918 protein-coding genes, 23 pseudogenes, 10 riboswitches and 3 other annotated features (2 of these 954 running past the window's edge) are annotated in these 922746 nt (G+C 35.5%); of the genes and pseudogenes, 718 read left to right on the forward strand and 223 right to left on the reverse strand.

Annotated features, from left to right (window positions below):
* The 9 genes in view from AABL52_RS06475 to AABL52_RS06515 are tightly spaced (at most 27 nt apart) and all read left to right on the forward strand, a layout consistent with a single transcriptional unit that may run on beyond the window.
* Positions 1–115, forward strand: partial view of a YqhV family protein gene (locus AABL52_RS06475; RefSeq protein ID WP_000816054.1) — the final stretch only. The gene continues 167 nt to the left of window position 1, outside the view; only the last 115 of its 282 coding nucleotides appear in the window; its start codon lies beyond the left edge, outside the window; the stop codon is at positions 113–115.
* A 27-nt stretch (positions 116–142) separates the two neighbouring features.
* A complete protein-coding gene (gene spoIIIAA / locus AABL52_RS06480) occupies positions 143–1069 on the forward strand; it encodes a stage III sporulation protein AA (RefSeq protein WP_000665895.1) in 927 nt (308 codons plus the stop codon).
* Complete coding sequence (gene spoIIIAB, locus AABL52_RS06485; protein WP_000238690.1) at positions 1063–1578, forward strand: stage III sporulation protein SpoIIIAB; 516 nt, start codon at positions 1063–1065, stop codon at positions 1576–1578. Before spoIIIAA ends, spoIIIAB begins: the two co-directional genes overlap by 7 nt.
* A 14-nt stretch (positions 1579–1592) precedes the next feature.
* Positions 1593–1796, forward strand: coding sequence for a stage III sporulation protein AC (gene spoIIIAC, locus AABL52_RS06490; RefSeq protein ID WP_000020914.1), 204 nt, complete (start codon positions 1593–1595; stop codon positions 1794–1796).
* A 23-nt stretch (positions 1797–1819) separates the two neighbouring features.
* Positions 1820–2203 carry a stage III sporulation protein AD gene (gene spoIIIAD, locus AABL52_RS06495; protein WP_077393170.1) on the forward strand — a complete coding sequence of 128 codons (384 nt, stop codon included), beginning with the start codon at positions 1820–1822 and terminating at the stop codon, positions 2201–2203.
* Positions 2204–2213: 10 nt separating this feature from the next.
* A complete protein-coding gene (gene spoIIIAE, locus AABL52_RS06500) occupies positions 2214–3386 on the forward strand; it encodes a stage III sporulation protein AE (protein WP_000943696.1) in 1173 nt (390 codons plus the stop codon).
* Positions 3387–3398: 12 nt separating this feature from the next.
* On the forward strand, positions 3399–4031 hold the full coding sequence (gene spoIIIAF, locus AABL52_RS06505) for a stage III sporulation protein AF (RefSeq protein WP_001161040.1): 633 nt from the start codon (positions 3399–3401) through the stop codon (positions 4029–4031).
* Positions 4021–4683 (forward strand): stage III sporulation protein AG, encoded by a 663-nt coding sequence (gene spoIIIAG / locus AABL52_RS06510; RefSeq protein WP_341519071.1) that lies wholly within the window; start codon positions 4021–4023, stop codon positions 4681–4683. Before spoIIIAF ends, spoIIIAG begins: the two co-directional genes overlap by 11 nt.
* 15 nt (positions 4684–4698) lie before the next feature.
* Positions 4699–5355 carry a SpoIIIAH-like family protein gene (locus AABL52_RS06515; RefSeq protein WP_000914713.1) on the forward strand — a complete coding sequence of 219 codons (657 nt, stop codon included), beginning with the start codon at positions 4699–4701 and terminating at the stop codon, positions 5353–5355.
* A 98-nt stretch (positions 5356–5453) separates the two neighbouring features.
* Here AABL52_RS06515 and AABL52_RS06520 read toward each other — a convergent pair whose 3' ends face one another.
* Positions 5454–5648 (reverse strand): DNA recombination protein RecO, encoded by a 195-nt coding sequence (locus AABL52_RS06520; RefSeq protein ID WP_080000182.1) that lies wholly within the window; start codon positions 5646–5648, stop codon positions 5454–5456.
* Between the two features lie 470 nt (positions 5649–6118).
* On the opposite strand from AABL52_RS06520, the gene accB reads away from it, so the two are divergent.
* From accB to AABL52_RS06595, 15 genes are all read left to right on the forward strand, one after another.
* On the forward strand, positions 6119–6607 hold the full coding sequence (accB, locus tag AABL52_RS06525; protein ID WP_000472874.1) for an acetyl-CoA carboxylase biotin carboxyl carrier protein: 489 nt from the start codon (positions 6119–6121) through the stop codon (positions 6605–6607).
* A 16-nt stretch (positions 6608–6623) separates the two neighbouring features.
* Positions 6624–7976 (forward strand): acetyl-CoA carboxylase biotin carboxylase subunit, encoded by a 1353-nt coding sequence (accC, locus tag AABL52_RS06530; protein WP_341519072.1) that lies wholly within the window; start codon positions 6624–6626, stop codon positions 7974–7976.
* Between the two features lie 22 nt (positions 7977–7998).
* Positions 7999–8391, forward strand: a complete 393-nt coding sequence (locus AABL52_RS06535; RefSeq protein WP_000807630.1) for an Asp23/Gls24 family envelope stress response protein — start codon at positions 7999–8001, stop codon at positions 8389–8391.
* Between the two features lie 347 nt (positions 8392–8738).
* Positions 8739–9131, forward strand: a complete 393-nt coding sequence (gene nusB, locus AABL52_RS06540; protein WP_000830249.1) for a N utilization substance protein NusB — start codon at positions 8739–8741, stop codon at positions 9129–9131.
* 23 nt (positions 9132–9154) lie between these two features.
* Complete coding sequence (gene folD, locus AABL52_RS06545; RefSeq protein ID WP_000226737.1) at positions 9155–10015, forward strand: bifunctional methylenetetrahydrofolate dehydrogenase/methenyltetrahydrofolate cyclohydrolase FolD; 861 nt, start codon at positions 9155–9157, stop codon at positions 10013–10015.
* A gap of 26 nt (positions 10016–10041) precedes the next feature.
* On the forward strand, positions 10042–11400 hold the full coding sequence (xseA, locus tag AABL52_RS06550) for an exodeoxyribonuclease VII large subunit (protein ID WP_000415270.1): 1359 nt from the start codon (positions 10042–10044) through the stop codon (positions 11398–11400).
* Positions 11390–11620: an exodeoxyribonuclease VII small subunit gene (gene xseB / locus AABL52_RS06555; protein WP_000428423.1), complete on the forward strand. Its 231-nt coding sequence runs from the start codon at positions 11390–11392 to the stop codon at positions 11618–11620. Before xseA ends, xseB begins: the two co-directional genes overlap by 11 nt.
* Positions 11620–12510 carry a (2E,6E)-farnesyl diphosphate synthase gene (gene ispA / locus AABL52_RS06560; protein WP_000150372.1) on the forward strand — a complete coding sequence of 297 codons (891 nt, stop codon included), beginning with the start codon at positions 11620–11622 and terminating at the stop codon, positions 12508–12510. The genes xseB and ispA overlap by 1 nt, the downstream gene beginning before the upstream one ends.
* Positions 12511–12812: 302 nt before the next feature.
* Entirely contained in the window at positions 12813–14705 is a 1893-nt protein-coding gene (gene dxs / locus AABL52_RS06565; protein ID WP_000366438.1) for a 1-deoxy-D-xylulose-5-phosphate synthase, read from the forward strand.
* A 3-nt stretch (positions 14706–14708) separates the two neighbouring features.
* On the forward strand, positions 14709–15548 hold the full coding sequence (locus tag AABL52_RS06570) for a TlyA family RNA methyltransferase (RefSeq protein ID WP_001274748.1): 840 nt from the start codon (positions 14709–14711) through the stop codon (positions 15546–15548).
* Between the two features lie 142 nt (positions 15549–15690).
* Entirely contained in the window at positions 15691–16140 is a 450-nt protein-coding gene (gene argR / locus AABL52_RS06575; protein ID WP_001032581.1) for an arginine repressor ArgR, read from the forward strand.
* Positions 16141–16407: 267 nt separating this feature from the next.
* Positions 16408–18147, forward strand: a complete 1740-nt coding sequence (gene recN, locus AABL52_RS06580; protein ID WP_000947744.1) for a DNA repair protein RecN — start codon at positions 16408–16410, stop codon at positions 18145–18147.
* Positions 18148–18265: 118 nt separating this feature from the next.
* Entirely contained in the window at positions 18266–19564 is a 1299-nt protein-coding gene (gene spoIVB, locus AABL52_RS06585; protein WP_341519073.1) for a SpoIVB peptidase, read from the forward strand.
* Between the two features lie 287 nt (positions 19565–19851).
* Entirely contained in the window at positions 19852–20646 is a 795-nt protein-coding gene (spo0A, locus tag AABL52_RS06590) for a sporulation transcription factor Spo0A (RefSeq protein WP_141524208.1), read from the forward strand.
* Between the two features lie 292 nt (positions 20647–20938).
* Positions 20939–22465, forward strand: a complete 1527-nt coding sequence (locus AABL52_RS06595; RefSeq protein WP_097843921.1) for a glycosyltransferase family 39 protein — start codon at positions 20939–20941, stop codon at positions 22463–22465.
* Between the two features lie 186 nt (positions 22466–22651).
* On the opposite strand, the gene AABL52_RS06600 is transcribed toward AABL52_RS06595, so the two are convergent.
* Positions 22652–22798, reverse strand: a complete 147-nt coding sequence (locus AABL52_RS06600; protein WP_120450858.1) for a YycC family protein — start codon at positions 22796–22798, stop codon at positions 22652–22654.
* A 50-nt stretch (positions 22799–22848) separates the two neighbouring features.
* On the opposite strand from AABL52_RS06600, the gene AABL52_RS06605 reads away from it, so the two are divergent.
* Positions 22849–23577 (forward strand): glycerophosphodiester phosphodiesterase, encoded by a 729-nt coding sequence (locus AABL52_RS06605; RefSeq protein ID WP_000172592.1) that lies wholly within the window; start codon positions 22849–22851, stop codon positions 23575–23577.
* 47 nt (positions 23578–23624) lie between these two features.
* Here AABL52_RS06605 and AABL52_RS06610 read toward each other — a convergent pair whose 3' ends face one another.
* Positions 23625–23858: a DUF2627 domain-containing protein gene (locus tag AABL52_RS06610; RefSeq protein ID WP_001190187.1), complete on the reverse strand. Its 234-nt coding sequence runs from the start codon at positions 23856–23858 to the stop codon at positions 23625–23627.
* Between the two features lie 136 nt (positions 23859–23994).
* On the opposite strand from AABL52_RS06610, the gene AABL52_RS06615 reads away from it, so the two are divergent.
* The 19 genes from AABL52_RS06615 to AABL52_RS06705 all read left to right on the forward strand — a co-directional run bounded on the left by AABL52_RS06615 (position 23995) and on the right by AABL52_RS06705 (position 42831).
* Positions 23995–26067 (forward strand): sigma-54-dependent Fis family transcriptional regulator, encoded by a 2073-nt coding sequence (locus tag AABL52_RS06615; protein WP_341519074.1) that lies wholly within the window; start codon positions 23995–23997, stop codon positions 26065–26067.
* A gap of 195 nt (positions 26068–26262) precedes the next feature.
* Complete coding sequence (gene yqiS / locus AABL52_RS06620; protein WP_000763069.1) at positions 26263–27162, forward strand: phosphate butyryltransferase; 900 nt, start codon at positions 26263–26265, stop codon at positions 27160–27162.
* Between the two features lie 34 nt (positions 27163–27196).
* Positions 27197–28297: a leucine dehydrogenase gene (locus AABL52_RS06625; RefSeq protein WP_341519075.1), complete on the forward strand. Its 1101-nt coding sequence runs from the start codon at positions 27197–27199 to the stop codon at positions 28295–28297.
* Positions 28298–28384: 87 nt separating this feature from the next.
* Complete coding sequence (buk, locus tag AABL52_RS06630) at positions 28385–29488, forward strand: butyrate kinase (protein ID WP_000115778.1); 1104 nt, start codon at positions 28385–28387, stop codon at positions 29486–29488.
* Positions 29489–29492: 4 nt separating this feature from the next.
* On the forward strand, positions 29493–30914 hold the full coding sequence (lpdA, locus tag AABL52_RS06635; protein WP_000090438.1) for a dihydrolipoyl dehydrogenase: 1422 nt from the start codon (positions 29493–29495) through the stop codon (positions 30912–30914).
* Positions 30915–30941: 27 nt separating this feature from the next.
* Entirely contained in the window at positions 30942–31943 is a 1002-nt protein-coding gene (gene bfmBAA, locus AABL52_RS06640) for a 3-methyl-2-oxobutanoate dehydrogenase subunit alpha (protein ID WP_327799428.1), read from the forward strand.
* Positions 31944–31956: 13 nt separating this feature from the next.
* Positions 31957–32940: a 3-methyl-2-oxobutanoate dehydrogenase subunit beta gene (gene bfmBAB, locus AABL52_RS06645; RefSeq protein WP_016086356.1), complete on the forward strand. Its 984-nt coding sequence runs from the start codon at positions 31957–31959 to the stop codon at positions 32938–32940.
* A gap of 15 nt (positions 32941–32955) precedes the next feature.
* Positions 32956–34269, forward strand: a complete 1314-nt coding sequence (locus AABL52_RS06650; protein ID WP_000257659.1) for a dihydrolipoamide acetyltransferase family protein — start codon at positions 32956–32958, stop codon at positions 34267–34269.
* Positions 34270–34609: 340 nt separating this feature from the next.
* On the forward strand, positions 34610–35788 hold the full coding sequence (locus tag AABL52_RS06655; RefSeq protein ID WP_341519076.1) for an FtsW/RodA/SpoVE family cell cycle protein: 1179 nt from the start codon (positions 34610–34612) through the stop codon (positions 35786–35788).
* A gap of 106 nt (positions 35789–35894) precedes the next feature.
* Positions 35895–36599 carry a DUF421 domain-containing protein gene (locus tag AABL52_RS06660; protein WP_000550958.1) on the forward strand — a complete coding sequence of 235 codons (705 nt, stop codon included), beginning with the start codon at positions 35895–35897 and terminating at the stop codon, positions 36597–36599.
* A 69-nt stretch (positions 36600–36668) separates the two neighbouring features.
* Entirely contained in the window at positions 36669–37133 is a 465-nt protein-coding gene (locus AABL52_RS06665) for an NUDIX hydrolase (protein WP_097843917.1), read from the forward strand.
* Positions 37134–37255: 122 nt separating this feature from the next.
* A complete protein-coding gene (locus AABL52_RS06670) occupies positions 37256–37663 on the forward strand; it encodes a YjdF family protein (protein ID WP_002073035.1) in 408 nt (135 codons plus the stop codon).
* Positions 37664–37806: 143 nt separating this feature from the next.
* On the forward strand, positions 37807–38220 hold the full coding sequence (locus AABL52_RS06675) for a BrxA/BrxB family bacilliredoxin (RefSeq protein WP_001979317.1): 414 nt from the start codon (positions 37807–37809) through the stop codon (positions 38218–38220).
* 403 nt (positions 38221–38623) lie between these two features.
* A complete protein-coding gene (locus tag AABL52_RS06680; RefSeq protein WP_097843916.1) occupies positions 38624–39403 on the forward strand; it encodes a transporter substrate-binding domain-containing protein in 780 nt (259 codons plus the stop codon).
* A 36-nt stretch (positions 39404–39439) separates the two neighbouring features.
* Positions 39440–40099 carry an amino acid ABC transporter permease gene (locus tag AABL52_RS06685; protein WP_001046922.1) on the forward strand — a complete coding sequence of 220 codons (660 nt, stop codon included), beginning with the start codon at positions 39440–39442 and terminating at the stop codon, positions 40097–40099.
* On the forward strand, positions 40092–40814 hold the full coding sequence (locus tag AABL52_RS06690; RefSeq protein WP_341519077.1) for an amino acid ABC transporter ATP-binding protein: 723 nt from the start codon (positions 40092–40094) through the stop codon (positions 40812–40814). Before AABL52_RS06685 ends, AABL52_RS06690 begins: the two co-directional genes overlap by 8 nt.
* A gap of 100 nt (positions 40815–40914) precedes the next feature.
* The gene (locus AABL52_RS06695) at positions 40915–41883 is read left to right on the forward strand and encodes an aromatic acid exporter family protein (protein ID WP_000472690.1); all 969 of its coding nucleotides are present in this window, start codon (positions 40915–40917) and stop codon (positions 41881–41883) included.
* Positions 41884–41899: 16 nt separating this feature from the next.
* Positions 41900–42460: a L,D-transpeptidase gene (locus tag AABL52_RS06700; RefSeq protein WP_001146550.1), complete on the forward strand. Its 561-nt coding sequence runs from the start codon at positions 41900–41902 to the stop codon at positions 42458–42460.
* Positions 42461–42591: 131 nt separating this feature from the next.
* A complete protein-coding gene (locus AABL52_RS06705; RefSeq protein ID WP_000281196.1) occupies positions 42592–42831 on the forward strand; it encodes a DUF3894 domain-containing protein in 240 nt (79 codons plus the stop codon).
* Positions 42832–42908: 77 nt separating this feature from the next.
* On the opposite strand, the gene prli42 is transcribed toward AABL52_RS06705, so the two are convergent.
* Positions 42909–43001, reverse strand: a complete 93-nt coding sequence (prli42, locus tag AABL52_RS06710) for a stressosome-associated protein Prli42 (protein ID WP_000549040.1) — start codon at positions 42999–43001, stop codon at positions 42909–42911.
* 189 nt (positions 43002–43190) lie between these two features.
* Here prli42 and AABL52_RS06715 point away from each other — a divergent pair, with 189 nt between their 5' ends.
* Both AABL52_RS06715 and AABL52_RS06720 read left to right on the forward strand, forming a co-directional pair.
* On the forward strand, positions 43191–43736 hold the full coding sequence (locus AABL52_RS06715; protein ID WP_002072960.1) for a GNAT family N-acetyltransferase: 546 nt from the start codon (positions 43191–43193) through the stop codon (positions 43734–43736).
* A 127-nt stretch (positions 43737–43863) separates the two neighbouring features.
* Positions 43864–44982 (forward strand): tripeptidase T, encoded by a 1119-nt coding sequence (locus AABL52_RS06720; RefSeq protein ID WP_000609805.1) that lies wholly within the window; start codon positions 43864–43866, stop codon positions 44980–44982.
* A gap of 44 nt (positions 44983–45026) precedes the next feature.
* Here AABL52_RS06720 and AABL52_RS06725 read toward each other — a convergent pair whose 3' ends face one another.
* On the reverse strand, positions 45027–45227 hold the full coding sequence (locus tag AABL52_RS06725) for a hypothetical protein (RefSeq protein WP_000835313.1): 201 nt from the start codon (positions 45225–45227) through the stop codon (positions 45027–45029).
* A gap of 141 nt (positions 45228–45368) precedes the next feature.
* On the opposite strand from AABL52_RS06725, the gene AABL52_RS06730 reads away from it, so the two are divergent.
* A complete protein-coding gene (locus tag AABL52_RS06730; RefSeq protein WP_001208864.1) occupies positions 45369–46607 on the forward strand; it encodes a DNA polymerase IV in 1239 nt (412 codons plus the stop codon).
* Positions 46608–46648: 41 nt separating this feature from the next.
* On the opposite strand, the gene AABL52_RS06735 is transcribed toward AABL52_RS06730, so the two are convergent.
* From AABL52_RS06735 to AABL52_RS06745, 3 genes are all read right to left on the reverse strand, one after another.
* Positions 46649–47350 (reverse strand): MgtC/SapB family protein, encoded by a 702-nt coding sequence (locus tag AABL52_RS06735; protein WP_000262361.1) that lies wholly within the window; start codon positions 47348–47350, stop codon positions 46649–46651.
* A gap of 111 nt (positions 47351–47461) precedes the next feature.
* The gene (gene mgtA / locus AABL52_RS06740) at positions 47462–50167 is read right to left on the reverse strand and encodes a magnesium-translocating P-type ATPase (protein ID WP_341519078.1); all 2706 of its coding nucleotides are present in this window, start codon (positions 50165–50167) and stop codon (positions 47462–47464) included.
* A 326-nt stretch (positions 50168–50493) separates the two neighbouring features.
* A riboswitch (M-box (ykoK) riboswitch) is annotated at positions 50494–50661 on the reverse strand.
* A 186-nt stretch (positions 50662–50847) separates the two neighbouring features.
* Complete coding sequence (locus tag AABL52_RS06745; RefSeq protein WP_000656495.1) at positions 50848–51099, reverse strand: DUF3932 family protein; 252 nt, start codon at positions 51097–51099, stop codon at positions 50848–50850.
* 189 nt (positions 51100–51288) lie between these two features.
* On the opposite strand from AABL52_RS06745, the gene rnz reads away from it, so the two are divergent.
* The 3 genes from rnz (at position 51289) to sdaAA (ending at position 54515) form a co-directional block, all read left to right on the forward strand.
* Complete coding sequence (gene rnz, locus AABL52_RS06750) at positions 51289–52212, forward strand: ribonuclease Z (RefSeq protein WP_000397451.1); 924 nt, start codon at positions 51289–51291, stop codon at positions 52210–52212.
* 746 nt (positions 52213–52958) lie between these two features.
* Positions 52959–53618: an L-serine ammonia-lyase, iron-sulfur-dependent subunit beta gene (gene sdaAB, locus AABL52_RS06755; RefSeq protein WP_000877441.1), complete on the forward strand. Its 660-nt coding sequence runs from the start codon at positions 52959–52961 to the stop codon at positions 53616–53618.
* Between the two features lie 18 nt (positions 53619–53636).
* Positions 53637–54515, forward strand: coding sequence for an L-serine ammonia-lyase, iron-sulfur-dependent, subunit alpha (gene sdaAA, locus AABL52_RS06760; RefSeq protein WP_000489465.1), 879 nt, complete (start codon positions 53637–53639; stop codon positions 54513–54515).
* Positions 54516–54567: 52 nt separating this feature from the next.
* On the opposite strand, the gene proI is transcribed toward sdaAA, so the two are convergent.
* Complete coding sequence (gene proI / locus AABL52_RS06765; RefSeq protein WP_341519079.1) at positions 54568–55407, reverse strand: pyrroline-5-carboxylate reductase ProI; 840 nt, start codon at positions 55405–55407, stop codon at positions 54568–54570.
* 165 nt (positions 55408–55572) lie between these two features.
* Between proI and AABL52_RS06770 the strand changes: the two genes are divergently transcribed.
* A complete protein-coding gene (locus AABL52_RS06770; RefSeq protein ID WP_341519080.1) occupies positions 55573–56526 on the forward strand; it encodes an MBL fold metallo-hydrolase in 954 nt (317 codons plus the stop codon).
* Between the two features lie 9 nt (positions 56527–56535).
* Entirely contained in the window at positions 56536–57330 is a 795-nt protein-coding gene (locus tag AABL52_RS06775; RefSeq protein ID WP_097843909.1) for an SDR family oxidoreductase, read from the forward strand.
* Between the two features lie 30 nt (positions 57331–57360).
* Here AABL52_RS06775 and AABL52_RS06780 read toward each other — a convergent pair whose 3' ends face one another.
* A complete protein-coding gene (locus AABL52_RS06780) occupies positions 57361–57546 on the reverse strand; it encodes a YqzH family protein (RefSeq protein ID WP_341519081.1) in 186 nt (61 codons plus the stop codon).
* A 223-nt stretch (positions 57547–57769) separates the two neighbouring features.
* Here AABL52_RS06780 and argC point away from each other — a divergent pair, with 223 nt between their 5' ends.
* The 7 genes from argC (at position 57770) to AABL52_RS06815 (ending at position 63943) form a co-directional block, all read left to right on the forward strand.
* The gene (argC, locus tag AABL52_RS06785; protein ID WP_000861232.1) at positions 57770–58807 is read left to right on the forward strand and encodes an N-acetyl-gamma-glutamyl-phosphate reductase; all 1038 of its coding nucleotides are present in this window, start codon (positions 57770–57772) and stop codon (positions 58805–58807) included.
* A 10-nt stretch (positions 58808–58817) separates the two neighbouring features.
* Entirely contained in the window at positions 58818–60041 is a 1224-nt protein-coding gene (gene argJ / locus AABL52_RS06790; RefSeq protein ID WP_341519082.1) for a bifunctional glutamate N-acetyltransferase/amino-acid acetyltransferase ArgJ, read from the forward strand.
* Positions 60042–60052: 11 nt separating this feature from the next.
* Positions 60053–60820 (forward strand): acetylglutamate kinase, encoded by a 768-nt coding sequence (argB, locus tag AABL52_RS06795; protein ID WP_341519083.1) that lies wholly within the window; start codon positions 60053–60055, stop codon positions 60818–60820.
* Positions 60817–61977: an acetylornithine transaminase gene (locus AABL52_RS06800; protein WP_341519084.1), complete on the forward strand. Its 1161-nt coding sequence runs from the start codon at positions 60817–60819 to the stop codon at positions 61975–61977. Before argB ends, AABL52_RS06800 begins: the two co-directional genes overlap by 4 nt.
* A gap of 12 nt (positions 61978–61989) precedes the next feature.
* Positions 61990–62940 (forward strand): ornithine carbamoyltransferase, encoded by a 951-nt coding sequence (argF, locus tag AABL52_RS06805; protein WP_341519085.1) that lies wholly within the window; start codon positions 61990–61992, stop codon positions 62938–62940.
* A gap of 177 nt (positions 62941–63117) precedes the next feature.
* Positions 63118–63678 (forward strand): DUF2062 domain-containing protein, encoded by a 561-nt coding sequence (locus AABL52_RS06810; protein WP_341519086.1) that lies wholly within the window; start codon positions 63118–63120, stop codon positions 63676–63678.
* 58 nt (positions 63679–63736) lie between these two features.
* A complete protein-coding gene (locus tag AABL52_RS06815) occupies positions 63737–63943 on the forward strand; it encodes a hypothetical protein (protein ID WP_000291944.1) in 207 nt (68 codons plus the stop codon).
* A gap of 24 nt (positions 63944–63967) precedes the next feature.
* On the opposite strand, the gene AABL52_RS06820 is transcribed toward AABL52_RS06815, so the two are convergent.
* Both AABL52_RS06820 and AABL52_RS06825 read right to left on the reverse strand, forming a co-directional pair.
* Positions 63968–64414, reverse strand: coding sequence for a MarR family winged helix-turn-helix transcriptional regulator (locus AABL52_RS06820; RefSeq protein WP_000445817.1), 447 nt, complete (start codon positions 64412–64414; stop codon positions 63968–63970).
* 74 nt (positions 64415–64488) lie between these two features.
* On the reverse strand, positions 64489–65268 hold the full coding sequence (locus tag AABL52_RS06825) for a GDSL-type esterase/lipase family protein (RefSeq protein WP_098872082.1): 780 nt from the start codon (positions 65266–65268) through the stop codon (positions 64489–64491).
* Between the two features lie 362 nt (positions 65269–65630).
* On the opposite strand from AABL52_RS06825, the gene cpdB reads away from it, so the two are divergent.
* Positions 65631–67937 (forward strand): bifunctional 2',3'-cyclic-nucleotide 2'-phosphodiesterase/3'-nucleotidase, encoded by a 2307-nt coding sequence (gene cpdB, locus AABL52_RS06830; RefSeq protein ID WP_341519087.1) that lies wholly within the window; start codon positions 65631–65633, stop codon positions 67935–67937.
* A 49-nt stretch (positions 67938–67986) separates the two neighbouring features.
* On the opposite strand, the gene nhaC is transcribed toward cpdB, so the two are convergent.
* On the reverse strand, positions 67987–69360 hold the full coding sequence (gene nhaC, locus AABL52_RS06835; protein WP_341519088.1) for a Na+/H+ antiporter NhaC: 1374 nt from the start codon (positions 69358–69360) through the stop codon (positions 67987–67989).
* Positions 69361–69637: 277 nt separating this feature from the next.
* Positions 69638–69858 (reverse strand) — a binding site (T-box leader).
* Positions 69859–70000: 142 nt separating this feature from the next.
* On the opposite strand from nhaC, the gene AABL52_RS06840 reads away from it, so the two are divergent.
* The 8 genes from AABL52_RS06840 (at position 70001) to AABL52_RS06875 (ending at position 76762) form a co-directional block, all read left to right on the forward strand.
* Complete coding sequence (locus AABL52_RS06840; RefSeq protein ID WP_341519089.1) at positions 70001–70357, forward strand: hypothetical protein; 357 nt, start codon at positions 70001–70003, stop codon at positions 70355–70357.
* A gap of 218 nt (positions 70358–70575) precedes the next feature.
* A complete protein-coding gene (gene bioA / locus AABL52_RS06845) occupies positions 70576–71868 on the forward strand; it encodes an adenosylmethionine--8-amino-7-oxononanoate transaminase (protein ID WP_423250479.1) in 1293 nt (430 codons plus the stop codon).
* A complete protein-coding gene (bioD, locus tag AABL52_RS06850; protein WP_341519091.1) occupies positions 71868–72596 on the forward strand; it encodes an ATP-dependent dethiobiotin synthetase BioD in 729 nt (242 codons plus the stop codon). Before bioA ends, bioD begins: the two co-directional genes overlap by 1 nt.
* A complete protein-coding gene (gene bioF / locus AABL52_RS06855) occupies positions 72562–73749 on the forward strand; it encodes an 8-amino-7-oxononanoate synthase (protein ID WP_341519092.1) in 1188 nt (395 codons plus the stop codon). The genes bioD and bioF overlap by 35 nt, the downstream gene beginning before the upstream one ends.
* Positions 73746–74486 (forward strand): alpha/beta fold hydrolase, encoded by a 741-nt coding sequence (locus tag AABL52_RS06860; protein ID WP_097843891.1) that lies wholly within the window; start codon positions 73746–73748, stop codon positions 74484–74486. The genes bioF and AABL52_RS06860 overlap by 4 nt, the downstream gene beginning before the upstream one ends.
* Positions 74452–75261: a malonyl-ACP O-methyltransferase BioC gene (bioC, locus tag AABL52_RS06865; protein ID WP_097843890.1), complete on the forward strand. Its 810-nt coding sequence runs from the start codon at positions 74452–74454 to the stop codon at positions 75259–75261. The genes AABL52_RS06860 and bioC overlap by 35 nt, the downstream gene beginning before the upstream one ends.
* 1 nt (position 75262) lies before the next feature.
* On the forward strand, positions 75263–76261 hold the full coding sequence (gene bioB / locus AABL52_RS06870) for a biotin synthase (RefSeq protein ID WP_341519093.1): 999 nt from the start codon (positions 75263–75265) through the stop codon (positions 76259–76261).
* A 180-nt stretch (positions 76262–76441) separates the two neighbouring features.
* Positions 76442–76762 carry a hypothetical protein gene (locus AABL52_RS06875; protein ID WP_000549787.1) on the forward strand — a complete coding sequence of 107 codons (321 nt, stop codon included), beginning with the start codon at positions 76442–76444 and terminating at the stop codon, positions 76760–76762.
* 24 nt (positions 76763–76786) lie between these two features.
* Here AABL52_RS06875 and ribH read toward each other — a convergent pair whose 3' ends face one another.
* The 5 genes from ribH to AABL52_RS06900 all read right to left on the reverse strand — a co-directional run bounded on the left by ribH (position 76787) and on the right by AABL52_RS06900 (position 81060).
* Entirely contained in the window at positions 76787–77248 is a 462-nt protein-coding gene (gene ribH, locus AABL52_RS06880) for a 6,7-dimethyl-8-ribityllumazine synthase (protein ID WP_000230901.1), read from the reverse strand.
* A gap of 18 nt (positions 77249–77266) precedes the next feature.
* A complete protein-coding gene (gene ribBA, locus AABL52_RS06885) occupies positions 77267–78460 on the reverse strand; it encodes a bifunctional 3,4-dihydroxy-2-butanone 4-phosphate synthase/GTP cyclohydrolase II (RefSeq protein ID WP_341519094.1) in 1194 nt (397 codons plus the stop codon).
* Between the two features lie 12 nt (positions 78461–78472).
* Positions 78473–79117, reverse strand: coding sequence for a riboflavin synthase subunit alpha (gene ribE, locus AABL52_RS06890; protein WP_340421273.1), 645 nt, complete (start codon positions 79115–79117; stop codon positions 78473–78475).
* Entirely contained in the window at positions 79099–80211 is a 1113-nt protein-coding gene (gene ribD, locus AABL52_RS06895) for a bifunctional diaminohydroxyphosphoribosylaminopyrimidine deaminase/5-amino-6-(5-phosphoribosylamino)uracil reductase RibD (RefSeq protein WP_341519095.1), read from the reverse strand. Before ribD ends, ribE begins: the two co-directional genes overlap by 19 nt.
* Before the next feature lie 309 nt (positions 80212–80520).
* Positions 80521–80664: riboswitch (FMN riboswitch) on the reverse strand.
* A 189-nt stretch (positions 80665–80853) separates the two neighbouring features.
* On the reverse strand, positions 80854–81060 hold the full coding sequence (locus tag AABL52_RS06900) for a CDGSH iron-sulfur domain-containing protein (protein ID WP_001151582.1): 207 nt from the start codon (positions 81058–81060) through the stop codon (positions 80854–80856).
* 287 nt (positions 81061–81347) lie between these two features.
* Here AABL52_RS06900 and AABL52_RS06905 point away from each other — a divergent pair, with 287 nt between their 5' ends.
* The gene (locus AABL52_RS06905; protein ID WP_000360810.1) at positions 81348–81593 is read left to right on the forward strand and encodes a DUF2552 family protein; all 246 of its coding nucleotides are present in this window, start codon (positions 81348–81350) and stop codon (positions 81591–81593) included.
* A gap of 10 nt (positions 81594–81603) precedes the next feature.
* On the opposite strand, the gene AABL52_RS06910 is transcribed toward AABL52_RS06905, so the two are convergent.
* Positions 81604–82527, reverse strand: a complete 924-nt coding sequence (locus AABL52_RS06910; RefSeq protein WP_097843884.1) for an alpha/beta hydrolase — start codon at positions 82525–82527, stop codon at positions 81604–81606.
* Positions 82528–82608: 81 nt separating this feature from the next.
* On the opposite strand from AABL52_RS06910, the gene AABL52_RS06915 reads away from it, so the two are divergent.
* Both AABL52_RS06915 and AABL52_RS06920 read left to right on the forward strand, forming a co-directional pair.
* Complete coding sequence (locus AABL52_RS06915) at positions 82609–83088, forward strand: GNAT family N-acetyltransferase (RefSeq protein ID WP_340421274.1); 480 nt, start codon at positions 82609–82611, stop codon at positions 83086–83088.
* Between the two features lie 102 nt (positions 83089–83190).
* A complete protein-coding gene (locus AABL52_RS06920; RefSeq protein WP_341519096.1) occupies positions 83191–84054 on the forward strand; it encodes a LacI family DNA-binding transcriptional regulator in 864 nt (287 codons plus the stop codon).
* Positions 84055–84077: 23 nt separating this feature from the next.
* On the opposite strand, the gene AABL52_RS06925 is transcribed toward AABL52_RS06920, so the two are convergent.
* Together AABL52_RS06925 and AABL52_RS06930 are read right to left on the reverse strand one after the other, a co-directional pair.
* Positions 84078–85397 carry a Na+/H+ antiporter family protein gene (locus AABL52_RS06925; RefSeq protein ID WP_000994829.1) on the reverse strand — a complete coding sequence of 440 codons (1320 nt, stop codon included), beginning with the start codon at positions 85395–85397 and terminating at the stop codon, positions 84078–84080.
* Between the two features lie 130 nt (positions 85398–85527).
* Complete coding sequence (locus tag AABL52_RS06930) at positions 85528–86526, reverse strand: alpha/beta fold hydrolase (protein ID WP_071721228.1); 999 nt, start codon at positions 86524–86526, stop codon at positions 85528–85530.
* A gap of 121 nt (positions 86527–86647) precedes the next feature.
* Between AABL52_RS06930 and AABL52_RS06935 the strand changes: the two genes are divergently transcribed.
* Positions 86648–87124: a ribbon-helix-helix domain-containing protein gene (locus AABL52_RS06935; RefSeq protein ID WP_000151918.1), complete on the forward strand. Its 477-nt coding sequence runs from the start codon at positions 86648–86650 to the stop codon at positions 87122–87124.
* Between the two features lie 122 nt (positions 87125–87246).
* On the opposite strand, the gene AABL52_RS06940 is transcribed toward AABL52_RS06935, so the two are convergent.
* Positions 87247–88836 (reverse strand): bifunctional metallophosphatase/5'-nucleotidase, encoded by a 1590-nt coding sequence (locus tag AABL52_RS06940; protein ID WP_000265575.1) that lies wholly within the window; start codon positions 88834–88836, stop codon positions 87247–87249.
* Positions 88837–89037: 201 nt separating this feature from the next.
* Here AABL52_RS06940 and AABL52_RS06945 point away from each other — a divergent pair, with 201 nt between their 5' ends.
* The 3 genes from AABL52_RS06945 to AABL52_RS06955 all read left to right on the forward strand — a co-directional run bounded on the left by AABL52_RS06945 (position 89038) and on the right by AABL52_RS06955 (position 90844).
* On the forward strand, positions 89038–89301 hold the full coding sequence (locus AABL52_RS06945; protein ID WP_000727552.1) for a YqkE family protein: 264 nt from the start codon (positions 89038–89040) through the stop codon (positions 89299–89301).
* 69 nt (positions 89302–89370) lie between these two features.
* The gene (locus AABL52_RS06950; RefSeq protein ID WP_341519097.1) at positions 89371–89895 is read left to right on the forward strand and encodes a GrpB family protein; all 525 of its coding nucleotides are present in this window, start codon (positions 89371–89373) and stop codon (positions 89893–89895) included.
* A gap of 121 nt (positions 89896–90016) precedes the next feature.
* Positions 90017–90844 carry an aldo/keto reductase gene (locus AABL52_RS06955; protein ID WP_000547996.1) on the forward strand — a complete coding sequence of 276 codons (828 nt, stop codon included), beginning with the start codon at positions 90017–90019 and terminating at the stop codon, positions 90842–90844.
* Positions 90845–90873: 29 nt separating this feature from the next.
* Here the strand turns inward: AABL52_RS06955 and lolS are convergent, their stop codons facing one another.
* On the reverse strand, positions 90874–91788 hold the full coding sequence (gene lolS, locus AABL52_RS06960; RefSeq protein WP_000747230.1) for an aldo/keto reductase: 915 nt from the start codon (positions 91786–91788) through the stop codon (positions 90874–90876).
* 198 nt (positions 91789–91986) lie between these two features.
* A complete protein-coding gene (gene mciZ / locus AABL52_RS06965) occupies positions 91987–92121 on the reverse strand; it encodes a Z-ring formation inhibitor MciZ (RefSeq protein WP_000870297.1) in 135 nt (44 codons plus the stop codon).
* A gap of 74 nt (positions 92122–92195) precedes the next feature.
* On the opposite strand from mciZ, the gene AABL52_RS06970 reads away from it, so the two are divergent.
* On the forward strand, positions 92196–92735 hold the full coding sequence (locus tag AABL52_RS06970; protein WP_098258041.1) for an NUDIX hydrolase: 540 nt from the start codon (positions 92196–92198) through the stop codon (positions 92733–92735).
* 24 nt (positions 92736–92759) lie between these two features.
* On the opposite strand, the gene AABL52_RS06975 is transcribed toward AABL52_RS06970, so the two are convergent.
* The gene (locus AABL52_RS06975) at positions 92760–93311 is read right to left on the reverse strand and encodes a GNAT family N-acetyltransferase (RefSeq protein WP_000803488.1); all 552 of its coding nucleotides are present in this window, start codon (positions 93309–93311) and stop codon (positions 92760–92762) included.
* Positions 93312–93466: 155 nt separating this feature from the next.
* On the opposite strand from AABL52_RS06975, the gene spoIIM reads away from it, so the two are divergent.
* The 9 genes from spoIIM to corA all read left to right on the forward strand — a co-directional run bounded on the left by spoIIM (position 93467) and on the right by corA (position 101522).
* Positions 93467–94084 (forward strand): stage II sporulation protein M, encoded by a 618-nt coding sequence (spoIIM, locus tag AABL52_RS06980; RefSeq protein WP_229200852.1) that lies wholly within the window; start codon positions 93467–93469, stop codon positions 94082–94084.
* A 106-nt stretch (positions 94085–94190) separates the two neighbouring features.
* A complete protein-coding gene (locus tag AABL52_RS06985) occupies positions 94191–94646 on the forward strand; it encodes a Fur family transcriptional regulator (RefSeq protein WP_000392655.1) in 456 nt (151 codons plus the stop codon).
* A 103-nt stretch (positions 94647–94749) separates the two neighbouring features.
* Positions 94750–94980 (forward strand): YqzK family protein, encoded by a 231-nt coding sequence (locus tag AABL52_RS06990; RefSeq protein WP_001250433.1) that lies wholly within the window; start codon positions 94750–94752, stop codon positions 94978–94980.
* 6 nt (positions 94981–94986) lie between these two features.
* The gene (gene xerD / locus AABL52_RS06995; protein ID WP_341519098.1) at positions 94987–95877 is read left to right on the forward strand and encodes a site-specific tyrosine recombinase XerD; all 891 of its coding nucleotides are present in this window, start codon (positions 94987–94989) and stop codon (positions 95875–95877) included.
* A gap of 144 nt (positions 95878–96021) precedes the next feature.
* Positions 96022–96765: a FixH family protein gene (locus AABL52_RS07000; protein WP_002107764.1), complete on the forward strand. Its 744-nt coding sequence runs from the start codon at positions 96022–96024 to the stop codon at positions 96763–96765.
* A gap of 402 nt (positions 96766–97167) precedes the next feature.
* Positions 97168–98352 (forward strand): phosphopentomutase, encoded by a 1185-nt coding sequence (gene deoB, locus AABL52_RS07005; RefSeq protein WP_001046084.1) that lies wholly within the window; start codon positions 97168–97170, stop codon positions 98350–98352.
* Between the two features lie 12 nt (positions 98353–98364).
* Positions 98365–99186, forward strand: a complete 822-nt coding sequence (locus AABL52_RS07010) for a purine-nucleoside phosphorylase (protein ID WP_001078444.1) — start codon at positions 98365–98367, stop codon at positions 99184–99186.
* Between the two features lie 7 nt (positions 99187–99193).
* Complete coding sequence (locus tag AABL52_RS07015) at positions 99194–100498, forward strand: pyrimidine-nucleoside phosphorylase (RefSeq protein WP_341519099.1); 1305 nt, start codon at positions 99194–99196, stop codon at positions 100496–100498.
* 61 nt (positions 100499–100559) lie between these two features.
* Positions 100560–101522 carry a magnesium/cobalt transporter CorA gene (corA, locus tag AABL52_RS07020; protein ID WP_002008459.1) on the forward strand — a complete coding sequence of 321 codons (963 nt, stop codon included), beginning with the start codon at positions 100560–100562 and terminating at the stop codon, positions 101520–101522.
* 35 nt (positions 101523–101557) lie between these two features.
* Here the strand turns inward: corA and AABL52_RS07025 are convergent, their stop codons facing one another.
* On the reverse strand, positions 101558–102847 hold the full coding sequence (locus AABL52_RS07025) for an NCS2 family permease (protein WP_341519100.1): 1290 nt from the start codon (positions 102845–102847) through the stop codon (positions 101558–101560).
* Positions 102848–102981: 134 nt separating this feature from the next.
* The gene (locus AABL52_RS07030) at positions 102982–103653 is read right to left on the reverse strand and encodes an SIMPL domain-containing protein (RefSeq protein ID WP_341519101.1); all 672 of its coding nucleotides are present in this window, start codon (positions 103651–103653) and stop codon (positions 102982–102984) included.
* Between the two features lie 159 nt (positions 103654–103812).
* Between AABL52_RS07030 and AABL52_RS07035 the strand changes: the two genes are divergently transcribed.
* Both AABL52_RS07035 and AABL52_RS07040 read left to right on the forward strand, forming a co-directional pair.
* Entirely contained in the window at positions 103813–104232 is a 420-nt protein-coding gene (locus tag AABL52_RS07035) for a MarR family winged helix-turn-helix transcriptional regulator (protein ID WP_001003309.1), read from the forward strand.
* A gap of 102 nt (positions 104233–104334) precedes the next feature.
* Complete coding sequence (locus AABL52_RS07040) at positions 104335–104880, forward strand: hypothetical protein (protein WP_341519102.1); 546 nt, start codon at positions 104335–104337, stop codon at positions 104878–104880.
* A 24-nt stretch (positions 104881–104904) separates the two neighbouring features.
* Here AABL52_RS07040 and AABL52_RS07045 read toward each other — a convergent pair whose 3' ends face one another.
* Genes AABL52_RS07045 through AABL52_RS07060 form a run of 4 tightly spaced genes read right to left on the reverse strand, consistent with a single transcriptional unit; the run spans position 104905 to position 108302 of the window.
* Positions 104905–105969 (reverse strand): ABC transporter permease subunit, encoded by a 1065-nt coding sequence (locus AABL52_RS07045; protein ID WP_341519103.1) that lies wholly within the window; start codon positions 105967–105969, stop codon positions 104905–104907.
* 12 nt (positions 105970–105981) lie between these two features.
* Complete coding sequence (locus AABL52_RS07050) at positions 105982–107046, reverse strand: ABC transporter permease (protein WP_341519104.1); 1065 nt, start codon at positions 107044–107046, stop codon at positions 105982–105984.
* The gene (locus AABL52_RS07055; RefSeq protein ID WP_061672332.1) at positions 107036–107917 is read right to left on the reverse strand and encodes an ABC transporter ATP-binding protein; all 882 of its coding nucleotides are present in this window, start codon (positions 107915–107917) and stop codon (positions 107036–107038) included. The genes AABL52_RS07050 and AABL52_RS07055 overlap by 11 nt, the downstream gene beginning before the upstream one ends.
* Positions 107883–108302, reverse strand: a complete 420-nt coding sequence (locus AABL52_RS07060; protein ID WP_000548043.1) for a GntR family transcriptional regulator — start codon at positions 108300–108302, stop codon at positions 107883–107885. The genes AABL52_RS07055 and AABL52_RS07060 overlap by 35 nt, the downstream gene beginning before the upstream one ends.
* Before the next feature lie 166 nt (positions 108303–108468).
* On the opposite strand from AABL52_RS07060, the gene dacF reads away from it, so the two are divergent.
* The 14 genes from dacF (at position 108469) to AABL52_RS07130 (ending at position 119091) form a co-directional block, all read left to right on the forward strand.
* The gene (gene dacF / locus AABL52_RS07065) at positions 108469–109659 is read left to right on the forward strand and encodes a serine-type D-Ala-D-Ala carboxypeptidase DacF (RefSeq protein ID WP_000831992.1); all 1191 of its coding nucleotides are present in this window, start codon (positions 108469–108471) and stop codon (positions 109657–109659) included.
* A 170-nt stretch (positions 109660–109829) separates the two neighbouring features.
* Positions 109830–110180: an anti-sigma F factor antagonist gene (gene spoIIAA, locus AABL52_RS07070; RefSeq protein WP_000059133.1), complete on the forward strand. Its 351-nt coding sequence runs from the start codon at positions 109830–109832 to the stop codon at positions 110178–110180.
* On the forward strand, positions 110181–110621 hold the full coding sequence (gene spoIIAB / locus AABL52_RS07075) for an anti-sigma F factor (RefSeq protein ID WP_048546248.1): 441 nt from the start codon (positions 110181–110183) through the stop codon (positions 110619–110621).
* A gap of 12 nt (positions 110622–110633) precedes the next feature.
* Positions 110634–111392, forward strand: a complete 759-nt coding sequence (gene sigF, locus AABL52_RS07080) for an RNA polymerase sporulation sigma factor SigF (RefSeq protein WP_000350733.1) — start codon at positions 110634–110636, stop codon at positions 111390–111392.
* Positions 111393–111529: 137 nt separating this feature from the next.
* Entirely contained in the window at positions 111530–113056 is a 1527-nt protein-coding gene (locus tag AABL52_RS07085) for a sodium-dependent transporter (protein WP_341519105.1), read from the forward strand.
* Entirely contained in the window at positions 113056–113154 is a 99-nt protein-coding gene (locus AABL52_RS07090) for a methionine/alanine import family NSS transporter small subunit (RefSeq protein WP_000016829.1), read from the forward strand. The genes AABL52_RS07085 and AABL52_RS07090 overlap by 1 nt, the downstream gene beginning before the upstream one ends.
* Positions 113155–113294: 140 nt before the next feature.
* Entirely contained in the window at positions 113295–113891 is a 597-nt protein-coding gene (spoVAA, locus tag AABL52_RS07095; protein ID WP_341519700.1) for a stage V sporulation protein SpoVAA, read from the forward strand.
* Positions 113884–114300 carry a stage V sporulation protein SpoVAB gene (spoVAB, locus tag AABL52_RS07100; RefSeq protein WP_097843866.1) on the forward strand — a complete coding sequence of 139 codons (417 nt, stop codon included), beginning with the start codon at positions 113884–113886 and terminating at the stop codon, positions 114298–114300. The genes spoVAA and spoVAB overlap by 8 nt, the downstream gene beginning before the upstream one ends.
* A 14-nt stretch (positions 114301–114314) precedes the next feature.
* Complete coding sequence (gene spoVAC, locus AABL52_RS07105) at positions 114315–114773, forward strand: stage V sporulation protein AC (RefSeq protein ID WP_000147729.1); 459 nt, start codon at positions 114315–114317, stop codon at positions 114771–114773.
* A 13-nt stretch (positions 114774–114786) separates the two neighbouring features.
* Positions 114787–115803: a stage V sporulation protein AD gene (spoVAD, locus tag AABL52_RS07110; RefSeq protein ID WP_098258871.1), complete on the forward strand. Its 1017-nt coding sequence runs from the start codon at positions 114787–114789 to the stop codon at positions 115801–115803.
* 3 nt (positions 115804–115806) lie between these two features.
* On the forward strand, positions 115807–116157 hold the full coding sequence (gene spoVAE / locus AABL52_RS07115; RefSeq protein WP_000345910.1) for a stage V sporulation protein AE: 351 nt from the start codon (positions 115807–115809) through the stop codon (positions 116155–116157).
* A gap of 5 nt (positions 116158–116162) precedes the next feature.
* Positions 116163–116732, forward strand: a complete 570-nt coding sequence (locus tag AABL52_RS07120; protein WP_073516360.1) for a stage V sporulation protein AE — start codon at positions 116163–116165, stop codon at positions 116730–116732.
* A complete protein-coding gene (gene spoVAF, locus AABL52_RS07125) occupies positions 116719–118191 on the forward strand; it encodes a spore germination protein SpoVAF (RefSeq protein ID WP_341519106.1) in 1473 nt (490 codons plus the stop codon). The genes AABL52_RS07120 and spoVAF overlap by 14 nt, the downstream gene beginning before the upstream one ends.
* A gap of 96 nt (positions 118192–118287) precedes the next feature.
* Positions 118288–119091 carry a Cof-type HAD-IIB family hydrolase gene (locus tag AABL52_RS07130; RefSeq protein ID WP_141524212.1) on the forward strand — a complete coding sequence of 268 codons (804 nt, stop codon included), beginning with the start codon at positions 118288–118290 and terminating at the stop codon, positions 119089–119091.
* 30 nt (positions 119092–119121) lie between these two features.
* On the opposite strand, the gene AABL52_RS07135 is transcribed toward AABL52_RS07130, so the two are convergent.
* Complete coding sequence (locus AABL52_RS07135) at positions 119122–119988, reverse strand: DUF1002 domain-containing protein (protein ID WP_000850509.1); 867 nt, start codon at positions 119986–119988, stop codon at positions 119122–119124.
* A gap of 187 nt (positions 119989–120175) precedes the next feature.
* Between AABL52_RS07135 and AABL52_RS07140 the strand changes: the two genes are divergently transcribed.
* From AABL52_RS07140 to ribT, 3 genes are all read left to right on the forward strand, one after another.
* Positions 120176–120613: a peptidylprolyl isomerase gene (locus tag AABL52_RS07140; protein WP_000853785.1), complete on the forward strand. Its 438-nt coding sequence runs from the start codon at positions 120176–120178 to the stop codon at positions 120611–120613.
* A gap of 223 nt (positions 120614–120836) precedes the next feature.
* Positions 120837–121019, forward strand: coding sequence for a hypothetical protein (locus AABL52_RS07145; protein WP_002072932.1), 183 nt, complete (start codon positions 120837–120839; stop codon positions 121017–121019).
* 67 nt (positions 121020–121086) lie between these two features.
* The gene (gene ribT / locus AABL52_RS07150) at positions 121087–121455 is read left to right on the forward strand and encodes a GNAT family N-acetyltransferase RibT (protein WP_000908397.1); all 369 of its coding nucleotides are present in this window, start codon (positions 121087–121089) and stop codon (positions 121453–121455) included.
* A 20-nt stretch (positions 121456–121475) separates the two neighbouring features.
* On the opposite strand, the gene AABL52_RS07155 is transcribed toward ribT, so the two are convergent.
* Both AABL52_RS07155 and AABL52_RS07160 read right to left on the reverse strand, forming a co-directional pair.
* The gene (locus AABL52_RS07155; protein ID WP_097843863.1) at positions 121476–121994 is read right to left on the reverse strand and encodes a DUF309 domain-containing protein; all 519 of its coding nucleotides are present in this window, start codon (positions 121992–121994) and stop codon (positions 121476–121478) included.
* 97 nt (positions 121995–122091) lie between these two features.
* The gene (locus AABL52_RS07160; RefSeq protein ID WP_000510194.1) at positions 122092–122187 is read right to left on the reverse strand and encodes a YjcZ family sporulation protein; all 96 of its coding nucleotides are present in this window, start codon (positions 122185–122187) and stop codon (positions 122092–122094) included.
* Positions 122188–122356: 169 nt separating this feature from the next.
* On the opposite strand from AABL52_RS07160, the gene scpA reads away from it, so the two are divergent.
* The 6 genes from scpA (at position 122357) to phnF (ending at position 127618) form a co-directional block, all read left to right on the forward strand.
* On the forward strand, positions 122357–123100 hold the full coding sequence (gene scpA, locus AABL52_RS07165) for a segregation/condensation protein A (RefSeq protein ID WP_061679113.1): 744 nt from the start codon (positions 122357–122359) through the stop codon (positions 123098–123100).
* A gap of 159 nt (positions 123101–123259) precedes the next feature.
* Complete coding sequence (gene scpB / locus AABL52_RS07170) at positions 123260–123832, forward strand: segregation/condensation protein ScpB (protein WP_000373148.1); 573 nt, start codon at positions 123260–123262, stop codon at positions 123830–123832.
* 78 nt (positions 123833–123910) lie between these two features.
* Positions 123911–124813 carry a ComEC/Rec2 family competence protein gene (locus AABL52_RS07175; RefSeq protein WP_341519107.1) on the forward strand — a complete coding sequence of 301 codons (903 nt, stop codon included), beginning with the start codon at positions 123911–123913 and terminating at the stop codon, positions 124811–124813.
* Positions 124814–125021: 208 nt separating this feature from the next.
* Complete coding sequence (gene nagA, locus AABL52_RS07180; protein WP_002107769.1) at positions 125022–126164, forward strand: N-acetylglucosamine-6-phosphate deacetylase; 1143 nt, start codon at positions 125022–125024, stop codon at positions 126162–126164.
* A gap of 4 nt (positions 126165–126168) precedes the next feature.
* Complete coding sequence (gene nagB / locus AABL52_RS07185; protein WP_001024205.1) at positions 126169–126957, forward strand: glucosamine-6-phosphate deaminase; 789 nt, start codon at positions 126169–126171, stop codon at positions 126955–126957.
* Complete coding sequence (gene phnF / locus AABL52_RS07190; protein WP_002194085.1) at positions 126887–127618, forward strand: phosphonate metabolism transcriptional regulator PhnF; 732 nt, start codon at positions 126887–126889, stop codon at positions 127616–127618. Before nagB ends, phnF begins: the two co-directional genes overlap by 71 nt.
* Positions 127619–127688: 70 nt before the next feature.
* Here the strand turns inward: phnF and AABL52_RS07195 are convergent, their stop codons facing one another.
* On the reverse strand, positions 127689–128495 hold the full coding sequence (locus AABL52_RS07195) for a Cof-type HAD-IIB family hydrolase (RefSeq protein ID WP_000594238.1): 807 nt from the start codon (positions 128493–128495) through the stop codon (positions 127689–127691).
* A gap of 165 nt (positions 128496–128660) precedes the next feature.
* Here AABL52_RS07195 and glcT point away from each other — a divergent pair, with 165 nt between their 5' ends.
* From glcT to ptsP, 4 genes are all read left to right on the forward strand, one after another.
* Positions 128661–129509 carry a glucose PTS transporter transcription antiterminator GlcT gene (gene glcT / locus AABL52_RS07200; protein WP_001067319.1) on the forward strand — a complete coding sequence of 283 codons (849 nt, stop codon included), beginning with the start codon at positions 128661–128663 and terminating at the stop codon, positions 129507–129509.
* Positions 129510–129848: 339 nt separating this feature from the next.
* The gene (ptsG, locus tag AABL52_RS07205; protein ID WP_000473195.1) at positions 129849–131912 is read left to right on the forward strand and encodes a PTS glucose transporter subunit IIABC; all 2064 of its coding nucleotides are present in this window, start codon (positions 129849–129851) and stop codon (positions 131910–131912) included.
* Between the two features lie 135 nt (positions 131913–132047).
* Positions 132048–132311 carry a phosphocarrier protein HPr gene (gene ptsH, locus AABL52_RS07210; RefSeq protein WP_000411080.1) on the forward strand — a complete coding sequence of 88 codons (264 nt, stop codon included), beginning with the start codon at positions 132048–132050 and terminating at the stop codon, positions 132309–132311.
* Complete coding sequence (gene ptsP, locus AABL52_RS07215; RefSeq protein WP_000174216.1) at positions 132311–134023, forward strand: phosphoenolpyruvate--protein phosphotransferase; 1713 nt, start codon at positions 132311–132313, stop codon at positions 134021–134023. Before ptsH ends, ptsP begins: the two co-directional genes overlap by 1 nt.
* Positions 134024–134120: 97 nt before the next feature.
* Here the strand turns inward: ptsP and AABL52_RS07220 are convergent, their stop codons facing one another.
* The 3 genes from AABL52_RS07220 to AABL52_RS07230 all read right to left on the reverse strand — a co-directional run bounded on the left by AABL52_RS07220 (position 134121) and on the right by AABL52_RS07230 (position 135813).
* Positions 134121–134489 (reverse strand): DUF3915 domain-containing protein, encoded by a 369-nt coding sequence (locus AABL52_RS07220; protein ID WP_000468032.1) that lies wholly within the window; start codon positions 134487–134489, stop codon positions 134121–134123.
* A 196-nt stretch (positions 134490–134685) separates the two neighbouring features.
* The gene (locus tag AABL52_RS07225) at positions 134686–134904 is read right to left on the reverse strand and encodes a hypothetical protein (RefSeq protein ID WP_000100490.1); all 219 of its coding nucleotides are present in this window, start codon (positions 134902–134904) and stop codon (positions 134686–134688) included.
* A gap of 291 nt (positions 134905–135195) precedes the next feature.
* A complete protein-coding gene (locus AABL52_RS07230; RefSeq protein ID WP_000180385.1) occupies positions 135196–135813 on the reverse strand; it encodes a nitroreductase family protein in 618 nt (205 codons plus the stop codon).
* A gap of 331 nt (positions 135814–136144) precedes the next feature.
* Between AABL52_RS07230 and AABL52_RS07235 the strand changes: the two genes are divergently transcribed.
* The 4 genes from AABL52_RS07235 (at position 136145) to AABL52_RS07250 (ending at position 139884) form a co-directional block, all read left to right on the forward strand.
* Positions 136145–137437 (forward strand): GGDEF domain-containing protein, encoded by a 1293-nt coding sequence (locus AABL52_RS07235; protein ID WP_120450840.1) that lies wholly within the window; start codon positions 136145–136147, stop codon positions 137435–137437.
* 92 nt (positions 137438–137529) lie between these two features.
* Positions 137530–138663, forward strand: coding sequence for a serine hydrolase domain-containing protein (locus AABL52_RS07240; protein ID WP_341519108.1), 1134 nt, complete (start codon positions 137530–137532; stop codon positions 138661–138663).
* Between the two features lie 4 nt (positions 138664–138667).
* A complete protein-coding gene (locus AABL52_RS07245) occupies positions 138668–139546 on the forward strand; it encodes an NAD(P)-dependent oxidoreductase (protein ID WP_097843856.1) in 879 nt (292 codons plus the stop codon).
* Positions 139547–139551: 5 nt separating this feature from the next.
* The gene (locus AABL52_RS07250; RefSeq protein ID WP_000365612.1) at positions 139552–139884 is read left to right on the forward strand and encodes a DUF3909 family protein; all 333 of its coding nucleotides are present in this window, start codon (positions 139552–139554) and stop codon (positions 139882–139884) included.
* A 42-nt stretch (positions 139885–139926) separates the two neighbouring features.
* Here AABL52_RS07250 and AABL52_RS07255 read toward each other — a convergent pair whose 3' ends face one another.
* The 6 genes from AABL52_RS07255 to AABL52_RS07280 form a co-directional block, all read right to left on the reverse strand.
* On the reverse strand, positions 139927–140202 hold the full coding sequence (locus AABL52_RS07255; protein WP_000054671.1) for a hypothetical protein: 276 nt from the start codon (positions 140200–140202) through the stop codon (positions 139927–139929).
* A gap of 305 nt (positions 140203–140507) precedes the next feature.
* Complete coding sequence (locus AABL52_RS07260; protein WP_000057317.1) at positions 140508–141020, reverse strand: 1,2-dihydroxy-3-keto-5-methylthiopentene dioxygenase; 513 nt, start codon at positions 141018–141020, stop codon at positions 140508–140510.
* Positions 140998–141636 (reverse strand): methylthioribulose 1-phosphate dehydratase, encoded by a 639-nt coding sequence (locus tag AABL52_RS07265; RefSeq protein ID WP_000811325.1) that lies wholly within the window; start codon positions 141634–141636, stop codon positions 140998–141000. The genes AABL52_RS07260 and AABL52_RS07265 overlap by 23 nt, the downstream gene beginning before the upstream one ends.
* On the reverse strand, positions 141633–142292 hold the full coding sequence (locus AABL52_RS07270; protein ID WP_341519109.1) for a 2-hydroxy-3-keto-5-methylthiopentenyl-1-phosphate phosphatase: 660 nt from the start codon (positions 142290–142292) through the stop codon (positions 141633–141635). Before AABL52_RS07270 ends, AABL52_RS07265 begins: the two co-directional genes overlap by 4 nt.
* A complete protein-coding gene (gene mtnW / locus AABL52_RS07275; protein WP_341519110.1) occupies positions 142289–143533 on the reverse strand; it encodes a 2,3-diketo-5-methylthiopentyl-1-phosphate enolase in 1245 nt (414 codons plus the stop codon). The genes AABL52_RS07270 and mtnW overlap by 4 nt, the downstream gene beginning before the upstream one ends.
* A 64-nt stretch (positions 143534–143597) precedes the next feature.
* Positions 143598–143703: riboswitch (SAM riboswitch) on the reverse strand.
* Positions 143704–143767: 64 nt separating this feature from the next.
* Positions 143768–144946: a pyridoxal phosphate-dependent aminotransferase gene (locus AABL52_RS07280; RefSeq protein WP_000834741.1), complete on the reverse strand. Its 1179-nt coding sequence runs from the start codon at positions 144944–144946 to the stop codon at positions 143768–143770.
* A 14-nt stretch (positions 144947–144960) separates the two neighbouring features.
* On the opposite strand from AABL52_RS07280, the gene AABL52_RS07285 reads away from it, so the two are divergent.
* The 4 genes from AABL52_RS07285 to AABL52_RS07300 all read left to right on the forward strand — a co-directional run bounded on the left by AABL52_RS07285 (position 144961) and on the right by AABL52_RS07300 (position 148726).
* Positions 144961–145824, forward strand: coding sequence for a carbon-nitrogen family hydrolase (locus AABL52_RS07285; RefSeq protein ID WP_033656393.1), 864 nt, complete (start codon positions 144961–144963; stop codon positions 145822–145824).
* 71 nt (positions 145825–145895) lie between these two features.
* Positions 145896–146038: riboswitch (SAM riboswitch) on the forward strand.
* A gap of 90 nt (positions 146039–146128) precedes the next feature.
* Positions 146129–147310 carry an S-methyl-5-thioribose kinase gene (mtnK, locus tag AABL52_RS07290; RefSeq protein ID WP_341519111.1) on the forward strand — a complete coding sequence of 394 codons (1182 nt, stop codon included), beginning with the start codon at positions 146129–146131 and terminating at the stop codon, positions 147308–147310.
* Positions 147307–148368: an S-methyl-5-thioribose-1-phosphate isomerase gene (gene mtnA, locus AABL52_RS07295; protein ID WP_341519112.1), complete on the forward strand. Its 1062-nt coding sequence runs from the start codon at positions 147307–147309 to the stop codon at positions 148366–148368. The genes mtnK and mtnA overlap by 4 nt, the downstream gene beginning before the upstream one ends.
* Before the next feature lie 220 nt (positions 148369–148588).
* The gene (locus tag AABL52_RS07300) at positions 148589–148726 is read left to right on the forward strand and encodes a YvrJ family protein (RefSeq protein WP_000393345.1); all 138 of its coding nucleotides are present in this window, start codon (positions 148589–148591) and stop codon (positions 148724–148726) included.
* Between the two features lie 58 nt (positions 148727–148784).
* Here the strand turns inward: AABL52_RS07300 and AABL52_RS07305 are convergent, their stop codons facing one another.
* Positions 148785–149561, reverse strand: a complete 777-nt coding sequence (locus AABL52_RS07305) for a 3-hydroxybutyrate dehydrogenase (RefSeq protein ID WP_341519113.1) — start codon at positions 149559–149561, stop codon at positions 148785–148787.
* A 195-nt stretch (positions 149562–149756) separates the two neighbouring features.
* On the opposite strand from AABL52_RS07305, the gene AABL52_RS07310 reads away from it, so the two are divergent.
* From AABL52_RS07310 to AABL52_RS07325, 4 genes and pseudogenes are all read left to right on the forward strand, one after another.
* Positions 149757–150089: a PadR family transcriptional regulator gene (locus AABL52_RS07310; RefSeq protein ID WP_000107987.1), complete on the forward strand. Its 333-nt coding sequence runs from the start codon at positions 149757–149759 to the stop codon at positions 150087–150089.
* Positions 150089–150856 (forward strand): DUF1129 domain-containing protein, encoded by a 768-nt coding sequence (locus AABL52_RS07315; protein ID WP_341519114.1) that lies wholly within the window; start codon positions 150089–150091, stop codon positions 150854–150856. The genes AABL52_RS07310 and AABL52_RS07315 overlap by 1 nt, the downstream gene beginning before the upstream one ends.
* Positions 150857–150869: 13 nt before the next feature.
* On the forward strand, positions 150870–151631 hold the full coding sequence (locus AABL52_RS07320) for a DUF1129 domain-containing protein (protein WP_341519115.1): 762 nt from the start codon (positions 150870–150872) through the stop codon (positions 151629–151631).
* A 51-nt stretch (positions 151632–151682) separates the two neighbouring features.
* Positions 151683–151950, forward strand: a pseudogene (locus AABL52_RS07325) (DNA-binding protein).
* A gap of 15 nt (positions 151951–151965) precedes the next feature.
* On the opposite strand, the gene AABL52_RS07330 reads toward AABL52_RS07325, so the two are convergent.
* A complete protein-coding gene (locus AABL52_RS07330) occupies positions 151966–152583 on the reverse strand; it encodes a hypothetical protein (RefSeq protein WP_000371626.1) in 618 nt (205 codons plus the stop codon).
* Between the two features lie 160 nt (positions 152584–152743).
* On the opposite strand from AABL52_RS07330, the gene AABL52_RS07335 reads away from it, so the two are divergent.
* From AABL52_RS07335 to AABL52_RS07345, 3 genes are all read left to right on the forward strand, one after another.
* Complete coding sequence (locus AABL52_RS07335) at positions 152744–153037, forward strand: DUF3928 family protein (protein WP_000288327.1); 294 nt, start codon at positions 152744–152746, stop codon at positions 153035–153037.
* 110 nt (positions 153038–153147) lie between these two features.
* Positions 153148–153597, forward strand: a complete 450-nt coding sequence (locus AABL52_RS07340; RefSeq protein ID WP_000540530.1) for an NUDIX hydrolase — start codon at positions 153148–153150, stop codon at positions 153595–153597.
* Between the two features lie 139 nt (positions 153598–153736).
* Entirely contained in the window at positions 153737–154912 is a 1176-nt protein-coding gene (locus AABL52_RS07345) for an acetyl-CoA C-acetyltransferase (RefSeq protein WP_088097600.1), read from the forward strand.
* Between the two features lie 31 nt (positions 154913–154943).
* On the opposite strand, the gene AABL52_RS07350 is transcribed toward AABL52_RS07345, so the two are convergent.
* Both AABL52_RS07350 and AABL52_RS07355 read right to left on the reverse strand, forming a co-directional pair.
* Positions 154944–155669: an AAA family ATPase gene (locus tag AABL52_RS07350; protein ID WP_341519116.1), complete on the reverse strand. Its 726-nt coding sequence runs from the start codon at positions 155667–155669 to the stop codon at positions 154944–154946.
* 10 nt (positions 155670–155679) lie between these two features.
* Positions 155680–155922: a hypothetical protein gene (locus AABL52_RS07355; RefSeq protein ID WP_341519701.1), complete on the reverse strand. Its 243-nt coding sequence runs from the start codon at positions 155920–155922 to the stop codon at positions 155680–155682.
* 175 nt (positions 155923–156097) lie between these two features.
* Between AABL52_RS07355 and AABL52_RS07360 the strand changes: the two genes are divergently transcribed.
* Together AABL52_RS07360 and AABL52_RS07365 are read left to right on the forward strand one after the other, a co-directional pair.
* On the forward strand, positions 156098–156826 hold the full coding sequence (locus tag AABL52_RS07360) for a DUF4184 family protein (protein WP_341519117.1): 729 nt from the start codon (positions 156098–156100) through the stop codon (positions 156824–156826).
* A 36-nt stretch (positions 156827–156862) separates the two neighbouring features.
* Positions 156863–157627, forward strand: a complete 765-nt coding sequence (locus AABL52_RS07365; protein ID WP_000973890.1) for a hypothetical protein — start codon at positions 156863–156865, stop codon at positions 157625–157627.
* 46 nt (positions 157628–157673) lie between these two features.
* Here the strand turns inward: AABL52_RS07365 and AABL52_RS07370 are convergent, their stop codons facing one another.
* Positions 157674–158105, reverse strand: coding sequence for a DUF3997 domain-containing protein (locus AABL52_RS07370; protein WP_000758776.1), 432 nt, complete (start codon positions 158103–158105; stop codon positions 157674–157676).
* 131 nt (positions 158106–158236) lie between these two features.
* On the opposite strand from AABL52_RS07370, the gene AABL52_RS07375 reads away from it, so the two are divergent.
* The 3 genes from AABL52_RS07375 (at position 158237) to AABL52_RS07385 (ending at position 159699) form a co-directional block, all read left to right on the forward strand.
* Positions 158237–158692: an RDD family protein gene (locus AABL52_RS07375; protein ID WP_000769077.1), complete on the forward strand. Its 456-nt coding sequence runs from the start codon at positions 158237–158239 to the stop codon at positions 158690–158692.
* 334 nt (positions 158693–159026) lie between these two features.
* On the forward strand, positions 159027–159125 hold the full coding sequence (locus AABL52_RS07380; protein WP_000145656.1) for a hypothetical protein: 99 nt from the start codon (positions 159027–159029) through the stop codon (positions 159123–159125).
* A 64-nt stretch (positions 159126–159189) separates the two neighbouring features.
* On the forward strand, positions 159190–159699 hold the full coding sequence (locus AABL52_RS07385; RefSeq protein WP_000218416.1) for an SDR family NAD(P)-dependent oxidoreductase: 510 nt from the start codon (positions 159190–159192) through the stop codon (positions 159697–159699).
* Between the two features lie 66 nt (positions 159700–159765).
* Here AABL52_RS07385 and AABL52_RS07390 read toward each other — a convergent pair whose 3' ends face one another.
* The gene (locus tag AABL52_RS07390) at positions 159766–160866 is read right to left on the reverse strand and encodes an ABC transporter ATP-binding protein (RefSeq protein WP_000818926.1); all 1101 of its coding nucleotides are present in this window, start codon (positions 160864–160866) and stop codon (positions 159766–159768) included.
* Positions 160867–161126: 260 nt separating this feature from the next.
* On the opposite strand from AABL52_RS07390, the gene malL reads away from it, so the two are divergent.
* A complete protein-coding gene (gene malL, locus AABL52_RS07395) occupies positions 161127–162803 on the forward strand; it encodes an oligo-1,6-glucosidase (RefSeq protein WP_341519118.1) in 1677 nt (558 codons plus the stop codon).
* A 37-nt stretch (positions 162804–162840) separates the two neighbouring features.
* Here the strand turns inward: malL and AABL52_RS07400 are convergent, their stop codons facing one another.
* Positions 162841–164601 carry an alpha-glycosidase gene (locus tag AABL52_RS07400; protein ID WP_341519119.1) on the reverse strand — a complete coding sequence of 587 codons (1761 nt, stop codon included), beginning with the start codon at positions 164599–164601 and terminating at the stop codon, positions 162841–162843.
* A gap of 324 nt (positions 164602–164925) precedes the next feature.
* Between AABL52_RS07400 and AABL52_RS07405 the strand changes: the two genes are divergently transcribed.
* The 4 genes from AABL52_RS07405 to malR all read left to right on the forward strand — a co-directional run bounded on the left by AABL52_RS07405 (position 164926) and on the right by malR (position 169700).
* On the forward strand, positions 164926–166185 hold the full coding sequence (locus AABL52_RS07405; RefSeq protein ID WP_341519120.1) for an extracellular solute-binding protein: 1260 nt from the start codon (positions 164926–164928) through the stop codon (positions 166183–166185).
* A gap of 64 nt (positions 166186–166249) precedes the next feature.
* Positions 166250–167551 carry a maltosaccharide ABC transporter permease MalC gene (gene malC, locus AABL52_RS07410; RefSeq protein WP_001194990.1) on the forward strand — a complete coding sequence of 434 codons (1302 nt, stop codon included), beginning with the start codon at positions 166250–166252 and terminating at the stop codon, positions 167549–167551.
* Positions 167552–168394 carry a maltosaccharide ABC transporter permease MalD gene (malD, locus tag AABL52_RS07415; RefSeq protein ID WP_001022595.1) on the forward strand — a complete coding sequence of 281 codons (843 nt, stop codon included), beginning with the start codon at positions 167552–167554 and terminating at the stop codon, positions 168392–168394.
* Between the two features lie 283 nt (positions 168395–168677).
* Positions 168678–169700, forward strand: a complete 1023-nt coding sequence (gene malR, locus AABL52_RS07420) for a maltose operon transcriptional repressor MalR (RefSeq protein WP_151632849.1) — start codon at positions 168678–168680, stop codon at positions 169698–169700.
* A gap of 13 nt (positions 169701–169713) precedes the next feature.
* Here the strand turns inward: malR and AABL52_RS07425 are convergent, their stop codons facing one another.
* Together AABL52_RS07425 and AABL52_RS07430 are read right to left on the reverse strand one after the other, a co-directional pair.
* A complete protein-coding gene (locus AABL52_RS07425) occupies positions 169714–170877 on the reverse strand; it encodes an aminotransferase A (RefSeq protein ID WP_016086487.1) in 1164 nt (387 codons plus the stop codon).
* A 123-nt stretch (positions 170878–171000) separates the two neighbouring features.
* Positions 171001–171201, reverse strand: coding sequence for a hypothetical protein (locus AABL52_RS07430; RefSeq protein ID WP_000929285.1), 201 nt, complete (start codon positions 171199–171201; stop codon positions 171001–171003).
* 309 nt (positions 171202–171510) lie between these two features.
* Here AABL52_RS07430 and kinB point away from each other — a divergent pair, with 309 nt between their 5' ends.
* Positions 171511–172785, forward strand: coding sequence for a sporulation sensor histidine kinase KinB (gene kinB, locus AABL52_RS07435; protein WP_341519121.1), 1275 nt, complete (start codon positions 171511–171513; stop codon positions 172783–172785).
* Positions 172786–172823: 38 nt separating this feature from the next.
* Here the strand turns inward: kinB and AABL52_RS07440 are convergent, their stop codons facing one another.
* Complete coding sequence (locus AABL52_RS07440; protein WP_000388475.1) at positions 172824–173573, reverse strand: DUF3967 domain-containing protein; 750 nt, start codon at positions 173571–173573, stop codon at positions 172824–172826.
* A 239-nt stretch (positions 173574–173812) separates the two neighbouring features.
* Here AABL52_RS07440 and nucA point away from each other — a divergent pair, with 239 nt between their 5' ends.
* Positions 173813–174247 (forward strand): DNA-entry nuclease, encoded by a 435-nt coding sequence (nucA, locus tag AABL52_RS07445; protein ID WP_000811502.1) that lies wholly within the window; start codon positions 173813–173815, stop codon positions 174245–174247.
* A 35-nt stretch (positions 174248–174282) separates the two neighbouring features.
* Positions 174283–174672 (forward strand): competence protein ComJ, encoded by a 390-nt coding sequence (comJ, locus tag AABL52_RS07450; RefSeq protein ID WP_000424013.1) that lies wholly within the window; start codon positions 174283–174285, stop codon positions 174670–174672.
* A 37-nt stretch (positions 174673–174709) separates the two neighbouring features.
* On the opposite strand, the gene metE is transcribed toward comJ, so the two are convergent.
* On the reverse strand, positions 174710–176998 hold the full coding sequence (gene metE, locus AABL52_RS07455) for a 5-methyltetrahydropteroyltriglutamate--homocysteine S-methyltransferase (RefSeq protein WP_341519122.1): 2289 nt from the start codon (positions 176996–176998) through the stop codon (positions 174710–174712).
* Positions 176999–177126: 128 nt separating this feature from the next.
* Positions 177127–177314: riboswitch (cobalamin riboswitch) on the reverse strand.
* A 354-nt stretch (positions 177315–177668) separates the two neighbouring features.
* On the opposite strand from metE, the gene AABL52_RS07460 reads away from it, so the two are divergent.
* Positions 177669–178100, forward strand: coding sequence for an NUDIX hydrolase (locus tag AABL52_RS07460; protein ID WP_000438231.1), 432 nt, complete (start codon positions 177669–177671; stop codon positions 178098–178100).
* A gap of 187 nt (positions 178101–178287) precedes the next feature.
* Here AABL52_RS07460 and AABL52_RS07465 read toward each other — a convergent pair whose 3' ends face one another.
* Both AABL52_RS07465 and AABL52_RS07470 read right to left on the reverse strand, forming a co-directional pair.
* Positions 178288–178845, reverse strand: coding sequence for a PadR family transcriptional regulator (locus AABL52_RS07465; RefSeq protein WP_341519123.1), 558 nt, complete (start codon positions 178843–178845; stop codon positions 178288–178290).
* Between the two features lie 90 nt (positions 178846–178935).
* Positions 178936–180477, reverse strand: coding sequence for an MDR family MFS transporter (locus AABL52_RS07470; RefSeq protein ID WP_341519124.1), 1542 nt, complete (start codon positions 180475–180477; stop codon positions 178936–178938).
* Between the two features lie 421 nt (positions 180478–180898).
* On the opposite strand from AABL52_RS07470, the gene AABL52_RS07475 reads away from it, so the two are divergent.
* Both AABL52_RS07475 and tnpB read left to right on the forward strand, forming a co-directional pair.
* On the forward strand, positions 180899–181399 hold the full coding sequence (locus tag AABL52_RS07475; protein ID WP_097843836.1) for a hypothetical protein: 501 nt from the start codon (positions 180899–180901) through the stop codon (positions 181397–181399).
* A gap of 478 nt (positions 181400–181877) precedes the next feature.
* Positions 181878–183005 (forward strand): IS200/IS605 family element RNA-guided endonuclease TnpB, encoded by a 1128-nt coding sequence (gene tnpB / locus AABL52_RS07480; RefSeq protein ID WP_341519125.1) that lies wholly within the window; start codon positions 181878–181880, stop codon positions 183003–183005.
* Here the strand turns inward: tnpB and AABL52_RS07485 are convergent.
* Positions 182983–183246 (reverse strand): hypothetical protein, encoded by a 264-nt coding sequence (locus tag AABL52_RS07485; protein ID WP_341519126.1) that lies wholly within the window; start codon positions 183244–183246, stop codon positions 182983–182985. The two genes, tnpB and AABL52_RS07485, sit on opposite strands and share 23 nt — an antisense overlap.
* Positions 183247–183409: 163 nt before the next feature.
* Between AABL52_RS07485 and AABL52_RS07490 the strand changes: the two genes are divergently transcribed.
* Both AABL52_RS07490 and AABL52_RS07495 read left to right on the forward strand, forming a co-directional pair.
* Positions 183410–184051: a diguanylate cyclase domain-containing protein gene (locus tag AABL52_RS07490; protein WP_000680839.1), complete on the forward strand. Its 642-nt coding sequence runs from the start codon at positions 183410–183412 to the stop codon at positions 184049–184051.
* A gap of 659 nt (positions 184052–184710) precedes the next feature.
* Positions 184711–185373, forward strand: a complete 663-nt coding sequence (locus AABL52_RS07495; protein WP_000922496.1) for a YkyA family protein — start codon at positions 184711–184713, stop codon at positions 185371–185373.
* Positions 185374–185404: 31 nt separating this feature from the next.
* On the opposite strand, the gene AABL52_RS07500 is transcribed toward AABL52_RS07495, so the two are convergent.
* Positions 185405–185863: a YkyB family protein gene (locus tag AABL52_RS07500; RefSeq protein WP_000804861.1), complete on the reverse strand. Its 459-nt coding sequence runs from the start codon at positions 185861–185863 to the stop codon at positions 185405–185407.
* Positions 185864–186040: 177 nt separating this feature from the next.
* On the opposite strand from AABL52_RS07500, the gene ppx reads away from it, so the two are divergent.
* Both ppx and AABL52_RS07510 read left to right on the forward strand, forming a co-directional pair.
* A complete protein-coding gene (gene ppx, locus AABL52_RS07505; RefSeq protein WP_341519127.1) occupies positions 186041–187579 on the forward strand; it encodes an exopolyphosphatase in 1539 nt (512 codons plus the stop codon).
* Positions 187580–187686: 107 nt separating this feature from the next.
* Entirely contained in the window at positions 187687–189795 is a 2109-nt protein-coding gene (locus tag AABL52_RS07510) for a polyphosphate kinase (protein WP_340421318.1), read from the forward strand.
* A gap of 176 nt (positions 189796–189971) precedes the next feature.
* On the opposite strand, the gene AABL52_RS07515 is transcribed toward AABL52_RS07510, so the two are convergent.
* Both AABL52_RS07515 and AABL52_RS07520 read right to left on the reverse strand, forming a co-directional pair.
* A complete protein-coding gene (locus AABL52_RS07515) occupies positions 189972–190208 on the reverse strand; it encodes a hypothetical protein (RefSeq protein WP_061678291.1) in 237 nt (78 codons plus the stop codon).
* Positions 190209–190302: 94 nt separating this feature from the next.
* Positions 190303–191163 carry a metallophosphoesterase gene (locus tag AABL52_RS07520; RefSeq protein WP_341519128.1) on the reverse strand — a complete coding sequence of 287 codons (861 nt, stop codon included), beginning with the start codon at positions 191161–191163 and terminating at the stop codon, positions 190303–190305.
* A 243-nt stretch (positions 191164–191406) separates the two neighbouring features.
* Here AABL52_RS07520 and fadH point away from each other — a divergent pair, with 243 nt between their 5' ends.
* The 3 genes from fadH (at position 191407) to AABL52_RS07535 (ending at position 194316) form a co-directional block, all read left to right on the forward strand.
* Positions 191407–192171: a 2,4-dienoyl-CoA reductase gene (fadH, locus tag AABL52_RS07525; protein WP_000660897.1), complete on the forward strand. Its 765-nt coding sequence runs from the start codon at positions 191407–191409 to the stop codon at positions 192169–192171.
* 256 nt (positions 192172–192427) lie between these two features.
* The gene (locus AABL52_RS07530; protein ID WP_000564301.1) at positions 192428–193645 is read left to right on the forward strand and encodes an EAL domain-containing protein; all 1218 of its coding nucleotides are present in this window, start codon (positions 192428–192430) and stop codon (positions 193643–193645) included.
* A 182-nt stretch (positions 193646–193827) separates the two neighbouring features.
* Positions 193828–194316: a DUF3993 domain-containing protein gene (locus AABL52_RS07535; protein WP_001233809.1), complete on the forward strand. Its 489-nt coding sequence runs from the start codon at positions 193828–193830 to the stop codon at positions 194314–194316.
* 110 nt (positions 194317–194426) lie between these two features.
* Here AABL52_RS07535 and AABL52_RS07540 read toward each other — a convergent pair whose 3' ends face one another.
* The gene (locus tag AABL52_RS07540; protein ID WP_000717880.1) at positions 194427–194663 is read right to left on the reverse strand and encodes a glutaredoxin family protein; all 237 of its coding nucleotides are present in this window, start codon (positions 194661–194663) and stop codon (positions 194427–194429) included.
* A 233-nt stretch (positions 194664–194896) separates the two neighbouring features.
* Between AABL52_RS07540 and AABL52_RS07545 the strand changes: the two genes are divergently transcribed.
* The 10 genes from AABL52_RS07545 to AABL52_RS07590 all read left to right on the forward strand — a co-directional run bounded on the left by AABL52_RS07545 (position 194897) and on the right by AABL52_RS07590 (position 201884).
* Positions 194897–195133, forward strand: coding sequence for a YkuJ family protein (locus tag AABL52_RS07545; RefSeq protein ID WP_000055151.1), 237 nt, complete (start codon positions 194897–194899; stop codon positions 195131–195133).
* 215 nt (positions 195134–195348) lie between these two features.
* A complete protein-coding gene (locus AABL52_RS07550; protein WP_341519129.1) occupies positions 195349–195498 on the forward strand; it encodes a hypothetical protein in 150 nt (49 codons plus the stop codon).
* Between the two features lie 74 nt (positions 195499–195572).
* Positions 195573–196091 (forward strand): ribonuclease H-like YkuK family protein, encoded by a 519-nt coding sequence (locus AABL52_RS07555; protein ID WP_000896653.1) that lies wholly within the window; start codon positions 195573–195575, stop codon positions 196089–196091.
* Positions 196092–196197: 106 nt separating this feature from the next.
* Positions 196198–196389 carry an antirepressor AbbA gene (gene abbA, locus AABL52_RS07560; protein ID WP_000818083.1) on the forward strand — a complete coding sequence of 64 codons (192 nt, stop codon included), beginning with the start codon at positions 196198–196200 and terminating at the stop codon, positions 196387–196389.
* 169 nt (positions 196390–196558) lie between these two features.
* Positions 196559–197002, forward strand: a complete 444-nt coding sequence (cbpB, locus tag AABL52_RS07565) for a cyclic-di-AMP-binding protein CbpB (RefSeq protein WP_000623571.1) — start codon at positions 196559–196561, stop codon at positions 197000–197002.
* Positions 197003–197143: 141 nt separating this feature from the next.
* On the forward strand, positions 197144–198028 hold the full coding sequence (locus AABL52_RS07570; protein WP_002072868.1) for a LysR family transcriptional regulator: 885 nt from the start codon (positions 197144–197146) through the stop codon (positions 198026–198028).
* Positions 198029–198099: 71 nt separating this feature from the next.
* A complete protein-coding gene (gene dapD, locus AABL52_RS07575) occupies positions 198100–198822 on the forward strand; it encodes a 2,3,4,5-tetrahydropyridine-2,6-dicarboxylate N-acetyltransferase (RefSeq protein ID WP_000783251.1) in 723 nt (240 codons plus the stop codon).
* Positions 198823–198883: 61 nt separating this feature from the next.
* A complete protein-coding gene (locus tag AABL52_RS07580; RefSeq protein WP_097844176.1) occupies positions 198884–200014 on the forward strand; it encodes an N-acetyldiaminopimelate deacetylase in 1131 nt (376 codons plus the stop codon).
* A 254-nt stretch (positions 200015–200268) separates the two neighbouring features.
* On the forward strand, positions 200269–201135 hold the full coding sequence (locus AABL52_RS07585; RefSeq protein WP_001167331.1) for a hypothetical protein: 867 nt from the start codon (positions 200269–200271) through the stop codon (positions 201133–201135).
* 83 nt (positions 201136–201218) lie between these two features.
* Positions 201219–201884, forward strand: a complete 666-nt coding sequence (locus tag AABL52_RS07590) for a potassium channel family protein (protein ID WP_000504032.1) — start codon at positions 201219–201221, stop codon at positions 201882–201884.
* Positions 201885–201922: 38 nt separating this feature from the next.
* Here AABL52_RS07590 and rnjA read toward each other — a convergent pair whose 3' ends face one another.
* Both rnjA and AABL52_RS07600 read right to left on the reverse strand, forming a co-directional pair.
* Positions 201923–203590, reverse strand: a complete 1668-nt coding sequence (gene rnjA / locus AABL52_RS07595) for a ribonuclease J1 (protein ID WP_000670372.1) — start codon at positions 203588–203590, stop codon at positions 201923–201925.
* A 4-nt stretch (positions 203591–203594) separates the two neighbouring features.
* Positions 203595–203807: a DNA-dependent RNA polymerase subunit epsilon gene (locus tag AABL52_RS07600; RefSeq protein WP_000576434.1), complete on the reverse strand. Its 213-nt coding sequence runs from the start codon at positions 203805–203807 to the stop codon at positions 203595–203597.
* A 547-nt stretch (positions 203808–204354) separates the two neighbouring features.
* On the opposite strand from AABL52_RS07600, the gene AABL52_RS07605 reads away from it, so the two are divergent.
* A complete protein-coding gene (locus AABL52_RS07605) occupies positions 204355–205128 on the forward strand; it encodes a Cof-type HAD-IIB family hydrolase (protein ID WP_341519130.1) in 774 nt (257 codons plus the stop codon).
* A 56-nt stretch (positions 205129–205184) separates the two neighbouring features.
* Here AABL52_RS07605 and def (AABL52_RS07610) read toward each other — a convergent pair whose 3' ends face one another.
* Complete coding sequence (gene def / locus AABL52_RS07610) at positions 205185–205739, reverse strand: peptide deformylase (RefSeq protein ID WP_341519131.1); 555 nt, start codon at positions 205737–205739, stop codon at positions 205185–205187.
* A gap of 150 nt (positions 205740–205889) precedes the next feature.
* Positions 205890–206036: a YjcZ family sporulation protein gene (locus AABL52_RS07615; protein ID WP_000274562.1), complete on the reverse strand. Its 147-nt coding sequence runs from the start codon at positions 206034–206036 to the stop codon at positions 205890–205892.
* A 513-nt stretch (positions 206037–206549) separates the two neighbouring features.
* On the opposite strand from AABL52_RS07615, the gene pdhA reads away from it, so the two are divergent.
* The 4 genes from pdhA (at position 206550) to lpdA (AABL52_RS07635) (ending at position 211447) form a co-directional block, all read left to right on the forward strand.
* The gene (gene pdhA / locus AABL52_RS07620) at positions 206550–207665 is read left to right on the forward strand and encodes a pyruvate dehydrogenase E1 component subunit alpha (RefSeq protein ID WP_000536893.1); all 1116 of its coding nucleotides are present in this window, start codon (positions 206550–206552) and stop codon (positions 207663–207665) included.
* 3 nt (positions 207666–207668) lie between these two features.
* On the forward strand, positions 207669–208646 hold the full coding sequence (gene pdhB, locus AABL52_RS07625; RefSeq protein ID WP_000068166.1) for a pyruvate dehydrogenase complex E1 component subunit beta: 978 nt from the start codon (positions 207669–207671) through the stop codon (positions 208644–208646).
* 93 nt (positions 208647–208739) lie between these two features.
* Positions 208740–210029 (forward strand): pyruvate dehydrogenase complex dihydrolipoyllysine-residue acetyltransferase, encoded by a 1290-nt coding sequence (gene pdhC, locus AABL52_RS07630; protein ID WP_000863412.1) that lies wholly within the window; start codon positions 208740–208742, stop codon positions 210027–210029.
* 5 nt (positions 210030–210034) lie between these two features.
* Positions 210035–211447: a dihydrolipoyl dehydrogenase gene (gene lpdA / locus AABL52_RS07635; protein WP_000260106.1), complete on the forward strand. Its 1413-nt coding sequence runs from the start codon at positions 210035–210037 to the stop codon at positions 211445–211447.
* 94 nt (positions 211448–211541) lie between these two features.
* On the opposite strand, the gene AABL52_RS07640 is transcribed toward lpdA (AABL52_RS07635), so the two are convergent.
* Both AABL52_RS07640 and AABL52_RS07645 read right to left on the reverse strand, forming a co-directional pair.
* Positions 211542–212759 (reverse strand): DHHW family protein, encoded by a 1218-nt coding sequence (locus AABL52_RS07640; RefSeq protein WP_097844178.1) that lies wholly within the window; start codon positions 212757–212759, stop codon positions 211542–211544.
* A gap of 13 nt (positions 212760–212772) precedes the next feature.
* On the reverse strand, positions 212773–214167 hold the full coding sequence (locus AABL52_RS07645) for an MBOAT family O-acyltransferase (RefSeq protein ID WP_000232070.1): 1395 nt from the start codon (positions 214165–214167) through the stop codon (positions 212773–212775).
* Positions 214168–214416: 249 nt separating this feature from the next.
* Between AABL52_RS07645 and AABL52_RS07650 the strand changes: the two genes are divergently transcribed.
* Entirely contained in the window at positions 214417–214644 is a 228-nt protein-coding gene (locus tag AABL52_RS07650) for a hypothetical protein (RefSeq protein ID WP_000705128.1), read from the forward strand.
* Between the two features lies 1 nt (position 214645).
* Here the strand turns inward: AABL52_RS07650 and AABL52_RS07655 are convergent, their stop codons facing one another.
* Positions 214646–215038 carry a DUF1885 family protein gene (locus AABL52_RS07655; RefSeq protein ID WP_001163312.1) on the reverse strand — a complete coding sequence of 131 codons (393 nt, stop codon included), beginning with the start codon at positions 215036–215038 and terminating at the stop codon, positions 214646–214648.
* Positions 215039–215165: 127 nt separating this feature from the next.
* Between AABL52_RS07655 and AABL52_RS07660 the strand changes: the two genes are divergently transcribed.
* The 4 genes from AABL52_RS07660 to AABL52_RS07675 all read left to right on the forward strand — a co-directional run bounded on the left by AABL52_RS07660 (position 215166) and on the right by AABL52_RS07675 (position 216147).
* Positions 215166–215462, forward strand: coding sequence for a DUF3055 domain-containing protein (locus tag AABL52_RS07660; protein ID WP_033656384.1), 297 nt, complete (start codon positions 215166–215168; stop codon positions 215460–215462).
* A 194-nt stretch (positions 215463–215656) separates the two neighbouring features.
* Positions 215657–215785 carry a GapA-binding peptide SR1P gene (locus tag AABL52_RS07665; protein ID WP_000536778.1) on the forward strand — a complete coding sequence of 43 codons (129 nt, stop codon included), beginning with the start codon at positions 215657–215659 and terminating at the stop codon, positions 215783–215785.
* 59 nt (positions 215786–215844) lie between these two features.
* Positions 215845–215973, forward strand: coding sequence for a GapA-binding peptide SR1P (locus tag AABL52_RS07670; RefSeq protein ID WP_000536800.1), 129 nt, complete (start codon positions 215845–215847; stop codon positions 215971–215973).
* A 45-nt stretch (positions 215974–216018) separates the two neighbouring features.
* A complete protein-coding gene (locus AABL52_RS07675) occupies positions 216019–216147 on the forward strand; it encodes a GapA-binding peptide SR1P (protein WP_000536796.1) in 129 nt (42 codons plus the stop codon).
* A gap of 40 nt (positions 216148–216187) precedes the next feature.
* On the opposite strand, the gene AABL52_RS07680 is transcribed toward AABL52_RS07675, so the two are convergent.
* Complete coding sequence (locus AABL52_RS07680; protein WP_341519132.1) at positions 216188–217018, reverse strand: protein-glutamine gamma-glutamyltransferase; 831 nt, start codon at positions 217016–217018, stop codon at positions 216188–216190.
* A 75-nt stretch (positions 217019–217093) separates the two neighbouring features.
* On the reverse strand, positions 217094–218566 hold the full coding sequence (speA, locus tag AABL52_RS07685; RefSeq protein WP_000084900.1) for an arginine decarboxylase: 1473 nt from the start codon (positions 218564–218566) through the stop codon (positions 217094–217096).
* 367 nt (positions 218567–218933) lie between these two features.
* Between speA and AABL52_RS07690 the strand changes: the two genes are divergently transcribed.
* Positions 218934–219203, forward strand: a complete 270-nt coding sequence (locus AABL52_RS07690; RefSeq protein ID WP_151632781.1) for a UPF0223 family protein — start codon at positions 218934–218936, stop codon at positions 219201–219203.
* An 80-nt stretch (positions 219204–219283) separates the two neighbouring features.
* Here the strand turns inward: AABL52_RS07690 and AABL52_RS07695 are convergent, their stop codons facing one another.
* Positions 219284–219910, reverse strand: a complete 627-nt coding sequence (locus AABL52_RS07695) for a YktB family protein (protein ID WP_000175088.1) — start codon at positions 219908–219910, stop codon at positions 219284–219286.
* A 206-nt stretch (positions 219911–220116) separates the two neighbouring features.
* Here AABL52_RS07695 and AABL52_RS07700 point away from each other — a divergent pair, with 206 nt between their 5' ends.
* Together AABL52_RS07700 and AABL52_RS07705 are read left to right on the forward strand one after the other, a co-directional pair.
* Positions 220117–220305, forward strand: coding sequence for a hypothetical protein (locus AABL52_RS07700; protein WP_001250166.1), 189 nt, complete (start codon positions 220117–220119; stop codon positions 220303–220305).
* A gap of 88 nt (positions 220306–220393) precedes the next feature.
* On the forward strand, positions 220394–221185 hold the full coding sequence (locus AABL52_RS07705; protein ID WP_073516258.1) for an inositol monophosphatase family protein: 792 nt from the start codon (positions 220394–220396) through the stop codon (positions 221183–221185).
* 44 nt (positions 221186–221229) lie between these two features.
* Here the strand turns inward: AABL52_RS07705 and AABL52_RS07710 are convergent, their stop codons facing one another.
* Entirely contained in the window at positions 221230–221409 is a 180-nt protein-coding gene (locus AABL52_RS07710) for a DUF5325 family protein (protein ID WP_000400130.1), read from the reverse strand.
* A 140-nt stretch (positions 221410–221549) separates the two neighbouring features.
* Here AABL52_RS07710 and typA point away from each other — a divergent pair, with 140 nt between their 5' ends.
* From typA to AABL52_RS07725, 3 genes are all read left to right on the forward strand, one after another.
* Entirely contained in the window at positions 221550–223394 is a 1845-nt protein-coding gene (gene typA, locus AABL52_RS07715; RefSeq protein WP_000914755.1) for a translational GTPase TypA, read from the forward strand.
* Between the two features lie 156 nt (positions 223395–223550).
* Entirely contained in the window at positions 223551–223853 is a 303-nt protein-coding gene (locus tag AABL52_RS07720; RefSeq protein ID WP_000893660.1) for a YlaH-like family protein, read from the forward strand.
* Positions 223854–223867: 14 nt separating this feature from the next.
* Positions 223868–224143 carry a hypothetical protein gene (locus AABL52_RS07725; RefSeq protein WP_001258134.1) on the forward strand — a complete coding sequence of 92 codons (276 nt, stop codon included), beginning with the start codon at positions 223868–223870 and terminating at the stop codon, positions 224141–224143.
* 35 nt (positions 224144–224178) lie between these two features.
* Here AABL52_RS07725 and AABL52_RS07730 read toward each other — a convergent pair whose 3' ends face one another.
* Positions 224179–224379: a YlaI family protein gene (locus tag AABL52_RS07730; protein WP_001995040.1), complete on the reverse strand. Its 201-nt coding sequence runs from the start codon at positions 224377–224379 to the stop codon at positions 224179–224181.
* A 145-nt stretch (positions 224380–224524) separates the two neighbouring features.
* Between AABL52_RS07730 and AABL52_RS07735 the strand changes: the two genes are divergently transcribed.
* Positions 224525–224980 carry a pyridoxamine 5'-phosphate oxidase family protein gene (locus tag AABL52_RS07735; protein ID WP_000024589.1) on the forward strand — a complete coding sequence of 152 codons (456 nt, stop codon included), beginning with the start codon at positions 224525–224527 and terminating at the stop codon, positions 224978–224980.
* A 246-nt stretch (positions 224981–225226) separates the two neighbouring features.
* A complete protein-coding gene (locus AABL52_RS07740; protein WP_000358079.1) occupies positions 225227–226555 on the forward strand; it encodes a PhoH family protein in 1329 nt (442 codons plus the stop codon).
* 45 nt (positions 226556–226600) lie between these two features.
* Here the strand turns inward: AABL52_RS07740 and AABL52_RS07745 are convergent, their stop codons facing one another.
* Positions 226601–227098 (reverse strand): hypothetical protein, encoded by a 498-nt coding sequence (locus tag AABL52_RS07745; RefSeq protein ID WP_001289798.1) that lies wholly within the window; start codon positions 227096–227098, stop codon positions 226601–226603.
* 150 nt (positions 227099–227248) lie between these two features.
* On the opposite strand from AABL52_RS07745, the gene AABL52_RS07750 reads away from it, so the two are divergent.
* From AABL52_RS07750 to pyc, 3 genes are all read left to right on the forward strand, one after another.
* Entirely contained in the window at positions 227249–227536 is a 288-nt protein-coding gene (locus AABL52_RS07750; protein WP_000135698.1) for a YlaN family protein, read from the forward strand.
* A gap of 125 nt (positions 227537–227661) precedes the next feature.
* Positions 227662–228843 carry an FtsW/RodA/SpoVE family cell cycle protein gene (locus AABL52_RS07755; RefSeq protein ID WP_000832784.1) on the forward strand — a complete coding sequence of 394 codons (1182 nt, stop codon included), beginning with the start codon at positions 227662–227664 and terminating at the stop codon, positions 228841–228843.
* A gap of 335 nt (positions 228844–229178) precedes the next feature.
* Positions 229179–232625, forward strand: coding sequence for a pyruvate carboxylase (gene pyc, locus AABL52_RS07760; protein WP_098258678.1), 3447 nt, complete (start codon positions 229179–229181; stop codon positions 232623–232625).
* Between the two features lie 134 nt (positions 232626–232759).
* Here pyc and ctaA read toward each other — a convergent pair whose 3' ends face one another.
* On the reverse strand, positions 232760–233695 hold the full coding sequence (ctaA, locus tag AABL52_RS07765) for a heme A synthase (protein ID WP_001188731.1): 936 nt from the start codon (positions 233693–233695) through the stop codon (positions 232760–232762).
* Positions 233696–234192: 497 nt separating this feature from the next.
* On the opposite strand from ctaA, the gene ctaB reads away from it, so the two are divergent.
* The 6 genes from ctaB (at position 234193) to ctaG (ending at position 240105) form a co-directional block, all read left to right on the forward strand.
* A complete protein-coding gene (gene ctaB, locus AABL52_RS07770) occupies positions 234193–235116 on the forward strand; it encodes a protoheme IX farnesyltransferase (RefSeq protein ID WP_001015057.1) in 924 nt (307 codons plus the stop codon).
* Positions 235117–235209: 93 nt separating this feature from the next.
* On the forward strand, positions 235210–236259 hold the full coding sequence (coxB, locus tag AABL52_RS07775) for a cytochrome c oxidase subunit II (RefSeq protein WP_264460872.1): 1050 nt from the start codon (positions 235210–235212) through the stop codon (positions 236257–236259).
* A gap of 60 nt (positions 236260–236319) precedes the next feature.
* On the forward strand, positions 236320–238155 hold the full coding sequence (gene ctaD / locus AABL52_RS07780; protein WP_170955056.1) for a cytochrome c oxidase subunit I: 1836 nt from the start codon (positions 236320–236322) through the stop codon (positions 238153–238155).
* Positions 238155–238778, forward strand: a complete 624-nt coding sequence (gene ctaE / locus AABL52_RS07785; protein ID WP_000557861.1) for a cytochrome c oxidase subunit III — start codon at positions 238155–238157, stop codon at positions 238776–238778. The genes ctaD and ctaE overlap by 1 nt, the downstream gene beginning before the upstream one ends.
* Before the next feature lie 3 nt (positions 238779–238781).
* Complete coding sequence (ctaF, locus tag AABL52_RS07790) at positions 238782–239114, forward strand: cytochrome c oxidase subunit IVB (protein ID WP_000985699.1); 333 nt, start codon at positions 238782–238784, stop codon at positions 239112–239114.
* An 85-nt stretch (positions 239115–239199) separates the two neighbouring features.
* Complete coding sequence (ctaG, locus tag AABL52_RS07795) at positions 239200–240105, forward strand: cytochrome c oxidase assembly factor CtaG (protein ID WP_097844184.1); 906 nt, start codon at positions 239200–239202, stop codon at positions 240103–240105.
* 36 nt (positions 240106–240141) lie between these two features.
* Here the strand turns inward: ctaG and AABL52_RS07800 are convergent, their stop codons facing one another.
* Positions 240142–240507, reverse strand: a complete 366-nt coding sequence (locus tag AABL52_RS07800; RefSeq protein WP_001160932.1) for a YugN family protein — start codon at positions 240505–240507, stop codon at positions 240142–240144.
* A gap of 206 nt (positions 240508–240713) precedes the next feature.
* On the opposite strand from AABL52_RS07800, the gene AABL52_RS07805 reads away from it, so the two are divergent.
* From AABL52_RS07805 to AABL52_RS07830, 6 genes are all read left to right on the forward strand, one after another.
* The gene (locus tag AABL52_RS07805) at positions 240714–241748 is read left to right on the forward strand and encodes a CAP domain-containing protein (RefSeq protein WP_097844186.1); all 1035 of its coding nucleotides are present in this window, start codon (positions 240714–240716) and stop codon (positions 241746–241748) included.
* Between the two features lie 186 nt (positions 241749–241934).
* Positions 241935–242372 (forward strand): YlbD family protein, encoded by a 438-nt coding sequence (locus AABL52_RS07810; RefSeq protein WP_341519133.1) that lies wholly within the window; start codon positions 241935–241937, stop codon positions 242370–242372.
* A gap of 11 nt (positions 242373–242383) precedes the next feature.
* Positions 242384–242629, forward strand: coding sequence for a YlbE-like family protein (locus AABL52_RS07815; protein WP_001200989.1), 246 nt, complete (start codon positions 242384–242386; stop codon positions 242627–242629).
* A gap of 82 nt (positions 242630–242711) precedes the next feature.
* Positions 242712–243284 carry a histidine phosphatase family protein gene (locus AABL52_RS07820; RefSeq protein ID WP_340421434.1) on the forward strand — a complete coding sequence of 191 codons (573 nt, stop codon included), beginning with the start codon at positions 242712–242714 and terminating at the stop codon, positions 243282–243284.
* Positions 243285–243400: 116 nt separating this feature from the next.
* Entirely contained in the window at positions 243401–243850 is a 450-nt protein-coding gene (locus tag AABL52_RS07825) for a YlbF family regulator (RefSeq protein ID WP_097816891.1), read from the forward strand.
* 126 nt (positions 243851–243976) lie between these two features.
* A complete protein-coding gene (locus tag AABL52_RS07830; protein ID WP_002080814.1) occupies positions 243977–244243 on the forward strand; it encodes a YlbG family protein in 267 nt (88 codons plus the stop codon).
* Positions 244244–244297: 54 nt separating this feature from the next.
* Here the strand turns inward: AABL52_RS07830 and AABL52_RS07835 are convergent, their stop codons facing one another.
* The gene (locus AABL52_RS07835; RefSeq protein WP_000616014.1) at positions 244298–244687 is read right to left on the reverse strand and encodes a DUF7147 family protein; all 390 of its coding nucleotides are present in this window, start codon (positions 244685–244687) and stop codon (positions 244298–244300) included.
* A gap of 507 nt (positions 244688–245194) precedes the next feature.
* Between AABL52_RS07835 and rsmD the strand changes: the two genes are divergently transcribed.
* Complete coding sequence (gene rsmD / locus AABL52_RS07840; RefSeq protein WP_001266982.1) at positions 245195–245761, forward strand: 16S rRNA (guanine(966)-N(2))-methyltransferase RsmD; 567 nt, start codon at positions 245195–245197, stop codon at positions 245759–245761.
* Positions 245758–246249, forward strand: coding sequence for a pantetheine-phosphate adenylyltransferase (gene coaD / locus AABL52_RS07845; protein WP_000200597.1), 492 nt, complete (start codon positions 245758–245760; stop codon positions 246247–246249). The genes rsmD and coaD overlap by 4 nt, the downstream gene beginning before the upstream one ends.
* On the opposite strand, the gene ylbJ is transcribed toward coaD, so the two are convergent.
* Positions 246241–247467: a sporulation integral membrane protein YlbJ gene (ylbJ, locus tag AABL52_RS07850; protein ID WP_341519134.1), complete on the reverse strand. Its 1227-nt coding sequence runs from the start codon at positions 247465–247467 to the stop codon at positions 246241–246243. The two genes, coaD and ylbJ, sit on opposite strands and share 9 nt — an antisense overlap.
* A 114-nt stretch (positions 247468–247581) precedes the next feature.
* On the opposite strand from ylbJ, the gene AABL52_RS07855 reads away from it, so the two are divergent.
* Both AABL52_RS07855 and AABL52_RS07860 read left to right on the forward strand, forming a co-directional pair.
* Positions 247582–248373: a patatin-like phospholipase family protein gene (locus AABL52_RS07855; protein ID WP_000662601.1), complete on the forward strand. Its 792-nt coding sequence runs from the start codon at positions 247582–247584 to the stop codon at positions 248371–248373.
* Entirely contained in the window at positions 248366–249391 is a 1026-nt protein-coding gene (locus AABL52_RS07860; protein ID WP_000476313.1) for a SepM family pheromone-processing serine protease, read from the forward strand. Before AABL52_RS07855 ends, AABL52_RS07860 begins: the two co-directional genes overlap by 8 nt.
* A 25-nt stretch (positions 249392–249416) precedes the next feature.
* Here the strand turns inward: AABL52_RS07860 and AABL52_RS07865 are convergent, their stop codons facing one another.
* On the reverse strand, positions 249417–250598 hold the full coding sequence (locus tag AABL52_RS07865; RefSeq protein WP_341519135.1) for a nucleotidyltransferase: 1182 nt from the start codon (positions 250596–250598) through the stop codon (positions 249417–249419).
* A gap of 213 nt (positions 250599–250811) precedes the next feature.
* Here AABL52_RS07865 and AABL52_RS07870 point away from each other — a divergent pair, with 213 nt between their 5' ends.
* The 3 genes from AABL52_RS07870 to AABL52_RS07880 all read left to right on the forward strand — a co-directional run bounded on the left by AABL52_RS07870 (position 250812) and on the right by AABL52_RS07880 (position 252183).
* Entirely contained in the window at positions 250812–251312 is a 501-nt protein-coding gene (locus AABL52_RS07870; protein ID WP_000872150.1) for a YceD family protein, read from the forward strand.
* Positions 251313–251373: 61 nt separating this feature from the next.
* Positions 251374–251547, forward strand: coding sequence for a 50S ribosomal protein L32 (gene rpmF, locus AABL52_RS07875; RefSeq protein ID WP_001984764.1), 174 nt, complete (start codon positions 251374–251376; stop codon positions 251545–251547).
* 129 nt (positions 251548–251676) lie between these two features.
* The gene (locus tag AABL52_RS07880) at positions 251677–252183 is read left to right on the forward strand and encodes an RsfA family transcriptional regulator (RefSeq protein ID WP_000246462.1); all 507 of its coding nucleotides are present in this window, start codon (positions 251677–251679) and stop codon (positions 252181–252183) included.
* A gap of 34 nt (positions 252184–252217) precedes the next feature.
* On the opposite strand, the gene AABL52_RS07885 is transcribed toward AABL52_RS07880, so the two are convergent.
* Positions 252218–252691, reverse strand: a complete 474-nt coding sequence (locus AABL52_RS07885) for an N-acetyltransferase (protein ID WP_000506704.1) — start codon at positions 252689–252691, stop codon at positions 252218–252220.
* 381 nt (positions 252692–253072) lie between these two features.
* Here AABL52_RS07885 and panE point away from each other — a divergent pair, with 381 nt between their 5' ends.
* The 39 genes from panE to pyrE all read left to right on the forward strand — a co-directional run bounded on the left by panE (position 253073) and on the right by pyrE (position 296765).
* The gene (panE, locus tag AABL52_RS07890) at positions 253073–253957 is read left to right on the forward strand and encodes a 2-dehydropantoate 2-reductase (RefSeq protein WP_341519702.1); all 885 of its coding nucleotides are present in this window, start codon (positions 253073–253075) and stop codon (positions 253955–253957) included.
* Positions 253958–254036: 79 nt separating this feature from the next.
* Entirely contained in the window at positions 254037–255653 is a 1617-nt protein-coding gene (gene bshC / locus AABL52_RS07895; RefSeq protein ID WP_341519136.1) for a bacillithiol biosynthesis cysteine-adding enzyme BshC, read from the forward strand.
* Between the two features lie 368 nt (positions 255654–256021).
* Entirely contained in the window at positions 256022–256954 is a 933-nt protein-coding gene (rsmH, locus tag AABL52_RS07900) for a 16S rRNA (cytosine(1402)-N(4))-methyltransferase RsmH (RefSeq protein ID WP_000472511.1), read from the forward strand.
* A 15-nt stretch (positions 256955–256969) separates the two neighbouring features.
* A complete protein-coding gene (ftsL, locus tag AABL52_RS07905; protein ID WP_000067081.1) occupies positions 256970–257332 on the forward strand; it encodes a cell division protein FtsL in 363 nt (120 codons plus the stop codon).
* Positions 257333–257404: 72 nt separating this feature from the next.
* Positions 257405–259504, forward strand: coding sequence for a penicillin-binding protein (locus AABL52_RS07910; RefSeq protein WP_341519137.1), 2100 nt, complete (start codon positions 257405–257407; stop codon positions 259502–259504).
* Between the two features lie 81 nt (positions 259505–259585).
* The gene (locus AABL52_RS07915; RefSeq protein ID WP_001266243.1) at positions 259586–261502 is read left to right on the forward strand and encodes a stage V sporulation protein D; all 1917 of its coding nucleotides are present in this window, start codon (positions 259586–259588) and stop codon (positions 261500–261502) included.
* A gap of 207 nt (positions 261503–261709) precedes the next feature.
* Positions 261710–263185, forward strand: a complete 1476-nt coding sequence (murE, locus tag AABL52_RS07920) for a UDP-N-acetylmuramoyl-L-alanyl-D-glutamate--2,6-diaminopimelate ligase (RefSeq protein WP_341519138.1) — start codon at positions 261710–261712, stop codon at positions 263183–263185.
* Between the two features lie 22 nt (positions 263186–263207).
* The gene (gene mraY, locus AABL52_RS07925) at positions 263208–264182 is read left to right on the forward strand and encodes a phospho-N-acetylmuramoyl-pentapeptide-transferase (RefSeq protein WP_000893058.1); all 975 of its coding nucleotides are present in this window, start codon (positions 263208–263210) and stop codon (positions 264180–264182) included.
* Positions 264183–265535 carry a UDP-N-acetylmuramoyl-L-alanine--D-glutamate ligase gene (murD, locus tag AABL52_RS07930; RefSeq protein ID WP_000860095.1) on the forward strand — a complete coding sequence of 451 codons (1353 nt, stop codon included), beginning with the start codon at positions 264183–264185 and terminating at the stop codon, positions 265533–265535. It abuts the gene before it with no gap.
* A 90-nt stretch (positions 265536–265625) separates the two neighbouring features.
* Positions 265626–266717 (forward strand): stage V sporulation protein E, encoded by a 1092-nt coding sequence (spoVE, locus tag AABL52_RS07935; protein WP_000753515.1) that lies wholly within the window; start codon positions 265626–265628, stop codon positions 266715–266717.
* Between the two features lie 104 nt (positions 266718–266821).
* Positions 266822–267916, forward strand: a complete 1095-nt coding sequence (gene murG, locus AABL52_RS07940) for an undecaprenyldiphospho-muramoylpentapeptide beta-N-acetylglucosaminyltransferase (protein ID WP_001265423.1) — start codon at positions 266822–266824, stop codon at positions 267914–267916.
* 61 nt (positions 267917–267977) lie between these two features.
* Positions 267978–268883 (forward strand): UDP-N-acetylmuramate dehydrogenase, encoded by a 906-nt coding sequence (gene murB, locus AABL52_RS07945; protein WP_097844193.1) that lies wholly within the window; start codon positions 267978–267980, stop codon positions 268881–268883.
* Positions 268884–268981: 98 nt separating this feature from the next.
* Positions 268982–269752, forward strand: coding sequence for a cell division protein DivIB (gene divIB, locus AABL52_RS07950; protein ID WP_000798231.1), 771 nt, complete (start codon positions 268982–268984; stop codon positions 269750–269752).
* A 400-nt stretch (positions 269753–270152) separates the two neighbouring features.
* Entirely contained in the window at positions 270153–271460 is a 1308-nt protein-coding gene (gene ftsA / locus AABL52_RS07955; RefSeq protein WP_001087544.1) for a cell division protein FtsA, read from the forward strand.
* Between the two features lie 39 nt (positions 271461–271499).
* The gene (ftsZ, locus tag AABL52_RS07960) at positions 271500–272654 is read left to right on the forward strand and encodes a cell division protein FtsZ (RefSeq protein ID WP_000888981.1); all 1155 of its coding nucleotides are present in this window, start codon (positions 271500–271502) and stop codon (positions 272652–272654) included.
* Positions 272655–273037: 383 nt separating this feature from the next.
* Positions 273038–273955 carry a sigma-E processing peptidase SpoIIGA gene (spoIIGA, locus tag AABL52_RS07965; protein WP_000261977.1) on the forward strand — a complete coding sequence of 306 codons (918 nt, stop codon included), beginning with the start codon at positions 273038–273040 and terminating at the stop codon, positions 273953–273955.
* Between the two features lie 19 nt (positions 273956–273974).
* Positions 273975–274694 (forward strand): RNA polymerase sporulation sigma factor SigE, encoded by a 720-nt coding sequence (gene sigE, locus AABL52_RS07970; protein WP_000976947.1) that lies wholly within the window; start codon positions 273975–273977, stop codon positions 274692–274694.
* 157 nt (positions 274695–274851) lie between these two features.
* Positions 274852–275631, forward strand: coding sequence for an RNA polymerase sporulation sigma factor SigG (sigG, locus tag AABL52_RS07975; protein ID WP_000197753.1), 780 nt, complete (start codon positions 274852–274854; stop codon positions 275629–275631).
* Positions 275632–275803: 172 nt separating this feature from the next.
* Positions 275804–276082 carry a YlmC/YmxH family sporulation protein gene (locus tag AABL52_RS07980; protein ID WP_141523825.1) on the forward strand — a complete coding sequence of 93 codons (279 nt, stop codon included), beginning with the start codon at positions 275804–275806 and terminating at the stop codon, positions 276080–276082.
* Between the two features lie 120 nt (positions 276083–276202).
* Positions 276203–277021: a peptidoglycan editing factor PgeF gene (gene pgeF, locus AABL52_RS07985; protein WP_033656388.1), complete on the forward strand. Its 819-nt coding sequence runs from the start codon at positions 276203–276205 to the stop codon at positions 277019–277021.
* On the forward strand, positions 277018–277692 hold the full coding sequence (locus AABL52_RS07990) for a YggS family pyridoxal phosphate-dependent enzyme (protein ID WP_000218032.1): 675 nt from the start codon (positions 277018–277020) through the stop codon (positions 277690–277692). Before pgeF ends, AABL52_RS07990 begins: the two co-directional genes overlap by 4 nt.
* Positions 277693–277711: 19 nt before the next feature.
* Entirely contained in the window at positions 277712–278182 is a 471-nt protein-coding gene (locus AABL52_RS07995) for a cell division protein SepF (RefSeq protein WP_000119136.1), read from the forward strand.
* A gap of 6 nt (positions 278183–278188) precedes the next feature.
* A complete protein-coding gene (locus AABL52_RS08000) occupies positions 278189–278452 on the forward strand; it encodes a YggT family protein (protein WP_000633797.1) in 264 nt (87 codons plus the stop codon).
* Positions 278453–278467: 15 nt separating this feature from the next.
* The gene (locus tag AABL52_RS08005) at positions 278468–279235 is read left to right on the forward strand and encodes an RNA-binding protein (protein ID WP_000029716.1); all 768 of its coding nucleotides are present in this window, start codon (positions 278468–278470) and stop codon (positions 279233–279235) included.
* A gap of 89 nt (positions 279236–279324) precedes the next feature.
* Positions 279325–279831: a septum site-determining protein DivIVA gene (divIVA, locus tag AABL52_RS08010; RefSeq protein WP_001131611.1), complete on the forward strand. Its 507-nt coding sequence runs from the start codon at positions 279325–279327 to the stop codon at positions 279829–279831.
* 51 nt (positions 279832–279882) lie between these two features.
* Positions 279883–280107: a binding site (T-box leader), on the forward strand.
* Positions 280108–280178: 71 nt separating this feature from the next.
* The gene (ileS2, locus tag AABL52_RS08015; protein WP_000455967.1) at positions 280179–282944 is read left to right on the forward strand and encodes an isoleucine--tRNA ligase; all 2766 of its coding nucleotides are present in this window, start codon (positions 280179–280181) and stop codon (positions 282942–282944) included.
* A 156-nt stretch (positions 282945–283100) separates the two neighbouring features.
* Positions 283101–283430, forward strand: coding sequence for a molecular chaperone DnaK (locus AABL52_RS08020; protein WP_001004659.1), 330 nt, complete (start codon positions 283101–283103; stop codon positions 283428–283430).
* 124 nt (positions 283431–283554) lie between these two features.
* A complete protein-coding gene (gene lspA / locus AABL52_RS08025) occupies positions 283555–284013 on the forward strand; it encodes a lipoprotein signal peptidase LspA (protein ID WP_000642179.1) in 459 nt (152 codons plus the stop codon).
* A 4-nt stretch (positions 284014–284017) separates the two neighbouring features.
* Positions 284018–284926 carry an RluA family pseudouridine synthase gene (locus AABL52_RS08030; RefSeq protein WP_341519139.1) on the forward strand — a complete coding sequence of 303 codons (909 nt, stop codon included), beginning with the start codon at positions 284018–284020 and terminating at the stop codon, positions 284924–284926.
* Positions 284927–285130: 204 nt separating this feature from the next.
* Positions 285131–285673, forward strand: a complete 543-nt coding sequence (gene pyrR, locus AABL52_RS08035; RefSeq protein WP_001156490.1) for a bifunctional pyrimidine operon transcriptional regulator/uracil phosphoribosyltransferase — start codon at positions 285131–285133, stop codon at positions 285671–285673.
* A gap of 146 nt (positions 285674–285819) precedes the next feature.
* Positions 285820–287103 carry a uracil permease gene (gene uraA / locus AABL52_RS08040; RefSeq protein WP_000435930.1) on the forward strand — a complete coding sequence of 428 codons (1284 nt, stop codon included), beginning with the start codon at positions 285820–285822 and terminating at the stop codon, positions 287101–287103.
* A 148-nt stretch (positions 287104–287251) separates the two neighbouring features.
* The gene (pyrB, locus tag AABL52_RS08045) at positions 287252–288166 is read left to right on the forward strand and encodes an aspartate carbamoyltransferase (protein WP_000018864.1); all 915 of its coding nucleotides are present in this window, start codon (positions 287252–287254) and stop codon (positions 288164–288166) included.
* Positions 288150–289436, forward strand: coding sequence for a dihydroorotase (gene pyrC / locus AABL52_RS08050; RefSeq protein WP_001108379.1), 1287 nt, complete (start codon positions 288150–288152; stop codon positions 289434–289436). Before pyrB ends, pyrC begins: the two co-directional genes overlap by 17 nt.
* Complete coding sequence (locus AABL52_RS08055; RefSeq protein ID WP_000828667.1) at positions 289433–290530, forward strand: carbamoyl phosphate synthase small subunit; 1098 nt, start codon at positions 289433–289435, stop codon at positions 290528–290530. The genes pyrC and AABL52_RS08055 overlap by 4 nt, the downstream gene beginning before the upstream one ends.
* Complete coding sequence (gene carB / locus AABL52_RS08060; RefSeq protein WP_001126137.1) at positions 290515–293733, forward strand: carbamoyl-phosphate synthase large subunit; 3219 nt, start codon at positions 290515–290517, stop codon at positions 293731–293733. The genes AABL52_RS08055 and carB overlap by 16 nt, the downstream gene beginning before the upstream one ends.
* Positions 293730–294509, forward strand: a complete 780-nt coding sequence (pyrK, locus tag AABL52_RS08065; RefSeq protein ID WP_341519140.1) for a dihydroorotate oxidase B electron transfer subunit — start codon at positions 293730–293732, stop codon at positions 294507–294509. Before carB ends, pyrK begins: the two co-directional genes overlap by 4 nt.
* Entirely contained in the window at positions 294506–295435 is a 930-nt protein-coding gene (gene pyrD, locus AABL52_RS08070; RefSeq protein ID WP_001081057.1) for a dihydroorotate oxidase B catalytic subunit, read from the forward strand. Before pyrK ends, pyrD begins: the two co-directional genes overlap by 4 nt.
* Positions 295420–296136 (forward strand): orotidine-5'-phosphate decarboxylase, encoded by a 717-nt coding sequence (gene pyrF, locus AABL52_RS08075; protein ID WP_000083496.1) that lies wholly within the window; start codon positions 295420–295422, stop codon positions 296134–296136. The genes pyrD and pyrF overlap by 16 nt, the downstream gene beginning before the upstream one ends.
* Positions 296133–296765 (forward strand): orotate phosphoribosyltransferase, encoded by a 633-nt coding sequence (gene pyrE, locus AABL52_RS08080; protein ID WP_341519141.1) that lies wholly within the window; start codon positions 296133–296135, stop codon positions 296763–296765. The genes pyrF and pyrE overlap by 4 nt, the downstream gene beginning before the upstream one ends.
* Positions 296766–296881: 116 nt before the next feature.
* Here the strand turns inward: pyrE and AABL52_RS08085 are convergent, their stop codons facing one another.
* Positions 296882–297136 carry a YbeF family protein gene (locus AABL52_RS08085; protein WP_087985066.1) on the reverse strand — a complete coding sequence of 85 codons (255 nt, stop codon included), beginning with the start codon at positions 297134–297136 and terminating at the stop codon, positions 296882–296884.
* 166 nt (positions 297137–297302) lie between these two features.
* Positions 297303–298688: a hypothetical protein gene (locus tag AABL52_RS08090; protein ID WP_327973446.1), complete on the reverse strand. Its 1386-nt coding sequence runs from the start codon at positions 298686–298688 to the stop codon at positions 297303–297305.
* A gap of 156 nt (positions 298689–298844) precedes the next feature.
* Between AABL52_RS08090 and AABL52_RS08095 the strand changes: the two genes are divergently transcribed.
* Positions 298845–299210: a YoqO family protein gene (locus AABL52_RS08095; RefSeq protein ID WP_341519142.1), complete on the forward strand. Its 366-nt coding sequence runs from the start codon at positions 298845–298847 to the stop codon at positions 299208–299210.
* A gap of 15 nt (positions 299211–299225) precedes the next feature.
* The gene (locus AABL52_RS08100) at positions 299226–299594 is read left to right on the forward strand and encodes a YoqO family protein (RefSeq protein ID WP_341519143.1); all 369 of its coding nucleotides are present in this window, start codon (positions 299226–299228) and stop codon (positions 299592–299594) included.
* Between the two features lie 36 nt (positions 299595–299630).
* On the opposite strand, the gene AABL52_RS08105 is transcribed toward AABL52_RS08100, so the two are convergent.
* Positions 299631–300155: a DinB family protein gene (locus AABL52_RS08105; RefSeq protein WP_341519144.1), complete on the reverse strand. Its 525-nt coding sequence runs from the start codon at positions 300153–300155 to the stop codon at positions 299631–299633.
* 84 nt (positions 300156–300239) lie between these two features.
* On the reverse strand, positions 300240–301310 hold the full coding sequence (locus AABL52_RS08110; protein WP_098257923.1) for a M24 family metallopeptidase: 1071 nt from the start codon (positions 301308–301310) through the stop codon (positions 300240–300242).
* 441 nt (positions 301311–301751) lie between these two features.
* Here AABL52_RS08110 and AABL52_RS08115 point away from each other — a divergent pair, with 441 nt between their 5' ends.
* A complete protein-coding gene (locus tag AABL52_RS08115) occupies positions 301752–302915 on the forward strand; it encodes a lysozyme inhibitor LprI family protein (protein ID WP_341519145.1) in 1164 nt (387 codons plus the stop codon).
* A 50-nt stretch (positions 302916–302965) separates the two neighbouring features.
* Here AABL52_RS08115 and AABL52_RS08120 read toward each other — a convergent pair whose 3' ends face one another.
* The gene (locus AABL52_RS08120) at positions 302966–304675 is read right to left on the reverse strand and encodes an Rqc2 family fibronectin-binding protein (RefSeq protein WP_000863265.1); all 1710 of its coding nucleotides are present in this window, start codon (positions 304673–304675) and stop codon (positions 302966–302968) included.
* Positions 304676–304779: 104 nt separating this feature from the next.
* On the opposite strand from AABL52_RS08120, the gene AABL52_RS08125 reads away from it, so the two are divergent.
* The 17 genes from AABL52_RS08125 (at position 304780) to spoVM (ending at position 322772) form a co-directional block, all read left to right on the forward strand.
* On the forward strand, positions 304780–307503 hold the full coding sequence (locus AABL52_RS08125) for a calcium-translocating P-type ATPase, SERCA-type (protein WP_341519146.1): 2724 nt from the start codon (positions 304780–304782) through the stop codon (positions 307501–307503).
* A 99-nt stretch (positions 307504–307602) separates the two neighbouring features.
* Positions 307603–308478, forward strand: a complete 876-nt coding sequence (locus AABL52_RS08130; protein ID WP_000564116.1) for a YicC/YloC family endoribonuclease — start codon at positions 307603–307605, stop codon at positions 308476–308478.
* 67 nt (positions 308479–308545) lie between these two features.
* Positions 308546–308809, forward strand: coding sequence for an extracellular matrix/biofilm regulator RemA (gene remA, locus AABL52_RS08135; RefSeq protein WP_001251456.1), 264 nt, complete (start codon positions 308546–308548; stop codon positions 308807–308809).
* Between the two features lie 13 nt (positions 308810–308822).
* The gene (gmk, locus tag AABL52_RS08140) at positions 308823–309440 is read left to right on the forward strand and encodes a guanylate kinase (protein ID WP_001257740.1); all 618 of its coding nucleotides are present in this window, start codon (positions 308823–308825) and stop codon (positions 309438–309440) included.
* Positions 309441–309442: 2 nt separating this feature from the next.
* A complete protein-coding gene (gene rpoZ, locus AABL52_RS08145) occupies positions 309443–309655 on the forward strand; it encodes a DNA-directed RNA polymerase subunit omega (protein WP_000933965.1) in 213 nt (70 codons plus the stop codon).
* 172 nt (positions 309656–309827) lie between these two features.
* On the forward strand, positions 309828–311033 hold the full coding sequence (gene coaBC / locus AABL52_RS08150) for a bifunctional phosphopantothenoylcysteine decarboxylase/phosphopantothenate--cysteine ligase CoaBC (protein ID WP_000911720.1): 1206 nt from the start codon (positions 309828–309830) through the stop codon (positions 311031–311033).
* Positions 311030–313435, forward strand: a complete 2406-nt coding sequence (gene priA, locus AABL52_RS08155) for a primosomal protein N' (protein ID WP_341519147.1) — start codon at positions 311030–311032, stop codon at positions 313433–313435. The genes coaBC and priA overlap by 4 nt, the downstream gene beginning before the upstream one ends.
* A gap of 11 nt (positions 313436–313446) precedes the next feature.
* Positions 313447–313917: a peptide deformylase gene (gene def, locus AABL52_RS08160; protein WP_061678221.1), complete on the forward strand. Its 471-nt coding sequence runs from the start codon at positions 313447–313449 to the stop codon at positions 313915–313917.
* Between the two features lie 23 nt (positions 313918–313940).
* Positions 313941–314885, forward strand: a complete 945-nt coding sequence (gene fmt / locus AABL52_RS08165) for a methionyl-tRNA formyltransferase (RefSeq protein WP_000598786.1) — start codon at positions 313941–313943, stop codon at positions 314883–314885.
* Positions 314882–316216, forward strand: a complete 1335-nt coding sequence (gene rsmB, locus AABL52_RS08170; protein ID WP_001249654.1) for a 16S rRNA (cytosine(967)-C(5))-methyltransferase RsmB — start codon at positions 314882–314884, stop codon at positions 316214–316216. Before fmt ends, rsmB begins: the two co-directional genes overlap by 4 nt.
* Positions 316217–316220: 4 nt before the next feature.
* Positions 316221–317309 (forward strand): 23S rRNA (adenine(2503)-C(2))-methyltransferase RlmN, encoded by a 1089-nt coding sequence (rlmN, locus tag AABL52_RS08175; RefSeq protein WP_000450538.1) that lies wholly within the window; start codon positions 316221–316223, stop codon positions 317307–317309.
* A 4-nt stretch (positions 317310–317313) separates the two neighbouring features.
* Positions 317314–318066, forward strand: coding sequence for a Stp1/IreP family PP2C-type Ser/Thr phosphatase (locus tag AABL52_RS08180; RefSeq protein ID WP_000648710.1), 753 nt, complete (start codon positions 317314–317316; stop codon positions 318064–318066).
* Positions 318067–318074: 8 nt separating this feature from the next.
* The gene (gene prkC, locus AABL52_RS08185; RefSeq protein ID WP_000904762.1) at positions 318075–320048 is read left to right on the forward strand and encodes a serine/threonine protein kinase PrkC; all 1974 of its coding nucleotides are present in this window, start codon (positions 318075–318077) and stop codon (positions 320046–320048) included.
* Positions 320049–320316: 268 nt separating this feature from the next.
* On the forward strand, positions 320317–321198 hold the full coding sequence (rsgA, locus tag AABL52_RS08190; RefSeq protein WP_341519148.1) for a ribosome small subunit-dependent GTPase A: 882 nt from the start codon (positions 320317–320319) through the stop codon (positions 321196–321198).
* Positions 321199–321200: 2 nt separating this feature from the next.
* Positions 321201–321845: a ribulose-phosphate 3-epimerase gene (gene rpe, locus AABL52_RS08195; RefSeq protein ID WP_000589961.1), complete on the forward strand. Its 645-nt coding sequence runs from the start codon at positions 321201–321203 to the stop codon at positions 321843–321845.
* Between the two features lie 99 nt (positions 321846–321944).
* Positions 321945–322625, forward strand: coding sequence for a thiamine diphosphokinase (locus AABL52_RS08200; RefSeq protein WP_002072839.1), 681 nt, complete (start codon positions 321945–321947; stop codon positions 322623–322625).
* A 66-nt stretch (positions 322626–322691) separates the two neighbouring features.
* Positions 322692–322772: a stage V sporulation protein SpoVM gene (gene spoVM, locus AABL52_RS08205; RefSeq protein WP_001213599.1), complete on the forward strand. Its 81-nt coding sequence runs from the start codon at positions 322692–322694 to the stop codon at positions 322770–322772.
* Positions 322773–322845: 73 nt separating this feature from the next.
* Here the strand turns inward: spoVM and rpmB are convergent, their stop codons facing one another.
* On the reverse strand, positions 322846–323034 hold the full coding sequence (gene rpmB / locus AABL52_RS08210; protein ID WP_000124776.1) for a 50S ribosomal protein L28: 189 nt from the start codon (positions 323032–323034) through the stop codon (positions 322846–322848).
* Positions 323035–323409: 375 nt separating this feature from the next.
* On the opposite strand from rpmB, the gene AABL52_RS08215 reads away from it, so the two are divergent.
* The 91 genes and pseudogenes from AABL52_RS08215 to AABL52_RS08665 all read left to right on the forward strand — a co-directional run bounded on the left by AABL52_RS08215 (position 323410) and on the right by AABL52_RS08665 (position 424232).
* Entirely contained in the window at positions 323410–323772 is a 363-nt protein-coding gene (locus AABL52_RS08215) for an Asp23/Gls24 family envelope stress response protein (protein ID WP_000021109.1), read from the forward strand.
* 22 nt (positions 323773–323794) lie between these two features.
* Positions 323795–325471, forward strand: coding sequence for a DAK2 domain-containing protein (locus AABL52_RS08220; RefSeq protein ID WP_000027124.1), 1677 nt, complete (start codon positions 323795–323797; stop codon positions 325469–325471).
* A 290-nt stretch (positions 325472–325761) separates the two neighbouring features.
* Positions 325762–327810 (forward strand): ATP-dependent DNA helicase RecG, encoded by a 2049-nt coding sequence (recG, locus tag AABL52_RS08225; protein ID WP_341519149.1) that lies wholly within the window; start codon positions 325762–325764, stop codon positions 327808–327810.
* 89 nt (positions 327811–327899) lie between these two features.
* On the forward strand, positions 327900–328493 hold the full coding sequence (gene fapR / locus AABL52_RS08230) for a transcription factor FapR (RefSeq protein ID WP_000747352.1): 594 nt from the start codon (positions 327900–327902) through the stop codon (positions 328491–328493).
* Positions 328490–329482 (forward strand): phosphate acyltransferase PlsX, encoded by a 993-nt coding sequence (gene plsX, locus AABL52_RS08235; RefSeq protein ID WP_000684108.1) that lies wholly within the window; start codon positions 328490–328492, stop codon positions 329480–329482. Before fapR ends, plsX begins: the two co-directional genes overlap by 4 nt.
* 14 nt (positions 329483–329496) lie before the next feature.
* Positions 329497–330441 (forward strand): ACP S-malonyltransferase, encoded by a 945-nt coding sequence (gene fabD / locus AABL52_RS08240; RefSeq protein WP_341519150.1) that lies wholly within the window; start codon positions 329497–329499, stop codon positions 330439–330441.
* Positions 330441–331181, forward strand: a complete 741-nt coding sequence (gene fabG, locus AABL52_RS08245; RefSeq protein ID WP_000911781.1) for a 3-oxoacyl-[acyl-carrier-protein] reductase — start codon at positions 330441–330443, stop codon at positions 331179–331181. Before fabD ends, fabG (AABL52_RS08245) begins: the two co-directional genes overlap by 1 nt.
* 69 nt (positions 331182–331250) lie before the next feature.
* Positions 331251–331484 (forward strand): acyl carrier protein, encoded by a 234-nt coding sequence (gene acpP, locus AABL52_RS08250; RefSeq protein ID WP_000786062.1) that lies wholly within the window; start codon positions 331251–331253, stop codon positions 331482–331484.
* Positions 331485–331542: 58 nt separating this feature from the next.
* The gene (gene rncS, locus AABL52_RS08255) at positions 331543–332280 is read left to right on the forward strand and encodes a ribonuclease III (protein ID WP_001146868.1); all 738 of its coding nucleotides are present in this window, start codon (positions 331543–331545) and stop codon (positions 332278–332280) included.
* Between the two features lie 147 nt (positions 332281–332427).
* Positions 332428–335997: a chromosome segregation protein SMC gene (gene smc / locus AABL52_RS08260; RefSeq protein WP_341519151.1), complete on the forward strand. Its 3570-nt coding sequence runs from the start codon at positions 332428–332430 to the stop codon at positions 335995–335997.
* Positions 335998–336012: 15 nt separating this feature from the next.
* Positions 336013–337002, forward strand: coding sequence for a signal recognition particle-docking protein FtsY (ftsY, locus tag AABL52_RS08265; protein WP_000007660.1), 990 nt, complete (start codon positions 336013–336015; stop codon positions 337000–337002).
* Between the two features lie 133 nt (positions 337003–337135).
* Positions 337136–337468: a putative DNA-binding protein gene (locus AABL52_RS08270; protein WP_000891061.1), complete on the forward strand. Its 333-nt coding sequence runs from the start codon at positions 337136–337138 to the stop codon at positions 337466–337468.
* 12 nt (positions 337469–337480) lie between these two features.
* On the forward strand, positions 337481–338830 hold the full coding sequence (gene ffh, locus AABL52_RS08275; protein WP_000863466.1) for a signal recognition particle protein: 1350 nt from the start codon (positions 337481–337483) through the stop codon (positions 338828–338830).
* A 100-nt stretch (positions 338831–338930) separates the two neighbouring features.
* The gene (gene rpsP / locus AABL52_RS08280; RefSeq protein ID WP_000268750.1) at positions 338931–339203 is read left to right on the forward strand and encodes a 30S ribosomal protein S16; all 273 of its coding nucleotides are present in this window, start codon (positions 338931–338933) and stop codon (positions 339201–339203) included.
* Between the two features lie 14 nt (positions 339204–339217).
* Positions 339218–339445 (forward strand): KH domain-containing protein, encoded by a 228-nt coding sequence (locus AABL52_RS08285; protein WP_000737399.1) that lies wholly within the window; start codon positions 339218–339220, stop codon positions 339443–339445.
* 121 nt (positions 339446–339566) lie between these two features.
* The gene (gene rimM, locus AABL52_RS08290; protein WP_000170281.1) at positions 339567–340082 is read left to right on the forward strand and encodes a ribosome maturation factor RimM; all 516 of its coding nucleotides are present in this window, start codon (positions 339567–339569) and stop codon (positions 340080–340082) included.
* Positions 340082–340816: a tRNA (guanosine(37)-N1)-methyltransferase TrmD gene (gene trmD / locus AABL52_RS08295; RefSeq protein WP_061678208.1), complete on the forward strand. Its 735-nt coding sequence runs from the start codon at positions 340082–340084 to the stop codon at positions 340814–340816. The genes rimM and trmD overlap by 1 nt, the downstream gene beginning before the upstream one ends.
* A gap of 146 nt (positions 340817–340962) precedes the next feature.
* Positions 340963–341307 (forward strand): 50S ribosomal protein L19, encoded by a 345-nt coding sequence (gene rplS / locus AABL52_RS08300; RefSeq protein ID WP_001186518.1) that lies wholly within the window; start codon positions 340963–340965, stop codon positions 341305–341307.
* A gap of 101 nt (positions 341308–341408) precedes the next feature.
* Entirely contained in the window at positions 341409–341960 is a 552-nt protein-coding gene (lepB, locus tag AABL52_RS08305) for a signal peptidase I (RefSeq protein WP_000711857.1), read from the forward strand.
* A 20-nt stretch (positions 341961–341980) separates the two neighbouring features.
* Positions 341981–342871 carry a ribosome biogenesis GTPase YlqF gene (ylqF, locus tag AABL52_RS08310; protein WP_341519152.1) on the forward strand — a complete coding sequence of 297 codons (891 nt, stop codon included), beginning with the start codon at positions 341981–341983 and terminating at the stop codon, positions 342869–342871.
* Positions 342872–342922: 51 nt separating this feature from the next.
* Positions 342923–343696 carry a ribonuclease HII gene (locus tag AABL52_RS08315; RefSeq protein WP_088097494.1) on the forward strand — a complete coding sequence of 258 codons (774 nt, stop codon included), beginning with the start codon at positions 342923–342925 and terminating at the stop codon, positions 343694–343696.
* A 194-nt stretch (positions 343697–343890) separates the two neighbouring features.
* Positions 343891–345051, forward strand: coding sequence for an ADP-forming succinate--CoA ligase subunit beta (gene sucC, locus AABL52_RS08320; RefSeq protein ID WP_001020792.1), 1161 nt, complete (start codon positions 343891–343893; stop codon positions 345049–345051).
* Between the two features lie 19 nt (positions 345052–345070).
* On the forward strand, positions 345071–345973 hold the full coding sequence (gene sucD, locus AABL52_RS08325) for a succinate--CoA ligase subunit alpha (protein ID WP_000115178.1): 903 nt from the start codon (positions 345071–345073) through the stop codon (positions 345971–345973).
* Between the two features lie 87 nt (positions 345974–346060).
* On the forward strand, positions 346061–346930 hold the full coding sequence (dprA, locus tag AABL52_RS08330; protein WP_341519153.1) for a DNA-processing protein DprA: 870 nt from the start codon (positions 346061–346063) through the stop codon (positions 346928–346930).
* Positions 346931–347074: 144 nt separating this feature from the next.
* The gene (gene topA / locus AABL52_RS08335) at positions 347075–349153 is read left to right on the forward strand and encodes a type I DNA topoisomerase (RefSeq protein WP_001286953.1); all 2079 of its coding nucleotides are present in this window, start codon (positions 347075–347077) and stop codon (positions 349151–349153) included.
* A gap of 48 nt (positions 349154–349201) precedes the next feature.
* Complete coding sequence (gene trmFO / locus AABL52_RS08340; protein WP_000211998.1) at positions 349202–350506, forward strand: FADH(2)-oxidizing methylenetetrahydrofolate--tRNA-(uracil(54)-C(5))-methyltransferase TrmFO; 1305 nt, start codon at positions 349202–349204, stop codon at positions 350504–350506.
* Positions 350507–350571: 65 nt separating this feature from the next.
* Positions 350572–351471: a tyrosine recombinase XerC gene (gene xerC / locus AABL52_RS08345; protein ID WP_001101238.1), complete on the forward strand. Its 900-nt coding sequence runs from the start codon at positions 350572–350574 to the stop codon at positions 351469–351471.
* A 42-nt stretch (positions 351472–351513) separates the two neighbouring features.
* Positions 351514–352056, forward strand: coding sequence for an ATP-dependent protease proteolytic subunit HslV (gene hslV, locus AABL52_RS08350; protein ID WP_000526271.1), 543 nt, complete (start codon positions 351514–351516; stop codon positions 352054–352056).
* A 22-nt stretch (positions 352057–352078) separates the two neighbouring features.
* On the forward strand, positions 352079–353470 hold the full coding sequence (gene hslU / locus AABL52_RS08355; protein WP_341519154.1) for an ATP-dependent protease ATPase subunit HslU: 1392 nt from the start codon (positions 352079–352081) through the stop codon (positions 353468–353470).
* 77 nt (positions 353471–353547) lie between these two features.
* The gene (gene codY, locus AABL52_RS08360; RefSeq protein ID WP_000421290.1) at positions 353548–354327 is read left to right on the forward strand and encodes a GTP-sensing pleiotropic transcriptional regulator CodY; all 780 of its coding nucleotides are present in this window, start codon (positions 353548–353550) and stop codon (positions 354325–354327) included.
* Between the two features lie 350 nt (positions 354328–354677).
* Entirely contained in the window at positions 354678–355379 is a 702-nt protein-coding gene (gene rpsB, locus AABL52_RS08365; RefSeq protein ID WP_000111485.1) for a 30S ribosomal protein S2, read from the forward strand.
* 103 nt (positions 355380–355482) lie between these two features.
* Complete coding sequence (gene tsf, locus AABL52_RS08370; RefSeq protein WP_001018583.1) at positions 355483–356370, forward strand: translation elongation factor Ts; 888 nt, start codon at positions 355483–355485, stop codon at positions 356368–356370.
* 66 nt (positions 356371–356436) lie between these two features.
* On the forward strand, positions 356437–357159 hold the full coding sequence (gene pyrH / locus AABL52_RS08375; protein WP_000042667.1) for a UMP kinase: 723 nt from the start codon (positions 356437–356439) through the stop codon (positions 357157–357159).
* A gap of 2 nt (positions 357160–357161) precedes the next feature.
* Positions 357162–357719 (forward strand): ribosome recycling factor, encoded by a 558-nt coding sequence (gene frr / locus AABL52_RS08380; RefSeq protein WP_000531505.1) that lies wholly within the window; start codon positions 357162–357164, stop codon positions 357717–357719.
* Positions 357720–357804: 85 nt separating this feature from the next.
* On the forward strand, positions 357805–358581 hold the full coding sequence (gene uppS / locus AABL52_RS08385) for an isoprenyl transferase (protein ID WP_000971309.1): 777 nt from the start codon (positions 357805–357807) through the stop codon (positions 358579–358581).
* 17 nt (positions 358582–358598) lie between these two features.
* Positions 358599–359390: a phosphatidate cytidylyltransferase gene (gene cdsA / locus AABL52_RS08390; protein WP_000813582.1), complete on the forward strand. Its 792-nt coding sequence runs from the start codon at positions 358599–358601 to the stop codon at positions 359388–359390.
* 23 nt (positions 359391–359413) lie between these two features.
* Positions 359414–360556 (forward strand): 1-deoxy-D-xylulose-5-phosphate reductoisomerase, encoded by a 1143-nt coding sequence (dxr, locus tag AABL52_RS08395; protein ID WP_000790371.1) that lies wholly within the window; start codon positions 359414–359416, stop codon positions 360554–360556.
* 17 nt (positions 360557–360573) lie between these two features.
* Positions 360574–361830 (forward strand): RIP metalloprotease RseP, encoded by a 1257-nt coding sequence (gene rseP, locus AABL52_RS08400; RefSeq protein WP_001090236.1) that lies wholly within the window; start codon positions 360574–360576, stop codon positions 361828–361830.
* Between the two features lie 109 nt (positions 361831–361939).
* Positions 361940–363640, forward strand: coding sequence for a proline--tRNA ligase (locus AABL52_RS08405; RefSeq protein ID WP_341519155.1), 1701 nt, complete (start codon positions 361940–361942; stop codon positions 363638–363640).
* Between the two features lie 124 nt (positions 363641–363764).
* Positions 363765–368066 carry a PolC-type DNA polymerase III gene (locus tag AABL52_RS08410; protein ID WP_098257916.1) on the forward strand — a complete coding sequence of 1434 codons (4302 nt, stop codon included), beginning with the start codon at positions 363765–363767 and terminating at the stop codon, positions 368064–368066.
* 332 nt (positions 368067–368398) lie between these two features.
* Positions 368399–368869, forward strand: coding sequence for a ribosome maturation factor RimP (gene rimP / locus AABL52_RS08415; protein WP_000359099.1), 471 nt, complete (start codon positions 368399–368401; stop codon positions 368867–368869).
* Between the two features lie 17 nt (positions 368870–368886).
* Entirely contained in the window at positions 368887–369993 is a 1107-nt protein-coding gene (gene nusA, locus AABL52_RS08420; protein WP_000102596.1) for a transcription termination factor NusA, read from the forward strand.
* An 11-nt stretch (positions 369994–370004) separates the two neighbouring features.
* Positions 370005–370277, forward strand: a complete 273-nt coding sequence (rnpM, locus tag AABL52_RS08425) for an RNase P modulator RnpM (RefSeq protein ID WP_000071127.1) — start codon at positions 370005–370007, stop codon at positions 370275–370277.
* A complete protein-coding gene (locus AABL52_RS08430; protein WP_001286520.1) occupies positions 370278–370589 on the forward strand; it encodes a YlxQ family RNA-binding protein in 312 nt (103 codons plus the stop codon).
* A gap of 4 nt (positions 370590–370593) precedes the next feature.
* Positions 370594–372654 (forward strand): translation initiation factor IF-2, encoded by a 2061-nt coding sequence (gene infB / locus AABL52_RS08435; protein WP_000036354.1) that lies wholly within the window; start codon positions 370594–370596, stop codon positions 372652–372654.
* Positions 372651–372932, forward strand: a complete 282-nt coding sequence (locus AABL52_RS08440; protein ID WP_000582364.1) for a DUF503 domain-containing protein — start codon at positions 372651–372653, stop codon at positions 372930–372932. Before infB ends, AABL52_RS08440 begins: the two co-directional genes overlap by 4 nt.
* A 15-nt stretch (positions 372933–372947) precedes the next feature.
* Positions 372948–373304: a 30S ribosome-binding factor RbfA gene (rbfA, locus tag AABL52_RS08445; protein ID WP_000776444.1), complete on the forward strand. Its 357-nt coding sequence runs from the start codon at positions 372948–372950 to the stop codon at positions 373302–373304.
* An 86-nt stretch (positions 373305–373390) separates the two neighbouring features.
* Complete coding sequence (truB, locus tag AABL52_RS08450; RefSeq protein ID WP_341519156.1) at positions 373391–374314, forward strand: tRNA pseudouridine(55) synthase TruB; 924 nt, start codon at positions 373391–373393, stop codon at positions 374312–374314.
* Positions 374315–374357: 43 nt separating this feature from the next.
* Positions 374358–375329 (forward strand): bifunctional riboflavin kinase/FAD synthetase, encoded by a 972-nt coding sequence (gene ribF / locus AABL52_RS08455; protein ID WP_000766717.1) that lies wholly within the window; start codon positions 374358–374360, stop codon positions 375327–375329.
* Between the two features lie 100 nt (positions 375330–375429).
* Positions 375430–375699, forward strand: coding sequence for a 30S ribosomal protein S15 (gene rpsO, locus AABL52_RS08460; RefSeq protein ID WP_001229392.1), 270 nt, complete (start codon positions 375430–375432; stop codon positions 375697–375699).
* Positions 375700–375859: 160 nt separating this feature from the next.
* A complete protein-coding gene (pnp, locus tag AABL52_RS08465) occupies positions 375860–377998 on the forward strand; it encodes a polyribonucleotide nucleotidyltransferase (protein ID WP_097844215.1) in 2139 nt (712 codons plus the stop codon).
* Positions 377999–378148: 150 nt separating this feature from the next.
* The gene (locus tag AABL52_RS08470; RefSeq protein WP_097844216.1) at positions 378149–379048 is read left to right on the forward strand and encodes a polysaccharide deacetylase family protein; all 900 of its coding nucleotides are present in this window, start codon (positions 378149–378151) and stop codon (positions 379046–379048) included.
* 86 nt (positions 379049–379134) lie between these two features.
* The gene (locus AABL52_RS08475) at positions 379135–380376 is read left to right on the forward strand and encodes a M16 family metallopeptidase (RefSeq protein ID WP_341519157.1); all 1242 of its coding nucleotides are present in this window, start codon (positions 379135–379137) and stop codon (positions 380374–380376) included.
* A gap of 130 nt (positions 380377–380506) precedes the next feature.
* Positions 380507–380758: a YlmC/YmxH family sporulation protein gene (locus tag AABL52_RS08480; RefSeq protein ID WP_001239745.1), complete on the forward strand. Its 252-nt coding sequence runs from the start codon at positions 380507–380509 to the stop codon at positions 380756–380758.
* 273 nt (positions 380759–381031) lie between these two features.
* A complete protein-coding gene (dpaA, locus tag AABL52_RS08485) occupies positions 381032–381934 on the forward strand; it encodes a dipicolinic acid synthetase subunit A (protein ID WP_000954734.1) in 903 nt (300 codons plus the stop codon).
* Positions 381931–382530 (forward strand): dipicolinate synthase subunit B, encoded by a 600-nt coding sequence (gene dpaB / locus AABL52_RS08490; protein WP_001049480.1) that lies wholly within the window; start codon positions 381931–381933, stop codon positions 382528–382530. The genes dpaA and dpaB overlap by 4 nt, the downstream gene beginning before the upstream one ends.
* 150 nt (positions 382531–382680) lie before the next feature.
* Positions 382681–383727, forward strand: coding sequence for an aspartate-semialdehyde dehydrogenase (asd, locus tag AABL52_RS08495; protein WP_000414853.1), 1047 nt, complete (start codon positions 382681–382683; stop codon positions 383725–383727).
* A gap of 23 nt (positions 383728–383750) precedes the next feature.
* Positions 383751–384983, forward strand: a complete 1233-nt coding sequence (dapG, locus tag AABL52_RS08500) for an aspartate kinase (RefSeq protein ID WP_000692478.1) — start codon at positions 383751–383753, stop codon at positions 384981–384983.
* Between the two features lie 11 nt (positions 384984–384994).
* Complete coding sequence (gene dapA / locus AABL52_RS08505; RefSeq protein WP_000564778.1) at positions 384995–385873, forward strand: 4-hydroxy-tetrahydrodipicolinate synthase; 879 nt, start codon at positions 384995–384997, stop codon at positions 385871–385873.
* Between the two features lie 776 nt (positions 385874–386649).
* The gene (locus AABL52_RS08510; RefSeq protein ID WP_000823086.1) at positions 386650–388320 is read left to right on the forward strand and encodes a ribonuclease J; all 1671 of its coding nucleotides are present in this window, start codon (positions 386650–386652) and stop codon (positions 388318–388320) included.
* A gap of 103 nt (positions 388321–388423) precedes the next feature.
* Complete coding sequence (gene tepA, locus AABL52_RS08515) at positions 388424–389173, forward strand: translocation-enhancing protein TepA (protein WP_000139826.1); 750 nt, start codon at positions 388424–388426, stop codon at positions 389171–389173.
* Complete coding sequence (locus tag AABL52_RS08520; RefSeq protein ID WP_000605027.1) at positions 389170–389373, forward strand: YlzJ-like family protein; 204 nt, start codon at positions 389170–389172, stop codon at positions 389371–389373. Before tepA ends, AABL52_RS08520 begins: the two co-directional genes overlap by 4 nt.
* Before the next feature lie 212 nt (positions 389374–389585).
* Complete coding sequence (locus tag AABL52_RS08525) at positions 389586–391970, forward strand: DNA translocase FtsK (RefSeq protein ID WP_097844219.1); 2385 nt, start codon at positions 389586–389588, stop codon at positions 391968–391970.
* Between the two features lie 203 nt (positions 391971–392173).
* Positions 392174–392275: riboswitch (purine riboswitch) on the forward strand.
* Positions 392276–392508: 233 nt separating this feature from the next.
* Complete coding sequence (locus AABL52_RS08530; RefSeq protein ID WP_000114176.1) at positions 392509–393234, forward strand: GntR family transcriptional regulator; 726 nt, start codon at positions 392509–392511, stop codon at positions 393232–393234.
* A gap of 89 nt (positions 393235–393323) precedes the next feature.
* Positions 393324–394400 (forward strand): BMP family lipoprotein, encoded by a 1077-nt coding sequence (locus tag AABL52_RS08535; protein WP_000730603.1) that lies wholly within the window; start codon positions 393324–393326, stop codon positions 394398–394400.
* Between the two features lie 118 nt (positions 394401–394518).
* Positions 394519–396051: an ABC transporter ATP-binding protein gene (locus AABL52_RS08540; RefSeq protein WP_000456942.1), complete on the forward strand. Its 1533-nt coding sequence runs from the start codon at positions 394519–394521 to the stop codon at positions 396049–396051.
* Entirely contained in the window at positions 396044–397102 is a 1059-nt protein-coding gene (locus tag AABL52_RS08545) for an ABC transporter permease (RefSeq protein WP_001085261.1), read from the forward strand. The genes AABL52_RS08540 and AABL52_RS08545 overlap by 8 nt, the downstream gene beginning before the upstream one ends.
* Positions 397103–398062 carry an ABC transporter permease gene (locus AABL52_RS08550; protein WP_000008857.1) on the forward strand — a complete coding sequence of 320 codons (960 nt, stop codon included), beginning with the start codon at positions 397103–397105 and terminating at the stop codon, positions 398060–398062.
* 198 nt (positions 398063–398260) lie between these two features.
* A complete protein-coding gene (yfmF, locus tag AABL52_RS08555) occupies positions 398261–399535 on the forward strand; it encodes an EF-P 5-aminopentanol modification-associated protein YfmF (RefSeq protein WP_341519158.1) in 1275 nt (424 codons plus the stop codon).
* Positions 399536–400822: an EF-P 5-aminopentanol modification-associated protein YfmH gene (gene yfmH, locus AABL52_RS08560; protein WP_341519159.1), complete on the forward strand. Its 1287-nt coding sequence runs from the start codon at positions 399536–399538 to the stop codon at positions 400820–400822.
* Positions 400823–400925: 103 nt separating this feature from the next.
* Positions 400926–401639 (forward strand): elongation factor P 5-aminopentanone reductase, encoded by a 714-nt coding sequence (ymfI, locus tag AABL52_RS08565; RefSeq protein ID WP_097844222.1) that lies wholly within the window; start codon positions 400926–400928, stop codon positions 401637–401639.
* 75 nt (positions 401640–401714) lie between these two features.
* Complete coding sequence (locus tag AABL52_RS08570) at positions 401715–401963, forward strand: DUF3243 domain-containing protein (RefSeq protein WP_000114455.1); 249 nt, start codon at positions 401715–401717, stop codon at positions 401961–401963.
* A 139-nt stretch (positions 401964–402102) separates the two neighbouring features.
* Complete coding sequence (locus AABL52_RS08575) at positions 402103–402888, forward strand: DUF3388 domain-containing protein (protein WP_000574107.1); 786 nt, start codon at positions 402103–402105, stop codon at positions 402886–402888.
* Positions 402889–402909: 21 nt separating this feature from the next.
* A complete protein-coding gene (locus AABL52_RS08580; protein WP_097844223.1) occupies positions 402910–403821 on the forward strand; it encodes a helix-turn-helix domain-containing protein in 912 nt (303 codons plus the stop codon).
* A gap of 63 nt (positions 403822–403884) precedes the next feature.
* Entirely contained in the window at positions 403885–404463 is a 579-nt protein-coding gene (gene pgsA, locus AABL52_RS08585) for a CDP-diacylglycerol--glycerol-3-phosphate 3-phosphatidyltransferase (RefSeq protein ID WP_001052972.1), read from the forward strand.
* Between the two features lie 20 nt (positions 404464–404483).
* Positions 404484–405722, forward strand: coding sequence for a competence/damage-inducible protein CinA (cinA, locus tag AABL52_RS08590; protein WP_097844225.1), 1239 nt, complete (start codon positions 404484–404486; stop codon positions 405720–405722).
* A gap of 144 nt (positions 405723–405866) precedes the next feature.
* A pseudogene (recA, locus tag AABL52_RS08595) lies at positions 405867–406475 on the forward strand (recombinase RecA); the annotation flags it as partial.
* Between the two features lie 97 nt (positions 406476–406572).
* The gene (locus AABL52_RS08600; protein WP_341519160.1) at positions 406573–407196 is read left to right on the forward strand and encodes a topoisomerase I; all 624 of its coding nucleotides are present in this window, start codon (positions 406573–406575) and stop codon (positions 407194–407196) included.
* Positions 407197–407464: 268 nt separating this feature from the next.
* Positions 407465–407887 (forward strand): annotated as a pseudogene (locus AABL52_RS08605) (recombinase RecA); the annotation flags it as partial.
* A gap of 481 nt (positions 407888–408368) precedes the next feature.
* The gene (gene rny, locus AABL52_RS08610; protein WP_341519161.1) at positions 408369–409931 is read left to right on the forward strand and encodes a ribonuclease Y; all 1563 of its coding nucleotides are present in this window, start codon (positions 408369–408371) and stop codon (positions 409929–409931) included.
* Positions 409932–410085: 154 nt separating this feature from the next.
* On the forward strand, positions 410086–410880 hold the full coding sequence (locus AABL52_RS08615) for a TIGR00282 family metallophosphoesterase (protein WP_001221093.1): 795 nt from the start codon (positions 410086–410088) through the stop codon (positions 410878–410880).
* A 148-nt stretch (positions 410881–411028) separates the two neighbouring features.
* A complete protein-coding gene (gene spoVS, locus AABL52_RS08620) occupies positions 411029–411289 on the forward strand; it encodes a stage V sporulation protein SpoVS (protein ID WP_000404341.1) in 261 nt (86 codons plus the stop codon).
* A 58-nt stretch (positions 411290–411347) separates the two neighbouring features.
* Positions 411348–412271: a dipeptidase gene (locus AABL52_RS08625; RefSeq protein ID WP_341519162.1), complete on the forward strand. Its 924-nt coding sequence runs from the start codon at positions 411348–411350 to the stop codon at positions 412269–412271.
* Between the two features lie 227 nt (positions 412272–412498).
* On the forward strand, positions 412499–414256 hold the full coding sequence (locus AABL52_RS08630) for a 2-oxoacid:acceptor oxidoreductase subunit alpha (RefSeq protein ID WP_000625413.1): 1758 nt from the start codon (positions 412499–412501) through the stop codon (positions 414254–414256).
* Positions 414243–415109, forward strand: a complete 867-nt coding sequence (locus AABL52_RS08635) for a 2-oxoacid:ferredoxin oxidoreductase subunit beta (protein WP_000190158.1) — start codon at positions 414243–414245, stop codon at positions 415107–415109. Before AABL52_RS08630 ends, AABL52_RS08635 begins: the two co-directional genes overlap by 14 nt.
* A 429-nt stretch (positions 415110–415538) precedes the next feature.
* Positions 415539–417068: a tRNA (N6-isopentenyl adenosine(37)-C2)-methylthiotransferase MiaB gene (gene miaB, locus AABL52_RS08640; protein ID WP_098238540.1), complete on the forward strand. Its 1530-nt coding sequence runs from the start codon at positions 415539–415541 to the stop codon at positions 417066–417068.
* A 3-nt stretch (positions 417069–417071) separates the two neighbouring features.
* Positions 417072–417503: a RicAFT regulatory complex protein RicA family protein gene (locus AABL52_RS08645; protein ID WP_000870464.1), complete on the forward strand. Its 432-nt coding sequence runs from the start codon at positions 417072–417074 to the stop codon at positions 417501–417503.
* 125 nt (positions 417504–417628) lie between these two features.
* On the forward strand, positions 417629–418171 hold the full coding sequence (gene cotE, locus AABL52_RS08650) for an outer spore coat protein CotE (RefSeq protein ID WP_001288800.1): 543 nt from the start codon (positions 417629–417631) through the stop codon (positions 418169–418171).
* A gap of 181 nt (positions 418172–418352) precedes the next feature.
* The gene (gene mutS, locus AABL52_RS08655; protein ID WP_341519163.1) at positions 418353–421031 is read left to right on the forward strand and encodes a DNA mismatch repair protein MutS; all 2679 of its coding nucleotides are present in this window, start codon (positions 418353–418355) and stop codon (positions 421029–421031) included.
* 8 nt (positions 421032–421039) lie between these two features.
* Positions 421040–422983 (forward strand): DNA mismatch repair endonuclease MutL, encoded by a 1944-nt coding sequence (mutL, locus tag AABL52_RS08660; protein WP_341519164.1) that lies wholly within the window; start codon positions 421040–421042, stop codon positions 422981–422983.
* Positions 422984–423245: 262 nt separating this feature from the next.
* Complete coding sequence (locus AABL52_RS08665) at positions 423246–424232, forward strand: choloylglycine hydrolase family protein (protein ID WP_340421355.1); 987 nt, start codon at positions 423246–423248, stop codon at positions 424230–424232.
* 446 nt (positions 424233–424678) lie between these two features.
* On the opposite strand, the gene AABL52_RS08670 is transcribed toward AABL52_RS08665, so the two are convergent.
* A complete protein-coding gene (locus AABL52_RS08670) occupies positions 424679–424864 on the reverse strand; it encodes a hypothetical protein (RefSeq protein ID WP_000461131.1) in 186 nt (61 codons plus the stop codon).
* 483 nt (positions 424865–425347) lie between these two features.
* Here AABL52_RS08670 and AABL52_RS08675 point away from each other — a divergent pair, with 483 nt between their 5' ends.
* Positions 425348–428131, forward strand: coding sequence for a dynamin family protein (locus tag AABL52_RS08675; RefSeq protein WP_341519165.1), 2784 nt, complete (start codon positions 425348–425350; stop codon positions 428129–428131).
* Between the two features lie 84 nt (positions 428132–428215).
* Here the strand turns inward: AABL52_RS08675 and AABL52_RS08680 are convergent.
* The 3 genes and pseudogenes from AABL52_RS08680 to AABL52_RS08690 form a co-directional block, all read right to left on the reverse strand.
* Positions 428216–428401 (reverse strand): annotated as a pseudogene (locus AABL52_RS08680) (hypothetical protein); the annotation flags it as partial.
* Positions 428402–428650: 249 nt separating this feature from the next.
* The gene (locus tag AABL52_RS08685; protein ID WP_341519166.1) at positions 428651–429988 is read right to left on the reverse strand and encodes an NAD(P)/FAD-dependent oxidoreductase; all 1338 of its coding nucleotides are present in this window, start codon (positions 429986–429988) and stop codon (positions 428651–428653) included.
* 255 nt (positions 429989–430243) lie between these two features.
* Positions 430244–431041 carry a cell wall hydrolase gene (locus tag AABL52_RS08690; protein WP_341519167.1) on the reverse strand — a complete coding sequence of 266 codons (798 nt, stop codon included), beginning with the start codon at positions 431039–431041 and terminating at the stop codon, positions 430244–430246.
* 289 nt (positions 431042–431330) lie between these two features.
* Here AABL52_RS08690 and AABL52_RS08695 point away from each other — a divergent pair, with 289 nt between their 5' ends.
* The 9 genes from AABL52_RS08695 (at position 431331) to AABL52_RS08735 (ending at position 440294) form a co-directional block, all read left to right on the forward strand.
* A complete protein-coding gene (locus AABL52_RS08695; RefSeq protein WP_341519168.1) occupies positions 431331–433172 on the forward strand; it encodes a S8 family peptidase in 1842 nt (613 codons plus the stop codon).
* A 181-nt stretch (positions 433173–433353) separates the two neighbouring features.
* Positions 433354–434340 (forward strand): phosphatidylinositol diacylglycerol-lyase, encoded by a 987-nt coding sequence (gene plcA, locus AABL52_RS08700; RefSeq protein ID WP_341519169.1) that lies wholly within the window; start codon positions 433354–433356, stop codon positions 434338–434340.
* 245 nt (positions 434341–434585) lie between these two features.
* On the forward strand, positions 434586–435995 hold the full coding sequence (locus tag AABL52_RS08705) for a GH1 family beta-glucosidase (protein WP_341519170.1): 1410 nt from the start codon (positions 434586–434588) through the stop codon (positions 435993–435995).
* 30 nt (positions 435996–436025) lie between these two features.
* Positions 436026–436733 carry a GntR family transcriptional regulator gene (locus AABL52_RS08710; protein WP_341519171.1) on the forward strand — a complete coding sequence of 236 codons (708 nt, stop codon included), beginning with the start codon at positions 436026–436028 and terminating at the stop codon, positions 436731–436733.
* A gap of 218 nt (positions 436734–436951) precedes the next feature.
* A complete protein-coding gene (locus tag AABL52_RS08715) occupies positions 436952–437143 on the forward strand; it encodes a hypothetical protein (protein ID WP_000006456.1) in 192 nt (63 codons plus the stop codon).
* Positions 437144–437329: 186 nt separating this feature from the next.
* A complete protein-coding gene (locus tag AABL52_RS08720) occupies positions 437330–438763 on the forward strand; it encodes a PLP-dependent aminotransferase family protein (protein WP_341519172.1) in 1434 nt (477 codons plus the stop codon).
* A gap of 33 nt (positions 438764–438796) precedes the next feature.
* On the forward strand, positions 438797–439153 hold the full coding sequence (locus AABL52_RS08725) for a CidA/LrgA family holin-like protein (protein WP_097844240.1): 357 nt from the start codon (positions 438797–438799) through the stop codon (positions 439151–439153).
* Between the two features lie 23 nt (positions 439154–439176).
* The gene (locus AABL52_RS08730) at positions 439177–439848 is read left to right on the forward strand and encodes an LrgB family protein (RefSeq protein ID WP_341519173.1); all 672 of its coding nucleotides are present in this window, start codon (positions 439177–439179) and stop codon (positions 439846–439848) included.
* 20 nt (positions 439849–439868) lie between these two features.
* The gene (locus tag AABL52_RS08735) at positions 439869–440294 is read left to right on the forward strand and encodes a YfmQ family protein (protein WP_097844242.1); all 426 of its coding nucleotides are present in this window, start codon (positions 439869–439871) and stop codon (positions 440292–440294) included.
* Between the two features lie 22 nt (positions 440295–440316).
* Here the strand turns inward: AABL52_RS08735 and AABL52_RS08740 are convergent, their stop codons facing one another.
* Together AABL52_RS08740 and AABL52_RS08745 are read right to left on the reverse strand one after the other, a co-directional pair.
* A complete protein-coding gene (locus AABL52_RS08740; RefSeq protein ID WP_000098931.1) occupies positions 440317–440718 on the reverse strand; it encodes a CBO0543 family protein in 402 nt (133 codons plus the stop codon).
* Positions 440693–441871, reverse strand: coding sequence for a DUF2515 domain-containing protein (locus tag AABL52_RS08745; protein WP_341519174.1), 1179 nt, complete (start codon positions 441869–441871; stop codon positions 440693–440695). The genes AABL52_RS08740 and AABL52_RS08745 overlap by 26 nt, the downstream gene beginning before the upstream one ends.
* A gap of 310 nt (positions 441872–442181) precedes the next feature.
* Here AABL52_RS08745 and AABL52_RS08750 point away from each other — a divergent pair, with 310 nt between their 5' ends.
* From AABL52_RS08750 to AABL52_RS08765, 4 genes are read left to right on the forward strand one after another with little or no spacing between them, the layout of a single operon-like run.
* Positions 442182–443168 (forward strand): UDP-N-acetylglucosamine 4,6-dehydratase family protein, encoded by a 987-nt coding sequence (locus AABL52_RS08750; protein WP_341519175.1) that lies wholly within the window; start codon positions 442182–442184, stop codon positions 443166–443168.
* Positions 443165–444076 carry an NAD-dependent epimerase/dehydratase family protein gene (locus tag AABL52_RS08755; protein WP_000739096.1) on the forward strand — a complete coding sequence of 304 codons (912 nt, stop codon included), beginning with the start codon at positions 443165–443167 and terminating at the stop codon, positions 444074–444076. The genes AABL52_RS08750 and AABL52_RS08755 overlap by 4 nt, the downstream gene beginning before the upstream one ends.
* A gap of 25 nt (positions 444077–444101) precedes the next feature.
* Positions 444102–444422: a DUF6572 domain-containing protein gene (locus tag AABL52_RS08760; RefSeq protein ID WP_061678155.1), complete on the forward strand. Its 321-nt coding sequence runs from the start codon at positions 444102–444104 to the stop codon at positions 444420–444422.
* A gap of 48 nt (positions 444423–444470) precedes the next feature.
* Entirely contained in the window at positions 444471–445535 is a 1065-nt protein-coding gene (locus tag AABL52_RS08765) for an undecaprenyldiphospho-muramoylpentapeptide beta-N-acetylglucosaminyltransferase (RefSeq protein ID WP_001035070.1), read from the forward strand.
* Positions 445536–445630: 95 nt separating this feature from the next.
* Here AABL52_RS08765 and AABL52_RS08770 read toward each other — a convergent pair whose 3' ends face one another.
* Positions 445631–448351 (reverse strand): EAL domain-containing protein, encoded by a 2721-nt coding sequence (locus tag AABL52_RS08770; protein ID WP_341519176.1) that lies wholly within the window; start codon positions 448349–448351, stop codon positions 445631–445633.
* 422 nt (positions 448352–448773) lie between these two features.
* Here AABL52_RS08770 and AABL52_RS08775 point away from each other — a divergent pair, with 422 nt between their 5' ends.
* The 4 genes from AABL52_RS08775 to AABL52_RS08790 all read left to right on the forward strand — a co-directional run bounded on the left by AABL52_RS08775 (position 448774) and on the right by AABL52_RS08790 (position 451369).
* Positions 448774–449163, forward strand: coding sequence for a VOC family protein (locus AABL52_RS08775; RefSeq protein ID WP_061678152.1), 390 nt, complete (start codon positions 448774–448776; stop codon positions 449161–449163).
* Positions 449164–449370: 207 nt separating this feature from the next.
* Positions 449371–450186: an alpha/beta fold hydrolase gene (locus tag AABL52_RS08780; protein WP_000650121.1), complete on the forward strand. Its 816-nt coding sequence runs from the start codon at positions 449371–449373 to the stop codon at positions 450184–450186.
* 30 nt (positions 450187–450216) lie between these two features.
* Positions 450217–450825 (forward strand): histidine phosphatase family protein, encoded by a 609-nt coding sequence (locus tag AABL52_RS08785; protein ID WP_144564856.1) that lies wholly within the window; start codon positions 450217–450219, stop codon positions 450823–450825.
* A 226-nt stretch (positions 450826–451051) separates the two neighbouring features.
* Positions 451052–451369, forward strand: a complete 318-nt coding sequence (locus tag AABL52_RS08790; RefSeq protein ID WP_097844249.1) for a hypothetical protein — start codon at positions 451052–451054, stop codon at positions 451367–451369.
* A gap of 92 nt (positions 451370–451461) precedes the next feature.
* Here AABL52_RS08790 and AABL52_RS08795 read toward each other — a convergent pair whose 3' ends face one another.
* A complete protein-coding gene (locus tag AABL52_RS08795; protein ID WP_097816806.1) occupies positions 451462–452100 on the reverse strand; it encodes a YczE/YyaS/YitT family protein in 639 nt (212 codons plus the stop codon).
* A 193-nt stretch (positions 452101–452293) separates the two neighbouring features.
* Between AABL52_RS08795 and pepT the strand changes: the two genes are divergently transcribed.
* Positions 452294–453526, forward strand: a complete 1233-nt coding sequence (gene pepT / locus AABL52_RS08800) for a peptidase T (RefSeq protein ID WP_000806997.1) — start codon at positions 452294–452296, stop codon at positions 453524–453526.
* Positions 453527–453562: 36 nt separating this feature from the next.
* On the opposite strand, the gene AABL52_RS08805 is transcribed toward pepT, so the two are convergent.
* The 3 genes from AABL52_RS08805 to AABL52_RS08815 are packed head-to-tail and all read right to left on the reverse strand — an operon-like array spanning position 453563 to position 455578.
* Positions 453563–454474: a DNA-3-methyladenine glycosylase family protein gene (locus tag AABL52_RS08805; protein WP_000123145.1), complete on the reverse strand. Its 912-nt coding sequence runs from the start codon at positions 454472–454474 to the stop codon at positions 453563–453565.
* Positions 454471–455001 (reverse strand): methylated-DNA--[protein]-cysteine S-methyltransferase, encoded by a 531-nt coding sequence (locus AABL52_RS08810; protein WP_341519177.1) that lies wholly within the window; start codon positions 454999–455001, stop codon positions 454471–454473. Before AABL52_RS08810 ends, AABL52_RS08805 begins: the two co-directional genes overlap by 4 nt.
* Entirely contained in the window at positions 454982–455578 is a 597-nt protein-coding gene (locus tag AABL52_RS08815; protein ID WP_144564847.1) for an Ada metal-binding domain-containing protein, read from the reverse strand. Before AABL52_RS08815 ends, AABL52_RS08810 begins: the two co-directional genes overlap by 20 nt.
* 154 nt (positions 455579–455732) lie before the next feature.
* Between AABL52_RS08815 and AABL52_RS08820 the strand changes: the two genes are divergently transcribed.
* The 6 genes from AABL52_RS08820 (at position 455733) to AABL52_RS08845 (ending at position 461478) form a co-directional block, all read left to right on the forward strand.
* Positions 455733–456491, forward strand: coding sequence for an exodeoxyribonuclease III (locus AABL52_RS08820; RefSeq protein ID WP_000767604.1), 759 nt, complete (start codon positions 455733–455735; stop codon positions 456489–456491).
* 298 nt (positions 456492–456789) lie between these two features.
* Positions 456790–457755, forward strand: coding sequence for an iron-hydroxamate ABC transporter substrate-binding protein (locus tag AABL52_RS08825; RefSeq protein WP_061678142.1), 966 nt, complete (start codon positions 456790–456792; stop codon positions 457753–457755).
* Positions 457756–457782: 27 nt separating this feature from the next.
* Complete coding sequence (locus tag AABL52_RS08830; protein ID WP_098238553.1) at positions 457783–458790, forward strand: FecCD family ABC transporter permease; 1008 nt, start codon at positions 457783–457785, stop codon at positions 458788–458790.
* A complete protein-coding gene (locus tag AABL52_RS08835; protein WP_341519178.1) occupies positions 458783–459805 on the forward strand; it encodes a FecCD family ABC transporter permease in 1023 nt (340 codons plus the stop codon). The genes AABL52_RS08830 and AABL52_RS08835 overlap by 8 nt, the downstream gene beginning before the upstream one ends.
* Positions 459806–459819: 14 nt before the next feature.
* The gene (locus AABL52_RS08840; protein WP_341519179.1) at positions 459820–460641 is read left to right on the forward strand and encodes an ABC transporter ATP-binding protein; all 822 of its coding nucleotides are present in this window, start codon (positions 459820–459822) and stop codon (positions 460639–460641) included.
* Positions 460642–460659: 18 nt separating this feature from the next.
* On the forward strand, positions 460660–461478 hold the full coding sequence (locus AABL52_RS08845; protein ID WP_341519180.1) for an alpha/beta hydrolase: 819 nt from the start codon (positions 460660–460662) through the stop codon (positions 461476–461478).
* 38 nt (positions 461479–461516) lie between these two features.
* Here the strand turns inward: AABL52_RS08845 and AABL52_RS08850 are convergent, their stop codons facing one another.
* Positions 461517–462206 carry a class I SAM-dependent methyltransferase gene (locus AABL52_RS08850; RefSeq protein ID WP_341519181.1) on the reverse strand — a complete coding sequence of 230 codons (690 nt, stop codon included), beginning with the start codon at positions 462204–462206 and terminating at the stop codon, positions 461517–461519.
* A gap of 92 nt (positions 462207–462298) precedes the next feature.
* Between AABL52_RS08850 and AABL52_RS08855 the strand changes: the two genes are divergently transcribed.
* The 10 genes from AABL52_RS08855 to AABL52_RS08900 all read left to right on the forward strand — a co-directional run bounded on the left by AABL52_RS08855 (position 462299) and on the right by AABL52_RS08900 (position 470660).
* Entirely contained in the window at positions 462299–463363 is a 1065-nt protein-coding gene (locus AABL52_RS08855) for a helix-turn-helix transcriptional regulator (RefSeq protein ID WP_341519182.1), read from the forward strand.
* Between the two features lie 187 nt (positions 463364–463550).
* On the forward strand, positions 463551–463925 hold the full coding sequence (locus AABL52_RS08860; protein ID WP_341519183.1) for an ArsR/SmtB family transcription factor: 375 nt from the start codon (positions 463551–463553) through the stop codon (positions 463923–463925).
* Positions 463926–463991: 66 nt separating this feature from the next.
* The gene (gpmA, locus tag AABL52_RS08865; RefSeq protein ID WP_341519184.1) at positions 463992–464714 is read left to right on the forward strand and encodes a 2,3-diphosphoglycerate-dependent phosphoglycerate mutase; all 723 of its coding nucleotides are present in this window, start codon (positions 463992–463994) and stop codon (positions 464712–464714) included.
* A 61-nt stretch (positions 464715–464775) separates the two neighbouring features.
* Positions 464776–465018: a ferredoxin gene (locus AABL52_RS08870; protein ID WP_242250744.1), complete on the forward strand. Its 243-nt coding sequence runs from the start codon at positions 464776–464778 to the stop codon at positions 465016–465018.
* A gap of 46 nt (positions 465019–465064) precedes the next feature.
* The gene (locus tag AABL52_RS08875) at positions 465065–466012 is read left to right on the forward strand and encodes a cation diffusion facilitator family transporter (protein ID WP_341519185.1); all 948 of its coding nucleotides are present in this window, start codon (positions 465065–465067) and stop codon (positions 466010–466012) included.
* A 259-nt stretch (positions 466013–466271) separates the two neighbouring features.
* Positions 466272–466499: a hypothetical protein gene (locus AABL52_RS08880; protein ID WP_000849106.1), complete on the forward strand. Its 228-nt coding sequence runs from the start codon at positions 466272–466274 to the stop codon at positions 466497–466499.
* Between the two features lie 291 nt (positions 466500–466790).
* A complete protein-coding gene (locus AABL52_RS08885) occupies positions 466791–467093 on the forward strand; it encodes a metal-sensing transcriptional repressor (RefSeq protein ID WP_000349636.1) in 303 nt (100 codons plus the stop codon).
* 203 nt (positions 467094–467296) lie between these two features.
* On the forward strand, positions 467297–467503 hold the full coding sequence (copZ, locus tag AABL52_RS08890) for a copper chaperone CopZ (protein WP_016135194.1): 207 nt from the start codon (positions 467297–467299) through the stop codon (positions 467501–467503).
* 95 nt (positions 467504–467598) lie between these two features.
* Complete coding sequence (locus AABL52_RS08895) at positions 467599–470019, forward strand: heavy metal translocating P-type ATPase (RefSeq protein WP_341519186.1); 2421 nt, start codon at positions 467599–467601, stop codon at positions 470017–470019.
* A 161-nt stretch (positions 470020–470180) separates the two neighbouring features.
* Complete coding sequence (locus AABL52_RS08900) at positions 470181–470660, forward strand: GNAT family N-acetyltransferase (RefSeq protein ID WP_016135192.1); 480 nt, start codon at positions 470181–470183, stop codon at positions 470658–470660.
* 20 nt (positions 470661–470680) lie between these two features.
* Here AABL52_RS08900 and AABL52_RS08905 read toward each other — a convergent pair whose 3' ends face one another.
* Together AABL52_RS08905 and AABL52_RS08910 are read right to left on the reverse strand one after the other, a co-directional pair.
* A complete protein-coding gene (locus tag AABL52_RS08905) occupies positions 470681–470953 on the reverse strand; it encodes an HU family DNA-binding protein (protein WP_001043904.1) in 273 nt (90 codons plus the stop codon).
* A gap of 141 nt (positions 470954–471094) precedes the next feature.
* Positions 471095–471910, reverse strand: coding sequence for a formate/nitrite transporter family protein (locus AABL52_RS08910; RefSeq protein WP_341519187.1), 816 nt, complete (start codon positions 471908–471910; stop codon positions 471095–471097).
* Positions 471911–472105: 195 nt separating this feature from the next.
* On the opposite strand from AABL52_RS08910, the gene AABL52_RS08915 reads away from it, so the two are divergent.
* Positions 472106–472999 carry a metallophosphoesterase gene (locus AABL52_RS08915; protein ID WP_341519188.1) on the forward strand — a complete coding sequence of 298 codons (894 nt, stop codon included), beginning with the start codon at positions 472106–472108 and terminating at the stop codon, positions 472997–472999.
* A 184-nt stretch (positions 473000–473183) separates the two neighbouring features.
* Here the strand turns inward: AABL52_RS08915 and AABL52_RS08920 are convergent, their stop codons facing one another.
* Positions 473184–474266 carry a chitinase gene (locus AABL52_RS08920; RefSeq protein ID WP_097844258.1) on the reverse strand — a complete coding sequence of 361 codons (1083 nt, stop codon included), beginning with the start codon at positions 474264–474266 and terminating at the stop codon, positions 473184–473186.
* 417 nt (positions 474267–474683) lie between these two features.
* Here AABL52_RS08920 and gabP point away from each other — a divergent pair, with 417 nt between their 5' ends.
* The 8 genes from gabP to entD all read left to right on the forward strand — a co-directional run bounded on the left by gabP (position 474684) and on the right by entD (position 483660).
* The gene (gabP, locus tag AABL52_RS08925) at positions 474684–476078 is read left to right on the forward strand and encodes a GABA permease (protein ID WP_341519189.1); all 1395 of its coding nucleotides are present in this window, start codon (positions 474684–474686) and stop codon (positions 476076–476078) included.
* Between the two features lie 133 nt (positions 476079–476211).
* Positions 476212–476550, forward strand: a complete 339-nt coding sequence (locus AABL52_RS08930) for a hypothetical protein (protein WP_341519190.1) — start codon at positions 476212–476214, stop codon at positions 476548–476550.
* 317 nt (positions 476551–476867) lie between these two features.
* Positions 476868–477410 (forward strand): DUF420 domain-containing protein, encoded by a 543-nt coding sequence (locus AABL52_RS08935; RefSeq protein ID WP_000228316.1) that lies wholly within the window; start codon positions 476868–476870, stop codon positions 477408–477410.
* 116 nt (positions 477411–477526) lie between these two features.
* Positions 477527–478690: an iron-containing alcohol dehydrogenase gene (locus AABL52_RS08940; RefSeq protein WP_341519191.1), complete on the forward strand. Its 1164-nt coding sequence runs from the start codon at positions 477527–477529 to the stop codon at positions 478688–478690.
* A gap of 158 nt (positions 478691–478848) precedes the next feature.
* A complete protein-coding gene (locus AABL52_RS08945) occupies positions 478849–479601 on the forward strand; it encodes a DeoR/GlpR family DNA-binding transcription regulator (protein ID WP_000957277.1) in 753 nt (250 codons plus the stop codon).
* Positions 479598–480509 (forward strand): 1-phosphofructokinase, encoded by a 912-nt coding sequence (gene pfkB, locus AABL52_RS08950; RefSeq protein WP_000640831.1) that lies wholly within the window; start codon positions 479598–479600, stop codon positions 480507–480509. The genes AABL52_RS08945 and pfkB overlap by 4 nt, the downstream gene beginning before the upstream one ends.
* Before the next feature lie 13 nt (positions 480510–480522).
* The gene (locus AABL52_RS08955) at positions 480523–482379 is read left to right on the forward strand and encodes a PTS fructose transporter subunit IIABC (RefSeq protein WP_341519192.1); all 1857 of its coding nucleotides are present in this window, start codon (positions 480523–480525) and stop codon (positions 482377–482379) included.
* A 348-nt stretch (positions 482380–482727) separates the two neighbouring features.
* Positions 482728–483660: a cell wall-binding protein EntD gene (entD, locus tag AABL52_RS08960; RefSeq protein ID WP_341519193.1), complete on the forward strand. Its 933-nt coding sequence runs from the start codon at positions 482728–482730 to the stop codon at positions 483658–483660.
* 62 nt (positions 483661–483722) lie between these two features.
* Here the strand turns inward: entD and AABL52_RS08965 are convergent, their stop codons facing one another.
* The gene (locus AABL52_RS08965) at positions 483723–483968 is read right to left on the reverse strand and encodes a hypothetical protein (RefSeq protein ID WP_000814434.1); all 246 of its coding nucleotides are present in this window, start codon (positions 483966–483968) and stop codon (positions 483723–483725) included.
* Positions 483969–484149: 181 nt separating this feature from the next.
* Between AABL52_RS08965 and miaA the strand changes: the two genes are divergently transcribed.
* Together miaA and hfq are read left to right on the forward strand one after the other, a co-directional pair.
* Positions 484150–485103 (forward strand): tRNA (adenosine(37)-N6)-dimethylallyltransferase MiaA, encoded by a 954-nt coding sequence (gene miaA / locus AABL52_RS08970; RefSeq protein WP_341519194.1) that lies wholly within the window; start codon positions 484150–484152, stop codon positions 485101–485103.
* A 21-nt stretch (positions 485104–485124) separates the two neighbouring features.
* Positions 485125–485349: an RNA chaperone Hfq gene (gene hfq, locus AABL52_RS08975; protein ID WP_000813896.1), complete on the forward strand. Its 225-nt coding sequence runs from the start codon at positions 485125–485127 to the stop codon at positions 485347–485349.
* 80 nt (positions 485350–485429) lie between these two features.
* Here hfq and AABL52_RS08980 read toward each other — a convergent pair whose 3' ends face one another.
* Both AABL52_RS08980 and AABL52_RS08985 read right to left on the reverse strand, forming a co-directional pair.
* On the reverse strand, positions 485430–489209 hold the full coding sequence (locus AABL52_RS08980; protein ID WP_341519195.1) for a Gly-Xaa-Xaa repeat protein: 3780 nt from the start codon (positions 489207–489209) through the stop codon (positions 485430–485432).
* Positions 489210–489322: 113 nt separating this feature from the next.
* On the reverse strand, positions 489323–490288 hold the full coding sequence (locus tag AABL52_RS08985) for a tyrosine-type recombinase/integrase (RefSeq protein ID WP_341519196.1): 966 nt from the start codon (positions 490286–490288) through the stop codon (positions 489323–489325).
* 261 nt (positions 490289–490549) lie between these two features.
* On the opposite strand from AABL52_RS08985, the gene spoVK reads away from it, so the two are divergent.
* Positions 490550–491506: a stage V sporulation protein K gene (gene spoVK, locus AABL52_RS08990; protein ID WP_048525539.1), complete on the forward strand. Its 957-nt coding sequence runs from the start codon at positions 490550–490552 to the stop codon at positions 491504–491506.
* A gap of 35 nt (positions 491507–491541) precedes the next feature.
* Here spoVK and AABL52_RS08995 read toward each other — a convergent pair whose 3' ends face one another.
* Positions 491542–491676 carry a hypothetical protein gene (locus tag AABL52_RS08995; RefSeq protein WP_255254387.1) on the reverse strand — a complete coding sequence of 45 codons (135 nt, stop codon included), beginning with the start codon at positions 491674–491676 and terminating at the stop codon, positions 491542–491544.
* Between the two features lie 99 nt (positions 491677–491775).
* The gene (locus AABL52_RS09000) at positions 491776–492399 is read right to left on the reverse strand and encodes a trimeric intracellular cation channel family protein (RefSeq protein WP_341519197.1); all 624 of its coding nucleotides are present in this window, start codon (positions 492397–492399) and stop codon (positions 491776–491778) included.
* Between the two features lie 92 nt (positions 492400–492491).
* Here AABL52_RS09000 and hflX point away from each other — a divergent pair, with 92 nt between their 5' ends.
* From hflX to AABL52_RS09160, 32 genes are all read left to right on the forward strand, one after another.
* Positions 492492–493766: a GTPase HflX gene (gene hflX / locus AABL52_RS09005; RefSeq protein WP_341519703.1), complete on the forward strand. Its 1275-nt coding sequence runs from the start codon at positions 492492–492494 to the stop codon at positions 493764–493766.
* Complete coding sequence (locus tag AABL52_RS09010; protein WP_144565832.1) at positions 493759–495030, forward strand: methionine gamma-lyase family protein; 1272 nt, start codon at positions 493759–493761, stop codon at positions 495028–495030. The genes hflX and AABL52_RS09010 overlap by 8 nt, the downstream gene beginning before the upstream one ends.
* Before the next feature lie 175 nt (positions 495031–495205).
* Entirely contained in the window at positions 495206–495595 is a 390-nt protein-coding gene (glnR, locus tag AABL52_RS09015) for a transcriptional repressor GlnR (RefSeq protein WP_000656784.1), read from the forward strand.
* Positions 495596–495643: 48 nt separating this feature from the next.
* Complete coding sequence (gene glnA, locus AABL52_RS09020; protein ID WP_000135323.1) at positions 495644–496978, forward strand: type I glutamate--ammonia ligase; 1335 nt, start codon at positions 495644–495646, stop codon at positions 496976–496978.
* A 473-nt stretch (positions 496979–497451) separates the two neighbouring features.
* Positions 497452–498192: a YveK family protein gene (locus AABL52_RS09025; protein WP_098884486.1), complete on the forward strand. Its 741-nt coding sequence runs from the start codon at positions 497452–497454 to the stop codon at positions 498190–498192.
* Complete coding sequence (locus tag AABL52_RS09030) at positions 498141–498803, forward strand: CpsD/CapB family tyrosine-protein kinase (protein ID WP_098884485.1); 663 nt, start codon at positions 498141–498143, stop codon at positions 498801–498803. Before AABL52_RS09025 ends, AABL52_RS09030 begins: the two co-directional genes overlap by 52 nt.
* Before the next feature lie 290 nt (positions 498804–499093).
* The gene (locus tag AABL52_RS09035; protein WP_341519198.1) at positions 499094–500920 is read left to right on the forward strand and encodes a polysaccharide biosynthesis protein; all 1827 of its coding nucleotides are present in this window, start codon (positions 499094–499096) and stop codon (positions 500918–500920) included.
* A 33-nt stretch (positions 500921–500953) separates the two neighbouring features.
* Positions 500954–502111 carry a glycosyltransferase family 4 protein gene (locus AABL52_RS09040; protein WP_341519199.1) on the forward strand — a complete coding sequence of 386 codons (1158 nt, stop codon included), beginning with the start codon at positions 500954–500956 and terminating at the stop codon, positions 502109–502111.
* A complete protein-coding gene (locus AABL52_RS09045) occupies positions 502096–503205 on the forward strand; it encodes a glycosyltransferase family 1 protein (protein WP_341519200.1) in 1110 nt (369 codons plus the stop codon). Before AABL52_RS09040 ends, AABL52_RS09045 begins: the two co-directional genes overlap by 16 nt.
* Before the next feature lie 5 nt (positions 503206–503210).
* Positions 503211–504104 carry a glycosyltransferase family 2 protein gene (locus AABL52_RS09050; RefSeq protein WP_000737298.1) on the forward strand — a complete coding sequence of 298 codons (894 nt, stop codon included), beginning with the start codon at positions 503211–503213 and terminating at the stop codon, positions 504102–504104.
* A gap of 33 nt (positions 504105–504137) precedes the next feature.
* Entirely contained in the window at positions 504138–505202 is a 1065-nt protein-coding gene (locus AABL52_RS09055; RefSeq protein WP_341519201.1) for an EpsG family protein, read from the forward strand.
* 42 nt (positions 505203–505244) lie between these two features.
* Complete coding sequence (locus tag AABL52_RS09060) at positions 505245–506393, forward strand: glycosyltransferase family 1 protein (RefSeq protein WP_097844401.1); 1149 nt, start codon at positions 505245–505247, stop codon at positions 506391–506393.
* A 62-nt stretch (positions 506394–506455) separates the two neighbouring features.
* On the forward strand, positions 506456–507658 hold the full coding sequence (locus AABL52_RS09065) for a glycosyltransferase (RefSeq protein WP_000727411.1): 1203 nt from the start codon (positions 506456–506458) through the stop codon (positions 507656–507658).
* A gap of 67 nt (positions 507659–507725) precedes the next feature.
* Positions 507726–508907, forward strand: a complete 1182-nt coding sequence (locus tag AABL52_RS09070) for a glycosyltransferase (RefSeq protein WP_097844400.1) — start codon at positions 507726–507728, stop codon at positions 508905–508907.
* A 33-nt stretch (positions 508908–508940) separates the two neighbouring features.
* Positions 508941–510140, forward strand: coding sequence for a glycosyltransferase (locus AABL52_RS09075; RefSeq protein WP_341519202.1), 1200 nt, complete (start codon positions 508941–508943; stop codon positions 510138–510140).
* Positions 510141–510280: 140 nt separating this feature from the next.
* A complete protein-coding gene (locus AABL52_RS09080) occupies positions 510281–511459 on the forward strand; it encodes a glycosyltransferase (protein ID WP_097844398.1) in 1179 nt (392 codons plus the stop codon).
* A 22-nt stretch (positions 511460–511481) separates the two neighbouring features.
* On the forward strand, positions 511482–512450 hold the full coding sequence (locus AABL52_RS09085) for a glycosyltransferase family 2 protein (protein WP_341519203.1): 969 nt from the start codon (positions 511482–511484) through the stop codon (positions 512448–512450).
* 121 nt (positions 512451–512571) lie between these two features.
* Positions 512572–514110 carry a lipopolysaccharide biosynthesis protein gene (locus tag AABL52_RS09090; protein ID WP_341519204.1) on the forward strand — a complete coding sequence of 513 codons (1539 nt, stop codon included), beginning with the start codon at positions 512572–512574 and terminating at the stop codon, positions 514108–514110.
* Positions 514111–514374: 264 nt separating this feature from the next.
* Entirely contained in the window at positions 514375–516705 is a 2331-nt protein-coding gene (locus AABL52_RS09095; RefSeq protein ID WP_341519205.1) for a right-handed parallel beta-helix repeat-containing protein, read from the forward strand.
* Between the two features lie 245 nt (positions 516706–516950).
* Positions 516951–517565, forward strand: coding sequence for a sugar transferase (locus tag AABL52_RS09100; protein WP_000821041.1), 615 nt, complete (start codon positions 516951–516953; stop codon positions 517563–517565).
* A complete protein-coding gene (locus AABL52_RS09105) occupies positions 517562–518194 on the forward strand; it encodes an acetyltransferase (RefSeq protein ID WP_048544208.1) in 633 nt (210 codons plus the stop codon). The genes AABL52_RS09100 and AABL52_RS09105 overlap by 4 nt, the downstream gene beginning before the upstream one ends.
* A 16-nt stretch (positions 518195–518210) precedes the next feature.
* Positions 518211–519356 (forward strand): aminotransferase class I/II-fold pyridoxal phosphate-dependent enzyme, encoded by a 1146-nt coding sequence (locus tag AABL52_RS09110; RefSeq protein WP_033656454.1) that lies wholly within the window; start codon positions 518211–518213, stop codon positions 519354–519356.
* Positions 519357–519707: 351 nt separating this feature from the next.
* Positions 519708–521648, forward strand: coding sequence for a lasso peptide isopeptide bond-forming cyclase (locus AABL52_RS09115; protein ID WP_341519206.1), 1941 nt, complete (start codon positions 519708–519710; stop codon positions 521646–521648).
* Between the two features lie 14 nt (positions 521649–521662).
* Positions 521663–521794 (forward strand): paeninodin family lasso peptide, encoded by a 132-nt coding sequence (locus tag AABL52_RS09120; RefSeq protein ID WP_116758355.1) that lies wholly within the window; start codon positions 521663–521665, stop codon positions 521792–521794.
* 155 nt (positions 521795–521949) lie between these two features.
* Positions 521950–522879, forward strand: coding sequence for a hypothetical protein (locus AABL52_RS09125; RefSeq protein ID WP_000903652.1), 930 nt, complete (start codon positions 521950–521952; stop codon positions 522877–522879).
* 3 nt (positions 522880–522882) lie between these two features.
* Entirely contained in the window at positions 522883–523173 is a 291-nt protein-coding gene (locus AABL52_RS09130) for a lasso peptide biosynthesis PqqD family chaperone (protein WP_061677965.1), read from the forward strand.
* Positions 523174–523219: 46 nt separating this feature from the next.
* The gene (locus tag AABL52_RS09135; protein ID WP_341519207.1) at positions 523220–523672 is read left to right on the forward strand and encodes a lasso peptide biosynthesis B2 protein; all 453 of its coding nucleotides are present in this window, start codon (positions 523220–523222) and stop codon (positions 523670–523672) included.
* Positions 523673–523694: 22 nt separating this feature from the next.
* Positions 523695–524882 carry a nucleotidyltransferase domain-containing protein gene (locus AABL52_RS09140; RefSeq protein ID WP_341519208.1) on the forward strand — a complete coding sequence of 396 codons (1188 nt, stop codon included), beginning with the start codon at positions 523695–523697 and terminating at the stop codon, positions 524880–524882.
* 12 nt (positions 524883–524894) lie between these two features.
* Positions 524895–526697 (forward strand): ABC transporter ATP-binding protein, encoded by a 1803-nt coding sequence (locus AABL52_RS09145; RefSeq protein WP_341519209.1) that lies wholly within the window; start codon positions 524895–524897, stop codon positions 526695–526697.
* A 228-nt stretch (positions 526698–526925) separates the two neighbouring features.
* Positions 526926–527249, forward strand: a complete 324-nt coding sequence (locus AABL52_RS09150; protein WP_001102620.1) for a PadR family transcriptional regulator — start codon at positions 526926–526928, stop codon at positions 527247–527249.
* On the forward strand, positions 527242–527784 hold the full coding sequence (locus AABL52_RS09155; RefSeq protein WP_000032406.1) for a DUF1700 domain-containing protein: 543 nt from the start codon (positions 527242–527244) through the stop codon (positions 527782–527784). Before AABL52_RS09150 ends, AABL52_RS09155 begins: the two co-directional genes overlap by 8 nt.
* Positions 527785–528591, forward strand: coding sequence for a DUF4097 family beta strand repeat-containing protein (locus AABL52_RS09160; RefSeq protein ID WP_144565618.1), 807 nt, complete (start codon positions 527785–527787; stop codon positions 528589–528591).
* 87 nt (positions 528592–528678) lie between these two features.
* Here the strand turns inward: AABL52_RS09160 and lexA are convergent, their stop codons facing one another.
* The gene (lexA, locus tag AABL52_RS09165) at positions 528679–529299 is read right to left on the reverse strand and encodes a transcriptional repressor LexA (protein WP_016086752.1); all 621 of its coding nucleotides are present in this window, start codon (positions 529297–529299) and stop codon (positions 528679–528681) included.
* 141 nt (positions 529300–529440) lie between these two features.
* On the opposite strand from lexA, the gene AABL52_RS09170 reads away from it, so the two are divergent.
* Both AABL52_RS09170 and AABL52_RS09175 read left to right on the forward strand, forming a co-directional pair.
* The gene (locus tag AABL52_RS09170; RefSeq protein ID WP_000991463.1) at positions 529441–530097 is read left to right on the forward strand and encodes a YneB family resolvase-like protein; all 657 of its coding nucleotides are present in this window, start codon (positions 529441–529443) and stop codon (positions 530095–530097) included.
* A gap of 45 nt (positions 530098–530142) precedes the next feature.
* Positions 530143–530382, forward strand: a complete 240-nt coding sequence (locus AABL52_RS09175) for a DUF896 domain-containing protein (RefSeq protein WP_001190582.1) — start codon at positions 530143–530145, stop codon at positions 530380–530382.
* A 39-nt stretch (positions 530383–530421) separates the two neighbouring features.
* Here the strand turns inward: AABL52_RS09175 and AABL52_RS09180 are convergent, their stop codons facing one another.
* Positions 530422–532005 carry a bifunctional metallophosphatase/5'-nucleotidase gene (locus AABL52_RS09180; protein WP_341519210.1) on the reverse strand — a complete coding sequence of 528 codons (1584 nt, stop codon included), beginning with the start codon at positions 532003–532005 and terminating at the stop codon, positions 530422–530424.
* A gap of 183 nt (positions 532006–532188) precedes the next feature.
* Here AABL52_RS09180 and AABL52_RS09185 point away from each other — a divergent pair, with 183 nt between their 5' ends.
* The 15 genes from AABL52_RS09185 to AABL52_RS09255 all read left to right on the forward strand — a co-directional run bounded on the left by AABL52_RS09185 (position 532189) and on the right by AABL52_RS09255 (position 548215).
* The gene (locus tag AABL52_RS09185) at positions 532189–533127 is read left to right on the forward strand and encodes a phosphate/phosphite/phosphonate ABC transporter substrate-binding protein (protein ID WP_341519211.1); all 939 of its coding nucleotides are present in this window, start codon (positions 532189–532191) and stop codon (positions 533125–533127) included.
* A gap of 86 nt (positions 533128–533213) precedes the next feature.
* A complete protein-coding gene (gene phnC / locus AABL52_RS09190) occupies positions 533214–533987 on the forward strand; it encodes a phosphonate ABC transporter ATP-binding protein (RefSeq protein WP_341519212.1) in 774 nt (257 codons plus the stop codon).
* Entirely contained in the window at positions 533984–534778 is a 795-nt protein-coding gene (gene phnE / locus AABL52_RS09195) for a phosphonate ABC transporter, permease protein PhnE (RefSeq protein WP_097844385.1), read from the forward strand. The genes phnC and phnE (AABL52_RS09195) overlap by 4 nt, the downstream gene beginning before the upstream one ends.
* Positions 534778–535581: a phosphonate ABC transporter, permease protein PhnE gene (phnE, locus tag AABL52_RS09200; RefSeq protein ID WP_341519213.1), complete on the forward strand. Its 804-nt coding sequence runs from the start codon at positions 534778–534780 to the stop codon at positions 535579–535581. The genes phnE (AABL52_RS09195) and phnE (AABL52_RS09200) overlap by 1 nt, the downstream gene beginning before the upstream one ends.
* A 74-nt stretch (positions 535582–535655) precedes the next feature.
* Positions 535656–536138: a coproporphyrinogen III oxidase gene (locus AABL52_RS09205; protein WP_341519214.1), complete on the forward strand. Its 483-nt coding sequence runs from the start codon at positions 535656–535658 to the stop codon at positions 536136–536138.
* A gap of 223 nt (positions 536139–536361) precedes the next feature.
* Entirely contained in the window at positions 536362–538362 is a 2001-nt protein-coding gene (gene tkt / locus AABL52_RS09210; RefSeq protein ID WP_000019749.1) for a transketolase, read from the forward strand.
* Positions 538363–538518: 156 nt separating this feature from the next.
* A complete protein-coding gene (gene sirA, locus AABL52_RS09215; protein WP_341519215.1) occupies positions 538519–538959 on the forward strand; it encodes a sporulation inhibitor of replication protein SirA in 441 nt (146 codons plus the stop codon).
* A gap of 78 nt (positions 538960–539037) precedes the next feature.
* Complete coding sequence (locus tag AABL52_RS09220; RefSeq protein WP_001123316.1) at positions 539038–539259, forward strand: YneF family protein; 222 nt, start codon at positions 539038–539040, stop codon at positions 539257–539259.
* 124 nt (positions 539260–539383) lie between these two features.
* Positions 539384–541135 carry an ABC transporter ATP-binding protein gene (locus AABL52_RS09225; RefSeq protein WP_341519216.1) on the forward strand — a complete coding sequence of 584 codons (1752 nt, stop codon included), beginning with the start codon at positions 539384–539386 and terminating at the stop codon, positions 541133–541135.
* Positions 541135–542898 (forward strand): ABC transporter ATP-binding protein, encoded by a 1764-nt coding sequence (locus AABL52_RS09230; protein ID WP_341519217.1) that lies wholly within the window; start codon positions 541135–541137, stop codon positions 542896–542898. Before AABL52_RS09225 ends, AABL52_RS09230 begins: the two co-directional genes overlap by 1 nt.
* 132 nt (positions 542899–543030) lie before the next feature.
* Positions 543031–544080, forward strand: a complete 1050-nt coding sequence (locus AABL52_RS09235) for a GH25 family lysozyme (protein WP_341519218.1) — start codon at positions 543031–543033, stop codon at positions 544078–544080.
* Between the two features lie 209 nt (positions 544081–544289).
* Positions 544290–545309 (forward strand): nuclease-related domain-containing protein, encoded by a 1020-nt coding sequence (locus AABL52_RS09240; protein ID WP_341519219.1) that lies wholly within the window; start codon positions 544290–544292, stop codon positions 545307–545309.
* A 6-nt stretch (positions 545310–545315) separates the two neighbouring features.
* Positions 545316–545882, forward strand: a complete 567-nt coding sequence (locus AABL52_RS09245) for a hypothetical protein (RefSeq protein ID WP_341519220.1) — start codon at positions 545316–545318, stop codon at positions 545880–545882.
* A 213-nt stretch (positions 545883–546095) separates the two neighbouring features.
* Entirely contained in the window at positions 546096–547823 is a 1728-nt protein-coding gene (locus tag AABL52_RS09250; RefSeq protein ID WP_097844412.1) for an S-layer homology domain-containing protein, read from the forward strand.
* 245 nt (positions 547824–548068) lie between these two features.
* Positions 548069–548215, forward strand: coding sequence for a BC1881 family protein (locus AABL52_RS09255; RefSeq protein ID WP_000644411.1), 147 nt, complete (start codon positions 548069–548071; stop codon positions 548213–548215).
* Between the two features lie 419 nt (positions 548216–548634).
* On the opposite strand, the gene AABL52_RS09260 is transcribed toward AABL52_RS09255, so the two are convergent.
* Positions 548635–548841, reverse strand: a complete 207-nt coding sequence (locus AABL52_RS09260) for a DUF3903 domain-containing protein (RefSeq protein WP_000624203.1) — start codon at positions 548839–548841, stop codon at positions 548635–548637.
* Positions 548842–548982: 141 nt separating this feature from the next.
* Between AABL52_RS09260 and AABL52_RS09265 the strand changes: the two genes are divergently transcribed.
* The gene (locus AABL52_RS09265) at positions 548983–549396 is read left to right on the forward strand and encodes an NUDIX hydrolase (protein ID WP_000443012.1); all 414 of its coding nucleotides are present in this window, start codon (positions 548983–548985) and stop codon (positions 549394–549396) included.
* A gap of 12 nt (positions 549397–549408) precedes the next feature.
* Here the strand turns inward: AABL52_RS09265 and AABL52_RS09270 are convergent, their stop codons facing one another.
* Positions 549409–550086: an LrgB family protein gene (locus tag AABL52_RS09270; protein ID WP_000578956.1), complete on the reverse strand. Its 678-nt coding sequence runs from the start codon at positions 550084–550086 to the stop codon at positions 549409–549411.
* Complete coding sequence (locus AABL52_RS09275) at positions 550083–550448, reverse strand: CidA/LrgA family holin-like protein (protein ID WP_000872373.1); 366 nt, start codon at positions 550446–550448, stop codon at positions 550083–550085. The genes AABL52_RS09270 and AABL52_RS09275 overlap by 4 nt, the downstream gene beginning before the upstream one ends.
* A gap of 152 nt (positions 550449–550600) precedes the next feature.
* Here AABL52_RS09275 and alsR point away from each other — a divergent pair, with 152 nt between their 5' ends.
* A complete protein-coding gene (gene alsR / locus AABL52_RS09280; protein WP_000423228.1) occupies positions 550601–551506 on the forward strand; it encodes an acetoin biosynthesis transcriptional regulator AlsR in 906 nt (301 codons plus the stop codon).
* Between the two features lie 63 nt (positions 551507–551569).
* On the opposite strand, the gene AABL52_RS09285 is transcribed toward alsR, so the two are convergent.
* Positions 551570–552169, reverse strand: coding sequence for a histidine kinase (locus tag AABL52_RS09285; RefSeq protein ID WP_098238106.1), 600 nt, complete (start codon positions 552167–552169; stop codon positions 551570–551572).
* A 174-nt stretch (positions 552170–552343) separates the two neighbouring features.
* On the opposite strand from AABL52_RS09285, the gene AABL52_RS09290 reads away from it, so the two are divergent.
* From AABL52_RS09290 to AABL52_RS09300, 3 genes are all read left to right on the forward strand, one after another.
* Positions 552344–552910: an ABC transporter permease gene (locus AABL52_RS09290; RefSeq protein WP_341519221.1), complete on the forward strand. Its 567-nt coding sequence runs from the start codon at positions 552344–552346 to the stop codon at positions 552908–552910.
* 90 nt (positions 552911–553000) lie between these two features.
* Positions 553001–553912 (forward strand): ABC transporter ATP-binding protein, encoded by a 912-nt coding sequence (locus AABL52_RS09295; RefSeq protein WP_341519222.1) that lies wholly within the window; start codon positions 553001–553003, stop codon positions 553910–553912.
* Complete coding sequence (locus AABL52_RS09300; RefSeq protein ID WP_340421431.1) at positions 553905–554849, forward strand: ABC transporter permease; 945 nt, start codon at positions 553905–553907, stop codon at positions 554847–554849. The genes AABL52_RS09295 and AABL52_RS09300 overlap by 8 nt, the downstream gene beginning before the upstream one ends.
* A gap of 40 nt (positions 554850–554889) precedes the next feature.
* Here the strand turns inward: AABL52_RS09300 and AABL52_RS09305 are convergent, their stop codons facing one another.
* Positions 554890–556035, reverse strand: a complete 1146-nt coding sequence (locus AABL52_RS09305; protein WP_341519223.1) for a M20 peptidase aminoacylase family protein — start codon at positions 556033–556035, stop codon at positions 554890–554892.
* 67 nt (positions 556036–556102) lie between these two features.
* Between AABL52_RS09305 and AABL52_RS09310 the strand changes: the two are divergent.
* Positions 556103–556858: pseudogene (locus AABL52_RS09310) on the forward strand (RNA-guided endonuclease TnpB family protein); the annotation flags it as partial.
* A 45-nt stretch (positions 556859–556903) separates the two neighbouring features.
* On the opposite strand, the gene AABL52_RS09315 reads toward AABL52_RS09310, so the two are convergent.
* Entirely contained in the window at positions 556904–557812 is a 909-nt protein-coding gene (locus AABL52_RS09315; protein ID WP_341519224.1) for an EamA family transporter, read from the reverse strand.
* A gap of 486 nt (positions 557813–558298) precedes the next feature.
* Between AABL52_RS09315 and ccdA the strand changes: the two genes are divergently transcribed.
* Both ccdA and AABL52_RS09325 read left to right on the forward strand, forming a co-directional pair.
* Positions 558299–559006, forward strand: a complete 708-nt coding sequence (gene ccdA / locus AABL52_RS09320) for a cytochrome c-type biogenesis protein CcdA (protein ID WP_097844375.1) — start codon at positions 558299–558301, stop codon at positions 559004–559006.
* A 90-nt stretch (positions 559007–559096) separates the two neighbouring features.
* Positions 559097–559603 (forward strand): CcdC family protein, encoded by a 507-nt coding sequence (locus AABL52_RS09325; protein WP_001028635.1) that lies wholly within the window; start codon positions 559097–559099, stop codon positions 559601–559603.
* A 60-nt stretch (positions 559604–559663) separates the two neighbouring features.
* On the opposite strand, the gene AABL52_RS09330 is transcribed toward AABL52_RS09325, so the two are convergent.
* Positions 559664–567226 (reverse strand): DUF7619 domain-containing protein, encoded by a 7563-nt coding sequence (locus AABL52_RS09330; protein WP_341519225.1) that lies wholly within the window; start codon positions 567224–567226, stop codon positions 559664–559666.
* 234 nt (positions 567227–567460) lie between these two features.
* On the opposite strand from AABL52_RS09330, the gene AABL52_RS09335 reads away from it, so the two are divergent.
* Both AABL52_RS09335 and AABL52_RS09340 read left to right on the forward strand, forming a co-directional pair.
* A complete protein-coding gene (locus tag AABL52_RS09335; RefSeq protein ID WP_341519226.1) occupies positions 567461–568531 on the forward strand; it encodes a hypothetical protein in 1071 nt (356 codons plus the stop codon).
* Positions 568532–568583: 52 nt separating this feature from the next.
* Positions 568584–569639 (forward strand): hypothetical protein, encoded by a 1056-nt coding sequence (locus tag AABL52_RS09340; RefSeq protein WP_341519227.1) that lies wholly within the window; start codon positions 568584–568586, stop codon positions 569637–569639.
* Between the two features lie 29 nt (positions 569640–569668).
* Here the strand turns inward: AABL52_RS09340 and AABL52_RS09345 are convergent, their stop codons facing one another.
* Positions 569669–570109 carry a DUF2621 domain-containing protein gene (locus tag AABL52_RS09345; protein ID WP_340420686.1) on the reverse strand — a complete coding sequence of 147 codons (441 nt, stop codon included), beginning with the start codon at positions 570107–570109 and terminating at the stop codon, positions 569669–569671.
* A gap of 103 nt (positions 570110–570212) precedes the next feature.
* The gene (locus tag AABL52_RS09350) at positions 570213–570509 is read right to left on the reverse strand and encodes a hypothetical protein (RefSeq protein WP_000262403.1); all 297 of its coding nucleotides are present in this window, start codon (positions 570507–570509) and stop codon (positions 570213–570215) included.
* Positions 570510–570754: 245 nt separating this feature from the next.
* Between AABL52_RS09350 and AABL52_RS09355 the strand changes: the two genes are divergently transcribed.
* Positions 570755–571342 carry an AAA family ATPase gene (locus AABL52_RS09355; protein WP_002072634.1) on the forward strand — a complete coding sequence of 196 codons (588 nt, stop codon included), beginning with the start codon at positions 570755–570757 and terminating at the stop codon, positions 571340–571342.
* Positions 571339–571911 carry a DJ-1/PfpI family protein gene (locus AABL52_RS09360; RefSeq protein WP_341519228.1) on the forward strand — a complete coding sequence of 191 codons (573 nt, stop codon included), beginning with the start codon at positions 571339–571341 and terminating at the stop codon, positions 571909–571911. Before AABL52_RS09355 ends, AABL52_RS09360 begins: the two co-directional genes overlap by 4 nt.
* 13 nt (positions 571912–571924) lie before the next feature.
* Here the strand turns inward: AABL52_RS09360 and AABL52_RS09365 are convergent, their stop codons facing one another.
* Positions 571925–572872 (reverse strand): class I SAM-dependent methyltransferase, encoded by a 948-nt coding sequence (locus AABL52_RS09365; RefSeq protein ID WP_341519229.1) that lies wholly within the window; start codon positions 572870–572872, stop codon positions 571925–571927.
* Between the two features lie 194 nt (positions 572873–573066).
* Between AABL52_RS09365 and hutP the strand changes: the two genes are divergently transcribed.
* The 12 genes from hutP (at position 573067) to AABL52_RS09425 (ending at position 587451) form a co-directional block, all read left to right on the forward strand.
* On the forward strand, positions 573067–573507 hold the full coding sequence (gene hutP, locus AABL52_RS09370) for a hut operon transcriptional regulator HutP (protein WP_000926521.1): 441 nt from the start codon (positions 573067–573069) through the stop codon (positions 573505–573507).
* Between the two features lie 104 nt (positions 573508–573611).
* Positions 573612–575129, forward strand: coding sequence for a histidine ammonia-lyase (gene hutH, locus AABL52_RS09375; protein ID WP_000631837.1), 1518 nt, complete (start codon positions 573612–573614; stop codon positions 575127–575129).
* A gap of 23 nt (positions 575130–575152) precedes the next feature.
* Positions 575153–576811, forward strand: coding sequence for a urocanate hydratase (hutU, locus tag AABL52_RS09380; protein ID WP_000416710.1), 1659 nt, complete (start codon positions 575153–575155; stop codon positions 576809–576811).
* 12 nt (positions 576812–576823) lie between these two features.
* Positions 576824–578095: an imidazolonepropionase gene (hutI, locus tag AABL52_RS09385; RefSeq protein WP_341519230.1), complete on the forward strand. Its 1272-nt coding sequence runs from the start codon at positions 576824–576826 to the stop codon at positions 578093–578095.
* Positions 578074–579045, forward strand: coding sequence for a formimidoylglutamase (gene hutG, locus AABL52_RS09390; protein WP_340420681.1), 972 nt, complete (start codon positions 578074–578076; stop codon positions 579043–579045). The genes hutI and hutG overlap by 22 nt, the downstream gene beginning before the upstream one ends.
* A 280-nt stretch (positions 579046–579325) precedes the next feature.
* The gene (locus AABL52_RS09395; protein ID WP_000486326.1) at positions 579326–579787 is read left to right on the forward strand and encodes a CarD family transcriptional regulator; all 462 of its coding nucleotides are present in this window, start codon (positions 579326–579328) and stop codon (positions 579785–579787) included.
* 599 nt (positions 579788–580386) lie between these two features.
* Entirely contained in the window at positions 580387–581514 is a 1128-nt protein-coding gene (locus AABL52_RS09400) for an alkene reductase (RefSeq protein WP_000204413.1), read from the forward strand.
* 67 nt (positions 581515–581581) lie between these two features.
* On the forward strand, positions 581582–583156 hold the full coding sequence (locus tag AABL52_RS09405) for an FMN-binding glutamate synthase family protein (RefSeq protein ID WP_341519231.1): 1575 nt from the start codon (positions 581582–581584) through the stop codon (positions 583154–583156).
* Positions 583157–583268: 112 nt separating this feature from the next.
* The gene (locus tag AABL52_RS09410; RefSeq protein WP_341519232.1) at positions 583269–583757 is read left to right on the forward strand and encodes a CcdC protein domain-containing protein; all 489 of its coding nucleotides are present in this window, start codon (positions 583269–583271) and stop codon (positions 583755–583757) included.
* Between the two features lie 300 nt (positions 583758–584057).
* Positions 584058–585536, forward strand: a complete 1479-nt coding sequence (gene putP / locus AABL52_RS09415; RefSeq protein ID WP_341519233.1) for a sodium/proline symporter PutP — start codon at positions 584058–584060, stop codon at positions 585534–585536.
* 340 nt (positions 585537–585876) lie between these two features.
* Entirely contained in the window at positions 585877–586815 is a 939-nt protein-coding gene (locus AABL52_RS09420; RefSeq protein ID WP_097844365.1) for a ring-cleaving dioxygenase, read from the forward strand.
* A gap of 24 nt (positions 586816–586839) precedes the next feature.
* On the forward strand, positions 586840–587451 hold the full coding sequence (locus AABL52_RS09425) for an alpha/beta hydrolase (protein ID WP_341519234.1): 612 nt from the start codon (positions 586840–586842) through the stop codon (positions 587449–587451).
* 24 nt (positions 587452–587475) lie between these two features.
* On the opposite strand, the gene AABL52_RS09430 is transcribed toward AABL52_RS09425, so the two are convergent.
* Positions 587476–589038, reverse strand: coding sequence for a BA3702 family sensor histidine kinase (locus AABL52_RS09430; protein WP_000087670.1), 1563 nt, complete (start codon positions 589036–589038; stop codon positions 587476–587478).
* A 235-nt stretch (positions 589039–589273) separates the two neighbouring features.
* Here AABL52_RS09430 and AABL52_RS09435 point away from each other — a divergent pair, with 235 nt between their 5' ends.
* Positions 589274–589645: a VOC family protein gene (locus AABL52_RS09435; protein ID WP_341519235.1), complete on the forward strand. Its 372-nt coding sequence runs from the start codon at positions 589274–589276 to the stop codon at positions 589643–589645.
* Between the two features lie 20 nt (positions 589646–589665).
* Here AABL52_RS09435 and AABL52_RS09440 read toward each other — a convergent pair whose 3' ends face one another.
* Positions 589666–590475: a YitT family protein gene (locus AABL52_RS09440; RefSeq protein ID WP_341519236.1), complete on the reverse strand. Its 810-nt coding sequence runs from the start codon at positions 590473–590475 to the stop codon at positions 589666–589668.
* A 126-nt stretch (positions 590476–590601) separates the two neighbouring features.
* Between AABL52_RS09440 and AABL52_RS09445 the strand changes: the two genes are divergently transcribed.
* The 4 genes from AABL52_RS09445 to AABL52_RS09460 all read left to right on the forward strand — a co-directional run bounded on the left by AABL52_RS09445 (position 590602) and on the right by AABL52_RS09460 (position 594069).
* Positions 590602–591423 (forward strand): protein phosphatase 2C domain-containing protein, encoded by an 822-nt coding sequence (locus tag AABL52_RS09445; protein WP_341519237.1) that lies wholly within the window; start codon positions 590602–590604, stop codon positions 591421–591423.
* 14 nt (positions 591424–591437) lie between these two features.
* The gene (locus AABL52_RS09450) at positions 591438–591890 is read left to right on the forward strand and encodes a peptidoglycan recognition protein family protein (RefSeq protein WP_000402964.1); all 453 of its coding nucleotides are present in this window, start codon (positions 591438–591440) and stop codon (positions 591888–591890) included.
* Between the two features lie 17 nt (positions 591891–591907).
* Positions 591908–592159: a DUF2164 domain-containing protein gene (locus AABL52_RS09455; protein ID WP_341519238.1), complete on the forward strand. Its 252-nt coding sequence runs from the start codon at positions 591908–591910 to the stop codon at positions 592157–592159.
* 431 nt (positions 592160–592590) lie between these two features.
* Positions 592591–594069, forward strand: coding sequence for a DUF4822 domain-containing protein (locus tag AABL52_RS09460; RefSeq protein ID WP_341519239.1), 1479 nt, complete (start codon positions 592591–592593; stop codon positions 594067–594069).
* A gap of 134 nt (positions 594070–594203) precedes the next feature.
* Here the strand turns inward: AABL52_RS09460 and AABL52_RS09465 are convergent, their stop codons facing one another.
* Both AABL52_RS09465 and AABL52_RS09470 read right to left on the reverse strand, forming a co-directional pair.
* Positions 594204–594416 (reverse strand): CsbD family protein, encoded by a 213-nt coding sequence (locus AABL52_RS09465; RefSeq protein ID WP_341519240.1) that lies wholly within the window; start codon positions 594414–594416, stop codon positions 594204–594206.
* 171 nt (positions 594417–594587) lie between these two features.
* Positions 594588–595400: a GNAT family N-acetyltransferase gene (locus tag AABL52_RS09470; protein WP_341519241.1), complete on the reverse strand. Its 813-nt coding sequence runs from the start codon at positions 595398–595400 to the stop codon at positions 594588–594590.
* 152 nt (positions 595401–595552) lie between these two features.
* Here AABL52_RS09470 and AABL52_RS09475 point away from each other — a divergent pair, with 152 nt between their 5' ends.
* The 5 genes from AABL52_RS09475 to AABL52_RS09495 all read left to right on the forward strand — a co-directional run bounded on the left by AABL52_RS09475 (position 595553) and on the right by AABL52_RS09495 (position 601001).
* Positions 595553–595756, forward strand: a complete 204-nt coding sequence (locus tag AABL52_RS09475; RefSeq protein ID WP_097844358.1) for a hypothetical protein — start codon at positions 595553–595555, stop codon at positions 595754–595756.
* 322 nt (positions 595757–596078) lie between these two features.
* Positions 596079–597692, forward strand: a complete 1614-nt coding sequence (locus tag AABL52_RS09480; protein WP_336181772.1) for a long-chain fatty acid--CoA ligase — start codon at positions 596079–596081, stop codon at positions 597690–597692.
* A 123-nt stretch (positions 597693–597815) separates the two neighbouring features.
* Positions 597816–598391, forward strand: coding sequence for a biotin transporter BioY (locus tag AABL52_RS09485; RefSeq protein ID WP_001093321.1), 576 nt, complete (start codon positions 597816–597818; stop codon positions 598389–598391).
* Positions 598392–598456: 65 nt separating this feature from the next.
* A complete protein-coding gene (locus tag AABL52_RS09490; protein WP_341519242.1) occupies positions 598457–599917 on the forward strand; it encodes an acyl-CoA synthetase in 1461 nt (486 codons plus the stop codon).
* Positions 599910–601001 carry an acetyl-CoA C-acyltransferase gene (locus tag AABL52_RS09495; RefSeq protein WP_341519243.1) on the forward strand — a complete coding sequence of 364 codons (1092 nt, stop codon included), beginning with the start codon at positions 599910–599912 and terminating at the stop codon, positions 600999–601001. Before AABL52_RS09490 ends, AABL52_RS09495 begins: the two co-directional genes overlap by 8 nt.
* A 7-nt stretch (positions 601002–601008) precedes the next feature.
* On the opposite strand, the gene AABL52_RS09500 is transcribed toward AABL52_RS09495, so the two are convergent.
* Positions 601009–601590 carry a DUF6434 domain-containing protein gene (locus AABL52_RS09500; RefSeq protein WP_341519244.1) on the reverse strand — a complete coding sequence of 194 codons (582 nt, stop codon included), beginning with the start codon at positions 601588–601590 and terminating at the stop codon, positions 601009–601011.
* Between the two features lie 104 nt (positions 601591–601694).
* Here AABL52_RS09500 and AABL52_RS09505 point away from each other — a divergent pair, with 104 nt between their 5' ends.
* Positions 601695–602138 (forward strand): NUDIX hydrolase, encoded by a 444-nt coding sequence (locus tag AABL52_RS09505; RefSeq protein ID WP_097842921.1) that lies wholly within the window; start codon positions 601695–601697, stop codon positions 602136–602138.
* 44 nt (positions 602139–602182) lie between these two features.
* On the opposite strand, the gene AABL52_RS09510 is transcribed toward AABL52_RS09505, so the two are convergent.
* Complete coding sequence (locus AABL52_RS09510; protein ID WP_341519245.1) at positions 602183–603385, reverse strand: alanyl-tRNA editing protein; 1203 nt, start codon at positions 603383–603385, stop codon at positions 602183–602185.
* Between the two features lie 137 nt (positions 603386–603522).
* Between AABL52_RS09510 and AABL52_RS09515 the strand changes: the two genes are divergently transcribed.
* Together AABL52_RS09515 and AABL52_RS09520 are read left to right on the forward strand one after the other, a co-directional pair.
* Complete coding sequence (locus AABL52_RS09515) at positions 603523–603930, forward strand: hypothetical protein (RefSeq protein ID WP_000965153.1); 408 nt, start codon at positions 603523–603525, stop codon at positions 603928–603930.
* Positions 603931–603998: 68 nt separating this feature from the next.
* Positions 603999–605237 carry an MDR family MFS transporter gene (locus tag AABL52_RS09520; protein ID WP_000676825.1) on the forward strand — a complete coding sequence of 413 codons (1239 nt, stop codon included), beginning with the start codon at positions 603999–604001 and terminating at the stop codon, positions 605235–605237.
* A gap of 92 nt (positions 605238–605329) precedes the next feature.
* On the opposite strand, the gene AABL52_RS09525 is transcribed toward AABL52_RS09520, so the two are convergent.
* Positions 605330–605716 (reverse strand): Hsp20/alpha crystallin family protein, encoded by a 387-nt coding sequence (locus AABL52_RS09525; protein ID WP_000516737.1) that lies wholly within the window; start codon positions 605714–605716, stop codon positions 605330–605332.
* A 124-nt stretch (positions 605717–605840) separates the two neighbouring features.
* Entirely contained in the window at positions 605841–605963 is a 123-nt protein-coding gene (locus AABL52_RS09530; protein WP_000517650.1) for a small acid-soluble spore protein P, read from the reverse strand.
* Between the two features lie 121 nt (positions 605964–606084).
* Between AABL52_RS09530 and AABL52_RS09535 the strand changes: the two genes are divergently transcribed.
* A complete protein-coding gene (locus tag AABL52_RS09535) occupies positions 606085–606348 on the forward strand; it encodes a hypothetical protein (protein WP_098235301.1) in 264 nt (87 codons plus the stop codon).
* A gap of 46 nt (positions 606349–606394) precedes the next feature.
* Complete coding sequence (gene pdaB / locus AABL52_RS09540) at positions 606395–607120, forward strand: polysaccharide deacetylase family sporulation protein PdaB (protein WP_097843238.1); 726 nt, start codon at positions 606395–606397, stop codon at positions 607118–607120.
* A gap of 41 nt (positions 607121–607161) precedes the next feature.
* Here pdaB and sspO read toward each other — a convergent pair whose 3' ends face one another.
* Positions 607162–607311, reverse strand: a complete 150-nt coding sequence (sspO, locus tag AABL52_RS09545) for an acid-soluble spore protein SspO (protein ID WP_000518057.1) — start codon at positions 607309–607311, stop codon at positions 607162–607164.
* 290 nt (positions 607312–607601) lie between these two features.
* Here sspO and acnA point away from each other — a divergent pair, with 290 nt between their 5' ends.
* The gene (acnA, locus tag AABL52_RS09550) at positions 607602–610325 is read left to right on the forward strand and encodes an aconitate hydratase AcnA (protein WP_341519246.1); all 2724 of its coding nucleotides are present in this window, start codon (positions 607602–607604) and stop codon (positions 610323–610325) included.
* A 117-nt stretch (positions 610326–610442) separates the two neighbouring features.
* On the forward strand, positions 610443–612092 hold the full coding sequence (locus AABL52_RS09555; protein ID WP_341519247.1) for an ABC transporter ATP-binding protein: 1650 nt from the start codon (positions 610443–610445) through the stop codon (positions 612090–612092).
* Between the two features lie 23 nt (positions 612093–612115).
* Here AABL52_RS09555 and AABL52_RS09560 read toward each other — a convergent pair whose 3' ends face one another.
* Positions 612116–612373, reverse strand: coding sequence for a hypothetical protein (locus AABL52_RS09560; protein WP_097842926.1), 258 nt, complete (start codon positions 612371–612373; stop codon positions 612116–612118).
* 249 nt (positions 612374–612622) lie between these two features.
* Between AABL52_RS09560 and AABL52_RS09565 the strand changes: the two genes are divergently transcribed.
* The 4 genes from AABL52_RS09565 to sspN all read left to right on the forward strand — a co-directional run bounded on the left by AABL52_RS09565 (position 612623) and on the right by sspN (position 614724).
* Entirely contained in the window at positions 612623–613198 is a 576-nt protein-coding gene (locus AABL52_RS09565) for a redoxin domain-containing protein (RefSeq protein WP_097842927.1), read from the forward strand.
* A gap of 115 nt (positions 613199–613313) precedes the next feature.
* A complete protein-coding gene (locus tag AABL52_RS09570) occupies positions 613314–614261 on the forward strand; it encodes a 3'-5' exonuclease (RefSeq protein WP_098238800.1) in 948 nt (315 codons plus the stop codon).
* A 141-nt stretch (positions 614262–614402) separates the two neighbouring features.
* Positions 614403–614546 carry an FbpB family small basic protein gene (locus AABL52_RS09575; protein WP_001254697.1) on the forward strand — a complete coding sequence of 48 codons (144 nt, stop codon included), beginning with the start codon at positions 614403–614405 and terminating at the stop codon, positions 614544–614546.
* 43 nt (positions 614547–614589) lie between these two features.
* Positions 614590–614724, forward strand: a complete 135-nt coding sequence (sspN, locus tag AABL52_RS09580) for an acid-soluble spore protein SspN (protein ID WP_000527987.1) — start codon at positions 614590–614592, stop codon at positions 614722–614724.
* A 68-nt stretch (positions 614725–614792) separates the two neighbouring features.
* Here the strand turns inward: sspN and AABL52_RS09585 are convergent, their stop codons facing one another.
* The gene (locus AABL52_RS09585) at positions 614793–616085 is read right to left on the reverse strand and encodes a glycosyl hydrolase family 18 protein (RefSeq protein WP_341519248.1); all 1293 of its coding nucleotides are present in this window, start codon (positions 616083–616085) and stop codon (positions 614793–614795) included.
* 316 nt (positions 616086–616401) lie between these two features.
* Here AABL52_RS09585 and AABL52_RS09590 point away from each other — a divergent pair, with 316 nt between their 5' ends.
* Together AABL52_RS09590 and AABL52_RS09595 are read left to right on the forward strand one after the other, a co-directional pair.
* Positions 616402–617520 (forward strand): RNA-guided endonuclease InsQ/TnpB family protein, encoded by a 1119-nt coding sequence (locus AABL52_RS09590; RefSeq protein WP_341519249.1) that lies wholly within the window; start codon positions 616402–616404, stop codon positions 617518–617520.
* Between the two features lie 164 nt (positions 617521–617684).
* Positions 617685–618104, forward strand: coding sequence for an acyl-CoA thioesterase (locus tag AABL52_RS09595; RefSeq protein ID WP_000495809.1), 420 nt, complete (start codon positions 617685–617687; stop codon positions 618102–618104).
* A gap of 28 nt (positions 618105–618132) precedes the next feature.
* Here AABL52_RS09595 and AABL52_RS09600 read toward each other — a convergent pair whose 3' ends face one another.
* Both AABL52_RS09600 and plsY read right to left on the reverse strand, forming a co-directional pair.
* Positions 618133–618423, reverse strand: a complete 291-nt coding sequence (locus AABL52_RS09600) for a HesB/YadR/YfhF family protein (protein WP_001054449.1) — start codon at positions 618421–618423, stop codon at positions 618133–618135.
* Between the two features lie 108 nt (positions 618424–618531).
* Positions 618532–619128: a glycerol-3-phosphate 1-O-acyltransferase PlsY gene (plsY, locus tag AABL52_RS09605; RefSeq protein WP_000258967.1), complete on the reverse strand. Its 597-nt coding sequence runs from the start codon at positions 619126–619128 to the stop codon at positions 618532–618534.
* A gap of 225 nt (positions 619129–619353) precedes the next feature.
* On the opposite strand from plsY, the gene AABL52_RS09610 reads away from it, so the two are divergent.
* From AABL52_RS09610 to AABL52_RS09645, 8 genes are all read left to right on the forward strand, one after another.
* The gene (locus tag AABL52_RS09610) at positions 619354–621210 is read left to right on the forward strand and encodes an anaerobic ribonucleoside triphosphate reductase (protein WP_341519250.1); all 1857 of its coding nucleotides are present in this window, start codon (positions 619354–619356) and stop codon (positions 621208–621210) included.
* Complete coding sequence (gene nrdG, locus AABL52_RS09615; protein ID WP_000867058.1) at positions 621207–621659, forward strand: anaerobic ribonucleoside-triphosphate reductase activating protein; 453 nt, start codon at positions 621207–621209, stop codon at positions 621657–621659. The genes AABL52_RS09610 and nrdG overlap by 4 nt, the downstream gene beginning before the upstream one ends.
* An 18-nt stretch (positions 621660–621677) precedes the next feature.
* Entirely contained in the window at positions 621678–622355 is a 678-nt protein-coding gene (locus tag AABL52_RS09620; protein WP_001044677.1) for a response regulator transcription factor, read from the forward strand.
* Positions 622356–622557: 202 nt separating this feature from the next.
* Positions 622558–623799 (forward strand): S1C family serine protease, encoded by a 1242-nt coding sequence (locus tag AABL52_RS09625; RefSeq protein WP_000542632.1) that lies wholly within the window; start codon positions 622558–622560, stop codon positions 623797–623799.
* 79 nt (positions 623800–623878) lie between these two features.
* Complete coding sequence (locus tag AABL52_RS09630) at positions 623879–624292, forward strand: CoA-binding protein (RefSeq protein ID WP_000151390.1); 414 nt, start codon at positions 623879–623881, stop codon at positions 624290–624292.
* Positions 624293–624667: 375 nt separating this feature from the next.
* Entirely contained in the window at positions 624668–626632 is a 1965-nt protein-coding gene (parE, locus tag AABL52_RS09635; RefSeq protein WP_001062208.1) for a DNA topoisomerase IV subunit B, read from the forward strand.
* A 1-nt stretch (position 626633) separates the two neighbouring features.
* A complete protein-coding gene (parC, locus tag AABL52_RS09640) occupies positions 626634–629057 on the forward strand; it encodes a DNA topoisomerase IV subunit A (RefSeq protein ID WP_001147483.1) in 2424 nt (807 codons plus the stop codon).
* 183 nt (positions 629058–629240) lie between these two features.
* Complete coding sequence (locus AABL52_RS09645) at positions 629241–630272, forward strand: oxidoreductase (protein ID WP_097842931.1); 1032 nt, start codon at positions 629241–629243, stop codon at positions 630270–630272.
* A 105-nt stretch (positions 630273–630377) separates the two neighbouring features.
* Here AABL52_RS09645 and AABL52_RS09650 read toward each other — a convergent pair whose 3' ends face one another.
* A complete protein-coding gene (locus tag AABL52_RS09650) occupies positions 630378–630821 on the reverse strand; it encodes a VOC family protein (protein WP_341519251.1) in 444 nt (147 codons plus the stop codon).
* 82 nt (positions 630822–630903) lie between these two features.
* Between AABL52_RS09650 and AABL52_RS09655 the strand changes: the two genes are divergently transcribed.
* Positions 630904–631854: a helix-turn-helix transcriptional regulator gene (locus tag AABL52_RS09655; protein ID WP_341519252.1), complete on the forward strand. Its 951-nt coding sequence runs from the start codon at positions 630904–630906 to the stop codon at positions 631852–631854.
* A gap of 86 nt (positions 631855–631940) precedes the next feature.
* Here AABL52_RS09655 and AABL52_RS09660 read toward each other — a convergent pair whose 3' ends face one another.
* Entirely contained in the window at positions 631941–632543 is a 603-nt protein-coding gene (locus AABL52_RS09660; protein WP_341519253.1) for a TetR/AcrR family transcriptional regulator, read from the reverse strand.
* Between the two features lie 155 nt (positions 632544–632698).
* Here AABL52_RS09660 and AABL52_RS09665 point away from each other — a divergent pair, with 155 nt between their 5' ends.
* The 12 genes and pseudogenes from AABL52_RS09665 to AABL52_RS09720 all read left to right on the forward strand — a co-directional run bounded on the left by AABL52_RS09665 (position 632699) and on the right by AABL52_RS09720 (position 647450).
* Positions 632699–633592 (forward strand): ABC transporter ATP-binding protein, encoded by an 894-nt coding sequence (locus AABL52_RS09665; protein ID WP_000626594.1) that lies wholly within the window; start codon positions 632699–632701, stop codon positions 633590–633592.
* The gene (locus AABL52_RS09670) at positions 633585–634391 is read left to right on the forward strand and encodes an ABC transporter permease subunit (protein WP_341519254.1); all 807 of its coding nucleotides are present in this window, start codon (positions 633585–633587) and stop codon (positions 634389–634391) included. Before AABL52_RS09665 ends, AABL52_RS09670 begins: the two co-directional genes overlap by 8 nt.
* A 49-nt stretch (positions 634392–634440) precedes the next feature.
* A complete protein-coding gene (locus tag AABL52_RS09675; RefSeq protein WP_341519255.1) occupies positions 634441–634812 on the forward strand; it encodes a VOC family protein in 372 nt (123 codons plus the stop codon).
* A gap of 127 nt (positions 634813–634939) precedes the next feature.
* A complete protein-coding gene (locus tag AABL52_RS09680) occupies positions 634940–635473 on the forward strand; it encodes a sigma-70 family RNA polymerase sigma factor (RefSeq protein ID WP_341519256.1) in 534 nt (177 codons plus the stop codon).
* A gap of 12 nt (positions 635474–635485) precedes the next feature.
* Positions 635486–636484, forward strand: a complete 999-nt coding sequence (locus tag AABL52_RS09685; RefSeq protein ID WP_341519257.1) for an anti-sigma factor — start codon at positions 635486–635488, stop codon at positions 636482–636484.
* Positions 636485–636501: 17 nt separating this feature from the next.
* On the forward strand, positions 636502–637539 hold the full coding sequence (locus tag AABL52_RS09690) for an LCP family protein (RefSeq protein WP_087982141.1): 1038 nt from the start codon (positions 636502–636504) through the stop codon (positions 637537–637539).
* Positions 637540–637744: 205 nt separating this feature from the next.
* Entirely contained in the window at positions 637745–639007 is a 1263-nt protein-coding gene (locus AABL52_RS09695; RefSeq protein ID WP_341519258.1) for a dicarboxylate/amino acid:cation symporter, read from the forward strand.
* 602 nt (positions 639008–639609) lie between these two features.
* Positions 639610–640734: pseudogene (locus AABL52_RS09700) on the forward strand (peptide ABC transporter substrate-binding protein); the annotation flags it as partial.
* Between the two features lie 618 nt (positions 640735–641352).
* Positions 641353–643068: a peptide ABC transporter substrate-binding protein gene (locus AABL52_RS09705; RefSeq protein WP_174718036.1), complete on the forward strand. Its 1716-nt coding sequence runs from the start codon at positions 641353–641355 to the stop codon at positions 643066–643068.
* Positions 643069–644182: 1114 nt separating this feature from the next.
* Complete coding sequence (locus tag AABL52_RS09710; protein WP_341519260.1) at positions 644183–645325, forward strand: HesA/MoeB/ThiF family protein; 1143 nt, start codon at positions 644183–644185, stop codon at positions 645323–645325.
* Positions 645322–646518 carry a hypothetical protein gene (locus AABL52_RS09715; protein WP_341519261.1) on the forward strand — a complete coding sequence of 399 codons (1197 nt, stop codon included), beginning with the start codon at positions 645322–645324 and terminating at the stop codon, positions 646516–646518. The genes AABL52_RS09710 and AABL52_RS09715 overlap by 4 nt, the downstream gene beginning before the upstream one ends.
* 212 nt (positions 646519–646730) lie before the next feature.
* Positions 646731–647450 carry a class I SAM-dependent methyltransferase gene (locus AABL52_RS09720; protein WP_341519262.1) on the forward strand — a complete coding sequence of 240 codons (720 nt, stop codon included), beginning with the start codon at positions 646731–646733 and terminating at the stop codon, positions 647448–647450.
* Between the two features lie 40 nt (positions 647451–647490).
* Here the strand turns inward: AABL52_RS09720 and AABL52_RS09725 are convergent, their stop codons facing one another.
* Positions 647491–647880 carry a hypothetical protein gene (locus AABL52_RS09725; protein WP_097842940.1) on the reverse strand — a complete coding sequence of 130 codons (390 nt, stop codon included), beginning with the start codon at positions 647878–647880 and terminating at the stop codon, positions 647491–647493.
* Positions 647881–648014: 134 nt separating this feature from the next.
* Here AABL52_RS09725 and AABL52_RS09730 point away from each other — a divergent pair, with 134 nt between their 5' ends.
* From AABL52_RS09730 to AABL52_RS09750, 5 genes are all read left to right on the forward strand, one after another.
* Positions 648015–648350 (forward strand): hypothetical protein, encoded by a 336-nt coding sequence (locus tag AABL52_RS09730; protein WP_340420648.1) that lies wholly within the window; start codon positions 648015–648017, stop codon positions 648348–648350.
* 163 nt (positions 648351–648513) lie between these two features.
* Positions 648514–648852: a VOC family protein gene (locus AABL52_RS09735; protein ID WP_098258702.1), complete on the forward strand. Its 339-nt coding sequence runs from the start codon at positions 648514–648516 to the stop codon at positions 648850–648852.
* A 246-nt stretch (positions 648853–649098) separates the two neighbouring features.
* Entirely contained in the window at positions 649099–651198 is a 2100-nt protein-coding gene (locus AABL52_RS09740; protein WP_341519263.1) for a vWA domain-containing protein, read from the forward strand.
* Between the two features lie 74 nt (positions 651199–651272).
* Positions 651273–654635, forward strand: coding sequence for a tubulin-like doman-containing protein (locus AABL52_RS09745; protein ID WP_341519264.1), 3363 nt, complete (start codon positions 651273–651275; stop codon positions 654633–654635).
* Positions 654636–654692: 57 nt separating this feature from the next.
* On the forward strand, positions 654693–654827 hold the full coding sequence (locus AABL52_RS09750) for a phosphonate ABC transporter permease (protein ID WP_341519265.1): 135 nt from the start codon (positions 654693–654695) through the stop codon (positions 654825–654827).
* A gap of 80 nt (positions 654828–654907) precedes the next feature.
* Here the strand turns inward: AABL52_RS09750 and AABL52_RS09755 are convergent, their stop codons facing one another.
* From AABL52_RS09755 to AABL52_RS09765, 3 genes are read right to left on the reverse strand one after another with little or no spacing between them, the layout of a single operon-like run.
* Entirely contained in the window at positions 654908–656044 is a 1137-nt protein-coding gene (locus tag AABL52_RS09755) for a Ger(x)C family spore germination protein (RefSeq protein WP_340420646.1), read from the reverse strand.
* Positions 656045–657142, reverse strand: coding sequence for an endospore germination permease (locus AABL52_RS09760; RefSeq protein ID WP_341519266.1), 1098 nt, complete (start codon positions 657140–657142; stop codon positions 656045–656047).
* Positions 657139–658677, reverse strand: coding sequence for a spore germination protein (locus AABL52_RS09765; RefSeq protein WP_341519267.1), 1539 nt, complete (start codon positions 658675–658677; stop codon positions 657139–657141). Before AABL52_RS09765 ends, AABL52_RS09760 begins: the two co-directional genes overlap by 4 nt.
* A 296-nt stretch (positions 658678–658973) precedes the next feature.
* Here AABL52_RS09765 and fdhF point away from each other — a divergent pair, with 296 nt between their 5' ends.
* From fdhF to AABL52_RS09850, 17 genes are all read left to right on the forward strand, one after another.
* Entirely contained in the window at positions 658974–661913 is a 2940-nt protein-coding gene (gene fdhF, locus AABL52_RS09770; protein WP_341519268.1) for a formate dehydrogenase subunit alpha, read from the forward strand.
* A gap of 12 nt (positions 661914–661925) precedes the next feature.
* Positions 661926–662408: a DUF1641 domain-containing protein gene (locus AABL52_RS09775; protein ID WP_000729900.1), complete on the forward strand. Its 483-nt coding sequence runs from the start codon at positions 661926–661928 to the stop codon at positions 662406–662408.
* A 116-nt stretch (positions 662409–662524) separates the two neighbouring features.
* Entirely contained in the window at positions 662525–662869 is a 345-nt protein-coding gene (locus AABL52_RS09780) for a DUF2294 domain-containing protein (RefSeq protein ID WP_000039580.1), read from the forward strand.
* Between the two features lie 16 nt (positions 662870–662885).
* Positions 662886–663683, forward strand: a complete 798-nt coding sequence (gene fdhD / locus AABL52_RS09785) for a formate dehydrogenase accessory sulfurtransferase FdhD (RefSeq protein WP_341519269.1) — start codon at positions 662886–662888, stop codon at positions 663681–663683.
* A gap of 20 nt (positions 663684–663703) precedes the next feature.
* The gene (gene moaA / locus AABL52_RS09790) at positions 663704–664720 is read left to right on the forward strand and encodes a GTP 3',8-cyclase MoaA (protein ID WP_341519270.1); all 1017 of its coding nucleotides are present in this window, start codon (positions 663704–663706) and stop codon (positions 664718–664720) included.
* Positions 664721–664920: 200 nt separating this feature from the next.
* Complete coding sequence (locus tag AABL52_RS09795; protein WP_033656377.1) at positions 664921–665700, forward strand: formate/nitrite transporter family protein; 780 nt, start codon at positions 664921–664923, stop codon at positions 665698–665700.
* Positions 665701–665724: 24 nt separating this feature from the next.
* Positions 665725–666741: a molybdopterin-synthase adenylyltransferase MoeB gene (locus AABL52_RS09800; RefSeq protein WP_341519271.1), complete on the forward strand. Its 1017-nt coding sequence runs from the start codon at positions 665725–665727 to the stop codon at positions 666739–666741.
* 18 nt (positions 666742–666759) lie between these two features.
* Positions 666760–668067 carry a molybdopterin molybdotransferase MoeA gene (moeA, locus tag AABL52_RS09805; RefSeq protein ID WP_341519272.1) on the forward strand — a complete coding sequence of 436 codons (1308 nt, stop codon included), beginning with the start codon at positions 666760–666762 and terminating at the stop codon, positions 668065–668067.
* Positions 668048–668512 carry a molybdopterin synthase catalytic subunit MoaE gene (gene moaE, locus AABL52_RS09810; protein ID WP_000529375.1) on the forward strand — a complete coding sequence of 155 codons (465 nt, stop codon included), beginning with the start codon at positions 668048–668050 and terminating at the stop codon, positions 668510–668512. The genes moeA and moaE overlap by 20 nt, the downstream gene beginning before the upstream one ends.
* Before the next feature lie 4 nt (positions 668513–668516).
* Complete coding sequence (gene moaD / locus AABL52_RS09815; protein ID WP_000628497.1) at positions 668517–668753, forward strand: molybdopterin converting factor subunit 1; 237 nt, start codon at positions 668517–668519, stop codon at positions 668751–668753.
* 60 nt (positions 668754–668813) lie between these two features.
* Positions 668814–669863 (forward strand): P-loop NTPase, encoded by a 1050-nt coding sequence (locus AABL52_RS09820; protein ID WP_098237374.1) that lies wholly within the window; start codon positions 668814–668816, stop codon positions 669861–669863.
* Positions 669864–669881: 18 nt separating this feature from the next.
* Positions 669882–670106 carry a hypothetical protein gene (locus AABL52_RS09825; protein ID WP_000752390.1) on the forward strand — a complete coding sequence of 75 codons (225 nt, stop codon included), beginning with the start codon at positions 669882–669884 and terminating at the stop codon, positions 670104–670106.
* A gap of 41 nt (positions 670107–670147) precedes the next feature.
* Positions 670148–670546 carry a hypothetical protein gene (locus AABL52_RS09830; RefSeq protein WP_097842952.1) on the forward strand — a complete coding sequence of 133 codons (399 nt, stop codon included), beginning with the start codon at positions 670148–670150 and terminating at the stop codon, positions 670544–670546.
* 181 nt (positions 670547–670727) lie between these two features.
* Complete coding sequence (locus AABL52_RS09835) at positions 670728–670976, forward strand: DUF1294 domain-containing protein (protein ID WP_341519273.1); 249 nt, start codon at positions 670728–670730, stop codon at positions 670974–670976.
* A gap of 91 nt (positions 670977–671067) precedes the next feature.
* Positions 671068–672009: an EamA family transporter RarD gene (gene rarD, locus AABL52_RS09840; protein ID WP_000535555.1), complete on the forward strand. Its 942-nt coding sequence runs from the start codon at positions 671068–671070 to the stop codon at positions 672007–672009.
* Positions 672010–672088: 79 nt separating this feature from the next.
* Positions 672089–672514: a divergent PAP2 family protein gene (locus AABL52_RS09845; RefSeq protein ID WP_048527641.1), complete on the forward strand. Its 426-nt coding sequence runs from the start codon at positions 672089–672091 to the stop codon at positions 672512–672514.
* 99 nt (positions 672515–672613) lie between these two features.
* Complete coding sequence (locus AABL52_RS09850) at positions 672614–674467, forward strand: prenyltransferase/squalene oxidase repeat-containing protein (RefSeq protein WP_341519274.1); 1854 nt, start codon at positions 672614–672616, stop codon at positions 674465–674467.
* Positions 674468–674540: 73 nt separating this feature from the next.
* Here AABL52_RS09850 and AABL52_RS09855 read toward each other — a convergent pair whose 3' ends face one another.
* Positions 674541–674690 (reverse strand): YfhD family protein, encoded by a 150-nt coding sequence (locus tag AABL52_RS09855; RefSeq protein ID WP_001035810.1) that lies wholly within the window; start codon positions 674688–674690, stop codon positions 674541–674543.
* A 133-nt stretch (positions 674691–674823) separates the two neighbouring features.
* Here AABL52_RS09855 and fabG (AABL52_RS09860) point away from each other — a divergent pair, with 133 nt between their 5' ends.
* Positions 674824–675564, forward strand: coding sequence for a 3-oxoacyl-ACP reductase FabG (fabG, locus tag AABL52_RS09860; protein ID WP_000395033.1), 741 nt, complete (start codon positions 674824–674826; stop codon positions 675562–675564).
* Positions 675565–675615: 51 nt separating this feature from the next.
* Here the strand turns inward: fabG (AABL52_RS09860) and dhaS are convergent, their stop codons facing one another.
* Positions 675616–677100 carry an aldehyde dehydrogenase DhaS gene (gene dhaS / locus AABL52_RS09865; protein ID WP_000080284.1) on the reverse strand — a complete coding sequence of 495 codons (1485 nt, stop codon included), beginning with the start codon at positions 677098–677100 and terminating at the stop codon, positions 675616–675618.
* A gap of 272 nt (positions 677101–677372) precedes the next feature.
* Between dhaS and AABL52_RS09870 the strand changes: the two genes are divergently transcribed.
* The 6 genes from AABL52_RS09870 (at position 677373) to AABL52_RS09895 (ending at position 684034) form a co-directional block, all read left to right on the forward strand.
* Complete coding sequence (locus AABL52_RS09870) at positions 677373–677651, forward strand: YhdT family protein (RefSeq protein ID WP_341519275.1); 279 nt, start codon at positions 677373–677375, stop codon at positions 677649–677651.
* A gap of 3 nt (positions 677652–677654) precedes the next feature.
* A complete protein-coding gene (panF, locus tag AABL52_RS09875) occupies positions 677655–679094 on the forward strand; it encodes a sodium/pantothenate symporter (protein WP_098872449.1) in 1440 nt (479 codons plus the stop codon).
* Between the two features lie 117 nt (positions 679095–679211).
* Positions 679212–680144, forward strand: a complete 933-nt coding sequence (locus AABL52_RS09880) for a nucleoside hydrolase (protein ID WP_341519276.1) — start codon at positions 679212–679214, stop codon at positions 680142–680144.
* Positions 680145–680261: 117 nt separating this feature from the next.
* Positions 680262–681371, forward strand: a complete 1110-nt coding sequence (locus tag AABL52_RS09885) for a serine hydrolase (RefSeq protein ID WP_341519277.1) — start codon at positions 680262–680264, stop codon at positions 681369–681371.
* Between the two features lie 254 nt (positions 681372–681625).
* The gene (gene argH, locus AABL52_RS09890; RefSeq protein WP_098237376.1) at positions 681626–683134 is read left to right on the forward strand and encodes an argininosuccinate lyase; all 1509 of its coding nucleotides are present in this window, start codon (positions 681626–681628) and stop codon (positions 683132–683134) included.
* A 66-nt stretch (positions 683135–683200) separates the two neighbouring features.
* Positions 683201–684034 (forward strand): GNAT family N-acetyltransferase, encoded by an 834-nt coding sequence (locus AABL52_RS09895; RefSeq protein ID WP_341519278.1) that lies wholly within the window; start codon positions 683201–683203, stop codon positions 684032–684034.
* 35 nt (positions 684035–684069) lie between these two features.
* Here AABL52_RS09895 and AABL52_RS09900 read toward each other — a convergent pair whose 3' ends face one another.
* Positions 684070–684819, reverse strand: a complete 750-nt coding sequence (locus AABL52_RS09900; protein WP_097842959.1) for a (S)-benzoin forming benzil reductase — start codon at positions 684817–684819, stop codon at positions 684070–684072.
* Between the two features lie 116 nt (positions 684820–684935).
* Between AABL52_RS09900 and AABL52_RS09905 the strand changes: the two genes are divergently transcribed.
* Positions 684936–692408, forward strand: a complete 7473-nt coding sequence (locus AABL52_RS09905) for a DUF7507 domain-containing protein (protein ID WP_341519279.1) — start codon at positions 684936–684938, stop codon at positions 692406–692408.
* A gap of 51 nt (positions 692409–692459) precedes the next feature.
* On the opposite strand, the gene AABL52_RS09910 is transcribed toward AABL52_RS09905, so the two are convergent.
* The gene (locus AABL52_RS09910) at positions 692460–693017 is read right to left on the reverse strand and encodes a CatB-related O-acetyltransferase (RefSeq protein WP_097842961.1); all 558 of its coding nucleotides are present in this window, start codon (positions 693015–693017) and stop codon (positions 692460–692462) included.
* Positions 693018–693157: 140 nt separating this feature from the next.
* Between AABL52_RS09910 and AABL52_RS09915 the strand changes: the two genes are divergently transcribed.
* The 7 genes from AABL52_RS09915 (at position 693158) to AABL52_RS09945 (ending at position 697551) form a co-directional block, all read left to right on the forward strand.
* On the forward strand, positions 693158–693499 hold the full coding sequence (locus tag AABL52_RS09915) for an ASCH domain-containing protein (protein ID WP_097842962.1): 342 nt from the start codon (positions 693158–693160) through the stop codon (positions 693497–693499).
* Positions 693496–693891: an NUDIX hydrolase gene (locus AABL52_RS09920; protein WP_097842963.1), complete on the forward strand. Its 396-nt coding sequence runs from the start codon at positions 693496–693498 to the stop codon at positions 693889–693891. Before AABL52_RS09915 ends, AABL52_RS09920 begins: the two co-directional genes overlap by 4 nt.
* A gap of 86 nt (positions 693892–693977) precedes the next feature.
* The gene (locus AABL52_RS09925; RefSeq protein ID WP_000070936.1) at positions 693978–694598 is read left to right on the forward strand and encodes an acetate uptake transporter; all 621 of its coding nucleotides are present in this window, start codon (positions 693978–693980) and stop codon (positions 694596–694598) included.
* Between the two features lie 142 nt (positions 694599–694740).
* Positions 694741–695184, forward strand: coding sequence for a flavodoxin (locus AABL52_RS09930; protein ID WP_001062768.1), 444 nt, complete (start codon positions 694741–694743; stop codon positions 695182–695184).
* Positions 695185–695200: 16 nt separating this feature from the next.
* On the forward strand, positions 695201–696100 hold the full coding sequence (locus AABL52_RS09935) for a WD40/YVTN/BNR-like repeat-containing protein (protein ID WP_340420634.1): 900 nt from the start codon (positions 695201–695203) through the stop codon (positions 696098–696100).
* Between the two features lie 215 nt (positions 696101–696315).
* Positions 696316–696516: a cold shock-like protein CspB gene (cspB, locus tag AABL52_RS09940; RefSeq protein ID WP_001179148.1), complete on the forward strand. Its 201-nt coding sequence runs from the start codon at positions 696316–696318 to the stop codon at positions 696514–696516.
* Positions 696517–696705: 189 nt separating this feature from the next.
* Complete coding sequence (locus tag AABL52_RS09945) at positions 696706–697551, forward strand: exonuclease (RefSeq protein WP_341519280.1); 846 nt, start codon at positions 696706–696708, stop codon at positions 697549–697551.
* 292 nt (positions 697552–697843) lie between these two features.
* On the opposite strand, the pseudogene AABL52_RS27120 reads toward AABL52_RS09945, so the two are convergent.
* A pseudogene (locus AABL52_RS27120) lies at positions 697844–697966 on the reverse strand (hypothetical protein); the annotation flags it as partial.
* 263 nt (positions 697967–698229) lie between these two features.
* Here AABL52_RS27120 and AABL52_RS09955 point away from each other — a divergent pair.
* Complete coding sequence (locus tag AABL52_RS09955) at positions 698230–698577, forward strand: hypothetical protein (protein ID WP_341519281.1); 348 nt, start codon at positions 698230–698232, stop codon at positions 698575–698577.
* 199 nt (positions 698578–698776) lie between these two features.
* On the opposite strand, the gene AABL52_RS09960 is transcribed toward AABL52_RS09955, so the two are convergent.
* Positions 698777–699868 carry a DUF3900 domain-containing protein gene (locus tag AABL52_RS09960; RefSeq protein ID WP_000345048.1) on the reverse strand — a complete coding sequence of 364 codons (1092 nt, stop codon included), beginning with the start codon at positions 699866–699868 and terminating at the stop codon, positions 698777–698779.
* Between the two features lie 115 nt (positions 699869–699983).
* A complete protein-coding gene (locus tag AABL52_RS09965) occupies positions 699984–700325 on the reverse strand; it encodes a hypothetical protein (RefSeq protein WP_002018889.1) in 342 nt (113 codons plus the stop codon).
* A gap of 363 nt (positions 700326–700688) precedes the next feature.
* On the opposite strand from AABL52_RS09965, the gene AABL52_RS09970 reads away from it, so the two are divergent.
* The 5 genes from AABL52_RS09970 (at position 700689) to AABL52_RS09990 (ending at position 705231) form a co-directional block, all read left to right on the forward strand.
* Entirely contained in the window at positions 700689–701600 is a 912-nt protein-coding gene (locus tag AABL52_RS09970; protein WP_097842969.1) for a VanW family protein, read from the forward strand.
* Positions 701601–701827: 227 nt separating this feature from the next.
* Positions 701828–701934, forward strand: a riboswitch (SAM riboswitch).
* Positions 701935–702003: 69 nt separating this feature from the next.
* Positions 702004–702672, forward strand: coding sequence for an amino acid ABC transporter permease (locus AABL52_RS09975; protein WP_000667171.1), 669 nt, complete (start codon positions 702004–702006; stop codon positions 702670–702672).
* A gap of 19 nt (positions 702673–702691) precedes the next feature.
* A complete protein-coding gene (locus tag AABL52_RS09980; protein ID WP_000570170.1) occupies positions 702692–703453 on the forward strand; it encodes an amino acid ABC transporter ATP-binding protein in 762 nt (253 codons plus the stop codon).
* A gap of 11 nt (positions 703454–703464) precedes the next feature.
* Positions 703465–704256, forward strand: coding sequence for an amino acid ABC transporter substrate-binding protein (locus tag AABL52_RS09985; protein ID WP_000749781.1), 792 nt, complete (start codon positions 703465–703467; stop codon positions 704254–704256).
* Positions 704257–704331: 75 nt separating this feature from the next.
* Positions 704332–705231, forward strand: a complete 900-nt coding sequence (locus tag AABL52_RS09990) for a VOC family protein (protein WP_341519282.1) — start codon at positions 704332–704334, stop codon at positions 705229–705231.
* A 188-nt stretch (positions 705232–705419) separates the two neighbouring features.
* Here the strand turns inward: AABL52_RS09990 and AABL52_RS09995 are convergent, their stop codons facing one another.
* Both AABL52_RS09995 and AABL52_RS10000 read right to left on the reverse strand, forming a co-directional pair.
* A complete protein-coding gene (locus tag AABL52_RS09995) occupies positions 705420–706646 on the reverse strand; it encodes a PqqD family protein (protein ID WP_341519283.1) in 1227 nt (408 codons plus the stop codon).
* Positions 706647–706661: 15 nt separating this feature from the next.
* Positions 706662–707831 (reverse strand): ThiF family adenylyltransferase, encoded by a 1170-nt coding sequence (locus AABL52_RS10000; protein WP_341519284.1) that lies wholly within the window; start codon positions 707829–707831, stop codon positions 706662–706664.
* A 299-nt stretch (positions 707832–708130) separates the two neighbouring features.
* Here AABL52_RS10000 and AABL52_RS10005 point away from each other — a divergent pair.
* A pseudogene (locus AABL52_RS10005) lies at positions 708131–708640 on the forward strand (VOC family protein); the annotation flags it as partial.
* A 21-nt stretch (positions 708641–708661) separates the two neighbouring features.
* Here AABL52_RS10005 and AABL52_RS10010 read toward each other — a convergent pair.
* Together AABL52_RS10010 and AABL52_RS10015 are read right to left on the reverse strand one after the other, a co-directional pair.
* Positions 708662–709579, reverse strand: coding sequence for a GNAT family acetyltransferase (locus tag AABL52_RS10010; RefSeq protein ID WP_341519285.1), 918 nt, complete (start codon positions 709577–709579; stop codon positions 708662–708664).
* Positions 709576–710094, reverse strand: coding sequence for a GNAT family N-acetyltransferase (locus AABL52_RS10015; RefSeq protein WP_001103113.1), 519 nt, complete (start codon positions 710092–710094; stop codon positions 709576–709578). Before AABL52_RS10015 ends, AABL52_RS10010 begins: the two co-directional genes overlap by 4 nt.
* A gap of 303 nt (positions 710095–710397) precedes the next feature.
* On the opposite strand from AABL52_RS10015, the gene AABL52_RS10020 reads away from it, so the two are divergent.
* Positions 710398–711075: an MgtC/SapB family protein gene (locus AABL52_RS10020; protein ID WP_000115790.1), complete on the forward strand. Its 678-nt coding sequence runs from the start codon at positions 710398–710400 to the stop codon at positions 711073–711075.
* Positions 711076–711277: 202 nt separating this feature from the next.
* Entirely contained in the window at positions 711278–714193 is a 2916-nt protein-coding gene (colA, locus tag AABL52_RS10025) for a collagenase ColA (protein WP_341519286.1), read from the forward strand.
* 421 nt (positions 714194–714614) lie between these two features.
* On the opposite strand, the gene AABL52_RS10030 is transcribed toward colA, so the two are convergent.
* Positions 714615–715868, reverse strand: coding sequence for a sensor histidine kinase (locus AABL52_RS10030; protein WP_097842975.1), 1254 nt, complete (start codon positions 715866–715868; stop codon positions 714615–714617).
* A gap of 634 nt (positions 715869–716502) precedes the next feature.
* Here AABL52_RS10030 and AABL52_RS10035 point away from each other — a divergent pair.
* The 5 genes from AABL52_RS10035 to hlyIIR all read left to right on the forward strand — a co-directional run bounded on the left by AABL52_RS10035 (position 716503) and on the right by hlyIIR (position 721895).
* On the forward strand, positions 716503–716943 hold the full coding sequence (locus tag AABL52_RS10035; RefSeq protein ID WP_341519287.1) for a hypothetical protein: 441 nt from the start codon (positions 716503–716505) through the stop codon (positions 716941–716943).
* 436 nt (positions 716944–717379) lie between these two features.
* Complete coding sequence (locus AABL52_RS10040; RefSeq protein ID WP_087958824.1) at positions 717380–717673, forward strand: ArsR/SmtB family transcription factor; 294 nt, start codon at positions 717380–717382, stop codon at positions 717671–717673.
* Positions 717674–718115: 442 nt separating this feature from the next.
* On the forward strand, positions 718116–719351 hold the full coding sequence (locus AABL52_RS10045; protein WP_087958825.1) for an N-acetylmuramoyl-L-alanine amidase: 1236 nt from the start codon (positions 718116–718118) through the stop codon (positions 719349–719351).
* A 300-nt stretch (positions 719352–719651) separates the two neighbouring features.
* Positions 719652–720890, forward strand: coding sequence for a hemolysin II HlyII (gene hlyII, locus AABL52_RS10050; protein ID WP_341519288.1), 1239 nt, complete (start codon positions 719652–719654; stop codon positions 720888–720890).
* A gap of 399 nt (positions 720891–721289) precedes the next feature.
* Entirely contained in the window at positions 721290–721895 is a 606-nt protein-coding gene (gene hlyIIR, locus AABL52_RS10055) for a hemolysin II regulator HlyIIR (protein WP_341519289.1), read from the forward strand.
* A gap of 142 nt (positions 721896–722037) precedes the next feature.
* On the opposite strand, the gene AABL52_RS10060 is transcribed toward hlyIIR, so the two are convergent.
* Positions 722038–723516 carry an Lsa family ABC-F type ribosomal protection protein gene (locus AABL52_RS10060; protein ID WP_000061784.1) on the reverse strand — a complete coding sequence of 493 codons (1479 nt, stop codon included), beginning with the start codon at positions 723514–723516 and terminating at the stop codon, positions 722038–722040.
* A 1014-nt stretch (positions 723517–724530) separates the two neighbouring features.
* Between AABL52_RS10060 and AABL52_RS10065 the strand changes: the two genes are divergently transcribed.
* On the forward strand, positions 724531–727251 hold the full coding sequence (locus tag AABL52_RS10065) for a sensor domain-containing protein (protein ID WP_341519290.1): 2721 nt from the start codon (positions 724531–724533) through the stop codon (positions 727249–727251).
* 599 nt (positions 727252–727850) lie between these two features.
* On the opposite strand, the gene AABL52_RS10070 is transcribed toward AABL52_RS10065, so the two are convergent.
* Complete coding sequence (locus tag AABL52_RS10070; RefSeq protein WP_341519291.1) at positions 727851–728354, reverse strand: GNAT family N-acetyltransferase; 504 nt, start codon at positions 728352–728354, stop codon at positions 727851–727853.
* Positions 728355–728609: 255 nt separating this feature from the next.
* Here AABL52_RS10070 and AABL52_RS10075 point away from each other — a divergent pair, with 255 nt between their 5' ends.
* The 6 genes from AABL52_RS10075 (at position 728610) to AABL52_RS10100 (ending at position 733190) form a co-directional block, all read left to right on the forward strand.
* The gene (locus AABL52_RS10075) at positions 728610–729008 is read left to right on the forward strand and encodes a DUF2871 family protein (protein ID WP_048525632.1); all 399 of its coding nucleotides are present in this window, start codon (positions 728610–728612) and stop codon (positions 729006–729008) included.
* A 171-nt stretch (positions 729009–729179) separates the two neighbouring features.
* Positions 729180–730571 (forward strand): FAD-binding oxidoreductase, encoded by a 1392-nt coding sequence (locus tag AABL52_RS10080; protein WP_341519292.1) that lies wholly within the window; start codon positions 729180–729182, stop codon positions 730569–730571.
* Between the two features lie 4 nt (positions 730572–730575).
* Positions 730576–731544 (forward strand): bile acid:sodium symporter family protein, encoded by a 969-nt coding sequence (locus AABL52_RS10085; RefSeq protein ID WP_341519293.1) that lies wholly within the window; start codon positions 730576–730578, stop codon positions 731542–731544.
* Between the two features lie 12 nt (positions 731545–731556).
* On the forward strand, positions 731557–731904 hold the full coding sequence (locus AABL52_RS10090) for a DUF4260 domain-containing protein (protein WP_144650225.1): 348 nt from the start codon (positions 731557–731559) through the stop codon (positions 731902–731904).
* Between the two features lie 24 nt (positions 731905–731928).
* Positions 731929–732456 (forward strand): GrpB family protein, encoded by a 528-nt coding sequence (locus AABL52_RS10095; protein ID WP_341519294.1) that lies wholly within the window; start codon positions 731929–731931, stop codon positions 732454–732456.
* A 134-nt stretch (positions 732457–732590) separates the two neighbouring features.
* The gene (locus AABL52_RS10100; protein WP_078985193.1) at positions 732591–733190 is read left to right on the forward strand and encodes an FMN-binding negative transcriptional regulator; all 600 of its coding nucleotides are present in this window, start codon (positions 732591–732593) and stop codon (positions 733188–733190) included.
* Positions 733191–733263: 73 nt separating this feature from the next.
* Here the strand turns inward: AABL52_RS10100 and AABL52_RS10105 are convergent, their stop codons facing one another.
* The 5 genes from AABL52_RS10105 to AABL52_RS10125 all read right to left on the reverse strand — a co-directional run bounded on the left by AABL52_RS10105 (position 733264) and on the right by AABL52_RS10125 (position 737804).
* Positions 733264–733452 (reverse strand): Phr family secreted Rap phosphatase inhibitor, encoded by a 189-nt coding sequence (locus AABL52_RS10105; RefSeq protein WP_087958833.1) that lies wholly within the window; start codon positions 733450–733452, stop codon positions 733264–733266.
* Entirely contained in the window at positions 733449–734543 is a 1095-nt protein-coding gene (locus tag AABL52_RS10110; RefSeq protein WP_001102707.1) for a RapH N-terminal domain-containing protein, read from the reverse strand. Before AABL52_RS10110 ends, AABL52_RS10105 begins: the two co-directional genes overlap by 4 nt.
* A 254-nt stretch (positions 734544–734797) precedes the next feature.
* The gene (locus AABL52_RS10115) at positions 734798–736264 is read right to left on the reverse strand and encodes a protein adenylyltransferase SelO (RefSeq protein WP_341519295.1); all 1467 of its coding nucleotides are present in this window, start codon (positions 736262–736264) and stop codon (positions 734798–734800) included.
* 178 nt (positions 736265–736442) lie between these two features.
* Positions 736443–737441 (reverse strand): NADP-dependent oxidoreductase, encoded by a 999-nt coding sequence (locus AABL52_RS10120; protein WP_341519296.1) that lies wholly within the window; start codon positions 737439–737441, stop codon positions 736443–736445.
* Positions 737442–737459: 18 nt separating this feature from the next.
* A complete protein-coding gene (locus tag AABL52_RS10125; RefSeq protein ID WP_000571867.1) occupies positions 737460–737804 on the reverse strand; it encodes an ArsR/SmtB family transcription factor in 345 nt (114 codons plus the stop codon).
* A 516-nt stretch (positions 737805–738320) separates the two neighbouring features.
* Between AABL52_RS10125 and AABL52_RS10130 the strand changes: the two genes are divergently transcribed.
* Both AABL52_RS10130 and AABL52_RS10135 read left to right on the forward strand, forming a co-directional pair.
* Positions 738321–739940, forward strand: coding sequence for an FAD-dependent oxidoreductase (locus AABL52_RS10130; RefSeq protein ID WP_341519297.1), 1620 nt, complete (start codon positions 738321–738323; stop codon positions 739938–739940).
* A gap of 381 nt (positions 739941–740321) precedes the next feature.
* Entirely contained in the window at positions 740322–741266 is a 945-nt protein-coding gene (locus AABL52_RS10135; protein WP_098237390.1) for a glycerophosphodiester phosphodiesterase, read from the forward strand.
* 48 nt (positions 741267–741314) lie between these two features.
* On the opposite strand, the pseudogene AABL52_RS10140 reads toward AABL52_RS10135, so the two are convergent.
* From AABL52_RS10140 to AABL52_RS10150, 3 genes and pseudogenes are all read right to left on the reverse strand, one after another.
* Positions 741315–741993, reverse strand: a pseudogene (locus AABL52_RS10140) (YdcF family protein).
* A 93-nt stretch (positions 741994–742086) separates the two neighbouring features.
* Positions 742087–742596: pseudogene (locus AABL52_RS10145) on the reverse strand (DUF3916 domain-containing protein).
* 2 nt (positions 742597–742598) lie between these two features.
* Positions 742599–743441, reverse strand: coding sequence for a LysR family transcriptional regulator (locus AABL52_RS10150; RefSeq protein WP_341519298.1), 843 nt, complete (start codon positions 743439–743441; stop codon positions 742599–742601).
* Positions 743442–743566: 125 nt separating this feature from the next.
* On the opposite strand from AABL52_RS10150, the gene AABL52_RS10155 reads away from it, so the two are divergent.
* On the forward strand, positions 743567–744757 hold the full coding sequence (locus tag AABL52_RS10155) for an MFS transporter (RefSeq protein WP_120451106.1): 1191 nt from the start codon (positions 743567–743569) through the stop codon (positions 744755–744757).
* A gap of 110 nt (positions 744758–744867) precedes the next feature.
* Here the strand turns inward: AABL52_RS10155 and AABL52_RS10160 are convergent, their stop codons facing one another.
* Complete coding sequence (locus AABL52_RS10160) at positions 744868–745098, reverse strand: hypothetical protein (protein WP_341519299.1); 231 nt, start codon at positions 745096–745098, stop codon at positions 744868–744870.
* A gap of 262 nt (positions 745099–745360) precedes the next feature.
* Between AABL52_RS10160 and AABL52_RS10165 the strand changes: the two genes are divergently transcribed.
* From AABL52_RS10165 to AABL52_RS10190, 6 genes are all read left to right on the forward strand, one after another.
* On the forward strand, positions 745361–746488 hold the full coding sequence (locus AABL52_RS10165; protein WP_340420600.1) for a serine hydrolase domain-containing protein: 1128 nt from the start codon (positions 745361–745363) through the stop codon (positions 746486–746488).
* 230 nt (positions 746489–746718) lie between these two features.
* Positions 746719–747879, forward strand: coding sequence for an agmatine deiminase family protein (locus AABL52_RS10170; RefSeq protein WP_341519300.1), 1161 nt, complete (start codon positions 746719–746721; stop codon positions 747877–747879).
* 359 nt (positions 747880–748238) lie between these two features.
* Complete coding sequence (locus AABL52_RS10175) at positions 748239–749216, forward strand: agmatine deiminase family protein (RefSeq protein WP_341519301.1); 978 nt, start codon at positions 748239–748241, stop codon at positions 749214–749216.
* Between the two features lie 381 nt (positions 749217–749597).
* Positions 749598–750419 carry a MerR family transcriptional regulator gene (locus AABL52_RS10180; RefSeq protein WP_000288083.1) on the forward strand — a complete coding sequence of 274 codons (822 nt, stop codon included), beginning with the start codon at positions 749598–749600 and terminating at the stop codon, positions 750417–750419.
* Between the two features lie 81 nt (positions 750420–750500).
* Positions 750501–752243 (forward strand): amidohydrolase, encoded by a 1743-nt coding sequence (locus tag AABL52_RS10185; protein ID WP_070168994.1) that lies wholly within the window; start codon positions 750501–750503, stop codon positions 752241–752243.
* A 107-nt stretch (positions 752244–752350) separates the two neighbouring features.
* Positions 752351–753397: an agmatine deiminase family protein gene (locus tag AABL52_RS10190; RefSeq protein WP_341519302.1), complete on the forward strand. Its 1047-nt coding sequence runs from the start codon at positions 752351–752353 to the stop codon at positions 753395–753397.
* A gap of 48 nt (positions 753398–753445) precedes the next feature.
* On the opposite strand, the gene pepF is transcribed toward AABL52_RS10190, so the two are convergent.
* Together pepF and AABL52_RS10200 are read right to left on the reverse strand one after the other, a co-directional pair.
* The gene (pepF, locus tag AABL52_RS10195) at positions 753446–755233 is read right to left on the reverse strand and encodes an oligoendopeptidase F (protein WP_341519303.1); all 1788 of its coding nucleotides are present in this window, start codon (positions 755231–755233) and stop codon (positions 753446–753448) included.
* Positions 755234–755350: 117 nt separating this feature from the next.
* Complete coding sequence (locus AABL52_RS10200; protein WP_097843000.1) at positions 755351–756142, reverse strand: arylamine N-acetyltransferase family protein; 792 nt, start codon at positions 756140–756142, stop codon at positions 755351–755353.
* A 215-nt stretch (positions 756143–756357) separates the two neighbouring features.
* Here AABL52_RS10200 and amyS point away from each other — a divergent pair, with 215 nt between their 5' ends.
* Positions 756358–757899, forward strand: coding sequence for an alpha-amylase (gene amyS / locus AABL52_RS10205; RefSeq protein WP_341519304.1), 1542 nt, complete (start codon positions 756358–756360; stop codon positions 757897–757899).
* Between the two features lie 93 nt (positions 757900–757992).
* On the opposite strand, the pseudogene AABL52_RS10210 reads toward amyS, so the two are convergent.
* Positions 757993–758148, reverse strand: a pseudogene (locus tag AABL52_RS10210) (exosporium leader peptide); the annotation flags it as partial.
* Between the two features lie 541 nt (positions 758149–758689).
* On the opposite strand from AABL52_RS10210, the gene AABL52_RS10215 reads away from it, so the two are divergent.
* The 4 genes from AABL52_RS10215 to AABL52_RS10230 all read left to right on the forward strand — a co-directional run bounded on the left by AABL52_RS10215 (position 758690) and on the right by AABL52_RS10230 (position 763166).
* Positions 758690–759409, forward strand: a complete 720-nt coding sequence (locus AABL52_RS10215; RefSeq protein ID WP_341519305.1) for a hypothetical protein — start codon at positions 758690–758692, stop codon at positions 759407–759409.
* A gap of 453 nt (positions 759410–759862) precedes the next feature.
* The gene (locus AABL52_RS10220) at positions 759863–761764 is read left to right on the forward strand and encodes an endonuclease MutS2 (RefSeq protein ID WP_341519306.1); all 1902 of its coding nucleotides are present in this window, start codon (positions 759863–759865) and stop codon (positions 761762–761764) included.
* A 6-nt stretch (positions 761765–761770) separates the two neighbouring features.
* Positions 761771–762295, forward strand: coding sequence for a GNAT family N-acetyltransferase (locus AABL52_RS10225; protein WP_341519307.1), 525 nt, complete (start codon positions 761771–761773; stop codon positions 762293–762295).
* Positions 762296–762455: 160 nt separating this feature from the next.
* A complete protein-coding gene (locus AABL52_RS10230) occupies positions 762456–763166 on the forward strand; it encodes a histidine phosphatase family protein (RefSeq protein ID WP_341519308.1) in 711 nt (236 codons plus the stop codon).
* Between the two features lie 52 nt (positions 763167–763218).
* On the opposite strand, the gene AABL52_RS10235 is transcribed toward AABL52_RS10230, so the two are convergent.
* Complete coding sequence (locus AABL52_RS10235) at positions 763219–764184, reverse strand: quinone oxidoreductase family protein (protein WP_341519309.1); 966 nt, start codon at positions 764182–764184, stop codon at positions 763219–763221.
* A 126-nt stretch (positions 764185–764310) separates the two neighbouring features.
* Between AABL52_RS10235 and AABL52_RS10240 the strand changes: the two genes are divergently transcribed.
* The 3 genes and pseudogenes from AABL52_RS10240 to AABL52_RS10250 all read left to right on the forward strand — a co-directional run bounded on the left by AABL52_RS10240 (position 764311) and on the right by AABL52_RS10250 (position 766515).
* Complete coding sequence (locus AABL52_RS10240) at positions 764311–765204, forward strand: LysR family transcriptional regulator (RefSeq protein ID WP_341519310.1); 894 nt, start codon at positions 764311–764313, stop codon at positions 765202–765204.
* 304 nt (positions 765205–765508) lie between these two features.
* Entirely contained in the window at positions 765509–766021 is a 513-nt protein-coding gene (locus tag AABL52_RS10245) for a DUF2690 domain-containing protein (RefSeq protein WP_016135073.1), read from the forward strand.
* A gap of 17 nt (positions 766022–766038) precedes the next feature.
* A pseudogene (locus AABL52_RS10250) lies at positions 766039–766515 on the forward strand (DUF2690 domain-containing protein).
* Positions 766516–766776: 261 nt separating this feature from the next.
* On the opposite strand, the gene AABL52_RS10255 reads toward AABL52_RS10250, so the two are convergent.
* The gene (locus AABL52_RS10255; RefSeq protein ID WP_001235426.1) at positions 766777–767313 is read right to left on the reverse strand and encodes a GNAT family N-acetyltransferase; all 537 of its coding nucleotides are present in this window, start codon (positions 767311–767313) and stop codon (positions 766777–766779) included.
* Between the two features lie 504 nt (positions 767314–767817).
* Between AABL52_RS10255 and AABL52_RS10260 the strand changes: the two genes are divergently transcribed.
* The gene (locus AABL52_RS10260; RefSeq protein ID WP_341519311.1) at positions 767818–768579 is read left to right on the forward strand and encodes a CPBP family intramembrane glutamic endopeptidase; all 762 of its coding nucleotides are present in this window, start codon (positions 767818–767820) and stop codon (positions 768577–768579) included.
* A gap of 204 nt (positions 768580–768783) precedes the next feature.
* On the opposite strand, the gene AABL52_RS10265 is transcribed toward AABL52_RS10260, so the two are convergent.
* Positions 768784–769272 carry a DinB family protein gene (locus AABL52_RS10265; protein ID WP_016135070.1) on the reverse strand — a complete coding sequence of 163 codons (489 nt, stop codon included), beginning with the start codon at positions 769270–769272 and terminating at the stop codon, positions 768784–768786.
* A 205-nt stretch (positions 769273–769477) separates the two neighbouring features.
* Here AABL52_RS10265 and AABL52_RS10270 point away from each other — a divergent pair, with 205 nt between their 5' ends.
* Positions 769478–769933, forward strand: a complete 456-nt coding sequence (locus AABL52_RS10270; protein ID WP_341519312.1) for a DinB family protein — start codon at positions 769478–769480, stop codon at positions 769931–769933.
* A 311-nt stretch (positions 769934–770244) separates the two neighbouring features.
* Positions 770245–771281 (forward strand): annotated as a pseudogene (locus AABL52_RS10275) (DUF4003 domain-containing protein).
* An 83-nt stretch (positions 771282–771364) separates the two neighbouring features.
* Here AABL52_RS10275 and AABL52_RS10280 read toward each other — a convergent pair.
* Entirely contained in the window at positions 771365–772129 is a 765-nt protein-coding gene (locus tag AABL52_RS10280) for a DUF817 domain-containing protein (RefSeq protein WP_341519313.1), read from the reverse strand.
* Positions 772130–772406: 277 nt separating this feature from the next.
* On the opposite strand from AABL52_RS10280, the gene AABL52_RS10285 reads away from it, so the two are divergent.
* From AABL52_RS10285 to AABL52_RS10305, 5 genes are all read left to right on the forward strand, one after another.
* On the forward strand, positions 772407–773441 hold the full coding sequence (locus AABL52_RS10285) for a FecCD family ABC transporter permease (protein ID WP_097843016.1): 1035 nt from the start codon (positions 772407–772409) through the stop codon (positions 773439–773441).
* On the forward strand, positions 773442–774458 hold the full coding sequence (locus tag AABL52_RS10290; protein WP_341519314.1) for a FecCD family ABC transporter permease: 1017 nt from the start codon (positions 773442–773444) through the stop codon (positions 774456–774458).
* Between the two features lie 21 nt (positions 774459–774479).
* Positions 774480–775388, forward strand: a complete 909-nt coding sequence (locus tag AABL52_RS10295) for an iron-hydroxamate ABC transporter substrate-binding protein (protein WP_341519315.1) — start codon at positions 774480–774482, stop codon at positions 775386–775388.
* 218 nt (positions 775389–775606) lie between these two features.
* Positions 775607–776158, forward strand: a complete 552-nt coding sequence (locus AABL52_RS10300) for a GNAT family N-acetyltransferase (protein ID WP_341519316.1) — start codon at positions 775607–775609, stop codon at positions 776156–776158.
* 99 nt (positions 776159–776257) lie between these two features.
* Complete coding sequence (locus tag AABL52_RS10305; protein ID WP_001047302.1) at positions 776258–776485, forward strand: hypothetical protein; 228 nt, start codon at positions 776258–776260, stop codon at positions 776483–776485.
* A gap of 72 nt (positions 776486–776557) precedes the next feature.
* Here the strand turns inward: AABL52_RS10305 and AABL52_RS10310 are convergent, their stop codons facing one another.
* Positions 776558–777883, reverse strand: a complete 1326-nt coding sequence (locus AABL52_RS10310; protein ID WP_048543830.1) for an ArsB/NhaD family transporter — start codon at positions 777881–777883, stop codon at positions 776558–776560.
* A 262-nt stretch (positions 777884–778145) separates the two neighbouring features.
* Between AABL52_RS10310 and AABL52_RS10315 the strand changes: the two genes are divergently transcribed.
* Complete coding sequence (locus AABL52_RS10315; protein WP_098141620.1) at positions 778146–778496, forward strand: YojF family protein; 351 nt, start codon at positions 778146–778148, stop codon at positions 778494–778496.
* A 15-nt stretch (positions 778497–778511) separates the two neighbouring features.
* The gene (bshB2, locus tag AABL52_RS10320; protein WP_000439468.1) at positions 778512–779174 is read left to right on the forward strand and encodes a bacillithiol biosynthesis deacetylase BshB2; all 663 of its coding nucleotides are present in this window, start codon (positions 778512–778514) and stop codon (positions 779172–779174) included.
* A gap of 110 nt (positions 779175–779284) precedes the next feature.
* Here the strand turns inward: bshB2 and AABL52_RS10325 are convergent, their stop codons facing one another.
* Positions 779285–779713: a cytidine deaminase gene (locus AABL52_RS10325; RefSeq protein ID WP_000021272.1), complete on the reverse strand. Its 429-nt coding sequence runs from the start codon at positions 779711–779713 to the stop codon at positions 779285–779287.
* 105 nt (positions 779714–779818) lie between these two features.
* The gene (locus tag AABL52_RS10330) at positions 779819–780370 is read right to left on the reverse strand and encodes a DUF5823 family protein (protein ID WP_341519317.1); all 552 of its coding nucleotides are present in this window, start codon (positions 780368–780370) and stop codon (positions 779819–779821) included.
* A gap of 364 nt (positions 780371–780734) precedes the next feature.
* Here AABL52_RS10330 and AABL52_RS10335 point away from each other — a divergent pair, with 364 nt between their 5' ends.
* The 5 genes from AABL52_RS10335 (at position 780735) to AABL52_RS10355 (ending at position 786352) form a co-directional block, all read left to right on the forward strand.
* Complete coding sequence (locus AABL52_RS10335) at positions 780735–781934, forward strand: multidrug effflux MFS transporter (RefSeq protein WP_341519318.1); 1200 nt, start codon at positions 780735–780737, stop codon at positions 781932–781934.
* Positions 781935–782178: 244 nt separating this feature from the next.
* Positions 782179–782646, forward strand: coding sequence for a hypothetical protein (locus AABL52_RS10340; protein ID WP_098985901.1), 468 nt, complete (start codon positions 782179–782181; stop codon positions 782644–782646).
* 9 nt (positions 782647–782655) lie between these two features.
* Complete coding sequence (locus tag AABL52_RS10345; RefSeq protein WP_341519319.1) at positions 782656–783756, forward strand: DUF456 domain-containing protein; 1101 nt, start codon at positions 782656–782658, stop codon at positions 783754–783756.
* 134 nt (positions 783757–783890) lie between these two features.
* Entirely contained in the window at positions 783891–784439 is a 549-nt protein-coding gene (locus AABL52_RS10350) for a hypothetical protein (RefSeq protein WP_341519320.1), read from the forward strand.
* Between the two features lie 521 nt (positions 784440–784960).
* A complete protein-coding gene (locus AABL52_RS10355) occupies positions 784961–786352 on the forward strand; it encodes an amino acid permease (RefSeq protein WP_116349030.1) in 1392 nt (463 codons plus the stop codon).
* A 48-nt stretch (positions 786353–786400) separates the two neighbouring features.
* Here the strand turns inward: AABL52_RS10355 and AABL52_RS10360 are convergent, their stop codons facing one another.
* On the reverse strand, positions 786401–787420 hold the full coding sequence (locus tag AABL52_RS10360; RefSeq protein WP_098985903.1) for a zinc-binding alcohol dehydrogenase family protein: 1020 nt from the start codon (positions 787418–787420) through the stop codon (positions 786401–786403).
* Between the two features lie 187 nt (positions 787421–787607).
* On the opposite strand from AABL52_RS10360, the gene aiiA reads away from it, so the two are divergent.
* Positions 787608–788360, forward strand: a complete 753-nt coding sequence (gene aiiA / locus AABL52_RS10365; RefSeq protein WP_341519321.1) for a quorum-quenching N-acyl homoserine lactonase AiiA — start codon at positions 787608–787610, stop codon at positions 788358–788360.
* A gap of 42 nt (positions 788361–788402) precedes the next feature.
* Here aiiA and AABL52_RS10370 read toward each other — a convergent pair whose 3' ends face one another.
* The 3 genes from AABL52_RS10370 to AABL52_RS10380 form a co-directional block, all read right to left on the reverse strand.
* Entirely contained in the window at positions 788403–788897 is a 495-nt protein-coding gene (locus AABL52_RS10370; RefSeq protein WP_120450614.1) for a hypothetical protein, read from the reverse strand.
* An 89-nt stretch (positions 788898–788986) separates the two neighbouring features.
* Complete coding sequence (locus AABL52_RS10375) at positions 788987–789451, reverse strand: DMT family transporter (protein WP_016135054.1); 465 nt, start codon at positions 789449–789451, stop codon at positions 788987–788989.
* A gap of 13 nt (positions 789452–789464) precedes the next feature.
* Complete coding sequence (locus AABL52_RS10380; protein WP_116349737.1) at positions 789465–789911, reverse strand: DMT family transporter; 447 nt, start codon at positions 789909–789911, stop codon at positions 789465–789467.
* Positions 789912–790020: 109 nt separating this feature from the next.
* Between AABL52_RS10380 and yeiL the strand changes: the two genes are divergently transcribed.
* The 3 genes from yeiL to AABL52_RS10395 all read left to right on the forward strand — a co-directional run bounded on the left by yeiL (position 790021) and on the right by AABL52_RS10395 (position 791695).
* Complete coding sequence (gene yeiL, locus AABL52_RS10385) at positions 790021–790713, forward strand: transcriptional regulator YeiL (RefSeq protein WP_341519322.1); 693 nt, start codon at positions 790021–790023, stop codon at positions 790711–790713.
* A gap of 13 nt (positions 790714–790726) precedes the next feature.
* Positions 790727–791080 (forward strand): glyoxalase superfamily protein, encoded by a 354-nt coding sequence (locus AABL52_RS10390; protein WP_341519323.1) that lies wholly within the window; start codon positions 790727–790729, stop codon positions 791078–791080.
* Between the two features lie 366 nt (positions 791081–791446).
* Positions 791447–791695: a hypothetical protein gene (locus AABL52_RS10395; protein ID WP_000666946.1), complete on the forward strand. Its 249-nt coding sequence runs from the start codon at positions 791447–791449 to the stop codon at positions 791693–791695.
* A gap of 36 nt (positions 791696–791731) precedes the next feature.
* On the opposite strand, the gene AABL52_RS10400 is transcribed toward AABL52_RS10395, so the two are convergent.
* Positions 791732–792769 (reverse strand): serine hydrolase domain-containing protein, encoded by a 1038-nt coding sequence (locus AABL52_RS10400; protein WP_341519324.1) that lies wholly within the window; start codon positions 792767–792769, stop codon positions 791732–791734.
* 110 nt (positions 792770–792879) lie between these two features.
* Positions 792880–793074, reverse strand: coding sequence for a hypothetical protein (locus tag AABL52_RS10405; protein ID WP_000819250.1), 195 nt, complete (start codon positions 793072–793074; stop codon positions 792880–792882).
* 133 nt (positions 793075–793207) lie between these two features.
* Between AABL52_RS10405 and AABL52_RS10410 the strand changes: the two genes are divergently transcribed.
* Complete coding sequence (locus AABL52_RS10410; protein WP_000397706.1) at positions 793208–793489, forward strand: hypothetical protein; 282 nt, start codon at positions 793208–793210, stop codon at positions 793487–793489.
* 28 nt (positions 793490–793517) lie between these two features.
* On the opposite strand, the gene AABL52_RS10415 is transcribed toward AABL52_RS10410, so the two are convergent.
* Positions 793518–793808 carry a DUF3784 domain-containing protein gene (locus AABL52_RS10415; RefSeq protein WP_097918091.1) on the reverse strand — a complete coding sequence of 97 codons (291 nt, stop codon included), beginning with the start codon at positions 793806–793808 and terminating at the stop codon, positions 793518–793520.
* Between the two features lie 112 nt (positions 793809–793920).
* Between AABL52_RS10415 and AABL52_RS10420 the strand changes: the two genes are divergently transcribed.
* Both AABL52_RS10420 and bla2 read left to right on the forward strand, forming a co-directional pair.
* The gene (locus AABL52_RS10420; RefSeq protein ID WP_048543793.1) at positions 793921–794202 is read left to right on the forward strand and encodes a MazG nucleotide pyrophosphohydrolase domain-containing protein; all 282 of its coding nucleotides are present in this window, start codon (positions 793921–793923) and stop codon (positions 794200–794202) included.
* 143 nt (positions 794203–794345) lie between these two features.
* A complete protein-coding gene (bla2, locus tag AABL52_RS10425; RefSeq protein WP_341519325.1) occupies positions 794346–795119 on the forward strand; it encodes a BcII family subclass B1 metallo-beta-lactamase in 774 nt (257 codons plus the stop codon).
* 461 nt (positions 795120–795580) lie between these two features.
* Here the strand turns inward: bla2 and AABL52_RS10430 are convergent.
* Positions 795581–795845: pseudogene (locus AABL52_RS10430) on the reverse strand (hypothetical protein); the annotation flags it as partial.
* A 161-nt stretch (positions 795846–796006) separates the two neighbouring features.
* Here AABL52_RS10430 and hcp point away from each other — a divergent pair.
* The 5 genes from hcp to AABL52_RS10455 all read left to right on the forward strand — a co-directional run bounded on the left by hcp (position 796007) and on the right by AABL52_RS10455 (position 800166).
* Positions 796007–797293 (forward strand): hydroxylamine reductase, encoded by a 1287-nt coding sequence (gene hcp / locus AABL52_RS10435; protein WP_341519704.1) that lies wholly within the window; start codon positions 796007–796009, stop codon positions 797291–797293.
* Positions 797294–797762: 469 nt separating this feature from the next.
* On the forward strand, positions 797763–798083 hold the full coding sequence (locus tag AABL52_RS10440) for a PadR family transcriptional regulator (protein WP_000429485.1): 321 nt from the start codon (positions 797763–797765) through the stop codon (positions 798081–798083).
* Between the two features lie 75 nt (positions 798084–798158).
* On the forward strand, positions 798159–798500 hold the full coding sequence (locus AABL52_RS10445; protein WP_000891990.1) for a DUF1048 domain-containing protein: 342 nt from the start codon (positions 798159–798161) through the stop codon (positions 798498–798500).
* Positions 798501–798654: 154 nt separating this feature from the next.
* On the forward strand, positions 798655–799416 hold the full coding sequence (locus tag AABL52_RS10450; protein ID WP_000063316.1) for an ABC transporter ATP-binding protein: 762 nt from the start codon (positions 798655–798657) through the stop codon (positions 799414–799416).
* Positions 799417–800166: an ABC transporter permease gene (locus AABL52_RS10455; protein ID WP_000837805.1), complete on the forward strand. Its 750-nt coding sequence runs from the start codon at positions 799417–799419 to the stop codon at positions 800164–800166.
* 177 nt (positions 800167–800343) lie between these two features.
* Here the strand turns inward: AABL52_RS10455 and AABL52_RS10460 are convergent, their stop codons facing one another.
* Entirely contained in the window at positions 800344–801279 is a 936-nt protein-coding gene (locus tag AABL52_RS10460; protein ID WP_340420564.1) for a helix-turn-helix transcriptional regulator, read from the reverse strand.
* Positions 801280–801389: 110 nt separating this feature from the next.
* On the opposite strand from AABL52_RS10460, the gene AABL52_RS10465 reads away from it, so the two are divergent.
* From AABL52_RS10465 to AABL52_RS10475, 3 genes are all read left to right on the forward strand, one after another.
* On the forward strand, positions 801390–801866 hold the full coding sequence (locus tag AABL52_RS10465) for a GyrI-like domain-containing protein (protein ID WP_341519326.1): 477 nt from the start codon (positions 801390–801392) through the stop codon (positions 801864–801866).
* Between the two features lie 146 nt (positions 801867–802012).
* Positions 802013–802270 (forward strand): DUF3963 domain-containing protein, encoded by a 258-nt coding sequence (locus AABL52_RS10470; protein ID WP_341519327.1) that lies wholly within the window; start codon positions 802013–802015, stop codon positions 802268–802270.
* A gap of 85 nt (positions 802271–802355) precedes the next feature.
* Complete coding sequence (locus tag AABL52_RS10475) at positions 802356–802988, forward strand: LysE family translocator (RefSeq protein WP_270733591.1); 633 nt, start codon at positions 802356–802358, stop codon at positions 802986–802988.
* A 298-nt stretch (positions 802989–803286) separates the two neighbouring features.
* On the opposite strand, the gene AABL52_RS10480 is transcribed toward AABL52_RS10475, so the two are convergent.
* A complete protein-coding gene (locus AABL52_RS10480; RefSeq protein WP_098273785.1) occupies positions 803287–803877 on the reverse strand; it encodes a TetR/AcrR family transcriptional regulator in 591 nt (196 codons plus the stop codon).
* Positions 803878–804512: 635 nt separating this feature from the next.
* Here AABL52_RS10480 and AABL52_RS10485 point away from each other — a divergent pair.
* The 4 genes from AABL52_RS10485 (at position 804513) to AABL52_RS10500 (ending at position 808530) form a co-directional block, all read left to right on the forward strand.
* Positions 804513–805166 (forward strand): CPBP family intramembrane glutamic endopeptidase, encoded by a 654-nt coding sequence (locus AABL52_RS10485; protein WP_341519328.1) that lies wholly within the window; start codon positions 804513–804515, stop codon positions 805164–805166.
* 767 nt (positions 805167–805933) lie between these two features.
* Positions 805934–806656, forward strand: coding sequence for an RNA polymerase sigma factor SigI (gene sigI / locus AABL52_RS10490; protein ID WP_341519329.1), 723 nt, complete (start codon positions 805934–805936; stop codon positions 806654–806656).
* A complete protein-coding gene (locus AABL52_RS10495; RefSeq protein WP_341519705.1) occupies positions 806649–808088 on the forward strand; it encodes an anti-sigma-I factor RsgI family protein in 1440 nt (479 codons plus the stop codon). Before sigI ends, AABL52_RS10495 begins: the two co-directional genes overlap by 8 nt.
* 175 nt (positions 808089–808263) lie before the next feature.
* Complete coding sequence (locus tag AABL52_RS10500; RefSeq protein ID WP_061680336.1) at positions 808264–808530, forward strand: ArsR/SmtB family transcription factor; 267 nt, start codon at positions 808264–808266, stop codon at positions 808528–808530.
* A gap of 224 nt (positions 808531–808754) precedes the next feature.
* Here AABL52_RS10500 and AABL52_RS10505 read toward each other — a convergent pair whose 3' ends face one another.
* Positions 808755–809078, reverse strand: a complete 324-nt coding sequence (locus AABL52_RS10505; RefSeq protein WP_097843042.1) for a winged helix-turn-helix transcriptional regulator — start codon at positions 809076–809078, stop codon at positions 808755–808757.
* A 124-nt stretch (positions 809079–809202) separates the two neighbouring features.
* Here AABL52_RS10505 and AABL52_RS10510 point away from each other — a divergent pair, with 124 nt between their 5' ends.
* The 5 genes and pseudogenes from AABL52_RS10510 (at position 809203) to AABL52_RS10530 (ending at position 813530) form a co-directional block, all read left to right on the forward strand.
* Positions 809203–809736 carry an NAD(P)H-dependent oxidoreductase gene (locus AABL52_RS10510; RefSeq protein WP_141539405.1) on the forward strand — a complete coding sequence of 178 codons (534 nt, stop codon included), beginning with the start codon at positions 809203–809205 and terminating at the stop codon, positions 809734–809736.
* A gap of 133 nt (positions 809737–809869) precedes the next feature.
* A complete protein-coding gene (locus AABL52_RS10515; RefSeq protein ID WP_341519330.1) occupies positions 809870–811372 on the forward strand; it encodes a class I adenylate-forming enzyme family protein in 1503 nt (500 codons plus the stop codon).
* Positions 811373–811538: 166 nt separating this feature from the next.
* Entirely contained in the window at positions 811539–812087 is a 549-nt protein-coding gene (locus AABL52_RS10520; protein ID WP_000985511.1) for a GNAT family N-acetyltransferase, read from the forward strand.
* A gap of 182 nt (positions 812088–812269) precedes the next feature.
* Positions 812270–812829 (forward strand): annotated as a pseudogene (locus AABL52_RS10525) (GNAT family N-acetyltransferase).
* Positions 812826–813530 carry an SDR family NAD(P)-dependent oxidoreductase gene (locus AABL52_RS10530; protein ID WP_341519331.1) on the forward strand — a complete coding sequence of 235 codons (705 nt, stop codon included), beginning with the start codon at positions 812826–812828 and terminating at the stop codon, positions 813528–813530. The pseudogene AABL52_RS10525 and the gene AABL52_RS10530 overlap by 4 nt, the downstream one beginning before the upstream one ends.
* Positions 813531–813649: 119 nt before the next feature.
* Here the strand turns inward: AABL52_RS10530 and AABL52_RS10535 are convergent, their stop codons facing one another.
* Entirely contained in the window at positions 813650–813859 is a 210-nt protein-coding gene (locus tag AABL52_RS10535; protein ID WP_000801657.1) for a hypothetical protein, read from the reverse strand.
* Between the two features lie 175 nt (positions 813860–814034).
* Here AABL52_RS10535 and AABL52_RS10540 point away from each other — a divergent pair, with 175 nt between their 5' ends.
* The 16 genes and pseudogenes from AABL52_RS10540 to AABL52_RS10615 all read left to right on the forward strand — a co-directional run bounded on the left by AABL52_RS10540 (position 814035) and on the right by AABL52_RS10615 (position 828711).
* The gene (locus AABL52_RS10540; RefSeq protein ID WP_341519332.1) at positions 814035–814874 is read left to right on the forward strand and encodes a phosphotransferase family protein; all 840 of its coding nucleotides are present in this window, start codon (positions 814035–814037) and stop codon (positions 814872–814874) included.
* Between the two features lie 26 nt (positions 814875–814900).
* Entirely contained in the window at positions 814901–815458 is a 558-nt protein-coding gene (locus AABL52_RS10545; RefSeq protein ID WP_341519333.1) for a DUF7010 family protein, read from the forward strand.
* Between the two features lie 27 nt (positions 815459–815485).
* Positions 815486–816310 (forward strand): hypothetical protein, encoded by an 825-nt coding sequence (locus AABL52_RS10550; protein ID WP_341519706.1) that lies wholly within the window; start codon positions 815486–815488, stop codon positions 816308–816310.
* A gap of 45 nt (positions 816311–816355) precedes the next feature.
* Positions 816356–816454, forward strand: a pseudogene (locus AABL52_RS10555) (esterase); the annotation flags it as partial.
* 360 nt (positions 816455–816814) lie between these two features.
* Positions 816815–817210 (forward strand): transcriptional regulator SpxA, encoded by a 396-nt coding sequence (spxA, locus tag AABL52_RS10560; protein ID WP_341519334.1) that lies wholly within the window; start codon positions 816815–816817, stop codon positions 817208–817210.
* A gap of 30 nt (positions 817211–817240) precedes the next feature.
* Positions 817241–817375, forward strand: a complete 135-nt coding sequence (locus AABL52_RS10565) for a BA3454 family stress response protein (RefSeq protein ID WP_048546548.1) — start codon at positions 817241–817243, stop codon at positions 817373–817375.
* Between the two features lie 192 nt (positions 817376–817567).
* Positions 817568–817981, forward strand: coding sequence for an Rrf2-family transcriptional regulator SaiR (gene saiR / locus AABL52_RS10570; protein ID WP_341519335.1), 414 nt, complete (start codon positions 817568–817570; stop codon positions 817979–817981).
* Between the two features lie 125 nt (positions 817982–818106).
* Positions 818107–818442 carry an IDEAL domain-containing protein gene (locus AABL52_RS10575; RefSeq protein ID WP_340420551.1) on the forward strand — a complete coding sequence of 112 codons (336 nt, stop codon included), beginning with the start codon at positions 818107–818109 and terminating at the stop codon, positions 818440–818442.
* A 1140-nt stretch (positions 818443–819582) separates the two neighbouring features.
* Positions 819583–820902 carry an aromatic amino acid transport family protein gene (locus tag AABL52_RS10580; RefSeq protein WP_001014164.1) on the forward strand — a complete coding sequence of 440 codons (1320 nt, stop codon included), beginning with the start codon at positions 819583–819585 and terminating at the stop codon, positions 820900–820902.
* 112 nt (positions 820903–821014) lie between these two features.
* Positions 821015–821437 carry an STAS/SEC14 domain-containing protein gene (locus AABL52_RS10585; protein ID WP_341519707.1) on the forward strand — a complete coding sequence of 141 codons (423 nt, stop codon included), beginning with the start codon at positions 821015–821017 and terminating at the stop codon, positions 821435–821437.
* A gap of 226 nt (positions 821438–821663) precedes the next feature.
* Positions 821664–822140 carry a heme-degrading domain-containing protein gene (locus AABL52_RS10590; RefSeq protein WP_341519336.1) on the forward strand — a complete coding sequence of 159 codons (477 nt, stop codon included), beginning with the start codon at positions 821664–821666 and terminating at the stop codon, positions 822138–822140.
* 385 nt (positions 822141–822525) lie between these two features.
* Positions 822526–824010 (forward strand): glucose-6-phosphate dehydrogenase, encoded by a 1485-nt coding sequence (gene zwf, locus AABL52_RS10595; RefSeq protein ID WP_341519337.1) that lies wholly within the window; start codon positions 822526–822528, stop codon positions 824008–824010.
* A 96-nt stretch (positions 824011–824106) separates the two neighbouring features.
* On the forward strand, positions 824107–825000 hold the full coding sequence (gene gnd / locus AABL52_RS10600) for a phosphogluconate dehydrogenase (NAD(+)-dependent, decarboxylating) (protein WP_341519338.1): 894 nt from the start codon (positions 824107–824109) through the stop codon (positions 824998–825000).
* 38 nt (positions 825001–825038) lie between these two features.
* Positions 825039–825707, forward strand: coding sequence for a fructose-6-phosphate aldolase (gene fsa / locus AABL52_RS10605; protein ID WP_341519339.1), 669 nt, complete (start codon positions 825039–825041; stop codon positions 825705–825707).
* A 267-nt stretch (positions 825708–825974) separates the two neighbouring features.
* On the forward strand, positions 825975–827516 hold the full coding sequence (gene gntK, locus AABL52_RS10610) for a gluconokinase (RefSeq protein ID WP_341519708.1): 1542 nt from the start codon (positions 825975–825977) through the stop codon (positions 827514–827516).
* 133 nt (positions 827517–827649) lie between these two features.
* On the forward strand, positions 827650–828711 hold the full coding sequence (locus tag AABL52_RS10615) for a lactonase family protein (RefSeq protein ID WP_341519709.1): 1062 nt from the start codon (positions 827650–827652) through the stop codon (positions 828709–828711).
* A gap of 125 nt (positions 828712–828836) precedes the next feature.
* Here the strand turns inward: AABL52_RS10615 and AABL52_RS10620 are convergent, their stop codons facing one another.
* Complete coding sequence (locus AABL52_RS10620; protein WP_001162795.1) at positions 828837–829010, reverse strand: DUF1272 domain-containing protein; 174 nt, start codon at positions 829008–829010, stop codon at positions 828837–828839.
* Positions 829011–829205: 195 nt separating this feature from the next.
* Between AABL52_RS10620 and AABL52_RS10625 the strand changes: the two genes are divergently transcribed.
* Complete coding sequence (locus tag AABL52_RS10625; RefSeq protein ID WP_341519340.1) at positions 829206–830027, forward strand: pentapeptide repeat-containing protein; 822 nt, start codon at positions 829206–829208, stop codon at positions 830025–830027.
* Between the two features lie 47 nt (positions 830028–830074).
* Here AABL52_RS10625 and AABL52_RS10630 read toward each other — a convergent pair whose 3' ends face one another.
* Positions 830075–830959: a DMT family transporter gene (locus AABL52_RS10630; RefSeq protein WP_262743039.1), complete on the reverse strand. Its 885-nt coding sequence runs from the start codon at positions 830957–830959 to the stop codon at positions 830075–830077.
* A 333-nt stretch (positions 830960–831292) separates the two neighbouring features.
* On the opposite strand from AABL52_RS10630, the gene AABL52_RS10635 reads away from it, so the two are divergent.
* Positions 831293–832078 carry a glycosyltransferase family 2 protein gene (locus tag AABL52_RS10635; protein ID WP_270343547.1) on the forward strand — a complete coding sequence of 262 codons (786 nt, stop codon included), beginning with the start codon at positions 831293–831295 and terminating at the stop codon, positions 832076–832078.
* On the opposite strand, the gene AABL52_RS10640 is transcribed toward AABL52_RS10635, so the two are convergent.
* From AABL52_RS10640 to AABL52_RS10660, 5 genes are all read right to left on the reverse strand, one after another.
* Entirely contained in the window at positions 832047–832970 is a 924-nt protein-coding gene (locus AABL52_RS10640; protein ID WP_270607104.1) for an NAD-dependent epimerase/dehydratase family protein, read from the reverse strand. The genes AABL52_RS10635 and AABL52_RS10640 overlap by 32 nt on opposite strands.
* Complete coding sequence (locus tag AABL52_RS10645) at positions 832967–834190, reverse strand: class I SAM-dependent methyltransferase (RefSeq protein ID WP_341519341.1); 1224 nt, start codon at positions 834188–834190, stop codon at positions 832967–832969. Before AABL52_RS10645 ends, AABL52_RS10640 begins: the two co-directional genes overlap by 4 nt.
* A gap of 12 nt (positions 834191–834202) precedes the next feature.
* On the reverse strand, positions 834203–835258 hold the full coding sequence (gene rfbG, locus AABL52_RS10650) for a CDP-glucose 4,6-dehydratase (protein WP_341519342.1): 1056 nt from the start codon (positions 835256–835258) through the stop codon (positions 834203–834205).
* Between the two features lies 1 nt (position 835259).
* A complete protein-coding gene (gene rfbF, locus AABL52_RS10655) occupies positions 835260–836027 on the reverse strand; it encodes a glucose-1-phosphate cytidylyltransferase (RefSeq protein ID WP_341519343.1) in 768 nt (255 codons plus the stop codon).
* A 113-nt stretch (positions 836028–836140) separates the two neighbouring features.
* Positions 836141–836935, reverse strand: a complete 795-nt coding sequence (locus tag AABL52_RS10660) for a glycosyltransferase family 2 protein (RefSeq protein WP_098085517.1) — start codon at positions 836933–836935, stop codon at positions 836141–836143.
* Between the two features lie 284 nt (positions 836936–837219).
* On the opposite strand from AABL52_RS10660, the gene AABL52_RS10665 reads away from it, so the two are divergent.
* The 4 genes from AABL52_RS10665 (at position 837220) to AABL52_RS10680 (ending at position 840292) form a co-directional block, all read left to right on the forward strand.
* Positions 837220–837627 (forward strand): MerR family transcriptional regulator, encoded by a 408-nt coding sequence (locus AABL52_RS10665; protein WP_000285637.1) that lies wholly within the window; start codon positions 837220–837222, stop codon positions 837625–837627.
* A gap of 121 nt (positions 837628–837748) precedes the next feature.
* The gene (locus tag AABL52_RS10670; RefSeq protein ID WP_097843060.1) at positions 837749–839077 is read left to right on the forward strand and encodes a hemolysin family protein; all 1329 of its coding nucleotides are present in this window, start codon (positions 837749–837751) and stop codon (positions 839075–839077) included.
* A 52-nt stretch (positions 839078–839129) separates the two neighbouring features.
* Positions 839130–839543 carry an ATP synthase subunit I gene (locus tag AABL52_RS10675; RefSeq protein ID WP_000613582.1) on the forward strand — a complete coding sequence of 138 codons (414 nt, stop codon included), beginning with the start codon at positions 839130–839132 and terminating at the stop codon, positions 839541–839543.
* Between the two features lie 200 nt (positions 839544–839743).
* The gene (locus tag AABL52_RS10680) at positions 839744–840292 is read left to right on the forward strand and encodes a DUF2179 domain-containing protein (protein WP_000938441.1); all 549 of its coding nucleotides are present in this window, start codon (positions 839744–839746) and stop codon (positions 840290–840292) included.
* A 97-nt stretch (positions 840293–840389) separates the two neighbouring features.
* On the opposite strand, the gene AABL52_RS10685 is transcribed toward AABL52_RS10680, so the two are convergent.
* Together AABL52_RS10685 and AABL52_RS10690 are read right to left on the reverse strand one after the other, a co-directional pair.
* A complete protein-coding gene (locus AABL52_RS10685) occupies positions 840390–840620 on the reverse strand; it encodes a DUF3923 family protein (RefSeq protein ID WP_341519344.1) in 231 nt (76 codons plus the stop codon).
* Between the two features lie 75 nt (positions 840621–840695).
* Positions 840696–841076: a hypothetical protein gene (locus tag AABL52_RS10690; protein ID WP_106102559.1), complete on the reverse strand. Its 381-nt coding sequence runs from the start codon at positions 841074–841076 to the stop codon at positions 840696–840698.
* 473 nt (positions 841077–841549) lie between these two features.
* Here AABL52_RS10690 and AABL52_RS10695 point away from each other — a divergent pair, with 473 nt between their 5' ends.
* Positions 841550–842662: an RNA-guided endonuclease TnpB family protein gene (locus tag AABL52_RS10695; protein WP_423250473.1), complete on the forward strand. Its 1113-nt coding sequence runs from the start codon at positions 841550–841552 to the stop codon at positions 842660–842662.
* A 99-nt stretch (positions 842663–842761) separates the two neighbouring features.
* Here the strand turns inward: AABL52_RS10695 and AABL52_RS10700 are convergent.
* Positions 842762–842899 (reverse strand): annotated as a pseudogene (locus AABL52_RS10700) (MDR family MFS transporter); the annotation flags it as partial.
* On the opposite strand from AABL52_RS10700, the pseudogene AABL52_RS10705 reads away from it, so the two are divergent.
* The 4 genes and pseudogenes from AABL52_RS10705 to AABL52_RS10720 form a co-directional block, all read left to right on the forward strand.
* A pseudogene (locus tag AABL52_RS10705) lies at positions 842879–842998 on the forward strand (CGNR zinc finger domain-containing protein); the annotation flags it as partial. The pseudogenes AABL52_RS10700 and AABL52_RS10705 sit on opposite strands and share 21 nt — an antisense overlap.
* Before the next feature lie 41 nt (positions 842999–843039).
* Positions 843040–843795, forward strand: a complete 756-nt coding sequence (locus AABL52_RS10710) for a class I SAM-dependent methyltransferase (protein WP_341519345.1) — start codon at positions 843040–843042, stop codon at positions 843793–843795.
* 205 nt (positions 843796–844000) lie between these two features.
* A pseudogene (locus AABL52_RS10715) lies at positions 844001–845425 on the forward strand (collagen-like protein); the annotation flags it as partial.
* Positions 845426–845448: 23 nt separating this feature from the next.
* A complete protein-coding gene (locus AABL52_RS10720) occupies positions 845449–847962 on the forward strand; it encodes a BC_3345 family exosporium-associated protein (RefSeq protein ID WP_341519346.1) in 2514 nt (837 codons plus the stop codon).
* Between the two features lie 54 nt (positions 847963–848016).
* On the opposite strand, the gene AABL52_RS10725 is transcribed toward AABL52_RS10720, so the two are convergent.
* Together AABL52_RS10725 and AABL52_RS10730 are read right to left on the reverse strand one after the other, a co-directional pair.
* Positions 848017–848160 carry a hypothetical protein gene (locus AABL52_RS10725; RefSeq protein WP_000945246.1) on the reverse strand — a complete coding sequence of 48 codons (144 nt, stop codon included), beginning with the start codon at positions 848158–848160 and terminating at the stop codon, positions 848017–848019.
* A 96-nt stretch (positions 848161–848256) separates the two neighbouring features.
* Positions 848257–848399: riboswitch (cyclic di-AMP (ydaO/yuaA leader) on the reverse strand.
* 38 nt (positions 848400–848437) lie between these two features.
* Positions 848438–848899, reverse strand: a complete 462-nt coding sequence (locus AABL52_RS10730; RefSeq protein ID WP_341519347.1) for a GNAT family N-acetyltransferase — start codon at positions 848897–848899, stop codon at positions 848438–848440.
* A gap of 136 nt (positions 848900–849035) precedes the next feature.
* Between AABL52_RS10730 and AABL52_RS10735 the strand changes: the two genes are divergently transcribed.
* Together AABL52_RS10735 and AABL52_RS10740 are read left to right on the forward strand one after the other, a co-directional pair.
* The gene (locus AABL52_RS10735; RefSeq protein WP_000539721.1) at positions 849036–849284 is read left to right on the forward strand and encodes a GlsB/YeaQ/YmgE family stress response membrane protein; all 249 of its coding nucleotides are present in this window, start codon (positions 849036–849038) and stop codon (positions 849282–849284) included.
* Positions 849285–849347: 63 nt separating this feature from the next.
* Positions 849348–850469 (forward strand): AI-2E family transporter, encoded by a 1122-nt coding sequence (locus AABL52_RS10740; RefSeq protein ID WP_048546503.1) that lies wholly within the window; start codon positions 849348–849350, stop codon positions 850467–850469.
* Between the two features lie 74 nt (positions 850470–850543).
* On the opposite strand, the gene AABL52_RS10745 is transcribed toward AABL52_RS10740, so the two are convergent.
* The gene (locus AABL52_RS10745) at positions 850544–850843 is read right to left on the reverse strand and encodes a hypothetical protein (protein ID WP_341519348.1); all 300 of its coding nucleotides are present in this window, start codon (positions 850841–850843) and stop codon (positions 850544–850546) included.
* Between the two features lie 151 nt (positions 850844–850994).
* Positions 850995–851202: a binding site (T-box leader), on the forward strand.
* Positions 851203–851207: 5 nt separating this feature from the next.
* Between AABL52_RS10745 and AABL52_RS10750 the strand changes: the two genes are divergently transcribed.
* The 4 genes from AABL52_RS10750 to AABL52_RS10765 all read left to right on the forward strand — a co-directional run bounded on the left by AABL52_RS10750 (position 851208) and on the right by AABL52_RS10765 (position 855708).
* Positions 851208–852245, forward strand: coding sequence for a tryptophan--tRNA ligase (locus AABL52_RS10750; protein ID WP_341519349.1), 1038 nt, complete (start codon positions 851208–851210; stop codon positions 852243–852245).
* Between the two features lie 76 nt (positions 852246–852321).
* On the forward strand, positions 852322–852471 hold the full coding sequence (locus AABL52_RS10755) for a hypothetical protein (protein WP_097843070.1): 150 nt from the start codon (positions 852322–852324) through the stop codon (positions 852469–852471).
* On the forward strand, positions 852464–853222 hold the full coding sequence (locus AABL52_RS10760) for an ABC transporter ATP-binding protein (RefSeq protein WP_097918107.1): 759 nt from the start codon (positions 852464–852466) through the stop codon (positions 853220–853222). Before AABL52_RS10755 ends, AABL52_RS10760 begins: the two co-directional genes overlap by 8 nt.
* Positions 853219–855708: an FtsX-like permease family protein gene (locus AABL52_RS10765; protein WP_341519350.1), complete on the forward strand. Its 2490-nt coding sequence runs from the start codon at positions 853219–853221 to the stop codon at positions 855706–855708. The genes AABL52_RS10760 and AABL52_RS10765 overlap by 4 nt, the downstream gene beginning before the upstream one ends.
* Positions 855709–855750: 42 nt before the next feature.
* Here AABL52_RS10765 and AABL52_RS10770 read toward each other — a convergent pair whose 3' ends face one another.
* Both AABL52_RS10770 and AABL52_RS10775 read right to left on the reverse strand, forming a co-directional pair.
* Positions 855751–856200 (reverse strand): NUDIX hydrolase, encoded by a 450-nt coding sequence (locus tag AABL52_RS10770; protein WP_341519351.1) that lies wholly within the window; start codon positions 856198–856200, stop codon positions 855751–855753.
* A gap of 17 nt (positions 856201–856217) precedes the next feature.
* Positions 856218–857057 (reverse strand): DUF2785 domain-containing protein, encoded by an 840-nt coding sequence (locus tag AABL52_RS10775; protein WP_016087025.1) that lies wholly within the window; start codon positions 857055–857057, stop codon positions 856218–856220.
* A gap of 123 nt (positions 857058–857180) precedes the next feature.
* Between AABL52_RS10775 and AABL52_RS10780 the strand changes: the two genes are divergently transcribed.
* On the forward strand, positions 857181–857903 hold the full coding sequence (locus tag AABL52_RS10780) for a GNAT family N-acetyltransferase (protein WP_016087026.1): 723 nt from the start codon (positions 857181–857183) through the stop codon (positions 857901–857903).
* A 51-nt stretch (positions 857904–857954) separates the two neighbouring features.
* Complete coding sequence (locus AABL52_RS10785; RefSeq protein ID WP_016087027.1) at positions 857955–858794, forward strand: hypothetical protein; 840 nt, start codon at positions 857955–857957, stop codon at positions 858792–858794.
* 101 nt (positions 858795–858895) lie between these two features.
* Here the strand turns inward: AABL52_RS10785 and AABL52_RS10790 are convergent, their stop codons facing one another.
* A complete protein-coding gene (locus AABL52_RS10790) occupies positions 858896–860365 on the reverse strand; it encodes an RNA-guided endonuclease InsQ/TnpB family protein (RefSeq protein WP_016135014.1) in 1470 nt (489 codons plus the stop codon).
* A gap of 182 nt (positions 860366–860547) precedes the next feature.
* Here AABL52_RS10790 and AABL52_RS10795 point away from each other — a divergent pair, with 182 nt between their 5' ends.
* Positions 860548–861570, forward strand: a complete 1023-nt coding sequence (locus AABL52_RS10795; RefSeq protein WP_016135013.1) for a tyrosine-protein phosphatase — start codon at positions 860548–860550, stop codon at positions 861568–861570.
* Positions 861571–861608: 38 nt separating this feature from the next.
* On the opposite strand, the gene AABL52_RS10800 is transcribed toward AABL52_RS10795, so the two are convergent.
* A complete protein-coding gene (locus AABL52_RS10800; RefSeq protein WP_016135012.1) occupies positions 861609–862034 on the reverse strand; it encodes a DUF1648 domain-containing protein in 426 nt (141 codons plus the stop codon).
* A 339-nt stretch (positions 862035–862373) separates the two neighbouring features.
* Between AABL52_RS10800 and AABL52_RS10805 the strand changes: the two genes are divergently transcribed.
* Both AABL52_RS10805 and AABL52_RS10810 read left to right on the forward strand, forming a co-directional pair.
* On the forward strand, positions 862374–863084 hold the full coding sequence (locus AABL52_RS10805; protein WP_016087031.1) for a YjjG family noncanonical pyrimidine nucleotidase: 711 nt from the start codon (positions 862374–862376) through the stop codon (positions 863082–863084).
* 151 nt (positions 863085–863235) lie between these two features.
* Positions 863236–864198, forward strand: coding sequence for a tubby C-terminal domain-like protein (locus tag AABL52_RS10810; RefSeq protein WP_341519352.1), 963 nt, complete (start codon positions 863236–863238; stop codon positions 864196–864198).
* 50 nt (positions 864199–864248) lie between these two features.
* On the opposite strand, the gene AABL52_RS10815 is transcribed toward AABL52_RS10810, so the two are convergent.
* Entirely contained in the window at positions 864249–864449 is a 201-nt protein-coding gene (locus AABL52_RS10815) for a helix-turn-helix transcriptional regulator (RefSeq protein WP_000896319.1), read from the reverse strand.
* The gene (locus AABL52_RS10820) at positions 864437–864796 is read right to left on the reverse strand and encodes a DUF3796 domain-containing protein (RefSeq protein ID WP_341519353.1); all 360 of its coding nucleotides are present in this window, start codon (positions 864794–864796) and stop codon (positions 864437–864439) included. The genes AABL52_RS10815 and AABL52_RS10820 overlap by 13 nt, the downstream gene beginning before the upstream one ends.
* Before the next feature lie 331 nt (positions 864797–865127).
* Here AABL52_RS10820 and AABL52_RS10825 point away from each other — a divergent pair, with 331 nt between their 5' ends.
* The 7 genes from AABL52_RS10825 (at position 865128) to AABL52_RS10855 (ending at position 870802) form a co-directional block, all read left to right on the forward strand.
* Positions 865128–865322 carry a hypothetical protein gene (locus AABL52_RS10825; RefSeq protein ID WP_000958866.1) on the forward strand — a complete coding sequence of 65 codons (195 nt, stop codon included), beginning with the start codon at positions 865128–865130 and terminating at the stop codon, positions 865320–865322.
* Positions 865323–865411: 89 nt separating this feature from the next.
* The gene (locus tag AABL52_RS10830) at positions 865412–866137 is read left to right on the forward strand and encodes an ABC transporter ATP-binding protein (protein ID WP_000570199.1); all 726 of its coding nucleotides are present in this window, start codon (positions 865412–865414) and stop codon (positions 866135–866137) included.
* Positions 866130–867788 (forward strand): putative ABC transporter permease subunit, encoded by a 1659-nt coding sequence (locus AABL52_RS10835; RefSeq protein ID WP_341519354.1) that lies wholly within the window; start codon positions 866130–866132, stop codon positions 867786–867788. Before AABL52_RS10830 ends, AABL52_RS10835 begins: the two co-directional genes overlap by 8 nt.
* A 56-nt stretch (positions 867789–867844) precedes the next feature.
* Positions 867845–868603, forward strand: coding sequence for an SDR family oxidoreductase (locus AABL52_RS10840; RefSeq protein ID WP_341519355.1), 759 nt, complete (start codon positions 867845–867847; stop codon positions 868601–868603).
* A 112-nt stretch (positions 868604–868715) separates the two neighbouring features.
* Entirely contained in the window at positions 868716–868838 is a 123-nt protein-coding gene (locus AABL52_RS10845) for a hypothetical protein (RefSeq protein WP_016087037.1), read from the forward strand.
* A 103-nt stretch (positions 868839–868941) separates the two neighbouring features.
* Complete coding sequence (locus AABL52_RS10850) at positions 868942–869652, forward strand: hypothetical protein (RefSeq protein WP_341519356.1); 711 nt, start codon at positions 868942–868944, stop codon at positions 869650–869652.
* Positions 869653–869731: 79 nt separating this feature from the next.
* Complete coding sequence (locus AABL52_RS10855) at positions 869732–870802, forward strand: pyruvate kinase (protein ID WP_341519357.1); 1071 nt, start codon at positions 869732–869734, stop codon at positions 870800–870802.
* A 142-nt stretch (positions 870803–870944) separates the two neighbouring features.
* On the opposite strand, the gene AABL52_RS10860 is transcribed toward AABL52_RS10855, so the two are convergent.
* Entirely contained in the window at positions 870945–871226 is a 282-nt protein-coding gene (locus tag AABL52_RS10860) for a DUF1292 domain-containing protein (protein ID WP_002008111.1), read from the reverse strand.
* Between the two features lie 155 nt (positions 871227–871381).
* Complete coding sequence (locus tag AABL52_RS10865) at positions 871382–872065, reverse strand: NAD(P)H-dependent oxidoreductase (protein WP_060487743.1); 684 nt, start codon at positions 872063–872065, stop codon at positions 871382–871384.
* 129 nt (positions 872066–872194) lie between these two features.
* On the opposite strand from AABL52_RS10865, the gene AABL52_RS10870 reads away from it, so the two are divergent.
* Positions 872195–872575 carry a winged helix-turn-helix transcriptional regulator gene (locus AABL52_RS10870; RefSeq protein ID WP_000340656.1) on the forward strand — a complete coding sequence of 127 codons (381 nt, stop codon included), beginning with the start codon at positions 872195–872197 and terminating at the stop codon, positions 872573–872575.
* A gap of 121 nt (positions 872576–872696) precedes the next feature.
* Here the strand turns inward: AABL52_RS10870 and AABL52_RS10875 are convergent, their stop codons facing one another.
* Entirely contained in the window at positions 872697–873008 is a 312-nt protein-coding gene (locus tag AABL52_RS10875; RefSeq protein ID WP_341519358.1) for a hypothetical protein, read from the reverse strand.
* A gap of 161 nt (positions 873009–873169) precedes the next feature.
* Positions 873170–874447: a histidine--tRNA ligase gene (locus AABL52_RS10880; RefSeq protein WP_341519359.1), complete on the reverse strand. Its 1278-nt coding sequence runs from the start codon at positions 874445–874447 to the stop codon at positions 873170–873172.
* A gap of 345 nt (positions 874448–874792) precedes the next feature.
* Between AABL52_RS10880 and ybaK the strand changes: the two genes are divergently transcribed.
* The 3 genes from ybaK (at position 874793) to AABL52_RS10890 (ending at position 876484) form a co-directional block, all read left to right on the forward strand.
* The gene (gene ybaK, locus AABL52_RS10885) at positions 874793–875269 is read left to right on the forward strand and encodes a Cys-tRNA(Pro) deacylase (RefSeq protein WP_341519360.1); all 477 of its coding nucleotides are present in this window, start codon (positions 874793–874795) and stop codon (positions 875267–875269) included.
* 559 nt (positions 875270–875828) lie between these two features.
* Positions 875829–876026 (forward strand): hypothetical protein, encoded by a 198-nt coding sequence (locus AABL52_RS27125; protein ID WP_002096482.1) that lies wholly within the window; start codon positions 875829–875831, stop codon positions 876024–876026.
* Between the two features lie 155 nt (positions 876027–876181).
* Positions 876182–876484, forward strand: coding sequence for a hypothetical protein (locus tag AABL52_RS10890; protein WP_000717613.1), 303 nt, complete (start codon positions 876182–876184; stop codon positions 876482–876484).
* Between the two features lie 334 nt (positions 876485–876818).
* On the opposite strand, the gene AABL52_RS10895 is transcribed toward AABL52_RS10890, so the two are convergent.
* A complete protein-coding gene (locus AABL52_RS10895) occupies positions 876819–877211 on the reverse strand; it encodes a RidA family protein (RefSeq protein WP_341519361.1) in 393 nt (130 codons plus the stop codon).
* Positions 877212–877872: 661 nt separating this feature from the next.
* Here AABL52_RS10895 and AABL52_RS27130 point away from each other — a divergent pair.
* The 3 pseudogenes from AABL52_RS27130 to AABL52_RS10905 form a co-directional block, all read left to right on the forward strand.
* Positions 877873–878123 (forward strand): annotated as a pseudogene (locus AABL52_RS27130) (Tn3 family transposase); the annotation flags it as partial.
* Between the two features lie 428 nt (positions 878124–878551).
* Positions 878552–878831, forward strand: a pseudogene (locus AABL52_RS10900) (AbrB/MazE/SpoVT family DNA-binding domain-containing protein).
* Between the two features lie 346 nt (positions 878832–879177).
* Positions 879178–879282, forward strand: a pseudogene (locus AABL52_RS10905) (recombinase family protein); the annotation flags it as partial.
* A 299-nt stretch (positions 879283–879581) separates the two neighbouring features.
* Here the strand turns inward: AABL52_RS10905 and AABL52_RS10910 are convergent.
* A complete protein-coding gene (locus AABL52_RS10910; RefSeq protein ID WP_016087049.1) occupies positions 879582–879881 on the reverse strand; it encodes a hypothetical protein in 300 nt (99 codons plus the stop codon).
* 550 nt (positions 879882–880431) lie between these two features.
* Here AABL52_RS10910 and AABL52_RS10915 point away from each other — a divergent pair.
* From AABL52_RS10915 to AABL52_RS10935, 5 genes are all read left to right on the forward strand, one after another.
* On the forward strand, positions 880432–881340 hold the full coding sequence (locus AABL52_RS10915; RefSeq protein WP_070169563.1) for an acyl-ACP desaturase: 909 nt from the start codon (positions 880432–880434) through the stop codon (positions 881338–881340).
* A 216-nt stretch (positions 881341–881556) separates the two neighbouring features.
* Positions 881557–882018, forward strand: coding sequence for a CarD family transcriptional regulator (locus AABL52_RS10920; RefSeq protein WP_000486312.1), 462 nt, complete (start codon positions 881557–881559; stop codon positions 882016–882018).
* 548 nt (positions 882019–882566) lie between these two features.
* Positions 882567–882713 (forward strand): BC1881 family protein, encoded by a 147-nt coding sequence (locus tag AABL52_RS10925; RefSeq protein WP_000738554.1) that lies wholly within the window; start codon positions 882567–882569, stop codon positions 882711–882713.
* A gap of 287 nt (positions 882714–883000) precedes the next feature.
* Positions 883001–883234 carry a hypothetical protein gene (locus AABL52_RS10930; RefSeq protein WP_000340028.1) on the forward strand — a complete coding sequence of 78 codons (234 nt, stop codon included), beginning with the start codon at positions 883001–883003 and terminating at the stop codon, positions 883232–883234.
* Positions 883235–883472: 238 nt separating this feature from the next.
* Positions 883473–883706 carry a YuzF family protein gene (locus tag AABL52_RS10935; RefSeq protein ID WP_000122224.1) on the forward strand — a complete coding sequence of 78 codons (234 nt, stop codon included), beginning with the start codon at positions 883473–883475 and terminating at the stop codon, positions 883704–883706.
* A 67-nt stretch (positions 883707–883773) separates the two neighbouring features.
* Here the strand turns inward: AABL52_RS10935 and AABL52_RS10940 are convergent, their stop codons facing one another.
* Complete coding sequence (locus tag AABL52_RS10940) at positions 883774–884049, reverse strand: hypothetical protein (protein WP_001087721.1); 276 nt, start codon at positions 884047–884049, stop codon at positions 883774–883776.
* Between the two features lie 720 nt (positions 884050–884769).
* On the opposite strand from AABL52_RS10940, the gene AABL52_RS10945 reads away from it, so the two are divergent.
* A complete protein-coding gene (locus AABL52_RS10945; protein ID WP_341519362.1) occupies positions 884770–885894 on the forward strand; it encodes a helix-turn-helix domain-containing protein in 1125 nt (374 codons plus the stop codon).
* Positions 885895–885909: 15 nt separating this feature from the next.
* The gene (locus AABL52_RS10950; protein ID WP_341519363.1) at positions 885910–886869 is read left to right on the forward strand and encodes an alpha/beta hydrolase family protein; all 960 of its coding nucleotides are present in this window, start codon (positions 885910–885912) and stop codon (positions 886867–886869) included.
* A 192-nt stretch (positions 886870–887061) separates the two neighbouring features.
* Here AABL52_RS10950 and AABL52_RS10955 read toward each other — a convergent pair whose 3' ends face one another.
* The 3 genes from AABL52_RS10955 to AABL52_RS10965 all read right to left on the reverse strand — a co-directional run bounded on the left by AABL52_RS10955 (position 887062) and on the right by AABL52_RS10965 (position 888699).
* Positions 887062–887718: a GAP family protein gene (locus AABL52_RS10955; RefSeq protein WP_341519364.1), complete on the reverse strand. Its 657-nt coding sequence runs from the start codon at positions 887716–887718 to the stop codon at positions 887062–887064.
* A gap of 13 nt (positions 887719–887731) precedes the next feature.
* Positions 887732–888490, reverse strand: a complete 759-nt coding sequence (locus AABL52_RS10960) for a MerR family transcriptional regulator (RefSeq protein ID WP_341519365.1) — start codon at positions 888488–888490, stop codon at positions 887732–887734.
* A gap of 65 nt (positions 888491–888555) precedes the next feature.
* Positions 888556–888699: a hypothetical protein gene (locus AABL52_RS10965; RefSeq protein WP_016087056.1), complete on the reverse strand. Its 144-nt coding sequence runs from the start codon at positions 888697–888699 to the stop codon at positions 888556–888558.
* A 353-nt stretch (positions 888700–889052) separates the two neighbouring features.
* On the opposite strand from AABL52_RS10965, the gene AABL52_RS10970 reads away from it, so the two are divergent.
* The 6 genes and pseudogenes from AABL52_RS10970 to AABL52_RS10995 all read left to right on the forward strand — a co-directional run bounded on the left by AABL52_RS10970 (position 889053) and on the right by AABL52_RS10995 (position 893649).
* Positions 889053–889223, forward strand: coding sequence for a DUF4083 family protein (locus AABL52_RS10970; RefSeq protein WP_016087057.1), 171 nt, complete (start codon positions 889053–889055; stop codon positions 889221–889223).
* A 186-nt stretch (positions 889224–889409) separates the two neighbouring features.
* Positions 889410–889868, forward strand: coding sequence for a DUF2262 domain-containing protein (locus AABL52_RS10975; RefSeq protein WP_016087058.1), 459 nt, complete (start codon positions 889410–889412; stop codon positions 889866–889868).
* Positions 889869–890200: 332 nt separating this feature from the next.
* A pseudogene (locus AABL52_RS10980) lies at positions 890201–890431 on the forward strand (hypothetical protein); the annotation flags it as partial.
* Positions 890432–890647: 216 nt separating this feature from the next.
* A riboswitch (purine riboswitch) is annotated at positions 890648–890751 on the forward strand.
* Positions 890752–890926: 175 nt separating this feature from the next.
* Complete coding sequence (locus AABL52_RS10985; protein ID WP_341519366.1) at positions 890927–891805, forward strand: 5'-methylthioadenosine/S-adenosylhomocysteine nucleosidase; 879 nt, start codon at positions 890927–890929, stop codon at positions 891803–891805.
* Between the two features lie 212 nt (positions 891806–892017).
* Positions 892018–892374, forward strand: coding sequence for a hypothetical protein (locus AABL52_RS10990; RefSeq protein WP_001229419.1), 357 nt, complete (start codon positions 892018–892020; stop codon positions 892372–892374).
* A 447-nt stretch (positions 892375–892821) separates the two neighbouring features.
* Positions 892822–893649: an endonuclease I family protein gene (locus AABL52_RS10995; protein ID WP_097819690.1), complete on the forward strand. Its 828-nt coding sequence runs from the start codon at positions 892822–892824 to the stop codon at positions 893647–893649.
* A 142-nt stretch (positions 893650–893791) separates the two neighbouring features.
* Here the strand turns inward: AABL52_RS10995 and AABL52_RS11000 are convergent, their stop codons facing one another.
* On the reverse strand, positions 893792–895222 hold the full coding sequence (locus AABL52_RS11000; RefSeq protein WP_341519367.1) for a YfcC family protein: 1431 nt from the start codon (positions 895220–895222) through the stop codon (positions 893792–893794).
* A 199-nt stretch (positions 895223–895421) separates the two neighbouring features.
* Between AABL52_RS11000 and rraA the strand changes: the two genes are divergently transcribed.
* The 7 genes from rraA (at position 895422) to AABL52_RS11035 (ending at position 903203) form a co-directional block, all read left to right on the forward strand.
* Positions 895422–895901 (forward strand): ribonuclease E activity regulator RraA, encoded by a 480-nt coding sequence (gene rraA / locus AABL52_RS11005; RefSeq protein ID WP_341519368.1) that lies wholly within the window; start codon positions 895422–895424, stop codon positions 895899–895901.
* A 338-nt stretch (positions 895902–896239) separates the two neighbouring features.
* Positions 896240–898051 (forward strand): DUF4430 domain-containing protein, encoded by a 1812-nt coding sequence (locus AABL52_RS11010; RefSeq protein WP_341519369.1) that lies wholly within the window; start codon positions 896240–896242, stop codon positions 898049–898051.
* 211 nt (positions 898052–898262) lie between these two features.
* Positions 898263–899087, forward strand: coding sequence for a DUF4430 domain-containing protein (locus AABL52_RS11015; RefSeq protein ID WP_341519370.1), 825 nt, complete (start codon positions 898263–898265; stop codon positions 899085–899087).
* Between the two features lie 22 nt (positions 899088–899109).
* Positions 899110–899988 (forward strand): energy-coupling factor transporter transmembrane component T, encoded by an 879-nt coding sequence (locus AABL52_RS11020; RefSeq protein ID WP_098872632.1) that lies wholly within the window; start codon positions 899110–899112, stop codon positions 899986–899988.
* Positions 899961–901622, forward strand: coding sequence for an ABC transporter ATP-binding protein (locus tag AABL52_RS11025; RefSeq protein WP_341519371.1), 1662 nt, complete (start codon positions 899961–899963; stop codon positions 901620–901622). The genes AABL52_RS11020 and AABL52_RS11025 overlap by 28 nt, the downstream gene beginning before the upstream one ends.
* Positions 901595–902296 (forward strand): ECF transporter S component, encoded by a 702-nt coding sequence (locus AABL52_RS11030; protein ID WP_341519372.1) that lies wholly within the window; start codon positions 901595–901597, stop codon positions 902294–902296. Before AABL52_RS11025 ends, AABL52_RS11030 begins: the two co-directional genes overlap by 28 nt.
* Positions 902297–902480: 184 nt before the next feature.
* A complete protein-coding gene (locus AABL52_RS11035) occupies positions 902481–903203 on the forward strand; it encodes a YwiC-like family protein (RefSeq protein ID WP_341519373.1) in 723 nt (240 codons plus the stop codon).
* A gap of 32 nt (positions 903204–903235) precedes the next feature.
* Here the strand turns inward: AABL52_RS11035 and AABL52_RS11040 are convergent, their stop codons facing one another.
* Positions 903236–903427, reverse strand: coding sequence for a hypothetical protein (locus AABL52_RS11040; protein ID WP_000544998.1), 192 nt, complete (start codon positions 903425–903427; stop codon positions 903236–903238).
* Between the two features lie 122 nt (positions 903428–903549).
* A riboswitch (SAM riboswitch) is annotated at positions 903550–903648 on the forward strand.
* 40 nt (positions 903649–903688) lie between these two features.
* Between AABL52_RS11040 and AABL52_RS11045 the strand changes: the two genes are divergently transcribed.
* From AABL52_RS11045 to AABL52_RS11060, 4 genes are all read left to right on the forward strand, one after another.
* Positions 903689–904006, forward strand: a complete 318-nt coding sequence (locus AABL52_RS11045) for a hypothetical protein (RefSeq protein ID WP_002096439.1) — start codon at positions 903689–903691, stop codon at positions 904004–904006.
* Positions 904007–904211: 205 nt separating this feature from the next.
* Positions 904212–904649: an SWIM zinc finger family protein gene (locus AABL52_RS11050; protein WP_341519374.1), complete on the forward strand. Its 438-nt coding sequence runs from the start codon at positions 904212–904214 to the stop codon at positions 904647–904649.
* 23 nt (positions 904650–904672) lie between these two features.
* Positions 904673–905248, forward strand: coding sequence for an NAD(P)H-dependent oxidoreductase (locus AABL52_RS11055; protein WP_341519375.1), 576 nt, complete (start codon positions 904673–904675; stop codon positions 905246–905248).
* Positions 905245–905598: a group-specific protein gene (locus AABL52_RS11060; protein WP_341519376.1), complete on the forward strand. Its 354-nt coding sequence runs from the start codon at positions 905245–905247 to the stop codon at positions 905596–905598. Before AABL52_RS11055 ends, AABL52_RS11060 begins: the two co-directional genes overlap by 4 nt.
* Before the next feature lie 40 nt (positions 905599–905638).
* Here AABL52_RS11060 and AABL52_RS11065 read toward each other — a convergent pair whose 3' ends face one another.
* On the reverse strand, positions 905639–906985 hold the full coding sequence (locus tag AABL52_RS11065) for a short-chain fatty acid transporter (RefSeq protein ID WP_341519377.1): 1347 nt from the start codon (positions 906983–906985) through the stop codon (positions 905639–905641).
* Between the two features lie 263 nt (positions 906986–907248).
* On the opposite strand from AABL52_RS11065, the gene AABL52_RS11070 reads away from it, so the two are divergent.
* Together AABL52_RS11070 and AABL52_RS11075 are read left to right on the forward strand one after the other, a co-directional pair.
* Positions 907249–907920 (forward strand): hypothetical protein, encoded by a 672-nt coding sequence (locus AABL52_RS11070; protein WP_341519378.1) that lies wholly within the window; start codon positions 907249–907251, stop codon positions 907918–907920.
* Positions 907921–907962: 42 nt separating this feature from the next.
* Positions 907963–908397 carry a hypothetical protein gene (locus AABL52_RS11075; RefSeq protein WP_000242421.1) on the forward strand — a complete coding sequence of 145 codons (435 nt, stop codon included), beginning with the start codon at positions 907963–907965 and terminating at the stop codon, positions 908395–908397.
* Between the two features lie 92 nt (positions 908398–908489).
* Here AABL52_RS11075 and AABL52_RS11080 read toward each other — a convergent pair whose 3' ends face one another.
* Positions 908490–909035 (reverse strand): transcriptional regulator, encoded by a 546-nt coding sequence (locus AABL52_RS11080; RefSeq protein ID WP_097843107.1) that lies wholly within the window; start codon positions 909033–909035, stop codon positions 908490–908492.
* A gap of 119 nt (positions 909036–909154) precedes the next feature.
* Between AABL52_RS11080 and AABL52_RS11085 the strand changes: the two genes are divergently transcribed.
* From AABL52_RS11085 to AABL52_RS11095, 3 genes are read left to right on the forward strand one after another with little or no spacing between them, the layout of a single operon-like run.
* Positions 909155–909394, forward strand: coding sequence for a PLD nuclease N-terminal domain-containing protein (locus AABL52_RS11085; protein ID WP_001175974.1), 240 nt, complete (start codon positions 909155–909157; stop codon positions 909392–909394).
* The gene (locus tag AABL52_RS11090; protein WP_341519379.1) at positions 909391–910296 is read left to right on the forward strand and encodes an ABC transporter ATP-binding protein; all 906 of its coding nucleotides are present in this window, start codon (positions 909391–909393) and stop codon (positions 910294–910296) included. Before AABL52_RS11085 ends, AABL52_RS11090 begins: the two co-directional genes overlap by 4 nt.
* Positions 910293–911081 (forward strand): ABC transporter permease, encoded by a 789-nt coding sequence (locus AABL52_RS11095; RefSeq protein WP_341519380.1) that lies wholly within the window; start codon positions 910293–910295, stop codon positions 911079–911081. Before AABL52_RS11090 ends, AABL52_RS11095 begins: the two co-directional genes overlap by 4 nt.
* A 54-nt stretch (positions 911082–911135) precedes the next feature.
* On the opposite strand, the gene AABL52_RS11100 is transcribed toward AABL52_RS11095, so the two are convergent.
* From AABL52_RS11100 to AABL52_RS11110, 3 genes are all read right to left on the reverse strand, one after another.
* A complete protein-coding gene (locus tag AABL52_RS11100; protein ID WP_340420501.1) occupies positions 911136–912395 on the reverse strand; it encodes a serine hydrolase domain-containing protein in 1260 nt (419 codons plus the stop codon).
* Positions 912396–912495: 100 nt separating this feature from the next.
* Positions 912496–913695, reverse strand: coding sequence for an MFS transporter (locus AABL52_RS11105; protein ID WP_341519381.1), 1200 nt, complete (start codon positions 913693–913695; stop codon positions 912496–912498).
* 15 nt (positions 913696–913710) lie between these two features.
* On the reverse strand, positions 913711–914127 hold the full coding sequence (locus AABL52_RS11110; RefSeq protein ID WP_063261470.1) for a MarR family winged helix-turn-helix transcriptional regulator: 417 nt from the start codon (positions 914125–914127) through the stop codon (positions 913711–913713).
* Between the two features lie 174 nt (positions 914128–914301).
* Between AABL52_RS11110 and AABL52_RS11115 the strand changes: the two genes are divergently transcribed.
* The 4 genes from AABL52_RS11115 (at position 914302) to AABL52_RS11130 (ending at position 917006) form a co-directional block, all read left to right on the forward strand.
* Complete coding sequence (locus AABL52_RS11115) at positions 914302–915219, forward strand: alpha/beta fold hydrolase (RefSeq protein ID WP_340420500.1); 918 nt, start codon at positions 914302–914304, stop codon at positions 915217–915219.
* 60 nt (positions 915220–915279) lie between these two features.
* Entirely contained in the window at positions 915280–915513 is a 234-nt protein-coding gene (locus tag AABL52_RS11120) for a hypothetical protein (RefSeq protein ID WP_341519382.1), read from the forward strand.
* Positions 915514–915625: 112 nt separating this feature from the next.
* Positions 915626–916822 carry an MFS transporter gene (locus tag AABL52_RS11125; protein ID WP_341519383.1) on the forward strand — a complete coding sequence of 399 codons (1197 nt, stop codon included), beginning with the start codon at positions 915626–915628 and terminating at the stop codon, positions 916820–916822.
* On the forward strand, positions 916806–917006 hold the full coding sequence (locus AABL52_RS11130; RefSeq protein WP_000166305.1) for an NETI motif-containing protein: 201 nt from the start codon (positions 916806–916808) through the stop codon (positions 917004–917006). The genes AABL52_RS11125 and AABL52_RS11130 overlap by 17 nt, the downstream gene beginning before the upstream one ends.
* A 104-nt stretch (positions 917007–917110) precedes the next feature.
* Here AABL52_RS11130 and AABL52_RS11135 read toward each other — a convergent pair whose 3' ends face one another.
* Positions 917111–917518 (reverse strand): DUF4279 domain-containing protein, encoded by a 408-nt coding sequence (locus tag AABL52_RS11135; protein WP_341519384.1) that lies wholly within the window; start codon positions 917516–917518, stop codon positions 917111–917113.
* Between the two features lie 374 nt (positions 917519–917892).
* Here AABL52_RS11135 and AABL52_RS11140 point away from each other — a divergent pair, with 374 nt between their 5' ends.
* On the forward strand, positions 917893–918351 hold the full coding sequence (locus AABL52_RS11140; protein ID WP_341519385.1) for a VOC family protein: 459 nt from the start codon (positions 917893–917895) through the stop codon (positions 918349–918351).
* A gap of 129 nt (positions 918352–918480) precedes the next feature.
* On the opposite strand, the gene AABL52_RS11145 is transcribed toward AABL52_RS11140, so the two are convergent.
* Entirely contained in the window at positions 918481–919581 is a 1101-nt protein-coding gene (locus AABL52_RS11145; RefSeq protein ID WP_341519386.1) for an S-layer homology domain-containing protein, read from the reverse strand.
* 439 nt (positions 919582–920020) lie between these two features.
* Here AABL52_RS11145 and AABL52_RS11150 point away from each other — a divergent pair, with 439 nt between their 5' ends.
* On the forward strand, positions 920021–920353 hold the full coding sequence (locus AABL52_RS11150) for a DUF3895 domain-containing protein (RefSeq protein ID WP_073515641.1): 333 nt from the start codon (positions 920021–920023) through the stop codon (positions 920351–920353).
* Between the two features lie 97 nt (positions 920354–920450).
* Here the strand turns inward: AABL52_RS11150 and AABL52_RS11155 are convergent, their stop codons facing one another.
* Positions 920451–921158, reverse strand: a complete 708-nt coding sequence (locus tag AABL52_RS11155; RefSeq protein ID WP_000346357.1) for a DNA alkylation repair protein — start codon at positions 921156–921158, stop codon at positions 920451–920453.
* Between the two features lie 336 nt (positions 921159–921494).
* Between AABL52_RS11155 and AABL52_RS11160 the strand changes: the two genes are divergently transcribed.
* Positions 921495–921953 carry a hypothetical protein gene (locus AABL52_RS11160; protein WP_341519387.1) on the forward strand — a complete coding sequence of 153 codons (459 nt, stop codon included), beginning with the start codon at positions 921495–921497 and terminating at the stop codon, positions 921951–921953.
* 166 nt (positions 921954–922119) lie between these two features.
* Here AABL52_RS11160 and AABL52_RS11165 read toward each other — a convergent pair whose 3' ends face one another.
* A protein-coding gene (locus AABL52_RS11165; protein ID WP_120450523.1) for an MFS transporter crosses the window boundary here: on the reverse strand, positions 922120–922746 show its 3' portion. It continues 618 nt past the right edge of the window; 627 of the gene's 1245 nt are visible here — the last part of the coding sequence; its start codon lies off the right edge, out of view; the stop codon is at positions 922120–922122.

The raw sequence follows: 922746 nt of genomic DNA on the forward strand, positions 1-922746 counted from the left end.
ATTAATTTTAACAATGACAATAGGCATAGCGAGTGTGGCAAGTGAGATTTCTTTCTTGAAACTCTTTTTTCTAGCGCTTGGAATTGGCTGCATTTTTATCGCGTTGTTGAAATAGTAAGTCGAGTATAGTGGGGAGAAGCTGATGAAAGAAGTATTAGAAGTTTTACCGAAAACGATGAAGCAGTTAGTGGAAAGTTGTAAGCAGTACGATGCTCTAGAGGAAATCCGTGTCCGAATTGGAAGACCGCTAGAGTGTATTGCTCATGGTGAAGTGTTTTTTTATGACTATGTCGTTACAGCAGAGGATGCTATTTACTTATTGAATAAGTTAAGTCAATTCTCAATTTATACGATGGAAGAGGAATTAAAACGTGGGTATGTGACACTACGAGGAGGACATAGAATCGGCTTAGCTGGAAAAGTTATTACAGAAAAAAGCGCAGTGAAAATGATTCGAGATGTCTCTTCCTTTAATATTCGTATCGCTCGTCAAAAAATAGGAATTGCTGAACCACTTTTGCCGTATTTGTATGAATCACGATGGTTAAACACGATGGTTATTGGTCCGCCGCAAACAGGGAAAACAACACTTTTAAGAGATGTAGCACGCTGTATGAGTCAAGGGGTAAGTGCTTCGAACATTCCTTCTTGTAAAGTCGGGATTGTAGATGAACGGTCAGAAATTGCAGGCTGCGTGAAAGGCATCCCGCAATATGACTTTGGCACAAGAGTAGATGTGTTAGACGCATGTCCAAAAGCTGAAGGAATGATGATGATGATCCGTTCTATGAGTCCAGATATTTTGATTGTAGATGAAATCGGACGTAAAGAAGATAGTGAGGCAATTATGGAGGCGGTGCATGCAGGGGTTCAGCTTTTTATAAGCGCACATGGATTTTCTTATGATGATGTTGTGAAACGCCCGTCGCTAAAGGCGGTGCTGGAGCTCGGCATATTTGATAGGTTTGTGGAGCTATCAAAAGCGAGAGGGCCAGGAACAGTTATGCAAGTGAAAGATAAATATGGAAAATCGGTATTACCTCATAGAAAGGCTGAGGGCGTATGGTAAAAATATTTGGTGCAGTGTTAATCGTTGCGGTCAGCACCTTTTTCGGATTTTCATACGCAAAAAAATATAGCGAGAGGCCGCGGCAACTTAGATTATTAAAAGCGGCACTTCAATCATTAGAGGCAGAAATTATGTATGGGCATACACCTTTGTCTGAAGCCGCCGAGCGATTAGTGAAACAAATGCCGAAGCCGTTAAATTGGATATTTCAAAGTTTCGCTAGAAGGCTAGAAAGCGGAGAACAAACAGTAAGAGAAGCTTGGATAGATAGTTTGAAAGAAAATTGGAAGCTAACAGCATTTCAACAAACTGAGTACGAGATTTTGCAGCAATTTGGCGAAACGCTCGGACAACATGATCGTGAATCGCAACAAAAACATATTCGCTTATGCATTACACATTTAGAGAGAGAAGAAGAAGAAGCGAAAGCGTTACAATTGCAATATGAAAAAATGATTAAGAGCTTAGGGGTACTAGCAGGGCTACTTATCGTAATTTTACTGCTATAGGAGGGAGAAAGGCGATGTCCATTGATGTTGGATTAATATTTCAAATCGCCGGAATCGGCATTGTTTTAGCTTTTATTCATACCGTACTAAAAGAATTAAAGCGAGAGGATATTGCAAATTGGGTTATCCTTGTCGGTTTTGTCGTTATTTTATTTCATGTGGCATTTTTAATTAATACGCTATTCGACAAGATTAAGAGTGTCTTTCTCTTCCAGTAAAGGAGGCGGTTTGAATCGAAATTATACAAATTGTCGGATTAGGCCTCGTTGCTACGTTTTTAGCGGCTGTATTAAATCAGCATAAATCTAGCATTACGTCGTTATTTATTGTGTTCGTAGGTAGCGTGATGTTTCTTATTTTAATTGATCAAATTCACTCTATTTTACAAATGATTGAGAGAGTAGCGAGTGAAGCGAAAGTTAGCAACGTATATGTAGAAACGTTGCTAAAAATTATTGGGATTGCTTATATTGCTGAGTTTGGAGCACAAATTACAAAAGATGCAGGGCAGGGTGCAATCGCTTCAAAAATTGAATTAGCTGGAAAAATCTTAATTTTAGTAATGGCGATCCCCATTTTGACAGTTGTAATTGAAACTATTCTCGGATTTTTACCGACGGGATAAGGGGGAGTGAATGTTGAGGGGGTTTGGAGCTAAGCTGCTATTTGCTTGCTTCCTTTTCTTTTCTTTACCGGTTGTTGTACAAGCTTCTCCTGTAGAAACAAACGTCGTTGATCAACAATTGGATAAGCTCGGAATTGAAGATGTGAAGCAATTTTGGGACGGGCTTGTTACAAAATATGGAGGTTATTTACCAGAGAGTCAAAAAGGTAGCTTTATGGAGTTTGTAAAGGGAGAAAAAGAAATTTCTATAAAAGAGTGGATGCTAGGTTTATTAAAGTATTTATTTCACGAGCTTGTTGCAAATGGGAAGCTACTTGGAACGCTCATTATGCTTACAATTTTTAGTGCATTGTTGCAATCACTGCAATCTGCATTTTCAAAGAGCAGTGTAAGTAAAATTGCCGATGCTGTTGTATATATGGTACTTATTATTTTCGCTTTAAATAGTTTTTATGTCGTCATGACATATGCAAGAGAAACGATACAAACAATGGTAGATTTCATATTAGCGCTATTGCCAATCTTGCTTGCACTCATAGCAACTGGAGGTGGTGTTGTATCTGTATCGTTTTTTCATCCGATTATTATCTTTTTAATGAACACGAGCGGACTTTTGATGAATTATATCGTTCTACCACTTTTATTACTTGCAACGATATTAAGTATTGTAAGTACGATGAGTGATCAATATAAAGTTACGAAATTGTCCAAGCTTTTGCAAAACGTTAGCGTTGGGATTATCGGTATTTTTTTAACGATTTTTTTAGGGGTATTATCTGTACAAGGAACAGCGACAGCTGTTGCTGATGGAATCGCTGTGAAAACTGCTAAATTTGTAACAGGGAACTTTATTCCCGTAGTAGGAAGAATGTTCACAGAGGCGGCGGATACTGTTATTAGTGCATCGGGATTATTAAAAAACACAGTCGGAATTATCGGGCTCGTCATTCTATGCTTAATTGTTGCTTTTCCAGCGATTCAAATTTTTTGTATCGCGTTTATTTATAAATTCGCAGCAGCAGTATTACAGCCAGTTGGCAGCGGAGCAATTATTCAATGTTTAGATATTATCGGGCGAAGCATCATTTATGTATTTGCTTGCTTAGCTATCGTATCATTTATGTTCTTTTTAAGTATCACAATTATTATTGCTGCGGGGAACATTACACTTATGATGCGGTAGGAGGTGAAGGGTATGCAATTTGTTACAGAGTGGATTAGAAATATTATCGTTTTTTTACTCTTAGCGACAATGCTTCATCTTATTCTTCCAAATTCAAATTTGCAAAAGTACGTTAAATTCGTTGTAAGTCTATTATTAGTTGTTTTAATCTTAACGCCCCTTTTTAAACTACTGCAAACAGATGTGAATGAAGTAATCGCAAATTTTAATGAAGAGAAGTACGTAGCAGAAGGATCTGTAAAAAATTCAATAGATTCGAAGAAAAAAGAAATACAAGCTCTAACACGTGCATATAGTTTAGAAGAGATGGCTACCAAAATGAAAAAAGAAGTAGGAAAAGAATTCGAGAAAAAGTATGGTATGACAGTCTCTGAAATACAAATAGTCGCAGCGGAAAGTACAGCGGAAGTAAAGTCAGCAAAAGATATTCAAACTGTTGTTGTGACGTTGAAAGAAAACGAACGTAGTAAAAATGATGCAATCGAAACAGTAAAACCAGTTGAAATTAACACGAAGGAACCTCCGAAAAAAGTAGAAGAAACGAATGTAGAAATGAAAGATTTCTTTTCAAGCAGGTGGCAACTAGAGAATAAACAAATCCAAGTTCAAATGGAAGGGAGGACAGGTAGAGTAAATGGACAATAAAGATAAAAATTCGAAGTTCTCATTTTTTCGAAACTTATTGAATGGGGATGAAAAAGAAAGCAATGAGAAGGGAAAAAAGATAACACCTAAGTTTTTACTTGTCCTACTCATACTTGGGATTTTGCTTATGTTTTCTAGTAGTCTTATTTCAAGTAAAAAAGAAGAAGTACCTGTATTTAAAGAACAAAAAACGCAAAACCAAGAAAAAGACGTACCAACTTTCGGACAAAAAAATAACGATAGTATGTCAAATGTAGAAAAGTATGAAAAAGCGTATGAACAAGAATTAAAAGCAGCCTTAGAAGAAATAGCGGGAGTAAAAGATGTAACGATTAAAGTGAATTTAGATTCATCTGAAGAAAAAATATTAGAAAAAAACACAGTGAAACGTTCACAAACAACAGGTGAAACAGATAAGACAGGTGGTAAGAGGGAAGTAGAAGATGAGTCACTTGATGAAAAGACAGTCATTATACGTGAAGGTGATAAAGAAACTCCCGTTGTTTTACGAACAGAGAAACCGAAAGTGCGAGGTGTCCTTGTCGTAGCAAAGGGAGTGGATAATATACAAGTTAAAGCGATGGTAAAAGAAGCTGTAATACGGCTCCTAGATGTACCAGCCCATCGTGTTTCAGTTTCGCCGAAAAATTGATAGGGAGGAAATAAAGTGTTAAAAAAACAAACGGTTTGGCTATTAACGATGTTAAGTTTAGTTGTTGTACTATCTGTTTATTACGTAACAACTCCTGACAAAATGAATACTGCATCGCCGGCAACAGGTGAAAAGATTGGACAAGAAAAACAAGGTACTGATAAAGCAGTAACAAATGAAGCACCGAAAGAAACGCCAAAAAAAGAAACTACAAGCAAAGAAACATCAAATAAAGACACAAACAAAGAAACAAACAAAAAAGAGAATGCTCAAAAAGAAACGAGTAAAAAAGATGCTAACGTAACAGTTCAATCAAGTGATGAAAATTTCACAGCATTACGTATGCAAATGGAAGATCAGCGAAGTGAACAAAAAGCAAAATTACAAGAAGTGATGAGTTCAGCAAAATCTTCAGCAACAGAAAAGAATAAAGCGAAAGAAAATTTTGATGCAATTACTACAATGGAAACGAAGCAAGAATTACTTGAGACAGTAATTAAGTCTCAAGGAGGATATAAAGATGCCCTTGTAAGAGCTGATGGAACTGACATTAGAGTAACTGTGAAAGCAGCAAAGCATTCACAAAAAGAAGCGAATAAAATTATACAGCTTGTAAGAAGTGAAGGCGGCTCAAAAGATGTAGGTGTGAAATTTGATCCACCAACAAAATAAAAGCTAATAATCCGCGGGGAAATCCTCCGCGGATTATTAGCTTTTACGAATCGGAGTGTTTGAAAATAGTTAGATAAAGATAATAATAGAAAAAGCTATCATTTTCGATAGCTTTTTTCCGTTTCGTCTTTGTAGTTATTTTTACTATGTTCAACTCGGAACGGAGAAATACGTTGTGAGTAAAAGATTAGCGGTTCATGGTAATGATGATTACTTTTTCCGGATTTGACGTGGATGAAGAGAACGAATGCCCAGATCATTACGGCAGGTAAGAAGAGAATGAGCCATATCATATGTCCACACCTCGATACGATATATTTTCTACACTTTGAACATACTATTCTTATATGAAGGAATGATGAACGAGGTGTAAACAAAAAAATAATATTTGGTAAAAATATGTTGTTGACTATAGATGAAGTGAAGAGTGGAGCGGTAATGATATGTTTACTTTGTAGCATTTTGAAAAAGTAAGGAATGTTTTTTAGGAAGTGGTCTTGCCAATTTCGCATGAAACTTGGTATTATTACTAGGTAATAAGTTTTTTATTGAAATAATATTTTTACAGGAGTTTCGATTTATTATAAAGAAATATAAATTGGAATGTTTAAAAAATTTATCGTAAGATGGAAATAGTAATAATTTCTATTAGTAAATGAAATGTATTTTCTAATAGAGTACATCGTATTTTTACAGTCAATCTAGTTTAAGTGACGAGAATCTGTAAAAACGGGACAAACAAGAGTATGGGAGTGGATTTTACATGTTTAAAATTCAAGAAGTTCGTGAATTAATTAAATTAATTGATAGCTCTAATATTGATGAATTTGAATACAAAAAAGATGGTACAACAATCAAAATGAAAAAGCGTGGTAATGAAGTTGTTGCTGTGCAAGCACCTGTAGCAAAACAAGTCGTGCAACCAGTAGCACCTGTTGAAGTTGAAACAACAGTAGCGGCAGCACAAGTGGAAGTACCAAAACAAGAAGAGAAAAAAGCTGTTCAAAATGAAAACCTACATAAAATTACATCACCAATGGTAGGTACATTTTATTCTTCTTCTTCGCCTGATACACCTGCATATGTAAGTGTAGGGGATAGAGTATCAAAAGATTCTATCGTATGCATTGTCGAGGCTATGAAATTATTTAACGAAATCGATGCTGATGTAGATGGTGAAATTGTTGAGATTCTTGTTAATAATGGACAACTTGTGGAGTATGGACAACCGCTATTTCTTGTAAAAGCGTAATAAGGGAGTCTTTGTGATGATAAAAAAAGTATTAATAGCCAATCGTGGGGAAATTGCTGTACGAATTATTCGTGCTTGTAAAGAAATGGATATTGAAACAGTCGCAATTTATTCAGAAGCAGATAAAGAGTCACTTCACGTACAAATTGCTGATGAGGCGTATTGTGTAGGACCAACGATTTCGAAAGAAAGCTATTTAAATTTGACGAACATTATTAGTGTTGCGAAGTTAACAGGCTGTGATGCTATTCATCCGGGATACGGATTTTTAGCAGAGAATGCAGATTTTGCAGAGCTATGCCGTGAATGTAACTTAATTTTTATCGGTCCGAGTCCAGAAGCTATTTCAAAGATGGGCACAAAAGACGTTGCTCGTGATACAATGAAAGAAGCAGGGGTTCCGATTGTACCAGGTTCACAAGGGATTATTAAAAATACCGAAGAAGCGATCGAGCTTGCTAATCAAATTGGATATCCAGTTATTATTAAAGCGACTGCAGGTGGCGGCGGGAAAGGTATTCGTGTCGCAAGCCATGAAGAAGAGCTTGTAAAAGGAATTCAAATTACACAGCAAGAAGCTAGTACCGCTTTTGGGAACCCTGGTGTATACTTAGAAAAGTACGTTGAAGATTTCCGCCATGTTGAGATTCAAATAATGGCAGATACACACGGAAATGCCATTCATTTAGGAGAGCGTGATTGTACAATTCAGCGCCGCTTGCAAAAACTACTAGAAGAAAGTCCATCACCTGCACTTGATGAAAATGTTCGCAAGCAGATGGGTGATGCGGCAGTTAAAGCGGCGGTAGCGGTTGATTATACAGGTGCTGGTACGGTTGAGTTTATTTATGAATATAGAACGAAAAGCTTTTATTTCATGGAGATGAATACGAGAATTCAAGTTGAGCATCCAGTTACCGAAATGGTAACAGGGATGGATTTAATTAAAGAACAAATTCGTGTTGCTTCTGGAGAAAAGTTATCGTTACAGCAAGAAGAAGTACAATTTAATGGTTGGGCAATTGAATGCCGAATTAATGCGGAAAACCCTGCCAAAAAATTTATGCCATCTCCAGGTAAAGTAGAAATGTACTTGCCGCCAGGCGGATTTGGTATTCGCGTCGATTCAGCTGTATATCCGGGATATTCAATCCCACCTTTCTATGATTCGATGGTTGCTAAATTAATTGTTCACGGAAAAACACGTGAAGAGGCAATTGCAAAAATGAAGCGTGCACTCAGTGAGTTTGTCATTGAAGGCGTACATACAACAATCCCGTTCCATTTGCAATTGTTAGATCATCCTGATTTTGTAAAAGGTGAGTTTAATACGAAATTTTTGGAAGAGCATGAACTTGTGACGCAGTGATACATTAAAGGAGGTTTTTTTCATGGCTGAACATATGTTAGATATGGGTCAAGATACAACTCTTGGTAAAGTAGAAATTGCACCAGAAGTAATTGAAGTAATCGCAGGTATTGCAGCTGCTGAGGTAGAAGGTGTAGCGGCAATGCGTGGTAATTTTGCTACAGATGTTGTTGAGAAGTTAGGTAAGAAAAATCATGGTAAAGGTGTAAAGGTTGAATTAGCAAACGAAGATATTATCGTTGACCTTTATGTTGTGATGTATTTTGGCGTAGCAATTCCAGTTGTTGCACAAAAGATTCAAGACAACATTCGCCAGGCACTCTTTACAATGACAGGGCTTGAGCCAAAAGAAGTGAATGTTCACATCGTTGGCGTAACATTCGAAACACAAAAAACAGAAATCGAACCAGTGTAAGAATGAAAAAGGTGCCTAGTAACATAGGCACCTTTTTTATCGTTTCATTTCTTCACAAATTAAAACCCTCTAATTATTATACTATTTCAAAAAATGAGAAATCAAAAAGGAAATGTTTCGTTTTTCCAAAAAACGTACATTGTGATAAGATATGGAACTTGAAGTTAATCTTTTTATTATTTTTCAGCCTTGTAACCCGTGTGTGAAACGATAAATTGTGTTATTATCATTGTATTATAAGGTTGGAAAATCAATGAAAACTGTAAGAGTAAGTGAATTGACGGCTTATAAATTATAATAATATAACAAAGCATAAGGAAAGACTTGAAGCATAAAGGAGAGTTACAATGAAACGTAGGACGGCTAGAGAAAGAGCGATGCAAGCATTATATCAAATGGATATTACAGGTGAATTAGAACCGAAAGTAGCTGTGGAAAACACGCTAGATGAAGGTGAAGAAACAAATGAATTTCTAGAATCACTTGTAGTAGGTTTTGTAGAAAATAAAGAAGTAATTGATGAAGCGATTCGTCAAAACTTAAAAAAATGGAAGCTGGAGCGTATTAGTATTGTTGATCGCAGTATTTTACGTGTAGCTGTGTATGAAATGAAATACATGGAAGAAATTCCACACAACGTAACAATTAACGAAGCGATTGAAATTGCTAAAACATTTGGGGATGAGGAATCTCGTCGTTTTATTAACGGCGTTTTATCTAATATAAAAGATACACTGTAATTTCTTTAAGGGGGAATCTTAAAATGGTAGCAGTAATCATCAAAGGAAATGAAGTTGCGGAGAAAAAACGAGCACAATTAACAGAAGAAGTTGTGAAGTTGAAAGAGCAAGGGATTGTACCAGGATTAGCAGTTATTCTAGTTGGAGAAGATCCAGCATCTCGTTCTTATGTAAAAGGAAAAGAAAAGGGCTGTGAACAAGTAGGAATCTATTCAGAGCTAATTGAACTTCCTGAAACAATTACTGAGGAGCGCTTGCTTGCTGAAATCGATCGCTTAAATGGCGATGACCGTATTAATGGCATTTTAGTGCAATTACCTTTACCAAAACATATTGAAGAAAAAGCTATCATTGAAAGAATTTCACCAGAAAAAGATGTAGATGGATTTCACCCAATCAGCGTGGGACGTATGATGACGGGACAAGATACATTCCTTCCATGTACACCGCACGGTATTGTAGAATTAGTAAAAGAAACAAATCTTGATATCTCGGGAAAACATGTTGTAGTAATTGGAAGAAGTAATATTGTCGGCAAGCCAGTGGGGCAATTGTTCTTAAATGAAAATGCAACTGTCACATATTGTCATTCTAAAACGCAAAATATGAAAGAGTTGACGAAGTTAGCTGATATTTTAATCGTAGCTGTTGGACGACCTAAAATGGTAACAGCTGATTATATGAAAGAAGGAGCGGTTGTAATCGACGTTGGTGTAAACCGTTTAGAAACAGGTAAACTTTGTGGTGATGTTGATTTTGACAACGTGTTAGATGTTGCAGGTTACATTACACCTGTGCCAAAGGGTGTTGGTCCAATGACGATCACAATGCTTCTTCATAATACTGTTGAATCTGCGAAGCGTGCAGGTGTCGTTTGTAAATAATTTGAGTCGGCTATGAGGAGAGAGAAATGGAAAAACAATATTTAACCGTTACAGCGTTAACACGCTATATAAAAACAAAAATAGAATATGATCCGCATTTGCAGTCTGTTTGGTTAAAAGGTGAAATTTCCAACTTTAAAAATCATAGTCGTGGCCACATGTACTTTACATTGAAAGATGAAAATGCAAGAATCGCAGCGGTTATGTTTGCGGGTCATAATCGTAATATTAAATTCAGACCTGAAAATGGGATGAAGGTACTTGTGAAAGGGAAAATTTCCGTTTACGAGGCGAGTGGTTCTTATCAAATTTATATTCAAGACATGCAGCCTGACGGAGTCGGAAACCTGCATTTAGCTTACGAACAATTAAAGGTTCGTTTAGAGGAAGAAGGTTTGTTTTCTCAAGTTTATAAAAAAACAATTCCTCCTTATGCTAAAACAATAGGTGTGATTACGTCGCCAACAGGGGCAGCGATTCGTGATGTTATAACAACGATTAAACGTCGTTATCCAATTGGAAATGTTATTGTGTTTCCGGTACTTGTACAGGGGGAGTCAGCAGCTCCCTCAATTGTACAAGCGATTCGTACAGCGAATGAAATGGGAGAGATAGATGTCCTAATCGTTGGGCGAGGGGGAGGCTCTATTGAGGAATTATGGGCGTTTAATGAAGAAATGGTTGCAAGGGCCATTTTCAAGAGTGAAATCCCTATTATTTCAGCAGTAGGTCATGAAACGGACTTTACAATTGCGGATTTTGTTGCCGATTTACGTGCACCGACACCGACTGCAGCAGCTGAGCTAGCAGCGCCTAACATTATAGAGTTACAAGAAAAGGTATTACAAAGAACTCTAAGATTGCAAAGAGCAATGAGAGAGTTAGTACATAAAAAAGAAGAAAAACTACAAGTATTGCAAAAATCTTATGCGTTCCGCTATCCAAGACAAGTATATGAACAAAAAGAAGAGCAATTAGATAGAGCGTTAGAACAGCTTGTTTTAGCGAAAGAGCGCTATATTGATAAAAAGGTAAATCAGTTAAAACAGCTTTCATTTTATTTAGAGAAGCACCACCCAGCTCAAAAAATTATGCAAACAAAGGTAGCGGTTGAAACATTGCAAAAGCAATTACAACGTGAAATGCAAACATTACTTCAAACGAAAGAATTTGCCTTTGTAAGAGTTGCTCAAAAACTTGAAGCGTTAAGTCCGCTCAAAGTAATGATGAGAGGGTACGGGCTTGTATATGATGAAGAGAAGCAAGTGTTAAAAAGTGTGAAAGATGTCAGCCTTGGAGATGCTGTTTCAGTTCAATTACAAGATGGAATACTAGATTGTAGCGTATCAGGCATAGAGGAGCGTGAATTGAATAATGGAAAATAAATTAAGCTTTGAAGAGGCAATTTCGCAACTTGAGCATCTCGTTTCTAAGCTAGAGCAAGGTGACGTACCTTTAGAAGAAGCAATTTCTTATTTTAAAGAGGGTATGGAATTATCTAAGCTTTGTGATGAGAAGTTGAAGAACGTACAAGAACAAATGGCAGTTATTCTTGGGGAAGATGGAGAGCTTGAACCGTTTACTGCTTTAGGAGATGAAGCATAGTGACTATTGCTTTTGATACTTTTTTGAAAGAAAGTAAAACTTTCGTAGAAGAGAAGCTTGTAAGCTATGCAAATGAATTACAATGTCCAAATGTACTTCGTGAAGCGATGGCATATTCTTTGGAAGCGGGTGGAAAGCGTCTCCGCCCGTTACTTTTATTTGCGACATTACAAGCGTTTGGTAAAGAAAGAAATCTTGGAGTAGGTGCAGCTTGTGCTCTTGAAATGATACATACATACTCGTTAGTTCATGATGATTTACCTTGTATGGATGATGATGATTTAAGAAGAGGAAAGCCCACAAATCATAAAGTATTTGGTGAAGCGATGGCAGTTTTAGCAGGCGATGGTTTGTTGACGTATGCTTTTCAAGTAATTATGGCATATGAACAAAAGGAAATCTCTGCTGAAAAAAAAGTAAGACTTGTACTGGAGCTTGCGAAAGCGGCAGGACCAGAAGGAATGGTTGGCGGACAAGTGGCAGATATGGAAGCTGAAGGGAAACAGCTTACGATTGATGAGTTGGAGTATATTCATAAGCATAAGACTGGGAAACTACTTGAATTCGCTGTACTTGCCGGATCGATACTTTCTGATGCCACAGAAGAACAAGAAGAAAAATTACTTGCGTTTGCCAAATATATCGGCCTAGCGTTCCAAATTCGAGATGATATTCTAGATGTGGAAGGAACCGAAGAAGAGATTGGAAAACCGATTGGTAGTGATGTTTCCAACGAAAAGAGCACATATACGACGTTATTTACTGTAGATAGAGCAAAGGGTATTTTAGAAGAAACAATTGCAAAAGCAAAAGATGCTATTGGTTCCTTGCAATTACAAGATGAATATTTACTATCTATTTGCGATTTGATTGCAAAACGTAATAACTAATATAACAGCGTTTCCATTTGTTGAGTCATTCATCATTTTATGATATAAATGTAGGAAAAGGTTTTTCTTTTCTTGTTATTGGCAAAAATATATGTAGATTACATTGCCGTTATCACTTCGTGTTAGCGGCTATTTTTTTCATCGCCTAAAGAAATATGGTTTATAATAGGATTAGGGCGCAATAGACTGGTTAATAGCAGGACAAGGTGAAAAATAAAAAAAGATAATTTCTTGTTTTGTGTAAATGTTTTTTATAATATTTGACATGTTGACAGATTATGAAATGAAAGTGAGTGATCCATGTGGATCTAACGCAAATTCAAAACCCTAGTTTTTTGAAAGATATGTCTATCGGTGAACTAGAGGGATTGAGTGAGGATATTCGTAAGTTTTTAATTGAAGAGCTCTCTCAAACAGGTGGACATATTGCACCTAATTTAGGTGTAGTAGAACTCACAATTGCTCTGCATAAATTATTTGATAGTCCGAAAGATAAATTTTTATGGGACGTAGGACATCAATCCTATGTACATAAGATTTTAACAGGACGTGCAAAGGAATTCGGTACATTAAGGCAATATCAAGGCCTATGTGGTTTCCCAAAACGTTGCGAGAGTGAGCACGATGTATGGGAAACTGGCCATAGCTCGACATCGTTATCTGCTGCAATGGGAATGGCTCTAGCACGTGATTTAAAGAAAACGAAAGAATATGTTATACCAATCATTGGAGATGGTGCTTTAACAGGCGGAATGGCTTTAGAAGCATTGAACCATATTGGACATGAAAAAACAGACATGATTGTTATTTTGAATGATAATGAAATGTCAATTGCACCAAACGTTGGCGCACTTCATAATGTGCTTGGACGTCTACGTACCGCAGGAAAATACCATTGGGTAAAAGACGAACTAGAGTATATATTGAAGAAAATCCCAGCAGTCGGTGGAAAAGTTGCTGCGACAGCAGAGAAAATAAAAGATAGTCTTAAATATTTACTAGTATCTGGTGTCTTTTTTGAGGAATTAGGCTTTACATATTTAGGTCCAGTTGATGGGCATGATTATGAAAAGTTATTCGAAACGTTGCAATATGCAAAGAAAACAAAAGGCCCAGTACTTGTTCATGTTATTACGAAAAAAGGAAAAGGTTATAAGCCAGCTGAGAGTGATGTTATTGGAACTTGGCATGGAACAGGACCTTATAAAATTGAATCAGGTGACTTCGTTAAACCGAAAGAAGTTGCACCAGCATGGAGTGCTGTTGTTAGTGATACGGTACTTAAGCTAGCGAGAACGGATGAGCGTATCGTTGCAATTACACCTGCAATGCCTGTTGGATCGAAACTTGAGAAATTCCAAAAAGAATTCCCGGATCGTATGATTGATGTAGGTATTGCAGAGCAGCATGCTACAACAATGGCAGCGGGTATGGCGACGCAAGGAATGAAGCCATTCTTAGCGATTTATTCAACATTTTTACAAAGAGCATATGATCAAGTTGTTCATGATATATGCCGCCAAAATTTAAATGTCTTCATCGGAATCGATCGCTCTGGTTTAGTAGGAGCAGATGGTGAAACGCATCAAGGTGTATTTGACATCTCATTCTTACGTCATTTGCCGAATATGGTACTTATGATGCCAAAAGATGAAAATGAAGGGCAACATTTAGTATATACGGCGATGCAATATGAAGATGGACCAATCGCATTACGTTATGCGCGCGGTAATGGACTTGGCGTTCATATGGATGAAGAATTAAAGGCGATTCCAATCGGTTCATGGGAAACGTTAAAAGAAGGTACACAAGCGGCTATTTTAACATTTGGTACGACAATACCAATGGCAATGGAAGCGGCTGAGCGTCTTGAAAAGGCTGGAGTTTCAGTGAAAGTAGTTAACGCACGCTTTATTAAACCGATGGATGAAGCATATTTACATGACCTCTTAGGAAAAAATATACCGATTTTAACGATTGAAGAAGCTTGCTTAATCGGTGGTTTTGGAACAGGAGTAGTTGAATTTGCGTCTGAGAACGGGTACCATAGTGCGTTAGTTGAAAGAATGGGTATTCCAGACCGTTTCATAGAGCACGGTAGTGTAACAAAATTATTAGAAGAAATTGGTTTAACGACAGATGCTGTTGTAGACCGTATTCATACAATGATTCCATCAAAACAAAAAAGGGCGTAACAAATGAGTGCAAAAAAAGAAAGAGTAGATGTACTATTAGTAGAACGAGGGCTTATAGAAACACGTGAGAAAGCAAAACGCGCCATTATGGCGGGGCTTGTATATGCGAATGAGATGAGACTTGATAAGCCAGGAGAGAAAATCCCACAAGATACAGAGATTACGGTGAAGGGACAAGTTATGCCGTATGTAAGCCGTGGTGGTTATAAACTTGAAAAGGCATTAGAGACATTTCATCTGAATTTACAAGATAAAGTTATGATAGATATTGGTTCATCAACTGGTGGCTTTACAGATTGTGCGCTTCAAAATGGAGCGAAATTATCTTATGCATTAGATGTAGGATACAATCAGCTTGCGTGGAAATTACGTCAAGATGAGCGTGTTGTCGTAATGGAACGAACAAACTTCCGTTACGTAACACCAGCAGACTTAGAGCGTGGTTTACCGCAATTTGCTAGTATCGATGTTTCATTTATATCATTAAAGCTTATATTGCCAGTTTTAAAAACAATGCTTATGCCTAATGGGGATGTAGCAGCGTTAATTAAACCGCAGTTTGAAGCTGGAAGAGAGCAAGTTGGGAAAAAAGGTATCGTTCGTGATCGAAAAGTACATGAAGCTGTCGTGGAAATGATTGTCGATTTTGCTATAAAAGAAGGATACGACGTAGAAGGTTTAACATTCTCACCAATTACGGGCGGGGATGGTAATATTGAATTTTTAATTCATCTGAAATGGCATGGTGAACGTGAGAATGGCGAAAATCATTCTCCAGTTTCTGTTGAGCAAGTAGTTACAGAGGCGCATGATGTCCTAAAACAAAAAGGAAAAGGGGAATAACATATGTTGTTCCTCTTTTTGTTGTAATTGTATAATGATTGTAAAAACAATTGTGTACAAGCAACGAATTATAAGTTAACATAAATAAGTGAAGTATACCAACGTTTAAACTATGGTAAGAGATAGTGTGAGGTGCAAATGTATGAATAAAGGTCAGCGCCATATTAAAATCAGGGAAATTATTGCGAACAAAGAAATTGAAACACAAGATGAATTAGTTGATATTTTACGTAATGAGGGATTTAATGTAACGCAAGCAACGGTATCGCGCGATATTAAAGAACTGCACTTAGTGAAAGTGCCATTACATGATGGGCGCTATAAATATAGCTTGCCAGCAGATCAACGATTTAACCCGTTACAAAAATTAAAACGCAATCTAGTGGATTCATTTGTAAAATTAGACACGGCAGGACATATGCTTGTGCTAAAAACATTGCCTGGTAACGCTCATTCACTTGGAGCACTTATTGATCATTTAGAGTGGGATGAGATCATCGGAACCATCTGTGGTGATGATACTTGCTTAATTATTTGCCGTACACCTGAAGATACAGGTGTTGTCTCTGATCGTTTCTTAAATATGTTGTAACAAAAAAATCTTGTTTGCTTTCCTCTGTAAAGTGGAAAGTGAACAGGATATTTTTATTGGTCAAAAATGTGAATTCTTAATTGTAATATAATATTTTCTTTGAATAAAATTAGAAAATAGGTGGATTGACCCGTAAAACAAATGTTTGGTACAATGGAGCGGTTAGAAAAGTAATTTATACATACAAACATATAGTATGACTATTTGAATGAAGAACTGAGAAAAGCCCTTAATAGGGGATTAGTTTATAACGAGGTGAATGGGGCATTGTTATCGGAATTATCGATTAGAAACTTTGCTATTATTGAGGCATTAAATATTTCTTTTCAAAAAGGATTAACGGTTTTAAGTGGTGAAACAGGGGCCGGAAAATCGATTATTATTGATGCGATTAGTTTACTTGTAGGTGGCCGTGGTTCAGCGGAATTTGTTCGATACGGAACAGAAAAAGCTGAGATAGAAGGGCTATTTTATGTAGAAGATGATAAGCATCCATGTATTGAAAAGGCAGAAGAGTTGGATATAGAAATAGAAGACGGCATGATTATTTTGAAGCGTGATATCGCTGCAAACGGGAAAAGTGTATGTCGTGTAAATGGGAAACTGGTTACCCTTAGTATATTAAAGGAAATTGGAAAAACACTTGTTGATATTCATGGGCAGCACGAAACACAAGATTTAATGAATGAAGAGCGTCATATGTTTATGCTTGATCATTTTGATGGAGATCGCATTGTTAAACAATTGAGTATATATCAAAATGTATACGCTGACTATGAGAAGTTAAAAAAACAGTTAAAATCGTTAAGTGAAAATGAACAACAGATGGCGCATCGTTTAGATTTAATTCAATTCCAGCATGAAGAAATCCGTAAGGCGGATTTAAAGATGGATGAAGAAAATGAGTTAACTGAAGAACGATTGCAAATTTCTAATTTTGAAAAAATTTACAAAGCATTAGGCGATGCATATCGCTCACTAAGCGCTGACGGACAAGGATTAGATAATATACGAAGCGCAATGGGACAAATGGAGAGTATTACACATTTAGATGAAGTGTATCAAGAAAACCATGATTCAATTGCAAATAGCTACTACTTATTAGAAGAAGTTGCATATCAACTTAGAGAAAAGCTCGATATGATGGAATATGATCCGAATCGTTTAGACGAAATTGAAACACGTTTAAATGAAATTCGTATGCTAAAGAGAAAATATGGAAATACTGTAGAAGAGATTTTAGCGTATGCTGATAAAATTGAACAAGAAATTTTTACCATTGAGAATAAAGACGTTCATATTGAAACGACGAAGAAGCAATTAAAGGAATTAGAAAGTGTTATTCTGAAAGAAGCGACGTCGTTAAGTAATATGCGTCATGAGCTTGCAGAGCATCTTACAAATGCCATTCATCAGGAATTAAAAGAATTATATATGGAGAAAACAAAATTTGAAGTGAGAATCATGAAGAGAGAAGGAAATGCTGAAGAGCCTCTTGTGGAGGGTGCCCCGGTAAGGCTGACAGCGGATGGCTATGATCATGTGGAATTTTATATTTCAACAAATCCAGGTGAGCCGCTAAAACCACTTTCAAAGGTCGCTTCTGGCGGAGAGTTATCTCGTATTATTTTAGCTTTAAAAAGCATTTTTTCTAAGCATCAAGGTGTTGCATCTGTTATTTTTGATGAAGTGGATACTGGTGTAAGTGGTCGAGTTGCACAGGCTATTGCAGAAAAAATTTATCGAGTATCAGTAAACTCGCAAGTACTTTGTATTACGCACTTACCTCAAGTAGCTTCAATGGCGGATTCACATTTATTTATTCGAAAACAAGTAGCGAATGATCGGACAATTACATCAGTTACCGTTTTAACTATGGAGGATAAAGTAACAGAAATAGCTCGAATGATTTCTGGTGTGGAAATTACAGATTTAACGACAGAACATGCGAAAGAATTACTTACGCAAGCGCATCATTTTAAACAGACAGCAGAGGCTATCCAGTAATGGATAGCTTTTTTTCTCAAATAATGATTTCTTAATTCTTCCGGTTATAAATAAAGCACTGCAAGGAGAGATTAAAAAGTGAAGCCAAGAGGCTGAATGTTGGGTAGGAGCGAGGAGAGTGAACGAATTGAGATTAGAAAGATTTCGCAAAATAATAGGTCTTTGTCTCCTTGTTTCTTTAATTTTTATTGGGTGTTTTAAACCGCTTCGGACGTTTATTTCATCTCCGAAGCAACTTGTTGTTTTTGAAGGGCAACAATCAGAAATAGCATCATTACCAGTTTTTAAAGCCTCATCTACAGATCGTCATGTGTTTACAGTAAGTTCAAATGAACAAAAACAAGGACTTATGGTAAATTCTCATCAAAATGGTGAAGCAGATATGGTGTTTCAGCTTGCTGGTTTTCCAGTAAAAAAAGTAAATGTGAAAGTATTGAAAGATTTTAAAGTTATTCCAGGTGGACAATCAATTGGTGTGAAGTTAAACACAAAAGGGGTACTTGTTGTAGGCCATCATTTAATTCAAACTGAAAAAGGGAAAGTATCTCCTGGTGAAACAGCTGGTGTGCAAATTGGAGATATGATTACTGAAATTAATGGTAAAACAATTGAAAGAATGAGTGATGTAGCGCCATTTATTCATAATAGTGGTGAAACGGGTGAACCGCTTAATCTTGTTTTGTTAAGAGATGGAAAACATATCCGCACTAAGTTAACACCACAAAAAGACAGTGGAGAATCGTCTTATCGCATTGGTTTATATATTCGTGATTCGGCAGCTGGAATCGGAACAATGACATTTGTTCATCCTGATTCTATGAAATATGGGGCACTTGGTCATGTCATTTCTGATAACGATACGAAAAAGCCGATTCAAGTCGAAGATGGACAAATTATGCGTTCGACGGTTACATCAATTGAAAGAGGTAGTCATGGGAATCCAGGAGAGAAATTAGCGAGGTTCTCACCAGATCGTGAAGTGATTGGTAATATTACAATAAATAGTCCATTTGGAATATTTGGTAAATTAAATACAAATATTCCAAATGGCGTAATGGATAAAGCAATGCCGATTGCACTATCTCATCAAGTAAAAGAGGGACCAGCAAAAATATTAACAGTTATTGATAAAGATAAAGTGGAAGCGTTTGATATTGAAGTTGTTAGTACAGTACCGCAAAAGTTTCCGGCTACAAAAGGCATGGTAATAAAAGTCACAGACAAACGTTTATTAACGAAAACGGGTGGTATCGTACAAGGCATGAGTGGAAGTCCAATTGTACAAAATGGGAAAGTAATTGGTGCTGTTACACATGTATTTGTAAATGATCCAACATCAGGATATGGTGTTCATATTGAATGGATGTTACATGAGGCTGGAATTAACATTTATGAACAAGAAAGAAAAGCGAGCTAATTATTAATTAGCTCGTTTTTCTGTTGAAAAATTCGTTGAAATTTTGTAAAAGCTCCGCAAGAGGTGTTTTTTGTTGTAAAATAAAAGAAAAGGGTTGAACGTTTCGTTGTATTTCTATGATGGAAAGTGTTGCGAAAGGGAATAAATGAGCGATAAACATATTTTTTTGTGATTTTATCGGAAAGTAACAAACTTTAAAAGGGAATTTTCACACAATTGTCGAACAATTCATGTAGCCTAGAAGGATACACATGTCGGAGAATCGATTCGGTAAGGGAGGAAAAGCTGTGGAGAAAATTAAAGTATGTCTTGTGGATGATAATAAAGAATTAGTATCAATGCTAGAGAGTTATGTAGCTGCTCAAGATGATATGGAAGTAATCGGTACTGCTTATAATGGTCAAGAGTGTTTAAATTTATTAAATGAAAAGCAGCCGGATGTACTTGTTTTAGACATTATTATGCCACATTTAGATGGTTTAGCTGTACTAGAGAAAATGCGACATATTGAAAGGCTAAGACAGCCTAGCGTAATTATGTTGACAGCATTTGGACAAGAAGATGTGACGAAAAAAGCAGTTGACTTAGGTGCTTCATATTTCATATTAAAACCATTTGATATGGAGAATTTAACAAGTCATATTCGTCAAGTGAGCGGTAAGGCGAACGCTACCATTAAACGTCCACTTCCATCTTTCCGCTCAGCAACGACAATAGATGGGAAGCCGAAAAACTTAGATGCAAGCATTACGAGTATCATTCATGAAATTGGTGTACCTGCTCATATTAAAGGGTATATGTATTTAAGGGAAGCAATCTCTATGGTGTACAATGATATCGAATTACTGGGATCTATTACGAAAGTATTATATCCAGATATCGCGAAAAAATATAATACAACAGCAAGCCGCGTCGAGCGTGCAATCCGTCACGCAATTGAAGTAGCGTGGAGTCGTGGGAATATTGATTCTATTTCGTCTTTATTCGGTTATACAGTATCCATGTCAAAAGCAAAACCAACAAATTCCGAGTTCATCGCAATGGTTGCGGATAAGCTGAGACTTGAACATAAGGCTAGCTGAGAGTAAAAGTAGTAAGAGGTTTAAGTTTTAGTAAAGCTTAATCATTCCTTAAATTTATACTCGATATTAAATTTAAAACCAATGAACTTTTTATGTAATGACCAATGAATTTTAGAATTCGTTGGTCTTTTTATTTCTTTCGATTTAAGGATTTTGAGGGGATATATATAAATTTATGTAGAAAAATGCAGTGAACATAAGGATATGTACAGGAAATACGTGAGTTTGACATCATAATCTCTATAACGTATCATTGATTGGGAAAAGTTAAGAGATATAGGAGAATGGATGAATGACTTTTAAAAAAATAGTGAATCGAGCTTACCCAATCATTGTTATGACGGTGTTTTTATCTATATTTTCAATGATAGTAAGTAAATTTTTTATCCCGAAAACAATTTTGATGAGTGGTGAATTTCCTTATCCGACTGAGGAGTATACTCCCAAAAAGGTCGGTGCTGTTATAGGGGCAACGTTGCTTTTATTTGCGCTCTTCTTTATGTATTATAAATGGGCTATTAATAAAATGAAAAGAACGTACACAAATATTATGATTGCTTTAGGTATCGTAATTATTTTAACGATGGAAATAATTATTACTTCCATAGCATTTAACCCTGTTGTAGGCGATTATGCCATCCTTAAAGAAGGAATTGTCTCTGTGTTTAAGGGAGATAATCATTTTTTAGAAATGGGACAGCTTCTATTTTATCCATATAATACACATATTGTATTATTAGGAGGATATTTTGCTAAATTGGTAGGAAGTGTAGATATAGCAATAAAAATATTACCAATAGTATGTATAACAGGTAGTATCATTTTAAATGTATTGATTGTAAAGAAAATTACAAATTTTAAAGCTGCCCACATATCGATTGTGTTATCTGTGCTAAACATTTTTATATATTGGCAGGCGCCAGTTTTCTATACGCATACATTAGTAATATTTTTTATTTCAGCAACGATGTATACATATTTATGTTTGAAAACAGCGGAAACAAAAAGAATGAAGATTATTTTATGGATTTTATTAGGAGTTTTGGCAGCTGGTACTTATATTATAAGACCGACAGCATTGGCGGTAGCGTTAGCGATTTTAATTGAAAATATTTTTAAGTTTCGTAAGGAGTATTCCGTAAAGGTATTAAGTAGTGTTTTATTTTGTTTAATCCTTATTGTAAGTTTTAAAGGTATAACGACAAAGTTAAATCTCAGCACCGATAATGAAATTGAAAAAATTCCATATACCCATTGGGTACAAATGGGTTTGAATAAAGATACGTATGGTGTTTGGAATCAGGCGGATACAGATTATATTAATGATGAAAACATAAAAAATACAAAGGATTTGGATGAACATAATAAAAAAGTTATAGTACAGCGTTTTAATGAACTTGGTGTAATGGGCTATGTACGGCATTTAAATGAAAAAATAACTAGAGAATGGGTATCGAGCCAGTTCTCCATGTACCGTATTGGAGAATGGTTTGAGCAGAAGAACGACGCGATAACTAATTACGTATCGAACTATAGTACAACGAATTATAAGATCGTTACTGTATATTCGTATGTTATCAAATTATTTGTTTATGTAGCTGTTCTGGCGGCTGTTATCCTTTATAAAAAGAAAGATGAAAATGAATCGGAAGTTATACGGATTACGATGATTAGTACGTTAGGGGTGTTTACTTTCTTATTACTATGGGAAACAGCTCCTCATTATACTTATGAAGCATTTGCATTTATGAATATTCCAGCTTCTTTAGGATTATATAAATTGTTTATGATTTTTAACAAAGAAAAGAAAAATGCATAATTTGAGTAATTGAAACGAGTAGTAAGAACCCCCTCTTTTATTAAAAGAGGGGGTTTAATGTATTGATTATAAATGTTTGAAGAAAAGATTAAATGGAATCATAGTATATCCGTTAAAGGATTTTAGTAGGGAAGTCATCCGTGATATAATAGAAAATAATAAAAAGCCCTGCAAAACAGGACTGTATTATTCTTCGTCTTTACTTTGTTTTTCTAATTCAACTAACTTTTGAATTAAAATGTGCTGCGGCATATGCATAAGTTGTTCGAGTGGAACACCTAATGCTTTTGATAGGCGGACTGCAGTGTCTGGAGAAATTTGTAATGGTCTCATAGAAGTACCTCCTTTTTCGTATAGTATAGCATAAGATTGGGGGAGTGAGGATGACTCTTATATTTGCACATCGTGGTGCAGCGGGAACGTACCCAGAAAATACAATGATTTCATTTGAAGCAGCTGAATCTTTTAGAGCAGATGGAATTGAACTTGATGTTCAATTAACGAAAGACGGAAAGGTTGTCGTCATTCATGATGAAACAGTGAACAGGACAACAAATGGAAAAGGTGCGGTTCGAAATTATGTATATGAGGATTTATGTAAATTAGATGCGAGCTACACATTCAGTGATAAAGTAGGATTTTGTGAAATACCTCTTTTAGAAGAGGTGTTAGAATGGATTGAAAAAACGGAGTTGCTACTTAATATTGAACTTAAAAATAATAAAATCCCATACAGAGGTTTAGAAGAAGAAGTTATAACGCTTGTGCGGAAATGTAATCTAGAAGATCGTGTTATATTTTCTTCATTTAATCACTACAGTATGAAAAAGTGTCATATGATGGCTCCTGATATTCAAACAGCGATTTTATATCGCGAAGGTTTGCATAGTCCATGGGCGTATGCAAAAAAAATGGGTGCTACAGCAGTACACCCGAATTATCGTTATCTGCAAGATGCCGTTGCTGAATTAACGATGGAGAGTGGTGTAGAGGTTCGCCCTTATACAATTAATGAAGAAACGCTTATGCGAAAATATTTTGATATGAATATTTCGGCAATTATTACTGATTACCCTGAAACGGCAAGAATGTTATTGCCAATAAAAAAATGAGACCGCGTGTAACGGTCTCATTTTTTATTTATAAATAGTGGGCTTTCTTATCTTCTAAAGCGAGCTTGTACTTTATTTCGTTTACGGTCTCGGTGTAAGACGAAGCCACCAAAAATATAAAACCCGAGCGCGAAGCAAAGAGCGCCAATTAAAAATTGTAACCACAGTATAGAGAGTGGAGGAAATAGAATCCCAAATACAGTATCTCTCATTAACTTAATGCCAAACACAGCTAATGAAATAGGGATGAGTGCTAATAATAGAGCAAGGTAACGCTGCATATAAACGCTCCTTTTCAGATTATTTTGTTTATTTCAATGATGTTATATGGAAAGGGGGTTTGTCAAGAGGGGGCTGAACGAGTAAGATAAGGGTGTGAAAAATTTTGCAGAGATACTTCGAGAGGAAGTGTAATATATGAAACAAAAAGTGTTAATTGTTGGTGCCGGTGAAGGTGGCAGTACACTGCTGAATCTGCTACAAAGTTCAAATATATTTCAAATTATAGGGATTATTGATATAAATCCGTTAGCGAAAGGATTACAAATGGCTACGGAATATGGGGTTACGATTGGAGAGAGTGTAACGCAGTTTCTTGCTACGAACATTGATGTAATGTTTGATATGACAGGTGACGATGATCTACATAAAGAGTTATTAAAGAAAAAGCATAAAGATACGCTCCTTATACCGGGCGATATTGCGAAAATTGTTACGAGATTAGCACATGAGAAGGAAGATTTAATTGGAAAGTTAGAAGAACAAACGCAGCAAGGGGATTTAATTTTAAATTCTACGCATGACGGTATGATTGTGATTGATCGAGAGGGACAAGTTCGCCTATTTAATAAAAGTGCAGAGCGTATTATTGGATATAAAAAAGAAGATGCGGTAGGGAAATATATTTTAGAGGTTATTCCGACTAGTAAGTTGCTTCGTATTATACGTACGAAACAAATAGAAGTAAATTATGAGCTGACATTAGAGAATGAAAAGAAAATTATTACAACCCGTATTCCAATATTAAAAGAGGGAGGAGAGGTACAAGGGGCATTTGCGATTTTTAAAGATATAACAGAAGTTGTAGATCTTGCGGAAGAAGTTACAGATTTAAAAGAGATTCAAACGTTACTCGAGGCAATTATTAACTCATCTGAAGAAGCAATTTCAGTCGTGGATGAAAAAGGAAGAGGCTTAGTAATTAACCCTGCATATACGAAATTAACAGGTTTAACAGAAGAGGACATTATTGGAAAGCCAGCTACCACTGATATTGTAGAAGGTGAAAGTATGCATATGAAAGTACTTCGAACGCGTAGGGCGGTACGAGGGATACATATGAAGATTGGGCAAAAAAAGCGAGATGTAATTGTAAACGTAGCACCAGTCATTGTGGATGGGATATTGAAAGGGAGCGTTGGTGTAATTCGTGACGTATCAGAAATTCAAAAGTTAACAAATGAATTGAATAGGGCAAGGCAGATTATTCGAACGTTAGAAGCGAAATATTCATTTGATGACATTGTCGGAAATTCTGATGAAACAACGGCGGCTATTGAGCAGGCAAAACTTGGGGCGAATACACCAGCGACAGTATTACTACGCGGAGAGTCAGGGACAGGTAAAGAATTGTTTGCACATGCCATCCATAATGGAAGTAATCGAAAATATAATAAGTTCGTTCGTGTAAACTGTGCAGCTATTTCGGAGACGTTGCTAGAAAGTGAATTATTCGGTTATGAGGAAGGTGCATTTTCTGGCGCGAAAAGAGGCGGAAAACGTGGATTCTTTGAGGAGGCGAATAATGGTAGTATCTTTTTAGATGAGATAGGAGAATTGTCTGCAAATACACAAGCGAAACTCCTTCGTGTGTTGCAAGAAAAAGAGATTGTAAAAGTGGGTGGAACAAAAGCGATTCCTATCAATGTTCGAGTAATTGCAGCGACACATGTGAATTTAGAAAAGGCCATTCTAGAGGGAGAGTTTAGGGAGGACTTATATTATCGATTAAATAAAATTCCAATTCAAATTCCATCTCTTCGTCAGCGTAAAGGGGATATACCGACAATCGCAGAAAGATTAATTCAAAAAATTAATCAAGATTATGGCCGAAATATAGAGGGGCTCACTGATCCAGCTATTTTATATTTACAATCATATGAATGGCCAGGAAATGTGAGGGAGCTTGAAAATATTTTGGGGAGAGCTATTATCTTTATGAATTATAACGAGACCTATATTGATGTACACCATTTACCGCCATTACATAACGAAGAGCAGGTGGAGTCAAAGCAAACTCATTTATTACCCGATTTAGAGGAAAAGCCGCTTGAACATTTAGTGACAGAGTTTGAAGGGAATATCATTCATGAATATTTAGAGAGGTTTGGTGGAAATAAAACACAAACGGCGAGAGCGTTAGGAATTTCGGTCCGAAATTTATATTACAAGCTAGAAAAGTATGAGTGTGCAAAAAATAGCATGCAATAAATTGCGTACCGTGCAATTTATTGCATGGTATACAAAATGCGACAAAACAAGACAGAATATTTTGTTATTTTCTAAAGTATTGATTTTACTGCATTTTGAATGCGTTTTCATTATTGGTAAGACCACTTTTAAAAGTTGGCACGGTAATTGCTTTATAAAAAGACGAGGGACGACGGAAAGGGTTGATTACAAAATATGAAGTTAGAACACTTAATTGATCAAGCAGCAGGCCAGCCTAAAAAAACTGTGGCTGTAGCAGTAGCTGAAGATCATGAAGTAATTGAAGCTGTAGCGAAAGCAATTACATTACAGCTAGCTCAATTTCGTCTATATGGAAATCAAGAAAAAATAATGGGGATGTTACAAGAACATGGTTTACAAACTTCAGAACATATTGAAGTGATTGCAGCAGCATCAAGTGCTGAGGCTGCAGAACTTTCTGTTAAAGCTGTAAGAAATGGCGAAGCAGATGTGCTTATGAAGGGGAACATCCCAACAGCAAATATTTTGAAAGCTGTATTAAATAAAGAGTGGGGACTTCGTAAAGGTAGCGTACTTTCACACGTTGCAGCATTTGAAGTTCCAAATTACGATCGTCTAATTTTTGTTACAGATGCAGCGATGAACATTGCACCTGATGTAACACAGAAAGCTGCTATTATACAGAATACTGTAGAAGTTGCCGAGGCAATAGGAATAGATTTGCCAAAGGTAGCACCAATTGCAGCGGTAGAGGTTGTGAATCCTGCGATGCAAGCGACAATTGATGCAGCGATGTTAACTCAAATGAATCGCCGCGGACAAATTAAAAATTGTGTCGTTGATGGGCCACTTGCTTTAGATAATGCAGTATCACAAATTGCAGCAGAACATAAAGGCATAGTAAGTGATGTAGCAGGTAAGGCAGACATTTTACTCGTCCCAACGATTGAAGCTGGAAATGTGCTATACAAATCACTCGTATACTTTGCGGATGCAAAAGTAGGAGCTATGATTGCTGGCGCAAAAGCACCGATTGTTTTAACGTCTCGTGCTGATTCAGCAGAAACAAAAGTATATTCATTAGCACTGGCAGTTGCGACTGCTTCAAAATAAACCAAATAGGGTAAAACACTAGGGGGAAACGACAATGACATTAGAAATCTTCGAATACTTAGAAAAATATGATTATGAGCAAGTAGTATTTTGTCAAGATAAAGAATCTGGTTTAAAAGCAATTATTGCAATTCATGATACAACACTTGGACCAGCTCTTGGTGGAACAAGAATGTGGACATATGATTCTGAAGAAGCGGCGATTGAAGATGCATTGCGTCTTGCAAAAGGGATGACATACAAAAACGCAGCAGCGGGCTTAAACTTAGGTGGTGCGAAAACAGTAATTATCGGTGATCCACGTAAAGATAAGAGCGAAGCGATGTTCCGCGCATTAGGACGTTACATTCAAGGACTAAACGGACGTTACATTACAGCTGAAGATGTTGGTACAACAGTAGATGATATGGATATTATCCACGAAGAAACTGACTTTGTAACAGGTATTTCACCATCATTCGGTTCTTCTGGTAACCCATCTCCAGTAACTGCATACGGTGTTTACCGTGGTATGAAAGCAGCTGCGAAAGAGGCTTTCGGTACTGATAATTTAGAAGGAAAAGTAATTGCTGTTCAAGGCGTTGGTAACGTAGCATATCACCTATGCAAACATTTACACGCTGAAGGAGCAAAACTAATCGTTACAGATATTAATAAAGAAGCTGTACAACGCGCGGTAGAAGAATTCGGTGCATCAGCAGTTGAGCCAAATGAAATTTACGGTGTTAAATGTGATATTTACGCACCATGTGCATTAGGCGCAACAGTTAATGACGAAACTATTCCACAACTTAAAGCAAAAGTAATCGCAGGTTCTGCAAATAACCAATTAAAAGAAGATCGTCACGGCGACATGATTCATGAAATGGGTATTGTATACGCACCAGACTATGTTATTAATGCAGGTGGCGTAATTAACGTAGCAGACGAATTATATGGATACAATAGAGAACGTGCACTAAAACGTGTTGAGTCTATCTATGACACAATTGCAAAAGTAATCGAAATCTCAAAACGCGATGGCATAGCAACTTATGTAGCAGCAGATCGTCTAGCTGAAGAGCGCATTGCAAGCTTGAAAAACTCTCGTAGCACATACTTACGCAACGGTCACGATATTATTAGCCGTCGCTAATCATTCATATATAACTTTTACAAAAGGTGTGGTTACCTCTTATGAGGTTTCCACTTCCTTTTAAATTTATTAGTGGAGGTAGCAACATTGTCTGTAAATCGAATTCTTGTTATTAACCCAGGTAGTACATCCACAAAAATTGGTGTTTTTGATAATGAAAGACCTGTTCTAGAAGAAACGATTCGTCATGACGTAGAACAGATTGGAAAATATAAGCGAATTATCGACCAATATGAGTTTCGTAAAGAAACGATTTTAGAAGTTCTACATTCTCATGGTATTAACATTTCAAAATTAAACGCTGTTTGTGGGCGTGGTGGATTACTTCGTCCAATCGAAGGCGGTACGTATACAGTAAACGATGCAATGTTAGAAGATTTGAAAAATGGGTTTAGTGGTCATCACGCTTCAAATCTCGGAGGCATTTTAGCTTATGAAATTGCTTCGGGATTAAATATTCCTGCATTCATTGTGGATCCTGTCGTTGTAGATGAAATGGAGCCGATTGCTCGTATAAGCGGTATTGCTGGCATGGAACGCAAAAGTATCTTCCATGCATTAAATCAAAAAGCAGTTGCTCGTAAAGTAGCTGACCAATTAAACCACAAATACGAGGATTTAAATTTATTAGTTACACATATGGGCGGCGGTATTACAGTTGGTGCTCATAAAAAAGGAAAAGTTATCGATGTAAATAATGGCTTAAACGGAGAGGGACCATTTAGCCCAGAGCGTGCTGGTACAGTACCAGTAGGACAGCTAGTTGAAATGTGTTTCTCTGGTGAGTATTACCGAGACGAAATGGTGAAACAGCTTGTCGGACAAGGTGGACTTGTAAGTCTAATCGGTACAAATGATGCAATTAAAGTAGAGCAAATGGTTGAAAAAGGTGATCCTGAAGCAACTCTTATTTATAAAGCAATGGCATATCAAGTTGCAAAAGAAATTGGCGGAGCTAGTGCTGTGCTTCACGGGAAAATCGATGCAATCGTATTAACTGGTGGACTTGCGTACAGTAAAATTCTTGTTGATGAAATAAAAGAACGAGTGGACTGGATTGCAGATGTTATCGTACATCCAGGGGAAGATGAGTTAGAAGCGTTAGCAGAAGGAGCACTTCGTGTATTACGTGAAGAAGAAGCGGCGAAAGAGTATGTTGTAAGAGAAAAACAAACAGTAGCTAGGGGTTGAGATAATGGCAAGAGAATATGATTTAGTCATCGTTGGCGGCGGTACTGGTGGATATGTTGCTGCTATTCGTGCATCACAACTAGGTTTAAAAACTGCACTTGTTGAAAAAGAAAATCTTGGTGGTACTTGTTTGCACAAAGGATGTATTCCTAGTAAAGCTCTTTTACGTAGTGCGGAAGTATACGCAACTGCTAAAAAAAGCGAAGAGTTCGGGGTTATTGCAAGTAATGTAGAACTAAACTTTGCGAAAGTGCAAGAGCGTAAAGAGAAGATTGTAACGCAACTTCATAAAGGCGTTCAACACTTAATGAAACAAGGTAAAATTGATGTGTTTGAAGGTATTGGCCGTATTCTTGGCCCATCTATTTTCTCTCCGATGCCAGGGACAATTTCAGTTGAACTTGCAAGTGGAGAAGAGAATGAAATGTTAATTCCAAAAAATGTACTTGTTGCAACAGGTTCTCGTCCGAATTCATTACCAGGTTTAGAATTAGACGGAGAGTACGTAATGTCTTCTGATCATGCCCTAAAAATGGAAACGCTTCCTAGCTCGATTATTATCGTTGGTGGCGGTGTAATCGGTATTGAGTGGGCATCTATGCTTGCTGACTTCGGTGTAGAAGTTACAGTATTAGAGTATGCGAAAACGATACTACCACTAGAAGATCAAGACGTTTCAAAAGAAATGCAACGTCTATTCAAGAAAAAAGGTATTAAAGTGGTAACTGGTGCAAAAGTATTACCAGAAACATTGGTAAAAGATAATGGAGTAACAATTCAAGCTGAACATAACGGTGAGAATAAAGAATTTAAAGCAGAAAAAATGCTTGTATCTGTAGGAAGACAAGCTAATACGCAAAATATTGGTTTAGAGAATACGGATATCGTTGTGGAAAAAGGATACATTCAAACAAATGAGTTTTATCAAACGAAAGAATCGCATATTTACGCAATCGGTGATGTAATCGGTGGCTTACAGCTTGCTCACGTTGCTTCTCATGAAGGAATTGTTGCAGTAGAACATATTGCTGGTAAAGAAGTTACACCAATTGATTATTCTATGGTATCAAAATGCGTATATAGCAGTCCAGAAGTTGCTTCTGTCGGTTTAACAGAACAAGAAGCGAAAGAAAAAGGCTATAAGTTAAAGGTAGGTAAATTCTCATTCCGTGCAATCGGAAAAGCACTTGTATATGGCGAATCTGATGGCTTTGTAAAACTTGTAGTTGATGAAGAAACAAATGACATTCTTGGTGTTCATATGATTGGACCGCATGTAACAGATATGATTTCTGAAGCGGGTCTTGCAAGAGTACTTGATGCAACACCTTGGGAAGTAGCACATACAATTCATCCGCATCCATCATTATCTGAGGCGATTGGTGAAGCAGCATTAGCTGTAGATGGAAAAGCGTTACACGCATAAAAATGTGGATTTAGGAGGTTATGAAAAATGGCAGAAGTAAAAGAAAAGCGCCATGAAGAGCTTGGCTTAAGTGATGAGCAAGTATTAGAAATGTTCCGTACGATGTTACTTGCACGTAAAATCGACGAACGTATGTGGTTATTAAACCGCGCTGGTAAAATCCCATTCGTAATTTCTTGTCAAGGACAAGAGGCGGCACAAGTTGGAGCAGCATTCGCTCTTGATAGAGAGAAAGATTATGCATTACCATACTACCGTGATATGGGTGTTGTACTAGCGTTTGGTATGACAGCTAAAGAGCTTATGTTGTCTGCTTTCGCGAAAGCTGGAGATCCAAACTCTGGTGGTCGTCAAATGCCTGGTCACTTCGGTCAAAAGAAAAATCGTATTGTGACAGGATCATCTCCAGTAACAACGCAAGTACCACATGCAGTTGGTATTGCATTAGCTGGAAAAATGGAAAAGAAAGATTTAGTAACGTTTGTTACATTTGGAGAAGGTTCTTCTAACCAAGGTGATTTCCATGAGGGTGCAAACTTTGCTGGCGTACACAAGTTACCTGTTATTTTCATGTGTGAAAATAACAAATACGCAATCTCTATTCCAGTTGAAAAACAATTAGCATGTAAAAATGTATCAGATCGTGCAATTGGTTATGGTATGCCTGGATATACAATAGACGGAAATGATCCACTTGCAGTATATAAAGCTGTAAAAGAAGCTGCAGACCGCGGCCGTTGTGGTGAAGGCCCAACTTTAATTGAAACAGTATCATATCGTTTAACAGCACATTCTAGTGACGACGATGATCGTGTTTATCGTGATAAAGAAGAAGTAGAAGAAGCAAAGAAAAAAGATTCAATTATAACATTTGCTGCTTATTTAAAAGAAGCTGGTGTGTTAACTGAGGAATCTGAAAAACAAATGTTAGACGAAATTATGCATATCGTAAATGAAGCAACAGAATATGCAGAAAATGCTCCGTATGCAGCACCTGAAGATGCATTGAAGCACGTATACGCAGAATAGGGGGGAACGTTTCATGGCTGTAATGTCTTATATTGATGCTATTACATTAGCAATGCGCGAAGAAATGGAACGCGATGAGAAAGTATTCGTTTTAGGTGAAGATGTTGGTAAAAAAGGTGGCGTATTTAAAGCGACACACGGTTTGTATGATCAATTTGGTGAAGATCGTGCACTGGATGCACCGCTTGCAGAATCTGCAATTGCTGGGGTAGCAATTGGTGCGGCAATGTATGGTATGCGTCCAATCGCTGAAATGCAGTTTGCTGATTTCATCATGCCAGCAGTAAACCAAATTGTTTCTGAGGCAGCAAAAATTCGTTATCGTTCTAATAACGATTGGACTTGTCCAGTTACAATTCGTGCGCCATTTGGCGGAGGTGTTCACGGTGCATTGTATCATTCACAATCTGTAGAAGCGATGTTTGCAAACCAACCAGGTTTAAAAATTGTTATCCCTTCTACACCATATGATGCAAAAGGCTTATTAAAAGCAGCAATTCGTGATGAAGATCCAGTATTATTCTTTGAACATAAACGTGCATATCGCTTAATCAAAGGTGAAGTGCCAGAAGATGATTATGTATTACCAATTGGAAAAGCAGATGTAAAACGTGAAGGTGATGATATTACTGTTATCACGTACGGATTATGTGTTCACTTTGCACTTCAAGCAGCTGAAAAATTAGCGCAAGATGGCATCTCTGCACACGTTCTTGATTTACGTACTGTATATCCATTAGATAAAGAAGCAATCATTGAAGCAGCTTCTAAAACAGGTAAAGTTCTTCTTGTAACAGAAGACAATAAAGAAGGAAGTATTATGAGTGAAGTGGCAGCAATTATTGCTGAAAATTGTCTGTTTGATTTAGATGCGCCAATCGCACGTCTTGCAGGTCCAGACGTTCCAGCAATGCCATATGCACCAACAATGGAAAAATTCTTTATGGTAAATCCAGATAAAGTTGAAAAAGCAATGCGTGAACTTGCGGAATTTTAATCGGGGGGACTATACATGGCTGTAGAAAATATTACAATGCCTCAGCTCGGGGAGAGCGTTACAGAGGGTACAATTAGTAAATGGCTCGTTAATGTTGGCGATCACGTAAATAAGTATGATCCGCTTGCAGAAGTAATGACTGATAAAGTAAATGCTGAAGTACCATCATCTTTCACTGGTATTGTGAAAGAATTAATCGCTGGTGAAGGTGATACGTTAGCTGTAGGTGAAGTAGTTTGTGTTATTCAAGTAGAAGGCGCAGATGAAGTGGCAGCGACAGCTGTTGAGGAAAAAACAAAAGAAGAACCAAAGGCAGAAGTAGCTACGCCTGAAAAAGCACCGAAAGCAAAACAACCAACTGATGGAAAACCACGTTTTTCACCAGCTGTTTTAAAACTTGCGGGTGAGCATAACGTTGATTTAGATCAAGTAGAAGGTACGGGAGCAAATGGCCGTATCACTCGTAAAGATATTTTAAAGCTAGTGGAATCTGGAAATATTCCGCAAGCAGGTGTGAAGAAAGAGGAAGCGGTAGCAGTAGTAGAAGCTCGTCCAGAAGCACCAAAAGCAGCTCCAGTAGCACAAAAAGTAGAAGCTGCAAAACCAGTTTCTGTACCAACAATGCCTGGCGATATCGAAATTCCAGTAACAGGTGTGCGTAAAGCAATTGCAGCGAACATGTTACGTAGTAAACACGAAGCGCCACACGCTTGGATGATGATTGAAGTAGATGTGACAAACCTTGTGTCATACCGTAATTCAATTAAAGGTGATTTCAAAAAACGCGAAGGCTTTAACCTAACGTTCTTTGCTTTCTTCGTAAAAGCAGTAGCACAAGCGTTAAAAGAGTATCCTCAAATCAATTCAATGTGGGCTGGCGATAAGATTGTTCAGAAGAAAGATATTAACCTTTCTATCGCTGTTGCAACAGAGGATGAACTATTTGTACCAGTAATTAAACACGCGGACGAGAAGACGATTAAAGGTATCGCTCGTGAAATTACAGAGCTTGCAGGAAAAGTACGTACGAAATCGTTAAAAGCGGACGAAATGCAAGGTGGAACATTTACAATTAATAACACAGGATCATTCGGTTCTGTTCAATCTATGGGTATTATTAATTACCCACAAGCGGCTATTTTACAAGTTGAATCAATTGTAAAACGCCCAGTAATTATGGATAACGGTATGTTCGGTGCTCGCGACATGGTTAACTTATGTTTATCACTTGATCACCGTGTACTAGATGGTCTAATTTGTGGTAAGTTCTTAGGACGTGTAAAAGAAATTCTAGAAAATACGTCAGAAAATAATACATCTGTATATTAATAAAAAGCTCGCTTATGCGAGCTTTTTATTATCTTATTTCTTCATTTGCATCCTACATATGTACATCACTTTTCCCAGCAATCTTACAATGAACGAGTATGTATTAGAAATTTACGAAAATACATTGCTGATATATGGTATATAGATATAAAATAAGAAAAGAATAATTTTTTTTGGCAAATCTTACTGACGAAACTGTAGTATAATATATTGTATTGTATGAAAAAGAGAGTTATTCTATATAAGTGTTTTATAGATAATGTGTAATCAGTCGTCAAAACATGAAGAATGTTGACTCCTGGTTTTTTATTTTGCTGTAACAATGTTTCAGGAGGATGTCATGAAAAGAAGTACCGAGTTTCTAAAAAGTTTAGATGTAAAATTAATATTAATTTTGTTTGCATTATGTGTTACGAGTATAGCTGCTATATATAGCAGTCAGCAAACTGGCCAATATGGAGAGGCAAACTTTGCGATGAAACAGGGTTTGAACTACATAATTGGAGTTGTATTGTTACTGCTTGTTGCAAGCATCGACTTAGATCAATTACAAAAATTGTCTTGGCCACTTTATATCGTTGGATTTGGTTCACTTATTCTTTTGAAAATACTACCAGTTTCCACTTTTACACCTGAAAAATTAGGCGCAAAAAGATGGTTTGTGTTTCCGTTAGTTGGACAAATTCAACCATCTGAGTTTTTCAAAATTTCATTGCTTCTCGTAGTAGCAAGTATAGCGGTGAAGCATAATGCACAGTATATGGCAAGGACATTCCAAACAGATTTACAATTAGTAGGTAAAATTATGCTAGTATCCCTCCCGCCTATGGCTGTTGTATATAGCCAACCGGATACAGGGATGGTGTTCTTATATGCTGCTGCAATTGCATGTATTTTATTTATGTCAGGTATTCAGAAGAAATTGATAGCGTTATGTACAGTTATTCCGGTGACCGTATTATCTACGTTAATATTTATTTACGTAAGGTATGAGGATTTCTTCTTTAATAAGTTAGTTACGTTACTAAAACCTCACCAACAATCACGTATTGTAGGTTGGTTAAATCCATTTGAAAATGCAGATCAAGGTTATCAAACGCAGCAATCGATTTTAGCTGTAGGTAGTGGTGGTATGGAAGGGAAAGGCTTTGGTGAAGGGAACGTCTATATCCCTGAGAAGCATACTGACTTTATTTTTGCTACAATTGCCGAAGAAGGTGGATTTATCGTAGCAGCGTTAGTTGTATTTTTGTTCCTATTACTACTATATAGAACAATTATTATTGGCTATTCTGCTGATAATTTATTCGGTACATTATTATGTGCTGGATCAATTGGGATATTAACGGTTCAAATATTCCAAAACATCGGTATGATCGTTGGATTAATGCCTGTAAAAGGGATTGCATTACCTTTCTTATCATATGGGGGAAGTTCCTTGTTCTCGAATATGATTATGATGGGTCTCATATTATCGGTACGGAAAACGTATAAAAAGTATATGTTTTCTGTTAAGTAAAAAAGCTGGTTCGTGTAAATGCGAACCAGCTTTTTTACATATATGCTCTTAAACGTTGCAAACTAAAACAGAATAGCAGTTTGAGACGGGTAAGGAGTGCAAAGTGATGCATATGCATATTTTTGAAGGAGCACGGCATCTTTCTAATAGTGAGTGGGTTATTCGGGCTATTATAGCATACATATTTTTAATATTAGTTGCGAAAGCGATGGGGCAAAGGTCCATCGCACAACTTCGTTTCTTAGATGTTGTATTAGTGTTATTGCTTGGTGGGAATATTTCTAACGCATTATCTGATGAAAAAGTGGGATTACTCGGTTCGATGATTACAACGTTCATACTCGTTGTACTTCACATTATAAGCTCAGTCTTAATGTTGAAATGGGATAGATGGAGACGCTTTTTAGAGCCAGCACCTATTATTCTTATACACAATGGTTCCATTGATTTTAGTAATTTGAAAAAAGCGAGAATTACGGTGGAATATTTATTTTCAGAACTTCGTATGCGAAATGTGAGCGATATTCAAACGATTAAATTAGCATTATGGGAAGCGAATGGTGTGGTTTCTATATTTCAATATCCAGAATATGAAGCAGTTTCGCGGATTGATCTGAAAGTGGCGGGGAAAAAATCTCCAGTTTCTTTTGTATTAGTAAAGGATGGGAGCATTCAGAAAGATGTTCTTGCTTTAGTAGGAAAAACAGAAGCGTGGGCGAGAGAATTTCTAGAGAAGAGTGCAGAAGTCGAATCTATTATGTTAGCTACAGTAGATGAAGCTCATAAAATAAATATTTTGTTAAAAAAATGAAAAATATACGCATTTTGTCGTTTCATACATATGATACAATAGTGTGGACAACGAAAAAGGAGGGATACGATGGGATATGTAGAGGAGTTACGAAAAGTAGTTGGTCATCGCCCTTTAATTTTAGTTGGTGCTGTTGTACTTGTTATAAATGAACATGGATATGTATTATTACAGCAAAGAACAGAGCCTTACGGAAAATGGGGATTGCCTGGCGGGCTAATGGAGCTTGGCGAATCCCCAGAAGAAACAGCTTGCCGTGAAGTATATGAAGAGACAGGAATAGAAGTGAAGAACCTGCGATTAATTAATGTATTTTCTGGAGCGAACTATTTTACAAAATTAGCAAATGGTGATGAATTTCAATCCGTAACGACAGCCTATTATACCGAGGAATACGAAGGGGAGTTTGTTATGAATAAAGAAGAAGCGGTTCAGCTTACATTCTTCCCACTAACAGAGCTACCTGATTATATTGTAGGATCGCATAAAAAAATGATTGCTGAATATATGAAGATTATGGAAAAAGGGATATAATAATAGTGAAAGAAATACAAAAACACAGTTCTGGTCGGTAGTCCAGACACATGATTACATGTCAGTAACCTTCCCCTCCGGGATGTCCAGTATTTCTAATTTTTTTTAAGGAGGGGCTGTCAATGGATTTGACAGTATATCACGATGGTCAATTTTTCGTAGGAATTATTACGCATAAAGAAACAGGGAAATTGTATGGAGCGCGGTATATTTTTGGAATGGAACCTTCAGATGAAGAAGTACTTATATTTGTGAATGGTCCAATGTTAGCATATTTCCAGCACGTTGCAAAATGCGGTGTGGAAGTGAAAGAAAAACAGCGTCCAAAAAATATAAAACGTATCATACGACAAGCGGCAAAAGAAGTAAATGTAAAACGTTTTACTAAGGCGCAAGAGGCAATTAGCTTATCTTATGAACTGCATAAACAAGAAAAGAAAGTGCAGTCTAAAGAGAAGCGAGAAGCTGAAAAACAAAGAAGACGTTTAATTAAAGTACAAAAAGCAAAGCAAAAGCATCGTGGCCATTAAGAAAAGGTGTTAGAGCAAGAGCTCTAACACCTTTTCTATACCCAAATACAAGTAAACTTACTTGTATTTCATAAACATTAACTGGTAAGATACAAATAGGTAGTTTTAGAGGAGGGAAAAGATTGATTAATTTTAACTTTTTTATGAATGATGTTGTCCGCCAAGCACGTGAAGAGATTGTCTCTGCTGGATATACAGAATTGACGACGCCGGAAGCAGTAGAAGAAGCGTTTAAAAGAAATGGAACAACACTTGTAATGGTAAACTCTGTATGTGGTTGTGCAGGTGGTATTGCTCGTCCTGCTGCTGCGCATTCCGTACATTATGATAAACGTCCTAACCATCTTGTAACGGTGTTTGCAGGTCAAGATAAGGAAGCAACAGCAAGAGCTCGTGAATATTTCGAAGGGTATCCACCTTCTTCTCCATCATTCGCTTTATTAAAAGATGGAAAAATTGTAACGATGGTAGAACGTCATGAAATTGAAGGTCATGAACCAATGCAAGTTATTGCAAAACTACAATCTTATTTCGAAGAGAATTGTGAAGAACTATAAATATAAGTGAAAAGGCGGTACGTCCACGATGAAGTGGATGTACCGCTTTTTTTATTTAGCATTAAAATTTATCCCGCTTTAATGGGCAGTAAGACCCCCATCTCAAAATTCAGCGAAAGCAAAGAAGTTAGGCGGGGGATCAACTGCCCATAAAAGTCCGATTGGTTCAACTAATAATCAGTGGGAGATGAAGAAAACCCCCACTGATTAAAGTTTCACTTTATGGGACATGCATAGTTGTGTTATTTTATGCATTTTTTTATACATTACAAACGGCATTAACATTGTTATTTTATTTATTTTTATTTTATATATTGCATAAAAATAAAAGTGCTGATACAATACAAACATCGAATAAATATTCTATTAAACTTTTAAATATACATTATTAGGGGGAAGAAAGATGAAGAAGTTATTATCAATATCGTTTGCACTTATTTTAATTGTAAGTATGTTCAGCGCTTGTAGTAATGGGGAAGAAAAGGCTAGTGGAAAAAATAAAAAAGTACTGGTTATGGGGACTTCAGCAGATTATAAACCATATGAATATGTGGAAGCTTCAAAAAGTGATGAAATTATCGGCTTTGATGTTGATGTTGCTAAATATATCGGAAAAGAACTTGGTTATGAAGTGAAAGTGAAAGATATGGATTTTGGTGGTTTATTAGCATCTCTTAGCTCAGGAAAAGTTGATTTCGTAATGGCAGGTATGACGCCGACTGCAGAGCGTAAAAATAATGTTGATTTTACAGATATTTATTTTGTTGCGAAAAATATGGTCGTTTCTAAAAAGGATTCTAATATTCAATCTGTAGAGGATTTAAAAGGGAAAAAAGTAGGGGTACAAACAGGATCTATTCAAGAAGAAAAAGCAGCAGAATTTAAAAAAGAAGTAGATTTCAAAGTTGAGGGACGTGACCGTATACCAGAAATCGTACAAGAAATTAAAGCTGGTCGTTTTGACGCAGCAATTATAGAAGATACAGTTGCTAAAAATTATTTAGAAAAAATGAAAGAATTACAAGGAATTGAAATTAAAGAAGCACCAGAAGAAGTAGGAGCAGCAATTGCTCTTCCGAAAAACAGTGATAAAACAGCAGAATTTAATAAAGTAATTAAAAAAATGCAAGAAAATGGAGAAATGGATAAATTAGTGAAGAAATGGTTTGGCAGCGAAAAATAAGCTGCCTTTCACTTTTCTGTGAGGGGAATGAAAAGAATGAACTTAGATTTTTCGGCGATTACGCCTTCGATACCATATATACTAAAAGGCCTAGAAGTTACTTTGAAAATTGTAGCAGTATCAGCGTTAGTTGGGTTTATTTTAGGAACGTTATTAGCACTTTGCAAAATTGCTAGAATACGAGCATTAAATATAGCGGCAGATTTTTATACATCAATTTTCCGTGGTACACCACTTGTATTGCAATTAATGATTATTTATTTCGGTGTCCCGCAAATAATTGGTTATGAAATACCAGCATTCGTAGCAGCTGTATTAGCATTTAGCTTAAATTCAGGTGCATATATGTCAGAGGTAATTCGTGCCGGCATTCAAGCGGTTGATAAAGGACAAACAGAAGCAGCGATGGCTTTAGGGATTCCTTACGGAAAAATGATGCGAAATATTATTTTCCCTCAAGCATTAAAAAATATATTACCAGCGCTTGTGAACGAGTTTGCGACACTTACGAAAGAATCGGCTGTAGTAACAGTAATAGGAGCGACAGATTTAATGCGCCGTGCTTACATTGTAGGCGGTGAGACGTTTAAATATCTTGAACCATTACTTTTTGTTGGACTCATTTATTATATGCTAGTCATTATTCTTACATTAGTCGGGAAAGCAATTGAAGGGAGAATGAAGAAAAGTGATTAAAATTGAAAACCTTCATAAATCATTTGGAAAAAACGAAGTATTAAAAGGGATTACAACAACGATAGAAAAAGGGGAAGTAGTAGCAATTATTGGACCGTCTGGATCAGGGAAATCAACCTTTTTACGTTGTATGAATGTGCTAGAAGCACCGACAAATGGTCACATTTGGATTGGAACGGAAGAAGTAACGAATCCGAAAACGAATATTATGCACGTTCGTGAAAATGTCGGAATGGTATTTCAGCATTTTCACCTATTTCCTCATATGACTGTATTAGAAAATATTACGTATGCTCCTATCAATGTAAAAGGAGTAACGAAACAAGAAGCCGAAAAGAAAGCGGAGAAACTTTTAGAAAAGGTCGGTTTATTAGATAAAAAAGATACGTATCCAAACCGTCTTTCGGGAGGACAAAAGCAACGTGTAGCAATTGCGAGAGCGTTAGCGATGGAACCAGAAGTTATGTTGTTTGATGAACCAACATCAGCACTAGATCCAGAGATGGTAAAAGAAGTGTTAGAAGTTATGAAATCATTAGTTACGACAGGAATGACAATGGTGATTGTTACACATGAAATGGGATTTGCAAAAGAAGTAGCAGATCGTGTTCTCTTTTTAGATGGTGGAAAGCTTGTAGAAGATAGTGCGCCAGCAGAATTTTTTGTAGCACCGAAAAGTGAACGTGCGCAACAATTTTTACAAAAAATATTGTAATATGTAAAGGTTGCGTGAATAATAAGTAGAAAAGGATGACATTGTGTCATCCTTTTTTTATACTAAATTTAAATACGTTTATACATATAGGAGCAGTGCTATGTTCAAAATTGGATACCGTACAGTAAAAACAGCAATAGGGACAGGCGCAGCAGTTTTTATTGCTCAGTTATTAGGATTAGAATTTTATAGCTCAGCGGGCATTTTAGTTATATTATGTGTACAAAATACGAAACGTAAATCACTTCAAGTATCGTTACATCGTTTTTTAGCTTGTGTATTATCAATGGTATTCGCTTTTTGTATTTTTGAAACAGTTGGATATACACCACTAGCAATTAGTATATTATTACTTACATTTATTCCGACTGCAGTTATGCTTAAAATTCAAGAAGGTATTGTCACGAGTTCAGTTATTGTGATGCATCTATATTCATTGAAACAAATTACATGGCTTATTGTTGGAAATGAAATTGCGATATTAACGATAGGAATTAGCGTGGCTTTATTAGTGAATATGTATATGCCAAGTAGTGAAAATAAGCTAAAAGAGTATCAGTATACAATAGAAAGTAATTTTAAAACAATTTTGTTTGAAATGGTCGTTTATTTACGAAACAGAGAAAGTAATTGGAGCGGGGCAGAACTTATTGAAACTGAAAATATGCTAAATGAAGCAAGGGATTTATCGTTTAAGAAACTTGAGAACGCATTTATGCGAGAAGATGGCTATTACTATCGCTACTTTAATATGCGTATGCAGCAATTCGAAATTTTAGAGCGAATGATACCACTAGCAGCTTCTTTATCATGGACATATGAACAAGCTGACATGATTGCGGATGTGGTTGAAAACATTGGGAATGCTATTAGCCCTGAGAGTACTGGGGTTATTTCCTTAAGACAGCTGCAAGAAATGAGAGAATTATTTAGAGACATGCCATTGCCAGTTACACGTGAAGAATTTGAGATACGTGCGAAGCTTGTTCAACTTGTGTATGAAATGGAACAATATTTACTCATTAAAAGCCGTTTTAAGGGAAAGGATAATATAAAAGAACTTATATAGAAGGTAGGAATTATTTATGCCGTATCTTCTCTCTTTCATATTATGTCTTTCTTTATCACCTATTTGGCCTCTTGGTGATAATCCACGTGCCGGAGACCCTTTCATTATTGTAAATAAAGCGACGAATAAACTAGCTTATATTGACGATGGAAAGATTCAAAAGGTTTTTCCAGTAGCGACAGGGAAAACAAATGAATTAACTCCAGAAGGAACTTTTGATGTTGTAATGAAAGCGAAGGATCCGTATTATATTGCGAAGAATATTCCAGGCGGATCACCGAAAAATCCACTTGGGTCAAGGTGGATTGGATTTAATGCAAGAGGAACTGATGGAAGTAAATATGGAATACATGGAACAAACCAACCTAGTTCAATTGGAAAGTATATTTCACAAGGATGTATAAGAATGAAGAAAAACGATGTGGAGTATTTATTTGATCGCATTCCAATCGGAACGAAAGTATGGATTGTGAAGTCGAAACAATCATTTCAGCAATTGGCAAAACAAAAAGGAGCCATTGCATATGAAAAAGCCAACGAAAAGGTTGGCTTTTTCTATTGTAATAAGTTGTCTTGACATGTGTACATAACCATGAGTTAATGAGAGTATAGAAAGATAAAGTGAAACTTTAATCAGTGGAAGGTTTTTGCCCGCTGATTATCAGCCCGCACCAATCGGGGTAAAAATTAGATAAAGGGGTTGCTCATATGTACTTGAATTCAAAAATTTCGTATATGCAATTTTTTATGGGATTTCTATTTGTTATTACATTCATATTGGCAACTTTTAATATATGTTCTTATCTTGTAGCAATTGTATGTATGGCTTTACTCAATCTTACTTTTGTTATTGGAGCATTTCAGCAGAAACAATATACAAGTTTTATAACAGCACTTGTAATGTCATTTTCCTTTAGTATTGTAGCGATTGTGCTCTATATAAAATAAACCATCTCGATATCGAGATGGTTTATTTTATTATGTTATATGTAAAAAGTAAAAAAAGGACGAACACATCGTCCTTTTTACCAAAACATACTTGCGCCAGCAAGTAATGTTGTTACAAGCATAGAAATTAGCATTACATAAACCATAACTTTTTGAGCTTTTTTATGCATCGTTAAACCTCCTTGCAAATCAGTACAATATCATTGTAACGAGAAATGATATTGTGGACAAGGGGAGAGAAGTGACAAAATTCGAGAAGTGCATGTAAAGTATAACAGGAAATTTATATGCATGTAGAGAATATATAATAATGATAGAGTATAAGTTTTTTGTTATGCAAGCTGAAGAATGGAGATACGATGATGAAAATATATGAAACAAATCGTTTACATTTAAGGGAAATTGATGAGTCGTATGCTGAAAAAGTTCTTCAATATTACGACAGAAATCGTGAATTTTTAAAAGCTTGGGAAGAGTATAGACCGGATGATTTTTTTACGTTAGATTATCAGAAGAAAAAGTTACAAAGGGATAGAAAAGAGTTTGCAGAAGGTAAAATCATCAGGCTTTGGATCTTTAAAAAGGGTGATGATACAAAAATTATTGGATGTATCTCATTTAATCTAATCGTTCGCGGCATTTATCAATCTTGTGTGCTCGGCTATAAATTAGATAAGGCAGAATTGAATAAAGGTTACACGACAGAAGCGCTTAGGAAAGCTATTCAAGTTACTTTCGAAGAATTTCAGTTACATCGTATAGAAGCACCGATTATGCCACGGAATTTAGCATCTATACAAGTAGTGACGAAGATAGGTTTTCAATATGAGGGCGTGTCTAGGAAGATGTTAATGGTAAATGGAGTATGGGAAGATCATATGCGCTGGGTATTGTTAAATGAGTAATAGAAAGCAGATGGTTATCTAGACATATAAACCGTCTGTTTTTTGTCTTGTATTTCGAAACTTTTGCGAAATTCTGTTATAATTAATAGTGTTACATACATAATGGTAGTGCAGGAGGCGCAGTCTTATGATTAATCAAGAACGTTTAGTAAATGAATTTATGGAATTAGTACAAGTAGATTCTGAAACGAAATTTGAGGCAGAAATTTGCAAAGTATTAACAAAGAAATTTACAGATTTAGGTGTAGAAGTATTTGAAGATGACACAATGGCTGTTACTGGGCATGGTGCAGGTAATTTAATTTGTACATTACCAGCAACAAAAGATGGTGTTGATACAATTTACTTTACTTCTCATATGGATACAGTAGTTCCTGGTAATGGAATTAAGCCTTCTATTAAAGATGGATATATCGTATCGGATGGTACTACGATTTTAGGTGCGGATGATAAAGCAGGATTAGCATCCATGTTTGAAGCAATTCGTGTTTTAAAAGAGAAAAACATCCCTCATGGTAAAATTGAATTTATTATTACAGTTGGAGAAGAGTCTGGTCTTGTTGGTGCAAAAGCGTTAGATCGTGAGCGCATTACAGCGAAATACGGTTACGCATTAGATAGCGATGGAAAAGTTGGTGAAATCGTTGTTGCAGCTCCAACACAAGCGAAAGTGAATGCAATTATTCGCGGGAAAACAGCTCACGCTGGTGTAGCACCAGAAAAAGGTGTATCTGCAATTACTATCGCAGCGAAGGCAATTGCGAAGATGCCACTTGGTCGTATTGATTCTGAAACAACTGCAAATATTGGACGTTTTGAAGGTGGTACACAAACGAATATCGTTTGTGATCATGTACAAATCTTTGCAGAAGCGCGTTCTTTAATCAATGAGAAAATGGAAGTACAAGTTGCGAAAATGAAAGAAGCATTTGAAACAACTGCAAAAGAAATGGGCGGTCACGCAGACGTTGAAGTAAACGTTATGTATCCAGGATTTAAATTTGCTGATGGCGATCACGTTGTAGAAGTTGCAAAACGTGCAGCTGAAAATATTGGTCGTACACCTTCTCTTCACCAAAGTGGTGGCGGAAGTGATGCAAACGTAATTGCAGGACACGGTATTCCAACAGTTAATTTAGCGGTTGGTTATGAAGAAATTCATACAACAAACGAAAAAATCCCTGTTGAGGAATTAGCGAAAACAGCAGAATTAGTTGTTGCAATTATTGAAGAAGTAGCGAAATAATGTAATAGAAAAAGCGTGTAAATCATAATTGATTTACACGCTTTTTATTTTGATTCGATTGCTTTTACAAGGCGGATCAGCCAATACAAGAAAATCCATGGCAGTATATATGTTGTTATAATGCCCAGTAGACTTGGAAGGATTCCTGCTACGTTTATATCAAAAATAGGGAGTAATAAATAATTAATTAAGATGATTAATATAATAACGAGAAATGTATAGTTGAGTTTACTGTGTGATTTCATAACATATCACTCCTTTTACAATAATATCCATATCCCGTATTAAGTATAGCAAAAATAAGGATAAAAAGAATAAGTAATTATTATATTTTGCATGAATTTGATATAATGAAGGAACAAATGTTCTTTGAAGGGGTGAGTACTATGCGAGAAATGTATCCGAAAAATGGTCGTGTTATTTTACATGTAGATATGAATTGTTTTTTCGCATCTGTTGAAATTGCTCATGACCCATCATTACAAGGAAAACCGTTAGCAGTTGCTGGAAATGAAAAAGAAAGAAAAGGAATTATCGTAACATGTAGTTATGAGGCGAGAGACTACGGAATACGTACAACGATGCCTCTTTGGGAAGCAAAAAGGTTATGTCCACAATTAGTTGTAATGCGTCCTAATTTTACATTATATCGTGAAGCTTCATTTCAAATGTTTCAAATCCTTTCCCGTTTTACGGAAAAAATACAACCAGTCTCAATAGATGAAGGATATTTAGATATTACAGATTGCTACGCACTCGGTTCACCTCTTGAAATAGCAAAGATGATTCAGCAGGCGTTATTAACAGAGTTACAGCTTCCGTGTAGCATCGGAATTGCTCCTAACCTTTTCCTAGCAAAAACAGCTTCTGATATGAAAAAACCTCTTGGGATTACCGTGCTTCGAAAACGAGATATTCCAGAAATGATTTGGCCACTTCCAGTTGGAGCGATGCATGGAATTGGAGAAAAAACAGCTGAAAAATTAAATGATATTCATATACAAACAATTGAGCAATTAGCAAAAGGAAACGAACATATCATTCGCGCTAAAATTGGAAAGCATGGTGTTGATTTACAAAGACGGGCAAAAGGGATGGATGATAGGGAAGTTGACCCAAGTCAAATGGGACAACATAAAAGTGTTGGTAATTCGATGACTTTTTCAAAGGATATGGATGAAGATAAAGAATTACTTGATATGTTAGAACGGCTATCAAAATCAGTGAGTAAAAGATTACAAAAGCGAACTCTTGTCAGCTATAATATTCAAATTATGATTAAATATCATGATAGGCGGACAGTAACGCGGAGTAAACAATTGAAAAATGCGATTTGGGAAGAACGAGATATTTTTCAGGCAGCCTCTCGTTTATGGAAGCAACATTGGGACGGTGATTCCGTTCGTTTATTAGGTGTTACGGCTACTGAAATAGAGTGGAAGACAGAATCGGTGAAACAATTAGATTTGTTTTCATTTGAAGAAGATGCGAAAGAAGAGCCGCTACTTGCTGTTATTGATCAAATTAATGATAAATATGGAATGCCGATTTTACAAAGAGGCAGTCAATTATTACGTAAGCAAGAAAAGTCTTTCCAACAAAAATTAGAAAATAAGTTTATGTAGAAGGTGTCATGAAGCTGTACATATCATGACACCTTTCATTTTTAACTTGCTTCTAAATCTAATGAAGTTTTCCACCCAGCTGCAGTAACACCAGCTTCTAATAGCATTCTACTCACTATTTTTTCAATTAAGACTGCTGCATTTGTACTGCAATGTAATGTAGCTTGTATACACACTTTTTGCTTAGAATCCACGTCTTCACTATACAATTCTTTTAAACCGATGCCTTCAGAACTTACCATGTGCATAAGTAAAAACCGAATATGTGTTTCATGCTCTTCTGAACAAGTAAGAGAAAGGAAGTAGTTCGTTTGTTCAGGTGATTCTTCTTTTGATTTTTGATTCATAAAGAGGGCGATTGGACGGAGTAGTATATTTGCTAGTAAAACGCCGGTTGCACCTAATAAAGCTGCAACGAGGAAACCAGCGCCTGTAAGAGTACCAACAGCAGCTGCGCACCATAGAGTAGCCGCAGTATTAAGCCCTCTAATACTAAAACCATCCCGGATAATAACGCCGCCTCCTAAAAAACCAATCCCACTAACGACTTGAGCGGCAATACGTGAGGGGCTAGCATCGTGATCAAGCATGACGGATAATAAAACAAATATACAGGCACCAAGTGATACGAGAGCATTTGTCCGTAATCCAGCCATCCTGTGTCTCCATTGCCGTTCCATTCCGATGCAAGCACCTACAATAATTGCGATAAATAATCTTAATACAATGTCATACCATACCATCATGGTTACCTCCATACATATGAGTCCATGTTATGTTTTTGAGAATGAGTGGGGAGTACCTGCTCATTCTCAATTTTATCCCGCTATTTGCGGGCTGATGAAAGCTTCACTTTATAACCAGCTATGAAACTTTTTAATATAAACTTTTTTTAGGAACTGTGCTAAGAAAGCATAGCCTAATAGTATTCCTATTAACCAAGGGAAATAGCTAAGTGGTAATGCTTGTAATCCAACAGCTGCTCCAAGTGGCGAGAATGGAATATAAATTCCGATTGCCATAATACAAGCGGTTAATAAAAGAACCGGTATTGATGCAGTACTTTGAATGAACGGAATCTTCTGTGTTCTTATCATGTGAACAATTAAAGTTTGTGTTAGTAATCCAACGACAAACCAACCAGATTGGAATAATGATTGTTCGCTAGTTGTATTTGCACCGAAGACGTTCCACATGACTACATATGTGATGATATCAAATATGGAACTAATTGGACCGATACAAATAATGAAGTTCCGTAAGTTCGCAGTATCCCATTTTCTTGGTTTTTCTAAAAACTCTTTATCCATTTTGTCCCATGGAATAGACAGTTGTGAAATATCATAAAGCAAGTTTTGAATTAAAAGGTGAATGGCAAGCATCGGCAAGAAGGGGATGAAAGCACTTGCTACTAACACACTAAATACATTTCCGAAGTTAGAGCTAGCTGTCATTTTAATATATTTTAAAATGTTTCCAAATGTAGTGCGTCCTTCTAAAATACCTGCTTCTAATATTGTTAAGCTTTTCTCAAGTAAAATAATGTCAGAAGACTCTTTTGCAATATCGGTAGCAGTATCAACAGATATGCCAACATCAGCTTCACGTAACGCTACGGCATCGTTAATGCCATCTCCCATATAACCTACAGTGTGTCCGTTTCCTTGTAATACTCGTATAATGCGAGATTTTTGCATTGGATTTAGTTTAGCAAATACAGTTGTTTCTTCGGCTAATTTTGCTAATGCTTTATCAGGTAAAGAATCGATTTCGTAACCAAGGACAGGCTCACCGATATTTAATCCGACTTCTTTGCAAACTTTTCTTGTCACGATTTCGTTATCGCCAGTTAAAATTTTCACTTGTACGCCATGTTTCTGTAATGCTTGAATGGCAGTAGCGGCAGATGGTTTCGGTGGATCTAAAAAGCCAATATATCCAGCGAGAATCATATCATTTTCATCTTGTACCGCGTACTCTGTATCATTTATTGGTCTATCTTTTTTATAAGCTACAGCAATAACACGCATACCTTCACTATTTAATGTCTCACTTAGTTGTTTTACATTTGAGCGCATGTCATCGGTAAGAGAAACAACTTTTCCACCTACTTCAGTGTAGTTACAAATAGATAAAATTTCTTCTACTGCCCCTTTACAAACCATTGTATGTTCACCTGAAATATCTTTCACGATGACAGACATACGCCGACGAGCAAAATCAAATGGAATTTCATCTAGTTTTTGAAAAATGGATGGATTAAACTGCTGGTTTTCTTCTGTATGTTTCATAACGGCTTTATCTATTAAATTTTTCAATCCTGTTTGATAGAAGCTATTTAAATAGGCAAAGTGTAATACACGATTACATGTATTACCGTTAGGATCTAAATGGCGGACAAGTACAACTTTATCTTCTGTTAAAGTACCTGTTTTATCGGTACAAAGAATGTTCATAGCACCTAAGTTTTGAATAGAATTCAGTTGTTTTACAATTACTTTCTGTTTAGACATGTTAACGGCACCTTTTGCTAAATTAGCAGTTACAATCATTGGTAACATTTCAGGTGTGAGACCAACAGCAATTGCGATAGCGAAGAAGAAAGCCTCTTGCCAATCCCCTTTTGTGAATCCGTTAATGAGAAGAACGATAGGCGCCATAATAAGCATGAATGTAATTAAGAGCCAGCTTACTTTGTTTACACCTTTATCAAAGCTTGTTTCTACTCGTTTGCCGAGTACCTTTTTTGCTAAAGAGCCGAAATACGTATCGGTACTTGTGGAGATGACAACAGCTTTTGCACTACCACTTACAATATTTGTACCCATAAAACAAAGGTTTTCCATATCGAGTGGATTGTAATTTTTTTTCGTATTTTTCGGTAAGATATGTTTATTCTCTGTATGGTAGCAGTTTTCGTACTTTTCCACAGGAAGTGCTTCCCCAGTTAAAGAGGATTGATTCACAAATAAATCTTTAGCTGATAAAATACGCACATCAGCCGGAACGATATCACCGGCTGAAAGTGAAATAATATCGCCAGGTACAAGTTCTTCAATTGGAATTTCCATTGTATAATTTTGCTTTAAATTTGTTACTTTTTTTGTTTCATGCACAAATCCATCTATTCTAAAGACGCTTGCCGTTGTTCGAACCATAGCTTTTAACTGATCAGCAGCTCTTTGAGAACGAAATTCTTGTAAAAAACGAATCGTTGCACTTAGCATTACCATTACAGATACGACAAGGGTTCCTTGTATGTCATTTGTGAAAAAAGAGAGTGCGCCGAGAGCTAATAAAACAAAAATAAATGGATTTTTAAATGCCAGTAGAAATTGAATGTACCACGGTGCTGTTTTATTATGAGCTATTTCATTTGGGCCATATAAAGTAAGTCTACGAGCAGCTTCTTGTTTAGAGAGTCCATTTTGTGTTGTTTCTAGAAGTTGTAACGCCTTGTTTGCATCTTGTGTTGCGACTTCCACCAATAATTCGTTATTTGTTTTCATACGATCTTGATTGTAAGAATGTTTTGTTTCTTGTCTTTGTAAATTTAACATCGGTAGTTCCTCCTTTTTCATGAAGGAGGAAACAATCTGTTACTCGACTATTTAAAATTAGGAGGAACAGCTTCTTTCCTACCTACATGATGAAATATTAACGTAAAACATATGGGTATCTGGGCCGAATCATCAATTGCCAACTGTTCCTCACCTCCGTACAATTTAGTAGTTTCTGAATATGCTATGTTTGTTTCATAGTAAGGTGTATATATAAAAAGACCTTTACTCAAAACGAGTAAAGGTCTGAATTCGCATTTAAAAGAGTCCACAACAAATACTGTTATAAACATAGATAAAAACAGTTTTTGTGTATGACAAAATATACGCACCTCTCCCTCGTTGAGTTTTAGCACTGTATAGCATAGGTACTGAAACCAGCTACGTTAAAAAAGGCCTTCATTCCGACCTTTCCTGTTGACCCATTGGCGTCTCTCGACATTTTTGGGCAGCAGCGTTTCTCTATACAGGAGCCTCACCTAACAGAGACCATATTCAATTACAATTTGAATGTTAGCACTGTAAATTTATAGTGTCAATATCTTTTTTTGAAAAATCAAATAGGTTTATGATGACTATATAGTAGGAAATAAGTGGAGTTTTTTTGAAAGATGTTTGGAAAATAAATACTGTAATGAATATAAATAAAAAGCACTGATTACAGTGCTTTTTATTATAGATTATGAGATTGTAGCATTTTCAAAAATAACAATTTCTGAGCTGTTTGTTGTTGAAACGCGTTGTGCGTAATATGTTAAAGCTGAAGAAATATATGTCGGTAACGAATCATTTGTATGTGTTGTTGTATATTCATGGATTAATTCTTTCAAAGTCGTCCATTCTAATTGTGCTGGGTGATCAGACACGAAAGAACTTACCCAGCGATCAAATGAAGATGAAAAATCAGTTTGTAAACGAAATGCTTCTTTCATAATAAAACGCTCCCTTAAAGTGTAGTATAATCATTTTAACATAAAACACGAACAATTACTAAGTTTTTCGAGTATAACGTTCGTGATATATAGTTGTCTAGATGATTGGTTATGTAAATTCGATTTGCCATTTGAAATAACATTCCGTAAGATGAAAGGTAGATTATATAAAGAGCTGGAGGAAAGAAAGTGGAATTTGTATTTTTAGGAACTGGTGCAGGTGTTCCTTCGAAAGGAAGGAACGTTTCGGCAATTGCTTTGCAATTGTTAGAAGAACGAGGACAGACTTGGTTATTTGATTGTGGCGAGGCGACGCAACATCAAATATTACATACATCAGTACGCCCACGCCGCATTGAAAAAATATTTATTACGCATTTACATGGTGATCATATTTTTGGCTTGCCTGGTTTATTAGGAAGCCGTTCATTTCAAGGAGGGACTACACCTTTAACAGTGTATGGACCAAAAGGAATTAAACAATTTATTGAAGTGGCATTATCAGTAAGCACGACACATGTAAAATATCCACTTGAAATTGTTGAGATAACAGAAGAAGGTACTGTATTTGAAGATAATGAATTTCACGTGGAAACGAAAAGATTGTCACATGGCATTGAATGTTTTGGGTATCGCATCGTAGAGAAAGATATACAAGGTGCTCTTTTAGTCGATAAATTGCTGGAGATGGGTGTGAAACCTGGCCCTCTCTTTAAACGTTTAAAAGATGGAGAAGTAGTTGAATTAGAAAATGGTACGATACTAAATGGAAAAGACTTTATTGGTCCGCCTCAAAAGGGAAGAATTATTACCATTTTAGGTGATACAAGATATTGTGAAGCGAGTAGAGAGCTGGCACAAGACGCTGACGTACTTGTTCATGAGGCAACTTTTGCGGCAGAAGATGAACAACAAGCGTATGATTATTTTCATTCTACATCTAAGCAAGCTGCGAGTATTGCACTTCAGGCAAATGCAAAACGATTAATATTGACTCATATTAGTTCTCGTTATCAAGGAGATACATATAAGGAATTATGGAAAGAGGCAAGAGAGCTATTTTCTAATACAGAAATAGCTACGGATTTGAAATCATTTCCAGTAGATAGATAATAATGGTGTGAAAAAATGGTGACGAAAGGTTGCCATTTTTTTATTTCTAAAAAAAATTTAAAATAAATCTGTTATCATTTTATGCTTAAATTGGATGAAACAGAAAATTTTTATGATGTGAAGATATAGGATAAAAATACATAGTACCGATCATTTAGAAAAACTGTTATATAAGTCAGACGACATACGAGTGGTACAAATAGCAAAAATGGATTTTTATTCAGAACTTTTAAAATTCATTAAAAGTAAGCGTTTTATTAAAAACAAGCTATAATGAGGGCAGATTATAATTTATTGTAGGCTACATGCGTTTTAGCTATTTGTCGTAACAAGTGGAGTTGACTAAATCATGAGAGCGCAACATGGGAATTATAAATAAGAAGGATATTACTATTATTTGTACCAAGTCTTTTTTCACCTTGTAGATTTAAAGCACTAAAAGGTATGAAAGCAATGGGAGTTTCACTTGTTTATGCTATCCTTGTAAGGGGTTCTGTGTTAAACTTTGGATTGCTACCAGACTTTATTCTGGATTAGCTTATACTATTTTAAAATGAAGGTAATGCTAAGTTTCTTACTTTATTAGGATAACTGGTATTATTTCAGGATATATTGTTTTACTGTTATTCAAAAACTATCCAATTCGTACAGCGGAACAAATTCGTCGTACAACTGGAAAAGCAACCGATTCGGTAGCTTAATAGAATAGTAAAAATTTTTTTCATAGAGGTTTAGGGGGAGTTATGATGAAGTATCGCTCAGTATTTGATATTATTGGTCCAGTTATGATTGGTCCATCAAGTTCACATACAGCAGGCGCAGCAAGAATGGGGCAAGTTGCTCGCCAGCTGTTTCGTCATGAACCAGAAAGAGTAAGCATTTCATTATATGGATCATTTGCAAAGACGTATCGAGGGCATGGTACGGATGTGGCACTGATTGGTGGGATATTAGGGTTTGAAACAGATGACTTACGTATTCCAGAGGCGCTAGACATAGCAAAAGAGCGCAAAATCGAAGTAGAATTCATTGAAGAAGATGCAAATGCACCTCACCCAAATACAGCGAGAATTCGTTTGTATAAAGGTGAAGAAGAAATTGAAGTTGTTGCTTGCTCAATTGGTGGCGGTAAAATTGAAGTTGTAGAATTAAACGGATTCGATCTTCAATTAACAGGCACGAGTCCAGCACTACTTATTGTAAATAACGATCGCTTCGGTGCTATTGCAGCAGTAGCTTCAATCCTTGCGAAACATGAAATTAACATTAGTACAATGAGTGTTTCTCGTAAAGAAAAAGGAAGAAGAGCGCTTATGGTCATCGAAACAGATGAATTATTAGCAGATGAAGTGATTGAAGAAATAAACGCGCAACAAAATATTTGTCAAGTAACTATTATGGAATAATTGCAGGGGGGACACACCATGTTTCGGAACGCAGCGGAACTAGTGGCGCAAGCTAAAGAACAAAATGTAAAAATCGCAGAAATTATGATTCAATGTGAAATGGAAACAAGAAGTATTTCACGTGAAGAAGTAATTGCTGGTATGGAAAAGAACTTAGTCGTAATGGAGCAAGCAGTAGAACGTGGTATTCGCGGAGTGAAATCACCAACTGGTTTAACTGGCGGAGATGCTGTAAAAGTTCAGGCGTATATGAATAGCGGAAAAGGCTTATCTGGAGATACGATTTTGGACGCTGTGAGTAAAGCTGTTGCAACAAATGAAGTAAACGCAGCGATGGGAATTATTTGTGCAACACCAACAGCAGGGTCTGCTGGAACGGTGCCAGGTGTACTGTTTGCACTGCAAGAGAAATTACAACCGACACGCGAAGAGATGATTGAATTTTTATTTACAGCAGGAGCTTTCGGTATGGTTGTTGCGAATAATGCTTGTATTTCCGGCGCGGCAGGAGGTTGCCAAGCTGAAGTAGGTTCAGCAAGTGGAATGGCAGCAGCTGCTGCAGTTGAGATGGCTGGTGGAACGCAAGACCAAGCAGCTACAGCGATGGCGATTTCATTAAAGAATATGCTTGGTTTAGTATGTGATCCTGTTGCAGGGCTTGTAGAAGTACCTTGTGTAAAACGTAATGCAGCAGGAGCTGCGAATGCGATGATTTCAGCTGATTTAGCATTAGCTGGCGTAACGAGTACAATTCCATGTGATGAAGTAATTGAGGCAATGTTTAGAATCGGACAAACGATGCCAGTAGCACTTCGTGAAACAGCTGAAGGTGGACTTGCAGCAACACCAACTGGTCGCCGTCTGCAAGAAGAGATCTTTGGGAAAACTAATAACTAAACAATATATGTTTATAAAAAAATGGAGCTCAAGTAAGATTGAGCTCTATTTTTTATTTTTCTTTTGTTAGTTGTTCTAATGTTTTTCCAAGATTGTGTGATCGTTGTGTAGCCTGTGTAATACAAGAAATAAGTGCTTGTTGAAATTTATGTTCTTGTAATACTTCAATGCCTGCTTCGGTCGTTCCGCCAGGAGAAGTAATTTCCTTTCGCAAAACAGAAGGGTGTTTTTCGCTTGCTTTTAGCATTTCAGCAGCACCAATCATCGTCTGAAGAATAAGTGACTTTGCAACATCTTCTTTTAAACCAATTGTTTTTGCGGCCTCTTCCATCGCTTCCACTACGTAATAAATATAAGCGGGTCCACTTCCAGATAATGCAGTGACAGCATGCATATCTTCTTCCTCTACAACAGAGACGAGACCGATCGTTTCAAATAAAGCTATGGCAGTGCGAATATGTTCCGCTGTTGAATGTTTTGAAGGCGAGATAGCAGTAGCTGATTTTAAAATAGCTGCAGATGTATTTGGCATCGCACGAATAATCGGAACATCTTTTTGAAGTAGGTTTCTAATTGAGTGAGTAGAAACACCTGCTAATAACGAAATAATAAGCAGATTATTATGTATATCTTCTTTAAAAGGAGTAAGAGCTTCTGCAACATCCTTCGGTTTCATTGCTAGAAAAAGAATAGTCGTATCAGTAAGTAGCTCTTTTTTATTATGCGTACCTTTGACGCCGTATTTTTTATGTAGCTCCTGCAACCTTGTCTCGTTAGAACGATTACTTACAGTAATTTGTTCGCCTTTCACAACATTTGCATGTAACAAGCCACCAATAATAGCTTCAGCAATAGAGCCTGCACCGAGAAAGGAAATGTTTTGAATAGACATGATGTTCCTCCTTTAAATTGGGTTAGAAATTCTTATAAATGTACATACATTCGTTTTTTTATAGGAAACACCTCTTTTTATCTGAAAATAATGACAAATATATGTAGAAGTTGTAAACTGAAGAAGTATTCATTTTTGAACCGGAAAGAGACAGGGGGGCTAAGCATGACGGCGATTCACCGAATGGAGATTCCTGTGCCATTTGCAGTTGAAACTGTGAATGTGTTTTTAGTTGAGGGGGAAACATTAACATTAATTGATACAGGGACGAATACAGAAGGGGCAAGAAGTGCGTTAGAAAGTCAATTAGGTGCATTAGGATATACGATAGAAGATATTGAAACAGTGGTCATTACGCATCATCATGCGGATCATTGTGGGCTTTTAAATATATTTTCTGAGAAAACGAACATTATTGGACACCCTTGGAATGAGCCTTGGATCACGCAAAATCCAGAATTTTTAAAGCGGTATCATGAGTTTTTTAGAGAGACAGCTTTGCAATTTGGTGTTCCAGCAGCATTTTTAAAAGACGAGGCGTTATTGACGACAAGGACACTGAAATATTCTTGTAATAGATCGTTAACGCATACTGTGAGAGAGGGAGATCGTATTGATTCTTTACCTGGGTTTACAGTTATTGAAACACCAGGTCATGCTTCCACTCATATTTCATTATATAGAGAATCTGATGGAATATTAATTGGTGGGGATGCTCTCATTAGTCATATTTCTTCGAATCCCATATTAGAACCACCGTATGAAGGACAAACAGAAAGAGCACGTCCATTATTACAATATAATCAAACGTTGAAGCGTTTAAGTGAAATGAATATTTCGCGCATTTTATCAGGACATGGAGAAGATGTTCTAGATGTGAAACAACTTATTGAAACGAGATTACAAAAGCAAGAAACACGTGCGTTTAAAGTGCTTGAGTTATTAAAGGAAAAACCAATGACAGCATTTGAAGTATGTGTAAAACTATTTCCAGTATTATATAAAGAACAATTGCCACTTACTATTTCAGAAACTGTTGGACAATTAGACTTTTTAGCATATAATCAACAAGTGATGATTGATGAATCTTCACAACAATTGATTTATTATGCAAAGTAGGTGACAGCAATGACGGGACGTTTACAAAATAAAGTAATCGTCATTACAGGTGCTTCTAGTGGAATTGGAGAGCAAATTGCAATGCAAGTTGCAGAGCTGGGGGCGACTCCAGTATTAATGGCTAGAACAGAAGAGAAATTAAAAGCGTTAGCACACAAAATTAAAGAAACTTATAATACGCCTTGCTATTACTATGTATTAGATGTAAGTGAAGAGACGGAAGTACAATCTGTTTTTTCAAAGGTATTACAAGAAGTAGGACGTATTGATATATTAGTAAACAATGCGGGATTTGGTATTTTTAAAACGTTTGAAGAGGCGTCAATGGATGAAGTGAAAGATATGTTCCAAGTAAATGTATTTGGATTAGTAGCTTGTACAAAAGCGGTACTACCTTATATGTTGAAAAGAAACGAAGGGCATATTATTAATATTGCTTCACTTGCTGGGAAAATTGCAACTCCGAAATCGAGTGCGTATGCTGCGACGAAGCATGCAGTATTAGGGTTTACGAATAGTTTACGCATGGAGTTATCTAGTACAAATCTTTTCGTAACAGCGATTAATCCAGGTCCGATAGATACGAACTTTTTTGAAATAGCTGATCAATCCGGTACATATGTGAAAAATATGGGACGATACATGTTAAAACCAACATATGTTGCAGAGCAAATCGTAAAATCGATGCAAACGAAAAAGCGTGAAGTAAACTTACCGAAGTGGATGGGCATGGGTCCAAAACTTTATGCTCTATTCCCAGGTTTATTTGAGCGTGTTGCAGGCAAATCATTAAGTAAAAAATAGGAGATTTCCATATGGAAATCTCCTATTTTTTTATTTTCCAGTCACATAATCGTAAACGATATCCTCAACTGCCTCGTATACATCAATTTCAGTATTTGAATGAATTATCGTTTGAATATGTTTAATTAGCATTTCCTGATCCTCATTTGACATAGGATTATATTGATATTGCTGAAAACTTTTTATAATCATCTTCTCAATTAATTTTCTATGCATGTTTTCCCCGCCTATATGTACGTATGTATTGTTTTATTGTACTTGAAGTGAAGTGAAAAAACTACCATGCACCATTTGTGTATAAAAATCCGCTTGTATATATTATTTTTCTAGTAAAATTAAGTTTTTTAAGTTTATAAAATTTATAAATATTTAATTGACTCTATAAATATACAATATTATAATCATACTTAATTTAAAGAATCGATATGAGGAGGAGCATATGAAAGTCGCGATTATTGGAGCAACTGGGTATGGAGGTATTGAGTTAATTCGGTTATTAGAGCAACATCCATATTTTTCGATAGCATCTCTTCATTCTTTTTCACAAGTTGGTGAGTGTATAACAAATGTATATCCGCATTTTCAAAATGTTCTTGTTCATACGTTACAAGAAATTGAAGCGGAGGAAATAAAGAAGAAAGCAGAAATTGTATTTTTAGCAACCCCAGCAGGAGTATCAACAGAGTTAACTCCAAAATTATTAGCAGTAGGTTTAAAAGTAATTGACCTCTCAGGAGACTTTCGAATGAAAGATCCTTCGACATATGAACAGTGGTATAAAAGGGCAGCTGCAAAAGAAGAAGTTCTTAGGGAAGCTGTATATGGGTTAAGCGAATGGAAAAGGTCCGAAATTCAAAATGCAAATTTAATTGCAAACCCAGGATGCTTTGCTACAGCTACATTATTAGCAATATTACCGTTAGTACGTAGCGGCATGATTGAAGAAGATTCCATTATTATTGATGCGAAATCAGGAGTATCTGGAGCAGGAAAAACGCCAACAACGATGACGCACTTTCCTGAGTTATACGATAACTTACGTATTTATAAAGTAAATGAGCATCAACACGTTCCTGAGATTGAGCAAATGCTTGCGGAGTGGAATAGGGAAACAAAGCCAATCACGTTTAGTACACATTTAATACCGATATCACGAGGGATTATGATTACACTTTATGCGAAAGTAAAACGAGAAATGGGAAGAGAACAGCTTCAAAGGTTATATGAAGAAACGTATGAACAATCGCCTTTCATTCGAATTCGCACGCCAGGAGAGTTTCCAAGTCCGAAAGAAGTGAGGGGCTCAAATTATTGTGATATTGGGATAGCTTACGATGAAAGAACAGGAAGAGTGACAGTCGTTTCTGTTATAGACAATATGATGAAAGGTGCGGCTGGGCAAGCGGTTCAAAATGCAAATATAGTAGCGGGGCTAGAAGAAACAACAGGCTTACAACATATGCCGCTTTATCTATAAGGGGGACATGATGATTAAAGTAGAGTCTATTACAAAATTAGAACATGGTTCCATTGTAGCGCCAAAAGGATTTTCGGCAATCGGTACTGCAAATGGTCTGAAAAAAGAAAAAAAGGATTTAGGTGTAATCATTTGTGAAGTGCCGGCATCATGTGCCGCTGTTTATACAACGAATCAAATACAAGCAGCCCCGTTGCAAGTAACGAAAGAAAGTATAGCGGCTGAGGGGAAATTACAAGCTATTATTGTCAATAGTGGAAATGCAAATGCTTGTACAGGAATGAGAGGCTTACAAGATGCTTACGAGATGCGTGCATTAGGGGCGGAACATTTTGGAGTGAAAGAACATTACGTTGCAGTAGCTTCAACAGGTGTAATTGGTGTTCCTTTACCGATGGATATAATTCGAAAGGGAGTTGTAACTCTTATCCCCACGAAGGAAGTAAGTGAAGCTCATTCTTTTGCTGAAGCGATTTTAACGACGGATCTTATAACGAAAGAAACGTGCTATGAGATGATGATTGATGGGAAGAAAGTGACGATTGCTGGTGTTGCGAAAGGTTCAGGGATGATTCATCCAAATATGGCAACGATGCTAAGTTTTATTACGACAGATGCTCATATAGAGCATGACGTATTGCAAACAGCATTATCACAAATAACGAATCATACATTTAATCAAATTACGGTGGATGGAGATACTTCTACGAATGATATGGTTATTGTTATGGCAAGTGGATTATCAGAAACGAAACCAATCAATATGGAACATGCAGATTGGGAAACTTTCGTATTTGCTTTACAGAAGGTATGTGAAGATTTAGCAAAAAAAATTGCACGAGATGGTGAAGGTGCTACGAAGTTAATAGAAGTAAATGTGCTAGGAGCTCGTACGAATGAAGAGGCAAAGAAAATTGCAAAGCAAATAGTCGGTTCGAGTCTTGTGAAAACAGCAATACATGGTGAAGACCCGAATTGGGGGCGAATTATTAGCAGTATGGGACAAAGTGAAGTAGCGATTCATCCGGATGCAATTGATATTACTCTTCAATCTATCGCTGTGTTAAAAAATAGTGAACCCCAAATGTTTTCTGAAGAGGAAATGAAAAAGAAATTAAAAGAACATGAAATTATGATTGATGTGTATTTACATTTAGGAGAAGAGACCGGATCAGCTTGGGGCTGTGACTTAAGTTATGAATATGTGAAAATAAACGCTTGTTATCGTACATAAGGAGAGGGAAGATGAGCGATTATATTGTAGTGAAATGCGGCGGTAGTATGTTGGATCAATTAAATGATGTGTTTTTTGATTGTATAAAGAAATTACAACAGAAGTATAAAGTAGTGATTGTCCATGGTGGCGGCCCAGAAATTGATGCCAAATTAAAAGATTGTAACATCAAAGTAGAAAAAAGAGATGGGTTACGGGTAACACCAAAAGAAGTTATGGATATTGTTCAAATGGTGCTATGCGGAAGTGCGAATAAAAAAATTGTAATGAAGTTGCAAAGGCATAATTTACTTGCGGTAGGTTGTTCAGGGTGTGACGGCAATTTACTTCAAGTTCAACCTGTCAGCGAAGAAATAGGATATGTTGGAGAAGTAAGTTATGTCGAAACAGCCTTACTAAAAGGATTGATAAATTTGAATTATATTCCTGTTATTGCTCCGGTCGGGATAAATGATAATGAGATTTATAACATAAATGCGGATACAGCTGCAGCTGGAATTGCGGCCGCATTATCCGCAAAAGAACTCATTTTTATTACGGATGTAGATGGGATATTACATGAAGGAAAGTTAGTAAAGAAAACGGATGAATTGGAAATTATTACTTTAATAGAAAAAGGAGTTATTACAGGCGGGATGATTCCGAAAGTACAGGCGGCACTAGCGTCATTAAAAATGGGAGTGCAAAAGATAAGTATTGTGAACGGTACAAAAGATTTTACTGAAGTTACGGGCGAGTGTATCGGAACGACGGTAACGAAAGGAGTAAGTATCGTATGACAAGTCATCTTTTTCAAACGTATGGGAGAAGAAATATTGAGTTTGTAAAGGGAAGTGGAACGAAAGTTATTGATGAAAATGGTAAGCAATATTTAGATTTCACATCAGGAATTGGCGTATGTAATTTAGGACATTGTCACCCTACGGTTATGAAAGCTATCCAAGAGCAACTTCATGATATATGGCATATATCTAACCTGTTTACAAACAGCTTACAAGAAGAAGTAGCATCATTATTAACAGAAGATACAGCGTTAGATTCTGTTTTTTTCTGTAATAGTGGGGCAGAGGCGAATGAGGCTGCGTTGAAGCTAGCTCGTAAGCATACTGGAAAATCCCTCGTCATAACATGTCAGCAGTCTTTTCACGGTAGAACATTCGGAACGATGAGTGCGACGGGGCAAAATAAAGTGAAAGAAGGATTTGGTCCGCTCCTTCCGTCTTTTTTACATACTCCGTTTAACGATATAAAGGCGTTAGAGGAAGTAATGAATGAAGAAGTAGCGGCAGTAATGGTAGAAGTTGTTCAAGGAGAGGGAGGGGTCATTCCTGCTAATCTATCTTTTTTGAAAGCAATTGAAACATTATGTCATAAATTCGGTTCCTTATTTATTATAGACGAAGTACAAACTGGGATTGGAAGAACAGGGACATTATTTGCTTACGAACAAATGGGAATATCTCCTCATATCGTTACTACCGCTAAGGCGCTTGGAAATGGCATTCCCGTTGGAGCGATGATTGGCCAGAAAGAACTTGGAACATCGTTTACTGCAGGATCACATGGTTCAACGTTTGGTGGGAATTATATTGCGATGGCGGCAGCGAAAGAAGTATTGCAAGTAAGTAAGAAACCATCGTTTTTAAAAGAGGTAAAAGAAAAGGGCGAATACGTATTAGAGAAGTTGCGAGAGGAATTACGACATGTTGAATGTATTCAAAATATACGTGGTAAGGGGCTTATGATAGGGATGGAGTGTAAGCATGAAGTTGCGAGTTTTATAGAACAACTAGAGAAAGAAGGACTTCTCGTATTACAAGCAGGACCTAATGTGATAAGGCTATTACCACCACTTATTGTAACGAATGAAGAGTTAGAACAGGCAGTATATATGATAAAAAAAGTAGTTTGTACAAAAAACGTATCAATCATATGAGGGGGAAATTCCATGTCAACTGTACAAGTACCGAAATTAAATACGAAAGATCTTTTAACATTAGAAGAATTGACGCAAGAAGAAATTATTTCTTTAATTGAGTTCGCTATCTATTTAAAAAAGAATAAGCAAGAGCCTTTATTACAAGGGAAAATATTAGGGCTTATCTTTGATAAACATTCGACTCGTACTCGCGTATCTTTTGAAGCAGGAATGGTACAGCTCGGAGGACATGGCATGTTTTTAAGTGGGAAAGAGATGCAAATTGGAAGAGGGGAGAGCGTTTCAGATACTGCGAAAGTATTATCTCATTATATTGACGGGATCATGATACGTACATTCTCACATGCCGATGTAGAAGAGCTTGCAAAAGAATCGAGCATACCTGTTATTAATGGATTAACGGACGATCACCATCCTTGTCAAGCGTTGGCAGATTTAATGACGATTTATGAAGAAGTGAAGACGTTTAAAGGAATTAAATTAGCTTATGTAGGTGATGGGAATAACGTATGTCATTCATTGTTGTTAGCGAGTGCGAAAGTCGGAATGCATATGACTGTTGCGACGCCTGTAGGATATGAACCGAATGAGGAAATTGTAAAAAAAGCGTTAATGATTGCTGAAGAAACAGGAGCTGAAATTGAAATTTTGCATAATCCTGAATTAGCGGTGAGTGAAGCAGATTTCATATATACTGACGTTTGGATGAGCATGGGGCAAGAAGGAGAAGAAGAGAAATATACTTTATTTCAACCTTACCAAATTAATAAAGAACTTGTTATGCATGCGAAGCAAGCATATCGTTTCTTACACTGTTTACCCGCCCATCGTGAAGAAGAAGTAACAGGAGAAATTATAGATGGACCACAGTCTATCGTCTTTGAGCAAGCTGGTAATCGATTGCACGCGCAAAAAGCATTATTAGTAAGTTTATTTAAAAATGTAGAAGAACTTTCTTAAATGATGTGCATCTCCAGTTGTTACGTACAAATAACAATTGGAGGTGCACTTTTTGTATTGAAATGTCATATGTATATTTAGTTAACCATTTTGATATCATTTATAATAAAAGAGGAAACTAAATTTGTTTTTCAGAGTGTGTAAGGACATACTACATATAAAAATATAGTTAAAGAGATGATGAGGGTGAAAACAACTAAGAAAACATATTCGTTTTTTCAGCGGATGTGGAGAATATTAAAGTTTCAATATTATAAGTTGCTTCGATCACCAGAAGGAGCACAGAAAGTATCGTTAGGTTTTGCAATTGGGTTTGGTTTAGAGATGCTGGTCATATATACGGCATCGCTCGTATATGTAATATTTTATCCGATCGTTCGATTAGCAAAGGGATCTTTTCCTGCTGCGGTTATTGGCAATATTATTGGGAAAATATCATTTTTACCGGTATTTTTATTTCCAGTTGCTTATGCGTTAGGAAAAATGATTTATCCATTTCATGTGAAAAAAATACATCATGAACCATTTACGATATCTGACTTGTTTTCAAGCCATATTTTCACAATATTAAAGAGCTTATTACAGAGTGAAGTGTATGTATTAATTGGTATGACGATAATAGGAGTTGTGTTTGGGGTAATTTCATATTTTGTTGTGCATTATTTATATGAAAAAAACCGTAAGTTACGTTTGAAGAACAGAAAGAAACGAGTGAGAGAACCACTCGTGCAAATATAAAGAGTGTCACATTCATTTTCTCCTTTGAATATGTTTAAGAAAAAGGAGGAGAGAATGAATGTATTATTATTACGTACCGCAAGTATACCCATATGTAAATTATTATCCGGTAAATGATATGAGGCAGCAATTTGGAGTGTATCAGCAGCAACAATTTCAGCAATTACCACAAATACCACCACAGCAACCTACGCAAGAACAAAAACCATATTTAACGACATGGCCATATTCAAATGTATACTATGGTAATTATTACGAATCATAAAGCTGCTTCTATTTAGAAGCAGCTTTATGCGTTTGTTTTCAAAATTAAATTTTGAATGGTTTGAAGAGAGTGAATGAGTTTTTCACGTTCTTCCTCAGATAATGTTTGGAAATTTTCTTTTAATTTGTCTAAAATGAATTGTTGATACTGATTTACTAACAATTTCCCTTCAGCTGTTAGGGAAATTAAAATGACCCGTCGATCTTTTTCGCTATAATGACGCTCTATTAATTCTTCTTGAATTAGTTTGTTTAATAGAGGTGTCATGTTAGGCCGTGAAATCGCTAGCCGCTTACCGATTTCGGAAACTGCTAATGTGCCATTTTCATGCAGAAGCAGCAATACTTGTGTATGTGATGGCGGCATATGTCTTTGAGAAGAAAATTCTCCAGGAAGCATAAATTTGCGATAAAAAAGAGGCACTAGCGAAAGAAGATGATCAACAATACGTTCCCACTCGCGTGATTCCATATAAAGGCCCCCTTCCACACTATCATTGTAACAAAAAAGACAGGGTATAAAAATAGAATTGTTTCATGACAGCTTTAATATTTGTAGGATAACACTTGCTTTGTAAACGCATTAGCAATAATTGCATAGCCGTTATCATTTGGGTGTACTTGGTCAAATAATAACTCTTTTTTATCATTCGATATTAATTTACGAACTGGCAAAACGATAGATGGTTGATTTGCTTTTGAAATGGAATAAACGGATTCATTCCAGCCATCTAAAAACATATCTGCATAACTGGCGATGGAGTCATCGAGTTGTAACGGGTTATAGAGCTCTGAGAGAATGAGTAAAGCGTCCGGGTTTTGATCGCGAACTGTCTTTACAATAGTTTTTATATCCGCTTCAAAATGAGCTTTTTCTTTATTTAACATTTTAATACCGTCTATAACACCGACATCACGATTTAAGCGAAATAAATTATTTCCTCCAATATTAATCGTAATGATATTTGCTGCTCTAATCTTTTGTTTTACATCTTCTGATTGAACTTTTTTAGCGAGACGATCTGTTGTAAGACCGTTTATCCCAAGATTTTCTATGGTAATTGGTTTATGAATTTGTGCTTCTATTTGTCTAGAACCTAATTCAGCAAATCCCCCTTGTGTCGATCCATATCCTTTGGCGAGTGAATCACCTAATACGAGGTGATAAAAGGAATCGTTTGTTTGCTTATCAATCCAACTTGGAGTAGATGTTTTTTCTGTTTTTTCTTCGGGTTCATTTTGTTTTGTCTCATCGTTCTTTTCGAAATAAGAATAAGAAATGATTAGAAGGAGGAGACAAACAATTGTTAAGATGACTTTTTTCATAAATTCATCCTCCTTGTAATTGGTAATTGTATCATATTCAGCAGTATTAACAATGTAAGGGCATATTATATGTTTATGAAAAGTTTACAATAACTTTACAGAAAATTTGTAGAAGTATGTCAAAAAATATTGACGATATGAAAGTACATTATATATGATAATGTCAGATAAGGTGAAATTTTAATGAGTAGGGCTTTATTTCCTGCTAATTAAAGTTTCAACAATCGGGCGTTTAAGGGGAATACTCATTAGCGCAGGATGAAATGAAAATCTTGTCTCTAATAGAAGAAAAAAGGTATGTGGTTAGAGGCAAATAGAGGTTTATTTCATTATTTTTGGTAATTGTATAAGGGGGATTTTTTGTGAAAAAGTCAAAAAAAATGCTAGCTGGAGCAACTCTTGCTATTGGTGTAATAGCACCACAAGTGTTGCCAACAACCGCTTATGCGGAAGAGAACAATGGGGAGAGTACGGTTAACTTACGAATTCTAGAAACATCAGATATTCACGTTAACTTAATGAATTACGATTATTATCAAACGAAAACAGATAATAAAGTAGGTCTCGTACAAACGGCAACACTTGTTAATAAAGCACGTGAAGAAGCGAAGAACTCTGTCCTATTTGATGATGGGGATGCATTGCAAGGGACACCGCTTGGAGATTACGTAGCGAATAAAATAAATGATCCGAAGAAGCCTGTGGATCCTAGTTATACACATCCATTATATCGTTTAATGAATTTAATGAAGTATGACGTCATCTCTCTTGGGAATCATGAATTTAACTACGGTTTAGACTATTTAAACAAAGTAATTAGTAAAACAGAGTTCCCGGTTATTAACTCGAACGTATATAAAGATGATAAAGATAATAATGAAGAGAACGATCAAAATTACTTTAAACCATATCATGTTTTTGAAAAAGAAGTAGAAGATGAATCAGGTCAAAAACAAAAAGTGAAAATTGGCGTAATGGGATTTGTTCCACCTCAAGTTATGAACTGGGATAAAGCGAATTTAGAAGGAAAAGTGAAAGCAAAAGATATAGTTGAAACAGCGAAGAAAATGGTGCCAAAAATGAAAGCAGAAGGTGCAGATGTTATCGTTGCACTAGCGCATTCTGGTGTTGATAAGAGTGGATACAACGTTGGCATGGAAAACGCTTCGTATTATTTAACAGAAGTTTCTGGTGTAGATGCAGTATTAATGGGACATTCACATACTGAAGTGAAGGATGTATTTAATGGTGTTCCAGTTGTAATGCCTGGTGTCTTTGGAAGTAACTTAGGTATTATTGATATGCAATTGAAAAAGGTAAACGGAAAATGGGAAATACAAAAAGAGCAATCGAAGCCGCAACTTCGTCCGATTGCTGATAGTAAAGGGAACCCATTAGTACAATCTGATGAAAAATTAGTTAATGAAATTAAAGATGATCACCAAGCGACAATTGATTATGTGAATACAGCTGTAGGAAAAACGACAGCGCCAATTAATAGTTATTTCTCATTAGTACAAGATGATCCTTCTGTACAACTTGTAACAAATGCACAAAAATGGTATGTAGAAAAGTTATTTGCTGAAAATGGACAGTACAGCAAATATAAAGGAATTCCAGTTTTATCTGCAGGCGCACCATTTAAAGCAGGTGGCCGAAACGGTGCTACATATTATACGGATATTCCAGCTGGAACGTTAGCGATTAAAAACGTTGCAGATTTATATGTATATCCAAACACGTTATATGCTGTAAAAGTAAATGGGGCACAAGTGAAAGAATGGCTTGAAATGTCTGCAGGTCAGTTTAATCAAATCGATCCAAAGAAAACAGAAGAACAACCATTAGTAAATATAGGCTATCCTACATATAACTTCGATATTTTAGATGGCGTAAAATACGAAATTGATGTAACACAACCAGCGAAATACGATAAAGATGGAAAAGTTGTAAATGCAAATACGAATCGTATTATAAATATGACATATGAAGGTAAGCCAGTAGCTGATAATCAAGAGTTCATCGTTGCTACAAATAACTATCGCGGAAGTAGCCAAACGTTCCCGGGTGTAAGTAAAGGGGAAGTTGTATACCAATCACAAGATGAAACACGTCAAATCATTGTGAAGTATATGCAAGAAACACCAGTTATTGATCCAGCAGCAGATAAAAATTGGACGTTTAAACCGATTGTTGCAGATAAATTAAATACAACATTCGATTCTTCACCAAATGCACAAAAGTATATAAAGAAAGATGGAAAAATATCATATGTTGGACCATCTGAAAATGAATTTGCTAAATATGCAATTGATATAACGAAGAAGAACGATGATGGTAAGGAAACTGGTGGAGAGAATCCAACAACACCGCCAACAGGTGAAGGAAATAATGGAGGAAATCCAACGACACCACCAACAGGTGAAGGAAATAATGGAGAAAATCCAACGACACCGCCAACAGATGCAGGTAATAACACAGGATCAGGATCTGGACAAACTACAACGGAAAATCAAAACTTAAAAGAAACAACAACTGTAAGTGAAAATAAAGAAGAACGTGATTTACCGAAAACAGGTACAAGTGTTGCTTCTACAATTGGAGCAGGCTTGGCGTTTGTTGGAGCGGGATTACTTCTGTTATTTAGAAGAAAGAAAGCAAATAGATAGTCGAGAAATATAAAAAGGATTACCGATTCAGGTAATCCTTTTTAGTATATTATGAGATTGTAATTGCTTTTTCTTTCTTCCATGAAAGGCCAAATCCAGTAAAGCCAACGATAATTGTTAAGACTGGGCAAGCTAAACAGAAAATTGCGAATGGAAGGTAATCAAATGTCGGAACGCCAAGGACGTTCGATAAGAATACACCACTTACTCCCCATGGTACGAGCGGGTTAATAACTGTACCTGCATCTTCTAATACGCGTGATAAATTACGACGCTCTAAACCGACTTCATCGTATTTATTAGCAAATGCTTGTCCTGTTAAAACGATGGATAAGTACTGCTCACCAAGTAAGAAGTTTACACCAATTGCAGTTGAAGCAGTAGAAATAATTAAACGTGTGCTATTTTTTACGAAGCTAGAGATAATATTCATTAGCTGCGTGATAATACCCATTCCTTGTAATAATCCTCCCATACAAAGAGCTAGGAAAATAAGTGCAATTGACATCATCATGCTTTGCAGGCCACCGCGAGATAGTAAGCTATCAATGTCTTTAATACCAGTTTTAGAAACGTAGCCGTCTTGCATAATTTTCATTAAATCAGCTAAAGAAGTGCTAGGTTTAAAGATAAAGAGAATAATAATTCCTACCACAATTCCTGCAAGCAATGTTGGAACGGCTGGAACTTTTTTAAATGCGAATAGGAATAGTAATAAAATAGGAATAAGTGTAACGATAGAAATCGTTGTGTTTTTCTCTAACGTGCTAATAAAGTTTGTGAAGTCAACGTCTCCACTAGTGCCGCCTCCTAAAATGAAAAAGGCGATAAAAGCAATAATGAATGCTGGAACTGTTGTCCAAAGCATGTTACGAATATGCTCAAATAAATCTACACCCGTAACAGCAGGAGCTAAGTTAGTTGTATCAGATAAAGGAGACATTTTATCTCCAAAGAATGCACCAGAAATAATTGCACCAGCGATTAGAGCCGGATCGTATCCGAGAGCACTACCCATGCCCATAAAGGCAAGTCCTACAGTTGCGGCAGTTGTAAAGGCACTACCGATACTTGTTCCAACAATTGCGCAAACAACAAAAACAGTCGGAATGAAAATCTTTGGAGATACAAGCTGGAAGCCGTACACCATTAAAGTTGGAATTGTTCCAGCAGCGATCCAAACACTAATTAATACGCCTACAAGTAAGAAAATAAAAATAGATGGAATACCAGCTGAAATACTACTGATCATCCCTTTTTCCATAGTAGACCAAGAGATTTTTTTCATAAATCCAAATGCTAATAAAAGAACGATACCAAATAAAATTGGGATGTGTGGTGAAACTTCTAATTGAATAACACTAAAGCCAATACAGAAAAAGATAAATAATGTTAAAAGAACAGATTCAATTTTTGAAACCATTGTTTTCCCCTCCTAAGTAATCTAAAATAGCTCTTTTTTATATAAAATTCGCCAATATTGTTTATTTCCTTCTTAAATTTAGAATTTTGTGACAAATTACCGGTAATTTTTGATCCTTCAATATGATACGGAAATGATTGGATAAAAAAACGTCCCTGCATATAATTATGCAGGGACGAAGAAATCGCGGTACCACCCTAGCTTGTGAAATGAATGTATCACAAAATAAAGGGTCGTATGATATGCGCTAATAAAATAAAAACGCCCCTGCAATATATGCAGGGACGAAAAATTCGCGGTACCACCCTAAATTGTGAAACAGTTTCGTTTCACCACTCTTTAGATATAACGGTCTATAACCGTCTTTCACTACTCCTTACGTTTCGCAAAAGAAGCTCCAGGGGGTAATTCATAATTCGCTCTGTACTGGTTCGCACCGACCACCAGCTCTCTGAAATCAGAAATCGAAATACTACTAAATCCTATCAATGCCGATTCATATGATGTTAGTTAAATTTTTATCACATTTTCAACTTATATGTCAATAAAAATGTGCAATATTTTTTTAGGGAAATAAAGGTTAAATGTTTTTAATGTTCTAAATTTGTACGTTATAATGAATTTGAAAGGGGAGGAAAGAGTGAAGAAAAAAATAATTCTTTTTACCACCTTACTAGTCATTGGCGGAAGTGCTGGAATTTACACAGCTTTTGCAGCTGAATCAGAGCAGGTGAAGCAAAAGCAAATACAGCAGTCAGAAGTGAAGAAAGTGAAAGAAACGGAAGAGAAGAAGTCGATGGAAAAAGCAGCTGAGAAACTAGGATTTTCTACTGAAGGGAAAACAAAAGAAGAGGTTACGAAAGAAGTAAATACCGCAAGATTTGAGAAGCGCCATGATTTATTGATTGAACATGCAAAACAACTTGGAATTGATACAGAAGGAAAAAAAGATGAAGAGATTATTTTAGAAATCGGAAAGATACAACACGGAAAGTAGAACAACTTATCGTATGATAAGTTGTTCTTTTTTAAGAACTATTTGATTTAAAAATAATTGACAGTCATTTAAATTTAATGTTAACTATATTTATAAACTAGTTAACATTAGGGGTGGCAATTGTGACTGTTAATAGTAATACGACTGAAAAATCGTCTTATACATATGAAGAATTATCGGAGAAAAATAAAGCTTATGTATGGCATCCGTTTACACAAATGAAAGATTATTTAGAAGAAGATCCTGTCATTATTGAACGTGGAGAGGGAAGAAAGCTATACGATGTAAATGGAAATGAATATTGGGACGGTGTTTCATCTATTTGGTTAAATGTTCACGGACATCAAGTACCAGAATTAGATGAAGCAATTCGTGAGCAATTAAATAAAATTGCCCATTCTACTATGCTAGGACTTGCTAACGTTCCATCTATTTTATTAGCAGAAAAAATAATTGAAGTTGTACCAGAAGGTTTGAAGAAAGTATTCTATTCCGACTCCGGTTCTAGCGCTGTTGAAATTGCAATTAAGATGGCATTTCAATATTGGCAGCATAAAGGAAAACCGAAGAAACAAAGATTTGTAACATTAAAAGAAGCGTATCACGGTGATACAATTGGAGCTGTTTCAGTAGGAGCAATAGACTTGTTTCACCAAGTGTATAGTTCACTTTTATTTGAGGCAATTAAAATGCCTTATCCATATACATATCGTTCTCCTTATGGAAATAATAAGGAGGAAATTGTAAAAAAACATTTAGAAGAAATGGAAGAGCTGCTGAAAGACAAACATGAAGAAATTGCAGCGATAATTGTAGAACCTTTAATGCAAGGTGCTGGCGGTATGATTACAATGCCAAAAGGATACTTAAGAGGGCTACGTAATTTATGTACTAAATATAATGTTTTATTTATTACAGATGAGGTAGCTACTGGATTTGGGCGTACCGGGAAAATGTTTGCATGTGAACATGAAAATGTAACGCCGGACATTTTAACCGCCGGAAAAGGTTTAACGGGCGGATATTTACCAGTTGCAATTACCGTAACGACAGATGAAATTTATAATGCCTTTTTAGGTGAATATGAAGAACAAAAAACGTTTTTCCACGGTCATAGTTATACAGGGAATCCGTTAGGATGTGCGGTAGCAATTGCGAATCTAGAACTATACGAGAAAACAAATTTAATAGAAGAAGTGGCACATAAGATAGAGTATGTGGCGACGCAATTAGAATCGCTCTTTGCATATAAACATGTAGGGGATATTCGTCAGTGCGGGTTAATGGTTGGAATTGAACTTGTGAAGAATAAGGAAACAAAAGAAGCGTTTGAATGGACAGAGAGAGTCGGTGTTCAAGTGTGTAAACGCTCACGAGAGCTGGGCATGATTATAAGACCGCTAGGTAATACGATTGTATTTATGCCTCCTCTTGCTTCTACAATTGATGAGATTGATGATATGTTACATATTTTGTATAAAGCAATCTCAGATGTTACGGAGGGAGAATAATGAGCGGTTTTTTTGTAACAGCAACGGATACTGAAGTGGGAAAAACTGTAGTTGCAGGTGCATTAGCAGGTGTATTTAGAGAATTGGGATATAACATAGGGGTATATAAACCGTTGCAAAGTGGACATGTTGCATTAAATCCAGAGGGAGATGCAGCAAGGCTAAAAGTATTATCAGGTGTACCGACAAAAGAAGATGAAATTTGCCCTTATTCCATTGAAGAGCCACTTGCTCCGAGACTTGCCATGAAAAGAGCTGGAAGAGTAGTACATTTAAAGGAAATTATGGATCACTATAATGAACGATTGAAAGAATTTAATAGCCTATTTGTAGAAGGAGCAGGTGGACTGGCTGTTCCGTATACAGAAGACGCTTTAGTAATTGATTTCGCAAAAGAATTACAGCTTCCTCTTATTATAGTCGCACGTCCTACATTAGGAACAGTAAATCATACAGTTTTAACGATTGCTTATGCGAAGGCACAGGGCTTAACAGTAGCAGGTGTAATTTTATCCGGCTGCAAAGAATGTGAAATGGAAAGAGTACAAGAAAATAAAGAAATGATTGAAGAGCTAAGTGGGGTACCGGTTTTAGGTTTATTACCATTCTTTGAAGGTGAGTTTACAAAAGAAGAAGTCTTGGAATCTGCAAAAGAGTATATAATGATTTCGAAATTAGAGGAGTTCATCCGAAATGAATCAAACGTGGCGCACACATCTTCAATCTAAATTGCAACAATTAAATGAGCAAGGGCAGTATCGCAATTTGCATGTAACAGAACAAGCAGAAGAGACATGGCTTATTCGAGATGAAAAAAGGATGCTGAATTTAGCTTCAAATAATTATTTAGGGTTAGCTGGAGATGCGAGGTTAAAAGAAGCTGCTATAGCATGCACAAGAAAATATGGAACTGGGGCGACAGCATCAAGGCTCGTTGTAGGAAATTATTCACTGTATGAAGAGACTGAGAGAAGTATATGCGATTGGAAAGGCACTGAAAAAGCCTTAGTTGTAAATAGTGGATATACCGCAAATGTTGGAGTGATTTCTTCATTAGTCTGTCGTCACGATATTGTGTTTAGTGACAAATTAAATCATGCAAGCATCGTTGATGGAATTATATTAAGCGGAGCAGAGCATAAAAGATATCGTCATAATGATTTAGATCATTTAGAGAAGCTGTTGCAAGTAGCACCGCCAAAAAAGAAGAAATTAATCGTAACGGATACTGTTTTTAGTATGGATGGTGATACTGCATATGTAAGAGATTTAGTGCAAATGAAAGAGAAATATGGAGCAATGATTATAGTTGATGAAGCACATGCGAGTGGAATATATGGAATGGATGGAGCAGGGTTATCCCATATAGAAAAAGATATTGCTCAAAACATTGATATACATATGGGGACGTTTAGCAAGGCTTTAGGGTGTTATGGTGCGTATTTGACAGGCGATGCAATTTATATAGAGTATTTACAAAATATGATGAGAAGCTTTATTTTTACTACTGCTTTACCACCAGGAACGTTAGGGGCGGTACAAAAAGCAATTGAAATTGTGAAAGAAGATAATGAAAGAAGAGAGAGACTTATAGAGAATGGAGCATATTTTAGGACACATTTGCAGGAAGCTGGTTTTGATATTGGGAATAGCTCAACTCATATTGTACCGATTGTAGTCGGTACAAATGAAACAGCTCTACGGTTTAGTAAAAGGTTGCAAGAGGTAGGTATTGCAGCAATTGCAATTCGTCCACCAACGGTTCCAGTAAATAGTTCACGGGTCCGTTTTGCAGTTACGTCCCAACATACAATAGCTGATTTGAACTGGGCTATTCAGCATATTATACGCATTGGTAAAGAAGAGGGGTTTTTAGTATGAAAGAGCTAAAGATTATTTTTATTCCTGGGTGGGGAATGGAAGAAGGTGTTTGGACTTTAGTTCTGCCGTATTTTAAAGGATATTCTGTTCAATGTATCAATTGGCGTAATGTGAGAGAACAAAGTGAATTTGCGGGGCGAATAATAGATGTAGCAAAAGATGAAAATGTAATTTTAGTTGGATGGTCACTAGGAGCGTTAGCGGCAGTTCAAGCTCATAAAAAGATTAAGGCGAAAGGTATCGTATTAATTGGTGGCACTGCTAAATTTACAAATACGAGCGACTATACGAGTGGATGGAATGCTTTGCATGTAGAACGGCTGAAAAAGAATGTAGCGAGAAAGAAAAAAGATACGCTCAAGCGGTTTTATGAAAATATGTTTACAAAAGATGAGCTGAAAGAGAATAAAAGGTTTGAAGATATGATAAAACGCTTTAAAGGTGATTCTATTCAGTCTTTGCAATTAGGTTTGGAGTATTTAATAGAAGCAGATATGAGGGAAGAGCTGAAAGAGGTTAAAGTTCCTATCCTACTTATTCACGGAGAGCAGGATGTAATATGCCCATTATCTGCAGCGCGTAGTATGGCTGAGAATGAGACTGCCACGCTCAAGGTAGTAAGTGAGGCTGGACACGCATTATGCGTAACGAATTTCGAATATTGCGGAAATGAGATAATTCAATTTGTAGAGGGGATACGACATGATCAACAAAACGTTACTACAAAAACGGTTTAACGTGGCAGCTGTATCCTACGATCAATATGCAAATGTACAAAAAAAGATGGCACATTCATTACTTTCTACATTGAATCGGCGATATAGTGCAAATTCAACGATACGTATTTTAGAACTTGGATGCGGGACAGGATATGTTACAGAGCAATTATCAAACTTATTTCCGAAAGCGCATATTACAGCCATTGATTTTGCTGAAAGTATGATTGAGGTTGCGAAAACTAGACAAAATGTGAAAAATGTAATGTTTTACTGTGAGGATATCGAAAGATTACGACTAGAAGAAACGTATGATGTCATTATTTCGAATGCCACATTTCAATGGCTAAATGATTTAAAACAAGTGATAAGAAATTTATTTCATCATTTGTCTATAGATGGGATATTACTCTTTTCAACGTTTGGACACGAAACATTTCAAGAATTGCATGCTTCGTTCCAGCGGGCGAAAGAAGAAAAAGATATACAAAATGAAACATCGATTGGGCAACGTTTTTATTCGAAAAATCAGTTGCGTCATATATGTGAAATAGAAACAGGGGATGTGCATGTTTCTGAAACATGTTACATAGAAAGGTTTACAGAAGTTAGGGAGTTTCTACATTCTATTCGAAAAGTAGGAGCGACTAATAGTAATGAAGAATCCTATTGTCAAAGTCCCTCACTCTTTCGTGCGATGCTTCGCATATACGAAAGAGACTTCACGGAAAATGAAGGGATAATGGCGACGTATCACGCTTTATTTATGCACATAACAAAAGAGGGGAAGAGATGAAATGAAACAAGTACAAACAAAAAGGGATTGGAAAAAACTTGCATATGACGTAGTAGAAGAGAAAATGATTACGAAAGAGGATGCAATAGCGATATTAGAAGCTGATGAGACAGAAGTTTTAGAGATTATGAATGCAGCTTACATCATTCGCCATCATCACTTTGGTAAGAAAGTAAAATTAAATATGATTATTAATACGAAATCTGGATTATGTCCTGAAGATTGCGGATATTGTTCACAGTCTATTATTTCAGAGGCGCCGATTGATAAATATGCATGGTTAACGCAGGAAAAGATCATAGAAGGAGCACACGAAGCAATTCGCCGTAAAGCGGGTACATATTGTATTGTAGCATCTGGTCGTCGCCCGACGGATAAAGAGGTGAATCACGTAATTGGAGCCGTTAAGGAGATTCGTGAAACGACAGATTTGAAAATTTGTTGTTGTTTAGGTTTCTTAAACGAAGATCAAGCAGGACGTTTAGCGGAAGCGGGTGTACATCGTTATAACCACAACTTAAATACACATGCAAATAATTACGAAAGTATTTGCTCCACTCATACGTATGACGATCGTGTTGATACAGTTCAAAAAGCGAAAGAAGCGGGTATTTCACCATGCTCTGGGGCGATTTTTGGAATGGGGGAGACAATAGAAGAACGCGCTGAAATTGCATTTGAATTACAACGTATAGATGCAGACTCAATTCCATGTAATTTCCTTGTTGCTGTAAAGGGTACACCGCTTGAAGGACAAAAAGAATTAACACCAGTAGAATGTTTAAAAGTGCTGGCAATGATGCGTTTTGTAAACCCAACGAAAGAAATTCGCATTTCAGGAGGACGTGAAATCAATTTACGCTCTGTGCAGCCAATCGGTTTATTTGCAGCAAACTCTATCTTTGTTGGAGATTATTTAACAACAGCTGGGCAAGAGCCGACTGCAGACTGGGGTATGATTGAAGATTTAGGATTTGAGATTGAAGAATGTGCATTATAAGGTAGATAAAAAGCAAACTTGTAAAAGAGTTTGCTTTTTTGTAAATAAAATGTAATAAATAGTTGTAAACGCTTGATATTATTGGTTTTTGAGTAAAAAAAAGAATTTTGGTGGACGAATTTTCCAAGCCCCAATTGTACATAGTAAATATGTAATTTATATTGGGTTGGAGGATTTTACATGCACAAATATATATTAGCGATTATGACTTGTCTAATTTTACTAAAAGCAATAAGTACTGATCCAGTTAAGGCTGCCGAAAATCCTGAACAAAAAGAGATGCAACAACGAATTGAACAACATTTTCGAACGAAAGCTGAACATTTTGGGTTGAAAACAGAAGGGAAAGATTTAAAGGAAGTCCGAAAAGAAATTACTATTATAGAAGAAGCGAAGAAAAGAGAGAATGTATGGAGAACAGCACAAACGCTTCGTATACAAACAGAAGGAAAAACAATGGATGAATTAATAAAAGATGTACGGAAAAAAGTAAAGAAATAAAAAAAGAGGCCGCAGCCTCTTTTTTTATGCCCATTGTTTTGATAAGTGAGCCATTTCAATCGCAGCAACGGCAGATTCATAGCCTTTATTACCAGCTTTCGTGCCTGCGCGTTCAATTGCTTGCTCAATCGTTTCAGTCGTTAATACACCGAAAATAACGGGGATGTCTGTTTGTAGTGATAAAGATGCAACCCCTTTTGCTACTTCATTACAAACGTAATCGTAATGTGTTGTAGCACCGCGAATTACAGTACCTAGCGTAATAACTGCATCATATTTTCCGCTACTAGCCATCTTTTTAGCGATTAAAGGAATTTCAAATGCGCCAGGAACCCAAGCAACATCAATATCAGTTTCTTCTACACCGTGGCGCTTTAATCCATCTAAAGCTCCGCCGAGTAACTTACTTGTAATAAATTCATTAAAACGTCCAACAACAACCCCAACTTTTAATCCTGTACCAACTAAATGACCTTCGAATACCATAATGAATCTCTCCCTTTATTATAAGTTTAGTAAATGTCCTAATTTGTTTACTTTCGTTTGTAAATACGTTTTATTCTCTTCTTTTGTTGGCATTTGCAATGGTACACGCTCGATTACTTCTAAATCGTAACCTTGTAAGCCAGCAATTTTTCGCGGGTTATTTGTTAATAATCGTAAATGTTGTAAACCTAAATCTTTTAAAATTTGAGCGCCAATACCGTAATCTCGCAAATCAGCTGGGAATCCAAGTTTTTCGTTTGCTTCTACAGTATCGAATCCATCTTCTTGTAACTTATAAGCGCGAAGCTTATTAAGAAGGCCGATGCCTCGTCCTTCTTGTCTCATATAGAGAAGAACGCCTTTTCCTTCACGCTCAATCTGAGCAAGTGCAGCATGGAGTTGTGGTCCGCAATCACAACGGCATGAGCCAAATACATCACCTGTTAAGCACTCTGAATGAACGCGTACAAGCACAGGCTCTTCTGTTGAAATATCACCTTTTACGAGTGCGATATGTTCTTTCGTATCTAATGAATTAGAATAGCCAATTGCATGGAAAGTACCGAAATCTGTAGGTAATGTAATTTCTACTTCTCTCGTCACTAATGTTTCATGGTGGCGGCGATAAGCAATTAAATCTTCTATTGTAATCATTTTTATATCAAATTGTTTTGCACACTGTAGTAAATCAGGTACGCGTGCCATCGTACCGTCCTCATTAATAATCTCACAAATAACTCCAGCTGGTTCTGCTCCGCAAAGCTGTGCTAAATCGACAGCAGCTTCTGTATGACCAGCGCGGCGCAGGACACCACCCTCTTTCGCGATTAATGGAAAGATATGTCCAGGACGATTGAAATCAGCACCTTTTGATGCAGGGTTTAACAATTCTTGTATCGTAGTTGCCCGTTCGTGAGCGCTTATTCCTGTTGTTGTAGAAACATGATCAATACTCACTGTAAATGCAGTATGATGCGAATCCGTATTATGAGCTACCATTGGTTCTAATTGTAGACGTTCTGCGTACCCTTCCGTAATCGGTACACAAACGAGGCCGCGCCCATGTGTAATCATAAAGTTAATCGTTTCCGGCGTAATATACTCTGCTAAAGCGATAAAATCGCCTTCATTTTCGCGGTTTTCATCATCACATACGATAACGACTTTTCCTTGTTTTAAATCTTCTAGAGCTTCTTCAATACGATGAAACATCATGCTTCCCCCTTATAGAAATCCGTTTTCTTGTAAAAAGCTTTTGCTCATTGAACCAGTTCGATTTACAGGTTTAGAAATAAAGCGTTCGATATATTTACCGATCATGTCACACTCAATGTTTACGATGTCACCGGCATTCTTTCCACCGATAACAGATTCACTTACTGTGTGCGGGATGAGTGAGATTGTGATGGAAGATTCGTCTATATCAAATATTGTTAAACTCGTTCCATCAACAGCGATGGATCCTTTATGCAAACAATAGCGCAGTAATTCATCAGCAATAGCTATTTTGTAATAGACGGCATTATAGTGTTGTTTTTTGTTTAATATCGTTCCGATGCCATCAATATGTCCTGAAACGAAATGTCCACCGAATCGTCCGTTTGCAGCCATCGCCCGCTCTAAATTTACTTTAGAGTGTGGTTTAAGCATGCGAAGTGATGTTGATTGCATCGTTTCAGGCATTGCGTCCACTGTAAATGAAGTTGTTGTGAAACTCGTTACAGTTAAGCAAATACCGTTAACCGCGATACTATCACCTAAGTGAGCATCTGATAAAATTTTATTTGCATGGATCGTTAACTTCATCGCTTCTCCGCTTTGTTGCATGTTTGTAATCGTTCCTAACTCTTCTACAATTCCTGTAAACATTCCGTCACCTCGCTTCGGGCATTCGCAACGATTTTTATATCATCGCCAATTTGTTTCATCGCTTGAATCTCCAAGGAAAGTGCATCTTGTAATGCTGCGAAACCATTTCCGCCAAATAAAGTAGGGGCATCTTTCCCGCCAATTAATATCGGGCTTATATAAGTTATAATTTCATTGAAATGCTTTGTTTGTAAGAAGCTTGCATGAATCGATTGGCCTCCTTCAACGAATAAAGAAAGAATTTGCTTCTCTCCAAGAAAGAAAAGGAGGTCCTCAATTTCAATTTGCTTCGTTTTCATTTGGAATATAGTTACATTTTCAGATTCATAAGAAGCTATTTTCTCTTTATTTACATCCTTACCGACAAAAATCCATGTCGGTACTAAACCATCTTTGATGACATGAGAAGATGGTGGTGTTCGTAAATGGGTATCTAAAATAACACGTATAGGATGTTTACCCCCGTTAGGAATTCTTGTCGTTAAATGCGGATTATCAGCTATAACTGTATTTACTCCAACGAGAATCGCATCATGTGTATGGCGATATTGGTGAACATCAGCTCGTGCTTCTTCACCTGTAATCCACTTACTTTCACCAGTGACAGTTGCTGTTTTCCCATCTAAGCTCATCGCTGTTTTTATGGTTACAAATGGACGTTTCGTTTTCATGTAGTGAAAAAAGAAACGATTTAATAAGGTGGCTTCTGCTTCAAGAACACCGGTAGTTACGTCGATGCCAGCTTCTTCTAATCTCTTTTTTCCATTACCAGAAACGAGAGGGTTGCAATCAAGAGTAGCAATTACAACTCGCTTAACTTCCTTTTCGATGAGTAATTCACAGCAAGGTGGTGTTTTTCCAAAATGGCTACACGGTTCAAGTGTTACATAAACGGTAGCTCCTTTTGCTTTCTCACCAGCCATATGAAGAGCATGAACTTCTGCGTGTTCTTCACCAGCACGTAAATGAGCTCCCATACCGACGATGTTTCCATCTTTTACAACAACAGCACCAACCATAGGATTTGGACTTGTTTGTCCGGATGTTCCTTCTGCTAACTGCAGGGCAATCCTCATATATTCTTGATCTGTCATTCTCTTCACCTCTCCTGAAAAAATCAAAAAACCCCAAGGATTTTATATCCTTGGGGTTTGGGAGACGTGATTTCTAGAAATATAGTTCGAATACGAAAGTATAGGAAAGAAACCTAACGATGATTGATATTTTTGCATAAGGAAAAAACCTAGCAAAATATCGAATTTTTCAAACGCTAGTCGTATCTTTTTATTCCAGTATAGAAACATAAGTATACAAAATAAAACATATATAAAGATTCAAAATGAAACTTTAAAAATATGCATACTGAAATAAAAGTGTATTCGCTATATAAAATTACTAGAAAACATATCCTTCTCCCATCCAGACTATACTGTCGGCCCTAGAGTTTCACTAGATCCACCGTTTTCGAGTTGAAAACGGGTCACGGACTTAGAAGTTTGCACTTCATCACCGCCGGTTGGGAATTTCACCCGACCCCGAAGGATGTTGTTTGCTCAAATTATAGCACAAAAAAGATAAAAGGCTAGTAAAAAATATTCGAATGTGAAGAATTGTGTGAAAATACATGTAGCTTGGCATGGTGACAAAAGTGTGAGAAATGTTGTAAGGAGAAGGGATATAACGGAGGTGTAAAAAAGAAAAACATGCACAAAAAAATGTGCATGTCACATGTGGAATTATTCTGCCTCTGGTGCTCTAACAACAGATTCGAATTTACCTTTATGCGAAGCATCGCAATAAGGCATATTTTTTGATAAACCACAACGGCATAAAGAAAATGCCGGCTTTGCTGGGAATACATTCCCTTGTGAATCGACTAATTCCACGTCCCCTGTAACGCGAAAAGAGCCATTATCATTTACTTTAATTTGTACTTTAGCCAACGCTATCCCTCCTTCCCAAACGCTTAATTTCATCATATAATTAAGAGAAGTACTTGACAATATAAAGTGAAACTTTAATTAGTGGGGGAGGTATCCCCCACTAATTATTAGTTGAACCAATCGGGCTTTTAGGGGCAGTTAATCTCCCACCTAACTTCTTTGTTTTAGCTGAGTTTTGAGGTGGGAGTTTTACTGCCCGTTAATGCGGGGTAAAAAGAGCACTTTCTTTGGGAGAGAAGAGAGTGTTATAATGTTTTTTATAACTGACTAGAGTAAGGTGACGAAAGATGGATAAACAATTACGTACATTACGAAATATTGCAAATGAGCGCACGTGGGCATCATTTTTGAATGATAATCATCCATATAGTTTGTTACACTGGTCCATTGCAGGTGTAGGACAAGAGTCAAAGGATGTTTGGTTACTTCAAGATGAAGTAACATTTCAAACGACAGAATTTCCAACGTTAGATGATGCAATGCAATGGATTTCTGAAAACATGGAACAAGTTACAGACGTTTTAGCGCAATAAAAAAACAGGCTTATGCAAGCCTGTTTTTTGTTTCTTTTACATATGAGTTTAAAAATTGATCAACGGCTGCTTCATATTCTTCTTTATTTTCGTTATAAGAGCAAGCGTGTGCACCGTGTTCTGCAATATAAAGTTGTTTATTGTTTTCTTTTGCTTCATATAGTGCTTTCGTCATATCAGCCAAAATATAATCATCATCTTTACTATGAATAAAGAGGACGGGATTGTTAATGTTTTTTATACAATCGATTGGTGAAACTTCGCGAATCGTATAACCGTCACGCACTTTTAAAAAAGCATTTGCTAGAGGTAATAAAGGCCATTTAGGTAAATGGAATTCAACCTTTAAACGGTGTTGTAATTGCCCGTAGAAATCAGAAAAAGGACAATCTGCAATATAGAAATCAGCACCATCTTCTACAAGTCCTGCGTATTGAAGAAGTGTTGCAGCTCCCATAGATTCACCATGAATACCGAGTGTTATATTTGTTCCAAAACGACTTTTTAGCCAGTCAACTACTGATTTTAAATCATGTTTTTCATAGTATCCATAGCTTGTTGTTTTTCCGCCAGTTTTACCATGACGACGATGATCATAAATAACGACATTATACCCTCTGTCTAAAAATAACCTTGCATATTTTACAGAGTTCATTTTATTTACAGTTACGCCGTGACAAAAAATCATAAACTTATTGGAATGACCAGCAGGAATGTAATATCCGTGAAGATCATATCCAAATTGCGAAGGGATATGAATTTCTTCTTTATGAAGAGCATCAAAATCCTCTATACGAAAATGTTTTTTCGTTTCTCTTTCGAGTACTTCTTCCTCTGTTTTTTTCTTTAAGTACATCACTTTATTTGTAAAGAAAATCCCAAGGGCAGTTATCGCACCTAGTATAGTAAACAATGTTGCAAAAAAACGTTTCATACTTTACCTCATCCTCCAAATACCGTTACATGTGATACACTTATATTGTATCACAATGATAGAAAGGGGGAGAAATAGGAAATGGTGTATATACAAAAAATTACGCCAGTGATGAAAGAAACAATCCGAATGTTCATGTGTGAGAACTGGGGGAGTTCGTTGATGGTTTCACGTGGGAAGGGGCATCAGTTAGAAGAGTTGCCAGGATTTGTTGCGTTCTTTGATGACAGAATAATCGGAATTATAACGTATGAAGTGACCGGAAATATGTGTGAAATTGTATCGTTAGATAGCTTTGAAGAAAGAAAAGGAATAGGAACAAAACTTGTGGAGTGTGTATTACAAGTTGCGGAAGAAGAGCGGTGTGGGCGGGTGTGGCTCATAACAACAAATGATAATATGAATGCGTTACGTTTTTACCAAAAACGTAATTTTGTGATGACGAATTTATATGTGAATGCAGTGGAAGAGGCACGAAAAATAAAGAAAGAAATTCCAAGTATTGGGTATGATAGTATCCCAATTTTACATGAAATTCAGTTAGAGTATCGTTTAGTGTAATGATGTAACAATTTTCAGAAATATAAGTTATTAACCTTGACGAATATTGTAATTTAGGTTACCGTAAAATTGTAATCTATTACCATATTAAGGGGTGACGATGTGGCAACTATACGTGATGTTGCAAAATTGGCAGGTGTTTCAGTCGCAACCGTTTCACGAGTTATTAATGAAAAAGGATACGTTCATGAGGACACAGTAAAACAAGTAAAGGAAGCAATTGAGGAATTACGTTATAGGCCAAATAGTACAGCAAAGCCATTGTTTAAAGAGAATTCAACGATAATTGCATTACTTGTAGATAATTTATATAACCCATCAAACATCACTTTGCTACATTGTATTGAGGAAATAGCATATAAAGAAGGATATCAAATCATTGTTTGTAATATAGAGAATAAAGATAGATACATACATATGTTGAAGGAAAATAACGTTGCAGGTGTTATTTTGACAAAATCAGTTTTTAAAAGTATAGGAGAAATTCCACTTCCGTTTGTTGTGATCGAGGAAAAAAAATCACATGCAAATTATTATGAAAGTGGACAAAGAGCGGTTTCTTTATTAAAAGAGAAGGGTTGTCACTTTCTTGCTTATTTCGGTGAGGGAGAAGATAGTGAAGCAATGGAAGAGCACATATCGGGATTTTTAGACGCTGTTTGGGAGGAAGGAATCTCTTATCGAGAAGAATGTGTACAAGGGTATACGAATAAACAGTTTATTACATTATTGCAAACCTATCCGTATATTGATGGAATTGTAACTTCAAGTGATAAGGTTACTTTTGAGTTAATGCGAGCAGCGAAAAATTTAAATATCTGTATACAGGATAAATTGAAAATTACTGGACTGAACGGGAGCGTAGACAGTGAATGGATAGGCCCGCCACTCATCAAAATTGAAAGTTATGACGAAGAAAATGGGAAAATAGCTTTGCAACAATTAAAAGGAAAAATAAAAAGGTAAAAGGTGCGTATAAAACGCACCTTTTATAATGTAATTGCGGCAATAAAGCCGAATATAAGTAACGGTATATTATAGTGTAGAAACGTTGGTACACATGTATCCCATATATGATGGTGTTGACCATCAGCATTTAAACCGGATGTTGGTCCAAGTGTACTATCTGATGCTGGTGATCCGGCATCTCCTAGCGCTCCGGCTGTACCGATAATTGCAATTGTGGCCATTGGACTAAATCCAAGCTGCATGCAAAGAGGTACAAAAATTGTTGTTAAGATAGGGATGGTTGAAAAGGATGAACCAATTCCCATCGTAACGAGAAGTCCAATCACAAGCATAAGAAATGCAGCGAGTGGCTTGTTATTTCCAATTATATGTGCACTCGTTTGCACAAGAGATTCAACATGTCCTGTTTTTCGAAGAACAGCGCCAAATCCAGCGGCAGCGATCATAACAAAACCGATAAAGGACATCATGCGCATTCCGCTTGTTAATATCGCATCTGCTTCTTTAAGAGGTAGACTACCACTTACTGATAAGACGATAATCCCTGCTAACGCACCGAAAATCATTGATTCCGTTGCTAATTGAACAATTAATGTAGCTATGATAGATAATAATCCGAAAGTAATGCTACGTTTTGTGTAGGGAACGATTTCATTTGCCGTAGTATGAACTTGTTCTGTTTCATACGTACGAGGTTTCCGGTACGTAATAAATACGGCTACACATAATCCAATAATCATACCGATTGCTGGAATAGTCATGGCTTTTGGAATAAGTGCGACATCAAATGTAAGACCGCTTTGCGCAGCATTTGTTTGTAATACGTCATGATAAATTTTTCCGAACCCCGCTGGAATCCACATATAAGGAGTAATCAATCCGAATGTAATAATACATGTAACAAGTCTGCGATCCACTTTCAGCTCATTTAGTACTTTTAATAGTGCTGGAATTAAGATGGGGATGAAAGCGATATGAACAGGAATCACATTTTGTGAGAAGCAAGCCATCGTTAAAATGATGAATAAAATAAGTATTTTAGAATAAACTTGTTTTTTCGTGTCTTGTTCATTGCCAATCCATTTTAATGCAGTTTGAATCATGGCATCTGGAAGTCCTGTTTTAGAAAGGGAAATAGCGAAACCGCCAAGCATTGCATAACTTAAAGCGATTGGAGCACTGTTTCCAAGGCCAGTTGTAAAAGTGTTAATCGTTTCTGAAATACCGAGTCCGCCGATAATTCCGCCTGTTAAAGCTCCAACAATGATGGCGACAATGACCTGGACACGTAACAAACTAAGCAATAGCATAACTGCTACTGCGACGAGTACAGCATTCATAATAAATGTAATCTCCCTAAATTTTTATTGTGCTCAAGCAAGTAAATATGAAGCACTTTGCTATATTTATACATAGTTGCGACATATTATTATAAATTGTTTTCTATGAAATGTAAAAGAGCCTTTGTTACTAATGCTGAAAAGCTAGCTCTTGTTTAATTGCTTGTAAAGAATTAGCGAATAATTCTGGTTCTTCTAAGTCAGGAGAATGAGCTGAATTTGGGAACCAAATCATTTTTTTTATGGGTGCTGCTATCACATCGCAATATTCCTGAACGAGTGCATAAGGAGTTTGATAATCATAGCGGCCAGAACAAAAATAAACCGGAATAGATAAACTTGAAATAGAAGAAAAGAAATCGATTGTCAGCATTTCTTCCCATAAAACACCAGATTTTAAATTTCCTGCGAGAAACTTGAACCAATCTAATAGTGTATATTCAGGAGAAAAGAAGCCTTTTCGTATGAAAGAAAAGGAAGAGCCGTTTTGGATTGCTCCTCCGAATGTGCCAAGCCATTTTCTTTGAATAATAAGGCGTCTCGTATCTAAAAATGGTGGTTTGCCTAATTTTAAAAGGGACGCTAATGCTTTTTTATGATCATGTTTTTTTGCAGAACGAATTAAATGCTGATATAGCAATTCTTCGTTTTGTTTCATATGTACAATCTGTCCAATACCGATGTAAGCCTCGATATACTGTGGATATTGATGTGCTATGTTAAGCCCAATAATACTTCCCCAAGAATGACCAGCGAGAAATAGTTTCTGTTTATTGAACTTTTTAAGTACATATTGAATCACTTCTTTTGCATCGGAAACGAATTGTTCGATTGTAAAATTTGCTCCGAAATCTTTCATTGAAAAAGATTTACCTGCCCCGCGCTGATCCCAATTAATAACGATGAAGTGTTTCTCCAATTCTTTTTGAAAATGACGAATAAATCCGATTTGTGCCATGCCCGGTCCACCATGACAGCATAATAAAATAGGTTGCTCTATGTTTTGCCCGCGAATAAGGAGAGTTTGTTTTCGATTATGAATCATAACGCTTTCCATCGTAGCAATACTATTAGGAATGAGTTGTTTATTTTCATTATAAAACTGCGGGGTATGGCTACGAAAAAGCATATTGAAAACCTCCTTTTCTGAAATCGTATGAATCGCACAGGCTATTTGTTTTGCATATACTGTTAGAAAATCATTGTAACATACCATACTAGTGTCATTTCAACACGGGAGGAGGGAAATTGTGACGATTGGAGAAATTATAGATTGCTTAAATAGACGTGAATCCATCGCTATCATAGCAAAACGTCTTGAAATAAGCCCGTATACATTATCAAAGAAATTAAGATTGATTGGATATGAATATGATGGAGAACAGAAGAAACGTATTTTTGTAGGAGATGGAGAAGAACCTCGTCACTTACAACTCCAAGAAGCGACAGCCCTTCAATATGCGAAAACGGATTATCAATTATTAATTTATGAACAATTACAAAGTATTTATGAATTACTAAGCAAGAGAGAAGAAGTAATCGCGCCAATTATGAGTATAAGTACAGAAAAAAAGAAACGTACTTTTTCTATTAATAAAGAAATATTAGCAAAACTAGATGTTATATCAGAAGCGAAAGGAATTCAAAAATCTAAACTTGTAGAAGAGGCGTTACAACAATTTTTACAGCAATATGACTTTAACAAAACAGCGCGTTTGGATGATTAAAGAAAAGGATACTAAGTTCATTGTAAGAACGAGTATCCTTTTTAGGTTTTACTAATATTGTGAATTAAGCGTAAGTGCATACCCTTTACAATAAGAATCCGGATCGCATATTAGGGAAATACTTAATTTGTTTTTTGAATTCTACCATCAATAACTGGTTGAATTGGTTCTTTTAATTGTTTTACATAATCGACTAGCGCTTCAAAGTCGTTTGGACCAGTCTCTGCATTTTTACCATTTTTAAATGATACGAATCCGTCACCGCCAGAAGCTAAGAAGGCATTTGCAACTACGCTATACGTTTTAGATGGAGATAATTCTTCTCCGTTTGTTAAACGTATATTCGTAACCTTTTCACCGTTTGGTTTATTTGCATCCCACGTATATTGAATACCTGAAATTTGAAGCATTCTTGTTGTTCCTTTTTGCCATTGCTGATTTAAAATGTCGCGAATATCTTGACCTGTTAAATCTACTTTAATTAATTGGTTTCCAAAAGGCTGAATGCCATATAATTCGCCCCATGTAATATCGCCAGCATCTAAGTCATTACGAATACCACCAGGATTCATAAGTGCGATTTGAGCTTGCATTGTTTGACGCTGTGCGTCGGCAATTACATTCCCAAGAGTAGATTCACCAGCATCATTTTGTTTACGGTCGATAGCTGCTGTAGATTTTCCTACAACTTCATTTACAAGTGGTGCGATTTTTTCTTTATATTGATCTATTTTTTGTTTTACTTGTTTATCAGGTTCTACACCTTCATGATATGTTGTAATCACTTCAGCTTTTTTCTTTACAATATCTTTTGTTTTACGATCAATTGTTACATCTACGTCCGAGAAAGCTGTTCCATAAGAGTTCGCTTGGACGATTAGTTTATTATTTACAGTACCATTTACATACGTGTGACTATGCCCACCGAAAATAACGTCAACTTCTGGATCTGTTTCATTTGCAATTCGATTAAGGTCTCCATTTGTCACGCCAGATTCATCAGTTGTTCCGCCGACATGGGCAAGGACGACGATGGATTTAACACCGAGACGCTTTAATTGTTGCGTTGATTTATTAATTGCTTCTACTTCGTCAGTGATCTGTACATTTTTAAGCATAGTAGGCATCACGACATTTGGTGTATCAGTTGTAACAACGCCAATGAATCCTACAGGAACACCATCTACCATTTTTACAGTAAATGGTGGTAAGAATAAGCGGCCAGTTGATTTGTTATAGAAGTTAGCAGCGACATAAGGGAAGTTAGCACCTTTGAAATTTCCTGTTTTCTCGTGATATCCACCGTAAATGAGGCGTTTCATTTCATCGATACCTTCATCAAATTCATGGTTTCCGATTGTACCAACATCAAACTTTAAGTCATTTAAAAATTCAATCGTTGGTTCGTCTTGTAATAATGCTGAAACTGGTGGACTAGCTCCGACAATATCGCCAGCATGTACAAGAAGTGTATTCGGGTTTTGCTTTTTACGTTCTTTTAAATAAGTAGCTAAGTAATCAGCGCCACCAGCTTCTTTGTTATTAATTTTTTTAACCGTATCTAGTTGTCCATGGAAATCATTAATACCAAGCATTTGTACGTCTACGTAACGGTTTTGTTCAGCTGGAGTCTGGGATGGAGGAGCGGCAAATACGCTTGAAAAAGTTATGGTGCTTAAAACGGCAACAGCAGGAATGATTTTTTTCCACATAATTCATTTCTCCTTTTTTTATAATCTGACATCATACGACATAATTTTAATAGATTCATAGGATTATATCTATATAAAAATTTAGTTTTTTCGAAAAATTAACACATTTACAAAAGGTGAATAATAGAGTAAAGAACCTTTTTTATTGTCGAGTTCATTGTGTATCTACTATAATGGAGAAAAAAGTAAAAGGTGAGTAGCATGAAGAAAAAGAAACAAAGACAAATGCAAAGACAATCGCAAGTGAATAAACCAGAGAAAGAGTCGCTTACATTAGGCGATCAATTAAATGATTCACTCATGCAGCAATTAAAGAATAAGAAGAAAGAATTGCAAGTGAGAGAAGAGAAAAAAGAGGCAGCTGAACTGGAGAGAAAGCGCCAAGAACAAAAAGAACGTGAAAAGAATAAATCATTTGAAGAACTGTTAAGTGAAAGTAGCCTTACTTGGAAAGACTTTAAATAATATAAAAAATGATCAGTGCATACCGCTGATCATTTTTTTGACGAGCTTGTAAGAAAAGGGGAATGTAAAATGAGAAAAATTGTAGTCGTTCCGCATGAAAATCATTGGAACGAAAAATTTCAAATAGAGTCCGAGCGATTAAAATCGGCGATGCCAGAAATGGTGAAAGTCCATCATATTGGAAGTACGTCAGTGCCAGGACTGGCAGCTAAACCAATTATAGATATGATTATGGAAGTAGAGAGTATCGACAGAGTAGATCATTGGAATGAACGTTTTGAAGAGCTTGGTTACATCGTAAAAGGGGAAAACGGTATTTCAAGACGTCGTTATTTTATTCATGGAACGGAGGAAAAGCGCTCGTATCACTTACACGTGTTTGAAAAAGGAAATCCTGAGATAGTAAGGCATTTAGCGTTTCGTGATTATATGATGGCTCATTGTGAAGAAGCAGAGGCATATGCAACCTTAAAGAAAGAATTAGCCGAAAAATATACATATGATGGCACGTTATATACGGAAGGAAAAAATGAGTTTGTGCGTAGTGTTGATGAAAAAGCGAAAGAATGGAGAGAAGGAAATATGAATAATTGATTTCGCGTTTTAGTGTATAAAATTATTATGTAAACTGTACATATGTTTTGACTTTTTGGGTGAATCTTGTTGAAATAAAGTGGTAGCTTATAAAAAATGTAAGAATGAAAGGGAGACGACTGTGCACATTCCAACAACTACACTTCATAATGGCGTAAAAATGCCGATGATTGGTCTAGGCGTTTATAAAGCGAAAGAAGGCGACGAAGTAAAACAAGCAGTAAAAACAGCGTTAGAAGTTGGATACCGTTCAATTGATACAGCGACTGTATATGAAAATGAAAGCGGTGTCGGAGAAGCGGTTCGTGAATCAGGAATTCCAAGAGAAGACATATTTATTACAACAAAAGTTTGGAACGACGATCAAGGATACGAGGAAACACTAGAGGCATTTGAAAAAAGCTTAAAGAAATTACAAATGGACTATGTAGATTTATATTTAATACATTGGCCAATAAGAGGAAAGTATGTCGATACGTACCGAGCGTTAGAAAAACTGTATGAAGAAGGTAAAGTACGTGCGATTGGTGTTTCTAATTTTCATAAACATCATTTAGAGATATTATTACCAAATTGTAAAGTAAAGCCGATGGTAAACCAAGTAGAACTTCATCCGATGTTAGCGCAATTTGAATTGCGTAATTTCTGTCAAGGTGAGCAAATTCAAATGGAAGCATGGAGCCCATTAATGAGAGGCGGGGAAGTATTTGAGCACCCGATTATTCAGGCCATTGCTACCAAATATGAAAAAACACCTGCGCAAGTTATATTAAGATGGGATATTCAAAGCGGGATAGTGACAATTCCTAAATCTGTTACACCAGCTCGTATTAAGGAGAATTTTACTATCTTTGATTTTTCACTAACAGAAGAAGAAATGACTCAAATTAATACGTTAAATCGTAATTTACATGTAGGAACGAATCCTGATAAATATGATACGCTATAAAAAGACGCTACCAGTATGGTAGCGTCTTTTTAACGATGTAAAGCGTAAGTATCACATTTAGTAATTTGCTGAAGTTGTATATATTCTGCTGTTGTTAACTGTGTTTGTTTACTAGCCTGTACATTTTCTTGCAATTGTTGGATAGAGCTTGCACCAGGTATAACAGCTGCAACAGTTTCGTTATGTAAGCAATATTGAATAACTGTTCCTGTTAAAGAGCTTTCCCCGATTCTTTCTTTTACATTCGCGAGTGTCGCATATAATTCATCGTAAGAATAAGAAAGATAATCCTTTTCTTTTACTCTTTCTATCTTTCTGGCATTATTGTCAGTTAAAATTCCTTTTGCAAGTGGCCCACGAGCAATAATGCTAATTTGATGTTCATTTAGAAGCGGGAACCATTCTTCGGGACGACGATTTAAAAGGCTATATTCCATTAGTACACTAACGATATTTGAACGTTTTGCATACTCACGGATGACATTTGGACGTATAGAAGAAATACCGTAATGGCGAATGATACCTTCTTTTTTTAATTCTTCAAAGGCTTCAATTGTTTCATCTATTGGATCTTCAATCGTCCCGCCGTGAAGTTGATAAAGATCAATATAATCAGTTTGAAGTCTACGTAAACTTTCTTTCACTTCAGCCTTTATGTAATTCTTAGAAGGATCCCAAGACCAGCCGTTTTTTTCTTCTGTCCATCGATTTCCAACTTTCGTTGTAAGAACAATTTGGTCTCGTTTCCCTTTTAATGCTTTTCCAACAAATTCTTCGTTTAATCCATATTCATATAAATCTGCTGTATCAAAAAAATTGATTCCTAAATCGATTGCTTCATCGATAATACGCATAGCTTCTGTTTCAGAAGTACCGAGAGACATACAGCCAAGTCCCATTTCTGTAACAAACAAATCTGAGTTTCCTAATTGACGTTTTTTCATAGGTCAACCTCCTTACCTTTATTGTACGAAAGGGAAAAGAGGTTGACAAACGTTTACTTTTTACCCCGCTTTAACGGGCAGTAAGCCCCCCACTTTAAAATTCGGCTCATACGAGGAAGTTAGGTGGGAGATTAACTGCCCGTAAAAGCCCGATTCGTTCAACTAATAATCAGAGGGGATGAACAAAACCCCCTCTGATTAAAGTTTCACTTTATTTGCTGTAATCCACTCTTGTACAGTGGTATACTCTTTGCCATATTGTTTTAGTTTATGGCGAATTTGCCATGCTTTTCCTACTAAAGTGACGCGATTTGGTAAAATATAAACTTTCATTTCTATCACGCTCCTTTCAATGTGGTAAAATGTATGAGGAAAGAATAGGAAATAGAACAGGGAGATGAAGTAGTATGAGTAATCTTGCAGAGAGAACAGTAAAAACTGAACCGATTTTTGATGGTAGAGTTATAAAAGTTCGTGTTGATGATGTAGTATTACCAAATGGAGCAATGAGTAAACGTGAAATTGTAAATCACCCTGGTGCAGTTGCTATTATTGCTATTACTGATGAGGGGAAAATCGTGCTTGTTGAGCAGTATCGTAAAGCGCTTGAAAAGGCGATTATAGAAATTCCGGCAGGCAAGTTAGAACCTGGTGAAAAACCTGAGGTGACAGCAGTTCGTGAATTAGAAGAGGAAACAGGATATGTATGTGAAAATATAGAGCTTATTACTTCTTTCTATACATCTCCAGGATTTGCAGATGAAATTTTATATGTATATAAAGCAACAGGTTTGACGAAAAAAGAAAATAAAGCCGAGTTAGATGAAGATGAGTTTGTGGAATTGATGGAAGTATCGTTAGAAGAAGCGATTACTCTTATGAAAGATCTTCGTATTCATGATGCAAAAACGATGTTTGCAGTACAATATTTACAACTACAAAAATAAACACTCGCCAAAGGCGAGTGTTTTTTAATTGATTTTTGCGTATACGCGTGCATCACGTAAGCTACCGTCTGGTGCTATGAAATCATTTTCCATTGTACCTTCTAGAATAAACTCTAAACGTTCTGCTAAGTTACATGCATTCGTATTGGTTGCATCAATACGAATTTCAATTCTTCTAGCACTTAGCTTATCAAAGGCAAATTGAATGGCACCTTTAATAGCTTCAGTCATATAGCCTTGTTTTGTATACGCACTATGCAGCCAGAAGTGAAGTGAAAACTTTGGAATATCCCAGTTTTCAGGCTTAAGCGTTATAGCCCCGATAAATGTACCAGACACTTTATCGTATAAGTGAAAATCAAGTGTTTCACGAAGTAAAAACTGTCCGTGAGCGTTACGAACGATTTCTTCAGCACTTTCTTCTGTTTCAGCGTTAATTGGCATCCACGGTACTAAGTCCTCTAGAGAAGCTTGGATTGCTTCATACACTTCTGCACCATCACCTGGAAATGGCTTACGAACTTGTAAGCGTTCAGTTTGAAATAATGTTGGAAAATCTAATAATAATGGTTTCAAGAGAAATCCCTCCTATTCTCTACTTTTTAGTTTAGCAAAGTAGAGCGGAATTTCAATGTTAATTCGTCATACTTTTTTCTTTCTTTCATACATTTTTAGTAAGAGTGTGAACGGAGGGAAGAAAAATGTGGAGAAAAACTTGGCAAGATCGTGTAATGTCTCACATACAGGAAAACTCTTCATTATATATATTTAACGCTGTTTTATTATTGATGGGAGTAATATTTGGGGCCATTCTTGTAAATAGTCTACAATTAAATCAAAAACAAGATTTATCATTTTATTTACAACGTTTTTTTGGACAAGTTTCTAAAGGAGAATTTGCTATTGCAAGCGAAATGTTTCGAGAAAGTTACTTTTCGCAATTAAAATACATTGGATTTATTTGGATTTTGGGGATTTCAATTATTGGATTGCCACTTATTTTTATTTTATTGTTTGTAAAAGGAGTAGTTGTCGGATTTACAGTAGGTTTTTTAGTCAGTCAGCATGGATGGAATGGGTTATTATTAGCATTCGTTTCTGTGTTGCCACAAAACCTCATTATTATTCCAGTATTTCTCGTTATGACAACAATTGCAGCAAGCTTTTCCTTACGCATGATTAGGCATCAATTTATTCGGAAAATAACCGAGCCACTATTACCGTTATTAATTCGTTATACATGCTTCTTTCTTATAATTGGAGCGGTGTTAGCTCTTGCGTCTAGTGTAGAAGCTTATGCATCACCAGTTTTAATGAAAGAAGTCGTTGAGGCTATTAATAAACAATAAATACTTTATGAGAATAATTATCAATTTGTTTTTATTGTTTTTCTTTTGACAGAAGCCCTTCTTCTGATATAATGGTGTAAGAGTGGCGAGGAGGGAGTAGTACCGAATGGAAGAAAGAATTGAACGAATTAAGAAGCAATTACATGCAGCGAGCTACAAGTTAACACCGCAACGTGAAGCAACAGTTCGTGTGCTGCTAGAAAATGAAGAAGATCATTTAAGCGCAGAAGATGTTTACCTCCTTGTAAAAGAAAAGTCGCCAGAGATCGGATTAGCAACCGTCTATCGAACTTTAGAACTATTATCTGAGTTAAAAGTTGTCGATAAGATTAACTTCGGAGACGGTGTTTCACGCTATGACTTACGCCAAGAAGGTGCGCAGCGTTTCCACCATCATTTGATTTGTACACAATGTGGTGCTGTACAAGAAATACAAGAAGATTTACTTGGTGAAGTGGAAAGGAAAGTAGAACATGACTGGAGCTTTAAGGTGAAAGATCATCGTTTAACATTCCATGGGATTTGTAAAAATTGTCAAGAAAATGAAACGGATGAAAAATAACCTTTTCCTATTTATCTAGGAAGAGGTTTTTTATTTGAATAAGGTATAAATTGGTGAAAGCTTGGCATATGTTGTAATAACTTATATTTTGGAGGAGTTTACAATGCGCCGAGCTTTAAAATTAACTTTTGATGGAATAAAAGTATTTTTATTATTTACAAGTTGTACGATTTTGTTTTATTTCGCTATACTATGGATAAATGAAGAATATGAAAGCTATCATCGTTATGAAAAGCCACAAGAAGAGACTGTAGAAAAAGTATCAGGGAATGAAGAGCCGGCAAAGGATGCTTTCGTAAATAGAATGATGTTTTTCTATGAAAATGGGGAGTAGTGTAGATTGGAAGATCAATTAAAAGATTTTATTCATTATATGGTTGTCGAAAAAGGGCTTGCGAAAAATACAGTAGTATCTTATGAACGTGATTTAAAAAGTTATGTAAAGTATTTACAAAATGTAGAACAGGCGAAAAGCTTTCTTGAAGTGACACGCTTGCACATTGTTAATTTTCTGCAGCACTTAAAAGAAAACGGAAAATCTTCGAAAACATTAGCACGTCATATTGCATCGATTCGTTCGTTTCACCAGTTTTTACTTCGTGAACGAGCGGTAGAGCACGATCCATCCGTACATATTGAAACGCCGCAAGGAGAACGGAAATTACCGAAAGTACTATCAATCGATGAAGTAGAAGCGTTACTTCAGACACCAAAAATGACGAGTGCTTTTGGGGTTCGTGATAAAGCGATGCTAGAGTTATTGTATGCGACAGGGCTTCGTGTTTCGGAATTAATTGCCTTAAACTTAGAAGATATACATTTAACGATGGGATTTGTTCGTTGCATAGGGAAAGGGAATAAAGAAAGAATTATTCCACTAGGAAGTTTAGCGACGGAAGCGATTCAAAAGTATATTGAAAAGGGAAGAAGAGAATTGATGGGTAAAAGAGTAGTAGATGCACTATTTTTAAACCATCATGGGAATCGATTATCAAGACAAGGATTTTGGAAAATTTTAAAACGATTGGCGAAAGAAGCAAGTATTGAAAAAGAGCTTACACCACATACGTTGCGCCATTCTTTTGCTACGCATTTATTAGAAAATGGAGCAGACTTGCGTGCTGTGCAAGAAATGCTAGGACATGCAGATATTTCAACGACGCAAATTTATACGCATGTTTCAAAAGCTAGATTAAAAGATGTATATAAACAGTTTCATCCGAGAGCATAGTTACTATGCTCTTTTTTTCATAGATTCAAAAGGCTATAGTACTTCACAAAAACTTCACAAACATTTCGTACATTGTTTTCAGCAGAAGACTAGAATATTACAATGTATTTCCTCTATACTAAATAAGGTATGAAGGAGGAAATGATGATGAAAAAACTTATTATGACTTTATTTATCGCGATGCTAGCATTGGCTGGCTGTAATACAAACAAAGAAGAACCGAAAAAAGAACAGAAACTAGAAGCTGTAAAAGTAGCAGTTCAAACAAATCCGAAAGAAATTAAACCTGGTGAAAAAACAGAAGTACAAGCACTTGTTACACAAGGAAAAGAAAAAGTAACCGATGCTGATGATGTAAAGTTTGAAATTTGGAAAGCTGGCGACGAAAAGCACGAGATGTTAGATGGGAAGCATAAAGGAAAAGGTGTTTATGCAGTAGAGAAAACGTTCGAGACGGATGGAGTGTACCATATTATCGCTCACACAAATGCACGTGAAATGCATGTTATGCCAGAAGTAAAAGTGGCTGTAGGAAATGCGAAAGTAGAAGATGCGAAAAAAGAAAATAGTGATCACGGTGCAGGGCATGGCGATCATAAAAGCGATACAATGATCCATCTTATGGCTGGTGATATAAAAGCAAATGCTGAATCAACTATGAAAGTTCATTTAAAACAAAAAGAAGAAGCGTTAACTGGTGCTGAAGTACAACTTGAGATTTGGAAAGATGGTGTTGAAAAACACGAATTTATTCCAGCGAAAGAAGGAAATAAAGGAGAGTATGAAACGAAACATACTTTCAAAGAAAACGGTTCTTACAAAGTGAAAGTTCATGTTAAAAAAGGCGAACTACATGAACATAAAGAAGAAACAGTAGAAGTAAAATAAAAAGTAGCTCTTTAGAGCTGCTTTTTTTATTTTTATCTCGTTATTTGCGGGCAGATTAAAGTTTCGCTTTATATGACGAAATAAATCATAAAATAATTAGCACTTATTTGCATAATGGATTACAATAGAAGTGTGAAGAAAATGAGAAATTTTACGGAAATGTATTAAAAAGAAAGCGTAAACATGTTATGATATCAGTATCAGATGTCTGACATCTGACTTAGAAAAAACTAGAAATGTTTTTGAGTCGTTTCAAAGTAAACGAAATAGGTTAGAGAATCATTTAAAGAAGTACTGTTTGACAATGAGAACGAAAGAGAATTCTTATGGAGAACAGTTTCACTTTATAGCGTTTTGAACATACTACAAGAAGTAGAACTGAACTTATAGGAGGTCGCAGTTATGAATAAATATAAACGTATATTCCTAGTCGTAATGGATTCTGTTGGAATCGGTGAAGCACCAGATGCTGAACAATTTGGTGATTTAGGATCTGACACAATCGGTCACATTGCTGAACATATGAATGGGTTACAAATGCCTAACATGGTGAAATTAGGTCTTGGTAACATTCGTGAAATGAAAGGTATCTCTAAAGTAGAAAAACCACTTGGATATTATACAAAAATGCAAGAAAAATCTACTGGTAAAGATACAATGACAGGACATTGGGAAATCATGGGTCTTTACATTGATACACCATTCCAAGTGTTCCCTGAAGGATTCCCAAAAGAATTACTTGATGAATTAGAAGAAAAAACAGGTCGTAAAATTATCGGTAATAAACCAGCTTCTGGAACTGAGATTCTTGATGAACTTGGTCAAGAACAAATGGAAACAGGTTCTTTAATCGTTTACACTTCTGCTGATAGCGTATTACAAATCGCAGCACACGAAGAAGTAGTGCCACTTGATGAGTTATATAAAATTTGTAAAATTGCACGTGAATTAACGTTAGATGAGAAGTACATGGTAGGTCGTGTTATCGCTCGTCCATTCGTTGGTAAGCCTGGAAACTTTACACGTACACCAAACCGTCATGATTATGCATTAAAACCATTCGGCCGTACGGTAATGAATGAATTAAAAGATAGTGACTACGATGTGATTGCTATCGGTAAAATCTCTGACATCTATGATGGTGAAGGGGTAACTGAATCACTTCGTACGAAGTCTAATATGGATGGAATGGATAAGCTTGTAGATACATTAAATATGGACTTTACAGGTCTTAGCTTCTTGAACTTAGTTGACTTTGATGCATTATTTGGACATCGCCGTGATCCACAAGGATACGGAGAAGCTCTACAAGAATATGATGCTCGTCTTCCAGAAGTATTCGAAAAACTAAAAGAAGATGACTTATTATTAATTACAGCAGACCATGGTAATGATCCAGTACATCCTGGTACGGATCATACACGTGAATATGTACCGTTATTAGCATATAGCCCAAGCATGAAAGATGGCGGACAAGAACTATCACTTCGCCAAACATTTGCTGATATTGGTGCAACGGTAGCAGAAAACTTCGGTGTGAAAATGCCAGAACACGGAACAAGCTTCTTAAACGAGCTAAAGAAATAGGGGGATAAACAAATGAATCGTGAACTTATTACAAAATCAGCTTCATACTTAAAAGAGAAATTTCAAGAAACGCCACAAGTAGGACTAATCCTTGGATCAGGACTAGGTGTATTAGCAGATGAAATCGAGAACGCAGTAACAGTACCTTACAGTGAAATCCCTGAATTCCCAGTATCAACTGTAGAAGGACATGCAGGTCAATTAGTATTCGGTACACTTCAAGGTGTAACAGTAGTAGCAATGCAAGGACGTTTCCACTTCTATGAAGGATACGACATGCAAAAAGTAACATTCCCAGTTCGTGTTATGAAAGAACTAGGTGTAGAAACAGTTGTTGTAACAAATGCAGCTGGTGGTGTAAATACATCATTCGAGCCAGGCGATCTTATGTTAATTTCAGATCATATTAACTTCATGGGTACAAATCCATTAATCGGACCAAATGATTCTGAGATGGGTGTACGTTTCCCTGATATGTCTACATCATATACGACAGAGCTTCGTGAAATGGCGAAACAAGTCGCAGCAGACTTAAATATTAAAGTACAAGAAGGTGTATACGTTGGAATGACAGGTCCTGTATATGAAACACCTGCTGAAATTCGTATGCTTCGTACACTTGGCGGAGATGCAGTTGGTATGTCAACAGTACCTGAAGTAATTGTAGCTCGTCATGCTGGTATGAAAGTACTTGGTATTTCTTGTATTTCAAATATGGCAGCTGGTATTTTAGATCAGCCACTTCACCACGATGAAGTAATCGAAACGACAGAACGTGTTAAAGCTAACTTCTTAGCATTAGTAAAAGCAATCGTAAAACAAATGAAGGGGTGACCTCACAATGAGAATGGTGGACCTAATTGCAAAAAAACGTGACGGACATGCATTAACGACAGAAGAAATTAACTTTATTGTTGAAGGATATACGAATGGTGATATTCCTGATTATCAAGTAAGTTCACTTGCAATGGCAATTTTCTTCCAAGATATGAACGATCAAGAGCGTGCTGATTTAACAATGGCAATGGTAAATAGCGGTGATACAATCGACTTATCAGCTATTGAAGGAGTAAAAGTAGATAAGCACTCAACAGGTGGCGTTGGTGATACAACAACACTTGTATTAGGTCCATTAGTAGCTGCTTTAGGTGTACCGGTTGCAAAAATGTCTGGACGTGGTTTAGGACATACTGGTGGTACAATTGATAAATTAGAAGCAGTTCCAGGATTCCATGTTGAAATCGAAAATGATGAATTCATGCGTCTTGTAAATGAAAACAAAATCGCAGTTATTGGTCAAAGTGGAAACTTAACACCTGCGGATAAAAAATTGTATGCACTTCGTGATGTAACGGCAACAGTAAACTCAATTCCGCTTATTGCAAGCTCGATTATGAGTAAAAAAATTGCTGCTGGTGCAGATGCAATTGTTCTTGATGTAAAAACTGGAGCAGGTGCATTTATGAAAACAGATGAAGATGCAAAACGTTTAGCAGAAGCAATGGTGCGCATTGGTAATAACGTTGGTCGTAATACGATGGCTGTTATTTCTGATATGAGTCAACCACTTGGTGAGGCGATTGGTAACGCACTTGAAGTACAAGAGGCAATTGATACGTTACAAGGTAAAGGACCAAAAGATTTAGAAGAGTTATGTTTAACACTTGGAAGTCAAATGGTATACCTTGCGGGACAAGCTTCATCTTTAGAAGATGCACGTGAGAAATTAATTGAAGTCATGAACAACGGTAAAGCGCTAGAATCATTTAAAACGTTCTTATCAGCGCAAGGTGGCGATGCATCTGTTGTTGATGATCCTTCAAAATTACCACAAGCACAGTTTAAAATTCAAGTAGAAGCGAAAGAAGACGGTTATGTATCAGAAATCGTTGCAGATGAAATCGGAACAGCAGCAATGCTTTTAGGAGCAGGACGTGCGACGAAGGAATCTGAAATTGACTTAGCAGTTGGCTTAATGCTTCGCAAAAAAGTAGGGGACAGCGTGAAAAAAGGTGAATCCCTTGTTACCATTTACGCAAACCGTGAAAATGTGGAAGATGTAAAAGCAAAAATTTATGAGAACATGAAGATCTCTAAAGACCACGTAGATGCACCAACTTTAGTGCATGGTATTGTAACGAAGTAATAAAAAAGGCCAAGGAGTATTTCTCCTTGGCTTTTTTTGCTATTTTTTGTTTATAATAATAATGGGTGAAATTATGATTAGAATTTGTGCAATAACAAAAACAGATGAAGTATTATATGATGTTTCGCTAGAAGAAACAACGAAAGACCATATTGTATGGTATTGGCTAGATTTATATAAGCCAACGAAAGAAGAGTATACATACATTTTGCAAGATCATTTTAAGTTCCATCCCCTTGCAATTGAAGACTGTATAGAATATGTACAGAGGCCAAAAGTTGATTTTTATGATGGATATAACTTTTTAGTTCTTCATGCATTTGGTGAGGATGGATTAGAACCGCACGAGATCGATTTATTTATTAGTGATCGTTTTATTGTTTCTTTCCACTTTTCTCATAACAATGCAATCGAAAGAGTATGGAAAACACTTGGAGAAAAGAAGCGTATTAAAAATAGTCCCCTGCACGTAGCTCATACAATTATCGACCAAATTGTGGACGACTATTTTGCACCTGTATATTACATTGAGGATCATTTAAATGCAATTGATGATAATTTAACGGGTGAGACAGCAGGAAGTGTGCTAGAAGAAGTATTTGATATACGTGCAGACTTATCAAAACTAAGGCGTACAATCATTCCGATGCGTGATTTATTGTATCGTATTTTAAATTCGACTCGTTTTTACGGTATAAGTGATCATGAAATTTACTTTAAAGATATACATGATCATTTGCTTAAACTGACAGAAATGATTGAGGCAAGCCGGGAGTTAACGGCAGATATTCGAGATAGCTATTTTTCATTAAACTCACATCATATGAATAACATTATGAAAACATTAACTGTATTCTCGACTATTTTCATGCCATTAACATTTATTGCGGGAGTATACGGAATGAACTTTACGCATATGCCGGAGCTTGGTGGACAATATAGTTATTTTATTTGTCTACTTCTAATGGCACTAATTGGCGGTGGCATGATGGCTTGGTTTTATAAAAAAGGATGGTTTAAGTAAAAAAACACCGAGGAAAATTCCTCGGTGTTTTTTACTTAACCAATAGCATGTAATACAAACATGGCTAAGAATAAGCATGTAACGATATACATAGACGGTGCGACTTCTTTATGCTTTCCAAGAGCAACTTTTAAGATAGGATAAGCAATAAATCCGAACGCAATGCCATCAGCGATACTATATGTGAGCGGGATCATGACGATAATTAAGAACGCTGGAAATCCTTCTGAAAAATCGTTCAGAGGAATTTGCTGAATGCTTGTAATCATCAGGCCGCCAATAATAATTAAGATTGGTGCAATGGCACTATCAGGAATTAGTTTGACAAACGGAAGTGCAAACAGTGATGCAAAGAATAACATCCCTGTAACGATAGACGTCAGACCTGTCTTTCCGCCTGCAGTAATACCTGCGGCACTCTCTACTGTTGATACGGTAGGGCTTGTGCCAAATAGACCACATGTCATTGCTGAAATTGCATTGGCTTGGTAAGCACGTGGGAATTTACGGTCATCTTCTAATAAACCGTGCAGAAGTCCCATGTTCTCAAAAATAAGCACCATGCTTAAGGAGAATGTTGCAATCCAAAACGGTAAGGAAGAAAGTTTGCCAAATGACATAGCTCCAAACACATCGCCGTAATTAGCGAATGAGAATGAACTAGTTCCGATTTGACTTGTATCAACAAGACCAAATAGCCATGCAATACCAGTTCCTATTGCAATCGTCCATAAAAAGCTTCCACGTACGTTACGAATAAATAGTACAAGTGCAACGATAAGAGTAAGTAGTGTCGCAAGAACGACAGGGTTACTTAATTTACCCATTGCAACAGCAGTATTTGGATTCGAAACGACTAAACCACCTTTTTGCAATCCGATAAATGCTAAAAATAATCCGATGCCGACAGTAATAGCTTCCTTTAATGACTTTGGAATCGATACTGAAAGCACGCGAGCGATTGGTGTAAACGCAGCAATTGCAAAAATAATACCAGAGATGAAGACAGCTGCTAATGCTTCCTGCCAAGTTAATCCTAGCGTATGCACAGCGGTGTACGTGAAGAATGCATTTACACCCATACCAGGGACAAGAATAGCAGGTGCATTTGCCCAAAATGCCATGAGCAGACATCCGATAAATGAACTGAAAACAGTTGCTAAAATTCCAGCTTCAAGAGGAATGCCAGCATCGGATAAAATGGATGCATTTACAATCATAATATATACGATCGTGAAAAATGACGTAACTCCAGCTAAAACTTCTTGTTTTGGTGATGTTTCGTGTAAACCTAATTTAAATGTTCTTTCAAGTATTCCTTTCATGTTAAACCTTCTTTTTCATATCCCTCTCCCACCCGTGATATCTCTTTCGTAAGAGCTCACCGTCCTTTATTATATCAGAACATCATGTTTTTACAACAAGGAAAATGATAACGTTTACTTATAAATGAAATTATTTATAAATACGTAAAAATCGCTCGTATTGTTGAAATGATTTCTAATTCTCCCGATTGAATGGGCGGAGCTGCTTGTGCATGTAAAGTAGCAAAGGACGCAACTTCTCGTGGTAATTGAGCAGATTCTTCAACGAATGAGAGTGGAACAGGATTAATGTTTAAATTGTATGTACTCGCAATAGCACGAGCTTTTTCTACCGCTTGCTGCAGAGCTTGAATGAGAGCTTGCTCGTAATATTTATTTGGATAAGATATTCGAAAACGTAACCCTTTTGCTAAGTTTGCTCCATTTGAAACGGCTATATCATATACTTCCCCTGCTTTTTGTACATTTAAAACGGTAATTTCATACAAATGTTCCACACGGTATCCTTGTAGTAATGCTTTATCATTTACATATTCGTACTGGGGCGTAATCGTATATGAAATGGTTTCTATATTTTTGTCAGCAATCCCTAGTTGTTTTAGTGCATCTAATAATTGTTTTGATTGCACTGCATTCTCTTCTTGTGCCTGCTTTACATTTTTATGATCTGTACGAATACCAATCGTTAATATAACAACATTTGGTTTTGCTTTTACAACGCCTTCACCTTGTACCGTAATGGTAGCTTCTTTACCAGTATTTGCTGTACGTACGTTGTGTAAATAAGGATTCATTCCACCTTGCATTTTCCATCACCATCCTTATTTATATGTATATGTGTGAACAAAAAAGAAATTTGTATGAAAAAGTTACATAAATGGGAATGTTAGAGAAAGAAAGCATATACAACGAGGGTATTTATAGATTATAATATGTGTAAATATGATAAAAAAGGGACGAGGCTAGTGAACGAAAAAAGAGAAACACTGATTTTAGAATTATCCGGATCATTTCGAAAGATGATACGTTTATTACAAAATGATATTAATACACGTTTTGCAGAACATATGCCATACAATGAATTTTCTGTATTACGCGCGTTATTTTTAAAGAGTCCACAGATGGCTTCGCAAATTGCGAGTGAAGTAAACGTAACCTCCAGTCATATTACAGCTGTTACTGATCGTCTCGTACGAAAAGGGTTTGTAGAAAGAAAGCGTTCCAATTCAGACCGTCGTATCGTGTACTTAGAAATTACAGAACACGGAAGAGAAGTAACTGAAAAACTTGAAGCTGTGCGTAAAGAATATTATAAAGAGAGATTTAAAGGTTGGAGCGACCAAGAAATAGAAATGGTGTTAGAGTTATTTGGCCGCGTATTATAATAAATGAGGATAGGAAGCGAAAGCTTTCCTATCCTTTTTCTTTTGAATAAAAACATTTTGAAACTCCAATACTTTAATTAAAAAGAATCGGAGTGAAAAATTATGAAACGTATTTCTATGCTTTTCATTATGATTGGAAGTTTTTTCTGCTTTCATCAATTCGCGGATGCCGCAACGCCTCTTCAAGTCGTTCAGAAAGAATTACAACATATTTCAAATAAGCAACCTGTTTTATATTCAAAACTATGGATTCGTTCAATGCAGAATACTATTTTATTTCATCATAGTGATGACACTCGGCATGAAGATACGATTAGTAATGTAACAAAGTCTTCTCTTGTAAAGGTAAAACAACTACCACTTCAAAAAGCATCGCAGTACATCCCAAGGTTATCGCAATATATTTCTAAGTTTGAGGCTGAGAATGTGCAAGTATATTATGTTGCAGCTCGTTATGAAGTGAAAAAAGAAAATTCGTATCAGTTAAATGGCATGAATTATTTTATGCAAGTGTTTATTCAACAAGGGGGGGAATGGAGAATTGCTGAAAGCATAGTTGCTCCGACAGATCAAATCGTGGCAAATGGTGACGGATTTGGAACGAAGCAAGAAAAAGAGTATGGGAAAAGAAGAGAGAATGTGAAATAACCTCCTCATTGAGAGGAGGTTATTTTATTTAAAACTCCAAGAGACTTTCCATTTTAATATTTTAGGCAGGAAGAAATACGTAATGAAACTAGTCACTAAAAATCCGATGTAAAAGCTGGACAATGACTGCGCACGACTCAGCATTAAACCTCCAACCATTCCACCAAAGAAAATCGCACAACCCATAACTACTTTTTGTAGTTTCGGATATAATAAGTAGTTACCATTTCGCTCATTGACTGAACGGGCATATAAATACATCCCGAGTGGTAACAAAATAATGATATGTGTAATAGGTGCAATCAATAATTTTGCCGAAGGGATTGTTGTAAAGTTTGGTTCATTATGACGTACTCCATCCTTATCAGTATAAGCGTTTTGAGGATCGTAATTAAAGCTAATAGTAAACTCTTCTGCTGGACCAGAAATACGTATGTTTTCCATAACATCATGTATACTGCCATTGTTCTCATGAAAGTCGGCATTCGAGTGAACAGCAATGACTCCTGATATTAGAGATGGAAGTAACGCTGGGAAGATTAATATAGCGGCAGTAAGAAATCCTTGCGATATTACATTTCCAGCGATTGTTCCTATACATAAGGCAAGTGTATAAATAGCAATTAATACAATTAACATGTATATAAAGTAACTATGAAAGGGGGAGAATACTTGATATTTATTATGAAAAGTCAACTTTTTCATAATAGCAAATAGTCCCCAGTTTAAAACGACAACAGCGGCGATATTACAGATTCCAAACAACCACTTTGTTATATAAAGGTGCGAACGTTTAAATGGCATAGACCATAACAAGTCGCTAGCGTTATTTTGTCTTTCCCATCCAATTAACGTACAAGCTAGAACGATCAGTACGCTACCTAACAGCATGATAGAATCTAGAAGTGTTAAATCAAAACTGTAATGATATATAGCTTTCCATTTTTTATTCATATTTAGAAAATATTGCTGTTGAATAGAAGTCATATAGTATTTATATGACAAAGTATAGAAGCTGACGAGCCAAAATAACCATACAACATATTTACTTTGTTGATATGTTCTTAGCCACAGTGCTTTTTGAAACATAGGATCTCTCCTTTAAAAAACTTTATAATTTGTTAGGCGTGATAATACAACATAAGTAATGATTCCAGCGAGAAACAAACTGATATAGTAGTTAGGTAAGACATAAAATTGATTTATTTTATAGCCACCTAGTAATGCAAAGTAAATGGTTGTCCCCCATATCCATATTTTTAAATGTTTTTGGAAAATAAATATCTTTTGGCCATTTTCATTTGGTGACCGCATATATAAATATGTCCCAAGTAGTAAATAAAATATTGTATAGAAAATAGGGACTAACATTGATTTGGCTGAATAATATTTATGAGATACTGGATTTCTTAAAGTAGTTGGATCGTTGTCCTGCTTTCGGTATTCTGGATTATAGTTATAATCAATAGAAAAGCGATATATTGGTGCAACTATATTTGTTTTTTGATTGATTTCATAAAGTTGTTCATATAGCTTATAATTTTTAGGATCGGTAGCTTCTAAATGATTTATCGTAAAAGTGTAAACTAGTGGAATAAATGTAAGTCCCATTAGTATCCACGGAATACAAAAAACAACCTGGGAAACAATGCTTCCAGTAAAAGTACCGATGCATAGTGCAGCTGTATATACTGCAACATAAGAAACAATTGCATAAAGAAAGTATCGATGAAACGGACTAAATGATTGATAATCAAAATGAATAGTTGTTCTATAAATAACATACATAAGAATCCAATTTACAAGTAATGAGCTCACAATACAAAAGGAACCGAAAGCCCATTTCGATAAGAAAACATCTTTTCTTTTAAACGGCATCGTCATAAGTAGTGTATTAGATTGGTTACTACGTTCCCAACCTATTAATAAGCAGGCTAAAGCAATGATAAGAAGAGTTAACCAAAAACTATTACCTTCTCCTGAAGAAAAGGTATAAAAATAATAATACTGTTTCCCTTTTTCTTGTAATTCGTAATATTTATCGAGTTCCATCAGAGCACTTCTATAGTATCCTAAAGATAAAAGATAAAGCGAACTAAAGAAGAATAGTAACACAGCATATTTCCCGCGCTTCCAATTCCACATCCACAACGCCTTATGAAACATACCCATCCTCCTCTAGTGTCGTAACGAAGACATCTTCAAGTGACATTGTTAATTCTTCAATGAGTATAGGTTGTTCTTTATAAAACTTCTCCAGTGTTGTAGCCACATTTCCCTCAATTAAGATTGTAAATACTTTTCCTGTTTGATTTAATATTTTAATATTGCTTAAGTTTTCTAGTTTTTGAGGTAATGAACGTTCATAAGCAACTTGTATTTTAGCAAATCGTGATTTTGCATCGTCTAGTGATGTAATAGACGAGATAGTATGGCCTTTTAATATAATAATTGTATCTGCGATTTGTTCCACTTCATCTAAATGGTGCGTTGAGATGAAAATGGTAATCTCTTTATCTGCAACTTCTCCAACGAGAAATTGAAGGATCTGCCGTTTAACGATAGGGTCAAGTCCATTTGTCGGTTCATCTAAAATGATATATTCTGCCTTTGTAGAAACGGCTAAAATGATGGCAAGCAGTGCTTTCATTCCTTTTGAATAACTACGAATTCGTTTGTTTGGTAAGCTAAAACGCTCCAACAGTTCATAGAAATATGCTTCATCAAATGCGTTATAAACTTCTTTATAAAACTTTACAATTTCTTTTACCGTATATCCGTTCAATATGTTAGTAGAATCCGGAACATATACGATTTTTTGCTTTATTTCAGGACACTGATGAATGTTTGTCTCTTCATATGTAACAGTCCCTGCATCAGGGTCTAAAATACCGACCATCGTTCGTAATAAAGTTGTTTTCCCCGCGCCGTTTCTTCCGAGTAATCCAATAATACTTCCTCGTTGTAATGTGAAAGAAACATCATCTAAAATTGTTTGATTATCAATTGTCTTCTTCAAGTTTTTCACTCTCAGCATCCGCATTTCCTCCAATCTCTTTATAGTATGAATCTATCCAATCATGAATTTTATCTTTCGTAACACCAAGATAAGAGGCTTCTAATAGTAATTGATGAAATTGCTTTTGAACCATAGCGATTTTCCTTTCGTCTAATGTTGGGGTAATCGATTGGGATACAAATGTTCCTTTTCCTCGTAATGTTTCAATAATTCCTTGTCGCTCTAACTCTTGATATGCTTTACTTACTGTATTTGGATTTATAACGAGTAAAGAAGCGAGTTCGCGTACAGAAGGAAGTTTATCACTTGGAGCTAACATATTTTTCAATACGAGTTCTTTTATATTTTGAACAATTTGTTCCCATATCGGAGTGTTGCTTCTTGGATCAAGTTGAATATGCAAGAGCAATGTCTCCTTTCTGACTTGTATTAAGTGTACTACTTCATGTAATACACTTAATACAATATAGGTGATGAATATATTTGTCAACTGAAAATATTAGAAAAATATGGTATTAAAAAATAATAAATTGGAAAAAATAGGTTTGATATAGAATGGAGGGTTAGTCATGAAGCGAGTTTTTGGAATACTTGTTTGTTTCATGTTATTGCTTTCTGGTACTTCAGTTAGTTTCGCACAATCTGAGAAGACGAAGCAGGAAAAAACAGAAGAAACAACGCCGAAGTTAGCGGAACAAGCGTCATCAGCAATTGTAATTGAACAAGATACAGGTAAAGTTTTGTTTGATAAAAATCCAAATGAGAAGTTACCACCTGCTAGTATGACGAAGATTATGACAATGCTATTAATTATGGAACAAGTTGAAAAAGGAAAACTAAAACTGACCGATAAAGTTAGAGCAAGTGAGCATGCAGCTTCAATGGGTGGATCACAAATCTTTTTAGAGCCTGGAGAAGAGATGACTGTAAATGAAATGCTAAAAGGTATTGCTATTGCATCTGGAAATGATGCGTCTGTTGCAGTAGCGGAGCATATCGCGGGTTCAGAAGAAGGTTTTGTAAATATGATGAACAAAAAAGCGAAAGATTTAGGACTGAAAAATACTCATTTTCAAAATCCAACAGGTCTTCCGGCTAAAGACCATTATTCCACAGCAAATGATATGGCTATAATGGCGAAAGAATTGATGAAGTACCCACTTATTCGCAAATATACAGGTAAATACGAAGACTATTTACGAGAAGATACGGATAAGAAGTTTTGGCTCGTGAATACGAATAAGTTAGTACGTTTTTATCCTGGAGTAGATGGTGTGAAAACGGGCTTTACGACAGAAGCAAAATATTGTTTAACAGCATCGGCTGAAAAAAATGGCATGCGTGTTATTTCAGTTGTTATGGGAGCACCTACATCGAAAGAACGGAATAATCAAGTAACAAAGCTTCTTGACTATGCATTTGGACAATATATGACAAAGAAATTGTATACACGTGGCGAAAAAATTAAGACTGTACAAGTAGGAAAAGGGAAAAAAGAAAAAGTAGATTTAGTTGCGTCAGACAATGTGTCTCTTCTTATGAAGAAGGGCGAAAATATGGACAAAGTAAAGCAAGAAGTAATTGCTGAAAAGAAAGTGAAAGCGCCGATTAAAAAAGGTGACGCGCTTGGTACACTTGTTATTAAAAAAGATAAAGATGTTTTATTAAAACAAACAATTGTAGCAAAAGAAGATGTTGCTGCAGCGAGCTGGTGGGAGTTATTTAAAAGAAGTTTTGGGATGTTTTCAACATCAAAATAGCGGCAAACATTTTGCCGCTTTTCTATTCGTATGAAAGTAAATAATTGCCGAATGTTTTCACTTTATGGCGAAATAGTTCTTCTTTTGTCAGCAGGAAGGATTCTTATGTTGTATCACGAAAATCTTTATGTATGTAAATGAGTAAAGTTTGAGCATAAGGAGGAAATCGTGTGAGTCTTTCCATGCAATTAGAAGTAAAGCGTGACGTCCTATGTGTGAGACTAGCGGGTGAATTAGATCATCATACTGCTGAAGAGTTGCGAACGAAAGTAACAGATATGATTGAGACACATGGTGTTCATCATATTGTTTTGAGCCTAGAGAACTTATCGTTTATGGATAGTTCTGGTTTAGGTGTTATATTAGGCCGATATAAGCATGTAAAGGGATTAGGTGGAGAAATGGTTGTTTGTGCAATTTCACCGCCTGTTAAGCGTTTATTTGAAATGTCGGGCTTATTTAAAATTGTTCGCTTAGAAGAAAGTGAAGCGCATGCGCTCGCGACGTTGGGGGTGGCATAAATGAGAAATGAAATGAACCTTCAATTTTCAGCATTAAGTCAAAATGAATCATTCGCTCGCGTTACAGTAGCTGCTTTCATTGCGCAACTAGATCCAACGATGGAAGAACTTACGGAGATTAAAACAGTTGTGTCAGAAGCAGTTACGAATGCAATTATTCATGGATACGATGGAAATGCAGAAGGTGTTGTTTATATTTCTGTAATTTTGGAAGAAGCAATGGTGAAACTCACGATTCGAGATGAAGGGATTGGCATCTTTGATTTAGATGAAGCAAGACAACCCCTTTTTACAACTAAACCTGAATTAGAGCGTTCCGGAATGGGATTTACTATCATGGAAAATTTTATGGATGAAGTAGAAGTTATTTCAAACGAATCTTTCGGGACAACAATCCATTTGACAAAATACTTATCAAATAGTAACGCTCTATGCAATTAAGGAGAATAGCCTATGGACATAGAGGTCAAAAATGAGAAGAAGAAACCTCAGTTAAAGGACCACGAGCTAAAAGCGTTAATTCAACAAAGTCAAGATGGAGATCAACAAGCGAGAGATACAATCGTTCAAAGTAATATGCGTCTCGTATGGTCGGTTGTGCAGCGTTTTCTTAATCGAGGATACGAACCAGACGATTTATTTCAAATTGGATGTATTGGGCTCTTAAAATCGGTAGATAAATTTGATTTATCTTTCGACGTGAAATTTTCAACATATGCAGTTCCAATGATTATTGGAGAAATACAACGATTTTTACGTGATGATGGATCAGTGAAAGTAAGTAGATCTTTAAAAGAAACAGGAAATAAAATTCGAAAGATGAGAGACGAGCTTTCGAAAGAATTCGGAAGGGCACCAACGATTAACGAAGTAGCCGAAGCGTTAGAACTAACGCCAGAAGAAGTGGTTCTGGCGCAAGAAGCGAGTCGTGCTCCTTCATCTATACATGAAACGGTGTATGAAAACGATGGAGATCCAATCACTATTTTAGATCAAATTGCTGATCAATCTGAAACGAAATGGTTTGATAAAATTGCTTTAAAAGAAGCAATTAGAGAATTAGATGATCGAGAACGTTTAATTGTATATTTACGCTACTATAAAGACCAAACCCAATCAGAAGTAGCGGAGCGCATAGGTATTTCGCAAGTACAAGTTTCAAGACTTGAAAAGAAAATATTAAAACAGATGAAAGATCGAATAGATGAGTAGCTATCTATTCGATTTTTTTTATGACTTTAATTTAGTAGGGATTGTAAACTTTCGTAAAAATTAACAGAATTTATTGATAATTTAGTAAATTTAAAATATAATCCAAGTATGAACTTGTCACAAAGGGGGAAGGAAATATGGAAACGAGGCAACAATGGGGAACGAGGGCTGGATTTATTTTCGCAGCGGTCGGCTCTGCCGTTGGATTAGGAAACATATGGCGTTTTCCTTATACAGCGTATGAAAATGGAGGAGGCGCATTCTTTTTACCGTACTTATTCGCATTATTAACGACTGGTATTTCATTATTGGCGTTTGAATTTGCTCTTGGGCATCGTCACCGTGGTTCAGCGCCACTTACGTTCTTCCGTATTCATCCGCGTGCTGAATTCATTGGATGGTGGCAAATGTGTGTAACGTTTATCGTTTCAACATATTATGCAGTAATTATTGCTTGGTCTATTTCATATACGTACTTTGCAATTACTGGAGCATGGGGGAAAGACACGCAATCATTTTTATTTAAAGAGTACTTACATGTTGCAGATAAGCCAGGGCAGTTTGGGGGGCTTGTGCCGGAAGTATTAATTCCATTAGCTCTCGTTTGGATTATTGTGCTTGGTGTTGCATTCAAAGGAGTTAAAAAAGGAATTGAAGTGGTTAATCGCATTTTCATCCCTTTACTAGTTGTTATGTTCCTTATTATCGTAGTTCGTGCAGTGACGATGGAGGGTGCGATGCAAGGATTAGATGCATTCTTCAAACCAGATTGGAGTCGTATTTTTGATGGAAAGGTATGGCTTGCTGCTTATGGTCAAATTTTCTTTAGCTTATCTTTAGCATTTGGAATTATGATTACGTATTCTAGTTATTTACCGAAAAACTCAGATACAACAAATAATGCCTTTATTACTGGTTTTGCAAACTCAGGATTTGAATTGTTAGCAGGAATTGGAGTCTTTGCAGCTCTTGGATTTATGGCAAACAATATGGGAGTACCAGTTGATAAAGTAGCAAGTGCTGGTGTAGGACTTGCATTCGTAGTATTCCCGCAAATTATTAATGAATTACCGATGTCACCGTTATTTGGCGTATTATTTTTCTTATCATTAACGGTTGCCGGAATTACATCTCTCATTTCGCTTGCGGAAGTATGTTTTGCGGCCGTATCTGAAAAGTTCAGCTTAAGCCGCCAAAAAACAATTGGAATTATGGGGACGCTTCTCGTACTAGTTTCTCTTGTTTTTGCAACACGTGGCGGGCTTATGTTCCTAGATGTTGTTGATTATTTCGCTAATAACTTCGGATTAATTTCAATTGCATTAGCAGAAGTAGTTACGATAGGACTCATTTTACGCCGTTTACCAGTTTATCAAAATCACGCAAATTTCGTATCTGATATTAAGTTAGGGACATTTTGGAGAGTGAGTTTACTCGTTATTACCCCGCTTATGCTAGGGTACATGTTAATTGATGGTACAATCCAAAATATTAAAAAGAACTACGGAGATTATCCAACGGAGTTTGTCGTAACATATGGTTGGTCAATTGCAGCAGCGTTCCTTATCGTTGCACTAATCATTAGTATAAAGAAATGGAATGCACAAATACATTCAGATTCTGCTAAGCTTGAAAAAGAATGGAAAGATCGGGGTGTTTCATAATGAGCGGATCAGCGATTATGATGATGGTTATTGGTATGGTAGTCATTTGGGGAGGACTCGCATTAAGTATTGCAAATTTATTTAAGAAAAAGGCATAAACTAAAAAACATCTGTACCGAAACGGTACAGATGTTTTTTTATGAAAAAATTGTATTAGAAAAAAATTCAATAACCATACTACAACTACGAGGAAGAGTGAAGAGGTGAATGGAAATTGGAACAAACAATTTATATTAAAATGCGTAATCGATTAAAAGTTTCGCCTACATATGAAGTGAAACTGGGTGATGTTGCTCAACTTGCGGGAGATGCTCTGGTAGTTCAGTCGTTACAAGATGAGGTAGTTTACAAAATAACAGCGCATGATAAGACGCATGTCGTAATTGATGTGATGAAAATTATTGAGATTATTAGGCAAAAAGCGGCTCATATACAAATTAATTTACTCGGTTCTGGACAAACTCTTGTTGAAATTATATATGAAAAAAAGAAAGTACATCCAATTTTCTTCGGGCTAGTATGGTTGTTACTTTTCATTGGAGCGGCCCTTGCCATCATTTATTTCCATGAAGATGTGAGCATGCAACAAGTGCATCAACGGTTATATTACATGATTACGGGAGAATTTAAGGCGCAACCACTTTTATTTCAAATTCCTTATTCATTAGGTCTTGGGTTAGGTATGGTCTTATTTTTTAATCATGTATTTCAAAAGCGAATTAATGAAGAGCCGAGTCCGTTAGAAGTAGAGATGTTCCAATATCAGCAGTCACTTGACCAATATGTAATTGTTCATGAAAACAAGGACAATATGAAACAACTTGCCGATGATTGAGTTTGGTCTTGTTATTTTAATTGGTTTAGCGGGAGGTATTGCAGTAGGTAGCGGGTATGTCGCATTTTTAGCTGTACTTGGTATAATCCCTCGTCTAGCTCAATTAACGAGAAGTGGAAAGCACATTCAATATTTTGAGTGGGCAGTTATTGCAGGTACGTTAACAGGGGCTTGGTGTAGCTTGAAAAACATTACATTTCAAACATCGCAATACTGGCTTGTTATATTAGGTATATTTTGTGGCACATTCGTTGGAATGCTTGCAGCCGCATTAACAGAAGTGTTAAATGTTTTACCTATTTTAGCGAAACGGGTAGGGGTAGAAGGGAAAATTGTTGTTTTACTCGTTGCTCTTGTACTTGGGAAAGTAATAGGCTCGTTGTTTCACTGGATTTATTTCGTAAAGTAGGAGGCAATATATAAATGACAGGGCGAAAACTAAAGGATGATTACATAAATAAGGTGAAGGAGTACCATCCGAAACCAAATTATTTCATAAATTGTGTTAAGGCATTTCTTGTAGGTGGACTCATTTGTACTGTCGGAGAAGTATTGATGAAATTTTATATACATTATTTTCATTTCAGTGAACAAGAGGCAGGAAATCCGACAGTTGCAACGCTTGTATTGTTATCGGCGATTTTAACAGGTTGTGGTGTATATGATAAAATCGGTCAATTTGCTGGAGCGGGATCGGCAGTACCTGTTACGGGATTTGCGAATTCTATGGCGAGCGCTGCGCTAGAACATAAGAGTGAAGGAATTGTGCTTGGGGTTGCTACAAATATGTTTAAGCTGGCGGGAAGTGTTATCGTTTTTGGGGTCGTTGGGGCATACATTATTGGGTTAATAAGATATACATTTAACATTTTAATGTCTTAAAGGAGGGGCTAGTATGAGGTTGACTGGAAAACAAACGTGGGTATTTCAAAATGATATTTATGTGAATGCAACCGGTACTGCTGTCGGTCCGAAAGAAGCTGAAGGCCCTCTTGGAAAGGATTTTGATATTTCATACGATGATTTACATTGCGGAGAGGAAAACTGGGAACTTGCGGAACGAAGATTAATGTCAGATTCAATTCAGCAAGTTGTGCAAAAGGGAAATGTAAAAACATCACAAATTGATTTCTTTTTAGCGGGTGATTTATTAAATCAAACAGTGACAGCCAATTATGTTGCGCGTAAGTGGGGAATTCCCTTTTTAGGGATGTTTAGCGCTTGTGCGACCTCGATGGAGACTTTAGCAGTTGGTTCAGCCTTTATAGACGGTGGATTCGCAAATCGTGTTTTAGCGACGGTAAGTAGTCATAATGCAACGGCTGAAAGACAGTTTCGTTATCCAACAGAGTATGGGGGACAAAAACCAGGAACGGCAAACTCCACTGTTACAGGTGCTGGATCCATATTAATTAGTAAAGAAAAAAGTGCCATTAAAATTACGGCAGCTACGATTGGAAAAGTGCAAGATTTAGGAATTGCGAATCCTTTAGATATGGGATCGGCGATGGCGCCGGCTGCTGCTCATACAATTCAACAACATTTTGAAGATTTGAAGAGAAGCGCAGCAGATTATGATTTGATTGTTACCGGTGATTTATCAGCTGTTGGGACACCAATTGCGAAACAGCTTTTACTGGAAGAAGGTTATGATATTGGGCATATATATAATGATTGCGGATTAATGATCTATGATTCTGGTCAAGAAGAAGTATTTGCAGGTGGTAGTGGCTGTGCTTGTTCGGCTGTTGTCACATATGGTCATTTATTAAGCGAGATGCAAAAAGGGAATTTACAACGAATTTTTGTCGTTGCTACTGGTGCGTTATTAAGTCCGATGATGATGCAGCAGAAAGAAACCATTCCAACAATTGCACATGGTGTTGTATTTGAGAGAGTGAAGGGAGAGTGAATTGTGGATTTTATATATGCATTTCTTGTAGGAGGCGCTATTTGTGTAATTGGACAAGTATTGTTAGATTTCGCAAAGTTAACACCAGCTCATTTAATGGCTACCTTTGTAGTACTAGGGGCAGTTTTAGATGGATTCGGATTGTACGATAAGCTTATAAAGTTTGCTGGTGCTGGGGCGACAGTTCCTATTACAAGTTTTGGACATTCCCTATTACACGGGGCAATGCATGCGGCAGAAAAACACGGATATATAGGGATTGGTATGGGTATGTTTAGTTTAACGTCTGCAGGCATTTCTGCAGCGATATTATTTTCATTTTTTGTAGCACTTATATGTAAACCGAAAGGATAAATCAAATGAGACGAAGGGTTGTTTTGGTCACAGATGGAGATGAATATGCAAAGCGAGCAATTGAGCTTTTAACGAAGGAATTTGGGGGAAGGTGTATTTCAGCATCACAAAGTAATCCAACCAAATTGACAGGGAAGAAAGTTGTTGAGCTTATTATGCAAACGCCATATGACCCTGTATTTGTCATGTTTGATGACAGTGGATTTATTGGAGAAGGATCTGGTGAAAAGGCTTTAAAATATGTAGCCACACATAAACAAATTGATGTACTGGGGATTTTGGCAGTAGCGTCTAATACACATCATTGGGAATGGGCACGTGTAGATGTAAGTGTAGATCGAAACGGGAATTTAACCGAATACGGTGTTGATAAATTTGGACTTCCAGATGGTGAAATTGGCAGAATTAGCGGCGATACAATTTATTGTTTAGATGATCTGAATGTTCCTGTCATTGTGGGAGTTGGTGATATTGGTAAGATGTGTGGCAATGACGAATGGGAGAGAGGATCACCAATTACTAAAAAAGCAATTCAATTAATTTTGGAAAGGAGTGGATTTTATGACGAAGCCTAAAAAAGTGAATATCCCTATTTCATCTTTTTTGAGTGATAATGAAAATTATTTAAAGCAAACAGTTGGACTAGGGGTTACATATGATGTTGGCATACGTAAATTTCAAATTTTAAATAAAGAAATTGGTGTGTTGTTTGTAAATGGACTTTGTGATACGAATTATATTATCCCTATTTTAGAAGAAGCGGTAGATACAAATGAAATAAGGGATGTAGAAGAAGATACAGTGAAGCTTTTAGAAAATCGTTTAATTCATCAACAAGTAAGTAAAGTGAAAACGATGGACGAGGTAATGCTCCAAGTATTATCAGGACTCATCATTATATTTGTGGAAGGTGAAACGGAAGCGTTCGCAATAGATGTTCGTAGTTATCCGGGCCGGACGCCGACAGAACCAGATACAGAAAAGGTAGTACGTGGTGCAAGGGATGGATTTGTTGAAAATATCGTTGTAAATACAGCGTTAATCCGTAGAAGGATACGTGACCCGCGTCTTCGAAATGAAATGATTAGAGTAGGAGATAGATCGCAAACGGATATTTGTATTACATATGTACAAGATGTTGCAAATCCGGATTTAGTTAAGATTATAAAACAAGAATTAAATAACATCGATGTCGATGGAATTACGATGGCGGATAAAACAGTGGAAGAATTTGTTGTAAAGCAAAGCTATAATCCATTCCCACTTATTCGGTATACAGAAAGACCGGATGTAGCGGCGAATCATTTATTAGAAGGACATGTGTTAGTACTAGTTGATACATCACCGAGTGCTATGATTACTCCAACAACATATTTCCACCATTTACAGCATGCGGAAGAGTTTAGACAAAATCCAGCTGTCGGTACATTTTTACGTTGGGTACGCTTTTTAGGTGTCTTATTCTCCTTATTTTTACTACCATTTTGGTTAGTGTTTGTATTTGATCCAACTCTTTTACCAGAAAACCTTGCTTTCATTGGACCGACTAAGATGACACATTTACCAATTCTATTACAGGTGTTGATGGCCGAAATCGGACTTGAGTTTTTAAGGATGGCAGCCATTCATACGCCAACGCCGTTATCTTCTGCTGCAGGGTTAATTTCCGCCATATTAATTGGTCAAATAGCAATCGATGTAGGTTTGTTTGTACCAGAAGTTATTTTGTATGTAGCAGTTTCTATGATCGGTGCATATGCAACACCGAGTTATGAATTAGGATTAGGAAATAAAGTTGGAAAATTGTTTGTTATTATTTTAACAGGTCTCTTCCATGAGATGGGATTTGTAATTGGTATGACGATATTGATTTTATTTTTAACGTCTATAAAAAGTTTACAAACGCCTTATTTATGGCCGTTTTTACCATTTGATTGGGGTGCATTAACAAAAATTCTACTTCGCCCGACGATGTCTAGTTTAAAAGTACGACCAAGTATTGTAAGACCTCAAAATGTAAAAAGACAAAAATAAACGGGATTATACACCCGTTTATTTTTTTAGCAAAAATTTATTGTTTTTTAACAAAAATCAAACATTTTTTGTGTACACTTAGAGTAGATATTGTGTATGGAAGGGGAAGAGGACATGATTAAATTATTTGTAAGTGATTTAGATGATACGCTCGTTTACAATGTGAATCATATGCAAAAAGAAGATGAACGTGCACTTTGTTGGTTAGCTGAAAAAGGGACAAATATTTGTTTTGCCTCTGGCCGCTTTACTCATCGAATTGATGAAGTTGTCAATAGGTTTGCATTCCCGTATTACACAACGAGTTTAAATGGAGCGACGATGTTACTGCCGGATGGACAAATATTTCATGAATCAAGTTTTGAAGATGGGATTGCCCAGGAAATATATCGATATATCCAGAAAAAGGGACTAGCAGATATTGTTTGTGCAAATGAGCAACGGTATACAAAAAGAAAGAATGAACATCATCACACTTTTGAAACGTATATGGGCGTGCATATTGCTGAGATAGAAGCATTAGAAGAGGAATTTGGTAAGACTGTACATCCTGCGAAATTGTTTGTTTTTGGGGAAGAAGAGACAATTGCAGCATTAGATCAAGAGTTACGAGATACATTTCAGAGCGAAGCAGAAGTTTTTATGTCTGGTAAACGCTATGTTGACATTATGCCAAGGGGAGTAAATAAAGGAAGTGCTTTAAGGCGATTAATGGAACATTTACAAATTGAAGCAAATGAAGTTGCATGCATTGGAGATTCTTTCAATGATATTTCTATGTTTGAAGTAACCCCGCATTCATTTACTCTCCATCATGCTCATCCATATGTGAAGGAGAAGGCAAATCATATTGTTCGTTCGGTTGAAGAAGCTGTTATGAAATTGCCGTTACTTGTATAAAAAAGAAGCTCGTCACTGACGAGCTTCTCTTTACTTGAATAATGATTTAACAAAATCAATGATACTTGAGAAGAAATCTTTAACTTTATCTAGGAAACCTTGCCCTTCTTCAGATCCTAAAAAGGCAGAAACGTGTTCTTTTGCTTTATTTAACTGACTGCCAACTTGATTCCAATCGATATTAAGATTTTTCATTTTATCAAATAGCGCAACTAAGTTATCTAACTGTTCATCCGTTAATGTAATACCAAGTTGATCCGCAATTTTTTTTATTAATGAACGTAAATCTTCAGTCGTTTTTGGCTGTTCTTTGGCAATTTCTTCTTTAATTTTTGCAACAAGTTGAACTGCTTTTTCTTCACCAATTTTATCGCCGAGCTGGGCTGTTTGCACCATTTCTTCATTGGCTACTTTTTTTACTTCCTCAGGAATTGCTTTGTTCGATGTTGTTTCGTAGGCTTTCATTAAACCGGTTAAAGCAGCAGTTCCTGAAACTTTAAATGGTGCAGTAATTTGAATTTCTGCATCTTTCACACCTGCTGTAATAAGTGCGTTTGTGTACATTGCATCTGTTATCGAATTAATGTTTTTTGAACGTACAATGAGACCAGATCCTGGCTTTGTGTATGTAATCATAGAAGAGGAAATTGCTCTCGTACCAATTTGCGCTTTTGGAACAATCCCTTCTAGAAATTTATGTTCTTCCGCATTAGACACAGTAATGATTGTAGCATCTTTTGGTGCTTTCATTTCTTTTAACAGATCTTGTTTTTGTTGTTCAGACAAGTTTTCTCCTAGTGTAACAATTGATTCTCCTTCGATGATGTCTGCAAACGAAGCTGTTGGCATCATAAATACCGTTACAGCTAATAGCAGAGCTAGTAATTTCGTTTTCACGAAAAATCGCTCCCTTTCTCTTTCTAAAATTTTCGGGCAACACAGTTATTATAGTATATATTTCTTATTTGTCACCTAGCTTTTTCCACATTTCAAAAAAGAAGTATGTAGATTGTCGGATTCTTTTTGTTTCTAGTCATGAATGTGGTAATATAGTGCTGAGATAGTTGAAAGGAGACATATACATATGAAAACTTTAGGATACATATTAATGGAAAATGGTGAAAAAATCGATTTAGAATTTTTCCCAGAAGAGGCACCAAAAACAGTAGAAAACTTTAAAAAACTAGCAGAGCAAGGATTTTATGATGGTGTGACATTCCACCGCGTTATTCCTGGCTTCGTAAGCCAAGGTGGAGATCCAACAGGAACAGGTGCAGGTGGCCCAGGTTACTCTATCCCATGTGAAACTGATGGAAATCCTCATAGACACCTTGTAGGATCACTTTCTATGGCTCATGCTGGCCGTAACACAGGCGGTAGCCAATTCTTTGTTGTTCATGAGCCACAACCGCATTTAGATGGTGTACATACTGTATTTGGTAAAGCAACAAGCGGTATTGAAACAGTATTAAACATGCGTCAAGGCGATGTAATGAAAGAAGTTAAAGTTTGGGAAGAATAAGTTAATGGGAAAAGAGAGCTATGGCTCTCTTTTTTGTTTTTTTTTTAATAGGAATGGGGATTTCGTTTGCGGTACATGATACAAGTAGTACTGTTATTGTAGTGAAAATATGGCGCTTATGAGAACAAAATTTTAACAAATTACATAGAATACATTAGGTTACATGTTTTAATAAATATTTTTTATTACATTCATTTCGCTAGAATTCATTTGCTCTCAGGTGATGGATATTGAAGTGATAATGAGTGGTGGATGTTTCTTTTCGCTTTCATATAACAACGTTTCACCTTCTATCTACTTAGAAAAAATAGTACTGAAACATATATTTGACTTTCTTCTTTTCGCTTTGTATGATTATCAAGTTGTTTTAAGCCCTTCTCACTCTGTTGAAAATATTGTAAAATGAATATGATATGAAAAGAGTGGTTGAGGGGATTAATAGTTTGTAACTTTTGTAAGAAGGGATAAGGGTTATGTTAATTCGTTTTAAAAAAAGTTATGAAAAGATTGCAATGGGGCTTCTTTCATTTATGCCAACGGAAAAAGATGTGAAAACATTACAATTGACTATGAAAGATTATGAAGCAAAGGATGATTGGCAATTGTATTTGTGGAAACAAAACGAAGATTTTGTTGGGATAATGGGGATTGTAAAAAAAGAGAATCAAGTTTTGGAAATTCAGCATTTGAGTGTGAACCCATCTCACCGTCATATGGGTATTGGGACGAAGATGGTACAAGAGTTAAAGAGCAAATTTCTTGAGTTTACAATTTGCGGAAATGAGCAGACAGCAAGTTTTTGCAAAAAGTGTAAAGGGCTTGAACAAAATATACATTCGTGAAAGCAGAGATAAGTAGTTTATTATCTCTGTTTTCTTTTTTGTAATTGTTCGTTTCGTTCAGTAATGACTTCTGTTCGATCACGTAATCTGTGCTTATGTACTATATATTCATTAGAAGAAGCATTCACGTCTTTCCAAGGGAGGTTTTGTTTCTGACATAATTCCATGCAATGCTTTTCTAATGCTGTATCTGATAATGGTAAAAATAACGGTGTGAAATTTTCTTCTTTCTGTATAGATTGCAATCTATCCTTGAGTAAGAATAGAAGTTGTGAGGCATTTATTCCTAAACGTAGTAAAGGTGCACTGTTTTTTTCTAAAATCGTTATGGCGCTTTTCATCATCTTTTCTGCGCCATTCCAGTTAGAGCGTCTTTGATGGTATAAAGAAACTGCAATTTGAATGAGACCAACTAAATAATGATCACGATCTCCTCTTGGTTTTTCTTTCCAATATTCTTCTAGTATTTCATGGCATTCAAAGTAATCATAATCTCCGTGAAAATGAATTAAAAATTGTATGTATTCGGTAGGATACATGTTCTTCACCCCTGTTTAACGGTTATAAATACAAGTGTATCATAGAAATATGAACAATAAACGACTAGGGAATTTTCCCTAGCCGTTATTGTTCATATTAGCAGAAGCAAGCTGCCCCTACAATAATCAGTAAAATAAACAATACAACAAGTAATGCGAACCCACCGCTAAAACCGCAATCAACGTGACCCATAGTTTTTTGACCTCCTACATTGTTCTTACTACACTGTTATCATATGAAGCGATGGGCATGATGATATAGGCATCGGTCTATTTTTAATTAAATTTCTTAAAAAGGTTGGATAGAACATGAGTATGCTCTATACTTATGTTGTTATAGAAAAAATGTGGTGGGATGCTTTGTGCAGTATAATTTTAAAGTAGAGGCTTTTGAAGGGCCTTTAGATTTATTGTTACATTTAATACATCGTTATGAAATTGACATATATAATATTCCTGTAGCGGAAATTACAGAGCAATATTTATCTTATGTTCATACGATGAAAGAACTACAATTAGATGTTGCAAGTGAGTATTTAGTAATGGCTGCGACTTTATTACAAATTAAAAGTAAAATGTTGTTGCCGAAACATGAAGAAGATGTACTTGATAACGGTGATGACTTTATAGATGATCCTCGTCAAGAATTGATGGAGAGGTTAATTGAATATAAGAAATATAAGCAAGTTGCTACTGAACTAAAAGAAAGAGAACTAGAAAGAGCACAGCTATATACACGTCCGCCAATTGATTTTACATCATTGCAACAAGAAGAGGAGACAAACTTACCTCTTGATGTTACGTTATATGATATGCTAGCGGCATTTCAAAAATTAATGCGCCGTAAAAAAGCAAAGAAACCTGTAACAACACGTATTACTCGTCAAGAGATACCAATTTCACAGCGCATGACTGATATTTTAAAGCAGTTAGAAATACAAGGTGGTCGTCAAAGTTTTTATGATTTGTTTGTTGATGATGAACGGGAAATAATGGTTGTAACATTTTTAGCGGTTCTTGAGCTTATGAAAAATCAACAAATTATAATTGAACAAGAACATAATTTTGATGAAATTTTCGTATCAAGCTCTACTAAATCTGCATAGAGTTAGTATGGTAAATGAGATAGAAATAGTTATATCTCATGCTAGGTTTGAATGTATCGTTTGGAACAAGAGAAAAAATATTGAACCGAACGCATGAAGTGTGATTCGGTTTTTTGATGTGTATTTTTATGGAGAAAATAGGAGGAAGGAGCTCGTAAAATGGATAGAGCAGAACAGAAATCAATCATTGAAGGGCTTTTATTTGTGTCTGGTGATGAAGGAATTTATCCAGAACAAATAGCGAAAGTCCTTGAAATTGAAGGAAATGAAGTAATCGATATTTTAGAAGAAATGCAAAAAGAATGTGAAGGTGCACACCGCGGTTTGCAAATTGTACAGTATGCAAAAGTATATCGTTTTGCTACAAAGAAAGAACATGCTTCGTACTATCAAAAATTAATAGATATCCCAACAGCTGCTTCACTCTCTCAGGCTGCTCTAGAAACGTTAGCGATTGTGGCATATCGTCAACCGATTACAAGGACTGAAATGGAAGAGATTAGAGGCGTAAAAACTGATAAGGCGTTACAAACGTTAGTTTCACACTTACTTATAAAAGAAATGGGAAGAGCAGAAGGGCCAGGGCGTCCCATTTTATATGGAACAACGAAAGAATTTTTGGATACATTTGGACTGAAAACATTAGATGATTTACCGGCACTTTCTGAAGAGAATGAACAAATGAATGAAGCAGATTTATTCTTTGGTTCTTTACAGGAGATATCGAAATAAAAGCTTAGCATTTTGCTAAGCTTTTTTTGTATATCAATTATATACCGTGCCATACTAATTGAAAAAAGGAGACGAGTTATGAGAAGTATGCGAAGTATTTTATTGTTAATTTCTGTTTTGTTATGCTTTTCTTTAAATAGTACATCGGCCAAAAGATATATGATGTCTATTCATACCGCGTCTCCTTTACATACGCAGCGGCAACATTTTGGCAAAATGAAAGTGAGTTTTTTAAAAGTTGGCCAAGGTGATGCAACACTTATTACATTGCCAAATGGACAAACGATGTTAATTGATGGGGGACCTTATGAAGCCGGTGAGGTTATTATTCAAAAACTAATCGAAAAAGGGATTAACCATTTAGATGTTATCGTCAGTACGCATCCTGATATGGATCACATTGGGGGATTGATTCCGATTGTAGAGCAAATGCCGGTATCACTTATATTAGATAGTGGAAAAACGTATAGTTCTTTTACGTATCACACATACCGGAATCATATTAAAAAAAGAGGAATTCCTTTCGTTTCAGTAAAAGAGGGACAATACATACCACTAGATCCGCATGTTTCCATACAAGTATTAAACAATGGGAAATCAAAAGATGAAAATAATGAATCTTCAATTGTGTTAAAGGTACGGTACGGAAAAGCGGATTTTTTACTAATGGGTGACGCTGATGTGCGGACGGAAACTGAAATATTAAAGCAATTTGATGTACATGCAGATGTGTTAAAGGTGGGACATCATGGCTCATATACTTCAACAAGTGAAATGTTTCTAAAGAAAGTAGAGCCACAGATCGCAATTCTTTCATATGGGAGCAGAAATCCGTATGGGCATCCGCACCAAAGTGTAGTGAGACGCTTAAAACAGCATGGTATAATGATATATGGAACAAATAAACGTACGGTAGAAATGGAAACAGATGGGGAGCATATAACAATAGGAACTAGTGGATTAATGCCACTACTTAAATGAGTAATAGGATACGAGGATATTCCCCCTTTTTGGAAAACTGAATAACATATACTATAATTGCGAGAGATGCAATAAGTGTCCTTTTTGTTAAACAAAAAGGAAATTTCATTCGAATGTCTAGACAACTACTCGTGCATATATTAAGATGGAATTAGGCGAATAAGGTAATAATAACAAGTAGGTATTTCATGGGAAAGGATCGATGAAAATGAAAACGCAAGTTGTCATCAATGCCAAAATTTATACAGGTCAAGAAGTAGTGGAAAACGGATTTATTCGTTACGCAGAAACAATTAAAGAAATTGGTTTGATGGCTCAATATGTATCACAAGAGAATGAAGCAGTTTTAGATGCAGCAGGGAAAATTGTGATTCCAGGTATGATTGATGTTCATATTCATGGTGGATACGATATTGATGCGATGGATGCAAATAGCGATGGATTAGTAACTCTAGGTAAAGAAATGTTAAAAGAAGGAGTTACAACTTACTTCCCAACAACAATGACACAAGCTCCAGAAGCAATCGAAGCAGCATTACATGCTGCGAAGGAAGCGAAAGAAAAAGGAGCACATTTCGAATATATTCACTTAGAAGGACCGTATGTTTCAAAAAAACGTGCAGGTGCACAACCACTTGAACATATTGTTCCTGCGAATATTGAACAATTTAAACAATGGCAGGAAGCAAGCGGGAATCTAATTAAATTAGTAACATATGCACCTGAAGAAGAGGGGGCATTAGAGTTTGAGCAGTATCTTGCTGAAACTGGTGTTGTTGGCACAATGGGACATACAGATGCAATTGATGCGCAACTAAAAAATAGAAACATTACACATGCAACGCATTTATACAATCAAATGCGTGGATTACATCACCGTGAACCAGGAGTTGTTGGTCATGTGTTATTAAATCCAGATGTAATGGTTGAAGTAATTACAGATGGTATTCACATTCACCCTGATATGGTGAAATTAGCATATAAATTAAAAGGACCGAAAAAAGTAAGTGTTATTACTGACGCAATGCGTGCAAAAGGTCTTGAAGATGGGTTATATGAGCTTGGCGGACAGCCAGTACATGTAAAAGATGGTAGTGCTCGATTAGAAGATGGAACGTTAGCTGGTAGTATTCTAAAAATGGATCAAGCTTTCCGAAATGTAATTGAATTTACAGGTTGTTCGATCGAAGATGCAGTACTAATGACATCAGTTAACCAAGCAGAAGAGTTTGGATTAAATCATAAAGGTGCATTAGCGGTAGGAAAAGATGCAGACTTTGTTGTGATGAATGAAGATTTACATGTATATGATACGGTTCGTTTAGGAATTCATATGAAGGAAGGGAAGTAATTAAATGAATATTCTTGTTGTAAAAACTCCAGAAGAACTAGCAGAAGCAGGTTATAAATTAATTGAAGAAGTTGTAAAAACAAAAGAAAATCCAACATTAGGAATGGCTACAGGAAGCTCTCCATTAGGTATTTATGCAGAAATGCGAAAAAATAAACTTGATACAAGCCGTGTAACCACTGTAAACTTAGATGAGTACGTAAATTTACCACATGAAGATAAAAACAGCTATCACTATTTTATGCAAGAACAGTTGTTTGATCATCTTCCATTTAAACAAACTTATGTACCAAACGGGATGGCAAGTGATTTAGAGGAAGAGTGCAAACGTTACGAGGGCATTCTAGCTGCTAACCCAGTTGACCTACAGATTCTTGGAATCGGTGAAAACGGTCACATCGGATTTAACGAACCAGGAACACTGTTTAATTCTCCAACAAACATTGTTGAATTAACAGAATCTACACGCCAAGCAAACCTTCGCTTCTTCGAAAAAGAAGAAGATGTGCCAACTCATGCGATTACAATGGGAATTGGAAGCATTATGAAAGCGAAACAAATTCTACTTGTTGCTATGGGTTCTAAAAAGGCAGAAGCTGTTAAAGAATTATTGCAAGGTGAATATAGTGAAGCGTGTCCTGCTACAGTTTTACAACGTCATCCGAATGTAACCGTAATCGCTGATCAAGAAGCTCTATCTTTATGCAGTGAGGCGATTGCTGATGAACATCGACAAGTATTCACCATTTCCGATCTATTATCAGATTCAAGAGTGGGTGAAACAGCTAATTGAGGACGGCGAATGGAAGCCGGGAGATAAAATCCCATCTGAGAATGAACTTTGCGATAAGTTCGAAGTGAGTCGTATGACAATCAGACAGGCGATTAATAATTTAGTGGAACAAGGTTATTTATATCGGAAACGTGGAATCGGTACGTTTGTCCAACTTCCGAAAGTGGAACAAAAATTGCAAGGAATGACGGGATTCACAGAAGATATGATTTCTCGTGGGATGAACCCAAGTAGTCAATTACTTAGTTTCCGCCTAGTTCCAGCTACTGCGAAAATAGCAGACCGGTTGAGAATACAGGAGGGAGAGTCGGTTTATGAAGTGAGGCGTATTCGCTTAGCTGATGATGAACCGATTGCTTTTGAGACGACATATTTGTCGCCAGCTCTTGTAAAAGATATTAACGAAGAAATATTGCAACAATCTTTATATGAACATTTAGAGAAAAAACTGGGCTTTAAACTTGTTAGCGCTACTCAATCAATTGAAGCTTCAATTGCAACGGATAATGAAGCTGAACATCTGCATATTCCTAAAAAGGCGCCAGTGCTTGTAATGCGTCAATGGTCATATTCAGAAGGTGAAGTTCCGTTAGAGTATGTGAAATGTATTTATCGTGGGGATCGTTATAAGTTTATTACAAACATCGCACGTAACAAATAGTATATTTCAGTTTGTGAAGTACAGTTAATGTCAAATTGTTAAACATGTAAAGAAAAAATACGACTCATCCTTACAAGGAGTGAGTCGTATTTTTATTATGAGCAATTACGTGGTTAACAGCATCTTTAACTGTATTTACTACATAGTGAGCGTGTTCTTTTACTGCTTCATCTGCTTGAGACATAGCAAAACTGTGAGGAGTTAAAGAAAACATTGGGATATCATTATAAGAATCCCCTATGCAAGCAACTTCCTCTGGTTGTATTTGAAACTCTTTTAATAAAACAGAAATAGCAGCCCCTTTACTAATATTAGGTGGCATTACATCTAAACATTGTTCTGCTGAAATGAATGTACTAACTTTTCCGTGGAATTTTTCATCAATTTTTTTCTGAAGGAGTTGTAAGCTTTCCTTTGTTCCACCGACAGAGATTTTATTTGGGAAAATTGTATCATCAATTTTCTGTAATAGATGCGGTTCTTCAACAGAAGTCATCGTGACTTGTTGTTCGAGCTCATGAATAAACGGTGTTTTCTCTTCAATGTAATAATTATGCTCATCACTTACATAACGAAAATAAGGATCTTCATTTGTCATTGCTAACAGATCAGGTAAAATACTCGAATCGAATGTTGCGGATAATAGTTGCTCGTTTTCATGTGTGTACACGAAAACACCATTTACACTAATGCGATGGAAATTTGTATTTACAGCTTTCATTAAGTCTGCAATTTCATTATCAAGTCGGCCAGAAGCGAAACAAAGAATAACATTTTGCTCAGCAAGACTACGAAGTGCTACAAGATCCTGTTCGTCAATTAATCCTCCGTGTTGCATCATTGTACCATCGATATCACTTACAAACATTTTAATCATGTTGTTATCCCCTTTCTATGTACAGTTGCTCTTACATTATACGCATCATATATAAACATGTCTAAAAAATGAATTTTTATGAAATGGTAGATGTTTTACATTGACGACAAAGAAGAATGTTCTGTAACATAAAAGCAGGCTATTTAAGTACGAGGGTGGTGTTATATGAATAATTATCTAGAAATTAAAAAAGTTTTAAATAATAATGTCATCATTGCTAGCCATCCTGAACACGAGGAAGTAGTAGTGATTGGTAAAGGAATTGGATTTGGGAAAAAAGCGAAAGACGTATTGGAGCAAGAACAAATTGAGAAAATGTTTGTTTTAAAAAATGAACGTGATCGTGAACAATACAAACTGTTAGTGCCGCATGTGAGTGAAAAATTAATTGAATTAATGAATGATATTATGTTCTACATTCAAGAAAAAGCAAAATCACCATTGAATGAACATATTCATATCGCTTTAACAGATCATATTTCTTTTGCAATTAAGAGATTAAAACAAGGACTTACAATTGATAATCCTTTTTTAGTTGAAACGAAAATGCTCTATCCAGAGGAATATGAAATTGCTGAAGGTGTTGTAGACCTTTTAAATTCTCGTTTGCAAATTATATTGCCAGAAGGAGAAATTGGGTTCATTGCACTCCATATTTACAGTTCACTTACAAATTCAGATTTATCTTCAGTTAATCAAAACTCCCGTCTTATTGCACAGCTTGTATCTTTAATTGAGACAAACTTACAAATTACATTAGACCAAGAAAGTATCCATTACTTACGCCTTATCCGTCATTTACAATATGCTATTGAACGGGTGAAAAAAGGGGAGAAAGTAGAGGAATCACAAAGCTTTGCTGATTTACTAAAGGCGGAATATCCCGTCTGTTATAATTTAGCTTGGAAGCTAGTAAAGGTCATGCAAAAAGAATTGCAACTTCCTGTGTATGAAGCAGAGAGCATATATTTAACGATGCACCTGCAGCGCTTAGTGAAAGCAGAGCATGTGTAAAAAGACATATATTTTTGTCTAAAATGAAAACGTTAAAAAAAATCATTGAATCGCTTACAATAGTTATGTATAATAACTAATGCAAAGTTATACAAATTTCGACAAACACATTAAGGTAAGTAACGAAAACGTTTGCCTTAATTATAGTGAACTTATAAGTAATCCTATTTTTGACACGTGTTACTGATTCGATCAGGCATGAGTGGAGAAAAGTAAGGAATGTAAGCTTGAGAAAGGGATATACTACCCTTTGTATAGCTATCGTTCTATCTTTTTTTCCTCATGTCTTTTTGGCGTTTGTCGGAAGGTATCAATATAGATAAGAGAGGAAGGGTTTCCATGTTTAAGAAGATCTTTGGTGTTCTTCAAAAAGTCGGAAAAGCGTTAATGCTTCCAGTAGCGATTTTACCGGCAGCAGGTATTTTACTTGGATTTGGTAATGCATTTCAAAATCCACAGTTAACAAATGTTATTCCTGCTTTAAAAGCAGACTGGTTCGTAATGGTAGCAAAAATTATGGAACAATCTGGTGATATTATTTTCGCTAACCTTGCATTATTATTCGCAGTTGGGGTAGCAATTGGTTTAGCTGGTGGAGACGGAGTAGCTGGATTAGCAGCATTCGTCGGCTACTTAATTATGAACAAAACGATGAGTGTGTTCTTAGAAGTAGATAAGTTAGTGAAAGTAACAAGTTCTGGAGCAGATCCAGTAAAAATTGGATTTACTGATCCAGCATATGCAAACGTATTAGGAATTCCAACGCTACAAACGGGAGTATTTGGTGGTATTATCGTCGGTATAGTAGCGGCATATTGCTACAATAAATACTTCAATATTGAATTACCATCATACTTAGGTTTCTTCGCAGGTAAGCGTTTCGTACCAATCGCAACTGCAACATTCTCTTTAGTAGTAGGTATTATCATGTGTTTCGTTTGGCCATACATTCAAGGTGGCTTAAATACGTTCTCACATCAAATGATTGATGCAAATAGAACATTAGCAGCATTCATATTCGGTTTAATTGAACGTTCATTAATTCCATTTGGATTACATCACATTTTCTACTCACCGTTCTGGTTCGAATTCGGTCAGTACACAAATGCAGCTGGCGAATTAATCCGTGGTGACCAAAAAATCTTTATGGCACAGTTAAAAGACGGTGTAGAATTAACAGCAGGTACATTTACAACTGGTAAGTATCCGTTCATGATGTTCGGTCTTCCAGCAGCAGCATTAGCAATGTACCATGAAGCACGTCCAGAAAATAAAAAATTAGCAGCTGGTATTTTAGGCTCTGCTGCATTAACATCTTTCTTAACAGGTATTACAGAACCACTTGAATTTTCATTCTTATTCGTAGCACCAGTACTATTCGGAATTCACGCAGTATTCGCTGGTCTATCATTTATGACAATGCAAATTTTAGGTGTTAAAATTGGTATGACATTCTCTGGTGGTTTAATCGACTTTATGTTATTCGGTGTACTACCAGGCCGTACAGCATGGTGGTGGGTAATTATTGTTGGTCTTGTACTAGCAGTTATTTACTACTTCGGATTCCGCTTTGCAATCCGTAAATGGGATTTAAAAACACCTGGTCGTGAAGTAGCAAATGCGAATGACGGTGCAGGAAAAACTGAAGCGGGTGAACTTCCTCGTGAAGTATTAGTGGCACTTGGTGGTAAAGAAAACATTGCTTCTTTAGATGCTTGTATTACTCGTTTACGTGTTCAAGTTAACGAACAAAAGAATGTAAACAAAGATCGCTTAAAAGAGCTTGGAGCAGCTGGTGTACTTGAAGTAGGAAATAACATTCAAGCTATTTTCGGACCGAAATCTGACACATTAAAATCACAAATTCATGATATTATGTCAGGTCGTACACCTCATGTTGAAAAAGAAGAGCCTGTAAAAGTAGAAGAAGCTCCTCAACAAGTGGATGAAAACGAAACAATCGTTTCACCAATTGAAGGGAAAATATTACCGATTACAGAAGTACCTGATCAAGTATTCTCAGGAAAAATGATGGGAGACGGATTTGCAATCGAGCCAACAGAAGGAACAGTAGTTTCTCCAGTTAACGGTGAGATCGTTAATGTATTCCCTACAAAGCATGCGATTGGCATTCAATCTGAAGGCGGAAAAGAAATTTTAATCCACTTCGGTATTGATACTGTAAAATTAAATGGTGAAGGTTTTGAAGCACTTGTAGCACAAGGCGACAAAGTGAAACAAGGACAGCCATTATTAAAAGTAGATCTTGCATTTGTAAAAGAAAATGCACCATCTATCATTACACCAATTGTCTTTACGAATTTACAACAAGGACAACAAGTCGAATTGAAAAAAGATGGAAATGTTAAAAAGGGCGAAAACGCAATTATTGACATTCAGTAGGAATTTGACGCAAAATGTTTATAATTATAATAGGCGATGTGGTTGACCGAACATCGCCTATTATATACAATAGATGATGTAGTACTCACGTCTATACAACTAAAAAATACTGTAATTTAAAGGAGATAAATTATCATGGAAAAAATCTTTAAAGTAACTAGCGACTCAGGAATTCATGCTCGTCCAGCAACTCTACTTGTAAACACTGCAAGCAAATTTGGTTCTGACATTAACTTAGAGTATAACGGAAAGAACGTTAACTTAAAATCAATCATGGGCGTTATGTCTTTAGGCATTCAACAAAACGCAGAAATTAAAATCACTGCAAATGGTGATGATGCAGCTCAAGCACTAGCAGCTATCGAAGAAACTATGAAAAACGAAGGATTAGGAGAATAATGACTCTTAACATTCAAGGGATCGCTGCATCAAGTGGGATTGCTATTGCAAAGGCTTTCAGACTTGAGAATCCTGAATTTAACATTGAAAAGAAATCAATCACAAACGAAGCTGCTGAAATTGCACGCTTAGACGCTGCGCTTGAGAAAGCAAAAACTGAATTAGAAGCTATTAAGGACCACGCTTTTGCTGAGCTGGGTGCTGATAAAGCTGCGATCTTTGAAGCACATTTATTAGTGTTAAATGATCCAGAACTAGTAAACCCAGTAAAAGATAAAGTAAATAGCGAAAAAGTAAATGCTGAATTTGCAATGGATGAAGTTGCATCTATGTTTATTTCTATGTTTGAAAACATGGATAACGAATATATGAAAGAACGTGCTGCGGACATTCGTGACGTAACAAAACGCGTTCTTGCACATTTACTAGGAATTAACTTCTCAAACCCTGGTACAATTTCTGAAGAAGTAATCATCATTGCTGAAGATTTAACACCATCTGATACAGCTCAGTTAAACCGTAAGTATGCAAAAGGTTTTACAACTGATATCGGTGGACGTACATCTCACTCTGCAATTATGGCTCGTTCTATGGAAATTCCAGCTGTGGTTGGTACGAAAGTTGTTATGGAGAAAATCCAAAACGGCGATATCGTAATCATCGACGGTTTAGATGGAGAAGTAATTGTTAATCCATCAGAAGAAACTCTTCGTTCTTTTGAAGAAAAGAAAGCGAAATTTGAAGAGCAAAAAACTGAATGGGCAAAATTAAAAGACCAAGCTACAGTAACAAGTGATGGGCATCACGTTGAGCTTGTTGCAAATATCGGAACACCAAATGATGTACAAGGTATTATCGATAATGGCGGAGAAGGCGTTGGTTTATACCGTACAGAATTCTTATACATGGGCCGTGACAATCTTCCAACAGAAGAAGAGCAGTTCGAAGCGTATAAAGCAGTTCTTGAAGGTGTAAAAGAAGGTCAACCTGTTGTTGTTCGTACACTTGATATCGGTGGAGATAAAGAGCTTCCATACTTACATTTACCAAAAGAAATGAACCCATTCTTAGGATACCGTGCAATTCGCTTATGTCTTGATGAGCAAGATGTGTTCCGTACACAACTTCGTGCATTACTTCGTGCTAGCGTATACGGTAACTTAAAAATTATGTTCCCAATGATTGCAACTCTTGATGAGTTCCGTCAAGCGAAAGCAATCTTATTAGAAGAGAAAGCGAAACTTGTAGAAGCGGGTACAACTGTTTCTGATTCTATTGAAGTTGGTATGATGGTTGAAATCCCAGCTTCAGCAGTATTAGCAGATCAATTCGCAAAAGAAGTTGATTTCTTCTCTATCGGAACAAATGACTTAATCCAATACACAATGGCTGCAGACCGTATGAACGAACAAGTATCATACTTATACCAACCATATAACCCATCTATTTTACGTCTTGTAAAAATGGTTATCGATGCTGCTCATAAAGAAGGCAAATGGGCTGGTATGTGTGGTGAGATGGCGGGAGATTCACTTGCTATCCCATTATTATTAGGATTAGGTTTAGATGAATTCAGTATGAGTGCAACATCTATTCTTCCTGCAAGAACACAACTAAGCAAGTTGTCGAAAGCAGAAATGGAAACATTAGCAGAAAAAGCATTAATGATGTCAACTGCTGAAGAAGTTGTTGAACTAGTTAAAAGCATATAATCAATAAAAAAACCTGAGTCGATTTGAAATCGGTCTCAGGTTTTTTCTATGAGAAAAGTAAATCTTATTTTCTTACTATAGAGGATAAGGAACAGAATTAGATAGCGATAGCAACGATATCAGTTGGGCATACACGTAAAATACCAGTAAAAGTATTTCGGTTTTGATTGTTCTTATCGTCTTTATTGTTATCTTTGTTATCTTTGTCGTTATTACGAGCTAAAGCAGAGAAAAGAGCAACACCGTTAGCGAAACCTTCAAAAATTACATTGTTGAATGTGCCGTTACCTCTAATGCTTAAAAGAGAAAGCTCTGTTCCAACTGAAATGCTAGCAAGTACGTTACATACAGCTGGTTGTTGTGGTTTTACCTCTCTCTCTTTCTCGCGATGGTCACGATGGTCACACTCTCTTTCACGATGATGACAGTCTCTAAAGTTATCACAGCATCCAAATGATCCAAACATAATCCTCATCACCCCCTTCACACTTATAATCTATGTAAGTTCGGTAGTGAGTGACTGGACAGAGAGTGGAATTTTTTCTAGGGGATTTTCTCATTTTAAATGACTAGCTGGGTGTTTATTACGGGATGATGTTTAAAATAGGATAGATATCACAAAAAAGTGTAAGGACCACCGAAATGAATGAAATAGGTAGCCTTTACACTTTTTTGCTTTTATATAAAACGATGATGTATACAGGAAGAGCTAAGAGTAGTGGTGCGATGGATCTTGCAGTATGTTTTTCTGCTTCTAATTGGAACGCTTCTTCTTTTGGGAATTGTAACACTGATATGTTTGCAGCATCGCCAATAAAATATAACAGCAGTACAGTTACTATGTAACTTAAAAGTGCGATAAAGCTTCCGTATGAACTCAATGAAAATCCCTCTCTTGTTATCTATTTGTTATCATTGTATCATAATTGTAACAAAAACACACGGTTATATTTCAGTGTTTAAACAAATTTCGACACAAAACGCCATTTGTATTTATAGGAATAGCATAAAATTTACTATTTTTTTATGTGTAGATGTCGAATTATACAATGTAATATTACGGATGTGTGACAGACAAAAAAGAAACGAAGGTAATGAAATTACCTTCGTTTCTTTTTGTCCCGTATTAACAGGCAGTAAGCCCCTAATATGGATTAAGGGTTCACTCTTTATTATTTTGCCCATTCACTCACTTGCTCTACGCTCATTCGTGGTGCAGGGTGGCCTTTTAAAGTTGATTCACCAATTGTAATAAGCATAATTGGTACGTAGCGAGATGAAACATTGAATTCTTCTGTAAGTGCTTGTGGATTGAAACCACCAATAGCACAAGTATCCCAACCAGTTGCTTTAGCTGCAAGCATAAGTTGCATTGCTGCTAAAGATGCATTTGAAAAGGCTGCATCTCTTGGGAATTGCTCACGAGCATATGCAGACTCAATATTTTTAGCTAAGCGCTCTTTTGCTTCCTCTTTCATAAATCCTTGTTCTACAATTGGACCATAAACTGGTTCAACGTTTTTATAAGCTTCTAAATCACCTAAAATAGCGACTACAGCAGAAGCATCAAGAATTTGTTGCTGGTTATAAGCAATTGGATGTAATCGTTTCTGTACATCTTCACCTTGGAATACAAGGAATTTCCAGTGTTGCAAGTTCCAAGCAGAAGGTGCTTGAGCAGCGCCCTTTAAAATCTCGTGTAACTCTGTAGATGAAATTTCTTTCTCAGGGTTGAATGCACGTGTAGATGTGCGTTCATATAGAACATTAAAAAAGTTATCGTTTGTCATTATATATCCTCCAAATTACATATCAAATTATGAAAAAATACATGTAATATATTCTACTTACATTTTGTAAGTTGTCGAATTTAAGAATATAATATCTTTATTTTAATTGTCAAGTTTTAAAGTGGAAGCTAGGGCATTCATACAAACGATACAATTCCGATAATCATACACTAAAAAAGGAATTTATAGAGTGAAAAAGAAAAGAGAACATTCTCAATTAGCTTGTTAATATGTATCCCTCACTCATTAAAATTTTTTGAGAGCAGCTTTTTATAAAATGATTGTGAGGAATTCAGTAGAACAAGATATATGAAGTGAGTGAAGACTAGTGATGAACATACTACATTTTTTATTAGAGAATACGGTTTTCCAAAATGTATTACAAGATCTTCAGTTAAATGTCCTTTATATAGAAAATGGATGTACACATCAACAAACGATAGAAAATATTCATCCAAAATGTATGTTTATAGCAAATAGTTTTGAAGAAGGAGAATTATTGTTTCAGAGGACTAAACCACATATTGTAATTATGTATGTAACAGATTTTTCTCAAATAAAATATATAAAGAATATGTATAATCCACAGAGTACATTTATTGTCATTTGGGATCAACAGATAACAAGCGAGTTTGCAGAGGTGCTTACGTTAGGAATACGTAATATTGTGATAGCCCCTGTGACTCCACAAATGGTGTTAGAGGAAGTTAATAAGAGTTTGTATCAACTTTCTTTAGTACGGCAAGTAAGTTTGCAGCAAGAACTACTTCAAACGATGTTTGATTTTCAAAATGATCTATTATTTATAGTAGAAGACGATGAGATTGTTGATTGTAATACAAACTTTTTAGAGTTTTTCGGATATGAAAATTTGTTTGCCTATCGTGAGCAACATTTAGTATTTGCTGAACATTTTATTAGAGAAAATGGATACTATTCAACAACCCATGATATAACATGGTTAGATGATACATTATCATATGATAGAAGAATTAAGATGTCCAATTATGAAGGAGAAGTATCGACTTTTTTATTGCGTGCGACACCACTGCCAGAAGATTTATCAAGATTTATTGTGAAGTGCACAGAGATTACAGAATTAGATGAAATCTATCAAGAACAAGAAAGGCTTGCGATGATAGATTCGTTAACAGAGATTTATAATCGTTTGAAGTTCCAACAAATACTAGAGGCAGAATGGGATACTGCAATGCGTAATGATGAAAAAATAGCGCTCATTTTATTTGATATAGATAATTTTAAAACAGTAAATGACACGTATGGTCATGATTTTGGTGATTTAGCGTTAATTCAGCTTGCAGAGCTTATGAAATCTAAAGTGGAGCAGCAACATGTATTTGCAAGGTGGGGAGGAGAAGAATTTATTATATTAGTAACGGATACAGTAGAAAAAGAGGCATTTCAGGTTGCGGAATCATTGCGATTTTTCATTGAAACAAAGCATTTCTCAGGAATTTCGAAATTAACAGCTAGTTTTGGAGTTGCATTATATGAACAAGGGATTACAAGGGAAGAATTAATGCAGCGAGCGGATATTGCATTGTATGAAGCGAAAAAAAATGGGAAAAATCAAGTGTGCGTATATAGAAAAGAAAAAAAGTGATTTTTCGCAACAAATTGTTGCGATTTTTTTTTATTGTTTGATAATAGAATGTGGGGGGGGGATTTTGGACGAAGGAATTATGGAGGAACAACATGATAAAAAAAATAATGACGATGGCTGCGCTGTCTGCTGTAGTTTGTGGTGGAGTATACTATTTTCTCTATAATCCCAATATAAAGGAAAGCACTGTATTAACAACTAAGGTGAATCCTACTATTGTATCAGAAGTACAAGAGAATATAGAAGAAAAAGAAGAACAAATTGATTATGCTAGTATATCTCAAAAATTAGATCAATATTTAATAGGAAAGCAATTTAACGGAACAGTTTTAGTGACAGATAAAGAGCATGTTATATTGAATAAAGGATATGGGTATGCTGATGTTCAAAATAAGATAGAAAATACGCCTCAAACAAAATATCGTATCGGTTCTATTACGAAAACAGTCGTGGCCACATCTATTTTACAGCTACAGGAACAAGGGAAGTTAAATATTCAAGACAATGTAAATAAATATATTCCCTCTTTTCCAGTAGATAAAAATATCACCTTATATCATTTGTTAACACACACATCAGGTTTACCAGAAAGCGGAAAAGGGAAAGTGAATGCCGCTTCTCGTATAAACTTAGTAAATTGGATCGGAAGTCAAAAATTGGAATTTCCACCAGGCTCAGGTTGGAGATATACAGATTATAATTATATGGTACTTGCCTATATTATAGAAAGCATATCAAAAAAAACTTTAGGAGATTACATAAAAGAAAATATATTTACAAAAGCAGAAATGCATGAATCTGGTATGGGAAATATTGCTCAGGGAGATCAGCATTTTACTAAAGGATATGTAAAGAAAGAGAATGTACTTGAACCTGCACAACAATTGTTAATGGAGTGGTTATACGGATGCGGTGAGATGTATACGACAGTTGGCGATATGAAGAAATTAGACGAAGCGATTATAAATGGGAAACTTCTTTCTGAACAAAGTATACAAGCGATGTTTTCACCTTCAACAGAACGAAAATATGCATTTAGTTTTTACATATATCCGGCCTATTTTCATAATCATGGTGTACTATCTGGTTGGAACACTTTCAATAATTTTAATAAAGAAAAAGGTACTTTTGTTATTTTATTTTCAAATGTGAAAAATAGTATAGATGATGATTTTAATAATGAGTTTCGAAAGATGGTAAGTGATTTATTAGAACAAAGGGGATGAGAAAATGAAACGTAAAAATGTATCAATAGGTTTCATCGGTATTGGTGTAATGGGAAAAAGTATGGTGCGTCATTTAATGCAAGACGGTTATAAAGTATATGTATATAATAGAACAAAAGCGAAGACAGACTCTTTAGTGCGAGATGGTGCAAATTGGTGTGATACACCGAAAGAGTTAGTAAAGCAAGTTGATGTTGTAATGACTATGGTTGGATATCCACATGATGTAGAAGAAGTATACTTTGGGATAGATGGAATTTTGGAGAATGCAAATGAAGGTACGATAGCAATTGATTTCACGACATCTACACCAACATTGGCAAAACGTATTAATGAAGCTGGTAAAAGTAAGAATGTATATACGTTAGATGCACCTGTGTCTGGAGGAGACATTGGTGCGAAAGAAGCAAGGCTCGCAATTATGGTCGGTGGCGAAAAAGAAATATATGAAAAATGTTTACCGTTATTTGAAAAATTAGGGACAAATATTCAGTTGCAAGGACCAGCTGGAAGTGGACAACATACAAAAATGTGCAATCAAATTGCGATTGCTTCTAACATGATTGGAGTATGTGAAGCTGTTGCTTATGCGAAAAAAGCTGGACTAAATCCGGATAAAGTATTAGAGAGTATTTCAACGGGAGCAGCAGGTAGTTGGTCATTGAGTAACTTAGCTCCTCGAATGTTAAAGGGAGATTTTGAACCAGGGTTTTATGTAAAACATTTTATGAAAGATATGAAGATTGCTTTAGATGAGGCCGAAAAATTGCAATTACCAGTACCAGGTTTAAATTTGGCGAAGGAATTGTATGAAGAGTTAATGAAAGATGGGGAAGAGAATAGCGGAACACAAGTGTTATACAAAAAGTACATAAGGGGGTAAATGGGATGGATCTTCAAAAATTTGATGAGATGATTGATACTGTACAACGAGCGACTTGTATACAAATTAATGAAAAACAAAAAGAAGCTTTTAAACAAAAATATGATTTTGAACCGAAATTTGAATATGGAAGAGATGAGAGAGGGCATTATGTTATTCGAACTTCAAAAAAGATGCTAGAAGAAATGGAATTTTATTTGGCATTGAAATATGATCGAGATGGAGTCGATCTATATATGCAAGCAGAGATTGACGGTATATGTCACGTATCTATTAGCTATAGTGAAGATGCCCTACATTTACAAGAATTGTTTCAATTTCTAGAAGAAAATAAATAAAAGTCCTCATTTGAGGACTTTTATTTATTTTTAATTTTATAATTATAAGCTAGAAGCCCGGCGGCATCGTTCGATTGGGAATGGAATAACTTGTGCGATATGATTAGGACCGAATTGTTTTGCACGAGCATGGCGTACTATATAAAATGCACACAGAATTGAAACAGGAATAGCACCGAACAAGCCAAAAAATAAAGCGCTTACACAAGATGCAACAAAACCTAAAACGCCAACTTCCAACTCTTCCATAATAGCTCCTAGAATAACAGGAAGTGCTCCACACGTAACCCCTAGTATAAGTGCGATAAGTAAACTCATGATTATCCCCCTCTGTTTGCGATATTCTTTTCCTTCGTATTTAATTGTAGTATATCATATACAAAACAGAATTTTCAGAATAAATTCAAAAAAAGTTCAATAAATGTTCAAAAAGTGTTAAAAAATTCACTTAAAAAATAGAAGGAGAGATTGTTTTGGAATAGAAGGACTCATATGTTTGAGAAAATAAAAAATCAGGCTTATTTCATTTTTGAAATAAGCCTGTTCCATAGGAGGATGTATATATGTAGAGTGAATAAAAGGTTGGAAAAGGGGATCCAAGTCCTTTTACTCAACTAACTACCTTAATAAATTGGAACCCAGCCTTCAGTTGTAACAAAAATACGAATTGCTACAACTTGACGATCATCTTGCAAAGTAAAATAATGTCTTGCATTTTCAGGAACAGATATGAGATCGCCTGGCTCAAGTTCAACGTCAAAGAACTTTCCATCTTTTCCTTCAATGGCAAAGATGCCATGACCACTAACAATAAAGCGAACTTCATCATCAGTATGATGGTGTTCTTTTTGGAAATTAATTAATAATTCGTCAAGGTTAGGTGTGCTATTTGAAAGTGAAATTACATCATGTGCTTTATAACCTCGGCGCGCTGAAACATCAGCGATTTCTTTTGAGAACACAGCTAATATTTCAGCCTTGTTTTCATCAGTTAAAGAATAATTTTCATTTAAATGAGTAGGAAGCTTAGAGATGTTCCATTTCTCATATAAAACGCCTTCCTCTTGTAGAAATTTAGATACTTCCACTTCATTTTCAATGCGAGTATTTACTTCATGAATACGAATTTGCGCCATTAGAAACGCCTCCTTGAATTGATAATAGTTTTATATGAAATTGGAATAAAAACTCATAAGCTTCTAATCTTTTCTTTGCATCAAAGCTATCTCGGCCCCATACGGTAATACCATGGTTACGGATTAATATTGCTCCCGAATCACCTTGTATATGCTTTCGGAAGTTTTCTCCAAGCGTTGGGATATGGGCATGGTTTTCGATAATAGGAATGTGAATTGTTGCACCTTCTTCCCAAATATCGAGAGCTTTAATAATTTCTTGATTTTGAAGGATGACTGCATCATTATATAAATTTGTGATGACATTGTTATCAGTTGTATGAACATGAAGTACGCACCCGGCATTTGTATTGTTATAAATATGTGTATGCAATATTGTTTCTGCTGACGGGCGTAATTCAGTCTCTAATACGGGAACTCCTAGATGATCTACTAATAGAAAATCATCGGGAGTCGTTTTTGTTTTATCTTTACCACTTGCTGTAATGAGAAAAGTGAGCGGTTCATGACTAACCTTTATAGAAATATTACCACTCGTTGCTGGAAACCAATTTCGTGTTGTTAATTCTTTTTTTATCTCGCTTAAGTCATACCATTGACGAAAAAGTTGTTTCATGATTTCACCTCCAACAAATGTTTTAATTCATTTTGAATATCATGGAATGTTTCAAACGGTGTATAAGCAATATAATTCTCTTCACACTTTGTAATAAGGAAGTCACGAGCAAATACTTTATCTGCTTGTTTCGCAGCTTGTAAATCGGTAATTGAATCTCCAATCACAATATGGAGGTCATTCGTATCACTTAATTTACGGATTAAAGATGATTTGCATAATCCGCAATGATTTTGACAATGATGATCACAAGGATGAGGCCACTTAACGGTAATGAATTCACTGGAAAAGTCTGTTTCATTACAGTAGATTTTCTCTTTTGGAATGATTCCTTGTAAGAGTGGATAGACGAAGAAATCCATTCCGCCTGATATTACGTAAAAAGAAATGTTATTTTCATTTACAAATTGTATAAATTCATGAAAACCATTACGTATTTCAGCAGTTTCTATTAAAAATTGAATCATATCATCGTGTAGACTAGTAGGTATTAATTGAAATAATTGAGAAACACCTTCTTGAATAGACAGCTCTTGTAATAAAATTCTGTTCTTTACTTCTTCAGCTTCTGGTGGTGCAAATTTTTCCATAATGGACATAATGTTATCATTATTTGTAATCGTGCCATCGAAATCACAAAATACTTGAATACTCATAATTTCACCTCATTAGAGGGATTTCCCCATATTTGTAGTGCACTATGCAAATTTATGTCATCTACTTCATGGAGTGGTGTATTTTGCAAAGTGGCATCAATTGCAGTACGGAAAGCTTTACCGCCGCCTTGCGCCCCGCTCGGATGTCCATGTATCCCGCCGCCAGCATTAATAACAACATCTTTACCGAAATCTCGTAAAATAAAGGGAACGAAACCAGGGTGAATACCAGCAGATGGAACAGAAAAACTCTTTTTGAAAAATGCATCGTCTTCAGTTAAATATTTTGAGATGGCAAGAGCCTCCTCTTTTTCTAGCGCAACACTTCCGTATGGAGATGGGAATAATGAAAAGTCAGCCCCAGCATAACGTAGTAGCTTTCCAAGTAATAATGGAGATGAAACTCCATATAACTTGGATGCTGAGTAAGCGCCACTTACAGCAGGGTGTGCCATAATAGGAACAGGGATTTCATCATCTTCTGCTAGTGATTGTAGTACATCTAGTCCGTAAGCAAATACATTAAATAATAGAATATCAGCGCCAGCGTGCACTGCGCGTTTCGCATTTTCTTTTAAATCAAAAGTCCGTCCTGTTAAATTTACGGCATATAACGTTTTATGGCCGTATGTTTCATATACGGATTGTAAAACTTCTTTTCCAGATACAATGCGTTTCGTAAGTGGTGTTAATGTATTCTCAAATAATATTTCATCATCCTTTACGATATCTACACCACCAATTGCTTGATCGCGTAATTGCGTTTTTAAATACCCAATATTTCGTCCAATCATTCCTTTAAAAATGCTCATTAAAAGGGGACGTTCATGCACTTGTAAAAGATTTCGAATACCATCTATCCCAAACTTTGGACCAGGGAAATACTTTTTTAACTCGTCTGAAAATGTTAAGTCAATTAATTTCACTTCGCCATCAAGTGATAGTTTTCCGAATGCAGTTGTTAAAATTGCTGGTAAGTCTGGACTAAAGTTTAATAACGGATATTCAATTTTAATAATCCCGCGTTTTACTTTTTTACGTAAATACGAATTGGTATGTTCTTGTTCAGCTAATTCCTCAACGTGAATGACGTTGCCTTTATGCTGTTTTAATTGTTCTTGCAATAAGTGTGGCAAATGAGTCCAAGAGCCAATTGTTAAACCGAGTGCAATTTGCTCGGCCTTTTTTTCTAAGTTATGTGAATCATCATGGATTAAATACGTCGCTATAATTCCGCTCATTGTTAAAACCTCCTAGTTAAATAAAAAAACCTCTCAGCTAAGGAGAGGTTTTTTTACAACCAGCTCCTTATCTGTCAGCATAATGCTGCGAGAATTAGCACCGTGTCTACGATTGTAGATCGGTTGCCGGGTTTCGTCGGGCTCGTCCCTCCACCTGCTCTTGATAAGAAGTATTTAGAAATGTTTAAATTTTTAAGATAACTGAATTTTGTCAGATATTTTTAATGTTGTCAATTACTTTTTGAAAAAATTTAATTTATCAATTCGATTAATGGCTTCTCGTAATCTATCTTCTGTATGCAAGAGACCAACACGGACATACCCTTCGCCATGTTCACCAAATCCAACACCAGGAGCAACTGCAACGTGTGCTTTTTCTAGTAAAATATTAGAAAATTGCTCAGATGTATATCCTTTCGGAACAGGAAGCCATGCAAAAAATGACCCTGTTGGAATATCTACATTCCAACCAATTGAGTGACAAGCTGAAACAAGAGCGTTTCTTCGAGATTCGTAACTATTTACAAGTTCTATTACGCAAGACTGTGAACTTAATAGTGCTTCGCGGGCAGCATCTTGAACTGCACCAAAAATACTAACGTACATATGATCTTGTAATAAGTTTATTGTCTCAATCACACTTTCATTTCCCACGGCAAAAGCAATGCGCCATCCAGCCATATTGAAAGTTTTCGATAGAGTGTAAATTTCAATACCTGTATCTTTAGCACCGTCTGCTTGCAAGAAACTAACAGGTTTTTGACCATCGAATCCAATTGCACCGTAAGCAAAATCATGAACGACTAGTATATTATGTTCATTAGCAAAATGAATCGTTTCATCAAAGAAATCTTTTGATGCAGTAGCACCGGTAGGATTATTTGGATAGTTTAAAAACATTAGCTTTGCACGCTCGGCAATAGAGTCATCAATTTTCGTATAATCTGGTAAAAAATTATTTTCTGCAAGTAGCGGCATTGTTTCAAATTGTGCTTTTGCTAAAGCAACACCTGATAAATAATCTGGGTAGCCTGGATCTGGAACGAGAATAGTATCACCAGGGTTTGTAAAACAAACTGGTAATTCTACTAATCCAGCCTTTCCGCCAAACAAAATAGCAACTTCTGTTTTGGGATTTACTACTACATCATATTCACGTTGATAGAATGTTGCCACGGCTTCTTTTAAACTTTCATGTCCGCGAAATGGCGGATATTTATGATGAATGGTATTTTCTGCAGCATCTTGTAAAGCTTTTACGATATGCTGCGGTGTTGGTTGATCTGGATTACCTTGACCTAGATTAATAACATCGTGACCAGCTGCTACGACTTTGTTAACTTTTGCAACAAGTGAAGCAAAAAATTGTGTTGGCAATGATGTTACTATCTCAGAAGGTTGAAATGATTTCATACTTTCCACCTCTTTTGAAAGTTGTTACAATTCTAGTGACAAATGATATAATCTTTCCAGTATTTTGTAAAGAAAAAATTATGAATGGGGCTGACAAAATGAAAGTCGCATGTATTCAAATGGACATTGTCTTTGGAGATGTAGAGAAAAATATTGAGAATGCTAAAAATAAAATAAGCGAAGCGATGAAGGAAAGACCAGATGTTATTGTTTTACCAGAACTATGGACAACAGGATATGATTTAACGAGACTCTCTGAAATTGCAGATAGGGATGGATTGGAAACGAAAGAAAAGCTGAAAGAGTGGTCGAAACAATATGGTGTACATATTGTCGGTGGTTCTATAGCGAAGCAAACAGATCAAGGTGTTACAAATACAATGTATGTTGTAACTAATAAAGGCCAGCTAGTCAATGAATATAGTAAAGTGCATTTATTTCAGCTCATGGATGAACATAAATATTTAATCGCTGGAAATAGTACAGGCGAATTTAAGTTAGATAATATAGAGTGCGCTGGTACAATTTGTTATGATATTCGTTTTCCGGAGTGGATGCGTGTTCATACTGCGAAAGGTGCAACAGTTTTATTTGTTGTAGCAGAATGGCCATTAGTTCGTTTAGCACATTGGCGTTTGCTACTGCAAGCAAGAGCAGTTGAAAATCAATGTTATGTTGTTGCATGTAATAGGGCAGGAAAGGATCCGAATAATGAGTTTGCGGGTCATTCTTTAATTATCGATCCTTGGGGGGAAGTTGTTGTAGAAGCGAATGAAGAAGAATCAATTTTATTTGGAGAGCTCACATTCGAGAAAATTAACGAGGTACGCAAAGGAATTCCAGTTTTTGCAGATCGCCGTCCAGAATTATACAAATAAAATGTTGACAAGTGATTTTTATTCTTGGTATAGTCTTCAACATAAAGTTAAAAATTCAAAAAATTATACAACTCTTATCAAGAGCAGGTGGAGGGATTTGGCCCGATGAAGCCCAGCAACCGACCGTAATACCATTGTGAAATGGGGCGTTTATTTACGCCAAAAGGCACGGTGCTAATTCCAGCAGAAAGTAAAACTTTCTGGCAGATAAGAGGGGAGAAGATAAACTTCAAACCTCTTTCTTTGTGGAAAGGGGTTTTTCTATTTTAGAAAAACCTCTGAATATAAAAAGGGGGAGAAGACGATGGGATATTATTCATTAACTGAAACGACAGCTATACAATATGCGAAAGAACACGGTTATTTTGAAAAGAAAGCAAATGTAGTTTGTCATGAAATTGGAGATGGAAATTTAAATTACGTGTTCAAATTAGGTGATGGAGAGAAGTCTATTATACTAAAACAAGCATTGCCATATGCAAAAGTAGTTGGTGAGAGCTGGCCGTTATCTATAAAAAGAGCGACGATTGAAAGTAAAGCATTACAAATTTTCGCGAAATATGTGCCGGAATATGTGCCGGTAGTGTACAGTCATGATGAAGAGTTAGCGGTAACGGTCATAGAAGATTTATCAAGACTAACAATTGCAAGAAAAGGATTAATAGATGGAGAGGAGTACCCACTTTTATCCCAACATATTGGTCGTTTTCTAGCATATGTGTTGTTTTACACTTCAGATTTAGGATTAGAGTCAGAAGAGAAAAGGGTACTAGAAGGTGCATTTGTAAACCCAGACCTTTGTAAAATTACAGAAGATTTAGTGTTTACAGATCCGTTCGGTCATTACGATACGAATGATTATGAACCAGAGTTGCAGCTAGCTGTAGATGAACTATGGAGTGACAAAACTGTCAAACTAAAAGTGGCACAGTATAAATATAAATTTTTAACGAGAAAAGAAGCACTTATTCATGGAGATTTACATACGGGAAGTATTTTTTCATCACCTTCTGAAACGAAAGTGATTGATCCAGAATTTGCAACATATGGTCCATTTGGATTCGATCTTGGTCAATTTATTGCAAATTTATTATTAAATGCGTTATCACGTGAAGAGGAAAAAAGAAGTGTGCTATTTTTCCATATTGAGAAAACATGGAGTTATTTTGTAGAAACTTTTACGAAGTTATGGATTGGAGAAGGTGTAGAAGCATATACGAAAGAGAGACAATGGTTGCCAATTATTTTGAAAAATATTTTTACGGATGCCGTTGGATTTGCCGGATGTGAGCTTATCCGTAGAACAATTGGCTTAGCGCATGTAGCTGATTTAGATGAAATAGCAAATAAAGAAACGAGAATTCAAGCTAAGAAACAGGCGTTATTCTTAGGTAGAGAACTAATAAAATATGAATCTAAGAGCGCTGATATTCAACTGTTCCGAACACTATTCCAACAGACAGTTTCTGGAGGGGTAAAAGCATGAGTACAATTGTTACTATTCCGAGGTCTGTTAGTTGGAAAGGGGATGCCATTGCAGTATTAAATCAAACAAAGTTGCCGCATAGTACAGAATACAAAACATTAACGACGATTGAAGATGTATGGAAAAGTATTGTCATGCTAGAAGTAAGAGGGGCACCTGCAATTGGAATTGTAGCCGCATTTGGCTTGGCGCTTGCATCCCAAAAATATAACACTGTACATATTGAAGAATTTCAAAAGAAGTTTAATAGAGATTGTAATTATTTAGGAACGTCACGCCCGACAGCAGTCAATTTATTTTGGGCAATCGATCGTATGAGAGAATCCATTCGGGAAATTACTACAATAAAAGAAGCGCAAAAAAAATTAGAAGAAGAAGCGCTTCTCATTCAGCAAGAAGATGAAGCAGTATGCCGGAGTATTGGAGAACATGCATTAACATGTTTTAAAGATGATGATAACATTTTAACAATTTGTAACGCTGGCAGTATTGCAACTGCTAGATATGGTACTGCATTAGCACCGTTTTATATTGGGAAAGAAAAGGGTGTACGTTTACATGCGTATGCGTGTGAAACGAGACCGGTTTTACAAGGTGGGCGTTTAACAACCTGGGAATTAAAACAGGCAAATATTGATGTAACACTTATTACAGATAATACGGCAGCTCATGCTATTCAAACGAAAGAAATAAACGCGATTATAGTAGGAGCGGACCGAATTGTCGCAAATGGAGATACAGCAAATAAAATCGGAACAATGAATTTAGCTATATTAGCAAAGTATTTTGATATCCCGTTCTATGTTGCAGCTCCGCTATCGACATTTGATATTACGAAACAAACAGGTGCTGAAATTGTTATTGAAGAAAGAGATGAAACAGAAGTTACGAAAATTTTTGGAAAACAAGTGGCACCAGTTGGAACTGATGTTTATAATCCTGCATTTGACGTAACGCCGAATGAATTAATTACAGGTATTATTACCGAGAAAGGTATTATAAGAGGAGATTATGAACAGGAAATTGCATCATTATTTGAAAGACAAGCTAATACATAATAGCTTGTCTTTTTATCCCGCTTTAATGGGCAGTAAGACCCCCACCTCAAAATTCAGCGAAAGCAAAGAATTTAGGTGGGGATCGGGCTGCCCATAAAAGTCCGATTGGTGAGGGCTAATAATCAGTGGGGGATGAAGAAAACCCCCACTGATTAAAGTTTCACTTTATGCCTAAATGTTTTCTTTTCTCTTATTTATATAATGAAAGGAGGAGAGAAAGATGGAAGAGTGGATCAGGATGGTAGGTAATGTAGGTTTTCCGATTGTTGTAACATTATATTTACTCCATCGTATTGAAAGTAAATTAGATGGGGTAATTGTGGCAATCGAGAAACTCCCTAAACAATTACTAAAGTAGGAGGTCCTCGCGATAGAAAGTAAAATAAAGTTTGCTCTTCGTGAGCAAACTTTATTTTTTATTGAGCAGTATAACCACCATCGATAACGACAGCTTGACCAGTTATACCTTTCGCTTTTTCGCTCGCTAAAAACATAGCATAATCAGAGATTTCTTGTACTTGCAATAGGCGTTTTTGTGGTACAAGTGGATAAATGACATCCTCTAAAACATTTTCAAGTGGTACATTTCGTGTAGTAGCTAAATCTTGTAGTTGATTACGTACAAGAGGGGTATCGACATAACCAGGACAAAGCGCATTAACGGTAATTCCGTGAGTAGCGCCTTCTAAAGCGGCAACTTTTGTTAATCCAATTACGCCATGCTTCGCGCTATTGTAGGCAGATTTTCCTGCAAATCCAACGAGGCCATTAATGGAGGCTACATTAATAATTCGGCCATACTTTTGTTTTTTCATGATTGGGAAGGCATGCTTAATTGCGATAAAAGGAGCGATTTGCATAATTTTAATAAGTTGTTCAAACTTTTTGGTTGGAAAATCTTCAATTGGTGAAACATGCTGCATTCCTGCGTTATTAATTAATATATGTAATGAACCGAAATGATTAACCGTTTGAGAAATTGCAGCTGTAATTTCTTCTTCAGATGTAACATCACATTTTAAACCGATAGCTTGATAGCCTTCTTTTTGTAATTGTTCAGCAGCTTCTTTTGCACGGTCTTCAAGACGATCGGTAATAACAACTTTTGCACCCTCTTTTGCAAAAGCGTTTCCCATTTCATAACCAATACCACTTGCAGCACCTGTTAAAAAAACAACTCGATTTGTAACCATGATGAAAAACATCCCTTCGTAATAAAGTTCTCATATTGCTTTATTTAGAGAGTGGATAATAAAAATCCTGCAAAGATTTGGAAAAATATTGTTAGCTATCTTGTTTTGCAAAATAGTCTCTGCTATACTATTTTGTAAAGCAAGATACTTACGCTTATCTATCTTGTAAAACAAGATAGTGGGAGGATTTGAATTATGTCGACAAGTCAAATGCTGAAAGGAATTTTAGAAGGATGCTTACTTGCTATTATTTCTGAAGGTGAAATATACGGTTATGAAATGAGTGAAAAGCTAGCGAAGTATGGCTTTACAATGGCGAGTGAGGGAAGTATTTATCCGTTATTAATACGAATGCAAAAGGAAGGATTAATAACAAGTGTAATGAAGGAATCTCCATCTGGTCCAAAGCGGAAATATTATACATTAACAGAAAAAGGCGAGGAAGCACTTAATGAATTTATGGATCGCTGGGAAGCGATGCAAAGTAGTGTAGAGCGTCTACTTGAGGGGAAGGGGAGAAAAAAATAATGTTATCAAGTGAAGCACGAAAGTTTTTATTAGATATGAGATTATTTTTAGTGGCAAAGGGTGTGAAAGAAAGCGATATTGAAAATTTTATAGAAGATGCAGAACTTCATTTAATCGAGGGTGAGAGTGATGGGAAAAGTGTAGAAGATATTTTTGGAAGCTCACCGAAAGAATATGCAAATGAACTTGTAAAAGTAATGGAAAAGGATAGACAGGAAACGTGGAAGCAAATTGGTTTTACAGTAATGAATATCGTATCGTTTTGGATTATTGCTTCTATCTTAATAGTGAATAACGGAATGTTACAGATTTCACTTATTCAGTGCGTTGGGTATAGCTTTTCCTTGATTTTAGTTGTTATAGGTCCTAATTTTCTACTTCGTAAAATGACCTTCGTAACAAGTTTTACAAAAACGTGGTTTTCTATGTGGTTTTTAGTTATGATTGCGCCAATGTTTTTAATAGGAGTTGTTACGATATTAGATGTGATCTATCCTACAAAAATGTTTACATTCACCCAAACGCAAAGTTATATATTAGCTGGAGCTATTTTTATTATCACAGTAGCAATAAATATGTATTTCGAAGGATGGTTTAAAAACTTATATTTAATCATTCCACTTTCTATTATGTTAGTATTTAAAACATTTACTTCGGAAGATCTCATGCCAATGTTATTTCAGATTATATGTTTATACGGAAGTTTGTTTATTTTAATTTTCCTTGAAATTATGCTGAAGACGAATAAAAGAGAAACGGTTAAATAAGGGAGGGGTTATCATGCAGATTTCTAAAGAAGGAGAAAAGTTTTTAATCGATACGAAAGTGTATTTAATAACAAAAGGAATGAAAGAAGAAGATGTGGACGCCTTTCTAGAAGATGCAGAACTTCATTTAATAGAAGGCGAGAAAGAGGGAAAGACGGTAAGTGATATATTCGGTGATTCACCAAAAGATTATGCGGAAGAATTAGCGAAAGAGATGGAAAAGGATAAAGGCGGGAGTATAAAGAGTATTTTAGGGATGATTATTGGTATTGGCGGATATTGGCTGCTAACTAATATATTATTTGAAAACCCTAATTATGAATTTACATTAACAAATGTACAGTTGATTGGGTATCCAATTGTTTTAATGATTACGATTGTAGGGACTATACTTGCTTTTAAAATGTCTTCATTTAAGAGCAAAATAAAAGAATTTAGCATTATTTATGTAGCATCTTTGCTGCCAATTTTATTACTAGTATTATTAATGTTTATGAACAAGTGGTATGGGACACCTGTATTGCAATTAACTACTATGCAAAGTTATATATTAGCTGGAATTGTCTTATTAGTGTTGTTAATTGGTGAAGCGTATATACTTGGATGGATTGGAATATTAGCTGTTATCGTACCACTATTAATTATGTTTGTATTTAAAGAATTAGGGAAGCAAAACCCATATTGGGGAATGTTAGAACCTTTACTTCTGTACGGAAGTTTATATGTATTAATGAGATGGTCTTTTAAAAATGAGGAGAAAAAAACTGTAAGCTAGCTTTATATTAATAGTGAATGAACTGGATTTTTTATTAAGGGGGGAGCAAACATGCAAAGTATATTTCTAGGTTTAACGATTTTGGATATATATACTACCTTCTCGAAAAAGTACACGATGACTATTTCGATACTTTATTAGATGACACATCGGGTTATGTTTTGTTCTTCGGTTTAATAGGAAAAGGGCTGCTTTGGATATACAAAAAATTATTTCCAAAGAAATACTATATTTTGATTTTTAGAGGGATTCGGTTTAGGTGTATAGTGTATCCTTTGCAGCCGGGCTTTCGTTTATGGATTGGAATAAGTTGTTTTAAACAGTAACAAGATTGTTACTGTTTTTTTCTTTGTAATAAAGCACTTTGTAAAGAGAGTGCTTTTTGTTCGTTCGTTAATAGTGACTGAATGTGGACATTTTCAGGGCGCGGGACTATCGGATACATAAGATTTGATGGAGAAGGATGGTGCTCCGAGCCAGTTGGGGAATGAGGATCTGCGTGAGTAAGTTTTCCATGAACACGTCTTGTAAATAAAATATGACCGACTTCGTGAGCGAGTGTATATATATTTTTCATAGGAGCAGCCGAATTTGTTAAAACGATATAACCAGTAAGTTGCTGTTGTTTTGCTAAAGAGTAAGCACAGGCAATGACGGCTGTTTCTTTAAAATAATCACTGCCAATATAACAAATGTAAAGGTCGCATTCAGGAGCTTCATTTACACACGTTTGGAAAAAGGATGCTAATTTTTCCTGACTTTGAATAGAATTTTTATAACTAATTTCACGGTCAGAAAAACGGAAAAGTTCATTTAAAATAATTACGTCTTTAATTTGAAATGTAATCGGGTGCCAAATTGATTCTGCAACTGCTAAATCTTTTGCGATACGGTCATCAGAAATATTGGCGCCTGGAGTAATGCAAATACATATATTGACGTATGGATCCATAAGGAACACCTCAACTGAAAAAATTCTTCCTATAATATATGTTGAGAAAAGACCCTATGTATGGATAAACGCCTTGTTTATTACAAGTCGAAAAAATTTCATAGTTCTATAACGTAGTGTGATCATCTTTTTGATATAGTAAAGAAAAGGGGGAGAATATATGTATACATTAAAAATCGTTTCAGACAGAGAAGCTCTTTATCAATTTGCGAGTTATGTAAGAGTTGTACAAGGGGTGGAAGATGTATATGTAGAGGTGGGAGAACCTTTATATGAACATCCATTAATGAAGTTTTATGTACATATTAAGCTGGAGGAAACATATGAGCAACATAAAGCGTTACAAGAAATAGCAAGATTAGTAGAGTTAGGGCGCTTTACATACGTGCATTATCGTAATGATGAAATTGAAGAAGCTTTTGAAGCTGTAAAATATGAAAGTTTTAAGAAATAAGAATGAAAAAAAGGAAGCGAAAGCTTCCTTTTTTTTCTTGGAAATTACATCAACAAAAGGAGAAAAATTTTGTTATGATAAGGGAGGGTGAGGAAAGGAGAGTTTACATAATGGGGTATATTGAAGAATTACGCAAAGTCGTTGGGACAAGACCACTTATTCTCGTTGGATCAGCAATAATTATACTAAATGATAATCAAGAAGTATTACTTCAATATCGTTCAGATACATATGATTGGGGTGTACCTGGCGGCGCGATGGAACTAGGAGAAACGACGGAAGAAACTGCTCGCCGAGAATTATTCGAGGAGACGGGATTAACTGCAAAAATAATGCAATTTCTAGGTGTCTTATCAGGAAAGGAAGTATATTTCCGTTATCCTAATGGAGATGAAATCTTTAATGTCATTCATCTGTATCAGGGGCATCATGTGAGTGGAGAGTTAAGGCTTGATCATGAGGGGTTGAAGCTTCAATATTTTCCGGTAGATAAGTTACCAAAATTGAATGAAACGACAGAGAAAATTTTACAAAAATTTTTATATGCATTAACAGAATAGAAGGTTAATTCCTTCTATTTTTATTATATTAAATATTTTGATTTTTTAGTATGTTTATAGTATGATAGATGTAGACATACATCTTATGGAATTTCACCTAAAAACTGACTAGGGTACATAAGAGAGGGGCAAGTGCAAAATGCATAATGTTGTTATTACAGCTGCAGTTCGTTCGCCAATTGGGACTTTTGGAGGAGCGCTAAAAAATGTAACGCCAGTAGAATTAGCGGTTCCTGTACTTCAGGAAGCTGTAAAACGAGGCGGGGTAGAACCACACGAAGTTGATGAAGTAATTTTAGGTCATTGTATTCAAAGAACTGATGAAGCAAATACTGCAAGAACAGCTGCATTAGCGGCAGGATTTCCTGACACAGTTACGGGTTATACAATCCAACGCCAATGTTCTTCAGGTATGCAAGCAATTATGTCAGCTGCAATGCAAATTCAATTAGGTGTAAGTGATGTTGTTATTGCAGGTGGAGTAGAAGCAATGAGTTCAAGCCCTTATGCATTAAAACAGCACCGCTGGGGACAACGTCTACAGCACGGAGAAATTCGTGATACGGTGTGGGAAGTACTAGAAGATCCGATTCACCATATTATGATGGGTGAAACTGCGGAAAACTTAGTTGACCAATATGAAATTACAAGAGAGGAACAAGATGAAGTTGCGCTTCGCAGTCATACATTGGCACTGCAAGCAATCGAGTCTGGATACTTTGACGAGCAAATTGTTCCTATTACGATAAAAGAACGTAGAAAAGAAGTAGTATTTTCGAAGGATGAACATCCACGTGCAGATATTACAGCGGAAAAATTAGCAGGATTAAAACCAGCTTTCCGTAAAGATGGATCTGTAACGGCAGGGAATGCATCGGGCCTTAATGATGGAAGTGCGGTTCTAGTATTAATGAGCGAAGAAAAAGCGAAAGAAAAAGGTTTACAGCCGTTAGCTAGAATTGTTGGATATTCAGTAGCTGGAGTAGATCCGAAAATTATGGGTATTGGACCAGCACCAGCAATTCGTAAAGGGTTAGAAAAAGTAGATTGGTCATTAGAAGATGCTGATTTACTGGAAATTAATGAAGCTTTCGCTGCACAATACCTAGCTGTAGAGAAAGAATTAGGTTTAGATCGTGAAAAAGTGAATGTAAACGGTAGTGGTGTAGGTCTTGGACATCCAATCGGTTGTACAGGAGCTCGTATTACGGTAAGTTTAATTCATGAATTGAAGAGACGCGGTTTAGAAAAAGGAATTGCCTCCCTATGCGTCGGTGGCGGTATTGGGGTAGCATTATTTATAGAAGCACTATAAAAAAGAAGCAGCAATCGCTGCTTCTTTTTTATTAAGAATCAAATAAATGATGAAATAGTCGATCACGATTTTCAAAGAAAAGTTTTGTCGTTTGGTAATGCTCGGTTTCTTCTAATGTGGATTCATGAATCCCTTCTTGTGTTAAAGAATATATAGTGGATTCAGGATAAGCCATTAAAATAGGAGAATGCGTCGCGATAACAAATTGTGAACCTTGTTCCGCTAGTTCGTGCATTCGAATAAGCATGGAAAGTTGCCTCATTGGTGATAGAGCGGCCTCAGGCTCATCTAAAATGTATAAACCTTGTCCTGAAAAACGATTCATAAATAAGGAGAAAAATGATTCACCATGGGATTGCTCATGAAGTGAAACACCTCCATAAGATTTTATAGCATCTATTTCATCAATATAGGAAGCGACGTTATAAAATGATTCAGCGCGAAGAAAGAAACCGTCGCTTGGTGTATTGAAACTTTTGGAAATTCGCAGGTATTCATGTAAAGATGAATGTGAATCGTTTGTACTAAAGCGAAAATTTTTCGTTCCACCTTCTGCATTAAATCCTAAAGCAATAGCAATTGCTTCGAGTAATGTTGATTTGCCCGTTCCGTTTTCTCCAATAATGAATGTTACATTTGGATGAAAAGCTAGAGATTGTAATTTTTGGATAGCGGGTAAACAGTAAGGATATGTGGAAAAACTAGGGATATTTTCTTTCTTTAATGTGACATTTTTTAAAAAGGGTACGTCAATCAATATATAAACCTCAATTCATAACGGATTTTGATTCTAAAAAAGCAGCAAATAAAAGGGTGAGGCAACTTGCAAATAGTATTGTATATTGAAGTGCGCCAAAGCCAAGACCTTCCCAGCCGAAAGTCATTCTCTTCCATATGAAAATAAAAAGAACGCTTATAAAACCAACGAGAGCAGGCATATATTTTATAATTTTTAAGTGCTTCCACAGAAAAAAGCTGATGTATGTAAGTACAAAGAAGATAAGCAGAATGAGAAAAAAGGCAAGTGTTAATGAAACGTGAACCTCTCCTTATTTTCTGAATATTTTATGTGGATTATAACATGTAAACTATCATATTCCAATGTGAAAATAAATATTGCATCAAGATCAATTCTCTCGTTATGATAGATGGTATTCTATTGAAGATATGAAAAGGAGTTAAAACATGCCGTTTACATTTGCGCATCCAGCAGCAGTCCTTCCTTTTGTGAGAAGGCAGTCCAAATATATTTCAGTAACGGCTCTTATATTAGGGAGTATGGCGCCTGATTTTGAATATTTTTTACACTTTAGACCGTATGGTGTTATTGGGCATACATGGCTTGGGTTCTTATATTTAAATTTACCACTTGTATTTCTATTCGCATATATGTATCATTACATTTTAAAAAAGCCGTTTATAACACATTTACCTAAACTATTTGCAGGCTACTATACATATGCAGTAGATGAGAGGTGGGTGCTTCATACATGGAAGGATTTCTTTGTATTTTGCTGTTCTGCTTTATTCGGTATGCTCACGCATGTCGTTTGGGATGCGTTTACTCATAAGACAGGCTATTTCGTTATGGAAATACCATTGTTACAAAGGGAATTACATAGTATCCCGGTGTATAAATATATGCAACACGGAAGTACATGTGTAGGTTTATTATTACTATTATACATACTATGGAAGTATAAAGATAAAACAGAGAAAGATATTATGATAGCTTCAGAAAAAAGGAAGTATTGGGTTTCGGCAATAATTGTGGCAGCCCTTATTTTTATCGTTCACGCGTTCGTAGATCCCTATTTTCATATTTTCCAAATAGGAGGTATAATAGTATCTGGACTGACAAGTTCGTTTTGTGGACTTCTCATTGTTTCTATAGTTTACAAAGCAAGGGACTAATTGATATTAATGAATGATAGTGTTAGGAGAAATTATATGATGAAAGCATGGAAAAGTATTTTTGTTTTATGTAGTTTTCTTCTTATGTTAAGTGGTTGCTTCCATCAAGAAGAAAAGAAAGCTGAACCGAAGAAGAAAGAATCTATTCCTGAAACAAAAGAATATGGTGGGCGTGAGCTGAAAAAAGTAGGACAAAAAGTGAAAGAAACAGGATGGGGGACTTTTAAATTAGAACAGATTCATTCTGTGAATCAAACATTTGAAGTAGCGCCAATGAAAATTCACGTACAAGATGTGAAAGTAATCTCTTTATCGCAGATGAGTAAAGATGCAAAAAACACATTAAAAGTATATACGGCATTAACTCCTGAAGAAGTAAAGCGTAGATTAGGAGATAAAGTCAGTCAAGAAGATGCGGAGTTATATGCATCGATAAGTGGTACAGAGATTAGTGATACGATTCGTTACGTTGAAATTACATATAAGGTGGAAAATAGCGGGAATAAAAATATACAATTTTTCTCTATGAATGATGTTACGATTAATGATAAACAACATTTTAAAGTAGCAACTCAAAACTTTTTATATGATGAAGATACGCTCGTTGGTACAAAAAATGTATCAAGGGAAGACTATAAGCCTGGTGAAACAAGAGATGGTATTATCGGCTTAATACTTGATGATGGAAAAGAAAAGGTAAAAGATATAAAGTTTACAACAGATAATGTAGTCGCAGCAGATGCAGAAACGCAAGATGTCGTAAAAGAGCCACAAATTTTTAATATCCCACTTTCTGAGTAAGATGTTTTTAAAAACATGTAAGAAAAAACAGTCAGCGCTTAAAATATTATGCTGACTGTTTTTTCTGTTCTTTTATGTATGAATCTACACTTTGAAAAGGTACCTTAATTTTAAACGCATCTTTTTGTTCATTAAATTGCTTTTCATTATAAGGGCCAAACCGTTTATTATGCTTTACGTCAATAATCCAATAATGCTCACTTTTTTTATTTGCAATTGCCCCGTCAGGGTTATTCGGATCTGATTTTTCCTCAATTTGTTTTGCAATAATGTATTTATCATCCCAAGCTATGTCTGTAAGTTTTGCAGGAATGTATTGTGTGGCATATACAGCATCTTGCGATGGGAAAAGTTCAAATGCATTTCCAGAAGTACGTATGAGTTCGTATTCATCGTTAATCGTATAAGTTATATGATTTGTATTTCCAGCACAACCGGCTAATAGGAATGCGACGAATAGGATTATCCATTTTTTCAATATGGGAACCTCCTTTATAATGCTGTTGTAACACATTGTACAAGAAAAGTAAGAGAAACGCCAGTTTACAATGTTTTTTAGAAGTGGTACGATGAGACGGGTAAAGAAGGATATGAAGGAGTCGACATAAAATGAAGTTAAAGATGCATCGTCCAGCGCTTGTAATGAATCGCATAGGTGCTTCCCTAATTGACATGTTTTTAATCTCGGTTATGTATGGTGCAGTAGTAGCTATTATGACCGGAAATTATAGTGCTATTTTTAATCGCTTTAATATTAGTTTTGGTGATTATAGGTATGATCTAGCAGTAGTTTTTATATTAATGGCGATATATTTTATTTTGGTGCCCTTTATTTGGAACGGTGTTACACTTGGTAAAAAGGTAACGAGAATAAAAATGATTTCATTGAAGAGTGAAAAGTTAACATTACAAACATTAATTATAAGATTTTTTGTATTGTTATTACCGAACATATTGCTACTTGGAATTCCGATATTATGTAACGTATATATGATGTTATTCCGCAAAGATAATTGTGGTTTTCAAGATTTAATTACAAAAACAAAAGTGATAAGTCTTGTATAATAAAACAGAGACCTTTTTATACATAAAATAAGAGGGTCTTTTTTTACCCCGCTTTAATGGGCAGTAAGACCCTCACCTCAAAATTCAGCGAAAGCAAAGAATTTAGGTGGGGGTCGGGCTGCCCATTAAAGTCCGATTGGTGAGGGCTAATAATCAGTGGGGGATGAAGAAAACCCCCACTGATTAAAGTTTCACTTTATTATTCAAATATATTTTAAAGGATATATAATAAGAAAAAGTTAATCCATATCATTTTTGGTTTTAATAGATTGAAAATTAAGAAAATGTTATAATGATTAAAATAATATCTTTATATAATAAGGGGGAAATTGAAATGACTGGAGGTAGCGTAATCTTTTGGGGGATTTTAATTTTCATCGGATTAGTTTTCGATCAGCGTAATAGTAAGAAAAAAGAAGGAATAAAAAAGTAATCGCTTACAAATGAATAAGCAATTTTTCTTGCTTGCAGACTAATCTCATAAAGAAGTATACTGAATAACGGTAAGACTTATAGAAGGGGTAATGAAAATGAAGCTTGCAGGAAAAGTTGCTATCGTAACTGGCGGTGGCATCGGTATTGGACGTAATACAGCTCTTTTGTTGGCTAAACAAGGCGCAAAAGTAATTGTGACGGACATTGATCAAGAAAGTGGACAAGCAACAGTGGAGGAAATTACGAATCTAGGCGGAGAAGCACTTTTTGTATCCTATGATATGGAGAAGCAAGGTGATTGGCAACGCGTAATCAGCATTACTTTGAATGCATTCAGTCGCATTGATATGCTTTTTCAAAATGCTGGTTTATATAAAATAGATTCTATTTTTTCTCGCCAACAAGAGAACGATTCCAATGTACTTTGTATTAATGACGTTTGGATAGAGATAAAACAATTAACGTCATCTTTTATGAAACAGCAAGAAGAAGTGGTGCTGAGTGACTTACCGATTTTCGGTATTATTGGCACGAAAGGACAATCATTTCATACAGTAGAAGCCCTCGTATAATAATGAAAACCGCCCTCAAAATATGTGGACGGTTTTTTTGTATGTTATATAGTAGAAAGTTATTTTTTAACGAATTCGTTGTTCAGTTTGGCTATCAAAGAAATGCGCTTTATTCATATCAAATGCTAGTTTAATTTGATCTCCAGGTGAAAATGTATGTCTTGCATCAACACGTGCTGCAAAATCTTGATTTCCAAGTTTCATATATAAAATAGATTCAGCACCTAGTAATTCAGCAACTTCGATTTTTGTTGTAAAGGCGGTAGATTGAGAAGCTTCTAAAAATAAGAGTTCATCATGCATGTCCTCAGGGCGAATACCTAAAACTATTTCCTTATGTACATAGCCTTGTTCACGCAACATTTTCATTTTTCCTTCAGTTACTTTAATTTTTATTGCATTGTCTATAACGAAATCGGTTTCAGTTAATTTACCACGGAAGAAATTCATCGCTGGAGAGCCAATAAATCCACCAACGAAAATGTTTTCAGGTGTTTCATATACTTCTTTTGGCGTTCCGATTTGTTGAATCTTTCCGTCTTTCATAACAACGAGACGTGAAGCCATTGTCATTGCTTCTGTTTGATCATGTGTTACGTAAATCGTTGTTGTTCCAAGGCGGTGGTGTAATTTAGAAATTTCTGAGCGCATTGCAACACGTAATTTAGCGTCTAAGTTGGATAAAGGTTCATCCATTAAGAAAACTTTCGCGTCTCGAACAATCGCTCTACCTAACGCAACACGTTGACGTTGCCCACCAGATAACGCTTTCGGTTTTCTATCTAAATATTGTTCCAGTCCTAAAATTTTTGCTGCATCTTTCACACGACGATCGATTTCGTCTTTTGGTATTTTTCTAAGTTTTAATCCAAATGCCATATTATCATACACACTCATATGTGGATATAAAGCATAGTTTTGGAAGACCATTGCGATATCGCGATCTTTTGGAGGGACATCATTCATTAGCTTACCATCAATTGAAAACTCTCCTTTTGAAATATCTTCAAGTCCAGCTACCATTCGTAATGTTGTAGATTTTCCGCATCCAGAAGGACCGACAAATACGATAAATTCTTTATCTTGAATGTGTAAATTGAAGTCTGTTACAGCTGTTACGTTATTATCATATATTTTATAAATGTTTTCTAATTTCAGTTCTGCCATGGTATTTCCCCCTAGAAATAATTATGCAAACGTTTTCTTTGAGTTCATTATAAACTAATAGATTTAAAAAATAAACAAAAAAATAAAACGTTTTCATTTGTTAGAGGAATATTAGTAATTTTCATATGTTTTCTTAGAAAAATAAGAACAAAAGTTGTAAGCGCTATTTTAAATTAAGATAGAATCTGTTATCATTCATTAATGAAAACGTTTGCGCCTTAAAAAAGAAAATCGAATTATGAATGAAATGGGGTAGCATAATGGAAAAACAATGGTGGAAAGAAAGTGTAGTATATCAAATTTATCCTCGTAGCTTTATGGATAGTAACGGTGATGGTATTGGGGATCTTCGTGGTATTATTTCAAAGCTAGATTACTTAAAAGAATTAGGGATTGATGTCATTTGGTTATCGCCGGTCTATGAATCTCCAAATGATGATAATGGTTATGATATAAGTGATTATTGTAAAATTATGAATGAGTTCGGAACGATGGAAGATTGGGATGAGCTATTACATGAAATGCATGAACGTAATATGAAACTTATGATGGACTTAGTTGTTAATCATACTTCTGACGAACATAATTGGTTTATTGAGTCACGTAAATCAAAAGATAATAAATATAGAGATTACTATATATGGCGTCCTGGAAAAGAAGGAAAAGAGCCGAACAACTGGGGCGCAGCTTTTAGTGGATCAGCATGGCAGTATGATGAAATGACAGATGAATATTATTTACATCTGTTTTCTAAAAAACAGCCGGATTTAAATTGGGATAATGAAAAGGTAAGACAAGATGTTTATGAAATGATGAAGTTTTGGTTAGAAAAAGGAATTGATGGCTTCCGTATGGATGTTATTAATTTTATTTCTAAAGAAGAGGGGTTACCAGCTGTTGAAACCGAAGAAGAGGGGTATGTTTCAGGTCATAAGCATTTTATGAACGGTCCAAACATTCATAAATATTTACATGAAATGAATGAAGAAGTATTGTCTCATTATGATATTATGACGGTTGGTGAAATGCCTGGTGTAACGACAGAAGAGGCGAAAATGTATACTGGGGAAGAACGAAAAGAACTGCAGATGGTATTCCAATTTGAACATATGGATTTAGATTCAGGAGAAGGCGGAAAATGGGATGTCAAACCATGCTCACTCCTTACTTTAAAAGAGAATTTAACGAAGTGGCAAAAGGCATTAGAGCATACAGGATGGAATAGCCTATATTGGAATAACCATGATCAGCCTCGCGTTGTATCTCGTTTTGGTAATGATGAAATGTATCGCATTGAATCTGCGAAAATGTTAGCGACCGTACTTCATATGATGAAAGGAACACCGTATATTTATCAAGGAGAAGAAATCGGAATGACAAACGTTCGATTTGAATCGATTGATGAATATCGAGATATTGAAACATTAAATATGTATAAGGAAAAAGTTATAGAGCGCGGTGAAGATATAGATAAAGTGATGCAGTCTATTTATATAAAAGGCCGAGATAATGCTAGAACACCGATGCAGTGGGACGATCAGAATCATGCTGGATTCACAACAGGTGAGCCTTGGATTACGGTAAACCCTAACTATAAAGAAATCAATGTGAAACAAGCGATCCAAAATAAAGATTCAATTTTTTATTACTATAAAAAATTAATTGAGTTACGTAAAAATAATGAGATTATTGTGTATGGATCATATGATTTAATATTAGAGAATAACCTTTCTATTTTTGCATACGTAAGAACATATGGAGAAGAAAAACTTCTTGTCATTGCAAACTTTACGGCGGAAGAATGTGTATTTGAATTGCCTGAGGGCATTAATTATAGTGAAGCAGAGTTATTCATACACAATTACGACGTAGAGAATGGATCGATAGATAACATGACATTACGTCCGTATGAAGCGATGGTATTTAAATTGAAATAAGAAAAAGCCTTATACCACTTGGTATAAGGCTTTTTTATTACCATTTTAAGATTGAGAATCCATATGGAGGAAGTGTAACTTGTAATACACGTGCTTCCGCTGAAAATTCTTCGTTTGTATAAATGTTAATGATTTTCTTTCCAGTAACATGGAGAGGGAGGGAAGCAGTAATTTCACTATCAGTCGGATTTAGAACGAAAAAGATAGTTTCATCTTCATATGTTTTCGTATAAGAAATATAATTATATTCATCATTTGCTTCGATGAATTGGAAAGTACCATGTCCTCCAAATGCTTTATATTGCTTTCGTAATGAAATTAATGTTTGTACATGTGTAAATAATAGATGATCTTGTTCTTTCGTATCCCAAATCATACATTTGCGGCAAGCTGGGTCCATACTGCCGTCCATACCAATTTCGTCTCCATAATAAATACAAGGAGAGCCGATGAAAGAAAGGTGGAATACATTAAGTAACTTTAACTTATTTTTATCTCCGTTACATGTTGTCAATATTCTTGGTGTATCATGGCTGTCTAATAAATGAAACGCTGCTTCATTTACGTTCATAGAGTAGGAATGTAGAGATTCTGTAATTTGTTTCATAAATTCATTTGCTTTAATGGAATCGTTAGCAAAGTAAGACAGTAGAGCGTTTGTAACAGGATAGCTCATTACAGCATCAAATTGATCTCCTTGTAACCATGGTAGTGCATCGTGCCAAATTTCTCCTAAAATATATACTTCAGGATTTAATGCTTTTATCTCGCTTCGGAATTCTCTCCAAAAGCTATGATCGACTTCATTTGCTACATCAAGGCGCCAACCGTCTATATTGAATTCTCTTACCCAATAACGCCCTACTTCAAGTAAATACTCTTTTACATCAGGATGTGCTGTATTCAATTTAGGCATAAATGGTGTAAACGCAAAAGTATCATAATTCGGAAGTGGCTCAGTTCTAATTGGAAACTCATGAATATGGAACCACTCTTTATATGCTGATTGCTCACCATTTTTTAGTACGTCTTGAAATTTATCGAAAAAGTATCCACTATGATTAAACACGGCATCGAGCATTACTTTTATACCGTGTGTATGACATGCCTGAACGAGTTCTTTGAACGTTTCTTTAGTGCCAAATTGCGGATCGATTTCCATGTAGTCAATGGTGTCATACTTATGGTTTGAATGTGCTTTGAAAATAGGTGTGAAATATATTCCCGAAATTCCAAGTTTAACAAGATAATCAAGATTTTGAATAATGCCAGCAAAATCTCCGCCAAAAAAATTAGTTGGAGTTGGCTCAGCGCTGCTCCAAGGGAGGGTGTTTTCTGGATTTAGTGCACGATCCCCATTCGCAAACCGTTCTGGGAAAATTTGATACCAAACGGTGTCTTTAATCCAGGAAGGTGCTTGAAATACATCATTTGCATGAATAAATGGAAAACAGAAGAAGTTACCAACATCATCGTTTGGAATACTGGAAAAAAAGCCTCGCTCTGCATAAATAAGCGTGTCTGTCTCCGTTTTTAATTCAAATCCATAACGTAAGCGCTTAAATTTTGGCTCGATGGAAATGGACCAATAATCAAACAATGCAGTAGAGCCAGTTTTTCTCATCGCTGTATTTGATGTAATCCACTTCCCATCGTTCCAATCATAAGGGTCACCGTAAATAAGAGTGGCGCTTTGAACATCGTCTCTTTTCGTACGTATTCGGATGTGAATCGTTTTTTCATCGTAAGCGTATGCATAATTATCTTTTGGCCTATGATAAATGGCTTCTTTAAGCATATAGAAAATCCCCCTTTAATATCTCCATATATATTGTTCCCTTACGTGTAATAATAAAGCATATGTTGCAAACGATTGCCTTTTGCATAGCTTTAATATTGCTTATAAGAGTAGTATTCATTTCATATAAAGTCAATGTATAAAGAGTTTATTAATAATATTTTTAAAATTAATATTTGCAAAATAAATAAAAGAATGTATAATGATAGACAAATAGCGCAAACGTTTTCATAGATTGAGATATTGTTTGCGCTTCTATTAAACCATTCAATGCAAACGTTTTCAATTAATAAGGTACATATACAATTTAGGGAGGTTTTTGGGATGAAGAAAGCATTATCATTATTAACGGTTTCAGCATTATCAATTGGTATGTTATCTGCATGTGGACCGAAAGATTCAGGGAAGAAAGAAGAAAGTAAAGCAAAGAAAGATTACGATCTTCTCGTTTGGGAAGATGATAAAAAAGGTGTTGGTTTAGAACCAGCAGTGAAAAGCTTTGAGGAAAAATATAAAGTAAAAGTAAAAGTTGTTGAAATGCAAATGACAGATCAAGTGAAGAAGTTACGCCTTGATGGACCAGCGGGGACCGGACCAGATGTTGTAACATTGCCACATGATCAAATCGGAAACGCAGTAACAGAAGGTTTACTTTCTGAAGTGAAAGCTGATAATGCTGTGAAGAGTAAATTTACTGAATCATCAATAGAAGCACAGACATATAACGGAAAATTATATGGTTTACCAAAAGCAATTGAGACACCAGTCTTTATCTACAATAAAAAATTAATGCCAAAAGCGCCAGAAACGATGGATGAGCTGTTTAACTTCTCAAAAGAATTTACAAAAGATGGCAAGTACGGATTCTTAACATTAGGAGATAACTTCTACTTTGCTAATGCATTCATGGCAGGTATGGGTGGTTACGTATTTGGTGAAAAAGATGGAAAGCCAAATGCAAGTGATGTTGGATTAAATAATAGCGGAGCGGTACAAGGTGCTGAATATCTTCAAAAATGGTACAAAGAAAAGTTATTCCCGAAAGGTATTATCGGTGAATCTGGTGGACCTGCTGCTGATGGACTATTTAACGAAGGAAAAGCAGCATCTATCATGAACGGCCCATGGGCGTTCCAAGCAATGGAAAAGAACGGAATTGATTATGGTGTTGCTCCAATGCCAAAATTACCAAATGGTCAACCGATGAAAACATTTGTTGGGGTTAAAGGATGGCATGTAACAAGTTTCTCTAAACAAAATGATTTAGCTACAAAGTTCACTGAATGGGTAACAAATGAAGAAAACGCAAAAATTCGATTTGAGAAAACAAAAGAAATTCCTCCAGTAAAAGCAGTGATGGAAGATCCAATCATTAAAGATAATGAAGCTGCAAAAGCAGTTGCAACACAATCTGAAAATGGAATTCCAATGCCGAACATTCCAGAAATGCAAGAAGTATGGAAACCAGCTGGAGATGCGCTTCAATTAGTTGTTACGGAAAAAGAGGCACCAAAAGCAGCACTTGATAATGCAGTGAAGCAAATTAAAGGTAATATTGAGGCAAATCATAGTAAGAAAAAATAAGGTGAAATTCGTGCCTCTCATATGAGGGGTACGAATTCTCTCCCAGAAAAAAGGGGGAAGGAACATGCAAACATCTATGGAACCAGCAAACGGTTTAAACGGTTCAAAGCATAGGAAAATGGCAACCATGTTATCTATCATTCCAGGCGTGGGCCAAATGTATAATAAGCAATTTGTAAAAGGTCTTATTTTTCTAGTATTAACAGGTTCATTTATTGTAGCCTTTGCTGATTTATTAAATATGGGATTATGGGGAATTGTAACGCTTGGTACAGAAGTTCCACGTGACCATTCTGTCTTTCTATTAGTAGAAGGAATTTTGGCACTTATCGTCATCGTGTTTGGACTCGGAATATATGCATTTAATTTATATGATGCATACCAAAACGGGAAGAAACGTGATATAGGAACCCCTTTAAACTCTGTAAAAGAGCAATACCGTAATTTACTAGATCAAGGTTTTCCATATTTAATGGTTTCACCAGGTTTTCTATTACTTATCTTTGTAGTTGTATTTCCAATCATCTTCGTAATTTTAATTGGATTTACGAACTATGATTTATATCATTCTCCTCCAGCTAAATTAGTAGATTGGGTAGGATTTAAAAACTTTATTGATATCTTTACATTACCGATGTGGCGAGAGACATTTTTAAGTGTATTTTCTTGGACTGTCATTTGGACATTCGTTGCAACGACATTACAAGTTGCACTTGGTATTTTCTTAGCAATTATCGTAAATCAGCCTGGTATTAAAGGGAAGGCGATTATTCGAACAATCTTCATTTTACCGTGGGCGGTCCCAGCATTCGTATCTATTCTTGTTTTCTCTGGTATGTTTAATGAAACATTTGGAGCGATTAACAATCAAGTATTAGCTTTATTCGGAATTGAAAAGATTGCTTGGATGACAGATCCATTTTGGGCGAAGGTTGCTTTAATTATGATTCAAACGTGGCTTGGGTTCCCATTCGTCTTTGCAATGACGACAGGTATACTGCAATCGATTCCGGGAGAATTATACGAAGCAGCTACAGTAGATGGAGCTACAGCTTGGCAACAGTTTCGTAAAATTACATTGCCACTTGTTTTATATGCAACAGCACCAATATTAATTACGCAATATACGTTTAACTTTAATAACTTTAGTATCATCTATCTATTTAACGGCGGAGGTCCTGCTGTAGCTGGACAAGACGCAGGTGGGACAGATATTTTAATTTCATGGATTTATAAGTTAACGATGACTTCCGCACAGTACGGGAAAGCAGCAGCTCTTACAATGATATTATCGTTAATCGTTATTACAGTTGCGTTATGGCAATTTAAGAGAACAAAATCATTCCAAGAAGAGGATATGATGTAAATGAATATTAAAAGACAAAAGATGTTACGTCTCTCATTAAGTTATTTCGTTATTTTCGTAATGTGTGCCATCATTTTCTATCCATTATTATGGATTATTGGTTCATCGTTTAATCCGGGTGATAGTTTATCTGGGTCAAGTATTATTCCACAAAATGCAACGTTAGATCATTATCGTAAGTTATTAGATTTAGAGAATAGTAATTATTTACTATGGTATAAAAACACATTAAAAGTAAGTGTTTTAACGATGATTTTCTCAGTGTTAGCAATTAGTTTTACTGCTTATGCATTTTCGAGATACCGTTTTGTTGGAAGAAAAAATGGTTTATTAACATTTTTAATTCTGCAAATGATTCCAAACTTTGCAGCGTTAATCGCTCTATACGTATTAGCGCAGTTAACGGGATTAATTGATACGCACCTTGCATTAATTTTAATTTATGTCGGCGGGGCAATCCCAATGAATACATGGCTTATGAAAGGGTATTTTGATACGATTCCGAAAGAATTGGATGAGTCAGCTCGTATGGATGGAGCAGGACATTTCCGTATTTTTTGGCAAATCATTATGCCACTTGCAAAGCCAATCGTAGCAGTTGTAGCGTTATTCACTTTCATCGGTCCATTTACAGATTTCATTTTAGCGAGTATTATTTTGCGCACACCAGAAAATTATACGTTAGCAGTTGGGTTATATGAAATGGTAGCGAAGAAATTTGGTAATGAATTTACAACGTTTGCAGCGGGTTCAGTATTGATTGCAATCCCAATTTCAATCTTATTCCTATCACTACAAAAATACTTTATCTCTGGTTTAACTGCTGGAGGTACGAAAGGATGAAAAATGGGACGTTATGTCCCATTTTTCTTTTCATCTCCCTATAAAAATTTTTATAGGGAGATGAAAAGAGATTTGACATCACATATGAAAAGAAGTGAAATAAATAGTATATTATAGTATAGGAAAAAAGAGCTATATCCCTTACAATACATGGAGAGGGAGAATATGATAGGTTTTGCAAGATAGAATCAATGAAAGTTTATGACTTCTCCTATTACTTGCAACGGGTGCAAGATTAAAAATATATATAAAATGGCAGAGAAGTGAGAGGAGGGGGATTTTTATGACAGTTACAATTAAAGATGTGGCGAAGAAGGCGAATGTAGCACCATCTACCGTTTCTCGTGTAATTGCTGATAATCCAAGTATAAGTGAAAAAACAAAGCGTCGTGTTCGGAAAGTAATGAGTGAATTAGGGTATCATCCCAATTTAAACGCAAGAAACCTAGCTAACCAAACAACAAAAACACTGGGTCTTGTTATGCCAAGTTCTGCAAGTAAAGCTTTTCAAAATCCATTTTTCCCAGAAGTTATAAGAGGGATTAGTTCATTTGCACATGTGGAAGGGTATGCGCTTTATATGTCGACAGGTGAAACGGAAGATGAAATTTTTAATGGTGTTGTAAAGATGGTGCAGGGACGCCAAATTGGTGGCATTATACTTTTATATTCAAGAGAGAATGACCGGATTATTCAATATTTGCATAAACAAAATTTCCCGTTTGTTTTAATCGGGAAACCATATGATCGAAAAGATGAAATTACATATGTAGATAATGACAATTATACAGCTGCAAGAGAAGTAGCAGAATATTTGATTTCATTAGGTCATAAACAAATCGCGTTTATCGGCGGTGGATCAGATTTACTTGTAACGAGAGATCGTTTGGCTGGTATGAGTGATGCTTTAAAATTAGCAGACATTGTATTACCAAAAGAGTATATTTTACATTTTGATTTTTCGAGGGAAAGTGGTCAACAAGCCGTTGAGGAGTTAATGGGGCTGCAGCAACCACCGACAGCAATTGTGGCAACGGATGATTTAATTGGACTTGGTGTGTTAAGTGCACTTTCAAAAAAAGGATTCGTTGTACCGAAGGATGTTTCGATTGTCAGCTTTAATAATGCTTTATTATCAGAAATTGCGAGTCCGCCACTTTCGACAGTTGATGTGAATATATATCAACTAGGGTATGAGGCAGCAAAAGCTTTAGTTGATAAAGTAGAGAATGCGGAGTCTACTGCAAAGTGTATTATTATTCCTCATAAATTACTAAAGCGCCAAACTTGCGATCATTATGCATAAAAAAGCTAAGAGTTTAACTCTTAGCTTTTTGTTGTAGAAAGGCCTCTAATCGATCACAGCCTTCTTTTAAAGTTTCAATACTATACGCATAGGACAAGCGAAGATAGCCTTCACCATATTCAGAAAATGCAGTTCCAGGAACGACAGCTAGTCCAGCTTCTTTGACAAGGTCAAGTGCAAAATCAAATGATGAAGATGTTAAATGACCAACATATGGGAATAAGTAAAATGCACCTGTTGGCTTTTCAACTGTTAAGCCCATTTGAATGAGTCTATTATATACGTAATCACGGCGTTTTTTGTATTGGTGGCGCATCATTTTTGGTGCATCTTTAGCAGCTGTTAATGCTTCAATTGCAGCATATTGAGCGATTGAAGTAGCGCACGTTACGTTGTATTGATGAACTTTTAATATATGTCCTGCTAAATAGCTTGGTGCGAATAATAGACCGATACGCCAGCCAGTCATAGAATGAGATTTTGATAAACCGTTAATGACGATCGTCTTTTCACGCATTTCTGGGAAATGAGCGATAGATGTATGCGTTTGTTCATATACAAGTTCGCTATAAATTTCATCAGAAAGGACGAAAATGTTTTTATCTTTTAAAACATCTACAATAGCTTGTAGTTCTTCTTTTGATAAAGTTACACCAGTTGGATTAGAAGGATACGGCAGTACGACGCATCTCGTTTTTTCTGTAATGGCATTTTCTAGTGCTTCGGCTGTTAAACGGAACCCAGTTTCACGAACATCGATAAAAATAGGTGTAGCGCCGCATAATCGAATAATCGGTTCGTATCCTGGATAAATAGGAGCAGGTAAAATGACTTCTGTTCCTGGCTCTAAAATCGTTCGAAATGCAACATCAATTGCTTCACTGGCACCGATTGTAACGATGGTTTCGTTTTCAGGTGAATAAAGTAAATCGTAGTTATTTTTTACAAAGTTACAAGCTGCCTTGCGTAATTCTAGTAAACCGGCGTTATGTGTATAGCTTGTATAATTTTCTGTAATAGCCCGTTTTGCCGCTTCTTTTACAAGAGAAGGTGTAGGGAAATCGGGTTGTCCAATTGTTAAAGAGATAAGATTATCATAGCTTTGAATCATGTTAGAGAATTGACGGATTCCAGAAATTTGGATATCCTTCACTCTAGGATTAATGAATTGTTCCATTGTATCTCCCTTTCTTCCGTTTGAAAATTAAGTTCATTTTAACATATTTTCTATGATTTCGCTTGCGTATATGTTATGTAAAAAGAGAGGGATAATAGAAAAAAAGCCGCTGTAAGCGACTTTTTAATATCCGTACTCCCAATCTATTTCATCTTCATTCCAAAGTACAGAGGATACTTTGCCAAGGTGAACAACTGATTCATTCACAGCACATGTGCAATTTTCTTCTCCTGTTTTATGCTGTAACTCTTCATATACTGATTTTTCAACATTTTCTAGAACGACCAAATTTTCTTCTTTTAAAACAAGCGTAGTACCCGCCATATTTATCTTCCTCCTACTAAAATAATGATCACTTATTTGTAAACATAGATAGTATGGATTATATGCTGTATTTTGCTATAGTTGTCCGTCTCATGAAGTATTTTTTATTTTCTTTGTAATCCGTATTCATTGTATACTGCCCGGCAGAAATTTGGTACAGGGTTTACATTCATTTCGAAAATCTGTAACAATTATTATGTGTTGTTAACAAAGAATTAACAAATATGTTAAGAAAAATCAAAATTTTAAAACAAATAAACCCGTAAAATGATATAATCATATCAAAATACATATAGGGGATGAGAGGCTATGGAGCTGATCCGTGATTTAATGATCCAAATTGCCATCATTATTTTGCCATTATTTTTATATGAAGCGATTCGTTTAAATCGTTATCAAGAAATGCCTCCGAAGCCGAACCGCTACTTTATTATGTTTTTATCCAGCATTACACTCGTTCTCTCCATGACATACTCTATTTGTTTTGGTGACATTTGTGGGTATAACTTTCACCCAATCCCGATTGTTAGTGGTTTTCTATATGGTGGGATTGTTGGTTTAATCCCGGCCGTTATTTTTGTTGCATCTGAATGGGCGCTCAAGGGAATGAGCCTTCTTCCAGTCATAGAAGTACTATTTTTATTGATAGTTCCATTATTTTTATCAAAGAAATGGTCTCTATTTTCAAGGGACAAGAAGCTAATTTTAGCATTTATGATTTCATCATTGTACGTACTTGTTTCTTTAGTGATTGGCATGATTAACGTTCTGTTAGAAACGGGGTTTACACCGTATATTTCGAACCTATATAGCGGATATATATTTGCTTCGCTTACTATGGTTATGACAATGGTATTTCAGGTGTACTTAACGGAATATTTAAATGAAAATGCAATACTACGTACAGAGATGCAAAAATCAGAAAAGCTTAATATTGTAAGTGAGTTAGCAGCAAGTGTTGCACATGAGGTTCGAAACCCGCTCACTGTTGTTCGTGGTTTTATTCAATTGCTAGAAAGTACAGAAGATGTGAAGAATAAGGATTATATGCGTCTCGTATTAGCTGAATTGGACCGGGCAGAACAAATTATTTCAGATTATTTGAATTTAGCAAGGCCACAAATTGAGAAAAAAGAACACATTTGCTTATCAGCTCAATTAATAGAAATGACAACTCTTATGTCATCATTTGCAGCGATGCAAGGTGTATATTTACAAGTTGAGATTTCTGAAAGTCTTTATACGATCGGTGATAAGACGAAATTGAAGCAAGCAATTATGAATGTTGTTAAAAATGGTATTGAAGCAATTCAAGGAAATAAAGGATACTTAAAAGTAACCGCTATGCAAAAAGATGAAACGATTGTAATAAGAGTTAAAGATAGTGGTGTTGGAATGACGAACGAACAGTTAGGAAGGCTGGGACAACCATATTATTCTTTAAAAGAAAAAGGGACAGGATTAGGGCTTATGGTAACTTTTAGTATTTTACAAGCGCATAATGGTACGCTGGAATATAAAAGTGAAAGTGGGAAAGGAACTGAAGCGATTATTATATTGCCAGCTGTAAGAAATAAGGAATAAAAGTTACCGATGGAAGGTAACTTTTTATTTTATATTGTTTATTCATTTGTTTTTTCTTGTTTTGCTCGGCTAAATAAACTTTTAAATGATTGCAAGAACCCTTGCTCTTTTGAGGCAGCAACCATTCTTTTTGTTTCTTGAATTTCACGAATTACTTGCATAAGTTGTGCATCACGGTTGCTGTCTTTATTATAAATTTGATTTACGAGTTTATTCATTTTTTCTTCTTGCTTAGATTCTCGTTTATACATATGATTCATTAATAAGTCCATCTTTTCTTTTTGCAGGGCATCTGTTTGAGCGGCATGATCTACTAACTCTTGTAGCATTTTTTCTTGAGAGCCTTCTTTTACATAGACTTGTTGCATCAATTCATCTAGTTTTTCGTCTTTTAAACGATTTTGGGTAATAAGGGTAGAATTTTGATGAATAATTGCTTCATTTAATTGAGCGAGCATTTCAAGTTTTAACATGAACTCCTCAAAGTTACGCCCATCTTCTTTTTCTTTCGGTTGTATTTCTTGCGTATCTTGTATAACTGGTACAGGTGGGGCCTCTTTTTCTTTTAAAATAATAGGTATCGTTTCTGAAATATCTTCTTGCAATGTAGCAGCTCTTTCATGTATAGATTTCAATAGTTTTAAATCATCTAATTTATAAATACGAGCATCAGCTGTTTTGGAAATCATATAACCATGTTCCTCTAACAGTTGACTATATTTGCGAACTATATGTTTTGGGATGCCTGTTTTATTCGTGACATCTTTCGTTTTATAGGTAGCTTCCATAATATTTCCTCCCCAAAAAGTATCGTATATATCATTTCAATCTTTTATGAGGACTTCCTTTGAAAAAGAATGTCGGAAGGTTATTAGTTTTCTACAGCATTAGTGAAAAGATGAAGGAAAATGAGAGTTTTTTGGCGTAATGACGAAGAAGAGCTAAAATAATGTCTGAAAACATATACAGGAGAAGTTTGTTATAATAACGGAGGAAAAGAAACTGGTAGAGAATCATGGAGGTATACATGAAGCAATTAAAAGGTATTATCATTTCAATTATTGCAATTCTTTCTATTGTAGTAGCGGTTTATGAAGTACTTGTTCCAGAAGAAACAAGTATCAAAAAAACAAATGCGTATGATCAAGTTCTAGAATTTCCGAAAGAGCGATATCCAGAGACAGGGAAACATATTACGGATGCTATAAAAGAAGGGCATTCAGAAGTTTGTACAATCGACCGTGGTGGCGCTGCGGATAGAAGAAAATTATCGTTAGCTCCATACCCATCAAAAAAAGGGTATGATCGTGATGAATGGCCAATGGCGATGTGTAAAGAAGGCGGAAAAGGAGCACATATTGAATATATAAGTCCAGCCGATAATCGCGGGGCAGGGTCTTGGGTAGGAAATAAGTTAGATAAATACCCAGATGGTACACGTGTGAAATTTGACGTAAAGTAGTAGTTGCATATTTCATAATGAAGGAGAAGTGACCTATGGAGTTAACAATTTCGTATTCGCAATTAATGTTGATGAACTATGACGGTGATCAGCCTTACGTTGACTGGACGGATGAAGATTTTGAAAGAGGTTATGCGAAGGCGGATGGAACTGTTATTTTTGAAGCACTCTCTGATTATACTTGTGAAGTAAAAGTGACTTGCGGGAAGCATATTGAGAAAGAAGAAGTGATTAGAACGGTTACAGTTCCTTTCACAATTGAAAATGAATGTATCGTTGTAACAAGTATTCTTTCAAATAAATTTCAAATCCCTATTCCGAATGGTGAGTATACAGTTGTATTACAGGCAACTCCTCTTGAAGAACCAACGGATGATGAATTATATAAAATACAATACGAATTCTTTTTTGAAAGTAAAGAATAAAAAATGGGTTATCCTCAAAAAGGATAACCCATTTTTGTTATGCGTTTGTTTTTAGTAGGGAACGAGCATCTTTTGCTGCTTGCACCATGTGTTCTAAAGCCGGGATAACTTCTTCCGTTCTTCTCGTTTTTAAACCACAATCAGGATTAATCCAGAAATATTTAGGATCGCATACTTCTAAAGATTGTTCTACGATTTTATACATTTCATCTTTACTCGGTACACGTGGACTATGAATATCATATACACCTAGACCGATGCCTTTTTCATATGTTGTATGTTTTAATGTATCAATAAATTCTCCGTGGCTTCTTGATGTTTCGATAGAAATCACATCTGCATCTAATGCGCGAATCGCGTCAACAATATCTTCGAAATTACTGTAACACATATGCGTATGAATTTGTGTTTCATTTGCTACAGAAGAAGTTGCTAAAAGGAAGGATTGTACTGCCCATGTAATATAAGCGTCCCAATCTTTTTCTTTTAGTGGCATTCCTTCACGAAGTGCTGGCTCATCGACTTGGATTACTCGAATTCCGGAAGATTCAAGTAGTTCAATTTCGTGACGAAGAGCTAATGCAATTTGATACGAAACTTCTTTTCTTGGAATGTCATTTCGAACGAAAGACCAATTTAAAATCGTAACAGGTCCAGTTAACATTCCTTTTACAACTTTCTCTGTTAAGCTTTGTGCATAAACAGTTTCCTTAATAGTCATTCCGTTAATAAAGGCTACATCACCATAAATAACAGGTGGTTTTACGCAGCGGGAACCGTATGATTGTACCCAACCGTTTTTAGTAAATGAGAAACCAGCAAGGCGCTCACCGAAATATTCGACCATGTCAGTTCTTTCGAATTCACCATGTACAAGGACATCAAGACCAATTTCTTCTTGGTAACGAATCCATTTTTCTGTCTCTTTTTCAATAAATTGCTCATATTGTTCATTTGAAATAACACCGTTACGCCATTCTTTTCGCGTTTGACGAACTTCAGTTGTTTGCGGGAAGCTACCAATAGTCGTTGTTGGTAATAACGGTAACTCTAGGGCAACTTGTTGTAATTCGTATCGTTTCTCAAATGGAAGAGGACGTGAAAAATCTTCTTCTTTTAGTGCTGTTCGTGCTGCTTTGACATCTTCACGGTTACGTACAGCAGATGAACGAATTGTATGATGTACATTTCGATATGTTTCTAGCTCATTACTAATACTTTCTGTACCTTTAGTGAGAGCAGAGTGAATGAGAACTAACTCTTCTAATTTTTGATTTGCAAATGCTAATGCATCGAATAGTTCAGTCGATAAGTGAGTTTCTTCTGTTTTATCGATTGGTGTATGCAATAAGCTACAAGAAGGCTGAACGATGAAATCTTTCGTTTGGACTTGTTTTTGTAACGTTGTAAATAGCGTAAGAACTTCATCAAGGTCAGCTCTCCAAATGTTACGGCCATCTATACAACCGACAGCTAAAGTTTTATCAGCTGGGAATCCATATTTTGAAATAGCATGTAGATTACCTTCTTTACCATGAACGAAATCTAATCCAATACCGGATACAGGGAATGTAATAATTTCTTCATAGTTTTCTTCTACACTATCAAAATATGTTTGTAAAAGAAGATTCACATTTGGAACTTCTTTACGAATAGCTTCATAAATTTCTTTTGCTTGTTGCACTTCTTCTTTCGTTAAAGAAGCGAAAATCGGTTCATCAATTTGAATGACTTGTGCACCAGCTGCATGTAGTTCTGAAAGCAGTTGTACGTATGGTGCAACTAATTGTTTTAAAATAGTAGCGAATTGTTCTTGTGTATAACCTTTAGCTAATTTCAAGAAAGTATATGGTCCTAAAATAACAGGCTTTCCATCTACTCCTAATTCTTGTTTTGCCTCTTCGTATAAGCGAAGTGGACGATTATCTTTTAAAGAGATTTGTAATCCCTCTTCATATTCAGGAACGATATAGTGATAGTTTGTATTAAACCATTTTGTCATTTCGGAAGCTACGTGATCTTTAGAGCCACGTGCCATTGCGAAATATACATCAAGGTAAGATGTAAACTCAGAAAAACGTGATGGGATAAATCCTAGCATATAAGCAGTATCCAAAACGTGATCATAATATGTAAAGTCGCCAATTGGAATAAGTTCAATCCCTTTTTCTTGCTGTACTTTAACGTGTTGAAGGCGAATTTCTTTCATCGTTGTTAAAAATTGTTCTTCATCGATTTTATTGGACCAAAAAGCTTCCAATGTTTTTTTCCACTCTCGTTGTAGTCCGATACGTGGATAACCTAAATTACTTGTTTGAATTGCCATTTCAAATTCCTCCCTAATTGAAAGTAAGCATTCCCGTTTACTAGGAAATACCTATAACAAAAAGTATAAAGGCATAGAAAATAAGCCTTCCTTTTTGTTTTAACACCTCATCATCATCCGTGAATCTATCAGTGTTGTTAAAACAGGCAGGTCTCCTGACTTATGCTTCATATAATTTCTTTCACCTTCCCGTTTTCACAGTGGCACTAAAAAGAAATCTCAGCATTTACAGTGGCGGGACCGTGTTGGAGTTTCACCAATCTTCCCTTTTAAACACGAAACGAAATGTTCGTGTACCTATTTTCCTTTTGAAAGGAAGTTAACAAGCGATATGATATTGAAACAAATTCTAACACAATTTTTGGAATTTTGTCTACTGTTTTAAAATAAGAAAATTCTAAAGTTTTTTATTTTAATTATTCATATTATTCTGTTTCTTATGAGACGGAGAAAAGTAAGGGGAATTGAAAGGAAGTGCGATTAAACTTACAAAGAAGTATGTACTTGTAAAAAGATAAGATGCTAGTTCTGTTATTTGAAAATTCGTCCATATTCTGGAATAAGGAAGGGGATTGAATGAGTCATTTTGAAATAGTAACTTATCACAAGAAAGAATAAGGCTCCTGTATAAAGATAAATATACTAAGTTTATAGAAATGGGGAATTTCAATTGGAACAAAGTACACAAAATATTTATTCACCGCCAAAACATATAGTTTCAGCAGCGACAATTGTAATGAATGAACAAAAAGAAATCCTATTAATTAAGGGACCTAGAAGAGGGTGGGAAATGCCAGGTGGACAAGTTGAAGAAGGGGAGTCTTTGAAAGATGCTGCAATAAGGGAGACTAAAGAGGAGACGGGTATTGATATTGAGGTTTTAAAATTTTGTGGAGTATTTCAAAATGTGAACCACTCAATATGTAATACGTTGTTTTTAGCTAGACCAGTTGGAGGTAAATTAACGACTACACCAGAAAGTTTGGAAGTAGGATTCTATCCTATAGAGCAGGCGCTGGAAATGGTGAGTTTTATGAATTTCAGACAAAGAATTGAATACAGTTTGGATGAAAAGCAACAACCTTTTTATATAGAGTTTTGAGGGGGAATCTTCCATTATGGGACGCCAGTGCCGAATAAATCCTTGTTATATTTTTGATTGTAGTGAAGTATCTTATGTCGAAAATTAAACAAACATAACCCCGTCCTAAATTAGAACGGGGTTATGTTTGTTTTAAGCTTTAAAATGAAATAACTTTATTGTCTTTTACAGTTTCTTCTTTACAAGTTTACCCTTCATCTATATCAATTTCTGAAAGGCGTCCTGCAACTGCATCTGTAAGGAGGGTATTTAACCATTGCAATTCAACTGTAATATGTTCAATAACGCTCTGTAAAATATATAGTTGTGCACGTGGAATTTTACCCTTGCTACAATCATAAATAGTTTGCATTTTCTGTAAATATTGAACGGTATCATTTTTCTTTTTTTCTAAAATCGGAACTAACTCTTGGTCATCACTAAAATGAGCGAAAGAGAGTGCCGAATAAATTGGTTTATATATTTGATTTTTTGCCTCGAATTGTTTTAATAGTAACTTGTGAAATAATTGTTTACCTTCTTCTGTTATGTGAAAGATTGTTTTATCTGGTCTATTCGTATCTCGAACAATAGTTGTAATACGAATTGCACCTTGCTTTTCTAATTGCTCGAAGGCGTAGTAAAGTGATCCTTTTGCATATTTAATATAACAATCCATTTGTCGTTCTTTCATGATGTGCTGCACTTCATATGGATGTTTATCTCCTTCGAGTAGCAAGCCGAGAATGACTAATTTCATGCTCATGCTGTCTCAACTCCTATAAATAAAAACTTTATACATATTATAAACGGCATACCCTTTTTCATAAAGGGTATGCCGTTTCTTTTTTCTATACTAACTTACTTGCTTTTGTTTTTGTTTCGTTTTTGGTCCTGTAAAGAGGCGTTCATTTCCCATAAGTAAAATACAAATAATACTTAGTACAGCCGGGATAAGTGCCCAGAAGAATGTACTGGCAATAGAGGTAGCGAGAGCATCTTTAATACCAGTTAATATTTCCGCTGGAATCTTCTCGGTAGCACCTTGTGATAATAAGAAACTTGTGTCTCCACCTTTTGGAGCTAATTTTGCTAGTTCAGGAGGGAACACAGTGTTTAGTTTATCCGTAAAAATATGATTTTGAATGGTACCAAAAATCGTTACACCAAGAGTCATACCGAGTGAACGGAAGAATGAGTTTGTTGATGTAGCAGAACCACGATCTCGCATTTCTAACTTGTGGATAGAAGACATACTTAAAACTGAGAACGAGAAACCAACCCCAAGTCCAGTGAGAATCATAAATAGCGTTACAAGTAGACGAGGTGTATCCATTGTTAAAGTGCTTAGTAAATAAATACCAATTACGAAGAAGACGCCAGACACCATCATGATGTTACGATAACTTGTTCGAGAAGCTAACTGTCCACCTGTTTGACTTCCAATTACAGAACCAACCATCATAGGTGTTAAAATTAATCCAGCATTTGAGGCTGAACCGCCGAGAACACCTTGAACGAAGATTGGGATATAAACTGTACAGATAATAAAGGCGGCACCATAGAAAAAGGCAACGCCTTGGCTAGCTGCGAATAAAGGCTTTTTAAATAGGTGGAAAGAAATGATAGGTTCAGTTGCTTTTTGTTCTACGAAGAAGAAAATAATAAGCATAATCACAACTGTTGTAAATAAACCGATAATTACAGTGGAATTCCATGCATATTCTTTACCACCAAGTTCTAAGGCAAACATTAAGCACACGATACTAATAACAAGCGTAATAGCGCCAGCCCAATCGATTTTTTGTTTTCTAAATTCCAGTGATTCACTGTAGTATTTAGTAATGAAGAAGAAGGAGATAAGTCCTAATGGAATATTAATATAGAAGACCCAATGCCAACTTATATAGTCTGTAATATAAGCACCTAATAAAGGACCGAATACACTAGATGTCCCGAAAACCGCACCGAATAGCCCTGTCATTTTTCCGCGCTTTTCTGGTGGGAATATATCGTACATAATTGTGAAGGCGATAGGCATAAGAGCACCGCCACCGATTCCTTGAATTGCTCTATAAATACTTAGTTGCTCAATACTAGATGCTGTTCCGCAAAGTGCAGAACCAAATAAGAAAAGAATAAGACCACCAATATAAAATCGTTTCCGACCGTACATATCAGAAAGTTTTCCGAAGATAGGCATCCCTGCCATTGTTGCTACCATATATGCAGACGTGACCCAAACGAACTTGTCAAACCCTCCTAGGTCTCCAACAATCGTTGCCATTGCTGTTGCAACGATTGTATTATCCATTGCCGCCATTAAAATACCAAGTAATAAACCTGCAACCACAAATTTTGTATTGTTGGAGTCTTTTTTTAATAATTGAGATTCCAAATATAACCCTCCTTTAAAAATAAGTAAACTATATTAAGTTTTGAGTGCAGCGCATAAAAATGGAAAGTATAGTTCTTTCAAATCAATTTACACAAGTGCACAAGCCATAAAGAATATTATAGTCAAATTTGACTAAAAGGCAAACTTTTTCTTCCGTCAAAATATTCTGTTGTATGGACTGTGAAAGAGTGAGTAATACTTAATATTGGTATAAAGTCAATGAAGGAAAATGTAAAAAAATATTTCAGTAAGAATACTGTCTGTTAACAGAGGAAAAATGGTTTTTTCTTAATATTGTCGAATAGGATAAAAGGAAGAGTAATAACTATATATCGTTTGTAACAAGCTTTATTAATATTGTGTAGAGAGGCAGAATAAGGTCGTATGGATAGGATGCATCTGAAATGGGGTGAATATTATTATGAAAATATGGAAACGAATTTCGGATCAAGAAAGGCGTTCAATACCGCTACAACCGGTGTTATGGATTGATGGCTCAAAAAAGGAGACCGAATGTCCTAATGTAGCAGTTACATTGCAAATCCGTAGTATGTATAAAGAAAAATTTTCATATGAACTGACCTATGATGTAAATGACATACTTATTATTCGAATGGAAGTTGAAAATAAAGGAATGGAAATGATTTCACGAGTTGTAGTAAGTCATATGATTCGAGATTATTTTGCCTATATTCCAAACTCACTAAAGGCTGATAAGGGGATGAGTGAGTTCCTGTTCCAGCTTGTTAGGTGGCGGATTGATAATTTGTTACCGGATGAGAAGGTAGAACTAATTTGTAAAATAAAAGCAAATAAAGATAAAGCACTTAAAAACGCATTATTTCAGGCCACATATACATTTCAATATAAAGGAGTATCATATGGTCCACTGCAAACAAATGAAGTTGTAGTGCGGCAATGATAAAAAGGAACCTGTACGAAAGGTTCCTTTTTTAATGGAGGTTGTGTTTTTTGAGTACTTTTTTTTGCTCGATTCCTTTTTTGCCTACATAATTATTTTTATCATTTCCCGACAGAAAACTCCCACCTCAAGGAATGGGTAGGACATGCTCCAATGAGTAGGTGGGAGCTGAATGACGGTTAGGCAACAGCCTAAAGGTTTTTCTTGGTGAAGAATCAGTATAAGGTACCGGTATCGTAATCAGTTCGTTCCTATAGAAAGAAAATGTTATAGCTCCGAGGCATTTTTACATCTACGAAATGGTTTCATTGTAAAAGTTCTTTCATTTGTATATTTTTTTTGAAAGGGACAGAGGACTTTCGACAAAAAAGAAGAAATGATACGTGATTAGTATTTTTTGCTATATCATGGTATCGTTCTCATACATATCGTGAAAAAGATTGTAAACAAATAAAAAAAGGAAGTGAGGTGAAAAGCGGTGCTTATCCATAAAGCGTATCAGTTTCGGATCTATCCTAGTTTAGAACAAAAAATAGCTATTACGAAAACGATTGGTTGTTCACGATTTGTATTTAACTACTTTTTGGAAAAGTGGAATGATAGATATAAAGAAACAGGAAAAGGGTTATCCTATGGTACTTGTTCTTCGCAATTACCTACTCTCAAAAAAGAATTTGTATGGCTAAAAGAAGTGGACAGTATCGCTCTTCAATCTTCTCTTCACAACCTCGCTGACTCGTATGCAAGATTCTTCAAAAAACAAAACAAAGTACCTCGGTTTAAATCGAAGAACAATAAAATCCAATCCTATACAACGAAACATACAAATGGAAACATTGCGATTATAGATAATAAATTGAAGTTACCGAAACTTGGTCTTGTCAAATTTGTCAAAAGTCGTGAGATAGAAGGACGAATTTTGAGTGCTACTGTCAGAAGGAATCCAAGTGGAAAATATTTTGTCACAATTCTTGCTGAAGCAGAAGTACAAGAATTGCCGAAGACCGATTCCGCTGTTGGTATAGATGTTGGGGTGAAAAACTTTGCTATTCTTTCAACGGGTGAGGTATTCGGTAATCCAAAATGGTCTCGGGTATTAGAAAAGAAACTCGCTCATGCCCAGCGTATTCTATCTAGACGTATAAAAGGCGGAGCGAATTGGCATAAACAGCGAATGAAAGTCGCTCGTATTCATGAACGAATCAAAAATGCAAGAACGGATTACTTGCAAAAACTCTCTACAAGGATCATCAAAAACCACGATGTGATTGGGATAGAAGATTTACAAGTATCGAATATGTTACAGAATCACAAACTAGCGAAAGCGATTCAAGAAGTATCATGGTCACAATTCAAAGCGATGTTGTTGTATAAGGCATGCTGGTATGGGAAACAAGTGATTGTGGTGTCAAAAACATTCGCTAGTTCCCAAACTTGTTCGTATTGCGACTACAAAAATAAAGATGTGAAAAGCCTGAACCTGCGTGAATGGAAGTGTCCTTCTTGTGGTATGTATCATGATAGAGATGTGAATGCAGCGGAAAATCTGAGAAAAGAGGCCATAAGGCTCCTAACCGTAGGGATTACGGGGATTGCCTACTCATAAAACTGAGGGATACCTTAGTGTTCGTAGGAATCTCCCACTTCAAACAGCTCGTTAGAGTGTTAAGTGGGGATAGTTCAAAACCAAAATATAGGATGAAAAGAAAGGAAGCAACATTTACAATAGCATCAATTTGATCGTTTGTAATAAAGTTCACTCCGAAAGAATTAAACAGTAATTTTAATGATAATAGAAAACCTGCTAGTAAACGTATAATATCTGATAGATTCTCTTTTTGTAGCATATAAGTCACCTCTTTCTAAAACGATATATAGTATATATATGAAATAGAATAGAAATGGTAGACAAGCTTAAGCGGAAATGTACACTTAATATGTACATTTTTTATTTTGTAGAAAAACATAATTGTTATAGAAACATATATTGGTATAGAAGGGAGGGAAAGTATGAAACATAAAGGGAAAATTAGTGGGTTATTACTTGGGAATACAGTGGCAGTTACAGAATGGATTGCGCTTCAGGATGTAATTACAAAACTGGATTCACGATCATTTTATACCGTCTTTATTATTTATATATTGCAAATGATACTCAGCTATTATTTTGGACATTGGTATGATAAAAGAGCGAGTGGGCGTATGGATACGGAAGTAGGGGGAATGGCAAGTAATGATTTTGTAGTTGATTTCTTTGAGAAAGTAGCTGCTTTATCAGAACGGGATTCTCATAATATTACAGTGTACATTCTTTCTGTGAAAGAATGGAAAGAACTAAAAGAAACAGTGCAAGAAAAAAAATTGGAGGTGTTAGTACAAAAATTGGAGAGTACGATTGTAAAGACAATTCGTAAAGGAGATGTCGTTACTAGGTGGGATGAAAATAAGTATGTTATTGTGGCGATTGATAACGGACATGAAAAGTCGACAATAACAAATCGATTAATGAAAAATATTGAAAGTGAAATAGAAAATGGTTTGTTAAGTATGACGCTATTATTTGGAGCTGCTAGTTATCCAATAGAAGGAAAAACTTTTGAAGAATTGTTAAGAAAGGCACAAAATCAATTGTACCAGCATAGGGATTTGTAAGGAAATGAGTGAAACTTTGATTTAAAGAAATATGATATGAAGAAGTTTTAAATGTAACATTTTTTTGACTTTTATTACAAAAAGAACTTTTATTGTAATAAAAGTCTTTAAAAATATATGGAATAAGCATATAATTATGATGGATGTGTCAATGCATTTTGCACAATGTGTTTCATTTTAAAAGTGTAGAGGAAAGCATGCTCTACACTTTTCCTTTTTAGGGGATAATAAGAATAATTGTAAGTTGTTGCAAGGTAGCGTTTAAACTGTGTAAAATGAACAAAGAAATTATTTGATAGAAAGCGGAAAGGGAATGATAGAATGATAGACGTGAGAGAACAACGAACATCTTTTATCAGGTGAATTATTGCTGTTGTTCTTCAAATTATTATGGCTGTGATGAATTCCGTTGTACTTTTATGTAATACATAGTATGAAGAAGTTTTAAAAAGTGCCAAGTAAAAGTATATGTAAAGATGGATACGAAATTGCTATTGAGTTCAAAGACGTAAAATGTAATTTCAAGTAATACAATTTGATAAGTATTAATAAATAATATCAATGATTTTCGTAAAAAAGGTGCGAGTGTGGAGTTTATAGAAGGGTATATAATTTTCATAGCTTTTTACACGATGATCGTATATAAGTAGGAGGAAACGATGTTGAAGTATAGTAAATTAGCAATTGTAACTGCATTATCAATGACTTTATTAGCCGGTTGTTTCGGGCCGAAACCAGAAGAGGAATTATATGTTGCGTTTGAAAATGCTGCAAAGCAAGAAAAAACAATGTTTGAAGATGCAAAAAAACTTGAAACTTTAGAGAAAGAGGGACAAGAATTATATAACCAGATTGTTCAAGAGGGAAAAGATAATAATCAAACTGTTAAGGAAAAACTGAATCAAGCAGTGAAAAATACAGATGAACGAGAAAAAGTGCTTACAAAAGAAAAAGAATCTTTAAATAAGGCACAAGAAGAAGTGAAATCAGCAGATAAATATGTGAAGAAAATTGAAGATAAGAAATTGAAAGATCAAGCGGATAAAGTGAAAAGCACATATGAGAAACGACATGATTCATTTAACAAGATGTATGATAGCTATAGTAAATCGTTAAAACAAGAAAAAGAATTATATACAATGCTACAAGATAAAGGTACAAAATTAAAAGATATTAGTGAAAAAGTAAAAGTAGTAAATCAATCTTATAAAGATATTGAATCAGAAAAAGACAAGTTTAATGAATTTACGAAATCTTATAATACAGAAAAACTAGCTTTTTATAAACAAGCAAATATTAAAATTAAAGAAGAGAAAAAATAAAACAGTTTGGCCTACAATTGGCCAAACTGTTTTATTTTTTTGTATAAGTACGACTATACCATGGGACAGGTTCACTTAATTTTTTCTCTTGTTTTAGTGCTTCAGGACCAATATAATCTTGAAGTGTCTTTTTTGCTACTGTTAAAGATAAGTTTGTTTTCGGATTTCGATAGGAGGATTCAAGATGACCAAGATGTGGTAGGATTCGAAAATCTTCTTTTGTAGGAGGAATATGGAAAAAATAATCACCTAAACGGATAAGAACATCCGATTGTTGTTGGCTAAAGCGTGGATTTCTAGAAAAATGTAATCCTTCTTTAATAGCTTTTTTTTCAGCAATTAAGCGTTCTAAAGCCGTCTTTTTTAACCAATATAAATACTTCGGATTAGTTGCAGCTTTAGCATGACGATTCACAACGAAAATAGATTGAGCTAGTCGATTAATAGAATGTTGGTTTTGTAATTGAGATTGTGGTTGTGAAGGTTTCATATTGAATCTCCTTTCAATTTTTCATTATTATAACATAAATAAAAGAGGTTTTTATTATATGCAAAAAGTGATTGTATATATTTTCAATATTAAAGCAATATTGTTACAAAAAACAACTATTTTGTATAATAGTAATAGAATGTGTTTTAGAAATTTGATAATGAAAGAGTGAGAAGTTTGAAAGAAATATTAAAACAGCAATATGCCATTATAGATATTGGATCTAATACAATGCGTTTAGTTATTTATGAAAAGCAAAACGGAGGTTTTTATAAGGAGATTGAAAATACGAAAGTGGTTGCTCGGTTAAGGAATTACTTAATCGATGGTGTGTTGATCGAAGAAGGAATAGAGGTATTGTTACAAACATTATTTCAATTTCAAGAAAGTACACGATTCCACCAGTTGCATCATGTACTTTGTGTTGCAACAGCAACAATTAGACAGGCTGAGAATCAAGAGGCAATTAAAAAACTTGTTGAAGGACAAACAGACTTTACTCTTAGAGTATTATCAGAATATGAGGAAGCACGTTACGGCTATTTAGCAGTTATGAATTCAACTTCGTTCTCTGAAGGAATTACAGTAGATATTGGTGGAGGAAGTACGGAAGTTACATACTTTCGAAATAGAGAGATTTTAGAGTACCATAGCTTTCCTTTTGGAGCACTTTCTTTAAAGCAACAATTTATTAAAGAGGATATACCTAATGAAGACGAGTTGGAAAAGATTCAAACGTACTTAGAATATCAATTTCAAACATTACCATGGTTAATTGATAAGCAATTGCCTCTTATTGCAATTGGTGGTAGTGCGAGGAACTTAGTGAAAATCCATCAAAATTTAATTTGTTATCCTATAGCAGGGGTACATTTATATAAAATGAAAGAAGAAGATATTAAAAATGTGAAAGAAGAATTGGAAGCATTGTCGTTCATAGAACTTCAAAAATTGGAAGGATTGGCAAAAGATCGAGCAGATACAATTATTCCAGCAGTCGAAGTTTTTCATACGCTTGTTAACGTTATAGAGGCACCAGCATTTGTATTAAGTAGAAAAGGGTTACGAGAAGGTGTTTTCTATGAAGAGTTGACAAAAGATTTGGGGATTTCATATTATCCGAACGTAGTCGAAGAAAGTTTGCATTTATTATCACATGAATATGAAATGGATATGGAATTTGTAATTCAGCTTATTAAACATGGAAGATTGATTTGTCAACAGCTTGAGGGAACAGGGCTAATTTCTATGTCAGTAAAAGACTGGGAAGTATTCCATCAAGCGGCGAAAGTATTTAATATAGGTAAATATATAGACGAAGAAGCGAGCCGCTTACATACGTTTTATTTATTAGCGAATAAAACAATTGATGGTATGATGCATAAAGAGCGAGTTAGATTAGCGCTTATTGCGTCTTATAAATCAAAAATGTTATTCAAACAACACTTGTCCCCATTTGAAGGATGGTTCGATAAAAATGAACAAAAAAAAATTCGTCTATTAGGGGCTGTTTTACAATTTTCAGCAGCTCTAAATATAAGACAAAGATCGCTTGTTGAATCCATATCTATAACAGATAGTCAAGACGGATTAACATTTAAAATTGTATGTGAGCAATCGGCATTAGCGGAAAAAGTGCAAGCTGAAAAGCAAAAAAAGCAGCTGGAAAGAGTGTTGAAAACGACTATTCACTTATCCTTCGAATCAAAATGTTAAGTTGTACGGATGTCTTTACAAAAAATTAACACTTTGGAATATTGTAATTTGCTAAAATGAAAGTAACTAAATTATAGTAAAAAAGTTTCAAGGGAAGTGTGAAGAGGATGGAAATGTTGAAGGGGAATATAGTTAATTTAAATGATACAGCTTATTACAATAATCGAGAATTAAGTTGGTTAGCATTTAATGAACGTGTACTACAAGAAGCACAGGATGAAACGAATCCGCTCTTGGAAAGATTAAAATTTATTAGCATTTTCAGCTCAAATTTAGATGAATTCTTTATGGTACGCGTGGCAGGATTGAAGGATCAAGTGAGTGCTGGGTTTAACCAACCAGAAAATAAGGCTGGCTTAACACCAAAAAAGCAATTAAGTAAAATTGCAATAAAGGCCCATGAATTGATGACTGTACAATATAATACGTTTAAAAATTATGTGTTGCCAGGGCTGGAGCTAGAGGGGATTGAGCGTTTAACATTCCATGATTTGACGAAAGAACAGAGAGAATTTATAGAAGAGTATTTTGATGAGCAAATTTTCCCAGTCTTAACACCTGTAGCTATCGATGCATATCGTCCATTTCCAATGTTATTAAATAAAAGTTTGAATTTAGCTACTCTTTTATATGATGAAAAACAAGTGGAGGAAGAAAACCGCACGAAGCTAGGAATTGTACAAGTTCCTTCATTACTCGAACGCTTCATATTTTTACCGAGTGAAGGGCAAAAGCATAAATTTATTTTATTAGAAGATGTAATTAGTGGTTTTACTCATAAATTATTTACAGGATATAATGTATCATCTGTTACCCGTTTCCGTATTACACGCAATGCGGATTTAACAATTCATGAAGAAGGTGCGAGGGATTTATTAAAGGTAATTGAAAAAGAATTAAAGAAGCGTAAGTGGGGAGCTGCTGTACGTTTAGAAGTTGGCAAAGAGCATATTGATGAAAGAGTATTAGCATTATTATATGAAGTGTTGGAAGTAAAAGATGAAGATGTGTATATAATGGATGGACCGCTAGATTTAACATGTCTATTTTCTTTATATAAAAAACTAGCTCCTTTATATGAACATCTAGTATATCCGGCTCTTATTCCGCAACGGCCTCAAGACTTAGGGGATGCGGAAGATGTATTTGAAAAAGCAATTGAGCATGATATTTTATTACATCATCCCTTTGAATCGTTTCAGCCAGTAGTTGATTTTGTCCGTGATGCGGCAGACGATCCGAATGTACTTGCAATCAAACAAACATTATATCGGGTAAGCGGGGATTCGCCGATTATTCAGGCGCTAAAGGTAGCGGCTGAAAAAGGAAAGCAAGTGACGGTATTAGTTGAGTTAAAGGCAAGATTTGATGAAGAAAATAATGTGCATTGGGCTAAAGAATTGGAAAAGGCAGGCTGTCACGTTATTTACGGTGTGAGTCATTTGAAAACACATAGTAAAATTACGCTAGTTGTAAGAAGAAAAAACGGAAAAATCGAAAGGTTCGTACATCTTGGGACTGGAAATTATAATGACGCAACAGCAAAGTTATATACTGATTTCGGGTATATTACATCACGAAAAGACTTTGGAGTCGATGCAACAAATTTCTTTAATTATTTGAGTGGTTATACAACAAAGCCACATTTTCATCATTTATCAGTTGCGCCATTTGATATAAGAGAGCAATTTATGGATTTAATAGATGAAGAAATCCGTTATCATAGGCAATATGGAAATGGATATATTATTGCTAAGATGAATTCATTAACAGATAAACCATTAATAAAAAAAATGTATGAAGCATCACAAGCTGGAGTAAAGGTAGAACTCATCGTTCGAGGAACATGTTGTTTAAGGCCTGGTATTCCAAATGTAAGTGAAAATATTCGGGTAGTTAGTGTTGTCGGTAGATATTTAGAACATAGCCGAATCTATTATTTCCATCATAATGGAGAGGAAAAGATATATTTATCTTCAGCTGATTGGATGACGCGAAATATGGAAAAGCGAGTAGAAATATCTTTCCCGATATTAGATATTGAAATGAAGGCGAGAATTAAGGCGATTTTACAGCTTACATTAGCTGATAATGTGAAAACGCGTGAACAAAATAAAACCGGTGACTATTATTATGTTATTAATAGTAGTACAGAAGAAATTGATAGCCAAGTGAAGTTGTTTAAGATGGCGTATCAAAACACGGATGCTGAATAATGGGAACAAAGTAAAAAACCTCTTAAAAAAAAGAGGTTTTTTTACTTTGTTCTCTACTTATTATACGTTCTCTAAATAGAAGAATGTGTAGAGAGAATAGTTTTTATTGTAAGCATGTTAATAGATCATGGATTGGTCAAGAGAGGGAATAACATTGGTAGAATTGTTACAGTACATTAATAATAGTATGGTTGTTGACAAGGTCCACCATAACAAGGGAAAGGTGTTGGCGGTGGAAAAGGTGGTGGATATGGTGGGTAATAGGGTCTAGGACCGAAAGCCAATGCTCCGCCGAGCAGTCCACCAGCAATGCCAGCTAGAAATGGGACGCCAAAAAACGGAAAGAAGCGTGAGTCGCCTACTGGACCAATAGGTGCTGAACGGACTGGGATTGGTTGATAATATGGATACATGAACAAACCTCCTTTATTGGACTCACTTTTATCATATGGTAAATGAAACGTGGATGAGCGCGTACAAGAAAGGATATGTAAGAAAATAGGCGAATTATTGCGAATGTTGGAGCGTGAAAATCGTAATTTCAGGTTTTGACATAAATCGGAATGGGACACGTGTTCTTCCAAGGCCTCGATTGACATAGAGAGCTAAGTCTTGAATCGTATAGAAGCCTTCAACATAGTTTTTAGCAAGTGATGGGGTAATAATAGCGCCTACAAAAGGAATTTGTACTTGTCCGCCATGGCTATGACCAGAAAGTTGCAAGTTGACTGGATATGTAGCAATCAGAGGTGCAATATCTGGCTCGTGAACAAGAACGATGTTATAAGTGTTTTCCTTTGCGTGCTGTAGTGTCTCCTCTATTTTTGGTTTGCCTAGGAGTATATCATCAAGACCGAAAATTGAGATTTCACTATTATCCAGTAGACGAATTTTCTTTTCACTATTTAGTAATAGTTCAAATCCAGATTCACGCATGATGTGTTCATAGTATTCAGTTCCATATCCGCCGTGATCGTGGTTACCATAAATAGAAAATTTACCGAAGGGTGCTTGTATATTTTTTAATATAGATGCAACGAAAGGAGTGTCAGTATATGTTTGATAATTATCAATGAGATCACCAGTAAAAAGAACAATATCTGGCTTTACAGCATTAATTTTAGAAACGATTTGAGATAAATGTTGGAGAGAGAAATAGTATCCGAGATGTAAATCGCTAAATTGAAGAATCTTCATACCATGAAAACTTTTTGGTATGAGTTGTGATGTAAGTGTATGCTCTGTAAAAGAGAGTAAGTGAGGCTCAATATATTTAGCGTAATAGTATCCGATGCTAGTGGTTATAAATGAATATAGACAAGTGCGCATGCCGACTTTTAAAAAATCTCTTCTAGTAATTTTCTTCATAAAAATATGAGTATACCTATTTGACTTATATCACATGTGTTCGTTACATTTACAGGTTACTCAAATCTCCTTTCAGTTTATTTGAAATATATTTTAAATAATAAAAAAGTAGTATAGATTACAAAAAAACAAATAAAAAGAAACCTCTTTACGTTAAAATATCAGAAAAGTTTAAAAATATAAAGATTTCTATTAAATAAAATGATAAAATGAATGTGTATTCATTTTTGGGAGGGGATGTATGTGAAAGAAAAGGTAGTTATTATAACAGGTGGATCAAGCGGAATGGGAAAAGGAATGGCGATTCGTTTTGCAAAAGAAGGGGCGCGAGTTGTTATTACAGGACGTACAAAGGAAAAACTAGAGGAAACAAAGTTGGAAATTGAACAATTTCCAGGACAAATATTACCTGTACAAATGGATGTAAGGAATACGGATGATATTCAGAAAATGATTGAACAAATTGATGAGAAGTTTGGACGAATTGATATTTTAATAAATAATGCAGCTGGAAACTTTATTTGTCCAGCAGAGGATTTATCCGTAAATGGCTGGAATTCGGTCATTAATATTGTGTTAAATGGTACATTTTACTGTAGTCAGGCTGTCGGGAAATATTGGATTGAAAAAGGTATAAAAGGGAATATCATTAACATGGTAGCAACATATGCATGGGATGCAGGTCCAGGAGTTATTCATTCGGCTGCAGCTAAGGCTGGAGTATTAGCAATGACGAAGACGCTTGCTGTTGAGTGGGGACGTAAATATGGAATACGAGTAAATGCTATCGCACCAGGGCCAATTGAACGTACGGGCGGTGCTGATAAATTATGGATTTCAGAAGAAATGGCTAAGCGTACGATACAAAGTGTTCCGCTTGGAAGGCTGGGTACGCCAGAAGAAATCGCAGGTCTAGCTTATTATTTATGTTCAGATGAAGCTGCGTACATAAATGGAACTTGCATGACAATGGATGGCGGACAACATTTACATCAATATCCATTTTAAAAGGGATGAGAAAAATGAATGTTTGATTCATTTTTCTATAGTTAAATGTGACGGAATTGTGACATATGAAAGAAAGGTGTTTACAAGAGGTCATATATACGTTATATTTAAGACCTCTTTTTTCTTCATAGTAGAATTGCTAATTCCCCTTAGCATTTTACCCCTCTAATCCCTTCAGGAAAACTGAAGGGATTTTTTATTATTTTTCCGTAAATATCATGTTATAATTTTTGAAAAGTAAAGGGAGGGAAGCACGTTGATAGATGCATTAGATGTAATGAGTAACTTGGATAAAGTCCTTCCTTATTATCAAGCTATTTTTAGTGCTGATGAGCATACTGTAATTGGATATGAAGTAGTAGGACGTATTCAAACAGAAGAGGGCATACAAAGTTTGGCTTCTTTCTTTCATGATGATTCTATTCCAAGTGAGTTTCAACTGGAAGCAGATAACATTATAGTAGAAAAAGCTTTAAATCGTTATTTAGAAAGTGATCAAAAACTATTATTATTTATACATCGGAATGCTAACGTATTAATGAACGATGATGATGAAAGTTTACTTCAACTTTTATTGATGTATGAAGAGCAAGGTTTAAATTTGAAACACATTGTTTTAGAAATTACAGAACATGAATGTAAAGAAGATATAGAGCAATTTAATCATTTGCTTATGTATTATCGTACATATGGTATTCAAATTTCGATTAATAAAGTCGGAACGGGTACAAGTAATTTAGAACGTATTAGCGTGTTAGCGCCAGATATTTTAAAAGTAGATTTAACAAACTTAAGGCAAACTGCACTTTTACAATCTTATCAAGATATTTTATATTCTTTATCATTACTTGCTAGAAGAATTGGTGCGACATTGTTGTATGAAGAAATAGATGCTTTTTATCAACTACAATATGCTTGGAAAAACGGTGGTAGATATTATCAAGGGAATTATTTGAAAGAATGCTTACCTGATTTTATTGAAACGAACGTTTTGAAAGAGCGACTTGGTAATGAGTGTCATCAATTTATTCAACATGAGAAGAAGAAATTACAAAAAATTTATAATTTAACAGAAATGTTACGTGATCGAATTGGTGATGTTCTAGCCAAACAGAAAAAGAATGAAGATATAAATGATTGGTTATTACAATTTAGCCAAAGTGTATCACAGTATAGTTTCCGCATATTTATTTGTAACGAAGATGGTTTCCAGCAATCAGGAAATGTTATGAAAAAAGATGGGGAATGGATTGTGATGCCTGAGTATTATATGAAGAACTGGAGTTGGCGTCCGTATTTTCTAGAAAATATTATGAAAATGCGTTTTGAGAATAAGGCAAGACTTTCAGATTTATATGCTGATATTGAAACCGGTGAGATGGTACGAACATTTTCTTTCCCAATTGATGATGAAAACTTTTTATTTATAGATTTATCGTATGAATATTTATATGAAGAAGATGTTTTATTTTAATGCACGAAGAAATTCGTGCATTTTTTGTTTGTTTTTATCATAAATTGGTAATAGTGAAAATGGTGATGAAAATGCTGTCTATCGTTGTAAAGATTTTACGAACGAAACCAGACCTTTCTTGGCATAATCATTGTTACAATGAATACTACAAAGACAAGTTCTCTTAAAAGGAAGGTGAAAAAATGAGGAAATATGGAATATGGTTAGTTCTATTTGTATGCGTTGCCTTTCTAGTTGGTTATAGTGTCACAACTGTTTTAGGAAAAGAGGAAGTGAAAATCGATCAGAAAGAAGTGTTTACAACGATACAAAAAGGCTATGAAACCCAATTCTCAATTCGTGGGAAGCGTTTGCCGATGAATAAGATGATAGAAACGTTATCACCATATTTTACAGAGAATTTCCTTCAAGTATTTACAGATGAAAATAGTAGAAGTGATAAACAAAGTGGTGAATATTTACTTCCGGCAAAAGAAGCGCCGTTTTCTTTTCATTCAGAAACGAAAATGTCATATGATGAAGAGCATAAAATTTTATATGTATATGAGCGGGCAAAAAGTGGACAATATCAAATTGTAACATTGCAAAGAGATCAAGGGAAATGGAAAATGGCTGGATATCATGAAAGTCAAGAACTTTTAACTGAAATAAAAAGATTACAACAATTATAAAGTAAAACTTCAATCGGTGGGGGATAATCACCTCTCACTGAGTAATAGCCTGCACCACTCGGGCTAATACTACCCACAAATATTGAATAAGAATAGGTCTTTACCTATTCTTATTCAATATTGAGTAGCTGTTGTAATTTTTCAATTTGAAAACCAGCAACAACTTCTCCATCAATTACAACTGTTGGAGTTGAATATGAATCATAGTCATATAAAAGACGATTGCGTGCAGCAGCGTCTTTTTTTACGTCAAACTCTTCATATACAACGTTATTATGCTTTAAAAATTCTTTCACAATGACACATGGCGGACAATCAGGTTGTGTGTAAACCTCAATTTTTTTCATCGTAATTCCTCCTTTTTTCTGTTTTTTATTATATTCTTCCAGTATAAAAATCGCAATAAAGAAGGGAAAAGATGTTTTTTCTGTTTTTTCCTTCGCATTTCGACAAATTTTTAGTTGAGTTTCTGGCCAATAACCTTTATCCTAGACTGTGGAACATTTTTTCTGTTATGACGGATAGAATGAGTATAGCTGTAAAACCTATTGGTAGGAAGATCAGAGAAAGGAGAGATTTCATGTCTCTACTCCAAGGAATTTTAACTCGACTTGTTAGTCTACAAGAACAAGCTGAAAGCGGTGAAGTAGCACAACGCTATTTTGAAGTGAACGGTGAGCGCAAATGTAGCGTGAAATTTTTCGATAAAAGTGAAATGTATGAGTTAGAAGTGTATCAACAAGGTGAAAAACCTCAAGTGTATCAATTCGATAATATCGATATGGTTGCAATTGAGATTTACGATATCATTTCTTGATACATATAAAAAAGGTGTTGCCATATGGCAACACCTTTTTTAGTTGTATTACTTTTTAGCATATATGTATAGGGATTTTTCATTTTTCCTACAATGGTAATAAAGTGAAATTGTAATCAGTAGGGCTTCTTCGTCCTATACTGATTATTAGCCATCACCAATTGGTTGTTTACGGATAGCAAAAGCGGGATAAAGATAATGAGGAGGTGTGTTGTATGGAACATTTACCAGTTGTGATTTGCCCTAAATGTCACAATTCTGCTGAGATTATTCATGTATTAACGGCTCAATCGAATCAAAATGTAATCTATACGTGCCAAGTTTGCCATTATGTAATTCGAAATATTGAAACGAATAAAGGATAGGAAGTTATAATTTTTATTTTTGTCCCATACAATGAGAATACGAAAAGTCTGTCTAATTGAAAGGACGTGACTATGTGGCCGGTGAACATACATTTTATAATGTTTCAGAGAGACATTTAAATTTTGATATGGTCTTTAGCCGTATTTGTAGCTTCATTGAAAAGGATCCACGAAATTTATATCGCTTATCCATTGGGACAGACTCACAAGCACATCAAAAGGATACGAGGTTTATTACGGCAATTCATATTCATCGCGTTGGAAAAGGTGCCTGGGGGTGTTTACACCATAAATCAGTGAAAGATAAGCCAGCAACTTTGCGTGAGAAAATATATTTAGAGACGCAGTTTAGCCAAGAAATTGCATGCCTATTTACTCCAAAACATATACAAACAATATGGGATTTATTGCATCCATATGCTCAAGATGGGGCTGGATTTATAATGGAAATTCACTTGGATATCGGAAATGATGGTTTAACAAAAGAATTTATTCTAGATATGACAGCGAAAATTCAAGCGATGGGATTAACTGCAAAAATTAAGCCAGATGCTTATGCGGCGTTTAGTTATGCAAATCGATATACGAAATAAAAAACAATTTATATATCTTTCAATAAAAACTGAATATTACATCTATTAAATAGACTGGAAATTTTATATAATAAGAGTAACGATGCGAGTATAAGGAGAGGGGTATATGAAAAGGGAAGTTGTTTTAACAGAAGAAGAAGAGAGTTTGTTACTAGATATTTTATTTCAGCAAAATTATGCGAGTGAAATTTTAGCTGTGGAACTTACAGATATTGAGAATGGTTTAAAACGGACAGATGTGACGCAATATAAAAAAATTACAAGGTTATTTTACAGATTAAAAAATAAGGGGTATTAAGCGCTACCGGAATGGTAGTCTTTTTTTTGTGTTGTATGCTAAAATAGCTGTGTAATTTTGTTTTTATTGAAATAAAGTAAGGACAAAATAATAATGTGAAAACGCTATCATAAAATGTGAATAGAGTCGGTGATTAAAAGTAGGAAAAAGGGAAGATGGGGGATGTAACATGATTAGTATTCCGAAAGACGAGTTTCAACAAATTTTTGTGAAAGATTTAATGATTTCATCAGAAAAAGTAGCACATGTCCAAATGGGGAATGGTTTAGAGCATGCTTTACTCGTTCTTGTGAAATCTGGATATTCGGCGATACCTGTTTTAGACCCGATGTATAAATTACATGGGTTAATTAGTACAGCTATGATTTTAGACGGTATATTAGGGCTAGAGCGCATTGAGTTTGAGCGACTTGACGAAATGAAAGTAGAACAGGTGATGAAGGAAGACATTCCGGTTCTTAAGTTAGAAGATTCATTTGCAAAAGCTTTAGAAATGACAATTGATCATCCTTTTATTTGCGCTGTCAATGAAGAGGGATATTTTGAGGGGATATTAACGCGTCGAGCTATTTTAAAATTGTTGAATAAAAAAGTAAGACAACATAATCGATAATGTGAGAAAAGTGACTTCATAGAAGCGGAGAAGTCACTTTTTTTCGTGCATATCAGTTGTGTATGTATTATATTTAAAAAGATAAAAAATATAAGAGTATATAGTTAAATTAAGGATGAAAAGCTTATTGAGATAAGGTGTATGGAAGCTAAGGAAAGAGGGAGAAAGTTGCAAATTGATGATTTTCAAATGATGGTTGTGTTAGCTCAGGAATCAAATATGAGAAAAGCGGCGGAACGTTTATTTGTTTCACAACCTGCGCTTAGTCAACGATTACAATCTATGGAGAAGCAATGGGGAATGAAGTTTTTTATTCGCTCACAAAAAGGATTGACAATTACACCTGAAGGGGAAAAAGTCGCAAATTATGCAAAAGAGATGTTACAAAAAGAAGAGGATATTAAAAGTGAGCTAGCTATTTTTAGAACAGAAACTCACGGAACGTTAAAAATAGCTGTTGCATCAGTTATTGGTCAATATTGGCTTCCTCCTGTTTTGAAGAAGTTTGTACATAAATACCCTTCTGTGAAAATATCGCTGTTTACTGGCTGGAGTAGTGAAGTACAAAAGCAATTTTATGAAGGAGACGTTCATGTTGCTATATTGAGAGGCACACAAGAATATAAAGGTCAGAAACAACAATTATTTGAAGATGAACTTTATTTAGTGGATAAAGAAATAAAAGATATTTCGATGTTAAAAGAAACAAATAGACCATTTATTCAATTTAAAAGTGATTCGACTTATTATGGACAAATACAAAATTGGTGGTATGGTTTATTTTCTAATCCGCCTAAGAGAACAATTGTGGTTGATCAAATTGAGACTTGCAAACAACTCGTTTTAAATGGTATAGGTTATGCTCTGTTACCTTCTACTGTTTTAAAAGAAGTACAGGAAAATATGTATAAAACACCTGTTCAATTAACGAGAGAGACATGGTTATTGACGAGTGAATCGGCCAGACAATTAAAGCAAGTACGGGCATTTTTAGAAATTATAGAAGAAATTCAAATGGAAAAATAGGATTATTATCTTGCTACTCGCTCTATCGTTTGGTAGAGTAACATTATAAATGGATTTAGGAGGCAACAAGAATGAAAATGATGGACGCTAACGAAATTATTTCGTTTATTCAAAAAAGTGAAAAGAAAACTCCTGTAAAGGTATACATAAAAGGGGATTTAAAAGAAGTAACATTCCCTGAAACGGTACAAGCATTTGTAAATAAAAAGTCTGGTGTATTATTTGGAGAATGGTCTGAAATTAAGACAATTCTTGGTGAAAATAGCAAGCACATTGTTGATTACGTTGTTGAAAATGACCGTCGTAATTCTGCAATTCCAATGCTTGATTTAAAAGGTATTAAAGCTCGTATTGAGCCAGGCGCGATTATTCGTGATCACGTTGAAATCGGCGACAACGCTGTTATTATGATGAATGCAACAATTAATATCGGTGCTGTAATTGGTGAAGGTTCTATGATCGACATGAACGCGGTACTTGGTGGACGTGCAACTGTTGGTAAGAACTGTCACGTAGGTGCAGGTGCAGTACTTGCAGGTGTTATTGAGCCGCCTTCAGCAAAACCAGTTATCGTTGAAGATGATGTTGTAATTGGTGCTAACGTAGTTGTGTTAGAGGGAGTTACAGTAGGTAAAGGTGCAGTTGTAGCAGCAGGAGCTGTTGTAACAGAAGATGTACCTCCATATACAGTTGTTGCGGGTACTCCAGCACGTGTAATTAAAGAGATTGATGAGAAGACAAAAGCAAAAACTGAAATTAAACAAGAGCTTCGTCAATTAAACCCAGAGAAATAAAAACAAAAAAAGCGTAAGGGCATAACAGGCTCTTACGCTTTTTATAGATAGAGGTGCAAAAATGGAAGTAAGCAAATTCGTTCAAATTCGTAGAGACTTACACAAAATACCGGAAATTGGATTTAAAGAGTGGAAAACACAACAGTATATTTTAGATTACATAGGAACGCTTTCGAATGAATATGTGGAAGTGAAAGTATGGAAAACAGGTGTCATTGTTAAAGTAAATGGGAAAAATCCAGAAAAAATTATCGGTTATCGCGCAGATATAGACGGTTTACCAATTACCGAAGAAACTGGATATGAGTTTGCTTCTACTCATGAAGGAATGATGCATGCATGTGGACACGATTTGCATACAACCATCGGTTTAGGCCTTCTAACAGCAGCTGTAACAGAAAGAATAGATGATGACCTTGTGTTTCTATTCCAACCAGCTGAAGAAGGTCCAGGAGGGGCTCTTCCTATGTTAGAGAGTGAAGAGTTAAAAGAATGGAAGCCGAATATAATTTTGGGTCTTCATATTGCACCTGAATACGCTGTAGGAACAATTGCAACCAAAGAGGGGCTATTATTTGCGAATACATCAGAGTTATATGTTGATTTAAAAGGGAAAGGTGGACATGCAGCCTACCCGCATACTGCAAATGATATGATTGTTGCAGCAAGTCACCTTGTTACACAACTTCAATCGGTTATTAGTCGTAATGTGAATCCCCTTGATAGTGCTGTAATTACAATCGGAAAAATAACAGGTGGTACGGTTCAAAATATCATAGCAGAAAAGTCTCGGTTAGAAGGAACAATCCGAACGTTATCAGTGGAATCAATGAGTCGTGTTAAAAGTAGGATTGAGGCAATTGTTGCAGGTATAGAAGCTTCCTTTCAATGTGAAGCGGTCATTGACTACGGAGCGATGTATCATCAAGTATATAACCATGAAGTATTAACGAGAGAGTTTATGCAGTTTGTAAGTGAACAAACTGATATGAATGTAATTACATGTACTGAGGCAATGACAGGGGAAGATTTTGGTTATATGCTTCAAGAGATTCCTGGATTTATGTTTTGGCTTGGGGTAAATTCAGAATATGGTTTACACCACGCAAAATTAAAACCAGATGAAGAGGCTATTGAGAAAGCTATCGCATTTTTAGATCAATATGTGAAGTGGAAAGGAACTAGAAAGTAAACTTGCTCGCCAAATTTGCAAAACTTTAAAGTGAGTACTTGTTAGTTCTAAGACGAAAACATCTTTCATATTTGTTTTGGATAGACATCGGCATACAAATGGATAAAGTAATGAGCAGTGGTTTTGAGCCGCTGCTCATTATTCATTATCACTTATTGAGAAGATGATTAGTTAACTAGCTTATATATGTTTACATTTCGTGTAGAAAGTGTGTAAAATCAATGTGAAACATAGAAAAAAGGGTGGGGAATTACGTGCAAATTAGCAGTGCAATGTTGTGTTTCGTCTTATATGCGTATGTTATTATTGCGGCGGTGTATTTTGGGATAAGTTTTTATGCCTACCGTTTAGTAGATAATCATGAATATGACGAAACATATAAATGGGTGAAGAGATATTTATCACCTGTATTAGAAATTATGAATGGGTTTGTGCTCTTTTTATTTATTGGATTGATTGCTTTCTCAACGAGTTTAGTAGGGAATAAAACGACATTATTTGTACTAGGTATCATTATTTTTATGTTGTTAGGGATACGGATTGGTAACACGGTGTTTTGGAATGAAAGAAAGGTAGATGGTTGGACTGGGATGCTAATCCCGTGTATGTTAGCGGCTATCGTGACAAACATAGAGCATGAGTATTATCAATTACATTTTTGGCTTATTATCGTTTTAACAATTCTTTCAGTTTTGTATATAAGTACGGTAGTACTAACATACATTGCGCATGAAAAAGGTGACGTTAAAGGAACTCTCTTCTTTAGAGGACGAGCATTATTTTGGAGTGTGCCAACGATGGCGGTTATAGGAATTATTGCGATATTAGTAAATGGATATCAATTTAATAATTGGCAACTATTTTTAGAAAATTGGTGGATTTTCATCATTTCGTTTATCGCTTTTTTAGGTGCAACACACTATTTATTCCATCAACATCATTATATATTGGCATTGCTATTCGCATTTACACAACTATTATTTGCTTTCTTTGGACAAGAAACGTTATTATTCGTTTTTGAAACATTTAGTTCATTTGGAAATATATTTGTATTTGGTATGTTAATTTTCAGTATCGCATTTTATTTACAACAGTATTTTTATATGCAAAAACAAAAATAAGAATGATATACAGGTTTTTGTAGCAAATCTAAAGTATGTTACAATAAAAATACATAGTATTCGATGTTATTGGAGGAATTCCTGTGGGTGAAAAAGAGAAAGAATTTGCTGTCATTGGGCTTGGACGTTTTGGTGGAAGTATTTGCCGGGAACTCGCTCAATTAGGTATGGAAGTAATGGCAATTGATTCAGATGAGGATAAAATTAATGAGTTTGCAAATATAGCTTCGCATGCTGTAATTGCAGATTCGACAGATGAGATGGTATTAAAAAGTCTTGGTATTCGTAATTTTGACCATGTAGTCGTTGCTATTGGAGACAATTTAAATTCAAGTATTTTAACAACATTAATTCTGAAAGAGTTAGGTGTAAAAAATATTACTGTAAAAGCTCAAAATGATTACCATGAAAAAGTGTTAAGTAAAATAGGGGCAGATCACATTGTACACCCAGAGCGTGATATGGGAAAAAGGATTGCTAATAATATTGCATCAAGTAATGTATTAGACTATCTTGAGCTTTCAGATGAGCATAGTATTGTAGAGATTATTGCAAATAAAAAAATTGATGGTCATTCTTTAATCGAATTAGATATTCGTGCGAAGTTTGGATTGAATATTGTAGCGATTAAACGTGGTAAAGAAGTTATTGTATCTCCTCGAGCTACGGAAAATATTCAAGCGGGAGATATATTAATTGTAATTGGTCATGACGATGAAGTAGATCGTTTTAAACACTTTTTAAGATAAGAGAAAAGGACAATACCATGAAGGTATTGTCCTTTTTCTTATATTTCCATAATGATTGGTAAAATCATTGGGCGACGTTTCGTTTTTTCATATAGAAATGGTGCTAATGTGTCTGTAATTTCATTTTTAATTTCAGACCATTGTGTTGTTTTACGCTCCATTACTTTTTCTAAATGAGTTGTAATTAATGTTTGAGCATCATTAATTAAATCACTACTTTCGCGCATATACACGAAACCACGTGAGATAATATCAGGTCCTGCTGCAACTTTAAACTCTTTCATATCAATGCTTACAACTACAATAACAAGTCCTTCTTCAGAAAGAATACGACGATCGCGTAATACGATATTACCGATATCTCCAATACCATTTCCGTCAATATAGACAGATCCGGATGGTATTTTACCAGCTACGCTTGCTTCATCTGAACGAAGAGCGAGAACATCTCCATTATCCATGATGAAACAGTTTTCTTCTGGAATACCACAATCATTTGCTAACTTCATATGCATACGTTGCATGCGATATTCACCATGAATTGGCATGAAATATTTCGGTTTAATTAGACGAAGCATTAGTTTTTGTTCTTCTTGTCCACCGTGTCCACTCGTATGAATGTTTGACAGTTTTCCGTGGATTACATCAGCACCAGCACGATATAACATGTTAATTGTACGGCTTACACTAATTGTATTACCAGGGATTGGTGAAGAAGAGAAGACAACTGTGTCGCCAGGAATGATTTGAATTTGACGATGAGTACCATTAGCAATACGTGAAAGTGCTGCCATTGGTTCACCTTGACTACCTGTACATAAAATAACAACTTTATTAGCCGGTAGGCGGTTTAGTTGAGATGTATCTATGAATGTATCTTTCGGACAGCGAATATAACCGAGGTTTTGTCCGATTTCAATTGCTGCTTCCATACTGCGACCGAACACAGCAACTTTACGATTGTTTTCAACAGCCGCTTCAACAACTTGTTGTAGACGATGGATATTTGATGCAAAGGTAGCGAAGATAATACGACCTTCTACTTTGCGGAAAATATCTTGAATACTATCACCAACACGGCGCTCAGACATTGTAAAGTTTGGAACTTCACTGTTTGTACTGTCAGATAAGAGACAAAGTACACCGTCTTTTCCGATTTCAGCCATTTTTGTTAAGTCAGCTGGTTCACCGACTGGTGTGAAATCAAATTTGAAATCCCCAGTATGAACAACTTGTCCTTGAGGTGTTTTCACAACAACTCCGTATGAATCTGGGATACTGTGAGTCGTACGGAAGAAGGAAACAGATGTCTTTTTAAATTTAATAACATCATCTTCTTGAATTTCATAAAGTTTTGCTTTACGAAGTAATCCGTGCTCTTCTAATTTGTTTTTGATTAGCGCAATTGCTAATTTCCCGCCATAAATCGGGATGTTTACTTGACGTAATAAGTAAGGAATTCCACCGATATGATCTTCGTGACCATGTGTAATGAATAATCCTTTAATTTTATCTTCGTTTCGCACAAAATAAGTGTAATCTGGTATTACATAATCGATTCCGAGGAGTTCGTCTTCTGGAAATTTAATTCCAGCATCAATAATAATAATTTCATCTTGAAATTGAACAGCATATGTATTTTTACCGATTTCACCAAGTCCACCTAAAGCAAAAACGGCAGCCTGATCATTCTTTAGAAATTTCATATGACTATACGATTTCCGCTAATGTTAAATCAGCGTTTTCTTTTTCATATTCAAGATGAGCACCAGTAACAGACTGAACGAACTCGATATTATATGCGAACTTATTTAATTTCTTACGAACATCCTTTTCAGACGTAGCCTCTAAATATAAAACTTTTGTATTTTCACGTACTGGAACCTCAGTCATTTTGTCTTGATAAAATACTTTAAAAATCATTTGGAAAACCTCTCCTTGTCTATGTTTTGCATTATCTGTTACTTATTATAAAGCAAACAGTCACGATTTTCATGTTTTTTCGAATGAGAATGAAGAAAAAGCCCGAAATGGGCACAATTTAAGCGATTGTCTTTTTACGGACTAAATCTTTTAAATAACGCTTGAGCTTTTTCTTCAGCTTCTTCAGCATGATTACTCCTTCCTTTCCTTATTTAAAACATGCATAGTACTAGTGAAAACTCCGTCTCTGATATAAGAAAGAAGACAAAAGTGAATGTTGAATCTTGTCCTTTCTCATACAGGGAAAGTTATTCTATAGTAACGATTAGTAGCCGTTAGTTATAGGTATAGTATGAGAAAGAATAGAAAAGAAAATTCATACGAACAAGTATCCACATTTTTTACTAATATATATATGCAGGTTTCATAAATAAGGTCAGAAAGTGAACGCTTTCTTCACAGATGTTTAATATGTTATACTTTTTTTTAGAATTTGAAAAGCGATAATCAAAATAGGAATATAGAGTAACGGAAAGGATTTTGACAAATGAATGATAAAATTGTCTTTTTTGATATTGACGGAACATTATTAGATCACGATAAGAAGATTCCACAATCTACACGAGATGCAGTAAGACATTTACAAGAAAAAGGTGTGCATGTAGCAATTGCGACAGGACGTGCGCCATTTATGTTTGAAGATATTCGTGAGGAACTCAATATACATAATTATGTTAGTTTTAATGGACAGTACGTTGTATTTGAAGATGAGGTAATATTTAATAACCCGTTACATCCAGCTGCCTTACATAAGTTTACTCAGTTTGCAAAACAAGAAGGATATCCACTTGTATATCTGAATCATCAAGAAATGAGAGCATCAGTAGAATATCATGATTATGTGAAAGAAGGTTTTGGGAGTTTAAACTTTGAACATCCGGCATATGAACCTGATTTTTATGAGAAGCGTAATATTTATCAAACTCTGCTTTTCTGTGAAGTGAATGAAGAAGAAAAGTTTATTAATCAGTATCCAGACTTTCATTTCATTCGTTGGCATGCATATTCAATGGATATTATTCCAAATGGTGGTTCAAAGGCGAAAGGGATTGAGAAATTCATTGAAAAATTAGGATTTAACCGTGAACAAGTGTATGCATTTGGAGATGGCTTAAATGATTTAGAAATGATTGAGGCGGTTGGGACAGGTATTGTGATGGGGAATGGTCATGAAGACTTGAAAAAACTTGCAAATCATGTGACAAAGGATGTTAGTGAAGATGGCATATATCATGGCTTAAAATGGGCTGGATTGCTATAAGTGAATATGGAAACCATTTCATATAAAAAGGCGGAAGATTAACTCCCGCCTTTTTATTATCGCTCTAGAGGTTTTGAATCGTCAGGAGCAGCAAATGGATTCTCTTTATTAATGTGGTCATAGAACATAACACCATTTAAATGGTCAATTTCATGCTGAAATACAATTGCTGGTAAACCTTTTAAACGCAATTTTACTTCTTCACCGTTAATAGATGTTGCTTTCACTGTAATTCTTGTGTAACGAGGGACATAACCAGGTACTTCGCGGTCTACTGATAGACAGCCTTCACCACTTTGTAAATATGTGCGCTCAACAGAATGACTAATGATTTTTGGGTTGAATAATGCATGACTATATAACGTACCGTCCGTATCTGTTACGTGAACCGCAATCATTTTCTTTGAAATACCGATTTGCGGAGCAGCTAATCCGATTCCAGGGCGTAAACTATATTTTTCAGCCATTTCAGGATCTTGGCTATTGATTACAAATTCAATCATTTCCTTAAGGGCAGTTGTATCTTCTTCGTTCGCGGGCATTGATACCTCTTCTGCAACGTTTCGCAAAATAGGATCTCCTTCGCGAATGACATCTTTCATTGTAAGCATATGTAATCTCTCCTTTCCCCTTTAGTCTACCAAAGGAGCTGAAAAAAGTCATCGACAAGTAGGGGAAGCGTTTTGCTATAGAATATGTATGTAATTAAAAGAAAAGACGGCAAAGCCGTCTGTTTCTTTCCATAGTTGTTTCATTTTACATTAGCGAATGCAAGCAGCACCAACGATAATTAAAAGAATAAACAACACAACGATTAAGGCGAAGCCGCGTCCAGACCCGCCACAAGAACCGCCATAACCGTAGGAAGGATATGAACAAGTTGGATAGCAATATGAGTATCCGTACATGAGATGACCTCCTTTATCATTTCCCGCTAATACTGCGGTTACTATAATGTATGGAGGGAAGAGTAGAAATGTATGGGTAATTACCTATAAAAGGAAGAAGAGTTTGTATATTTTTGCTAAGAAGAGAGAAAAACTAAAGAAAATTAAATCGTTTACATATTATTCTAAGAGAAAAAATAAGTTGAAAAGGGAATAATATAACAGTAGGTTAATGCTTACTAATACAGATGTGAAAAATAAAAACACGTTTGTGTAGAAGAAACCTGCAGATTATTTATAAAAAAACGTAACCAAAGTAATTGACATCGTAATTAGAATAGTTGTAAACTAAAAAACGTGATCAAGATTGTATTAATATGTTTCTGAAAAAACATTAGTACAGATTGTTAGGTACACAAAATTATTCTCAACCGACAGATAAATTTGTTGGTTTACATTGTTGCGTTTTCAGTCTAGCTAATAGATAGTGAAAGCGTTTCAGAATATGGTTCAAGAGAGGAAGAGGTGAACGGAATGGGTACTAAAACAAAAAAGACCCTATTTAATGTTGATGAGCAAATGAAAGCTATCGCAGCTCAATTTGAGACATTACAAATTTTAAATGAAAAAGGCGAAGTTGTGAATGAAGCAGCTATGCCTGAATTATCTGATGATCAATTAAAAGAATTAATGCGCCGTATGGTGTATACTCGCGTACTAGATCAACGTTCTATTTCTTTAAACCGTCAAGGGCGTTTAGGTTTCTACGCACCAACAGCTGGACAAGAGGCTTCTCAATTAGCAAGTCATTTCGCACTTGAAGCAGAAGATTTCATCTTACCAGGATATCGTGATGTGCCACAATTAGTATGGCACGGTTTACCATTATACCAAGCATTCTTATTCTCTCGTGGACATTTCATGGGTAACCAAATGCCTGAGAACGTAAATGCACTTGCTCCACAAATCATCATCGGTGCGCAAATCATCCAAACTGCTGGTGTTGCGTTAGGTATGAAACTACGTGGTAAAAAATCTGTTGCAATTACTTACACTGGTGACGGTGGTGCTTCACAAGGTGACTTCTACGAAGGTATGAACTTTGCAGGTGCTTTCAAAGCTCCAGCAATCTTCGTTGTTCAAAACAACCGTTATGCAATCTCTACTCCAGTAGAAAAGCAATCTGCAGCTAAAACTGTAGCACAAAAAGCAGTAGCAGCAGGTATTTACGGAATTCAAGTAGACGGTATGGATCCATTAGCTGTATACGCAGCAACTGCTTTCGCTCGTGAGCGTGCAGTAAACGGCGAAGGCCCTACTTTAATCGAGACTTTAACATTCCGTTACGGTCCACATACAATGGCTGGTGATGACCCAACTCGTTACCGTACAAAAGATATCGAGAACGAATGGGAACAAAAAGATCCAATCGTACGCTTCCGTGCATTCTTAGAAAACAAAGGCCTATGGTCTCAAGAAGTTGAAGAGAAAGTAATCGAAGAAGCAAAAGAAGATATCAAACAAGCAATTGCTAAGGCTGACCAAGCTCCAAAACAAAAAGTTACTGATTTAATGGAAATCATGTACGAAAAAATGCCTTACAACTTAGCTGAACAATATGAAATTTACAAAGAAAAGGAGTCGAAGTAAGCCATGGCTCAAATGACAATGATTCAAGCAATCACTGATGCTTTACGCGTTGAAATGAAAAATGACCCTAACGTACTTGTGTTTGGTGAAGACGTTGGTGTAAACGGCGGTGTATTCCGTGCTACTGAAGGTTTACAAGCTGAATTCGGTGAAGATCGTGTAATGGATACTCCACTTGCAGAGTCTGGTATTGGTGGACTTGCAGTTGGACTTGCATTAGAAGGTTTCCGTCCAGTTCCAGAAATCCAATTCTTCGGTTTCGTTTATGAAGTAATGGATTCAATTTCTGGTCAATTAGCTCGTATGCGTTACCGTTCTGGTGGACGTTGGACTGCTCCAGTAACAGTTCGTTCTCCATTCGGTGGCGGTGTTCATACTCCTGAACTACATGCTGATAGCTTAGAAGGATTAGTGGCTCAACAACCTGGTCTAAAAGTTGTTATTCCATCTACTCCATACGATGCAAAAGGTCTTTTAATCTCTGCGATTCGTGACAACGATCCAGTTATCTACTTAGAGCATATGAAATTGTACCGTTCATTCCGTCAAGATGTACCAGAAGGCGAATACACAATTGATTTAGGCAAAGCTGATATCAAACGTGAAGGTACAGATGTATCTGTTATCGCTTACGGTGCTATGGTTCACGCTGCATTAAAAGCTGCTGAAGAACTTGAAAAAGAAGGTATCTCTTTAGAGGTAGTTGACTTACGTACAGTTCAACCATTAGATATCGAAACAATCATCGCTTCTGTTGAAAAAACAGGCCGCGTAGTTGTAGTTCAAGAAGCACAAAAACAAGCTGGTATTGCAGCTAACGTTGTAGCGGAAATTAACGACCGTGCAATCTTAAACTTAGAAGCTCCAGTTGTACGTGTTGCAGCTGCTGATACAGTATTCCCATTCTCTCAAGCTGAGAGCGTATGGTTACCAAACCATAAAGATATTGTTGAAGCTGTTAACAAAGTAATGAACTTCTAATTTTTAGCTTTTCATGTGCAAAAGAAATCAGCACATGCTGGTTTCTTTTGTACATATTCCATAATAATGAAATGAATCAGGGGGCTGAATTCCGTGGCATTTGAATTTAAACTACCAGATATCGGTGAAGGTATCCACGAAGGTGAAATCGTAAAATGGTTTATTAAACCAGGCGATGAAGTAAACGAAGACGATGTACTTCTTGAAGTACAAAATGATAAAGCAGTAGTAGAAATCCCTTCTCCTGTTAAAGGTAAAGTACTTGAAGTACTTGTAGAAGAAGGAACAGTTGCAATTGTAGGAGATACATTAATTAAATTTGATGCTCCTGGATACGAAAACCTTAAATTTAAAGGTGACGATCATGATGCAGCTCCAAAAGCTGAAGAAGCAGCAGTAGAAGCTCCAGCAGCGGAAGCTACTCCAGCAGCAACTGCAGAAGTAGTAAATGAGCGCGTAATCGCTATGCCATCTGTTCGTAAATATGCTCGTGAAAACGGCGTAGACATTCATAAAGTAGCTGGTTCTGGTAAGAACGGTCGTATCGTAAAAGCTGACATCGATGCATTTGCAAATGGTGGACAAGCAGTAGCAGCAACTGAGGCTCCAGCAGCAGTAGAAGCTACTCCAGCAGCAGCGAAAGAAGAAGCACCAAAAGCACAACCAATCCCAGCTGGTGAATATCCAGAAACTCGTGAGAAAATGAGTGGTATCCGTAAAGCGATTGCTAAAGCAATGGTTAACTCTAAGCATACAGCTCCTCACGTAACATTAATGGATGAAGTAGATGTAACAGAACTTGTTGCTCACCGTAAGAAGTTCAAAGCTGTTGCAGCTGACAAAGGTATTAAATTAACTTACCTTCCATACGTTGTTAAAGCTTTAACATCTGCATTACGTGAATACCCAATGTTAAACACTTCTTTAGATGATGCTTCTCAAGAAGTAGTTCATAAACATTACTTCAACATCGGTATCGCAGCTGATACAGACAAAGGTCTATTAGTACCAGTTGTTAAAGATACAGATCGCAAGTCTATCTTCACTATTTCTAACGAGATCAATGATCTTGCTGGTAAAGCACGTGATGGTCGTTTAGCTCCGGCTGAAATGAAAGGTGCTTCTTGCACAATCACAAACATTGGTTCTGCAGGTGGACAATGGTTCACTCCAGTTATCAACCACCCAGAAGTAGCAATCCTTGGTATCGGCCGTATCGCTGAGAAGCCAGTTGTGAAAAACGGTGAAATCGTTGCAGCTCCAGTATTAGCATTATCTCTAAGCTTTGACCATCGTTTAATTGACGGCGCAACTGCTCAAAAAGCATTAAACCAAATTAAACGTCTATTGAATGACCCACAATTATTAGTAATGGAGGCGTAATAACAATGGTAGTAGGAGATTTCCCAATTGAATTAGATACAGTCGTTGTTGGTGCAGGTCCTGGTGGATACGTTGCGGCAATTCGTGCAGCACAATTAGGTCAAAAGGTAGCAATTATCGAAAAAGCTAACCTTGGTGGCGTATGCTTAAACGTTGGATGTATTCCTTCAAAAGCGTTAATCAATGCAGGTCATCGTTATGAGAATGCAATGCATTCTGATGACATGGGTATCACTGCAGAGAACGTAAAAGTTGACTTTACAAAAGTTCAAGAATGGAAAAACGGCGTAGTTAAGAAATTAACTGGCGGTGTTGAAGGCCTTCTTAAAGGTAACAAAGTTGAAATCATTCGCGGTGAAGCGTACTTCGTAGATGCTAACACATTACGCGTAATGACTGAAGATGCAGCTCAAACGTATACGTTTAAAAATGCTGTTCTTGCAACTGGTTCTACACCAATCGAAATTCCAGGATTCAAATACTCTAAACGTGTTATCAACTCTACAGGCGCTTTAAGCTTACCTGAAATTCCTAAAAAACTTGTTGTAATCGGCGGCGGTTACATCGGTATGGAATTAGGAACTGCATATGCTAACTTCGGTACAGAAGTTACTGTAGTAGAAGCTGGTGACGAAATCTTAGCTGGTTTCGAAAAAGCTATGAGCTCTGTTGTTAAACGTGCTCTTCAAAAGAAAGGTAACGTAAATATCCATACAAAGGCTATGGCTAAAGGCGTTGAAGAAACAGAAACTGGCGTAAAAGTTAGCTTTGAAGTTAAAGGTGAAATCCAAACTGTAGAAGCAGATTACGTATTAGTAACTGTAGGTCGTCGTCCAAACACTCAAGAAATCGGTCTTGAGCAAGTTGGAGTTAAAATGACTGACCGCGGCATCATCGAAATCGATGAGCAATGTCGTACAAACGTATCAAACATCTATGCAATCGGTGATATCGTTCCTGGACCACCATTAGCTCACAAAGCTTCTTACGAAGGTAAAGTAGCTGTTGAAGCAATTAGTGGCCATGCATCAGCAATCGATTACATCGGAATTCCTGCAGTATGCTTCACTGATCCAGAATTAGCATCTGTTGGTTACACTAAGAAACAAGCAGAAGAAGCAGGAATGACAGTAGCTGTATCTAAGTTCCCATTCGCTGCAAACGGTCGTGCGTTATCATTAAACAGCACTGACGGTTTCCTACAACTTGTAACACGTAAAGAAGACGGTCTTCTTGTAGGTGCTCAAGTTGCAGGTGCAGGCGCTTCTGATATTATCTCTGAGATTGGTTTAGCTATCGAAGCAGGAATGACAGCAGAAGATATCGCTCAAACAATCCACGCTCACCCAACATTAGGTGAGATCACAATGGAAGCAGCTGAAGTTGCTCTTGGAATGCCAATTCACATTGTAAAATAATTATAAAAAAACGTCTTCTAAATTTAGAAGACGTTTTTTTATGTTATATGCATAGAAAAACAAGAGGTGAATCTCTTCGATTCACCTCTTGTTTTTATTCTTTATTTTCAAATTGATACATTTCTTTATTTGTACTAGTGTCATTATAAAGGAATAACACGATATCAGCATTTAGTTTTTCGAGGTCTTGTTTTACATTTTTACTTGCCGCAAATCGTGGATCAATAAATGTTGTTTGTTCAAACTCTTGTGCAAATAAAGGATAAGTCGCATCTGCATAAGAATCTTTAATGATGACAGCATGTAGCTTGTTTTTTGCATCTGGATTTAAGATATTTATCTGTGCATAGTCTGTTTGGTAAACAGAACTATAGTCTGGTGAAAGCTTCTTTTTGTCCACTGCAAAGAATTCCTTCATTGGCATTTGCATCGATTCTTCTGATTTTGGACCGAGATACACAGTGTAATTATCCCACATATTTGGGTTTTGCTTTAATTGTACATATGGGATTGTTTCAGGTGTTTTTATTAAATTATACAGTTGTTTATTCCAACTACCGATAAATTGTCCATTCGGTTTTTCTGTAGTTATTTTATAATCATCTCGATTAACAGCATTACCTTTAACTATTTTAGATTCATTAGTAATGTGATTCATTGTTTGTTCGTATGCATAAAATGCACCTTTCATATTCCAATGGTGATCTGTTTTAAAGTATAGATCTTCTAATTGTTCATGAGTAAATTCTTTTTGAAAAGTAGGAAGAACATCAATAACAGGGAAATTTATTTTCTGTAACTCTTGTACAAAATAATCGCGATGCTTTTGATCGTACCCACGATCTACATATGGCGGGTATTTATACGAAAATGCCGTTAGTTTACTTGGAGCTAACAAGAAATAAAATTCTGTTTTTGGAAATTGAGTTTGTAAGTTTTCTAATTCATTAACAGATTGTTTAATTTGATTACGCATATCTATTTTGGTAGGTGCAGATAAAATGAAACCATCATCTGCAACATAATTGTTATTTACGAAAGTTCGATTGAATTTCATTTGTAACTTTGTGTATGTTTCAATAAATCTGTCTCGTGCTGCAATGTGATCTGTAAAATGTAATTCAGTATCTTTGAAATATTTTCCGGATTTTATAGTATCAATAGTTAGGACTGGATTCAAAGCTAATTCTCTATTTTCAAAATCAGAAAAACTTTTTTTGTCCCAATATATTATTTTTCCGGTCCATATACACATTCCAAAAATAATAGCGAGAAATCCTGTAATTAATATACGATTAGTGAAATTTTTCATAGTTAGCCCTCCTTTAGAAGCGGAAGTAAATAAATGGATTGTAAGTTGCATTTGTTAAATACATCATAGTTATAATTAAAACACTCAAGTAATAAAGTGGAGATAAAATGACTACCTTTTTATTTGCTAATAGATTCTTAATCCAAGAGAAAATTGGAGCTGATGTAATAATAGCAAGTATAAAGATTCCCCAATAATTCATTACATAGAAATAACTCGTAATGTCAGTTAACGATCCATTTAATCCGAACATTGCTTGTAAAAATTTTGAGCAGTAGCTAAAATTATCAGCGCGGAAGAAAACCCAACCAATAATCACTAAAAACATAACGTATACGTGTTGAATCGGCCACCATAATTTTTGTAATATTTTTTCGAAACCAGCCTTTTCTAAAGCAATTAAACATCCGTAATAAATACCCCAAATCATAAATGTCCAACTAGCTCCATGCCAAAATCCGGTTAACGCCCATACAATGAAGAGATTACGATAGATTTTCCAAGTAGATACGCGATTCCCGCCTAGTGGAATATAAACATAATCACGGAACCAAGAACCAAGTGAAATGTGCCAACGACGCCAAAATTCAGAGATGGATTTTGAAATATATGGATAATTGAAATTCTCTAAGAAATCAAATCCGAACATTTTTCCTAATCCAATTGCCATATCACTGTAACCTGAAAAGTCGAAATAAATTTGTAATGTGTAAGCGATTGCGCCAATCCAAGCGGTAGATACGCTCATTGTTGCTGGGTCCATTGCAAATATTTCATCAGCAATAGCTCCCAATTGATTCGCAATTAAAACCTTTTTTCCCAATCCAATGATGAAACGACGAATTCCTTCTGAAAACTTATCAGCAGTAACTGTTCTAACATGTAATTGATGAGCGATTGTATTATATCGAACAATTGGTCCTGCTACTAATTGCGGGAAAATAGTAAAGTATAGTGCGAGATCAAATAGATTTCGCTGAGCTTCTACTTTCTTCTTATAAATATCGATAATATAACTCATTGCATGGAAAGTGAAAAATGAAATTCCAATGGGCAAGGGGATTTTTTCGAGTACAATGTTTGTATGGAAAATTCCATTTATATTATCTACTAAGAAATTAGCATATTTAAAATATCCTAGTATAGCAATATTGACAACGATTGCTATAGTAAGAATGACTTTTCTATTTGCACTAGACAGTTGGTCCTTATTAAGCCAAATTCCGAACCAATAGTTTATGAAAATAGAAAAAAGCATTAGGAAGACATATATTGGTTCTCCCCAAGCATAAAATAATAAACTAAACAATAGTAGAACTATGTTTTGTAATTCTTTCCGTACTGAGTAGTAAACGAAAAGAATTGCAGGTAAAAAAAGGCATAAGAAAAACAAATTGCTAAATACCATGTATCATTATTTCCTTTCTATCTTTTCTCTTTAAGGAGTATACCATGCGATAAATGAATAATCTATCTTATAGGAGATATGAGAGGATTTATTGTTAAAAACGAGGGATATTCGTATGTGAATAGTGGAGGAATTAAAAAAAACGGAAAAATTTAACAGTAGATTAGGTGGAATTTGGAAAAGTTTACTTTCAAAATGTTAAGAGGGAAGAGCTAAAGCATATAATAGGAAGAAGAAGGGGGTAACGCTATGAAAATTACGCTAGCTTCATTTTTTCATCTAGTTTTATGGAGTGGATTTTCAGCAGTGTTATTATTGTCAAGTCGTGATAAATTACATTATAAAATTTTTCTTTTTCTTATATTTTTGTACTTAGCGTATGTAATAGCGTATGTCATACTAAGTGCAAGGAGAAAAGCAATACTTCTTACTTGCACAAATAGTATGATCTTTCTAATCATTTATTTTTGTTTTTAAATTAACGTTTATAGAAATACATTGTTCTTCCATTAAATAATTGTAATTCTCCTTCTAATTTCTTCGCTAGAAAACGGCAAAATTCATTTGCTTTTCCTTTATCACCAAATGTTGCATTAGGTGGTAAAGAAATCTGAATAAAAGATTGTTCCTTTTCTATACCGATACCAACATAAATGGAGTCATATCGATCGTGAGTAGATTGTAGTTTTAATGTTGTTGCTGATGTTTCTAAAATTTCATAAGGAAAAGCGGTATTTGTATAAGCGTAATTAATTTGAACACCAGTTTTGGAAGTAACTGTTTGATAGTAAAGAAAAAGTTGTTTTATATCATCTATTGAAACAGATTGTTGATTGGATTTAGGTACAAGCGTAATAAAGGCATGTTGCATATAAGTTCCCCCTAACTTAGTAGAATACTATCATTCTACATCCTACTGAATTTTTTGACAATTAAAAGGAGTATTCCTTTTTTTGTTTAATATACTAATGAAAGGTGATGTAGAAAGGTGGAAACCGATGTTTGAAAAATTGTATGATGAGCATGAAAGTGTGAAGGTACGATTTTTGGGGTTTATGACACATGATACTCGTTATGATTTTGGTGTTATTTATACAAATATGTTTTTTGGAAAGCCACTCATTGTTTGCATGCAAACAGGAAGATCTACTTTACTTGGACGAGATGATGTAGAGAATGTGCAACATATACAGGAAGTTTTTAAATTAGGATCAGAAGAGGAAGCGGCGGAGTTAGCTCAATTCTTTAAATTTTTAGTCCCATCTACTTCTTTGCATGCGGAATATGAAGAATAATTAATGTAAAACAGTCGTACGTATAAATATGGCTGTTTTTTTGTTTTAATATCGCATACTAATTTAAATTAAAAATATTTAATGTGTTATACTAAAAACCTATTGACGTAAAAAGTATAACATATTAAAATAAAGACAGAAAGTTAAGCGGTTACAAAAGTTTTTGGGATTATAAACTTAGGGGGAAATGAAAAATGGGAACGATCGTATGTCAAGATTGTGAAGGTACAATTGCACACTTCGAGGATGAGAAAGTAACGGTACTTTACGGGAAATGTGGATCTTGCGGATGTGATCACACAGAGCATACAAAAGCCCAATAATTGATAGGAAATGGACAGCTAAAAGTTTTTAGGACCATAAACTTAGGGGGAAATGAAAAATGGGAACAATCGTATGCCAAGTATGTGAAGGAACAATCGGTCATTTTGAAGATGAAAAAACGACTGTGCTTTACGGAAAATGTGGTACAAATTGTGACTGTGCTAATAAAGACAAAGCGAAAGCTTAATTATAAATAAGTAGATTATTATTAAAACTCAGGGGGAAATGAAAAATGGGAACAATCGTATGCCAAGTATGTGAAGGAACAATCGGACATTTTGAAGATGAAAAATCAACAGTACTATACGGGAAATGTGGATCTCACTGCGAATGTGACCATAAAGAACATACAAAAGCTTAAATAAGAAGAAGCGCCTACATATACATATGTAGGCGCTTTTTTAATAAATTGTAGTTGTATGGCCAACTGTTGCAATGATTGCATCATCTCTAATGGGAATAAATCCTATCGATGTCTGTGGAGTGCTAGGAGAGGCGTAGTGGCTCATGAGACGGCTATCAATACGGGTAATAGTATCGGTCAAGAAAGCTGAAATAAAAGCGTAGGGGACTCGTCGTTCATTTAAAGAGTATATAATTTCCTCTTTTGTTTTTACACCTACGCCATGTCCGTAAAAAAAGAAATTTCCTAGATAGATTGTATTTTCTCCTTGCCACTCGATTGTAGCTGGATTCACTTGTGGATTTTTAAAATAAACGAGGTCGCCGGGAACTAGATCGCCACCCGTTTTTGTTATGAGCTTTAAATCTTGATCGTAGTCCCACGTATAAAGTAAAAGGTTTGCAAAGAGACGGTTGAATGTTTCTTCCTCATACAAGGATAGTAAAGCTTTGTAAAAAATAATGATCATAGCGGTGGCACATTCAGTTCCATATAGTTTTCCGTTTTTGAAAATATCTTGTATGGCAATGGAAGGGGGTATGTTTGGAAGGAGCTCGAATCCCCCAAGTGACGTTCTTTTCCAATATTGGGGGTTGCAAAAGGACTGTTGAAATGTGCGAAACTGAAATCCACTTTGAAAAAGTTCTAATGCAGAAGTAATAATATTCACTCGCAAATTTAGATCAAAACTGAGTTCATCAGATGTTCGGAAGGAATAAATTTCTTGATTTCCTGCCATTATCGATAAAATTTGTTGTTTCTCAGCTGCAAATGGCTCATATTCATTTGTGATATAAGGATGTACAATAGAACGGCCTATTACAATCATAATAGTATCCCCACCTATACGTTACATTACTTCATATCGTATGAGAAAAGGAAAAAAGGGTGAAAGAAAAGCCTATCAACTGATAGGCTTGTACTCTTTAATCACACGTAATGTTTGTAATGTCATATCTTCAGGACCTTGTACAGGTAAACCCGCTTCTAAGTTTTTACGAATATACTCTAAGTTATCTTGTGTAATAATTTCCCCCGGAGTAAAGATTGGAATCCCTGGCGGATAAACCATAACGAAATCAGCTATAATACGACCTGCTGCATTTTCAAACGGAATGACTTCTGTTTCCGAATAAAAAGCATCTCGAGGAGAAAGTGCTAGCACTGGTATTTCTGGGATTTCTACTTGTATTTGAACACCTTTATCGGCTTGATTTCTAAATGTTGCTGCTAAATCTTGTAATGCTGCAATAAGTGTATTTGTCTCACTTTCTGTATCTCCGAAAGTGACAAGACATAGTATGTTGTATAAATCTGAGAGTTCTACTTCAATGTTATATTGCTCTCTAAGCCATACTTCAGCCTGATGGCCTGTAATACCTAAATCTTTTACAGATACAATTATCTTTGTAGGATCATAGTTAAAAGTAGCATCCGTACCTAGCATTTCTTTTCCAGGACAGTAAAGATCCTCAATAGCATTAATAGCATCACGAACTTGTTCCGCTAATTGTATAGTTTGTTCTATGAGTGCTGTTCCTTCTGTAGCAAGACGTTTTCTAGCAACATCTAGGGATGCTAACAAGATATAAGAAGTTGATGTCGTCGTAAGCATGCTAATAATAGATTGAACATGTTTTACGTTCACAAGGCCTTCCTTCACGTTAAGAATAGAACTTTGCGTTAAAGATCCTCCTAATTTGTGAACACTTGTTGCTGCCATATCTGCACCGGCTTGCATCGCTGACATCGGCAATTCATCGTGAAAATGAATATGAACACCATGGGCCTCATCAACGAGTACAGGGATATCGTAAGAATGTGCTAATTGGACAATCTGTTCTAAGTCTGCAGCAAAGCCAAAGTATGTTGGGTTAATAACAAGTAAGCCTTTCGCATCTGAATGCTCTTCAAGTGCCTTTTTGACAGATTGAATTGTAATTCCATGCGAAATACCAAGTTTTGGATCGATTTCAGGATGCATGAAAATCGGTTTTGCACCTGAGAAAATAATAGCTGACATTACTGATTTATGCACGTTTCGTGGCACTAGGATTTTGTCACCAGGACCGCAAACGCTCATCACCATTGTCATTATTGCACCACTTGTACCTTGAATAGAAAAGAAAGTATGATCTGCACCAAATGCAGCGGCTGCTAAATCTTGTGCTTCTTTAATCATACCTTTTGGATGATGTAAATCATCGAGCGGCGCAATATTAATTAAATCAATTGCTAATGCATTATGCCCAATAAATTCGCGAAATGTAGGATCCATACCCTGTCCTTTTTTATGACCAGGAATATGGAATTGAATTGGATTTCGCTTACTGTGCTCAACTAAAGCGGTAAACAATGGTGTTTCGTATTGGGACAATCTATACACCCCTTCTTCTTCGTAATATTTAGTATTATTTGTTTTATATAATCCTGTTCTAAAAAAGTTAAGTTCTTTTTTAGTATGAGGCTTGTTTTTCTGCCATTCACAAAAGTGTTTTTGAGATGGTAGGTTCACTTTGTTTTCTATAAAACAAAAGCATTATATCACCAATAATTATAGATGTATAGAAAAAAATATTTTTACAGTGAGTATGTTAAATAGTTATTTCCAATTACCTTATAGAGGAAGACAATTCCATCATAAGGAATAAATAGTGTATAATGCAAAGTGGCTATAGTGAAGAAGAAAAAATTCCTTTAAGATAGCATATTGAAATAAGAAGAAATGATAAATGAGGTGCAAAATGGAATATCAATATCCGCTAGATTATGATTGGTCAAATGAGGAAATGGTTGCAATTGTGAAGTTTTATGAAGCAATTGAGAAAGCATACGAAAAAGGAATTATAAGAGAAGAATTAATGGGATTATATCGTCGTTTTAAAGAGATTGTTCCATCTAAAGCAGAAGAGAAGAAAATTGATAAGGAGTTTCAAGAAGTAAGTGGATATTCTATATATCGTGCGATTCAAAGGGCAAAAGAAACTGAAGAACAAAAGTTTGTGAAAATGTAAAAATATTTTGAAAAATGAAAAATGAAGTGATATAATGTGATAACAACTAAAAACGGACAATATAAATTGTCCGTTTTCTACTATCGATTACAAAGTGCATATAAAGGAAGGAGTGATTGCATCGTAGATTCAATCTTAGCAAGGAATTGTTCGTTGGTCATTGCTGAAAACTCCTCTGGTGATATATGAATACCAACTAATAATTCTGCTTTTTTCACAGTAGCTAGACGTTCAATCATCTTTTGTAAGTCTTCTGTTTCAAGTGTTCTATGTAATTTTACACTTGGTTTAGTATGGTCAATGGACCAAACGAAGTCATTTGGAATATTTGTTTTTAAATCATTTAAATGTTCTAAGAAGGCGTGAGCCGTCTCCACTTTTTGTGGACACTCATAGATTAAACCAAAGTATATGAAGGCATGAGTACCCCATAATCCAATTTGGAAATGTGGTAGCATTTTATATCCGCGTTTATTTGTTGAAAAAGCAACCCAAGTATCGTTTGGTGGATTGACTTTGCGACGTGCATGTTTTGCTACATGATAAAAAAAGTTCTCATCAGTTTGTTTGGATAAATACGTTGCAAACTGTTCCCCTAAAGCTTCAAGTTTAGGATGAATGTTCGTTTTAATTGCACTCATTCGTTCTTCGAGACCATCAACTGTAAAGACCTCAAAATCAGTTGACTTGAATGTTTGTAGTGTCATGATTGTTCCTCCAACTCCTATTTTGCTTTTATTTTAGCATAGCTTGTACTATTCATAAAAAAAACAGCACAAAAAAATTTAAATAAAAAAATATAATTTTGTTGCATAGATGATTTATCCAACATAGTATAGTATAAAACAAAAAATCAGAAAATTTAATTAATTCTAGTCCGAGGGCAGACGAATATTGGGAGGAGGCAAATAATATGAGACAGGTGATTAATGCGTTAAAGAGAACAGATGCTGAAAAGAGAATACCGGTGCTACGTTTGGAGCTAGATTATGAATTAGCAACTTTATATGATGCGATGATGGAAAATGATAAACTGAAAAAAGAAGAGTGTGTACAAAAGTTAGAAGTGTTAAGACTTGAAATGATTCGTTTAGAGGCGTAATAATAGTATATGTATAAAAAATTAGTTGGTGCGAACCTTATAAAGGGTTCGTTTTTTCTGTGAACAGTATAGATCGGAGTGTTTAAACATGCAAGAAGTATGGAAAGACATCGATGCACACGCCAAACAGTGGATTCGAGATGCAGGAGAGTTTTTAATGGCATCAATGGAAAAAGCACTTATTATAGAAACGAAATCCAATGCAGCTGATTTAGTAACAAATATGGACCGAGAAATAGAACAGTTTTTAATTGGGAAAATTAAAGAAACATTCCCGAACCATAATATTTTAGGAGAAGAAGGTTATGGAGATGAGGTAACTTCTTCTGATGGGGTTGTTTGGTTAATTGATCCAATTGATGGCACGATGAACTTTGTTCATCAAAAAAGAAATTTCGCAATTTCAATTGGAATTTATGAGAACGGTATCGGAAAGGTTGGACTCATTTATGATCCAGTTCATGATGAATTATACCATGCGGTAAAGGGAGCTGGAGCATTTTGTAATGAAGTACCAATACCTTTATTGGAAAAAGGAACTGTAGAGCAAGGAATTGTAGCTTTAAATGCGATATGGCTTACCGATAATCCATTGCTGAATAAGGAAAGTATGATGGCGCTGGTTAAGAAAGCAAGAGGCACGAGATCATATGGCTGTGCAGCGTTAGAGATGGTATACGTTGCAACAGGAAGAATAGATGCATATGTAACGCCGAGATTATCACCATGGGATTTTGGTGGGGGACAGATAATTGTAGAGGAAGTTGGAGGTAAGGCGACAACATTTTCTGGATCCCCGCTTTCAATCGTAGAGAAGAGCAGCGTATTAGTTGCAAAACCTGGAGTGTATGAAGAGGTGTTACGATTTATAGCGGAGTAACAAAAAAAGTAAGAGGCTGTATAAGCGCTTCTTACTTTTTGACGTTATTGCGATTTACGCATTTTTCTTTTTGTTACAAAACCGTATCCAACTGTAACAAATGTGCCGATAATGCAAATGATAACACCGATGGGACTATTTTCAGCAACCATAATACCGATACCGATTAAGAAAATAACACCGATAATTGCAGTTAATAAAAAGCGATATTGAATGTGTTCCATTTCTTCACCCTCCAATTTTATTTTACTTTCACAAAAGTAAGAATACAACTATATTTTCATTCTTGATTTTATTTTGATTGCCATTGTATCCCCTTCGCTCTTATAATAGAGAAGGATTAAAAAGACATTAGGAGTTGGACATGTTGAAAAAACGACAAGATTTACGAAATATAGCAATTATTGCCCACGTTGACCATGGTAAAACAACACTTGTTGACCAGTTATTACGTCAAGCGGGGACGTTCCGTGCGAATGAACATATTGAAGAACGCGCAATGGACTCAAACGATCTAGAAAGAGAACGTGGTATTACAATTTTAGCGAAGAATACTGCGATTCACTATGAAGATAAAAGAATTAACATTTTAGATACACCTGGTCACGCTGACTTCGGTGGAGAAGTAGAACGTATCATGAAAATGGTTGATGGTGTTCTACTTGTTGTTGATGCATATGAAGGTTGTATGCCACAAACACGATTTGTTTTAAAGAAAGCTCTTGAGCAAAACTTAACTCCAATCGTTGTTGTAAACAAAATTGACCGTGACTTCGCTCGCCCTGATGAAGTAGTTGATGAAGTAGTTGACTTATTCATCGAACTTGGTGCAAACGAAGATCAATTAGAGTTCCCAGTTGTATTTGCATCAGCAATGAACGGAACAGCAAGCTTAGATTCAAATCCAGCAAATCAAGAAGAGAATATGAAATCATTGTTTGACACAATTATTGAACATATTCCAGCACCAGTTGATAACAGCGAAGAGCCACTTCAATTCCAAGTAGCACTTCTTGATTACAATGACTATGTTGGTCGTATCGGGGTTGGACGCGTATTCCGTGGTACAATGAAAGTAGGACAACAAGTTGCATTAATGAAAGTTGACGGAACTGTAAAACAATTCCGTGTAACGAAATTATTTGGTTACATTGGATTAAAACGTCAAGAAATTGAAGAAGCAAAAGCTGGAGATTTAGTAGCTGTTTCAGGTATGGAAGACATTAACGTAGGTGAAACTGTATGTCCGGTTGAGCATGAAGAGGCTTTACCATTATTACGTATTGATGAGCCAACACTACAAATGACATTCCTTGTAAATAACAGCCCATTTGCAGGTCGTGAAGGTAAATTCATTACATCTCGTAAAATTGAAGAGCGTCTTCGTTCACAATTAGAAACAGATGTAAGTTTACGTGTAGATAATACAGATTCTCCTGATGCGTGGATCGTATCTGGACGTGGGGAATTACATTTATCTATCCTAATTGAAAACATGCGTCGTGAAGGTTATGAGCTACAAGTATCTAAGCCTGAAGTAATTATTAAAGAAGTTGATGGCGTAAGATGTGAGCCTGTAGAGCGCGTGCAAATCGATGTACCTGAAGAATACACTGGTTCTATTATGGAATCTATGGGTGCACGTAAAGGTGAAATGTTAGATATGGTGAATAACGGAAACGGTCAAGTTCGCCTTACTTTCATGGTTCCAGCACGTGGTTTAATTGGTTACACAACAGAATTCTTAACATTAACTCGTGGTTACGGTATTTTAAACCATACATTCGATTGCTACCAACCAGTACACGCTGGACAAGTTGGTGGACGTCGCCAAGGTGTTCTAGTTTCACTTGAAACAGGAAAAGCATCACAATACGGTATTATGCAAGTTGAAGACCGTGGTGTAATCTTCGTTGAACCAGGTACAGAAGTATATGCTGGTATGATTGTCGGAGAACACACTCGTGAGAACGACTTAACAGTTAACGTTGTGAAAATGAAACAACAAACTAACATTCGTTCTGCGACGAAAGATCAAACTTCAACAATGAAAAAACCACGCTTAATGACTTTAGAAGAGTCATTAGAGTACTTAAACGATGATGAGTTCTGTGAAGTAACTCCAGAATCAATTCGTTTACGTAAAAAGATTCTTGATAAGAGTGAGCGTGAAAGAGCTGCTAAGAAAAAGAAATCTGTAGAAGCGTAAAATAATAGAACAGCTACCTTTGAGGGGTAGCTGTTTTTTATTGTATTTATTTTTGGAATATTTACTCTTTTTTTGTGGACAGTATTTTTTTTGCAGGTTACTCTTGTATTAAGTACATAAATAAAATTTGTTTTTTGTGAGAAAGGAGGATGAATGATGTTAGAAAGAATGTCGTTTTTTGCGAAATTATGTAAAGTTGATGAAAATCCAGAACTAGGGATGTGGTTACTATATGGAACCATTATTATATTAAGCGCACTTGTGTATAATTTAGGTTTTGCAAGAAAACTATCAATAATAAAAAATATAGTGATATATATATCGTTAGCGATTGGGTGTACAGTTTTAACTTTCTTTGCAGTTTTTTTACCTGTTGGAGAGGGGCTTGTTGTAGCGGCGATTGTACTTGGGATTTATAGGTTGCGTTTACGTCAAGCAAGACAACAAAAAGCAGGGTGAGGGGGCGGGTTTTTATGCGTTCAGTACAAGATGCACTATATAATTGGTTAACAATTAAAACAGTTGCCGAAGCACGTCCAGATGATCGTGCTGCAAAAGAAACGTATTTGTTATTTCAAAATATGATATATGAAGAACATAAATTAACGGATGTGGAAGTTAAAAAGAACGAAGAAATGTATTTGATTACATATGAAATGAATGGAGAAAAAAAATCTGCCAGGTTTCCATTAGAAGCTATTGATTGCTTTTTGGATCAAATGAATCGTGAACCTGAAAAATATAAATAAGTCCTTATCTATATGATTAAGGACTTATTTACATTTTACCAATCGTCTTCGACTTTTTTATCACGATATAATCGGAAATTACCACTTGCATGACGTTCCATCGTACGTTCTGCAATTCGTTCCGAACATTCCATGCACATATATGTATGAATAGGGCGGTTACGCAGTTTTTTTGCCATAGGATTTTCATCATCTAACATATCTTTTTTATCACAAATCATACATTTGACTCTCATTTCGTCACCTCAATACGAATTCTATCAGTATAAGTATATCATGGAAGTATAATGTTTTTGAATAATAGCGGGAAAAAATAATATTTTCGCAATTCGAAAAATAAGTTATGATAAGGATATATTAAGTATATTTGGAGGTGGAAATATGGCGAATGTAGTAGAGCCTACATTAACAGATGATTTAGTACAAACGTTACGTAAAGAATGTATTGTTATGGTGGCAACAACAGACTTCGAAAAACAAGTTCCTAACGTAAGTGCTATTTCTTGGGTGTATGCAGTTAGTAAAACTAGTATTCGATTTGCAGTAGATCAGCGTTCACGTATTGTGGAAAATATACGGCATAGTACTGGGGTGGTATTGACTATAATGGCGAATGAATCCGTATTTTCCATAAGTGGTGCAGGTGAAATTTTGACTGATAGAATGGAAGGCATTCCTCTAAAATTAACTGTAATAGAAGTAAATGTACAAGAAGTACGTGATGTTATGTTTTATGGAGCGAAACTTGCAACTGTACCAACATATGAAAAAACATATGATATTCGCGCAGCGAAGAAGCTGGATAACCAAGTGTTAGTAGGAATAAAAGAATTATAAATGTGATAAATAAGAAAGTCAGTTGTTAACTTTTGTAATCAGTTATTGTGATTTTATGTTAATAATTATAATTAAAAGTAATATATTGAATAGAAATGAATAAAAAATAAATAAAAGGTTTAATGGCTATGGATTTCGATTCTACCTCGTTTATACGGTACATATAATTATAACAATGGTTCGTCCATATTTTATGGATGAAACCCTTGTTCTACAAATTTAAAAGTGGAGTCAGGGGGTAACAGGTTGGATAAAATTTATGTGTTAGATACGAATGTACTTTTGCAGGATCCTTTATCTATTTTTTCATTTGAAACCAATGAAGTAGTGATTCCAGCAGTTGTATTAGAAGAGGTTGATTCGAAAAAACGTTATATGGATGAAGTAGGACGAAATGCTCGTTATGTATCTAAGTTAATAGACAAATTTCGTGAGATAGGAAAGCTGCATGAAAGTATTCCGCTAGAAAACGGCGGTACATTTCGTATTGAATTAAATCATCGTTCATTTGTTCAACTACAAGATATTTTTGTAGAAAAAACAAATGATAATCGAATTTTAGCTGTAGCAAAAAATTTATCTTTAGAAGAGCAAGAAAAAGAGGACGGGAAGTCTGTTATTTTAGTAAGTAAAGACGTGCTCGTAAGGGTAAAAGCTGATGCAATTGGTTTGAAGGCGGAAGATTATTTAAGTGATCGTGTAATTGAAGTAGATAATATATATTCAGGATTTTTGGAAGGGTATATATCAAAAGAGCAATTGGATTATTTTTATGAAAAAGGTGAATTGCCTTTATCCGAAATTGCAAATCATCCTTTTTATCCAAATCAATTTGTAGTAATGAAAGATGCATTAGGGGGATCTAGTTCAGCACTTGGTATTGTGGATCACTTAGGTAAGAAGGTAAAGAAACTTATTTTTCACAATGAACAAGTATGGGGGATACGACCACGAAATGTGCAGCAAATTATGGGATTAGAATTGTTGCTTCGTGAAGATATTCCGCTAGTAACGTTAACAGGGAAAGCTGGTACAGGAAAAACATTACTAGCCTTAGCTTCAGGGCTTATGCAAACTGAAGATTTAGGGTTATATAAAAAACTACTCGTTGCAAGGCCAATTGTTCCAGTCGGAAAAGATATCGGTTATTTACCAGGAGAAAAAGAAGAAAAGTTAAGACCGTGGATGCAACCGATTTTTGATAATCTAGAGTATTTATTTAATACGAAAAAGCCAGGAGAGTTAGATGCTATTTTAGCTGGAATGGGTTCGATTGAAGTAGAAGCTCTTACCTATATACGTGGGAGAAGTATTCCGGATCAGTTCATTATAATTGACGAAGCACAAAATTTAACGAAACATGAAGTGAAAACGATACTGACAAGAGTAGGAGAAAAAAGTAAAATCGTATTAATGGGAGATCCTCAGCAAATTGATCATCCGTATTTGGATGAGTATAATAACGGTTTAACATATGTTGTAGAGAAGTTTAAAGAGCAACGTATTAGTGGTCATGTAAAGTTTGTTAAAGGTGAGCGATCGAATTTAGCTCAACTAGCAGCAGATTTATTATAAAAGGAGTGGGCTGAGGCTCACTCCTTTTTCTTCCAAGTATACATTTTAAATAATTGTAAATTTACGGATGTTACGGATTGGATTTTGTCTATTAGATCCATCATTGTAATATAGATAAACAGGTCCATCCTCTTTTAATGGCTTTCCTTCTTTTGAAAAACCAAGTATAGCATTTTCTACAGTTTCTAATGGAAGTATTATTGTTTGATCTACTGTTTCAATTTTGACTTGCGTAGCGTCATCTGAAATTTCGGCGTTAGCAAGAAATGGATGAAATGGTATACCGAACGTTCCAGTAATTAGCTGTTCTTTTTTATATTTCTTTACACTTTGTTGTATCGGTGGAAACGCAGCACCATCACGGATTTCGCGATCCCAATGTTCTGAAGTGTTTTTCAAATAAGCTTCTAGTTCTGATGTGTTTTCTCTTGTTTCATCAAAGTAAGTTGTCAAATCTACTTTTCGATCATCAAAGATCCAAACAGTTGGATCGATAGTGATTGGAAAACGAACTTTTCCATTAATAAATAAAATTTCGCTCATTGTTGTTCCCCCATTTGTGTTATACTCCCACTTTTCAGTATAATAGCATTAGACATGGTTGTCACAAAAAATGTTTCTATTGCAATTTACTAAAACTATCGCTAATATTAATAGATAGGAGAGAGTAGGACGGAAACGGAGGGAATCAATTTGGCGTCTGAGACAGTATCAAATCATCAGGAAAAGGCACTAGCCCTTCTACAAGCGGATGCGGAGAAGATTTTAAGACTTATTAAGGTGCAAATGGACAACCTTACAATGCCGCAATGTCCATTATATGAAGAAGTGTTAGACACACAAATGTTTGGACTATCCCGCGAGGTCGATTTTGCAGTTCGCCTTGGTCTTATTGCAGAAGAACAAGGGAAAGCAATGTTAGGAGAGCTTGAACGTGAGTTATCTGCACTTCATGAAGCATTTACAAACAAACAACAATAACGGGTTCAAATAGGGGGGCTCAAACTGAAAAAGTTTGGGCTTTTTATTTGTATAATAAAGCAGGAAGAATCAATGTACATATGGAATACAACAATAATTAAATTGAAACAGAGAGAGGAAATGAAATGAAAAGAGTATGGAAATCAATGGATTATTCATTGTTACTTCCTCTTGTTATCTTATGTGTGTTGGGAGTTATAATGGTATATAGTTCTAGTTCCATTGTCGCGATTTCGTCGAAATATAACTGGCCAGCAAATTACTTTTTTAAAAAACAATTAGTTGCTCTTGCTATTGGAACGGTAATGCTTGTGATTGTCGTTATAATCCCTTACAAATTTTGGAGGAAAAAAATAGTTCTTACAGCGATGGGGTTAGGGAGTATTGGGTTACTAACAGCAGCTTTCCTTTTCGGTAAGGTAATCAATGGTGCAAAAGGATGGATACTAGGTATACAACCAGCTGAGTTTGTAAAAATAGTAGTTATTATTACGCTAGCAAGTTTTTTTGCTAAGAAACAAGAGAGGAAAACCCCTTTTTTACAAGGGATAATACCTCCTATATTTATTGTCGGTGGATCGATGGTATTAATTTTATTACAAAATGACTTAGGGACTGACATATTAATAGGTGGAACAGTGTTAATTATGTTCTTCTGTTCAGGAGTTAATGTTAACTTGTGGATAAAAAGATTTTTATTAACATCTATCGTGTGGATTCCGGCGTTGTATTTTATCGGAAATTATAAATTAAGTAACTACCAAAAAGCTCGATTTTCAGTTTTTCTTGATCCATTTAGTGATCCGCAAAAGGATGGATTTCAACTAATAAATTCATTTATTGGAATTGCCTCAGGTGGATTAGGTGGTAGAGGATTAGGGAATAGTATACAAAAGTATGGCTATTTACCAGAGCCACAAACGGATTTTATTATGGCAATTATATCTGAAGAACTAGGTTTTATAGGTGTAGCTATCATTTTAATCTGTTTACTACTTATTATCATTCGTTCGTTTAGAGTGGCACAAAAATGTAAAGATCCATTTGGAAGTTTAATTGCAATAGGAATTGCAAGTTTAATTGGAATACAAACATTTGTTAATGTTGGTGGTATGTCTGGATTAATACCGCTTACAGGGGTACCTTTACCGTTTATTAGTTATGGTGGTAGTTCTTTGTTGGCTAATCTAATCTCGATGGGTATATTATTAAATGTTGCTAGTCATGTAAAACGACAAGAGAAACAGCAAAATGAGATAATGAAAGAAAGAGAACAAGATGGACCACGTCTTGTAGTTGTGAAATAAAAAACACATTGTGCTTTAGAGCGCGAGGTGTTTTTTTTATTTTTAAGAAATATTAAATATGATGCATTAATTGTGATATATACTAAAAAATATATCACATTATATTAAATATGACATACGATTAAGTTGTTAGAAAAGGAAGAGGTATGCTATACTATTTTTGTGAAACAAATTGATCAGAAAACTTATCATTTGTTAAAAAATAAGGTATGATGGATAAAAATAAAGTGAAGCTTTCTAAGTATAATATAATGTAGAAAGTGAAGAACTTCACGCTCTTTATGGTGTGTATATATTTTATCTCTAGAGTGGTAGGAAAGTAGAGGGGGAAAATCATGACAAAGCTGCAACGTATTCAAAAAGTATTGGTAGCTAACCGTGGAGAGATTGCAATTCGTGTGTTTCGAGCTTGTTCGGAACTTGGATTAAAAACAGTTGCAATCTATTCTAAAGAGGATAGTGGTTCTTATCATCGTTATAAAGCCGATGAGTCCTATTTAGTTGGGGAAGGGAAAAAGCCAATTGATGCTTATCTAGATATTGAGGGCATTATTGAGATTGCGAAAAGTAATCATGTAGATGCAATCCACCCTGGATATGGTTTCTTGTCAGAAAATATTCAATTCGCAAAACGTTGTGAAGAAGAAGGAATTATCTTTATCGGTCCAAAGAGTAAGCATTTAGATATGTTTGGAGATAAAGTGAAAGCAAGAACACAAGCGCAGCTAGCACAAATTCCGGTTATTCCTGGTAGTGATGGGCCAGTAAATTCAATAGAAGAAGTTGGAGAATTTGCTGAAAAGTATGATTACCCGATTATTATTAAAGCTTCCCTTGGCGGTGGTGGTCGTGGTATGCGTATTGTACGTACTAGTGAAGAATTAAGAGAATCGTATAATCGAGCGAAGTCAGAAGCGAAAGCAGCCTTTGGTAATGATGAAGTGTACGTTGAAAAATTCGTTGAAAAACCTAAACATATAGAAGTTCAAATTTTAGCAGATGAAGAGGGCAATGTTGTTCATTTATACGAGCGAGACTGTTCTGTACAACGTCGTCATCAAAAAGTTGTAGAAATTGCACCTAGTGTGTCACTTTCAGATGATTTGCGTCAGCGTATTTGTGATGCTGCTGTTAAATTAACGAAAAATGTAAATTATTTAAACGCAGGAACAGTAGAATTTCTTGTAAAAGGTGATGAGTTTTACTTCATAGAAGTAAATCCACGTGTTCAAGTTGAACATACGATTACAGAAATGATTACAGGAGTAGATATCGTTCAATCGCAAATTTTAATAGCTGATGGACATGCATTACATAGTAAAATGGTAGGTGTTCCGAAGCAAGAGGAAGTAGTTGTACATGGATTTGCAATACAATCCCGTGTAACGACTGAAGACCCATTAAATAATTTCATGCCGGATACAGGGAAAATTATGGCGTACCGATCAGGTGGTGGTTTCGGTGTTCGTCTTGATACAGGTAATAGTTTCCAAGGTGCTGTTATTACACCGTACTATGATTCTTTACTTGTAAAAGTTACAACATGGGCACTTACTTTTGAACAAGCTGCTGCGAAAATGGAACGTAACTTAAAAGAATTCCGTATTCGTGGTATTAAAACAAATATTCCATTCCTAGAGAATGTAGTAAAACATAAAAACTTCTTATCAGGAGAATATGACACTTCATTTATTGATGCGTCACCTGAACTATTCTTGTTCCCGAAACGTAAAGACCGCGGAACAAAAATGTTAAATTACATTGGGACAGTAACAGTAAATGGCTTCCCAGGAGTAGGGAAAAAAGAGAAACCAATTTTCCCGGATGCTCGTATACCGAATGTATTACACTCAGAGCCGATCCAAAATGGAACGAAACAAATTTTGGATGAGCGTGGAGCAGACGGATTAGTAAAGTGGGTACAAGATCAAAACCGTGTACTTTTAACGGATACAACATTCCGTGATGCGCATCAGTCATTACTTGCGACGCGTATTCGTACAAAAGATTTACATCAAATTGCAGAGCCGACAGCGAGGATGTTACCGAACCTATTCTCAGCGGAAATGTGGGGCGGTGCAACGTTTGATGTTGCATATCGTTTCTTAAAGGAAGATCCATGGGAACGATTACTAGATCTTCGTGAAAAAATGCCAAACGTTTTATTCCAAATGTTACTGCGTTCTTCAAACGCAGTTGGTTACAAAAACTATCCGGATAATTTAATTCAAAAATTTGTGGAATGTTCTGCTCAAGCTGGAATTGATGTGTTCCGTATTTTTGATAGCTTAAACTGGGTAGAAGGTATGAGAGTTGCGATTGATGCTGTGCGAGATACTGGTAAAATTGCAGAAGCAACAATGTGCTACACAGGAGATATTCATGATCCGTTACGTAGTAAATATGATTTAAATTACTATAAAAACTTAGCAAAAGAGTTAGAAGCATCGGGAGCACATATATTAGGAATTAAAGATATGGCAGGCTTATTAAAACCTAATGCGGCATATGATTTAGTTTCTGCATTAAAAGAGACGGTATCGATTCCGATTCACCTGCATACACACGATACGAGTGGAAATGGTATATTAACGTATACAAAGGCAATTGAAGCAGGTGTTGATATTGTAGATGTAGCAGTAAGTTCTATGGCTGGTCAAACGTCACAACCAAGTGCGAACACGCTATACTATGCATTAGGTGGAAACGAAAGACAGCCGGACGTTAATATAGATTCATTAGAAAAATTATCTCATTACTGGGAAGATGTACGTAAATACTACGCACCGTTTGAAAGTGGTATGAATGCACCCCATACAGAGGTATACATGCACGAAATGCCAGGCGGACAGTATAGTAATCTACAACAACAAGCGAAAGCCGTTGGTTTAGGAGATCGCTTCGATGAAGTGAAAGTAATGTATCGCCGTGTGAATGACATGTTTGGCGATATTGTTAAAGTAACGCCATCATCTAAAGTTGTCGGTGATATGGCATTATTTATGGTTCAAAACCACTTAACAGAACAAGATGTTTTAGAGCGAGGGCATTCTATGGACTTCCCAGGATCTGTTGTTGAAATGTTCTCAGGAGATTTAGGACAACCATACGGTGGTTTCCCGAAACAATTACAAGAGATTATTTTAAAAGGGAAAGAGCCATTAACAGTAAGACCGGGTGAATTATTAGAGCCAGTAGATTTTGATGCGTTAAAAGAAGAGCTATTCCATAAACTTGGACGCGAAGTGACGATTTTTGATGTCGTTGCATATGCATTATATCCAAAAGTATTTATGGATTACGAAAAAGTTGCTGAGCTTTATGGAAGTGTATCTGTGCTTGATACACCGACATTCTTCTATGGTATGAGACTTGGTGAAGAAATCAATGTGGAAATCGAACAAGGTAAAACATTGATGGTTAAACTAGTATCAATCGGAGAGCCTCAACCAGATGGAAATCGTGTTCTTTATTTGGAGTTTAACGGACAACCACGTGAGATTGTTGTGAAAGACGAAAGTGTGAAAGCAACAGTGGCACAACGTGTGAAAGGAAACCGTGAAAATCCAAACCACATTAGTGCAACAATGCCAGGAACGGTAATTAAAGTAGTTGTAAAAGAAGGCGATGAAGTGAAAAAAGGCGATTCTATGGCAATTACAGAAGCAATGAAAATGGAAACGACGGTTCAAGCGCCGTTCAATGGTAAAGTGAAAAAAGTATATGTTAACGATGGAGATGCAATTCAAACGGGTGATTTACTTATTGAATTAGATCACTAAAATAGAAAAGAGCTGTGTACATGCAGCTCTTTTTCTTTATCCCGCATAAATGGGCAGTAAGACCCCCACTGATTAAAGTTTCACTTTATCGCAAAAAATACCTTGCCAATTCGGCAAGGTATTTTAATGTGAATTTATTTTGTTTGTTTAGAAGTTGATCCAGCTTCTTTTGCATTCGCTTTACTTCTTGTACCTAACATAACTAAATAGCATAGTACAGCAAACAAGCAAGAAATGAATAGTGAATGTAATAATGCCATTGCTAAACTAGCATTTGTAAATACAACTAAAATTCCTACGATAGCTTGAAGTGTAACAAGGATAAATGAAATGATCCATCCCCAGTATACGACAGGCTGCTGTTTGTAATGGCGAATAGCCAGAATCATCGCGTATAGTATCCAAGCGAAAATTAACATCGCTGCAACTCTATGTCCCATTTGAACCCATTCGTGGAGTTGAGTTGGCATAGGTCTATTTTTGCTACATAAAGGGAAGTCTGGACAGGCTAAGCTAGCTCGTTCGTGACGTACTAGAGCCCCTGTGTAGACAACGAGATAACAGTAAATTGTTACACCATAAATATGAAATTTCATTTTTTTGTCCATAATAAGTGAACGTGCATCAAATTTTTGGTCGATTTCAAAGATAAGACACGTTAATAAAATAACAGAAGCAAATGAAATTAAGGAAATACCGAAATGGATAGCGAGTACAGCTGGCATTTGTCCCCAAACAACTGCTGCAGCTCCCATTAATGCTTGTGCAACTAAAAATACGAAGGATAAAATTGCTAACGTTTTTGTTTCGCGCACATGTTTATAATATTTCCAGGACAAAATACAAAGGAGAGTGACAAGAATTCCTGCTGATCCTGATGTAAGGCGATGACTTAGTTCAATAATAGTTTCCATTGATAAATTAGATGGAACAAATTCACCGTTACAAAGTGGCCATGATTTACCGCAGCCTTGGCCAGAACCTGTTTTTGTAACTAAGGCGCCTCCTAATAAAACTATTAATAAATCAAGACTCGTAATGACTGCTAACCATTTAATAAAGCGTTGCAATCTCTTTCACCATCTTTCTGCTATGAAGTTATTGCGAAATATTTTCATTCCATTATGTATAGAATAAAACGCGCTAGTTCCTATGATATATAAAAAATAATAAAATAGCAAAGAAATGGCGGGGGAAAACAGGGGAGAGAAAATGGGTGTAGAAATAGGATATATAAGGAAATTTTTAGGGGGAAAATAGGCTATTTTGAAAAGAAATGGGGAGAATACGTGTTAAATATGACAAAAAAGTTTATGATAGAAGGTAACATCATGTTATGATAAGGACAAGTAAGAATTAAGTTTTTTATGTTCGACACAAAAAGTTCATGTTTTCTTCACAAAATGTTCGGGAAATATGATTTAATATATTGGAGTATGGGCGTAGATTAGTAGTAGAATGGGTTAACAATGTTTCTACTGTAATAATATTGCTATATAGAAGCGAAATATTTCATTTGAAATAGGCGCAAAAAGAAAGATGAAAGTTTTAAGAGGGGGTTAAAGTGATGAACCATGCAACAAGTGAGCTGCATGATGAGTCTGCTGTTACAAGTGTACCGGAAACAACTCGGTTACAAGATTTAAAAGCACTCGTTAAAATGGGGATTGTAAACTCAAATACACTTACTGTATTTACAGGATTTTGGTTGGCATTACACTTTAATGGATTAAGTGTGATGGACAATCTGGATAAGTTATTTTTTACAATCGTTGGTTCTGGATTAGTTATGGCAGGGGTATGTTGTTTAAACAACTATATTGATCGAGACATCGATCCATTAATGGAAAGAACAAAGACCCGTCCAACGGTTACTGGAAAGTATAAACCAGGATTTGCACTTACATTTGGATTAGTTATATTACTTCTTGGGTTTGTATTTTTATTATTAACAACACCAATGGCAGTGTTAATGGGGTTTATTGGTGCTTTCACATATGTTGTTCTATATAGTTTGTGGACAAAGAGAAAGTATACACTAAATACTGTTGTAGGTAGTATCTCTGGTGCAGTTCCACCTTTAATTGGATGGGCAGCAATCGATCCATCTTTAGGCCATCCAATTGCTTGGATGCTATTTTTGATTATGTTTATTTGGCAAATCCCACATTTCCTTGCATTAGCAATGAAACGTGTTGATGAATATCGAAATGCAGGAATCCCAATGCTTCCTGTAGTTCATGGATTTGAAATTACGAAACGCCAAATTATGATTTGGACAGTATGTTTATTGCCACTACCATTTTATATGAGTGGACTAGGGATAACATTTATGGTAATTGCAACTTTGCTTAACATCGGATGGATCATTTTAGGATTTTATGGCTTCCGTAAGCAAGATGACATCAAATGGTCCGTACAAATGTTTGTTTATTCCCTAAATTATTTAACAATCTTATTTGTATCAATGATTGTAGTTACATTCTTCTAAGACAACGACATAATTGGATTTCTTTACGTTGAGATTTACTTTACTTAACTATAAAGTACAATCTAATTCACAAGGAAAGTGGGGGTTGTTTGTATGAAGAAACAGTGGCGACTGCTTTCGTTCGTTTCACTGCTGGCTTTACTGTTAGGGGGATGCGGTAAAGCCTTTCAATCTACTTTAATTCCGCAAGGAGAAGTAGCAAAAATGCAATATGATTTGCTCTTACTAGCAACTGCGATTATGGTAGGAGTAGTACTAGTTGTTACTATTATTTTCTTATATGTAATTGTGCGTTTCCGACAAAAGAAGGGTCAGGAAGATTATATTCCGGAGCAAGTTGAAGGGAATCACAAACTAGAAATTATATGGACAGTTATTCCGATTATTCTTTTGTTAATCTTAGCTGTTCCGACGGTTACATATACATTCAAACTTGCTGATGTAAGTGCGATGGAGAAAAAGAATATTGATAAAGATACTATCGTTGTTGATGTAACAGCGAATCTTTATTGGTGGGAATTTTCTTACAAATCAGAAAAGATAGTAACTTCTCAAGATTTAGTCATCCCCACAGGTAAGAAAGTGTATTTGAATTTGAAGGGTGCCGATATTAAACATTCATTTTGGGTTCCATCTTTAGCTGGGAAAATGGATACAAATACAGATAATGTGAACAAAATGTGGTTAAAGGCAGACAAATCGGGCACTTATAATGGTTTTTGTACAGAATTTTGCGGCCCATCACATTCTTTAATGCAATTCAAAGTGAAAGCTTTAGATGAAAGCGAGTACAAAAAGTGGCTTGCTGATATGAAGAAGATTGATGGGAAGAAAGAAGTAGTTTCAACAAAGGCGCAAGAGGGCCAAGAAATATTTAATAAAAGCTGTATTGGTTGTCACGCAGTTGGATCTAATGATAGTAGACCACCTTCCGCTCGTATCGCACCAAACTTAGCAAACTTTGCGGATCGCGATATGGTTGCCGGTATTGCCGAAAACAATGAAGAAAACTTAAAAAAATGGCTGAAAGATCCTGAAAATATGAAACCAGGAAATAAAATGACTGGTAAATATGGCAACTTAACGGATGATCAAATTGATGCATTAAATGCATACTTACAAACGTTAAAAGTTGAAAAGTAAAGAGGGATTATTCGCGAAGGGGAGGTTGAAAACGTGAGTTCTGTAGCAAAAAAACAGGGGATGGGTGCTGTCATATGGGATTATTTAACGACAGTAGACCATAAAAAGATTGCCATTCTCTATTTAATTGCAGGTGGATTGTTTTTTGTAATAGGCGGAATAGAAGCTCTATTTATTCGCCTTCAATTAGCGATTCCTAACAACGCTTTTCTTGTTGGGGATGCTTATAATCAAGTATTAACGATGCACGGTACAACAATGATTTTCCTCGCAGCTATGCCACTCGTGTTTGCATTTATGAACGCCGCTGTACCACTTCAAATTGGTGCACGCGATGTAGCGTTCCCGTTTTTGAATTCACTCGGATTTTGGTTGTTTTTCTTTGGTGGAGTATTTTTAAATTTAAGTTGGTTTTTAGGTGGAGCACCTGATGCAGGATGGACATCTTATGCATCTTTAGCTTTAGCCTCTAAAGGCCATGGTGTTGATTTTTATGTACTCGGCTTGCAAATCTCCGGTATTGGTACATTAATTGGAGGTATTAACTTCCTTGTAACCATTATTAATATGCGTGCGCCAGGAATGACGTATATGCGTATGCCGATGTTTACATGGACGACATTTGTAACATCTTCGCTAATATTATTCGCCTTTCCGCCGTTAACTGTAGGATTAGGACTTTTAATGTTAGATCGTTTATTTGGAACAAGTTTCTTTAATCCAGCGTTGGGTGGGAATACAATTATATGGGAGCATTTATTCTGGATTTTCGGTCATCCAGAAGTATACATTCTTATACTCCCAGCTTTCGGAATATTCTCAGAAATCTTCGCGACATTTTCGAAAAAGCGATTATTTGGTTATTCATCGATGGTGTTTGCGACAGTATTAATTGGATTCTTAGGATTTATGGTATGGGCGCATCATATGTTTACTGTTGGGCTTGGTCCAGTTGCAAATGCTATTTTCTCAGTTGCAACAATGGCGATTGCGGTTCCGACCGGTATTAAAATATTCAACTGGCTCTTTACAATGTGGGGCGGAAGTATTCGTTTTACGACACCGATGATGTGGGCAGTAGCTTTCATTCCATCATTCGTAATGGGTGGAGTTACAGGTGTTATGTTAGCATCTGCACCAGCTGATTATCAATTTCATGATAACTATTTCGTAGTAGCACACTTTCATTATGTAATCGTTGGCGGTGTTGTATTTGGTTTACTTGCAGGGGCTCATTATTATTGGCCACTAATGTTTAATAAAGTACTGAATGAAACGTTAGGGAAGATAACGTTTTGGCTATTCTTTATCGGTTTCCATTTAACGTTCTTTATTCAGCATTTCCTAGGATTAATTGGTATGCCGCGTCGTTACTACACATATCTTGAAGGGCAAGGATTGGAAATGGGGAATATGATTAGTTCTATTGGAGCGGTATTTATGGCTCTTGGAACGATTGTTCTTCTATTTAATGTAATTAAAACAACAGTATCAAAAGAAAAGGCTGGTCGTGATCCATGGGATGCACGTACGTTAGAATGGACAATGCCAGCACCTACACCGGAATATAACTTTAAACAATTGCCATTTGTTCGCGGATTAGATCCGTTTTGGATTGAAAAACGTGAAGGGAATAAAGAGATGACAGCTGCGGAACCGGTTGGTGATATTCATATGCCAAATCCATCATTTTCACCATTTATCATTTCGTTAGGGTTGTTTATAGCGGCATTTGGTGCAATGTATATGCAGGGTGGAAAAGATAAGTTTTGGTTATTAGTAGCAATTATTGGTTTAATCATTACATTTGGCACAATGTTCCTACGTTCAGTAATCGATGATCATGGATATCATATTCATAAGGAAGATTTAGAAGATAAGGGGGGCAAGGCATAATGCATGTAGATGAAAAATTAACGAATGAAACATTTCCAGCAGAGCCTGAAAAAGCAACCCTTGAGGGAAAAAATAAGTTTGTCGGTTTTTGGTTATTTCTTGGAGGCGAAACAGTATTGTTCGCTTCCTTGTTTGGCACATATTTAGCGTTGAAGAATTCTACAAATGGTGGACCGACATCTCAAGAGATGTTTCAAATGCCACTCGTTTTCATTATGACGATGCTTTTATTAACGAGTAGCTTAACGAGCGTATATGCGATGTATCATATGAAAAACTTTAACTTTAAAAAAATGCAACTTTGGCTACTAGTCACAGTGTTGCTAGGTTTAGGATTTTTAGGGTTTGAAATATATGAGTTTTATCATTATACGCATGAATTTAAGCATACTATGAGAAGTAGTGCGTTTGGTTCCGCGTTTTATGCTCTTGTTGGTACGCATGGACTCCACGTATTGTTTGGATTGTGTTGGATTTTAACATTAATCTTTAGAAATGCGAAGAGAGGGCTAAATTTATACAATGCACCGAAGTTTTATGTTGCATCGATTTATTGGCACTTTATTGACGTAGTTTGGGTGTTTATTTTCACTGTAGTATATTTAATGGGAATGGTGGGATAAACAATGGCGATAAAGCAAACGAATAATCCTAAAGTTGATCTTGTTTATCGGAAGAGAAAAAGTGCGGAGGAAATGAAGCATCAAGTTATTACGTTTGCATTAATGATTTTTTTAACATTAGTTGCATTTGCAGCAGTAGCATATCCGAAAACTTTTAGTCCGACTTTCTCAGTACCATTTATTTTACTATTAGCAGTGGTACAAGTAATTTTTCAATTGTATTATTTTATGCATATGAGTCATAAAGGCCATGAAGCGGCAAGTTTCTTTCTTTATTCTGGTCTGTTAATCGGGTTAATTACAATTTTAGCTTTTATGACAATTGTGTGGATTTGAAAAGTGAAAAATAAGGGAGCTTGTGTTGTCACAGCTCCCTCTTCATATTATGTGAAAGGGTAACCTTAAGAAGGTGGGTGTGACAATGAGTAACTTGTGGATATTTGGTTTTCAAGCTCTATGGAGTCCAATCTTTTTATTATTTATGCTTTCGATTCTTATTGGGTACTTTTTAATTATTGGGCCATATAGAACGCGATTTGAAAATGCGACGAAGGTAAGTAAGAAGCAAATTTTTTATTTTACGACTGGGATTGTTCTTTTGTACTTTGTAAAGGGAGGGCCTATTGATTTAATTGGTCATATTATATTTAGTGCACATATGTTTGAAATGGCAGTCATGTATATTGCAGTTCCGCCGTTATTGTTGCTTGGTATACCGGTTTGGTTATATCGTTATATTACTTCTTTTAAGTTCGTTCAAATTATATTAAAGATATTTGCTAAGCCGCTTATTGCATTGTTTGTATTTAATGGCCTGTTTTCTTTTTATCATTTACCAGTTGTTTTTGATACAGTAAAACAAAATCAAATTGCTCATCCTATTTGTCTCGCTATATTGTTCTTTACGGCAATCATGATGTGGTGGCCGATGCTAAATCCATTACCAGAATATCAAACATTAAGTGATATAAAGAAACTTGGTTATATGTTTGCTAACGGTATATTATTAACGCCAGCTTGCGCGTTAATCATTTTTGCGACTGCACCGTTATTCGCAACGTATACGGATACGGCTGCTTGGATGAAGGCGATGGAACTTTGTGTACCAGCGGGAACTTTATCAGATTTAAATATAACAGGACCAGAATTTTTACACTGGATGCCAGTCGTACAAGACCAACAAACAGGCGGCATCATTATGAAAATTGTCCAGGAAATAGTGTATGGCACAATTATCGGCTATGTATTTTTTCGATGGGCGCGTCGAGAGCGTGAAAAGGATAAAGAGCAGTTGCAACAATTGCCGCCGTATTTACAAACGAAATAAAAGTGAGTGCATCCTATTGATGCACTCACTTTTATTTTATTCAATGATTTGGAATTCTTTTAACTCTTTTTCGACATTTTGTAGGAGTTGTTCGCTTTTTTGAAGTACATTCGTTGGGAACGTTTCACCATCACCATACTCAACGCCGTGAGGATAATAATGTTTACCTAATAAGGGAGGAAGTAGTTTTATTTCAGCATGTCTACTACCAATGTCACCTTCAACAGCTAAACCTTGTACGCGTAAATAATAAACATCGTTTAATATTTCGAATTTATAATCGTATGTAACTCGTTCATAATCCCACTGTCCAGCAAGTACAAAATGATTTTTTTCCATAATCTCTGTTAATAGTGCTAAATCAACGACTGCACCATTAAATTTCGTATTTGTAAATTGCATATAATACCTCCTCTTTTAATGTTATATCATTATTTTTATAATAGTATGAATAATAAGAAAGTGCAATTCATATTGAGAGAAAAGGGATAATACAGACTTTTTTTACGAAAATATGATATAGTGAAAAGAGTACGGTACACACAAAAAAGGAAAGAAAAGGATTTGTGTATATCTCAATTTTATGTTTTGTGCAGGAGGTATATCGAGTGAAGAAATTATTGCGTATCGTAATGATTACATTTTTAATTTTAGCTATTGATTTATACGGGAAATTACTCGTTTCACAATATATATTAACCCCATCTCAATCAAAGCAAGAAAATAAAATTGTGAAAAAGAAAAAACAAGTAAATGAAGACTCTTCCGATACTGTTTTAAATATGATTGGTGGGGACTCTGAAAATTTATTAGCAAAATGGGGCGAGCCATCTCGAATAGAGCCATCTGCTTACGGATATGAATGGTGGGTATACAATCAAGATTTAACTCAGTATGTGCAATTTGGAGTTGCGGAACGAAAAGTTGTAACGGCGTATGTTGCTGGAGAGCAAGTTAAGGTGCCGCCTTATTATATAAATGAAAAATATGAAGAAGTGTATAAAAAGAATCCACTCTCGCATGAGATTTCGTTAAAAAGAGGGAAAAATAGTTATCAATTTGAGCTATCTGACACGGAAGTGATGGAACAACCATTAATACCTGTAGAAGATGGCTGGGCACAATTATATTTTGATCATTTTACACATGAGCTTGTTGGTGTTCGTTATATGGATGATGAAACATTATTACGTCAAAGACCGTATCAGCTTGTTTATTCAGGTGAATTATTAGCTGAACAATCATTGACTCCAGAAAAAATGAAACAAATAGAGAATGGGAATATGCAACAAATTTTTGATTTAACAAATATTATCCGAAGTCGTCATGAGTTGCCGTTGTTAACATGGGATCAACAAACGGCAGATGTGGCTATTGGTCATAGTAAAGACATGAAGGATAATAATTACTTTTCACACGATTCACCTACACTAGGTACGTTAGGAGATCGTTTACAGCGCGGGAAAGTAGGATTTCAACTTGCTGGTGAGAACATAGCGGCGCAACATAGTGATGGAATTGCGGCGGTGCAAGGTTGGTTAAATAGTGAAGGGCATAGAAAGAATGTATTAAATGAACAATTTACAGGATTAGGTGTTGGGGTATACGATAAGTTTTATACACAAAACTTTATTCGGAAATAAAGTGAAATTTTAAGTTGTGTAGGGGACACCTCACGTTTAAGTACTTCGTATTCACTGAATTGTAGGTCGGAATCTTACCGTATGCAAATAGCAGGATAAAAAGGTGCATGAATCGTCTAAAAATAGGCGAACCATGCGCCTTTTTTTTCTTATTATATAGTAGATATACATGAAGAGGTGAGGATTATGCCGACAACAAAAGGACCGTTACATCCATCGGTTCAACAGTTTAAAGAGTTTGTAAACCATCACCCTAAAATGGTTCATAAAGTTAGAAGTGGTCATAAAACTTGGCAACAGTTTTATGAAGAATGGTACTTACTTGGTGAGGAAGATCCGATATGGGAAACTTTTAGAGCTGATGGAGCGCCTGCTTATACTTCGGTAAAAGAAAATAAAAAAGAAAAAGATAATCGAACTGAAGAGGAAAAAACTGCTGATGTGATGGGACAAATGCTTTCTTTCTTTAAAAAGCTAGATGTGGAACAAATGCAACACCATTTAGCCAATGTGACGAGTGCTATTGGAAGTGTGCAACAAGTTTTTCAACAATTTCAAGGGAAGCCCGCGCGGCAAGAAGAGAGTACTTCCGAAAATAATCCATTTTTCTTTCAGAAGGATTAGGGGGAAAGCGGATGAGAGCAGAAATTATGGAGTTTATAAAGGCTGATGAGGATTTATCTCGTTATATTAGGGAGCAACCGTACTGGTATAGAAAACTAACGCGAAACCCTGAAGAAAAAGAGGCGTTTGAGTTAGCAGCTCTGCAACATTTCAAAAAAACGATACCGGATAAAGTTGAGAAATTTCAAAATCAATTGGCAGTTGCTTCCATTATGATTGATATGTTTCAGTATATGAAGCAGCAAAATACAACATAATTGGAAGGGAAAACTATGTCCGTCATGCAGAACTTTTGATACAATAGAAGCGGATTATTTAAAAAGGAGTTGCAGCATGAGCATGACGGAAATTTGTTTAGTACGACATGGACAAACTGATTGGAATTTTCAAGAGATTATTCAGGGACGTGAAGATATTCCACTTAATGAAGTAGGGAAGAAGCAAGCAAATCAAAGTGCAGCTGCTTTGCAAGCAGGAGCATGGGATATTATTATAAGTAGCCCATTAATTAGAGCACACGAAACAGCTAAGGAAATTGCAGTTGCTACTGGATTACAATCGATTTTATTAGATGAGCGATTTGTTGAACGTAATTTTGGTGAAGCTTCTGGGAAACCCGTTGCGACTGTTAGGGAGTTAATTGCAGAAGGTAAAGTAGTTGGTATGGAGCAAGATGAAGAGATTGTAGCTCGTTGTTTTGCTGCTGTAAAAGATGTTGCAGAAACTCATTCTGGCAAACGTATTATCATTGTAGCTCATTCACATGCGATAAAAGCAATTTTACATGCAATTGCACCGGAAGATATTTCATTTAAGACCCCATTAAAAAATGCATGTATTAGTTATGTGAAAGAAAATAGTGGGAAATGGGATGTTTTGAAATATAATATTGCGGAACATATTAATGTATAAGTATGATCTGGAATTATATAGAAAATAGTTTGAGTGATATCTTTCTGTTTAGTGAGACACTTCAATTAGTAGTTCTATTCTAAATGTGGTATGATGAATACTCGGAGGTGTCTCTCATGATTGTAGCGACGCTAGAAAGCGTATTGATATTAGATAAGGCAGAGCAGCTTGCAAAAGCGATCATCTGTTCAGATATAGCAGAAGATTATCGTAAGTGTTATAAAGAATTGCATGAAGATATGGAAGTTCAGACGTTAATTCAGCAATTTACAGCGATGAAAGAACGATATGAAGAAGTGCAACGTTTCGGTAAATACCATCCTGATTATACTTTCGTTTCGACGAAAATGAGGGAGTTAAAGCGTTCTATAGACTTACATGATAAGATTGCAGCTTTTAAACGAGTAGAAACAGCTTTGCAAAAGTTGTTAGATGAAGTTAGTGTCGCAATCGGTTCGGAGGTGTCTTCTTCCATCAAAGTTCCAACAGGAAATCCATTTTTTGATGCTGGTGGCTGTGGCGGAGGTTGTGGTACCGGCGGAGGTTGTGGCTGTAAAACGGGGTAAATCACCCCGTTTTTTAGAAGATAGAAGAAAACGTATACAGAGTTTGTCCTGTAATGTCATAAATTTCTGATTGGTTTTCATAAAATATAAAATATATGTTTTTAAAAGGAGAAGATGGAGAAGATTATGTTCGGGCAACGACAAAGTATGATTGTTTATTTACATTCATTGAAACATGCCAAGATTTTAAGGAAATATGGTAACATACATTACATATCAAAACGCTTAAAATACGCAGTAGTATATTGTGATATGGAACAAATTGAGCATATGATGCAAAAGTTGAACAAACTTCCTTTTGTGAAAAAGATAGAACAGTCGTACCGCCCGTATTTAAAAACGGAATTTGAAAATTCACGTCCTGATCGGGCAAAAGAATACGATTATAGCTAATAAAAAAATCCCTTGCTAATTTTAGCGGGGGATTTTTTTATTTGAAATAAAGTATTATTTCATTGGAGGAATGAAATTATTCATTCGTAAAATACCAATTAGATGATTGAAGAACAGTTCTTTTTCTGGGAAAGTTGTGGATGGCTTTACCGTAAAGGTAGTCACTTTTTTTCCTAGTTGTTCTGCGGTTTCTTCAAATAAAATGACGCGTTTGCTTTTTTTATTTTCAAGTACAGGAATGCCTTCACGACATATGTATAATGGTTGGAAATCACCAGTAGTAGTCGGTTTTAATATTACAACAAGTGAGCACACTTTTTTTTCGTTTTTAATCGTTTCAAATTGTAACATATGTGTTATACGTTCTTGATTTGATTTGGCAATTTCAAGTAATTCATATAAATCAGAGTAGCCTTCTCCGAGTTCTATAAAGCGTTGAATCATATTTTTTCCTCCTCTTTCTTTTACTTACTGTACCATCTCACTTTTTAAATGAAAAGTAGACAAAGAAAAAAAACCCTGCAAAGCAGGGCCCTTCTTATACTAGCTTGTACTAGTAAGAAGGCAAAGGGAGAGGAGAAACCGGAGGAAGAACTTATGGGGAAACGTAAGTCTTCTCCGCGGTTGGCAACAACATCGAAGGTGATGTTGTTATAATTATTTATGTCCAATCTAAATGAAGATATACATCATGAAATTAAATTTTATGTTTGGCTTTTTATTTTTCTTTTTTTTATTTTATGATAGGATAAAAAAGGTAAAGTGAAATGAATAGTTCGTGTTAGCGAATAGTGAGATGAATACATAAAAATGCTGAGCGGTTATTTTAAGCTAAGTCCTTCTAGTGTTCGTTGAAAGATGAATGGAATCGTATAGTTTGGTAGCGGTTACTGAATGGAGAAGGGTTTTCTATAATTGCTCGATAGATTGAAATAAAGGTAGTGACAACAGATGAGAGTAGTTTCAGGAAAATGTAAAGGGCATCCACTTAAAGCGGTGCCAGGTAATACAACACGTCCAACGACAGATAAAGTAAAAGAATCAATTTTTAATATGATAGGTCCTTATTTTGATGGCGGTACCGCTCTTGATTTATTTGGCGGTAGTGGTGGTCTTGGAATCGAGGCTATAAGTAGAGGGATTGATAAAGCGATATTTGTTGATCGAGATAATAAAGCGATAAAGGTAATCCATCAAAATTTAGAAAGTTGTCGAATCCAGGAACAAGCTGAAGTATATCGAAATGATGCAGAACGTGCGGTAAAGGCTCTTATAAAACGTGAAATATCATTCGACCTTATATTAATTGACCCTCCATATAAAGATCAAAAAATTGTATCTTTAATTAGTGTGATGGATCAACATGGATTGTTACATCGAGATGGATTAATTATGTCAGAGCATGGTAATGATGTGGTTTTACCTGAGTCTATAGGGAGACTTGTAAAAGTAAGAGCTGAAAATTATGGGATTACAGCAATATCGATTTATAAGTATGAAGGTGAGGGGACGGAATGACTAGTATAGCTATTTCTTCGGGAAGTTTTGATCCAATTACCCTTGGGCATCTGGATATTATAAAAAGGGGAGCAAAAGTATTTGATGAGGTATACGTAGTAGTTTTAAACAACTCGTCAAAAAAACCGTTCTTTTCAGTTGAAGAGCGCTTAGATTTAATTCGAGAAGCAACAAAGGATATCCCGAATGTAAAAGTAGATTCACATAGTGGACTATTAGTGGAGTATGCGAAAATGCGTAATGCAAACGCGATTTTACGTGGGTTACGAGCAGTTTCTGATTTTGAATATGAGATGCAAATTACTTCTATGAATCGAAAATTAGATGAAAATATTGAAACCTTTTTTATTATGACAAACAATCAATATTCATTTTTAAGCTCGAGCATTGTGAAAGAAGTTGCGAGATATGGGGGAAGCGTAGTAGATCTTGTACCTCCTATTGTAGAACGTGCTTTAAAAGAAAAGTTTCAAACCCCGTTAAAGTGAACGGGGTTTTTCTTTGTTGCTACGAAAAAATAATAAGATAACATATACATATAAACAAAATAATGTAAATATCGGCCCATAGTGTACAAAAGATGTCCAAATTTCATGCAGTATAGAAGAATGATTCGATAAAAATACGGGGATATCTTTTTGCATAGGTGAAAAAGAGGTTACTTTTTCATAAAATGGTTTCCAAAATATAAAAGTAAAAATAGGAGCAAGAATACTTTGAATAATTCGTGCGAAAAAATAGGGCTTAAATCGGATGTCTGTTTCAGCTAATATGCTAGCAACTTGTGCCTGAATAGAAAGGCCGCTAAACGCTAAAATAAAGCTTGTTACCATAGCTTGTTGCAGGAGGGGTGTTTCATTTATTTGACTAATCATTTGGCTACCGAGTGTCATTTCAAAAATGCCTGATAAGATTGGAATACTAAATTCTGTAGTTAGTTGGAAGAATGATAAAATATGTTGCATAATAAAAGAAAGTGCCGCTGTAATATGAAATACAGTAATCATTTTATTTAAAACAGAGAATATAATAATAAATCCACCAATCATAAGTAACGTTTGAATAGAAGAAACGATAGCGTCCCCAAGTAATTTTCCTAGTGGTCTTTTTTCTTGCATGCGTGTCTCGTGTAGGATTGAAAAAGGATTTTGAAAAGGACGTTTTTTAGTAGTTTGTTTATCATTCGTGGAGATGTTGTTGCCGTAAAAACGCATCAATAACCCGACGGCAAAGTTACTTAAATAATGTGCAGCAGCTAATACGATTCCTAATTTCGGATTATTGAAAAAACCGATAGAAACAGCTCCAAAAATAAAAAGTGGATTAGATGAGTTTGTAAAAGATACGAGGCGCTCTGCTTCGATTTGTGTTAGCTGATTACTTTTACGCAGTCTAGCGCTTAATTTGGCGCCAGCAGGGAATCCTGAAGCCATTCCCATTGCCCAAACAAATCCGCCTATCCCTGGAACGCGAAAAAGTGGTCGCATGAGTGGTTCTAATATAACACCTATAAATTTTACAACACCAATACTAATTAGAAGTTCCGCAATGATGAAAAACGGTAAAAGTGAAGGGAATACAACTTCCCACCATATATTTAACCCTCGAATGGAAGCTTGCAAAGCAGCTTGGGGGTGGAGTACAAGAGAAAAGGTTAAAAACAGTGTTGATATGGTAAGGAAAGCCGTTTTCCATTTTTCATACATGTAAGTAAATCCCCCTTTGTCCCAAAAAACGTTCATTTCAGTATACGTGGATACGTGGTGAATTTAGACCATAAGTATGAAAAAAGGAATGAAAAAAAATAAAGGGTGAGAAAAATGAAAGAACCGAAAATTGGTTTAGCTCTTGGATCTGGGGGCGCAAAAGGATTTGCTCATATTGGTGTTATAAAAGTTTTAAGAGAAAATGGTATACCGATTCATATGATTGCGGGAAGTAGTATGGGGGCTTTAGTAGGTACATTTTATGCAGCTAGCTCAAACATTGAAAGGCTGTATAAACTGGCAAATGTTTTTAAACGGAAATATTATTTAGATTTTACTGTTCCGAAAATGGGATTTATTGCTGGAAAACGTGTCAAAGATATGATTAAAATGTTTACATATAATAAAAATTTAGAAGAGTTAGATATCCCGACGGCTGTTGTGGCTACTGACATCTTGAAGGGGGAAAAAGTAGTTTTTACAAGTGGTCCTGTTGCAGAGGCGGTGAGAGCTAGCATATCTGTACCTGGAGTGTTTGTACCAGAAAAAATAGATGGACGATTATTGGTGGATGGCGGAGTGATTGATCGCATTCCAGTATCGGTTGTGAAAGAGTTAGGTGCTGATATTGTTATTGCTGTTGATGTATCCCCGATTAAAGTGAATGGAGAGGTTACGTCTATTTATGATGTAATTATGCAGAGTATTGAAATTATGCAACATGAGCTTGTGATGAATCGACAAATTGCATCGGATTTAATGATGCGACCAGCTGTAGAGCAATTTAGTTCACGTGCTTTTACAAATATTGAAGACATTATTCGAGTTGGAGAAGTAGAAGCGGAAAAACATGTTGCAAATATTTTTTTATTAATTGAGCAGTGGAAGGAGAAACATAATGTTTAAGCGTTTTCGGTTTATATATGCAATTTTAATAGGGGTTATATTGGCGATGTTACTTGTTTACGTACGTTTACCGTATTATGTAACAAAACCAGGAATGGCGGCCAAATTAGAGCCTTACGTTCAAGTTGAGGGTGGAACGAAAGAATCTGGTGATTTTATGCTTGTTACGGTTTCAATGGGACCAGCAAATGTGGTGAATTTAATAGCGGCACAGTTTAATAAATATACACATATTTCGAAAGCGGAAGAAATATTGCAAAAAGGTGAAAGTGATGAAGAATATCAATTTCGTCAAAATTATGCGATGAAAGATTCGCAAAATGCAGCAATCTATAATGCTTATAAACGTGCAAATCGTACTGTTTCTTTTGAAAATAAAGGTGTATTGGTTGCTGGTGTAGCGAAAGGGATGCCGTCAGAAGGCAAGCTTAAACTTGGAGATGTCATCGTAGCTGTCGATGGAAAAACATTTGAAAAGACGGAGCAATTTATTGAATATATGACAGGAAAAAAAGAAGGGGATGCAGTAAATATTGAGTATAAGAGGAATGGAAAACAGTTAAAAGAAAATTTAAATGTAAAGACCATTCCGAATGGAAATGGGCGTGTTGGTATAGGAGTTTCTATCGTTACGGAAAGAGAATTAGTGGTAGATCCGAAAGTGAAAATTGATTCTCATGAAATAGGCGGACCATCGGCAGGCCTAATGTTTACATTAGAAATATATAATCAACTTGTGGAAGATGATTTGACAAGAGGGCATGAAATAGCTGGAACAGGGACGATTAATGAAAAGGGAGAAATTGGCCCGATTGGTGGTATTCAGCAAAAAGTGGTCGCTGCAAGTGATGCTGGTGCGGAAGTGTTCTTTGCGCCAAATGAAAAAGGTGCGGAGAAATCGAATTATAAAGATGCACTTGAGGCTGCGAAAGATATTAAAACAAAAATGAAAGTTGTACCAGTTGATACGCTGGATGATGCATTATTGTACTTGGAAAAAATGGGAAATAAAAAATGAACCTCTCTGAAAAAGAGAGGTTTTTTTATAGGAATTTTGCAGTTGATTCATCATAACGAATTGGATGGTGTGTTGCATCTTGTTTTAGTAGTTGTGTTCGTAATGGTTCTTGCATGATGGAGAAATATACAGAATTGGCTTTTCGCTCTATGTGTAAAGTAGGATGGTCAAATGTCTTTGTATGGGTAAGGATGGGAAGTTCTATTTTTTTCTTGTTTTTTGAAAGGTAAGTTTGTCCTTTTTGTGACATGCCTAGTAGACGAATGTACGGTGCATGCTGCTCTATATTTGAGCTATGTATTTCTTCTTTTGTTGTATTTGTTAAAATGTGTGTACAAGCTCTTTGTAATCTAGTCCACGTATAACGCTTCGTTTTTAATGTTTCCATGAATGAATGGAAGGAGGAACTGGTTTGTATTTTTGATAAAATACGATGCTCTAAACCTTCTTCTATTTCATATATATGTCTTAAGTCTTCTGGAGACATCGTCATGAGTTTGTATTTGAAAAATGAAAAGTATTGTTCCCAATTATGTAAAATCCCGTAGTTTTGTTTGTAACTTGCTAAAAGAGAAGCAGTCGCTTTTGGGATAAAAGGTTCAATTTCTGCAAAAGAACTATTTTCGCTAAAAAGTTGTTTACGAATACTAGTTGCGCTTGCAATATGTTGGTCGCTAAATGTTTCATCATGATAATGAGATGCGAATCTTTTTATCGTTTGTGCTTGCATAGAACTATTTTGTAAGAAAATTGATTTCATGTATTGGAATCCTAATATGTTATTCGGTTGTGACATGTCTATGTTTTTTTCGGATGGTAAAATGTGTAGGAAGGCTTCAGATGTAGCTTTTGCGTAACTGTTACCTGCATTCATAAATTGCTTTACAAGACGATTAAAAGTATCTTCTTCATTTTTTTGCACAGAGATGGTGTTATGAAAATTTTCAATCTGTCCATCCTCACTACCGAAACAAATTTCAGAAACACGCAGGGCGTTTAAAATAGAAATAGCACCATTTGCAAAGGTTTCAGCCTTTTGTGTTGAAAAGGCGTATGGAAGCTCTACAACAAGGTCTACACCGCATGATAAGGCCATTTTGGTACGATACCATTTGGATATGAGTGCTGGCTCACCACGCTGTAAAAAAGGGCCACTCATAACAGCGATTGTAATATCAGCGTGTGTTAACTTTTTTGTTTGTTGCACATGATAATCATGACCGTTATGAAAAGGGTTATATTCAACAACAATACCACTGGCTTTTATGGTAATCTCTCCTTTCGATGTAGCATCTTTTTGAAAAACGTGATACTCTATATATTATTTACTATGATGACTTCATTATAGTGTAAAGAAAAAACATTGACAAATATAAAATGGCTAGCTATAATTTTGTTTGTTGCCTTGAGGTGATATGATATGAAATGGTCCATCCATCAATTGAATAAATTGAGAAATAAAGGATTGACATTGGATGAGATGGTAGATGTAAGTGAGCTACAAGAGGTCGAGAAAGATATTCGTGAAATTAATCCTGCTCATGTAACAGGAAGAGTTGATTTTGGCTCCGGTAAGTTTACGTTCCATCTACATATAACTGGAAGCATGGTTTTACCATGTTCTCGCTCTTTAGTAGATGTGACATTACCATTTGACATTAAAACAACTGAGGTGTTCCAAACTTCACAAGAAGAATTTGAAACTGAAGCTGAAATTCATTGTTTAGAAGGAGAAGTACTTGACTTACTGCCCGTAATCAAGGAAAATATACTTTTGGAGATTCCAATGCAAATTTTCAGTGATGATGTTTCTGGTGGAGCACCGATGCAAGGTCAAGACTGGCAAGTGATTTCGGAAGAAAACAAAGAAAAGACTGTTGATCCACGATTAGCAGGACTTGCGAAGTTTTTTGACAAATAATCGGAAGACTGGTTTAGGCCTTCATATGAAAATAACTATTTCTTTTAAGGAGGTGGGAAGAATGGCTGTACCTTTTAGAAGAACTTCTAAAACAGTAAAAAGAAAGCGTCGTACGCATTTCAAATTATCAGTACCTGGTATGGTAGAGTGCCCAAGCTGTGGTGAAGCGAAATTAGCTCACCGTGTATGTAAAGCATGCGGTACTTACAAAGGTAAAGAAGTAATCAGCAAGTAATTGCGGGAAATAAACGTAGAAGATATCTTCTACGTTTATTTTTTTTTGTCTTATTCTTTATTTGTTGTATTCTATCTTTTCTAGTAACTGCATATGCTTAATAAAAAATGCATAGGGAGGACTAGAGAGATGGCGACAACAAGACAAGATGCTTGGACTGATGATGAAGATTTGCTTCTGGCAGAAGTAGTACTCCGGCATATTCAAGAAGGTGGAACGCAATTATCTGCCTTTAAAGAAGTGGGAAGACATTTATCTCGTACACCAGCAGCATGTGGCTTTAGATGGAATTCTTACGTTAGAAAGCAATACAAAGAACGTATTGAAGAAGCGAAGCAACTACGTAAAGTAGAAAATTATGAAGTGAAAGAGACGAAGGTATTAGAGCCTACGTCAATTACATTGAATGATGTTATTCATTTCTTGCAAAATTATAAAGATGAAAACTCCTTAATGGTGTTGCAACAGCAAATTGAATCGTTACAAACAGAGAGAGAGAGTCTTTTGGAGCGATTATCAGTATATGAGGAAGAATATAGAACATTGCTTGATTATATCGACCAAAAAAGAAGTGTAATGGTAGCAGAAAGAAATAGTGCTCGTTCGAATGGGAAATTAGAAAAGTTAAAGAAATAAAAAAACAGCTGCTATGTAGCTGTTTTTTTATTTCTTATGCAGATTCTTCATTTGTAACCGTATTCAAATTTGTTTCTGGGTTCCAAACATAAAAATCACCATCAGGTACTGATACAGGCTGGAAATTTAATTTATCCCAAAAACCAGCTGAATGGATACGTGCGATTGTTTTAATTGGGAACTGTAGCCCCTTCGCATAATTTACAAGCATTTCTCCGAATCCTTGTTTTTGGAAAGTTGGTAACACTTCAAGTTTATAGAGTTCTAGGTAAGTACCTGTAATTTCGAATGGTTCCCCGCCGTTCCTTTTCATATATAGACTCATACGTGCAATTAGTGATCCGCCATAATAAATACCATAAAATGGAGATTCACTATCGTTTTCAATAATATTTGCCTGTAATTCTTCTAACATGGATAGTTCTTGAGCTCCGCAACCTTTAAATTTTTTAAATTCGTCTAATGTTTTATAATTGATGAGCAAGCGCTCAACTTTTGGGAATCCCATAACATCACATCCTTTTCATGTCTCGTTGAATGCAGAAAAGTAAAAATATTTATAATAATATTATAACTCATTTTTTTATTTTTATGAAGATGATAGTATATTTCTTTTATTATTTTTTTGAGGATTTGCTAAACTAAGAGTAGAAGCATATTAATAGGTAGTATATACATATTGAAAGAAGAGGTTGCATTTGTTTGTCAAAGAGCAATGAAATTGTAAATGGCATTCATGTAATTGAGGAAGATAAAGTGAAACTGTAATCGGTGGGATTTGTTCACCTGTAGTTAATTATGATTCCGCAGCAATCAGGTTTTTGCGGGATGAAAAGGGGGAGGGAAAAGGGACTTATGTATCGTGTTCATATGAGTTCCTTGTGTGAAAATGAAAATCGGAATTGTAGGACCGGGAGCTATCGGTCTATTGTATGCATTTTATTTACAAAAAAGTAGGCAAGATGTTACGTTGTTTACAAGGACAGCTAAACAGGCTGAGGAATTGAATGTAACGGGTGTAACTTGTATGAGGGATGGAAAAAGTGAAACGGTATTCCCGCTTGTTTTACCAATAGAAAGTATGCTAGATCAGAAGCTAGACTATATATTTATTGCTGTTAAGCAATATCATATAACTGACATACTGCCTTTTGTGCGAGGGGAATCCTCATTAATCTTTTTGCAAAACGGAATGTCACACCTCCATACTATGCAGAAAATAGGGAATGAAAATATTGCAGTTGGGATTGTAGAGCATGGTGCGAAAAAAGAAGAAAGACATACCGTTTATCATACGGGGATAGGTGTAACAAAGTTTGGGGTCGTGCACGGCCAGTCTATACATTTTGAAAAAATATTAAATTGCTTTCCTTTTCCTCATTTTCCGATTCAAATAGAAGATGATTGGAAGGATGTTATGCACAAAAAATTAGTAGTTAATGTATGTATCAATCCATTGACAGCATTATTACAAGTTCAGAACGGAGAGTTGATTACGAACCCGTTTTTTTATCAGATGATGGAACAAGTATTTCAGGAAGTTGTTTTTCTCGTTAAAGAAGAAAAAGAAATGGTATGGGAAATGGTAAGCCGCGTATGTGAAAGGACGTCTCATAATACATCATCTATGCTGGCAGATGTGAGGGCGAGTAGACAAACGGAAATTGGTGCGATTGTTGGATATGTATTAGAAGAAGCTAAGAAACAGCAACAATCTGTTCCGACACTTCAATTTTTGTTCGATGCAATAAAAGGATTGGAAGTAAAAGTATAAGTGTAATTCTTTGCTTTTACGTGAAACATTGACTACAATGTGGATTGGTGAGAGAACAGGATACGAAAGGAAGAATTATATGGAGATAAAAGAAATCTCTGTTCCGCAACAAGGTGTTGTAGCGGACTATATGAACGGTAAAAAAGAGATACAGTCGTGTTTTGATTATATGTTAACAGAAGATGCTTTTAAACAGCGTGTACAAGATTTGCGTGAGAGGGAGTTTTTCCGCCAAGATTTAGTAGCGCATTTATTAGAATATAATACAAAATTACAAGCGGGCGAAGCTACGATTCAAAATGTAAAAGCGCTTGGAGATGAAAATACATATGTTGTTATAGCTGGACAACAAGCTGGGTTATTAACTGGGCCACTTTATACAATTCATAAAATCATTTCAGTTTTACAGCTTGCGAGGGAAAAGGAAGAAAGTTTAGGTGTTAAAGTTGTTCCTGTTTTCTGGATTGCTGGTGAAGACCATGATATGGATGAAATTAATCATACTTTTGTAACGAAGAATAAAAAAATAAAAAAGACTATTTTTCATGATCGTAATCCGAAAAGGGCGAGTGCTTCAGAGTCTGAGCTTTCTTTGGAAGACTGTAGAAAGTGGGTTGAAGAAATTTTCAAAACATACCCTGAAACGAATTTTACAAAGGATGTACTACAATTTATTGATGATTCTTTGGGGAAATCGAATACGTATGTAGATTTCTTTGGCCATCTTATTATGAAAATGTTCGTGAATTCTGGTTTAATTCTTGTTGATTCGCATCATCCTGAATTAAGAAAATTAGAAGTGCCGTTTTTCAAGCAAATTATAGGTAAGTATAAAGAAGTGCAAGAGGGGCTTCATAATCAACAGGAAGTAATTAAAGAATTAGGGTATAAACCGATTATTGAAACAAAGTATAATGCAGTACATATATTCATGGAAATTGATAACGAGCGAGTATTACTTGAAGATGATCAAGGAAAGTTTGTTGGGAAGGATGGCGCGTATTCCTTTTCGTATGAGGAATTGATGGAAGAGATGGAGAGAAGCCCGGAACGCTTTAGTAATAATGTTGTAACGCGCCCTCTTATGCAAGAGTATGTATTTCCTACACTGGCGTTTATTGGAGGACCAGGGGAATTAGCTTACTGGAGTGAATTGCAACAAGTCTTCCATACTATCGGTTTCCGAATGCCGCCTGTCGTTCCGCGTATTACAATCACTTATATAGAGAGGGATATAGCGACAGATTTACGCGATTTACAATTGCAAGAGAGTGACCCGTTTTTAAATAACGTAGATACGCTGCGTGAAAACTGGTTATCTAATCAAGTAGAGGAACCGATAGATGATCGATTTGTAGAGGCGAAAAAAGAAATAATTGATATTCATACGTCATTACAACAATTTGTGAAGAAAATAGATCCAGGATTAAGTGCGTTTGCAGGGAAAAATGAATTCAAAATTAATGAACAAATTGAACTGTTGGAAAGAATGTTGAAAAGAAATGTTGAGAAAAAACATGAAGTACAGCTAAATAAATTCCGTCGCATACAATTTGCGCTTCGTCCATTAGGGGCGCCGCAAGAGCGTGTGTGGAATGTTTGTTACTATTTAAATCAGTTCGGTTTGGATTTCGTTGATCGTGTAATGGAAAACCCGTTTTCTTGGGACGGAAAACATCATGTTATAAAACTATAGAATCTTGCTCTTAGGAGCAGGATTTTATTTTTGTCCCGTTGAATTTACTGTGAAGTGAAATTTTTCTGAATTATTAATTTAAAAATAATGGATATCGTAATTATGCAGGATACTTAAATATATGACAAAATAGCACAAAATGTAAACGTATTATTATCTTTTTCGACAGTTTTTTATTTAAATTCCCGCAAAAGATGATAAAATTTAGTATATAATAAAAGAAAATAGCGATTTGTATAGTATGCTGCCTTTGTAGGCAAGTTAAATGAGTCGTTCTTTCATAGTATTTCTTTCTCTAATCGTGAAATGTACGATTAGGGGAGGAGATGCATTCAACATAATTAATTGGAAAAAGAGTAGGTGCAACAATGTTTAAACACGTAACAGTGCTTTTAAAGGAAACAGTAGACGGCTTAGATATAAAGCCAGGTGGTACATATGTAGATTGTACACTGGGGGGAGGAGGACATAGTTCTTATTTATTGTCCCAATTAACTGAAGGTGGAAAGTTAATCGCGTTTGATCAAGATGAGATAGCGATTCAAAATGCGAAAGAAAAATTCTCTTCATACGGTGAGCAGTTCATAACAGTAAAAAGTAATTTCCGTTATTTATCTGAAAAACTACAGGAATTAGGCATAACAGAAGTAGACGGTATTTTATTTGATTTAGGTGTTTCATCCCCGCAATTAGATACACCAGAGCGTGGCTTTAGTTATCATCATGATGCACCGTTAGATATGCGGATGGATCAAGACGCCCCTTTAACAGCATATGATGTTGTGAATAGCTGGTCATATGAACAACTTGTAAGGATTTTCTTCCAGTATGGTGAAGAGAAATTTTCAAAACAAATAGCTAGGAAAATTGAAGCGTATCGTGAGAATAAAGCTATTGAAACGACAGCAGAATTAGTAGAACTAATTAAAGAGGGTATTCCAGCTCCTGCTCGTAGAACGGGTGGACATCCTGCGAAGCGAGTGTTCCAAGCAATCCGTATTGCCGTAAATGATGAATTGAAAGTATTTGAAGAAGCGTTGGAATCTGCAATTGAGATGGTCAAGCCAGGCGGAAGAGTTAGTGTTATAACATTTCATTCTTTAGAAGACCGTATTTGTAAAACGACGTTTAAGCGAAATAGTACAACGCCACAATTGCCGCAAGGATTACCAATTATTCCTGATGAATTTAAGCCGAAATTAAAGCTTATTACAAGAAAACCGATTTTACCTTCTGATATAGAGTTAGAAGAAAATAATCGAGCGCGTTCTGCGAAATTGAGAATCGCTGAAAAACGATAAAAAGGGGAGAGAGGTATGAGTAACTTAGCTGTAAAGTACAAACAACAAGCGCAAGAAGAGGTACAGATTCAAACGCCCCCACAGCAGATGGTTCAGCCAAAAGCTAAAGCGAAGATTACAAGAATCGAAAAACTGTTGTATGTAGCATTTATTGGCTTTTTATTGTATGCCTGTGTAGCGTTTATTGGAAATAAAGCAGGCCTTTATCAAGTTAATGTAGAAGCAGCGACGATAGAACAAAAAATTGTACAGCAGCAAAAAGAAAATCAAGAGTTACAGGCTGAAGTAGAGAAGTTGAGTCGTTATGAACGAATTGCTGAAGTTGCAAAAAAACACGGGCTAGAAATTAATGCGAATAATGTGAAGGGCCTAAAATAAGGCAATAGGTGTGAATGGAAAATGAAGAGAAATATGACTAAATTTCATACCAATAAGGGAGCAGGGTATTTTATGATTTTATTCCTCCTGCTCTTTTTGCTATTGTTAGCCCGATTTTTTTACATACAAGCAACTGGATCAGTTCATAATCATGATTTGGATGCACTTGCTAAGCAAAAACACAGTAAAACAGGAGTTCTGGAAGCAAATCGCGGGACGATTTATGATCAAAATGGTCATGTATTAGCGCAAGATGCAAACTCTTATAAACTTGTAGCGGAATTAAAAGGTGCGAATCATGTTGAAAATAAAGAGGATACTGCAAAGAAAATTGCGGGAGTACTCGGAAAAGACGAAGAGAAGATTTTATCCACGTTAAATAAAGAAGGTAAAAGTCAAGTCGAATTTGGAACGCTAGGTAAAGATTTGACGAAAGAACAGAAGGAACAAATAGAAGCATTAAAATTGCCAGGCATATCTTTTATTACTGAAAATGCAAGAGTGTATCCGAACGGTGATTTTGCATCTTACGTTATAGGTCATGCTAAACCGAATGAAGAGGGGATTTCGGTAGGGCAATTTGGTTTAGAAAAAAGTTTGGATAAGTATTTAAGTGCTTCTAACGGAAAAGTAGCTTATACAGGTGATCGTAAAGGTGTGTCTCTTGACGGCGGGAAAGTGAACGTAGAGGCACCTAAAAACGGAGATAACGCGTATTTAACGATAGATCAACGTATTCAAAGTTATTTAGAAGACGCAATGAAAGAAGCGAGTAAACATTATGAACCAGAAAGTTTAATAGGGATTGTTGCGGATCCAAAAACAGGGAAAATATTAGCAACGTCTAGTAAACCTAGTTATGATCCAAATGATCGTCAAATTAAATATTTCTTCAATGACGCAATTGCAAATGCATTTGAACCTGGATCAACAATGAAAATATTCACGCTAGCAGCAGCTATTAATGAAGGTGTGTATAAAGGACAAGATTATTATCAGTCTGGTACATATCAAGTCGGAAACCGAAAAATAAAAGATCATAACGGCGGCGCTGGATGGGGATCTATCACATTTGATGAAGGGGTAGAGCGCTCTTCAAACGTAGCGTTTGCGATTTTAGGGGATCAAAAACTTGGTCCAGAACGTTTCCGAAAGTATATTCATAGCTTTGGATTAGATGAAAAAACGAACATTGATTTACCTGGTGAAGGTTCAAATACAATTATATTCGATCAGCAAATACAGCAAGTAACAACAGCATTTGGACAAGGTTCTACTGTAACACCAATTCAGCTTGTGCAAGCTGCAACTGCTATTGCAAATGATGGAAAAATGATGAAACCTTATACAGTTGATAAAATTGTAAATCCAATAACAGGGGAAGTGAAATTAGAACATAAGCCAGAAGAAGTGGGAAAACCTGTTACAAAAGAAACAGCAGCGCAAGTAAGACAGTTATTAGAGCGTGTTGTTACATCGCCGAAAGGAACAGGAACTGCTTATAAAGTCGATGGTTATTCAGTTGGTGGTAAAACAGGAACAGCGCAAATTCCGGATGGAAAAGGTGGCTATATGACAGGAAGAGAGAATTATATATTCTCGTTCTTAGGTATGGCACCTATGGATGATCCGCAGCTTGTTGTATATGTAGCTGTTAAACAACCGAAATTGAAAGATGATGAGAGTGGCGCACAACCTTTAGCTGATATTTTTAAATATGTAACGAAGAATAGTTTAGAGTATTTAAAGATTAAGCCTAATGAAGTGAAAGATCCGAAGAAATATGTGAAAGAGCAGCAAACTGCTGTTCCAGATGTAACCGGAAAAACGATGGAAGAAGCGAAAAAAGCGATTGATAAAGCAAAACTTCGTCCAATCGTATTAGGTGAAGGGAAAGTGCAGCAGCAAGTGCCGAAAGCGACTGAGCAAACATTGAAGGGTGACCGAGTCTTCTTAGTAGGAGATAAACCTACAATGCCAAATATACAAGGCTGGGCACTGCGTGATGTTATGAATTTAGCGAAAACATTAAAGCTTAACCTAAAACCTACTGGTACCGGATACGTAACTGAACAAAGTGTGGCAGAAGGAACATTGTTGCAACCTGGTACAGAGTTAGGTGTAACACTTGTACCGCCACTTGAACCACAACAAGAAGCAGAAAAACCGTAATGGTAAAAGAGAAGAAGTTCTAATTAAATAAGTACAAGCATATATTGGAACAAGCTAGGCGTAAGGGAGGCTTGTTCCAATATGCGTGTATCAAATGTAACGGTTAGAAAACGACTTATTTTTATACTCATATCAGGTATACTTATTTTCACTATCATCGATATTCGTCTTGGATATGTGCAATTTTTTCTTGGCAATATGTTAACGGATCGTGCGAAGGATTCATGGAGTCGTAATATTACTTTTGAACCTGAACGTGGGAAAATTTTAGACCGAAATGGTGTGGAACTTGCTACGAATAAAAGTGCCCCAACTGTCTTTGTTGTACCGAGGCAAATTGAAAAACCAGCAGAGACTGCAGAGAAGTTAGCTGCAGTATTAGGTGTGGAAAAAGATGAGGTTTATAAGAGAATTACAAAAAAAGAATCAATTGTAAGGTTAGATAAAGGTGGAAGGAAAATATCACATGATAAAGCGAAAGAGGTACGAGGATTAAGTTTGAAAGGTGTTTATATCGCAGAGGACTCTATCCGGTACTATCCATTTGGCAACTTTTTATCACACGTATTAGGGTTTGCAGGTAGTGATAACCAAGGTCTTATGGGACTAGAAAAATATTATGATAAAGAGCTAAATGGTGATGACGGTCATGTGCGTTTTTTTGCAGATGCAAAAGGACAAAGGATGCCTAATGTTGGCGATGATTTCAAAAAACCAGAAGCTGGTTTGAATTTAGGTTTAACAATTGATGCACGTATTAATAGAATTATGGAAAGAGAAATGAATATTGCAGAGTCGACTTATAATCCAGATGGTATGATTGCGATTGCAATGAATCCGAAAAATGGTGAAATTTTAGGCATGTCGAGTCGGCCGAGCTTTGATCCAGCAGATTTTCAAAGTGTTTCTCCAGAAGTGTATAATAGAAATTTACCAGTATGGAGCACGTATGAGCCTGGTTCAACATTTAAGATCATTACGTTAGCCTCAGCCTTGAATGAAAATTTAGTAGACTTAGAGAAAGATACGTTTTATGATGATGGAGCAGCTGAAGTGGGTGGAGCTAGATTGAAATGCTGGAAAGCAGGAGGCCATGGTAGCCAAACGTTTTTAGAAGTAGTTCAAAACTCTTGTAACCCAGGATTTATCGAACTTGGTGATCGTCTTGGTAAAGACCGATTGTTTAAATATATTCGTAATTTCGGCTTTGGACAGAAAACCGGAATTGATTTGCAAGGTGAAGGTAGTGGGATTTTATTTAATCTAGATAAAGTCGGTCCAGTGGAGCAAGCAACAACTTCATTCGGTCAAGGTGTTTCTGTTACGCCAATCCAACAAGTAGCGGCAGTAGCAGCAGCTGTAAATGGTGGGACATTGTATCAACCGTATATAGCTAAGGAATTTATTGATCCGAAAAATAATCAAGTTGTAAGTAAAAAGACACCTGTGGAAAAAAGAAAAGTTATTTCCAAGGAAACTTCAGAAAAAGTTCGGTATGCACTAGAGAATGTTGTAGCAAAAGGATCTGGTAAAGGTGCTTTCATTGATGGGTATCGTGTAGGTGGAAAAACAGGTACGGCTCAAAAGGTGAAAGATGGTAAATATTTAGAGAATAATTATATAGTATCTTTTATCGGCTTTGCTCCAGCAGACGATCCGGAAATTGTTGTCTATGTTGCTGTTGATAATCCGAAAGGTGTAACTCAATTTGGTGGAGTAGTAGCAGCACCAATTGTTGGGAATATTCTTCGGGATGCACTTCCAGTTATGGGCGTGAAACCGAGAACAGAACAAGTTGAGAGAGAATATAAATGGGGCGATACACCAACTGTGGAAGTTCCGAATTTAATTGGTATGAAAAAGAAAGACTTACAGACACAGCTCGTCGATTTGAAGCTTGATATAAGTGGAGACGGAGAGAAAGTAATTAAACAATCCCCAGAAGCAGGAGCTAAAGTGAAAGAAGGCTCAAAAATTAGAATTTACTTCGGGAATTAAAGGTAACCTAGTACGTTTTATGGTACAATTGGTGGAAGTGAGTTCTTTATAGAAGAGTTACTTAAATTGAGGCTGTAAGAGCCTCAATTATAAATAGGTCTATTTATTAGACACTGTAGCACTTACCTCCTACTTTACATAATTAGGAGGTAACGTGTTGCTTATTAAAAAAGAGATAAATACACAATGTAGAGAGGGTTTAGTGAAATGAAGTTGCATACACTTTTATCATGTTTGCATGATTTTCCAGTTGTTCCAAAAGAAAATCCAGAAATCACATCTATAGAAGCTGATTCACGTAAAGTGAAAGAGGGAAGCTTATTTGTATGTATGAAAGGATATACGGTTGATAGCCATGATTTTGCTAAGCAAGCAGCGGCACAAGGAGCGGCTGCTATTGTTGCGGAAAGACCAATTGATGTTGACGTTCCAGTTGTACTTGTGAAAAACACTTTTCGTTCGTTAGCGATTTTAGCTGATTATTTTTATGGTCAACCAACACACAAGTTACATTTAATCGGAATTACAGGTACAAATGGAAAGACAACAACATCGCATATTATGGATGAGATTATGCGCGCACATGGTCATAAAACGGGGTTAATTGGAACGATTAATATGAAAATCGGTGATGAAACATTTGAGGTGAAAAATACAACACCAGATGCACTAACACTTCAACAGACATTTTCAAAAATGGTTGAGCACGGTGTAGATAGTACAGTAATGGAAGTTTCGTCACATGCTTTAGATCTTGGTCGTGTACACGGATGTGATTACGATGTAGCAGTGTTTACAAATTTAACACAAGATCATTTAGACTATCATAAAACGATGGAAGAATATAAACATGCAAAAGGGTTGCTATTTGCACAACTTGGCAATAGTTATAATCATGATCGTGAAAAGTACGCGGTACTGAATAACGATGATGCTGTAACTCCGGAATATATGAGAAGTACTGCGGCGACTGTTGTAACGTATGGAATTGATACAACTAGTGATATTATGGCCAAAGATATCGTTATGACGAGTGGTGGAACTACATTTACGCTTGTAACACCGTATGAAAGTGTAAATGTTACGATGAAATTGATTGGGAAATTTAATGTATATAACGTACTAGCAGCAACAGCGGCAGGACTTGTTTCTGGTGTAAGTTTAGAAACGGTTATTGATGTAATAAAGCAACTAGCTGGAGTTCCAGGACGTTTTGAAGTAGTTGATGGTGGACAAAATTATACAGTTATTGTTGATTATGCACATACACCAGATAGCTTAGAGAATGTATTAAAAACAGCAAAACAGTTTGCAAAAGGCGATGTATATTGTATCGTCGGTTGTGGCGGAGATAGAGATCGAACAAAGAGACCAATCATGGCAAGTGTTGCAACAAAATATGCAACTCACGCACTTTACACTTCAGATAACCCAAGAAGTGAAGAGCCAGGGGCTATTTTAGATGATATGGTGCAGGGTGCAAATGGGAATAATTATGAAGTAATTATTGATAGAAAAGAAGCGATATACCATGCAATTGCTAACGCGAAAGCTGAAGATATCATCATTATTGCTGGTAAGGGTCATGAAACGTATCAAATTATTGGTAAAGACGTTCATCATTTTGACGATCGTGAAGTCGCTAAAGAAGCAATTACAGAGCGTTTAAACAGCGAAGAGTAACAACGTGAGAGGAGGACTACATGTGCTTGAGCAAGGTTTATTAGTAACGGCTGGGGTAGCATTCTTAATTTCGGTTGCCCTTTCGCCATTGTTTATTCCATTTTTAAGGAAATTAAAGTTCGGACAGAGTATTCGTGATGAGGGACCAAAGTCACATCAAAAAAAATCAGGGACACCGACAATGGGTGGTATTGTCATATATGTATCTATGATGGTAACTTCACTTATTATGGCAATTAAATTTAATCATTTAGGTGCAGAGGTTTCGTTATTATTATTAGTGACATTTGGCTACGGATTAATTGGATTTTTAGATGACTACATAAAGGTAGTTAAGAAGAGAAATCTTGGTTTAACATCAAAACAAAAATTAGTAGGTCAGCTTGTTATTGCTATTGCGTTCTTTTTAATTGGAAAAGGGCAAGCGTTCCACACATACATCATGATTCCGGGAACAGATGTTAAGTTTGAACTAGGTTGGGCGTATTTTGTACTTGTATTATTTATGCTTATTGGTGGATCAAATGCAGTTAACTTAACTGACGGTTTAGATGGTTTATTATCAGGAACAGCTGCTATTGCATTTGGGGCGTTTAGTATTATTGCAGTCGCACAAGAGCAATTTGGAGTAGCGATATTCTGTATGGCAGTTGTAGGAGCTGTACTTGGATTTTTAGTATTCAATGCAAATCCAGCGAAAGTGTTTATGGGAGATACAGGTTCTTTAGCTTTAGGTGGAGCCATTGCAGCTGTAGCGATTTTATTAAAACAAGAATTACTACTTGTAATCATTGGTGGAGTATTCGTAATGGAAACTTTATCTGTTATTATTCAGGTCATTTCTTTTAAAACAACAGGAAAACGTGTCTTTAAAATGAGTCCATTACACCATCATTATGAATTATGTGGTTGGTCAGAGTGGCGTGTTGTTGTGACGTTTTGGTCTGTAGGATTTTTATTAGCTGTGTTAGGAATTTATATCGGGGTGTGGATGTAATTGAAAACTGTAACTGAATTTCAAAATAAAAATATTCTTGTATTAGGCATTGCAAAAAGTGGTTATGCAGCAGCTACGCTGTTACAAAAAATAGGGGCAAATGTTATTGTAAATGACGGAAAGCCTTTAGCGGATAATGTACTTGCTGCAGAATTACAAGCAAAAGGAATGGACGTTGTATGCGGTGGTCATCCTTTAGAATTGTTAGAGAGAAATATTTCTCTTGTGGTAAAAAATCCAGGAATCCCGTATTCTAATCCAATATTAGTAGCTGCGAAAGAAAAGCAAATTCCGATTGTTACGGAAGTTGAATTAGCATATCGTATTTCAGAAGCTCCATTTGTTGGGATTACGGGGTCTAACGGTAAAACGACGACGACAATGCTTACATTTGAAATGCTAAAAGAAGGACAAAAGCATCCTGTAATTGCAGGGAACATTGGAACTGTAGCGTGTGAAGTAGCACAGGATGCAAAAGAAAATGAAGTTGTAGTTACAGAACTTTCATCTTTCCAATTGATGGGAGTAGAATTGTTCCAACCTAAAATTGCTGCGTTTTTAAATTTATTTGAGGCCCACTTAGATTATCACGGGACGAAAAAGGAATATGGTTTAGCAAAAGCAAATATTTTTAAAAACCAAACAGAAAATGATTATAGTGTAATAAATGCAGATGATGCAGATGTGATGGCTTTATCTGCTTATAGTAAAGGGCAAAAAGTACTATTCTCGACAACGAAAGAAATTGAAGATGGTGCGTGTATAAAAGAGAATGCTCTTTGCTTTAAAGGTGAAAAAGTTGTTGAAGTAGGCGATATCGTTTTACCTGGTCAACATAATTTAGAAAATATTTTAGCAGCGATGAGTATCGCAAAATTATTGGGTGTTTCTAATGAAGCGATTACGGCGGTGTTAAAACGTTTTACAGGTGTAAAACATCGTTTAGAATATGTAACAACTATTAACAATCGTAAGGTTTATAATGACTCAAAAGCAACGAATATGTTAGCGACTGAGAAAGCTTTAGCTGCGTTTACACAACCGATTGTGTTATTAGCGGGTGGGCTTGATCGTGGAAATGAATTCGATGATTTAATTCCGTATTTCAAAAATGTAAAAGCAATTGTGACATTTGGACAAACAGCTCCAAAATTAGTAAGAGCTGCAGAAAAAGCGGGATTAGATACAATTGAAAGTGTCGATACTTTAGATGAAGCTGTAGTGAAAGCTTATGCTCATTCTACAGATGGCGATGTAATTCTTCTTTCTCCAGCATGTGCAAGCTGGGATCAATTTAAAACATTTGAAGAAAGAGGAGACATTTTTATACAAGCTGTGCATAAACTTATATAAAGTAAATCAAAACATCAGTAGGCTAACACCTACTGATGTTTTGTTACATAGGGCAAAAGTTTCTGCCTAAAGAGGTGGTGTTTATGGGTAATGAAGAAAACGCCTGATTTTATTCTCATCATCGTTACACTTGCGTTGTTAACAATCGGAATGATTATGGTGTATAGTGCGAGTGCGGTTTGGGCCTCTTATAAAATGGGGGACTCATTCTTTTTTGCAAAAAGGCAATTGCTATTTGCAAGTCTAGGTGTAGTGGCTATGTTTTTTATTATGAAAATTGATTATTGGGTGTGGCGTACGTATTCAAAAGTAATTTTGCTAGTTTGCTTCATTCTTCTTATTCTTGTTCTTATTCCTGGAGTAGGACTTGTTCGAGGAGGAGCACGAAGTTGGATTGGAATCGGGGCATTTTCCATTCAACCGTCAGAATTTATGAAGTTTGCGATGATTATTTTTTTAGCGAAATTTTTAGCGGAACGACAAAAATTAATTACCTCTTTTAAACGTGGTTTACTACCAGCACTAGGTTTTGTATTTCTTGCTTTTGGCATGATTATGTTACAGCCAGATCTTGGTACAGGAACGGTAATGGTTGGAACATGTATCATTATGATATTTGTCTCGGGAGCAAGGGTCTTTCACTTTGCAATGTTTGGTTTGCTTGGTGTAGCAGGATTTGTAGGGCTAATTGCATCAGCACCGTATCGAATGAAACGTATTACATCATATTTAGATCCGTGGTCAGATCCACTTGGAAGTGGATTTCAAATTATTCAATCGTTACTCGCAATTGGACCTGGTGGATTATTCGGGCTCGGACTTGGACAAAGTAGACAAAAATTTCTTTATTTACCTGAACCACAAACAGACTTTATATTTGCAATCTTATCTGAGGAATTAGGTTTTATTGGTGGTTCATTTGTGTTATTATTATTTAGTCTGTTATTATGGCGTGGGATTCGTATAGCTTTAGGAGCGCCAGATTTATATGGTACGTTTTTAGCAGTAGGTATTGTGGCGATGATTGCGATTCAAGTAATGATTAATGTTGGTGTTGTAACAGGATTGATGCCTGTTACGGGTATTACTTTGCCGTTTTTAAGTTATGGTGGATCAAGTTTGACATTAATGTTAATGGCAGTAGGTGTATTATTAAATATAAGTCGCCATTCTCGCTACTAAACCCTGTTTTATAAGACAGGGTTTTTCGTATGTGCGTGAAGAAACATGATGTATATAGAAATAAATACGACTGAAATCAGAAAAGAGAAGCGGAGGAGTTAGTAGTGCGTGTATTAGTAAGTGGTGGGGGCACTGGAGGTCATATTTATCCGGCTCTTGCTTTAATAAGAGAAATAAAAAAATTAAATCCGGAAGCAAGGTTTTTATATATTGGTACGGAGAGTGGATTAGAGAGCACAATCGTTCCAAAAGCAGGTATACCGTTTCAATCTATTGTTATAAGTGGATTTAAGCGTAAAATATCGTTAGATAATGTGAAAACGGTGATGCGTTTCTTAAAGGGTGTACAAGATAGTAAACGATATATTCGTCGTTTTAATCCGGATATTGTGATTGGAACGGGTGGGTATGTATGTGGACCAGTTGTATATGCTGCGGCAAAATTAGGTATTCCAACTATTGTACATGAACAAAATAGTGTACCTGGTGTAACGAACAAATTTTTAAGCCGCTATGTTGATAAAGTTGCAGTTTGTTTTGAAGCGGCTGCAGAGCATTTTCCACAGTCAAAAGTGGTAATGACAGGAAATCCAAGAGCATCAGAAGTAATGGATCAGAATGGAATGAAAGGAAAACGTTCCGTAGGTTTATCCCTTCCTAAAAAGTCCGTACTTATTTTTGGTGGAAGTCGTGGGGCTAGACCGATTAACGATGCTTTCGTAGAGGCAATTGAACAGTTTGGAAATAAAAGTTACGAAATATTGTATGTAACCGGTGAAGTTCATTATGACAAAGTGATGGAGGCTGTAAAGCAAAAAGGGAATCCGAATAATGTTATTATTAAACCTTTCATTCATAATATGCCAGAGGTACTTACAGGTGTAGATCTTGTTGTTTCAAGAGCGGGGGCAACAACACTTGCAGAATTAACAGCGTTAGGCAAGCCAAGTGTGTTAATTCCGAGTCCTTACGTAACAAATAACCATCAGGAAAAAAATGCGCGTTCTGTTGTCGATAAAGGAGCAGCAAAAATGTTACTTGAAAAAGATTTAACAGCAGAAACGCTTATTCGTGATATTGATGAAATTTTATTAGATGCACAAACATTACAAAATATGAAGCTGGCTGCTGAACAATTAGGTATTCCAGATGCAGCAAATAAGCTGTATGAAGTAATGAATAAGCTTGTAAAAAAATAACGTTAGGTGAACGCCCTGCATACTACTGTAATAAGGATAATTAGTATGGGGGAGATTGTTTATGGAGCAATTAGTAAATGAGCTTATAGAAGCAAATGTTGGTCGCGTGTTAGTGGATGAAGCGTTAGCACGTTATACCACTATGAAAATAGGTGGACCAGCTGATATTTTAATTGTGCCAAAGCATGTTGCCGGTATTGAAAAAACGTTGCAGTTAGTAAAAAAATATAAAACAAAGTGGACTGTAATTGGTCGTGGTTCGAACCTTCTTGTATCTGATCTAGGTATAGAAGGTGTCGTTATTCGTTTAGGAGAAGGATTAGACCACTTAGAAGTCGAAAAACATAGAGTAAGAGTTGGTGGTGGGTATCCCCTTATTAAATTATCAACTTTACTTAGTCGTCAAGGGTTATCCGGCCTGGAATTTGCCAGTGGTATTCCAGGAAGTGTTGGTGGTGCGGTGTATATGAATGCAGGAGCACATCAATCGGATATATCAAACATATTATCAAAAGCTCTGATTTTGTTTGAAAACGGAACAATTGATTGGTTAACGCATGAAGAAATGGAGTTTTCCTATCGTACTTCTGTATTGCAAACGAAACATCCTGGTATTGTTTTGGAAGCTGAGTTTCAATTGCAGGTAGGAGAGCGTGAGGGAATCGTAAGCGTCATGCAAAAGAATAAAGACTACCGCCGTGAAACACAGCCGTGGAATCATCCTTGTGCAGGAAGTATATTTCGGAATCCAATCCCATATTTTGCAGGAAACTTAATAGAAAAGGCGGGGCTTCGTGGTTATCAAATAGGCGGAGCTCAAATTTCTGAAATGCATGGGAATTTTATTATTAATACTGGGGGAGCCAGTGCGCAAGATGTCTTATCTTTAATTGCATTCATAAAACAAACAATCAAGGATAAATTTGGCGTAGAAATGCATACAGAAGTAGAAATCATTGGAAGATAACGGTTATTCGTTCCGCTCATTATCATTTATGTTATAATAAGAAGATAAGAACGGCATGAGGAACATGCCGTTCTTTATGTTACGTAGGGGGATCGTACATGAAAAATAGTAAAGTGATTAAACTACAGGATCGTGTACCAAAGTTAAAAAATCAACAGAAGAAAAACAAGAAAAATGTTAATCATCGGTTGATTTTATACATATCAATTTTATTTTTATTAGTACTCTTTTTAATTTACTTTCGGTCTCCACTAAGCAATATCAAAAAGATAAGTGTGTTTGGAAATCATTATATGACAGATGAACAAGTGATGAAGGAATCAGGTGTGACGTATGATACAAGTTATTTCCGAGTGACAGCACATAAAGCAGAAGAAAACCTAACGAAACGAAAAGAAATTAAAGCGGTAAATGTAAAAAAACGTTTTCCAAATAAAATTGATGTTCATATTGAAGAATATTTAACGATTGGTTATATAAACAAAGATGGGAAACTACAACCGTTATTAGAGAACGGGAAAACACTCGATGTACTTCCGAACGGAAAACTCCCTGTTGCAGCGCCAATTTTTGAACCTTTTAAAGAGGAGAAAATGAAGGAGTTAATTGCTGAGCTTGAAAAATTAACACCAACTATTTTAAGGTCTATTTCTGAAATTCGTTATTCACCGACGAATGCGAATGAAGATCATCTTACTTTATATATGAACGAAGGATACGAAGTGAGCACTACGATTCAAAATTTCGCAAAGCGTATGGAAGCTTATCCGCTTATCTTAAAAACAATTGAGCCGGGTAAGAAGGTATTAATTGACTTAGAAGTAGGGGCATATACGAAAGAAATAGGAGCGGAAGAAAAAAAAGAATAGAAAGATAGTTTTCACTACGTCGTGGTAGAAAAAACGAAACGAATGTTCTGCTTGGTGCATCTGAATTTACAAGAATGGTTCATTTGATGAAAAAGATGTAAAAATTCTTAGATTCATACTAGGATTGGTACAAGTTTCACTTTTCTATGAGTACATCTTAGTGTAGACTTATACTTGGCGGTAATCTTTACACTTGAAATAGAATTATTTCAAGATAAGCAGTTATTCACAGTTTACTGCGATATTCTTAAATGAATGTTAAATAAAAATAAGAAAAATATAGGGTTAAAAAAGGGAAACGTATAAAGACGTTGAATATTTTTCTTATAAATAGTAAAGTTGCGATTGTTGTTCCATATATTGAGTTGTATGGTATAAATAAAGAAGGAGGTGCCAAAGAATGAACAGCAATGAAATATATGTTAGTCTTGACATCGGTACATCCAATGTTAAAGTCATCATTGGTGAAATGGTTAATGACAGCTTAAACATTATTGGTGTTGGAAATGTAAAATCAAATGGTTTAAAGAAGGGATCGATAGTTGATATAGACGAGACTGTTCGATCAATTAAAAAAGCAATTGAACAAGCTGAGCGCATGGTGGGAATCCACATTGAGCAAGTTGTAGTAGGTGTCAATGCAAACCAGGTACAGCTACTTCCTTGTCACGGAGTAGTCGCTGTTTCAAATGAAGATCGTGAAATCGGGAATGAAGATGTCTTACGCGTTCTAGATGCAGCACAAGTTGTGTCAATTGCTCCAGAACGTGAGTTTATTGATGTGGTACCTCGACAGTTCATTGTAGACGGTCTTGACGAGATTAACGATCCACGCGGGATGATCGGTGTAAGATTAGAAATGGAAGGTACACTTATAACAGGCTCGAGAACTTTACTACATAACCTACTTCGTTGTGTAGAAAAAGCAGGTCTTGAAATAGTTGATATTTGTCTTCAACCTTTAGCGGCTGCAACAGTTGCTATATCTTCAGATGAAAAACATAGAGGAGTAGCCCTTGTTGATATGGGGGGAGGATCTACAACTTTATCTATTTTTAAAGATGGAGAGTTACAAGCAACGAGCGTATTACCGTTAGGTGGAGACCATATAACAAAGGATATTGCGATTGGGTTGAAAACTTCAACAGAAAATGCAGATCAAATTAAGCTGAAATATGGACATGCTTTTTATGATACAGCATCTGAAGAAGAGATGTTTACGGTTCCTATTATGGGAAGCGATCAAACAGAACAATATTCTCAGTTGGAATTATCGGATATAATAGAGGCTCGTGTAGAGGAAATTTTAATGTTTGTTCAAGATGAAGTGCGTAAGTTAGGAGTAAAGCAAGTAGCTTCTGGTTATGTACTAACTGGTGGAATTGCTTCTATGCCGGGTGTTCTTGATCTTGCATATGATATTTTACATGAAAATGTTCGTATAGCGACTCCTGATTATATTGGTGTGCGTGAGCCACAATATACAAGTGGAGTAGGATTAATTAAACATTCTTATCAAAAAGCTAAATTACGTGGAAAAAATGTGCAGGAAAAGCAAGAACATTTTGAACCAGTACCAGCACCAGCACCAACGCCGGTACAACAGCAACCTGCGAAACAAAAAACTCGTAATCAAAACAATAATAATCAAAATGATGACCGTATGATGTCAAAAGTAAAACGTGTATTCCGTTATTTATGGGATTAAAATTGGACACGAAAAATGAGGTTCTAGGGGGATTTCGACATGTTAGAGTTTGATACTACTCAAGATCAATTAGCGAATATAAAAGTTATCGGTGTCGGCGGTGGCGGAAACAATGCTGTAAACCGTATGATTGAACACGGTGTACAAGGTGTAGACTTTATCGCTGTGAATACTGATGCACAAGCATTAAATCTATCAAAAGCTGAAACAAAAATGCAAATTGGTGGAAAATTAACACGTGGACTTGGTGCAGGTGCAAACCCCGAAGTAGGGAAAAAAGCTGCAGAAGAAAGTAAAGAACAGATCCAAGAAGCACTTCGTGGTGCAGATATGGTCTTCGTAACTGCTGGTATGGGCGGCGGAACTGGAACTGGTGCAGCTCCAGTTGTTGCTCAAGTTGCCAAAGAATTAGGCGCATTAACAGTTGGTGTTGTAACACGTCCATTTACATTTGAAGGACGCAAGCGTGCAACACAAGCAGCATCTGGTATTGCGGCATTTAAAGAAAATGTAGATACACTTATTGTAATTCCAAATGATCGCTTATTAGAGATTGTTGATAAAAATACGCCGATGTTAGAAGCATTCCGTGAAGCAGATAACGTATTACGTCAAGGTGTTCAAGGTATTTCTGATTTAATTGCAACACCAGGTTTAATTAACTTAGACTTCGCAGACGTAAAGACAATTATGTCTAATAGAGGTTCTGCTTTAATGGGTATTGGTTCTGGTAATGGAGAAAATCGTGCTGCTGAAGCTGCGAAAAAAGCGATTTCTAGTCCATTATTAGAAACATCTATTGATGGAGCTCAAGGTGTTATCATGAACATTACGGGTGGAGCTAACTTAAGCTTATATGAAGTACAAGAAGCGGCAGACATTGTAGCTTCAGCTTCAGATCCAGAAGTAAATATGATTTTCGGTTCTGTTATTAATGAAGGATTAAAAGATGATATCGTTGTAACTGTAATTGCAACTGGTTTTGATGATAGTGCTGCGACGCAGCCACCAAAACCAATTATTCGTCCGACTGCGAATCACACGCAACAACAGCAACAGCAAGTAGCTCAACCTTCAAAACAACGTGAAGTTAAGCGTGAAATGAAACGTGAAGAGCCGGTTGTGCATGAGCGTCATACAGATTCAGATGACATCGATATTCCAGCATTCTTACGTAACCGTCGTAGACGATAAAAGAAAAGGAGCTTTCATGCTCCTTTTTTGTTTTATACAGGGAAAAGATCTGCTAAGCAGGTCTTTTTTTATTTTATATATTTTGATTTATCCGGCTGTTTTTTGGGCAGTAAGACCCCCACCTGAAAATTCAGCGAAAGCAAAGAAGTTAGGTGGGGGGCGGGCTGCTGCCCGTAAAGGCCCGATTCGTGAGGGCTGATTAAAGTTTCACTTTATATGTAAGCAAACAAGTATAGTATTCTATGAAACGTATACTTTTATTTTTTACCGACAGATTCTGTCTAGAAAGCACAAAATAACAAAAAAACACCTCCGCAAATTGACACACTTTCCTATTGGATATGCATTATACTAGTCTCAACTCAAAAAAAGAGGTGAATTGTTTGGTTGTTTACGCCGACGTTGTTTGGTTGTTAAACGCCTGCATTGATTTTCTTTTACTTTTATTAACAGCTACCGTGTTAAAAAAGAAGATCAAAAGATGGAGGCTTGTGTTAGGGGCATTTATAGGTTCAACCATTGTTATTTTTGCCTTTACTCCTTTTGCTTCTATGATGACACATCCAATTATGAAACTACTGTACTCGTTACTAATTGTGTATACAGCATTTGGGTTTACAACGTTTAGAAATTATGCACAAACTGTTTTTACTTTTTACTTTGTAACCTTTATGGTTGGCGGAGGGTTAATTGGCACTCATTTCTTTTTGCAAACGAATGAAATGGTAAATGGATTGGTTCAATCTCAATCCATTTCTTATGGTGACCCAATTAGCTGGTTGTTTGTTGTTTTTGGTTTTCCAGTAATTTATTATTTTTCTAAAAAGCGTATTGAAAGCGTAGAGGTTACAAAAATACACTATGATCAAATTGTAAAATTGAAAATTCAATTAGCTGAAGAGGAACTAGAACTCACAGGTTTAATTGATAGTGGGAACCAACTTTACGACCCGTTAACAAAAACACCCGTTATGATTATGCATATTTCATCATTAGAACATTGCTTGCCAGCGTGGTTAACAGAACAAATTTATTCCAAAACAGAGATTCCTCAAATACCAGAGAATGATTCTGGGTGGGCGACAAAATTACGATTAATTCCTTTTCGAGCAGTAGGAGTAGAGAGTCAATTTTTATGGGCCGTTAAGCCAGACAGTGTGCAAATTGATTATGAAGGTAGTTCTATTGTAGTCAGCAAAGTATTGATTGGATTAAATACACAACAGTTGTCAACCAATGGAGAGTATCAATGTATTGTGCATCCGAAAATGTTAATTTCGCAAAAAGTAGTAATTGCTTAATAATGGGAGGCGGGATAATATGATGAAATTAAAATTTTATTTAGTATACCTTTGGTATAAAGTATTGTTGAAATTAGGAATTAAGACCGATGAAATTTATTATATTGGTGGAAGTGAAGCGTTGCCACCACCGTTAACGAAAGAAGAAGAGGAAGTTCTTTTGAATAAATTGCCAAAAGGAGATCAGGCAGCAAGATCGTTACTGATTGAACGTAACTTACGGCTAGTTGTATATATAGCAAGAAAGTTTGAAAATACAGGGATAAATATTGAAGATTTGATTAGTATTGGAACAATCGGCCTTATTAAAGCGGTTAATACATTTAATCCAGAAAAGAAAATAAAATTAGCAACATATGCCTCACGTTGTATAGAAAATGAAATTTTAATGCATTTGCGCCGGAATAATAAGAACCGATCAGAAGTTTCTTTTGATGAACCGCTTAACATCGATTGGGACGGGAATGAACTTTTATTATCGGATGTATTAGGTACAGACGATGATATTATTACAAAAGATTTAGAAGCTACTGTAGATCGTCATCTTCTAATGAAAGCATTGCATCAATTAAATGATCGTGAAAAACAAATTATGGAACTTCGGTTTGGGCTTGCTGGAGAAGAGGAAAAGACGCAAAAAGATGTGGCGGATATGCTTGGGATTTCACAGTCATATATTTCGCGTTTAGAAAAAAGAATCATAAAAAGATTACGAAAAGAATTTAATAAAATGGTGTAAAGAATAAGACCAGCCGTTATCTAGGCTGGTCTTATTCTCTTTCGTTGTATGAGAAGAGACAACGAAAATGAAAAATGAAGAGAAAACCGCATGCATAAAATCCCCTTCAAAGGAAATACTTTACACTGTACAGCAACTCCCGATAGGAGGGAACACTTTGACGAGAAACAAAGTAGAAATTTGCGGTGTTGATACAGCTAAACTTCCCGTACTAAAAAATGATGAAATGCGTAAATTATTTCGTGAAATGCAAAGTGGAGAGATAAGCGCAAGAGAGAAATTAGTGAATGGAAACTTACGTCTTGTACTGAGCGTCATCCAAAGATTTAATAACAGAGGAGAATATGTTGACGATTTATTTCAAGTTGGTTGCATCGGACTTATGAAATCCATTGATAATTTTGATTTAGGCCAAAATGTAAAATTCTCAACGTATGCTGTGCCAATGATTATTGGGGAAATACGCAGATATTTGCGTGATAACAATCCGATTCGCGTATCTCGATCATTACGAGATATTGCGTATAAAGCATTACAAGTAAGAGAGAAATTGATTGCAGAAAATTCAAAAGAACCAACAGCAATGGATATTGCAAAAGTGCTTGAAGTGACTCATGAAGAAATTGTTTTTGCTTTAGATGCGATTCAAGATCCAGTTTCATTATTTGAGCCGATTTATAACGATGGGGGAGATCCTATTTTTGTTATGGATCAGTTAAGTGATGAAAAACAAAAGGACGAGCAGTGGGTTGAAGAGTTAGCATTGAAAGAAGGAATGAAGCGTTTAAATGATCGTGAGAAAATGATTATTCGAAAACGTTTCTTCCAAGGAAAAACACAAATGGAAGTTGCAGAAGAAATTGGGATTTCTCAAGCGCAAGTGTCACGTTTAGAGAAATCAGCTATTAAACAAATGAATAAGACGATTCAAGGATAAGGTTTCACCATTTATGGTGAGACCTTTTTATATGCAATATAGTTTGTCTTCGCTCATAGTAGGGAAGCTGTATTCATATAATGAAAATCATATGGGGTTAGTTGAGAGTGCTTCCTGTAAATTTGAGAAACAGTGTTTTTTCAATTCGTCATATATAAGGGAGAGGATGAAAATGATAAGAATTTCGGAGTTGCAGATGAAAGAAATTATAAATGTTTCAGATGGAAAAAGGCTTGGGAATATTGGAGATATCGAAATCGATATGAACACAGGAAAGATTGGGTCTATTATTATTTCCAAACAGGCACGCATGTTAGGGATTTTTGGGAAAGATTTAGAAATTGTAATTCCTTGGAAGGAAATTGTGAAAATTGGAGAAGATGTCATACTTGTTAGAGTAAATCCTGTTAATTCTGTAACAGAATCAATACAAACACCGACAATTTCATAAAGAATATTACAAATTCCTCTTTTTTTTCTGTTGGGATTATGAAAAAATAAAAGTATGGTAAAATAGACAGGAAGTACCATGCTTTTTTATGTTATTTTAATTAAAAGGAGCCGCTTTATGATAATAGAACCATTTAAATATGTGGACGGTATACTGTATTTACAAGCGTGGAAAGAACTTGGAAACATTACTGCTGGATTTACGACAAAAGATGGTGGGATAAGTACGGGCTCCTTTCATGCGATGAATTTAGGATTACATGTGAATGATATCGTGGAGAACGTTCATGAAAACAGACGCATTTTAGCAAATAAGTTACAAAAACCATTAGAAAACTGGATTTGCTCTGAACAAGTTCATGATCATCATGTTGAAAAAGTAGGACAACAGGAAAAAGGAAGTGGCGTCTATTCATATGAAGACGGTATTTCAAAAACAGATGGCATTTATACGACTGATAATGATGTTCTTTTAACATCATGTTACGCGGATTGTGTTCCACTCTATTTTTATGCGCCATCACATGGTATGATAGGACTTGCGCATGCTGGATGGAAAGGGACTGTAAAAGAGATTGCAAAGGAAATGATTCAAAAATGGAATGCAGAAGGGATTTCAAGTGATGAAATTCATGTTGCAATTGGACCAGCAATTGGATCTTGTTGTTACGTTGTTGATGATAGAGTGTTAACAGCAGCAGAGCAAGTAGTAAACGGTTCTGTCCCTTATAAAAAAATTTCTGATGGGCAGTACGCAATTAATTTAAAAGAAATTAATCGTATATTATGTGTACAAGCAGGCATAAAAGAAGAGAATATTGTAATGTCATCTCTTTGTACAAGCTGTGAAGAGCAACTATTTTTCTCTCATCGTCGTGATCAAGGTAAGACAGGGAGAATGTTGAGTTTCATAGGTTTTAAGGAGGAAGAAAGCAAGTGACAGTACAAAAAAATTTAACAACTGTAAACGAAGCAATTAAACAATCTTGCGCACGAGCGGGACGTTCGTTGCAAGATATTAAACTCGTTGCAGTTACAAAAACGGTAGGAATTGAAAAGACAAACGAAGTAATTGAAGCTGGAATTATCGATTTAGGTGAAAATAGAAATGAAGGTTTCTTACAGAAGTACGAACATTTCGGTTCAAAAGTGAATTGGCATTTTATTGGATCATTACAAACGAGAAAAGTAAAAGAAATCATTAATGAAATTGATTATTTACATTCGTTAGATCGTCTTTCACTTGCAAAAGAAATTCAAAAACGTGCTGATAAGAAAGTGAAATGTTTTATTCAAGTGAAAACATCATCTGAAGAATCAAAGCAAGGATTGGCGATAGAAGAAACGATTTCTTTTATTCAAAGTTTGCAAGAACTGGATAAGGTTGAAGTGGTTGGACTAATGACAATGGCTCCGTTTACAGAAGAAGAGGAAGAAATCAGACGCTGTTTTAAGGAGTTACGTAAGCTACAAACAGAGGTGCAGGAGCTAGAATTATTGCATGCGCCATGTAGAGAGTTATCAATGGGAATGTCTAATGATTACACGATTGCAATTGAAGAAGGTGCTACATATATTCGTTTGGGGACGATTTTAGTAGGAAAAGCGTAAAAGGAAGGAGAATCTTATTATGAGTTGGTCAAAAGTAAAATACTTCTTTTTTGATACACCGGAAGAAAAAGAAGCAGCTCAATATAGTTATGAAAAGGAGCAAACAGACATGAAGAAGCAGCAAGATCCGCCTGAACAACAAGATGTTACGTTTCCAAAAGCGCAACCGAAACAAAATGTTGTGAGCATTGAAACCGCAAAGCAATCTTCAAAAGTTGTTTTATTAGAACCACGCACGTATTCAGAAGCGCAAGGGATTGCGGACCATTTAAAAGGTAGACGAGCTGTTGTGATTAATTTACAACGAATGTCTACTGATCAAGCTGTACGTATCGTTGACTTTTTAAGTGGTACTGTATACGCTATAGGCGGGGACATTCAAAAAATAGGACCGAAAACATTTATGTGTACGCCTGAAAATGTAGATATTGTTGGTGCAATTTCAGAGTTATTCGGTGAAGAAGAAGACACAAATATAAAGAGGTGGTAATACGCCATGATAACAGTTTTAAACGTTTTAATTACTGCTATCGAGATTTACTCGTGGGCACTTATTATTTACATTCTCCTATCATGGTTCCCAGGTGCGAAGGAATCGACTTTTGGAGATATTCTTGCGCGTATTTGTGAACCGTATTTAGAACCATTTCGCAGATTTATCCCGCCGCTTGGTATGATTGATATCTCTCCACTCGTTGCGATTTTTACATTAAAGCTTGCTACGAAGGGTTTAGTAAGTATATTCGGCTATTTCTTATAGTAAGAGGTTAAATACATGAGCATCTATGAACATTTCAGACCCGATGAAGAGGTCTTTGTGGATAAGGTGTTAGAGTGGAAGCGAGTAGCGGAGTACCATCAAGTGAAGTTAACAGACTTCCTTGATCCAAGACAACAACAAATTGTCACTATGGTGATAGGTCAAGGGGATGTTTCTGTACAGTTTGATGGTGCAACGCCTCATGCAGAGCGCAAAAGAGCACTCATTTATCCGGACTATCTAGTAGTAAATGAAGAAGAATTTCAAGTAGAAGTATTGGAAATTGACTATCCTTCCAAGTTTTATACGCTAGAACATAGGCAAATATTAGGTACATTTATGTCTCTCGGTTTAACGAGAGAAAAGTGTGGTGATATTTTGCTTCAAGAAGATCGTGCCCAAATTGTAGTCGCAAAAGAAGTTGTATCTTATATTGAGATGAACTTACAAACTATAGGGAAAGCGAAAGTTTCCTTATCGCCAGTGCAAGGAGAAAAAATTCTACAGATGCAAGAAACGTGGGGAGAGAAATCTGGAACGGTTTCTTCACTTCGTTTAGATGTTATGTTAGCTGAAATGTTACATATATCCAGACAAAAAGTACAACCTTTCATAAAAAATGGTTTAGTAAAAGTGAATTGGAAAACAGTGGAGCAAACTTCTTATGAATGTTATCCAGGGGATGTTTTTTCAGTGAGAGGATATGGGCGAAGTAAATTGTTTTCTGTAGAAGGTAGAACAAAGCGCGACAAATGGAGAATTTTGTATGGTATACTAAAATGATTGGTTTTTTAGAAGGAAATCCTCCTATTTTGTCGAAGAAAAGATATAATTGAAAGAGGAAATTTAGATAATTACTTGGAGGTGGCGTTGTGCCGTTAACACCATTAGATATTCATAACAAAGAATTTGGTCGCGGATTCCGTGGCTATGATGAAGATCAAGTAAATGAGTTTCTTGATCAAATTATCAAAGATTATGAATTAGTCATTCGTGAGAAAAAAGCTTTAGAAGAAAAAGTCGCGCAATTAGAAGGAAAGTTAGATCATTTCTCTAATATTGAAGATACGTTAAACAAATCGATCGTTGTTGCACAAGAAGCAGCGGAAGAAGTAAAACGTAATGCGCAAAAAGAAGCAAAATTAATCGTACGTGAAGCTGAAAAGAATGCAGACCGTATTATTAACGAAGCGTTAGTAAAATCAAGAAAAGTTGCTTTTGATATTGAAGAGCTAAAGAAACAAGCGAAAGTATTCCGCACTCGTTTCCGTATGTTACTAGAAACACAGCTTGAAATGTTAAACAACGATGATTGGGATAAACTAATTGAGTTAGAAGACGAAGTAGATGAACTGTTGAAAAAAGAAGAAACAGTGTAAGCTTGACGTTTTTCTCATTATTACATATAATTTTAAACAACATATTTATTAAGAAAAACGAAGATAGGGATAAGTACCTTTTTCATACCTTATATAGCGAACTGAGGATGGTGTAAGCTCAGGATAAGGAGATAATGGGAATATCACCCTGGAGTTCCGCGCTGAACAAATAGAGTAAGCGTAGGCGTATATTCGCGTTAAGAATATAAAGAGGATTGTATACCTATGTATAGGATCTACTAGGGTGGTACCGCGGGAGACTTTCTCGTCCCTTTTTGGGATGAGAAGGTCTCTTTTTTATTCCGTTTTTTAAGTGTTTCTTTTATACATGTAAGGAGGAATTGAGCATGGAGTACAAAAATACATTACTAATGCCAAAAACAGAGTTCCCAATGCGTGGGAATTTACCAAAACGTGAGCCTGCAATGCAAGAACAGTGGGCTGAAATGAATATTTATGAAAAGGTACAAGAACATACGAAAGGTCGTCCTTTATTTGTATTGCATGATGGACCTCCATATGCGAATGGTGACATTCATATGGGACATGCGTTAAATAAAGTGTTAAAAGACTTTATTGTTCGTTATAAATCAATGACTGGTTACTGTGCACCATATGTACCAGGTTGGGATACACACGGTTTACCAATTGAGCAAGCTTTAACAAATAAAGGTGTAAAGCGTAAAGAAATGACAGTTGCGGAGTTCCGTAAGTTATGTGCAGAGTATGCATATGAGCAAGTAGAACGTCAACGTGAACAATTTAAGCGTTTAGGTGTACGTGCTGATTGGGATAACCCATACATTACTTTAGAGCCAGCTTATGAAGCGCAACAAATTAAAGTGTTTGGTGATATGGCGAAAAAAGGTTATATCTATAAAGGGCAAAAACCAGTTTACTGGTCTCCAACGAGTGAATCAGCTTTAGCAGAAGCTGAAATTGAATATCAAGATAAAAAATCAGCATCTATTTACGTAGCATTCCCTGTAAAAGACGGAAAGAACGTATTAGAAGGTGATGAGAAATTCATTATCTGGACAACAACACCTTGGACGTTACCTGCAAACTTAGGTATTTCTGTTCACCCAGAACTTGAATACGCTATTGTAAAAGTAAATAATGAGAAATATATTATTGCTTCTGAACTATTTGAGACAGTTGCAAAAACGTTAGAGTGGGAAAATACTGAAGTTGTGAAAACGGTAAAAGGTAGCGAACTTGAGTATACAGTTGCAAAACATCCATTCTACGATCGTGATTCATTAGTTATGCTAGGAGATCACGTAACAACAGATGCAGGTACAGGTTGTGTTCATACAGCACCAGGACACGGGGAAGATGACTTCGTTGTTGGTAAAAAGTATGGATTAGAAGTACTTTGTCCAGTTGATGATAAAGGTGTATTAACAAATGAAGCACCTGGATTTGAAGGTTTATTCTATGATAAAGCTAACAAGCCAATTACAGAGAAATTAGAAGAAGTAGGCGCGTTACTGAAACTAACATTCATTACGCATTCATACCCACATGATTGGAGAACGAAAAAACCAATTATTTTCCGTGCGACAGCACAGTGGTTTGCATCTATTGAAGCGTTCCGTAAAGAATTATTAGAAGCTGTTGCGGAAACAAAATGGGTACCGGCATGGGGAGAAACTCGTCTTCATAATATGGTTCGTGACCGTGGTGACTGGTGTATTTCTCGTCAGCGTGCATGGGGTGTGCCAATCCCTGTATTCTATGCAGAAAATGGCGATCCAATTATTACAGATGAAACAATTAACCATGTAGCAGATTTATTCCGTGAGCACGGTTCTAACGTATGGTTCGAGCGTGAAGCGAAAGATCTATTACCAGAAGGATTTACACATACAGGTAGCCCGAATGGTGAATTCCGTAAAGAAACAGACATCATGGATGTATGGTTTGATTCAGGTTCTTCTCACCAAGCGGTATTAGAAGAGCGCGATGACTTACAACGTCCAGCTGATTTATATTTAGAAGGATCTGACCAGTATCGTGGTTGGTTTAACTCTTCATTATCAACAGCAGTTGCTGTAACAGGTAAAGCTCCATATAAAGGCGTACTAAGCCATGGTTTCGTATTAGATGGTGAAGGACGTAAAATGAGTAAGTCGATTGGAAACATCGTCGTACCGAAGAAAATTATGGATCAATTAGGCGGAGACATTTTACGCTTATGGGTATCTTCTGTTGACTATCAATCTGATGTACGTATTTCAGATGATATTTTAAAACAAGTAGCAGAAGTGTATCGTAAAATCCGTAACACATTCCGTTTCTTATTAGGAAACTTAGATGACTTTAAGCCAAGTGAAAATACAGTAGCTGTAGCTGAACTTCGTGAAGTAGATCGTTACATGCTAGTGAAATTAAATGACTTAATTACAAAAGTAAAAGAAGCATATGAAACATACGACTTCGCTGCTGTATATCATGCAATTCATAACTTCTGTACAATTGATTTAAGTTCATTCTACTTAGACTTTGCAAAAGACATTTTATACATTGAAGGTGCAAACCATGAAGATCGTCGTGCAATTCAAACTGTATTATATGATGTTCTTGTTGCGTTGACGAAACTTGTAACACCAATCTTACCGCATACGGCCGATGAAGTATGGCCATATGTTCCAGGTGTAACAGAAGAAAGTGTACAATTAACTGATATGCCAGAAGCTGTACAATTAGATGGTGCGGAAGAATTAAAAACAAAATGGGATGCATTTATGACATTACGTGATGACGTATTAAAAGCGTTAGAAGTAGCTCGTAATGAAAAAGTAATCGGTAAGTCATTAAATGCAAGCATTACGTTATATCCAACTGCAGAAATGAAAGCTATGTTAGAGTCTATTAGCGAAGACTTAAAGCAATTATTCATCGTCTCTGAGTATAAACTTGGTGGCATGATGGAAGAAGCACCAGCAGATGCGCCGAAGTATGAGCATACAGCGGTTGTTGTTGCTCAAGCAACTGGTGAAACATGTGAACGTTGTTGGGTAGTTTCAGAAACAATTGGTAAAGATGCTGAACATGAAACATTATGTGAGCGTTGTGCAACAGTTGTTAAAGAAAACTATGTAAAGTAATAAAAAACTGACTGTGCCTAAGTGCAGTCAGTTTTTTTATTGAAGATATATTGAAATGACTTTCACTCTCTTTCCTATGAAGGAAAAATGTGTGTGAGGTAAGCATAGAAATTTCGGACACACTAATCGTACATTGCAGCTGGGAGGAATGTACACGTGAATGAAATGTATATGGAAATCAAAGAAGAATTGCAATTGATGCGAAAAGAGTTACAAGAGAGGCTAGCTAAAGAGGTCATGCACAAATATGATACAGAGTTTAGCGAAGAGCTTGGATATGAAATTAAGGAAGAGATAAAGAAAAAACTCCTATTACATGATATAAAAGAGGACTTAAAAGATGTAGAACGCGCATTATTTAAAATGGAAATAGATATGTATGGTATTTGTGAAGAGACAGGGAGAGTAATTTCGGTAAAACAAATGAAGACGATGCCGACTGCCCGTACCATTCATGAATTTTTCTATGAAAAAGTAAATGTATGAATGCGCACAACGATATTATATTACCTTTTTTTAATTTATTTTATTCTTCTATAAAGGTTCATTGTGAAAAGGTTGCAGCTATGCTAAAATTTTGAGGTACACTGTCTTTGTGGGGGAAATGAAAATGATATATTATGTAATAGCGTTATTTGTCATTGCCATCGATCAAATATCGAAATGGCTAATTGTAAAGAACATGGAATTGGGTACGAGCATTCCGATTATCGATAATGTATTATACATAACATCACATCGAAATAGAGGAGCTGCCTGGGGGATTTTAGAAAACAAAATGTGGTTTTTCTACATTATTACAGTCGTTTTTGTAGCATTTATCGTAATTTATATGAAAAAATATGCGAAAACAGACAAACTTCTAGGAATTTCATTAGGTCTAATATTAGGCGGAGCAATTGGTAATTTCATTGATCGTGTATTTAGACAAGAAGTAGTGGATTTCATTCACGTGTATATTTTCTCGTACAACTATCCAGTATTCAATATAGCTGATTCAGCATTATGTATTGGTGTTGTATTAATTATTATTCAAACATTATTAGAAGGCAAGAAAACGAAGGAGTAATTGAATGAGTGAAGTAGTACAAGTAACAGTTGCAGAAGAACAAAAAAGCGAGCGAATTGATAAATTCGTTGCAGAAATAAACAGTGAATGGTCACGTTCACAAGTACAACAATGGATTAAAGAGAATGTTGTTACAGTTAATGGAAAATCGGTAAAAGTGAATTATAAAGTGAAAGAAAACGATGAAATTACAGTAACGATTCCTGATCCAGAAGAGTTAGATATTCAAGCAGAAGATATGAACTTAGAAATTTATTATGAAGATGCAGATGTACTCGTTGTTAATAAGCCGCGTGGTATGGTTGTACATCCAGCACCAGGTCATACAAGTGGTACGCTTGTGAACGGTCTTATGCACCACTGTACAGACTTATCAGGCATTAACGGTGTAATGCGTCCAGGTATCGTGCATCGTATTGATAAAGATACATCAGGCCTATTAATGGTTGCTAAAAATGATATGGCACACGAATCACTTGTAAATCAACTTGTAGCAAAAACAGTAACAAGACGTTACAAAGCGATTGTACACGGTGTTATTCCGCATGATAAGGGAACAATTGATGCTCCGATTGCTCGTGATAAGAAAGAGCGCCAAAGTATGACGGTTGATGAAAATGGTAAGCATGCTGTTACGCATTTCCAAGTGATAGAGCGATTCAAAGATTTCACACTTGTAGAATGTCGCTTAGAAACAGGCCGTACACACCAAATTCGTGTTCATATGAAATATATTGGCTATCCACTTGCAGGAGATCCAAAGTATGGACCCAAAAAAACATTAGACATGAATGGGCAAGCACTTCACGCAGGTATTTTAGGATTCGACCATCCTCGCACGGGTGAGTATATTCAGTTTGAGGCACCGATTCCAGAAGTGTTTGAAGATGCATTAAATATTTTACGAAAATAGTATTGACAAATCATAAGAAAACTGAGATACTGACAACAGTTAAATAATGATCCTTTAACACAGCCCCGTGAGGTTGAGAAGGTAACGGTTTGAAATACATAGGGTATGCTGTACCCTTTTTTCAAAAGTCCTCTCGCACACGCTGAGAGGACTTTTTTTATACCATTACTCTCACGCAAGAAAAAAAGCTTGGAGGTGTAGAGCATGCAAGAGAAAGCAGTCGTTTTAGATGACCAAATGATTCGCCGCGCTTTAACACGAATTAGTCATGAAATCGTGGAACGAAATAAAGGTGTCGATAATTGTGTTCTTGTCGGAATTAAAACTCGTGGAATTTTTATTGCACAACGTTTGGCAGAACGAATTGGTCAAATTGAAGGAAAAGAAATGGAAGTTGGAGAGCTAGATATTACGTTATATCGTGATGATCTAACACTACAATCAAAAAATGAAGAACCACTTGTAAAAGGTTCTGATATCCCTGTAGATATTACGAAGAAAAAAGTTATCCTTGTAGATGATGTATTATATACAGGAAGAACAGTTCGAGCAGCAATGGATGCTCTTATGGATTTAGGTAGACCATCACAAATCCAACTGGCGGTTCTTGTTGATAGAGGTCATCGTGAACTACCAATTCGCGCTGATTATGTAGGAAAGAACATTCCAACATCAAGTGAAGAGCGTATCGAAGTTGATTTGCAAGAGACAGATCAACAAGATCGAGTAAGCATATACGATAAGTAAAGCCCTTTTAAATGTAGTCCTGTGAGGCTGCCAAAGGGTCTTGGCTTTCATATGTCAAATTTGGCATACGAAAGTGTAGGACTCTTTGTGCACAGGCACAAAGAGTTTTTTTATTGCAAAGAATTAAACTGAAGGAGGATGTAACAATGGAACAAAAGCCAGTGTTAGACGTTAATGAAGTACCGAAACCGGGAAAATGGTTATTTTTAAGTATACAACATTTGTTCGCGATGTTTGGATCAACAGTGCTTGTTCCGTTTTTAACAGGATTGAATCCGTCAGTAGCATTAATATCAAGTGGATTAGGAACGCTAGCGTTTCTTCTTATAACGAAAGGTCAAGTACCTGCCTATCTAGGATCATCATTCGCCTTTATCGCACCGATAATAACAGCGAAAACAGCAGGTGGACCTGGAGCAGCAATGCTCGGTGGGTTGCTAGCAGGACTTGTGTACATCTTAATTTCACTCGGAATTAAGAAGTCAGGATCAGAGTGGATTATGAAATTACTTCCGCCAATCGTAGTTGGTCCAGTCGTAATGGTAATCGGTCTAGCTTTAGCGCATACAGCAGTTAACATGGCGATGAACGGTGCGGATGGCAAATATAGCTTTACACACTTTTCAGTAGCATTAGTAACGTTAGCAATTACAATTATCTGCTCTATATTCGGAAGAGGATTTTTCAGTATCATACCAGTGTTACTTGGTATTATCGGCGGATATATCTTCGCTTACTTCCAAGGGCTAGTAAACTTAAAGCCGATAGCTGAGGCAAAATGGTTTGTTGTACCAGATTTCACAGTACCATTTGTAACATATACTCCGGAGTTTTCGTGGAAGATTGTACTCTTGATGGTACCAGTTGCACTAGTAACAATTTCAGAGCATATCGGACATCAAATTGTACTTGGAAATGTTATTAAAAGAGATTTAATTGAAAAACCAGGTTTACACCGTTCAATCTTCGGTGATGGAGTAGCAACATTAATCGCATCACTTATCGGTGGACCACCGAATACAACGTACGGTGAAAACATCGGTGTGCTAGCAATTACGAGAGCATACAGTGTATACTTATTCATCGGTTCAGCAGTGTTCGCAATCATGTTTGGGTTTATCGGTAAGATTTCTGCACTGATTCATTCGATTCCAACACCGGTTATGGGTGGTGTATCAATCTTACTATTCGGTGTAATTGCATCAAGTGGATTACGCATGATGGTAGATGATAAAACAGACCTAAGTGACAAACGAAACTTAATGATTGCATCAGTAATACTAGTAATCGGTATTGGTGGAGCGGTACTTCACGTAGGAGAATCGTTCCAAGTAGAAGGAATGGCACTAGCAGCAATTGTAGGTGTACTGTTAAATCTACTACTACCAGAAACGAAACAAATAAAACAATCTAAGCAGATTGCTTCATAATAATAACCTTTTAATTCAGTCCTGTGAGACCGGAAAGGGTGGCTTCTTTCTTGCACCCTAGTCTCACACGACTAGGGTATTTTTATACAAAGGTTGTTATAAAAATACAAAAGTGGTAACATAAAAATCAGAAAGATGAGGGATGACGATGAGCCATTTGTTAACGATGAGTGAATTATCGGAAGTAGAAATTTCAGAAATCCTAAAAGACGCAGAAGATTTCGCGAATGGAAAAGAGAGCAAAACGACAGAGCAAACTTTTGTTGCGAACTTGTTCTTTGAGAATAGTACGAGAACGAGATTTAGCTTTGAAGTTGCTGAAAAGCGATTAGGACTTGAAGTTTTAAACTTTTCAGCTGATGCATCTAGCGTACAAAAAGGAGAAACTTTATACGATACGATAAGAACACTAGAATCAATCGGAACAAAAGCGGTAATCGTCCGCCATGAGCAAGATCGCTACTTCGATGAACTAAAGGATCAGGTAAATATCCCAATCTTAAACGCTGGAGATGGATGTGGAAACCACCCAACGCAGTGCCTACTCGATCTTCTTACAATTAAACAAGAGTTTGGAAGATTTGAAGGATTAAAGATTGCGATAGTAGGAGATGTTCGTCATAGCCGAGTAGCACGTTCTAATGCAGAAGCATTAACGAAACTGGGTGCAACAATTTACTTTGCAAGTCCAGAAGAGTGGAAAGATGAAGACAGCACATTTGGAACATACAAACCATTAGATGAACTTGTTCCAGAAGTCGATGTAATGATGTTACTTCGTGTACAACATGAGCGTCATGATCATTATGAAACAGACATTATGAAAGAGTATCATGAGAAACACGGATTAACAGTGGAAAGAGAAAAGCGTATGAAAGAAGGAAGCATTATTATGCATCCAGCTCCTGTAAACCGTGATGTTGAAATTGCAAGTGAACTTGTTGAGTGTGAGCGTTCACGCATATTTAAACAAATGGAGAATGGAGTTTACGTAAGAATGGCTGTACTAAAACGCGCCTTACCAAATGTATTAGGAGGAATGAAACATGAATTACTTGTTTAAAAATGGTCGTTATATGAATGAAGAAGGAAAAATCGTAGCAACAGATCTTCTCGTACAAGACGGTAAAATCGCTAAGGTAGCAGAAAATATTACGGCAGATAATGCTGAAGTAATCGATGTGAACGGAAAGTTAATCGCACCCGGATTAGTAGATGTACACGTACATCTTCGTGAACCAGGTGGTGAACATAAAGAAACAATTGAAACAGGTACACTAGCAGCCGCAAAAGGTGGATTCACTACAATTTGTGCAATGCCAAATACACGCCCAGTACCAGATTGCAGAGAACATATGGAAGACTTGCAAAATCGTATTAAAGAAAAAGCGCATGTCAACGTACTACCATACGGAGCAATTACAGTACGCCAAGCGGGTTCTGAAATGACAGATTTCGAGACGTTAAAAGAACTTGGAGCATTTGCTTTCACTGATGACGGTGTAGGCGTACAAGATGCTAGCATGATGTTAGCTGCTATGAAGCGTGCAGCGAAATTAAATATGGCAGTGGTTGCGCACTGTGAAGAGAATACTCTTATTAATAAAGGTTGTGTACATGAAGGGAAGTTTTCTGAGAAACACGGATTAAACGGTATCCCATCAGTATGTGAATCTGTACATATTGCAAGGGATATACTGCTTGCTGAAGCGGCAGATTGTCACTATCACGTATGTCACGTAAGTACGAAAGGATCTGTACGTGTAATTCGTGATGCGAAACGTGCTGGAATTAAAGTAACAGCAGAAGTAACACCTCATCACCTAGTGTTATGTGAAGATGATATCCCATCAGCTGATCCGAACTTTAAAATGAACCCACCGCTTCGTGGAAAAGAAGATCACGAAGCACTAATTGAAGGTTTATTAGATGGAACAATCGATATGATCGCAACTGACCATGCACCGCATACAGCGGAAGAGAAAGCACAAGGAATTGAAAGAGCACCATTCGGAATTACTGGTTTTGAAACAGCATTCCCGCTTTTATACACAAACCTTGTGAAAAAAGGAATTATTACATTAGAACAGTTAATTCAATTCTTAACAGAAAAGCCAGCTGATACATTCGGCTTAGAAGCAGGTCGCCTGAAAGAAGGCAGAACAGCTGATATTACAATCATTGATTTAGAACAAGAAGAAGAGATTGACCCAACAACATTCTTATCAAAAGGAAAAAATACACCATTCGCAGGTTGGAAATGCCAAGGATGGCCGGTAATGACAATCGTTGGTGGTAAGATCGCATGGCAAAAGGAGAGTGCATTAGTATGAAAAGACAACTTATCTTAGAAGATGGAACAGTATTAATTGGAAAAGGTTTCGGAGGAGAAATCGAAAAGTCAGGTGAGGTTGTATTTACAACAGGAATGACTGGATATCAAGAAACATTATCTGATCCATCATATTGCGGTCAAATCGTAACATTCACGTACCCATTAATCGGAAACTACGGCATCAACCGTGACGATTTTGAATCGATTCACCCATCTGTAAATGGTTTAATTGTAAACGAAATTTGTGATCACCCATCAAACTTCCGTAATGAAATTTCGTTAAATGATTACTTAAAAGAAAGAAACATCCCAGGCTTAGCAGGAATTGATACGAGAAAATTAACGAGAAAAATTCGTCAATACGGTACATTACGTGGACGTCTATGTAACATGGATGCAGATGTAGAATACATCGTGAGCCAATTAAAAGCGACAGTATTTACAGATCACGTGAAACGCGTATCAACGAAAGATCCATACCCAAGCCCAGGCCGTGGACACCGAGTTGTACTTGTAGACTTCGGAATGAAACATGGTATTTTAAGAGAATTAAATAAACGTGATTGTGATGTAATTGTTGTACCTTACAATACAACAGCAGAAGAGATTTTACGTCTTAGCCCAGATGGAATTATGTTAAGTAACGGACCTGGGGATCCAAAAGATGTACCAGAAGCAATTGAAATGTTAAAAGACATTATCGGTAAAGTTCCTTTATTCGGAATTTGCCTAGGACATCAATTGTTCGCTCTAGCATCTGGTGCGAATACAAGTAAGTTAAAATTCGGTCACCGCGGTTTAAATCATCCAGTAAAACATCTTGCAACTGGAAAAGTAGCAATTACATCTCAAAACCATGGTTACGCAGTAGAAGAAGAATCAGTTGGAAATACAGAACTTGAAATTACACATGTTGCTTTAAATGATGGAACAGTAGAAGGTCTTCGTCATACGAAGTTCCCAGCATTTACAGTACAATATCATCCAGAAGCTTCAGCAGGACCAGAAGATGCAAATGATTTATTCGAAGATTTCTTAGCAATGATTGAAAACTTCAAGAAAGAAGGGGAAGAGTTATGCCAAAACGCCTAGACATTAACACAATTTTAGTAATCGGATCAGGACCAATTGTAATTGGGCAAGCAGCAGAGTTTGACTACTCTGGTACACAAGCTTGTCAATCTCTTAGAGAAGAAGGTTACAAAGTAATCCTTGTTAACTCTAACCCAGCAACAATTATGACAGATACTGCAACAGCAGATAAAGTATACATTGAGCCTTTAACATTAGAATTCGTAAGCCGAATCATTCGTAAAGAACGTCCAGATGCAATCTTACCAACATTAGGTGGTCAAACAGGCCTGAATATGGCTGTTGAACTTGCAAAATCAGGCATACTTGAAGAGTGTGGAGTTGAAATTTTAGGAACAAAATTATCAGCAATCGAGCAAGCGGAGGATCGTGATTTATTCCGTACATTAATGCAGGAATTAAATGAACCAATTCCATCTAGTACCATTATTCATACGCTAGAAGAAGCACATGAATTTGTAAAAGAAATTGGATATCCAGTTATTGTTCGCCCAGCATTTACAATGGGCGGAACAGGTGGCGGAATCTGTAGTAATGAAGAAGAACTAATTGAAATCGTATCAGGTGGATTAAAACATAGTCCAGTAACACAATGTTTATTAGAAAAGAGCATTGCTGGTTGTAAGGAAATTGAATATGAAGTAATGCGTGATTCGAATGATAACGCGATTGTAGTATGTAATATGGAAAATATCGATCCAGTTGGAGTTCACACAGGTGATTCTATCGTTGTAGCACCGAGCCAAACATTAAGTGACCGTGAATATCAAATGTTACGAAACACTTCATTACGAATTATTCGTGCATTAGGAATTGAAGGTGGATGTAACGTTCAGCTTGCACTTGATCCACATAGCTTCCAATACTATGTAATCGAAGTAAACCCACGTGTAAGTCGTTCATCTGCACTAGCATCTAAAGCAACTGGATATCCAATTGCGAAGCTAGCGGCAAAAATTGCAGTCGGTTTAACATTAGATGAAATTATAAATCCAGTAACACAAAAAACATACGCTTGTTTCGAACCAGCATTAGACTATGTTGTTTCAAAAATTCCACGCTGGCCATTTGATAAGTTTGAATCAGCGAACAGAACACTAGGTACACAAATGAAGGCAACTGGAGAAGTTATGTCAATCGGACGTAACTTAGAGCAATCATTATTAAAAGCGGTTCGTTCTTTAGAACTGGGCGTTTATCACTTAGAGTTAGCGCATTTAAAAGAGCTTGATAAAGGGACAATGAAAAAACGCATTATAAAAGCTGATGATGAGCGACTGTTTATTGTAGCAGAAGCAATTCGTCAAGGGGTAACGAAAGAAGAGATCAACGATTGGTGTGAAATGGACTTCTTCTTCTTACAAAAAGTTGAAAATATCGTAAACATGGAACGCGAAGTAAAAGCACATGTAGGAAATATGGAAGTATTACAATCAGCGAAAGAAATGGGCTTCAGTGATCACTACATTGCAGCAGCTTGGAACAAAACAGAGCGTGAAATTTACGATATGCGCAAAGAAAGCAATATAACTCCTGTTTATAAAATGGTAGATACTTGTGCGGCAGAGTTTGAATCTGCAACACCATACTATTACAGCACATATGGTGACGAGAATGAATCGGTTAGAACAGATCGCAAGAGTGTTGTCGTACTAGGGTCTGGTCCAATCCGTATCGGTCAAGGTGTTGAGTTTGACTATGCAACAGTTCACTCTGTATGGGCAATTAAAGAAGCTGGATATGAGGCAATCATTGTTAATAACAATCCAGAAACAGTTTCAACAGACTTCAGTATTTCTGACAAATTATACTTTGAACCATTAACAATCGAAGATGTAATGCACATTATCGATTTAGAAAAGCCAGAAGGTGTTATCGTCCAATTCGGTGGACAAACGGCAATTAACTTAGCTGCTAAATTAGAAGCTCACGGTGTGAAAATCTTAGGAACATCACTTGAAGATTTAGACCGTGCAGAAGATCGTGATAAGTTTGAAGCAGCTCTAACACAGCTTGGTATCCCGCAACCAGTTGGTAAAACAGCAACGACTGTAGAGCAAGCGGTAGCAATCGCTGACAAAATTGGTTACCCAGTATTAGTAAGACCATCTTACGTACTAGGTGGACGCGCGATGGAAATCGTATATCGTCAAGAAGAACTGCTGCACTACATGAAAAATGCGGTTAAAGTTCACGCAGATCACCCAGTATTAATCGATCGTTACATGGTTGGTAAAGAAATTGAAGTAGATGCAATTTCAGACGGTGAGAATGTATTCATTCCAGGTATTATGGAACATATTGAACGCGCTGGAGTTCACTCTGGTGACTCAATCGGAGTATATCCACCACAAAGCTTATCTGCAAAACTGAAAGAACAAATTATTGAACATACAATTGCACTTGGAAAAGGTTTAAATATTGTTGGATTACTAAATATCCAGTTTGTAGTATTTGAAGATCAAGTGTATGTAATTGAAGTAAACCCACGTGCGAGCCGTACAGTACCATTCTTAAGTAAAATTACAGGTGTACCGATGGCGAATGTTGCAACGAAAGTTATTTTAGGTCAAAATCTTGTAGAGCAAGGATACGGAACGGGTTATCATCCAGAAGAGAAAGAAGTGTATGTAAAAGCACCAGTATTCTCATTTGCGAAACTACGTTCAGTTGATACAACATTAGGACCTGAAATGAAGTCAACAGGGGAAGTAATGGGGAAAGACTTAACACTTGAAAAAGCATTATATAAAGGATTAGTAGCTTCTGGAATTAACATCCCAACGCACGGATCAGTAATCATTACTGTAGCCGATAAAGATAAAGAAGAGGCGTTGGAAATTGCAAAACGTTTCCATGAAATCGGTTATAACTTATTAGCAACAGCTGGAACAGCACAATCGTTAGCAGAGCAAAATATCCCAGTACAAGTTGTAAACAAAATTGATTCTGAAGACTACAACTTACTAGATATTATCCGTCAAGGAAAAGCACAGTTTGTAATCAATACATTAACAAAAGGCAAACAACCAGCGCGTGATGGTTTCCGCATTCGCCGTGAATCAGTAGAAAATGGTGTGGCTTGCTTAACATCACTTGATACAACGAGAGCAATCTTACGAGTACTAGAATCTATGACATTCTCAGCTCATTCAATGAAAGAAATTACGCAAACAAAGCGTCACGAGGTGGTACATGCATGATGCAAAAGCAAAATATGATCGTCGTTAATCAAAAAGAAATCGCAAAAAACATTTACGAGTTAGTGCTTCAAGGAACGTTAGTACAGCAAATGAACGAACCAGGGCAGTTTGTACACATTAAGGTAGCAGAGGGCATTGGGCCCCTTCTGCGCCGCCCGATTAGTATTTGTAATGTAGATCAAGAGAAGAACGAATTTACAATGCTATATCGTGCAGAAGGACAAGGGACAAAAATATTAGCAACTAGAAAACAAGGTGAAATGGTAGACGTACTAGGACCGCTAGGACATGGTTTTCCTGTAGAAGAAGCAGAAGCTGGTCAAACAGCTTTACTAGTAGGCGGGGGAATTGGTGTACCACCACTTTATGAATTATCACAGCGCCTTGTTGCAAAAGGTGTACGCGTAATTCACATCTTAGGTTTTCAAACGAAAGATGTCGTTTTCTATGAAGAGAAATTTGCAGAACTTGGTGATACGTACGTTGCGACAGTAGACGGTACACACGGAACAAAAGGATTTGTCACAGATGTAATTGATAATTACGGAATTAACTTTGATATTCTTTATTCATGTGGTCCGTTAGCGATGCTTCGTGCATTAGAAGGACGTTACAAAGAGAAAAAAGCTTATATTTCTTTAGAAGAACGTATGGGCTGTGGTATTGGAGCTTGTTTCGCATGTGTATGCCACTTACAAGAAGATCCAAGTGGACATTCTTACAAGAAGGTGTGTAGCGACGGACCAGTATTTCCAATCGGGGAGGTTGTACTATGAACAGATTGCAAGTTGAATTACCGGGATTATCATTAAAAAATCCAATTATACCGGCATCTGGATGCTTTGGATTTGGTCGTGAATATGCACAGTTTTACGATTTAAGTGTACTAGGATCAATCATGATTAAAGCGACGACAGAACAACCACGCTATGGAAATCCGACGCCTCGTGTTGCTGAAACACCGGGCGGCATGTTAAATGCAATCGGACTTCAAAACCCAGGGTTAGAAAAAGTAATGAATTCTGAATTACCATGGTTAGAACAATTTGATCTTCCAATCATTGCGAACGTTGCAGGCTCACAAGCTGAGGATTACGTAGCGGTTGCAAAGGAAATTTCTAAAGCACCTAATGTCCACGCACTAGAATTAAATATTTCTTGTCCGAACGTAAAAACAGGTGGTATCGCCTTTGGTACAAATCCTGAAATTGCTGCTGATTTAACGAAGCGAGTAAAAGAGGTTTCTGAAGTACCTGTATACGTGAAGTTGTCACCGAACGTGGCAAACATTGTGGAAATTGCAAAAGCGATTGAAAATGCAGGTGCAGATGGTTTAACGATGATTAATACATTGCTTGGTATGCGTCTAGATTTAAAAACAGCTAAACCAATTTTAGCAAACCGTACAGGCGGATTATCAGGTCCTGCGATTAAGCCAGTAGCGATTCGCATGGTACATGAAGTAAGCCAAGCGGTTAACATTCCAATTATCGGAATGGGTGGTATTGAAACAGCGGAAGATGTAATTGAATTCTTCTATGCTGGCGCAAGCGCAGTTGCAGTAGGTACAGCGAACTTTATCGATCCGTTCGTATGTCCAACAATTATTGAAGAGTTACCAGCATTACTAGATGAATTAGGATTTGATCACATTTCGGAATGTCAAGGAAGGAGCTGGAAGCAAACATGTCACAGTCGTTAATTGTTGCACTAGATTTTCCAGGGAAACAAGATGTAGAACAATTCTTGCGCCACTTTGAAGGGGAAGAGTTATTTGTCAAAGTTGGTATGGAGTTATTCTACAAAGAAGGCCCTGCGATTATTACGTACTTAAAAGAAAAAGGACATAAAATCTTTCTAGATTTAAAACTTCATGATATTCCGAATACAGTAAAAAGCGCTATGCGTAGCCTAGCTAGTCTAGATGTTGATATGGTAAATGTTCATGCTGCTGGGGGAAGCAGTATGATGAAAGCTGCGATTGAGGGATTAGAGGAAGGTAAGCAAGAAGGAAAAGAGAGACCGATTTGTATTGCAGTTACACAACTAACAAGCACTTCGGAAGCTATGATGAAAAAAGAGATCGGCATTGAGAAAACGTTAGAAGAAGCGGTTGCTCATTATGCAAAACTAACGAAAGAAAGTGGACTTGACGGCGTTGTTTGTTCAACACTTGAAGTTCCAAAATTACGTGAAGTATGCGGAAATGAATTTGTAACAGTAACACCGGGGATTCGTCTTGCAAGCGATGATGTAAATGACCAGGTGCGCGTAGCAACACCAAAACGTGCGAGGGAACTTGGCTCAAGCTACATCGTAGTTGGACGTAGTATTACAAAAGCAGAAAATCCGCTTGAAGCGTATAAAACAGTAAAACAACAGTGGGAAGGTGTAACAGTATGAAAAAAGAAATCGCATCGCATTTATTAGAAATTGGAGCAGTATTTTTACAACCGAATGATCCATTCACTTGGTCTTCAGGTATGAAATCACCAATTTATTGTGATAACCGTTTAACTTTATCTTATCCAAAAGTACGTCAAGCAATTGCAGCTGGATTAGAAGAGTTAATTAAAGAGCACTTCCCAACTGTAGAAGTTATTGCAGGAACAGCAACTGCTGGTATTGCGCACGCTGCATGGGTAAGCGATCGTATGGATTTACCAATGTGCTACGTACGTAGTAAAGCAAAAGGTCACGGTAAAGGGAACCAAATCGAAGGAAAAGCTGAAAAAGGTCAAAAAGTAGTAGTAGTAGAAGACTTAATTTCAACTGGCGGTAGTGCAATTACATGTGTAGAAGCCCTTCGCGAAGCTGGATGTGAAGTATTAGGAATCGTATCAATCTTTACATACGAGCTTGAGTCAGGAAAAGAGAAACTAGAAGCAGCAAACGTAGCATCATATTCTTTAAGTGATTACAGTGCATTAACTGAAGTTGCAGCAGAAAAAGGTATGATCGGACAAGCTGAAATGAAAAAGTTACAAGAGTGGCGTAAAAATCCAGCTAATGAAGCTTGGGTAACGGCGTAACACGAAAAAAGACGACTGCGGGGGAACGCGGTCGTCTTTTTTATATCATTGTTAAAAATTCTAGTAAAGTTCCATCGACATCAAAGAAAATCATATATCAATCTTCTTGCTAATAACTATTTAGCGTTTTCCACAACTTCATATCCTCTTACAAACAATAGAGTCATATAAGAAACAATAAATGAGAAGATGCTGTACATGCCAACCCAAAAGAAAAATTTTGGAGTAAAGGCGATCACACCTATTATTAAAAAACTAGCAAACGTTACAATCGGCATGACGTAATACGTTTTCGTCTTGCGTGTTCCAATAACAGAAACGATAAAGATAAGTAATGGACAAATTAATAAGACGAAAATCAATTCATTCATAGTTATGTCCCCTTTTCGAATGGAAGTAATCTGTTTCTCGTAAACGTTTTGAAATAAATACTCTCTTAATATAATTTCGCTAACGTATACATAATCCCTTTTGAAAGTTGGTATTAAATGATTGGTTTCACAATGAAAAACGTAAGCAAGAGAAAAATTGCTTACGTTATAGAATAAACATCGCAACGATCGTGGTGACGATTAAGCCAATCACAACTGGTAAAAAGTTTCGGCGTGCGAGTTCAAATGGATCCACTTTACAAATGGCAGCGGCAGGAATAAGCGCCCAAGGAATTAAAGTCCCTCCCCCGGTCCATATTGCTGCAATTTGCCCGAGTGCTGTTAATGTAGCCGTTCCATGCCCAAGTGCTGTTCCAAAAAGGTTAGCAATCGAACCAGCAAGTGATATACCGGAAAAGCCAGATCCATCTAAGCCTGTTATGACACCAACGATAGTTAATGTTCCCGCTGATACATATTGGTTTAAAGGAACAGTTTGAGATAAGGCGATCCCTAAGTCGTTAATGATTCCATGTGAACCTTTCGGTAAATAGTCCCCGATAATTTTTACAAACCCGCTATCTCCTAAATAAAAGAGTGCAGCAATTGGAATAACTGGACCAAAGATTTTAAATCCAAACTGTAGCCCTTCTATAAAATAATCGGTCGTTTTATTTAGTCCATTACCTTTGTAGGCGATAAGGGAAATGATGATAATCATAATAACAGTCGTCCCGCCGATAAGTGCAGTTGCGTCGCTTCCTTGTAGTTTAAATTGAATCATGCAAAGGATATCGATGGCATATACGATCGGAATGCAAATAGCGAGCCATTTTTTTGTCCGAGGAGATAATGAAGTGAGCGTTTTAGAAGACTCAGTTGATGGAATAGATTCTTGTAAAGATAAGCCAGTATGAAATTCTTTTCGTAAGAAGAAAAATGCGACGGAAGTTGTCACAATACCCATAACGATTACGAGGGGAACACTGGCAGAAACAACGCTGGAAACAGGAAGACCAGCAGCGTCGGCAGTTAATTTTGGTGCACCTTGAATAACGAAGTCACCAGATAAGGCGATGCCGTGTCCGAATAAGTTCATAGCAATGGCAACTCCAATTGGCGGAAGACCGACGCGTACAGCGACGGGTAATAAAATAGCTCCCATTAAAGCGACAGCTGGGGAAGGCCAAAAGAAGAAAGAAATTGTCATCATCAAAAGGCCGATAATCCAGTAGGCGAGGGTAGGGGTACGAATCATTTTTGTAAATGGTGAAATCATCGTATCATTTATGCCGGTATGAACGAGTAGATTGCTCATTGATACGATAATGGAGATGATTAATATAGTTGGTAATAACTCAGTAATGGCGTAAATGAAACTCTGAAAAATACCGCTAACGGCAAGAGGGATAGAACTTGTAGCGGTTAATGCTAATAAGAAGATAAAAACGATACAAATAATCGTCGTATCTTTCCGGAGAATAAAAAAAGTAATAATAGTGAGTAAACAAAGAATATAGAGAGCATGTAATAGCGTTAATTCAACTCCCATAACATTCACATCCTTTAGGCATTCGTGTAGTTTATTGTATGAAAGCAGTGAAAGTATGTGAGTATAGGAAAAAGAAAAAGTGAAATTTCATGTACTGTAATGGTAAATGGATGTTACAATACAATTAATCCTAAAAATGGAATTAAAGGAGGGCTTATGCGTAAAAAAATTGGGTTTTGGGGATTTATCATATCTTGTAGTCTATTAATCACTTTAAATTTGTTTACAAACAATGAATGGATCAGTATCATACCTGTTCTCGGATTTGTTTTTGTACTTTTATATAACTGGGATGATATGAAACAATATAGTAAGAAAAGTATCGGAATTATGATAGGTATCATTGTTATTTGCTCATTTTTCGTAGGGTTTATTTTAATAGAAGGACAGAAGCAAATGGAGAAAATGTCTATTTTTCAAGAATGGATGTCGTCTGCAAAAGCTCTTTATATTGTAATTGTAGTAGTTATTTTTCTGAAAATTTTTATAAGCATAGCAAGTTACATATTAAAGGGAAAGTAGAATGGGGGAGTATGAATGAGAGAGAGAATAGGTTATTATGGCGTGCTCGTTTGTTTACTATTATCAGCTGTTTCAGGGCAATTTCTTAAAAGTGAATGGGTACCAGTTATATTATGTATAGGAGTATTAATTTTTGCACCTATGTATCGCTGGAAGGAATGGAAGGCATATAGCCGAAAAAAGAAAATTGTTTTCAGCATCGAGTTTGTCATTATAATTAGTACAATTCCATTTTTGTTATTGAAAGGAAATGAGATAATAGATGGAATTGTAATGTTTCAAGGGTGGTTATTTATTGCGAAATTGATATATTTAATATGCATTTTAATGTTGGTAGCGGTAGTCGCCAAAAAAGTAAATGAAAAGCTATTCGCTAATGAATAAAAGAAAATGCCACCTTATTCGGTGGCATTTTCTTTCTTACTTTACTGAATGAGCTTTTTGCATCTTTTTAATTAAACGAATTTGTCCGCGATGATTGATTTTATCTTCAAAAACGTGAAACCATTTAAAGTAGTTGTTTGCAGGTTTGTCATACCAAAATTCTGTCGTTTTAAATAGCCACTCATCAGGTAATGATTGAAAAGTCTCGATCGTTTTGGCACGTACTTCTTGTAATGTATTTATGTAAAATTCTATCGGGTTTCCTTTTATTTTCTCACGTCCAAGATCCCCTAACTCAATAGCAGGTAACCACTGTTCTAATTCAGCTTCCGTTGGTTCACGGTCTTCAAAAGTATGAATTTGGTAGTAAAATTCAATCGCGGCCATATGGTACAAAAGCATGCCAATTGAATTTGCTTCCTCATCATATAAGTAATCAAGTTCTTCAATTGTTAAACCTTCCACCGCTTGCATTGTTGTATAGCGAGCGTAATTCATCATGGAAACAAGTTTGGAAAATTCAGGCTGTAAACCATCTATTTTATCAATTACAAAATTCAAGTTTAATTCTCCCTCTTTAAACGATGACTCCAGAGAAAGAATTCTATGTGCAGAGAAAAACTCCTTTTAAAAAAGGTCATGATTTTAGCAAGGAATAACAATTAGTTCCCGATTTGATTTTGTAATAACTTCATATCCGTCTTTTGTAATGACGATATCGTCTTCAATTCTACAACCGCCCCAGTTCGGAATGTAAATACCAGGTTCAACTGTAACAACCATACCTTCTTCTAAAGTAGCCTTACTTTCTTGGGATAGGCGAAGAGGTTCATGTATTTCTAACCCAAGACCATGACCAGTAGAGTGTCCAAAATATTGGCCGTATCCATGCTCAGTAATGTAATCTCTCGTTATATCATCGATACTTTTCGCAGTTTCCCCAGGTTTAATTGCTTCCGTTCCACGCTTTAATGCCTCTAATACAACGTTATATATTTTTTTGAATTCTTCTGATGGCTCTCCGATGGCTACAGTCCGTGTTATATCAGAGCAATATCCATCGTAAAGTGCACCGAAATCTAATGTAACGACGTCGCCTCGTTCGATTATTTTATTTGATGCAACGCCATGAGGAAGTGAAGAACGAACGCCAGAAGCTACAATGATTTGGAATGAAGAGGATGTAGCCCCTTTTTTTCGCATGAAAAATTCTAACTCATCTCGTACATCATTTTCACTTATTCCTGGTTTTAGAAACGTAAGGATGTGGTGAAATGCTTCATCAGCAATATTAGCTGCGATTTTCATTGTTGCTATTTCAGGCGTGTCTTTAATAATACGAATATTTTCGATGATTTCGCACACTTGAACCATTTCCGCATGTACGTATTTTTGTAAGTTTTTATATTGTTGCAATGTCATGTTATTTTCTTCAATTCCAAGTTTTTGAATGTTTAATTTCGATACTTGATGTGCAATTTCTTGTTCTAAATTTCCTTTATGCATAATAATTTCAGCATCTTTTATTTGTGATTTCGCTTGATCTACATAGCGAAAATCAGTTATAAAAACAGCTTTATCCGCAGAGATTAAGACGACGCCAGCGCTACCTGTAAAGCCTGTTGCATATTGGCGATTTTCTTTTTTTGTAATCAGTAATCCGTCAATTTCATAGTTTTGTAGTTGATTTTGGATTTTATTAATTTTTAAAGTCATGTTAATTCCCCCTGTTCACAGTATTGAATAAAGCAAATAGCGTGCCAAAAAAATATTTTTAGAGAAAAAATAGCAGAAGTTGCATATATTTTAGGTAGGCAGGCAATTTTGCCCGCTATTTGTGGGTGGTGGGCTGCTCGTGAAATACAGATTATTTCAATTATCAGTGGGAGAATGAGAAAAATATCGATCCAAATTTCACTTTCTTCACAAGGTGTCAAAAAATTTATACAAATTCGAAATAGCAATGTCAATTTTTTTGACAATATGGAAGAAAAGGATAAGAGATTTTTTAGTATATATTTTGAAAGTATGTCCTTTGTTTTAATGTAAAATTAAATATATGAATATACAGTTGTTATTGATATAATAGGTAATTGTTGGATTTCTCTCGAAAATAGGGAAACGTAACGAATATGAAGGAATAAGGATTGTGAGTACATGAAGAAATTAAGTAAAGTAATGTCATTTTGCTTGGTGGCTAGTATGCTAGTTGTAGCAGGTTGTGAAAAAAGTGAAAACAAAGTTCAAGTAAATGAAACGATTGAACAGCTTGATGAAGCGCCAGAAGTGACAGAAAAAGAAGCGAAAAAGATTGTAAGAAAGAGTGTAGATGCAATAGCAAATGCATTTAGTGAGATGGAAAAAGAAAATGGATGGAGCCGAAATAATCCTGGAGATTTAGGTACAGCTAAAAAAGGCGTTAAGGGGCTAGTTTCAGATAAGTTTGTGGAGAAGGAGCTTCCAGGATTGCTTGATACATTTAATAGATCAAGGGAAACTGATATGTTACCATTTCCGATTCATATTGAGCCGGACGTGAGGACAACTTATTCACAGAAAAATGATGTTTTAAAGATTGAGACGCTTACTCTTGCAAATGATATGGGGAATGAAGCGGAGATGTGGGAATTTATTTTCGTATATACCGATGGAAAATGGTTAATGGATAGATGGTCATCAAATACGTCAGTAGATTTAAAGTTAACTAAAGAAGAAGCTAAAGAACTTCTTAGAGTACAAGGTTTCAAGAATGTCTCTTTTGTTAGAGAAGAGAATAGGGGAAATAAAAAATATGTTTTTAAAGAAAGTAACGGAGTAGTTGCTGTCGACGCCAAAAACTCGGTTATTACTCACAATGTAGATGATGAAGAGCAAGAAAAGGTTACGAAAAAAGATTTTGTTCAAGAGCAAGAAACAGTTAAAGGGAATGATTCTAGTACGTCTACTAGTTCAAAAAAAGAAACGTCGTCAGCAATAGGTGAAACTAAGGTTTTAAATGAGTTAGCTGCTTTAGAAAATCAAGAAAAACATACAAATGTTACGTCAACAAATGACATAGTAAATGAAATAGAAGGAAATTATCAACTGTGGGATAATAAACTAAATGAACTCTACAGTACATTGAAAAATACGATGTCAGCTGATGCGTTTCAGTCGTTGAAAACAAAACAAGTTGCATGGATTAAAGAAAAGGAAAGTAAGGGAAAAGCCATTGCTACGGATGAAAATAATGGGACGATGAAATATATTGAAGCTGCTGATGAAAAATATAAGATGACAAAAGCAAGGTGTTATGAATTAGTAAATGGGTATATGAACTAGTGAGAACGAATATAAAAATGCGTTGCTTATAAGCAACGCATTTTTTTTATTTATGCTTTTAATTTCATTACCGTATCAGCATCTGGTGTTACATATACAGTTTGCTGATTGTCGTACGTAACAAAACCAAGTTTTGCACCACTCGGTTTTTTGACATGGCGTATTTTGGTGAAATCTACAGGAACAGAACTAGAATCTTTTGCTTTACTGAAATAGGCAGCGATTTTAGCAGCTTCTAACACAGTTTCTTCGGTAGGTTCAAGAGAACGAATGACAACATGAGACCCAGGGATATCTTTCGTATGTAACCAAATTTCATCACGACGGGCAAACTTCGTTGTTAAATAATCATTTTGCTTGTTGTTTTTACCGACGAAAATTTCTGTTCCGTCACTAGCTAAATATTTGTCCAATACTGGTTTAGTAGGCTTTTTCTTTGCGTTTTTCGTTTTACGATTGCGCATATAACCTTCTTCAGCTAATTCTTCACGAATTTCTTCAATATCTTTTGAAGAAGCAGCTTCCATTTGTTGAAGTAAGCTATCAAAATAAAGAATTTCTTCATTTGTTTTTTCGATTTGTTCTTCTACAACAACAACTGAATTTTTCGCCTTTTGATACTTTTGGAAATAGCGTTGCGCATTGTCAGAAGGCGTTTTTAAAGGATCTAATGTGATCTTTACAGTTCCACCATTTTCATCGTAATAGTTAACGACTTCAATATCTTTATCACCTTTTTTCAAGGCGTACATATTGGCTGTAAGTAGTTCGCCAAATAGTTGATATTTATCTGCTTTTCCAGCATCTTGTAATGTTTTTTCTAGTTTAATGAGTTTTTTCTCATTTTTATTTTTTTCGTTTTGCATAAAGCGCTCTAAATCATAAGCTTGTTGTTTTACACGGTCGCGCTCTGCTTTTCCGAAAAAGAAACGGTCTAGCAATTCACTAACAGATGAGAATGCTTTGTCCTCTCCTTGCAAGTGTGCAAGAGGGAAAAGATAGAAGAATTCTTTCCCATTTGAAGTGGTCATCGTTGGTGAATATGTATGAGTTAGTAATGGTCGTTGTATGGAGAAAAAAGCGTCCGCTAATGCTTTTTCATTTACCATACCTGCTTTTTTCACTACTTCTTTTGCGAATAACGGCGATATCCCAGTAAAGGTGCCGACAAGCTGTTTATCCATGTTTCCAGATAGAAAGTCTAGTGGTCTAATAAATTCCTCATTTGTTTCAATCTGAAGTGGGTTAATTTTATGTTGTGCTGGTGGCGCAACATATTCAGCTCCAGCGTATACCGTTCGATGTCGGTTCACTGCTAAAGAAACGTGTTTTAAGCTATCTAAAATATTGTTTGTTTTTGTGTCTACTAAAATGATGTTACTATGTCGTCCCATTATTTCAATTACTAATGTTTTTAGCGATTCGTCACCAATTTCATTTCTGCTGCGAACTGTAATTTGAATAATGCGCTCTAAATCAATTTGTTCAATTTTTTCAATGAAACCACCTTCTAGATGCTTACGAAGAAGCATACAAAACATTGGCGGAAGTGCAGGTGAATCGTAATTTTGATTTGTTAAGTGTAAACGTGCATATGTCGGATGAGCGGAAAGAATTAGTTTTTGATTTTTTCCGTTTGCTCGAATATGTAATAAAATCTCATATTTTGAAGGTTGATATATTTTTGAAATTCTCCCCGTGTAAAGAGAATTTGCAATTTCATGTGTAATTGCTCTTGTAAATAATCCATCGAATGCCATAAAAAACACTCCTTTCTAACTAAAAGTTAATTATAGCATTTTTTTGGACGAGGCTGAATAAGCTTTCAATAGAGTATGTCTGGAATCAGGAGGTCGATAGCGGGATGAATTGGTATGGAATGCGCGCACACGAAGTGGAAGAAAGAACGAATACGAATGTGAAGGTTGGACTTACAGAGAAGGAAGCAGAAGGGCGAATAAAAAAATTTGGTACAAATGAATTAGATGAAGCCAAAAGGCCTTCTGCACTGATGGTATTTTTGGCGCAGTTTAAAGATTTTATGGTACTTGTTTTATTTGGTGCAACAATAGTTTCGGCTTTTTTAGGTGAATACATTGATTCTATTGCGATTGTTGCGATTGTTATTATCAATGGTATTCTTGGCTTTTTTCAAGAAAGAAAGGCTGAAAAGTCACTGGAAGCTTTAAAAGAGCTAGCCGCCCCGCAAGTTACTGTAATGCGGAATGGAAAGTGGGTAAAAGCACCGTCTAAAGCACTTGTTTTAGGTGATGTCATTAAATTTTCTAGTGGTGATCGTATTGGGGCGGATGTACGTCTTGTTGAGGCATCAAGTTTATATATCGAAGAATCAGCTTTGACAGGAGAGTCAGTACCGGTGCAGAAGAAGGTAGAAGCTCTGCAGGGGCAAGATGTTTCAATTGGTGATCAAAAAAATATGGCTTTTATGGGTACAATGATTACACGAGGAGCTGGCACAGGGGTCGTTGTAGCAACTGGTATGAATACAGCGATGGGCCAAATTGCAAATATGTTACAAAATGCAGAGCAAATGGAAACACCACTGCAAAGAAGATTAGAGCAACTCGGGAAAATATTAATTATTGTGGCTCTTATTTTGACAGCGCTTGTCGTATTAGCCGGTGTGTATCAAGGGAATGAAGTGTATCATATGTTTTTAGCAGGAGTGTCGCTAGCCGTTGCTGCTATTCCTGAAGGATTACCAGCAATCGTTACAGTAGCTTTATCGCTTGGTGTACAGCGTATGATTAAAAAGAGAGCAATTGTAAGGAAGTTACCAGCGGTAGAAACGTTAGGATGCGCTTCTGTTATATGCTCTGATAAAACAGGAACAATGACGCAAAACAAAATGATGGTAACACATATGTGGTCAGGTGGAGAGTTATGGAAAGTGACGGGTCAAGGGTATGAACCTAATGGCTCTTTTTTGAAAGGTGAAAAAGAATGCGATCCAGCAAAAACAAAAGCATTGTATCAACTACTCACATTTGGTTCACTATGTAATAACGCAAATATTATTCAAAAGAAAAAGGCATATGTATTAGATGGAGATCCAACTGAGGGAGCACTAGTAGCTGCAGCAATGAAAGCGGGGATAACGCGTGAGGCACTGAAAGGGAAATTTGAAATTATTCGTGAATTTCCATTCGATTCAACTCGAAAAATGATGAGTGTTATTGTGCGAGATAGAGAGGGGAAAAAGTTTCTTGTTACGAAGGGAGCACCAGATGTCCTCCTGCAAATGAGTCAAACGATTTTATGGGGGGATAAGCAACAACCGATAAGTGAGTTGTATAGAAAAGAAGTACAGGCGGCTATTCATAGTTTAGGTAGTCAAGCGCTTCGAACAATTGCAGTTGCATTTAAGCCATTAAAAGTAACAGATTCTATTGAACATGAAAGAGACGTTGAAAAAGATTTTATGTTGGTCGGGATACAGGGAATGATTGATCCGCCAAGATCAGAGGTAGAACAGGCTGTAAAAGAGTGCAGAGAAGCTGGTATTCGAACAGTGATGATTACAGGAGATCATAAAGTGACAGCAATGGCAATTGCGGAACAATTAGGGGTTTTACCACCTGGTGGACGTGTTGTTGAAGGAGTAGAACTCGCGAATATGGATGTAGAGGAACTAGAAAGTGTTGTAGAAGATACGTATGTATTTGCTCGAGTATCACCTGAACATAAATTGAAAATTGTTAAGGCGTTGCAAAATAAAGGGCATATAGTAGCGATGACAGGTGATGGAGTAAACGACGCTCCGGCTATAAAAACAGCGGATATTGGGATAGCGATGGGAATTACAGGGACAGACGTTGCGAAAGAAGCTTCTTCTCTTGTTTTGCTAGATGATAATTTTGCTACGATTAAATCAGCAATTAAAGAAGGTAGAAATATATACGAGAATATACGTAAGTTTATTCGTTATTTATTAGCATCGAACGTAGGAGAAATTTTAGTCATGCTATTTGCAATGTTACTTGCATTACCGCTGCCGATGGTTCCTATTCAAATTTTATGGGTGAACTTAGTTACTGACGGTTTACCGGCGATGGCATTAGGATTGGATAAGGCGGAAGGGGACGTGATGAAGAGAACGCCGCGTCACCCGAAAGAAGGGGTATTTGCTAGAGGGCTTGCCTGGAAAATTATAAGTCGTGGCTTTCTAATTGGAGCAGTGACGTTAGTGGCGTTTATTATTGCATATAATCAACACCCAAATGAGTTGAAATATGCACAAACTGTGGCGTTTGCGACGTTGGTACTTGCACAACTTATTCATGTATTTGATTGCCGAAGTGAACATTCTATCTTCCACCGTAATCCGTTTGGGAACGTGTATTTAGTAGGAGCGGTTATCATTTCTTTACTGTTAATGTTAGTGGTTATATATTACCCACCGCTACAACCGATCTTTAGTACAATGCCAATACAAGCGAGAGATTGGTTGTTAATTGGAGGTTTGTCATCAATTCCGACCTTCTTACTAGTAGGTTCTTTATTAACAGGGAAAAAGGGGAAGAAGGAAAAGCCAGTATTATATAAGAAGGGATTAAACTTGAAATAGTCAATGATATGAAAATGTGATATAATTTACAGAAGGTAGTAGAGCCTTGTCTCTATTACCTTTTTCATTGAGTTATTTCATGGCTTGGATGTGATAAAAATGATTTGTAGTATGACAGGATTTGGAAGATCAAAAGTAGAAAATGATACTTTTCAAATTACAGTAGAAATGAAATCGGTGAACCACCGTTTTCTAGAGATGAGTATTCGACTACCGAAGCAAATGATGGTATTTGAAGACAAAATTCGTAAAATAATTGCAGAACAAGTTCGGCGTGGACGCATTGAAGTGTCTATTAGTATAACGGGTGAAGGGCTTGTTGAAAGAAAATTAAGTGTGAATTGGTCGCTTCTTGAGCAGTACCAATCGATTATGGAAGATATAAAAGGGAAATTTCAATTACAAGATTCTAGTACACTTCAGCAATTAATGGCAATGCCAGAAGTAACAGCGATTGAAGAAGTAGAAAATGTAAATGAACAATTTGAGAACAGTTTATATGAGGCTGTTCGCCAAGCTGCTCATATGTTAAAAACGATGAGAGATGGCGAAGGAGAACGATTACATAAAGATATAGCGTATCGTTTACAAGAGATTCACAATTGTGTAAATGCAATTATTCCGCATGCACCGATTGTTACGCAAAAATATCGTGAACGATTAGAAAATCGCTTAAAAGAATTACATAATCAAGAACTAGATGAACAAAGATTGTTAACAGAAGTCGCAATCTTTGCAGAGCGTTGTGATATTCACGAAGAGTTAGTTCGTTTGCAAAGTCATTTAGAGCAATTTCGTGAAACACTGCAGATTGAAGAGCCTGTTGGAAGGAAAATGGATTTCATCGTGCAAGAGATGCATAGAGAAATTAATACGATTGGTTCTAAGGCAAATGACTTAACAATTTCAAAATATGTTGTAGAAATGAAAAATAACCTTGAAAAAATTCGTGAACAAGTACAAAATATTGAGTAGCTTTCAAAAAATATATAAAGTTATACGTGGTGGAGAAATCGGATAGACTTACTAGGAGGCGCAAACTATGGCCATGCGGTTTTTAAATATTGGATACGGAAATATTGTATCTGCTCATCGAATTATTGCTATTGTAAGTCCGGAGTCAGCTCCTATTAAACGAACAGTACAGGAAGCACGCGAACATAATGCTTTGCTTGATGCTACGTATGGGAGAAAAACAAGGGCGGTTATTGTTATGGATGATGGGCATGTGGTATTAAGTCCAATTCAGCCAGAGACGATTGCACATCGTTTGAATAATAAAGAAGATTTAAGTGAGGAAGGGTAGGTTTTACATATTTATGAGAAGTAGAAGAGGATTGCTTATCGTTCTTTCAGGGCCTTCTGGGGTTGGTAAAGGAACGGTTCGAAAAGAGCTGTTTAGTCATGAGGATACACGTTTTCAGTACTCCATTTCAGTAACGACACGTAAGCCACGTGAAGGTGAAGTAGATGGTGTGGATTATTTCTTTAAAGAGAGAGAAGAATTTGAGGAAATGATTCGTAATGAAAAATTACTTGAGTGGGCTGAGTTTGTAGGTAATTATTACGGAACACCGATTGACTATGTTGAAAAAACATTACAAGAAGGAAAAGATGTATTCTTAGAAATTGAAGTGCAAGGAGCAATTCAAGTTAAGAAAGCATTCCCAGAAGGTGTATTTATTTTCTTAGCACCTCCAAGTTTATCTGAACTAAAGAACCGCATTGTCGGCCGTGGTACAGAAACTGAAGATGTTATTGAAAATCGTTTAACGGTAGCGAAAGAAGAAATCGAAATGATGGACGCTTACGACTATGTTGTAGAAAACGATCAAGTTGAATTAGCTTGTGAAAGAATTAAAGCAATTGTGGTTGGTGAACATTGCCGCCGCGAAAGAGTAGCAAAATATTATAAAGAAATGACGGAGGGTCTATAATTATGTTAAATCCATCAATTGATTCATTATTAACAAAAATCGATTCTAAATATACACTTGTAACAGTAGCTGCAAAACGTGCGCGTGAAATGCAACTTGCTGATAACTGTGTTATCGAGCAACCTGTTTCTCATAAATGTGTAGGTAAATCACTAGAAGAAATCGATGCAGAAGTATTAAAATATGTACCAAGCGAAGGCAAAATCATCGATTAAGACATTCTTTTCGACAAATTAAAACATAGACTTTATAATTTTCTATGTAACGGTAACAACCTATTTACAAGTAGGTTGTTATTTTTTTACGATAGGGAAGAAATATTGGAACTGACGAGCTGGGAATTCTGTTTCAGTATTATAAGTTTGAAAAAGAAAGAGGACGAGCCATATGCTAAAAGGGAAAAAGATACTTCTATGTGTAACAGGAGGCATTGCGGTCTTTAAAGCGGCTGCGTTAACTAGTAAATTGACACAAGCTGGTGCTATTGTAAAAGTAATGATGAGTGAGTCGGCAATGAAGTTTGTTACGCCTCTTACATTTCAAGCACTTTCTCGCCATGACGTATATACAGATACATTCGATGAGAAAGACTCAGCTGTTATTGCACATATCGATTTAGCAGATTGGGCAGATATAGTACTTGTTGCACCTGCTACTGCCAATTGTATTGGGAAGTTAGCTGGTGGTATTGCAGACGATATGATTACAACTACTTTGTTAGCTACTACAGCCCCAGTGTGGATTGCACCTGCTATGAATGTGCATATGTATGAAAATAAAATTGTACAAAAAAATATGATGACGTTAAAAACGTTAGGATATACATTTATTGAGCCTGGAGAAGGTTTTTTAGCGTGTGGTTATGTAGCGAAGGGAAGACTAGAAGAACCGGAAGCAATTATTGCACGGTTAGAAGAGGCTTTTTCAGAACAAAAACCATTGCAAGGGAAAAAAATATTAATAACTGCTGGACCAACTCGTGAAAAGATTGATCCAGTGCGTTTTATGACTAATTTTTCTTCTGGAAAAATGGGATATGCAATTGCGGAAGTGGCAGCGAAATTAGGTGCTGATGTCATACTTGTTTCGGGACCGACAGCATTAAACCCACCATTACATGTAAATACGGTACAAGTGGAATCTGCACAAGATATGTTAGAAGTAGTTCTGCAACAGTATCAAAACGTAGATGTTGTCATTAAAACAGCAGCAGTTGCAGATTATCGCCCAAAATATGTTCATGATAATAAAATGAAAAAGAAAAATGGTGATGCTGTAATCGAACTTGAGAGAACAGTAGATATTTTAAAAACGTTAGGTGAGATGAAGGACAAACAGTTACTTATCGGTTTTGCGGCTGAAACGACAAACGTAGAGGAATACGCAACAAAAAAATTACGTGAGAAAAATGCGAATATGATTGTTGCGAACGATGTAAAGGCGCAAGGAGCTGGATTTGGTACAGATACGAACATTGTAACAATGTATAGAAAAGATGGAGAAGTTATAGAGTTGCCACTTTTAACGAAGAAAGAGGTTGCTCGTGAAATATTAAAGCAAATTGAAATGATGTTAGAAGATGATCGTCTATGAAATTTGCAAGTGTAATTGTTGATGTACCTGCACGTCAGACAGATCGACCATTTGATTATATTATCCCTAAAAAGTGGGAAGATATTGTCCAGACAGGCATGCGTGTAGTAGTTCCGTTTGGCCCAAGGAAATTGCAAGGATTTATTATTGGGATCAAAGATTCGGTTGAAGTAGAAAGTAAGAAGTTAAAGACAATCCATGAAATATTAGATGTAACACCAGTTTTAAACGAGGAATTATTAAAGCTTGGATATTGGCTTACAAGTGAAACGTTATGTTATATGATTTCAGCCTTTCAAGTCATGCTTCCAACGGCGATAAAAGCGACGTATAAAAAGCGTCTACAACTTCGTAAACAAGAAGAAGTAGCACCTGAACTACTGTTTTTATTTCAGGACAAAGAAGCGATAGATTGGGAAGTTATTGAGACGCAGCCACATCTATACCGCACGATTCAACAAGAAATTAAAAATGGCACGATTGAAGTTGTTTATCAAGTAAAAGATAAAGTGCAAAAGAAGAAACAAAGAGTCGTCCAACCGGAGTTGCCAGAAGATAAATTAGAATTAGCAGCATTTGAACTGAAAAGTAAAAAACAACAAGATGTACTCTATTATTTTGTGGAAAATTATAAAAGTGTGCCGTTGAAAGTGATAACAGAAGAGTTGCAAATAACAGATGCTCCGATTAAAGCACTTATTAAAAAAGGGCTCATCTCAGAAAAGTATGTGGAAGTATATCGGAATCCGTATGACGATGATGATTTTGAACAAACGAAACCATTCCCGCTTACGGAGGAACAAAAGCAAGTTATTACACCGATTTTATCATCAATTACAAATGAAACTTACAATCCATTTTTACTATATGGTGTTACAGGAAGCGGAAAAACAGAAGTATATTTACAATCTATAGCAGCGGTGCTTGCGAAAGGGAAAGAAGCTATTGTGCTTGTTCCTGAAATTGCACTAACGCCTCAAATGGTAGATCGTTTTAAAGGTAGATTTGGCTCGCAAGTTGCGGTTCTTCATAGTGCTCTGTCTGTTGGAGAAAAATATGATGAATGGCGTAAGATTTTAAGAAAAGAAGTGAAAGTTGTAGTTGGTGCACGTTCAGCCGTATTTGCCCCTTTTGAAAATTTAGGGATTATTATTATTGATGAGGAGCACGAATCGAGCTATAAGCAAGAAGATAATCCGAGGTATCATGCAAGGGATGTAGCTGTGTGGAGGGGACAATATCATAAATGTCCTATCGTTCTTGGTAGTGCAACACCGACACTTGAATCGTTTGCAAGAGCGAAAAAAGGTGTGTATGAATTACTAACGATGGAAAAGCGTATGAATGAACAAGCTTTACCGACAGTAGAGATTGTTGATATGCGTGAGGAACTTCGTGACGGGAATCGTTCGATGTTTTCGAAGGCACTGCATGAAAAAATAGCAGATCGATTAGAAAAGAAAGAACAGATGGTGCTCTTTTTAAATAGAAGAGGTCATTCTACATTTGTTATGTGCCGCGATTGCGGGTATGTTGTACAATGTCCGCATTGTGATATATCGCTGACATATCATAAAATGAACCATCGTTTAAAATGTCATTATTGCAGTTACGAAGAGAATATGCCGACTGCCTGTCCTGCTTGTCAAAGTACATATATTCGTTTCTTTGGTACAGGTACACAAAAGGTAGAAGAAGAAATTACAAAACTATTTCCAGAGGCACGAGTCATTCGAATGGATGTAGATACGACAAGTCGCAAAGGAATGCATGAAAAATTATTAAAGGCGTTCGGGGAAGAAAAAGCGGATATACTACTTGGAACACAAATGATTGCGAAAGGATTAGATTTTCCTAAAGTAACGCTTGTTGGGGTTTTAACTGCAGATACGATGCTTCACTTACCTGATTTTCGAGCGAGTGAAAAGACGTATCAGTTATTGACGCAAGTAAGTGGGCGAGCAGGCAGACATGAATTGCCAGGGGAAGTTATAATTCAAACGTATACGCCAGAACATTACAGTATAGAGTTAGCAAAGAACCAACATTATGATGTGTTTTTTGATCAGGAAATGCAAATGAGACGAACAAGACAATATCCACCTTATTACTATGTTGTACTTGTAACAGTATCTCATCCAGAATTATTAAAGGCAGTGCAAGTGACGGAAAAAATTGTCGGCCATTTACGGGCGCACTGCACGCAGCAAACGATGGTGTTAGGACCGGTTGCTTCAGCAATTCCAAGGATAAAAGATAGATATCGTTATCAATGCATGATAAAATACAAACGGGAACCAAACTTAAAGAACGTGCTCAAAATGGTAAATGAACATTATCAAGCAGAAATGCAAAAAGAGCTACAAATCTCAATTGATTTTAATCCAACAATGTTAATGTAGCGGAGGGAAATATGGCAGTTTTAGAAATAGTAAAGCATCCAAATGAAGTGTTAGAAACACCATGCGAAAGAGTAATTAACTTTGATAAAAAGTTAGTGAAATTGTTGAAAGATATGCATGAAACAATGTTAATTGCGGACGGAGTCGGTTTAGCTGCGCCTCAAGTAGGTGTAAGCTTGCAAGTAGCGGTAGTTGATATCGATGATGATACGGGGAAAATCGAGTTAATCAATCCATCGATACTAGAAAAACGTGGTGAACAAGTAGGTCCCGAAGGTTGTCTAAGCTTCCCGGGACTTTATGGTGAAGTGGAACGTGCGGATTATATTAAAGTACGTGCGCAAAATCGCCGAGGTAAAGTATTTTTACTAGAAGCAGAAGGATTTTTAGCACGTGCCATTCAACATGAAATCGATCATTTACACGGTGTGTTATTTACATCGAAAGTGACAAGATATTATGAGGAAAACGAATTAGAATAGGTATTAAAAGGAGCGGTTTTTTAATGATAAAAGTAGTATTTATGGGAACACCGGACTTTTCAGTGCCGGTGCTTCGTCGTCTTATCGAAGATGGCTATGATGTAATAGGTGTTGTGACGCAGCCTGATCGTCCGGTAGGTAGAAAAAAAGTATTAACACCTACACCTGTTAAAGTTGAAGCAGAAAAACATGGTATTCCGGTGTTACAACCGTTAAGAATTCGTGAAAAAGCCGAATATGAACAAGTCTTGGCATTAGAGCCAGATTTGATTGTAACAGCTGCTTTCGGTCAGATTGTACCAAATGAAATTTTAGAAGCACCGAAGTATGGATGTATTAACGTCCACGCGTCTTTACTACCTGAACTTCGTGGTGGTGCACCAATCCATTATGCAATTATGGAAGGTAAAGAAAAAACGGGTATTACAATTATGTATATGGTAGAGAAATTGGATGCGGGTGATATCTTAACGCAAGTAGAAGTGGAGATTGAAGAGCGTGAAACGACCGGCTCTTTATTCGATAAGTTAAGTGAAGCAGGGGCACACCTACTATCTAAAACAGTACCTTTATTAATTCAAGGTAAGTTAGAACCAATTAAACAAAACGAAGAAGAAGTAACATTTGCATATAATATAAAACGTGAGCAAGAGAAAATTGATTGGACAAAAACAGGTGAAGAAGTATACAATCACATTCGCGGATTGAATCCATGGCCAGTTGCTTATACGACTTTGGCAGGACAAGTTATTAAAGTATGGTGGGGAGAGAAGGTCTCTATTACAGAGAAAGCTGAACCAGGTACAATAGTAGCTCTTGAAGAAGATGGATTTGTTGTTGCAACTGGGAATGAGACAGGTGTTAAAATCACTGAATTGCAACCTTCTGGTAAAAAACGTATGAGTTGTTCGCAATTTTTACGTGGCACAAAACCTGAAATTGGAACGAAGTTAGGAGAAAATGCATGAGACAAAATGTTCGTGAGTTAGCTCTTGATGGCTTAATTCAAGTAGAAAAAAGTGGTGCATACAGTAACTTACTTCTAAATAATCTAATTGAAAAAAATGCAATTGATAGAAAAGATATTGGTTTGTTAACTGAAATTGTATATGGAACGATTCAACGTCGTGACACATTAGATTATTATTTACAGCCTTTTTTAAAAAAGAAGGTTGAGGCGTGGGTAAGAGTATTACTTCGCTTATCTTTATATCAAATGATTTATTTAGATCGAGTGCCCGAGAGAGCGGCTATCCATGAAGCAGTGGAGATTGCAAAGCGTCGCGGACATAAAGGGATTGCCGGTATGGTAAACGGGGTATTACGTTCGATTCAGAGAGAAGGGGTACCTTCTGTAGATGAAATCAAGGATCCAGTAGAACGTTTGGCAATTGCAACAAGTCATCCAATGTGGCTTGTTCAAGATTGGGCTTCTGAATATGGTTTAGAGACAGCGGAGAAAATGTGTGAAGTGAACATGTTACCTCCAGTACCAACAGCGCGTGTAAATGTTGATAAAATAACAGTAGACGAAGCAATTGAGTTGTTGGCTAGTGAAGGTATAGAAGCGAAGCACGGCGATTTATCAGAGGATGCAATTCAAATTGAAAGAGGGAATGTAGCGCATACAGATGCGTTTAAAAAAGGTTTTCTTTCTATTCAAGATGAAAGTTCTATGCTCGTAGCGCGCGCTTTAGATCCGAATGAGGGAGATGTAGTTCTTGATAGTTGTGCTGCTCCGGGCGGAAAAACAACGCACATTGCAGAGCGATTAAAAGGAACAGGTCAAGTTATGTCTCTTGATTTACATGCACACAAAGTACGTTTAATTAAACAACAAGCAGAGCGACTTGGTCTAGAAAATGTCGAAACAAAAGCACTAGATGCTAGAAAAGTGCAAGAACACTTTGCGAATGAAACATTTGATAAAATATTAGTAGATGCACCGTGTTCTGGATTTGGTGTGATTAGACGTAAACCTGATATTAAGTTAGGTAAAAATAAAGGCGATAGTGAAAGATTATCGACGATTCAACTTGCAATACTAGAAAAAATAGCACCATTGTTAAAACAAGGTGGTCGCCTTGTTTATAGTACGTGCACAATAGAAAAAATAGAGAATGAACAAGTAATAAAGCAATTTTTACAAGAGCATCCTGAATTTGAATGGGATACTACGATAAAAAATCGCATGCCAGAAAAGTTAAATCCGTATATTGATGAAGGTCAAGTACGAATTTTACCGCATTATTTTGCAACGGATGGCTTTTATATTGCTTGTTTAAGGAAGAAGGTGTAGCATCGTGGAAACGACTGTGAGAAAACAAAAGAAAAATCTAGAAACGAAGAAACCATCAATTTATTCTTTACAACTTCATGAAATGCAAGATTGGTTAAAGGAACAAGGAGAACCAAAGTTCCGTGCAGGACAAATCTTTGATTGGCTATATAAAAAACGTGTAAAAAATTATGACGACATGTCGAATCTTTCTAAAGGATTACGCGATAAATTGTCGAATTCCTTTGATATTACTACTTTAAATACATTGGTAAAACAAACGTCTTCTGATGGAACAATTAAATTCTTATTCCAATTATATGATGGTTATTCTATTGAAACAGTGTTAATGCGACATGAATATGGAAATTCTATTTGTGTAACAACACAGGTCGGATGCCGTATTGGTTGTACGTTCTGTGCATCTACACTTGGTGGATTAAAACGAAACTTAGAAGCTGGAGAGATTGTAGCGCAAGTAGTAGAAGTACAACGTGCACTTGATGAAACAGAAGAACGTGTAAGTTCGCTTGTTGTTATGGGAATTGGAGAGCCGTTTGATAATTACGACAACTTAATGTCATTCTTACGCATTATAAACCATGAAAAAGGAATTCATATTGGCGCAAGACATATGACAGTTTCAACAAGTGGAATTGTTCCAAAAATTTATAAGTTCGCTGAAGAAGATATGCAAATTAATTTTGCGATTTCATTGCATTCTGCAAATACAGAGTTACGTTCAAAATTAATGCCGATTAACCGTGCTTATAAGCTACCAGACCTAATGGAAGCTGTTAAATACTATGTAAATAAAACAGGGCGTCGTATTACGTTTGAATATGGCTTATTTGGAGGAGAAAATGACCAAGTTGAGCAAGCTGAAGAACTTGCTGCGCTTTTAAAAGGTGTAAAATGTCATGTAAACTTAATTCCGGTAAACTACGTACCTGAACGTGATTATGTACGTACACCACGTGAACAAATTTTCTTATTTGAAAAAACGTTAAAAGATCGTGGAGTGAATGTAACAATTCGCCGTGAACAAGGTCATGATATTGATGCAGCCTGCGGTCAGTTACGTGCGAAGGAGCGTAAAGAAGAGACGAGGTGACGAGATGAAAGCCGTGTTTCTATCGGATAAAGGAAAAGTTCGTCAACATAATGAAGATAGTGCAGGAGTTTTTCACAATTTAGATGGAAATGTTTTAGCGGTAGTAGCAGATGGAATGGGAGGTCATCGAGCTGGTGATGTAGCTAGTTCGATGACCATTCAATTATTCCATGATTATTGGAAGCAAACGCATAATATGAATGAACCAAAAAAAGTAGAAGAGTGGTTACATACGAGTGTTGGGATTATTAATGAGCGTATATATGAGTACTCTAAACAACATGTAGAATGTAATGGTATGGGAACAACACTTATAATAGCGATTTGTACGCAAAACTTTGTGACAATAGGTCATATAGGAGATAGTCGTTGTTATATGGTATCAGAGGGAGAAATCTCGCTTGTAACGGAAGATCATTCCCTTGTAAATGAACTTGTGAGACATGGTGAAATTTCAAAAGAAGACGCAGAATATCACCCGAAAAAGAATGTTTTGTTAAGGGCATTAGGAACAGAAGAAAAAGTCGGATTAGATGTGAAAACATTGGTGCTTGAGGAAGATGATCAGTTACTTCTTTGCTCTGATGGTTTATCTAACAAAGTTTCTATTGCTGATATGCAACAAATTTTACAGCTAAATGAACAGCTTGAAACGAAGGGACAACGTCTCATTCAATTGGCGAATGATCGTGGCGGGGAAGATAATATCACCCTTGTTCTTATTGATTATGCGGGTTCGACAAACGAAAGTAGGTGAAGTGCAACGTGCTGATTGGAAAACGCTTAAATGACCGTTATAAGCTACTGAAAATGATTGGTGGCGGTGGAATGGCCAATGTGTATTTAGCTCATGATGATATACTTGGCCGAGATGTAGCGGTAAAAATATTAAGACTCGACTATTCAAATAACGAAGAGTTTATTAAACGTTTCCATCGAGAAGCGCAGTCTGTTACAACGTTGTCGCATCCAAATATTGTGAATATGTATGATGTCGGAGAAGAAGATGGTATATATTATCTTGTAATGGAGTATGTACCAGGACAAACATTGAAGCAATACATAATTGAGCGAGGGATGTTACCTATAGGAGAAGCTCTTGATATTATGGAGCAGTTAACATCCGCCATGGCACACGCCCATCATTTTGAAATTGTGCACCGTGATATTAAACCGCACAATATTTTAATTCGAGCTGATGGAGTAATAAAAGTAACAGATTTTGGAATTGCGACAGCTACAAGTGCAACAACAATTACACATACAAATTCGGTACTCGGTTCGGTGCATTACTTATCACCAGAACAAGCACGCGGCGGGATAGCAAATAAACAATCAGATATTTATTCTCTAGGAATCGTTATGTTTGAGTTGTTAACAGGAAGACAACCGTTTTCTGGCGAATCTGCTGTTGCTATAGCTTTAAAACATTTACAAAGTGAAATTCCGTCTCCAAAGAGATGGAATGAAAATATTCCGCAAAGTGTCGAAAATATTATATTAAAGGCAACTGCGAAAGATCCGTTTCACCGATATCAATCTGCCAATGCGATGAAACGAGATATTGAAACTGCACTATATCCAGAGAGGATAAATGAGCAGCCATTTTACATACCGGAAGATATGGAAGCGACAAAAGCGATTCCTATTATTCAACAAGAACAATTATTCGAAAATGTAACTGATGAAACAATTGTTTTAAAAGGAAGTAAAGTGGATGAACAGAAAAGAAAAGAAGAAACGGAATTAAATAAGAAGAAAAAACGAAGTAATAAATGGATCAAAGTTTTAATAACGACATTTTTACTTTTAGCAATTGGAATAACGTTAGCGCTTACTGTTATTCCAGGATTCTTTATTCCAAAAGATGTAAAAGTTCCTGATGTGGCTGGTATGAAGTATGCGACAGCAGTAAATAAATTAGTTGAAAAGGGTTTTGAGGTTACGGAACCTAATATTGTATATACAGATGATGTTGAAGCCGGTGATGTGATAAAAACAGACCCTGTGGCAGGAAGAGTCGTGAAAGAAAACTCTAAAATTACTATCTATCAATCAGGCGGAAAAAAGAAAAGTAAGATGAGTGATCTCACAGGAAAAGATTTTGAGAGTATAAGGGCTGAATTAGAAGAAAAATATAAGCAAGTTACAATAAATTATATTGAAAATGATAGGCCAAAAGGTGAAATCGTAGAGCAAATTCCTACGCCGGATCAAATGGTAGTAGAGGCGGAACAAGAACTGAAAATTTGGGTAAGTAAAGGTCCGTATCAAATTAGACCAGGTGATTTTTCAGGATGGACTGAAAATAGCGTAAATGGTTATTTGAATGAGAGAAAACTAACTCCAGATATAAAACGAGAGTATTCCGATACTGTTGATAAAGGACTTGTAATTTCGCAATCTCCAAAACCAGGAACGCCGTTAAAAGAAGGAGATAAAGTGACGATTGTCATCTCAGAGGGTCCTAAGCCGAAAGTAACGAAAACAGTGAAAGTGGATAATATTTCTATTCCGTATGAGTCTTCTATAATTGGTGAGAAAAAACCGCAAACAATAGAAATTTATAAAGAAGATATGCAACAAAAAATGGATAGACCAATTGAAACTAGAACAATTTCAGAGTCGGCAACTATTTCTTTAGAATTTGTAATTCAAGAAGGTACAAAAGGACACTATAAAATTGTACGAGATGGTGTAACGATTATCGACAAAGAAGTACCATACCCAACTCAATAATAATGACTTCCATTTTCTTTCTAGAGGGGATGGAATGTATTACTCTTGCCTGTTATGCTGTCTACTTATAGTGGACTGTATAACAGGCAAAAATATATGATTCAAAAAGTTATAAAAGTGATACTGTTATAAATAATATATTGAATTTGATGGTAGATTAAATATATTAACTTGTATATATAACGGGTTTTGAAATAAGTATTTAAAGAATTCTAATCCATTCAATATGAATTACAGCTTCACTTTATACAAAATAAAGGAGAATTATATGCCAGAAGGAAAAATTGTAAAAGCTCTAAGTGGGTTTTATTATGTGCAGCATGAAGAAGGGATTACACAATGCCGCGGGCGTGGTGTGTTCAGAAAGAATAAAATTACACCACTAGTAGGAGACCAAGTTGTTTTTCAAGCAGATAATCCAAGTGAAGGATACGTGCTTGAAGTATTTGATCGAAAAAATGAACTTGTTAGGCCTCCTATTGCTAATGTTGATCAAGCAATTCTCGTTTTCTCAGCAGTAGAACCAGATTTTAATCCGGGACTGTTAGATCGATTTTTAGTGCTAATTGAATATCATAATATTAAGCCGATTATTTGCATTAGTAAGATGGATTTAGTGGATGAAAAAATGAGAGAGACTGTTGAATCTTATGCGAATGACTATCGCGAGATGGGATATGATGTATTATTTACTTCTATAAATACATCGGAAAGTATTGATATTTTAAAACCATTCTTAGAAGGCTGTGTTTCTGTTGTAGCAGGGCAATCTGGTGTTGGGAAATCTTCTATGCTTAACGTTTTACGTCCAGATTTAGAACTGAAAACGAATGATATTTCCTCGCATTTAGGACGCGGGAAACATACGACAAGACACGTGGAATTAATTGCGGTTGGAAGCGGACTAGTTGCAGATACACCTGGTTTTAGTTCACTTGATTTCATAGATATAGAAGTAGAAGATCTTACATATTGTTTTCCAGAGTTGAAAGAAGCGAGCCAATACTGTAAATTTAGAGGGTGTACACATCTTTCCGAACCGAAATGTGCTGTGAAGGCTGCGGTTGAAGAAGGAAAAATTACAGAATATCGTTATAAGAATTACAAACAATTCGTAGAAGAAATTAGAGAGAGAAAGCCGAGGTATTAGTTATGATTAAAATTGCACCATCGATCTTATCAGCAGATTTTTCAAAATTAGGGGAAGAGATTAAAGATGTAGAAAAAGGCGGAGCGGATTACATTCACGTCGATGTAATGGATGGACATTTCGTACCAAATATTACGATTGGACCATTAATTGTAGAAGCTATCCGTCCGATTACATCGTTACCATTAGATGTACATTTAATGATTGAAAATCCTGATAACTATATCCCGACTTTCGCAAAAGCGGGAGCGGATATTATTACTGTTCATGTAGAGGCGTGCCCTCATCTGCATCGTACAATTCAGTTAATTAAATCTCATGGCATTAAAGCGGGAGTTGTATTAAATCCGCATACGCCAGTTTCAACGATTGAGCATGTATTAGAAGATATAGATATGGTATTACTTATGACAGTAAACCCAGGATTCGGTGGGCAGAAATTTATCCATTCTGTATTACCGAAAATTAAACAAGTTGCAGAAATGGTTAAAGAGCGCAATCTAGAAGTAGAAATTGAAGTTGATGGTGGTGTAAATGCTGAAACAGCAAGACTTTGTATTGAAGCAGGAGCAAATGTACTTGTAGCTGGATCAGCAGTATACAATCAAAAAGACCGCGGTGAAGCAATTCGTATCATTCGTGGATAATGAATGAACGAGTCTTTATCCCAGTGAAACTTCTAGTGTAGTAAGTTTTCACTATTTATAAAGGATAGAGAAAAAATATGTAAAAAGGCAATCTACCGAATGGCAGATTGCCTTTTTACAATAGAAGGGGAAGGAAACATGATTATTCATATTTTAGCGGGCGGACCTGCGGAATATTGTGCAGATTTTTCTCGATATGAAAGTGAGAAAGTAGTGTGGGCGGCAGTTGATAGAGGCGTATATCGTTTATTAAAAGGAGGAATTACTCCAGCTGTTGCGTTTGGAGATTACGATTCAGTTACTGAAGAAGAATTAGTATGGATGGGTCAGCAAACAAATGACTTACATATTGTTCCTCGTGAAAAAGATCAAACAGATTTAGAAATTGCGATTAACTGGGCGTTAGAACAAAATCCGACATTGATTCGTATTTTTGGCGCCACTGGTGGAAGGCTGGATCACGGTTTAGCGAATATACAGATGCTTTTAAGAGGGTTAGAAGTAGGGATAGAAATGTGTATTGTAGACAATAAAAATGAAATAAGCGTGAAAAAAGTGGGTACACATATAATTGAAGACAATAAAAATTTCCCTTATGTATCTTTTGTGCCGGTTACTGAAATAGTGGAAGGGATTACGTTGCTTGGATTTAAGTATCCTCTAATTAATAAAACAATAGAATGGGGATCAACACTTTGTATTAGTAATGAACTCGTTGAGGAAAAAGGTACTTTTTCATTTACTTCTGGCATATTAATGGTGATAAGAAGCACTGATTAAAGAAACAATTTTGCTCCTTACATCATATAGTGAACAAGTGGAGTAATGGGGATTAGGAGGGAAACCATGAGATTTTATACAATTAAGTTACCTAAATTTCTTGGTGGAATTGTTCGTGCCATGTTAAATACCTTCAAAAAAGATTAAAAAAAGCACCTATTACCGGTGCTTTTTCCATTGTCATAGTAAAAAAAGAGCCTAGCGGCTCTTTTTTTTATTATTAAACACGTTCGATTTTGCCAGATTTTAATGCTCTAGCAGAAACGTAAACACGTTGAACTTTTCCGTCGATGCGTACGCGAACTTTTTGAAGGTTAGCGCCCCATTTACGTTTTGTAGCGTTCATTGCGTGAGAACGAGAGTTACCAGAACGAGCTTTTCTTCCAGTGATAGCACAAACACGAGCCATTTATATTTCCCTCCCTTGATACCTTACCATACGTAATTTTTCAATGTTAGTCTTTTTTGCGATGCTAAAAACACTACTATAATTTAACACAACTAAAAAGAGAATGCAACACCGTAGAAAAAAGAAATCAAGAAAAATTACTTGACACCATATGTCGATGATGAAAAGTTGAAATCAAGAAAAATTGCTTGACATATTATAGTGGTACATGTTGTATAATAACAATGGACTATTTTGCTCATCATAAAAAATGTGATTTAAAACATAAAATATGAGAGTGAAAAGAAAGAACGATGGAATTTTCTTTAAAAAGATTATATGATAGTAACTAAAGTAGTCTAGCTCACTTTCACCATTTATGAAGGGGGAAACGAGATGTCAATTGAAATTAAAACTAAGTATGGTCAAATTGATATTAGTACAGATGTAATTGCAACAATTGCTGGAGGTGCCGCAGTAGATTGCTACGGTATCGTAGGTATGGCATCAAAAAATCAGTTAAAAGATGGTTTAACAGACATTTTACGAAAAGAAAACTTCACTAGAGGCGTTATTGTTCGTAAAGATGAAGATGAAGTACATATTGATATGTATATTATTGTGAGCTATGGTACGAAAATTTCAGAAGTAGCACATAACGTGCAGACGAAAGTGAAATATACATTAGATCAAACTGTAGGACTAGCAGTAGATTCTGTAAACATCTACGTACAAGGAGTTAAAGTAATAAACTTGTAATGTGCATTAAGGAGGAAAATCTGTGTCAATTCAAAAAATTGATGGGAAACGTTTATCACAAATGATCATGCAAGGAGCGAATAATTTAACAAACAATGTTCAGCTTGTTGATGCATTAAACGTATTTCCAGTTCCAGATGGCGATACCGGTACAAACATGAACTTATCAATGACTTCAGGCGCACGTGAAGTGAAAGCAAATCCTTCACAGCACGCTGGTAAAGTCGGTGTAAGTTTAGCCAAAGGATTATTAATGGGAGCTCGTGGTAACTCTGGTGTTATTTTATCTCAGTTATTCCGTGGTTTCTCTAAATCCATTGAACAAAAAGAAGAATTAACAACAGTTGATTTTGCTGCAGCTTTAGATGCTGGGGTAGAAGCGGCTTACAAAGCGGTTATGAAACCGATTGAAGGAACGATTTTAACGGTTGCAAGAGAAACGGGTAAATATGCAGTGACAGTTGCGAAAAAACAGCGCGACTTTGTTTTGTTTATGGAAGACGTTGTGAAAGAAGCGAATGCATCGTTAAATCGTACGCCAGATTTATTACCTGTATTAAAACAAGTTGGCGTTGTAGATAGCGGTGGTAAAGGTCTTGTTGTTGTATATGAAGGATTTTTAGCAGACTTAAAAGGAGAAACGATTTCTTCTAATGTGTCTGCCCAACCATCTATGAATGACATGGTACGCGCAGAACATCACCGTAGTGTACAAAGCCAATTGAGTACAGAAGATATAAAGTATGGATATTGTACGGAATTCATGGTGAAATTAGAGCCTGAAAAAATGAAAGAACATAATTTCTCTGAACAAAAATTCCGTGAAGATATTAGTGTATACGGAGATTCACTACTTGTTGTATCAGATGATGAGGTTGTTAAGGTTCATATTCATGCGGAACATCCTGGAGATCCTATGAATTATGGACAACGCTATGGTAGTTTAATTAAGATTAAAGTAGAAAATATGCGTGAACAGCATACTGCTTTATTAGATGAGCCTACTATGATGCCTGAGCCGACTAGCCAGTCTAAAGAGAAACAACCGTACGGTATCGTAACTGTTGCTATGGGATCTGGTATCAAAACTTTATTTGAGAGCATTGGCGCGACGAAAGTGATCGAAGGTGGCCAAACGATGAATCCAAGTACGGAGGATATTGTGAAGGCGATTGAAGAAGCGAACGCTGAAAAAATCATTATTTTACCGAACAACGGAAATATCGTGATGGCAGCAGAACAAGCAGCGTCAGTTGTTGATCAAGAAGTGATTGTGATTCGTTCAAAAACAGTTCCTCAAGGTATGGCTGCAATGTTAGCATTTAATCCAGTTGGAACGTTAGAAGAGAATGAAGAAAACATGAAAGAAGCTTTATCTCATGTGAAAACCGGTCAAATTACGTATGCGGTACGTGATACGGAAATTGATGGTGTAGCAATTCAAAAAGATGATTTCATGTGTATCGCAGATGGAAAAATCGTATCAACAAATGCTGCAAAAGTAGGAGCTGCAAAGCAATTACTAGAAGCACTTATTGATGAAGATTCTGAAATCGTAACGATTCTACAAGGTGAAGATGCAACTGACGAAGAAGTAGCTGAGTTAGTTGAATTTGTAGAAGAGAATTTTGAAGATGCAGAAGTAGAGGTACATGCTGGAAACCAACCGGTGTATTCTTTCATCTTCTCTGTAGAATAAGAAAAAATTCGTTTTGAAAATAAATGGATTACTTACTTGCTAATGGATAAAAACTAGTAATATGAAGTTTATTACTAGTTTTTATTCAAAAGGCTAGCATATTGAAGATAAAAAAGAGCCTTGCTGCTAATAGTGAGGCTCTTTTCTTTCGTGTTGCTTATGATGGATTTGAGTAGTTTCTCTTAGAATGCCTATGATAGAATATATAAGGTGAAATAGAGCAATTACAGATGTCAATCGTGTTAATGGATAATGAATCAAAGAAAATAATGTGACGGAGCGTGAGAATCTTGAATGAAGTTGTACAAGTTCCTGTTACGGATGTAAAGGGAATCGGAGGAGAAACATCTGAATTACTACACGAGATGGGAATTTATACAGTTTCTCATCTATTAGAACATTTTCCGTACCGTTATGAAGACTATGCGATGAAAGATCTTGCTGAAGTAAAGCATGATGAACGGGTAACAGTTGAGGGGAAAGTTCATAGTGCTCCTTTACTGCAATATTATGGGAAGAAAAAGTCGCGTCTTACGGTTCGTGTCCTCGTCGGTCGTTATTTAATTACAGCTGTATGTTTTAATAGGCCGTACTATAAGCAGAAGTTAAATTTAGATGAAACGGTAACGATTACTGGTAAATGGGATCAGCATCGTCAAACGATTGCGGTATCAGAGCTTCATTTTGGACCAGTTGCACGTCAACAAGAAGTAGAGCCTGTATACTCAGTGAAAGGGAAACTTACAGTAAAACAGATGCGCCGTTTTATTGCCCAAGCATTCAAGGAGTATGGAAAATCTATAGTTGAAGTGTTGCCTGATGGATTGCTAAGTCGATATAAATTATTGCCGCGTTATGAAGCATTGCGGGCGTTGCATTTTCCAGCAGGGCAGGAAGATTTAAAACAAGCCCGTCGCCGTTTTGTATATGAGGAGTTTTTCTTATTTCAGCTGAAAATGCAAACATTACGGAAAATGGAGAGGGAAAATTCGAAAGGGACGAAAAAAGAAATTCCTTCAGCAGAATTGCAAGAGTTTATCGATGCACTCCCGTTTCCGTTAACTGGTGCGCAGAGCCGGGTAGTAGATGAAATTATGAAAGATATGACATCTCCTTATCGGATGAATCGTCTGTTGCAAGGTGATGTAGGTTCTGGGAAAACAGTCGTAGCAGCTATTGGCCTTTATGCAGCGAAATTAGCACATTATCAAGGTGCTTTAATGGTTCCTACAGAAATTTTAGCGGAGCAACATTATCAATCGCTCGCAGAGACGTTCTCACACTTTGGTATGAAGGTTGAATTGCTAACAAGTTCTGTTAAAGGTGTAAGGCGTCGAGAGATTTTGGCGAAATTAGAACAAGGAGAAATAGATATCCTTGTCGGAACACATGCTTTAATTCAAGATGAAGTTATCTTTCATAGGTTAGGTCTCGTTATTACTGATGAACAACATCGATTTGGTGTAGCGCAGCGACGAGTTTTAAGGGAGAAAGGTGAAAGTCCAGATGTATTATTTATGACAGCGACCCCAATTCCGCGTACGTTAGCAATTACTGCATTTGGAGAGATGGATGTTTCTATAATCGATGAGATGCCAGCTGGTAGAAAGGTAATTGAAACATACTGGGCAAAACATGATATGTTAGATCGAGTTCTCGGTTTTGTGGAGAAGGAGATAAAAAAAGGAAGACAAGCATATGTAATTTGTCCCCTTATTGAAGAATCGGAGAAACTTGATGTACAAAATGCGATTGATTTACATAGTATGCTGATTCATCATTATCAAGGGAAATGTCAAGTCGGATTAATGCATGGAAGATTATCATCTCAAGAAAAAGAAGAGATAATGGGACAATTTAGTGAAAATAAAGTGCAAATTCTTGTGTCGACAACGGTTGTTGAAGTAGGTGTGAACGTACCGAATGCGACTGTAATGGTTATTTATGATGCAGAGCGTTTCGGTTTATCGCAGCTCCATCAGCTCAGGGGACGTGTTGGGCGTGGTAGTGAACAATCATATTGTTTATTAATAGCGGATCCAAAATCGGAAACGGGAAAAGAGCGAATGCGTATTATGACCGAAACGAACGATGGATTTGTGTTGTCAGAAAAAGATTTAGAGTTAAGAGGTCCTGGAGATTTCTTTGGAAGTAAGCAAAGTGGTTTACCAGAATTCAAGGTTGCTGATATGGTACATGATTATCGAGCGTTAGAAACTGCGAGACAAGATGCGGCGTTATTAGTAGATTCCGAAGCATTTTGGCATAATGATCAATATGCTTCGTTGCGTACTTATCTTGACGGGACAGGTGTGTTCCAAGGAGAGAAGCTCGATTAAAGTGAGGCAACAAAAGTTTTTGTTGCATTCTACTTTTAATGATTATATACTACTGTTAGTACCTAGTCATAAAAAATGGATGGTGCGGTATGAAAAAAAGAAGAAGTAAAAAAGAAAGACAGGAATTATTACAACAAACAATAGAAACGAATCCTTTTATTACGGATGAAGATTTAGCAGAAAAATTTCAAGTGAGTATACAAACCGTACGTCTTGATCGTATGGAATTATCTATTCCTGAATTAAGAGAAAGAATTAAACATGTAGCTACAAAGCAACATGAAGAAGATGTGAAATCTTTACCGTTAGAAGAGGTTGTCGGAGAAATTATCGATATAGAATTAGATAGACATGCGATTTCTATCTTTGAAGTGAAGGTAGAACATGTATTTAAAAGAAATCAGATTGCCCGTGGACATCATTTGTTTGCACAAGCAAACTCACTAGCTGTTGCAGTTATTGATGAAGAATTAGCTTTAACTGCAAAGTCTACCATTCGATACATTCGTCCTGTAAAATTAGGAGAGCGTGTTGTTGCAAAAGCACGTGTTGAAGATGTAGAGAATGATAAAGGACGGACCGTTGTCAAAGTGCGTAGCTTTGTTGGAGAAGAACTTGTTTTTACAGGCACTTTTGAAATGTATCGATCTAGTAATTATAGTGAGGAAGGTAACAACTTATGAAAATCGCAATAGATGCAATGGGCGGCGATCATGCTCCAAAGGCTGTCGTATTAGGAGCAATGAAAGCTATTAAGGAATATTCTGATTTACATATTACGTTAGTAGGGAAAGAAGAGGAAATTCGTCAATACTTAACGAGTGAAGAACGAATTACTATACTTCATACAGATGAAAAAATCGAATCGACAGATGAACCAGTAAGGGCGGTTCGTCGAAAAAAACAAGCTTCAATGGTACTAGCAGCGCAGCAAGTGAAGGACGGCGTAGCGGATGCTTGTATATCAGCTGGTAGTACAGGAGCTTTAATGGCGGCTGGATTGTTTGTTGTAGGTCGTATGGAAGGAATTGAGCGACCAGCTTTATCCCCTACAATGCCAACTGTTGATGGAGAAGGTTTTGTTATGTTAGATGTTGGAGCGAACGTTGATGCAAAACCAATTCATTTATATCAATATGCAGTAATGGGATCTGTATACGCTGAGAAAGTAAGAGGGATTAAAAATCCTCGTGTTGGACTTTTGAACGTTGGAACAGAGGATGGCAAAGGGAACGAGCTTTCAAAACAAGTATTTGCAATGCTAAAGGATGCCCCAATTAATTTCGTTGGGAACGTTGAATCAAGAGATTTATTGCAAGGTGTAGCAGATGTTGTTGTATGTGATGGTTTTACAGGGAATGTAGCGCTAAAATCATTAGAAGGAACGGCACTTGCATTATTCTCTATGTTAAAAGAGCAGTTAATGAGTTCGTTTACGAGTAAATTAGCAGCAGCGGTATTAAAGCCAAAACTTATGGTATTAAAAGATAAAATGGATTATTCGGAGTATGGAGGAGCGGCATTATTTGGATTGAAAGCTCCTGTCATTAAGGCTCACGGTTCTTCCAATGACCAATCAATATTTAGTGCGATTCGTCAAACGAGAGAAATGGTAGCGAAAGAAGTGATTCCTACTATTTCAAGCGTAATGGAGAAAGAGCCACTCCAATAAGAGGAGGATTTGAAATGGGAAAACTAGCATTTCTTTTTCCGGGCCAAGGTTCACAGGCAGTTGGAATGGGTAAACAGTTAGCGGAGAATAATAAAGAGGTTGCAAATGTATTTGCAAAAGCAGATGAGGTGTTGCAAGATTCACTTTCAGAAGTGATTTTTGAAGGGCCGCAGGAAAAGCTTACGTTAACGACAAATGCGCAGCCTGCCTTATTAACAACGAGTTTTGCTATTTTGACAGCTTTGAAAGAGTATGATATTACACCAGACTTTGTTGCAGGACATAGTTTAGGTGAATATAGCGCTCTTGTAGCAGCGGGTGCAATAACTTTTGAAGACGCTGTATATGCTGTAAGGAAACGTGGGGAATATATGGAAGAAGCTGTTCCTGGCGGAGAAGGTGCAATGGCGGCTATTCTAGGTGCTGATCCACATATGCTGAAACAAGTTACAGAAGAAGTAACAAGTGAAGGATATGCAGTACAAATCGCTAATATGAATAGTGCGAAGCAAATTGTGATTTCTGGAACAAAGCAAGGAGTCGAGATTGCTTCTCAAAGAGCGAAAGAAAATGGTGCAAAGAGAGCAATTCCGCTTAAGGTAAGTGGACCGTTCCACTCTTCGCTTATGAAGCCGGCAGCGGAGAAGTTCCAAAGTGTCCTAAATGAAATTACAATTCAAGATACGAATATTCCTGTTATCGCAAATGTAACAGCAGACGTTATTACAAGTGGTGCACATATTCAAGAAAAGCTAATTGAACAGCTCTATTCGCCTGTCTTATGGTACCCGTCCATTGAAAATATGGTGAATCAAGGGGTAGATACATTTATTGAGATTGGACCTGGGAAAGTACTTGCTGGACTTATGAAGTCAATTGATTCATCAGTGAAAGCATATGCGATATATGATGAAGAGACATTAAAAGATACCATTTCTAATTTGAGAGGAGAAAACTGATGTTAAAAGGGAAAGTAGCATTAGTAACTGGCGCTTCACGTGGAATTGGTCGTGCGATTGCGATTGATTTAGCGAAACAAGGGGCAAATGTTGTAGTAAATTATGCTGGTAATGAGCAAAAGGCAAATGAAGTAGTTGATGAAATAAAGAAATTAGGTTCGGATGCAATTGCTGTAAGAGCAGATGTTGCAAATGCTGAAGACGTTACAAATATGGTGAAACAAACTGTAGATACATTTGGACAAGTTGATATTCTTGTAAATAACGCAGGTGTAACAAAAGATAATTTATTAATGCGTATGAAAGAAGAAGAATGGGATACAGTTATTAATACAAACCTAAAAGGTGTATTCTTATGTACGAAGGCAGTATCTCGATATATGATGCGTCAACGTAATGGACGTATTATTAATATTGCTTCTGTTGTTGGAGTAACAGGTAATCCAGGACAAGCAAACTATGTTGCTGCTAAAGCGGGTGTAATTGGATTAACAAAAACATCCGCAAAAGAGTTAGCGAGCCGTAATATTACTGTAAATGCAATTGCTCCTGGGTTTATTGCCACAGATATGACAGACGTATTAGATGAAAATATAAAAGCAGAAATGTTAAAATTAATTCCTATAGCTCAGTTTGGTGAAGCGGAGGATATCGCAAATGCTGTAACGTTCTTTGCTTCTGATCAAAGCAAATATGTTACAGGTCAAACGTTAAATGTTGATGGCGGTATGGTAATGTAATAAAAGAATTGATTTCAGCTAGTTTTTTTGGCCAATATTTAATATAATATTTGAGGGGAGGTGAATGGAATGGCAGATGTTTTAGAGCGTGTAACAAAAATCATCGTTGATCGTTTAGGTGTAGAAGAAACTGAAGTAGTACCAGCTGCGAGCTTTAAAGAAGATTTAGGCGCAGACTCCCTAGATGTAGTAGAACTTGTAATGCAATTGGAAGATGAATTCGAAATGGAAATTTCTGATGAAGATGCTGAAAAGATTGCTACTGTTGGCGATGCTGTGACTTACATAGAGAGTCATCTATAATGCTTAAGTGAAGTCCCGTTTTTTAGCGGGGCTTCTCGGCTTATATCTGGAGGGACTTATGCCGTACCGAAAACATAGAGAAAAAAAATACGAAACAAAATATCGTGAAGCGTTTAAAGTATTTCAAGAAGAGATAGGTATTACGTTTTCAGATGAAAAATTATTGATTCAAGCATTTACGCATTCATCGTATGTGAATGAGCATCGAAAAAAACCGCATGAGGACAATGAGCGTCTTGAATTTCTTGGTGATGCTGTATTGGAACTCACTGTATCGCAGTATCTGTTTCAAAAATATCCGACAATGAGCGAAGGAGAGTTAACAAAACTACGTGCAGCTATTGTATGTGAACCATCTCTTGTTCGTTTTGCAAACGAATTGTCATTTGGTAGCCTTGTTTTATTAGGGAAAGGTGAAGAAATGACGGGTGGACGTGAACGACCAGCTTTATTAGCGGATGTCTTTGAAGCGTTTATTGGTGCCCTTTATCTGGATCAAGGGCTTGAAACAGTTTGGGGATTTTTAAAAGAAGTTGTATATCCGAAAATTAATGAGGGTGCTTTTTCTCATGTGATGGATTATAAGAGTCAATTACAAGAGTTGATTCAGCGTGATGGTAGTGGCAATATTGAGTATCAAATTTTGCAAGAAAAAGGACCGGCTCATAACCGAGAATTTGTGTCACGTGTTACGTTAAATAACGTGGCTTTAGGTCTTGGTAGTGGCAAGTCGAAAAAAGAAGCAGAGCAACAAGCTGCTGCAGAAGCATTGAAAAAATTAAAAGAACAACTATAAGGAATCCCCCTTTGAATGAGGGGGATTCCTTATGCATAGAATGAAACTTTCTTTTTGTTTGTGAATAAAGGAAAGGGAAATCCGTCTAATAGCTTGTTTTTGTATAGACAACAGTTATAACAACGGAGAATAGGAGGAAGGCCTTTCGTGTTTTTAAAAAGATTAGAAATAGCAGGATTTAAGTCGTTTGCTGAGCGTGTATCTGTTGATTTTGTCCCAGGTGTAACTTCTGTAGTAGGACCTAATGGAAGTGGGAAAAGTAATATTACTGATGCGATCCGCTGGGTACTTGGTGAACAATCTGCAAAATCATTACGTGGTGCAAAGATGGAGGATATTATTTTTGCGGGCAGTGATACGAGAAGAGCAGTTAATGTTGCTGAAGTAACATTAACTTTAAATAATGAAGATCAACGTTTACCGATTGAATATAATGAGGTGTGTGTAACGCGTCGTGTATCTCGTTCTGGTGATAGTGATTTTTATATTAATAAACAATCATGTAGATTGAAAGATATTATCGATTTATTTATGGACTCTGGTATGGGAAGAGAAGCTTTTTCGATTATTAGCCAGGGGAAAGTTGAAGAGATTTTAAGTAGTAAATCAGAAGAACGTCGTGGTGTATTTGAAGAAGCTGCTGGAGTGCTGAAATACAAACTTCGTAAAAAGAAAGCTGAAGCAAAATTAGCAGATACACAAGAAAACTTAAATCGTGTACAAGATATCATTCACGAATTAAGTAGTCAAGTAGAACCTTTAGAAAGACAAGCTTCTATTGCGAAAGATTATCTTGAGAAAAAAGAAGAATTAGAGAAAGTAGAAGCGGCGCTTATTGTACATGAAATTGAAGAATTACATGAGAAATGGGAAGCGCTTCGAAATCAGTTTGGGCATAATAAAAACGAAGAAGCTAAAATGTCAACGCATTTACAAAAAGGTGAAGAAGAGCTAGAGGAATTACGAGGACAATTACAAGCGGTAGATGAGTCTGTAGATTCCCTGCAAGAAGTACTTCTTCTTTCTAGTAAAGAGCTAGAAAAGTTAGAAGGACAGCGTGAGTTATTAAAAGAGAGAAAACAAAATGCAACGACGCATTGTGCGCAACTCGAGCAGTTAATTGTTGAATTAACAGAGAAAGCTACAAGTTATGATGGTGAAATTGAATCCAGTACAGAAGTGTTGATGCAATTTGTAAATCAAGTAAAAGAATTGGAGACAAGATTGCATGATAATGAGTTACTGCTTGCAACTTTTGCTGACAATTTAGAGGAACAAATTGAGAATTTAAAGGGTGACTATATTGAACTTTTAAATCAACAAGCTAGTCATCGCAATGAGTTATCTATGATTGAAGAACAATCTAAACAACAAAACTCTAAAAATGAACGCCTCGATGAAGAAAATGCGAAATATGTAGAAATGCGTATGGAAATTACCGCGAAAAAGACGAAGCTTGTGGAAAGTTATGAACAAGTGAAAGAAAAAGTAGCTGGTATCCTTTCGGATATACAAAAGACAGAAGCAGCACTTGGGAAATGCAAGACGCAATATAGTGAAAATGAAACAAAGTTGTATCAAGCGTATCAATTTGTACAACAGGCACGTTCTCGAAAAGAAATGCTAGAAGAGATGCAAGAAGATTACTCTGGTTTCTATCAAGGAGTACGTGAAGTATTAAAAGCTAGAGAAAATAGGTTGCAAGGTATCGAGGGTGCTGTTGCAGAACTGCTAACGGTACCGAAAGAATATGAAATTGCAATGGAAATTGCTCTAGGTGCAGCAATGCAGCATATTGTCGTACAAAAAGAAGAACATGCTCGTAACGCAATTGCGTTTTTAAAACAAAATAAACATGGGCGAGCAACGTTTTTACCGCAAGCTGTTATTAAAAGTAGATCGTTATCATTTGAACAATTACGTATTGTAAATCAACACCCATCGTTTGTAGGTGTGGCGGCAGAACTTGTGCAATATAACAATAAATATGAAAATGTAGTTTCGAATTTATTAGGGACAGTTATTGTTGCAAAAGATTTACGCGGGGCAAATGAGTTAGCGAAACAACTGCAATACCGTTATCGTATTGTAACAATCGAAGGTGATGTAGTGAACCCTGGTGGTTCTATGACAGGTGGAGCGGTAAAACAGGCGAAATCTTCTCTATTAGGACGTCAACGTGAACTAGAAGAGTGGACGAGCAAGTTAACTGATATGGAAGAGAAAACAACGAAGTTAGAAAACTTTGTTAAAGCAGTAAAGCAAGAGATTCAAGAAAGAGAAGTGCAAATACGCGAACTAAGGCAAAGTGTAGAAGTAGAGCGTGTAGATGAACAGAAATTAAGAGAAGAAATTAATCGCTTAGAATTAGAAGAACATCGTATTAATGATCGTTTATCTATTTACGATTTAGAGATTGAAGGATTCTTACAAGATCAAGTGAAGATACAAGGGCGTAAAGAAGAGCTAGAAAAGATTTTAGCGACTCTTCAAGCTGAGATTACGGGATTAGATAGCAAAATTGTCGCTTTAACAAAACAAAAAAGTGAGCAGCATTCTTCGAAAGAAAAAGTTCAAAAAGAAATGACTGAGTTGAAAGTGTTGGCGGCTGAAAAGCAACAACGTTTATCTAATCAAAAAGAAAAAGTTGAACGTTTGACGAAGGAAAAAGAAGAAACGGATGCAACGCTTGTCAAAACGAAAGAGGATTTAGCATTCTTAAAACAAGAAATGACATCGAATTCAAGTGGCGAAGAGCAAATTACGAATATGATTGAGAAGAAAGCATATGATCGTAATCAAACTTCAGATTTAATTCGCTCTCGTCGCGAACAACGTGTATCGTTACAAGATAGAGTAGAACAGTTAGAGCGTAATCTGAAAGAAACAACAGGTAAACATAAATACATTCTTGAGATGTTGAAAGATCAAGAAGTAAAAATAAACCGACTTGATGTAGAGTTAGAAAATAGATTACAACATTTACGTGAAACATATACAATTTCATTTGAAGCAGCAAAACTGAAGTATACAATGATAATGCCTGCTGAGGATGCACGTAAAAAGGTGAAACTAATTAAACTATCCATCGAAGAGCTAGGCACAGTAAACTTAGGGGCAATTGAAGAGTATGAGCGTGTAGCAGAGCGTCATACATTCTTACTAGAGCAAAAAGATGACCTAGAAGAAGCGAAAACAACATTGCACCAACTTATTACTGAAATGGATGAAGAAATGAAAAAACGCTTTTCTACTACGTTTGAAGGAATTCGAATGGAGTTTCAATCGGTATTCTCTGAATTATTTGGAGGCGGTAGAGCGGATTTAGTCATGACGAATCCAGAGGACTTATTAAATACGGGTATTGATATTGTAGCGCAGCCGCCAGGGAAGAAGCTGCAAAACTTAGGTTTACTTTCTGGTGGAGAGCGTGCTTTAACAGCAATTGCGCTTTTATTTGGTATTTTAAAAGTGCGCCCAGTTCCATTCTGTGTGCTAGATGAGGTAGAGGCGGCTCTTGATGAGGCGAATGTTGCCCGTTTTGCGCAGTATTTAAAGAAATTTAGTGATGAGACACAGTTTATTGTCATTACACATAGAAAAGGTACAATGGAAGAGTCTGACGTATTGTACGGTGTAACAATGCAAGAGTCAGGGGTATCTAAACTTGTTTCGGTTCGTTTAGATGATGGAGAAGAACTAGTTGCAAGTAATTAGGAAGGATGGGACAGTATGAGCTTTTTTAAAAAATTAAAAGAAAAAATTTCAAAACAAACAGATACGGTAACAGAGAAATTTAAACAAGGGTTAGAAAAGACGAGAAATTCGTTTGCAGATAAAGTAAATGATTTAGTTTATCGTTATCGTAAAGTAGATGAAGATTTCTTTGAGGAACTAGAAGAAATTTTAATTGGTGCAGATGTCGGAGTTTCGACGGTAATGGAATTAATTGATCAATTGAAAGAAGAAGTGCAACGTCGTAACATCCAGGATCCAAAAGAAGTACAAGCTGTTATTTCAGAAAAGTTAGTAGGAATTTACAAAGGTGACAGTGAATTTAGCAACGAAATTAATATGCAAGAGGATCAATTAACAGTTGTTTTATTTGTCGGTGTTAATGGCGTAGGAAAAACGACGACGATTGGTAAATTAGCACATAAATTCAAAACAGAAGGTAAGTCTGTCCTATTGGCGGCGGGAGATACATTCCGCGCGGGAGCGATTGAACAATTAGAAGTATGGGGCGATCGCGTTGGTGTAGAAGTGATTAAACAAGGATCAGGATCTGATCCAGCGGCGGTTATGTATGACGCTGTACAAGCTGCGAAAGCACGTAAAGTAGACGTATTACTATGTGACACAGCAGGACGCTTACAAAATAAAGTAAACTTAATGAAAGAGTTAGAGAAAGTGAAGCGTGTAATTGAGCGTGAAGTACCGGGGGCTCCTCACGAAGTATTACTTGTTATTGATGCAACAACAGGACAAAACGGTTTAAGTCAAGCGAAAACATTCCGTGAAGCAACGAATGTTACTGGTATTGTTTTAACGAAGTTAGATGGAACTGCTAAAGGTGGTATTGTATTAGCGATTCGTAACGAAATGGATGTACCGGTGAAATTTGTTGGATTAGGGGAGCAAATGGATGACTTGCAGCAGTTTGATCCAGAACAATATGTGTATGGTTTATTTGCGAACTTAGTAGAAACAGAAGAAGTGTAAGTGAAAGAAGCGGTATTTTCCGCTTCTTTTTCTATAAAAATATGTGATGTTAAGAAAAAAACTTGACACTCTTTTGTACTCCATGTAAACTAATTCATGTAAAGGGAAATCACTTAACAAAGGATGATCCAACATGCTCGAAAAAACAACGAGAATGAACTATTTATTTGATTTTTATCAATCGTTGTTAACGCAAAAACAAAGAAGTTATATGTCGCTTTATTATCTAGATGATTTATCTCTTGGTGAAATTGCGGAAGAATTTGATGTAAGTCGCCAAGCCGTGTATGATAACATTAAACGGACTGAAGCGATGCTTGAAGAATATGAAGATAAATTAGTATTACTTCAAAAGTTTCAAGAGCGACAGCGACTTGTTGCAAAGCTAAAACAGCTAATCAGCGAAGAAGAGCATGTGAATGAAGAAATGAAACAAGTTGTTGAAGCTATCGAAAAATTAGATTAGGAGGGCGGCAATATGGCATTTGAAGGATTAGCCGACCGACTTCAACAGACAATGCAAAAAATCCGCGGCAAAGGAAAAGTTTCTGAAGCCGATGTGAAAGAAATGATGAGAGAAGTTCGTCTAGCTCTTTTAGAAGCGGACGTTAACTTTAAAGTAGTAAAAGATTTTGTAAAGCGTGTGTCTGAACGTGCTGTCGGACAAGATGTAATGACAAGTTTGACACCTGGACAACAAGTAATTAAAGTCGTACAGGAAGAACTTACAGAACTTATGGGCGGAGAGCAAAGCAAAATTGCTGTTGCTAATAGGCCACCGACTGTTATAATGATGGTTGGTCTGCAAGGTGCGGGTAAAACAACGACGACAGGTAAGCTTGCGAATTTGCTTCGTAAAAAGCATAATCGTAAACCGATGCTTGTTGCGGCGGATATTTACCGTCCAGCAGCGATTAAACAGCTTGAAACATTAGGGAAGCAATTGGACATGCCTGTATTCTCTTTAGGAGATCAAGTAAGTCCTGTTGAAATTGCGAAACAAGCGATTGCAAAAGCAAAAGAAGATCATCACGATTATGTTTTAATCGATACAGCAGGTCGTCTGCATATTGATGAAGAACTAATGGATGAATTAGCGAAAGTGAAAGAAGTTGCGAAACCGGATGAAATTTTCCTTGTTGTCGATGCGATGACGGGTCAAGACGCGGTGAATGTTGCACAAAGTTTCCATGAACAGTTAGGTTTAACAGGTGTTGTATTAACGAAATTAGATGGTGATACGCGCGGTGGTGCGGCATTATCTATTAAAGCTGTAACAAATACACCGATTAAATTTGCTGGTATGGGTGAAAAACTAGATGCGATTGAAGCGTTCCATCCAGAGCGTATGGCATCCCGTATTTTAGGGATGGGAGACGTCTTAACATTAATTGAAAAAGCGCAAGCTACAGTTGATGAAGAGAAAGCAAAAGAACTTGAGCAAAAAATGCGTACGCTTTCGTTTACGCTTGACGATTTCCTAGAACAACTTGGACAAGTGCGTCAACTTGGACCGCTTGATGAATTGTTAGGAATGCTTCCTGGTGCAAATAAAATTAAAGGGCTGAAAAATGCGCAAGTTGATGAAAAACAAATTGGGCATATTGAGGCAATTATTCGTTCTATGACTAAATTAGAGCGAGAACAACCGGAAATAATCAATGCTAGTCGCAAAAAGCGCATTGCCAAAGGTAGCGGTACAACGGTACAAGAGATCAATCGTTTAATCAAGCAATTTGATGATATGAAAAAGATGATGAAAACGATGACTGGAATGCAAAAAGGTAAGAAAAAAGGACTAGGTGGATTGAAGTTTCCATTCATGTAAGGAAAAAAGATAGCTCTGTTAAGAAAAAATACTTTACAAAGCAATAGTCTTTTTGCTAATATAATTATCTGTGTGAAATAAATTCGGAGGTGCTTTATAAATGGCAGTTAAAATTCGTTTAAAACGTATGGGAGCTAAAAAAACTCCTTTCTATCGTGTAGTTGTTGCAGATTCTCGTTCTCCTCGTGACGGACGTTTCATTGAGGAAATCGGTACTTACAATCCGGTTGCTCAACCAGCTGAAGTTAAGATCAACGAAGAAGCAGCATTAAAATGGTTAGGAAATGGTGCTAAACCATCTGATACAGTTCGTAACTTATTCTCTAACCAAGGTATCATGGAGAAATTCCACTTATCTAAACAAGGTAAGTAATTGAGGCAATGACTATGAAGAAGTTAGTCGAGACGATTGTCAAGCCTCTTGTCGATCATCCTGAAGATGTAAAAGTTACACAGGAACTTTACAACGGAGAGATAAAGTATCGATTAACTGTACATCCTGAGGATGTTGGAAAAGTCATTGGAAAGCAAGGGAGAGTTGCGAAAGCAATTCGAATGCTCTTGTATTCAGTGGGACATCATAATGATGAAAAAGTAACACTGGAAATTCAATAAACGTAAAAAGGGCGAGGAGTTATTTCCTCTCCCTTTTTTAACATTTAAAGAGAAGTTGCATGTTCCATATATGAAATGGAAATGCTTAATTTATATAGAAACCAGGGGTGACATACTATTTATGACAAAGTGGTTTAACGTAGGGAAAATTGTAAATACTCATGGCGTAAGAGGAGAAATTCGTGTTATTTCTCGTACTGATTTTCCAGAAGAGCGATATAAAGTAGGAAACACATTATACATAAGTAATGAGAAAAGTACAGACTACCTTCCGGTGAAAGTAACTTCTCATCGTCAACATAAGACATTTGATTTATTAACATTTGAAGGATGCAACAATGTAGATGAAGCAGAGAAGTTTAAAGGTTCTTTAATAAAAGTACCAGAAGAGCAGTTAGGCGAACTAGCTGAAGGCGAATACTACTACCATGAAATTATTGGTTGCAGTGTTGTAACGGAAGAAGGAGAAGCGTTAGGAACAATAAAAGAAATTTTATCTCCTGGTGCAAATGATGTTTGGGTAATTAAACGTCCAAAAGGTCAAGACCTATTAATTCCTTATATTGATGATGTTGTACTTCAAGTTAACATTGAGAATAAATTAGTAACCATTCATGTAATGGAAGGATTGCTATAATGAAAATTGACATTTTAACATTGTTTCCAGATATGTTTACGGGTGTGTTTGGATCTTCAATTTTAAAGAAAGCACAAGAAAAAGAGGCAGTAGAGCTTCGTGTTGTCAATTTCCGCGATTATACAACGAGTAAGCATAATAGCGTAGATGATTATCCGTATGGTGGTGGAGCTGGGATGGTATTAACTCCCCAGCCTATCTTCGATGCAGTGGAAGAGTTAACGAAGGAAACAGACCGTAAACCGAGAGTTGTTTTAATGTGTCCACAAGGAGAGCGTTTTACGCAGAAGAAGGCAGAAGAGCTTGCTGAAGAAGAGCATGTTATTTTTGTGTGTGGTCATTATGAAGGGTACGATGAAAGAATTCGTGAGCATCTCGTAACAGATGAGATTTCTATTGGTGACTACGTATTAACCGGCGGAGAGTTAGCCTCTATGGTTATTACTGATAGTGTCGTGCGTCTTCTGCCAGGAGTGTTAGGAAATCATGCCTCACAAGTTGAGGATTCGTTTAGTACAGGTTTATTAGAACATCCTCATTATACACGTCCAGCTGATTTTCGTGGTATGAAGGTACCGAATGTATTAATGTCAGGAAATCATAAAAATATTGATGAATGGCGACACAAAGAATCACTACGTCGTACGTACACGCGTAGACCAGATTTACTGGAAGAACGAGAATTATCTAAGCAAGAAGTGAAATGGCTAGAGCAGATTAAAGAAGACAAGTAAGGGCTAGATATATTTTCTATTGCAACAGTCCTAGCAATATGCTATTATAACACTTGTGCTACTGAAATCAGTGGCCGTATTAACGATGTTCCGCTGTAATTTATTAAGACTTTATAAGAGCATCTGTTTAAAGGAGAGAATTTAATATGCAACAATTAATCGCAGAAATTACTCAAGGCCAATTAAAAACTGACCTTCCTTCATTCCGTCCTGGAGACACTTTACGTGTACACGTAAAAGTAGTTGAGGGAACTCGTGAAAGAATTCAGCTTTTCGAAGGTGTTGTAATTAAACGTCGTGGTGGCGGAATCAGTGAAACATTCACAGTTCGTAAGATTTCTTACGGTGTAGGTGTTGAGCGTACATTCCCAGTTCACACGCCAAGAATCGCGAAACTTGAAGTACTTCGTCGTGGTAAAGTACGTCGTGCTAAGTTATACTACTTACGTAACCTTCGCGGTAAAAAAGCACGTATTAAAGAAATTCGATAAGACATGTATGGGAGCTTGTAAATGCACAAGCTCCCTTTTTCCAATCTATATAAAATTTTGATATAATACGAGCAGCTTACATAATCGTGGAGGGGAAATGCATGAAGAAAGAAAAGAGTTCACTTTGGGAATGGATCAAGGCAATTTTGATTGCTGTTGTATTAGCGGGTGTTATTAGACAGTTTTTCTTTGCGCCAATTCTCGTAGATGGAGTGTCGATGGCGTCTACTTTACATGATCGCGATCGAATGATTGTCAATAAAATTGGTTATCACATAGGAGATCCGAAACGATTTGATATTATCGTATTCCGAGCTACGGAAGATAAGGATTATATTAAGCGCATTATCGGTCTGCCAGGCGATGAAATAGAGTATCGTAATGATAAACTATATGTTAACGGAAAGGCTTATGAGGAGCCGTATTTAGACAAGCAGAAAAAACAAATTGCTGACGGACCGCTTACATATGATTTTACTCTTGAAGAAATGACAGGGAAGAAAACTGTTCCAGAAGGTCAATTATTTGTTTTAGGCGATAATCGTCGTTTTAGTAAAGATAGTCGCTCGATTGGTACAATTTCAATGGACCAAGTGATTGGAAAAGCAAATATACTATATTGGCCGTTAAAAGATGCTCGTATTGTGAAATAAAAGAAAAAGAAGGTGGCAACATGGTAATTCAATGGTTCCCGGGACATATGGCAAAGGCTAGACGCCAAGTAACAGAAAAATTAAAGTTAATTGATGTTGTAATTGAGCTTGTAGATGCTCGATTACCTTTATCTTCTCGAAATCCAATGATCGATGAGATCATTACACATAAACCGAGGCTCGTTGTTTTAAATAAAGCGGATATGGCAGATGATCGTTTAACAAAGCAATGGATCGCATATTTTAAAGAAAAAGACCAAATGGCAATTTCAATTAACGCACAAGCTGGACAAGGTATGAAGGAAATTGCAGCGGCTTGTAAAGTGTTGGTGAAAGAAAAATTTGATAAAATGGCTGCAAAAGGTATTAGACCGAGAGCGATTCGTGCATTAATTGTAGGTATACCGAATGTTGGTAAATCTACGTTAATTAATAAGTTAGCGAAGAAAAATATTGCTAAAACAGGAGATCGCCCTGGTGTGACAACGGCTCAACAATGGATTAAAGTTGGGAAGGAAATGGAACTGTTAGATACACCTGGTATTTTATGGCCTAAATTTGAAGATCAACTAGTGGGTCTTCGTTTAGCGACAACAGGCGCAATTAAAGATTCAATTTTAAATTTACAAGATGTTGCTGTTTACGCACTACGTTTTATGGAGAAATATTATCCAGAACGTCTGAAAGAGCGATATAATTTAAATGAAATTCCAGAAGATATTGTAGAGTTATTCGATGCAATTGGAAAAAATAGAGGCTGTTTAATGGGCGGCGGAATGATTGATTATGATAAAACATCTGAGCTTGTACTTCGTGAGCTTCGCGGTGGAAAACTTGGAAAAATGACGTTTGAAACACCGGAAGAGTTTGCAGAGCAGACAGAAGATGTAGAAAAAATAGAAGAAGTATAAGACGTGCGTTAGTGCGTCTTTTCTTTTTTGTATATAAGGGGAGTGGCATGAATGCAAAAAGTGACTATTCAAGAAGCGGAACGTTTACTGCATGAAATAATGAGTGAAGAAGATGATCGCTTTCAACTATTAATGAAAGACGAGCGAAAAGGGATACAAAAGCTCATTTTGAAGTGGCATAAACAAAAAGAGCTAGCGCAGAAAGAAAAAGAAAAGTTTTTCGAAATGTCTAGGTACGAGATTGCATTACGTGAAAAAGGGCTCACACTTATCGCGGGTATAGATGAAGTAGGGCGTGGGCCACTAGCTGGGCCTGTCGTGACGGCAGCTGTTGTCCTTCCGGAAGATTTTTATATTCCAGGGTTAAATGACTCGAAAAAACTGAGTGAGGCGAAGCGAGAGCGTTTTTATGATGAAATCAAAGCACAAGCAATTGCGATTGGAGTTGGAATCGTATCACCACAAATTATTGATGAGATAAATATTTATCAAGCGACGAAACAAGCGATGTTAGATGCTGTTGCGAATTTATCTTGTGCACCAGAATATTTATTAATTGATGCGATGAAACTTCCTACACCAATTCCACAAACATCCATTATTAAAGGTGATGCGAAAAGTATTTCTATTTCAGCTGCATCCATTATTGCGAAGGTAACGAGAGATCGTATGATGAAAGAACTTGGAGAAAAGTATCCTGCATATGGATTTGAACAACATATGGGATATGGCACAAAACAACATTTAGAAGCGATTGAAGCGCATGGAGTATTAGAAGAACATCGGAAATCGTTCGCACCAATTAAAGATATGATTCAAAAATAAGCTGCGAATATGCAGCTTATTTTTTTATTTTGGTATATGAACATTATTATTTTCAAAAAAGAATAAAGCGATTTCAGTTTTCTGACACTTTATTGTAGACAGCGTGCCAATCATCTTATACAATGGCAATGTAATGTTTTTTAAACATTAAAAAACTTTTCGAGTAAAACAGGAAAACAGGGGAGGATGGGACCATGAATATCCATGAGTACCAAGGTAAGGCAGTCCTTAGAAGCTATGGGGTTAGCGTTCCGAACGGGAAGGTTGCATTTACAGTGGAAGAAGCTGTAGAAGCAGCTAAAGAATTAGGAACGGATGTATGTGTAGTAAAAGCACAAATTCACGCTGGTGGACGCGGCAAAGCTGGCGGAGTAAAAGTTGCAAAAAATTTAGATGAAGTTCGTACATATGCAGAGAGCATTTTAGGAACTACACTTGTGACACATCAAACAGGTCCTGAAGGTAAGGAAGTAAAACGCTTACTTATCGAAGAAGGTTGCGATATTAAAAAAGAATATTATGTTGGTCTAGTTTTAGATCGTGCAACTTCTCAAGTTGTTTTAATGGCATCTGAAGAAGGTGGAACAGAAATTGAAGAAGTAGCAGAACAAACACCTGAAAAAATCTTTAAAGAATATATTGATCCAGCAGTAGGCTTACAAGGCTTCCAAGCACGCCGAATCGCATTTAACATCAATATTCCAAAAGAGCTTGTAGGACAAGCTGTGAAGTTTATGATGGGCTTATACCGTGCTTTTATCGAAAAAGATTGTTCTATCGCGGAGATTAATCCACTTGTTACAACAGGTGACGGTAAAGTTATGGCATTAGATGCGAAATTAAACTTTGATTCTAATGCTTTATATCGCAATAAAGACATTTTAGAACTTCGTGATCTTGATGAAGAAGATTCAAAAGAAATTGAAGCTTCTAAATATGATTTAAACTACATTCCTTTAGATGGAAATATCGGTTGTATGGTTAATGGTGCAGGTTTAGCGATGGCTACAATGGATATCATTAAACATTACCATGGCGATCCAGCTAACTTCTTAGATGTTGGTGGCGGTGCAACAGCTGAAAAAGTTACAGAAGCATTCAAAATTATCCTTTCTGACAAAAATGTAAAAGGTATCTTTGTTAACATTTTTGGTGGCATTATGAAGTGTGATGTTATCGCAGAAGGTGTTATTGAAGCGACGAAACAAGTAGGTCTTGAATTGCCTTTAGTTGTACGTCTTGAAGGTACAAACGTAGAGTTAGGTAAGAAGATTTTAAATGAGTCTGGCTTAAATATTGTTGCAGCAGAATCTATGGCAGACGGTGCACAAAAAATTGTTTCACTAGTGGGCTAATAGAAAGCGGGGGAGAAAAATGAGCGTATTAGTTAATAAAGATACAAAAGTTATTGTTCAAGGTATTACAGGTTCTCAAGGGTTATTCCATACAAAACAAATGATTGAATACGGTACGAAAATTGTCGGTGGTGTAACGCCAGGTAAAGGTGGCACTGATATTGAAGGTGTACCAGTATTTGATACTGTAGAAGATGCAGTGAAAGCAACAGGCGCAAACGCTTCAGTTGTATACGTTCCACCCGCTTTTGCGGCTGATGCAATTATGGAAGCAGTTGATGCAGAAATCGATTTAGTAGTATGTATTACTGAAGGAATTCCTGTATTAGATATGGTAAACGTAAAGAGATATATGGCGGGTAAACATACACGTTTACTTGGACCAAACTGTCCTGGCGTTATTACGCCTGATGAATGCAAAATTGGTATTATGCCAGGTTACATTCATAAAAAAGGTCATGTAGGTATCGTATCTCGCTCTGGTACATTAACGTATGAGGCTGTACACCAGTTAACACAAGAAGGTATTGGTCAATCTACTGCTGTAGGTATCGGTGGGGACCCAGTTAACGGTACGGACTTTATAGATGCGTTAAAAGCATTTAATGAAGATGAAGAAACGCATGCTGTAATTATGATTGGTGAAATCGGTGGTACAGCGGAAGAAGAGGCAGCTGAATGGGTGAAAGCTAATATGACAAAACCTGTTGTAGGCTTCATTGGTGGTCAAACAGCGCCTGCTGGCAAACGTATGGGTCATGCTGGTGCAATCATTTCTGGTGGTAAAGGAACTGCTGCTGAAAAGATTAAAACGATGGAAGCTTGTGGTATTAAAGTAGCGGAAACTCCAGCGGTTATGGGCGAAACGCTAATCTCTGTCTTAAAAGAAAAAGGTCTATTTGAGACTTGTAAAAACTACTAATCTGTTGAAAGACACCTTCTTGCTTGAAGGTGTCTTTTTACGTAATTCTTGTTTACATAATAAAAATTATGGGTAAGGAGAATTAAGATGAAAAGAGAACGATTATTACATCTTCATTATTTTTTAGCGGATCATTGGAAGGCGATGGAAAGACTACTATATGTCGATCCTGAATTGAAGGGAATATACACTTTTAATGCAAAACAAATGGAATACTACACTGGAATATCCTCGAAAAAATCTTCAGAATTAGTACATTTTCTTCAAAGTTCAAATCTCCCGCAATATATATCTTATTTAGAGAAAAATCGAATCTTTTATATGACCATATGGGATGAAGATTATCCACAATTATTACGTGAAATACAAGATCCACCCTTTGTGTTATATGGAAAAGGCGAGAAGGATTTTCTCAATAAAGCGAATAAATTAGCGGTGATTGGAACGAGAGAACCGACTTTATATGGACATGAGAGTTTAAAACTTATTTTACACCCATTATTAGAAAGAGAATGGCTTATTGTTAGTGGGTTTGCAAGAGGGATAGATACAATGTCTCATGAAATAACAGTAAGACGGCATTGTCCGACTATTGCAATACTAGGACATGGATTATCGTATATGTATCCAAAAGAGAATAGACATTTATATGAAACGTGGAATGAATATATATTGTTATTAACAGAGTATCCACCGCACTATGCACCGAAAAAATGGTATTTTCCAAAAAGGAACCGGATTATTAGTGGTATAAGTAAGGGTGTTTTGGTTGTAGAAGCGAAATCAAGAAGTGGAACACTTATTACTGCGGACCTTGCTTTAGAGCAAAATAGAGAGGTATTTGCACTTCCTGGACCTATATTTATAGATAGTGCATCAGGAACGAATCATCTGATTCAACAAGGAGCAAAACTAGTAAGAAATGCAGAAGATATCTTGGAAGAGATTTTAAATTAACCTTATATTTTCATGTTTTTATTAAACAATTATTGACAAATGGTAGAAAGGCACTGTATGGTATATTCATTCTTGATTGACAAAAACAAGAGAAATCAATAAGATTGATGAAGACTTGAATCCACCTCTTAAGGAGGCACTAGCATGTCAGATTACCTCGTAATCGTGGAGTCGCCTTCTAAGGCGAAGACCATTGAGAAATATTTAGGGAAAAAATACAAAGTTGTCGCGTCTATGGGACACGTTCGCGATTTACCTAAAAGCCAAATGGGGATAGAAGTAAAGAACAACTTCACCCCGAAGTATATTACCATTCGTGGTAAAGGTCCCGTCTTAAAAGATTTAAAATCAGCGGCTAAAAAAGCAAAGAAAGTCTATCTCGCGGCCGATCCAGACCGCGAAGGGGAAGCGATTGCTTGGCATTTAGCCAATACGTTAAATGTGGACGTTGAATCAGATTGCCGAGTTGTGTTTAATGAGATTACAAAAGATGCAATAAAAGAATCATTTAAACATCCTCGTGCGATTAATATGGATTTAGTAGATGCACAACAAGCAAGGCGTATACTAGATCGTCTTGTAGGTTACAATATTAGTCCTTTATTATGGAAGAAAGTAAAAAAAGGATTAAGTGCAGGACGCGTACAATCTGTAGCAGTTCGTTTAATTATCGAACGTGAAAAAGAAATTCAAATCTTTGAGCCTGAAGAATTCTGGACAATTAAGACAGAATTTGTAAAGGGGAAAGACACATTTGAAGCAAGCTTTTACGGTGTAGATGGTGAAAAAGTTCAATTAACGAATGAAACGCAAGTGAATGAAATAATTGAACAGATGAAAGATAATGCGTTTTCAGTTGAAAATGTAACGCGAAAAGAGCGAAAACGTAATCCTGCATTACCGTTTACAACATCTTCCTTGCAACAAGAGGCTGCTCGTAAGTTAAACATGCGAGCAAAGAAAACAATGATGCTTGCGCAGCAATTGTATGAAGGGATAGATCTTGGAAAGCAAGGGACTGTAGGTCTTATTACGTATATGAGAACTGACTCAACACGTATCTCAGAAACAGCTCAAACAGAGGCGCGTACTTATATTACTGAGGCGTTTGGTGCGGAATACATAGGAACAGAAAAGAAGAAAGAAACGAAAAAGTCGAACGCGCAAGATGCGCATGAGGCAATTCGTCCTACTTCGGTAATGAGAAGGCCAGAGGAACTTAAGAGTTTCTTAAGTCGTGATCAACTTCGGTTGTATAAACTGATTTGGGAGCGATTTGTTGCAAGTCAAATGGCGTCTGCTATAATGGATACTGTGACAGCTAGACTCATTAATAACAATGTTCAGTTCCGTGCAAGTGGATCGGTTGTAAAGTTTCCAGGATTTATGAAAGTGTATGTAGAGTCGAAAGATGACGGGGCTGAAGAAAAGGATAAAATGTTGCCACCTTTAGAAGTAGGGGAAACGGTATTTTCGAAGGATTTAGAACCGAAGCAACACTTTACACAACCTCCGCCGCGCTATACAGAGGCTCGTCTAGTAAGAACACTTGAAGAGCTTGGAATTGGAAGACCGTCGACTTACGTACCGACACTTGAAACGATTCAAAAACGTGGATACGTAGGTTTGGATAATAAACGCTTCGTTCCAACTGAACTTGGTGAAATAGTAATTGAACTTATTTTAGAGTTTTTCCCAGAAATTATTAACATTGAATTTACTGCTAACATGGAGCAAAGTCTTGATGAAGTAGAAGAAGGAAATGCGAATTGGGTAAAAATTGTTGATGATTTCTACGTAGGCTTTGAACCGCGTTTAGAAAAAGCGGAAAAAGAAATGCGTGAAGTGGAAATTAAAGATGAACCAGCTGGGGAAGACTGTGAATTGTGTGATCACCCAATGGTCTTTAAAATGGGTAAATACGGGAAATTTATGGCTTGTTCGAATTTCCCAGATTGTCGTAATACAAAACCGATTGTGAAAGAAATCGGTGTTACTTGTCCGAAGTGTGATAAAGGTCAAATTATTGAACGCCGTAGTAATAAAAAGAAACGTCTTTTCTATGGATGCGGTACGTATCCAGAGTGTGACTTTGTATCTTGGGATAAACCAATTGGTCGTAAATGTCCGAAGTGCGAAGGTATGCTTGTAGAGAAGAAGTTGAAAAAAGGCGTGCAAGTACAATGTATTTCGTGTGATTATGAAGAAGAACAACAAATGTGAGCGTAACTGCTCACATTTTTTTCGGGAAGAAAAGGAAAGGTGATTAATATGACAACACAAGTAGTAAACGTCATTGGCGCAGGTCTTGCAGGAAGTGAAGCAGCTTACCAAATTGCAAAACGTGGTGTCCAAGTAAAATTGTATGAAATGAGACCAGTAAGGCAAACGCCAGCTCATCACACAGATAAATTTGCAGAGTTAGTATGCAGTAACTCACTTCGCGCAAACACATTAACAAACGCTGTTGGTGTTATTAAAGAAGAAATGCGTCTAATGGACTCTGTTATTATTCGTGCAGCTGATGAGTGCTCTGTACCAGCAGGAGGGGCTTTAGCTGTAGATCGTCATGAATTTGCGGCAAAGGTAACGGAGTATGTGAAAAACCATCCGAACGTAACTGTGATGAATGAAGAAATTACTGAAATTCCAGAAGGGCCTACTGTTATCGCGACAGGTCCACTTACGTCTCCTGACCTTGCTGCACAATTAAAAGAATTAACAGGTGAAGATTATTTTTATTTCTATGATGCTGCAGCACCGATTGTTGAGAAAGACAGCATTGATATGAATAAAGTATATTTAAAATCTCGTTACGATAAAGGTGAAGCTGCATATTTAAACTGCCCAATGACGGAAGAGGAATTTGACCGTTTTTACGAGGCTTTAATTGCTGCTGAAACAGTACCTTTAAAAGAATTTGAAAAAGAAATTTTCTTTGAAGGTTGTATGCCGGTAGAAGTTATGGCAAGTAGAGGAAGACAGACATTAGTATTTGGACCGATGAAACCTGTTGGATTAGAAGATCCGAAAACAGGGAAAACGCCATATGCTGTTGTTCAGTTACGTCAAGATGATGCAGCAGGAACGTTATACAATATCGTAGGTTTCCAAACGCATTTAAAGTGGGGACCACAAAAAGAAGTGTTACAGTTGATTCCAGGACTGGAAAACGCAGAGATTGTACGTTATGGTGTAATGCATCGTAATACGTTTATTAATTCACCTAACTTGCTTCGTCCAACATATCAATATAAACAACGTGATGATTTATTCTTCGCTGGCCAAATGACTGGAGTAGAGGGATATGTTGAATCGGCAGCATCAGGGTTACTAGCAGGTATTAACGCTGCTCGACTTGTGAAAGGTGAAGAGCCAGTTGTATTACCATCTGTAACTGCAATGGGAAGTATGGCGAATTATATTACTGCGACAAATGCGAAAAACTTCCAACCAATGAATGCAAACTTCGGTCTGTTTGCACCGTTAGAGAAGAAAATCAAGAAAAAAGCAGAACGAAATGAAGCCTATGCAACACGCGCTTTAGAAACAATTCAAAATTTTGTAAATATTTAGTTAAATTTCTTGCAAAGGCTACTAAGTTGTGATACGATTTAGTAGCCTTTATTGAGGTGAATTGTGTGAATGTGAAGAAATTGTTACAATTATTCGTTGGATATTTACAAATTGAAAGAAATTATTCAAAATATACAATTGCAAGTTATCAAAATGATTTAGAACATTTTGTGCAATTTATGGAGCGAGAAGGCATATCCTCTTTTTTAGATGTTACATACGCGGATGTTCGTTTGTACTTAACGACGTTGCACGATGAAAAGTTAGCCCGTAAATCTGTCGCAAGAAAAGTATCAAGTTTACGAAGTTTATATCGTTTTTTGATGCGTGAAGGTTATCGGAAAGATAATCCGTTTGCACTTGCGTCACTCCCCAAAAAAGAATTGTCAATCCCAAAGTTTTTATATGCTGAAGAATTAGAGGAATTATTTGAAGTTTCTGATACGGAAACACCGCTAGGTCAAAGGAATCAAGCTTTATTAGAATTGATGTATGCGACTGGAATCCGTGTGAGTGAATGTGTCAATTTACAACTTACCGATATTGACTTCGCGGTGGGAACAATTTTAGTAATGGGAAAAGGAAAAAAACAAAGGTATATTCCGTTCGGAAGCTATGCGCAAGATGCTTTAATTACTTATATAGAGAACGGGAGAAAACAGTTAGCTCACAAAACTGAAGAACACTCTCATATGGTATTTTTAAATGCGAAAGGCACGCCGCTAACAAGTCGAGGGGTACGCTATGTATTAAACGAACTCATTAAGAAAGCTTCGCTGACAATGCGGATAAGTCCCCATATGTTAAGGCATACATTTGCTACACACATGTTAGATGAAGGGGCAGATTTACGTACTGTACAGGAGCTACTCGGTCATGAGAATTTGTCGACGACACAAATTTATACGCATGTCTCTAAAGAAAGATTGCGTTCGGTCTACATGAAGCATCACCCACGGGCATAAATTGCTTTTAAAGCTATAAAAACATATAAAGGAGTTTTTTCTATGGGAAATTTCCACGCTACAACGATATTTGCAGTTCATCATAATGGAGAATGTGCAATGGCTGGAGATGGCCAGGTGACGATGGGAAATGCAGTTGTAATGAAACATACAGCTCGTAAAGTCCGTAAACTTTTCCAAGGAAAAGTTTTAGCTGGTTTTGCAGGTTCCGTTGCTGACGCATTTACTCTTTTTGAAATGTTTGAAGGGAAATTAGAAGAGTACAATGGAAACTTGCAGCGTGCTGCAGTTGAGATGGCAAAACAATGGCGTGGCGACAAAATGTTACGTCAACTAGAAGCGATGCTCATTGTCATGGATAAAACAACTATGCTTCTTGTTTCAGGTACAGGAGAAGTAATCGAACCGGATGATGGTATTTTAGCGATTGGATCTGGTGGGAATTATGCGCTTTCTGCAGGTCGTGCTTTAAAGCAATATGCAAGTGAACATTTAACAGCGAAGCAAATTGCGAAAGCGAGTTTAGACATTGCTGGCGATATTTGTGTTTATACAAACCACAATATAATTGTGGAAGAATTGTAGAATCGTAAGGGAGGCATTTTATATGCATTTACATTTTACTCCGCGTCAAATTGTGGAAAAATTAGATCAATACATTATCGGTCAAAAAGATGCGAAGAAAGCGGTTGCTGTAGCTTTAAGAAATCGATATCGTCGAAGTAAATTAGCTGAAAATCTACGTGATGAAATTGCGCCTAAAAATATTTTAATGATTGGACCAACAGGTGTTGGTAAAACAGAGGTAGCACGACGAATGGCGAAACTCGTTGGAGCACCTTTTATTAAGGTTGAAGCTACCAAATTTACAGAAGTTGGATATGTAGGTAGAGATGTAGAATCGATGGTACGTGACCTTGTGGAAACGTCAGTTCGTATCGTGAAAGAAGAAATGGTAATTAAAGTACAAGATAAAGCGGAAGAACAAGCGAATCAACGTCTTGTGGAAATTTTAGTGCCGAGTCCTGAGAAACAATCTGGATTTAAAAACCCATTAGAAATGCTATTTGGCGGTGCTCAAAATTCGAATCAAACATCTGACGCACAGGAAGATGTTGAAATCGAAAAGAAACGTCAAGATGTGGAAAGAAAGCTTGCTGCAGGACTTCTTGAAGATGAAATTGTATCGATTGAAGTGACTGAGCAACAGTCTTCTATGTTCGATATGCTACAAGGAACTGGTATGGAACAAATGGGAATGAATTTCCAAGATGCGTTAGGAAGTTTTATGCCGAAAAAAACAAAAAAACGTAAACTTTCTGTGAAAGAAGCAAGAAAACTCTTGACAAATGAGGAAGCACAGCGCTTAATTGATATGGATGAAGTTACACAAGAGGCTGTTTATCGTGCTGAACAGCTCGGGATTATTTTTATCGATGAAATTGACAAAATTGCTGGTAAGCAGTCGAATAGCGTAGATGTATCACGTGAAGGTGTGCAACGTGACATTCTGCCGATTGTAGAAGGATCGAATGTTGCGACAAAATACGGATCAGTAAAAACGGATTATATTTTATTCGTTGCAGCTGGAGCGTTTCATATGTCTAAACCGTCGGATTTAATTCCGGAACTGCAAGGGAGATTTCCGATTCGGGTAGAATTAACAAAATTATCTACAGATGATTTTGTTAAAATATTAATCGAGCCTGACAATGCGTTAATTAAACAATATATAGCTTTATTAGCGACTGAAGGTATAGAAATTGAATTTTCAGACGAAGCTATTCGTAAGATTGCTGAGATTGCTTATCAAGTTAATCAGGATACAGATAATATTGGAGCAAGAAGACTTCATACGATTATGGAGAAACTCCTTGAAGATTTATCGTTTGAAGCATCTGAAATTACGTTAGAGAAAATAACGATAACACCTCAGTACGTTGAGGAGAAATTAGCAACGATTGCTAAAAATAAAGATGTGAGCCAGTTTATTTTGTAATAGTGTCATCAGGTGACTCGCCCTAGTTTCCAAGTGATGAAAAAATATGTGAGTAATATGTAGGAGGAACTTTTGAAATGGAATTATTAGCAAAAACAAGAAAATTAAATGCGTTATTACAGAGCGCAGCAGGAAAGCCTGTAAACTTTAGAGAAATGTCTGACACAATGTGTGAAGTAATCGAAGCGAACGTATTCGTAGTAAGTCGTCGTGGTAAATTACTAGGTTATGCAATTCACCAACAAATTGAGAATGAGCGTATGAAACAAATGCTTGCAGAGCGTCAATTCCCGGAAGAATACACGCAAAGCTTATTCAACATTACAGAAACATCTTCAAACTTAGATGTAAACAGTGCTTACACAGCGTTCCCAGTAGAAAATAGAGAATTATTCGGTCAAGGTTTAACTACAATCGTACCAATCGTTGGTGGCGGTGAGCGTCTAGGTACATTAGTATTAGCTCGTCTTGGTCAAGAGTTCTTAGACGATGATTTAATCCTTGCTGAATACAGTTCAACTGTAGTAGGTATGGAAATCTTACGTGAAAAAGCGGAAGAAATCGAAGAGGAAGCACGTAGTAAAGCTGTTGTTCAAATGGCGATTAGCTCATTATCTTACAGTGAGTTAGAAGCAATTGAGCATATCTTCGAAGAATTAAATGGAACAGAAGGTTTACTAGTTGCAAGTAAAATTGCTGATCGCGTAGGAATTACTCGTTCTGTAATCGTAAATGCACTACGTAAATTAGAAAGTGCTGGTGTTATTGAGTCTCGCTCTTTAGGTATGAAAGGAACATACATTAAAGTGCTAAACGACAAGTTTCTACAGGAACTTGCTAAATTAAAAACAAACTAATTTATAAAACTCTTCTCATTTTTTGAGGAGAGTTTTTTGTGTATAAAAGATTGATGTTGTTTGCAAATAGCGTCATAATCATGTTTTTCTGAAAAGCTATGAATTGAATTTCATTTTTTCGCTTAAAAGAAATGCAGGTTGGTAATACTAGAATTCGAGTGTGAACAAAGAAAGTTTTACATTGTTCGCATTTTCGACTTGATTGTAATATTTCAGTATGATATAGTAAGCAGTGGTGTCAGTACAAAGTACACACGTTTACTGATTTAAGTGTTGGTGCTACGTTTGTAGTTTCGCTTAGAGATGAAGTAAACGGAGGATATCAAAAACCATTTAGGAGGAACTATATTATGTCAGTAATTTCTATGAAGCAATTGCTTGAAGCTGGTGTTCATTTCGGACATCAAACTCGTCGTTGGAACCCAAAAATGAAGCGTTACATTTTCACAGAGCGTAACGGTATCTACATCATCGACTTACAAAAAACTGTGAAAAAAGTTGAGGAAGCTTACAGAACGATGCGCGACATCGCTGCTGAAGGTGGAGACATCTTATTCGTAGGTACTAAAAAACAAGCACAAGAAGCTATTAAAGAAGAAGCAACTCGTGCTGGTATGTACTTCGTTAACCAACGTTGGTTAGGTGGAACTTTAACAAACTTCCAAACAATCCAAAAACGTATCAAGCGTCTTAAAGACATCGAAAGAATGCAAGAAGATGGTACTTTCGAAGTACTTCCTAAGAAAGAAGTTGTTCAACTTAAAAAAGAGTTAGAGCGTCTTGAGAAATTCTTAGGCGGTATTAAAGATATGAAAGGTCTTCCAAGTGCATTATTCGTAGTAGACCCTCGTAAAGAGCGTATTGCAGTTGCTGAAGCACGCAAATTACACATTCCAATCATCGGTATCGTTGATACAAACTGTGATCCAGACGAAATCGATCACGTTATCCCAGCAAACGATGATGCAATTCGTGCTGTAAAACTTCTTACATCTAAAATGGCAGACGCGATCCTTGAAGCAAAACAAGGTGAAGAAACTGTTACTGCGTAACAAAGTTGGAAAGGTGATAAGGGGTTCGGCCTTTTATCACCTTTTTTAAGGTATAAACACCTTTATAAAAGGTATAAATACATATTTTAGGAGGATGAATAGTATGGCAATCACTGCACAAATGGTAAAAGAATTACGTGAAAAAACTGGCGCAGGTATGATGGACTGCAAAAAAGCTTTAACAGAAACTAATGGCGACATGGAGAAGGCAATTGACTTCTTACGTGAAAAAGGTATCGCGAAAGCTGCTAAAAAAGCAGACCGCATCGCTGCTGAAGGTTTAACTTTCATCGAAACAAACGGTAACGAAGCTTTAATCTTAGAATTAAACTCTGAAACTGATTTCGTTGCGAAAAACGAAGGTTTCCAAGCGTTAATTAAAGAATTAGCTGCTCACTTATTAGCTAACAAACCAGCTAACATTGAAGAAGCTATGGCTCAAACAATCGAAGGCGGCAAAACAGTAGAAGAGCACATCAACGAAGCAATCGCTAAAATTGGTGAAAAACTTACACTTCGTCGTTTCGAAATCGTATCAAAAACTGATGCTGATGCATTCGGCGCTTACCTACACATGGGTGGACGTATTGGTGTATTAACAGTTCTTGAAGGTTCTACTGACGAAGCTGCTGCTAAAGATGTAGCAATGCACATCGCAGCAGTTAACCCTAAATACATCGACCGCGATGCTGTAACAGCTGAAGAAGTTGAGCATGAGCGTCAAGTATTAACACAACAAGCTTTAAACGAAGGCAAGCCTGAAAAAATCGTTGCAAAAATGGTTGAAGGCCGTCTAGGCAAATTCTTCGAAGAAATTTGCTTACTTGACCAAGCATTCGTTAAAAACCCTGATATGAAAGTTCGTCAGTTCGTTGAGTCTAAAGGCGGAACATTAAAAGGATTCGTTCGCTACGCTGTTGGTGAAGGTATCGAAAAACGCGAAGACAACTTTGCTGAAGAAGTAATGAACCAAGTAAAAGGTAGTAACTAATAAAGATTAGGGAACACATTGTGTTCCCTTTTTTAAAATAAAGATGTAAGCAATTGGAGGTTCATTATGAGTAAACCGAAATATAATCGTGTCGTATTAAAGCTAAGCGGAGAAGCGTTAGCTGGCGAACAAGGATTTGGAATTAACCCATCTGTAATTAAATCAGTTGCGGAACAAGTGAAAGAAATTGCAGAACTTGATGTAGAAGTTGCTGTTGTTGTTGGTGGCGGAAACATTTGGCGCGGAAAAATTGGAAGTGAAATGGGGATGGATCGTGCTGGAGCAGATTACATGGGTATGTTAGCAACAGTTATGAACTCATTAGCTCTTCAAGATAGCCTAGAGAACATTGGAATTCAAACTCGTGTTCAAACTTCAATTGAAATGCGTCAAGTAGCAGAGCCTTACATTCGTCGTAAAGCAGTTCGTCATCTAGAGAAAAAACGTGTTGTGATCTTTGCAGCAGGTACAGGTAACCCGTATTTCTCTACAGATACAACGGCAGCACTACGTGCAGCGGAAATCGAAGCAGACGTTATCTTAATGGCGAAAAACAATGTAGATGGCGTATATAATGCAGATCCATCTCTTGACCCAACAGCTACGAAATACGAAACACTTACTTACTTAGATGTATTAAAAGAAGGTTTAGGTGTAATGGATTCAACAGCTTCTTCTTTATGTATGGACAATGATATTCCATTAATTGTATTCTCTGTTATGGAAAAAGGTAACATTAAACGTGCCGTTTTAGGCGAAAATATCGGAACAGTTGTAAGGGGGAAATAAAGATGGGACAACAAGTATTGAAGTCTTCAAATGAAAAAATGGAAAAAGCAGTTGCTGCTTACTCTCGTGAATTGGCAACAGTTCGCGCAGGTCGTGCAAGCTCGTCTGTATTAGATAAGGTACAAGTTGATTACTATGGTGCACCAACACCTGTTGTGCAATTAGCGAACATTACAGTTCCAGAAGCACGTTTACTTGTAATTCAACCTTATGATAAAACTTCTATCGGTGATATCGAAAAAGCAATTTTAAAAGCAGATTTAGGCTTAAACCCTTCTAATGATGGAACTGTAATTCGTATTGCATTCCCTGCATTAACAGAAGAGCGTCGTCGTGATCTTGTTAAAGTTGTGAAAAAATATGCTGAAGAAGCGAAAGTTGCTGTTCGTAACGTACGTCGTGACGGTAACGATGATCTTAAGAAGCTTGAAAAAGCAGGCGAGATTACAGAAGATGATTTAAGAGGATATACTGAAGATATCCAAAAAGAAACAGATAAATATATTGCAAAAGTTGACGAAATCGCAAAAAACAAAGAAAAAGAAATCATGGAAGTGTAATAGCGATACCTTCGCAAATATGACCCTCTTCTTAAGGGGGTCTTTTTACACTTTTAGGCATATGTCTGCTTGCTGGAGGGTATGAATGATGTTTAAAAACTTTCCTTTTTTTAAAAGTAAAAAGGACGCATCGTTTGATCATCTCGTTGAAAAAGTGAAAAAAGGATACATCCCAGAACATATTGCCATCATTATGGATGGTAATGGTAGATGGGCAAAGAGGAGAGCGATGCCTCGTATTGCGGGACATCATGAGGGCATGCAAGTTGTAAAGAAAATCACAAAATTTGCAAGCAAACTTAATGTGAAAGTATTAACTCTTTATGCTTTTTCGACTGAGAACTGGAAAAGACCGAAAAAGGAAGTTGACTATTTAATGAGGCTTCCAGAAGAATTTCTAGGTACATTTTTACCAGAATTGATTGAAGAGAACGTACAAGTCCGAGTAATAGGACAACAAGATCGTCTTCCTACGCATACACGCAGAGCGATGGAAAAGGCCATGGAAGATACGAAAGAGAATACGGGATTAATTCTTAATTTCGCGTTAAACTATGGAAGTCGAGATGAAATCGTTTCTGCTGTGCAACATATGGTGAAAGATAGTGAGGAAGGAAAAATTCGTGTTGAAGATGTAAGTGAAGAAATGCTTTCTTCCTATTTAATGACGAGTTCTTTACCTGACCCAGAGTTGTTAATCCGTACGAGCGGAGAGCTACGTATTAGTAATTTCATGTTATGGCAAATTGCATATTCGGAATTTTGGTTTACAGATGTGTATTGGCCAGATTTTACCGAGGAACATTTGCTAAATGCGATTACAGACTTTCAGCATAGAGGGCGCAGATTCGGAGGCGTGTAGAAAGAGAGGGTTTGGTAGTGAAACAGAGAATTATTACTGGAGTGGTTGCTGCCGCGCTATTCATTCCCATCGTAATTTACGGTGGCGTGCCTTTTACGGTTTTAGTGTATGCACTTGCTTCTATAGGTTTATATGAATTAATTCGTATGAATAAGCTTACGCTTATTTCAGTACCAACAGTTTTAGCTGCAGTATTATTATGGATTATTTTAATTCCAAGTAGTGCATCAGAACTGTTTACGCAGATTGGATTAGGTAAATTAGAAATCACATTTGTGATTGTTTTATTACTTTTATCATATACAGTCCTTTCTAAGAATACATTTACTTTTGACAATGCTTCATTTTTACTAATGGCAACAGCATATGTTGGAATGGGATTCCTATATTTGAATGAAACGAGAATATTAGGAATTAAATATGTGTTTTGTGCATTATTTGTTATATGGGCTACTGATTCAGGCGCATATTTTGTAGGAAAAGCATTAGGAAAAAGAAAATTATGGCCAGAAATTAGTCCTAATAAAACGATTGAAGGTTCATTAGGCGGCATCGTTTGTGGAATTGTTGTGGCAGTTGTTTATAATATGTTCTTCCCAGTTGAGGCTAATGTAGGGATTTTAATTGTGTTGACAATTATCATTTCTATTTTTGGACAAATTGGCGATTTAGTACAATCTGCATTTAAACGTCATTATGGCGTAAAGGATTCAGGTACGATTTTACCTGGGCATGGTGGTATATTAGATCGAACAGATAGTTGGTTATTTGTTTTACCAATTCTCTACTTCTTATTACAATATAATTAATAAATGAACGAGGGGTTGGAGTCATGAAAAATATTAGTTTATTAGGTGCAAGCGGATCAATTGGTACACAAACTTTAGATGTATTGCGCTCGCACCCAGACCAATTCCGTCTCGTTGCTTTTTCTGTAGGGAAAAATATTGACTACGCAGTAAAGGTAATTCAAGAATTTTCTCCGCAAATCGTCTCTGTGCAAAGAGAGGAAGATGTTTTAAAATTACAAGCTGTTTCTGGTAATACAAAAGTTGTATATGGTAGTGAAGGGCTTTTAGAAGTAGCATTACATCCAGATGCGGAAATTGTAGTAAATGCTGTTGTAGGTAGCGTAGGGTTGTTACCAACACTTCGTGCAATTGAGGCGAAAAAAACAATTGGAATTGCAAATAAAGAAACGTTAGTAACTGCAGGGCATCTTGTAATGGAAGCAGCGCGAAAACATAATGTTTCGTTACTTCCAGTAGATAGTGAACATTCAGCTATTTTTCAATGTTTGAATGGTGAAAATGAAAAAAGAATTTCTCGACTAGTTATTACGGCTTCTGGTGGAAGTTTCCGTGATAAAACGAGAGATGAATTGCATCATGTGACCGTAGAAGATGCGCTTCGACATCCAAACTGGTCAATGGGTTCGAAAATTACAATTGATTCTGCTACAATGATGAATAAGGGGCTAGAAGTAATTGAAGCACATTGGCTTTTTGGTATCCCTTATGAGCAAATCGATGTTGTTTTACATAAAGAAAGTATTATCCATTCTATGGTTGAATTTGAAGATCGTAGTGTAATGGCACAGCTTGGCTCACCTGATATGCGAGTACCAATTCAATACGCACTTACATATCCTGATCGATTGCCTCTTTCAGACACAAAACAGTTAAACTTATGGGAAATAGGAACGTTGCATTTTGAGAAAATGAACCAAGAACGATTCCGTTGCCTACGTTTTGCGTATGAAGCTGGAAAAGCAGGTGGAAGTATGCCAGCTGTAATGAATGCAGCGAATGAAGTAGCTGTTGAAGCTTTTTTACAAAAGAGAATTGGTTTCTTAACAGTGGAAGACCTCATTGAAAAAGCAATGAACCATCACAATGTCATTGCACGTCCGAGCTTAGAGGAAATTCTGGAAATTGATGCAGCCACAAGACGGTTTGTGATGGAACAAATTTAGCAAAGGTGGTTATGGAATTGAATACAGCGATTGCCTTTATATTAATTTTCGGTGCACTCGTATTTTTCCATGAGCTAGGGCATCTATATTTCGCAAAAAGAGCAGGTATTTTATGCCGTGAGTTTGCGATTGGTTTTGGTCCGAAAATATTCTCATTTGAAAAGAATGAAACGGTGTATACGATTCGATTACTGCCCCTTGGTGGCTATGTAAGAATGGCTGGCGAGGATGCAGACACAGTTGAGTTAAAGCCTGGTAAAAAGGTTGGCCTTGTATTAAATGAAAAAGACGAAGTTGCGAAATTAGTTTTTGATGGATATGAAAAGTATCCAAATGTTCGTGTCATTGAAGTCGAACAAGCTGATTTAGAGCATAATTTAACAATTTCGGGCTATGAAGAGTACGAGGAAGATCTTCAAACATTCCGAGTGAATGAAAAGGCTCGTATCATTACTGCTGGTGAAGAAATTCAAATTGCTCCGTATAATAGGCAGTTCGGCTCCAAGAAATTGGGTCAACGTGCTTTAACAATCTTTGCGGGTCCTGCGATGAACTTCATTTTAGCATTTGTTATTTTTGTGATTCTTGGATTTGTACAAGGTGTTCCCGTTGACAAGCCAATGGTCGGAAAAGTGATGGAGAAAAGTGCAGCACAGCAAGCTGGATTAAAAGAAAATGATACAATTCAAGCAATCGATGGGAAAAACACAAGTACATGGAAAGATGTTGTTTCTATTGTACGTGAAAACCCAAATAAAGAAATTACGTTACAAGTAAAGCGTGATAGTGAACAGTTTAATGTGAAAGTAACGCCAACGCTCGATAAAGAAGGTAAAGAAGAAGTTGGTAGAATTGGTGTTTACTCTCCAGTAGAGAAAACAGTAATGGGTTCTATTAAATCAGGTTTTGAACAAACATACCAATGGACGAAACTAATTTTTGAGTCTCTTGTGAAATTAGTAACTGGTCAATTCTCTATTAATGAGTTGTCAGGTCCAGTAGGAATTTATAATCTAACAGATCAAGTTGTAGATTATGGATTTACACGTGTATTAAGTTTAGCAGCAGTTTTAAGTATTAACCTTGGTTTATTTAATTTACTACCAGTCCCTGCTTTAGACGGTGGACGTTTGTTCTTCTTCCTAATTGAAGCGTTACGAGGGAAACCAATTGACCGCCAAAAAGAAGGCATGGTTCACTTTATTGGTTTTGCATTATTAATGTTACTAATGTTAGTTGTAACTTGGAATGACATTCGTAAGTTTTTCTTGTAAAATAAAGTGAAACTTATAATGAAATAGAGATCGTAGAATAAAATCCCTCACCTAACTCGAGGTGAGGGGTTTTACTGCGTATAAGAGTAAAATGAAGAGGTGCGAATAAATGAAACAAAGTATGGTATTCAGTCCTACATTACGTGAAGTTCCAGCTGATGCGGAGATTAAGAGTCATCAGTTATTACTTCGTGCAGGTTTTATGCGTCAAAATGCTTCTGGTATTTATAGTTTTCTACCATTTGGTTTAAAAGTATTACACAAAGTAGAACGTATCGTTCGAGAAGAAATGGAGCGCGCAGGTGCTGTAGAATTATTAATGCCAGCGATGCAAGCTGCAGAATTATGGCAAGAGTCAGGACGTTGGTATTCTTACGGATCTGAATTAATGCGTATGAAAGATCGTAACGCTCGTGAATTCGCATTAGGGGCGACACATGAAGAAGTAATTACGGATCTTGTACGTGATGAAGTGAAGTCATATAAAAAATTACCGTTAACATTATACCAAATTCAAACAAAATTCCGTGATGAACAAAGACCTCGTTTCGGTTTATTACGTGGAAGAGAGTTTCTAATGAAAGATGCATACTCTTTCCATGCTACACAAGAGAGCTTAGATGAGGTGTATGATCGTTTATACAAAGCATACTCTAACATTTTTGCTCGTTGTGGCTTGAACTTCCGTGCGGTTATTGCTGATTCTGGAGCAATGGGCGGAAAAGATACACATGAATTTATGGTATTATCTGATGTTGGTGAAGATACAATTGCATACTCTGATACATCTAATTATGCAGCGAACATCGAAATGGCTCCTGTTGTAGCTACGTATACGAAGAGTGACGAAGCAGAAAAGGCACTTGAAAAAGTAGCAACACCAAATCAAAAAGCAATTGAAGAAGTATCTGCATTCTTAAACATTGAAGCTGACAAGTGTATTAAGTCTATGGTATTTAAAGTAGATGAGAAATTAGTAGTTGTACTTGTTCGTGGTGATCATGAAGTAAACGATGTAAAAGTGAAAAATGTATACGGTGCTTCAGTTGTTGAGCTTGCTTCTCATGAAGAAGTGAAAGAACTATTACATTGTGAAGTTGGTTCATTAGGACCGATTGGTGTAACGGGTGACATCGAAATTATCGCTGACCATGCTGTAGCATCAATTGTTAACGGATGTTCAGGGGCGAACGAAGAAGGATTCCATTATGTAAATGTAAATCCAGAACGTGACTTTAAAGTAAGTCAATATACAGATTTACGTTTCATTCAAGAAGGAGACCAATCTCCAGACGGAAACGGAACAATTCTTTTCGCACGCGGAATTGAAGTTGGTCATGTATTCAAATTAGGAACTCGTTATAGTGAAGCAATGAACGCAACATTCCTAGATGAAAACGGAAAAACACAACCACTTATTATGGGTTGTTACGGTATTGGTGTATCTCGTACAGTGGCAGCAATCGCAGAGCAGTTTAATGATGAGAACGGTTTAGTTTGGCCAAAAGCTGTTGCACCATTCCATGTGCATGTAATTCCAGTAAATATGAAATCTGATGCGCAACGTGAAATGGGTGAAAACATCTACAACTCATTACAAGAGCAAGGATATGAAGTATTACTAGATGATCGTGCAGAACGTGCAGGTGTTAAATTTGCAGATGCAGATTTATTCGGCCTTCCAGTTCGTGTGACAGTTGGTAAAAAAGCAGACGAAGGTATTGTAGAAGTAAAAGTACGTGCTACAGGTGAGTCTGAAGAAGTGAAAGTAGAAGAACTTCAAACATATATTGCAAATATTTTAAAATAAGAAGAGGTACCTCGCAATGAGGTACCTTCTCTTTCTTTGTAAACGTATTTTATAAAAGAAGAAGGGAGAAATCTTTCTTTGTAGTACGTTTCAATTTATAATAGCAAATGGAAGGAGAGTGCTTATGTCTTTAACAAATGAACAACAAGAGCGATTTCAAATTTTGCTCCAGCAGTTGCAAATACCAGATGACCTTATAAATCAATATTTACAAGGCGGTGGTATTGAAAGGCTCGTTATTGATAAAGCGAATAAAAGTTGGCATTTTGATTTACAAGTGCCACGTATTTTGCCTACAGAATTATATGAATTGCTAGAAACAAAGCTTAAGCAATCATTTTCTCATATTGCAAGAACAACATTTGCATTAGAAACAGAGAATAAACAATTTACAGAAGAAGAAGTGAGGGCGTATTGGCCGCTTTGTACGGAACGAATTACATTTTCACCTATGTTTGCTTACTTAAAGAAGCAGCTTCCGCAGGTGAATGGAGTGAAGTTGCTAATAAATGTGAATAACGAGCTGGAATCTACTGCTTTAAAGAAAAACGTTGCGAAACCAGTAGGGGATCAATACGAAGCTTTTGGATTCCCGCGTTTTCAGTTAGACACACATATACAACAAAATACAGAAGAAATGCAAAAGTTTCGTGAACAAACGCAGCAAGAAGACCGTGAACGTGTTATACAAGCTATGGAAGAAATGGCGAAGAAGCAAGCTGAAGAAAGTAGCGTTGTGCATGAAGGACCGGTTGTGCTTGGGTATCTTATTAAGCCAGACGAAGAGATTACACCGATGCGAGAAATTCAAGATGAAGAAAGAAGAAAAACAGTTCAAGGGTATGTCTTCCATGTAGAAACGAAAGAGCTTCGTAGTGGCCGTACGTTATTAACGCTAAAAATAACAGATTATACGGATTCAATTATGATTAAAATGTTCTCACGTGATAAAGAAGATATTCCTATGCTGCAATCCTTGAAAAAAGGAATGTGGGTGAAAGCGCGTGGTTCTGTTCAAAATGATACGTTTGTTCGAGATTTAGTAATGATTGCAAATGATATTAATGAAATAACAGGACCGTCGCGTAAAGATAAAGCGCCAGAAGGTGAAAAACGTGTAGAGCTGCATCTTCACACACCAATGAGCCAAATGGACGCTGTTACTCCTGTTTCTAGACTTGTTGCTCAAGCAGGTAAATGGGGACATGAGGCAATTGCTGTTACAGACCATGCTGTTGCGCAGTCTTTCCCAGAGGCATATTCTGCGGGTAAAAAGGCTGGGGTTAAAGTTATATATGGTGTAGAAGCGAATTTAGTTAATGATGGTGTACCGATTGCATATAACGAAGCGCATCGTTTACTTGCAGAGGAAACGTATGTTGTTTTCGACGTTGAGACGACAGGTTTATCAGCTGTATATGATACTGTTATCGAGTTAGCAGCTGTAAAAGTAAAAGGCGGTGAAATTATTGACCGCTTTGAATCTTTCGCAAATCCACATCAACCATTATCTGCGACGATTATTGAATTAACAGGTATAACAGATGATATGTTAACGGATGCACCAGAAGTGGACGAAGTGTTTAAAAAGTTTGAAGAATGGATGGGCGACCATACACTTGTTGCTCATAACGCAAGTTTTGATATGGGCTTTATTAACGTAGGTTTTAAAAAGGCTGGACTAGAAAAAACGAATAATCCTGTTATTGATACGTTAGAACTTGCAAGATTCTTATTCCCAGAAATGAAAAACCATCGATTAAATACGATGTGTAAAAAGCTTGATATTGAATTAACGCAACATCACCGTGCGATTTATGATACAGAAGCAACGGGATACTTACTTGTGAAAATGTTAAAAGATGTGATTGAAAAGGGATTTGAATATCACGATCAATTAAATGATAGCATGGGGCAAGGGGATGCGTATAAGCGTGGACGTCCAAGTCATATGACGTTACTTGCCACATCAGATGTAGGATTGAAAAATTTATATAAACTTGTTTCCTATTCTCACCTAAATTACTTTTACCGAGTACCACGAGTACCAAGGTCACTATTAAAAAAATATCGTGAAGGAATTTTAGTAGGAACGGCTTGTGATAAAGGTGAAGTGTTTGAGGCGATGATGCAAAAAGCTCCTGAAGAGGTAGAAGAAATTGCGCAGTTCTATGATTACATTGAAGTAATGCCTCCAGAGGTGTTACGTCATTTAGTAGAGCGTGAACTTGTTCGAGATGAGGGGCAATTAAAAACAATTATTTCTAATTTAGTAAAACTTGGTGAGACGTTAGATAAACCAGTTGTTGCTACAGGAAACGTGCATTATTTAGATCCAGAGGATGGAATGTATCGCAAAATTTTAGTTAGTTCGCAGGGCGGAGCCAATCCGTTAAACCGACATTCATTACCGCCTGTACATTTCCGTACAACGGATGAAATGTTAGAGTGTTTTTCATTCTTAGGTGAAGACGTTGCGAAAGAAATTGTTGTAACGAATACACAAAAGGTTGCATCATTAATTGGTGATGTTCATCCAGTAAAAGATGATCTATATACACCGAAAATTGAGGGTGCAGATGATGAAACGCGTGATATGAGTTATAAAATGGCGCGTAGCATTTATGGTGAAGAGTTACCTGAAATTGTAGAAGCGCGTTTAGAAAAAGAATTAAAAAGTATTATTGGGCATGGATTCGCCGTAATTTATTTAATTTCACATAAGCTTGTGAAAAAATCGTTAGTAGACGGATATCTAGTAGGTTCACGTGGATCGGTAGGTTCTTCATTCGTTGCAACGATGATGGAAATTACAGAAGTAAACCCATTACCACCACACTATGTATGTCCGAAGTGTAAGCAATCAGAATTCTTTAATGATGGTTCTGTAGGTTCTGGTTTTGACTTACCGGATAAAGAATGTCCTGCATGTAATGTTCCATACGTGAAAGATGGACATGATATTCCGTTCGAAACGTTCCTTGGATTTAAAGGAGATAAGGTACCCGATATCGATTTGAACTTCTCCGGGGAATACCAACCACGTGCCCATAACTATACGAAAGTACTGTTCGGTGAAGATTATGTATACCGTGCGGGTACAATAGGTACAGTTGCGGAAAAAACTGCTTATGGGTATGTAAAAGGTTATGCAAATGATCATAACTTAACGATTCGAAATGCAGAGATTGACCGCTTAGTATCAGGATGTACCGGTGTAAAACGTACGACTGGACAGCACCCAGGTGGTATTATCGTTGTGCCAGATTACATGGATATTTTTGATTTTTCACCAATCCAGTTCCCGGCAGATTCAATAGGTGCTGAGTGGAGAACGACACACTTTGATTTCCACTCGATTCATGATAATTTATTGAAACTTGATATACTAGGACACGATGATCCAACTGTTATTCGTATGTTACAAGATTTAAGTGGTATTGATCCGAAAACAATCCCAACAGACGATCCGGAAGTAATGAAAATTTTCTCAGGACCTGAATCGTTAGGTGTAACGGAAGAACAAATTAACTGTAAAACAGGTACACTTGGTATACCAGAGTTTGGTACGAAATTCGTAAGGCAGATGTTAGAAGAGACGAAGCCTACGACATTCTCTGAGTTAGTCCAAATTTCAGGACTATCGCATGGTACGGATGTATGGCTTGGTAATGCAAACGAGTTAATTTATAACGGTACATGTACGCTGAGTGAAGTTATCGGTTGTCGTGATGACATCATGGTATATTTAATCTATCAAGGTTTAGACCCATCATTAGCCTTCAAAATCATGGAGTCGGTTCGTAAAGGTAAAGGTGTACCAGAAGAATGGGAAGAGGACATGAAAAGTAATAATGTACCGGGTTGGTATATTGATTCATGTAAGAAGATCAAGTACATGTTCCCTAAAGCCCATGCGGCTGCTTACGTACTTATGGCTGTACGTATTGCATATTTTAAAGTGCATTTCGCGCTTCTATTCTATGCGGCATACTTTACAGTTCGTGCAGATGACTTTGACGTAGAGGCGATGGCGAAAGGCTCAGCATCTATACGTGTAAAAATTGATGAAATTGCACAAAAAGGTTTGGATGCAGCACCGAAAGAGAAAAGTTTATTAACAGTACTAGAAATGACACTTGAAATGTGTGAGCGTGGATACTCATTCCAAAAGGTTGATTTATACCGTTCGCATGCAACAGAATTTATTATTGATGGGGATTCTTTAATTCCTCCATTTAATGCAGTGCCTGGACTTGGTACAAACGCCGCTTTAAGTATTGTAGAAGCACGCAAAAATGGAGATTTCTTATCAAAAGAAGATTTACAGCAGCGCAGTAAGGTTTCGAAAACAATTATTGAGTATTTAGATAGTCAAGGTTGCTTAGGTGATCTACCTGATCAAAACCAGTTATCACTGTTCTAATAGGTAGGAAAAGTCTTTGCAAATCAACATTTGCTATGGTATACTATTAACCGAGATAACCATGTCAAGTATATTGTGTAAAAAAAAGAGTGGGGAAACCCACTCTTTCGTGTTACTATCTACGTTTTATTGATGTGGAGAGGTAAGAAATTTCTGTCGTATATACATATTTTGTTACAAGTTTTACTTCTTAAATTTGGTAATACTAAGACAGATATTCCCTGCTTAACGGCAGGGGCTTTTGTTAGCTAACGAGAAAGAATAAGATGGACCGTTTTATGGACGGAGTCTTTTCTTGTAAATGGTACATGGCGGCAGGAAGGAGGCTGTTTATGGATAAGAAAGTCACAGAAGTTGTAGAAGCATTTGCGCAGCCAATCGTTGAAGAGTTAAATCTTGAACTTGTAGATGTAGAGTATGTGCAAGAAGGACAAGACTGGTTCTTACGCGTATTCATCGATTCTGAAAAGGGAGTCGACATTGAAGAATGCGGTGCGGTAAGTGAACGTTTAAGCGAAGCTTTAGATAAAGAGGATCCAATTCCTCATCTTTACTTTTTGGATGTATCATCTCCTGGAGCGGAACGCCCATTAAAGAAAGAGAAAGACTTCCAGCAAGCGGTAGGAAAACAAGTGGCAATTAAAACATATGAGCCGATTGATGGTGAAAAAATGTTTGAAGGAAAACTACTTTCCTACGATGGTACTACAATTACACTATTATTAACAATTAAAACACGTAAAAAAGAAATCCAAATTTCAATGGACAAAGTTGCAAATGCGCGACTTGCTGTTACGTTTTAGTTAGAAGGGGGATCTTCATGAGCACTGAGTTGTTAGATGCCTTGCTCGTATTAGAGTCAGAAAAAGGAATTAGCAAAGATATTATTATTGATGCGATTGAAGCAGCGTTAATCTCTGCTTATAAACGCAATTTTAACCAAGCACAAAACGTTCGTGTGAGCTTTAACCCAGAAGTGGGAACAATTCAAGTATTAGCACGTAAAGACGTTGTTGATAATGTGTTTGATCCACGTCTTGAAATTTCTGTTGAAGAAGCAAGACAAATTAATCCAAACTATCAAGATGGTGACGTACTAGAAATTGAAGTAACACCAAAAGATTTCGGTCGTATTGCAGCACAAACTGCAAAACAGGTTGTAACACAACGAGTGCGTGAAGCAGAGCGTGGTGTTATTTACTCTGAGTTTAGTGACCGTGAAGAAGATATTATGGTGGGTATCGTACAACGTCAAGATGCTCGTTTCATCTATGTAAGCTTAGGGAAAGTAGAAGCTTTATTACCTGTAAGTGAGCAAATGCCAAACGAACAGTACAAACCACATGATCGTATTCGCGTATTCATTACGAAAGTAGAAAAAACAACAAAAGGACCACAAATTTACGTATCACGTACACATCCTGGTCTTTTAAAACGTTTATTCGAAATGGAAGTTCCTGAAATTTATGATGGAACTGTTGAAATTCGTTCTGTAGCACGTGAAGCTGGCGATCGTTCTAAAATTTCTGTACATGCAGAGAACATTGATGTTGATCCAGTAGGTTCTTGTGTAGGACCGAAAGGACAACGTGTACAACGCATTGTAGACGAATTAAAAGGCGAAAAGATTGACATCGTTCGCTGGTCAAATGATCCAGTAGAATATGTTGCAAATGCTTTAAGCCCATCACAAGTTGTTAAAGTGCTTGTAGATGAAGAAGAAAAAGCAACAACTGTTGTTGTTCCAGACCACCAACTGTCATTAGCTATTGGTAAGCGTGGACAAAATGCACGTCTTGCAGCTAAATTAACAGGTTGGAAAATTGATATTAAGAGTGAGTCTGATGCGAAACAACTTGGTATTGTAACAGAAGAAGATAGCGTAATCGCATTCGGATTCGATTCAGTTGAAGACGAAATCGAATAGAGGTGATGAGTATGAGCAATCGAAAAGTTCCGTTACGAAAATGTGTTGCAACGCAAGAAATGAAATCAAAACGAGAGCTCGTTCGCATTGTTCGTTCCAAAGAGGGAGAAGTGTCCATTGATTTAACTGGAAAGAAATCAGGACGAGGTGCCTATTTATCAAAAGATAAAGAAAGTATTCTTCAAGCTCAAAAGAAAAATGTTTTGGAACATCATCTAAAAGCGAAAATCGACGGTTCTCTATACGAAGAGCTTCTTGAGCTTGTTGAGAAGGAGTCGAAATAAGTGTCCGATTGGAAATCGTTTTTAGGACTAGCAAACCGGGCTCGGAAAATTATTTCGGGTGAAGAACTTGTTTTAAAAGAAGTACGAAGTGGCAAAGCAAAGCTTGTATTGCTATCTGAAGATGCGTCAGCAAATACTACAAAACGCATCATGGATAAAACGACGTATTACAACGTACCAATGAGAAAGGTCGAAAATCGACAACAATTAGGGCATGCGATTGGGAGAGATGAGCGAGTCGTTGTAGCTGTGTTAGATGAAGGCTTTGCGAAAAAGCTGCGTAGCATGCTCGATACAAATTACCGGGGGTGAAGGTATGAGTAAAATTCGAGTGCATGAATATGCAAAACAACATAATATCTCAAGTAAAGATCTTATGACAAAACTAAAAGAAATGAATATCGAGGTTTCGAATCATATGACAATGTTAGAAGATGAAGTAGTAAATAAATTAGATAATGCGTATCAAACTGAAAAACCTTCTGTTGCAGATGAGTTTGAAGTAGAAGAAAAAGTTGTTCGTAGTAAAAAGAACAGCAATAAGAAAAAGAAAAAAGGCAAAGGAACTGAAGACAAACGTCAAGATAACTTTGCTGGAAGACAACAAACACAAACTGTAGAAACACCAGATAAAGTTACTTTCTCTGGAAGTCTTACAGTAGGTGAGCTTGCTAAAAAATTAAGCAAAGAGCCGTCTGAAATTATTAAGAAGCTCTTTATGCTTGGAATTATGGCAACAATTAACCAAGACTTAGATAAAGATACAATTGAGTTAATTGCTACTGATTATGGTATTGAAGTAGAAGAAGAGGTAGTTGTTAGTGAAACTGAATTTGAAACATTCATCGATGAGCAAGATGATGAAGAGAACTTAAAAGAGCGTCCAGCTGTAGTTACAATTATGGGGCACGTTGACCATGGTAAAACAACTTTACTTGACTCTATCCGTAATTCAAAAGTAACTGCAGGCGAAGCAGGTGGAATTACTCAGCATATTGGTGCATACCAAGTTGAAGTAAATGACAAGAAGATTACATTCTTAGATACGCCTGGTCACGCGGCATTTACAACGATGCGTGCTCGTGGTGCGCAAGTAACGGATATTACAATCCTTGTTGTTGCAGCTGATGACGGTGTTATGCCACAAACAGTTGAAGCAATTAGCCATGCGAAAGCAGCTGGAGTACCAATTATTGTAGCTGTGAATAAAATGGATAAACCAGCGGCAAATCCTGATCGTGTAATGCAAGAATTAACAGAATATGAATTAGTTCCAGAAGCTTGGGGCGGAGATACAATTTTCGTACCAATTTCTGCAATTCAAGGTGAAGGAATTGACAACTTATTAGAAATGATTCTTCTTGTAAGTGAAGTAGAAGAATATAAAGCAAATCCAAACCGCTATGCAACTGGTACTGTAATCGAAGCACAGCTTGATAAAGGTAAAGGAACTATCGCAACATTACTTGTTCAAAACGGTACACTTCGAGTTGGAGATCCAATCGTTGTTGGTACTTCATTCGGACGTGTTCGTGCAATGGTAAGTGACATTGGTCGTCGTGTAAAAGTTGCTGGACCATCAACTCCTGTTGAAATTACAGGTTTAAACGAAGTACCACAAGCTGGAGATCGTTTCATGGCATTCGCTGATGAGAAGAAAGCTCGTCAAATCGGTGAATCACGTGCACAAGAAGCGTTACTTGCTCAGCGTGGTGAAAAATCTAAATTAAGCCTTGAAGATTTATTCCAACAAATCCAAGAAGGCGATGTAAAAGAAATTAACTTAATTGTGAAAGCAGACGTACAAGGTTCTGTAGAAGCAATGGCAGCGTCACTTCGTAAAATTGATGTTGAAGGTGTTAAAGTTAAAATTATCCATACAGGCGTAGGTGCGATTACAGAATCTGATATCATTTTAGCTTCTGCATCTAATGCAATTGTAATTGGATTTAACGTACGCCCTGATGTGAATGCGAAGCGTACAGCTGAATTAGAGAATGTTGATGTTCGTTTACACCGTATTATCTATAAAGTAATCGAAGAAATCGAATCAGCAATGCAAGGTATGCTGGATCCAGAATTCGAAGAAAAAGTAATCGGTCAAGCGGAAGTACGCCAAACATTCAAAGTAACAAAAGTTGGAACAATCGCAGGTTGTTACGTAATTGACGGTAAAATTACACGTGATAGTGGCGTGCGTATTATCCGCGATGGCGTAGTAATTTTCGAAGGACAACTTGATACGTTGAAACGTTTCAAAGATGACGTAAAAGAAGTTGCACAAAACTATGAGTGTGGTATTACAATTGAGAGATATAATGATCTTAAAGAAGGGGACATCATTGAAGCGTACATTATGGAAGAAGTGAAGCGATGATTATCGCTTCACTCTCATTCGAGTGTATGATTTACGATGTGCATTCTTTAAAAGAGAAACGAGCAATTTTGCAACGGGTGCTAACTCGTGTGAAGCAGCGTTATAACGTAGCTGTTTCAGAAGTAGGGCATCAAGATGTATGGCAACGTACAGAAATTGCAATCGTTTCTGTATCCTCTAATCGTGTTATTTGTGAAAAAGAAATGAATCGTGTACTTGAGTACATCGATTCATTTCCTGAAATTGAACGTACAATAACACAATTGGAATGGTATTGAATGAGGTGAAGAGTTATGAAATTACGTGCAAACCGTGTAGGCGAGCAAATGAAAAAAGAATTAGGCGACATCATCAGTCGTAAAATTAAAGATCCACGTGTCGGATTTGTTACAGTAACAGATGTACAAGTGAGTGGAGATTTACAAATTGCTACAGTATATATTTCTGTTTTAGGTGATGAGGAACAGAAAGAAAGTACATTAAAAGGTTTAGCGAAGGCAAAAGGCTTCATTCGTTCAGAAATTGGCCAGCGTATTCGTCTTCGTAAAACACCGGAAATTTCCTTTGAGTTTGATGAGTCTATCGGATATGGTCATCGAATTGATACACTTTTACATCAAATTAATAAAGACGATAAACGTGAAGAATAATGGATAGACATTTGTCTATCCATTTTTTCAATGCAAAATATATTTTGGATAATTACTATGAAAGAATTATGATGAGGTGAACATATATGGAAGGTGTAGTATTATTACATAAGCCAAAAGGCATGACATCACATGATTGTGTATTTAAATTAAGAAAGATATTGCGTGAGAAACGAATTGGTCATACAGGAACATTAGATCCAGATGTAACAGGAGTATTACCTATTTGTGTGGGACGAGCAACGAAGATTGTACAATTTTTAACAAGTGAGACGAAAACATATGAAGGTGAAGTAACACTTGGATTTTCAACAACAACTGAAGATGCTTCTGGTGAAGTTGTTGAAATGAAACATGTAGATCGTGTTATTACTCGTAAGGAAGTAGAAGGGGCTCTTGCTGCATTAACAGGTACGATTGAACAAACGCCTCCGATGTTTTCAGCTGTAAAAGTTAACGGAAAAAAATTATATGAATATGCAAGAGCAGGACAAGAAGTTGAGCGTCCAGTTCGTACAATTACAATTCATGAATTTGTATTACTAGATGACCGTGAAGTGTTTGAGGGGGAAAATATTTCATTCCGTTTCCGTGTAACGTGTAGTAAAGGAACGTATGTAAGAACGTTAGCAGTAATGATTGGTGAAAAACTTGGTTTTCCATCACATATGTCTCACCTTGTAAGAACAGCTTCTGGAGAATTTTTATTAGAAGATTGCATATCATTTGAAGAAATTGAAGAAAACGTGCAAAATGGAACAGTAGAGTCTATCTTCATTTCAATTGATGAAGCGTTAAGTAAGTTCCCGAAAATGGTTGTAGATGAAAAGCAAGCAGAGAAAATAAAGAATGGTATGTTCTTAAAAAATGAATTGCAAATAACAGCGCCATTTATAACAGTGTTTGATAAAAATGATCGCTGCCTTGCAATTTTTGAGCACCATCCAAAACACCCTGGTATGCTAAAGCCGATGAAAGTACTTGTGAATAATCAAGAACTAAAGCTATAATGAATTATTGGAAGGATTATTACAGAAAAAGGTGAATTCAAGCGTGAAACTTATTCATTTAACTCATCCACATGAACAAAATAAATTAGAATTACCACCTACTGTAATGGCATTAGGATTTTTTGATGGCATTCATTTAGGACATCAATGTGTAATTCGAACTGCGAAACAAATAGCGGATGAACGGGGATATAAAAGTGCAGTTATGACATTTTATCCGCACCCATCTGTTGTTTTAGGAAAAAAGGAAGCGCATGCGGAGTATATTACACCAATGTGTGATAAAGAAAAAATAGTCGAAAACTTAGGGATTGATATATTATATGTTATTAAATTTGATGAATCGTTTGCAGGCTTATTGCCACAACAATTTGTAGATGATTATATTATTGGTTTAAATGTAAAGCATGTAGTAGCAGGGTTTGATTATTCATATGGACGTTTAGGAAAAGGAAAGATGGAGACTTTACCATTTCATGCAAGAGGGGAGTTTACACAGACTGTGATTGAAAAAGTTGAATTTCAAGAAGAGAAAGTAAGTTCTACAGCATTACGAAAGTTAATTCGAAATGGCGAAATGGAACAAATTCCATCTATTTTAGGTAGAGCATATACAGTAGGGGGAACGGTTGTACACGGTGATAAACGTGGACGTCAAATTGGTTTTCCTACAGCAAATGTAGGTTTAAGTGATGAGTATCTATTACCACCTGTAGGTGTTTATGCAGTGAGATTAAAGGTTCACGGTGAATGGTACGATGGTGTATGTAATATTGGATATAAACCAACTTTTAAAGAAGATGAGCGCCAATTATCTATTGAAGTGCACTTATTTGAATTTAACAAAGACATATATGATCAAAATGTTACAGTAGAGTGGCATATGCGTATAAGAGAAGAGAAGAAATTCAATGGCATCGATGAGTTAGTTGAACAAATCGCAAAAGATAAGAAAACAGCACAAGAATATTTTGCGAACGAAAAGAATATACTTGCTTTTTCAAATGAAAAGTAGTATTCTATGTTATGTACTTTATGACAACCATTGCTTGGCATTGCGACTCACCGACGCTTGCTAGGTAATTGGGGGTTTAATTAATAGGAGGTGAAATAGGATGGCTTTAACACAAGAGCGTAAAAATGAAATCATTGCACAATTTAGAACTCATGAGACTGATACTGGTTCTCCAGAGGTTCAAATTGCTGTCCTAACGGAGCAAATTAACACTCTAAACGAGCACTTACGTACTCACAAGAAAGATCATCATTCACGTCGTGGTCTATTAAAGATGGTTGGTAAACGTCGTAACTTACTAACTTACCTTCGTAATAGCGATATCACACGTTACCGTGAATTAATCACAAAGCTTGGCTTACGTCGATAGTCAAAGAAGCGGGAATATTCCCGCTTTTTTGTTAGGTAAAAATATATCTTCTACCCTTTATAGCTTACTTCATTTTCGGTAATACTAGAGGTAGAATATTGTGATATACTATCCATTTACATAGAAGAATTGAATACTTTAAATTGAGAGGGGTACTTAAATGAGTCAAGAAAAGCAAGTCTTCTCGATAGATTTAGCTGGTCGTCAGCTAACAGTTGAAACAAGTCAGCTTGCGAAGCAAGCGAACGGAGCAGTATTAGTAAGATATGGCGATACAGCGGTTCTATCTACAGCAACTGCATCAAAAGAACCAAAAAATGTAGATTTCTTCCCACTTACAGTAAACTATGAAGAGCGTTTATATGCAGTCGGAAAAATTCCTGGCGGTTTCATTAAACGTGAAGGTCGTCCAAGTGAAAAAGCAATTTTGGCAAGTCGTTTAATCGACCGTCCAATTCGTCCACTTTTCGCAGATGGTTTCCGTAACGAAGTACAAGTTGTCAGCATTGTAATGAGTGTTGATCAAGATTGTTCTTCTGAAATGGCAGCTATGCTTGGTTCTTCATTAGCGTTATCGATTTCAGATATTCCATTTGAAGGTCCAATCGCGGGTGCAACAGTTGGTCGTATTAACGGCGAATTCGTTATTAATCCAACAGTAGAACAGCAAGAGCAAAGTGATATTCACCTTGTTGTAGCTGGTACGAAAGATGCAATTAACATGGTTGAAGCAGGAGCAGATCAAGTGCCTGAAGAAACAATGTTAGAAGCAATTATGTTTGGTCATGACGAAATTAAACGTCTAATTGCATTCCAAGAAGAAATTGTACAAGCTGTAGGTAAAGAGAAATCAGAAGTGAAACTTTATGAAGTTGACGCTGATCTTAATCAAGCTGTACGTGAAATGTCTGAGAAGGATATGCATTCTGCAATTCAAGTACATGAGAAACATGCACGTGAAGATGCAATTAACGAAGTGAAAAAGCGTGTAATTGAGCATTACGAAGCGCAGGAAGCTGACGCTGATACATTAGGACAAGTAAATGAGATTTTATATAAAATTGTAAAAGAAGAAGTACGTCGTCTTATTACAGTTGAAAAAATCCGCCCAGATGGCCGTAAAGGTGACGAAATCCGTCCATTAGCATCAGAGGTTGGTATTTTATCTCGTACACACGGCTCTGGTTTATTCACACGTGGACAAACACAAGCATTAAGTATTTGTACATTAGGTGCATTAGGCGATGTGCAAATTTTAGATGGTCTTGGTGTAGAAGAATCAAAACGCTTTATGCACCATTACAATTTCCCATCATTTAGTGTTGGTGAAACAAGACCGATGCGTGGACCAGGTCGTCGTGAAATTGGTCACGGTGCACTAGGAGAACGTGCTCTTGAGCCTGTAATTCCATCTGAGAAAGATTTCCCATATACAGTACGTCTTGTATCTGAAGTTTTAGAATCAAATGGTTCTACTTCACAAGCAAGTATTTGTGGTAGTACTTTAGCAATGATGGATGCTGGTGTTCCACTTAAAGCTCCAGTTGCAGGTATTGCAATGGGTCTAGTTAAAACTGGTGAGCATTACACAATTTTATCTGATATTCAAGGTATGGAAGATCATTTAGGTGATATGGACTTTAAAGTAGCAGGTACAGCAAAAGGTGTAACTGCACTACAAATGGACATTAAAATCGATGGTCTATCTCGTGAAATTTTAGAAGAGGCATTACAACAAGCGAAAGTTGGTCGTGTGCACATTCTAAATCATATGTTATCTGTTATTGCAGAGCCACGTACTGAATTATCAGCTTACGCTCCAAAGATTATTACAATGACAATTAACCCAGATAAAATCCGTGACGTTATTGGGCCGAGCGGTAAACAAATCAATAAAATTATTGAAGAAACTGGCGTTAAAATTGACATCGAGCAAGATGGTACAGTATTCATTTCTTCAATAAATCAAGAAATGAATGACAAAGCTAAGAAAATTATCGAAGATATCGTTCGCGAAGTACAAGTAGGTGAAATCTACGAAGGAAAAGTGAAACGTGTTGAGAAATTCGGTGCTTTCGTTGAACTATTCAGCGGTAAAGATGGATTAGTTCACATTTCTGAACTTGCACTTGAGCGTGTAGGTAAAGTAGAAGACGTTGTGAAGATCGGTGATGTAATTACAGTTAAAGTTATCGAGATTGACAAGCAAGGTCGTGTGAATCTATCTAGAAAAGTATTGCTAAAAGAAGAGCAAGAAAAAGAAGCTGCTAAAGAAGAAAGCAAACAAGAGCAGCAATAAGTAAAAGCCAGTTGAACTGGCTTTTTTTGTTATGTAAAAATATGATTTATATATATTTTTATGTCAGTATAGGTATAGTTTTCATTATAACGCTCAAATTAACAAAGATAAGAAGAAAAAGGTATTTATATAGTTAATGGGAGGGTTTATATGAAAGCTCGTATATTGGCATACATATGTATATTCTTTTTATATGTCAGTGTAGGCTCTTATTCCGTTTTTGCACAGGATAACTTGTATGAAGAAATTCAAAAACATGCAAAACAATATGAGATTGCACCTCAAGATGCGATGATTGACAAAATATGGAAAGCAACACCAGGATATAATGGAAGGCAAGTTGATATCGAAGCATCTTATAATAATATGAAGAAGCTAAAGAAATTTGATCAAAAAAATCTTGAATTCAAGGAAGTATCACCGAGTGTCCACTTAAAAGATTTATCACCAGCTCCAATTTATAGGGGGCATCCAAATAAAAAGATGGTGGGATTAACAATAAATGTGGCATGGGGAAATGAGTATTTGCCGCGTATATTAGAGATATTGAAAAAACATGATGTGAAGGCGACTTTCTTTTTAGAAGGACGCTGGGTGAAAGAAAATTTGCGATTTGCAAAAATGATTGTCGATGCAAATCAAGAAGTTGGAAATCATTCTTACACACACCCTAATATGAAAACGCTATCGTCTGATGAAATACGAGATCAGTTACAAAAAACAAATCGAATGATTGAAGCTGCTACGAATCAAAAGGTGAGATGGTTTGCTCCGCCGAGTGGAAGTTTTCGGGATGAAGTTGTGAAAATTGCTGATGATTTCCAAATGGGAACGATCATGTGGACTGTCGATACAATTGATTGGAAACGACCTGATCCAGATGTGCTATTGCAGAGAGTAATGAGAAAAATACATCCAGGTGCTATCGTATTAATGCATCCAACTTCATCTACAGCAGAAGCATTAGATACAATGATTACAAAATTGAAGGAACAAGGATATCAAGTAGGGAATATAACAGAATTACTGGATGAAAAACGTGTGGATTAAATACATTTGCATGACATTCATCCTTAAACTTGTTATCATTAAATAATAGCAATTATTTAGAGAAACTGGCAGTAGGAGGAAAGTTTTTGATTAAAAAATATACTTGTAAAAATGGTGTAAGAATCGTTATGGAGAATATACCAACCGTAAGATCGGTTGCGATTGGTATTTGGATTCATGCGGGATCAAGAAATGAAAATGAAAAAAATAACGGGGTTTCCCACTTTTTAGAGCATATGTTCTTTAAAGGAACGGAAACACGTAGTGCACGCGAAATTGCAGAATCATTTGATAGCATTGGTGGGCAAGTGAATGCTTTTACTTCAAAAGAATATACTTGTTACTATGCAAAAGTGCTAGATGAGCATGCTAAATATGCTTTAGATGTATTAGCAGATATGTTCTTTAATTCAACATTTGATGAGGAAGAACTGAAAAAAGAGAAGAATGTCGTATGTGAAGAAATTAAAATGTACGAAGATGCTCCAGATGATATTGTGCATGATATGTTAACGAAAGCAACATATGAAACGCATCCGCTTGGATATCCTATTTTAGGAACTGAAGAAACGCTTGATACGTTTACAGGTGATACGCTACGCCAATATATAAAAGATCATTACACACCTGAAAATGTCGTTGTTTCAGTTGCAGGAAATATTGATGAAGCCTTTTTACAAACGGTAGAGCAATATTTCGGTAGTTATGAAGGAACAACAAACCGTGAACAAGTACATAGCCCAATTTTCCATTTTAATAAGGTAGCACGTAAAAAGGAAACAGAACAAGCTCATTTATGTTTAGGATATAAAGGCTTACAAATGGGACACGAAGATATTTATAACTTAATTGTATTAAATAACGTTTTAGGCGGTAGTATGAGTAGCCGTTTATTCCAAGAAGTACGTGAGCAACGCGGGTTAGCCTACTCAGTATTTTCTTACCATTCTTCTTATGAAGATACAGGTATGTTAACGCTGTATGGTGGAACAGGAAGCCAACAATTAGATACACTGTATGACACAATGCAGGAAACAATAGAAACATTGAAAAATACAGGTATTACAGAAAAAGAGCTTATTAATAGTAAAGAGCAATTAAAAGGAAACTTAATGTTAAGCTTAGAAAGTACGAATAGCCGTATGAGCCGCAATGGTAAAAATGAATTGCTACTTCGTAAGCATCGTTCACTTGATGAGATTATTGAAAGTGTAAACACTGTAACGAAAGCAAATGTTGATGAGTTAATTCGTAACATGTTTACAGATGAATTCTCAGCAGCATTAATTAGTCCAGATGGAAAACTTCCAAAAGGAATAAAACTATAATTGTTTTATATAAAGTATGTAAAAATAACCGTATCTCTTTTAAAAGAGATACGGTTATTTTTTTTGGAAATACAGAATAGGTACTAATTATAGATAACTTAAATTCATAACTTCTGTAGGGGGAGAGTGTATGCGATTAAGTGAATTAAGCGGTAAAGAGATCGTAAATTTAGAAAGAGCCGAAAAAATGGGAGTTTTAGGCCATGTGGATTTAGAAATTGATGAGAAGAATGGGCAAATACAGGCTCTTATCATACCTGCTGGGAAATGGGGAGGTTTTAAAAAGGAACCACAAGAAGTAAGAGTAACGTGGAGTCAAATTAAGAAAGTGGGGCATGATATGATCCTTTGTGATATTACAGATCGTTCAAGTTCGAAGTGAAAGATGGCCATTTTGGTCATCTTTTTTTGTTCATTCTCCGCTGAGTAAAAGCTCACATGAATCGAGCTTATACAGGAAATCAATTTCCCACATAATGTCCTTTCATATGCCGAATTTTGAGGTGGGGTCTAACTGAGTGCGAATAGCGAGATAAATCATACGTGCTTTTTGTTTTTCAATCACCTAAAACTCGTACATTACATATGATGTGGAGGAAAAAGAAAAAGTAGGCACTTTTCTTATAAATGACAGAAAAAGAAGGTGAATTAGGGAATGTTGACTGAGATGCATATTGCTGTCATAGGAGGAGATGCAAGACAGCTAGAAGTAATTCGCAAGCTAGTTGAATTGGATGCGAAACTTTCATTGATAGGGTTTGACCAGTTAGATCATGGCTTCACAGGGGCAGCAAAAGAAAGTATACAAAATTTAGATTTCACTTCTGTAGATGCAATTATTTTGCCAGTTGCAGGTACAAATGCCAAGGGAGAAGTAGATACTATTTTTTCAAACGAGAAAGTTTCTATAACGAAAGAACAAATTGAAAATACACCAGAACACTTTACTATATATTCAGGTATTGGCACGCCTTACTTGGAAAATCTCGTATCTACTACAAACCGCAAACTTATCAAATTATTTGATCGTGATGATGTCGCAATCTACAATTCTATTCCAACTGTAGAAGGTACATTAATGATGGTAATTCAACATACCGACTATACAATTCATGGTTCCAATGTAATGGTTTTAGGATTTGGTAGAACAGGGATGAGTGTTGCCAGAGCATTTCAATCATTAGGAGCCCATGTCAAAGTTGGAGCAAGACGATCGGAACATATTGCACGTATTACAGAAATGATGTTTTCTCCTTTTCATATGCAAGACATTGAGAAAGAAGTAGGGAATATCGATATTGTTATTAATACAATTCCGCATCTCGTTGTGACAGCGAATGTCATTTCAAAAATGCCGGCTCATACGTTAGTAATTGATTTAGCTTCTAAACCAGGTGGTACCGACTTTAGGTATGCGGAAAAAAGAGGAGTCAAAGCGCTGTTAGCACCTGGATTACCAGGTATTGTTGCTCCGAAAACAGCAGGACAAATTTTAGCGAACGTTCTTTCTCAGTTACTAGCAGAAGATGTAATCGCAAGAAAGGAGAATGGGGAATGAATTTAAAAGGGAAAAGAATAGGATTTGGTTTTACTGGTTCACATTGTACGTACGAAGAAGTAATGCCTCATTTAGAAAAATTAATTGCTGAGGGAGCAGAAGTACGTCCTGTTGTTTCTTATACTGTTCAATCAACAAATACGAGATTTGGCGAAGGAGCAGAGTGGATTAAAAAGATTGAAGAAGTAACAGGCTTTAAAGCAATTAATTCAATCGTTGGCGCAGAACCACTAGGACCTAAAATTCCACTAGATTGTATGGTAATTGCACCACTAACAGGAAATTCTATGAGTAAATTTGCAAATGCAATGACAGACTCTCCAGTATTAATGGCAGCGAAAGCGACGCTAAGAAATGGAAAGCCTGTCGTATTGGCTGTTTCGACGAATGATGCTTTAGGGCTTAATGGAGTAAACCTCATGCGCCTAATGGCAACAAAAAACATCTACTTCGTCCCGTTCGGCCAAGATGCACCAGAGAAAAAACCGAACTCAATGGTAGCTCGCATGGAGTTACTGGAAGATACAGTATTAGAAGCGCTACAAGGGAAGCAATTGCAACCGGTTGTCGTAGAAAAATTCAGATATATGAATTAAAAAACGAAAAAAAACGGACAATTTTTGATGAAACCATCATTCTTACTGTAGAATATGATAAAATTAACGTTATTAGAATTAGAAGGGGTATTGTATACTCCTTCTGATTCTAAGTTATAGAAGGATTGGTATCTAGAAAGGGGCATAGTGATGGAAAAGCAAAAAACTTTTCATGTCGCTGTAGTTGGAGCAACCGGCGCAGTTGGTGAACAAATGTTAAATACTTTAGAGAAACGAGAATTTCCAATCGGGAAGTTAACGTTACTTTCATCTAAACGATCTGCAGGTAAGAAACTTGTATTTAAAGGCGAAGAATTTACAGTTCAAGAGGCAACTCCTGAAAGTTTTGAAGGAGTAGATATCGCACTATTTAGTGCTGGTGGATCTGTATCAAAACAATTAGCGCCAGAAGCAGCAAAGCGCGGTGCGATTGTTGTTGATAATACAAGTGCATTCCGTATGACAGAAAACGTGCCACTTGTTGTACCTGAAGTAAATGAAAACGACTTAAAAGAACATAATGGTATTATTGCAAATCCAAACTGTTCTACAATTCAAATGGTAGTAGCTCTTGAGCCAGTTCGTCAGCAATATGGTTTAAAACGAGTAATCGTTTCCACATATCAAGCTGTATCAGGTGCTGGTGCGGCAGCGATTGAAGAACTTCATGAACAATCACAAGCAATCTTAAATGGCGAAGAAGTGAAGGCAAATGTTTTACCTGTATCAGGTGATAAAAAGCATTTCCAAATTGCTTTCAACGCGATTCCACAGATTGATAAATTCCAAGATAATGGATTTACGTTTGAAGAAATGAAAATGATTAATGAAACGAAAAAAATTATGCATATGCCAGAGCTAGAGGTAGCGGCAACATGTGTACGTTTACCAGTTGTATCAGGTCACTCTGAGTCTGTTTACATCGAAGTAGAAAAAGAAGGTGTAACAGTAGAAGAATTCAAGGACTTACTTGCAAATGCAGAAGGTATTGTTCTGCAAGATAATCCAGAAGAGCAGTTATATCCAATGCCAGCTACTGCAGTAGGTAAAAACGAAGTATTCGTTGGAAGAATCCGTAAAGATTTAAATAACGATAAAGGATTCCATCTTTGGGTCGTATCTGATAACTTATTAAAAGGCGCTGCATGGAATTCTGTTCAGATTGCAGAGCGCTTAGTAAAATTACAATTAGTGTAAACGGCTAAGAGAAGGTGCAAAATATGAAAATTATTGTTCAAAAATTTGGTGGCACATCCGTACGTGATGAAAATGGACGTAAGCATGCGCTTCATCATATAAAAAAATCGCTAGATGCGGGTTATAAAGTAGTTACTGTCGTATCTGCTATGGGCCGTAAAGGTGAACCATATGCAACTGATACTTTGTTAAGTCTTGTAAATCAAGAGGAATCTCGCATTTCTAATCGTGAGCAAGATTTATTATTATCATGCGGAGAATTAATCTCAGCAATCGTCTTCTCTAATATGTTAAATGAGAACGGTATAAAAGCAGCAGCGTTAAATGGTGCACAAGCTGGTTTTGTAACAAATGATGATTTTACGAATGCTAAGATTATTGAAATGAATTGCGATCGTATACATGAAGAGCTAGAAAATCTAGATGTAATCGTCGTTACAGGATTCCAAGGACAAACGAAAAAAGGTGATACGACAACACTTGGACGCGGAGGTAGCGATACTTCAGCTTCAGCGTTAGGTGTTGCGCTTCATGCTGAATATATCGATATCTTCACAGATGTAGAAGGTGTTATGACTGCGGATCCTCGCATTGTAAAAGATGCACGTCATCTTCAAACGGTAACGTACAATGAAATTTGTAACATGGCATATCAAGGTGCAAAAGTCGTTCATCCACGTGCAGTTGAAATTGCGATGCATGCCAAAGTACCACTTCGTGTACGTTCTACGTATTCTGATAGTGAAGGTACGCTTATTTCAGCATCGGACGGTGCGACAAAAGGCCGTGATGTAGAAGAACGTCCTGTTACAGGTATCGCTCATGTATCAAATGTGACGCAAATTAAAGTGCTGGCAAAAGAAACGGCATATGATTTACAACAGCATGTGTTTAAAGAAATGGCGAATGAAGGAATCAGTGTCGATTTAATTAACATTTCACCTACTGGGGTAGCTTATACGGTGAGTGATAGTGTATCAAGTCGTGCAGTTGAATTATTAAAAAACCTTGGATATGAGCCAATTGTGACAGAGCATTGTGCAAAAGTATCTATTGTAGGAGCTGGAATGGCTGGGTACCCAGGGGTTACTGCAAAAATCGTTACAGCTTTAGCGGAAAAAGGTATTCAAATTCTGCAATCGGCAGATAGCCATACGACAATTTGGGTTCTTGTAAAAGAAACTGATTTAGTGGAGGCTGTAAATGCATTACATAGTGCGTTTGAGCTTTCAAAAGAAAAGCAACTGGAACAATAAGGAGTGAGACCATGATAGATTTTGGGACAATTGCAACCGCGATGGTAACTCCGTTTGATAAAAACGGAAATATCGATTTTGCAAAGACAACGAAATTGGTAAATTATTTAATAGATAACGGTACAACAGCAATCGTGGTAGGAGGAACGACAGGCGAATCTCCTACATTAACTTCAGAAGAAAAAGTAGCGTTATATCGCCATGTCGTATCTGTTGTCGATAAAAGGGTGCCCGTAATCGCTGGAACAGGTAGCAATAATACGCATGCTTCTATTGACTTAACTAAAAAGGCAACAGAAGTTGGTGTTGATGCAGTAATGCTAGTAGCACCGTATTATAACAAACCGAGTCAAGAAGGAATGTATCAGCACTTTAAAGCAATTGCTGAAAGCACGCCACTTCCGGTTATGCTATATAACGTTCCAGGACGATCTATTGTACAAATCTCCGTTGATACAGTTGTTCGTTTATCAGAAATAGAAAACATTGTTGCGATTAAAGATGCAGGCGGCGATGTGTTAACAATGACAGAAATCATTGAAAAAACAGCGGACGACTTCGCAGTATACAGCGGTGATGACGGTTTAACGTTACCAGCTATGGTAGTTGGAGCGAAAGGTATCGTTTCTGTAGCATCTCATGTTATCGGAAATGAAATGCAAGAAATGATTGCAGCATTCCAAGCAGGAGAATTCAAGAAGGCGCAAAAATTACATCAATTACTTGTAAGAGTAACGGATTCATTATTTATGGCGCCAAGCCCAACGCCAGTAAAAACAGCGTTACAAATGGTTGGGTTAGATGTAGGTTCTGTACGTTTACCACTTCTTCCATTAACAGAAGAAGAAAGAGTAACGTTACAATCTGTCATGCAATCTATCCCTCGTTAATAAAAAATGACCTAGTGTAGAACTAGGTCATTTTTTATTGGTATGAAAATCTTTACCTCTATTTTCTCATCTACATGTGTTTTTATAAGATTATATTATGCCACTTGTTTAATCACTTCTTTATTATGTATTGCAACATGTATAAGAAAATAATTGTACACCTTTAAATGAATCAAAAAAATATAGTTATTATAGAATAAACATTTGTATAAACGTAATAAACTACCGCTTCTGTTTTTTAGAGAGATCCCCTCAAATGTGACGTAATTCATAAAAAAACTCCATTTTGTAAGTGTTTTTGTTCAATTCTAGAAAAATAAGTCTTGAAAATCCATATTATGAAATTAATTTAGCGTATGTATGGCTATTTTTTCAAAATAATATGGAGTATAAAATCGAAGTAAATATAAAGGAAATACGTTCGATACTTTTGTTATAATTCCGTTCTTTTACCTATTCTTTCGCACGATTTAACTTGTGTTCTATTTCTTGTATCAGGTATAATATGGCTAAGTAGCTTAGTACGGGTATGCTTAGCAAAATTGGTAAAAATTATAATTTGATTACATTTTCATATCATATCGAATAAGATATTTGATTTATATAATGAAAGAGAGGTGAAACCTGGTTTAAAAAATAAACAAGGACATGATATCGCATAACGGTAAGGACATTCGTCTTGGACGGTGAATATATGGTGGTTGTAGAGTTTCCCCTGGTGTCTCTGCAATTTTAGTGAAATCAGTGTTTGAAAGATTTTTAAACCAGGCAACAACATGAAGAGAAAAGAGAATGAGTCTGTTAAAGTATTTGCTCTTGGTGGAGTAGGTGAAATCGGGAAAAACATGTACTGTGTTGAAATTGATTCTGAAATCTTTATTGTAGATGCAGGGTTAATGTTCCCAGGAGATGAAATGTTTGGAATTGATATCGTTATTCCTGATATTACATATTTAGTGGAAAACCAAGAGCGAGTAAAAGGTTTATTTATTACTCACGGTCATGAAGATCATATCGGTGGCATTGTTTACGTACTTCGTAAATTATCAATTCCAGTGTATGCAACGAAATTAACAGTAGGACTTATACAAGAAAAACTTGGCGAAGCGGGTATGTTAGGCCGTGTAGACTTAAAAACAATCGATTCAAATTCAACAGTGGAGTTTAATACTACAACGGTGTCATTCTTTGGAACGACACATAGTATTCCAGATTCTGTTGGTGTTTGTTTCCATACATCAAAAGGTGCGATTGTATATACAGGAGACTTTAAATTCGATCAAACTCCAATTGGAAATAGTGGAGCAGATCTTGGGAAAATGGCACAAATCGGAAATGAAGGCGTACTGTGCTTATTATCTGATAGTACAAATGCTGAGCGTCCAGGCTATACAGGTTCTGAAAAAGAAGTTGGTGTAGAAATTTCTAAAGTGTTCTACGGCGCAGAAGGACGTATTATCGTTGCTTCATTTGCATCCAATGTACATCGTATTCAACAAGTATTTGATGCAGCTGCTGAAACAGGACGAAAAGTAGCTGTTGTAGGACGTAGTATGGTGAAAGTAGTAGATATCGCAAGACGTCTTGGTTATTTAGATGTTCCAGAAGGTATGGTTATTTCACTACAAGAAGTAGACAATTTCCCAGAGAAAAAGGTAGCTATTTTAACGACAGGTAGCCAAGGTGAACCGATGGCGGCCCTTTCTAGAATGGCGAAGCAAGCTCATAAACAAATTTCAATTCGTAAAGGTGATACGGTTATTATTGCGGCTTCTCCAATTCCGGGTAATGAAATATCTGTATCAAAAATTATTGACTTGTTATTTAGAGCGGGAGCTGAAGTTGTTTATTACGGTGAAAGAAAAGTTCACGTTTCAGGTCATGGTAGCCAAGAAGAATTAAAATTAATGTTAAATTTAATGAAACCGAAATATTTTGTACCCGTACATGGTGAGTTCCGTATGCAAAAAGCACATGCATACTTAGCTGAAGATGTAGGCATTGCAAGAGAAAATATCTTTATCGTAGAAAAAGGCGATGTAATTGGTTTTGGTGACGATGAAGCGAACTTAGTTGGTAAAGTGCAAGCGGGCAATGTATTAATTGATGGATTAGGTGTAGGTGACGTTGGTAATATCGTTCTTCGAGATAGAAAAATGTTATCTCAAGATGGAATATTAGTAGTTGTTGTAACACTTGGTAAGGATGAAAAGAAAATTGTTTCTGGTCCAGAAATCATTTCACGTGGTTTTGTGTATGTACGTGAATCAGAAGCGTTAATTGACCGCTCTACAGAGATTGTACGTATGATTGTTGAGCAATCGATTAAAGAATATTCAATTGAATGGTCTATGTTAAAACAAAATATTCGTGAATTATTAGGGCAGTTCTTGTACGAAGAGACAAAGAGAAAGCCTATGATTTTACCGATTATTATGGAAGTATAAAAAAGATCACCTTTATGGGTGATCTTTTTTCTTTTTTAACTCTATCGAATGAAATTTATAACTTAAGAAATAATAGTGATATACGAGTGAAAGGGGATGCGATATGACAGAACGTGATCGTTATACAAATGAAGGGAAAGAGGCTGAGCCGAAAGAAACTGGGAAAGAAGCTTCCATAGTGGAAAAAATTCAACAGCTAGGGCAAACGAATGTACCACAAATGAATGAATCGCGTATTCATTGCTTAACAATCATTGGGCAGGTGGAAGGTCATGTTCAGTTGCCACCGCAAAATAAAACAACAAAATATGAGCATATCATTCCGCAAATTGTTGCGATAGAACAAAATCCGAAAATTGAAGGTTTACTTTTAATATTAAACACGGTTGGAGGTGACGTTGAAGCAGGGTTAGCAATTTCTGAGATGGTAGCTTCGCTTTCAAAGCCAACGGTATCACTTGTTCTAGGCGGAGGACATTCTATCGGTGTACCGATTGCTGTCTCTACAGACTATTCATTTATTGCGGAAACTGCGACGATGACAATTCATCCTATTCGTCTAACAGGTCTTGTTATAGGTGTGCCGCAAACATTTGAGTATTTAGATAAAATGCAAGAAAGAGTCATTCGATTTGTGACGAAGCATTCGAAAGTAACGGAAGATCGTTTTAAAGAGCTTATGTTTGCGAAAGGGAATTTGACGCGAGATATTGGAACGAATGTAATTGGCGGAGATGCAGTGAAATATGGTCTTATAGATGATGTTGGTGGTATTGGAAATGCGATTCGAAAATTGAACGAATTAATAGATGCACGCGGGGATGATAGTGCAGAAGGGACAATGTTACAATGATTTTATATACAATTATGCCGGAGCAACTTGTCTATCCAGCCGATTATTCGCAATGTGAAAGCCAAAAAGTTGTAAATATAAACGGTGTTGAGTTAATGGTTTCTGAAGAAGAACATGGGTATTATTCTATTGTACGTGTGTTAAGTACGGATCCGCTTCACTACTTAGAGTTTGAGCCTGGTCAGAAAATAACCTTTTAGCAAAAAGAAGGATTTTGTTTAGAAGCTATGGTATAATATAAAAAACAAGACGGTTGAGCAGCCATGAGAGGGCTGCTTTCTTCTGTTTATTTAACAATTTACAAGAAGTGTAAAAATAGAAGATATAAGACCTGAAAAAATAGAGAAAACAGACATATAAGTAGAGCTTTTTTCAGGAAGCTCTATTTACATGTAGAACACGAGGTGAAGAAATGGCAAAACAAAAGCAAAGAGGGACGAAGGCAAAAGCAAGACGCACGATAAAGCCAACTTTGTATTATGAAATCGTCGGTTTAACTCTTTTTGCACTTTCAATCATTACGATTTTACAGCTAGGCGTTGTAGGGAAATCGTTTGTGTTATTTTTTCGCTTCTTCTTTGGTGAGTGGTACATAATTGGTGTGTTGGGTGTAATAGCTTTATCGGTTTCGTTTGTTATAAAACGTGGATGGCCGAACCTATTAAATAAACGGTTAATCGGTTTTTATTTAATAGTATTGGCGATATTAATGTTTAGTCATATTACATTATTTAACCTTCTTACGAAAGATGGAGCAGTGCAAAATACTTCTGTTATTGTAAGTACGAAAGATAACTTCTTTCTTGAAATGAAAAAGGGTCCAGATAGTGTTCATTTAGGCGGTGGTATGTTTGGTGCGCTTATGTTCGCGACATGTTACTTCTTATTTGATGAAGTAGGAGCTTATATTATTGGAATCATTTTAGTGATTCTCGGCATACTTTGTATAACAAATAAGCATATTGGAGAAGTACTTGCCCCTGTAGGAAGAATCCTTAGAAGTCAATTTGAAGTAATGCAAGGGGATTATAAAGATTGGAGATCCAAAAGAACGGCTGAACAAACAGAAAAGAAAAAAACAACGAGAAGCACAAGGAGCAAACGTGCTGCAGAACAAGAAGAAATTATTGAGCCGATGGAAGAAATCTCAATTGATCCTCCCATTATTTCGAATTTCACTGAGAATTATCCAGTAAATGAAGAAGAGGATAAACGAATTAGCGAAGAACAGGAAGTAGAGTTGATAACTTCACCGTCTATTGAAGAGGCTCCGCCTGTTGAAGAATCTAAGAAAAAGCGTGGAGAAAAAATCGTTGAATCGCTAGAGAGTGAAACACAAGCGCCTCCTATGCAATTTTCAAATGTAGAAAATAAAGATTACAAGCTTCCTGCACTTGATATATTGAAATTTCCTAAGAACAAGCAAGTTACAAATGAAAATGCAGAAATTTATGAGAATGCTCGTAAATTAGAACGTACATTCCAAAGCTTTGGAGTGAAAGCGAAAGTAACAAAAGTACATAGAGGTCCTGCAGTTACAAAATATGAAGTGTATCCTGATATGGGAGTAAAGGTAAGCAAAATCGTTAGTTTAAGTGATGATTTAGCACTTGCTTTAGCTGCGAAAGACATCCGTATTGAAGCACCTATTCCCGGGAAATCAGCTGTAGGGATTGAAGTTCCGAACTCAGAAGTTTCTATGGTAACGCTTCGAGAAGTTCTTGATTCTAAGGCTAATAATCATCCGGAAGAGAAGTTGTTAATTGGTCTTGGACGAGATATTACAGGTGAAGCTGTATTAGCCCGTTTAAATAAGATGCCCCATTTACTAGTAGCTGGTGCGACAGGTAGCGGGAAAAGTGTATGTATTAACGGTATTATTGTTAGTATTTTAATGCGTGCAAAACCACACGAAGTAAAATTAATGATGATTGATCCGAAAATGGTAGAGTTAAATGTATATAACGGTGTTCCTCATTTATTAACACCAGTTGTAACTGATCCGAAAAAAGCATCACAAGCTTTGAAAAAAGTTGTGAGCGAGATGGAGCGTCGTTATGAGTTATTTGCTCATAGTGGCACGCGTAATATTGAAGGATACAATGATCATATTAAAGAACATAATAGTCAGTCGGAAGCGAAACAACCGGAATTACCTTATATTGTAGTCATTGTGGACGAGTTAGCAGATTTAATGATGGTTGCTTCATCGGATGTAGAGGATGCAATTATGCGTTTAGCACAAATGGCTCGTGCGGCTGGTATTCATTTAATTATTGCAACGCAGCGCCCGTCAGTAGATGTTATTACCGGAGTTATTAAAGCGAATATACCATCGCGTATTGCATTCGCTGTATCTTCTCAAACAGATTCTCGTACAATTCTTGACGGTGGTGGTGCGGAGAAACTACTAGGTCGTGGAGATATGCTGTTTATACCAATTGGTGCATCGAAGCCTGTACGTGTACAAGGTGCGTTTTTATCAGATGATGAAGTTGAGAGAGTTGTAGAATATGTTATTGGTCAGCAAAAAGCGCAATATCAAGAAGATATGATTCCACAAGATGTTCCTGATACGAAACAGGAAGTAGAAGATGAATTATACGATGAAGCAGTTCAGCTTGTAGTGGAAATGCAAACAGCATCTGTTTCTATGTTGCAACGTAGGTTTAGGGTAGGTTATACGCGAGCTGCCCGTTTAATTGATGCAATGGAAATGAATGGTGTAGTAGGTCCGTATGAAGGTAGTAAACCACGAGAAGTGCTCATTAATGATGTGCAAGAAAAAAGTTCATAAAAAAAGCCTAATTGTTTTTACAATTAGGCTTTTTTATATGCTGGTTTTGTTATATACTATATTCAATGATTAAGAAAGGGCTTACATTTGAAGCGATTCTTGAGAATACGAATACTTTGAATTTGTTTTTAATTAATGTTCGATATTTAATGTAGAAAAATGTTAAATTTTGTTGACACGTATGGGAGCAAGTGGTAAGATTACTTCGAAAAGAATCACTGCCTCATATAATCTTGGAGATAAGGTCCATAAGTTTCTACCTGGCAACCATGAATTGCTGGACTATGAGGGGAAAAGTGTGTAACAAAGGATGTAAGAGATCTTTGTGCCGAACTTTTTCTCGAAATGAGGAATGTTTATGGTGCAAAGTTTTTTTTATGCAGTAAAGAGTGAAAATTGCATCTTAAAAAATTATTAATATTTATTCGACAATTAAGCTTATTTTTAGTATTTAGCAATTTTTATTATGTTGTAAGTTGAAAAAAGAGAAAAGAAGTCTTACATCAGAGGTCGAATAATTGAAATGCGGGGGAGTCTTATGTCAGTAAAATCCGATAGTCGTCACCTATATTTACGGGTGATTGATCACATCAAAGAAAAAATTAAAGATGGAGCTTACAAAGAAAGACAGAAGTTACCATCAGAGTTTGATTTAGCGAAAGAACTTGGTGTAAGTAGGGCGACTTTAAGGGAAGCACTGCGAATTTTAGAAGAAGAAAATGTTGTCATTCGTAGACATGGTGTAGGAACATTTGTAAATGCAAAACCGTTATTTTCTTCTGGGATTGAACAACTTTCTAGTATTACAGATATGATTTCTAGTGTGGGGAAAACACCAGGAACTATCTTTTTATCATCATCTACAACAAGTTTAACAGAAGAAGAAAAAGAGAAGTTTAATAGTGAAGATGGTTTTAATGCAGTAATGATTGAGCGTGTGCGTACAGCAGATGGGGAACCTGTTGTATATTGTATCGATAAACTTGCAAAAGAAATCTTACCAGATTTATCGGGATACAACGAAGAATCATTGCTTACAGTGATACATAACAACACACACAAACGTATCACATACGCAGTTGCTCACATTGAGCCAATTGGCTACCATCCGAAAATTTCACCGATTTTAGAATGTGAACCAGAAACAGCACTGCTAGTTTTAAAACAAATGCACTATGATCAAAATGATGAGCCAATCTTATATTCTATTAATTACTTTAGAGCTGATAAGTTTAGCTTCCACGTATTAAGAAAACGTATGTAGGTGAGTTCCTTTTTAGGGAGGTGACAGCAAGAAGTTAGGGACAGCAGCGTATAAAAAATAGACAATTCATTTCAGGAGGGGTTTCTAGTATGAAGAAAAAAACAGGTCTTTTATTATCATTAACATTAGCAGCAAGCACGGTGTTAGGTGCATGTGGTAACTCGGATAAGGCGAGCAGTGACAAGAAAGAAGATAAAGACTTCAAAGTTGGTATGGTAACGGATGTTGGGGGCGTTGATGATAAATCATTCAACCAATCTTCTTGGGAAGGTTTGAAAAAGTTTGGTAAAGATAATGGGTTAAAGGAAAAGACAAATTATCGTTACCTACAGTCTGAAAAAGAAGCGGATTATATTCCAAACTTAAAGAAATTTTCAAAAGATAAGTATGATTTATCTTTCGGAATTGGTTATAAATTAGAGGGTGCAATTAAAGAAGTAGCAAAAGAAGCTCCAAAACAACAATTCGCAATTGTGGATACTGTTGTAGAGGCACCGAACGTAACAAGCATTACATTTAAAGATCATGAAGGTTCATTCCTTGTAGGTGCGGTAGCGGCTATGTCAACAAAATCGAATAAAGTAGGATTTGTTGGTGGAATGAAGAGTGATTTAATTAGTAAATTCGAAAATGGATTTAAAGCTGGTGCAAAGGCAGTAAATCCAAATATTGAAATCGTATCTGAATATGCAGAAGCATTTGATAAACCGGAAAAAGGTACAGTTCTTGCTTCAGCAATGTATGGTCAAGGCGTAGATGTAATTTATCATGCTGCTGGTGGTACAGGTAACGGCGTGTTCACTGAAGCGAAAAACCGTAAGAAAAAAGGTGAAAATGTTTGGGTAATCGGTGTTGACCGTGACCAAAACCAAGAAGGTATGCCTGAAAACGTAACATTAACTTCAATGGTAAAACGTGTAGATATCGCTGTTGAAAAAGTAGCACAAGAAGCGAAAGATGGTAAATTAAAAGGTGGTAAAGTAGAAGCGTTTGGCTTAAAAGATGACGGTGTCGGTATTGCAAAAACAACTGACAACGTGAAAAAAGTTAACCCTGAAATTTTAACAAAAGTAGAAGAGTTTGAAAAGAAAATTACAGATGGTGAAATTAAAGTACCAGCTACAGATAAAGAGTATAAAGAATATGAAGCTTCTCTAAAAAAATAAATAGAGAAATAGCAAAGGTTAGTTCATAGAACTAACCTTTGTATGTATAAAACTTCCAAATTGCTTAATAAGTTAATAGTGTAATAGGGGAATGTTCCCTGTTAAAAGGAGGAACACAATGGAATACGTAATTGAGATGAATAACATTACGAAAGTATTCCCAGGCATTGTAGCGAATGATGATATTACGCTGCAAGTAAAGCAAGGAGAAATACATGCTTTACTTGGAGAAAATGGTGCAGGGAAATCCACATTGATGAATGTACTATTTGGTTTGTATCAACCAGAACAAGGTGGAATTAAAATTAAAGGAAAGTCTGTAAACATTACCAATCCGAATGTGGCAAATGACCTTGGTATTGGAATGGTTCATCAGCACTTTATGCTTGTTCATAATTTTACAGTTACAGAGAATATTATTCTCGGAAATGAACCGAAGAAAAAAGGGAAAATTGCTGTTGAGGAAGCAGCTAAAGAAATTCAAAAACTGTCTGAACAATACGGATTAGCTGTAGATCCATATGCGAAAATACAGGATATTTCAGTTGGTATGCAGCAGCGTGTTGAGATTTTAAAAACACTTTACCGCGGGGCAGAAATTTTAATATTTGATGAACCGACAGCTGTGTTAACACCGCAAGAAATTCATGAGCTAATTCAAATTATGAAAAAGCTTGTACAAGAGGGAAAATCTATTGTTCTTATTACACATAAGTTGAAAGAAATTATGGAAGTTTGCGATCGTTGTACGATTATTCGTAAAGGAAAAGGAATTGGAACGGTTGATGTTGCAAATACGGATGAAAATAAACTTGCAGAATTAATGGTCGGACGTCAAGTGAATTTTAAAACAGAAAAAATAGACGCGAAGCCAAAAGAAGAGGTACTTTCAATTGCAAATCTTGTTGTTCACGATGCACGTCAACTACCTGCTGTAAAAGGCCTTGACTTAACTGTTCGTGCGGGGGAAATTGTTGGAATTGCAGGGATTGATGGAAACGGACAAAGTGAATTAATAGAAGCAATTACTGGTTTACGAAAAGTTGAGTCAGGTTCTATTGCAATTAAAGGAAAAGAAATAACAAATTGGCCTGTTAGAAGGATAACAGAAGAAGGAATTGGTCATATTCCAGAAGATCGTCATAAACACGGCCTTGTTCTTGATTTTTCAGTTAGAGATAATATAGTTCTGCAAACGTACTATAAAAATCCGTTTTCAAAGAAAGGGATTTTAAATTTTAGTAAAATTACAGAAAAAGCAAAGGCACTTATTGAACAGTTTGATGTACGTACACCTAGTGAGCAAACGTTAGCGCGCGCTTTATCTGGGGGGAATCAACAAAAAGCAATTATTGCACGTGAAGTAGACCGTGATCCAGATTTATTAATCGCGGCACAGCCAACACGTGGTTTAGATGTAGGAGCAATTGAATTTATTCATAAGAGATTAATAGAGCAAAGGGATAAAGGAAAAGGTGTATTACTTTTATCTCTAGAGTTAGATGAAATCTTAAATGTTAGTGACCGAATTGCTGTTATTTATGAAGGGAAAATCGTAGCGATTGTTGATGCGAAAGAAACGAATGAACAACAGCTTGGATTGTTAATGGCTGGAGGAACAAAGAAGGAGCAGGTGGGTACAAATGGCTAAAAAACTTTTAACAGAACGAACGATAAATATTTTAGTCCCAGTACTATCCGTTATTTTTGGCTTACTTGTCGGAGCGATTGTAATGCTAGTTAGTGGCTATGATCCGATTGTTGGTTATAGTGCACTTTGGACAGGAATGTTCGGTAGCCCAAGTGCAATAGGTGAAACGCTTCGTACAATGATACCGCTTATTCTTGCCGGCTTATCAGTGGCGTTTGCATTTCGTACAGGTTTATTTAATATCGGGGTAGAGGGTCAATTACTAGTTGGTTGGCTTGCAGCGGTTTGGTTTGGTTATGCAGTCTCGCTACCAGCTGTTCTTCACATTCCGTTATCTATTTTATTTGCAGCATTGGTAGGTGGAATTTGGGGTTTCATCCCTGGATATTTAAAGGGGAAATTTCAAGTTAATGAAGTTATTGTAACAATTATGATGAACTATATTGCGTTATACGTAACATATGACATTATTAAACGTTTCTTGCACGAGGGTAATGATAAAACGTACGACATCAAAGCGAGTGCGTCATTATCTTCAGACTGGCTTGCTGCCATCACTGATGGTTCGCGCCTTCACTGGGGAATTGTTGTAGCAATTTTAATTGCTATTTTAATGTGGTTCTTATTAGATCGAACAACTTTAGGGTATGAATTAAAATCGGTAGGATTTAATCAACATGCTTCCCAATATGCTGGTATGAAAGTTTCTCGCAATGTAGTATTCTCTATGACAATTGCGGGTGCATTTGCGGGGATTGGTGGAGCGATGGAAGGGTTAGGAACGTTCCAAAGTATGACAGCAATGTCTTCGTTTACAGGAGTAGGATTTGACGGAATTGCCGTAGCCTTACTTGGGGGGAATAATCCGTTTGGTATTATCCTTTCAGCTTTATTATTTGGTGGTTTGAAAAGTGCTTCCCCTCAAATGAACTTTGAGGCAGATGTACCATCAGAGCTTATTAATGTGATTATTGCATGTATCATCTTCTTTGTTGCATGTAGTTATGTGTTAAGATGGGCGCTTACACGCATGAGCAAGGAGGGGAAATAAATGAGCTTTTTAGATATATTAGCCATTCTTGTGACGGGTACGTTATATACATCAGCACCTATAATTTTTACAGCACTAGGTGGTGTATTTAGTGAACGATCGGGTGTTGTAAATATCGGATTAGAAGGACTAATGCTATTTGGTGCATTTATTGGAGTTGTTACAAACTTATTAATGGGTGATACATGGGGAACGATGACTCCGTGGATTGCGTTATTATTTGCGGCAATTGGTAGTGGGTTATTTGCGTTACTTCATGCGGTAGCATCTATTACATTCCGAGCGGATCAAGTTGTAAGTGGTGTAGCAATTAACTTCTTATCTCTTGGGTTAACGGTATTTGCAATTAAGAAGATTTTTGATAAAGGACAGACTGACTTTATTCAGTACCGTATTGAAAAGATTGATATTCCAGGCCTTTCGGATATTCCGGTTTTAGGGAAGATATTCTTCTCTAACGTACCGATAACGTCGTATATTGCTATTATTTTAGCATTCGTTGTTTGGTATGTTATTTATAAAACACCGTTCGGTCTTCGTCTTCGTGCGGTTGGTGAGCATCCAATGGCAGCTGATACGATGGGGATTAACGTATATAAAATGCGCTATATCGGTGTTTGTATATCAGGTGTGTTTGCTGGAATTGGTGGAGCAATTTTTGCAATGTCAATTTCTAATAACTTCTCAGGGGCAACTATTACTGGACAAGGTTTCTTAGCGTTAGCTGCTATGATCTTTGGGAAGTGGAATCCACTAGGTGCATTAGGTGCAGCACTATTCTTTGGTTTTGCACAATCGTTAAGTGTAACAGGTGGGACAATTCCTGTATTAGATCAAATTCCGAGTGTTTTATTAACGATATTACCGTATGTATTCACAATATTAGCACTTGTTGGTTTTGTAGGTCGTTCTGAAGCTCCGAAAGCGTTAGGAACTCCTTATGAGAAAGGAAAACGATAAGTATAAAAAAGCTCGCACATTAGTGCGGGCTTTTTTACATAGACTATATTTAATACAGAATTTTACGATGTTCCTTACAAATGAAAGTTTTTAGAAAGAGCCTAATGTAAGTATAGTGAGGAAGAAAAGTTGATTTTTCATTTCTAAAAACTGTATATTGAAGAGGAATATTCCTACATACGTAAAGGAGGGCTATAAATGAAACTAATGGAACAACAGTTACATGAGTTAGGTGGTTTACGAGTACATATTATTCCAACTGATAAATATAAAACAAATACTTTTGTATTTCGTTTGAAAGCACCTTTAAATGAGGAGACGGTGACAGAGCGTGCTCTATTGCCATACGTATTGCAAAGTGCGACAGAAAAGCTTCCTTCTGTAATTCGCCTTCGTCAATATTTAGAAGAATTATACGGATCGTCCTTGGCAGTAGATGTAAGTAAAAAAGGAGAAGACCATATCATCTCTATTTATGTAGACATTGCAAATGAAGTATATTTACATGATGCACCACCGTTATTTGAAAAAGCACTTTCTATGTTATCGGATATAGTTTTACATCCAGCAATAGAGGGGAATGGTTTTCTACCTTCTATCGTAGAAAGTGAAAAAAGAGCGCTCTTGCAACGAATTGAAGCTACGTATGATGATAAAATGCGCTATGCAAACGAGCGTTTAATTGAAGAAATGTGTAAAGTAGAACCGTATCGTTTAAGTGCAAATGGGAAAAAAGAGAGTGTTTCTTCTATTACAAGTGAAAGTTTGTATCAATATTATCAAAAAGTGTTAGCGGAAGATGAAATGGATCTATACATTATTGGTGATATTTCAAAAAACGCAGTTGATCTTGTAAATAAGTATTTTTCTATTTCAGCGCGTCCTGCGAGAGAAAGAAATGTACTTCTTCATAAGAGAAATAATGAAGAAAAAGAAGTTGTGGAAAAACAAGAATTAAAACAAAGTAAATTACACATCGGTTATCGTACGTTTATTACGTATAAAGACGAAGATTATTTTGCGCTGCAACTGTTCAATGGACTGTTTGGAGGATTTTCTCATTCGAAGTTATTCGTTAACGTTCGTGAAAAAAATAGTTTAGCGTACTATGCAGCATCTCGTTTTGAAAGTCATAAAGGCTTATTGTTTGTCATGTCAGGAATCGAAGCGAAAAATTATGAAAAAGCTGTTGAGATTATTAAAGAACAAATGTTAGCGATGCAAAATGGTGATTTTTCTGAAGAAGAGATGCACCAAACGAAAAGTGTCATTCAAAATCAAATATTAGAGGCTATTGATACACCGCGCGGGTTTGTGGAAATGCTGTATCATGGTATTATTTCAGAGCGTACACGTCCGGTTGAAGAATGGCTTACAGGTATTGAAAGTGTGACGAAAGAAGAGATTGTGAAAGTTGCTAAAAATATTGAACTAGATACAATTTACTTTTTACATGGAACGGAGGGAGAATAAATGGAGAAAATTGTTTATAAGCAATTAAAAGAGACACTCTATTATGAAAAACTTCCTAATGGATTAGATGTATATATTTTACCGAAGCAAGGATTTAATAAAACATTTGCCACGTTTACGACAAAATATGGTTCTGTGGATAATACATTTGTGCCATTAGGTAAAGAAGAAATGGTTCGTGTGCCTGATGGGATTGCTCATTTTCTTGAGCATAAATTATTTGAAAAAGAAGATCACGATGCGTTCCAATTGTTTAGTAAACAAGGAGCATCGGCAAATGCTTTCACATCTTTCACAAGAACAGCTTACCTTTTTTCATGTACATCAAATGTAGAACAAAATTTAAATACATTGCTAAACTTCGTACAAGAGCCTTACTTCTCTGAAAAAACAGTTGAAAAAGAGAAGGGGATTATTGGGCAAGAAATTCAAATGTATCAAGATAATCCAGATTGGCGTTTATACTTTGGATTAATTGATAGCTTGTTTGTAAAGCACCCAATTAAAATTGATATTGCAGGGACAATCGAGTCTATTAGCAAAATTACGAAAGACCTATTATATGAATGTTATGAAACATTTTATCATCCGAGCAATATGTTGCTATTTGTTGTGGGTGCAATTGATCCAGAGAAAACAATGGATTTAGTGCGTGAAAATCAAGCGAAAAAAGATTATAAAAACCAACCAGAAATTGTACGTTCATTTGAAGAAGAGCCAGATGAGGTAAATGAAAAGAAGAAAATTATTTCAATGCCTATACAAACACCTAAATGTTTAGTCGGTATTAAAGCGACAAATTTAAAAGAAAAAGGGGAAGCCCTTTTAAAACAAGAAATTGCGCTTACGCTACTTTTAGATTATTTATTTGGAAAAAGCTCCGTTCATTACGAATCTTTATATAACGAAGGGCTTATTGATGATTCGTTCTCGTATGATTATACGGAGGAGAATAACTTCGGTTTTGCAATGGTTGGCGGCGATACGAAGCAACCTGATGAGCTGGAAGAGCGTTTGAAAGATATTTTATTAAATACAAATTATGATCAATTAGATGAGTCGGCATTAGAACGAGTAAAGAAAAAGAAAATAGGTGGCTTTTTACGCTCCTTGAATTCACCGGAATATATTGCAAATCAATTTACACGATATGCGTTTAATGAATCGAGTCTGTTTGAGGCATTGACTGTATTAGAAAGTCTAACTGTTCAAGATTTACAAGAAGTGGCCAAATTATTATTATCAGAAGAGAAAATGAGTGTTTGTCAAGTTTTACCGAAAAAATAAAAGGTTTCATAATAATGTCCTCATCTTATCATTGATAAATTGTAAGATGAGGGTATTATTTATTTGTAGGAAAAAGATTTTGTTGAGATAAGAGAGGAATTATATGAAAAAGTATGCATTAGTAACTGGAGGAAGCGGAGGGATTGGTTCTGCTATTTCAAAACAATTAATTCAAGATGGATATACAGTATATGTTCATTATAATAACGGTGAAGAGAAAGTGAATGAGTTACAGAAAGAATGGGGTGAAGTGATTCCTGTTCAAGCGAATTTAGCTACTAGTGATGGAGCGGAGCGATTGTGGGAACAAATTGAACATCCCCTTGATGTTATCGTATATGCAGCTGGGAAGAGTATTTTTGGATTAGTAACAGATGTAACGAACGATGAATTAAATTATATGGTAGAACTTCAAGTGAAGAGCATCTATAAACTATTATCAATGGCATTACCAACTATGATTCAGCGGAGAAACGGTAATATTGTACTTATTTCGTCTATATGGGGCCAAATTGGCGCATCATGTGAAGTGCTTTACTCGATGGTAAAAGGTGCACAAAATTCATATGTGAAAGCTTTAGCAAAAGAAGTTTCATTAAGTGGATTAAGGGTTAACGCGGTGGCACCAGGTGCAATTGAAACGGAAATGTTACATGTATTTTCAGAAGAGGATAAGAATGAAATTGCTGAAGAGATTCCGTTAGGCCGATTAGGACTACCGGAAGAAGTAGCGAAAACAGTGTCATTCCTCGTATCACCAGGTGCATCTTACATAACTGGACAAATTATCGGAGTGAATGGTGGTTGGCATTGCTAAAAAATTGTTACATAAAAAATAAAAAACTGTGCAAATTAAGCATGATTCTATTACTAAGTAGTGAGGTGCTTAAACATGTCAGTTTTAGATAATTTTGATCAATGGAAGAGCTTTTTAGGAGAACGTTTAGAACAGGCATCAGGAAAAGGTCTTGATGGTGGTGCTGTATCAGATATGGCATTTCGTGTTGGAGATTATTTAGCAAATGAAGTAGAAGCGCGCAACGATCAAGAGAAATTATTGTCTGAGCTTTGGAAGGTTGCTGATGAACAAGAGCAACATACAATCGCAAACTTAATGGTGAAGTTTGTACAACATAAGTAAAAAATAGAGAGGAGATTCTCCTCTCTATTTTTTTTGTATAATAATAACGCGGGTTAGATTATACATTTAGCTTCCCTATTAAGGTGAAATCATATAATATAGTACGTAGGTGTAAAGTAAGCAAGGGGAGTGATCTTGGATGATTGAATGGTATTTTGAATATGAAATACATAAAAACCGACCTGGCTTGCTTGGTGACGTTTCTTCGTTAATCGGTATGCTCGGCATTAATATTGTCACAATTAATGGTGTAGATAATGCACGACGTGGATTACTCCTTATGTGTGATAATCAAGAGCAAATCTCTAGACTTGAATCAATTTTAAATACGATGGATAACATAACGGTAACGAAATATCGTCCGCCAAAGCTAAGGGATAAGTTAGCGGTTAGACATGGTAGGTACATACAACGAGATGCAGATGATAAGAAGACATTTCGATTTGTACGTGATGAATTAGGGTTACTTGTAGACTTTATGGCTGAAATAATGAAAAAAGAAGGTCATAAACTAATCGGGATACGAGGAATGCCTCGTGTCGGAAAAACAGAATCCATTGTTGCCGCAAGTGTTTGTGCAAATAAAAGATGGTTATTTGTATCATCTACTCTTATTAAGCAAACTGTTCGTAGTCAATTGATTGAAGATGAATATAGCGACGACAATATTTTCATCTTAGATGGAATCGTGTCAACAAAGCGTGCTAACGAAAGGCATTGGCAGCTTGTTCGTGAAATTATGAGATTACCTGCAACGAAAGTTGTGGAACATCCTGACGTATTTGTGAGTCAGTCAGAATACACATTGGATGATTTTGATTATATTATCGAGTTGCGTAACGATTATGATGAAGAAATTCAATATAATTTAGTAGATGAAATTGAGCAAGGTACGCAAAATAATTTCTCTATGTTTGACTTTTAAAGAAATATTGAGGTGTTAGTAGTGACAGAATTAGGACAAAAGCTGAAAGATGCAAGAGGAACGAAAGGCTTGTCTATTGATCAGCTGCATGAGATTACAAAAATTCAAAAACGCCATTTAGTAGCGATTGAGGAAGGCAATTATGATGTATTGCCAGGAGCTTTTTATGCGCGTGCATTCATTAAACAATACGCAGATGCGGTTGGCTTAAATGGAGAGGAACTGCTTGTAGAATATCAGAGTACGATACCACAATCTGAAAAACGCGACGTTCCACAAGTATCAACAGGACAAAAAACACAAGAAACAATGCAAAAATCTTCATCATGGCCAATTGCAGATCATATGCCAAAAATTTTAGTTGCGTTGTTAGTAATCGCATTTGGAGTGGTAATTTGGTTTGTTTTCCAAGCGTTAACTGGAAAAGGTGATGAGAAAGTTCCGAATTCTCAAAGTGAGAAAATTGAAGTTAAAAAAGCGGAAAACTCTCCGTTAGATACGAAGAAAGAAGAAGTGAAAGCGGAAGAGCCGAAAAAAGAGGAACCAAAGAAAGAAGAGCCAAAGAAAGAAGAACAACCCGCACAACCAACTGGACAACAAGAAGTAAAAGTAGTTGGAACAACTGGTATAGTATCTACTTTGGAAATTCATAATAATAAAACATTAGAACTGGAAATATCGAGTAAAGGTGCGAGTTATGTAGATGTTAAAGATGATGCGGGGAACGAAATTCTAAACACTACAGTACAAGAGGGCCAAGTAGAAAAACATGATGTATCAACAGTAAAAGAAGTGCGACTTAATATTGGAAATGCAACGAATGTTGAAGTTAAACTGAATGGCCAAGTGGTCGCTTACCCATTGGATACAGAAAAAGAACTTCACCAAAGATTGGTGATAAAAAACCAAGGGATAGAGCAACCAGCACAATAACAGTCATCGCTTCGATGACTTTTTTCAATGAACAAATGTTTTTGATATGATGGAGGAATAGCTGTGAATTTACCAAATAAAATTACAATATCTAGAATCTTCTTAATTCCAATTTTTATGGTAATTATGTTAGCGCCCTTTGATTGGGGTTCATACACAATTGGTGATGTTGATTTACCAATTCAACATTTAGTAGGGGCACTTATCTTTATTATTGCTTCGGCTACAGATTGGATTGATGGATATTACGCAAGAAAGTATAATCTTGTAACGAATTTAGGGAAGTTTCTTGACCCGTTAGCTGATAAATTACTTGTTTCAGCAGCACTTATCACGTTAGTTGAGATGCAATACGTACCTGCTTGGATCGTTATTGTAATTATAAGCCGTGAGTTTGCAGTAACAGGGTTACGCCTTGTACTTGCTGGAACAGGAGAAGTAGTGGCAGCAAATCAGTTAGGAAAAATTAAGACGTGGACACAAATTATTGCGATTGCAGCGTATTTATTACACGATGTACCTTTAAATTTAATCCATATCCCAGTTGCTGATATCTTTATATGGATTGCATTATTCTTTACTGTTATTTCAGGGTGGGATTATTTCTGGAAAAATAGAGCTGCTTTTGTAAACTCAAAATAGAAGTTTATGGGGGAATTGGGATGAATGCTGAAATTATTGCGGTTGGAACTGAATTATTACTTGGACAAATTGCAAATACAAATGCCCAGTTTTTATCTGAAAAGTTAGCTTCAATTGGAATTAATGTGTACTACCATACTGTAGTTGGAGATAATAACAAGCGATTACAGCAGGCAATTGAAGTTGCGGAAGAACGTGCTGACATGCTTATTTTCACAGGTGGATTAGGCCCGACAAAAGATGATTTGACGAAAGAAACGATATCTTCTAGTTTGGGTGGAGAGCTAGTGTATGATGAACAGGCATTAGCATCGATAAGCGATTATTTTAAGCGTACAGGTCGCGAGTTCACAGAGAATAATAAAAAGCAGGCGCTCGTTTTGAATGGAGCAACTGTATTTGCGAATGATCACGGTATGGCACCTGGTATGGGGTTAAATAAGAACGGGAAAGTTTATATTTTATTACCAGGACCACCGAAAGAGATGAAGCCGATGTATATAAGTTATGTAGAGCCTTTTTTACGTAACTTTACAACAGGAGAAAACATTTATTCTCGTGTGCTTCGCTTCTTCGGGATTGGGGAATCTCAATTAGAAGTGAAAGTTCAAGATTTAATTGATGGACAAACGAATCCGACAATCGCCCCACTTGCGAATGATGGAGAAGTGACACTACGTTTAACTGCCAAACATCAAAATGCTGATGAAGCGGCGAAACTCATTCAGCATATGGAAGATTTGATTTTAGAAAGAGTAGGAGAATTTTTCTACGGGTATGATCAAGAGTTTCTGCATGATAAGGCGATAGGGTTATTGAAGAAAAAAGGATTAACTTTAGCGTGTGCAGAAAGTTTAACCGGTGGTCTTTTTGGCAATCAAGTAACAGAAAGTGCTGGTGTGTCTTCAGTATTTAAAGGCGGTGTCATTTGTTATCATAATGATGTGAAGCAGCATGTTTTACATGTACCTGAGGGAGTGTTATCTACTGATGGTGCAGTTAGTAAAGAATGTGCTCGTTATCTTGCTGAAAATGTTAAGGGTTTATTAAAAGCAGATATCGGAATTAGCTTCACTGGGGTAGCAGGACCGGATGCTTCAGAACATAAAGAGCCGGGAACGGTATTTGTTGGATTGGCGATGAAGGATGAACCAACTGTAGTCTTTTCTCTTAATTTAAGTGGAAGTCGTCAACAAATTAGGGAACGTTCAGCGAAATATGGATTTTATCATTTATATAAAAAGCTAGAAGAGATATAAGTTTCTTCTAGCTTTTTTTTATGCTTAAATGCAGTTTTATTTAATGGAAAATAAAAAAATCGAATAAATGTTCGATTTTTGTTGGCAAATTGAATTGAAAATAGGTATAATAAGATTAGCAATTCAGTTAAGGAGGAATTTTGAATGAGTGATCGTCAAGCGGCATTAGATATGGCGTTAAAACAAATAGAGAAGCAATTCGGTAAAGGTTCAATTATGAAATTAGGAGAACAAGCGGAGCGTAGAGTTTCTACAATTTCAAGTGGTTCTTTAGCACTTGATGTGGCACTAGGGGTAGGCGGATACCCACGTGGCCGTATTATTGAAATTTACGGACCTGAAAGTTCAGGTAAAACAACAGTTTCATTACACGCAATCGCTGAAGTACAGCGTCAAGGTGGACAAGCAGCGTTCATTGATGCGGAGCATGCGATGGATCCTGTATATGCACAAAAATTAGGCGTTAACATAGATGAATTACTATTATCACAACCTGATACAGGGGAGCAAGGTTTAGAAATCGCAGAAGCACTTGTACGAAGTGGTGCGGTTGATATTATTGTAATTGACTCTGTAGCAGCTCTTGTACCGAAAGCTGAAATCGAAGGAGACATGGGTGACTCACACGTAGGTTTACAAGCTCGTTTAATGTCTCAAGCACTTCGTAAACTTTCAGGTGCAATTAATAAATCAAAAACAATCGCAATCTTTATTAACCAAATTCGTGAAAAAGTTGGGGTTATGTTCGGAAATCAACTACAAGTTGCTTAGTCAGAGTGTAGTACTTGAATCTTTATTTGTCTTCTTCATTTAAGTCTTTATAAGGGATTTCTTATAAGGAGAGATTAAAGTGGCGGTGACAATTGGAAATAGAACTTATCGAAACATAGAACAATGGCAAGTGGATTTTATTGCGACACATGCGGAGAGAAAATTAAAAGATATAGGTAAAGAAATTGATCTTGATGAAAGGCGAGTAGGTGAAATATTAAAGTTACTCGGAATTAAAAGAACCAGACATAGGAAGATTTACTTGCCTAAAACCGCAGAAGTTAAGCAAGAGTTAAAAAATCCATATTTATCACATGTTGAAATTGCCGTTAAGTATGGCGTATCCGATACATGTGTTGCTAAAAGGAGAAAAGAGCTTAATGTAAAGGTCAGAAAGAAAAATTATGATACTTTACTGGAACAACAGGTTGAACAGATATTGTTAAGCTTAGATTTGGCGTTCATTAAGCAAAAAAGAATCGATAAGTGGTCTATTGATTTCTACTTAGGTAGAAAATATTGTTTAGATGTCCATGGAAAATGGGCACACTCACTCAAAAAAATAAAAGAACGAGATAAAAGAAAACTTTTATTTATGAAAGAGAGCTGCTATAAATATCTTGTTATACATGAAGAAGAGCTAGCGAATAAAGAAAAAGTCACGCAAAAGATTAAGGAGTTTACCTTGGGTTTCCCTTGCTAGTGATAGCATGTTAAAAAACCTTGTGAACCTTATTGCCTAAGGGTGTAACTATTCATATAGTTGCTAACGGTGAAGCCCACCATTATTTAGGGTAATACCGTGCCAAGCTTCATATTTATATGGGGAAGGTGTAGAGACTACCGAAAAGGACTTTTAGTTAACTGAGTAGGGTACGGCAGATGATAGGCTACTGCTGGAAGTGCAAGGCTCTCTGTAAAGAGATGAAGAGATAGTCCGGACTATAGAGATGGAAAATCTATAGATAGTGCCAGAAACAACTCCAGGTGGTCGTGCGTTGAAATTCTATTCAACAGTTCGTCTTGAAGTACGTCGTGCGGAGCAATTAAAGCAAGGTAACGATATCGTTGGTAATAAAACGAAAGTAAAAGTAGTTAAGAATAAAGTAGCACCACCATTCCGTGTTGCTGAAGTTGATATTATGTACGGAGAAGGTATTTCAAGAGAAGGTGAAATCTTAGATATGGCTTCTGAACTTGATATCGTTCAAAAGAGTGGTGCTTGGTACTCTTATAATGAAGAGCGTTTAGGACAAGGTCGTGAAAATTCGAAGCAATTCTTAAAAGAGAATACGGATTTAAGAGAGGAAATTGCCTTCTTTGTTCGTGATCATCACGGAATTGGTGAAGACTCTGGTGTGGAAGACGCGGAAGATTCAAATCTTCAAGATTAAAAAATAAAAGACACGGGACCGTGTCTTTTATTTTTAATTATTATGAAAGCGTTGTATATCGTTGGAGAGAAAATATTTAATCTGCATAAAAGGCTATGTATAAAGAGGAATATATGCATGTTTTATATGAATAAACTGGAATTTACTAAGGTTTTCCAGGATAATATGCTGTCTGCTTTTTAAATTCATATATGAATTAGGGCTAAAGGTAAAGAAAGTAAAAGTAGACAACGCTTGACAATGAAAATTGCGATAGATACAATGAGAATGTATATTTTTTCTTATATACGAAACACTCTTCTCAAGAAGAGAAGTAATATTCGGAGTAAGACTTAAATCTTGCCGAAATAATAATATGACATTTTAATTGTGAAATGAAGAAAGTCCCTTAAAAAAGTGGGACGACGGTCTTTGCTGTATGTTGGTATTCAATGTACATGCCGACAGTCTTTTTTCATTCATAGCAAGGGGAGGTGAAATCATGAGTAGTACAGTTTGGATACTCATCTCCATTTTGCTTGCAACAGTCGGTGCAGTTGTTGGCTTTTTTGTTCGAAAGTCTATTGCTGAAGCGAAGATTAATGGTGCAGCTAATGAAGCGAAACGTATTCTAGACGAAGCGAATCGTGAGGCTGAAGCACTTAAGAAAGAAGCGCTTTTAGAAGCAAAGGATGAAATTCATACACTTCGTACAGAAGCTGAATTAGAAATTCGTGACCGTAGAAGCGAATTACAAAAACAAGAAAATCGTTTAATGCAAAAAGAAGAGAACCTTGATCGTAAAGACGAAACGCTCGATAAACGCGAGCTACAGTTAGAAAAGAAAGAGGATGCTCTTGTAGCGAGACAACAACAGATTGAAGAGTTGGAAAGCAAAGTGGGAGAGTTAGTTCAAAAGCAACAAACAGAATTAGAGCGCATTTCCAATCTGACACGCGAACAAGCGAAAGCAATTATTCTTGGTAAAGTAGAAAGTGAAGTTTCTCATGAAATTGCCGTAATGGTAAAAGAAAGTGAAGTTCGTGCGAAAGAAGAAGCGGATAAGAAAGCAAAAGAAATCTTATCTCTTGCAATGCAAAGATGTGCAGCTGATCATGTTGCTGAAACAACCGTTTCGGTTGTAAATCTTCCAAATGACGAAATGAAGGGACGTATTATCGGACGTGAAGGTCGAAATATTCGTACGTTAGAAACGTTAACAGGTATTGACCTTATTATCGATGATACACCAGAAGCGGTTATCCTTTCTGGATTCGACCCAATTCGTCGTGAAACAGCTCGTATCGCTCTTGATAAACTAGTACAGGACGGACGTATTCACCCAGCGCGTATTGAAGAGATGGTCGAAAAATCAAGACGTGAAGTGGACGAGTATATTCGCGAAGTCGGAGAGCAAACAACGTTTGAAGTGGGTGTTCACGGATTACATCCAGATTTAATTAAGATTTTAGGTCGTTTAAAATACCGTACAAGTTACGGACAAAACGTCTTAAAACACTCTATGGAAGTTGCATATTTAACTGGACTTATGGCAGCAGAGCTTGGTGAGGATGAAAAACTAGCAAGACGTGCTGGTCTATTACATGATATCGGTAAAGCGATTGACCATGAAGTAGAAGGTAGCCACGTTGAAATTGGTGTCGAACTCGCAACGAAGTATAAAGAGCATCCTGTAGTTATAAACAGTATTGCATCTCACCACGGGGACACAGAACCAACCTCTATCATTGCAGTTTTAGTTGCAGCAGCAGATGCATTATCAGCTGCAAGACCTGGAGCTCGTAGTGAAACGCTTGAGAACTATATTCGTCGTCTTGAAAAGTTAGAAGAGATTTCAGAGTCTTATGAAGGCGTAGAAAAATCTTTCGCAATTCAAGCAGGACGAGAAGTTCGTATTCTGGTAAAGCCAGATACAATTGATGATTTAGAAGCTCATCGTTTAGCTCGTGATATTCGAAAACGTATTGAAAATGAACTGGATTATCCAGGGCATATTAAAGTAACTGTTATTCGTGAAACACGTGCAGTGGAATACGCAAAATAAAGTGGTGAAACACCACTTTATTTTTTTGTGTTGGAATTGGTTAAAATAAAGGAAATTAGCATACAAGTGAAACAAACTTATCATACATATATGGTAAGGAAATCACTTGGATCTATAGTAATAAAAAATGTAGTACATAGGAAGGGTAAGACATATGAGAATATTATTTGTTGGGGATGTAGTAGGATCTCCTGGTAGAGGTATGATTCAACAATACGTACCGGCATTAAAGAAAAAATATACACCTACAGTAACCATTATTAATGGAGAAAATGCAGCAGGTGGACGTGGAATTACGGAAAAAATATATCGAAACTTTTTAGAATGCGGAGCACAAGCGGTTACACTTGGAAACCACGCTTGGGATAACCGTGAAGTATTTGAATTTATTGATGACGCAAAATATCTTGCAAGACCAGCTAACTTCCCAGAAGGAACTCCAGGAAAAGGACTTATCTTTGTGAATTGCAATGGAACAGAAGTTGCAGTTATTAACTTACAAGGACGTACATTCCTTCCTCCAATTGATTGCCCATTCCGTAAAGTGGATGAATTAATTAACATTGCAAAAAAACGTACGAATATTATCTTTATTGATTTTCATGCGGAAACTACAAGTGAAAAACAAGCGTTAGGTTGGTATGTAGATGGTCGTGCTACAGCAGTAGTAGGTACACATACACATGTTCCTACAGCAGATAATCGTATTTTACCAAGCGGGACGGCATATATCACAGATGTTGGTATGACAGGGCCTTACGATGGGATTTTAGGTATGGATCGAGAAGCGGTATTGAAGAAATTTTTAACAAACTTACCAGTACGATTTGAAGTGACAAGTGGTAGAACGCAATTAAGTGCAGTGCTAGTTGATGTGGATCCTAATACAGGAAAAGCTAAGAAAATTCAGCGTATCTTAATTAATGATGATCAACCGTTTTTTGAGTAATTCCTAGGTAAAATTAGAAAAGTTATTATTTTTTAATTTTTTAGAAAAATTGCAGAAATTTAGCAGGAATACGCGTCATTCCTCGTGAATATAAGTTAAAGTGAAATAATTGCTAATACTTTTTATAGAAACGAGGAGGAAACGCGGAATGGAAATATTAAAAGTTAAAGCAACGTCGGTCCCTAATTCTGTAGCTGGTGCACTTGCAGGTGTTATTCGCGAACGCGGAACAGCAGAAATTCAAGCCATTGGTGCAGGTGCATTGAACCAAGCGGTAAAGGCAGTAGCAATTGCAAGAGGATTTGTAGCGCCTAGTGGTTTGGACCTGATTTGTATCCCAGCGTTCACAGATATTATGATTGATGGGGAAGAGCGTACAGCAATAAAATTAATTGTAGAACCTCGTTAAGTTTAAACAACCTGTTTGCAGTATGCAAACAGGTTGTTTTTATAATGGAGGAATGGAAATGAAAATTTTTGATGCTCATTGTGATGTACTCTTTCAGTTATGGAGTGCACAGGGGAAAAAGGATTTTAAAAACGATCCGAAATTACATATTACATTTGAACAATTAAAGAAAAGAAAAGGGAGTATACAATGTTTTGCTATATATGTGCCAGAAACGGTGCTATATGAAAAACGCTTTGAAGTGGCATTACAAATGGTAGATATTTTTTATAATGAAATTTTATCATTACCGGGTGTGAAGGTTATTCAGACAAAAGATGATATTAACATGTTAAAACAGGACGAGATTGGAGCGATATTAACACTAGAAGGATGCGAAGCAATTGGAAAAGAGGCAATGAAATTACGGTTGTTTTATCGTCTAGGAGTACGTTCTTTTGGGCTAACATGGAATTATGCCAATCTATTAGCTGATGGTGCACTAGAGACACGTGAGGCGGGTTTAACGACTTTTGGTAAACATGTTGTACAAGAACTTAATACGTTACATGTATGGACTGATGTATCTCATCTAAATGAAAGAAGCTTTTGGGATGTGATAGAAATTGCAAAAAATCCTATTGCCTCCCATTCAAATTGTACGAAACTTTGTCAGCACCCACGTAATTTAAACGATGAACAACTTAGAGCTCTTATAAAGCGAAATAGCATGATCGGTGTTACTTTTGTACCACAGTTTCTAACAAGTGAAAAACAAGCGAATATAGCGGATATAGTAAAACATATCGAATATATTTGTTCATTAGGTGGAGAGAACAATATAGGATTTGGTTCCGATTTTGATGGGATATTAGAAACAGTTGTAAATGTATCAGCGTATAGAGAATACGAAAATGTAATGAATGAGCTGTGTAAACACTATGCAGCATCTACTGTAGAGCGATTTTTATATGATAATTTTGTGGAACATATAAGCTTTTAAGATTTTTGTTTTAAAAATCCAGAAAAATTAGAATTAATTCATTTGATATTATTGTTTTTTTTAAGACCTAATACTAGAATGAAAAACAAAATAGCTTTATACTAAAGATTCAGGGAAATCAGAAGAGGCATAATTTGCGTCCGTTGTAGTTTATTTGTATAAAAAATGCTAAACTATTACTGTAAAAAAATACACTACAATGAATGCAGCCAAAAGGGGTGTAGGAGATGATTAGTCAACTTTCATGGAAAGTTGGAGGCCAACAAGGTGAAGGAATTGAAAGTACAGGAGAAATCTTCTGTATTGCATTAAACCGATTAGGATATTACCTATACGGTTACCGCCACTTCTCATCACGTATTAAAGGCGGCCATACAAATAATAAAATTCGTGTAAGTACAACAGAAGTACGTGCGATCTCAGATGATTTAGATATTTTAATTGCTTTTGATCAAGAAACTATTGATTTTAACTTCCACGAACTACGTCCAGGTGGAATTGTAGTTGCGGATGCGAAATTTAATCCGACAATACCTGATAATACAGATGTAAATCTATATGTGATACCGTTTACAGATATTGCTTCAGAATTAGGCACATCATTAATGAAAAACATGGTTGCTGTTGGGGCATCAAGTGCGGTATTAGGATTAGATGAAACAGCTTATTTAGATGTTGTTGAAGAGATCTTTGGTCGTAAAGGAGAGCAAGTTGTTCAAAAGAATATGGACGCAATTAAGCGCGGCTCTCAATATATGAAAGAATTGCTAGGTGAGAAAGTAAACATGATGCAGCTTGAAAAAGCTGATGGTAAGAAACGTATGTTTATGATTGGAAACGATGCAATCGCATTTGGTGCGGTAGCTGGTGGTGCTCGCTTTATGTCTGCATATCCAATTACACCTGCATCTGAAATTATGGAATACTTAATCAAAAAATTGCCAAAAGTTGGCGGGACAGTAATCCAAACTGAGGATGAAATCGCAGCTTGTACAATGGCAATCGGTGCAAACTATGCTGGTGTTCGTACATTAACCGCATCTGCTGGTCCGGGTCTATCTTTAATGATGGAAGCGATTGGTTTAGCAGGTATTACAGAAACACCATTAGTAATTGTTGATACACAACGTGGTGGTCCAAGTACAGGATTACCAACGAAACAAGAGCAGTCTGATTTAATGGCGATGATTTACGGTACGCACGGTGAGATTCCAAAAATCGTCATGGCGCCAAGTACAGTTGAAGAAGCTTTCTATGATATTGTAGAAGCATTTAACCTAGCTGAAGAATATCAAGTTCCTGTTATTTTCTTAACGGATTTACAGCTTTCTTTAGGAAAACAAACGGTAGAGCCGCTTACGTTAGATAAAGTGGAAATTCGTCGCGGTAAGCTTGATTTAGAAGCGGAATTACCAGAACGTGAAAATAAAGCATACTTCAAGCGTTATGAAGTAACAGAAGATGGCGTTTCACCACGTGTTTTACCTGGTATGAAAAATGGTGTTCACCATGTTACAGGTGTAGAACATGATGAAACGGGTAAACCATCTGAATCAGCAATAAACCGTAAAGATCAAATGGACAAACGTTTCCGTAAAATGGAGAACTTGAAGTTTAATACCCCTGTTTATAAAAATGTTAAGCATGAAGAAGCAGACGTATTGCTTGTTGGATTTAACTCAACTCGTGGTGCGATCGAAGAAGCAATGGAGCGCTTAGAACAAGAGGGTATGAAAGTAAACCATGCTCATGTGCGTTTAATTCACCCGTTCCCAACAGCTGAAATCGATCCACTTGTGAAAAATGCGAAGCGTGTTGTAGTGGTAGAAAACAACGCAACAGGTCAGCTTGCTAACATTATGAAAATGAATCTTGGTAACGGTGAGAAAATTTCTAGTCTTTTAAAATATGATGGGAACCCATTCTTGCCGAAAGAGATTTACAACGAATGCAAAAAAGGGGTTGTATTAAATGGCAACATTTAAGGACTTTCGTAACAGTGTAAAACCAAACTGGTGCCCAGGTTGCGGAGACTTCTCGGTGCAAGCTGCAATTCAACGTGCGGCAGCTAACGTTGGCTTAAATCCAGATGAACTTGCTGTTATTTCTGGTATCGGCTGTTCAGGTCGTATTTCAGGTTATATTAATTCGTACGGTGTGCATAGTATTCATGGTCGTGCCCTTCCGATTGCACAAGGTGTGAAAATGGCAAATCGTGATTTAACAGTTATCGCATCAGGTGGTGACGGTGATGGATTTGCGATTGGTATGGGACATACAATCCATTCTATTCGTCGTAACATCGACATTACGTACATCGTAATGGATAACCAAATTTACGGATTAACAAAAGGGCAAACTTCACCACGTAGTGAAGCTGGATTTAAAACGAAGAGCACACCACAAGGTTCAATTGAGCCATCACTAAATGTTATGGAAATGGCTTTAACAGCTGGTGCGACATTTGTGGCGCAAAGCTTTTCAAGTGATTTAAAAGAATTAACACAAATTATTGAAGCTGGTATTAACCATAAAGGTTTTTCATTAATTAACGTATACAGTCCATGTGTTACTTACAATAAAGTAAATACTTACGATTGGTTTAAAGAGAATTTAACAAAACTAAGTACAGTAGAGGGATATGATCCGTCTAATCGCATGATGGCTATGCAAACGTTAATGGAAAATAACGGATTAGTAACAGGTTTAATTTATCAAAATACAGCGCAACCTTCATACCAAGAACTTGTAAAAGGCTATAGTGAGAAGCCTTTAGTGCAAGCTGATTTAAATATGGATCAGAAAATGTTTGATGAACTTGTTGCTGAATTTATGTAATATAAGAAGAGGAGGTTGCCATGTGGCAACCTTTTTTTATGAGAAAATATAGGATAGTCTTGTTTACTTAGAAAATTCAGAATGGTAAAATAATATATAAATCGTTGTATGAAAATGGTGAGTTCATTGTATATGAAATGTAAGATCCAAACAGAGCCTCTTTCTTGTTAAAATTGGCGAAACGCTTCATACTATGGTAATGTTTATAAGGATAAAGCAATATGCTTTAGGGTAGGACAAAAAGAAATGTTAAAAGGGAATGTCTATTTGTGTGTGGGGAAGACTTCATTTTTATAAATGATTAGATTGACTACTCAAGTTTCAAAGGACAAGTTATCTCTCAAGCTATCTAACCATTTTTGAAGTGAGTCTAAGCGCATTAAAATGGGCTATAGAGTGTGTATAGTTAAGGGTGAAAGGAGATTACCGATGAACGAGCAACAACGATTAGCAAATCAACAAGCAAATTCCTCTACGAAAAAAGAAGAGAAAGATTATAGTAAATACTTTGAAAGTGTATACCAACCACCTTCCTTAAAAGATGCGAAAAAACGAGGGAAAGAAGAAGTTAAAATTGAACGGGATTTTGGCTTACCTGAAGAGTTTCGCAACTTTGGCACAGGAAGAAAGTTCTATATTCGTACATATGGTTGTCAAATGAATGAGCATGATACGGAAGTAATGGCGGGTATTTTCACTGCACTTGGATATGAACCAACCTTTTCAACTGAAGATGCAGATGTAGTGTTATTAAATACTTGTGCCATTCGTGAAAATGCTGAAAATAAAGTGTTCGGTGAACTAGGTCATTTAAAGTCATTAAAACGAAGAAATCCGGACCTTTTAATTGGTGTATGTGGTTGTATGTCGCAAGAAGAATCTGTTGTAAATAAAATTATGCAAAAAAATCAGCATGTAGATATGGTGTTTGGAACGCATAATATTCATAGATTACCGTACATTCTAAAGGATGCAATGTTCTCGAAGGAGACGGTAGTTGAAGTTTGGTCAAAAGAAGGGGATGTAATTGAAAACCTTCCGAAAGTACGCCGTGGTGATATTAAAGCTTGGGTAAATATTATGTATGGCTGTGATAAGTTTTGTACATATTGTATCGTACCGTATACACGTGGAAAAGAGCGAAGCAGACGTCCAGAAGACATTATCCAAGAGATTCGCCATTTAGCTGCGAATGGCTATAAAGAAATTACGTTACTTGGACAGAACGTAAATGCATATGGTAAAGACTTTGAAGATTTTGAATACGGACTTGGCGATTTAATGGACGAACTCCGTAAAGTTGATATTGCCCGTATTCGTTTTACAACGAGCCATCCACGCGATTTCGATGATCACTTAATTGAAGTGCTTGGAAAAGGTGGAAACTTAGTAGAACATATTCACTTACCGGTTCAATCTGGAAGCACAGAAATGTTGAAAATTATGGCACGTAAATATTCACGTGAGCATTATTTAGAGCTTGTAAGAAAAATTAAAGAAGCAATTCCAAACGCGGTATTAACGACTGATATTATCGTCGGTTTCCCAAATGAAACTGATGAGCAATTTGAAGAAACGATGTCGTTATATCGTGAAGTAGGATTTGATACTGCCTTTACCTTTATTTATTCTCCGCGCGAAGGTACACCAGCTGCAAAAATGAAAGATAATGTACCGATGGAAGTGAAGAAAGAACGTCTTCAACGCTTAAATACATTAGTAAATAAATTGGCAATTGAAAAGAATGATCGTTATAAAGGCCAAATTGTAGAAGTGTTAGTTGATGGGGAAAGTAAGAATAACGCGGAAGTACTTGCAGGTTATACTCGTACGAATAAACTTGTAAACTTCGTTGCGCCAAAATCTTTAATTGGTCAGCTTGTGAAAGTAAAAGTAACGGATGCGAAAACTTGGTCTCTTAACGGAGAATTAGTTGAAGAGCCGATTGAGGTGGAATAATTGATGAAAGTATATACGAAAGATGACATTGTTGAGCAAGCGAAAGAATTAGCAAAAATGATTTCTGAAACAGAAGAAGTTGATTTCTTTAAGAAAGCAGAGGCGCAAATTCATAAAAATGAAAATGTAAAGCGTGCAATTGATGAAATTAAAGCACTGCAAAAGCAAGCAGTAAACTTGCAACATTACGGGAAATGGGAAGCTTTGAAAAAAGTAGAAGCTGAAATTGATGCATTGCAAGATAAGTTGGATAGTATCCCAGTTGTACAAGAATTTAAATCTTCACAAACATATGTAAATGACTTACTACAGTTAGTTGCCAGTACGATTTCTAACAACGTAACAGATGAAATATTAATTTCAACTAATGGTGATGTATTGAAGGGTGAAACAGGCGCAGAGGTAGAAAGTAAAAAAGGAAATTGTGGTTGTTAAAGAGATGTCGAATTGACATCTCTTTTTTTAGTTGGTTAAACGTAAGTTCTTCTCGAAAAAAGAATGACACATTCCGCTATTGTCACGCATATGATTAAGTGAATAGTGATTGAGGAGGGTTACGAATGTCCGAATTTAGAGAGATTATTACAAAAGCAGTGGTTGGAAAAGGACGTAAGTATACAAAGTCAACGCATACATGTGAATCGAATAATGAGCCAACAAGTATTTTAGGGTGCTGGGTAATTAACCACTCGTACGAAGCAAGAAAGAATGGAAAGCATGTGGAAATTGAAGGTTTCTATGATGTGAACACTTGGTATTCGTTTGATGGTAATACAAAGACAGAAGTTGTGACAGAACGTGTGAACTACACGGATGAAGTGAGTATCGGGTATCGTGATAAAAACTTTTCTGGTGATGATTTAGAAATTATTGCTCGTGTCATTCAGCCACCAAATTGTTTAGAAGCTCTTGTATCACCAAATGGTAATAAAATTGTTGTGACTGTAGAACGTGAATTTGTAACAGAAGTAGTTGGAGAAACGAAAATTTGTGTAAGTGTAAATCCTGAAGGTTGTGTAGAATCAGACGAAGATTTCCAAATCGATGATGATGAGTTTGAAGAATTAGATCCGAACTTTATCGTTGACGCAGAAGAAGAGTAATAGAAAGCTAGGGAGAAGTTCTTCCTAGCTTTTTACTTTACATAAGTAGTGCTTGAATGAACATGATTCCTTATGAAATGTGCTATAATGAAGAAAGACTCCTGAAATAGGAGATATGGATGTCCGTGAAGTGTGACATATATGAATATAGATTATTATGTAAGAATTATGGAGGATAAGTATGACGCAATATACGCCTATGATACAGCAATATTTAAAGGTTAAGGCAGACTATCAAGATGCCTTTTTATTTTTTCGCTTAGGCGACTTTTATGAAATGTTCTTTGAGGATGCGGTTAAAGCAGCTCATGAACTTGAAATTACATTAACGAGCCGAGATGGTGGTAGTAGCGATCGTATACCGATGTGCGGTGTACCGCATCATGCGGCTAAAAACTATATTGAACAACTTGTTGAAAAAGGATATAAAGTAGCGGTTTGTGAGCAAGTGGAAGATCCAAAAACAGCTAAAGGTGTAGTGCGCCGTGAAGTCGTACAACTCATTACGCCAGGAACGATGATGGAAGGGCGTACTATTGATGAGAAAGAAAATAACTTCTTAGCAGCATTAACACATTTTGAAGATGGATCGTATGCTTTAGCTTGTAATGATTTAACGACTGGACAAAATACAGTAACGTTGTTAACAGGTTCAGTAGAAGATATTTTATTAGAAGTGTATGCAACTGGTTCAAAAGAAATTGTTGTAGATTCTACATTTTCGAAAGATGAATTAAATAAATTAACTGAAACATTAAAAATGACGATTTCGTATGAAGATGCAACAACTATTCCAGAAGGGCTAGAACATCTTGTGAAAAATGTTTCACAAGCAAAGTTAATTAAAGCAATTGGTCGCTTATTTAACTATGTAATAAGAACACAAAAACGTTCGTTAGATCACTTGCAACCAGTTGAAATTTATTATACGAACCAGTTTATGAAAATTGATGTGCATTCAAAGCGAAATTTAGAGCTGACAGAAACACTTCGAACGAAAGAAAAAACAGGATCATTATTATGGCTATTAGATAAAACGAAAACAGCTATGGGTGGTCGTATGTTAAAACAGTGGATGGAACGTCCACTTATTCAGAAAGAAAAAGTTGAAGAGCGTTTAGAAATGGTTGAAACGTTTGTAAATGATTACTTCTTACGTGAAGATTTAAAAGAAAAGTTAAAAGAAGTATATGATTTAGAACGTTTAGCAGGGAAAGTTGCATTTGGTAATGTGAATGCACGGGATTTATTACAGTTAAGACGATCTTTACTTCAAGTACCAGCTATTTTAGAAGCGATTAGTTTGTTAGATAATGCTTATGCAGCAAGGTTAATTCAAGGTGCGGATCCATGTGAGAGTTTAACTGAATTACTAGGAAGAAGTATTCAAGAAAACCCACCGCTTTCTATTAAAGATGGAGATATTATTAAAGACGGTTATAATGACAAGCTGGATCAATATCGTTACGTTAGTAAAAACGGAAAAACGTGGATCGCTGAGCTTGAAAAACGAGAGCGTGATATTACAGGAGTTAAATCATTAAAAATCGGGTACAACCGTATTTTCGGTTATTACATTGAAGTAACGAAAGCGAACCTTGCAGCATTACCAGAAGGTCGCTATGAGCGTAAACAAACGCTTGCTAATGCTGAACGTTTCATAACAGATGAGCTGAAAGAAAAAGAAACGTTAATCTTAGAAGCAGAAGAAAAAATTGTACAATTAGAATACGATTTATTTACAGCGCTTCGCGAAGAAGTCAAAGTATTCATTCCGAAATTACAGCATTTAGCGAAAGTAATTAGTGAACTAGACGTACTGCAAAGTTTTGCGACAGTTAGTGAAGAAGAACAGTTTGTAAAACCTGTTTTAACAACTAAGCGCGAAATCTTTATTAAAGATGGTCGTCATCCTGTCGTTGAAAAAGTATTGAACGGGAAATTGTATGTACCGAATGATTGTATTATGCCAGAGAAGATGGATGTCTTTTTAATTACAGGACCGAACATGTCTGGTAAAAGTACGTATATGAGACAATTAGCACTTGTAACTGTTATGTCGCAAATCGGTTGTTTCGTACCAGCAACTGAAGCAGTATTACCTGTATTTGATCAAATCTTTACGAGAATTGGTGCAGCGGATGATTTAATTTCAGGTCAAAGTACATTTATGGTCGAAATGCTAGAAGCGAAAAATGCCATTGCAAATGCATCAGAAAGAAGTTTAATTTTATTCGATGAAATTGGACGCGGTACATCTACGTATGATGGTATGGCACTTGCGCAAGCAATCATTGAACATATTCATGACCAAATTGGGGCAAAAACGTTATTCTCTACGCATTATCATGAATTGACGGTGTTAGAAGAAAGTTTAGATCAACTGAAGAATGTACACGTTTCAGCTATTGAAGAGAACGGAAAAGTAGTATTCCTTCATAAAATTCAAGATGGAGCAGCTGATAAAAGTTACGGAATTCACGTGGCGCAACTTGCGGAGCTCCCAGATAGCTTAATCGCTCGTGCGAAAGAAGTGTTAGCACAACTAGAAGGACAAGAAGAAATTATTATTCCAAAGCGTGTAGAAGTGAAAGCGCAAGAGCAAGAAGTAATTCCAGAACCTGTAGTTGTAAAAGAAGAACCAGTAGAAAGAGAAGAAACGAAGGTAGAGACTGAAGAAGAATCGCAACTATCATTCTTTGGTGGAGAACAGTCTTCGAAAAAACAAGACAAGCCAGTTTTAGATGCAAAAGAAACGGCAGTACTTACGCAAATTAAAAAAATTGATTTACTTGATATGACACCTTTAGAAGCGATGAACGAACTGTATCGCTTGCAGAAAAAGTTAAAGAAAGGATGAGTAAGTAGATGGGGAAAATTCGCAAACTCGATGACCAACTCTCTAACTTAATTGCGGCAGGGGAAGTAGTAGAACGCCCTGCCTCAGTCGTAAAAGAACTTGTGGAAAATTCTATCGATGCGAATAGTACATCTATTGAAATCCACTTAGAAGAAGCTGGTTTATCAAAAATTCGCATCATTGATAATGGGGATGGCATTGCAGAAGAAGATTGTATTGTAGCTTTTGAACGACATGCAACGAGCAAAATTAAAGATGAGAACGATCTGTTTCGCATTAGAACACTCGGGTTCCGTGGTGAGGCATTGCCGAGTATTGCCTCAGTTAGTGAATTAGAATTAATTACTAGCACAGGTGATGCGCCTGGTACGCACCTTATTATTAAAGGTGGAGACATTATAAAGCAGGAGAAAACAGCGAGCCGAAAAGGAACAGATATTACAGTACAAAACTTATTCTTTAATACACCAGCGCGTCTTAAATATATGAAAACCATTCATACAGAGCTTGGGAATATTACAGATATCGTGTATCGTATCGCAATGTCACACCCAGAAGTATCGTTAAAGTTGTTTCATAATGAAAAGAAATTGCTTCACACATCAGGAAATGGTGATGTAAGACAAGTACTTGCATCGATTTACAGCATTCAAGTTGCGAAGAAGCTTATTCCAATTGAAGCGGAATCTTTAGATTTCACAATTAAAGGTTATGTAACATTACCAGAAGTAACGAGAGCATCTCGAAATTATATGTCAACGATCGTAAATGGTCGCTATGTTCGAAATTTCGTATTAATGAAAGCCGTTCAGCAAGGATACCATACCTTATTGCCAGTCGGACGATATCCAATCGGCTTCTTATCGATTGAAATGGATCCGATGCTTGTTGACGTTAACGTACATCCTGCGAAATTAGAAGTTCGTTTTAGTAAAGAACAAGAATTGTTAAAGCTTATCGAAGAAACATTGCAAGCAGCATTTAAAAAAATACAGCTCATCCCAGATGCAGGTGTGACAACGAAGAAAAAAGAAAAAGATGAAAGTGTGCAAGAACAGTTCCAGTTTGAGCATGCGAAGCCGAAAGAGCCATCTATGCCGGACATCATTTTACCGACGGGCATGGATGAAAAACGAGAAGAACCACTGGCAGTGAAACAGCCAGCACAACTGTGGCAACCGCCGAAGCAAGAATGGCAACCACCACAGTCGCTCGTAAGGGAAGAACAAAGTTGGCAGCCATCTACTAAATCGATAATGGAAGAACCAATTCGAGAAGAGAAATCGTGGAACAGTAACGATGAAGACTTTGAATTAGAGGAATTGGAAGAAGAAGTTCAGGAAATAGAAGAGATTGAAATGAACGGTAATGACTTACCACCGCTTTATCCAATTGGACAAATGCATGGAACATATATTTTCGCTCAAAATGATAAAGGCTTATATATGATTGACCAGCATGCCGCGCAGGAACGTATTAATTATGAATACTTCCGTGATAAAGTAGGAAGGGTAGCGCAAGAAGTACAAGAATTACTTGTACCATACCGTATCGATTTATCTCTTACTGAATTTTTACGTGTCGAAGAGCAACTAGAAGAACTGAAAAAAGTTGGACTGTTCCTAGAGCAATTCGGTCATCAATCCTTTATCGTCCGCTCACATCCAACGTGGTTCCCAAAAGGACAAGAAACAGAAATTATCGACGAAATGATGGAACAAGTCGTCAAACTAAAAAAAGTTGATATTAAAAAACTGCGTGAAGAAGCAGCCATCATGATGAGTTGTAAAGCATCCATTAAAGCAAATCAATATTTAACGAACGATCAAATATTTGCTTTACTGGAAGAACTTCGCACAACAACAAACCCATACACATGCCCGCACGGAAGACCAATTCTTGTGCATCATTCTACTTATGAGCTTGAAAAGATGTTTAAGAGGGTTATGTAGGGATACTGACCATAGAGAAAAAATGGTCCCGGTTATTTTAATAAAATATAGAGTGAAATAAAAAGGAGCGATAGTAATAAGTCGCTCCTTTTTAATATAATTCTTTTGCAACTATATTTTAAAAATTCATTTATAAACTAGAAATAACCTATTTGTAATGTATATGTGTTTTCTTATTTTTTTGTAAAGAAAGAGGTTTTAATTTACAGACTTATCAGAATTATGTAAAGTGTAGATAAAATCATAAAATGGGGTGTCCTTTATGTGTACTAGTTTGACATTACAGACAAAAAACGGTCAACATCTTTTTGCAAGAACGATGGATTTTACATTAGATATGAATCAAGAAGTAATAATCATTCCTCGACATTACCAGTGGAATAATATAACTGGTGAAATTATCAATACGAAACATGCTACGGTCGGAATGGGGATTAATCATCACGGAAGGGTCATTATGGCGGACGGAGTAAATGAAGCTGGTATGACATGTGCAACACTCTATTTTCCAGGATTCGCTGCTTATAGTCAAAGCATAGATGACAACAAAACGAATTTGGCTCCATTTGATTTTGTGACTTGGAGTCTCACGCAATTCAATTCAGTCAAAGAGTTAAAGAAATCTGTAGATAGCCTTACCTTTTTGGATATACCATTACCAGATTTAGGACTTACGCCACCACTACATTGGATTTTAGCGGATAAATGGGGAGATTGCATTGTACTGGAGCCGACAAATGAAGGATTAAAAATGTATGATAACCCACTAGGAGTGATGACGAATAGTCCGGAGTTTAATTGGCATTTGCAAAATTTAAGACAATATATAGGCCTTAAATCGCAGCCATTCGCGCCAACTGAGTGGAGTAACTTATCATTAAGTGCTTTTGGTCAGGGTTCAGGATCAATGGGACTTCCAGGGGATTTCACCCCGCCATCAAGGTTTGTGCGGGCAGCATATGGTAAACAAAACATTCAAGGTATAGATAGTGAAGAAGAGGGAGTATCGGCCCTATTTCATATCTTATCAAATTGTGAGGTTCCTAAAGGCGGAGTAATAACAGAAGAAGGTGCATTAGATAATACCATTTATACAAGCGTAATGTGTATGGAGTCCGGAACATATTATTATCATACCTACGATTGTAGACAAATTATAGCCATTCATTTATTTCATGAAAATTTAGATACAGATGAGATTAAAGCATATCCGTTCCAACGGAAACAAAAAATATTTTATGAAAACTAAGTTGTTTTGAAACTGCGTTTGGTAAATTTATAAAATATATATAATAGAGCAATAATGCCTATATAATTCTTGGGTGCTTCTGTAGATTTATGATTCATCATAAATCTACTCCTTTCTTCAATGACTACAACCAGTAAAATTCTGATGGTAGGAGCATTGGCTAAGAAACTTATTTTTTCATTAAACTAGTTTTTATTTCTTCTAGAAGGCTCATCATAGTGCTATTAGGTAAAATAAACATGGACGTACTCCATTTATAAATAGTAAAGAACAAAAAAGGTATGGAAAATATCCATACCTTTTTTGTTCTTCTATTATCTATGTATAAAAAAGCGCTGTATATCAGCACTTTTTAAAAGTACATGAGTTGTATAAGAAAGATTTATATATTACTTATAACTATGCAAGGTCTAATATAGATTTTTATTTGATTAATTGTTATAAGGCTATTTGTTTTTATTATTATTAATTTTTTCCGTATATAACACCTGTTCTTTATAGTGTTTTTTTATTGGGAAAGTATGTGTACCAGAGCCGTTTTTGTATGTTTTATTGATGGGATTTTTTAGCGGGATTGTTGTAGTTTCAGTAAATTCATATGGGTAGTTTATTTTAGATTTATCTTCAAACATGAAAATGCCTCCTTTTAGGATTTCCTGAATTCTTTACTATAACATGATATGCATATAGATTTTTTTTGGACTAGTTATTTATAGAGGTTAATGGAATTTAATTCCGTACTTACTGAAATATTTCAAAGAAAAACAATGTGAGAAATGTATGATAATGATTTTTTTCATTTATTAGTGAAGGGGATTTTGCATATATATTCGTTATAAATTGTTTTTATAATATGGTTTATATAGGTTTTTCCTGATAATATAATGCTGGAGATTATAGTGTTATTAGGTTATTAGGAACATTTAATGCTGTTTCAAAACTGAAAGGGAATTGAAAAAAAACTGAAACTTTTCTCATAAAAATTCAATCTTACTCGAAAAATGAAAGGAAAATGAAATTTTCCAAAAGATATTCTTTGTTAAGATAAAAAGCATACATACAAAAAGTATTGACATATCTTAAAAGTGTATTTTCAAGATATAGTGGGGGAAAAGATGAGAGTAGAAAAACAATTAATAAAAAAGATGTATTATGAAACATTCCTAATGGAGAATGAAACAAAGCCACCTCTTGACGTACTTGGAGAAGTTTATGTAAACGAAGAAAGAAATGAGGTTTCTGATGGATCTTATATTCGTTTTGCACAAGGTGAGTTTTATTATCGCCATCAAGATTTTGAAGCTGCTATTTTTAAATGGGAAAAAGTTAGTAATGAATTAGCACCGTGGGCACAAAAAAATATTGCGGATGCTTATTTTGAACTTAATCAATTAGCAGTTGCTGAAAATGTGTATACTTCTATTACTACTGATAATAAAATATTGATGACCGAAATTGGATTACAATTACTTTCTCTTTACATAGAGCAAAATAATTTTGATTCCGCTTTCTCTGTTATTAAAGAAGCGGTTTCTTTAAATCCCGATTACCCGAACGTCACAAAAATTGCCCGTTCTTTTTATGAGGAGCAGCAAGATTTTGATAGTGCAGTAGAGCTTGCAGTGAATGAGTTAATTCGAACAGAATCTTACCCGTGGTTTGAGGTTTTAAAAGGATATATTGATAAAGGATTCACTAAACATATTTCACCAGATTATTTCTATGAAGTATTAGTTACGTTAAATACTGTAGATCAAGTACAATTTACGCAAATGGTTTCATCACTTTGGAATAGTTATAAAAATGAACAAAATTACTTAGTATGGCTTAATACAATAAATGAATTTTTCTTGCATATTGAAATACATTCGTCCGATATATGGAACAAAATTTCTTCTCTTTACGAAGAAACGTACTTTGAATTAATTAAAGGTCAATATATGCTTAAACAATTGCACGACATCATTCCAAACTTGTTAACAAATTGGTTAAAGGTAGTCAATCCATCTTATGCTGTATTTCCATCAGCAGCTGTATTGGCATGGGATGAGATTTTCCCTTCTAAAATAGATTCAGCAAATATAAAACATGCGGAAAACCTGTTGTTATATTCTATTAATCATGTGAACGGTTTAGAGTATAGTTTGCATCTTTTTGAATCTATTACAGAGTGGGCACAAGAGCATAATATAGAAATGGGTCACCGATTTAGATGGTTAGTTGGCGAACTCGCAGATTTAAGCACAAACCGCATTTTAGTAACAGGAACTTCAGGGAATGGAAAAACTACATTTATTAACTCTATATTAGGAGAAAATATAGTAGAAAAATCAATTTCAAATGTAGTAGTTTTAAAAAATGATGCTCATACAGAAATTAACGCCATAACAGACTCTGCAATTACAACAACGGAAGATGTCTCTGATTACCATAATATGATGTCACAACACCATCAAACATATAGAGATAGAGCGTGTGTGGAATTTAAATTACCATGCAGATTTTTAAGTGAAAATAAACTTACATTTGTAGTTACACCTGGCTTTAATAGAAATAACGATACTAGGGATGAAATATTCGAATATTTAAATTCTGTAGACGAATTACTATTCGTATTGAATGCGGATTCACCTTTTACTGACAAAGAACGTGACATTCTATTAAGCATTCAAGAACATACACCAAATTTACAAATTCATTTCTTATTAAATAAAATCGATAACATATACAGTGAAGCAGAAGTGAAAAGAGTATTATATGATACACAAGCGAGAATAAACACATATTTCCCGCATGCAAGGATTTTCCCTTACTCTTCGTTATATACAAGTAGTCAACAATTAAATGAGTTAACTGAGTTTATTCATTTTAACTCTAATTATAAAAATATCGATGTAGAACGTACTGAAAAGCTATTGTTTTTCATTCGAAAAACAATTACATATCTGTTGGATAAACGCGTTGAGAAAGAAAATAATCTAGCGGATGCGATTAATCGGAATGAAGATATGCTAGTGAAACTAAATGGTAGTATTAATAATCTTACTGCTTTTGAGAAGGAAAAAATTCATTTCATTACACAATCATATCGTACAATGAAAACTGAAATTATGAATGATCTTACTGGAAATATTCCGAAGATATTACAGGGGTGTTCGGATTTAATTAGTGAAGAAAGTGATTTCGGGCACATGGATACGGAATTAAATAAAGTAATGAATGAAAGAGTGCATAAATACTTAGAACAAACGGTATTACCTAATCTTGCTCTTTCTATGCAAAATTGGATTGCGACTTCTAATAATGAGCTCCTTCAAAGTCAATCGTACCTAGAAGAACTTAGTGAAGGACTTAATTCTTTATTTGGAGAAAATAGAATACAGTTAGCATGTGATTTTAAAGTGCTTGATGACTGGCGCAGAGATACGGACAGAATGACGACTAGAATACAAATGGAGGAAGTAAATATTTTACGTCGATTTACGCCAGCACAATTTTTACTGAAAAGTGCCGGTAAATTATTTGGAGTTCTTCCTAAAAACAAAAGTATGCTATATAACAAATATAAACAGTATGTAGAAAATGAAGATTATACCGAGGTAACAGCTTCTATTATGAAGAAATTTTTCTTGCAATTTGAGCTATTTGAAAACACGCAAGAGAGGGATATTCATATATTCTTTAGGAATCCATTTAACTCCTTGAAACAAGCTGTAGAAAACACTCATTTAGAAATAGAAGAAAAACAAGAGATGTTACATAAAATGAAATCAAATCCTGAAGTCTATCATGATTCTATCATGCTCTTTGAATTGAGATTACGTCAATGTGAAGTAATTTTAAATATAGATGAGGATCATACCTATACAGATGTAACTTTAGAAACAAACGTAGAATAAAAGTTCTTATATGACATTGCATCATATGTTATAAGAGAGTAAAAGGGAGCAACTCATTACAGTTGCTCCCTTTTCATATTTAGATTATTTTTCAGTCTCTTTAATTTTAGTTTGTACTTCGCCAGTTTTAATTTTATTACTTTCTGAGAAACGTAATAAATCACCTTCAATGATTTTGTCAGACATTCGTAATTCATTTTGTGCACGGTTAATGAGTGCTTCTGCTTCTTTTTTTTGTAAATCTACAATTTCACCTGTTATGCGGTCATAGTTGTAGTAAAAAATACTTATAGACATCCTAACATATTAAACACTATGATGATGTTACAAAATATCGAACAAATGAAAAGGGAAATGAATAGAGGCTTTTAAACCTGTTGACATTCAATTTGTTAGAATTGAATGTCAATGGTTATGTTAAATATGTATCTCATAAAAACCGGATTCTTTGCGGCAGAATCGTTAGTAAGCTATTACTATGGAAGTTAAAATATTTGATTGCAATCTTAATGAAAGAAATTAAATATGAGATAAATGTTTTCCAACATACAACCCACTTGCAGCAGCTTGAGATAATGAATGAGTGACGCCGGAACAATCTCCAACTAAAAATAGCCCATGCACACTTGTTTCAAAGTGGTTATTGATTTTTATCGTAGGAGCATAGAACTTTCCGTCAATTCCATATAATAAAGTATCTTTATCAATCGGTTCTTGGATGAATTGTTCTAAGCGTAATAGAAATTCTTTAAGTCCTTCAATATACAATGGAGGAATTTCTGTATGCAAATCTCCATAATCTCCTTGTAGTGTAGGTTGTATACGGTTATGTTTCATGCGGTTGTCCGTTGTAGGTTGTTTATTTAGTAAATCCTCTAAGCGCTGAATAACAATCCGATCTCGTCCTCGGTTAATGTTTTTAATAATTGAACTTGCGTATACATTTGCTTCTTTGAGAGTTGAAAAATAGCGCGGGATAAATAAAGTGAAATTTAAGTTAGACGTGCCAGTTCCTTCCTCTCGAAAATTTTGACCGTCAGGCATAACTAAACCTTCTTCATACTTTCTAATAATGCGTCCTTTTGGATTCATACAGTACGTAGTTGCTGTGAAGTGTTCATGCTCATAAGAAAGTTTTGTCTCAAATGTATCTTTTAATATAGAACGCAATTGGTGTTCTTTCATCTCTACTCGAATACCTAAATCTACACGAGTTTGCTCCTGATAAATATTGAGAGAAGTGCACATTTCTTTTAGCCAATCCGCTCCGGAACGTCCAGTTGCAAATACTAGTTGCTTAGATTGAACTGTTCCTTCATTTGTCTCTATTGTAAAATGATCTTTCTGTTTCATAATATGTTGTACATCTATATGAAATTGTATATTTATTTTCGTAAGTAAAAATTCATAGAGTTGCTGAAAAATGTCACTTGAAAGGGTAGTGCCAAGATGCCTTACTTCTGTTGTTAGCATTTGCAAACCACACGCTTCAGCCCTCTTATTGAGAGTTGGATTTTCTGTAGAATATTTTGAAACAGAACTTCCTCCGAACTGACATAGAATTTCATCTACTTCAGCCATCAGTTGTATAAAGCCTTCTTTACCGACTTTTTGCTCAAGTTCTCCGCCAAATCCGTTTGTATAATTAAATTTCCCTTCAGATTTTCCTAAACCACCAAACCCGAAATATTTATCACATGTAGTACAAGTACACGCTTTTCCTTCGTCTAAAGGACAATGACGATCTTCTAGCGCTTTACCTTTATCAAGAATCAAAACCTTTTTGTTACTTTTAGCTAGTGAATAAGCCATAAAAATGCTACTTACTCCAGCGCCGATAATTGTAACATCATACATATTCTTTCACCTGCTAACGAATAGTTTGTTTTTTATTTTTCTAGTGTATAACAATTTTATGAAGTTAAGAAATAGATTTTATTAATAAAGAGGGAGTTTTTGAACCTGATGTTTTTTTAATTTCTCTAAGTGGTGGAGTAAATACAAATGTCTGAAGGAATAGCTTTTTAAGATTACTATGTCATAGGATTAATAAATTATTACATATAAAAAACAGACCTTTTAAGTGAAGAGGTCTGTTAATGATTTCAAATCTTATTTAGCAAACACATGGTTACCAATTACTGCTACTGTTTGGCGTGTCGTAATCCATTTGTCTGTCGATGTTTTCGGATTATAGAAATAAAGCCAATCAGAATGTATTCCATTTGTGGAGATAGCCTCTTCTACTGCCATTTTTGCTTCTGGGCTTGCAGGCTGATTAATTCTTCCATCTGTAACAGGAGTAAAGGCATATCCGTATTTAATAGGTTCATAAATAACGCCTGTTATTGTATTTGGAAAACCTTTTGCGTTTACACGATTTAGTATAACTTTTGCTACAGCCACTTTTCCTTTATAGGATTCGCCACCTGCTTCAGCGGTAACTAAGCGTGCCATTAAGTCTTTTTCTTTTTCTGAAATGCTTGAGTTAATTTTTAGATGTTGTCCTGTATAAAGCTTGTTTCCGACTGTATTGTTAATTTGTTTTATAGATTGAATGGTAACATTGTAACGCTTTGCTATCGTTTCTAATGAATCTCCCTGTTGTACTTGATAAATAATTTGTCCAGAAATGTTCGCAGGTCTGGCGTTTTGACGAACGGTGATTTCATTTGAGTTCGTGGACCCTGGAATATGTAACTGTTCACCAATAAAAGTTTGATCGTTTCCTTTATTATTAGCCTGTTTAATGGATTGTATGGAAACTCCATATTGTTTACTAATGCCCCAAAGTGTATCATTCTTTTTTACTGTATGAATGGTAGAAGCTTCAGCTGTACTTTGATGACATATGAATGTAATTGCTGCTGCAGATATAGGGATTATATGTTTTATTTTTAATAATTTCATTGTAAATCCTCCTAGAAAAAATTAAGGCAAACGGTTGTAGTTTAGAATGTTTACACATAATATTTTAATGTAAGTATATTAGCACATATAAAATAAATAATCATCATAAGTTTTTTATAAATGCAATATAGAGCTTGAATATGAAATATTGCATATAAAAATACATTGAAGTTCATAGTGCTGATTACTATAATCTAATTGGTAGAAAGGTAACTTTATATGTTATAGAAAATAAATTAGTATAGATTAATATAATAATTTATTGTTTATTAATTTGAGGAGTGATGTAATGAATGTATTTAAAAGAATATCTGTTTCAGCTGTAATTATTTCAACATTTTTAGGAATAGGGGACACTGTCAATATTGTAAATGCTGATTCTGTAGAACAGCAGAGTAAATTAGGGATAGAACAAGAAACAGATAAGCAAATCATTGTAAAATTCAATATGGATTTGAAATTACCATATGAAGATGGTATTGAAAAACAGATACAAGCTCAAGCAAGTGATAAAGTACTAGAAGATCTTTTGGTAGAATATCCAGATGTAACATTCAATCGTTTATTCACATCTGTAAGTCCAGAAGAAATACAAGACCTTGAAGTGAAAGCACCTAATAATGTATCTACAAGTTTATTAAACTATTATATTCTTCAAACTCGAAATGGAGAGCAGAAAGAAGAACTAGTAGATAAGTTAAAGACATCTTCTTTAATAGAAGATGTGTATATGAAGAAACAAGAAAAAATTGCGCCACCGGAAGTGCAACTATCAAGTGTAGCTCTTAGTCCTAATAACAATCCTAGATTTAAAAAACAAGGCTATCTTGAAGCGGCACCATACGGTATTAATGCACCTTTCGCCTGGGGAGTTCAAGGTGGTAATGGAAAAGGTATAACTTTTGTTGATATGGAATATGGGTGGCTATTAAATCATGAGGATTTAGTACATCAAAATATTGAGTTAATGTCTGGAAGAAATATAGATCAGCATGTTGGACATGGAACGTCTGTACTAGGGATTGTATCTTCTGAGGATAATGAGGTTGGGAATATTGGGATTGCGCCAAAAGCGAAAGCGAAAGTGATTTCTCAAATAAGAGATAACGGACAGTATAATACAGCTGATGCAATATTAAGTGCTGTAAATCAGTTAGAAGCTGGGGATGTTTTATTATTAGAGGCACAAGCTTCCTTTGATGGATATGGTGATAAATATTTACCTGTTGAAGTACAACCAGATATCTTTGATGCGATTCGTGCTGGTACAGATAAAGGTGTTGTCATTATAGAAGCTGGAGCAAATGGGTGGAATGATTTAGATCAATTTAAAGATAGAAATGGTAAACAAGTCTTGAATCGTAATAGTAAAGATTTTAAAGATTCAGGTGCAATTATGGTAGGCGCGGGTTCTTCATCTTTCCCTCATGAGCGTATGTGGTTTTCAAATTATGGAAGTCGGATTGATGTGTACGGGTGGGGAGAAAATGTAGATACAACTACAGCCGAGCAAAGTCGAAGTGCTGTAAATCTTTATACTTCAAGCTTTAGTGGAACATCTAGTGCTTCACCCATTATCGCAGGAGCAGCGACTTTAGTACAAAGTATTGCTAAAGAAAGTTTAGGACAACCATATAGACCGAGTGAATTAAGAACGATATTAAGTAACCGTAACACTGGAACGAGATCTAAAGATCCATCTTCAGATAAAATTGGTGTTTTACCAGATTTGAAGTCTATACTAGTAGATTTAGGGTATGAACAAAGAGAACCGAACGGTGGGAATGAGTTACAAGTAACAGAAAATGAACCAAATAATGAACCTAGACAGGCAAATAAAGTCTCCTTTCATACACCAATGAAAGGAAAACTAGATAATCGTGATAAGGTAGATGTATTTACTTTCCAAATTGACTCACCAGAAAATATTAATATTTCTCTACTAAATGAACAAAACATTGGAATGACATGGGTACTTCATCATGAATCAGATTTAAACAACTATGTAGCATATGGTGAAAATGAAGGGAATGTAGTTAAAGGAACTTATAATGCAAAGCCAGGAAAATATTATTTATACGTCTATAAATATGAGAATAAAGATGGTTCATATGTATTGAACATAAAATAAGCAAAAGGAACTTCAGATGAAGTTCCTTTAAACTTTTCTAATTCAGTATATGTGAATGATTTTTTAACTTTACTTCTATGCAATATTTCATATTGATGAAATGTTATTTATTTTTTATGAACTAGCTTATATTACATTCAATAAATTTGATATAAAAATAGAAAGAGAGAGAGGGATAATAATGAGCAATAAGAAGTTAATTTTGAAATTATTCATATGTAGTACAATATTTATCACATTTGTATTTGCTTTACATGATAAGCAAGTAGTTGCAGCTAGCTCTGTTAATGAGCTTGAAAATTGGTCAAAATGGATGCAACCTATATCTGATAATATCCCGTTAGCACGAATTTCAATTCCAGGAACACATGATAGTGGTACGTTCAAATTACAAAATCCAATTAAGCAAGTATGGGGAATGACGCAAGAGTATGATTTTCGCTATCAAATGGATCATGGAGCTCGCATTTTTGATATAAGAGGACGTTTAACAGATGATAATACGATAGTTCTTCATCATGGGCCATTATATCTTTATGTAACACTGCATGAATTCATAAATGAAGCGAAACAATTTTTAAAAGATAACCCGAGTGAAACAATTATTATGTCTTTAAAAAAAGAGTATGAGGATATGAAAGGGGCAGAAGATTCATTTAGTAGTACGTTTGAAAAAAAATATTTTGTTGATCCTATCTTTTTAAAAACAGAAGGAAATATAAAACTTGGAGATGCTCGTGGGAAAATTGTACTACTAAAAAGATATAGTGGTAGTAATGAATCTGGAGGATATAATAATTTTTATTGGCCAGATAATGAGACGTTTACGACAACTGTAAATCAAAATGTAAATGTAACAGTACAAGATAAATATAAAGTGAGTTATGATGAGAAAGTAAAATCTATTAAAGATATGATTAATGAAACGATGAATAATAGTGAGGATTTAAATCACCTATATGTTAATTTTACAAGCTTGTCTTCAGGTGGTACAGCATGGAATAGTCCATATTACTATGCCTCTTATATAAATCCTGAAATTGCAAACTATATAAAACAAAAGAGTCCTACAAGAGTAGGTTGGATAATTCAAGACTACATAAATGAAAAGTGGTCACCATTATTGTATCAAGAAGTTATAAGAGCGAATAAGTCATTGATAAAGTGAAACTTTAATTAGTGGGGGTCTTACTGCCCGGCAAATAGCGGGATAAAAGAATAAAGATGATGAGAAAAAGAAGCGATAAAATATATCGCTTCTTTTTATTTTCCAATAACCAACAATAGAAATTGTACTTTTATAATAGAAAAAAATAAAAACATAAGATATAATCATACATATAAAATTTGTACCTATAAATTTTATATGTATCAATGAATTTAATTTGTTGTAATGAAATGGAGGTATATACTATGAGGTTTCCACATGATTTTTTATTTGGAGCTGCTTCAGCTTCTTATCAAGTAGAAGGTGCATGGAATGAAGATGGAAAAGGTGTTACGAATTGGGATGAGTTTTCAAAAATTCCTGGTAAAACATACAATGGAACAAATGGTGATGTAGCTGTGGATCATTATCATCGATATAAGGAAGATGTTCGCTTAATGGCTGAGATGGGATTAGAATCGTATCGTTTTTCAATTTCTTGGGCGAGAATATTGCCGACTGGAGATGGAGAGGTAAATGAAAAAGGGATTGAATTTTATAACAACTTAATTGATGAATGTTTAAAATACGGGATTGTGCCGTTTGTCACTTTATATCATTGGGATTTACCATCACCGTTAGAAAAAGATGGTGGATGGACGAATAAAAGAACAGCAGAGGCTTTCGTAAAATATGCAGAAACTTGTTTTAAGGCATTTGGTGACAGAGTTAAGCATTGGATTACTTTTAATGAGACAGTAATGTTTTGTGGATTAGGTTATTTAAAAGGTGCACATCCACCAGGAATCCAAAATGATGTTCCAAAGTATTTTCAAGCGACTCATTATGTATTTTATGCACATGCGAAAACAGTTGCGGTGTACAAGCAGCTGAAACAATATGGTGAGATTGGGATTACACATGTTTTCTTACCTGCTTATAGTGTGGATGATCAAAAAGAAAATATACGAGCAGCAAATCATGCGAATGAATATGAAACGTATTGGTATTATGATCCAGTTTTAAAAGGTGAGTATCCGTCTTATGTTGTACAACAATTAAAGGAAAAAAGGTGGACTCCTAATTGGACGGTTGAAGAATTAGAAATCATTAAACAAAATGCAGAAGAAAATGATTTTATTGGCTTGAATTATTATCAACCAATACGAGTAGAAAGATACGATATGGATATAAAGAGTGAGGAACATTCTCGAGAAAGCTCAACACTTGCTCCAGGTAACCCTTCTTTTGATGGTTTTTATCGAACAGTTAAAATGGATGATAAAATATATACAAAATGGGGATGGGAAATATCTCCCGAAGGTTTCTTAGATGGATTGCATATGTTGAAAGCGCGTTACGGTGACATAAAGATGTATGTAACGGAAAATGGACTTGGTGATGAAGATCCAATCATTGACGGAGAAATTGTAGATGTTCCGAGAATTAAATTTATTGAAGAGCATTTAAAAATAATGAAGCGTGCAATTGAAGAGGGGATTAATTTAAAAGGTTATTATGCATGGTCAGTGATTGATCTTTTAAGTTGGTTAAATGGATATAAAAAGCAATATGGCTTTATTTTTGTCGATCATAATGATAACTTAAAACGTAAGAAGAAACTTTCGTTTCATTGGTACAAACATGTGATCGAAACGAGAGGGGAAGAGTTATAACAGATAAAAGAGTATTTTAGGAGAAAGTGTATGAGTGCAAAGTATAAACAAATTGCAGATGTGTTAGAGCAAAACATTCGAGATGGGCTTTTTAATGAAACGAAAAAACTACCTACAGAAGAAGCGTTGATGAATCGATTTGAAGTAAGCCGTAATACGATACGTAAAGTAATTAGTCAGCTTGTGAATAGAGGTTATATTTTTCAAGTGCAAGGTAGTGGCATGTTTTTACGCGAAACTTCTGTAACAGATTACATTAATTTAGGAAGTTTACGTGGATTAACGAAAAATCTTGTTTCACAAAATATTGAAACGAAAGTGTTAGAGCTTGAAGTAATAGATGCGGACGAGGAGATAGCAAAGCGGATGCAATGCGAAGCCGGAGCTAGGTTGTATTTTTTGAAGCGCTTAAGAATTGTAGATGCTAAACCATTCTCTATTGAAGTAAGTTATTTCAAAAAGGATATTATTCCATATTTGAACGAAGAAATAGCATTAAGCTCTGTATACAGTTATTTCATTGAAGATTTACGATTAAATATTGGTTTTGCTGATAAAGTTATTAGTTGTGAAAAAGTAAATAAAGAAAATGCACAGCTTTTAGAATTAAATGAAGGTGATCCGGGGCTTCTTATTGAAAATACAGTGTATCTTGTAAATGGAACAATTTTCGAGTTATCTCAATCGATGTTTCATTATGAAAAGACTAAACTTTTAAATCGAATTAATTTTAAATGAAAATTATCGTGTAGAAAAAGCAACTGGTCCTAAGTGATCAGTTGCTTTTTATTTTTAAAGTGGATGAGCAAAAAAACACAAAAGTGGTTGGTCCGTTTTTTGCAAACATCTATTATGATAAGAGAAGAAAGGTAGTATGTTATCAACGTTTTAAAGAGAAAAGTTTTTATGTAAGTTCTTTAATTAAAATAGACGGGTCTTAGAGAGGTGAAAAGACAATGAGTTTTGCAATTTCACTAGTCGTTATTATTGTAATTGTATCGCTGTTTGGGACTGTACTAGTTGCAAGAAACGTGGAGGAGAATTACGGTAAGTCTACAAAAAGAAATGTGAAAAACTTATCTGCAATCTATATTTTTCTTCTTTTTGTTCTACTGGTTGGGGTCACATGGTATGCGGTAATGATTTGATAGTTTGTAAAAGAACTGAAATGAGAGTATGAAGTTGGAATTTCAGAAGCTATCGAGCAATCAGAAAGAGAACAATTTGGGATATATCCATTTACGGATAAGAAAATATGGCTAATTAATACTATTTTTACGGTGAATACTGTTAGTAAAAAATGAGGATAGTTCGTTTTGAAAGGAGGGAACTAGATGGAATGGAAACCAAATCGTGCAGATAAGACACCTGTATATAAACAAATTGCTGATTATATTGAAAGAGGCATTTCTTCAGGTGAATTTCCTTCTGATAGTAAGTTACCTTCTGAGCGTATATTGGCAAAGGAATTACAGGTGAACCGGAGTACAATAGTAGCTGCGTATGAAGAATTAAAATCACTTGGAGTAGTAGAACGGCAAAAGGGAAGCGGAACACGGGTCAATACAGACATATGGGGTGTCTCACATAAACGAATACCGAACTGGGGTAGGTACGTGGAGGATGGATCGTTCTTACCTAACGTACCACTCGTTCAACAAATTCGAACGGAAACACAAAAGGATGATTTAATTAATTTAGCAAGTGGTGAACTGTCACCAGAATTAATTCCGAGTGATAGATTTCGAACAATTTTGTCGGAGAAAACATTTATGGAAAACCTCGGCTATGACCATCCACTCGGAAATGAGATGTTGAGAAAAACAATTGCAGCACATGTTCAGCAATATAAACAAATTGAAGCAGATTCAAGCTCTATTCTTATTACATCTGGAGCACAACAGGCGCTTAATCTTATCGTTCAATGTTTATTAAAACCTGGCGATGCAATTGCAATTGAAGATCCGTCGTATTGTTTTTCATTGCCGATGTTTAAATCCGCGGGCTTACAAATATTCCATCTACCTGTTGATCAGCATGGAATGAATCCAGATGATTTAATTGATTTGCATAAAAAGCATCGTATTCGCATGGTATTTCTGAATCCAGATTATCAAAATCCAACAGGTACTGTGCTTTCATTAGCGAGACGTAAAAAGATTTTAGAACTGTCTTCTGAGTTCGGTATACCAATTGTAGAAGATGATCCGTATAGTTTAATTTCTTTTAATGGAGAAGTGAACCCGACATTAAAATCAATGGACCAAAATGGAAATGTTCTTTATATAAGTTCATTATCAAAAATTGTTGCATCAGGATTACGTATTGGATGGATAATTGGTCCGACACGCGTAATTGAGCGTTTAGCAGATGCAAAGCAACAAGTTGATTTTGGCCATAGTGTATTTACGCAGTGGGTAGCAAATCAATTTTTGGAATCAAAGGATTTTCATACACATATTACGATACTTCGTGGACAATTGAAGCAAAGAAGAGATGAATTAATTGCAGAGCTTGAAGAAACATTGGGAGACCGAGTTGAATGTTTCGTGCCAGAGGGTGGAATACATGTATGGTGTAAAGTGAAAGGAAAGTTTGATGAATATCACTTATTAGGTGAATCTATACGGAATGGTGTCGCATTTGTTCCGGGCAGTGTTTTAGGTTCGAAAAATGAATATATACGATTTACGTTTGGTAGAGCGAATATAGAACAAATTCAACTTGGAATTAAACGGTTTGCCGACACGTTAAATGAGATTTCATAATATGGATGTGTGATAGTGAAATGAGGGAAAGAAATGAAGTACGTGACGCTTTTACTTCAAGTAGGCGTGCTATATATATTTAGCTTAGTGGGTACGTGGATTCAGGAAATATTCCATCTATCAATACCGGGAAGTTTAATAGGGATGTTAATACTGTTCCTGCTCCTTTCCACTCGCGTTTTACCGTTAAAATGGTTTGAGTTAGGTGCGGAAAAGTTAATCGTATTTTTACCATTATTTTTAATCCCTTCGACAACAGGGCTGATGGAATACGGGTCTTTTCTTTTCAGTAAGGGAATTGTTATATTCCTTTTAGTAGTTGTGAGCACGGTAGTAACTTTGATTATTTCAGGGTATATAAGTCAATTATTAGTAACATCAAAAAAATAAAATCGACAAGGTGCAAGATGCAAATGGTCTTAATTATTATTACTATAGTAATGTATGTATTGGCGACAAAGTTATATAAAAAAATTCCATTTCCTTTTACGTTACCGGTGCTAACAGTTACAGCAAGTATGATTTGCTTATTTTTGATTTTTGGTATTTCTCATCATGAGTATAGAGCAAATGGGGGAGATATTCTTTCCGGTTTATTGAGTCCTGCAATTGTAGCGTTAGCGATACCTTTATTTAAAGAGCGAAAAATACTTAAGAAAAACTTTTTGTCAATACTTATCAGCGTAGCAGTAGGTATAGTGGCTTTAACGAGTATGAATGTAGTGATTGGCGGGATGTTAAATATAGATAAGGAACTCATATTAACGACACTGCCGCAATTAGCGACGATGCCTATCGCCATTTCATTAGCGGATCAAATTGGTGGTATTCCATCTATGACTTCTAGTTTCGTAGTAGTTGCAGGAATAACAGGTGCTATGATCGGACCGACAGTACTGAAGTTTTTCCGAATAACAAGTACGATTGGAAAAGGAGTGGGGATGGGATGCGCATCACATATTATCGGTGTGAGCCGCCTCGTGAAGGAAGGCGAGAAAGAGGCGACAATCGGTTCGGTGACGATGATTGTAACTGGAATACTCATTAGTATACTCATACCGTATGGAACGAAATTTATTTTTTAAATGTAATGGAGATGATGAAAATGACAACATGGTTTATAGTTACTTTATTTATTTTTGGGGCTCTTAAAGTACTAGTTTCTAGTATGCCAACTTCTGTTGTAGAATCAATTATTAGTAGATTTGAATTGCATCAAAAACTTGAGGAAGAGAATACCTCTATATCGGTAGATGGAAAAAATATAGAGGGAGAAATGAAACTACAAGTTATTCATGAATTTAATGAAGCTTTATTTTTAGATAAACATTATTTCCCACCGCACGGGGAAGGAACACCGATCGTTATTAACACGAAGAAGGGGAACAAAGAGATTAGGTTTTCTCTATATAGCTATGAGGAACATGTTGATGTAATCAAGCAATATAAGAAGAAAATCGTTGCCTACCGTTTACGTTCAAAAAGTCTTCAAAACCCTGCATCACTAGCAATAACCGAAGAGTACGCTTAAAAAGAGATCTATAATGGTCTCTTTATTTTTGTATGAAATGATATACTTTCCAAATAAAAGAAAAGAAAATCATATAGCCAAATAAAGAATATGTATGATTCCAATCCACACTATGAATAAAGAAACCGAATCTTTCAGCAACCTGTTCAAAAATACTAGCACAAATACCTATTGAAATAATAAATACAATTCTAGAAACTGCAGATAATGTTTTTGAAATTTGTATGAAAATCGTTGTTAAAATCGGTAGTACAAACAAAGTAAAGCCAATGTTAACTGAAAATATGGATGAGAACGGTCTAACTGGAAAGGAATACATTTGTTTCGCAACGAAGAAAGCATCTAAGCAAGTTCCGATCATAGAAGAGAGTAAAATTGTAACGACTAATGCTAGAAACTCATTCTTCTTCTCGGAGGAGGACATTTTTCTTTGCGAGAATTGCGAGTTCAATTTTTTCGAGTGTTTTGCAGTAGTCTTCTGTAATTTGTCCATTTATATTTTCCTCCTTATCAACTAAGTAATTTACAACTTGCCAATCGGTAAACCAATCTTCACTGTCAACTTCCTCATGCTTCATATCTCGCCATGCATAGATGAGTGCAGGACTGTATATACGATAAGCGCCACTTCGCAACTGGCATTTCTTTATTCGGCGCTTATAAAACTCACGGGAAAAAGATTCATTTACACTTGAAAATAAATGGGGCCAGTAATCTTTCCTTGATCCTGTATGCGGATGGTGTTGGGCCCAGCTTATTATTTGAGATAAAACATGTGTATCTCGAAATAATAATGAATACAATCTTTTTCCAATTAATATTCGTTCATGTAAGGAAGTGAAATGTTTCATTGTATCACCAAATAGTAATACTTTTTGTTTTTTATCATTTTCGTAGAATGGGAAAAGGATATGATTAAACTGAAAGAAATCAAAGAGTTTAAATCCAATACTATTTAGTACAGTCTTTTTAAATTGTACATTTTGAATCACTCTTTTTTCTAAGTAGTTTTGTTCATTAATAATAGTTGCAATCGCCAATGTTTTTTTGTTGCCTGTTTTCCAAAAATCGTTCCACATCGTTTCCATAAATGTAGAAACATTTAGGTGAGGGAGAAGGTGAAATAACTTTAGTGATCTCTTTATACTTTGTTCGTAAAGTAAAAATTGAGGATATACATCTTGGAAAATAAGCCAATTCCCTCTTTCTAAAAAAGAAAAAAATATGAATTGATCTTTCTCTGATAAAATTCTCGTATATAAATCGCCCTTTAAATCAGTCATATTCCAACCACCGTTACGTGATACCATATGTCCAAGCAGTGCCCAATGTATTTCTGGATATTGAATGTAAAATTGATAGTATGCGCGTGTTCTTGTCACATTATTTTTATTTAGCTGTTCTGTTTGTATTTTTATTTTGTTGATGATGAGTTGCTCTTCTTTCGTTAATTTATACATGGTACCAGAAGGAATAAGCTTGCTTTTTTGTTTCAATTCATTTTTTATATCGAATAGTGAGAGAGGCAGGGCTTTGGAAGGTCCGTTATATGTATGATTTGAATTATTTCGGTCCATTCCGTTACCTCCCTTATTCATAAATTTAAACATGATTATTGGCTATGAGTCATTCTATTTATTTTATTACGAGTATAAGAAATAAATGAGCGGTGTTTTTTACAAGGTTTTAATTATCATACAAAAAGCATAAAAAATCTTACTGTTGTGAGGTGAAATGAAAAACAGAAACTATGTTTAATAGTTTCTGTTTTTTTATTTTGTCAATTAAATGTAACAAACGACGATTATGATTTAAATCAATTGAAAATAATTCAATAAATTTTTATAAATACAATTTTAATTGAAATGTGTAGTAGGAGGAAAAGAAATGCTAAATAAAATAATTTTAATTACTGGTGGTACAGGCTCGTGGGGACATGAACTTATAAAACAACTATTAGAAAAATCACCGAAAGAAATTAGGGTTTTTTCAAGAAATGAAACGGTTCAGTTTGAAATGCAGCAACAGTTTATAAATGATGATAGATTAAAATTTATTATTGGAGATATTCGTGATAAAGATCAACTAGCCTATGCTTGCCAAGGTGTACATTATGTATTCCATCTTGCAGCTTTAAAACATGTTCCAGTATGTGAGTATTATCCTTATGAAGCTATAAAAACTAATATACATGGTACACAAAATGTAATTGAAGCATCTATACAGATGCAAGTTGAGAAAGTTATATATGTTTCAACGGATAAAGCGGCCGATCCATCAAATACGTATGGGATGACAAAAGCAATTGGTGAGAAATTAATGGTTCATGCGAATATGCAAACGAAGAAAACAAAATTCATTTGTGTTCGTGGTGGAAATGTTTTAGGAACGAGTGGAAGTGTAGTACCACTTTTTAAACAACAAATTAAAAAATCTTCACAAGTAGGGATTACCGATGCCAATATGACTAGATTTTTCTTAACAGTTGAAGATGCTGTTGAATTGTTATTTAAAGCCGTATATCAAGGTAGAGGCGGGGAAATCTTTGTTATGAAAATGCCGGCATGTAAAATAACAGATTTAGCAGAAGTGTTAATTGAAAATTCGGAAAAAGAAAACATTAAGGTAAAAGAGGTAGGGATAAGACCGGGTGAAAAATTAAGTGAAATGCTTTTATCTGAGGTAGAGAGTAAAACAAGTATAAGTTTTGATCAAAATTATTTTGTGGTACTACCGACGATTTCTATAGAAGGACTTCAAGAATATTATTCTAGCTATCCGCTAGTGGATATGAAGAGTTTTAGTTCTCAACAAGACTTACTTACAAAACATGAGGTGAAACAAATGCTAGGAAAAGGAGGGTTTTTACGATGAAAAAAAATGCGAGCCTTTTAATAACTGGTGCAAATGGTTTCACAGGACGCCATGCTTGCCAATATTTTTTAGAGCAGGGCTTTCATGTAATTCCTATGTTTCAAAATCGTGCATATAGAGAAACAATTGGGAATGGTATTACTTGTAATTTAACTAATAAGAGCGAAGTAATGAAGGTAATGAAACGAATAAAGCCAGATTATGTATTGCATTTAGCAGGAAGGAATTCGGTCATAGAGTCTTGGACAGCTGCTCTTGAATATGTAGAGATTAATGTAATAGGGACATTATATTTATTAGAAGCAATTAAGCAAGAAGCACCTCACTGTAGAACGTTGGTTATAGGATCTGCTTTGCAAGCAGATAGTATGAACGAAATAAAAATTTCAAATCCATATAGTTTAAGTAAAACGATGCAAGTCATTATTGCAGAAGCGTGGAGTGAATTAATGAATTCAAATATTATCATTGCAAAGCCCTCGAATTTAATTGGTCCAGGAGTATCGAATGGTATTTGTTCTATTCTTGCAAAAAAAATGATAACGATAGAGTCGAATAAAAGTGAAGCAATTATTGAAGTAAACAGTTTGAAAGATAGTAGGGATTTTTTAGATGTACGTGATGCGGTTAAAGCGTATCATGTGTTATTACGCGATGGAACAAATGGAAAACAATATAATATTGGATCAGGGGTAAAACGGTCTTTATTAGATGTAATAGAACAATACAAAGAATTAACACAGCTGAATTTTTCCATAAAAGAAGCAGAGCATAGTGGGAGCGAATCAAATGAGAGTTTAGTAATAGAGGATATAAAAAGGTTAGGTTGGGTCCCAGAAATTCAATTTCATCAATCATTAAAAGATGTACTTGAGTATGCGAAGTGTAGTGAAATCTGTATTCAATGAAAAATAAAAAGGGTGTAAGAAATATATGAATGGCTATAAAACAATAGATAATCAAAATACGCTATTTCTTTTAATTGTTGATACGCTGGACTGGAAAGATGAGGAAGAGCATGTTTTGTGTATCTATGAGGCGATAAATAAATGTCTAGCCTATGTGGAAGGTAAAAAGGGTGATAGGAAAAGTCCAGTAATAGGTACAGGAACTAGGGCGGTAATTCAAGTCTTTGCTCAGTATGAATGTAGTGAGTATGGAAATGATTTTTATGATCTCGTTAAAGATTTTTTGCAAGATATAGGATTTGAGTTAAATGTTTATATAAATAATAGTAAGTTTACTTACATTTAATAGATAAGTATAAAACAAGATTTTTAATGATAAAGGTGGATATAAATTATGAATAAAAAGATTCTCTTTACTGGGGGCGGTACAGCCGGACACGTAATGATTAATATGGTATTGATTCCTAAATTTATGGAAAAAGGATGGGGAGTTGAGTATATTGGATCTCAAAATGGAATTGAAAAACTATTAGTTCAAAATGTGAAATACAATAGTATTTCAACGGGAAAGTTTAGGAGATATTGGGATTGGGAGAACTTTAAAGATCCTTTTAAAATAATAAAAGGTTGCATACAAAGTTATAAATTGATGAAACGAATAAAACCAGATGTTATTTTTTCGGCAGGAGGATTTGTTTCCGTTCCGGTAGTAATAGGAGCGTGGATGAATAAAGTACCCGTAATAATACGTGAACCAGATAGTACGTTAGGATTAGCAAATAAAATAGCATTACCTTTTACTACAAAACTATGCACAACATTTCCTCAGACAGGAGAAAATGTAAGTAATGAGAAGAAGGTTTATGTAGGACCAATTGTAAGGGAAGAAATTGAGAGGGGCAATGTATTACGGGGAAGAAGCTATTGTAAATTTCAGCAAGATAAACCGGTATTGTTAATTATGGGTGGGAGTCAAGGTGCTCAATGGATAAATGATATGGTAAGAGAAAGTTTGGAAACATTACTATTAAATTTTAATATTGTTCATATGTGCGGTAAAGGGAAGGTGGATTCATCTATTGGTATGGAAGGTTATATGCAATTTGAATATATAGGGGAAGAGTTGCCGCATATACTAAATATGGCGAGTGTTGTAGTTTCGAGAGCGGGTTCTACTGCTATTTCTGAATTGCTATTCTTGAAGAAACCAATGTTGCTTATCCCGCTAACTAACAGTTCCAGTAGGGGAGATCAAGTTTTAAATGCTGAATATTTTTCTCGGCAAGGATATGCAGAAGTTATACTCCAAGACAAAGTAAGTATGAATGTATTCATACATGCAGTAAATAAGTTGTATGCAAATAAGGAGAGATATATTCAAAACATGACTGGCTATACGAAAACAAATGATGAGGGGATTCATCAATTAATAGATATAATAAATGAAGTGGTGCAGTAATAGAAATTTAAATAGTAAAAAGGAAAGAAGGTATCTTCTTTCCTTTTTACTATAGTTGTTCAAATTCATTATTACTTATCCTGATTAGCTATGTATTATGGGTGAATCCCACTTTCTAATAGCTCAGTAAATGCATTAGTATGAATAGGTTTACTGTAATAGTAACCTTGAATAAACTGACATTTATTTTTTTGAAGGAAATTCACGTGTTCTTTCGTTTCTACCCCTTCAGCAATGACAGACATTCCTAATGTATTTGCTAATGTGATGATTGTTTTAATAATTTCCATTCCATCGTCACATGTTTCAGACATTGTAATAAATTCTCTTGGGATTTTTAACGTATCGATTGGATATAAAGGTAAGTAAGCTAGCGAAGAATAGCCTGTACCAAAGTCGTCGATTGAAATGTGAATCCCTAAACTTTTTAGTGTGCGCAATTTTATCAATGTTTCTCGTTCATCCATCATTGCAATTCGCTCTGTTAACTCAAGATCGAGAGAACTTGCTGGTAAACCTGTATTTGCTAAAGTAGAAGAAATAGACTTTACAAAATCCTCTTGTTCAAATTCTTTAGCAGATAAATTTACACCTATTTTTAAATGTGAATATCCGAGTGCATGCCAACGTTTCATTTGCTCGCAAGCTTGCTCTAATGTCCATTTTCCTATTGGAATAATTTGTAGTGTTTCTTCTGCAATCGGAATAAACTCGTATGGAGAAATAACGCCTAATTCAGGATGATTCCACCTGATTAAAGCCTCTGCACCAATAATTTTATTAGATTCACTATCAACTTGAGGTTGGTATAAAAGGAATAATTCTTCATTTTGTATTGCGTTTGGTAAATCTTTTTCTAATCGTAATCGTCTTTCAATTTTTTTAGCGATTACATCGTCATAAATAGAGACAGAGTTAAGCTCTTTTGCCTTTGCATTATACATTGCAACATTAGCGTTTTTCAGAAGTGTAGCGGTATCGATTCCGGAATGTGGATAAATTGCGATGCCGATACTTAGTGATAAAGTTAATGTATGCTCATGTATGACAAACGGCTTTTCCATGCATTCAAATAACCGGTTACATAATTGGAATAAGGAATCTTCGTCAGTATAGTTTTCAATTAAAATTGTAAATTCATCGCCACCGATTCTTGACAGATGAGTATGTGATGGAAGACAGGATTGGAATCGCTTTGCTACTTCTTCTAATATGTAATCTCCTGACGAATGTCCCAGTGTATCGTTAATTGCTTTAAAGCGATCTAAATCTAAATATAATAATGCGAACTCACTGTCTGTTGTTCTAGCATTTTTTATAACTCTTTTTAATTTCTTATGGAAAAAGGCACGGTTCCCAATTTTCGTTACAGTATCATGGAATGCTAAATATTTTATTTCTTCTTGCTGTTTTTTTAGTGCAGTAATATCTTTCACCATTATATAGCTTCCTGAAATTTGCCCGTCTATCATAATAGGGACGATGGTAACGTATAAAAAATAAGTAAAGCCATCTTTATATTGAGAACTGAGTTGTAAGGATGCCGATTCTTGTTGTTTCACTTTTTCTAATGCAGATGCTAGTTTATGTTTATCTTCATCTAAAATAATCGAAAAACAAGTTTCACCGAGTAACTCATTCGTTGGTGCTCCCAGTAACATACTTCCAGCTTTATTTACATTTAAGAAGATTCCATTCAAATCAATCGTAAAAATAGGATCAGGATGATATTCATATAGTGATTTGAATTTTTGTTGTTTCTGAGATAGAGCCTCTGATTTATAAACTAAATCAGAAGTTCGTAAAGTCACTTTTTCTTCTAGTTGAGCATTAAATGCCTGTAAACGTTTTGTTAGGGAATTGTTTTGCATACGTACAATAGAATGACGAATGAGTACGAAAATAAAAGTAATACAATTTCCTGTAATGAGAGTTGAAGATGCTGTTTGTTCTTTTAGTGTAAACCCGATTAGTATTGTAACGGCAAGATAGGGGAATACAACTAAAACTTTTTTTCCTAGTTTAGGGTGTACAATAAAGTAATTTTTAGTGCTATTATAATCATCTGAAATAGAACCAGCTATTGCAATAAGTAATATAGGTATTCTATATAAAAGACGTAATAATGTTATCGTTTCAGTTGATAAATGATTATTTAAGTAAAAATAAATATAGTTAAAAGTTGCAGAACTTATTAATACAAAAATAAAGATATAAATCTTCCGTTTGGAATTAAAAATTGTCGGACGGAAAAAGAGACTAACGCCTAGTAGAAGAAATAATAAATCTGCAATTGGGTATAGAAATGAAAGGAAAACATCTCCTAGTGAAAGAGAGAATATATTTAAATTTGGCTGATTAAATAAATACCACTCCAATGTGAATATGGAAGTAAGTACGATGCATATATCACAAATAAAGAACGCTTTTTCCCATTTATCGCATTCTTTTAAAATTTTATAACAGAAAGCGATAAGACAGAAAAATAAGAAAAACATGTAAAATACATCAGAAATAGTAAATCGATGTATTGGAATTTCGAAGAAGCTATCCTCATATGTGTATACTATTTTCCCTAATAAAAAGCTACCGATTGCTATTGTGATACATATCCAAAATGGATTTGAACTAACTTTTTTAGAATATATAGAGTAAATGAGCGATACAAATGTAATGGCTTCAACGATAAGTGAAGCGAAGCGTACATCCGAATTTGAAAAATGAGTAGGGAACAGATAAAAAAATATAAAATAGATTGAATAGCATATTAATGTTCCAATTAATATATATAGTTGTAAATTTTTATTTAATTTCAATAAAATCACCTTCTTTAATTATGCACTATATTCGTAATATCTATACATAATAATATTATTTAAGAATTGTATCAGATTTCCTTATAAAAATCATGTTTATAAGGAAAGTGTTAAAAAGTGTAATACTTCTTAAAATTAAAAAAGTGTTGTTTTTAATAATATGTACTTCATCAAGATTTTAAATGGGAATTGTATATTTAGTCATCCTTTGGATTCTATAGGTTTTTTAATATTTCGCAAGTGAATATGCATAATTGCATAAAGATAATACATTCAATTTTATATCAAATATTTTCATTATAAAGTATGAACTAAACTTTTGTATGTATTTATTCTCATACTAATGAGGGATTTCAAAAAGAGGTTACGTATATACAATAATACGTAAGCATGTATAAAATTTTTAGTATGGGAGGAAAAGCATGAAGAATTGGGTGAAATTTCGAATAGCACGTCCAACTGATCAGTTTGAAAAGGTTATAGAATTCTATGAAAAAGGAGTAGGCTTAAAACGTATAGGTGAATTCTACGATCATGAAGGCTATGATGGGGTCATGTTTGGACTCCCAGATGAAGAATATCATTTAGAATTTACGAGACATATAGAGGGGAGTCCATGTCCAGCTCCGACGAAAGATAATTTACTCGTATTTTATATGCGTGAAGATAGTGAAATGAAAAAGGTGAGTAAAAGGCTGTATGCATTGGGATATGATGAGGTCGAGCCTGAAAATCCATACTGGAAAGATAAGGGGATAACGATAGAGGATCCAGATGGTTGGAGAATTGTGTTGATGAAACTAGAGGAATAATGGGTAATGATGCTTGAAGTTCAAGTAGGACGAAATACGTAAAAGAGCTTTCTTTTGAGGGGATACACTCATGGAAGGCTTTTTTATTCGGAATCTGAAAAATAAAATTTGTAATTATATTCTGAAAAGTTGTAAAATAAGAACGTATATTCCTATTGGTTTAAGAGAAGAGTCTGTAAAGATAAATAGAAAAGTAGGGGGCTTTTTATGAAATGCCGGATTAAGGATACAGAAATATATTATGAAATCATTGGCGAAGGAAAACCAGTCATTATTATACATGGCTGTGCACCTGATCATAGGTTAATGCAGAGGTGCATGGAATCAGTATTCGAAAAATATAAAGGCTATCAAAGAATATATATTGATTTACCTGGCATGGGGAAATCGAATGCTCCAGATTGGATAAATAGTTCAGATCATATGTTAGAACTGTTACTTGCATGTATTGAAGAAATCATTCCAACGAAAAACTTTTTATTAGTAGGAGAGTCTTATGGGGGATATTTAGCTAGAGGTATACTCACAAAGCTGTTTGAAAGAGTTAATGGATTACTATTAGTATGCCCTGTTGTTGTAGCGGAGCAAGAAAATAGGATTATCCCTAATAAACAGATAATTGTACAAGATAAGGAGTTTTTAAATACACTAACTGCCACTGATAGAGAAGAATTTTGCGAGTTAGCAGTGGTCGCGAATGAATATACATATACGAGGTTTAAAGAGGAGATTAAGCCGGGACTAGATATTGCTAATTATGAATTTATTGAAAGGTTGCAAAAGAATTACTCTCTTACTATGAATTTTCATCATATGAAATATGAGAAACCCGTTCTTTTACTAGCTGGAAGACAAGATATCTCGGTAGGTTATCAAGACATTATAAGAATTATTGATGATTATCCAAGAGCGACATTAGCGATGTTAGATATGGCAGGGCATAATTTACAAATTGAACAACCTGAAGTATTCGAGTGTTTAGTAGGCGAGTGGATTAGACGAACAAATCAACAAAGTTTATAAAAGACGAATGAATATTTTCAAGGAGGAAGTATGAGTACCTATATCTATATGGTTAGACATGGTGAATCACCAAAATTAGAAGGAAATGAAAGAACACGCGGATTAACTGAAAAGGGAAGTTTAGATGCTCATAGAGTAACGGACATATTAAAAACAGAGGGAATCGATACTTTCATTTCAAGTCCGTATAAGAGGGCTGTGTTAACGATAGAAAAATCAGCCGATTTCTATGAAAAAGAAGTAGTAGTATATGAAAATCTCAAAGAGTGTATGTTTTTAAGTGAGGATAAGATTATATCAGATAAAGAGGTGTATCCACTTGTAAAGAATATGTTCTCTGATCCGGATTTTGCACTAACGGAAGGAGAGTCATATAAGGATTGTCAGAGACGGGTAGTGAAAGTGCTAAAGGAAATATTGATGGATTTTCAAGGGCAAAAAGTTGTAATTGGTACGCATGGGCTTGTAATGACTTTAATGATGAATTACTTTGATAATCAATACGGGTTTGAATTTCTTATACATGCTTCGAAGCCCGACATATATAAGTTGGAATTTAAGGATGAGCAATTAATGAATGTAGAAAGATTATGGATAGGAGATAGAAAGAATCTTTATCAACTGTTTTTAGAATCTTAAATCAATAAGTAATTATTCAGTTTCTGAATAATATTATTCGAAGTTGGTTTAAGTAAACAATTTTTAATATGACAAAATTCCAAACACTGGATTTATATTCAATTGGAGAAAAAGATGTAGAATTTTGTCTTACGGTCCCCGTTTACTTTTCATTTCATTACATATAGGCTTTGTGGTGTAAAGGAGAAAATCACCTTTACACAAAATTTATAAGGAGGACATTGTGATGAAAAAGATTAAAAAGTTTGCGGGAGTTGCTTTAGCGGGCACGATTGGATTAAGTGGACTACTGTTTTTAGAACCAAGTGTAAGTGCTGCAGAAACACAGCAGGTGAAAGAAGAAAATTTCAATGCAATTGATGTAACGATGAATCAAAGTGAATTTTATGTATTGAGTGGCAGAAGCATTGATGTTCTTTCTGGAGATAAAGAAGCAATTCAACTAAATAAATACACAATTCGTTTTAGTAAACCAGGGAAGTATGTCATTAAAGTAAATGGCTGTATTTATGACGATATATATACTTTTATTGTAAATGAGTAGTATATATTCTTAAATTGTGAGATGAAAAAAGAAACACCCTATTTGCGGTGAGAATCGTAAATAGGGTGAATTTATTTGGATTAAGCTGTACTTTAAATATGTTCACTAATGTTCTTTTTGCTATGTAAAGTATGTAAAAGTGTTTGAAACATCTTAAATGATTGTTGAAAGATTGGGCTTTGAATAAAGGTGTACAGAAAAGTTACGATGAAAACAGGACCTCCTAGCATAAATCCAATAACTAGTACAACACATTCTACTATAATTCTAGCACGGCTAATAGACAGTCCTGTTTTGTCGGAAATAGTAAGCATGAATCCATCGCGAGGTCCAGCACCAATCCCAGCCGCAACGTACATCCCTCCCCCAATACCTGTAATGGCAATACCGGATAATAAAATGAGTAAATTTATCCATAAAAAATCACTAGCGTTTGGAAGGATATTTGATTGTAAGAAAAAGTCCATAATGGGGCCGATAAGTAGTGCATTTAAAAATGTGCCCACATTTATATATTTTCGATCTACTAGTAAAGAAATGAGAACGAGACATAATCCACATATGACACTCCACGTACCAATGGTCCATCCAAACCTTTGGTAGAGAGCCATGTTTAAAACTTCCCAAGGATGTAAACCGAGAAATTTAACTTTGACTGCAAGAGCATTTCCAAGGCCGAAAAAAATTAATCCTAAGAAAAAAAGAAAATAGCGAAAGAGAGTTAGCCTCATCTTTAATACCTCCCATATTTTATAATTATGTATATTACATGTAAGAGCCTTAATGTACAAATATTACGACTTTTTAGTTGGTATTCATAATTTCTAAAATACAAATGAAATATATATTCACAGTCAAAAAAGTTAAAATATTTCGTTTTAAGGATTATAATAGAAAGAGAAACGTAAAAGGGAGTGAATGAGTTTGAAACAAGAACTTATTGAAAGATTTACGAGATATGTAAAGATTGATACACAATCAAATGAAGAAAGTCATACAGTACCAACAACACCTGGACAAATTGAGTTTGGAAAGATATTAGTGGAAGAGTTAAAAGAGATTGGCTTAACAGAAGTAACAATGGATGATAATGGGTATGTAATGGCAACACTTCCTGCTAATACGGATAAGGATGTTCCAGTAATCGGCTTTTTAGCACATTTAGATACGGCAACAGATTTTACAGGGAAAAACGTAAAACCACAAATTCATGAAAATTTTGATGGCAATGCAATTACGTTAAATGAAGAGCTAAATGTTGTGTTAACGCCAGAACAGTTTCCAGAATTACCATCATATAAAGGGCATACGATTATTACAACGGATGGTACGACACTTTTAGGAGCAGATGATAAAGCGGGTCTGACTGAAATTATGGTTGCAATGAACTATTTAATACATAATCCGCAAATTAAACATGGGAAAATAAGAGTAGCATTTACGCCGGATGAAGAAATTGGTCGTGGGCCAGCGCATTTTGATGTAGAAGCGTTTGGTGCATCATGTGCTTATACGATGGATGGAGGTCCATTAGGTGGTTTAGAGTATGAAAGCTTTAATGCTGCAGGTGCTAAGTTAACATTTAACGGAACGAATACACATCCTGGAACAGCGAAAAATAAAATGCGTAACGCAACTAAACTTGCTATGGAGTTTAATAGCTATTTACCGGTAGAAGAGGCGCCGGAATATACAGAGGGTTATGAAGGATTCTATCATTTACTTTCTTTAAATGGTGACGTTGAGCAAAGTAAAGCGTATTATATTATTCGAGATTTTGATCGTGAAAATTTTGAAGCGCGTAAACATAACGTTGAAAATATTGTGAAGCAAATGCAAGAGAAGTATGGACAAGATGCAGTCGTTTTAGAAATGAATGATCAATACTATAACATGCTTGAAAAAATTGAACCAGTGAGAGAAATTGTTGATATTGCATATGAGGCGATGAAAAGCTTAAATATCGAACCAAACATTCATCCGATTCGTGGTGGAACAGATGGATCACAATTATCGTATATGGGATTACCAACGCCGAATATTTTCACAGGTGGTGAAAACTATCACGGTAAATTTGAATATGTTTCGGTAGATACGATGGAAAAAGCTGTTCAAGTTATTGTGGAAATCGCAAGACGCTTCGAAGAACAAGCTTAAAAAAAACCAAGTAGTGCGGATGCGCTACTTGGTTTTTTAGTATAATACTCGCCACAAATAAAAAGTTGCGTAAGACTCCCAGTTGGTCCAATTTGCCGCAAAATCTTTTATTTCACGTTTAGTCGGTTTACTTTCAGAACCTGTTATATATTTAATTGCATTGTGCAAACCAACATCGTCAATTGGAAAAGCGGAAGGAAATCGTAAACAGCGCATTAAAACATAGTGGGCAGTCCACGGTCCTATACCATGTATAGCAGTTAATTGTTTTTCAGCTTGTTTCACGTCTTGTATTTGTAGTAAAGATTCTTTTGATAGTTTTCCTTCTGTAATAAGCTTTGCAATACCGATTAAATATTCACATTTTCTAGTCGTCATTTTTAAGTTTTTGAGATCCTCTACATGTAAATTGGCAATCGTTTCAGGAGAAGGGAATATCCAATGTTTTCTATCATTCCACTCTACATAACTTCCAAAGTGTTCGACTAATCTTCTTTTTAGTGTATAAGCATATGTGAGGTTTATTTGCTGACCGATAATTCCCCAGGAAAGTGCTTCAAATAAGTCTGGAATACCTAAAGTACGAAGACCATAATATTGTTCAATTGGTCTTTGAAGGAGTACATCATGTTTAGCTAATGTATAAAAGGGAGCTAAATCAGTAGTTAAATCAAACCACTCTTTCACATAGTGAGCGACAGCTTCGCATACCAATTCTTCAGATGTATATAATTCTTCTAAAAAACGTATTTGAATATTTCCATCCATATTCATACTAATTTCAACTAAAAGATTTACATCGTGAACAGGGATCACTTTATAAATTTTGTTATCTTCAATGTGGAACATACATTCATTGTTAGAACGCGATAGATAGCGTAAATTTTCTTGGAAACTAAATTCTGTTGGAACTACTAAAGTTAATGCGCTAGTATGTTCTGCTGTCATATGCATTTTACCTGCGACTTTTCTAATATAAGCAATTCTTTCTTCATTGCTAATCCACCTCTAAATCCGGTTAATTTACCATTCTTTCCAATAACACGATGGCAAGGAATCGTAATGAGAAGAGGGTTGGCAGCAATAGCAGTAGCAACAGCACGTACAGCCGTAGGCTTTTGCAGCCTTTCGGCAATTTCTGAATAAGAATATGTTTTTCCATACGGAATTTCACGTACCGTATTCCAAACAGATAATTGAAAATCAGTTCCGTAAGCATCGATAGGGAATGTAAAAGTTTCTCGTTTACTTTCTAAATACTCGGTAACTTCTTTTGCATATGATTGCAGATAATCTGGATTACAGGCCAATATATGTTGTGGCAATTTTTTTCTAGCCCATATATTTAGTTCTTCTAAATTTTCATCTTGTGATCCAATGAAGCATAGTCCATTTTCTGTTGCCGCAATATGAAACTGCCAATTCTTATGTGTAAGTAGCGTCCAATAAATAAATTTATTTTTGTTGGAATTCATTTTTGTATCCTTCTTTCATTTCGTTCTTTTTTCGATATTCAGTAGGAGTAAACCCGGTTTTCTTTTTAAATAAGGTTGCGAAATACTCTGGGTTTTCTATCCCGACAGCAGTACTAATTTCTTTAATGGATTGATTTGTTTGTAATAGTTGTTCTGCTGCTTTAACAATCCTGAACTGTAGTATATATTCTATTGGACTTATTCCTGTTGTTTTTTTGAAAGTGCGTTGTAAATGAAAGGGGCTACCATGGCACATTTCTGCAAGTATATCGAGAGTTAATAATTCGTTAAAGTTCTTTTCTATATAATCTTTAATTTGTTCTACCCATTCTTCATTAGGTAAAGTTAGTCCATTTGGCTTACAACGTTTGCACGGGCGAAAGTTTTCACTTAATGCTTGCTCTGCATGATGAAAAATTCGTACATTGTTTCTATTCGGTATTCTTGATTTGCATGACGGCCGGCAAAAGATTCCGGTTGATTTCACGGCATAAAAGAATTTGCTATCATAGGAAGAATCATTCTGAATAATTGCTTGCCAATGCTCATTTGTTAACGTAATTCCTTCATTGTGCAAAGAACATCACCTCTGAAATTAGTATAACCTGAATAAAGTGCGTATGTATGTATTCACAAATGTAAGAGCAAGATTACAAAGGTGAAAATATGATTGTTTTTCTATTTTGTGATAGCATGAAATTTGGAAATAAACATCAAGAGGAGGGCTATAAGTGAAGTTAATTTCATGGAATGTAAATGGTTTGCGAGCAGTTATCGCAAAGGGTGGATTTTTAGAATATCTCGAGGAATCAAATGCTGATATATTTTGTTTACAAGAGATTAAATTACAAGATGGACAAATTGATTTAAATCCAGAGGGATACTATACATACTGGAATTATGCTGTGAAAAAAGGCTATTCAGGAACGGCTATTTTTTCGAAACAAGAACCGCTTTCTGTTACATACGGTTTAGGCATCGAAGAGCATGATCAAGAAGGCCGAGTTATTACTGTAGAATTCGAAGGTTTTTATATGATAACGTTATATACACCAAATTCAAAACGTGGATTAGAACGATTAGATTACAGAATGAAATGGGAAGATGATTTCCGGGCGTATATAAAACGATTAGATGAAAAGAAACCAGTTATTTTTTGCGGTGATTTAAACGTTGCTCATAAAGAAATCGATTTGAAAAATCCAAAAAGTAATCGTAAAAATCCTGGATTCTCTGATGAGGAACGAGAGAAATTCACACGTATTTTAGAAGAAGGATTTATTGATACATATCGTTATCTGTATCCTGATCAGGAAGGCGCATACTCATGGTGGTCGTATCGTATGGGAGCGAGAGCGAAAAATATTGGATGGCGTTTAGATTATTTTGTTGTTTCTGAAAGAATGAAAGACAAAATAACAGAGGCGAAAATTAATAGTGAAGTAATGGGATCAGACCATTGCCCAGTTGAATTACACATAAATTTCTAAAAAAAGAAGTATCTCCCTGACATTAGGCGGATACTTCTTTTTTATTCAGTTTGTTAAAATTTTTCAAATCTTTCTTGAAATAATTGCATATTAAATATATACTTAGTAACGATAATCATTATCAATGAAAAGGGTTATCAATGGATGAGGTGTAAAAGAATTATAGTTTAGGGGAAGTGAACGAGAATGAGTTCTGGATAGAATTATTAATCTAATGAAATATATATGTAAGACAAGTTTCATATAGTTAAATTTTGTTGAGAATATAGTTTGAAAATTAGAGAGGAGATATATAAAGATGAACAAGAAGTTATTTACATTAGGGATGGTTACAGTATTAAGTGTAGGATTAGCAGCATGTAATAGCGCTGATAAAACTTCTGGGGAGCAAAAGCAACAGACAAAAGCTACGGAAACGAAAAAAGACGAAAAAAGAAAAATTACATATTTAGGTAAAGAATATACAGTACCAGCAAAAGTAGATAAAATTGCGACAGCTAGTTTAGAGTCAATGGAAGATGCAGCGGTACTTGGTATTAAGCCAGTCGGTGCCATTACTGTTGGTGGTAAATTACCGAAGTATCTTGAAAAAGATTTAGAAGGTGCAAAATCTGTTGGTGAGAAAATGGAACCAAATTTTGAAACATTACTACAATTAAAACCAGATGTTATTACATCAAGTACGAAATTCCCAGCAGAAACAGCTGAAAAGTTCACGAAAGTAGCTCCGACATTCCCAGTATCGCACGTGTCAACAAATTGGGAAGATAATTTAAAGTTAATGGGAGAATTAACTGGTAAAAAAGATAAAGCAGAAAAGATTATTAAAGATTACAATACGGATGCTGAAAAAGCAAAAGCAAAATTAGGAGATAAGTTAAAAGACAAAAAAGTACTTGTCATTAGACTAAGAGCAAACGACTTATTCCTATACCCAGAAGGAGTATACTTTAATCCTGTAATTTATAAAGATCTGGGACTAACTGCTCCAGAACAACTTAAAACGGTAAAAGCACAAGAAAAGATTTCTTTAGAAAAATTAGCTGAAGTTAATCCGGATTATATCTTCTTACAATACGAGGCTAGTGAAAATAATAAACCGAAAGTGTTAGAAGATATTGAAAAGAATCCAATTTGGCAAAGTATGAATGCTGCGAAAGAAAAGAAAGTATTTGTAAACGTTGTAGATCCAATGGCACAAGGTGGTACAGCTTGGAGTAAAACAGCATTCTTAAAAGAAGCAGTGAAAAATTTATCTAAATAATACAATAAGTAAGGTGCGTTGAATGATATGCAGAAAACGAATACGGTACCAGTAACCATTTTATGTATAGCACCCATATTGATTTTATTTACGGTTATACTTTCTATTTTATATGGTGCGAAAAACATTGATGCTGAAACAGTGTGGAATGCATTATTTCATTTTGATTCAAGCAATGTAAATCATAATATTATTATTACTTCACGTTTACCAAGGGTAGTTGCAGCTCTTTTAGTCGGAGCATTTCTAGCCATATCAGGAGCACTTATGCAGGGGATGACAAGAAACTATCTTGCATCCCCTTCTATTATGGGTGTGACGGATGGTGCAGCTTTTGTTATTACACTTTGTATGATTTTTCTTCCGGGAATGTCATCAATCGGTATGGTTTTATGTTCAATGATTGGTTCTGCATTAGGAGCAGGTATCGTGTTTGGTTTCGGTTCGCTCCTTCAAAATGGCTTATCGCCTGTTAGGTTAGCAATTATCGGAACAGTTATTGGAACATTTTTAAGTAGTGTATCTGCTGCGATGGCTTCGTATTTCCAAATTTCTCAAAATGTTAGTTTTTGGTTTAATGCAAAGTTAGATCAAGTGGACCCTAATGTAATTATAATCACGATACCTTTTGGGATAATTGGGATAGCTTTAGCATTAGTAATATCAAAATCTATTACAATTCTTTCTTTAGGAGAAGAGGTATCTATTAATCTAGGACAACGTACAAAACTAGTTAAAGGGATGGCGATTTTATCCGTTATTCTTTTAACAGGAACAGCAGTTGCATTAGTCGGGAAAGTAGGTTTTGTAGGTTTAATTATTCCGCACATTACTCGCTTTATAATTGGGGTAGATTATAAGTGGATCTTGCCATGTGCAGGTGTTATTGGTGGAGTGTTCTTAGCATTATGTGACGTTTTGAGTAGATTTGTAAACTATCCATTTGAAACACCAATTGGCGTCGTTACCTCCTTAATTGGAATTCCGTTCTTCCTTTATTTAATCCGTACAAGAGGGGGAGAGAGACATGCCTAAAAGTTCAAGTCAACGTTTCGGAATGACAATGGGGATTATTATATTTTTAATTTTTGGTGCTATTTATATTAGTTTAACGAACGGTACGTTTGATATTACGATTACGGATGTATTTAAAACACTTTTTAGAATTGATCCAGTACCAGAACATGATCTAGTTATCTTTGATTTTCGTCTTCCACGCATCGTAATTGCTGGATTAGTAGGATTAGGCCTAGGCGTTGCAGGTGCTGTTATTCAAGGGATTACGAGAAATGGATTGGCAGACCCAGGTATTTTAGGAGTAAATGCCGGAGCAGGAACAGCAATCGTCATCTTTATGTTTTTCTTTCAAGGACAATTAAAGAGCACAGACTGGGTTTCTATTATGATGATGCCAATCTTTGGTTTAGTCGGCGGATTAGGTGCAGCTATCATCATTTATCTGTTTTCATGGAAAAACGGTAAGCTAGATTCGCAACGTCTTTTATTAACAGGGATTGCAATTGGATCAGGATTTGGAGCATTTTCTATGTACTTATCACTCAAAATGAAGTCAACTGATTTCGAGATGGCTGCAGTTTGGGTGTCTGGAAGCATATATAGCGCAAACTGGAAGTATATTGTTGCTATGTTGCCGTGGCTTATCATATTAATTCCGCTTATACAAAAGAAAGCTTATTTATTAGATTTATTTCAATTGGAAGAAACGAGTATTACAAGTTTAGGTGTTTCAGTAGAAAGAGAGAAATCTATTTTACTACTAAGTAGTATCGGACTTGTGAGCGCATGTGTTGCTGTTTCAGGAAGTATTGGCTTCATTGGACTAATGGCACCGCATATAGCGAAAAGGCTAGTTGGTATTCAGCATAAATATATCATTCCTACGTGCGGAGTAATCGGAATGTTCCTTGTAATTGCTTCAGACTTTATTGCAAAAACAGTGTTCACACCTGTAGAGTTACCAGTTGGAATCGTTATTTCTATTGTCGGTGTACCGTATTTCTTATATTTACTTTATAAGGCGAAAGCGTAAGAGGAGGAATAAAAGTGAGTATTTTAAGTGCAAAAAATTTAGAAACGAGTTATGAAAAGCTTACAGTGTTTCGCGATTTAAATGTGGAAATACAAGAAGGAAAAGTAACGACAATTATAGGGCCAAACGGGTGCGGTAAATCGACATTGTTAAAAACAATGGGAAGAATTTTAAAGCAAAAGAGCGGTAAAGTCTATTTACAAGGACAGGATTTACATACAATTCCAACGAAAGAAATTGCAAAGCAGTTAGCTTTACTTCCGCAAACTCCAATTGCGCCAGGAGAGCTTAAAGTAGAAGAGTTAATTTCTTATGGACGCTATCCACATCGAAATAACGTAAATAAGTTAACTTCAAAAGATAAAGAAATGATTGATTGGGCATTAGAAATAACGAAAACTTCTGAATTTCGAACGAGACAAATTGCCAATTTATCAGGTGGTCAAAGGCAAAAGGTATGGCTAGCGATGGCTTTAGCACAAGAGACAGAAGTGTTACTACTAGATGAACCCACGACATATCTTGATATGTCTCATCAATTAGATGTATTACAAATTGTGGAGAAATTAAATAAAGAACATAATTGTACGGTTGTAATGGTACTACATGATATTAACCATGCAGCAAGGTTTTCAGATGAAATTATTGCAATGAAGGAAGGGGAAATCGTTACAACGGGTAACCCAGAAGAAATCATTACAAATGAAGTGTTAAAAGAAGTATTTCATATTGATGCGCGTGTCATGATTGATCCGTATAATGGGTCTCCTGTTTGTTTTGGATACGATAGCGTTGCACTTCAAGAAGAGAAAGTTGACATATATGTAACGAGTTAAAAAGGGGGGAGATATAAGATGAATACTACGATTGAAAAACAGCAGATTATAACATCTAATACAGAGCAGTGGAACATGTATTCAAAATTAGAAGGTAAGGAATATCAAATTCATATTTCAAAGCCAAAGCAGCCAGCACCAGAGTCAGGCTATCCTGTAATATACGTATTAGATGGGAATGCCTTTTTTCAAACATTCCATGAAGCGGTTAAAATACAATCAGTTAGAGCAGAAAAAACTTGTGTTTCACCAGCCATTATAGTAGGTATTGGTTATCGTATTGACGGGGCATTTTCAGGTGAAGAAAGATGCTATGATTTTACGCCTAGCGTAATTTCAAAAGATGCGCCTTTAAAACCGGATGGCAAACCGTGGCCTAAAACAGGAGGAGCACATAACTTCTTTACTTTTATAGAAAAAGAACTGAAGCCTCAAATCGAAAATGATTTTGAGATTGATAAAGGAAAACAAACGTTATTTGGGCATTCGCTAGGTGGTTTATTTGCTTTACATATACTATTTACAAACGTAAATGCTTTTCAAAATTATTTTATTAGTAGTCCATCTATTTGGTGGAATAACCAATCTGTGCTTGAAAAAGAAGAGAACCTTATAAGTGAATTAAACAGTGCTAAGTTTGAAACGGGAGTATTTCTTACAGTGGGGTCACTAGAACGAGAGCATATGGTTGTAGGGGCAAACGAATTGTCAGAGCGTCTTCTCCAAGTAAAACATGATCAGTTTAGATTTACGTTTTATGAGGCTGAAGGGGAGAATCATGCATCAGTTGTGCCGACTTCTTTAAGTAAAGGGTTAAGGTTTATTAGTCACGTATAGAAGAGGGGAAAAGGTAAGCAATTGCTTACCTTTTTTCATTATTGTTTAAAGGCAACGTATCCATCAATTAAAAAGCTACTGAAAAAGCGAGTGATGTGAGTAAAGCCACATTCCTCCATAATAGTTAGTAGATTTGTTTCGGAAATAGGAAATATTTCTGTTTCAAAAGAATTTTCAAATCGGTCCCAATCTTTTAATGGAATTTGATTTTGCATCATATGGTTGCGCCAAGCGTTTAATTGTGCAGAAAACATACTTGTATGGGGTATACCATTTATTGAAGAGAGAAAGAATGGAGCACCTGGCTTTAAGCGACTACTAATTTCATTAAGTAACTCTATTTTCTCCTTCATAGTTGGGATGAAGTGAAGAACAAGCATACAAGTAGCAGCGTCAAATAATGGATTGCTTAATAATGAATGAACAGTTCCATGTACAAAGTGAATTTGATTTTGCAAGTCTTCGTGTTCAATTCTTTTTTTAGCTAACTGTAGCATGCTTTGAGATGGATCCACACCTGTAAAAGATAAGTTGCTATTTTGTTTGCCTATTGAGAGAATTTCTTGTCCACCACCAGCACCTATAACTAGTAAATTTGGATTCATGTTTTCTTTAGGGAGTGTCGTAAATAAAAAATGGTTCACCATTTCATAAAGGGTAAAATATCCAGGGATTTTTAACGGAATTGTTCGTTCATATGTATGTACAGTATGATCATTCCAGCTCATTTTTTAGCCTCCTCTTTTACAATAAAGTTTCACTTTATTATGAAATAAAATGGTTAGAGGAAACAATCCCATAAATCTGGGGGGAAATCAAGATGATTTATGAACAGGCAACGAAAGAAATAACAGTGTTGATGAAAAGTGAGAGATCAATTAGACAATTTCAAAAAGAGTTTTTAAATATATTAAAAAAGGTAATTCCTTTTGATGCGTCCTGTTTTGCCGCTATAGACCCACGCACATTTTTAACAACCGGGGCATATACAGATCGAAGAATTGAACAACTGCATTCGCAGTTATTTATGAATGAATTTTTAGAAGGTGATTACAACAAATTTAAAGATTTAGCATCAAAGGCCCCTCATGTTGGTGCGATACGTATTGTCACAAATGATAATCCGATAAAAAGTACTAGGTATCGAAATATTTTAAAACCAGCCGGTTTTATAGATGAAGTAAGAGTGGTTTGTATGAGTAAAGGAAAATGTTTTGGACACTTAAGTCTGTTTCGAGATAATACAAAAGTACCTTTTCAGCATGATGAATGTAAGTATTTATCGAAGGTGGGTTTATTGGCAGGAGATACTTTAAGAACATCCTTTATAATCCGGTCAGAAGAACAAGTAAAAGTAGTAGGAAGGGGCATGATTGTATTAAATGAAAATCTTAGACTAAATTATTGGGATGAAACAGGGTACATATGGTTATCAAACTTTAGAAAATATGAGCAATTGAATGAAGATGACATTCCGAGGCCGATACGGGCAGTTTGTTCGAAAGTAAAAGCGTATGAAACTAATAAAGAAGCAACAGTCTGTATAAGTTTAACGTGTGGGCAATTTTTGGTTATTCGTGCGAGCAGGCTAGAAGGTTACAGTAGTTGTCATACAGGATATAGGGTTTTGTTCGAAAGTGCACGGCCAGAAGAAGTTTTTCCTCTTCTTGCAGATTCTTATAGTTTGTCTCAAAGAGAGAAAGAAGTGATAGTAGAAATTGTTAGAGGGATGTCAACAAAAGAAGTGGCAAAAGAATTGTGTATTTCTACGTATACAGTTCAGGATCATTTCAAGTCAATTTTTGAAAAGGTCGGAGTATGCAGTAGAAACGAGCTTATATGGGAGCTCTTTACAAAGTTTTATTTTTCTCCGGAGGAATATTAAAAGAAAACCGGTTTGATTTATCCGGTATTAACAATCGGTAAGCTCATAAGATTGATAGCTGCGGGTTAATAATCAGTGGGATTTTTAATATAAACGAGAAACATTCAAATAAACATTTGAATGTTTCTCGTTTATAAGGTATGCTACATACATAATCAAATATGTATTTGAATAAGAGGTGTTACATATGAAGGAAGAGCATTGTGAACTTTGCTATCATGATGAGCAAAAAGTAAAACATGCAAGTGACATGCTAGAGAAAGAAAATATAAGTAGTGTAGCGCAAATGTTTAAGGCACTTGCAGATGAAACGCGTTTGAAAATTGCTTATGCGTTGTATACAGAAAAAGAGCTTTGTGTACGTGATGTCGCAAGTATTATTCATAGTAGTATTGCAACAGCTTCACATCACTTAAGACTATTACAAACGATAGGATTAGCGAAAAAGCGTAAAGAGGGGAAACTTGTTTTTTATTCATTAGATGACTCTCACGTAAATGGATTAATTGAATTAGCGTTTAGTCATAGTATTGAAATGAAGAATAAAGAAGTTGATATGTAATTATGCATTTTCATAAAGAAGTATCTTTATGAAAATGCAACTTTAAAAGGAGAGGAGATAATAAGTATGGTAAAGCTAGTTTTAATACGACACGGACAAAGTGAATGGAATGTTGAAAATAGGTTTACAGGTTGGACGGATGTTGATTTATCTAGTAAAGGTTTGCAAGAAGCAAGAGAAGCCGGAGTAATGCTGAAAGCTAATGGTTTCTCATTTGATATAGCATATACATCTGTTTTGAGAAGAGCGATGCATACTTTATGGATTACTCTCGAAGAAATGGATTTGATGTGGCTACCTGTTCATAAAACATGGAAATTAAATGAGCGACATTACGGTGCGCTTCAAGGATTAAATAAGGAAGAAACAACGAGAAAATATGGCGATGAGCAAGTAACTTTATGGAGACGTTCAACAAATGTACGCCCACCAGCACTTACAAAAGATGACGAAAGATATGAAGCAGCACATCCGAAATATAGAGAGGTAAAAGAGTATGAGTTTCCTCTTACAGAAGATTTAGAAGATACGAAGAAACGAGTTGTTTCATATTGGAATGAAGAGATAGCTCCTAATGTAAGAGCTGGTAAACAAGTAATTATAGCAGCCCATGGCAATACAATACGTGCTTTAGTAAAATATTTAGATCAAATTTCAGATGAAGATATAGAAAATGTAAATATTCCAACAGGAACACCATTGGTTTATGAATTGGATCAAGATTTAAAACCGGTATGCCATTATTATCTAAATAGGGAAATAGAAACTTTAGAAGAAAAACTGGTGTAAAATAAACGATTTGATATACCCTACCTATGTATTGTATATGAAAAAACGGAGGTGAGTTAAATTGTTACATTATACGGTTGTAAATAAAAAGAATTGTGAGGCATGTGGACTATGTACTTCTATAGCACCTGATATATATCAATTAGACGGAAGAGGAAAATCATTTGGTGTATTAGATAACAACCAAGGAAGAATGGGTATTCCAAAAACTTTCTTGCAAGCAATGTTGGCGGCAAGTGACGGCTGTCCAACAAGTTCGATTCAGATAAGAAAAGAGCCATTTGTAAATAAGGTAAAAATTTAATAGTGGAATTATGAAAGACAAAACAAAATTAAAAGGAGGCATTTATATGGGACATCATCACGGTCACCAACATCATGGGCATGCTCACGGGCATTCCCATGGACATCATCATTTTGAGGAAAGTAGGGAAGGGAATAGAAAAGGATTAATTACAGCTTTAGTCATTACAGCAACTATTATGTTTCTTGAATTTTTTGGAGGACTAGTTACAAATAGTTTAGCTTTATTATCAGATTCAGGACATATGTTAAGTGATACAAGCTCATTATTATTAAGTTTAATTGCAATCGGGCTTGCCGCTAGAACAGTTACTTCTACAAAAACGTATGGATATTATCGTTTTGAAATTTTAGCGGCACTAATTAATGGTATTACGTTATTTGTTGTAGCGGGGCTTATCGTATGGGAAGCAATTGGTCGTTTTTTTGAACCACCAACTGTAGCAAGTGGTCCAATGATGTTAATCGCATCAATTGGTTTACTAGCAAATTTAATCAGTGCATGGGCACTCATGAGACAAGGTGACGTGAAAAATAATGTGAATTTACGTAGCGCATATTTACATGTTCTTGGGGATGCTTTAGGGTCAGTGGGAGCATTAGTAGCTGGTGCACTTATGTCGTTATTCTCATGGTATATTGCAGATCCAATTATCTCGGTAGTTGTAGCTTTATTAATTTTAAAGAGCGCATGGGGAGTAACAAAACATTCTATTCATATACTTATGGAGGGTACACCAGTTGCAATTGAACTAGAGAAAGTGAAGCAAGCGATTAAAGGAATAGAAGGTGTACGTGATTTACATGATCTTCATGTTTGGACAATTACATCTGGATTAGATGCATTAAGCGTCCATGTAATGATTGATAAAAAGCATGATGATCAAGAAGTACTTCAAAATATTATCGATATGTTAAAGCAAGAGTTCCATATTGAACATGCTACTATTCAAATTGAAACACTTAACATTAAACATAATGAAATGATTGTCTAATAAAATGCAAACAAAAGGCTATGGGGAAGTTCTCCATAGCCTTTTGTTTGCTCAAGTAGAATTGTCCTTTTTGAACGTTTTGTTTCAACTTTTCGTCTAAAGAGACAAAAAGTTGTCACAATTCGGTCACAATTAGCATAAACATAAAATAGACGAAATGAACTTATTTCCAAAAAGGCTTGATTCATTCCATTCATGATTAGTAGAGCTGAAAAAGCATGGATTAAAAGTTCACTATATTCTCAAGGAGGTAGATCGTATGAAAACTATTCTTGCTATCGCTGGGCTTATCTGGGTTTTATCACATGGCATTCCAATTTATGAAGGAGAACAAATTCGCAGTGCTCTAAATAAAAATTTTAATGAATATCACGTTATTGATCGGCAAGATAATGTTGTGACAGTTCGTGTAAATGACTGTTTTCATACGGTAACCGTTGAAGGAACTTCTGTAGTGAATGATACAAAAGTATGTGATCAGCAGTAATTATATATAGGCAGAAAAGAGTCTCAATTTATACGTGTATAAATTGAGGCTTTTATATTTATGGATGAATAATAAGCGGAGATAGATAATCTACGCTTATTATTCTTTTTTGAAAAAAGGAAAGGGTATCATGAAAATTGAGACTGAGAAGCTAATAAATTGTTAAGAATAAGCATAGAGCGGAAATATACTCATATGGGGTATCATACATAGATAATTAATGCTATAATTGGTATACTCGTAAAAGCAATTGTTTTATTGGATGAAGAGAAACTTTAAGAAGGTGATAATATGGATCATAAAGAGCATGAAGCGGTAACACATAGATCAGAAAAAGAAAAAGAACAAATTATAAATAGATTAAAGAGAATTGAAGGACAAGTCCGCGGTATTCAAAATATGATTGAAAATGATCGTTATTGCGTGGATATTTTAGTGCAAATTTCAGCGATTAATGCAGCGATGAAAAAAGTAGGAATGGGTGTATTAAAAAACCATACAAGTCATTGTGTTTCAGGCGCTATTAAAGATGGCAATGGTGACGAAGCAATTGAAGAATTAATGACGGTATTTGAACGTTTTTCAAAAGCATAAAAACAAGCTAGTATGTCACTGGCTTGTTTTTTTGTTTACCTTTATATAGGATTTTGGGGTATTGGTGTGAAAAAGTGTGTGTAAAATAAACTTTTAGAAAATAATTGAAAAATCATGATACAAAACCATTGATTACCTTAGGGGGGTATGGTAAGATGTAATTGTGATTAACAAACAATGAAGAAACAAGAGGAGGATTTTAAATGGAACAGTTAACATTACAAGTTGAAGGTATGTCTTGTGGACATTGTGTAAATTCAATTGAAAGCAGTGTGAAAGAACTAAACGGTGTTGAACAAGTGAAAGTTCAATTAGCAGAAGGAACTGTTGAAGTTACTATCAACTCATCAGTTGTAACGTTAAAAGATATCGTTGCTGTAATTGAAGATCAAGGGTACGATGTTCAATAATTATTTTTAGATATGGAAATAAATCGTACTTTATAGGAAGTACGATTTATTTTGTTAATAATTATACCTTGTGAGGGTATATAGAGGTGAGAGACATGAATGAACAAAAAGAGGCCAATCTTCAAATATCAGGAATGACATGTGCGGCATGTGCGAATAGAATTGAAAAAGGTCTGAAAAAAGTAGAAGGTGTTCATGATGCAAATGTAAATTTTGCACTTGAAAAAACAAAAATAATGTATGATCCCCAAAAAACAAATCCGCAACAATTTAAGGAAAAAGTTGAATCGTTAGGATATGGAATTGTCAGTGATAAAGCTGAGTTTACTGTTTCAGGGATGACATGTGCAGCATGTGCAAATAGAGTAGAAAAGCGTTTAAATAAGTTAGAAGGTGTGAACGGAGCGACAGTAAATTTCGCTTTAGAATCAGCTACAGTAGATTTTAATCCTGATGAAATTAATGTAAATGAAATGAAGAGTGCAATTACGAAATTAGGATATAAATTAGAAGCGAAATCAGATGAGCAAGATGGATCAACTGATCATCGCTTACAAGAAATTGAGAGACAAAAGAAGAAATTTATCATTTCGTTTATTTTATCATTTCCGTTATTGTGGGCAATGGTAAGTCATTTCTCATTTACATCGTTTATTTATTTACCTGATATGCTTATGAACCCTTGGGTGCAGCTAGCTCTTGCAACTCCAGTTCAGTTTATCATTGGTGGGCAGTTTTATGTTGGGGCTTATAAAGCGTTACGAAATAAAAGCGCCAATATGGATGTTCTCGTGGCACTTGGAACATCGGCCGCCTATTTCTATAGTGTATATTTAAGCATTCAATCTATCGGTTCTTCGGAACATATGACAGATTTATATTTTGAAACGAGCGCGGTACTTATTACACTAATTATTTTAGGTAAATTATTTGAGGCGAAAGCAAAAGGACGCTCGTCAGAAGCAATTAAAAAATTAATGGGATTACAGGCGAAAACCGCTACTGTTGTACGAGATGGAACAGAAATAAAAATTTTAATCGAAGAAGTGGTAGCTGGTGATATCGTTTATGTAAAACCAGGTGAAAAAATCCCAGTAGATGGGGAAATTGTAGAAGGAAAGTCAGCGATAGATGAATCGATGTTAACAGGTGAAAGTATTCCAGTTGATAAAACAATTGGGGATGGAGTAATCGGTTCTACAATAAATAAAAATGGCTTTTTAAAAGTGAAAGCAACTAAGGTAGGAAGAGATACTGCATTAGCTCAAATTATTAAAGTAGTAGAAGAGGCTCAAGGTTCAAAAGCTCCTATTCAAAGGGTAGCAGATCAAATTTCAGGTATTTTCGTACCGGTTGTAGTTGTGATTGCTATTATCACATTTGCAGTGTGGATGCTATTTGTTACACCTGGTGATTTTGGCGGAGCACTTGAGAAAATGATAGCCGTACTTGTTATCGCTTGTCCGTGTGCATTAGGTCTTGCAACGCCTACGTCTATTATGGCGGGATCAGGAAGATCGGCTGAGTATGGCATTTTATTTAAAGGCGGGGAGCATTTAGAAGCAACCCACCGATTAGATACAGTTATTCTAGATAAAACAGGTACTGTTACAAATGGGAAGCCGGTGCTAACAGATGTAATTGTAGCGGATGGATTCCACGAAGAAGAAATACTACGTTTAGTAGGTGCGGCAGAAAAAAATTCTGAACACCCACTTGCAGAAGCGATTGTAGAAGGAATTAAAGAAAAGCAAATTGATATCCCGAGTTCAGCAACGTTTGAAGCAATTCCAGGATTCGGTATTGAATCAGTTGTAGAAGGGAAACAATTATTAATTGGTACACGTCGATTAATGAAGAAATTCGATATTGATATTGAAGAAGTTTCTAAATCGATGGAAGCGCTAGAACGAGAAGGAAAAACAGCGATGCTTATTGCGATCAATAAAGAATATGCTGGTATAGTTGCCGTTGCGGATACTGTAAAAGATACTTCAAAAGCAGCTATCGCAAGACTTAAGAAAATGGGTCTAGACGTTGTTATGATTACAGGAGATAATACACAAACTGCTCAGGCAATTGCTAAGCAAGTTGGTATTGATCACGTAATTGCAGAAGTATTACCAGAAGGAAAAGCTGAAGAAGTGAAAAAACTGCAAGCGCAAGGTAAGAAAGTAGCAATGGTTGGAGATGGAATAAATGATGCTCCTGCACTGGCTACGGCGGATATCGGTATGGCAATTGGAACAGGTACGGATGTAGCGATGGAAGCGGCAGACATTACGTTAATCCGTGGTGATTTAAATAGTATTGCTGATGCAATCTTTATGAGCAAGATGACGATAAGAAATATTAAGCAAAATTTATTCTGGGCACTAGCTTATAATGGGTTAGGAATCCCGATTGCAGCGTTCGGTTTCTTAGCACCTTGGGTTGCTGGAGCTGCGATGGCATTTAGTTCTGTATCCGTTGTATTAAATGCATTACGACTACAAAGAGTGAAATTAAAAAAATAAAAATCTATAGAGTAATTGCATATGCTTTTAAACAAAAAACAATACTTTGAAATAAGTATTGTTTTTTGTTTATATAGAAAGAAAAAAGATATAATAAAGCAGAAATATTGAATACTAGATGGTAGAAAAGTTAAATGATAGTCTAGTAAGGAGGTTCATATATGTTAAAAGACACGATCATTAGAACATTCCATAAAGAGGATTTAGAACAAGTATTACAGTTGTTCTATGAAACAGTTCATACAATTAATGCAAAAGATTATAATGTATTACAGCTACAGGCATGGGCACCAGAGCGACTAGATAGAGAAAGTTGGTTAAATTCTTTAGAGAAGAATATTAGTTATGTAGCGGATCATAACGGTGTGATAGTGGGATTTGGGGATTATAATGATGAGTATTATGTAGATCGTCTCTTTACTCATAAAGATTATCAAGGGAAAAGGATAGCGTCATACATACTACAGAAGTTAGAAAAAGAAGCAGTGAACTTGGGGCATAGGGAGATATATACAGAAGCGAGTATTACAGCAAAACCTTTCTTTGAAAATAAAGGTTTTATTTGCATAAAGGAACAAAAGAAACAACATAATGGTCAGATTTTTACTAATTATGTAATGAAAAAAATAGCCCTCTCATAGACGAGAAGGCTATTTTTTCATTATTTTACAGCTTCTTTTAGTTCTTTACCAGCTTTGAAAGCAGGTACTTTAGAAGCTGCGATTTGCATTTCTTCACCAGTTTGTGGGTTACGGCCTGTACGAGCAGCTCTTTCGCGAACTTCGAATGTACCGAATCCGATAAGTTGTACTTTTTCACCAGCAGCTAAAGTGTTAGTGATTGATTCTACTACGGTTTGTACAACTACAGTAGCTTCTTTTTGAGAAATCTCAGCGTTTTGTGCTACGTTTTTAATTAATTCTGTTTTGTTCATGTTTTTCACCTCATATGTAAATAATGCTATTTAAGTTGTTATTATAACGTATAAAACATTCGAGAACAAGTGTACGCACATATATTCGTAAAAAAAATGAAATTTGTAATATTTTTTAGAGCCACTGTATAGACAGTTCATTTAAGCGGATACAGATTGTTTCTTTAATTCGGTTTGCTCTTTATTGGAAGGTAGTTTTTTATTATAAGATATGAAATAAGGTAACGCTACAAATAACATACCGCCTACTAAGTTTCCGAAGAAAACAAAAATGAAGTTTGGAAAATATTCAATCCAAGTTAACTGCCCGGCAAAAATTGCAGCTGGGATAACAAACATATTGGCTACAACGTGTTGAAATCCAATCGCAACAAAAGTCATAACTGGGAACCAGATGCCGATAATCTTTCCGATAAATTCTTTACTTCCCATACTGAGCCAAACAGCTAAACAAACGAGCCAATTACATCCGATTGCAGAAATGAAGGCTTGTAGAGGTGTATCTTCTAGTTTAGCTTGCGCAATGGAAACTGTTTTCGCTAAAAAAGCGCCCTCTGTTAATCCGACGATATGACCGAAAAAATAAGCAACGAATACAGCGCCTATGAAGTTGCTAAACGTAACGATAACTAAATTTCGTATGAAATGAAATAAAGTAATTTTCTTTTGAAGCCAAGCCATAGAAACTGTCATCATATTACCAGTTACTAGTTCACCACCTGCAAGAATAACAAGTATAAGACCGATAGGGAATACAGCAGCGCCTAGAAAACTAGTAAATGATCCCCAAGATTTTGGCATTGTTCCGATAACATGGATATCAAGTAAATACCCTAATGCTATGAAAGCACCACCAAAAAAACCGAGAATTAGCATAGGAAGTAATGATAAATGAGCTTTTTTTCTTCCGGAATTCGCAGCAAGTTCCGTAATTTCTTCTGGTGTAAATACAGACATGAATAATCTCTCCTTAATAAAATGATAGAATGAATAGGTGGAACATTTTTAAAAATCTATGTATTATAAAAATATGTTATGACTTCTGTATAAATTTGTCAAAGTGAATGGGATAGAATTGGATATAACTAACATTCTTCATGTTGTCACATTAATGTAACAATAAGGCTGTAAAGTACTTCTAGAGGTGAGAGCATGAATACGCATCATGTAAAAAAAGAACAAAAAAAATCAATTGTAAAAATATTTATAATCGGTTTTATAAGTATAGTAATGATTTCAGTAAGTTTGTATTTCTATGCGACAGAAATTGAACGAAAACTAGTAACAGTTACGTGGAATGAAATAGAAGCATCTACAATTCCTAAAGAGTTTAATAATAAAAAGATATTACAATTCTCAGATGTACATTTAGGGCCAGAATTTACACTGAAACAACTAGAAAATTTGGTGGAGAAGATGAATGCGTTACATCCAGATATGGTAGTTTTTACAGGGGATTTAATAGATAAGTTTGGAGCGTATAAGGCGGAAAGAGAAGAAGCGAAAGGTATTTTACAAAAAATACATGCACCCTTAGGGAAATATGCAGTGTATGGGAATCATGATAGGGGCGGGGGAGGTAGTTTATTTTATAAAAAGTATATGGAGGAAGCTGGTTTCACTGTGTTGGTAAATGAAATGCAGAAAATTAAGGTGGAAAACGGCAATTATATTACAATATCAGGTTTAGATGATTTTTTATTGGGGGAGCCACAAATAGACGCGACTTTAAAACAAGTAAGGCAACAAGATTTCAATATGCTCTTAGTACATGAGCCGGATGTTATAGACAAAGTAGCTCGTTACCCAGTTGATTTTCAAATGTCGGGCCATAGTCACGGAGGACAAGTTCAAATTCCTTTTATAGGTCCATTAATTACTACAAAATTAGCTGAGAGCTATGTGGAAGGTATGTATGAATTAGAAGGGAAGAATAAGGCGTTACATTTATACGTAAATCGTGGTATTGGAACAACCCGAATGCCTGTTAGATTTTGGAGTGTACCTGAACTTTCGGTATTTGTGTTAAAGCAAAATAGCAACTAGACTATTCTAGAGTAGTAGGACTTTCAGAGAAAGTTCTCTTTTTTATTAATTAAACACGGAATATTATGTAAGTTTTATTTGAGGTGTTAAAATGGAAAAGAATCTTTTCATTATGTAGAAGTGAAAAAGTAATTTACATAAATAAAAAACAACAATAGGTTATATAACCTATTGTTGTTTTTTATTATTTTTGCAAGGGAATCGCATCAAAATATGTTCTATAGTTATTAGAGAATTCAAAGTTGTTTTTTGCATCCCAATTAATAGACCAGGACATTAGGCCGCGGAATGCAGGGTAGCCGCTCTGATTTGAAAGCTTATACTTTCCTCCGAAAGGAATTCCTTTCATGATATAATCTAAAGCTTTTTTCATTTCAGTTGGAGAAATATATCCGCCACTTGGAGCGGCCGCTGGTGCTGCAGGAAGTCCAATCATGACTTGATCCGAACGAAGGGCTGGGAAAATATTATTTGCATTACCACCTACAGGAAAACCATGTAAGAGCATATCTGCCATAGCGACCTCGTAGTCTGCAGTACCTTGATTGTAGTTATTACCGTCCATTCCAATCCCGCTGCCAGCATTGTAGTGTTGAACGTGAATGTATGTTAGTTTGTCTTTCACTCCGTAAATGATTGGTAAATATGCACCCCAGATGCTTCCGTATGCGCTATAACCACCTTGAACATAAGCTGTTTCAGGGGCCATGCTTAATAGAAAATCTGGACCATAATGATCTGAGATTGTCCGAATAGCTGAAATAAGATTTATGATTTGAGGAGTCGTGGGGTTTTTGAAATTAGTGTCATTTCCGTTTAAGTAAATTCCTGATTCAAGATCAATATCTATTCCATCAAAACCATATTTATTGATTAGAGATTGTATGGAATTAATAAAACGTAGCTTAGCGGCATTGTCAGGAAGTAAAACGATCCCATTTTGTCCACCTATTGAAAGAACTACTTTTTTTCCTTTGCTTTTTAAATAAGAAATATCTGATTTGAACTCTGCATCCGTACCATACACAGGAGAAAATTCAACAGTGGAACGATCACCCCCAGTTTCACCGAAAGATACATTGATTACATCCCATTTTGGTGAAACGTCTCTTAATTTAATAATGCCAGTACCATTATCAAAGTTATGCCAGTATCCAACGAGTAGTTTTGATCCTAAATTGTTTGCTGCTTGTGCTTGAAAGGGAGCTAGTGGTAGCAGTAAGAAAATTACTAAAGTACAACAAATGAATTTGAACTTATTTAACATATCAACACTCCTATACAAAAAGTTGTCTAGATGTATAATCTTGTCTATTTAATAATATCTGAAAAATCGATCTTTTGTAAGGTGATTATAATTTTCTCAACAATTTTATATGGGAAATTATTAAACCTAATGAAATAATTTCTGAAGGGGGTCGAATTACGATTGTTAAATTCAGAATATTTTGATATATTTTAAAATATAGGACAAGATTTTTCGCATAATACTCTTACATAAAGTGAAACTTTAATCAGTGGGGGTTCATCCCTCGCTGATTATCAGCCCTCACCAATCGGGCATTTACGGACAGTAAATTCCCGCCTAACTTCTTTACTTCCGCTGAATTTTGAGGTGGGGGTCTTACTGCCTGTTAATGCGGGGGAAATTTCAAAATTAAGTTTGGAAGGGGATGTACAAGAGTTGGATAAAAATCTTAAGAAAGACCTCAAAATACGCCACATTACAATGATCTCAATTGGCGGTGTAATAGGTGCTGGTTTGTTTGTTGGAAGTGGTGCGGTTGTGCATTCAGCAGGTCCAGGTTCTATCGTTTCATATGCATTAGCAGGACTTCTAGTTATTTTCGTTATGAGAATGCTAGGAGAAATGGCAGCTATTAATCCGACAAGTGGTTCATTTGCAACATATGCAAGAGAGGCAATTGGTCCATGGGCAGGTTATACAATTGGGTGGCTATATTGGTTTTTCTGGGTAATTGTTATTGCAATAGAAGCTACAGCAGGTGCTGGTATTATTCAATACTGGATTCCAGAAATCCCACTCTGGCTATTAAGCTTAATATTAACGATTTTATTAACATTGACGAATGTTTTCTCGGTGAAATCATTTGGAGAATTTGAATATTGGTTTTCATTTATTAAAGTAATAAGTATTGTTTTGTTCCTTTGTCTTGGACTAGCTGTTATTTTAGGATTTGTACCAGGAACGGAAGCACCTGGCACTTCGAATTTAATAGGTCAAGGAGGATTTATGCCAAATGGTATAAGTTCGGTGTTACTTGGAATCACCGTCGTTATATTTTCATTTATGGGATCTGAGATTGTTGCAGTAGCCGCTGGAGAGTCTGCCGAACCTGTAAAGGCAGTAAAAACAGCAACAAATAGTGTAATTTGGCGTATTCTCGTATTTTTCATTGGATCGATCGCTGTAGTTGTTACACTCCTTCCGTGGAATTCGGCGAACATACTAAAAAGTCCGTTTGTGGCGGTACTGGAACATATAGGGATACCAGCGGCAGCGCAAATTATGAATTTTATCGTTTTAACAGCTGTACTTTCTTGTTTGAATTCGGGTTTATATACGAACTCAAGAATGCTTTTCTCAATGGCAGAAAGAGGAGATGCGCCAAAGGTATTTTTGAAATTGAATAGTAGTGGTGTTCCAGTTCGGGCGGTTTTATTTGGAACTTTCTTTGCTTACATTGGAGTTGTTTTTAGTTACATATCTCCAGATAAAGTATTTTTATTTTTAGTGAATGCATCTGGCGGGATTGCGTTACTCGTTTATCTCGTTATAGCAGTTTCTCATTTCAAGATACGTAAAAAAATGGGGAAAGCAGAACAACAAAATTTGAAAGTGAAAATGTGGCTTTTTCCGTATGTAACATACGTTACAATTGCTGCGATTATAGCAGTTTTAGTTGCAATGCTCGCAATTGAATCTTTACGTTCACAGGCACTATTAACGATGCTAGTTACTGTTCTTATAATACTTTCTTATTTTATTTTCAATAGAAATAAAAATAGTACAGTGTTGAATCCTAAAAGTAAAAATGAGGAATCTGTTCGATTCTAATTTCTTGTTTTAGAAGAGAGTTACACCCAATCATTGCTATAAAAGAATCATATATAATCATAGAAACAAGTAATTACTATTGTCATAGTGAATATAAACTTTTTTCTTGACTTTTTAAACGAAGGCGAGCAAAATGGTAAAAAAGGAAGGGGGGATGACAATGGAAGAGTACGTATTAGAGCTATATAATCTGTTATATACGACAGAATGGCAAGATATTGTTTCGTTTCTAGGAATAATGTTTTGTATGAAAATTGTAATTGTATATATGGAAGAGCAAGGTATGTTCTATTCCTTCTCATCCCCGTTCGATGTGCAGCGCGAGCCGTTGCCAAACTATGCCAAGTTGAATTACGAACAAATTCCTTTTGTTATATTCTTTATGATTCGATTTATAACAGCAATTGTAAAGAAAAAGGAAAGTGACGATGAAGAGTGCCACTCCACTTGTAATATAGCGACTGCTTTTTAAGCTAAATACAAGGAGGAGATTTATATGTGGTTTCGATTTCTTATGATTGGTTTCTTTTCATTAACAGCAATTTCTTTAATGGGATATCAAGTGTCTGAAATTTTTCAAGCATATAGCAATACGTTTTTCAACAAAAACTAATTACATTGCTATTTAAATAATAAAGCGATAAAATCCTTCTTAAGAAGTTTTATTAAGAAGGATTTTTTTCTTTGCTCTGTCTTACTGTGTCAAACTATTGTCACATTTACACTGTGAATAATATGTTAAAATAGTGAGGTTACGTATACATATTTGAAGGAAGAGGAGTGACCATTTTGGTGGATCAATCAACGAATCAGAAAAGCTATGCTCCTATTGTGATAACGCTTTCTGTAATTGTAAATGCGATTATTTTATTTTTGTTCTTTGGACCTGTTGGCTATGAAGGAGAAGTACATTTTGATGTAACAATTTTACCAATGTTAAATGCAATTTTTAATAGCTTTACGTTCGTATTCTTATTAGCAGCTTTATACTCGATTATTAAGAAGAATGTGAAAATGCACCGCGGTTTCATCCTGGCAGCATTTACAACGACGTTGCTATTTTGTGTTTCTTATTTATCGTATCATTACTTGGCGCCGGCAACACATTTTGGTGGAGAAGGATTCATTAAATATGTGTACTTCATTATTTTAATTACACATATTATCCTTGCAGCAATTATTGTACCACTTGCATTGTTTGCACTTGTATTTGGTTTTACAAATCAATTAACACGTCATCGTAAAATTGTACGTTGGACGATGCCGATTTGGTTATATGTAAGTTTATCTGGTGTTATTGTTTACTTAATGATCTCACCTTATTACCAATAAAAAATCTCAGCCTGTAGGCTGGGATTTTTTTGTTAGGCAAATATTTTTGTGAAATGAAAAAAATATGGTATACAAAAGTATAGTTGCTTTTCATATAGAAGGGATGGTAAAGGAATATGCAAAATTTTGTATTTCGTAATCCAACGAAACTTATTTTTGGTAAAGGGCAGTTAGAACAGTTGAAAACTGAAATTCCACAGTTCGGTAAAAAAGTTCTTCTCGTATACGGGGGAGGCAGTATTAAAAGAAACGGTATTTATGATAATGTAATTTCTATTTTAAAAGATATAAATGCAGAAGTATTTGAATTGACAGGCGTTGAACCGAATCCTCGTGTATCAACTGTAAAGAAAGGGATTCAAATTTGTAAAGATAATGGCGTCGAATTCATATTAGCCGTCGGCGGAGGAAGTGTGATCGACTGTACGAAAGCAATTGCTGCTGGTAGTAAGTACGATGGAGATGTGTGGGATATTGTAACGAAAAAAGTATTTGCTAGTGAGGCTTTACCATTTGGTACGATACTTACGCTTGCGGCAACAGGCTCTGAAATGAATGCTGGTTCTGTCATTACAAACTGGGAAACGAATGAAAAATATGGCTGGGGTAGCCCTGTTACTTTCCCGCAGTTTTCGATTTTAGATCCAGTTCATACTGTGTCTGTGCCGAGGAATCAAACAATTTACGGTATGGTAGATATTATGTCACACGTATTAGAGCAATATTTCCACCACGGAACAAATACAGAACTACAAGATCGTTATTGTGAATCTGTATTAAAAACAGTAATTGAAACCGCTCCTAAGCTTTTAAGTGATTTAGAAAGTTATGAGCATAGAGAAACCATTTTATATTGCGGTACTATGGCGTTAAACGGCATTTTAGCGATGGGAGTTAAAGGAGACTGGGCGACTCATAATATTGAACATGCAGTTTCTGCGGTTCATGACATACCACATGGAGGCGGTTTAGCAATTCTATTCCCGAACTGGATGAAGCATGTTGTAGACGAAAATATAAGTCGTTTTAAACAGTTTGCTATTCGTGTATTCGATGTAGAAACAGATGGGAAAACTGATCGAGAAATTGCGTTAGAAGGAATTGAGGCGTTACGTCAATTTTGGACTTCAATTGAGGCGCCGGTAACATTAGCTGATTACGCTATTGGAGAAAATGAAATTGATGTAATGGCGGATAAAGCGATGGCTTATGGTGAATTTGGTAACTTTAAAAAATTAAATAAAGACGATGTTTTAAGCATATATAAAGCTTCCCTATAAGTGAAGCAAGTAAAGGAACCCATTTGATATAACAATCAAATGGGTTTCTTTCTTGTTGTTTATAACTGTTCTTGATTGATTTTGGTTATTTATGAATGTTTATGGTTGATTTTTGTGATCGTTTTCATTATACTGTAATCAAAGAAGAGGTGAATAAAATGTTAACTCCTGAACGTCATCAAATGATATTGCAACTTGTAAAAGAGCAGAAGGTTGTTAAATTACAACAATTAGTAGAAAGAACAGAAAGCTCTGAATCAACAATTCGTCGTGATTTAGCGCAATTGGAAAAACAAAGGTTATTAAAAAGAGTTCACGGTGGTGCAGCTGTTTTAACAGGAAAAGGACAGGAGCCGACGATGGTTGAAAAATCATCCAAAAACATTCAAATAAAACAACAAATTGCGAAGTATGCCGCTAGCATTGTTGAACAAGGTGATTGCATTTATTTAGATGCAGGAAGTACGACATTTGAAATGATTCCATTTTTAATAAATAAAGATGTTACTGTCGTTACGAATGGACTTATGCATATTGAAGCTTTAGTTGAAAATAATATTCGTGCATATTTACTAGGCGGAATGATGAAAAGTAGGACGAAAGCTTTAATTGGTGCTATGGCACAGGAAAGTATGCAAAAGTATCGCTTTGATAAATGTTTTTTAGGCGCAAATGGTGTACATGAACAGCTTGGTTTTACAACGCCAGATCCAGAAGAGGCACTATTAAAACAAATGGCATTAACATTAGCGAACGAAGGATATTTCTTAATTGATGAAAGTAAGTTTTCAGAAGTTGCGTTTGCGAAAATTGCCAATGTTGAAGAGGCAAATATTATTACAAACCATTTAGAAATTGATTTAGAAAAATATAAAAGACAAACCAATGTAATTGAGGCTGATAAACAATGATCTATACAGTTACTTTAAATCCATCTATTGATTATGTAGTACAAGTTAATTCCTTTGATTTAGGCGCAGTAAATCGAGCGGAGAAAGATATGAAATTTCCTGGAGGGAAAGGCATTAACGTTTCTCGCGTTCTTCATCGTTTAGGTGTTGAAAATATAGCACTTGGATTTACTGGTGGATTTACCGGTCGATTTATTAAAGATATATTACAGGCGGAAGGTGTAACAACAAACTTCGTCCAAGTAGATGGTGATTCCCGAATTAATGTAAAAATAAAAGGGCAAGAAGAGACAGAATTAAATGGGCAAGGTCCTAATGTGACAAATGAGCAATTTGAACAATTAATGAAACAAATTAAAAGTATGAAGCAGGGAGATTGCGTTGTACTAGCTGGAAGTGTACCAGCGTCTATCTCAACTACTTTTTATGAATCAATCGCAGCTCTCGGAGCTGAAAAAGGTATTCGCGTAGTAGTCGATGCGAGCGGAAGTGCACTGCAACATGTAATTAAAAATAAACCATTTTTAATAAAGCCTAATCATTATGAACTTGGTGAGTTATTCGGTGTAGAGATTTCCACAGTAGAAGCTATTTTACCGTATGGAAGAAAATTAATTGAACAAGGTGTAGAGCACGTTATCGTATCAATGGCCGGAGATGGAGCTTTATTATTTACGGCAGAAGGTATATATGAAGCAACTGTTCCAAAAGGTGTTGTAATTAATTCGGTTGGGGCCGGAGATTCTCTCGTTGCAGGATTTGTAGGGAAATATGAACAGACAAAAGATATTGAAAAGGCATTTCAATATGGCGTTGCAACAGGGAGTGCAACAGCATTTTCAGCTGATTTATGTGAAAAGGAAAAAGTAGAAGAATTATTGTCGCAAGTAATTGTAACTAAGCGATAGGGGGAAGCAACATATGAAAATTACAGAACTATTAAAAAGGGATACAGTTATTATGAATTTGACAGCTTCAAATAAAGAAGCTGTCATAGATGAATTAGTTGAGAAATTAGACGGCGCAAATTGTTTAAATAGTAAAGCGGAATTTAAAGAAGCTATTTTAAAGAGGGAGTCACAAAGTACAACTGGAATAGGGGAAGGGATTGCAATCCCTCATGCGAAAACAAAAGCTGTTAAGCAACCGGCGATTTGTTTTGGTAGAAGTGTAAGCGGTATCAATTATGAATCGCTTGACGGACAGCCAGCGCATTTATTCTTTATGATTGCTGCGAGCGAAGGGGCGAATAATACTCATTTAGAAACGTTATCGCGTCTATCTACATTATTAATGGATGAAGCATTTCGTAAGCAATTATTAGAAGCAAAGGATGAAGAGGAACTTCTTCGTTTATTTGATGAAAAAGAGAATGAAAAAGAAGAAGAGGTTGAAGTGGCAAAACCAGAAGGAAATGAACCGTACGTATTAGCGGTTACGGCTTGCCCAACTGGAATCGCTCACACGTATATGGCAGCGGATAGCTTGAAAGCAAAAGCAGCAGAGCTAGGTATAGCAATTAAAGTTGAAACGAATGGATCAACAGGTATAAAAAACGGTTTAACGAAAGAAGATATTGAACGCGCAACGGCAATAATTGTTGCAGCAGATAAACAAGTGGAAATGAACCGCTTTGCTGGGAAGCATGTCATTCAAGTACCAGTCGCTGATGGGATTAGAAAAACGGAAACACTTCTTAATCGAGCTGTAAAACAAGATGCACCAATCTTTAAAGGGTTAAAAGAAGATGGGAAGACAGAAAGTACAGAGAAAGAAAAAGGATTAGGAATTTATAAGCACTTAATGAGCGGTGTAAGTAATATGCTTCCATTCGTTGTTGGTGGCGGAATTTTAATCGCATTAGCATTTATGTTCGGTGGAATTAAGGCGGAAGGCCCTATTGCTGAAATATTAATGACTATTGGAGGTGGAGAAAAAGGAGCCTTTTTATTCCTTGTACCAATTTTAGCTGGATTTATTGCAAGTTCTATTGCTGATCGACCTGGTTTTATGCCTGGTGTTGTAGGTGGATTTTTAGCAGCACAAGCAAATGCTGGCTTTTTAGGTGGATTAATTGCTGGTTTCTTAGCTGGATATGTTGTTGTTGGTTTGAAAAAGTTATTTTCTAGTTTACCAGCGCAGTTAGAAGGTATTAAACCAGTCTTGATTTATCCGGTATTAGGGTTATTAATTACAGGTTTTATCATGTTAAAAGTGGTTAATCCACCTGTAGTTGCGTTAAATGAAATGTTAACGAGTTGGTTAAATAGTTTAGGTGGTACAAATGCTATACTATTAGGTTTAATTTTAGGTGGTATGATGGCAATTGATATGGGGGGACCAATTAATAAAGCAGCATTTACATTTGGTATCGCTGCAATCTCAGCAGGGAACTTTGGTGTTCACTCAGCAGTTATGGCTGGTGGTATGGTACCGCCGTTAGCGATTGCATTCGCAACTACCGTCTTTAAATCAAAGTTTACTGAAGCAGAACGTAAATCTGGTTTAACAAATTATATTATGGGGGCGTCGTTTATTACAGAAGGTGCGATTCCATTTGCAGCTGCAGATCCGGTTCGAGTAATAGTAAGTTGTGTTGTTGGTTCAAGTATTGCGGGTGCATTATCTATGTTATTCCAAATTACATTACCAGCACCGCATGGTGGATTGTTTGTTATCGCATTAGTAAATAAACCGGTGTTATATATTTTCTCGATATTGATAGGGACAGTTGTCTCAGCTCTTATGATGGGGATTTGGAAAAAGAAAGTTAAATAACATATGAAAAGGGAGGAGCTTTTATTAGCTGCTCCTTTTTATTACAAAAAAGAAGGGTAATAATTGGAGAATGATGGATTTTGGTAAAAGATGTAATGAAATATGAATTTTTTGTAACAAAAAAGTAATACTGTAATTTTTTCTGGAAAAAAATTCTGGAGCTTGTATGTGGAAAATATATGAAAACTATTGGGAATTCTATTGGAAATGGAATTCATCAATATGGAAATTTATGTTACAGCTCATTAATCGTATATTACGAATGGTTTGTAATTGTGTGATTTCTAAAAATCCTAAAAATCTGTTGCTATAATGAAAATACGAAAACAAAGCAAATGGAGGCTATTCATGAAAAAATTATTAGGTATAGCAACAGCAGCAGTTTTTGGTCTTGGGATTTTTGCGGGTTCTGCGAAAGCAGAAACGATTGTAACAACAGACGTATTAAATGTTAGAGAAAACCCAACTGTAGAATCAAAACTTGTAGGTAAAATGTTAAGTGGAAATACATTAGATGTTGTAAATACAGAAAATGGATGGACAAAAATTAAATTAAATGGTCAAGAAGCGTTTGTGAGTGCTGAGTTTACAAAAAGTACATATTATGTAACAGCGGGCGTGCTAAATGTTCGTGCTGGAGCGAATACGGACGCTGAAATTCTTGGTAAACTTAATAAAAATGATGTAATTGAAACGACAAATCAAGTTCAAAATGAATGGTTACAATTTGACTATAATGGAAAAACAGGATATGTTCACGTGCCATTTTTAACAGGGACGGCACCTGTGATTGAAAAGAAAGAAGTTGTAACGCAAGAAGAAGTGTCGGAAAAAGTAAATACGCCGGTTAAAAATAATAAAGCAGTTAAGAATAAAGAGTCTGTTAAGAATGTAGAATCAAGTAAACCTGTGGCAAAAGAGAAGCCAACTGCGAAACCAGTTGCGAAATCTACTGAAACAAGTGCGCCTGCTGGTGGACGTGAAATAACAGTAGAAGCGACAGCGTATACAGCGCATCCAAGTGAGAATGGTACGTATGGTGGTCGTGTATTAACTGCAATGGGGCATGATTTAACAGCAAATCCAAATATGAAAGTCATTGCTGTTGATCCTAAAGTAATTCCACTTGGATCAAAAGTATGGGTAGAAGGATATGGAGAAGCGATTGCTGGAGATACAGGTGGCGCGATTAAAGGAAATCGTATTGATGTTTTAGTTGGTTCAGATGGCAGTGCTGATAACTGGGGGCGCAAATCTGTAAAAGTGAAAGTTATAGAATAGTATATATGTATGAATATGAAAGGCGGTTGCTTGAAAGTACGTAAGCAACCGCCTTTTATGGATTATTGAAAAGGATAAATGGTTTTACCTGTAATAATTTTATATGCACTGCAAAATTGATTTTGAATATATTCTGTATTTTCATTTTCTGGATGTAATGTTGTTTCTTGGAGAGTAGAATGAAAAGAACGTAGCAAACAATTTAAGGCGAAGTATAATTCTTCTTGTGAGCAATTTTGTTCTTTTGTAGCAGTAGCTAAAATGAGGTCTTTTGTTAAAGATGAAAAATTAAGGGTGGATTGTTTCATAGTCAACTCATCCTCTCGAAGGTATTTTTAATCATGTATATGCGGAATTGGACAAACTATGTTCTTTTTTATTTATAATTTCATGTACCGGAATGAAAGAACTTGCAATCATGCCGTTAAAATTGGTAAGATTGGATATAATCAATAGATGGAGTACATCACATAAAGAGAGTTGAATGATATGGGAGAAGTGCAACGTGAAAAAGTTGCTGTCATCATTGGACCAACTGCTGTTGGGAAGACGAAGTTAAGTATTGATCTTGCTAAAGCGTTGAATGGTGAAATTATAAGTGGAGATTCCATGCAGATTTATCGTACGATGGATATTGGAACTGCAAAGGTGACGAAAGAAGAGATGGACGGAATTCCACATTATATGGTCGATATAAAAAATCCGGAAGAATCATTTTCTGTTGCCGAATTTCAAGAACGTGTTCGTAAGCATATTCGAGAGATTACAGAGCGTGGTAAATTGCCAATTATTGTTGGTGGAACTGGGCTGTATATACAATCTGTTTTATTCGATTATCAGTTTACGGATGATGCTGGTGATACTATGTACCGAGAACAAATGGAACAGTTAACATTAGAACGTGGTGTGGAATATGTACATAAAAAGTTACAAGAAGTAGACCCAGAAAGCGCTGAGCGTATTCATGCAAATAATGTACGCCGTGTCATTAGAGCGTTAGAAATTTTCCACACGACGGGTGAAAAAATGAGCGATCAACTTGAAAAACAAGAAAACAAGTTATTATACGATGTTTCCTTGATTGGCTTGACAATGGATCGAGAAATGCTATACGATCGCATTAACTTACGAGTTGATATAATGATGGAACAAGGTTTATTAGAAGAAGTAGAAGGATTGTATAATAGCGGGATACGAGATTGTCAATCTATTCAAGCGATTGGGTATAAAGAGATATATGATTATTTTGCGAATCGTGTCTCTTTAGAGGAAGCGGTATCACAATTAAAGACGAATTCACGTCGTTATGCAAAGCGTCAATTAACGTGGTTCCGTAATAAGATGGATGTCACATGGTTTGATGTTACAGACGGTGAAAAAACGTCAGAAATTTTACGATACATAGAAGGAAAGTTACAACTAAAGTCGAATAATAGTAAGTAGAGAAAAAGAGGAGGATTCGACATGAAGCAATCAATCAATATTCAAGATCAGTTTTTAAATCAACTCCGTAAAGAAAATACGTTTGTTACGCTGTACTTATTAAATGGTTTCCAGCTTCGTGGATTAATTAAAGGATTTGATAATTTTACAGTCCTACTGGAAACAGAAGGTAAGCAACAGCTTATTTATAAACATGCAATTTCTACATTTGTACCACAAAAAAATGTTTCAATTGAATTAGAGTAGTAATGAATTATTGTACATAACAAAAAAAGAGCGAGTTTCTCGCTCTTTTTTTATTTGCCATAAACAATAGATCATGGAATTTAAGCGATTCTAAATACAGTAAGACGAATGTTAGTGTTTCCTGTTGCAGGGATCGTAATCTCGTTAAGAGTAGATTGGACAGAAATGTTTGCGCCAGCTCTTAACGTTTCGATTGTAGTGAATGAAAGTGAGTCGCCTATTAAATTTGAAGAGAAGTTATCAGTTGCGACTGCTCCATTTATTGAAATGCCTACTCCAAGAGGAGCGCATCCTGGTGCAGTTGTAGAGATGGATACGCTAATGACATAAATACCACCGTTTATAACTGTAACTGTATCTGTGCCATTAAAGATAATATTGTTTACGTTAATTGCAGTACTGAAAATAAAGTTATTAAATTGTAGTACTGTTTGTTGAATGTTGTTTGTTACAACAATTGTTGCTACAGGGAAGCTAGGTCCAGTAGGCCCGGTAGGTCCAGTAGGTCCACCAGAAGGTCCAGTAGGTCCAGTAGCTCCTATACCAGTGGCGCCGGTAGCACCTGTTGGTCCTTGAACACCTTGAGGTCCAGTAGCACCAGTAGCGCCTGTGTTACCTTGAGCACCTTGAGGTCCGGTAGCGCCTGTATTACCTTGAACACCTTGAGGTCCGGTAGCGCCTGTATTACCTTGAGCACCTTGAGGTCCGGTAGCGCCTGTATTACCTTGAACACCTTGAGGTCCGGTAGCGCCTGTATTACCTTGAACACCTTGAGGTCCAGTAGCACCAGTAGCGCCTGTGTTACCTTGAACGCCTTGAGGTCCAGTAGCACCAGTAGCGCCTGTGTTACCTTGAACGCCTTGAGGTCCAGTAGCACCAGTAGCGCCTGTGTTACCTTGAACGCCTTGAGGTCCAGTAGCACCAGTAGCGCCAGTATTACCTCGAGGTCCAGTGGCGCCGGTAGCGCCCGTGTTACCTTGAGGTCCGGTAGCACCAGTAGCACCTGTGTTACCTTGAACCCCCTGAGGTCCGGTAGCGCCAGTAGCCCCCGTGTTACCTTGAGGTCCAGTGGCACCAGTAGCGCCCGTGTTACCTTGAACGCCCTGAGGTCCAGTAGCGCCTGTGTTACCTTGAACGCCTTGAGGTCCAGTAGCGCCTGTATTACCTTGAACGCCCTGAGGTCCGGTAGCACCTGTGTTACCTTGAACACCTTGAGGCCCAGTAGCACCAGTAGCGCCTGTGTTACCTTGAACGCCCTGAGGTCCAGTAGCGCCCGTGTTACCTTGAACGCCCTGAGGTCCAGTAGCGCCTGTATTACCTTGAACGCCCTGAGGTCCGGTAGCACCTGTGTTACCTTGAGCACCTTGAGGTCCAGTAGCGCCTGTGTTACCTTGAACACCTTGAGGTCCAGTAGCACCTGTGTTACCTTGAGCACCTTGAGGTCCAGTAGCACCAGTAGCGCCTGTGTTACCTTGAACACCTTGAGGTCCAGTAGCACCAGTAGCACCTGTGTTACCTTGAGCACCTTGAGGTCCGGTAGCACCAGTAGCACCTGTGTTACCTTGAGCACCTTGAGGTCCGGTAGCACCAGTAGCACCTGTGTTACCTTGAACGCCCTGAGGTCCAGTAGCACCAGTAGCGCCAGTAGCGCCTGTGTTACCTTGAGCACCTTGAGGTCCAGTAGCACCAGTAGCGCCCGTGTTACCTTGAACGCCTTGAGGTCCAGTAGCACCTGTGTTACCTTGAACACCCTGAGGTCCAGTAGCGCCCGTGTTACCTTGAACGCCTTGAGGTCCAGTAGCACCTGTGTTACCTTGAACACCCTGAGGTCCAGTAGCGCCCGTGTTACCTTGAACGCCTTGAGGTCCAGTAGCACCTGTGTTACCTTGAACACCCTGAGGTCCAGTAGCGCCCGTGTTACCTTGAACGCCTTGAGGTCCAGTAGCACCTGTGTTACCTTGAACACCCTGAGGTCCAGTAGCGCCCGTGTTACCTTGAACGCCTTGAGGTCCAGTAGCACCTGTGTTACCTTGAACACCCTGAGGTCCAGTAGCGCCCGTGTTACCTTGAACGCCCTGAGGTCCAGTAGCGCCTGTATTACCTTGAACGCCCTGAGGTCCGGTAGCACCTGTGTTACCTTGAGCACCTTGAGGTCCAGTAGCGCCTGTGTTACCTTGAACACCTTGAGGTCCAGTAGCACCTGTGTTACCTTGAGCACCTTGAGGTCCAGTGGCACCGGTAGCACCAGTAGCACCTGTGTTACCTTGAACGCCCTGAGGTCCAGTGGCACCAGTAGCGCCCGTGTTACCTTGAGGTCCCTGAGGTCCAGTAGCGCCCGTGTTACCTTGAGGTCCCTGAGGTCCAGTAGGTCCAGGAGGCCCACCAGAAGGTCCGGTAGGTCCGGTAACTCCTATGCCAGTAGCACCGGTAGCGCCCGTGTTACCTTGAACGCCCTGAGGTCCAGTAGCGCCTGTGTTACCTTGAGCACCTTGAGGTCCAGTAGCGCCTGTGTTACCTTGAGCACCTTGAGGTCCAGTAGCACCAGTAGCGCCCGTGTTACCTTGAACGCCTTGAGGTCCAGTAGCACCAGTAGCACCTGTGTTACCTTGAGCACCTTGAGGTCCAGTGGCACCGATAGCACCAGTAGCACCTGTGTTACCTTGAACGCCCTGAGGTCCAGTGGCACCAGTAGCGCCCGTGTTACCTCGAGGTCCAGTGGCGCCGGTAGCGCCCGTGTTACCTTGAGCACCTTGAGGTCCAGTAGCACCAGTAGCACCTGTGTTACCTTGAACGCCCTGAGGTCCAGTGGCACCAGTAGCGCCCGTGTTACCTTGAACGCCCTGAGGTCCAGTAGCGCCAGTAGCACCCGTGTTACCTTGAGGTCCAGTGGCACCAGTAGCACCTGTGTTACCTTGAGCACCTTGAGGTCCGGTAGCGCCAGTAGCACCCGTGTTACCTTGAGGTCCAGTGGCACCAGTAGCACCTGTGTTACCTTGAGGTCCTTGAGGTCCAGTGGCACCAGTGGCACCAGTGGCACCGGTAGCGCCCGTGTTACCTTGAGGTCCGGTAGCGCCAGTATTACCTCGAGGTCCGGTAGCACCAGTAGCGCCCGTGTTACCTTGAGGTCCGGTAGCGCCAGTATTACCTCGAGGTCCGGTAGCACCAGTAGCGCCCGTGTTACCTTGAGGTCCGGTAGCACCAGTAGCGCCAGTATTACCTCGAGGTCCAGTGGCGCCGGTAGCGCCGGTAGCGCCCGTGTTACCTTGAGGTCCGGTAGCACCAGTAGCGCCCGTGTTACCTTGAGGTCCAGTGGCGCCGGTAGCGCCCGTGTTACCTCGAGGTCCGGTAGCACCAGTAGCGCCCGCTGGCCCGGTAGGTCCAGTAGGTCCTTGAATGAATGAAGCAGAATTAACTAGAGCGGTTTGTAATGCTGCGATTAATTTAAGAAGCTCTTGAAGTGTGCAAGGGTCAATTCGGAATAGTTTTGTAATGTATAGTAAATAATTAATTAGATTTTGAAGCTCGATAAATACAGCGCTTGCTACAAAAGTTGGATTTTTTAATATAGTTATTAAGTTTTTGATAATAGCTAACCCTTGTGCTTTCAGGGAGGAAGTAGCGTCTAGTGAACAAATAAATTTACTTAGTAGGTTCAATGTATCGATTAGATCTTCAATGTTTTGAGGAGATGGGTTTGCGAAAAGTTTTGGAATTATTTTTGTTAAATCGATAATGATTGCGCGGAATGTTCTAAGTTGTGCCTTAGTAACTGGGATTGATGGAGTATTTGGGATTCGTCCGGCGCTACTTGGAAAGCATGGTTTGGAGAATTTGTTCTGGCTGTCGTTATAATGAGACATTAAATCTCTCCTTTCTCATGAGGATATGAACGAAACTCATCATAGTAGATGCAAAAATTAGTTAAATGGTCATAGTAAAATCGTTTGTTTAAAGAAAAAATAGAAAAAACGCCTTATGATAAGGCGTTTTTTCTATTTTCTGCGTATTTATAATATCGTTTTAGTGAAACTTTTGATTTGAATCCAGCTAGTTTTATAATTTCTGACTCCGGAGTTTCTTTTTTTATTAAGTTTAAAATATAGGTGTTACGAAAGTGTTGTCCTGAGATTCCTTTGCGTAAATTAGCTCTAGATACTTCGAGGCGAATCATTTTTTGGATAGCAATTTCTGTTAATCCCTTCGGTGCATCATTTTCGTATACCCATCTGTATGTTCCACGATTAAAATCAAATGCGATAAATAATGGATCATGACTATGGTATTTTGGGCGAACGGGTTCAGGGATGCTTTTGTAATAAGTATATAGTTGTTTTTTGTCTTCGTTAGCTAATGTAATTGTTCTTTCTACCCCTGCGGTCGCTGGGGTAGATAATGTGTTCGTTTCAAAGTGTACGTGATGCATAGTTAATGCTGTAAGTTCCTGTAAGGATAATCCATAGTCGATTAATAAGTTTAAAATAGCGACATTACGATCCATTAATAAAGGGCGCACAGGACGTTGTTTTTCTGAAAGTCCTTCTAATGAAGTGATTATATGTTTTAATCTTTTTTCTTCATCAGATGAAATGAAATCTTCATTACGAAGTGTGCGGTCTGGTTGAATGGAGATTTCCATGTTCTTTAATGGGTTAGGGATATTTAGAAAGTGATGCATTCTATTTAATACAATAAACACACGGTGCATCGTTTTCTCTGAGTAATGTCGATTCTTTTTTAAGTCGGAAAAGTAATCTTCATAGTCTTTTGTACAAAGTGTAGCCCATATATTACTGGAAGGGAGCTTTTTGTTTTTTTCTAACCAATGTCCGAAATCTTCAATGTCATAAACATAACGTTTAATGGTTGAAGGTTTTCGGCCTTTATTCAATAAAAAAATAGAAAAGGCTTGTATTGTATCATGGAATTCCGTTGTCTCCATAGTCCCACCACCTTCATTATTTCTTATATTATAGCAAACTTTTCTGAAAATAGTCATTTGCAAGGGAGACAGGAATAATAATATTTGGTGAGTGGATAAAGTGAAACTTTAATCAGTGGGGTATTTGTTCATCCCCTTGATTATTAGTTGAACCAATCGGGCGTTTGCGGGCAGTTATCTCTCGTCTAACTTCCTCGCGTTTGCTGAATTTTGAGGTGGAGCCTTATTGCCCGTTCATGCAGGATAAAATGAGGTGATTGTATGGAACAATCGATGCGAAAGAAAAATAATAATCAAATTAACATTGTGTTAAATCATCGAAAGAAAATTTCTTTACCGGCCGCGGAAAATAAAACGGTAATTTCAAATGAAACCACTACGAAACATGAGATGCTGCAAAGAATTGAAGAAGAGATGGGAAAGCTTGTTGGGATGGATGATATAAAAAAGATAATAAAAGAAATATATGCTTGGATTTATGTAAATAAAAAAAGACAAGAAATAGGGTTGAAGTCTGAGAAGCAAGTACTCCATATGTTGTTTAAAGGGAATCCGGGTACAGGGAAGACAACTGTTGCTAGAATGATAGGGAAATTATTGTTTGAGATGAATATTCTATCAAAAGGGCACTTAGTTGAAGCTGAACGTGCGGATCTTGTAGGAGAATACATCGGTCATACAGCTCAAAAAACAAGAGATTTAATAAAAAAAGCAATGGGAGGTATTTTGTTTATTGATGAGGCGTATTCATTAGCACGAGGGGGAGAGAAAGATTTTGGGAAAGAAGCAATCGATACGCTCGTAAAACATATGGAAGATAAACAACACGGTTTTGTATTAATTTTAGCTGGATATTCAAGAGAGATGAATCATTTTCTTTCATTAAATCCAGGTCTGCAATCCCGTTTTCCGTTTATAATTGAATTTGCGGATTACTCGGTAAATCAGCTGTTAGAAATAGGGAAGAGGATGTATGAAGAACGTGAATACCAGTTATCGAAAGAGGCTGAGTGGAAATTTAGAGATCATTTACATGCTGTAAAGTACTCATCGCAAATTACATCGTTTAGTAATGGAAGATATGTACGGAATATTGTTGAAAAATCGATTCGTACACAGGCTATGCGCTTGTTGCAAGAAGATACGTATGATAAATATGATTTAATTGGGATATCAAGTAGTGATTTGATGCTTGAAGAGGAGACGCACAGTACGTAAACTGTGCGTCTGTTTTTTCTTTATAAGTGCTTTTACTATTTTTTTGCTTTTTCTTGATAAGATTTATGGAAGTGCTCCATTTTAGCGCTTTTTTCGTGTGCAGAATTAGGATCATGTCCAATTTGACCTACTGAGCTTTTTTGAGCACCTTTATTAACATGGTTTGTCATTTGTATTCACCTCGCTTTGAGGATTAGTATAAACATTATGTAAAGAAAAACTCGTTAGAAAAGAAAAACCTCTTTACGATCTGTAAAGAGGTTGGATTGCTATTTATGCACTGAACGTTCGTTTGTGTCGATACGTCTATGCGGTAAATGCCATTTGTAATGAATAGAAACCATGCGGAAGCAAACAATTAAAATGAATAAGGTGTATAAAGCCCAATCGCTAACAATAATTTTAGCGCCGATTAAGAAACCTGCTAGAATCGTCCAAAAAGCATATACTTCAGCTCGAAGGACGAGAGGTTTTCTGCGGGCTAAAAGATCGCGGATAATACCGCCACCAATGCCAGTTAAAACAGCTGCTACGATTGTAGCGCTAATTGGTAAATTTAATTTCTGAGCATATAATGCTCCTTGTACGGCAAATGCTGATAAACCGATAGCATCAGTGATGTTTTCCCACTTTTTCCAGTGTCTAATTAATTTATTTGGAAAAAGAAAAATAATTGTCATTGATAAAAGTGCGATTTGGAATAACATGTCTTGTTGCCAAAACGCGACAATCGGATAACCGATTAATAAATTACGAAGGGCACCTCCCCCAAATGCGGTCGCCATTCCTAAAATATACACCCCGAAAATATCATAATCCTCTTCCATTGCAACAATGGCCCCGCTTAGTGCGAAAGCGATTGTGCCTATGATGCTAAAAATCTCCCATGCCATGAATTTTCTCCCCCGCTAACTAGATGAAATGTGCTTCCTCTGCTATTATATTAGAAGGTTTAAATTTCGAAAAGGATGAGTGAACATATTTGATGGAAGAAAAAGAAAAAGTCATATTAGTGGGCTGTCAATTGCCGCAAGAAGATGATGAAAAGTTTATGCATTCCATGAAAGAGCTTGCATCACTAGCGAAGACTGCGCGAGCAGAATTGTTAGTTACTACAACGCAAAAACGACCGAAGTTTCATCCGGCGACGTATATAGGTAAAGGTAAATTAGAAGAGCTTACAATGTTAACTGAAGAATTAGAACCGGATGTTATCCTATTTAATAACGAATTAACTCCGAGTCAAATTCGGAATTTATCCTCAGTATTAGATGCGAGGGTAATTGATCGAACGCAACTCATATTAGATATTTTTGCGCAACGTGCGAAGTCGAGGGAAGGTAAGCTTCAAGTAGAATTAGCTCAGTTGCAATATACAATGCCGCGTCTTATGGGGCAAGGATTGTCTTTATCACGTCTTGGTGGTGGTATTGGGACAAGGGGGCCCGGTGAGACGAAACTGGAGACGGATCGTCGTCATATTCGATCACGCATTGATGAAATAAAGAAGCAACTTGCAGTTGTAGTGGAACATCGAAAAAGATATCGTGAGAGAAGAAAAGATAATAAAGTATTTCAAGTTTCGTTAATAGGATATACGAATGCGGGGAAGTCTACGCTGTTTAATAGATTAACGGAAGCTGATACATTTGAAGAAAACTTGTTGTTTGCAACGCTAGACCCGACGACAAGGAAGATGCCATTACCTTCTGGTTATACAGTATTACTAACTGATACGGTTGGTTTTATACAGGATTTACCGACGTCATTAATTGCAGCTTTTCGTTCGACATTAGAAGAAGCTGGTGAAGCAGATGTTATTTTACATGTAGTTGATTCTGCAGATCCTAATTACGTAGGGCATGAGAAAACAGTAAAACAATTATTGTCAGAACTTGAAATTAATCATATTCCTATTATTACGTTATATAATAAAAAAGATGAATTACATCAAAACTTTATTCCGTTTCCGAAAAGTGATTTCTTAATGACTAGTGCTTTTGAAGAAAATGATTTATTACATATAAAAGAAGCGATAGAAACGAAAATGAAGGAAGAAATGAATGGTTATCAAGTGGAAATTCCTCCGAGTGAAGGTAAGTTGTTAACGTTGTTAAAGACGGAAACACTTTTAACAAAGATGGAGTTTTTGGAAGATAAATTTGTATATGATTGCGTAGGGTATATTTTTGCTCATTCATCGCTTAATGTGCAATTAAAGAGATTTTTAGTGGAAGAAGGAGAAAATAAAAATGTTTGATCGTTTAAAAAATGGAGAAAAAATTGCTCCAATCGTAAAAGAAGTAGAGAGCCAGATTACAGAAGTACATAAACGAGCGGAGGAAGTAATTGAAAGTAATCAGTTTCGTGTATTAGAAAGTTTTCGTAAACATAAAATTAGCGATTCGCATTTTATTCCGACGACAGGTTACGGTTATGATGATATTGGCCGTGATACGTTAGAAAAAGTGTATGCGGATGTATTTGGGGCAGAAGCTGGTCTTGTTCGCCCGCAAATTATTTCAGGTACTCACGCTATTTCTACAGCGTTATTCGGTATTTTACGTCCAGGAGATGAGTTATTGTACATCACTGGCAAGCCGTATGATACGTTAGAAGAAATCGTTGGTGTACGCGGAAAAGGTGTAGGTTCATTTAAAGAATATAATATTGGTTATAATGCAGTTCCGCTTACTGAAGAGGGGCTTGTTGATTTTGGGGCTGTTGCGGCTGCAATTCATAGTAGTACGAAGATGATTGGTATTCAGCGCTCAAAAGGCTACGCTACTCGTCCGTCATTTACTATTTCTCAAATTAAAGAGATGATAGCGTTTGTTAAAGAAATTAAACCTGATGTTATTGTATTTGTAGATAATTGTTATGGCGAGTTTATCGAAGAGCAAGAGCCATGTCATGTTGGTGCAGATTTAATGGCAGGTTCGCTTATTAAAAACCCTGGTGGTGGGATTGTTAAAACTGGTGGTTACATTGTTGGTAAAGAGCAGTATGTTGAAGCGTGTGCATATCGTTTAACATCTCCGGGAATCGGTGCGGAAGCAGGGGCATCTTTATACAGTCTACAAGAAATGTATCAAGGTTTCTTCTTAGCGCCGCATGTAGCGGGACAAGCGCTAAAAGGTGCGATTTTTACAGCTGCATTTTTAGAGAAGTTAGGAATGAATACATCACCAGCATGGAACGCACCAAGAACAGATTTAATTCAGTCTGTTCAATTTGATGATAAAGATCGTATGATTGCATTCTGCCAAGCAATTCAATATGCATCTCCGATTAATTCTCACTTCACTCCATATGCCAACTATATGCCGGGATATGAAGATGATGTAATTATGGCTGCGGGAACGTTTATTCAAGGTGCAAGTATTGAATTGTCAGCTGATGGCCCAATTCGTCCGCCTTATGTTGCTTACGTGCAAGGTGGGTTAACTTATTCACATGTGAAGATTGCGATTTGTTCTGCAATTGATGCATTAATTGAAAAAGAATTATTAACAATTTCTTAAGGGGAAGCTGTCGATTTCGACAGCTTTTTTCTTGTGAAAGTAATGATTTATTTCATTAGAAAAAAGAATGAAAAAATTTATAAAAAAATCATGTAAGAAAAGCTAACATCTATTGACACTAAACATAACATGGTATAAAATGAGAAGCAGTTAAGGCGAAGGAGGAACTGAAACAATGAAAGAAGATAGACGTTCTGCCCCGCTGTTTCCTATTGGTATTGTTATGGATTTAACACAATTATCTGCACGTCAAATTCGCTACTATGAAGAGCATAATCTTGTTTCTCCAACCCGTACAAAGGGGAATCGTAGGTTATTTTCATTTAACGATGTAGATAAGTTGTTAGAGATTAAAGATTTATTAGATCAAGGCTTGAATATGGCTGGTATTAAACAAGTGTTACTAATGAAAGAAAATCAAACAGAAACAGTGAAAGTAAAAGAAGAAACGAAAGAAATTTCAAAAACTGAGCTTCGCAAAATACTTCGAGACGAACTACAACATACAGGTAGATTTAATCGGACTTCATTGCGACAAGGTGACATTTCAAGGTTTTTTCACTAAGGATAACTGATTCTGAAGGTGTTTAGAGGGACTAAGGAGGAATTTATAATGGCTAGGTACACAAAAGAAGATATTTTCCGTTTGGCGGAAGAAGAGAATGTAAAGTATATCCGTTTACAATTTACAGACCTTTTAGGAGTAATTAAAAACGTAGAGATTCCAGTGAGACAATTAACGAAAGCTCTTGATAACAAAATGATGTTTGATGGATCTTCGATTGAAGGTTTCGTACGTATTGAAGAATCTGATATGTATTTATATCCTGACTTAGATACTTGGGTAATTTTCCCATGGACTGCTGAAAAAGGTAAAGTTGCTCGTCTAATTTGTGACATTTACAATGCAGATGGCACTCCATTTGATGGAGACCCACGTAACAACTTAAAACGTGTGTTAAAAGAAATGGAAGCTTTAGGATTCTCAGATTTCAATCTTGGACCAGAGCCAGAATTCTTCCTATTTAAAGTAGATGAAAAAGGAAATCCAACATTAGAATTAAACGATAACGGTGGATACTTCGATCTTGCGCCGATGGATCTAGGGGAAAACTGTCGTCGTGATATCGTTCTTGAACTTGAAGAGATGGGCTTTGAAATTGAAGCGTCTCACCATGAGGTTGCTCCAGGGCAACACGAAATCGACTTTAAATATGCAAGTGCAATTCGCTCATGTGACGATATTCAAACATTCAAACTTGTTGTAAAAACAATTGCTCGTAAACATGGTTTACACGCAACATTTATGCCAAAACCATTATACGGTGTGAACGGTTCAGGTATGCACTGTAACTTATCACTATTCAAAAATGGTGAGAACGTATTCTTCGATCAAAACGGTGACTTACAATTAAGTGATGATGCTCGTCATTTCATCGCAGGTATTTTAAAACACGCACCAGCATTTACAGCGGTAGCAAATCCAACTGTAAACTCTTACAAGCGTTTAGTACCTGGATACGAAGCTCCTTGTTACGTAGCGTGGTCTGCACAAAATCGTAGCCCATTAGTACGTATCCCTGCATCTCGTGGTATTAGTACACGCGTAGAAGTACGTAGTGTTGACCCAGCTGCAAACCCATATTTAGTAATGGCTACATTACTAGCAGCAGGTCTTGACGGAATTAAAAACAAATTAACTCCACCAGCTGCAGTAGACCGTAACATCTATGTAATGACAAAAGAAGAGCGCGAAGAAGCAGGTATCGTTGACTTACCAGCAACATTAGCGCAAGCATTAGTTACATTACAATCTAATGAAGTAGTATGTGGTGCACTAGGCGAGCATTTACTTGAGCACTTCATCGAAGCGAAAGAGATTGAGTGGGATATCTTTAGAACGCAAGTTCACCAATGGGAACGCGATCAATATATGTCTCTATACTAAGAGACTTAAACCCTTGACACATAACGTGTTGAGGGTTTTTTATTTATCGGGTATTTTTATATGAGGAATAGAAAGGGGCAAGCAAATTCCAAAATGTACTTGCTAATAACTATGCAAAATGAATATCATTTGAAAAAGTGAATTGTTTAATATATATGACCTATTTTAATGGGGTGAAAAGTCTTGTTGAAATAAGTTTCAATACAAAGAAAAACCCCCTGATACCGCAGTAATAGGGGATTTTCGTCATTTATCTACAGTGAATTATGAAGAATATTGTCGTAATTTTTGAACTGAAATTAAGAAGTGTTTAAACAAAAATAAATTATATTGACTCGTTCTATATAAAGAACTAAAATGACAGTAATTAGGGAGTTTTGTATATTCGAAAAATAAAAATAATAATTTTATTTTTATTTTTTTATGGAATGTTCAACTGAAATCTCATTGGTATTAAATGAGGGGGAGAAGTAATGAATAAGGAAATAAATTTGAAAAATCTATTCACTGTAATATGGAAAAGGATGTGGATACTGCTATTGTTTACGACTCTTACAACGGTAGGAGGAGCCCTGTATAGTGTGTATATGAAAACGCCTCTGTATGCTTCCTCAGCAAGGGTAATTGTTCAAGCTAACGCTGAAACGATGAATACATTGAAAGCGATGGTGAATGAGCCTGTAATATTAGAAAAAGTAGCTGCTGAATTGAATATAAACAGATCAGCAGGTGCATTAAGTGGACAAATAAGTACGGAAAGTGTACAAGGTTCTCAAATTATGAGGATAAATGTAGTGGATATGGATCCTGTGCTTGCACATAAAATTGCAAATACTACAGTGGCTGTTTATAAGCAAGAGGTAGCAAATATACTGAATTTTAATAATGTGAGTATATTACCAGAGGATCCAGTTCAAAAGAATTCTATGCCTATAAATATAAATCACTTTAAGACGATACTAATCGCATTCACGTTAGGTATGGTGCTCAGTATCGGTTTTATTTTTTTATTGGATTCACTTGATGAGAGAATCAAATCAGAACGACGAATTGAACAATTGTTAGATATCCCTGTTTTGGGTGGAATTTCTAAAATGAATAAGAAGAATATAAAAGATAAATTTAGTGGGAAAAATACAGTGTTATTAGGGGAGGGAACGGAGTGGCATACAAAAATAGACGAAAAACAAATGAAGTTAAAGGAAAAAGTATAATTGCGTATACCGCCCCAAGATCGAAAATTTCGGAGCAGTATCGTTCGATTCGAACGAATATTCAATTATCTTCGTCGATTCATAAAAGTAGAACGATAGTGATTACTTCTCCGAGGTACGGTGAAGGAAAATCAACAATTACAGTTAATTTAGCGGTCTCAATAGCGCAAAAAGGCGAAAAAGTATTGGTAATAGATGCGAATTTACGAACACCAACGATTCATGAAATGTTTGGAGTGGAAAATACAATTGGATTAACTGACATATTGAACGGAAAAACAAATTTGGTGGGTGCTGTAAAAAAAACAAAGATGGAAAGTCTGGATGTATTAACTAGCGGTCCAGTGCCATTCAATCCGTCAGAAGTACTTAGTTCAGAGGCAATGGATATGTTGATTCAAAAGGCGATGGAACGGTATGACATCATATTATTTGACTCTTCCCCTGTATTAGAGGTAACAGATACGAGTGTATTAGCTGATAAGTGTGAAGGTGTACTTTTGGTGATCCGGTATAATCGCACTGTGAACGAAGATGCACTTGAAACGAAAAGAGCACTAAGTTTTACGAAAAGTAGAATATTGGGTGCGATTTTGAATGGGAAAGTATAAAAGATATTATTAAGTTAAACATTCGTACATGAAATTGTTCGTTATAAAGAAAAAATAATAGAATTGTGATGTGGTGATGTCTCCTAACCGCTATCAATGGAGGCACTCGATTATGCTGTGGGTTGTGAAAATAACCTTAGATGCCAGTCGTCAAAAGTGTAATGTGAGGAAGGGTTAGATGCCCATGTTTTATTAAAGTTTCTAACTATGTGTTTTTAATAAAGAGAATATAGCTAGAAACTTTAAGTTTGAAAGAGTTAAGTAAGGAATTGATTAAAGGAGGAAGTTATATGACGTATCGCCGGAGGATATCGTTATTGCTTTTAATGGATTCACTGATAGTATTAACTGCTATTTTTTTTAGTTATTTTTTTGTAAATGCTAGCTTCAGTGTTATCACTTTATCATCAGTTATTAGCTCTATCACTTTATTAGTTAGTCATCATTTTTTTGCTTTTATTTATAAGTTATATAAAAAGGCTTTGGAATATGCAAGTATAGGAGAATTGCTAATTATATGCAAGGTTGTTACATTTTCTATACTTACTACAGCGGCTGTGCAGCAACTAATCATGGGGAAAATGTATTTTCGATTGTTAGTTGTTACTTGGATGATTCATATTTTATTAATAGGTGGTTCTCGCTTTATTTGGAGAATGTACAGAGATATTTATTATGTAAAAAAAGGCGATAAGAAAAGAACGTTAATTGTTGGTGCTGGATCTGCTGGAACAATGGTTGCTAGACAGTTGTTGAAGAACAGTGCTACGGAATTAATGCCAGTCGCATTTATTGATGATAATATCAAAAAACATAATCTAGATATTTGGGGGATTCCCGTAATTGGTGGTATGAACCAAATTGATTACGTTATCAAAAAACTGAATATTGAAATGATAATTTTAGCAATTCCTTCGTTAAATAAAAAAGAAAGAAATATTATTTTAAAAGATTGTTTAAAAACAAATGTAAAAACACAAATCCTTCCAATGTTAGAAGACTTAGTAACAGGTAAAGTTTCAGTGAATGAATTCAGAGATGTTCAAGTAGAAGATTTATTAGGACGAGATCCTGTAGAGTTAGACGTGGATATCATTTCAGATTATATAACGGATAAAGTCATTTTAGTTACTGGTGCAGGTGGATCAATAGGCTCAGAAATTTGTAGACAAGTTGCGAAATTTAAGCCGAAAAAATTGATTTTATTAGGTCACGGAGAAAACAGTATATATTCAATAGAAATGGAATTAAATGAAAAACATAATGATAAAAAAGGCGTGTTTATTCCAGAAATCGCAGATATTCAAGATGAAAAGAAGATGCATGTAATAATGAAAAAACATCTTCCTCATGTTGTATATCATGCTGCTGCACATAAACATGTACCATTAATGGAAAACAATCCTGAAGAGGCAGTTAAAAATAATTTGATTGGGACTATGAATATAGCAGAGGCGGCAAGAACACATGGAGTAGGAACGTTTGTTATGATTTCGTCGGATAAAGCAGTGAACCCAACGAGTGTTATGGGGGCAACAAAGAAATTAGCTGAGATGGTAATACAACATAAAGATAAAATAAGTCATACAAAGTTTGTTACTGTACGATTTGGAAATGTCTTAGGGAGTAGAGGGAGTGTTATCCTTTTATTTAAGAAGCAGATTCAAAAAGGTGGACCAGTTACTGTTACTCATCCAGATATGGTTCGGTATTTTATGACAATTCCGGAGGCGTCTAGACTTGTAGTACAAGCTGGTGCGTTAGCTAAAGGTGGAGAAATTTTTGTACTCGATATGGGAGAACCGGTAAAAATAGTGGATCTTGCTAAAAACCTCATTCGATTGTCAGGAAACTCCGTGGATGAAATAGGAATAGAATTTACGGGTATACGCCCAGGAGAGAAACTTTTTGAAGAATTACTAAAAGAAGATGAAATGAATGAGCAGCAAGTCCACCCAAGAATTTATGTAGGGCAAGAAATGAATGTTCGTATAGAAGAAATAGAAAAATTAATTTCTGAATATACAGAATTAGATGGATTTGAACTAAGAAAGCGATTGTTAAATTTAGTGAATCAGCGTAAAACTTTAAAACTATTAATACCAGTATCAGGTTAACGACAAAAATTTATAATAAGACGGGTGCGTGGGATGGTGTCTAAAAAAGTTCTATTTTGTGCAACTGTGGATTATCATTTTAAAGCTTTTCACTTACCGTATTTGAAATGGTTTGCAGACCAAGGTTGGGAAGTACACGTTGCAGCAAATGGGAATATACACCTTCCGTATGTAACTGAAAAATATAATATTCCTATTCAAAGATCACCTCTTAGCATACAAAACCTTCATGCATATAACAAACTCAAATCAATTATTCATCAAAATAAATATAATATCATTCATTGTCATACGCCTATGGGAGGAGTAATTGCTCGTTTGGCTACTCGAAAAGTACGGAGGGAAGGGACAAAGGTCATATATACGGCGCATGGATTTCACTTTTGTAAAGGATCGCCGTTTATAAATTGGCTTTTATACTATCCAATCGAAAGAAGTTTAGCTACTACTACAGATTGTCTCATAACAATTAATCAGGAAGATTACAATTTAGCGGTAAAACATCGATTTCAGGCGGGAAATATTAAACTCATTCATGGTGTAGGAGTGGATATAGAGCGGTATATTCCTGTTACTGAAAGTGAAAAGGAGAAACTAAGACATGAAAATGGTTATAAGTCTAAAGATTTTTTAATGTTTTATGCTGCTGAATTTAATAAGAATAAAAATCAAAGCTTTTTAATCCGTGTATTAGCACAATTGAAAAATGAAATGCCGCATGTAAAGCTTTTGCTTGCTGGAGAAGGTCCGTTAATGGAAGAGTGCAAAAAAATAGCAACGCAATTAGGTGTGAGTAGTATGGTGCACTTTCTTGGTTATAGAAATGATATAGCCTCTTTGCTACAGATGTGTGACCTAGCCGTGGCATCCAGTTACAGGGAGGGTTTGCCAGTTAATATTATGGAAGCCATGGCTTGTGGACTTCCAGTTATTGCTACAAGGAACCGAGGGCACAGGGAGTTAATTATTAATAATAAAAATGGTTGGACTATAGAACGCGATGACATACAGACGATGGCTGAAAGAATCAATTCTATTTCTAAAAATACTAAATTACAAGCGCAGTTTGGACAGTATGGACGTACTATTATTACGAATGAATATTCAGTTAATGAAGTATTGAAAGAGAAAAAAGAAATCTATACAAGTTATATGGATGAAATGGAGGATTTAAATTGGGCACTCCATTAAGAGTATTACATGTAGTCGTAAATATGAATAGAGGCGGAGCCGAAACTTTAATTATGAATTTGTATCGTAATATAGACCGCTCAAAAGTACAATTTGATTTTTTAACTTGTAAAGAGGGGGTATTTGATGAAGAGATAGTAAAATTAGGCGGGAAAGTTCATAGAATTCCATACGTTACAGATGTTGGTCATAGAGGTTATATAAAGGCACTAGATATCTTTTTTAACTCTCATCCACAATATAAAATCATTCATTCACATATGGATAAAATGAGCGGTTTTGTACTTCGTTCAGCAAAAAAAGCAAGGGTGCCAGTTAGGATTGCACATAGTCATAGTACAAGCAGTGAGGGTAGCGCTATAGCAAAAATATATAAGTGGTATGCAGGAGCATTTATTATGTCATGTGCTACACATTTTTTAGCATGTTCAGTATCTGCAGCGCAATGGTTGTTTGCCAATAGAGAAAGTACAACAAAAATATTAAAAAATGGAATTGAATGTGATGAATTTACATTTAATCCAGACATTAGAGAGCAGGTAAGAAAAGAACTGAAACTTCATGGGGATGTTTTTGTGGTTGGACATGTGGGAAGATTTGCACATCCAAAAAATCATACTTTTTTAATTGATATTTTTGCTCAATTAATAAAATATAGGCCGAACTCTATTCTTCTATTAGTTGGAGATGGACCGCTTCGATTGGAAGTGGAGAAAAAAGTAGAGAAACTGGATCTAACAGATAAAGTGAAATTTTTAGGGATACGTAGTGATATTAATCGTTTATTACAAGCATTTGATGCATTTGTATTCCCATCTATTTATGAAGGTTTGCCAGTTACTCTTATTGAAGCGCAAGGGGCGGGTTTGCCATGTATTATATCGGATACTATTACACAAGATGTGGATTTGGGGTTGGATTTAGTTGAACAGTGTTCTTTGTTAGATGTAGGAGAGTGGACAGGGAAATTACAAAGTATAACGGATAGGAAGATATCGAGGAGCATTGCACAATTTGCGTTAGCTGAAAAAGGATACGATATAAAAAATATTACTGGGTTTACTCAAAAATTCTATGTAGCAGTATCGAGGTGAGAAATTTGAAAAAACTAACGGTTTTTACCCCTACATATAATAGAGGATATTGTCTTCAGGGATGTTATGAAAGCTTGAAGAAACAAACATGTAAAGATTTTATATGGCTTATTATAGATGATGGATCTGATGATAATACAAAGGAGTTAGTGTATTCTTGGATTTCTGAAGATTACATAGAAATACGGTATTGTTGGCAACCAAATCAAGGGATGCATGGTGCTCATAATACAGCTTATGAAATGATTGATACAGAACTCAATGTATGTATTGATTCAGATGACTCAATGCCTAGTGATGCCGTAGAGAAAATTATTTCGTTTTGGGATGAAAATGGAAGTGACCAAGTAAGTGGAATCATTGCTCTTGATTTATATAAAGATGGGACAGTAATTGGTTCAAAGCTACCATTAAATCTTAACCGTTCCACACTGTTTAATCTTTACAATAAACATGGTGTAACTGGAGATAAGAAATTAGTATATCGTACAGAACTAACTAGGAAGTATCCTTATCCGGTTTTTAAAAATGAAAAGTATGTAGGTTTGGCATATAAATACTATATGCTGGATCAGAAATATGAGATGTTACTCATGAACGAAGCACTTTGTTATGTTGAATATATGCCTGATGGTTCTTCGATGAATATGTTAAGTCAGTATCGTAAAAATCCAAAAGGCTTTGCTTTTTATCGTAAGGAACTGATGAAGCTACCATTTGCAAATAGGCTATTTAAATATAGACAAGCTGTACATTATGTCTCAAGTTGCTTTATAGCGAAAAATAAAAAATTTATAAAAGAGTCACCATGCAAAGTGCTTACCCTTTGCGCAGTGCCATTTGGGGTTATTCTATATAGTTACATTACATTGAAAACCAGAATAAAAGTAAATATATAGGGATTTACTTAGGATTGATAAGAGGGAAGAATAATGACTATACTTTGGATGAATTTCTTTATAGTGTTCATACTAGCATTTTTCGCACGGTATTTTGCTATGCCAGTAACTTCAGAAATGGTGATGTTAAAACCGAATCGACTATTAATTTTAATGGCGACGACATCTCTTGTACTAGTATCTGGTTTTAGAAATAATATTGGTGATACGTATTTTTATATGCATGCTTTTACAGTTACTGATTTTAATTGGGATTATATTCAAAGTAGTAAGGATGTTGGATTTAGTATTTTGCAGATGATTTTAAAGGCATATACGAATGATCCGCAAGTTTTGATTTTGATAACAGCTCTAATAACAAATATATTAATAGTAGCAGTTCTATATAAATATTCAAGAATGATTGAATTAAGTCTGTATGTGTATATCGCATCCGGCATGTATTTAGTGTCAATGAATGGAGTAAGACAGTATTTAACTGCAGCGATTATTTTTACTGCTACAAAATATATTTTAAATGGGAATTGGAAGAGATATTTTTTGATCGTACTATTTGCTTCTACTTTTCATCAAAGCGCCCTTGTATTGCTTCCTATTTATTTTGTAGTCCGAAGAAAAGCATGGTCGACAATAACATTTATACTACTCTTTATTGCGGTACTTATAGTAATAGGGTTTAATCAGTTTGCAGAAATTTTCTTTGCAACTATAGGGGATACACAATATGGTCACTATAAGGATTTTCAAGAAGGAGGAGCTAATATTCTTCGGGTTGCTGTGGATGCAATACCGCTCATTCTCGCTTATGTTGGAAGACATAAATTAAGAGAGATTTTTCCGGAAAGTGATTATATCGTAAATATGGCATTGTTAGGTCTAGTATTTATGATTATTTCAACTCAAAATTGGATTTTTGCAAGATTCTCCATATATTTTGGGTTATATCACTTGATATTGATATCATGGGTTATAAAGTTATTTATAGAAAAGGATCAAAAGTTAATTTACTATGCAGTAATATTATGTTATTTTGTTTACTTTGTATATGAACATATTATTACTTTAGGAATAGTTTATAAGAGTAGTTTCTGGGGATAAAATATATATTTGAAAATCGTTCTTAGATGGGAGTAATTTTCAATGTTTAAACAAGAACGACCAAAAAGAGTGCTACATATCGTTAGTGCGATGGACCGAGGTGGCGCTGAGACCTTATTAATGAATGTATATAGGAATATAGATAGAGGAATGGTGCAATTTGATTTTGTTTCTCATAAAAGTGAAGAAAGTGATTATGATAAGGAAATCATTGCGTTAGGTGGGAAAATACACCGAATATCTAGCTTAGGACAGCTAGGCCCTCTCTCATACATTAAAGAACTTGTTAAGGTAATGTCTGATAATCAATATGTGGCAGTCCATGCGCATACTGATTATCAGGGGGGGATCGTGGCTATTGCTGCTAAAATAGCTGGTATAAAAATAAGGATTTGTCATTCACACAGTAATAATTGGCCGATGGGATTGGGGATAAAAGGGAAAGTTTTATTGAGTTTTTTACGAACTGTTATTACTTATGCGGGAACAAATTATTGTGCGTGCAGTGTAGAATCTGCACGTTTTTTATTTCAAAAAAACATTGATAATTCAAAGGTAAAGATAATGAAAAACGCAATAGATATTAATCAATTTGTTAATGCAAATATACAGGATGATAATGCAGTAAGGAATGAATTCAATATACCAGTTGAACAGAAAGTTATTGGTCATATTGGGCGTTTTTCTGAATCTAAAAATCATATATTTATATTAAAAGTTTTCAATGAGGTATTAAAATATGATCCTAATTTTATGCTTGTTTTAGTAGGGGATGGACCGTTAAAGAACTCTATTGAGCTAGAATCCAAAAGACTAGGTATCTATGAAAAAGTTAGATTTTTAGGAGTAAGAAAAGACATTCCAAGAATTATAAGGATGTTTGATGTTTTTCTTTTTCCGTCACTTTTTGAGGGATTTGGAATTGTTGCATTAGAAGCACAGTGTGCAGGTGTTCCGTGTGTAGTGGCAAATACAATAACTAAAAATGTTGATATGGGATTAGGGATAATATCATTTGTTAGCTTAGATGAAAATTTTAAAATATGGTCTGCAGAAATTCAAAAGGTTTTGGAAAAAGAAAAATTAAATACAGAAATAATAGCTGATACGATCTCGAAGCGCGGTTTTGATATAAAGAGTAATATTCCAGAGTGGTTATTATTATATGGATTAGAGTATAGGGAATCATAGTTAAATGTACTTACTTTCATAAGAATAAAACTAGTAAAATAAATCGGATGAGGGAGTAAGAAATGAAAAAGAAAAAAATTCTCATTACATCATTTGATATGGCAATTGGAGGAGTAGAAAGAAGTTTAATTGGTTTATTGAATACAATCGACTATAGCAAATATGATGTAGATTTAATGTTATTTAAACATGAGGGAGAGTTTCTTTTTTTATTACCTAAACTGCCTAATTTGTTAAAGGAAGTAAAACAATATACTACTTTTAGAAAATCAATTAAACAAATATTGCAAGAAGGGCAAATTACAATTGGAATGGCAAGGACTTTAGGGAAAATTTTTGGGGATGTGCATGGGAGATATGTGAAAAGTGCAGAGGTGGGATATTTCGTTATTCAGTATGGATGGAGAATAACTTTACCATTTATACCGAAACTGGAAGAGGAGTATGATGTAGCAATTAGTTTTTTATGGCCCCATTATTTTGTTGGAGATAAAGTTCGAGCGAAACGAAAGATTGGTTGGATTCATACAGATTATTCAAATATAAATCTTAATGCAAACATGGAGTATAAAATGTGGAGCAAAATGGATAACATCGTAGCAGTTTCAGAAGGATGTCGAGATTCATTTCTTAGTATTTTACCCAATGTAAATAAGGATGTTGAAATTATAGAAAATATATTATCTCCGGAGTTCGTACGTGAGCAAGCAGACAAGGAAGATGTTATGAAAGAATTACAGATGAAATCAGGAAAAATAAAGCTTGTTACTGTAGGGCGGTTATCATATGCAAAAGGAATAGACGTTGCTATGCATGCCTTAAGAAAGTTATTAGATGAGGGATATGATATGGAATGGTATGTAGTTGGGTATGGAGCACAAGAAGTTGAACTTAGAAAGTTATTAGCTGAACTCAACCTGGAAAAACATTTTTTTTTATTGGGTAAAAAGACAAATCCCTATCCATATATAAAAGCATGTGATATATATGTGCAGCCATCGAGGTATGAGGGGAAAGCTGTAACAGTTCGTGAAGCACAAATCATCGGAAAGCCAGTACTTATTACTAATTTTTCAACTGCCAAAAGTCAGGTACAGGATGGAATTGATGGATTAATAACTGAGATGGGAATAAACGGGATAGTTAATGGAATTAAGAGACTTATTGAAGATAAAGAGTTAAGGGAATCACTGGTAGCAAATACTCTTAAAGGTGAATATGGAAATCGTAATGAAATTAATAAATTGTATGCATTATTTTCGTAAAGGGAAAATTAGTAAATGATTTTTAATATTTTGAGCTTAATAAAAACACTTTAGGGTAGTGATAGTTATGAAGAAAAAAATTTTATTCGTTATAGATTCGCTACAAAGTGGAGGAGCTGAAAAAAGTTTAGTTTCTTTACTTTCTTTATTTGATTATACGAAATATGAAGTTGATTTGTTAATGTTCTCTGCTAGTGGATTGTATTTACCATTACTTCCAAAACAGGTAAACGTATTAGAGGTACCGACAATTATTACAAGACAGGCCGAGAAATTTAATTATTTAATCAAACATAAATACTTTAAAGAGTTATTTCTTAGAGTAGGGGCTTCTATATCTCTTAGAAATCCATACATAAATAAAAAATTACATGCAGCTCAAGTAGTTTGGAGATGGGTATCTAAAGGGATGGATAGTTTAAAGGGGACATATGATGTTGCCATAGCTTATAGTCAAGGAATGCCAACATATTTTGTGGCAAATAAGGTTTGCGCGTGCAAAAAAATAGCTTGGGTGAATACGGATTATAGGTTAGCTGCATATAATAAAGATTTTGACTTGAACTATTATGAGGAATTTAATGAAATAGTAGCTGTTTCCGATGTTTGTAAGGAAGTATTGATTCAAGAAATTCCTAAAATAGAGTCGAAAATTCAGGTTGTCTATGATATTATATCGCCGACGTTAATTAAATCGATGGCAAATGAGAGCAAAGGATTTAGTGATCAGTTTGAGGGATTACGAATATTAACGATTGGTAGGTTAGTGTATGAAAAGGGATATGAATTGGCCATAGAAGCTTGTTATAAATTAAAGCAAAAAGGCTATAAATTTAAGTGGTATGTAATTGGAGAAGGAAATCTTCAAAGTGAACTCGAGGATAGGATAAGTAAATATAATTTACACGATACTTTTATATTATTAGGTACATACAAGAATCCCTATCCCTTTATAAAACACAGTGATATATATGTACAACCCTCTAGATATGAAGGATATGGCCTGGCAATAGCAGAGGCTAGAATATTTCAAAAGTCTATAATAGTAACCGATTTTGTTACAGCTCATAATCAAATCAAACATAGAGAGAATGGTTTAATAGTGAAGATGGATTCGGAAGCAATATATGAAGGGGTGAAAGAAATTATAGAAAACGGTTTGCTAAAAAAACGGTTATTTGAAAATTTAAAGAAAGAAAAGGTTGGAACGGAAGAGGAAATTGAGAAGATATATGCTTCTTTCAATTAAAGGATTTTATAAAGAGAAAGAATTGGGGGAACTATGAAAAAAAAAATACTCTTTATGGTTATAAATATGAATATAGGTGGTACAGAGAAGGCCCTTTTAAATATGATAGCAGAAATCCCAAAAGAAAAATATGAAGTGACAATTTTAATGTTAGAGAAAAAAGGAGAATTTTTAAATTTTATTCCAAAGGGGGTTCGTATTGAGTATGTAAAGGATTACGAAGAAATGCAATGTATATTGAATAAACCAACACGATTAGTTATAGCCGATTTTATAAAACAAAGAAAAATTGTAAAAGCACTGCAACTGGCAGTGTTGTACGTAATCTCTAAGGTTATGAAAGAACGGAGTGTTATTTTTAAATATTGTTTACAGAATTATGAAGGTGCTTATAAAAATTATGATATTGCTATCGCTTATGCTGGACCAATGGATTTTATTAGTTACTTTGTGGCAAATAAAGTAGAGGCGAGACGAAAGATTCAATGGATCCATTTTGATATTGAAAAGATATATTTTAATAAGCATTTTGTTAATAAAGTATATAAAAAATTTCAACATGTTTTTGTAGTTTCAGATGTAGGAAAGATAAAACTTACTCAAACTGTTCCAGAATTGATAAATAAGACAGAAACTTTTTTAAATATTATTTCACCTGAAATGATATGTAAGATGGCCAATGAAGGAATTGGGTTTGCGGATGATTTTGAGGGAGTAAGAATCCTTACTGTTGGTAGATTGAGTATAGAAAAGGGGCAGGATTTAACAATATCTGTGTTAGCTAAGCTGAAAGAAGCTGGTTTCAATGTTAGATGGTATTGTATAGGAGATGGAAAGGAAAGAGGAATGTATGAAAAGCTTGTGGAAAATTACGATGTCCAGGGTGATTATATCTTTTTAGGAGCAGTTTCGAATCCCTATCCATTTATGAAACAATGTGATTTATATGTTCAACCGTCTCGATATGAGGGATACTGCATAACACTTGCAGAAGCTAGATGTTTTAATAATCCAATTATTAGTACAGATTTTACAGGAGCAAGTGAACAGATAATCCATAACCACAATGGATTAATCGTTCAATTTGATGAGCAACAAATGTATGATTCTATTGTACAAATATTAAGTGATAAATCGCTGGAAGGACGGTTCAGAAAAAATATAGAAAAGGAAGTGGTAGATACGAGAGAAGAGTTAAAAAAGTTATATAAAATAGCAAATTCTAATGTGTAACTTGTTTTAGTAGGTATTATTATCGTATTACAGAAATATGGACGGTTCATTATTATAAATTATGTTTTTTGTGAAAACATCTTTGAGAGGATGTTTTTTTATTTTGTTATAAAACTTTTAGGTGGTAGAAGGAGATAGTTATGAAGAGAGTGCTATTTATGGTAAGTAGTATGAATATAGGTGGTGTAGAAAAATCACTTCTTTCTTTGTTATCTGTAATACCAAAAGAAAAGTATGATGTCACAGTATTGATGTTGGAGAAGCGAGGGGGATTTTTAAAACAATTACCAAGTTGGGTAAAAATAGAAGAAGTTACTTGGTTTGAAAATATAAAACCTAAAATTATGCAACCACCAAAGAAAACGATTAAAGAGTATTTTGAAAATACAAGATATATTAAGGGTTTAAACTTTTTACTCACTTATGTGGTATCAAAAAAATTAAAGGATAGATATGTTTTCTATAAAGAGATTTTTAAAGACATTCCACACAATAAGAATAAATATGATATTGCAATAGCATATCAAGGACCTACTGACATAATTGATTATTATATAGTTAATAGAGTAGCTTCAGAAAAGAAAATTTCTTGGATCCATTTTGATGTTTTTCAACATCAAATTAATACAAAATTATATGAGAAATTATATGATCAGTTGGATAATATATTTGTAGTTTCTAAAGAAGCACAAAAACATTTAATAGAGAAGTTTCCTAAAGTAGAAAGTAAGACAAGTGTCTTTTTAAATATTGTACTTCCAGATTTAATAAATGAAATGGCGATAGAAAAGGTAGAGTTTGATAATGGATATAAAGGTATGAAGATAGTAACAGTAGGTAGACTTTCAAAAGAAAAAGGTCAAGACATTGCAATTAAAGTTTTATCAATGCTACGTAAGGAGGGATACGAAGTGCGATGGTACTGTATCGGAGAAGGAGAGGATAGAGGGTATTATGAGACATTAATATGTAAGTATAATTTGAAACAGGATTTTCTATTATTAGGATCAGCAATAAATCCATATCCATATGTAAATCAATCAGATATATATGTTCAAACCTCTAGGCATGAAGGGTATTGCCTCACGTTAGCTGAGGCAAAATGCTTAAAAAAACCTATTGTAACGACTAATTTTACAGGGGCATATGAGCAAATAAAAGATGGATATAATGGTTTTGTTGCTGAGTGTAATGAGGAAAGTCTATATAACAAGATTAAATATCTTTTGGATCAACAAAGAGTACGTGAAGAGGTAACGACTAATTTGTTAGAAGAGGAATTTAACAATTTAGAAAAGGTAAATCGTTTTTTAAGTTAATTGCAAATGAAAGGGTGCAATTATGAATCCTAAAATTAGTATTATTGTTCCCGTTTATAAAGTTGAGCAGTATATCCATAAATGTATTGATTCTATATTAAAGCAAACGTTCAAAGATTTTGAGTTGATACTTGTTGATGATGGATCCCCTGATAGTTGTACTGAGATTTGTGATGGGTATGCAATTCAAGATAGCCGAATTAAAGTAATCCATAAGGAGAATGGTGGATTATCTTCTGCAAGAAATGCTGGATTAGACATAGCACGGGGAGATTATATAGGATTTGTTGATAGTGACGATTGGATAGAAGTGGATATGTATGAATTGTTATATGGTATGTGTGTAGAACAGGATTGTGATATTGCTATTTGTAGTAGTGAAATTCATTACAATGATAAAACGGTAATTTCAAGCAATCATCCGTTTGTTATTCATGATAGATATAGCGCGATGAAAGCGATGCTAGAAGGGAATTTGTATGATGAAGTTGTTTGGACTAAACTTTTCAAAAGACAGTTATTAGAGGGTATTAAATTTCCAGTAGGTATGTCATATGAAGATACAGCATTTACGTATAAAGTTATTCATAAGTGTAACAAAGTATGTTTCATAGGAGAACCTAAATATCATTATATAAAGCGTGATAATAGTATGATGGATCAGGCTGTAAAAGAGATTAAAATTGACTCAGTCTTAATTTATGATGAAATGTGTAAATTTATGGAGCGATATTATAAGGAGTTATATAACTTAGTTATATTAAAACTAGGAAATTGTTCGATGGTAGTATTAAATTTAATATCATTGAGTGGAAGACTTAATGAGCAGAAGGGTAAATATTATAAGGTTATTAGTATATTGAATCGTTATTTTTATAAAACAATACGTTTAAAAGAGTATGGGAAAAGTGTAAAGTTTTTATTATTGGCAACCAAGTTACATCCATTATTGTATAAATTTTTAATTAATAATTTTGCAAAAAGGGGATAGATATGAAGAAGTGGCAGCTACAACTGGGATTTTAAAAAATAGGAGTGAGTATTATCCAAAATAATACAATTTTAATATTCACCTATCGATAGTTTAGTTTAACTTATGAAGGGGATTAATCATGCGAACGATGCATTCAATCAAGAATATATCAATAAGTATATTTTCTCAAATGGTTATTGTTATTCTAGGGTTTATATCTAGGAAAGTTTTTTTAGATAGTTTAGGAATAGAGTATTTAGGGATAGATGGCTTGTTAATTAATGTTTTATCCTTGTTGGTGTTAATTGAAGCTGGTATAGGGGCAAGTATAGTATACAATTTGTATAAACCATTGGCAGAAAATAATCAGTATAAAATTATAGCTCTAGTTCAATTATATAAAAAAATTTATCAGATTTTAGCAATCATTATTCTAGTAATAAGTGCTATGATATATCCCTTTTTAAGTTATTTAATGAAAGATGGGGCGTCTATATCGAATGTTGCGATAATCTATTCGATATTCGTGGTAAAAAATGTAGTTACCTATTTAAATGCTCATAAGAGGTCTTTAATACAAGCAGATCAAAGAGGATACATATTGGCTAGGATGGATCTCTTATTTCAAGTGCTAACTACAATATTCAAAATATTTATACTAATGCGCACGAAAGATTATATATTGTATTTAATTATAGAATTGAGTATATATGTAATTCAAAATGTGGTAAACGGTAGGATTGTTAATAAGAACTATCCTTATATAAAGACAAAAAAGAAATATTCTATAGATAATGATACGAAAGAAAAATTAATTATAAATGTAAAGGCGATGTTTTTGCATAATATTGGAGGATATATTGTATTTGGAACTGATAATATACTGATTTCATCTTTTGTAGGTCTTGCTATGGTAGGGATATATTCAAACTATACAATGATAATAAATCAATTAGCAGCCGTAGTAAATCCTATATTAAATGGTATTGAGGCTAGTGTAGGAAATCTAATCGCAACTGAGAATAATGACAAAAATTATGCAATATTTAAAGTGACTTATTTAGTGAATTTTTGGATTTTTTCTTTTTGTACCATATTTTTATTTAATCTGTTAGAGCCATTTATAGGATGGTGGCTTGATAAGAAGTATTTATTAAATAACATAGTTTTTGTAGTGATACTCATAAACTTTTATTTAACAGGGATGCGAACCGCGATAGCTATTTTTAAAAATAAAGCAGGATTATTTGTACAAGATAAGTATATTCCGCTAGTTGAAGCGATAATCAATTTAAGTTTATCTATTCTATTAGCCAAAATGTTTGGATTGGTAGGTATATTCATAGGAACGGCGATTAGTACAATTGCTACTGTACTTTGGATTCAGCCTTATATTGTATATAAAAATCTTTTTAAGAAATCAGTTTGGAGTTATTTTACAACATACGTATTTTATATATTTTTAACTGTCGTAACAGGTTTCATTACTACAAGTATATGTAATTATTTCATAGAAGGTAGTACTTTTATTTCGTTAGTCGGAAAAGGTGTGATTTGCTTATTAGTACCAAATGTAATATACGTATTAACTTTTTATAAAAGCACAGAATTTCAATATATAAGGAATATTTTTAGTATGATGTTTTTACAAATTAAAAAGAAACAAAACGTTATTTAAGTATAAAAAGTATAGGCATTATACCGATTTGAATTATTAAGGAAGTATAGTATTGTTGAAGCCTATTAGTATGAAACGAAACTTGATTTTAATTAGAAAGCATGAAGCATTAGCCCTAACATCATATTTATATAATGCATAGTATTCTATTAAAGGGATACGTATGTAAGCGGAATATAAAATATTTATCCCAATCTACTGATGTGAGTTTGAATTTTCTGTGAAAGTTCAACTTCTATCTTAGTTGGAGGTTATATATAAATCATGGCAAAATTTCAGGTGACATGTGTTTTGAAAAGTAATCTTCCTGTGTTAAGCGAGGGAGAATTTTGTTTTTGTATAGATACTAATGAGTTATTTATTGGGACGAAAAAAGGGAATGTAAAAGTATCAACAGAGAATACATTTGAGAGGTTAGTAAGTAAACTTAAAAGCAATACATTTGGAGGTTTTAAGTCCAGAAAATCACTGGTTGGAGAAACAGAATCTGCTAATGTGGTTTCGGGCACGTATTTTCTTGAGTTAGAGAGATGGAATGTTAAAAATGATGGAACGGACGCGGATAATACTTCTAAAGGGATTAATAATGCATTATTGTGGGCATCTCAACAAGGATTTATAGAAGTTGTTTTACCCATGGGGACATATTTAATTGACGAAAATACACCAATTGAGCCACAAAGCTTTATGACTTTAAATTTAGGTGGATCGACTTTAAAAATAAGAAGTAATGGATTAGTAAAATATGCAATCGTACGATATCAAAGAAATCAAAAATTTTCTCGAGTTACGAATGGAAGGATTCAAGGGGATAAAGATACACATGATTATACAACGATTCCTCATACTCATGAATGGGGATATGGGATTGAAGTAGGAAATACGACTCCTGTTGAGGGGAGTAATATGAATTACATTTCAATAGATAATATGGAAATCTTAAATTGTACTGGCGATGGGATAGCGATGGAAAGTACATGGGGACAAATTGGAGAATATGATTTTGCTGGTACATTTGAAATAGGGGGGATTAGTGATGTCAATGGTTCCCTAATAGTAGATGATAATAAAATTAGATCGAATTTAAAAATAGATTTACATCATAGTAGCATTATAAAATGGGGATATTTCGGTTTGTATGGAGATGGCTATGGTGGAACTGGTTCAGAAATATATACAGAATTATATGATGTGTTATTTTATAAGACTGATAATACTTTTGTAACGGCTGCGAAGAGAGTAAAGTTTTTTGAAGAAGTGAGTGTTCCAAAAGAAGCAGATTATGCGAAAATAGTACTTCACCAAGGTACAATACCTGCAGAAAACGGTTGTAAAATAACTGTTAGAATTCCGGAATTTTCCCGAAATGTATTTATTGAGAAATGTAAAATACATGATTGTAGAAGGCTTGGGATAAGCGTATCTGGCGCGAAACAAATTTATATTAGAGATTGTGAAATTTACAAAATGAAAGGTACAGCACCTCAGGGAGCAATAGATATTGAAGATGGATATCGATTAAATCAATATATAAACATTGAGCGTAATAACATATATGATAATCAGGGATATAACGTTGTTGTAGTCGGTGGTAGATATATTAATATCATTCAAAATAAATTAGTTAATAATTCATTAGTAGTAGGCGAAAATGTAGAGAAAGTGATTGTAAGCAATAATCACTTAAGGGAAGTAAGTTGTGTTTTAAGCGGAGAAGTAACTTTTACGAATAATCAAATGTATGCTACTCGAGTCACGATAGATCAAGGGGATAAAGAAGCACTTATTGGTAACTGTATTTTCCATAATAGCGCATTGTTAATGGGAAGAGATAAAGCTTATTGTATTCAAGTGAACCAATGTGAATTTTTTAGTGATCGAGATTTATTTCATTCTTTTTCACAGTTAGGTTCAATAATTGGTTTTTCAGCAGAACCGCAAACTATATCAGATTGTGTTATTAAAGGAGGCGCTGTAGAGGGTACAAGTTTGACAGGCGTATCACCTGGTATGAAAAATGGATGGAGATTAAATAATATTTCTTTTATAGATACGAAACACCCGCAAGGAATCATTACGAATTTACCGCCAGGAGTATATACGGGATGTAAATTTGAGAACAGCGGTACAATATCATTTGTTACAAAAACTCCTCAAGCAGAATATGAATTTAATGGATGTTCATTTAGTTGGGATGCTTATAATCTTTTTACTGTTGAGTCTTCTCAAAGGATAGCAATGCTAAAAGTGAAAAATAGTAATTTTAGAGGAGGAAGATGGGGCTCAGCATTTTTTTTATGGGACATTGGTGGGAGAATAGAATTTAATAATAATGCATTTGAATACCTTAATTCGGAATCGACAGACAGTATAATTAATTTTTGGAATGAAACATTTACGAGTGAGTTTATGTTAATAGAAAATAATATATTTAGGTCAAATAAAAGTATGATAGGCGTGAATGCAAATCAGATTTCATCCTCAATCACTTTAATTTTTAAAGATAATATTGTTGACACAGTAATTATCAAATTAAGGGATGAACATATAAAAAAGGATAATTATATTAATGGCGTCTTTGATCCGTACATGTAAAGTTATAGAAACTAATGGAGTAACAGGTCCTTTGTAAATAAGCAGTGCTACCCCATGGGAATATTCACATAGGCTAGCTATGTTTAAACTATTTGATGAGATAGAATTAATGAAAGATGACGTAATTAAACAAAACAAGGGGCAACTAACTGTAGTTGTCTTTTGTTTTGTTTAATTGCATATAAAGTTTTAAATGGTTCTTCGTGTTAGGGGTATTAAACGTAAATAAGTAAGGAGGATAGTACATGAAAAGAATTTTTGATGTATGTATTTCTTTATTGTTATTATTTGTATGTTTGCTTCCTATTCTTGTTGTAGCGATTTTAGTTAGGCTTAAATTAGGATCTCCTGTGCTATTTAAACAACAGCGTCCAGGACTGCATGGAAAACCGTTTAATGTTTATAAGTTTCGAACTATGCTAGATAAGAAAGGGAGTGATGGGGAATTACTTCCAGATCAAAATAGATTGACTACTTTTGGGGCAATTCTTAGAAAATATAGTTTAGATGAGTTACCCCAACTGATGAATGTTCTATGGGGTGATTTAAGTTTAGTAGGTCCAAGGCCATTATTGATGGAATACTTACCCCTATATTCTAGTAAACAGGCTAAAAGGCATAATGTAAAACCAGGAATTACGGGATGGGCACAAATAAATGGTAGGAATTTGATTACCTGGGAAGAAAAATTTGAATTGGATGTATGGTATGTGGAGAATCACTCTTTTTTACTAGACTTGAAAATAATTGTACTTACAATATTAAAAGTATTTAAAACAGAGGGAATAAATCATGTAGGGCATGTGACAATGGAGAGATTTACTGGAGGGAAAATAGAAATAAAGGGGGAGGGAAAATGAAAATTTTAATAATAGGATGTGGTGGGCATAGCAAGGTTGTGAGGGATATAATCTTATCAAATGAAGGATATGAAATAGTCGGTTATTTAGATGATTTGTACACAGATATAAATATTGTAGACAATCTTTATTTTGGAGCAATTGCAGATGCAAGGGAAATTATCAATAATTTTAATAATGTAAAGCTCGTGATTGCTATAGGAAATAATAAAATAAGAAGAGAAATTTCAGAAATATTAAATCAACCAAGTAGCATATATGCTACTTTAATTCATAAAACAGCCATTATAAGTTCAAATGCTTATATAGGAAACGGAACGGTAATTATGCCAAATGTGGTTGTTAATGCGGATACTTTCATCGGTAACCATACTATAATAAATACGGGCTCAATAATAGAACATGATAATATAATTGATGATTTTGTTCATATTTCACCACATGCTACACTTACAGGTTCTGTCACTATAGCAGAGGGGGCACATATAGGAGCATCAGCTACTATAATTCCAGGTGTTCAAATTGGTAAGTGGTCTATTGTTGGAGCTGGTTCTGTAGTTATAAACGATTTTCCATCTAATTGTACTGCTGCTGGTATTCCAGCCAAAGTTATTAATGTAGTAAATTGAGAGGAGATGAAGAATGATGATAAAAAATAAGGAGAAAATTTATCTTTCCTCTCCACACATGAGTGGAAATGAACAGAAATATATAAAAGATGCTTTTGATTCAAATTGGATTGCGCCTCTTGGTCCAAATGTAGATGAATTTGAAAGAGAGCTTGCTTCTTTTGTAGGAGTTAAAGGTGGAGCTGCGGTTAGTTCAGGGACTGCTGCCATTCATCTAGCTTTGCGATTATTAAACGTTCAAAAGGGAGATACAGTATTTTGTTCAAGTTTCACTTTTGTAGCAAGTGCGAATCCGATTGTTTATTTAGGAGCTGAACCGGTATTTATTGACTCAGAACCGGAAACATGGAATATGTCACCACAAGCTCTAGCACTTGCGTTGCATGATGCTAATAAAGCAGGGAAATTACCTAAGGCTGTTATTCTTGTTCATTTATATGGTCAGAGTGCTAAGTTAGATGAAATTCTTTCGCTTTGTAATCATTATGATGTTCCTATAATTGAGGATGCAGCAGAATCTCTAGGTTCTACATATAAAGGAAAAGCAAGTGGTACATTCGGGAGGTTTGGGATTTATTCATTTAATGGAAATAAAATCATTACAACTTCAGGTGGTGGAATGCTAGTTTCTAATGATACGGAAGCGATAGAAAAAGCAAAGTTTTTAGCAACTCAAGCAAGAGATCCAGCACCTCACTATCAGCATAGTCAAATAGGTTACAATTATAGAATGAGTAATATATTAGCTGGTGTTGGGAGAGGACAATTAGAAGTATTAGAAGATAGGGTGCGTGCTAGAAGGTCTATATTTAATCGGTACTATGAAGGGTTATCTCACATACCGGGATTTTGTTTTATGCCGGAATTAGAAAACACTCGTTCGAATCGTTGGCTGACAACTATGCTGATTGATGAAAAGGAATCTGGTATCACTATTAAAAAATTATTGACAGATTTAGCTGAGGAAAACATTGAAGCACGCCCTACATGGAAGCCATTGCATATACAGCCGCTGTTTAAAAAAAATAAATTTTATTTTCATCAGAAAGATAAGGATGTATCGAAAAAGTTATTTGAAAATGGGATTTGCCTTCCTTCTGGGTCCAATATGACGGATGAGGATCAGCGGAGAGTTATTCAGGCTATAATTAAATTAATATAAAATGGAATATGTTGAAGAGAAATAAGAAGTGAATGTTTTTGATATATAGATACTTCTTGATAGTTGGAGAAAGGGCAAAAAATATTGGAATCATATATCTGAATTATCGTTCTTTATAAAGGATGGTTATCCTGGAGTAATTATTTGAATTTACTGTTTTTTTAATTGACTCACGATAAATATAATGCTATTTTTAGCATATCTATACCTTGGCGTAATTGGATTATTTACTTAACCATGGGAGTATATGTTGATTTGTTCTTTAAAAAGAATTTATTACGAAGAGTGTAAGCATTAAATAGATATATATATAAGAATTTATAGCAACTTATTACACAATAGGAGGGAAAAATGAGTGCTATAGCTGGCATTATTCACTTTAATAACGAGCCTGTATCGATTGAACATGGAAGAGGACTAATGGGGTGTTTAAGTAAGTACCCTGCTGATGATATTCGAATATGGCATAAAGAACATATATTCTTTGGTTGCCATGCCCAATGGATCACACCAGAATCAATCGGTGAACAATTACCTTATTATGATGTTAAATCGAAATTAATTATTACTGCTGATGCAATCATTGATAATAGAACGGAATTGTTTGATAGGTTGCAAGTGGATAATGTTGAAAGAAAAGGGATTGCTGACAGTGAATTGATTTTACGTGCTTATCAAAAATGGGGAGAGGAGTCCCCGAAGTATTTAGTTGGCGACTTTGCTTTTATGATTTGGGATGAACGTAACCAAAAACTATTTGGTGCAAGGGATTTTTCAGGAAGTCGAACTCTTTATTATTTTCGTGACCATCAACGATTTGCTTTTTGTACGATAATAAGTCCGTTATTATCATTACCGTATGTACGTAAGGAATTAAATGAACTATGGTTAGCTGAGTATTTGGCGGTATCTGGAATGATAGATGCGGTAGATACTTCAATCACACCGTATAAACACATAGAACAAGTACCTCCAGCACATAGTATTGTGATAGATAAAAATAAAATAAAGCTTATGAGATATTGTACTCTAACTGTAAACGAGAGGTTGGAATTAAAGTCAAACGAAGAGTACATAGAAGCATTTCAAGAGGTTTTTCAAAAAGCGGTAGATGATAGATTACGTACAAACCTTAATGTAGGTGCTCAGTTAAGTGGTGGATTAGATTCAGGGGCTGTTGTGAGTTTTGCGGTAAATACAATGAGGAAAGAAAATAAACGGTTACATACTTTCAGTTATATTCCGCCACATGATTTTGTGGATTTTACACCTAAACAGCTAGTGCCTAATGAGAGTGTGTATATCAAATCAACTATAGAATATGTAGGAGGAGTTAGGGAGCATTACTTAGATTTTAAGGGGAAAAATTCATATTCAGAGATAGATAGCTTTTTAGAAATACTAGAGACGCCATATAAGTTCTTTGAAAACTCATTTTGGTTAAAAGGGATGTTTGAAAAAGCTCATGAGGAAGGCGTTGGCGTGTTATTAAATGGTGATAGAGGGAATTTCACCATTTCGTGGGGATATGCCTTAGAGTACTATGCTATCCTACTAAAAAAATTAAAATGGATTCGTCTTTATAAAGAACTAAATCAATATAGTAAAAATACAGGAGGAGATAGATTACGGAGAATACCAGATATATTTAGGATTGGATTTCCGGCTGTGAATCGAGTTTTTTCACAAAATAAAGTAAATAAAAAGCCAATGTTAATCAATCCGAAATTTGCAAAAAATACAAGGATTTTCGAGAAATTTAAAGAATATGGGTTAGAACAAACAGGATGGTATTCTGAGTCAAATATATATGAGGAACGCCGAAAACATTTTGAAGATGTTTTTCATTGGAATGCTGGTAGTACACTTGCAGCAAAGCTATCTTTACGCTATGGATTATGGAAGCGTGATCCAACTAATGATATACGTGTAATTCGTTTTTGTTTATCGGTACCAGAAGAACAGTATGTGCAAAATGGATTAGATCGAGCTTTAATCCGAAGATCTACAGAAAAAATGCTGCCAGATAAGATTAGATTGAATCAAAAAACTAGAGGTGTCCAAGGTGTGGATTGGGTCCATCGAATGATGCCATATTGGAAGACATTTATAGATGAAATAGAGCAACTAAGTGTAGATGAAACAGCTTTAGAGTATTTAAACGGTCAGGTCATAAAAGAAGCTCTATACAAGGTTAGAGAAGATGTGAGCCCTGAAAATGCGATTAATTTCGATTATAAAGTTTTAATGCGTAGTTTAATTGTTTATCGGTACATTAAAACGTTTATTTGAAGGGAGGTGATCATATGAAAAAAGAATGGGAGAAACCTATTTTAGAGGTGTTGGATGTGAAGATGACAATGTTGGGGAAAGAAGGAGAGTATACTGATGCTGCTTTTCCTGACCATACTCCAAAGGGTGATATAACTTTTAGTTAGATAATAGAAATAAAGTATTTAACTCATTTTGCTCAAATGTTTAAAGTTAAATGGATTTTATATATTTGATATGGATTGTTTGCATGCTAAATCTCCTTGTACGTGAAAATGTATAAGGAGATTTAATATTACTATCGTTATATTGGGGTGAAAAAATGTTAATAGCTAAAACCAATATAGTATATAAAGCGTTTGGCCTATTTATTATTAGTGATATTTCATTACCAGAATTACCTAATGTGCAAAATAAAATGGATTCAATAGACATTGAGGTAAGGATTAAAGATTTGTCGGAATTATGGATGGATTTAGCTGATAAACAAGACGAATTTGTAATTAAAAAAGATTTAGTAATGTTTCAGGTTCCCGATATTGCAATATTTGCTATTCAAGATGGAAATAAAATATTTGTTTCACCTATGAAAGAGTATGAAGAGGATATGATTCGACTTTGGATTTTAGGAACTTGCATGGGTGCCATATTGATGCAAAGAAAAGTATATCCATTACATGGAAGTGCGGTAATTATTAATGGAAAAGCATATGCATTTGTAGGAGATTCAGGTGCTGGAAAGTCTACGCTTGCGTCAGCATTTATACAAGAAGGCTATCAATTTTTAAGTGATGATGTCATAGCGATAGCATTTTCAAGTGATACAAATTCTCCAGTAGTCATCCCATCTTATCCACAACAAAAATTATGGCAAGATAGTTTGGATAATTTAGGAATGGGTACAAACAACTATCGATCGATATATGGTAGGGAAACCAAATACAATGTTCCAGTTCTTTCCAAATATATTGCTGAATCAGTCCCGCTAGAAGGGATAGTAGAATTAGTGAAAACAGAGGATGGCAAGGTGGGAATTCGACATATAGAAAAACTTGAGCGGTTTTATACCCTATATCGTCATACATTTCGCAATTTCCTTATCCAAGGTTTAGGATTAATGGAATGGCATTTTACGATCTCTGCTGCTATTTTAACTAAGGTTGATTTATTTGAATTATGTAGACCAGAGAGAGGATATAGTGCTCCACAATTAGTTTCTCTAATATTAACAACTATAAATAAAGGAGAATAATTTATGATTAAAAATCAGGCAATATTATTAAATCAATGTGTTGCACAAGTTAAAGGGAATGTAGTAAGTGATATGGATGGGGAAAAAGTCATGTTAAGTATAAAAAATGGTAAATATTATAATTTAGGGAAAATGGGAGGAGTAATATGGGAACGTATTGAAAAACCAATACCAGTTACTGAGTTAGTTACTACTTTAATATCAGAGTATGAAGTAGAACAATTACAATGTGAGGGACAAGTTCTTTCCTTTTTAGAAATGTTATTAGAAGAAGGGCTGGTTGAAGTTAAGTAAGTAATTTGATCTAGTATTCTATTTTTTAAAAAAAGTAGGGAGATAAATGAATATAGTAAAAAAGTTAACTGTTTTTTTATCACTAGATATGAAGACAAGATTTTTATTTATGGAGGCATATATATATTTAGGATGGGCTCGTATTCTCAAATTTATGTCATTCTCTAAGTCTGCCCCTACATTAGGTATTTATATGGATGAAACATCTTTAAATTATGTTGAATCTAATATTAGGATACTTAAAAATATAGCTGAAGTTATTCAAATTACGAGTCGCCATACTCTTTGGGACAGTCAATGTCTTGTGAAAGCGATAGCTGGGATGAAAATGCTAGAGAGACGCCAAATTGAGAGTACACTTTATTTAGGAACTGCAAAGGATGAAGATGGGAAAATGGTTGCTCATGCGTGGCTACGAAGTGGTCCTTTTTACATCACTGGATCGGAAGGGATGGAGAAATTCACTGTAGTTGGAACGTTTGCAAAGAAAATAGATTGAAAAACAACTAAAGGAGAATAAAATGAGTAATGATTTTCATCTTAATGTAGAATGTCTGTCTAAAGAGTTAAAATTATTATTGGAAATTTTGAAGTTGCGTAATGATGATAGCGTACTTGGAAATCAAAGTGAGTGGCTTGTAGATATTGATTGGAATAAGTTTCTTGAATTGGCAATACATCATCGGGTGCATCCATATATTTATCCAAAGGTGAACGGAGTAACTAAAGGATTAATTCCATCTCATGTTATGAATATATTGCGTCAAAACTTTAAAGAGAATATGTTTCGAATGCTCTTTTTAAGTGCTGAAATGGAGCAAGTAAGTAGATGGTTTATTGAAAATGAGATTAATACTCTTTTTTTAAAAGGACCAGCACTTGCGCATGATCTTTATGGTGATGTCTCCTTGAGAACATCTTGTGATTTGGATATTCTTATCCCGATTAACCAGTTGGAGAAAGCCGAAAGAATTCTTTTAGAACAAGGGTATATAAAAGATGAATATATTCAAACGGTATTAAATGATTGGAAATGGAGGCATCATCATACAACATTTTTTCACCCTGAAAAGCAAATTAAACTGGAAATTCATTGGCGGCTAAATCCAGGTCCTGGGAAGGAAATGAAATTTGTGGAATTATGGAAGAGGAAAAGAAAAAGTACATTAGTAAGTAATCCTGTATATGTATTAGGGAAAGAGGATTTATTTGTATTTCTTTGTTCTCATGGAGCACGTCATGGATGGTCAAGGTTACGTTGGTTAGTAGATGTAAATAAAATGATAGAACAAGAGCAGAATTGGTTAGAAATTAATCAGCTATTAAATAAATATCAATCTGGACATATAGTTGGGCAGGCGTTGATTCTGTCAAATAAATTGTTAAATTCAACAATTATTGAAGAAATGAAAATATGGACAAACAAAAAGTATGTTAGGAGATTAGCGCAGGATGCACTGTTTTATTTAAAACAAATGATAAACCTACACACGCCACCAATCCCAGAAGAAGTATCAAAGTATCACAGTCGTCATTTATATTCATTAATGTCAAAACGTCAAAGATTTTTATTTATATTGAGTCATTTGTATCCTTATCCGATAGATGCAAAGACTTTACCGTTACCTAAATACCTTCATTTTTTGTATTTTCCTTTACGACCTTTTCTATGCACCTGGAGAAGGGTGAGGAAGCATGAGCTAACATAGGAGGAAATAAAAGTGAAACATCTCTTGTATTTTGTGAATAAATTATATGCTTTTTCTGGGAAAATACTTTATGTAAATTTATTTGGTATGGCATTAGTTAGTTTGTTGGAAGGGATAGGTCTTCTTTTATTACTTCCCATGATTAATATTAGTGGAGTTATCGAAATAAATATGGGTTCAATACCGGGTATGGCGATATTTGAAGTTTTACAAGAAACCCCTGAAACGTTGAGGTTGTTACTTATCTTAAGCATATATATTATATTAGTGGTGGTCCAATCGCTTTTACAACAAAATCTTGCTCTTCGAAATATGAAAATTATAATGCGCTTTACAAACTATTTAAGGTTACAAATTTACCATGCCCTATTACGAGTTAATTGGAGTTTCTTTGTGAGAAAGAGAAAGTCAGATTTGATTAGTTCACTGACTGAGGAACTAGGACGAGTTATGGTTGGAACCAATTTATTTCTTCAACTTTTAACATCATTTATTTTTACTGTAATACAAATTGGAATTGCTCTATGGTTTTCAATAAAAATAACAATTTTTGTACTATGTACAGGCTTAATACTTGCATATTTTTCTAAACATTATATAAAAAAATCAAGGGTATTAGGAAACCAAACATCTGAAATAGCAAGAGATTATCTTAGTGGTATAACAGATCACTTTAACGGTATTAAAGATATAAAGAGTAACATGTTAGAAGAGTCTAGGTATACATGGCTCAGTACTTGGTGTGAAAAAATGGAAAAGGAACAACTAGCATATATTAAGTTGAAAAATCAATCGCAATTTTTTTATAAGTTTGCATCTGCTATTCTAATTGCGTTACTTATTTTTACATCTATAAAATTATTCCAGGCTCAGCCAGGACAATTAATAGTCATTGTTCTTATTTTTTCTAGACTATGGCCTAGGTTTACTGGGATTCAATCTAATTTGGAGCAATTAGCTGCAAATATTCCTGCTTTTAAGTCTTTATTACAATTGGAGAGAGAATGCAACGAAGCAATTGAATTGGGAGATGTAAGGCAATCATCTAAAAGTATACAACCGTTAACTATGCAAGAAGGAATCAAATGTAATAATGTTTTTTTTCGTTACAATCAAAACGAACCTATATATGCTCTTCAAAATATTAATTTGCAAATTCCATCGAATTGTATGACAGCAATTGTTGGGCGATCGGGTGCTGGAAAAAGTACATTAATTGATATTTTGATGGGACTGATTCAACCGGAAAAAGGACAAGTATTAATAGATGATTCGACTATTGCAAGTGATAATTTATTAGCTTTAAGGAAATCTATTAGCTATGTTCAGCAGGACCCCTTCCTATTTAATGCAAGCATAAGAGAAAATTTATTGATGATTGAACCAAATGCAAGTGAAGATCAGATTTGGGCGGCATTAAATTTTGCTGCCGCTGCTGAATTTGTACAAGCGCTTCCAAATGGACTTGATACTTTTATTGGAGATAGAGGAGTTAAGCTTTCGGGTGGGGAAAGACAACGATTAGTTTTGGCACGAGCAATTTTGAGAAAACCTTCCATTTTAGTTTTAGATGAGGCAACAAGTGCGTTAGATGCAGAAAACGAAGCGTTAATCCAAGGTGCATTAGAAGAGTTAAAGGGTCAAATGACTATTATCGTAATTGCCCATCGTTTATCAACAATACGTAATGCTGATCAAGTAATTGTATTAGATAAAGGAGAGGTTGTTCAACAAGGGGAGTTTAGCCAACTAGCTCGAGAAAGAAAAGGTGTGTTTCGTAATTTATTAGGTAAACAAGTAGAAGTTGGTTCTTAGAAGGGAAAGAGTGAATGAATTTTTGTATTCATACAGTTCGCATCGAATAAAAGCCTGAGTGATGGCCAGTTAAAACAGGACATTATTCAGGCTTTTATTTGTACGTTTTCTACATTTAGGGAGTAAATATAAATGAGTACCTTGCAATGAATAATACTAAGTGGTATATTATGGATATAACGGGTACCGTGTATTGAACAGTACTGAAATGAGAAAGGGGGATTGACCTTGAACGTTCAGTTTAAAAAAGGTGTGTTAGAACTGTGTGTTTTGGCACTTGTGAAACGTAAAGATTGTTACGGTTATGAACTTGTACAGCAAATCTCAAATAAATTTTTAATATCGGAAGGGTCAGTGTATCCTTTATTACGTCGTTTAACGAAAGAAGGGTATTTTCAAACGTATTTGAAGGAATCTACGGAGGGGCCGCCTCGTAAATATTATCAACTAACTGAGCAAGGGGAAACGCAACTGAATTTGTTAGTAACAGAGTGGCGTGATTTTGCAAAAGGCGTACAAGAAATTATTGAAGGGGTGGAATGGGATGAGTAAAGAACAGTTTCTTAAAGAATTATCAAGTCATCTTAGAAAGTTACCGGAAGAAGAGAGGAAAGATATTTTATTTGATTATGAAGAGCATTTTCAGTTTGGGAAAGAAGAGGGGAAAACTGAATCGGAAATAATAAAAGGCCTTGGCTCTCCGAAAGTAATTGCGAAAGACTTACTTGCTTTGTATCGCTTTGATGAAATGAAAAAGGACCCATCTACTTCGAATATAACAAGGGCTGTCATGGCAGCGATTGGACTTAGTTTGTTTAATTTCATTATTGTGTTAGGCCCGTTAGTGGCAATTATCGCTTTTATATTTTCTTTTTGGGTCGGTGGGATTGCTAGTGTAGTGACACCATTTTTCGTTATTGGAAAAGTATTTATGGGTACTTTTATATGGTTGGATGTATTCGTTAGTATAACGTTTGTTGGAGTAGGTTTGTTGTTATGTATTATCGCTTATTATAGTACGAAGTGGTTTAAAAAGTTATGCGTACGTTATGTAATATGGAACTTCAAAATGATAAAAGGGGAGTAGATGATGAAAAAAATATTGTTAGTAGCAATCGCTTGTATCATTATTGGAGTAATAGGGATTTCACAAACGTATGAAAAAGCAGTACAAACTGCAGAAAAAGGAAACAAAGAAGACGTTATTAAAAACGAAACATTAAAAAATATAGAAGTTAAGTTAGACGCTGGGGATATTGTTGTCCAAAAATCTCCCGACTCTTCTTTTTATGTAAAGCACACAGGAGATGCACGTAAACAAGAGGTTCGTATTGCAGAAGATGGTGACACATTAAAAATTATTGGGGAAAGAGAAAAAGGTGCTTCATTTGATTTTTCTTTTTACGATTTTAGGTTTCAAACGTCTACAATAACTCTCCTTGTACCTGAACGTTCTTACCAAGAGATAAAAGTAAATTCATCCGCTGGACAAATAGAAATAAGTGATGTGAAAAGTGATCATGTAAGTGTTGGAACAATGGCTGGGGAAGTAGATTTGAAACATGTCACAGCTAAGAGTGTGGAGGGATCTACAAAAGCTGGTGAGGTGAACTTTAAAAAAGTAATAGGGAAAGTAACAGCGAAGTCGGCTAGTGGGGAAGTGCACATTATGGATCATGATCCTAAATATGATGTAGAGGCAAGTTCAACTGCTGGTGATGTAGATATAACTTTATTGGAAAAACCACAAGATGCAGTTATAACGGGGCAAAGTGCTGCTGGTGAAGTGATGATTTTTAATGAAGAAAATAAAAATATAACGATTGGTAATGGTAGTAAAAAGATTAGCGGTAAAACAGCTGCTGGCGATGTGACGATTGAAACTCGTTCATAAGAAATAGAATATATGAAAATCTATCAAAATACAAAAAAGAAGATAATTACCGTATATAAATAAGGTAATTATCTTCTTTTATTATGCTTAATGTAAATCACGATATACGCCAATTACTTTTCCGATAACTGACACTTGTTTTAAAATGATAGGTTCTAATGAAGAGTTTTCCGGTTGTAGACGGAAATGGTCTTTTTCTTTATAGAAACGTTTAACAGTTGCTTCGTTATCTTCTGTTAAAGCGACTACAATTTCACCGTTGTATGCAGACTGTTGTTGGCGAACAACAACTAAATCTCCATCGAAAATACCAGCTTCAATCATACTATCTCCAGAAATACGTAACATAAACACTTGGTCTGCTCCAGCAACAATGCTAGCTGGAAGTGGGAAGTGATCTTCTACACTTTCAACTGCTGTAATCGGTAATCCAGCAGTAACTTTTCCGATAATTGGAACTTGAATAACAGATTGTGTTTCTGCATCCATTCGATCGTCACCTAAAATTTCAATTGCTCGTGGTTTTGTTGGATCGCGTCGAATATATCCTTTTTCTTCTAGTCGTGATAAATGTCCGTGCACTGTAGAACTAGAAGCGAGGCCGACTGCTTGACCAATTTCACGTACGGAAGGTGGATATCCTTTTTCTTGTACTTTTAGCTTAATAAAGTCGAGAATGTCTTGCTGGCGTTTCGTTAACTTTTCCATGTTTTCTAACACCTCGTTTTCTTTCGTTTTTCTTATTAATAAGTATAACATGCGAAAAAACATTCTACAAACATAAGTTCGAACAAAAGGCGAATTTATGTTACACTGGAGGGAAATAATAGTGAGAAAGAGGGGTTCATAATGAATGCAATTATTTATGCACGTGTGAGTACAACGAAAGAAGCGCAAGAAACGTCATTATTACGTCAAAAAGATGAATTATTGCATTTAGCTGAGCGCTATCAAATGAATGTTGCTAAGGTAATTGAAGAACAGGCTAGTGGGTATACGATTGAACGTGACGGTATATTAGAAGTGCTAGATACCATTCGAGACGAACAAATTGATGTGCTACTCATACAAGATGAAACGCGCCTTGGTAGGGGGAATGCAAAGATTGCATTAATGCATTGTTTACATAAAGAGGGAATAAAAGTATACACGCACACGCATAATGGAGAATTACAATTATCGGATTCTGATTCGATGGTATTAGATATTATTGGTATTGTTGAAGAGTATCAAAGAAAGATTCATAACTTGAAAATTAAACGTGGTATGCAACGTGCAGTAGAAAAAGGTTATCGTCCAGAAAATAATTTGAAGAATCGTCATTTAAGCGTAGGACGAGAGAAGAAAGAAGTGCCAATTGAGGAAATTGTACGTTTACGCCGGAATGAATTAACTTTTGAAGAAATTGCAGCAACACTTCGTGGTTTTGGTCATGAAGTTTCAAAGGCAACTGTACATCGAAGATATGTAGAATATACAAAGCAATTGCTTGATAAAGAGGACTAACTATTGTATGATAATAATCAGTTTTGAGTAAAAGGGGGATTCGAGATGCAAAGTCACGAACTCATTGAACGCATTAACTTCTTAGCGAAAAAAGCAAAAGCTGAAGGCTTAACTGAAGAAGAACAACGTGAGCGCCAATCGCTACGTGAACAATATTTAAAAGGATTTCGTCAAAATATGTTAAACGAACTTAAAGGAATTAAAGTTGTTAACGAAGAAGGTACTGATGTTACACCGGCGAAATTAAAGGCTTTAAAAAAGCAAGATAATGCAAAATTAAACTAAAAGATGGGCGAAGCCCATCTTTTTTATTTATTATATCCGTTATTTAATAACTTTCCAGTTATTGTTGACTGATGCCTCTATCTTTTTGTGCTTCAATATATAGTTAGCGATAAGTTCAGACATATCTGTTGGTATGTCTTTTATTACGGGCTTATTTTGAAACATAAAGAAGTTTCCTCCGCCGCTTGCGCGATAATTATTCATAACGACGTCATATTCTTCATCCATATTAAGAGGAGCGCCTTTATACTGTAAAGATTCTACTCTCTCGCCAATAGGTTTGGAAATGTTTAATACGTACGAAATCCCTTCCCACATATCGTAATTATAGTGTTGTGGCTTCGGTTCTATGAAGGTAGGGTTTACGATGATAGTTCCATCTGCATGTAATGTGAAATAAGAAGCAGAAAGTTCAAGGGCGTTTTTTATATCTGCTCCAGTTATTCTAATTACTTTTAATGTATTTGGATAAATATAATTAGAAACGATGTCACGCATTGTTACATGACCAGGGAAACCTGGAGATGTATTATGGAATAAGCTTGTACAAGAAATAGAAACATTAGCTATATCCATCTGTATCTTATTTATGAATTCAATAAAAGGATGGTCTTGCAAACGAGTTTGCATAGCGTCTGAAATTTGCATATCTCCATAGATTAGTCCAATAGGTTGATCGAGCCAATTTTGTGTTTTCTCTTCATAATCGGTAACCAAGGAAAGCATATGTTGGTCCGCCACAATTCCTCGCACAGGCAATAATTGTGAATAACTCTCTTTTTTTACCCATTTTTGTTCTATTTTCTCGAATGTTACTGTTATTTTTCCGACGGAGTGTCCATTGCATCCGGTCTGTAAAACTGTTACACCATTTATTACGGCGTGAGCGATTTCCCGGTGTTGATGGCCTGTTAGTAAAATATCTATGCCTTCAATTTCATAGCACATTGCATAACCTTGGTTTTCACCTGTTAAAACTTCAGTCGGTACCCCGGTTTGTAAATCGCGTTCAAATCCTCCATGATACGCTACGACTAGTAAATCTGGTTGTTCTTGTTCGCGAATGTAAGAAACCCATTTTTTTGTTGTTTCTAATGCATCTTCAAATTGTAGATCTTGAATGTGATGAGGTTGTTCCCAATTAGGAATGTAATGCGTTGTTATCCCTAAAATAGCAATTTTTATATTTGATTCAATATGTTTTATTATATATGGTTTCCCGAAATAAGGTTCTTTTCTGTTTGTATCTAAAATATTTGCTGATAGATACGGGAAGTTCGCAGTAGAAATAGCATGATTTAATACGTCCATTCCATAATTAAATTCATGATTCCCGATAACTGCAGCATCATAACGTAAATAGTTCGCTAATAAGGACATTGGATTTTGCTTATCTTTTGCATATGTAGCGTAATGATAAGTAAAGGGTGTTCCTTGTATGAAGTCACCGTTATCAATTAAAAGAACGTTTCTGTTTTTGGAACGTTCTTTTTTTATAAGAGTAGAAATTTTAGCTAAACCAATTTCAGCTTTGGAGTTATCTTGGTAGTGAATTGGATAAACAGTACCGTGTATATCACTTGTTAATAAGATGTTTAAAGTTACAATTTGTTTTTGATTCAATATCATTCACCTTTTCTATTGTTATCTACTAGTTAAGCATATCAAATATATGAAGAGAATTTTAATGAGAATGTATAGAATGTGTAAAGATTCTGTAAATAAGCAATTATTAATAAAAATGTGTGATATATTTCTTCATGTTTACGGAAGGTAATTTATAACAATAAAAATGGAGGCTTTAATATGTTGAAAAAAGTTTTTGCAATGAGCACGACAGTTGTACTGGCGGCGGGATTATTAAGTGGCTGTGGAACGAAAGAATCAAGTGCAAGTAAAACTGAAGATACGAAAAAAGGTTATGTACCGAAGACTATAAATGTTCAATTTGTTCCTTCTCAAAATGCAGATACGTTAGAGGCAAAGGCAAAACCATTGGAAAAGTTATTAAGTGATAAATTAAATATCCCGGTAAAAGTTAGTATTTCAACGAATTACAATACAATTGTAGAAGCGATGGCATCTAAGCAAGTAGATGTAGGCTTTTTACCTCCAACAGCATATGTGCTAGCACATGAGAAAAAGGCTGCAAACGTAATTTTACAAGCACAACGTTTTGGGGTAGATGATGAAACCGGAGCTCCTACAAAGGATTTAGTAGATTTTTATAAATCTGAGTTTGTAGTGAAGAAAGATTCAAATATTAATAGTGTAAAAGATTTAAAAGGTAAAAAAATTGGTTATCAAGATGTAACGTCATCAGCGGGATACGTATGGCCTGCAGCTGTATTGTTAAAAGAGGGGGTTGATCCGTTAAAGGATGTGAAACCTGTTACATTAAAAGGTCACGATCAGTCGCTTATTGCTCTTTTAAATGGTGATGTAGATGCAGCTGTTGTATTCCAAGATGCTCGTAATATTGTGAAAAAAGATTATCCGAATATATTCGATCAAACAAAAATAGTGAAATTTACAGAGAAAATTCCAAACGATACGATTTCGGTACGCTCTGATTTAGATGAAGAGTGGAGCAAGAAATTACAGGATGCTTTCATTGAAATAGGAAAGAATGAGGAAGGTCACAAAATCATTAAAGAAGTATATTCACATGAAGGATATGTTAAATCTGATGATAGTAAATTTGATATCGTTCGTGAATATGGAAAGAAAGTAAAAACGCAATAATACATATGGAAATGGCAGCTAACTGGAAGAAGGGTTTATTTTCAGTTAGTTTGCCGTTTTGAATACATAGAAGGTAGGTAAGATGTGTGATAGAGTTTCGAAATGTCTCCAAAGTGTATCCGAATGGTACAAAAGGATTAAATAATATAAACTTGAACGTTCAAAAAGGTGAGTTTGTTGTAATGGTAGGGCTGTCTGGGGCTGGAAAGTCTACACTTCTAAGATCGGTAAACCGTCTTCATGAGATTACAGAAGGCGAAATCATGATTGAAGGTGAATCTATAACTGCTGCAAAAGGAAAAGGCTTACGACGCATGCGCCGAGATATTGGTATGATTTTTCAAAGTTTTAACCTTGTAAAGCGATCAACGGTATTGAAAAATGTATTAGCTGGCCGTGTAGGGTATCATTCGACACTGCGTACAACGTTAGGTTTATTTCCAAAAGAAGATTTGGAGCTTGCTTTTCAATCGTTAAAAAGGGTGAATATTTTAGAAAAAGCATATGCGCGAGCTGATGAATTATCAGGAGGACAACAGCAACGTGTATCGATTGCTAGAGCGTTGGCGCAAGAAGCGAAAATCATATTGGCAGATGAACCTGTTGCGTCGTTAGATCCGCTAACAACCAAGCAAGTATTAGATGATTTGAAAAAAATTAATGAAGATTTTGGAATTACAACAATTGTAAACTTACATTCTATTGACTTAGCTAGGCAATATGCGACACGCATTATTGGATTACATGCAGGCGAAATTGTTTTTGATGGCTCAGTAGAAGAGGCAACGGATGAAAAATTTGCTGAAATTTATGGAGACGTAGCGCAGCAAAGTGAATTGTTAGAGGTGGCAGTTAAATGAATGACGTGACGATATATTCGAAATCGATACCGAAGCCGCCGAGTAAGTTGAAACATATGTTAACGGCTATTCTAGTCATTTTACTGTTGTGGGGAAGTAGTGTACAGGTCGACGCATCGTTTTCAAAACTAGTAGTTGGTTTTCCTAATATGATTGATTTGTTAAAAGAGATGGTGCCGCCTGATTGGAGTTATTTTCAAGTTATTACAACTGCGATGTTAGATACAATACGTATGGCGATTATTGGGACGACCTTAGGAGCGATTTTAGCTATTCCACTGGCACTATTGGCGGCAAGTAATGTGTTTACTAGTACATTTTTGTACGGTCCAGCTCGATTGGTTTTAAATTTTATTCGAACGATACCAGATTTATTATTAGCGGCAATTTTCGTAGCTATTTTTGGAATAGGACCACTTCCAGGTATTTTGGCTCTTACTTTTTTCTCAATTGGGCTCGTGGCGAAATTGTTGTATGAGTCAATTGAATCGATTGATTCAGGTCCATTAGAAGCGATGACAGCAGTAGGAGCAAATAAAGTGCAATGGATTGTGTATGGGGTAATTCCGCAAGTGAAAGCGCATTTTGTCTCTTATGTTCTTTATACATTTGAGGTAAACGTACGTGCAGCAGCTGTTTTAGGTTTAGTAGGGGCAGGTGGTATTGGATTATATTATGATCGTACACTTGGGTTTTTACAATATCAACAAACGGCATCTATTATTATCTATACCCTTGTTGTTGTATTGTTGATTGATTATGTAAGTACATTGTTGCGGGAGAAATTATAATGAGTAAAACGACGTTAATCATACCAAAACCGAAGAAACCGAGTGTGTATCGCTGGTTTATTTTTATAGCACTTGCATTTGTTTATGTATGGGCTTTTTCAGGAGTCCCGTTAGAGGGAATAAAGGATACGGCAGGAGAAATTACAAAAGCAATTATGACAGGTGTATTGAATCCAGATTGGTCGTATGTATCTTTGCCGGATGGTGAAGATTTATTACATGGTTTAATTGATACGTTGGCAATTGCGATATTAGGTACATTTATTTCTGCCTTTTTATCTGTTCCATTCGCTTTTTGGGCGGCAACGAATATGAGCAGTGGAAAATTAACTTCAGGAACTGGGAAGTTTGTACTTAGTTTTGTTCGTACATTTCCGGAATTAGTTATGGCACTTTTATTTATAAAAGCCGTTGGGCCAGGCTCGTTTGCTGGAGTTCTAGCTCTAGGATTACACTCTATTGGCATGTTAGGGAAATTATATTCAGAAGGAATTGAAAATATAGATAAGGGACCGACGGAGGCGTTAATAGCAACAGGCGCAAATCGCTTTCAAATACTTTGGTATGCAGTACTGCCACAAGTATTACCGGATTTTCTATCGTATACGTTATACAGGTTCGAAATTAATGTACGATCCGCTGCCATTTTAGGTGTTATTGGAGCAGGTGGGATTGGGACACCGTTAATTTTTGCACTGAGTTCACGCAATTGGTCTCGTGTGGGAATTATTTTATTAGGCATCATTTTAATGGTCATTATCATTGACTTTATTTCAAGTTCGATACGGAAGAAAATTGTATAATTTATTTTAAGCACCTATAAAAGGTGCTTTTTTATATAATAAGAATAATAAATGTGAGCAATAGGGGGGATAATTTGGCTTTACAGCACGAGTTTGTATTTGTTTCGAATGAAAAAAAAGGGTTTGATTTTATAGGTATAGATTGGATTGAACTTTGTTTTCTATATAAAGAAGAGGCAACGATAGATGAGTGTGTTGTATTAAGTAATGAGCTAATCGTATATCTATTAGATTTTACCCATTGGATTCCGACCTATTATCCAGGGAAAAGAGCAGAAGGATTTGGAATTCACTATTATGGTATTACGAAAATAGAACAGCAAGGGGCAGTGATAGCAGAACAGTTATTTTGTTCGCTAGTTAATATGTTTTCTCTAGCGCCAGAAACAATCGAACTGACAGGGCAGTTTCAATGGGAAAATGATAATAATACTGATGGAGAATATGAAAGATACGTATTTGATCGAGATAAATTATGCCAAGATTTAAATTCTTTTATTCGTTTGCTTTGCAGAGTGAAAAATGGGGAAGGATATATTTTGCATTATGGAATTTGAAAATGATGAATAAATATACAGATAATTCTCTTTCTTTTTAAAATAAAAACAATGAAAAAGTATGTCATATTGAATACCCATACATTCCCGAAATCATTGATTTTTTTATGAAAAACCAAAAAAATATCAACATATTTGTCGATACATGTTGTATAATCTTGCGTGGGAAGCTATCATATAAATGTATAAAACGTTTACTAATATAAGCGAAGGGAAGAATAGCATGTCACATTCAATCGAACAACTTTCTATCAACACGATTCGCACATTATCCATCGATGCGATTGAAAAAGCAAACTCTGGTCACCCAGGAATGCCAATGGGTGCAGCACCAATGGCTTATACATTATGGACTCAATTTATGAAACACAATCCAAATAACCCAACGTGGTTTAACCGTGATCGTTTCGTATTATCTGCAGGTCATGGTTCAATGTTACTATACAGCCTACTTCACCTATCTGGTTATGATCTAACAATGGATGACTTAAAGAACTTCCGTCAATGGGGAAGCAAAACTCCAGGACATCCTGAGTACGGTCATACAGCAGGTGTAGACGCAACTACTGGTCCACTTGGACAAGGTATTGCAACTGCTGTAGGTATGGCAATGGCTGAAAGACATTTAGCGGCTAAATATAACCGTGATGCGTATAATGTAGTAGATCATCATACATACGCTATTTGTGGTGATGGAGATTTAATGGAAGGCGTTTCTGCTGAAGCATCTTCATTAGCTGCTCATTTACAATTAGGTCGTCTTGTTGTGCTTTACGATTCAAATGATATTTCATTAGATGGCGATTTAAATCGTTCATTCTCTGAAAGTGTAGAAGATCGTTACAAAGCATACGGATGGCAAGTAATCCGTGTTGAGGATGGAAACGATATTGAAGCTATCGCGAAGGCAATTGAAGAAGCGAAAGCTGACGAAAAACGCCCAACGCTAATTGAAGTAAGAACGACAATTGGTTTCGGTTCTCCAAACAAATCAGGAAAATCAGCTTCACATGGTTCTCCACTTGGTGTAGACGAAACAAAATTAACGAAAGAAGCATATGCTTGGACTGCTGAGCAAGACTTCCATGTAGCAGAAGAAGTATATGACAACTTCCGTAAAACTGTACAAGATGTTGGTGAAACTGCGCAAGCAGCGTGGAACACTATGCTAGGTGAATATGCACAAGCATACCCAGAATTAGCAAACGAATTACAAGCGGCAATGAATGGTCTTCTTCCAGAAGGTTGGGAGCAAAACTTACCAACTTATGAATTAGGATCAAAAGCAGCAACTCGTAATTCTTCAGGTGCTGTAATTAATGCAATTGCAGAGTCTGTACCATCATTCTTCGGTGGATCTGCTGACCTTGCTGGTTCTAACAAAACATACATGAATAACGAAAAAGACTTTACAAGAGATGATTACAGCGGAAAAAACATTTGGTACGGTGTACGTGAGTTCGCAATGGGTGCAGCAATGAACGGTATTGCACTACATGGCGGTTTAAAAACTTACGGTGGTACGTTCTTCGTATTCTCTGACTACTTACGTCCAGCAATTCGTCTTGCAGCATTAATGCAATTGCCAGTAACGTATGTATTCACACACGATAGTATCGCTGTTGGTGAAGATGGTCCAACACATGAGCCAATCGAGCAATTAGCAGCGCTACGTGCAATGCCAAATGTATCTGTTATTCGTCCAGCTGATGGTAACGAATCTGTTGCAGCTTGGAGACTAGCTCTAGAATCTACAAACAAACCAACTGCTTTAGTATTAACTCGTCAAGACCTTCCAACATTAGAAGGTGCAAAAGACGATACGTATGAAAAAGTAGCAAAAGGTGCATATGTAGTTTCTGCAAGTAAGAAAGAAACAGCTGATGTAATCTTACTTGCAACTGGATCTGAAGTAAGTCTAGCTGTTGAAGCACAAAAAGCTCTAGCAGTAGACGGCGTTGACGCAGCTGTTGTCAGCATGCCATCTATGGATCGCTTTGAAGCTCAAACTGCTGAGTACAAAGAATCTGTATTACCAAAAGCAGTAACAAAACGTTTCGCAATCGAAATGGGTGCTACATTCGGATGGCACCGTTACGTAGGTCTTGACGGAGATGTGTTAGGTATCGATACATTCGGTGCTTCTGCTCCTGGTGAGAAGATTATGGAAGAGTATGGATTTACTGTAGAGAACGTTGTTCGTAAAGTAAAAGAAATGCTTTAATGATTTTAGAAAAATCTCTCCGGCATGGAGAGGTTTTTCTATGTAAATGAGTTTTTTCGACAGAAAAAGTTTTTTATCTCTCCGCAGTCAGACAATCATTGCAAAATTTCTTCTATATAATGAAGGGAAAAGGTTGTCCAGATTGGGAGGCGAAAGATGAAAACGTATGAATTGTATTTAATTCAAGAGGATATTGCGAAAGCTTACTTTGGTCGTGAATATTTGTTTTTTGATTTATTTGCTCGATTTTCAGAATCTGGGTCCCTTTCGGAGAAAAAAGTGTTATATAAACAAATGATGTATATAACGACGCCATTACAAGTAATGAAAATTCACCATAAATTAGAACAAGCTTTGCGCGTTCTTGGTAAATATGATCGAACACATCATACACATACACTTTATACAGGAGCGGAATACGGCGAAATAATGGTGAAACCGCACTATATTCGCATGAATACATCTGGAAACGTTTCTATGGAAACGACTTTCTTTGAGGTGCTAAGAAAGTGTGAATTAACATTTTTAGCAATGGATTATGAAAATACAAAGTACGGATGGCTGAACCCTCTAAAACAAGTACGAACATATGTGTAAAAAATGTCGAATTGTATCTTGTCTTATTGAAAAGGTTTTAGTACACTGTAAGGTAGACAACATGAAGGAGGAAAATATATGCCAATTTGGTTAGGTATTCTAGTGGGCGTAGTAGCACTAGTAGCAGGCGTGGCGTTAGGATTTTTTATTGCCCGCAAATACATGATGAACTACTTAGAAAAAAATCCACCAATTAATGAACAAATGTTAAAAATGATGATGATGCAAATGGGACAAAAACCTTCCCAAAAGAAAATCAATCAAATGATGAGCGCGATGAGCAAGCAACAAACAAAATAAGCGCTAAAGGGCACTCGATAAGAGTGCCCTTTCCTATTGGACTTTTAAAGTGTTTAAAACTTTTAAAAATTCTGTATTTTTGGTAAACTGAAAACATCGCTCATTTTAAGGGAGGAGGATAAAAATGAAGGTATTTATTAATTTAGCCTGGTTTTTTAAACAAGAAAAACGAGCGTACATAATCGGAATTATTATGTTATTTGGTGTCGCGCTTCTTGAACTTGTAGCCCCGAAAGTACTAGGTATTGTAGTAGATGAAATTAATAATGGAACATTAACATCTGAGAAGTTGTTGAAGTGGGTTATTTTGTTAGTAGTTGTAGGGATTACTATGTACATATTACGTTATTTATGGCGTATTATGATTTTTGGATCTTCGTTAAAACTAGCTCGTCAATTACGGAAGAATTTATACGAACATTTTACGAAGATGAGTCCATCTTTTTATCAATCACGTCGTACGGGTGATTTGATGGCGCATGCGACTAATGATATTCAGGCGATTCAACAAACTGCTGGATCGGGCGTTTTAACACTGGTTGACTCATTAGCAGTTGGGGGATGTGTACTCGTAGCGATGGGTTTTACAATTAGTTGGAAGTTAACATTGTTAAGCTTAATTCCAATGCCGATTGTAGCGATTTCGACAAACTATTATGGAACGTTATTACATAAAAGGTTTCATAAAGCGCAGCAATCGTTTTCGGAAATCAATGATAAAGTGCAAGAGAGTATGAGTGGGATGAAGGTAATTCGATCACTTGGACAAGAGAAAGAAGATTTGCAAGCATTCCGAAAAAAGTCAGAAGATGTTGTACATAAAAATATGTTAGTCGCACGTATTGATTCGTTGTTCGATCCGACAATCTCACTTATCGTTGGATTTTCTTTTTTAATTGCAGTATGTTACGGGTCAGTATTAGTTGTGAGAGGGGAATTAACTGTAGGTGATCTCGTTACATTTACAACGTATTTAGGTACCCTCGTTTGGCCAATGTTAGCCTTTGGATGGTTGTTTAATATTATGGAGCGTGGGCGTGCTTCGTATGACCGTGTAGAAAAAATTCTCTCTCAAAAATCAGATGTAGTAAATAGAGAAGATGCTGTGCATACAATAGCGAGCGGTGATGTTACATTTGCGGTTGATTCATTTTCATATAAGAAAAATGAATTGTTACAGCTAATAGATGTTCACTTTGATTTAAAGAAGGGTGAAACACTAGGAGTTGTGGGACGTACAGGTGCTGGGAAAACGACTTTATTAAAATGTCTAATTCGTGAGTATGATCATTTTAATGGTGGATTAAAAGTTGGGGAGCGGGATATTCGCGATGTAACACTTTACGGTGTCCGTTCTGCCATTTCATACGTGCCGCAAGATCATTTTTTATTTTCAGCGAGTATTGGGGAGAATATTGCCTTCGGAAAGGCGGATGCTACATATAATGAAATTACCCGAGCTGCAGAGATTGCTTGTATTCATGATGATATTCTCCAATTTTCAGAAGGGTATGAAACAGTAGTAGGAGAAAGAGGCGTTTCGTTATCTGGAGGCCAAAAACAGAGAATTTCTATTGCGCGTGCTTTATTAACGAATGCAGAAATTTTAATTTTAGATGATTGTTTATCAGCGGTAGATGCAAAAACGGAAGAAACGATTTTAAATGCATTAAAGAGAGAAAGAGCAGGGAAAACGACGATTATTACTGCTCATCGTTTAAGTGCAATTCAACATGCTAATCTTATACTTGTTGTAGATGAAGGTAGAATTGTGCAACGAGGTACACATGAGCAATTAATGGAAGAAAACGGTTGGTATAAAGAGATGTATGAGAGCCAGCAGTTAGAAGCATTAGTTGAGAAAGGAGGCGTATGATGACTGAGAAGAAGCAGAGTGATTTAAGTAGATTGCTTTCTTATATGAAGCCATATAAAGGGTTGCTATCTTTAGCGTTTATCTTTTTAGTTGGTGCAACAGTAACTGAAATGATGGGTCCTTTTTTAATTAAACAATTTCTTGATGAACATTTAGTACCACGTAACTTTGATCAATCAGCACTTGTTACTCTATTTGTAGTGTATCTAATTGCTCACTTATTAAAAGTATTATTTACTTATTTAGACTTATTGTATTTTCAAAATATCGCTTTTAAAATTGTTCAAGATATGCGTGTTGAAGTATATGATCATGTTCAAAAGTTGTCATTAAGTTTCTTTGATCGTACGCCGATTGGTACGCTTGTATCGCGCATAACGAATGATACGGAAGCAATTAAAGATTTTTATGTGAGTGTATTATCCACATTTGTCAAAAATGTAGTCTTTTTAATAGGTATTTTAGTAGCAATGTTTTTATTAAATGTAAAACTAGCTCTATTTTCTCTCGTATTAATTCCGATCATGTTTGCAATTATGGTGCTATATCGCCGGAAAAGTGCAGCTTTTTATTTAGAAGTACGTAATCAATTGAGCGTGTTAAATGCAAAGTTAAATGAGTCTATTCAAGGAATGAATATTGTTCAAGTGTTCAGACAAGAAAAGCGTATGAGAAAAGAGTTTGAAGAAGTGAATAATAAACATTATAGTGCAGGGCGACGGACGTTAAAGTTAGACGCATTACTTTTACGCCCAGCAACGGATTTAGTTCATATTATAGCAATTGCGTTAGTACTTGGTTTATTTGGAATTGATGCGCTGAAGAGTCCTGTTGAAGTAGGAGTTCTATATGCGTTTGTTAACTATATACACCGTTTCTTCCAGCCTGTAAACGAGATGATGATGAAATTATCATTTTTCCAACAGGCACTTGTTTCATCATCACGTGTATTTCATTTAATGGATGAGAAAGATTTAGCGCCAGTTCAAAAAGGGGATGGAAATCCTCAAGTTGTTAATGGAGAAATTGAATTTAAAAATGTTACTTTTTCGTATGATGGAAAACGTGATGTTTTAAAAAATGTATCTTTTCACGTGAAACAAGGGCAAACGGTTGCTTTCGTTGGGCACACTGGTAGTGGAAAAAGTACCATTATGAATTTATTAATGCGATTTTATAATATTAAGTCCGGAAATATTGTAATAGATGGTGTAGATTTAGAGGGATTTGAAGAGAAAGAAATTAGAAAGAAAATAGGACTCGTATTGCAAGATGCATTTTTATTTGCGGGAAATGTAAAACAAAATATTCGTATGTATAATGAAGAAATTACGGATGAAGAAGTAAAAGAAGCGGCACAATTTGTGCAAGCCAATACGTTTATTGAAAGATTACCAGAGCAGTATGAAACGGAAGTAGTAGAAAGAGGAGCTGCATTTTCTAGTGGTCAACGCCAATTAATTGCTTTCGCTAGAACGATAGCAACGAATCCGAAAGTATTAGTATTAGATGAGGCAACAGCTAATATTGATACAGAAACAGAAGAGGCAATCCAAACAGCATTACAGCAAATGAGAAAAGGGAGAACGACGATAGCCATTGCGCACAGATTATCTACAATTCAAGATTCGGATCAAATCTTTGTTATGCATGATGGAGAAATAGTAGAAAGAGGTACACATCAAGAATTACTGAGTGAACAAGGGTTGTATTATAATATGTATTTACTACAAAATAAAGGAAGTTTACAAAAAGCCTTGTAATTACAAGGCTTTTTTATTTTGTTTATAAAATATGTTTGCTCTTTATGTCTATAGTATAAACGTCGTGACCCTTTAATAAAGTTGTACATATTGTATGTATACGAAATGAAAAAAATTGATAGGAGCTTTTATATGCAAGATAGATCTAGTTCAAATATTACGTTTATCGATGTGTCTCATTGGGAAGGGAATATTGATTGGAATGCAGTGAAAGGATCCGGTATTTCAGCGGCGTATGCAAAAGCGACAGAAGGTGTGAATAATCTTGATCCTACCTTGGTTCAAAATGTACAAGCAGCGCGAAATGCGAATGTATTAATCGGTGCATACCATTTTGCACATCCAGAACTAAATGATGCAATTTCAGAAGCGAAACATTTTGTGAACATATTACAAAGCAATCAGACAGACTTAATGCCAGTTCTAGATTTAGAATCACCGATAGATCCGAGTAATAGTAATTTAACTGGTACTGCTATATCTAATTGGGCAAGAAGTTTCATAAATTATGTGAAACAGGCTACTGGAAAAGATGTCATGTTATATACAGGAGTTTGGTATATTAATGAGTTTGGAATTAACGGGTTAAGTGATATTCCACTTTGGATTTCTAAATACTCTAGTACGCCGCCTGCTGATGCTGGTGGATGGACAGAGTGGACAGCATGGCAATACACAGATTCTGGAAAGATTTCAGGTGTAGTAGGAAATTGTGATGTATCAGCAGCGGTTTCATTAGAAGCTTTGCAAGGAAATGGAACAAATGGTGGTGGAAATGTTTCCCCGCCTAGTACTGCTACTGCAGTCTACGGTGTTGCTGTAATTAAAGGCAATAATGTAAATTTACGGAGTGGACCATCTTTACAATCTAGTGTAATCCGCCAGCTAAATAGAGGAGAATCGTATGAAGTTTTGAACGAACAAGGTAGCTGGCTTGCTTTAGGTGGAAACGAATGGATATACTATGATCCAAGTTACATTCAGTATAAACATTATGTGGCGACTATTACTGGTGATAATGTGAATCTGCGGGATGCTCCATCATTAACTGGAAATGTTATAAGACAGTTACATCATGGTGAGGCTTATAGAGTATGGTGTAAGCAAGATGGATGGCTTGGTTTAGGTGGAAATGGCTGGATATACTATGATCCAAGTTATATTCAGTATGGTGTACAATAAAATGCACGTAAAAGGTATCTCGCCTGAGGTGCCTTTTATTCTGCTATTTGAGAGCAACCTGAAACAATCAGTAGGGCATGGGAAAAATGGCTTATTAAAGTCTCGTTTCATTAAAAATATGTAATTTTTACAAAGTGTATATTGAAAGCATAGTATAATATAATGGATGTTTATAAAAATAAATGAAAATGGAATAAAGGAGTAAAAATATGGATTATGTGCTAATAGGTGTGATTTTATTATTATTAGCTGTAGCATTCGTGTTGTTCTATAAAAATAAACAGCTAGAATCAGAGAGTCAGCAAGTAGAGTTTGAAAAGAAACAAGCAATTGAAACGTATGAAAATGAAATTGCAGCTACGGTTACAGAGCATAAAGAACAACAAAATACATTGAAAAGTATGGAACAGAAGAAATATAATGATTTACAAATAAGTGCAGCTAGAGAACTTGAAAATATGCGTATGATGAAAAATCAATTAGCTGTGCAATATAGTAAAGAACGCAGTGAAGTGCAAGAAAAGCATAGTAACGAAATACATATGTTTCAACAATTAATTGCAAATTTACGAGAGTATACGAAAAATGGCGCTGAAGTGAATACACACGAAACATTACATTATATGAAGCGAGGCTTCGTAGAACAAGGCATAATACTAGATAATGAATTTCATATTATGCCGAATGTTTTTATTAGAAATCAGCACGGTGGAAATGATTTTCGAATTCATCATCTTGTCTTAAGTAAAACGGGTATGTATCTACTTGAGACGAAAGAATGGACAGGGAAATTAATTCATGGCTTAACGAAAGAAAATGCTAGTATATATTCATTTATGATTGATGAAATTGGCAAGTACCAACAAGAAGTAGAGAAAGAAGAGACGTTTGAATGCATGACAGGTGAAGATTCATTAACGATACAAGTGAAAAATGAAGGGAATCCAGTATATAGAGCGAAGAAACTAGCTCATATTCTATACAATTGTTTGAAAGAAATCCAAGTTGATATTGTAAAGGAAAACGTAAAACCGATTGTATATTTTTATAATGAGAGTGGGAAAGAAGTGCTAGATCTTTCTAAAGAAAAAACACCGAGATTAAAAGATAGAGAGCAAATTGTAGCGTTCTTCAGAAATGAGATTTTAACAGGGAAAGTAATATATACAGATCAAGAGTTAGAAAAGCTTCGAGAAACCATTAACCGGATGAATTATAAAATGAATTAAAAAGAGGTGGGCTTTCTGAGTGCTATATTCAGGGGTATTTTGTATGTTTATGTTTGTTTGTATATACTAATGTATCTTGCGTTTATGTTTGTTATTGATTCGGTCCATATGTCAGTAAGTGTAAAAAGTATGTTTGTAGTAGTCATGCCATTTGCTATATTAGTCGTGATTCAAAAGTTCGTCTTACGTACTTCTGTAAATCGTAATACAGAAAAGAAGCAAATGCTAGGTGTAATGATAGTAGGATGTATTCTATTGTTAGTGTGCACTGCACAATTAAGTATGAATACATACACCTCAAAGTTTAATCAAGATCGGTGGTTACATGCTGAAGAAAAACGGGTACATATGGTAGATGATCTAATGCAAAAATATAAATTAACAGGGAAATCAAATGAAGAAATTACAACATTATTAGGAACGCCTACTGAAACGAGAAATGGAGAAGAAGGGATTATCACTTCGTACTATCTTGGAAATGAACGTGGCTTTATTTCAATCGATAGTGAACAGCTTGTTTTACAATTTGATAGAGATGGTAGGGTTATGGAATATAAGGTGCATAGAGATTAAAGAAACGTAGGGAGAAGCTATATGTTATAGCTTCTTTTTATATTCCAATATAGTAAATGTAGGCAAATAGTAGTCATTCCTATCTATACGAATCGGAATGAGTCTGTTATATTGTAAATGGTTATGTAGTTTAATAGTTTACTAGATGACATATATTTTAGTTGAGGAGGGGGAATTTAACACGAATTTAATTATGACGTGTTAAGTATTATGATGAAAAAAAGATTTTATAATGTTTTAGCTGCATCGATTGTATTTAGTATGGTAACGATTCCAAATTATTCCTATGCTAGCGAGCTTGAAAAAACTGTGACAGTTTCACCTGATGAACAAGCTTTAAAAAGTATTGAAAACCATATGAAAGATGAAGATGGTCGAGGAGAAGATAAAGGAGTACAAAATGAAGTGCCAGGTGAATTTCTTGTACATATAGTGAAAGAAGTACCTTTATATGATGCTAGTAATCTTCAAAAAGAGACAGGGGTTCATATTTCGAATCAAGTCGTAAAAGCTGAGAAGAGAAAAGGAAACGCTTACTATGTTCGGACTTCATCTGAAACTGGATGGATACAAAATAGTGAGGGGAATGTAGAGGTTAAAGAAGTTCATACGTTATCAAGTGAAAAGTTAGTTATTAATGAAGAAACCTCTACATACTCTGAACCATTTGCTTCATACAAAGAAGAAAATGTATTGGAGCCACAAACTATTCAAGTAATGGGACAGGCGGGAGAATGGTTCCAAGTAAAAATCAATGATGAGATGAAATGGATTTATTCCCCTTCAGCAAAATTCGAAGGAACGAAGGCATCGCTTATTCAGGATACAGAACCAACACGTACGAAACGTGCAGCAGTTATGTATGCTGCGCCAGTAGAAGAGAAAACAACAGATATTTATGGCGTAACTTTAAAAGAAATGATTGTACCGAAAGGAAATGAAAATATTCGTCCAGGTTATGCGATGAATCCGAAGTATATTACGATTCATGAGACAGATAATTACAGTGTTGGGGCAAATGCTAGAAACCATGCAATATATTTATATAACCAAGCAACAGGAACGGAAGATCGTTCAGCATCTTGGCATTTTACGGTAGACGATAAAGAAATTTATCAACACCTTCCACTAAATGAAAATGGTTGGCATGCTGGAGATGGAGCAGAAGGAACTGGAAATCGAGAATCGATTGCGATTGAAATCGCTGTAAATGAAGATGGTGATTATAATAAAGCTGTTGAAAATGCTCGTAAATTAACAGCGTATTTAATGGGAGAATTACATATTCCTTTAGAAAATGTGAAGAAACATCAATTTTGGAGCGGGAAGAATTGTCCGGCTATTATGATTAAAAATAATGCGTGGGAACCATTCTTACAAGGAACAAAAGTTTATTATGATGCGAACCATAAAGATGATATAACAGGTGGTTGGTACGAAGCAGACATTCGTGAATTAGATAAACGCGGCATTATGGTTGGGGATGGAAAAGGCTCTTATTGGCCAGAGCGTCTTGTAACACGTGGTGAATTTGCGAATTTAATTTCAAGATCATTGCAGTTACCTGAAGGGTCATCAAATTTTAATGATTTAAATACAGCACATCCATCGCTAATAGATGGTATTAATCGTGCAGCAACTGCCGGGATAATAAGTGGTAGAGGGAATGGGACATTTGCTCCAAATGATACGATTAAACGAGATGAAGTTGTTATCATGATTGACCGTGCACTGCAATATAAAAAAATTAAAGGTAACTTAGTTCCATTACCATTCTCGGATCAAGATTTAGCATATGATAAACAAGCTGTACAACGTGTTTATGGATTAGGTATTGTAAAAGGAAATGAAAATAATGAATTTATGCCGAAAGGTGCTGCAACACGTGGAGAATCGGCAGCATTTATTAATAGAATGTTAAAAGTAATTGAAAGTAAATAATGAAAATGCATTCGCTTTTGCGAGTGCTTTTTTATTTTTCAATACGTTACGGAAGGGAGAGAAAGGTTTTGAGGGGAATAAGGAATGAAAGCGGAGGTGAGGCATATATATAGATGCATTGGGTTGTTTTTTATCGTGCATAAACGGGAAGCCCGATTATAATCAGTGCGGAGTGGACTAAACTAAACCTTTACTGATTAAACTTTCACTTTATCATATTGTATAAATGAAGAGGAGGTAAGACGGTGAAAGCTATACCGACTGATGTCCTGAGTAAAGAATTGATGGAAAGAGAAGGGGTTATATCTATTACAGTAAAGGAATTTGAAAAGATAGAAGTAGCTGGAGTGGTAGTCGCTGGTCCTGCGGTTATTTTAATTAATCAAGATTAAGTACATAGTATCAATTTAGACAAGTAAGAAAGCATCCGTTCAGGGTGCTTTTGAAGTTTTCAATGATAATGACATTAGTTTTCGCTGGATGTATGTTATGGATGGAATAAAAATAATATAGCAAACTAATATGTTTTACGAATGAATTATGTAAGTAATTCATATTTCCCATATAAAAGGATTTGCTTTAATATAATGAGTGTAAAGTTCGAGTATTCGAAGTACTACTTGAATTATATCCCTATCCCTTTTCTAAAAATGCGAACAAGTTTTGCCCTATTCTATTCAATAATTAATTGCATAGAAATATATTGTTCGATGTCCATTATGGAACGTACATAATGGGAAAATCCCGATCCTTAAAGAGGATGCCCCTAATCTTCATGTGAAAATATGATCGGATAAGAAAGCTGACCAATTTATGGTCGGCTTTCTTTTTGTTCAAAAGTTATTTCTTCTTTAATTTCTGTTTGCAATAGTAAAGCTTTTCCGAAACGACGTTTACATTCCGCACGTACCTTTTCAATGGCTAGTAGCTGAGTAGTGGCGGGAACTGTTACGATAGCTTGGCGCGGTTTTCGATTTTCTTCACAAAAGACACATTCCACAACATATTTAGAAATCATATTTCCATCCTTCCGTTTTTAATTTCTAAGTAGGGATTGTCTATGAAGTTGATGTAAATTTTCGTCATTGTTTTACTATTTTCCTCTTTTTTCAAGGGGAAAATAAAAAGGAAGACGAATAGTAGTAGGGGAGGGATGTATATGGAAAGATGGGTAGGTTGTGCGGCAGTATGTGTAAACGAAAGAAATGAAGTTTTAATGGTGTTGCAAGGGCAAAAGGGTGAAGAAAAAAGGTGGTCTGTTCCAAGTGGCGGGCTTGAAAAGGGAGAAACAATAGAAGAATGTTGTATTCGAGAAGTTTGGGAAGAAACAGGTTACAATGTGGAAGTTGTAAATAAAATATACGAAAAAGAAGGTATTACATATGGGGTTCCTGTATACGTTCATTATTATGTCGTTAAAAAAATAGGCGGTAGTATGAAAATTCAAGATCCTGATGAGTTAATATATGAAATTGCTTGGAAAAAGATAGATGAATTGAAGGGATTAACGCTATCTTTTCCGGAGGATTATGAGATTTTAAATACATATATAAATAAAAAAGCGAGTGTTTAAACACTTGCTTTTTTAATGTATCCACGATAAGAAAAGCGGAACGATAACTAAACTAGCTCCCGCTGTTAAAAGCATAGATAAACTTGCAATCGTTCCTTCTACAGGACCGATTTCGAATGCTTTTGATGTACCGGTTCCATTTGCGCTCGTGCCTAACATAATGCCTTTTGCGAGTGCGGTTTTAATACGACATATGCGTATGAGAGAAGGACCGAGCAGTGCCCCTGTTAATGCAGTTAAAACAACAAATACGGCTGTTAATTGTGACATACCACCAATCATTTCTGAAATAGCCATTGCAATTGGTGTTGTTACAATATGAGGTGCCAAACTATGTTCTAACGATGAATCAATTTGAAAATAATTTGCTAGTAGTGCTGAAGTAATAACTGATAAAAAAGAACCGACAATGACGTTAAGTAAGATAGCTATTCCATGTTTCTTGAGTAAATCAAAGTATTTATAGATTGGCCATGCAAAAGCAACTGTTGCAGGCTTTAATAATTCTGTTAACCATTGACCACCTGTTTCATATGTTTCATAAGGTGTGTCTAGTCCGAGTAATAAAGCAATTAAAATAATAGGACAGACGAGAAGAGGAGAAAGTAAGCTCCAATTCCAGCGTTGATACATTTTCTTCGATATCCAATATGTGAATAGTGTTAATAATAAACAAAGAAAGCCGATCATTGTGTTGATCCTTTCCGCTTTAGTAGCAATTCTGTTAAGAGTCCTGTAACTAAGGTAACGCAAAGTGTACTAATCATAATAATTAAAATGAGATCGATTCCATATTGTGATAGTGTATCTTTGTAGCGTATGACAGCGACTGCAGAAGGAATGAAAAATAAAATAAGTTCTTTTAATAAAAAGTCTGCTCCGTCTTGTATCCACTCTTTTTTCACTAGGTTAAATTTTAATGAAATTAATAATAAAAAAATACCGATTATACTTCCTGGAACTGGGAGGTGTGCCTGTTTTGTAATCCATTCACCTGTCCAAGCGAAACAAAATAATAATAAAATTTGTCCGCTTAATTTCCACCATTTCATACAGTAACCACCTCTTTCTATTTTTACATAAAAATTGTAAAAAAGAATTAACAATTTCTACTATACGTTCATTCAAAAAATTTGTCTAATATATAAATTATATGTTATTAATATATTAGATGTATTAATCGAAAGTGAAAAGGGTGTCCAAAATGGAATTACGGCATTTGCAATATTTCGTTGTAGTGGCAGAGGAGTTACACTTTGGACGAGCAGCTGCTCGTTTACAAATGACACAACCACCGCTTAGTCAACAAATTCAGCAATTAGAAAAAGAAATGGGAGTTATGTTATTTTCAAGAACGAAGAGAAAGGTTGAATTAACAGAGGCTGGAGAAATGTTTTTAAAAGAAGTAAAAAAAGCGTTCGAACAAATTGAAAAAGCAGTAGAGATTGCACAAAGTGCCCAAAGGGGAGAAGTGGGCTCACTTTCAATTGGTTTTGTAGGTGCGGCGATATATGATATTTTACCATCTATCGTAAGGGAGTATAGAAAGAAATTTCCGAGAGTGTCTGTTGCACTACATGAACTGTCAACACCAGATCAAGTGCATGCACTTCACGATAACCGTATTGATATTGGTTTTTTACGTCCACCAATTCCAACGCAATTGCTAGAGTTAGAACCAATTCAAAGGCTTTCTTGTACGTTATGTTTACCGAAGGCGCATCCACTTGCTGAAAAGGATGAAATACATATTGAAGATTTAAGAGACGAACCGTTTGTATTTATTACAAGGCCTGTATGGCCAGCGTTATACGATACAATTTTATCACTTTGCCGTGACGTCGGGTTTAGTCCACATATTGTACAAGAAGCAACGGAATATCAAACAGTTATGGGACTTGTAGCGGCAGGAATTGGAATTACGGTAATACCTGTATCGGCGAATAAATTGTATAAAACAGAAGTCGTATATAAAGAGTTATATGATTCTAATTTTGTTGCAGAAATGTCAGTAGCTTACAAAAAAATGAATACTAACCCAGAACTTTTAGAGTTTTTAAAAATCGCAAGAGAGAAGAAAAGAATCGAAGTTGAGGATGAGATTAATTAATTTATTTAAAAGTACACCTCATTAAACACTAAAGCGGAAATGCAATAGTATTGCATTTCCGCTTTAGTGTTCTTTTTTTAGTTCTATACTAAAGAGATAAACATGTTCATTTTCTTGTAATATTTGGTCAATAGCGCTTTTTTCCTCAAGCATTGGGATTCTTACGGTTTCTTTATTCGTTTTTATTATAGCTGTTAAAGTCGTTTTTTGATTATATTTTAATTTTATAGTAGATTGAAGAGTAGTAGATGCAGAGCTATTTATACTCGGAGGTGCTTCTTCAGGAACGAGCATGGAACTACCTTCAATATTAACATACCAATGTTTTTGCGCTTGTATATCTTTATCGAGTTGGGATTGAGGTGGTAAAAAAGAAAGCTTTACTTTCTTTTTTGGAAAATGTGAGGTAGCTGTATTTACAATTTCGTTTGTTTTTTTACCATTTTGATAATAATCAATTGTGGCATGTATTTCATCTTTTTCATTTTTAAGTGTAACGCTGTAAAACATGCTGTTTCCTTCTTGAAAAGGAGTCATTTGTAAAATAGAAGATTGCTCTTCTGTTAATTTGTATGGCTCAACAATCGCGATCTCATTGTTTTTAAGTGGGCTACAACTTGTGAGAAATAATAAAAACAAGATTGATAGTAATTTTATACGCATGCAATCCCCTCCTTTTTACAATTATATTCTTAATATGATTTTTTTACCATTTTATTCTCTAGGACTAAAGACTTAGAACAAATTCAGATTGTAGTGCGATGTTTAAAATGTCATATTTTTATACACTTGTAGTATAGAATGAGTTTGTTATGAAGTAAGGTAGGGGAAGAACAGATGTCTTTATGTCAGTTAGTGAGAAAAAATATAAGAACATTTGCTGCCAAAAGGATGAAGCAATTTATGTGGGTTGCTATGAGTACTATGATTTTATTTTTTATGATATCGCTTCAATCTAATGAAGTAGTTGTTGAGAAATTAGGAATTACATTTTTATTTCAAATGTGTTTTTACACGCTGTTTCTTATATTCATTTTTATATGTACTTTTACTACATATAAAATAACGTTTTCTCTGCTGCAAATGAGGAAAGAGGAAATTAAATCTTATGTAGCAGAGAATAGGAACGCACTATGTTTATTATGTCAGGAGCAATTATTCATTTATGGCGTAGCGTTTGTTTTTGGATTAGTTAATGGGATGTTATTTTTGAAATTATTTACGATTATCTTTATGAAAATAGCAGGGATACAAGGGATAAATAGTGCACCGATTACAATATATGCAATAGTAGTTGTTAGTATAATTATGATCGTTATCGTCCTATTATCGATGATACAATGTTTTCGATTTGTTCAAAGATTACAAGATGAAAATTTATTTCATTTCAAGGAAAAGGCATGAGAAATCATGCCTTTTCCTATTTTACACATAAAAATAATCATGTTACAGTGTAAAGACCTGACAAAGAATGGGAAGGAAAGGTTGTATAGAATGACAAACGAACAATCAATTGTAAAGGTTGAGCGATTAACGAAGCGAATCGGTTCAAAGACACTTGTAGAAAATATTAGTTTCGAAGTTAAAAAGGGCGAAGTAGTTGGCTTGCTCGGACCAAATGGTGCTGGAAAAACGACTTTAATGAGAATGATGGTCGGCATGATTCGTATGACAGAGGGCGAAGTTTGGATTGACGGTCAATCTGTAAAACAGCAATTTGAAAGTACTGCTTCGAAAATTGGAGCAGTAATTGAGACACCGGAATTTTATCCTTTCTTGAGTGGCTATGAAAATTTAACATATTTCGGAAGAATGAATGGTAACGTGACAGAAGAACGTATCGATGAAGTAGTGAAATTGTTAGGGATGGGGCAAGTAATTGACCGCAAAGTAAAAGCATATTCACTTGGCATGAGACAACGTTTAGGAATTGCTCAAGCACTTATTCACGATCCAGATGTATTGATATTAGATGAACCAACGAATGGATTAGATCCTAGTGGAATACATGAAATGAGAATGTACATAAAGAAAATTGCACATGAACAAGGAAAAGCGGTACTTGTATCTAGTCACTTACTTTCAGAAGTTGAATTAATGTGTGACAGAGTTATCATTATTCAGCACGGACAATATGTCGCGACGCAAAATATTCAGCATAATCAAAGCGAAGAGATGGAAACAATTCGTATACGTGTAGATGATGCGAATAAAGCGGCAGAAATGTTAGAGCAAGATGTTTTAATAAAAGGAAATGATTTACTTATTAATGTAAAAGATGAAGAAATCCCAAATGTTATTCGTACATTGCTTGAGAAAAATATTCAAGTGTATCGTGTATATGAAGAAAGAAAAACGTTAGAAGAGCAATTTTTAGAATTAACAGGGGGAAAAGATATTGTTTAATTTAGTGTATAACGAACTGTATAAAATATTTAAGCGAAAGCGAACGATTATTCCCTTTGCAGTTATTGCAGTATTAATAATTGGATTAGGATGGGTTACGGTAAAGTATTTAGAACCGGAAACAAAAGGATGGAAAGCCGATTATACAGAACGAACTGTAGAAATTGAGAAAAAACTAGGCATGAAAAAAGAAGCTATTTTAGCAGAGCGATCTGGGGACGAGCTTGTAAAGGAATATCAGCTGAAGATGAAGTATTTAGATACAGATACAGCGCCGGCAAGCAGCTCTCCGCTTTCTTTCATGAGAGATACAGGTTTTATCGTATTTCCAATATTGCTCCCATTTATCCTCGTGTATGCAAGTACAATTTTTGCGAATGAATATAGCTGGGGAACATATAAATTTTTAACGATACGACCAGCAAGTCGCTTTAAAATTTTGACAGCGAAATTTTTAGCAATTGTCATATTTGCAGCGTTATTGTTTATATTTAATATGATTTTCTCCACTTTATGTGGACTTATTATTTATAAATTCCAGCAGCCTGCATGGAGCGAGTTTATTTTCCAAGACGGAAATATTATAAAACAAAATATTTTTGTAGAAGCTAGTAAGTATTATATTTTATCGTGGTTGCCGACCATTGTGTACGCAGCGTTTGCATTTATGATTTCTGTGTTAACAAGATCTAGCGGAGGCGCGATTGGTATTTCACTATTTCTTGCTTTATCAGGAAACATTGCATTATTAGCAGCAACTAGATATGATTGGGCGAAATATTTATTGCCAGCAAACACAGATTTATACAGTATTGCAAAGAATGGAAGTTTTATTGATGGAGTAACGTTCCCGTTTGCTTCATGTATGTTATTCCTATATTTATTTGTATTTTTAAGCATTTCCTATACCGTATTTTTAAAACGTGATTTAACTTAATAAAAAAGGAGCCGTTAAGTATCTCTTAACAGCTCTTTTTTTATGCAAATTGTTTGAGTGCTTTTTCAGCTAACAAAGCGAAGTATTCTGCACTTATAGGTAATGCTCGTTCGTCTACTGTAAAAGCGGGATGATGCCATTCATGTGTACCACTCGTTCCCATAAAGACGAATGAACCAGGTATTTCTTGTTGATAAAAAGAAAAATCTTCTCCGGCCATTGACGGGGTAGGAGAGATGATATTTAAATTCATTGTTTCTGCAACTTGAGTCGATAAGTTTGTTAGAAATGTATCGTTATGAACAGCAGGAGGCCCTGCATAAAAACGAAATTCTGTTTTTACACCTAATGCATCAGAAACCCCTTGAATAATACGTCTCATTAGTACAGGAATTTTTTCACGTGTTTCCGTTTGGAATGTACGTACAGTGCCTTCCAGTGTTGCTTTTTCAGGAATAACGTTCCACGTATTTCCTGAATGGATGTTTGTAACACTAACGACTGCATTATGAGAGGAACTTATATTCCGGCTTACAATTGTTTGGAGTGCCATAACAATTTGAGAGGACGCGACAATAGGGTCTACCCCAGCATCTGGTACAGCTGCATGTGTACCAACTCCGTGAATTTTAATTTCAAATCGATCAACCCCGGCCATGAGTGGACCATCTTTAATACCGATTGTACCTACTGGTAAATCAGGTTTATTATGCATACCGAAAATAGCTTGCACATCACGTAAATGTCCGGCTTCAATTACTTTGCAAGCACCATCGCTACTTTCTTCAGCTGGCTGGAATATAAAGCGTACCGTTCCGCTAAGAGAAGATTCTTTTTCTTTTAATAAATAAGCGGCACCTATAATAGCAGCTGTATGAAAATCATGCCCACAAGCGTGCATCCTGCCGTGAATTTTTGAAGCGTACGGCAAATTTGTTTCTTCTTGAATAGGAAGGGCATCAATATCAGCACGGATCGCTATAATCGGTCCGCTATGATTCCCTGAAATTTCAGCAATAACGCCTGTTTCTAAACTAGAATGTATAATCGTAATGTTTTTCTCTTCTAACCAATTCTTTATAGCTTTCGTCGTTTCAAATTCTTCGTATGATAATTCTGGATGCTCATGCAAATTTCGACGAATAGAAATGAGTGCCTCCGTTAATTGTTCTAGATTTGCTGCCACTTATTATGCCCTCTTTCTTAAATGAAGTATTTACATTAAGTATACAATAAGAAAGGAGAGGATTCTCAATGGAAACATTGCGATTATAGATAATAAATTGAAGTTACCGAAACTTGGTCTTGTCAAATTTGTCAAAAGTCGTGAGATAGAAGGACGAATTTTGAGTGCTACTGTCAGAAGGAATCCAAGTGGAAAATATTTTGTCTCGATTCTTGCTGAAGCAGAAGTACAAGAATTGCCGAAGACCGATTCCGCTGTTGGTATAGATGTTGGGGTGAAAAACTTTGCTATTCTTTCAACGGGTGAGGTATTCGGTAATCCAAAATGGTCTCGGGTATTAGAAAAGAAACTCGCTCATGCCCAGCGTATTCTATCTAGACGTATAAAAGGCGGAGCGAATTGGCATAAACAGGGAATGAAAGTCGCTCGTATTCATGAACGAATCAAAAATGCAAGAACGGATTACTTGCAAAAACTCTCTACAAGGATCATCAAAAACCACGATGTGATTGGGATAGAAGATTTACAAGTATCGAATATGTTACAGAATCACAAACTAGCGAAAGCGATTCAAGAAGTATCATGGTCACAATTCAAAGCGATGTTGTTGTATAAGGCATGCTGGTATGGGAAACAAGTGATTGTGGTGTCAAAAACATTCGCTAGTTCCCAAACTTGTTCGCATTGCGACTACAAAAATAAAGATGTGAAAAGCCTGAACCTGCGTGAATGGAAGTGTCCTTCTTGTGGTATGTATCATGATAGAGATGTGAATGCAGCGGAGAATCTGAGAAAAGAGGCCATAAGGCTCCTAACCGTAGGAATCCCCCACTTCAAACAGCTCGTTAGAGTGTTAAGTGGGGGTAGTTCAAGCTGCCAATTTTTTGTGTGTATGATGTTTACGATAACGTCCACGCATTGCATAGGCAATTTGCGGGATAGCAATACCGATTAAAATAAGTGATACACCGAACCATTGTGAAGAGAGCACAGCTTCTTTTAAAACGAATACAGACATAATTGTTGTAACTGGTAGTTCTGCTGCGCCAAGAATAGTCGCTAAGCCAGAACCGATCTTTGGAATACCAATTGTAAAGGCAATAGAAGGAATAACGATACTAAATGTTCCTAAACCTAAACCGTATTTCCAAAGTCCTTCAGAAATTGCACCGCTAAAAATAAATGTTGGCGGGAATACAATCATTACTAAAGTTAAAGCGCCAGTCATTAAGAGAACACCACGTGGTAATGAAGGTACCTCAACAGCAACTTTTCCGCTCACGAAAATGTATGTTGCGAATGTAACAGCAGATAATAAGCCTAGTATGATTCCAGTCATATCGAAATCACCTGCTGATTTTTCTAGTAAACCACTTGATAAAAATGTACCTGCAAGTAAAAAAACAACGGAAATCACCTTTTCTCTTGAAGGTAATGTTTTTGTTGCGACTGCTTCAATAATAATTCCGACCCAAACGAATTGGAATAAAAGTATAATTGCAATAGATGCTGGTACAGTTTTTAATGAAGCATAATAAAAAATTCCAGTGAAGCTTGCAGATGTACCTGCAACGAATAAAATTAATGCTTGTTTTAATGGAACACGATGTCTAGAAAATAGAAGTGTAATAGCAAGCAAAATAATCCAACCGAACAAATATTGGCTGCCAATTACTTCTCCAAGTGAAAATCCTTCTGCATAGGCAAGTTTAACGAAAATAGCTAAAATTCCATAACTACACGCTCCTAATAAAACTAAAAGAGAATAACGAAGCATGAAAAATTCCTCCCATCTATATGAAATTGTTCCTAACGGACATATATAACTAGAGGGAAGTATACAAAATTAAAAATGAAGGGTCAAATAAAAGAAAAGTGTGACATTTTATAGAATAATAATAAAAGTATGATATTTATGCATAATCTTGAAATTAATAATAATAGAAGTATTATAAAATCAGCTTTGTATTGTATAAAGACAGCATTTGAAAAAAATATTTTTTAACTAATATGTATGTAGACGTACTCGTAACGTGCTAATCATTTGAGAAACTATGTTACCTTTGTTATGTTAATAACAATTAGAGAAGTTTCGTAGTTCAATTGAGATTTTTCTATATAATAGAAGGAAATGAAAACGTTTTTTAGAAACTGTGTGAAAGGGTAAGTTTTTCTTATTATCACGTTGGAAAAGTTATTTCACGAATTGTTCACAGTATTTTTATATGTTTTTGCTACAATATGTAAGGAGAGGAGTGGAACAATGCAAGATATTAGTATTTTTTTAGCGTTTGGCGCCGGGTTTTTATCATTTATTTCCCCATGTTGCTTACCGCTTTATCCGGCATTTTTATCGTACATAACAGGTATGTCGGTTTCTGAGTTGAAAGAAGAAAATGCAATGCTTCGCAAGAGAAGTATGATACATACAGCGTTTTTCTTACTTGGATTTTCAATTATATTTATTGCAATTGGATTTGGTACAAGCTTTATCGGAGGTATCTTTACAGATTATAAAGATTTAATTAGACAGTTAGGTGGTATATTTATCATCGTGTTCGGTCTTATTATTGTCGGTGTGTTTAAACCGAAATTCTTAATGCAAGACCGTAAATTTACGTTTAAAAATCGTCCGAGTGGCTATTTGGGATCTGTTTTAATTGGATTGGCCTTTGCTGCAGGGTGGACACCTTGTACAGGACCTATTTTAGTATCTGTCATTGGATTAGCAGCAACAAACCCAGAATCAGCAATGATTTATATGATTGCATACATACTTGGATTTGCTATCCCATTTTTCGTGCTATCATTCTTTATTACGAAAATGTCTTGGATTAAAAGAAATAGTATGAAATTCATGAAAATCGGGGGATACGTTATGATTGTCATGGGTATCTTCCTATACTTTAACTGGATGACGAAAATTATCGTATATTTCTCAAGTTTATTTGGTGGTTTTACCGGTTTTTAGTATTATTCTGTGAAAATGTTGGAAATACTAACGGAAAAGCATATAATGAAAGTATATTTTGCATATAGCCACAAAAAAGGATGAGAAAATATGAACATAGTTGTTTTATCCAGTATCGTTGCTGTTTGTATGGCTGTCGGTGCGATGTTTATTCGTTTAAAAGCAGCTAAGAAACCTGCAACATTGAAAAAAATTATACTTCCACCATTTTTTATGAGTACGGGAGCATTGATGTTTGTTTTTCCAGAATTTCGACTAACTCCAGCAGAAATATTAGAAGCAATTGGCGTCGGTTTGTTTTTCTCTATTTTTCTTATTAAAACATCTAAATTTGAAATTAGAGGACAAGAGATTTATTTGAAGCGTTCAAAAGCATTTGTTTTTATATTAATTGGATTACTTGTCGTACGGATTGTATTTAAAACATACTTAAGTCAATCCCTTGATTTAGGACAACTTAGTGGCATGTTCTTCTTACTGGCGTTCGCGATGATTGTATCATGGAGAATTGCAATGTACCGTTCCTTTACGAAATTACAGAAGGAAATGGAAAAAGAAGATGGTTTTTATAATGAAAAAGATATGAAACTAACTTAAAACTGTATAGGTAATAAATAAAAAGACAGCGTTTTTGACGCTGTCTTTTTATTTATATTGTTAACACCTTCTGTCCCAGCCGCGTCGTATAAAACGTTCTCCATTAAAGAAACAATTTAAATTTGGTGAGACGAATGGACCGATAAACGTAATAATATTTGGTTCTGAAGTTTCATCAACAGGAATCGGTGGTTTAGTAGGATCAGGTCTAAGTGTATAGCGAACGCGGGCGGTGTTTCTAATGAGTCCGTTTCGTGGCTCTGCTGTTACTTGAACGATAAAACGGACAACAATGGATTCACCTGGATTAACCGTTTCAATTAGAATTCCAATAGTTGGATTACTTCCAGGACGTAAAACGCCGTTTACTGTTACTGAATCTGAATAGAAAGTAACTTCGAGAGGTAGTGGATCGGTAATGAGTACATTATTTGCAGCGATAGCGCCATTGTTAGTAAAGGTAAGTGTATATGTGATGAAGTCACCGAGTTCCACACTATTTACATTCGCTGTCTTAATAAATGTGTTTGGCTCATTAGGGTTTACTTCTATTGTAATTGGTGGTGTTGTTGTCGTTGTCGTGACAGGTGGTCTAGTTGGATCAGGTTGAGAAGTAAACGTAATGGACGCAATATTTGTAATCATTCTATTAGGTGGAAGTGTAGTAACCTGTACTTGGAATGAAATAGTTACTGATTCTGCTGGATTAAGAGTTCCGACTGGAATGCCTGTGGATGGATTTGCGTTTGGAACGGGAATGTTATTAATTGTGACACTATTTGGAATGAATGATGTACCGACAGGAAGTGAGTCTGTAACAGAAATATCAGTGATAGGAATCGTACCTTCATTTTGGAATGCAATAGTAAATGTAATCGTATCACCTACTGAAACGATGGATTTATCAGCGGTTTTTATCGGAGTAATAGTCCCAACATTGACAGGGGTAATCGTAGTAGGTGTAGGCGTAGTAACGGATACAGGTGGCTTAGTAGGGTCAGGTTGGTATTGGAATGAAACGTTACCTCGGTTTTGAATTTCACCGCTTGGTGGAATTGAAGTTACTAGGACACGGAAAGAAATTGTTGCTGATTCAGAAGGAGCAAGTGTTGAAAGCGGAATGCCTGCTGCTGGATTTGCGGTTGGTTGCGGCACATTGTTAATAGTAACACTATCTTGAATGAACGAAGTACCGACAGGAATTGTATCAGTTACAACAATATTATTAGCAGGAATGGTACCTGTATTTTGGAGTGAAATCGTATACGTAATGATATCACCTAATGTAACTGTTTCCGGCGTAGCTGTTTTTTGCGGATTTAATATAGCTGTATTTACATTCGTTGTGTTAATTGGAGTAGGGTCTGTAATGGTAATAGGAGGTTCACCAGGAACTGGTTCATATGTGAAAGTAACAGTTGCTTGATTTCGAATGATACCACCAGGTGGTACGCTTGTTACTCTCGCTTGGAATTGAACAGTAATTGTATCGTTCGGATTGACTGTACCTACAGGTATACCCGCTACAGGATTTGCTCCAAGGTCTGGAACGCCATTTATTACAACGCTACCTGGAACAAATGTTAACCCATTCGCTAACGGATCTGTAATGATGACGGAAGTTGCAGGGACTGATCCACGATTTTGAAACGTTACGGTATACGTTATGATCTCATTTATATCTACAATTTGTTTGTCTGCTAGTTTATTTGGGTTAGGAGTAGGCGTAATAACGGATACTTCAACAGTTGGAGTAGGGTCTGTAATGGTAATAGGTGGTACGCCAGGGTTTGGCTGGAATGTGTAAGTGACAGTTGCAGTGTTTTTAATAATACCGTCTGGCGGGAGCGCAGTTACAGTAACTTGATAAGTTAATGTAATAATTTGCCCCGGAGTTACGGTTCCGACATTTATACCACTATTTGGATTTGTTCCAGGTGAAGAAATACCATTTACCGTAACACTATTCGGTATGAAAGTAGTACCAGCTGGAGTAGGGTCTGTAATAATAACATCTGTCGCATTTATATTTCCGACATTTTGGAACGTAATTGTATAAGTGATAGTATCACCGAGATTAATAACTTGAGGGGTTGCTTGTTTGTTAGGATTAATAGTAACTTCACTTACTTGCGTCCTTGTAGTAGGAGTAGGGGTAGTAACAGACACAGGTGGTCTCGTAGGATCTGGCTCATATTGGAATGAAACTGTCCCTTCATTTTCGATAAAACCTGTCGGTGGTATTGATGTTACTTGAACTTGGAAAGTTATAACGACTGAAGTGCTAGGTTCTAATGTACCGATAAGAATTCCGGAACTAGGAACGATACCTGGTTGTGTGACGCCATTTATCGTAACGCTATTCGGAATGAAAGTAGTACCAGCTGGAATAGGATCGGTTACAAGTACATTTGTTGCAGGGACAGTTCCTGTATTTTGCAAGGAGATTGTATAAGTGATTGTGTCACCTAATAAAGCAAATACTTTATCAGCGGATTTTGTAGGATCCGTTGTTGCTGTGTTGACATTTGTAGTAGTAGGAGACGTTGGAGTAGTTACTGTTACTGGTGGTTCTCCAGGATTAGGTTGGAATGTGTAGGTGATAGTAGCTTCATTTACAATAATTCCGTTAGGTGGTATTGAAACAACACGAACTTGGAAAGTTACAACTACGGATTGACTAGGGTTTAACGTGCCAAGGGGTATGCCAAGAGCTGGGGCAACATCACTGGTAGGAGTACCGTTAATAGTTACGCTATTTGGAATGAATGTAGTCCCTGATGGAATTGGGTCTGTAAAAACGATGTCGGTCAGTTGTACAGTTTGTAAGTTTTGGAATGTAACGGTGTACGTAATGATATCACCTATATCAACGTTGTTTCGATCAGCTGTTTTTGCTGGATTAATAATGCTATTAATGATTTCAGTATTAACTGGTGGTGTTTCTTCTGTTTCTGTAATAGGAGGTTCATTTGGATTAGGCTGAGAGGTAAAGTTGACTGAACCAATATTTGTAACAACCCCGTTAGGAGGTATATTTGTAATTGTTACTTGGAAGATAATGGTTGTCGTTTGATTTGGTTGTATTGTCCCAATAGGTATCCCGATACTTGGGTCAATACCTGGTTGTGAAATCCCATTTACTGTAACAGAATTCACAATAAATTGTGTGCCTACTGGTGGCTGGTCAATGACAGATACATTTGTCATTGGAATATTTCCGAGGTTTTCAAGGGTGATTGTATAAGTGAGTGCATCTCCAATGTTGGCGATTTGCAAATCTACTGTTTTTGTTGACTCTAACTCTGCATTTTGTACAATTGTTTCTGTAATTGGAGTAGGTGTAGTTGTTGTAATAGCCGGAAGGTTAGGGTCTGGTTGAGATGTGTAAGTGACATTTGCTGTATTTGAGATGATGCCATTTGGTGGTAAAGCAGTTACTTGTACTTCTAAAGTAACGGTCACTATTTGTCTAGGGTTTAATGTTCCAACTGGGATTCCTGTTGTTGGTGTTAAATTAGGTTGTGGAATGCCATTAATCGTAACACTTCCAGGAATAAATGTAGTTCCAGTAGGGATAGAATCAGTAATAATGACATCAGTTGCAGGTATATTACCAGTATTTTGAAGGGTAATAGTATAAGTGAGCGTATCACCAATACTTGCAAACTCACGATCTACTGTTTTTTGCGGGTTCGGGTTAGCGGTACGAACAGGTAAAGTGACAGTAGGAGTTGTTTCTGTCGTTGTAATGGGCGGTTCGCCAGGAGTTGGTTGCGAAATATAGGTCACGCTTGCTGTATTTTCTATTTTTCCGTTAGGTGGAATAGCATTTATTTGTATTTGGAATGTAACAGTGACGGTTTCACCAGGGTTAACTGTACCGACGGAAATACCTGTAATCGGACTTACACCAGGTTGAGGGATAGTATTTACTGTAACACTATTCGTAACAAAAGTTGTACCAGGTGGCAAAGAGTCTGTAATTGTTACACCTGTAGCAGGTATAGTTCCTTGATTTGTAAATGTGACAGTATAAGTTACAATATCGCCAATTTCTGCAAACGTAAGGTTTGCCGTTTTTGTTGGACTTATGACTACAGTTTGGATAGGAGTCGTTGTTTCAGGAGTTGTTTCTGTTTTTGTGACTGGAGGTAAGTTTGGATCAGGTTGATAATTAAATGTTACACTCCCTTGATTGCGTATTTCGCCGCTAGCAGGAATGTTTACTACCCGTACTTGGAAAGTAATGGTCACTCGTTCGGAGGGTGCTAAAGTTCCAAGTGAAATTCCTGATGATGGATTGGTTCCTGCTTGAGGAATACCATTAATGGTAACACTATCTGGAACAAATACAGTACCAGCGGGGATAGAATCTATTACTGTTATATTCGTAGCAGGTACAGTGCCCGTGTTTTGAAATGAGAGCGTATAGGTAATGATGTCATTCAATGCGACAGAAGAGCGATCTGCCGTTTTTTGTGGATTCAGTGTTGCGGTATTAACTGCTGTTTCTGTTTCGGGAGTTGTAATTGTTGTCGTAACAGGAGGTTCATTCGGGTTTGGCTCATATGTGAATGTTATATTTGCTTGATTTCTAATAACTCCCCCGGACGGGATACTATTTACTACACCTTGGAACGTAACTGTAATACTTTGACCAGGATTCACAGTGCCGACTGGTATACCAATTTCGGGATTTTCTCCAAGGTGTGATGTTCCATTCACGACAACGCTGCCTGGAACGAATGAAACACCAGATGGAAGTGTATCTTTCACAATAACATTTGTAGCAGGAACGGTCCCTCTATTTTGGAATGTTACGGTAAAAGTAATCGTATCTCCTAAATCAGCAATTTGTCGATCAGCAGACTTTGTAGTCGTCGGATTTGGATTGTTAATTGGGATGTTCACACTTGGAGTGGTAGTAGTTGTTGTAACGGGAGGCTCACTTGGATTCGGTTGATATTGATAAGTGAAGGATGCTTGGTTTCTAATTGTTCCGTCCGGAGGCAAGCTTGTAACTGTAACTTGATAGGTAACTGTAATCGTTTCTCCGACATTGACTGTTCCAAGTGAAATGCTGAGCTCTGGGTTTTCACCAGGTGCAGGCACACCATTAATTGTGACGCTATTTGTAATGAATGTTGCTCCAGGCGGTATAGGGTCAGTAAGGTTCACATTTGTAGCAGGAACGGTTCCTAAGTTTTGGAATGTGACAGTGTAGGTAATTGTATCTCCGATATCGACAAATTGACGATTAGCTGATTTTGTCGGTGTAACAATGACGGTATCTACGTGTGTTTCAGTTATAGGAGTTGGTGTGATTTTAGTGACAGGAGGTTCTGAAGGAGTTACTACATATGTTGAGGATACGGTACCTTGGTTTTGAATAATTCCGTTTGGAGGAGCACTAATAACGCGGGCTTGAAAAGTAATTGTAGTCGCTTGATTTGGATTTAATGTCCCAATTAATATACCGTTTTCAGGGTTCGCATTTGGTTGTAACACTCCGCCGACTGTAACACTATTTGGAATGAAAGTTGTTCCATTTGGTATAGGGTCAGTAAGGATTACATTAGTAGCGGGAACAGTTCCATTATTTTGTAAGCTAATTGTATACGTAATGGTATCACCGATATCGACAAATGCACGATTAGCAGATTTGGTTGGATTAACTGTAGCTGTATTAACTGCGACAGTTGTAGGTGTAGTCGGTTCCGTTGTTGTAACAGGTGGTAAGTTCGGATCAGGTTGATACGTATAAGTTGTTGAAGCCTCGTTTGTAATAACACCACCAGCTGGTACTTGTGTAACAAGAACTTGGAATGATAGTGTTTTTGTTTCACCGGGGTTAATTGTACCAACTGGAATTCCGGTTGCAGGGTTCGAGTTTGGAACAGGAGCGTTATTTAAAACTACACTATTTGGAATAAATGTTGTACCGGCAGGAATTGTGTCTGTAAAAATTACGTTTGTAGAAGGGATAGTGCCATCGTTGTTAAATGTGACAGTGTAGGTAATGATATCGCCAATATCAACAGCGGTTTTATCAGCCGTTTTTATCGGATTCGTAATTGCTGTATTAACGGGTACAGTGGTAGGTGGAGTAGGGTTTGTTGTTGTAATTGCGGGTTTTGTTGGGTCAGGTTGATAGGTAAATGTTACATTTCCCACATTTCGAATGACTCCGTTTGCAGGGAGGGAGTTTACTTGAACTTGGAAAGTAACCGTTGATGTGGAGCCAGCTGCAATGGTCCCAACTTGTATGCCGCCAGATGGATTTACACCAGGTTGTACGGTCCCATTTATTGTCACACTGTTTGGAACGAAAGTAGTTCCAGCCGGGATCGGATCAGTCACAATAACATTAGTTGCGGGTATATTTCCTGTGTTCGGTAAAGTAATCGTATACGTAATAATATCGCCAATATCAGTAATTTGTGGACTAGCAGTTTTCGCTGGGTTTACAATTGCAGTTCGTACAGAAGTAGTAGTTGGAGGTGGTGTTGTCGTCGTAGTAGTTGGAGGTTCAGTCGGGTTCGGCTGTGACGTATATGTTACATTGGCTTCGTTAGTAATCGTGCCATTAGTTGGTAGAGAAGTGACTTGGACTCGAAATGTGACGGTTGTAGTTTGGCCAGCAGGAATCGTACCTAACGGAATATTTGTTGGTGTTACACCAGATTGTGCGGTTCCATTAACTGTAACACTGTTTGGAATAAAAGTAGTACCAGTAGGGATAGGGTCGGTGATAGAAACATTCGTTGCTGAAATATTACCGTTATTTGGAACAGTAATGGTGTAAGTAATGATGTCACCAATATTCACAATTTGTTGATTTGTATTTTTAGTCGGATTAATGATAGTAGCATTAATTTGTGTTTCAACTATATTACTTGTAGAGTTTCTGTTAATTGGTGGTTGACTTGGTGGATTGTATTGAAAACTTGAAGTTGCACTGTTCGGAATAGGGTTAGGTGTAGGAAGGCTATTAACTCGAACTTGAAAAGTAATTGTAGCACTCCCGTTTGCTGCAATCGTTCCAACATTTATACCAGTAGCAGGATTATCGGCAGTAGAAGTACCATTAACTGTAACGCTACCTGGAACAAACGATGTGCCAGCAGGAGGTGTATCTGTAACGATAACATTATTGGCAGCTAATGGAGCTTCGTTTGTAGCAGTAATGGTATACGTAATCGTATCACCGATGGTAGCGATTGTTTTATCTACTGCTTTTGTTAATGCGACATTAGCTGTGAAAATATCTGTATTAACGATATTGCTTGTTGCTGTTCGATTAATAGTGGGGGCATTAGGAGCTGGTTGAAATGTGTATCCAAATGATGCTATGTTACTGGCAACGGGTGGGGTAGGAATACTTGTTACATCTACTTGAAAAGTAATTGTAACAGAGCCACCAGCAGGAATGTTATTGATAGGAATCCCAGTTGAGGGATCGCCAGTTGTTGGAGCACCGTTAACAGTTACACTGTTTGGAACGAAAGTGGTGCCAGCTGGTATGGGGTCTGTAAATGTAACATTTTGGGCAGGAAGTGTACCGGTATTTTGAACAACGATTGTATAGGTTAAACGACTTCCTATTGTTGCTATTGCCATTAGATTCGTCCTTTCTAAATGAATTTAAATCCGATCAATGGTTCTATTTGTAAATATTTATGAAAAATGAGCTCGTCATTGCATCCTATTCAAATATAAATGAATAGGAATAGGCAAAGGCTTTTTTTTTGCCTAAATTAGCTCGTACGTATATAAATGGAACTTTTTCTTTTTGCTCGCATTAAATGAAATAGCGAGAAAATATTTATTTTATATAGAAAGGAAGTGAAATTTTTGGCTTTCGTACAAACATATACGAAAACGGATTCTATATTTATGGTGCATACAGGAAATACAGTCGGTATGCGTGGTATTACAACAGCGACGGCTTATCAATACAACGCATTAATTACAAGAAATACTGGATCAATTTTTGCAGGAGTTCCGTCTTCTACAGATCCATTAACTTTCGCAGGAACGACGAATGATTGGACATTAAATGGTTCTTGGGCAAGGTTAAATCCTTCACTAACAGACGTACCAGCAACAGCCACTGTAGATTTTGCAATGTTAGTTTGGCAAGGAACATTGGGAGGAACTGTTACAGAAGCGGTAGTAAATGCGAATACTCCTACATTCAGAACCCCGGATGATGTGACTCATACTATTACAAGTACGCCAGCCTGGGGGGGAACAAGATCGAGTGGAACATTCCAAGGTACGATTTATACACGTGCAGCTAATGTGACAAGTATTCTTCAAGGGCTTCCTAATCGTGCTGTAGGTGATTATTTTGTAGAGCGTGTTCCAACGGCAAATCCACCTTTGCAAGGAACAGGAGTAGGATGGGCATTAGTTGTTGTGTATCGTGATAATTCATATCCTGTTAGGAATGTTAGTTTATATACTGGTTTACTTATTTCTACACTAGGTGAGACAGCAACGATTTCTAATTTTATCACTCCAGCTGCAGCACCAGTTAATGCTCGTGTATTTACAATGGCAATAAATGGTGATACGGATGCGATTGACGATAGATTTATTTTAAATGGTAGTGCACTTTCAGGACCTAACAATGCTAATCCGAATTTTTTCGCCTCACAAGTTAATAATTATTTAGGGAATTTAGATACAGTAGGTAGCTTTGCAGACCGAAATATGCCTATTGGAACTGCTGCAACGAATCGGCGTGCTGAATTTGATGTGACGAATGTTCCTGCGAACGGTGTATTAACAGCTGGGTCAACTTCTGCATCAGTTAATATTCCAAATACATTTGATTACATTTATGCTGGTGCTGTAGGTTTGCAAATAGAGTTAGGAGAAGCTCGTCTATCTGCTACAAAATCAGTAACTGTAAGTTAAAGGAATTGAAAACATTACGGGAAAATCCCTTTTATAATAGGAGTGAATTTTATTGGCCTTCGTTCAAGCTTACGGAAAAAATGATAATTTATTTATGATGCATACGGGAAATACGATGGGAATGCGAGGTACTGCTAATACAAACTTTGCTTACAATGCGCTTATAACATTAAATACAGATTCTACTTTTGGAGGAGTTCCTTCATCGACGGATCCGAATACATTTGGAGGTACAACAAATGATTGGACATTAGATGGTTCATGGGCTGAATTAAATCCGGCAACTACTATTGTTCCTGTTACAGCTGTTGTAGATTTTGCATTACTTGTTTGGTCAGGGGGATTGGATACTGCTGTTACAACTGCTGTTGTTGATGCGAATCCTCCAAATTTAGTTACGCCTGATGGAACGAGTACACAAGTGACAATTAATTCAGCGTGGTCATCGGGAGGGACGAATTTACCCTTTATAGCTAATGTTTATAATCGAGCAGCAGACGTTACATCTTTACTACAAGGGTTACCAAATCGAGCAGCAGGAAGATATAGCGTAACAAGATTACCTACACGTCAGCCAGTGGGTTATGGTGCGGGATGGTCGTTAATTGTTGTATATCGTGATTCCTCATATCCGATGAGAAATGTGAGTTTATTTCCAGGGTTTTTATTATCAGGGACACCACAAACTCTTTCAGGATTCTTTACACCAGCTACAGGAACGGTGACGGCAAGGAGTTTTGTAATGGCAGTGAATGGTGATCCGAATTTTACAGGAGATAACTTTCAATTGAACTCTGTAACATTAACGGGACCGAATAATCCGTCGGGGAATTTTTTTAGAGGGCAAGTGAATGACATTAATGGAAATTTAAATACAATAGGTAGTTTTGCAGATCGGAATTTTTCTGGAACAACTACTAATGCAAATGCGAGAGCTGAATTTGATATTACAAATGTAAATGCAACAGGTTCTATTGCACCAAATACGACATCTACACAAGTAAACATTACAGGTACAGGCGATACGATTTATACAAGTGCGATTGGATTACAAATCGACTTGGCAGAAGCTAGATTAACAGCTGTAAAATCGGTAACTGTAAGTTAAAAAAGATTGCTATAGGCTAGCAATCTTTTTTACGATGAGGATTTTGTGAGTAAAGATTGATAATGAGAATAATCAATCTCTTTTTCTTGTAGTTTTTTTACTAAAAATTTATGATCACGCTTCGGTGTAGCAATAATATATCCTTTAATAATTAAATCTTGTGTGATTTGAGAGGCTTTTTCTTGTAATGCAAGTTCTCCGATTTTGCCAGCAATTTTTGATTTAGCAACATCGCGAAATAGTTCTGGAACAGGACTTACGAGCTCTTCTAACAATTGTTTTTGTTCGTCATCCCATAAATGCCTAGTTTTATTAATATAGTGCTCTTCCCAATCTAAAATGGACATCCCATCTTCTTTTGGTAATCGTTTTAAAAATTTTCTGAACATAAAATATCCACCGATAGACATAAGTCCTAATAAAATAACAGTCCATAGCACAATGAACCAGCTGAACCATCCTTCGAGCAAGTGTATCCCCCCTTAATGATTGCGGTTTTCTATTATTCATATTATAAACAGTGAGATTCATAGAAAGCAAGAACGCTTGGTCATTTTGACCAAGCGTTATCATTTAAACAAAGTATAGTTGTTCCACACATAAATTATTATTATCATCTTCTACATATTCAATGATTAATGTGCCAACTTTACGATCTTTATCTTCAGTTGTGAAAATAGAGTAAGAAGTAAAACGTGCTGTTGATAGGCCGCTTATATGTGTAGGTAAAGAAATGTAGTCGTTATCGCGGAAGAATTCCATCAGTTCAATATCCTCAAATTCTTTTCGGTCAACTTGTTTGTTTGTATAGCGGCGTTGAAGTTGTTTTAAAGACTCATTCCAAGAAATTGCTTTTGTATCGTATACCATTGTTCTATCTCCTTACTGTATGTAATCGTTAAGAACATACGTTCTAAACTAGTATACTCTTTTTATTAGAAAAGGGAAAGCAAAAAATAATGTAAGCTTGGATTTCCAAGCTTACATTATTGATGCGTCCGTCACAATCTCTATTTTTTATTATAAGTTAGATAAGAATAAGAAACAAGATGATATATATATTGTTGATGGTATTGAAAATTCTGTATATTGTAGATGTACTAAAGTGCAAGGGAATGAGAGGAATGGCAAATGTAATTTCACTCCAAGGACCGATGGTAAGTGGAAAAACAACATTGGCTAAAAGGTTAGAGCGATGTGGACTTTCAGTTATATATGAAAATCCATATCCAATTGTAGAAAAGCGAAAACAATTAAAATTGGATATGAATTCAAAAGAAGGATTTATTATAAACCAAAAAATGTTTATGGAAGCAAAAATAAAGGAGTTTCAAAATGTGAAAAATTCAGTCGTTATTTTTGATCGTGGAACAGAAGACATTGAGTTTTCCACACTTTTTTATCCAATGACTATAGGGAAAGAGTGGGATATAGAAACTGAATTGAAAGATGAATTATATAAACTAAGAGAATGTCGTTCAGATGCGATTTTTTATTTAGATGTCACGAAAAAGAATGTATATGATAGAAAAAATAGCGATAGGACAAGAAATAGAAGTACATTTGAGGAGCAATTTAAATTAATAGAAACTGAAAAGGAATGGTATAAACAATTTCCTGTAACTTATGTGGACACGAATAGGTTAACAATGGACGAATTAGAGGCATATTTTATGAGATGGTTGAAGGAGAGAGGGTTATGAAAAAAATACTTTTATTCGTATATCCAACATTTGCGGAGTTTGAAATAACGGTAGCTACAGCATTGCTGAAAAATAAATTTGAAATCATTACAGCAAGTGTAACAAAAGAATTGATTATTAGTGAAACAGGTTTGCAAGTGCAACCACATATAGAATTAAGTGAAGTGCGTGTAGAAGAATATGAGGGGATTATTATTCCAGGCGGAGATGCAATATATATGAAGGATGCAGAAGTACTCTTTACAGTCATTCGTCAATTTTATGAACAAGAAAAATTAGTAGCTGCTATTTGTGCTGGACCGTATGCACTAGCAAAAGCAGGCTTATTCAAAGCGATCTCGTATACGGTGACTATGGATTATCAAAAATTAGATTGTTTTCCATTGGGGAATTTTGTATATGAAGAAGTTGTGCAACACTCAAATATTATTACAGCACAGGGGCATGCATTTGTACCATTTGGAATAGCGATTGCCTCTTATTTTGGAGTAGCGAACGAACATAATATAAATTTTTATGGTGGTAAGGGCAATGTAATGATGGAGAAACTTTTACCTGAGAATGTATAAAAGCTAGCATTTGCTAGCTTTTTTCTTTTTGACATCGATAAATGGCTAACGTTTTCGGATCGCGCCATATACCGTTATGAATTGCCAATTCATTTTCTACTTCTTTTTTTAGCCATTCCTTCATTTCGGCGTGAAGACATGTATTGTCAGGTATATTTAGTGATGGAAACATGCTAGAAATATAGTTTACAATTGGAGGAGCATGATGGAAAACGAGTGCATTGTGAATAATAGTTTCTTCGACAGCTGGAAAAACAGACTGTAATATCTCTTTACCATTTTCTAAACAAAATGGAGTGACTGATGATGTTGTTTTCGGTAAATCAAATGCGTCTAACATGCGGTTACACATTTCAACTATACGAAGTAATGTAACGTCAGAATTTGTTGTAGCTAAAAGTGAGCCACCAGGACGTATTACTTTATGGAATCCTTGGACTGTTCTTTCGACGTCTTTCATGTGGTATAACATATGTCTTGCGACGATCCAGTCGTAGCAATTAGCTTCGAAAGGAAGTTTACCAGCGTCACCTAGTCTCCATTCAATTATGCTATTTTTTATTGTAGCTTCAGAAAGCATCGTTTTCGATTGATCCAAACCTGTTAAAAGTCCTGTATGCCCGTTAGTTTGTAATAGGGAAAGAAAACTCCCGTTAGCGCACCCAACCTCTAATATTTTTTCATCTCCTTGAAGTTGTAAATGATCCATGACGACTTCATCTAAATTCACATGTTTTTCTTCATAATGTTTATGTGTATCGATACGAGTTTGTAAATGGTTGCTTACGTTGTATTGGCGTTTTACATCATTCATTTTTTCGCATTCCACTTTCGTACAAAATTGCTGAATCGCATGTGTTAATACGTCGGTTTTCTTTAAACCTTCGTAATGAAGTGCAGCTTCAAACCTTTCAAGTAATTTTTCTTCAATTCGAAAATGAATATCTTTTCGCTTCGTCATTGAAATATCGCCCCTTTGCATCTGTTAGAGAGACTATAGCACGCCTGAAAAATTTGTGTAAATAATTTGTGTACACAAATGGAGGAGATGAAAAAAATGTTTGAATGTGAGTTTAAACTATTGACGATTTAACCGTTTTCATATATTCTTAAATTAAGAAATATTCAAATAATTAAAAGAAATGAGAGAGTCACATGCTTCTTCAAGGAACACATCGAATTGGTCGTATGGCCATGTTGTTGGCACTTGCGGATGAGAATGAAAGCCCTGTATTATCTATTCCTAAAGGTTGGAAGTATTGTACGGGGAAAGTGGGTTCGATGAATTCGCAAAAAGTTGTAGCAGCAATGGAAACAGCGGCTAAGAGCACCCAAGTTATTGAAACAGACGTTTACAGAGAAACACATGCACTTTATCATGCAATTATGGAAGCTTTGTACGGAGTGACGAGAGGTCAAATTCAGTTAGCAGACGTTCTTCGTACAGTAGGACTTCGCTTTGCGATTGTGCGCGGTACACCATACGACGGAAAAAAAGAAGGCGAATGGGTTGCTGTTGCATTATATGGAACGATTGGTGCACCTGTAAAAGGATCTGAGCATGAGGCGATTGGTTTAGGAATTAATCACATATGATTTGCCCATAGTCTATTAGTTAGAAGGGGGCCTTACTTTTTTTAGGACAGAAGTCTGTCTTAAAAAGATAAGGTCCTCTTTTGCCTTTTTAAGGAGGAAAAAGAATGATTACGTTAACAGGACACACATTGACAATTGAAGAAATGAAGAGGTTGTTACTTGAAGGAGAAGGTGTAACAGCTTGTCCAAATAGTATGCAAAAGGTGGCAGAGTGCCGCGAAGTAGTTGAGAAAATTGTAGAGGACGGAAAAGTCGTTTACGGTATTACAACTGGATTTGGAAAGTTCAGTGACGTGCTTATTCAAAAAGATGATGTAAAAGCACTTCAACACAATTTAATTCAGTCACATGCATGCGGAATAGGCGATCCATTCCCTGAAGAAGTATCACGCGGTATGTTAATTTTACGAGCGAATACGATGCTTAAAGGAGTATCTGGCGTTAGACCGCTTGTTGTAAATATGCTTCTTGAGTTTGTAAATCGTAAAATTCACCCAGTCGTTCCGCAACAAGGTTCACTTGGTGCGAGTGGCGATTTAGCACCTTTATCTCATCTTGCGCTTGTATTACTAGGTGAAGGTGAAGTGTTCTATAAGGGGAAACGCGTTCATGCGATGGTGGCTCTTACAGAAGAAGGTCTTGAGCCGATTGAACTTGAAGCGAAAGAGGGGCTTGCATTAATCAATGGTACGCAGGCGATGACAGCGCAAGGAGTTCTTTCTTATATAGAAGCAGAAGCAACGGCTTATCAAGCTGAATTCATTGCTTCGATGACAATTGAGGGGTTACAAGGCATTATTGATGCATTTGATGAAAATGTTCATAAAGCACGTGGTTATAAAGAGCAAGTGGAAGTAGCGAGCAGAATTCGTGACATCCTTCACGATAGTAAATTAACAACAAAACAAGGAGAACTACGAGTACAGGATGCATATTCACTTCGCTGTATCCCGCAAGTACACGGTGCTTCTTGGCAAGTTTTAAATTATGTGAAAGAAAAATTAGAAATTGAAATGAATGCAGCAACAGATAATCCACTAATCTTTGATGGCGGAGAAAAAGTAATTTCGGGTGGGAATTTCCATGGTCAACCGATTGCGTTTGCGATGGACTTCTTAAAAGTAGGAATGGCGGAACTTGCAAATATTTCAGAGCGTCGTATTGAACGTTTAGTAAATCCGCAATTAAATGATTTACCTCCATTTTTAAGTCCAGAACCAGGACTTCAGTCTGGTGCAATGATTATGCAATACGCAGCAGCGTCACTTGTTTCTGAAAATAAAACGTTAGCACATCCGGCGAGTGTTGATTCAATCCCGTCATCAGCTAACCAAGAAGATCACGTAAGTATGGGAACAATCGCTTCACGCCATGCACATCAAATTATTCAAAACGTAAGACGTGTTCTTTCAATTGAAATGATTTGTGCGATGCAAGCTGCAGAATATCGCGGTATTGAAAAGATGAGTACAGTGACAAAGAGCTTCTACCATCAAGGTCGTCAGCAAGTACCTTCTATTACTAATGACCGTATATTCTCAACGGATATTGAAAATATTGCGTATTGGTTAAAAACGAATTATTCGATAAAAGAAAGATTAGATGTAAACGCAGCACTATAAAATGAGAAAAGGGAGAGATTGAAATGGAAAAAGTTAAACAAACAATTCGCGCGCCAAGAGGTACTGAGTTACAAACGAAAGGATGGGTTCAAGAAGCTGCACTTCGTATGTTAATGAATAATTTAGATCCTGAAGTTGCTGAAAAACCAGAAGAATTAGTTGTATATGGAGGAATTGGCCGTGCAGCTCGTAACTGGGAAAGTTATCAGGCGATTGTAGATTCATTAAAAACGTTAGAAAGCGATGAAACATTACTTGTTCAATCAGGAAAACCAGTTGCAATCTTTAAATCACATGAAGATGCACCACGCGTTCTTTTAGCGAACTCAAACTTAGTACCGAAGTGGGCGAACTGGGATCACTTCCGTGAACTAGAGAAAAAAGGTCTTATGATGTACGGACAAATGACAGCAGGTAGCTGGATTTATATTGGAACACAAGGTATTTTACAAGGAACATATGAAACGTTTGGAGAAGCGGCACGTCAACATTTCGATGGTTCATTAAAAGGTACAATAACACTTACTGCTGGTTTAGGTGGTATGGGTGGTGCACAGCCTCTTGCTGTAACGATGAACGGCGGTGTTGTTATTGCTATTGATGTTGATAAGCGCAGCATCGATCGTCGTATTGAAAAGAGATATTGTGATATGTATACAGAATCGTTAGAAGAAGCGTTAGCAGTTGCGAACGAGTATAAAGAGAAGAAAGAACCAATTTCAATTGGTTTATTAGGAAATGCGGCAGAAATTTTACCAGAGCTAGTGAAGCGTAATATTACGCCAGATTTAGTTACGGATCAAACATCTGCTCATGATCCATTAAACGGTTATATTCCAGTAGGCTACACATTAGAAGAAGCAGCAAAACTTCGTGAAGAAGATCCAGAACGTTACGTACAATTATCAAAAGAAAGCATGACAAAACATGTAGAAGCAATGCTTGCTATGCAAGCAAAAGGCGCAATTACATTTGATTATGGAAATAACATTCGCCAAGTTGCTTTCGATGAAGGTTTGAAAAATGCGTTTGATTTCCCAGGATTCGTTCCAGCATTTATCCGTCCATTATTCTGCGAAGGAAAAGGACCATTCCGCTGGGTAGCACTTTCTGGTGATCCAGAAGATATTTATAAAACAGACGAAGTAATTTTACGTGAATTCGCTGACAATGAGCATTTATGTAACTGGATTCGTATGGCTCGTCAGCAAGTTGAATTCCAAGGTCTTCCATCACGTATTTGTTGGCTTGGTTACGGTGAGCGCGCGAAATTTGGTCGCATCATTAATGAAATGGTTGCAAATGGTGAATTATCAGCACCAATCGTTATCGGCCGTGACCATTTAGATTGCGGGTCAGTAGCATCTCCAAACCGTGAAACAGAAGCGATGAAAGACGGTAGTGATGCAGTAGCCGACTGGCCAATTTTAAATGCATTAATTAACAGTGTAAACGGTGCGAGCTGGGTATCTGTTCACCACGGTGGTGGCGTTGGTATGGGTTATTCACTTCACGCTGGAATGGTTATCGTTGCAGATGGAACAGAAGCAGCAGCAAAACGTATTGAACGCGTATTAACTTCTGACCCTGGTATGGGTGTTGTTCGTCACGTTGATGCGGGATATGACTTAGCTGTGGAAACTGCGAAAGAAAAAGGCGTTAACATTCCAATGATGAAATAAGGAGGAGAAAACATGCTGGACACTTTACTAATAAATATCGGTCAATTACTAACAATGGATCAAGAAGATGGCTTGTTAAGACGGGAAGCGATGAACACGCTTCCTGTTATCGAAAACGGTGTGATTGGAATTGAAAATGGCGTAATTACTTTCGTTGGAATAGCGGAAGAAGCGAAAGGATTACAAGCGAAAGAAGTTATTGATTGCGGAGGGAAAATGGTTTCTCCTGGTCTTGTTGACCCGCATACTCACCTTGTATTTGGTGGATCTCGTGAAAATGAAATCGCACTAAAATTGCAAGGAGTTCCGTACTTAGAAATTTTAGAACAAGGCGGAGGTATTCTTTCAACTGTAAATGCAACGAAACAGGCGTCGAAAGAAGAACTTGTTCAAAAAGCGAAATTCCATTTAGACCGTATGCTATCTTTCGGAGTTACAACTGTAGAAGCGAAGAGTGGTTACGGATTAGATGATGAGACAGAATGGAAACAATTAGAGGCAACTGCGCAATTACAAAAAGAGCACCCGATTGATTTAGTTTCCACATTTTTAGGTGCTCATGCAGTTCCGAAAGAGTATAAAGGGAAATCAAAAGAATTTTTACAATGGATGTTAGACCTACTACCAGAAATGAAAGAGAAGCAATTAGCTGAATTCGTTGATATTTTCTGTGAAACAGGCGTGTTTTCTGTTGAAGAATCAAAAGATTTTTTATTAAAAGCGAAAGAGCTTGGCTTTGATGTGAAAATTCATGCAGATGAAATTGACCCTCTTGGTGGTGCGGAAGCAGCGGCTGAAATTGGTGCAGCATCAGCCGACCATTTAGTTGGCGCTTCTGATAAAGGAATTGAAATGCTTGCAAACTCTAATACAGTAGCCACTTTATTACCAGGAACAACTTTCTATTTAAATAAAGAAAGCTTTGCCCGCGGCCGAAAAATGATTGATGAAGGTGTTGCAGTTGCATTAGCTACAGACTTTAACCCAGGCAGCTGTCCAACTGAAAACATTCAGCTTATTATGAGCATCGCAATGCTGAAGCTGAAAATGACACCAGAAGAAGTTTGGAATGCAGTAACAGTTAACTCTTCTTATGCTATTAATCGAGGCGATGTAGCTGGGAAAATTAGAGTTGGTCGCAAGGCAGATGTAGTTTTATGGGATGCTTATAATTATGCTTACGTACCGTATCATTACGGCGTAAGTCATGTAAATACAGTATGGAAGAATGGTAATATTGCATATACAAGAGGTGAACAATCGTGGAGCACGGCCACTATTTAAAGAAGAATGCAAAGTTTATCGATCGTGAAGTGACGAAATGGAGTGAGATGATTAAAGATTGGGAGGAAGGTGTAGAAATATTCGGTGCTGCCTTAATTGGAGCACCCCTTTCTAAACCATCTATTAGTCATTCAGGAGCGAGTTTTGCACCAAAAACAATTCGTACGATGTTAGATGCATATAGCACGTACGCAATTACAGAAGAACACGACATGAAAGAAAGTGTCTTATATGATTGCGGCGATATTACGATGCATGTAACGGATATAAAAGAAAGTCATAACAGAATTGCAAAAACAGTTGGTCATATTACGAAAGTAAATCCGAACATGATACCAATCGTTCTTGGCGGGGATCACTCGATTAGTTTTCCTAGTATAACAGGATTTGCAAACAGTAAAGGAAAGGTCGGTATTATTCAATTTGATGCCCATCATGATTTACGTAATTTAGATGATGGTGGTCCGTCAAATGGTACACCGTTCCGTAGTTTACTAGAAAATGGTGTCATTACAGGAAAACAACTCGTTCAAATCGGAATTCGTAATTTTTCAAATGCACGAGCGTACCATGAATATGCAAAAGAACATGGCGTAACAGTGTACACGATGAAAGATGTACGAGAGCGAGAAATCAAAGATATTATCACAGAAAGTATTGAAGTATTAAGAAAACAAGGCGTAACTTCTATTTATATTTCTCTTGATATGGATGTACTAGATCAAGCATTCGCGCCAGGTTGTCCAGCGATTGGCCCTGGCGGAATGGACAGTATGACTTTACTTGATGCGATTGAATTCCTTGGTAAAGAACCGCTCGTTCAAGGGATGGATATAGTAGAGATTGATCCAACTCTTGATTTTAGGGATATGACGAGTCGAGTAGCTGCGCAAGTAATTATGAGTTTTCTTTTAGCGAGGGAAATAGTCCGTAAGCAGGTTAGTATATAGGCATGAAGTTAATAGAGAATTTTTACCGATTCCGTATAAAAAACACATTACTACTCATATGTAGTAATGTGTTTTTATGTAAAAAGAGAAGGCGAAATTAGAGTGTATATATGTGTGGGAAAGTTAAGAAGATTGTGGGTTTTAAGTGATATTTTACGACTTTATTTTTTGGGTTTGAAAGGATTGACACTAAAAATAATTTTATGATAAAATAAAATTTTGCTAAAAAAGTGAATGTGTGTTAAGATTGAGAAGGTTACCATATATGGAGGTGGATTATTTGTTTCAAATTGGCGATAACATTGTTTATCCAATGCAAGGAGCAGGTATAATTAAAGCCATAGAAGAGAAGGAAATCGCAGGGAAAAAACAACAATATTATGTTATAAAAATGTCGGGTAGTAATATGGAAGTAATGATTCCGGCAGGGAGAATATTGAGCTCAAATATACGACCAGTCACGGATATAACAGCAATAGCACACATATTGAATATTTTTCAACATGGAGAATCTGATAGATTACTTACGTGGAAACAAAGGTATAAATTGAACACTGATAAAATAAAGACGGGTAAAATACAAGAAGGTGCTGAAGTTGTACGTGATTTATTACGTATGCAGAAAGAAAAAGCACTTAATGCAAGCGAAAAGAAAATGTTAGATAACGCACACGAATTTTTGATTAGTGAACTGGGATTAATTGAAGGTATCACAGAAAGTCAAATAAAAAGCTTTTGTTAAGATTCATTACAAATAATGTATTAGATCCCAAAAAAGGTTTTGAATTTTTTGGGAACATAATTATAGAAAATTAATCATTTCAAAGACATTCAACTCTTTCAAACCACTTTTAGAGCATTAACCTCTTTTGTTATTACTACAATCAAATCCATTTTTATTTTTTAATTCTTTACGAATGTTCGAAGTTTAATTAAACACTTCGATAGAATAGTTACTTGATTTTTGCAATCCTGATTCACACTGGCACGGACGAGGAGCCGTAAGGATGAAAGAGAGGTAGGGCTTTCATTGTTTTAGGTTTATAAGTTATTATTTTTAGAAGAATACTGAACCACTCTCACTTCTACTGCTAAGGAATTTTTTATATGTGAAGAGATAATAATTGTTTATATTCTTTATATAAAAGAGATAAACAAATTGACAACCATATATGGTCAACTAAAAAAGGTTTCCTACTAAGGAAGCCTTTTTTAGTTTATTTATAGCATTCTATTTGTTTTATATTCGAATATTTCGTGTTTAAAGCGTATAAATTGACGTTACTATTTAAAAGTAAGTATGATGCGATTATAGTAAGAATATTTTTAGGGGGAAGAAAAATGACAAGTTCAAATAATAAAGCAGCAAGTATTTATGAAGGAACAAATATAAACGCTTGGGGATCTTTTGAAAACATTGAAGAAACGAAGTTGTTTGATCCGATTCAAATTGGATCTTGGTCTCTTCGTAATCGTATAGCAATGGCACCGATGACGAGATGTTTCGCAAATCATGAAACGGGAGTAGTTGGTACTGATGTAGTCGAGTACTATAGAAAGCGTGCAGCTGATGGAGTTGGATTAATTATTACAGAGGGAATCGTCATTAGCCCAAGAGCAAAAGGAAATCCAGGAGTACCAGGAATTTATACACAAGAACAAATCGATTCGTGGAAGCCTGTTACAGAGGCAGTACATAAAGAAGGCGGAACGATTATTGCTCAAATATGGCATGTTGGACGTATGAGTCATCACGAAATAATTGGTGGGCAAATGCCACAAGCACCGTCTGCTATCGCTGCAGAGGGAAATGTTCCACGTTTTCGTAAACCGTTTGATACGCCAGAAGCAATGACGTTAGAAGAAATACAAGAAGTGATCGGTCAATACGCACAAGCTGCGAAGAATGCAATTGAAGCTGGATTTGATGGAGTAGAAATACACGGTGCACACGGATATTTAATCGATCAATTTACTTATGAGTTTGCAAATAAGCGTACTGATAAATACGGCGGAGACTTAAAGGAAAGGTTAACGTTTATGAAAGAAGTAACGGCGGCTGTAATAGAAGCTGTTGGAGCTAATAAAACACTTCTTCGTTTCTCTGCTTTCAAAGGTGATAATCCTACTTATATGTGGGAAAACCCTGAGCTTGCAATTGAAACGTTTATAAATATGTTCAAAGAAGTTGGATTAACGATGATTCACCCTTCAACGATGAATTATACGGCAGTTATTGCTGACGGAAAGAATTTTCATCAATTAGTAAGAAAATATTGGGATGGTACGATCGTAGGAGTAGGGAATTTAAATCCGAAAGAGGCTGAAGAAGCGTTGCAAGAAGGAACGATTGATGTAGCGGCATTCGGAAGACCTTTAATTGCTAATCCAGATTTTGTTCATCGAATTAAAAATGCTGAAAGTTTAGTTGAATATGATGCGAAAGAGCATCTTGTTACATTAATTTGAATAAAGATAAAAGGAGAACACATTAGGTGTTCTCCTTTTATTATGGATTTTCATAGGAGGAAGCGGGATGAGTGAAACGCTACTCGTTATTATTAGTATATTGCTCTTATTCATGCTACTATTAATCATTTTTTTTATTATTACATTTTTTATTAAAAAACGGACGCATCATTCTATATTAAAGCTACATCCATACTTAGGAAGGATGCGTTATTTACTTGAAAAGATAGGGCCGGAATTTAGGCAATATTGGTTTGATCATGATACGGATGGAAAGCCTTTTTCACGGTATGATTTTCAAAGTGTAATGTTTTTAGCGAAGTACCGTTCTGAAATACTTGGCTTTGGATCAAAACGAGATTTTGATACATCTGGTTATTATATTGCTAATACATTATTTCCGATATTAACAGAAGAATTAAGTGTGAATGTAGCGCAAGGACGTGAAGGGAAAAAGTATGTGATTCATAAAGAAGGTTTATTTTCACGAAGAGAAAAATTGACAGCGGATACAACGAATCTTTGGTTATATGAAGAAGATGATGCGGTTATCGTCGGTGAAAATCGTAAATATCCATGGAAACTGTATGGCATGTTTGGAGCATCAGCAACGTCTTACGGTGCGATTGGCGAAAATTATATATTAGCGAGTGGATTTGGTGCGAAGATGGCTGGCGGTTCGTGGATTAATACGGGAGAAGGTGGTGTAATACCGGAGCATTTACATACAGGTGCAAATATCGTTGCGCAAATTGGTCCGGGTTTATTTGGTTACCGTGATGAGGATGGTAATTTTTCAATGGAGCAATTCATGGAGAAAGCGAAAGAAAGAAATATTAAAGCATTCGAATTGAAATTTGGGCAAGGGGCTAAAATACGTGGCGGTCATCTAGAGGGACAAAAAGTAAATGAGAAAATTGCTTCTGTTCGAAATGTACGAGAAGGAGAAACGATTAATTCACCGAATCGATTTTCATTTTTAAATAATGCAGCAGAGACACTTTATTTTATTCAACAGCTGCAAGAAAGCGGCGGTAAACCAGTTGGAATGAAAATTGTAATTGGACAGCAGGGGCCGTTGGAAGATTTATTCAAAACGATGAAAGAGTTAAACATCTATCCAGATTTCATTACAATTGATGGTTCAGAAGGTGGATCAGGAGCAACATATAAATCGATGGCAGATAGTATGGGAATGCCGCTTATTCCAGCATTATTAACTTGTATTGATACAGCGAGTCATTATGGTGTTCGGAATAAATTCAAAGTGTTTGCCTCAGGGAAATTAATTACACCAGATAAAGTGGCAATTGCTTTAGCAATTGGAGCAGATGCCGTAAATTCAGCACGCGGATTTATGATGGCAAGTGGCTGTATCATGGCGCTTCAATGTAATTCCGGACAATGTCCATCTGGAGTTGCCACGACGAACCCGCACTATCAAAAAGCGCTAGATCCGTATGAGAAGAAATGGCGCGTCATGAATTACGTTGTTAGTATGAGATATAGTTTGTTTTCACTCGCGGCAGCGGCGGGAGTGAAGAGTCCGCGTCATTTAACGAGAGAGCATATTGTGTTTAAAGATGAGGTGGGGAGGGTAGTTCCTCTTTCGGAATTGTTTCCTATAGTGAATCAAACTTAAAAGTATATTTAATATGTAAGATTTTTTCGTAGGATAATTATATTATTCAGAGAATATTAGGAGTATAATAGGAAATTATTTTAAAAATGCCTATTTTTGGGGAGAGATTCATTTGCAACAAGGTTCGTACAGTATTACAATTTTTTTACTCGTTATAGGGATCGTTACATTTAGGCGTATGCGCTCTATGAATCGCCCAATTAAAAATAAGGGAAGACGACTATTACTGCCATTATTCTTTTTATTACCAGGTTTGTCTTTATATGCTACACCGATACAACTTGCTAGTTGGCAAATTGGGGTAGCTGCTGGAATTGGATTGTTATTGTCAATTCCACTTATTATTTTAAGTGGGTATGAAGTGAGAGCAGATGGCCAAATTTATGCGAAAAAAAGTATTGCTTTTATTGCTACATTTTTAGTTATCGTTCTTTTACGTGCTTACTTTAGAAGGCATTTACAAGGTTTAGATCCAAAGTCAATCGGCATTCTTTTCTATACTCTTGCAGTTTGTTATATAGTACCTTGGCGAATTGGCTGCTATATAAAATTTCGTAAAGTATACGTAGAGAAAGAGAAAATCGCGATGTCAATAAGCTAAAAGTCATACATTCGTATGGCTTTTTTCTTTTAAAAATTTGTCTGATAAAAGAATGAAAACAGGGTATAAAAAAACGGTGTTATACTTTCTGAATATTCTTACTTTATTTTCTTTTGAAAGCCGGGTAATCCACTGGGATAAAGGCGTTTATAGAGGTTTTCACATGTAGTGAAAAGGGCTTGTTCACTTGAAAGAACAAAAAATGTTTGGTAAGGTAGAGAACCATAAGCGAAAACAAGAAAATAGAAAAAGTCATTTTTCGAAATTTTGAATGGCTTATGTAACTAAGGGAGAGATTTGGTGAAGATTGAGATTATGGTTTCGCTTGCTATTTATATGGCAGGTATGTTGTATATCGGTTATTGGTCTTATAAGAAGACATCCGATTTATCAGATTATATGTTAGGCGGAAGGGGACTCGGTCCAGCAGTTACAGCTTTATCAGCTGGTGCTTCTGACATGAGTGGTTGGATGCTAATGGGATTACCTGGTGCGATGTATGCAACAGGGTTATCAAGTGTATGGATTGCGATAGGTTTATTAATAGGTGCTTATGCAAACTATTTAATTCTTGCCCCGCGTTTGCGAACGTATACAGAAGTGGCAAATGATTCAATTACGATTCCAGACTTTTTAGAGAATCGTTTTAAAGATCGTACAAAAATACTTCGTTTTGTCTCCGCTATCGTCATTTTAGTATTTTTCACATTTTATGCGTCGGCTGGTTTAGTATCAGGTGGACGTTTGTTTGAGAACTCTTTCAACCTAGATTATAAAGTTGGTTTATTTGTAACTGTCGGTGTCGTAGTTGCTTATACACTATTCGGTGGCTTTTTAGCAGTAAGTTGGACCGACTTTGTGCAAGGGTGTATTATGTTTATTGCTCTTGTATTAGTACCAATTGTTGCTTTTACAGATGTGGGCGGTGTAACAGAAACATTCAATACAATTAAGCAAGTTGATGCATCGCGTTTAGATATGTTTAAAGGGACTACAATTCTTGGTATTATTTCATTTTTAGCATGGGGTCTCGGGTATTTTGGTCAACCGCATATTATTGTGCGCTTTATGGCGATTACCTCTATTAAAGATTTAAAAACTTCTCGTAGAATCGGTATTGGTTGGATGACAATTTCAATTATAGGTGCAATGCTTACTGGTTTAATTGGTATTGCTTATTACGCTAAAAATAATGCGACGTTACAAGACCCAGAAATGGTCTTTGTAACATTCTCAAATATTCTATTCCACCCGTACATTACTGGGTTTTTATTATCAGCTATTTTGGCTTCGATTATGAGTAGTATTTCCTCGCAATTACTTGTTATTTCAAGTGCGGTAACGGAAGATTTCTATAAAACATTTTTCCGTCGTGACGCAAGTGACAAAGAACTTGTATTTATCGGTAGGCTGTCAGTATTAGTAGTAGCTATGATCGCAGTTGCTTTAGCGTATCATCCTAGTGATACAATTTTAACACTTGTCGGTTATGCTTGGGCGGGATTTGGTTCAGCATTCGGACCCGCTATTTTATTAAGCTTATATTGGAAGAGAACGAACAAATGGGGCGTTCTTGCTGGTATGATTGTAGGTGCAGTGGTTGTTATTGCTTGGGTACAAATTCCAAGTTTAAAAGCGACTGTGTATGAAATGGTACCTGGATTCTTCTTTAGCTTATTAGCTGTTATTGTTGTAAGTTTATTAACGAAAGAACCAGTGAAAGCAATTCATCGTGAATTTAATGAGATGGAAGCAGTGCTGGAAGAGGAAACGAAATAATTAGAGAAGAGAGTAAACGAAACTGGCGTTTACTCTCTTTTTATTTAAAATGAAAATAAGGAACTTGTTGACAACTAAAAGTAAGTAACTTATAATAAATTTAAGTTCAAGATAATTTGTGTTACGAATAAAGATTTCAGAGGGAGTAAATATTTTTTTGGGATTATCTCGAATTTGAGATAATTTCGATAAGCTAGATATTGATGTGTAATTTTATGATTAATATCTCGAATCCGAGATAAAATTATAATAGAGGATTTTACTTTGCAGTATGGACAAAATGAATAATGAAATTGAATGTATAAAAGTTTTAAAAATGAAATAAAAAGGGGCGGAGAAAATGGAAAAGAAAACAATGGGGATACACCATATTACAGCAATCGTAGGAAATCCACAAGAAAATGTAGATTTTTATGCTGGTGTGTTAGGTTTACGTTTAGTGAAACAAACAGTGAATTTTGATGATCCAGGCACGTACCATCTTTATTTTGGTAATGAAGGAGGAAAGCCTGGAACAATTATTACGTTTTTCCCATGGGCAGGTGCTCGTCAAGGCATTATTGGGGAAGGTCAAGTAGGCATTACGTCTTATGTCGTACCAAAGGGTGCAATGGAGTTTTGGAAAAATAGATTAGAAAAATTCGATGTTTCTTATACAAAAATGACTCGATTTGGAGAGCAGTATTTAGAATTTGATGATCCACATGGTTTGCATATAGAATTAGTTGAAAGAGAAGAAGGCGAATTAAATAATTGGAGTTTTGGAGAAGTTACACCAGAAGTGGCAATTAAAGGATTTGGCGGTGCTGTTCTTTTATCTGCACAACCTCAAAAAACTGCTGAATTATTAGAGCATGTTATGGGTCTTGAGAAAATTGGAGAAGAAGGTGAATTTGTTCGATTCCGTTCTTCTGCTGATATTGGAAATATTATCGACTTGAGATTATCAACAATCGGACGTGGCCAAATGGGTGTTGGTACAGTTCATCATATTGCTTGGAGAGCGAGTGATGATGCTGATCAATTAGATTGGAAAGGGCATGTGTCTCGTTTTGGATATCACGTAACTCCTGTACAAGATCGAAATTATTTTAACGCAATTTATTTTAGAGAACACGGGGAAATCTTATTTGAAATTGCAACAGACCCTCCTGGTTTCGCTCATGACGAATCGTTAGAGACGATGGGTGAGGAATTAAAGTTACCGGAGCAATATGAACCACATAGAAAACAAATTGAACAAACACTTTTACCATTTGAAGTGAGAAATTTAGATTAAAGTGATTGAAAGGGGAAAAGGATTATGATGAAACATGTTTTTCAAAAAGGAAAAGATACGTCAAAACCAGTGTTGTTATTACTTCATGGTACAGGTGGTAATGAATTAGATTTATTACCACTTGCAGAAATAGTTGATCCGGAAGCATCTGTATTAAGTGTTAGGGGGAATGTATTAGAAAATGGCATGCCACGTTTCTTCCGCCGATTGGCAGAAGGCATTTTTGATGAAGAGGATTTGATTTTCCGTACGAAGGAATTAAATGAGTTTTTAGATGAAGCTGCAAAAACATATGAATTTGATAGAAATAACATTGTAGCTATCGGTTATTCAAATGGAGCAAACATTGCTGCAAGCTTATTATTCCATTACGATAATGCATTAAAAGGCGCTGTGCTTCATCACCCAATGGTGCCTAGAAGAGGAACACAATTGCCTAATTTAGCAGGAAAATCCGTGTTTATCGCTGCTGGGACAAATGACCCGATTTGTTCATCAGCAGAGTCAGAGGAATTGAAGGTACTATTAGAAAATGCAAACGTTAATGTAACAATACATTGGGAAAATAGAGGTCATCAATTAACAATGGGTGAAGTAGAAAAAGCAAAAGAATGGTATGGCAATACAGTATTATAAAAACAAATAAAAAAGAAGCATCTGCTAATTGTTAGCAGATGCTTCTTTTTTTATTTGGGACTGAATCGCAAGAGGAGATGAAGAAAGTGGTAGCTGAATATCAACGATCGTACCTTTATTTAATTCGCTTGAAATGTGTAATTTACCATGATGTTCTTCAATTATTTTGTAACACATCATTAATCCTAGTCCAGTTCCCTTTTCTTTTAAACTATAAAATGGTTCGCCTAGACGAGAGATACGATCTTCTGGGATACCGCAACCTTCATCGATAATTCGTATTAAAATGAAAGCATCCTCAAATGGTTTTGTTTGGATGTAAACATTTCCGCCATTTGGCATCGCTTCTATCGCATTTTTTAATATATTTATAAAAACTTGTTTTAATTGGTTACCATCACATTGAATATCATGTTTGTAATCAAAATGATCCATAATGATGTGAACACTATGCATAATAGCAGTTGGTAAAATAAATGTAACTACCTCTTCAATCAAAGCTTGTATGTTACAAGTTTTAATTGATAATACTTGTGGTTTAGACATGGCCATAAATTGACTTGTGATAGATTCCATTTGTGAAATTTCACTTAACATAACATCAACATACCATTTATTTTCCTCACTTATTTCAGGGAGCAGCAATGTTAAAAAACCTTTTAGTGAAGTGAGTGGATTTCGAATTTCATGGGCAATTCCAGCTGTCAGTTGTCCGACTACGGCAAGTTTTTCTGATTTTCGTAATAATTTTTCTGTTTCTTTCAGTTCGGTAACGTCTCTTCCCATTACGATAAGACCTTTACGCGAGCCGTCAGGATGATAAAGTGGAACTTTCGATATACTTAAGATTAGGTCAAAATCATCTCTATGTATAATAAATTCCTCACCATGCAGAATTTGTCTTTGTTGCCATGCTAGTTCATCGACTTCTTCACAATGTAAAAAAGCTTCTCGGTACGCTTCGTTATATTGAATGAGTTCACTATCTTTTTTCCCGTGGTAAGGTACATGGTGAAAATTGAAGCAAGAAAGTGCATAGTTATTTGCTTCAAGCCAGCGCCCTTCATGATCCTTAAATATAACAAACGCAGGCATAGAGTTCACTAATGTACGTAATCTCTTCTCACTTTCTTTTAGCATACTCTCAATTCTTTCTGATTTTTCAAGAGGTTTCATAATGGCATATACGCCAGTTAAACGATTTTGGATAAATATAGGAACTAGTTTTGTCACGACGTCTAATAAGAATCCATTTTTATGATAAATAGATAACATATACTCTTGTTGATTATCCGCTTCCGTATTCTTTATATTTTGTATTACTTGCTCAGAAATATGGGCTTCTAAAATAGAGATAATATTTTTCTGTTCTAATTCTAAAGAAGTGTAACCTAATATTCTTTCGGCAGAAGGGTTTATATGGAGAATAACTCCCTCTAAATTTAATGAAATAATACTATCAGGATTGTGTTCGAACAGAGATGCATACATTTCTGTTAAAGAGCAATCTTGTATATGTTTTCGCAAACGTCTAGAAATGTTCGGATGACGTTTTTTTTGAGTTGATGAATATTTTTTACGACTCATAATAGTTCCTCCGTACAAATAGCATCTAAAAAGATTTGTCTATTCATAACTATAATATAGATGCAATGTATATTTCTATAAAAAATGGAAGTTATATAATAAATTTTGTTTTCTTTATTTTGGAAAATTGAGTGTAAGGTGTTAATAAGGGGAGCTTATATTGTTTTATAAATCTTTTGTAAGTTACAGGAGTAGGGTTTCCTTATAACATTAGGGTAGAAGAGGGGGAGAGAAAATGAAAAATTATATTCAAGGTATCGATCATGTACAAGTCGCTGCGCCTGTAGGGTGTGAAGAAGAAGCACGAGAGTTTTATGGTGAAAAAATTGGTATGGAGGAAATACCGAAGCCAGAGGAATTAAAGAAGCGTGGTGGATGTTGGTTTAAGTGTGGAAATCAAGAGATTCATATCGGGGTTGAGCAAAACTTCAATCCAGCTAAAAAGGCGCATCCAGCTTTTTATGTTTTAAAAATAGATGAATTTAAACAAGAGTTAATAAAGCAAGGTATTGAAGTAATAGATGATCATGCACGACCAGATGTAATTAGATTTTATGTGTCAGATCCGTTCGGAAATCGAATTGAATTTATGGGAAATAAAAACTAGGTGGAAATCCACCTAGTTTTTTAACCTTTTCTAAACAATCCTAATACTTCAACCGTTTCTGTAATGTTAACGAATGCATGAGGATCAATTTCAGAAATTGTTAATTTCATACTTGCCAATTCTTCACGAGAAACGACCGTCATAAGTACACGTTTCTTTTCGCTGGAATAAGCACCTTCGCCATCAAGTAATGTAATTCCACGTACAACAGTTGAAAGAAGTTGTTTTTTCATTTTTTCTGCTTCATTTGTTACAATCATAAGTGTAACCTTGCGATGTTTCGTATGAATAGCATCGATAACTTTACCAGTTACATAAATGGAAAGTAAGCTTGTAAGAGCAACATCCCAAGTGAAGAAGAATCCTGCAATTACTACAACGATTGCATTTAAAATAATAAGGAATCCACCAAGTTTAATGTCTCGTTTGCGAGATAACAACATACCGATAATATCAAATCCACCAGTTGACCCATTACAGTTAAAAACAAGACCGATACCAGCTCCGGCAATGACACCACCAAAGATAGATGATAAAAGTGGATCTGTAGCTACGACTTTCACTGGAACATAGTATAATGCAACAGATAATACAATAACAGAGATAACAGTGTTAAAAATTACTTTTTTTCCAAGACCTATGTATCCTAAAATAAGGATAGGTAAGTTTAATACGAAGTTAATAATACCTGTGTTTACAGGCGTTACAATCCCTAAAATAATAGCAATTCCGCCAATTCCACTACTTAAAATTTTGTGGGGGATAAGGAAAAGATTAAAGGCAATCGCAATAACAATAGAACCAATAATAACACCAAGAAATCTAACCATTTCTTTCCCGTCCTTCACTAAAAAATTCATATTATTTCAAGATTATATATGATATTGAAAGTTTTGGGTAAAAACAGTTTATTTCGGGAAATTAGATTAATCAAAAGAATTAGAGTATTTTATCGTTTGAAAGGGGATACAGTTGTGAAGATAAAAACATATCAACAGAAAAGCCCGTTGAAGCAAGAATGTGAGGATTCTTATTTTTGTAATAAAGAAAAAAAGATTTATGGTGTATGTGACGGTGCCACACCACTTGTCCCATTTTGTGATGAAAAGGGACATAATGGAGCATACATCGCTTCCCATTTATTTGCAAGTTATTTTGCTTTATTACGTGAAAATCATAGTTTACAAGTTGCCGTTGCAAAAGCAAATGAAGCATTGCAAAGCAAAATGTTAGAATATGAAGTAGACACAAGAAAAAAAGAGCATTTGTGGTGCACATGTATCGCGGCAGTCCAGATAGTTGGTGAGAAAATTGAATATGCACAATTAGGGGACTGTATGATTGTCGCAATACTTCAAAATGGAACGATGCAAGTATTAACGAAAGACACGGTTGAAGGAATTAGTAAACGAGCAAAAAAGAAAAGAGAAGAAGATCGTAAAAAGGGGTTATCTGTACCGGAAGAACATGTTTTTCAAGATGTGCGGGAACAGTTAAAATATAATCGTTATCTTGCAAATATGCAGGGCGGGTATTCCGTTGCAAATGGAATGAAAGAAGCGATACATTATTTACAGCGTGGTGAATTATATATTGATGAAGTAAGCGGGATTTTTATTTGTTCAGACGGATTATTCCACCCAGATTGGCCACTCGAACAAACTGTTGCATATATAAGAAAGAATAGTATAAATGAATATGTAGCAATTATTGAAGAGCTAGAAGAGGAAAAGAGAATACGACCAGATGATAAAACAATGATGATTGTTGATTTTTAAGGGAGGATGTTCAAATGGAAATTAAATGTGTTAATTTAACATTTCAAGATGAATTAGTGCCTTTAGAAAAAGTAAATAAACTGATTATCCACCATACATCCGAAGATGGATGGGATGTGTATAAAACACATGAATTTCATCAAAAAGTAAGAGGATGGAGCGGGATCGGTTACAATTATTTTATTGAAGCAGATGGAACTGTAGTCGAAGGACGAGGTTTACATATTGGAGCACATGCGAAAGATAATAATAGAGATACAATTGGGATATGTATAACGGGTAATTTTGATAAATATGATCCAACTACCGCACAAATGAATGCATTGTATTCTTTATGTAATATGTTTATGAAGCAGTTTGCTATAACGAAAGAAAATATACTCGGTCATAGGGAGCTAGAAGGCGTTACAAAAAGTTGTCCTGGAAAGCGTTTTTCTATGGTAGAGTTAAGAAACATAATATCTTAAATATAGAGGAGTAACAAATGATGATGAATATAAAAATACCAAATGATAAAAAAGAAGAGCTTGTAGCACAAATTCAGAAATTTTTCGTTGAAGAAGATTTAGATGAAATTGGGCGTTTCCAAGCAGAGCGTTTAATTGAAGAAATGATTAAATTAGTAGGACCGTTTGCATACAATCAAGCAATTGGAGATGCTAGAAAGCTTGTAACAGAGAAACTATCTAATATTGAAGAAGATTTGTATGTGTTAGAGAAGAATGAAGGGAAGTAAATTTTCTCCAATTATAAAATAAGTATTTGCCACGGCTTCTTTCCGATGTTTTGTTTGGAAAGGGCCGTGAAATTGTTTTTGGACATATAAAATAAGACTTCTTTTTTGCTGGGATCCTAGAATTAAAAAACGTTATTCTTTCTTAACAAGCTAGATGAGAAAGAATAACGTTTTTTTTGGATTGAGATTAAAAATATATTATCTTAATTTTATCTTTTTTTAATAATTTATTTATGGGCAATTTATAGTTGCTATTTATAATTCCTATATATAACAGCTATGGATACTACAAAGAAGAAATTTGGATGTGTAACACTTTGTATCCAATTAGCTGTAATCAAAATTTATAACATGAATTGCTCACATAGACTTTTCTTTTGAAAGAAAAGTGGTGTAATTCTTTGTTAAATGAAGGAAGGGATTGGGAAGCTATGAATAAAACAATTTTAAAAACATGTATCATATCAGCAGTTTTAGGTGGAAGTCTATTAAGTGAAACGACTGGAGAGGTGAAAGCAGAAGCAGTTACACCAAACACGAATCATACTGGTGTATTCAAAGATGTTCCAAAGGGACACTGGGCATATGAGGCGATTCAGCAATTAACAGGTGAGAAAATCATTTTTGGCTATGATGATGGAAGATTTGGTTTTGGAGATAACGTAACACGCGAACAAGTTGCAGCTTTAATGTATCGTTATTTTAATATGGAAGAAAACAAAAATTATCAAAACCCATACGGTGACGTAAGTGAAGATTCAACAAGCTATATAAAGGAAATTTTATCTTTAACAGAAATGGGTGTTTTTACGGGTGATGAGCATGGAAACTTTAGACCGAAGGCATCCTTAACACGCGCAGAAATGGCACAGGTTCTTACAAATGCTTTTCATTTAAAGGCAAAGAGTGATCACACTTTTAATGACGTTTCAACGAATTCATGGGCAAGAAACGCAATTAGTGCTGTTCAAACAAATAATATTGCAAAAGGAGTAGGAGAAGGAAAATTTGCTCCAAGTATGGATGTGACGCGTGAACAGTACGCACAATTTTTATATAAAGCAATACAAGAAACTGAGCGAACTCAACAAACGAAAGGGCAACTACTAGCTAGCATACTTGGTGAAACAAATTGGCAAGGGACAAAAGTCTATGACAAAGATCATAATGATGTAACGAAAGAAAATCAAAATTTCATTGGGCTTGCAAAATATGATGCTAAAACTGCAAGGTATGAATTTTTTAATGCAAATACAGGAGGGAGTCGTAATGATAGCGGTACCTTTTTTATAACGAATGATGGAAAGAAAAGAGTGCTAATTTCTGAAACGCAAAATTATCAAGCTGTTGTTGAATTAACGCAATTAGATAAAGAGAAATTTACATATAAAAGAATGGGGAAAGATGCAAAAGGGAACGATGTAGAAGTGTTTGTTGAACATGTTCCTTACCATGAAAAAGAACTATCTTTCACGCGACCTGATAAAAATTTAGAAAGCTCGACAGGTAAAATAGTTACAGACGTTGATGGAGATGAAATTTTATCTAGTACACTATGGAACGGAACGGTGGTATTAGACGAACGGGGTAATAATGTAACAAAATATAACTCAAACTTAATCAGTCTAGCAAAATACGATAAAAATACAAATAAATACGAGTTTTTCAATATGAATACAGGAGAAAGTCGTGGAGACTATGGTTTCTTTGATGTTGTACATGGTAATAAAATAAGGGCTCACGCTTCGTTAGGAAATAATAAATATGGTGCGGTCCTTGAACTTACAGAGTTAAATAAAGAGAAATTTACGTATACAAGAATGGGGAAAGATGCGAATGGAAAAGATATAAAAATCTTTGTTGAGCACGAACCGTATACAGGTGACCTAAAACCAAATTTCACAAAGTAAGATGTAAAATAGTTGTTTATAGACAAAAAGATGCCTTCAGGCATCTTTTTGTCGTTTTAAAATGATTTTATGGCAAATATAAAATCCGAACTCTAGTAACTTATTACTTGCACCACCATACATCTGGTTGTTTTTTATTTGTTTTCTTTATGCTCTTTATATTCATGTATTTTTTCTTTCACATTACCAACCGTATCTTTAGCGGTGCCTTTCATCTTATCCCATTTTCCTTCAGCTTGTAATTTCTTATTATCAGTTACTTTCCCGACAACTTCTTTTACTTCGCCTTTTACCTTATCAATGGCACCTTCTACTTTTTCTTTTAAACCATGATCATGGTTAGTCATACATTTCTCCTCCTTGTAGTTTGATGAGAATTCTCTTTTCATATTGCAAGTTGAATGATGTATCTAGTAATAGCGTAACAAATTCAGTTTGAATATTCAAATGATTAATAGGATAGAAAAGGAATTGTCATATAATGTATAAGATTGTAATGAGAAGAGAAAGAATGTAAATTACATGTCTTTTGCAGTCCATATTGATTTTGTATAAGCGATTTTCATATGGGCACGTTCCATATTATTTTGACTGCCGCTACCGAACCTTGCTTGTCCAACTATTAAATTACAATTGGATTCAAGAGCTGTTTCAATTCGTTTTTGAATTAATGCAGTATGACAGCCTTTACGTTGAAATTCTGGCAAAGTAGCAGAAGCAGCTAATGAAGCAACACCGTTATTTATATAGAGAACTCCTATACTAGCAGGAGTGTTTTGAACTTCGGCTATGAAAAAATGCCAGCCGGGTTTATTGTAGAGAATTTCGTTATTTTGATGGACGCCATCTTTTGTAAAGGACGGCATATTAAATCCACGTACATATATGTCGGCAAATGTATCAAACTCATTTTCTTTTAGGTGGCGTACTGAAATATGAGAAGGAAGAAGGGTCGAATCTTCACTCGGTATACTATATAAAGCGGTATGGAAGTTAGATTGGTACAACTCTTTTTGAGATAAGTATTGAAATAGCTCAGTTGTACCTTGAGCTGGTGTAATTTCAAAGCGGCAAGGGATTTGTAGTGATTGATAATAAGAGATAATTTCATCTATCTCATCTGTATTTGTAAAGGTGACGCCTTTTACTGTGTTAAAAGCAGGACCAGTAATTATTTTTGATGAAAAGGCAGTGGCACTCCCGAACTTTTTCATTTGTACTTGCATTGGATTTCCGTTTATTGCTTGTAGTGCCTTTAATCTAGAAGAAAGCATATGTATTTCTGCGCTTTCAATTTCTTGTGCTGTATTGAGCGTCATAATAGTACTCATAAAATTCCTCCGTTAATAAATATATTTCATAGTACATATACGATGTTTGTTCGGTGATTCCTGTTGAAATGTAAGAGAATAAGAGGTTTTTTGGAAGGGAAATGGAAGTGAACTGTCGAAGGGAGTGAAAACAGATTAAAGGTGGTGCTCTCATGAAACAGAAAGACGTGCAGACATGCTCTAATTGTGGTTCTCAAAACATAGGAGAAGGTGAGTTTGTCGGATATGCACAAATACGGAAAAAGGAGACGATGTTCACATCTTCACCAGTAGATGCTTATATTTGTACAGATTGCGGGAATATCATTTTATTAAAAGTACGACATTATGAAAAGTTTAAGCAGAAGCCGTTATGATTATTGAAAAGTGGTTTTATTAGAGAAGTTAATAGGAGTAATATTTTACATATATATGAATACGCCTTATATAAAGAGATGACAACATATACTGTCGCTATATGACATACAAAAATGTATAGAAGAAAGTAAGGAAAAAGGTAGATAGTTTATAAAAAATAAAAAACATGTTTCGAATCAACGTATTCAAAACATGTTTTTTATCATTCTGAATTATTTCCAAAGAAATAATTCAGAAAATACAGAAAAATGTCGTAATTATTTGTGGAAGTCTGTTATAATAAACGAAAAATGAAAACGCTTTAAAGGGGGATGTAACCATATGATGATGAATGTACCGCTAACAATTAGTTCTATGATGGAAAGAGCAGAAAAACTGTTTTCAAAGAAAGAAATTGTTTCACGGACACATGATACAGTTACGACGTTAACGTATAAGCAGTTAGGTGAAAGGACGAGAAGGCTTTCCAGTTCGTTAAAAAAATTAGGAGTTAAAGAAGGCGAGCGTATAGGAACGTTAGCGTGGAATCATCATCGACATGTGGAAGCATATTTTGCTATTCCTGGTATTGCTTCTGTTTTGCACACAATTAATATTCGTTTATCTCCTCAACATATTTCATACATTATTCAGCACGCAGAAGATCGTATTCTACTTATAGATGAAGATCTCATACCACTCGTTGAAAATATTCAATCACAATTATCAACTGTACAAGCCTATATTATTATGACTGATAAAGATGAACTTCCCAATACTACGCTAGAACCTGTATATCATTATGAAAAGCTATTAGAAGAAGGCGATCCAACTTTCCAATTTGTAAAAGATATTGATGAAAATACACCTGCTGGTATGTGTTATACGTCAGCGACTACAGGAAACCCAAAAGGTGTTGTATATACGCATCGTAGTACTGTATTGCATTGTATGGCACTCGGCTTAGCGGATACAGCTGCTTTATCGGAAAGTGATGCGGCAATGGCAATTGTACCGATGTTCCATGTGAACGCTTGGGGGCTTCCTTTTGCAGCTACTTGGTTTGGAACAAAACAAGTTCTGCCAGGACCAATGTTTACGCCAAAAATTTTATTAGAGATGATTCAAGCTGAAAAAGTAACGATAGCAGCAGGTGTGCCGACAATTTGGCTCGGTGTATTACAAGAATTAGAAAATAATAGTTACGATTTATCTAGTATAACGAGAATATTATGCGGTGGTGCTGCTGCACCGAAAAGCGTTATTAAAGCATTTGAACAAAAATATAATGTTCCTTTCGTACATGCATATGGTATGACTGAAACAAGCCCACTCGTAACACTTGCACGTTTAAAAAGTTATGAAAGAGAATTATCATATGAAGAGCAATTAGAAATCCGCTCAAAACAAGGATATCTTGTCCCTGGTGTAGAGATGAAAGTAGTCGGTACAAACGGTGAAGTGAAGTGGGATGGTACTGAGATGGGAGAGTTATGTTTACGAGCACCTTGGATCGCTGAAAGCTATTATAACGATGATCGTACTGTCGAAGGATTCCGAGACGGTTGGTTATATACTGGTGATGTTGTTACAGTTGATGAGGAAGGCTGCGTGAAAATTGTTGACCGTACGAAAGATGTTATTAAAAGCGGAGGTGAGTGGATTTCTTCAGTTGACCTTGAAAATGCATTAATGGCACATGATGCTATATTTGAAGCAGCTGTCGTTGCCGTTCCTCATCCGCAGTGGCAAGAGCGACCAATTGCCTGCGTCGTTCAAAAGAAAAATAGTACAGTAACAAAAGAAGAAATATATGAGTTTTTAAAACCACAGTTTGCGAAGTGGTGGTTACCAGACGATATTGTATTTATGGAAGAAATACCGAAAACATCTGTTGGGAAGTTTTTAAAACAGGCGCTTCGGAAAGAACTTGAGCATTTGCATAAAGAGAAATAATTGAAAAAATATTTGTAAACCTATATTTAAAATAAGTTGACAAAGACTAAATAGAAAGATAATATAACTCCTATAATATGTTATCTAAAAATCATTTTAAGTTTACAAATAGGAGAAGCAAATATGAATACAAAAAACTTAGTTTTCGTCGCTTTATTTAGTTCTATTATGGGAGTGTTAGGGTTAATACCTCCAATTGCTCTTGCTATTACACCAGTTCCGATTACATTACAATCACTCGGTGTTATGCTTGCTGGTGGATTGTTAGGATCACGCCTTGGTGCGTTAAGTCAGCTTATTTTCTTACTTATAGTTGGAGTCGGAGCACCATTACTTGCTGGTGGACGCGGTGGTCCAGGCGTATTTGTTGGGCCAAGTGCAGGATATTTACTCGGTTATATCGTTGGAGCGTTTGTCATTGGTTATTTAATTGAGCGTTTACGTGAAGTTTCTATAATAAAGGTATTATGTATTAATATAATTGGTGGTATTTTCGTAGTTTATGTATTTGGTATTATTGTACAAGCTTTCTTTATGGATGTTTCTATATGGCAGACGATGAAAGTAAGTGCCGTATTTTTACCAGGTGATTGCATAAAAGCGATTATAGCAGCGATTCTTGTAACGAAATTACATCGTTCATTGAAACATATTATTACGCCTGCTCTAAAGAGTGGGAAATATACAAATGCAGGATAAGAAAGAGAAGAAACACGTTCATTGCGTGTTTCTTTTTATTATTTTGTAGAGAAAGGACAACTTATATGGGAATTACAAAAGAATATAAAAAACATCTCTCTATACAATCAAATAAAATAGCGATAAAGGAAAATGATCGAATTTTAACATATAAAGAATGGTTTGAGTCAGTGTGTAAAGTAGCAAACTGGTTGAATGAAAAAGAATCGAAGAATAAAACGATAGCAATTGTATTAGAGAATAGTATAGAATTTTTACAACTATTTGCTGGTGCTGCTATGGCCGGATGGGTTTGTGTGCCATTAGATATAAAGTGGAAACAGGATGAGCTCAAAGAAAGAATTGTAATCAGTAATCCGGATATGATTGTGATAGAGCGATATAAGGTAAATGATTTACCGGATGAAGAAAGAGTAATAGAAATTGATGAGTGGAAAAGTAGGATAGAGAACTACCTGCCTACATATTATCCTATAGAAAATGTGCAACATGCTCCGTTCTATATGGGATTTACATCAGGATCGACTGGGAAGGCGAAAGCATTTTTACGTGCACAACAATCGTGGGTTCATAGTTTTGATTGCAATATAAAGGACTTTCATATGAAAAAAGAAGATTCTATTTTAATAGCTGGGACGCTCGTTCATTCTCTTTTCTTATATGGCGCAATAAGTGCATTATATGTAGGGCAAACGGTGCACGTTATGAGAAAGTTTATTCCAGATCAAGTGTTGGATAAGTTAGAAACGGAACATATCTCGGTCATGTATACAGTTCCGACAATGCTAGAATCTTTATATAAAGAAAACAGAGTAATAGAAAATGAAATGAAAATTATTTCTTCAGGAGCGAAATGGGAAGCTGAAGCGAAAGAAAAAATAAAGAGTATATTTCCTTATGCACGAAAATATGAATTTTACGGTGCATCGGAACTAAGTTTTGTAACAGCACTTGTTGATGAAGAGAGTGATAGAAGGCGAAATTCAGTAGGGAAACCTTGTCACAATGTGCAAGTTCGAATATGTAATGAAGCAGGAGAAGAGGTACAAAAAGGCGAGATTGGAACTGTTTATGTGAATAGTGATCAGTTTTTTATGGGATACATATTGGATCAGGTTTTAGTTCCAGAGTTGACTGAAGATGGCTGGATGACAGTACGAGATGTAGGTTATGAAGATGAAGAAGGCTTTATTTATATTGTCGGTAGAGAGAAGAATATGATTTTATTTGGAGGAATTAATATTTTTCCAGAAGAAATAGAAAGTGTATTACATGAACACCCAGCTGTTGATGAAATAGTTGTAATTGGTGTGAAAGATAGTTACTGGGGTGAAAAACCTGTCGCCATCGTAAAAGGAAGTGCTACGAAGAAACAATTAAAAAGTTTTTGCTTACAACGATTATCCTCTTTTAAAATACCGAAAGAATGGCATTTTGTAGATGAACTACCGTATACAGATAGCGGGAAAATCGCTCGTATTGCAGCAAAAAATATGATTGAAAACCGGGAGAAGATATATGAATAGAGCGGTTATTGTAGAAGCAAAAAGGACACCTATTGGTAAGAAGAATGGGATGTTGAAAGATTATGAAGTTCAGCAATTAGTAACGCCGCTTCTTACATTTTTAAGTAAAGGAATTGAGAGAGAAATAGACGATGTCATATTAGGGAATATTGTGGGGCCGGGAGGGAATGTTGCAAGATTATCTGCTTTAGCGGCAGGACTTGGCTATCATATTCCTGGTGTAACGATTGATCGGCAATGTGGTGCGGGTTTGGAAGCGATTCGCACCGCATGTCATTTCATTCAAGGCGGGGCAGGTAATTGTTATATTGCAGGAGGAGTAGAGAGTACAAGTACATCACCTTTTCAAAATAGAGCGCGATTTTCACCAGAAACAATTGGAGATCCTAATATGGGAGTGGCGGCTGAATATGTTGCAGAGCGTTATAATATAACGCGAGAAATGCAAGACGAATACGCTTGTCTTAGTTATAAACGGACACTGCAAGCATTAGAAAATAGATATATACAAGATGAAATACTTTCTTTTAATGGATCTTTTGACGAAGCTATAAAACGAGAAATGAAGTATGAAAGAATGATTAAAAGAACTAAGCCCGCATTTTTACAAAATGGTACAGTAACGGCAGGTAATTCGTGCGGTGTAAATGATGGAGCATGTGCCGTTCTTGTAATGGAAGAGGGGCAAGCCCGAAAATTAGGATACAAACCTGTACTTCGTTTCGTTCGTAGTGCTGTAGTTGGAGTGGATCCAAATCTTCCGGGGACTGGTCCGATATTTGCGGTGAACAAATTATTAAACGAAATGAATATGAAAGTAGAGGACATCGATTATTTTGAAATAAATGAAGCATTCGCTTCAAAAGTTGTTGCTTGTGCAAAGGAGTTACAAATTCCATATGAAAAATTGAATGTCAATGGTGGAGCAATTGCGCTCGGTCATCCGTACGGTGCATCTGGTGCTATGCTTGTAACACGTTTGTTTTATCAAGCGCAAAGAGAGTATATGAAATATGGAATTGCGACGTTAGGAATTGGGGGTGGGATAGGATTAGCGCTATTATTTGAAAAAGTAGAAGACTAGAAAAGAACTAGTTTTCTACTTTTTGAGGAACATAAGCATTGCTACCAGGTTTTGTTTTTATTTCATTCCAAGCGGCGATAGCATCAGCTCTTGATTTTCCTTTGTTATTTGGATCTTCGAAAAAGTCGCGAGTGAAACGATTGTATTCAAACTGCGCGCTAATAGTTGTTTTGTATGTAGGATCTTTTTTTCGTTCGTTTTCTTCATACCAAAACGTTATCGCGTCCTCATATGTTTTTCCAACATTCTCTTTAAAAAACTTTTGAAGAGCTACTGTAAAGCGGAAGTTTGCTCCAATTTTGTCTTTGAAAAAAGCACGAACATCTTCGCTACAGCGGTGATTTTTAGTAATAATCGTTTGAAGGGAAAGGTCCTTATAAGAGAGGGAAGCTTTACTCAATTTTTGCTCAGAACTGTTTTTTAATATTTTACCAGTAGTTAAATAATGTGAGATACGCTCGGTTATTTCAGTCTTAGAGCCACTAGCTGGCAAACCATGCTCACGACAAAATGTTTGCAGTTCTGCTTTTAACCAGTAATAGTTTTGGAAATCTTCAAGTGATATAGACTTTGTTAAAGGTGGGCGCATGAATGTAACAACTACTTTCTTCCAGGATTTTCTTTAATTATAAAACGTACGTTCTTTTTGTGGAAGGATTAATTTGTAAATATAATGGGAAGAGGAGATTACATATGGGAAATGTAATGCAAGTTCGTGTTACGGGAATTTTAATTGAAGATGAAAAGGTATTGCTAGTAAAGCAAAAAGTGGCTAATCGCAATTGGTCTTTACCTGGGGGAAGAGTGGAGAATGGTGAAACGTTAGAAGAAGCGATGACTCGAGAAATGAGAGAAGAAACAGGGTTAGAAGTTAAAATTAAGAAGCTACTCTATGTTTGTGATAAACCTGATGCTAGCCCATCTTTATTACATATTACGTTTTTGCTTGAAAGGATTGAAGGTGAAATTAGGCTACCTTCTAACGAGTTTGATCACAATCCGATTCATGATGTGCAAATGGTACCGATTAAAGATTTAAGTCATTATGGTTTTTCGGAAACTTTTATAACTCTTATAAGTGGCGGTTTTGCAAGTGCAGGGAGTTATCAAGGCTTGAAACAAAATATAGGCTTGTAAATATAGTTGAAGGATAGCCGTTAGCTATCCTTTATAAACATGTTTTACACAGCTGAATGTAAAGAAGAAACAAGTTGATTTAAAAATTCGTCCCCGGTCATAACCGCTTTTCCGCCGCCGCGCGCACTCTTTTTATTTCCGCCACCTTTTCCTTCAATGGCAGGAAGAGCATCTTTTAAAAGTGCGTTCATATCAAGTGTGACTGTTTTTCCGCAAGCGAGGATGCATTGTAGTTTGTCATCATTTTCGATAACGAAATATGTAATGGCATGCTCTTGTTGTTCTGTAATAATAGCAGAAAGCTTTGCGATTTCTTGCATAGAACGATTATTAAATACTTTAGAAATAAGTATGCCAGCGTGTATTTCTAAAGGCTGGTGCAGTAGTTCATTTGCCTCTGCATATAATAATTTTTCATTCATTGTTTGTATTGCTTTTTCGTTTTCTTTTTGAGAAGTAAGAAGTTGTGCTACTTTTGCTGGAATATCATTCTCGCTACTATTTAATTGCTGAGAAACATCTTTTATAATTTGTTGCTGTTGCCCCATTAATTTAAGTGTGCGCCAGCCAGCGATAAACGTTAATCGTATGCCACCTTTATTGCGCTCCCACCCAAGTACTTGAATAGGGCCTACTTCACCTGTACGTTTCGGATGTGTTCCGCCACAGCCGTTATAATCAAAGTTTTCGATAATAACAACACGTATATTTTCTGTTAAAGTCGGTTCTTTACGAAGGGGTAACGTTTTCGCTTCTTCTAAGTTCACCCATAGGGTACGGATGGGATGGTTTTCAAAAACAATTTTGTTTGCAATTTGTGCTGCTTTTTCAACAGTTTCTGCATGCAGATTGTCTGTTTCTAAATCAATTGTTACCGTCTCTTTTCCAAGATGGAATCCGATCGTAGGTATGTTAAAATGGTCCCAAAAAGCAGCGGATAAAATGTGCTGAGCTGCATGTTGCTGCATATGATCAAAACGGCGCTCCCAATTGATTTTACCTTTTACTTCTTCAGTATGTAATTGTTCTACAATGAAGTGACGAATTTCTCCATTTATCTCTTCTACATTGATTACATCGATATCATTTAATGTGCCAGTATCATACGGTTGTCCGCCACCTGTCGGATAAAATGCCGTTTCGTTTAAAATAACGTATAAGTTACCGTCTTTATCATAATCTTGCTTTATAATTTTAGTAGTAAAGTCTTGCTTATAAGCGTCAGTGTAATATAATTTTTGCTCCAATTTTCTTTCCCCTTTCGTGTTCACTAGTTTCATTGTAAAGCAATTGAAATTAGTTTCCTAATATTTCAGAAGAAAGAAACTATTTTTAGAATTTTCTTGCTATAATAAGAAAAAGAAAATGCGGGGGTGGAATGAATATGTTATATGAAAACGGCGTAGATAAAATGCTTAGTTTAAGCAAAAATATTTCTGAATTGTATCGAGAATTAAATGAAATGACCCGGATTTTAACGGACTGTAATCGAGAAAGTGTGAAGTTCGATCGGTTATATGTAAAAGAGGTACTGTGGAAGAAAGAGGATGTAATAGAGAAATATGACGAGCTACTTGTGCAACTTTGTATAAATGAATGCTTTGATCTAAAAAGTGTCATTACAGGGGAATATAAGTATACATATGAAGAAGTAGAAAATATCGTTTTACAATTTAATGAGAAGTATAATGTCACAATTTTAATTAAAGATGTTTGTAAAGAATTACAGTTTACATATGGCATAGATATGGATATAACGAGAACAGCGCGGGTATCAACAGCTCAAGTATAAAAAGGGAAAAGAAAGCAGATCCTTTGCTTTCTTTTTTCATGTAAGAACAGGGAGAGTAGGTTTTTTTGATGAAGGGGAAGTTACAAAATATCCATCCATTAGGAATGACAATTATAATAGGGACTTTATTTGCGAGGTTTGCCACGTCAATGAGTATTCCTTTTTTAGCAATTTATTTAACGACTGTTAAAGGTGTATCAGCTGGAATGACGGGTGCTATTATTGGAACGAGTGCACTTGTTGGAGTTTTTGCTAGTTTTATTGGAGGGAATTTATCGGATCGATTCGGCCGAAACATGATTATAATATGGTCCATGATTGTTTGGGTGTTTGTATTTATAGGCTTTTCGTTTGCAAATCATGTTTTAAGTTTCTTTTTATTAAATGCTCTCAATGGATTATGTAGGTCCTTTTTTGAACCGACGTCAAGAGCATTATTATCAGATTTAACGAAACCAGAGTATCGTTTACTCGTATATAATTTGCGTTACGGTGCAATCAATGTTGGAGTAGCGATTGGTCCACTTGTCGGATTACAGATTGGAAGCGCAAAATCAACAATTCCTTTTCTAGTAGCAGCTGGAGTATACATTCTATATACAGCTATATTAGCGTTCCAATTTAAGAAGTATCCAATTGAAAAAAAGAAAGTAAATACAGAAAAAACTGTCACAATGTTAAATGCAATTCGTATTTTGCGAAAGGATGTCGTATTTTTAGTTGCTTTAGTCGGTATTATTTTGAGTAATTGTGGTTTTTCTCATTTAACGACAACGGTATCTCAATATTTTGCAAATGCATATATGTTTCAGGATGGAGTGAAATTATTTTCATATATGTTAGCTTTAAATGCGATCGTTGTAGTCGTAATTCAATACCCTGTTATTCAAATGTGCAAAAAGTATACACCGTTAGTATCCATTATGGTTGGAACTTTATTTGTGAGCGGAGGACTGTTTGGATTTGGAATAGCAGAATCTACGCTAGGTGCTGCCATTTGCACAATTATTTTTACAATTGGAGAAGTTCTCATGTTTTCAATGACGGACGTATTTATAGATGGTATAGCTGTTTCACATTTAAAAGGAACCTATTTTGGAGCAATGGGGTTTTCAGGAATTGGAGCAGTAATTGGTCCGTGGTTTGGGGGAGTACTTCTCGATTACTACGGGTACCAAAATGGATTTATTGTCTTTTCAACGCTAGCTATATTTTCAACTGTAGCATTTCCTGTACTTTTAGTTACAAAAGGTTTATTGAAAAAAAGAGATGATAGAAATTGTAATTTAGAATTACATGCGAAATAAAATAAGCCCCAGCAGACGGCTGGGGCTTATTTTTGTATTCATCCCGCTATTTGCGGAAGTAAAACTCCCGTTGATTAAAGTTTTACTTTATTTTACTTCTCAATTTGAAAGAGAACTTTCTCTTCATGTTTATTAGCAACTTCATTTTTGGAAATATGAATGGCTAAATATCCATTCTCTAAGCAGGCTAGCATCTTCTTATAAATAATAGTAGCGGGTAAAGGAATGATCCGCTGTAAAGAACTATTATTATGAAGTATGCAAATATTTAGGCCTGTCTCCATCTTTTTAATAACTACATTTTGTTCGGATACATTTGGTACATCTGTTTCCAAAATGTATTCTTGTTCAGTTTCACAAAGGTCAATATGAATTTGATTTGGGAAACTAAAGTTACTACAAGAATCAGAACAAAATTGATCCATCCATTCTTCGAAACCATCAACATGAAAAAGACAATCCTTCTTTTTCTTGCCCATGTAAGACACCCTCCGTAAAATCTCAATTCATACTATGTTATGCATGAATGAAGTAGGGGTGAAGAATAAATGGAAAAATATAAACATTGTATGTGGCAAAGGTAGCTAGTGTGAGCCTTTTGTTTTACATATCATGATGTGCATGATTTTTTTGGCGTGAATGGTTACGGTTTTTTACTTTATGAGATCCGCTTAATGGTTCAGGTTGTCCCTTTTTTTCTTTTGCTTCACGATTGTTTTTTCCCATTGTATGTGACACCTCCTCTTTCTCTTTAGAATGAGAGAAGTTTGCAAATTTATACGAGAATGTTTTTAGAAAAAAAGGTAAAGATAAAGGGGACTAACTATTATGGAAAGGGGATTATATAATGCCATATCATAAAGATAAACAACAAGCTTTTCAAGCAGCGCAGCAAGGAGTTACACAAGCAGAAAACGTATTTAATAACATTGTGAAAAATGATCCGAACTACGGTCATGATTTAAAAGAGTTACGCCAAGAGGTTCAGGAAGCGTATGAACAAATTCAAAATGCGTTAGAAGTAGCTTCGGAAACACAACGCCCACAACTTGAGCAATACGAAAATAATCTCCAAAATATTATGCGAAATGTAGATCAATTAGAAAAGTAAATGAGATTGTTGTGTATTCGACAATCTTATTACTTTGACGAACGTTATGCCAAAACAGAAGATTTTTCTATTCGTTTTTTGTTTATTATGCGCAGTACATATATTTCAAGTTGAAAAAGTGGAAGCGAAAATGTTGCTCAGAAAAGAGCTAGAACCAACTGGCTATGTAACGTGGGAAGTACCTAATAATGAAAAGATTATTGCCATTACATTTGATGATGGACCAGATCCAACTTATACACCACAAGTTTTACATTTATTACGTCAATATAAAGCAGAAGCGACATTTTTTATGATTGGATTTCGAGTGCAGCGTAATCCATATTTAGTGAAACAAGTGTTAAAAGAGGGACATGAAATTGGAAACCATACGATGAATCATTTGTATGCGAGTAATTCATCAGACGAAAAATTAGAAAATGATATTTTAGATGGGAAGAAATATTTTAAAAAATGGGTGAAAGAACCTTTGCTATTCCGTCCACCTGGCGGATATATTAACGATGCTGTATTTAAAACCGCGAAAGAAGCGGGTTATCAAACGGTTCTTTGGTCGTGGCATCAAGACCCGCGTGATTGGGCAAATCCAGGGGTTGAATCCATTGTAAATCATGTAGTGAAACATGCTAAAAGTGGAGATATCGTATTGTTACATGATGGAGGAAATGATCGCAGTCAAACAGTAGCAGCGCTAGCAAAAATTTTACCTGAACTGAAAAAACAAGGCTATCGATTTGTAACGGTTTCGGAATTACTACGTTATAAACATTAGAAAAAATCCCAAAAGGAAAATATACCTTTTGGGATTTTTCGTTACTGGTTCTTTTTACGTTTTTTATTATTTTGTCGCTCTGCTGGAGTTAAAGGCTCGTTTGCAAATTCTTCATTGTAACCAGTTCCTTGTCCTTGTGCAGATGCAGCATTCATTCCTGAAATAGTATGATTTGCTTTTCTTTTACCCATTTTATTTCACCTCTATAACATTTTTGTATGTTGAATGATAAGCAGTTCATAGTATGTATGAACTGTAAGTAAAGCGCTAATAGAGCACTTTACTTTATGGTAATAGTATTCATAAGGAGCATGAACACTATTCAAATTTAGAAACATAAAGAAAACTTATGATAATCTATAAGTTTCTTATTATTTACTTATTTAGAAAGTTGTAATAAGATATTATCGTAAGGTATTGAAAAGTTTGTCTACATTTTATATTCAGACAACTTAGTCACGTTTAACAGGGGGGAAACATAATGGTCAAACATAATCCATTTCAATCACGTGCAACTTTTGAAGTAGATGAAAAAACGTATCATTATTATGATTTGAAAGCGCTTGAAAACGCAGGGGTTGGCAACGTATCTCAATTACCATATTCCGTGAAAGTTTTACTTGAATCTGTACTTCGTCAAGTAGACGGACGTGTAATTACAGAAGAGCATGTTACAAATTTAGCGAAATGGGGAACGAAAGATGTGCAAGATATCGATGTTCCATTTAAACCATCTCGTGTAATTTTACAAGATTTCACTGGTGTACCAGCTGTTGTAGATTTGGCTTCGCTTCGTAAAGCAATGGCAGATATGGGCGGGGATCCTGATAAAATTAATCCAGAAATTACTGTAGACCTTGTAATTGATCACTCTGTACAGGTTGATAGAGCGGGTACGGCAGACGCGCTTGCATTCAACATGGACTTAGAGTTTAAACGTAATGAAGAACGTTATAAATTTTTAAGCTGGGCACAAAAATCATTTGATAACTATCGTGCAGTTCCACCAGCTACAGGTATTGTACACCAAGTAAACCTTGAATATTTAGCACCAGTTGTTCATGCTGTGAAAAATGCTGAAGGTGACTTAGTTGCATACCCAGATTCATTAGTTGGAACAGACTCACATACAACGATGATTAACGGTATCGGTGTTCTTGGATGGGGCGTTGGTGGTATTGAAGCAGAAGCAGGAATGCTTGGACAGCCTTCATACTTCCCAGTACCTGAAGTAATCGGTGTGAAATTAACTGGTACACTTCCAAGTGGTACTACAGCAACTGACGTTGCATTAAAAGTGACACAAGTATTACGTCAAAAAGGTGTAGTTGGTAAATTCGTTGAGTTCTTCGGTAATGGACTAAAGAGCATGCCTTTAGCTGACCGTGCAACAATTTCAAATATGGCACCAGAATATGGCGCAACTTGTGGATTCTTCCCAATCGACGATATTTCATTAGAATACTTACGTTTAACAGGTAGAGATGAAGAACAAATTCGCGTTGTGGAAGAATACTGTAAAGCGAACGGTTTATTCTATACGGCAGACAGCAAAGATCCAATTTACACTGATCTTGTTGAAATTGATTTAAATACAATCGAATCTAACCTTTCTGGACCGAAACGCCCACAAGATTTAATTCCACTTTCAGATATGAAAGATGCGTTCCATAAAGCTGTTTTAGCGCCAGTTGGAACACAAGGACTTGGATTTAATGAGCAAGAGTTTGATAAAGAAGTGAAGGTTACATTAGAAGATAAAGAAGTAACGATGAAAACAGGTGCAATTGCAATCGCTGCAATTACAAGCTGTACAAATACATCAAACCCATACGTATTAATTGGGGCAGGTCTAGTTGCGAAGAAAGCAATTGAAAAAGGACTTGTAGTACCTGAGTACGTAAAAACATCATTAGCACCAGGCTCTAAAGTTGTTACTGAGTACTTAGATAAATCAGGTTTAACAACATATTTAGATCAATTAGGTTTCCAAACAGTTGGTTACGGCTGTACGACTTGTATCGGTAACTCTGGCCCATTAGCAGAGGAATTAGAAGAAGCAATCGCAGCAAACGATTTATTAGTAACATCTGTTTTATCTGGTAACCGTAACTTTGAAGGTCGTATTCACCCACTTGTAAAAGCAAACTACTTAGCATCACCACCACTTGTTGTGGCATATGCACTTGCAGGTACTGTTGATATTGACCTGAAAAATGATGAAATCGGTAAAGATGCAAATGGCAATGCTGTATACTTCAACGATATTTGGCCATCAGCTAAAGAAATTGAAGATGTAGTTCAAAGTGTTGTTACATCTGAACTGTTCAAGAAAGAATATGCACAAGTATTTAACAGCAATGAGCGTTGGAACGAAATCCAAACTTCAAATGAAGCTTTATATACTTGGGATAATGATTCAACTTATATTCAAAACCCACCATTCTTTGAAGGTTTATCAAAAGAGCCAGGTGAAGTTGAAACATTATCAGGTTTACGCATAGTTGGTAAATTTGGTGATTCTGTAACGACAGACCATATTTCACCAGCAGGTTCAATCGGTAAGCATACACCAGCTGGACGCTACTTATTAGAAAACGGCGTACAACCAGTTGACTTTAACTCTTACGGTTCTCGTCGTGGTAACCACGAAGTTATGATGCGTGGTACATTCGCGAACATCCGTATTAAAAACCAAATCGCACCAGGAACAGAAGGCGGGTATACAACATATTGGCCAACTGGTGAAGTAACATCAATCTATGATGCTGCTATGAAATATAAAGAAGATGGCACAGGACTTCTAGTTATTGCTGGTAAAGATTACGGTATGGGAAGTTCTCGTGACTGGGCTGCGAAAGGTACAAACTTATTAGGTATTAAAGCAGTAATCGCAGAAAGCTTCGAACGTATTCACCGTAGTAACTTAGTGTTAATGGGTGTGTTACCACTTCAATTTAAAGATGGCGAAAGTGCTGAAACATTAGGTCTTGTTGGTAACGAGTCATTTGAAATTCAAATTGACAAAACAGTTAGACCACGCGATCTTGTAAAAGTAGTTGCAACTGATGTAGATGGCAACGAAAAACAATTTGAAGTAGTAGCTCGTTTCGATAGTGAAGTAGAAATTGACTACTACCGTCACGGTGGTATCCTGCAAATGGTTCTTCGTGAAAAAATTGAAGAATCTAAAGTGTCGAACTAAATAATTGAAATAAACGATAAGGAAGCTAACAACTGTTAGCTTCCTTATTTTATGGAAAGGGATGAAACCATTTGGTTTCATCCCTTTCTTTTTACTTTAAAAAATGGAGGAAAGGTCATGAAAGAATATAAAAGAATATTGTTACCGTTACAGAAAGAAAAACTATTAGTAATAGCTGCTGTATGTAGTGGGCTTTTTGCAGCTATTTTAAATTTATCTCGTCCACTATTCATGGGGCTAATTGTAGATAATCTTATTCAACGGGAGTTAAAGGAGGCATATTTTTACATTACTTTGTTTGCAGTTAGTCGCTTGTTGATGTGGGTGAACAATCTTTCATTTGATTATATAAGCTCCAAAGCAAGTCAGCGAATATTACGAGAGAAGCGTATAGATGTATTACGTCATTTTTTCTCATTACCGTTTGAAGAAAGCGAGAAGATTAAACAAGGAGAGTTAGAGACGTTAGTTGTGTCTGATGTCCCGAATTGGATTAGGTTGTATGGTTCTATATTAATAGAATATATACACGCTATTGCGCAATTTATAGGTGCGTTCATAGCACTACAACATATAGATATAAAGTTCATATTGTGGGTAACTCCGTTTTTATTTTTAAGTGCAACGGTTCCGATGGTGATGGGGAAAAAGGTAAGAAATATTGCAAGCGTTGCTCAAAGCAATCAATCAAGTGTTGTAGAGATGGTGTCACAGTTTGTAAAAGGAGCACAAGATTTACGTAGTTTGCAAAAAGAAAAATGGGCCATGTGCTTATTTAAAGGAGTAACAGCACAATCTTATAAAACAGAAGTAAAGAAGACGATGATGCAACACTGCATTGGAGTAGTTGGAACAGTGATTGAAACAGGAGCATATATCCTTGTTCTCATTATAGGCGCACAAAAAATAATGAAGGGGGAAATGGAAGTTGGTTCACTTGTTGTCGTGTTAGCCACAATTGAAATGCTCTTTTTTCCAGTTCGTTACGTTGGCGATTTATTAATGATGACACAAGTTGCAGTCGCTTCGGCAAATAGAGTTTTTTCCTTTTTAGATAAACGAGTGGCAGATAGTAAGGTAGAAAGAGCGATGGGGATGACGGTAACAAATGTTGCATTTCAGGAGAATGATGAAGAGAAATGCAGAATTCATAATATTGATTTGCAAATTCACCCTGGTGAACTCGTTATTATTGTGGGGGAAAGTGGTGCAGGAAAAACAACACTTTTAAAATTAATGACAGGTTTGTATAAACCATCTAACGGTAGCGTTGTTTATTATGGTAATGAGGCTCGTATGACTACAGTGTGGCAAGAACCTCGTTTCTTTCGGACGACAGTAAAAGGGAATATGTATTTTGGAGAAGAGTATTTAGAAAAACAGTTAGAAAAAAATATTGAACTCGTTAATATGAAGCCGATAATTAGTGGGCTATCTGAAGGGGTTCAAACTCTATTACATAAAAGTGGTGAAGAGTTTTCGGGAGGAGAAAGGAAACGTCTTGCATTATTACGTGCCATTGTTTCAAATCCGAATCTTATTATTTTAGATGAACCGACTGCGGGATTAGATCCGAGCAATCAAGAAACTGTTTGGGATATGATAGAAGGACTAGGAAAAGAGGTCACGAGAATTGTGGCAACACATGATGTGGAGAAAGCGATACTAGCAGATCGTGTTGTCATAATGAAAGAAGGCAGTATTGTTGCATGTGGAAGTCCTGAAAAATTAATATATAGTCATTCATTTTTTAAGAAATGTGAATAAGGATAAGAGCACTGCTCTTATCCTTATTCAGCGCCATCAATTTGATACTCGATAGATTCTGAATGATTCAGATCAACGTTAAAGGTAGCAGTCATAAGGAAAGTGGCAATTCCAAGAATTAAGAAAAGGACGAATGAAACTAGAGAGACGTAGAGACAAATACGCCCTACTTTCTTTTTTTCAAGATCTTTACTAAAGAGTGAAATGATCCATGTAATAATACCGATTGGGTATAAAAGAAAACTAAGAATATATAATGTTATCTTTTCGAATGAATTCATAAACAATCCCCCCTTTTGTTGAAGGTTATATAAGAAAATAAAAAGGTGAATGGGTCCATAAGAAGATAAGCAACACTTCATCTGTTTTTCTAATTATATGATAAAAAGGAAAAAAATAAGCTTTGAATAAGAATATTCTAATTATTTCGACTGTGAATATTTCCAAGCTTGTCCGTATAAGCTAAAATAAGGTATATAGTATTTTGGTGATTAAGTTATAAGAAGATAAACACGTTAGGGTGATATAAAATGTGGCGGAAGCTTACGATTATTGTAGTGTTACTTTGTTTAGCGGGATATGCAGCTTATGAACAGTTTGGTAAAAACGATCAGGCGGTACAAGGAGAGCAAGAAAAAAGTGAAGCTGCTATGAAAGAGATGATTGCAAGTAATGGTATTGAAATAGGGAAGAGTGCACCAGACTTTGCATTAACGAAGTTAGATGGAACGAATGTAAAGTTATCGGATTTAAAAGGAAAGAAAGTAATTTTAAACTTTTGGGCAACGTGGTGTGGACCTTGCCAGCAAGAAATGCCTGATATGGAAGCTTTCTATAAAGAACATAAAGAAAACGTAGAAATTTTAGCAATAAATTATACGCCTTCAGAAAAAGGTGGGGGAGTAGAAAAGGTAAGCAATTTTGCGAAAGAAAAAGGAATTACTTTTCCTATTTTATTGGACAAGAACATTGATGTGACAACAGCGTATAAAGTAATTACGATTCCAACTTCGTATTTTATAGATACGAAAGGTGTCATTCAAGATAAGTTCATTGGACCGATGACGCAAAAAGAGATGGAGAAACGGATTGCTAAATTAAAATAACGGTGAAAAGGTAGAGGTGGAAAATTACCATTTCTGCCTTTTCTTTTTCACGTAGTGATAGCAGCATGTTATGATAAAAGAAATATAAACGTTTAGAGGTAAAGGAGTGTATGGAGTGGGGAATATATCCTTACCGTTAGATTATGTTGTAATTGATTTTGAAACAACAGGATTTAACCCTTATAATGATAAAATTATTCAAGTCGCAGCAGTGAAATATCGTAATCATGAACTAGTAGATCAATTTGTTTCCTATGTGAATCCAGAGCGTTCAATTCCGGACCGAATAACGAGTTTAACAGGTATTACAAATTATCGTGTTTCAGATGCACCGACGATTGAAGAAGTATTACCTTTATTTTTAGCATTTTTACATACAAATGTAATTGTCGCTCATAATGCATCGTTTGATATGCGTTTTTTGAAAAGTAATGTAAATATGCTTGGTTTACCGGAACCTCAAAATAAAGTGATTGATACTGTGTTTTTAGCAAAGAAATATATGAAGCACGCGCCTAATCATAAACTTGAAACATTAAAGCGAATGCTTGGCATTCGTTTAAGTTCTCATAATGCATTTGATGATTGTATTACGTGTGCAGCTGTTTATCAAAAATGTGCATCTATTGAAGAAGAAACAAACAGGAAATCGGATACGAAAGTACTTGATGAAACAGCAGTATATGAAGCAGTAAAAAAGATGCTTGTACGAAATAAACGTGATATCGAATGGGTTCGTTGTATGAATGTAGGAAGTTATTTAGATATAAAAGCTTTTTATCCAGTTATGAGAGTAAAAGTAAAAGGGCGAAAGAAATACGTATTAACAGAGATATTAGAAGATGAAGTGAAGGAAATATGTACGGGTTTAAATTGTGAACCGGCGTTAAAAAGTGAAGTTGGTAATACGAGAATTATGCTTAATACCTTAGAGGATGTCCTGAAATTAGAAAGTTATATTTTAGAACAGTATGATTTCGTATTGCAAGCACTAAGTGAGTATAAACAAAATGAAATGAATGCAGATGAAAAGTTAAAAGAGTATTTAAATATGATGGTATAAAAAACTCCGTGTACAAGAAGTTGTACACGGAGTTTTTTTAGGAGTACTAAAACATAAAATTTTCTTGCAAATCTGATTAAAGAGTTTTTCATTTGCTCATACTATGTATAGTAAGAATGCAAAGGAGAGAGGGTGAACAGCATGAGAAGAAGTCGCCGTAAATCATTTGACGAACTTGTGAAAGAAAATAAACAACAATTATTAAGCGATCGTGATGCAATCGATCGTATTGAAGAGCGTATTGAAAAACGTTATGAAATGAAACTTTTTAAGCAAGCTGAATAATTCTTAACACTAGTACGATACTAGTGTTAAGGAGGCGATAGTAATGGGTAATCCGAAAAAGAATTCAAAAGACTTTGCACCGAATCATATTGGGACACAATCAAAAAAAGCTGGTGGCAATAAAGGAAAGCAAATGCAAGACCAAACAGGTAAACAACCGATTGTTGATAACGGTTAAAACGGGAGAATTTTGTCATTCTTCTTTTTTGTGACGGATTTTTAATAGTAAAAAAGGGCTGACTTTTGTCAGCCCTTTTTCGTAATCGTAAAATTTTCAACGAGTAAACGCCAATTTTGCGGGAATGGTAAACCGATCTTCCAGTAACTAATACCACCAATGCCTTGTTCTTTCATTAAGTTGAATTTACTTTGAATAGATCTCGAATCTTCAAACCAAACTTCGTGTTGTACGCCGTTTTCGTCAAAGTAATTGAAATGTGGAGCTTGAGCTGTGAAATCATAGCGGATAGGAACATTGTATTTACGAGCTAGTGCAACAGCTGCGACAGAGCTAACTGCTTTTGCTGGCGGATTCCCTTGTTTGAACGGAAGTTTCCAATCGAATCCGTATAAATTTTGCCCCATCATAATTTTTTGGGGAGGCATTTGAGATTTTGCGTATTGAAGTACTTCTTTTACAGGACCGATAGGAGAAATAGCCATCGGTGGTCCGCCTTGCCAACCCCAGTCGTATGTCATAATAACGACGAAATCAACAATTTGTCCTTGTGCTTTATAATCGTGAGCTTCGAAAAATTTCCCTTTTTGATTTGAACTTGTTTTCGGTACAAGCGTTGTACTTAATGTGTATCCGTTAGGTAATCGTGTTTTCACATTTCGTAAAAAACGATTATACGCTTCGCGATCTTCAGGTGCCACGCTCTCGAAATCAAAATGAATGTCTCGCATACCGTACTTCTCAGCTGTTCGCAAAATGTTTGTAATAAATTTGTTTTGAATTGTTGCGTCCCGTAAAATAACTGATGTCAGATCGGCACTGAAATTTCCATTTTCAATATTTGTAATAACGAGCATAGGGATGGTTTTGCCTTGCGTTGCAATATTAGCGATTTTAGCTGTTTCAGTCGGTTCTTTTAACGTACCATCTCTTTTTGCTTCGAAACTGAAATAAGCTAAGTATGTTAAAAATGGATTAATAGCACGCGTAGCAGTAACTAAACTTTCTTTTATTGGTATAGTTGAAGGTTGTAAATAAGCGATGGATTCTACTGCTCGTTTTGTCCCTTTTGGTATATATAATTGCTGCCCAACGTGGAGAATGGATTTTAAAGATAAATTATTCACTTTAGCTAAGCTAGCGAGAGGAACGTTATATGTTTGAGAAATTCGATAGAGGCTATCGCCAGGCTGTACATAATAATTATTTCCTTTCGTATTTACGATTAGTGCCTGACCAACGACGAGTGTTTCAGCTGGATTGAGTCCGTTGTCTTTTACTATCTCATCAGGTGTGGATCCATATTTTGATGCCAAGCTATATACGCTATCACCGCTACGAACAGTTACAATTTGAATCATATGCTTGCTCCTTTCGGTAAAAGATTCACTGTTTTTATTTTATTTTTGATGTCACTGTATTATGATTAAATGTATGCAAGGTAGCAGAAGTGAAAGAAGGGAAGAAACAGTTAGTGGATATCTACAAAAATATATAATTAGTGATAAAATATTTGTAGATGAAAAATTGTCGCCGGGGTAAAGTAGTTTCATGGGATGAAAAATATGAAAGTATATTCAATTGGTGATTTTGCAAAAAGGCAGGTAGGATAGAACAAACTAGTTGCCATCTTCAAGGGAAAATAAGCTAAGAAGATGGTTAAGGGGTTGCTGGAAAATGATGCTTGCGAAGAAAGTGAGAATCAAGCCGAATAAAGAACAAGAATTGCAACTTTGGAAATCTGTTGGTACGGCAAGATGGGCTTATAATTGGACACTGGCGAAGCAAGAAGAGAATTACAAGAATGGCGGAAAGTTCATATCAGACGGTTTTTTACGGAAAGAATTAACTGTATTAAAGCAGACTGAAGAATATGCTTGGTTGTACAATGTTTCAAATAATATAGCCAAACAAGCGATTAAAGATGCTTGTGAAGCATATAAGCGATTTTTCAAGGGACTGGCTGATAAACCACGATTCAAAAGCAGAAGGAAAGCAAAACTCTCTTTTTACAATGATAATGTCAAGTTAAACGTAAAAGAAAAACAAGTTTTGATTGAGAAAGTTGGTTGGGTAAAAACATCCGAAAAGTTACCTGTAGGGGTTAAGTACTCTAATCCACGCGTTAGCTTTGACGGTAAGTATTGGTATTTGTCTGTCGGTATTGAACAGGAGTTTACAAAAGAGAAGTTAACGGTTGTTTCGTTAGGAATAGATATTGGAATCAAAGAATTAGCATATTGTTCTGATGGGCAGAGGAAGAACAATATCAACAAAACAAAAATGGTAAGACAGGCAGAGAAACGCCTTCGTAGGTTGCAACGTCAAGTTTCTCGTAAATATGAAATGAATAAGGAGGGAAACCGTTTTGTCAAAACAAGCAACATTATAAAAATCGAGAAAGAGATACGACAACTACATAGAAGGTTATCAAATATCAGAAAGAATCATCTTCATCAATCCACGAGCGAAATTGTGAAAACCAAGCCATTTCGCATTGTGATGGAGACGTTGCATATGAAAGGTCTGATGAAGAATAGACACCTAGCTAAAGCGATTGCGAAGCAGTGTTTATATGAGTTCAAAAGACAAATTCAATACAAGTGTGAAAAATATGGTATTGAATTTGTAGAAGCTGATACATGGTATCCTTCGTCAAAAATGTGTTCCAGTTGTGGAAGCATCAACAAAGAACTAAAACTTTCTGACCGTGTATACAAATGCACTTGTGGTCACGAAATGGATAGGGATTTAAATGCGGCTATCAATTTGTCACGGTATGAATTAGCCAGTTAACATCTAAAAAAGTTACGGCTAATATGTAGGATTCGTTGTATCCGAATTTACGCCCTCGGAGTGTTACATTAAACGAAAGTAGCTTCTGTGAAATCGGACACGTAGAACAGGGAAATAAACAAAATTTATAGATTTTTATAAGTTTATGGCAACGGCGAATACATATGTTTGTAGCAGAACATGAAGTTGAAATCCGTTATGCGGAAACAGATCAAATGGGTGTTGTTTACCATTCAAACTATTTGGTGTGGCTGGAACTAGGTCGCACGAAACTTATACAAGATTTAGGATTTTCATATGTTGAAATGGAGAAAGAGGGAATTATTTCTCCTGTGTTAGACTTACAAATTTCATATCGTAAAGCGATGCGTTACGGTGAAAAAGCAATTGTGAAAACGTGGGTGGACACTGTGAGCCCGCTTCGTGTTGTATATGGTTATGAAATATATAACGGTGACGGAGATCTTTGTATTACTGCAACTACGACGAATATTTGTGCGAAAAAAGAAGGGTTCAGGCCCGTATCATTTAAAAAGTTATATCCTGAGTGGTATGCGAAATATGAGGAAATTAAGAAAAAATAAAAAAAGTGTGGCAGAAGCCACGCTTTTTTTATTTTTCATAATTAAATTGCGGGAAATCATCACCGTCGTTAAATGTAACAGATAAATTATGTCCATCGAAGAACCACTCATCATCGCCTTCAATAAAGAAGTTAATACCTTCTTCTTGAGTTTGAACAGCAGGATGTGCAGGGTCATCTTTACGAATACCTAAAGAAAGTCCTTTTTGCACAGTACTGCAACCGCCGTATTGTACGAATAGGCGTAGTGTTTCACCCGATTGTAAGTTTAATTCATTTTTATACCATTGTGCTGCTTCTTTTGTTACGGAAAGATTCATGTATAGTTCCTCCAAATTATGTTGCTTTTTCTTTAGTATAAAAAATAACGCAAAAAGACGCTATTAATATGCTTCACGTTTTCTTTTTGCGTTATGTGGGTTACGATCTTATTTTTGCTTTTTTGAAAAGTTTGCTTTCGGTTCAGTTTTATTTATAATTCGTCCGATATTTGCACGGTGTTTATAAATAACCATACCTGCTAATAAACACATCGCAATAATGAAGATTTTATCCCCGCTAACAATGGATGCAATAACAGCAACGACGGCTGTTACCATAGAAGAAAGTGATACGTATCTTGTTGTAAATAAAAGGCTGAAAAAGACAACAGCTAATATTGCAAAAACAACTGGTGAGTAGCATAATAGCACGCCAGCAGAAGTTGCAACAGCTTTACCACCACGGAATTTTGCGAAGATCGGATATACATGTCCAAGAACAGCTGCTAATCCGAACCATAGTGGGTGTACATCTAATCCGAAAATAATCGGTAGACTTGTTGCTAATGTACCTTTTAAAATGTCAGCAATTGTAACGATAAAACCTGCTTTTTTCCCTAGTGTGCGGAATGTATTTGTTCCGCCTAGATTACCGCTTCCGTGCTCACGAATATCGATTCCGTAGCCGATTTTTCCAACTACTAGTGCGAATGGAATCGAGCCAAGTAAGTAGGCAACGATAAATAAAAGATATGTAGTAACCATAAGTTCAGTCTCCTTTATTCAAATGTGTTGATAAAGGGTAAAAAGAGTTTTTCCCGTATATTGTACCATACATTTGTAAAGAGCACATTTCTTTTTTGTAAATGAAAAATTCATTATTTCGTGAAAAAAATTTCACAGGAATGTTACATTTCTCACAGAAACACTAAGACTATATGTAGTAACATTTTAATTAAAAGACAACAACATATTGGTGGAGGGTTATAAATGTTACAACGAAATGTACGTGGAGAAGAATTAATGAAAGTGTTTGAGACGATTGTCCACGGTAGTGAGCAAGATTTAATGCAAGAAAATGCAAATGTAGATGGCCGCTCTCCGATGGGAGTAATGGGAACGTTCGCATCAGAGAGTGCGAAATATTATGCAGTTGAAAATTTATTGTCAGATCAAGTGAAAAAAGCAATAAATCAAAATATATTATATCCACATGACTTAGATTTTTATGCGACAGGAACGACGACTTGTTCGCAAATTCCGTTAGCGCAAATGCTTGCGAACGGTTTTCATACCGGACATGGGCATATGAGACAACCGCAGGATATTAAAAGTGCATTGGCTCTTTCGTCTATTATTTTTCAGGCGAATCAAAATATGCAGCACGGTGGTCAATCATTTGCACTCTTTGATATTGATTTAGCTCCATATGTGAGAAAAACAGTAGCGAGACATAAGGAGCGATTACAGTCATATCCGCTTACGAAAGAACAAATAGATGAATTTGCATGGAAAGAAACAGAAAATGATACGTATCAGGCGTGTGAAGCTTTCGTTCATAATTCCAATAGTATGCATAGTAGGGGCGGGGGACAAGTACCGTTTATTTCTATTAATTATGGAACAGACACATCAAAAGAGGGACGGTTATTAGTTAGACAGCTTTTAAAAGCGACCCAAGCTGGTCTTGGTAAAGGAGAAACACCAATTTTTCCTATTCAAATTTTTAAAATGAAAAAAGGTGTGAACTTTGAAGAATGTGATCCGAACTATGATTTATTTGAATTAGCGTTAGAGACAACGGCTGAACGATTATTTCCTAACTTTTCATTTTTAGATGCGTCGTTTAATGCAGTACATTATGACGGAAGACCGGAAAGTGAAGTATGTTACATGGGATGTCGTACCCGTGTTATGTCTAACATACATGGAGAAGAAACTGCGATTGGAAGAGGTAATTTATCATTTACGTCTATCAACTTAGTGAAATTAGCGCTAATTAGTGGTTCAAAAGAAGCATTTTTTGAAGCGTTAAATTATTACTTAGATTTAGGAATTCAGCAATTATTAGAGAGATTTGAGTATCAATGTACGAAGCGAGCAAGAGATTTCCGATTTTTATATTCGCAAGGTGTATGGCGCGGTGGAGAAAAGTTACATCCTGAAGATTCTGTAGCATCCATTTTAAAGCAAGGGACGTTAAGTCTTGGTTTTATCGGTCTTGCGGAGTGTTTAGTAGCTTTAACAGGAAAGCATCATGGAGAAGATGAAGAGTCATGGAAACTCGGGTATGAAATCATTTCCTTTATGAGAGATAGAATGGATAAAGCGACGGAAGAACACGAACTGAATTTCTCAGTAATTGCAACTCCTGCGGAAGGATTATCAGGGAAGTTTGTGAAAAAAGATAGAGAAGAATTTGGTGTGATTAGCGGTATAACGAACCATAATTATTATACGAATTCATTCCATATCCCAGTTTACTATAACATTCAAGCGATAAATAAAATTCGTTTAGAAGGACCTTTCCATGCCCTATGTAACGGGGGGCATATTACGTATATTGAACTAGACGGAGCAGCTATGCATAACAAGCAGGCATTAAAACAAATTGTACGAGCGATGGCAGATCATGGCGTTGGATACGGTTCAATTAATCATCCAGTTGACCGTTGCAAGTGCTGTAGTTATCACGGAGTTATTGGTAATGAATGCCCAAGTTGCGGAAATGAAGACGAGGCTAATATAGAAAGAATTCGCCGTATAACAGGTTATCTTGTAGGAGATATGTCGAAGTGGAATAGTGCAAAACGTAGTGAAGAGATGGACCGGGTGAAGCATAAATGAAAGTGATGAACATCATTCATGATAGTGTAGTAGATGGGGAAGGATTGCGGACAGTCGTGTTTTTTGCGGGCTGTCCGCATCGTTGTTTCGGTTGCCATAATCCGAAATCGTGGAATATTTGCAATGGAACTGAAATGACAGTAGAAGACATTGTGAAAGAGATTGCAAGTAATCCATTAACTGATGTAACATTTTCAGGTGGTGATCCATTTTTTCAAGCTGCTGAAGTGAAAAAAGTAGCAAAATCTGTGAAAGACTTGAAAAAAAATCTATGGATGTATACAGGTTATACGTTAGAAGAGATACAGAGTTCTCAAAATAATGATATGATAGAGTTGTTACAGTATGGGGATGTTTTAGTCGATGGAAGATTTGAAATCGAGAAAAAAGATTTAACACTTCCATTTCGCGGAAGCTCCAATCAACGTATTATTCGATTGAAAGAGTAAAAAGGCGGGATAGATGATATGAATAAAACAGTATTACTTGTTGAAGATGAAAGAAGACTACGTGAAATCGTTAGTGATTATTTTCGTAATGAAGGCTTTGAAGTAATCGAAGCAGAAGACGGAAAAATAGCGTTAGAATTATTTGCAGAGCATGAAATTGATTTAATTATGTTAGATATTATGTTACCAGAAATAGATGGATGGTCTGTTTGTAGACGAATTAGAAAAGAATCAGCAGTACCAATTATTATGTTAACAGCACGTTCAGATGAGGATGATACATTACTAGGGTTCGAATTAGGTGCAGATGAGTATGTAACGAAACCTTTCAGCCCGAAAGTGTTAGTAGCTCGAGCGAAGACGTTATTGAAACGTGCGGATGGCGTGGTAGGAGTAGCGGAAGAAAATGCTATGTCCTTAGCTGGAATAGAAGTAAATCGTTTATCTAGAACGGTGTTAGTAAATGGAGAAGAAATTATATTGACACATAAGGAATTTGAACTTCTTGTTTATTTAATGGAGAACAAAGGAATTGTGTTGTCACGTCAACATTTATTAGATCAGTTATGGGGATATGATTATTACGGTGATGACCGAACGGTGGATACTCATATTAAAAAACTACGAAATAAGCTAGGAGAAAAAGCGAAGCATATCGGTACTGTTATTCGAGTTGGTTATAAGTTTGAAGAATAATTGTAATGGATTGTGTACTTTAGCCTAGGGAAATGTCGATTTTATATCCTCTTTGGCAGGTAGAATGTACAAAAAATACTTTTCTTGTCTACAATGATAGATAAGAGTATTTTTTTAATTGGATTTCACGATGAGTTCACAAGAAGGACACAAACTGTGACTATACTGAAAATACGAATTCACCAGAGAGGGGAAATAAAACATGGGATATTACGACGGACCGAATTTAAATGAAGAGCATAGTGAAACGAGAGAAGTGAGAAAATCAGGCGGTAAAAAAGGTTATTTTTTCACAGGTTTAGTCGGAGCGGTAGTTGGAGCTGTCACAATTAGTTTTGCGGCACCATATATGCCATGGGCTCAAAATAATGGAGCGGCTGTATCATCATTCAGTTCGGATTCAAAAGTTGAAGGTACTGTAGTTCCTGTTGTCAATAAAGCTAAAAATGAAACTGATTTACCTGGTATGATTGAAGGCGCGAAAGATGTTGTTGTAGGTGTTATTAATATGCAACAAAGCATTGATCCATTTGCAATGCAACCAACAGGCCAAGAACAACAAGCTGGTTCAGGATCAGGTGTTATTTATAAAAAAGCAGGAAATAAAGCATATATTGTAACAAACAACCACGTAGTAGATGGAGCGAATAAACTTGCTGTAAAACTAAGTGATGGTAAACAGGTAGATGCAAAACTAGTAGGGAAAGATCCTTGGTTAGATTTAGCTGTTGTTGAAATTGACGGGTCTAATGTAAATAAAGTTGCCACTTTAGGTGACTCAAGTAAAATCCGTGCTGGTGAAAAAGCAATTGCAATCGGTAATCCACTAGGGTTTGATGGAAGTGTAACGGAAGGTATTATTAGTAGTAAAGAACGTGAAATTCCAGTAGATATTGATGGCGATAAACGTGCGGATTGGAATGCTCAAGTTATTCAAACAGATGCAGCGATTAACCCAGGTAATAGTGGTGGTGCGTTATTTAACCAAAACGGTGAAATAATTGGGATTAATTCAAGTAAAATTGCACAACAAGAAGTTGAAGGGATTGGATTTGCTATTCCAATTAATATCGCAAAACCAGTTATTGAATCACTTGAAAAAGACGGAGTAGTGAAACGTCCAGCTCTTGGAGTAGGTGTCGTTTCATTAGAAGATGTGCAAGCTTATGCCGTAAATCAATTGAAAGTACCAAAAGAAGTAACAAACGGCGTTGTGTTAGGTAAAATTTACCCAATATCACCTGCAGAAAAAGCTGGTTTAGAGCAATATGATATTGTAGTAGCATTGGATGATCAAAAAGTAGAAAATTCACTTCAATTCCGTAAATATTTATATGAAAAGAAAAAAGTAGGCGAAAAAGTAGAAGTTACATTCTATCGTAATGGTCAAAAAATGACGAAAACAGCTACTTTAGCAGATAATTCAGCTACAAAGAATCAATAATTGAAATAAAAGAAAGTCTCTTTCGTATTGAAAGAGACTTTCTTTATCGGCTATACTAAAGGAATAGGAGGGATAAATTATGACAATTGAAAACCCAACTCGTACGGAAATTGGTGAAGTATTAAAGAAAAGCAAAACGATTGCAGTTGTTGGATTATCGGATAAGCCAGAACGTACATCGTATATGGTTTCAAAAGCAATGCAAGATGCTGGGTATCGCATTATTCCAGTGAACCCAACAGTAGATGAGGTGCTTGGAGAAAAAGCAGTTTCTTCACTAAAGGATATTAAGGAACATGTTGACATTGTAAATGTATTCCGCCGTTCAGAATTTTTAATGGATGTTGCGAAAGAGTTTGTAGAGATTGATGCAGACGTTTTTTGGGCACAATTAGGAGTACAAGATGAAGATACATATAAACTGTTAAAAGAAAAAGACTATACTGTAATAATGGATCGTTGTATTAAAGTAGAACATGCGATGACAAAATAGTATAGATTTTAAAGGTAGAAAGATTGATTCAGCCCTCATTATAGGCAAGTAGGGCCGATGAACGAGGTGTTCATCATGAGATTTTTTAAAGGCTGTTTTTGGGGATTATTACTCGTTATCCCATTTTGGATATTGATCATTTGGATCATGATAAAGGTTTGGAATGTGTAATCTTGGCATACATATCCATTTCTCGTTGACAAACGATTATTTTTCTGAAATAGTAGCCTAGAGGAATCCTTGTGAAAAAAACAAGGATTTTTCTATTGAAAATGGTATATAAAAGAGATAAGATAACTTGCCAAAACTATAGTCGAGGCGTTATTCTATAGTAGAAACATATGTTCTTATTTGATTAGGAAAGGGGCAAGGAGTTTGGCGAAGCATCAGTTCCAATATAATGAAGATGCAATTCAAGTGCTAGAAGGACTTGAAGCCGTTCGAAAACGCCCGGGTATGTATATCGGGAGTACGGATAGCCGTGGATTGCATCATTTAGTATATGAAATAGTAGATAACTCCGTTGACGAAGCGTTAGCGGGATTTGGCGACGAAATTTCTGTCGTAATACATAAAGATAATAGTATTAGCGTTATAGATAAAGGGCGAGGAATGCCTACGGGAATGCATAAACTTGGGAAACCTACACCTGAAGTTATTTTAACTGTACTTCATGCTGGTGGTAAGTTTGGTCAAGGTGGTTACAAAACGAGTGGTGGTTTACACGGTGTTGGGGCATCAGTAGTAAACGCCTTATCTGAATGGTTAGTCGTAACGATTAAGCGTGACGGGAATATTTATGAACAACGCTTTGAAAATGGCGGTGTTCCTGTAACGACGCTTGAGAAAATCGGAAAGACGAAAGAATCTGGTACGACAATGCATTTCAAACCAGATACGACGATTTTCAGCACAACAAATTACAATTACGAAACATTATGTGAAAGATTACGTGAATCTGCATTCCTATTAAAAGGAATGAAAATCTCAATAAAAGATGAGCGAAATGATTTAGAAGATGTCTTTCATTATGAAACAGGAATCGAAGCTTTCGTTTCATACTTAAACGAAGAAAAAGATTCAATCCATCCGGTAGTATATTTTACTGGTGAACAAAATGGAATTGAGGCAGAGCTAGCATTTCAATTTAACGATGGCTACTCAGAGAATATTCTTTCGTTTGTAAATAATGTACGTACAAAAGATGGTGGAACACACGAAGCTGGATTTAAGACAGCAATGACTCGTGTGTTCAATGAGTATGCTCGTAAAGTTTCACTATTAAAAGAAAAAGATAAAAACTTAGAAGGTACAGATATTCGTGAAGGTGTAGCGGCTATCGTTTCTGTACGTGTACCAGAAGAAGTACTTCAGTTTGAAGGACAAACGAAGGGAAAACTAGGTACAAGTGAAGCTCGTTCTTCAATTGATGCCATTGTATCAGAGCATTTAGCTTACTTTTTAGAAGAAAACCCGGATGTTGCTACACTTCTTGTGAGAAAGGCAGTTAAAGCAGCGCAAGCACGTGAGGCTGCTCGCAAAGCGAGAGAAGAAGCACGTACTGGTAAAAAGAAAAAGAAATCAGAAGGTACATTAAGTGGTAAGTTAACACCTGCACAATCACGTAACCCACAGAAAAATGAACTGTACCTAGTGGAGGGTGACTCTGCCGGTGGTTCCGCGAAACAAGGTCGAGACCGACGTTTCCAAGCGGTATTACCGTTACGTGGTAAAGTAATCAATACAGAAAAAGCAAAACTTGCGGATATCTTTAAAAATGAAGAGATTAATACAATCATTTACGCTATTGGCGGTGGTGTAGGGAATGAATTCGCTGTTGAAGATATTAACTACGATAAAGTTGTAATTATGACCGATGCCGATACAGATGGTGCGCACATTCAAGTATTGTTACTAACGTTCTTCTACAGATATATGAAACCACTTATCGAAGCTGGCAAAGTATTTATTGCACTTCCTCCTTTATACAAAGTAAGTAAAGGAAAAGGTAAGAGTGAAGTGATTGAGTATGCATGGTCTGATGAAGAATTAGATGGTGTAACAAAAAAGGTCGGTAAAGGCTATATGTTGCAGCGCTATAAAGGACTTGGCGAAATGAATGCTGATCAATTATGGGAGACAACTATGAATCCTGAAACGCGTACGTTGATTCGTGTGAAAATTGACGATGCATCAAGAGCGGAGCGCCGAGTTACGACATTGATGGGTGATAAAGTAGAACCTCGCCGTAAATGGATCGAACGAAATGTACAATTTGGTATGCAAGAAGAAGGAAATATTTTAGAAAATGAAATGATTATGGAGACGGAGGTGGAATAACATGCAGGCAGAGAAGTTTCATGACCTCCCGCTTGAAGACGTGTTAGGTGACCGCTTTGCACGTTATAGTAAATATATTATTCAAGATCGCGCGCTTCCAGATGCGCGTGACGGTTTAAAACCTGTACAGAGACGTATTTTATATTCTATGTATGTAGAAGGAAACGTACATGATAAAGCGTTTCGTAAATCAGCTAAAACAGTCGGTAACGTTATTGGTAACTACCATCCACATGGTGATTCTTCTGTATATGAGGCGATGGTACGTTTAAGTCAAACTTGGAAAGTACGTAATGTTTTAGTTGAAATGCATGGTAATAATGGTAGTGTTGATGGCGATCCAGCAGCGGCAATGCGTTATACGGAAGCCCGCTTATCACCAATTGCATCTGAGTTATTACGTGATCTTGATAAAGAAACAGTAGAATTTGTGTCAAACTTTGATGATACGAGTGAAGAACCTGTTGTGCTTCCAGCGATGTTCCCGAACTTATTAGTGAACGGATCTACAGGAATTTCAGCTGGTTATGCAACAGAAATTCCTCCGCATCACCTTGGGGAAGTAATTGATGCGACGATGATGCGTATTGATAAGCCGAATAGTACTGTTGATGATTTATTAACAGTTATGAAAGGACCAGATTTCCCGACAGGTGGTATTATTCAAGGGATTGATGGTATCAAAAAAGCGTATGAAACAGGAAAAGGTAAAATTATTATTCGCGGAAAAGCGGAAGTTGAAACAATCCGCGGTGGTAAGCAACAAATCGTTATTACAGAAATTCCGTATGAAGTAAATAAAGCGAACCTTGTTAAAAAAATGGATGAATTACGTCTAGATAAAAAGCTAGATGGAATTGCTGAAGTACGTGATGAGACAGATCGTACTGGTCTTCGTATTGTCGTAGAGTTAAAAAAGGAAGTAAATGCTGAAGGTATTTTAAATTATTTATATAAGAATACAGATTTACAAATTCCATATAACTTTAATATGGTAGCGATAAATAATCGTCGTCCGACACTTATGACATTACCTAAGATTTTGGATGCATATATTGGACACCAAAAAGAAGTTGTAACAAAGCGTTCTCAATATGAATTACGAAAAGCAGAAAATCGTCAGCATATTGTTGAAGGGTTAATGAAAGCATTATCAATTTTAGATCAAGTAATCGAAACGATTAGAGCTTCTAAAGATAAGCGTAATGCGAAAGATAACTTAAGTGCCAAATTCGGCTTTACAGAAGCACAATCAGAAGCAATCGTTTCGTTGCAACTATACCGTTTAACGAATACAGATATTACAGCACTAGAAAAAGAAGCGGATGAATTAAGTACAAAAATTGCAGAATTACAGGCAATTTTACAAAGTGAAAAAAGACTTCTTCAAGTTATTAAAACAGATTTGAAGAGAGTAAAGAAAACATATAGCGATGATCGCCGTGCTATTATTGAAGAACAAATTGAAGAAATTAAAATCGATGTGGAAGTGATGATTCCACAGGAAGATGTCATCGTTACTGTAACGAAAGAAGGATATGTGAAACGAACAGGTTGGCGTTCGCATAATGCATCGAACGGAAAAGACTTCGGTATGAAAGAGGGTGACATCTTACTGGAGCGATTCGATACGAATACCACAGAGACAGTTCTCTTATTTACGAATAAAGGAAACTATATATATCTGCCAGTATATGAAATGCCAGAAATTCGTTGGAAAGATTTAGGTCAACACGTTGCGAATCTCGTTTCGCTTGAGCGGGATGAAATGATTATTTGGGCGACTGTCGTACCGAATTTTGAAGAAGAAAAACGATTTATCGTATTTGTAACAAAGAATGGCATGATTAAGAAAACAGAATTAAACCAATATAAAGTACAGCGTTATTCAAGGGCGTTCGTTGCTGTAAACTTGAAAAAAGATGATGAAGTAGTAGATATATTTGCGACAGATGGAACGAGTGATATCGTTCTTGCAACCTATGGTGCATATGCACTTATTTTCCATGAAGATGAAGTAAGTCCAGTCGGTGTAAGGGCTGCTGGTGTGAAAGCCATTAATTTAAAAGAAGATGATTATGTCGCTTCGGGTAAACCGTTAAATGGTGAAAAAGATCAACTTATTCTCGTAACGCAGCGTGGTGCTGTAAAACGTCTAAAAGCATCAGAAATTGAGAAATCAACAAGGGCGAAGCGAGGTCTTGTTATTTTCAAAGAGTTAAAACGTAATCCATATCGTATTGTCGGTATTGAAATTGTTCGAGATGATGAACTAGTTTACATGAAGACAGAGAAAAACATTGTAGAAGAAATTGATCCGAAAGCGTATCGAAATAAAGACCGGTATAGTAACGGTAGTTTAGTACTAGATGTTAATGATACAGGTGAAGTTATTGAAACGTGGACGAAAAAACGACCGGAGTAAAGAAAAGCATCTTGCTATGAATCATGGTAAGATGCTTTTTTCTAGGCAAATTATTATGTAAATAATAATATTCTTGTTATAATAACTGAATGAAATCGTTCTCATAAAGTGAAACTTTAATCAGTGGGAATGTTCTTTATCCCCACTGATTATTAGTTGAAGCCGGATAGATGGAGGGGCAACATGAAAAAAATAGGTGTAGGGATTGTAGGATTTGGGTTTTCTAGTACAACATTTCACATCCCATTATTACAAACGATAGAAGAATACGATATTCGTGCTATTTTATCTTCAAAAGAAGAACTAGTGAAACAAGCAGTACCAAATGCTGAAGTTGTTGACACAATTGAGGAATTAGTAAATCGTACTGATATTGACTTAGTGGTCATTACTTCACCGAATACAACTCATTTTCCATATGTAAAAGAAGCAATTTTACATGGTAAGCATGTAGTTGTGGAGAAACCATTCGTTGTTTCAATTGAAGAAGGGGAAGAGCTTATTTCGTTAGCAGAGCAACATAATGTGGTAGTAAGTGTATATCATAATCGTCGTTTTGATAATGATTTCTTAACGATAAAGAAATTGTTAGAAGAAAATAGAATAGGAAATTTATACGCATATGAAGCGCATTTCGATCGTTTTCGCCCGAATGTACGTGATCGCTGGAGAGAAAAGAACTTACCAGGATCAGGAATATTATATGATTTAGGCTCGCATTTAATTGACCAAGCATTATCATTATTTGGGAAACCAGATGCGATAAGTGCAGATGTAATCAAACAACGACCAGGTGCAGAAATTGATGATTACTTCCATGTTATACTTCACTACGGTGTGAAACGTGTCACTTTACATAGTAGCAGTTACGTAAAGCAAGCAGGCCCACACTTCACACTGCATGGAGATAAAGGTTCTATCGTGAAATACGGTATGGATTCACAGGAAGAGCAATTAAAAAATGGAATGAAGCCAGGCGATAACGGTTATGGAGCAGACGCTGAAGAGAATTTCGCTACTTTACATACGGAAGAAAAGTTAGAGTGTATTTCGACAGAAGTTGGCTGTTATGACATGTATTATAAAGGTGTAAGAGATAGTATTGTAAATGGTGAAAAACCACCTGTAACAGCACAAGAAGGCTTAGAAGTTATTAGGCTTATTCAATTAGCGATTGAAAGTAGTGAAACGGGTAGAGTCATTCCTATAAAGTGAAACTTTAATCAGTGGGGGTCTTACTGCCCATTAAAGTGGGATAAAATAAAAAAGACACGAATTTCGTGTCTTTTTTATTAGGAAGATGTGAATATGGCAAATTATTTAGTTTAGTCGTTTGTCATACATTAGCTGGATTTGTATGCCGTAAGGATCTTCAATAATCCCATATGCTTCACTAAATATATTTTTTTCTAGCGGAGAGAGTATCTTCACGTTCTTATTGGAAATTAAATTATTATAAAATCTTTGTATTTCTTCTAAATTAGCGCTTTGAATGCAAAGAGACATATTATTTCCAACGTTATAACGTTCCTTAGGATTCATTGTATCTTCTGCTATCATTAGCTTTGTATTCCCAATCTGTAAAACAGAGTGAGCAATATGATCTTTATTTTCACGTGTAATTTTAAAAGAACGATCTCTTTTCGCCAGTTCTTCATACGTAACAATCATTAACTGCTTAGCTTCTAAATTGCGTGTATAAAAATTAATTGCCTCCTTTGCATGCCCATTCATTGAAAGAAAAATAGCTATTTCTAATGTCATAAATATCTAACTCCTTTATTAGTTAATAATTATAATATAGACTAAAAAGGTTTCAATACATGACACCTTTCGGGAGGGAAATATGAAAAAAACGGAACGAATAAATGATATGCTTATTTACTTAAATAATAAAAGATATTTTAATTTAAGGGATTTAATGGTTAGATATGATATTTCTAAAAGTACCGCGTTGCGAGATATTCAATCATTGGAAGAAATAGGTGTACCGATATATTCTGAACTAGGTAGAAATGGAAGTTACAAAATTATAGCAAATAGTGTGTTATCGCCGATTTATTTTAGTGTGGATGAAATGTATGCGTTATATTTTTCGATTCTTACACTAAATGGATACAAGACGAAACCATTTAATATAGAAAGTATAGCGCTTGAAAATAAATTTAAACATGTACTACCGGATAATGTGAGTAAAAATATTTCGATTATGGAGCGAACGCTTTCCTTTGAAGTAACAAATCATAGCAATTTTAGTCCGTACTTAAAAGAAATTTTACAGGGGATTTTTGCTGAGCGAGTTTACCAGTTAACATATTTAAAAAAAGATGCGGAGAAAGTATTGGTCGCCCAATTTATTCGAATCGAATCTAAATTTGGCCAGTGGTATGCTAAAATCTTTAACTTTGAGGCAAATCATGTTCAAATAATTAGATGTGATAAAATTCTTTCTATTGAGGAAACAAGCAATACGAATCCAAAAAATCTTGAAGAGTTGTTAAGTTATCTTATTAATTTTCATAGAAAGCCTGATGCAACTGATTTTATTGTCATTGTTAATCAAAAAGGAAAAGACATTTTTGATAAAGAGAATTATCCTTCCATGAAGATAAAAAAAGAAAATGAAAATTATAGTATAACAGGCTATTTTAACAAGCAAGAAGTTGAGTTTATTGCAAGTTACTTTCTGAATTTCGGTGAAACAATTATCTCCATTCAGCCTGTTATGCTAAAAGAGTTAATCTATAATAAGGTATTATCTATAAAGCAGCATTTAACTTCTTTAAGAGAAAGTTAGTTTTAATCATTTTTTGACATGAAAAAGCCCTTGAGATTTAAATATCTAAAGGGCCTTTTTGTGATGTTATTTGTTCTTTAGAAACATTATTTTTCTGGGACGGACAGTCCATAAAAGAACATCGTAACGATATCTTGTATATGTTTTTCGCGATCTCCTTCAAGAAGCTGTGCTCCGAAATCATCACCTAATTTAGTGAACATTTGAATGTATAGCAACATCATTTCTTTAGTAAGGTGAGGATTAATTTCATTTTTTTGCTGTGCTTGTTCTAATATTTCTAAATACCAAGGTAGGATTTTTTCGTTTTGATAACTATAAATAAACTCGCGGAGTTCTTCATCCCTTTGCATCATTTGTAGTAACATATCTGGCTGAAATAACCCACCAGTATTCATTTTTCTTACAATCATTTTTTGCATCATATCATGAAAAGGTAAATTTTCCGCTGCAAGATTTTTATAATATTGAAATTCAGATATAATAAATTCTTGTATAAGCTCTCGAAATAACGCATCTTTACTTCCGAAATGATTATAAATGGTAACTTGAGAAACGTTTGCTTTTTTTGCAATATGTTCTATTTTCACTTCATTAAATCCGCGTTCTGAAAATAATAAGAAGGCTGCCTCTTTAATGGCACGTTTTTTCTTTTCTTTCACTTTTTCAAAGCCGTTCAATGCAATCACCTCAATTATAATATACAAGAAAAAATAATGGGAAACAATAATTTTGAAATATGGGCATATAAATATTTCAAAAAGTTGTTGCGAATATGAAAGATGAGGAGTACAATAATTTTGAAATATCACATATTAAATATTTCAAAAAATGAGGTGGAATTATGATTTCAGTTCAAAATGTCACAAAACAGTTTTCAAATGGAAAAGGTTTGTTTCATATTACATTTGATGTAAAAGAAGGGGAAGTATTTGGTTACTTAGGACCAAATGGTGCTGGGAAATCCACAACAATTCGTAATTTAATGGGATTTATAAAACCGACAGCTGGTAAAGCGACAATTTTTGGATTAGATTGCTGGGATGAAGCAGCGAAAATTCAAAGAGAAGTTGGCTATCTACCAGGAGAAATCTCTTTTATTGAAGGAATGAATGGATTAGAGTTTTTAAAATTAATGCAAGGAATGCGCGGTTTAAAGGATACGAAAAGACGAGATGAATTAATAGAACGTCTGCAATTTGATGTGAAAACACCGATTCGAAAAATGTCTAAAGGTATGAAGCAAAAAGTAGGGATTGTTGCAGCTTTTATGCATGATCCAGAAGTGTTAATTTTAGATGAACCGACATCAGGGCTCGATCCACTTATGCAGCAAGTATTTATAGATTTAATAGTAGAGGAAAAGCAAAGAGGAAAAACAATTCTTATGTCGTCGCATATTTTTACTGAAATTGAGCGTACGTGTGATCGAGTAGCGATTATTAAAGATGGTCGCCTTGTAACGGTTGAAAATATTCATGATTTACAAAGTATGAGACGACAGGTAATAGATGTAACCGTATCATCGCAAGAAGAGATTGAATCTCTTACGCAATGTAATTTGCAATTTGAAGCGGTGAAAGGTAGAGAAGCATCGATTATTGTACAAGGAAACTATCAAACGGTTTTACAAACACTTTCAAACTATAATGTAACGGCACTTCAAACGAGAGCAATGGATTTAGAACATTTATTTATGCATTATTACGATAAGAAAGAAGGGGTAAAGCATGAATAAGCAACTGTTTTTAGCTAGTTTGAAAGAAGCACAAAAAAGTATTTTGAGTTATGCAACTGGTGCAGCTCTATATTTATGGTTGTTAATTTGGATCTTCCCTTCAATGGTATCAGCGAAAGGGTTAAATGAATTAATAAGTGCTATGCCTGATAGTGTGAAAAAAATTGTTGGAATGGAAAGTCCGATTCAAAACGTAATGGATTTTTTAGCTGGTGAATATTATAGTCTATTGTTTATTATCATATTAACAATTTTTTGTGTAACAGTTGCAACGCATTTAATTGCTCGTCATGTAGATAAAGGAGCGATGGCATACTTGTTAGCAACACCTGTATCTAGAGTGCGAATTGCAATCACGCAAGCGTCTATTCTTATATTGGGACTACTGATTATTGTAGCTGTTACGTATGTAGCGGGTATAGTAGGTGCAGAGTGGTTTCTACAAGATAATAACTTAAATAAAGAATTATTCCTGAAGATAAACGTAGTTGGAGGGCTCATATTTTTAGTCGTTAGTGCGTATTCATTTTTCTTTTCTTGCATATGTAATGACGAAAGAAAGGCACTTAGCTACTCAGCAAGTTTAACAATTTTATTTTTCGTAACGGATATGGCAGGTAAATTAAGTGATACGCTAGAGTGGATGAGAAATATATCATTATTTACGCTATTTCGTCCGAAAGAAATTGCTGAGGGAACGTATAATATATGGCCAGTGAGTATAGGTTTAACTGCTGGAGCACTTTGTATTTTCATAGTAGCAATTGTAGTGTTTAGAAAGAGGGATTTACCGTTGTAAAGTAGAAAGTCCACTGAGAAAGTGGGCTTTTTTGATGAGGAGGAAACAAATGAATCATTTGTTCCGGGTGCAGCTATATGTAAATGATATTGAGAAGTCATTATTGTTCTATGAAGAAGTAATTGGTTTAAAGTTGTATAAAAGGAGTATGCATGCAGCACGTTTTAATCATGACCAGTTTTCTTTATTACTAGTCAGTGATGCAAGGTTGAATGAAAATCACTATTTTTACAATCGAAAAGAAATGAAGGGGAATGGCTTTGAACTAATTATTGTTGTCAATCGGATTGAAGAAGTATATGAACGATGTAAAGAGAATCGGTGCACAATACAAGAAGAAATTCAAACCTATCCGTGGGAGATGAGAGGATTTAAAGTTACAGATCCAGATGGATATTTCCTTAGAATTACATCTGAGTAAAGGTAAACATGAAGAATGTTTACCTTTTTTTATGAAAATATTCAAAAAAATGAACCTTTTTCTAGGCTCATCCGTCTAATACATGTAAAGTTAAATTTGAAGTGAGGATGAAACAGGAGGAGCAATTGTGAAAGTAATCCCTTTATATAAAATGATTGCAAAAGAAGAAACCGATGTTTCTTTAGCGAAAAAAGGTGATCATGAAGCGTTTATGGCGCTTATACATACAGAAAAAGTGAAGATGTATCGCATTGCAAAGGCTATGTTACGTGATGAGACAAATATAGAGGATGCGATACAGGCAACAATTTTAAAAGCCTATGAAAATATAAAAAAATTAAAAAAAGAAGAGTTTTTTCAAACTTGGTTAATTCGAATTTTAATGAATGAGTGTAACAATATTATTAGAGCGTATAAAAAGGTAGTTGTGACAGAAGAGAATGATTACAATATGAGTGCCTGTGATCAGTATGAAGATATAGATTTGTGTAATGCGATTCAATCGTTACATGAAGAATTAAGAGCTGTTACGGTGCTTTATTATTATGAAGATATGAATCAAGAGAGTATTGCCAAGCTTTTAGAAATACCAAAAGGAACAGTGAAATCGAGATTGTCACGTGCGAGGGAACAACTGCAAAAACGATTAAAGATGGAATAGGGGGTGTCTAGGGTGGATAACGAAAAATTATTTGATGAGAAATTAAAAAAGAGAATAAAAGAAGAGAATGTTATAGTACCGCCAGAGTTAAATGAAAAGATTAATAGTACACTACATAATCTTCCGGTCAAAAAGAAAGGTTACAGAGTTTATATGATGGCTATAAGTGCTGCGGTTCTAACACTTTCAATTGTGTCTATGTCGGAGTTTTCTAATCAAATTCTTGCTCAAAATGGTGGAGTATTTGAATATGTAAAGAAAAAGGCGTTTTCTGATTATGAAAATGAAGAAGAAATAAAAACGAACGTAAATTATCCAGATAAAGAAAAAATTCATGAAAAGATGCTGGATTCTATTGATCATTTTAAAAATATTTCAGGACAATTTGAGGAATATTCTAGCTCGTCAAGAATTGCTACAACATACAAATATGCGATTGATACGGAGCAACAAAGTGGTATCTCTTCGAAAGAAGATAAACTAGCGAAAAAACGAACAATTATATATAACGAGGGCAAGAAAAAAGAATTTGATGATGAGAAGTATACATATAAAGAGACAAAATGGAGCCCGAAAGAAAAAAACTATGAACTATTAAAATTAAATCCTACGGAAAGATTATTGAGAAAATCAGGCGAGAAAAAAAGATATGATGATGAATATATAGGATTCGCTAAGTATAGTATTCAATCAGAATTTGCTGATCTATTAATTCGATATAAAGATTGGAATTATAAAGAAACGAAGTATCTTGGACTGGATTGCTACAAAATAGAAGGGACAATAAACATAGAAATGCCTGTAAGTACATCTGAAGATTTAAGAGGGAAGTTTGAAATGGTTGTAGAGAAAAATACGGGGATTATGCTAAAGTTCCTTAGTTTCCACGAAGGTATGATTCAATATTCGATTACAACTGAATGGATACAAATAAACAAAGGATTGAAAGAGAATGTGTTTCAAAAGGATAGCGCTAAGTATGAAAAATTGAAAAATATATTAGATGAATAGAAAATGGAGGGAACTATATGGAGAATACTTCTTCTTCAAGAGAAAAGAAAAATAAAAGACAATATAAAAAGACAATGATAATAAGTGTCTTGTTAGTAGTATTACTATTTGGCGGAGTTGGATACGGTGCTTATGTGTATATGAAAACTTCTAATCTCGTACAAAAGTCTAGTTTGAATTTAGCGCGTGGTGAAAAATCACATTTACGTGAGAACGCCGTAAAACCAATTGCAAATAATGTTTCACTTTTAATTATGGGAATTGATGAAAATCAAGAACGACAAAAGGAGTATAATGGTGCATTTCATACAGATGCGCTACTGTTAGCTACTTTTAATAAAGATGATAAGACAGTGAAATTAACGAGTATCCCACGTGATACATATACATATGTTCCAGTTGAAAAGAAAAAAGATAAAATAACGCATGCATATGGAAGTGGTTTTGTTAAAAATGGTAAAGATGGAGGGCCGCAAGCTTCAGTGGAAGCGGTAGAAAAATTGTTACAAGTACCTGTTGATTATTTTGTGAAGTTTAATTTTAATTCATTTACTAAAATTGTTGATGGATTAGATGGGATTGAAGTAGATGTCCCAGTTGAATTTACGGAGCAAAATAGTAAAGATGAACCTGACGCAATCCATTTGAAAAAAGGACTACAAAAATTAACAGGGGAAGAAGCACTTGCACTGGCAAGAACGCGTCATATTGATAGTGATGCAATGAGAGGACAGCGTCAACAGCTTGTTATTGAGGCGATGTTAAGTAAATTAAAAAGTGTAGGATCGATTACGAAACTAGAAAAAATGATTGAGGCGGTTGACGGTGATTTTAAAACAAACTTAGTAATGGATGATATTTTATCTTTTTATAAATACGGATTAAGCGGTTCAGTTGAAAAGATTCAATTAGCTGGTGATGATGTATATTTACCTAATGGTCCAAATGGGCAACGTGTATATTATTATAATCCTAATAAAAAAGATCTACAGAGTTTGAGTAATACGCTTAGAACACATCTAGGATTAAGTGAAAAGCAGATTGAGGAGAATTGAAGCAGGCGAAATGTCTGCTTTTTTATTATGTTTAATAGTATGGCATTTAAATTATAATGTTATATACTATTTTGGAATTGTGGATAATAGTGCAACATAATGATGTGGTTTAAGTTAAATAGCAGGGGGGCTATTACATAAAATACATCATTAGCAATTATTGAAATCGTATGGGAGAAATGAAAGAAACAGGGGAGTATTAAAAATGAGAATTGTAAAGAATTTAACATTCCAAGTTATTGTGGCAATTATTTGTGGTATTGCAGTAGGGGCAATTTGGCCTAGTGTTGGACAAGAGATGAAGCCAATTGGTGAAACATTCATCAATATGATTAAAATGGTTATTGCACCGATAATCTTTTTAACGATTGTACTTGGTATTGCAAGTATGGGAAGTATGAAAAAAGTAGGTCGTGTTGGTGGGAAGGCACTATTATATTTTGAAATCGTTACAACAGCGGCTTTAATTATTGCTATCATCGTAGCGAATGTTGTGCGTCCAGGAGATGGATTAGATCCCTCAAAACTAAAGGGCGGAGATGTTTCACAATATGTCCAAAGCGGTCAAGAAATGCAGTGGATGGATTTCTTTTTACATATTGTGCCGTCTAACATGTTTGAAGCATTTGCAAAAGGCGATATTTTACAAGTGTTATTCTTCTCAATTTTATTTGGTGCAGGGTTAAAGATGCTAGGGGAAAATGGACAACCTGTTATCGACTTTTTTGAAAGATTATCGAAAGTATTTTTTAACATTTTATCCATTGTAATGAAATTAGCACCGGTTGGAGCATTCGGCGGGATGGCGTTTACAATTGGTAAATATGGTTTAAGTACACTTATTCCACTGGGTAAATTAATGATTTGTGTATATGCAACAATGGCATTATTTGTTTTTATTGTTTTAAATTTTATTTGTAAATTTTACAAATTTAGTTTGTGGAAATATTTGGCGTATATTAAAGAAGAATTACTTATTGTTCTTGGGACATCATCATCAGAATCAGTACTGCCGCGAATGATGACAAAGATGGAAGACTTCGGATGTTCGAAGCAAGTAGTAGGTTTAGTCATTCCGACAGGATACTCTTTTAATTTAGATGGAACGGCAATTTATTTATCGATGGCTACTATATTTTTAGCGCAAGTCTTTCACGTCGATCTTTCACTAGGTCAACAATTAACTATAATAGCTATTTTGTTAGTTACATCTAAAGGAGCTGCAGCAGTAACAGGTGGAGGATTTATTGTATTAGCATCTACGTTATCTGCAATGAATGTTATTTCATTAGAAGGATTAGCACTATTACTTGGTGTAGATCGTTTCATGTCAGAAGTACGTGCTATCGTCAATTTAATTGGCAACAGAATTGCGACTGTAGTTGTTGCAAAGAGTGAAAATGAATTTGATGATGAGAAGTATACGAGAGTAGTAGAAGAAATGAAAAGAGAGAAAATGGCCGGATAAAAAGTCAGCTTTGCTGACTTTTTTATTTTTGTAGAAAAGAGGTTTTTTATAATATACATTATTTATTAACAATAATTTACAAGTGTTTTATAGTAGAGAGATATAAAGGCTATTAAATCAATACATAGAATTCAATGAGATATAGTGTTTCGAAAGATTATGGAATTTTTATGAATACTACTGTAAAAAAATAATTTTTAAAAAATTTTCAATAATAACACTTTACAAAACTCAAAAAATTAGTAGAATAATAGTTAATAAGAATCTTCTGATAAATATATAAAGAAAAACAGAATTATCAGAAGATTCTTAAATGAGAGCGTTAAGAATTAGGGAGGGTACAGAAAGTGAAAAAGAAAAAAATGAAAAAACTAACAGCGGTTGTAGCACCAGTTTTAGCAATGAGTATGGCATTAACAGCATGTTCTACATCAGGCGGAGATAAGAAGACAAATACAAATTCTAGCTCTGGCGGAGATAGCAAATCAGAAGAAAAATTAGCAGCGAAACAAGTGTTCAATAAAACAGAAAACCAAGAAATTCCAACAATGGATACTTCGAAAAATACAGACGTTGTAGGTTCTCAAATTTTAGGTAATACAATGGAAGGACTATACCGTTTAGATAAAGATAATAAACCAATCCCAGCTGCGGCAGAGTCAAGCACGAAGAGTGAGGATGGTAAAAAATATACATTCAAATTACGTAAAGATGCAAAATGGTCAAATGGTGATCCTGTAACAGCGAAAGATTTCGTGTTTGCATGGCAACGCCTATTAGATCCAAAAACAGCTGCTGAGTATGCATTTATCGCATTCCCAATTAAAAATGCAGAAGCGGTTAATAAAGGGGAAAAACCTGTAACTGAACTAGGAGTAAAGGCAGTAGACGACCTTACTTTAGAAGTTGAATTAGAACAAGCAGTACCATACTTCTTAAACTTAGTAGCATTCCCATCGTACTATCCATTAAATGGGAAGTTCGTAACAGAAAAAGGGGATAAATACGGTTTAGAATCTGATACAACAGTATATAATGGGCCGTTCGTTCTTTCTGATTGGAAGCATGAACAAGGTTGGAAACTGAAGAAAAATGATCAATATTGGGATAAAAAGACCGTAAAATTAGATGAAATTAACTATAGTGTTGTAAAAGAGCCAGCAACTATTGTGAATTTATATGATAGTGGTCAAATTGACTTCGCTTTATTAACAGGAGAATTTGTTGACAAATTTAGAAATAATAAAGAGGAATATGGGGTATATAATGAACCAAGTACGTTCTTTATACGCTTAAATCAAAAACGTGGTGGACAAGATACACCATTAAAGAGCAAGAAATTACGCGAAGCAATTGCGCTATCAATTGATAAAAAGAATTTAGCAAATGTTATTTTAAACGATGGATCTAAAGCGGCTGATTATGTAGTGCCGAAAGGATTAGCAACTGGACCAGACGGTAAAGACTTCCAAGAAACATTTAAAAACGGTATTAAACCAGATGCGAAAAAAGCAGCTGCTGCATGGGAAGAAGCGAAAAAAGAACTTGGAAAAGACCAAGTGACAATTGAACTCTTGAACTATGATACTGGTAATGCGAAAAAAGTTGGGGAATACGTAAAAGATCAAATTGAGAAAAACTTAAAAGGTGTAACAGTAAATATTAAACTTCAACCGTTTAAACAAAAACTAAAATTGGAATCAGAGCAAGATTATGATATTTCATATGGCGGATGGAGCCCAGATTATTTAGATCCAATGACATTCTTAGATATGTTTGAATCGAAGCATTCTCATAACCAAATGAGTTTCTCTAATTCAAAATATGATGATATGATTAAAAAAGCTGGCGGCGAATTAATGGGTGACGCGAAAAAACGTTGGGAAGAGCTAGGAAAAGCAGAAAAGTTACTTCTTGAAGAGGATGTAGCAATTGTACCTGTATATCAACTTGCTAGATCTTATGCTATGAAGCCAAATATTAAAGGTGTTGTTAAACATAATATTAGCCCGCAATATAGCTATAAGTGGGCATATGTAACTGAGAAATAATAGAGTTGAAAAAGCACTTCAAAGTAGCCACTTTGAAGTGCTTTTTATTATGAAATGAAATATAAAAAGAGAGGAATAAGGAAAATGGTACTAACATATAGTAGGTGGGGGGATAATCCACATATAGTAGTAATAAAAAATATATTATTATCACTAAAAATTCTAAATATTTTAAAAATAACTTTACAAAACCGAAAAAAATAGTAGAATATTAATTAATAAGAATTTTCTGATAACTATGTTAGTGGAAAATCTCTCAAAGTTATTTTCGTACATATAATTGGGGAGGGTACAATAATGAAGAAAAAGATGAAGAAGTTCACGGCGGTTGTGGCACCAGTGTTAGCAATGAGTATGGCTTTAACAGCATGTTCTGGTTCTGGTGGAGAGAAAAAAACGACTACGACGTCTAATAATGGTGGAGAAGAGAAGAAATCTGATATTAAATATGCAGCAAAGCAAGTATTAAATCGTACAGAAACTCAAGAAATTCCGACGATGGATACTTCAAAGTCAACTGATGTTGTTGGCGCGCAAATTTTAGGAAATACAATGGAAGGTTTATATCGTCTTGATAAAGATAATAAGCCGATTCCAGCTGCTGCGGAATCTAGCACAAAAAGTGAGGATGGTAAGAAATATACATTTAAGCTAAGGAAAGATGCAACGTGGTCAAATGGCGATCCTGTGACAGCAAAAGACTTTGTATATGCATGGCAGAGATTATTAGATAAAAATACAGCTTCTGAATATGCATTTATAGCTTATTATATTAAAAATGCAGAAGTAATTAATAAAGGAGAAAAGCCTGTAACTGACCTAGGAGTGAAAGCTATAGATGATTATACGCTAGAAGTAGAATTAGAAAAACCAGTACCGTATTTTTTAAATTTAACAGCATTCCCATCCTACTATCCGTTAAATGAAAAGTTCGTCAAAGAAAAAGGAGATAAGTTCGGTTTAGAAGCAGATACAACGTTGTATAACGGACCGTTTGTGATGTCTTCGTGGAAACATGAACAAGGCTGGCAATTGAAGAAAAATGATAAGTATTGGGATAAAAAGACTGTGAAATTAGAAGAAATTAATTATAGTGTAGTAAAAGAAGTTGCTACACGGGTGAATTTATATGATACGGATTCTCTTGATTTTGCACTACTTTCTGGAGAATTTGTAGATAAATATAAATCGAATAAAGGTGAATACGGTGAGTATTCAGAAGCAAGCACATTCTTCTTACGTTTAAATCAAAAGCGTAACGGACAAGATACACCGTTAAAGAGCAAAAAACTTCGTGAAGCAATTGCGTTATCAATTGATAAAAAAGGTTTAGCAAACGTTATTTTAAACAATGGTTCAAAAGCTACAGATCAATTGGTTCCAAAAGGGCTGGCGACAGGACCGGATGGTAAAGATTTTCAAGATACATTTAAAAATGGCCTGAAGTATAATCCGAAAAAAGGAGCAGCAGCTTGGGAAGAAGCGAAAAAAGAGCTTGGAAAAGATCAAGTTACGATTGAGTTACTAAGCTATGATGATGGAACTGCGAAGAAGATTGCTGACTACTTTAAAGATCAAATTGAGAAAAACTTAAAAGGTGTAACAATTAATACAAAAATTCAGCCGTTTAAACAAAAACTGAAATTAGAATCAGCACAAGACTATGAAATTTCATATGGTGGATGGAGTCCAGACTATGCGGATCCAATGACATTTATCGACATGTTTGAGTCGAAGAGTCCGAATAACCAGATGAGTTATTCAAACTCAAAATATGATGAAATGGTAGAAAAAGCAGGTAATGAGCTATTGAGTGATACGAAAAAACGTTGGGAAACATTAGGGAAAGCAGAAAAATTACTACTTGAAGAAGATGCAGGAATGGTACCTTTATATCAAACTGGTAGAGCATATGTAATGAAACCGAATGTAAAAGGCATTGTGAAACATAACATTAGTCCAGAATATAGCTTTAAATGGGCTTATATAACAGAAAAGGATAGTAAGTAAAATTATGATAATTCTATAAATTTAAAAGTATTTTCTACAATTGATTATTGATTGTGGGAAATACTTTTTTATGGGGTTTGATTTGTTTCTGTTTCTGTTTCAAGTTTGAACTTTTTTATGAGAGTATAAAAATTTAGATTATAGAAGATTGGAGGGGATATAAAACGAAGTAGTGATGGATTTATTTGATTGATAATTGGTGTGAATACAAACACACATGTAGAATGTCGAAAAAAATTTGTAAAATATAGGTGAATTTTCGGAAATATAGTTAGAAAATTCAAATAAATGTGTTAAAATGGTGTTAACAGCTTAGATAGACATTTTATGTATTATATGGAGGGGAGTGGAAATGATGAAAAAAATGAAAATCCAAGTACGTAAAGTGGAGAAGTTAGTACCACTAGTAGTACACCATAGTTAATAGTAAGTTAGGAAATAGTCCGAGTATGTAAAGTAGAGAAGTTAGTACCATTAGCATTGGTACATACAGCTTAATTATTGGAAAATAGACTAAATAAGTAAGGGAGGTTCTAGTATGAAAAAAGTGAAAATCCAAGTACGTAAAGTAGAGAAGTTAGTACCATTAGCATTGGTACATACAGCTTAATTATTGGAAAATAGACTAAATAAGTAAGGGAGGTTCTAGTATGAAAAAAGTGAAAATCCAAGTACGTAAAGTAGAGAAGTTAGTACCATTAGCAGTACATGCAGCTTAATTATTGGAAAATAGACTAAATAAGTAAGGGAGGTTTTAGTATGAAAAAAGTGAAAATCCAAGTACGTAAAGTAGAGAAGTTAGTACCATTAGCAGTACATGCAGCTTAATTATTGGAAAATAGACTAAATAAGTAAGGGAGGTTTTAGTATGAAAAAAGTGAAAATCCAAGTACGTAAAGTAGAGAAGTTAGTACCATTAGCAGTACATGCAGCTTAATTATTGGAAAATAGACTAAATAAGTAAGGGAGGTTTTAGTATGAAAAAAGTGAAAATCCAAGTACGTAAAGTAGAGAAGTTAGTACCGTTAGTAGTACACCATAGTTAATAGTAAGTTAGGAAATTGGCCGTGCATTAATTTATGTACGGTCTATCAAAATTGATGGAGGTATTTGTATGAGACCGAAATTTAAAGAAATAATGAAACCCGTAGTAGTACATCAAAATGTAATACGGATAGGATTAGAAACGGATAGCTATGAGATTGACGATTCAGATGGCGTGATAAACGAAATAATTGAATTGTTGGATGGCAAGAGAGATATACTTGAAATTTCTGAAGTAAGCTCAATACCAGTTGATATGATTGAAGAGTGTATTCATGCTCTCAATGAAATTGGTTGTATTGAGGATGAAAGTGTTGATCCATATCAATACATAAATAAAAAAGATTTAGAAAGGTACAGAGCTAATTTAACATTCTATACAAATTTTACTTCGTTAGAAAAAAATAAATTTGAATTTCAAAAAAAAATAAAAGATTCGACAGTAGCAATATTAGGTCTTGGTGGTGCTAGCTTAGGTGTGGCGTGTTTAACAGGTCTAGGCGTGGAGAATATTATAGGTGTGGATTATGATTTAGTAGAAACAAGTAATTTGAATCGACAATTTTTATATTCGGAAAAAAATATAGGGGAATTAAAAACAGAAGCAACATTGAACCGTCTTAAAGAGCTTAATAGTGATGTGAATTTTAAATTTATTAATAAGAAAATTAAAAGTTCAGATGACTTGAACTCAATTATAAAAGAAGCAGATATTGTCATAAATGCTATAGATTCACCAGCGATTCTTTGTAATAGGTGGGTAAATGCAGCGTGTGTAAAGCAAAATATTCCTTTTATTCAAGGTGGAGTAAGTAACACACAAATAATTTGGGAGAGAATAGTACCTAATCAAAGTGGTTGTTATGATTGCTATTTAATTCATGCCCTGCGTCTAGATCCTTTCTTTGAATATCAATTAAGAGCAATTTATAATAATCATTTTCCAGGTAGAAATGTTACAACCGGCCCTCATGTTGCATTATTAAATGGCTTTATGACTTCTGAAGTAGCAAAGTTGCTTTCAGGCTATACAGAGGCTATGCCTGCTTCTACTACAATGATTTATGACAAAATAAATATAGAGATTAAAAAGAATTTCAAGTGGGACAAGCTGCCTGACTGCCCTACATGTGGAAAAGAGAATGAGAATATTGAGCCAGTTAGTCTTGAAGAATTAATTTCAATAGCGAAACAAGGGACGGCAGTTCAATGAGTAATCAATTAACATTAGACTCTATAGTGGATTTAAGTCATTTATCAATTCAAAAAGAAGATGATGAGGAATATACGGTAGGAGATTTGTATAATGATATATTTATTAGAATTCCATACGAGGGTGTCCTAGTAATAGAACTGTTAAATAAAGGTTTGAGTATTGAGGAATCTCAAAAAGAAATTGAAAATAAATATAAAATTGAAATCGATGTTTTAGATTTTGTTGAATTATTACTGGAATTAAATCTTATACATAAATTAGATGGCAAAGTATTGATGGAAATAATAAAAATGGATATGAATTTAGGATGGAAACAAAAAATAGGTAATTTGTTTTTTCGAAAAGAAACGGTAATTATGTATACAATATTAAGTATATTAACTGTTGGAATGTTTTGCTATGAGCCTAGCCTTTTACCAAATTATAAAGACATGTTCCTTTTTGAATCAGTTGGTATCAGCTTGTTCATATTCTTTATTGTATCTTGGCTTCTAACATTTTTACATGAAATTGGACATTATTTTGCAGCTGCAAAAGAAAATGTCCCTGTTCGGTTTCAGCTAAGTATTAGATGGTTTTGGATTGTTATAGAAGCTGATATGAATAAACTATGGTCACAGGAAAAACAAAAAAGATATATTCCTTTTTTAGCTGGTCTTTGTTGGGATATGGTGGTTCTCTTTATCGCTGTATTGATACAGTTTTTTATACAAAACCAAGAATTTATATATCACTTTGCTAGAATGATTATACTTATTCAAATGTATAGGATTGTATCTCAGTTTGCAATCTTTTTAAGGACAGACTTTTACTATATTCTAATAACATATTTTAATAGTTCTAACCTTACTCAAAGTGCTACAGCATACTTATTGAAAAGTATTGTGGCTACTAAAAAGAACATATTTGTTAATTTACCAGAAAAAGAAAAGAAACTGGCGAAGTATTACAGCTATTTTTATGTGCTCGGAGGTATAGCAGCGAGTTTATTATTTGTATTTTATACAGTTCCAGCAGGATATACAGCTATTAATGGAGCGGTTCAACAAATTAGTAGCTATCAAATAAATTCAATTAATTTTTGGGATGGTTTTATTTTATTAAGTCTAACTCTATTTGAGATAGCTCTTTGGTGTATTGGAGCATGGAAAAGTCGTATTAGAAATACAAATTCTCAGTTAGAAGTGTAAAAACTATATTTAATTTGGTATAACAAATTATATGAGGTAGTATTCTGAATTTTTGTTCGTTTGATATTAATATGATGATTTTTAATAAAAGCAATTCAACGTGATAAATTCATTGTTGGATTGTTTTTATTTTGAAAAGGGCTTTAGTAGGGGAATGCACCATTTTTGTAGGTTGGAATATAAGTAATATAGAAAATTAAAAGGAGAATCCCATGGAACGAAATGCTTACATCGATTTCCTAGCTTATTACGGAATAGGAAGTGCTCATCCTGGTGGTTTTACGTTAACAAAACAATTGTTAGCGCAATTGCCTTTTAAATATGGGGCGAATGTCCTTGAGATAGGGTGCGGTACGGGGAAAACAGCGGCATATATGACAAAAGAATGTGGTTATAAAGTAACGGCGGTTGAAAAGAATGAGATCATGATTCAAAAGGCGAAAGATAGATGGTTGATTGAAGGACTAGACATTCAATTAATTGAAGGGAATGTAGAGCAATTACCTTGTTTGCATGATTCATTTGAGTTCGTACTTGGAGAATCGATACTCGCTTTTACGGAGAAAGAAAGGGTTATCTCGGAGTGCTATCGTGTATTACAGAAGGATGGCAAGCTTGTTGTCATTGAAATGATTATTGATAGGCACATTGAGAAGAGTGAGGAAGAAAAGATTGCCCAGTTATACGGGATGAAAGAACTATTAACTGAGAATGAATGGGTACAATTATTCCAGAAAGCAAATTTTAAAAGAATTATAATTGCTGGCGGTGGTACAATTGCAGAAACGATCTCTGGCTATATAGAAGAGCCAGAATGGAATGTATCCCCGCATATTCCAAATGAATTATATGAGGCATGGGTACAACATGAAAATGTACGACTTATGTACCAACATATTTTAGGTCATCGCATTTTTATATGTGAAAAATAAATAAAAAGAGTTGGCTAAAGATAGTCAACTCTTTACTATGTTAAATGAAAAATAATGCAGCTAATGTAATTCCGAAGATGAAACCAAATCCGAGTTCAACGCCCCATCCACAACCGCCGCCTCCCCAGCCGCCGCAATTACCGCAACCACGACCGCCACATCCACAGCCACCGAATCCACCACCACAACCAAATCCACAGCTATCACATCTGCTAATGCCGCCGCAAAGATCACAGCCACCGTTTGCATAAGCGTCATAGTATCCAAATCCTGTATCAAAAGATGAGCGCTGTTGCACTGGTTCAATCCATACAGAGCTTTTTGTCACATCAATTATTTTCCCTAAATGAATGCGACCATCACGATCTTCAATTCGAACGACTTTACCGAAATAACGTTGGCACGTATCGTAACATTTTTGTCTATGCATGTTCTTTCCTCCTTCTCCATTACAGTAATACGATATGTAATGGGGACAAGTGCGGCTTGTACGAATGCCCTATCTATCATAATTGTTATAGAAAAGGGGAAATATAGGAAGAGGATATATAAGGAGGAAAAGGGATGAAATCTACAGATCAGTTTCAGACATACGAAGTACCGTGGGAAGAATTTATTGAAGCATTGCGAGAGGAAATGAAGAAGCAAGTAGGGGCAGATATAATTGATACAGTAGTTTGCAATTTAGAAGATGGCTTTGAAGTGTATACATATGTGCAGGGGGATTTGGATTTTGAATACAAAGAAGCACTTGAAAGAAAATACGGAAGCGATGCAAAAACTCCTAATGTACTAACGATTATGTTATTAGCTAGTATTTATAGTACAAGTGAAGAGAATTTACGTTTGCATGCGGATAATAAAGATAATCCGGTAGTTGAAGTGTATGTGAAGCAATGAAACACGCTGTGAAAGGCGTGTTTTTTATTTGTCCCGCATTAACTGCCCGTAAAAGCCCGATTGGTGAGGGCTGAAGCTCAGTGGGGGATGAACAAAACTCTTACTGAGTAAAATTTCACTTTATATGATAAAATGTTAGAAAATTAAGAAAGAAGGTGGCGGTTTGAAAATTAAACATCTTAATTTAACAGTTTCAGATGTAGTAGTTGCTAGAGAGTTTTTAGAAAAATATTTTGGTTTAACTTGTAGCGGAACAAGGGGAAATGGTTTTGCAGTTTTGCGTGATAATGATGGGTTTATATTAACATTAATGAAAGGGAAAGACGTACATTATCCACAAACATTTCATGTAGGGTTTCCTCAAGAAAGTGAAGAACAAGTAAATAAGATGAATCAAAGATTGAAAGAGGATGGCTTTTTAGTAGAACCTCCTAAGCATGCACATGCGTATACATTTTATGTTGAAGCACCTGGTGGATTTACAATTGAAGTGATGTGTTAATTCAAAATCAAACTTTTTATTATGTGTTTTCAATATGAAAAGTCTGTTTTAAGTGTAGAGCTTAAACAGGCTTTTTACTTATAGTATCGGATAGAAAACGCTAGAAGGAATCGTATTCAGCGTATATAACAGTTTACATAATAAAGTTATGCTATGTTAGTTGTCCTAAAATACAAGTCATATATCTTGTATCCTCTCATAAATTTAAACATAGGAATTTGTCTACAAAGGTGGCGAAGCCTCATCATGAAAATTCGAATTTGTGCCACATTCATGTTGTTTCTATTTATATGGTTACATCCTTTTTGGACTTTTGCAAAAGGAGAGGAGGCAAAGGAAAGGGTCGTTTCACTTGTATATGATGATTCGGGCAGCATGAGAAATAACGATCGCTGGAAATATGCCAATTACGCTTTGCAAAGTTTAGTTGCGCTATTAGATGAAAAAGATAAATTTTCGTATGTTCCAATGAGCAAGCCGAATGATCCATTAAACATTTCGTTAACGAAGGTTAAGAGACAAACAGAAATTGAGGGAATTGGGGCATGGAAAACGTATTTAAATACTCCGTTTAGCGCAGTAGAAACGGCGATGCAATCTATAAAAAAGGAAGCGGATATAGATGGAAAACGTGAATTTTGGCTTATTGTCTTAACTGACGGGGCATTTAATGATTTAGAGAAAGATAAGGTTGGCGGAAAAGAACAAATTACACAGAAGTTAGCACAGTTTAAGAAGGATATGGATGCAAAAAAGATATCGTTACATCCAATTTTAATTACGATGGAAGAGGATTTAGGACAGCAAGAAAAGGCACAACTAAATATGTTTAAAGAGATATGGAAGAAAGAGATAAACGGAGTTACGATGCCATCTAGTGGAGAGGATGGTATTGTAAAAAGCGTCAATCAAGTGGCAGCATTAGTTGCAAATCGTGATCCGTTCTCTTCTGTTGAATCGATTGTAAAAACGAAAGTAGTAGGGAAGAAAGTAGAGATTACAACACCATTTCCATTAAAGCGTATGACGCTTGTACGACAATCGCCTTCTTTGTCTAATTATCAGGTCACACAAATTTCTAAACCGTTACAATTACAATCTTCCTTTTCCATACATGCACCAGGAGAAGCGAAATTATTCGGAAATATAGTTCATATTAGTACGGAAAATCAGGAAGTTATTAAACCAGGCACTTATACGATAGAAGTGGATCGAGATATTGAAAAAGAAGGACTACAAGTACTAGTTGAACCGGCGCTTAACTATACTGTTTCTACTTATGATAAAGATGATCGTAGTCAAAAAAATGTGGAAAAAATGTACGAAGGTGTTACCGCTGTTATTGAAGCGAAGCCTACGGAATTACCAATTCAGTCTTCATATTTTCAGGCAGAAGTAGAAATAGACGGAAAACAGTACCCGATGAAGTGGGACGATAAAAAACATGTATTTTACTACGAAACGAAGATTGATAAAGGGTTAGTACGCGGGAAAGTTCATATGAACATAAAGGGATTTTACAGACAGACGAAAGAATTTAAAATCGAAGTAACGGAAAAACCAAAATTATCACTGCAAACGATAACGAAAGATTATGAAGAAAAAGTAACAAATTTAGAGAACAGTAAACCGTTTATTATACAACCACAGTTAGATGGTAAGCCGATGACAGAAGAGGCTGTAAAGAAACTATTAAAATCTACTGGTGTCACATCTAAACAATCAATCAACTATGAAATAAAACAACATGGTAATCAAATTTATATTTATCCTCGACCTCATTACTCCGACACATTCAATTTTACAGATACCGGCACCGTAGAAGCTACCATCGTAGTGCAAGATTCAAAATTACAAGAAGTAAAGAAAAGTATATCACTTCATATTCAAAATGCACCGTTTTATGAAAAATATGCGCTTATTTTTAAGTTTGTTATTCCTATCACTTTATTACTGTTAGTAGTAGGAATAATTGTTTTAGGATGGATTGTTCGTCCGAGATTTCACCGGAAAGCACTATTGTATTACGAATGGGATCAAGAGGTAGCGAAAGATTGGTTATATCAATCTGAACCAGAGTTACTTAAAAATAAATGGTGGAAGCACTATTTTGGCATTCCGTTTAGGGCAGAAAGAAAGACTGTGCAATCCGTTACGTTTATAGCAAAAAAAGGATCAAAATCGATATTTGTAGCGAAAGAGTCACAAGTAGTAGGAATGATTATTGATGGGATGTTTATAACAGAAGATGAGGTTGGATTGGAACATAAGACGCTATATCCAAATGAACTTTTAGTAATTGATAGAGGGTATGGTAAAGAAATTTACAAATATGAGTGTGAATAGTAGGTAGGGAAAAGGAGAGAGTCTTATCTTTTTCCCCCTCTTTTCAAACAAGCAAGAATAGGAAGGTGGTTCACATGACGTTACAAGTTCCAACGATATTAATTGGTTTAGGTGGAATCGGTAGTACTGTGACACATCAAATATATGAAAGGCTACCTGAGGAGCGCCGAAAAAAGGTAGCAATGCACGTATTTGATACAGATGTGAATACATTGAGTAAATTTGATCATATTCGAAAGTTTAAAACGCAAACGAGTTCGAGTAAAACGCCAAGAGAGTATATTGCGGGAGACCCAACGATTCCCGAGTGGTTTCCGATGGATCCGACTATACTTGATAAACCGCTGACAGAAGGGGCAGGACAATTACGCGTCATTTCTCGTTTAGCGTTACGTGCTGCGATGAAAGAAGATAAATTGACATCCTTTTGGCAAGAAATCGAGAAGATTTTTCCGGTTACGAGCGATCAAACGGAATATGGAGTACGTGTCATTATAGTAACGTCACTAGCGGGCGGAACAGGTTCAGGGATGTTTCTGCAAATTGCATTATATTTACGTGAAATGCTTCGAAAAAAATTGCAGCATCACAACATTTTAATACGCGGCGCGTTTCTAATGCCGGATGTGCTAGTTAAGACGAGAACGGTTAGTGCGAAAGAGTTTGAAACGGTGCAAGCAAATGGCTATGCATCGTTAAAAGAATTACACGCGATTACACTCGGTTCTACAGGAGAACTATCCAAACGGGGTGGCGTCACAATTGAATTAGAGTATCGTCCTGATCAAGTAGATGAAGACGGAAGAACGAATCATACGATTAAACAACATCATTTACCATACAATTATTGTTTCTTATACGATTACGAAAACTTACATGGACACCACCTGCACAATTTATCGGATTATATGGAGCAAATGGCAAATACGATATATTTACAGTTATTTAGTCCGATGTCTGCAAATCATTTTGCGCAGGAAGATAATCAAATTCAGCAATTAGCAGAATCGAGCGGGAAAGGACGATATTGCGGGGCAGGGACAGCAAAGATTATTTATCCGTATGAGCACGTGTTAAAATATTGTGCTTTAAAATGGGCTGTGCAAGGTTTAGATGAATCGTGGCTTCATTTAGATCAACTGTTTCGAGAGAAGAAACAAAGATACGATCAAGATGTAAAACGTGGTATGCAACGTGAAAAGCCAGAGCGCGGGAAAAGTTATTTAGAAGACTTAGAACATCTTGCTACTCGTCCAGAGCAGGCTCATATTTTCTATAGACAAATGTACAATGAAACACGTGAGGGAGCAGAAGGCGGTAAGGTTGGTGTTGCGAAATCTAAACTGTTTTTAGAGGCTGTAGAGAGCTATGTACAGCGTACGGTGCAAAAAGATGAGGAATTAAACCGTCTGCAGCATGAGTGTAAAATTTCGGCTGCGAAATTGAAAATGATGGAGCAAATGAAAGGTGAAGTAGCAAGAGTGGATCATGCGGTTCGTTTATATGCGTATGCGATTCCGAGCCGTGTACATGAACATGTAACGACACTTTTATATGACATGATTGAATCAGACCGTTTTTCACCAAGTGGTTCTGAAGGTCAGTCATATCAACTAAATACATGGTTTTTAAAGAAAACAGATCCTGTTCACCCAGTATCAGCTCGTTTTATGCTGTATGAAATTCGAAAGCAGTTAGTAGAGAAAATGAATCGACTACATGAAAATAATGAACAAAAGCGTAATTTAATTCAAAACTACGATAAGAAATTTAATGTAAGTAATATTGATGGGACGGTAACAGCTGTTCGCCGAGTAGAAATTGCGCAGCAACAAGGCTGGTTTGGAAAAATGATGAATAATCAGCAGCGTTTGTTTAAAAAAGAATTTGAAGATATTGTAACGCAGTACGTACACAAATTAAACGAGTATCGTAAAGAAATGCTATTAGAACTCGTTTATCAATCACTATATCAAGCGGTTAATAAAATGATTCAATATTGGGAAAGGTTTTTTGATAATTTACACGAAACACGTGAAAATTTATTGTTTGAAATTCAAAAACGAAGCAAGGAATTTGAAGGAAAAACAAACCCAACGAATGTATACGTATTAGCTGAAGAGAAGTTACAAGAAAAGATATGGCAAGATATGCAGCAACATTTAAATTTAGGAGTATTACCGAAAGATATATCTGCGGAAATTTATATGAGTTTATATGGAGAATATTGCCGGGATGCAAAAACAGAAGAGATTCAATCGAAAAAGGTAGAAGACTTTTATCGTGAGCACATACTAAGTTATTGCTACGATGAATTACAAATACGCTATCGCGATAAACTAGAGCTGAATATCGTTGAGGCGTTACGAAAAGAAGCGGATTATAAGAAGCGTGATCGTGATGAATACGTCCGTGAAAAAATTGAAGACTTGTTCCATTTAGCTAGTCCATTTGTGCCGAAAGTTTCCCATCATAGGGAATTACAATATTGGGGGATACATCCATCTTTAAAGAAAGAACTACAAGAGGAATTAATTCAAGAAATGTTTAAAGAAAAAGATACAGTACATGAAGCTTTTTCACCATTTGAAGTCATTTGTTATCGTGCGCATTACGGTTTATCGTTGCAAGACTTTCCTAAGCTTTCGTCTGGGCATATTGCAAATGGATTTATGAATGATAAAGGTGATTATTTTCAGTCATACTATCGCCGTGTGAACAAGTTGAATAGTAAAAAATCTAGTTTAACGCCGCATTTAGATAAGTATTGGCACTTACCAGCATTCATGCCAGACTTAAATGCAACGCAAACGAAGTTAGATTACGATAAATGTAATCGCGCTCTATTATACGCATATATGTATCGCTGGATTAGTTTAGTTGCTGTTGATGGTCAGTTCGTGTATCAATATAACGGCGTTGGGCGTAGCTTCTTAATTCAGTCGATGGGAAAAAATATTTCAAGTGAAAGTTACAAATTACACAGAGCGTTGCTTCATAATCCGTTTATTTATGAAAACATCTTGTCCAGATTTGAAGAAGAACAAGAAAAAGCTATGATACAGGGCGGACACTTATATACACATCCGTTTGTATTAGGTGCTCAAGATATTAGATGGCTTCGTAAAGAGCATGTCCATAATATTTTAGATATGATTTTAATGTATGACCGTGAAGCGAAATATGACCCAACGTTAGAAGAAACTTCTGATGAATTATTAAGGCTATTCCTTGATGAAATTGAGTTGTATTTCCAAAACTATTACGGTACAGGTGCCGATATGGTTGCAAAGAAAGAGAAAGAAATGTTTATTAAACAATTGTGGGATCGTTCGTATGCGAAAGGTTATGTAGATCCAAATAGTGCTCCTTATAAAAAATGGCAAAATTTATTAAGCGTTCATGATGAAGAGGAAACGCCAAAAACGAATGTTTAATGAATGAAAAGGGAATCCTTAAAAGTGGCAATACAACTTTAGAAAAGAGGGATTCCGATGCCATTTTTAGGAAGTGTATATCAAATATTTGGATTGTATCCAGAAATTTATTATGGAATGATTTCAGCTGAACTTGCAGAGCAGCAAAGATTGGAACAAGCAGAAAACGAAGAATCAGAAACAGAAGTGTAACTGTATAAAAAGCTTCAAAATAAAAATGATAACACGCTACTTACTCTTTAAACGTATAAGAGCAAGTAGCGTGTTTTGGGCTATTTAATAATCCCGTTTTCTAAAATTTTAATAGTAGGAGTTACTTTCACATTGGCTTTTGAAAAGGCACTTGGCCAATCATCTTCGACAGTTTTCCATTCTTTATATTGAAACGCTCTTGCATAATCACCAAATCCAAATGGATCAAGTTGCTGCTTTTGAATGTTGTGGATTAAATCGTTTAAATCTTTGTTTAGCTGTTTTGTAATAAGAGAAGTTAATTTCTTTCTATCTTTGTCTATATCCATGTTGAATGTAAGTTCAGATACGGAAACTTTAAAATCCATTGCAATATTAAATTTGAAGTGGTTATCGTTATAGCCTGTATGGATATCACGATTGATGCTAAGAACATTTATTGTTACGAAATCATCGCCGTCGGTATCTTTTAGATGACTATTACTTTCAACTGAATGAGAAGGGACTTTTATTGTAAGTGAAACGGGTATATTCGCTTTCTTTTGCAACATAAGAAGAAGGGCACTTTCATATCGATTTAAAGACATCTTATAGATTCCACGAGAAGTTAATAGTGCAGAGCCGGTAACAAGCACATCTTTTTTACCTTTTTTTATTTCTGAGATAGCAGGTGTTATACCTTTATTAAAAGTTTGCCTATGGAATTCATGGAATGTTGTAAACGCGGTTCGATTGTATAGTTTGTTCGTATTAATTAAATCTGTTAAATATTCAGGCAGTGCAGGCTTATCTTTAAAATTATTATATATAACGGAAGAAATTGGACCGTCAACTGCAACCATGCGCATATTTCCTGTGTTTTTAGGGTCGCGATACCAAACATCAAGGTAAGGCATAGCCCCTTCTTGTTTTAAAAATTTTGTGCTAAATAAAATAAGCTGTAATTTTTCTGTAGATACTAAACCGCTACTTGAACTATTAAAAATTGCTTTTGCTTCTCGAGGCGTATGTACTATTGCTTCATGAGTTTCGAACTTTTTTTCTACATCTTCATTAAAAATAGGGTTTACGTGGTATACAATTAATTTTCCTTTTGCTTTGGCATCAAAACCGTAAATTAATGAAATCGATTGTTTTTCTAAATCGAGCCGATCTCCGCAGCCTGTTAAGAAGGTTATGAGAAAACAAAGTATAGTAAAAGTAATAAAGCGTCTCATTTAAATTTTTCTCCTTTTCCAATGCTGATAAAGTGTCATGTATAAGAGAAATACGACTGGGAATAGAAAAACGATAAAATAACTTGCAGTTCCCCAAAATTCCCGCAATGCACTTATTTGATACGAGGATGGGATATAAAAAAATAAAACGAAAACACACCCGAATAATAAAAACCAAATAGGTAATGAACTCCCTTTTTTGTTAAGTAACTGATTGATTCCATCTGAGGCAGTAAAAATATAAGGAATGCAAGAATCAAAAATAATGAAGAGATAAAATGACAAAAAGATAATTTCAAACCGTTCCAGAAATGAAAAGTGAAATGGTGTAACAAGAGAGAGTGTGGGCCATAAAAACTTAGTTATACCATCTGGGCTAAAATAAAGGAAAGAAACGAACGTAACTTGCAGGTAAACGAATAAAGTAATCATATTTGCAATAACGATTCCTTTTTTTGCAGATGATTTATTACTGAGATAAGGATAAAGGACGAATGCAAACTCAAATCCGAGAAAGGCAATAATAGTTGATTTTACTGTGTTGAAAACCGGTATCCATCCCTCTTTAAGGAGAGGAAGAAGATAGACCCAATGACCATCTTTAAGTGGGATAAATAATAGTAATGGCATCCAGAGTGTAAATAAGACAGTAAAAACAGCATAGCGGCTAATAATAAGAACACCTTTACATGCGAGCATAACCATTGGAATAGATAATAACATCATGATTAAAAACATCGGAGTTCTAGGCAAAATCCAAATGTGAATAACGTATAAGAGGGAAAAAATTAAGGATACAGCTGCAAGAACAGCATATAAAATCCAAAAAATCATTCCTACTCTTCCTAGCCACTTCCCAAGATAACGAGTTAGCACATCAAGTAAAGTATACCCGGGATGTTTTTCCATAATTTTTACAATACATAGACTGACTAAAGTAGTGATAGCGCATCCTATTATAATAGACATCCAGCCATCTGTATTCGCCCCTTGCGCAACTTCACGTGGCAGTGTAAGTACACCGAACCCTACTTGAACACCACTAATCGTTAAAATGTATTGAAATAAACTAATCTCCCTCTTTGCACGCTTTGTCACTTATCTTCCTCCGTTTCTTCTATATCGCGTTGTCGATTCTCTTGTTTTAAGTTAAGGGATAGTGGTCGTTTCTTCATTAGTTTCCATGGTAAACGTACAAGAATGTCTTTTAAATCCGAAGCAAATGACGGAGAAAAAGGACTACCATAAGGAACACCAAGTGATTCCATAGAAAGAATATGGATGATGATAACTGCCATCCCGACCATAATTCCAATGACCCCAAACAAAGAAGCGGTTATCATCATTGGAAAGCGAAGAAGCCGAATTCCTGCTGACATTTCCATGTTAGGGATGATAAAAGAAGCGACTGCAGTAATAGATACGACGATAACCATAACATTACTTACTATTCCTGCTTGGACAGCAGCTTGTCCAATGACAATCCCTCCTACGACGCCAATCGTTTGTCCAACGGGACCAGGAAGCCGAACCGCAGCTTCGCGGAGCATTTCAAGTACTAGTTCCATCAAAAGTGCTTCTAATATAGGGGGGAAAGGAATTTTAGCTCGAGATTCTCCAATTGTTAACAATAATTTAAGTGGAATCACTTCATAATGAAAGGAAATCATAGCAATATAAAGAGCTGGAGCAAATATTGCAATAAATAGTCCGATAAAACGAAGTAGTCGTATGAAAGATGGAATCATTGGCCGGAAGCTGTAATCATCTATCGTCTGAAAAAAAGATGAAAAGGTCATAGGTCCAATTAATACGCCGGGTGAGCGGTCTACAATAACAGCAATTCGTCCATCCAAAATGTGATGGGCCGTTGTATCAGGGCGTTCGGTTATTGATAATTGCGGAAAGAGAGTATAGGAATTATCTTCAACAAACCCTTCTAATTCTCCGGTAGTAATAATGGCATCCACTTTGATTGATTCGATGCGGCATGCCATTTCTTGTACAACGTCTTCGTTTGCAACGTCTGCTAAGTACAGCAAAAAAACCTTTGAAGTAGCTCGTTCACCAACAGTGAATTCCTTCACTTTCAATTCGCGATTTGGAATATATCGACGAATAAGTGCAAGACTGTCGCTCGCTACTTCATTAAATCCTTCGTGTGAGCTTTTTATGGAAGTTTCTGTTGTAGGTTCTTCAATACTTCTTTTTGGTGCCGATTGCGTATCTAATTCTAACGCTGTAAGTTGTCCATTTATGAATAAAATGCTTTTCCCATGTAAAAGGGACTGTTCAATGTCTGACCACTGCTGAACTTTTTTTACATTTCCGATTGTAACGGAAGATTCCCAAAAATTGTCCTCATTCCACTCTTTAAATAGGAGGGGGCGAAGGATGTCGATGTTAATAACAGTTTTATCTACAAGTCCTTCCATATATATAAGCGCGGCTTCTTTTCCGTTTTTTAACGGAAAAGTGCGTGTAATTAATTCTGGAATACCGCTAAACAGTTTGGACAAGTGCTTTAGATTAAGGGAAAGAGAAGAAGAAATAGCTTTATTTAATAGGTGATCAGCTTGCCCTTGGGCAGAAAAAGATTTTTCACCACGTATCCATTTATTAAAAGACCCCATTTGTTCGCTTACTCCTTGTTATATTTTATATGGGTTATTATGGATAGTTCCACGCTGACATATGCGTAGTTTAAATTTTATATTGTATATTTTTAGCTTTAACGCTATAATTATAGTGTTAAAGATGGAATCGTGATATGACCTGTTATGAATCTATCGTTTTATTTATGAATAAATGGATTGGTATTTTAGCAAGATGTGCTAATAAACTACTCCACCATGATAATAACGTGCCGAAATGTGGTGCGTATATTTTCGTGGTGGAGTTTTTTTATTCTCAAAAAGGGGGAAAGACCATGAATGACAACATGGTTCATATTACAATTGACGGAAAAAAGTATGCAGCGGAGCCCGGTTCAACGATATTGGGTGTTATTAATGAGAACGGGATTGAACATCCACAAATTTGTTACGTGCCAGAAGTAGATCCTATTCAAACATGTGATACTTGTATTGTAGAAGTTGACGGAAAGTTAATGCGCTCTTGTTCGACAATGGCGACAGAAGGTATGAACATTGAACGTAATTCTGCTCGTGCCAAAGAAGCGCAAACAGAGGCGATGGATCGGTTATTAGAAAATCATTTATTATACTGTACAGTATGTGACAACAACAATGGGAACTGTAAGCTGCATAATACAGCAGAATTAATGGAAATCGAACATCAAAAATATCCTTATGAACCGAAAGTAGATGTAAGTGAAGTTGATATGACGCATCCATTTTATCGCTATGACCCGAATCAATGTATTGCATGCGGTCAATGCGTTGAGGTGTGTCAAAACTTACAAGTAAATGAAACGTTATCGATAGACTGGGAAGCGGAACGCCCACGAGTTATTTGGGATGAAGGAGTAAATATTAATGACTCTTCATGCGTGAGCTGTGGTCAATGTGTAACCATTTGCCCTTGTAACGCTTTAATGGAGAAAACAATGCTCGGTGAAGCTGGATTTATGACGGGATTAAAACCAGATATTCTTGAACCGATGGTAGATTTAATTAAAGAGGTTGAGCCTGGATATAGCGGTATTTTTGCGGTATCAGAAGTGGAAGCGGCCATGCGTGATACTCGTACGAAGAAAACGAAAACAGTATGTACATTTTGTGGTGTAGGTTGTTCATTTGAAGTGTGGACGAAAGGGCGCAAAATCCTTAAAGTACAGCCTTCTTCTGATGCGCCAGTTAACGCAATTTCTACTTGTGTAAAAGGAAAATTCGGTTGGGATTTCGTAAATTCTAAAGAAAGAATTACGAAACCTTTAATTCGTAAAAATGGAGCGTTTGTTGAATCTACATGGGAAGAAGCATTGAATGTAGTTGCAAGTAAATTAGGATCGATTAAAGAAGAGTACGGTAAAGATGCTATCGGTTTTATTTCTTCATCAAAAATTACGAATGAAGACAATTATGTCATTCAAAAATTAGCTCGACAAGTATTCGAAACGAATAATATTGATAACTGCTCACGTTATTGTCAATCACCAGCGACAGACGGATTATTCCGTACAATTGGTATGGGCGGAGATGCTGGAACGATTAAAGATATCGCACAATCTGGTCTTGTTATTATTGTAGGTTGTAATCCGACAGAAGGTCATCCTGTTTTAGCTACACGTATTAAACGTGCGCATAAGTTACACGGACAAAAATTAATTGTCGCTGATCTTCGTAAAACAGAAATGGCAGAGCGTTCAGACGTCTTTATTAGTCCAAAACAAGGAACAGATCAAGTATGGTTAATGGCTATTACGAAATATATGATGGATCAAGGTTGGCACGATCAGCAATTTATTGATGAGAATGTAAACTTCTTTGAAGATTTCAAAGAGAGTCTGACAGAATATACACTTGAATATGCAGAAGAAATGACTGGTATTTCAAAAGAAACACTTATTCAGATGGCTGAAATGATTCGTGGTGCAGATGGTACATGTATCCTTTGGGGTATGGGCGTAACGCAAAATACGGGTGGTTCTGATACTTCCGCTGCGATTTCAAACTTACTTCTTGCAACAGGTAATTATCGTCGTCCAGGTGCTGGTGCATATCCACTTCGAGGTCATAATAACGTACAAGGTGCTTGTGATATGGGTACTTTACCAGGATGGCTTCCTGGATATCAGCACGTTACAAACGATATGGAACGTGCGAAATTTGAAATGGCGTACGGAGTCAAAATTAATAGTGAACCAGGTCTTAATAATATCGAAATGCTACATGCAATTGACGAAGGGAAAATGAAAGCTATGTATCTTGTTGGAGAGGATATGGCTCTTGTAGACTCTAATGCGAACCATGTACATGAAGTGTTATCAAGCCTTGATTTCTTCGTTGTGCAAGATGTTTTCTTATCTAAAACTGCTCAATATGCAGATGTTGTATTACCAGCAGCACCGTCTCTTGAGAAAGAAGGTACTTTCACAAATACAGAGCGCCGTGTACAAAGATTGTATCAAGTTCTTCCTACGCTTGGAGATGCGAAGCCAGACTGGTGGATTGTGCAGGAGATTGCGAATAAATTAGGTGCAAACTGGAATTATAGCCATCCAAGTGAAATTTTTGCTGAAATGGCAAGTTTATCACCACTATTCTCACAAGCAAATTATAAAGTACTTGAAGGGTGGAATAGTTTCCATTGGGGAAGTTTTGATGGAACGAATACACCATTACTTTTCCAAGATGGATTTAACTTCCCAGATAAAAGAGCTCGTTTTGCGATTGCTGACTGGGTACGTCCAGCTGAATTCCCAGCAGAGTTTGATCTTCACATTAATAACGGTCGTATGCTTGAGCATTTTCATGAAGGAAATATGACGAATAAATCAACAGGTATTCAAACGAAAGTGCCTGGCGTTTTCGTTGAAATTTCTCCAGCGCTTGCAAAAGAACGTGGAGTGAAAACAGGTTCATTAGTTCGTCTTGTCTCTCCTTTTGGAGCATTAAAATTACGCGCACTTGTAACAGATCGTGTAAAAGCGAATGAATTATATTTACCGATGAACTCTACAGATAATGAAACAGCAATTAATTTCTTAACAGGTCCTGCAGTTGATACGCGTACGAACACACCTGCTTATAAACAGACGAAAGTGCGTATGGAAGTGCTAGAAGTTGAGGGCGAAAATCCGATGCCAAAAGCGAACCCACGTAATAAAAAACGTCATCCTCAAGCTGGTATTGAGGTACAGCGTAAGTGGGCACGTCCAGGGTATGTGCATTTAACGGATAAGTAGGAGGAGAAAAATATGGCTGCACCTATAAAAATGATTCAAAAACAAGAATTAACTGAGGAAGAAATAAAACAGCAAAAATTAAATGATTTAAAAGAGCTTCTAGCTAATAATGAAGAAGCTTTAAATCAAATGTTTAATATTGTTGGTGAATTAAATGACATCGGAATGCTAGAAGCCGCAAATTCTATGCTCAAGGCGAAAGAACCAATTGCAAAAATCGTTCTTGGTCAAGTGACTCGTGAGCCTGTTACAAATTTAATTAATAATATGATGGGTGCCGCGGGTGCTTTAACAGAACTTGATCCGGAACTTACGAAAAAGCTTATAGGTAGTTTATTAGTAGGACTAGAAGAAGGTAATGAACATTTAGAGAGTAATAAAAAAGTAGGAGTATTTGATCTTATGAAAGTATTGAAAGACCCAGACATTAACCGTGCTATCGGGTTTGGGCTTCATTTCTTAAAAGGTATGGGTAAAGGATTAAAAGACGAATAATCTTCATGAAGTGAATCTTTTCGCCCAAATGTTTGTACGAAATAGTTTGGGCGGAAGGCTCATTTTGGTAAAATATATAATAAAGTAAAATGAGGATTTGTTGGAGGTATAATTGTATGTCAAAAAAAGTACATGAATTTAATGATATGATACGAAAACTTCGAAAGGAACTTTTCGGAAAAGGACCAGAACGAATTCATACTGTTTTTGCTGAAAATATGGCGATTGCGACCCTTTACGGAAACTTAACACCTACTGAAAAATTCATTTCAAGTACGATGGACGGTGCGGAAATGGTTCATTTGGCTAGAACGAAAATGATTCAAGAAGTGTATGCTGCGAATTCCCGTGAACATTTGGAGGAACTTGTTGGAGCGAAATTAGTGAATTTATTTTCAGATATGAAAGTAGAAGAAGATATTGCAGTTTCGGTATTCGTTTTTGATAAAAATATAACGTGAGAGAAGGATACTGATCGTGAAACCGATACAGGTAGAAAGAGAAATCTTTCGTTATGAACAAGGGGCGTTTAAGCATATAGAGGACAGCATTGTAACAGAGTTTCCAGTCACGATTAAAATGAACGGACAGGAGTTTGTTACAATGGTTAGTACTCCAGAATATATAGAAGATATGGTAATAGGCTTTTTAGCATCTGAAGGAATCATTCGGAAGTATGAAGATATTGATGACATATGGGTACAAGAGAAAAAAGGATTTGTACATGTCACAACGAAAAAAGTGAATCCGTATTACGAACAAATGCAAAATAAACGTTATATTACTTCATGCTGTGGTATGAGTAGGCAAGGGTTTGTTTTTGCAAATGATGCACTAAGCGCGAAAAAAATGAATGGCGTACATGTACAGGTTGCTGCAGAAGACTGTTTTCGATTAATGAAAGAAATGCAGCAATCTGCAGAGACATTTCGTCATACAGGTGGCGTTCATAATGCATCTTTGTGTGATGTGAATGGCGTTATTTTAAGCCGAATGGATATCGGTAGACATAATGCGTTAGATAAAATTTACGGTTATTGCTTAAAAAATAATATTTCTATAAGCGATAAGATCATTGTTTTTAGTGGTCGTATTTCTTCGGAAATATTATTGAAAGTTGCAAAGATTGGTTGTGAAATTATACTTTCAAAATCAGCTCCAACTGAGTTGGCTTTGCAGCTAGCAGAAGAATTAGGTATTACTACGATAGGATTTATTCGGAATCAATCCTTAAACGTATATACGCATCCAGAGCGTGTTTTAAATATAAAATAAGTAAAAGCGAGGCAATAAATATGAAATCTGTCACATTAGACAAACTACAACGTCCTTTAAAGGATTTACGTATTTCTGTTACTGATCGCTGTAATTTTCGCTGCCGTTATTGTATGCCGGAAGAAATATTTGGTCCTGATTATTCGTTTTTGTCTAATGATAAAATTTTATCATTTGATGAGATTGAAAGGATAACACGTATTTTTGTTTCTTTAGGTGTAAGAAAGTTACGAATTACGGGCGGAGAACCGTTACTGCGAAGAGGTCTTCCGCAGCTTATTGAGCGCCTTAATAAAGTGGATGGTGTGGAGGATATCGGCTTAACAACCAATGGATCGTTACTGAAAAAGTTTGCTCCTGATTTATATAAGGCGGGTTTATCACGTGTGACAGTTAGTTTGGATTCTTTAGAAGAAGAGCGTTTTTTCTATTTGAACGGCAATAGAAGCAAAGTGCAAAGGGTTCTAGAAGGAATACAGGCTGCAGCTGAAGTTGGTATGAAAATTAAAATAAACATGGTCGTTCAAAAGGGGAAAAATGAACAGGACATCTTACAGATGGCGCGACACTTTAAGGAAAATAAACATATTCTTCGATTTATTGAGTATATGGACGTTGGAAATTATAACGGTTGGGAGTTAAAAGAGGTCGTCTCTAAACAAGAAATAGTAGATGCCATTCATCAAGTTATGCCATTAGAACGGATAGAAGCGAATTATGCAGGTGAGGTTGCAACTCGCTATCGTTATATTGGAAGTGATGAAGAAATAGGTATCATTTCATCAGTAACAGATTCCTTCTGTTCCTCATGTACGAGAGCTCGTATTTCTGCAGAAGGAAAATTATATACTTGTTTGTTTGCTTCTAAAGGAAATGACTTGAGAGAACTACTTCGATCTGGATACACTGACGATGAAATAACATATATTGTACGTGATATATGGAACAACCGAGAAGATCGTTATTCAGATGAACGCTTAAGTCATACAAGTAAAAAAAGAGCGCCTAAAATTGAAATGTCACATATTGGTGGCTGATATGTAAAAGTGATACTATGATGAAGTATATACAAAATGGAAAATGTGCAATGTTTGTAGATTTTCTATTTTATAGTAAAAGTGATGATTGATATCTCTGTAAAAGATGTGCAGAGAAATTAAGCAGCATTCAAAAACCTTTATTTTGAGGAGGTTTTTTGAAGCTGCTTTTTTATTTGGAGAAAATGGAGGAATTAGTAATGGCATTTCATAAACCGGAACAAATTGCTGAACTCGTAATTGAGGCCGGTGTTCAAAAAGTAAGTCAGACGTTGCCAGCAATGCTTATTCTCGGTTTTTTAGGAGGAGCGTTTATTTCGCTTGGTTTTTTACTTAACATTCGCGTTTTAGGTAATTTACCTGAACGCTGGGGTAGTTTAGTCAATGTTTTAGGAGGAGCGGTTTTTCCTGTTGGATTAATGCTCGTCGTATTAGCAGGAGGAGAATTAATTACTGGAAATATGATGTCACTTTCTATGGCGCTTTATGCAAAGAAAATTACATTGGTAAGTGTACTAAATAATTGGGTTTGGATTACTTTCATGAATTTCGTGGGAGCTATTTTTGTTGCGTATTGTTTCGGTCATCTTGGCGGATTAACAGAGGGAGATTATTTAAATAAAACGGTAGCGATAGCAGAAGGGAAATTACATGAATCATTTGGGAGAACTTTAATTTTAGCAATTGGATGTAATTGGCTCGTTTGTCTTGCGCTTTGGCTCGCTTATGGGACGAGTGATTTTGTCGGAAAAATAATCGGAATTTGGATTCCCATTATGGCATTTGTAGTGATTGGATTTCAGCAAGTAGTAGCAAATATGTTTGTCATCTCGGCAGTTATTTTTGCAGGTCATCTGACGTGGATGGATCTTGCTAGAAATTTTGTTCCTGTTTTTATCGGAAATGTAATTGGGGGAGCTGGATTTGTTGGATTTGCTTACTTTGCTTGTTATCAAAAACAACATTCTAATATGAAATAGAGTTCGTGAGAGGAAGGGTATGTAATGGCTGATCGGTATTCACGACAACAGTTGTTCAAACCAATTGGGAGTAGAGGGCAAGAAAAAATTCGAAATAAACATGTGTTAATTGTAGGAGCAGGCGCATTAGGAAGTGCAAGTGCCGAAAGTTTCGTACGTGCAGGTATTGGCAAGTTGACGATTATTGATCGTGATTACGTTGAATGGAGTAATTTACAAAGGCAACAATTGTACTCTGAAGAAGATGCGATAGAGAAAATACCGAAAGCAATTGCTGCTAAAAATCGGTTAGAGCGAATTAATTCGGAAGTACACATAGATGCTTTCGTAATGGATGCAAGTGCAGAAAACATGGAAGACCTATTAAAAAATGTAGATGTAATAATTGATGCAACAGATAATTTCGATATTCGATTTGTAATAAATGATTTATCACAAAAATATAAGATTCCGTGGATATACGGTTCCTGCGTTGGATCGTACGGTATGAGTTATACGGTTATTCCGCAAGAGACACCATGTTTACATTGTGTGCTGAAGAATGTTCCTGTTACAGGTGTGACATGTGATACCGCTGGAATTATTAGCCCGACTGTTCAAATCGTCGCAGCATATCAAGTGGCGGAAGCGTTCAAAATTTTAGTAGGAGATTTCGCAGCAATTAGAAAAACATTTTTCATGTTTGATATATGGAGTAATCAAAACCATTTTATAAAACTAGGGAAAATCAAAACAGACGATTGCCCTTCGTGCGGCTTAAATCGAACTTATCCTTATTTATCATACGAAAACCAAACGAAGGTAGCTGCTTTATGCGGAAGAAATACAGTGCAAATTAGGCCAGTAGAAAATAGAAAGTACGATTTTGACGATATAGAAAAAGTATTAAATAAACTAGGGAAAGTAGAGCGGAATCAGTATTTACTATCTTGCCACCTAGATGATTACCGCGTCGTTATTTTTCGGGATGGTCGTGTTTTCATTCATGGTACAAATGATATTTCGAAAGCGAAACAATTATATTATCGCGTATTCAGTTAATAGAAAGGGTTGTCAATAATGGAAAGAAGAGTGCCAATTACGGTTGAAGAAGCTGTTCGTAAAGTAATGGGATTTGCTAATGAGGGATTAAAGGAGCTACTACCTATTGAATTAGCTTACGGGCGTATATTAGCAGAGGATTTAGTAGCTGACCATGATGTACCTTCATTCAATCGTTCACCGTATGACGGATTTGCTATTAGAGCAGAAGATACGAATGTAGCAAGTTATGAAACGCCAATTGTGTTTGAAGTAATTGGTGAAATTGGTGCGGGATCAATATTCCACGAGAAAGTAGGCCCGTTTCAAGCAGTTCGAATTATGACGGGAGCGCAAATTCCGAATGGGTGTGATGCGGTGGTTATGTTAGAGCTGACTCGTCCATATGAGGAGGCTGGCAACAATTATATGGAAGTGAAGCGATCGTTCAAAACGGGCGCCAATATTTCTTTTCAAGGTGAAGATGCCCGTAAAGGAGCGGTTCTTGCAAAAAAAGGATCATACATTCATCCGGGTATTTCAGCTCTTCTTGCTACGTTCGGTTATAGTGAGGTGCCAGTGGCGAGAAAGCCTGTAATTGGATTGCTAGCGACTGGTAGTGAATTACTGGATGTAAATGATTCACTACAGCCAGGGAAAATCCGAAATAGTAATACGTATATGATATTGTCTCAAATTCGAAGAGCGGGCGGCAGAGTAAAATATTTTGGGAAGTTTAGCGATGATTTTCATACATGTTTCACAGCTGTAAAAGAAGCGTTAAGCCAAGTAGATATGCTCATTACAACAGGCGGTGTATCAGTAGGAGATTACGATTATTTACCAGCTATTTACGAAAAGTTAGGTGCCTCTGTTCTTTTCAATAAAGTTGCAATGCGGCCAGGAAGTGTTACGACTGTAGCGCAATTAAATAGCAAGTTATTATTTGGTTTATCAGGAAATCCATCTGCTTGTTACGTAGGATTTGAATTGTTTGTAAGACCTTGTATTCGGACGTATATGTTTAGTGAAAAAGCACATATGAAGAGAGAAAAAGCGTTATTAGGAGAAGATTTTCTAAAACCAAATCCATTTACAAGATTTGTGCGAGCAAAACTGACATATAACGAAGGGCAATTAATTGCTTATCCGTCAGGGTTTGATAAATCTAGCTCAGTTTCTTCCCTAGCAGAGACAAATATATTTATTGTACTTCCAGGTGGTACGAGAGGTTATAAAAAAGATATGTTCGTAGATGTTCTTTTGCTGGAAGATAATGAAGGTAGTGAATGGCCTTGGGCATTTTATAAAGTGAGAGGTGTTTCTAATGGGACAAGCGCTATTTGAGATTGTAGATATACCGATTTCAGTTGAAGAAGTAACGAATAAAGTCGCAAGAAGAGAAGCAGGTGCAATTACAACATTTATTGGCACGGTGAGAGAACTAACAAAAGGAAAACGAACGCTACATTTAGAGTACGAAGCATATAAACCGATGGCAGTGAAACAACTTATGAGAATTGGTGAAGAAATAAATGAAAAGTGGCCAGACGCAAAAATAGCAATTACGCACCGTGTAGGGCGGCTAGAAATCATGGATATTGCGGTAGTCATTGCAGTTTCATCACCTCATCGTAAAGTAGCTTATGAAGCAAATGAATACACGATTGAACGTATAAAACGAATCGTCCCAATTTGGAAAAAAGAATTTTGGGAAGATGGAACGATGTGGATTGGAGATCAACTTGAAAATACGGCATATCCAGAAGGAAAACCAAAGAAGGAAGAATGAGAAGATGATTACAATTTTATTGTTCGCAAATTTACGTGAGGAAGTCGGATCGGATCGACTCGTAATTTTAGAAAAACAAGAAATGACAGTTCAGCAATTAAAAGAATGGCTGAAAACAAGCTATTGTTTACCATCGCTTGATAGAGTGATGGTGGCTGTGAATGAAGAGTTTGTAACGAATGAAGAGATGATAAAAACTGGAGATATAGTCGCATTAATCCCGCCTGTTAGCGGGGGATAACAAGCTTTTCCGCCAAGAAGATGTTGTATATAAATTCGAATATGAGAAGGGATGAGTGCTATGATTACGCAAGAACAAATAATGAACGCATTAAAACATGTAGAGGATCCGGAGTTACACAAAAGTATTGTAGAATTAAATATGGTTAGAAATATACAAATGAATGGAACAGAGGTTAAACTTGAAGTAGTGCTAACGATTCAAGGTTGTCCATTAAAGGAAAAAATTCAACAAGATGTGGAAGAGTCTCTTCAGGCGATAGGTGCATCTAAGGTAGATTTGACATTTGGTTCTATGACACAAGAAGAACGAGCTGCGCTAACAGAGAAGTTAAAGAAAAATACGAGAACAGAAACTGGTATGCCGAGCATGCTTCGTCTTGATTCAGGGGTACGATTTATTACTGTAACGAGCGGAAAAGGTGGAGTTGGAAAATCAACAGTGACAATTAATCTTGCAACTGCTTTAGCTCGTATGGGCAAAAAAGTGGGGATATTAGATGCAGATATATATGGTTTTAGCATTCCAGCTATGATGGAAACAAATCAAAAACCGACGATGATTGATCAAACAGCAATTCCGGTCGTTAGTCACGGTGTTAAAATTATGTCGATGGGATTTTTTACGGAAGGAAATAACCCGGTTATGTGGCGCGGACCGATGTTAAATAAATGGATTCAAAATTTCCTTGCGAATACGCACTGGGGAGAATTAGATTATTTACTTCTTGATTTACCACCTGGTACAGGAGATGTTGCTATTGATGTTGCAGCAATGATCCCGCAGGCGCAAGAAATTATCGTTACAACACCACACAATGTAGCTTCGTTCGTAGCATCTAGAGTAGGTGTTATGGCAAAACATACGAAACACGAGATTTTAGGGATTGTAGAAAATATGGCTTATTATGAAGAACAAGATGGATCAAAAAACTATCTCTTCGGAAAAGGTGGCGGCGAAATGCTTGCAGAACAATTGCAAACAGAAGTGATCGCGCAAATACCTTTTGCAAAACGAGAAGAAAATAACGGTTCATCTGTATATGATGAAGACTCTCTTGTAGGAGAAGTGTTTACATCGTTAGCGGAAGATATTATTTATAGAGGATAGAGGGGGAAGTTTATTAGTATGGCGTGTAATATCGATCATTCTATGGAAGATGTAATGAATAAGCTTGAAAGTCAAAAGGATTTTTTACCGGAAGTGATTTTTAAAGAGTTAAAGGGATTTTTGCAAGGGAATCATTCACAGGAAATATTAAATGATGTCTTTCATCTTCTAAAGAAGTATGACTTAGTTAGTGAAGAAGAGCGAGAGATGAGAAATACTCAATTATTACTGATTATAAAATAAATAAGCTTTGGCTTTTGTTTTTTTCAGAAGGGGTGAATGTAATGAATATGAAAAAGATGATTGAAATGGTAGAAGCAACTAAAGTGACTGACGAAGAATTATCGATTTCTACTTTACATCAAAAGCTTGTGAAGTTGTATAGTCAAAAAGATAGTGTAGAGTATACGGAGCTATTAAAATATATTTTATCATTATCTGTGCAGCTGAAGCTGAACCTCGTATTGAAATATTTTGGTGTGCGTCCGGTTGTTGCTACAGATGAGCGTATGCAATTTCAAGAGATATTTAAATGTTTAGCTAACAAAGATGAAAATGGCGAATGGTTTCTAAATTTCGTTTCTTTATATGTAGGGCTAATCATGGTTCTTCATTTTGATGCACAAGAGATTGAGAGAAGTTTTTTCGATGGTATGGTAGTGGGTGAAGGGAATGAAATATAAGGTTCTGCTCATAACATATTTCTATTTCATTATTTTAACTGCGATTTTAGTTGATTATATAAATATGAAGGTAACCAATTAAGAAAAAGAATGAAACTAGTTTGATCAAAAGCGTTCTTCAGTTGTTTTCGTCGTTTTTTCATGTTACGATTAAGCGGATTTTTCATAGGGAGAGAAAGCGATGAAATGGATTTATTTTCTTGTTATTAACGTTATAGCTTTTACCCTTATGGGGCTTGATAAACGAAAAGCGAGGAAGAAACAGTGGAGAACGCCAGAAAGTACGTTGTTTTTATCAGCGGCAGCTGGGGGAGCAGTTGGTGCTTGGATTGGTATGTATATGTTTCACCATAAAACACATAAAAAGAAATTTGTTTTCGGTATACCGTTACTTGTCGTTATAACAGTATGTTTACTTTTTGCTGTATGAGAAATGTCGAAAGAATTGCAGATTGATTATTGGTAAAGTGAGCATGCGGGACCGTATAATGGAGAAAAATGAGAAGAGGAGAAAAGGGAAGATGGGGAGTCAATCAGCACAGCAAAAAAAAGGGATTATATATGCGGCTGGTGCTTATACGATGTGGGGAATCCTACCAATCTATTGGAAATGGGTTGAGGAAGTTCCAGCAGATGAAATATTAGCACACCGTATCGTTTGGGCGTTTGTTTTTATGTTACTTGTATTAGGTGTTACGAAGAGGTTTCGTCAGTTTATTGGGGAGTTCGTGAATCTTTTTAAACGACCTAAATTATTAATGTCATTAACAATAGCTTCAGTCTTGATTAGCGGAAACTGGTTTGTCTACATATGGGCCGTTAATCATAATCATGTCATTGAAGCCAGTCTTGGATATTATATTAATCCACTTATTAGTATTTTACTTGGTACAGTCGTTTTAAAGGAAAAGTTAAACTTTTGGCAATATGTTGCAGTTGGTTTAGCTGGAGTAGGGGTTATCATTTTAACAGTGCGTTTTGGATCTATTCCGTGGGTTTCTTTATCACTTGCCTTTTCATTTGGATTATATGGATTAACGAAAAAATTGTTAAACTATGATGCGACAATTGGTCTTACGATGGAAACGATGCTAGTGACGCCGTTTGCGATTATTTATCTAGTTATGACAGGAGTGCATGGATTTGGTTCATTTGGATCTATTTCTATGTTATCGACGTTACTATTAATAGGGGCAGGAATTGTTACTGCTTTACCACTTTTTTATTTTGCAAAAGGAGCACAACTTATTCCGCTTTATATGGTAGGATTTTTACAATATATTGCACCAACAATTAGTTTGATTTTAGGTGTATTCGTATTTGGTGAGCATTTCACATCTACTCATATGATGGCATTTTTCTGTATATGGGTTGCTTTATTTGTGTTTTCAATAGCGAAAACAAAGTTTTTAGTGCAGAAACAACCGAAATTTATAAAAAATAAATCAGCAAAAGTATCATAATGCGTAGTATTTTCTACGCATTTTTCTTTATACTTATACTATATAGAATTTCCATTATAGCTAGTAGGGAGCTGAGAACGTGGAAACAATTTTACATAATGATCCGCTTATGGCCGCTGTAATTTCATGGTTTTTAGCACAATTAACGAAAGTAGTCTTTAAATTAGTTAAAACGGGTGAATTTGATTTTGCAAAGTTTTTCGCTTCAGGTGGGATGCCAAGTTCTCATGCTTCAACTGTTACAGCACTTGCGACAGGTGTTGGCGTTGTGGAAGGTGTGGAAAGTTCCATGTTTGCGATCGCTGCTATTTTTGCCATTATTGTTATGTACGATGCTTCAGGAGTAAGGCTCGCAGTAAGTAAACAAGCGAAAATATTGAATGAGTTTTTTCACGGTAGACAAACAGAATATAAGAAGTTAAATGAACTTGTCGGGCATACACCGTATGAAGTAGTAGTCGGTGCCTTAGTAGGGATAATTGTCGGAGTTGGATATTGTTTATGAGCAGAACATTTTATATGTTCTGCTTTTCTTTGTTTTCATACATATTCAGCTACCTTTTTGAATATCGTTATACGGATTTCGAAAGGGTGGGTGAGTAACTTGTTATTATATGAAAAAGTGCATGAAGAAATAGCGAGAAGAACAACTGCACTTCAAACGATGCAACGGCGAGATGGAACGTGGCGCTTTTGTTTTGAAGGAGCACCATTAACAGATTGCCATATGATTTTTTTATTAAAATTATTAGGTAGAGATAAAGAGATAGAACCGTTTGTAAAAAGATTAGCATCACTGCAAACAAATGAAGGGACATGGAAATTGTATGAAGATGAAGTGGGTGGTAATTTATCTGCTACAATTCAATCTTATGCTGCCTTACTTGCTTCAAAAAAATATACAAAAGAAGATGCGAATATGAAGCGTGCGGAAATGTTTATAAATGAGCGTGGCGGGGTAGCACGTGCTCATTTTATGACGAAGTTTTTATTAGCGGTTCATGGAGAATATGAGTATCCTTCGCTCTTTCATTTGCCAACACCAATTATGTTTCTCCAAAGTGATTCACCTCTCAGTATATTTGAGTTAAGTAGCTCAGCACGTATTCATTTAATTCCGATGATGTTGTGTCTAAATAAAAAATTTCGTATAAGGAAAAAGTTACTGCCAAATTTAAATCATATTTCGGGAGGGGGCGGAGAATGGTTTCGGGGGAATCGGTCTCCGTTGTTTCAAACGTTAGTAAGTGATGTAAAACAAATTATATCGTATCCACTATCTTTACATCATAAAGGAAATGAGGAAGTCGAACGTTTTATGAAAGAACGTATTGATGAAAATGGAACGTTATATAGTTACGCAACTGCCTCGTTTTATATGATTTATGCGTTACTTGCGTTAGGACATTCTCTTCAATCAACAATGATTCAAAAGGCTATAACTGGGATAACATCTTATAAATGGAATATGGAAAGCGGGAATCATTTGCAAAACTCTCCTTCAACTGTATGGGATACGGCGTTACTCAGCTATGCGTTACAAGAGGCCCACGTTCCGAAAGATACCAATATGCTTCAACATGCCACAGCATATTTATTAAAAAAGCAGCATACAAAAAAAGCTGATTGGAGCGTACATGCACCAGCGCTTGCTCCAGGTGGTTGGGGTTTTTCGGATGTGAATACGACAATTCCAGATGTTGATGATACAACTGCTGTGCTAAGAGCGTTGGCGAGAAGTAGAGGAAGCGAAAAGGTAGATTATGTTTGGGAGAAAGGGATTAATTGGGTTAAAGGATTACAAAATAATGATGGTGGCTGGGGAGCGTTTGAAAAAGGTGTGACGAGCAATTTATTAGCAAATTTACCAATCGAAAATGCAAGCGATATGATTACAGATCCTTCTACACCAGATATTACAGGAAGAGTGTTAGAGCTTTTCGGGACATATGCGCAAAATGAATTGCCTGAGAAACAAACACAAAGTGCGATAAATTGGTTAATGAATGTACAAGAGAAAAATGGATCATGGTACGGGAAATGGGGGATTTGTTATATATATGGTACGTGGGCGGTGATGACAGGTTTACGGTCACTCGGAATTCCATCTAGCAATACATCATTGAAACGAGCTGCTTTATGGCTTGAACATATACAACATGAAGATGGTGGTTGGGGAGAATCATGCCACAGTAGTGTGGAAAAAAGGTTCGTTACTTTACCATTCAGTACACCATCCCAAACAGCATGGGCGTTAGATGCTCTCATTTCTTATTATGATAAAGAAACACCAGCAATTCGAAAAGGTATCTCATATTTGCTTGCGAATCGTTATGTGAATGAAAAATATCCTACTGGAACAGGTTTACCAGGTGGTTTTTATATTTGTTATCATAGCTATGCCCATATATATCCGCTACTTACTTTAGCACATTATATAAAAAAATATCGAAAATAAACCGAGAGGATATCTCTCGGTTTATTTTGTTGGGTAGTAGGTCCCTGTTGAAAAGAATAAGGTTGTGCTTTCCTTATTTTTCTGTTGACTGGCGTTTTTGACGTGCATCAGCGGCATTTGCACGTGCGTTTGCTTCTAAGTCATTGTGGTCAGCGAGTTCACGAGAGAACTCAACATCAATGCCATCAACAGCTTTGTTTTGCTTGAAATTTTTTTTGTTCATTCGACACAATCTCCTTGTGTTTTATGCGACGTTGCAAAGTTAGTTTGACACAAATAGACTTTTTTATACAAAGAGGAATTGGAAAGTAAAAAGCCGAAATATACAGTATAAGTAATAGAAATGGGGGATAGGGATGGAGTTTTTAAATGGGAAAACAGCTGTTGTAACAGGAGCTGCACAGGGAATTGGAAAAGAGATTGCAAGGGTTTATGCAAAACTAGGGGCGAAAGTATTAATTAGTGATGTAAATGAAGAGAAGCTACAAAAAACGACACGTGAGTTATCGGATGAAGGATATGAAGTGAGCTTATATCGATGTGATGTGAGTAATCAAAATGAAGCGAAGTCGTTAATTGAATATGCGGTTCAAAAATTCGGAACATTACATATTTTGGTGAATAACGCTGGAATTACAAGAGATGCAATGTTACATAAAATGGAGAAGTCTGCTTGGGAACAAGTATTGCAAGTGAACTTAACTGGTGTTTTTTATTGTATGCAACCAGCGCTTCTTTACATGAGACAACAAGGGTATGGGCGCATTATTAATATATCTTCAATTAGTAGGGAAGGAAACATAGGTCAAGCGAATTATGCGGCTACAAAGGCAGGCGTTATAGGTTTAACGAAAACGGCAGCGAAAGAAGTTGGAGGTTTCGGTATTACGTGTAATGCGATTTGTCCAGGATTTATGGATACAGATATGACAAAAACGATACCAGATAAAGTGAAAGAAAAGATGGTCGGCGCGATTCCAGTTGGTAGAATTGGAACACCAGAAGATATTGCGAACGCAGCTGCCTTTTTAGCATCAGAATACGCTTCCTATATTACAGGAGAAGTATTAAATGTGAGCGGAGGACTGCAAGTTTAAATGAACACATAATGAAAAGAACCTGGCCGGATAGGTCAGGTTCTTTTTTTGTTAATTTAAGTTAAGCCAAACGCTCTTCACTTCTGTATAGTTATTTAATGCGTAAGATCCCATTTCACGGCCGAGGCCAGATTGTTTAAATCCTCCAAATGGAGATGCTGCATCAAAGACGTTGTAACAGTTAACCCATACTGTACCTGCACGTACTTTACTTGCAACATAGTGTGCTGTTTTTACATTTTCTGTCCACACACCAGCCGCTAAGCCGAATTGTGATTTATTTGCTCGTTCAATTACTTCATCAATATCGTTAAAAGGTATTGCAGAAATAACTGGACCAAAAATTTCTTCTTTTGCGATCGTCATTTCGTCATTTACGTCAGCGAATACTGTAGGGGAAACGAAGTAGCCTTGATCGAATGGATTACTTCCTCCGCAAAGTACTTCAGCACCTTCTTCAATTCCTTTTTCAATATAGCCCATTACACGTTTTTGTTGTTCTTCAGAAACCAGAGGACCGATTGTAGTTTCTGGACTTAAGCCAGCACCTTGATTTAATTTTTTAGAGTAAAGGACAAGGTCAGCCATGACATTATCATACATTTTCTTCGGAACAAATAAGCGTGATCCAGCAGAGCATACTTGTCCTTGGTTAAACATAACACCAGAAAGTGCACCAGGAATCGCGCGAGATAAGTCGGCGTCTGGTAAAATAATGTTCGGTGATTTACCGCCAAGCTCTAAAGTAACACGTTTCAATGATTCAGATGCTTGTCGCATAATTTGTTTACCGACTGGAGTAGAGCCAGTAAATGCAATTTTATCAACGAGTGGATGATTAACAAGAGCTTGTCCAGCTGATTCACCGAATCCAGGAACGATATTAATAACACCTTTCGGGAATCCAGCTTCTTCAATTAATTCAGCTAAGTATAGAGCGGATAGTGGAGTTTGTTCTGCAGGTTTTAAAACGATTGTACATCCTGTAGCAAGCGCTGCTCCCATTTTCCACATTGCCATAAGAAGTGGAAAGTTCCAAGGAATAATTTGACCGACGACACCAACAGCCTCATGGCGTGTATAGTTAAAGTAATTACCGGAAACAGGAATTGTTTGACCAACGATTTTCGTAGCCCAGCCAGCATAATAGCGCATATGTTCAATTGCAAGTGGTATGTCTGCTGCCATTGTTTCACGGATTGGCTTTCCGTTATCTAATGTTTCGAGCTGTGCAAGCTCTTCTTTATGTTCTTCCATTAAATCAGCTAACTTGTACATAAGACGGCTTCGCTCAGCGGTACTCATGCGAGACCAAGGACCTTCGTCAAAGGCCATGCGAGCTGCAACAACAGCTTTATGAATATCTTCGCGACCAGCCTCAGAAACGACGGCAAGTGTTTCGCCGGTTGCTGGGTTAGGTGTTTTAAATGTTTTGCCGGAAGCGCTTTCAATGAAAGATCCATTCACATATAACTTTTTTGTACCTTGAAGAAACTTTTCTACCTTTTCATGAAGATTTACAGCTAGTTGACTCATTGTATAACCCCCTTGAAAATATAATGTAAACGCAGTACAAGACGGCGTTTATTCCGAAATCAAGGATGTGGGAACTAGATGGAAAGCCTCTAATTTAAATCATAAATAACAAATACTGAAAATTCAAATTTCATTTGTGTTACAATTGTAAAAAATATGTAATGTAAGAGAATCTTCTATATGATTATAAAAAATCCTGCTTGTTTTTGCTTTCTAGTAGGAAAAACTAGAAGAACAATGGTACAATAATACATCGTGAGAGGAGGGAGAAAATGAAGAATTATCATGATGATCCACGCTTTCGAATTGCTCATAGAGAAGCGTTAATTGGTTTTGGACTTGCTATTATCAATTTTATAATATGGTACGGATTTGCTTATGGGCTTGGTAGTAAAAATCCAAGTGAATATACATATGTATTCGGTTTTCCAGCATGGTTTTTTTATAGCTGTATTGTTGGGTTTGTCGTTATGGTTATTTTACTTAGTTTAGTTGTTCGTTTTGTATTTCAAGATATTTCACTCGATGAGGAAGAAAAAAGTGAGGAATAATAGATGAATTGGTATGTAATCATTCCAATGATAATTTCATTTATCGTTGTGTTTTTAATTGGTGTATATGCTTCAAGACGCGTACAAGCGACTGCTAATAATAAATTTTTACAAGAATATTTTCTTGGTGGGCGTGAACTTGGCGGTTTATTATTAGCGATGACAATGATTGCTACGTACGGTAGTGCCAGTAGCTTTATTGGTGGTCCAGGTATTGCGTACAATATGGGCCTCGGATGGGTATTATTATCTGCGATTCAAGTTGTAACAGGGTATATCGTTTTAACGGTTATCGGTAAAAAGTTTGCAATTATTGCTAGGAAGATGGAAGCCATTACTCTTATCGATTATTTAAAGGGAAGATACAATAATAAAGCAGTTGTTATACTTTCTGCGTTATGTATTATTATCTTTTTATTTTCAGCAACAGTAGCTCAATGGGTCGGCGGTGGCCGATTAATTGAGTCGCTAACGGGTCTATCTTATACAACAGCACTATTTCTATTTACTTTTTCTGTACTTGTGTACGTATTAATTGGTGGATTTCGTGCAGTTGCTTTATCAGATACGTTATTAGGAATCATTATGTTAGTTGGAACGACAATCATTTTAATTGCTACTGTCATTGCTGGTGGTGGAATTGAAAAGATTATGCAGGAACTTGTTCAAATCAATCCGAATTTAATTACACCGTTCGGAGCGGATGGTAGTTTAACGAAATCATACGTGACATCATTTTGGATTTTAATCGGAATTGGTGTTGTTGGCTTACCGCAAATTAGTGTGCGTGCCATGTCTTATAAAAATTCAAAAGCTATGCATCAAGCGTTAATAATTGGAACGGTTGTTGTGGGTACAATTATGATTGGTATGCATTTAACAGGTGTATTTGCACGAGTCGTACTTCCGGGGATAACGGTACCGGATAAAGTCATGCCGCTACTCGCGATGGAAGTGTTGCCACCTTGGTTAGCTGGTGTTTTCTTAGCTGCGCCAATGGCAGCAATTATGTCTACAGTAAACTCGTTATTGTTACTTGTAAGTTCATCAATTATTAAAGACATATACGTAAATTACATAAATAAAGAAGCGGCAGATAGTACGATCAGAAAAGGAAGTTTGTGGATTACTGGTATTGTAGGACTGCTCGTTTATGCAGCAGCAATTAAACCACCAGATTTTTTAATATGGTTAAATTTATTTTCTTTCGGTGGATTAGAAGCAGCATTCATTTGGCCGATCGTATTAGGGTTATATTGGAGAAAAGGGAATGCAACAGGAGCGCTTGCCTCTATTTTAGTTGGGGTAGGTTCATATATGTGTATTCATCTTTTCTATCCAAATCCGTTCGGTATACATACAGTCGTCTTCCCAATTTGTTTTGCGTTTATCGCTTATATCATTGGAAGTATGAGTGCTGTGAAGAAAAACAGTATAGGTTAGAGGAAGAACGTAGTCCTTATAGGACTGCGTTTTTTCGTATAAATTTGTTCTTTTTTATTCTGTATACCTATTGCGATTCATAAATTAATAACAATTGAGGGGATGGAGTTGAGGTCGATGAAAAAAGTATTATTTTTGGGAGACCCGGGAATTGATGACTCTTTAGCCATCATGTATGGAATTATGCATCCTGATATTGATATTGTTGGTGTTGTAACGGGATACGGAAATGTGACGCAAGAAAAGGCGACAAGTAATGCAGCATATTTGCTGCAAATGGCAGGGCGGGAAGATATACCTGTTATTAATGGCGCGAAAATCCCTTTATCCGGAGATGTTACAACGTATTATCCAGAAATTCATGGGGCAGATGGATTAGGACCGATTAAACCACCAAAAGCTTTTTCTCCAAATATAAAACCTTTTTGTGCTTTTTTTGATATTCTTGAAAAGTATAAAGGAGAATTAATCATTGTGGATGCCGGTAGGTCAACGACACTAGCGACAGCTTTTATTTTAGAAAAGCCGATGATGAAGTATGTGAAAGAGTATTATATAATGGGCGGTGCTTTTTTAATGCCTGGCAATGTGACACCAGTAGCAGAGGCTAATTTTCATGGTGATCCGATTGCGTCACAATTAGTTATGCAAAATGCCAAGAATGTGACATTAGTACCACTTAACGTTACATCTGAAGCAATTATTACACCAGAAATGGTGAAATATATTACGAAACACTCTAAAACGAATTTTAATAAATTAATTGAACCAATATTTACGTATTATTATAAAGCGTATAAAAAGTTAAATCCGAAAATAACAGGTAGCCCAGTACATGACGTTGTTACAATGATGGTTGCGGCGAATCCGGCTATTTTGGATTATGTGTACCGTCGTGTCGATGTAGATACAGTAGGGATTGCAAAGGGAGAAAGTATTGCTGATTTCCGTCCACAACCGGATGCAAAATCCTTAAAGAATTGGGTGCGAATTGGTTGGTCATTACATTATAAAAAATTTCTCGAAGACTTCGTGAAAATTATGACGTAGACATAATAGGAGAATACAAGTTAAAATAATGGAGATGATTACTAAAATAATCATCTCCATTATTTTGTTTGTAAGAGATAGATAGAGAAGAGTTATACAATAGGAGAGGAATTTCACTTGAAAAAAACTATAGTATGCGCAGTGATTGTGGGTATTTTCGTTTTGCTAATATCGGGTAATTTTTTAGTGGAAAAAGTGTGGAGTTCAAATAATGATGATGCGCAGTATATCGCATCCTTTATTGAAGAACATAAAGATGAAAAAAATAGTGCGCTTCTCGTGAAGAGAAATGATAAAGTTGTTTATTCTGTAAATCCAAATGTTGTATTGCCAGTTGCTAGTACGATGAAGTTAATTGTGGCTCTTGAATATACGAAACAAGTTACAGAAGGGAAAATTGATCCGTCTAGTTTCGTTTCCATTAATGATATAAATCGTTATTATGTGCCGAATACAGATGGCGGTGCACAAGATAGATGGCAAAGGTACTTGCAAAAGACAGACAAGATAACAGAAGGAGCAGTTTCTTTAGAAGAAGTGGCAAAAGGAATGGTTAAATTTAGTTCGAATGCGAATGCTGAATATTTAATGGAAGTGTTAGGATTAGATAATATTAATCGTAACTTACAAAGTTTATCGCTTCCAGCACATCAGCCGCTATTTCCGATTGTTTCATCTTTATACATCCCTGGATATTTGCATAAAGAACTACATGTTCCGAAATATAAAATAGAGAAAAAGTTAAAAGAAATGTCTCAAGAGCAATATCGTGAATATGCGATGATTATTCATGAACGCTTAAAAAAGAAGGGACCATTATTACAGAAGGAAATTCCTCTTTATTTAGAGGAACGTTACGATAAAATTTGGTCAGATCGATTACCAGCAGCTTCTGCAAATGATTATATGGTACTGCTTCAAAAGGCAAATCATAAAGGTGGCCTAACAGACGCAGAAGAAAAAGTGTGGGCGAATATCGTTGAAACAGATATGAGCGCTAAGAAATACCGTAAAACATTTAGACATGCAGGGCAAAAAAATGGTTATACGCCATGGACAGTTACAAAAGCAGTTTATGCGATGGATAAACGCGGGAACTGTACAGAAATAGTGTTCTTAGCAAATGATTTAAATGAAGACGACAGTGCAGAAATACGGAAACATTTAGCAAATTTACATTTCCAAGTGTTGCAAAGTGATAAGTATGATGCGACTTTTATTAAGTAAACTCGGTGCAGAGGGCGCCGAGTTTATTTTTATCCCGCTTTAATGGGCAGTAAGACCCCCACCTCAAAATTCAGCGAAAGCAAAGAAGTTAGGTGGGGAATCAACTGCCCCTAAAAGTCTGATTGGTGAGGGCTAATAATCAGTGGGGGATGAAGAAAACCCCTACTGATTAAAGTTTCACTTTATGTACAAGCACTTTTTTTCTATCTCTGGGTATGATGGGTAGTAATACTTAGGTGAGAGGGGAAAAGGTGATGAAACAAAGTAAAGAAGAGTTTATAAAGAGTGAAGGCGCTGATTTCCCTGGGAAAACATATGTAGATTGTGTATTACAACATGTATTTGAGTTTCAGAGAAATTACTTATTAAAAGATATGTTTCAAGTGCATAAAGCGCATATTGCGATGCTGACGGAAGAGAATTTAATGAAAAAGGATGAAGCAAAAGTTATATTACACGCACTGAAAAAGATAGAGGGAATTCCAAAAGACCAATTGCTATATACAGAGCAGCATGAAGATCTCTTTTTTTTAGTGGAACATTTAATTTCTCAAGAAGCGAAATGCGATTTTGTAAGCAATATGCATATTGGTAGAAGTAGAAATGATATGGGTGTAACGATGTATCGCATGAGTTTAAGGCGATATGTACTACGATTAATGGAACATCATTTGTTATTGCAAGAAAGTATACTGCAACTTGCTGCTGATCATAAAGAAACGATTATGCCAGCTTATACACATACACAACCAGCACAGCCAACAACATTTGGGCATTATACGTTAGCGATTTATGATACGATGCAGAGAGATTTAGAACGAATGAAACGAACGTACAAACTTTTAAATCAATCCCCGATGGGAGCTGCGGCTCTTTCTACAACAAGTTTCCCAATTAAACGAGAGCGAGTTGCCTATTTACTTGGATTTACAAATGTAATTGAGAATTCATATGATGCTGTTGCTGGAGCGGATTATTTATTAGAAGTTAGCTCGTTACTTATGGTAATGATGACGAATACGAGTAGATGGATTCATGACTTCTTACTATTAGCGACGAAAGAATACGATGGTATTACTGTTGCAAAGCCATATGTACAAATTAGTAGTATTATGCCGCAAAAGCGAAACCCAGTTTCCATTGAACACGCCCGTGCGATTACGAGTAGTGCTTTAGGGGAAGTATTTACAGTATTTCAAATGATTCATAATACACCATTTGGTGATATTGTCGATACGGAAGATGATTTGCAGCCGTATTTGTATAAAGGAATTGAAAAGACTATTCGTGTTTTTTGTATTATGAATGCAGTTATTCGAACTATGACAGTAGAAGAAGAAACGTTGAAAAGTCGTTCCTATAAACATGCAATTACGATAACTGATTTCGCAGATGTTTTAACAAAAAACTATGACATTCCATTTCGGCATGCGCATCATGCAGCAAGTGTTATTGCGAATATGTCATTAGAGCAACAAAAGGAGCTACATGAATTACATGTAAAAGATGTAAATATATACTTAAAAGAAAATTATAAAATACAGCTATTAGAAAAAGAGTGGGAAGAAATTGTATCACCAGAAGCTTTTATACAAAAAAGAAATGTATACGGTGGACCGAGTAAAAAAGAAATGGAGCGCATGATTAAAAATCGAAAAGAATCATTTCAGAAAGAAGAAGAGGTATTTGAAAAGGAAAAACAGAGAATTTTACAGGCGGAAAAAGATTTGAATACGTTAGCTTCGAATATTATTGAATCGTAAAAGAGGGATTTAGTGAATTAATCGCCAATACTTAATGAAACTATAAATAGAGAGAAGAGATTGTCGATGATTCAATTACATGTATATGAAGAGATTCTTACTTTTAAAAAAGAGGTTACGCCATTTTTAGAAAAGAATGAGCAGGAAAACAATCTCATATTAGGCGTATTACAAATGGTCCAACAACCGATATTTATGGGGGTAGCAAAACAAGAGGAAGAAATAGCAGTTGTATTTCTTCAAACAGAAGAAAAGAAACAAATCATTGTTGCAACGACTGGAATGAAGAAAGAGGACATCGTGGAACTTGCAAAAAAATTAGAGAAAGTATATCCAAATGTTCCCGGATTGATCGGTAATAAGAAAATTGTACAGAGATTAGCGGAAGAGATTGCAGTGTTAGAAAATAAAAAAACTACTGTTGCAATGGAGCAAGGTGTATATGAATTAAAACAAGTAAAGAAAAAGTGGAACGGAGATGGAATCTTTCGAGAAGTAAGTAGTGAGGAGCTACCATTAATAGAACAGTGGATATATCAATTCTGCGAAGATGTGAATCTGCCTACTACGAAAGAAGAAGCGAAACAAACCGCTCATACATTTATTACGAACCGTCATCTATTTGGTTTAGAAGTAGACGGGAAGCTTGTTTCTGTAGCTGCAAAAACGAGACCAACTACAAATAATATAACAGTTAATTTCGTATATACACCGAAAGAAGCGCGGAAAAAAGGGTACGCATCTAGTTGTGTCGCTGCACTTAGTCAACGTATGCTAGACGAAGGTTATAACACAACGACTTTATATACGGATCTGGCAAATCCAACATCAAATAAAATTTATCAAGAGATTGGTTATGAGAAGATAATGGATTCTGTACTTATATTTTTAGAGAAATAAAACAAAAGGCACGCTATTAAAGCGTGCCTTTTTTGTTATTCATCAATTCGAATGACTTCACCTTGCGGAAAATTCTCCGTTTCTAGTAAATTACGAATTGCTTTCGCAACGTATTCAGGTGATAGTAGTTTTCCTTCTTCTTTTAGTGCGATGAAGCGATCTAAATGTATGAAGTCTTCTTTATTTGTTTCACGAATTTGTGCTTGCATACTTGTATCAACAACACCAGGTGCAAATGCGACGATTTTTACCGGATATTCTTTTTCTGCTTCTTCGGTTGCTACGCACTGTGTAAACATATTTACACCAGCTTTCGTTGTACAATAAGCGCCCCATCCAAAATAAGGATTTTTACCTGCACCAGATGAAATGTTTATAACACGTTTATCTACTTTCCAATCTTTCGTATGTTTCATGAAAGTGGAGGTAAGAATCATCGGTGCAAGTAAATTAATTTGAACGTTCGTAATGAGCAGTTCGCTTTCAGCTTTTTCAATTGGTTGCATTGGTGCGAGTGTACCAGCGTTATTAATTAAATGAATAGATGATACAGTGTCTTCTGGAATAGTTGAAATGATTTTGTTAAAGTTTATTTCTAAATTATGTACATCTTGAAGATCTAAGGAGTGGAAAACGCAATTGCTGTTATATTGCTCTGCGAGTCTTGTAAGTTCTTTATTTTCTCTTCTAGAAATAGAGATGATACTCGTGTTTTCTTCTAACAATTGCGCGGCGATTGCCTCACCTAAACCTTGTGAAGTTCCTGTTACGATAACATAACGCATAGTGTAGTAAGCTCCTCTCGTATGTGCGGAATTTTGTTGGACAAAGTACATTGCATAGTTTGTCTACATTTTATAGTATAGAGCACTTTTTACTATAATTGAAATGAGATGATTGTGTGCCTTTTATAAATCGTTTTACAACAACAGTACCTGGTGCCGTCACGTTCACTGGGAATACGTTGGGACTTAGTCCTACATCACCTGCACCAGGTAATATTTTTGGTACACTTGCTGTGTTTACGACAGTAAATACAGCGCTGCAAGTACCAGGATTCCCAGCAGGAACAACGAATGAATGGCAATTGAATTCTTCAAGTGCCATTTTAAACCTTCCAGCGGGAAGCAGTGTGTTATATGCAGAATTAGTTTGGGCTGGTACTTTCCGGACTGATACGGAAGATGTTTTACCATTTTTAAATGATAACATTACATTTACAACGCCAGCAGGGACCTTTTCTGTTACGCCAGATCCTGCTACCGCGCAGCAAGGTTCTGTAGGAAATCAGTTTTATTATGCGCGCTCTGCCAATGTAACGAATCTTGTTAGTGCAGGTGGGGCAGGCACATATACAACGGGTGCGGTGCCAGCTGCAAGAACCTCATCTGATCCAACTATCAGTCGTTCGGCTGGTTGGACACTTGAGGTTGTTTATCAAAATGCAAGTTTGCCACTTCGAAATTTGTCAGTTTATGCAGGTCAAGAAATTATCGATGCTTCATCACCACCAGTTGATGCTACTATTTCAGGATTTGCTACTCCAGCGACAGGAGCTGTAACAGGACGAGTGCTCGTAACTGCTCAAGAAGGTGATTCTAACATTGTTGGAGATCAACTTCGCTTTGGACCGAATGCAAATGCTACAGTTGCATTATCCGGCCCGAGAAACCCTGCTAATAATTTCTTTCAGTCACAAATTTGTAACGACATTGGAGAGTTAGATACAACTGGAACGTTTGGAGATTTGAATCAGCCATTAGGGATAGCTTTAGCGGTCCGAAGACAAGGGTGGGATATTACAAATGTAAATGCCTCTGCATCATTAGTAAATAATCAAACGTCAGCAACGGTTCGATTCGTTACAAATGGAGATGGATATGCGGCAGCTGGTTTTGGGGTTCAAATTGATGCAACGGGGCCAATTATTAATCCTGTTAAATCGGTCAATAGAACAGTTGCAGGAGTTGGAGATATTCTTACCTACACAATTACAGTTCCTAATACAGGTACGGGAAGTGCAGAAAATGTTATATTACAAGACAGTATTCCGAACGGAACGACGTTTGTTACAGGTAGTGTAACAGTAGGTGGAGTAACACAGCCGAATGCGAACCCTGCTAATGGAATTAATTTAGGTACAATCCCAAATAACACGCAAAGAATTGTTACATTTCAAGTTCGAATAACATCATTCCCGAATCCAAATCCTATTTCAAATCGTGCAATGGTGTCATATCAATTCCGTCCTTTCGTTGGTAGTCTTCCTATTACAAGTACGTCTTCTTCAAATACAGTACAAACGACAGTGAATCAAGCAACTATAAGTATGCAAAAATCTGTAGATTTACAGACAGCAACACTTAATGATGTATTAACATACACGGTTAATGTGACGAATAATGGGAATGTCACTGCAAATAATGTTGTTTTTGTTGATAGTATCCCTGCTGGAACAACGTTTGTTACGAATAGTGTTACGGTAAATGGAGTATCACGACCAGGAGCGAACCCAGCAAGTAGTATTAATATAGGAAGTATTAATGCTTCGCAAACGACTGTAGTGCGTTTTCAAGTTCGAGTAACATCTATTCCACTTGTCAATCCAATTCCGAACCGTGCGAGTGCAACATTTAATTTTACTCCAGTACCTGGTCAACAACCAATTTCAGGACAGGCGACAAGTAACACTGTATTTACTACAATTAATGTAGCCGATATAAGAACGAGAAAAACAGTAGATAGAGCTTTTGCGACAGTTAATGACGTTCTTACGTATACCGTTACAATTGAAAATATAGGGAATGTACTGGCAACGAATATTATTTTTCAAGATCCAATCCCAATTGGAACGACTTTTATAGCAAATAGTGTAACTGTAGACGGGGTTTCACAACCTGGAGCAAATCCTTCGACTGGGTTTACGGTAGCAAATATTTCTCCAGGCGGAAGTAGGACGGTTACATTTCAAGTCCGGGTGACATCTACGCCATCAGGAGGTACGATTGCGAATCGCGGAAATGTATCTGCTAATTTCGTTGTTATTCCGAATCAGCCACCGATAACGATTAATAGACAAACGAATACAGTTGTGACACAAGTGAATACAGGTGGTTTAAATGTAATAAAAGAAGTGAATACAACGCAAGCAGCGGTAGGGGACACTTTAACGTACACGATTGCCGTCCAAAATACAGGAAACGTTCCGTTAACAAATGTATTTTTCCAAGACCCTATTCCTTCTGCTGTTTCATTTGTTGCAAATTCTGTAACAATTAATGGAATACCGCAAAGTGGACTAAATCCGAACTCGGGATTTTCTCTTCCAAATATTCCGCCAGCTCAGACGGTTGTAGTCACATTTGAAGTATTAATTGTACAGGACCCAGAAAATGAAGATATTTTAAATCGTGCAAATGTAACAGCAAGTTTTCAAGTGAATCCTAGTGAACCACCAGTAACAATTAATGTTCCAAGTAATCTTGTAAATACAACGGTGCAATCAGGGAACTTTGAAGTTGTGAAAGCAGTGAATACTGATGTTGCAACGGTAGGGGATGTTTTAGTATATACAATTGAAATCATAAATGCAGGTAGTGTACCAGCTACAAATGTATTTTTCCAAGATTCAATTCCACAAGGGACATTATTTATTGAAAACAGTGTATTTGTTAATGGTGTTTTACAAGAAGGGGCAGATCCAGAACTTGGATTTTCATTAAATAATTTGCCTACTGGCGCGAGTGTAATTGTTACGTTTGAAGTATTAATTGATGAAATTCCCCAAGGAAATAATGTTGTAAATAATGCGAATGTAACTGGAGATTTTCTTGTAAATCCAACAGAGCCACCGATAACTGTAACAGTACCAAGTAATACTGTTATGACAGTGGTGAATTCTTCAGGGTTAAATGTAATGAAAATTGTAAGCGCTGCTGAAGCAGGAGTAGGAGATACGTTAACATATACAGTTCGTATACAAAATAGTGGAACGGTAGCAGCGACAAATGTGTCATTCCTTGATCCAATTCCATCTGGAACCACTTTTGTAGCGAATAGTGTAACAATAAACGGGATATCTCAACCCGGTTTAAACCCAACAACTGGATTTCCACTTGCTAATATTCCAGTAGGAGGGATGGTAACAGTTACTTTTCAAGTGACGATCACGAGTGTACCACCAAATAGAGTTCTTCCGAATAATGCGAATGTAACTGCGGATTTCCAAGTAAGTCCTCTCCAGCCACCAATTACAATTGTAACGATTAGTAATATTGTTGTGACGCGAGTGAATGTGGGATCACTTAATGTAATGAAGAGTGTAAATACAACACAAGCAGGAGTAGGAGATACGTTAACGTATACGATTCTTATTCAAAATACAGGAACTGTTCCTGCAACGAATATTATTTTTCAAGATCCAATTCCGTCGGGTACTGCGTTTGTAGCAAATAGTGTGACGATAAATGGAGTTGTTCAACAAGGCGCGAATCCTATGGCTGGTTTCCCAGTACCAAATATTCCGGTCGGACAAACGGCTACGATTACGTTCCAAGTTACAGTGACGAGTGTTCCGAGCGGTGGAAATATAAGAAACCAATCGAACGTTACTGCAAGTTTTCTTATAAATCCAGCAAATCCTCCAATTACGACTGTTACGAATAGTAATTTTGTAGTGACGCAAGTAAATACAGCTCGATTAAATATACAAAAATCTTCATCTGTACAACAAGCTGCACTTGGAGAAACTTACACGTATTCTGTAGTCATTCGAAATAACGGCACAGTAACGGCAACGAATGTTTCCTTCATTGATCCAATTGCTTCAGAAACAACATTTGTAGCAAATAGTGTAACGATAAATGGAACGCCTCAACCTGGATTTGATCCAAATATAGGTTTTACGCTTCCTAATATCGCTGCTGGAACAGTATTGACTGTAACATTCCAAGTAACAGTAGTTGCGCCATCCACGCGCGGAGCTGTACTAAACACGGCATCTGCTACAGCTACTTTTTTATTAAATCCTTTACAGCCCCCTGTAACAACGACTAATACAAGTAATACGACAGTAGTTACGATACCGTTACCGCCTCCTGGTGAAGTAACAGCAACAAAAACAGTAAATGTTGCCGCTGGTGCTGTTGGAGATGTATTAACTTATACAGTGTTAATAACAAATGTAGGAATTATCCCTGTTACAGATGTGCTCTTCCAAGATGTCATTCCAGAAGGGACGACGTTTGTAGAAGATAGTGTAACGATAGGTGGGATACAGCAATCTGGTTTAAATCCAGAAATAGGCTTTACAGTTAGTCCATTATTAAATGCTGGAGCGAGTATTTCTGTGACGTTCCAAGTGACGATTACGGAAATTCCAGATAATGAAGTTATATTAAATGATGCTGACGTTACATTTACTTCACAACCAAATCCGCAGGAACCGCCGATTACGGAAACGATATTAACGAATTTAGTCGTTACGACGATTAATATAGCTTCGATTTTCCCATTAAAACTAGTAGATAAAGAAGTAGCCACTGTAGGAGAAATATTAACGTATGATGTATTGATTTTTAACTTTGGGACAGTGGCAGCGACGAATGTTGAATTTATCGATACTACTTCCACGGGTGTAGCATTTGTACCGGGAAGTGTGAGTATAAACGGGGTACCGGCACCAGGATTAAATCCTTTCATTGGTTTTACAGTTCCAGATATACCTGTAGATGATTTTGTGCTTGTCACATATCAGGAAGTGGTTACAAGCATACCGGAAGGTGGGACGATTGTTAACTTTGTAGACGTTACAGCTACATTTGCTGTAAGTGAAACAGAGCCGCCTATTACAGAAACAACGACAAGTAATACGACATTAACAGAAATTAATGAACCTGGTTTAAATGTTTTAAAATCAGTAAGTCAGCCGGTTGTTGCAGTAGGCGATACAATCACATATACAACAGTAGTTCAAAATACAGGTACAGTGGTAGCGACAAATGTTCAATATAGTGATGTATTACCGTCCTCGATCACATTTGTACCAGATAGTGTAACGATAGATGGTGTGCTACAACCAGGATTCAATCCTAATAATGGATTCCCGCTTCCAAATATAAACCCAGGGGGAAGTGTAGAAGTCACATTCCAAGTAACAGTTGTCAGTGTTCCATCAAACGGAACGATTGCTAATACGGCGAATGTTACGGGAAGCTTTATATTAGTACCAGGAGAACCACCAGTTATAGTGAATCAGCCAAGTAACACAACACTTACAACAGTAAATAGAGGACGATTTACAGTTATTAAACAAGTAAATAGGGCTGCTACTCTTGTTGGAGATGTATTAACGTATACGGTTCAAATAACGAATACAGGAACAGTAACAGCGAATGATGTTCAGTTTATTGATACGATTTCAGCAGGAGCGTCATTTGTACCGAATAGTGTAACTGTAAATGGAGTTTCTCAACCAAACTTAAATCCGATTACTGGCTTTGGAGTTGGAGATATACTAATTGGTGAAACGGTTATAGTGACGTTTCAAGCGACAGTTACAAACATCCCGTCATCGGGAACCATTACGAACGTTGCAAATATAACAGGAAGTTTTACTTTAGTGCCAGGAGAGCCACCAGTTGTAGTAACTGAACCGAGTAATACGACAATCACAAGGGTAAATAGAGGTAGATTTAATGTTATTAAATCAGCAAATAAAGAAGCAACACGGTTAGGAGATACGTTAACGTATAGTGTGCAAGTTACAAATACGGGAACGGTAACAGCGACCAATGTTCAGTTTATCGATGTTCCATCAACTAGTTTAGAATTCATTCCTGGAAGTGTACAGATAAATGGGATTCCGCAAGTAGGTTTAGATCCTTTTGTAGGTTTTTCATTACCGGATCTTGCAGTAGGGGATAGCGTATTAATTACATTTGAAGTAAATGTAATCGCAGTTCCACCTTCTAATAGTATTATGAATTCATCGAGTGTAACGGGTGATTTCGAATTGATTCCAGGAGAACCTCCGTTTACAATTACGAATACAAGTAATACGACAGTCACACCAGTAAATAGAGGTAGTTTAGATATGCTGAAAGAAGTAGATCATCCAATTGTTGGAGTAGGAGAAACAGTAACGTATACTGTTCGTATATTAAATACCGGTACTGCTGATGCGATGAATGTTGAATTTATAGATGTGTTATCTCAAGAAGCTGATTTCGTCGCAAATAGTGTAACGATAAATGGAGTTCCGCAGCCGGGGTTAAATCCGCAGGTTGGATTTACGATACCAGATATTCCGGTCGGTGAGACTGCACTTGTAACGTATGAAGCTACGATTACAAGTTTTCCGGATGGGGGTACAGTAGTCAACGTTGCTGGGGCATTAGCAGAGTATATTTTAGTACCAGGAGAGCCGCCAGTTACAGTAATGGACACGAGTAATACAGTTATTGTAACGGTAAATACTGCAATTTTATTTGTTGCAAAAGGAGCGGATTTTGAAGTAGCAATGGTAGGAGATGTTGTCACTTACGGAATTGCAGTTATTAATGATAGTACAGTTCCTGTGACGAATATTGTTTTAACAGATATCATTGATCCGAATACGTTATTTATAAATGGCACAGTAACAGTAAATGATGTACCTTTTCCATTTGCTAATCCGAATACTGGTATTCCGTTAGGTGATTTTCAGCCAAATGATGCAGCAATTATTAATTTCCAAGTTGTAATAACAGGGGGGCAAATAAATAATTTAGTTACAAATACTGCTACAGCGAATGGATTTGCAACTGTGAATCCAAATGAACCGCCTGTAGTAGTTGAGGGCGATAGTAATACAGTTGTTATCCCGTTTATTCCTCAAAATGTCTCAACGACAGTCGTAAAAACGGCGGATCATCAAACAGCAACAATTGGAGATGTTATTACATTTACGACAGTTATTACAAATACAGGGGATACAGCGATACAAAATATTCGTTTTCAAGATATGTTAGATAGTAGTGTTCGATTTGTCCTTGGAAGTGTAACGGTTGATAATACGCCAGTGTCAAATGTAAACCCAGTATCAGGATTTCTTATAGGAAGTTTAAATCCAGGGGAAGCACGGACAGTTTCGTTCCAAGTAGTAGTTCAGAGCGCGCCAAGTGGTTCAGGGAATTATATTAATCAAGCGAGTATCCGTTACGAACATCAAGTAGGAACAGTATTGCCGCCTGTTACACAAATAATAGAAAGTAATATTGTTGTTATCCCGTTTGTCCCAACAATCGAACAAATTTGTGAAACAAACTTTAATTGCTTAGAGAAAATTCCGTTTCAATGTTCTCCGTGTAATCAGTTGCACGGGCATAAAAAATAAAACCAAAAAGAGCATCCTAAAAGAATAGGATGCTCTTTTTATGTGTATTGATCATATAGATTCATTTTCGGGCGGGGTAAAAAACTCGTTGATTTTGTTGGAAAGTAGAAATGGAATGGCCCCTTTTATAACAGAAATGTCCCAGTCCCACCATGCGAGATTTTCTAGTTTTTCAATGATTTCCTGCGGGAAACGATATCGAACAAATTTTGCAGGATTACCAGCTACAATTGCATATGGTGGTACATTTTTTGTAACGACACTCTTTGCACCAATAATGGCACCGTTACCAATAGTAACGCCAGATAAAATGCAGGATTGATAACCAATCCATACATCGTTGCCGACTACGATATCACCTTTTGAAGAAGGGTGACCAGTAATATGTGCTCCTTCATCAAAAAGTGCATTAAATGGGTAAGTCGTTATCCAGTCTGCACGATGTTCACCGCCGAGTATGAACACGACTTCTTCTCCTAATGAACAAAACTTACCTATTTTTAAGTTTGTTTCATCGTTCCAAGAAAAAATAGTTGGCCCTACTTTACTATAAGTATAATCACCAATATCATATTTATTATATTCAGGTTTTTGATTTAAATATAACATAACAAATTTAGCATCCTCTCTAAAGCACGTAATAGATATGGAACATTATATGCAATTTGGAGTCAGTCGAACTGTGTTATATGAATTGGTAATGCGCAAATAAAGTAGTAGGTGTAACGAATAAAAGAGGAGTGGAATGAATGATATACAAAATGGGATTATATAATAAACCTTTTCAGTCAATTCAATCAGGAAAAAAAGTATATGAAGTACGTTTATACGATCAAAAACGTCAGCCTATAAAACAAGGAGATCATATTGTATTTACGAACCTTACGACAGCAGCAACGATGACTGTTAAAGTAACGGAAATAAAACGATACGAAAACTTTAAAGCAATGTACGAACAAATTGATAAAAAATTATTGGATTGTGAAAATGATAGTTTAGAGGAAATGCTAGAAAGTACATACAAAATATATACGAAAGAACAAGAAAAAAAGTGGGGAACAGTTGCGATTGGTATTGAGGTAATAAAATGATAAGAAATCGCGGCGCGGCTATCATTTTGCAGGAAGGGAAAATTGCTCTTATAAAACGTATTCGAGAAGATGAAGTGTACTATGTTTTTCCTGGCGGAGGAATTGAGGAGGATGAAACAGCTGAAGAGGCAACGAAGCGAGAGGTTTATGAAGAATTAGGAGTACATATAGAAGTGGAGCAACTTATTGCAAAGGTGGAATATAAGGGTACGGAGTATTATTTTAATGCCCATATTACTGATGGGATTTTCGGAAGTGGTAAAGCGGAGGAATTCGAGCTGAAAGATAGAGGAATTTATATTCCGTTGTGGTTGCCGATACACGAGTTGGAAAAATTGAATATAAAACCATATGAAGTGGTCGGAAGTATATTCAATCATTATAAAAAGTAAGGTCTGACAACATACAAAAAAAACCATTGACATAGCCTTCTGATTTAAGTATTGTATTCGAGTATGTTTATAATCAGGAGGTTTATATGAGCAATCAAACAACTACACATCATGTGAAAATGACAACAGCGGATCCATCTGGAATTGGCCTATTTGGATTAGCGATGGTAACACTTGTAGCATCATCTCAAAAGCTAGGCTTAACAGATGGCGTTTCTCTTGTATTACCATGGGCAATCTTTTTAGGAGGATTTGCACAAATCTTTGCGTGCATTCACGATGCAAAGCATAACAATACATTCGGTACAACAGCATTCGGTGCATACGGTCTATTTTGGTTAGGTGTTGGAATGACTTGGTTAATTCAACTTGGAGTATTTGGCGAAAAATTAGCACAAGCTGCAGATTCAAAACAGCTTGGTGTAGCCTTTATCGGATATTTGATTTTCACAATCTTTATGACAATTGGTGCAATGGAAACACATAAAGTATTATTTATGATTTTCGTCCTTATTGATTTCTTATTTATTGGTCTTTCATTAAGTACTTTAGGTGTTATGCCGCATGCAATGCATAATTTAGCAGCGTATTCTGAACTATGTATTTCATTATTATCTTTCTATGGTTCAGCAGCAGCAGTGTTAAATACACACTTCGGAAAAGTTGTTTTACCAGTTGGAAAGCCATTTGGTATTTTTAAAAAGTAATAAAAAAGCACAGATGATTGTATAGTCATCTGTGCTTTTTTGTATGAAGGAAACGGAAATAATAAAAAATATAATTGAAATTGATTCTCATTATTAATATAATGAGAATGAGAATCACTTATTGTAAGAGGGGGATGCCGAAGTGGCGAAAATTTTAATAGCTTATGCAAGTATGTCAGGAAATACAGAGAGTATTGCTGATTTAATTAAAGTTAGTTTAGATGCTTTTGATCATGAAGTAGTATTACAAGAAATGGAAGGCATGGATGCTGAAGAATTATTAGTCTATGATGGAATCATTTTAGGATCTTATACGTGGGGCGATGGTGAACTACCATTTGAAGCGGAAGATTTCCATGATGACTTAGATAATATAGATTTATCAGGGAAAAAAGTAGCGGTATTCGGATCAGGAGATACGGCGTATGAACTGTTTTGTGAAGCGGTAACGATATTTGAAGAGAAACTTGTAGAACGTGGTGCAGAGCTTGTACAAGAAGGGTTGAAAATTGAATTAGCTCCAGAAGATGAAGAGGATGTTGAAAAATGCAGTAATTTTGCAATTGCATTTGCTGAGAAGTTCTAAGAATGGGAGTGTCAACGTGGAGAAGATGTTAAGTGCGACCGCTATTACAAAATTAAGAGATGGAAAACTTATGTTAGCTACTACATATAATGGCTTGTTTATTGAACAAGACGGAGAATGGAAACAAATTTTAAATGGTTTTCAAAAACGAATTAGGGATTTACATAGCGAAGATAATGTAGTGTATGGTGTAGGGGACGAAGGGATTTTTATTCGAAGTATGAATGGTGGAGGAAACTGGACGGTGCAGCGTTTTCCAACAAAAGCAACGAGTTGGAATGTGTGTAGTAATGTACAAGGAACTGTCATTGCTCATGGAGATAAAACATTGTATCATTCGAATGATTTTGGTTCGACATGGGAAACCATTCATCCATTTCTTGAGTATGGTGGCGAGGCACCATCTATTCGATCGTTATTTTTATATAAACATTACTTATTTATCGGTACGAAAATACATGCTAAATATGGTGGTGTTTGGCTCTTTAATTTAGAGACACGTAAATTAAAGAGGATTAAAATCGTGATGAATCAGATGATCTCAGCGTTGACTTTACACAATTCTTATATAGTAGCAGCCAGTGGATCGTGCAAGGGGATTAGCGGGAATATTTCTTTTTGTAAAATAGATGAAAGTATTGAGAGTGAAAAAACATATTGGCACACATGTCAAAGTGAGCAGAAAGCAAGTAGCTATTTAGCCTTAAGTGTAGATCAACATGTGCTATATACAACGTCAACGCAAAATAAGGCGGGGATTAGTACGGTTTGTCGTGTACTTCTAGAAGAAGGACTTGTTACAGTATGTGACTCAGTTAAAGGGCATGGCTGGCGCATTGTTAACCAAAAAGAGGGCTATGTTGTAGCTGGATCGGGTGAATCAAAAGCGATGCAGTGGAAGAAAAAAATTATATAACAAAAAAACTTTGCTTTTATTATAGTGATATGATATATTATATCTAAACCATTTTACTTTTAATAATATAGAGATTTAAATGAGCTGTAACTTCCGAGGAGGATAGCAATGTTAAATCTCCTCAGGGGTTGCAGTTTTTTAATGTCTGAAGTATTATTGTAAAGTGGTTGAAAATGAATATGTACATATAGGTACATTGTAGGAGGATTTTTTTCATGCAAAACGGTAAAGTAAAATGGTTTAACTCAGAAAAAGGTTTCGGTTTCATCGAAGTTGAAGGCGGAGAAGACGTATTCGTTCATTTCTCAGCTATCCAAGGCGACGGCTTCAAAACTTTAGAAGAAGGTCAAGAAGTTACTTTCGAAGTAGAACAAGGTAACCGTGGACCTCAAGCTACAAACGTTAACAAGAAGTAATTATGGAAAAAAGAAGGGCTTGCCCTTCTTTTTTTTTGCATTTTTATTGAATAACCTCCTATGTACATATAATAATGAGATTAAATTTTCGTTTTTTAGACGAAGTATTTCATGCATAAAGTGAATGAATAAATAAATACTGAAAATAGAGTATGTGTGTGAAAAGGAATTTAGAAAGAGGTAAATAAATTGGAAAACGCTACACATTTTATTGTTTTCGATATAGAGAGAAATTTCAGGCCGTATAAATCAGAAGATCCATCGGAGATAGTTGATATCGGTGCTGTAAAAATAGAGGCAAGTACAATGAAGGTAATTGGAGAATTTTCGGAGTTAGTAAAGCCGAGTGCACGACTCACTCGGCATACGACAAAATTAACGGGAATCACAAAGAAAGATTTAATTGGTGTGGAGAAATTCCCTCAAATTATAGAGAAATTTATTCAGTTTATCGGAGAAGGCTCTATGTTTGTTTCATGGGGAAGAGAAGATTATCGTTTTCTATCTCATGATTGTACGCTACATGGTGTAGAATGCCCATGTATGGAAAAAGAGAGCAAATTTGATTTGCAGAAGTTTGTTTTCCAAGCGTATGAAGAACTATTTGAGCATACACCAAGTTTACAATTTGCAGTAGAACAACTCGGTTTAACTTGGGAAGGAAAGCAGCACCGAGCTTTAGCAGATGCTGAAAATACAGCGAATATACTTCTTAAAGTATATAGCGAGAGAGATATTCATAAACGGTACAAAAGACATGGTGAACTTGAACTTGTAGAGAACGGAAAACTAACAGAAAAAGCGAAAAAAAAGATGCGAAAATGGGTATTTAAAGAAATGAGAAAAAATACAGAGCGTCCTTTCGTTTGGAGTGCATTTGAAAGTAGTGACACGTGGGAAAATATAACGGAAAGATACTATATAAGCGAATCTACAATAGAACTATTGAAAAAGCATTTTCCTGCGGCGGTTAGAAAGGCGGAAAGGCAGATTAAGCATTTGGCTGAGATGGAGAAAGTAGTAGAAGAAAGTTAGTGCTATAATCTATTTTATTCATATGTACAACTAAACTCCAGGATTAAGTCGCTGAGGTTTAGTTGGAAAATTTCCGGCTTGTCTCGTATTAGTAATGGAATATTTTATTTTTGTTAGTACGAATGTACATATTATTTGTTTTCTGAGAAAGATAATTGAGAGTAGTGTGAGAAATAGAACAAAAAAGAAGAGAAGGTTACGCAGAGGATTCATTATTTAGGGAGAGATAATGTGAATTTCCAGTTTGAAATATAATAGGAATAGCATTGTTTACATTGTTCGAATTAACGAGTTAATATTCATTTTGTGAAAACGGAATATTTAATCTGTTTTCTACAGTACGTAAACGTTGGTTTAAACGGTTCAGTCGGCGGGTGTGTCGCTCAACTGTATTTTCTAATTGGTGAACTCTTTCATTTAAGTTATTCACTTGAAAGTTTAACTTATTTATTTTTTGTTCAAGTTCATATATTCTTCTTTCTGATGAATTGTAACACCCCATATATATCCTCCATTCTATTAAAGTAAGTTTAATCTGTAGTAGTATATGTATAAATGAAAGGAAAGGTAACTTAATTTAGAAGACTTGGAAAATGCTTAATATATCTTTAAATCATGGTGTATGACCGATTAAAATTGAAGAATAAGATAAGAGCTTTATACAAGGGAGGTGTGATAGTGATAGATTTGGATATCAAAGACGTCAACGTACAGATGGAATTAAATGGCGTCTTTTGGAATGAGGATGGGATTGCTGAAATGACCGTGACTACAAAAGAAGAGCATTCTCTTCTTCTTCGTCTAGTAGTTGACTTAGAAAGCAAAACTATTAGGGCGACGAGTGCCGAAATAGTGAATGGATTCTGCCCTCTGTGCAAACAGAAAAGGGACGAATGTAGTGAACTGAATGACTTACAAAACAAAATGGATATTTTAGAAGAAGCTTACGATTGGGTGAGAGAGCATCCAGAATATCGTTTTCTATTATCTTTTTACGAGTATAATAAATTTGAGGTAGTGAAGTGAAATTTTCATTTTACCAATATACATAGTGACTACTCTAATGGAAATACAATTGTACAACAAGAAACGAATCTACTGGATCCTGTGACAAATGTCATCTTGGATTAAAAATAAACATATTTTTTTATATAACTGTCAACTATATTCCAAATAAAAGAGCGCTTATTAACAGCGCTCAGTAAAAATAATTACATGGAAGGATTTATTCAACTCCGTTCGGATCATAAGAATACTGCTGCTTATTCTCAATCCGCTCAATCACATCTTGCAATTCATCTGGCTTCAGAAATTCAATTGGAGAGAAGCCTTTCTCAAACGTAAGTGTATCAGCTTCAATCATTAATACGTATCGGTCATTTACCTTTGCGATATGTATTTGATCCCCGAAATCAGCAAGCAGGGCCTTTACAGAGATATGGTCTGCTTTTAGCTTTAATTCCACTTCAGGAGCGTGCTCGACGATTTGAGCGGTAGCTTCCATTACTTCTTCAGTTGAAAATTGTTCCATAATTTCGCGTTTCGGACTGGCAGCCCATACTTCCATTGCTTGGTCGAATTGTTCGCGTTCTTCCGTACCTTCTTCAAATACATCTTCAATTTGGTCGTATACCATGTCCATTACTTGTGTTTTCATAATTTCAGGCATAGAGCGTTCGTACTCGACGAATTTTAAGAAGTCTTCAAAGTAACGGGCGTGTGATGCTTGGTGAATTTTTAATTCGCCCACTTCGACCATACCTTCTTCAGGCATGTACGGATATTGGATAGATTTCATGTTTTTTGTTGTGATGGCCATTTCAACGTTACGGATTAGTGTAGATTCATCTGAAATTGAAGCAACTTTCGGTTCGAAGTCACATTTCATAACGAAAACGAATGGATCATCAAAGTATTTGCGCAGTTTTGCTTGCGCAATTAAAAATACACCACCGCGTACAGCACTTGTGTCAAGATATGTATAAACGAGTGGTTCGCTCATATCTTTGAAGTTTTCCTTAGTTTCTGCGAAGCGAATGCGATTAAATAGGTTGTAATGAGGGTTTGAATCAAGTTCGTGCCCTTCTTCTACAATGAAGCGACCGATCTTTGTCGGAGCTTGTTCTGTTTTCGCATGACGTTCTACTTTTCGCTTTGAAATTTTTAATAATTCACCATTCAAAAATTCTTTTAAGGAGCTATCTTCATACTCTTCAGCGTCTAATGTTTGAAAATGTTTGTAGCGTTTATCAACAGCTTCACCTTTTCCTTCTACTTGTACAACATAAAAGGAAAGATAATTTATTTCGAAATCCATATTTATCACCTTGTTTCATTTCATTAACTCTTATCAGTATAGAGATGGAAAAAACTTTCGTCAATTTATATAAGGAAGGGGGGCCCCTTCCTTTATATATTTTTTATTTTCGAAATTAAAATCCGTCTTCTAATGCTGAAAATGGAATGTTTAGTCTATTTTCTATTGTACGTAAACGTTGGTTTAAGCGGTTTAATCTACGTGTATGACGCTCAACCGTGTTTTCTAATTGACGTACTCTTTGCTCAAGCTCATTTACTCGTCTTTCTAGTTGACGGTTTCCAGCACCAGGAAAAGAGATTGGAAGTTGGAATTGTCGAGTTTGATCATATGGATTAACTTGATCTGTTGGATCTATATATTGTTGGTATTGTGCTTGTAAATCATATTGAGGTTGATAAACATTTTGGTTATATGGATCGTATGGATTGTAGGGGTACATAAAAACATCCTCCATTTCTTTAAAATAGGTTAATTCACCATAATGTATGTGTAAAAGCGGAGTGTGGCACGGCAAATACCTATTTATGTTCACAGGATGTTTCTTTATAAATAAGAATATGGAGTTTTTACATTTGTATTCTGTTCGTTTTATGGTATATACTGGATAATGGGGAGAGGTTACGTAAAGGTTACAATTCTATCAAACTCAAACTTTTATGTAAATATGTATAGACATTTGGAAAAGAAAAGAGTAATTTATATAGAGTAAAAAATAACTTGTAACATTTTATAAATATATTGTAAAATGATTGTAACAAAACATACATAAAAATGAAATAATACATAAAAGTAATATTGGGAAAAAGGGGAGAGTCTATTGTTCCGTAAAGTAAAGGGTATATTAGTTGGGGTGTTATGTGTAGCTGTAGTGAGTGGCTGTGGTACAAAAGTCAGTGATGTTGCATTAGTAAGTGATATTGGTGGCCACACGGTAGAGGCTAAAGCAGAAGTACAGGATTCTATTAGTTTAGTAGATGGTCGCACAGGTACGGAAGTGAAAAAGCTAGATTTATCGAGTCTAGGCTATTTTGAAGACGAAGCGAAATTTAAAAAATCGGTAACGAAGGTTGCTAGCGAGGTTGGGAAAAGCGTTGACAAAAAGATGGTTCCTTCACGCGTAGCACCTGATGGAAGTTGGCAAGAAGGAAAACCTGCTTATGAGTTAATGGAAAAAGAATTAGTAGATAAATTATTAAACGTTGGTATGTGGGATTCTTCATATCAATTACCTATTGTTGAGAAAAAGCCTACTGCAACATTAAGTGATGCGCAAGGAAGTGGCACGGTAATTGGTAGATACGAAACGAATTTAGGTGGCTCAGCAGGTGGCCGTATTGAGAATATTCGTTTGTCAGCAGCGAGCATAAATGGAGTTGTATTAGCGAAAGGAGACCGTTTCTCTTTCAATGCATTAATAGGTGATACAACGCCAGATAAAGGATACCAATTAGGAAAAGAAATTGTAGATGGTAAATTAGTAGATGGCTACGGCGGTGGTGTTTGTCAAACATCATCAACTTTATACAATGCAGCAGATCAAGCTGGTTTGAAGATGGTAGAGAGAACAACGCATTCTAAAACGGTAGGATACGTTCCACAAGGAAGAGACGCTACAATTGCATATCCATACTTAGACTTAGTGTTTGAAAACACGAATGATGCACCTGTGAAACTTTATATGGGCATTCAGGGCGGAAAGTTAGTTGCTGAAGTACATAAAATGAGATAAGAATAATTAATCTATAAAAAAGCCATTATTTCTATTCTTAATAGAAATAATGGCTTTTTTTGTGCAATTTATCCAGTGTAAATTATATTCCTTAAGACTGGCTGAATGTGAGGAATAAGCTATTCGAAAAAGTATTGAATTTAATTCTTAGTTTTCCTATTGACATTATATATAATTAACTGTATTCTTCATATTAACAACTAAATAAATGGAAATATTTATTAGTTTTCTTATCAAGAGAGATGGAGGGACTGGCCCGATGAAATCTCAGCAACAGGCTACAAAAGTACTGTGCTAATTCCAGCAAACGTATAATGCGTTTGGAAGATGAGGGGAAATGGATTAACATTCAACTCTTCTTATATATGTAAGAAGAGTTTTTTGTTTAGAGAGGGGGGATAGAGTGAAGTTTGATGTAACGTATTTTTTAGAAAGTTTTCCGCAATTATTTAAGTATGTATACATAACTTTAGGGATTACTTTAGTTTCAATGATTATTTCTTTTGTTATAGGGATTGGCTTGGCGATTGTAACGAAGAACAAAACAAAATTTTTATATCCTATTGTAAGGGTGTATATTTCTTTCTTTAGAGGAACGCCGCTATTAGTTCAATTGTTTGTGTTGTATTTCGGATTACCACAAATCTTTCCGACATTTACAGTGCTTACAGCTATGCAAGCAACTTTAATTGGCCTAAGTTTAAATAATGCTGCTTATTTATCAGAAATTATTCGAGGTTCATTAAATGCTGTGGAATCGGGGCAAATGGATGCTTGTTTATCAGTTGGAATGACAAAGGCGCAAGCGATGCGACAAATTATTTTCCCGCAAGCTATTCGTGTAGCGGTACCGTCACTTGGAAATAATTTTGTCGGATTGTTAAAAGAATCTTCGTTATCTTTTGCTCTTGGGGTGGCTGAAATTTTAGCGCAAGCGAAAATGCTAGCGGCACAATCGTATCGTTATATGGAAAGTTATTTAGCGGTAGCAATAGTATATTGGATTATTACAATCGTAATTAGTTGGGGACAGAAAAAGTTAGAAAAGAAACTTGATGCACCGTATTTGTAACAGGAATGAGGTGATATGTGTGATTGAGATAAGTGATTTGTATAAATCTTACAAAAGTAATGAAGTATTAAAAGGAATCTCACTTACTGTAAATAAAGGAGAAGTGGTAGTCATTATTGGACCTTCTGGTTCAGGTAAATCGACATTATTAAGATGTTTAAATTTATTAGAACAACCAGAGGATGGAAGTATTAGAATTGAAGATTTAGAGATTCATGCGAAAAAACTTTATAAAAAAGAAATAATACAATTACGTCAAAAAACGGCTATGGTTTTTCAAAACTATAATTTATTTAAAAATAAAACAGCATTACAAAATATTACAACAGCATTAACGGTTGTACAGAAAAAAAGTGAAGAAGAGGCAAAGAGAATAGCGAGAGAAATATTAAAACAAGTAGGCTTAGCTGATAAAGAAAGTTTTTATCCAACAATGTTATCGGGAGGGCAACAGCAAAGGATAGGGATTGCTAGGGCAATGGCTTTAAATCCCGCGGTTTTATTGTTTGATGAACCGACTTCTGCACTTGACCCAGAATTGGTGAATGAGGTATTGCAAGTTATTAAAGACTTGGCAAGACAGCATATAACGATGGTTGTTGTTACACATGAAATGAATTTTGCAAAAGACGTGGCAGATCGCGTTATTTTTATGGCTGATGGAATTATTATAGAGCAGGGGACGCCGAAAGAGATTTTCCGAAACCCGCAAAATGAACGTACGAAAAAGTTTTTACGGCAATTAAATGCTTCTGAAGAAGGCAATCATTTCGTTATTTAGGAGGAAGAGCTATGAAAAAATCATCATTATTATTAACACTAGCATTAACAGTATCAGTTGGAGTTTTGTCTGCTTGTGGTTCGGATACAGCAAGTAAAAAGACAGATGAAAAAGTAGTGAAAGTTGGGACTTCTGCAGGGCGTAGTCCATTTATATTTAAAGAAGGCGAGAACGTAAAAGGTTTTGATGCTGAAATTATTGAAGCGGCTGCTAAAAAAGCTGGGTATAAAGTAGAATGGAATGTTTCTGATTTTGAGGGGTTATTCGGTTTATTAGATTCAGGTCGTATTGATACAATTGCAAATGAACTATCAGTCTCTCCGGAAAGGAAAAAGAAATATGATTTTTCAATTCCATACGTGTACTCAGGCTCTGTTTTTGCGGTGAAGAAGGATAACCATACAATCAAATCGTTAGAAGATCTAAAAGGTAAGACTGTAGGTGTTGGACTTGGTACAGCAGGAGAGCAGGAGTTAAAAGCACTAAATAAAAATAATGCTTTTACAATTAAGACATTCTCAGAAGATCCGACAGCCGAATTGAATGAAGTAGGACTTGGACGTGTCGATGCTTATTATAATGATAAAGTTCAAGTAGAAACGACAATTACAAAAGCAAAACTAGATAATGTTAAAGTCGGATTTGGTCCACTTGAATGGGGAGAGATTGCATTTCCATTTGCTAAAAAGAGCGAAAAGTTGGAAAATATAAATAAAGCGTTAAAAGAGTTAGAGCAAGATGGCACATTAAGTGAGATATCGAAAAAATGGCTAAAAGTTGATGCTACGAAAAAACAAAATTAAGGTGTATTCGTTGAATGGGGCTATCACCTATCAATTAATATAAAAAAATAAAGGGAACTAGAGAGGGAGTTATTCATGGTACAAATTCATCCGAAAACACGTATTGGTCATGTTGAATTTAAAGTGCAAGATTTAGAGCGCCAAATTGCTTTTTATGAGAATGTAGTAGGCTTAGAAGTAATTAAACAGGAGGCGAATAAAGCATATTTATCAGGAAAAGGTGGAAAGAGCACGTTACTTGTTCTTGAAAAGTTAGAGGACGGGATTCTGCAAGAGCCGCGTACGACTGGCATATATCATGTAGCCTTTTTAGTTCCGACTCGTGAAGCATTTGCATCGGCATTATTTGGGGTGATTCGTAATAAGAATGTAATTGATAGTCCAGCTGAACAAGAAGGGCGTTATACATATTCTAATGAAATTTTACCAATTTCAAGGTTTAATAGTGCAAGTGATCATACGTATAGCGAAGCGTTTTATTTACAAGATTTAGAGGGGAATGGTATTGAAATTTATGCAGACCGTCCGCGTGATCAATGGGGAGAAGGACCAGGAGGAAGTACGCCGCTAGATTTAAAAGAACTGGCAACACTCGTTGATTATGAGGCTGATGGATTACCTACTGATACTGTCGTTGGGCACGTACATTTACGAATAGCTGATGTAGAGAAGTCACATGAGTTTTATGTAGAGACAGTAGGGTTTGAAGTGCAACAACGCGAAGACGACTGCTTATTCATTTCTGCAGGAGGGTATCATCACCATATAGGTGCAAATACGTGGAACGGAGTACATAATCCACATCCACCAGCACATGCAACTGGACTTAAAGTGTATACAATTGTATTACCGTATAAAGAAGCGTTAGATGAAGTGAAAGAAAGATTAATAGAAAAACAACATAAAGTAAACGAAAGTACAAACGGATTTACAGTAGTAGATCCTAGTGGTATTACAGTAGGTTTTATAATTTAATAGATTAGAACTAAAATGTTATGATTTATTTCCCGTGAAACGTAAAAATTTTAAAGATAGGTAACATAATGTGATTGAAGAATAAATACCCAAGAAAGTAGTATGAAATTACATACTACTTTCTTGGGTTAAAGAGCACTTTATATATTTTTAGCGTAAAGATAGAGAAGGATATAAAAAATTAGTTATTATTGAGAAATTTGCTTTATTTTATTATTACGTAAATAACCTACAAACCATGAAATGATAACGAATAGAATTGGTATTAGTGTAATAATAATCATGATAATACCGTCTATAAATTGCCATGATAAAATAGGGGTATTGTTTAATTGGTAAGAGATATTTTTTATAAATTGTATAGAAAGGGGTAAAGTAATAAAAAAGAAGAAGTATAGAGCCCAACAAATACCAATTATATAAAATACGCTATACCATTTAATAACATTTCGCTCATGAGGGCTAATATTTTCTAGTTCATTATCATTTTCAATATTTTTTTGCTTTTTAAAGAAGGACCTTAAATATAAATTTGTATTTTCTAGTAAATTGTTACATTTAAAAATTGTAACGAAAACATAATAAATATCAGTTTTCATAAAGAACATGAATTGAAAAACTAAAGAAATCAAAAGAGATATGTTGAGCATTTTAATAAATGAAATAATTGTTGCATGAATAGGAATAATATCAAGTTGATTTAGAAATTGCACCCAAATGCCAATTCCTAATAGTGCTCCATCCCAAGCCATTCCAGCTAAATAAGCCCGAAATCTTTTTTGCGGTGGGATTAATACAATATTAGACATATCTGTTTCAGCAACCATAAAGACTAAACGATGGCTTAATCCAATGCGACTTCCTATTTTTAAAGAACGTGCAGATATAAGGTGTGCGAGCTCATGAAAAAAAATAAGTATCCAAATAGAGAAGGTAATAATCCCTAAAGACATAACATGTGAATTTACAATGAAAAAATCATATGGTTTAGGGAAAAATTCTGTATGAGTAATAGTAAGAATTAGACCAGAAAAAAAGACGGAAAAATATAAAATATAAGCGAAGCGGTTGAATAGAATATCTCCCGTTTTCTCTGGAATCCACGAAAAATGATCTGCTTTATGTATAATTTTATTAATAATAACTCCATTTACTGTATAAACAAATTTATATTCATGAATGAGGTCTTGAGCGAAATCTATTATATCTATATGTTCGCCTGTATCTTTATAAATTATATCCTGAACCTCTTGGATGGTATAACCCTTGTCTAAAAGGTTGATAATTTCTATTCCGATATTTGGTAAAATTATAAAGTCACTTATATCAGTGCGACCAATAAGAGTTTCAGAGTCATTTTCAATTCTATGTTTAAGATTATGCATTTTTAGTTGGGAAGAAGGTGTTAGTTGCAAAGAGAAAACCTCCTGTTATTTTGAGTGAATTTTATGATAGTTTTCAAAAGTATTTTGTAGTGCATTAAACATAGGGTTTGTTTGCGCTTGGTGATTACAAGTTAAGCAATTGTCATTTTTAGTCCATTCGAAAGGTATAGATTTTTCGAACGTATGAAAATCTATATTGATCAATCGACCATTGGATTCTAGGTCTCCTATTTTTGTTATAAGCTTCATTAATTCAGTGCACATCATAGCGGTAATAATTTGAGGGTTTGAGAAAACTGTAGCAGTGGGAGATTTTTTTTCATTTTCTAGTATGCTTTGTATAAATAGAAGATAGTCTTCAGCAAGTTCCATACGGTGCAAGTGTAAGCAATCTAAGCAACCCGTTTCGTTTGGTATAATTGTATAAAACATTCCATATGTTAAATCTACTCCGCCACTAATAAACGGAATGTTTTTTTCTAAGCATACTGTATTTACCCAACGTTGAATTTTCATTTGAGGTTGATCAGCCGCAAGTATTACAATATCACTATTTGAAATTATTCTTTCCACATCTTCTTGAGATTTTATTTCTTTATTGATTGCTTCTGTTTTTATATTACTATTAAAATGCTTTATAAAACTTTGAGCTTCATGTATTTTTAATTTTCCGATACAATTTTCATGAAATAAAAATTGTCGATTGAGATTACTAAGTTCAACCGTATCGAAATCTATAAAGCGAATATTATGAATGCCCATCCCAGCTAAGTTTACTAGTATATGATTTCCAAAGCCACCCATCCCAATTATTGTTACTTGAGTTTCATTCAACTTTTTTTGAATAGCGCTCGGGCTAGTATGTATATCACAGAATAAAGAATAATAGTTAAGGTTAGCTTTGTATCGCTCTCGCTGTTCGTGTGAAAGTTCAGAATTTATTTCTAGTGAATTATTAATTAGAAATCCTAAATTATTTAACTCCTCTATTGCTTCAATAACTTCAGCAAGCTGTATTTTAGGATAGGTTTTTATTATTTCTTCGTATATTTCATTAATTGTTTTAGTACCATCCATAAGTTTTATTAAAGTTCGGATAGATTTATTTGTGTCATCAATTTCAACGGCGGTACCGAAGGAATCTCCTAATCTAATCGTTCCAGAATCAAATTCATAACAAGGGTGTATCTCTTTATACTTTGGCAAAAAAATCATATAAATCACTTCTTTCTAGTAGTTATTAAAACACAAGAATTGTCTGTAAAGACAATTCTTGTGTTTTGGTATTAAGTTAATCAGCAAGGTGGATAAGTAATATTAGTTGTACGTACTTTCTCAACTTTTTTAGCTTTAATCTTCATTTTAAATCCCCCTTTTTGTTAAATTTGATAGAATTTTACAAACTATCTAAGTTAAATATACAGTTCGAGAAAGAGTTGGTCAATATTTTTTTGAAAATTTAAATTTTTTATTTTATTTAAGGGTATTCTCTTTTTAATAAAGATAGATACGTATTTTATTTGCAAAATTGAAAGGGAAATGGTATTGGAATTTATGCAGACCGTCCGCGTGATCAATGGGGAGAAGGACCAGGAGGAAGTACGCCGCTAGATTTAAAAGAACTGGCAACGCTCGTTGATTATGAAGTTGATGGATTACCTGCTAATACTGTAGTTGGACACGTACATTTACGAATAGCTGATGTAGAGAAGTCACATGAGTTTTATGTAGAGACAGTAGGATTTGAAGTGCAACAACGCGAAGATGACTGCTTATTCATTTCTGCAGGAGGATATCATCACCATATCGGTGCAAATACGTGGAACGGAGTAAATAATCCACCCCCACTTGCACATGCAACTGGACTTAAAGTGTATACAATTGTATTACCGCATAAAGAAGCGTTAGATGAAGTGAAAGAAAGATTAATAGAAAAACAACATAAAGTAAATGAAAGTACAAACGGATTTACAGTAGTAGATCCTAGTGGTATTACAGTGCAGTTTGAAATAGAAACAGCATAAAAGAAGTCGGAAGGTATATAATCACTTTCCGACTTCTTTTTGATACGTAATCCAAGTAGCACAAGGGTTAAAAGGAAAGGATTTTATTATTTCCATTGCATATATACTCGTTGAATCGAATTCACCTTGAATGAAAGAATAGCCGTGTTTATTTGTATACATAGCTTGTTTGAAAATGAGTGGTTTCAGTAAGGATACATTTTCTGTAGTGTGAGTTCCACACCACCCTAGTTCTACTGTATTATCCTTTTCTGATGTATGGAGGAAAGAATACGCAATAACTTCATTCTCTTCATCTATCATTACAAAGCTCCCATCTAGTAACACATCATCAGTTAAGATCTGTTCTTTCCAAGTTTCGAGCGGGTATGAGGCAACCGGATTTGCTAAGTGAGTATCTTCATAATTCGTTTTTACTAAGTGAGCTAGTTTTTCAAAGAAGCTATTATTGGATAAGATGTTTGATAAGCTTTGTACATCATAATCTGAATGAAGCGTTGTCCCGATAGGTATGATTTTTTGTACGTCTAATATCGGCATATATGTTCTTCGGATTTCCGTAAAGTTATGTTCTTCATAAAAGGCTTTTAAATGAGCTGATGTTTCCCATATAGAGGTTTGTAATGGGAGTTTAAAGTTTTCTAGCTTTTGAATCTCGTTTAATAAAAACTGTTCTATGTGTAGCTCTGAATAGAAAGGGTTCGTATATATTCGAAAGTATGTGCAGTATGGATGGAAGTTACTGTTCCAGATGAAAAAGACGCCTACTACATCTTTTTTATAGTAGGCAATATACGCACATTTTGTTTTATTATCTCGTAATAAGTTAAATAGATACGATTCTTCATTGTATAAATCAATAAGTTGTTTTACTTTTAGCTCATTACTTCTACTATATTTCTCTATAACAAGAGTATGTGTATTGGGGGACTTCTTCATAGCTCAATCCAAAATCTTCTTACTACATTCCCATTTTCCTCAGTAAAATCATCATCACGAAGCCCACCGTTATGTAAAATTGTTTTTTCAGAACCTGTATTCACTTCGTCGCAAACGACAAGTACTTTCTCGATGTTTAATTCCTTCGTTTTTTCTAGCGATAATTCTAATAACTTCGTAGCATAACCTTTTCTTCTTTCGGAAGGGCGAATGCCATAACCGATATGACCGCCAGCGTTAAATAAATGTTCGGTTAAACTATGACGTATATTAACAGCTCCTACAATTCTATTATTATCTGTAACGAGCCAATAGGTAGAGTCTGGTACCCAAGATTCGGGCAGGTTTATTCCGTTATGCGCATCGTGAAGTTCTTGAATCATTGCCGTGAAATTAGAGGGATCTTTTGAGATAACCCACGGAATCATCGTTTCACCGCTATCTTTCCATTCTTTATAAAAATCTAAGTATTCTTCTTGTAAATCGGTAGTAGGTGTTAGTAAAGAGACGTTCATTGTTGGTAATCCCCTTTATTTATGTAGTATTTTTAAAAAATTATGATACGAAATGAAAGCGTTTTCTGAACTTTTTCAACCTCATTTTATGCAATCCATATCTCGTTTTTAAATGGAAAATAAAGTTTATGGTTTTTCTTATAAAAAGTAGGTTGAATTTGATTTATGTTAATATTAAAAATATTAACATAAATAACCTAAGATATTAAGTGTATTTTAATAAAATGCTTTTATATCAATAAGTGGATGTGTGTGATAATTTTTGTTTCATCTATCTATAATGAATGAAAGGGGGAAGTGCTCGTGAGTGTAAATGTTGATCTAATTATACGAATCGGTGTTGCGGGTTTGTTAGGAGCAATAATCGGTATTGAAAGGGAAATTCGATCAAAAGAGGCGGGATTAAAAACACATTTCCTAGTAGCGGTAGGAAGTGCTTTAATAATGGTCGTTTCAAAATATGCCTTTTCAGATATTATGAATGAGGAACATATGGCTCTTGATCCGAGCCGTATTGCAGCGCAAGTTGTTAGTGGTGTAGGGTTTTTAGGTGCAGGTACAATTATTATTCAAAAGCAGGCGGTGAAAGGATTAACGACAGCGGCGGGTTTATGGGCTACAGCAGGAATCGGATTAGCAATTGGGGCTGGCATGTATGTAGTAGGAATTGGAGCGACGATTCTCGTTTTAATTGGTTTAGAGATTGTGAGCCGTATTTTTAAGGTGCAATTTTTATTTCCTCAAAACATAACAGTGCAAATACATATAAATAAACATGAAGCGGTACAACAAATAGTAGAAACGCTACAAGTGAAAGGCATTCCAATACTTTCATATGAAGTGGAAGCTTTACAGCAAGAAGCAGAAATAGTTTACAAGTTAGGGATGCAGCTCAAAAATATATCGTCAGAAGAAAAGAATGAGTTGATTCAGCATATGCAAACATTACCGGAAGTTACGTTTATAAAGTTAAAATCATAGCGTTGAAAAAGAGGATAGATGTAGCAGGAATTTCGCTATTATCTATCTTTTTTGATACAAAATTCACATAAAGTCAAGTATTAATTTTGCACGGGATGGATACATGTGTGAACGTTCCCTTATTTTTTCTCAATACAGAATAAAAAGTAAGAATAGTAAAATAATGGTGCGGTACACTAAAAAATGTAAGGTAGGGGAGAGCATGAAAGGCTATTCAAAAAAAGTGTTAGTAGGGGTAAGTTTTGCTAGTTTAATGTTAGGGAGTTTCCAAGGGAGCACATTGGCAGAAAGTACAAAGGGAGAGCAAGTTTCTTATCGGAATGTGCTCAAAATGGAGCCAGTTGGTGTGCAATTACCAGTGCAAGAATTAGCTCATTCATCAAAAGTACTTGAAAATAAGTCTTTTGAGAAAAGGCTACAATTTGCTGATTTGTCGCAAAGACCGCCTGAAGTGAAAAAAGAAAGTAAGCAATTAGCTGCAGCGAAAACTTATACAATTGCTGAATTAAATCAATTAAGCGATCAGCAGTTAGTAGATTTACTTGTAACAATTGATTGGGAGCAAATTACGGGTCTATTTCAATTTAATAAGGATAGCCTTGCATTCTATCAAAATGATAGTAGGATGCAGGCAATTATTGATAAATTGAAGCAGCAAGGACAAGCTTATACGAAAGATGATTCCAAAGGGATTGAGACTTTAGTAGAGGTATTACGATCAGGATTTTATTTAGGATTTTATCATACAGAATTAAGTAAACTAAATGAGCGGAGCTATCATGATAAATGTTTACCTGCATTAAAAACGATTGCGAATAACCCGGATTTCAAACTCGGTACGTTAGAACAAAATAGAGTAGTATCATCATACGGAAAATTAATAGGAAATGCTTCGAGTGATGTGGAAACGATAACATCAGCTGCAAAGGTTTTCAAACAATATAACGATAATTTTTCTAAATTGGTAGACAATCTTTCAGCTGGAAATGCGATTTACGATATTATGCAAGGTGTGGATTACGACATTCAATCGTATTTGTACGATACGAGAAAAGCACCGAAAGATACAGTATGGTACCAAAAAATTGATAGCTATATTAATGAATTAAGTCGTTTTGCTTTAATTGGAACGGTGACGGCGAAGAATGGTTGGTTAATTAATAATGGTATTTATTATACAGGTAGACTTGGTACGTTCCATAGTACAGGAACGAAAGGATTGCAAGTTGTAACAGACGCGATGAAAATGTATCCGTATTTAGGAGAGCAATATTTCGTAGCGGCTGAGCAAATCGCGACGAATTATGGCGGGAAAGATGCAAATGGAAATGTTGTGAATTTAGATCAAATACGAGAAGATGGGAAGAAAAAGTATTTGCCGAAAACGTATACGTTTGATGATGGTGCAATTGTTTTAAAAGCTGGAGATAAAGTGACAGAAGAAAAAGTAAAACGTCTATATTGGGCAGCAAAAGAAGTGAAGGCACAATTCCATCGTACGGTTGAAAGTGACCAACCTTTAGAAAAAGGAAATCCTGATGATGTATTAACGATGGTTATTTATAATAGTCCAGCTGAATATCAATTTAATCGTCAATTGTACGGATATGAAACGAATAACGGTGGCCTTTATATAGAAGGAACAGGTACGTTCTTTACTTATGAGCGCACGCCAGAAGAAAGTATTTATAGTTTAGAAGAATTGTTCCGACACGAGTTCACGCATTACTTACAAGGTAGATATGAAGTACCAGGGCTTTGGGGACAAGGTAAGATGTATGAGAATGAGAGATTATCTTGGTTTGAAGAAGGGAACGCGGAATTTTTTGCAGGGGCAACGAGAACAGATAATGTTGTACCGAGAAAGAGTATTATAGGAGGGATATCTTCAAATCCATCAGAACGTTATACGGCAGAGCGAACGTTAAATGAAAAGTATGGAACGTGGGATTTCTATAATTACTCCTTCGCTTTACAATCGTACATGTACAATAAGAGGTATGATATGTTTGACAAAATTCATGATATTATTAGAAAAAATGATGTAACAGCATATGATGCATACCGCTCTGCTTTAAGTAAAGATGCGAATTTAAATAAAGAGTATCAAGATTATATGCAAATGCTAGTCGATAACCGTGAGAAATATAATGTTCCATTAGTATCAAATGATTATTTAGCAACTCACGCACCAAAACCAGTTTCAGATATTGCGGCAGAAATTACAGCAGAAGCAAAATTAAGCAATGTATCAGTTAAGAAAAATAAATCACAGTTCTTTAATACATTTACATTGCAAGGGACGTACACAGGTACTACTGCAAAAGGGGAATATGAAGACTGGAAAACAATTACACAAAATGTGAATGATACGTTAAAACGTTTAAGTGCAAAAGAATGGACAGGCTATAAAACAGTAACAGCTTATTTCGTAAATTACCGTGTGAATGCATCAGGACAATTTGAATATGACGTTGTATTTCATGGGATTAATACAGAAGAAGGCGCTGTGAATAAAGCGCCAGTTGCGGTTATAAATGGTCCATATAGCGGAAATATAAATGAAGCAATTTCGTTTAAAAGCGATGGATCAAAAGATGAAGATGGGAAAATTGTTGCTTATAAATGGGAGTTTGGTGATGGTACTGTAAGTGATGAACAAAATCCGACTCACGTGTATACAAAAGAAGGAACATATACAGCGAAATTAACAGTAACAGATGATAAAGGGTTAACGAATACTGTTACAACGAATGTAACGGTTCAAAAGAAAGAAGATAACAGCGTAGAAAAAGAGCCAAATAATTCATTCCAAACAGCAAATAAACTACAATTAAATCAAGTTGTACGAGCAAGTTTAGGAAATGGTGATACGAGTGACTTCTTTGAAATAAATGTGGAAACGGCGAAAAATCTTCAAATTAATGTAACGAATGAAAATAATATTGGAGTAAACTGGGTTCTTTATTCTGAAGCAGATTTAAATAATTATGTTACGTATGCACAGCAAGAAGGGAATAAGTTAGTAGGAAGTTACTACACGTATCCAGGAAAATATTATTTACATGTGTATCAGTATGGCGGGGGAACAGGGAATTATACGGTAGAAGTACAGTAGAAATTTATGATTGGAAATCAATTTTAGCTTATATTTAGTAATGCAGGTAATGATATCAGTTATAAAGATAAATACTTGAGTATCGTTATGAATATCAAAAAAATTATACTTTAACTGAAAAAATAAATGTAAGTAATGTATCTAATGATATTAAGAAATCAAGTATCACGAGATTTTATCTTGAAGTTAAGTAGACCTAATTAGTAAATGAGATACAATAGTTGATGAATTATGATTTCATAGAGAAGTGAGCAAAGTAATAAGGACTAGAGTTTATCGGTAAAAACGGATATACTCTGGTCCTTGTTACTTTTAATTTATTTAAGAAATGAAGATAATTAATGAATCAAGTAGTGGCATTTTTGAAATTTATTTAATAAGTTAAGTAGAAAGAATTTATCATTCAAATAATTCCGTCATATTAGCATGGGATACTAATAGAAAAGCGTGTCCCCTTACCTAATTCACTCTCTATCTCTATATCACCATTTAACTCTTTAATAACACTATAAGCAATCATGGTACCAAGCCCAGTCCCTTTTTCTGTTGTTGAATAGAATGGCAAAGCAATCCGCTTTATTTGCTGAGAAGACATTCCAATCCCTGAATCAATAATATCAATTATAATATTCCCTTTTATTTTCTGTATATTTATTTGTAATACTCCACCATTTATCATGGCCTCAATTCCGTTTTGTATGATGTTGTTTAGACAGAGTCTGAATTTTTCGGGGTCTCCATTTATATAAAAGGAATCTGTACTATTTTGTTTTATTTCAACTTTGTATGATAGAGCTAGTGGTGAAATAGTGTCTTTCACTTGATTTAAAATATGATTAATATCTATTTTCTCTTTTAGGATGTTCTGTGGTTTTGTTAAAGATAAATAGTTATTAATAGTAGATTGTATTTGCTGCATTTCAATTAACATGATTTCTAAGTACTGATCATGAGGTAACTTAGAGGCATGTTTTTCATTTAACAATTGAGTGAATCCATGTACTGTAGTTAGTGGATTGTGGATTTCGTGTGCAATGGACGCTGCTAGTTCGCTAGCTATATAAAATTTTTCAGCCCGTTGCAGCTTTTCTTTCATTTTATATTTCTCAATCATTCCCTCTATTAAATATACTGATAATAATACTGTGAAAATATTAATGATTATATAGTTTAATAAAAATTCTATGAGAGTAGAGTCTATTTTACTACCTGTATGTATTTGAGTTACAATACCGCAGATAGAAAGTGAAGTTGTACATACTAAAATAAGAAGCAAGCTCAATAATATCTTTTTTTCTTTAACATATAGAGGTAATAAGTAATGGAAGAGCATTGTTATAACAGAAATAATAGTAAAGATAATAAATGATGGAAGAACGCCATTTCCGCCTAAGTAAAATCGATAAGAAAGATATAAAATTCCTATAAAAATAATATTTTTTGTATTTCCATATAGAAACACTAAAATGATAGGAATAAAACGTAAATCATAAATAAATCCAGCATGTAATTGAAAAGGAAAAGTCATGCAAAAAATAATAGCAATGGAGGAAAGGATAGAAATCAATATATTATTACATGTTTTTTTTTCTTTAAATTCTAGCCAAAATACGTGGTAGCTAAGGATACAAATTATTATTATAAAGGTATTTAATAAAAGAGTAGATATTCCCATAGGTTTGCATCTCCGATAGTTTGTATATTGGATTATGTATGAGTTAAACTTAGATGTTTAGTTATTAATAGACTTTCTATCTAAAAAAGGAAGAGCGCTTGAAAAAGTACTATAATATTACTTTTATTAGAATTGATAAGGAAGTTAGGAAAAATAATAGATAAAAAATCTACTTAGATATTTATACATATGAAACTAGAAATTGACTTTTGTATAAGTAAAATTGGGATTGAGTTACTAATAAAATAATAGGATTTTAAGTATGAATATTCTATGAAAAAATATATTTTGTGGATTCTATTTGTAGCCTTCGTTATATTAACATGGAATATACCAAATTATAAAGTGGAAATTTCGAAATTTTTCATTAGTATATTTTATCTAAAATGGAAACGCTATTTATTTGAGTGCGTGGGTACTTAATTGTATGAATTCTCGTTAAACAAATTTTGAAATTTACATGTTTTGTTATGAATCATAATACTGTAGCTTTATCAATGTGAGTTTTTCAGTAACTATTTTAAGATATAAAGTTAAAATATATAGGTTTAAAGATATGAATTATTACATAAAAACGTACTTGAAAAAGAATGTATGATGGTAATAGATTACAAACATCAAGGGGGAGCTTAAAATGAAGTTAAATAAACTAGTGCTTAGTTGTGGAGTAATTTCAGCATTAACACTTGGTGTGTTAGGAAATAATACTTATGCTGAAGAAATACACAAAACAAATGATACCATTCATATAGTTGAACATGTTCCTGCATACTTATTGTTAACTCAAACAATGGATTATAGTGGAGAGGCTGTAACTTCTTTTGTATATAATGGGATTGAAAATTTAAGCTTCTTTATGAAAAATAATGGTCAAAATACAATGGGATATAGTGTGAAAGGTCCAAATATGGAGCTAATTGTTGGTGGTTATATAAAACCTGGAGAACAACAAATTAATGTTACAAATGTACAGAATGCTTTATCTCCATTACCGAGCGGAACATATAAAATTTACGTTTCAAATGATGATGGTTCTAAGGGGCAATTCCAAGTGTCAGTAAGATCTAAGAATTAAATTTAAAACGCTTTGTTTTAAGTTGATTTAATCTTTCGTTATTGGAAAGAAACTAAATTGAATTAAGAATTAACGATCAAAATCAAAACGAGCACCTTGTCTAATTTGAGAGGATGCTCGTTTTTTGCTATTAAACAAAAAACAATTACTTCCAACCGCTTATCAATACATTTTGATATTTCCAACGCTAATCTACTAGTTTGTGTCAACGAGAGAATGTCTACTATAAAATAACTTTTTTAAAACAAAATATAGTTTGGCTAAAAATTAGAGGGCATCAATTCATTGGAACAGTAAAAACTGTTTATAGGATTGATGTCTTTTTTTGTTTAAGAACGAGAATATATTTTCTCAACAGGACAAATGGTAAATATCTATAAGTACTACTTATAAGGATAATTGGAAAATAGAAATTAATAATAAAGGGGAATGTGAAATGACAACATTAATATCTAATAAAGATCTAGCTAAAATCCGAGAGGAAGATGTAGATGTATTAAAGGTAATGGCACATCCCGTTCGATTAAAAATTGTAAATGAATTAATGCACCATAAACTATGTAATGTTACACAGTTGACAGAAATATTAGGACTCTCGCAATCCACTGTTTCACAGCATCTATCAAAATTAAGGGGAACCGTGCTCCGTGCAGAAAGACGAGGATTAGAGATGCATTATTATATTGATAATGCTAAGGCTCGCCAGATTGTAGGAATTCTAGGTTTGTAGCTAAAAAGAGTACTTTTCAAAAGTGCTCTTTTTAAGATGTGCATTAGGACTTGAGGGAGGCATCAATGCTAAGTTAGAAGGAGTGTGCTTTGAATCAATCTTTGCTTAAAATCAGAGATAATTGTTTACATTGTTTAATAATTACTTAATATATTATTAAGTTTGTTACCTTACAAAACTGTAAGGTTATTTCAATTGACACTCGTATATATAAGTAACTATACTAGTTACACAATGTTGGTGAATATATTTAATAGTTTCAATCTATAAGTGTATGTTTGGAGATTCTTTTCGGAATAATAGTTCGATTTAAATTTATTCATTTGTAATATAGTGTTAGTGCCAACTTAATCTATTTTTTTATTCAAAGGAATATTATTTAAAGATTAACTATAAATGATATATTTACTAACTTGTAATAAATTTTTAGAGGTGCTAAATTTTGAAGAACAAATTAATTGCTACAGGAATTCTCGCTGGAAGTCTACTATCTTATTCTTCTAGTATTTTTGCAGATACTCACAAATTCCCAGATGTTCCTGCATGGGCTGACAAATCCGTTACTTATTTAGTTGATAAGCAAGTATTGAGTGGTTATCCAGATGGAACTTTTGGTTCAAATGACACATTAGATAGAGCTTCTGCAGCAACCATTATGACAAGGGCTCTTGGTATACACATTGATTTAAATGCAAAACCATCTTTTAAAGATTCACAAAACCACTGGGGAACTCCATATATTGCCGCAGCTGAAAAGGCAGGAATAATTAAAGGTGAAGGAAATGGAATATTTAATCCTTCTGGAAAAGTTACTCGTGCTGCTATGGCTACTATGCTAGTGAATGCATATAAACTACAAAATAAAAGCATTAACAATGGACAAAGTAAATTTGAAGATTTAAAGGGACATTGGGGTGAAAAGTTCGCAAACATCTTAATTGATTTGAAAATTTCAGTTGGTACAGATCATGGTTGGCAACCAAATAGATTTATAACACGTGCTGAAGCTGCACAACTAACCGCAAAAACAGATATGCTTCAATATAGTCAAAGTAATCCTTTAGAAAATAAAGCAATTATTATTGATCCCGGACATGGCGGCGAAGATCCTGGAAAAAATACAAAGGGATTACCTGAAAGTAAGATTGTACTAGATACTTCTTTACGTCTTCAACAATTGCTTGAAAAACATACTCCATTTACAGTTTTACTAACTCGTGAATCTGATACTAGACCTGGACATGATCAAAAAAGCTCTTTACAGGAACGTGTTAAGTTTGCTAAGCAAAATCAGGGTGATATCTTTATAAGCATTCATGCAAATGCTTTTAACGGTAATGCAAAAGGGACAGAAACATATTACTATAAATCTTCTAAATCTGAAAAAACAAATCCTCATGTGGAAGAAAGTCGTGTTTTAGCTGAAAAAATTCAAGAACGATTAGTAGACGCACTTCAAACACGTGATAGAGGTGTTAAACATGGAGATCTTCATGTTATAAGAGAAAATGACATGCCAGCTGTGTTAACGGAACTTGCTTTTATAGATAATGGTATTGATTACAGTAAGTTATCTACAGAAAACGGAAGACAGATTGCAGCAGAAGCTATTTATGAGGGAATTTTAGATTATTATGAATGGAAAGGGAATAATGTATCTGAATATAGGTTGCAATAGGTAAATGAATATATAGTAATTCTCGAAATAAAGAATTCTATAATTTTTTTGCGCTTTTTTAAACAAGAATTTTAAATGTGTATTTAAAATTCTTGTTTAAATAGTTATTCTGTGTTTTAATAATATTGATAATAGTTATCAGTAAAAAGAGATAGAAATTAGCAAAATAAGTGTTGATAGTTATTGTCATAAAGATTAATACATTTCTACATTGTAACGTTATGAATCTATCTCTAGTATTGAGAGCTAAAAATAATACGTTTATATCTTTTAAATGTTTAAAAAGGAGTGGCTGTCTGTATGAAAAAAGCAAATGGAATAGCTAAAAGTGTTGCGGTAGCGTCCGTTATTATGTCTGGATCACTTGGTTTACAAGCAACGTCTGCATTTGCAGATTCTAAAGGAACTGTAGAAAATCTTCAAAATGGTGGAAAAGTCTATAATAGTTTTAAAACTACTTATGACATGAAGCAGAATATTAAAAATTCAATAAAGGTTTCTTTTATTGAGGATCCTTACGCAGATAAAAAGATTGCAATTGTTACCACTGATGGTAGTAATATAGATGCGAAATATACAATTAATGGCGGATACTATAACGCAGGTTTAAAATGGCCATCGGCGTATCATACGGAAGCAGAAATAACAAGTGGTGATAGTGCTCAATTTCATAAAGCTGCCCCAGTGAATACAATGACTTCAGCAAAGGTTACTTCTGAAGTAGGGTATACACTTGGCGGAAGTGTGAAAGTTGGGGTAAATGATAAAGGGCCAAATGCCGATGCGAGTATTACAGGTAGCTTTGCTTGGAAAGAAAGTGTATCTTACGATCAAGTAGACTATAAAACGGTATTAGAGACTCACACAGATAAAAAATTAAATTGGAAAGTAGGATTCCAATCATTTAATTATCCGGAGTGGGGAATTTATAATCGTGATTCATTTAATACTTTCTATGGTAATCAACTATTTATGAAATCACGTAGTTATAATGAAGGAACGAATAATTTTGTTTCAAAAGATACAGTACCAGCTTTAACAGGATATGGTTTTTCTCCTAATGTAGTAGCAGTTATTACTGCAGATAAAACAGAATCTACATCTGATTTAAAAATAACAAATCGTAGAATATCAGATCAGTACAATATCGAATGGGTAAGTTCGAAATGGTGGGGAACAAATAATAAAGATACATATAATGAGTTCTTTACAAACAACTATAAATTAGACTGGAAAAACCATCAAGTTACTCTTGATAACCAAAAAGCCCTTGAAGAACAAATAAGTAGTATCAAAAATGTGAATAACCAACTTAACAAAGGAAAAGGAAAATTATCTTTTTCAATGAATGGAAACCAACTCAAAGCGACATCTAGCAATGCTGGTTATGGTATTAGTTACGAGGATGAAAATTGGGGTATCTTTGTGAATGGTGAAAAGATCTATACGTTTAATGAAAAAACAACTGTAGGTAATATTTCGAATGACATTAACAAATTAAACATCAAAGGACCTTATATTGAGATTAAACAAATCTAATCAGTAAATGAATTGCAAATGAAAGGTCCAGAGTTTATCTGTAAAGATAGATAAACTCTGGACCTTATTATTTATTTTATTCTTATACGCAATTAGAAAAGAGCGTGAGGTATTTAAAAGCTATTCATGCCACGCAGGGAGATATTGTTTTAAGTAGGGTGTTTATTTTTATTTCACTTTTAAAAGAATTCTTTGTATGGTGATATAGGGCAGGAGAGACTCAGGAGATGTTTCTTTTTGAGGCGTACGTTGTGTGGCGAATTGTTTAAAGTAATTAAGATTTCATCGGTTGTTAAGTTACTACTTTAAATATATAATTAAATTTCATTAAAAAGATACTCTATTCAAAGTCCTTATGGGATTTTTGAAGTGAAATATATATTATTTGAGGTGTGTGAAATGGGGAAATCTCGAGAGCAGACGATGGAAAATATTTTGGAGGCTGCTAAGAAAAAATTTGGAGAGCGTGGCTACGAAGGTACGAGCATACAAGAAATTGCAAAAGAAGCGAAAGTAAATGTCGCTATGGCTTCATACTATTTTAATGGGAAAGAAAACCTGTATTATGAAGTGTTTAAGAAATATGGCCTTGCTAATGAGTTACCTAATTTTCTTGAGAAGAATCAATTTAATCCTATTAATGCTCTAAGAGAATATTTAGCAGTCTTTACTACACATATAAAAGAAAATCCTGAAATTGGCACATTGGCATATGAGGAGATTATTAAGGAAAGTGCAAGATTAGAAAAGATTAAACCGTATTTTATGGGTAGTTTTGAACAGTTAAAAGAAATATTGCAGGAGGGCGAAAAACAAGGAGTATTTCATTTCTTCTCTATAAATCATACAATACATTGGATCACTTCTATTGTTTTATTTCCAAAGTTTAAAAAGTTCATTGATTCTTTAGGACCAAATGAAACGAATGATACGAACCATGAATGGATGCCAGAAGACTTAGTAAACAGGATTATTTCTGCTTTAACAGATAAGTCTAATATATAAATTACTCATTGTTTATGAATCCTAATTGTCTTATTAAAAAGCCTAAATTCTCAATGGATTGTAGAGAAATTAGGCTTTTTTCGACACTTCATTCAAATACTTTATAGACTAATGGCTTGATTTATTGATGATTCGAGTAGAGTTACATAGATATAGTTTTCGTTGCAACGGTTTGTTGAAATGCCTTATCATGCTCAACAATAATCATTGTGGGATTAAATTGTTGAATCAGCTCTTCAATTTGCATACGTGAATAAATATCTATAAAGTTTAATGGTTCATCCCATATATACATATGGGCTTTTTCACATAAACTTTTAGCGATAAGCAGTTTTTTCTTTTGTCCACCAGAATAATGAAATATATCTTTCTCAAATTGAATTCGGTCAAAATCCATCTTTCGTAGGATGGATTTAAATAATGTCTCATCAATCTTGTGCTCTTCAATAAAATTTGATAGGGATCCATTCAAATGAGAAGTATCTTGTTGGACATAGGAGATGGTGAGTCCTGTACCTAAAGTAACTAAACCTGTATGCTGTATCGGATACCCTAGAATTAGTTTTAGGATACTGCTTTTCCCGCTCCCATTCTTGCCATCGAGCACAATTCGGTCACCTTGTTCAACTACGAAGTTAATTGGCTCATTCACGACTTGTTCATCGTACGTAACAGACACGTCAGCCAAAGTAACGAATTCATTTGACTTGAACTTTAATGCTTCTAATTTTAATGACTCAGTTTTCTCCACATTTTTTAGTAATTTTGACTTTTCTTCAATAGCTTTTTGTTGCCTTGATTCTAGGTTTTTTGCTCTTTTCATCATCTTGGCTGCTTTATGTCCTACAAATCCCTTATCCAACTTAGAACCTGAATTCCTTGTTCCATTTTTTGAAGCTTCTACATCATGAGACCAACTTGCTGAACGCTTGGAAGACTGTTTTAATCTTCCTATGTCTTTTTGTAGACGATCATTTGTAGTCTCTTCGTGCTCTTGCTGTCTATCGAAATTTAATTTCCAAGAAGAATAGTTACCGCTTTGAACTTCAATATTTGCTCTATTTATAGATAAGATATGGTCAACGCATCCATCTAAAAAGATTCTGTCATGTGAAATTAAAATAAACCCTTTCTTCTTCCTTAGATAATCAGAGACTATTTTTCGTGCATCTGTGTCTAGGTGGTTTGTTGGTTCGTCAATTAATAGGAATTGGCCCTCATTTAAAAACAGTGCAGCAAGCAACACCTTTGTTTGTTCTCCATTTGATAAAGTTTTAAACGGTCTGTATATGACCTCGGCATCAACATTTAAATAGGATATTTCACGTAGAAATTCCCAATCTTCTGCTTGAGGACAAATTTCTTCAAGGATTTCATGAGTAAATTTGTTCTTATCTGCAACAGGATAGGGGAAGTAATTGAATTCTACAGAAGCAAGGATTTTTCCACTATACTCGTAATTTCCTAATAATAAATTAAAGAATGTCGTTTTACCTCGTCCGTTTCTACCGATAAATCCTAGTTTCCAATCCGTATCTATTTGAAAGTTTACACCTTCAAAAATATTATCAAAGCTACCTGGGTATGAAAAAGTTAAATCTTGAACTTTTATCATTGACATAATAATTCCTCCTTTATATATCGAAACGTTTCATATAAAGTCGGAACATCCATCTATTTTTAAATTCCTCTATATAAGTTTGATGGATATTAACGACTTATATAGAGCATTACATGTGTCACAATAGTATCTGAATTAGCCATTTTTTTTTCGCTCCTTTATTTGTTAGGTAAATTTAGCGATTAATAAATTTTAACTTACATAAAAGGGAATAAAAAAATCCCCCAATTTTTAATCGGAAGGATTAGTCTGTCGCTTATACTTAAGTAAGTACTTATTAATCATTTGAATCATGACAAATAAAGTATGAAATGAATTATAAAAATGGATAGACTAACCCTATATTTTGTAGTTTGAAGTTATAAAATTCAACTTAAAATATAAATTAGTTAATCATTATTCATCCATCATTCCTTTCATCATTCTATTTTTAGAGTAACATTCTTTTTTGGGAGATGCAATATCATCTTCACTTAAGGCTAGATCATTTATATTTCTTTGGTTAGGTCGATATAGCATTACATCTTTTTTATAAACATCTTATTTTTGTTCAAAGTGTCACGTCTTTTGTCCATTAAAAGGGGAGGTATTTGAAATTGACAGCACCTTTTGTTGTAACTATAATAGTTACGGTAAGTTCGGTCATTTAATTCGAATTTCTAAATTAATGATAGTATATTACCCTTCTTTCTAAGTGTGACAATAAGCGAATAACTATGTTGCTATGGAAGTTTAGATTCTATCTCATATTCAAAGAACAGTTAAGTTGTATTATTCAAATTTACGATGAGCAAATACTAAAAAAATAACATTTTCCATCGTATTCTTTTTGGAATGCTTAGTTAAAAAGAGGAAATATCTGCAGAAAGCAAATCAGGCTGTGGTATGTAGAAAGAATTCCTATAAAAAGTTCATAATATGGAATAATAAGTAAGTTAGTTTTAATGAATACGAGCAGTGCAGCATCAGGTCATTTTTAATAAAAATCTAGAAAAAATTAAGAAGGTGAGTCCGTTGCGTAAACATTCACATGTGCAATTTTATGTATTGATATTAGCTCTACTAGCTTATTTAAGCTTTTGTTTTATATTTTTATTTGTTTTTCCGAATCATTATTTTGTATCAGATTTTAATATAAGACTATCATCTTTAGTTGTTGAAACTACTGTATTTATCTCATTACTTTACTCTATGGTATCAAGAAAAATTAAACTAGGAGTCTTTTGGGTTTGTATTACTATTGCAATAGGGTGTTTTTTGATAGGAAATTTTATATCCGCTTTTCAAGTACTTAATATAGAATTACCAATACAAAATTTTAATATCTCTGATGTATTTTTATTGTTTTTCTTATTCTTCTTTCTCTTTGCTTTCTTTTATAAAATCATGATGGAATGTAATAAATGGGAAAAAGCATATTTGATTTGTGATTTATGTATTGTTGTTACTGCCATTTTTACCTTAGAGTGGTACCTATTTAATAAACCTTCTGCAAATATCTTATTCTTATCTATTGGAGATGTTTTTCTTTCATTTATTTTCCCAATTATAGATCTATTGCTTCTATTACTAGGAGTTAGCCTTATTTTTCGACCAGCAATTTTTAACGCGAAAAGTAAATTATTTATTTTTATCTTAGTATTAACTGGCTTGTCTATTACGGACTATTTATATTTCTATTTACAAGATGATTTATCACATCGTTCACTTATATTATTAAGGTGTTTGTATAGAGTTTTTCTATTATTTATTGCCATTGCTGCTACTATTCCAAGGAGTACATCTTCTAGAAGAGATTACTTTATTATTAATCCGACATTTGGAAAGAAACTTCTTGTCATATTTCCTTATCTTGCAGTTGCAATTTTAATTGGTTTTACTTTCAAGGAGCAAACTTCGTCCTCTACACTGATTACGGGAAATTGTATTGCCTTTGTATTTGTACTGATGCGTCATACAATTGTACGAATGCAAAACAAAGATTTAACCGAAACATTAAAAGTGTTTAATAATCAATTAGAGCAAAAAGTATCTAAAAGAACAGCAGATTTAATAAAAAAATCTAATGATTTGGTGAAAAATCAAGAGAGGTTTAAGTCTTTATATGAGTACCATCCAGATCCTATATTAACAATTGATTCAAATGGTACCGTATTAAATATAAACCAGTCTGGAAGTATGTTATTAGGAAAAGACAGTGCAGCATTAATAGGAAAAGAGTGCTTTTCTATTTTTTTAGATGAAGATAAACCTGAATTGGAAGCAGCTCTAAAGATGGGGAAACGATGTAGTTCATCTTCGTTACAGTTACGTGTGAAAAATAATAATGAGAAGGATATACATTTTTGGTACGTTACTATTGTTCCTATCATGATAGAAGGACAAACTTTTGGGAGTTATATAATGGTAAAAGACATAACGAGGATGAAGCAACAACAAGATGAGATAAACTATCTAGCATTTCATGATACAGTGACGGGGATTGGAAATCGAATATTCTTCCAACAAGAATTAGACAGATCTATTGAGCGGGTACAAAAAACACAGGATAAGTTTGGACTCCTGTATATAGATTTAAACCGCTTTAAGAACATTAATGATACACTGGGTCATGCAATTGGTGACAAGGTTTTAAAAGAAGTTGCCAACCGTTTTAGGACATGTCTGCCACCAACTATTCATATAGCAAGAATAGGGGGAGATGAGTTTGCAATCATTGTCCATAATAAAACAGAGCAACAGCTATTAGATTTGTGCGAAATACTATTTCGTATAACTGAAGAACCATTTGTAATAAATCAACACAGCTTTTATTTATCCCTTAGTATAGGAATAGCGTTGTATCCATTTGGAGGAACAAATGCCACAACACTTTTACAACATGCTGATATTGCTATGTATAGCGCAAAGGAAGAAGGTAGCAATGCTGTTTGTATATACGACGAGACATTATCTCAAAAAATAACAAGACGATTACAATTAGAGCAAGATTTACCGAATGCAATTGAAAATAATGAGTTGTTTTTATTGTACCAACCACAAGTTGATAGTAAGACAGGGAAGGTTATTGGTGCAGAGGCATTAATACGTTGGCAACATCCAGAGCTGGGGCTAATTTCACCTTTTGAGTTTATACCTATCGCGGAAGAAACATCACAGATTATTTCAATTGGAAAATGGACGCTACAGCAAGCGTGTTCACAACTGAAAGAATGGCATTCTGCAGGTTATACAAATCTAAAAATGGGGATAAATTTATCAGCTATAGAGTTTGAACAGAAAGATTTTGTTCAAACGATTATATCTACCATAGAAGAAATAAGAGTACCAGCTAATTTGATTGATTTGGAATTAACAGAGCGAATTGCCATGGTAGATGAAAAAGAAACTTTATTGAAGTTAAAAGCATTAAAATCATATGGTGTACATTTATCAATTGATGATTTTGGTACAGGATATTCTTCATTAGCATATCTACCTTTATATCCAATTGATACTTTGAAAATTCCAAGAGAATTTGTGAATAGGATTGGAACTTCGAATGATGGAGATGAAATTATACAAACTATTATTTCGCTCGCTCATACTTTAAATATGAAAGTGATTGCGGAAGGAGTAGAAACGAAGAAACAATTAACAGTGTTACAACAAAATGCATGCTATTTAATTCAAGGCTATTATTACAGTAAACCTGTAAATAAAGATGAGTTTCTCAAGTTTTTAAGCAGGGAATAAGTGAGAACTATGTACTTGTGAAGTAAAGGGAAAAGAAGTTCTACCTATATTAAGTAGAACTTCTTTTTGAGTTAACTAGCAGTTAGGTTTCCAAAATATTTTGCATTAAGATGTATCATTACTCAAGCTGTTATCTTGTTCTTAAGTGATTCCTTCTTCATGACTTGTCTTCTCGTCAAGAAATTTGAAGGAATCGTATTACAGGTGCAGGTCATACTATCTAAAGTTATTTTATTATTTATCGTTTATTACATTTGAAATGACTTTTAATGTGTATATAAGCAAGTGATAAGTAAATTAAATAAACAAAGGCCCTGTAAAAAATACAGGGCCGGATACAGGGTTAAGGGAACGCATAGTTTCTTATTAACATATTAGCATAAACTTTTCATGTAGCTATATAAGAGTTTTGACAAATTTAAGAACAAGATAGAGGGTTTTTAAGAATAAATGCAGTACTGAAAATTAGGGTTGTGATTTAAATGTTAGCGTTGTTATCTCGTTAAAAAACAGATGAGTATTTTAATCATGATAACGTTTAGGCATGTATATGTAAGAAATGTTTTTTGATTAGATTAAAAGAGAAATCTGATAATTCATTATATGTTATACCCAAATAACTTTAAATCTTCTCCAGAGTCTGAAATGATCTCTTCGAACTGCAATCCTACTTTTTCTAAAAGCTTTCCTGAATTGATGTTATCAATAGTAGTAATTGCTACAATTCGTTTCAGACCGAGCTTTTGTACACCGTAGCCTATTACAGCAGAAGCGGATTCAAAGCCATACCCCTTTGAACGGAATTTCTCTAAAAAGGCAAAGCCGATATCAACATCTTCTAATGTATCTCTTTTTATAAGCCCGCACATACCAAGTGGAGTGAGATCTTCTTTTCGCTCTACTAAGTAAAGACCAAAGCCCATTTTATTATACATATCAACGGGTCCGTTTAAGATGTATTTTTTTGCATCTTCTAAGTTTTTAATCCTTTTATCACCAATAAACTGAATCCATGCAGGATCGTTTACTAATTCAAGAATAAATGGAGCGTCTTTTATATCAAACCAGCGAAGAACGAGTCGTTCAGTTTCAAGAACTATCAATCCATTGCACCACCTTTAATAGTTATAACAATTAGTATGGGTTGCGAAATACAAAAGTGCAACATATTTTAATTAAGCTCTACTTGTTCACATAAAGTTCGTTTGTTTTGTATAAAGGGATATTTTATAATTAGGATTGATTGTAAAGAGTGAGATACTTATACAATGACTCCTAGGTAACTAGGAGTTTTTACTATATAACTATCATTATTACTAAATATGACACACTACACATTCTACTCAAGGAGGTACATAATGAAAAAATTATATAATGCATCGTTTACGTATTTGATTATCGGTTTATTATCAGGAATTTTCGCTAGGGAGTATGGTAAGTATAAGGGGATTGTAGGATCTACTTTGTTAAATCTTTTGCATACACATACACTTGTACTCGGCTTTTTCTTCTTTTTAATTGCTTTAGGATTAGCAAAAGTATTCGCATTTCATGAAGCGAAAAGTTTTAATAAGTGGTTTGTTTTACATAACATCGCATTAACTTTAATGTTAGGTTCATTGGCAGCAAGAGGGCTTCTTCAGCTAAATGGAGCGGACTTTAAAGGGTTAACTTATATTGTAGGATTTTCCCATTCGTTAATGGCAGTTACTTTAATTTGGTTTATGTTGTTAATAAAGAAGTCATTTAAAATGTAGTTTTATAGAAAAGAACTTGCAATAGCTATTGCAAGTTCTTTTTGTTTATTTGACAGTAAGAAACGAATTTCATATGTATAAAACTTGAATTATTTAATTTTTCGGATTATTATGTATAAAATAGTTAACATATTTTGTAATTCAAATGTATAGAAAGTAGGAGAGTGTACGATGGAGATAACGGTAGAGCGTTTAGTAAATGAATTAAAGGGTGTACTTCCCGAGGATCGAGTAGTTGTAAATACGACAGTAAGAGAGTTACATAGTAAAGATGAATCTTATCATGCTAGTAGTTTACCTGATGTAGTAGTTTTTCCGAAAACGACTGAAGAGGTTAGTAGATTAATGAAGGTAGCGAGTGAGCATAAAAAACCTGTCGTTCCTTTTGGAGTAGGATCTAGTTTAGAAGGACACGTTATACCATATGAAAAAGGAATTACAATGGACTTTTCGCTCATGAATAAAATACTCGAAATAAGAGAGAAAGATTTTCTTGTAAGAGTACAGCCGGGAGTGACTCGCTCTCAGCTTAATAAAGAATTGAAAAAGTATGGATTATTTTTTAGTGTAGACCCAGGAGCAGACGCAACGTTAGGTGGAATGGCTGCTACAAATGCGAGCGGAACGACAGCAGTTAAATACGGGGTAATGCGTGATCAAGTTCGTGATTTAGAAGTCGTACTTGCTGATGGGGAAGTAATACATACTGGAAATTTAGCAGCGAAGTCATCATCAGGTTACCATTTAAATGGTGTTTTCGTAGGGTCAGAAGGTACTCTTGGATGCTTTACAGAGTTAACATTAAAAGTATACGGCATACCAGAGCATGTTATGGCTGCGAGAGCATCGTTTCCAACTATAAACGATGCAGTAGAAGCTGTTATTAATATACTACAAGCGGGCATTCCAATTGCGAGAATTGAACTTGTAGATGAATTATCTATGAAACAAGTAAATCATTATAATGAAACAAGTTACAGAGAAGAGCCTACACTGTTTTTAGAGTTTCACGGTAATAAAGCTGGGCTAAAGCAAGATATTGAATTTACTAAGGAAATTGTTTTTGATCATAAATGTAAAGAAGTTGCTTTTGAAACGGAAACTGCTGCGAGAAATAAATTATGGGATGCACGGCATAATCTAGCATATTCTTACGTTCATAGTTATCCTGGTAAAAAGCTTATGAGTACAGACGTATGTGTACCAATTTCAGAATTAGCTGGTGCAATCCAACATGCGAAAGAGACGTTAGATAAAGTAGGTCTTGTTGGTGGTATTCTTGGTCATGTAGGAGACGGGAATTTCCACGTGCTCTTAATGATAGATCCGAACGATAAAGAAGAAGTGGAAAAGGGCGACGAAATAAATGAAAGTATCGTTTTATATGCTCTTAAACGAGGTGGAACGTGTACGGGAGAACATGGCGTTGGAATCGGAAAACGGAAGTATCAAGAAGAAGAACATGGGGCAGCATTACTCGTAATGGAAAAAATAAAGAAAGCTCTTGACCCGCAAAATATTTTGAATCCAAATAAAGTTTTTCAGTTGAAGGATAGGGGATGATGGGGTGAAAGTACTAGAAGCGATAAGTAATATAGCTGGAAAGTATTTTGCATGTTGGGTTATTTGTATTGCTGCTATTGCATATTTCATTCCTGGACCATTTCTCGGGTTAACTAGTTACATAACAATTTTACTTGGGGTTGTTATGTTTGGGATGGGATTAACATTAAAGGCTGTTGATTTTAAAATCATTGCTACAAAACCATTGCCAGTTATTATCGGTGTATGTGCTCAGTTTATTATTATGCCACTTGTCGCATACGTACTAGCCTACGTTATGAATCTGCCAGCCGAATTAGCAGCTGGATTAGTGTTACTCGGTTCAGTACCGGGTGGCACTGCATCAAATGTTATGGTTTATTTAGCAAAAGGGAACTTAGCGTTGTCTATTGCAATGACGTCGTTATCAACGTTACTAGCACCAATTGCTACACCTCTTATTTTATTATTACTTGCAGGACAATGGATGCCAGTGAATGCTATGTCTATGTTTCTTTCTATCGTACAAGTCATTATCCTACCTATTATTTTAGGATTAGTAGTGAAGAAGTTTTTCCCTACAACTGTTACGAAAGGAATGACTGTTATTCCTTTAATATCAGTTGTAGCAATTATCATTATAGTTTCAGCGGTGGTTTCAGCGAATGTAAGTAGCATTACTTCTTCAGGTCTTCTTATCTTTATCGCAGTTATGCTTCATAATGCATTTGGTTTTTTACTCGGATATATAACAGCGTTCGTACTTGGACTAGACGAAGGGACAAGAAGAGCTATTTCAATAGAAGTAGGAATGCAAAATTCAGGCTTAGGTGTTGCGCTGGCAACAGTACATTTTGGACCAGCCGCTGCACTCCCAAGTGTATTAGCGGCAGTATGGCATAACATTGCAGGGCCGATTTTAGCAACCATCTGGTCAAAAAATGCAAAGAATACTTTCAGTGATGAAAATGTATCGGTAAATATAGAAAAATAGGAATGATAATTAATGCAAAAACGTATTTTACATTTTGAAGGACTGGTTGTTTTATTAGCCACAATTTATACGTATTCGATATATGAATTTAGTTGGATTATATTTTTTATATTCCTTTTATCACCGGATGTATCAATGTTAGCGTATGGGATAAATAATCATGTAGGTGCTAAAATTTATAATATTTTTCACACATATATTATATCCGTATTAATAACTATAGTAGGTGTTTATTTTAAGATAGATACCGTTATAATGATTGGTTTAATATGGACAGCGCATATTGGAATGGATCGAATGTTTGGATATGGATTGAAATATGAGACGGATTTTAAAGATACTCATATTCAGAGGTTATAAAATGTTTTTTGGGAAAGCGATACATTGAAACAGAGAATTACTATCAAAGAATATAACATCAAATGGGACAGTGAATTTTATAAACTACAATTGCTCATTAACAATGTAGTAAATGAACTTGTTTTGTCCATTGAACATGTGGGAAGTACAGCTGTTAAAGGACTTGTATCAAAACCAATATTAGATATTGATATAGTGATAGAAGATTATGAAATTTTTCCTGAAGTAGCAAAAAGACTTGAAACGATAGGGTATTACCATCAAGCAGACTGGAGCTTCAAAGGAAGAGAGGCGTTTGGTAGAAAGGATGCTTTCGTTCCGTGGAGTGAAGAAAATACAGTTTGGATGGAACATCATTTATATGTTTGTGACAAAAATAGTGAAGAGTTAAGAAAACATTTAGCGTTTCGGAATTACCTTCGTGAACATGAAGATGTTGCTGCTGAATATGGGAGTTTAAAGAAAGAGTTAGCAAGAGAGTCGAAACATCGATCCAGTTATAGTGAAGGTAAGACGGCATTTATTACAAATATATTGGAAAAAATAAACTAAGGTCGCATTGAGTATATGCGGCCTATTCTTTTTTAATTGAGAGCTGCCATTATAAAACAAATATAAACTGGCCCTGTTGAATGCTACGAGACTTAAATATAATTAGAAATAAAAGATCGGAAAAGAGGGAGCTTATGTACGTACCAAAATATTTCGCAATAGAAGATGAAAAGATGAAGTATGAGATAATGGAACAAAATAGCTTTGCAACATTATTTTCTCAACATAACGGGGAACCATATGCAACGCATTTACCGTTGTTATTAAATAGGGAGACTCTAACTTTACATGGTCATTTCGCACGTCCGAATGAACAGTGGAAAGATAGTGAGAATCAAGAAGTGTTAGCTATATTCCAAGGACCACATAGCTACATATCTCCATCGTGGTATGAAACAAACAATGCAGTACCAACATGGAATTACGTTGCAGTGCATGTATATGGGGAATTAGAAATTGTTGAGGATGAACAGGAATTATTAAATTCTCTTCAAGAGTTAGTACATAAATATGAAGATCCAGAGAGCACCTACTCACTTAATGATGTAGATCCGAATTATATGGGAGGATTAAGTAAAGGGATAGTTGGTTTTAAAATTAAGATTAGTAAAATAGAAGGAAAAGCGAAATTAAGTCAAAATCATTCTGTGGCAAGAAGAAAATTAGTTGTGGAGGAACTTGAGAAAGTTGGTAGTGAGGGGAGTAGGGGGATTGCGGAGTTGATGAGAAAATAAAGTCTACATCAAAGGGAGATATTCTAAATAAGCGTATTTAAAAAGACCTTCTTAATTGAAGGTCTTCCGTTTTTTAAAGTGCTTTTTCAGCTGTTGTTGAGTTGTAGTCTTTACTTGCGTCAACAGATTGAACAAGGTCAGGTCTTTGTGGTGCAGGAAGATCAGCATGACCCGCTTGGTATGTAAATGAACTATGAATACCAGTAGCTAGAATACCGAAAACAGATAGTCCTAAAAAAACAGAGCTAATTTTTTTAATCATTTCAATGCCCCTTTCTCAAACGTTTTTTCTTTTGCTTGTAACGCTTTATGAAAATATTCACTTGCCTTAATGTGGTTATTTTCACTATAAAATTTAACAGCTAATTTTTCTGAGTATTCTTGAGTGTAGTTATATAATAATTCTTTGTCGAAAAACGTAATTCCTTTAAGAATAATTGTTTCTAATTCTTCAGAAGCAACATTATTATTTAGTTCGTTTAGAATTTTAAAATGATATATATATTCTTCATTATTTAATTCAGTACAAATTTTTAACCCTTTTTGGATTAACCCTTCAGCAATACTAGTTTCATCTAGTTTAGAGTGTTCTCTTGCTTGCAAGAAGAGAGCTTTGAAATGTGTAGGTTTCTTTTCAGTTACTTCTGATAGGTGACGGATTGCGAGTGTGGAGAGGTTTTGACTCGCATATAACCAACCCAAATTATTACGTACACTTAAAATTAATTCTTTTTCATTAGATTTTTGTAAAAGGTGTATTGCTGAATTATATTGTTCTTCCGCTTGTTCATATTGTTTTAAATATACAAATGAGGCACCTAATGTATTTTTGCATAATCCAACTTTAACTTCGTAGCCAGTATGTTTATCGAAAATCTCTTTAGCCTTAGTTGCATATTCAATGGATTCAATTGGTTGATAGAAGTGATAATGGAAAATCGCCATTCGATAATAAAATTCAGCATGCTCTAGATTATCAGTGTTATTTACTAGTAATAACTTAGCTTGTTCATAATGTTCGCTAGCTAAGTTATAGTCTGTGGTTAAAGTTGCATAAATGCCTTTAAAGAAGTGATAGTAGTAAGCCAGTGGATGGTTGGATGAGATTAAGTAAGAATCTATTTTATCAAAACAATCTTTTGAAATACTTAAACTATCTACTAAAACTTTATATCGAAAGTCTAGTAAGGAATGATATAATGCTAAGTTTTCATCTTCTTCAAAGTTTAGTTCCTTTTCCTCAATTTCATGCTTTAAGTTTGTCGCCTGGGACACATCTTGTTTAAGCATAGCTAAATACCAATCATTAAATAATTTCGTAATTTGTTCATTACCTTGTAGTTGAACGTTCATGAAATCCCCTCGCTTTTTGAATATTCTTATAAAATATATTATCAAAAATAACAATATTTAGAAATGTAATTTTTATTTCTCAATATTTGTTTAACGAGCTTATGAGCAAGTCTATTGGAATAGTTTAATTTTTGTTTTTGAGTAAAGAAAAGGAATCGGGAAAGGTGCATTTTAAAGTTCTAGTTGAGAGGGGAGAATATAAAAAGGTGTGTTCACACAATCTGTATGAACACACCTTTTTACATGTTAAACAATCAAGTCCCACAAAAAGTACGATAAGGACGATTCGTCGGTGCAGGTGGAACGCAGTATTCTTCTTGCTCTGTAGCATACGCATAAGGATTGGATAGAGCTTCAAGAAGTTTTTCCATTACGCTATAGTCGCCATTTGTGACAGCTGCTTCTAGTGCTTCTTCTACGCGGTGGTTCCTTGGGATGATGGATGGGTTATTATTTTTCATCATTTCGTAGGTGTTTTCCTTCGATTCTTCTTGTCTTTCTAATCGAGATTGCCACAGTTTGTACCATTCTTTAAATTCAGGACTTTCAAATAGAGCTGTATTTTCGATCGTATCAAGAGTTAAAGAACGGAATGTATTTGTGTAATCTGCTTTATGTTTCTCCATCATTTTTAAAAGTTGCTCAATAAGTGATTGATCTTGGTCCTCATTGCTAAATAGTCCTAATTTCTTTTTCATTCCAAGGAACCATTGGTTTTCATACTGTACGCTAAATTTTGAAATTTCGTCTTGAGCAATCTTGAGTGCTTCTTCTTCATCTTCGTGCAAAATAGGTATTAAAGATTCAGCTAGTCGCGCCAGGTCCCATGCAGCCATATATGGCTGATTTCCATATGCGTAGCGACCTTGTGTATCGATAGAGCTAAATACAGTTCCTTGGTCGTAATTGTCCATAAAGGCACAAGGGCCGTAATCAATCGTTTCTCCGCTAATTGTTATATTGTCAGTGTTCATTACGCCGTGAATAAATCCAACAAGTTGCCATTTAGCGATGAGATTTGCTTGTTTCTTTATAACTTCTTGTAGTAGTGCAGTATATCGGTTTTCATGAGCTTCAATTTCTGGATAATGCCTTTTTATCGTATAGTCAGCTAGTGATTGTAGATCCTCGATAGAACCACGAGCAGCAGCATATTGAAATGTGCCGACGCGTATATGACTGCTAGCGACTCTAGTTAAAATTGCTCCAGGTAATTTTGTTTCACGATAGGTTGGTTCACCAGTTGTGACAACTGCTAAACTGCGAGTAGTCGGAATATCGAGTGCATACATTGCTTCACTAATAATATACTCACGTAGCATTGGACCGAGTGCAGCACGACCATCACCACGGCGTGAATACGGAGTAGGGCCAGAACCTTTCAGTTGAATGTCAAAACGTTTACCTGAAGGAGTAATTTGTTCACCTATTAAAAGGGCACGACCGTCGCCTAACATATTAAAATGTCCGAATTGATGACCTGCATATGCTTGAGCTAATGGATGAGCTCCTTCTGGGAGAGCATTACCAGCGAAAATAGCAATTTCAGCTTCCTTTTTCAATTCTTCAGGATTAAAGCCAAGAGATATTGCGAGTGAATGATTTAGTTTAACTAGCTCCGGTGAACTTACTGGAGTAGGGGGGATTTCTGTATAAAATGATTGTGGTAAAGTCGTATAACTATTATCTAAATTCCAACCAGTTTCATTTTTTTTAGTCATTTTATCTCCTCCTTGTTTATTTTTTTATTATGTATTTGTACGTATGTATTCTTTGTAAAATTAGCTAAAAGTATAATATGATATTTCCCCTTGCAATCTATTGTAAGGACTTCACTGCACTATGTCTATTTAACAGTAAATATAAAGACCCCATTTTAAGAAAATGGAGTCTTTGTTATTATTTTATTTTTACAATTATTTTTCCTTTTGCTCTTCCAGCCTCCGAATATTCCATTGCTTTTTGAGCATATTCAAAAGGGAAAACTCGATCGATTACCGGTTTGATTTCACCAGCTTCAATATAGTTTGCGATAGTACGTAATTGATCGCCGCTTGGCTTCATAAATAAAAATGAATATTGCGCATTATGATTCTTTTCAAGTGCAGTAAGTTTTCTACTTGCTAATGAAAATAAGAATGTTTTAAAAAATCCGGAACCAAATTCTTTACCGAAACGAGCATTTGGCATTCCTGAAACGGAAACGATGTTGCCGCCGCTTTTTATAATATTGAATGATTTTTCGAGTGTTGTCCCGCCGATTGTATCAAATACTGCATCATAATCTTTTAGTATTTCTTCAAATTTTTCTGTTTTATAATTAATAATCTCATCTGCGCCAAGAGACTTTACTAAATTCGCACCAGCTTCACTTGCAGTCGTTGTAACGGTAGCGCCCATTATTTTTGCTAACTGAATTGCGAAAGTACCAACACCACCAGATCCAGCGTGAATTAAAATCTTTTGTCCTTTTTGTAAGTGCATGATGTCATGTAGTGCTTGATAGGATGTTAAGCCAACGAGAGGGATCGATGCTGCTTCTTCAAAACTTAAATTTTTAGGTTTTAAAGCTATATCATCCTCATGAATGGCTATATATTCCGCGAAAGTACCGATTTTATTTTTTCTTGGGCGTGCATATATTTCATCACCGACTTTAAAGTGAGTTACTTTTGATCCAACCTGCACGATGACACCGGAAAAGTCATTCCCAAGGATTAGGGGCATTTCATATTTAAGTAACATCTTCACTTTTCCATCGCGTATTTTAAAATCAATCGGGTTAATACTAGCTGCATGAATTTCTGCGAGCACTTCATACTCATTTATTTCAGGAGTAGGTACCTCTGCCATAAGCATTGGAAATTTCCCATATTTATCAATTATCATTGCTTTCATTTCTTATGCCTCCAAATTTCAATAAAAGTTATGCAATAGCTTTTCAATATCTAATACAAGATTTTTTAATACACCTAATTTTGTACGTATATCAATATAATAAAAGTTTTTTGTACCTTCTTTTCGCATTAAAATAATACCGGCTTCTCGTAAAATCCTTAGGTGATGTGATACCGCTGGTCGAGAAAGGTGTGTTTTTTTCGTAATTTCTCCTACACGTAATCCGGTTTGACATTCCGTTTCCATGAGAACGAACAAAATAGCTTGACGTGTTTCATCGCCAATTGCTAATAATACTTTTTGAGAATCAATAAAATCTTTTTTTATAATATTTAATTGTTCTTGTTTATTCATTTCAATCACTTTACCTCCTGGTAATTAGTCGAAAGGTTTAAGATGATGAACCATTACATCGATACGGTAATGCTACATGATTGGTGCATGAGCTGCAATATTGGGAAAGAAAATCGAGACGAATGAAATTTGATGTGTTGAAAATGGTAGGGGATAGAAAAGGATAGCATATTAAAATGGATGAAGTTTTAAAAATAAAAAATGATTTAATAATACGTTGTTTATAAATGATAGAGGGTAAGGATTTTTAAAAAATAAGCGGTCGTAACCCCTTATAACTTTACAAGGTTACGACCGCTTATCATGTTTTTATTATTTTGGTGTTTACTAAAGTGAGTTGTTTCGTTTTACTCTTTCATACATGCATAATTCAAGAAGATTATAGATGTATGAAAAAGTAAAAGTAATTTGGGGCGTAATCTATCTATATGATAATTTAAAATGAAATATAAGTCTATATCTTTGTTGTTTTTTTGATTATATTTATATCACTGAGCTCAGAACAATGATGTGGAGGGTAAATTTATGAAATCGAATTACGTACCAGTTTTAATTGTTGGAGGAGGATTATCAGGATTAGCATCTGCGCTATTCCTTGCAAAACATAACATTAATTATTTACTGCTTGAAAGGCATCAGTCTACTGCAATTCACCCGAAAGCAGGTGGAATCACTTTTCGTACGATGGAGTTATTTCGAGAATTGGGTTTAGAACAAAGAATTAGATTGGCGGGTAAAGCGTTAGAAAATTGCCAAGGAAGAATAGCAGTTCATATAATAGCAGAGGCCGATAAGGAAGAATTGGCACAAATGAGGGCGACTCAGTATGGAAACGATGAAAAGTTACTTCAAAAAATAGAAGAGATTAGTCCATCAAAACAAACGGCTTGTTATCAAATTATTTTAGAAGAGATGATGTTACAAGAAGCGAGAACATTAGGCGGAGACTTATCTTTTTATCATGAATTGGTTTCTTATGAACAAAATGAGCACGGAGTAATAGCGACGATTCGGAATCGTGAAACGGAAGAAGAAAGTATTATTCATTGTGACTATGTAATTGCAGCGGATGGAGCAAAAAGTAAAATACGTGAGCAGCTAGGGATAAGTACTGAGGGACGAGGTACAATCGGTGGCTATTATATAAATATTTATTTTGAAGCGGATTTAAGTGAGTTTATACAAGGAGATGCATTTGGTTTTACTATGGTACTTCATTCGGAAGTTCTTGGTGCACTTATACCGGTTGATAACGAAAGAAGATGGATTTACCATGTATCCTACGATCCGTTAGAAGGAGAGCGACCAGAGGATTTCACTATAGAACGTTGTAAACAAATCATTCAAACAGCAATTGGAAGTACAAAAATCGAGTCAGAAATAGTAAGTGTTTTACCGTGGGAAGCGACTGAAAGTACAGCCGTGAAATTTCAAGATAATCGAATCTTTTTAGTTGGTGATTCAGCACATATTATGCCGCCAACAGGAGGATTTGGTTCAAATACAGGCATACAAGATGCACATAATTTAGCTTGGAAATTAGCGGCTGTTATAAAAGGGAAAGCAAATCCAAAATTGTTAGAAACATATTATGAAGAGAGATATCATGTTGCAAAATTAACGACGGAGTATGCGAGTAGTTTATTGTTCCGTGCTGCGAATAGAGAAGAAGGCAGTTTGAATAATATGGATGGTTTAGCTGTAACTGTCGGGTATCAGTATTGTTCAAAAGCAATAATAGATGACTCATCCAATCCACATAGAATGGATATCATAAATTTGAACGGAAGACCTGGAACGCGAGCACCTCATTTTTTTGGAATGTATGAAGGGGAGAAAGTTTCTATATTAGACTTATTCGGTAACAATTTTGTATTACTTACTGAAGTAGAAAATAGTACTTGGGCTGAAGCTGTATTTGATGTTTCATCTAAATTAGGAATAAATATAAAAGTTTACAGCGTTGGTTTAAGAGGAGACTTTATTACTCAAGAAAATGTTTTTCGTGAATTATATGGGATAGAGAATGAAGGAGTTGTACTAATTAGACCAGATGGCTTTATTGGATGGCGTTCGGAAAAAGCAGTGGTAAATCCAGATGTAATATTGGGGGAGGTAATGAGTAATTTATTATGTGGTTTTTAAGTAGCTACGGAAGTATTGTCTTATATGCTTCACTTTACTGGAAAAAATAATATTCACAAATTTTAATAGGTTTGGTATGATTAATTTCGACAAGTTAATCGAGGCCGGAGATATTTGAGATAAGCCATAAATTTATTTAGGGATATAGAAGTGTCCTCTAAATAAATTATGGCTTTTTTTATTGATAAACTGTAATCAATAGGAAGTTACAGGTGAATAGGAGGGATATGGAAAATAAATAGTATAGTAATAACATAGGGGAATTGTATTTGTAAGATTGGAATTTTAATATAAGCTTATAAAAATAATGAAAGTATATCTTCTATTTCGTGTAAATCTCATTAACTTGTTGAAATTTGCAACGTAGGAAGGGTTAGAAGGATGAGAAAAATTATTAGCGCGTTCGTTATTTTCTTTATGATGGGAAGTATCTTTGCTGGGGGAGCTGTTCATGCGAAGTCAGAAGGGAAGCATGAATGGAATACGAATAAATTTTTAAATATTGCACATCGCGGAGCAAGTGGACATGCACCTGAGCATACTTTTGCTTCTTATGATCTTGTGAAAAAAATGAAAGCGGATTATTTGGAGTTAGATATTCAGTTAACTAAGGATGGCCAGTTGATTGCAATGCATGATACAGCAGTTGACCGCACTACAAATGGTACAGGTGAAGTACGAGATAAAACATTAAGTGAAATAAAGAGTTTAGATGCAGGGTCTTGGTTCAATAAAGCTTATCCAGAAAAGGCTAAGAGAGAGTATGTTGGGCAAAAAGTTCCGACTCTTGAAGAAATCTTCCAAAAGTACGGAAGAAGCATGAAGTATTACATTGAAACAAAATCACCAGATGTGTATCCAGGAATGGAAGAGAAGTTGTTAGCGCTGTTAAATAAATATAATTTAGTAGGTCAAAACATGTCTTCTAGCCGTGTTATGATTCAATCATTTAGTAAAGATAGTTTAACAAAGATTCATAGTATGAATAAAAATATTCCGTTAGTTCAACTGCTTTGGTATTATCCAAATGAAAACAATGAGATTATTGAGTGGTCTGATATTACACATGAACCGAAAAGTGTAACGAATGATGATTTTCAAGAAATTAAAAAGTATGCAGTTGGTATTGGGCCAAACTTACGTAATGATAACGGAGAACTAATTATCGATGAGTCATATATGAAAATGGCTAGGAAAAATGGGCTGTTAATTCACCCGTATACAATTAATGAGAAACCAGATATGAGATTGTTAATTAAATGGGGGGCTACAGGCATGTTTACAAATTATCCTGATCGATTACATAGTGTACTAAAAGAAAAATAAGTGAGATAGGATAAAAGGTATACCGACGTTTTGGTATACCTTTTTCTATTATGCTAGATTATAGTAGTAGGATACATATTCTTCTAAACCTTGAACTTCTTTTTCAGGTGGCTCAATGCCACCTTTTCTACCGTAGCAAATATTTCTCAAGTATTCTCCAAAAATCATAGAGCGACTCTTTTCATTTTCCATCCAGTTATATCTATTCATTATAAACTCACCATCGAAACTTGTATCAAATGTATATGGGATATAAGTAATAGTATTAGGTAGGTGTTTTTTTTAATACTCGATATTGTCGACCAGCTCCTAAACTTTTACATACAAAGAGTAACCGATTAATTTTTGTAAAATCAAAAATCTTTTTCGCTTCCATTACATTAGCGATAGAATGGAGGGAGTTTGTCTCGAATAGGATAGCGTCTTTTGGTATACCATGTTCAATTAATTTATGTACAATTACTTCTGCTTCTGACAAATCCCCGTAATTCCAGCTCGGATGTTTCATGCCATGCAAACTAGTACCGCCTGTAACGATAATTTGGTTTCCTAAACCTTGTTGATAAGCTTTTAGAGGAGCTTGCCAATTGCCAGGATGAGAACCGCCAAAAACGAAAATTGCCTCACATTTTTGTGGTTTTATTTCTTTTAGAAAAGTGATTTCTGTAATTTGATCAATTTGTTTTTTCGTAAGAGTAGGGACATCAGGATATTTAGGGATTACCATGTAAAAACCTCCTATATAGTAAAATGATAAATTCATTATATGGCGATTTTGTTAGGTGAAAAAAGGGAAGCTTTTCATTTGAAAGTTCCTCTTTTAAGATAACTCTCCACTAAACCAAATCTCTTTTTCATCAATTGCATCCTCATCATAAATGACTTCTTGAAAGTGCAACATTTGGGCAGTAGGCCAAATTGAAATTTCCCATGTCTTCCAAAAATCAGATTCATTTGAAAGAGGAATCCATTTTTGAAATTCACTATTTCTATTAAAGAAATTATGAAAGTACCCCTCATTTTTAAATATAATGATTTACGAATCCCATAAACCTTCTATAGAAATCAAAACAACAACTCGATATGTATTTGTATCGATTGGTTTCATTTTTATTAAATGCTTTGCTTGATTTAATAGAGTTTGTATACATAATCGTTTTACTTTTCTAGGCGTTTTACACGAATCGATAAAAGCTTGGGAAACTGGTAAAGGCATATACCAATATTCATCGTTATAGAAAGCAGAAGGGAACGTTTTTGTATGTTCTTCAATTCGCTGTATCATCGTGTTTGTTTTACGCTTCATCCCACGTATTTTCTTTTCACGCATTGTTAAATCATCTCCATAAATTTTTGTAATGCAGCTGAGCGAAATATATCGTTCCTAGTAATAAAAGTAGTAGGAACTTTTTTGAATTTATTTGGTAAAGGATTGAATGATAAGTTATGTTCATGCCCCTTTAAAATTGATTTCATCATAATCGCTACGCCCATATTTGACTTTACACAGGCGAGTATTGCTTCGATTGTTCCGAATTCTAAAACTCGTTTAGGCGAGATGTCTTCTTCTTGAAGCCAGTCTTCTAATAAACTTCTATAATAGCAACCTTGACTAAAAGCGAGTAAATTCATATCTCTTATGTCTTTAATAGAGGAAAAAGGTTTTTTACTAATGAGAACTAATTCTTCTTCACGAAATATATTTGTATGAAGTTCAGTATGCTGAGTAGATCCTGCTATAAATGCCCCGTCTAGTTTTCGTTCTAGCACTAGCCTAATTAGTTGTTCGGTCGTATTTGTTTCTAAAATCAATTCGACTTCTGGGTATTTCTCATAATAGGCCGTTAATATAGATGGCAGCCTTACTGCGGTTGTAGATTCTGTACACCCGATTTTCAAAGTGCCTTTAGGATCAGTTCCATTACTTTGAACCGCTTTTATAGATTGATCCATTAAGTGGATAATTTGTTTGGCGTATGTTAATAAAATCTCACCGTTAGAAGTTAAAGTTACACCTTTTCCATTACGATAAAATAAAGGTACACCTAATTCATTTTCTAGTTGTTTCATACGCATTGTTACGCCTGATTGTACATAGTTCAAATTTTTCGCTGCGTGAGAAATATTACTTTCCTTTGCAACTTCGTAAAATACAGTTAAATCTTTTATGTCCATGCATCATCCCTCCGAAAAGGTATCAATTTTTTTGATGGATTATATGATGAATCTTTATTTTATATGATATCAGAACTTTCATACAATGGAAGAGGGGAGGGATAATTGTGTTAATCGAAGAGAGGATGAATAGTACTTATAAGTGGGTTATGTTAATTTTTGCGACGATTGCTCAAACAACCGCGACGCTTATAACATATGGTGTCGGAGCTTTCGCTTTATTTTGGGAAGAAGAATATGCGCTTACGAATATGGAGAGTGGATTGTTAGTAAGCGTTGTAAATATTGGACCGCTATTTTGTATGCTTTTTGTCGGTCGGTTACTGGATCAATATAATGAAAAATTATTAATTTCTATCAGTTCATTTTTGCTCGGAGGTTCGTTTTTACTAACTAATATAGTAAATGGATTTAATGGTCTGTTATTTGTACTTTTATTAGTAGGAGTGTTTTATAGTGTGTCCCAGCCAGGAGGAAGTAAAGTGATTTTAAAATGGTTCCCAAAAGAAAATCGTGGATTAGCAATGGGAATAAGGCAAGCTGGTATCCCGATTGGTGGCGCATTAGCGGGAGTGCTAATCCCGTTTCTTACGATACAATATAATGTGATTTACGCGATAAATAGTATGGCATGCATTTGTATGATTGGAGGAATATTATTTTTTATGTTTTATAAAGAGCCATATGTTCAAGAAGATGCAAGGAAAGAAAATATTAAAATTTCTTTTTGGACGGAGCTAAAAGTAGTGATATGTAAAAAAGAGTTGTATCCAATATATATAACGGGTATTTGCATGATTTCATTGCAAATGGTGTTAGTTGGGCACTTCATGAAATTTTTAGTAAGGGAACAATCTATTACATCTATTGTAGCTGGAACAGTATTTTCAGTGATGTTCTTTTCTGGAATGATTGGCCGTGTTGTATTAGCAGCTAGTAGTGATTTGTTTTATAAGGGGAATCGGTATAGGCCTTTATTTATAGCTGTTTGTGCTTCTATCGGTTTGATTCTATTGTTAGTAATGGGCATACATACAGTAACGAGTGGAGTATTGTTTGGTGTAAGTGCATTGTTAGGCTTTTTTTCAATTGGATGGTTTAGTCTTTTTATCGTCGAAGTTGCTGAATTGGCAAGTGAAGAATCTGTGGGAATAACAGTTAGTTTGGCACTTACATTCAATCAAATTGCGATTATTGTTACACCTGTTTTATTTGGTTATATTGTCGATGAGAAAGGATATACGTATGCGTGGTTGTGTATAGTGATATTATTAAGTATCTCGGCAGTGAGTTTATATCGTAAAAACAAAAAATAAAAGAAAGTTAGCAATGTAAATTTTTTATAAAGAAAGTCTAAAGAAATGCCGAATGAGCGACATTTCTTTTTTTATATGTTGTATAATCAAAATGTAAATGAGATTCGTTTTCAATAACGTTCATTGCCTCTTTTGAAATTGCCTGTAACTTTAGCCATAATGAGTTGTTTTTCTGTATCGTTATGTGCATGATTTATTTTGTTTAAAAATTTGTCAGCATCATTTCCTTTTAATATCATAATTGTTTTTCTGTAATATTCAATTAAAACTATGTTGTTTTTTGTTACCCTGTAATGAAATATCATATCATCTAAACGATTGCGTCTATCAGTATTTTTCATGTTTACAACTCCGTTCTTTATGATATGTAACAAATGTTACATAAGGTGTTGAAATTATAGTAGGGTGTATACGATTGTAAGGTGGAAATTTTGCAAGAAAGAAATACAATAAAGAGTAGCCAAAAACTGAATATGAGAAAAAGGAATCTAGTTGACTTGGGTGAATAACAGATAGATAATATTATAAAATATTTGAAAATTAAAAGATATAGAATAGAATGGATGCATGTTAAGTGAAACTAGATAAAAGAGGGTTCCAATTATGTTAAAGAAATGGTTAATTGTTTTCTTTATTTTTGCTATTTTTTGTGGGAGTGTCGTTGCACTAATACATGCAAATAAAGGTAAGAAATATGATATAAAGGCATTTTCTAATTTAAATAGTAAGAAAAAGGGCGATATGCAGGAAGTCGATGCAAATGAGAAAAAGCGCTATGAAGTTGCAGCTGGAAAACTAGATCAATATTTAAAAGATAAAGGATTTAATGGAAGTGTTCTTGTAGCTAGTAAAGACCATGTGATTTTACGAAAAGGTTATGGGTATGCGAATGTGAAAGATAAAGTAGTAACAACACCAAGAACGAAATATCGCATTGGTTCTATTACGAAAACAGTCGTTGCAATATCTATTATGCAGCTAAAAGAAAAAGGGAAATTAAATATTGAAGACAATGTAAATAAGTATATTCCATCATTTCCGGCAGATAAAAACATTACGTTACGAAATTTGTTAACACATACGTCTGGGTTGCCAGATCAGGGACAAGGTAGGGTTGATGCGGCGTCACGATTAAAGTTAGTAACGTGGATTGGTGCACAAAAATTGCAATTTCCTGCAGGGACTGGGTGGAAATATACAGATTATAATTATATGGTGCTTGCGTATATTGTAGAAAAGATATCGAATAAACCGCTCGCTGAATATGTGAAAGAAAATATTTTTACTCCTGTTGAAATGCATGAATCTGGAATGGGTGCAACTCTCCCTGAAGATATTTTTTTAGCAGAAGGTTATACGAGAAAAGATAATGAGTTAATAGCTGCACCCCGCTTAAAAATGAACTGGTTGTATGGGTGCGGTGAAATGTATACGACTGTTGAAGATATGAAAAGATTAGATGAGGCTATTATGGATGGAAAACTGCTATCTAAACAAAGTGTATCAGATATGTTTACTGCATCATCTGTAAGAAAATATGGATTTAGTTTCTATACTAATCCAGATTATTATCATAATCATGGTGTATTAGCTGGTTGGAATACATTTAATAATTTTAATCGGGATAAACGAACGTTTGTCATATTATTCTCTAACGTACAAAATGGTATGAATGATACGTTTAATCAGGAGTTTAGGAAAATGGCGAATGATTTAATAGAAGGAAAATAATAATTTTAAAATCGGTATTGATATGTAATTATCAATACCGATTTTTTTATTTCGGAAAGTTCGGCTTGTTAAATAAGTAGGTAAGGAAGGTAGTTGAATAAATACATATAGTTAGTTAAATGATAGGAATGCAAAAAAAGAATTGGTAATTTTTACATTGTAGAAAAAGCTTGAGCTTCACACTATGTGAAGCTTTACATTATTGGAGATAAGAACAGGAGGTTGAAAAAATGAAAAAAATAGTAAAGTTTTGCTTAATAGCTACATTATCCACGGCGATTATTAGTGGTTGTTCTTTTGAAGGTGGTAATGAAAATACAAAAGGAAAAGAGAGGAGTGAAAAGGTAGAGGTACAGAAAAAAGTTGGGAAATATACAATGCCAGATGAAAAAGATAAACATGAAGGTACATGGTTACAATGGCCACATGAATACACATATGGTGAAGAGTATAAGCAGGAAGTGGAACCGATTTGGATTAAGATGGCAAGTGCATTAACTGAAGGTGAAAAAGTCCACATTGTTGCATACGATGAGGAGGAGAAAGAGCGCATCAATAATCTTTTAATAGATAAAGGACTGAATATGGATAAAATTGATTTCTTTGTCGCTCCTACTGATGATGTATGGGCCAGAGATAGTGGGCCGATTTTTGTTTATGACAATAATAAAAATCTCAAAGTATTAGATCCGGCATTTAATGGTTGGGGAAAGAAAACTCCTTATAAAAATGATGCTCGTATACGTGAGAATGTTAGTAAACAATTAGGGATTGAAAGAATTGATTGGGGAAAATTTGTCCTTGAAGGTGGGGCAATTGAATTAGACAGCAATGGTACAGCGTTATTAACCCGGAGTGCTGTAACGAATAAAAATAGAAATCCGGATTTATCAGAAAAGGAAATTGAAAAATATATAAGTGAACTTGGGGTAGCAAACTTTATTTGGTTAGATGGAGTACCTAATTTAGATATTACTGATTTTCATATCGATGGATTTGCTAAATTTCATAATAAATCAACCATTGTAACGATGAAGGAAGATGACCTAGCTGAATGGGGTTTGTCAAACAAAGATATGGATACATTGTTAGATGCAAAAAATGCGTCAGGACAGAAATATAAGTATGAATACTTACCTCTTAGTAAAGATAAAGTTATTTTAGAAAATGGAAAAGCACTCGATTATAAAGGTTCGTATATCAATTATTATATTGGGAATACAGTGGTGCTGGTGCCTAATTATAATGATCCGAATGATAAAATCGCAAACGATACGATTCAGAAGTTATACCCAGATCGTAAAGTAGTTGGTATTGATGTGAGAGAGCTGTATAAAAATGGTGGCATGATTCATTGTGTGACACAGCAACAACCGATTCAATTGAAATAATCGATTGAAATTCAGAAACCTTCCGACAAAATAGGTACATTGTTACCTTTATCTATTTTGTCATGTTTTATTTTTCGCAAAAAGGAGTAAGGGCATTGAAAGGAATAATATTAACTAGTTTCATAAGGATAGGGCTTATGATTCTATTATTAAATTTCATACTTTCCTATTTCAAAATCCTGTCAAGAGTCAATTTACGGCTTAATGACAGTTTTATATTTTTTATATAAATATATAATATTTCTCCGTGCTATAATCCATTCATGAAATGTGCACGTTTCGAAAATTGTTATGAACGAGAAATAGTGGGTATAGTGAAATTAGTTATTCAGCCATTATTAAAAAGTGAGGTAAATAATATGGAACAAAAACAAAATGGAATTATTTTTACTGCCATACCAGATAAATCAAATGAATATTATCGTCCATTTTATGAAGATCTGATTTGTTTTAATGAATGCTTAAATGAAAATAAATCATTTACTGATCAACTGATTTCTTTATCTGTTGAAGAGCAAGACTTTCATACAAGCTTTTTTGAGTATGATGATATTTGGTTAAGAGATGTTGCACCAGTTGTCACAAATCATTTAGTTAAATTTAAATATCAACCAAATTACTTACCGAAAGATCAATGGAGATATTTAGATCAACAATTTAATAAATGGTTGAAAAAGAATGACTTTGAATATGTGAAATCTCCATTGATATTAGACGGTGGAAATCTTATTTGGAATAAAAAAGATACTGTTATATTAACGGAACGCATATTTGACGATAATTATGATTGGGCGGAAGAAGAAATTATAGAGCAACTGGAATGGGATTTGGATGTGAGCCGAGTTATTATTATTCCTGCTGAAGAAGGGGACGTACTTGCACATGCAGACGGAATGGTTAAATTTATTGATGAACATACGATGTTTATTAGTGATTTTTTAGGGGATCATGAATTTAGATATAATGTTCAAGGGGTTATTCAAGAGCAAATGCCAGAAGCTGAATTTATAGTTGTGCCATCGTCATATACAGAGAAAGGGCAATATGATCAAGAAATAGCGTCGGCAAAAGGATTGTATATAAATATGTTAGAAACATGTGATACGATTTACGTTCCGAAGTTTGGATTAGCTAAAGATCGGGAAGTGATACGATATATTCAACAGCATACTGAGAAACAAGCTATTCAAATCCATGTAGGAGAAATATCAACAATGGGAGGCGCAATCAATTGTTTAACGTGGTATTGTCCTCATCATTTATTACCTTCAAAAATGAAAAGATTGAACAATCAGAATGAAGGTTTTTCAGTTAGGAAGATTTTTGATTGGTTGTGAACTACTCACCACTTAGCAAAGATTGAAGTGGGAGCTTCTCAGTTCCACGACGAAAGCAACCTTTCGTCTCCCTGAGCGTTACTTCGGGGCGTTCCATCCCTAGATGACCAACGCTTGAATGTTCTCTTTATACGGTTGATATTTTACGCAGGAACCGAATGGCTTGGTTTTCGCACTCTATTTTCTTCCTGCAACCTTCTATATCAAGTTATCAAAGAACCTCATATAGCTAGTTTATCGAAATTTTTTGACTACTGTCAAACTGAAATTCATCTCCCACCTATCGTTGGGCTACGCCCTTCACACGCCTCAGGAAGGAGAATTCTTTCGGGAAATTCGTTAAAATAAGCATATAAGAAAATGTATTCAAGGGGTAAGTATATGTATACAATTACTGAATTTTCGCGGATTTGTAAAATGAGTACACGGATGCTAAGGCATTATGACAAAGAAGATATATTAAAACCAGCATATGTGAACCCGGAGAATGGGTATAGATATTATGAGCAAGGGCAGTTAGAAATAGCATTGAAAATAAAAAAGTTAAGGGAGTATAAGTTCCCTCTACCGAAAATTAAAATCATTCTTCAGTCGTCAGATCAAGATTCATTTATTAAACATATGCAAGCGCAAATTATAGAGTTATCTCATGAAGTAAAACAAAATTTACAGGTTATTTCAGAAATGAATGAAATGGTAAATATGAATTCTGCTTTAAATACTGCTTGCCATAGAAATTACGATATATTAATTGGGATGAGAAATGAAATAACAGTAATTTCTCAAAGGTTACAAATAAATATAGATGATATGGATGATTATTTTTATGACTTATATGAAAAAGCACACAAGAATAACTTCCGAATAGTCGGCTCGCCTTCTACAGTTTTTTATGATGAAGAGTATATCCCAAATGAAAGCGATATTGAATTAAGAATTCCAGTTATGCATGAGAACGATAAAGACGTAGTACAAGAATATGAAATAAAAAAATTAAATCCGCATCAAATCGTTACTACTATGCATTATGGAAGTTACGACTATATAGGTTACGCTTATATAGCGTTAGAAAAATGGATTGAAAGAAATGGTTATGTAATAGATGATTCACCATATGAGGTTTACATCAAGGGATCTGAATGTGATTGTTTAGTAGAGGAGTATGTGACACAAATTTGTTTTTTAGTTATGAAAATAAACTAAGAATAAGGATTGACATTAACATTATGTCAATCCTTATTCTATTTATGTAAGTAATTCATCGTAATAAAAAGGAGAAAGAATATGAAAAAAACGATTATGATTATTTGCCTGATTCTAAGTATGACATGGGTTTCAGCATGTACTCCTGGAGGAGGAGAAGGTGAGAATGGTAGTTTTGTTCTACCTAAGGAATTGCCCAAAAATGTAGTGTTTAAAAATGGTACAATCTATACTTCAAATGGCAAGCAAGACATTGTAGAGGCTGTAGCCGTTAAAGAAGGGAAAATTACATTTGTTGGTTCAAACAAAGATGTAGAAGAATTTATAAATGAAGATACGAAAGTGGTGGATTTACAAGGACGTTTTATTCTTCCTGGTTTTGTGGACAATCATAATCATATATTTGAGGCGAAATCACCAGCAGCAGGGAATTGTAGTGTCTCACCAGATGCTTCGCTGCAAGAACAACGCTCGTATTTAAAGGCTTGTAAAAAAGATGTGAAAGATGGCGAATGGGTAAGTGGAACAGGATTTAGTTTGGAAGAGCTGTTAAAAGATATGGACGAAAAATCAGAACAGCAAACGCCATTACAAGTTCTTGATGAGTTATTTCCTAATAACCCTGTATTAATTATGGAAAGAACTTCTCATTCTGTATGGGTTAACTCAAAAGCATTGGAAGTAGCGGGAATAAATAAAGAGACGAAAGATCCGCAAGGCGGAAGAATCATCCGGGATCCAGAAACAGGAGAACCTTTCGGGCTACTGTATGATACAGCAGGGGATATCGTAATGGAAAAAGCGTGGAATTCTCAGCCTAAACTCTTTGAAAAAAATTATGAAGGTTTGTTAGACGGTTTAGATGAAGTTGCGAAGAATGGTATTACTACAGTCGGAGATGGACGTCTTTATTGGAAACGAGGCTGGTTAGATGTTTGGAATAAAGTTAACGATGAGAAAAAGTTAACGTCACGAGTAGTACTGCGTCCGTGGGTATATCCGAACTTAAATGAAGCAGAGCAAATGGAATATTTCAAAAAAATCAAGCGGGATGATGTATCATCTAGAATGCTTATTAATCAAGTGAAGATGTATAGTGATGGAATTAGCATTAACAGCACAGCTAAAATACTAGAAAAATATAAATTTGAGTGGTTTAAAGGAACGCCGTACGGTTTGAACTATATTCCAGAAGAAAAAATGAAGTGGTGGTTGAGTGAACTCAATAAAATTGGTTACGGTGCACTCATTCATACGATTGGAGATGGCGGGGTAAGAGAGAGTTTAAATGCAATTGAAGCAGCGAAAAAAGAAGGGGCGAATCAGCCTTATACGCTTACGCATGTTGAAATGGTAGAAGATAGTGATATAAATCGTTTTGCAAAATTAGGAATTAGTGCTGATTTCCAAGTAGGTCATGATTTTGCAGAAGATCCGAAACAAAGCTGGGCAAGTGCGTATTTTACAAATCAACAGATGGAACGAATTATGCCGTTAGGACGCATTTGGAAAACAGGAGCAAACGTATCACTTAGTAGTGATTGGGATGTAAATGAACTAAATCCACTTGTGACGATTTCGAATGCGCTAAGTATTGAAGAGAAAGGCTTATCTGATATATATGCAGCTATTGATGCTTATACGATTAAGCCCGCCAAAGCATTAGGCCTTGATACTATTACTGGTTCAATTGAAGTAGGTAAATCAGCCGATATGATATTACTAAATGAAGATATTACTAAAATGAGTGTCGATAAGATTCCAGATGCAAAAGTTTTAGTGACGGTTTTACAAGGAGAAGTAGTGTATCACAAGGAGAAATAAAGAGACACCTTATAATGTAGTTACAAGTACATGAATATATTTCTGTTGACCTTAACACGATGTCAAAGTTTAGACTAAACTTACATTCGAAGAAGGGGTGAACACGTATGAGAAATATAGAAAGTAGTTTGTTTTATATGCCAGCTGAGTGGGAAAAGCATGAGGGGACATGGCTCCAATGGCCTCATGATAAAGCTCATAGAGGTGAAGGTTACAGGAGTAAGCTAGATGATATTTGGGTAACGATGGCAAAGGAGCTTCATTACGGAGAAATTGTGCATATTGTTGTATATGATGAAGAAGAAAAAGTACATGTCCAATCGAAGTTAATGGAAGCGAAAGTGGATATGGATAAAATTGATTTCTTAGTCCAAGATACAGATGATGTGTGGATAAGAGATAATGGACCGATTTTTGTAAAAGATAAGGAAGGCAATCTCTGCTTAACACACTGGATTTTTAATGGGTGGGGCGAGAAATATCCGTATGAAAATGATGCTGTTATTCCGGCAAAAATAAGTGAAACGTATAGTATTCCAAAAGTTAATTCTAGTGTCTGTCTAGAGGGCGGAGGAATAGAGATAAACGGAAATGGAACCTTAATGGCGGCAAAAACTTCTATTATAAATGAAAATCGAAATCCTACACTAAGTCAGGAAGAGATTGAAATAGAGTTAACGAAGCATTTAGGGGTAACGAATTTTATATGGATATCGGGCATTCGTGGTGAGGATAATTATGATGAAGATACGGATTACCATATTGATGGGGCAGCACGTTTTGTAAATGAAAATACAATTCTTTATGAATATGATCCTTTCGGGGAAGGCGAATTCTACCTTTTGGAGGCGTACGAAAAGCATTATCAAGAATTACGACAAGCAAGAAATATAGATGGAAAACCATTTCAACTCATACCAGTACCGGTGACAAGAAAAATGGTAAAAGAAGCAGACTGTAAGGGCTCATATTTGAACTTTTATATTGGAAATGAAGTTGTATTAGTTCCTATATATGGAGATGAGCATGACAAGTTAGCGCTTCAAATCATTGAAGGGCAGTTTCCAGGAAGAAGAATTGTCGGTATTTATGTAAATGAACTGTTTGCGTATGGTGGCATGATTCACTGTGTGACGCAGCAACATTTGGCATAAAGTAACCGAAATGAAAAAAGCATGCAGAGTATATACTCTGCATGCTTTTTATAATGCTGAAAACTCTTCAACAAGTGAGCTGAAACGATTTAGTGCACTTTCAATCGGTTCTGGCGTAGTTAAATCAACACCAGCTTTTTTCAATAGGTTTAATGGATAGTCAGAACTTCCGGCTTTAAGGAATTCAATATAATGTTTTTGAGCATTTGGATCACCGCTTAATAACTTATCGGCAATTTGGATTGCAGAAGCGAATCCAGTTGCATACTTGTACACGTAAAATGGACGATAGAAATGCGGTATTCTAGCCCATCCGTATTTTACCTCTTCGTCAAATACGAGAGAGTCGCCATTATACTCTCTAAACAAGTTTTCATAAACTTCGCTAAAGACTTGGGCATTTAATGGTTTACCTTGCTCAGCCATTGTATGTGTGATTTTTTCAAACTCAGCGAACATGATTTGTGTAAAGAAAGTGCCTTTAAATTTATCGATGAAATGGTTTACTAAATGATTACGTACAGCAGCATCTTTTGCTTCTTTTAATAAATGATGAATTAATAGCACTTCATTTACTGTAGAAGCGACTTCTGCGACAAAAATAGTATAGTGTGCAGAAATTCTTGGTTGGTATCCGTGTGAGTAGTGCGTATGCATACCGTGTCCACATTCATGAGTAAGAGTGAAAAGGCTATTTAAATCATCGTGATGATTTAAAAGAATGAAAGGATGAACGCCGTATACACCAAAGTTATAAGCGCCGGAACGTTTTCCTGGCGTTTCTCTCACGTCGATATAGCGTTTATCTTTAAAGCTTTTTAATGTCTCAATATATTCTCCACCTAATGGAGCTAGTGATTCGATCATCATGTCAAATGCTCTGTCATATGGAATGTCTTGTTTTACACCCGCTACTAAATCAACGCCCAAGTCGTATTGACGTAGTTCATCTATATTTAATTTTTCTTTTCGAAGTTCATTATAGGTATGTAGTGATTGAATATTTTTTTTTGTCGTCTCAATTAAATTTTCGTATACTTCTTTCGGAACCATGTCGCCAAATAATGACTTTTCTAAAGCTGATGGATAGTTTCTTAGCTTTGAAACAGTAACATTATTTTTAATAGCAGCAGATAAAGTAGAAGCGATAGAATTCTTTAATTGAACGTATGGTTTGTAATAAGCTTTATAGGCTTCTTTACGTTTCTCGCGATTTTCATCTTCTATTAACTTTGCATACATTCCGCGTGTTAGAGTGACTTTTTCTCCTTCATCAGTAGTCACTTCACCAAATAGTATATCTGCATTATTTAACATGCCGTATGTATGCTGAGGAGAGGAAAGTGCTTCGCCCAATTGTGATAAAATCTCTTCTTGGTCCTTATTCAAGACGTGTTTTTTATAACGGTACAATTCAAATAAGTCTTCTTTATAATATTGTAAACCTTCTGCTTCTTCTATGTAAGAATGTAATGTGTTTTCATCTACGCTAAGTAAGAATGGGGAAAAGAAAGATTTAGCCGCACTTACTTTCACATGTAATTGTGATACTTTATCGACAAGAGATTGAGCGTCAGTATCGCGCGTATCAAGGTCAGATTGTAATCGTGCATAAGCGAACATTAAAGATATTATGCTAGAAATTTCTTCACTCTTTGTTAAATAAGCTAATAAACTATTGCCATCATGAATGTTTCCGTTAAACTCGTGTAATTCTTTCGTTAATACTTCAATTTTATGAAAATCGCTTTCCCAATCTTCAATTGTATGATAAATATCCGTTAAATCCCATTTCTCTTTATCATCTACTTGTAGTCGATCTTTAAGTTCAGTCATAATCATTTCCTTTCTAAATATGTAGTTATATTCCTATATAACTATGAAATACAACAAATTGCAAAAAATCCCTGCTGGAAAATGAAAAGCCTTGCTAAAATGGCAAGGCTTAAAAAATTATAATGTAATTCCGAATTTTGAATGTAAAAGATTTTTATATTGTACATCTGTAACGTTTTCTTTCGTTTTTTTACCGTTTTTCGCTATTGTCAGACTATCCTTTGTTAAAGATGCATGCCCATCTTCAGTTAGTTTTACAATAAGAGGTACTTTGTTAAATGGTGAGCTCTCATGTTCAACGATAATTTTTTGTGCTGCATTTGCTTTTTCCTCATTCACTTCTTCTATATAAAATGCATAGCCTAACGTCCAATCATCAGCAGAAGATTGATCCAAAAACTCATTGTTTTTACGCATCTCTAAAATATAGTTTCCCTTTTCGGTCATTTCTTTACGAATACGATAATCTCCTGTGACGGAGTGAGTGACTTCACCTGAAAAAGGAACAGGTGCAAGAGGTAAGTATGATCCGAATCCTACTTCAATTAAATAAAGTTCATTATGGTGTGTTAAAACGGTTGCGATATGACCAGAATCAACAGCCCATATAGAATTTGCAGCATTGTACACTGTTCCTGAAACGAGATGAACATCAAATCCAGCGTCTTTAAGGAAGTAATACATAGTAGGATTGAGTTCATAACAAAGACCACCACGGTTGTTTACTAAAATTTTTTCTTTTAAATTTTCTTTTGATATTTCTGTAAAGTTGTTTTCGAGAATGTTTAAGTTTTCAAAAGGGACGGTTTGTGCCATCGCGTACATAATGTTAGGTAAATCTTCAAATGAAACTTTGTGTATTTCTTCTATATGTAATCTTGTAAAAAATTGTTTTTGAAAGTCCGTCATAGAATCCCTCCGTTATGCTTTTATAGGTAAATTGTAAACAATCTTGAATAAGATGTGAAATGAAAACTACGGTGCAGTATTTGGTGAATATGTGAAGTTAGACTAAAAAATAATGTGAGAGAGTGAGAGATTGCTACTTTACTAATTATAGAACGAATATTATAATAATTTCGATAAACTATGCAAACGTTTTCTTGGAAGGGGATGTTGTAAATATGTTAAAAAAAATAACAGTAGTCGGCTTATCGGTTGTTTTGTTTTTACCTAGTATACATGGGGGAAGTAAAGTGTATGCAGATACAGTTAACAATGGAACGTTAATGCAATATTTTGAGTGGTATGCTTCGAATGATGGGAATCATTGGAATCGCTTGCATTCGGATGCTGGAAATTTAGCTCAGAAAGGAATTACATCTGTTTGGATACCGCCTGCATATAAAGGAACTACGCAAAATGACGTAGGATATGGAGCATATGATTTATATGACTTAGGGGAATTCAATCAAAAAGAAACGGTACGAACAAAATATGGGACGAAAGCACAATTAAAATCTGCAATCGAAGCTTTACATAAGCAAAACATCGATGTATACGGTGATGTAGTTATGAATCATAAAGGTGGAGCAGATTATACTGAAAATGTAACGGCTGTTGAGGTAGACCGTAACAATCGAAATATTGAAGTATCAGGTGATTATGAAATTAATGCATGGACGGGGTTTAACTTTCCAGGGCGCGGAGATACTTATTCTAATTTCAAATGGAAATGGTATCATTTTGACGGAACGGATTGGGATGAAGGAAGGAAATTAAATCGAATTTATAAATTTAGGGGGATAGGTAAAGCATGGGACTGGGAAGTGTCTAGCGAGAATGGAAATTATGATTATTTGATGTATGCAGATCTTGATTTTGATCATCCAGATGTTGCGAATGAGATGAAAAATTGGGGGACGTGGTATGCGAATGAATTAAATTTAGATGGCTTTCGTTTAGATGCTGTTAAACATATTGATCATGAATATTTACGCGATTGGGTAAATCATATCAGACAGCAAACAGGGAAAGAAATGTTTACGGTGGCTGAATATTGGCAAAATGATATTCAAACTTTAAATAATTATTTAGCGAAGGTCAATTATAATCAATCTGTATTTGATGCACCACTGCATTACAATTTTCATTATGCTTCAAAAGGAAATGGGAATTATGATATGAGAACTATTTTAAATGGAACAGTCATGCAAAATCACCCTGCACTTGCAGTTACTCTCGTTGAGAATCATGATTCTCAGCCTGGACAGTCATTGGAATCTGTAGTAAGTCCGTGGTTTAAACCGTTGGCATATGCATTTATTTTAACTCGTGCAGAGGGTTATCCTTCAGTTTTCTATGGTGATTACTATGGGACAAACGGAAATAGTAGTTATGAAATTCCAGCGTTAAAAGATAAAATTGATCCAATTTTGACGGCACGAAAAAACTTTGCATATGGTACGCAGCGTGATTATTTAGACCATCCAGATGTAATTGGATGGACAAGAGAAGGTGATGGTGTACATGCGGATTCCGGTCTAGCAACATTAATCTCAGATGGATCAGGAGGATCAAAGTGGATGGAAGTTGGAAAGAATAACGCAGGGGAAGTATGGTACGATATGACGGGTAATCAAACAAATACTGTAACAATTAATAAGGACGGATGGGGGCAGTTCCATGTAAGTGGAGGATCAGTTTCCATATATGTTCAGCAGTGAGTTGGTGATAGAAAAGAAGAGGAAGACTGAAATATAAGTCTTCCTCTTCTTTTTATATTGTTATTATTCCTAAATCTTTTTTTCATAAATGAACTAGTCGACTTTTAAAACAACGAGAGATGCGTTGGAATAAATAATGTCACCCGTGGCTTCTCTTATTCGTACTCGAAGAACATCTTCTTAGTTTAAAAGTAATAGATTAGTTCTGGCGGATGTAACTCTTACCCCAGAACCACCACCAACTCGTGTAATTCTTTCGTTAATACTTCAATTTTATGAAAATCGCTTTCCTAATCTTCAATTGTATGGTAAATATCCGTTAAATCCCATTTCTTTTTATCATCTAATTGTAGTCAATCTTTAAGTCCAGTCATAATCATTTCCTTTCTAAATATGTAGCTATATTCCTATATAACTATGAAATACAACAAATTACAAAAAATCCCTGATAGAAATTAAAAAGCCTCGCCTGAAATAGCAAGGCTTTAAAAATTATAATGTACTACCGAACGTTAAATATAAAAGATTTATATATTGTTTTTCGTAATAATAAAAATTGTACTGTGGGTGCTATGGAACTAATTAGTATGTTTTTAACGTGATTTAAATAGATAGTATATTTGCTTTACGGTAAAATGAATATGGTGTAAAATTACACTATAAGTGTAAAATGATAATAAATAGGTATTTTTGCACTGTTAGTTATTAAAAGAAGTTCTTTATATAAATCGTAATTTAAAAACGATAAGGACATTTCTGTATAGGCAGTAGTAGCAAAAGGAGAGGCAATATGAAAAGAACAATAATGAAATATAGCATAATGTTTAGTTTATTATTATTAACATCATGTGATATATCGGATGAAGAAATTGAACAAAAAGCACAAAGTTATACAAAATCGGAGCATGGTATTTCTGTAAAACTAGATCGAATTGAAATACCTAGTCAAGGTAAGGATTTTTTAGGACCAGATACACGAATCGCTTATGTACAGCAAGTAGCTGAACCATATTTGCAATTTCAAATATATTTCGATGGACGAACCTCTCCAAAGGTAAATAATGATAACTATAAAATAAAAAAAGAAGCGAATGATTTACGAGAAAGATTCAATACATATTATGAAGAAAAAGGGACTAATACTATACTTACTTTCGAGAAAATGCAAACAGGGGATACTGTTTTCGGTAAGGATGCAGAGAAAAAAATAGCGAAGAAGCATCCGAAGCATTATGTTACGGCGGTTTTCAGCAGTAATATCTTTTTAGATGTAAACAACTGTGCACATATGGAAACATTAGCTGGGGTTGCAAGAAGTATTCAGGAATTTAATAAAACGATTGAAGATAGTAAGAGTAGTGTGGATGATATAACGATTCAGTTGCCAAATGCTAATAAGGATGTATTACTACATATTGCGGTAGATTATATAGTAACGGCTGAAGATGCGAAAAAGACCCTTGAGAAAAAGGTTGATTATATGAAAGCTTTACAATCTGCAAGGGAATAGTTTGACACCTTTACTTCTCACAAAACATATAGTATGATGATTTCAGTAAATTAGATTTCAATGACTATAATATAAATTAATGAGAGGTGCTTTTTGTGAGTGCGGTAGGTACTAAATAGGAAAAATTTAATGAAATAAATCGGATAAGACCAGGGGATTTTTATGTATATCATACCCCTAATTTTGTCGTGGATTTATTTCGATACCTATGAAGATACCTACAATACTTTATAAAGCGTGTAATAGGAGGATTGCCATCCGTTTTTTATGGCTTATTTCCTCATATGTTATTACACATGCCTTGTAAATGTAAAAGCTGCGGTATCCCCGCAGCTTTTTTGTATATATTTTTAATGTATAAAAATGGTAATTTGATCATGTAGGGCTCATTGGAATCTAATGAGTAGGTATCTTCATTTATGATAAAAATCAATCATAGTGAGGAGAAACATAATGAATACGATGACTTTTGAAAAGTTACAATATAACGAATTAAAGGAAATAGTGAAATCTTATTGTGTAAGTGGATTAGGTAAGGAATTATTAAATAAATTAGAGCCGAGTACGAGTATAAGAGTAGTGAGGAATCGCTTGAATGAAACGACAGAAGCACGAGCTATAGTAGATGCAGAAGGGCATGTTCCTTTCTTCGGTATTTCAAATATTGCAAGTACAATTCAAAAATTAGAAAAAGGGATGATTTTAGATCCTGAAGAGTTAGTAAGTGTTGCAGACTTTTTACGTGGATGTAGAAAGATTAAAAAGTTTATGCTAGATAAAGAATTTTTTGCGCCGGTATTAGCTTCTTATGCAAATTCAATGACTGAATATAAAAGTATTGAAGAGGAAATTAACTTTTCCATTAAAGGCAACAGTATTGATGCAGCTGCTAGTAAAGAGTTAAAACGAATTCGCAATAATATTGATTCGGTAGATGGAAAAATAAAAGAGCGTTTAACGAAGTTTTTAAATAGTAGTGCAAATAAGAAGTATATTCAAGAATTCTTTATTAGTAAGAAGGATGATAGGTATACGATTCCAATTAAATCTTCTTATAAAAATCAAGTTGCGGGAAGTATAGTTGAAGCGTCCGCTAAAGGTTCTACTGTATTTATAGAACCGCATACGGTTACAAAGTTAAATGCGGAACTCGCAAGTTTGAAAGCAGAAGAAGCGATGGAAGAGTATCAAATTTTAGCGACTTTATCAGGTATGGTGGTAGAAAATATTTATCATATAAAAATTAATATGGAATTAATTAGTCAGTATGATATGGTATTTGCGAAAGCGAAGTTTAGTAAATCAATCGATGGAATAGAGCCGAAATTAAATGATCATGGCTACATTCATTTAGTAAATTGTAAGCATCCGCTTTTAAGTGGGAAAGCAGTACCGTTACACTTTGAAATCGGTCAAAACTACCGTAGTTTAATTATTACTGGACCAAATGCAGGCGGGAAAACAATTGTATTAAAAACAATCGGATTGTTGACTTTAGCGACAATGTCAGGCTTGCATATTGCTGGAGATAAAGAAACAGAAATTGCTATTTTTGAACATGTATTTGTAGATATTGGTGATAATCAAAGTATTGAAAATGCACTAAGTACATTTTCATCACATATGAAAAATTTATCTGAGATTATGAGGATGTCAAATAATAATACGTTGCTATTATTTGATGAAATAGGAAGCGGGACTGAACCGAATGAAGGAGCAGCACTTGCAATTTCTATTTTAGAGGAGTTTTATCTTGCAGGATGTATTACAGTTGCGAGTACGCATTATGGTGAAATTAAACGATTCTCAGAAATGCATGATGATTTTATGAATGCAGCGATGCAATTTAATAGTGAGACACTAGAACCACTTTATAAATTAGTAATCGGTAAATCAGGTGAAAGTAATGCGCTTTGGATTGCGAATAAAATGAACGTAAGAGAGCGTGTACTACAAAGAGCGAAAGAGTATATGGGAAATAAAGAGTACGCTCTAGAAAAAGTGAATGAAAGTAAAATTAGAAAACCGAAATTCGTGCAAGAAAAAAGGGAAAACCATTATGAGTACAAAATCGGCGATCGTGTAAATTTATTAGATTATGATGATTTTGGTATCCTTTATAAGGAAATAGATAATTTCTATAACGTCGTTGTATATTATAACGATGAATTCGTTGAAGTAAACGTAAAACGTATTACTTTAGAGGTAGCGGCGAAGGAGTTATATCCAGAGGGATACGATGTAAATACACTATTTGTCGATTATAAAGAAAGAAAAATGCAACATGATATAGAGCGCGGATCGAAAAAAGCGCTTCGCAAAATCCAAAAAGAAATAAGAAAGAATAGAGGATAATATGGAATGGTAACGATTAGGCAAGAACAACAAAATGATTATAAAAAAACAGAAGAAGTTGTACAACAAGCGTTTTTACATGAAGAATTTAGTGATAAAACAGAACATGAACTTGTAAAACGTATTAGAGAATGTGACGCATTTGTTCCGGCGTTATCAATTGTTGCAGTAGATGAGGAAATCGTTGGTCACATTATGTTATCGAAAATTACGATAGAGAAAGGTGCAACTTCTGTAGAATCGTTAGCACTTGCACCAGTATCAGTTGCTAGGGGCCATCAGAAAAAAGGAATTGGCGGCAAACTGATTGGAGCTGCGTTAGAAAAAGCGATAGAACTTGGATACGGATCAGTTGTAGTATTAGGACATCCAGAGTATTATCCGAAATTTGGTTTTAAGAAAGCGAGTGAGTGGAATATAAAAGCACCATTTGAAGTGCCAGATGAAGTGTTTATGGTGATTGAGTTAAGTGAGAACGCTCTGCAAGGTGTAGAAGGAATTGTACAATATTCGAGTGCTTTTGCTGAGTAGGAGTATCAGTTAAGAAATGTAATCATAAAAGATGCTATCTTTTTGTAGAGATATACAGAAAGATAGCTTTTTTTATTAAGAAAATTCACTTGCGTATATTTTGCTCAATGAATAATTAAGATGGTAAAATTGATATAGAAATGTAAAGGGAGAGAAGAGAATGAAGAATCGAGAAACAGATAGCAATGAGAATGTAGTTACGTTATATGTTACGAGACACGGAAAAACAATATTAAATACGAATCATCGCGCGCAAGGTTGGGCAGACTCTCCATTAGTAGAAAAAGGTGTGGAAGTTGCCTCTAATTTAGGAACAGGATTAAAAGATGTTCCTTTTGCGAATGCGTATAGTAGTGATAGCGGCCGAGCGATTGAAACTGCTAATTTAGTATTAAAATATAGTGAGCAAACAAAGTTGAAACTTAAGAAAAGAAAAAATTTACGAGAATTAAATTTTGGTATTTTTGAAGGTGAAAAACTTGAAAATATGTGGGATGTGGTTGGAAAAGCTGCAGGCGTTGCATCACCAGAAGAACTTATGAAGTTTTCGATTCAAGAAGTGATTAATCTGATTAGAGCAGCAGACCCTACGAAACAGGCGGAAGATTGGGAATTATTTTCTACTCGTATAAAAGCAGAGATTGATAAGATTAGTGAAGAAGCTGCTGCAAATGGTGGCGGTAACGTTTTAGTTGTCGTTCATGGGCTTTTGATTACTGCATTAATTGAAATGCTAGACAGTAGTAAAACAAAACTTGGAGTAGAAAATGCTAGTGTGACGAAGATTGTATATAAAGACGGAACATACACAGTCGAGTTGGTTGGGGATATGAGTTATGTTGCAAAAGGTAAAGAAAGTGTGGAAATATAAAAATAAGAAAAGGAAGGTAGAGAAATCTAGCTTCCTTTTCTTATTGGAACGATTATGGGATTAATAAAATCTTCCCTGTGCTTTTTCTGCTCTCTAATAATTTATGTGCAAGAGCACCATCTTGTAAGGGGAATCTAGTAGGGCTCGCAATGTTTAATTTGCCAGTAGTGATCCAATCAAATAATTGAGTAGATCGCTTTTTACGTTCTTCATACGTAGTAAGCACGTTCCAAAGGTCTCCGCCAGTTAAAGTTTTCGAAGTATCCATAAGCATACGTGGATCAACGGGCGCGGGATTACCACCGGCCATTCCGTAAAATACGACAGTACCACCAGTTTTAGTAGCGTTAAAACTTTCCTCTAACGTAGAACCTACTGATTCATATACAACATTTACTCCATCACCGTTTGTTATTTCAATTACTTGTGTATGCCATGCCTCGCTATATAAAAATACGTGATCAGCACCAGCTAACGTCGCTATCTTTGCTTTTTCTTTTGACGACGTTAGGCCGATTACTTTTCCGCCTAGTAGTTTAATTATTTGAATAAGAAGTTGCCCAACCCCACCAGCTGCAGCGTGTATTAAAGCTATATCACCTTGTTTTATTTGATAGCTACCTTTCGTTAAATAATGTGCTGTTAATCCTTGTAATAAGACAGAAGCGGCTGTTTCAAAAGAGATATAATCTGGAAGCTTAATTACTTTCTCAGACGGAACAGCAACTAGCTCTGCATTTGCAAATGGGACATCAGCAAATGCAATACGGTCTCCAGGGTTGATATTCGTAACGTCAGCTCCTACTTTTTCAACAATACCAGCTCCTTCATAACCTAATATATATGGCGGATTTCCAGCGAGATGATAATCGCCGCGGCGTCTATAAATATCAGCGAAATTTAAACCGATTGCTTTCGTACGGATAAGAATTTCATTTGGGTTTATGATTGGATCATGTATTTCTTTATATTGTAGTACATCTGGACTTCCAAATTGTTCGAAACAAAGTGCCTTCATATGGAATACCTCCATTTTTATTGTTGTTTGTCGATGCTCTTTATCATACAATACAAATATCAATAGACAAAGAGGATTATTTTGATGAAATCAATCGGAAATATCGATTGAAAAGAGGGGCGATAAATGGAGATAAAACAATTAATTACATTTAAAGTAGCGGCGGATACTTTGAATTTTACACAAACTGCGAAGAAATTAAACTTTGCTCAATCGAGCGTAACGGCGCAAATTAAAACGTTAGAAGCTGAGCTAGGTACGCCGTTATTTGAAAGATTAGGAAAACGTCTTTTTTTAACTGAAGCAGGCAGAAAGTTTCAATTATATGCCGACAAGATGATTGCACTTAGTAATGAAGCGAAAATGGCTGTGAAAGATGATAAGGAAATAGCAGGTACGTTAATAATCGGTGCGCAAGAGAGTCAATGTACATATAGGCTACCATCTATATTAAAGAGGTTTAAAGCGCAATTTCCTCAAATAAAGCTTATATTTAAACCAGCACATTCCAATAAAGATGCGAAGGAACAATTGATGGAGGGAAAAGTCGATCTTGCCTTTATTTTGGACGAATGTAAAACAGAAGATGCTTTACATGTGGAGCCGCTTATGAAAGAAGAATTAAAAGTAGTAGCTGCTTCAGGGCATCATTTACTCGAGCAAACTTCCGTTTCTATAAAAGATTTAGAGAGGGAAACACTTTTGTTAACAGAACTTGGTTGCTCGTACCGAACTTTATTTGAAGAGCTATTTCGTACAGAAGATGTGTATCCAGCAAATAAAATTGAGTTCGTTAGTGTCGAGGCAATTAAACAATGTGTTATTGCAGATTTAGGAATAGCAGTTTTACCAGCAATAGTAGTAGAAAAAGATATACGAGAAGGGACGATACAAGAGTTACATTTAGAAAATGTAATTTTACCGATTTATACACAAATTGCTTGGCATAAAGATAAGTGGATGACAGCTCCGTTACAACAATTTATTGATGTGACGAGGGAGTTTTTTACGACGGATTAAGTGGAGAAATATTTATTTTATATAAAAGAAAAAATGGCACTTTTGCATAGAGAGAACCGATGCTTGCATGTAACAAGTATCGGTTCTTTTATGTTTTAAATAAAGAATGCTATAAAATGTGTATTTCTCAACTTTTTTTCTTACAAGGATAAGTAAATTTCTTCGTATATTCCAATAACCATAAGGGAATTTACAACGTTTATTCGTTTCTGTAAGATGCCTCTAGGTGGAATGAAAGGAGGGGCGTACATAGGGGATAGATTGTCTTTATTATACGTACTTATTTTGAGGGAGGAGATTTACAATGTTTAAAAAGCTAATGAAAGTATGTGTGTTAAGTATAGCTAGTGTAGGGGTATTATTTAGTTTTCAAGGAAGTACATTTGCAGCTACCGATCTTAGTAGTTATTATGACGGGAAAAATCCAGCAACAACGAAAGTATACGGAGGCAGTACAACGTGTGATGCAGATGGATTTAATGCAAAGTCTACAGCGGTGTACGAAGGTAGTAAAAAAGTAGGGACAGTATATTTACGTTACAGTAATAAATGTCACGCAGCATGGTCTAAGCTTGTTTTAGATCAACCAGCCCCTTCTGTTTCTGGAGGGATATATGCTTACGCTGTTATTAATAAATATAAAAACGGTGTATTTCAAAAATCAGTAGACTCTAATAGTGGTAATGGAGCAATTAAAACAGGTCAAACGAGTACGTATACAGGAATGGTATTTGATTTAACTGCTGATTTTGGTTATACAGCTGATGCTGAAGCGGTGACGATTAATAATGGTTACGGGAAAACTGGACGTTATTAATAAAGGAGTGGAATTCTATGAAACTTTTTAAAAATGTGGGCGCATTTCTTTTTCTATCTGTGTTCGTTTTAACAAGTATGTTTAGTACGACCAGTAGCGATAAAGCATATGCAGAAGACCATTCGTATGATGGGAAAAGTCCTTACTATAATAGTTGTGATTAATCAGCAGTAACGAAAGAAAAGAAGTGGATTGATTCAAATTCTTATGTAGAATTAAAATTTAGCACGACGTGTAAGACAGCATGGGCAAAAGTTACTGTAACCCGCCCAGCAGTTTATAATAATGAAGCTGATGCAAGGATTGTTAGAAAAACAGATGGAAAGGCATATACTTGCGGAAGTGCTGGAGGAAATGGTGTTGTAAATAAAGGGCAAACATCATGCTATACACCAATGGTATATGATTTAGATCCAAGAAAGGCACAAGCGCAAGGGAAACATGCTATTCCGAATAGTGATGCATATAATTATGCGGAGACAATTTGGTATTAATATAATACATGTGTTAAGAGCTATTATTTGATATAAAAATGAAAGAGCCTTACTGCATTTTATCCCGCATTAACGGGCAGTAAGACCCCCACCTCAAAATTCAGCGAAAGCAAAGAAGTTAGATGGGGGATCAACTGCCCGTAAAAGCCCGATTGGTTCAACTAATAATCAGTGGGGGATGAACAAAGCCCCCACTGATTAAAGTTTCACTTTATTGTGGTAAGGTTCTTTAAAGTTGTTTAATAGTTTAAGAACAGTTATTTACAATGATATATCTTTATAATCACTTTTAAGTATTGCCATAATAATTTCATCCGAGTATGTATCGTTATAAAATAAAGATTGACGTAAGGTTCCTTCTTTTACAAACCCAACTTTTTCATAAGCTCTAATTCCGCGTAAATTATGGCTAAACACTTCTAACTGTAAACGATTTAATGATAGTTGTTCAAAAACAAAACTTAAAACTATTTTAATAGCTTCAGTTCCATAGCCTTTTCCTGTTAATGACATAGAAAGCATCGATATTCGGAAGCCTGCTCTTTTGTTACCCTCATCGATATCTAAAATCGACAACTCTCCAATCATTTCGTCATTGCTTTGTAAACAAATAGCAAAATCGTAGCGACTCGAATCATTATTTATATGAGCTATATGTGTCTTTATTTGTTCCAATGAAAAAGTAGGTTTGGTTCCAGTCATATAACGTATCTCTGTATCCATCGTACTTTCTAATATAATTGGGGCATCTAGTTCGCAAAGAGGTCTTAAATAAATTCTTTCACTCTCTAATCTCATTATAATTTTCTCCTTTAGTTAGTAATTGAATGTATAAATACTTAAACTTTCTTCAATGTGTTACATAAAAAATATGAATCTTAATTCGATGTTACATGAATTTTATAATGGTATGGTATACCTAAAACAAATAATAAAAGTTTTATACATAACAAAATGTATCCACGAGTTTTTTATAGATATTTTAAGCTGAAAACAAGCATGTACCATTAATCTGCATCGTAGTTCAACAAGAATTAAATTATTTTATCGTCACTTTAAAAGCGCATGTTTTTATCGTTTTTCAAAATAAGCCCTTTCTTTTTGTTATTTATTCTTCCTTTACGAATAGTAAGACTCCACATTCGAATTGCGAATGAAGCAAAGTAGGTAGGTGGAAGTGGGCTCACTCATAAAAGCCTGATTTTAGTATGGATGTTCCTTTAGTGTTTTTGGGATAATTTAACATGAAATATTTTCTTTTATCCAAATTTATGCTGTAATTAAAACAAAGGAGGTAAGTAAATGGGGAATGAGATTAAACGATATGTAATATGTACTTTAATATTTACATGGACACTTTGGGGGTTATTAATTAGCTTGATAAGATTAAACATTACGACATTTGGTACACCGCTAGCGATTATACTATTTGTTTTCGGTGGGATTATGCCGGCAATCATTGCGATTAGTCTAAAGAAAAAATATGGATCACAAGAGGAGTTTAGAAGTTTCATTAAAAATATTGTAAATCCTAAGCATCACTTTGCATGGTATATTCTAATCATTATTCTAGCTTTTATTAGCTGTTATCTTCCAACAATATTTGGTGGAGAAAAGGTGCAAAAACCATTATACGTGGCATTACTTAGTTTTCCAATAATGATCGTTGGTGGTGGTCTTGAAGAAATTGGATGGAGAGGATTCTTACAACCTGCCCTTCAGAAAAGATTTTCGGCATTTTTTAGTACGGTTATTGTGAGCTTTATATGGGCAATTTGGCACTGGCCGTTATGGTTTATTCCAGGCACGAATCAAACTCAAAGGGATTTTATAGCCTTCATAATTACGACAATTGCTGTGTCTTTCTTACTTACTACAATTTTTAACGCAACTAAAAGTATTTTTATGTGTCTAATTTTTCATGCGCTTCTTAATTCTTTTTGGAGTGTGTACGTGCCAAATGATAAAGTGTTACTAGCAATTCCAACTTTAATTTTCGGAATTTTCGTTTTTATGGTGTATGAAGTCGTAATAAAAAGAAAGAACCTTTTATTGATTAAGTAACTCAAATAATAAAAGGAAAAATATTAATATATTTTTTATGGATATGAAACTAATCAATAAGAACACGACACAAACATAATTAAAATAACATACAAGTTTGTGCCGCAAAAAAATTGCAGAACTATAAACAACATCAAAAAGAATGAAGAGCCTTTTCGTATATAAACAATGCTAACGACAGTTATAGTAGTTGAGTTGTTAGAATTAACTAAGATCTGTATCAGGAGGAGTATATCCAAGGTGACGAGTCATTGATACAATTTGTCCTTTATGGTGAAACTCATGAGTCTCTGTATGAGTTAAAAGCCATAGCGGAGTTGTGCTCCAAGGCTCTTTTTGCCATTTCACTTCATTTGCTATATTTTCGAGCCACCGGTCATTGTATTCATCTAAAAAACGTATTACAACCTCATCTACTAACTTAAATCTATCACGGACTTTCTCGATATCTGCATGCTCAATTTCATAATCACTAGCAAATGAAAAATCTGCCCGTTTTTGCTTGAATGCGAATGATCCAAGCCAGTATCGGTAGCAATCGGCTACATGAATATGCGTCTTTATAATGCTACCGCTTCCGAAATTTGGAACAGTGCTATGTAATTTTTCTAGTGGGATTTCTCCCAAAAATGTAAATAGAGTTTCTCTTGTAGAGCTAATAAGATTATATTGTTGTTTTAACACATGTAACATGAAATTAACACTCCTCTTTTATTTACTAAACTATTTGTGTAGTAAGTAATTCTATATATACGAGAGGTGAACCTTTTTATTATTTTTACTAAGCATATTAGATGTATTTCTTCATTGTTTCTGATAGATTAAACAAGGTGAAACTTTAATACATTGAACATTTTTAGTTCATAATAAATTGTACATCAAGAAGGAGAACGATAAAATGAATAGACTAGTTGGTTTAAAACAATTTGAAATAACGCGCGGTGCATTACTTAAATTTATGGAAACGTTAGATGATAAAACTGCGGATACGCAGCCAGAGGGATTTAATAATACAATTCGTTGGCACATTGGTCATGTGTTAACAGCAGCGGAAACATTCATGTTTGGAAGAGAGTTTAAACAATTACCAACGGAATATCCAGGTATGTTTGGATATGGATCAAGGCCGTCTAAATGGAAAACAGAAGGACCGTCATTAGAAGTATTAACGGTCCAATTAAAAGAACAAGCAAAACGTATTAACGAAATTCCAGCAGAAGCATTTGAAAATAAACTTCCAGAGCTATTCCTAGGATTGGAAACAGTAGGGGAGCTATACGGTATGATGCTTTATCATGAAGCAGATCATATTGGGCAAATGAAGGCGATGGAACGTATTATTAAGGCTCTTTAGTTTTTGGTAAAGTGTAATTGCATATAAAAAACGAAATTACAAATGTTTTGTCAAAATTGAGGTGTAAGTAGTTACAACCTTATTTTTCACAATACAGGTGTAATGTGAAATAATATATAAACAAAAAGGGTAGATAATTTATTATCTATCTTTTTTTGTTGTTGAACTTCTTGAAGGATTATGAACGCTTGCCATCGTGATACTGATGAAGTAGGAATAGTTATTATTTTTTGTTTTACATAATAGAAAAATATTGAAACTCATACAGAAATAAGGTTGCAAAATCCGTATGAAATAGGGTGTTCCTAAATATGGAATATACGTATAATAATAGAGAAGACTAGAAATAGGGGTGAATACTATGATTACATTAGAACAAAAGTTGGAGCAATACACACATACATATGGACAGTTAAAGGGAGAGCTAAAATGGAAAACGAGTGATTCTCGAACAGGTATGATGATTGCTGCTATGTATACAGGTAGTGATAAATTGTTTGATCTTGGACGTTTTTTAGAAATTAGTAGTTATATTAAGAATCAGGTGGGGATGTTTTCATACTTAAAGTCTTATCATCGCTTTGTGGTAGCCGCAACTTTAGATATTCACTTTACAGATTATAAGAAAGCTTTTCGGAAGTTTTTAGATTTATATGAACAATTAGTCGCTGGTGGTTTTAGCCGGAGTATATTTACTTATCTCGCAGCAGCTGTGCTTTTAACAGAAGAAAATGAACAGCATGGCACGCACATTCAGCGTTCGATGCAAGTATATAAACGGATGAAAGAGGATCATCTTTTTCTTACAGGTACAAATGATTATCCGCTCGCGGTTTTACTAGCAGGACAATTAGAGAATGTAGAAACACTTATGGACCGAGTGGAACGTCTGTATCAGAAACTAGCGAAAGCTGGTTTGCGTAAAGGGAATGATCTTCAGTTTTTAAGTCACATTCTTTCACTAAAGAAGGATGTCCGTGAAGAAATGTTAGTTGCAACATGTACAAACATATGGAATTCGTTAAAAAAAGAAAAGGTAAAAGTGAAACAGATGCATTATCCAGCAGTTGGGCTACTAGCGTTACTTGAGGATGGAGAAAAAGAGATTCATTCTATTAAAGCATTGATTGAAAAGTTGCAGGGGGAGAAATTATTCCGTTGGCATACAGATGCGAATATTCTTATTGCTATTCAATTGTTCGTAAGTCAGAAAGGTGAGGAAAGTAAAGCTACCAACACAGGTTTACAAACTATGATAGAAGTCCTCATACAAGCACAACAAGCAGCTATGATGGCAACGATTGCCGCTTCATCTGCAGCGACATCTTCTGCTAGTAGTAGCTCATAATGTGTAACTCCTTTAATAAGGAAGGTAAAAAAGCCCATCACTTTTTAATGAGTGATGGGCTACCTGTTTTTACATAATCAGCGTTATCTTTTCAACGCCTTCAAATGTTTAAGTTGTGTAACAATCATAATGCTAATAACAACGAGTAAAAACCAGGAGCTAATTTTGCTTAAGTGAACGAGATTCCACGCTTCCCGCTGATTTGGATATTGCCATGCTCCGAAAAATGTTGCGATGTTCTCTGCAATCCAAATAAAGAAACCAATAAGGAAAAAGGAGAGAACGAGTGGCATTTTATATGTAACGCCTTGTAATGAAAATTCTACAAATGTTCGAAAGAAAACGATGAATAATAGTAAAGTTAATACCCATCTAAAGTCATATAGAAAATGATGTGTGAAAAAATTAAAGTAAATCATTGCTCCTAGAGGTATTGCAAAAATAGCCCTTGGCCAATGATGCATTTGTAAATGCAATCTTCTCCACGCTTGGCATATGTAACTGGCAACACTTGCATACATAAAACCACTGTAAAGCGGAACTCCAAAAACTTTTGAATATGCTTCTTCCGGATAACTCCATGAGCCGAAATGTACTTTATATATTTCTAGTAGAAGGCCGATGAGATGGAAGATAGTAATTACTTTTAATTCGTCTTTCGTTTCAATTCCAGTTTTGTACATAATCCACTGCATAAGAAGACATACGATGAGTATGAAATCGTAGCGGTATAACCCTGGGATAGAAATGATTTTTGATAGGGCTAGTGTTAAGAAAATAACGACTGGGAATAAGCAAGATAATGCTTGCTCGTAAGTGAAGTGTAGTAGTTGTTTTGTATAGAACATTGTGTCACCTTCGATGTTTTTTGTTAGAAAACTCAAAATAATGATTAAGTATACTACAATTTTAAAAATAATCCAGTAGTCTATTTTGCGTGTATTTGTAAGTTTTGGAAGGGAATTGTAATAATTATTTTAATATTGTAGCAAAGTAAAAAAATAGTTTGCTATTTAAAAAGAGTGGAGATATAATATCTAAATGAAAATGATAATTATTATCAATAATAATTATAAATTAAAAATAATTATAAAAAACAACGGAATATAAAGGATGAAATGAAACATGTTACATAAGTCTGCTGTACATGCTGGCAATAATCGCTGGATACATATTAAGTTCATTTGTTTCATGAGCTTAACAATTTTATGTTTAATCGGATCTATATTTTTAGCTATTGCATTCGGTGCAAAGGATATCCATTTGCAAACTGTATGGACAGCGATTTTTGATTATAATCCGAAAGTAACGCAGCACCAAATTATTTATGAATTAAGGCTTCCAAGGGTAATTGGTGCAACAGTGGTAGGAGCAGCTTTTGCAGTCGCAGGGGCAGTTATGCAAGGAGTAACGCGAAACCCTTTAGCTGATGCAGGTGTGCTTGGGATAAATGCAGGTGCGATGTTTGTAGTTGCACTTAGTTTTGCCTTTTTCCCGCATATGCCATATTCCTATTTAATGATTGTTTCCTTTATTGGAGCGGTTTTAAGTACAGTACTCATTTTTATTATCGGATCAGCAACATCAGGCGGATTAACACCGATGAGGTTAACGATTGCAGGGGCAGTTATGGCCGCACTGTTGCATTCGTTAAGTTCAGGTGTCGCAATTTATTATGATTTAAGTCAAGATTTAGCATTTTGGTACGCTGGTGGTGTTGCAGGGGTTAAGTGGGAACACTTGAAATTTTTAGTTCCTATTATTCTCATAACAACTGTTTTTGCGACAGTGATAGGGCGGTCTATTTCACTCATATCAATGGGGGATGACGTCGCTACGAATTTAGGAGTAAAAACGAACCGAACGAGAATACTAGGGATGATTATAGTAGTCATTCTTGCAGGTGTATCTGTTTCAGCTGTTGGTTCTATCGGATTTGTAGGACTTGTTATTCCGCATATTGCTAGAAAATTAGTTGGTGTGAATTATCGACTCATTATCCCTATGTCAGCGTTATTAGGGGCTATGTTATTAGTTTTAGCTGACTTAGGGGCAAGAACAGTAAATCCTCCTAAAGAACTTGCGATAGGAATTATGGTAGCTCTTGTTGGAGTTCCGTTCTTCCTCTATATAGCACGTAAAGTTGGGAGGGAGCTATAAGTGAAGGATCTTTTGAACACAGATAAAAAGAGAGCTATTACTGTAACTACAATTTTTGGTTGTATTAGTATCGCTGTCATTTTAATTAGTTTAAATACAGGGACACTAAGCATAGCGCCACTTAAAGTAATTCAAACACTTTTCGGTTATGGTGATTTTGAGAGTGCAACCGTGCTATATGATTATCGTATGCCAAGAATTATAATTACAATGTTAGCCGGTATTGGCCTTGGGATTTCCGGTGCGATTTTGCAAGGGTTATCACGTAATGTACTTGCAGACCCTGGTATTTTAGGATTACATGCAGGTGCATCTTTCGGGCTAATTATATTCGTTACTTTCTTTCATTCTATTAATGAGAATGCATCGATTTTAATACCGTTATTTACATTTGGCGGGGGAGTACTAGCTGCATTTTTAATTATTATACTTGCGAGTGACCGGTCAAAAGGTTTACTTCCTATTAGACTTATTCTCGTTGGTATTGCTGTTTCAGCTGGATTTAGTGCGATTTCGTTATTTTTCTCTCTCAAGTTAAATGATGAGACGTATACATTCGCTTCTAGGTGGTTAGTTGGTAACGTATGGGGAAGGGATTGGATTCATGTCCTTGCATTATTACCTTGGATTTTCATACTAACTCCATATGCATGGCTAAAATCTAAAACGTTAAATGCATTGTCACTAGGTGATAGTGTGGCAGCAGGACTTGGTGTTTCAGTTCAAAAGGAACGGTTATTACTTTTAGCTACAGCGGTTGGATTATCTTGTGCGAGTGTATCGATGGCAGGAGGGATTGGTTTTATCGGTTTAGTTGCTCCGCATATTGCAAGAAAGTTAGTGGGTACTACCTATCAGCATTTCCTTCCGCTCGCTGGCATTATTGGAATGATTATTTTAGTACTAGCAGATACGATAGGTCGCTCTATATTTGAGCCAAACTCTATTCCAGCTGGTGTAGTAGTGGCGGCTTTAGGAGCACCGTATTTTCTTTATTTACTTACAAAAACAAAATAAATACTTCAAAGAGGAGAACATATGAAAAAGAAACTTACTATTTTATTTAGCATGATGTGTATTTTAGTATTAGCAGCATGTGGTCAAACGAAATCCAATGAAGAGGCAACGAAAAAAACGGAAAAAAGTAATGATCCAAAAATCGCCTCTATGTCCATTCACTTAACGAATAATTTACTTGCATTAGGAATTACACCAGTAGGTTCTGTTATTGGTGGAGATTTAAAAGATTTCTTACCACACGCAAAAGAGCAGTTGAAAGATACGAAGAAACTTGGTGTTGTAACAGATCCAAACATGGAAGCGTTACTTCAATTAAAGCCAACTGACATTTATGTTGATGAAAAATACGCGGGCAAAGATTTAGCGAAATACGAAAAAATTGCAAAAACACATTCTTTCAACTTAGATGAAGGTACGTGGAGAGATCAGTTAAAACAAGTTGGTAAACTTGTAAACCGTGAGAAAGAAGCGGATAAATATATTCAAAATTACGAAGAGCAATCAAAACGAGTAAAAAGTTTAATAGATAAAGAGTTAGGTAATAACGAAAAAGTAATGGCAATTCGCGTTACTGCAAAAGAATTACGAGTATTTAGTACGAAAAGACCGATGGGACCAATTTTATTCCAAGACTTAGGATTACAACCTGCAAATGGTGTAGAGAAAATTGATGGAAACCGTCCTTTCGAAGTCATTTCACAAGAAGTATTACCTGACTTTGATGCAGATGCTATTTTCGTTGTTGTAAATAGAGACGATAAGGCAAAAGCGGCATTTAAACAACTTCAAGAAACACCAATCTGGAAAGACTTAAAAGCAGTTAAAGGCAAGCACGTATACATTATCAATGACCAACCATGGCTTGACTATTCTGCTTTAGGTAACAAAATGGCAATGGACGAAGCGGAGAAAATGTTTACGAAATAATATAGTTTTGCTATTAAGAAAGGCCCTCTAAATTTTGGGGCCTTTTTGTTATTGTTAGAATAAATAAAAAATTATACAATGAATTTAATTGAATTCAAAGGAGATGTGCCAATGTCAGCGCTTATTGTAAGTATCCCGTTTATAAAGCAGTTTATGGAACAAGGGGATAAATAGGCTAGAATAATTATCCCCGTTACTTAATAAAGGGGGAGTTTGAAATGACAATGAATCTTTTTCAAAATAAATCAATTAAATTATCAGCTATGAGAGAAGCTGATGCGGCAATAATGGCTATGTGGCAAGAAGATAGTGAGTATTTAAGGAATATAGATACAGATGTAGCATTCCCGCAATCGATACAACAAATAGTAAGTGATGGTCTATTAAAGGGGCGAAGATCGAATAGTGTTTCTTTCATGGTAAGGACAGTTCAAGATGATCGCTTAATTGGTTTTGTTGCAATTCATGGTATAGAGTGGAATAACAGAACGGGTTTATTAGCAATTGGTATAGGAGATGCAAATGATAGAGGGAAAGGATATGGAAGAGAAGCGATCCATCTTATCTTAAAATATGCTTTCTATGAATTAAATTTGCACCGCGTTGGTCTGGATGTTATTTCTTATAATAAAGCTGCTATTGAGTTGTATAAAAAGATAGGTTTTCAGATAGAAGGCTGTATGAGAGAAGCAGTTCAAAGGGATGGGAAGTGTTTTGATCGTATTATTATGGGGATATTGCTTGATGAATGGATAGAGCTGCAAGGTTAGAAAGTACATTCAAAATTATATATGTAGTATGCAGGAGATATAATGATAATTGGCGAAATTTTACAGTGTACTGATTGAATTTATAAGGAGCTATGCAAAATGAATTTAGAAAAAGCAAAACCAGTAAATGAAGAGGTCGCTGAATTGAAGGAACTAATTAAAGAATTACACGGAAGTGTACATCAACTTCAAAGTGAAGTGCAGCAACTAAGGCACGAAAGACCGGTTGTTGAAGTGAGAAAAGGTGTTCAATTATCGCCAGCAATCGTTGGACAAATTGGCGGTATGATTTTAGGTGGTTTAGCAATTATAGGTATATTTTGGTGATGAAAAAAAGGTATGCAGCATAGTGCTGCATACCTTTTGTATTTGACGATATAATTTCATGCAATACAATGTCTACATTAAATAACGTAAATAAATGTAAGCATGTGATAACAATAGCGCAATGATTGTTAACGGTAAGCCAATTTTTAAGAAGTCCATATACGAGAAAGCATGTCCTTCACGTTTTGCAATACCAGCAACGACTACGTTTGCGGATGCTCCGATTAATGTTCCGTTTCCTCCTAAGCAAGCCCCAAGTGATAACGCCCACCATAGTACTTCGATTTGCGGAGAGTCGACAGATAGTCCGAGTCCTGTAGCTAAATCTTGAATAAGCGGGATCATCGTTGCGACAAAGGGGATATTGTCAATTGTCGCAGATGCAATGCCTGATACCCATAAAATAAGTATCGCAGCGAAACCGATATCGCCATTTGTTACGTCGAGTACTTCTTTTGCGAGTGAAGAAATAAGTCCGATATCAATTAACCCGCCAACGAGAACGAATAGTCCGGCGAAGAAGAAAATGGTTACCCATTCAACGTGGGCAAATACATCTTCAATATCATGTTCTTTTACGCCAATTAGCATAAGAAGTGTAGCGCCTGTCATCGCGATAACAGCAGCGTCTACATGAATAATCGAATGAAGTACAAAGCCTAAAATAGTTAGTCCTAAAATTGAAATGGATTTTAAAAGGAGGCTTTGATCTTTAATATAATCTTTTTCGTTCAATGCCATTAATATTTTAATTTGCTCAGTAGTTGTTTTTAGTTTGTTACGATACATAAAGTAAATAATGCCAAGTGTAACGATAGAAATAATAATTACGATTGGAGCTAAGTTTAGTAAAAAGGCATTAAAGTCTAAATGCTTATTTGCTGACCCAATCATAATGTTCGGTGGGTCACCGATTAATGTTGCTGTTCCGCCTATATTTGAAAATAGCACTTCTGAAATCAAATAAGGAACAGGGTTTACTTTTAAAATACGTGTAATGGATAGTGTAACAGGTACGATTAGTAAAACGGTCGTTACGTTGTCCAAAAAGGCAGAACCAACAGCAGTTAATAAGGATAGTAATAATAAAATGCGGATTGGTTTTCCGCCAGCTGCTTTTGCTGCTTTAATGGCCACAAATTCAAATACGCCTGATTGACTCGTAATATGTACGAGAATCATCATCCCAATTAAAAGGGTGATCGTTTCCCATTGAATATGTGATGTGAAAGCGGTATGTAAATCTACAACTCCAAAAATAATCATAATAGCAGCGCCGAATAGTGCAATTACAGCACGATTCAATTTCTCAGAAATAATAAATCCGTACGTGATTAAAAATACGGCAATTGCAAAATAATATTGCCAATTTGCTACTTCATGTGCTGATTGTTCCAATCATGTCACCTTCTTTAAAGTATGTATTCAATTGTCGAAATGTATCTCGCTATATTAATACGGGATAAAATATATTGTAGCAAATTCAAAAAAGAAAGAAAACTATTTAACAAAGTGAAGGAAAAAATATGATTTTTACATATCATATAAAAAATATAAAAAACACAGTGCAAATTATTAGGAAAAGTGAGCATTGTCCTCTAATATAGAGATAGCAATTTACATTATTTTTGCGTAAAATGGTTTAAAGAGGTGAATTCCGATGGAAATAGTAAAAGATAGTTCTCTTATTCAAAGTGAAATTGAACGTTTTGTAAATAAAGATGTATATATTCATTTAGAAACAACGAACGGAGCGTATGCGTCACACTTTAACGAAAAGATGATGACAGTTGGAGCATTCATTCGAAATGCAATTATTCGCTTTGAGCGCGGGAAGATTACTGGAACGAATCCATACCGAGTTGGTTTGAAAATGGATCATGGTTGGGTATATGCAGAAGGTATTACGCACTGGGAAGTAGACGATAAAGAGCGTTTATTACTTGCAGGGCATGATAATCAAGGTCGCTTAGCAGTTGCACTTGAGTTAAGCTTAACACCATTTAAGTAAGAAGGAGGGAAACTTATGGAGAGACATGTACTTGTTGTATTTCCGCATCCAGATGATGAAGCATTTGCGGCGGGAGGAACAATTCGCTTATTAACAGATCAAGGAGTACCTGTAACATATGCGTGTGGTACTTTAGGACAAATGGGACGTAACATGGGGAAAAACGTATTCGCTAACCGTGAAACGATTCCAAATATCCGTGAAAAAGAATTAAAAGATGCATGTGAAGCGATGGGAATTCAAGATTTAAGAATGCTTGGTTTCCATGATAAAACGTTAGAATTTGAAGATGTTGATTTCGTTGCAGATAAAATTGAAGCAATCATTCAAGAAGTAAATCCATCTCGAATTATTACATTTTATCCAGAGCACGGTGTACATCCAGATCATGATGCATTTGGCCGCGCAGTCGTTCGTGCTGTATCACGTATGCAAAAAGAAGAACGTCCAGTTATTCATGCAGTTGCGATTACGAGAAATCGTGAAGCTGTATTAGGTGAGCCGGATGTTGTAAATAATATTAGTGAAGTATTCGAGCATAAATTAGCTGCACTAGGTGCGCATCGTTCACAAACAGAAGCGATGTTAGAAGAAACACATGCAAAAATCAAAAATAAAGATGCAGCAACTTTAAAATGGCTGCAACTTGAACAATTTTGGACTTATAAATGGGAGTAGGCTAGAAGGAAACTTCTAGTAGCTCTTACATAGAAAAAGCACCGTCATTTGTGACGGTGCTTTTTTAGTGAATAATCTTTATTCTCCGCTATTTGAGAGTAACCTCCACTTTATCGTGTACTCCATTCTTTTGTAAATTCATCATGATATGCTTCGCTCCAATGGTATGGCTGCAACTCTTTTAACGGTTTGAAAATGATATCTTGTTTCGAATTTGTAATGGCGCATAGTACTTCTGGTCCCCAATAAAATAAACGTTCTTGGCATACACCACAAGGTGATAATACTTTTAATTCAGAATGCTCATTTTCTCTTGCAAGACAAATCGAATGTGTAACTTTCTTATGAAATTTATGAGCTTCTAAAATTGCACCTGTTTCCATACAAAGTTCTGTTGAAGCGTTTATTACGTCAGGGGCCACGCTTGTATAAATGGATCCATCTTCTACACGGATTGCTGCAGCTCCGCCCCAATTATGCGGATATCTTTGGTCAATTAAATTTTTCACTGCATCATATAATTGTTGTTCAATGCTCAATTGTATTTCCTCATTTCTGCTTAATTTTCGATTCAATGACTGTTATTTTTTAGTTACAAGGCTAAAAAAGAATAGACACTCAATTTCAAACTATAAATGCAAGAATTACTCTTCATCTGCATACTTTTCCTCTAAAGAAATTAATACAGCAATGAATCCGAGTACTATAATAATTAAAGTGGTTATAAAAGATTTAGAAAGAGAAAAAGAACCTGCAATGAAAGGTGATAAAAACTTGAATGAAAGTATACTAGCTAGTAAGGACACTACTAAAATGGTAAAAAGAGCTACATTTTTATTACTAATAGATGATTGTAAAAAGTCTTTAATAAAGCCAATAGAGACAAATATAGTTAGTATGATAAGGGAAATAAAATAATGTGTTACATTTGTCATACTAATAGTAGGATCGTCTATTATGTAGGCAAGTAACTTAGATATTAACATACCACCAAATAATAGAATGATAAAAGCGAGTAACTCTGTTGACATATAAGTGCTAAAATTGACTTTCTTTTTAAAGAGCTTATAGCTTAGTGTAGCCTGGATTATTTGCATGATAAAAAGAGTGATAATCCACACATAATAGACAATTGGTAATTCTCCTGAGAATAGAGCAATCAAGAAATTTATTACTGTCCTTAAAATTTCAATCATTACGAAAGGCCTCCTGTTTGTAAGCTTTACGACATTAAAAATGCTGGTCTATTGCTTGATAATTAGAACTGTTAATTCAAACTATTTCTAATTATTCCATAAAAAGGTGGTATCTTCAAGTTATCTTTTTAACAAAGCCTCCAAGGCTCAACACTAGAAAAAGAAACGCAATATGTAATATAATTGAAAAAGTATATTTAAAAAATCAATGTTAATATTACCCTCCTATAAGTATTAACATACGTAATTGAGGTGTTTTCTTTGTTGTTTTATGATCGGATTTCTATAATGGCCCCTCCTGTTCCGTAGCTTAGGAAAGTCTCTTTATTTCTGAGATTTTCAAAGTTATAGGAGGGTATGAAAAATGAAAAAAGTCTCAGTACCATCAATTTTGTTAATGATTATTCTTGTGGCATTTCCGCAAATTAGTGAAACGATTTACACACCGTCTTTACCTGACATTTCAAAGGCGCTACATGTAAGTAATAATGAGGTACAGTTAACTCTTAGTGTGTATTTCGCTGGATTTGCTTTAGGTGTATTTTTTATTGGATGGTTATCGGATATAATTGGCCGTCGCCCGGCAATGTTATTTGGAATTGTAATATATGGTGTAGGTAGTTTCTTATGCTTTATTGCAAATTCCATTGAAGTTTTATTGCTAAGTCGTTTTATTCAAGCGTTTGGAGCAAGTGCTGGCTCTGTTGTTACACAAACGATTCTTCGTGAAAGTGTAGAAGGGCATAAGAGGCATGTTATGTTTGCTCAAATCTCGGCAGTCATTGCTTTTACACCAGCGATAGGACCGTTAATTGGTGGCTTTCTAGATCAAATGTTTGGATTTAAAATCGTATTTTTAAGTTTAGTAGTTATGAGTGTCGGAATTTTTCTGTATACGTTTGTTTCTCTTCCAGAAACAAAAACGGGCTCAGTAACGAATAAGATAAATGTGCTTTCTGTTTTAAAACGATTGATTACAAATCCGAAAGTAGTAACATATGGGTTATTAATTGGAGGAGCGAATGGTGTTTTATTTAGTTATTATGCAGAAGCACCGTTTATCTTTATTGAATACTTTCAATTATCGCCTAGTATGTATGGATTTTTAGGAATTGTTGTTGCTTCTGCTTCAATTATTGGAGCGAAAGTTTCAAAACGATTACTTGCTACGTATAAACCAGAGAAGATTATATATATCGGTTGTCTTGTAATGACAGGAGGAGCTATCCTTTTATCTGTTATTACGTTTGTTGGATCAAATCCGAATGTAATATATATGATTGGATTTTTACTAGCGATGTTTATATTGCTATTAGGAATTGGAGTAGCGTTGCCTAACTGTTTAAGTTTAGCATTAGTAGATTTTCAAGATGTTATTGGTACAGCAGGAGCATTGTTTAGCTTAGGCTATTATGTAATTGTAACGATGACAGTTTGGGGAATGAGTCAACTCCATACGGGCTCGTTGATGGTGATGCCACTTTATTTTCTGGCTATTGTAGTTATCATGATGGTGTTTACTAAAGTGTTTATTTTAGGTAAACAAACTTCAAAAATGATTTGAAAATAAAATAGGAACAAATCATTATTTTGTGTAAATGTATTAACCCTTAAGTATAAAGATAAAAATGCTCTCTCAAATTTTTTTTGGAGAGCATTTTTGTTTTGTTTCATCTAAAATATTTCTTTCATTCAAATAAATCCCTATGTTTAACATTTTTGGGGTAATGTAGTTGTGATGAGGATATTCTTTTATTATAATTACTAATATATTAGAATTATTGTATGTTAGAGGGAGCGAACGTTTTTTGAGTGAAGTATCTAAAGAAATTAAAATAGCAGAGAAATTAAAATTTTGGGAAGAACAAGATCAAATAAATAAAGAATTAATACCGAGAGTTGTGAAAAGTCATGAAATGATTACAGACTTGGCAGCTCAATTTGATAAAAATTTAATATCTATGTCTTTGTTCCAAGAAAACATAGATGAAAATGATGAGGAGATTAGTAGTTTACATGAGAAGTTAAAAAGCGAATCATCTAAACGGATGGAACAAATAAGTAAATTAACTGCTAAAGTAGAAGAACAAGATATACATATTAGTGAAATGAAAAGTATGTTGATGAATCAAGAGGAAGAGATAAGAGAAGTAAAAAAAGTTCTGGAAAAAGTGAATAAAAATTTAGGAGTTACAGGGAATAATAACCGGAATTTAGCTGTCAATATAGGTGTTTTAATTGCAATGATACTATCTATTATTGCAATTATTCTATGAGGTGTACGTATGGAATCCTATAAAATGTTGGAGTCGTTAAAAAAAATACCGAAATCAGCATCGAATAATGTATCAAAAGAAAAAATGTTTTCTCGTTTAGAAGCGTTAAAAGATAGGGATGTTGTACTACAAGCAGGCATTTATTCATCAATAATAGGTTATCAAATACTTGAAACAAGGAATGTTCCGGATGAGTTGTTTGATGCATATGCTTCCCAGTACCCACAACTTTCTAGTAGTGGTATGTCTCTTTATGAAAAGTATGTAGAAGTTTATGAAAAGGGAGAAAGCTCTATTACTGGTTTTGTAAATGGGGTTAAAGGAAAGCAATTTGAATATTATGTCCAAAATAATTTATCAGAAAGATATCCGGACTATGATTTTACTATTGCAGAGAGTGCCAACCAACCTATATGGGATATAAAAGGTATTAGCCAAGAAAACGGGGAAGAAATGTTAATTCAGGTGAAAATGATGGATACTGCGCAAGCAAACCATTTGTCTAATATTATGCAAGCTAATCCAGATGTTTATTATGCTACTAGTTCAGAAATACGAGAAAAAATTCTTGCTGCAAAACCGGAATTACAGGAACAATTTATTCCAATCGATATCTCAAGTTATGAATTTACACAAGATGTACAAGATGGATTGGAAACATTGAGGGAAAACTTAGGGATTGATTTACCAGATGAAATTTTTGCACTAGCACCATATTCAACAGAAATAGTTTTAGGGATAAGACTACTCTTTGATTTAGCCTCGGTGAATAGAGATTTTAAACAAGTACAAGCTACTGACAAAGCACGTCTAGGAGCAGTGAAAGCTTTAATTCTGTTTTCAAGGTTTGGCATCAATACAATTTTAGGTGTTGTGGGATCGTCACTAGGTACAATAGCAATACCTGGTATCGGTACAGTGATAGGTGTAGTAGCTGGAGTATATGTAGGGAGTAAATTAAATAGAAAAATTGCACCATACTCACTGAAAATTGCATACACATTAGTAGGACTTAATGAAGAAGATGTATTCTACTTTAAAAATATGGAAAGGGTACATGATTTGGCACTTGAGTATAGAAAAAATAGTTTGCTTTTACAAAAACCGTAAGTTTATTTATAAAAGAGTCTCATTTTTTAATGAGACTCTTTTATATTTTATGAAAATAATTATAGTTATGAATATGTAAATAATGTTGAAATATAACAAAGTTGTATAGTTATAGTTTTTGGGAGGGTGAAAATATGTTAATGAATCTAGTATGCATTCTACTAATCATTTCCGGATTTATAATAGTTATACGAAAAACTTTCATTGTAAACCACTATCTTTGTAATTTAATGGCATTCTTTTGCGCTTATATGACAACATCTTCCTACGTATTAGAGCAACTTTCATTAACGAAAACTATATTGATATTATGTTTGTTGCTTATAACTTTTATTTTTGTATACTCACATTTTGATATTAGAGGATTAGCTTTTAACGATTACACAGTATTCAATCTACCTTCTAGCCGGGTGAATATATTAGTGAAAAAAGGGTTAACTAAAGCGAACATAGAACTCACATTGGATAAAAATAATATATATTTATCAGGTTCTCCTGTTAAAATTCGAATATTGAATAGACCATTACATACAACTAATATTTTATTTAGAAAATGCCCAGAGGATATAAGGACAAAAATGAAAGATATTATTAAGGAAAAGATAAAAGCTGAAGAGAAAAGTTTTCCACTTTCCGGTGTATTGTTGATTGTTTTAAGTGTAGTTATATTTTTCTTAAAGTAGGGGATGGGATAGAAAATTTTTAGCTGTGGTAATGGAATAAATAAGAGATGTAGAAGCCAGTGACTTTGTAGTTTTATTAATATATTAAATTTCTGCGTGGTGCGTTAATTGCATGTGTAAACAATTGCAGTACAAACTATAATTAGTGTAATAACCGAGGAGGATAGGATCTCCTCGGTTATTTATATTGTAATAATATTCATGCCGGAATCATATTGAATAGATGTATTTTATTGTTAATTTAGTTAAAAATTAATCAGACTATGTATAATGATTTACCGAAAAAATAATTGAACTTTTCAGATAAATGAATTAATATAAGGTAAGTAATTTTAAGATTTATAGAATATTGGAAGATGAAAGGTTTTGAGAATTTTGTAAGAGGCAAAAAACGATTTTAGGATAGCTTTAAAGCTAGTGTAAAATGACGTTTGCTTCATCATTTTCAGGGCCGAAAGGAATTAGGGGAAAGCATCTTGTTTTAAAATGCGGCTATGAATCATCTAAGAGGGGGAAGTGAAGTGGCAAACAAAGAATTGAAAAGAGGCTTAGAAGCACGTCATATTCAAATGATCGCTTTAGGCGGAACGATTGGTGTTGGCTTGTTTATGGGGTCAGCCAGCACAATTAAATGGACAGGTCCGTCAGTAATGCTTGCGTATGCAATTGCAGGTATTTTTATTTTCTTTATTATGCGTGCGATGGGTGAAATGTTGTATATGGAACCAAGTACAGGTTCATTTGCGACGTTCGGTCATAAGTATATTCATCCGCTAGCTGGCTATATGACAGCGTGGAGTAACTGGTTCCAGTGGGTTATCGTTGGGATGTCAGAAATTATTGCGGTTGGAGCATATATGAAATATTGGTTCCCGGACTTACCAGCTTGGATACCAGGTGTAATCGCGATGGTTATTCTAGGCGCAGCTAACTTAATTTCTGTTAAGTCATTTGGTGAATTTGAATTTTGGTTTGCGATGATTAAAATCGTTACGATTCTATTAATGATTATTGCGGGATTTGGACTTATTTTCTTTGGAATTGGTAACGGTGGAGAAGCGATTGGCATATCTAATCTTTGGTCAAATGGCGGTTTCTTTACAGGTGGTTTTTCAGGATTCTTCTTTGCATTATCACTTGTAGTTGGTGCATACCAAGGTGTGGAATTAATCGGGATTACTGCTGGTGAGGCGAAGGATCCGAAAAAGACACTTACAAGAGCGATTCAAAGTACAATTTGGCGTATTTTAATATTCTATATTGGTGCTATTTTCGTTATTGTAACTGTGTATCCATGGGATCAATTAAGTACAATTGGTAGTCCGTTCGTAGCAACTTTTGCGAAGGTTGGTATTACAGCAGCAGCTGGACTTATTAACTTCGTTGTTATTACAGCGGCAATGTCGGGTTGTAATAGCGGTATTTATAGTGCGGGTCGTATGCTTTATACGTTAGGTGTAAATGGACAAGCGCCGAAATATTTCACGAAACTTTCTGGAAATGGTGTGCCTTTATTCGGTACAGTTGGCGTAATTATCGGTTTAGCGGTTGGTGTTGTTTTAAGTTATATCGCACCGAAAAACTTATTCGTATATGTATATAGTGCGAGTGTACTTCCTGGTATGGTACCATGGTTCGTCATTTTAATTAGTCAAATTAATTTTAGAAAAGCAAAAGGAGCAGAGATGAAAGATCATCCGTTCAAAATGCCATTTGCTCCTGTTACAAACTATTTAACAATTGCCTTTTTAATTATGGTATTAATCGGAATGTGGTTTAACGATGATACGCGCATTTCACTAATTGTAGGTATTGTTTTCTTAGCTATCGTAACAATTAGTTTCTATGCTTTCGGAATAGGGAAACGACCTCCGTTAGATATTCAAAATGATCAAGAGATTTCAAGTAAATAAAGATAGTAAAAAGTCCGATTTCTCATATGGAAATCGGACTTTTTGTTATTAAAATTTCTCTAAAACGATTTTCCCAATGGTACGCCCACTTTCAAGTAGTGCATGTACTTTCTTTACGTTTTCAGCATTAATTGGTGTGAATGTTTCATTTAAAGTAGTCTTTAAAATACCTTCATCTAATAGTTCGCTTACTTTATTTAATAGTTCGTGCTGCGTAATCATATCGCCAGTTTCATACATCGCTTTTGTGAACATAAACTCCCAAACGAGTGTAGCACTTTTACTTTTTAAAATCCCCATTTCAAGAGGGTGCTCATTTTCTACGATAGAGCAAATTTTTCCTTGTGGTTTAATGAGGTCACATATTGCTTGCCAATGTTGATCTGTATTGTTTAAGCAGAAAATATAATCTACATCTTTTATCCCGAATTCTAATATTTGATCTTGTAAAGGTTGGTGATGGTTAATAATATAATCGGCACCGAATTTTTCAACCCAGTGTATCGTTTCATTGCGGGATGCAGTTGTGATTACATTTAATCCAGCCCATTTTGCTAATTGAATTGCAATTGAACCTACACCACCAGCTCCACCGATAATTAAAATGTTTTTAAATGTATTTGTATCTTTCTTATTATAATCAATACCTAAACGTTCGAATAAACCTTCCCAAGCCGTAATAGCTGTTAAAGGAAGTGCTGCAGATTCAGCATCACTTAACGTTTTTGGTTTTCTACCAACGATTCTTTCATCAACTAAATGATATTCACTATATGTACCTTGTCTCGTAATGCTTCCAGCGTAAAACACTTCGTCGCCTTCTTTAAATAACGTACAACCTTCGCCTGTTTGTACGACTACACCACTAGCATCCCAGCCGAGTATTTTTGCTACATCTTCTTTTTTATCTTTCGGAGAGCGAACTTTAGTATCAACTGGGTTAACGGAAATAGCGTTAATTTTAACGAGTATATCTCTTCCTGTAGCAACAGGTCTTTCAACTTCAATATCAATTAAACTGTTTTCTTCTTCAATAGGTAAGTATTCATGTAAACCAATTGCTTTCATTTCTATTCCCTCCATTAAAGTAAGAGTCATTTTCTCTTTTATTATAGATGGTGAAATGCCATTATGTAAAAAAGAACATTCTTTTTTATTTATGCTGGTATGAAAGTGTGGAAGGAGTTTGCTTCTAAAAAGCAGAATTTTTTACTGTGTTACTTTATCTCAAATTAAATGTAGAGGTGGATACATAATGACAGTAAAGAAGCTTTATTTCATCCCAGCAGGTCGTTGTATGTTAGATCATTCTTCTGTTAATAGTACGCTCACACCGGGGAATCTATTGAACTTACCTGTATGGTGTTATCTTTTGGAGACGGAAGAGGGGCCTATCTTAGTAGATACAGGTATGCCAGAAAGTGCGGTTAATAATGAAGGGCTTTTTAACGGTACATTTGTCGAAGGGCAGGTTTTACCGAAAATGACTGAAGAAGATAGAATCGTGAATATTTTAAAACGGGTTGGTTATGAGCCGGAAGACCTTCTTTATATTATTAGTTCTCACTTGCATTTTGATCATGCAGGAGGAAATGGCGCTTTTATAAATACACCAATCATTGTACAGCGTGCTGAATATGAGGCGGCGCAGCATAGCGAAGAATATTTGAAAGAATGTATATTGCCGAATTTAAACTACAAAATCATTGAAGGTGATTATGAAGTCGTACCAGGAGTTCAATTATTGCATACACCAGGCCATACTCCAGGGCATCAATCGCTATTAATTGAGACAGAAAAATCCGGTCCTGTATTATTAACGATTGATGCATCTTATACGAAAGAAAACTTTGAAGATGAAGTGTCGTTTGCGGGGTTTGATTCGGAATTAGCCTTATCTTCAATTAAACGTTTAAAAGAAGTTGTGATGAAAGAGAAGCCGATTCTTTTCTTTGGACATGATATAGAACAGGAAAAGGGATGTAAAGTGTTCCCGGAATATATATAGTGCAAAAAGGTCATGAGCTTACGTGCTCATGACCTTTTTCGTTTAAATAATTTTTTTGAATAAGTTATAAACTTTTTTAGAACTATCTTCATTTAATTGATAGTACGTAAGGTTTACATCATCAGGAGTATCTTGCTGAGCAATCATCACTTCGTTATTGTGATGGTCAACTACCCATATGAAATATTTTTTATAAGTTCCATCCTCGAAAGTAATCCACATATCACAATCTATTAAATCTGATCCTTCTTCATCTAATGTTAATTTTCCTTTTTTGGCGGTATCCATACTGTTAATGAAAGTTTTTAATTCATCTGTTTTTGTGAGAAAGATATCCTTTTTTGTTTTAATTGACTCGACATGTATATCTTTTATTTCCTGCTTTCCTAAAAAGACAAGGGGCTCATTCGGGTCTCTTTGAGTTGAAATGATAGTAGCTTTTTTCTTTGGTTTATTTGCTGTATAGAAATCTTGAATAGATTTCCCAGAGTTGAAAAACCATGCGATTCCAAAAATAATCAATGCACTACCTAGCAGTAAAATGATTTTCTTAATAGAATATTCTCCTCTCTATTAATTCATATGAAGAGCTTTTCTATTAATATATGATAGGTAAGCGTAAAGTATTATAGTTGAACTTGGTTATTCTGCACAGTTTTAACAGGGCGATCTACGAGTAAATTGTAAGTGAGTCCGATTAGTACGAAAATGCCACCAACAACCTTTCCCGTAGAGAGTTCGTGTGACAAGATGAAATCAATGATAGTCCCCGCAAATAATTGTCCAATAAAGATGAGTAACGTTAAATAAAATGCTGATATTTTAGGCGTAATATAGTTCGATAACGAGATGACGATAACGCCTACTAATCCGCCTAAGTAAACAGCGATAGGAATAGATTGCAACGTATGACTAGGAATGTATATTGAATCTGAACTGAAAATTAAAAATAACATAGAGAAAAATAATCCAGTAATATAATTAAAAAACGTGCCTTCCCAATTTCCAATTTTCGCTGCTAAATTCGCGTTAATAATTCTAGCAACAACGATAGAAACACCAGCTAAAATAGCGATCGTAACATATAACATTTTCTTGCCCCCATTAATAAATTGTCATGATTATAATTCCGGAAGAGATGAAACATAATCCAATTAGTTTTTTCTTTTCAAACTTTGCAACTTGCATTCCTAATAAGCCGAAATGATCAATAACGATGGAAGCGATGGATTGACCGAGTAAACTTAATGCGATCGTAATAGAGGCACCAAGGACGGAGAAACTTATATTATTAAAAAGAACAGTGAATACTCCAATCGCTCCAGCGCTATATAGAAAAAGTGGAATACCTTTATCGAAACGAATTTTATTTTTGTTTATGATTAAAATGAAGATAACTGCAATTAAACCGACAAGGTGAATGACAACGCTTGCTGTGTACTTGCCAATTAACTCAGATAAAATCCCATTCAATGGCAGCATAACGGCGATGAGCACACCAATAAAGACAGAAAGAAAGTTATACAATGTAATATCCCCTTTAATTTTCATATTTGTAATGACTGTATCATGCTGAAATTGTGTATTACTATGACATATGTCATAGTGGAAGAAGAAAATTTTGATTACAATGGGGATGAGTTGTAAAGGCGGAGGAACTATGAAGAAAGTATGTAATTCAATTAAATTAGCAAATTATATGAAACAAAATAATATTGATTCATTTTTTAGTAATGATATGAAATCGTATATGGAACTCATATTTTTTAAAAAGAATGAGTTTATTTGTAGAGAAAATGAAGAAATAGATTATTTATTTTTCTTCGTTGAAGGAAAAGCGAAAGCGTTTAATACATTAAGTAACGGGAAATCTGTATTGTTATGTTTTTATGATAGCTTGCAGCTGTTAGGAGATGTGGAGTTAATTCATTCTCAAAAGACGGCTTCAAACGTACAAGTGATGGCAGATTCATATTGTGTTGCTTTACCTTTAGGAAAAGTGAGAACTCAACTATTTCATGATGCGAAATTTTTACGATGTATTTGCGGATCATTAGCACATAAATTAAATCGACTTTCAAAAAATAGTACAATTAATTTACTATATCCACTTGAAAATAGACTTGCGAGTTACATGTTAGCAGCAGGGGAACGAGCGGTGCAGCACGGAAATCGAATTGTATTTAGTGGGAATTTAACGGAAACAGCTGAATTATTAGGAACGAGTTATCGGCACCTATTACGTACATTAAATATTTTTTGTGATAAAGAGATTATAAAAAAGAACAATGGTTGTTTTGAAGTAGTAAACGTGGATGTTTTGAGGGAATTGGCGGCAGATGTTTATAAATAGGAGGAGATTATAAATGATTACACCTATATTTAGAATTTTTGATGTTGAAAAAGCAAAGCTGTTTTATTTAGATTTTTTAGGATTTAAAATGGATTGGGAACATCGGTATGAGGAACATATGCCATTATATATGCGAATTTCGTTACACGATGCTGTAATACATTTATCAGAACATCATGGGGATGCTTCGCCAGGTGGTGCGATTAGGGTGAAAATAGATAATGTAGAGGATTATCATTCTATATTATTGAATAAAGGATATGCTTATGCAAAACCCGATATAGAGAGAACACCGTGGGATACTATGGAATTAACTGTGATTGATCCATTTTTAAATAGAATTATATTTTATGAGGAGAGGGTTTAGGCTTATACTAAGCAACCCTTTATTAGATTGGACTGTTGAGTTAATGGCTTGGCGATATGGGGCAAAAAAATAGATCAGTAGCAACAGCAGCTACTGATCATCCATATGTACATGAATTAGGAGAGGTCAAACATTTATTAACTTTATTATAATAGATTTTCATAAGAATAAAAACTGAAAATTCTAATTTCGTGTTGAGAAAGTTTTTTGTATCGAAATATATAAAAGAATAGGGGCATTTAGTAAAAAGAAATATGATATTTATATTTTAACAAATTATGATATAGTTTATTAAGAATAGATTACCTAAAATATTATTTTATTACATATAGATCGCGTTTTTGATTAAGGAAGGGGGAAATGGTTGTGAAGTTTGATGATCAACGCCTACTAGGAGTACGATTAGGTTCTGTACTTGTAACAGAGGAAAATCAATATTTAGTAATTAAGAAAAAAGATCATTATGCATTATTAAATATACATAATTTAGAATGCACACATGTTGAAGTGCAGTTAGAACATATTGAAGAAATGTTGCAGGAAGATTTCCAAGAAAGTATAACGGAGATTATTGCGCCAGAACATATAAAAATTGTTGCGAAAAATGTAATATAAATAAAGAAGCTGGAAGGAACAGCTTCTTTATTTTCATTATAAGGATAATGTTTTTAACACTTCACCAATAATCCCTTCCATTTGATGAACACCTAAGTCAGCGTTAGTCATAATAACAGCACCATTACCTCGGTATGGATAGCATACCATCATACATTGAAATCCCACGCCCCATCCAAGTGAATACACTTGTAAGTCTTCGTTAGAATCATCTAGAAAAACACCTAATCCAGTCCATTTTGAGCAACCTTGAGGAGAAATCATATCTTGTACTAATTTTTGAGAAAGTTTTAGTCTGCCCTTTCCTTGTAAGGAATGAATGATTTCAATTACTAAAGTTGATAGGTCTGTTGGTGTGGTCCAAATACCTGAAGCGGCTGCGAATGGATAAAATGGATATTTTTCATCTGTGACAATCCCATCCTTATTATGCCCACAAGCAAAGGCCTCCATTTTATTTATATCTTCAGTAGAGAATACTCTACTATTCTTCAGCTGCAGTGGCTGAAAGATATATTCTTCAAGTAAAAGGTTGAATGGTTTTCTAGTTATATCTTCAAGTAGTAGTTCAATAATGCAAAAGTTTGCATCAGAGTAGTGAAATTCACTTTCTGGTTTATAAGTCACTTCAATAGGTATGGAGCAATATGCTGTTTTACCAGCAAGGAGTTCAGACAAGTTTGGTCGCCCTTGTGCAAATGTATAATGTTCAAAACTATTAGGAGGATCAATAATTCCAGATTGGTGACTTAATAAATTTCGCAACGTGACTTTTTTCTGTGAGGTAAATAGGTTGGTAGGTATGTTCCAAGATGTGAGTTTAGCATTTACGTCTTCGTCTACATGCACGATTTCTTGATCTGATAACGTGAGTACGAGCATTGTAGTGAAGAATTTACTAATTGAGCAAGAATTGAATATGGAATCCGTAGTGACAGTTCTAGTTGTTCCAGATTCAAGCGTTCCAAAGGCAATCGCTTCGTCTAGTGTGCCATCACGTATAACGGCAAGGCTGAAACCTGCAACAGAATATTGGTTCATTTTCTCGTATATATTATTACTTATTAAGTTCATAGTGACTCCCTTCCTTAAAAAACAGAATATTAGTTCTATTATACAGTAGTGAATAGAGAGAATGAGAGAAAAAGAAAAAACTTCATCTTTTATCGATGAAGTTTTTTTAGTTAATTCGAAGTGAATGTTTTAAAAAATTTATCTCGGTACATGTACATAATCCATGAGGTTGTTAGTAAGGAAATAATACTTTGTTTGTTTGGAATTGGCGCATTGAAAACAAGCCAGCCAACGATATCAAATAATACATGTAGTGCAATTGAAAGAACTACAAATTGTAGTAACGTCTTAAAAAATCTTTTCATAAAGTGTCCCCCTAAAATAAAAGGTTTTATCAACAGTGTTGTATATTACTATTATACATTAAATGTGTCATGTGGTAAAATTTACATAAGTTAGTGAAATAAAACAAATGAAAGCTAATGAGGAGGAATAGTCATGGAATTTTGGATGATCATACCGATAGCGGTCTTTGGATTTATTTATATTGCTGAAAAATTAAATAGAATCGAAAAGAAAACGGATGCCCGTTTAAAGAGGATGGAAGATAGATTACAGCTAATTTCGAAAGAAATGGGAATTGTAGATAGAGAACCTGAAATTAATAAAGAGTTGCGTCAGCTTATGGAAGAAGGAAAAACAGTTACAGCAGTTAAGAGAGTAAGAGAGGCTTTTGGTTTTTCCTTATTAGAAGCGAAGCAATATGTCGATAAATTATAAAAAAGATCATCCATTTGGGTGATCTTTTTCATTTCACCATACGTGTATTTACATAAGCAGCGATTATAACGTGGCCAATTATAATGATAGGAAATAAGATTTTGACATTAGGAGTAGTGAAGACACTACCAATTGTGGCAATAGCACCGGCAGTTAAATTATAAAGACCAACTATTTTTGATAACTTAACTTTATCTGGCACACGGCGTTCATTGAATCCTGATAAGAGCCAAGTGTATTGTTTAACTCCGATGAAATAGGATAGTGCAAATGAAATAATTGCTAGTATGAATAATGATGGGGAAGCGAAGAGAGTCATTGAAAACACCTCCGTTAAAGAGTTATAAATAAATTATAGTATGAATGTTATAATTTAACAAAATATAAGTTTAATAGAAAACGGAGTATTTATCATGAAGGGAGATTAAGTATTGAATATTGTGGAATTCCAGAGATATGTATCAAATTTCAGTAAAGAAAAAGGATTTCAAGATACAACAATTGAAGAGCGTACGATGTATGCGATGGCGGAATTAGGTGAATTAGCGGAAGTGATATTAAAGCGTGATAAAATACAAGATTCGAAAAGAGAGATTGGTTTAGAAATGTTTGATGTCATTTGGAATGTATGTGATTTAGCAAACAAGTTAGAAATTGATTTAGAGAAGGCATTTGAAGAAAAAATGAGGATTAATAAAAAACGTGAATGGTAATAGGGAAGTTAAAAAGCGCACAAAATTTTGTGCGCTTTTTATTAAGGGTATGAAAAATATGTAAGAAAAGATGGAACAAACATTTGAGATGAATTGTCTATTATAGGTAATAACTATTTCATTTGAAAGAAAGGGTGGAGAAAATGAAAAACAATACATTATTAAAATTAGGGGTATGTGTTAGTTTACTAGGAACAACTCAATTTGTTAGTACAATTTCTTCTGTACAAGCAGAACGAACGGTAGAGCAAAAAGTAATAAAAAATGAGACTGGAACTATTTCAATTTCTCAGTTAAATAAAAATGTATGGGTTCATACGGAGTTAGGTTATTTTAGCGGAGAAGCAGTTCCTTCGAACGGCCTAGTTCTTACTACTTCTAAAGGGTTAGTACTTGTCGATTCTTCTTGGGATGATAAGTTAACGAAGGAATTAATAGAGATGGTAGAAAAGAAATTTAAGAAGTGTGTAACGGATGTCATTATTACACATGCACACGCTGATCGAATTGGCGGAATAAAAACGTTGAAAGAAAGAGGCATTAAGGCGCATAGTACAGCACTAACTGCAGAACTAGCAAAGAAAAGTGGATATGAAGAACCGCTTGGAGACTTACAATCCATTACAAATTTGAAGTTTGGAAATATGAAAGTAGAAACGTTCTATCCAGGGAAAGGACATACAGAAGATAATATTGTCGTATGGTTACCGCAATACAACATTTTAGCTGGAGGCTGTTTAGTGAAATCAGCGTCCGCGAAAGATTTAGGAAACGTTGCTGATGCTTACGTAAATGAATGGTCTACATCGATTGAGAATGTACTGAAGCGATATGGAAACATCAATTCAGTAGTGCCTGGTCATGGGGGCGTAGGGGAGAGAGATTTACTTTTACATACATTGGATTTGTTGAAATAAAAAATTATGGGAATAAAAAAGCGAGGAGAAACAATTTTCTCCTCGCTTTCTTCTAACTATATTTAAATGCGAAGCTATCAATTATGCCTGAATACGTTACTGAGATTTTAATTCCAAGTATACAAATACCAGTACCGTCATAATTGCTATAACAACGTAAGTAGCATCAAGCATTATAAGTGTTTTTAAAGTTTCAGTCATCCTAATTCACCTCTGGTATGAAAATATAACATAATCTCTTATCAATCAGATCAGAGATTATAAAGATAACAATGTACATGAAATTTCTTAAGTAGATTCTATATAAATATATCATATAAATAATGTAAACAATGTAAAGATAGTGTAAATATATTGTAAAGAAAGGTGCGGTTCATCATGTCTATAAATCTTTTGATTTGTAAATGCTATGTATCTCTCGTGTGCCGTATAGAACACATTTATAACATGTGAAAATAGATTCATTTTGATAAATCAATCATGATGCTAGCTGTTACTACATTTTCCTCTAATACTTCTACCTGTACTCGTTCATCATTTATCCAATTGATATTGAAGTTATCTGTCGTATACATTTCCTTAAGAGTGACCTCTTTATATTTTTCTAAAATGCTACCTCTTTTCCCATAATAGATTCGTACAGTTGAACTGGGACTTGGTCCTTTTGATTGTTTCTCTAAGCTCGATAATATTTATTAGATTTGGAGATTGACTGCTTTTAAATGATCATGCGCAAGTATTAATATCAGAAGACAGTAAAAATATTATGTCAACAATGTGAACTGTCACAAATTTATACTTAGTATTGTGATTGATATCACATCCTTTTTTCCTAATGGGTATTATGCTTGATTTGTAAGGAATGATTGGGAGAGGGTGGGATGATAATGTTTTGTTATCAATGTGAACAAACGCCAACAGGTGGATGTAAAGTGATGGGTGTTTGCGGTAAAAATGAAACAATAGCAAGTTTACAAGATACGATTGTGTTTGGATTAAAAGGAATTGCTGCTTATCGTACGCATGCTGCTCAGCTAGGGTATACTGATGCATTTGTAGATGCTACAACGCAAGAAGCATTGTACATGACATTAACAAATTCTAACTTTAATGAACAAGAACATATTGATATGGCTATGAAAGTAGGGAAATCAGCTTTACGAGTAATGGAGTTGTTAGATGAGGCGCATACGAATCACTTTGGTGTTCCAGAGCCTGTTCAAATTACACAAAACCATGTAGAAGGTAAAGCAATTGTAGTTACTGGTCATAATTTATTTGCGTTAGAAGAATTATTAAAGCAAACAGAAGGAAAAGAAATTAATATTTATACGCATTCTGAAATGTTACCAGCACACGGGTATCCGCAGCTGAAAAAATATAAGCATTTAAAAGGAAACATCGGTAAGGCATGGTATGATCAACGACGTCTTTTTGAAAAATTTACAGGTGCCATATTAGCGACAACGAACTGTGTTATGCCAATTAAAGGATCATATTCTGATCGATTCTTTTCATATGATATTGCAGGTTTAGAAGGTGTACAAAAAATTGAAAGTGATGATTTCACGCCGTTGATTCAAAAAGCGCTAGAACTTCCAGAAGTACATATGGAGTCGGATGAACAGTTAGTAACAGGGTTTCATCATAATACAGTATTATCATTAGCTCCGGAAATTATTAAGGCAGTAAAAGAAGGGAAGATTAAGCGTTTCTTTGTCATCGCAGGTTGTGATGCACCAGGAAAAGGCGGAGAATATTATCGTGAATTAGCAACGTCACTTCCGCCAGAAACAGTTATTTTAACGACTTCTTGCGGGAAATTCCGTTTTAATGATGTGGATTACGGTGTTGTACCTGGTACAGATATTCCGCGTTACATTGACTTAGGGCAATGCAATAATTCAATTTCAACAGTGAAAATAGCAGCCGCTTTAGCAGATGCTTTCCAATGTGAAGTGAACGAACTACCAGTTAGTATTGTCCTATCATGGTTTGAACAAAAAGCGGTTGCGATTTTACTTGGACTATTTAGTCTTGGCATTCAAGATATTCGCATCGGTCCAAAGGCGCCTGAATTTATTTCACCTGGCGTGCTTGATGTATTACAAGAAACATTCGGTTTGAAATTGATTACAACTGCAGCAGAAGATATGGAAATGATGTTATCGTAACAAAAGGATGATCTGTCTTATTAAGAAGAAGAGTTAGCCTATAGCGCCCCAAAACAAAAATGTAGAATATTTGTTTTGGGGTATTTTCTTTTCTTGGCCGGATAGGTATGTGGCGAAATTTTTTCAAATAGGAAACCGGCTGTATCTAATAGGTAATAGTTGATTTTAGAAAAATATAAAAATCGAGTTGACATTTACAACTACTCAGTCATACAATGTAGAAGTAATAGGTGATACTGAGTAGTATTGTTTTTCAAAATGTTTTCAGTAAACAATAGGTAATAGCGGATTTTAGAAAAATTTTGAAAATTAGTTGACATTCACCGCTACTTAGTCATACAATGTAGTTGTAGTAAGTAATACTGAATAGTGTAGTTTTACTCAAAAGCTATTCAGTAAAAATTCGCCTTAGTACTCTGTGATACTGAATATAAGTCAGACAGAATAGGGGGTAAAGGAGGATCAGGACATGGAAAATTTAACTGAAATGCTGAAAGGTTCACTGGAAGGGTGTGTGCTGGAAATCATTAGCCGCCGAGAAACGTATGGCTATGAGATTACCCGCCACCTGAATGATCTTGGATTTACCGAAGTCGTGGAAGGGACTGTTTATACCATCCTCGTACGATTAGAAAAGAAAAAGCTTGTGAATATTGAAAAGAAACCATCAGATATGGGACCGCCTCGTAAGTTTTATTCATTAAATGAGGATGGCCGTCAGGAGCTTGAATTATTTTGGGAAAAATGGGATTTTGTATCTTCAAAAATTAACGTCTTGAAGTCAAACTAGCTTCATAATATAAAATGTTCCGGCTCACATTTGGAGAGTTTCTTGTTCTGCTTTATAAAAAAGGAGGAAAATAAGATGTTGGAAATGTTTAAAAAATTAATTGGTGATAAAAAAGAATACAAAATGATGATGGCACGTGTTGGAGCACTGCCAGAGGACTATCAGTTTGTGTTTAAGAAAATTCAAAACTACATGTGGAATTTCTCAGCGGGTAATGGAATGGATATGCTGCACATACAGTATGAATTAATCGATTTGTTTGAAGCTGGTGCAGCGGAAGGCAGACAAGTGCTTGACATTACTGGGGAGGACGTAGCATCTTTTGCTGATGAACTAGTGGCAAACGCTAAAACATATGTCTCCAAGTATCGTGAAGATTTGAATGAAAGCATCATGAAGAAATTGAGAAAAAAATAAATGCAATTAGTAATATCGACTGATTAGCTGGTTACAAATGTGAATTGCCGCCATCGCTATTCAGTTCTATTTTTACACCGCTACTAAGTAATACAGAATATCAGTGATACTAAATAGAGGGTATAGGTAATTAATTTTATAAGGGGGAAAAAGTATGAGTAATGCAGCGATTTCTGTAAAAGGAATAAAAAAATCTTTTAAAGACAAAGAAGTCTTAAAGGGAGTGGATTTTGAGGTGCAGCGTGGTGAAATTTTCGCGCTGCTAGGCTCAAATGGAGCGGGAAAGACGACAACGGTCAACATCCTCTCGACGCTAATGAAACAAGATGATGGTGAAGTGAGTATTTGCGGATTTGATATCCAGCATCAATCAGATCATGTTCGTCAAAGCATTAGTTTGACAGGACAGTTCGCAGCTTTAGACGGCATGCTTACTGGAAGGGAAAACTTGATAATGATTGCTAAGTTACGTGGTGTTTATAATCCTGCCCAAGTTGCTGACAATCTACTTGCAAGATTTAGCCTGACTGATGCGGCTACCCAGAGGGCAGACCAGTATTCAGGCGGGATGAAGCGCCGACTTGATATCGCGATGAGTTTGATTGGGGCGCCAGCAGTTATTTTTCTAGACGAACCAACGACTGGACTTGATCCGGAAGCGCGGATCGAAGTGTGGGATACAGTCAAGGAACTTGCCGGCAGCGGCACAACAATCTTGCTCACAACTCAATACTTGGAGGAAGCAGAACAACTGGCTGACCGTATCGCTATTTTGCATGGCGGGAAAATTATTACGACAGGTACTCTTACTGAACTGAAAGAGATGTTCCCGCCAGCAAAAGTAGAGTATATCGAGAAGCAGCCGACATTGGAAGAAATTTTCCTTGCGATTATCGGTAAAAAGGGGGAGATGTAAATGAAAAGCAAAACAGGGGTATTACTAGGGCGCTTAATGCGTAATATTATGCGTAGTCCGGATACAATTATTACAGTAGCAATTACACCGATTATGATGATGCTATTATTTGTTTACGTATTTGGCGGGGCTATAAAGACAGGAACGGATAACTACGTTAATTATTTATTGCCGGGAATTTTGCTAATGGCCATCGCATCCGGTGTGGCTTACACTTCTGTGCGATTATTTACGGATGTAAAGAGTGGGTTGATGGCACGTTTCATTACGATGCCTATTAAGCGCTCATCGATATTGTGGGCTCACGTTTTAACCTCTCTTGTTGCTAATGTGCTTACTATCGTGGTGGTTATTCTTGTCGCGCTCTTAATGGGCTTTCGTTCTAGTGCTAATATGCTAGATTGGCTTGCGGTAGCTGGAATACTGGGGATGTTTACGTTAGCGCTAACATGGCTAGCAATCATTCCAGGGCTGAAAGCGAAGTCTATGGAAGGGGCGACAGCATACTCGTACCCACTTGTTTTTCTTCCATTTATTAGTTCGGCCTTCGTACCTACCGAAACGATGCCAAAAATTGTTCGTGTGTTTGCTGAGAATCAGCCTGTAACTTCAATCGTGAATGCGATTCGTGCCCTATTATATGAAGGGACTGTTGGCAACGATATTTGGACTGCACTCGCTTGGTGCGTGGGTATCATGATCATCTCTTACTTTTTCGCTAGTAAAGCATTTAAACGTCAGCTAGGGTAAGTGAATTAAGTTATCCGAAATTATATATATTTTTGAAAAAGCACGGGAAGATTTTCCGTGCTTTTATTATTTATTGTGCTCTCATGGTAAAAAATATGGGCAACTGGTAACGAATTAACCTCAATATTTTGAGGTTTAACTGATCACTGCTTATGGAGAATATAAACATAACCGCTCTTATAAATCGTTTAATATTTCTTCAGGCATTTCCCTAATTGTAATATCTTTCCCTAGGAAAAGTAGCCAATTTGTTATCTCTGTCACTTCATCGGAATTGTTAACATTGATAAATGTTTTTAAAATGGCTGTGGATTGGTAAGGGTTTGTATAAGAAATTGAAATTTTTAAAGGATGGTATTTTTTGTACTGGGCAATCGCTTTTGGACCAAGTTCAAGTACAAGGTTAATTGCTTCGTCCTTCTTATTGAGTTTTTCTAAAATCTGTTTCTTATTTAACCTCTTTTTCGTCGTGTACGGTTCGATATTGATGAGGTTATCGACAGGAAACAACAGTTTCTTTTCTTCTTTTAAGTCAAACCCTTCAATGATCCAATGGCTTTTTTCTTGATAAAGGTATAATAGATAAATTGGGTAAGACTTGATTTCCTCTTCTTCTTTGACGGTAATCAATAAATGTCTATCCAAAAGAAGGATTTGGATGAGTTTTTCTAACATAGGGTGGGGTAGGTCAGAAAGCTCAAGTAGATCGGGATTATAAGGGTTAGTCCCTTCAAAAAGCAAGAGTTGATTTAAAAGAACGAGGTCATCTTGCTGGGTTTCTGAGATGAGTCCTAGTAGTTTTTCGGCTAAAGATTGGCGACTCTTTAGATAGGGAAGTTGTTGATTTCTTGTAGCCATAAAGGCAATAAAAAGAGCTTTGACTTCATTGTCAGTAAAGCGAACAACGGGCAGGATAGAATTATGCATGACAAAATATCCACCAGTTCTTCCAACTTCAGCGACAAGCGGCATGCCCATAGCTTCAATTTCTCTTATATCTCTAATAGCTGTCGATCGTGATATGTTAAATTCTCGTATGATTTCAGTAATTGTAAAGTGGGAGCGATTGTTGATATACCGCATAATTGTATTAATCCGTTCAACTTTTTTCATTGGAGTCTCCTAAACAGTATCATTTTTTGACATGATTTAAAGATATTATAAACTCATCAGATGAAAAGATAAATCATTTGATTCATTTAAAAAAAAGGAAGGTTTTGAATATGAAAAATTATACGATTGAAGAAAAAGATAGCTTTATTGTGTTAGGAATTGGAACTGAAATTAAGAGTGACTATACAGACTTTGTTGGAATAAATAAAGAAAAAGAAGACTTTTGGGCGGCTGTTAAACAAGATGGAAGGCTGGCTACTTTAAAAACTTTGGCTACAAATGAATATATTTTTTCTGTGAGCGAAGCGGTGAATAACAAGATGATGTATTATGCTGGTGTCATGACAGAAGCACAAATAGAAGAATCTAGAGTGATCCAGTTTCCGAAGGGAGAATACTTAGTAGTGAAAGGGGAAGACAAAACGGCTGAAGAGCTAAGTAATAAGCTGACTGGCATCGCCTTTGGTGAAGCTTTACCAGATGCAAAAGATTTAGCTTATGTTGGTGGGCCAAATACAACAGTTGAGATGGGGCAAAGAGACGGCTTAGTATTTGGTGAAATGTGGATTCCAGTTGTTAGGAAGTAAAGTGATAAAAGGTACGAAGATGGAAAGTAGAGGCTAACAATCTTGAATTGTTAGCCTATTTGACATGAATATAATATTCATATACTGCTACACATTATGTTCTGGTAAAATGGAATAAAAGGGAATTATTGTAAGGTGGTGGCAGGGTGAATAAAAAAAGGATATTTGAGCTATTCATAGTAGCGTTTGTTTTTCTATTCCTTCATGTAAGCACATATACCAATGAAAAATTTAACGATAAATTGGGTTCCTTTACTTTCGTTGTTTTATTTCTTATCGTTTATATCAACGCTATATTTATAGAACGGTATTTTGATGATATACAAAAGTGGGTTCGAAATATCACAATTTGTTTTGCTTTGTTAGTAGTTGCTGCAGTATCACTATGGATAGGGTATTTTTAAAGCTTAACTTAATTGATCTTATCTTTCCTCAGTCATGATAAGATTTACAATAGGAAGTTTTATGTAACATGAAGGGGGAAGGGTTATGGTCAGCTTTAGTACTTTGTTAGCATTTGCAATTGTTTCACTTAGCATGGTTTGTTCACCTGGGCCTAATATGATTTATCTTATCTCGCGTTCCATTACGCAAGGACGTATGGCAGGATTTATTTCTCTCTTGGGCATTATGCTCGGATTTGTCATTTATATCATCGCAACAATGTTCGGACTGACAGTTTTATTCCTTGCAGTACCCGCTGTCTACGAAGCAGTCAAGTGGGCAGGTGCTGCTTATTTGCTTTGGCTCGCCTGGAATTCGATAAAACCGGGTGCTACTTCTATTATGGAACCTCGTACTATTTCTAATGAACCACCACGGAAATTATTTCTAATGGGACTTATGACTAACCTGCTAAATCCAAAGATTGCTATTTTGTATGTGTCACTGTTACCTCAATTTGAAGATCCTGAGAAGGGATCGTTGCTTATACAAGGTGCAGTTTTAGGTCTTACGCAAATCACTGTTAGTTTTATAGTCAACCTTTTAATTGTGTTTACAGCAAGTAAAATGGCTACATGGTTTGGCACACGCCCAACGTGGCTGCGAGTACAGCGTTGGCTTATGGCAAGTGTATTAACGGGTCTTGCTGTACGTCTTGCTTTTGAACGTCGACAGTAGGCGTATCTAAAAATTTGAAGGTCTATTTTTATTTTAGAGGTAGGATAAAAGAGAGGTATGTGAAAAATATACAATGATAAATAAAATTCCTACTTACAAGCGATGATTCAGTTTTTATGTAAATATATGAATAAGTTATGTGAAAAACAGATTGGTTGTATGCCTCATATACAACGTCTAAAAAGCTCCCTTTGCTAAAAATTATTCACCCCTCTCATAAATAGAAGATCATTTTTATGAGAGGGGTTTATTCAATTTAAGTCTATAAAAATTGAATGGAAGCAATGCAAGTTCTCATTTATTTAGAATAAGAGAAAAGATGATGTTTTATTTGTTCAATAAAATACTGATGGTGTATATTATCGTTAGATACTCGACTTGCCATAATAGCGCCCTCCATTGAAGATGCAAGAAAAGAAGCGAGCGATATAATGTCCATATCTTCTTTAAGTTCTTGTTTCTCTATTCCTTCTTTTATGAGAGAAGCCATTAACATTACTGTATCATCATAACCCTTTGCTGCTGCTTTTTGTAATTCTGGAAATACTCCAGTACTTTCAATTGCGCTATTAAGCAATGGACAGCCTCCAGCAATAGGGGGATTATTAGCTGCATCTTGATATATAAGGAAAATGGCAAGGATTTTATCGATTGCTGTCTTTTTATTTTCCATTGCTTTATGAAAATGCCCCCACATAATCTCACCACTTTTGTCGTAGGCAGCAAGGACAATTTCTTCTTTATTTTTGAATCTACGATAAATAGCTCCTTTAGATAGTTCAGTAGCTGTCATTATATCCTGGATGGATGTGTAAGTTATCCCATTAGTATTAAATAAATATAAAGATGTTTCAATAATCTTTTCTTTTACCTTATCAACTTTAGTCATGCTTTGTGGCCCTCCTAATAAAACGAACTTAATATTTAAGGTGATTTTTACTATGATTTTTCTTGAATTTTTATTGTAAGTAAAAATATTTTATCATTCCCTATCTTATAGGAACCTAAAACAATACAGTTTGAGGTTAATTAAATTATATTATCTGCATTATTCGAATGAATTTTCTGTCAATTATAATGTGACCAATTGGTTAATTCAGTCATATTATACAACTAATTTTACCTAAAATCATAGAAGAAGTAAAAATATCGTGAATTTTAATGTATAAACATATGACTATTATATCTAATTTTTATTAATAGGATTAGCTAAAACTAAAGCTAAAGGGGGCGGGCTACTCCTACTGTCACTCCATTCTATAAACGATTAATCATTAATAATTACTGGAATTTGATTGTAAATAAGCAACTGAGAAGTAAATATATTTGGTTTTTAACATATTTTTTTGTTAATACTTTGTAAAAAGGGTTAAAAAAACTAGAAACATATAGTATTATTGAACACTGGAACAGAACGAACCGAACGGTTCGGTTCGTTAACTTGTATGAATATATTTAGAAGGAGAACTTTATGCGGAAAGAAAAATCAAAGATTGTAGGTAATTTAATTAGGAGGATAATAAAATGAACTTTATAAAAATGAATAAAAAAGAACTTATTATGCTAGTAATTTTAACACTGTTCTTACCATTTCAAATGGGTTTGTTCATATTATTTGGCATATCACTTTTAACTAACACCAATTTAGTTGAATCAGAATTTGCTCTTGGTGCCATCGGTTTTACTGTACCTGCTATTGTTGGAATAATTTTATTTAAGAACGAAATTATTGAGAGTGTTGCATATTTTAAAGAGAAAACAATTTTGAAAATAGTAAGTATTCCTATGGTGGTTTTACTTATGGTAATTATTGAAAATTCTATTATGCATTTTCTAGCAACTGGTCAGCCAGAGAACCAAGAACAGCTCCTTGAAGCAGGTGCGGAGGTACCTCTTATATTTACATTGCTTGTATTTGGTATTCTGGGTCCAATACTTGAAGAAATTGTGTTTCGTTATATTTTAATAAATCGCTTTTCGCATTATATTGGTACTGCTATTGCATCTATCATTTCGATTCTAATCTTTACATTCCTTCATACGAACCAGCTTTCGGATTATGCCATTTATTTACCAGGCGCGGTGATACTTACTATTGCTTATCTGATTTCTAAAAGATCCCTTGCATATGTTATGGCGATACATGTGTTAAACAATTGCCTTGGTTTCATTCTGTAAGAAATTAGTCTTGATTCCGTTACAGAGTTAAAAAATAGAGACAGATATGTATCTAATAAAATAGAGGAAATAGCAAAATCATATAAGTGTATTACATTAAAAAATCACGATAAAAACGCATCTAAAAAGAAATGATCAAAAATATGTAGATAAGATATATTATGATAATCAAAAAAGATAACATTAGAGAAAATCGGCAGGAAATAGTGAGAACAGCAGATATTCTTATATATAATGAGAGCCCAATTTAATTTAATAGATATTATAAGAAAACCATTGATTAGCCTTTTTTCAAATCAATGGTTTTTATTTTTTAAATATATATATATTTTATAAAAAATATTTTTTGACCCCCATAAAACTTTGTATTCCTACGAATATATATTAGTGAAGAAAATTAATAGAAGAAAAATGATGATGAAAGAATATTGAAGTGTTAATAAAATTACTAGATTAAGTGGGCATCCGAAATAAAAGGATGAAATTACCAATGGCATAGAGAAGAGTTATTCAAGGATTGCAGATAAAATAGAAAAAGAGCAAGCAAAACAAGCGGAAGAAAATAAGAAAGTACATGAAAAATACAAACTTAACTTTAGTGCCGAGAGAAAAAGAAAATTATTAAGAAAACGGTGAAAAAAGTTGGTCTCGAAAAATATAAGTAACAGCAAGAGGATAAACCTCAAGAAAAATACTAACAAAATGTGGTTGAATGGTCATTTGTTTAGTGGCCTTTTTGCTATTTGAAGGAGGCTGGGAGATTACTAGTGTTGAGTTTAGTAATGAAGATCCTAAGAAAACCGAAAATAGAAGATATCGTATGTAACATACAAAACAACGGAGGAGATAAGGAAGTATTTATCGTACAGTATCAGCCTTTTATTAGAAAATCAATCTCGTCTGTCTGTCGCCGATATATTACAGAACAGGATGATGAATATAGTATTGGACTGTTTGCGTTTAACGAAGCAATTGAACAGTATTCATATAAAAAAGGGAAATCTTTTTTAGCGTTTGCTGATCTTCTTATAAAAAGAGATGTAATTGATTATGTACGCAAGGAGTCTAAGCATAACTTTGTCTTTTTAAAAGAAGATGAGCAAGAGGAAATGTTAGAAATGCAAGTATCGCTTATGGAGTATATGAAAGAGATGGAAAATAGTAACCGTAAGGAGGAAATTCTTCATTTTCAAAGTGTGTTGGCTGAGTTTAAAATCACATTTTCAGAGCTTGCTAAAGAATCTCCTAAGCATCGTGATACGCGTGAGCACCTAATAGAAATTGTGAAGATTATTATAAAAGAAGAGGAAATGATGGAAGAGCTCTTCCGAAAGAAAAAATTACCCTTAAAAGATATTGAACCACTTGTTAGGGTAAGTCGTAAAACGTTGGAACGACATAGAAAATACATTATTGCAATGTGCATTATTTTTGCAAACAACTATACATATATTCTTGATTACATAAGAGGGGAAAAGCATGATGAATAAAGGAATTGTGATGGATATAAAAAAGCATAACGTAGTTGTTTTAACTCCAAATGGAGAGTTTATTACATTTAAAAGAAAAGCGCATCCATACATGATAGGAGAGGAAATCTCGTTTAACAAACAAGAACAAAGAGCTCCGCGTTTTTCAATACCACCTTTCTTAAAGCCTACAACAGTAATTGTTGCTGGTTTTCTATGCGTATTGCTGTTTTTCTACAATCAACCAGAAGAAAAAGTGTTTGCTTATGTCTCAGTTGATATAAATCCAAGTTTAGAGGCGAGCGTAACGGAGGATCTTCGTGTTATAGATTTGCGGGCTTGTAATGATGATGGAAGGCGTATTTTACAAGAAATGAAAGGGTGGGAAAATAAATATCTGCAAGACGTAATACGTACGATTATAAAGCAGAGTCAAGAGGATAAGTACTTAACAAATGATAAGAAAGTTATGCTAACGGCTGTTGCAAAGGACAAGTCGCTAGAACCACAGTTGGAAAAGGCTTTGCAGGAATTAAAGAAAGAGTATGAGATAAAACATATTACAGTTGAATATCAAAGCAGTACGATGCAAATACGGGAGGATGCCAAGAAAGCAGGAGTTGGAACGGGCGTTTATATAAAACAAGAGAATGAGAAGAAAAAATCGCTTACTCCATCTGCATCGCCGTCTAATCAAGAACAACAAAAGTCATCTTCTAATGCATCATCGGAGGCACCTCCTGTAAAAGAAGAAAGCAACGAGAAGAAAGAGTATATAGAAAAAAAGCAATATAAGGAACAACAACCGAAGCAGATAAAAGAAAATAATGGGCACCAGCAAGAGAACAACGGAAGAGGCTCGCAAGGGAATAGTGGAAATCAGCAAGAGAGCAACGGAAGAGGCTCGCAAGGGAATAGTGGAAATCAGCAAGAGAGCAACGGAAGAGGGTCGCAAGGAAGTAATGGGCACCAGCAAGAGAACAACGGAAGAGGGTCGCAAGGAAGTAATGGGCACCAGCAAGAGAATAACGGAAGAGGGTCGCAAGGAAGTAATGGGCACCAGCAAGAGAACAATGGAAGAGGCTCACAAGGAAATAATGGAAATCAGCAAGGGAACAACGGAAGAGAATCACATGGGAATAATGGAAATGATCAAGGCAACAACGGAAGAGAATCGCAAGGGAATAAGGGAAATGGTCAAGGGAACAATGGAAGAGAATCGCAAGAGAATAAGGGAAATGGTCAAGGAAACAACGGAAGAGAATCGCAAGGGAATAAGGGAAATGGTCAAGGCAACAATGGTAGAGGGTCGCAAGGGAATAAGGGAAATGGTCAAGGAAACAACGGAAGAGAATCGCAAGGGAATAATGGGCACCAGCAAGAAAATAATGGTAGAGGGTCACAAGGGAATAATGGGAATCAGCAAGGGAGCAACGGCAGAGGGTCTCAGTAAGGAAGGCCCCTACCACATAATATCGAGTGAAAGAATAATCTATAGAATAGGGAGGATTCCCTCCATCTGAAGAGATTTTTTAATATTTTTTTAAAATGACGGACATAAAATCGTATATCCTTTCGAATTATATATATGGATATCGTTAATAGTTATATAAAAGGGGAGAAAAAATATGAGAGAAATGTATGAAGAAATCACTGAAGTATTGAAGGTATTAGCACATCCGGTCCGTTTATCATTAGTAAAAATAATGCTTGCAAAAGGTCCTATTAACGTAACGACAATGTATGAAACATTACAAATGCCTCAAAGTACAATTAGTCAACATTTATCTAAACTAAAAGCTACTAAAGTCGTTACAGGTACTCGGAAAGGATTAGAAATTTATTATGAAGTAACGGATAACCGTACAAAAGCGATATTATTAAGTTTAGCTTAAAGGGTGACTGTTTAGACTTCAAAAGAAAGCACTTCAGTAACTGTAATTTTCTTAGTAACGTTAGTCGTATTTGTTGTTGTTGTTTTTCTATTTGTCTAATGTTTTTCTTTATTTGGGTCTTGCCGTATCACTATCAAGCTAAATTTTAAATGGACTATAAAAATGAAAGTTATCTTATTAGGGTCTTTTTGTTAGCTTGATAGTGATGTGCCGTTCCCACTAGTTTAGTCATGTAATCTTTTGATTTGATGATCTTTTCCCCATTCGCATAGTTCATCCATAATTTGCATTAAAGATTTCCCATATTCGCTTATGGTGTATTCAACCTTTGGTGGTACTTCTTGATATACAGTACGATGGATAATCCCATCAGCTTCAAGTTGCCGAAGTTGTTGTGTAAGAACTTTTTGTGTAATGGTTGGGATTTCTCGTCGGATTTCATTTGTTCGCATTTTTCCATCCATCAAAACACATAAAATATGAACTTTCCATTTTCCGCCGATTACATCGAGTGTCGTTGCAATTGGGCAGTCTTCATTTTGATTCATATAACACCTCCAAAGGTACTTTAAGGTTCCTATAGCACTTTAAAGTACGTACTTTTCAATTATATGTGACTCAGTCATACTAATACGTAAAGGGTTGAATAATTTATAAAGGGGATGGAAGATGATGAAAACACTTGTAATTGTAGCACATCCTGATATTGAAAAATCAAAAATTAATAAAAGATGGATTGAAGAACTTGAGAAATATTCGGATGAAATTACGGTGCATGAATTGTATAAAGTGGCACCGAATTGGGAGTTTAATGTGGAAGAGGAACAAAAGCTGTTAGTAGAACACGACCGATATATATTTCAATTTCCACTCTACTGGTACAGCTCACCACCATTATTGAAAAAATGGTTTGACGATGTATTAACATATGGATTTGCGTACGGATCAAAAGGGGATAAAGTGAAGGGAAAAGAGTTTGGTGTAGCTATTTCTATAGGTGGATTAGAAAAAGACTATGAAAATAGCGGAATCACAATGGATGAATTAACGAAACCCTTTCAAGCTACGTGCTTATATACAGATATGAAATTTATACCTTCGTTTTATTTATACGGTGCCGAATATAAATTAAGTGATGAAGAGATTGATAAAAGTGCACCTGAGTATGTACGATATGTGATGAATAAGGAGTATTCTAATATATAAGAGGAAATAGCCATTTACTTGTTAAGTAGATGGCTATTTTTATTGAATTTATATTCACTAAGTGTAATCTTTAGTAAATTAATAGTTAATCTGATAAAATAAAAAATCTAACATATATAAAGGGGAGTTTTACTTGAGAACGATGCAAAAATTATTACAAAAAAGAGCAATGCAATCACCAAATTTGGAAGCGCTTGTAGGGGGAGAGAAAAGGTATTCGTTTCAACAGTATAATGAACGAGTAAATCAGTTTGCACACTATTTGTTACAAAGCGGTGTACAAAGAGGAGATCGTATTGGAATACTATGCAAAAATAATCATCCATTTCCAAGCGTTATGATGGCAAGTTTAAAAATTGGAGCGGTATGTATACCGCTAAATCATCAGCTTACTGCTTTTGAATTAGAAACGATTGTAAAAGAGGCAAAATTAAAAGTATTAGTTATTGATAATGATTTAAGTGGATTTTTATTAAAGATTGATGCTGTTAAAGAAATTCCTTATGTAATTAAAACGACAGAAGAAGGCTTTGGTTCACTCGAATTAATATTACAAGAACAGCCAAGTACAGAACCGGACGTAGAAGTTCATGAAGATGATGATGCGATTTACTTATTTACTTCAGGAACGACTGGGCAGGCAAAAGCATGCGTAATTGGACATAAAAACTTACATCATTACTTTACTGAAATTGCGGGACAAAGAGAAATTCCGGCAGGTGAACGCTTTTTATCCGTGCACCCATTATTTCACATGAGTGGCGTGCTTTCTATTTTAAATTGTATTTATCATGGCGTTACGATGATCTTCTTAGCTGATTCGAATCCTACTCTTATTTGGGATAAGATTGAAGAAGAGAAGATTACGACGATGCTTGCGTTCCCAGCCGTGTATAGCTACATGCTTGATGAGCTAAATAAAAAAGAACGTAACATTTCAACTTTTAAAGTAGCGCAAAGCGGTGGTACAAAAGTGCCAGAAACACTTATTCAAAAATATATGGAAAAAGGAATATATATGGTGCAAGGATATGGAAGTACAGAAGGTTGGGTAGTCACTTCTTGGCATCCAATGATGGGAAAAGAAAAGATGTCTTCTGTAGGAAAAACTCTTAAACATGTAGAGCTGAAAATCGTCCATCCAGAAACAGGTGATGAACTAACAACAAATGAAGTTGGCGAGATTCATGTGAAAAGTCCATACATGTTTAAAGGGTATTGGAATAATGAAAAGGCGACAAAGAAGGTAGTAAAAGATAATTGGTTTAACATGGGCGATGCTGGCATGATAGATGACGACGGATTCCTGCATATTATGGGAAGATATAAAGACGTTATCATTCGCGGTGGTGATAACGTATATCCAGATCAAGTAGAAGATATTATTCATGAAATACATGGTGTTTTAGAAGTTGCAGTAGTTGGAGTTCCGGATGACTTTTGGGGGGAGGTTCCGACAGCGTACATTGTAAAAGATACGCAAACGTCTTTAACGGAAGAAGAAATTATACAGCACTGTAAAGAAAAACTAGCAAGTTATAAAATACCCGAAGTTGTATTTATGGAAGAATTACCGAAAAATGCGTTAGGGAAAGTGTTGAAGAGGGAATTAAGAGATGATGTACTTGTAAAATAAAAAGTGATTAGTTGATGAGGAATCCAGTTATGTACAAAGCATAACTGGATTTTTTGTTTATGATTCTGTTAGTGGATATTGTTAATATTTGAAACTTTTTGTTTGTTTTTAGTGTAATATTGAAAATAAAGGAAGTTAATTAATTTCAGTACAAGGGGGAGAAAATGTGGCTATAAAATTAGAATCTGAGCATTTATGTATAGAACCTTTTACCAATGATGATGTATGTAGAATTAAAGAATTAGCTAATGACAAGGAATTAGCCAATATTCTTGGGCTTCCACACCCATATAAATTGGAGTTCGCGCAAGATTGGGTTGATATGCAACCAGAACTTATAAGGCAAGGAATCGAATATCCTTTAGGAATCATTTCTAAAGAATCAAGAGAAATTGTAGGTACAATTACATTAAGAATTGACAAAGGTAACAATAGAGGTGAGCTTGGTTATTGGATTGGTAAGAATTATTGGGGGAAAGGTTTTGCAACCGAGGCTGTAAATAGAATGATTCATTTTGGCTTTATTGAATTAGGTCTAAACAAAATTTGGGCATCTGCTATTTCCAGAAACAGATCATCGATTAAGGTGTTAGAAAAGTCGGGTTTGCGTAAAGAAGGCACATTGAGACAGAATAGACTTTTATTAAATACATATGAAGATGTTGATGTTTATGGGATATTAAAGACAGAATATACCGTTTTAAATCATAGATAACATTGGTAGTGTAATGGCAAAAGGAAACCCTTCAGAACGGGGTTGCCTTTTTGTATGTCTCAAAAATCGACATTGTAGTTTAACAGAGCTCTGTTTATCAAAAACATAATAATTTACTAGATTTTGTATTTCTTGTAATATAATAAAGAATATTCAATCAATAATTAAAGGAAGAGATATAAATGAAGCTGCCGCCATTACAAATAGAGACAGAGAGACTTATGATTCGTCCGTTCCAAAATGATGATTATGAAAGTTGGTTCGATGGATTCCAAATGCGGTTACCAGCTCAGTATAAATACGATGATGGCTATCATGACATGTCGTCTTCAACAAAAGAATGGTTCGCGGAATGGATAAGAGGTTTTGATGAAGCAGCACATCGAGATGAGATGTATTAGGTATTTTTCGTAAAGAAGACGGGGCTAACATTGGAAAGCTAGAGCTTATAAAAATTTTACGTATGGACTATCAGTGGGCGATGATGGGATATTCCATACATAATCAATACTGGAAAAATGGATATGGCATGGAAAGTGTGAAAGCTGCGTTATCGTTATTTTTTAATAGCCTTCGTTTTCATAGAATTGAATTACATATACATGTTGATAATGAACCATCCGTTCGTCTTGCAGAAAGAGCTGGTTTTTCTTTTGAATGCAAGAGAGAGGCGTTTTCTTTAGAGAAGGATAAGTGGATGGATTTTCTTATTTATTTTAAAAATAAGGAGATGGAAATATGAGAGTTCTAATTACAGGTGGAAATCGCGGATTAGGGTTACAGTTAGTAAAAGCATTTCATGAAAATGGGCATATCGTTTATCCGTTAGTTAGAAGTGAGGTTGCGGTTACGCAATTGAAGCAAATGTTTAGTTGTAGATGTTTTCCTATATTAGCAGACTTATCAATTGATGAGAGTACGGAGCAAATTAAGAACCAGCTTAAGGAATATACAGAGTTTATTGATTTAGTTATAAATAACGCTGGAATTACTGGGAAGGAGACTGAGGTTTTACAGACGAATTCAGAAGAGTTAACGGACGTATTTAACATTCATTGCTTAGGTGTAATTCGAGCTGTAAAAGGTACATATGTGGCTTTAGCGAAATCGGATCATCCGAGAATAATAAATGTGTCCTCTCGATTAGGATCATTACATAAAATGGCGAACAAAGAGTTTCCGCAAGGTCAGTTCTCATATTCCTATCGAATTGCTAAAGCTGCACAAAATATGTTAACACTCTGTTTACAACAAGAGTTTGAAAGTAAAGGAATTCGTGTAACGGCAATTCATCCCGGAAAATTAAAGACTGACATTGGTGCCTTTGATGCGAATATGACTCCGGCTGAAGGTGCACAAAATATATATGATTGGGTAATAGATTCAAATGGGGATGGTTCAGGGAAGTTTATTGAGCCTGGTGTGGGGGAATTGAAGTGGTAAAGTGTGATTTTATAAGTATTCAATAACTATTTGGAATTTTATGGATAATGTGAAATGGTTTGCTACACATAAGTACAATTGGATAAAAAAAGAAAGCCCGGAATACACCCGGACTTTCATTATCTGTTCAACACTTCAATATACGAAGCATCTCCAGTCGTTCTTACAGCAGAGCGGAAATTGTTATTTTCTAACGTTTTAGCGACTTGTTGTAACTGCTGTACATCATCATGATGGATTAGTAAGCTGTCTACACCGCTTTCTTCTATATGAATGTGCTCGACATTTCCAATGGCATCATGTACCGCTTTTAAAAATTCAGGTTTCATATTGTCCTCCTATATGTATGTAACGTTGTTGTTAGTATTTCCCTATTTTTGAAATATAAAAGTAAATGAATTTTTGTTATATTAAGATTTTGGAAGGGGTTTCCTATTAGTTTGTCAAATAATAGTAAAGTTGCCCTTTGAATTAAGGGAATATTCGGAATTAAAGGGTGGGAGAATGGACATTTCAATAATTGCTGCACAACTAGTTAAGGAGAAAGTTATTTCACATAATCCAAATAGCGTAAAAGCGTTGAACGGAGGAACGACAAGTACTGTTTATTTGTTGGATGAAAAATATGTAGTAAAGCTGAATGAAGCAGAAGTAATACGTGAAGAAGCTCATTTTCTTTCTTTTTATGAGGGTAATACTTTATTTTCAAAGCTTTTGTATAAGGAACCTTTACATACTTATATTGTGTATTCTTTCCTTGAAGGGAGTACGTGGTGCGAACAAGGACATAAACGAAGTACGCTTCGTACACTTGTAAAAGAAGTGATCAATAAGTATAAAATTGTTCCAGAGGCAGATGGCTGGGGGTGGAAAGAAAATCCGGTTCAATCTTGGAATGAATTTTTAACGACAAATGTGATGGAAGCTTATGAAAATGTAAAACGTTACATAAGTGAGAAAGAGTATAGAACAGTTCTTAAACTAGTAAATAGGGATGCCGGAGTAAATCAGCCATTTTTATTACATGGTGATTTCGGATTTCATAATTTTATATTTCGAGAAAATAGGTTACATGGAGTAATTGATCCGTTACCAGTCCTTGGAGAACCTTTATATGACTTAATTTACGCGTTCTGTTCAACTCCGGAAGATATAACGAAAGAAACGATTGATTATGTGATGAAACAATGTGTATTTCATAAACAAGAACGAGATTTGTACGAGGAGATAGTCATAGGATTATATTTGCGTATAGATACATGTTTGAGGCACCACCCGAAAGATTTAGAAGATTATTTAGTAGCTTGGCGTTATTGGATGGACGAAATCAATCCGGCTTTATAGTACAAATAGTTGGGGGAGATAATGAAATGAACATAGCGGAAGCAAAAAGAGATTTAGCGCAAAAAACGAAGAAGGGAGTTCCTGTTATAATAGCTGGTATTTTGTTTTGGATTGTAGCGAGTGTAACGGGTATCCTTCTTTCTGAAAAGCAAGTTGTGTGGGTGTATTTAATTGGGATGGGTTGTGTGTTTCCTTTAGGTTTAATGATAGCCGCCATATTAAAAATTGATATGTTTGCGAAAGGAAATCCGCTAGGGACTTTAGCTGGATTAATTGGCGGGATAAATGTATTAAATATTCCGTTTGTATTACTTGCCTATTTTCAATTTCCAGAGTGGTTACCTTTTGTAGTAGCGATGTTAATAGGTGTTCATTTTGTACCGTACGTATGGATTTATGAGAGTAAAAGTTATGGTTTATTGTCAATAGGGACTGTATTCCTAACTTCAGTTTGCGGGATTCTTTTTGCAGACGATGGATTTACTGTCATTCCATTGTCAGTTACAGCTGTCTATTTACTGACTCTAATAGGTTTATTAATTGAAAATAAAAAACTAGATCATTATCAACAAAAATCAGCTTAATAAAAATATAGGGTAGGGGGAATTATGATGAAAAATTTCGTTTGTACAACGTGCGGCGTACAGTATGCAGCGAGTGTGGAAGAACCGGTAAGTTGTGTTATTTGTGATGAGGAGAGACAATATGTGAATCCGAAAGGGCAGTCTTGGACGGCTTTAGAAAACTTGCGAACGAGTGATACATATAAAAATGAAATGATAGAAGAAGAGCATGGACTTTATAGTATTACGACAAAACCAAAATTTGCAATCGGTCAAACGGCATTTGTCGTAAAGACGGATTCTTATCGATTATTATGGGATTGTATTACGTATTTAGATGAAACGACAATTGAGAAGGTAAAAGAGTGGGGCGGGTTAGATGCGATTGCACTATCTCATCCTCATTATTATTCAACACAAGTAGAATGGGCAGAAATGTTTGAGGTACCAATTTATATACATGAAGATGATAAAGAGTGGGTAGTACGCCCGAGTAGTCGTATTATTTACTGGTCTGGGGAGTCTTTACAATTAGCGGACGGAATTACTATTCATCGTCTCGGAGGACATTTTAGCGGCGGTTCTGTATTACATTGGGAAGAAGGAAATGACGGGAAAGGTATTTTATTAACAGGTGATATTATTCAAGTCGTAGCGGATCAGCAGTGGGTGAGCTTCATGTACAGCTATCCGAACTTAATTCCATTACCGGCGAGAAAAGTGGAGGAAATGGCGAATCGAGTGAAGCCTTTGCAATTTAACCGTTTATATAATGCTTTTCACGGGGTAGTGAAAGAGAATGCAAATGAGGCAGTGGAACGTTCTGCTGAAAGATATATTAAAGCGGTAGAAGGGAAGTTATTTCGTACGTAAAAGGAGAATTAGCTCTATGAAAACGTTAGTATGCTTCGGTGATAGTATATTACAGCTGATGAAAAAGACGGTTTACATTTTGGCCGACAAGGTTATGAATATGTAGCGGAGTTAATTGGTAAAAAGTTAAAAGGGATTTTGTAAGAAGCAAAGTGTGCGCGCTTTGCTTTTTTGTTCGCGTATTTCCTCTTGCAATGCTGCTGTGTTCAATGCAGTAGCTTTTATTATGCTAAACATGTAGGAAAGAAATGAATAAATAAAGTGGAATATAATTTGTTCCACTAATGGAATGTATCCAAGACTTAACAGTTGATTAATAGAACTGTAAAGTTTAAAATTACAGTATGGTTTTTAGAAGTGAGTTGCCATCGTTTGTAAAAAACAGATAAATTAAATATTCTCGAATAAATAATCTAACGTGTATTGCATTCTAAACTGTAATTTTTTTAAATACATTTTAATAATCTATATAATAATTTAAAAAAGTAAAGGAGTGTGTAAAATATGGTGATTTTATATACGACAGCAAGCTGTAGTTCATGCCGAAAAGCAAAAGCATGGCTTGAAGAACATCAAATTGATTATACCGAAAAAAATATCGTATCAAATTCGCTTATAGTTGATGAACTTAAATCCATTCTTCGTTTAACTGAAGATGGTGCTACTGAAATTATTTCAACTAGATCTAAAATTTTTCAGGAATTAAATATAAATATTGAGGCGCTTTCGCTTAATGAGTTTTATAAATTAATAATTGAGTATCCTCAAATGTTACGTCGTCCAATTATGTTGGATGAAAAAAGATTACAGGTTGGTTTTAATGAGGATGAAATTCGAAAATTTTTACCGCGCAGCGTTCGAACATTTTTGAATATGGAATTGCAAAAAATGGCTAATTAATAAGTAATATTTTGAAAGGAGGAAACAGAAGTGATTGAAGTACGTGTTACAGTTAATTATAAAGATAGAAATTATCACACAAATGTTATTGTGAGTAAAGATACGATTTGGACACAAATTAAACAATTGGCAGAAGAACAAGTTAAGAAACAGTGGACTGTTTAAATTGATTAGTAACTTAAAAAGTTAATTGAAGTTAGGAGATATAGGGGAGTTCTGATAGAATATAAAGAGATTTATTTTTTCATGCTAAGCATGCTTCTTATATTTTTACGTTTGACTAACCTATCTGTAATATTTATGGCTACAGTATGTTACTAAGCGAGAAATCATATTTTTTATCGTAGGAGGACAACAATGAACAGCGACTTTACCTTGGCCATTCACAGTTTAACTTATTTAGCTTTACAGCCAGATCGGATGTCTACAAGTAATGCTATTTCAGAAAGTGCAGGTGTTCATCCCGTACGCATTCGAAAAGTGCTAAGTTTGTTAAAAAAACATAAGTTTATACAATCAAAAGAGGGAACTGGTGGAGGTTTTATTTTTGCTCGTGATTTAAGTGGAATTAATCTTTGGAATATTTATCAAATAACCTCTGAAGGGGCATTGCAGCCGAAGTGTCCAGAATCAAATGATCAGTGTATTGTAGGTTCGAATATGCGGAAAGTTCTTTTTGCTATTTTCTTAGGTGCGGAAGAACATCTAGGTGAATATTTAAAGAATTATACAATGAAAGAAGTTGTTGACCTTATTAATCAAGAACGTTAAGCGGCTTAATTATTATGTAGCCGTGAGTTCTTAAAAAATAACTGTAATTAAAAACAATACAGTTTAAGCTGTTTTTTATATCTTTTTTATCGGTACAAAAAATATTTATAAGAAGGTGAAAAAGTATGATGTCAAATAATAATCATGTTTTAAAAGAGGGAGATTGGGTTCGTGGAATATCAAATGAGGGTGAATTCATAGTTGGTTACATTGTATCACTTGATGAAGTGGAAGATGTAGTTACAGTTAGCATTGTGAAACGTGACGACAAGTACACAAAGAACGAAGCGATTTTACTCTTTAGTAAACACGTTAACAAACTCCCTGAATCAAAGGTAATAAATAAGGAACAAATCCTTTATCTTATAGACCTTGCATTATTAACAGGGGATGAAGAATGGTTTATTGAGCTCTCTGCAAAATTAAACTCGATAAGAGAGCTAGTTAATGAGGGATTTTAAAGATTACATTACTTGCTTTTAATAGGATGAATCGTGTAATAATCAATAATATCGTCTAAAAGGAAATGAAATAAAATCCATTCATTACAAACATAGAAATATCTCTGAAGAAGAGTTGAAAAAACTACAAGTAAGATGACATTGAAGTGATTTGTTTGCTCCCTCCTAATAATGATGTAAATAAGCTGTCCATATGGGCAGCTTATTTTCCGTTTAGCGTAGATTTTGCAAAATATTAGCGGTTCTCTCATTGCCATCAAGTTAAAATATGTATTTTCCTAAAAATGTATATGAATGCAATAGTGGCAATATATATCCTGAAAATTGGTTTATGTATTTGAAGAGATACTTCTTTTTAATCACATTAATTATTTATTAGAATATCTTTTTTAGTTTGAAATAAAATTTTTCGATAAAGAAGAATATAAATATTTTTAAAATGAGTAGCTTAAATAAACAATATTTTACTGTATTTTATGCTAAGTAATTCCGTTATAAGTGATAGGAACAAGGGTTACATGCTAACTGTAAAATATTATCCATGTAAAATTATATCCAATTAATATTTCTGAAAATATAAAAATATTAATTTTATAAATATACACGTTATAATGAGGGCGTCGAGAGAAATTTTATTATCTCTGGAGAAAATATAAAAAATGCGATTATTAGTAAGAAAGGTGTGTGGTTATAGGCGAAATGTATGTAAAGTGCTTCAGTGGCTTGTGTAATCAATACCATAAATGCTGCCGAAGCTATTAAAGTGGATGTATAGAATTGAGAAAGAAATGCCTCATAAATGAAGAGAGGCCGGTTTAACTGAAATTACTGTTACAAGTAATTTAGAGAAACCATAAAAGTAATACACTGTTATTAGAAATGTTGCAACGTATTTATGAAGTCTATTCAATATTGTTCTCTTAAGCGCTCTTTATATAAAGAGCGGATATTACGAGTAAACATTTTTGTGAACGCTAACATTTATGTTAGGACGCTAACTAGCGAATGTTTCAATTTGGATTCATTTTGATGAAGGACATACAATGTAGGGCAACTTGTAAGGAATTCATTATCCAAAAAGGTAAATATTTGTTAGCAATAAAAAGAGACACAGGAATAGATACAAGGGGGAGTTATTATATGAACGGGAATACTGCAAAGAAAATAGAAGTTCAAGCTGAAAATACCGCACTAAAAAATGAGCAATATGCAGATCCGAAAAAGTGGCATAAGCAGGATACTACATGGGCATTGAGCCTATTTGGAACTGCAATTGGAGCAGGGGTGCTCTTTTTACCGATTAATGCAGGTTCAGGTGGATTATTATCATTACTACTAATTACATTGCTTGCATATCCAGTTATGTATTACTCACATAGGGCACTTGCTAAAATGATATACGCTTCTAATTCTGCTGATGAGGGGATCACAGGTACAATTAGAGAGTATTTCGGAAATAAAGCAAGTATCATTTTTAACATCGTATATTTCGGTTCAATTTATACAATCGTACTAATGTATTCGGTTGCGCTTACAAACACTGCAAGTAGTTTTATCGTGCATCAATTGCACATGCCAGAACCTCCAAGGGCTATTTTATCACTTGTATTAGTTCTTGGTCTTATCGCTATACTGAATTTTGGTCAAGATATTACTGTAAAGATTATGAGTATGCTAGTGTATCCTTTCATAGCTTCTCTACTGTTTATCGCAATATCTTTAATTCCACAGTGGAATACGTCAATGCTTAGCTTCTCAGCTGTTTCTACTGCTTCAACAGGAACAGGATATTTTGGAACGATATTGTTGGTTCTACCAATCATCGTATTCTCATTTAATCATTCACCTATGATTTCATCATTTGTTGTGAAGCAGAGAGCTACGTATGGCATAGAGGCTACTGATGCTAAATGTGCACAAATACAAAAAGTTTGTTATATCATGACATTCGCTGTAGTTATGTTCTTCGTTTGGAGTAGTACATTAAGCTTGACTCCAGAGGATTTAAAAATGGCAAAAGAGCAAAACTTATCAATTCTTTCATATCTTGCGAATGAGCTTAATTCACCTGTAATTACGATTGCAGCTCCAATCATTGCTTTTGTGGCTATTACAAAGTCTTTCCTTGGCCATTATATCGGAGCATTTGAAGTAATGCGTGACATGATTATTAAGTTCGGTAAATCACGTGGAAAAGTAATTGAAGAAAAAACAATTAAGACAATCGTCCTTACTTTTGTTGTATTATCATGCTGGTTTGTTGCTTATACAAATCCAAGTATTCTTGGACTTATTGATTCTCTAAGCGGTCCATTAGTTGCTGCTATCTTATGTCTATTACCGATGTATGCAATTAATAAAGTACCAGTACTAGCTAAATACAAAGGGAAAATGAGTAACGTATTTGTTATTATTGTAGGTGTACTTACTGTTTTAGCAAGTATTAAATCATTATTCTAATTCATGATTGTTAGTTCTAATGCAATATAAAATAGAACGATTTTGGGACAGGCTTCTCCGTTTGGAGAGTCTGTCCCTTTTTAATGCGTTACATTTTTATCTTGTTGATTTTATGAGATATTTCCTCATAATTGTAGCTAAGGGAGATGATTTTAGGTTGAGTAAACTGAATATTAGCGCAATGGTTTCGGGTGATATAATTGTTACCCGTCTTATCGGCAAGATTAAAACAGATGATGTGTATGAATGGTTTAATAGTTTCGAGCAAGTTTGTCAGCAATTTATTTCCGAGGGACGGAAATACAAATTGTTGGTGGATAGAAAAGGATATACGCCAGATCATTTTTCTGTTCAAAAAGCATGGAAAGATAAGTTTTTCAATGAAACGATTTTGAAACACAGTAAGGCAATTGCTTTTCTTCTTGAAGAAGGGGAGATACTGAATTATTTACAACAATCTAATACAAAAGAATCAGTAAAATTTTTTGATGATTATGAACAAGCATTCCTTTGGTTGAATGAATATCCCATATAAATTTGTTAGCGAACCGGTTGCTTAAGTAACTGGTTTTTTATGCTTGTAAGTAGTAGCGGGAAGAAAACTTCTATACGAAATGTTTAGCACTAGAGGACATACATTTTTAATGAGTTAAATATAATTCATAATAGTACCAAGAAGAAAAGAGTACGCTTTACAGTATTAGTTATATGGAAAGGTCTTACGATAGAGTCGCATAAAGTTGAGTAAGGGGGATAAACATATGAGCGCTTCAAATTTGAATGAAATAAGTAAGCAAATATTAATAGAGGAGGAAACACTTCAATTTTCTTCTTTTACAAATGAAGATGCTTTGCAAATAGGTTTATTTATCGTTGAAACGGCGAGGCAAGAAGGGAAAGTGATTGCTGTTGATATAGCGAAAAATGGTGTGCAACTATTTCATTTCAAGATGACAGGGACAACTGCGGAAAATACGCAGTGGATTGAGCGTAAAAAACGAGTTGTTTCTTTGCATAATCATAGCTCGTATTATATGCAAATACAAAGTGAAATAACGGGCGTTCCATATAATGAAAAGTATCTTTTAGATAGATCGGATTATGCTGCGTTTGGTGGATGTGTTCCCGTCCAAATAAAAGACGTAGGGGTCATTGGAATGATAACAGTTTCAGGATTACCACCAGAAGAGGATCATGAATTAGTTATAAGGGCAGTTAAAAATCATTTAAAGCAATAGTAAAAAGGCAAAATCGAACAAGAATATGTTCGGTCTTGCCTTTTTATTATTCAGTTCAACATATTTCTAATAAGATGTTACGGAATTAAAATCTTTAATTCGAGACACTTTTCTTGACGATAATAATCTACGGAGTTAATATGATAAACATAACGTAATTAAATTACTAAAAGTAATTAAGTTATTTTATATAAGTTTAAGTGGTTAAGTAGTATGTGGTAAAAATGCTTTGAATTGCCACTATTAATATTGGGGACAATGAGAAAGCGACAAATATAAAAAATTAGAAGTTAAGAAGCGAGAGTGAATCAACAATAATAGTAGCTTCTGTACAATGCATTCTTACTATAGTGACAATGACTATACATCACGAGGAGGACTGAAATTGGAATCGATGACCTTTGTTTTATTTGGAGCGACAGGGGATTTAGCTAAAAGAAAAATTTATCCCGCGCTATATAACTTATATAGAGATCAAAAGCTTCCAAAGCCAATATCCGTTATCGGGCTTGGAAGACGTGAAGTATCTCATCTAGATTTTCAAAAAAGAGTAAAAGAATCCATAGAAACTTTTTCTCGTCGCAGGGAAGAAGGTACTCCGAACATAGAAGATTTTTTAGAGTATTTTCGTTATTGTCCGTTAGATGTGAATAAGCCAGAAGACTATAAAAGGTTATTACAAGTAGTTCTTGAGAGGGAAGAAGAACAAAATATACAAGGGAATAGAATGTTCTACCTTTCAGTTACTCCTGACTTCTTTGAGACCATTGCTTTAAATATTAAAGAAAGTGGACTGGATAAAACGGAGGGATGGAAGCGCCTAATGATTGAGAAACCGTTTGGTCATGATCTTCCATCTGCCCGAGACCTGAATGATAAGCTTAGCCGAACGTTTGAAGAAGACGAAATATACCGTATTGATCATTATTTAGGTAAACCGATGATTCAAAACATTGAAGCGCTTGAATTTGCAAACCCTGTTCTCCAATCGATTTGGAATAAAGAACATATAGCGAATGTACAAATAACAGCTAGTGAAACGGTTGGTGTAGAAGAAAGGGCAGGATATTATGATCATGCAGGAGCAATTCGCGATATGGTTCAAAATCATATGCTGCAAATATTAATGATGACTGCAATGAATCTGCCGGAAAAGATAAATGCATGTGAAATTCGTGAGGAAAAACGAAAAGTGATGGAGACTCTTCGTAAAGTGAAAAAAGAAGACGTGCAGAAGCATATCATTCGCGGACAATATGCTTCCGGGGAGATAAAAGGACAACAAGTTGTAGCGTATAGAGAGGAGCCGGGAGTAAATCCTTCTTCTCAAACGGACACATTTGTTGCGGCTCGCTTATGGATTGATAACCCATTTTGGACTGATGTTCCTTTTTACATACGAACAGGAAAAAGAATGAAAGAAAAGTCTACTCGTATTGTAATTGAGTTTAAAAATACATTAAAACAGCAGTATCAAGATAGTAATCCAAATGCAGCACCTAATTTGTTAATAATTGAAATTAGCCCAAATGAAAATGTTTCACTCCAATTAAATAGTAAAAATCCATTGAACAATGGAGAGCTTGAACCGATCCGTATTCATTTTACTTGTGAGCAAACAGGAGTGGGAATACCTGAAGCTTACGAAAGACTTATCTATGATGCTATATGCGGAGATTCTACATTCTTTGCACACTGGAGAGAAGTTGAATTGTCATGGGAGTGGGTGCAACCAATCCTTGAAGCGTTCGAAGAGAACTTGTTACCTCTTCATGAATATGAATCTGGCTCGTATGGTCCGGATGCTACTCATGCTCTATTACAAGAAAGTGAATTTGAATGGTGGTTGGATGAAGGATTGAAAGGATAATTACATCCTTATAAGTAAAGTGATATGAAAAAAAGATATTCATCATTGTATTAACATGTATTTATGATGAAAGGTAATTCAAGGAGGAATTATATTATGAGAGTAGGATTAATTGGTTTAGGTAAAATGGGATTAAATTTAGGGAAGAATTTAATTGATCATAAACATGAAGTAGCAGCATTTGATTTAAATACGAGTGCAGTGGAAGAAATGAAAGAGTATGGTGCTACAGGTGTATCAAGTTTAAGCGAACTTGTTCAATCATTAGAATTACCAAGAATTCTTTGGGTAATGGTTCCACACGCTGTTGTTGATTCTGTTATTAATGAAGTTACCCCGCTGTTATCAAAAGGAGATATTTTAATTGAAGCTGGGAATTCACATTATAAAGAGTCTATTCGCCGATATGAGCAACTAAAGCAAGATGGCATTCACTTTATGGATGCAGGAACTTCTGGCGGAATGGAAGGAGCTCGTAATGGTGCGTGTTACATGATCGGAGGAGATCAAGAAGCTTGGGATATCGTTGAACCTATTTTCCGTGATACAGCTGTAGAAAATGGATTCTTATATGCTGGAAAAGCTGGTAGTGGTCACTTCTTAAAAATGGTTCATAACGGAATTGAATACGGTATGATGGCTGCTATTGGTGAAGGATTTGAAATTCTAGAGAAAAGTGAATTTGACTACGATTATGAAAAAGTATCAAGAGTATGGAACAACGGTTCAGTTATTCGCTCTTGGTTAATGGAATTAACTGAAAATGCATTTTCTAAAGATGCCAAACTGGATGAGATTAAGGGTGTTATGCATTCTTCTGGTGAAGGAAAATGGACAGTAGAAACAGCTTTAGATCTTCAAACTGCAACTCCTGTTATCGCAATGTCTCTATTAATGCGCTACCGCTCATTAGACAATGATACGTTTACAGGAAAAGTTGTAGCAGCACTGCGCAATGAATTTGGTGGACATGCGGTAGAAAAGAAATAATATAACTCGTTAACGTTAAAAAATGGAGGGAATAAATCATGAAGTTTTTTATTGATACTGCAAATCTTGAGGACATAAAAAAGGCATATAAACTAGGTGTTTTAGCTGGTGTTACAACGAATCCGTCTTTAGTAGCAAAAGAAGGCATTAAGTTTGAAGACCGTATTGCAGAAATTTGTCAGGCAGTACCTAACGTTGAATCTGTTTCGGCAGAGGTAACGCCAGATGCTGTTATAGCCGAAGAGATGATCGCTCAAGCAGAAGAACTGATTAAAATTAACGGTGGCGATGAAAAAGTTACGATAAAACTTCCGATGACGCTAGCAGGATTAGAAGCTTGTCGTTACCTTGCTGAAAAAGGTGTGAAAACGAACGTTACACTTATTTTCACTGTGAACCAAGCTCTTTTAGCTGCTCGAGCAGGTGCAACGTACGTTTCTCCATTTTTAGGGCGTTTGGATGATATTTCTGAAGATGGCGTACTATTAGTTGCTAAAATTGCTGAATTATTCGATATTCATCTATTAGATACACAAATTATTGCGGCTTCTGTTAGACACCCAGACCATGTCACTCGTGTAGCAATGGCAGGTGCTCACATTGCAACAATTCCTTATAAAGTCATTGAACAACTTGCTATGCATCCATTAACAGATCAAGGTATTGAAAAGTTTGCTGCGGATTGGGCGAAGGCGCCTAAGTTATAAGGAAGTAAAGTTTTCACAAATTGCTTTTTCATGAGAGGATCAATCTCTATGTAACTTCATCTTGTAAAATAAATCCCGAGTTTGGTACCTTATTACGTGAAAGCAGCGATATGAAAAGACATCCTGCAGTTTCAAAACAGCACAATGGTTATAAAAAGGATCCCTTTATGAGAGTGAAGTTTATAAAAACGTAGCTCTCATAAGGGAGCGTCTTTTTGTATACATCATGGTGCTCTTTTGTTATCGGAATAATTTGAAAGGGGTTACATAGTGAGCTCGAAATATATGATTGGTGTAGATATTGGGACAACTAGTACAAAAGCAGTTTTGTTTTCGGTTGATGGATCTGTTATTGCAAGTCATGGGATTGAATATCCTTTATATTCTCCCGCACCAGAAACAGCAGAACAAGATCCAGAAGAGATTTTTCAAGCGGTCATACATACGATTAAAGAAACTATACAATCAAGTAATGTGCAGCCAGTTGATATTCTTTGTGTTTCTTTTAGTTCGGCCATGCATAGTGTCATTGCTGTAGACGAAGTAGGGAAGCCGTTAACGAGGTGTATTACTTGGGCAGATAATAGAAGCGCAAGCTGGGCAGAAAAAATAAAAAATGATATGAATGGTCATGAAATTTACCTTCGTACTGGAACACCAATCCACGCTATGTCACCATTTTCAAAATTAGTTTGGCTTAAAAATGAGCATGCTGAACTGTTTGCAAAAAGCTATAAATTCATCTCTATTAAAGAGTTTGTTTTCTATAAGTTATTTAAGGAATATGTAATTGATTATTCTATTGCATCAGCAACAGGAATGTTCAATTTGAAATCTTTAAACTGGGATGAAGAAGCCTTACGTGTTGCAGGAATTACAGATGAAAAGCTATCTACAGTTGTTCCAACGACGCACAGTTTAATAGGGATACATGAAGAACTTGCAAGAGAGATGAATGTACTTGTTACTACTCCTTTTATAGTCGGTGCGAGTGATGGGGTACTATCGAATTTAGGTGTAAATGCAATAGAGCCTGGAGTAGTTGCTATCACAATTGGTACGAGTGGTGCGGTGCGAGTTGTAACAAATCAGCCTGTAACGGATCCGAAGGGTAGGACTTTTTGTTACGCGTTAACTGAGGACCTTTGGGTAATTGGTGGACCGGTTAATAATGGCGGTATGATTTTCAGGTGGGTCCGCGACCAATTATGTGAGTTAGAAATTGAGCATGGGAAGCGCTTAGGAAAAGATCCTTATGAATTGCTTACTGAAATAGCAGCAAAAGTAAATCCTGGGTCTGACGGTTTATTATTTCATCCGTATTTAGCAGGAGAAAGAGCTCCCTTATGGCATGCGAATGCGCGGGGATCTTTCTTTGGGCTTGGACTACATCATAAGAAAGAGCATCTTATCCGTGCTGTTTTAGAAGGAATCATTTATAACTTGTATACAGTTCTTCTTTCGTTAAAAGAATTAATTGGCGAACCGAAAAAAATTCAAGCGACAGGTGGTTTTGCGAGGTCAGAACTTTGGAGACAGATGATGGCAGATATTTTTCATCAAGACGTATATGTTCCGGAAAGTTTCGAAAGTTCATGCCTAGGAGCAGCTATCCTCGGGTTATATAGCATAGGTGAAGTAGATACATTACATGTAGTTTCTAATATGGTAGGTGCCAATTTTTATCATGAGCCAAATATGGAAAGTGTGGAGAAATATAAAGAATTAACACCGATCTATATTCGTTTGGCCCGTCATCTGGAAGAAGAATATGAAAGTATAGCAGCTTTTCAAAAAAAGTGGATTTAGAGGCTATTTGGCAGGGAAATATGGTAACTTATAAAGAGGTACTCAAGTTTTTTTAGATGTTCTTTCAAAAATAGTTCACGGTTGTTCTGTAAAAAATATGATGAACAAAAACTATAGGGAGAGGGTTATGAAAATGGCGGATAACAAAGAGTTTATTGGATATGTTGGAACGTACACGAAAGAAAATAGTGAAGGAATATATAAGTTTACTTTAGACACGGAAGCAAAAAAAATTAGTAATGTAACACTTGCGGCTAAGCTGGATAACCCTACATATGTAACGATTAGCAAAAATAATGAATATCTCTTTTCTGTTGTTAAGGATGGCGAATCGGGTGGTGTAGCTGCTTATTCGATTCATAGTCATACTGGAGAGTTAAAGGCGAAAAACAGACAAGTAGTAGAAGGTGCTTCTCCTTGTCATATTAGTGTGGATAGTGGAAATCGTACGGTAGTTACAGCGAATTACCATAAAGGGACGATTGAGTCTTTTGTAGTAGATGAAGAAGGTGGAACTGTAAATGTTGCCCAATCTATTGTTACACATGAAGGTTCAGGTCCGAACAAGGAAAGACAAGAAAAACCACATGCACATTACGCGGGATATACTCCTGATGAAAAATATGTGGTAGGTGTTGATTTAGGGATTGATAAAATACTTACGTATGAAATAAAAGATAGTAAGTTAAAAGAAGTAAATAGCTTGTCTGTGAATCCAGGAAGCGGTCCGAGACATATTACTTTTCATCCGAATGGAAAGTACGCTTATGTGATGACGGAACTGAGTTCGGAAGTTATTGTATTATCATATAATTCGGAAGAAGGGGCCTTTACAGAGTTGCAGTATATTTCTACAGTTCCGAAAGAATTTGATGACAATAGTCAAGGAAGTGCGATACATATTTCTTCTGACGGCTGTTTTGTATATGCAGCGAACCGCGGCCATAATAGTATTGCTGTTTTCAGTGTTGACCAAAATTCAGGCGAGCTTACATTTGTTGCACATACATCTACAGAAGGAAATTGGCCGAGGGACTTCGCATTAGATCCGACTGAAAAGTTTCTTATTGCTACAAATGAAAAGTCACATAATCTTGTGCTATTTTCAAGAAATGAAACGACAGGGGAGTTAACACTGCTGCAATCTGATGTTATTGTACCAGAGCCTGTTTGTGTAAAGTTTTTGAATGTTTAATTGGAGTTTCAATGTATAAAGTGGTGTCGTTATTTGCCGGTAAGTCGATATATTAAAAAAATCGTTGATATAATTTCAAATCCCCAAAAATAATAAAAAGCAAAGCGATATCGCTTTGCTTTTTATTATTTCTTTTTCGGTCTACGTACTAATTCGCCGCCGCAGTTTGGGCAAACGTTTTGTCTTTCTTCTGTACAGGGTGCACAAAATGTACATTCATACACGCAAATGTAAGCTTCGGAATTTGATTCGAGAGATTGATCGCAAATTTGACAGTTTGTTTTCATTTCGAGTGCCATAGTAATTCTCCTTTTAGTTTGAATATTTATAATTTAATTATAATTCAATGAGCAGAGTTAGTCCTTTTCAATTGAAAGGAAATCAAATGAGAAAGTTATGATTTGAAATGAAAGATGCTATTTTATTTTAAAATTGATTATTTAGTGCAGTTGGAATATTATGAAATAGTCAAAAGACAATAGGGGGTATATATTTTGACTAATCATAACGATCATTTAAAAGCAATCTGTGAAAAATGCTTCGGTTTATGTTGCGTGGCGTTACCGTTCGCAGCATCGGTAGATTTTGCGGTGAATAAAGATGGCGGGAAGCCATGTACTAACTTACAATCAGATTTTAAATGTAGCATACATAAAAATCTTAGAGGAAAAGGTTATAAAGGTTGTACAGTATTTGAATGTTTCGGCGCTGGACAGAAGATTTCGCAAGTTACGTTTAACGGGATTGATTGGCGGAAAGATGCTAAGCATGCGAGAAAAATGTATGATGCTTTTCCGATTATGCATCAGCTTCATGAAATGCTTTGGTATTTGAATGAGGCTATTCTTTTACAGGCGACACAATCGATTCATAAAGAATTAAGTAAAGCGATTGAAGAGACAGAGCAACTTTCGAATTTAAATGCGGACGAGTTAATGAAAGTAAATATCCCGTTACACCGTGCAGAAGTGAATGTGTTACTTTTAGAAACGAGTGAGTTAGTTTGGAAGGAAATGAATGCAACGCGTAAGAAACGAATTAGTCATCGCGGAGCAGACCTTATGGGGGCAAATTTGAAGAAGAAAGATTTGCAAGGAGCGAATTTAAGAGGGGCTTACTTAATTGCGGCTAACTTAAATGGAGCAAACTTAAGAGGAGCAGATCTTATCGGAGCAGATTTGCGAGATGCAGATATTCGCGGAGCAGATTTTACAAATAGTATTTTTCTGACGCAAGTTCAAGTTAATGCGGCGAGAGGGGACAAACATACGAAATTACCGAAATTATTGTCCCGTCCATCGCATTGGAGTGCGTAAAGCGTGTATACGAACAGGCAGAGATTAAAAATCTCTGCCTGTTTTTTTCATTTCTTTTCAAAAGTAGTAATTAAAACGCTACATATAATAAGAGTACCACCAATAAAAAAGTTACTATTTAATGTCTCATTTAAGAGCAGCCAACCGAGCAATGATCCAACGATAGGTTGGAAGAAGAAAAATAATGATCCGATGCTTGCGTCCATTAATTCTAATCCTTTATTCCAAAGGAAAAAGGCACCTGCCGTTGAGACGACACCTAAGTAAATTACGCCTAATATTACGTACGTATTTACTGTTTCGATAGAGGTTGATTGTAGTTCCCATATCATAAAAGGTGTAATGAAAAAGAGTGAAAAGAATATGGCGTACGTTGTAATCACTAAAGATGAAAATCGAACTGAAGCAATCTTTACATAAATGGATAGTAAAGCCCACGTAATAGCGGCACCGACTAATATGATTGTACCGATAAAATAGGAGTCAATTTCAATATCCCATCCAATGACGATAATGACGCCGATTGTCGCTATGATAGTAGATAGCAGTCTACGAGCAGTTAGTTTTTCTTTTAAAATGATTGCTGCAAATATAACCATAAATGCGGGAGTGGCTGATGTTACTAACGAGCCTGTATGAGCGTCAGATAGTTTTGTTCCGATAAATTGACATGTAATCGAAATGAAATATCCGATAAATCCAATCCAAGCGAATAATAGCCAATCTTTTTTGTGAATGGTTACTTTTTTCTTTTGCTTTTTCTCAGCTATTTTCAAAATGAAATATAAAACAACGAAAGCGATAATAAAGCGTAGCCAAACGAGTGTCAGTGGTGGGATAAAGTCGAGTACGTATTTGCTAACAACATACATACCGCCCCATATACTAGCTGCTAATGATAAACATATAGCTCCTAAAATTGTTTGTTTCATGTAAAGTACCTCCGTCTATTTTTAGGGTATTATGAGTTCCCTAAGACGAGGCATAGTGTTATGTGTTATATGAATGCCCGCCTTAGTTTATAGGCGGCCTACAGGTTGATCGTTTTCGAATGAAGTGTTGTAGTACATGAGTGCATTCCTCCTTCATAATTTTATAATGATATTATAACTTAATTTTCAGTTTATTGGGGTGTTTCTTTAGAAAATGGAAATGGTGGTTGTCTAAGAAAGCATAGTATATGGTAGAAAAACATATTTTTAAAATAAAAGAAACCAATGACATAACTGATAAGTATAGTAAGAGTAGGATGAAAAAGTAGATTAATAGAGAACGAGGAGGAGATTGTTATAACTACAACCGTTATTTCTCATTTTTATAACGAAGAATATTTATTACCGTGGTGGCTTGCTCATCATACGAAACTGTTTGATCATGGCATTTTAATTAATAAAGGTTCAACAGATCGTTCGGTTGAAATTTGTAAAAAATTCGCACCACACTGGGAAGTGCGAGATTCTGCAAATCCAGAATTTGATGCACTAGCGACAGATCATGAAGTGATGATGGTAGAACAAGAAGTAAAGGGATGGAAAATGATTTTAAATACGACTGAGTTTCTTTGTGTACAAGATAAAAATCAGTTTTGGAAATCACTGAATGAATTGGGAGGGAGAATGTATTGGCTGGAAGGGCTTATTATGGTCGATGATCTTAACTATAATTATCCGGACCTTAACTTTGGAATACCTTTAGTGAAGCAGCGATTTCACGGTTATTTGCCAGAAGACTGGGCGTTATGGAGAAGAGGCAGATTTATTCATAATCATGCACACGGGAGTTATACGGTTGGAAGACATTTATCTGCGCATGAATCTATGATTTATCCGCCTCTTGCGTGTATTGCATGGTTTGGTTTCAGTCCGTGGAATGATGAGATGAGAAAGCGGAAATTACAAATTGGTCCGACTCTTTCTGAAGCTAGTAAGCATGGGGGAATGGGAACGCATCATATTATTACACCTGAAAAATTAGAAGAATGGTATAAGGATTTAGCGAGAGGAGCGAAGGATTTACGTTTTAGTGAGGCGTATCGTTATGCTTTTTTATAAATGATTCCCACCATAAAATTGTTTCTTCAATTCCTGTATTTAGATCGTATGTTGGTTTCCAGTTTACTTCATTTTTTAAACGCTCTACATTAACGCCGACGAATAAAGGTTCATCTTTAGAGAAAGGGATCGCACCTAGTTTAATGAAATGTTCTTTTCCTATCTTTTTAGCAATGATAGAAGCTAATTCTTTAATTTGTACAGATTGACCAGAAGCGATATTGATTGTGCCTGTAACGTCGTGTTCTAATACAGTTACGAGAGCATCAGCGACGTCACTCACATGGAGGAAATCTCTAGATTGTTTTCCATGTGTACATAGTGCTTCCTCATTTTTTAATAAGGAAGTGATAATGTTAGAAACGAGCCGATTCCCTTGTTCGTGAGGGCCATACATATGAAAAATGCGGCCCCAACACATGCTGAGGTCTGTTTGCTCAGCGTATGATTGTAGCCAGGAGTGTAGCGCGTTTTTACATAATGAATACGGGGTTTTATAGGAAAGAAGCGGTGAATCTTCAAATAGTATGCCGTTAAACCATTCATATTCTGCGCCAGTACCTGCAACAACAACTCGCTTTCCGCCGCATGTTGTGAAGTGTTGAATTAATGAGATGCTGGATGCAAGCCAATAGTAATTATGAATAGATACATAACACGCTGGCGGCACTGCTTCCCAAGCTAAATGAATGAGATGACTAGGCTTCATGTCGTAAATGAGTTTTTTTACTTCTTCATCGCAAAGTAAGTTTACTTTATGCCAATGACAAGAAAGGTGAGAGGGTTTATTTGTATTGTAAGTGGCGTGCACTTCATAGCCCTTTTGTATAAGAGAATTTACAACATATTTACCAATCCATCCACTACCGCCTGTTATAAGGATTTTTTTCATGGCTCAATTACCTCAACTTCTGGTATCGTTACTAAAAATTTTCCGCCCCATTCACGAATGAAAGAGCATTCTTTCATAATTTCATCTTTCAAATTCCAAGGAAGTATGAGAATGTAATCAGGTTTTGTACGCTTAATTTCTTCTGGAGATTGTATTGGAATGCGGGTACCTGGTAGAAGGAGATTTTGTTTGTGAGGGTTTTTATCTACTGTATAAGCTAGAAATTCTTTTCCTATCCCGCAATAATTTAAAAGGGTGTTTCCTTTAGCAGGAGCACCGTAACCGATAATTTGTTTGTTTAAAGCTTTCGCTTCGATAAAAAACTTTAAAATATTTATTTTCAATTGTTCGATGTGTTTAGAAAAAAGGAGATAGCAATCTAATGTATCTAGTCCGTGATCTACTTCTTTTTGGATTACGTTTGTAACATTGGAATGGATAGTGGATGAGTCACTATGGTGGTTTATAAAAATACGCAATGAACCACCGTGCGTTGCAAGTTCTTCTACATCGACAATTTGTAAATGATGATGAGCTAAAACTTTTTGAAGACTTATAAGTGAGAAATAGGAGAAGTGCTCATGGTAGATCGTATCAAACTGTTTACATGATATGAGATTTAATAAGTGCGGGAATTCAACTGTTATCGTGCCATCTTGTTTTAATAACGTTTTTAAACCGGCGACAAAATCATGTAAGTTCGGAACGTGTGCCAATACGTTATTTGCGACGATTAAATCTGCTTGCGGTAACTTTTTTGCTAAATTATTGCTAAAAAAATTTACTTCAGTAGGAATTCCTTTTTGGATAGCGATTTCTGCTACATTTTTTGCCGGTTCAATTCCTAGTGTTTCGATATGTTCTTTTTGAAAGTATTGTAATAAATATCCGTCGTTACTCGCAATTTCAATTACTTTCGAATGGTTTGTTAAGTTAAAACGCTTAATCGCCATTTCTACATATTGCTTAGCGTGTAGTAGCCAGCTTGATGAGTAAGAACTGAAGTATAAATAGTCATGAAAAATATTGTGCGGGGATTCAAATTCATCTAATTGTACAAGTAAACAAGAGTTACAAACAAATGTGTGCAGCGGATAAAATGGTTCCATTTTATATGAGTTTTCAGGAGCTACAAATGAGTTAGCGAGAGGGGAAACTCCTAAATCTAAAAAAGTATTTGTGAGTAATGAGTGGCAAAAACGGCATTTTTTCTGTTCCATTTTATAGCCCCCTTATAAATTTTTGAATGCATCGATTTGTTGTCGCGTGAAAGATTTCATATTTTCACCAGATGCATATTTTTTGTACCAATCAACAGTCCAAGCAATAGAGTGATCTGTTGATAACTTAGGTGTCCAACCGAGTTTATTTATTGCTTTTGTACTATTGAGTGTTAAGATAGGGGATTCATAAGGTGTGTTTGTATGAGGAGAAAGGATTGTTAGTGGTCGATTCCATAATTTCATTATAGATTGAACGACATCATGAACGGTTCTGTTAGGTTCATTCATCGGACCGAAATTCCACGCTGCTGCATATTCAGCGTCTTTCCACAGCTTCTCAGCTAAAAGGATATAGCCATGTAAAGGGTCTAATACGTGTTGCCACGGGCGAATAGCGTGTTTGTTTCTAATATTTAACGTACCATCTTGTAAATATGCACGAATGACATCTGGGAATAATCGATCTTCTGCCCAATCACCACCGCCGATGACGTTACCTGCTCTTACTGAGGCAAGTTTTTGAGTATGAGTGCGGAAGAAGGATTTTTGATAGGAAGTTGCAACTAGTTCAGCACATGCTTTACTAGCGCTATAAGGGTCGAAACCACCTAACCGGTCAGTTTCCACGAATGCCTGGTTACCGCTCCCGTCATTTTCATAGCATTTATCACTTGTAACATTAATGATACTACGTATACTGTCTATATGTTTTGCCGCTTCTAATACGTGAACAGTACCTAAAACATTCGTTTTAAATGTTTCGATAGGATTTTTGTATGAAATGGTGACAATCGGCTGGGCTGCTAAATGAAATAGTATGTCAGGGTTGTGTTGCTGTAGGGCATGGAATAAAGAATCGTAATCTGTAATGTCGCCATGAATTGTTATGCACTCTTTTGCTATGTTACCTTGTTCAAAAAGGTTAGGAATGGATGGGGGATGAGAAGAAAAGCCAACTACTTCTGCACCTAAAGAAGTTAAAAAAAGGGTGAGCCATGAGCCTTTAAAGCCAGTATGTCCCGTAATAAATACTTTTTTCTTATTCCAAAAAGATGATGAATCCATATTACCAAACCTTCCACGGAGCGTTATTACTTTCCCATAGCTCGACTAATTTATTTTTATCGCGCAATGTATCCATCGGATGCCAAAAACCAGTATGTTGATATGCGGCTAATTTGTTTTTGTTTACTAACTGAACTAAAGTGTCTGTTTCAAAAACTGACTTATCTCCACTAATGTAATTGAAAACATCAGGATTTAAAACGAAAAATCCACCGTTAACCCATCCACCATCACCTAGTGGCTTCTCTTGAAAGGATGTTACAGATTGTTCATCTAAGACGAGAGAACCGAATCTACCAGGAGGTTGTACGGCCGTAACAGTAGCCGTTCTGCCGTGTTTTTTATGAAATGCAATGAGTTCTTTTATATTTACATTACTTAATCCATCGCCATAAGTGAGGCAGAAAGGTTCGTCCCCGATGTAATTTTGTATTTTTTTAACTCGTCCACCTGTTTCGGTATTTAGACCGGTATTAATCAGTGTAACTTTCCATGGTTCTATACGATGAGAATGGTTAGTAATCGTATTGTCGTTTAAATGTATCGTGAAATCGGACATGTGTAAGTTGTAATTTAGAAAAAATTCTTTAATTGCATATCCTTTATAGCCTAAGCAAATAATAAATTCAGTAATCCCGTAATGGCTATACAAACTCATAATGTGCCATAGAATAGGTTTTGTTCCAATTTCAATCATAGGTTTTGGTTTTAAATGAGTTTCTTCCCCAATCCTTGTTCCGTATCCACCAGCAAGAATAACAGCTTTCATTTTTTCCTCCTAAAATAAAAAATATAATATATACAGTATTCATATTGTATGCAAATGGTTTTCGTTTTGACTAAGTGCGTAAAAATATGTGGAGCATGATAGGGTGAGAAATATTAAGGTTTGAATTTAGGGAATAATTGTTGATACTCAGGGTGATTACGTAGATCTTGTGTTGAATTAGTTAACATTAAAAATCGAGCTTCGAGTTCTTCAGAGGATCGACCATATTGTTTTTGAAGTCCCAATTGAACGCCCTTTTTTGAGAGGGTAGGTGTAATTTGTAATTTTCTTGCCTTGGTATGTTCGTTCCAAGGGCTAAAATAAAATTTGAAAATGAATGAAGGGGAGTTATAAATGATAGGTTGGTGCCGCGTAAAATGTCTGCCTGGTAAATATGCACCATCAAGATGGTTGTGTATAAATCTCCAGGCACATCCGACTGCTGGGTTATAAGGAAAAAGCCCGTGATATCGTTGTTCTACTAAAGGAATGGAATATCTTAGTTTTGAATAATTGTAATCATGCTTATCAATCATGACAATCATTCTAATCGCATACATATTTTGGCCTAACGTATGAAGTGATGAGAAAAACTCTTCTACATTGTTACAACAAAGAAATTCCGTAGTATTTAATACCATTTTCCAACCTGAAACCTCTCTTTCAATTTCCATCACCTCAATATCAGTATTAGTGGGATCGAAATCAAGGAATCTTGAATTTCGTACTTCCCAGTTGGGAGCAAATAATTTACAAATTTCAACAGAACGATCTGTAGAACCTCTATTAATTAATATGCCGTGATCAAATATTTTTGTATGATGCATAAGCCACCATGGTAATAAATACTCCTCGTTATAAAAGTGAGAGATAATTGTCCTAGTGATTTTAATCTCCTCCAGTTGCATAAATAATGATTTTATTTCAATAGTATTATCATATGTTTTAAATTAAGGAAGGTTGAAAGGAATGTGTGATTCCATTTTTACATTTTGGTATCAGCATATCGAAAAAACATTAATCTAACTATATGGATAGAGTTATAGAGTTATAGAGTGTGAATATACTACATACTTAGATAGCATGTGAAATTTTGTATAAATTATGAATAATAAACCGTCACGTTTGACTGTACAGTTTATGTATTGTATGATGGTAGTAATATAAACAAGGGGGGAAGATCGTTGGGAAGGTGTATCGAATCGGACAGTTGGCTCTCATGGCTCACGTGTCGAAACGAACGATTGATTATTATACGAATCTAGGAATCTTAAAAGCGGAGCGATCTCAATCTAATTATCGCTATTACGACGAAACAGCATTTGAGACATTACAATTTATTGAGAAGTGCAAAGAAATGCATATGCCGCTTTGTGAGATTAAAGAGAAAATCGAGGAGAAGAAGAAGCTGCTCGGTATCAATGAACACGTTTCGAAACAAGTGAATGAAGTGACAGACCATATTCATCGATTAGAAGCAGAGTTAACGGAGTTAAAACCGCTTTTAGATGGATTGACTGATTCACAACGTGAAAAAATATCGAAATCTTTATCTGGTCAAACGACAGCTTTAATACAGACACTTGCTCTATTATTATAGAAAAAAGTGAAATCCGACCTCTTTAATTTTTGTATCGGGCTATGTTTTCTAATGAACAAATAAGAAAACATTATAGTATACAGGAGGTGGACACCTTAGTTTTTTAAACTAGGGGGATTCATTGGAAATATTTAATTTAGTCATGGTTGCGATTTTAATCGCATTTACTGGATTTTTCGTAGCAGCAGAGTTTGCGATTGTAAAGGTACGTTCAAGTCGTATTGATCAGCTTGTTGCGGAAGGGAAACGCGGTGCTTTAGCAGCGAAAAAAGTAACAACAAATTTAGATGAATATTTATCTGCTTGTCAATTAGGTATTACAGTTACAGCTATGGGATTAGGTTGGTTAGGTGAACCGACAATTGAAAAGTTATTACACCCGTTATTTGAGAAATGGAACATAAATCCTTCTATCTCATCAGTATTAACATTTGGTCTTGCTTTTATGCTAATGACGTATTTACACGTTGTAGTAGGGGAATTAGCTCCGAAAACGATGGCAATTCAAAAGGCTGAACAAGTAACGTTGTTATTGGCAGGTCCGTTAATGATGTTCTATAAAGTCATGTATCCATTTATTTGGGTATTAAACGGTTCAGCTCGTGTTGTAACTGGCTTATTCGGTTTAAAACCAGCTTCAGAACATGAAGTAGCTCATACAGAGGAAGAATTACGTCTTATCCTTTCAGATAGCTATGAAAGTGGCGAAATTAATCAGGCTGAATACAAGTATGTAAATAACATTTTTGAATTTGATAATCGTATTGCAAAAGAGATTATGGTACCGCGAACAGAAATCGTTGGTTTCTACCTGGAAGATTCAGTAGAAGAACACATGAAAGTAATCCAAAATGAGCGATACACACGTTATCCGATTTTTGGAGAAGATAAAGATGATATTATCGGTATGGTCAATGTAAAAGATTTCTTTATTCGATATATGACCGAGGATCAAAAAGATTTATCATCTATTCGCTCGTATATGCGTCCGATTATTGAAGTGATGGAAACGACTCCAATTCACGATTTATTACTTCAAATGCAGAAGAAGCGAATTCCGATGGCTGTTTTATATGATGAGTACGGAGGAACAGCAGGGATTGTAACGCTTGAAGACATCTTGGAGGAAATCGTCGGCGAAATTCGTGACGAATATGATGAAGATGAAGCACCACCAATTCAGCATGTGAATGAGCACCATAAAATCGTTGATGGAAAAGTGCTTATCTCAGAAGTGAAAGATTTGTTTGGATTACACATTGAAGAAGACGATGTGGATACAATCGGTGGCTGGATTATGATGCAAAATCATGAAATTGAAGAAGGACAACATGTTGAGGCGGAAGGTTATGAATTTAAAGTGTTAGAAAAAGATGCTTACCAAATTAAACGTGTTGAAATTCGTAAAATGGAACAAGAGCAAGAAGAAGAGAAAGCAGCAACTGTGTAAGTTGCTGCTTTTCTTCTAAAGTATAAAAAATGCGAAATTAGGAGCGGATATTTTGATTCAAGCAGCCTTACGTGTATATCGATTACAATTGTATGTGATCTTTAGTGGTTTACTACTTATGTGGACGATTACTCCGTTTGGAAAACAAGTAACAGGGTTTGGTATTGGATTAGCTGTAAGTGCATATTGCCTTTGGTTATTAGCTCGCAGAGTGGAGAAACTTGGAAAAAGTATCGTAATGAAAGAAAAGGCTCCTGGATTAGGAGTGTTAAACCGATTCGCTGCAGCCATTTTAGGAGCTATCATCATGTATGAAATTGAGCATGAAATGGAAATGTGGGCATTCGGTACAGGCATTTTAGGTGGTCACTTTTTAATGATTGCAAATTTAGCTTATGCGAATATTCAGTTAGTGAAAGAGGAAGAGAAGCAAAGGGAACATGCTTCGAAAAACATAGAGCTATGATGAAAGGGACCTAATGGGGTTCCTTTTTGTGTTTAAAGCGAGCTAATGAAAGGAATCAAATTTACGACAAATATAATACGCTTCTTTTTTACGTTTTTCAATAGTATGAAAAATAATGTAAAAAAATTTAAAAACCCATCGATTTCTAAAGGTTATGTATGTTATTATGACAAAAGACTTTTTGAAAGAGGTGGATACCAATGTTACAAGCGTTACTTATCTTTGTGCTTCAAATTATTTACGTTCCCATTTTGACAATCCGTACGATTTTGCTTGTAAAGAATCAAACAAGATCCGCTGCTGGTGTTGGATTGTTAGAAGGAGCTATTTACATTGTCAGTTTAGGTATTGTGTTTCAAGATTTATCAAATTGGATGAACATCGTTGCCTATGTCATTGGCTTTAGTACGGGACTATTATTAGGCGGTTATATAGAGAATAAATTAGCAATTGGTTATATTACGTATCAAGTTAGTTTACTAGACCGTTGTAATGAATTAGTAGATGAACTACGTCACTCTGGATTTGGTGTTACAGTATTTGAAGGCGAAGGAATTAATTCAATACGTTATCGCTTAGATATCGTTGCAAAGCGTTCTAGAGAAAAAGAACTGTTAGAAATAATTAATGAAATTGCACCGAAAGCGTTTATGTCTTCTTATGAAATTCGTTCATTTAAAGGCGGATATTTAACGAAGGCAATGAAGAAGAGAGCGTTAATGAAGAAGAAAGATGAACATGCATCGTAAAAAAGGGGAGTAGTGCTGCATTAAAAGTGCAGTATAAGTCCATATGTAAAAGAGAGGAATCTATTTGATGTAGATTCCTCTCTTTTTTAGAACAGTTTCAATATTTGTTACGGCCAGCCCTCAAATTCATGATTAGCCATATAACTTGAATAAATACAGGTATGATAAACGCGATTAATAAAACGATAAGTGAAATGGATTTAAGTTCGGGTGTTTGAGTAACTCCAGCACCATCAACGTCGCGTAGCCAAATAATAGCGGCCCATATTCCAAAAATGATAATCCAAAATATGTTACCAATCCACCAAGAAATCCACCTTCTTTTCATGTTCCCCCCCCTTATATGTACCCTCTGTTAAAAGTATATTTTCGTTCTTATATTTATAAGGAAATACCTATAAAATTAATTTTGTTTAACTGTATATCTAACTTGTTTAAACGTTACCATTTCGCCATCTTTATCATCATCTTCATTCTGTAAAAGTTGGACTCGTGGTTTGTAGTCTGTCCTATGAGCATCCTTGATACCTGTAATATCAAGCTTGTAGGATTCACCATTCTTTATTTTTTGTTCGAATACTTTTTTATTGGCAACATAAATAAAAGTTACTTTATTCTCATCAATACCTTCAGTCTTAATTTCTAATTCGTTATCTTTTGTAGTAATCGTTGGTGTTAATAATTCAATACTGCCGTTTCCGGTTTCTAAAGAATTTTCCGCTATAGTTGAACATCCAGATAATATGATTCCGATGAATAGAAGAGCACTTAATTTCTTTCTCATAACATCCCCCAATTTCAAGTGATTTTGGATTTTGGCATTGCTAGGCTTGTAGTGTTTTATGTAAATGTTTAGCTAGCATTCTTTTTGATTATACCATAATATGTAAATGAAAACAGGTGTATATCCAATGTAAGGGGGATTGAAAAGTTTACTTATTGCCGAGAATCAGTATTTTTATAGTAGGTATATATCTTCTTTAGGAAATCCTTTTTCATATTTAACATATTATCCGAAAGAAGTCTCCTTCCTCAGGCGTGTGAAAGACGATAGTCTAGCGGCAGGTGGGAGATGAATTTCGATTTGGCGTAGCCAAACATTTGTTTTTCCTATTTATTTCGCCTCTGATATAATTAGTCTTATAAGAGGGGAATTTTGGTATAACAATGAAAGTAGATAATAGTCTTGTAGTGTTCAGGTTGTGTGATCACCGTCATAGCTTATGGGAAATGAAGCGAAAAATGAGGTGAATGGATATGCCAAAGCAGAATAAGGCGTATAAATTTCGTCTGTATCCAACAGAAGAACAAGCACATCTCATACGAAAAACCTTCGGGTGTGTACGTTTTGTGTATAACAAAATGTTAGCTGAACGAAAAGAAGTATATGAAAAATATAAAGAGAACAAGGAAGAACTGAAGAAACAAAAATTCCCTACTCCTGCGAAATACAAGGCGCAGTATGAATGGTTGAAAGAAGTCGATTCCTTAGCATTGGTCAACGCGCAATTAAACTTGCAAACTGCGTATAAGAATTTTTTTAGTGGTCAAAGTGATTTTCCTACATTCAAAAGTAAAAAGAGTAGAAAATCCTATACAACGAATCGAGTAAACGGAAATATTATGTTATTTCATGGTTATATCAAATTACCAAAGTTGAAAATGGTGAAACTGAAGCAACATAGAGAAATCCCGTCAAAACATATCATCAAATCGTGTACGATTTCGATGACATCTACTGGTAAGTATTACGTGTCTATTTTGACCGAATATGAAAAAGAAATCACTCCAAAAGAAGTAGAGCGTGTAGTTGGATTAGACTTCGCAATGGCTGAATTGTACGTGAGTAGCGAAGATGAGAAAGCAAATTATCCTCGCTTTTATCGTCAGATGTTAGAGAAATCAGCGAAGGCACAACGAGTATTAGCAAGACGTGTGAAAGGTTCCGAACGCTGGAATAAACAACGCATTCGTGTAGCGAAATTGCATGAAAAGGTCGCCAATCAACGTAAAAATTTTCTTCATCATAAGTCTAAAGAATTAGCTACGAGTTTTGACGTTGTAGCAATCGAAGACTTACATATGAAAGGAATGTCACGAGCATTTAGATTTGGTAAGAGTGTAGCGGATAATGGTTGGGGGATGTTCACGACATTTTTAGCATATAAGCTACAAGAACAAGGAAAACAGTTTGTAAAAATAGATAAATGGTTTCCTTCTACAAAGATGTGTAGTAATTGTGGAAATAAAAAAGAAATGCCGTTATGTGAACGCACGTATGCGTGTTCGTGTGGACTCACAATCAGTCGTGACTATAACGCAGCGGTCAATATCAAAAAAGAAGCAATCCGCTTATTAGCGTTCGCATAAATAGTAACAAAATAACCTTTGGAACAAGGGAGTTAGCTCGGCTGTCCTAGGACAAATTCGTTAGCTATCAAAAGTAGCGATGAACCGAGAAGCCCCACTTCAAGTAAGCTCGTAAGGGGTACTAAGTGGTGGGTAGTTCACAATATGTAGTGAAATAAAACCAATAATTCTTATTCCACCGAGAATAAGCCATGGTGTATACATTCAGCTTAGGTTGGAAGTAAAAGATGGTGCGGTATGTATGCTGGAGAAGAAGGTGGAAGAGCGTGCGGTACGATTGCGAAAGTGAAAAATTACCGGGCGAAGAGAAAAGGAAAATCAGGTTATAATGTGTAATTTATAGTAGGGGAAGAAAATGGGATGGGGGAATGTAGAATATGAAAGGGACACAAATGTTAGCGTTAAATAAAAAGTGCTGGGATACAGTTGCGCCATATTTCTTTCAAGTAGATTGTTTACCGAAATACGGCCCGTATACAGCGTCTGAAGATGAGATTCATTTGTTCGATTCAATTAGAAATAAAAAGGTTCTTGATATTGGATGTGGAAGCGGGCATTCGTTGCAATATATGGCAGAACATGGGGCAGAGGAAGTATGGGGTCTTGATCTTTCAAGTGAACAAATTAAAACAGCGAATGAAACGTTAAAGTGTTGGAATCCAACGTTAATATGCGGCGCAATGGAAGAGGGAGTGGATATTCCGAAAGGGTATTTTGATATTGTATACTCCATTTACGCATTAGGATGGACTTCGAATTTAAGAAAAACGTTGGAACTGATTTATTCATATGTAAAGCCAGGAGGAAGTTTTATTTTTAGCTGGGAGCACCCAGTATATTCAAATTTACAGTATGGTACAGAAGAAATTGCTTTTAAGTCTTCTTATCATAAGGAAACTCCTATTACGTTTGAAACATTTAAAGGAGAAAATGTACAAGCGACATTATATAAGAGAAAAATAAGTACATACATAAATGAGTTAAATAGAGCGGGGTTTACAATTGAGAGAATAGAAGAACCTGAGCCATCGACCTCGTTTGATGGAGAACGAGCTGAGCCGTCTAAGAAATATTATTCATTATATAAAGCGAGAATGGTGCCAACTACTTTTATTATTAAGGCGAGAAAATAAAGTGTTTTATAAGAAGAAGCCTATCATTTCATCTATTTGAAATGATAGGCTTCTTTATTTTTTAAAAAATGAGGTCAGAGGTGTACTTTTCTTATAAAAATGCATTTCATATAAAAGGTGTAATTATTTTTGGGGAAGGGGGATTGTTGTGCGTCGTCATAGAAAGTGCAAAAAATTTGGAGTGGCACTGCCTCTTCCACTTATAGGAGCAACTGGCCCTACAGGTGATAGTGGCCCAACTGGTCCAACTGGAGGGCATGAAGGTCCGGTCGGGCCTCCGGGAATTACTGGACCTACAGGAGCGATTGGTCCACAAGGCCCTCAAGGTATCGAGGGAATACAAGGTCCACGAGGGACAACAGGAGCACAAGGAATACAAGGGTTACAAGGAATAATTGGTCCCACAGGCACAACAGGAGCAGCAGGAGTCCAAGGTCCACAAGGAATCACCGGTCCAACAGGAGCAGCTGGAGCACAAGGTATACAAGGCCCTCAAGGGATACGAGGGGAAACAGGAGCAGCTGGAGCACAAGGTATACAAGGTTCACAAGGAATACAAGGGGAAATTGGATTAACTGGTGCTCAAGGTGCTCAAGGTCTTCAAGGAGTCCGAGGAATAATCGGTCCAACTGGTGCGATTGGTTTGCAAGGTCCTCAAGGAATACAAGGTATAGCGGGCCCAACAGGAGCACAAGGTTCTCAAGGTATGCAAGGAATACAAGGGATCACCGGTCCAACTGGAGCGCAAGGAATTAGAGGTCCTCAAGGATTTTTGGGGGAAAATGGGATAACAGGTCCCCAAGGAGTGGAAGGTGCGCAAGGTATTGAGGGACCCGAGGGACCACAAGGAAATGTTGGGGTTACGGGCGTGACTGGAGAAACAGGAGCGACAGGAGAAACAGGGGCAACAGGTACACAAGGAATACAAGGCGTTCAAGGGATTATGGGGATACAAGGAAGTACAGGAATGACAGGACCTACCGGTGCGACGGGAGTAACCGGAATACAAGGTGCTCAAGGTATACAAGGTATACAAGGCCCAACTGGAGCAAGGGGAATGACAGGGGTTAACGGTAGTGTAGGTCCAGCCGGAGCGCAAGGTAGTCAAGGGCCGATTGGAGCTGTGGGACCTACTGGAGCAACTGGTAGTATAGGGGCTATAGGTTCCTTAGGAATAGTAGGTGCAACAGGGGCGACTGGCTTACCTAGCGGAGGTGGTTATTTCTTTTCTACTTCAACGAGTGCAGTTGCAGCGAATGCACTAATACCAATCAATTCCGGGTCTACAATTTTTGGTTCTGGTGTCAGTTTAACAAATGCAACAACTGTAACGTTAAGTACGCCGGGAATATATTTAGTCAGTTATTATTTTCAAGGTGATCCAAATGGGGGGAATGAAACGATTTCCGTGAGGCTTACTTTAAATGGAACGCAAGTCGCGGGGAGTTTTATTTTTTATGTTACAGGAGGTACTTTTGTATTAGAACCAGCGATTTCTAATACGATGGTCATTAATGTTGCTTCTTCAAATGCTACTTTATCTTTACAAAATGGCCCATTAGCTATTGGGCATGTAACGACATTATCTGGTGTGATAACTGCTAGTTTAAATGTATTAAAAATAGTTTGACACGTTAGTTATAACGGGGGGAGATGCTTGTGAGGGATCAAGATAAGTGTAGTAAGTTTCAAGCACCTATTCCTTTTCCGGCGTCAGGTATTACGGGGCCAACTGGTCCAACCGGTCCGACAGGTTCTTTAGGTGGACCGACTGGACCGCAAGGAATACAAGGCGTACAAGGGCCAATTGGTCCAACAGGTCCTACAGGAATTCAAGGTGTGCAAGGGGTGCAGGGAGAGATTGGTCCACCTGGTCCAACCGGTTTAACAGGACCACGGGGTTCTCAAGGTAGTCAAGGGCCGATGGGGGAACAAGGTCCACAGGGAATTCAAGGTGTTCAAGGTATGCAAGGCGAAAGGGGTCCGACTGGCCCAGCTGGAATACAAGGGATACAAGGAATACCAGGGCCGATGGGAGAAACAGGTCCAACCGGAATACAAGGGATACAAGGTATACAAGGGGAAATCGGGCAGGTGGGTCCAACCGGAATACAAGGGATACAAGGGGTGCAAGGTGGAATTGGTCCGACTGGTCCAACAGGAAATACGGGTATACAAGGTGTTCAAGGGAATTTAGGGAGCAGTGGTTTACAAGGGGTAACAGGTATACAAGGTATTCAAGGTCCGATGGGTCCGACTGGTCCAACCGGTTCTCAAGGAATACAAGGGGAGCAAGGGCTAATGGGACCAACCGGTTTAACTGGTGTTCAAGGTTTACAAGGTCCGCAAGGTGAGATGGGGTTAACTGGTCCAACAGGCTCTCAGGGGATACAAGGAGTGCAAGGGGTAATAGGACCAACAGGGGCAACTGGTTTGCAAGGGGATCAAGGGCCGACAGGCTCGACAGGTCAGGCGGGAGTAACAGGTCCAACTGGATCTGCAACAGGTCCAACAGGAGCAACGGGTCCAACAGGTCCGCCAGGAGGCCCAACCGGTCCAACGGGTCCAGCAGGATCACCGGGAGGTCCAACAGGTCCGACTGGAGCAACCGGTGCAACAGGGGCGACCGGAGCAACCGGAGCAACTGGAATACAAGGAGTGCAAGGTGTAATGGGCCCAACCGGAGCAACCGGTTTAACAGGTTTGCAAGGCGTACAGGGGCCAATGGGGGTAACAGGTCCAACAGGTGACCAAGGTATCCAAGGTCCACAAGGAGTAATGGGAGTAACCGGACCAACCGGATTACAGGGTTTACAAGGAGTACAAGGACCGATAGGAGCAACTGGCCCGACTGGTCAACAAGGAGTGCAAGGGGCACAAGGTCCACTTGGGCAGGCAGGTCCGCAAGGAATACAAGGAATACAAGGTGAGCAAGGAGTAATGGGGCAGGCAGGCCCCACCGGTTTACAAGGTCTTCAAGGAATTCCAGGTCCAATCGGTCCAACAGGTCCTCAAGGTTTACAAGGAGTGCAAGGTCCAAGTGGTATAACTGGTCCAACAGGTCCTCAAGGGATACAAGGAATTCAGGGGCCACAAGGAGGTATAGGTCCAACCGGTGCGACTGGAATACAAGGAGTGCAAGGTCCAGAGGGGCCAACTGGTCAAACGGGTGCAACAGGCCCGCAAGGAATTCAGGGAATACAAGGAATCCAAGGTCCAACCGGTCCACAGGGCATTCAAGGTCTGCAAGGAATTCAAGGTTCGATTGGTCCAACAGGCCCAACTGGACCGCAAGGAATACAAGGAATAACCGGATCAACAGGTCCAACCGGTGTAACAGGGGCAACCGGACCGACTGGAGCAATTGGTCCACAAGGCATCCAAGGAATTCAAGGACCACAAGGGGGAACAGGTCAAACGGGTGCAACAGGCGAGACAGGAGTAACCGGTCCACAAGGCGTGCAAGGAATCCAAGGACCACAAGGGATAACTGGTCCGACGGGAGCAACCGGAGCGACGGGAATAACAGGTCCTCAAGGAATCCAAGGAATTCAAGGTCCACAAGGTGTGACGGGAGCAACCGGAGCAACCGGAGCGACAGGAGCGACTGGTGCAACAGGCCCAACAGGAATCCAAGGAATCCAAGGAATAACAGGAGCAACAGGGGGAACGGGAGTAACAGGCCCAACCGGTGCCACGGGCCCAACCGGCTTAACAGGCCCAACTGGATCGTCTGCCATATCAACAGGTGGCGGCTATTTCTTTTCTACCTCAACGAGTGCAATTGCAGCAAATGCCAACATCCCAATTAATTCTGGATCCACTGTATATGGAACTGGTGTATCTTTAACTAGTGCCACAACGGTTACCGTATCTACACCAGGAATATATTTGGTAAGTTATTATTTTCAAGGAGATGCAAGTGCTGGGAATGAGACAGTATCTGTCAGATTATTATTAAATGGAGCTCAACTAACAGGGAGTTTTATACAAAACGTAACGACATCAACTGTAGTAATCGAACCTGCCATTTCAAATACGCTTCTTGTGAATGTAACGAGTGCTAATTCAACATTAATATTACAAAATGGTCCATTAGGTGTAGGGCATGTGACGACTATAGCAGGTGCGATTACGGCAAGTTTAAATGTAGTGAGAATATTATAAGGAATATAAAAAACACAAGGAATGTCTGTATAGACACACCTTGTGTTTTTTTCTTTATCTTTTCGGTTGAAAAATATGTTGAAAGAAGTATTTGTGATGTAAGTTATCTACAACTTTATTTGCTTGATATGTGCGGTGTTGTTCGAGTCGAAGTCTTTGCTCCATCATTTTTATTGCGTGATCAGATAAACGTAACATTATACATGTCTCCTTTTCTATAAATATAGGTGTCTATTGGTATCGATCCCATATTTATAATTAAGGAGGTACACTGTGTAACATAGGCAAAAAGCACCTTCCTCTCCCATTACGCTTACGAGGTTAGCTGTCGGACTCGGGAAGTGAGAGTTTCCCTACTTAAATAAGATTCGCCCCAAGTAGCATAGCTACAAAAATGGTTCCCCCGCTCCAAAATTTGGACTCAGCAAAAGGATTTATAAAGTAAAGGATAACATAAATAAATTGATGAGTCAAACTATTTTATGTTTTCTGATTTTTTGAGTGAGGTTAAAACCACTCCATCGGGTAATATAATATCATTTATTTTAATAAATCCATGTTTTTTATATAAAGACAGAGCAGGTGTATTTTCTTTCCCTGTTTGTACAATATATGTTTGTGAAGGGGAGAACATGTCAAATACATATAGTAGTAGTTTTGTGGCGATTCCTTTATGAAAATGATCGGGGGATACTACTAAACGATGAATATCAACTTCCTCTTCATCCATTTTAAAAGAAATAAACCCGGCAAGTGTATCTCCATAAAAATAGCCGTAAAAAATTTCATCACATGATTGAATATCGGCTACAGTATCATAAAGGCGAGGAATAGCTGTGCTATTTATATATTTTGCTTCAATTTCATAAGCGGGTATTTGAATGTTTAAAATATAAGTAGCGGTGTTGTGAGAAGTTGTAATTAATTTTTGAATCATAGGGTAAAACCTCCTTGTAGGCTTTATTTTCATAGATTTGACAAGATTTTTCTTTATTGGATATAATAATTATAATAGTTACATAACAATTTAGTATTAAAAAGAAATACACCATAATAGAAATGGAGGGCTAAAAATGGGATGGATTATCACATTAATAGTTGGTGCTATTATAGGTGCAATTGCAGGTTCTATAACGGGTAAAAATTTTCCAGGTGGTATGTTCGGAAATATTATCGCAGGTTTATTAGGTGCTTCGTTAGGTGGTAGATTATTTGGATCTTTTGGGCCATCATTTGGTGGGATTCATGTCGTGCCAGCATTATTAGGGGCAATCGTGTTAATTCTTATTGTATCATTTGTAGTGAAAGCTGCAAGGAAATAAAGATATAGATCATGATGAAAAGCCCTGAATAAGGGCTTTTCATCATTCGAAGAGGTGGTTTCGTTGGAGAAATTAAATATTAGAAAAAGAGATAAGTTGAAAAAGTTTTTTAGAGAGCAAAATTATTTAGCGGTGTTACTCGGCTTTGCGTTATTGTTTATTAACATATTACTGCTAACGAAGATTTCTTTTGTGTTTACTCCGTTTATCGTCTTTTTAAAAACAATTTTCTTCCCAGTACTATTAGCGGGTGTGCTATTTTATATTTTGCATCCATTCGTTTCGCTTTTAGAAAAGAAAGGTGTTTCAAGAATCGTATCAATCGCTTCTATATATATAATAGTGCTAGGATTATTTGTGTTTTTAGTTGTAACAGTAATCCCGATTATTAAAGATCAAATTGATGCATTAATAGATAACTTACCGTATTTCGGTCATGAAATTGAGCGAGCGGCACGTAGATTCGGGGAAAGTAATTTACTAGGGAAAATTCAGGAGAATTTAAATATTGATGTAGCGAGTATGGTAAAAGACTACACAGTTGATTTTACGAAGTCGTTATCATCAGTAACTGGAAATGTAACTGGATTTTTAAGTACTGTTACAGAGGTCGTTTTAACGTTTGTAATGGTTCCATTTATATTGTTCTATCTTTTAAAAGATGGTGAGCAATTACCGAATCATTTCTTAAAGTTTATTTCAGAACAAAGACAACCAGCAGCGATGAGAATACTAGATGATATGCATTATGCGATTAGCTCGTATATTAGAGGGCAAATTATCGTTAGCTTGTTTATTGGTATTATGTTATTAATCGGCTACCTGATTATTGGTATTAAATATGCGGTACTACTTGCAATTTTAGCGATGATTGTAAATATCGTTCCGTATGTAGGGCCAATCATTGCAATTACACCAGCATTAATTATCGCATTTATTGACTCGCCAGCAATGGTGTTAAAAGTAATTATCGTTATGATGGTCGTACAGTTAGCAGAAGGTAAATTTATTTCTCCGCAAGTTATGGGAAAAAAGCTAGACATTCATCCAATTACTATCATTTTTATTATTTTAACTGCCGGAAATTTATTTGGAATTATGGGGATTATTTTAGCAATTCCAGGATATGCGATATTAAAAGTGTTAGTAACGCATAGTTATAGATTTGTTAAGTTGAATACGTAAAAAAAGAGCTAAAACAGGTAAAACTGTTTTAGCTCTTTCTTATTTATACTCTTGTTGTAGTAAATAAATAAACCTTATGCGTAGGCTTTTAATTCAATAATAGGTAGATTGCTTTCCTTTAGTTTGTAATCAAATATTAAATCGTCTATGCGAAAATTAGCATCTACTTCAAGAGAAATGAAAGTACCTCCGATTTCTATTTGGTTTCCGTTCGCATTTTCAAAAGTGAGCGCACCGTCAAATGTTTCTATGTACTCATCGCAAGTGTATACATATATAGCGATGGATGTGAAATGTATAATTACGCCTAAAGTATCATCGTTAGTTTGAATAACGTTCGCAACTTTATTCATTTTTTTAGTAAACCAACCCATGACTTCACCCCGTTTTTGTATTGTAAAGGAATTCTGTATATATTGATTATATATCGAAAGGGATAAATTGGTAATAACTATTGTTAAAATCTAATAAAAAGAAAATTTAGTTTTTTTGTGAGTGAGAAATGTGATAAACTGTAAAAAATAACGAAAAGCAATGAAAGAGAAGAGTACATATTCGAAACTTTGCAGAGAGCTGATATGTGGTGGAAATCAGTAAGGGATGAATATGGAATGGGCTCTGGAGCTTCTTGCTGAAATGAGTAGGCAAAGACGGCTACTTCACGTTAAGAAGTTGAAGTGAGCTATGATGATAGCTAATGAAGGTGGTACCGCGGGAGTCTCTCGTCCTTTTTTAAGGATGAGGGGCTCTTTTTATTCTGAGAAAGGAGGAGTTAGGTTGAGCGGAAAAATAATGTTAACAGGAATTAAGCCGACAGGTTATCCGCATTTAGGGAATTATATTGGCGCGATTAAACCTGCACTGCAAATGTCAAAGAGTAATGAAGGAAAAGCATTGTATTTTATAGCTGATTATCATGCATTAAATGCTGTACATGATCCAAGTCAGTTTAGTAGTTATACGAAAGAGGTAGCAGCTACTTGGTTATCACTCGGACTTGGAGAAGATGTTATTTTTTACAGACAAACAGAAGTGCCGGAGATTCTAGAATTAGCTTGGATATTAGCTTGCTTAACTCCGAAAGGGCTTATGAACCGTGCCCATGCATATAAGGCGAAGGTGGAGCAAAATAAAGAAGCGGGTTTAGAGGTAGATGCAGGGGTTAATATGGGGTTATATACGTACCCGATTTTAATGGCAGCTGACATATTATTATTTCAAGCTACTCATGTACCAGTCGGGAAAGACCAAATTCAGCATATTGAAATTGCGCGTGATATTGCGACGTATTTTAATCATACATTTGGCATGACGTTTACGCTTCCGGAGTATGTCATACAAGAAGAAGGTGCCATTTTACCTGGTCTTGATGGAAGGAAGATGAGTAAAAGTTATGGAAATGTGATTCCATTATTTGCAGAACAAGAAAAACTACGAAAGTTAATATTTAAAATCAAAACAGACTCTTCACTTCCAAATGAACCGAAAGAACTAGAAACGTTATTTACGATATATAAAGAATTTGCGACAGAAGATGAAATGCAGTCGATGCGTGAAAAGTATGAAACTGGCATTGGATGGGGCGATGTGAAAAAAGAGTTGTTTCGTGTTATAGACCGCGAATTAGCTGAACCCCGTGAGAAATACGCTATGTATATGAATGAGCCGAATTTATTATATGAAGCGTTAGAAAAAGGTGCTGAGCGGGCAAAAGAAATCGCGAAGGTAAATTTAGCGGAAATTAAAAAACGGATTGGATTTGAGAGGGGGCGCTGAGCGTTCCCTTATTTTTTTATAAAAAAATCGAACGAAATTTGAATTTGTTACCAATATAGAGTGAGGAGGGATAGAAATGGTTACAATTCTCGAGTTAAAAGTGTTGTTATTCCAAATAGGAACAGAAATTGTACCACCTAGTAATTTAAAAGAAAAAGTTTTAATTCAAGTTAATCTGATGGAGGAAATAACATTTAATCATGTTGAGGTGAATAAAGATGAGTGAAACTGTGTTAGCAGTTCAAGGTTTAAGTAAGACGTATGAGAGTGTAGATACAAATGTTAGAGCTTTACAAAATGTATCTTTGGAGCTGAATAAAGGAGAACTCCTTGCCGTAATGGGGACGAGTGGGTCTGGGAAGAGTACATTACTAAACATACTTGGTGCTTTAGACAAGCCTGATGAGGGAGTTGTATATGTAAATGGTGAAGTGCCTAAAAATATGTTTGTTGAACCATATGCCACGGAGTACAGGCGGGATAACATAGGATTTATCTTTCAGTCATTCCACTTATTAAAGGATTTATCTGTAGAAGAAAATATTGCATTACCCCTCATATTATCAGCTGATTCAGAAGAGGAGATACGAGAAAAAACAAATAAAATATTAGATGTTCTTGGCTTAATAAATTGGAGAAATCACCGACCAGTTCAGCTTTCTGGGGGACAACAACAACGTGTTGCAATTGGTAGGGCGTTAATAACATCTCCTCCAATTGTTCTTGCAGATGAACCTACTGGAAATTTGGATTTCAATACATCTAATGATATTTTACGAGTACTAGTCGATATGAAACAAAGATTTAATCAAAGTATGATTCTTGTTACTCATGATCCCCATATCGCTACGTATGCAGATCGGGTTCTCTTCTTTCATAATGGAGAAGTTGTTGATAATTATACGTGTTCTCATGGAGTAAATGATATGAATATTATTTTAGATAAATTTAAAAAATTAATGGAGACATCAAAATGATAAAATCAGTACGAGGATTAGGTTTACGCTTTTTTAAGAAGAATAAATTTCCTGCTATTTCCTCTATAGTTAGTGTTATGTTGGCCGTTTCTCTAATTGTTACGATGATTGTGTTTTCGAGTCATGCGAAACAGTCTGTTATAAATGAAGTGAAAAATGTATATGGAGATATGGATTTATCTGTTGGATATAACCCTGATCAAAATAAATTGATGGATAAATCTTTACTACAAAATATTAAGAAACAAGAAAATATTGAATACATGTCAAAAGTATTAGTAAATCATTTACAAGTGAATAAATTGAATGTAGCTATTTATACAGTAGGTGTTCAAAATGATTCGTTATCTAAAAGTCGATATCACTTCTCTGAAAATTTATCAAATGAGGAAGTAACATTAAATGATGGATTAGCAGAAACTTTACAAGTAAAAGTTGGGGAAAAGATTGAAATAGAAAATAAATCCTATGTAGTAAAAGAAGTGTTACCTGATATAGAAGCTGGAGGTTCAGCTCCAGATATACTCATTTTATCGGAAGATGCGGTGAAACAGCACGTATATGAAAAAACGGGTAAACACAATGAGGCTACTTATGTGTTAATAAAAGCAAAAGAGAATGCGGATGTACTAGCATTGTCTAGTCAAATTCATAAAATAGACGAAGAATTAAGAATCGATATTGCAGAGGAAGACGAGTTTTTTAAAAGTAATTTAGCATCATTACATATTTTTATAATCGTTTTATCTGCAGTAATACTTATTATTACTGCGTTATTATTAATGTCTAACTTTGAAGTATTTTTATATAAATATAAAAGTCAATTTGCTATTATGCGATCAATGGGAGCAACAACGAAACAAATGTTTAAAGTTATATTTATTCAATGTAGTGTAATTAATTTTTTTGGTGGAATATTCGGTTTGTTACTAGCTGTAATAAGTGACCGTTTTTTACAAAGTTGGCTAGAACAGTTATTTGCTTTTCAAATGAATTCAATGGGTTTCGACTATGAAGTAGCAATTGTAACGATGATTTGTAGTATCTTTTTTATTGAACTGTTTATGTTATATCCTTCGTACAGAAGTTCGAAAATATTGCCAGTAAAGCTTATGCGCGAAAATGAAGAATCAGACTTTTCTAATAAAAAAACACGCAGTATTATGGGGAAATTCCTTTTAATTAGTAGTATATTTTTAACTGTTTTAGGTGGCTTTGTAGCAAATACGGGAGATACGCAGGCAATAGTGATAGTAATAGGAGCTATATTTCTCTTTTTAGGAGTATATATATTATTTCCGACTTATCTTTCTTCGATATTAATAGTATGTCTACCAATAATGAAAAAAATATTTGGAAGGAATACATTTGTTGCTATTAAAAATGTAATTCCGCAAGTAAGGAAAAATACATTTGTTATCTTAATGATAAGTACAATGATGGTAATAGTTGTCTTCGGCTCCACTATATTTAAAACGATGCAAAAAAATAATGAAAGATATTTAAAACGAGAATTTCCAACACATATTGTTGTGGAAAATCGTTTGACTAATGATTCAACCATTACCTTACCTCATATACAAAATATATTTAAAGAAATAAGTAGTGTAAAAGGAGCTAGTACAATTAGTACGAACTCACTGGCAGAATTAAAACAAGGTGAAAATTATATTACTTTTGACTATAATTTAGGTGATTTAAAGGAAATGGAAAAGCAAGGATTACTGCCAGAAGTACCTGCAAATTTGGAGAATAGTATAATTGTTACAAAAGAGTTAGCGGAGCGGTATAAACTTCATGCAGGTGATATCGTTCAATTGGGTCTATTTTCAGAACAGGAACAAAAAGTTAGACCGACTAGTAAGGTAGAAATCGGATTAATTGTTAATGAGCTACCGAATTCTCCTGCGGTACTTATGGATTGGAGAAATGTAACATATAAACAAGATTATACAGTTTTTGAGCGAGCATTTATTAGTTCAAATAATGAGAGAGAGACGTTGGAGCAATTAAAGAAATTGAAAGGTCAATATCCACAATTAAAAATAAGTAGTTATACTCAATCGTTAAAGCAATCTAATTTAATGTTTCAGCAAAGGTGGTCCATCTTCATCGTTGTTATTGTAGTAATTTTATTTAGTGTAACATTAGGGGTATGTAATACACTTATAAATAATATTCAATCTAAAAGAAAAGAGTTTGCTATTTTAAGAGCAATAACAGTTAAGAAAAAGGGGATTGTACAAGTTATTTTGACGCAAGTTAATTTATATGTACTTATTGGAATCGTACTAGGGGCTGTTATAGGAATATTATTAACCTATATGGTAAGTATAAGAGATCGTACACCTTTATTTTTTGATTTCCAACTTATTGTAACGGTAGTAGCGGGGATGTTCGGAATGGTCCTTATTATTTTTATCCCTTTTGCTAATAGAATAGGGAAAAGGGATATTGTAGAAGAGTTAAATAAGGATAATAAATAAAAATATAGTCAAGATGAATTCCATCTTGACTATATTAACAATTCAATTCGAATTCCGAAAGTCAGTAACAATCCTCGCAATAACAGAAGGAAGATGACTAGGTAACTCATCAAGTGAAAAGAAGCGTAGTTCTTTCGATTCCGTATGATCGCATACAAGCTCACCGTGGAATTCGCGGCAAATATAAACAACGAGTACACCGTGTACTTGATCGCCGTTTGGATAGATTTGAAAGTAATCTGGTCCAGAGTATGTACGGAATAGTTCTGGATTTTTAATAATAAGTCCAGTTTCTTCATATACTTCTCGCTTTAAAGCGTCTTCTAGTGTTTCGTTATATTCTAAGGCGCCGCCAATAATACCCCAGCGGTTGAAGTCTGTACGGAGCTGCAGTAATATTTCATTTTTCTCATTTACTATAATGGCGTGCGAACCTATTAAAATAAGTGGATGATTTCCTACTAAATTTCTCATGTCTTCAATATAACCCATGTTTTGACTCCTTGTTTTTAATAGTAATTAGGAAGTTCTTTTAACATTCTTTCTGTTTTACGTGCTGTAAAGGCTAAGTTATGATCATCTTTCGTTCTGAAAAATAAAGTGCGTAAAAAGGTTTTAATGTTGGCACATAAAATACAATACTCATTAAGTGAAAGGCGTTTTCTAATTTGGGGAAGCCTTTTTATTTTTTTATGAATAATAGAAATTAACTCGTCTTGCGGAAAGTCATGATACAGCATTGCTAGTAATGGCGTAACAATTCGTTCATCTTCGTTATTATGAAAAAGGTCAGATGGAATGAAGATTTTATTTAATAAGCAATGAATTAATTCTTCATACCATTCAAAGGTCGTATAAGAATTGTGAACAATTTCAGTAAAGGCATCAGATACGTGGGCAAGGCAATGAGCCCATCCTTTATTTTCGATATAGCCTCGAAAATCTGTTTCTAAGTTTGTGTATGTAATGAGTTTGTTTTTTATTTCTTCGATATCCTCCTCTGTAAAAAAGTAGTGCGAATTAGCGAATTGGAGTATTAACGCAAGTAGCGAAACAGTGTAAGAACGTGTGAAAACCCCATCTGTATGTGGGGAGTAAATGTCACAATATAAATACTCATCACGTAAACAAGTATGTAAAAGCAATTTCAATTGATCATCCATAAGGAATTCATGATGAATAAAATGAGCAAAACATTTATAGATAAGTTGGTAACGAACGTAACTATCAGTCGTTCCGATAAACTGAAGCATATTGAGCGTTAACTCATCTATATCTATATGTTGCAGTTGCGTATAGTCATTTTGTTGTATAAGCTCTAACTGTTGTTGCAGCGCTGTAATATCCAATGGAGAACCTCCTCCGCACTTTAAAGATGCGATCTTTTCTAGTATTCTATATATTCAAGGACAATCCTGCTCATGCAAGGAGAACAAGTAGAAATTCGATTATGACATAGATGAGGGAAGAATATGACGACTATAGAACAGTTTGAAAAAAACTTTAAAATAAGAAGAAATGCTTCTTCTATCATGATAAAAGAAAATAATGCAGAGCCTTTTACAGAAGCGCAATTAGAAGAAATAATGCAATATTGCGTTACTGAGGCTGAAAAAGAGGGAATAGAAAACTTACAATTTGAGATCTCTTCAAAAAGTCCAAATTATGATGTGTATAAGAAATGTTTCGAAACGCATTCATTTGAATATGTTACTGAAAACAGGATTGTATGTAAGGATATATATGAAGTAGAAGATGTAGAAAGTGAAATTGATTTTAAGCTGATTGAAGAAGTAGGAGAAGATACTTTTTATTCTCTTTGGAGTGAAATGACGGAAGAACAAGTCACTTACGATCAATTTGTAAATATGATGCTACAAGAAATCGGGGAGCAGTGGAAAGAACATTGTTTAACCGCGAGTATTAATGAAGAGCCGATCGGAATTGTAATCCCGCATATTGAGAGAGGTACGTTAGAAGAAGGAAAACTCATGTATTTCGCAGTCGCTCCAAATATGCGAAATAAAGGGTATGAAGCAGCATTCTTTACAGGGGCAATGTTTGTCTTAAAGGAAATAGGTGCCTCTTATTATATCGGTGAGGCAAATGTACAAAATGAGTGGATGAAGGATGTTTTTGAAAAGAACGGATGTCAGCTGCTAAGTTGTACTGAGCGGTATGTGAGGAAGTTTTAGAAGGATGAATGATGTATACTCTCGAACTCATATAGCGGGAGGGGACTATATATGTTAAAACAATCCATGCATTCATTCGTTTTACTGTATCCACATGTATTGTTAGAAGGTTGGAAAGTTGAAAAGGTTTCAGAACGTTATGAAGGTGAAAAGTGGGAAACTTTTTGGTTTCAAGTTGTTACTCCAACTGGAATGTTTCGGGTAAAAGAGTTTTTTCTCGATATAATGGAGCCAGTATTTCCAGATACCTGTATTTCTCAAGCAAAAGGGGATTGTTTTCAATATAAAAAGCTTGTGTATTGGAAAGGTGTAAATTATAAAGGAAAAGAAAGTTACGTCACATCTACATGGAAAACACAAGTTGAAATTTCTGTTGATCATGGATATGTAAACCAAGGCGAAATGGAAAGGTTTCTATTCGGATTACAACCGGTACATACAGAGTTTGCGAAAACGATATTACATACACCATTTCACTTATTAAGCTTTCAAGCGAAGAGAGGTGAAATGGGCGAGATAGGAAGATGTCGTGAGTGGAATGATCCAGATAACATACGCTATGTAAAGTTATCAATTCATAAAAAGCTAAGTTGGAAACTTGAATCGGTCGGTTTTGGAAATGATGAAACGCAGTATGTATACTGGGACGAAGATAATAAACTATATGCACTTTGGGTTTGTGGACATAAAAACAAAGCGTATTATCCTGTTTCTTCATGGATAATGAACTATGGCCCAAAACAAATTATAAACGGGTTAGAGTTTTATTCGCACCCTGATCGCGGAACAGTTGTATATGAAAATCTCGGTAATGAACAAATCGCATACGTATTTCGAGGGAATCCATGTGTAAATTTTGAACAAGTAAAAGAACTTTTTGCCTGTTTGTAAGATAAAAAGAAAAATGAGAACGACAAAGTAGATATTCCTATAATACAATGAACACTCCCCCACTTAGCGAAGCTTGAAGTGGGGGTTTCTAACGTTTCGACCTAACGGACGATTAACGTCAGGGGAGTTAACACATTAGCGAGCTGTTTCACGCCTAACCCCTCTATCCCATTTGTCCATGCATTTGGGATTACTTTTCGTAAAATGTTAGCCGCAGCATTTACATCTGCATGAATTAAAGTTTTATTTGCTGAACGATATATGCCGCGCTTTATTCGTTTTCCTGAAAAAGTTGTATTTTGGTCATTTTCTCCATACGTTGGAATGAAGTCGTTATCCAGAAAACTTGCTTTCGATGTATATGATTCTTCAGTTACAACAACTTGAATGCCTACAGCATTTGCTTTGTATGTAATCATTTGAATCAATAAACTATGTGGGATATGACAAAACGATTGGTTATTTCTTTTTCCCATATTCGTTTCTTGTTTCCAATTTTTATTTTGACCAATAACGATTTTACAAACTTCTTCTTCTTGAGCTAGTTTTACGATATGGTGACTAACTTTATGGAAGACGTCTTTTATTTTCAAATAACGTTTTTGATGAAGTTTTTCTATCCTTTTAGAAGTAAAAGGTCTTTCATTCGTTTGTTTTCCATTTCTAAGAACGCTTGTAAAATGACTCTTCATTTTGTTGTAATATTGATTTATGCTTTTGACATGTTTGCCCTTAACAAGGACAGGTTTCATACCTGTGTTTGTTACGATGGTTGCAAGGTTATCAATCCCTAAATCAATACTCATATAACGTGCATTCTCTTCAATCATTTGTTGTTCAGAAGGAACATCAATTACCAATTCCACTACATATTCATTGTATTTTGGAATCACACGAACTTGTTTCAGTTTACCTTCAGTGAAACCTAGTTTCCCAATATTTAATTGCAATTTCGTCTTTGGAAACTTTAAAAATCTACTGTTTTTAATGATGCAATCTTGGTTTGTATACAGAATCTCTTTTTCAGAAGAACGAATATACTTTGGAATCCTAGGCATTCCAGCATATTTGTTTGGATTCTTTTTATAGTCTTTTAAACTAGCAAAAAAAGATTTCCAATTTTGGAACACACCTTTCATGATTGACTGGCTACATTGCGTAGGCAAAGCTCGATAATCATTTTGAATCATAGCCTTAAATAGTGCATCTAGAAAGTTGTAATCTACATAAGGTTTTTCAAAATTAGGTTCTGAAAACAAATTACATGTAATCTCTTTCTGTTCTTCTTTAGGTTTTAATTTCTCTTTTTCCAATTTCTTCTGATAGGCAAGAAGTTGTGTGTCATTCATCTTACCAATATTTTTATGAATATTAGCCAGAACTTCTTTTTGCAAAGGCTGCAACTCTTTTTCTTGTGTTAATCCAGTGTACACCTGGCGTATATAAAAGTTTGTGGTGTTGTACATGTTCTTAGCGTTATGACAACATTCTTGAAAATAAGAATACATACGATGCCCTTTTTTAATCCAGATTTGAAGAGTTTTATAGTTTGATGGATTTTCTTTTGCCATTTTATTCACCTCCTTGTTAAGGATATTATAGCAAAAAATAGAACGTATGTTTCTGTTTTTCTTGAAAATAAAATATTTCTTTCGATTCACCTCACCACCTTCACTTACGTTTAGAGGTGGGAGTCCTCTCGAAAGATATGATAGAATAAGATTTGACTATAAGAGAAAGCGTTGGTGAAAGAATGGAGCAGCAAAGACATTGGTTACAAGCAACTGTAGAAAGAAATGAAGATAATACGTTACAAATAAAGTGGGAAAATAATATAGAGGAAGTTCGCATTTACTGGAGTACTTCGCCAGATCATATTGAAGAAAATGGAGAATTACTTGCAACGGTAAATGGAGAATCATCATATTCAATTGAAAATCCGAGCGACAATGAGCGTCCATATTTTAGACTAGTAGGTAGTAATGGACAAGCAGTGACAGTAGCTGAGCGTAGATTGCCATTACAAGGAGCGTTTAACTTCCGTGATATGGGCGGATATGAAACGCTTGAAGGCCGTAAAGTAAAATGGGGCAAGTTGTACCGTTCTGAAGAATTAGCAGGACTAACAGAGTGGGATATTGCGTATTTACAAAAGTCTGGTTTAAAGTTAATTTGCGATTACCGTACAGACTTTGAAGTGAAGCATAAGCCAAACCCTGAGATTACAGGCGCTCGTCAAGTGTGCTTACCCGTTATGCAGGACTTGGCGAAAGATTTAAATATAAATGAATTTTTCCAAGTTGGTGACCTTTCTATGTTAGGAAAACCAGGTGAGTATCTTGTGAAAATGAATCAAGATTTCGTAAGTGGTAATGAAGCATTCGTGAGCTTCTTAAAACTAGCGCAAAATCCGGAAAACTTACCGTTAGTAAACCATTGTACAGCTGGAAAAGACCGTACTGGATTTGGATCAGCATTATTATTACTTTTACTAGGTGTACCAGAAAAAACAGTAATGGAAGACTACTTACTAAGTAACGGTTTCCGTGAAAAGTTAAATGAAAAAATGATGGCCTTTTTAGGTGCAAAATTACAAAACGATGAAAGTAGAGCAATATTAGGTGCAATGTTTGAAGCGCGCGCTGAATATTTACAAGCTGCGATTGATGAAGTGAAAAAGCAATACGGTTCAGTTGAAGCGTATGCTGAAAAGGCACTCGGCTTTACGAAAGAGTCGTTAGAGGAAATGAAAGAGTTATTGCTAGAAGAGAAATAAGAAGAAGGGAGGCTAATTGGATTAGCCTCCTGTTTCTATTATGAAATTTTTCGTTGCTTTATTATTCCTATGACAATTGGAATAACTGTCCCAATTAACAATATCGGTAAAAATAACTTTCCGAAACCGCCGCTCCAATCTAGAGCTATTGAAATTGTTTCAAATTGGATGAAAGCAAAAATAAGTAAACAGACATTTTTTAATTGATTAAGCGTTTTTCTGCTATTTAAATAAAACTGTTTAGCATTCGATTCATTAAATCTTTTTGGATAGTTATGAACTTCTGGAAACTTTTCTAAAGTCTGCATGAGAAGGAGTATGAATGCCCCTATTCCTGGTAGAAGTAAAAGTTCCCACTTTGATCCCCAACGATCTACAGTCCCATATGCGTTATAATGTGCGGGTACTTCCTCAGGTAATCTTCCCCAAATGATAATCAAAAAAATGATTGATCCAAAGAACAATGAATATCCAATAATATCTCCAACCCATTCACTTTTTGTTTTCGGAATTTTTATTTTAGGTCTTTCCCATGAATTTACTATATTTTTCCGCCCCCTTCTATGGTAACTATAGTAATATATTTCCTGTGTTCCCTTTTAAAAAATTGGATTCATTATCCAAATTATCTCAAATTAATAGTGTTTTCACAATTAGTTATTATTGAATAACATGACTCATGTACCTTAAACAACTTTAAGATCTCTGTACAGCTACTATTCGTAAAGGGAAAAAGTTCGACTTAAGAGATAATTAATGAGAAAATACAAGTTGTAAATAACGTACTAGTTGAGGAGAGCATGATGAAATATAAAGTTATATTATTCGACGTAGATGATACATTATTAGATTTTCCTGAAACGGAAAGAAACGCATTACATAACGCGTTTGTACAGTTTGGTATGCCTACAGGGTATGATGATTATCTTGCAAGTTATAAAAAGATTAGTAATGGACTATGGAGAGATTTAGAAAATAAAATGATTACGCTAAGTGAATTAGCGGTAGATCGATTTAGACAATTATTTGCACTTCATAATATAGAAGTAGATGCGCAGCAATTTAGTGACGTATATCTTGAAAACTTAGGGAAAGAAGTACACCTTATAGAAGGTGCAGTGCAATTATGTGAGAATCTACAAGATTGCAAGCTAGGTATCATTACGAATGGATATACAAAGGTGCAACAATCTAGAATTGGAAATTCACCTTTAAGTAACTTCTTTGATCATATTATTATTTCAGAAGAGGTTGGTCATCAAAAACCAGCGGGAGAGATTTTTGATTATGCATTTGAAAAATTGGAGATTACGGATAAATCAAGTGTACTAATGGTTGGAGATTCGCTTACTTCTGATATGAAAGGCGGAGAAGACTACGGCATTGATATGTGTTGGTATAATCCGAGTTTGAAAGAAAATACGACAGATGTTAAGCCGACTTATGAAGTGGAGAACCTGCTACAAATTTTAGAAATTGTGGAAGTGGCGAAAGAAAAGGTAGCTTCATTTTAATTATGTTGATATTTTTCGATAAGTCGATATATCAACATAATCGTTGATATAATTTAAGTTACGATAGATATATTGGAAAAATCGTTGATATAATTTGAGTTGCGTTCAATTTATAGGTACGATCGGTGTAATAACTAGAGGTGAGTAAAGAATGTTAACGTTTTTATTTGAGTTAGACAAGAGTATTCCGCAGAAGGATGAGCCACGGTATGCTGCTTATGCAAATGGCTTTATTGAAGGGGATGTAACAATTCGTGCGAGTGACAGGGTACTTTTTCAGAAGTCGTGCATGAAGGTTGCAGAGCTCGGCATTTATTTAGGACAGTGGATGGAACAAGTACAATACGGTCAAAACGTACATATGAATTATGAAACGAGTGACCGTGAGGAAGTAATTCTCGGATTCTTCTATGAAGAGGAAGATCAGTGGAGAATTTCTTCCAGTTGGCAACAATTTGAACTTCAAGAGCGTATATCCACGACAGCATTAGTAGAGAGCGTCGGGCGTTATTTATATGAGCTAAATAAGGAACTGCGCGCGATAGAATATCCTGTTACGTTTGATCAGTATTTAAGAGGAGAGCGAGTGATACAGCTTTCTTACAAACGACTGTGCGATAGTAAAGCGGATACGACGTCGATAGAGGTTTACAATGAAAGCAAGCAAGTAGGCGCAGTACGGGGCTATTATAAAAATACGTTGATGAGAGTGCTAGACTTTATTCCGAAAGTCGGTAGTAATATCATTTATGAAATAAAGGATAGTAGGGACAATATTCGCGCCATTGCAAAGGATGTAAGTAGGCAGCGTCAAAGAAGGATTTTAGTAACGTACATCGATCATAATGATGCAGAGCATGAAATACTTATATGTGATGGAAAGTTATTAGATGCAAATTTCTTATTTACCTTTACATATAAGAGAGAAGAATATGTTGTTCACAAAACTACAATTGGGCTTGGCAAGTTATTACGAAACGGCTATGTAATTGCAGATTGGAATATTCGTCTTGAGGAAGATATGTATGATATTGAGATGAATGTATATGATGAGAATTATATAGAGGATCAATACTTATTATTAGGTGTATTTCATGCTGTTTTGTATGGGTGATAAATGAGAAATACCGGCATTCCTCATGGGAAGGATGCCGGTATTTTTTATTAATCCTCAAAAATAAAAACCTCATCAATTGTACTATGAAGAGCCTTCGCTATATCGTAAGCGAGTTGCAAGGAAGGGTTATATTTTCCTTTTTCGAGATGGCTAATTGTTTCACGGCGTACACCAACTGTTTTCGCTAAATCTTCTTGTGTCATATGTAATTTGGCACGGTATTCTTTTATTCTCGTTACGAACGCCATGGCGCATCTTCCATTTCATCAACAGGTTTATCGTAAAAGAACATAGAGAAGCCGAACGTAAGAATGAGTGTGCTAAAAATAAGAGCGATATCAATCTCTTGTAGCGCCAGGTTTGGAAATAACATTTCAATAAACATAATGATAGCGGTAGTTAGTAATGTAACGATAAATGCGTTGCGGCACGATTTATTGACGATTTGTTCAAATAATTCATCGTGTTGAACCGTTCTATAAGTCGTGAAAAAGGAGAAGAAACAGAACATAGTAAACAATCCTTTTTCATAAAAAAAGCCGAGGAAACCGAAGAAACCGAGAAATCCTAAATATTTAATCCAAGTTGTTTTCACGATAGATTCTCCTTTCAATGTTAGAAATAAAGTGAAACTTTAATCAGTGGGGGTTTTCTTCATCCCCCACTGATTATTAGTTGAACCAATCGGACTTTTATGGGCAGTTGATCCCCCACCTAACTTCTTTGCTTTCGCTGAATTTTGAGGTGGGGGTCTTACTGCCCATTAAAGCGGGATAAATCACGTTATGTTATAAATATATCACATATGGAAATGTGTGATAATAATAGTTTTCCAATTCTTTTCATAATAATAGTAAAAAGAGGAAATATACTGCGAAATAAGGAGGATAATATTGTAAAATGGTTGTAAGGAGGGGGAGGAAGGAATGCTAACTTGGATCATGATCGTTGTATTACTTGTAGTGATTACTGTAGTGGCAACGGTGTTAATTGGGCGGAATGGTGATGCGAATTATAGTAAAGCGACAAAAGGGAATATTAAACGGCTGACGATGATCTATATTTTACTAGCTGTCGTGTTAATCGTTGGATTAGGCGTGTATATTTATTTTAAAGGTTAAAAAAACTGAAAAAATATAAAAATCTAAAAATAGAAGTATGCTATAATATTGATATAGTTATTTGGTAATTAAGGAAAGGATTGGATGGAATGATTGAAATTACGAATGTGTCAAAAAGTTATAATGGGTCTACCTATGCAGTAAAAGATTTAAGCTTATCTGTGCCTAGCGGAGAAATTTTTGGATTTTTAGGGCCAAATGGTGCGGGTAAATCAACGACAATTAAGATGATTACTGGTATTCATGGGGTGGACAAAGGAACGATTACGATTAACGGTAAAGATATTATGAAAAATCCGATGGAAGCGAAAAAGACGTTTGGTTATGTTCCAGATAGCCCAGATATGTTTTTACGATTAAAGGGAATTGAATATTTAAACTTTATGGCAGATATGTATGAAGTGCCGAAAGAAGTAAGACAAGAGCGAATTGAGTCTTTAGCGAAGAAATTTGATCTTTATAATGCGTTATCGGATCAAATTCAAAGTTACTCGCACGGTATGAGACAAAAAATCGTTATTATTGGTGTGCTCGTGCATGAGCCAGATGTATGGATTTTAGATGAACCGTTAACAGGGCTTGATCCGAAATCCGCGTATATTTTAAAAGAAATGATGAGAGAACATGCGGATAAAGGAAAAATCGTATTTTTCTCGACACACGTATTAGAAGTGGCAGAAAAAATATGTGACCGCGTTGCAATTATTAATAAGGGAAATCTTCAGTTTAAAGGAAATTTAGATGAAATGAGAGATCATTTTAAATCCAATGAATCACTTGAAAAAATGTTCTTGGAGATGACGGGCAATGAGTAAAATTTGGACGTTAACGAAAGTATTATTGAAATTAAATTATGCAGATTTCATAACAGATAAGAAGAAGCGATGGGCGTATGTATTTTCATTTGCAGCCATTTTATTTGTCGGCTTTTTAATATTTGGTTCTATCACGCACGGAATGTATGAAGGGATGAAACATTTAGGGCAAGACCCAGGAATGATTATCGCAATGGGGCTTGCGATTGCGAGTATATGGGTATTTTTAATGAGTATAACGAACATTTTAACTGTATTTTACTATAGTAATGACATTGAAATGTTATTGCCATTACCATTGAAACCAGCACAAATTATTTCGGCAAAATTTTTAACGGTATTAATTACACAATACGTAATGAGTTCATTTATTTTATTACCAATCTTTATTACGTACGGGTTAAAAAGTGGTGCATTTATTACATATTACATATACATGATTTTTATTTACTTACTCTTCCCGATTGTGCCGTTAGTATTAGCTTCATTACTGATGACAGTTATTATGAGGTATACGAATATAGCGAAAAATAAAGACCGAGGCAATATATTTATTGGAATCGTAAGTATACTATTTATTGTAGGAATTAATGTATTTTTACAGTGGAAAAATAAAAGCTCGTTTTCTGAAGATGCAATTACGAATTACCTTGCGAACAACCAATCTTCACTTTTAGTACAAATGACAAATTATTTTCCAACTACATATTTCGGAGCAGTGGCATTAGTAGAAAATGCAAATTGGAAAGGTCCGTTATACGTAATCATCTTTGCGCTTATTTCATTTGTATTCTTTGTGTTGTTTTATTACATTGCAGAGCGTACATATTTAAAAGGGGTTATTGGCCTTTCAACGAGCACAGCAAAAAAAGAGGTTATTTCAGCTGAAGGTTTACAGAAATCAACGGTACAAAGTTCACATTTGAAAGCGTATGTGAAAAAAGAATTTAAAACGTTATTCCGTACACCGCAATTTTTCTTAAATTGTATCGTACAAACTTTCGTTATGCCGATTATGTTATTCTTTGTTCTATTCGTGCAAGATGGAAATTTAAAGTGGATCACAGGGTATATTGATAACCCAAAATCAGCAGGTCTTGCAATTGGCGTTGGTCTTTGTGCATCGTTATTTTTAATGGGAAGTAACGTTATCGCAACAACATCATTTTCACGAGATGGAAGTTCATGGTTTGTGAATCGTTATTTACCTGTAAAAGCTTCGGATATCTTTTTTGCGAAAGCGATCACTGCTTGGTTAATTAATGTGATTATTTTAGCAGTATTCGGTATTACGATGGCAGTTGTAGCGGGGATATCTCCAGTATTTATGGTACTTTGGTTCTTACTAAGTGCGAACGGTTTATTGCTAATCAATTTAATCGGTACACGCTGGGATGCACAAACTGCCGATATACATTGGGATACAGAACAGAAATTATTTAAAAGCCGCTATACAACATTGTGGAATTTTTTAGCTAATATTTTAATAGCTTTAGTTATTGTAGCGGGAGTAAGTCTATTATACTTCTTCCTTCAAGTAGGACTGTGGGTTATGTTTATCGTTTTATTTGTAATGTTTACGATTGTAAATTATATCTTCATTAAAATTTTAAAATTAGGTGCAGAACGTATATTGTCAAATATTGAATAAAAAGATAGATCCTCTGTATTCGTACAGGGGATTTATCCATAGATGGAGGAGAAAAGGTGAAGAAAATAGCAATTGTAACAGGGGCAACTCGTCTGAATGGAATTGGTGCAGCTGTATGCAAGGTGCTTGCTCAAAAAGGGATAGACATTTTTTTCACGTACTGGTCTCAGTATGATAAAGCGATGCCGTGGGGAATGCATGATAAAGAGCCCTTTTTGTTGAAAGAGGAGATTGAAAGTTTAGGTGTTCGTTGTGAAATGGCAGAAATTAATTTATCGCAGTCGTATTCGCCAAATCGTTTGTTTTATATGGTCTCAGAACGGTTAGGTGATCCATCTATTTTAATTAATAATGCAGCGTATGCTACTCATACGAGAATTGAGGAATTAAATGTAGAACAGATAGATAAACATTATACAGTAAATATTCGCGCTACTATGTTATTAAGTTCATTATTTATAAAACATTATGCACTGAAAACGAGTGGAAGTATTATTAACCTTACTTCAGGACAGTCATTAGGGCCAATGCCTGATGAACTAGCATACGCAGCGACGAAAGGAGCAATTGAAGCATTTACAAAATCAGTAGCACCAGTTGCGATGGAGAAGGGGATTACAGTGAATGCAGTTGATCCAGGACCGACGAATACAGGATGGATTACAGAGGAGCTGAAGCATCATTTAGTATGGAAGTTCCCGCAAGGTAAAGTAGGAGAACCGGTGGATGCAGCACGCTTAATTTCTTTTTTAGTAAGTGAAGAGGCAAAATGGATTACTGGGCAAGTCATTCATTCGAATGGTGGTTACTCATAAATATATTATGTTAACAAATGTTGAGAAACAAAAAAATGAAAGAAAATTTTATTTTTTTATATAAATAAAATGTCAAGAAAGATAAAAATTTGATAGGAGAGTATATCGTCATATGAAGATTGTAATTCTTCATGTGACAATATACTCTTTTTCTTTTACAACAGAGAAGAAAAATGAAGTAGAAGAAACTCGAATATTCAAACCAGTTTATCAGTTTTTGTACGTATTATTATGAAGATTACTGTCGGAAAGATGGTGATTCATGTGAAAAGGGATTTTTTAAGAGAAAATCGAATCGTAAAGGGGAGGATAAATAAAGTAAACATAGGGGGATTTATATGAAAATGAAAAAGGTCGCTATCGCATCGATAACAATTGGTACAATGCTTACTATGGCAGCTTGTAGTCCTTCAGCAGATAAAGAGACAGAAAAGAAAGAGCAAGTAACAGCGCAAAATGAAGGAGAATCAAAAACGACAAGTGCAGATGAAACGTCAAAAACAACGAAAGATACTGAAAAAGAAACAAATACTTCTTCAAATGAAAAAACAGATAAAGATGCAAAAAATACGAAAGAATCATCAGGAACAGAAAGTAACGGTAAAACATCATCTCAAAATGAGAATGTGAAAACAAAAGAAAAAGAGACGACAGGAAAAACGAATGACGAAACGACTAGCGGAAAAACGACAGATCAAAGTACAAGTACAAATTCAAACGGAAAAACAACGAAAGATCCGAAGAAAAGCGTAGCTGTGAAAACAAATGTTAAAGAAGTTGCTGCACTAATTGAAAGCTTAGAAAAGCAATTAGCTGCAAATCCTAAATTAGAAACAGTAAATAAACTTGGAAAACAAATTAATGAAAAGTGGGATGTAATCGAGAAAGAGTTAGAAGCATCTCATCCAGCTGAATATAAAACAATCGGACAAAGTATGTATCCGTTAATTGTAGGAGCGGAGAAAGAAAAGATAGATATTAATAAAATGAAGTCATTAACGACGAAAACGAAAAAAGATTTAAATCAGTTATTGACGAAACTTTCGTAGTTTGAAAAGCCTACTGTGGAAGTAGGCTTTTTTGTGTTGAGAGTGTAAGTAAAGTTTATGGGAAACCTAACGAAAAAGGATGGTGATAAAAATGACAATAGATCGAGTTTGTACAATTGGGCCAGCAAGTAATAATAAAGAAACGTTAGCGCAGTTAATAAGCAATGGTATGAAAATAGTACGATTGAATTTATCACATGGCACGCATGAAAGTCATAAAGATATTATTCGTTTAGTCAAATCGCTAGACGATTCTATTAAAATTTTAGGCGATGTACAAGGTCCTAAAATAAGGTTAGGTGAAGTAAAAGGAGAACAAATTACACTTCAGGCGGGAGATTCTTTTATTTTACATACACAACCAGTTACAGGGAGCAATAAAGAAGCAAGTGTTGATTATGAAGGAATCGTGAATGACGTGAAAGTTGGAAGTAGAATTTTAATTAATGATGGCGAAGTTGAGTTAATCGTTGAAACGGTAAGTGCGGATAAAATAGAAACAAAGGTGAAAACAGGTGGTAATATCTCATCTCATAAAGGGGTGAACTTACCAGGGGCAATCGTTAGTTTACCAGCTATTACAGAGAAAGATAAAAAAGACATTCAGTTTCTGTTAGAAGAGGATGTTGATTTTATCGCGTGTTCTTTCGTAAGAAAACCTAGTCATATAAAAGAAATACGAGATTTTATACAGCAATATAAAGAAACATCACCTAATGTAATTGCAAAAATAGAAACGATGGAAGCGATCGAGAATTTTCAAGATATATGTAAAGAAGCAGATGGAATTATGATTGCAAGGGGGGATTTAGGAGTAGAGTTGCCGTATCAATTTATTCCGCTTTTGCAGAAAATGATGATTCAGGAATGTAATCGAACGAATACATATGTTATTACAGCGACACAAATGCTTCAATCTATGGTAGATCATTCTATTCCAACAAGGGCTGAGGTAACTGATGTGTTTCAAGCTGTACTGGACGGAACGAATGCAGTTATGCTTTCTGCTGAAAGTGCATCCGGCGAGCATCCGATTGAAAGTGTAAAAACATTACGTCTCGTTTCTGAATTCGCTGAACATGTGAAAAAAGACGGGCCTTTTGTGATGAAAGATGTACTGGAATTGTTGCATAAGTCTTTGGATGAGTGATAAAGTGAAACTTTAATCAGTGGGTGTTTTGTCCATCCCCCACTGATTATCAGCCCTCACCAATTGGGCTTTTACTGCCCGTTAATGCGGGATAAATAAAAAGAGGGCGGATATGCATCCACCCTCGTGTTTTTCATTCTTATTATTCTTGCTCTTGCTCGTCCAAAATTTTATCAAAAGCAGCAGATACTTTATCAAACTCTTCATCATTTTCAATGTATGAAAACTCATTATCTTCTTCTACTTTTAAAAAGAAAATATCAATGTCTTCCTCAGATTCTGTTTGAATGTCTTCTACGAAGGCAACTGCAATATATTCTGCGCCTTCGACATCCATCGCTCCGAGTACTTCTACTTCCTGATCCTCATTATTCTCATCACTGAGAGTAAACACTTCGCCAACTTCAATATCAGACATATCTATTCTCCTCCTGTTCGACTCTAAAAAATAGAGCGCTCAAACTGTATACATACTAACATATCTTTCCATGAAAAATCAATTTCATACATTAGAAAAACAACTGATTCTTCAATAGAATAAGTATTTAGCTAGAAGGAGTTTTATTTATGAGTGCTATATTACTTAATCCATTCAACAATTGTATCCATAGTTTGTCTTGTTTTATCACGCTTTGGCTCTTCTTTACGGTAACCAAAGGCAACCATAACAGATACTTCAAGATTATCGTCTTTTATAATGCCTTCTTGACGAAGTAAAGAATCTATTTTCTCTTTATCAAATCCTTCTATTGGACAAGAATCAATGCCGATTTGAGCTGCACTCGTCATCATATTACCTAAAGCAATATAAGTTTGCTTAGATGCCCAATCAAATACAGCACGATCGGATTGTAATAAGTTAAAATCTGTTTCCTGGAACTTTTTGAAGAATTCATATCTAATTTTTTGAGTGTCTTCAGGTAATCCAATAATATCGTTCATCATATGTTTAATATACTCTGCATCATAATGCATATCTTTAATATTTCTTGAAAGAACAATGACAAAGTGACTAGCTGTTGCAAGTTGCCCACCAGCGCCCCATGAATACGGTTGTAGTTTTTCTCTTAATTCTTTATTTTGTACGACAATAAATTTCCAAGGTTCATAACCAAAAGAAGAAGGAGATAATCTGCCTGTTTCTAAAATGAAATGAAAATCCTCTTCTGAAATTTTGTGCATAGGATCGAACTCTTTACATGCATGTCTGAAATGGAAAGCCTCCATAATTTTCTCTTTTGTAATTTGTTTTGTATTTGTCATAAAAGTTCCTCTTTTCATTAATTTATTTTTGTAAGTAAATTATATTTTTAAAGTAACATAGATACAAGTACGCACATTTATGTGTTATAGTATCAAAAAAGATACTATTGTTAAGGGAAGGGACTTATGATGGATTGTTCAAACGAAAATAATATAAATTACCCATTTTTAAATAAATATTCTTGTCCAGTGGAAGCTATGGTTGAGGTTATTGGCGGAAAATGGAAAGGGGTTATTTTGTATCATTTATTAGATGGTACAAAGAGATTTAATGAATTAAAAAGATTAAAACCTAATATCACACAAAGAATGTTAACACTGCAGCTGAGAGAACTTGAAGCAGATGGCATTATACATCGTGAAGTATACCGTGAAGTGCCGCCAAAAGTAGAATATTCGTTAACGGAGCTTGGTGAATCACTACGTCCAATGATTCTATTAATGATGGAATGGGCAACTCATAATATGGAGAAAGTTTTGGAGAGTAGAAATACGAAAAATAATAGTTAAGAGTTGTAGAAATAAAAGGTGTTTTCCATATGTGAAGACACCTTTTATTTTTTACTTTCTAAAATTTTGGTTGTCATTAAAATGCATGTGAATCTATTCTTGGGATGTGCTATTGATTTTGCTATGAATCAAAAACTTTCTTTTTAGTAGTGGAAATTGCATCTAATAAAAGGAAAACAGCTGCTATAATATGTAGAACGACGTCTATATAAGGAAAGAAGGCAACTAGAGTAACGATAATACCTATATAATGAGCGTACGTATTCATGCCTGCTTTGTTAGCTAATAAAATAGTAGTAATATGTAAAGCAATCAATAGTAGTAAAGGTATCCCGCCTAGGTTAACAAAACTTGGAAATAAATAATAACAAGGAAGTAATAATAGGTGAAAGATCCCTGTAGTCCACTTTAGTGCTTGTATGTAAGTTTTCAAAGTAAATCCTCCTAAAACAATTCATATCTATATATTACCAAATATAACAGGTGATTGGATATTATATATTTGTAGATTATAGTAGAATGTAATTTTTTTATGTTAACTAATTATTGGTTATCTATAAAATAGAAAAACCACCCAAACGAGGGTGGTTTGTATTATAAATAACTACTTAAAGAAGAAAGGGAGACTTTCATCTCACTACCTTCCTTCATATTCCGCAGCATAACGGTTTCTGTACTAAGTTCTTCTTCCCCAATAATAAGCACATAAGGGATATTCTCTTTATTTGCGTAATTAAGGGCACGTTTTAGTTTGCGTCCTGCAAGTTCGAGTTCGACTTTTAAGGAAGTTGTATTGCGTAATTGCTGGGCAATTTGCAAGCATTGTAATTCTGTCCCGAGTGGGATGATAAATACATCCGCTGTAGATGATATCGTTTCTTTCTGTGATAGTGCTGTATAAATAACGTCTAAACCGAATGAAATACCGACTGTTGGATAGTTCATATTATCACCACGGAATGCTCCGATAATGTTATCGTATCGACCGCCGCTACCGATGCTGGATGTAATTGAGCCATCTTTTAAAAAGATTTCATACACAGTACCTGTATACATTGTAAGTCCACGCGCTAAAAACGGATTGAATATAGCATTTTCATTTATTCCAAGGGCGATTAAATATTGCTGTAATTGTTGTAATTCGTTTACGCCATCGATAACGAGTGGAGTATTGAAAGCTTCTTTAAAGTCAGCAATTGTAAGCTTTAGACAAGATAAAACAGTATTACATATCGTATCAGCCATTTCTTCAGAAATTCCGCGCTCTAATACATCTTTTCGTACACCATCAATCCCAATCTTTTCGATTTTGTCTAATGATAAAATGACGTCACTCGTTCGTTCAGTAGGGATGTTAATGGACTCGAGAATGCCGTTTAATAATTTTCGGTTATTATATTGGATCGTTACTTCTAAGTTTAACGTTCGGAACAGTTCAAACGCCATGCTCATAAGTTCAGCTTCTGCCATGACAGACTCAACACCGACTATATCAACATCGCATTGTATAAACTCACGAAATCTCCCTTGTTTAATTGGCCCATCTCGAAATACTTTCCCAATTTCATACCGTTTAAAAGGAAGGCGGATGTTCGGATTCATTGCCACAACTTTTGCGAATGGTATAGTTAAATCGTAACGTAACGCAAGGTCGCGTTTTCCTTGATCCTGAAGTGTATATATTTCTTTTAAAATTTCATCACCGCCGCCGTACTTGTATGACATAAGTTCATACATATTTAACGTTGGTGTTTCTAACGGTTTACAACCATAACGTTCAAACGTATCTTCACACGCTCTTTTCATTTTATTTCGCAACACTTGTTCCTCTGGTAAATAGTCTTTCGTTCCTTTTACATTGTTCATTTCCATTGTAATCACTCCTTTTTTAAATTAAAAAAAGCTATGCAGGTATAAAAATACCCACATAGCTTTATGAACGCTTCGTGGGTCAACAGGAAAAGCCCTGTACCCACGAAGAAAAATTTTTCTCCGGATACACGGCGTTACGTATGATGATGAAGTTGGAAAGAAGCATTAAAATTTCGCATTACAAATCTCTCCTTAACATAAGTTTTTCCAAATTATATCAGATGATTTTTGAATTATCAATATTTTTAGTTTTGAAATATAAGTGAAGTTATGTAGGAGAAATGGAAAAGGGTGTATAATAAAAGAAAACTTAATAATATGAAATAACCTTTTAAGGAGATCATTATGAAAAAAGATAAAACAAATGCGATGCGAATACTAGATAAAGAAAAAATTGAATATTCGATGATGTCATATGATTCAAACGATGGGAAAATCGATGGCGTATCAGTAGCCGAGAAAATTGGGCGAGAAGTGAGAGAAGTATATAAAACGTTAATCGCTCAAGGAAATAGTAAAAATTATCATGTGTTTATCATCCCGGTAGATGAGGAACTGAATTTAAAAGCTGCCGCAAAAGCGGTCAGTGAAAAGAAGATTGAAATGATTCCTGTAAAAGATATTACGAAAGTATCAGGATATATTCGAGGTGGTTGTTCACCAGTCGGAATGAAGAAGTTATTTTCTACATGTATTGACGAGAGTGCTCAAAATCTTGAAATGATCATAGTGAGCGGCGGGAAAATTGGTATACAAATTGAGCTGAAAGTGGATGACTTGGCGAAAGTGACGAGAGCGCAGTTTGGTGAAATAACGAAATAACGAAATAATGATACATAGGAAAAGAAGTTCTAGTTTTATTGAATTTAGATAATAATTTATAGGATAGTTAGTCCATTATGGGGCTGATTGTCCTTTTTATTTACAAACTGAATAAAGATTGAATGTTCAGTTTGAGATAAGCATGTAACCTGAATCGTTTGTTTGGCTTTGGGAGGGGGGACAAAGCCTCGGTGCGATGACTTTAAATAAACAAGCAGAGTTACTCTTAAAGATAGACAAGTGACGGGAGAGTGTTTAATGGGGGTTCAGTATTTTGGGGAAATCCTACGCTAAGAGTATGCAAGATTTTATACAGTTTTTTAGCTAATCCAGTAACAAACAAGAACACTAAAACCGCGTTAGGATAGGAATGTATAAAAAATGTATAGATTCATAGAACTAAGAAAGAAGATGCCCTTGTGAGAGCAGGGTTCTCTTTTTTCCTTGCTACTGATAATGAGACGTTATGCTAACCTCACATGTATAGAATATACAAGAAAAACACGATACATCACTTTTTATGAATGGTATAATAAGGAAAAAGAGAGGTAAAAAACTAATGGACGACTCTATGTTTGCGTTTCGAGTTGTTTTCAATGCACTAACATCATTCTTTTCCAACGGGGTCTGGGTCGTTTTGTTCTTCTTCTTGTTAAATAAAACGTATGAAAACAAAACTTTCAAAACAGCATCGAGTATTATTACTGTTGTTGTCTTAGTATTTTATTTGTTTTATTGCATTCGGAATAGCATGTAATGCCTTTCTTTGAATAAGGTAGGGAAATCCCCCAGTATCCAAGACTAAATTTTACCCATACATCATTTTTTGGATCTAGCTCTTGAAGATAAAAACTATTTAATTTTCAAGGAACAGTTATTAACTTAAAACTTATTATACGAGGAGGGTGTATCATGAAAAAAATATGCTTTGTATTAATTGTCGACGCTGGTATAAATTATGGTTCAATATTTTCTCTACCATTTTTAAGGAATCAGGATGATTTGAAGGAATATTTTTCTAAGTATTATGATGTTTCAATTAATTATATTAGGGATAAAAACTCAGTTGACTATTTGGTAGTTCCCAAACCGTGTCCACCTTTTGATAATGAAAATAATCTTCCAATAATTGAAGTACCAGCAATCTTATTTATGGAAAAGGATTTTGAAAAAATAAAGACTTATATAGACAATTATTTTTCTAATAACCCATAAAGAAAATAAAAGTACAGTAAAAAGAAGTCCAATAAAAAACGAGTGGCGTAGAATATTTCTATTAATCATTCGTTTTTTATTATATTTACATATATTTTTTAAAAGAGGATTATAGACGTTCTGAAAAAAATTAATTATAACAAGAACAGTGTTGGTGCTACTAGGGGTAGCACCAACATTTCGCGAATTTCGTACGCTAAGCAAAATTTCATAAAGAAAAAGCCGATTTCCTGTACGCTAGGGACTCGACTTTTTTAGATTGATATATTTGACTAAAACTCCCGATAATACAATAAGATTCATCATATAATTAATTATTGTTTATCAAGAGAAATTAAATAATTTCCTTACATGCCCAAGCGTCTACCTCTACTTTAAATACAGGAGCTGCTAATGCCACCACATAAATCATAGTAGTACAAGGGAGATGTTCACCTAGAAAATCTCCAATAATTTTTCTTCTCTTATCTGCATTAAAATCACCTACTAAATAAAATACCATCTTAGTTAAATCTTCTACGTTCATATTAGCAGCCACAAGATTTCTTCTAATATTATCTAGAGCTAATTGTAACTGTTCCAATGGATCCTCTGGAACCATTCCATCTATTTCCATGCCTAATTGACCTGATAATGTGAGCCATTTATTAGGACCTGTTACTTCTATTTGATGGATATATGGTGCTACTGGTTTATGTACTGTTTCGGGATTTCGAGATTTCTTCAACTAGAATCATTACTTTACTGAAATTTTATAATAATCTAAATTATTATATCAGTTTTCTGAGTAGGGTGTTAACCCGCCTTGTTAGTTGAAGTATATTTCTTCATAATCTTTTTTTATAATATATTTATCCAATTAAGTTTCTCTAAAAGTACCGAAAACGAACGTTTAAGGAACACTATTTAGTTCTAATAAAACTGAAAGAAATACGGTCAAAAACCAGTTCCAAAACTCATTATCAAAAACAAAGTACCATAACAAATATTAAATGTCGTTTATGGTACTTTGTTAACGTACGGTAAAACCAAGTTTTTCAACTTAGAAATTCCTTAGCGTACGAAATTCGCGTTTTGTTATGGCAACCAAGTTTATTTTTATCGTTGTGGGGGGCATCAAAATCTTAGGTTGATGGTTATATGGCGGTACCCTATGTACAGAACATCAAATAGATTTCGGCGATTCAGTGTGAAATGTTTAAAACGACAAAAAACTTGGAAGTAAGCAAATTATCGATTGGTATTCCACAGATTTCTTTTGGAGTGGTTTCAGCTGAAGTAGAGGTACATATGAATGAGCACGGTATCGCAGGGTGGATTTTCAAATATTTTGCGAATCCACCCTGTGATAATTTTTTGAGCATTTCATGTTCTGTTTTTACTTTGTAATTTCTGATATGAAATTACGTGAACAAATTATAGCTAGTACAAATAAAGTAGAAGCCTATAATGTTTTTTCAAAATGTTGTAGATATCACTATGATTTTATGGCAACTAAAAAATGAAGGTTATCGCTTTTTACGCCAAGATTTTGGAAACGCTAAATCCTTATATAACAAGACATATAAAACGCTTTGGGGATTATGTGATTGATTTACAGAAGATCACTCAACCAATAGAAAAAACAATCCCTCTATAAGCCTAATGGGGCATGGTTTGGAAATAAAAGTGAGTATATGAATTATTTTTGTACGTATCTAGGCTGTACCCCTAATTGAATCACGGGCTGTGATTATGAATAATTCTCAAACGTTGAAGAGTGCTTAAGAGACATTTGAATCATTGGAATAATGAAGCCTTTTATAAAATTTTGTAGTATAGAATAACTAATTCCAATTATTTTGATGAAATCAAATTTTTTAACTAGGTTCTAATTAAACTTTCTTTCAAATCTACAGCATGTAGAACGGGAGAAGGACGTATTTCCTTTCAGCAAAGTTTTAAAGAATTTTTTGTTATAATCATTAGTTTTTGGATCGTTATGTTTCTCATGTATGGCGAAATCTTGTTACAATAGTCAAGAATAGCTTGGGTACAAATTGATAATGAAATGGGGAAAGATGCTAGATGAAAGCAACCGGAGTAACTAGAAAAGTAGATGAATTAGGGCGTGTAGTAATTCCAAAGGAACTTAGAAATACGCTTGGTATTAAAGAAAAATCACCATTAGAGATTTTTGTAGAAGGGGAAGACATTGTTTTACAGAAGTAATCAGCCTGGTGGTGTTTGTGCATTAACAGGAGAAGTGTCAAATCATAACATAGCATTAGCAAATGGTAAGATAGCATTAAGTCCAGAAGGTGCAGAATTATTAATAAAAGAAATAGAACAATACCTTGTAAAATAAGAGGCTCCTTTCAAGGGGCTTTTTTAATATAGGAAATATAAAACTTAATGTACCTTAATATTCAATAAAAACGATATATATAATCAATAGTCTGAATTTAATCTTATGTTGAGTTAATCCGTTAAATAGATACTGTATTGTTTGTTTTGAAAAGATTAGCAAATAAGTTAGTGCTAGATGCTGAATTATAGGAAAAAAAGAAAAAGGACGCTTAGCTTTAAGAGACTAAACGCCAAAATGAATAGATAAAATATAAGTACATAGAGGGGAGAGTGATTCCCCGACTCATTATGAGTATATCATAGAATCAGGTTATAAAGAAAAATAAATGACAATTAGGCTTGTTAAATGGAAAAGCGGAGAAATAACAGCTACTATGTTTATGCAAATGTTAGAGCTAAAGAAAAACACGTTTTACAAAATAATGAAGGAATATGAGGAAATAAAGTAGCATCTCTCCTATGAGAAATCCTACTTTTTCTCTGGTTGTAAGAATCTTGAAGTTTTTGTATCAGAATAGTATTGTGTATATCGAAAAAAATAAAAGACAACTCTAATTAAGAGTTGTCTTTTTGTGTCATAAAATCCCCAAAATATGAAGATATACAAACGAATATAATACGTTATGGTTGATATTATAACAAAACCGAAGAGTATTGAGAATAAAAAGAATGGTGTAATGAGTTTTTAAGGTTTTAGTTAAAAAAGTCTCGAAAATAAACCTTTTATAAAGGTTTCCTTTAAATATGATTATTGTATTTCGAGGGGGTCATTATAAATCTTAGCTATATATTTTACAAAATCAATGACGGGATAGTGTATGAGTGAACGATGCTGCGTAAAACGAACCCCTGCTTTTTCCATTTTCGAAATGAGTTGTTCAACTTCCAACTCTTTTTGTTGTATTCTATTATAATTTTGATATACAATGTTTTTCCATTGATAGGAAGAGCCGTGAAAATAACTCTCTCCTTTTACCATGTGACTAAATATAATTTCTATTTTTTCTCTGCGTTGTTTTTCCTTCATATGCGCTTCCGTTGACTGCATGTTTATCGCCTCTTCCCTTTGTGTTGTATACCGTTTCACAAAATTTGGTCTAATTCATCCATAGCCAATGTACATTGATCTTGTTGGGAATTGTCGTTTAAGGCTATCTAATCAACTATATTTGTTTTTCAAGCGCTTAATCTAATATATTGGATTTTACATCTAAATAAGCTGATAGTGTGTATAAAACACTATCAAACTTTATTATAAAACGATTCTTTATAGGCGTGCACCTTTTTACACTCACCAAGATTTACAACATGACGAGAATCTTCATTCATGAATGTTATTCTGTATTTACTGAGGTTAGTTTTTTTAGGCTAACTAACATATTGTATGCCTCAGTATCTATTTTATAAAAAAGAAAATATATGTAACGGTCCCCCTTTTGATATAAAAAAATCCTATAAAAATATAGCGCTCTTAAAGAATTTTGTTACAAATTTATTATGTTTGACTTTAAAAAAGGAACGTAATATTTATTTGTAGAAAATTTTAAGAGTAAAAATAGAATGACTATTTATATGATAAGAAAAGGGGGCACTTATAGATGCTAACAAATGATTTAGATTTCCGATTAGAACCACGTTTAAAAGAACTGTATGAACAGCATAAAATAAGAGCGCAGAAGATAGACTGGGGTTATCATGAGTTTTTACCATGGGATAAGGGAATGGACTTTAAAAGAGTTCCTTGGGATGAAAGTCAAGTTACTCTTCCTTCTGGTGTAATTACGGCCATTGAAACAGCTTTATTAACAGAAGTGAATTTACCATGGTTTACAACGTATTTATCTGCGACTTTTAAAGGTTCCCTTTCTGTTATTACAGACTTTATTCATACTTGGACCTCAGAAGAGGATCAACATTCAAATTTATTGGAGACATATTTACTACTCACTCGAAGTGTGAACCCTAAACGGATACATGAATTAAGAAAATCAGTCGTTGAGGGTGGATTTGAGCCTGATTTTCATACACCAATCGAAGCCATGACATATACGACACTACAAGAACTTGCAACGATGGTGTTTTACAATAATGTTGCTAAGGTTGCAAGTAAGCATGATCCAGATCTTGCTACATTATTACGCCGTCTTGCAAAAGATGAAACTCTTCATTATGCGTTTTATCGAGACGTGATTCGAACACATTTAGAATTGGAACCTAATTATTGCTATCATATTGCCAATGTGATTAAGAATTTTAAAATGCCAGGTGCCGTCATGCCTGATTTTGAAAATAGAATGGCTGTGATTGCAAAAGAAGCGAATTATGGACCACTACAATATTTTGATCAAGTACTTGATGTAGTGGTTGATTATTGGGGGTTAAAAGACTTACGACCAATTGCACCTTTAGCTGAAAAAGCAAGAATTGAGATTTTGGAATACCACACAAGATTGAAAAAAATACGTGATCGATTTGGTCGTTTTCAAGGGAAAACTGATCTACGTTAATGAGTAGAGATTTCAGAATATAAGCGGGGTAATTCTCTTCCCTTTATGGGAAATCTGACACACTCCCTATTGTTTTTGGGATGTTTTTTACTTAATTTAATTTTTTGTTAAAAAGTTGTTGACGATAAAAATAATTTTATGATATTATAAAATATTTGATAAAAAACAACGTATGTGTTAAGGTTAAGAAGGTTACCACATATGGAGGTGAATTATATGTTTCAAATTGGCGATAACATTGTTTATCCAATGCACGGAGCAGGTATAATTGAAGCCATAGAAGAAAAAGAATTCTCAGGAAAAAAACAACAGTATTATGTTATAAAAATGTCAATCAGTAATATGCAAGTCATGATTCCTATGGGTAAAATACTAAGTTCGAGTATACGCCCAGTTACTGATATACTTGCATTAAAACACATTATACACATTTTTCAGCATGGAGAATCAGATAAATTATTGCCGTGGAAACAAAGGTATAAAGTGAACACGGACAAAATAAAAACGGGTGAAATACAAGATGGTGCTGAAGTTGTACGTGATTTAATGCGTATGAAGAAAGAAAAGGCACTGAATACAAGCGAAAAAAAAATGTTGGATAACGCACATGAATTTTTGATTAGTGAACTAGGATTAATTAAAGGGATCACTGAAAATCAAATAAAAAGTTTCTGTTAAGATTCATTATATATAATGTATTACATCCCCCGAAAATATCCTGAATTTTTCGGGAATATGATGATTATTAAAAGTAAATCATTTCAAAGACATTCAACTTCTTCAACTCACTTTTAGAGTAGGAACCTCTTTTGTTATTACTTCAATCTTATCCATTTTTATTTTTAAATTTCTTTTACGAACGTTCAAAGTTTCATCAAATAACTCGATTAAATAGTCACTTGATTTTTGCAATCCTGATTCACACTGGCACGGACAAGGATCCGTAAGGATGAGAGAGAGGTAGGGCTTTCATTGTTTTAGGTAATATATTATCTAAGTCATTATTTCTAGAAGAAAAAACAATTAATCTCACCGCTATCTCTTTAAGAGTTCCTTACATCTACTGAGACAGTGAATAGCAATTGTTTATCTTCTTTACGTAAAATTGATAAACGAACTGGTAACACCATATGGTCAACTACAAAAAATGGTTTCCAGACCAGGAAACCATTTTTAATCTTATTTACATAACAATAGTAAATGAAGCAGTAAGAAGGGGTGCACACATGAAAAAAATGTTAACAAAAGAATTAAGTAATGAATTAAGGAAGCGAGAAGGGATTATTTCTATTACAGTTGAGCCTTATGAAAAAATCGAAGTTGGTGGAATTCGTGTAGATGGACCAGCTGTGATTCTAATTAATCAAGAATAGCTAAAAATAGCTGAATGAACGAAGAAAAGGATCAGCCTTTACGAGAAGGGCAGATCCTTTTTGTTTGCTACAGCTAATATGGGATATACGTAACTTTTATCTGATGTGTTGGAAGGAGAGGGTCGGGATTATCATGGTGGAAAGCTTAATATTGGTAGGATTTCTTTTTACGTTATATAAATTAGTTGATAAAAAAATAAACTAATTATTTAAAACGATATATTGTTTCCTTTTTAAGAGCAAGATTTATTTGAGAGTGAAACGGATAATTTAAAGGAGGAATTTAGATGGATGCAAGGAAAGAGCGCATAAAATACGAGAAGATATCAAAGAATTATGATCGTATTTATTCAGTTTCGTTTATCCTATTAATTATACTTGTTTGTAGTAGTGTGATTATCATAGGAGCTACAGGAGGAAAATATGGAGTGTATTTATTGTTAGCAATTTTACTTAATGCACGTATTACGAAAGAATCTCAAAAAAAGTATGAGCACTATTCTAATAAAGGGCGTATTTAAAATCATACATATCCTAAAAGAAACAACCTAGATGTACATTCAAAATATCCGTATATCATCATCTATTAACTAGTAAAAGTAACTTTATATAAATAATTTTTAGCAATTTAGAAATAGAAACCGTACCTTAATTAAAATGTTATTTCCGTTCCTATAATGAATTATCCTTCTAGTATATTTATAAGATTTATATCATATATTAGGAGAAAGAATGCAAATTAGAAAGGAGTCTTATAGAATGAGTTATTCGGAAGGAAATGACTTGAGTGAACAACATATGGTAAGTACACCTAATCCCTACGTATATCAGACATTACAATCAGTAATTGGTAAATATGTGGTTATTGAAACTGTAAGAGGTAATGTAAGAGGAAAGTTAAAGGATGTGAAACCAGATCATTTGCTTATTGAAGATACGGTACCGTATATTGTACGAATTCAACAAATTGTATGGATTATGCCAAAACAATGATTAAATTACATCTAATTTGATTTATAACAAATTGGTTTCATAGACGTCCAAATAAAAACACAGGATTTTATCTCTGTGTTTCTTCAAATTTTCTTTTTTGAATATATGCTTGAGCATGGATAATTTCTTGCTGAAGTTCTTTTAATTCTTCCGTAGATCCTGATTCAATCCCCATGTACGTAGTAACTAGACTAATCATCATATCCATCTTCTCTACTATATTTTGAATGACCTGTTCAGATTGCTCTTTTTTAGGGTGTTGTATTGCTATTAATACATTTTCTATATAATTGTTCTTTCTTTGCTGGATATCATAAATAAACTGTTTTGTGTTTGAGTTCATTTGTTTTCCCTCCGTTTTGGATATATTTTCATTCTATCATATTTGAATAGAAGATATTGAATGGGCCGTTCTTACTTGCAACATTCATCGGTCAAAGGGATTGTCACAAGTGATTTTGGTGAAGAAATCAATTATAAATGGTATGAAGTTAAGAGGTAGGTGAAAAGAGTGATTCTAAACCGAGTCACTCTTTTGTTGTATAATTTTTAAATCTTAATAGATTAAATGTATTGTAAAGAAGAACAAAGCGATAGTGAACGCAATAAATTTTTACCATTTTGTTTAGGAGATGTTACTGTGAAAACTATAGAAATTGAAATCCACCCCTAACGAAAAAAATGAGCTTTTTATTACAAATTAGCACAAAATTTCGTTCTGGGGGTAGTTGTATTTTGTTAGCTTGATAGCGATGTGGTGGGCCCCCTACTATGGGGTTTACTTTACTTCCAATAACGATAATTATGTAAATAAGCTGATCACTGGATTCTCATAAAAAACGGTGGTGAGATAAAATTTTTGATTTTGCAGTACTTCAAAATCTTAGCTAGATGGCTATGTATCGGATCCCACAATAAAAAGGCAGGAACATATCACAAATATGTTCCTGCCTTTGATTTTAGAGAGATGTTTCCTAACAGTTGATTTTGTTAACGAAAGTCGACTTTAAATCCATATTTTGTATAGAATATAGTACATATAATAAAAGTAAGAGGTGATACAGTGAGAGAGATTCATATTCATAAAATAATTGCGGATAAGAGAAAAGAAAAGGGAATTACGCAGGAAGAGTTAGCAGCGTATATCGGTATTACGAAGGCGTCTGTTTCCAAATGGGAGACAGGGCAGAGTTATCCGGATATTACATTTTTACCACTGTTAGCATCGTACTTTAACATAAGTATTGATGAACTAATTAGTTATACACCACAAATGGAGCAGGAAGATATTAAAAATTTATATCATCGACTAGCGGAAGCTTTTAGTGAAGAACCGTTTGATGAAGTAATGATAGAGTGCAGAGAAATAATTAAAAAATATTATTCTTGTTTTCCATTATTACTTCAAATGGGACTACTTTTTATTAACCACCATATGTTAACTGAGGATACGGATAAAAGAATTGAAATTTTAGAAGAGGCAATGTATCTCTTTAGCAGGGTGCAAGAAGAAAGTGATGATGTATCTCTTGTGAAAGAGGCGGTATCGTTTCAAGCAACTTGCTATCTTATACTCAATAGACCAAATGAGGTGCTTCAATTACTTGGCGAAACGATACGTCCTAACTTTCCAGAGGAAGATCTAATCGCACAGGCGTATCAAATGCTTGGAAATGCTGAAAAGGCGAATGAAATGATGCAAATTAGTATGTACCAACATTTAATACAACTCGTTGCGACAATACCGAATTATGTAATATTAAATGCCTCAAGCGCTGAAAAGGTAGAGGTAATTTTAAATAGAGCTTTTATGTTAATAGACGTGTATGAAATAGAAAAACTACATCCTAATATGACTTTAAAAGTATACTATGCTGCTGCACAAGTCTATTGTATGCAAGGAAATTTTGAAAGAGCATTAGAAATGTTGCAGAAATACGCAACAGTTTGTGCAGCTAGTTTCACAGTAAATAGCCTGCATTTACATGGCGATTCCTATTTTGATACGATTGATGAATGGTTTGCAGAATTTCCGCTCGGTGCTAAAACGGTTAGAAATGAAGAGATTATAAAGCGAAGTATGTTACAAAGTATTGCAGAGAATCCAGTTTTCGCTCCGATGAAAGATATAAGAGAGTATAAAAATATAATAGTGAGTTTGAAATTTAAATTAGATATAAAAGAATAGAGGGAGGAAAAAATTATGGCTTTTGACGAATGTGAAGTAGCGATAAATAGTGAATTTACCTTGCTCGGTACGATTACTAAACCGAAAGCTGACGGGAAGTATGCTGCGGTTGTCATTATTGCTGGATCTGGAGAGATTGATCGTGATGGAACGATATTACCGCTAAAGCTTGCGTCGAATATATATAAAGATTTAGCACATATAATGGCGAGGCTTGGAGTAGTGACGCTCCGTTTTGATAAGCGCGGAGTAGGAAAGAGTGAGGGAGAATTTCTGAAGACTGGAATGTGGGATTTAGTTAGTGATATAGAGGCTACGATTATGTATTTAAAAGAACAACCATTTGTTGATCCGGAAAATATCATTTTAGCTGGTCATAGTGAAGGATGTATGTTAGCGACGGTAGTAAACGCAAGAACGCCAGTTAATGGACTCATATTACTTACAGGAGCTGCGGAATCATTAGAAGAAGCTACGAAAAGACAAAGGGAGATTATTTATAAGGAGTTAAAAGAGCAAAAAGGAATAAAAGGAAAGTTAATGCGTCTTCTCAATATTGAGAAACGAGGAGAAAAGCAGGCGCAAAAAGCAACAGAGAAAATGATAAACTCAAAAAAAGATATTGTGAAAATTGGTTTTAAGCCAATGAATGCAAAGTGGTTTAGAGAGCATTTTCAGCATGACATTTATAAAGATTTAATAAAAGTAACATGTCCAGTACTAGCAATTGCTGGTGATAAAGACTTTCAGGCAAATCCTGAAAAAGCGAAGAGAATTGGTGATTATGTGAAAGGTGATTCTGAAGTACATGTAATAAAAAATATGGATCATACCTTGAAATATTTCGAAGGTGATTTTAAAGCGTTGGAATTTAAAAAGATTTATGTGGAAGGAGCAGATAAGCCACTTCATCCGCAGCTGGAAGAAATAATTACGAATTGGATGAATACGAATTTTATCCTGCATCAAAATTAGATGAATATGAGGAAGAGGGAAGGGAGAGTAACTGCCTGTAAAAGAAGGATTGGTGTGGCCTGAGCTTGTAGGTGTAAGTTCTTCTACATTAGTAATTTCAAGCATAATAATCCCTTCCTTATTGTAAATTCTCTAATTCGTTTAACATCACTTTTGAGCTAATAAGATCTTTTCTAATACTTTGGTAAAACCCTATAAATAATCCAGGCTATTTAATATTAGGAGGAGGCCAACTACACACATAATCCATGACAGAGCTGATCCTGTACTATTAGCGATTTTCATTCGAAGTCTCTCGAGGGTTTTTTGCATCCATCGACCAAATAGGAGATAGAGGAAAAACAGCAAGAGAGAGGGCAATACCATGATAAAGTTGTATCCAGCTAAAATAGAAGACCATGCTATCCATGATAGATTAGAAGTAGTTAGTATGCCAATTGCTGCAAAATAAGGAAATGCAGTTCCCGCTTCAATTAATGTAGTAGTGAATCCGAGCGCAATCATTGAAAGAATGCTATTTGATTTTGGTGAAGGGAGCTTTGAATTTTTCTTTGGTGGAATATAAAAGCTTGCGATGAATAATAGGGATCCAATAATAAAAAGCGTCCAGCTTACGATTCGGTTTTGAAATACGCCAGAAATAAACTTAAACAAAAAATCTAATCCTAACATGAGTGAAACTCCAACAGCAAAATAACATCCTGCTACCGTGAATAAATAAACGAATAAACGTTTCGTAAGATTCTCTTTATCTGTTAAAAGTAGATATATTGTTACTCCTATTGTAGTAGGGCTTAGCGTGTCCAATATGGCCAATCCGCCTATTAGGAGAAGTTGTTCTGTACCCATCGCTCGTGCCCCCTTATTTCGGCTTAGGATTATTCTTTTCAATCATGAAAATGGCATATGCTTCGTTCATAAACTGAAGCACATCTTGATCAATTGGATATAAATTCAGCTTCTCTGATTGTTTTGGAGACATCCGTATCTCCCAAAGTTTATCTATAAATTCATCCTCACCTTCAAATTCTTCTAAGCGTTTTTCCTCCATTCTTCTTATGATATTTTGGACTTTCGTTGCTTTTGGTCCGTCCTTCATATAACGCTTTAACTGACCTATGAGAGCAATCCATTCAAGTGAATTAGAACAGTCACTTGCCATTTTAGGAACCTTTGACAATAGTTGTATCTCTTTTTCTTTAAATACAGATTCGCGATAATACTGTTGTATCTCTTTATCTTTGCTGGATAATTGCATGATCTTCTGAATCGCGATCCAGCTTTCTTCTCCTTCTATCGCAATTCCATTTATCATTTCCCGTAAGGATAATTCTATTTTCTTTAAATTTTCCTGCTCATTTATTACATAAGATAATTGACTCTTTAAACTATCCGACCAATCCCACTTATTGAAGTCGAGCATATGTTTAATCTCTTGTAACGGAAATCCAGCCTTTTTTAAAAATTGAACCTGCTGAAGTTTTTTTATTTCTTCATTTGTATATAAACGATGGCCACCCTCTGTTTTGGATGCTGGTTTTAATAATCCGATTTTATCGTAATAACGCAGTGTCCTTACTGTAACGCCTGTTAGTTCTCCCACTTTATTAATGTGTATCAACTGATAAACCTACCTTTCTGTACGTTGAGATTCTATCGTTAACGATTATTTTCTTCATTCCACATCTATTCTTCTTTACTAAAAAAAATTTTAAGTAAGTAGCCTGCTCCTAATCCAATCAGTGCACCAGGAAATGCATGATCCAGTGATAGTCCAATACCTGCACCTATAATGACACATCCATAAATAATAATATCGCCCTGTTTCATCTGAAAACCTCCTATTTTTCTAATTTCTTTTATGAAATTGCTAAATAGTAGCTACTTAACAGTATATAAAATGACCCAACGTCAACTTCAAGTGTTTTTGATTTTTTATTAATAAATGTCTCCCGCTATTTGCCGGGCAGTAAGATTTACGCATCAAAATTAGGCAGATTTGAGGAGAGTGGAAGGGAGAGCGATGACCTGTAGAAGACCTGTGTGTTAATAATAAGAGGTGTGGAAATGTATTAGCATCAATGAGACATTATGTTAACGTATCATGAATAACTGATACAATCGAAATTACGCAACAAATCACATCTTCCGGATGGTATAATAAGGAAAAAGGGGTTTGGATAATGTTTTTAGGAACTAGTATTTATTACGCCATCACCGCATTGATTATCGGTGTATTGTTGGGAGGAATTATACGTATAATTTTGCATACTAGTAATCGCAAAAAGCAAAGTCCAGTTGAGCAAAAGTTAGATAGGATTATTCAATTGTTAGAAAAACAAAATAAGGATTGACCCTCTCCCAAAACGGGAGGGGGTTGCTGTTTTATCGGCAGAGGGGTGAAGTATAGGATACTTCACTGCAATTCAATTAAAGTTTTACTTTCTCCATAATGCAGGTTTTATATAATATGAAAGTCAACGCTATAACTACTTAAAATATACCAGTATCTCTTTCACATATAGAAAGGAAATGAAATCATGGAAAAATCAATAAAAAGTGAATTGATTGGAATGTTTATCTTTAATGAAACTTTTCATACATATGAACAAAACGAAGGAGAAGTACATTGGGAATTGGATATTAGAAATGAACGTGTACATGTACATGAAATGATGAAAAGGGCAGAAAAGCTTTATGTATGTCTAGAGGAATTTGATAAAAAAGCAAAGGTCGCTATAGCGGAAGAATTAATAGAGTATAAAAATGATTTTTGGCCTGAATATGATGAGAATGATGAACATTTAGATTGGGATGCTGTAGATGCAGGAGAATATGATATGACGAAAGAAACATTTGAGCGGTCTATTACTCTGATGGACATTGTAATGAGAGAAAATGATATATATTGCGAATATAATGATGGAGATTTATTTGGTGGACATAGAATCCATGCCTCTTTTGACAATGAGTACAATTTATTAGCTGCAGAGATTTAGTTTTGAGCGATGAAAATGAAAAGGATTGATTACTATAATCAATCCTTTTTGTCATTATTATAAGATAACGGTGAAATACTAGGTAGAGAGTTGCATAGTGTTAACGTATTATCCGAAAGGAGTCTCCTTCCTGGGGCGTGTGAAAGGCGATAGTCTAGCGGTAGGTGGGAGATGAATTTCGGTTTGGTTTAGCCAAACATTTGGTGTTCCTATTTATTTCGCCCCTCATATAATCCGTCTTATAAGAGGTAACGTTTGGTATAACAATGAAAGTAGATAATAATCTTGTAGTGTTCAGGTTTTGTAATTACCGTCATAGCTTATGGGAAATGAAGCGAATTGGTCATTATGTGAAGGGTGATTCAGCAGTACATGTAATAAAAAATATGGATCATAGTTTAAAAAGTTTTGAAAGAGATTTTAAAGTATTAGAGCTTCAAAAGAACTATAAAGAGGGAGCGGGAAAGCCACTTCACCCGATGCTAGAAGAAATAATTGTGAATTGGATAGAGGCGCATTTTATCTCGCAATACGAGAGGAATAAGACTTCCAACTCAATATAAGGTGGAAGTGAGGAAAATCAATTGTTGATATACGATTGGTTGTTGTAGGTGAATCTAGTTTAGTATTTGTGTTGTAAGTTTTTTGTGTTTTTATCCCCTATATAATGAAAAAACCTATTGGTTTTAGTTTTAAAAACGAACGTTTTAGATATTTTTGATAAAAATGTTCATATTTAGATTGCGTGCACACTAAAAGTTTGATATATTACCAATATAATAATTTTACACATCATCACTCGTATATACTCGGTAATATGGTCCGAGCGTTTCTACCTAGTTCCCAATGAAAGAACTGGACTACGGGTTAAAGTATTCGGCCGTGCTGTTCAATGAGCGCTATCGATCTATAATTTTGCATTTGTTTTATCTTTTGCTCAATTAACTTTGACTACCGTAGTTCTAGAAAGTAGAGATTCTTCTACAATTTCTAGAACTTTTTTGTTTGGACCAAAAGCATCGAGTATAGAAAACAACAAGAGAAAGAGGAGATTATTTATGAAGAAGAATACGTTGAAAAAATGTGCTGTCCTAGTAACTACTGTTGCACTGTCATTCTCAATACTTGCGGGATGTAATGCGGGTCCAAAACAAGTTGAAGCAAAAAGTAATCAACAACCTATTTTAATTCAAGGGCCAATGCCGATAGAGGCTGAGAAGTTTGCAAAAAGATTAAAAAATGTGAAAGAAGAAAAGTCTGGAACTTTCGTATTTTATAAAGGCACTGTCGACAATTATCCTGTAATCGTAGCGAAAACAGGTAAAGGAATGGAAAATACAGCAGCCGCTACAGCAGTGGCTATTGAAAAATATAAGCCTAAGGCGATTATTAACCAAGGAACATCAGGTGGACACGATCCAAATTTAAACGTATTTGATATTGTTTTAGGAAAACAAGTAGCAAACATAGGTTCATTAAAAACAACAAATATGGATGAGAATCAAGGGATTGAACCGAAAAAATGGATTTCAATGGACTTAATGGCTTCTGAAGGAAGTGCAGGAGAAGATCCAAATGCTGAGAAAATCCGATACTATGAGGGAGATAAGGATTTACTTGTAGCAGCTAATGCGGTAAAAGATAAATATACAAAAGGTAAAGTGGTGGAAGGGACTATAGGTTCAGCAGATCTTTGGAATAATGAAGTGGATAGAATTAAGTGGTTCCATACGAAATACGGTACATCTGTAGAAGAAATGGAAGGTGCAGCAGCAGCGCAAATCGCAAAAGCTTATGACGTACCATTTTTAGGGATTCGAGTATTATCAAACAATAAAACAAACGGCGGAAAATACAATCCAAATACAGCGGCGGCAAATCAAGAATATGTATATGAAGTAGTTAAAAAGTATATAGATTCGATGCAAAATAAATAGTAGTAGTTCTGTCCCAACATAAACGTCAAGTAACTTTAAAAGTTTCCGAGATTGATGAACTTATCTTAGGAATGGTAGTTGAAAAAGAAAAGCTTGTTTCTTATAAAAAATATAAGAAACAAGCTTTTTTATTTGAAATAAATTGGGTAATTAAACTATAACATCAATGTGTATCATTGAATATCATAATAATATAATGGGGGTGATGTTATATGGCTCTTACTACAGGACCAATTGAAAACGTAGGAAATCAACCTGCTAATGCAAATAGAGTTAGGGTGAAGATCCTTAACCGTACTGCGGGCCCACTTACTGGAGTAGCTAGAGTTTTTAGACTTGACGGTTCATTAGCATTAATTGAACAGGTAAACTTCAATGTGAATTCTAATGCTTCTACTTTTGCAACTCTAAGTTTAGTTCATCCTGCTTTTGGACAAGCATTTGAATATGAAGTTCAAATTGTTCCTAATCAACCTGGTGGACTATATAGTGTTTATGGACTAACAGCTGAAAGTGTTATCATTACTGCACAACGTGTTGTGAACTCAGAATTGACACAGTTTCTCTAATTAAAATAGATTGGTGCCTACATGGTATCCAATCTATTTTTGTACTTATTCTTCAGAGGAAGAAGGGTTTTACACCAAAAAATAAAGACAATTATAGAAAAAGGAAAAGTCGAACTATCATCTTAATTTTTATTCAAAATGTTTTTTGAACGATTTATCAAATATGCATAATTGCATAAAAAAATTGAAATTTATGAGTTACCATTAAACTACTTTTTAATTGTAAGGAATATTTTAATAATCTTTACTAGAGAAGGATATTCCTTGTGAAAAGTGAAATTGCTTGAAAAGTAGATAAACCAAAGTGGGGAAATGATACAGACTCAATAGAGTTTTTGTATTAAATAAAAAGAAAAGGGTGGGTATGGCTTTCTAAAAGTTTTGGGGGGATAGAAAGTTTTTTTTAGTTAATAGCTTCAAATTATATTTTAAAGGGGAAATGGGTATATGAAGTTTCGGAATACAAAGCTTGCTATGGTTACACTATCTTCATTTTTTATTTTAGGTACTGCATCTCTATCATTCACAGATATCATACACGGTGAAGTAGCTTCTGCATCACCACAAGAGATCACTGTGAAAAGCTATGACGATACATATTATAATAATGCAATAGGAAAAACGGGTTTAGAATTAAAGAAGGAACTTCATAGTATTATTGATGATCATACAAAGTTATCATACAGTGCGGTTTGGGAAGCACTAAGAGATACTGATGAAGATCCAAATAATAAAAACAATGTGATACTCTTATATACTGGGCGTTCGCAAGGGAAACTTACGAATGGTTCAGGAGTTGATAATTGGAACAGAGAGCATGTTTGGGCAAAATCTCACGGTGATTTTGGAACGACTGCAGGAGCTGGAACAGATTTGCATCATTTAAGAGCGACGGATGTATCTGTAAATAGTTCACGTGGAAATCTGGATTTTGATAATGGTGGTGTGAATCATTCGGAAGCGACAGAATGTAAATACGATAGTGATTCTTGGGAACCTCGTGATAGTGTAAAAGGAGATATCGCTAGAATGCTATTTTACATGGCTGTTCGTTATGAAGGAGACAATGGGGAAATAGACTTAGAATTAAATGAAAAGGTGAATAACAATAAAGATCCATACATGGGCAAACTATCCGTTTTACTAAAATGGAATGAACAAGACCCGGTAGATGATTTAGAGCGAAAGCGTAATGAAGTGATTTTTACGAAATATCAACATAATCGTAATCCTTTTATTGATCATCCGGAATGGGTAAATAAAATTTGGAACTAAAATACTTAAAGGTATTTTACTTTGAGAGAAGGGATTGATCACTATGATCAATCCCTATTTATATCTATACTAGAATAAATAATTTTTATAGGATTGGATAATAGAATAGCTATTTTATCAAGTTAAGTATAATATGAGTCTTTTAATAAGGTCCCCATTCAATATTCACGCCAATAATAAGAAAAATAAGTCCAATGATAAACCAAATGAATGCAAGTGGAGCCATAAATCGAATCCATTTTCCGTAAGAAATGCCGCTCGCTGCGAGAACACCCATTAAAACACCGGAAGTTGGGTTGAGACAGTTCACTACACCTTCTCCAAGCATAACAGCCTGTACTGTGACTTGGCGTGTAATGTGCATGAAATCGGCTAATGGAGCTAATATCGGAATGAAAATAACAGATTCTCCTGTCCCGGATGAAATGAGGAAATGTAATGCTGCACTACTTACATACATACCGAGAACGCCAAATACAGGGCTATGTCCTTCGAGAGACTGTGCGAGTTGATTAACAATTGTATCAAGTAATTTGCCTTGTTCTAAAATGACTGAAATACAACGAGCCATTCCGACGATTAAAGCACCGTATATGAGATTTTGGCAGCCTGCTAAAAAAGTAGAAGCAATATCGTTCGCTTTCATGCCACCTATTATTCCAGCTGTAATTGCTATGAAAATAAAAGTAGCGGTCATTTCGGCGTCTGTCCAATGTAGACGGAAAGCGCCTATTAAAAATACAATTAATGATAAAGCTGAAACGAGTAAAATTAATTTGTGACGTATTGTCCAAGGAACTTCAGTTTTCTCTATTTCTTTCTCACTTGAAAGAGCGTTACTTGGAAACCAGTTATCTCCGAGTATGCTTCCTTTATTCGATTTTTTTAAACGTTTTACATACCAATTAATATAAAGAATGGTAGCAATTAAAAAAGAGATATAAATTGCCGTACGTAAACCAATCCCTGAAAACATCGGTAGTTCTGCGATTTTTTGTGAAATGCCTAAAGGTGAGGGAGATAATATAGTAGCATTAAAACCAGCATAAGTGCCTAAATAAATAATTGCTACGCCGACGATAGCGTCCCATTTTAATGTGCACGCAACGATAATGCCAATGGGGATAAAGCCGATAACTGAGTTTACGATAATACCAGTCGTTCCGAGAATAGAAAAGAGTGCAGCGACAATGCAAATGAAAAGTAATTGCTGATTACGAAATTTGTTAATCACATGATAGATTAAACCGTCAAGAGCACCTGTTTTTTCAAGAATGGCAATAGCCCCGCCCGTAAATAAAATTAAAAAGATGATAGGAGCAGCAAGGGTCATTCCTTTTTCAATAGCGGTAAAAAAAGAAACAAATCCTACCGGCGATTGTGGAACAGAATGATAACTTCCTGGTATTGTCGTTGTAACAGTACCATTTGTAACTCTTTTAAACTCTCCAGCAGGAACGAAATATGTAGCTATTGCACAAAGTAAGGCAATAAAAAATAGTAGTACGTACGCGTCAGGCATTTTAAATTTTCGTTTGCTCGGCTGCTTTTTTACCTCGGTATGTAATTGCATAAAATCCCTCCTTTTTCACTTAGTTAATTTTTAATATTCTGAAATTTATCTGTGAAATAGATTATAATAAAGGTGGCTTCTTAAGGCAATAGTTTTCTATCCTTTTCCTGTACATACAAATTCTTGCAACATTAGACAGGGAAACGAAAAGAATCAAAGAATATGTTATATAGAAAGAATAAGGAAAAGAGGGAAAAAGATGTGGAAAACTACGGATCTATGTGATGAGTTTGAAAAGGAATTACAAATATGTCGCCAGTCTTTTCGGTCTTTTGGGAAGAAAGAACAATTTCACGGGAAAATTGCAACGGTAAAAGTGAAGGATGATAATGTACTAGTGAAGGAAGGATTGCAAACATTGCCAGAAGGAACGGTATTAGTTGTTGATGGCGGCGCGTCTACGAATTGTGCGTTACTTGGTGATAATTTGGCAGCTATTGCGGAGGAAAGAAAGCTGGCAGGGATTATTGTGAATGGATATGTTCGTGATTCTAGTGAACTAAAGAATATTAATATTGGTATTTTAGCGTTAGGGACGATGCCAAATAGAAGTGTAAAAGAAGGAAAAGGCGAGAAGAATATTTCATTGCAATTTGGACAAGTAGAATGGAAGCTGGATGAATATGTGTATGCGGATGAAGATGGCGTTATTATTAGTGAAAAGAGTTTACATCGTTAAAGGCTAGTAAGTTACTATTCTTAGAAAATAAATCCGATAAAGCATGGACAAAATTCTTTGTCAATAGTAAAATAATACAGAAATTTAAAATTAACAGAATGTATAGGTTTATCGTTTTACGATAACTGAAATGGAAGTAAGTAGTGCCTAGAAAAGTGAATGTTATCACAATGATACGTTCATAAACAAAATTATTTTTCCTATACAAATATAGCCGCGAATGATGCGGGTCGGAGGTGTTGCACAGTTTGTTCGACACTTACAAAAAAAGAGTGTCAATTGCACGCCCTTGAAGGGCCTTTTTTTGTGTAAATAGTAGTAAGGGAGGAAATTTTGGGATGGCAATGTTGAAAAAATGGCTGCTTACGTCGTTAATGGCAGTTACACTCGTATTTGTTTCTTTTGCGAATACAGTACATATTACGTTTGCTGAAGGAAATACAGCAAAACTTGCAATTATTGGGGAATCACAAAAGGGTATTATGTTGTGTCCGAAAGAAGAGCAAATTGCAGATGGGGAAACAGCTTTAAGTTTGTTGCAAAAAGTCATGGGGGACAAAGTAACAGCAGAGACGATGTCTTTTGGAACGTATGTAAAGGGCATTGACGGCTTAATGGCTGGGGACACAAGTGGCTGGTTGTATGATGTAAATGATAAATCTGCAGAAGTTGGAGCAGATAGTTATAAATTAAATGCTGGAGATGTTGTTGTCTTTCGTTTTGTTGCAGACTGGAGCAATATGAGCCAGGAAACATTACAGCAAACATTAGATAAATTTGGTACTTGTAAAACTGTAGAAGAACCAAAGACAGATGATCCAAAGCAAGAAAAACCAGAAGAACCAAAAACGGATGATCCAAAACAAGAAAAACCAGAAGAACCAAAGACAGATGATCCAAAACAAGAAAAACCAGAAGAACCAAAAACGGATGATCCAAAACAAGAAAAACCAGAAGAACCAAAAACAGAAGAACCAAAAACAGATGATCCAAAACAAGAAAAACCAAAGCAAGAGAACATTCAAATTCCAGCAGCACAAGTAAATGAAGCAATCTCTAAGACGTCTGAAAAGATGTTACAAGATGGAATTGAAAGTGATTGGGTAGCTTTAGGCCTTTCTCGTTCTGAAAAGAATGTTCCAATTGAGGTGAAATTAAATTATGTTAAGTCAGTAACTGAAAAAGTAGAAAAGCGCATTAACCGTTTTTCAGCGACAGATTTAGCTAGAACGATTATTATGATGAATGCAATGCAAGCAGACCCTACAAAGGTTGGCGAACATAATTTAGTTCAAAAATTGTACGAATCAGATAAAGTGAATTCTGTTACAGGTTATACATTTGCTTTACTTGCATTTGATACGAAGAAATATGAAGTTCCAGTGAATTCAAAATGGAATCGAGTTGCTTTAGTAGATGCTCTTTTAAACGCGCAACATACAGATGGCGGCTGGACTTACGATAGTGCAAGCAGTAAAGACAGTGCTAGTAGCGTTGATGTAACAGGTATGGTTTTATCAGCATTAGCTCCTTATCAAGATCGACCAGATGTGAAGCCAGCTGTAGGAAAAGCTGTTGCTTACTTATATAAAGAACAGTTAGAAAATGGTGGTTTTTCTGCTGATGGACAAGAAAATTCTAATAGTGTTGCACAAGCAATTATTGGATTATCTCTTGTGAAAGATGTAGATCAAAATCGTCTACATAAGGCAATGCAAAATTTACTGTCATACCAACTTCCAAATGGTGAATTCAAATGGTTACCAAGTGATCAAAACGGTAGCGGAATGGCTACAGAACAAGCATTCTTAGCTTTACTTCAGTTTAAAGACCTTGGAAAATCGATTTATGACTGGTCAAATGTATCTGTTCCTGAAATCGATAAGAAACCAAATGTGGATTCAGAAAATGTTGTAGTAGAAAAAGAAGTTACTGAACAACCACAAGAACAAAAACAAGTACAACAAGAAACGAAAGATGACACTCTAAAAGTTGTTGTCGATAATGAACCGGTTAAAAATAAAAAATCCGGAAACGGTAGCACGTTACCAAAAACAGGAGCATCTTCTCATAGTGCAGCTACAGAAGTAGGTATGGGTGTATTATGTATTGCTGCTGCATATGTATTATGGAGACGTAAAGCAGCTTAACAAAAATTAGGAGCAATCATTTGCTCCTAATTTTATCCCGCATTAACGGGCAGTAAGATCCCCAACTCAAAAGTTAGCGAGTGCGAGGAAGTTAGGGGGAGATTAACTAACTGCCCGTTAAAGCCCGATTGGTTCAACTAATAATAAGTGGGGGGTGGAAAAGCCTCCCACTTATTAAAGTTTCACTTTATTATGAAAGGTGAGAGACAACATGAGTAAGATGAAGTGGTTGATTTCTTTAATGCTTTCACTTGGGTTACTTGCTGGATGTGAAGAGGCAGCTGTAAAGCCTGAGAAGAAAGTAGAACCAAAGCAAGAAGAGGTAGCAAAACAAGAAGAGAAAAAAGATGAAGCGAAACCGGAAGAAAAGCCGGAGGAAAAACAAGCTGAACAAGAGAAAAATAAGCAAGACGAACAGAAAGAGAAACAAGAACAAAAAGTAGAAGAGAAGCCGAAAGAAGAGAAGCCGCAGGCACAACCGGAAGTAAAGAAAGAAGAGAAACCTCAGGAACAGCCTGCTACTAAGCAACCAGAACAACAAAAAGCACAAGAAGAGAAACAACAAGAGCAACCGAAAGCGCAAGAAGTAAAAGAAGAAGCGAAGGTTGTGAATCAGCCGAAAGAAACACCGAAGCAGGAGCAAAAAGAGGATCCGAATAAAGGTGGAAAAGACGTAACTCTTCCAACACCACCGAAACCAGTGCCACCTAATCCACCAGAATCACCAAAACCACAAGCAAAACAAGTTACGATCTCAGTAAAAGGTAATGAAGGATACTTATTAGGTGCGAAAAAGATGGATGTACAAGAAGGCGATACAGTGTATAAAGTATTGCAGCGTACAGGGTTAGATGTTGATGCAATGGGCTCTAAAGATGGAGTTTATGTAAAAGGGATTAATGATTTATATGAAAAAGATGTTACTGCTACTAGTGGATGGAAATATCGTGTGAATGGTGCTTTTCCAAATCATAGTGCTGGTGTAGTAACAGTTAAGCCAGGCGATACAATTGAGTGGGTGTTTGTATTAAAATAAGAAAGGCATTCGGTAAAGGACTATGAAAATAAGTTTTTCTTCTTTACATCCTTTTGTGAATTTTTTCTATTATATCGGGGTGATGATACTATGTATGATGTGTCTTCATCCTCTTTTTTTAATTGGAGCAATACTATTAATCGTTATTTTAAATGTGATGCAAGGGAATAGCGAAAAGATAAGAAAGATGTTACCGAGCACAGTCGTTTTCTTTTTTATGGTCATTTTATTTAATTCGTTATTAACGCATAGAGGTCGAACTACATTATTTTGGTTAGGGGATAGCCGTATTAAGCTTGAGGCGATTATGTTTGGAGTAGTAATGGGGTTATTACTAGTTGCGATTATGTTTACGTTTGCTTCGTATAATGATATTATTTCAAGTCATAAATTTTTATATTTATTTTCTAGAATTTCACCGAAAGTAGCATTGTTAACGATGATTACAGTGAGGTTTGTTCCTTTGTTTATGAGGCGATTACAGAAAATAACACTCGTCCAAAAAACGAAAGGTGTACAAGTAGATGCAGGTTCAATTGTGGAACGAGTGAAAAATGGTATGCAATTGCTGCAAGTATTATTAATTTGTTCGTTAGAAGATGCGCTGCAAACAGCAGATTCTATGCAAGCTCGTGGATTTGGTGTGACGAAGCGTACGACATATATTCGGTATAGAATGGAAAGACGCGACTGGTACACGCTCAGTTATTTAAGTATTCTACTTATAATTGCTATTGTATGTAGTACGTATGGCGGAGGAAAGTTAATCATTTATCCGAAAGTCGAATCTATTCTATTTCAGCAATACGATGGAATGATGTTTGTCGTATTTACGATGTTTATTAGTCTACCGATTATAATGGAAGGAAGGGAGTGGATATGGTGGCGCATGCAGAAATAAACAATTTATCATTTGTATATGCTGATGAAAATGAATATGCGTTACAGCATATTTCTCTTTCTATTCAAAAAGGAGAGTTTATTACACTTGCCGGCGGATCAGGATCCGGGAAGACGACTTTATTAAAACATTTTAAAAAGGAATTACTTCCAATCGGTACACGCTCAGGAGAAATTTTTTATGATGATGTTTTATTAGAGGAAGTACCAGATTTATTATCTGCACAAGAAATTGGCATGGTATTTCAAAATCCAGAAAATCAGCTCGTAATGGATACGGTCATTCAAGAATTAGCATTTTCTTTAGAGAATGTTGGATTACCATCACATATTATTCAAAAGCGAATAGCAGAGCTCATTAGCTTCTTAGGATTTCAAGATTTATTGCACCAATCTGTGCATACGTTATCTGGCGGGCAAAAGCAGCTTGTCAATTTAGCTGCCGTACTAGTTATGCAGCCCAAACTATTATTATTAGATGAACCAACAGCGCAGTTAGATCCAATTGCAGCGAAAGAATTTTTAGGATTGTTAAAACGTATTAACGAAGAACTTGGCATTACGATCGTTTTAAGTGAACATCGTTTAGATGAAGTGATACCACTTGCTACGCGCGTTATTTGTATGAATAATGGCCAAATCGTATATGATGGTAATCCTAAAACGGTTGTAGCGAACATGTGGGAAGTTGAAAAGTTCCGTCCATTTATTCCGCAAATTCCAAGATTGTTTTTAGAGTGGAATGCAAGAGATATTCCGTTTACAGTGCGAGAAGCGCAAATGGAACTGAATCATTCTTCAGAGATATCATATGTGAATGAGCCAATAGCACAAAGTGAAAAGCGAGAAGTCATTTTAAGTGCAGAACATATTTCGTTCCAATATGAAAAAAATAGTCCGCATATTTTACGAGATTTAACCGTATCGATTGAAAAAGGAAAATGGGCAGCTCTCGTTGGAAAAAATGGTACAGGTAAGTCTACACTGTTAACGATTTTAGCTGGATTGCAAAAAGCGAGAAGAGGGAAAGTAAAGTGGAATGGGAAAGTGATACATAAAATTGATTCGAAAGAACGATTTAAAAGGATCGGGTATGTATCACAACATCCGTACTATCATTTTACATTTGATACAGCGTGGGAAGAAGTGTATGAACGTGCACGTGAATTATACGGAGAACAAGGAAAAGAAATAGCAGAAGATATGTTGGAGAAGTTTTGGTTGTACTCGCTTAAAGAACGCCATCCGCATGATTGTAGCGGGGGAGAGCAACAACTACTTGCGTTATGTACAACGTTATTATCAAAGCCAACTTTATTATTACTCGACGAACCGACAAAGGGACTAGATCCATGGAAAAAAGAACGAGTAGGAGAGCTATTTAGGAAGTTACAACAAGAAGGTACAACTATTGTAATGGCAACGCATGATATTGAGTTTGCAGCAAAATACGTTGATCAATGTATGATGTTATTTGACGGAGCAGTTATTATGAATGATGCACCGAAAGAGTTTTTTAGTGGAAACTTCTTTTATACAACATCTATTAATCGATTCATTCGAAAAGAGTTGCCATATGCATTAACGTGGGAGGATGTGTACGAAGCGTGTCCAAACGATATGTTGCATTCATAATATGTATTTTTGCAGTAATAATAGCCACATTGCTCGTTACGACACTTATCATGGACGGTTATTACATGCTAAGTAGTTTGTTTTTATTAGTTGTTATTATGTTACCGTTTTATATTCGCTTTGAAAGAAAGGCGTTTGTTTCACGTGAAATTGTGCTCGTTGCTGTGTTAGCGGCAATTGCAGCAGTTAGCCGCGTACCATTCTCTATTTTACCAAGTGTACAACCGACTTCATTTGTCATTATCGTTTCTGCGATTGTGTTTGGGAGTGAAACTGGTTTTATGATCGGTGCAACAGCGGCTATCGTATCTAACATCTTTTTAGGACAAGGTCCGTGGACGCCGTGGCAAATGTTTTCATGGGGGATGATTGGTTTTATAGCAGGGTTATTACGGAATACATTTTTAATGAAAAAGCTATGGGGCAGACTGCTATATGGATTCGTTGTTGGATTTTTATTTGGCTGGATTATGAACTTCTGGGGGCTTCTCGGTTTTATACAGGAAGCAACGTGGGAAACAGTTGTCGCGTACTATGTTGCAAGTTTTTATTTCGATTTGAGCCATGCAATTTCGAATGTTATTTTCTTACTATTATTTAGTACGTCTTGGATTACGATTCTTACGAGATTCAAAAAGAAATATGGCATATTAGATAAGCATAACATGGCATAGAAAAGCATATTCATATAAGGTAGGGTCGCGACTTACATATTCGTTTGCCTCTTTCATGCTTCTTACATATTGTAAGGAGCATTTTTTATTGTCAAAAAATCGATTCAATATACGTCGGCTATTATATAAAATTATTTGTATAATAGTATGTGAGAACTATTTTCAAAAGGGAGGTGTATAGTTAATGAAGTTAGTTATTCCGAAGCAACACGGTGCATGGGCCATGCTCGTTATACCATTTCTATTAAGTATCATACTTGGGAAACCTACTATGTATCATATTCCATTATTTTTAGCTTGGTTCTTTATCTATTTAGCTACGTATCCATTTCTTACGTACATAAAGCAAAGACGAAAAAAAGAGTATTTACATGCAGCAATTGTATATTTTATCGTCGCTTTCGTATTTGGGATGATTTCTCTATTATATGAATGGCGCATTCTTTTATTCGTAGCAGTAATGATTCCATTATTTATAGTAAATATGTATTACGCCCGTCAAAAGAATGAAAGAGCGTTACTAAATGACATTAGTGCGATTATTGTTTTTTGTATTGGTGGTTTAGTTAGTTATTATTTTTCAATGAAACTTATAGATAAAACAGCACTATTTATTGCGCTTATATCATTTTTATATTTTTTAGGAAGTACGTTTTATGTGAAAACGATGATACGTGAGAAAAATAACCCGAAGTATCGTTTTATATCATGGGGGTATCATATTCTATTAACAATCATCGTATTTGCTATCAATCCGTGGTGCTCTCTTATTTTTATACCGAGTGTCATTCGGGCAATTATGTTGTACGGTAAAAAGATTTCTATTATAAAAGTAGGTATTTTAGAAATTGCTAATTCTGTATATTTTTTAATTATAACGGTAATAATTATGAAGTATGCCATTTGAAAAAGCTTCCCACCTTATGATGGGAAGCTTTTTCAATCTTGTTCTAAAATGTGAACCGTGTAATCACAACGTTGAATAGCTTGTTCGATCGCATAAAGGGATTGTTCAATACGTGCGCGATTAAAATCTTTTTCCACAGTCTGTAGTGCTGCTTCTAAACAATGTTTTGCTTCTTGTAATGATTGAAATGAATCTTGTACATATCCGCGAGCATTTTCGTGCATTTCATAATCCTCCTTGCATATTCATATATGTATAGTATGAGCAGTAAAGAAGAAAATATTATTTGTTATATTTGTTTGACAATTAAAATGAAATTACGTATAGTAAGAATTAAGTGAATATTTTCTTATCCAGAGAGGTGGAGGGACTGGCCCGATGAAACCCAGCAACCGCGATGCAGGTGCTAATTCCAGCAGAACATATTTGTTCTGGGAGATAAGACGAAGATATATACGTAACTTCTTCTTATCGGAGAGGTTTTTTTGTTGCAAAAAAACCGATTACGAAAATTTATATTAAGAAGAAAGGGGTTGCGAAGTACTGTGACACTCGAAAAATACGTAAAACTGCGTAGTACAGTTTATGAATATATGATAGAGCAAGATAAGCCAATATCATTGTTAGATATTCAAGAACATATCGTTTCGCATCATGAAGGAAAATTCACGAAAAAGATGTTACATCAATTTTATTTATCAAGACTATTAGATGAACTGAAACTGGATGGGAAAATTACATTAGCTGATGAATATCTCTATACTGAAAAAGGGGTATTTTATAAGGCGGGAAAAGGGAGCTAGGCTCTCTTTTTTTTGAAGTATGTAGAGTAAAAGACTGCTTAAGCAGCCTGATACAAGGGAATGGTGTTGAGTGTGTAGTGTCAAAGATTGAATGTGCCTGAAAGAGGCACTTCATATCGGCTGCAAATGAAAAGAGACACCTCCGCCGAATAGGTGTCAGTCGTTTTGTCATATAGACTTGCTATTTGACAGTTATTAGAATAACATGCGCAGGTTTGGAAGTCAAAAGGGAATTAAAGGAAGAGGTGTTGTTATGTACGCTTACTTATTACATGATATAACGAAATGGATTCCTAAGTACATTATGGATAAAGGCTATGAATATTATGAAGAGGGACATGTAGAAGATGTTGAAATACAAGACAAGAAAATATTTGCTTTCGTTACTGGAAATGCAGGAAACTATGAAGTGATTATTGATCTTGAAGATTTTACAGAAAGTAGCTGCGAGTGTCCATATGAAAACTATTGTAAACATATGGCGGCAGTTGTTTATGATATTCAAGGCACTGGTGAAAGTACGGTAAAAGAGAAACTGAAAAATTTAGAAAAGGAAGAGTTACTTACAGTATTAAACCGTTTATTACAAAGCTCCAAAAACGTGCAAATTGTAGAGAAGATGTTAAAGAAGGGGAAACTTTAACTTATAGAGGGAGTTGTTTTGTAGTGAATGTACTAATTGTATACGCTCATCCCAGTCCTTCCAGTTTTAACGCGGCGATTTTAAAGCATGTGCAAAAAGGATTACAAGAAACAGATCATTCGGTTACGGTACTTGATTTATATAAAGAACAATTTGATCCAGTCCTTGTATTTAATGAAGAGAAGAAAAGACGTGATTTAGTAAATGAAGAAGAGACAGCTCGGTACAGAACGTTAGTGGAAGAAGCAGATACGCTTCTCTTTATATATCCGATATGGTGGTGGGGGATGCCTGCTATTTTAAAAGGGTTTATCGATCGCATTTTCGTTGCTGGATTTGCTTATAAATATGAAGGAGCCCTGCCGAAAGGATTATTGAAAGGGAAGAAAGCGTGGGTGATTAATACGTTAGATTCACCGTTATGGTACGTCGCACTACTATATAGATCAGCGGATTGGATTATGATGAAAAGAGGTGTGTTACGTTTTTGCGGCATTCGCGATATAAAACGATCTGTTTTTCAATCTGTGAAAACGAGTAAACGAGAGAAGCGGGAAAAGTGGTTATTACAAATAGAAGAAAAGGCTCGTACATTATGAATGAAATCGAACGTATAATAAAGTGTTGCAATTATGATAACGAACTTTTTCGTACATATATTAATTGCTTAGTCCAATTGAAGAACTGTAGTGAAATGTTTCAACAAATTCAAATACAATTAAGAAATGATTACTTAATAAGAGGGATTTGTGAAAGAGAAGTGGATGAGGTAGTAAAAGGAAGTAAAGAATATGATACATATTTTCTTCCTAAAGCATTACAGTGGAATTTCCTTAAAAACAATCCACATTTAATTGAAAAAGTATGTGAAGACTTTTTTGCATTTGAGGCGTTATATCTTACGGATATAAAGTGGGAGGTCGTAATAAATTGCGTGGGAAATAAGTGATTTATTATGTAAAAAAGCTAGTATAAAACTAGCTTTTCGTTTAAATAAATAGGAAACATAGACTGATGATAAATCCTGCATATAGTAAGTTAACAACGCAAAATCCCATAATATCACGAGCACCTAAACCAGCTATCGCTAATGCCGGTAATGCCCAGAATGGTTGAATCAAATTCGTCCAAGCATCGCCCCATGCAATTGCCATTGCTGTTTTTGCAGCAGGTACACCAAGTTCAGCGCCAGCTGGAATCATAATGGGTGCTTGCACAGCCCATTGACCGCCACCAGATGGAACGAAAATATTAACGATGCCAGCACTTAAAAAGGTAAAGAGCGGGAAAGTCGTTTCGTTTGAAATGCTAATAAAGAAATTAGAAATAGCTCCTCCAAGTGAAAGTCCTTCACTATTTGCTCCAATCATCATTCCCATAATTCCAGCATAAAACGGAAATTGAAGTAAAATGCCAGAAGCACTTTTCGTAGAGTCTGAAAAGGCACGAATATATTGAATCGGAGTGCGGTGAAAAATAAGTCCAGCAATTAATAACATAAAAATAACGATGTCTAGCGTAAGGTTAAAGCCTTTCGTATAAAAGTAATTGAAAATATAAATGAGACCTAACACTCCAACGCAAAGTGTAATAATGATACTATTTTCCATTTTTTCAGCGAATGTATTGTTTCCTACTTCTTGAGCGGTAGCTTCTTCATGAAATACGCTAGGATCTACCGTTATCGTATGTTTTTCATCTGGATGCATCGCTTTATTAATGAGAGGCATTGTAACGAGAAAAATAATAACTGGAACGAGTGCGTATGGTGAGAATAGCGTTTCTGTTATTGGAATGGCTTCTTTAATACTGCCAGCTGTCGTTTTAATTAACGTTTCTCCGCCAGTTGCTAACGTAAGAGGAATAGAAGCAGAAAGCCCCGCATGCCAAATGAGAAATCCAGAGTAAGAAGAAGCAATTGCAAGTCTATAATCTAATCCTTCAAGCTGCCTTGCCACTTCTTTTGCATATAAAACAGATACAACAATACCAAATCCCCAGTTTATGTATGCCCCTAGTAAACTTACGATTGAAATGGCAATAATACCTTGTCCATTCGTTTTCGGTAGTTTTGCCGCTTTCGTTAATCCTTTTTTAATAAGAGGCGCGTTTGCTAAAGCAGATCCTGTCACGAGTACAAGTGCCATTTGCATAGAAAAGGCGAGAAGTCCCCAAATTCCATTACCCCAATGATTAATCATTTCCACAGGTGTTTGGTGCGTTGCAAACATGCCGAAGAAGATAACAAAAACAGTTAATAAACATGATAAAATAAACGGCTCTGGCAAGAAACGTTGTACTAAGGCGACGCAACCATTTGTAAAAGAACGAAACAAAATAGATCAACCTCCTTATGTATATGTATTACAATTATTCGAGGTTGTTTTTGGGATTACCTTTAATATACTGAAAAATAAGATAATTATACAAGTAGAGAAAATAAGAGCAAGATTATTGCGAATGTACTACTATAGCATATATATGTTTAGTATTTACACCAAAAAACACAAAGGGAATTCAAAATAACTATTGATTTGAAATAATATCAGTTGTAAAATAGTAGTTAATATTCTTAATTTTAGAAAAAATAGGTGTTATAATGAACAAAACGAAATTGTTTATTGGATCTTCTTTAATGATTGCTATGTTAAGCACATCAGCTTTTCCAGCTTCTGCGGATTCCCTAGTTACAAATGATATTACTCAACAACAAAAACCAATTAATTTATTATTAAACGAGGAAATTCCTGGAGTTAAAATTATTGATATTACTAGGGAACAATATGTTAAAAACGTAGCAAAGAATGAAAATATCTCATATAAAGAAGCTGATAAACTTGTTTCTGCTAGAACTGTTCAAAGTTTAAGTAAAATAAACCCTACTGCTGCAGCTAGTAGTAATGTTGTTTGGAGGCAAGCTTCTTGGACACAAACTTATTCTGGAAATTCTAGTTTTAAAGCTGATTTAGAAGGTAGTTTTGAAATTTATTCTTCTGGATCTTTTAGACAAATTAATAGCTCTACTGTTGGTTCTTCTCTTTCTGCGGGTAAATATTCTGCTACTTGGGCACAAAGTAATTCTTGGAAGACAACGGCATATCCAACGATTAGTGTGACATTGGGAGTAACGGGTAAATTTTTTACAACAGTTAGTAATTCAGGTGGAGTAAGTGGTGGGATTGCAGGATTTTCAGTTAGTAGTACTAGTACTACTAGTGTTACGTACGTTTCAAATGGTATGACAATTCAAAGAGAATATAGTGTTTACTAATAGGTGGTAATAAATCGATGAAAAAAATGTGGAATAATCATATTGGTTTTGTTTTTTATTTTGAGTGCTTGTTCTAGTAAAAATAATACTACTTTTAAACAAGCAGATATTGAAAAGGGAATAGTGTATGAATTACTTTCTAAAAATACAAATACGAACACTGAAATATCTTATAAAATAAAAATGACGAATAATACCGATTATGTTATTGCGCAAAATAATGTTATGTTTTCATTTCCTAAATCCCCAACGAAATCTGGTCAAACAACTAATCCATTTAAAGTGTTAGCGAAAGGTAATAAATTAAATATTAAACCTGGGGATAGTGTTGTTTTGGAAGTATCATTTTCTCCTGATTTTTATTCTGAATTTAAAAATACAGAAGTGTCTAAAGCAAATCTGTATATAACGGGTTATATCGATAAATTAGCTGATGAAAATCATTTTGATTTTATTAAAAGTATTAATTTAGATTGAAAAAGTGAGCTATTTAACATGTTAGTGTTGAGTAGCTCACTTTTATTTAGAAGAATGCACTAAGTTAGACAGGCAAAATAGGGGTATGTAGTTTACGTTTCTGGAATAATTGTAATAGCGACAGTCCGAACCGGAGCCTCTGTTTCGTTTTCTTTATTTTGGCTATTATAGTACTTAATCATTAATTCGTTAAGTTCGTTTTGAAATTTTCCAAAGTGTTCATCATCTAGCTGGAATTCTACTACAGAAAAAGTAGCCTTATCTTCTTGGCTGTTTTGTTCTTCTAATTTCTTCAGGTAACTTTGATATTGTGTCATAAGTGATAACTGATAATAGGAAATGTAATTTAACTTTTCATCATCACATAATCCTTTCCACTCACTTCCTTCAATTTTTGCATCTTCTTCATTGATTGCGTAATATTTTTCAGAAACAGATTTTACCTTTTTTTCGTTAATTACATGGACGATACCAGAATCAACCATAGTTTGTAGCTGTCTATATAGAGTTGCTTGTGGTACATTTTTAATGATTTTTACCATTTCTAATGGTGTTAGTCCATCTTCCTTATTTCTCATTAATACTTGGCAAATTTTCATTCTTACTGGATGCATTAAGATTTCAACTTTATTACTCACTATATCACCTTATTCATTATTTATTCTCATTATAAATAATGAGAATAATGATTGCAATCCATCCGTTTTTATTTTATCATTATCAATAATGATAATGAGTTTAGAAAGGAATGATCAAAATGCAACTACATTATGGATGGAATGATCTTAAAGACATGGATATTATGGCGTTTCTCCCAATCTTATTGCCGGTTATTGTAGTCGGGGCACTTTTAGTTTCCATTGCATTAATTGATTTATACCGAAATAGAAAAACAAGAAAAAATGTACTTGTATGGACGCTAATTATTATCTTTGTTAACTTATTGGGACCTATTCTGTACTTTGTTATAGGGAGAAAGGACGGTGAGAAATTATGAAATTAGAGATTAGAAATGTAACAAAATCATTTAAAGGAAAAATTGCTGTCAATACTTTCTCGATGGAACTGCAATCAGGAGAATGTGTAGGGTTAATCGGACCAAATGGAGCAGGAAAATCTACATTAATAAAAGTGATTTCAGATATTATTAATCCAGATGTTGGTGAAGTGTTATTGAATGGGATAAAAATATCAAAAATGAAAAGGGAAATTGGCTACTTACCCCAATACCCTAATTTTTTTCATTGGATGACGGCGCGAGAAACTCTTATGTTTATGGGGCAACTTTCAGGGGTGAAAAAAGAAGTGTTGTCAAAGTCTATACCAGAAATTTTGGAGAAAGTTGGATTAAGTGGAGTAGAAGGTTCAAAGGTGAGTACCTTTTCTGGGGGAATGAAACAAAGACTCGGTATTGCACAAGCATTACTACATAAACCTTCGCTTATTGTCATGGATGAACCGGTATCTGCATTAGATCCAATAGGTAGAAGGGAAGTATTGAATTTAATTGAAGAAATAAAAAAAGATACGACGATTTTATTATCAACCCATATATTGAGTGATGCAGAAGAAATCTGTGAACGATTTGTCATGATTAAAGATGGAACAAAGATAGAAGATACAACAATTACTGAGCTTTTGCACTGCAATAGCGAAAATAAATTAATCATTGAAATTACAGCTAAAGATCGAGAGTGGATTGACGTTGTAAAAAATTTGCCTTATGTGAAGGACGTAGAAGTAATTGGGCTTAAAGTCAAAGTGAAGGTTGACAGCATTGAAATAAATAAAAATATGTTACTGCAAAATGCACTCGAACATAAAGTGGACATCGTTAAATTTGAAATGAGCAACGATACTTTAGAAGAAATTTTCTTGAAGTTGGTGGTGCAAAAATGAATAATCTAATGATATTAATAAAAAAAGAATGTGTTCAAATGTTACGTGATTTTAAGGTAATTTGGCTACCAATTGTTTTTATATTTTTAGGGGCAACACAGCCAATAGTAACGCATTACTTGCCATCCATTTTGGGGGCATTAGGTGGAGGACAGGGAATTACCATCGATCCGAGTATGGCAGCACAACAAGGAGGCGAAGTACTAGCGAGTACTTTGGGGTCTCAGTTTGACCAGCTTGGACTTATGATTCTAGTAATCTCTATGATGGGTGCCATTCAAGCAGATAAAGCTAACGGTATGTTAGCCTTTATTTTAACAAGACCTGTTACGGTTACTTCATATATAGCTGGGAAAATAGTATCAAATTATATAATGGTAGCGTTTAGTGTAATGATTGGGTACTTTATCTCTTATCTATATATAAACTATCTTTTTACTGCTGTTCCGTTTTCGCACATGATTACTGGATTACTATTTTATTTAATTTGGGTTCTTTTTATCGTATCTTTCACAACAATGATAAGTACTATTTTTCACAGTCAAGGTATTATTGCGCTAATTTCAATTGTTTTTCTTTTAGTTTGTAGAATAATCGTCGGTTTGAGTCTAATAATAGATCAAGTTAATCCAGCTAGTATGAGTAAACATGCAATGGAAACGTTAGTCACGGGGGTAGTAAATTCAAATGCAATAATTACTGGATTACTAACTATAGTTTGGATTTTATTGACACTTTTCGTAACGTATTATTGGATTGCTAATAAAAAATTTAATTATGAATAACTTTGATAAGGGTAGTGGCTTCAAATAAAACACCCCAACAAGAAAAAGCTTCCACTACTGTGGAAGCTTCTCTAAATGATGTGCAATATCAATATACATATTTGAGTAAACTGAATGGATTTCATTACTTGGTGTAGCGTTAGAAGAGAAGTGGACAATGACCATATTTGCTTTCGGATCGATGTAAAGTGTTTGTCCGTAACTACCTAACACTTCAAAAGCATCTTGGTCATTGTGCGGAATCCACCATTGATTATGATAAGAAATGGAAGCCCCAGGGCCAACTGCAAGTTCACCTTCTTGGACATTTTGTATATCTTCAGTAATAGAAGAAGGGAGAATTTGTTTTCCATTATATTCCCCGTTGTTTAATAGTAATTGCCCGAATCTACCCATATCTCTAGCAGTTGCATTTAAACCAGCGCTAGCTTGTTCTACTTTTGTTTCATCTGTAACGTAATACGCGTTTTCTTCCATACCAATTTGAGACCATATGCGCTCGCTAACATTATCCGCTAATGATTTACCCGTGATCGTTCGAATCACCCAAGCGAGTGTTTCAGCTGATCCGTTATCGTAAGAAAAATCGGAACCAGGCGGTGCTGTTTCTTCTGCTTCTCGTAACATATCATAAATCTTCATTGGACCTTCGTAGTTTTTGCCCCGAGGTAAAATATTGCTCGCTAAATATAGTTGTGCATCTTGATTTTCTAACGCTGGATGTTCATATCCGTGAGTAGGGTATTCTACAGAAACTTGCATATCCAATAATTGCTGAAGTGTGGCATTACCGAACGGTGTGTTTTTTAATTCTTTTATATATGTGTCAGCTGTTTTTTCTAAGTCAATACGGTTTTCTTCAGCGAGAGATTGTATAATTGCCCCGGTAAAGACCTTCGCTAATGACGCCATGCCATGAGGTTCGCTCTCGTTATATCCATTGAAATATCGTTCGTATACAAGTTGTCCATTGTGTACAACGACAAAAGCATCCGTTTTATTATCGTCTAAAAGTTTTTTTAGAGGAGTTGTATTCCCAAATCTACGCTCCACAGCAAAATCATCTAAGTTTTGCAATGCGGTAGAGAAGTGGGATACTTGATCCGGGTTATTTTTCACCTCGTTAATTAAAGTGAATTCTTTCATATGTGTATACGACCAACGTAAGTAAGGATCATCTAACCAATTTTTCTTCGTCACGTTATTTTTCGATGGGATTGTTTTATTATGTTTGAAGTATGTAAAACCGAGCCCTGTAATTACAAATATAAATGTGATTATGAGTAAGAGTAGGGGAGATTTTTTAAGTTTCATATCGGTCCCTCCTTTTTATTTCTACTATTAGTATACGCGTCTATTGAAAGAAATACAAAATAAGGAAAGTAAACGGGGAAGTTTACTTTCCTTATTCATGTTAAGCGGAAACTTTTCCGTCTGTATGTTGTTTCTTGAATTTTTGTTTTCGTCCGTGTAATCCATAATAGAGAAGTAAAGTGAATGCAACGATAATAGCTGCGATGAAATACATATTATGGTAACTTGATTTCGCTGCGACGATACCTAAAATGAAAGAACCAAAACCGAGACCACTATCAAAGAATGAGAAGTACGTAGCTGTCGCAGAACCACGTCGATGGTTTGCAGCGGCAGAGATCGCAATCGTTTGGAAACTTGGAATTAATGTTCCGTAACCTAAACCGATTAACATACCTGCACCAAGGAACCAAAACGGAGTTTGCGCTTGGCTTAAAATGAACATCCCAATTGTGAAAATAATTATAGCTGGGTAAACAAGTACATTTTCACCGAAGCGATCGAAAATCTTTCCTGTAAATGGACGAGAAATTACAACAACGAGTGCGTATAAAATAAAGAAGTAACTAGCAACTTCTCCTAAACCGAGCTCTTTCGCATAAATAGGAATAAAGGATAAAATACCACTATAAGAAAAGGCTAAAACAAATCCTGTCAGAGCGATCGGAATAGAAGCTGGTTCAATTAAGTCCTTCCATTTCATTTTTTCTCGTTTTTGTTTGCTCACTGGTACTTCATGCGGAATATTTACAAGTAGTCCTAATAAAAATGCAAGCAATGAAAATACGGAACAAACGATAAATAGTACAGTAAATGAAAAATGAGAAATAATTGTTAAACCTAAAAAAGGACCAATTACCATCGGCAAACTCATAAATACGCCGAAATAGGCAAGTGCTTCGCCTCGTCTATGAGCTGGTGCAACATCAGTTACAATTGTTCCTGTGGCTGTTGTTGCCATACCGAACCCAATACCATGTAAGAAGCGAAGGGCAAGTAATAAAAATAAACTTTGCGCACCGAAATACATAACGGTAGCAGCTAAAAATAATGAAAGTGAAACAAATAATATTTTCTTTCTCCCTAATTCATCAAGCCATTTTCCTGTAAATGGTCTACATAAAACAGATGAAATAAGAAAAACAGTTGCAACTAAACCAATTTCCTCAGGTTTTCCTTTTAGGCCGTCTATTACATAGATAGGTAAAGTAGTCATAAGCATATAGAATGTTAAGAATAGAAATAGACTACTAAAACAAGTTCCGAGGAAATCCTTCGTCCAAAGTTTCTCACTTTGCATCGTCATCCCTCCAATTTAATCTAAGTTTTTAATGATTTGTTGTAACACTTGAAATGCTTGGTGTAACTCATCTTCGTTAATACCTTCAAGTGTCTTTTCTTCAAAAGTATCAACTTCTTCTTGCCATTTCGGAATCATTTTTATCGCTGTTTCTGATAAAGAAATGAGCTTCTCACGGCGATCTTTTCCTTCAGTACGAATAATCCAACCCATTGTCTCCATACGTGTTAACGTACGAGTCATCGTTGGTGATTCAACATTTAAATACTGACATAATTCTGTTTGCGTACAAGAACCGGTTTGATTAATGCGAAAAATAACGGCCCATTGTGCACTAAATAGCCCAGTTGGAGATACGCGTTCATTAAATTTCTTTGTGAATTTTCGAGAAGTCTGGCTGACAATGTGAAAAAAATGTTGTTTTTCGTCCATATAGTTAGATCCTTTCAAATTAGTTACCTAGCTAACTATATACTTTTTTATTATAATTGTCTAGTAATAGACATGTTGATTTATGTAAAAATTTCGTATAGGTTTTAAGTTGAGAACATACATTCTGCGTGTTATTCTTTAAGTAAGTAAAGAATTTTCTTTCTATTAAAAAGAATGGGGGAACTTGTGATGATTAAGCCTGCAACAATGGAGTTTGTTTCACTATCGAACGGAGAAACGATTGCGTATCAGGAAGTTGGAAGGCAAAATACAGAAATTCTTGTACTCATTCACGGGAACATGACATCGTCACAACACTGGGATTTAGTTATTGAAAAGCTGCAAGATCAATACCATATTTACGCTCTTGATTTAAGAGGTTTTGGCCAATCAACATATAATCAATCGATAGATTCATTACAAGACTTTGCAGAAGATGTAAAACTATTCATCGATCAATTAAAACTAGAAAAATTTTCATTAATGGGCTGGTCAATGGGCGGTGGTGTTGCGATGCAATTTACAGCAAATCATCCAATATTTGTCGAAAAGTTAATTTTAGTAGAATCAGTAGGCATGAAGGGATATCCAATTTTTAAAAAAGATATTAACGGGCAACCGATTGTATCAAGTTTAGTAAAGACGAAAGAAGAGATCGCACAAGATCCCGTACAAATTGCTCCAGTGCTAGATGCGATAAAAAATATGAATAAATTATATTACCGTACAGTATGGAATCTATTAATATATACACATAATCAACCTGAACCGGATCGTTATGAAAAGTATTTAGACGATATGTTAACGCAGCGTAATTTCGTAGATGTAAATTATGCGCTCATTACATTTAATATTTCGGATGAACATAACGGGGTTGTAGAGGGAAATAAGCAAATTCATCATATTAAAGCTCCAACACTCGTCATACAAGGTGACAGAGATTATGTCGTACCGCAAGTAGTCGGTGAGGAATTAGCAAAACATTTACCGAATGCAGAGTTGAAAGTGTTAGAGGATTGCGGTCATTCGCCGTTTATTGATTGTTTAGGTGTATTTATAAAACATGTAGAGGATTGGTTAGAAGAGAAATAATCCCCGAAATGATAAGTATTGCATATACTATAACATTGTAGGTAAAAGGGGAGATTATCAATGCATCATCCGTTCTTAATTGCGCATTCGCCATATAATCATCACTTATATACAAAAATAATGATCGATCCGCTGTATATGCAAGTTTCACCAGCTGTAGTTCCTTTACAAATGGAATACCCGCAGCCACCAATTGCTCATGCACAGCAATACGTGTATGAAACTGCTTTCTATAAACATCCATATTTCAAGCAATTCCATAACAATGTGAAAGCACAAGTTTGGGAAGGATAAGAAGCTAAAAGAATCATTCTTTTAGCTTCTTTTTTATTGGTAATATTCGTACACGCATTTGAAGAAACAGTTTATAATGAAAGGTGGATAGCGTGAGAAGGAGAGGGAAAGGATGTCAATGCGTTTTACGTTTTGGATTATGGTTGGGATTGTAGCAATCTCAGGTTTATCACAAGGGATGCTCTTACCGGCTATTGCAATGATTTTTGAACAAGAAGGGGTTAGTTCAAGTATTAACGGTATTCATGCGACGGCATTATACATTGGGATATTAGTGATTTCCCCGTTTCTTGAAAAACCGATGCAAAAGTTTGGAATGAAGCCAATTATCGTTATTGGTGGGTTTCTCGTTATTATTTCATTATTCTTTTTTACACAAACTTTTTCATTCTGGGTATGGTTTATCCTTAGATTTCTAGTTGGAGTTGGAGATCATATGCTTCATGTCGGAACTCAAACATGGATTACGACAACAGCAGACCCAAGTAAAATAGGGAGACAAGTATCGATATACGGTGTATTCTTCGGAATTGGTTTTGCCGTTGGTCCGTATTTAGCAAGCACTGTGCAGTACGGTCTTGCGACACCATTTATTATATCCACTATACTGTGCTTAATAGGTTGGCTATTATTACTGCCAACGAAAAATGCATTCCCGGCGCAAGATGAAAGAGAAGTGAAGCGTGAGTCATCATTTTCTCGTTATAAACAAGTTGTTGGATTAGGATGGATTGCACTGCTGGGACCACTTGCATATGGCGTACTGGAAGCAATGTTAAACAGTAACTTACCAGTATACGCGCTTCGAAAAGGATGGTCTGTTTCAGAAGTATCCTTCTTATTACCAGCGTTTGCAGTTGGGGGCATTATTACACAAATCCCGCTCGGTATATTGAGTGATAAATACGGAAGAGATCGTATTTTAACGTGGACGTTCAGCGTAAGTACGGGTATTTTCCTATTTGCAGCAGTATTTGATCAATATTACTGGATCGTCTTTGCCTGTATGCTGTTAGCTGGTATGGTCATTGGATCGTGCTTCTCATTAGGTCTTGGATTTATGACAGATTTATTACCGAGACATTTACTCCCAGCGGGTAATATATTATCTGGAATCGCATTCAGTTTAGGAAGTATTATGGGACCTGTATTAGGAGGCGTATTTATAGAAAAAATACAGTATACAAGCTTTTTTATTGCAGTTATGATTATAATAGGAATTCTCGCAATGGTATATATGATCTACATGAAGAATCAATTCGCATCAAGAAAAATAGAAAGTAGGTTAGGGCATGACAAAACAACCTAATAAAAAGAAATTTGAAGTACTCGAAAACGAAACAATTACAGACTGCTTAGCACGTATGGAACAAGAAGGCTACGCACCATCACGTCGCATGGAAGAGCCAATCTTTCATGAAGTGAAGAAAAATGGCAAAACAGAAGTTGAACCGTGCGGTAGGAAAATTGTTTTTGAGGGGAAATTGAAGTAAGAAGTAATATAAAAAGAAATTGCTTTTGGGTACAAGCAAGATAAAACATATATTCACATAAGAAAACGCTGTTGATTTCAATATCAATAGCGTTTTTATTTATATTAAATATATAGATCAAAATGAATTTCTGCTTGAATGGAACAAGCAAAATTAATAATCTCTTTTTGTAAATACATTGCGGGTGATTCGTTATTCTCCACTTGAATCACTATCATAAAAAGAAATTCTAAACTATATTTTTTCTTGAGATGTTTTAATTGTTCTGTTTTTCCTTCAAGGGATTTTAGAATAATATGCAACTGATTATTTATATCGTAGGACTCTTGGTATCCAGTGCTGAAAGTCCAATCCGTTTCTTTTCTATATAGGGTTTTGGTGGATACAAGATTCGGATTATCACGTCTTGCAACAACATCACCTTTTTTATAAGTTCTTGTAGGCTCAATATTTAGGGCGTCAGTAATTGCTTCAACAGGGAATATATCACCCGTTGCACTAAAATAAGCCATAACGTTGGTTTTATCCAGAATGGTTCCTCCTCTATTATTAAGATGTTAATCTTATTACATTATAAAAATTTATGAATGTAAATAGAATTTTTATCCTGCTATTTGTGGGCAGTAAAACTTCTAATGGGAGGAAAGTAGGTGAGAGCCAGTTGTCCATAAAGGCATGATTAGTGTGGGGGGAATAAAACTTCACCAGTTTCATTGAATTGAATTCCGGACTGGGACATGAATGAGAAAGCTGGACGACGTATACTTATACCTTTGTAGGAAAGAAAAATTATACAAAAGTAGGATGCTTAAAAATATGTTTATTTGTATGATAAAAACAAAATATACTTTGAAAAATTAGAATGTAGAGGAGGGGGAAATATATAATGATACAAAGCATATATGAAACTCATTTGCATGTAAGAAATTTAGAAAAGGCGATAGATTTCTATCAAAATAAGTTAGGATTAACAGTAGCAAAAAAACTATTGAAAAGACGAGTTGCGTTCTTTTGGATAGGAGAAAATAAAAAACAAATGCTCGGATTATGGGAAGTACATACGAATGAAGAGTTTGAGACGAAACACTTCGCTTTTCGTGTAGATTTAAAGTTTTTAAAGACTTCAAAATTATGGTTAGAGAAGCGTGGAATAGAGGTAGTAGGAAGTCAGGGGAAAGGAAATCAAGAGCCGATTGTCCAAAGGTGGATGCCAGCTGCAAGTGTATATTTTCTAGATTGTGATGGAAATAAATTAGAGTTTATTTCTATGTTATATGATGATCCAGATGAATTAGAATATGCAACGTATTTAAGTGAATGGGAAGCGGAGCACCAAGAAAAATAAATTTTAATCAGTAGGAGTTTTATAGCTTTGGATTTTGTTAAATAGATAGGGGAAAATAAAATCCCTCAAGAAAAGGCATGTTCTTGAAGGATTTTTTATGCTTTATATATTTATATTGTTTGCAACTTATTAATTATATTCATGATTAGATATTTCAGCGCGTTGAATATAACCATCAGAGAAGCTGAAATAAAGATAATAGCTTCCTCGATTATATATAAAGCCTTCGCTAGTCATATCCCCTCCGATTTCATCGGGTTCACCAAACCACTCTTTTAATTCATTGATAGTTATATCCATTTTTACCCATATATGTCTTGCGTCCGAAGGGTACATGTCAATATTATAATCGCCGTATACCGCTATGTTAGGTGCATCACATTCTGTACATGGTGCTTGCTTCCAAACATCAGGCACTCCAAATTCATTTTTCACATCAGATATATCTTTACCCAATACACCTAATTTAAATGGACCAAACGTCCCATTCTGTAAAGCTGTTGTTAACATCTGTTTCATTTCTTCTTTTGTATTAATGTTGAAATTATAATCTCTGTTTTTTGCTATGGCATTATAGAAAAATTGTGCATACTGCTCACGCTTCACAATCATGTTACCGTTAAAATTACCTAATTCGTCACCTTGTGCTATACGGTTACTACGCACTGCATTTACAGATTCATAGGCCCAATGACCTTTTGGTACGTCTTTAAATTTTCCTTGTTCTTTTGATTGTAAATGAAATGCTTTTTGTAATATTACTGCCATCTCATACCGAGTTAATACATCATCTGGACGAAATGTTCCTGTTCCATCACCTTTCATAATGCCAGCTTGCGCAATGGCTTTAATATCTTTTTCAAACATATGATTTGTAATGTCACTGAACATATTTCCCTGTTGATCGTCTGCTATTAAACCTAAATGTCGATTGACTAAAGAAGCTACCTGTCCTCTAGTAACATTGTCCCCAAAACCAAATTTCCCATTTCCATATCCCTTATAAATCCCTGCTGATGCTAAGTAATCGATAGCAACTTTTGACCAGTGGTCCTTTGGTACATCTGTAAATACAGTGTCATTATTGCTAACTACCGTATAGCTTTTTTCATTAACGTTTGTTTTCGTAGTTGTTTCTGCATTTACTGTGCCTACCATCGTTGTAGTTGCTAGTGCTGCGGTTAGTACGAAGCCTAAAAACTTTTTAACTTTACTTGTTTTTCTGCCCATTTGTGAACCCCCTTGTTATATGAAACGAATTGAATAACCTAAACATTTAATATAATTTAATGTTTACATCGTGATTATAACATGTAATTAATGATTGTTTACCATAAATTTCTATGGAATAAATAACTATTTTACTAATCTGCATGCAACTTAATCTCACTATCTGTAAATATTCATCTCTATTTAAAAAATGGTATTTATAAATCCATTCAACAAAATCATTTAAATTCCTTTTCGCTATTTGTGAACAGTAAAACGCTCCTTTTTTCAATCTACGATAGAAGATAGAACATGTATTTGGTATAATCAAAACATACTATATGAAACGATGTACATGAGTTTGATATTTATGTAATAAGGTAAGTACTACATAACAATAACTATGCTATAGGATTCAGTTCATGTTATACAAATTAATCGTTAGAAAGGAAAAGGAGTAATGAATCAAATTTCATTTGAAGATTTATTTGAAGAAGAAAACGAAAAAGAAAAAGTGGAGGTAGCTGAAATACCAGTACCTTTATCGCCATTGCAAAAAGATATATTGGAATTAATGGATTCTGAAGAAATAAGTGCACTTGAGCTATGTGAACAATTAATACGAGCTGGAAAAATATCAGATGAAAGATTCACAACGAATAAGCCGAAAGCATATGGAGAAGTATGCTTACTATTAGAAGGTTTTGTTAAAGAAGGAAAGCTTATTTTTGTTAAAAGTGATGAGAAAAGAGATAGGGTTTATAAATTGAATGAAGAAATGTTTAACGCATAAGGTGTACAAGAAGGGATGAATAATTTCCAGGGGAGTTCATTCGTTTTTCTCGTCAAAAAGGTGTCAATCTAAGCAAGATTGACACCTTTTTGATCATTTAACATCTAACATACTTACGTTTGAAACCAAGTCTTCCTCTATCAAGTTCTTTCTGAATACTTTCTGTAGCATTTAGCAAACTGTTCTTTTTATTTTCACGTTTTATTTCAACTATACCAACCTCTTTTGCGATTTCGACTGCTTTTTCATGTAGTGGTACATATGAAATTGCTACCGTGTTTAGGAAATTATTCATAGCGGATTTTGTTCGTTCTGGCGAATCATGGATTGTATTTTTCACCATTTCAAGCATAGCGGCAATTTTGCTTTCGGCAAATTCGTTGTCTTTGCGATTTCCTAAAAGCCAACAGTAGCAACTCCAGCCTGCAGACATTCTAAGCTCGTCCCCACTTGCAATCCATGTATCAGCAACATCTTGTGCAATATTTGATTCGGATAAAGTTACTGCTACTACATAATCGGACAACATATAAAAATACGCTCCGTCTATCCAGCGATCAAAATCAGACTCATTCATAGCTTTTGGATCGGCAATAATGCCTGCAAAGTACATAGCATCGTAGTTGCCTGTGGCATAAAGTTCTTCAGCTAATTCTTGATTTATTTTTATTTTTTTCGCGATTGGTTTCATAGCACCTGTAGCTACGCCGAAAACTGGCTCGTGCGCACCGTTAGATATGTATATTTTTTTCGTTCTTTCTTTACCAAGGACCTCAAGCTCTTGCATAACTGTTTTAAAATCCAAAGCTGTGCACTTCCTTTCTTAATGTAAAGACCATTTTAATTGTGAGCATCTAGCCTATATTTTTTAGCATGTCTTCCATACTTCTCAATTTTAAGTCTTATGTGGGTAGGATGTCTACTTTGTGTCATTTATCAATAATTCAGTTAGTTATTTATTATTGTGAATATACAACATGAAGATAAAAAGGGGGAGAGAAACAATACGGATGTATGGCTCTCCGCATAGTGAGGGAATGTAAATAATGCTTTCTCTTTGGCGTTTTTGCTGTAGTATCATGTTATCCTTTAATAAAGTAATAAATGGAGTTTTACATTGAATATGTGAGGTCGATTCTAAATGATAAAGAAATTTACTAGAGTGGTACTAACTACGGTGATGCCAATCAGTTTAATTGTGGGTTGTGGGAACGATGAAAAAACTAAAGCACAAGAGACGAAAGCGGTACAATCTGAGAAAAAGGACTATATGGATTACTCATATGGTAGCAAAGGTATATTAGTAAGTGGCAAAGCGAAAGAACGTCAACAATACGAGGTTGGATTTATAGATGACAACAAGTTAATAGGGATTGATGAAAATATTGAGGACTGTATTATTTTAGATAATAAAGATGAAGCAGGTTACATTTGGAAACAAATAGAGCGTGGATCCATTATTGAAGTGCAATATGGTAAGGATCGCAATGATATTGTAGGCGTACAATTAGTAGGAGATCGTGAGTCATACGAAATTAGTGATAAGTTTGATCGAAATACGATAAATGAGATCGTCGAAAATGTTAAAGGGAGTTTGTAATAGATGTATTTCGCTAGTATAGAATCTATTATCATGAAATAGCGAATCGTATACATAATAGTTTGAAATCAACGGCATTTTTCATATGAAAATGCCGTTGATTTGTGTTGAAAAGTAAATGCGATTTTATAGTCTTGTAGAAAAACACGTATTAAATATAAATAAATTATTCCTCTTTCAGCTGTGATGATCGCCGTGAAGTTATTATCCAAAATATAAGAGCACAAGCACTAACAGATACACCTAATATACATACTCCATCCCAACCATATTTTGCATACGTATTTGTTGAAAGAATTGCACCTATTGCACTACCGATAGAATAAAAAATCATGTAACTGGCAGTGAGTCGACTTCTTGCTTCGGGACGCACTGTGAACAGCATACTTTGATTGGTGACATGTACAGCTTGCACGGCTAAATCTAGAAGGATAATGCCGAAAACTAGTAATAATAGAGAGTGGTTAATAGATTTAATTAGGAGCCATGAGAGTATTAATAATGATAAGGCTATGCCAGTTGTTCTTTGTCCTAATCCTTTATCAGCTAATTGTCCAGCTTTAGTAGCAGCTAATGCACCCGCCACTCCAGCAAGACCGAACGCACCAATAGCTGTATGCGAAAGGTTATGTGGTGTAGCACTTAGAGGCAATACTAAAGAAGTCCATAAAATACTGAATGAAGTGAAAATAAGCAATGCTAATATTCCGCGAATGCGTAAGAGTCGTTCTTCCACAAATAATAAGAGAACAGAGTATATTAATTTTCGGTAAGGCATAGTTGTCACTTTTTT

Origin of the sequence: Bacillus paramobilis, from assembly GCF_038096195.1 — a bacterium.
GTDB lineage: Bacteria > Bacillota > Bacilli > Bacillales > Bacillaceae_G > Bacillus_A > Bacillus_A mobilis.

Excerpts from the sequence above, each read along its gene's own strand:
- AABL52_RS07405 (WP_341519120.1), top strand. The coding sequence starts at position 164,926 with ATGAAGAAAGCATTATCATTATTAACGGTTTCAGCATTATCAATTGGT.
- ffh (WP_000863466.1), top strand. The coding sequence starts at position 337,481 with ATGGCATTTGAAGGATTAGCCGACCGACTTCAACAGACAATGCAAAAA.
- AABL52_RS09220 (WP_001123316.1), top strand. The coding sequence starts at position 539,038 with ATGCCAATTTGGTTAGGTATTCTAGTGGGCGTAGTAGCACTAGTAGCA.
- phnE (WP_097844385.1), top strand. The coding sequence starts at position 533,984 with ATGAATGACGTGACGATATATTCGAAATCGATACCGAAGCCGCCGAGT.
- AABL52_RS10190 (WP_341519302.1), top strand. The coding sequence starts at position 752,351 with ATGAGAAATATAGAAAGTAGTTTGTTTTATATGCCAGCTGAGTGGGAA.
- AABL52_RS10300 (WP_341519316.1), top strand. The coding sequence starts at position 775,607 with ATGACAATGAATCTTTTTCAAAATAAATCAATTAAATTATCAGCTATG.
- rsmH (WP_000472511.1), top strand. The coding sequence starts at position 256,022 with ATGTTTAAACACGTAACAGTGCTTTTAAAGGAAACAGTAGACGGCTTA.
- AABL52_RS07640 (WP_097844178.1), bottom strand. The coding sequence starts at position 212,759 with ATGAAAAATTTCACTAATCGTATATTAATTACAGGATTTCTCGCTATT.
- AABL52_RS07835 (WP_000616014.1), bottom strand. The coding sequence starts at position 244,687 with ATGATTCAACGCTTTATAGAACTCGGAGAAGGCTACTCTGATTTATAT.
- AABL52_RS07600 (WP_000576434.1), bottom strand. The coding sequence starts at position 203,807 with ATGATTTTTAAAGTATTTTATCAAGACAAAATGACTGAGGTTCCAGTA.
- AABL52_RS06655 (WP_341519076.1), top strand. The coding sequence starts at position 34,610 with ATGAAAAGAAGTACCGAGTTTCTAAAAAGTTTAGATGTAAAATTAATA.
- folD (WP_000226737.1), top strand. The coding sequence starts at position 9,155 with ATGGTAGCAGTAATCATCAAAGGAAATGAAGTTGCGGAGAAAAAACGA.
- fdhF (WP_341519268.1), top strand. The coding sequence starts at position 658,974 with ATGAATGACAACATGGTTCATATTACAATTGACGGAAAAAAGTATGCA.
- AABL52_RS11060 (WP_341519376.1), top strand. The coding sequence starts at position 905,245 with ATGAATGAAATCGAACGTATAATAAAGTGTTGCAATTATGATAACGAA.
- yeiL (WP_341519322.1), top strand. The coding sequence starts at position 790,021 with ATGAAGAAAGTATGTAATTCAATTAAATTAGCAAATTATATGAAACAA.
- AABL52_RS06595 (WP_097843921.1), top strand. The coding sequence starts at position 20,939 with ATGACTTTTAAAAAAATAGTGAATCGAGCTTACCCAATCATTGTTATG.
- AABL52_RS09055 (WP_341519201.1), top strand. The coding sequence starts at position 504,138 with ATGACTATACTTTGGATGAATTTCTTTATAGTGTTCATACTAGCATTT.
- ribE (WP_340421273.1), bottom strand. The coding sequence starts at position 79,117 with ATGTTTACAGGAATTGTAGAAGAGTTAGGAACGATTACAAACATGCAA.
- def (WP_341519131.1), bottom strand. The coding sequence starts at position 205,739 with ATGCTTACAATGAAAGATGTCATTCGCGAAGGAGATCCTATTTTGCGA.
- AABL52_RS10970 (WP_016087057.1), top strand. The coding sequence starts at position 889,053 with ATGTTTTTAGGAACTAGTATTTATTACGCCATCACCGCATTGATTATC.
- fsa (WP_341519339.1), top strand. The coding sequence starts at position 825,039 with ATGAAGTTTTTTATTGATACTGCAAATCTTGAGGACATAAAAAAGGCA.
- AABL52_RS10780 (WP_016087026.1), top strand. The coding sequence starts at position 857,181 with ATGACGACTATAGAACAGTTTGAAAAAAACTTTAAAATAAGAAGAAAT.
- AABL52_RS10620 (WP_001162795.1), bottom strand. The coding sequence starts at position 829,010 with ATGGCACTCGAAATGAAAACAAACTGTCAAATTTGCGATCAATCTCTC.
- AABL52_RS09025 (WP_098884486.1), top strand. The coding sequence starts at position 497,452 with ATGAATAAGGAAATAAATTTGAAAAATCTATTCACTGTAATATGGAAA.
- bioF (WP_341519092.1), top strand. The coding sequence starts at position 72,562 with ATGAATCAAACGTGGCGCACACATCTTCAATCTAAATTGCAACAATTA.
- AABL52_RS07860 (WP_000476313.1), top strand. The coding sequence starts at position 248,366 with ATGTTTAAGCGTTTTCGGTTTATATATGCAATTTTAATAGGGGTTATA.
- ctaD (WP_170955056.1), top strand. The coding sequence starts at position 236,320 with ATGGGTGCTGTCATATGGGATTATTTAACGACAGTAGACCATAAAAAG.
- AABL52_RS06665 (WP_097843917.1), top strand. The coding sequence starts at position 36,669 with ATGGGATATGTAGAGGAGTTACGAAAAGTAGTTGGTCATCGCCCTTTA.
- AABL52_RS08005 (WP_000029716.1), top strand. The coding sequence starts at position 278,468 with ATGAGCATCTATGAACATTTCAGACCCGATGAAGAGGTCTTTGTGGAT.
- AABL52_RS08410 (WP_098257916.1), top strand. The coding sequence starts at position 363,765 with ATGTCTTTAACAAATGAACAACAAGAGCGATTTCAAATTTTGCTCCAG.
- spoIIIAG (WP_341519071.1), top strand. The coding sequence starts at position 4,021 with ATGGACAATAAAGATAAAAATTCGAAGTTCTCATTTTTTCGAAACTTA.
- AABL52_RS09430 (WP_000087670.1), bottom strand. The coding sequence starts at position 589,038 with ATGAGTCGTAAAAAATATTCATCAACTCAAAAAAAACGTCATCCGAAC.
- AABL52_RS09920 (WP_097842963.1), top strand. The coding sequence starts at position 693,496 with ATGATAAGAAATCGCGGCGCGGCTATCATTTTGCAGGAAGGGAAAATT.
- AABL52_RS08440 (WP_000582364.1), top strand. The coding sequence starts at position 372,651 with ATGATTATCGCTTCACTCTCATTCGAGTGTATGATTTACGATGTGCAT.
- AABL52_RS10695 (WP_423250473.1), top strand. The coding sequence starts at position 841,550 with ATGCCAAAGCAGAATAAGGCGTATAAATTTCGTCTGTATCCAACAGAA.
- AABL52_RS07745 (WP_001289798.1), bottom strand. The coding sequence starts at position 227,098 with ATGAGCGAAATTTTATTTATTAATGGAAAAGTTCGTTTTCCAATCACT.
- AABL52_RS08130 (WP_000564116.1), top strand. The coding sequence starts at position 307,603 with ATGATTTGTAGTATGACAGGATTTGGAAGATCAAAAGTAGAAAATGAT.
- AABL52_RS10870 (WP_000340656.1), top strand. The coding sequence starts at position 872,195 with ATGGATTGTTCAAACGAAAATAATATAAATTACCCATTTTTAAATAAA.
- kinB (WP_341519121.1), top strand. The coding sequence starts at position 171,511 with ATGGAGCTGATCCGTGATTTAATGATCCAAATTGCCATCATTATTTTG.
- AABL52_RS07545 (WP_000055151.1), top strand. The coding sequence starts at position 194,897 with ATGTCTCTACTCCAAGGAATTTTAACTCGACTTGTTAGTCTACAAGAA.
- AABL52_RS07055 (WP_061672332.1), bottom strand. The coding sequence starts at position 107,917 with ATGCTGAGAGTGAAAAACTTGAAGAAGACAATTGATAATCAAACAATT.
- AABL52_RS07465 (WP_341519123.1), bottom strand. The coding sequence starts at position 178,845 with ATGAGCATGAAATTAGTCATTCTCGGCTTGCTACTCGAAGGAGATAAA.
- AABL52_RS09330 (WP_341519225.1), bottom strand. The coding sequence starts at position 567,226 with ATGGCAATAGCAACAATAGGAAGTCGTTTAACCTATACAATCGTTGTT.
- AABL52_RS08995 (WP_255254387.1), bottom strand. The coding sequence starts at position 491,676 with ATGACAAACCATGTTAATAAAGGTGCTCAAAAAAGCTCAGTAGGTCAA.
- AABL52_RS09010 (WP_144565832.1), top strand. The coding sequence starts at position 493,759 with ATGTTTGATCGTTTAAAAAATGGAGAAAAAATTGCTCCAATCGTAAAA.
- AABL52_RS07235 (WP_120450840.1), top strand. The coding sequence starts at position 136,145 with ATGAACATACTACATTTTTTATTAGAGAATACGGTTTTCCAAAATGTA.
- AABL52_RS10830 (WP_000570199.1), top strand. The coding sequence starts at position 865,412 with ATGATTGAAATTACGAATGTGTCAAAAAGTTATAATGGGTCTACCTAT.
- pyrB (WP_000018864.1), top strand. The coding sequence starts at position 287,252 with ATGAGCCATTTGTTAACGATGAGTGAATTATCGGAAGTAGAAATTTCA.
- AABL52_RS10545 (WP_341519333.1), top strand. The coding sequence starts at position 814,901 with ATGAACATAGCGGAAGCAAAAAGAGATTTAGCGCAAAAAACGAAGAAG.
- AABL52_RS07050 (WP_341519104.1), bottom strand. The coding sequence starts at position 107,046 with ATGTTTCATAAGGCGTTGTGGATGTGGAATTGGAAGCGCGGGAAATAT.
- spoIIM (WP_229200852.1), top strand. The coding sequence starts at position 93,467 with ATGTCTCACATACAGGAAAACTCTTCATTATATATATTTAACGCTGTT.
- AABL52_RS09485 (WP_001093321.1), top strand. The coding sequence starts at position 597,816 with ATGAATACAAAAAACTTAGTTTTCGTCGCTTTATTTAGTTCTATTATG.
- AABL52_RS10480 (WP_098273785.1), bottom strand. The coding sequence starts at position 803,877 with ATGACTAAAGTTGATAAGGTAAAAGAAAAGATTATTGAAACATCTTTA.
- AABL52_RS06940 (WP_000265575.1), bottom strand. The coding sequence starts at position 88,836 with ATGTGGAAAAAAATCATTCCTGCTGTTGCCGTTTTAAGCACCATAACT.
- AABL52_RS08530 (WP_000114176.1), top strand. The coding sequence starts at position 392,509 with ATGTCAGTAAAATCCGATAGTCGTCACCTATATTTACGGGTGATTGAT.
- AABL52_RS09405 (WP_341519231.1), top strand. The coding sequence starts at position 581,582 with ATGAGTGAAACGCTACTCGTTATTATTAGTATATTGCTCTTATTCATG.
- AABL52_RS08685 (WP_341519166.1), bottom strand. The coding sequence starts at position 429,988 with ATGTATGATGTTACAATTATCGGCGCTGGAGTAAGTAGCATTTTTATG.
- AABL52_RS10335 (WP_341519318.1), top strand. The coding sequence starts at position 780,735 with ATGAAAAAAGTCTCAGTACCATCAATTTTGTTAATGATTATTCTTGTG.
- cotE (WP_001288800.1), top strand. The coding sequence starts at position 417,629 with ATGTCCGAATTTAGAGAGATTATTACAAAAGCAGTGGTTGGAAAAGGA.
- asd (WP_000414853.1), top strand. The coding sequence starts at position 382,681 with ATGGAAAAGCAAAAAACTTTTCATGTCGCTGTAGTTGGAGCAACCGGC.
- AABL52_RS09820 (WP_098237374.1), top strand. The coding sequence starts at position 668,814 with ATGATTACGCAAGAACAAATAATGAACGCATTAAAACATGTAGAGGAT.
- glnA (WP_000135323.1), top strand. The coding sequence starts at position 495,644 with ATGGCTAGGTACACAAAAGAAGATATTTTCCGTTTGGCGGAAGAAGAG.
- AABL52_RS09100 (WP_000821041.1), top strand. The coding sequence starts at position 516,951 with ATGAAAAGAATTTTTGATGTATGTATTTCTTTATTGTTATTATTTGTA.
- AABL52_RS09610 (WP_341519250.1), top strand. The coding sequence starts at position 619,354 with ATGTTACAACGAAATGTACGTGGAGAAGAATTAATGAAAGTGTTTGAG.
- AABL52_RS07085 (WP_341519105.1), top strand. The coding sequence starts at position 111,530 with ATGGAAACGAGGCAACAATGGGGAACGAGGGCTGGATTTATTTTCGCA.
- AABL52_RS07335 (WP_000288327.1), top strand. The coding sequence starts at position 152,744 with ATGTATACATTAAAAATCGTTTCAGACAGAGAAGCTCTTTATCAATTT.
- AABL52_RS09080 (WP_097844398.1), top strand. The coding sequence starts at position 510,281 with ATGAAGAGAGTGCTATTTATGGTAAGTAGTATGAATATAGGTGGTGTA.
- AABL52_RS08670 (WP_000461131.1), bottom strand. The coding sequence starts at position 424,864 with ATGTTTGAAGATAAATCTAAAATAAACTACCCATATGAATTTACTGAA.
- AABL52_RS09925 (WP_000070936.1), top strand. The coding sequence starts at position 693,978 with ATGAGCAATCAAACAACTACACATCATGTGAAAATGACAACAGCGGAT.
- AABL52_RS08775 (WP_061678152.1), top strand. The coding sequence starts at position 448,774 with ATGAAGAATTGGGTGAAATTTCGAATAGCACGTCCAACTGATCAGTTT.
- lepB (WP_000711857.1), top strand. The coding sequence starts at position 341,409 with ATGAAGAAAGAAAAGAGTTCACTTTGGGAATGGATCAAGGCAATTTTG.
- malC (WP_001194990.1), top strand. The coding sequence starts at position 166,250 with ATGCAAACATCTATGGAACCAGCAAACGGTTTAAACGGTTCAAAGCAT.
- AABL52_RS06930 (WP_071721228.1), bottom strand. The coding sequence starts at position 86,526 with ATGCTTTTTCGTAGCCATACCCCGCAGTTTTATAATGAAAATAAACAA.
- AABL52_RS10155 (WP_120451106.1), top strand. The coding sequence starts at position 743,567 with ATGAATAGTACTTATAAGTGGGTTATGTTAATTTTTGCGACGATTGCT.
- murE (WP_341519138.1), top strand. The coding sequence starts at position 261,710 with ATGAAGTTGCATACACTTTTATCATGTTTGCATGATTTTCCAGTTGTT.
- AABL52_RS06810 (WP_341519086.1), top strand. The coding sequence starts at position 63,118 with ATGATGAGGGTGAAAACAACTAAGAAAACATATTCGTTTTTTCAGCGG.
- AABL52_RS10990 (WP_001229419.1), top strand. The coding sequence starts at position 892,018 with ATGGCTCTTACTACAGGACCAATTGAAAACGTAGGAAATCAACCTGCT.
- AABL52_RS09125 (WP_000903652.1), top strand. The coding sequence starts at position 521,950 with ATGTTAATAGCTAAAACCAATATAGTATATAAAGCGTTTGGCCTATTT.
- spoVM (WP_001213599.1), top strand. The coding sequence starts at position 322,692 with ATGAGATTTTATACAATTAAGTTACCTAAATTTCTTGGTGGAATTGTT.
- AABL52_RS07665 (WP_000536778.1), top strand. The coding sequence starts at position 215,657 with ATGGGAACGATCGTATGTCAAGATTGTGAAGGTACAATTGCACACTTC.
- AABL52_RS09960 (WP_000345048.1), bottom strand. The coding sequence starts at position 699,868 with ATGGATTTCGAAATAAATTATCTTTCCTTTTATGTTGTACAAGTAGAA.
- lpdA (WP_000090438.1), top strand. The coding sequence starts at position 29,493 with ATGGCAAGAGAATATGATTTAGTCATCGTTGGCGGCGGTACTGGTGGA.
- AABL52_RS08520 (WP_000605027.1), top strand. The coding sequence starts at position 389,170 with ATGATTTTATATACAATTATGCCGGAGCAACTTGTCTATCCAGCCGAT.
- AABL52_RS09745 (WP_341519264.1), top strand. The coding sequence starts at position 651,273 with ATGACGTTACAAGTTCCAACGATATTAATTGGTTTAGGTGGAATCGGT.
- AABL52_RS07280 (WP_000834741.1), bottom strand. The coding sequence starts at position 144,946 with ATGAAATCATTTCAACCTTCTGAGATAGTAACATCATTGCCAACACAA.
- rsmD (WP_001266982.1), top strand. The coding sequence starts at position 245,195 with ATGAGAGTAGTTTCAGGAAAATGTAAAGGGCATCCACTTAAAGCGGTG.
- lolS (WP_000747230.1), bottom strand. The coding sequence starts at position 91,788 with ATGAAAAAACGTCAATTAGGAAACTCAGATTTGTTTGTTACAGAAATG.
- AABL52_RS10865 (WP_060487743.1), bottom strand. The coding sequence starts at position 872,065 with ATGACAAATACAAAACAAATTACAAAAGAGAAAATTATGGAGGCTTTC.
- ctaF (WP_000985699.1), top strand. The coding sequence starts at position 238,782 with ATGGCGATAAAGCAAACGAATAATCCTAAAGTTGATCTTGTTTATCGG.
- AABL52_RS07260 (WP_000057317.1), bottom strand. The coding sequence starts at position 141,020 with ATGGCGCAAATTCGTATTCATGAAGTAAATACTCGCATTGAAAATGAA.
- AABL52_RS09490 (WP_341519242.1), top strand. The coding sequence starts at position 598,457 with ATGGGAATTACAAAAGAATATAAAAAACATCTCTCTATACAATCAAAT.
- AABL52_RS09435 (WP_341519235.1), top strand. The coding sequence starts at position 589,274 with ATGAAAAATTATATTCAAGGTATCGATCATGTACAAGTCGCTGCGCCT.
- AABL52_RS11000 (WP_341519367.1), bottom strand. The coding sequence starts at position 895,222 with ATGCAATTACATACCGAGGTAAAAAAGCAGCCGAGCAAACGAAAATTT.
- pyrE (WP_341519141.1), top strand. The coding sequence starts at position 296,133 with ATGAAAAAAGAAATCGCATCGCATTTATTAGAAATTGGAGCAGTATTT.
- spoVAD (WP_098258871.1), top strand. The coding sequence starts at position 114,787 with ATGAGGTTGACTGGAAAACAAACGTGGGTATTTCAAAATGATATTTAT.
- AABL52_RS07025 (WP_341519100.1), bottom strand. The coding sequence starts at position 102,847 with ATGAAAGGAATACTTGAAAGAACATTTAAATTAGGTTTACACGAAACA.
- copZ (WP_016135194.1), top strand. The coding sequence starts at position 467,297 with ATGGAACAGTTAACATTACAAGTTGAAGGTATGTCTTGTGGACATTGT.
- AABL52_RS10975 (WP_016087058.1), top strand. The coding sequence starts at position 889,410 with ATGGAAAAATCAATAAAAAGTGAATTGATTGGAATGTTTATCTTTAAT.
- dxr (WP_000790371.1), top strand. The coding sequence starts at position 359,414 with ATGAAAAATATTAGTTTATTAGGTGCAAGCGGATCAATTGGTACACAA.
- topA (WP_001286953.1), top strand. The coding sequence starts at position 347,075 with ATGTCAGATTACCTCGTAATCGTGGAGTCGCCTTCTAAGGCGAAGACC.
- AABL52_RS07255 (WP_000054671.1), bottom strand. The coding sequence starts at position 140,202 with ATGAGTTTACTTATCGCACTTATACTAGGGGTTACGTGTGGAGCACTT.
- AABL52_RS10510 (WP_141539405.1), top strand. The coding sequence starts at position 809,203 with ATGAAAACACTTGTAATTGTAGCACATCCTGATATTGAAAAATCAAAA.
- AABL52_RS10845 (WP_016087037.1), top strand. The coding sequence starts at position 868,716 with ATGAAGATTGTAATTCTTCATGTGACAATATACTCTTTTTCTTTTACA.
- scpB (WP_000373148.1), top strand. The coding sequence starts at position 123,260 with ATGGATAGAGCAGAACAGAAATCAATCATTGAAGGGCTTTTATTTGTG.
- AABL52_RS09990 (WP_341519282.1), top strand. The coding sequence starts at position 704,332 with ATGGTACAAATTCATCCGAAAACACGTATTGGTCATGTTGAATTTAAA.
- remA (WP_001251456.1), top strand. The coding sequence starts at position 308,546 with ATGGCCATGCGGTTTTTAAATATTGGATACGGAAATATTGTATCTGCT.
- AABL52_RS11130 (WP_000166305.1), top strand. The coding sequence starts at position 916,806 with ATGACAAAACAACCTAATAAAAAGAAATTTGAAGTACTCGAAAACGAA.
- bfmBAA (WP_327799428.1), top strand. The coding sequence starts at position 30,942 with ATGGCAGAAGTAAAAGAAAAGCGCCATGAAGAGCTTGGCTTAAGTGAT.
- AABL52_RS07220 (WP_000468032.1), bottom strand. The coding sequence starts at position 134,489 with ATGTTTGGATCATTTGGATGCTGTGATAACTTTAGAGACTGTCATCAT.
- AABL52_RS10465 (WP_341519326.1), top strand. The coding sequence starts at position 801,390 with ATGAAAAATTATACGATTGAAGAAAAAGATAGCTTTATTGTGTTAGGA.
- AABL52_RS07570 (WP_002072868.1), top strand. The coding sequence starts at position 197,144 with ATGGAAGCTAAGGAAAGAGGGAGAAAGTTGCAAATTGATGATTTTCAA.
- cbpB (WP_000623571.1), top strand. The coding sequence starts at position 196,559 with ATGATTAGTATTCCGAAAGACGAGTTTCAACAAATTTTTGTGAAAGAT.
- AABL52_RS08095 (WP_341519142.1), top strand. The coding sequence starts at position 298,845 with ATGCGTAAAAAAATTGGGTTTTGGGGATTTATCATATCTTGTAGTCTA.
- lspA (WP_000642179.1), top strand. The coding sequence starts at position 283,555 with ATGATATATTATGTAATAGCGTTATTTGTCATTGCCATCGATCAAATA.
- def (WP_061678221.1), top strand. The coding sequence starts at position 313,447 with ATGGCAGTTTTAGAAATAGTAAAGCATCCAAATGAAGTGTTAGAAACA.
- AABL52_RS09440 (WP_341519236.1), bottom strand. The coding sequence starts at position 590,475 with ATGGTTAGATTTCTTGGTGTTATTATTGGTTCTATTGTTATTGCGATT.
- AABL52_RS09315 (WP_341519224.1), bottom strand. The coding sequence starts at position 557,812 with ATGCTTCGTTATTCTCTTTTAGTTTTATTAGGAGCGTGTAGTTATGGA.
- AABL52_RS08810 (WP_341519177.1), bottom strand. The coding sequence starts at position 455,001 with ATGAATTCCAACAAAAATAAATTTATTTATTGGACGCTACTTACACAT.
- AABL52_RS10295 (WP_341519315.1), top strand. The coding sequence starts at position 774,480 with ATGAAAAAGAAACTTACTATTTTATTTAGCATGATGTGTATTTTAGTA.
- AABL52_RS08615 (WP_001221093.1), top strand. The coding sequence starts at position 410,086 with ATGAGAATATTATTTGTTGGGGATGTAGTAGGATCTCCTGGTAGAGGT.
- AABL52_RS11035 (WP_341519373.1), top strand. The coding sequence starts at position 902,481 with ATGAAGTTAGTTATTCCGAAGCAACACGGTGCATGGGCCATGCTCGTT.
- AABL52_RS09870 (WP_341519275.1), top strand. The coding sequence starts at position 677,373 with ATGAAGAATTATCATGATGATCCACGCTTTCGAATTGCTCATAGAGAA.
- AABL52_RS07800 (WP_001160932.1), bottom strand. The coding sequence starts at position 240,507 with ATGCAATTTACAAATACGAAATTTAATGGTGCAGTCGTTGATTTAGCA.
- AABL52_RS10810 (WP_341519352.1), top strand. The coding sequence starts at position 863,236 with ATGTTAACGTTTTTATTTGAGTTAGACAAGAGTATTCCGCAGAAGGAT.
- AABL52_RS09000 (WP_341519197.1), bottom strand. The coding sequence starts at position 492,399 with ATGGCATGGGAGATTTTTAGCATCATAGGCACAATCGCTTTCGCACTA.
- sspO (WP_000518057.1), bottom strand. The coding sequence starts at position 607,311 with ATGGGTAAAAGAAAAGCAAATCATACTATTTCAGGAATGAATGCTGCA.
- AABL52_RS09140 (WP_341519208.1), top strand. The coding sequence starts at position 523,695 with ATGAGTAATGATTTTCATCTTAATGTAGAATGTCTGTCTAAAGAGTTA.
- AABL52_RS10130 (WP_341519297.1), top strand. The coding sequence starts at position 738,321 with ATGAAATCGAATTACGTACCAGTTTTAATTGTTGGAGGAGGATTATCA.
- AABL52_RS08845 (WP_341519180.1), top strand. The coding sequence starts at position 460,660 with ATGAATACTACGATTGAAAAACAGCAGATTATAACATCTAATACAGAG.
- AABL52_RS07820 (WP_340421434.1), top strand. The coding sequence starts at position 242,712 with ATGACGGAAATTTGTTTAGTACGACATGGACAAACTGATTGGAATTTT.
- AABL52_RS11040 (WP_000544998.1), bottom strand. The coding sequence starts at position 903,427 with ATGCACGAAAATGCTCGCGGATATGTACAAGATTCATTTCAATCATTA.
- AABL52_RS08665 (WP_340421355.1), top strand. The coding sequence starts at position 423,246 with ATGTGTACTAGTTTGACATTACAGACAAAAAACGGTCAACATCTTTTT.
- AABL52_RS10270 (WP_341519312.1), top strand. The coding sequence starts at position 769,478 with ATGAATAGACTAGTTGGTTTAAAACAATTTGAAATAACGCGCGGTGCA.
- AABL52_RS06715 (WP_002072960.1), top strand. The coding sequence starts at position 43,191 with ATGATGAAAATATATGAAACAAATCGTTTACATTTAAGGGAAATTGAT.
- sspN (WP_000527987.1), top strand. The coding sequence starts at position 614,590 with ATGGGTAATCCGAAAAAGAATTCAAAAGACTTTGCACCGAATCATATT.
- AABL52_RS09295 (WP_341519222.1), top strand. The coding sequence starts at position 553,001 with ATGACAAACGAACAATCAATTGTAAAGGTTGAGCGATTAACGAAGCGA.
- AABL52_RS09630 (WP_000151390.1), top strand. The coding sequence starts at position 623,879 with ATGACAATTGAAAACCCAACTCGTACGGAAATTGGTGAAGTATTAAAG.
- AABL52_RS09720 (WP_341519262.1), top strand. The coding sequence starts at position 646,731 with ATGGAACGAAATGCTTACATCGATTTCCTAGCTTATTACGGAATAGGA.
- AABL52_RS10645 (WP_341519341.1), bottom strand. The coding sequence starts at position 834,190 with ATGGAACAGAAAAAATGCCGTTTTTGCCACTCATTACTCACAAATACT.
- AABL52_RS10105 (WP_087958833.1), bottom strand. The coding sequence starts at position 733,452 with ATGATTAAAAAAATTAGCTCTGTTTTTTTAGGACTATCTGTTTTCGGT.
- AABL52_RS09835 (WP_341519273.1), top strand. The coding sequence starts at position 670,728 with ATGAAATGGATTTATTTTCTTGTTATTAACGTTATAGCTTTTACCCTT.
- rsmB (WP_001249654.1), top strand. The coding sequence starts at position 314,882 with ATGAGACAAAATGTTCGTGAGTTAGCTCTTGATGGCTTAATTCAAGTA.
- AABL52_RS09515 (WP_000965153.1), top strand. The coding sequence starts at position 603,523 with ATGTTATATGAAAACGGCGTAGATAAAATGCTTAGTTTAAGCAAAAAT.
- pyrH (WP_000042667.1), top strand. The coding sequence starts at position 356,437 with ATGAGTAAACCGAAATATAATCGTGTCGTATTAAAGCTAAGCGGAGAA.
- AABL52_RS07400 (WP_341519119.1), bottom strand. The coding sequence starts at position 164,601 with ATGCTTAAAGAAGCCATTTATCATAGGCCAAAAGATAATTATGCATAC.
- ribD (WP_341519095.1), bottom strand. The coding sequence starts at position 80,211 with ATGACAGATCAAGAATATATGAGGATTGCCCTGCAGTTAGCAGAAGGA.
- entD (WP_341519193.1), top strand. The coding sequence starts at position 482,728 with ATGAAAAAATTATTAGGTATAGCAACAGCAGCAGTTTTTGGTCTTGGG.
- AABL52_RS10330 (WP_341519317.1), bottom strand. The coding sequence starts at position 780,370 with ATGATTGAAATTTTAAGGACAGTAATAAATTTCTTGATTGCTCTATTC.
- AABL52_RS10100 (WP_078985193.1), top strand. The coding sequence starts at position 732,591 with ATGTACGTACCAAAATATTTCGCAATAGAAGATGAAAAGATGAAGTAT.
- ribBA (WP_341519094.1), bottom strand. The coding sequence starts at position 78,460 with ATGTTTCATCGTATTGAAGAAGCTCTAGAAGATTTAAAACAAGGAAAA.
- mutL (WP_341519164.1), top strand. The coding sequence starts at position 421,040 with ATGGGGAAAATTCGCAAACTCGATGACCAACTCTCTAACTTAATTGCG.
- AABL52_RS10935 (WP_000122224.1), top strand. The coding sequence starts at position 883,473 with ATGAGTTATTCGGAAGGAAATGACTTGAGTGAACAACATATGGTAAGT.
- rny (WP_341519161.1), top strand. The coding sequence starts at position 408,369 with ATGAGTAGTACAGTTTGGATACTCATCTCCATTTTGCTTGCAACAGTC.
- AABL52_RS08880 (WP_000849106.1), top strand. The coding sequence starts at position 466,272 with ATGAAAACTATTCTTGCTATCGCTGGGCTTATCTGGGTTTTATCACAT.
- AABL52_RS10415 (WP_097918091.1), bottom strand. The coding sequence starts at position 793,808 with ATGACTCTCTTCGCTTCCCCATCATTATTCATACTAGCAATTATTTCA.
- AABL52_RS07700 (WP_001250166.1), top strand. The coding sequence starts at position 220,117 with ATGAGACAGGTGATTAATGCGTTAAAGAGAACAGATGCTGAAAAGAGA.
- AABL52_RS10255 (WP_001235426.1), bottom strand. The coding sequence starts at position 767,313 with ATGAGATTAGAGAGTGAAAGAATTTATTTAAGACCTCTTTGCGAACTA.
- AABL52_RS10230 (WP_341519308.1), top strand. The coding sequence starts at position 762,456 with ATGAAGAATCGAGAAACAGATAGCAATGAGAATGTAGTTACGTTATAT.
- AABL52_RS10090 (WP_144650225.1), top strand. The coding sequence starts at position 731,557 with ATGCAAAAACGTATTTTACATTTTGAAGGACTGGTTGTTTTATTAGCC.
- divIB (WP_000798231.1), top strand. The coding sequence starts at position 268,982 with ATGAAAAATAGTAAAGTGATTAAACTACAGGATCGTGTACCAAAGTTA.
- tsf (WP_001018583.1), top strand. The coding sequence starts at position 355,483 with ATGGCAATCACTGCACAAATGGTAAAAGAATTACGTGAAAAAACTGGC.
- AABL52_RS06820 (WP_000445817.1), bottom strand. The coding sequence starts at position 64,414 with ATGGAATCACGCGAGTGGGAACGTATTGTTGATCATCTTCTTTCGCTA.
- yfmH (WP_341519159.1), top strand. The coding sequence starts at position 399,536 with ATGGAGAAAATTGTTTATAAGCAATTAAAAGAGACACTCTATTATGAA.
- rfbF (WP_341519343.1), bottom strand. The coding sequence starts at position 836,027 with ATGAAAGCTGTTATTCTTGCTGGTGGATACGGAACAAGGATTGGGGAA.
- AABL52_RS07160 (WP_000510194.1), bottom strand. The coding sequence starts at position 122,187 with ATGGGTCACGTTGATTGCGGTTTTAGCGGTGGGTTCGCATTACTTGTT.
- AABL52_RS09355 (WP_002072634.1), top strand. The coding sequence starts at position 570,755 with ATGAGAGGAATGGCAAATGTAATTTCACTCCAAGGACCGATGGTAAGT.
- AABL52_RS10405 (WP_000819250.1), bottom strand. The coding sequence starts at position 793,074 with ATGAAAAGATTTTTTAAGACGTTACTACAATTTGTAGTTCTTTCAATT.
- AABL52_RS10540 (WP_341519332.1), top strand. The coding sequence starts at position 814,035 with ATGGACATTTCAATAATTGCTGCACAACTAGTTAAGGAGAAAGTTATT.
- fmt (WP_000598786.1), top strand. The coding sequence starts at position 313,941 with ATGATAAAAGTAGTATTTATGGGAACACCGGACTTTTCAGTGCCGGTG.
- AABL52_RS10245 (WP_016135073.1), top strand. The coding sequence starts at position 765,509 with ATGTTTAAAAAGCTAATGAAAGTATGTGTGTTAAGTATAGCTAGTGTA.
- AABL52_RS10060 (WP_000061784.1), bottom strand. The coding sequence starts at position 723,516 with ATGTCAATGATAAAAGTTCAAGATTTAACTTTTTCATACCCAGGTAGC.
- pdhA (WP_000536893.1), top strand. The coding sequence starts at position 206,550 with ATGGGTACTAAAACAAAAAAGACCCTATTTAATGTTGATGAGCAAATG.
- malR (WP_151632849.1), top strand. The coding sequence starts at position 168,678 with ATGACAGTTACAATTAAAGATGTGGCGAAGAAGGCGAATGTAGCACCA.
- AABL52_RS10495 (WP_341519705.1), top strand. The coding sequence starts at position 806,649 with ATGAATAAAGGAATTGTGATGGATATAAAAAAGCATAACGTAGTTGTT.
- AABL52_RS07995 (WP_000119136.1), top strand. The coding sequence starts at position 277,712 with ATGAGTTGGTCAAAAGTAAAATACTTCTTTTTTGATACACCGGAAGAA.
- sdaAB (WP_000877441.1), top strand. The coding sequence starts at position 52,959 with ATGAAGTATCGCTCAGTATTTGATATTATTGGTCCAGTTATGATTGGT.
- AABL52_RS07605 (WP_341519130.1), top strand. The coding sequence starts at position 204,355 with ATGAATGATAAAATTGTCTTTTTTGATATTGACGGAACATTATTAGAT.
- spoVAB (WP_097843866.1), top strand. The coding sequence starts at position 113,884 with ATGATTGAGTTTGGTCTTGTTATTTTAATTGGTTTAGCGGGAGGTATT.
- hutU (WP_000416710.1), top strand. The coding sequence starts at position 575,153 with ATGGAAAAAGTTAAACAAACAATTCGCGCGCCAAGAGGTACTGAGTTA.
- sirA (WP_341519215.1), top strand. The coding sequence starts at position 538,519 with ATGAAAACGTATGAATTGTATTTAATTCAAGAGGATATTGCGAAAGCT.
- AABL52_RS09225 (WP_341519216.1), top strand. The coding sequence starts at position 539,384 with ATGAAGGTATTTATTAATTTAGCCTGGTTTTTTAAACAAGAAAAACGA.
- AABL52_RS08780 (WP_000650121.1), top strand. The coding sequence starts at position 449,371 with ATGAAATGCCGGATTAAGGATACAGAAATATATTATGAAATCATTGGC.
- AABL52_RS11135 (WP_341519384.1), bottom strand. The coding sequence starts at position 917,518 with ATGGCTTATTTTAGTGCAACGGGTGATATATTCCCTGTTGAAGCAATT.
- AABL52_RS06625 (WP_341519075.1), top strand. The coding sequence starts at position 27,197 with ATGACATTAGAAATCTTCGAATACTTAGAAAAATATGATTATGAGCAA.
- AABL52_RS08725 (WP_097844240.1), top strand. The coding sequence starts at position 438,797 with ATGAAGTACGTGACGCTTTTACTTCAAGTAGGCGTGCTATATATATTT.
- nusA (WP_000102596.1), top strand. The coding sequence starts at position 368,887 with ATGAGCACTGAGTTGTTAGATGCCTTGCTCGTATTAGAGTCAGAAAAA.
- acnA (WP_341519246.1), top strand. The coding sequence starts at position 607,602 with ATGGTCAAACATAATCCATTTCAATCACGTGCAACTTTTGAAGTAGAT.
- AABL52_RS10550 (WP_341519706.1), top strand. The coding sequence starts at position 815,486 with ATGAAAAATTTCGTTTGTACAACGTGCGGCGTACAGTATGCAGCGAGT.
- AABL52_RS08645 (WP_000870464.1), top strand. The coding sequence starts at position 417,072 with ATGAAAGTATATACGAAAGATGACATTGTTGAGCAAGCGAAAGAATTA.
- AABL52_RS10920 (WP_000486312.1), top strand. The coding sequence starts at position 881,557 with ATGTTTCAAATTGGCGATAACATTGTTTATCCAATGCACGGAGCAGGT.
- AABL52_RS06660 (WP_000550958.1), top strand. The coding sequence starts at position 35,895 with ATGCATATGCATATTTTTGAAGGAGCACGGCATCTTTCTAATAGTGAG.
- AABL52_RS10315 (WP_098141620.1), top strand. The coding sequence starts at position 778,146 with ATGGAAATAGTAAAAGATAGTTCTCTTATTCAAAGTGAAATTGAACGT.
- ptsH (WP_000411080.1), top strand. The coding sequence starts at position 132,048 with ATGGAAAAAATCTTTAAAGTAACTAGCGACTCAGGAATTCATGCTCGT.
- AABL52_RS07735 (WP_000024589.1), top strand. The coding sequence starts at position 224,525 with ATGGCGAATGTAGTAGAGCCTACATTAACAGATGATTTAGTACAAACG.
- AABL52_RS06520 (WP_080000182.1), bottom strand. The coding sequence starts at position 5,648 with ATGATATGGCTCATTCTCTTCTTACCTGCCGTAATGATCTGGGCATTC.
- AABL52_RS08115 (WP_341519145.1), top strand. The coding sequence starts at position 301,752 with ATGAAGAAATTAAGTAAAGTAATGTCATTTTGCTTGGTGGCTAGTATG.
- AABL52_RS07515 (WP_061678291.1), bottom strand. The coding sequence starts at position 190,208 with ATGTATCCATATTATCAACCAATCCCAGTCCGTTCAGCACCTATTGGT.
- AABL52_RS11010 (WP_341519369.1), top strand. The coding sequence starts at position 896,240 with ATGGCAATGTTGAAAAAATGGCTGCTTACGTCGTTAATGGCAGTTACA.
- rncS (WP_001146868.1), top strand. The coding sequence starts at position 331,543 with ATGCCGTACCGAAAACATAGAGAAAAAAAATACGAAACAAAATATCGT.
- spoVAA (WP_341519700.1), top strand. The coding sequence starts at position 113,295 with ATGCGTAATCGATTAAAAGTTTCGCCTACATATGAAGTGAAACTGGGT.
- malL (WP_341519118.1), top strand. The coding sequence starts at position 161,127 with ATGGAAAAACAATGGTGGAAAGAAAGTGTAGTATATCAAATTTATCCT.
- AABL52_RS08090 (WP_327973446.1), bottom strand. The coding sequence starts at position 298,688 with ATGGGAGTTGAATTAACGCTATTACATGCTCTCTATATTCTTTGTTTA.
- AABL52_RS08940 (WP_341519191.1), top strand. The coding sequence starts at position 477,527 with ATGCAAAATTTTGTATTTCGTAATCCAACGAAACTTATTTTTGGTAAA.
- trmD (WP_061678208.1), top strand. The coding sequence starts at position 340,082 with ATGAAAATTGACATTTTAACATTGTTTCCAGATATGTTTACGGGTGTG.
- pdaB (WP_097843238.1), top strand. The coding sequence starts at position 606,395 with ATGCCAAAACAGAAGATTTTTCTATTCGTTTTTTGTTTATTATGCGCA.
- AABL52_RS09910 (WP_097842961.1), bottom strand. The coding sequence starts at position 693,017 with ATGTTATATTTAAATCAAAAACCTGAATATAATAAATATGATATTGGT.
- AABL52_RS10790 (WP_016135014.1), bottom strand. The coding sequence starts at position 860,365 with ATGGCAAAAGAAAATCCATCAAACTATAAAACTCTTCAAATCTGGATT.
- cspB (WP_001179148.1), top strand. The coding sequence starts at position 696,316 with ATGCAAAACGGTAAAGTAAAATGGTTTAACTCAGAAAAAGGTTTCGGT.
- AABL52_RS06695 (WP_000472690.1), top strand. The coding sequence starts at position 40,915 with ATGTTCAAAATTGGATACCGTACAGTAAAAACAGCAATAGGGACAGGC.
- AABL52_RS07390 (WP_000818926.1), bottom strand. The coding sequence starts at position 160,866 with ATGGCAGAACTGAAATTAGAAAACATTTATAAAATATATGATAATAAC.
- AABL52_RS07680 (WP_341519132.1), bottom strand. The coding sequence starts at position 217,018 with ATGATTGTAATAGGCCGTTCTATTGTACATCCTTATATCACAAATGAA.
- AABL52_RS09155 (WP_000032406.1), top strand. The coding sequence starts at position 527,242 with ATGAGTAAAGAACAGTTTCTTAAAGAATTATCAAGTCATCTTAGAAAG.
- AABL52_RS10805 (WP_016087031.1), top strand. The coding sequence starts at position 862,374 with ATGAAATATAAAGTTATATTATTCGACGTAGATGATACATTATTAGAT.
- accC (WP_341519072.1), top strand. The coding sequence starts at position 6,624 with ATGATAAAAAAAGTATTAATAGCCAATCGTGGGGAAATTGCTGTACGA.
- AABL52_RS10440 (WP_000429485.1), top strand. The coding sequence starts at position 797,763 with ATGGAAAATTTAACTGAAATGCTGAAAGGTTCACTGGAAGGGTGTGTG.
- AABL52_RS06915 (WP_340421274.1), top strand. The coding sequence starts at position 82,609 with ATGGTGTATATACAAAAAATTACGCCAGTGATGAAAGAAACAATCCGA.
- AABL52_RS10035 (WP_341519287.1), top strand. The coding sequence starts at position 716,503 with ATGAAGTTAAATAAACTAGTGCTTAGTTGTGGAGTAATTTCAGCATTA.
- ribT (WP_000908397.1), top strand. The coding sequence starts at position 121,087 with ATGTTAATTCGTTTTAAAAAAAGTTATGAAAAGATTGCAATGGGGCTT.
- AABL52_RS07485 (WP_341519126.1), bottom strand. The coding sequence starts at position 183,246 with ATGCTACAAAAAGAGAATCTATCAGATATTATACGTTTACTAGCAGGT.
- dhaS (WP_000080284.1), bottom strand. The coding sequence starts at position 677,100 with ATGAGTCAACTAGCTGTAAATCTTCATGAAAAGGTAGAAAAGTTTCTT.
- AABL52_RS08630 (WP_000625413.1), top strand. The coding sequence starts at position 412,499 with ATGATTAGTCAACTTTCATGGAAAGTTGGAGGCCAACAAGGTGAAGGA.
- tkt (WP_000019749.1), top strand. The coding sequence starts at position 536,362 with ATGTCACATTCAATCGAACAACTTTCTATCAACACGATTCGCACATTA.
- AABL52_RS09555 (WP_341519247.1), top strand. The coding sequence starts at position 610,443 with ATGAAAGAATATAAAAGAATATTGTTACCGTTACAGAAAGAAAAACTA.
- AABL52_RS09110 (WP_033656454.1), top strand. The coding sequence starts at position 518,211 with ATGATAAAAAATAAGGAGAAAATTTATCTTTCCTCTCCACACATGAGT.
- dpaA (WP_000954734.1), top strand. The coding sequence starts at position 381,032 with ATGTTGACTGAGATGCATATTGCTGTCATAGGAGGAGATGCAAGACAG.
- spoVK (WP_048525539.1), top strand. The coding sequence starts at position 490,550 with ATGGAACAATCGATGCGAAAGAAAAATAATAATCAAATTAACATTGTG.
- AABL52_RS07145 (WP_002072932.1), top strand. The coding sequence starts at position 120,837 with ATGGATATTGAAGTGATAATGAGTGGTGGATGTTTCTTTTCGCTTTCA.
- AABL52_RS09645 (WP_097842931.1), top strand. The coding sequence starts at position 629,241 with ATGAAAAAAATAGGTGTAGGGATTGTAGGATTTGGGTTTTCTAGTACA.
- AABL52_RS08550 (WP_000008857.1), top strand. The coding sequence starts at position 397,103 with ATGAGCTTTTTAGATATATTAGCCATTCTTGTGACGGGTACGTTATAT.
- ptsG (WP_000473195.1), top strand. The coding sequence starts at position 129,849 with ATGTTTAAGAAGATCTTTGGTGTTCTTCAAAAAGTCGGAAAAGCGTTA.
- AABL52_RS09175 (WP_001190582.1), top strand. The coding sequence starts at position 530,143 with ATGCAAAGTCACGAACTCATTGAACGCATTAACTTCTTAGCGAAAAAA.
- tepA (WP_000139826.1), top strand. The coding sequence starts at position 388,424 with ATGACAGAACGTGATCGTTATACAAATGAAGGGAAAGAGGCTGAGCCG.
- AABL52_RS08855 (WP_341519182.1), top strand. The coding sequence starts at position 462,299 with ATGATTTATGAACAGGCAACGAAAGAAATAACAGTGTTGATGAAAAGT.
- AABL52_RS27125 (WP_002096482.1), top strand. The coding sequence starts at position 875,829 with ATGGACGACTCTATGTTTGCGTTTCGAGTTGTTTTCAATGCACTAACA.
- AABL52_RS06570 (WP_001274748.1), top strand. The coding sequence starts at position 14,709 with ATGAGTGCAAAAAAAGAAAGAGTAGATGTACTATTAGTAGAACGAGGG.
- AABL52_RS11095 (WP_341519380.1), top strand. The coding sequence starts at position 910,293 with ATGAATAATCTAATGATATTAATAAAAAAAGAATGTGTTCAAATGTTA.
- bla2 (WP_341519325.1), top strand. The coding sequence starts at position 794,346 with ATGAAAAACAATACATTATTAAAATTAGGGGTATGTGTTAGTTTACTA.
- AABL52_RS11020 (WP_098872632.1), top strand. The coding sequence starts at position 899,110 with ATGAAAATAAGTTTTTCTTCTTTACATCCTTTTGTGAATTTTTTCTAT.
- AABL52_RS10040 (WP_087958824.1), top strand. The coding sequence starts at position 717,380 with ATGACAACATTAATATCTAATAAAGATCTAGCTAAAATCCGAGAGGAA.
- AABL52_RS10965 (WP_016087056.1), bottom strand. The coding sequence starts at position 888,699 with ATGAAACAGGGCGATATTATTATTTATGGATGTGTCATTATAGGTGCA.
- AABL52_RS07730 (WP_001995040.1), bottom strand. The coding sequence starts at position 224,379 with ATGAGAGTCAAATGTATGATTTGTGATAAAAAAGATATGTTAGATGAT.
- AABL52_RS07615 (WP_000274562.1), bottom strand. The coding sequence starts at position 206,036 with ATGTACGGATACTCATATTGCTATCCAACTTGTTCATATCCTTCCTAC.
- AABL52_RS07315 (WP_341519114.1), top strand. The coding sequence starts at position 150,089 with ATGTTATCAAGTGAAGCACGAAAGTTTTTATTAGATATGAGATTATTT.
- nucA (WP_000811502.1), top strand. The coding sequence starts at position 173,813 with ATGAAGCAATTAAAAGGTATTATCATTTCAATTATTGCAATTCTTTCT.
- argF (WP_341519085.1), top strand. The coding sequence starts at position 61,990 with ATGTCAACTGTACAAGTACCGAAATTAAATACGAAAGATCTTTTAACA.
- AABL52_RS08945 (WP_000957277.1), top strand. The coding sequence starts at position 478,849 with ATGTTAACTCCTGAACGTCATCAAATGATATTGCAACTTGTAAAAGAG.
- AABL52_RS07650 (WP_000705128.1), top strand. The coding sequence starts at position 214,417 with ATGAAAATTACGCTAGCTTCATTTTTTCATCTAGTTTTATGGAGTGGA.
- ftsZ (WP_000888981.1), top strand. The coding sequence starts at position 271,500 with ATGTTAGAGTTTGATACTACTCAAGATCAATTAGCGAATATAAAAGTT.
- AABL52_RS07915 (WP_001266243.1), top strand. The coding sequence starts at position 259,586 with ATGCGTGTATCAAATGTAACGGTTAGAAAACGACTTATTTTTATACTC.
- AABL52_RS07360 (WP_341519117.1), top strand. The coding sequence starts at position 156,098 with ATGCCGTTTACATTTGCGCATCCAGCAGCAGTCCTTCCTTTTGTGAGA.
- AABL52_RS09040 (WP_341519199.1), top strand. The coding sequence starts at position 500,954 with ATGGTGTCTAAAAAAGTTCTATTTTGTGCAACTGTGGATTATCATTTT.
- AABL52_RS11115 (WP_340420500.1), top strand. The coding sequence starts at position 914,302 with ATGGGGGAACTTGTGATGATTAAGCCTGCAACAATGGAGTTTGTTTCA.
- ftsY (WP_000007660.1), top strand. The coding sequence starts at position 336,013 with ATGAGCTTTTTTAAAAAATTAAAAGAAAAAATTTCAAAACAAACAGAT.
- AABL52_RS10500 (WP_061680336.1), top strand. The coding sequence starts at position 808,264 with ATGAGAGAAATGTATGAAGAAATCACTGAAGTATTGAAGGTATTAGCA.
- AABL52_RS10460 (WP_340420564.1), bottom strand. The coding sequence starts at position 801,279 with ATGAAAAAAGTTGAACGGATTAATACAATTATGCGGTATATCAACAAT.
- argC (WP_000861232.1), top strand. The coding sequence starts at position 57,770 with ATGAAAGTCGCGATTATTGGAGCAACTGGGTATGGAGGTATTGAGTTA.
- AABL52_RS08030 (WP_341519139.1), top strand. The coding sequence starts at position 284,018 with ATGAGTGAAGTAGTACAAGTAACAGTTGCAGAAGAACAAAAAAGCGAG.
- AABL52_RS06600 (WP_120450858.1), bottom strand. The coding sequence starts at position 22,798 with ATGAGACCATTACAAATTTCTCCAGACACTGCAGTCCGCCTATCAAAA.
- rpmF (WP_001984764.1), top strand. The coding sequence starts at position 251,374 with ATGGCTGTACCTTTTAGAAGAACTTCTAAAACAGTAAAAAGAAAGCGT.
- AABL52_RS08980 (WP_341519195.1), bottom strand. The coding sequence starts at position 489,209 with ATGTCTCATTATAACGACAGCCAGAACAAATTCTCCAAACCATGCTTT.
- rarD (WP_000535555.1), top strand. The coding sequence starts at position 671,068 with ATGGGGAGTCAATCAGCACAGCAAAAAAAAGGGATTATATATGCGGCT.
- AABL52_RS07535 (WP_001233809.1), top strand. The coding sequence starts at position 193,828 with ATGAGGAAATATGGAATATGGTTAGTTCTATTTGTATGCGTTGCCTTT.
- AABL52_RS11110 (WP_063261470.1), bottom strand. The coding sequence starts at position 914,127 with ATGGACGAAAAACAACATTTTTTTCACATTGTCAGCCAGACTTCTCGA.
- mgtA (WP_341519078.1), bottom strand. The coding sequence starts at position 50,167 with ATGTTAAATTTACAAAGACAAGAAACAAAACATTCTTACAATCAAGAT.
- AABL52_RS07090 (WP_000016829.1), top strand. The coding sequence starts at position 113,056 with ATGAGCGGATCAGCGATTATGATGATGGTTATTGGTATGGTAGTCATT.
- bioD (WP_341519091.1), top strand. The coding sequence starts at position 71,868 with ATGAGCGGTTTTTTTGTAACAGCAACGGATACTGAAGTGGGAAAAACT.
- AABL52_RS09325 (WP_001028635.1), top strand. The coding sequence starts at position 559,097 with ATGAACATAGTTGTTTTATCCAGTATCGTTGCTGTTTGTATGGCTGTC.
- AABL52_RS07365 (WP_000973890.1), top strand. The coding sequence starts at position 156,863 with ATGATGAAAGCATGGAAAAGTATTTTTGTTTTATGTAGTTTTCTTCTT.
- AABL52_RS06970 (WP_098258041.1), top strand. The coding sequence starts at position 92,196 with ATGAGTAATCTTGCAGAGAGAACAGTAAAAACTGAACCGATTTTTGAT.
- yfmF (WP_341519158.1), top strand. The coding sequence starts at position 398,261 with ATGAAACTAATGGAACAACAGTTACATGAGTTAGGTGGTTTACGAGTA.
- AABL52_RS10380 (WP_116349737.1), bottom strand. The coding sequence starts at position 789,911 with ATGAAAATTAAAGGGGATATTACATTGTATAACTTTCTTTCTGTCTTT.
- fabG (WP_000395033.1), top strand. The coding sequence starts at position 674,824 with ATGGAGTTTTTAAATGGGAAAACAGCTGTTGTAACAGGAGCTGCACAG.
- AABL52_RS10785 (WP_016087027.1), top strand. The coding sequence starts at position 857,955 with ATGTTAAAACAATCCATGCATTCATTCGTTTTACTGTATCCACATGTA.
- AABL52_RS07720 (WP_000893660.1), top strand. The coding sequence starts at position 223,551 with ATGTTAGAAAGAATGTCGTTTTTTGCGAAATTATGTAAAGTTGATGAA.
- AABL52_RS10535 (WP_000801657.1), bottom strand. The coding sequence starts at position 813,859 with ATGAAACCTGAATTTTTAAAAGCGGTACATGATGCCATTGGAAATGTC.
- mutS (WP_341519163.1), top strand. The coding sequence starts at position 418,353 with ATGACGCAATATACGCCTATGATACAGCAATATTTAAAGGTTAAGGCA.
- rsgA (WP_341519148.1), top strand. The coding sequence starts at position 320,317 with ATGCCAGAAGGAAAAATTGTAAAAGCTCTAAGTGGGTTTTATTATGTG.
- proI (WP_341519079.1), bottom strand. The coding sequence starts at position 55,407 with ATGTCTATTCAAAACATTTCCTTTCTCGGTGCAGGCTCTATTGCTGAA.
- AABL52_RS09585 (WP_341519248.1), bottom strand. The coding sequence starts at position 616,085 with ATGATTCAAATTGTAACTGTTCGTAGCGGTGATAGCGTATATAGCTTG.
- phnF (WP_002194085.1), top strand. The coding sequence starts at position 126,887 with ATGAACATCGACAAGTATTCACCATTTCCGATCTATTATCAGATTCAA.
- ribH (WP_000230901.1), bottom strand. The coding sequence starts at position 77,248 with ATGGTATTCGAAGGTCATTTAGTTGGTACAGGATTAAAAGTTGGGGTT.
- AABL52_RS08180 (WP_000648710.1), top strand. The coding sequence starts at position 317,314 with ATGAAAGCCGTGTTTCTATCGGATAAAGGAAAAGTTCGTCAACATAAT.
- AABL52_RS09675 (WP_341519255.1), top strand. The coding sequence starts at position 634,441 with ATGAATCATTTGTTCCGGGTGCAGCTATATGTAAATGATATTGAGAAG.
- AABL52_RS06825 (WP_098872082.1), bottom strand. The coding sequence starts at position 65,268 with ATGAAAAAAGTCATCTTAACAATTGTTTGTCTCCTCCTTCTAATCATT.
- AABL52_RS07980 (WP_141523825.1), top strand. The coding sequence starts at position 275,804 with ATGATAAGAATTTCGGAGTTGCAGATGAAAGAAATTATAAATGTTTCA.
- AABL52_RS09560 (WP_097842926.1), bottom strand. The coding sequence starts at position 612,373 with ATGAATTCATTCGAAAAGATAACATTATATATTCTTAGTTTTCTTTTA.
- rplS (WP_001186518.1), top strand. The coding sequence starts at position 340,963 with ATGCAACAATTAATCGCAGAAATTACTCAAGGCCAATTAAAAACTGAC.
- AABL52_RS09420 (WP_097844365.1), top strand. The coding sequence starts at position 585,877 with ATGGAAAAGAAAACAATGGGGATACACCATATTACAGCAATCGTAGGA.
- AABL52_RS10120 (WP_341519296.1), bottom strand. The coding sequence starts at position 737,441 with ATGAAAGCAATGATAATTGATAAATATGGGAAATTTCCAATGCTTATG.
- AABL52_RS07670 (WP_000536800.1), top strand. The coding sequence starts at position 215,845 with ATGGGAACAATCGTATGCCAAGTATGTGAAGGAACAATCGGTCATTTT.
- AABL52_RS08125 (WP_341519146.1), top strand. The coding sequence starts at position 304,780 with ATGAATTGGTATGGAATGCGCGCACACGAAGTGGAAGAAAGAACGAAT.
- AABL52_RS07855 (WP_000662601.1), top strand. The coding sequence starts at position 247,582 with ATGAAAGAACCGAAAATTGGTTTAGCTCTTGGATCTGGGGGCGCAAAA.
- rfbG (WP_341519342.1), bottom strand. The coding sequence starts at position 835,258 with ATGGATTCATCATCTTTTTGGAATAAGAAAAAAGTATTTATTACGGGA.
- amyS (WP_341519304.1), top strand. The coding sequence starts at position 756,358 with ATGTTAAAAAAAATAACAGTAGTCGGCTTATCGGTTGTTTTGTTTTTA.
- AABL52_RS09625 (WP_000542632.1), top strand. The coding sequence starts at position 622,558 with ATGGGATATTACGACGGACCGAATTTAAATGAAGAGCATAGTGAAACG.
- spoIIIAC (WP_000020914.1), top strand. The coding sequence starts at position 1,593 with ATGTCCATTGATGTTGGATTAATATTTCAAATCGCCGGAATCGGCATT.
- AABL52_RS08885 (WP_000349636.1), top strand. The coding sequence starts at position 466,791 with ATGGATCATAAAGAGCATGAAGCGGTAACACATAGATCAGAAAAAGAA.
- AABL52_RS06985 (WP_000392655.1), top strand. The coding sequence starts at position 94,191 with ATGGAAGAAAGAATTGAACGAATTAAGAAGCAATTACATGCAGCGAGC.
- AABL52_RS10890 (WP_000717613.1), top strand. The coding sequence starts at position 876,182 with ATGAAAAAAATATGCTTTGTATTAATTGTCGACGCTGGTATAAATTAT.
- AABL52_RS10720 (WP_341519346.1), top strand. The coding sequence starts at position 845,449 with ATGCTTGTGAGGGATCAAGATAAGTGTAGTAAGTTTCAAGCACCTATT.
- AABL52_RS10585 (WP_341519707.1), top strand. The coding sequence starts at position 821,015 with ATGAGATATTTCCTCATAATTGTAGCTAAGGGAGATGATTTTAGGTTG.
- glcT (WP_001067319.1), top strand. The coding sequence starts at position 128,661 with ATGAATAATTATCTAGAAATTAAAAAAGTTTTAAATAATAATGTCATC.
- AABL52_RS10485 (WP_341519328.1), top strand. The coding sequence starts at position 804,513 with ATGAACTTTATAAAAATGAATAAAAAAGAACTTATTATGCTAGTAATT.
- AABL52_RS09275 (WP_000872373.1), bottom strand. The coding sequence starts at position 550,448 with ATGAAATGGTGGAAATTAAGCGGACAAATTTTATTATTATTTTGTTTC.
- dacF (WP_000831992.1), top strand. The coding sequence starts at position 108,469 with ATGAAGCGAGTTTTTGGAATACTTGTTTGTTTCATGTTATTGCTTTCT.
- ptsP (WP_000174216.1), top strand. The coding sequence starts at position 132,311 with ATGACTCTTAACATTCAAGGGATCGCTGCATCAAGTGGGATTGCTATT.
- AABL52_RS09360 (WP_341519228.1), top strand. The coding sequence starts at position 571,339 with ATGAAAAAAATACTTTTATTCGTATATCCAACATTTGCGGAGTTTGAA.
- AABL52_RS10010 (WP_341519285.1), bottom strand. The coding sequence starts at position 709,579 with ATGAAGAAGTCCCCCAATACACATACTCTTGTTATAGAGAAATATAGT.
- AABL52_RS09505 (WP_097842921.1), top strand. The coding sequence starts at position 601,695 with ATGGGAAATGTAATGCAAGTTCGTGTTACGGGAATTTTAATTGAAGAT.
- AABL52_RS08470 (WP_097844216.1), top strand. The coding sequence starts at position 378,149 with ATGAAAGCTCGTATATTGGCATACATATGTATATTCTTTTTATATGTC.
- AABL52_RS08875 (WP_341519185.1), top strand. The coding sequence starts at position 465,065 with ATGGGACATCATCACGGTCACCAACATCATGGGCATGCTCACGGGCAT.
- spoVAC (WP_000147729.1), top strand. The coding sequence starts at position 114,315 with ATGACAGGGCGAAAACTAAAGGATGATTACATAAATAAGGTGAAGGAG.
- hcp (WP_341519704.1), top strand. The coding sequence starts at position 796,007 with ATGTTTTGTTATCAATGTGAACAAACGCCAACAGGTGGATGTAAAGTG.
- AABL52_RS10725 (WP_000945246.1), bottom strand. The coding sequence starts at position 848,160 with ATGTTACGTTTATCTGATCACGCAATAAAAATGATGGAGCAAAGACTT.
- AABL52_RS06770 (WP_341519080.1), top strand. The coding sequence starts at position 55,573 with ATGACGGCGATTCACCGAATGGAGATTCCTGTGCCATTTGCAGTTGAA.
- AABL52_RS07580 (WP_097844176.1), top strand. The coding sequence starts at position 198,884 with ATGGAAGTAAGCAAATTCGTTCAAATTCGTAGAGACTTACACAAAATA.
- sigF (WP_000350733.1), top strand. The coding sequence starts at position 110,634 with ATGGACATAGAGGTCAAAAATGAGAAGAAGAAACCTCAGTTAAAGGAC.
- AABL52_RS08000 (WP_000633797.1), top strand. The coding sequence starts at position 278,189 with ATGATAACAGTTTTAAACGTTTTAATTACTGCTATCGAGATTTACTCG.
- AABL52_RS09590 (WP_341519249.1), top strand. The coding sequence starts at position 616,402 with ATGATGCTTGCGAAGAAAGTGAGAATCAAGCCGAATAAAGAACAAGAA.
- AABL52_RS07705 (WP_073516258.1), top strand. The coding sequence starts at position 220,394 with ATGCAAGAAGTATGGAAAGACATCGATGCACACGCCAAACAGTGGATT.
- AABL52_RS09095 (WP_341519205.1), top strand. The coding sequence starts at position 514,375 with ATGGCAAAATTTCAGGTGACATGTGTTTTGAAAAGTAATCTTCCTGTG.
- rpsO (WP_001229392.1), top strand. The coding sequence starts at position 375,430 with ATGGCTTTAACACAAGAGCGTAAAAATGAAATCATTGCACAATTTAGA.
- AABL52_RS07885 (WP_000506704.1), bottom strand. The coding sequence starts at position 252,691 with ATGGGATTCCCAAAAGTTGAGCGCTTGCTCATCAATTATAAAACATTA.
- spoIIAB (WP_048546248.1), top strand. The coding sequence starts at position 110,181 with ATGAGAAATGAAATGAACCTTCAATTTTCAGCATTAAGTCAAAATGAA.
- AABL52_RS09270 (WP_000578956.1), bottom strand. The coding sequence starts at position 550,086 with ATGATCGGCTTTCTTTGTTTATTATTAACACTATTCACATATTGGATA.
- AABL52_RS09775 (WP_000729900.1), top strand. The coding sequence starts at position 661,926 with ATGGCTGCACCTATAAAAATGATTCAAAAACAAGAATTAACTGAGGAA.
- AABL52_RS09465 (WP_341519240.1), bottom strand. The coding sequence starts at position 594,416 with ATGACTAACCATGATCATGGTTTAAAAGAAAAAGTAGAAGGTGCCATT.
- AABL52_RS09260 (WP_000624203.1), bottom strand. The coding sequence starts at position 548,841 with ATGATTTCTAAATATGTTGTGGAATGTGTCTTTTGTGAAGAAAATCGA.
- AABL52_RS09830 (WP_097842952.1), top strand. The coding sequence starts at position 670,148 with ATGAATATGAAAAAGATGATTGAAATGGTAGAAGCAACTAAAGTGACT.
- AABL52_RS10855 (WP_341519357.1), top strand. The coding sequence starts at position 869,732 with ATGGTGATAAAAATGACAATAGATCGAGTTTGTACAATTGGGCCAGCA.
- AABL52_RS10360 (WP_098985903.1), bottom strand. The coding sequence starts at position 787,420 with ATGAAAGCAATTGGTTTACATGAATACTTACCTATTGAAGAAGAAAAC.
- AABL52_RS08085 (WP_087985066.1), bottom strand. The coding sequence starts at position 297,136 with ATGAATGAATTGATTTTCGTCTTATTAATTTGTCCATTACTTATCTTT.
- AABL52_RS09520 (WP_000676825.1), top strand. The coding sequence starts at position 603,999 with ATGAAGGGGAAGTTACAAAATATCCATCCATTAGGAATGACAATTATA.
- AABL52_RS08895 (WP_341519186.1), top strand. The coding sequence starts at position 467,599 with ATGAATGAACAAAAAGAGGCCAATCTTCAAATATCAGGAATGACATGT.
- AABL52_RS10410 (WP_000397706.1), top strand. The coding sequence starts at position 793,208 with ATGGAATTTTGGATGATCATACCGATAGCGGTCTTTGGATTTATTTAT.
- AABL52_RS07870 (WP_000872150.1), top strand. The coding sequence starts at position 250,812 with ATGAAATGGTCCATCCATCAATTGAATAAATTGAGAAATAAAGGATTG.
- AABL52_RS09240 (WP_341519219.1), top strand. The coding sequence starts at position 544,290 with ATGGATTATGTGCTAATAGGTGTGATTTTATTATTATTAGCTGTAGCA.
- AABL52_RS09060 (WP_097844401.1), top strand. The coding sequence starts at position 505,245 with ATGTTTAAACAAGAACGACCAAAAAGAGTGCTACATATCGTTAGTGCG.
- dapG (WP_000692478.1), top strand. The coding sequence starts at position 383,751 with ATGAAAATTATTGTTCAAAAATTTGGTGGCACATCCGTACGTGATGAA.
- AABL52_RS08730 (WP_341519173.1), top strand. The coding sequence starts at position 439,177 with ATGGTCTTAATTATTATTACTATAGTAATGTATGTATTGGCGACAAAG.
- spoIIIAB (WP_000238690.1), top strand. The coding sequence starts at position 1,063 with ATGGTAAAAATATTTGGTGCAGTGTTAATCGTTGCGGTCAGCACCTTT.
- AABL52_RS08285 (WP_000737399.1), top strand. The coding sequence starts at position 339,218 with ATGAAGAAGTTAGTCGAGACGATTGTCAAGCCTCTTGTCGATCATCCT.
- codY (WP_000421290.1), top strand. The coding sequence starts at position 353,548 with ATGGAATTATTAGCAAAAACAAGAAAATTAAATGCGTTATTACAGAGC.
- AABL52_RS09900 (WP_097842959.1), bottom strand. The coding sequence starts at position 684,819 with ATGCGTTATGTTATCGTAACAGGAACTTCACAAGGTTTAGGTGAGGCA.
- AABL52_RS10825 (WP_000958866.1), top strand. The coding sequence starts at position 865,128 with ATGCTAACTTGGATCATGATCGTTGTATTACTTGTAGTGATTACTGTA.
- nhaC (WP_341519088.1), bottom strand. The coding sequence starts at position 69,360 with ATGGTTTCAAAAATTGAATCTGTTCTTTTAACATTATTTATCTTTTTC.
- dprA (WP_341519153.1), top strand. The coding sequence starts at position 346,061 with ATGAAAAGAGAACGATTATTACATCTTCATTATTTTTTAGCGGATCAT.
- AABL52_RS07645 (WP_000232070.1), bottom strand. The coding sequence starts at position 214,167 with ATGGTATTTAGCAATTTGTTTTTCTTATGCCTTTTTTTACCTGCAATT.
- ftsL (WP_000067081.1), top strand. The coding sequence starts at position 256,970 with ATGAGTAACTTAGCTGTAAAGTACAAACAACAAGCGCAAGAAGAGGTA.
- AABL52_RS08830 (WP_098238553.1), top strand. The coding sequence starts at position 457,783 with ATGCAGAAAACGAATACGGTACCAGTAACCATTTTATGTATAGCACCC.
- AABL52_RS09715 (WP_341519261.1), top strand. The coding sequence starts at position 645,322 with ATGAGTAATCAATTAACATTAGACTCTATAGTGGATTTAAGTCATTTA.
- moaA (WP_341519270.1), top strand. The coding sequence starts at position 663,704 with ATGAAATCTGTCACATTAGACAAACTACAACGTCCTTTAAAGGATTTA.
- priA (WP_341519147.1), top strand. The coding sequence starts at position 311,030 with ATGAAATTTGCAAGTGTAATTGTTGATGTACCTGCACGTCAGACAGAT.
- infB (WP_000036354.1), top strand. The coding sequence starts at position 370,594 with ATGAGTAAAATTCGAGTGCATGAATATGCAAAACAACATAATATCTCA.
- AABL52_RS07265 (WP_000811325.1), bottom strand. The coding sequence starts at position 141,636 with ATGAAACAACTTTTTCGTCAATGGTATGACTTAAGCGAGATAAAAAAA.
- pyrC (WP_001108379.1), top strand. The coding sequence starts at position 288,150 with ATGAATTACTTGTTTAAAAATGGTCGTTATATGAATGAAGAAGGAAAA.
- AABL52_RS10690 (WP_106102559.1), bottom strand. The coding sequence starts at position 841,076 with ATGAGAAAGAAATTAAGTGCTCTTCTATTCATCGGAATCATATTATCT.
- AABL52_RS10260 (WP_341519311.1), top strand. The coding sequence starts at position 767,818 with ATGGGGAATGAGATTAAACGATATGTAATATGTACTTTAATATTTACA.
- phnE (WP_341519213.1), top strand. The coding sequence starts at position 534,778 with ATGAGTAAAACGACGTTAATCATACCAAAACCGAAGAAACCGAGTGTG.
- AABL52_RS08715 (WP_000006456.1), top strand. The coding sequence starts at position 436,952 with ATGAGTTTTGCAATTTCACTAGTCGTTATTATTGTAATTGTATCGCTG.
- AABL52_RS06945 (WP_000727552.1), top strand. The coding sequence starts at position 89,038 with ATGAAGAAAAAGAAACAAAGACAAATGCAAAGACAATCGCAAGTGAAT.
- AABL52_RS08100 (WP_341519143.1), top strand. The coding sequence starts at position 299,226 with ATGAGAGAGAGAATAGGTTATTATGGCGTGCTCGTTTGTTTACTATTA.
- AABL52_RS08510 (WP_000823086.1), top strand. The coding sequence starts at position 386,650 with ATGAAGAGAAAAGAGAATGAGTCTGTTAAAGTATTTGCTCTTGGTGGA.
- AABL52_RS07015 (WP_341519099.1), top strand. The coding sequence starts at position 99,194 with ATGAGAATGGTGGACCTAATTGCAAAAAAACGTGACGGACATGCATTA.
- argB (WP_341519083.1), top strand. The coding sequence starts at position 60,053 with ATGAGCGATTATATTGTAGTGAAATGCGGCGGTAGTATGTTGGATCAA.
- AABL52_RS08480 (WP_001239745.1), top strand. The coding sequence starts at position 380,507 with ATGCGATTAAGTGAATTAAGCGGTAAAGAGATCGTAAATTTAGAAAGA.
- AABL52_RS07345 (WP_088097600.1), top strand. The coding sequence starts at position 153,737 with ATGCATAATGTTGTTATTACAGCTGCAGTTCGTTCGCCAATTGGGACT.
- parC (WP_001147483.1), top strand. The coding sequence starts at position 626,634 with ATGCAGGCAGAGAAGTTTCATGACCTCCCGCTTGAAGACGTGTTAGGT.
- AABL52_RS09665 (WP_000626594.1), top strand. The coding sequence starts at position 632,699 with ATGATTTCAGTTCAAAATGTCACAAAACAGTTTTCAAATGGAAAAGGT.
- AABL52_RS06990 (WP_001250433.1), top strand. The coding sequence starts at position 94,750 with ATGCGCCGAGCTTTAAAATTAACTTTTGATGGAATAAAAGTATTTTTA.
- rpmB (WP_000124776.1), bottom strand. The coding sequence starts at position 323,034 with ATGGCTCGTGTTTGTGCTATCACTGGAAGAAAAGCTCGTTCTGGTAAC.
- sdaAA (WP_000489465.1), top strand. The coding sequence starts at position 53,637 with ATGTTTCGGAACGCAGCGGAACTAGTGGCGCAAGCTAAAGAACAAAAT.
- nagA (WP_002107769.1), top strand. The coding sequence starts at position 125,022 with ATGAAAACGCAAGTTGTCATCAATGCCAAAATTTATACAGGTCAAGAA.
- AABL52_RS09115 (WP_341519206.1), top strand. The coding sequence starts at position 519,708 with ATGAGTGCTATAGCTGGCATTATTCACTTTAATAACGAGCCTGTATCG.
- AABL52_RS08740 (WP_000098931.1), bottom strand. The coding sequence starts at position 440,718 with ATGTCCTCCTCCGAGAAGAAGAATGAGTTTCTAGCATTAGTCGTTACA.
- AABL52_RS07340 (WP_000540530.1), top strand. The coding sequence starts at position 153,148 with ATGGGGTATATTGAAGAATTACGCAAAGTCGTTGGGACAAGACCACTT.
- AABL52_RS11145 (WP_341519386.1), bottom strand. The coding sequence starts at position 919,581 with ATGGGCAGAAAAACAAGTAAAGTTAAAAAGTTTTTAGGCTTCGTACTA.
- AABL52_RS07880 (WP_000246462.1), top strand. The coding sequence starts at position 251,677 with ATGGCGACAACAAGACAAGATGCTTGGACTGATGATGAAGATTTGCTT.
- uraA (WP_000435930.1), top strand. The coding sequence starts at position 285,820 with ATGGAACAAAAGCCAGTGTTAGACGTTAATGAAGTACCGAAACCGGGA.
- AABL52_RS08915 (WP_341519188.1), top strand. The coding sequence starts at position 472,106 with ATGAATACGCATCATGTAAAAAAAGAACAAAAAAAATCAATTGTAAAA.
- AABL52_RS06605 (WP_000172592.1), top strand. The coding sequence starts at position 22,849 with ATGACTCTTATATTTGCACATCGTGGTGCAGCGGGAACGTACCCAGAA.
- AABL52_RS09915 (WP_097842962.1), top strand. The coding sequence starts at position 693,158 with ATGATATACAAAATGGGATTATATAATAAACCTTTTCAGTCAATTCAA.
- AABL52_RS08535 (WP_000730603.1), top strand. The coding sequence starts at position 393,324 with ATGAAGAAAAAAACAGGTCTTTTATTATCATTAACATTAGCAGCAAGC.
- sucD (WP_000115178.1), top strand. The coding sequence starts at position 345,071 with ATGAGCGTATTAGTTAATAAAGATACAAAAGTTATTGTTCAAGGTATT.
- mtnK (WP_341519111.1), top strand. The coding sequence starts at position 146,129 with ATGGGATATTATTCATTAACTGAAACGACAGCTATACAATATGCGAAA.
- sucC (WP_001020792.1), top strand. The coding sequence starts at position 343,891 with ATGAATATCCATGAGTACCAAGGTAAGGCAGTCCTTAGAAGCTATGGG.
- ctaG (WP_097844184.1), top strand. The coding sequence starts at position 239,200 with ATGAGTAACTTGTGGATATTTGGTTTTCAAGCTCTATGGAGTCCAATC.
- AABL52_RS08965 (WP_000814434.1), bottom strand. The coding sequence starts at position 483,968 with ATGAAACAATCCACCCTTAATTTTTCATCTTTAACAAAAGACCTCATT.
- AABL52_RS07755 (WP_000832784.1), top strand. The coding sequence starts at position 227,662 with ATGAAAAGAGTATGGAAATCAATGGATTATTCATTGTTACTTCCTCTT.
- AABL52_RS10750 (WP_341519349.1), top strand. The coding sequence starts at position 851,208 with ATGAGGGGCTCTTTTTATTCTGAGAAAGGAGGAGTTAGGTTGAGCGGA.
- spoVAF (WP_341519106.1), top strand. The coding sequence starts at position 116,719 with ATGACGAAGCCTAAAAAAGTGAATATCCCTATTTCATCTTTTTTGAGT.
- pepF (WP_341519303.1), bottom strand. The coding sequence starts at position 755,233 with ATGACTGAACTTAAAGATCGACTACAAGTAGATGATAAAGAGAAATGG.
- AABL52_RS07270 (WP_341519109.1), bottom strand. The coding sequence starts at position 142,292 with ATGAGTATTCAAGTATTTTGTGATTTCGATGGCACGATTACAAATAAT.
- hslU (WP_341519154.1), top strand. The coding sequence starts at position 352,079 with ATGCATTTACATTTTACTCCGCGTCAAATTGTGGAAAAATTAGATCAA.
- AABL52_RS07155 (WP_097843863.1), bottom strand. The coding sequence starts at position 121,994 with ATGTATCCTACCGAATACATACAATTTTTAATTCATTTTCACGGAGAT.
- AABL52_RS09455 (WP_341519238.1), top strand. The coding sequence starts at position 591,908 with ATGATGATGAATATAAAAATACCAAATGATAAAAAAGAAGAGCTTGTA.
- spoVE (WP_000753515.1), top strand. The coding sequence starts at position 265,626 with ATGAAGAAAACGCCTGATTTTATTCTCATCATCGTTACACTTGCGTTG.
- AABL52_RS11125 (WP_341519383.1), top strand. The coding sequence starts at position 915,626 with ATGTCAATGCGTTTTACGTTTTGGATTATGGTTGGGATTGTAGCAATC.
- dpaB (WP_001049480.1), top strand. The coding sequence starts at position 381,931 with ATGAATTTAAAAGGGAAAAGAATAGGATTTGGTTTTACTGGTTCACAT.
- AABL52_RS07040 (WP_341519102.1), top strand. The coding sequence starts at position 104,335 with ATGAAACGTATTTCTATGCTTTTCATTATGATTGGAAGTTTTTTCTGC.
- AABL52_RS09765 (WP_341519267.1), bottom strand. The coding sequence starts at position 658,677 with ATGGGGTCTTTTAATAAATGGATACGTGGTGAAAAATCTTTTTCTGCC.
- AABL52_RS07320 (WP_341519115.1), top strand. The coding sequence starts at position 150,870 with ATGCAGATTTCTAAAGAAGGAGAAAAGTTTTTAATCGATACGAAAGTG.
- AABL52_RS09500 (WP_341519244.1), bottom strand. The coding sequence starts at position 601,590 with ATGCGCCCACCTTTAACAAAGTCTATATCACTTGAAGATTTCCAAAAC.
- AABL52_RS10730 (WP_341519347.1), bottom strand. The coding sequence starts at position 848,899 with ATGATTCAAAAATTAATTACAACTTCTCACAACACCGCTACTTATATT.
- AABL52_RS08790 (WP_097844249.1), top strand. The coding sequence starts at position 451,052 with ATGAAAAAGATTAAAAAGTTTGCGGGAGTTGCTTTAGCGGGCACGATT.
- AABL52_RS07690 (WP_151632781.1), top strand. The coding sequence starts at position 218,934 with ATGGAATATCAATATCCGCTAGATTATGATTGGTCAAATGAGGAAATG.
- AABL52_RS10305 (WP_001047302.1), top strand. The coding sequence starts at position 776,258 with ATGAATTTAGAAAAAGCAAAACCAGTAAATGAAGAGGTCGCTGAATTG.
- rpsB (WP_000111485.1), top strand. The coding sequence starts at position 354,678 with ATGTCAGTAATTTCTATGAAGCAATTGCTTGAAGCTGGTGTTCATTTC.
- AABL52_RS09235 (WP_341519218.1), top strand. The coding sequence starts at position 543,031 with ATGCAAGATAGATCTAGTTCAAATATTACGTTTATCGATGTGTCTCAT.
- pnp (WP_097844215.1), top strand. The coding sequence starts at position 375,860 with ATGAGTCAAGAAAAGCAAGTCTTCTCGATAGATTTAGCTGGTCGTCAG.
- AABL52_RS09105 (WP_048544208.1), top strand. The coding sequence starts at position 517,562 with ATGAAAATTTTAATAATAGGATGTGGTGGGCATAGCAAGGTTGTGAGG.
- AABL52_RS10400 (WP_341519324.1), bottom strand. The coding sequence starts at position 792,769 with ATGAACTTAATAAGTAATAATATATACGAGAAAATGAACCAATATTCT.
- AABL52_RS06720 (WP_000609805.1), top strand. The coding sequence starts at position 43,864 with ATGATTAATCAAGAACGTTTAGTAAATGAATTTATGGAATTAGTACAA.
- ileS2 (WP_000455967.1), top strand. The coding sequence starts at position 280,179 with ATGGAGTACAAAAATACATTACTAATGCCAAAAACAGAGTTCCCAATG.
- AABL52_RS07380 (WP_000145656.1), top strand. The coding sequence starts at position 159,027 with ATGACTGGAGGTAGCGTAATCTTTTGGGGGATTTTAATTTTCATCGGA.
- AABL52_RS10580 (WP_001014164.1), top strand. The coding sequence starts at position 819,583 with ATGAACGGGAATACTGCAAAGAAAATAGAAGTTCAAGCTGAAAATACC.
- alsR (WP_000423228.1), top strand. The coding sequence starts at position 550,601 with ATGGAATTACGGCATTTGCAATATTTCGTTGTAGTGGCAGAGGAGTTA.
- AABL52_RS10955 (WP_341519364.1), bottom strand. The coding sequence starts at position 887,718 with ATGGGTACAGAACAACTTCTCCTAATAGGCGGATTGGCCATATTGGAC.
- ybaK (WP_341519360.1), top strand. The coding sequence starts at position 874,793 with ATGAAAAAAGATAAAACAAATGCGATGCGAATACTAGATAAAGAAAAA.
- rpe (WP_000589961.1), top strand. The coding sequence starts at position 321,201 with ATGATTAAAATTGCACCATCGATCTTATCAGCAGATTTTTCAAAATTA.
- dapA (WP_000564778.1), top strand. The coding sequence starts at position 384,995 with ATGATAGATTTTGGGACAATTGCAACCGCGATGGTAACTCCGTTTGAT.
- AABL52_RS09650 (WP_341519251.1), bottom strand. The coding sequence starts at position 630,821 with ATGACATTAGAAATAGCTATTTTTCTTTCAATGAATGGGCATGCAAAG.
- AABL52_RS07710 (WP_000400130.1), bottom strand. The coding sequence starts at position 221,409 with ATGGAACACATTCAATATCGCTTTTTATTAACTGCAATTATCGGTGTT.
- AABL52_RS11015 (WP_341519370.1), top strand. The coding sequence starts at position 898,263 with ATGAGTAAGATGAAGTGGTTGATTTCTTTAATGCTTTCACTTGGGTTA.
- AABL52_RS06675 (WP_001979317.1), top strand. The coding sequence starts at position 37,807 with ATGAATGATGTTGTCCGCCAAGCACGTGAAGAGATTGTCTCTGCTGGA.
- hutI (WP_341519230.1), top strand. The coding sequence starts at position 576,824 with ATGCTGGACACTTTACTAATAAATATCGGTCAATTACTAACAATGGAT.
- AABL52_RS07045 (WP_341519103.1), bottom strand. The coding sequence starts at position 105,969 with ATGTTTCAAAAAGCACTGTGGCTAAGAACATATCAACAAAGTAAATAT.
- AABL52_RS09800 (WP_341519271.1), top strand. The coding sequence starts at position 665,725 with ATGGCTGATCGGTATTCACGACAACAGTTGTTCAAACCAATTGGGAGT.
- ctaE (WP_000557861.1), top strand. The coding sequence starts at position 238,155 with ATGCATGTAGATGAAAAATTAACGAATGAAACATTTCCAGCAGAGCCT.
- AABL52_RS06725 (WP_000835313.1), bottom strand. The coding sequence starts at position 45,227 with ATGAAATCACACAGTAAACTCAACTATACATTTCTCGTTATTATATTA.
- AABL52_RS09470 (WP_341519241.1), bottom strand. The coding sequence starts at position 595,400 with ATGAGTACTATTATGACGCTCAATACAGCACAAGAAATTGAAAGCGCA.
- AABL52_RS07540 (WP_000717880.1), bottom strand. The coding sequence starts at position 194,663 with ATGAAAAAAATTGAGGTTTACACACAACCTGATTGTCCGCCATGTGTC.
- AABL52_RS10115 (WP_341519295.1), bottom strand. The coding sequence starts at position 736,264 with ATGACTAAAAAAAATGAAACTGGTTGGAATTTAGATAATAGTTATACG.
- AABL52_RS11085 (WP_001175974.1), top strand. The coding sequence starts at position 909,155 with ATGCAACTACATTATGGATGGAATGATCTTAAAGACATGGATATTATG.
- AABL52_RS10235 (WP_341519309.1), bottom strand. The coding sequence starts at position 764,184 with ATGAAGGCACTTTGTTTCGAACAATTTGGAAGTCCAGATGTACTACAA.
- AABL52_RS08835 (WP_341519178.1), top strand. The coding sequence starts at position 458,783 with ATGCCTAAAAGTTCAAGTCAACGTTTCGGAATGACAATGGGGATTATT.
- AABL52_RS10915 (WP_070169563.1), top strand. The coding sequence starts at position 880,432 with ATGCTAACAAATGATTTAGATTTCCGATTAGAACCACGTTTAAAAGAA.
- AABL52_RS06950 (WP_341519097.1), top strand. The coding sequence starts at position 89,371 with ATGAGAAAAATTGTAGTCGTTCCGCATGAAAATCATTGGAACGAAAAA.
- AABL52_RS10225 (WP_341519307.1), top strand. The coding sequence starts at position 761,771 with ATGGTAACGATTAGGCAAGAACAACAAAATGATTATAAAAAAACAGAA.
- AABL52_RS07430 (WP_000929285.1), bottom strand. The coding sequence starts at position 171,201 with ATGGCGGGTACTACGCTTGTTTTAAAAGAAGAAAATTTGGTCGTTCTA.
- AABL52_RS10930 (WP_000340028.1), top strand. The coding sequence starts at position 883,001 with ATGGATGCAAGGAAAGAGCGCATAAAATACGAGAAGATATCAAAGAAT.
- ylbJ (WP_341519134.1), bottom strand. The coding sequence starts at position 247,467 with ATGTATGAAAAATGGAAAACGGCTTTCCTTACCATATCAACACTGTTT.
- AABL52_RS07175 (WP_341519107.1), top strand. The coding sequence starts at position 123,911 with ATGAGAAGTATGCGAAGTATTTTATTGTTAATTTCTGTTTTGTTATGC.
- AABL52_RS06615 (WP_341519074.1), top strand. The coding sequence starts at position 23,995 with ATGAAACAAAAAGTGTTAATTGTTGGTGCCGGTGAAGGTGGCAGTACA.
- AABL52_RS08760 (WP_061678155.1), top strand. The coding sequence starts at position 444,102 with ATGAATGGCTATAAAACAATAGATAATCAAAATACGCTATTTCTTTTA.
- hutH (WP_000631837.1), top strand. The coding sequence starts at position 573,612 with ATGATTACGTTAACAGGACACACATTGACAATTGAAGAAATGAAGAGG.
- AABL52_RS10215 (WP_341519305.1), top strand. The coding sequence starts at position 758,690 with ATGAAAAGAACAATAATGAAATATAGCATAATGTTTAGTTTATTATTA.
- hutP (WP_000926521.1), top strand. The coding sequence starts at position 573,067 with ATGCTTCTTCAAGGAACACATCGAATTGGTCGTATGGCCATGTTGTTG.
- AABL52_RS08110 (WP_098257923.1), bottom strand. The coding sequence starts at position 301,310 with ATGACTTTAAAAATTAATAAAATCCAAAATCAACTACAAAACTATGAA.
- AABL52_RS08695 (WP_341519168.1), top strand. The coding sequence starts at position 431,331 with ATGAATGTATTTAAAAGAATATCTGTTTCAGCTGTAATTATTTCAACA.
- hlyIIR (WP_341519289.1), top strand. The coding sequence starts at position 721,290 with ATGGGGAAATCTCGAGAGCAGACGATGGAAAATATTTTGGAGGCTGCT.
- AABL52_RS08675 (WP_341519165.1), top strand. The coding sequence starts at position 425,348 with ATGAGAGTAGAAAAACAATTAATAAAAAAGATGTATTATGAAACATTC.
- moaE (WP_000529375.1), top strand. The coding sequence starts at position 668,048 with ATGGGACAAGCGCTATTTGAGATTGTAGATATACCGATTTCAGTTGAA.
- AABL52_RS07140 (WP_000853785.1), top strand. The coding sequence starts at position 120,176 with ATGAAAACTTTAGGATACATATTAATGGAAAATGGTGAAAAAATCGAT.
- mtnW (WP_341519110.1), bottom strand. The coding sequence starts at position 143,533 with ATGAGCGGAATTATAGCGACGTATTTAATCCATGATGATTCACATAAC.
- AABL52_RS09670 (WP_341519254.1), top strand. The coding sequence starts at position 633,585 with ATGAATAAGCAACTGTTTTTAGCTAGTTTGAAAGAAGCACAAAAAAGT.
- AABL52_RS10450 (WP_000063316.1), top strand. The coding sequence starts at position 798,655 with ATGAGTAATGCAGCGATTTCTGTAAAAGGAATAAAAAAATCTTTTAAA.
- AABL52_RS10505 (WP_097843042.1), bottom strand. The coding sequence starts at position 809,078 with ATGAATCAAAATGAAGACTGCCCAATTGCAACGACACTCGATGTAATC.
- corA (WP_002008459.1), top strand. The coding sequence starts at position 100,560 with ATGGGTGAAATTATGATTAGAATTTGTGCAATAACAAAAACAGATGAA.
- prli42 (WP_000549040.1), bottom strand. The coding sequence starts at position 43,001 with ATGCATAAAAAAGCTCAAAAAGTTATGGTTTATGTAATGCTAATTTCT.
- AABL52_RS09290 (WP_341519221.1), top strand. The coding sequence starts at position 552,344 with ATGTCTTTATGTCAGTTAGTGAGAAAAAATATAAGAACATTTGCTGCC.
- AABL52_RS09525 (WP_000516737.1), bottom strand. The coding sequence starts at position 605,716 with ATGGGCAAGAAAAAGAAGGATTGTCTTTTTCATGTTGATGGTTTCGAA.
- AABL52_RS06650 (WP_000257659.1), top strand. The coding sequence starts at position 32,956 with ATGGCTGTAGAAAATATTACAATGCCTCAGCTCGGGGAGAGCGTTACA.
- AABL52_RS09710 (WP_341519260.1), top strand. The coding sequence starts at position 644,183 with ATGAGACCGAAATTTAAAGAAATAATGAAACCCGTAGTAGTACATCAA.
- murB (WP_097844193.1), top strand. The coding sequence starts at position 267,978 with ATGGAGCAATTAGTAAATGAGCTTATAGAAGCAAATGTTGGTCGCGTG.
- plcA (WP_341519169.1), top strand. The coding sequence starts at position 433,354 with ATGAGCAATAAGAAGTTAATTTTGAAATTATTCATATGTAGTACAATA.
- AABL52_RS08785 (WP_144564856.1), top strand. The coding sequence starts at position 450,217 with ATGAGTACCTATATCTATATGGTTAGACATGGTGAATCACCAAAATTA.
- AABL52_RS08570 (WP_000114455.1), top strand. The coding sequence starts at position 401,715 with ATGTCAGTTTTAGATAATTTTGATCAATGGAAGAGCTTTTTAGGAGAA.
- AABL52_RS09730 (WP_340420648.1), top strand. The coding sequence starts at position 648,015 with ATGAAATCTACAGATCAGTTTCAGACATACGAAGTACCGTGGGAAGAA.
- AABL52_RS09250 (WP_097844412.1), top strand. The coding sequence starts at position 546,096 with ATGAAAAAAAGATTTTATAATGTTTTAGCTGCATCGATTGTATTTAGT.
- AABL52_RS07000 (WP_002107764.1), top strand. The coding sequence starts at position 96,022 with ATGATGAAAAAACTTATTATGACTTTATTTATCGCGATGCTAGCATTG.
- truB (WP_341519156.1), top strand. The coding sequence starts at position 373,391 with ATGGAAGGTGTAGTATTATTACATAAGCCAAAAGGCATGACATCACAT.
- AABL52_RS08710 (WP_341519171.1), top strand. The coding sequence starts at position 436,026 with ATGAGTGCAAAGTATAAACAAATTGCAGATGTGTTAGAGCAAAACATT.
- AABL52_RS08750 (WP_341519175.1), top strand. The coding sequence starts at position 442,182 with ATGCTAAATAAAATAATTTTAATTACTGGTGGTACAGGCTCGTGGGGA.
- pyrF (WP_000083496.1), top strand. The coding sequence starts at position 295,420 with ATGTCACAGTCGTTAATTGTTGCACTAGATTTTCCAGGGAAACAAGAT.
- spoIIIAE (WP_000943696.1), top strand. The coding sequence starts at position 2,214 with ATGTTGAGGGGGTTTGGAGCTAAGCTGCTATTTGCTTGCTTCCTTTTC.
- AABL52_RS07825 (WP_097816891.1), top strand. The coding sequence starts at position 243,401 with ATGATTGTAGCGACGCTAGAAAGCGTATTGATATTAGATAAGGCAGAG.
- bioC (WP_097843890.1), top strand. The coding sequence starts at position 74,452 with ATGATCAACAAAACGTTACTACAAAAACGGTTTAACGTGGCAGCTGTA.
- AABL52_RS07245 (WP_097843856.1), top strand. The coding sequence starts at position 138,668 with ATGAAACGTAAAAATGTATCAATAGGTTTCATCGGTATTGGTGTAATG.
- argJ (WP_341519082.1), top strand. The coding sequence starts at position 58,818 with ATGATTAAAGTAGAGTCTATTACAAAATTAGAACATGGTTCCATTGTA.
- carB (WP_001126137.1), top strand. The coding sequence starts at position 290,515 with ATGCCAAAACGCCTAGACATTAACACAATTTTAGTAATCGGATCAGGA.
- AABL52_RS08120 (WP_000863265.1), bottom strand. The coding sequence starts at position 304,675 with ATGGCATTCGATGGATTATTTACAAGAGCAATTACACATGAAATTGCA.
- AABL52_RS08200 (WP_002072839.1), top strand. The coding sequence starts at position 321,945 with ATGGCAGATTGCCTTTTTACAATAGAAGGGGAAGGAAACATGATTATT.
- miaA (WP_341519194.1), top strand. The coding sequence starts at position 484,150 with ATGGGAGAAGTGCAACGTGAAAAAGTTGCTGTCATCATTGGACCAACT.
- AABL52_RS07375 (WP_000769077.1), top strand. The coding sequence starts at position 158,237 with ATGAAGTTAAAGATGCATCGTCCAGCGCTTGTAATGAATCGCATAGGT.
- AABL52_RS09880 (WP_341519276.1), top strand. The coding sequence starts at position 679,212 with ATGAAAAAAGTATTATTTTTGGGAGACCCGGGAATTGATGACTCTTTA.
- rpoZ (WP_000933965.1), top strand. The coding sequence starts at position 309,443 with ATGTTAAATCCATCAATTGATTCATTATTAACAAAAATCGATTCTAAA.
- AABL52_RS08850 (WP_341519181.1), bottom strand. The coding sequence starts at position 462,206 with ATGAGCTGGAATGATCATACTGTACATACATATGAACGAACAATTCCG.
- trmFO (WP_000211998.1), top strand. The coding sequence starts at position 349,202 with ATGACAACACAAGTAGTAAACGTCATTGGCGCAGGTCTTGCAGGAAGT.
- moaD (WP_000628497.1), top strand. The coding sequence starts at position 668,517 with ATGATTACAATTTTATTGTTCGCAAATTTACGTGAGGAAGTCGGATCG.
- AABL52_RS08910 (WP_341519187.1), bottom strand. The coding sequence starts at position 471,910 with ATGTCTGTATTTACACCAGAAGAAATTACGGAACTTGCTGCGAATTCC.
- moeA (WP_341519272.1), top strand. The coding sequence starts at position 666,760 with ATGGAAAGAAGAGTGCCAATTACGGTTGAAGAAGCTGTTCGTAAAGTA.
- pfkB (WP_000640831.1), top strand. The coding sequence starts at position 479,598 with ATGATCTATACAGTTACTTTAAATCCATCTATTGATTATGTAGTACAA.
- coaBC (WP_000911720.1), top strand. The coding sequence starts at position 309,828 with ATGCTAAAAGGGAAAAAGATACTTCTATGTGTAACAGGAGGCATTGCG.
- AABL52_RS06730 (WP_001208864.1), top strand. The coding sequence starts at position 45,369 with ATGCGAGAAATGTATCCGAAAAATGGTCGTGTTATTTTACATGTAGAT.
- AABL52_RS10985 (WP_341519366.1), top strand. The coding sequence starts at position 890,927 with ATGAAGAAGAATACGTTGAAAAAATGTGCTGTCCTAGTAACTACTGTT.
- AABL52_RS08900 (WP_016135192.1), top strand. The coding sequence starts at position 470,181 with ATGTTAAAAGACACGATCATTAGAACATTCCATAAAGAGGATTTAGAA.
- AABL52_RS10375 (WP_016135054.1), bottom strand. The coding sequence starts at position 789,451 with ATGTTATATGTTACGATCGCTATTTTAGCTGGTGTTTCTATCGTTGTT.
- AABL52_RS09065 (WP_000727411.1), top strand. The coding sequence starts at position 506,456 with ATGAAAAAGAAAAAAATTCTCATTACATCATTTGATATGGCAATTGGA.
- xseB (WP_000428423.1), top strand. The coding sequence starts at position 11,390 with ATGGAAAATAAATTAAGCTTTGAAGAGGCAATTTCGCAACTTGAGCAT.
- AABL52_RS08270 (WP_000891061.1), top strand. The coding sequence starts at position 337,136 with ATGCTCGAAAAAACAACGAGAATGAACTATTTATTTGATTTTTATCAA.
- AABL52_RS07030 (WP_341519101.1), bottom strand. The coding sequence starts at position 103,653 with ATGCAAGGTGGAATGAATCCTTATTTACACAACGTACGTACAGCAAAT.
- AABL52_RS09035 (WP_341519198.1), top strand. The coding sequence starts at position 499,094 with ATGACGTATCGCCGGAGGATATCGTTATTGCTTTTAATGGATTCACTG.
- AABL52_RS10680 (WP_000938441.1), top strand. The coding sequence starts at position 839,744 with ATGTTACAAGCGTTACTTATCTTTGTGCTTCAAATTATTTACGTTCCC.
- AABL52_RS10000 (WP_341519284.1), bottom strand. The coding sequence starts at position 707,831 with ATGATTTTTTTGCCAAAGTATAAAGAGATACACCCTTGTTATGAATTT.
- AABL52_RS09070 (WP_097844400.1), top strand. The coding sequence starts at position 507,726 with ATGAAGAAAAAAATTTTATTCGTTATAGATTCGCTACAAAGTGGAGGA.
- saiR (WP_341519335.1), top strand. The coding sequence starts at position 817,568 with ATGAACAGCGACTTTACCTTGGCCATTCACAGTTTAACTTATTTAGCT.
- AABL52_RS10765 (WP_341519350.1), top strand. The coding sequence starts at position 853,219 with ATGATAAAATCAGTACGAGGATTAGGTTTACGCTTTTTTAAGAAGAAT.
- AABL52_RS06800 (WP_341519084.1), top strand. The coding sequence starts at position 60,817 with ATGACAAGTCATCTTTTTCAAACGTATGGGAGAAGAAATATTGAGTTT.
- lexA (WP_016086752.1), bottom strand. The coding sequence starts at position 529,299 with ATGGAAAAGTTAACGAAACGCCAGCAAGACATTCTCGACTTTATTAAG.
- mtnA (WP_341519112.1), top strand. The coding sequence starts at position 147,307 with ATGAGTACAATTGTTACTATTCCGAGGTCTGTTAGTTGGAAAGGGGAT.
- AABL52_RS09135 (WP_341519207.1), top strand. The coding sequence starts at position 523,220 with ATGAATATAGTAAAAAAGTTAACTGTTTTTTTATCACTAGATATGAAG.
- xseA (WP_000415270.1), top strand. The coding sequence starts at position 10,042 with ATGGAAAAACAATATTTAACCGTTACAGCGTTAACACGCTATATAAAA.
- AABL52_RS09365 (WP_341519229.1), bottom strand. The coding sequence starts at position 572,872 with ATGACGAAGCGAAAAGATATTCATTTTCGAATTGAAGAAAAATTACTT.
- rimP (WP_000359099.1), top strand. The coding sequence starts at position 368,399 with ATGGATAAGAAAGTCACAGAAGTTGTAGAAGCATTTGCGCAGCCAATC.
- AABL52_RS08720 (WP_341519172.1), top strand. The coding sequence starts at position 437,330 with ATGGAATGGAAACCAAATCGTGCAGATAAGACACCTGTATATAAACAA.
- AABL52_RS10475 (WP_270733591.1), top strand. The coding sequence starts at position 802,356 with ATGGTCAGCTTTAGTACTTTGTTAGCATTTGCAATTGTTTCACTTAGC.
- AABL52_RS08575 (WP_000574107.1), top strand. The coding sequence starts at position 402,103 with ATGATTGAATGGTATTTTGAATATGAAATACATAAAAACCGACCTGGC.
- spoVS (WP_000404341.1), top strand. The coding sequence starts at position 411,029 with ATGGAAATATTAAAAGTTAAAGCAACGTCGGTCCCTAATTCTGTAGCT.
- AABL52_RS09480 (WP_336181772.1), top strand. The coding sequence starts at position 596,079 with ATGATGATGAATGTACCGCTAACAATTAGTTCTATGATGGAAAGAGCA.
- pyc (WP_098258678.1), top strand. The coding sequence starts at position 229,179 with ATGACAAAGCTGCAACGTATTCAAAAAGTATTGGTAGCTAACCGTGGA.
- AABL52_RS09825 (WP_000752390.1), top strand. The coding sequence starts at position 669,882 with ATGGCGTGTAATATCGATCATTCTATGGAAGATGTAATGAATAAGCTT.
- AABL52_RS09530 (WP_000517650.1), bottom strand. The coding sequence starts at position 605,963 with ATGGGAAAAAACAATCGTGAAGCAAAAGAAAAAAAGGGACAACCTGAA.
- AABL52_RS08745 (WP_341519174.1), bottom strand. The coding sequence starts at position 441,871 with ATGGACCGAAATAATTCAAATCATACATATAACGGACCTTCCAAAGCC.
- mciZ (WP_000870297.1), bottom strand. The coding sequence starts at position 92,121 with ATGAAAGTTTATATTTTACCAAATCGCGTCACTTTAGTAGGAAAAGCA.
- AABL52_RS10075 (WP_048525632.1), top strand. The coding sequence starts at position 728,610 with ATGAAAAAATTATATAATGCATCGTTTACGTATTTGATTATCGGTTTA.
- AABL52_RS10760 (WP_097918107.1), top strand. The coding sequence starts at position 852,464 with ATGAGTGAAACTGTGTTAGCAGTTCAAGGTTTAAGTAAGACGTATGAG.
- ctaB (WP_001015057.1), top strand. The coding sequence starts at position 234,193 with ATGAACCATGCAACAAGTGAGCTGCATGATGAGTCTGCTGTTACAAGT.
- AABL52_RS07510 (WP_340421318.1), top strand. The coding sequence starts at position 187,687 with ATGGAAATGTTGAAGGGGAATATAGTTAATTTAAATGATACAGCTTAT.
- AABL52_RS08545 (WP_001085261.1), top strand. The coding sequence starts at position 396,044 with ATGGCTAAAAAACTTTTAACAGAACGAACGATAAATATTTTAGTCCCA.
- AABL52_RS10350 (WP_341519320.1), top strand. The coding sequence starts at position 783,891 with ATGTTAATGAATCTAGTATGCATTCTACTAATCATTTCCGGATTTATA.
- panE (WP_341519702.1), top strand. The coding sequence starts at position 253,073 with ATGAAAATCGGAATTGTAGGACCGGGAGCTATCGGTCTATTGTATGCA.
- rraA (WP_341519368.1), top strand. The coding sequence starts at position 895,422 with ATGTGGAAAACTACGGATCTATGTGATGAGTTTGAAAAGGAATTACAA.
- AABL52_RS10165 (WP_340420600.1), top strand. The coding sequence starts at position 745,361 with ATGTTAAAGAAATGGTTAATTGTTTTCTTTATTTTTGCTATTTTTTGT.
- cinA (WP_097844225.1), top strand. The coding sequence starts at position 404,484 with ATGAATGCTGAAATTATTGCGGTTGGAACTGAATTATTACTTGGACAA.
- AABL52_RS08825 (WP_061678142.1), top strand. The coding sequence starts at position 456,790 with ATGAACAAGAAGTTATTTACATTAGGGATGGTTACAGTATTAAGTGTA.
- AABL52_RS10950 (WP_341519363.1), top strand. The coding sequence starts at position 885,910 with ATGGCTTTTGACGAATGTGAAGTAGCGATAAATAGTGAATTTACCTTG.
- AABL52_RS10445 (WP_000891990.1), top strand. The coding sequence starts at position 798,159 with ATGTTGGAAATGTTTAAAAAATTAATTGGTGATAAAAAAGAATACAAA.
- AABL52_RS07910 (WP_341519137.1), top strand. The coding sequence starts at position 257,405 with ATGATTTTATTCCTCCTGCTCTTTTTGCTATTGTTAGCCCGATTTTTT.
- AABL52_RS07240 (WP_341519108.1), top strand. The coding sequence starts at position 137,530 with ATGATAAAAAAAATAATGACGATGGCTGCGCTGTCTGCTGTAGTTTGT.
- AABL52_RS07830 (WP_002080814.1), top strand. The coding sequence starts at position 243,977 with ATGTTCGGGCAACGACAAAGTATGATTGTTTATTTACATTCATTGAAA.
- AABL52_RS06735 (WP_000262361.1), bottom strand. The coding sequence starts at position 47,350 with ATGGTATGGTATGACATTGTATTAAGATTATTTATCGCAATTATTGTA.
- rimM (WP_000170281.1), top strand. The coding sequence starts at position 339,567 with ATGACAAAGTGGTTTAACGTAGGGAAAATTGTAAATACTCATGGCGTA.
- AABL52_RS10170 (WP_341519300.1), top strand. The coding sequence starts at position 746,719 with ATGAAAAAAATAGTAAAGTTTTGCTTAATAGCTACATTATCCACGGCG.
- AABL52_RS10220 (WP_341519306.1), top strand. The coding sequence starts at position 759,863 with ATGAATACGATGACTTTTGAAAAGTTACAATATAACGAATTAAAGGAA.
- AABL52_RS07195 (WP_000594238.1), bottom strand. The coding sequence starts at position 128,495 with ATGATTAAAATGTTTGTAAGTGATATCGATGGTACAATGATGCAACAC.
- typA (WP_000914755.1), top strand. The coding sequence starts at position 221,550 with ATGTTGAAAAAACGACAAGATTTACGAAATATAGCAATTATTGCCCAC.
- AABL52_RS09895 (WP_341519278.1), top strand. The coding sequence starts at position 683,201 with ATGATTCAATTACATGTATATGAAGAGATTCTTACTTTTAAAAAAGAG.
- sigE (WP_000976947.1), top strand. The coding sequence starts at position 273,975 with ATGATGAAATTAAAATTTTATTTAGTATACCTTTGGTATAAAGTATTG.
- AABL52_RS08705 (WP_341519170.1), top strand. The coding sequence starts at position 434,586 with ATGAGGTTTCCACATGATTTTTTATTTGGAGCTGCTTCAGCTTCTTAT.
- AABL52_RS07310 (WP_000107987.1), top strand. The coding sequence starts at position 149,757 with ATGTCGACAAGTCAAATGCTGAAAGGAATTTTAGAAGGATGCTTACTT.
- AABL52_RS10795 (WP_016135013.1), top strand. The coding sequence starts at position 860,548 with ATGGAGCAGCAAAGACATTGGTTACAAGCAACTGTAGAAAGAAATGAA.
- AABL52_RS09230 (WP_341519217.1), top strand. The coding sequence starts at position 541,135 with ATGACTGAGAAGAAGCAGAGTGATTTAAGTAGATTGCTTTCTTATATG.
- AABL52_RS07330 (WP_000371626.1), bottom strand. The coding sequence starts at position 152,583 with ATGGATCCATACGTCAATATATGTATTTGCATTACTCCAGGCGCCAAT.
- aiiA (WP_341519321.1), top strand. The coding sequence starts at position 787,608 with ATGACAGTAAAGAAGCTTTATTTCATCCCAGCAGGTCGTTGTATGTTA.
- AABL52_RS06860 (WP_097843891.1), top strand. The coding sequence starts at position 73,746 with ATGAAAGAGCTAAAGATTATTTTTATTCCTGGGTGGGGAATGGAAGAA.
- AABL52_RS10080 (WP_341519292.1), top strand. The coding sequence starts at position 729,180 with ATGGAGATAACGGTAGAGCGTTTAGTAAATGAATTAAAGGGTGTACTT.
- hflX (WP_341519703.1), top strand. The coding sequence starts at position 492,492 with ATGGAAGAAAAAGAAAAAGTCATATTAGTGGGCTGTCAATTGCCGCAA.
- AABL52_RS06680 (WP_097843916.1), top strand. The coding sequence starts at position 38,624 with ATGAAGAAGTTATTATCAATATCGTTTGCACTTATTTTAATTGTAAGT.
- AABL52_RS09450 (WP_000402964.1), top strand. The coding sequence starts at position 591,438 with ATGGAAATTAAATGTGTTAATTTAACATTTCAAGATGAATTAGTGCCT.
- pyrR (WP_001156490.1), top strand. The coding sequence starts at position 285,131 with ATGCAAGAGAAAGCAGTCGTTTTAGATGACCAAATGATTCGCCGCGCT.
- AABL52_RS10280 (WP_341519313.1), bottom strand. The coding sequence starts at position 772,129 with ATGTTCTATACAAAACAACTACTACACTTCACTTACGAGCAAGCATTA.
- AABL52_RS09965 (WP_002018889.1), bottom strand. The coding sequence starts at position 700,325 with ATGGAGGATGTTTTTATGTACCCCTACAATCCATACGATCCATATAAC.
- hfq (WP_000813896.1), top strand. The coding sequence starts at position 485,125 with ATGAAGCAATCAATCAATATTCAAGATCAGTTTTTAAATCAACTCCGT.
- accB (WP_000472874.1), top strand. The coding sequence starts at position 6,119 with ATGTTTAAAATTCAAGAAGTTCGTGAATTAATTAAATTAATTGATAGC.
- acpP (WP_000786062.1), top strand. The coding sequence starts at position 331,251 with ATGGCAGATGTTTTAGAGCGTGTAACAAAAATCATCGTTGATCGTTTA.
- AABL52_RS06775 (WP_097843909.1), top strand. The coding sequence starts at position 56,536 with ATGACGGGACGTTTACAAAATAAAGTAATCGTCATTACAGGTGCTTCT.
- AABL52_RS06745 (WP_000656495.1), bottom strand. The coding sequence starts at position 51,099 with ATGAAAGAAGCATTTCGTTTACAAACTGATTTTTCATCTTCATTTGAT.
- AABL52_RS10995 (WP_097819690.1), top strand. The coding sequence starts at position 892,822 with ATGAAGTTTCGGAATACAAAGCTTGCTATGGTTACACTATCTTCATTT.
- AABL52_RS09350 (WP_000262403.1), bottom strand. The coding sequence starts at position 570,509 with ATGGTATACGATACAAAAGCAATTTCTTGGAATGAGTCTTTAAAACAA.
- AABL52_RS10735 (WP_000539721.1), top strand. The coding sequence starts at position 849,036 with ATGGGATGGATTATCACATTAATAGTTGGTGCTATTATAGGTGCAATT.
- bshC (WP_341519136.1), top strand. The coding sequence starts at position 254,037 with ATGGAGATAAAAGAAATCTCTGTTCCGCAACAAGGTGTTGTAGCGGAC.
- AABL52_RS10110 (WP_001102707.1), bottom strand. The coding sequence starts at position 734,543 with ATGAACGTTCAACTACAAGGTAATGAACAAATTACGAAATTATTTAAT.
- AABL52_RS09690 (WP_087982141.1), top strand. The coding sequence starts at position 636,502 with ATGGAGAATACTTCTTCTTCAAGAGAAAAGAAAAATAAAAGACAATAT.
- AABL52_RS09285 (WP_098238106.1), bottom strand. The coding sequence starts at position 552,169 with ATGCGTATAAAATTACTATCAATCTTGTTTTTATTATTTCTCACAAGT.
- AABL52_RS09725 (WP_097842940.1), bottom strand. The coding sequence starts at position 647,880 with ATGCATAGACAAAAATGTTACGATACGTGCCAACGTTATTTCGGTAAA.
- AABL52_RS07475 (WP_097843836.1), top strand. The coding sequence starts at position 180,899 with ATGAAAATATGGAAACGAATTTCGGATCAAGAAAGGCGTTCAATACCG.
- AABL52_RS09495 (WP_341519243.1), top strand. The coding sequence starts at position 599,910 with ATGAATAGAGCGGTTATTGTAGAAGCAAAAAGGACACCTATTGGTAAG.
- AABL52_RS10925 (WP_000738554.1), top strand. The coding sequence starts at position 882,567 with ATGAAAAAAATGTTAACAAAAGAATTAAGTAATGAATTAAGGAAGCGA.
- AABL52_RS09475 (WP_097844358.1), top strand. The coding sequence starts at position 595,553 with ATGAAACAGAAAGACGTGCAGACATGCTCTAATTGTGGTTCTCAAAAC.
- AABL52_RS09750 (WP_341519265.1), top strand. The coding sequence starts at position 654,693 with ATGCCATTTTTAGGAAGTGTATATCAAATATTTGGATTGTATCCAGAA.
- AABL52_RS10770 (WP_341519351.1), bottom strand. The coding sequence starts at position 856,200 with ATGGGTTATATTGAAGACATGAGAAATTTAGTAGGAAATCATCCACTT.
- uppS (WP_000971309.1), top strand. The coding sequence starts at position 357,805 with ATGATGTTTAAAAACTTTCCTTTTTTTAAAAGTAAAAAGGACGCATCG.
- AABL52_RS09425 (WP_341519234.1), top strand. The coding sequence starts at position 586,840 with ATGATGAAACATGTTTTTCAAAAAGGAAAAGATACGTCAAAACCAGTG.
- AABL52_RS08920 (WP_097844258.1), bottom strand. The coding sequence starts at position 474,266 with ATGTTAAATAAGTTCAAATTCATTTGTTGTACTTTAGTAATTTTCTTA.
- AABL52_RS06700 (WP_001146550.1), top strand. The coding sequence starts at position 41,900 with ATGCCGTATCTTCTCTCTTTCATATTATGTCTTTCTTTATCACCTATT.
- AABL52_RS10630 (WP_262743039.1), bottom strand. The coding sequence starts at position 830,959 with ATGAAACAAACAATTTTAGGAGCTATATGTTTATCATTAGCAGCTAGT.
- plsY (WP_000258967.1), bottom strand. The coding sequence starts at position 619,128 with ATGGTTACTACATATCTTTTATTTATCGTTGCCTACTTACTTGGCTCG.
- rpsP (WP_000268750.1), top strand. The coding sequence starts at position 338,931 with ATGGCAGTTAAAATTCGTTTAAAACGTATGGGAGCTAAAAAAACTCCT.
- AABL52_RS10015 (WP_001103113.1), bottom strand. The coding sequence starts at position 710,094 with ATGAACGTCTCTTTACTAACACCTACTACCGATTTACAAGAAGAATAC.
- AABL52_RS09620 (WP_001044677.1), top strand. The coding sequence starts at position 621,678 with ATGAATAAAACAGTATTACTTGTTGAAGATGAAAGAAGACTACGTGAA.
- AABL52_RS08735 (WP_097844242.1), top strand. The coding sequence starts at position 439,869 with ATGACAACATGGTTTATAGTTACTTTATTTATTTTTGGGGCTCTTAAA.
- AABL52_RS09090 (WP_341519204.1), top strand. The coding sequence starts at position 512,572 with ATGCGAACGATGCATTCAATCAAGAATATATCAATAAGTATATTTTCT.
- AABL52_RS10345 (WP_341519319.1), top strand. The coding sequence starts at position 782,656 with ATGGAATCCTATAAAATGTTGGAGTCGTTAAAAAAAATACCGAAATCA.
- AABL52_RS11160 (WP_341519387.1), top strand. The coding sequence starts at position 921,495 with ATGATAAAGAAATTTACTAGAGTGGTACTAACTACGGTGATGCCAATC.
- AABL52_RS08795 (WP_097816806.1), bottom strand. The coding sequence starts at position 452,100 with ATGAGGCTAACTCTCTTTCGCTATTTTCTTTTTTTCTTAGGATTAATT.
- rbfA (WP_000776444.1), top strand. The coding sequence starts at position 372,948 with ATGAAATTACGTGCAAACCGTGTAGGCGAGCAAATGAAAAAAGAATTA.
- AABL52_RS10615 (WP_341519709.1), top strand. The coding sequence starts at position 827,650 with ATGGCGGATAACAAAGAGTTTATTGGATATGTTGGAACGTACACGAAA.
- AABL52_RS06670 (WP_002073035.1), top strand. The coding sequence starts at position 37,256 with ATGGATTTGACAGTATATCACGATGGTCAATTTTTCGTAGGAATTATT.
- AABL52_RS09535 (WP_098235301.1), top strand. The coding sequence starts at position 606,085 with ATGCCATATCATAAAGATAAACAACAAGCTTTTCAAGCAGCGCAGCAA.
- AABL52_RS11090 (WP_341519379.1), top strand. The coding sequence starts at position 909,391 with ATGAAATTAGAGATTAGAAATGTAACAAAATCATTTAAAGGAAAAATT.
- AABL52_RS07660 (WP_033656384.1), top strand. The coding sequence starts at position 215,166 with ATGTTTGAAAAATTGTATGATGAGCATGAAAGTGTGAAGGTACGATTT.
- AABL52_RS07810 (WP_341519133.1), top strand. The coding sequence starts at position 241,935 with ATGCCGACAACAAAAGGACCGTTACATCCATCGGTTCAACAGTTTAAA.
- AABL52_RS10160 (WP_341519299.1), bottom strand. The coding sequence starts at position 745,098 with ATGAAAAATACTGATAGACGCAATCGTTTAGATGATATGATATTTCAT.
- AABL52_RS06535 (WP_000807630.1), top strand. The coding sequence starts at position 7,999 with ATGGCTGAACATATGTTAGATATGGGTCAAGATACAACTCTTGGTAAA.
- malD (WP_001022595.1), top strand. The coding sequence starts at position 167,552 with ATGAATATTAAAAGACAAAAGATGTTACGTCTCTCATTAAGTTATTTC.
- AABL52_RS09600 (WP_001054449.1), bottom strand. The coding sequence starts at position 618,423 with ATGAATCTTTCCGTAACAAAAGAAGCAGCACAATGGTATAAAAATGAA.
- AABL52_RS10835 (WP_341519354.1), top strand. The coding sequence starts at position 866,130 with ATGAGTAAAATTTGGACGTTAACGAAAGTATTATTGAAATTAAATTAT.
- AABL52_RS07130 (WP_141524212.1), top strand. The coding sequence starts at position 118,288 with ATGGAAGGGGAAGAGGACATGATTAAATTATTTGTAAGTGATTTAGAT.
- AABL52_RS09075 (WP_341519202.1), top strand. The coding sequence starts at position 508,941 with ATGAAAAAAAAAATACTCTTTATGGTTATAAATATGAATATAGGTGGT.
- AABL52_RS09460 (WP_341519239.1), top strand. The coding sequence starts at position 592,591 with ATGAATAAAACAATTTTAAAAACATGTATCATATCAGCAGTTTTAGGT.
- AABL52_RS10455 (WP_000837805.1), top strand. The coding sequence starts at position 799,417 with ATGAAAAGCAAAACAGGGGTATTACTAGGGCGCTTAATGCGTAATATT.
- gnd (WP_341519338.1), top strand. The coding sequence starts at position 824,107 with ATGAGAGTAGGATTAATTGGTTTAGGTAAAATGGGATTAAATTTAGGG.
- AABL52_RS10575 (WP_340420551.1), top strand. The coding sequence starts at position 818,107 with ATGATGTCAAATAATAATCATGTTTTAAAAGAGGGAGATTGGGTTCGT.
- glnR (WP_000656784.1), top strand. The coding sequence starts at position 495,206 with ATGAAAGAAGATAGACGTTCTGCCCCGCTGTTTCCTATTGGTATTGTT.
- AABL52_RS06875 (WP_000549787.1), top strand. The coding sequence starts at position 76,442 with ATGCACAAATATATATTAGCGATTATGACTTGTCTAATTTTACTAAAA.
- AABL52_RS10660 (WP_098085517.1), bottom strand. The coding sequence starts at position 836,935 with ATGCAACTGGAGGAGATTAAAATCACTAGGACAATTATCTCTCACTTT.
- pyrD (WP_001081057.1), top strand. The coding sequence starts at position 294,506 with ATGAACAGATTGCAAGTTGAATTACCGGGATTATCATTAAAAAATCCA.
- AABL52_RS10265 (WP_016135070.1), bottom strand. The coding sequence starts at position 769,272 with ATGTTACATGTGTTAAAACAACAATATAATCTTATTAGCTCTACAAGA.
- AABL52_RS08525 (WP_097844219.1), top strand. The coding sequence starts at position 389,586 with ATGGCAAAACAAAAGCAAAGAGGGACGAAGGCAAAAGCAAGACGCACG.
- frr (WP_000531505.1), top strand. The coding sequence starts at position 357,162 with ATGGGACAACAAGTATTGAAGTCTTCAAATGAAAAAATGGAAAAAGCA.
- AABL52_RS08405 (WP_341519155.1), top strand. The coding sequence starts at position 361,940 with ATGAAACAAAGTATGGTATTCAGTCCTACATTACGTGAAGTTCCAGCT.
- AABL52_RS07550 (WP_341519129.1), top strand. The coding sequence starts at position 195,349 with ATGGAACATTTACCAGTTGTGATTTGCCCTAAATGTCACAATTCTGCT.
- AABL52_RS10530 (WP_341519331.1), top strand. The coding sequence starts at position 812,826 with ATGAGAGTTCTAATTACAGGTGGAAATCGCGGATTAGGGTTACAGTTA.
- AABL52_RS07815 (WP_001200989.1), top strand. The coding sequence starts at position 242,384 with ATGAGAGCAGAAATTATGGAGTTTATAAAGGCTGATGAGGATTTATCT.
- AABL52_RS11140 (WP_341519385.1), top strand. The coding sequence starts at position 917,893 with ATGATACAAAGCATATATGAAACTCATTTGCATGTAAGAAATTTAGAA.
- pdhB (WP_000068166.1), top strand. The coding sequence starts at position 207,669 with ATGGCTCAAATGACAATGATTCAAGCAATCACTGATGCTTTACGCGTT.
- AABL52_RS06705 (WP_000281196.1), top strand. The coding sequence starts at position 42,592 with ATGTACTTGAATTCAAAAATTTCGTATATGCAATTTTTTATGGGATTT.
- AABL52_RS06815 (WP_000291944.1), top strand. The coding sequence starts at position 63,737 with ATGTATTATTATTACGTACCGCAAGTATACCCATATGTAAATTATTAT.
- AABL52_RS09170 (WP_000991463.1), top strand. The coding sequence starts at position 529,441 with ATGAATGCAATTATTTATGCACGTGTGAGTACAACGAAAGAAGCGCAA.
- comJ (WP_000424013.1), top strand. The coding sequence starts at position 174,283 with ATGGAGTTAACAATTTCGTATTCGCAATTAATGTTGATGAACTATGAC.
- AABL52_RS09855 (WP_001035810.1), bottom strand. The coding sequence starts at position 674,690 with ATGAACAAAAAAAATTTCAAGCAAAACAAAGCTGTTGATGGCATTGAT.
- AABL52_RS08215 (WP_000021109.1), top strand. The coding sequence starts at position 323,410 with ATGTCAATTGAAATTAAAACTAAGTATGGTCAAATTGATATTAGTACA.
- AABL52_RS10150 (WP_341519298.1), bottom strand. The coding sequence starts at position 743,441 with ATGGACATAAAAGATTTAACTGTATTTTACGAAGTTGCAAAGGAAAGT.
- AABL52_RS08690 (WP_341519167.1), bottom strand. The coding sequence starts at position 431,041 with ATGAAATTATTAAAAATAAAACATATAATCCCTATATCTGCAGCAGCA.
- AABL52_RS10135 (WP_098237390.1), top strand. The coding sequence starts at position 740,322 with ATGAGAAAAATTATTAGCGCGTTCGTTATTTTCTTTATGATGGGAAGT.
- AABL52_RS09085 (WP_341519203.1), top strand. The coding sequence starts at position 511,482 with ATGAATCCTAAAATTAGTATTATTGTTCCCGTTTATAAAGTTGAGCAG.
- AABL52_RS10755 (WP_097843070.1), top strand. The coding sequence starts at position 852,322 with ATGGTTACAATTCTCGAGTTAAAAGTGTTGTTATTCCAAATAGGAACA.
- pyrK (WP_341519140.1), top strand. The coding sequence starts at position 293,730 with ATGATGCAAAAGCAAAATATGATCGTCGTTAATCAAAAAGAAATCGCA.
- AABL52_RS10200 (WP_097843000.1), bottom strand. The coding sequence starts at position 756,142 with ATGACGGACTTTCAAAAACAATTTTTTACAAGATTACATATAGAAGAA.
- AABL52_RS09595 (WP_000495809.1), top strand. The coding sequence starts at position 617,685 with ATGTTTGTAGCAGAACATGAAGTTGAAATCCGTTATGCGGAAACAGAT.
- AABL52_RS10745 (WP_341519348.1), bottom strand. The coding sequence starts at position 850,843 with ATGGGTTGGTTTACTAAAAAAATGAATAAAGTTGCGAACGTTATTCAA.
- AABL52_RS07520 (WP_341519128.1), bottom strand. The coding sequence starts at position 191,163 with ATGAAGAAAATTACTAGAAGAGATTTTTTAAAAGTCGGCATGCGCACT.
- spxA (WP_341519334.1), top strand. The coding sequence starts at position 816,815 with ATGGTGATTTTATATACGACAGCAAGCTGTAGTTCATGCCGAAAAGCA.
- AABL52_RS07500 (WP_000804861.1), bottom strand. The coding sequence starts at position 185,863 with ATGAAACCTTCACAACCACAATCTCAATTACAAAACCAACATTCTATT.
- lpdA (WP_000260106.1), top strand. The coding sequence starts at position 210,035 with ATGGTAGTAGGAGATTTCCCAATTGAATTAGATACAGTCGTTGTTGGT.
- bshB2 (WP_000439468.1), top strand. The coding sequence starts at position 778,512 with ATGGAGAGACATGTACTTGTTGTATTTCCGCATCCAGATGATGAAGCA.
- AABL52_RS08540 (WP_000456942.1), top strand. The coding sequence starts at position 394,519 with ATGGAATACGTAATTGAGATGAATAACATTACGAAAGTATTCCCAGGC.
- AABL52_RS07425 (WP_016086487.1), bottom strand. The coding sequence starts at position 170,877 with ATGGAACAATTCATTAATCCTAGAGTGAAGGATATCCAAATTTCTGGA.
- spoIIIAA (WP_000665895.1), top strand. The coding sequence starts at position 143 with ATGAAAGAAGTATTAGAAGTTTTACCGAAAACGATGAAGCAGTTAGTG.
- ymfI (WP_097844222.1), top strand. The coding sequence starts at position 400,926 with ATGAAAAAGTATGCATTAGTAACTGGAGGAAGCGGAGGGATTGGTTCT.
- AABL52_RS09575 (WP_001254697.1), top strand. The coding sequence starts at position 614,403 with ATGAGAAGAAGTCGCCGTAAATCATTTGACGAACTTGTGAAAGAAAAT.
- AABL52_RS11120 (WP_341519382.1), top strand. The coding sequence starts at position 915,280 with ATGCATCATCCGTTCTTAATTGCGCATTCGCCATATAATCATCACTTA.
- abbA (WP_000818083.1), top strand. The coding sequence starts at position 196,198 with ATGAAAAGGGAAGTTGTTTTAACAGAAGAAGAAGAGAGTTTGTTACTA.
- hslV (WP_000526271.1), top strand. The coding sequence starts at position 351,514 with ATGGGAAATTTCCACGCTACAACGATATTTGCAGTTCATCATAATGGA.
- AABL52_RS10590 (WP_341519336.1), top strand. The coding sequence starts at position 821,664 with ATGAGCGCTTCAAATTTGAATGAAATAAGTAAGCAAATATTAATAGAG.
- AABL52_RS08955 (WP_341519192.1), top strand. The coding sequence starts at position 480,523 with ATGAAAATTACAGAACTATTAAAAAGGGATACAGTTATTATGAATTTG.
- AABL52_RS09265 (WP_000443012.1), top strand. The coding sequence starts at position 548,983 with ATGGAAAGATGGGTAGGTTGTGCGGCAGTATGTGTAAACGAAAGAAAT.
- plsX (WP_000684108.1), top strand. The coding sequence starts at position 328,490 with ATGAAAATCGCAATAGATGCAATGGGCGGCGATCATGCTCCAAAGGCT.
- rnjA (WP_000670372.1), bottom strand. The coding sequence starts at position 203,590 with ATGAAATTTCTAAAGAATGATCAGGCTGCCGTTTTTGCTTTAGGTGGA.
- AABL52_RS07655 (WP_001163312.1), bottom strand. The coding sequence starts at position 215,038 with ATGCAACATGCCTTTATTACGCTTGTACCTAAATCCAATCAACAATCT.
- AABL52_RS10880 (WP_341519359.1), bottom strand. The coding sequence starts at position 874,447 with ATGGAAATGAACAATGTAAAAGGAACGAAAGACTATTTACCAGAGGAA.
- fapR (WP_000747352.1), top strand. The coding sequence starts at position 327,900 with ATGAAAAAAAGAAGAAGTAAAAAAGAAAGACAGGAATTATTACAACAA.
- fabD (WP_341519150.1), top strand. The coding sequence starts at position 329,497 with ATGGGAAAACTAGCATTTCTTTTTCCGGGCCAAGGTTCACAGGCAGTT.
- AABL52_RS09130 (WP_061677965.1), top strand. The coding sequence starts at position 522,883 with ATGATTAAAAATCAGGCAATATTATTAAATCAATGTGTTGCACAAGTT.
- gmk (WP_001257740.1), top strand. The coding sequence starts at position 308,823 with ATGAGAAGTAGAAGAGGATTGCTTATCGTTCTTTCAGGGCCTTCTGGG.
- AABL52_RS07010 (WP_001078444.1), top strand. The coding sequence starts at position 98,365 with ATGAATCGTGAACTTATTACAAAATCAGCTTCATACTTAAAAGAGAAA.
- AABL52_RS08315 (WP_088097494.1), top strand. The coding sequence starts at position 342,923 with ATGCAAAAAGTGACTATTCAAGAAGCGGAACGTTTACTGCATGAAATA.
- AABL52_RS10640 (WP_270607104.1), bottom strand. The coding sequence starts at position 832,970 with ATGAAAAAAATCCTTATAACAGGCGGTAGTGGATGGATTGGTAAATAT.
- AABL52_RS09755 (WP_340420646.1), bottom strand. The coding sequence starts at position 656,044 with ATGAGACGCTTTATTACTTTTACTATACTTTGTTTTCTCATAACCTTC.
- argH (WP_098237376.1), top strand. The coding sequence starts at position 681,626 with ATGAAACAAAGTAAAGAAGAGTTTATAAAGAGTGAAGGCGCTGATTTC.
- AABL52_RS10910 (WP_016087049.1), bottom strand. The coding sequence starts at position 879,881 with ATGCAGTCAACGGAAGCGCATATGAAGGAAAAACAACGCAGAGAAAAA.
- nrdG (WP_000867058.1), top strand. The coding sequence starts at position 621,207 with ATGAAAGTGATGAACATCATTCATGATAGTGTAGTAGATGGGGAAGGA.
- AABL52_RS10850 (WP_341519356.1), top strand. The coding sequence starts at position 868,942 with ATGAAAATGAAAAAGGTCGCTATCGCATCGATAACAATTGGTACAATG.
- ftsA (WP_001087544.1), top strand. The coding sequence starts at position 270,153 with ATGAACAGCAATGAAATATATGTTAGTCTTGACATCGGTACATCCAAT.
- AABL52_RS07490 (WP_000680839.1), top strand. The coding sequence starts at position 183,410 with ATGAAACATAAAGGGAAAATTAGTGGGTTATTACTTGGGAATACAGTG.
- AABL52_RS08805 (WP_000123145.1), bottom strand. The coding sequence starts at position 454,474 with ATGACAGCAGAACATACTAGCGCATTAACTTTAGTAGTTCCAACAGAA.
- AABL52_RS09185 (WP_341519211.1), top strand. The coding sequence starts at position 532,189 with ATGTTGAAAAAAGTTTTTGCAATGAGCACGACAGTTGTACTGGCGGCG.
- hlyII (WP_341519288.1), top strand. The coding sequence starts at position 719,652 with ATGAAAAAAGCAAATGGAATAGCTAAAAGTGTTGCGGTAGCGTCCGTT.
- ccdA (WP_097844375.1), top strand. The coding sequence starts at position 558,299 with ATGCAAGATATTAGTATTTTTTTAGCGTTTGGCGCCGGGTTTTTATCA.
- AABL52_RS11105 (WP_341519381.1), bottom strand. The coding sequence starts at position 913,695 with ATGCAAAGTGAGAAACTTTGGACGAAGGATTTCCTCGGAACTTGTTTT.
- AABL52_RS10175 (WP_341519301.1), top strand. The coding sequence starts at position 748,239 with ATGGAACAAAAACAAAATGGAATTATTTTTACTGCCATACCAGATAAA.
- AABL52_RS07300 (WP_000393345.1), top strand. The coding sequence starts at position 148,589 with ATGGAAGAGTGGATCAGGATGGTAGGTAATGTAGGTTTTCCGATTGTT.
- nusB (WP_000830249.1), top strand. The coding sequence starts at position 8,739 with ATGAAACGTAGGACGGCTAGAGAAAGAGCGATGCAAGCATTATATCAA.
- fabG (WP_000911781.1), top strand. The coding sequence starts at position 330,441 with ATGTTAAAAGGGAAAGTAGCATTAGTAACTGGCGCTTCACGTGGAATT.
- deoB (WP_001046084.1), top strand. The coding sequence starts at position 97,168 with ATGAATAAATATAAACGTATATTCCTAGTCGTAATGGATTCTGTTGGA.
- AABL52_RS10240 (WP_341519310.1), top strand. The coding sequence starts at position 764,311 with ATGGAGATAAAACAATTAATTACATTTAAAGTAGCGGCGGATACTTTG.
- AABL52_RS08860 (WP_341519183.1), top strand. The coding sequence starts at position 463,551 with ATGAAGGAAGAGCATTGTGAACTTTGCTATCATGATGAGCAAAAAGTA.
- AABL52_RS09780 (WP_000039580.1), top strand. The coding sequence starts at position 662,525 with ATGTCAAAAAAAGTACATGAATTTAATGATATGATACGAAAACTTCGA.
- AABL52_RS10940 (WP_001087721.1), bottom strand. The coding sequence starts at position 884,049 with ATGAACTCAAACACAAAACAGTTTATTTATGATATCCAGCAAAGAAAG.
- AABL52_RS08055 (WP_000828667.1), top strand. The coding sequence starts at position 289,433 with ATGAAAAGACAACTTATCTTAGAAGATGGAACAGTATTAATTGGAAAA.
- AABL52_RS07695 (WP_000175088.1), bottom strand. The coding sequence starts at position 219,910 with ATGACACTACAAACATTCAAGTCAACTGATTTTGAGGTCTTTACAGTT.
- yqiS (WP_000763069.1), top strand. The coding sequence starts at position 26,263 with ATGAAGTTAGAACACTTAATTGATCAAGCAGCAGGCCAGCCTAAAAAA.
- AABL52_RS10815 (WP_000896319.1), bottom strand. The coding sequence starts at position 864,449 with ATGGCGTTCGTAACGAGAATAAAAGAATACCGTGCCAAATTACATATG.
- AABL52_RS09740 (WP_341519263.1), top strand. The coding sequence starts at position 649,099 with ATGAAAATTCGAATTTGTGCCACATTCATGTTGTTTCTATTTATATGG.
- AABL52_RS11070 (WP_341519378.1), top strand. The coding sequence starts at position 907,249 with ATGAACAAAACGAAATTGTTTATTGGATCTTCTTTAATGATTGCTATG.
- AABL52_RS08625 (WP_341519162.1), top strand. The coding sequence starts at position 411,348 with ATGAAAATTTTTGATGCTCATTGTGATGTACTCTTTCAGTTATGGAGT.
- AABL52_RS06925 (WP_000994829.1), bottom strand. The coding sequence starts at position 85,397 with ATGAATGCTGTACTCGTCGCAGTAGCAGTTATGCTATTGCTTAGTTTG.
- AABL52_RS09985 (WP_000749781.1), top strand. The coding sequence starts at position 703,465 with ATGAAAAAATCATCATTATTATTAACACTAGCATTAACAGTATCAGTT.
- AABL52_RS10390 (WP_341519323.1), top strand. The coding sequence starts at position 790,727 with ATGATTACACCTATATTTAGAATTTTTGATGTTGAAAAAGCAAAGCTG.
- bioA (WP_423250479.1), top strand. The coding sequence starts at position 70,576 with ATGAAAGATTATTTAGAAGAAGATCCTGTCATTATTGAACGTGGAGAG.
- nagB (WP_001024205.1), top strand. The coding sequence starts at position 126,169 with ATGAATATTCTTGTTGTAAAAACTCCAGAAGAACTAGCAGAAGCAGGT.
- AABL52_RS06910 (WP_097843884.1), bottom strand. The coding sequence starts at position 82,527 with ATGAAACGTTTTTTTGCAACATTGTTTACTATACTAGGTGCGATAACT.
- AABL52_RS10285 (WP_097843016.1), top strand. The coding sequence starts at position 772,407 with ATGTTACATAAGTCTGCTGTACATGCTGGCAATAATCGCTGGATACAT.
- rnpM (WP_000071127.1), top strand. The coding sequence starts at position 370,005 with ATGAGCAATCGAAAAGTTCCGTTACGAAAATGTGTTGCAACGCAAGAA.
- bfmBAB (WP_016086356.1), top strand. The coding sequence starts at position 31,957 with ATGGCTGTAATGTCTTATATTGATGCTATTACATTAGCAATGCGCGAA.
- AABL52_RS08905 (WP_001043904.1), bottom strand. The coding sequence starts at position 470,953 with ATGAACAAAACAGAATTAATTAAAAACGTAGCACAAAACGCTGAGATT.
- AABL52_RS11050 (WP_341519374.1), top strand. The coding sequence starts at position 904,212 with ATGCGCAGGTTTGGAAGTCAAAAGGGAATTAAAGGAAGAGGTGTTGTT.
- AABL52_RS06610 (WP_001190187.1), bottom strand. The coding sequence starts at position 23,858 with ATGCAGCGTTACCTTGCTCTATTATTAGCACTCATCCCTATTTCATTA.
- AABL52_RS10180 (WP_000288083.1), top strand. The coding sequence starts at position 749,598 with ATGTATACAATTACTGAATTTTCGCGGATTTGTAAAATGAGTACACGG.
- AABL52_RS08765 (WP_001035070.1), top strand. The coding sequence starts at position 444,471 with ATGAATAAAAAGATTCTCTTTACTGGGGGCGGTACAGCCGGACACGTA.
- argR (WP_001032581.1), top strand. The coding sequence starts at position 15,691 with ATGAATAAAGGTCAGCGCCATATTAAAATCAGGGAAATTATTGCGAAC.
- AABL52_RS07675 (WP_000536796.1), top strand. The coding sequence starts at position 216,019 with ATGGGAACAATCGTATGCCAAGTATGTGAAGGAACAATCGGACATTTT.
- AABL52_RS07120 (WP_073516360.1), top strand. The coding sequence starts at position 116,163 with ATGAGACGAAGGGTTGTTTTGGTCACAGATGGAGATGAATATGCAAAG.
- AABL52_RS08985 (WP_341519196.1), bottom strand. The coding sequence starts at position 490,288 with ATGGAGACAACGGAATTCCATGATACAATACAAGCCTTTTCTATTTTT.
- metE (WP_341519122.1), bottom strand. The coding sequence starts at position 176,998 with ATGGCAATTCAAACAAGTAATTTAGGTTATCCACGTATCGGACTACAA.
- ylqF (WP_341519152.1), top strand. The coding sequence starts at position 341,981 with ATGGTAATTCAATGGTTCCCGGGACATATGGCAAAGGCTAGACGCCAA.
- coxB (WP_264460872.1), top strand. The coding sequence starts at position 235,210 with ATGAAGAAACAGTGGCGACTGCTTTCGTTCGTTTCACTGCTGGCTTTA.
- AABL52_RS07725 (WP_001258134.1), top strand. The coding sequence starts at position 223,868 with ATGCGTTCAGTACAAGATGCACTATATAATTGGTTAACAATTAAAACA.
- AABL52_RS07250 (WP_000365612.1), top strand. The coding sequence starts at position 139,552 with ATGGATCTTCAAAAATTTGATGAGATGATTGATACTGTACAACGAGCG.
- AABL52_RS10710 (WP_341519345.1), top strand. The coding sequence starts at position 843,040 with ATGAAAGGGACACAAATGTTAGCGTTAAATAAAAAGTGCTGGGATACA.
- AABL52_RS07230 (WP_000180385.1), bottom strand. The coding sequence starts at position 135,813 with ATGACAAACGATAACTTTTTTAATGTTCTATATGAACGCACATCTACA.
- AABL52_RS11100 (WP_340420501.1), bottom strand. The coding sequence starts at position 912,395 with ATGAAACTTAAAAAATCTCCCCTACTCTTACTCATAATCACATTTATA.
- AABL52_RS09795 (WP_033656377.1), top strand. The coding sequence starts at position 664,921 with ATGGCATTTCATAAACCGGAACAAATTGCTGAACTCGTAATTGAGGCC.
- coaD (WP_000200597.1), top strand. The coding sequence starts at position 245,758 with ATGACTAGTATAGCTATTTCTTCGGGAAGTTTTGATCCAATTACCCTT.
- AABL52_RS09695 (WP_341519258.1), top strand. The coding sequence starts at position 637,745 with ATGAGAATTGTAAAGAATTTAACATTCCAAGTTATTGTGGCAATTATT.
- AABL52_RS10685 (WP_341519344.1), bottom strand. The coding sequence starts at position 840,620 with ATGAAAAGAAGGTGGATTTCTTGGTGGATTGGTAACATATTTTGGATT.
- panF (WP_098872449.1), top strand. The coding sequence starts at position 677,655 with ATGAATTGGTATGTAATCATTCCAATGATAATTTCATTTATCGTTGTG.
- spoIIIAF (WP_001161040.1), top strand. The coding sequence starts at position 3,399 with ATGCAATTTGTTACAGAGTGGATTAGAAATATTATCGTTTTTTTACTC.
- AABL52_RS07305 (WP_341519113.1), bottom strand. The coding sequence starts at position 149,561 with ATGGTTACAAATCGAGTTGTTTTTTTAACAGGTGCTGCAAGTGGTATT.
- AABL52_RS07440 (WP_000388475.1), bottom strand. The coding sequence starts at position 173,573 with ATGGAAGCTACCTATAAAACGAAAGATGTCACGAATAAAACAGGCATC.
- AABL52_RS09400 (WP_000204413.1), top strand. The coding sequence starts at position 580,387 with ATGACAAGTTCAAATAATAAAGCAGCAAGTATTTATGAAGGAACAAAT.
- AABL52_RS07495 (WP_000922496.1), top strand. The coding sequence starts at position 184,711 with ATGTTGAAGTATAGTAAATTAGCAATTGTAACTGCATTATCAATGACT.
- AABL52_RS11150 (WP_073515641.1), top strand. The coding sequence starts at position 920,021 with ATGAATCAAATTTCATTTGAAGATTTATTTGAAGAAGAAAACGAAAAA.
- AABL52_RS06780 (WP_341519081.1), bottom strand. The coding sequence starts at position 57,546 with ATGCATAGAAAATTAATTGAGAAGATGATTATAAAAAGTTTTCAGCAA.
- AABL52_RS09120 (WP_116758355.1), top strand. The coding sequence starts at position 521,663 with ATGAAAAAAGAATGGGAGAAACCTATTTTAGAGGTGTTGGATGTGAAG.
- dapD (WP_000783251.1), top strand. The coding sequence starts at position 198,100 with ATGAAAATGATGGACGCTAACGAAATTATTTCGTTTATTCAAAAAAGT.
- colA (WP_341519286.1), top strand. The coding sequence starts at position 711,278 with ATGAAAGGCTATTCAAAAAAAGTGTTAGTAGGGGTAAGTTTTGCTAGT.
- bioB (WP_341519093.1), top strand. The coding sequence starts at position 75,263 with ATGAAACAAGTACAAACAAAAAGGGATTGGAAAAAACTTGCATATGAC.
- miaB (WP_098238540.1), top strand. The coding sequence starts at position 415,539 with ATGAACGAGCAACAACGATTAGCAAATCAACAAGCAAATTCCTCTACG.
- AABL52_RS08635 (WP_000190158.1), top strand. The coding sequence starts at position 414,243 with ATGGCAACATTTAAGGACTTTCGTAACAGTGTAAAACCAAACTGGTGC.
- AABL52_RS10185 (WP_070168994.1), top strand. The coding sequence starts at position 750,501 with ATGAAAAAAACGATTATGATTATTTGCCTGATTCTAAGTATGACATGG.
- gpmA (WP_341519184.1), top strand. The coding sequence starts at position 463,992 with ATGGTAAAGCTAGTTTTAATACGACACGGACAAAGTGAATGGAATGTT.
- AABL52_RS09655 (WP_341519252.1), top strand. The coding sequence starts at position 630,904 with ATGAAAAAAACGGAACGAATAAATGATATGCTTATTTACTTAAATAAT.
- AABL52_RS06685 (WP_001046922.1), top strand. The coding sequence starts at position 39,440 with ATGAACTTAGATTTTTCGGCGATTACGCCTTCGATACCATATATACTA.
- AABL52_RS08755 (WP_000739096.1), top strand. The coding sequence starts at position 443,165 with ATGAAAAAAAATGCGAGCCTTTTAATAACTGGTGCAAATGGTTTCACA.
- AABL52_RS06905 (WP_000360810.1), top strand. The coding sequence starts at position 81,348 with ATGGATAAACAATTACGTACATTACGAAATATTGCAAATGAGCGCACG.
- AABL52_RS10030 (WP_097842975.1), bottom strand. The coding sequence starts at position 715,868 with ATGGGAATATCTACTCTTTTATTAAATACCTTTATAATAATAATTTGT.
- AABL52_RS08930 (WP_341519190.1), top strand. The coding sequence starts at position 476,212 with ATGGTAAAAAAGGAAGGGGGGATGACAATGGAAGAGTACGTATTAGAG.
- AABL52_RS09160 (WP_144565618.1), top strand. The coding sequence starts at position 527,785 with ATGATGAAAAAAATATTGTTAGTAGCAATCGCTTGTATCATTATTGGA.
- AABL52_RS09565 (WP_097842927.1), top strand. The coding sequence starts at position 612,623 with ATGTGGCGGAAGCTTACGATTATTGTAGTGTTACTTTGTTTAGCGGGA.